This window comes from Klebsiella sp. PK18 (genome assembly GCF_057784655.1).
This window is the reverse complement of sequence record NZ_CM173493.1, coordinates 2,392,757-3,287,568: the sequence shown is the minus strand read 5'-3', so window position 1 is coordinate 3,287,568 and position 894,812 is coordinate 2,392,757. Positions and strand designations below refer to the sequence as shown.

The 894,812-nt window shown below is 57.8% G+C and carries 870 protein-coding genes, 20 pseudogenes, 3 riboswitches and 1 other annotated feature (2 of these 894 running past the window's edge); of the genes and pseudogenes, 459 read left to right on the top strand and 431 right to left on the bottom strand.

What is annotated here, in order from left to right:
- The 3 genes from mgtA to AC3EMD_RS16105 form a co-directional block, all read right to left on the bottom strand.
- Positions 1-1,059: the beginning of a magnesium-translocating P-type ATPase gene (gene mgtA / locus AC3EMD_RS16115; protein WP_012542116.1), read on the bottom strand. 1,635 nt of this gene lie to the left of the window's left edge; only the first 1,059 of its 2,694 coding nucleotides appear in the window; the start codon lies at positions 1,057-1,059; its stop codon lies beyond the left edge, outside the window.
- A gap of 315 nt (positions 1,060-1,374) precedes the next feature.
- On the bottom strand, positions 1,375-1,620 hold the full coding sequence (locus tag AC3EMD_RS16110; RefSeq protein ID WP_012542114.1) for a hypothetical protein: 246 nt from the start codon (positions 1,618-1,620) through the stop codon (positions 1,375-1,377).
- 400 nt (positions 1,621-2,020) lie between these two features.
- Positions 2,021-2,926, bottom strand: a complete 906-nt coding sequence (locus AC3EMD_RS16105; RefSeq protein WP_086893062.1) for a LysR family transcriptional regulator — start codon at positions 2,924-2,926, stop codon at positions 2,021-2,023.
- A gap of 167 nt (positions 2,927-3,093) precedes the next feature.
- Between AC3EMD_RS16105 and AC3EMD_RS16100 the strand changes: the two genes are divergently transcribed.
- A complete protein-coding gene (locus tag AC3EMD_RS16100; protein WP_110220331.1) occupies positions 3,094-3,843 on the top strand; it encodes an SDR family oxidoreductase in 750 nt (249 codons plus the stop codon).
- A gap of 89 nt (positions 3,844-3,932) precedes the next feature.
- On the opposite strand, the gene AC3EMD_RS16095 is transcribed toward AC3EMD_RS16100, so the two are convergent.
- Positions 3,933-4,526: an ester cyclase gene (locus AC3EMD_RS16095; protein ID WP_016160724.1), complete on the bottom strand. Its 594-nt coding sequence runs from the start codon at positions 4,524-4,526 to the stop codon at positions 3,933-3,935.
- Positions 4,527-4,528: 2 nt separating this feature from the next.
- A complete protein-coding gene (locus AC3EMD_RS16090) occupies positions 4,529-5,638 on the bottom strand; it encodes an alkene reductase (protein WP_023322402.1) in 1,110 nt (369 codons plus the stop codon).
- 100 nt (positions 5,639-5,738) lie between these two features.
- Between AC3EMD_RS16090 and AC3EMD_RS16085 the strand changes: the two genes are divergently transcribed.
- Positions 5,739-6,674, top strand: coding sequence for a LysR family transcriptional regulator (locus AC3EMD_RS16085; protein WP_302073592.1), 936 nt, complete (start codon positions 5,739-5,741; stop codon positions 6,672-6,674).
- A 13-nt stretch (positions 6,675-6,687) separates the two neighbouring features.
- Here the strand turns inward: AC3EMD_RS16085 and AC3EMD_RS16080 are convergent, their stop codons facing one another.
- Together AC3EMD_RS16080 and AC3EMD_RS16075 are read right to left on the bottom strand one after the other, a co-directional pair.
- Entirely contained in the window at positions 6,688-7,518 is an 831-nt protein-coding gene (locus tag AC3EMD_RS16080) for an oxidoreductase (protein ID WP_023322403.1), read from the bottom strand.
- Positions 7,519-7,620: 102 nt separating this feature from the next.
- Positions 7,621-8,628: an AraC family transcriptional regulator gene (locus AC3EMD_RS16075; RefSeq protein ID WP_302074192.1), complete on the bottom strand. Its 1,008-nt coding sequence runs from the start codon at positions 8,626-8,628 to the stop codon at positions 7,621-7,623.
- A 226-nt stretch (positions 8,629-8,854) separates the two neighbouring features.
- Here AC3EMD_RS16075 and AC3EMD_RS16070 point away from each other — a divergent pair, with 226 nt between their 5' ends.
- The 7 genes from AC3EMD_RS16070 (at position 8,855) to AC3EMD_RS16040 (ending at position 15,071) form a co-directional block, all read left to right on the top strand.
- Positions 8,855-9,712 (top strand): MurR/RpiR family transcriptional regulator, encoded by an 858-nt coding sequence (locus tag AC3EMD_RS16070; protein WP_008807647.1) that lies wholly within the window; start codon positions 8,855-8,857, stop codon positions 9,710-9,712.
- Between the two features lie 128 nt (positions 9,713-9,840).
- Positions 9,841-11,169, top strand: a complete 1,329-nt coding sequence (locus AC3EMD_RS16065) for an aspartate aminotransferase family protein (protein ID WP_110222873.1) — start codon at positions 9,841-9,843, stop codon at positions 11,167-11,169.
- Entirely contained in the window at positions 11,166-11,720 is a 555-nt protein-coding gene (locus tag AC3EMD_RS16060; RefSeq protein WP_012968484.1) for a carboxymuconolactone decarboxylase family protein, read from the top strand. The genes AC3EMD_RS16065 and AC3EMD_RS16060 overlap by 4 nt, the downstream gene beginning before the upstream one ends.
- Positions 11,721-11,847: 127 nt before the next feature.
- Positions 11,848-12,600 carry a glutamine ABC transporter substrate-binding protein GlnH gene (gene glnH / locus AC3EMD_RS16055; protein WP_104459004.1) on the top strand — a complete coding sequence of 251 codons (753 nt, stop codon included), beginning with the start codon at positions 11,848-11,850 and terminating at the stop codon, positions 12,598-12,600.
- Positions 12,601-12,651: 51 nt separating this feature from the next.
- The gene (gene glnP, locus AC3EMD_RS16050) at positions 12,652-13,308 is read left to right on the top strand and encodes a glutamine ABC transporter permease GlnP (RefSeq protein ID WP_302074191.1); all 657 of its coding nucleotides are present in this window, start codon (positions 12,652-12,654) and stop codon (positions 13,306-13,308) included.
- 2 nt (positions 13,309-13,310) lie between these two features.
- A complete protein-coding gene (gene glnQ / locus AC3EMD_RS16045; protein ID WP_012542105.1) occupies positions 13,311-14,033 on the top strand; it encodes a glutamine ABC transporter ATP-binding protein GlnQ in 723 nt (240 codons plus the stop codon).
- 21 nt (positions 14,034-14,054) lie between these two features.
- Entirely contained in the window at positions 14,055-15,071 is a 1,017-nt protein-coding gene (locus AC3EMD_RS16040; RefSeq protein WP_115188734.1) for a C45 family autoproteolytic acyltransferase/hydrolase, read from the top strand.
- Here the strand turns inward: AC3EMD_RS16040 and AC3EMD_RS16035 are convergent.
- On the bottom strand, positions 15,068-16,258 hold the full coding sequence (locus AC3EMD_RS16035) for an MFS transporter (RefSeq protein ID WP_302073591.1): 1,191 nt from the start codon (positions 16,256-16,258) through the stop codon (positions 15,068-15,070). The two genes, AC3EMD_RS16040 and AC3EMD_RS16035, sit on opposite strands and share 4 nt — an antisense overlap.
- Before the next feature lie 175 nt (positions 16,259-16,433).
- Between AC3EMD_RS16035 and AC3EMD_RS16030 the strand changes: the two genes are divergently transcribed.
- Positions 16,434-17,315 carry a LysR family transcriptional regulator gene (locus tag AC3EMD_RS16030; RefSeq protein ID WP_032739609.1) on the top strand — a complete coding sequence of 294 codons (882 nt, stop codon included), beginning with the start codon at positions 16,434-16,436 and terminating at the stop codon, positions 17,313-17,315.
- A gap of 9 nt (positions 17,316-17,324) precedes the next feature.
- Here AC3EMD_RS16030 and AC3EMD_RS16025 read toward each other — a convergent pair whose 3' ends face one another.
- Positions 17,325-18,377 (bottom strand): SDR family oxidoreductase, encoded by a 1,053-nt coding sequence (locus tag AC3EMD_RS16025; RefSeq protein WP_008807638.1) that lies wholly within the window; start codon positions 18,375-18,377, stop codon positions 17,325-17,327.
- A gap of 97 nt (positions 18,378-18,474) precedes the next feature.
- Between AC3EMD_RS16025 and AC3EMD_RS16020 the strand changes: the two genes are divergently transcribed.
- Positions 18,475-19,362 carry a LysR family transcriptional regulator gene (locus AC3EMD_RS16020; protein WP_012542101.1) on the top strand — a complete coding sequence of 296 codons (888 nt, stop codon included), beginning with the start codon at positions 18,475-18,477 and terminating at the stop codon, positions 19,360-19,362.
- A 105-nt stretch (positions 19,363-19,467) separates the two neighbouring features.
- Complete coding sequence (locus tag AC3EMD_RS16015; RefSeq protein ID WP_012968478.1) at positions 19,468-19,779, top strand: hypothetical protein; 312 nt, start codon at positions 19,468-19,470, stop codon at positions 19,777-19,779.
- Between the two features lie 121 nt (positions 19,780-19,900).
- Here the strand turns inward: AC3EMD_RS16015 and AC3EMD_RS16010 are convergent, their stop codons facing one another.
- A complete protein-coding gene (locus AC3EMD_RS16010; RefSeq protein ID WP_012968477.1) occupies positions 19,901-20,383 on the bottom strand; it encodes a glutathione peroxidase in 483 nt (160 codons plus the stop codon).
- A 158-nt stretch (positions 20,384-20,541) separates the two neighbouring features.
- Here AC3EMD_RS16010 and AC3EMD_RS16005 point away from each other — a divergent pair, with 158 nt between their 5' ends.
- On the top strand, positions 20,542-21,105 hold the full coding sequence (locus AC3EMD_RS16005) for a hypothetical protein (RefSeq protein WP_302073590.1): 564 nt from the start codon (positions 20,542-20,544) through the stop codon (positions 21,103-21,105).
- 45 nt (positions 21,106-21,150) lie between these two features.
- Here the strand turns inward: AC3EMD_RS16005 and AC3EMD_RS16000 are convergent, their stop codons facing one another.
- Both AC3EMD_RS16000 and yeaG read right to left on the bottom strand, forming a co-directional pair.
- Entirely contained in the window at positions 21,151-22,434 is a 1,284-nt protein-coding gene (locus tag AC3EMD_RS16000) for a YeaH/YhbH family protein (protein WP_012968476.1), read from the bottom strand.
- An 85-nt stretch (positions 22,435-22,519) separates the two neighbouring features.
- Positions 22,520-24,454 carry a protein kinase YeaG gene (gene yeaG, locus AC3EMD_RS15995; protein WP_008807632.1) on the bottom strand — a complete coding sequence of 645 codons (1,935 nt, stop codon included), beginning with the start codon at positions 24,452-24,454 and terminating at the stop codon, positions 22,520-22,522.
- A gap of 416 nt (positions 24,455-24,870) precedes the next feature.
- On the opposite strand from yeaG, the gene AC3EMD_RS15990 reads away from it, so the two are divergent.
- Both AC3EMD_RS15990 and AC3EMD_RS15985 read left to right on the top strand, forming a co-directional pair.
- The gene (locus AC3EMD_RS15990; RefSeq protein ID WP_008807631.1) at positions 24,871-25,617 is read left to right on the top strand and encodes a MipA/OmpV family protein; all 747 of its coding nucleotides are present in this window, start codon (positions 24,871-24,873) and stop codon (positions 25,615-25,617) included.
- 94 nt (positions 25,618-25,711) lie between these two features.
- On the top strand, positions 25,712-26,563 hold the full coding sequence (locus AC3EMD_RS15985) for an aldo/keto reductase (RefSeq protein WP_373657733.1): 852 nt from the start codon (positions 25,712-25,714) through the stop codon (positions 26,561-26,563).
- Positions 26,564-26,618: 55 nt separating this feature from the next.
- Here AC3EMD_RS15985 and AC3EMD_RS15980 read toward each other — a convergent pair whose 3' ends face one another.
- Positions 26,619-27,503 carry a D-hexose-6-phosphate mutarotase gene (locus AC3EMD_RS15980; protein ID WP_008807629.1) on the bottom strand — a complete coding sequence of 295 codons (885 nt, stop codon included), beginning with the start codon at positions 27,501-27,503 and terminating at the stop codon, positions 26,619-26,621.
- 74 nt (positions 27,504-27,577) lie between these two features.
- Positions 27,578-28,573: a glyceraldehyde-3-phosphate dehydrogenase gene (gene gapA, locus AC3EMD_RS15975; protein WP_008807628.1), complete on the bottom strand. Its 996-nt coding sequence runs from the start codon at positions 28,571-28,573 to the stop codon at positions 27,578-27,580.
- Between the two features lie 337 nt (positions 28,574-28,910).
- Here gapA and msrB point away from each other — a divergent pair, with 337 nt between their 5' ends.
- Both msrB and AC3EMD_RS15965 read left to right on the top strand, forming a co-directional pair.
- Entirely contained in the window at positions 28,911-29,324 is a 414-nt protein-coding gene (gene msrB, locus AC3EMD_RS15970; RefSeq protein WP_008807627.1) for a peptide-methionine (R)-S-oxide reductase MsrB, read from the top strand.
- Between the two features lie 43 nt (positions 29,325-29,367).
- Positions 29,368-29,646 carry a YeaC family protein gene (locus AC3EMD_RS15965; RefSeq protein WP_004203787.1) on the top strand — a complete coding sequence of 93 codons (279 nt, stop codon included), beginning with the start codon at positions 29,368-29,370 and terminating at the stop codon, positions 29,644-29,646.
- A gap of 96 nt (positions 29,647-29,742) precedes the next feature.
- Here the strand turns inward: AC3EMD_RS15965 and yajD are convergent, their stop codons facing one another.
- Both yajD and chiD read right to left on the bottom strand, forming a co-directional pair.
- Positions 29,743-30,087, bottom strand: coding sequence for an HNH nuclease YajD (gene yajD, locus AC3EMD_RS15960; protein WP_002901254.1), 345 nt, complete (start codon positions 30,085-30,087; stop codon positions 29,743-29,745).
- A 147-nt stretch (positions 30,088-30,234) separates the two neighbouring features.
- On the bottom strand, positions 30,235-31,488 hold the full coding sequence (chiD, locus tag AC3EMD_RS15955) for a chitinase ChiD (protein WP_012968474.1): 1,254 nt from the start codon (positions 31,486-31,488) through the stop codon (positions 30,235-30,237).
- 327 nt (positions 31,489-31,815) lie between these two features.
- Here chiD and AC3EMD_RS15950 point away from each other — a divergent pair, with 327 nt between their 5' ends.
- The 8 genes and pseudogenes from AC3EMD_RS15950 to AC3EMD_RS15915 all read left to right on the top strand — a co-directional run bounded on the left by AC3EMD_RS15950 (position 31,816) and on the right by AC3EMD_RS15915 (position 40,562).
- Positions 31,816-32,892: a zinc-binding dehydrogenase gene (locus AC3EMD_RS15950; RefSeq protein ID WP_302073589.1), complete on the top strand. Its 1,077-nt coding sequence runs from the start codon at positions 31,816-31,818 to the stop codon at positions 32,890-32,892.
- A 27-nt stretch (positions 32,893-32,919) separates the two neighbouring features.
- Entirely contained in the window at positions 32,920-34,299 is a 1,380-nt protein-coding gene (locus tag AC3EMD_RS15945; RefSeq protein WP_302073588.1) for an MFS transporter, read from the top strand.
- A gap of 17 nt (positions 34,300-34,316) precedes the next feature.
- Positions 34,317-35,360, top strand: coding sequence for an NAD(P)-dependent alcohol dehydrogenase (locus AC3EMD_RS15940; RefSeq protein ID WP_002901263.1), 1,044 nt, complete (start codon positions 34,317-34,319; stop codon positions 35,358-35,360).
- 24 nt (positions 35,361-35,384) lie between these two features.
- Positions 35,385-36,221 (top strand): ketose-bisphosphate aldolase, encoded by an 837-nt coding sequence (locus tag AC3EMD_RS15935; protein WP_016160739.1) that lies wholly within the window; start codon positions 35,385-35,387, stop codon positions 36,219-36,221.
- A 4-nt stretch (positions 36,222-36,225) separates the two neighbouring features.
- Positions 36,226-37,173: a sugar kinase gene (locus tag AC3EMD_RS15930; RefSeq protein WP_032732818.1), complete on the top strand. Its 948-nt coding sequence runs from the start codon at positions 36,226-36,228 to the stop codon at positions 37,171-37,173.
- Between the two features lie 9 nt (positions 37,174-37,182).
- Complete coding sequence (gene ydjG / locus AC3EMD_RS15925) at positions 37,183-38,166, top strand: NADH-dependent methylglyoxal reductase (protein WP_016160741.1); 984 nt, start codon at positions 37,183-37,185, stop codon at positions 38,164-38,166.
- Positions 38,167-38,303: 137 nt separating this feature from the next.
- Positions 38,304-39,062, top strand: coding sequence for a DeoR/GlpR family DNA-binding transcription regulator (locus tag AC3EMD_RS15920; protein ID WP_002901274.1), 759 nt, complete (start codon positions 38,304-38,306; stop codon positions 39,060-39,062).
- A gap of 141 nt (positions 39,063-39,203) precedes the next feature.
- Positions 39,204-40,562 (top strand): annotated as a pseudogene (locus AC3EMD_RS15915) (MFS transporter).
- Between the two features lie 37 nt (positions 40,563-40,599).
- On the opposite strand, the gene pncA reads toward AC3EMD_RS15915, so the two are convergent.
- The 3 genes from pncA to sppA all read right to left on the bottom strand — a co-directional run bounded on the left by pncA (position 40,600) and on the right by sppA (position 44,262).
- On the bottom strand, positions 40,600-41,241 hold the full coding sequence (gene pncA, locus AC3EMD_RS15910; RefSeq protein WP_032732820.1) for a bifunctional nicotinamidase/pyrazinamidase: 642 nt from the start codon (positions 41,239-41,241) through the stop codon (positions 40,600-40,602).
- A gap of 9 nt (positions 41,242-41,250) precedes the next feature.
- The gene (gene ansA, locus AC3EMD_RS15905; protein WP_008807624.1) at positions 41,251-42,270 is read right to left on the bottom strand and encodes an asparaginase; all 1,020 of its coding nucleotides are present in this window, start codon (positions 42,268-42,270) and stop codon (positions 41,251-41,253) included.
- Between the two features lie 138 nt (positions 42,271-42,408).
- Positions 42,409-44,262, bottom strand: coding sequence for a signal peptide peptidase SppA (gene sppA, locus AC3EMD_RS15900; RefSeq protein ID WP_046622221.1), 1,854 nt, complete (start codon positions 44,260-44,262; stop codon positions 42,409-42,411).
- A 165-nt stretch (positions 44,263-44,427) separates the two neighbouring features.
- Here sppA and AC3EMD_RS15895 point away from each other — a divergent pair, with 165 nt between their 5' ends.
- Positions 44,428-44,979, top strand: a complete 552-nt coding sequence (locus AC3EMD_RS15895; RefSeq protein WP_008807622.1) for an NAD(P)H nitroreductase — start codon at positions 44,428-44,430, stop codon at positions 44,977-44,979.
- 736 nt (positions 44,980-45,715) lie between these two features.
- Here AC3EMD_RS15895 and phoC read toward each other — a convergent pair.
- On the bottom strand, positions 45,716-46,462 hold the full coding sequence (gene phoC / locus AC3EMD_RS15890; RefSeq protein ID WP_008807621.1) for an acid phosphatase PhoC: 747 nt from the start codon (positions 46,460-46,462) through the stop codon (positions 45,716-45,718).
- Between the two features lie 225 nt (positions 46,463-46,687).
- Between phoC and selD the strand changes: the two genes are divergently transcribed.
- The 3 genes from selD (at position 46,688) to AC3EMD_RS15875 (ending at position 50,833) form a co-directional block, all read left to right on the top strand.
- Positions 46,688-47,731 (top strand): selenide, water dikinase SelD, encoded by a 1,044-nt coding sequence (gene selD / locus AC3EMD_RS15885; RefSeq protein WP_060619121.1) that lies wholly within the window; start codon positions 46,688-46,690, stop codon positions 47,729-47,731.
- A gap of 4 nt (positions 47,732-47,735) precedes the next feature.
- On the top strand, positions 47,736-49,682 hold the full coding sequence (locus AC3EMD_RS15880) for a DNA topoisomerase III (protein ID WP_008807619.1): 1,947 nt from the start codon (positions 47,736-47,738) through the stop codon (positions 49,680-49,682).
- Positions 49,683-49,852: 170 nt separating this feature from the next.
- Positions 49,853-50,833 (top strand): NAD(P)H-quinone oxidoreductase, encoded by a 981-nt coding sequence (locus AC3EMD_RS15875; protein ID WP_188200584.1) that lies wholly within the window; start codon positions 49,853-49,855, stop codon positions 50,831-50,833.
- Between the two features lie 43 nt (positions 50,834-50,876).
- On the opposite strand, the gene gdhA is transcribed toward AC3EMD_RS15875, so the two are convergent.
- On the bottom strand, positions 50,877-52,220 hold the full coding sequence (gdhA, locus tag AC3EMD_RS15870) for an NADP-specific glutamate dehydrogenase (RefSeq protein ID WP_008807617.1): 1,344 nt from the start codon (positions 52,218-52,220) through the stop codon (positions 50,877-50,879).
- Positions 52,221-52,402: 182 nt separating this feature from the next.
- The gene (locus AC3EMD_RS15865) at positions 52,403-52,813 is read right to left on the bottom strand and encodes a pyrimidine (deoxy)nucleoside triphosphate diphosphatase (protein ID WP_038422809.1); all 411 of its coding nucleotides are present in this window, start codon (positions 52,811-52,813) and stop codon (positions 52,403-52,405) included.
- Positions 52,814-52,899: 86 nt separating this feature from the next.
- Here AC3EMD_RS15865 and AC3EMD_RS15860 point away from each other — a divergent pair, with 86 nt between their 5' ends.
- Complete coding sequence (locus AC3EMD_RS15860; RefSeq protein WP_194394667.1) at positions 52,900-53,523, top strand: CDP-alcohol phosphatidyltransferase family protein; 624 nt, start codon at positions 52,900-52,902, stop codon at positions 53,521-53,523.
- 51 nt (positions 53,524-53,574) lie between these two features.
- Here AC3EMD_RS15860 and AC3EMD_RS15855 read toward each other — a convergent pair whose 3' ends face one another.
- The 8 genes from AC3EMD_RS15855 to xthA all read right to left on the bottom strand — a co-directional run bounded on the left by AC3EMD_RS15855 (position 53,575) and on the right by xthA (position 61,227).
- The gene (locus AC3EMD_RS15855) at positions 53,575-54,882 is read right to left on the bottom strand and encodes a sulfurtransferase (protein ID WP_302073587.1); all 1,308 of its coding nucleotides are present in this window, start codon (positions 54,880-54,882) and stop codon (positions 53,575-53,577) included.
- A 93-nt stretch (positions 54,883-54,975) separates the two neighbouring features.
- Complete coding sequence (locus tag AC3EMD_RS15850; RefSeq protein ID WP_023297432.1) at positions 54,976-55,608, bottom strand: ATP-binding cassette domain-containing protein; 633 nt, start codon at positions 55,606-55,608, stop codon at positions 54,976-54,978.
- Complete coding sequence (locus tag AC3EMD_RS15845) at positions 55,608-57,143, bottom strand: ABC transporter permease subunit (protein ID WP_302073586.1); 1,536 nt, start codon at positions 57,141-57,143, stop codon at positions 55,608-55,610. The genes AC3EMD_RS15850 and AC3EMD_RS15845 overlap by 1 nt, the downstream gene beginning before the upstream one ends.
- Positions 57,116-58,294 (bottom strand): ABC transporter substrate-binding protein, encoded by a 1,179-nt coding sequence (locus tag AC3EMD_RS15840; RefSeq protein ID WP_048964891.1) that lies wholly within the window; start codon positions 58,292-58,294, stop codon positions 57,116-57,118. The genes AC3EMD_RS15845 and AC3EMD_RS15840 overlap by 28 nt, the downstream gene beginning before the upstream one ends.
- Before the next feature lie 2 nt (positions 58,295-58,296).
- Positions 58,297-58,857, bottom strand: a complete 561-nt coding sequence (locus AC3EMD_RS15835; RefSeq protein ID WP_008807736.1) for a carboxymuconolactone decarboxylase family protein — start codon at positions 58,855-58,857, stop codon at positions 58,297-58,299.
- A complete protein-coding gene (locus AC3EMD_RS15830; protein WP_055323424.1) occupies positions 58,854-59,564 on the bottom strand; it encodes a TVP38/TMEM64 family protein in 711 nt (236 codons plus the stop codon). Before AC3EMD_RS15830 ends, AC3EMD_RS15835 begins: the two co-directional genes overlap by 4 nt.
- Positions 59,551-60,207, bottom strand: a complete 657-nt coding sequence (locus AC3EMD_RS15825; RefSeq protein ID WP_012542082.1) for a TVP38/TMEM64 family protein — start codon at positions 60,205-60,207, stop codon at positions 59,551-59,553. Before AC3EMD_RS15825 ends, AC3EMD_RS15830 begins: the two co-directional genes overlap by 14 nt.
- Positions 60,208-60,420: 213 nt before the next feature.
- Positions 60,421-61,227 carry an exodeoxyribonuclease III gene (gene xthA / locus AC3EMD_RS15820; RefSeq protein ID WP_012542081.1) on the bottom strand — a complete coding sequence of 269 codons (807 nt, stop codon included), beginning with the start codon at positions 61,225-61,227 and terminating at the stop codon, positions 60,421-60,423.
- 438 nt (positions 61,228-61,665) lie between these two features.
- Between xthA and astC the strand changes: the two genes are divergently transcribed.
- From astC to spy, 6 genes are all read left to right on the top strand, one after another.
- Entirely contained in the window at positions 61,666-62,886 is a 1,221-nt protein-coding gene (astC, locus tag AC3EMD_RS15815; RefSeq protein ID WP_032754078.1) for a succinylornithine/acetylornithine transaminase, read from the top strand.
- A complete protein-coding gene (gene astA / locus AC3EMD_RS15810) occupies positions 62,883-63,917 on the top strand; it encodes an arginine N-succinyltransferase (RefSeq protein ID WP_002901491.1) in 1,035 nt (344 codons plus the stop codon). The genes astC and astA (AC3EMD_RS15810) overlap by 4 nt, the downstream gene beginning before the upstream one ends.
- Positions 63,914-65,392, top strand: coding sequence for a succinylglutamate-semialdehyde dehydrogenase (gene astD, locus AC3EMD_RS15805; protein WP_130999860.1), 1,479 nt, complete (start codon positions 63,914-63,916; stop codon positions 65,390-65,392). The genes astA (AC3EMD_RS15810) and astD (AC3EMD_RS15805) overlap by 4 nt, the downstream gene beginning before the upstream one ends.
- A complete protein-coding gene (gene astB / locus AC3EMD_RS15800; RefSeq protein ID WP_130999861.1) occupies positions 65,389-66,714 on the top strand; it encodes an N-succinylarginine dihydrolase in 1,326 nt (441 codons plus the stop codon). Before astD (AC3EMD_RS15805) ends, astB (AC3EMD_RS15800) begins: the two co-directional genes overlap by 4 nt.
- 9 nt (positions 66,715-66,723) lie before the next feature.
- Positions 66,724-67,689, top strand: a complete 966-nt coding sequence (gene astE / locus AC3EMD_RS15795; protein WP_022065123.1) for a succinylglutamate desuccinylase — start codon at positions 66,724-66,726, stop codon at positions 67,687-67,689.
- Positions 67,690-68,032: 343 nt separating this feature from the next.
- Positions 68,033-68,518, top strand: a complete 486-nt coding sequence (gene spy / locus AC3EMD_RS15790) for an ATP-independent periplasmic protein-refolding chaperone Spy (RefSeq protein ID WP_008807744.1) — start codon at positions 68,033-68,035, stop codon at positions 68,516-68,518.
- An 88-nt stretch (positions 68,519-68,606) separates the two neighbouring features.
- Here the strand turns inward: spy and cho are convergent, their stop codons facing one another.
- Both cho and nadE read right to left on the bottom strand, forming a co-directional pair.
- Positions 68,607-69,470, bottom strand: a complete 864-nt coding sequence (gene cho, locus AC3EMD_RS15785; RefSeq protein ID WP_032730128.1) for an excinuclease Cho — start codon at positions 69,468-69,470, stop codon at positions 68,607-68,609.
- 98 nt (positions 69,471-69,568) lie between these two features.
- Positions 69,569-70,396: an NAD(+) synthase gene (nadE, locus tag AC3EMD_RS15780; RefSeq protein ID WP_008807746.1), complete on the bottom strand. Its 828-nt coding sequence runs from the start codon at positions 70,394-70,396 to the stop codon at positions 69,569-69,571.
- 282 nt (positions 70,397-70,678) lie between these two features.
- On the opposite strand from nadE, the gene osmE reads away from it, so the two are divergent.
- The 8 genes from osmE to chbG all read left to right on the top strand — a co-directional run bounded on the left by osmE (position 70,679) and on the right by chbG (position 76,603).
- A complete protein-coding gene (gene osmE, locus AC3EMD_RS15775; RefSeq protein ID WP_008807747.1) occupies positions 70,679-71,017 on the top strand; it encodes an osmotically-inducible lipoprotein OsmE in 339 nt (112 codons plus the stop codon).
- Between the two features lie 278 nt (positions 71,018-71,295).
- Positions 71,296-71,616, top strand: a complete 321-nt coding sequence (gene chbB, locus AC3EMD_RS15770; protein WP_002901547.1) for a PTS N,N'-diacetylchitobiose transporter subunit IIB — start codon at positions 71,296-71,298, stop codon at positions 71,614-71,616.
- Positions 71,617-71,635: 19 nt separating this feature from the next.
- Positions 71,636-71,752, top strand: a complete 117-nt coding sequence (locus tag AC3EMD_RS15765; protein WP_012542074.1) for a hypothetical protein — start codon at positions 71,636-71,638, stop codon at positions 71,750-71,752.
- 11 nt (positions 71,753-71,763) lie between these two features.
- Positions 71,764-73,122: a PTS N,N'-diacetylchitobiose transporter subunit IIC gene (gene chbC / locus AC3EMD_RS15760; protein ID WP_008807749.1), complete on the top strand. Its 1,359-nt coding sequence runs from the start codon at positions 71,764-71,766 to the stop codon at positions 73,120-73,122.
- A 53-nt stretch (positions 73,123-73,175) separates the two neighbouring features.
- Positions 73,176-73,523, top strand: a complete 348-nt coding sequence (chbA, locus tag AC3EMD_RS15755) for a PTS N,N'-diacetylchitobiose transporter subunit IIA (RefSeq protein ID WP_004140356.1) — start codon at positions 73,176-73,178, stop codon at positions 73,521-73,523.
- A 27-nt stretch (positions 73,524-73,550) separates the two neighbouring features.
- Positions 73,551-74,375, top strand: a complete 825-nt coding sequence (gene chbR / locus AC3EMD_RS15750) for a transcriptional regulator ChbR (protein ID WP_012968458.1) — start codon at positions 73,551-73,553, stop codon at positions 74,373-74,375.
- A gap of 110 nt (positions 74,376-74,485) precedes the next feature.
- A complete protein-coding gene (locus tag AC3EMD_RS15745) occupies positions 74,486-75,832 on the top strand; it encodes a 6-phospho-beta-glucosidase (protein ID WP_008807751.1) in 1,347 nt (448 codons plus the stop codon).
- Positions 75,833-75,844: 12 nt separating this feature from the next.
- A complete protein-coding gene (gene chbG, locus AC3EMD_RS15740; RefSeq protein ID WP_008807752.1) occupies positions 75,845-76,603 on the top strand; it encodes a chitin disaccharide deacetylase in 759 nt (252 codons plus the stop codon).
- A 57-nt stretch (positions 76,604-76,660) separates the two neighbouring features.
- Here chbG and katE read toward each other — a convergent pair whose 3' ends face one another.
- Complete coding sequence (gene katE, locus AC3EMD_RS15735) at positions 76,661-78,919, bottom strand: catalase HPII (RefSeq protein ID WP_072045753.1); 2,259 nt, start codon at positions 78,917-78,919, stop codon at positions 76,661-76,663.
- Between the two features lie 205 nt (positions 78,920-79,124).
- On the opposite strand from katE, the gene cedA reads away from it, so the two are divergent.
- A complete protein-coding gene (gene cedA / locus AC3EMD_RS15730; protein ID WP_004151919.1) occupies positions 79,125-79,364 on the top strand; it encodes a cell division activator CedA in 240 nt (79 codons plus the stop codon).
- A 57-nt stretch (positions 79,365-79,421) separates the two neighbouring features.
- Here cedA and AC3EMD_RS15725 read toward each other — a convergent pair whose 3' ends face one another.
- The 4 genes from AC3EMD_RS15725 to hxpB form a co-directional block, all read right to left on the bottom strand.
- On the bottom strand, positions 79,422-80,813 hold the full coding sequence (locus AC3EMD_RS15725; protein WP_008807755.1) for an L-cystine transporter: 1,392 nt from the start codon (positions 80,811-80,813) through the stop codon (positions 79,422-79,424).
- A gap of 135 nt (positions 80,814-80,948) precedes the next feature.
- The gene (locus AC3EMD_RS15720; RefSeq protein ID WP_002901611.1) at positions 80,949-81,539 is read right to left on the bottom strand and encodes a metal-dependent hydrolase; all 591 of its coding nucleotides are present in this window, start codon (positions 81,537-81,539) and stop codon (positions 80,949-80,951) included.
- Between the two features lie 91 nt (positions 81,540-81,630).
- Positions 81,631-82,392, bottom strand: coding sequence for a 2-dehydro-3-deoxy-D-gluconate 5-dehydrogenase KduD (kduD, locus tag AC3EMD_RS15715; protein WP_032730134.1), 762 nt, complete (start codon positions 82,390-82,392; stop codon positions 81,631-81,633).
- Positions 82,393-82,541: 149 nt separating this feature from the next.
- Positions 82,542-83,210: a hexitol phosphatase HxpB gene (gene hxpB / locus AC3EMD_RS15710; protein ID WP_012968454.1), complete on the bottom strand. Its 669-nt coding sequence runs from the start codon at positions 83,208-83,210 to the stop codon at positions 82,542-82,544.
- Positions 83,211-83,398: 188 nt separating this feature from the next.
- Between hxpB and AC3EMD_RS15705 the strand changes: the two genes are divergently transcribed.
- Positions 83,399-83,935, top strand: coding sequence for a YniB family protein (locus AC3EMD_RS15705; RefSeq protein WP_008807758.1), 537 nt, complete (start codon positions 83,399-83,401; stop codon positions 83,933-83,935).
- 29 nt (positions 83,936-83,964) lie between these two features.
- Here the strand turns inward: AC3EMD_RS15705 and yciA are convergent, their stop codons facing one another.
- From yciA to AC3EMD_RS15680, 5 genes are all read right to left on the bottom strand, one after another.
- Positions 83,965-84,363, bottom strand: coding sequence for an acyl-CoA thioester hydrolase YciA (gene yciA, locus AC3EMD_RS15700; protein ID WP_008807759.1), 399 nt, complete (start codon positions 84,361-84,363; stop codon positions 83,965-83,967).
- A 99-nt stretch (positions 84,364-84,462) separates the two neighbouring features.
- Positions 84,463-86,646: a TonB-dependent siderophore receptor gene (locus AC3EMD_RS15695; RefSeq protein ID WP_213935731.1), complete on the bottom strand. Its 2,184-nt coding sequence runs from the start codon at positions 86,644-86,646 to the stop codon at positions 84,463-84,465.
- Positions 86,647-86,917: 271 nt separating this feature from the next.
- A complete protein-coding gene (locus AC3EMD_RS15690; protein ID WP_008807761.1) occupies positions 86,918-87,457 on the bottom strand; it encodes a septation protein A in 540 nt (179 codons plus the stop codon).
- Between the two features lie 54 nt (positions 87,458-87,511).
- Positions 87,512-88,255 carry a YciC family protein gene (locus tag AC3EMD_RS15685; RefSeq protein WP_008807762.1) on the bottom strand — a complete coding sequence of 248 codons (744 nt, stop codon included), beginning with the start codon at positions 88,253-88,255 and terminating at the stop codon, positions 87,512-87,514.
- A 25-nt stretch (positions 88,256-88,280) separates the two neighbouring features.
- Complete coding sequence (locus tag AC3EMD_RS15680; RefSeq protein ID WP_008807763.1) at positions 88,281-88,694, bottom strand: YkgJ family cysteine cluster protein; 414 nt, start codon at positions 88,692-88,694, stop codon at positions 88,281-88,283.
- A 268-nt stretch (positions 88,695-88,962) separates the two neighbouring features.
- Between AC3EMD_RS15680 and ompW the strand changes: the two genes are divergently transcribed.
- A complete protein-coding gene (ompW, locus tag AC3EMD_RS15675; RefSeq protein WP_012542066.1) occupies positions 88,963-89,601 on the top strand; it encodes an outer membrane protein OmpW in 639 nt (212 codons plus the stop codon).
- 84 nt (positions 89,602-89,685) lie between these two features.
- Here ompW and ybiX read toward each other — a convergent pair whose 3' ends face one another.
- The 3 genes from ybiX to AC3EMD_RS15660 form a co-directional block, all read right to left on the bottom strand.
- Positions 89,686-90,363, bottom strand: a complete 678-nt coding sequence (gene ybiX / locus AC3EMD_RS15670; RefSeq protein WP_008807765.1) for a PKHD-type hydroxylase YbiX — start codon at positions 90,361-90,363, stop codon at positions 89,686-89,688.
- Positions 90,364-90,411: 48 nt separating this feature from the next.
- Entirely contained in the window at positions 90,412-92,697 is a 2,286-nt protein-coding gene (locus tag AC3EMD_RS15665) for a catecholate siderophore receptor Fiu (protein WP_012968453.1), read from the bottom strand.
- A gap of 701 nt (positions 92,698-93,398) precedes the next feature.
- Positions 93,399-94,346, bottom strand: coding sequence for a quinone oxidoreductase family protein (locus AC3EMD_RS15660; RefSeq protein WP_048267797.1), 948 nt, complete (start codon positions 94,344-94,346; stop codon positions 93,399-93,401).
- Positions 94,347-94,420: 74 nt separating this feature from the next.
- Here AC3EMD_RS15660 and AC3EMD_RS15655 point away from each other — a divergent pair, with 74 nt between their 5' ends.
- Positions 94,421-94,879: a MarR family winged helix-turn-helix transcriptional regulator gene (locus tag AC3EMD_RS15655; protein WP_004210757.1), complete on the top strand. Its 459-nt coding sequence runs from the start codon at positions 94,421-94,423 to the stop codon at positions 94,877-94,879.
- A 43-nt stretch (positions 94,880-94,922) separates the two neighbouring features.
- Here AC3EMD_RS15655 and AC3EMD_RS15650 read toward each other — a convergent pair whose 3' ends face one another.
- On the bottom strand, positions 94,923-95,831 hold the full coding sequence (locus tag AC3EMD_RS15650; protein ID WP_012542062.1) for a LysR family transcriptional regulator: 909 nt from the start codon (positions 95,829-95,831) through the stop codon (positions 94,923-94,925).
- Positions 95,832-95,959: 128 nt separating this feature from the next.
- Here AC3EMD_RS15650 and AC3EMD_RS15645 point away from each other — a divergent pair, with 128 nt between their 5' ends.
- Genes AC3EMD_RS15645 through AC3EMD_RS15635 form a run of 3 tightly spaced genes read left to right on the top strand, consistent with a single transcriptional unit; the run spans position 95,960 to position 99,635 of the window.
- Complete coding sequence (locus tag AC3EMD_RS15645; protein WP_302073585.1) at positions 95,960-97,270, top strand: MFS transporter; 1,311 nt, start codon at positions 95,960-95,962, stop codon at positions 97,268-97,270.
- 14 nt (positions 97,271-97,284) lie between these two features.
- Complete coding sequence (locus tag AC3EMD_RS15640; RefSeq protein ID WP_008807772.1) at positions 97,285-98,373, top strand: tartrate dehydrogenase; 1,089 nt, start codon at positions 97,285-97,287, stop codon at positions 98,371-98,373.
- 2 nt (positions 98,374-98,375) lie between these two features.
- Positions 98,376-99,635, top strand: a complete 1,260-nt coding sequence (locus AC3EMD_RS15635; RefSeq protein WP_008807773.1) for a glycerate kinase type-2 family protein — start codon at positions 98,376-98,378, stop codon at positions 99,633-99,635.
- 218 nt (positions 99,636-99,853) lie between these two features.
- Here the strand turns inward: AC3EMD_RS15635 and trpA are convergent, their stop codons facing one another.
- Genes trpA through AC3EMD_RS15610 form a run of 5 tightly spaced genes read right to left on the bottom strand, consistent with a single transcriptional unit; the run spans position 99,854 to position 106,385 of the window.
- On the bottom strand, positions 99,854-100,663 hold the full coding sequence (gene trpA, locus AC3EMD_RS15630) for a tryptophan synthase subunit alpha (RefSeq protein WP_002901728.1): 810 nt from the start codon (positions 100,661-100,663) through the stop codon (positions 99,854-99,856).
- Positions 100,663-101,856 carry a tryptophan synthase subunit beta gene (gene trpB, locus AC3EMD_RS15625; RefSeq protein ID WP_008807774.1) on the bottom strand — a complete coding sequence of 398 codons (1,194 nt, stop codon included), beginning with the start codon at positions 101,854-101,856 and terminating at the stop codon, positions 100,663-100,665. Before trpB ends, trpA begins: the two co-directional genes overlap by 1 nt.
- Positions 101,857-101,865: 9 nt before the next feature.
- A complete protein-coding gene (trpCF, locus tag AC3EMD_RS15620) occupies positions 101,866-103,224 on the bottom strand; it encodes a bifunctional indole-3-glycerol-phosphate synthase TrpC/phosphoribosylanthranilate isomerase TrpF (RefSeq protein WP_008807775.1) in 1,359 nt (452 codons plus the stop codon).
- Positions 103,225-103,227: 3 nt separating this feature from the next.
- Complete coding sequence (gene trpD / locus AC3EMD_RS15615) at positions 103,228-104,823, bottom strand: bifunctional anthranilate synthase glutamate amidotransferase component TrpG/anthranilate phosphoribosyltransferase TrpD (RefSeq protein WP_004148109.1); 1,596 nt, start codon at positions 104,821-104,823, stop codon at positions 103,228-103,230.
- Positions 104,823-106,385, bottom strand: a complete 1,563-nt coding sequence (locus AC3EMD_RS15610; RefSeq protein WP_012542057.1) for an anthranilate synthase component 1 — start codon at positions 106,383-106,385, stop codon at positions 104,823-104,825. The genes trpD and AC3EMD_RS15610 overlap by 1 nt, the downstream gene beginning before the upstream one ends.
- 34 nt (positions 106,386-106,419) lie before the next feature.
- Positions 106,420-106,515, bottom strand: a sequence feature (Trp leader region).
- A gap of 159 nt (positions 106,516-106,674) precedes the next feature.
- On the opposite strand from AC3EMD_RS15610, the gene rnm reads away from it, so the two are divergent.
- Positions 106,675-107,538, top strand: a complete 864-nt coding sequence (gene rnm, locus AC3EMD_RS15605; RefSeq protein ID WP_302073584.1) for an RNase RNM — start codon at positions 106,675-106,677, stop codon at positions 107,536-107,538.
- 16 nt (positions 107,539-107,554) lie between these two features.
- Complete coding sequence (locus AC3EMD_RS15600) at positions 107,555-108,175, top strand: L-threonylcarbamoyladenylate synthase (protein WP_008807778.1); 621 nt, start codon at positions 107,555-107,557, stop codon at positions 108,173-108,175.
- Positions 108,176-108,196: 21 nt separating this feature from the next.
- Here AC3EMD_RS15600 and AC3EMD_RS15595 read toward each other — a convergent pair whose 3' ends face one another.
- A complete protein-coding gene (locus AC3EMD_RS15595; protein WP_008807779.1) occupies positions 108,197-109,105 on the bottom strand; it encodes a DMT family transporter in 909 nt (302 codons plus the stop codon).
- A gap of 111 nt (positions 109,106-109,216) precedes the next feature.
- Here AC3EMD_RS15595 and gcvA (AC3EMD_RS15590) point away from each other — a divergent pair, with 111 nt between their 5' ends.
- Both gcvA (AC3EMD_RS15590) and rluB read left to right on the top strand, forming a co-directional pair.
- Complete coding sequence (gene gcvA / locus AC3EMD_RS15590) at positions 109,217-110,116, top strand: transcriptional regulator GcvA (protein ID WP_302074190.1); 900 nt, start codon at positions 109,217-109,219, stop codon at positions 110,114-110,116.
- A gap of 280 nt (positions 110,117-110,396) precedes the next feature.
- A complete protein-coding gene (rluB, locus tag AC3EMD_RS15585) occupies positions 110,397-111,299 on the top strand; it encodes a 23S rRNA pseudouridine(2605) synthase RluB (protein WP_008807781.1) in 903 nt (300 codons plus the stop codon).
- 60 nt (positions 111,300-111,359) lie between these two features.
- On the opposite strand, the gene cobO is transcribed toward rluB, so the two are convergent.
- Both cobO and AC3EMD_RS15575 read right to left on the bottom strand, forming a co-directional pair.
- The gene (gene cobO / locus AC3EMD_RS15580) at positions 111,360-111,950 is read right to left on the bottom strand and encodes a cob(I)yrinic acid a,c-diamide adenosyltransferase (protein WP_002901749.1); all 591 of its coding nucleotides are present in this window, start codon (positions 111,948-111,950) and stop codon (positions 111,360-111,362) included.
- On the bottom strand, positions 111,947-112,708 hold the full coding sequence (locus AC3EMD_RS15575) for a YciK family oxidoreductase (protein ID WP_012542052.1): 762 nt from the start codon (positions 112,706-112,708) through the stop codon (positions 111,947-111,949). The genes cobO and AC3EMD_RS15575 overlap by 4 nt, the downstream gene beginning before the upstream one ends.
- Positions 112,709-112,963: 255 nt before the next feature.
- Here AC3EMD_RS15575 and sohB point away from each other — a divergent pair, with 255 nt between their 5' ends.
- On the top strand, positions 112,964-114,010 hold the full coding sequence (gene sohB, locus AC3EMD_RS15570; RefSeq protein WP_008807783.1) for a protease SohB: 1,047 nt from the start codon (positions 112,964-112,966) through the stop codon (positions 114,008-114,010).
- Between the two features lie 47 nt (positions 114,011-114,057).
- Here the strand turns inward: sohB and AC3EMD_RS15565 are convergent, their stop codons facing one another.
- Positions 114,058-114,309, bottom strand: a complete 252-nt coding sequence (locus tag AC3EMD_RS15565; protein ID WP_002901761.1) for a YciN family protein — start codon at positions 114,307-114,309, stop codon at positions 114,058-114,060.
- Between the two features lie 406 nt (positions 114,310-114,715).
- On the opposite strand from AC3EMD_RS15565, the gene topA reads away from it, so the two are divergent.
- The 4 genes from topA to acnA all read left to right on the top strand — a co-directional run bounded on the left by topA (position 114,716) and on the right by acnA (position 122,105).
- The gene (topA, locus tag AC3EMD_RS15560) at positions 114,716-117,313 is read left to right on the top strand and encodes a type I DNA topoisomerase (RefSeq protein WP_008807785.1); all 2,598 of its coding nucleotides are present in this window, start codon (positions 114,716-114,718) and stop codon (positions 117,311-117,313) included.
- 341 nt (positions 117,314-117,654) lie between these two features.
- Positions 117,655-118,629 carry an HTH-type transcriptional regulator CysB gene (gene cysB, locus AC3EMD_RS15555; RefSeq protein WP_008807786.1) on the top strand — a complete coding sequence of 325 codons (975 nt, stop codon included), beginning with the start codon at positions 117,655-117,657 and terminating at the stop codon, positions 118,627-118,629.
- 245 nt (positions 118,630-118,874) lie between these two features.
- Positions 118,875-119,042: a YmiA family putative membrane protein gene (locus tag AC3EMD_RS15550; RefSeq protein ID WP_002901776.1), complete on the top strand. Its 168-nt coding sequence runs from the start codon at positions 118,875-118,877 to the stop codon at positions 119,040-119,042.
- A 390-nt stretch (positions 119,043-119,432) separates the two neighbouring features.
- The gene (gene acnA, locus AC3EMD_RS15545) at positions 119,433-122,105 is read left to right on the top strand and encodes an aconitate hydratase AcnA (protein WP_063106094.1); all 2,673 of its coding nucleotides are present in this window, start codon (positions 119,433-119,435) and stop codon (positions 122,103-122,105) included.
- A 46-nt stretch (positions 122,106-122,151) separates the two neighbouring features.
- Here the strand turns inward: acnA and ribA are convergent, their stop codons facing one another.
- Positions 122,152-122,754, bottom strand: coding sequence for a GTP cyclohydrolase II (ribA, locus tag AC3EMD_RS15540; protein WP_008807788.1), 603 nt, complete (start codon positions 122,752-122,754; stop codon positions 122,152-122,154).
- A 163-nt stretch (positions 122,755-122,917) separates the two neighbouring features.
- Here ribA and pgpB point away from each other — a divergent pair, with 163 nt between their 5' ends.
- The 5 genes from pgpB to yciH all read left to right on the top strand — a co-directional run bounded on the left by pgpB (position 122,918) and on the right by yciH (position 126,560).
- Positions 122,918-123,685, top strand: coding sequence for a phosphatidylglycerophosphatase B (gene pgpB / locus AC3EMD_RS15535; RefSeq protein ID WP_008807789.1), 768 nt, complete (start codon positions 122,918-122,920; stop codon positions 123,683-123,685).
- A 136-nt stretch (positions 123,686-123,821) separates the two neighbouring features.
- Positions 123,822-124,130 (top strand): LapA family protein, encoded by a 309-nt coding sequence (locus tag AC3EMD_RS15530; protein ID WP_012542047.1) that lies wholly within the window; start codon positions 123,822-123,824, stop codon positions 124,128-124,130.
- A gap of 6 nt (positions 124,131-124,136) precedes the next feature.
- Complete coding sequence (gene lapB / locus AC3EMD_RS15525) at positions 124,137-125,306, top strand: lipopolysaccharide assembly protein LapB (protein ID WP_008807790.1); 1,170 nt, start codon at positions 124,137-124,139, stop codon at positions 125,304-125,306.
- A gap of 190 nt (positions 125,307-125,496) precedes the next feature.
- Positions 125,497-126,234: an orotidine-5'-phosphate decarboxylase gene (gene pyrF / locus AC3EMD_RS15520; RefSeq protein ID WP_012542046.1), complete on the top strand. Its 738-nt coding sequence runs from the start codon at positions 125,497-125,499 to the stop codon at positions 126,232-126,234.
- Positions 126,234-126,560: a stress response translation initiation inhibitor YciH gene (gene yciH / locus AC3EMD_RS15515; protein WP_008807792.1), complete on the top strand. Its 327-nt coding sequence runs from the start codon at positions 126,234-126,236 to the stop codon at positions 126,558-126,560. Before pyrF ends, yciH begins: the two co-directional genes overlap by 1 nt.
- A gap of 129 nt (positions 126,561-126,689) precedes the next feature.
- On the opposite strand, the gene osmB is transcribed toward yciH, so the two are convergent.
- The 7 genes from osmB to AC3EMD_RS15480 form a co-directional block, all read right to left on the bottom strand.
- A complete protein-coding gene (gene osmB / locus AC3EMD_RS15510) occupies positions 126,690-126,908 on the bottom strand; it encodes an osmotically-inducible lipoprotein OsmB (RefSeq protein ID WP_002901783.1) in 219 nt (72 codons plus the stop codon).
- Between the two features lie 273 nt (positions 126,909-127,181).
- Positions 127,182-127,931, bottom strand: a complete 750-nt coding sequence (yciT, locus tag AC3EMD_RS15505; protein WP_008807793.1) for a DNA-binding transcriptional regulator YciT — start codon at positions 127,929-127,931, stop codon at positions 127,182-127,184.
- A gap of 71 nt (positions 127,932-128,002) precedes the next feature.
- Positions 128,003-128,182, bottom strand: coding sequence for a protein YciZ/DeoL (yciZ, locus tag AC3EMD_RS15500; protein ID WP_012542045.1), 180 nt, complete (start codon positions 128,180-128,182; stop codon positions 128,003-128,005).
- A gap of 158 nt (positions 128,183-128,340) precedes the next feature.
- A complete protein-coding gene (locus AC3EMD_RS15495; RefSeq protein ID WP_008807795.1) occupies positions 128,341-130,275 on the bottom strand; it encodes an exoribonuclease II in 1,935 nt (644 codons plus the stop codon).
- Between the two features lie 81 nt (positions 130,276-130,356).
- Positions 130,357-131,514 (bottom strand): carboxymuconolactone decarboxylase family protein, encoded by a 1,158-nt coding sequence (locus tag AC3EMD_RS15490; RefSeq protein ID WP_012542042.1) that lies wholly within the window; start codon positions 131,512-131,514, stop codon positions 130,357-130,359.
- A gap of 190 nt (positions 131,515-131,704) precedes the next feature.
- Entirely contained in the window at positions 131,705-132,493 is a 789-nt protein-coding gene (gene fabI / locus AC3EMD_RS15485; RefSeq protein ID WP_008807797.1) for an enoyl-ACP reductase FabI, read from the bottom strand.
- A gap of 199 nt (positions 132,494-132,692) precedes the next feature.
- Entirely contained in the window at positions 132,693-133,235 is a 543-nt protein-coding gene (locus AC3EMD_RS15480) for a HutD/Ves family protein (RefSeq protein ID WP_016160775.1), read from the bottom strand.
- Positions 133,236-133,445: 210 nt separating this feature from the next.
- Between AC3EMD_RS15480 and AC3EMD_RS15475 the strand changes: the two genes are divergently transcribed.
- From AC3EMD_RS15475 to AC3EMD_RS15455, 5 genes are read left to right on the top strand one after another with little or no spacing between them, the layout of a single operon-like run.
- Positions 133,446-134,291 carry a transporter substrate-binding domain-containing protein gene (locus tag AC3EMD_RS15475; protein ID WP_302073582.1) on the top strand — a complete coding sequence of 282 codons (846 nt, stop codon included), beginning with the start codon at positions 133,446-133,448 and terminating at the stop codon, positions 134,289-134,291.
- Between the two features lie 11 nt (positions 134,292-134,302).
- Positions 134,303-135,022, top strand: a complete 720-nt coding sequence (locus AC3EMD_RS15470; RefSeq protein ID WP_008807800.1) for an ABC transporter permease — start codon at positions 134,303-134,305, stop codon at positions 135,020-135,022.
- A 9-nt stretch (positions 135,023-135,031) separates the two neighbouring features.
- Positions 135,032-135,763 carry an ABC transporter permease gene (locus AC3EMD_RS15465; RefSeq protein WP_008807801.1) on the top strand — a complete coding sequence of 244 codons (732 nt, stop codon included), beginning with the start codon at positions 135,032-135,034 and terminating at the stop codon, positions 135,761-135,763.
- Between the two features lies 1 nt (position 135,764).
- On the top strand, positions 135,765-136,559 hold the full coding sequence (locus AC3EMD_RS15460; RefSeq protein WP_008807802.1) for an ABC transporter ATP-binding protein: 795 nt from the start codon (positions 135,765-135,767) through the stop codon (positions 136,557-136,559).
- Positions 136,556-138,055, top strand: a complete 1,500-nt coding sequence (locus AC3EMD_RS15455) for an HAL/PAL/TAL family ammonia-lyase (protein WP_016160776.1) — start codon at positions 136,556-136,558, stop codon at positions 138,053-138,055. The genes AC3EMD_RS15460 and AC3EMD_RS15455 overlap by 4 nt, the downstream gene beginning before the upstream one ends.
- Positions 138,056-138,084: 29 nt before the next feature.
- Here AC3EMD_RS15455 and sapF read toward each other — a convergent pair whose 3' ends face one another.
- The 6 genes from sapF to AC3EMD_RS15425 all read right to left on the bottom strand — a co-directional run bounded on the left by sapF (position 138,085) and on the right by AC3EMD_RS15425 (position 144,612).
- On the bottom strand, positions 138,085-138,894 hold the full coding sequence (gene sapF, locus AC3EMD_RS15450; RefSeq protein WP_004140269.1) for a putrescine export ABC transporter ATP-binding protein SapF: 810 nt from the start codon (positions 138,892-138,894) through the stop codon (positions 138,085-138,087).
- Position 138,895: 1 nt separating this feature from the next.
- Positions 138,896-139,888, bottom strand: a complete 993-nt coding sequence (sapD, locus tag AC3EMD_RS15445; protein WP_008807804.1) for a putrescine export ABC transporter ATP-binding protein SapD — start codon at positions 139,886-139,888, stop codon at positions 138,896-138,898.
- Positions 139,888-140,778: a putrescine export ABC transporter permease SapC gene (gene sapC / locus AC3EMD_RS15440; RefSeq protein ID WP_008807805.1), complete on the bottom strand. Its 891-nt coding sequence runs from the start codon at positions 140,776-140,778 to the stop codon at positions 139,888-139,890. Before sapC ends, sapD begins: the two co-directional genes overlap by 1 nt.
- On the bottom strand, positions 140,765-141,730 hold the full coding sequence (sapB, locus tag AC3EMD_RS15435; RefSeq protein WP_008805241.1) for a putrescine export ABC transporter permease SapB: 966 nt from the start codon (positions 141,728-141,730) through the stop codon (positions 140,765-140,767). The genes sapC and sapB overlap by 14 nt, the downstream gene beginning before the upstream one ends.
- A complete protein-coding gene (gene sapA, locus AC3EMD_RS15430) occupies positions 141,727-143,370 on the bottom strand; it encodes an ABC transporter substrate-binding protein SapA (RefSeq protein ID WP_012542027.1) in 1,644 nt (547 codons plus the stop codon). Before sapA ends, sapB begins: the two co-directional genes overlap by 4 nt.
- Positions 143,371-143,703: 333 nt before the next feature.
- Positions 143,704-144,612, bottom strand: coding sequence for an SDR family oxidoreductase (locus tag AC3EMD_RS15425; protein WP_162823127.1), 909 nt, complete (start codon positions 144,610-144,612; stop codon positions 143,704-143,706).
- A gap of 107 nt (positions 144,613-144,719) precedes the next feature.
- On the opposite strand from AC3EMD_RS15425, the gene AC3EMD_RS15420 reads away from it, so the two are divergent.
- Positions 144,720-145,562, top strand: a complete 843-nt coding sequence (locus AC3EMD_RS15420) for a helix-turn-helix transcriptional regulator (RefSeq protein ID WP_008805238.1) — start codon at positions 144,720-144,722, stop codon at positions 145,560-145,562.
- On the opposite strand, the gene AC3EMD_RS15415 is transcribed toward AC3EMD_RS15420, so the two are convergent.
- A complete protein-coding gene (locus AC3EMD_RS15415) occupies positions 145,517-147,850 on the bottom strand; it encodes a helix-turn-helix domain-containing protein (protein ID WP_039103159.1) in 2,334 nt (777 codons plus the stop codon). The genes AC3EMD_RS15420 and AC3EMD_RS15415 overlap by 46 nt on opposite strands.
- A gap of 171 nt (positions 147,851-148,021) precedes the next feature.
- Here AC3EMD_RS15415 and AC3EMD_RS15410 point away from each other — a divergent pair, with 171 nt between their 5' ends.
- Both AC3EMD_RS15410 and AC3EMD_RS15405 read left to right on the top strand, forming a co-directional pair.
- Positions 148,022-149,191 carry a M20 aminoacylase family protein gene (locus tag AC3EMD_RS15410; RefSeq protein WP_008805236.1) on the top strand — a complete coding sequence of 390 codons (1,170 nt, stop codon included), beginning with the start codon at positions 148,022-148,024 and terminating at the stop codon, positions 149,189-149,191.
- A gap of 25 nt (positions 149,192-149,216) precedes the next feature.
- A complete protein-coding gene (locus tag AC3EMD_RS15405; protein WP_008805235.1) occupies positions 149,217-150,608 on the top strand; it encodes an MFS transporter in 1,392 nt (463 codons plus the stop codon).
- Here AC3EMD_RS15405 and pspF read toward each other — a convergent pair.
- Positions 150,599-151,588: a phage shock protein operon transcriptional activator gene (gene pspF / locus AC3EMD_RS15400; RefSeq protein WP_008805234.1), complete on the bottom strand. Its 990-nt coding sequence runs from the start codon at positions 151,586-151,588 to the stop codon at positions 150,599-150,601. The genes AC3EMD_RS15405 and pspF overlap by 10 nt on opposite strands.
- Positions 151,589-151,740: 152 nt before the next feature.
- Between pspF and pspA the strand changes: the two genes are divergently transcribed.
- From pspA to AC3EMD_RS15360, 8 genes are all read left to right on the top strand, one after another.
- Positions 151,741-152,409: a phage shock protein PspA gene (gene pspA, locus AC3EMD_RS15395; protein ID WP_004203910.1), complete on the top strand. Its 669-nt coding sequence runs from the start codon at positions 151,741-151,743 to the stop codon at positions 152,407-152,409.
- 55 nt (positions 152,410-152,464) lie between these two features.
- Positions 152,465-152,689, top strand: a complete 225-nt coding sequence (gene pspB, locus AC3EMD_RS15390; protein WP_002901911.1) for an envelope stress response membrane protein PspB — start codon at positions 152,465-152,467, stop codon at positions 152,687-152,689.
- Complete coding sequence (gene pspC / locus AC3EMD_RS15385; protein ID WP_004203911.1) at positions 152,689-153,048, top strand: envelope stress response membrane protein PspC; 360 nt, start codon at positions 152,689-152,691, stop codon at positions 153,046-153,048. The genes pspB and pspC overlap by 1 nt, the downstream gene beginning before the upstream one ends.
- Positions 153,049-153,076: 28 nt before the next feature.
- Complete coding sequence (pspD, locus tag AC3EMD_RS15380) at positions 153,077-153,295, top strand: phage shock protein PspD (protein WP_002901915.1); 219 nt, start codon at positions 153,077-153,079, stop codon at positions 153,293-153,295.
- A 102-nt stretch (positions 153,296-153,397) separates the two neighbouring features.
- Positions 153,398-154,795, top strand: coding sequence for a YcjX family GTP-binding protein (locus tag AC3EMD_RS15375; RefSeq protein WP_302073581.1), 1,398 nt, complete (start codon positions 153,398-153,400; stop codon positions 154,793-154,795).
- Entirely contained in the window at positions 154,792-155,853 is a 1,062-nt protein-coding gene (locus AC3EMD_RS15370) for a YcjF family protein (RefSeq protein ID WP_008805232.1), read from the top strand. Before AC3EMD_RS15375 ends, AC3EMD_RS15370 begins: the two co-directional genes overlap by 4 nt.
- Positions 155,854-156,080: 227 nt before the next feature.
- The gene (gene tyrR, locus AC3EMD_RS15365; RefSeq protein ID WP_012542019.1) at positions 156,081-157,622 is read left to right on the top strand and encodes a transcriptional regulator TyrR; all 1,542 of its coding nucleotides are present in this window, start codon (positions 156,081-156,083) and stop codon (positions 157,620-157,622) included.
- Positions 157,623-157,722: 100 nt separating this feature from the next.
- Positions 157,723-158,775 carry an AbrB family transcriptional regulator gene (locus AC3EMD_RS15360; RefSeq protein WP_008805230.1) on the top strand — a complete coding sequence of 351 codons (1,053 nt, stop codon included), beginning with the start codon at positions 157,723-157,725 and terminating at the stop codon, positions 158,773-158,775.
- A gap of 71 nt (positions 158,776-158,846) precedes the next feature.
- Here AC3EMD_RS15360 and tpx read toward each other — a convergent pair whose 3' ends face one another.
- Positions 158,847-159,353 carry a thiol peroxidase gene (gene tpx / locus AC3EMD_RS15355; RefSeq protein ID WP_008805229.1) on the bottom strand — a complete coding sequence of 169 codons (507 nt, stop codon included), beginning with the start codon at positions 159,351-159,353 and terminating at the stop codon, positions 158,847-158,849.
- A gap of 102 nt (positions 159,354-159,455) precedes the next feature.
- On the opposite strand from tpx, the gene ycjG reads away from it, so the two are divergent.
- Positions 159,456-160,421 carry an L-Ala-D/L-Glu epimerase gene (gene ycjG, locus AC3EMD_RS15350; protein WP_012968433.1) on the top strand — a complete coding sequence of 322 codons (966 nt, stop codon included), beginning with the start codon at positions 159,456-159,458 and terminating at the stop codon, positions 160,419-160,421.
- Here ycjG and mpaA read toward each other — a convergent pair.
- On the bottom strand, positions 160,418-161,125 hold the full coding sequence (gene mpaA / locus AC3EMD_RS15345; RefSeq protein WP_012968432.1) for a murein tripeptide amidase MpaA: 708 nt from the start codon (positions 161,123-161,125) through the stop codon (positions 160,418-160,420). The two genes, ycjG and mpaA, sit on opposite strands and share 4 nt — an antisense overlap.
- Before the next feature lie 72 nt (positions 161,126-161,197).
- Here mpaA and AC3EMD_RS15340 point away from each other — a divergent pair, with 72 nt between their 5' ends.
- Together AC3EMD_RS15340 and AC3EMD_RS15335 are read left to right on the top strand one after the other, a co-directional pair.
- Positions 161,198-161,314, top strand: coding sequence for a hypothetical protein (locus tag AC3EMD_RS15340; RefSeq protein ID WP_302073580.1), 117 nt, complete (start codon positions 161,198-161,200; stop codon positions 161,312-161,314).
- Positions 161,311-162,927: a peptide ABC transporter substrate-binding protein gene (locus AC3EMD_RS15335; RefSeq protein WP_302073579.1), complete on the top strand. Its 1,617-nt coding sequence runs from the start codon at positions 161,311-161,313 to the stop codon at positions 162,925-162,927. The genes AC3EMD_RS15340 and AC3EMD_RS15335 overlap by 4 nt, the downstream gene beginning before the upstream one ends.
- Before the next feature lie 37 nt (positions 162,928-162,964).
- On the opposite strand, the gene AC3EMD_RS15330 is transcribed toward AC3EMD_RS15335, so the two are convergent.
- The 4 genes from AC3EMD_RS15330 to AC3EMD_RS15315 are packed head-to-tail and all read right to left on the bottom strand — an operon-like array spanning position 162,965 to position 166,637.
- Positions 162,965-164,371 carry an MmgE/PrpD family protein gene (locus AC3EMD_RS15330; RefSeq protein WP_049009850.1) on the bottom strand — a complete coding sequence of 469 codons (1,407 nt, stop codon included), beginning with the start codon at positions 164,369-164,371 and terminating at the stop codon, positions 162,965-162,967.
- A 6-nt stretch (positions 164,372-164,377) separates the two neighbouring features.
- Positions 164,378-165,052, bottom strand: coding sequence for an amino acid ABC transporter permease (locus tag AC3EMD_RS15325; RefSeq protein WP_012542012.1), 675 nt, complete (start codon positions 165,050-165,052; stop codon positions 164,378-164,380).
- Positions 165,052-165,843 carry an amino acid ABC transporter ATP-binding protein gene (locus tag AC3EMD_RS15320; RefSeq protein ID WP_008805223.1) on the bottom strand — a complete coding sequence of 264 codons (792 nt, stop codon included), beginning with the start codon at positions 165,841-165,843 and terminating at the stop codon, positions 165,052-165,054. Before AC3EMD_RS15320 ends, AC3EMD_RS15325 begins: the two co-directional genes overlap by 1 nt.
- A 5-nt stretch (positions 165,844-165,848) precedes the next feature.
- A complete protein-coding gene (locus tag AC3EMD_RS15315) occupies positions 165,849-166,637 on the bottom strand; it encodes a substrate-binding periplasmic protein (RefSeq protein ID WP_101856845.1) in 789 nt (262 codons plus the stop codon).
- A gap of 95 nt (positions 166,638-166,732) precedes the next feature.
- On the opposite strand from AC3EMD_RS15315, the gene AC3EMD_RS15310 reads away from it, so the two are divergent.
- Both AC3EMD_RS15310 and AC3EMD_RS15305 read left to right on the top strand, forming a co-directional pair.
- Positions 166,733-167,620 (top strand): LysR family transcriptional regulator, encoded by an 888-nt coding sequence (locus AC3EMD_RS15310; protein ID WP_008805221.1) that lies wholly within the window; start codon positions 166,733-166,735, stop codon positions 167,618-167,620.
- Positions 167,621-167,791: 171 nt separating this feature from the next.
- On the top strand, positions 167,792-168,736 hold the full coding sequence (locus AC3EMD_RS15305; RefSeq protein WP_012542009.1) for a LysR family transcriptional regulator: 945 nt from the start codon (positions 167,792-167,794) through the stop codon (positions 168,734-168,736).
- Here the strand turns inward: AC3EMD_RS15305 and AC3EMD_RS15300 are convergent.
- Entirely contained in the window at positions 168,733-169,800 is a 1,068-nt protein-coding gene (locus AC3EMD_RS15300) for an ABC transporter substrate-binding protein (RefSeq protein WP_023297462.1), read from the bottom strand. The two genes, AC3EMD_RS15305 and AC3EMD_RS15300, sit on opposite strands and share 4 nt — an antisense overlap.
- Positions 169,801-170,023: 223 nt before the next feature.
- Between AC3EMD_RS15300 and AC3EMD_RS15295 the strand changes: the two genes are divergently transcribed.
- Genes AC3EMD_RS15295 through AC3EMD_RS15285 form a run of 3 tightly spaced genes read left to right on the top strand, consistent with a single transcriptional unit; the run spans position 170,024 to position 174,143 of the window.
- Positions 170,024-171,592, top strand: coding sequence for an ABC transporter permease (locus AC3EMD_RS15295; RefSeq protein ID WP_012542007.1), 1,569 nt, complete (start codon positions 170,024-170,026; stop codon positions 171,590-171,592).
- Entirely contained in the window at positions 171,589-172,332 is a 744-nt protein-coding gene (locus tag AC3EMD_RS15290) for an ABC transporter ATP-binding protein (protein ID WP_008805217.1), read from the top strand. Before AC3EMD_RS15295 ends, AC3EMD_RS15290 begins: the two co-directional genes overlap by 4 nt.
- A 23-nt stretch (positions 172,333-172,355) precedes the next feature.
- Positions 172,356-174,143, top strand: a complete 1,788-nt coding sequence (locus tag AC3EMD_RS15285; protein ID WP_070612384.1) for an aryl-sulfate sulfotransferase — start codon at positions 172,356-172,358, stop codon at positions 174,141-174,143.
- 144 nt (positions 174,144-174,287) lie between these two features.
- Here the strand turns inward: AC3EMD_RS15285 and AC3EMD_RS15280 are convergent, their stop codons facing one another.
- A complete protein-coding gene (locus AC3EMD_RS15280) occupies positions 174,288-174,674 on the bottom strand; it encodes a VOC family protein (protein ID WP_012968423.1) in 387 nt (128 codons plus the stop codon).
- A gap of 331 nt (positions 174,675-175,005) precedes the next feature.
- Positions 175,006-175,890: a LysR family transcriptional regulator gene (locus AC3EMD_RS15275; RefSeq protein WP_012968422.1), complete on the bottom strand. Its 885-nt coding sequence runs from the start codon at positions 175,888-175,890 to the stop codon at positions 175,006-175,008.
- Positions 175,891-176,062: 172 nt separating this feature from the next.
- On the opposite strand from AC3EMD_RS15275, the gene AC3EMD_RS15270 reads away from it, so the two are divergent.
- From AC3EMD_RS15270 to AC3EMD_RS15260, 3 genes are all read left to right on the top strand, one after another.
- On the top strand, positions 176,063-177,199 hold the full coding sequence (locus AC3EMD_RS15270; protein WP_110210857.1) for an alpha/beta hydrolase: 1,137 nt from the start codon (positions 176,063-176,065) through the stop codon (positions 177,197-177,199).
- 65 nt (positions 177,200-177,264) lie between these two features.
- A complete protein-coding gene (locus AC3EMD_RS15265; RefSeq protein WP_302073578.1) occupies positions 177,265-178,383 on the top strand; it encodes an MFS transporter in 1,119 nt (372 codons plus the stop codon).
- Positions 178,384-178,461: 78 nt separating this feature from the next.
- The gene (locus AC3EMD_RS15260; RefSeq protein ID WP_110210856.1) at positions 178,462-179,331 is read left to right on the top strand and encodes an aldo/keto reductase; all 870 of its coding nucleotides are present in this window, start codon (positions 178,462-178,464) and stop codon (positions 179,329-179,331) included.
- Positions 179,332-179,338: 7 nt separating this feature from the next.
- Here AC3EMD_RS15260 and AC3EMD_RS15255 read toward each other — a convergent pair whose 3' ends face one another.
- Complete coding sequence (locus AC3EMD_RS15255) at positions 179,339-182,026, bottom strand: hybrid sensor histidine kinase/response regulator (protein ID WP_110210855.1); 2,688 nt, start codon at positions 182,024-182,026, stop codon at positions 179,339-179,341.
- 2 nt (positions 182,027-182,028) lie between these two features.
- Positions 182,029-182,463 carry a globin family protein gene (locus AC3EMD_RS15250; protein WP_012968418.1) on the bottom strand — a complete coding sequence of 145 codons (435 nt, stop codon included), beginning with the start codon at positions 182,461-182,463 and terminating at the stop codon, positions 182,029-182,031.
- Between the two features lie 106 nt (positions 182,464-182,569).
- Here AC3EMD_RS15250 and AC3EMD_RS15245 point away from each other — a divergent pair, with 106 nt between their 5' ends.
- The 4 genes and pseudogenes from AC3EMD_RS15245 (at position 182,570) to AC3EMD_RS15230 (ending at position 184,670) form a co-directional block, all read left to right on the top strand.
- Positions 182,570-182,824, top strand: a complete 255-nt coding sequence (locus AC3EMD_RS15245; protein ID WP_142669070.1) for a hypothetical protein — start codon at positions 182,570-182,572, stop codon at positions 182,822-182,824.
- 8 nt (positions 182,825-182,832) lie between these two features.
- Entirely contained in the window at positions 182,833-184,047 is a 1,215-nt protein-coding gene (locus AC3EMD_RS15240) for a PP2C family protein-serine/threonine phosphatase (RefSeq protein ID WP_110210853.1), read from the top strand.
- A pseudogene (locus AC3EMD_RS15235) lies at positions 184,037-184,189 on the top strand (STAS domain-containing protein); the annotation flags it as partial. The gene AC3EMD_RS15240 and the pseudogene AC3EMD_RS15235, both read left to right, overlap by 11 nt.
- A gap of 10 nt (positions 184,190-184,199) precedes the next feature.
- Entirely contained in the window at positions 184,200-184,670 is a 471-nt protein-coding gene (locus AC3EMD_RS15230; protein WP_012968417.1) for an ATP-binding protein, read from the top strand.
- A gap of 53 nt (positions 184,671-184,723) precedes the next feature.
- Here AC3EMD_RS15230 and ymcF read toward each other — a convergent pair whose 3' ends face one another.
- Both ymcF and AC3EMD_RS15220 read right to left on the bottom strand, forming a co-directional pair.
- Positions 184,724-184,912, bottom strand: a complete 189-nt coding sequence (gene ymcF, locus AC3EMD_RS15225) for a cold shock small protein YmcF (protein ID WP_110210852.1) — start codon at positions 184,910-184,912, stop codon at positions 184,724-184,726.
- A 303-nt stretch (positions 184,913-185,215) separates the two neighbouring features.
- The gene (locus AC3EMD_RS15220; protein ID WP_110210851.1) at positions 185,216-186,130 is read right to left on the bottom strand and encodes a LysR family transcriptional regulator; all 915 of its coding nucleotides are present in this window, start codon (positions 186,128-186,130) and stop codon (positions 185,216-185,218) included.
- A gap of 108 nt (positions 186,131-186,238) precedes the next feature.
- On the opposite strand from AC3EMD_RS15220, the gene AC3EMD_RS15215 reads away from it, so the two are divergent.
- Positions 186,239-187,000, top strand: a complete 762-nt coding sequence (locus tag AC3EMD_RS15215; RefSeq protein ID WP_023340016.1) for an SDR family NAD(P)-dependent oxidoreductase — start codon at positions 186,239-186,241, stop codon at positions 186,998-187,000.
- Positions 187,001-187,157: 157 nt separating this feature from the next.
- Here the strand turns inward: AC3EMD_RS15215 and AC3EMD_RS15210 are convergent, their stop codons facing one another.
- A complete protein-coding gene (locus AC3EMD_RS15210) occupies positions 187,158-187,724 on the bottom strand; it encodes a DJ-1/PfpI family protein (RefSeq protein ID WP_008805196.1) in 567 nt (188 codons plus the stop codon).
- Between the two features lie 629 nt (positions 187,725-188,353).
- Here AC3EMD_RS15210 and tssB point away from each other — a divergent pair.
- The 24 genes from tssB (at position 188,354) to AC3EMD_RS15090 (ending at position 217,149) form a co-directional block, all read left to right on the top strand.
- Positions 188,354-188,845: a type VI secretion system contractile sheath small subunit gene (gene tssB, locus AC3EMD_RS15205; protein ID WP_012541985.1), complete on the top strand. Its 492-nt coding sequence runs from the start codon at positions 188,354-188,356 to the stop codon at positions 188,843-188,845.
- Between the two features lie 42 nt (positions 188,846-188,887).
- Positions 188,888-190,432 carry a type VI secretion system contractile sheath large subunit gene (gene tssC, locus AC3EMD_RS15200; protein WP_008805195.1) on the top strand — a complete coding sequence of 515 codons (1,545 nt, stop codon included), beginning with the start codon at positions 188,888-188,890 and terminating at the stop codon, positions 190,430-190,432.
- A 9-nt stretch (positions 190,433-190,441) separates the two neighbouring features.
- Entirely contained in the window at positions 190,442-191,785 is a 1,344-nt protein-coding gene (gene tssK, locus AC3EMD_RS15195; RefSeq protein WP_165454054.1) for a type VI secretion system baseplate subunit TssK, read from the top strand.
- Positions 191,782-192,471: a type VI secretion system protein TssL, short form gene (gene tssL, locus AC3EMD_RS15190; protein ID WP_047666439.1), complete on the top strand. Its 690-nt coding sequence runs from the start codon at positions 191,782-191,784 to the stop codon at positions 192,469-192,471. The genes tssK and tssL overlap by 4 nt, the downstream gene beginning before the upstream one ends.
- Entirely contained in the window at positions 192,468-194,174 is a 1,707-nt protein-coding gene (locus AC3EMD_RS15185) for an OmpA family protein (RefSeq protein WP_110193212.1), read from the top strand. Before tssL ends, AC3EMD_RS15185 begins: the two co-directional genes overlap by 4 nt.
- A 4-nt stretch (positions 194,175-194,178) precedes the next feature.
- Positions 194,179-194,670, top strand: a complete 492-nt coding sequence (hcp, locus tag AC3EMD_RS15180; RefSeq protein WP_002902160.1) for a type VI secretion system effector Hcp — start codon at positions 194,179-194,181, stop codon at positions 194,668-194,670.
- A 264-nt stretch (positions 194,671-194,934) separates the two neighbouring features.
- Positions 194,935-197,589, top strand: coding sequence for a type VI secretion system ATPase TssH (gene tssH, locus AC3EMD_RS15175; protein WP_302073577.1), 2,655 nt, complete (start codon positions 194,935-194,937; stop codon positions 197,587-197,589).
- A gap of 1 nt (position 197,590) precedes the next feature.
- Positions 197,591-199,960, top strand: a complete 2,370-nt coding sequence (locus tag AC3EMD_RS15170; protein WP_025713200.1) for a type VI secretion system Vgr family protein — start codon at positions 197,591-197,593, stop codon at positions 199,958-199,960.
- Positions 199,961-200,740: a toxin Tle1 chaperone Tla1 gene (gene tla1 / locus AC3EMD_RS15165; RefSeq protein ID WP_012541978.1), complete on the top strand. Its 780-nt coding sequence runs from the start codon at positions 199,961-199,963 to the stop codon at positions 200,738-200,740.
- Positions 200,741-200,803: 63 nt separating this feature from the next.
- The gene (gene tli1, locus AC3EMD_RS15160) at positions 200,804-201,331 is read left to right on the top strand and encodes a T6SS immunity phospholipase A1-binding lipoprotein Tli1-KP (protein ID WP_012541977.1); all 528 of its coding nucleotides are present in this window, start codon (positions 200,804-200,806) and stop codon (positions 201,329-201,331) included.
- Between the two features lie 67 nt (positions 201,332-201,398).
- A complete protein-coding gene (gene tli1 / locus AC3EMD_RS15155; RefSeq protein ID WP_302073576.1) occupies positions 201,399-201,929 on the top strand; it encodes a T6SS immunity phospholipase A1-binding lipoprotein Tli1-KP in 531 nt (176 codons plus the stop codon).
- Positions 201,930-201,996: 67 nt separating this feature from the next.
- On the top strand, positions 201,997-202,524 hold the full coding sequence (gene tli1 / locus AC3EMD_RS15150; protein WP_012541977.1) for a T6SS immunity phospholipase A1-binding lipoprotein Tli1-KP: 528 nt from the start codon (positions 201,997-201,999) through the stop codon (positions 202,522-202,524).
- Between the two features lie 67 nt (positions 202,525-202,591).
- Positions 202,592-203,104 carry a T6SS immunity phospholipase A1-binding lipoprotein Tli1-KP gene (gene tli1 / locus AC3EMD_RS15145; RefSeq protein ID WP_012968406.1) on the top strand — a complete coding sequence of 171 codons (513 nt, stop codon included), beginning with the start codon at positions 202,592-202,594 and terminating at the stop codon, positions 203,102-203,104.
- 67 nt (positions 203,105-203,171) lie between these two features.
- Positions 203,172-203,702, top strand: a complete 531-nt coding sequence (gene tli1, locus AC3EMD_RS15140; protein WP_047666445.1) for a T6SS immunity phospholipase A1-binding lipoprotein Tli1-KP — start codon at positions 203,172-203,174, stop codon at positions 203,700-203,702.
- A 68-nt stretch (positions 203,703-203,770) separates the two neighbouring features.
- Positions 203,771-204,301, top strand: a complete 531-nt coding sequence (tli1, locus tag AC3EMD_RS15135) for a T6SS immunity phospholipase A1-binding lipoprotein Tli1-KP (RefSeq protein ID WP_040968428.1) — start codon at positions 203,771-203,773, stop codon at positions 204,299-204,301.
- Positions 204,289-206,730 (top strand): T6SS phospholipase effector Tle1-like catalytic domain-containing protein, encoded by a 2,442-nt coding sequence (locus AC3EMD_RS15130; protein WP_040968429.1) that lies wholly within the window; start codon positions 204,289-204,291, stop codon positions 206,728-206,730. Before tli1 (AC3EMD_RS15135) ends, AC3EMD_RS15130 begins: the two co-directional genes overlap by 13 nt.
- 20 nt (positions 206,731-206,750) lie before the next feature.
- The gene (locus AC3EMD_RS15125; protein WP_002902252.1) at positions 206,751-207,008 is read left to right on the top strand and encodes a PAAR domain-containing protein; all 258 of its coding nucleotides are present in this window, start codon (positions 206,751-206,753) and stop codon (positions 207,006-207,008) included.
- Positions 207,005-208,144, top strand: coding sequence for a hypothetical protein (locus AC3EMD_RS15120; RefSeq protein WP_012968402.1), 1,140 nt, complete (start codon positions 207,005-207,007; stop codon positions 208,142-208,144). Before AC3EMD_RS15125 ends, AC3EMD_RS15120 begins: the two co-directional genes overlap by 4 nt.
- Positions 208,128-211,556, top strand: a complete 3,429-nt coding sequence (locus tag AC3EMD_RS15115) for an ImcF-related family protein (RefSeq protein WP_302073575.1) — start codon at positions 208,128-208,130, stop codon at positions 211,554-211,556. Before AC3EMD_RS15120 ends, AC3EMD_RS15115 begins: the two co-directional genes overlap by 17 nt.
- A complete protein-coding gene (gene tssA, locus AC3EMD_RS15110) occupies positions 211,553-213,145 on the top strand; it encodes a type VI secretion system protein TssA (protein WP_302073574.1) in 1,593 nt (530 codons plus the stop codon). The genes AC3EMD_RS15115 and tssA overlap by 4 nt, the downstream gene beginning before the upstream one ends.
- Before the next feature lie 79 nt (positions 213,146-213,224).
- On the top strand, positions 213,225-214,979 hold the full coding sequence (tssF, locus tag AC3EMD_RS15105) for a type VI secretion system baseplate subunit TssF (protein WP_049010058.1): 1,755 nt from the start codon (positions 213,225-213,227) through the stop codon (positions 214,977-214,979).
- Entirely contained in the window at positions 214,943-216,028 is a 1,086-nt protein-coding gene (tssG, locus tag AC3EMD_RS15100; RefSeq protein WP_302073573.1) for a type VI secretion system baseplate subunit TssG, read from the top strand. The genes tssF and tssG overlap by 37 nt, the downstream gene beginning before the upstream one ends.
- The gene (gene tssJ, locus AC3EMD_RS15095; protein WP_032739994.1) at positions 216,006-216,548 is read left to right on the top strand and encodes a type VI secretion system lipoprotein TssJ; all 543 of its coding nucleotides are present in this window, start codon (positions 216,006-216,008) and stop codon (positions 216,546-216,548) included. The genes tssG and tssJ overlap by 23 nt, the downstream gene beginning before the upstream one ends.
- A gap of 106 nt (positions 216,549-216,654) precedes the next feature.
- A complete protein-coding gene (locus AC3EMD_RS15090; RefSeq protein ID WP_302073572.1) occupies positions 216,655-217,149 on the top strand; it encodes a hypothetical protein in 495 nt (164 codons plus the stop codon).
- A gap of 66 nt (positions 217,150-217,215) precedes the next feature.
- Here the strand turns inward: AC3EMD_RS15090 and bdcA are convergent, their stop codons facing one another.
- Positions 217,216-217,929: an SDR family oxidoreductase gene (gene bdcA / locus AC3EMD_RS15085; RefSeq protein ID WP_008805173.1), complete on the bottom strand. Its 714-nt coding sequence runs from the start codon at positions 217,927-217,929 to the stop codon at positions 217,216-217,218.
- 73 nt (positions 217,930-218,002) lie between these two features.
- Between bdcA and AC3EMD_RS15080 the strand changes: the two genes are divergently transcribed.
- On the top strand, positions 218,003-218,596 hold the full coding sequence (locus tag AC3EMD_RS15080) for a TetR/AcrR family transcriptional regulator (protein ID WP_012541973.1): 594 nt from the start codon (positions 218,003-218,005) through the stop codon (positions 218,594-218,596).
- A 4-nt stretch (positions 218,597-218,600) separates the two neighbouring features.
- On the opposite strand, the gene AC3EMD_RS15075 is transcribed toward AC3EMD_RS15080, so the two are convergent.
- On the bottom strand, positions 218,601-219,356 hold the full coding sequence (locus tag AC3EMD_RS15075) for an SDR family NAD(P)-dependent oxidoreductase (protein WP_022066352.1): 756 nt from the start codon (positions 219,354-219,356) through the stop codon (positions 218,601-218,603).
- 158 nt (positions 219,357-219,514) lie between these two features.
- Between AC3EMD_RS15075 and AC3EMD_RS15070 the strand changes: the two genes are divergently transcribed.
- Complete coding sequence (locus AC3EMD_RS15070; protein ID WP_004151595.1) at positions 219,515-220,393, top strand: AraC family transcriptional regulator; 879 nt, start codon at positions 219,515-219,517, stop codon at positions 220,391-220,393.
- A gap of 50 nt (positions 220,394-220,443) precedes the next feature.
- Here the strand turns inward: AC3EMD_RS15070 and AC3EMD_RS15065 are convergent, their stop codons facing one another.
- A complete protein-coding gene (locus tag AC3EMD_RS15065) occupies positions 220,444-220,650 on the bottom strand; it encodes a YdgH/BhsA/McbA family protein (RefSeq protein WP_016160878.1) in 207 nt (68 codons plus the stop codon).
- Positions 220,651-220,675: 25 nt separating this feature from the next.
- Complete coding sequence (locus AC3EMD_RS15060; RefSeq protein ID WP_302073571.1) at positions 220,676-221,605, bottom strand: aromatic alcohol reductase; 930 nt, start codon at positions 221,603-221,605, stop codon at positions 220,676-220,678.
- Positions 221,606-221,743: 138 nt separating this feature from the next.
- Here AC3EMD_RS15060 and AC3EMD_RS15055 point away from each other — a divergent pair, with 138 nt between their 5' ends.
- Positions 221,744-222,649 (top strand): LysR family transcriptional regulator, encoded by a 906-nt coding sequence (locus AC3EMD_RS15055; RefSeq protein WP_049155411.1) that lies wholly within the window; start codon positions 221,744-221,746, stop codon positions 222,647-222,649.
- Between the two features lie 19 nt (positions 222,650-222,668).
- Here the strand turns inward: AC3EMD_RS15055 and AC3EMD_RS15050 are convergent, their stop codons facing one another.
- A complete protein-coding gene (locus tag AC3EMD_RS15050; protein ID WP_115656328.1) occupies positions 222,669-223,592 on the bottom strand; it encodes a LysR family transcriptional regulator in 924 nt (307 codons plus the stop codon).
- 87 nt (positions 223,593-223,679) lie between these two features.
- Here AC3EMD_RS15050 and AC3EMD_RS15045 point away from each other — a divergent pair.
- Positions 223,680-224,550 (top strand): annotated as a pseudogene (locus AC3EMD_RS15045) (MBL fold metallo-hydrolase).
- Positions 224,543-225,454: an NmrA/HSCARG family protein gene (locus tag AC3EMD_RS15040; protein WP_302073569.1), complete on the top strand. Its 912-nt coding sequence runs from the start codon at positions 224,543-224,545 to the stop codon at positions 225,452-225,454. Before AC3EMD_RS15045 ends, AC3EMD_RS15040 begins: the two are co-directional and overlap by 8 nt.
- 56 nt (positions 225,455-225,510) lie before the next feature.
- On the opposite strand, the gene AC3EMD_RS15035 is transcribed toward AC3EMD_RS15040, so the two are convergent.
- The gene (locus AC3EMD_RS15035; protein ID WP_023297494.1) at positions 225,511-226,059 is read right to left on the bottom strand and encodes a TetR/AcrR family transcriptional regulator; all 549 of its coding nucleotides are present in this window, start codon (positions 226,057-226,059) and stop codon (positions 225,511-225,513) included.
- An 88-nt stretch (positions 226,060-226,147) separates the two neighbouring features.
- On the opposite strand from AC3EMD_RS15035, the gene AC3EMD_RS15030 reads away from it, so the two are divergent.
- Positions 226,148-227,182, top strand: coding sequence for an NADP-dependent oxidoreductase (locus AC3EMD_RS15030; RefSeq protein ID WP_302073568.1), 1,035 nt, complete (start codon positions 226,148-226,150; stop codon positions 227,180-227,182).
- A gap of 45 nt (positions 227,183-227,227) precedes the next feature.
- Here the strand turns inward: AC3EMD_RS15030 and AC3EMD_RS15025 are convergent, their stop codons facing one another.
- Positions 227,228-228,403, bottom strand: a complete 1,176-nt coding sequence (locus AC3EMD_RS15025) for an aminotransferase class I/II-fold pyridoxal phosphate-dependent enzyme (protein WP_180264307.1) — start codon at positions 228,401-228,403, stop codon at positions 227,228-227,230.
- Positions 228,404-228,623: 220 nt separating this feature from the next.
- On the opposite strand from AC3EMD_RS15025, the gene AC3EMD_RS15020 reads away from it, so the two are divergent.
- The 3 genes from AC3EMD_RS15020 to AC3EMD_RS15010 are packed head-to-tail and all read left to right on the top strand — an operon-like array spanning position 228,624 to position 231,113.
- Positions 228,624-229,430: a MetQ/NlpA family ABC transporter substrate-binding protein gene (locus tag AC3EMD_RS15020; RefSeq protein ID WP_101968421.1), complete on the top strand. Its 807-nt coding sequence runs from the start codon at positions 228,624-228,626 to the stop codon at positions 229,428-229,430.
- An 8-nt stretch (positions 229,431-229,438) separates the two neighbouring features.
- Positions 229,439-230,452 carry a methionine ABC transporter ATP-binding protein gene (locus AC3EMD_RS15015; RefSeq protein WP_032733457.1) on the top strand — a complete coding sequence of 338 codons (1,014 nt, stop codon included), beginning with the start codon at positions 229,439-229,441 and terminating at the stop codon, positions 230,450-230,452.
- On the top strand, positions 230,445-231,113 hold the full coding sequence (locus AC3EMD_RS15010; RefSeq protein ID WP_004892563.1) for a methionine ABC transporter permease: 669 nt from the start codon (positions 230,445-230,447) through the stop codon (positions 231,111-231,113). The genes AC3EMD_RS15015 and AC3EMD_RS15010 overlap by 8 nt, the downstream gene beginning before the upstream one ends.
- A gap of 44 nt (positions 231,114-231,157) precedes the next feature.
- On the opposite strand, the gene AC3EMD_RS15005 is transcribed toward AC3EMD_RS15010, so the two are convergent.
- The 3 genes from AC3EMD_RS15005 to AC3EMD_RS14995 all read right to left on the bottom strand — a co-directional run bounded on the left by AC3EMD_RS15005 (position 231,158) and on the right by AC3EMD_RS14995 (position 233,740).
- Positions 231,158-232,357 (bottom strand): amino acid aminotransferase, encoded by a 1,200-nt coding sequence (locus AC3EMD_RS15005; protein WP_046621253.1) that lies wholly within the window; start codon positions 232,355-232,357, stop codon positions 231,158-231,160.
- 38 nt (positions 232,358-232,395) lie between these two features.
- Positions 232,396-233,010, bottom strand: a complete 615-nt coding sequence (locus tag AC3EMD_RS15000; protein ID WP_002902402.1) for a YitT family protein — start codon at positions 233,008-233,010, stop codon at positions 232,396-232,398.
- Positions 233,011-233,260: 250 nt separating this feature from the next.
- Complete coding sequence (locus AC3EMD_RS14995) at positions 233,261-233,740, bottom strand: Lrp/AsnC family transcriptional regulator (protein ID WP_008805158.1); 480 nt, start codon at positions 233,738-233,740, stop codon at positions 233,261-233,263.
- Positions 233,741-234,074: 334 nt separating this feature from the next.
- Here AC3EMD_RS14995 and AC3EMD_RS14990 point away from each other — a divergent pair, with 334 nt between their 5' ends.
- Entirely contained in the window at positions 234,075-235,451 is a 1,377-nt protein-coding gene (locus AC3EMD_RS14990; protein WP_302073567.1) for an amino acid permease, read from the top strand.
- Between the two features lie 235 nt (positions 235,452-235,686).
- The gene (locus AC3EMD_RS14985) at positions 235,687-236,436 is read left to right on the top strand and encodes a hypothetical protein (RefSeq protein ID WP_110199714.1); all 750 of its coding nucleotides are present in this window, start codon (positions 235,687-235,689) and stop codon (positions 236,434-236,436) included.
- Between the two features lie 115 nt (positions 236,437-236,551).
- Here AC3EMD_RS14985 and AC3EMD_RS14980 read toward each other — a convergent pair whose 3' ends face one another.
- From AC3EMD_RS14980 to AC3EMD_RS14970, 3 genes are all read right to left on the bottom strand, one after another.
- Positions 236,552-236,746 (bottom strand): hypothetical protein, encoded by a 195-nt coding sequence (locus tag AC3EMD_RS14980; protein ID WP_061154812.1) that lies wholly within the window; start codon positions 236,744-236,746, stop codon positions 236,552-236,554.
- Between the two features lie 236 nt (positions 236,747-236,982).
- Positions 236,983-238,101, bottom strand: a complete 1,119-nt coding sequence (locus tag AC3EMD_RS14975) for an oxidoreductase (RefSeq protein WP_302073566.1) — start codon at positions 238,099-238,101, stop codon at positions 236,983-236,985.
- Positions 238,064-238,807: a DeoR/GlpR family DNA-binding transcription regulator gene (locus AC3EMD_RS14970; RefSeq protein WP_012541956.1), complete on the bottom strand. Its 744-nt coding sequence runs from the start codon at positions 238,805-238,807 to the stop codon at positions 238,064-238,066. Before AC3EMD_RS14970 ends, AC3EMD_RS14975 begins: the two co-directional genes overlap by 38 nt.
- Before the next feature lie 278 nt (positions 238,808-239,085).
- On the opposite strand from AC3EMD_RS14970, the gene zntB reads away from it, so the two are divergent.
- The 3 genes from zntB (at position 239,086) to dbpA (ending at position 241,971) form a co-directional block, all read left to right on the top strand.
- Positions 239,086-240,069, top strand: coding sequence for a zinc transporter ZntB (zntB, locus tag AC3EMD_RS14965; RefSeq protein ID WP_008805152.1), 984 nt, complete (start codon positions 239,086-239,088; stop codon positions 240,067-240,069).
- A gap of 316 nt (positions 240,070-240,385) precedes the next feature.
- Positions 240,386-240,580 carry a proline-rich small protein YnaL gene (gene ynaL / locus AC3EMD_RS14960; RefSeq protein WP_049245597.1) on the top strand — a complete coding sequence of 65 codons (195 nt, stop codon included), beginning with the start codon at positions 240,386-240,388 and terminating at the stop codon, positions 240,578-240,580.
- A 14-nt stretch (positions 240,581-240,594) separates the two neighbouring features.
- Positions 240,595-241,971: an ATP-dependent RNA helicase DbpA gene (gene dbpA / locus AC3EMD_RS14955; RefSeq protein ID WP_032732890.1), complete on the top strand. Its 1,377-nt coding sequence runs from the start codon at positions 240,595-240,597 to the stop codon at positions 241,969-241,971.
- 45 nt (positions 241,972-242,016) lie between these two features.
- On the opposite strand, the gene ttcA is transcribed toward dbpA, so the two are convergent.
- From ttcA to nifJ, 5 genes are all read right to left on the bottom strand, one after another.
- Positions 242,017-242,952, bottom strand: coding sequence for a tRNA 2-thiocytidine(32) synthetase TtcA (ttcA, locus tag AC3EMD_RS14950; protein WP_008805150.1), 936 nt, complete (start codon positions 242,950-242,952; stop codon positions 242,017-242,019).
- A gap of 231 nt (positions 242,953-243,183) precedes the next feature.
- Positions 243,184-243,618, bottom strand: coding sequence for a universal stress protein UspF (gene uspF, locus AC3EMD_RS14945; protein WP_008805149.1), 435 nt, complete (start codon positions 243,616-243,618; stop codon positions 243,184-243,186).
- 82 nt (positions 243,619-243,700) lie between these two features.
- Positions 243,701-243,913 (bottom strand): KTSC domain-containing protein, encoded by a 213-nt coding sequence (locus AC3EMD_RS14940; RefSeq protein ID WP_008805148.1) that lies wholly within the window; start codon positions 243,911-243,913, stop codon positions 243,701-243,703.
- A gap of 142 nt (positions 243,914-244,055) precedes the next feature.
- Complete coding sequence (gene ompK37, locus AC3EMD_RS14935) at positions 244,056-245,180, bottom strand: porin OmpK37 (protein ID WP_016160893.1); 1,125 nt, start codon at positions 245,178-245,180, stop codon at positions 244,056-244,058.
- Positions 245,181-245,538: 358 nt separating this feature from the next.
- Positions 245,539-249,066, bottom strand: a complete 3,528-nt coding sequence (gene nifJ, locus AC3EMD_RS14930) for a pyruvate:ferredoxin (flavodoxin) oxidoreductase (RefSeq protein WP_302073565.1) — start codon at positions 249,064-249,066, stop codon at positions 245,539-245,541.
- Positions 249,067-249,428: 362 nt separating this feature from the next.
- Here nifJ and AC3EMD_RS14925 point away from each other — a divergent pair, with 362 nt between their 5' ends.
- A complete protein-coding gene (locus AC3EMD_RS14925; RefSeq protein ID WP_008805145.1) occupies positions 249,429-249,692 on the top strand; it encodes a putative hemolysin in 264 nt (87 codons plus the stop codon).
- A gap of 45 nt (positions 249,693-249,737) precedes the next feature.
- Here AC3EMD_RS14925 and hslJ read toward each other — a convergent pair whose 3' ends face one another.
- The 3 genes from hslJ to AC3EMD_RS14910 form a co-directional block, all read right to left on the bottom strand.
- Complete coding sequence (gene hslJ / locus AC3EMD_RS14920; RefSeq protein ID WP_012541951.1) at positions 249,738-250,178, bottom strand: heat shock protein HslJ; 441 nt, start codon at positions 250,176-250,178, stop codon at positions 249,738-249,740.
- Positions 250,179-250,300: 122 nt separating this feature from the next.
- Complete coding sequence (locus AC3EMD_RS14915) at positions 250,301-251,290, bottom strand: 2-hydroxyacid dehydrogenase (protein WP_008805143.1); 990 nt, start codon at positions 251,288-251,290, stop codon at positions 250,301-250,303.
- A 147-nt stretch (positions 251,291-251,437) separates the two neighbouring features.
- Entirely contained in the window at positions 251,438-251,938 is a 501-nt protein-coding gene (locus tag AC3EMD_RS14910) for a DedA family protein (protein WP_008805142.1), read from the bottom strand.
- Between the two features lie 206 nt (positions 251,939-252,144).
- On the opposite strand from AC3EMD_RS14910, the gene AC3EMD_RS14905 reads away from it, so the two are divergent.
- From AC3EMD_RS14905 to AC3EMD_RS14895, 3 genes are read left to right on the top strand one after another with little or no spacing between them, the layout of a single operon-like run.
- Positions 252,145-254,784, top strand: a complete 2,640-nt coding sequence (locus AC3EMD_RS14905) for a YdbH family protein (protein WP_302073564.1) — start codon at positions 252,145-252,147, stop codon at positions 254,782-254,784.
- Positions 254,781-254,966, top strand: a complete 186-nt coding sequence (locus AC3EMD_RS14900; RefSeq protein ID WP_012968375.1) for a YnbE family lipoprotein — start codon at positions 254,781-254,783, stop codon at positions 254,964-254,966. The genes AC3EMD_RS14905 and AC3EMD_RS14900 overlap by 4 nt, the downstream gene beginning before the upstream one ends.
- Positions 254,967-254,973: 7 nt before the next feature.
- Positions 254,974-255,297: a YdbL family probable chaperone protein gene (locus tag AC3EMD_RS14895; protein ID WP_012541948.1), complete on the top strand. Its 324-nt coding sequence runs from the start codon at positions 254,974-254,976 to the stop codon at positions 255,295-255,297.
- Here the strand turns inward: AC3EMD_RS14895 and feaR are convergent, their stop codons facing one another.
- Positions 255,298-256,200, bottom strand: a complete 903-nt coding sequence (gene feaR / locus AC3EMD_RS14890) for a transcriptional regulator FeaR (protein WP_008805139.1) — start codon at positions 256,198-256,200, stop codon at positions 255,298-255,300. It abuts the gene before it with no gap.
- Positions 256,201-256,435: 235 nt separating this feature from the next.
- Here feaR and AC3EMD_RS14885 point away from each other — a divergent pair, with 235 nt between their 5' ends.
- Entirely contained in the window at positions 256,436-257,935 is a 1,500-nt protein-coding gene (locus tag AC3EMD_RS14885; RefSeq protein ID WP_012541945.1) for an aldehyde dehydrogenase family protein, read from the top strand.
- A gap of 124 nt (positions 257,936-258,059) precedes the next feature.
- The gene (locus tag AC3EMD_RS14880) at positions 258,060-258,950 is read left to right on the top strand and encodes an oxidoreductase (RefSeq protein ID WP_016160898.1); all 891 of its coding nucleotides are present in this window, start codon (positions 258,060-258,062) and stop codon (positions 258,948-258,950) included.
- A gap of 18 nt (positions 258,951-258,968) precedes the next feature.
- Here AC3EMD_RS14880 and AC3EMD_RS14875 read toward each other — a convergent pair whose 3' ends face one another.
- The 4 genes from AC3EMD_RS14875 to AC3EMD_RS14860 are packed head-to-tail and all read right to left on the bottom strand — an operon-like array spanning position 258,969 to position 262,979.
- Positions 258,969-259,700, bottom strand: a complete 732-nt coding sequence (locus tag AC3EMD_RS14875; RefSeq protein ID WP_038422439.1) for a class II aldolase and adducin N-terminal domain-containing protein — start codon at positions 259,698-259,700, stop codon at positions 258,969-258,971.
- A gap of 5 nt (positions 259,701-259,705) precedes the next feature.
- Positions 259,706-260,536, bottom strand: coding sequence for an ABC transporter substrate-binding protein (locus AC3EMD_RS14870; protein WP_008805135.1), 831 nt, complete (start codon positions 260,534-260,536; stop codon positions 259,706-259,708).
- A gap of 23 nt (positions 260,537-260,559) precedes the next feature.
- Complete coding sequence (locus AC3EMD_RS14865; protein ID WP_004224469.1) at positions 260,560-261,432, bottom strand: phytanoyl-CoA dioxygenase family protein; 873 nt, start codon at positions 261,430-261,432, stop codon at positions 260,560-260,562.
- 26 nt (positions 261,433-261,458) lie between these two features.
- Complete coding sequence (locus AC3EMD_RS14860) at positions 261,459-262,979, bottom strand: amino acid ABC transporter permease/ATP-binding protein (protein ID WP_004190429.1); 1,521 nt, start codon at positions 262,977-262,979, stop codon at positions 261,459-261,461.
- A 488-nt stretch (positions 262,980-263,467) separates the two neighbouring features.
- On the opposite strand from AC3EMD_RS14860, the gene AC3EMD_RS14855 reads away from it, so the two are divergent.
- From AC3EMD_RS14855 to AC3EMD_RS14825, 7 genes are all read left to right on the top strand, one after another.
- Positions 263,468-264,382, top strand: coding sequence for a LysR substrate-binding domain-containing protein (locus AC3EMD_RS14855; protein ID WP_004190428.1), 915 nt, complete (start codon positions 263,468-263,470; stop codon positions 264,380-264,382).
- A gap of 168 nt (positions 264,383-264,550) precedes the next feature.
- A complete protein-coding gene (locus tag AC3EMD_RS14850) occupies positions 264,551-265,810 on the top strand; it encodes a flavin-containing monooxygenase (RefSeq protein ID WP_012968371.1) in 1,260 nt (419 codons plus the stop codon).
- Positions 265,811-265,834: 24 nt separating this feature from the next.
- Positions 265,835-266,269 carry a RidA family protein gene (locus AC3EMD_RS14845; protein ID WP_004190423.1) on the top strand — a complete coding sequence of 145 codons (435 nt, stop codon included), beginning with the start codon at positions 265,835-265,837 and terminating at the stop codon, positions 266,267-266,269.
- Complete coding sequence (locus AC3EMD_RS14840; protein ID WP_008805132.1) at positions 266,266-266,940, top strand: DUF1028 domain-containing protein; 675 nt, start codon at positions 266,266-266,268, stop codon at positions 266,938-266,940. Before AC3EMD_RS14845 ends, AC3EMD_RS14840 begins: the two co-directional genes overlap by 4 nt.
- Positions 266,918-268,090: an acetylornithine deacetylase gene (gene argE, locus AC3EMD_RS14835; protein WP_124038086.1), complete on the top strand. Its 1,173-nt coding sequence runs from the start codon at positions 266,918-266,920 to the stop codon at positions 268,088-268,090. The genes AC3EMD_RS14840 and argE overlap by 23 nt, the downstream gene beginning before the upstream one ends.
- A gap of 24 nt (positions 268,091-268,114) precedes the next feature.
- Positions 268,115-268,933 carry a phytanoyl-CoA dioxygenase family protein gene (locus AC3EMD_RS14830; protein WP_012541938.1) on the top strand — a complete coding sequence of 273 codons (819 nt, stop codon included), beginning with the start codon at positions 268,115-268,117 and terminating at the stop codon, positions 268,931-268,933.
- A gap of 22 nt (positions 268,934-268,955) precedes the next feature.
- On the top strand, positions 268,956-269,939 hold the full coding sequence (locus AC3EMD_RS14825; protein WP_162677624.1) for a zinc-dependent alcohol dehydrogenase family protein: 984 nt from the start codon (positions 268,956-268,958) through the stop codon (positions 269,937-269,939).
- A 2-nt stretch (positions 269,940-269,941) separates the two neighbouring features.
- Here AC3EMD_RS14825 and tynA read toward each other — a convergent pair whose 3' ends face one another.
- Positions 269,942-272,209 (bottom strand): primary-amine oxidase, encoded by a 2,268-nt coding sequence (tynA, locus tag AC3EMD_RS14820; RefSeq protein ID WP_040968450.1) that lies wholly within the window; start codon positions 272,207-272,209, stop codon positions 269,942-269,944.
- A 278-nt stretch (positions 272,210-272,487) separates the two neighbouring features.
- Positions 272,488-274,533 (bottom strand): phenylacetic acid degradation bifunctional protein PaaZ, encoded by a 2,046-nt coding sequence (paaZ, locus tag AC3EMD_RS14815; protein ID WP_302073563.1) that lies wholly within the window; start codon positions 274,531-274,533, stop codon positions 272,488-272,490.
- 286 nt (positions 274,534-274,819) lie between these two features.
- Here paaZ and paaA point away from each other — a divergent pair, with 286 nt between their 5' ends.
- The 13 genes from paaA (at position 274,820) to paaY (ending at position 285,970) form a co-directional block, all read left to right on the top strand.
- Positions 274,820-275,749: a 1,2-phenylacetyl-CoA epoxidase subunit PaaA gene (paaA, locus tag AC3EMD_RS14810; RefSeq protein WP_004176377.1), complete on the top strand. Its 930-nt coding sequence runs from the start codon at positions 274,820-274,822 to the stop codon at positions 275,747-275,749.
- 11 nt (positions 275,750-275,760) lie between these two features.
- On the top strand, positions 275,761-276,048 hold the full coding sequence (gene paaB, locus AC3EMD_RS14805) for a 1,2-phenylacetyl-CoA epoxidase subunit PaaB (RefSeq protein WP_004224492.1): 288 nt from the start codon (positions 275,761-275,763) through the stop codon (positions 276,046-276,048).
- Positions 276,049-276,055: 7 nt separating this feature from the next.
- A complete protein-coding gene (gene paaC / locus AC3EMD_RS14800) occupies positions 276,056-276,811 on the top strand; it encodes a 1,2-phenylacetyl-CoA epoxidase subunit PaaC (RefSeq protein ID WP_046882192.1) in 756 nt (251 codons plus the stop codon).
- A gap of 11 nt (positions 276,812-276,822) precedes the next feature.
- On the top strand, positions 276,823-277,320 hold the full coding sequence (paaD, locus tag AC3EMD_RS14795) for a 1,2-phenylacetyl-CoA epoxidase subunit PaaD (protein WP_302073562.1): 498 nt from the start codon (positions 276,823-276,825) through the stop codon (positions 277,318-277,320).
- Positions 277,321-277,327: 7 nt separating this feature from the next.
- On the top strand, positions 277,328-278,398 hold the full coding sequence (gene paaE / locus AC3EMD_RS14790) for a 1,2-phenylacetyl-CoA epoxidase subunit PaaE (protein ID WP_087498646.1): 1,071 nt from the start codon (positions 277,328-277,330) through the stop codon (positions 278,396-278,398).
- The gene (gene paaF / locus AC3EMD_RS14785; RefSeq protein WP_302073561.1) at positions 278,395-279,162 is read left to right on the top strand and encodes a 2,3-dehydroadipyl-CoA hydratase PaaF; all 768 of its coding nucleotides are present in this window, start codon (positions 278,395-278,397) and stop codon (positions 279,160-279,162) included. The genes paaE and paaF overlap by 4 nt, the downstream gene beginning before the upstream one ends.
- A 2-nt stretch (positions 279,163-279,164) precedes the next feature.
- Positions 279,165-279,953, top strand: coding sequence for a 2-(1,2-epoxy-1,2-dihydrophenyl)acetyl-CoA isomerase PaaG (gene paaG / locus AC3EMD_RS14780; RefSeq protein WP_064171998.1), 789 nt, complete (start codon positions 279,165-279,167; stop codon positions 279,951-279,953).
- A gap of 3 nt (positions 279,954-279,956) precedes the next feature.
- Positions 279,957-281,378 carry a 3-hydroxyacyl-CoA dehydrogenase PaaH gene (gene paaH / locus AC3EMD_RS14775; RefSeq protein WP_080928673.1) on the top strand — a complete coding sequence of 474 codons (1,422 nt, stop codon included), beginning with the start codon at positions 279,957-279,959 and terminating at the stop codon, positions 281,376-281,378.
- Positions 281,368-281,790 (top strand): hydroxyphenylacetyl-CoA thioesterase PaaI, encoded by a 423-nt coding sequence (gene paaI / locus AC3EMD_RS14770; RefSeq protein WP_302073560.1) that lies wholly within the window; start codon positions 281,368-281,370, stop codon positions 281,788-281,790. The genes paaH and paaI overlap by 11 nt, the downstream gene beginning before the upstream one ends.
- On the top strand, positions 281,790-282,995 hold the full coding sequence (gene pcaF, locus AC3EMD_RS14765) for a 3-oxoadipyl-CoA thiolase (RefSeq protein ID WP_080928672.1): 1,206 nt from the start codon (positions 281,790-281,792) through the stop codon (positions 282,993-282,995). Before paaI ends, pcaF (AC3EMD_RS14765) begins: the two co-directional genes overlap by 1 nt.
- Positions 282,996-283,021: 26 nt before the next feature.
- On the top strand, positions 283,022-284,338 hold the full coding sequence (gene paaK / locus AC3EMD_RS14760; protein ID WP_074386011.1) for a phenylacetate--CoA ligase PaaK: 1,317 nt from the start codon (positions 283,022-283,024) through the stop codon (positions 284,336-284,338).
- A gap of 99 nt (positions 284,339-284,437) precedes the next feature.
- Entirely contained in the window at positions 284,438-285,364 is a 927-nt protein-coding gene (gene paaX, locus AC3EMD_RS14755; RefSeq protein ID WP_181401269.1) for a phenylacetic acid degradation operon negative regulatory protein PaaX, read from the top strand.
- A 9-nt stretch (positions 285,365-285,373) separates the two neighbouring features.
- Positions 285,374-285,970, top strand: coding sequence for a phenylacetic acid degradation protein PaaY (gene paaY / locus AC3EMD_RS14750; RefSeq protein WP_008805114.1), 597 nt, complete (start codon positions 285,374-285,376; stop codon positions 285,968-285,970).
- A gap of 32 nt (positions 285,971-286,002) precedes the next feature.
- Here the strand turns inward: paaY and nadS are convergent, their stop codons facing one another.
- The 3 genes from nadS to azoR all read right to left on the bottom strand — a co-directional run bounded on the left by nadS (position 286,003) and on the right by azoR (position 287,468).
- Positions 286,003-286,287 (bottom strand): NadS family protein, encoded by a 285-nt coding sequence (gene nadS / locus AC3EMD_RS14745; RefSeq protein WP_023297513.1) that lies wholly within the window; start codon positions 286,285-286,287, stop codon positions 286,003-286,005.
- Between the two features lies 1 nt (position 286,288).
- Positions 286,289-286,621, bottom strand: a complete 333-nt coding sequence (locus AC3EMD_RS14740; RefSeq protein WP_023297514.1) for a type II toxin-antitoxin system RelE/ParE family toxin — start codon at positions 286,619-286,621, stop codon at positions 286,289-286,291.
- Positions 286,622-286,862: 241 nt separating this feature from the next.
- Complete coding sequence (gene azoR, locus AC3EMD_RS14735; RefSeq protein ID WP_002902889.1) at positions 286,863-287,468, bottom strand: FMN-dependent NADH-azoreductase; 606 nt, start codon at positions 287,466-287,468, stop codon at positions 286,863-286,865.
- Positions 287,469-287,671: 203 nt separating this feature from the next.
- Between azoR and hrpA the strand changes: the two genes are divergently transcribed.
- Complete coding sequence (hrpA, locus tag AC3EMD_RS14730) at positions 287,672-291,574, top strand: ATP-dependent RNA helicase HrpA (protein WP_302073559.1); 3,903 nt, start codon at positions 287,672-287,674, stop codon at positions 291,572-291,574.
- A gap of 242 nt (positions 291,575-291,816) precedes the next feature.
- Positions 291,817-292,617, top strand: a complete 801-nt coding sequence (locus tag AC3EMD_RS14725) for a hypothetical protein (protein WP_302073558.1) — start codon at positions 291,817-291,819, stop codon at positions 292,615-292,617.
- 100 nt (positions 292,618-292,717) lie between these two features.
- On the opposite strand, the gene AC3EMD_RS14720 is transcribed toward AC3EMD_RS14725, so the two are convergent.
- The 6 genes and pseudogenes from AC3EMD_RS14720 to AC3EMD_RS14695 form a co-directional block, all read right to left on the bottom strand.
- Complete coding sequence (locus tag AC3EMD_RS14720; protein ID WP_096834642.1) at positions 292,718-293,377, bottom strand: O-methyltransferase; 660 nt, start codon at positions 293,375-293,377, stop codon at positions 292,718-292,720.
- 103 nt (positions 293,378-293,480) lie between these two features.
- Positions 293,481-294,851, bottom strand: a complete 1,371-nt coding sequence (locus AC3EMD_RS14715) for an efflux transporter outer membrane subunit (protein WP_302073557.1) — start codon at positions 294,849-294,851, stop codon at positions 293,481-293,483.
- On the bottom strand, positions 294,848-295,933 hold the full coding sequence (locus AC3EMD_RS14710) for an HlyD family secretion protein (protein WP_008805107.1): 1,086 nt from the start codon (positions 295,931-295,933) through the stop codon (positions 294,848-294,850). The genes AC3EMD_RS14715 and AC3EMD_RS14710 overlap by 4 nt, the downstream gene beginning before the upstream one ends.
- 28 nt (positions 295,934-295,961) lie before the next feature.
- A pseudogene (locus AC3EMD_RS14705) lies at positions 295,962-297,614 on the bottom strand (efflux MFS transporter permease).
- A complete protein-coding gene (locus AC3EMD_RS14700) occupies positions 297,614-298,045 on the bottom strand; it encodes a MarR family winged helix-turn-helix transcriptional regulator (RefSeq protein ID WP_008805105.1) in 432 nt (143 codons plus the stop codon). Before AC3EMD_RS14700 ends, AC3EMD_RS14705 begins: the two are co-directional and overlap by 1 nt.
- Positions 298,046-298,182: 137 nt before the next feature.
- Entirely contained in the window at positions 298,183-299,097 is a 915-nt protein-coding gene (locus AC3EMD_RS14695; protein ID WP_008805104.1) for a LysR family transcriptional regulator, read from the bottom strand.
- 100 nt (positions 299,098-299,197) lie between these two features.
- Between AC3EMD_RS14695 and AC3EMD_RS14690 the strand changes: the two genes are divergently transcribed.
- From AC3EMD_RS14690 to AC3EMD_RS14660, 7 genes are all read left to right on the top strand, one after another.
- Positions 299,198-300,196, top strand: coding sequence for an aldo/keto reductase (locus tag AC3EMD_RS14690; RefSeq protein ID WP_302073556.1), 999 nt, complete (start codon positions 299,198-299,200; stop codon positions 300,194-300,196).
- Positions 300,197-300,245: 49 nt separating this feature from the next.
- Positions 300,246-301,433, top strand: a complete 1,188-nt coding sequence (locus tag AC3EMD_RS14685) for an MFS transporter (RefSeq protein WP_012541919.1) — start codon at positions 300,246-300,248, stop codon at positions 301,431-301,433.
- Complete coding sequence (locus AC3EMD_RS14680) at positions 301,430-302,494, top strand: aldo/keto reductase (protein ID WP_302073555.1); 1,065 nt, start codon at positions 301,430-301,432, stop codon at positions 302,492-302,494. Before AC3EMD_RS14685 ends, AC3EMD_RS14680 begins: the two co-directional genes overlap by 4 nt.
- A gap of 61 nt (positions 302,495-302,555) precedes the next feature.
- Positions 302,556-304,040, top strand: coding sequence for an FAD-dependent oxidoreductase (locus AC3EMD_RS14675; protein ID WP_302073554.1), 1,485 nt, complete (start codon positions 302,556-302,558; stop codon positions 304,038-304,040).
- A gap of 2 nt (positions 304,041-304,042) precedes the next feature.
- Complete coding sequence (locus AC3EMD_RS14670) at positions 304,043-305,248, top strand: acetyl-CoA C-acyltransferase (RefSeq protein WP_016160923.1); 1,206 nt, start codon at positions 304,043-304,045, stop codon at positions 305,246-305,248.
- A 13-nt stretch (positions 305,249-305,261) separates the two neighbouring features.
- Entirely contained in the window at positions 305,262-306,047 is a 786-nt protein-coding gene (locus AC3EMD_RS14665; RefSeq protein ID WP_012541915.1) for an AfsA-related hotdog domain-containing protein, read from the top strand.
- Positions 306,028-306,681, top strand: a complete 654-nt coding sequence (locus tag AC3EMD_RS14660) for an HAD family hydrolase (protein WP_016160925.1) — start codon at positions 306,028-306,030, stop codon at positions 306,679-306,681. Before AC3EMD_RS14665 ends, AC3EMD_RS14660 begins: the two co-directional genes overlap by 20 nt.
- A gap of 64 nt (positions 306,682-306,745) precedes the next feature.
- On the opposite strand, the gene AC3EMD_RS14655 is transcribed toward AC3EMD_RS14660, so the two are convergent.
- Positions 306,746-308,020 carry a Glu/Leu/Phe/Val family dehydrogenase gene (locus AC3EMD_RS14655; protein WP_008805096.1) on the bottom strand — a complete coding sequence of 425 codons (1,275 nt, stop codon included), beginning with the start codon at positions 308,018-308,020 and terminating at the stop codon, positions 306,746-306,748.
- Positions 308,021-308,232: 212 nt separating this feature from the next.
- Positions 308,233-308,379: pseudogene (locus AC3EMD_RS14650) on the bottom strand (hypothetical protein).
- A gap of 169 nt (positions 308,380-308,548) precedes the next feature.
- On the opposite strand from AC3EMD_RS14650, the gene AC3EMD_RS14645 reads away from it, so the two are divergent.
- From AC3EMD_RS14645 to AC3EMD_RS14620, 6 genes are read left to right on the top strand one after another with little or no spacing between them, the layout of a single operon-like run.
- Positions 308,549-309,754: an aspartate aminotransferase family protein gene (locus AC3EMD_RS14645; RefSeq protein WP_049152581.1), complete on the top strand. Its 1,206-nt coding sequence runs from the start codon at positions 308,549-308,551 to the stop codon at positions 309,752-309,754.
- An 18-nt stretch (positions 309,755-309,772) separates the two neighbouring features.
- Positions 309,773-310,795, top strand: a complete 1,023-nt coding sequence (gene astA, locus AC3EMD_RS14640) for an arginine N-succinyltransferase (protein ID WP_012968350.1) — start codon at positions 309,773-309,775, stop codon at positions 310,793-310,795.
- Positions 310,786-312,252 (top strand): succinylglutamate-semialdehyde dehydrogenase, encoded by a 1,467-nt coding sequence (astD, locus tag AC3EMD_RS14635; protein WP_012968349.1) that lies wholly within the window; start codon positions 310,786-310,788, stop codon positions 312,250-312,252. Before astA (AC3EMD_RS14640) ends, astD (AC3EMD_RS14635) begins: the two co-directional genes overlap by 10 nt.
- A gap of 21 nt (positions 312,253-312,273) precedes the next feature.
- On the top strand, positions 312,274-313,614 hold the full coding sequence (gene astB / locus AC3EMD_RS14630) for an N-succinylarginine dihydrolase (protein WP_004148240.1): 1,341 nt from the start codon (positions 312,274-312,276) through the stop codon (positions 313,612-313,614).
- Between the two features lie 10 nt (positions 313,615-313,624).
- On the top strand, positions 313,625-314,620 hold the full coding sequence (gene astE, locus AC3EMD_RS14625; RefSeq protein ID WP_008805092.1) for a succinylglutamate desuccinylase: 996 nt from the start codon (positions 313,625-313,627) through the stop codon (positions 314,618-314,620).
- Positions 314,621-314,629: 9 nt separating this feature from the next.
- Positions 314,630-316,060: an amino acid permease gene (locus AC3EMD_RS14620; RefSeq protein ID WP_008805091.1), complete on the top strand. Its 1,431-nt coding sequence runs from the start codon at positions 314,630-314,632 to the stop codon at positions 316,058-316,060.
- Positions 316,061-316,270: 210 nt separating this feature from the next.
- Here the strand turns inward: AC3EMD_RS14620 and AC3EMD_RS14615 are convergent, their stop codons facing one another.
- Complete coding sequence (locus AC3EMD_RS14615; protein WP_008805090.1) at positions 316,271-317,596, bottom strand: MFS transporter; 1,326 nt, start codon at positions 317,594-317,596, stop codon at positions 316,271-316,273.
- Positions 317,597-317,976: 380 nt separating this feature from the next.
- Between AC3EMD_RS14615 and AC3EMD_RS14610 the strand changes: the two genes are divergently transcribed.
- A complete protein-coding gene (locus tag AC3EMD_RS14610; RefSeq protein ID WP_048330067.1) occupies positions 317,977-318,777 on the top strand; it encodes a YdcF family protein in 801 nt (266 codons plus the stop codon).
- A gap of 61 nt (positions 318,778-318,838) precedes the next feature.
- Here AC3EMD_RS14610 and AC3EMD_RS14605 read toward each other — a convergent pair whose 3' ends face one another.
- Complete coding sequence (locus AC3EMD_RS14605; protein ID WP_012541908.1) at positions 318,839-318,976, bottom strand: hypothetical protein; 138 nt, start codon at positions 318,974-318,976, stop codon at positions 318,839-318,841.
- Between AC3EMD_RS14605 and aldA the strand changes: the two genes are divergently transcribed.
- On the top strand, positions 318,975-320,414 hold the full coding sequence (gene aldA / locus AC3EMD_RS14600; protein ID WP_302073553.1) for an aldehyde dehydrogenase: 1,440 nt from the start codon (positions 318,975-318,977) through the stop codon (positions 320,412-320,414). The genes AC3EMD_RS14605 and aldA overlap by 2 nt on opposite strands.
- Positions 320,415-320,462: 48 nt before the next feature.
- On the opposite strand, the gene gap (AC3EMD_RS14595) is transcribed toward aldA, so the two are convergent.
- Positions 320,463-321,461 (bottom strand): type I glyceraldehyde-3-phosphate dehydrogenase, encoded by a 999-nt coding sequence (gene gap, locus AC3EMD_RS14595; RefSeq protein ID WP_008805087.1) that lies wholly within the window; start codon positions 321,459-321,461, stop codon positions 320,463-320,465.
- A gap of 282 nt (positions 321,462-321,743) precedes the next feature.
- Here gap (AC3EMD_RS14595) and AC3EMD_RS14590 point away from each other — a divergent pair, with 282 nt between their 5' ends.
- On the top strand, positions 321,744-321,902 hold the full coding sequence (locus AC3EMD_RS14590) for a YqaE/Pmp3 family membrane protein (RefSeq protein WP_002903230.1): 159 nt from the start codon (positions 321,744-321,746) through the stop codon (positions 321,900-321,902).
- A 38-nt stretch (positions 321,903-321,940) separates the two neighbouring features.
- Here the strand turns inward: AC3EMD_RS14590 and AC3EMD_RS14585 are convergent, their stop codons facing one another.
- The 4 genes from AC3EMD_RS14585 to AC3EMD_RS14570 all read right to left on the bottom strand — a co-directional run bounded on the left by AC3EMD_RS14585 (position 321,941) and on the right by AC3EMD_RS14570 (position 324,492).
- Positions 321,941-322,333 carry a DUF1398 domain-containing protein gene (locus tag AC3EMD_RS14585; RefSeq protein WP_008805086.1) on the bottom strand — a complete coding sequence of 131 codons (393 nt, stop codon included), beginning with the start codon at positions 322,331-322,333 and terminating at the stop codon, positions 321,941-321,943.
- Positions 322,334-322,593: 260 nt separating this feature from the next.
- Positions 322,594-322,827: a sulfurtransferase-like selenium metabolism protein YedF gene (gene yedF, locus AC3EMD_RS14580; RefSeq protein WP_111460154.1), complete on the bottom strand. Its 234-nt coding sequence runs from the start codon at positions 322,825-322,827 to the stop codon at positions 322,594-322,596.
- Entirely contained in the window at positions 322,824-324,035 is a 1,212-nt protein-coding gene (gene yedE / locus AC3EMD_RS14575; protein WP_111460153.1) for a selenium metabolism membrane protein YedE/FdhT, read from the bottom strand. The genes yedF and yedE overlap by 4 nt, the downstream gene beginning before the upstream one ends.
- A 103-nt stretch (positions 324,036-324,138) precedes the next feature.
- On the bottom strand, positions 324,139-324,492 hold the full coding sequence (locus AC3EMD_RS14570; RefSeq protein ID WP_008805084.1) for a DUF1304 domain-containing protein: 354 nt from the start codon (positions 324,490-324,492) through the stop codon (positions 324,139-324,141).
- A gap of 236 nt (positions 324,493-324,728) precedes the next feature.
- Here AC3EMD_RS14570 and AC3EMD_RS14565 point away from each other — a divergent pair, with 236 nt between their 5' ends.
- Positions 324,729-325,208, top strand: coding sequence for a hypothetical protein (locus AC3EMD_RS14565; RefSeq protein ID WP_302074189.1), 480 nt, complete (start codon positions 324,729-324,731; stop codon positions 325,206-325,208).
- Between the two features lie 69 nt (positions 325,209-325,277).
- Here the strand turns inward: AC3EMD_RS14565 and ydfZ are convergent, their stop codons facing one another.
- The gene (gene ydfZ, locus AC3EMD_RS14560; RefSeq protein ID WP_004151566.1) at positions 325,278-325,481 is read right to left on the bottom strand and encodes a putative selenium delivery protein YdfZ; all 204 of its coding nucleotides are present in this window, start codon (positions 325,479-325,481) and stop codon (positions 325,278-325,280) included.
- 299 nt (positions 325,482-325,780) lie between these two features.
- Here ydfZ and AC3EMD_RS14555 point away from each other — a divergent pair, with 299 nt between their 5' ends.
- Entirely contained in the window at positions 325,781-326,809 is a 1,029-nt protein-coding gene (locus AC3EMD_RS14555; protein WP_008805082.1) for a CorA family divalent cation transporter, read from the top strand.
- Positions 326,810-326,822: 13 nt separating this feature from the next.
- Here AC3EMD_RS14555 and AC3EMD_RS14550 read toward each other — a convergent pair whose 3' ends face one another.
- Positions 326,823-327,995: a MalY/PatB family protein gene (locus tag AC3EMD_RS14550; RefSeq protein WP_022066008.1), complete on the bottom strand. Its 1,173-nt coding sequence runs from the start codon at positions 327,993-327,995 to the stop codon at positions 326,823-326,825.
- Between the two features lie 52 nt (positions 327,996-328,047).
- Positions 328,048-329,640 carry a maltose/glucose-specific PTS transporter subunit IIBC gene (gene malX / locus AC3EMD_RS14545; protein WP_012541901.1) on the bottom strand — a complete coding sequence of 531 codons (1,593 nt, stop codon included), beginning with the start codon at positions 329,638-329,640 and terminating at the stop codon, positions 328,048-328,050.
- A 173-nt stretch (positions 329,641-329,813) separates the two neighbouring features.
- Between malX and AC3EMD_RS14540 the strand changes: the two genes are divergently transcribed.
- Complete coding sequence (locus tag AC3EMD_RS14540) at positions 329,814-330,842, top strand: Mal regulon transcriptional regulator MalI (RefSeq protein ID WP_008805079.1); 1,029 nt, start codon at positions 329,814-329,816, stop codon at positions 330,840-330,842.
- A 37-nt stretch (positions 330,843-330,879) separates the two neighbouring features.
- On the opposite strand, the gene AC3EMD_RS14535 is transcribed toward AC3EMD_RS14540, so the two are convergent.
- Together AC3EMD_RS14535 and manA are read right to left on the bottom strand one after the other, a co-directional pair.
- Positions 330,880-332,439: a YdgA family protein gene (locus AC3EMD_RS14535; protein WP_012541899.1), complete on the bottom strand. Its 1,560-nt coding sequence runs from the start codon at positions 332,437-332,439 to the stop codon at positions 330,880-330,882.
- An 87-nt stretch (positions 332,440-332,526) separates the two neighbouring features.
- Entirely contained in the window at positions 332,527-333,705 is a 1,179-nt protein-coding gene (manA, locus tag AC3EMD_RS14530; RefSeq protein ID WP_008805077.1) for a mannose-6-phosphate isomerase, read from the bottom strand.
- A 201-nt stretch (positions 333,706-333,906) separates the two neighbouring features.
- Here manA and fumA (AC3EMD_RS14525) point away from each other — a divergent pair, with 201 nt between their 5' ends.
- Both fumA (AC3EMD_RS14525) and fumC read left to right on the top strand, forming a co-directional pair.
- Positions 333,907-335,553 (top strand): class I fumarate hydratase FumA, encoded by a 1,647-nt coding sequence (gene fumA / locus AC3EMD_RS14525; protein WP_012968340.1) that lies wholly within the window; start codon positions 333,907-333,909, stop codon positions 335,551-335,553.
- Positions 335,554-335,890: 337 nt separating this feature from the next.
- Positions 335,891-337,291, top strand: a complete 1,401-nt coding sequence (gene fumC, locus AC3EMD_RS14520; RefSeq protein ID WP_012541897.1) for a class II fumarate hydratase — start codon at positions 335,891-335,893, stop codon at positions 337,289-337,291.
- Here fumC and tus read toward each other — a convergent pair.
- From tus to rstA, 5 genes are all read right to left on the bottom strand, one after another.
- On the bottom strand, positions 337,281-338,213 hold the full coding sequence (gene tus, locus AC3EMD_RS14515) for a DNA replication terminus site-binding protein (RefSeq protein WP_016160939.1): 933 nt from the start codon (positions 338,211-338,213) through the stop codon (positions 337,281-337,283). The genes fumC and tus overlap by 11 nt on opposite strands.
- 74 nt (positions 338,214-338,287) lie before the next feature.
- Positions 338,288-339,589 carry a two-component system sensor histidine kinase RstB gene (rstB, locus tag AC3EMD_RS14510; protein WP_008805073.1) on the bottom strand — a complete coding sequence of 434 codons (1,302 nt, stop codon included), beginning with the start codon at positions 339,587-339,589 and terminating at the stop codon, positions 338,288-338,290.
- 240 nt (positions 339,590-339,829) lie between these two features.
- Positions 339,830-340,204 carry an SDR family NAD(P)-dependent oxidoreductase gene (locus AC3EMD_RS14505; RefSeq protein ID WP_048268028.1) on the bottom strand — a complete coding sequence of 125 codons (375 nt, stop codon included), beginning with the start codon at positions 340,202-340,204 and terminating at the stop codon, positions 339,830-339,832.
- Between the two features lie 244 nt (positions 340,205-340,448).
- The gene (locus AC3EMD_RS14500; RefSeq protein ID WP_008805071.1) at positions 340,449-340,811 is read right to left on the bottom strand and encodes a hypothetical protein; all 363 of its coding nucleotides are present in this window, start codon (positions 340,809-340,811) and stop codon (positions 340,449-340,451) included.
- 252 nt (positions 340,812-341,063) lie between these two features.
- The gene (gene rstA / locus AC3EMD_RS14495) at positions 341,064-341,786 is read right to left on the bottom strand and encodes a two-component system response regulator RstA (RefSeq protein WP_008805070.1); all 723 of its coding nucleotides are present in this window, start codon (positions 341,784-341,786) and stop codon (positions 341,064-341,066) included.
- Between the two features lie 128 nt (positions 341,787-341,914).
- Between rstA and AC3EMD_RS14490 the strand changes: the two genes are divergently transcribed.
- On the top strand, positions 341,915-342,250 hold the full coding sequence (locus AC3EMD_RS14490) for a GlpM family protein (RefSeq protein ID WP_008805069.1): 336 nt from the start codon (positions 341,915-341,917) through the stop codon (positions 342,248-342,250).
- On the opposite strand, the gene folM is transcribed toward AC3EMD_RS14490, so the two are convergent.
- The 3 genes from folM to ydgH all read right to left on the bottom strand — a co-directional run bounded on the left by folM (position 342,247) and on the right by ydgH (position 345,516).
- A complete protein-coding gene (folM, locus tag AC3EMD_RS14485; RefSeq protein WP_012541894.1) occupies positions 342,247-342,969 on the bottom strand; it encodes a dihydromonapterin reductase in 723 nt (240 codons plus the stop codon). The two genes, AC3EMD_RS14490 and folM, sit on opposite strands and share 4 nt — an antisense overlap.
- Positions 342,970-343,005: 36 nt before the next feature.
- Positions 343,006-344,388: an amino acid permease gene (locus tag AC3EMD_RS14480; protein WP_008805067.1), complete on the bottom strand. Its 1,383-nt coding sequence runs from the start codon at positions 344,386-344,388 to the stop codon at positions 343,006-343,008.
- Positions 344,389-344,565: 177 nt separating this feature from the next.
- Positions 344,566-345,516: a DUF1471 family protein YdgH gene (ydgH, locus tag AC3EMD_RS14475; RefSeq protein WP_008805066.1), complete on the bottom strand. Its 951-nt coding sequence runs from the start codon at positions 345,514-345,516 to the stop codon at positions 344,566-344,568.
- A 521-nt stretch (positions 345,517-346,037) separates the two neighbouring features.
- Between ydgH and pntA the strand changes: the two genes are divergently transcribed.
- The 3 genes from pntA (at position 346,038) to AC3EMD_RS14460 (ending at position 349,303) form a co-directional block, all read left to right on the top strand.
- A complete protein-coding gene (gene pntA, locus AC3EMD_RS14470; RefSeq protein WP_302073552.1) occupies positions 346,038-347,567 on the top strand; it encodes a Re/Si-specific NAD(P)(+) transhydrogenase subunit alpha in 1,530 nt (509 codons plus the stop codon).
- 10 nt (positions 347,568-347,577) lie between these two features.
- Complete coding sequence (gene pntB / locus AC3EMD_RS14465) at positions 347,578-348,966, top strand: Re/Si-specific NAD(P)(+) transhydrogenase subunit beta (protein WP_012541888.1); 1,389 nt, start codon at positions 347,578-347,580, stop codon at positions 348,964-348,966.
- Between the two features lie 148 nt (positions 348,967-349,114).
- Positions 349,115-349,303 carry a YdiH family protein gene (locus AC3EMD_RS14460; RefSeq protein WP_302073551.1) on the top strand — a complete coding sequence of 63 codons (189 nt, stop codon included), beginning with the start codon at positions 349,115-349,117 and terminating at the stop codon, positions 349,301-349,303.
- 117 nt (positions 349,304-349,420) lie between these two features.
- Here AC3EMD_RS14460 and uspE read toward each other — a convergent pair whose 3' ends face one another.
- The 3 genes from uspE to ogt form a co-directional block, all read right to left on the bottom strand.
- Positions 349,421-350,371: a universal stress protein UspE gene (gene uspE / locus AC3EMD_RS14455; RefSeq protein WP_008805063.1), complete on the bottom strand. Its 951-nt coding sequence runs from the start codon at positions 350,369-350,371 to the stop codon at positions 349,421-349,423.
- 138 nt (positions 350,372-350,509) lie between these two features.
- On the bottom strand, positions 350,510-351,262 hold the full coding sequence (fnr, locus tag AC3EMD_RS14450; protein ID WP_002903394.1) for a fumarate/nitrate reduction transcriptional regulator Fnr: 753 nt from the start codon (positions 351,260-351,262) through the stop codon (positions 350,510-350,512).
- Positions 351,263-351,456: 194 nt separating this feature from the next.
- Positions 351,457-351,972 (bottom strand): methylated-DNA--[protein]-cysteine S-methyltransferase, encoded by a 516-nt coding sequence (ogt, locus tag AC3EMD_RS14445; protein WP_012541887.1) that lies wholly within the window; start codon positions 351,970-351,972, stop codon positions 351,457-351,459.
- A 257-nt stretch (positions 351,973-352,229) separates the two neighbouring features.
- Here ogt and AC3EMD_RS14440 point away from each other — a divergent pair, with 257 nt between their 5' ends.
- A complete protein-coding gene (locus AC3EMD_RS14440) occupies positions 352,230-352,388 on the top strand; it encodes a hypothetical protein (protein ID WP_012541886.1) in 159 nt (52 codons plus the stop codon).
- 32 nt (positions 352,389-352,420) lie between these two features.
- Here AC3EMD_RS14440 and abgT read toward each other — a convergent pair whose 3' ends face one another.
- From abgT to AC3EMD_RS14425, 3 genes are all read right to left on the bottom strand, one after another.
- The gene (abgT, locus tag AC3EMD_RS14435) at positions 352,421-353,947 is read right to left on the bottom strand and encodes a p-aminobenzoyl-glutamate transporter (protein ID WP_022065675.1); all 1,527 of its coding nucleotides are present in this window, start codon (positions 353,945-353,947) and stop codon (positions 352,421-352,423) included.
- 123 nt (positions 353,948-354,070) lie between these two features.
- Positions 354,071-355,516, bottom strand: coding sequence for a M20 family metallopeptidase (locus AC3EMD_RS14430; protein ID WP_302073550.1), 1,446 nt, complete (start codon positions 355,514-355,516; stop codon positions 354,071-354,073).
- On the bottom strand, positions 355,516-356,826 hold the full coding sequence (locus AC3EMD_RS14425) for a M20 family metallo-hydrolase (RefSeq protein ID WP_048267869.1): 1,311 nt from the start codon (positions 356,824-356,826) through the stop codon (positions 355,516-355,518). Before AC3EMD_RS14425 ends, AC3EMD_RS14430 begins: the two co-directional genes overlap by 1 nt.
- A 166-nt stretch (positions 356,827-356,992) precedes the next feature.
- Here AC3EMD_RS14425 and AC3EMD_RS14420 point away from each other — a divergent pair, with 166 nt between their 5' ends.
- Positions 356,993-357,901, top strand: a complete 909-nt coding sequence (locus tag AC3EMD_RS14420; RefSeq protein WP_008805057.1) for a LysR family transcriptional regulator — start codon at positions 356,993-356,995, stop codon at positions 357,899-357,901.
- 101 nt (positions 357,902-358,002) lie between these two features.
- Positions 358,003-358,566, top strand: a complete 564-nt coding sequence (gene smrA, locus AC3EMD_RS14415) for a DNA endonuclease SmrA (protein WP_008805056.1) — start codon at positions 358,003-358,005, stop codon at positions 358,564-358,566.
- On the opposite strand, the gene AC3EMD_RS14410 is transcribed toward smrA, so the two are convergent.
- Positions 358,563-359,369, bottom strand: coding sequence for an IclR family transcriptional regulator domain-containing protein (locus AC3EMD_RS14410; RefSeq protein WP_008805055.1), 807 nt, complete (start codon positions 359,367-359,369; stop codon positions 358,563-358,565). The two genes, smrA and AC3EMD_RS14410, sit on opposite strands and share 4 nt — an antisense overlap.
- Positions 359,370-359,538: 169 nt before the next feature.
- On the opposite strand from AC3EMD_RS14410, the gene AC3EMD_RS14405 reads away from it, so the two are divergent.
- From AC3EMD_RS14405 to pcaC, 6 genes are read left to right on the top strand one after another with little or no spacing between them, the layout of a single operon-like run.
- Positions 359,539-360,225: a 3-oxoacid CoA-transferase subunit A gene (locus AC3EMD_RS14405; protein WP_008805054.1), complete on the top strand. Its 687-nt coding sequence runs from the start codon at positions 359,539-359,541 to the stop codon at positions 360,223-360,225.
- Positions 360,226-360,235: 10 nt separating this feature from the next.
- Positions 360,236-360,892 (top strand): 3-oxoacid CoA-transferase subunit B, encoded by a 657-nt coding sequence (locus tag AC3EMD_RS14400; protein ID WP_012541879.1) that lies wholly within the window; start codon positions 360,236-360,238, stop codon positions 360,890-360,892.
- A gap of 10 nt (positions 360,893-360,902) precedes the next feature.
- Positions 360,903-362,105: a 3-oxoadipyl-CoA thiolase gene (gene pcaF, locus AC3EMD_RS14395; protein ID WP_008805052.1), complete on the top strand. Its 1,203-nt coding sequence runs from the start codon at positions 360,903-360,905 to the stop codon at positions 362,103-362,105.
- 9 nt (positions 362,106-362,114) lie between these two features.
- On the top strand, positions 362,115-363,467 hold the full coding sequence (locus AC3EMD_RS14390) for a 3-carboxy-cis,cis-muconate cycloisomerase (protein ID WP_012968331.1): 1,353 nt from the start codon (positions 362,115-362,117) through the stop codon (positions 363,465-363,467).
- Positions 363,457-364,224 carry a 3-oxoadipate enol-lactonase gene (gene pcaD, locus AC3EMD_RS14385; RefSeq protein WP_016160947.1) on the top strand — a complete coding sequence of 256 codons (768 nt, stop codon included), beginning with the start codon at positions 363,457-363,459 and terminating at the stop codon, positions 364,222-364,224. The genes AC3EMD_RS14390 and pcaD overlap by 11 nt, the downstream gene beginning before the upstream one ends.
- Positions 364,214-364,603 (top strand): 4-carboxymuconolactone decarboxylase, encoded by a 390-nt coding sequence (gene pcaC, locus AC3EMD_RS14380; RefSeq protein WP_008805049.1) that lies wholly within the window; start codon positions 364,214-364,216, stop codon positions 364,601-364,603. The genes pcaD and pcaC overlap by 11 nt, the downstream gene beginning before the upstream one ends.
- 938 nt (positions 364,604-365,541) lie before the next feature.
- On the opposite strand, the gene AC3EMD_RS14375 is transcribed toward pcaC, so the two are convergent.
- The 3 genes from AC3EMD_RS14375 to AC3EMD_RS14365 all read right to left on the bottom strand — a co-directional run bounded on the left by AC3EMD_RS14375 (position 365,542) and on the right by AC3EMD_RS14365 (position 370,541).
- Entirely contained in the window at positions 365,542-367,158 is a 1,617-nt protein-coding gene (locus AC3EMD_RS14375; RefSeq protein WP_302073549.1) for a mechanosensitive ion channel family protein, read from the bottom strand.
- 164 nt (positions 367,159-367,322) lie between these two features.
- Positions 367,323-368,975, bottom strand: a complete 1,653-nt coding sequence (gene fumA, locus AC3EMD_RS14370) for a class I fumarate hydratase FumA (RefSeq protein WP_302073548.1) — start codon at positions 368,973-368,975, stop codon at positions 367,323-367,325.
- A 54-nt stretch (positions 368,976-369,029) separates the two neighbouring features.
- A complete protein-coding gene (locus AC3EMD_RS14365) occupies positions 369,030-370,541 on the bottom strand; it encodes an anion permease (RefSeq protein WP_012968326.1) in 1,512 nt (503 codons plus the stop codon).
- Between the two features lie 641 nt (positions 370,542-371,182).
- Here AC3EMD_RS14365 and AC3EMD_RS14360 point away from each other — a divergent pair.
- Together AC3EMD_RS14360 and AC3EMD_RS14355 are read left to right on the top strand one after the other, a co-directional pair.
- Positions 371,183-373,960: a flavocytochrome c gene (locus tag AC3EMD_RS14360; protein WP_012541875.1), complete on the top strand. Its 2,778-nt coding sequence runs from the start codon at positions 371,183-371,185 to the stop codon at positions 373,958-373,960.
- Positions 373,961-374,174: 214 nt separating this feature from the next.
- Positions 374,175-375,125, top strand: a complete 951-nt coding sequence (locus AC3EMD_RS14355) for an FAD:protein FMN transferase (RefSeq protein WP_060875837.1) — start codon at positions 374,175-374,177, stop codon at positions 375,123-375,125.
- On the opposite strand, the gene dcuR is transcribed toward AC3EMD_RS14355, so the two are convergent.
- Positions 375,106-375,825 carry a two-component system response regulator DcuR gene (gene dcuR / locus AC3EMD_RS14350; RefSeq protein ID WP_008805043.1) on the bottom strand — a complete coding sequence of 240 codons (720 nt, stop codon included), beginning with the start codon at positions 375,823-375,825 and terminating at the stop codon, positions 375,106-375,108. The two genes, AC3EMD_RS14355 and dcuR, sit on opposite strands and share 20 nt — an antisense overlap.
- Positions 375,822-377,438: a sensor histidine kinase gene (locus tag AC3EMD_RS14345; protein WP_064165714.1), complete on the bottom strand. Its 1,617-nt coding sequence runs from the start codon at positions 377,436-377,438 to the stop codon at positions 375,822-375,824. Before AC3EMD_RS14345 ends, dcuR begins: the two co-directional genes overlap by 4 nt.
- Positions 377,439-377,811: 373 nt before the next feature.
- Between AC3EMD_RS14345 and AC3EMD_RS14340 the strand changes: the two genes are divergently transcribed.
- The 3 genes from AC3EMD_RS14340 to AC3EMD_RS14330 all read left to right on the top strand — a co-directional run bounded on the left by AC3EMD_RS14340 (position 377,812) and on the right by AC3EMD_RS14330 (position 381,738).
- On the top strand, positions 377,812-378,735 hold the full coding sequence (locus tag AC3EMD_RS14340; protein WP_046619584.1) for an N-acetylmuramic acid 6-phosphate etherase: 924 nt from the start codon (positions 377,812-377,814) through the stop codon (positions 378,733-378,735).
- A gap of 307 nt (positions 378,736-379,042) precedes the next feature.
- Positions 379,043-380,653 carry a malate dehydrogenase (quinone) gene (gene mqo / locus AC3EMD_RS14335; RefSeq protein WP_302074188.1) on the top strand — a complete coding sequence of 537 codons (1,611 nt, stop codon included), beginning with the start codon at positions 379,043-379,045 and terminating at the stop codon, positions 380,651-380,653.
- Positions 380,654-380,811: 158 nt separating this feature from the next.
- Complete coding sequence (locus AC3EMD_RS14330) at positions 380,812-381,738, top strand: LysR family transcriptional regulator (protein ID WP_110234216.1); 927 nt, start codon at positions 380,812-380,814, stop codon at positions 381,736-381,738.
- Here the strand turns inward: AC3EMD_RS14330 and mdcH are convergent.
- The 9 genes from mdcH to AC3EMD_RS14285 form a co-directional block, all read right to left on the bottom strand.
- The gene (gene mdcH / locus AC3EMD_RS14325; RefSeq protein ID WP_302074187.1) at positions 381,728-382,630 is read right to left on the bottom strand and encodes a malonate decarboxylase subunit epsilon; all 903 of its coding nucleotides are present in this window, start codon (positions 382,628-382,630) and stop codon (positions 381,728-381,730) included. The two genes, AC3EMD_RS14330 and mdcH, sit on opposite strands and share 11 nt — an antisense overlap.
- The gene (locus AC3EMD_RS14320; RefSeq protein ID WP_232672916.1) at positions 382,630-383,247 is read right to left on the bottom strand and encodes a malonate decarboxylase holo-ACP synthase; all 618 of its coding nucleotides are present in this window, start codon (positions 383,245-383,247) and stop codon (positions 382,630-382,632) included. Before AC3EMD_RS14320 ends, mdcH begins: the two co-directional genes overlap by 1 nt.
- A 3-nt stretch (positions 383,248-383,250) precedes the next feature.
- Entirely contained in the window at positions 383,251-384,210 is a 960-nt protein-coding gene (locus AC3EMD_RS14315; protein WP_012541868.1) for an AEC family transporter, read from the bottom strand.
- 136 nt (positions 384,211-384,346) lie between these two features.
- Positions 384,347-385,147 (bottom strand): biotin-independent malonate decarboxylase subunit gamma, encoded by an 801-nt coding sequence (gene mdcE, locus AC3EMD_RS14310; protein WP_302073547.1) that lies wholly within the window; start codon positions 385,145-385,147, stop codon positions 384,347-384,349.
- On the bottom strand, positions 385,147-385,980 hold the full coding sequence (locus AC3EMD_RS14305) for a biotin-independent malonate decarboxylase subunit beta (protein WP_008805034.1): 834 nt from the start codon (positions 385,978-385,980) through the stop codon (positions 385,147-385,149). The genes mdcE and AC3EMD_RS14305 overlap by 1 nt, the downstream gene beginning before the upstream one ends.
- Positions 385,973-386,272 (bottom strand): malonate decarboxylase acyl carrier protein, encoded by a 300-nt coding sequence (gene mdcC, locus AC3EMD_RS14300; RefSeq protein WP_008805033.1) that lies wholly within the window; start codon positions 386,270-386,272, stop codon positions 385,973-385,975. The genes AC3EMD_RS14305 and mdcC overlap by 8 nt, the downstream gene beginning before the upstream one ends.
- 17 nt (positions 386,273-386,289) lie before the next feature.
- Positions 386,290-387,132 (bottom strand): triphosphoribosyl-dephospho-CoA synthase, encoded by an 843-nt coding sequence (locus AC3EMD_RS14295; protein WP_046881527.1) that lies wholly within the window; start codon positions 387,130-387,132, stop codon positions 386,290-386,292.
- Entirely contained in the window at positions 387,132-388,787 is a 1,656-nt protein-coding gene (gene mdcA, locus AC3EMD_RS14290; RefSeq protein WP_044613407.1) for a malonate decarboxylase subunit alpha, read from the bottom strand. The genes AC3EMD_RS14295 and mdcA overlap by 1 nt, the downstream gene beginning before the upstream one ends.
- A gap of 225 nt (positions 388,788-389,012) precedes the next feature.
- Positions 389,013-390,047 (bottom strand): AI-2E family transporter, encoded by a 1,035-nt coding sequence (locus AC3EMD_RS14285; RefSeq protein WP_008805030.1) that lies wholly within the window; start codon positions 390,045-390,047, stop codon positions 389,013-389,015.
- A 137-nt stretch (positions 390,048-390,184) separates the two neighbouring features.
- On the opposite strand from AC3EMD_RS14285, the gene AC3EMD_RS14280 reads away from it, so the two are divergent.
- The 4 genes from AC3EMD_RS14280 to AC3EMD_RS14265 all read left to right on the top strand — a co-directional run bounded on the left by AC3EMD_RS14280 (position 390,185) and on the right by AC3EMD_RS14265 (position 393,431).
- The gene (locus tag AC3EMD_RS14280; protein WP_071582815.1) at positions 390,185-390,370 is read left to right on the top strand and encodes a protein YdgV; all 186 of its coding nucleotides are present in this window, start codon (positions 390,185-390,187) and stop codon (positions 390,368-390,370) included.
- Between the two features lie 118 nt (positions 390,371-390,488).
- On the top strand, positions 390,489-390,851 hold the full coding sequence (gene kpnE, locus AC3EMD_RS14275; RefSeq protein ID WP_008805029.1) for a multidrug efflux SMR transporter subunit KpnE: 363 nt from the start codon (positions 390,489-390,491) through the stop codon (positions 390,849-390,851).
- A complete protein-coding gene (gene kpnF / locus AC3EMD_RS14270; protein ID WP_008805028.1) occupies positions 390,838-391,167 on the top strand; it encodes a multidrug efflux SMR transporter subunit KpnF in 330 nt (109 codons plus the stop codon). Before kpnE ends, kpnF begins: the two co-directional genes overlap by 14 nt.
- A gap of 107 nt (positions 391,168-391,274) precedes the next feature.
- Positions 391,275-393,431: a putative bifunctional diguanylate cyclase/phosphodiesterase gene (locus tag AC3EMD_RS14265; RefSeq protein WP_436799132.1), complete on the top strand. Its 2,157-nt coding sequence runs from the start codon at positions 391,275-391,277 to the stop codon at positions 393,429-393,431.
- Here AC3EMD_RS14265 and AC3EMD_RS14260 read toward each other — a convergent pair whose 3' ends face one another.
- Entirely contained in the window at positions 393,432-394,244 is an 813-nt protein-coding gene (locus AC3EMD_RS14260) for a trypsin-like serine peptidase (RefSeq protein WP_012968314.1), read from the bottom strand. It abuts the gene before it with no gap.
- A gap of 626 nt (positions 394,245-394,870) precedes the next feature.
- Between AC3EMD_RS14260 and AC3EMD_RS14255 the strand changes: the two genes are divergently transcribed.
- The gene (locus AC3EMD_RS14255; RefSeq protein ID WP_302073545.1) at positions 394,871-395,008 is read left to right on the top strand and encodes a hypothetical protein; all 138 of its coding nucleotides are present in this window, start codon (positions 394,871-394,873) and stop codon (positions 395,006-395,008) included.
- A 21-nt stretch (positions 395,009-395,029) separates the two neighbouring features.
- Here the strand turns inward: AC3EMD_RS14255 and ydgU are convergent, their stop codons facing one another.
- From ydgU to AC3EMD_RS14240, 3 genes are all read right to left on the bottom strand, one after another.
- The gene (gene ydgU / locus AC3EMD_RS14250; RefSeq protein ID WP_049245797.1) at positions 395,030-395,113 is read right to left on the bottom strand and encodes a small membrane protein YdgU; all 84 of its coding nucleotides are present in this window, start codon (positions 395,111-395,113) and stop codon (positions 395,030-395,032) included.
- Between the two features lie 68 nt (positions 395,114-395,181).
- Positions 395,182-395,601, bottom strand: a complete 420-nt coding sequence (asr, locus tag AC3EMD_RS14245) for an acid resistance repetitive basic protein Asr (RefSeq protein WP_043875352.1) — start codon at positions 395,599-395,601, stop codon at positions 395,182-395,184.
- A 175-nt stretch (positions 395,602-395,776) separates the two neighbouring features.
- Positions 395,777-397,264 carry a carboxypeptidase M32 gene (locus AC3EMD_RS14240; protein ID WP_008805024.1) on the bottom strand — a complete coding sequence of 496 codons (1,488 nt, stop codon included), beginning with the start codon at positions 397,262-397,264 and terminating at the stop codon, positions 395,777-395,779.
- Positions 397,265-397,480: 216 nt separating this feature from the next.
- Between AC3EMD_RS14240 and AC3EMD_RS14235 the strand changes: the two genes are divergently transcribed.
- Positions 397,481-397,573, top strand: a complete 93-nt coding sequence (locus AC3EMD_RS14235; protein WP_004206050.1) for a KPN_01571 family protein — start codon at positions 397,481-397,483, stop codon at positions 397,571-397,573.
- Positions 397,574-397,603: 30 nt separating this feature from the next.
- Here the strand turns inward: AC3EMD_RS14235 and AC3EMD_RS14230 are convergent, their stop codons facing one another.
- On the bottom strand, positions 397,604-398,854 hold the full coding sequence (locus tag AC3EMD_RS14230; RefSeq protein ID WP_008805023.1) for an MFS transporter: 1,251 nt from the start codon (positions 398,852-398,854) through the stop codon (positions 397,604-397,606).
- A 130-nt stretch (positions 398,855-398,984) separates the two neighbouring features.
- On the opposite strand from AC3EMD_RS14230, the gene AC3EMD_RS14225 reads away from it, so the two are divergent.
- The 3 genes from AC3EMD_RS14225 (at position 398,985) to bioD (ending at position 402,055) form a co-directional block, all read left to right on the top strand.
- Positions 398,985-399,887: a LysR family transcriptional regulator gene (locus AC3EMD_RS14225; RefSeq protein ID WP_008805022.1), complete on the top strand. Its 903-nt coding sequence runs from the start codon at positions 398,985-398,987 to the stop codon at positions 399,885-399,887.
- A 124-nt stretch (positions 399,888-400,011) separates the two neighbouring features.
- The gene (gene mlc, locus AC3EMD_RS14220) at positions 400,012-401,232 is read left to right on the top strand and encodes a sugar metabolism global transcriptional regulator Mlc (protein WP_032691385.1); all 1,221 of its coding nucleotides are present in this window, start codon (positions 400,012-400,014) and stop codon (positions 401,230-401,232) included.
- 127 nt (positions 401,233-401,359) lie between these two features.
- On the top strand, positions 401,360-402,055 hold the full coding sequence (gene bioD / locus AC3EMD_RS14215; protein WP_012541855.1) for a dethiobiotin synthase: 696 nt from the start codon (positions 401,360-401,362) through the stop codon (positions 402,053-402,055).
- Here the strand turns inward: bioD and clcB are convergent.
- From clcB to AC3EMD_RS14185, 6 genes are all read right to left on the bottom strand, one after another.
- Complete coding sequence (gene clcB, locus AC3EMD_RS14210; RefSeq protein WP_302073544.1) at positions 402,008-403,303, bottom strand: voltage-gated ClC-type chloride channel ClcB; 1,296 nt, start codon at positions 403,301-403,303, stop codon at positions 402,008-402,010. The two genes, bioD and clcB, sit on opposite strands and share 48 nt — an antisense overlap.
- A 133-nt stretch (positions 403,304-403,436) precedes the next feature.
- Positions 403,437-404,045 (bottom strand): Tat proofreading chaperone DmsD, encoded by a 609-nt coding sequence (dmsD, locus tag AC3EMD_RS14205; protein WP_008805018.1) that lies wholly within the window; start codon positions 404,043-404,045, stop codon positions 403,437-403,439.
- 41 nt (positions 404,046-404,086) lie between these two features.
- A complete protein-coding gene (locus AC3EMD_RS14200) occupies positions 404,087-404,944 on the bottom strand; it encodes a dimethyl sulfoxide reductase anchor subunit family protein (protein WP_302073543.1) in 858 nt (285 codons plus the stop codon).
- A gap of 1 nt (position 404,945) precedes the next feature.
- Positions 404,946-405,563: a DMSO/selenate family reductase complex B subunit gene (locus AC3EMD_RS14195; protein ID WP_008805016.1), complete on the bottom strand. Its 618-nt coding sequence runs from the start codon at positions 405,561-405,563 to the stop codon at positions 404,946-404,948.
- A gap of 10 nt (positions 405,564-405,573) precedes the next feature.
- Positions 405,574-408,009: a selenate/tellurate reductase subunit YnfE gene (gene ynfE, locus AC3EMD_RS14190; RefSeq protein ID WP_302073542.1), complete on the bottom strand. Its 2,436-nt coding sequence runs from the start codon at positions 408,007-408,009 to the stop codon at positions 405,574-405,576.
- Between the two features lie 150 nt (positions 408,010-408,159).
- On the bottom strand, positions 408,160-408,429 hold the full coding sequence (locus AC3EMD_RS14185; RefSeq protein ID WP_008805014.1) for a DUF1161 domain-containing protein: 270 nt from the start codon (positions 408,427-408,429) through the stop codon (positions 408,160-408,162).
- A gap of 101 nt (positions 408,430-408,530) precedes the next feature.
- On the opposite strand from AC3EMD_RS14185, the gene AC3EMD_RS14180 reads away from it, so the two are divergent.
- The gene (locus AC3EMD_RS14180) at positions 408,531-409,241 is read left to right on the top strand and encodes a YnfC family lipoprotein (RefSeq protein ID WP_008805013.1); all 711 of its coding nucleotides are present in this window, start codon (positions 408,531-408,533) and stop codon (positions 409,239-409,241) included.
- Here AC3EMD_RS14180 and speG read toward each other — a convergent pair.
- Positions 409,235-409,795, bottom strand: a complete 561-nt coding sequence (gene speG / locus AC3EMD_RS14175; protein WP_008805012.1) for a spermidine N1-acetyltransferase — start codon at positions 409,793-409,795, stop codon at positions 409,235-409,237. The genes AC3EMD_RS14180 and speG overlap by 7 nt on opposite strands.
- Positions 409,796-409,873: 78 nt before the next feature.
- Entirely contained in the window at positions 409,874-410,215 is a 342-nt protein-coding gene (locus AC3EMD_RS14170) for a DUF1283 family protein (RefSeq protein WP_004206035.1), read from the bottom strand.
- A 108-nt stretch (positions 410,216-410,323) separates the two neighbouring features.
- Between AC3EMD_RS14170 and AC3EMD_RS14165 the strand changes: the two genes are divergently transcribed.
- From AC3EMD_RS14165 to AC3EMD_RS14150, 4 genes are all read left to right on the top strand, one after another.
- A complete protein-coding gene (locus AC3EMD_RS14165; protein WP_162493261.1) occupies positions 410,324-410,686 on the top strand; it encodes a YnfA family protein in 363 nt (120 codons plus the stop codon).
- 114 nt (positions 410,687-410,800) lie between these two features.
- On the top strand, positions 410,801-412,084 hold the full coding sequence (locus AC3EMD_RS14160) for an MFS transporter (RefSeq protein WP_023322553.1): 1,284 nt from the start codon (positions 410,801-410,803) through the stop codon (positions 412,082-412,084).
- A 290-nt stretch (positions 412,085-412,374) separates the two neighbouring features.
- Positions 412,375-413,838, top strand: coding sequence for a mannitol dehydrogenase family protein (locus AC3EMD_RS14155; RefSeq protein WP_302073541.1), 1,464 nt, complete (start codon positions 412,375-412,377; stop codon positions 413,836-413,838).
- 265 nt (positions 413,839-414,103) lie between these two features.
- On the top strand, positions 414,104-414,535 hold the full coding sequence (locus tag AC3EMD_RS14150; protein WP_008805007.1) for a universal stress protein: 432 nt from the start codon (positions 414,104-414,106) through the stop codon (positions 414,533-414,535).
- 50 nt (positions 414,536-414,585) lie between these two features.
- Here the strand turns inward: AC3EMD_RS14150 and AC3EMD_RS14145 are convergent, their stop codons facing one another.
- Both AC3EMD_RS14145 and ydfG read right to left on the bottom strand, forming a co-directional pair.
- A complete protein-coding gene (locus AC3EMD_RS14145) occupies positions 414,586-415,272 on the bottom strand; it encodes a GntR family transcriptional regulator (RefSeq protein WP_302073540.1) in 687 nt (228 codons plus the stop codon).
- A gap of 91 nt (positions 415,273-415,363) precedes the next feature.
- On the bottom strand, positions 415,364-416,113 hold the full coding sequence (gene ydfG, locus AC3EMD_RS14140; RefSeq protein WP_008805005.1) for a bifunctional NADP-dependent 3-hydroxy acid dehydrogenase/3-hydroxypropionate dehydrogenase YdfG: 750 nt from the start codon (positions 416,111-416,113) through the stop codon (positions 415,364-415,366).
- Between the two features lie 130 nt (positions 416,114-416,243).
- Here ydfG and dcp point away from each other — a divergent pair, with 130 nt between their 5' ends.
- Positions 416,244-418,289 (top strand): peptidyl-dipeptidase Dcp, encoded by a 2,046-nt coding sequence (gene dcp / locus AC3EMD_RS14135; RefSeq protein ID WP_302073539.1) that lies wholly within the window; start codon positions 416,244-416,246, stop codon positions 418,287-418,289.
- Between the two features lie 149 nt (positions 418,290-418,438).
- Here the strand turns inward: dcp and AC3EMD_RS14130 are convergent, their stop codons facing one another.
- From AC3EMD_RS14130 to AC3EMD_RS14100, 7 genes and pseudogenes are all read right to left on the bottom strand, one after another.
- A complete protein-coding gene (locus AC3EMD_RS14130) occupies positions 418,439-419,578 on the bottom strand; it encodes a phage integrase Arm DNA-binding domain-containing protein (RefSeq protein WP_143832710.1) in 1,140 nt (379 codons plus the stop codon).
- Positions 419,559-419,816, bottom strand: coding sequence for an excisionase (locus tag AC3EMD_RS14125; RefSeq protein WP_012541846.1), 258 nt, complete (start codon positions 419,814-419,816; stop codon positions 419,559-419,561). Before AC3EMD_RS14125 ends, AC3EMD_RS14130 begins: the two co-directional genes overlap by 20 nt.
- A 59-nt stretch (positions 419,817-419,875) precedes the next feature.
- Positions 419,876-420,115 carry a DUF4060 family protein gene (locus AC3EMD_RS14120; protein ID WP_032436018.1) on the bottom strand — a complete coding sequence of 80 codons (240 nt, stop codon included), beginning with the start codon at positions 420,113-420,115 and terminating at the stop codon, positions 419,876-419,878.
- Between the two features lie 40 nt (positions 420,116-420,155).
- A pseudogene (locus AC3EMD_RS14115) lies at positions 420,156-421,315 on the bottom strand (RecT family recombinase).
- Positions 421,278-424,373 (bottom strand): RecE family exodeoxyribonuclease, encoded by a 3,096-nt coding sequence (locus AC3EMD_RS14110; protein WP_224229963.1) that lies wholly within the window; start codon positions 424,371-424,373, stop codon positions 421,278-421,280. Before AC3EMD_RS14110 ends, AC3EMD_RS14115 begins: the two are co-directional and overlap by 38 nt.
- Before the next feature lie 137 nt (positions 424,374-424,510).
- Positions 424,511-424,666: a YdaE family protein gene (locus tag AC3EMD_RS14105; RefSeq protein WP_016946289.1), complete on the bottom strand. Its 156-nt coding sequence runs from the start codon at positions 424,664-424,666 to the stop codon at positions 424,511-424,513.
- Between the two features lie 8 nt (positions 424,667-424,674).
- Positions 424,675-424,866 (bottom strand): DUF1482 family protein, encoded by a 192-nt coding sequence (locus AC3EMD_RS14100; RefSeq protein ID WP_065803373.1) that lies wholly within the window; start codon positions 424,864-424,866, stop codon positions 424,675-424,677.
- A gap of 291 nt (positions 424,867-425,157) precedes the next feature.
- Between AC3EMD_RS14100 and AC3EMD_RS14095 the strand changes: the two genes are divergently transcribed.
- Entirely contained in the window at positions 425,158-425,451 is a 294-nt protein-coding gene (locus AC3EMD_RS14095) for a hypothetical protein (protein ID WP_131024567.1), read from the top strand.
- A 462-nt stretch (positions 425,452-425,913) separates the two neighbouring features.
- On the opposite strand, the gene AC3EMD_RS14090 is transcribed toward AC3EMD_RS14095, so the two are convergent.
- On the bottom strand, positions 425,914-426,270 hold the full coding sequence (locus tag AC3EMD_RS14090) for a hypothetical protein (RefSeq protein WP_224229962.1): 357 nt from the start codon (positions 426,268-426,270) through the stop codon (positions 425,914-425,916).
- 96 nt (positions 426,271-426,366) lie between these two features.
- Between AC3EMD_RS14090 and AC3EMD_RS14085 the strand changes: the two genes are divergently transcribed.
- The 23 genes from AC3EMD_RS14085 (at position 426,367) to AC3EMD_RS13975 (ending at position 438,859) form a co-directional block, all read left to right on the top strand.
- Positions 426,367-426,630: a transcriptional regulator gene (locus AC3EMD_RS14085; RefSeq protein WP_071526640.1), complete on the top strand. Its 264-nt coding sequence runs from the start codon at positions 426,367-426,369 to the stop codon at positions 426,628-426,630.
- Positions 426,631-426,632: 2 nt separating this feature from the next.
- On the top strand, positions 426,633-427,169 hold the full coding sequence (locus AC3EMD_RS14080; RefSeq protein WP_224229961.1) for a toxin YdaT domain-containing protein: 537 nt from the start codon (positions 426,633-426,635) through the stop codon (positions 427,167-427,169).
- A gap of 128 nt (positions 427,170-427,297) precedes the next feature.
- On the top strand, positions 427,298-428,092 hold the full coding sequence (locus AC3EMD_RS14075) for a ParB/RepB/Spo0J family partition protein (protein WP_224229960.1): 795 nt from the start codon (positions 427,298-427,300) through the stop codon (positions 428,090-428,092).
- 17 nt (positions 428,093-428,109) lie between these two features.
- Positions 428,110-429,024 (top strand): DNA-binding protein, encoded by a 915-nt coding sequence (locus tag AC3EMD_RS14070; RefSeq protein ID WP_224229959.1) that lies wholly within the window; start codon positions 428,110-428,112, stop codon positions 429,022-429,024.
- 2 nt (positions 429,025-429,026) lie between these two features.
- Entirely contained in the window at positions 429,027-429,776 is a 750-nt protein-coding gene (locus tag AC3EMD_RS14065; protein WP_039103883.1) for an ATP-binding protein, read from the top strand.
- Between the two features lie 7 nt (positions 429,777-429,783).
- On the top strand, positions 429,784-430,152 hold the full coding sequence (locus AC3EMD_RS14060; RefSeq protein WP_040199673.1) for a DUF977 family protein: 369 nt from the start codon (positions 429,784-429,786) through the stop codon (positions 430,150-430,152).
- The gene (locus AC3EMD_RS14055) at positions 430,149-430,352 is read left to right on the top strand and encodes a hypothetical protein (RefSeq protein ID WP_040199671.1); all 204 of its coding nucleotides are present in this window, start codon (positions 430,149-430,151) and stop codon (positions 430,350-430,352) included. The genes AC3EMD_RS14060 and AC3EMD_RS14055 overlap by 4 nt, the downstream gene beginning before the upstream one ends.
- The gene (locus AC3EMD_RS14050; RefSeq protein WP_004184518.1) at positions 430,345-430,599 is read left to right on the top strand and encodes a hypothetical protein; all 255 of its coding nucleotides are present in this window, start codon (positions 430,345-430,347) and stop codon (positions 430,597-430,599) included. The genes AC3EMD_RS14055 and AC3EMD_RS14050 overlap by 8 nt, the downstream gene beginning before the upstream one ends.
- Positions 430,596-430,832 carry a hypothetical protein gene (locus tag AC3EMD_RS14045; protein ID WP_004184517.1) on the top strand — a complete coding sequence of 79 codons (237 nt, stop codon included), beginning with the start codon at positions 430,596-430,598 and terminating at the stop codon, positions 430,830-430,832. Before AC3EMD_RS14050 ends, AC3EMD_RS14045 begins: the two co-directional genes overlap by 4 nt.
- Positions 430,825-431,199 (top strand): hypothetical protein, encoded by a 375-nt coding sequence (locus AC3EMD_RS14040; RefSeq protein WP_192138425.1) that lies wholly within the window; start codon positions 430,825-430,827, stop codon positions 431,197-431,199. The genes AC3EMD_RS14045 and AC3EMD_RS14040 overlap by 8 nt, the downstream gene beginning before the upstream one ends.
- Positions 431,199-431,456: a hypothetical protein gene (locus AC3EMD_RS14035; RefSeq protein WP_049110734.1), complete on the top strand. Its 258-nt coding sequence runs from the start codon at positions 431,199-431,201 to the stop codon at positions 431,454-431,456. Before AC3EMD_RS14040 ends, AC3EMD_RS14035 begins: the two co-directional genes overlap by 1 nt.
- Positions 431,453-433,306: a DNA cytosine methyltransferase gene (locus AC3EMD_RS14030; protein ID WP_224229957.1), complete on the top strand. Its 1,854-nt coding sequence runs from the start codon at positions 431,453-431,455 to the stop codon at positions 433,304-433,306. The genes AC3EMD_RS14035 and AC3EMD_RS14030 overlap by 4 nt, the downstream gene beginning before the upstream one ends.
- A 149-nt stretch (positions 433,307-433,455) precedes the next feature.
- Positions 433,456-433,689: a DinI family protein gene (locus tag AC3EMD_RS14025; RefSeq protein ID WP_004184503.1), complete on the top strand. Its 234-nt coding sequence runs from the start codon at positions 433,456-433,458 to the stop codon at positions 433,687-433,689.
- A gap of 108 nt (positions 433,690-433,797) precedes the next feature.
- A complete protein-coding gene (locus AC3EMD_RS14020) occupies positions 433,798-433,989 on the top strand; it encodes a hypothetical protein (protein ID WP_023313103.1) in 192 nt (63 codons plus the stop codon).
- Between the two features lie 57 nt (positions 433,990-434,046).
- Positions 434,047-434,646 carry a DUF1367 family protein gene (locus AC3EMD_RS14015; protein ID WP_224229956.1) on the top strand — a complete coding sequence of 200 codons (600 nt, stop codon included), beginning with the start codon at positions 434,047-434,049 and terminating at the stop codon, positions 434,644-434,646.
- Positions 434,646-434,852, top strand: a complete 207-nt coding sequence (locus AC3EMD_RS14010; protein ID WP_224230116.1) for a hypothetical protein — start codon at positions 434,646-434,648, stop codon at positions 434,850-434,852. The genes AC3EMD_RS14015 and AC3EMD_RS14010 overlap by 1 nt, the downstream gene beginning before the upstream one ends.
- Positions 434,853-434,854: 2 nt before the next feature.
- Positions 434,855-435,151, top strand: a complete 297-nt coding sequence (locus tag AC3EMD_RS14005) for a DUF1364 domain-containing protein (RefSeq protein WP_074182467.1) — start codon at positions 434,855-434,857, stop codon at positions 435,149-435,151.
- Positions 435,148-435,963, top strand: coding sequence for an antitermination protein (locus AC3EMD_RS14000; protein WP_224229955.1), 816 nt, complete (start codon positions 435,148-435,150; stop codon positions 435,961-435,963). The genes AC3EMD_RS14005 and AC3EMD_RS14000 overlap by 4 nt, the downstream gene beginning before the upstream one ends.
- A gap of 252 nt (positions 435,964-436,215) precedes the next feature.
- On the top strand, positions 436,216-436,842 hold the full coding sequence (locus AC3EMD_RS13995) for a YagU family protein (RefSeq protein ID WP_012967891.1): 627 nt from the start codon (positions 436,216-436,218) through the stop codon (positions 436,840-436,842).
- A 543-nt stretch (positions 436,843-437,385) separates the two neighbouring features.
- Complete coding sequence (locus tag AC3EMD_RS13990; RefSeq protein WP_004213330.1) at positions 437,386-437,781, top strand: phage holin family protein; 396 nt, start codon at positions 437,386-437,388, stop codon at positions 437,779-437,781.
- Positions 437,768-438,049 (top strand): phage holin family protein, encoded by a 282-nt coding sequence (locus tag AC3EMD_RS13985; RefSeq protein WP_012967892.1) that lies wholly within the window; start codon positions 437,768-437,770, stop codon positions 438,047-438,049. Before AC3EMD_RS13990 ends, AC3EMD_RS13985 begins: the two co-directional genes overlap by 14 nt.
- Positions 438,049-438,675, top strand: coding sequence for a glycoside hydrolase family 19 protein (locus AC3EMD_RS13980; RefSeq protein WP_153517894.1), 627 nt, complete (start codon positions 438,049-438,051; stop codon positions 438,673-438,675). The genes AC3EMD_RS13985 and AC3EMD_RS13980 overlap by 1 nt, the downstream gene beginning before the upstream one ends.
- 7 nt (positions 438,676-438,682) lie before the next feature.
- Entirely contained in the window at positions 438,683-438,859 is a 177-nt protein-coding gene (locus AC3EMD_RS13975; RefSeq protein WP_012967894.1) for a hypothetical protein, read from the top strand.
- Positions 438,860-438,880: 21 nt separating this feature from the next.
- Here the strand turns inward: AC3EMD_RS13975 and AC3EMD_RS13970 are convergent, their stop codons facing one another.
- A complete protein-coding gene (locus AC3EMD_RS13970) occupies positions 438,881-439,063 on the bottom strand; it encodes a hypothetical protein (protein ID WP_012967895.1) in 183 nt (60 codons plus the stop codon).
- A gap of 85 nt (positions 439,064-439,148) precedes the next feature.
- On the opposite strand from AC3EMD_RS13970, the gene AC3EMD_RS13965 reads away from it, so the two are divergent.
- Entirely contained in the window at positions 439,149-439,433 is a 285-nt protein-coding gene (locus tag AC3EMD_RS13965; protein WP_302073538.1) for an Acb2/Tad1 domain-containing protein, read from the top strand.
- 97 nt (positions 439,434-439,530) lie between these two features.
- Positions 439,531-439,803, top strand: coding sequence for a hypothetical protein (locus tag AC3EMD_RS13960; protein WP_110227683.1), 273 nt, complete (start codon positions 439,531-439,533; stop codon positions 439,801-439,803).
- 307 nt (positions 439,804-440,110) lie between these two features.
- On the opposite strand, the gene AC3EMD_RS13955 is transcribed toward AC3EMD_RS13960, so the two are convergent.
- Positions 440,111-440,215 carry a hypothetical protein gene (locus tag AC3EMD_RS13955; RefSeq protein ID WP_223809865.1) on the bottom strand — a complete coding sequence of 35 codons (105 nt, stop codon included), beginning with the start codon at positions 440,213-440,215 and terminating at the stop codon, positions 440,111-440,113.
- 568 nt (positions 440,216-440,783) lie between these two features.
- Between AC3EMD_RS13955 and AC3EMD_RS13950 the strand changes: the two genes are divergently transcribed.
- The 26 genes and pseudogenes from AC3EMD_RS13950 to AC3EMD_RS13825 all read left to right on the top strand — a co-directional run bounded on the left by AC3EMD_RS13950 (position 440,784) and on the right by AC3EMD_RS13825 (position 465,874).
- A complete protein-coding gene (locus tag AC3EMD_RS13950; RefSeq protein ID WP_032735910.1) occupies positions 440,784-441,143 on the top strand; it encodes a hypothetical protein in 360 nt (119 codons plus the stop codon).
- 1,273 nt (positions 441,144-442,416) lie between these two features.
- On the top strand, positions 442,417-442,662 hold the full coding sequence (locus AC3EMD_RS13945) for a DUF2560 family protein (protein WP_100751201.1): 246 nt from the start codon (positions 442,417-442,419) through the stop codon (positions 442,660-442,662).
- Between the two features lie 128 nt (positions 442,663-442,790).
- Positions 442,791-442,973: a hypothetical protein gene (locus AC3EMD_RS13940; RefSeq protein ID WP_136087962.1), complete on the top strand. Its 183-nt coding sequence runs from the start codon at positions 442,791-442,793 to the stop codon at positions 442,971-442,973.
- Positions 442,974-443,573: 600 nt separating this feature from the next.
- Entirely contained in the window at positions 443,574-444,569 is a 996-nt protein-coding gene (locus AC3EMD_RS13935) for a terminase small subunit (protein ID WP_224229954.1), read from the top strand.
- A complete protein-coding gene (locus tag AC3EMD_RS13930; RefSeq protein WP_224229953.1) occupies positions 444,547-445,851 on the top strand; it encodes a terminase large subunit domain-containing protein in 1,305 nt (434 codons plus the stop codon). The genes AC3EMD_RS13935 and AC3EMD_RS13930 overlap by 23 nt, the downstream gene beginning before the upstream one ends.
- A gap of 4 nt (positions 445,852-445,855) precedes the next feature.
- Positions 445,856-447,280, top strand: a complete 1,425-nt coding sequence (locus AC3EMD_RS13925; protein ID WP_224229952.1) for a DUF4055 domain-containing protein — start codon at positions 445,856-445,858, stop codon at positions 447,278-447,280.
- Positions 447,264-448,376 carry a phage minor head protein gene (locus AC3EMD_RS13920; RefSeq protein ID WP_224229951.1) on the top strand — a complete coding sequence of 371 codons (1,113 nt, stop codon included), beginning with the start codon at positions 447,264-447,266 and terminating at the stop codon, positions 448,374-448,376. Before AC3EMD_RS13925 ends, AC3EMD_RS13920 begins: the two co-directional genes overlap by 17 nt.
- A gap of 105 nt (positions 448,377-448,481) precedes the next feature.
- On the top strand, positions 448,482-449,246 hold the full coding sequence (locus tag AC3EMD_RS13915) for a DUF6651 domain-containing protein (protein ID WP_023282506.1): 765 nt from the start codon (positions 448,482-448,484) through the stop codon (positions 449,244-449,246).
- A gap of 88 nt (positions 449,247-449,334) precedes the next feature.
- On the top strand, positions 449,335-450,471 hold the full coding sequence (locus AC3EMD_RS13910; protein ID WP_004184463.1) for a major capsid protein: 1,137 nt from the start codon (positions 449,335-449,337) through the stop codon (positions 450,469-450,471).
- A 39-nt stretch (positions 450,472-450,510) separates the two neighbouring features.
- On the top strand, positions 450,511-450,723 hold the full coding sequence (locus AC3EMD_RS13905) for a hypothetical protein (protein WP_016160819.1): 213 nt from the start codon (positions 450,511-450,513) through the stop codon (positions 450,721-450,723).
- 3 nt (positions 450,724-450,726) lie between these two features.
- Positions 450,727-451,137 carry a hypothetical protein gene (locus AC3EMD_RS13900; protein ID WP_046881234.1) on the top strand — a complete coding sequence of 137 codons (411 nt, stop codon included), beginning with the start codon at positions 450,727-450,729 and terminating at the stop codon, positions 451,135-451,137.
- A 1-nt stretch (position 451,138) separates the two neighbouring features.
- Positions 451,139-451,435, top strand: a complete 297-nt coding sequence (locus AC3EMD_RS13895; protein ID WP_004146199.1) for a hypothetical protein — start codon at positions 451,139-451,141, stop codon at positions 451,433-451,435.
- Entirely contained in the window at positions 451,407-451,790 is a 384-nt protein-coding gene (locus tag AC3EMD_RS13890; protein ID WP_012967908.1) for a hypothetical protein, read from the top strand. Before AC3EMD_RS13895 ends, AC3EMD_RS13890 begins: the two co-directional genes overlap by 29 nt.
- Position 451,791: 1 nt before the next feature.
- Complete coding sequence (locus AC3EMD_RS13885; RefSeq protein WP_008807839.1) at positions 451,792-452,343, top strand: hypothetical protein; 552 nt, start codon at positions 451,792-451,794, stop codon at positions 452,341-452,343.
- Positions 452,340-452,732 carry a phage tail terminator-like protein gene (locus AC3EMD_RS13880; RefSeq protein WP_004121537.1) on the top strand — a complete coding sequence of 131 codons (393 nt, stop codon included), beginning with the start codon at positions 452,340-452,342 and terminating at the stop codon, positions 452,730-452,732. Before AC3EMD_RS13885 ends, AC3EMD_RS13880 begins: the two co-directional genes overlap by 4 nt.
- 23 nt (positions 452,733-452,755) lie before the next feature.
- Positions 452,756-453,928 carry a phage tail tube protein gene (locus AC3EMD_RS13875; protein WP_224229950.1) on the top strand — a complete coding sequence of 391 codons (1,173 nt, stop codon included), beginning with the start codon at positions 452,756-452,758 and terminating at the stop codon, positions 453,926-453,928.
- 53 nt (positions 453,929-453,981) lie between these two features.
- Complete coding sequence (locus AC3EMD_RS13870) at positions 453,982-454,464, top strand: hypothetical protein (protein WP_012967912.1); 483 nt, start codon at positions 453,982-453,984, stop codon at positions 454,462-454,464.
- Between the two features lie 176 nt (positions 454,465-454,640).
- Positions 454,641-454,799, top strand: a complete 159-nt coding sequence (locus AC3EMD_RS13865; protein ID WP_224230122.1) for a hypothetical protein — start codon at positions 454,641-454,643, stop codon at positions 454,797-454,799.
- A gap of 88 nt (positions 454,800-454,887) precedes the next feature.
- Positions 454,888-455,220 (top strand): annotated as a pseudogene (locus AC3EMD_RS13860) (zinc ribbon domain-containing protein); the annotation flags it as partial.
- Between the two features lie 110 nt (positions 455,221-455,330).
- Positions 455,331-458,210 (top strand): phage tail length tape measure family protein, encoded by a 2,880-nt coding sequence (locus tag AC3EMD_RS13855; protein WP_224229949.1) that lies wholly within the window; start codon positions 455,331-455,333, stop codon positions 458,208-458,210.
- An 83-nt stretch (positions 458,211-458,293) separates the two neighbouring features.
- Positions 458,294-458,629 carry a hypothetical protein gene (locus AC3EMD_RS13850; protein WP_015958316.1) on the top strand — a complete coding sequence of 112 codons (336 nt, stop codon included), beginning with the start codon at positions 458,294-458,296 and terminating at the stop codon, positions 458,627-458,629.
- 313 nt (positions 458,630-458,942) lie between these two features.
- Complete coding sequence (locus AC3EMD_RS13845; RefSeq protein ID WP_023313121.1) at positions 458,943-459,416, top strand: hypothetical protein; 474 nt, start codon at positions 458,943-458,945, stop codon at positions 459,414-459,416.
- Positions 459,403-459,885: a DUF1833 family protein gene (locus tag AC3EMD_RS13840; protein WP_064185521.1), complete on the top strand. Its 483-nt coding sequence runs from the start codon at positions 459,403-459,405 to the stop codon at positions 459,883-459,885. Before AC3EMD_RS13845 ends, AC3EMD_RS13840 begins: the two co-directional genes overlap by 14 nt.
- 10 nt (positions 459,886-459,895) lie before the next feature.
- A complete protein-coding gene (locus tag AC3EMD_RS13835; protein WP_039103834.1) occupies positions 459,896-460,276 on the top strand; it encodes a hypothetical protein in 381 nt (126 codons plus the stop codon).
- Positions 460,273-463,341, top strand: a complete 3,069-nt coding sequence (locus AC3EMD_RS13830) for a host specificity factor TipJ family phage tail protein (protein WP_302073537.1) — start codon at positions 460,273-460,275, stop codon at positions 463,339-463,341. Before AC3EMD_RS13835 ends, AC3EMD_RS13830 begins: the two co-directional genes overlap by 4 nt.
- 76 nt (positions 463,342-463,417) lie before the next feature.
- Complete coding sequence (locus tag AC3EMD_RS13825; RefSeq protein ID WP_181972987.1) at positions 463,418-465,874, top strand: SGNH/GDSL hydrolase family protein; 2,457 nt, start codon at positions 463,418-463,420, stop codon at positions 465,872-465,874.
- 408 nt (positions 465,875-466,282) lie between these two features.
- Here the strand turns inward: AC3EMD_RS13825 and AC3EMD_RS13820 are convergent, their stop codons facing one another.
- Both AC3EMD_RS13820 and AC3EMD_RS13815 read right to left on the bottom strand, forming a co-directional pair.
- Entirely contained in the window at positions 466,283-467,518 is a 1,236-nt protein-coding gene (locus AC3EMD_RS13820) for a hypothetical protein (RefSeq protein WP_224229947.1), read from the bottom strand.
- On the bottom strand, positions 467,519-468,262 hold the full coding sequence (locus tag AC3EMD_RS13815) for a hypothetical protein (protein ID WP_071030986.1): 744 nt from the start codon (positions 468,260-468,262) through the stop codon (positions 467,519-467,521).
- A 91-nt stretch (positions 468,263-468,353) separates the two neighbouring features.
- Here AC3EMD_RS13815 and AC3EMD_RS13810 point away from each other — a divergent pair, with 91 nt between their 5' ends.
- The 5 genes from AC3EMD_RS13810 to AC3EMD_RS13790 all read left to right on the top strand — a co-directional run bounded on the left by AC3EMD_RS13810 (position 468,354) and on the right by AC3EMD_RS13790 (position 472,129).
- Positions 468,354-468,902, top strand: a complete 549-nt coding sequence (locus tag AC3EMD_RS13810) for a recombinase family protein (protein ID WP_130950606.1) — start codon at positions 468,354-468,356, stop codon at positions 468,900-468,902.
- Between the two features lie 158 nt (positions 468,903-469,060).
- The gene (locus AC3EMD_RS13805; RefSeq protein ID WP_023304798.1) at positions 469,061-469,678 is read left to right on the top strand and encodes a hypothetical protein; all 618 of its coding nucleotides are present in this window, start codon (positions 469,061-469,063) and stop codon (positions 469,676-469,678) included.
- Positions 469,671-470,150, top strand: coding sequence for an NUDIX hydrolase (locus AC3EMD_RS13800; RefSeq protein WP_008807730.1), 480 nt, complete (start codon positions 469,671-469,673; stop codon positions 470,148-470,150). The genes AC3EMD_RS13805 and AC3EMD_RS13800 overlap by 8 nt, the downstream gene beginning before the upstream one ends.
- 292 nt (positions 470,151-470,442) lie before the next feature.
- Complete coding sequence (locus AC3EMD_RS13795) at positions 470,443-470,862, top strand: translesion error-prone DNA polymerase V autoproteolytic subunit (RefSeq protein WP_004179627.1); 420 nt, start codon at positions 470,443-470,445, stop codon at positions 470,860-470,862.
- Position 470,863: 1 nt separating this feature from the next.
- Entirely contained in the window at positions 470,864-472,129 is a 1,266-nt protein-coding gene (locus AC3EMD_RS13790; RefSeq protein ID WP_224229945.1) for a Y-family DNA polymerase, read from the top strand.
- Between the two features lie 200 nt (positions 472,130-472,329).
- Here AC3EMD_RS13790 and AC3EMD_RS13785 read toward each other — a convergent pair whose 3' ends face one another.
- Together AC3EMD_RS13785 and AC3EMD_RS13780 are read right to left on the bottom strand one after the other, a co-directional pair.
- Positions 472,330-474,093, bottom strand: a complete 1,764-nt coding sequence (locus AC3EMD_RS13785; protein WP_224229944.1) for a sensor domain-containing phosphodiesterase — start codon at positions 474,091-474,093, stop codon at positions 472,330-472,332.
- A gap of 369 nt (positions 474,094-474,462) precedes the next feature.
- Positions 474,463-474,789: a gamma-glutamylcyclotransferase family protein gene (locus tag AC3EMD_RS13780; protein ID WP_039103826.1), complete on the bottom strand. Its 327-nt coding sequence runs from the start codon at positions 474,787-474,789 to the stop codon at positions 474,463-474,465.
- Positions 474,790-474,905: 116 nt separating this feature from the next.
- On the opposite strand from AC3EMD_RS13780, the gene gcvA (AC3EMD_RS13775) reads away from it, so the two are divergent.
- The gene (gene gcvA, locus AC3EMD_RS13775) at positions 474,906-475,808 is read left to right on the top strand and encodes a transcriptional regulator GcvA (RefSeq protein WP_224229943.1); all 903 of its coding nucleotides are present in this window, start codon (positions 474,906-474,908) and stop codon (positions 475,806-475,808) included.
- 290 nt (positions 475,809-476,098) lie between these two features.
- Here gcvA (AC3EMD_RS13775) and AC3EMD_RS13770 read toward each other — a convergent pair whose 3' ends face one another.
- The 5 genes and pseudogenes from AC3EMD_RS13770 to AC3EMD_RS13750 form a co-directional block, all read right to left on the bottom strand.
- Positions 476,099-476,599 carry a hypothetical protein gene (locus tag AC3EMD_RS13770; RefSeq protein ID WP_224229942.1) on the bottom strand — a complete coding sequence of 167 codons (501 nt, stop codon included), beginning with the start codon at positions 476,597-476,599 and terminating at the stop codon, positions 476,099-476,101.
- Positions 476,596-477,891: an AAA family ATPase gene (locus AC3EMD_RS13765; RefSeq protein ID WP_224229941.1), complete on the bottom strand. Its 1,296-nt coding sequence runs from the start codon at positions 477,889-477,891 to the stop codon at positions 476,596-476,598. The genes AC3EMD_RS13770 and AC3EMD_RS13765 overlap by 4 nt, the downstream gene beginning before the upstream one ends.
- 13 nt (positions 477,892-477,904) lie before the next feature.
- Positions 477,905-478,297, bottom strand: a complete 393-nt coding sequence (locus tag AC3EMD_RS13760) for a hypothetical protein (RefSeq protein ID WP_436799130.1) — start codon at positions 478,295-478,297, stop codon at positions 477,905-477,907.
- 415 nt (positions 478,298-478,712) lie between these two features.
- Positions 478,713-479,885, bottom strand: coding sequence for a diguanylate phosphodiesterase (locus AC3EMD_RS13755; protein ID WP_118280128.1), 1,173 nt, complete (start codon positions 479,883-479,885; stop codon positions 478,713-478,715).
- Positions 479,886-480,196: 311 nt separating this feature from the next.
- Positions 480,197-480,416 (bottom strand): annotated as a pseudogene (locus AC3EMD_RS13750) (SOS response-associated peptidase); the annotation flags it as partial.
- Positions 480,417-480,693: 277 nt separating this feature from the next.
- Between AC3EMD_RS13750 and AC3EMD_RS13745 the strand changes: the two are divergent.
- Both AC3EMD_RS13745 and AC3EMD_RS13740 read left to right on the top strand, forming a co-directional pair.
- Positions 480,694-480,942, top strand: a pseudogene (locus AC3EMD_RS13745) (M3 family metallopeptidase); the annotation flags it as partial.
- A 530-nt stretch (positions 480,943-481,472) separates the two neighbouring features.
- A complete protein-coding gene (locus AC3EMD_RS13740; protein ID WP_032754319.1) occupies positions 481,473-483,167 on the top strand; it encodes a thiamine pyrophosphate-binding protein in 1,695 nt (564 codons plus the stop codon).
- Here AC3EMD_RS13740 and AC3EMD_RS13735 read toward each other — a convergent pair.
- The 3 genes from AC3EMD_RS13735 to AC3EMD_RS13725 all read right to left on the bottom strand — a co-directional run bounded on the left by AC3EMD_RS13735 (position 483,164) and on the right by AC3EMD_RS13725 (position 485,481).
- Positions 483,164-484,084 carry a LysR family transcriptional regulator gene (locus AC3EMD_RS13735; protein ID WP_110199181.1) on the bottom strand — a complete coding sequence of 307 codons (921 nt, stop codon included), beginning with the start codon at positions 484,082-484,084 and terminating at the stop codon, positions 483,164-483,166. The two genes, AC3EMD_RS13740 and AC3EMD_RS13735, sit on opposite strands and share 4 nt — an antisense overlap.
- Positions 484,085-484,151: 67 nt before the next feature.
- On the bottom strand, positions 484,152-484,784 hold the full coding sequence (locus tag AC3EMD_RS13730) for a histidine phosphatase family protein (RefSeq protein ID WP_109956297.1): 633 nt from the start codon (positions 484,782-484,784) through the stop codon (positions 484,152-484,154).
- Between the two features lie 292 nt (positions 484,785-485,076).
- On the bottom strand, positions 485,077-485,481 hold the full coding sequence (locus tag AC3EMD_RS13725; protein ID WP_023297568.1) for a carboxymuconolactone decarboxylase family protein: 405 nt from the start codon (positions 485,479-485,481) through the stop codon (positions 485,077-485,079).
- A gap of 101 nt (positions 485,482-485,582) precedes the next feature.
- Here AC3EMD_RS13725 and AC3EMD_RS13720 point away from each other — a divergent pair, with 101 nt between their 5' ends.
- Positions 485,583-486,494, top strand: coding sequence for a LysR family transcriptional regulator (locus tag AC3EMD_RS13720; protein WP_016160975.1), 912 nt, complete (start codon positions 485,583-485,585; stop codon positions 486,492-486,494).
- A 270-nt stretch (positions 486,495-486,764) separates the two neighbouring features.
- Entirely contained in the window at positions 486,765-487,148 is a 384-nt protein-coding gene (locus AC3EMD_RS13715) for a hypothetical protein (RefSeq protein ID WP_100751167.1), read from the top strand.
- Between the two features lie 23 nt (positions 487,149-487,171).
- Here the strand turns inward: AC3EMD_RS13715 and AC3EMD_RS13710 are convergent, their stop codons facing one another.
- Complete coding sequence (locus AC3EMD_RS13710; protein ID WP_142668549.1) at positions 487,172-487,381, bottom strand: hypothetical protein; 210 nt, start codon at positions 487,379-487,381, stop codon at positions 487,172-487,174.
- Positions 487,382-487,539: 158 nt separating this feature from the next.
- On the opposite strand from AC3EMD_RS13710, the gene AC3EMD_RS13705 reads away from it, so the two are divergent.
- The 3 genes from AC3EMD_RS13705 to AC3EMD_RS13695 all read left to right on the top strand — a co-directional run bounded on the left by AC3EMD_RS13705 (position 487,540) and on the right by AC3EMD_RS13695 (position 489,596).
- Positions 487,540-488,121 (top strand): cytochrome b/b6 domain-containing protein, encoded by a 582-nt coding sequence (locus tag AC3EMD_RS13705; protein ID WP_043875320.1) that lies wholly within the window; start codon positions 487,540-487,542, stop codon positions 488,119-488,121.
- Positions 488,122-488,174: 53 nt separating this feature from the next.
- On the top strand, positions 488,175-488,864 hold the full coding sequence (locus AC3EMD_RS13700; protein ID WP_302074172.1) for a VIT1/CCC1 transporter family protein: 690 nt from the start codon (positions 488,175-488,177) through the stop codon (positions 488,862-488,864).
- 144 nt (positions 488,865-489,008) lie between these two features.
- Entirely contained in the window at positions 489,009-489,596 is a 588-nt protein-coding gene (locus AC3EMD_RS13695) for a LysE family translocator (protein ID WP_109956296.1), read from the top strand.
- A gap of 10 nt (positions 489,597-489,606) precedes the next feature.
- On the opposite strand, the gene AC3EMD_RS13690 is transcribed toward AC3EMD_RS13695, so the two are convergent.
- On the bottom strand, positions 489,607-490,500 hold the full coding sequence (locus tag AC3EMD_RS13690) for a LysR family transcriptional regulator (RefSeq protein WP_012968291.1): 894 nt from the start codon (positions 490,498-490,500) through the stop codon (positions 489,607-489,609).
- Positions 490,501-490,719: 219 nt separating this feature from the next.
- On the opposite strand from AC3EMD_RS13690, the gene AC3EMD_RS13685 reads away from it, so the two are divergent.
- Positions 490,720-491,265, top strand: coding sequence for a GNAT family N-acetyltransferase (locus AC3EMD_RS13685; protein ID WP_048271700.1), 546 nt, complete (start codon positions 490,720-490,722; stop codon positions 491,263-491,265).
- A gap of 347 nt (positions 491,266-491,612) precedes the next feature.
- A complete protein-coding gene (locus AC3EMD_RS13680; protein ID WP_016160978.1) occupies positions 491,613-491,735 on the top strand; it encodes a small membrane protein in 123 nt (40 codons plus the stop codon).
- Here the strand turns inward: AC3EMD_RS13680 and AC3EMD_RS13675 are convergent.
- Positions 491,732-492,361, bottom strand: a complete 630-nt coding sequence (locus tag AC3EMD_RS13675) for a helix-turn-helix transcriptional regulator (protein WP_012541798.1) — start codon at positions 492,359-492,361, stop codon at positions 491,732-491,734. The genes AC3EMD_RS13680 and AC3EMD_RS13675 overlap by 4 nt on opposite strands.
- A 428-nt stretch (positions 492,362-492,789) precedes the next feature.
- The gene (locus tag AC3EMD_RS13670) at positions 492,790-492,885 is read right to left on the bottom strand and encodes a YnaM/YnfT family protein (RefSeq protein WP_272481883.1); all 96 of its coding nucleotides are present in this window, start codon (positions 492,883-492,885) and stop codon (positions 492,790-492,792) included.
- Between AC3EMD_RS13670 and AC3EMD_RS13665 the strand changes: the two are divergent.
- From AC3EMD_RS13665 to AC3EMD_RS13655, 3 genes and pseudogenes are all read left to right on the top strand, one after another.
- Positions 492,845-492,937, top strand: a pseudogene (locus AC3EMD_RS13665) (hypothetical protein); the annotation flags it as partial. The gene AC3EMD_RS13670 and the pseudogene AC3EMD_RS13665 sit on opposite strands and share 41 nt — an antisense overlap.
- A 453-nt stretch (positions 492,938-493,390) precedes the next feature.
- On the top strand, positions 493,391-493,864 hold the full coding sequence (locus tag AC3EMD_RS13660; RefSeq protein WP_032733001.1) for an Hsp20 family protein: 474 nt from the start codon (positions 493,391-493,393) through the stop codon (positions 493,862-493,864).
- Positions 493,865-494,031: 167 nt separating this feature from the next.
- A complete protein-coding gene (locus AC3EMD_RS13655; RefSeq protein WP_032739867.1) occupies positions 494,032-494,544 on the top strand; it encodes a 2-oxo-tetronate isomerase in 513 nt (170 codons plus the stop codon).
- Between the two features lie 20 nt (positions 494,545-494,564).
- Here AC3EMD_RS13655 and AC3EMD_RS13650 read toward each other — a convergent pair whose 3' ends face one another.
- On the bottom strand, positions 494,565-495,782 hold the full coding sequence (locus AC3EMD_RS13650; RefSeq protein WP_032733002.1) for a diguanylate phosphodiesterase: 1,218 nt from the start codon (positions 495,780-495,782) through the stop codon (positions 494,565-494,567).
- 339 nt (positions 495,783-496,121) lie between these two features.
- On the opposite strand from AC3EMD_RS13650, the gene AC3EMD_RS13645 reads away from it, so the two are divergent.
- Entirely contained in the window at positions 496,122-496,304 is a 183-nt protein-coding gene (locus AC3EMD_RS13645; protein WP_367187626.1) for a small membrane protein, read from the top strand.
- Positions 496,305-496,332: 28 nt separating this feature from the next.
- Here AC3EMD_RS13645 and kbvR read toward each other — a convergent pair whose 3' ends face one another.
- The gene (kbvR, locus tag AC3EMD_RS13640) at positions 496,333-496,944 is read right to left on the bottom strand and encodes a LuxR family transcriptional regulator KbvR (protein ID WP_008804989.1); all 612 of its coding nucleotides are present in this window, start codon (positions 496,942-496,944) and stop codon (positions 496,333-496,335) included.
- A 310-nt stretch (positions 496,945-497,254) separates the two neighbouring features.
- On the opposite strand from kbvR, the gene AC3EMD_RS13635 reads away from it, so the two are divergent.
- Positions 497,255-498,154 carry a helix-turn-helix domain-containing protein gene (locus AC3EMD_RS13635; RefSeq protein WP_012541794.1) on the top strand — a complete coding sequence of 300 codons (900 nt, stop codon included), beginning with the start codon at positions 497,255-497,257 and terminating at the stop codon, positions 498,152-498,154.
- A gap of 48 nt (positions 498,155-498,202) precedes the next feature.
- On the opposite strand, the gene AC3EMD_RS13630 is transcribed toward AC3EMD_RS13635, so the two are convergent.
- From AC3EMD_RS13630 to ltnD, 5 genes are read right to left on the bottom strand one after another with little or no spacing between them, the layout of a single operon-like run.
- Entirely contained in the window at positions 498,203-499,567 is a 1,365-nt protein-coding gene (locus AC3EMD_RS13630; protein WP_008804987.1) for a GntP family transporter, read from the bottom strand.
- A 57-nt stretch (positions 499,568-499,624) separates the two neighbouring features.
- A complete protein-coding gene (locus tag AC3EMD_RS13625) occupies positions 499,625-500,407 on the bottom strand; it encodes an HPr family phosphocarrier protein (protein WP_023322571.1) in 783 nt (260 codons plus the stop codon).
- 4 nt (positions 500,408-500,411) lie between these two features.
- Complete coding sequence (otnC, locus tag AC3EMD_RS13620) at positions 500,412-501,032, bottom strand: 3-oxo-tetronate 4-phosphate decarboxylase (RefSeq protein ID WP_012541792.1); 621 nt, start codon at positions 501,030-501,032, stop codon at positions 500,412-500,414.
- Positions 501,025-502,290: a 3-oxo-tetronate kinase gene (gene otnK / locus AC3EMD_RS13615; protein WP_032730293.1), complete on the bottom strand. Its 1,266-nt coding sequence runs from the start codon at positions 502,288-502,290 to the stop codon at positions 501,025-501,027. The genes otnC and otnK overlap by 8 nt, the downstream gene beginning before the upstream one ends.
- A gap of 11 nt (positions 502,291-502,301) precedes the next feature.
- On the bottom strand, positions 502,302-503,204 hold the full coding sequence (gene ltnD / locus AC3EMD_RS13610; protein ID WP_016160982.1) for an L-threonate dehydrogenase: 903 nt from the start codon (positions 503,202-503,204) through the stop codon (positions 502,302-502,304).
- 260 nt (positions 503,205-503,464) lie between these two features.
- Between ltnD and AC3EMD_RS13605 the strand changes: the two genes are divergently transcribed.
- Entirely contained in the window at positions 503,465-504,226 is a 762-nt protein-coding gene (locus AC3EMD_RS13605) for a DeoR/GlpR family DNA-binding transcription regulator (protein ID WP_008804982.1), read from the top strand.
- A gap of 17 nt (positions 504,227-504,243) precedes the next feature.
- Here AC3EMD_RS13605 and AC3EMD_RS13600 read toward each other — a convergent pair whose 3' ends face one another.
- Positions 504,244-505,104 carry a class A beta-lactamase LEN-2 gene (locus tag AC3EMD_RS13600; RefSeq protein WP_023340103.1) on the bottom strand — a complete coding sequence of 287 codons (861 nt, stop codon included), beginning with the start codon at positions 505,102-505,104 and terminating at the stop codon, positions 504,244-504,246.
- Between the two features lie 294 nt (positions 505,105-505,398).
- Between AC3EMD_RS13600 and AC3EMD_RS13595 the strand changes: the two genes are divergently transcribed.
- Positions 505,399-505,659, top strand: a complete 261-nt coding sequence (locus AC3EMD_RS13595; RefSeq protein ID WP_008804980.1) for a hypothetical protein — start codon at positions 505,399-505,401, stop codon at positions 505,657-505,659.
- 86 nt (positions 505,660-505,745) lie between these two features.
- The gene (locus tag AC3EMD_RS13590; RefSeq protein WP_032730299.1) at positions 505,746-506,834 is read left to right on the top strand and encodes an AAA family ATPase; all 1,089 of its coding nucleotides are present in this window, start codon (positions 505,746-505,748) and stop codon (positions 506,832-506,834) included.
- A gap of 30 nt (positions 506,835-506,864) precedes the next feature.
- Here AC3EMD_RS13590 and AC3EMD_RS13585 read toward each other — a convergent pair whose 3' ends face one another.
- Complete coding sequence (locus tag AC3EMD_RS13585; RefSeq protein ID WP_008804978.1) at positions 506,865-508,130, bottom strand: MFS transporter; 1,266 nt, start codon at positions 508,128-508,130, stop codon at positions 506,865-506,867.
- A gap of 54 nt (positions 508,131-508,184) precedes the next feature.
- On the bottom strand, positions 508,185-511,292 hold the full coding sequence (locus tag AC3EMD_RS13580; protein WP_302074171.1) for a beta-galactosidase: 3,108 nt from the start codon (positions 511,290-511,292) through the stop codon (positions 508,185-508,187).
- 196 nt (positions 511,293-511,488) lie between these two features.
- Here AC3EMD_RS13580 and AC3EMD_RS13575 point away from each other — a divergent pair, with 196 nt between their 5' ends.
- Positions 511,489-512,553, top strand: coding sequence for a LacI family DNA-binding transcriptional regulator (locus tag AC3EMD_RS13575; protein WP_012541786.1), 1,065 nt, complete (start codon positions 511,489-511,491; stop codon positions 512,551-512,553).
- A gap of 7 nt (positions 512,554-512,560) precedes the next feature.
- Here the strand turns inward: AC3EMD_RS13575 and AC3EMD_RS13570 are convergent.
- Positions 512,561-512,754: pseudogene (locus AC3EMD_RS13570) on the bottom strand (hypothetical protein); the annotation flags it as partial.
- Positions 512,755-512,818: 64 nt separating this feature from the next.
- On the opposite strand from AC3EMD_RS13570, the gene AC3EMD_RS13565 reads away from it, so the two are divergent.
- Entirely contained in the window at positions 512,819-513,259 is a 441-nt protein-coding gene (locus tag AC3EMD_RS13565) for a GNAT family N-acetyltransferase (protein ID WP_012968274.1), read from the top strand.
- Positions 513,260-513,311: 52 nt separating this feature from the next.
- On the opposite strand, the gene AC3EMD_RS13560 is transcribed toward AC3EMD_RS13565, so the two are convergent.
- Positions 513,312-513,527: a DUF4177 domain-containing protein gene (locus AC3EMD_RS13560; protein ID WP_004205985.1), complete on the bottom strand. Its 216-nt coding sequence runs from the start codon at positions 513,525-513,527 to the stop codon at positions 513,312-513,314.
- Complete coding sequence (ftrA, locus tag AC3EMD_RS13555; protein ID WP_032740013.1) at positions 513,496-514,593, bottom strand: transcriptional regulator FtrA; 1,098 nt, start codon at positions 514,591-514,593, stop codon at positions 513,496-513,498. The genes AC3EMD_RS13560 and ftrA overlap by 32 nt, the downstream gene beginning before the upstream one ends.
- Before the next feature lie 67 nt (positions 514,594-514,660).
- Between ftrA and AC3EMD_RS13550 the strand changes: the two genes are divergently transcribed.
- The 7 genes from AC3EMD_RS13550 to urtE all read left to right on the top strand — a co-directional run bounded on the left by AC3EMD_RS13550 (position 514,661) and on the right by urtE (position 521,967).
- Entirely contained in the window at positions 514,661-515,059 is a 399-nt protein-coding gene (locus AC3EMD_RS13550) for a rhodanese-like domain-containing protein (RefSeq protein WP_008804973.1), read from the top strand.
- Positions 515,060-515,207: 148 nt separating this feature from the next.
- Complete coding sequence (locus AC3EMD_RS13545) at positions 515,208-516,311, top strand: cobalamin-independent methionine synthase II family protein (protein ID WP_012541782.1); 1,104 nt, start codon at positions 515,208-515,210, stop codon at positions 516,309-516,311.
- A gap of 170 nt (positions 516,312-516,481) precedes the next feature.
- The gene (urtA, locus tag AC3EMD_RS13540) at positions 516,482-517,753 is read left to right on the top strand and encodes an urea ABC transporter substrate-binding protein (protein ID WP_012968272.1); all 1,272 of its coding nucleotides are present in this window, start codon (positions 516,482-516,484) and stop codon (positions 517,751-517,753) included.
- 61 nt (positions 517,754-517,814) lie between these two features.
- Positions 517,815-519,389, top strand: a complete 1,575-nt coding sequence (urtB, locus tag AC3EMD_RS13535; protein WP_046881488.1) for an urea ABC transporter permease subunit UrtB — start codon at positions 517,815-517,817, stop codon at positions 519,387-519,389.
- The gene (gene urtC / locus AC3EMD_RS13530) at positions 519,389-520,462 is read left to right on the top strand and encodes an urea ABC transporter permease subunit UrtC (protein WP_008804969.1); all 1,074 of its coding nucleotides are present in this window, start codon (positions 519,389-519,391) and stop codon (positions 520,460-520,462) included. The genes urtB and urtC overlap by 1 nt, the downstream gene beginning before the upstream one ends.
- Positions 520,462-521,259 (top strand): urea ABC transporter ATP-binding protein UrtD, encoded by a 798-nt coding sequence (gene urtD / locus AC3EMD_RS13525; protein WP_002904321.1) that lies wholly within the window; start codon positions 520,462-520,464, stop codon positions 521,257-521,259. The genes urtC and urtD overlap by 1 nt, the downstream gene beginning before the upstream one ends.
- 9 nt (positions 521,260-521,268) lie before the next feature.
- Positions 521,269-521,967, top strand: a complete 699-nt coding sequence (urtE, locus tag AC3EMD_RS13520; RefSeq protein ID WP_055323182.1) for an urea ABC transporter ATP-binding subunit UrtE — start codon at positions 521,269-521,271, stop codon at positions 521,965-521,967.
- A 35-nt stretch (positions 521,968-522,002) separates the two neighbouring features.
- Here the strand turns inward: urtE and AC3EMD_RS13515 are convergent, their stop codons facing one another.
- Positions 522,003-522,485, bottom strand: a complete 483-nt coding sequence (locus AC3EMD_RS13515) for a helix-turn-helix domain-containing protein (RefSeq protein WP_012541779.1) — start codon at positions 522,483-522,485, stop codon at positions 522,003-522,005.
- 129 nt (positions 522,486-522,614) lie between these two features.
- Entirely contained in the window at positions 522,615-523,808 is a 1,194-nt protein-coding gene (gene ydeE / locus AC3EMD_RS13510) for an efflux MFS transporter YdeE (protein WP_302074170.1), read from the bottom strand.
- A 194-nt stretch (positions 523,809-524,002) separates the two neighbouring features.
- Between ydeE and eamA the strand changes: the two genes are divergently transcribed.
- Positions 524,003-524,902, top strand: coding sequence for an O-acetylserine/cysteine exporter (gene eamA, locus AC3EMD_RS13505; protein ID WP_047666553.1), 900 nt, complete (start codon positions 524,003-524,005; stop codon positions 524,900-524,902).
- 46 nt (positions 524,903-524,948) lie between these two features.
- Here eamA and marB read toward each other — a convergent pair whose 3' ends face one another.
- Genes marB through marR form a run of 3 tightly spaced genes read right to left on the bottom strand, consistent with a single transcriptional unit; the run spans position 524,949 to position 526,036 of the window.
- Positions 524,949-525,167 carry a multiple antibiotic resistance protein MarB gene (gene marB / locus AC3EMD_RS13500; RefSeq protein WP_008804964.1) on the bottom strand — a complete coding sequence of 73 codons (219 nt, stop codon included), beginning with the start codon at positions 525,165-525,167 and terminating at the stop codon, positions 524,949-524,951.
- A 40-nt stretch (positions 525,168-525,207) separates the two neighbouring features.
- Positions 525,208-525,582, bottom strand: coding sequence for an MDR efflux pump AcrAB transcriptional activator MarA (gene marA / locus AC3EMD_RS13495; RefSeq protein ID WP_002904397.1), 375 nt, complete (start codon positions 525,580-525,582; stop codon positions 525,208-525,210).
- Between the two features lie 19 nt (positions 525,583-525,601).
- Positions 525,602-526,036 carry a multiple antibiotic resistance transcriptional regulator MarR gene (marR, locus tag AC3EMD_RS13490; RefSeq protein WP_008804963.1) on the bottom strand — a complete coding sequence of 145 codons (435 nt, stop codon included), beginning with the start codon at positions 526,034-526,036 and terminating at the stop codon, positions 525,602-525,604.
- A gap of 261 nt (positions 526,037-526,297) precedes the next feature.
- Between marR and AC3EMD_RS13485 the strand changes: the two genes are divergently transcribed.
- Positions 526,298-526,966, top strand: a complete 669-nt coding sequence (locus tag AC3EMD_RS13485; protein ID WP_002904403.1) for a MarC family NAAT transporter — start codon at positions 526,298-526,300, stop codon at positions 526,964-526,966.
- 68 nt (positions 526,967-527,034) lie between these two features.
- On the opposite strand, the gene AC3EMD_RS13480 is transcribed toward AC3EMD_RS13485, so the two are convergent.
- Positions 527,035-528,234, bottom strand: a complete 1,200-nt coding sequence (locus tag AC3EMD_RS13480; RefSeq protein ID WP_004190218.1) for a sugar transporter — start codon at positions 528,232-528,234, stop codon at positions 527,035-527,037.
- Positions 528,235-528,435: 201 nt separating this feature from the next.
- Here AC3EMD_RS13480 and AC3EMD_RS13475 point away from each other — a divergent pair, with 201 nt between their 5' ends.
- Positions 528,436-529,230, top strand: a complete 795-nt coding sequence (locus AC3EMD_RS13475) for a PhzF family phenazine biosynthesis protein (RefSeq protein WP_004179766.1) — start codon at positions 528,436-528,438, stop codon at positions 529,228-529,230.
- A gap of 45 nt (positions 529,231-529,275) precedes the next feature.
- Here the strand turns inward: AC3EMD_RS13475 and AC3EMD_RS13470 are convergent, their stop codons facing one another.
- The 4 genes from AC3EMD_RS13470 to AC3EMD_RS13455 all read right to left on the bottom strand — a co-directional run bounded on the left by AC3EMD_RS13470 (position 529,276) and on the right by AC3EMD_RS13455 (position 533,742).
- Positions 529,276-530,595 carry an MFS transporter gene (locus tag AC3EMD_RS13470; RefSeq protein ID WP_004179768.1) on the bottom strand — a complete coding sequence of 440 codons (1,320 nt, stop codon included), beginning with the start codon at positions 530,593-530,595 and terminating at the stop codon, positions 529,276-529,278.
- Positions 530,596-530,658: 63 nt separating this feature from the next.
- Positions 530,659-531,609, bottom strand: a complete 951-nt coding sequence (locus tag AC3EMD_RS13465; protein WP_004214797.1) for a phosphoglycerate dehydrogenase — start codon at positions 531,607-531,609, stop codon at positions 530,659-530,661.
- An 85-nt stretch (positions 531,610-531,694) separates the two neighbouring features.
- Entirely contained in the window at positions 531,695-532,579 is an 885-nt protein-coding gene (locus AC3EMD_RS13460; protein ID WP_014907630.1) for a dihydrodipicolinate synthase family protein, read from the bottom strand.
- A 14-nt stretch (positions 532,580-532,593) separates the two neighbouring features.
- Complete coding sequence (locus AC3EMD_RS13455) at positions 532,594-533,742, bottom strand: iron-containing alcohol dehydrogenase (protein WP_302074169.1); 1,149 nt, start codon at positions 533,740-533,742, stop codon at positions 532,594-532,596.
- 174 nt (positions 533,743-533,916) lie between these two features.
- On the opposite strand from AC3EMD_RS13455, the gene dtnK reads away from it, so the two are divergent.
- Genes dtnK through AC3EMD_RS13440 form a run of 3 tightly spaced genes read left to right on the top strand, consistent with a single transcriptional unit; the run spans position 533,917 to position 536,894 of the window.
- Complete coding sequence (dtnK, locus tag AC3EMD_RS13450; protein WP_302074168.1) at positions 533,917-535,152, top strand: D-threonate kinase; 1,236 nt, start codon at positions 533,917-533,919, stop codon at positions 535,150-535,152.
- Positions 535,145-536,131 (top strand): D-threonate 4-phosphate dehydrogenase, encoded by a 987-nt coding sequence (locus tag AC3EMD_RS13445; protein WP_302074167.1) that lies wholly within the window; start codon positions 535,145-535,147, stop codon positions 536,129-536,131. The genes dtnK and AC3EMD_RS13445 overlap by 8 nt, the downstream gene beginning before the upstream one ends.
- A gap of 1 nt (position 536,132) precedes the next feature.
- Positions 536,133-536,894, top strand: coding sequence for a DeoR/GlpR family DNA-binding transcription regulator (locus AC3EMD_RS13440; RefSeq protein ID WP_002904489.1), 762 nt, complete (start codon positions 536,133-536,135; stop codon positions 536,892-536,894).
- A 14-nt stretch (positions 536,895-536,908) separates the two neighbouring features.
- Here AC3EMD_RS13440 and AC3EMD_RS13435 read toward each other — a convergent pair whose 3' ends face one another.
- The gene (locus tag AC3EMD_RS13435) at positions 536,909-537,853 is read right to left on the bottom strand and encodes an L-lactate dehydrogenase (RefSeq protein WP_302074166.1); all 945 of its coding nucleotides are present in this window, start codon (positions 537,851-537,853) and stop codon (positions 536,909-536,911) included.
- A gap of 144 nt (positions 537,854-537,997) precedes the next feature.
- On the opposite strand from AC3EMD_RS13435, the gene AC3EMD_RS13430 reads away from it, so the two are divergent.
- Entirely contained in the window at positions 537,998-538,480 is a 483-nt protein-coding gene (locus AC3EMD_RS13430) for a GNAT family N-acetyltransferase (protein WP_302074165.1), read from the top strand.
- Here the strand turns inward: AC3EMD_RS13430 and ptrR are convergent.
- Positions 538,434-539,312, bottom strand: a complete 879-nt coding sequence (gene ptrR / locus AC3EMD_RS13425) for a putrescine utilization regulator PtrR (RefSeq protein ID WP_012968263.1) — start codon at positions 539,310-539,312, stop codon at positions 538,434-538,436. The two genes, AC3EMD_RS13430 and ptrR, sit on opposite strands and share 47 nt — an antisense overlap.
- A 106-nt stretch (positions 539,313-539,418) precedes the next feature.
- Here ptrR and sad point away from each other — a divergent pair, with 106 nt between their 5' ends.
- From sad to AC3EMD_RS13390, 7 genes are all read left to right on the top strand, one after another.
- The gene (gene sad, locus AC3EMD_RS13420; RefSeq protein ID WP_008804950.1) at positions 539,419-540,804 is read left to right on the top strand and encodes a succinate-semialdehyde dehydrogenase; all 1,386 of its coding nucleotides are present in this window, start codon (positions 539,419-539,421) and stop codon (positions 540,802-540,804) included.
- An 81-nt stretch (positions 540,805-540,885) separates the two neighbouring features.
- A complete protein-coding gene (gene glsB / locus AC3EMD_RS13415; RefSeq protein ID WP_008804949.1) occupies positions 540,886-541,812 on the top strand; it encodes a glutaminase B in 927 nt (308 codons plus the stop codon).
- Positions 541,812-542,180, top strand: a complete 369-nt coding sequence (locus AC3EMD_RS13410; RefSeq protein ID WP_302074164.1) for a DUF4186 domain-containing protein — start codon at positions 541,812-541,814, stop codon at positions 542,178-542,180. Before glsB ends, AC3EMD_RS13410 begins: the two co-directional genes overlap by 1 nt.
- Positions 542,181-542,294: 114 nt before the next feature.
- Positions 542,295-543,719, top strand: coding sequence for a GGDEF domain-containing protein (locus tag AC3EMD_RS13405; RefSeq protein WP_008804947.1), 1,425 nt, complete (start codon positions 542,295-542,297; stop codon positions 543,717-543,719).
- 77 nt (positions 543,720-543,796) lie between these two features.
- Positions 543,797-544,327 (top strand): GNAT family N-acetyltransferase, encoded by a 531-nt coding sequence (locus AC3EMD_RS13400; protein ID WP_016160997.1) that lies wholly within the window; start codon positions 543,797-543,799, stop codon positions 544,325-544,327.
- A 113-nt stretch (positions 544,328-544,440) separates the two neighbouring features.
- Entirely contained in the window at positions 544,441-545,892 is a 1,452-nt protein-coding gene (locus AC3EMD_RS13395; RefSeq protein WP_302074163.1) for a tagaturonate reductase, read from the top strand.
- Positions 545,893-546,147: 255 nt separating this feature from the next.
- Positions 546,148-546,594 carry a GNAT family N-acetyltransferase gene (locus tag AC3EMD_RS13390; protein ID WP_012968261.1) on the top strand — a complete coding sequence of 149 codons (447 nt, stop codon included), beginning with the start codon at positions 546,148-546,150 and terminating at the stop codon, positions 546,592-546,594.
- Between the two features lie 211 nt (positions 546,595-546,805).
- On the opposite strand, the gene AC3EMD_RS13385 is transcribed toward AC3EMD_RS13390, so the two are convergent.
- The 5 genes from AC3EMD_RS13385 to AC3EMD_RS13365 all read right to left on the bottom strand — a co-directional run bounded on the left by AC3EMD_RS13385 (position 546,806) and on the right by AC3EMD_RS13365 (position 550,312).
- On the bottom strand, positions 546,806-547,186 hold the full coding sequence (locus AC3EMD_RS13385; protein ID WP_302074162.1) for a tautomerase family protein: 381 nt from the start codon (positions 547,184-547,186) through the stop codon (positions 546,806-546,808).
- On the bottom strand, positions 547,177-547,497 hold the full coding sequence (locus AC3EMD_RS13380) for a carboxymuconolactone decarboxylase family protein (protein WP_008804942.1): 321 nt from the start codon (positions 547,495-547,497) through the stop codon (positions 547,177-547,179). The genes AC3EMD_RS13385 and AC3EMD_RS13380 overlap by 10 nt, the downstream gene beginning before the upstream one ends.
- 156 nt (positions 547,498-547,653) lie before the next feature.
- Positions 547,654-548,415 carry a trans-aconitate 2-methyltransferase gene (gene tam / locus AC3EMD_RS13375; protein ID WP_012541762.1) on the bottom strand — a complete coding sequence of 254 codons (762 nt, stop codon included), beginning with the start codon at positions 548,413-548,415 and terminating at the stop codon, positions 547,654-547,656.
- 202 nt (positions 548,416-548,617) lie between these two features.
- On the bottom strand, positions 548,618-548,908 hold the full coding sequence (locus tag AC3EMD_RS13370; RefSeq protein WP_008804940.1) for a hypothetical protein: 291 nt from the start codon (positions 548,906-548,908) through the stop codon (positions 548,618-548,620).
- Positions 548,909-549,124: 216 nt separating this feature from the next.
- Positions 549,125-550,312 (bottom strand): MFS transporter, encoded by a 1,188-nt coding sequence (locus AC3EMD_RS13365; RefSeq protein ID WP_023340119.1) that lies wholly within the window; start codon positions 550,310-550,312, stop codon positions 549,125-549,127.
- 229 nt (positions 550,313-550,541) lie between these two features.
- Between AC3EMD_RS13365 and AC3EMD_RS13360 the strand changes: the two genes are divergently transcribed.
- On the top strand, positions 550,542-550,988 hold the full coding sequence (locus AC3EMD_RS13360; RefSeq protein ID WP_302074161.1) for a VOC family protein: 447 nt from the start codon (positions 550,542-550,544) through the stop codon (positions 550,986-550,988).
- A 38-nt stretch (positions 550,989-551,026) separates the two neighbouring features.
- Here the strand turns inward: AC3EMD_RS13360 and AC3EMD_RS13355 are convergent, their stop codons facing one another.
- Positions 551,027-551,452 carry a VOC family protein gene (locus AC3EMD_RS13355; protein ID WP_016161001.1) on the bottom strand — a complete coding sequence of 142 codons (426 nt, stop codon included), beginning with the start codon at positions 551,450-551,452 and terminating at the stop codon, positions 551,027-551,029.
- 208 nt (positions 551,453-551,660) lie between these two features.
- Between AC3EMD_RS13355 and AC3EMD_RS13350 the strand changes: the two genes are divergently transcribed.
- Positions 551,661-552,818, top strand: coding sequence for a YbfB/YjiJ family MFS transporter (locus AC3EMD_RS13350; RefSeq protein WP_008804936.1), 1,158 nt, complete (start codon positions 551,661-551,663; stop codon positions 552,816-552,818).
- Here the strand turns inward: AC3EMD_RS13350 and AC3EMD_RS13345 are convergent.
- Positions 552,815-553,660: a LysR substrate-binding domain-containing protein gene (locus tag AC3EMD_RS13345; RefSeq protein WP_023340121.1), complete on the bottom strand. Its 846-nt coding sequence runs from the start codon at positions 553,658-553,660 to the stop codon at positions 552,815-552,817. The two genes, AC3EMD_RS13350 and AC3EMD_RS13345, sit on opposite strands and share 4 nt — an antisense overlap.
- 89 nt (positions 553,661-553,749) lie before the next feature.
- On the opposite strand from AC3EMD_RS13345, the gene AC3EMD_RS13340 reads away from it, so the two are divergent.
- Entirely contained in the window at positions 553,750-554,808 is a 1,059-nt protein-coding gene (locus tag AC3EMD_RS13340; RefSeq protein ID WP_038422819.1) for an NAD(P)H-dependent flavin oxidoreductase, read from the top strand.
- Between the two features lie 10 nt (positions 554,809-554,818).
- Here AC3EMD_RS13340 and AC3EMD_RS13335 read toward each other — a convergent pair whose 3' ends face one another.
- From AC3EMD_RS13335 to AC3EMD_RS13320, 4 genes are read right to left on the bottom strand one after another with little or no spacing between them, the layout of a single operon-like run.
- Entirely contained in the window at positions 554,819-555,478 is a 660-nt protein-coding gene (locus AC3EMD_RS13335; protein WP_004217626.1) for a methionine ABC transporter permease, read from the bottom strand.
- Entirely contained in the window at positions 555,475-556,266 is a 792-nt protein-coding gene (locus AC3EMD_RS13330) for a methionine ABC transporter ATP-binding protein (protein ID WP_008804932.1), read from the bottom strand. The genes AC3EMD_RS13335 and AC3EMD_RS13330 overlap by 4 nt, the downstream gene beginning before the upstream one ends.
- Complete coding sequence (locus AC3EMD_RS13325) at positions 556,263-557,069, bottom strand: MetQ/NlpA family ABC transporter substrate-binding protein (RefSeq protein ID WP_002904638.1); 807 nt, start codon at positions 557,067-557,069, stop codon at positions 556,263-556,265. Before AC3EMD_RS13325 ends, AC3EMD_RS13330 begins: the two co-directional genes overlap by 4 nt.
- Positions 557,070-557,092: 23 nt before the next feature.
- Positions 557,093-558,121, bottom strand: a complete 1,029-nt coding sequence (locus AC3EMD_RS13320; protein ID WP_008804931.1) for an isopenicillin N synthase family dioxygenase — start codon at positions 558,119-558,121, stop codon at positions 557,093-557,095.
- A gap of 283 nt (positions 558,122-558,404) precedes the next feature.
- On the opposite strand from AC3EMD_RS13320, the gene AC3EMD_RS13315 reads away from it, so the two are divergent.
- The 3 genes from AC3EMD_RS13315 to AC3EMD_RS13305 all read left to right on the top strand — a co-directional run bounded on the left by AC3EMD_RS13315 (position 558,405) and on the right by AC3EMD_RS13305 (position 559,934).
- Positions 558,405-558,668, top strand: a complete 264-nt coding sequence (locus AC3EMD_RS13315) for a VF530 family protein (protein ID WP_032739894.1) — start codon at positions 558,405-558,407, stop codon at positions 558,666-558,668.
- A 21-nt stretch (positions 558,669-558,689) separates the two neighbouring features.
- Complete coding sequence (locus AC3EMD_RS13310; protein ID WP_004205936.1) at positions 558,690-559,001, top strand: cupin domain-containing protein; 312 nt, start codon at positions 558,690-558,692, stop codon at positions 558,999-559,001.
- Positions 559,002-559,178: 177 nt separating this feature from the next.
- Positions 559,179-559,934, top strand: coding sequence for a VOC family protein (locus AC3EMD_RS13305; protein ID WP_023297599.1), 756 nt, complete (start codon positions 559,179-559,181; stop codon positions 559,932-559,934).
- A gap of 9 nt (positions 559,935-559,943) precedes the next feature.
- Here AC3EMD_RS13305 and AC3EMD_RS13300 read toward each other — a convergent pair whose 3' ends face one another.
- Positions 559,944-560,888, bottom strand: a complete 945-nt coding sequence (locus AC3EMD_RS13300) for an AraC family transcriptional regulator (protein ID WP_008804928.1) — start codon at positions 560,886-560,888, stop codon at positions 559,944-559,946.
- Positions 560,889-560,993: 105 nt separating this feature from the next.
- Here AC3EMD_RS13300 and AC3EMD_RS13295 point away from each other — a divergent pair, with 105 nt between their 5' ends.
- On the top strand, positions 560,994-562,232 hold the full coding sequence (locus tag AC3EMD_RS13295; protein WP_032413413.1) for an MFS transporter: 1,239 nt from the start codon (positions 560,994-560,996) through the stop codon (positions 562,230-562,232).
- Here AC3EMD_RS13295 and hpxE read toward each other — a convergent pair.
- Positions 562,209-563,183 (bottom strand): molybdenum cofactor-independent xanthine hydroxylase subunit HpxE, encoded by a 975-nt coding sequence (gene hpxE / locus AC3EMD_RS13290; RefSeq protein ID WP_023340124.1) that lies wholly within the window; start codon positions 563,181-563,183, stop codon positions 562,209-562,211. The two genes, AC3EMD_RS13295 and hpxE, sit on opposite strands and share 24 nt — an antisense overlap.
- Before the next feature lie 11 nt (positions 563,184-563,194).
- Positions 563,195-564,232 carry a molybdenum cofactor-independent xanthine hydroxylase subunit HpxD gene (gene hpxD / locus AC3EMD_RS13285; protein ID WP_004148366.1) on the bottom strand — a complete coding sequence of 346 codons (1,038 nt, stop codon included), beginning with the start codon at positions 564,230-564,232 and terminating at the stop codon, positions 563,195-563,197.
- A 125-nt stretch (positions 564,233-564,357) separates the two neighbouring features.
- On the opposite strand from hpxD, the gene hpxR reads away from it, so the two are divergent.
- Positions 564,358-565,281 (top strand): LysR family hpxDE operon transcriptional regulator HpxR, encoded by a 924-nt coding sequence (gene hpxR, locus AC3EMD_RS13280; protein WP_008804925.1) that lies wholly within the window; start codon positions 564,358-564,360, stop codon positions 565,279-565,281.
- Here hpxR and hpxO read toward each other — a convergent pair.
- The gene (gene hpxO, locus AC3EMD_RS13275) at positions 565,262-566,416 is read right to left on the bottom strand and encodes an FAD-dependent urate hydroxylase HpxO (RefSeq protein ID WP_008804924.1); all 1,155 of its coding nucleotides are present in this window, start codon (positions 566,414-566,416) and stop codon (positions 565,262-565,264) included. The two genes, hpxR and hpxO, sit on opposite strands and share 20 nt — an antisense overlap.
- A gap of 344 nt (positions 566,417-566,760) precedes the next feature.
- Here hpxO and AC3EMD_RS13270 point away from each other — a divergent pair, with 344 nt between their 5' ends.
- The 5 genes from AC3EMD_RS13270 (at position 566,761) to AC3EMD_RS13250 (ending at position 570,795) form a co-directional block, all read left to right on the top strand.
- On the top strand, positions 566,761-568,140 hold the full coding sequence (locus AC3EMD_RS13270) for a nucleobase:cation symporter-2 family protein (RefSeq protein WP_012968246.1): 1,380 nt from the start codon (positions 566,761-566,763) through the stop codon (positions 568,138-568,140).
- On the top strand, positions 568,118-568,618 hold the full coding sequence (gene uraD, locus AC3EMD_RS13265; protein ID WP_023297604.1) for a 2-oxo-4-hydroxy-4-carboxy-5-ureidoimidazoline decarboxylase: 501 nt from the start codon (positions 568,118-568,120) through the stop codon (positions 568,616-568,618). Before AC3EMD_RS13270 ends, uraD begins: the two co-directional genes overlap by 23 nt.
- Positions 568,615-568,941, top strand: a complete 327-nt coding sequence (uraH, locus tag AC3EMD_RS13260; protein ID WP_008804921.1) for a hydroxyisourate hydrolase — start codon at positions 568,615-568,617, stop codon at positions 568,939-568,941. The genes uraD and uraH overlap by 4 nt, the downstream gene beginning before the upstream one ends.
- 265 nt (positions 568,942-569,206) lie before the next feature.
- Entirely contained in the window at positions 569,207-569,473 is a 267-nt protein-coding gene (hipB, locus tag AC3EMD_RS13255; protein ID WP_008804920.1) for a type II toxin-antitoxin system antitoxin HipB, read from the top strand.
- Entirely contained in the window at positions 569,473-570,795 is a 1,323-nt protein-coding gene (locus AC3EMD_RS13250; RefSeq protein WP_302074160.1) for a type II toxin-antitoxin system HipA family toxin, read from the top strand. Before hipB ends, AC3EMD_RS13250 begins: the two co-directional genes overlap by 1 nt.
- 16 nt (positions 570,796-570,811) lie before the next feature.
- Here AC3EMD_RS13250 and AC3EMD_RS13245 read toward each other — a convergent pair whose 3' ends face one another.
- The 5 genes from AC3EMD_RS13245 to AC3EMD_RS13225 form a co-directional block, all read right to left on the bottom strand.
- On the bottom strand, positions 570,812-572,104 hold the full coding sequence (locus AC3EMD_RS13245; protein ID WP_012968243.1) for a glycoside hydrolase family 10-like protein: 1,293 nt from the start codon (positions 572,102-572,104) through the stop codon (positions 570,812-570,814).
- 132 nt (positions 572,105-572,236) lie between these two features.
- Complete coding sequence (locus AC3EMD_RS13240; RefSeq protein ID WP_302074159.1) at positions 572,237-573,241, bottom strand: fimbrial protein; 1,005 nt, start codon at positions 573,239-573,241, stop codon at positions 572,237-572,239.
- Complete coding sequence (locus AC3EMD_RS13235; RefSeq protein WP_302074158.1) at positions 573,229-575,730, bottom strand: fimbria/pilus outer membrane usher protein; 2,502 nt, start codon at positions 575,728-575,730, stop codon at positions 573,229-573,231. The genes AC3EMD_RS13240 and AC3EMD_RS13235 overlap by 13 nt, the downstream gene beginning before the upstream one ends.
- A gap of 15 nt (positions 575,731-575,745) precedes the next feature.
- Positions 575,746-576,441, bottom strand: coding sequence for a fimbrial biogenesis chaperone (locus AC3EMD_RS13230; RefSeq protein WP_008804915.1), 696 nt, complete (start codon positions 576,439-576,441; stop codon positions 575,746-575,748).
- Between the two features lie 77 nt (positions 576,442-576,518).
- On the bottom strand, positions 576,519-577,082 hold the full coding sequence (locus AC3EMD_RS13225; protein WP_012968240.1) for a fimbrial protein: 564 nt from the start codon (positions 577,080-577,082) through the stop codon (positions 576,519-576,521).
- Positions 577,083-577,526: 444 nt separating this feature from the next.
- On the opposite strand from AC3EMD_RS13225, the gene AC3EMD_RS13220 reads away from it, so the two are divergent.
- Positions 577,527-577,814 carry a type 1 fimbrial protein gene (locus AC3EMD_RS13220; RefSeq protein ID WP_008804913.1) on the top strand — a complete coding sequence of 96 codons (288 nt, stop codon included), beginning with the start codon at positions 577,527-577,529 and terminating at the stop codon, positions 577,812-577,814.
- Between the two features lie 159 nt (positions 577,815-577,973).
- Here AC3EMD_RS13220 and AC3EMD_RS13215 read toward each other — a convergent pair whose 3' ends face one another.
- The 7 genes from AC3EMD_RS13215 to AC3EMD_RS13185 form a co-directional block, all read right to left on the bottom strand.
- Positions 577,974-578,180, bottom strand: coding sequence for a helix-turn-helix domain-containing protein (locus AC3EMD_RS13215; RefSeq protein ID WP_004205917.1), 207 nt, complete (start codon positions 578,178-578,180; stop codon positions 577,974-577,976).
- 2 nt (positions 578,181-578,182) lie between these two features.
- Positions 578,183-578,716, bottom strand: a complete 534-nt coding sequence (locus tag AC3EMD_RS13210) for a DUF2975 domain-containing protein (RefSeq protein WP_004205916.1) — start codon at positions 578,714-578,716, stop codon at positions 578,183-578,185.
- A 28-nt stretch (positions 578,717-578,744) separates the two neighbouring features.
- Complete coding sequence (locus AC3EMD_RS13205) at positions 578,745-579,089, bottom strand: hypothetical protein (protein ID WP_016161013.1); 345 nt, start codon at positions 579,087-579,089, stop codon at positions 578,745-578,747.
- Positions 579,076-580,191, bottom strand: a complete 1,116-nt coding sequence (locus AC3EMD_RS13200; RefSeq protein ID WP_064170228.1) for a serine hydrolase domain-containing protein — start codon at positions 580,189-580,191, stop codon at positions 579,076-579,078. Before AC3EMD_RS13200 ends, AC3EMD_RS13205 begins: the two co-directional genes overlap by 14 nt.
- A gap of 260 nt (positions 580,192-580,451) precedes the next feature.
- Positions 580,452-581,234, bottom strand: a complete 783-nt coding sequence (gene map / locus AC3EMD_RS13195) for a type I methionyl aminopeptidase (RefSeq protein WP_008804909.1) — start codon at positions 581,232-581,234, stop codon at positions 580,452-580,454.
- Positions 581,215-581,433 carry a ParD-like family protein gene (locus AC3EMD_RS13190; protein ID WP_002904808.1) on the bottom strand — a complete coding sequence of 73 codons (219 nt, stop codon included), beginning with the start codon at positions 581,431-581,433 and terminating at the stop codon, positions 581,215-581,217. The genes map and AC3EMD_RS13190 overlap by 20 nt, the downstream gene beginning before the upstream one ends.
- Positions 581,434-581,743: 310 nt before the next feature.
- Positions 581,744-581,992 (bottom strand): hypothetical protein, encoded by a 249-nt coding sequence (locus tag AC3EMD_RS13185; protein ID WP_008804908.1) that lies wholly within the window; start codon positions 581,990-581,992, stop codon positions 581,744-581,746.
- Positions 581,993-582,288: 296 nt separating this feature from the next.
- Between AC3EMD_RS13185 and AC3EMD_RS13180 the strand changes: the two genes are divergently transcribed.
- Positions 582,289-583,944: a putative bifunctional diguanylate cyclase/phosphodiesterase gene (locus AC3EMD_RS13180; RefSeq protein WP_012968236.1), complete on the top strand. Its 1,656-nt coding sequence runs from the start codon at positions 582,289-582,291 to the stop codon at positions 583,942-583,944.
- Between the two features lie 33 nt (positions 583,945-583,977).
- Here AC3EMD_RS13180 and AC3EMD_RS13175 read toward each other — a convergent pair whose 3' ends face one another.
- The 7 genes from AC3EMD_RS13175 to AC3EMD_RS13145 all read right to left on the bottom strand — a co-directional run bounded on the left by AC3EMD_RS13175 (position 583,978) and on the right by AC3EMD_RS13145 (position 591,419).
- Positions 583,978-584,904 (bottom strand): alpha/beta hydrolase, encoded by a 927-nt coding sequence (locus AC3EMD_RS13175; RefSeq protein WP_016161015.1) that lies wholly within the window; start codon positions 584,902-584,904, stop codon positions 583,978-583,980.
- Between the two features lie 191 nt (positions 584,905-585,095).
- A complete protein-coding gene (locus AC3EMD_RS13170) occupies positions 585,096-585,236 on the bottom strand; it encodes a hypothetical protein (protein ID WP_012541739.1) in 141 nt (46 codons plus the stop codon).
- Between the two features lie 24 nt (positions 585,237-585,260).
- On the bottom strand, positions 585,261-585,500 hold the full coding sequence (locus AC3EMD_RS13165; RefSeq protein WP_008804905.1) for a hypothetical protein: 240 nt from the start codon (positions 585,498-585,500) through the stop codon (positions 585,261-585,263).
- 431 nt (positions 585,501-585,931) lie between these two features.
- Positions 585,932-586,375, bottom strand: coding sequence for a PTS mannitol transporter subunit IIA (locus tag AC3EMD_RS13160; RefSeq protein ID WP_008804904.1), 444 nt, complete (start codon positions 586,373-586,375; stop codon positions 585,932-585,934).
- Positions 586,365-587,810, bottom strand: coding sequence for a sugar porter family MFS transporter (locus AC3EMD_RS13155; protein ID WP_023322608.1), 1,446 nt, complete (start codon positions 587,808-587,810; stop codon positions 586,365-586,367). Before AC3EMD_RS13155 ends, AC3EMD_RS13160 begins: the two co-directional genes overlap by 11 nt.
- Before the next feature lie 730 nt (positions 587,811-588,540).
- Complete coding sequence (locus AC3EMD_RS13150; protein WP_008804902.1) at positions 588,541-589,869, bottom strand: 6-phospho-alpha-glucosidase; 1,329 nt, start codon at positions 589,867-589,869, stop codon at positions 588,541-588,543.
- An 11-nt stretch (positions 589,870-589,880) separates the two neighbouring features.
- Entirely contained in the window at positions 589,881-591,419 is a 1,539-nt protein-coding gene (locus AC3EMD_RS13145) for a PTS transporter subunit EIIC (RefSeq protein ID WP_302074157.1), read from the bottom strand.
- A gap of 255 nt (positions 591,420-591,674) precedes the next feature.
- On the opposite strand from AC3EMD_RS13145, the gene AC3EMD_RS13140 reads away from it, so the two are divergent.
- A complete protein-coding gene (locus tag AC3EMD_RS13140) occupies positions 591,675-592,373 on the top strand; it encodes a GntR family transcriptional regulator (protein ID WP_012541735.1) in 699 nt (232 codons plus the stop codon).
- A 5-nt stretch (positions 592,374-592,378) separates the two neighbouring features.
- Here AC3EMD_RS13140 and AC3EMD_RS13135 read toward each other — a convergent pair whose 3' ends face one another.
- Positions 592,379-593,122: a sulfite exporter TauE/SafE family protein gene (locus AC3EMD_RS13135; RefSeq protein WP_012541734.1), complete on the bottom strand. Its 744-nt coding sequence runs from the start codon at positions 593,120-593,122 to the stop codon at positions 592,379-592,381.
- Between the two features lie 111 nt (positions 593,123-593,233).
- Between AC3EMD_RS13135 and AC3EMD_RS13130 the strand changes: the two genes are divergently transcribed.
- Both AC3EMD_RS13130 and AC3EMD_RS13125 read left to right on the top strand, forming a co-directional pair.
- Positions 593,234-594,118, top strand: a complete 885-nt coding sequence (locus tag AC3EMD_RS13130) for a LysR family transcriptional regulator (protein WP_012541733.1) — start codon at positions 593,234-593,236, stop codon at positions 594,116-594,118.
- Between the two features lie 112 nt (positions 594,119-594,230).
- Positions 594,231-595,106 carry an NAD(P)-dependent oxidoreductase gene (locus AC3EMD_RS13125; RefSeq protein ID WP_302074156.1) on the top strand — a complete coding sequence of 292 codons (876 nt, stop codon included), beginning with the start codon at positions 594,231-594,233 and terminating at the stop codon, positions 595,104-595,106.
- Positions 595,107-595,158: 52 nt separating this feature from the next.
- On the opposite strand, the gene AC3EMD_RS13120 is transcribed toward AC3EMD_RS13125, so the two are convergent.
- The 10 genes from AC3EMD_RS13120 to AC3EMD_RS13075 form a co-directional block, all read right to left on the bottom strand.
- Entirely contained in the window at positions 595,159-596,628 is a 1,470-nt protein-coding gene (locus AC3EMD_RS13120; protein ID WP_012968232.1) for an alpha/beta hydrolase, read from the bottom strand.
- A 182-nt stretch (positions 596,629-596,810) separates the two neighbouring features.
- Positions 596,811-597,398: a histidine phosphatase family protein gene (locus AC3EMD_RS13115; RefSeq protein ID WP_023340136.1), complete on the bottom strand. Its 588-nt coding sequence runs from the start codon at positions 597,396-597,398 to the stop codon at positions 596,811-596,813.
- A gap of 6 nt (positions 597,399-597,404) precedes the next feature.
- Complete coding sequence (locus AC3EMD_RS13110) at positions 597,405-598,160, bottom strand: CbtA family protein (RefSeq protein WP_016161021.1); 756 nt, start codon at positions 598,158-598,160, stop codon at positions 597,405-597,407.
- 10 nt (positions 598,161-598,170) lie between these two features.
- Positions 598,171-598,380 carry a CbtB domain-containing protein gene (locus AC3EMD_RS13105; protein WP_008804893.1) on the bottom strand — a complete coding sequence of 70 codons (210 nt, stop codon included), beginning with the start codon at positions 598,378-598,380 and terminating at the stop codon, positions 598,171-598,173.
- A complete protein-coding gene (locus tag AC3EMD_RS13100; RefSeq protein ID WP_023322614.1) occupies positions 598,377-598,844 on the bottom strand; it encodes a nitrile hydratase accessory protein in 468 nt (155 codons plus the stop codon). Before AC3EMD_RS13100 ends, AC3EMD_RS13105 begins: the two co-directional genes overlap by 4 nt.
- Positions 598,841-599,494 (bottom strand): nitrile hydratase subunit beta, encoded by a 654-nt coding sequence (gene nthB, locus AC3EMD_RS13095; protein WP_012541728.1) that lies wholly within the window; start codon positions 599,492-599,494, stop codon positions 598,841-598,843. Before nthB ends, AC3EMD_RS13100 begins: the two co-directional genes overlap by 4 nt.
- A gap of 15 nt (positions 599,495-599,509) precedes the next feature.
- A complete protein-coding gene (gene nthA / locus AC3EMD_RS13090) occupies positions 599,510-600,118 on the bottom strand; it encodes a nitrile hydratase subunit alpha (protein WP_008804890.1) in 609 nt (202 codons plus the stop codon).
- 24 nt (positions 600,119-600,142) lie between these two features.
- Complete coding sequence (locus tag AC3EMD_RS13085) at positions 600,143-601,657, bottom strand: amidase (protein WP_072045538.1); 1,515 nt, start codon at positions 601,655-601,657, stop codon at positions 600,143-600,145.
- 136 nt (positions 601,658-601,793) lie between these two features.
- Positions 601,794-602,276, bottom strand: coding sequence for a group I truncated hemoglobin (locus AC3EMD_RS13080; RefSeq protein WP_008804888.1), 483 nt, complete (start codon positions 602,274-602,276; stop codon positions 601,794-601,796).
- Positions 602,277-602,336: 60 nt separating this feature from the next.
- Positions 602,337-603,230, bottom strand: coding sequence for a transporter (locus AC3EMD_RS13075; protein WP_302074155.1), 894 nt, complete (start codon positions 603,228-603,230; stop codon positions 602,337-602,339).
- A gap of 408 nt (positions 603,231-603,638) precedes the next feature.
- Here AC3EMD_RS13075 and AC3EMD_RS13070 point away from each other — a divergent pair, with 408 nt between their 5' ends.
- Positions 603,639-604,592, top strand: coding sequence for a helix-turn-helix domain-containing protein (locus tag AC3EMD_RS13070; protein WP_032730996.1), 954 nt, complete (start codon positions 603,639-603,641; stop codon positions 604,590-604,592).
- On the opposite strand, the gene AC3EMD_RS13065 is transcribed toward AC3EMD_RS13070, so the two are convergent.
- From AC3EMD_RS13065 to AC3EMD_RS13050, 4 genes and pseudogenes are all read right to left on the bottom strand, one after another.
- On the bottom strand, positions 604,528-607,653 hold the full coding sequence (locus AC3EMD_RS13065; RefSeq protein ID WP_262266662.1) for an efflux RND transporter permease subunit: 3,126 nt from the start codon (positions 607,651-607,653) through the stop codon (positions 604,528-604,530). The two genes, AC3EMD_RS13070 and AC3EMD_RS13065, sit on opposite strands and share 65 nt — an antisense overlap.
- Entirely contained in the window at positions 607,650-608,798 is a 1,149-nt protein-coding gene (locus AC3EMD_RS13060) for an efflux RND transporter periplasmic adaptor subunit (protein ID WP_302074154.1), read from the bottom strand. Before AC3EMD_RS13060 ends, AC3EMD_RS13065 begins: the two co-directional genes overlap by 4 nt.
- A gap of 78 nt (positions 608,799-608,876) precedes the next feature.
- The gene (locus AC3EMD_RS13055) at positions 608,877-610,073 is read right to left on the bottom strand and encodes a sensor histidine kinase (protein ID WP_302074153.1); all 1,197 of its coding nucleotides are present in this window, start codon (positions 610,071-610,073) and stop codon (positions 608,877-608,879) included.
- A pseudogene (locus AC3EMD_RS13050) lies at positions 610,070-610,663 on the bottom strand (winged helix-turn-helix domain-containing protein); the annotation flags it as partial. The pseudogene AC3EMD_RS13050 and the gene AC3EMD_RS13055, both read right to left, overlap by 4 nt.
- Here AC3EMD_RS13050 and AC3EMD_RS13045 point away from each other — a divergent pair.
- The 6 genes and pseudogenes from AC3EMD_RS13045 to AC3EMD_RS13020 all read left to right on the top strand — a co-directional run.
- Positions 610,660-611,322 (top strand): annotated as a pseudogene (locus AC3EMD_RS13045) (GlxA family transcriptional regulator); the annotation flags it as partial. The pseudogenes AC3EMD_RS13050 and AC3EMD_RS13045 sit on opposite strands and share 4 nt — an antisense overlap.
- 78 nt (positions 611,323-611,400) lie before the next feature.
- Positions 611,401-612,411, top strand: a complete 1,011-nt coding sequence (gap, locus tag AC3EMD_RS13040; RefSeq protein ID WP_080783362.1) for a type I glyceraldehyde-3-phosphate dehydrogenase — start codon at positions 611,401-611,403, stop codon at positions 612,409-612,411.
- Between the two features lie 608 nt (positions 612,412-613,019).
- A pseudogene (locus AC3EMD_RS13035) lies at positions 613,020-613,283 on the top strand (ISNCY family transposase); the annotation flags it as partial.
- Between the two features lie 405 nt (positions 613,284-613,688).
- Positions 613,689-614,144, top strand: coding sequence for a MarR family winged helix-turn-helix transcriptional regulator (locus AC3EMD_RS13030; protein ID WP_012541719.1), 456 nt, complete (start codon positions 613,689-613,691; stop codon positions 614,142-614,144).
- A 15-nt stretch (positions 614,145-614,159) separates the two neighbouring features.
- Positions 614,160-615,338, top strand: a complete 1,179-nt coding sequence (locus tag AC3EMD_RS13025; RefSeq protein WP_022065822.1) for an HlyD/EmrA/EmrK family protein — start codon at positions 614,160-614,162, stop codon at positions 615,336-615,338.
- Positions 615,339-615,348: 10 nt separating this feature from the next.
- A complete protein-coding gene (locus tag AC3EMD_RS13020) occupies positions 615,349-616,887 on the top strand; it encodes a DHA2 family efflux MFS transporter permease subunit (protein ID WP_032740656.1) in 1,539 nt (512 codons plus the stop codon).
- A gap of 194 nt (positions 616,888-617,081) precedes the next feature.
- Here the strand turns inward: AC3EMD_RS13020 and AC3EMD_RS13015 are convergent, their stop codons facing one another.
- From AC3EMD_RS13015 to AC3EMD_RS12990, 6 genes are all read right to left on the bottom strand, one after another.
- Complete coding sequence (locus tag AC3EMD_RS13015; protein ID WP_302074152.1) at positions 617,082-618,746, bottom strand: dipeptide ABC transporter ATP-binding protein; 1,665 nt, start codon at positions 618,744-618,746, stop codon at positions 617,082-617,084.
- Complete coding sequence (locus AC3EMD_RS13010) at positions 618,743-619,606, bottom strand: ABC transporter permease (protein ID WP_012968221.1); 864 nt, start codon at positions 619,604-619,606, stop codon at positions 618,743-618,745. Before AC3EMD_RS13010 ends, AC3EMD_RS13015 begins: the two co-directional genes overlap by 4 nt.
- Positions 619,599-620,561 carry an ABC transporter permease gene (locus tag AC3EMD_RS13005; protein WP_008804871.1) on the bottom strand — a complete coding sequence of 321 codons (963 nt, stop codon included), beginning with the start codon at positions 620,559-620,561 and terminating at the stop codon, positions 619,599-619,601. Before AC3EMD_RS13005 ends, AC3EMD_RS13010 begins: the two co-directional genes overlap by 8 nt.
- Complete coding sequence (locus AC3EMD_RS13000; RefSeq protein ID WP_008804870.1) at positions 620,539-622,149, bottom strand: ABC transporter substrate-binding protein; 1,611 nt, start codon at positions 622,147-622,149, stop codon at positions 620,539-620,541. The genes AC3EMD_RS13005 and AC3EMD_RS13000 overlap by 23 nt, the downstream gene beginning before the upstream one ends.
- A 377-nt stretch (positions 622,150-622,526) precedes the next feature.
- The gene (locus AC3EMD_RS12995; RefSeq protein WP_023340148.1) at positions 622,527-623,171 is read right to left on the bottom strand and encodes a TenA family protein; all 645 of its coding nucleotides are present in this window, start codon (positions 623,169-623,171) and stop codon (positions 622,527-622,529) included.
- Positions 623,171-624,016, bottom strand: coding sequence for a BtpA/SgcQ family protein (locus AC3EMD_RS12990; RefSeq protein WP_004176161.1), 846 nt, complete (start codon positions 624,014-624,016; stop codon positions 623,171-623,173). Before AC3EMD_RS12990 ends, AC3EMD_RS12995 begins: the two co-directional genes overlap by 1 nt.
- Before the next feature lie 26 nt (positions 624,017-624,042).
- Between AC3EMD_RS12990 and AC3EMD_RS12985 the strand changes: the two genes are divergently transcribed.
- The gene (locus tag AC3EMD_RS12985; protein WP_115196706.1) at positions 624,043-624,915 is read left to right on the top strand and encodes a PfkB family carbohydrate kinase; all 873 of its coding nucleotides are present in this window, start codon (positions 624,043-624,045) and stop codon (positions 624,913-624,915) included.
- A gap of 1 nt (position 624,916) precedes the next feature.
- Here AC3EMD_RS12985 and AC3EMD_RS12980 read toward each other — a convergent pair whose 3' ends face one another.
- Complete coding sequence (locus tag AC3EMD_RS12980; RefSeq protein ID WP_004190071.1) at positions 624,917-625,870, bottom strand: ABC transporter substrate-binding protein; 954 nt, start codon at positions 625,868-625,870, stop codon at positions 624,917-624,919.
- Between the two features lie 344 nt (positions 625,871-626,214).
- Here AC3EMD_RS12980 and AC3EMD_RS12975 point away from each other — a divergent pair, with 344 nt between their 5' ends.
- The 7 genes from AC3EMD_RS12975 (at position 626,215) to tolA (ending at position 632,919) form a co-directional block, all read left to right on the top strand.
- Positions 626,215-627,237 (top strand): LacI family DNA-binding transcriptional regulator, encoded by a 1,023-nt coding sequence (locus AC3EMD_RS12975; RefSeq protein WP_064142301.1) that lies wholly within the window; start codon positions 626,215-626,217, stop codon positions 627,235-627,237.
- A 380-nt stretch (positions 627,238-627,617) separates the two neighbouring features.
- Positions 627,618-628,364 (top strand): ATP-binding cassette domain-containing protein, encoded by a 747-nt coding sequence (locus tag AC3EMD_RS12970; protein WP_004198552.1) that lies wholly within the window; start codon positions 627,618-627,620, stop codon positions 628,362-628,364.
- Positions 628,365-628,382: 18 nt separating this feature from the next.
- Entirely contained in the window at positions 628,383-629,384 is a 1,002-nt protein-coding gene (locus AC3EMD_RS12965) for an ABC transporter permease (protein WP_008804867.1), read from the top strand.
- 3 nt (positions 629,385-629,387) lie between these two features.
- Positions 629,388-630,467, top strand: a complete 1,080-nt coding sequence (locus AC3EMD_RS12960) for a phosphotriesterase family protein (protein WP_012541711.1) — start codon at positions 629,388-629,390, stop codon at positions 630,465-630,467.
- 14 nt (positions 630,468-630,481) lie between these two features.
- Positions 630,482-631,237 carry a glutamine amidotransferase gene (locus tag AC3EMD_RS12955; RefSeq protein ID WP_023297626.1) on the top strand — a complete coding sequence of 252 codons (756 nt, stop codon included), beginning with the start codon at positions 630,482-630,484 and terminating at the stop codon, positions 631,235-631,237.
- Positions 631,237-632,379, top strand: a complete 1,143-nt coding sequence (locus AC3EMD_RS12950) for a M20 family metallopeptidase (protein WP_023297627.1) — start codon at positions 631,237-631,239, stop codon at positions 632,377-632,379. The genes AC3EMD_RS12955 and AC3EMD_RS12950 overlap by 1 nt, the downstream gene beginning before the upstream one ends.
- A gap of 111 nt (positions 632,380-632,490) precedes the next feature.
- The gene (gene tolA / locus AC3EMD_RS12945) at positions 632,491-632,919 is read left to right on the top strand and encodes a cell envelope integrity protein TolA (protein ID WP_008804864.1); all 429 of its coding nucleotides are present in this window, start codon (positions 632,491-632,493) and stop codon (positions 632,917-632,919) included.
- A 104-nt stretch (positions 632,920-633,023) separates the two neighbouring features.
- On the opposite strand, the pseudogene AC3EMD_RS12940 reads toward tolA, so the two are convergent.
- From AC3EMD_RS12940 to AC3EMD_RS12905, 8 genes and pseudogenes are all read right to left on the bottom strand, one after another.
- Positions 633,024-633,221 (bottom strand): annotated as a pseudogene (locus tag AC3EMD_RS12940) (N-acyl homoserine lactonase family protein); the annotation flags it as partial.
- Between the two features lie 175 nt (positions 633,222-633,396).
- Positions 633,397-634,422, bottom strand: a complete 1,026-nt coding sequence (locus tag AC3EMD_RS12935) for an ExeA family protein (protein WP_302074186.1) — start codon at positions 634,420-634,422, stop codon at positions 633,397-633,399.
- Positions 634,355-635,273 (bottom strand): annotated as a pseudogene (locus AC3EMD_RS12930) (hypothetical protein). The gene AC3EMD_RS12935 and the pseudogene AC3EMD_RS12930 overlap by 68 nt, the downstream one beginning before the upstream one ends.
- Complete coding sequence (locus AC3EMD_RS12925) at positions 635,257-635,817, bottom strand: recombinase family protein (RefSeq protein ID WP_044613380.1); 561 nt, start codon at positions 635,815-635,817, stop codon at positions 635,257-635,259. Before AC3EMD_RS12925 ends, AC3EMD_RS12930 begins: the two are co-directional and overlap by 17 nt.
- Positions 635,818-636,048: 231 nt before the next feature.
- On the bottom strand, positions 636,049-637,251 hold the full coding sequence (locus tag AC3EMD_RS12920) for a multidrug effflux MFS transporter (protein ID WP_044613381.1): 1,203 nt from the start codon (positions 637,249-637,251) through the stop codon (positions 636,049-636,051).
- Between the two features lie 307 nt (positions 637,252-637,558).
- Entirely contained in the window at positions 637,559-638,551 is a 993-nt protein-coding gene (locus AC3EMD_RS12915) for an aldo/keto reductase (RefSeq protein ID WP_044613382.1), read from the bottom strand.
- 206 nt (positions 638,552-638,757) lie between these two features.
- Positions 638,758-639,009, bottom strand: coding sequence for a YdgH/BhsA/McbA family protein (locus AC3EMD_RS12910; protein ID WP_072047545.1), 252 nt, complete (start codon positions 639,007-639,009; stop codon positions 638,758-638,760).
- A gap of 109 nt (positions 639,010-639,118) precedes the next feature.
- Positions 639,119-639,904, bottom strand: coding sequence for an SDR family oxidoreductase (locus tag AC3EMD_RS12905; RefSeq protein ID WP_032735609.1), 786 nt, complete (start codon positions 639,902-639,904; stop codon positions 639,119-639,121).
- A gap of 149 nt (positions 639,905-640,053) precedes the next feature.
- Between AC3EMD_RS12905 and AC3EMD_RS12900 the strand changes: the two genes are divergently transcribed.
- Positions 640,054-640,947 carry a LysR family transcriptional regulator gene (locus AC3EMD_RS12900; RefSeq protein WP_032735611.1) on the top strand — a complete coding sequence of 298 codons (894 nt, stop codon included), beginning with the start codon at positions 640,054-640,056 and terminating at the stop codon, positions 640,945-640,947.
- Between the two features lie 31 nt (positions 640,948-640,978).
- Here AC3EMD_RS12900 and AC3EMD_RS12895 read toward each other — a convergent pair whose 3' ends face one another.
- From AC3EMD_RS12895 to ahlK, 10 genes and pseudogenes are all read right to left on the bottom strand, one after another.
- Positions 640,979-641,968: an aldo/keto reductase gene (locus AC3EMD_RS12895; RefSeq protein WP_032735612.1), complete on the bottom strand. Its 990-nt coding sequence runs from the start codon at positions 641,966-641,968 to the stop codon at positions 640,979-640,981.
- Between the two features lie 51 nt (positions 641,969-642,019).
- On the bottom strand, positions 642,020-642,682 hold the full coding sequence (locus AC3EMD_RS12890) for an NAD-dependent epimerase/dehydratase family protein (protein ID WP_032735613.1): 663 nt from the start codon (positions 642,680-642,682) through the stop codon (positions 642,020-642,022).
- 79 nt (positions 642,683-642,761) lie between these two features.
- Positions 642,762-643,670: an alpha/beta hydrolase gene (locus AC3EMD_RS12885; RefSeq protein WP_232672959.1), complete on the bottom strand. Its 909-nt coding sequence runs from the start codon at positions 643,668-643,670 to the stop codon at positions 642,762-642,764.
- Positions 643,671-643,697: 27 nt separating this feature from the next.
- Positions 643,698-644,726, bottom strand: a complete 1,029-nt coding sequence (locus AC3EMD_RS12880) for an aldo/keto reductase (protein ID WP_302074151.1) — start codon at positions 644,724-644,726, stop codon at positions 643,698-643,700.
- A gap of 187 nt (positions 644,727-644,913) precedes the next feature.
- Complete coding sequence (locus tag AC3EMD_RS12875) at positions 644,914-645,765, bottom strand: aldo/keto reductase (protein ID WP_032735616.1); 852 nt, start codon at positions 645,763-645,765, stop codon at positions 644,914-644,916.
- Positions 645,766-645,876: 111 nt separating this feature from the next.
- Positions 645,877-646,461 (bottom strand): flavodoxin, encoded by a 585-nt coding sequence (locus AC3EMD_RS12870; protein WP_302074150.1) that lies wholly within the window; start codon positions 646,459-646,461, stop codon positions 645,877-645,879.
- Between the two features lie 17 nt (positions 646,462-646,478).
- Positions 646,479-647,192: a carboxymuconolactone decarboxylase family protein gene (locus tag AC3EMD_RS12865; protein WP_436799159.1), complete on the bottom strand. Its 714-nt coding sequence runs from the start codon at positions 647,190-647,192 to the stop codon at positions 646,479-646,481.
- A 25-nt stretch (positions 647,193-647,217) separates the two neighbouring features.
- Complete coding sequence (locus AC3EMD_RS12860; RefSeq protein ID WP_077254909.1) at positions 647,218-647,739, bottom strand: (R)-mandelonitrile lyase; 522 nt, start codon at positions 647,737-647,739, stop codon at positions 647,218-647,220.
- Between the two features lie 77 nt (positions 647,740-647,816).
- Positions 647,817-648,872 carry an alpha/beta hydrolase gene (locus tag AC3EMD_RS12855; protein WP_032735619.1) on the bottom strand — a complete coding sequence of 352 codons (1,056 nt, stop codon included), beginning with the start codon at positions 648,870-648,872 and terminating at the stop codon, positions 647,817-647,819.
- 551 nt (positions 648,873-649,423) lie between these two features.
- Positions 649,424-650,029, bottom strand: a pseudogene (gene ahlK, locus AC3EMD_RS12850) (N-acyl homoserine lactonase AhlK); the annotation flags it as partial.
- 160 nt (positions 650,030-650,189) lie between these two features.
- On the opposite strand from ahlK, the gene AC3EMD_RS12845 reads away from it, so the two are divergent.
- A complete protein-coding gene (locus tag AC3EMD_RS12845; protein WP_110203845.1) occupies positions 650,190-651,077 on the top strand; it encodes a LysR family transcriptional regulator in 888 nt (295 codons plus the stop codon).
- Positions 651,078-651,118: 41 nt separating this feature from the next.
- Here the strand turns inward: AC3EMD_RS12845 and AC3EMD_RS12840 are convergent, their stop codons facing one another.
- Positions 651,119-652,021: a LysR family transcriptional regulator gene (locus AC3EMD_RS12840; protein ID WP_004190055.1), complete on the bottom strand. Its 903-nt coding sequence runs from the start codon at positions 652,019-652,021 to the stop codon at positions 651,119-651,121.
- Between the two features lie 103 nt (positions 652,022-652,124).
- On the opposite strand from AC3EMD_RS12840, the gene AC3EMD_RS12835 reads away from it, so the two are divergent.
- On the top strand, positions 652,125-653,333 hold the full coding sequence (locus AC3EMD_RS12835) for an MFS transporter (RefSeq protein ID WP_302074148.1): 1,209 nt from the start codon (positions 652,125-652,127) through the stop codon (positions 653,331-653,333).
- A 70-nt stretch (positions 653,334-653,403) separates the two neighbouring features.
- On the opposite strand, the gene AC3EMD_RS12830 is transcribed toward AC3EMD_RS12835, so the two are convergent.
- Together AC3EMD_RS12830 and AC3EMD_RS12825 are read right to left on the bottom strand one after the other, a co-directional pair.
- On the bottom strand, positions 653,404-654,033 hold the full coding sequence (locus AC3EMD_RS12830) for a helix-turn-helix domain-containing protein (protein ID WP_117088670.1): 630 nt from the start codon (positions 654,031-654,033) through the stop codon (positions 653,404-653,406).
- Positions 654,034-654,099: 66 nt separating this feature from the next.
- On the bottom strand, positions 654,100-654,759 hold the full coding sequence (locus AC3EMD_RS12825) for a winged helix-turn-helix transcriptional regulator (RefSeq protein ID WP_022065813.1): 660 nt from the start codon (positions 654,757-654,759) through the stop codon (positions 654,100-654,102).
- 441 nt (positions 654,760-655,200) lie between these two features.
- On the opposite strand from AC3EMD_RS12825, the gene AC3EMD_RS12820 reads away from it, so the two are divergent.
- The 6 genes from AC3EMD_RS12820 to AC3EMD_RS12795 all read left to right on the top strand — a co-directional run bounded on the left by AC3EMD_RS12820 (position 655,201) and on the right by AC3EMD_RS12795 (position 661,342).
- Positions 655,201-655,731, top strand: a complete 531-nt coding sequence (locus AC3EMD_RS12820) for a fimbrial protein (RefSeq protein ID WP_008804859.1) — start codon at positions 655,201-655,203, stop codon at positions 655,729-655,731.
- Between the two features lie 57 nt (positions 655,732-655,788).
- Positions 655,789-656,466, top strand: coding sequence for a fimbrial biogenesis chaperone (locus AC3EMD_RS12815; protein WP_019705107.1), 678 nt, complete (start codon positions 655,789-655,791; stop codon positions 656,464-656,466).
- Positions 656,467-656,494: 28 nt separating this feature from the next.
- Positions 656,495-659,029 (top strand): fimbria/pilus outer membrane usher protein, encoded by a 2,535-nt coding sequence (locus AC3EMD_RS12810; RefSeq protein WP_302074147.1) that lies wholly within the window; start codon positions 656,495-656,497, stop codon positions 659,027-659,029.
- A 34-nt stretch (positions 659,030-659,063) separates the two neighbouring features.
- Positions 659,064-660,071 carry a fimbrial protein gene (locus tag AC3EMD_RS12805; protein ID WP_302074146.1) on the top strand — a complete coding sequence of 336 codons (1,008 nt, stop codon included), beginning with the start codon at positions 659,064-659,066 and terminating at the stop codon, positions 660,069-660,071.
- A 10-nt stretch (positions 660,072-660,081) separates the two neighbouring features.
- Entirely contained in the window at positions 660,082-660,594 is a 513-nt protein-coding gene (locus AC3EMD_RS12800; protein ID WP_302074145.1) for a fimbrial protein, read from the top strand.
- Between the two features lie 127 nt (positions 660,595-660,721).
- Positions 660,722-661,342, top strand: a complete 621-nt coding sequence (locus tag AC3EMD_RS12795) for a helix-turn-helix transcriptional regulator (protein ID WP_049155169.1) — start codon at positions 660,722-660,724, stop codon at positions 661,340-661,342.
- A 58-nt stretch (positions 661,343-661,400) separates the two neighbouring features.
- Here AC3EMD_RS12795 and AC3EMD_RS12790 read toward each other — a convergent pair whose 3' ends face one another.
- Together AC3EMD_RS12790 and AC3EMD_RS12785 are read right to left on the bottom strand one after the other, a co-directional pair.
- Positions 661,401-662,021 carry a LysE family translocator gene (locus AC3EMD_RS12790; RefSeq protein WP_016161052.1) on the bottom strand — a complete coding sequence of 207 codons (621 nt, stop codon included), beginning with the start codon at positions 662,019-662,021 and terminating at the stop codon, positions 661,401-661,403.
- Positions 662,022-662,216: 195 nt separating this feature from the next.
- The gene (locus tag AC3EMD_RS12785) at positions 662,217-663,008 is read right to left on the bottom strand and encodes an HAD-IIB family hydrolase (protein ID WP_302074144.1); all 792 of its coding nucleotides are present in this window, start codon (positions 663,006-663,008) and stop codon (positions 662,217-662,219) included.
- A 287-nt stretch (positions 663,009-663,295) separates the two neighbouring features.
- On the opposite strand from AC3EMD_RS12785, the gene AC3EMD_RS12780 reads away from it, so the two are divergent.
- Positions 663,296-663,781, top strand: a complete 486-nt coding sequence (locus AC3EMD_RS12780; RefSeq protein WP_302074143.1) for a hypothetical protein — start codon at positions 663,296-663,298, stop codon at positions 663,779-663,781.
- 42 nt (positions 663,782-663,823) lie between these two features.
- On the opposite strand, the gene atzF is transcribed toward AC3EMD_RS12780, so the two are convergent.
- From atzF to AC3EMD_RS12745, 7 genes are all read right to left on the bottom strand, one after another.
- Entirely contained in the window at positions 663,824-665,620 is a 1,797-nt protein-coding gene (gene atzF / locus AC3EMD_RS12775) for an allophanate hydrolase (protein ID WP_302074142.1), read from the bottom strand.
- Positions 665,617-669,222: an urea carboxylase gene (uca, locus tag AC3EMD_RS12770; protein WP_302074141.1), complete on the bottom strand. Its 3,606-nt coding sequence runs from the start codon at positions 669,220-669,222 to the stop codon at positions 665,617-665,619. The genes atzF and uca overlap by 4 nt, the downstream gene beginning before the upstream one ends.
- Before the next feature lie 166 nt (positions 669,223-669,388).
- Positions 669,389-670,024, bottom strand: a complete 636-nt coding sequence (locus tag AC3EMD_RS12765; RefSeq protein WP_008804848.1) for an urea amidolyase associated protein UAAP2 — start codon at positions 670,022-670,024, stop codon at positions 669,389-669,391.
- A 10-nt stretch (positions 670,025-670,034) separates the two neighbouring features.
- Positions 670,035-670,763, bottom strand: a complete 729-nt coding sequence (locus AC3EMD_RS12760; RefSeq protein WP_008804847.1) for an urea amidolyase associated protein UAAP1 — start codon at positions 670,761-670,763, stop codon at positions 670,035-670,037.
- A gap of 4 nt (positions 670,764-670,767) precedes the next feature.
- Positions 670,768-671,544 (bottom strand): ABC transporter ATP-binding protein, encoded by a 777-nt coding sequence (locus tag AC3EMD_RS12755; RefSeq protein WP_012541697.1) that lies wholly within the window; start codon positions 671,542-671,544, stop codon positions 670,768-670,770.
- Positions 671,541-672,356 carry an ABC transporter permease gene (locus AC3EMD_RS12750; protein WP_008804845.1) on the bottom strand — a complete coding sequence of 272 codons (816 nt, stop codon included), beginning with the start codon at positions 672,354-672,356 and terminating at the stop codon, positions 671,541-671,543. The genes AC3EMD_RS12755 and AC3EMD_RS12750 overlap by 4 nt, the downstream gene beginning before the upstream one ends.
- A 24-nt stretch (positions 672,357-672,380) precedes the next feature.
- Complete coding sequence (locus tag AC3EMD_RS12745) at positions 672,381-673,439, bottom strand: putative urea ABC transporter substrate-binding protein (protein WP_008804844.1); 1,059 nt, start codon at positions 673,437-673,439, stop codon at positions 672,381-672,383.
- Between the two features lie 56 nt (positions 673,440-673,495).
- A riboswitch (guanidine-I (ykkC/yxkD leader) is annotated at positions 673,496-673,594 on the bottom strand.
- 446 nt (positions 673,595-674,040) lie between these two features.
- On the opposite strand from AC3EMD_RS12745, the gene oxlT reads away from it, so the two are divergent.
- Positions 674,041-675,339, top strand: a complete 1,299-nt coding sequence (gene oxlT, locus AC3EMD_RS12740) for an oxalate/formate MFS antiporter (protein WP_012541694.1) — start codon at positions 674,041-674,043, stop codon at positions 675,337-675,339.
- 37 nt (positions 675,340-675,376) lie between these two features.
- Here oxlT and AC3EMD_RS12735 read toward each other — a convergent pair whose 3' ends face one another.
- Together AC3EMD_RS12735 and AC3EMD_RS12730 are read right to left on the bottom strand one after the other, a co-directional pair.
- Positions 675,377-675,955: a GNAT family N-acetyltransferase gene (locus AC3EMD_RS12735; RefSeq protein ID WP_162550790.1), complete on the bottom strand. Its 579-nt coding sequence runs from the start codon at positions 675,953-675,955 to the stop codon at positions 675,377-675,379.
- A gap of 69 nt (positions 675,956-676,024) precedes the next feature.
- Entirely contained in the window at positions 676,025-676,213 is a 189-nt protein-coding gene (locus AC3EMD_RS12730) for a hypothetical protein (protein ID WP_004891873.1), read from the bottom strand.
- Between the two features lie 337 nt (positions 676,214-676,550).
- Between AC3EMD_RS12730 and AC3EMD_RS12725 the strand changes: the two genes are divergently transcribed.
- Entirely contained in the window at positions 676,551-677,129 is a 579-nt protein-coding gene (locus AC3EMD_RS12725; RefSeq protein ID WP_012968189.1) for a TetR/AcrR family transcriptional regulator, read from the top strand.
- On the opposite strand, the gene AC3EMD_RS12720 is transcribed toward AC3EMD_RS12725, so the two are convergent.
- Complete coding sequence (locus AC3EMD_RS12720; RefSeq protein ID WP_039103531.1) at positions 677,105-678,205, bottom strand: iron-containing redox enzyme family protein; 1,101 nt, start codon at positions 678,203-678,205, stop codon at positions 677,105-677,107. The genes AC3EMD_RS12725 and AC3EMD_RS12720 overlap by 25 nt on opposite strands.
- A 203-nt stretch (positions 678,206-678,408) precedes the next feature.
- On the opposite strand from AC3EMD_RS12720, the gene AC3EMD_RS12715 reads away from it, so the two are divergent.
- Positions 678,409-679,323 (top strand): DMT family transporter, encoded by a 915-nt coding sequence (locus AC3EMD_RS12715; protein WP_012541691.1) that lies wholly within the window; start codon positions 678,409-678,411, stop codon positions 679,321-679,323.
- Positions 679,324-679,363: 40 nt separating this feature from the next.
- Here AC3EMD_RS12715 and AC3EMD_RS12710 read toward each other — a convergent pair whose 3' ends face one another.
- Positions 679,364-680,596, bottom strand: a complete 1,233-nt coding sequence (locus AC3EMD_RS12710; protein ID WP_302074140.1) for an MFS transporter — start codon at positions 680,594-680,596, stop codon at positions 679,364-679,366.
- Positions 680,597-680,872: 276 nt separating this feature from the next.
- Between AC3EMD_RS12710 and AC3EMD_RS12705 the strand changes: the two genes are divergently transcribed.
- Together AC3EMD_RS12705 and AC3EMD_RS12700 are read left to right on the top strand one after the other, a co-directional pair.
- Positions 680,873-682,480 (top strand): FAD-NAD(P)-binding protein, encoded by a 1,608-nt coding sequence (locus AC3EMD_RS12705; RefSeq protein ID WP_302074139.1) that lies wholly within the window; start codon positions 680,873-680,875, stop codon positions 682,478-682,480.
- Between the two features lie 107 nt (positions 682,481-682,587).
- Positions 682,588-683,688, top strand: a complete 1,101-nt coding sequence (locus tag AC3EMD_RS12700) for an NADH:flavin oxidoreductase/NADH oxidase (protein ID WP_038422573.1) — start codon at positions 682,588-682,590, stop codon at positions 683,686-683,688.
- A gap of 232 nt (positions 683,689-683,920) precedes the next feature.
- On the opposite strand, the gene AC3EMD_RS12695 is transcribed toward AC3EMD_RS12700, so the two are convergent.
- Together AC3EMD_RS12695 and AC3EMD_RS12690 are read right to left on the bottom strand one after the other, a co-directional pair.
- Positions 683,921-684,409, bottom strand: a complete 489-nt coding sequence (locus AC3EMD_RS12695; RefSeq protein ID WP_025712450.1) for a hypothetical protein — start codon at positions 684,407-684,409, stop codon at positions 683,921-683,923.
- Positions 684,410-684,496: 87 nt separating this feature from the next.
- Positions 684,497-685,402, bottom strand: a complete 906-nt coding sequence (locus AC3EMD_RS12690) for a LysR family transcriptional regulator (protein ID WP_162493318.1) — start codon at positions 685,400-685,402, stop codon at positions 684,497-684,499.
- Positions 685,403-685,576: 174 nt separating this feature from the next.
- Between AC3EMD_RS12690 and AC3EMD_RS12685 the strand changes: the two genes are divergently transcribed.
- The gene (locus AC3EMD_RS12685; protein ID WP_008804833.1) at positions 685,577-686,554 is read left to right on the top strand and encodes an NAD(P)H-dependent flavin oxidoreductase; all 978 of its coding nucleotides are present in this window, start codon (positions 685,577-685,579) and stop codon (positions 686,552-686,554) included.
- Positions 686,555-686,586: 32 nt separating this feature from the next.
- On the opposite strand, the gene hpxK is transcribed toward AC3EMD_RS12685, so the two are convergent.
- The 7 genes from hpxK to hpxU form a co-directional block, all read right to left on the bottom strand.
- Positions 686,587-687,846 (bottom strand): allantoate amidohydrolase, encoded by a 1,260-nt coding sequence (hpxK, locus tag AC3EMD_RS12680; protein WP_023340170.1) that lies wholly within the window; start codon positions 687,844-687,846, stop codon positions 686,587-686,589.
- Complete coding sequence (locus AC3EMD_RS12675) at positions 687,843-689,084, bottom strand: pyridoxal-phosphate-dependent aminotransferase family protein (RefSeq protein WP_008804831.1); 1,242 nt, start codon at positions 689,082-689,084, stop codon at positions 687,843-687,845. The genes hpxK and AC3EMD_RS12675 overlap by 4 nt, the downstream gene beginning before the upstream one ends.
- Before the next feature lie 15 nt (positions 689,085-689,099).
- Complete coding sequence (locus AC3EMD_RS12670) at positions 689,100-689,837, bottom strand: amino acid ABC transporter ATP-binding protein (protein ID WP_004179947.1); 738 nt, start codon at positions 689,835-689,837, stop codon at positions 689,100-689,102.
- Positions 689,818-690,474 (bottom strand): amino acid ABC transporter permease, encoded by a 657-nt coding sequence (locus AC3EMD_RS12665; protein WP_004179948.1) that lies wholly within the window; start codon positions 690,472-690,474, stop codon positions 689,818-689,820. Before AC3EMD_RS12665 ends, AC3EMD_RS12670 begins: the two co-directional genes overlap by 20 nt.
- Positions 690,474-691,139 carry an amino acid ABC transporter permease gene (locus tag AC3EMD_RS12660; protein WP_004176117.1) on the bottom strand — a complete coding sequence of 222 codons (666 nt, stop codon included), beginning with the start codon at positions 691,137-691,139 and terminating at the stop codon, positions 690,474-690,476. The genes AC3EMD_RS12665 and AC3EMD_RS12660 overlap by 1 nt, the downstream gene beginning before the upstream one ends.
- Positions 691,140-691,147: 8 nt before the next feature.
- The gene (locus tag AC3EMD_RS12655) at positions 691,148-691,933 is read right to left on the bottom strand and encodes a transporter substrate-binding domain-containing protein (RefSeq protein WP_004143665.1); all 786 of its coding nucleotides are present in this window, start codon (positions 691,931-691,933) and stop codon (positions 691,148-691,150) included.
- Positions 691,934-692,147: 214 nt separating this feature from the next.
- Positions 692,148-692,987: a MurR/RpiR family transcriptional regulator HpxU gene (hpxU, locus tag AC3EMD_RS12650; RefSeq protein ID WP_008804829.1), complete on the bottom strand. Its 840-nt coding sequence runs from the start codon at positions 692,985-692,987 to the stop codon at positions 692,148-692,150.
- A gap of 179 nt (positions 692,988-693,166) precedes the next feature.
- Between hpxU and hpxW the strand changes: the two genes are divergently transcribed.
- From hpxW to AC3EMD_RS12625, 5 genes are all read left to right on the top strand, one after another.
- Positions 693,167-694,753 (top strand): oxamate amidohydrolase, encoded by a 1,587-nt coding sequence (gene hpxW, locus AC3EMD_RS12645; protein WP_012541682.1) that lies wholly within the window; start codon positions 693,167-693,169, stop codon positions 694,751-694,753.
- 10 nt (positions 694,754-694,763) lie between these two features.
- Complete coding sequence (hpxX, locus tag AC3EMD_RS12640) at positions 694,764-694,949, top strand: oxalurate catabolism protein HpxX (protein ID WP_004179955.1); 186 nt, start codon at positions 694,764-694,766, stop codon at positions 694,947-694,949.
- Complete coding sequence (locus tag AC3EMD_RS12635; RefSeq protein ID WP_012541680.1) at positions 694,946-696,343, top strand: AtzE family amidohydrolase; 1,398 nt, start codon at positions 694,946-694,948, stop codon at positions 696,341-696,343. Before hpxX ends, AC3EMD_RS12635 begins: the two co-directional genes overlap by 4 nt.
- The gene (gene hpxZ / locus AC3EMD_RS12630; protein WP_002905421.1) at positions 696,340-696,726 is read left to right on the top strand and encodes an oxalurate catabolism protein HpxZ; all 387 of its coding nucleotides are present in this window, start codon (positions 696,340-696,342) and stop codon (positions 696,724-696,726) included. Before AC3EMD_RS12635 ends, hpxZ begins: the two co-directional genes overlap by 4 nt.
- Positions 696,727-696,811: 85 nt before the next feature.
- Positions 696,812-697,234: a GNAT family N-acetyltransferase gene (locus tag AC3EMD_RS12625; RefSeq protein WP_008804826.1), complete on the top strand. Its 423-nt coding sequence runs from the start codon at positions 696,812-696,814 to the stop codon at positions 697,232-697,234.
- A gap of 37 nt (positions 697,235-697,271) precedes the next feature.
- Here the strand turns inward: AC3EMD_RS12625 and asd are convergent, their stop codons facing one another.
- Positions 697,272-698,390, bottom strand: coding sequence for an aspartate-semialdehyde dehydrogenase (asd, locus tag AC3EMD_RS12620; protein WP_012541678.1), 1,119 nt, complete (start codon positions 698,388-698,390; stop codon positions 697,272-697,274).
- 205 nt (positions 698,391-698,595) lie between these two features.
- Between asd and AC3EMD_RS12615 the strand changes: the two are divergent.
- The 6 genes and pseudogenes from AC3EMD_RS12615 to AC3EMD_RS12590 form a co-directional block, all read left to right on the top strand.
- Positions 698,596-698,715: pseudogene (locus AC3EMD_RS12615) on the top strand (hypothetical protein); the annotation flags it as partial.
- Complete coding sequence (locus tag AC3EMD_RS12610; protein ID WP_012541677.1) at positions 698,712-699,269, top strand: winged helix-turn-helix transcriptional regulator; 558 nt, start codon at positions 698,712-698,714, stop codon at positions 699,267-699,269. The pseudogene AC3EMD_RS12615 and the gene AC3EMD_RS12610, both read left to right, overlap by 4 nt.
- A complete protein-coding gene (locus tag AC3EMD_RS12605; RefSeq protein ID WP_032733066.1) occupies positions 699,253-700,296 on the top strand; it encodes an HlyD family secretion protein in 1,044 nt (347 codons plus the stop codon). Before AC3EMD_RS12610 ends, AC3EMD_RS12605 begins: the two co-directional genes overlap by 17 nt.
- Positions 700,293-701,855: a DHA2 family efflux MFS transporter permease subunit gene (locus tag AC3EMD_RS12600; RefSeq protein WP_015958439.1), complete on the top strand. Its 1,563-nt coding sequence runs from the start codon at positions 700,293-700,295 to the stop codon at positions 701,853-701,855. Before AC3EMD_RS12605 ends, AC3EMD_RS12600 begins: the two co-directional genes overlap by 4 nt.
- A 19-nt stretch (positions 701,856-701,874) precedes the next feature.
- Positions 701,875-703,149 carry a beta-ketoacyl-ACP synthase II gene (fabF, locus tag AC3EMD_RS12595; protein ID WP_071582865.1) on the top strand — a complete coding sequence of 425 codons (1,275 nt, stop codon included), beginning with the start codon at positions 701,875-701,877 and terminating at the stop codon, positions 703,147-703,149.
- A 265-nt stretch (positions 703,150-703,414) separates the two neighbouring features.
- Positions 703,415-703,729, top strand: coding sequence for a PTS sugar transporter subunit IIB (locus tag AC3EMD_RS12590; protein ID WP_008804820.1), 315 nt, complete (start codon positions 703,415-703,417; stop codon positions 703,727-703,729).
- A 48-nt stretch (positions 703,730-703,777) separates the two neighbouring features.
- Here the strand turns inward: AC3EMD_RS12590 and gstA are convergent, their stop codons facing one another.
- Positions 703,778-704,392: a glutathione transferase GstA gene (gene gstA / locus AC3EMD_RS12585; protein WP_008804819.1), complete on the bottom strand. Its 615-nt coding sequence runs from the start codon at positions 704,390-704,392 to the stop codon at positions 703,778-703,780.
- A gap of 129 nt (positions 704,393-704,521) precedes the next feature.
- Here gstA and AC3EMD_RS12580 point away from each other — a divergent pair, with 129 nt between their 5' ends.
- Positions 704,522-705,397 carry a LysR family transcriptional regulator gene (locus AC3EMD_RS12580; protein WP_012968172.1) on the top strand — a complete coding sequence of 292 codons (876 nt, stop codon included), beginning with the start codon at positions 704,522-704,524 and terminating at the stop codon, positions 705,395-705,397.
- Positions 705,398-705,469: 72 nt separating this feature from the next.
- Here AC3EMD_RS12580 and AC3EMD_RS12575 read toward each other — a convergent pair whose 3' ends face one another.
- From AC3EMD_RS12575 to AC3EMD_RS12550, 6 genes are all read right to left on the bottom strand, one after another.
- Entirely contained in the window at positions 705,470-706,303 is an 834-nt protein-coding gene (locus AC3EMD_RS12575; protein WP_012541670.1) for a PRD domain-containing protein, read from the bottom strand.
- A gap of 23 nt (positions 706,304-706,326) precedes the next feature.
- On the bottom strand, positions 706,327-707,787 hold the full coding sequence (locus AC3EMD_RS12570; RefSeq protein ID WP_110203664.1) for a glycoside hydrolase family 1 protein: 1,461 nt from the start codon (positions 707,785-707,787) through the stop codon (positions 706,327-706,329).
- Between the two features lie 4 nt (positions 707,788-707,791).
- Positions 707,792-709,660: a beta-glucoside-specific PTS transporter subunit IIABC gene (locus AC3EMD_RS12565; protein ID WP_240289714.1), complete on the bottom strand. Its 1,869-nt coding sequence runs from the start codon at positions 709,658-709,660 to the stop codon at positions 707,792-707,794.
- Between the two features lie 269 nt (positions 709,661-709,929).
- Positions 709,930-711,525: a carbohydrate porin gene (locus tag AC3EMD_RS12560; RefSeq protein WP_302074138.1), complete on the bottom strand. Its 1,596-nt coding sequence runs from the start codon at positions 711,523-711,525 to the stop codon at positions 709,930-709,932.
- A gap of 844 nt (positions 711,526-712,369) precedes the next feature.
- The gene (locus tag AC3EMD_RS12555; protein WP_064166519.1) at positions 712,370-712,861 is read right to left on the bottom strand and encodes a DMT family transporter; all 492 of its coding nucleotides are present in this window, start codon (positions 712,859-712,861) and stop codon (positions 712,370-712,372) included.
- Between the two features lie 9 nt (positions 712,862-712,870).
- Positions 712,871-713,305, bottom strand: a complete 435-nt coding sequence (locus AC3EMD_RS12550; RefSeq protein WP_004151877.1) for a DMT family transporter — start codon at positions 713,303-713,305, stop codon at positions 712,871-712,873.
- 99 nt (positions 713,306-713,404) lie between these two features.
- Between AC3EMD_RS12550 and AC3EMD_RS12545 the strand changes: the two genes are divergently transcribed.
- The 3 genes from AC3EMD_RS12545 (at position 713,405) to AC3EMD_RS12535 (ending at position 716,050) form a co-directional block, all read left to right on the top strand.
- Positions 713,405-714,340 carry a LysR family transcriptional regulator gene (locus tag AC3EMD_RS12545; protein ID WP_008804812.1) on the top strand — a complete coding sequence of 312 codons (936 nt, stop codon included), beginning with the start codon at positions 713,405-713,407 and terminating at the stop codon, positions 714,338-714,340.
- Positions 714,341-714,592: 252 nt separating this feature from the next.
- Positions 714,593-714,949, top strand: coding sequence for an ASCH domain-containing protein (locus AC3EMD_RS12540; protein ID WP_162494447.1), 357 nt, complete (start codon positions 714,593-714,595; stop codon positions 714,947-714,949).
- 201 nt (positions 714,950-715,150) lie between these two features.
- Positions 715,151-716,050, top strand: coding sequence for a hypothetical protein (locus AC3EMD_RS12535; protein ID WP_302074137.1), 900 nt, complete (start codon positions 715,151-715,153; stop codon positions 716,048-716,050).
- Positions 716,051-716,496: 446 nt separating this feature from the next.
- On the opposite strand, the gene AC3EMD_RS12530 is transcribed toward AC3EMD_RS12535, so the two are convergent.
- The gene (locus tag AC3EMD_RS12530) at positions 716,497-717,297 is read right to left on the bottom strand and encodes an AraC family transcriptional regulator (RefSeq protein ID WP_171831340.1); all 801 of its coding nucleotides are present in this window, start codon (positions 717,295-717,297) and stop codon (positions 716,497-716,499) included.
- A gap of 92 nt (positions 717,298-717,389) precedes the next feature.
- On the opposite strand from AC3EMD_RS12530, the gene AC3EMD_RS12525 reads away from it, so the two are divergent.
- Positions 717,390-718,115: a type 1 glutamine amidotransferase gene (locus AC3EMD_RS12525; RefSeq protein WP_302074136.1), complete on the top strand. Its 726-nt coding sequence runs from the start codon at positions 717,390-717,392 to the stop codon at positions 718,113-718,115.
- A gap of 232 nt (positions 718,116-718,347) precedes the next feature.
- On the opposite strand, the gene AC3EMD_RS12520 is transcribed toward AC3EMD_RS12525, so the two are convergent.
- Complete coding sequence (locus tag AC3EMD_RS12520) at positions 718,348-719,361, bottom strand: zinc-dependent alcohol dehydrogenase family protein (RefSeq protein WP_302074135.1); 1,014 nt, start codon at positions 719,359-719,361, stop codon at positions 718,348-718,350.
- 112 nt (positions 719,362-719,473) lie between these two features.
- On the opposite strand from AC3EMD_RS12520, the gene AC3EMD_RS12515 reads away from it, so the two are divergent.
- Both AC3EMD_RS12515 and AC3EMD_RS12510 read left to right on the top strand, forming a co-directional pair.
- The gene (locus AC3EMD_RS12515) at positions 719,474-720,403 is read left to right on the top strand and encodes an AraC family transcriptional regulator (RefSeq protein WP_039103567.1); all 930 of its coding nucleotides are present in this window, start codon (positions 719,474-719,476) and stop codon (positions 720,401-720,403) included.
- Positions 720,404-720,641: 238 nt separating this feature from the next.
- Positions 720,642-721,337: an alpha/beta fold hydrolase gene (locus AC3EMD_RS12510; RefSeq protein WP_039103571.1), complete on the top strand. Its 696-nt coding sequence runs from the start codon at positions 720,642-720,644 to the stop codon at positions 721,335-721,337.
- Positions 721,338-721,499: 162 nt separating this feature from the next.
- Here the strand turns inward: AC3EMD_RS12510 and AC3EMD_RS12505 are convergent, their stop codons facing one another.
- Positions 721,500-721,724, bottom strand: coding sequence for a hypothetical protein (locus AC3EMD_RS12505; RefSeq protein WP_043875243.1), 225 nt, complete (start codon positions 721,722-721,724; stop codon positions 721,500-721,502).
- Between the two features lie 203 nt (positions 721,725-721,927).
- A complete protein-coding gene (locus AC3EMD_RS12500) occupies positions 721,928-722,695 on the bottom strand; it encodes an AraC family transcriptional regulator (protein WP_039103573.1) in 768 nt (255 codons plus the stop codon).
- A gap of 109 nt (positions 722,696-722,804) precedes the next feature.
- Between AC3EMD_RS12500 and AC3EMD_RS12495 the strand changes: the two genes are divergently transcribed.
- The gene (locus AC3EMD_RS12495; RefSeq protein WP_012541656.1) at positions 722,805-723,596 is read left to right on the top strand and encodes a sulfite exporter TauE/SafE family protein; all 792 of its coding nucleotides are present in this window, start codon (positions 722,805-722,807) and stop codon (positions 723,594-723,596) included.
- 87 nt (positions 723,597-723,683) lie between these two features.
- Here AC3EMD_RS12495 and puuE read toward each other — a convergent pair whose 3' ends face one another.
- From puuE to AC3EMD_RS12480, 3 genes and pseudogenes are all read right to left on the bottom strand, one after another.
- Positions 723,684-724,616 carry an allantoinase PuuE gene (gene puuE, locus AC3EMD_RS12490; RefSeq protein ID WP_032730424.1) on the bottom strand — a complete coding sequence of 311 codons (933 nt, stop codon included), beginning with the start codon at positions 724,614-724,616 and terminating at the stop codon, positions 723,684-723,686.
- A pseudogene (locus AC3EMD_RS12485) lies at positions 724,504-725,372 on the bottom strand (aspartate/glutamate racemase family protein); the annotation flags it as partial. The pseudogene AC3EMD_RS12485 and the gene puuE, both read right to left, overlap by 113 nt.
- The gene (locus tag AC3EMD_RS12480; RefSeq protein WP_008804802.1) at positions 725,372-726,088 is read right to left on the bottom strand and encodes a GntR family transcriptional regulator; all 717 of its coding nucleotides are present in this window, start codon (positions 726,086-726,088) and stop codon (positions 725,372-725,374) included. The gene AC3EMD_RS12480 and the pseudogene AC3EMD_RS12485, both read right to left, overlap by 1 nt.
- A 144-nt stretch (positions 726,089-726,232) precedes the next feature.
- Between AC3EMD_RS12480 and AC3EMD_RS12475 the strand changes: the two genes are divergently transcribed.
- Together AC3EMD_RS12475 and guaD are read left to right on the top strand one after the other, a co-directional pair.
- Positions 726,233-727,729 carry an NCS1 family nucleobase:cation symporter-1 gene (locus AC3EMD_RS12475; RefSeq protein ID WP_042948098.1) on the top strand — a complete coding sequence of 499 codons (1,497 nt, stop codon included), beginning with the start codon at positions 726,233-726,235 and terminating at the stop codon, positions 727,727-727,729.
- A 101-nt stretch (positions 727,730-727,830) separates the two neighbouring features.
- Entirely contained in the window at positions 727,831-729,141 is a 1,311-nt protein-coding gene (gene guaD / locus AC3EMD_RS12470) for a guanine deaminase (RefSeq protein WP_302074134.1), read from the top strand.
- Positions 729,142-729,262: 121 nt separating this feature from the next.
- On the opposite strand, the gene AC3EMD_RS12465 is transcribed toward guaD, so the two are convergent.
- Both AC3EMD_RS12465 and AC3EMD_RS12460 read right to left on the bottom strand, forming a co-directional pair.
- Entirely contained in the window at positions 729,263-730,204 is a 942-nt protein-coding gene (locus AC3EMD_RS12465; protein ID WP_008804799.1) for a hypothetical protein, read from the bottom strand.
- A gap of 124 nt (positions 730,205-730,328) precedes the next feature.
- Complete coding sequence (locus AC3EMD_RS12460; RefSeq protein ID WP_012541652.1) at positions 730,329-731,585, bottom strand: sensor domain-containing diguanylate cyclase; 1,257 nt, start codon at positions 731,583-731,585, stop codon at positions 730,329-730,331.
- 397 nt (positions 731,586-731,982) lie between these two features.
- Here AC3EMD_RS12460 and AC3EMD_RS12455 point away from each other — a divergent pair, with 397 nt between their 5' ends.
- The 3 genes from AC3EMD_RS12455 (at position 731,983) to AC3EMD_RS12445 (ending at position 735,324) form a co-directional block, all read left to right on the top strand.
- Positions 731,983-733,023, top strand: coding sequence for a LacI family DNA-binding transcriptional regulator (locus tag AC3EMD_RS12455; protein ID WP_047666598.1), 1,041 nt, complete (start codon positions 731,983-731,985; stop codon positions 733,021-733,023).
- 191 nt (positions 733,024-733,214) lie between these two features.
- Positions 733,215-734,138, top strand: a complete 924-nt coding sequence (locus tag AC3EMD_RS12450; RefSeq protein WP_206552042.1) for a TIM barrel protein — start codon at positions 733,215-733,217, stop codon at positions 734,136-734,138.
- Between the two features lie 13 nt (positions 734,139-734,151).
- Positions 734,152-735,324: a Gfo/Idh/MocA family protein gene (locus AC3EMD_RS12445; protein WP_046619929.1), complete on the top strand. Its 1,173-nt coding sequence runs from the start codon at positions 734,152-734,154 to the stop codon at positions 735,322-735,324.
- Positions 735,325-735,361: 37 nt separating this feature from the next.
- On the opposite strand, the gene AC3EMD_RS12440 is transcribed toward AC3EMD_RS12445, so the two are convergent.
- The 3 genes from AC3EMD_RS12440 to AC3EMD_RS12430 all read right to left on the bottom strand — a co-directional run bounded on the left by AC3EMD_RS12440 (position 735,362) and on the right by AC3EMD_RS12430 (position 738,618).
- Positions 735,362-736,468, bottom strand: a complete 1,107-nt coding sequence (locus tag AC3EMD_RS12440) for a DUF4056 domain-containing protein (RefSeq protein ID WP_023340192.1) — start codon at positions 736,466-736,468, stop codon at positions 735,362-735,364.
- Positions 736,469-736,533: 65 nt separating this feature from the next.
- Complete coding sequence (locus AC3EMD_RS12435) at positions 736,534-737,478, bottom strand: porin family protein (protein ID WP_302074132.1); 945 nt, start codon at positions 737,476-737,478, stop codon at positions 736,534-736,536.
- 18 nt (positions 737,479-737,496) lie between these two features.
- Positions 737,497-738,618 carry a BamA/TamA family outer membrane protein gene (locus AC3EMD_RS12430; RefSeq protein ID WP_074385777.1) on the bottom strand — a complete coding sequence of 374 codons (1,122 nt, stop codon included), beginning with the start codon at positions 738,616-738,618 and terminating at the stop codon, positions 737,497-737,499.
- A 220-nt stretch (positions 738,619-738,838) separates the two neighbouring features.
- Positions 738,839-738,940, top strand: a riboswitch (TPP riboswitch).
- A gap of 68 nt (positions 738,941-739,008) precedes the next feature.
- Here AC3EMD_RS12430 and tenA point away from each other — a divergent pair.
- From tenA to AC3EMD_RS12395, 7 genes are all read left to right on the top strand, one after another.
- Positions 739,009-739,704, top strand: a complete 696-nt coding sequence (tenA, locus tag AC3EMD_RS12425) for a thiaminase II (protein WP_012968150.1) — start codon at positions 739,009-739,011, stop codon at positions 739,702-739,704.
- Complete coding sequence (locus AC3EMD_RS12420; RefSeq protein WP_012541643.1) at positions 739,701-740,429, top strand: ABC transporter ATP-binding protein; 729 nt, start codon at positions 739,701-739,703, stop codon at positions 740,427-740,429. The genes tenA and AC3EMD_RS12420 overlap by 4 nt, the downstream gene beginning before the upstream one ends.
- Positions 740,426-741,166 (top strand): ABC transporter permease, encoded by a 741-nt coding sequence (locus tag AC3EMD_RS12415; protein ID WP_008804790.1) that lies wholly within the window; start codon positions 740,426-740,428, stop codon positions 741,164-741,166. The genes AC3EMD_RS12420 and AC3EMD_RS12415 overlap by 4 nt, the downstream gene beginning before the upstream one ends.
- A 24-nt stretch (positions 741,167-741,190) precedes the next feature.
- The gene (locus AC3EMD_RS12410; protein WP_008804789.1) at positions 741,191-742,126 is read left to right on the top strand and encodes an ABC transporter substrate-binding protein; all 936 of its coding nucleotides are present in this window, start codon (positions 741,191-741,193) and stop codon (positions 742,124-742,126) included.
- 306 nt (positions 742,127-742,432) lie between these two features.
- Positions 742,433-743,818 carry a diaminobutyrate--2-oxoglutarate transaminase gene (locus AC3EMD_RS12405; protein ID WP_302074129.1) on the top strand — a complete coding sequence of 462 codons (1,386 nt, stop codon included), beginning with the start codon at positions 742,433-742,435 and terminating at the stop codon, positions 743,816-743,818.
- A gap of 9 nt (positions 743,819-743,827) precedes the next feature.
- Positions 743,828-745,309 carry a pyridoxal phosphate-dependent decarboxylase family protein gene (locus AC3EMD_RS12400; protein WP_162493254.1) on the top strand — a complete coding sequence of 494 codons (1,482 nt, stop codon included), beginning with the start codon at positions 743,828-743,830 and terminating at the stop codon, positions 745,307-745,309.
- Positions 745,310-745,513: 204 nt separating this feature from the next.
- Positions 745,514-746,407: a LysR substrate-binding domain-containing protein gene (locus AC3EMD_RS12395; protein ID WP_117107053.1), complete on the top strand. Its 894-nt coding sequence runs from the start codon at positions 745,514-745,516 to the stop codon at positions 746,405-746,407.
- Positions 746,408-747,113: 706 nt separating this feature from the next.
- On the opposite strand, the gene AC3EMD_RS12390 is transcribed toward AC3EMD_RS12395, so the two are convergent.
- The 4 genes from AC3EMD_RS12390 to AC3EMD_RS12375 all read right to left on the bottom strand — a co-directional run bounded on the left by AC3EMD_RS12390 (position 747,114) and on the right by AC3EMD_RS12375 (position 751,566).
- Positions 747,114-748,304, bottom strand: coding sequence for a cytochrome c biogenesis protein/redoxin (locus tag AC3EMD_RS12390; protein WP_302074127.1), 1,191 nt, complete (start codon positions 748,302-748,304; stop codon positions 747,114-747,116).
- A 102-nt stretch (positions 748,305-748,406) separates the two neighbouring features.
- Positions 748,407-749,750 carry a sensor histidine kinase gene (locus tag AC3EMD_RS12385; RefSeq protein WP_302074125.1) on the bottom strand — a complete coding sequence of 448 codons (1,344 nt, stop codon included), beginning with the start codon at positions 749,748-749,750 and terminating at the stop codon, positions 748,407-748,409.
- Positions 749,747-750,487: a response regulator gene (locus AC3EMD_RS12380; protein ID WP_004180014.1), complete on the bottom strand. Its 741-nt coding sequence runs from the start codon at positions 750,485-750,487 to the stop codon at positions 749,747-749,749. The genes AC3EMD_RS12385 and AC3EMD_RS12380 overlap by 4 nt, the downstream gene beginning before the upstream one ends.
- An 86-nt stretch (positions 750,488-750,573) precedes the next feature.
- Positions 750,574-751,566, bottom strand: coding sequence for an alpha/beta fold hydrolase (locus tag AC3EMD_RS12375; protein ID WP_023322671.1), 993 nt, complete (start codon positions 751,564-751,566; stop codon positions 750,574-750,576).
- Positions 751,567-751,809: 243 nt separating this feature from the next.
- On the opposite strand from AC3EMD_RS12375, the gene AC3EMD_RS12370 reads away from it, so the two are divergent.
- The 7 genes from AC3EMD_RS12370 to pqqF all read left to right on the top strand — a co-directional run bounded on the left by AC3EMD_RS12370 (position 751,810) and on the right by pqqF (position 758,462).
- A complete protein-coding gene (locus AC3EMD_RS12370) occupies positions 751,810-752,829 on the top strand; it encodes a dipeptidase (RefSeq protein WP_072045494.1) in 1,020 nt (339 codons plus the stop codon).
- A 136-nt stretch (positions 752,830-752,965) separates the two neighbouring features.
- A complete protein-coding gene (gene pqqA / locus AC3EMD_RS12365; protein ID WP_002905689.1) occupies positions 752,966-753,037 on the top strand; it encodes a pyrroloquinoline quinone precursor peptide PqqA in 72 nt (23 codons plus the stop codon).
- Positions 753,038-753,091: 54 nt separating this feature from the next.
- On the top strand, positions 753,092-754,018 hold the full coding sequence (gene pqqB, locus AC3EMD_RS12360; RefSeq protein ID WP_008804781.1) for a pyrroloquinoline quinone biosynthesis protein PqqB: 927 nt from the start codon (positions 753,092-753,094) through the stop codon (positions 754,016-754,018).
- On the top strand, positions 754,012-754,767 hold the full coding sequence (gene pqqC / locus AC3EMD_RS12355; protein WP_008804780.1) for a pyrroloquinoline-quinone synthase PqqC: 756 nt from the start codon (positions 754,012-754,014) through the stop codon (positions 754,765-754,767). Before pqqB ends, pqqC begins: the two co-directional genes overlap by 7 nt.
- Positions 754,768-754,769: 2 nt before the next feature.
- Positions 754,770-755,048, top strand: coding sequence for a pyrroloquinoline quinone biosynthesis peptide chaperone PqqD (gene pqqD, locus AC3EMD_RS12350; protein ID WP_008804779.1), 279 nt, complete (start codon positions 754,770-754,772; stop codon positions 755,046-755,048).
- A complete protein-coding gene (gene pqqE, locus AC3EMD_RS12345; RefSeq protein ID WP_008804778.1) occupies positions 755,035-756,177 on the top strand; it encodes a pyrroloquinoline quinone biosynthesis protein PqqE in 1,143 nt (380 codons plus the stop codon). Before pqqD ends, pqqE begins: the two co-directional genes overlap by 14 nt.
- Positions 756,177-758,462, top strand: a complete 2,286-nt coding sequence (gene pqqF, locus AC3EMD_RS12340) for a pyrroloquinoline quinone biosynthesis protein PqqF (protein ID WP_302074122.1) — start codon at positions 756,177-756,179, stop codon at positions 758,460-758,462. Before pqqE ends, pqqF begins: the two co-directional genes overlap by 1 nt.
- Here the strand turns inward: pqqF and AC3EMD_RS12335 are convergent.
- The 3 genes from AC3EMD_RS12335 to AC3EMD_RS12325 all read right to left on the bottom strand — a co-directional run bounded on the left by AC3EMD_RS12335 (position 758,459) and on the right by AC3EMD_RS12325 (position 762,072).
- Positions 758,459-759,196 carry a glutamine amidotransferase gene (locus AC3EMD_RS12335; RefSeq protein WP_049139802.1) on the bottom strand — a complete coding sequence of 246 codons (738 nt, stop codon included), beginning with the start codon at positions 759,194-759,196 and terminating at the stop codon, positions 758,459-758,461. The two genes, pqqF and AC3EMD_RS12335, sit on opposite strands and share 4 nt — an antisense overlap.
- A gap of 111 nt (positions 759,197-759,307) precedes the next feature.
- Positions 759,308-761,218 (bottom strand): penicillin-binding protein 2, encoded by a 1,911-nt coding sequence (mrdA, locus tag AC3EMD_RS12330; protein ID WP_016161111.1) that lies wholly within the window; start codon positions 761,216-761,218, stop codon positions 759,308-759,310.
- Between the two features lie 221 nt (positions 761,219-761,439).
- A complete protein-coding gene (locus tag AC3EMD_RS12325) occupies positions 761,440-762,072 on the bottom strand; it encodes a LysE family translocator (RefSeq protein WP_004898401.1) in 633 nt (210 codons plus the stop codon).
- 17 nt (positions 762,073-762,089) lie between these two features.
- Positions 762,090-762,169: riboswitch (ZMP/ZTP riboswitch) on the bottom strand.
- 341 nt (positions 762,170-762,510) lie between these two features.
- Here AC3EMD_RS12325 and katG point away from each other — a divergent pair.
- Positions 762,511-764,688, top strand: coding sequence for a catalase/peroxidase HPI (gene katG, locus AC3EMD_RS12320; protein ID WP_012541632.1), 2,178 nt, complete (start codon positions 762,511-762,513; stop codon positions 764,686-764,688).
- Between the two features lie 34 nt (positions 764,689-764,722).
- On the opposite strand, the gene zapE is transcribed toward katG, so the two are convergent.
- A complete protein-coding gene (gene zapE / locus AC3EMD_RS12315) occupies positions 764,723-765,784 on the bottom strand; it encodes a cell division protein ZapE (protein WP_055323107.1) in 1,062 nt (353 codons plus the stop codon).
- 262 nt (positions 765,785-766,046) lie between these two features.
- Here zapE and AC3EMD_RS12310 point away from each other — a divergent pair, with 262 nt between their 5' ends.
- Positions 766,047-767,459 (top strand): MFS transporter, encoded by a 1,413-nt coding sequence (locus AC3EMD_RS12310; RefSeq protein WP_077139250.1) that lies wholly within the window; start codon positions 766,047-766,049, stop codon positions 767,457-767,459.
- A gap of 20 nt (positions 767,460-767,479) precedes the next feature.
- Here the strand turns inward: AC3EMD_RS12310 and AC3EMD_RS12305 are convergent, their stop codons facing one another.
- The 4 genes from AC3EMD_RS12305 to AC3EMD_RS12290 form a co-directional block, all read right to left on the bottom strand.
- A complete protein-coding gene (locus AC3EMD_RS12305) occupies positions 767,480-768,361 on the bottom strand; it encodes a LysR family transcriptional regulator (RefSeq protein WP_032733087.1) in 882 nt (293 codons plus the stop codon).
- 149 nt (positions 768,362-768,510) lie between these two features.
- Complete coding sequence (locus tag AC3EMD_RS12300; RefSeq protein WP_302074119.1) at positions 768,511-770,811, bottom strand: FdhF/YdeP family oxidoreductase; 2,301 nt, start codon at positions 770,809-770,811, stop codon at positions 768,511-768,513.
- A 321-nt stretch (positions 770,812-771,132) separates the two neighbouring features.
- Positions 771,133-772,050, bottom strand: coding sequence for a bestrophin family protein (locus AC3EMD_RS12295; protein WP_008804769.1), 918 nt, complete (start codon positions 772,048-772,050; stop codon positions 771,133-771,135).
- 244 nt (positions 772,051-772,294) lie between these two features.
- Positions 772,295-773,248 carry a cation diffusion facilitator family transporter gene (locus AC3EMD_RS12290; protein ID WP_163589940.1) on the bottom strand — a complete coding sequence of 318 codons (954 nt, stop codon included), beginning with the start codon at positions 773,246-773,248 and terminating at the stop codon, positions 772,295-772,297.
- Positions 773,249-773,468: 220 nt separating this feature from the next.
- Here AC3EMD_RS12290 and AC3EMD_RS12285 point away from each other — a divergent pair, with 220 nt between their 5' ends.
- Positions 773,469-774,146 carry an ABC transporter substrate-binding protein gene (locus AC3EMD_RS12285; protein WP_055323105.1) on the top strand — a complete coding sequence of 226 codons (678 nt, stop codon included), beginning with the start codon at positions 773,469-773,471 and terminating at the stop codon, positions 774,144-774,146.
- Positions 774,147-774,158: 12 nt separating this feature from the next.
- Here the strand turns inward: AC3EMD_RS12285 and AC3EMD_RS12280 are convergent, their stop codons facing one another.
- From AC3EMD_RS12280 to AC3EMD_RS12265, 4 genes are all read right to left on the bottom strand, one after another.
- A complete protein-coding gene (locus AC3EMD_RS12280) occupies positions 774,159-775,028 on the bottom strand; it encodes an oxygenase MpaB family protein (protein WP_012968130.1) in 870 nt (289 codons plus the stop codon).
- Between the two features lie 103 nt (positions 775,029-775,131).
- Positions 775,132-775,563 (bottom strand): OsmC family protein, encoded by a 432-nt coding sequence (locus tag AC3EMD_RS12275; RefSeq protein WP_008804765.1) that lies wholly within the window; start codon positions 775,561-775,563, stop codon positions 775,132-775,134.
- 113 nt (positions 775,564-775,676) lie between these two features.
- Complete coding sequence (locus AC3EMD_RS12270; protein ID WP_012541624.1) at positions 775,677-775,823, bottom strand: hypothetical protein; 147 nt, start codon at positions 775,821-775,823, stop codon at positions 775,677-775,679.
- Between the two features lie 15 nt (positions 775,824-775,838).
- Positions 775,839-776,243 (bottom strand): YdeI family stress tolerance OB fold protein, encoded by a 405-nt coding sequence (locus AC3EMD_RS12265; protein WP_064323531.1) that lies wholly within the window; start codon positions 776,241-776,243, stop codon positions 775,839-775,841.
- Between the two features lie 145 nt (positions 776,244-776,388).
- Between AC3EMD_RS12265 and AC3EMD_RS12260 the strand changes: the two genes are divergently transcribed.
- The 3 genes from AC3EMD_RS12260 to AC3EMD_RS12250 all read left to right on the top strand — a co-directional run bounded on the left by AC3EMD_RS12260 (position 776,389) and on the right by AC3EMD_RS12250 (position 778,656).
- Positions 776,389-776,892, top strand: coding sequence for a hypothetical protein (locus tag AC3EMD_RS12260; protein WP_008804763.1), 504 nt, complete (start codon positions 776,389-776,391; stop codon positions 776,890-776,892).
- A gap of 8 nt (positions 776,893-776,900) precedes the next feature.
- Positions 776,901-777,347: a DUF421 domain-containing protein gene (locus tag AC3EMD_RS12255; RefSeq protein WP_008804762.1), complete on the top strand. Its 447-nt coding sequence runs from the start codon at positions 776,901-776,903 to the stop codon at positions 777,345-777,347.
- Between the two features lie 313 nt (positions 777,348-777,660).
- Positions 777,661-778,656, top strand: coding sequence for an SDR family oxidoreductase (locus AC3EMD_RS12250; RefSeq protein ID WP_012968128.1), 996 nt, complete (start codon positions 777,661-777,663; stop codon positions 778,654-778,656).
- Here AC3EMD_RS12250 and AC3EMD_RS12245 read toward each other — a convergent pair.
- From AC3EMD_RS12245 to AC3EMD_RS12225, 5 genes are all read right to left on the bottom strand, one after another.
- A complete protein-coding gene (locus AC3EMD_RS12245) occupies positions 778,653-780,278 on the bottom strand; it encodes an alpha-amylase family protein (protein WP_063266923.1) in 1,626 nt (541 codons plus the stop codon). The two genes, AC3EMD_RS12250 and AC3EMD_RS12245, sit on opposite strands and share 4 nt — an antisense overlap.
- Positions 780,279-780,332: 54 nt before the next feature.
- Positions 780,333-780,515, bottom strand: coding sequence for a hypothetical protein (locus AC3EMD_RS12240; RefSeq protein ID WP_063266922.1), 183 nt, complete (start codon positions 780,513-780,515; stop codon positions 780,333-780,335).
- 17 nt (positions 780,516-780,532) lie between these two features.
- A complete protein-coding gene (locus tag AC3EMD_RS12235; protein ID WP_012968125.1) occupies positions 780,533-781,039 on the bottom strand; it encodes a ferritin-like domain-containing protein in 507 nt (168 codons plus the stop codon).
- A 23-nt stretch (positions 781,040-781,062) separates the two neighbouring features.
- A complete protein-coding gene (locus AC3EMD_RS12230) occupies positions 781,063-781,278 on the bottom strand; it encodes a hypothetical protein (RefSeq protein ID WP_008804758.1) in 216 nt (71 codons plus the stop codon).
- A 203-nt stretch (positions 781,279-781,481) separates the two neighbouring features.
- Positions 781,482-781,667: a con-10 family general stress protein gene (locus AC3EMD_RS12225; protein WP_008804757.1), complete on the bottom strand. Its 186-nt coding sequence runs from the start codon at positions 781,665-781,667 to the stop codon at positions 781,482-781,484.
- A gap of 654 nt (positions 781,668-782,321) precedes the next feature.
- Between AC3EMD_RS12225 and AC3EMD_RS12220 the strand changes: the two genes are divergently transcribed.
- Positions 782,322-783,236 carry an SDR family oxidoreductase gene (locus AC3EMD_RS12220; RefSeq protein WP_008804756.1) on the top strand — a complete coding sequence of 305 codons (915 nt, stop codon included), beginning with the start codon at positions 782,322-782,324 and terminating at the stop codon, positions 783,234-783,236.
- 166 nt (positions 783,237-783,402) lie between these two features.
- Complete coding sequence (locus tag AC3EMD_RS12215; RefSeq protein ID WP_063266921.1) at positions 783,403-783,648, top strand: DUF2543 family protein; 246 nt, start codon at positions 783,403-783,405, stop codon at positions 783,646-783,648.
- A 67-nt stretch (positions 783,649-783,715) separates the two neighbouring features.
- Here AC3EMD_RS12215 and AC3EMD_RS12210 read toward each other — a convergent pair whose 3' ends face one another.
- A complete protein-coding gene (locus AC3EMD_RS12210) occupies positions 783,716-784,609 on the bottom strand; it encodes a LysR family transcriptional regulator (protein WP_008804754.1) in 894 nt (297 codons plus the stop codon).
- Positions 784,610-784,723: 114 nt separating this feature from the next.
- On the opposite strand from AC3EMD_RS12210, the gene AC3EMD_RS12205 reads away from it, so the two are divergent.
- Complete coding sequence (locus AC3EMD_RS12205; RefSeq protein WP_012968122.1) at positions 784,724-785,575, top strand: Vmh family MBL fold metallo-hydrolase; 852 nt, start codon at positions 784,724-784,726, stop codon at positions 785,573-785,575.
- Between the two features lie 177 nt (positions 785,576-785,752).
- Positions 785,753-785,893, top strand: coding sequence for a stationary-phase-induced ribosome-associated protein (sra, locus tag AC3EMD_RS12200; RefSeq protein ID WP_012541615.1), 141 nt, complete (start codon positions 785,753-785,755; stop codon positions 785,891-785,893).
- On the opposite strand, the gene AC3EMD_RS12195 is transcribed toward sra, so the two are convergent.
- Positions 785,890-786,018: a hypothetical protein gene (locus AC3EMD_RS12195; RefSeq protein ID WP_046619973.1), complete on the bottom strand. Its 129-nt coding sequence runs from the start codon at positions 786,016-786,018 to the stop codon at positions 785,890-785,892. The two genes, sra and AC3EMD_RS12195, sit on opposite strands and share 4 nt — an antisense overlap.
- A gap of 55 nt (positions 786,019-786,073) precedes the next feature.
- Between AC3EMD_RS12195 and AC3EMD_RS12190 the strand changes: the two genes are divergently transcribed.
- The 3 genes from AC3EMD_RS12190 to AC3EMD_RS12180 all read left to right on the top strand — a co-directional run bounded on the left by AC3EMD_RS12190 (position 786,074) and on the right by AC3EMD_RS12180 (position 790,775).
- Positions 786,074-787,771 (top strand): NAD-dependent malic enzyme, encoded by a 1,698-nt coding sequence (locus AC3EMD_RS12190; protein WP_008804752.1) that lies wholly within the window; start codon positions 786,074-786,076, stop codon positions 787,769-787,771.
- Positions 787,772-787,954: 183 nt separating this feature from the next.
- Positions 787,955-788,662, top strand: a complete 708-nt coding sequence (locus AC3EMD_RS12185) for a glycosyl transferase (RefSeq protein WP_302074117.1) — start codon at positions 787,955-787,957, stop codon at positions 788,660-788,662.
- Positions 788,663-789,059: 397 nt separating this feature from the next.
- The gene (locus AC3EMD_RS12180; protein WP_012968120.1) at positions 789,060-790,775 is read left to right on the top strand and encodes an ABC-F family ATP-binding cassette domain-containing protein; all 1,716 of its coding nucleotides are present in this window, start codon (positions 789,060-789,062) and stop codon (positions 790,773-790,775) included.
- A 37-nt stretch (positions 790,776-790,812) separates the two neighbouring features.
- Here the strand turns inward: AC3EMD_RS12180 and AC3EMD_RS12175 are convergent, their stop codons facing one another.
- Together AC3EMD_RS12175 and AC3EMD_RS12170 are read right to left on the bottom strand one after the other, a co-directional pair.
- Complete coding sequence (locus AC3EMD_RS12175; protein WP_016161126.1) at positions 790,813-791,766, bottom strand: helix-turn-helix domain-containing GNAT family N-acetyltransferase; 954 nt, start codon at positions 791,764-791,766, stop codon at positions 790,813-790,815.
- A gap of 168 nt (positions 791,767-791,934) precedes the next feature.
- Positions 791,935-792,534: an inorganic diphosphatase gene (locus tag AC3EMD_RS12170; protein WP_022066397.1), complete on the bottom strand. Its 600-nt coding sequence runs from the start codon at positions 792,532-792,534 to the stop codon at positions 791,935-791,937.
- 253 nt (positions 792,535-792,787) lie between these two features.
- Between AC3EMD_RS12170 and adhP the strand changes: the two genes are divergently transcribed.
- The 7 genes from adhP to AC3EMD_RS12135 all read left to right on the top strand — a co-directional run bounded on the left by adhP (position 792,788) and on the right by AC3EMD_RS12135 (position 801,084).
- A complete protein-coding gene (gene adhP, locus AC3EMD_RS12165) occupies positions 792,788-793,798 on the top strand; it encodes an alcohol dehydrogenase AdhP (protein ID WP_002906221.1) in 1,011 nt (336 codons plus the stop codon).
- Between the two features lie 157 nt (positions 793,799-793,955).
- The gene (locus AC3EMD_RS12160) at positions 793,956-795,578 is read left to right on the top strand and encodes a TIGR04028 family ABC transporter substrate-binding protein (protein WP_016161128.1); all 1,623 of its coding nucleotides are present in this window, start codon (positions 793,956-793,958) and stop codon (positions 795,576-795,578) included.
- A gap of 10 nt (positions 795,579-795,588) precedes the next feature.
- Positions 795,589-796,533, top strand: coding sequence for an ABC transporter permease (locus AC3EMD_RS12155; RefSeq protein WP_049009687.1), 945 nt, complete (start codon positions 795,589-795,591; stop codon positions 796,531-796,533).
- Entirely contained in the window at positions 796,530-797,378 is an 849-nt protein-coding gene (locus AC3EMD_RS12150) for an ABC transporter permease (protein WP_023297686.1), read from the top strand. The genes AC3EMD_RS12155 and AC3EMD_RS12150 overlap by 4 nt, the downstream gene beginning before the upstream one ends.
- Positions 797,375-798,997: a dipeptide ABC transporter ATP-binding protein gene (locus AC3EMD_RS12145; RefSeq protein WP_302074116.1), complete on the top strand. Its 1,623-nt coding sequence runs from the start codon at positions 797,375-797,377 to the stop codon at positions 798,995-798,997. The genes AC3EMD_RS12150 and AC3EMD_RS12145 overlap by 4 nt, the downstream gene beginning before the upstream one ends.
- Complete coding sequence (locus AC3EMD_RS12140) at positions 798,997-799,983, top strand: putative FMN-dependent luciferase-like monooxygenase (RefSeq protein ID WP_302074115.1); 987 nt, start codon at positions 798,997-798,999, stop codon at positions 799,981-799,983. Before AC3EMD_RS12145 ends, AC3EMD_RS12140 begins: the two co-directional genes overlap by 1 nt.
- Before the next feature lie 9 nt (positions 799,984-799,992).
- On the top strand, positions 799,993-801,084 hold the full coding sequence (locus tag AC3EMD_RS12135; protein ID WP_040968563.1) for an alkylhydroperoxidase domain protein: 1,092 nt from the start codon (positions 799,993-799,995) through the stop codon (positions 801,082-801,084).
- 6 nt (positions 801,085-801,090) lie between these two features.
- Here AC3EMD_RS12135 and araJ read toward each other — a convergent pair whose 3' ends face one another.
- On the bottom strand, positions 801,091-802,245 hold the full coding sequence (araJ, locus tag AC3EMD_RS12130) for an MFS transporter AraJ (protein ID WP_100630545.1): 1,155 nt from the start codon (positions 802,243-802,245) through the stop codon (positions 801,091-801,093).
- 278 nt (positions 802,246-802,523) lie between these two features.
- Between araJ and AC3EMD_RS12125 the strand changes: the two genes are divergently transcribed.
- The 4 genes from AC3EMD_RS12125 to AC3EMD_RS12110 all read left to right on the top strand — a co-directional run bounded on the left by AC3EMD_RS12125 (position 802,524) and on the right by AC3EMD_RS12110 (position 804,553).
- Positions 802,524-802,961 carry a VOC family protein gene (locus AC3EMD_RS12125; RefSeq protein WP_012968112.1) on the top strand — a complete coding sequence of 146 codons (438 nt, stop codon included), beginning with the start codon at positions 802,524-802,526 and terminating at the stop codon, positions 802,959-802,961.
- Between the two features lie 86 nt (positions 802,962-803,047).
- A complete protein-coding gene (ppk2, locus tag AC3EMD_RS12120) occupies positions 803,048-803,866 on the top strand; it encodes a polyphosphate kinase 2 (RefSeq protein ID WP_012541603.1) in 819 nt (272 codons plus the stop codon).
- A 178-nt stretch (positions 803,867-804,044) separates the two neighbouring features.
- Entirely contained in the window at positions 804,045-804,230 is a 186-nt protein-coding gene (locus AC3EMD_RS12115) for a hypothetical protein (RefSeq protein WP_025711567.1), read from the top strand.
- On the top strand, positions 804,227-804,553 hold the full coding sequence (locus AC3EMD_RS12110) for a CcdB family protein (RefSeq protein ID WP_023322693.1): 327 nt from the start codon (positions 804,227-804,229) through the stop codon (positions 804,551-804,553). The genes AC3EMD_RS12115 and AC3EMD_RS12110 overlap by 4 nt, the downstream gene beginning before the upstream one ends.
- Positions 804,554-804,605: 52 nt before the next feature.
- On the opposite strand, the gene fdnI is transcribed toward AC3EMD_RS12110, so the two are convergent.
- From fdnI to fdnG, 3 genes are read right to left on the bottom strand one after another with little or no spacing between them, the layout of a single operon-like run.
- Positions 804,606-805,262, bottom strand: coding sequence for a formate dehydrogenase-N subunit gamma (gene fdnI / locus AC3EMD_RS12105; RefSeq protein WP_044613065.1), 657 nt, complete (start codon positions 805,260-805,262; stop codon positions 804,606-804,608).
- A complete protein-coding gene (fdxH, locus tag AC3EMD_RS12100) occupies positions 805,255-806,139 on the bottom strand; it encodes a formate dehydrogenase subunit beta (RefSeq protein ID WP_047666612.1) in 885 nt (294 codons plus the stop codon). The genes fdnI and fdxH overlap by 8 nt, the downstream gene beginning before the upstream one ends.
- An 11-nt stretch (positions 806,140-806,150) precedes the next feature.
- The gene (fdnG, locus tag AC3EMD_RS12095; RefSeq protein ID WP_089503792.1) at positions 806,151-809,198 is read right to left on the bottom strand and encodes a formate dehydrogenase-N subunit alpha; all 3,048 of its coding nucleotides are present in this window, start codon (positions 809,196-809,198) and stop codon (positions 806,151-806,153) included.
- Positions 809,199-809,423: 225 nt separating this feature from the next.
- On the opposite strand from fdnG, the gene yddG reads away from it, so the two are divergent.
- Complete coding sequence (yddG, locus tag AC3EMD_RS12090; protein ID WP_302074114.1) at positions 809,424-810,302, top strand: aromatic amino acid DMT transporter YddG; 879 nt, start codon at positions 809,424-809,426, stop codon at positions 810,300-810,302.
- Here yddG and AC3EMD_RS12085 read toward each other — a convergent pair.
- The 7 genes from AC3EMD_RS12085 to AC3EMD_RS12055 all read right to left on the bottom strand — a co-directional run bounded on the left by AC3EMD_RS12085 (position 810,299) and on the right by AC3EMD_RS12055 (position 816,547).
- Complete coding sequence (locus AC3EMD_RS12085) at positions 810,299-811,072, bottom strand: 1,6-dihydroxycyclohexa-2,4-diene-1-carboxylate dehydrogenase (protein WP_023322698.1); 774 nt, start codon at positions 811,070-811,072, stop codon at positions 810,299-810,301. The two genes, yddG and AC3EMD_RS12085, sit on opposite strands and share 4 nt — an antisense overlap.
- 9 nt (positions 811,073-811,081) lie before the next feature.
- Positions 811,082-812,098 carry a benzoate 1,2-dioxygenase electron transfer component BenC gene (benC, locus tag AC3EMD_RS12080; protein ID WP_008804732.1) on the bottom strand — a complete coding sequence of 339 codons (1,017 nt, stop codon included), beginning with the start codon at positions 812,096-812,098 and terminating at the stop codon, positions 811,082-811,084.
- A 9-nt stretch (positions 812,099-812,107) separates the two neighbouring features.
- Positions 812,108-812,593, bottom strand: a complete 486-nt coding sequence (benB, locus tag AC3EMD_RS12075; protein ID WP_008804731.1) for a benzoate 1,2-dioxygenase small subunit — start codon at positions 812,591-812,593, stop codon at positions 812,108-812,110.
- Positions 812,593-813,975, bottom strand: coding sequence for a Rieske 2Fe-2S domain-containing protein (locus tag AC3EMD_RS12070; RefSeq protein WP_110221429.1), 1,383 nt, complete (start codon positions 813,973-813,975; stop codon positions 812,593-812,595). Before AC3EMD_RS12070 ends, benB begins: the two co-directional genes overlap by 1 nt.
- A gap of 109 nt (positions 813,976-814,084) precedes the next feature.
- Complete coding sequence (gene catA / locus AC3EMD_RS12065) at positions 814,085-815,011, bottom strand: catechol 1,2-dioxygenase (RefSeq protein ID WP_302074112.1); 927 nt, start codon at positions 815,009-815,011, stop codon at positions 814,085-814,087.
- A gap of 69 nt (positions 815,012-815,080) precedes the next feature.
- Positions 815,081-815,371, bottom strand: a complete 291-nt coding sequence (gene catC, locus AC3EMD_RS12060; protein ID WP_008804728.1) for a muconolactone Delta-isomerase — start codon at positions 815,369-815,371, stop codon at positions 815,081-815,083.
- A gap of 12 nt (positions 815,372-815,383) precedes the next feature.
- A complete protein-coding gene (locus AC3EMD_RS12055; RefSeq protein WP_302074110.1) occupies positions 815,384-816,547 on the bottom strand; it encodes a muconate cycloisomerase family protein in 1,164 nt (387 codons plus the stop codon).
- Between the two features lie 171 nt (positions 816,548-816,718).
- Here AC3EMD_RS12055 and AC3EMD_RS12050 point away from each other — a divergent pair, with 171 nt between their 5' ends.
- Positions 816,719-817,555, top strand: coding sequence for an IclR family transcriptional regulator domain-containing protein (locus tag AC3EMD_RS12050; protein WP_008804726.1), 837 nt, complete (start codon positions 816,719-816,721; stop codon positions 817,553-817,555).
- On the opposite strand, the gene kmrA is transcribed toward AC3EMD_RS12050, so the two are convergent.
- Positions 817,550-819,049 carry an efflux MFS transporter KmrA gene (kmrA, locus tag AC3EMD_RS12045; RefSeq protein ID WP_302074109.1) on the bottom strand — a complete coding sequence of 500 codons (1,500 nt, stop codon included), beginning with the start codon at positions 819,047-819,049 and terminating at the stop codon, positions 817,550-817,552. The two genes, AC3EMD_RS12050 and kmrA, sit on opposite strands and share 6 nt — an antisense overlap.
- Positions 819,050-819,168: 119 nt before the next feature.
- Between kmrA and AC3EMD_RS12040 the strand changes: the two genes are divergently transcribed.
- The gene (locus tag AC3EMD_RS12040) at positions 819,169-819,744 is read left to right on the top strand and encodes a TetR family transcriptional regulator (RefSeq protein WP_218809652.1); all 576 of its coding nucleotides are present in this window, start codon (positions 819,169-819,171) and stop codon (positions 819,742-819,744) included.
- Positions 819,745-819,932: 188 nt separating this feature from the next.
- Here the strand turns inward: AC3EMD_RS12040 and nhoA are convergent, their stop codons facing one another.
- From nhoA to AC3EMD_RS12020, 4 genes are all read right to left on the bottom strand, one after another.
- Positions 819,933-820,778: an N-hydroxyarylamine O-acetyltransferase gene (gene nhoA, locus AC3EMD_RS12035; RefSeq protein WP_032754496.1), complete on the bottom strand. Its 846-nt coding sequence runs from the start codon at positions 820,776-820,778 to the stop codon at positions 819,933-819,935.
- Positions 820,779-820,854: 76 nt separating this feature from the next.
- Positions 820,855-822,510, bottom strand: coding sequence for an ABC transporter permease (locus tag AC3EMD_RS12030; RefSeq protein ID WP_117112179.1), 1,656 nt, complete (start codon positions 822,508-822,510; stop codon positions 820,855-820,857).
- 58 nt (positions 822,511-822,568) lie between these two features.
- Positions 822,569-823,537 (bottom strand): ABC transporter substrate-binding protein, encoded by a 969-nt coding sequence (locus AC3EMD_RS12025; protein WP_008804721.1) that lies wholly within the window; start codon positions 823,535-823,537, stop codon positions 822,569-822,571.
- Positions 823,534-824,238 carry an ABC transporter ATP-binding protein gene (locus AC3EMD_RS12020; protein WP_165453980.1) on the bottom strand — a complete coding sequence of 235 codons (705 nt, stop codon included), beginning with the start codon at positions 824,236-824,238 and terminating at the stop codon, positions 823,534-823,536. Before AC3EMD_RS12020 ends, AC3EMD_RS12025 begins: the two co-directional genes overlap by 4 nt.
- Positions 824,239-824,449: 211 nt before the next feature.
- Between AC3EMD_RS12020 and AC3EMD_RS12015 the strand changes: the two genes are divergently transcribed.
- The gene (locus AC3EMD_RS12015) at positions 824,450-825,031 is read left to right on the top strand and encodes a flavin reductase family protein (RefSeq protein ID WP_004151228.1); all 582 of its coding nucleotides are present in this window, start codon (positions 824,450-824,452) and stop codon (positions 825,029-825,031) included.
- Positions 825,032-825,086: 55 nt separating this feature from the next.
- Here AC3EMD_RS12015 and AC3EMD_RS12010 read toward each other — a convergent pair whose 3' ends face one another.
- Positions 825,087-825,911, bottom strand: a complete 825-nt coding sequence (locus AC3EMD_RS12010; RefSeq protein ID WP_008804719.1) for a helix-turn-helix domain-containing protein — start codon at positions 825,909-825,911, stop codon at positions 825,087-825,089.
- Between the two features lie 204 nt (positions 825,912-826,115).
- Here AC3EMD_RS12010 and AC3EMD_RS12005 point away from each other — a divergent pair, with 204 nt between their 5' ends.
- Genes AC3EMD_RS12005 through AC3EMD_RS11995 form a run of 3 tightly spaced genes read left to right on the top strand, consistent with a single transcriptional unit; the run spans position 826,116 to position 830,737 of the window.
- On the top strand, positions 826,116-827,684 hold the full coding sequence (locus tag AC3EMD_RS12005; RefSeq protein WP_302074107.1) for an alpha-L-rhamnosidase-related protein: 1,569 nt from the start codon (positions 826,116-826,118) through the stop codon (positions 827,682-827,684).
- Positions 827,685-827,707: 23 nt separating this feature from the next.
- Complete coding sequence (locus AC3EMD_RS12000) at positions 827,708-829,084, top strand: glycoside-pentoside-hexuronide (GPH):cation symporter (RefSeq protein WP_064160427.1); 1,377 nt, start codon at positions 827,708-827,710, stop codon at positions 829,082-829,084.
- 42 nt (positions 829,085-829,126) lie between these two features.
- Positions 829,127-830,737, top strand: coding sequence for a carbohydrate porin (locus AC3EMD_RS11995; RefSeq protein WP_302074106.1), 1,611 nt, complete (start codon positions 829,127-829,129; stop codon positions 830,735-830,737).
- A gap of 39 nt (positions 830,738-830,776) precedes the next feature.
- Here AC3EMD_RS11995 and pptA read toward each other — a convergent pair whose 3' ends face one another.
- The 3 genes from pptA to AC3EMD_RS11980 all read right to left on the bottom strand — a co-directional run bounded on the left by pptA (position 830,777) and on the right by AC3EMD_RS11980 (position 832,780).
- Positions 830,777-831,004 (bottom strand): tautomerase PptA, encoded by a 228-nt coding sequence (gene pptA, locus AC3EMD_RS11990; protein WP_002906690.1) that lies wholly within the window; start codon positions 831,002-831,004, stop codon positions 830,777-830,779.
- Between the two features lie 70 nt (positions 831,005-831,074).
- Positions 831,075-831,692: a glutathione S-transferase family protein gene (locus AC3EMD_RS11985; protein WP_100630559.1), complete on the bottom strand. Its 618-nt coding sequence runs from the start codon at positions 831,690-831,692 to the stop codon at positions 831,075-831,077.
- An 83-nt stretch (positions 831,693-831,775) separates the two neighbouring features.
- Positions 831,776-832,780 (bottom strand): LacI family DNA-binding transcriptional regulator, encoded by a 1,005-nt coding sequence (locus tag AC3EMD_RS11980; protein WP_043875203.1) that lies wholly within the window; start codon positions 832,778-832,780, stop codon positions 831,776-831,778.
- A 304-nt stretch (positions 832,781-833,084) separates the two neighbouring features.
- Between AC3EMD_RS11980 and AC3EMD_RS11975 the strand changes: the two genes are divergently transcribed.
- Together AC3EMD_RS11975 and AC3EMD_RS11970 are read left to right on the top strand one after the other, a co-directional pair.
- The gene (locus AC3EMD_RS11975; RefSeq protein WP_302074105.1) at positions 833,085-834,281 is read left to right on the top strand and encodes an L-talarate/galactarate dehydratase; all 1,197 of its coding nucleotides are present in this window, start codon (positions 833,085-833,087) and stop codon (positions 834,279-834,281) included.
- 204 nt (positions 834,282-834,485) lie between these two features.
- Positions 834,486-835,796: an MFS transporter gene (locus AC3EMD_RS11970; protein ID WP_302074104.1), complete on the top strand. Its 1,311-nt coding sequence runs from the start codon at positions 834,486-834,488 to the stop codon at positions 835,794-835,796.
- Positions 835,797-835,861: 65 nt separating this feature from the next.
- Here AC3EMD_RS11970 and AC3EMD_RS11965 read toward each other — a convergent pair whose 3' ends face one another.
- The 8 genes and pseudogenes from AC3EMD_RS11965 to AC3EMD_RS11930 all read right to left on the bottom strand — a co-directional run bounded on the left by AC3EMD_RS11965 (position 835,862) and on the right by AC3EMD_RS11930 (position 844,021).
- The gene (locus AC3EMD_RS11965) at positions 835,862-836,713 is read right to left on the bottom strand and encodes a transporter substrate-binding domain-containing protein (RefSeq protein WP_162494483.1); all 852 of its coding nucleotides are present in this window, start codon (positions 836,711-836,713) and stop codon (positions 835,862-835,864) included.
- Positions 836,714-836,751: 38 nt separating this feature from the next.
- On the bottom strand, positions 836,752-837,531 hold the full coding sequence (locus tag AC3EMD_RS11960; protein WP_008804710.1) for an amino acid ABC transporter ATP-binding protein: 780 nt from the start codon (positions 837,529-837,531) through the stop codon (positions 836,752-836,754).
- Positions 837,515-838,441 carry an amino acid ABC transporter permease gene (locus tag AC3EMD_RS11955; RefSeq protein ID WP_008804709.1) on the bottom strand — a complete coding sequence of 309 codons (927 nt, stop codon included), beginning with the start codon at positions 838,439-838,441 and terminating at the stop codon, positions 837,515-837,517. The genes AC3EMD_RS11960 and AC3EMD_RS11955 overlap by 17 nt, the downstream gene beginning before the upstream one ends.
- A 9-nt stretch (positions 838,442-838,450) precedes the next feature.
- Positions 838,451-838,960, bottom strand: coding sequence for a GNAT family N-acetyltransferase (locus AC3EMD_RS11950; protein WP_008804708.1), 510 nt, complete (start codon positions 838,958-838,960; stop codon positions 838,451-838,453).
- 11 nt (positions 838,961-838,971) lie between these two features.
- A pseudogene (locus AC3EMD_RS11945) lies at positions 838,972-841,235 on the bottom strand (NtaA/DmoA family FMN-dependent monooxygenase).
- A gap of 24 nt (positions 841,236-841,259) precedes the next feature.
- Positions 841,260-842,381, bottom strand: a complete 1,122-nt coding sequence (locus AC3EMD_RS11940) for a M20 peptidase aminoacylase family protein (RefSeq protein WP_302074103.1) — start codon at positions 842,379-842,381, stop codon at positions 841,260-841,262.
- A complete protein-coding gene (locus AC3EMD_RS11935; protein ID WP_012541571.1) occupies positions 842,371-843,378 on the bottom strand; it encodes an MsnO8 family LLM class oxidoreductase in 1,008 nt (335 codons plus the stop codon). Before AC3EMD_RS11935 ends, AC3EMD_RS11940 begins: the two co-directional genes overlap by 11 nt.
- A 91-nt stretch (positions 843,379-843,469) precedes the next feature.
- On the bottom strand, positions 843,470-844,021 hold the full coding sequence (locus AC3EMD_RS11930; protein ID WP_022065415.1) for a P-loop NTPase family protein: 552 nt from the start codon (positions 844,019-844,021) through the stop codon (positions 843,470-843,472).
- A gap of 95 nt (positions 844,022-844,116) precedes the next feature.
- Between AC3EMD_RS11930 and AC3EMD_RS11925 the strand changes: the two genes are divergently transcribed.
- Positions 844,117-844,812, top strand: a complete 696-nt coding sequence (locus AC3EMD_RS11925) for a class I SAM-dependent methyltransferase (RefSeq protein ID WP_012541569.1) — start codon at positions 844,117-844,119, stop codon at positions 844,810-844,812.
- Between the two features lie 23 nt (positions 844,813-844,835).
- On the opposite strand, the gene dapF is transcribed toward AC3EMD_RS11925, so the two are convergent.
- On the bottom strand, positions 844,836-845,702 hold the full coding sequence (gene dapF / locus AC3EMD_RS11920) for a diaminopimelate epimerase (RefSeq protein WP_008804701.1): 867 nt from the start codon (positions 845,700-845,702) through the stop codon (positions 844,836-844,838).
- Between the two features lie 194 nt (positions 845,703-845,896).
- Here dapF and AC3EMD_RS11915 point away from each other — a divergent pair, with 194 nt between their 5' ends.
- Both AC3EMD_RS11915 and ansP read left to right on the top strand, forming a co-directional pair.
- Entirely contained in the window at positions 845,897-846,784 is an 888-nt protein-coding gene (locus AC3EMD_RS11915; protein ID WP_008804700.1) for a LysR family transcriptional regulator, read from the top strand.
- A 189-nt stretch (positions 846,785-846,973) separates the two neighbouring features.
- The gene (ansP, locus tag AC3EMD_RS11910) at positions 846,974-848,428 is read left to right on the top strand and encodes an L-asparagine permease (protein WP_008804699.1); all 1,455 of its coding nucleotides are present in this window, start codon (positions 846,974-846,976) and stop codon (positions 848,426-848,428) included.
- A 50-nt stretch (positions 848,429-848,478) separates the two neighbouring features.
- On the opposite strand, the gene AC3EMD_RS11905 is transcribed toward ansP, so the two are convergent.
- Positions 848,479-848,700: a YgdI/YgdR family lipoprotein gene (locus AC3EMD_RS11905; protein WP_002906779.1), complete on the bottom strand. Its 222-nt coding sequence runs from the start codon at positions 848,698-848,700 to the stop codon at positions 848,479-848,481.
- A 156-nt stretch (positions 848,701-848,856) separates the two neighbouring features.
- Positions 848,857-849,918 (bottom strand): 7-bladed beta-propeller protein YncE, encoded by a 1,062-nt coding sequence (gene yncE, locus AC3EMD_RS11900; protein ID WP_302074102.1) that lies wholly within the window; start codon positions 849,916-849,918, stop codon positions 848,857-848,859.
- Positions 849,919-850,177: 259 nt separating this feature from the next.
- Between yncE and pqqU the strand changes: the two genes are divergently transcribed.
- Entirely contained in the window at positions 850,178-852,283 is a 2,106-nt protein-coding gene (pqqU, locus tag AC3EMD_RS11895; protein ID WP_302074101.1) for a TonB-dependent receptor PqqU, read from the top strand.
- 72 nt (positions 852,284-852,355) lie between these two features.
- On the opposite strand, the gene AC3EMD_RS11890 is transcribed toward pqqU, so the two are convergent.
- A complete protein-coding gene (locus AC3EMD_RS11890; protein WP_012541568.1) occupies positions 852,356-852,655 on the bottom strand; it encodes a DUF406 domain-containing protein in 300 nt (99 codons plus the stop codon).
- 89 nt (positions 852,656-852,744) lie between these two features.
- On the bottom strand, positions 852,745-852,975 hold the full coding sequence (locus AC3EMD_RS11885) for a hypothetical protein (RefSeq protein ID WP_046620343.1): 231 nt from the start codon (positions 852,973-852,975) through the stop codon (positions 852,745-852,747).
- On the opposite strand from AC3EMD_RS11885, the gene rihA reads away from it, so the two are divergent.
- Positions 852,937-853,872, top strand: coding sequence for a pyrimidine-specific ribonucleoside hydrolase RihA (rihA, locus tag AC3EMD_RS11880; RefSeq protein WP_023322719.1), 936 nt, complete (start codon positions 852,937-852,939; stop codon positions 853,870-853,872). The two genes, AC3EMD_RS11885 and rihA, sit on opposite strands and share 39 nt — an antisense overlap.
- Positions 853,873-853,934: 62 nt before the next feature.
- Here rihA and AC3EMD_RS11875 read toward each other — a convergent pair whose 3' ends face one another.
- A complete protein-coding gene (locus AC3EMD_RS11875; protein WP_023340241.1) occupies positions 853,935-854,972 on the bottom strand; it encodes an NADP-dependent oxidoreductase in 1,038 nt (345 codons plus the stop codon).
- 65 nt (positions 854,973-855,037) lie between these two features.
- On the bottom strand, positions 855,038-855,619 hold the full coding sequence (locus tag AC3EMD_RS11870) for a helix-turn-helix domain-containing protein (RefSeq protein WP_008804693.1): 582 nt from the start codon (positions 855,617-855,619) through the stop codon (positions 855,038-855,040).
- A gap of 162 nt (positions 855,620-855,781) precedes the next feature.
- On the opposite strand from AC3EMD_RS11870, the gene AC3EMD_RS11865 reads away from it, so the two are divergent.
- Together AC3EMD_RS11865 and AC3EMD_RS11860 are read left to right on the top strand one after the other, a co-directional pair.
- Positions 855,782-856,300 carry a GNAT family N-acetyltransferase gene (locus AC3EMD_RS11865; protein WP_012541564.1) on the top strand — a complete coding sequence of 173 codons (519 nt, stop codon included), beginning with the start codon at positions 855,782-855,784 and terminating at the stop codon, positions 856,298-856,300.
- Positions 856,297-856,746: a DMT family transporter gene (locus AC3EMD_RS11860; protein WP_008804691.1), complete on the top strand. Its 450-nt coding sequence runs from the start codon at positions 856,297-856,299 to the stop codon at positions 856,744-856,746. Before AC3EMD_RS11865 ends, AC3EMD_RS11860 begins: the two co-directional genes overlap by 4 nt.
- Before the next feature lie 8 nt (positions 856,747-856,754).
- Here AC3EMD_RS11860 and AC3EMD_RS11855 read toward each other — a convergent pair whose 3' ends face one another.
- Together AC3EMD_RS11855 and AC3EMD_RS11850 are read right to left on the bottom strand one after the other, a co-directional pair.
- Complete coding sequence (locus AC3EMD_RS11855) at positions 856,755-856,988, bottom strand: YdcY family protein (protein WP_008804690.1); 234 nt, start codon at positions 856,986-856,988, stop codon at positions 856,755-856,757.
- 16 nt (positions 856,989-857,004) lie between these two features.
- Positions 857,005-858,603 carry an ABC transporter substrate-binding protein gene (locus tag AC3EMD_RS11850; protein WP_022064846.1) on the bottom strand — a complete coding sequence of 533 codons (1,599 nt, stop codon included), beginning with the start codon at positions 858,601-858,603 and terminating at the stop codon, positions 857,005-857,007.
- Between the two features lie 269 nt (positions 858,604-858,872).
- Here AC3EMD_RS11850 and AC3EMD_RS11845 point away from each other — a divergent pair, with 269 nt between their 5' ends.
- Entirely contained in the window at positions 858,873-860,306 is a 1,434-nt protein-coding gene (locus tag AC3EMD_RS11845; RefSeq protein WP_302074099.1) for an aldehyde dehydrogenase, read from the top strand.
- A gap of 12 nt (positions 860,307-860,318) precedes the next feature.
- Here AC3EMD_RS11845 and AC3EMD_RS11840 read toward each other — a convergent pair whose 3' ends face one another.
- Together AC3EMD_RS11840 and AC3EMD_RS11835 are read right to left on the bottom strand one after the other, a co-directional pair.
- The gene (locus tag AC3EMD_RS11840; RefSeq protein ID WP_008804687.1) at positions 860,319-861,068 is read right to left on the bottom strand and encodes an alpha/beta fold hydrolase; all 750 of its coding nucleotides are present in this window, start codon (positions 861,066-861,068) and stop codon (positions 860,319-860,321) included.
- Positions 861,069-861,155: 87 nt separating this feature from the next.
- Positions 861,156-861,329 carry a GhoT/OrtT family toxin gene (locus tag AC3EMD_RS11835; RefSeq protein WP_008804686.1) on the bottom strand — a complete coding sequence of 58 codons (174 nt, stop codon included), beginning with the start codon at positions 861,327-861,329 and terminating at the stop codon, positions 861,156-861,158.
- Positions 861,330-861,524: 195 nt separating this feature from the next.
- Between AC3EMD_RS11835 and yncL the strand changes: the two genes are divergently transcribed.
- Positions 861,525-861,617: a stress response membrane protein YncL gene (gene yncL, locus AC3EMD_RS11830; RefSeq protein WP_012968073.1), complete on the top strand. Its 93-nt coding sequence runs from the start codon at positions 861,525-861,527 to the stop codon at positions 861,615-861,617.
- 52 nt (positions 861,618-861,669) lie between these two features.
- On the opposite strand, the gene AC3EMD_RS11825 is transcribed toward yncL, so the two are convergent.
- On the bottom strand, positions 861,670-861,921 hold the full coding sequence (locus AC3EMD_RS11825; RefSeq protein ID WP_008804685.1) for a hypothetical protein: 252 nt from the start codon (positions 861,919-861,921) through the stop codon (positions 861,670-861,672).
- A 492-nt stretch (positions 861,922-862,413) separates the two neighbouring features.
- Between AC3EMD_RS11825 and AC3EMD_RS11820 the strand changes: the two genes are divergently transcribed.
- On the top strand, positions 862,414-862,536 hold the full coding sequence (locus AC3EMD_RS11820; protein WP_004175940.1) for a small membrane protein: 123 nt from the start codon (positions 862,414-862,416) through the stop codon (positions 862,534-862,536).
- A gap of 332 nt (positions 862,537-862,868) precedes the next feature.
- Here the strand turns inward: AC3EMD_RS11820 and patD are convergent, their stop codons facing one another.
- From patD to AC3EMD_RS11790, 6 genes are all read right to left on the bottom strand, one after another.
- The gene (gene patD, locus AC3EMD_RS11815; RefSeq protein ID WP_012541560.1) at positions 862,869-864,296 is read right to left on the bottom strand and encodes an aminobutyraldehyde dehydrogenase; all 1,428 of its coding nucleotides are present in this window, start codon (positions 864,294-864,296) and stop codon (positions 862,869-862,871) included.
- 22 nt (positions 864,297-864,318) lie between these two features.
- A complete protein-coding gene (locus AC3EMD_RS11810) occupies positions 864,319-865,125 on the bottom strand; it encodes an ABC transporter permease (protein ID WP_008804683.1) in 807 nt (268 codons plus the stop codon).
- A complete protein-coding gene (locus AC3EMD_RS11805) occupies positions 865,115-866,044 on the bottom strand; it encodes an ABC transporter permease (protein ID WP_012541559.1) in 930 nt (309 codons plus the stop codon). Before AC3EMD_RS11805 ends, AC3EMD_RS11810 begins: the two co-directional genes overlap by 11 nt.
- A gap of 1 nt (position 866,045) precedes the next feature.
- Positions 866,046-867,059 (bottom strand): ABC transporter ATP-binding protein, encoded by a 1,014-nt coding sequence (locus tag AC3EMD_RS11800; protein WP_008804681.1) that lies wholly within the window; start codon positions 867,057-867,059, stop codon positions 866,046-866,048.
- Between the two features lie 16 nt (positions 867,060-867,075).
- On the bottom strand, positions 867,076-868,221 hold the full coding sequence (ydcS, locus tag AC3EMD_RS11795) for a putative ABC transporter substrate-binding protein YdcS (RefSeq protein ID WP_008804680.1): 1,146 nt from the start codon (positions 868,219-868,221) through the stop codon (positions 867,076-867,078).
- A gap of 305 nt (positions 868,222-868,526) precedes the next feature.
- Positions 868,527-869,939 carry an aminotransferase-like domain-containing protein gene (locus AC3EMD_RS11790; RefSeq protein ID WP_008804679.1) on the bottom strand — a complete coding sequence of 471 codons (1,413 nt, stop codon included), beginning with the start codon at positions 869,937-869,939 and terminating at the stop codon, positions 868,527-868,529.
- Between the two features lie 681 nt (positions 869,940-870,620).
- On the opposite strand from AC3EMD_RS11790, the gene AC3EMD_RS11785 reads away from it, so the two are divergent.
- The 5 genes from AC3EMD_RS11785 (at position 870,621) to AC3EMD_RS11765 (ending at position 873,939) form a co-directional block, all read left to right on the top strand.
- Positions 870,621-872,018: a cytochrome ubiquinol oxidase subunit I gene (locus tag AC3EMD_RS11785; RefSeq protein WP_008804678.1), complete on the top strand. Its 1,398-nt coding sequence runs from the start codon at positions 870,621-870,623 to the stop codon at positions 872,016-872,018.
- Positions 872,018-873,028 carry a cytochrome d ubiquinol oxidase subunit II gene (cydB, locus tag AC3EMD_RS11780; protein ID WP_088717268.1) on the top strand — a complete coding sequence of 337 codons (1,011 nt, stop codon included), beginning with the start codon at positions 872,018-872,020 and terminating at the stop codon, positions 873,026-873,028. The genes AC3EMD_RS11785 and cydB overlap by 1 nt, the downstream gene beginning before the upstream one ends.
- A complete protein-coding gene (locus AC3EMD_RS11775) occupies positions 873,028-873,153 on the top strand; it encodes a DUF2474 domain-containing protein (RefSeq protein ID WP_002907461.1) in 126 nt (41 codons plus the stop codon). The genes cydB and AC3EMD_RS11775 overlap by 1 nt, the downstream gene beginning before the upstream one ends.
- Positions 873,154-873,249: 96 nt before the next feature.
- Positions 873,250-873,555, top strand: coding sequence for a hypothetical protein (locus tag AC3EMD_RS11770; protein WP_022065564.1), 306 nt, complete (start codon positions 873,250-873,252; stop codon positions 873,553-873,555).
- A gap of 150 nt (positions 873,556-873,705) precedes the next feature.
- The gene (locus AC3EMD_RS11765; RefSeq protein ID WP_302074098.1) at positions 873,706-873,939 is read left to right on the top strand and encodes a DUF2554 family protein; all 234 of its coding nucleotides are present in this window, start codon (positions 873,706-873,708) and stop codon (positions 873,937-873,939) included.
- 12 nt (positions 873,940-873,951) lie between these two features.
- On the opposite strand, the gene AC3EMD_RS11760 is transcribed toward AC3EMD_RS11765, so the two are convergent.
- Entirely contained in the window at positions 873,952-875,913 is a 1,962-nt protein-coding gene (locus tag AC3EMD_RS11760; protein WP_302074097.1) for a peptidase U32 family protein, read from the bottom strand.
- A 33-nt stretch (positions 875,914-875,946) separates the two neighbouring features.
- Here AC3EMD_RS11760 and AC3EMD_RS11755 point away from each other — a divergent pair, with 33 nt between their 5' ends.
- Positions 875,947-876,114: a hypothetical protein gene (locus tag AC3EMD_RS11755; protein ID WP_012541552.1), complete on the top strand. Its 168-nt coding sequence runs from the start codon at positions 875,947-875,949 to the stop codon at positions 876,112-876,114.
- Between the two features lie 10 nt (positions 876,115-876,124).
- Here the strand turns inward: AC3EMD_RS11755 and AC3EMD_RS11750 are convergent, their stop codons facing one another.
- Positions 876,125-876,694, bottom strand: a complete 570-nt coding sequence (locus tag AC3EMD_RS11750; protein ID WP_008804673.1) for a helix-turn-helix domain-containing protein — start codon at positions 876,692-876,694, stop codon at positions 876,125-876,127.
- A gap of 173 nt (positions 876,695-876,867) precedes the next feature.
- On the opposite strand from AC3EMD_RS11750, the gene AC3EMD_RS11745 reads away from it, so the two are divergent.
- The gene (locus tag AC3EMD_RS11745; RefSeq protein ID WP_016161181.1) at positions 876,868-878,034 is read left to right on the top strand and encodes a benzoate/H(+) symporter BenE family transporter; all 1,167 of its coding nucleotides are present in this window, start codon (positions 876,868-876,870) and stop codon (positions 878,032-878,034) included.
- Here the strand turns inward: AC3EMD_RS11745 and AC3EMD_RS11740 are convergent.
- Positions 878,011-878,880 carry a helix-turn-helix domain-containing protein gene (locus AC3EMD_RS11740; RefSeq protein WP_016161182.1) on the bottom strand — a complete coding sequence of 290 codons (870 nt, stop codon included), beginning with the start codon at positions 878,878-878,880 and terminating at the stop codon, positions 878,011-878,013. The genes AC3EMD_RS11745 and AC3EMD_RS11740 overlap by 24 nt on opposite strands.
- 181 nt (positions 878,881-879,061) lie before the next feature.
- Between AC3EMD_RS11740 and AC3EMD_RS11735 the strand changes: the two genes are divergently transcribed.
- The gene (locus AC3EMD_RS11735; protein ID WP_016161183.1) at positions 879,062-879,958 is read left to right on the top strand and encodes a DMT family transporter; all 897 of its coding nucleotides are present in this window, start codon (positions 879,062-879,064) and stop codon (positions 879,956-879,958) included.
- 46 nt (positions 879,959-880,004) lie between these two features.
- Here AC3EMD_RS11735 and AC3EMD_RS11730 read toward each other — a convergent pair whose 3' ends face one another.
- The 3 genes from AC3EMD_RS11730 to tehA form a co-directional block, all read right to left on the bottom strand.
- Positions 880,005-880,673 carry a DUF3313 domain-containing protein gene (locus tag AC3EMD_RS11730; RefSeq protein ID WP_008804669.1) on the bottom strand — a complete coding sequence of 223 codons (669 nt, stop codon included), beginning with the start codon at positions 880,671-880,673 and terminating at the stop codon, positions 880,005-880,007.
- 264 nt (positions 880,674-880,937) lie between these two features.
- Positions 880,938-881,534 carry a tellurite resistance methyltransferase TehB gene (gene tehB, locus AC3EMD_RS11725; protein WP_117120348.1) on the bottom strand — a complete coding sequence of 199 codons (597 nt, stop codon included), beginning with the start codon at positions 881,532-881,534 and terminating at the stop codon, positions 880,938-880,940.
- Positions 881,531-882,535, bottom strand: a complete 1,005-nt coding sequence (gene tehA, locus AC3EMD_RS11720) for a dicarboxylate transporter/tellurite-resistance protein TehA (RefSeq protein ID WP_008804667.1) — start codon at positions 882,533-882,535, stop codon at positions 881,531-881,533. Before tehA ends, tehB begins: the two co-directional genes overlap by 4 nt.
- A gap of 111 nt (positions 882,536-882,646) precedes the next feature.
- Between tehA and ydcK the strand changes: the two genes are divergently transcribed.
- Positions 882,647-883,627 carry a YdcK family protein gene (gene ydcK, locus AC3EMD_RS11715; protein ID WP_008804666.1) on the top strand — a complete coding sequence of 327 codons (981 nt, stop codon included), beginning with the start codon at positions 882,647-882,649 and terminating at the stop codon, positions 883,625-883,627.
- Here ydcK and rimL read toward each other — a convergent pair.
- Both rimL and AC3EMD_RS11705 read right to left on the bottom strand, forming a co-directional pair.
- The gene (rimL, locus tag AC3EMD_RS11710) at positions 883,613-884,191 is read right to left on the bottom strand and encodes a 50S ribosomal protein L7/L12-serine acetyltransferase (protein WP_008804665.1); all 579 of its coding nucleotides are present in this window, start codon (positions 884,189-884,191) and stop codon (positions 883,613-883,615) included. The two genes, ydcK and rimL, sit on opposite strands and share 15 nt — an antisense overlap.
- Before the next feature lie 53 nt (positions 884,192-884,244).
- Positions 884,245-885,900 (bottom strand): glucan biosynthesis protein D, encoded by a 1,656-nt coding sequence (locus AC3EMD_RS11705; RefSeq protein WP_117268775.1) that lies wholly within the window; start codon positions 885,898-885,900, stop codon positions 884,245-884,247.
- Between the two features lie 439 nt (positions 885,901-886,339).
- Here AC3EMD_RS11705 and AC3EMD_RS11700 point away from each other — a divergent pair, with 439 nt between their 5' ends.
- A complete protein-coding gene (locus AC3EMD_RS11700) occupies positions 886,340-887,428 on the top strand; it encodes an NAD(P)-dependent alcohol dehydrogenase (RefSeq protein WP_023340246.1) in 1,089 nt (362 codons plus the stop codon).
- A gap of 54 nt (positions 887,429-887,482) precedes the next feature.
- On the opposite strand, the gene AC3EMD_RS11695 is transcribed toward AC3EMD_RS11700, so the two are convergent.
- Both AC3EMD_RS11695 and hglS read right to left on the bottom strand, forming a co-directional pair.
- Positions 887,483-888,988, bottom strand: coding sequence for a carboxylesterase/lipase family protein (locus AC3EMD_RS11695; RefSeq protein WP_154045590.1), 1,506 nt, complete (start codon positions 888,986-888,988; stop codon positions 887,483-887,485).
- A 41-nt stretch (positions 888,989-889,029) separates the two neighbouring features.
- Positions 889,030-890,373, bottom strand: coding sequence for a 2-oxoadipate dioxygenase/decarboxylase HglS (gene hglS / locus AC3EMD_RS11690; protein WP_038422647.1), 1,344 nt, complete (start codon positions 890,371-890,373; stop codon positions 889,030-889,032).
- 239 nt (positions 890,374-890,612) lie between these two features.
- Between hglS and pcaH the strand changes: the two genes are divergently transcribed.
- The 4 genes from pcaH to AC3EMD_RS11670 all read left to right on the top strand — a co-directional run.
- Positions 890,613-891,353, top strand: coding sequence for a protocatechuate 3,4-dioxygenase subunit beta (gene pcaH / locus AC3EMD_RS11685; RefSeq protein ID WP_004202816.1), 741 nt, complete (start codon positions 890,613-890,615; stop codon positions 891,351-891,353).
- Positions 891,350-891,970, top strand: coding sequence for a protocatechuate 3,4-dioxygenase subunit alpha (pcaG, locus tag AC3EMD_RS11680; RefSeq protein ID WP_101855770.1), 621 nt, complete (start codon positions 891,350-891,352; stop codon positions 891,968-891,970). The genes pcaH and pcaG overlap by 4 nt, the downstream gene beginning before the upstream one ends.
- A 175-nt stretch (positions 891,971-892,145) precedes the next feature.
- Complete coding sequence (locus AC3EMD_RS11675) at positions 892,146-893,069, top strand: LysR substrate-binding domain-containing protein (protein WP_012541541.1); 924 nt, start codon at positions 892,146-892,148, stop codon at positions 893,067-893,069.
- Positions 893,070-893,365: 296 nt separating this feature from the next.
- Positions 893,366-894,812, top strand: partial view of a membrane-bound PQQ-dependent dehydrogenase, glucose/quinate/shikimate family gene (locus tag AC3EMD_RS11670; RefSeq protein ID WP_302074095.1) — the 5' portion only. 926 nt of this gene lie beyond the right edge of the window; the window shows 1,447 of its 2,373 coding nt (coding positions 1-1,447); it begins with the start codon at positions 893,366-893,368; its stop codon lies off the right edge, out of view.

The following is an 894,812-nucleotide window of genomic DNA, read 5'->3' as shown; positions in this document are numbered from 1 at the left end:
GCGCTTAACCACGACTTTACGCTTCGCCATGGCCACCGCGCCCTTGGCGAGGTTGGCGCTGACGATCATTGGCAGCATTTCTGGCGTCAGGCCTACGGCGACGGCCAGAGCAAACAGCAGGGCATCCCACCATTCGCCCTTCATCAGGCCGTTAATCAGGAACACCACCGGCACCATCACTAGCATAAAGCGGATCAACAGCCAGCTGACGCTGTTCACCCCGCGGTCAAACGCCGTTTGCGCCCGGGTGCCGACAATCGCTTTTGCCAGTGAGCCAAAGTAGGTCCTTGGCCCGGTCGCCACCACGACCGCCTGAGCGGTGCCGCTGACAACGTTGGTCCCCATGAAGCAGATGTTAGGCATATCCAACAGATTTTCGTTGTCAACCGCCTTGTCGTGCGCGGATTTCTGCGCCACGTCGCCGAGGGTGTCGTACTTCTCAATCGGCAGCGCTTCGCCGGTCAGGACGGCCTGACTGATAAACAGGTCGCGTGATTCGATCAAACGGACGTCGGCCGGGATCATGTCGCCCGCATAGAGCTGCACGATATCGCCCACCACCAGCTCGCGCATCGGGATTTCACGTGGCGTTCCTTTTTGCCCGGCGTGTTCGCGACGAACGACCGTCGCGGTGGTGCGAACCATCGCTTTCAGCGCTTCGGCCGATTTGGCCGAGCGGTGTTCCTGCCAGAAGCGCACCAGTCCGCTGAGGGCAACCATGGTGCCGATGATTATCACCGTCGTCAGGTCGCCGTCTTCGCCATGGCTGGTGGGCAGCCAGTAGTCGGTGAAGAAGCTGATCCCGGCGAGAATGGCGAGCACATAAATAAACGGGTTGTTAAACGCCATCAGTAGCTGGATCAGCGCGTGCGGTGGCTTGTCATGAGTCACTTCGTTCAGGCCATCCCGCTCCAGCCGGGCATTTGCCTGGGCTTCCTGCAGCCCTTCCCGGGTAGTGTTGAGGTTGACCAGGGTTTCTGCGATACCGTTTTGGGCTTCCTGGGCGGCACGCATAGACAGCGTGCTTTTTTTATTTCGGTTCTTGATTTGTACAGTCATGGTGCTGCTCCTGTCGCCGGGCGGCAGCAGGCTTTTTACGGTAAGACCCGGATTAAGGGCGGCCGAAAATAGCCCGATGTCGCATCAGCGATCGGTTTTAATTAATTTCGCACAGGGCTTCCCGCTGTTTATTATTAAAAATAAACAGGCGTGAAGTTTATATTTTGTTTTATTTGGACGTGATTATTCCTGCCGATGTACAAGTATGAATACATCAGTGAATAAACAGGTACCAGCAGTGACTTAACTCAGCGTGACGCACGAAAACGGGCTGCGGCATAGCGCGCAGACACGGCCTACGGCGTAACGGCTGAATCAGGCGACGAAGGGGCGACTTTGTGGGTCTTCGCCATCAGAGAAGCGGCAACGACGCTCCAGCTGGCCGGTGACAGGACTGACGCGCCAGTTAGTAATGCGTTGATTCAACTCGCTGATTTTCGAAGAGAATATAGAGCTTTGCTGTTTTTTGCGCGCAGACGACACCCGATCGCGGGGCGGCCGGACACGCAGCGTTGATGTCATGGTTTTGACACCAGGAAAAAGGGTAGATTTGAAGTTCATAACACACCTCGGGACCGTGAAAACTCTGGTCGAGGTGGGACAACACGAGAGCATCAGGCTCCGGCGAGACACACCAAAACGAAGAAGTGATCACAATCGATTTTATGTTTACTTGTCCGAATAACCGTTAAGGCCATATTCGGACCGCTACTAAATTCAGTATCCATTAGTCTCTTATGTCAGATTAGGAAAGGCCACAACTTAGGCCCATGAAATCTACCCATAGCCAATGTTATTGTCAACCCATTCATATCAATTTAAATCTTCGTTTATATTTTGTGTAGAAACATCAAATCGTAGATTTAATCATTGGTGTTTTTCGGACGGTCGTAAAAAGGAAAAATAGCGGTCAGTGCGTTCAATTGTGGACCACCCTCGGCGCTGCGTCAGATAACGCGCTTTATCCCTGCACCGCAGCCGGAAAAACCGCCGCCAGCCATTCAATAAAGACGCGGAGCCGGGGCGGCACGTGCCGGTGCCGGGCATAGACGACGTGAAAGGGATAGGGGGCCGGGCGCCAGGCGGCGAGGATCTCCACCAGCTTGCCACTTGCCAGCGCGGGTTTTAGCGAATAGGTAAAGGTTTGCACAATGCCTAAGCCCGCCTCGCCGGCGGCAATATGCGCGTTGCTCTCATTGATGCCGAGATGGGGCTCTGTCTTGAGCTCGGTACTGACGCCGTGACGCGTAAAGCGAAACGGAAACGCTCTGCCGCTGGCCGGCGACAGATAGCTGATGAGCTGGTGGCCATGATGGAGTTCATCCGGCGAGGCGGGCGTGCCGCAGCGTTGAAGATAGCCAGGGGTGGCGCAGGTGACCAGCGTCGCCTCGCCGATTTTACGGGCGATCAGCGTCGAGTCTTCCATCGGCCCGCCGCGGATGGCGCAGTCAATATTGCCGCTGATGAGGTCCGCGGGTTTATCGGCCACCTGTAAATCGATACGGATATCCGGCCAGGAGGTCATAAAGTCCGCCAGCAGCGGGATCAGCACATCGCACGCGGTCGACCCACCGATGGCGATCCGTAGATGGCCCTTCGGCTTATTGTGGGCGGTATTGAAGGAGGCGTCGATCTCTTCTAGGTCTTCCAGCAGGCAGCGAGCTTTTTCATAGTACTCCCGTCCTTCCGGCGTCACGGTAATACGCCGGGTGGTGCGCTGCAGGAGAGAAACCCCCAGGTGCGCTTCCAGTTGCTTGATGGTTTTGCTGAGCGTGGCGTTGGGCATATCCAGCGAGTCCGCGGCGCGGGTAAAGCTGCCGGCTTCGACAACGCGGGTGAAGGCTTTGAGGGCTGAAAACCGGTCCATTATTCGCAGTATCCTGGTTAGCGGGCGTCCATTATCCACAGAGGGGAAAAGTGTTTTTCAGATTAGGCCATTTTTCCGCCTCTCTGAGGCGATTACAGTGCTTTCCATACCCGGCGGGGCGCTTTCGCGAGCCTGGCCTGTTTATACTCTAACCAAGGAAATGCACCATGAGCAAAAAACTTGCGGATAAAGTGGCGTTAGTGACCGGCGGCAGCACCGGGATTGGCCTGGCGTCGGCGAAAGCGCTGGCGGAGCAGGGCGCGAAGGTGTATATCACCGGCCGCCGACAGGAGGAGCTGGATGCGGCGGTAAGATTCATCGGGCCCGCCGCCCGCGGGATCCGCGCCGACGCCGCCGTGTTAAGCGACCTTGACGCGGTATTTGCGACCATTGCCGACGAGTCCGGCCGCCTGGATGTGCTGTTCGCCAATGCTGGCGGCGGGGAGATGCTGCCACTCAGCGCCATCACCGAAGCGCACGTCGAGCGGATTTTCGCCACCAACGTGCGCGGGGTGGTGTTCACCGTCCAGAAGGCGCTGCCGCTGCTCACCGACGGCGCCTCGGTGATTTTGACCGGCTCTACGGCGGCGGTCAAAGGGACGGCGAACTTCAGCATCTATAGCGCCAGTAAAGCGGCGGTACGCAGCCTGGCGCGTTCCTGGGCGCTGGAGGTGAACGATCGCGGGATCCGCATCAATGTCGTCAGCCCGGGGCCGGTGCGTACCCCGGGTCTGGGAGGACTGGTCGCGGAGGCGGACCGTCAGGGCTTGTTCGACGCCCTGGCCGCCAGCGTACCGCTCGGGCGGCTGGGCGAGCCGGAGGAGATTGGCAGGACGGTGGTATTTTTAGCGTCTGACGAGTCGAGCTTTATTAACGCCGCAGAGATCTATGTCGACGGCGGAATGGCGCAAATCTAAGCACAGTCTGTCGCCAGGCGAGCCGCCCCGGCGGATACCGGGGGGCTCGTGGTTATGGCGATCGCTTACTCACCGCTCGGGTGGGCAGCTTATTGCGCGCCCAGCTGTTTCATCAGCGTCAGGTTATCTTCAATATGCCAGTTGGCGGCAATTTTACCGCCGCTGATCTGATAGATATCGGTGGCGATAAAATCGATATTTTGTCCCTTACCCTTCCGGGTGCCGAAGGTCCCGGTAAAGTGGCCATGAAAATGTAAGTGTGAGACCACCCGGTCACCGGCCACAATCATTTGTTCGACATCACAACGTAAATCCGGCACCGCCTGACGAAACGCTCTGGAGGCGAGGATCGCGCCTTCCGGCCCTTGCCGACGCCCTTCCGGGGGCGTTTTATCGATAAAATTCCCCGCCAGCGCCGCCCGGGCCAGCGCTTCATCACCGGTATTCCAGAACGTGGCGTATTGCCTGGCGACATATTCATTGGCGACGCGTGTGGCAGGGGGAAGGCCGTTGTCAACGATGAGCTGGGCTGGCTTCAGCAAACCCTGCGGGGCTGAAAACGCGGAGCCGGATATCCCGGCAAGCAGCAGCGCTGTGGCGCAGCGCCGCAGCGTGATGCCGCGTCTGGCCTGCGTACAGACAACAGCGAAACTACGGCTGGCAGGTAACATTTTGCGGGTCATTTTCACTCTTTATGCTCCGTATAGAAGGGATAGTCGGTATAGCCCACCTCTGTCCCGCCAAACAGCGTGGCGGGATCGCTGGCGGTCGCCAGCGGCCAGCGGTGCTGAAGCCGCTGCGGCAGGTCAGGATTAGCAATAAACGGGCGGCCGAAAGCCACGAGGTCGGCGAGACCGGCGGTGAGGATACGTTCCGCCTTTTGCTGATCGTAATTGCCGGCCACGATCAGGGTGCCGTTGAAGGTCGCGCGCAGCGTGTCACGAAAGTGCTGGGGAACGGCTGGCGCATCGTCCCAGTCCGCCTCCGCCAGGTGGATAAAGGCGATACCCTGCTGTTCGCACCAGGCCGCCAGGGCAAGGATGGCGTCGATCACCTGCGGGTCGTTCATCCCGCGCTGAGTAATGAAGGGGGAAAGGCGGATGCCCGTCCGCTCGCGGCCAATGACGTCGCCGATGGCGGTCAGCACCTCCTGGGCAAAACGGATCCGGTTGCTCAGGCTACCGCCGTACTCATCAGTACGCTGGTTGGCGGTACGCCGCAGGAACTGGTCGATCAGATAGCCATTGCCGCCGTGCACCTCCACGCCGTCAAATCCCGCCGCTATCGCATTGCGCGCCGCCTGACGGTAATCGGCGACAATACGCTGAATATCCGATCGGGAGAGCGCCCGCGGCGGTGGGCAGTCCACCATCTGGCCCCGGCCTTGCTCATCCACCACCCAGACCTGGGCGTCCGGCGCCAGCGCCGACGGGGCCACGGGTTGCCCATCCGCATGAAAACGAGCGTGCGACATCCGCCCCACGTGCCAGAGCTGAGAAAAAATAACGCCGCCAGCCTGGTGAACGGCCCCGGTCGTCAGTTGCCAGCCGGCAATCTGCTCAGCGGAATGCAGGCCAGGCGTCCAGGAGTATCCCTGTCCCTCAGGAGAGATTTGCGTCGCCTCCGTGACGATCAATCCGGCGCTGGCGCGCTGGCGGTAATATTCCGCCATCAGCGCGGAGGGGATATTTCCGGGCTGCAGGGCGCGCGCCCGGGTCATGGGAGCCATGACGATGCGGTTTTTCAACGGCAGCGTGCCGATGCGGTAACGATCGAAAAGTGAGAGGCTGTTCATACGGGTGTCCCTTGCGAGTGGAATGAAAATCACTTTACAGTCGGGATCTGAATTTGATAATTAGGCTAAAAACAGATTCACTTTTCAGGAAATACGAAAAATGGGCAAGCTGGAAGATATGGCGCTGCTGGTGGCTGTCGCCGAGGCGGGGGGACTCTCCGCCGCCGGCAGACGGTTATCGCTCTCACCGGCCACCATGACGGCCCGCCTGAAGGCGATGGAGGAGCGCTACCAGACCCGTCTGTTCCATCGTTCCACGCGCGCGATCACCCTGACCAGGGCGGGGGAAGATTTTTATCATGCCGCGCGGCGCGTACTGGAGGAGGCCCGTCACGCCGAATCGTTGCTGACGCAAAAGGAAGGGGTGCTGAGCGGCAATATTCGTCTTTCCGCCCCCTCCGACTTTGGCCGACAGTATCTTAGCCCGGCCATCGTCGACTTTTCCCGCCGTCACGCGGAGGTCACGTTTTCCGTGTTCTTAGGGGAGCGCGTGGAGGATCTGGTCGCCAACCGGCTGGATATGAGCATTCGCGTCGGTAACCTGCCAGACAGTAGTTTGGCGATCCGCCATATCCGCCCCAACCACCGGGTGCTGGTGGCTTCGGAGGCTTATCTTGCTACCCACGGAACGCCTGCCTCCCTCGACGAGTTGCACCATCACCGCTGTCTGGCGCTGGAGCGGCACGGTGTGGTGATGAATGAATGGCGCTTCGAGGAGGCGGGAAAGAAGCGCGTGGTGCGGGTGACGCCGGCGATGGTCTGCGACGATGGGGCACTGCTGCGGCAGTGGGCGCTCAGCGGGGCGGGGATCGCCGGTAAATCATGGTGGGATGTGAAGAGGGATGTCGAGGAGGGACGGCTTCAGGTGCTGTTTGCCGAGCGCTTCACCGGATTCAGCCCCTTAGACCGCAAGGAGGTTGGGCTGCAGTTTGTCTTTCCCCAGCGAAAGCTGCAGCCGCCGCAGGTGTCGGCGTTTATGGCGTTTTTTATCGACTGGCTGGGAGAGTCATCCCCCTCCAGCGCGAGGCGAAGGTGAGCAGAACATGACCTCAGCGCATCTGGCTGAGGATAATACGATCGAAAAGACGGTCGCCCAGCCAGACACGCATCCGGATAAGCAGTTTGGCATACTTACCGACGGCATAACGGGGGCGTGGATTTGAGGCATTCACCGCGACCAGGACCACCTCGGCGATCGTCTGCGGGTCGCTGCCGGTGCCATGGCCGTATGTTTTTTGGATCGACAGGGCGACCCCTTTTACCAACTGACCATACGGTCCTGTGGCCGAACGTTTGACAATACTTTCGCTGGCCGCATCGCCGAAGCCGGTTTCAATCACTCCAGGTTCGATGATAACCACCTTGATGCCGAAGTCGGCAACTTCCAGCCGCAGGCAGTCTGACCACCCCTCAAGTGCATGTTTGGTGGCGTGGTACCATGCGCCGAGGACGCTATACATCTTCCCGCCCATGGAGGAGATATTGACAATATATCCGCGACGGCGGGCGCGCATCGCGGGAAGCAGTAGTTGCGTGAGATGCGCCGCGCCGAAGAGATTGACCTCAAACTGGTAGCGAGCCTCATCGATACCGATCTCTTCGACCGGGCCATACAGGCCAAAACCGGCATTATTGACCAGTACATCGACCCCTCCGGTCTGAGACAGAATGGTGTTCACGACCGCCAGCCGATCGTCCTGTCGTGAGAGATCCATCTGCAGGCATTGGGCCCCTAGCGAAGCCAGATCGTCCATTTTCCCGAGCTGCCGGGCAGCAACGTAAACCTGGTAACCCTCCTGGATAAGACGACGGGCAATGGCTTTCCCCATCCCTGACGATGCGCCGGTGACCAGCGCGGTTTTCTTTTCCTGAATAAACATAAGCACCTCGGCAAGTAGACTGCGCTGAGTGTGCCTGCTGTCAGGCGCGGTGTCGCTGGCACGGTACGCCACAATACTGGCAAAGCGCGCCATGACGCGCGCTTAGTTGAGGCGCATCATGTCTCTGAGGGTTTCTGGCGTCTGGCCGGTCCACGCCATAAAAGCCCGATAGAAGGAATTCGGATCTTCAAAACCGAGCAGAAAGGCGATCTCATAACCGGAAAGCGTGGTATTGAGAAGATAGTGGCGAGCCAGCGCTTCGCGGCAAGCGTGAACAAGGGCGCGATAATTCTCTCCCTCCTGCTCCAGCCTGCGCTGCAGGGTGCGTTTGCTCATTCCCAGACGTTGCGCCGTATTGTCGATAGAGGCGTCGTTGCCCGGCAGAAGCTCCAGCAGAACTGCATGAACACGTTCAGCCGTTGAGGCCTGATCGCTAAGCTGGCTGAGACGACGCTGCAGCTCCGGCTCAAAGACCTGCCACATACCCTCGTTCACCGTCAAAAAGGGCCGCAGGGCATCAGCGGCGGCAAAGCTGATGGTCGCCCGCTTTCCATGCTGTATGGTCGTGCCGAAGAAGGCTGAAAAGTGGTGGGTCTGCTGGCGGGTGAGGGGCTGTGAGAGCGTTACTTTCACGGCCTGAACCGGTTCGCGGGTGGCCAGTCGGTTCAGACGAAGTAAAAATGCCAGCTCTGCCACTTCCAGAGAGGCAGGGATTTCTGTTGCTCCCAGCCAGCGCGGAGACACTGTCAGCGTGCCGTTCTGCACGACCATCGTCTCCAGCACCATGGGGGCAATAAGCAGTTTATACTTGGCCAGCCGCTGGACCGCCTGCATCATGTGGGTACTACACAAGGCGGCGAACAGCGAGGGATCAAACACTTCCGCAGAGACCCTTTCTACAAAGGGCAAAGGAAAGGCCTGATCGTCGCTTTCTTTTTCCAGCACGCGCCAGAAACGCAGATACTCATCGGTAGTCAGACCGCGATTGATGTCTGAAAAGGTGTCGTCCGGCAAACCGGCCTGGCGGAGGAGATGTTCAGGCTCCATCCCTGCGTCTTTGAGCAGCGCTCGCCAACGGAGATTGAGAGAAAAAGTGCGGTTGCGTGCCATGGTGAAATTTCCAGCAGTGAACAGGGCTTTGATGTGCAACGCCCCCTGATAAGAGCATACCTTTTCCCACCCGCCAGTGACATTCCTCTTGCGCCATATTTGAAGTAAAGCACGCCAGCAATGAGAAGGGGGAACGGATGTGACCCGCGGGGTGGTTAGCCACCTATAGAGTCTTGATCTCAAATATGATTAGATAGCTTTCACTTAAAACCAGTAAGTAGCTGCCATGAATCTCAGGGAAAAAATCATTAATGAATTCGGCGGGTTGTCGCCCGAGCTGCAACGCGCCGCCGAGTTCTCACTGCAAAATGCCAGCCAACTGGTGGTGTTATCGATGCGTGCCTTCGCGGCGGAAGCCGGGGTAAAACCGGCGACGCTGCTGCGTCTGGCGCAGCGGCTGGGTTACCGCGGCTGGAGCGAGCTGAAAAGCGATTTCATTGACGACCTGGGGCTGCGCAATGATACGTACGTATCAAAAGCGGAAAAAATGATGGCCCGCGGCACGCAAACGCAGCTGTATAAAGAGGTTTTTCAGGCGCATCAGGCGAATCTGACCTTTACGCAAAACGAAAATGCGCAGGAGATGGAGCAGGCGGTGACCTTGCTCGATAGCGCGGAGAATGTCTATATCTGCGGATTCCGCGCCAGCTTTCCAATCGCGTGGTCGCTGTTTTATGTCTATCGACTGTTCAACCGGCAGGTATCGTTAATCGATGGCCTGGCCAGCAATATCGAAGTTTTCACCCGCGAACTGACCAACCGGGATTGCGTCTTACTCACCAGCTTTGCGCCCTATTCACGCGAATCACTGGATGTTTTACGGGCAGCCCGGCAGGCAGGGGCGAAGATCCTCGCCATTACCGACTCGCCGGTTTCCCCCTTAGCGCAGGCGGCAGACTGCACGCTGCTGTTTTCCATCGACAGTCCGTCATTTTTCCCTTCCGTGGTCTCCGGCATGGGGCTGGCGGAGTGTTTACTGGCGATGCTGGTGGTGCGCCACGGCCGGGAGGCGGTGAGTAAAATTGAAAGTGCCGAACGCTATCTTATCGATTCTGGCGTCTATGTGATCCCCGGTAAATCCTGATAAATGATTCAAATGTATCTGGTATAAGAATTATGGATGCATTTATATCTTTATTTCGTTGACGTGATCCAAATGGATCCTGCAAGATACGCTCAATTAATGTAGCGGATTCAGGAGCAGAACCCAGTATGAGTCATGTCATTCACCGCAGCCTGCGTAGCACGCCGATCGTGGCCTCACGTGCCCAGGGGGCCTATATCTTTGATGCCCAGGGAAAGCCGTATCTTGATGCCTGCGGCGGGGCGGCGGTTTCCTGCCTCGGACACGCACACCCTGATGTGCTGGCGGCGATGCACCGCCAGATCGATCAGCTGGCCTATGCGCATACCAGTTTTTTTACCAGTGATGTCGTGGAACAGCTGGCCGAACATCTCACCCGCACGGCGCCCGGCGAGCTTAACTATGCCTACTTTGTCTCGGGCGGATCCGAAGCAATAGAGACGGCGCTGAAGATGGCGCGGCAGTACTTTGTGGAGATCGGCCAGCCATCGCGCACCCGATTTATCGCCCGTAAACAGAGCTATCACGGCAATACGCTGGGCGCGCTGGCGGTGGGCGGTAACGAATGGCGCCGTCGCCAGTTTGCCCCCTTATTAATGGATGTTATCCGCGTCTCAGCCTGCAATGAGTACCGCGATCGCCGGGCTGACGAGACCCAGCAACAGTATACCGAACGTCTGCTTAATGAGCTGGAGCAAGCCATTCTTGAGGCCGGCCCGGAAACGATTATCGGTTTCTGTGCGGAAACCGTGGTGGGGGCGACGACGGGGGCCACGCCGCCGACGCCGGGCTATCTGAAGGGGGTGCGCCGCCTGTGCGATAAATACGGCATCCTGTATATCGCCGATGAGGTGATGTGCGGTATGGGGCGTACCGGGACGCTGCACGCGTTTGAACAAGACGACGTGGTGCCTGATTTAGTAACCATCGCCAAGGGACTCGGCGGGGGTTATCAGCCGATTGGGGCGGTACTGGCGAGTGAGGCCATTGTTTCCGCGCTGAAGGCGGGCAGCGGGTTGTTCCAGCATGGCCACACTTACATTTGTCATGCTACCGCCGCGTCGGCAGCGCTGGCGGTGCAGCAGGTGATTGCGCGCGATAATTTACTGGCTGCCGTCAAACAGCAGGGCGCCTATCTGCAACAGGCCCTGCGCGAGGTGCTGGGTGAGTTACCGCATGTCGGCGATACGCGCGGACGCGGCCTGTTTGCCGGCGTCGAGCTGGTGCGCGATAAAGACAACAAAACCCCGTTCGATCCTGCCCTGAAGCTGCATGCTGCGATCAAAGCAAATTGTATGGCGCGTGGGTTGATGGTCTACCCCATGGGCGGCACGATCGATGGTCAGTATGGCGATCACATCCTGATCGCGCCGCCGTTTATCATCACCCCGGCGCAGATCGACTTTGTGGTCGATACGCTGAACAGCGTGATCCGCGAAGAGACGGGAAAATTATGATCAATCGTTTACCGCCCCTGGCGGAACAGGAATGGGACGAGCGGCAACGTCAGTTAGCGGAAGAGATCATCAATGGGCCGCGCGGCGCCTTACTGCCGCCTTTTGAGCCGCTGCTGCGTAGTCCCGAGCTGATGGCGCATGCCCAGCGTATGGGGGAGTATTTACGTTATCGCAGCGCGCTGGGTCAGCGTCTTTCTGAACTGGCGATTTTGCTGACCGCACGGCACTGGTCACAGCCGGTAGAGTGGGCGATCCATGCGCCAATAGCACGTGAGAAGGGCATCTCTGCCGCGGCGGTGCGGGCGATTAAGCAACGGCGCCCGCCAGACGATCTCCGGCCCGATGAGCAGGTGATCTATGACTTCTGTCAGCAACTGCATCAACAGCAAAAGGTGAGTGATAGCACCTGGCAACAAGCCGTTGATTTATGGGGTGAGAAGGGCGTAGTGGATCTGATTGGGATAAACGGTTATTACAGTTTTCTCTCCATGGTGATGAACAGCGCCCAGACGCCCGTACCGGATACCACCGACTCTCTATTTTCTGAATAAGTTAGCCTTTTCATTCGGGCGCATAATAATGCGCCCTGCATATCAAGTGTTGTTATTGGTTCTTCCGGCGATATATATCGCAGGCTGATATTCGTTGCATGCCATTTCATTGACGCTGAGGGTAATTATGACTGGACTATTTAATAAATTAAAACTGACGCTGGCTTTGGTTATTTGTTCTGCCAGTTTTGTGACAACAGCCCAGGACAAAATAACGGTGGGCGTGGATACCGCCTTTGTCCCTTTTGAATTTAAACAAGGTGATAAATATGTCGGCTTTGATATCGATTTGTGGGACGCTATCGCAAAGAAAATGCATATCAGCTACGAATTAAGGCCGATGGATTTCGGCGGCCTCATCCCCGGACTACAGTCGCGCAATCTGGACGTGGCGATGGCCGGCATAACCATTACCGATGCGCGTAAACAGGTCGTGGATTTCAGTGATGGGTATTATAATGCCGACCTGTTAATAGCCGTGAAAAGTACTGATAATTCCATTGCCAAATTCAGTGATTTGACCGGAAAAAAAGTTGGCCTTAAGCAGGGGACGGCGGCGGCCAGCTTTATGAAAAGCAAATATAAAGCGAATTATATCGAGTTCCCGAACATCGATAACGCGTACCTTGATCTGCAGGCCGGCAATCTCGATGCCGTCGTTCACGATTCGCCAAATGTCCTTTACTACGTGAAGACGGCGGGTAATGGCAAGGTCAAATCCACCGGTGAGACGGACAGCATTCTGCCACAGCAATATGGCTTTGCGATGCAGAAAAACAGCAGCCTGACGCCAAAAGTGAACCAGGCTCTGCAGGCCCTGCGTGCCGATGGTACCTACGACAAGATTTACGTAAAGTGGTTTGCTAAACAGCCGAAATAACCCTGCCAGGTCGGAGCGATCCGACCTCATTTCTTCTTGACGGGTAGAATGATGAATTTTGACAGTCGCTATATTTGGGATGCTTTACCGCAGCTGATGCAGGGCTTGCAGCTGACGCTGATTATCTCTTTGTCCGGTTTGTTAGGTGGGTTAATCATTGGCTTGCTGGCGGGAACCTGCCGCGCATTAGGCGGAACAATATCAAAAACGGTATCGCTGGTGTTTGTGGAATTAATCCGTGGAACGCCGATCATGGTGCAGGTGATGTTTATCTACTTCGCCCTGCCGATGGTGTTGCCGGTGCGTATTGACCCGGTTCCTGCCGCTATTATCACCATTGTGATTAACTCCGGCGCTTATATAGCGGAGATCACCCGGGGCGCGATTCTGTCGATCAATAAAGGTTTTAAAGAAGCCAGCCTGGCGATGGGGTTATCGCCACGCAGCACCCTATTACATGTCATTATGCCGCTGGCTTTTCGGCGAATGATCCCGGCATTAGGCAATCAGTGGATTATCAGTATAAAAGATACCTCGCTCTTTATTGTGATTGGCGTGGCAGAATTAACCCGCCAGGGACAAGAGATTATTGCCGGTAACTTTCGGGCGCTGGAGGTGTGGACGGCGGTGGCGATGATTTATCTGTTTTTGACATTGTGCCTGAGCTTCCTGCTGAAACAACTTGAGAAAAGGATCCATATTTTATGAGCATGGTTGAATTTAGCGCGGTAGCGAAAAACTTCGGCGCCACTCAGGTGCTGCACGATATCAATTTAAAGATTGAAGCGGGCGAGGTGGTGGTGATCATTGGCCCGTCCGGCTCGGGAAAATCGACCCTGTTGCGCTGCATTAACAAGCTGGAGGAGATCTCTTCGGGAACGCTGCTGGTGGCGGGCATGCATATTACGGATCCGCACGCGAATGAGTGTGATATTCGCCGCGAAGCCGGTATGGTGTTTCAACAGTTTCATTTATTTCCGCATCTGACCGCCCTTGAGAATGTCATGTTTGGTCCGGTTCGCGTGCGTAAGCAGAGTAAGGCCGCGGCGCGGGAGCAGGCGCTGGCGTTGCTGGACCGCGTGGGTCTGCGCGAACGCGCTAACCACTATCCGGCAGAGCTCTCGGGGGGACAGCAGCAGCGCGTGGCGATAGCTCGTGCCCTGGCGGTAAAACCCAAAATGATGTTATTTGATGAGCCAACATCCGCCCTCGATCCCGAACTGCGGCATGAGGTGTTAAAGGTCATGCGCTCGCTGGCCGAAGAGGGCATGACGATGGTGATTGTGACCCATGAGATTGGCTTTGCCAGAGAGGTGGCTTCCCGGTTGATCTTTATTGATGGCGGCACCATTGCCGAAGATGGTTCACCTGAGGTGCTGCTCACTGCCAGCAGCAATCCGCGTCTGCAAGAGTTTTTGCAACACGTATCCTGAACATAAGTGAATGATGACAATATGAAAACAATCGCAATCCGTGGTTCCGCCTATGCGGTCGGTCAGCAGCTTGGCGCGTTTGGTCGTGAGGCCTGGCATACTAAAATCAGGCAAACAGCGCTGTGGCAAACTGTAACCGCCATGAAAACGGCGGAACAAACCCAGCGCATGCGCGCAGCCGTCCAGGCTCAGTGGCCGCAGATCTGGCAGGAGCTGGAGGGCATGGCGGAGGGGCTGCAGGCGCCGGTGGATGAGGTGTTTGCCTGGAACTGTCGCGGCGATCTGGTGCGTTCGACGTCGGATGGCTGCACTACCCTGGCGGGGATAAGCGCTGAGGGCGAGTTAATTATTGCGCACAACGAAGACGGTTTCCCGCAGCTGCGCGGTGACTGCGCCATCGTCCACGTGACACCGGATGTGGGCCTCGCCTTCACCAGCTTCGCCTACCCCGGCTCCCTGTGCGGGCACACCTTCGCGGTGAATGAGAAAGGGATAGTCAATACGGTCAACAATATTCGTGCTGTGCATCGTCCGGAGGGGATGCCGCGCCAGATACTGGCCCGCGCATCGCTGAATGCCACCACGTTAGATGAGGCCATTACCCTGCTGACCGCGACACCGCGCGCGGGCGCGTTTCACCACACACTGGGTCAAATGGGCGATAGCCGTCTGTTTAGCGTGGAAGCTACCGGCTCCGGCAGCTCAGTGCGCCAGCTGACCGCCACCTTTGGGCATGCCAACCATCTGATCCATCCCCAGCTTGAGACCATTGAACAGATCGTGACCGGGAGCTCCGGCTCACGCCAGCAGCGCCTGGACGCGTGGCTGGCGACGAACCCGTCGCTGGATGGGGTAACAGCGAAAGCGATGCTCTCCGACCAGCAGGATCCGCTGTTACCGATTTACCGGCTGTCTGCGGAAGATCCGGATGACGAAAATACGCTGGCGACGGCCATTTTTACCCTGAGCGCGACCCGGGTCGCATGGCAGGTCTTCACCCTGGATCGTGAAAACGCGGTTTTGCAGGGCAGCCTTTAGCCGGCTGAGGGCGTTTTCAGCAGGGCGATCAGCAGCGTACTGCACGCCATGATCCCCGCCGCCAGCCACACCATGCCTGACAAGCCCGCAGTGGCGATCAGCTGGCCGCCGACAAGCGCCCCGGTGCCGATGGCGGCATTAAAAATAGCCACGTAAATGGCTGACGCCGGCTGGGCGACCGCGCCTGCGCTGCGCAGCAGCCAGGTCTGTAAGCCGACGAACACGATCGCGATACCGGCGCCCCACAGGGCTAACAGCAGCCCGCTAAAACAGAAAGGCAGGGGCGCAAGCCGTCCGGTGCCGAGGAGCGCCAGCGCGCCTCCGCTCAGCAGCAGTGAAGCAAAAATCAGCCCCTTCAGATGACGGTCGATAAGCTTACCCGCGATAACGTTACCCACCAGCCCGGAAACCCCTGACAACAGCAGCAGGCCGGAGAGGGCAGTTGCCGGTACTCCCTGCAGTGTTATCAGCAGCGGTTCAACATAGGTGAAGGCGGCAAAGTGAGCGGTAATGATGCAGGCCGTGGCGCCATACAGGCCGCAGAGCAGCGGATTGCGGAAGATATTGCGATAAACACCCAGCCTGACGGGGGGGGACGCGGCCAGCGCGGGCAGCGTCGAGCATAGCACTGCCGCTGCGGCCAGTGACAGCAGGGCCACCGCCAAAAACGCGTGTCGCCAGCCCGCCAGGGTGGCGATAAAGCTCGCCAGCGGTACCCCCACTACGCTTGCCGCCGACACGCCGCCAAAAATGATTGCCGTAGCCAGCCCCAGCCGGTGCGGCGGGACCAGCTGCGCGGCGACGATGCCAATTAAGGCCCAGAAGGCGCCATGCGCCAGGGCGCCAATCATGCGGGCGCTCATCAGGGCGAACATGGAATAAGACCGGGTCGCGGCGAGGCAGGAAAGCGCCAGGGTCAGCATCAGCCCGACCAGCAGCGCCTTGCGTGAAATACGCGCCGGCATCGCGCCGGAAAGCAGGGCCGCCAGGGCGCCCACCCAGCCGTAGGCGGTGACGGCAAGCCCCATACCGGATTCCGTCTGGTGAAAATCCGCCGCCAGGGCGCTGAGCATGCCCACCGGCGCCAGTTCGCTGGTGACGATCGAAAAGGCGCAGATCCCGAGCGCAATGACGGCTATCCAGACGCGCGTCGGGGTTGGGTTAAGGGGTAAAGCAATCTCTTTCATGTCAGGCGTATCCTAAGAATAGGGAAGCCGCGCATGGTGCACGGACGTTCAGGTGAGGAGAGAACCGGCGATCGGATGGCCAGTTTGTCTCCGCGAGTGGCGTGCAGTATCATCCCTGCGAAAACGATAAAAAAGAGCAGAAAACGGAGAGCCGTTTTCCATAATTGGAAAGTAGATGACAGCAGAGTTTAACTGGGATGATGCGCGCATATTCCTCGCCATCGCCCGGGCGGGAACGCTAAGCGGCGCCGCCGACAAGATGAACATGGGGATTGCCACGGTGTCCCGCAGGCTGGATCGGCTGGAACAGTCGCTGAAAGTCCCGCTTTTCAGCCGCCATCAGAGCGGCTATCGCCTGACCGACGATGGCGAAGCCCTGCTCGCGCGGGCGGAGGCGCTGGAATACGCAGGCCTGGCGTTCGGCGAGGCGGCGCAACTGCAGGGGCATGTCGCCGGAGTTGTCCGCCTGGCTACCTCGGATAACCTGGCCACGCACTTTATTCTGCCCTCCCTGAAAGGGCTCCTGGACCACTATCCTGACCTGCGGGTGGAGGTGCTGAGCGGCGTGCAGCCGGTGAACCTGCATCGTCGGGATGCCGATCTGGCGATCCGCATGGTCAAGCCTGACGCCGGGCATTTGACCTTAAAGCGGCTGGGGACGGTGGGGTTTGGCGTCTATGGCGCCGCCAGCTATCTGGCCGGTGCGGACGGCCTGTCGCTGAGCGAGGCGGACTTTGTGGGGTGGCCGGAGACTCACCAGCACCTGCCGGCCGCCCAATGGATCACGCGCACCCTGCGAGGGCGACCGTGTAAAGTCGAAGCCAATACGCTCGTGGCCCAGGTTTCCGCGGTATCAGCGGGGCTTGGGCTGGGCGTCCTGCCGCACTTTATGGCGCGGGCCAACGGGCTGCAGTGCCTGCAGCCGGAGATCGGCGCGGATCAGACGTTATGGTTAGTGATGCATTCCGACCTGGCCGGGTCCAGACGCGTGCGGGTTATCGCCGACCATCTCATCACCCTCTTTGCGGACCATCAAGACCGGCTGGCGTTGCCCTGACGCTAACGCTCAGGGGATCACCCGCGCCGTTCTCAGCTGCGAAAACAGGCTGAAAAACATCTCGTCTGTGGCCTGCATCCGCTGGAAGCCAGCCCGGCGCAGTTTACTGCCATCGCCAAACATATCGTACTGCCAGCCGAACACGAAATCGGCAAACTGACCGTCGCTCAGACGCAGAATGTCCGCTTCCACCAGCCGCTCTCCGGCCAGCTCGCGCCAGACGGCACGGTAGTCATTGAATAGCTGATGAAATGAGAGCCTGACGGGCGGGGCGCATTCCAGTTCAAACCACTGCGCGATGCGCGGCCACAGCTCGCACCAGCGCCAGATATCACCATTATTGACGTTGAAGGCCTCGTTTTCCCCCGCCGGTGAGGTGGCGGCCCACAGCGTGGCCTCCGCCAGCAGGTCGGCGTCAGTATGATCGACAATGCTGTGCCAGGTGGTTAACGTGCCGGGAAAGCGCAGCGGTAAACCCAGGGCTTTGCACAGTGACGCATACAGCGCGATGCTCAACGCAAGATTCATGGCATTACCCGGCACCGGGCTGCCCACCACGCCGGGCCTGATAGCGCTCCAGTGCCAGGTTTTGCCTTGTTGAAAGTGGCGGAGCCACGCAAGTTGAGCGGCGTTAAATTCAGCCCCGGGTACGCCGGGGTCGCTTTCCCGCGCCGGGGTTTTAAAGGGGCCAAGATGGGCGCCATACACTTTATACCCCTGCATCAGGCTGACCGCCTGCAGCGGGGCGTTTTGTTCGACGTGGCTGACCAGATTACGCAGCATGGTAACGTTCGGCTCCACCATCTCGCTCCAGTTTCCGGCATTCATCCAGGCACTGTAAAAAATGTGGGTCACGGTGGACAGCGGCTGGAGCGCTTGCGCACTGTGCCGGGCATCGCGTAAATCGACGTGAATCATCGGGATCGCCCCCGGTTGCGACAGGGCGCGGTGGCTGAGGCCGATAACCTCCCATCCACGATGTAACAGGGTGTTGACCAACTGGCGGCCAACGATGCCGCTGCTGCCAGCGACCAGTGCGACCTGAGAGGATGTCTTGTTCATGGTGTTTCTCCTGGGAAGGTGACCGACACAGTGTGCTAGATTATTTTTTTGCCACCTATCCCATGAAACGGATGACACTTATCAGCAGAATCATGAAATGAATAATAAGCTCACCGCCATCGCCACCTTTCTGCGCGTTGCCGAAGCCGGCTCATTTTCCGCAGCCGCCCGGCAGCTCGGGATGAAGCAATCTGCCGTCAGTCAGCAGATCGCCGCGCTCGAACAGGAGCTTGGCGTGGTGTTACTCCATCGTACGACGCGGGCCATGATGCTTACCGAGCAGGGGGTGCATTACCGGCGTGATATGCAGCGGGTGCTGAACGCCATGCAGGAGGCGGAAAGGCGGCTCAACCCGGCGGAGCCTCAGTTTCAGGGACGAGTGCATGTCCAACTGCCAAGCGGTCTCGGCAGTCTTCTGCTGCCGCATCTGCTGGCGCTGCAGAAACAGTATCCTGAACTGCACCTGATGCTGTCGCTCGACGATCGGATCGCCGATCTGGTTACCGAAGGGGTGGATGTGGCGCTGCGTCTCGGCCATGAGCCGCCGCCATCCCATGCTGCGCGGGTTCTGGCGCGGATTGAAACGGCGCTCTTTGCGGCACCAGGTCATTACGCCGTTCAGTCCGTGGACGACCTGGCGGAGTATCCACACGTTCGGTTTAGCGGCATCCCGCTTGATGCTCCGCTGCGGATAATTTCCGCAGACGAGACGAGAGACGTGCAGGTTAAGACCGTTTTTCGGGCCAACACCAGCGATGCGCTGTTGCAGGCGCTGGAATCCGGTATCGGCATCGGAGGGATGCAGCGACCGCTGGCGGCCAGGGCACTCAGGGCTGGAAGGCTGGTGCCGATCCTGGCTGACTGGCGATTACCGGACCGTTTCCTGTATGCCGTCTATCCCGATGCCCGTTTTATTCCGCCGCGGGTCAGAAGCGTGATCGCCTTGATTGAGGCGCGACTGCCTGAGCTCGCTGTGGGGAGCTGAGGGTAAGGCGCTCCCCCATTCAGAACCGTGCGCGGTATCGTGCCGCTCCCCTGCAGGTGGTTTCTGATGTTAAGGTGAGACGTTTATCACCACAGGAGAACGCAAATGATTGTCAGGACCTGGCACGGCTGTGTGCCATTGCAACATGCCGAGGGGTTTGCCCGCCACCTTGAGCAGACCGGCGTGGATCACGCCCGGGGTATCCCCGGTAACAGAGGCGCGCTGGTGCGCCAGGAAAACCAGGGCGAATGGGCGCATTTTTTTCTCGCCACCTACTGGCAGGATCTTGCGGCGGTCAAAGCCTTCGCAGGCGAAGACTATCACGTCGCGGTCACTTATCCGGACGACGACGCATTCGAACTCCTCTCCGACCCCTACGTGTTTCAGCATGAAGTTGAGGCCGTGTCGCCACTGTAGGCTGATGACCGGGCAGGTGTAAGATCGGCCAGCAACAGACGGTTGCTGGCCGCGTGAGAGCGACGTCTACCTTGTATGGGCAGCCAGCCGCCGCTGGGTGAACATGGCATGACGGGAACACTCAGCGCGTGAGGGCCGCGACAATGGAGGCCTCCATTTTCTCCGGCGTCGTCAACGGCGCAAAACGCGCGAGGGGTGTGCCGTCGCGAGCGATGAGGAACTTGGTGAAATTCCACTTGATCCGTCCGCCGAGCACGCCGGGCAACGCTTGTTTCAGATAACGAAACAGCGGGTGTGCGGCGGGGCCGTTGACGTCCACTTTCTCAAACATCGGGAAGCTCACGCCGTAGTTAACGTGACAGGTCTGCTCGATTTCATCCGCACCGCCGGGTTCCTGCTTACCAAACTGGTTGCACGGGAAACCAAGCACTACCAGCCCCTGAGCCGCGTACTTTTTGTAGAGCGCTTCCAGGCCAGCGTATTGCGGTGTGAAGCCACAATGGCTGGCCGTATTCACCACCAGAACCACCTTGCCAGCATAGTCAGACATTGAGAGGGGCTGGCCGCGCAGGCGGGTAGCCGTCAATTGATAAAAAGGGGTCATAGCAGGCTCCTGAGAGTAGAAACAGTTCAACGCTGACGATCGCGCGAATGTTTGAAGCAGATTAGGCAGTTATGATACACAGGGTTAGGGATTTGTACCTGGAGTGTTAAAAAAACGCCAGATGTCATAGAGAAAATCGCAAACAGGAACGGCTGAAAATGATGAAATATGTCTTATCGCTGGTGGTGGTAGCGATACTCGCAGGATGTACCAGCACGCCAAACTTGCCGCCTCGGGATACCATTGTGGCGATGAAACCCACAGAGTCCGGTATTGTCGCCAGCTCAGCGAAATACAGTTACCGCTTTGTCCGTGACGGTGTGCCTCAGGAATATCAGCGTTATAAGACCTTTTATGAACGCTTTCATCAACTGGCTTCCGGCGTGCGGGTTAACTTTGTCGTGGAACAACATGAGGTGACGGCGGAATATCTGGTGGTGATGGATCAGCGCAAACTGGATGCCGGGCAGCATAGCGAGCTGGTGAATCAGTATCATGCGGTGCAAATTGATAACGATCGCCTCGGGGTGTTGTTTAAAGCGACAGGATTTTGGACTGCATCGGACGCGTCAGATCTGGCCGCCGCCTACCAGTTAGCGCACCCCGTTGTGGTATCAATCAATGATAAGACCAAAACGATTAGCTCGCTTGGCGCCGTCGCCATGGCCCCGTTGTTTCCATTTTACATGATGTATGGATGTGCCATCGGGCCTTGTGTCTGAGGAAAACAGCCAGCAAGTCACTCGACTCACTGGCTGAGTATTTAATTAAGCTTCACTTTTAGATGACTGCTTGTGAAACAGTTCGCGGAATACCGGGTAGATATCTTCCTGGTCGCGGATATGCTGCATGGCGAAATTATCAAAGGTCGCCTGCAGATGTTCATACTCACGCCACAGGGTTTGATGCGCCCGGCGGGTAATTTCGATGTAGCTGTAATAACGCACCACCGGCAGAATTTTCTTCGCCAGCAGTTCGTGGCACAGCGGGGAGTCATCGGCCCAGTTGTCGCCATCCGACGCCTGGGCGGCGTAGATGTTCCACTGCGCCGGGTCATAACGGGCCTGCACCACTTCATCCATCAGCTTCAGGGCGCTGGAGACGATGGTGCCGCCGGTTTCCTGAGAATAGAAAAATTCGTGTTCATCCACCTCTTTTGCCTGGGTATGGTGGCGGATATAGACCACATCGACGTTTTTATAGGTCCGGCTGAGGAACAGATACAGCAGGATATAAAAGCGCTTGGCCATGTCTTTGGTGGCCTGGTCCATCGAGCCTGAGACGTCCATCAGGCAGAACATCACTGCCTGGCTGGAGGGCTCCGGCCGTTTTTCATAATTTTTGTAGCGCAAGTCAAAGGTGTCGATAAACGGCACCCGTTCAATTTTGGCGCGCAGCTCAGCAATCTCTTTGCGCAGGCGTTCCTCCTCCAGCAGCTGCACCGGTTCGCTGCGGCTGATGGTCTCCAGATCCTCCTCCAGGGCGCGCAGTTCACGGCGCTTGCCAGCGGTCATCGCCGTACGCCGGGCCAGCGAGTTCTGCAGCGAACGCACCACGCTGATGTTGGCTGGCACCCCATTCGAGGTAAAGCCCGCGCGATGGGTTTTAAACTCGTTCAACTGCCGGTGCTGATTCTTCTTCAGGTTCGGCAGGGCGAGATCTTCAAATAACAGATCCAGGTACTCATCTTTCGAAATCTGGAAGACAAACTCATCCTTCCCTTCGCCGTCGGCGCTGGCTTGCCCCTGACCGCCGCCACCGCCGCCGCCACCTCCCTGCGGGCGCTCAATCCGGTCGTTTTGCACAAAATGATCGTTGCCCGGGTGGACGCGGTTGCGCAGGCCGCCGCGACCCTGATGAAACATCGGCTCGTTGATATCGTCCGTCGGGATCGAGACGGATTCTCCGCTCTCAATATCGGTCACCGAGCGCTTGTTGATAGCCTCGGAAATCGACTGTTTAATCTGCGCCTTATAACGGCGCAAAAAGCGCTGGCGATTGACGGCGCTTTTGTTTTTCCCGTTCAGGCGTCGGTCTATGAACCAGGTCATATGCCCTCCTGTACTGCATTAGCCAACTTTGCTTATCATCATTCAGCTGCAGTTGACCCGGCGGCGTGCCGCCGGGCTTGACGCATCAGGACGATTTACGAACCCGCAGGTACCACTCGCAGAGCAGGCGAACCTGTTTGCGGGTGTAGCCTTTTTCCATCATGCGGTCGACAAAGTCGTCGTGTTTTTTCTGCTCATCGGTTGATGTTTTGGCATTAAACGAAATGACCGGCAACAGCTCCTCGGTATTAGAGAACATTTTCTTCTCGATAACCGTGCGCAGTTTCTCGTAGCTGGTCCAGTTCGGATTACGTCCGCTGTTGTTGGCTCTGGCGCGCAGCACAAAGTTGACGATTTCGTTACGGAAGTCTTTCGGGTTGCTGATCCCGGCCGGCTTCTCAATTTTCTCCAGCTCAGCATTCAACGACTCACGGTCAAACAGCTGACCGGTATCCGGATCGCGATACTCCTGATCCTGGATCCAGAAGTCGGCGTAGGTGACATAGCGATCGAAAATGTTCTGCCCGTACTCGGAGTAGGATTCCAGATAAGCGGTCTGGATCTCTTTGCCGATAAACTCGGCGTATTTCGGGATCAGATAGCCTTTGAGGAACTCCAGGTAGCGCTCGGCGTTCTCCTGTGGGAACTGTTCGCGCTCAATCTGCTGCTCCAGGACATAGAACAGATGCACCGGGTTGGCGGCCACCTCGACATGGTCGAAGTTAAACACCCGTGACAGGATCTTAAAGGCAAAACGGGTGGAGAGCCCGTTCATCCCTTCATCCACCCCGGCGTAATCGCGATACTCCTGATAGGATTTCGCTTTCGGGTCGGTATCTTTCAGGCTTTCGCCATCATAGACCCGCATCTTCGAGTAGATGCTTGAGTTTTCCGGCTCTTTCAGGCGCGACAGAATCGAGAAGCGCGCCAACGTTTCCAGGGTGCCCGGGGCGCACGGCGCGTGGGTCAGCTCGCTGCTGTTGAGCAATTTTTCATAGATGCGGATCTCTTCGGAGATACGCAGGCAATAAGGCACCTTGACGATATAGACGCGGTCGAGGAAGGCCTCATTGTTCTTGTTATTACGGAAGGTCACCCATTCCGATTCGTTGGAGTGGGCGAGGATTATCCCGTTAAACGGCAGGGCAGAGATCCCTTCGGTCCCGTTGTAGTTCCCTTCCTGGGTGGCGGTCAGCAGCGGATGTAGCACCTTAATCGGCGCTTTAAACATCTCGACGAATTCCATAATCCCCTGGTTGGCACGGCACAACGCACCGGAGTAGCCATAAGCGTCCGGGTCGTTTTGCGCATAGTGTTCCAGTTTACGGATATCCACTTTACCCACCAGCGCCGAAATATCCTGGTTGTTTTCATCACCGGGTTCGGTTTTGGCGATGGCGACCTGCTCAAGAATCGATGGCCAGACTTTGACCACGCGGAATTTAGTAATATCGCCGCCAAACTCGTGCAGGCGCTTGGCCGCCCACGGCGACATGATGGTGCCGAGGTAGCGGGTGGGCACGCCATACTCTTTCTGAAGGATCTGGGCATCCTCCTGCGGATTAAACAGGCACAGCGGGTGATCGTTGACCGGGCTACGCTCGCCGTTGGCGCTCAGCACATAGATGGGCACGCGCTGCATCAACGCTTTCAGCCGTTCAGCCAGCGACGATTTACCACCGCCCACCGGTCCCAGCAGATAGAGGATCTGTTTCTTCTCTTCCAGCCCCTGGGCGGCATGCTTGAGATAGGAAACGATCTGCTCAATGGCGTCTTCCATACCGTAAAACTCTTCAAAGGCCGGATAGCGTGCGATGACCCGGTTTGAAAAGAGACGGGATAGCCGCGGCTCGAGAGCCGTATCAACCATGACGGGTTCACCAATGGCCATCAACAGACGTTCTGCCGCATTGGCATAGGCACTGCGATCTTGCCGGCAGATGGTAAGAAACTCCTGCAGTGTGAACTCTTCGTCCTTGGCAGCTTCATAGCGCTGGCGATAGTGATCGAATATATTCATGGCATGCCGTCCTTTCGTTTTTTAGCACAGGTTGAGAGCCGTTCATATGAGTAGTGGGGGCCCCCGGAAGACATAAGCTGAACGTCGCTCTCCAGATATCCAGCAACCCTTATGCCAGGTTGCGGGTGGAGTAGCGTGAATGTGCCCTGCAATTACACCTTCTAAATTTAAGCGTAGATGCATTTAGAAATCTTGCATGCCGCAGAAAATCAATTTCAATGACATATCAATAACTCATCCTGAAAATGACGCTTTTTGACACGCCAGGACGCGAAGCTGTCACCGGGCTGTCACCTCATGGTAAGAGAAGGGTGGGAAAGTGAACGATTTGTGTCATGTCGGGTAAAGAATTTGAGGCATGAGGCCTACGACGGTAAACTGCACGGGCTGATAATTTGACAACGGGAATATGGATTGTGACTAAAATCAAACTTCTGGCACTCGGCGTGCTGATTGCGACGTCCGCCAGCGCGGCGCATGCCGACGGGAAGTTCACTCTTGGGGCTGGCGTAGGCATCGTCGAGCATCCGTATAAGCAATATGATGCGGATGTCTACCCGGTGCCGGTCATTAGTTATGAGAGCGATAACTTCTGGTTCCACGGTCTGGGCGGGGGCTACTACCTGTGGAACGACACCAACGATAAGCTGTCAATAACGGCCTACTGGTCGCCGATGTACTTCAAGCCGGGCGACAGCGACAGCGCGCAAATGCGTCAACTGGATAAACGTAAATCGACCGTGATGGCCGGTCTGTCTTATGTCCACAACACGCCCTATGGTTTCCTGCGCACGACGATTGCAGGCGATACGCTGGATAACAGTAATGGTATCAACTGGGATCTCGCCTGGCTGTACCGCTACACCAATGGTAACCTGACGCTGACGCCGGGCATTGGCGTGGAGTGGAACAGCGACAATCAGAACGAATACTACTATGGTGTCTCGCAGCATGAGTCCCGTCGCAGCGGCATGCGCAGCTACGATCCGGACAGCAGCTGGAACCCGTATCTGGAGCTGTCGGCTAACTATCGCTTCCTCGGCGACTGGAGCGTATACGGCATTGCACGCTATACCCGTCTGTCGGATGAAATTACCGACAGCCCGATGGTGGACAAATCCTGGAGCGGCCTGATCTCAACCGGGATTACCTACACCTTCTGATTGTGCATCATTACAGTGTGCTTTATGCATCAAAACAGGGCTTCACGCCCTGTTTTGCTTTATGGTGGTGCAGAAAGCTAAAGAGGAGGAGACGGTGAAAAAAACAGTACGCTTTGGCGAGCAGGCGGCGGTTCCGGCCATCGGGCTGGGCACGTGGTTTATGGGCGAAAACAGCGCCCAGCGTCCGCAGGAAGTGGCTGCACTGCGCGCGGGCATCGACCACGGACTGACGGTGATCGATACGGCGGAAATGTATGCCGACGGTGGGGCGGAAGAGGTCGTCGGGCAGGCGATCCGTGGCCTGCGCGATCGCGTGGTGCTGGTGTCCAAAGTCTATCCCTGGCACGCCGGCGGAACGGCGATGCGCCGCGCCTGTGAAAACAGCCTGCGCCGGCTGCAGACCGACTATCTCGATATGTATCTCCTGCACTGGCGCGGGGATATCCCGCTGCAGGAGACGGTCGAGGCGATGGAGAGGCTGGTGGCCGAGGGCAAGATCCGCCGCTGGGGCGTCTCTAATCTGGACACCGACGATATGCAGGCGCTGTGGCGGACGGCGGGTGGCGAACGCTGCGCGACCAACCAGGTGCTCTATCATCTCGCATCGCGGGGCATTGAATACGATCTCCTGCCCTGGTGCCAGCAGCACACTCTGCCGGTGATGGCCTACTGCCCGCTGGCGCAGGCGGGGCGCTTACGCGATGGACTTTTTCAGCATACCGATATCATTAATATGGCTAACGCGCGGGGGGTGACAGTCGCGCAGCTGCTGCTCGCCTGGGTGATTCGTCATCCGGGAGTGCTGGCGATCCCGAAAGCGGCCAGTATTGAGCATGTGGTGCAGAATGCTGCCGCGCTCGATATCGTCCTCAGTGCGGAAGAGCTCGCGCAGCTGGATCGCCTCTATCCACCACCGCAGCGAAAAACCCGGCTGGATATGGTTTAATCAGCACCTCAGCCAGCGGAAAAAAAAGCCCCGTTGGGAGCGGGGCTTTTTGCTGTTAGCGTTTTTTCAGGCTGATGGTCTGCGCCAGGCGAGAGGGGGTCTCTTCGCTGGCTTTCTGCGGCTGGGTCACGCAGCAGGTTTCGACGCAAACGAAGGTTTTGTAACCATCGTCCGGCATGTCGCCCATGCTGACGGACAGCGCCGGGCCCGGGTTCCAGGCCACCACGTTGTGCTGATGATGGTGCACGACGTCGATAGTGCGGTTAAGCGCATCGTCATGGATCACGCTGCAGCTGTCGGCGTTGAGGTAGACGCGGTCGGTGCGGTCCGGGAAGGTCTGCACGCCGTTGCTCAGGACGCCTTCTTCGGCATTCTTCACTTTATCGATATAGCGCTCGCCAAGACCACTCACTTTCACCGCTGCGATATCGCCGACGTTGAAGTAGGTATGCAGGGCAGAGGTGGTCTCGAATTCACCGTGGGCTTCCAGCTCGATTTCGCAGGTTTTGCCCAGCTTAAAGCGGGCATAGAGGGTGAATTCGTGCGGCCAGAGCTTCATGGTTTCGGCGCTGTGCTGGAGCGCAAAGGTCAACATGACGCCGCTGTCGTCTTCGTCATGACCTTCCAGGGTCCATGGCAGATTGCGGGCAAAGCCGTGCGACGGCAGACCCTGCTGCGCGGAAGGGCCAAACCAGGGCCAGCAAATCGGCACGCCGCCGCGCAGGGCGACGCCCTGTTTAAATGGGGTGTTGTTGCTCAGCCACAGGACTTCTTCTTCACCGGCGGGTTTCCAGGAGAGCAGGTGCGCTCCCTGCAGCGCCACAGAGGCTTTCACCTGCGGATGGTCGATGACAATCAGCTCCAGGTCGTCCAGCTGGCGACGGGAGATCACGGGAGAAATGGTTTCATTCACCGGGAGAGCAAAAATTTTATTTATCATTGTGCAATCCTATCTCTGCAGACAAAAAAAAGAGCGACCGAAGTCGCTCTTACAGATTACTTTTTCATCTCAACTTATTTGGAGATGTGAGCAATCAGGTCCAGAACTTTGTTGGAGTAGCCAGTTTCGTTGTCGTACCAGGAAACCAGTTTCACGAAGTTGTCGTTCAGTGCGATACCTGCTTTAGCATCGAACACGGAAGTGCAAACTTCGCCGTTGAAGTCGGTAGAAACAACGTCGTCTTCGGTGTAACCCAGAACGCCTTTCATTGCGCCTTCAGAAGCGGCTTTGATGGCTTTCTTGATTTCTTCGTAGGACGCTGCTTTTTCCAGACGAACGGTCAGGTCAACAACGGATACGTTCGGAGTCGGAACGCGGAACGCCATACCGGTCAGTTTGCCGTTCAGTTCTGGCAGTACTTTACCTACTGCTTTAGCAGCACCGGTAGAGGACGGGATGATGTTCTGAGCTGCGCCGCGGCCGCCGCGCCAGTCTTTGTGAGACGGGCCATCAACGGTTTTCTGAGTCGCGGTGGTCGCGTGGACGGTGGTCATCAGGCCTTCAACGATACCGAAGTTGTCGTTGATAACTTTAGCCAGCGGTGCCAGGCAGTTGGTGGTGCAGGAAGCGTTGGAAACGATGTCCTGGCCAGCGTAAGTTTCGAAGTTAGCGCCGCGAACGAACATCGGGGTGTTGTCTTTGGACGGGCCAGTCAGAACGACTTTTTTCGCGCCAGCGGTGATGTGTTTACGAGCGGTTTCGTCGGTCAGGAAGATACCGGTTGCTTCAGCAACAACGTCAACACCAACTTCGTCCCACTTCAGGTTAGCCGGGTCACGTTCAGCGGTAACACGGATTTTTTTACCGTTAACGACCAGATGACCGTCTTTCACTTCAACGGTACCGTCGAAACGACCGTGAGTGGAGTCATACTTCAGCATGTAAGCCATGTACTCTGCGTCTAACAGGTCGTTGATTGCAACGATCTCGATGTCAGAACGTTTCTGAGCAGCACGGAAAACAATGCGACCGATACGGCCAAAACCGTTGATACCTACTTTGATAGTCATATATTCCACCAGCTATTTGTTAGTGAATAAAAGGTTGCCTGTAAAATTACAAAAACCTTACGCAGCGTCAAGCGGAATCGTGTCAATCATTGCGACAAATCAATCCTGAGCATACCTTGCGCGATTGATTTGCCTCACTCTCCCTTTGAGCCCAATTCCATATGGGGGCTGCGCGCGGAATTTTAAAGGGCATTTAAGATAAAAACGTGATTTAAGTCACAATTATCTGGCTGCCTGTTGGCACCGCATAAGTTTAGAACAAAAGTGCACGCTTCATTGTTAATGTTTTGTTAGAATTGGAGCGAAAGTTGTCCATTGCAAAGCGAGATGTAAGCCCATGGCGAATAAACCCTCCCCGGAAGAGCTGAAAAACGGCTTAAGCGAAATGCAGTTTTACGTGACGCAGCATCACGGCACCGAACCGCCTTTCACCGGACGGCTGCTGCACAACAAGAAAAATGGCGTGTATCACTGCCTGGTGTGCGATGCGCCGCTGTTTAACTCCCAAACCAAATACGACTCCGGTTGCGGCTGGCCGAGCTTCTATGAGCCGGTGAGCGATGAGGCCATTCGCTATCTGACCGACAATTCGCACGGCATGCAGCGCATTGAAATCCGTTGTGGAAATTGTGACGCCCATCTCGGCCACGTGTTTCCGGATGGCCCACAGCCGACCGGCGAGCGCTATTGTGTGAATTCGGCGTCGCTGAGCTTCACTGATGAGCAGAATGGCGAGCAGATTAAGGGTTGAAGAAACGATTCAGCAAATTATTCCAAGCGGAGTGGAGCGGAAGATGGATATTGAGCAAATTATCGACAGTATGACGCCGGAAGTTTACCAGCGTCTGGCGACGGCGGTGGAGCTGGGAAAATGGCCGGATGGCGTGGCGCTGACGCCGGAGCAAAAGGAAAATAGCCTGCAGCTGGTGATGCTGTGGCAGGCCCGGTATAACACCGACGCCCAGCACATGACTATCGACACCCGCGGGCAGATGGTGATGAAGAGTAAACAGCAGCTGAAGGAAGATTTCGGCATCGTGCCAAAGCCGATCGCCACCGTTAAGCTGCAATAAAGCGCCAGCCGGCGGCGCGTGGTTCCGGCGTCGGGGTCACCCCGCGCCGGACAGCGTCAGCGTGAACGACCGCGCGTAGCGGCCAGAACGGCATGCTTACTTTTTGTTCATCATCGCTTTCAGATCGGCAAACGGGTTGTAGGTGGCCTCACCGACGCTCTTTTGCGCATCTTCGCCCGCCACCACCGTGGAGCCATACTGATCGGCTTCGGTGTACTTGGAATGTTCGTGATCGTGACAATACAGGCACAACATCTCCCAGTTACTCCCATCTTCCGGGTTATTGGAGTGGTCGTGATCGATGTGGTGCACCGTCAGCTCGCGCAGATTGGAGTAGACAAACTCCCGTGAGCAGCGTCCGCACACCCAGGGAAAAAGCTTGAGCGCCTTTTCGCGGTAACCCACTTCCAGACGCGCGTAATTTTTGGGGATATAGGCCATGGCCCCCTGCCTCCTGTCAAACGGTTAAGCTGCGCCAGCGCGTGGCGCAGCGGATAACAGGCATCATAACCTATCCCGGGCTGCGCGATATACCTGCATTGCAGGCGATGTTGTCTGCGTCACGCAGCCCGAGGGGGAGGGTCGCGACTAGTGTTTGATCCCCAGCGATTCCGCCAGCTGACGGGCCAGCTGATTCTGGTCATCGGCGCCATATTCCCAGAACATGGCCCCAGCGAGGCCCTTCGCCTTGATATAGTCCGCCTTAATGGCCACCGAGCGCGGGTTCTCATACGACAGGGCGAACAGCGGCTTGCCCTCCGCGGACTGCACTGACAGCCACGGAACCTTCGCTTCATCGTCCCAGTGCTCGGTAAAACGTTTTTGCGGATCGTTGAGCAGTTTGCCCACGATATCGTTGTATTTTACGTAGGTGTCTTTGCTCAGGTCATAACCCAGTGAGGCAAACAGCGCGACCTCCTGTGGCCCAAAATAGGGCTGGGTGACCGGATTGTTTTGCGCATCCGCTTTCGTCCAGTCAATCCCCGGTTCGACGGCCCGTTTCGGTACCCGGCCATAAAAACCAATCCCGAGGTTCATCTGGCTGGGTTTAAGCCCGGCGGCCAGGTAATTGTTGACCACAAAATCGGCGCTGTATTTATCCGCCGCGGCGACCGTTGGCCAGTGGCTGGAGTCATACAGGTTCGAGTTGAAGTACTGCGTGCCGTAGGCCATGTCGTAGGTCATCAGGTTGATGTAGTCGAGCGATGGCGCAATCGCTTTAACGTCCACCCAACTTTTCGGACTTTCTGCGTTAGCCCCCACGGCAATAGTGACCAGTTTCCTGGTACCAAACGCTGCGCGCAGCTCTTTTAACAGCGCGGTAAAGTTATCGCGATCGGCCGGTTGACTGGCAACCAGCCCCCAGGCGCCGTTGACCGGAAACTCCCAGTCGAGGTCAATCCCATCCAGACCATATTTTTCAACAATTTCCTGCGCAGACTGAATAAACACCTTACGGGTTTCTTTGCTTGCCGCCGCGCCGGAGAAACCGCGCGCCCCCCAGCCGCCGACCGACAGCAGGACCTTGAGGTCCGGGTTCTGTTTACGCAGGGCCGGGAGCTTTTGCAGATCCGCCTGCACCTTCGGCGACAGCCAGATCTCGTGCAGATGAGCGGGATCCTTCAGGGCCGCATTAGTCTCGTCTTTTTCATCGTTATAGATAAGACCAAACGAGTAGTTGAGATGGGTGATCTGCCGGACGTCCAGCTTATCGATATCGCCGCCGGGCCCGGCAGTGACGTCGCCGCCGCCGTTAAAATAGCCGACGGACATCAGAGGTTGGGCAGAGAGCGCGGAAGCGCAAAGCAAGGGCAAGGCTGCCAGCAAGGGCAAACGTTTCATAGTGGTTCCTCTTTGACATAAAAAATAACCACGCCACGGAAATGGCGTGGCGAAAAAACAGCCTTGCCACACTACCAGCAATAACCTGTTGAAACTGCGAGAGAGTTCAATTTATGGACGATAGCGAGGCGGCAGAAGGCATCCTTTAGTGGTCAGTCATTGTCATTCCTTCATTTTCTCATAATGAAATTTGCTGTATTTGTGATCTGAGTTGTGAAATACAGATCTATTATCTGCGTTTTAAAGATTTAATGTTGACCTTGAAGATTGTGTGGTTAAGTATGATGACCATTGAAGCAAAACCACAAATCAACAAAGGAAGACGCAATGAAAGCACTGGCAAGATTTGGTAAGGCCTTTGGCGGCTATAAGATGATTGATGTACCGGAGCCGATTTGCGGCCCGGATGACATCGTGATTCAAATCAAAGCGGCGGCTATCTGCGGCGCTGACATGAAGCATTACAATGTTGATAGCGGATCGGATCAATTTAACTCCATCCGCGGCCATGAATTTGCCGGACAAATTGTCCGCATCGGCGACAAAGTCAAGGACTGGAAAGTCGGTCAGCGGGTGGTTTCTGACAACAGTGGGCACGTGTGCGGTGTATGTCCGGCCTGCGAACAAGGTGATTTTCTGTGTTGTACAGAAAAAGTTAATTTAGGACTTGATAACAACACCTGGGGGGGCGGATTTTCGAAATATTGCCTGGTGCCAGGTGAGATTCTCAAAATTCACCGCCATGCACTGTGGGAGATCCCGCAGGGCGTTGATTATGAAGAAGCCGCGGTGCTGGATCCTATCTGTAACGCTTACAAATCTATTGCTCAACAATCCAAATTTCTACCTGGCCAGGACGTCGTGGTTTTCGGTACCGGTCCATTAGGGCTCTTTTCCGTGCAAATGGCGCGCATCATGGGGGCAGTGAACATCGTCATGGTCGGACTGGAAGAGGATGTCGCGGTACGCTTCCCTATTGCCAAAGAGCTGGGGGCGACCGCGGTCGTCAACGGTTCGACCGAAGATGTGGTCACGCGTTGCCAGGAAATCTGCGGTAAAGACAACCTGGGCCTGGTTATCGAATGCTCCGGCGCTAATATTGCCCTCAAACAATCTATCGAAATGCTGCGCCCCAACGGGGAAGTGGTTCGCGTGGGCATGGGTTTCAAACCTCTCGATTTCTCCATCAACGACATTACCGCGTGGAACAAAAGCATCATTGGTCATATGGCCTACGACTCCACCTCCTGGCGTAATGCTATCCGCTTGCTGGCCAGCGGTGCGATCAAAGTCAAACCGATGATCACTCACCGTATCGGCCTGTCGCAATGGCGCGAAGGGTTTGACGCTATGGTCGATAAAACCGCGATTAAGGTCATCATGACCTACGACTTTGATGAATAAGCCCATTTATTAAAGGAAGGTTCCCGGATGGAACATATAGCAAAACCGCATTGTGGCGCGAGGCTGGATCGACTGCCAGATTGTCGCTGGCATTCGTCAATATTTGCCATAGTCGCCTTCGGATTACTGGTCTGCTGGAGTAATGCCGTAGGCGGATTAATTCTCGCGCAGTTAAAAGAACTTGGCTGGACCGATAATTCCACTACCGCTACGTTTTCCGCCATTACGACTGCGGGAATGTTTCTCGGCGCGCTCGGTGGTGGGATCATTGGCGATAAAATCGGGCGTAAAAACGCATTTATTCTGTATGAAGCGATTCATATTATTGCCATGGTCGTTGGGGCGTTTTCACCGAATATGACCTTCCTGATCGCCTGCCGTTTTGTCATGGGGGTTGGATTAGGGGCGCTGCTGGTGACCCTGTTTGCCGGGTTCACCGAATATATGCCTGGCAGGAATCGCGGCACCTGGTCAAGCCGGGTCTCGTTTATCGGCAACTGGTCTTATCCGCTCTGTTCGCTCATCGCCATGGGATTGACGCCGTTAATTAGCGCAGAATGGAACTGGCGAGTACAGTTATTGATCCCGGCCGTACTGTCGCTAATGGCGACTATTATTGCCTGGCGTCGTTTCCCGGAGTCGCCTCGTTGGCTTGAGTCCCGCGGGCGCTACGCCGAAGCTGAAAAGGTGATGCGTGCCATTGAAGAAGGGGTTGTTCTGCAGACCGGCAAGCCGCTACCGCCTGTGGTAATTGAAGATGACGGCAAAGCCCCGCGCGCAGTTCCTTATTCGGCCTTATTAACAGGTGTGTTGCTGAAACGCGTTATTTTAGGTTCCTTTGTCCTGATCGCCATGAACGTTGTCCAGTACACCTTAATTAACTGGCTGCCGACGATATTTATGACCCAGGGCATTAATCTTAAAGACTCGATTGTCTTAAACACGATGAGTATGTTTGGCGCGCCGTTTGGGATTTTTATCGCCATGCTGGTCATGGATAAAATACCCAGAAAAACTATGGGGGTGGGGCTGTTGGTATTAATTGCCGGGCTGGGATATATCTATTCTCTGCAAACCAGCATGCTATTAATTACGTTAATTGGCTTCTTTCTGATTACGTTTGTGTATATGTACGTTTGCTACGCCTCGGCAGTCTATGCTCCGGAAATATGGCCGACAGAAGCGAAGCTTCGCGGTTCCGGTCTGGCGAATGCGGTTGGGCGTATCAGCGGTATCGCCGCTCCTTATGCGGTCGCGGTATTGCTTAACGGTTATGGCGTGACGGGGGTATTTGTTCTGCTGGGAACCGTCTCCATTATTGTCGCCATTGCCATTGCGACCATCGGAATTGAAACCAAAGGCGTCTCTGTCGAAAGTCTCGGTATTGATGCAGTTACCAGCAAATAATATTGACGGGAAATAAAATGAAAAATTCAAAAGCGATATTAAAAACCCCGGGTACGATGAAAATTATTGCCGCCGATATCCCGGTACCCAAAGAGCATGAAGTGCTGATCAAAGTTGAATACGTTGGTATTTGCGGTTCAGATGTTCACGGGTTTGAATCGGGCCCTTTTATTCCGCCGAAAGACCCAAACCAGGAAATTGGTCTCGGGCATGAATGTGCCGGTACGGTGGTGGCGGTGGGAAGTCGCGTCAGTAAATTTAAACCGGGCGACCGGGTGAACATTGAACCCGGCGTACCGTGCGGCCACTGCCGCTACTGTCTGGAGGGGAAATACAACATCTGCCCTGATGTCGACTTTATGGCCACGCAGCCTAACTATCGCGGCGCGCTAACCCACTATCTATGCCATCCGGAAAGCTTCACTTACAAGCTACCCGATAACATGGGCACCATGGAAGGCGCGCTGGTAGAGCCTGCGGCGGTAGGGATGCATGCCGCAATGCTGGCTGACGTGAAGCCTGGCAAGAAAATCGTCATCCTGGGGGCCGGCTGTATTGGCTTAATGACCCTGCAAGCCTGTAAGTGTTTAGGGGCAACCGACATCGCCGTTGTCGATGTTCTGGAAAAGCGTCTGGCCATGGCCGGGAAGCTTGGGGCGACGACCGTCATCAACGGTGCGAAAGAGGACACCGTCGCCCGCTGCCAGCAGTTCTCCGGCGATATCGGGGCAGACATTGTTTTTGAAACGGCCGGCTCGGCGATCACCGTGAAGCAGGCTCCGTATCTGGTGATGCGCGGCGGGAAAATCATGATCGTTGGTACGGTTCCTGGAGATTCAGCGATTAATTTTCTCAAAATTAACCGTGAAGTCTCAATTCAGACCGTTTTCCGCTATGCCAACCGCTATCCGGTCACCATTGAAGCCATTTCCTCCGGGCGTTTCGATGTCAAGTCGATGGTGACGCATATTTATGATTATGAAGATGTTCAGCGCGCGTTTGACGAGTCTGTTAACAACAAACGCGAAATTATCAAAGGCGTTATTAAAGTTAACCATTAATTTATTGAAAAGGGAGAAGCAACCATGCTGGCCGATATTAAATATTGGGAAAACGATGCCCAGAATAAACATTACGCGATTGCCCACTTTAATGTTTGGAATGCGGAAATGTTAATGGGGGTCATTGATGCGGCAGAAGAGTCTAAATCGCCGGTAATTATCTCTTTCGGTACCGGTTTTGTGGGTAATACCTCGTTTGAAGATTTTTCGCATATGATGGTATCGATGGCTAAAAAAGCCTCGGTGCCGGTTATTACCCATTGGGATCACGGGCGTAGCATGGAGATTATCCACAACGCCTGGGTCCATGGTATGAATTCGCTGATGCGCGATGCCTCCGCCTTTGATTTCGAAGAAAATATTCGCCTGACTAAAGAGGCGGTGGACTTCTTCCACCCTCTGGGCATTCCGGTTGAAGCGGAGTTAGGCCACGTGGGGAATGAAACGGTTTATGAAGAAGCGTTGGCGGGCTACCACTATACTGACCCGAGCCAGGCGGCGGAGTTCGTCGAACGTACCGGCTGCGACTCTTTGGCGGTGGCAATTGGTAACCAGCATGGGGTTTATACCTCAGAACCCAAACTGAATTTTGAGGTGGTTAAACGCGTACGCGAGGCGGTATCCGTTCCGCTGGTGCTGCACGGCGCGTCCGGTATTAGCGATGCGGATATCAAAAAAGCTATTTCATTAGGCATTTCGAAAATCAATATCCATACCGAACTGTGTCAGGCGGCAATGGCGGCGGTGCAGGAGAATCAGAATCAGCCTTTCCTGCACGTTGAGCGCGAGGTCCGCAAAGCGGTTAAAGTGCGCGCTCTGGAGAAAATCAAACTGTTTGGCTCTGACGGTAAAGCGGAATGACAATATGGAGAATATCGAGGTTATTTGTATCGGGGCAGCTATTGTTGATATTCCCCTTCAACCGGTGAGTAAAAATATCTTTGATGTTGACTCTTACCCATTAGAACGCATTGCCATGACCACGGGAGGGGATGCGATTAATGAAGCGACAATTATTTCTCGTCTCGGTCATCGCACGGCGTTAATTAGCCGCGTGGGCGATGACGCGCCAGGACATTTTATTGTCGATCACTGTCGGCGGGAGAATATTGATATTCAGAGCCTGAAGCAGGATGCCGATATTGATACTTCCATTAATGTGGGTTTAGTCACCGCCGATGGTGAACGTACTTTTGTCACCAATCGCAACGGCAGCCTGTGGAAACTAAATATTAACGATGTTGATTTAGACCGCTTCTCGCAGGCAAAGGTGCTGTCGCTGGCGAGTATTTTTAATAGCCCGCTGCTCGATGGTAAAGCATTAACGGAGATTTTTACGCAGGCGAAAGCGCATCGGTTAATTATTTGCGCCGATATGATTAAGCCCCGCCTTAACGAAACGCTGGAAGATATTCGCCATGCGCTGAGCTACGTGGATTATCTGTTTCCCAACTTTGAAGAGGCGAGACTTCTCACCGGGAAAGAGACGCTGGATGAAATTGCCGACAGCTTCCTCGACTGCGGCGTGAAAACGGTAGTGATCAAGTCCGGCAAGAGAGGCTGCTTTATCAAGCGTGCCGATATGAAAATGGAGGTCCCTGCGGTGTCGGGAATTACCGCCATCGACACTATCGGCGCGGGGGATAATTTTGCCTCGGGATTTATCTCCGCGCTGCTTGAAGGCAAGCCGCTGCGCGAGTGCGCGTTGTTTGCTAACGCAACGGCCGCAATATCGGTACTGAGCGTGGGTGCCACAACGGGCGTGAAAAACAGAAAGCTGGTTGAACAACTTCTCGACGAATACGAAGGGTAATAGCGGCAGATGAAAATGATTCCTTTAGGCAGTACGGATATTAAACTTTCCCGCATGGGATTAGGGACATGGGCTATTGGCGGCGGTCCGGCATGGAACGGCGATCTCGATTTGCAGGTTTGCATCGATACCATTGTCGAGGCGCATCGCTGCGGCATTAATCTGATTGATACCGCGCCGGGATACAATTTTGGCAACAGTGAAGTGATTGTCGGGCAGGCGCTGAAAAAGCTGCCGCGTAACGATATCGTTGTCGAAACCAAATGTGGCATCGTCTGGGAGCGGACGGGCAGCCTGTTTAACAAAGTTGGCGATCGTCAGCTGTACAAAAATCTCACGCCTGAGTCGATTCGCGAAGAGGTGGAAGCCAGCCTGCAAAGGCTGGGTATCGACACCATTGATATCTATATGACCCACTGGCAGTCCGTAGAGCCCTGTTTTACGCCGATTGCGGAAACTGTAGATACGCTGAACGCACTGAAAAAAGAGGGGAAAATTCGTTCTATCGGTGCGGCGAACGTCGATGCCGGGCATATCAGGGAGTATCTCAAACACGGTGAGCTGGATATCATCCAGGCCAAGTACAGCATCCTTGACCGGGCGCTGGAAGGTGAACTGCTGCCGTTATGCCAGCAGAATGGCATCATTGTGCAGGTCTATTCACCGCTTGAGCAGGGGCTGTTGACCGGGACTATCGGCCGGGATTATGTTCCCGGCGGCGCGCGGGCTAACAAAGTCTGGTTCCAGCGGGAAAATATGCTGCGGGTAATGGATATGCTCGAGGAGTGGCGGCCGCTGTGTGCAAAATACCACTGCACGATCCCCGCGCTGGCGCTGGCGTGGATTTTAAAACAGAGCGACTTAATCACCTTGCTGAGTGGCGCAACGTCACCAGAGCAAGTTCGCGAGAATACTGATGCATTAACTATCGCCTTGACTGATGAGGATTCACTATTAATGCGTGAAATGGCAGTAGCGCTGGATACGAAGTAACGGGAGAACGGCCTGGCCTCTGTTTCTGTGTAATAGAGTATTAAAATCTGTGATTCAGACAGGTTCTTTTGAAAATAAACATAGCCTGTGAGATACTACGGTCTTATTATTACGTTGCAGGAAACAGAGGTGTTATCGTGGCGGCAAAAGACAGGATTCAGGCCATCAAGCAAATGGTGGCTAATGATAAGAAAGTGGTGGTTTCTCATTTAAGCTCAATTTTTCAGGTCACGGAGGAAACTATTCGCCGCGATCTTGAAAAGCTCGAAGATGAGGGTTTTCTGACCCGTACGTATGGCGGTGCGGTATTAAACACCACCGCATTATCCGATAACATTCATTTTTATAAACGCGCAAAGTCTTTCTTTGAAGAGAAACAGACCATTGCCCGTAATGCATTACCATTTATTAAGAATAAAACCACTATGGCTGCTGATTCCAGCAGTACGGCGATGGAGTTATTAAAACTGCTGAAGGAAAGAAACGATCTCACGTTGTTAACCAACTCGGCGGAAGCTTTTCACGAGCTGGCGCAGTCGGAAATTAACGTTGTTTCTACCGGCGGTGAACTGAATAAAAATACGCTGTCGCTGCAGGGAAGAATCACTAAGGAAATTATCAGTCGTTATCACGTTGATATTATGGTAATGAGCTGTAAAGGGCTGGATATGAAGAACGGAGCGCTTGACTCCAACGAAGCAGAAGCGGAAATCAAGAAAACGATGATTCGCCAGGCGACGGAAGTGGCGCTGTTGGTCGATCACTCTAAGTTCGATCGTAAAGCTTTTGTCCAGTTGGTAGATTTTAGCCATATTAATTACCTTATAACCAATAAGGCACCAGGTGCGGAATGGATTGCATTTTGTAAAGAGAATAATATTCAACTCGTTTATTAGCTTTATTGCTATTCCGATTAATATTATTTTAGTTTGCGCCTGGGTAATGCCATAAAAATTTAATGATGATGGATGGCGCGGCAAAAGTGACTCTGCCGCTGTCGCCATATTTTATATTTTAGCTGAAATTGAGGCATCCAGATGGAACAATGTGACCCTATCGGCGCAAGATTAGACCGCTTACCTTTATCGCGATTTCATTTTCGTATTTTTGGTATCATCAGTTTTAGTTTATTAATCACCGGTTTTCTCAGCTATTCTGGCAACGTGGTGCTGGCAAAGTTAGTCAGCAACGGCTGGTCAAATAATTACCTCAATGCGGCATTTACCTCAGCGCTGATGTTTGGCTATTTTATAGGTTCGCTAACCGGCGGTTTTATAGGCGATTATCTCGGGCGACGTAAGGCATTTCGCCTGAATTTGCTGATCGTCGGGATTTCGGCCTGTGCGGCAGCCTTTGTGCCCAACATGTACTGGCTTATCTTTTGCCGCTGTCTGATGGGCTGTGGAATGGGGGCGTTAATAATGATAGGTTATGCTTCATTTACCGAGTTTATTCCACCCGCAGTGCGCGGAAAATGGTCCGCCCGGCTCTCTTTTGTCGGTAACTGGTCGCCCATGCTATCGGCGGCAATTGGCATAGTGGTGATTGCTTTTTTAAGCTGGCGGATAATGTTTCTGCTCGGCGGCGCGGCTATGCTGCTTGCCTAGTATCTGTCGGGAAGATATTTTATTGAGTCTCCGCGCTGGCTGGCGGGTAAAGGGCAGCGAAGCGCGGCTGAAAAGCATCTCCAGCAGGTAGAGTCGCAAATCGAGAAAGAGAAAAACATCATCTTACCGGCCTGGCAAAGCGCGGAACATAGGGCGGAGGTGGGTGTGGAAAGCGGCTCTTTCTGGTTGTTGTTTAAAGGTCACATGCTGCGGCGAACGCTGGTGGCAATTACGGTGCTCATCGCGATGAACATTTCGCTCTATACTATTACGGTGTGGATCCCGACAATTTTTGTTAATTCGGGGATCGACGTGACAAAGTCAATCTTGATGACCGCGATTATTATGATTGGCGCGCCGGTGGGTATATTTATTGCCGCGCTGATTATCGACCGTTTTCCGCGGCGATTGTTTGGCTCATCCTTGCTGATTATTATTGCGCTTCTCGGCTACTTCTATTCGATTCAAACCGCAGAGTGGGCCATCTTAAGCTATGGCCTGGTGATGATTTTTTTCCTGTACATGTACGTCTGCTTTGCCTCGGCGGTGTACGTGCCTGAGTTGTGGCCAACGCATCTCCGGTTGCGCGGTTCAGGCTTTGTCAACGCGGTAGGGCGGATTGTCGCCGTCTTTACCCCCTACGGTGTCGCGGTCCTGTTGACCCGCTCCGGGGCGATTACGGTTTTTATGGTGCTTGGGGTAATGCTGGTGCTCTGCGCGCTAATCCTGTTCTGCTTTGGCATCGAAACGCGCAAGATCTCGCTGGAGGAGATTTCAACGCTGGCCTGAGAAAAGCGCCGACAGGAAGAATGCCTGTCGGCACAGATTACGCGTGGGTTTCCCGCCAGTCATCGAGGGTATACAGCGTGGCGCCCGCGGCGGCCATCTCCATAAACGCCTGGCTGCTGTCCTGCGGCTGCAGGTTAACGCCGCGACAGCCGTCGATGATGACATTGACCATATAGCCCAGCGCCAGGGCATCCAGCACGGTGAATTTGACGCAGTAATCGGTGGCGAGGCCGAGCACGGTCAGTTCCACGATGCCCTGGCCGCGCAGCCAGCCGTCCAGTTCAGTTTTCTGCCGGTGACCGTTGTCAAAAAAAGCGCTGTAGCTGTCAATGACCCGGTTTTGCCCCTTATGGAACACGGCGTTGATCGCCTGCTGTTTGAGCAGCGGATGCAGCGCCGCGCCTTCGCTGTGCTGTACGCAGTGATCCGGCCAGAAGGTCTGCGCCAGGCCGTCGAGTTCGCCCTGGGTGTAGGGTTCCACCTGGTGCTGGCTGGCGAAGCTGCCGTGATCCGCCGGGTGCCAGTCCTGGCTGGCGACGATGGGCTCGCCGCGCGCCAGGCTCCAGTCGATAAGCGCATTAGCCACCTCGACGGTACTGTCGCCTTCAGGAACCGCCAGCGCGCCGCCGGCGCAAAAGTCGTTCTGCAAATCAACCAGTAACAGCGCTCGATGTGCCATACGTCCTCCTTAAGCCTCGTCGGGGGTGAGTTCGCCACGCAGATTTTGCTGCATCGCCGCGCGAATGGCGTCAACATCCAGCTGCTGGCTAAGCAGATAGTGTAGCTTGGTCAGCGTCGCTTCCACCGTCATATCGAAACCACTGATGACCCCCGCCTGGGCGAGGGCGTTGCCGGTGGCATAGCCGCCCATGTTCACTTTCCCGGACATGCACTGCGTCAGATTGACCACCACAATACCGCGCTGGCTGGCTTCCGCCAGCACCTGAATAAACTCGCCATTCTGTGGGGCATTGCCGACGCCATAGGAGCGGAGGATCAGCGCTTTCACCGGCTGGCGCAGGAAATTGCGTACCACGTCGGCGGAGATACCTGGGTAAATCGTCACCACGCCAATCGGCTGCGGGGTGATGGGGTGCACGATAAGCTCTCCGCGGCCCTGCGGCGCCGGCGGGGTACCGAGGCGGCGGATATGGATCCCGGCTTCCAGCAGCGGCGCGAGGTTTGGCGAGGCGAAAGCGTCGAAGCCGTCGGCGTGGGCTTTAGTGGTGCGGTTGCCGCGAAACAGTCGATTGTTGAAGAACAGCGCTACTTCGTTAATCGGATAGTTGGCGGCAACGTAGAGAGCGTTGAGCAGGTTAATCTGACCATCAGAACGCAGCTCGGCCAGCGGGATTTGTGACCCTGTCACAATGACCGGCTTGCCAAGGTTTTCCAGCATGAACGACAGCGCCGAAGCGGTAAACGCCATGGTGTCGGTACCATGGAGGATCACAAAGCCATCATACTCATCGTAATGGCTGCGGATATCGTCGGCGATGTGCTGCCAGTCCTCAGGGGTCATATCGGATGAATCCATCAGCGGATGGTATTCATGGATCGTGAAGTCCGGCATCTCCGGACGATGGAACTCAGGCATCAGTGCCAGCTGACGCTGCAGATGGCCGGAAACGGGGACATAGCCGTGTTCAGAGCGCTGCATACCGATGGTCCCACCGGTGTAGGCAACGTAAATCGATTTTTTTTGCATAGCATCGCTTAGGTTGGTCGTAGACAGGCGCAGTATAAAGAGACGCAGGAAAAAATACAGTGTCGGTCGCTGGCTTTGTGGCGGTGTTGGCAGGTGCGGGAAAAAGGCTGCCCCGGGAGACGGGGCAGCCGCTGCGTACTAACGGATGTTGGCGCAGGTCAGGCAAAAGGCATAGCGGTTCTGCGGGTCGTTAAACGCCGCCAGCTTGTCGCTCTCCGCTTTCACCGTCTCGGCCGCCGCGGCGACTGGTGCAGGCAGCCAGGCCTGAATGGCCGCCGGCAGCGAGGCGCGTACCGAGCCGGTCAGGCTATCCAGCACCATCGAGAAGAAGGTCGGCTCTTCCTGATAGTAGTTGAGGTGCCAGGTTTTCAGCTTCGCCAGCTCGGCGGCTTTAGCCACCGCATCGTCGAAGTCGCCGAGGCTGTCGACCAGGCCGTTGGCTTTGGCATCTTCCCCGGTCCAGACGTGTCCCTGGGCAATCTGGTCGATTTTCTCCGGCGTGCTCTTACGGGCGTTAGCCACCAGGGTGATAAAGCGCTGATAGCCATTCTCAATGCTCAACTGCATCAGCTGCTGCACTTCCGGCGGCAGCGCTTTGGTGCTGGAGACATCCGCCAGCGGCGACGTGGCGACGCCGTCGGTATGGACGCCAATCGACCCGAGGGTATTTTCCACGGTGTTGATTACGCCAAAGATGCCGATGGAGCCGGTGAGGGTGCTCGGGTTCGCGACGATGTAATCCGCTGGGGTGGAGATCCAGTAGCCGCCAGATGCAGCCATGCCGCCCATCGAGACCACTACCGGTTTACCGGCGGCTTTGGCTGCCGCCAGCTCTTCACGGATAATTTCTGAGGCGGTCACGCTACCGCCCGGGCTGTTAACGCGCAGAACGATGGCCTTAATTTTCGGGTCGAGGCGCGCATCGCGAATTTGCGCAGCCGTGGTATCGCCACCAACGTTGCCCGGGGTCTCCTCGCCATCCATGATGGCGCCGTTGGCAAAGATCACCGCAATGGCGGAACCTTCGTCAGACGGTGTCTTCACGTTGTAGTCGTAATAGCTGATCGCCCGGTAATTGTTATCCGTTTTGCTCCAGCCAAACTGTTTGCTCAGCGCCTTTTCCACTTCCGTGGAGGTCGCCAGCTCATCCACCAGCTTATTGTCCAGCGCATATTTTGCCGTATCGCCGCCCACTTTACGCAGGCCATCGATAATGCCCTGGGCGCCCGGGAATAGCTGCTGGGCGGTGATCTGGCGGTTGGCGGCAATGGTGTTGAGGTAGTTCTGCCACAGTTCGCCAATCCAGCGGCTGTCCGCCTCGCGGGCGGCAGGGGACATATCATCGCGAATGAAAGGCTCGACGGCGGATTTATAGGTGCCGACGCGGAAGACATGGGTGGAGACCTTCAGCTTATCCAGCAGTGATTTGTAGTACAGCCCATTGGTGGCGAAGCCGTGCAGGTCAACCTCGCCCTGTGGTGAGAGCCAGATTTTGTTGGCAAAGCTCGCCAGGTAGTACTGGCCCTGGCTGTAGCTGCTGCCGACGGCATAGACCGGTTTGCCGCTGTCGCGGAACTCACGCAGCGCTTTACCTATGTACTGCATGGACGGCTGATCGCCGCCAACGAAGTTTTTCAGATCCAGCACAATACCGGTGATATTGCGGTCATCTTTCGCCTGGCGAATGGTCTGCACGATATCGAACAGAGAGTTCTCCTGCAGACGGTCCGAGCTGGCGCCAAACAGCTGGCGGCCAATTACGCCGAGCTTGCTGCTGGCGGAAGGTTTATCCACCACCACGCCGGTAATATCCAGCAACAGCGCGCCGCGCGCGGCATGTTCGCTGGTAGTGGTGCTGAACTGGCTCCAGATACCGATACACACCAGCACCAGCACCAGGAAGATCGCATTCAGAGCCAGTTTGCGAATAAAGTTGAGTATCCGCCACGTCCATTTAAAAAAGCTGGCAATCAGTCGCCAAAGGGTTCGCATGTCTTCTCCCTAACGTTATCTAAAAAGGGCAGGCCGCAGGGGCCGCCGCGTCTGGCTATCCTAAAGAGTGAGCCGTCGGTTGTCAGCAGGAATCACCGACCACGCTGTAACAAAATCCTTGTGCATGTTAATTTTATGAAAAATGACATCACAGGAGTTATACAGATGGATGCTCTCGATCTACTGCTTAATCGCCGGAGCGCTTCTCGCCTGGCGGAACCTGCCCCGGCTGGCGAACAGCTGGAAAACATTCTGCGCGCCGGGCTGCGCGCCCCGGATCATGGCACCCTGCAGCCGTGGCGCTTTTTTATTATCGCCGATGACGGCCGCGAGCGCTTCAGCCAGCTGCTGGAAAAAGGGGCCACAGAGGCCGGCCAGGATGAGAAGGGAATAGAGAAAGCCCGCAATGCGCCGTTCCGCGCGCCGCTGATCATTACCGTAGTCGCGCGCTGTGAAGACCACCCGAAGGTGCCGCGCTGGGAGCAGGAGATGTCCGCTGGCTGTGCGGTGATGGCGATGCAGATGGCGGCCCTGGCCCAGGGATTCAATGGCATCTGGCGCAGCGGAGCATTGACCGAGAGCCCGGTGGTGCGGGCCGGCTTCGCGTGCCGCGAGCAGGATAAAATTGTCGGCTTCCTCTATCTGGGGACGCCGCAGCTAAAAGCCTCAACCACCATTGCCCTGCCGGATACCGCGCCGTTTGTGACGCGCTTCTGAGTCGGTGCTTGTGATGCCGGGTGGCGGCTGGCGCCTTACCCGGCCAACGCATCCGGCTCTGACTGTCTGTAGGCCCGCGCAAGCGCAGCGCCGCCGGGCAAGGACAGCGGGCACGGAGCCGATTTTGTGCCGGGTGGCGGCTCGCGTCTGACCCGGCCTACGTTCGTACGACCTGTCGTTAATTTATTTACCATTGTTGCTGAAACTGCCGGTGCTGACGGCCTCAACATCGCTGAGACGTTCCCGGAAGGCCGGGGCAGCCCGCATGGATGCGGGCTGAGGGCCGTGTTTTGCAGGGACGCTGCCTCGGCCCGACCCGAAGCCTGCAGGGATAAGTCGAAGGCACCACGCAGTGGCGATGTTGCTGGCCGGAGCCCGGGGGTACAGGGGGCGGCGGCGACTGGCCGCCCCCTGTGCGCTCCCTGTGCCATGAGTGACATAACGCAGACGATTAACCGGGAGCGTAAACTACGCTGAAGCCACAGATAACATAAACAACCACACTGCAGTGCTTCCCCTCACCCTGGCCCTCTCCCGGAGAGAGAGGGAACCGTCCGGCTGGCCGCGCAAGCGCAGCGCCGCCGGGCGATGGCAGCAGGCTCGGAGCCGCATCTATGCCGGGTGGCGGCTCGCGCCTGACCCGGCCTACAACCCCTACCATTCGAGTCAATCGCGGTTTTTGTAGCCCGGACAAGGCGCGCCAGGCGCCGCATCCGGGAGTTCAACGGCGATGACGTTACTTCTGCGTTTTGGCGAATTCGTCTTTGGCTTTCTGCAACTGCTGCTGGAAGGCCGGGTTGGTGTGCAGCGTAGCGACCACCGCGGAGCCGACGATGCGCGCCGCATCGACATCGCTCTGCCAGTGATAGCCGCAGATCACCCGGCTCTCGCCGAGCTCATAGCCGCGCTTCAAAATTTCATTTTGCCGCTGCGGATTGATCTCCGCCAGCACCAGGGCGGTGGCCCAGCCGATAGAGGTATGCCCGGACGGGTAAGAGCCGTTTTTCGACAGCTTGTCCTGCTCGGTGGTGTTGCAGGTGGAGACGCCATAGAACGCAAACGGGCGAATGCGCATGTATTTCTCTTTCGCGCCGCGGGTCGCCAGATCGCCGGCGTCTTCAATCATATTGGTCAGCAGTTTGTGGAGCTGAGGCGCGTCTTTCTCGGTGATTGGGGAACCAAAGGCGCTGGAGAAGGCATTGGCCACGCCGCCCGCGCTGAGGTTAGCATCCTCTGCCGCCAGCTTCCCGCGCTCGGTATTGCGCAGCAGACGCCCCTGCTCATACATCGCCTGATCGTTTAAAAACGCGATACTGCCCACCGCCGGCGGCGGCGGCAACAGCGCCAGGCTGTCGATGGCCTGGGCATTGGTCAGATAGTAGAGATCGGGCTTGGTGGTGACATCGTTCCCGGGGGGAACCAGAGCAAAGGCGTTAACGGAGAAGAAACTGGCCAGGCAAAGGGCAAGAACACGCTTTTTCATTAGAATTTCCTTACGTCATAATCATTCCAGAGAAGACAGTTCTGTGTTGTCACATTTCTGTCATCTTTAAGTAAAAGTGAAAATGGTCGGGAAAAAATTGCCGTGTCTCGCAAAAACGGCTTTTTGTCTGCTTAATGAGCAACCATACGCGATTTCAGACTGTCGTACTTACCACCCTGGCGTTTGGGCGCTAACATAGCGGGATTGCAATGACAGGAGATGTCCATGAGCGAGCAAGCCATTCGTTTAACGCAATACAGCCACGGAGCCGGTTGTGGTTGTAAAATTTCCCCGAAGGTGCTGGAAACCATCCTGCATAGCGAGCAGGCGAAGTTTGTCGATCCGAACCTGCTTGTCGGCAACGAAACCAGCGACGATGCCGCCGTCTATGATCTTGGTAACGGCACGTCAATCGTTAGCACCACCGATTTCTTTATGCCGATTGTCGATAATCCGTTCGACTTTGGCCGCATCGCCGCCACCAACGCCATCAGCGATATTTTCGCCATGGGCGGGAAACCGATTATGGCGATTGCCATCCTTGGCTGGCCGATCAACACCCTGGCGCCGGAAATTGCCCGTGAAGTGGTGGAGGGCGGGCGCTTTGCCTGCCAGCAGGCCGGGATCGCGCTGGCGGGCGGCCATTCCATTGACGCTCCGGAGCCGATCTTCGGTCTGGCGGTCACCGGCGTGGTGCCCACCGAGCGCATCAAGAAAAACAGCACTGCGCAGGCGGGCTGCAAACTGTATCTCACCAAACCGCTGGGGATCGGTGTGCTGACCACCGCGGAGAAAAAATCGCTGCTCAAGCCAGAGCATCAGGGACTGGCGACTGAAACCATGTGCCAGATGAACCTCGCCGGCGCCGCGTTTGCCGCCATCGACGGGGTGAAGGCGATGACCGACGTCACCGGCTTTGGCCTGCTCGGCCATCTTAGCGAGGTGTGCCGCGGGGCCGGCGTGCAGGCGCAGCTGCGCTATGCCGATATCCCAAAACTGCCGGGGGTGGAAGGCTATATTGCCGCCGGCGCGGTGCCGGGCGGCACCGGGCGCAACTTTGCCAGCTACGGCCATCTGATGGGCGAGATGCCGGCGGAGTGGCGGGACCTGTTGTGCGATCCGCAGACCTCCGGCGGCCTGCTGCTGGCGGTGACTCCGGAAGCGCAAGCCGAAGTCCAGGCCGCTGCGGCGGAGTTCGGCATTAAGCTGGCCGCCATCGGCGAGCTGGTCACCGCCCGCGGCGGACGACCCATGATCGAGATCCGTTGATTCGATGCGGTTGTTTATTGCGGAAAAACCGAGTCTCGGTCGGGCTATCGCCGATGTGTTGCCTAAACCGCACCGCAAAGGCGATGGCTATATTGAGTGCGGCAACGGGCAGGTGGTCACCTGGTGTATCGGCCATCTGCTGGAGCAGGCGCAGCCGGACGTCTACGACAGCCGCTATGCGCGCTGGAATCTCACCGACCTGCCGATTGTGCCGGAGAAATGGCAGCTGCAGCCCAAACCCTCGGTCACCAAACAGCTCAATGTGATCAAGCGTCTGCTTGGCGAGGCGCAGGAAGTGATCCATGCCGGCGACCCCGACCGTGAGGGGCAGCTGCTGGTGGACGAAGTACTCGATTACCTGCAGCTGGCGCCGGAGAAGCGTCAGCAGGTGCAGCGCTGTCTGATTAACGATCTCAATCCGCAGGCGGTGGAGCGGGCGATCAATCGCCTGCGCGCCAACAGCGAGTTCGTGCCGCTCTGCGTGTCGGCGCTGGCGCGGGCGCGTGCCGACTGGCTGTACGGCATCAATATGACCCGCGCCTATACTCTGCTGGGGCGCAACGCCGGCTATCAGGGGGTACTCTCCGTGGGGCGGGTGCAGACCCCGGTACTTGGCCTGGTGGTTCGCCGTGATGAAGAGATTGAAAACTTCGTCGCCAAAGACTTCTTCGACGTGAAGGCGCATATCGTCACGCCGCAGGAGGAACGTTTTGTCGCCACCTGGGTGCCAAGCGAAGCCTGCGAACCTTATCAGGATGAAGAAGGGCGTCTGCTGCATCGTCCACTGGCTGAGCACGTGGTTAAGCGCATCGAAGGCCAGCCGGCGCTGGTGACCGGCTATAACGATAAGCGTGATTCCGAACCCGCGCCGCTGCCGTTCTCGCTGTCGGCGCTACAGATTGAGGCGGCCAAACGTTTCGGCTTCAGCGCGCAAAACGTGCTGGATATCTGCCAGAAGCTGTACGAAACCCACAAGCTCATTACCTACCCGCGTTCGGATAGCCGCTACCTGCCGGAAGAGCACTTCGCCGGCCGTCATGCGGTGCTGAATGCGATTGCCGTCCATGCGGCGGACCTGCTGCCGCAGCCGGTGATGGATCCGGAGATCCGCAACCGCTGCTGGGATGATAAAAAGGTCGATGCGCACCATGCGATTATCCCGACCGCCCGCAGCAGCCAGGTCAAGCTCACCGATAACGAAGCGAAGGTCTACCACCTGATCGCCCGGCAGTATCTGATGCAGTTCTGCCCGGACGCGGTGTTCCGCAAATGCCAGATTGACCTCGAGATCGCCAACGGCAAGTTTGTCGCCAAGGCGCGTTTTCTGGCAGAGGCTGGCTGGCGGACGCTGCTGGGCAGCAAAGAGCGCGATGAAGAGAACGACGGCACGCCGCTGCCGGTGGTGGCCAAAGACGATGAACTGCTGTGCGAGAAGGGCGAAGTGGTGGAGCGTCAGACGCAGCCGCCGCGCCACTTCACCGACGCCACGCTGCTGTCGGCGATGACCGGGATTGCCCGTTTCGTGCAGGATAAAGATCTGAAGAAGATCCTCCGCGCCACCGACGGTCTCGGCACAGAAGCGACCCGCGCCGGGATTATCGAGCTGCTGTTCAAGCGCGGTTTCCTGACCAAAAAGGGGCGTTATATCCACTCCTCGGACGCTGGCCGGGCGCTGATTCACTCCCTGCCGGAGATGGCCGCGCGTCCGGATATGACCGCCCACTGGGAATCGGTCCTGACGCAGATCAGCGAAAAGCAGTGCCGCTATCAGGACTTTATGCAGCCGCTGGTGGGGACGCTGTTCCAGCTGATCGATCAGGCACGGAGCACGCCAGTGCGCCAGTTCCGCGGCCTGGCCGCGCCGGGCGGGGCGAAAAAGTCGTTCAGCAAAGGTAAAGGCAAGCCGAAAGGGAAAAAAGCGGCAGACGATGCTGCGCCGCCGCCGCAGTAACCCGCCGGTGATCGCGAGGATGCGAATCCCCGCGGCCACCGCTTCTCCGCCAGCCAGGTCAATGGTCTACACTAAACAGCCGGGCAGGGCTTGACGACTTCCCCCCTGAATGCGTCTTCGCGCTTGCCGATAATGTTGCTCATTTCTCTCACCGGCGATAAGGAGGACCCGTGAAATATATCGCTATTAGCCAACCGGGCGGCCCGGAGGTATTGCAGATCCGCGAAGGAGAAATCCCTGCTATTGGGGAGAATGAGGTGCTCATTGCGGTGAAGGCCGCCGGCGTCAACCGGCCGGATATCCTGCAGCGCCAGGGGCTGTACCCTATGCCCAAGGGCGTCACCCCCGTACCTGGCCTGGAGGTGGCGGGCGTTGTGGTTGAGGTCGGCGCGCAGGTCACAGCGTTTACGCCCGGCGATCGCGTTTGTGCGCTCACCAACGGCGGCGGCTATGCCGAATACTGCGCCGTGCCGGCAGGCCAGACGCTGCCGATCCCGGCGGGCCTCAGCTTTAGCGAAGCGGCCGCCATTCCGGAAACGTTCTTCACCGTCTGGGCGAATGTCTTCCAGCTGGGTAAGCTGCAGCCTGGCGAAAGCATCCTGATCCACGGCGGCGCCAGCGGGATTGGCACCACCGCGGTCCTGCTGTGCCACGCGCTGGGGATGACCGTCTATGCCACCGTTGGCCAGGACGAAAAAATCGCTGCCCTACGTCCCTATGCTACGGCGATTAACTACAAAACCGATGATTTTGCAGAAAAAATCGGCCAGTTGACCCACGATGAAGGCGTGGATGTCATTCTGGATATCGTTGGCGGCCCTTACTTTAACCGCAACCTTGGGATACTGAAAAAGGATGGACGGCTGGTGATCATCGGCTTTATGGGCGGACGAATCGCTCATGAGGTTGATATTCAGACCCTGATGCTCAAGCGAGCCACCGTCACCGGCTCAACCATGCGCGGCCGGACGGCGGCGGAGAAACAGGAGATTGCCGAGGCGCTGCGGCGCCACGTCTGGCCGCTGCTTGAGGCAGGGAAATGCAAGCCGATGATCTACGCCAGCTACCCGATGGCGGAGGTTGCCGAGGCCCATGCTTGTCTGGACAGTGGTCAGCATCTGGGGAAAGTGGTGATCACGATGACGTCGTGAGACGCATCCCGGCGGGCAGCCGCCGGGATGGCGTCAGGGGAGGTTAAATCACGCCCTGGGCCAGCATGGCATCCGCGACCTTCACGAAACCGGCGATATTCGCACCGCGCACGTAGTTGGTCTGCTTCGCTTCGCCGCCGTACTGCACGCAAGCGTGATGGATATCCAGCATGATGTGATGCAGACGGGCATCCACTTTTTCCGCTTTCCAGCCCATGCGCGCGGCGTTCTGCGCCATCTCCAGACCGGAAGTCGCCACGCCGCCGGCGTTGGCCGCTTTGCCCGGGGCAAACAGCACGTCAGCTTCCAGGAACAGGTCGGTTGCGGCGATGGTGGTCGGCATGTTGGCGCCTTCCGCCACGGCCTTCACGCCATTGGCAATCAGCTGGCGGGCGGCATCGACGTCCAGTTCGTTCTGGGTCGCGCAAGGCAGGGCGATATCCACCGGCACTGACCACGGCTGCTGGCCTTCAAGATAGGTGAGGCCAAATTCGCGGGCGTAGTCGGCCACGCGGCCATGGGCACGCTCTTTAATGTCGATCAGGCGGGCCAGTTTTTCTTTGGTGAAGCCCGCTTCGTCAACGACGGTGCCGTTGGAGTCGGAGGCGGTGACCACCCGCGCGCCAAGCTCCATCGCTTTCTCAATGGCGTATTGCGCGACGTTGCCGGAGCCGGAAACCGCCACGCGAGCGCCTTCGAAGCCGAGACCGTGACGTTTGAGCATCGCTTCGGTGAAGTAGATCAGACCGTAACCGGTGGCTTCCGGACGGATCAGGCTGCCGCCAAAGGAGAGGCCTTTACCGGTGAAGACGCAGGCGCTGTTGTTGGAGAGCTTGCGCATCATCCCGGCCATAAAGCCGACTTCGCGGCCGCCGACGCCGATATCGCCCGCCGGTACGTCGGTATCCGGGCCAAGGTGGCGATAGAGCTCGGTCATCAGCGCCTGGCAGAAGCGCATCACTTCGCCATCGCTCTTGCCTTTAGGATCGAAATCGCTGCCGCCTTTCCCGCCGCCCATCGGCAGGGTGGTCAGGGCGTTTTTGAAGGTCTGCTCGAAGCCAAGGAATTTGAGAATCGACAGGTTAACCGACGGGTGGAAACGCATCCCGCCTTTATACGGGCCGATGGCCGAGTTGAACTGCACGCGCCACGCGCGGTTGACCTGGACCTGATTGCGGTCATCCACCCACACCACGCGGAACTGGATCACGCGCTCCGGTTCCACCAGACGTTCCAGCAAAGCAAGCTGACGATAGCGCGGATTTTCCTCAAGGAAAGGCCACAGGGTGGTCATCACCTCCCGGACGGCTTGAGCAAATTCGGTTTGATGAGGATCGCGCTGTTGAACGCGGGTGAGAAAGCCTTCCAGAGTGCACGTCTGATCCATAGATATAAGTTCCCCTTATGGTTGTGGTTGCATGTATTTATTATGATTCGGTCCTTGAAAAAACCGATTTTCCGACTATAACACCGCTAATCCTTAGGCAAGCAAGGAAAAATTAAGCCGACAACAAAATTTATAATTGTCCGCCCGTCATAACTAAAAACGATGACGAGGCGGCGGGCGGATCAGCGGCCGGAAAGGGTCGGGCGCTGGGCGATAAAGGCATGCAGCAGAGGAATATCGGCCGGGGCGAGATCGAGGGTTAAGGCGTCAGCGGGCAGGCACCAGCGCAGCTGAGTGTGATAGTGGGCCAGCGGTATGCCCTGAAAGTGCGGCACCCACCAGGCGTGCAGATGGATCTGGCGGCCGGAGACTTCCCGCTGATGGCTGGCGATATAGCATGCCGGGTGGGCGATGATGCCCATCTCCTCCTGTAGCTCGCGGGCCAGCGCCTGCGGCTGGCTTTCACCAGGCTCCACTTTGCCGCCAGCGAACTCCCACATCCCCGGCTGGTCGGCGTGGGGCGGACGCTGCGCCAGCAGAATCTTGCCATCCTGTTCAATAATGGCTGCGACAACATCAATCATTTTTAGCATAAGCATCAAGGTGAATAAGACGAATCTGGCCTATTATCACCGCCATAGACCTTGACTGACAACCGCCAACCCTGCTGGAGACCTCCGTGCTTGATAGCCACCTGCATCCGCGCCTCAAACCCCTGCTTAACGCTGTCGCCGGCGCGCTTGACCGCCCGGGTATTTCACCGGACGGGCTGACGCTCCTCGGTTTTGCCATCGGCGTGCTGGCTCTGCCCTTTCTGGCGCTGGGGTGGTATAGCGCGGCGCTGGTCGCTATTCTCCTCAACCGCCTGCTGGATGGTCTGGATGGCGCCCTGGCGCGGCGGCGCGGGCTCACGGACGCGGGCGGCTTTCTCGATATTGCGCTGGATTTTCTCTTCTACGCCCTGGTGCCGTTCGGCTTTATTCTGGCAGATCCGCTGAACAATGTCCTGGCGGGGGCCTGGCTGCTGTTTGCCTTTATCGGCACCGGCAGCAGCTTTCTCGCTTTTGCCGCACTGGCGGCCAGGCATCAGATCGCCAATCCCGGCTACGCCCATAAATCGCTGTACTATCTTGGGGGCCTGACGGAGGGGACGGAGACCATCCTGTTGTTTGTCCTCGGCTGCCTGTTTCCGGCGTATTTCGCCTGGCTGGCGTGGCTGTTTGGCGCGCTGTGCTGGCTGACGACGGCGACGCGCATCTGCAGTGGCTACCAGACCTTAAAGCGGGTAACGACCACAGCGTAAACGGGGTATCGCGCGTCGCCGAAAAGGGGCGACGCGCTGAGGCGGGGCGAGTTACTGACTGCTTTCCGGGCCGCGCGCTCCGCGGGCGACCGGATTGTGCGGGTTGCTGCTCCATTCGTACCAGCCGCCGTCGTACACCGCGACGTGCGGCCAGCCCATGGCGCGGGCATACATAAAGGTTTCCGAGGCCCGCCAGCCGGTCCCGCAATAGAACGCCACCTGCTGGCTCGGCAGAATGTTCCACTGGCGCCACAGCGTAGCGATATCGTCAGCGCTGCGCATGGTGCCGTCCGGGTTATGGAAGTCTTCCATGTGCGTGGAGTCGCTCCCGGCGTGGCTCCAGCGGGCGCCAGCGATGTCACCCTTCGGCTTGATATAGCTGTAGCCGCTGGTGGTGCCGATAAACTCCGGCCACGAGCGGACGCTGACCAGCGAGGCGTCCTGACGATGCAGCAGCCCGCGGGCTTGTTCGGTATCCAGCATCAGCTGCGGCTGGCCGGGGATCGGCGCGCCGAAGTCCTGCGCCGGCTGCTGCGCCGGCGGCATGCCGCGCTCGACCGGCAGCCCGGCGTCGGACCAGGTCTGCCAGCCGCCGTCAAGCAGGCGCACGTCTTTGACCCCGGCGTACAGCATGATCTGCGCCACCCGCGCTGCGGCGTAGACGTCGCGACCGTAGAGGATCACCGTGGTGTCATGCCGGATGCCGTGCTTCGCCAGCATCGCTTTCAGCTGTGCGTCGGACACTTTATTCCACAGCGGTTCGCTTTCCACCTCATTGGTATCGATATAGCCCGCGCCAGGGATATGGCTCAGCAGATAGAGTTTCGGCGCTCCCCAGGCGGCTTCGAACACTTTCCAGTCGCCGGTCGGGGCGGCGGCTACGCGTTTTCCCTGCTGCAGGTCGTGCAGCCACTGGGGGTAGACCAGCTGTTCAAAGTGCGGCAGCTTTTGCAGGCGGTTGGTCTGGCTCAGCGCATCGCTCAGGGTGCTGAGCCGGGTGAAGCCCGCTTGTTTCAGCCGCGCCGCGACGCTGGCATTATCTTCCGGGTTGCCGTACAGCGCGACGGGGGTATCCGGCTGGATCTGGTGCTGCTTAGCCCAGGCGCGGAGCTGATCGTCGCTCATGGCGCCGAGCCAGCGGGCGGAAAGATTCAGGGCCTGCGGCTCATGACCTTCGGGGCCGTTGGCGCGCTGAGGCCAGCCGTTGTAATAAGCGCTCAGGCGGGTGTCAATGGCCACGCCGTGCTGCTGTTGCAGGTGGGAGAGAGTGAGCGCTGGCATGGTTTCAGCGGCGCAGGTGGTGGAAGCAGCAAGCCCCATAAGCAGGGCGAGTGCGGTCAATTGAGAAACACGTTTCATCGAAATGCCCGACGGTAAAAAGTGGAGGGCGTATTCTCCGCTCGCCAGGCGCCGATTTCTTTGCGGTAACGCAGGTTTGCACGCTATTGCTCTTCATTGCCAGGTCTCCATCGCCAGGCAGCGTCCCGCCGGCGGACCGTCCTCGCGATCGTGGGTCACCAGGATCGCCGGAATGGCCTGGCGGGCCAGTTCCTCAAAAACCCAGCGGCGGAACGCGGCGCGCAGGGTGGCATCCAGACGGCTGAAGGGTTCATCGAGCAGCAGCGCCTCGGGGCGCGCCAGCAGGGCGCGCAGCAGGCTCACCCGCGCCCGCTGCCCGCCGGAGAGCGTGGCCGGGTCGCGTGGGGCGAAGCCATGCAGCCCGGCGCGGCTGAGCGCTTGCTCCACTGCGGCTTTTCGCGCCTCGCCGCGCACACTCTCCGGCAGCGCCAGCTGTAAATTTTGCCCGACGCTGAAATGGTCGAACAGTAACGGGTCCTGAAACAGGATGCCGATGCGTCGATGCTCCGTCGGCAGCGTATCGCAGCGACGTCCATTGAGCCACAGCTCGCCCTCGGCGCGGAAGTCGCCGGCCAGGGCGCCAATCATCCAGGCAAACAGCGTCGATTTTCCGCTACCGGAGGGGCCCATCAGCGTCAGCACTTCTCCAGGCGCCACCGAAAAGGCGACCTCCCGCAGCAGCGGCTGACGTTTCACGCTCAGGGTCAGATGGTTTACGGTTAGCACTAGCGAAGTCCTCGTCGATAGCGGCCCGCCAGCCAGGCGAGAAGGGCCGTCAGGGTAAAGCATACCGCCGGCAGCAGTAATTGCCACAGCGCCTGGGCGGCGAGCGTCTGCACCTCGCCGCCGCTGCTGAGCGCCACCGCCTGACTGGTGAGCGTCGGGATACGGCCTGCCCCCAGCCATAGCGTCGGCAGATACTGCGCGATGCTCACGGAAAAGCCCACCGCCAGCGCGGTCAGCAGCGGGCGGGTCAGCGAGGGCAGGGTCAGCAGCCAGAAAATACGCGTGGGCCCCCAGCCGAGCGTGCGGGCGATTACCGCCATCCGCGGATCGCGCTGGCGCCAGGCCGGGCGCAAAATAAACAGCATCCATGGCACCACCCACAGCAGATGGCCCCACAGGACGGTCCACCATTCGCCGTCTAGCCAGGCGTACAGCGCCAGCCGGTACTGGCCAGCGGCCAGCGGCAGGGCCGGGAGGACCAGCGGCAGCCAGACCCAGCCATCTCCCCGCGTCGGGCCGCAGGCCAGCCACAGCAGGCAGACAGCCGCGCCGAGGGCGCAGGCCGCCAGCGCCAGGCCAAGGCTGTTGCCGAGGGCATCCATCTGCGGTGGCGCTGAGCGCGCCAGCCCCGCCAGCAATAGCGCGCCCAGCAGACCGCTCAGCGGCAGCAGCGCCGCCAGCAGGCGGCCGGGCAGGGCATGAGGATGAGGGTGACGAATACCGCGCAGATCGGGCTGGTACTGGCGCTGTATCCGCCACCCTCCCCAGGCCACCAGCGCCAGCCCGCCGAGGATCGTCATCAGTAACAGGCTGGCCAGCGCCCCTTTGGCCTGCTGCAGGTCATCGCCCTGGCTTAACCACTGCCACGCCAGCACGGCGAGAGTGGGCGGATTGCCGGGCCCCAGCACCAGGGCGACATCGACCGCCGACAGACTCCAGGCGGTGGCGGCCAGCAGCACCATGCCGAGGGCGGGCAGCAGGGCGGGCAGCACCAGCCAGCGCAGGCACTGCCAGCGGCCGTAGCCGAGGCTCTTCAGCGCGGTCGCCTGGTCGGCGAGGCGTTTCTCCCCCAGCAGGCCATAGATCACCCACAGCACAAAGGCGCTCTCTTTCAGGGCCATCGTCAGGCCAAGCCCGATGCCATACCGGTCGAGCGGCGGCGTCAGAAGCGGCAGCCACTGCCAGATCCAACCCCCTTCGGCGAACAGCAGCAGCGCCGCCGTCGCCAGGGCAAGATGGGGTACCGCCAGCAGCAGCGGCAGACGGGAAGCCAGTCGCCGCCAGCGGAGCGAGGGCCAGAGGGCAGAGACGACGGTCAGGGCGATCAGCAGCGCGCCGCCGACGGACAGCAGCGTCGAGACGAGCGTGGCGGCCAGCGCCTGGCCCAGCTGCGGGTCGGCGAACAGCGCCCGCCAGTGGGCCGGGGAGCGCGCAGCGCCCACCAGTTCCCCGGCGGCGGGGAGCAACGGCAGATAGATCGCCGCCATCGTCCCCCAGGCCAGCAGGATCAGTGGGTTCCGTAGCGGCGCAGCCATTCCTGCTCCAGCGCGTCAACCCATGCCGCGTGCGGCTCGGCAAGCACCGGCGGTAGATCCTGCGGCACGGTAGCCGCCAGCGCCTGACGCTGGCCGTCAGGCAGACGCTGCGGGTCCAGTACGCTCGGATCGCCCCAGACGGCGGCATCGGCCTTGCGCAGCTGCGCTTCAGGCGAGAGCAGGAAATTGGCCACCACTTTGGCTCCAGCGACGGCGCGGGCGTTAGCCGGGATGGTAACGAAATGGACGTTACCGAGGGTCCCCGCGGTGAAGCCGAAGCTGTAGCTGTCCGTCGGTAATTCGCCGCTGGCGGCTTTCTGCCGGGCGTGCAGCGGGTTAAACGTGAGTGATAAGCGGAGGGTGCCATTGTTGAGCATGGTATCCATCCGTGCCGGCGACGCCGGGAAATCCTTGCCCGCCCGCCACAGGGCCGGGTGCAGCGCATCGAGATAGCGCCACAGCGGGGCCGTGACCGCCGCGAAGGTCGCCGTCTGCGGCGGCTGGCGCAGGGCGGCCGGCTGGTCGGTGAGGGCGATCAGCAGTTGCTCCAGGAGGGCGGTGCCGGTGAAGTCCGGCGGCCGCGGGTAGGTCACGCTGCCGGGATGGGCTCTGGCGAAGGCCAGCAGCGCCTGCGGGCTGGTGGGTGGCTGCGGCGTTTGCCCGCGGCGGGCGATAAACGTCAGCTGGGCGCTGCCCCACGGCGACTCCGTACCGTCGGTGGCGACAGAAAAGTCCTCCCGAACCGGCTTTTGCAGATCGACAAAGCGCCAGTTGGGCAGCGATTCGGCCCAGCCGGTGAGCAGCAGGTTGGCCTGCTTAAGCGTGCGAAAGTTTTCGCCGTTGATCCACAGCAGATCCACCGACCCGCCCCGGCGACGGCCGGCCTGCGCCTCGCTCTGGATGCGTTTCACTGCGTCGGCGGCGTCGGCGACAGGCACGATACGCAGGTCGATCGCGTAGTGGCGTTTGACCTCCTCGCTGACCCACGCCAGATAGCGGTTGACGGCCGGGTCCCCGCCCCAGGCGTTAAACCAGACGGTCTGCCCGCGGGCTTCCGTTTGGATCTGCCGCCAGCTGTCGTTGGCATTAACCGCCAGCGGCCAGAGCAGCAGCAGGCACAGACAGAGGCTGAAATCACGCAAACGGCGCATCGTTACTCCTTATTCTGCGGGGAAGAGGTGGGCATCTGACACAACCCCTGGGCCGGGATCGCCATCGCGGCATTGAACCGCGCTGATAAATTTTGCAGGCCGATCAGGGCGGTCAGCTCGGTGAGCGCCCTGGCGTCAAAATGCGCGGCCATCGCGCTGCGCAGGGCATCATCCACCTCCGGCGGCGTCTGGGTGGCGGCTTCGGCATAGGCCAGCGCCAGACGCTCTTTTTCGCTGAACAGCGTACTGCTGCGCCAGTCGGCGACCGCCAGCAGCTTGTCCTGGCTGCCGCTCCGCGCCGCGAGGGTCATGCTGGTGATATCGATACAGAATTCACAGTGGCACAGTTGGGCGATGCGGGCGCTGACCAGCGACCGCAGCACCGGATCCAGCGGCGAGCGGCGGCGTTCAATGTAGCCCACGAACAGCGAAACCAGGTAAAACAGCCATGGGATCCGTCCCCACCAGCGAATGGGGCTCAGCACCTGGCCGTAATGCCGGCGGTGCAGCCAGGCCTGCGGACGAAGGATCAGGGGGACAGAATCCAGCGGGGGTAAGCTCATGGCGACGATCTCTTATGACGTTCACGGTAAATATTTTTGGCGATAGAGATGACCACCGCCAGGGTAAAAAGCAGCGAAAGCCCGGTGGCCAGCCAGAAGGTGCCCCCGGTGAGCAGACTCCCGGCCCAGGAATAGACGATAGTCGCCGGCAGCTGGCCCACGCCGGTGGCCAGCATAAAGGGCCAGAAGCGCAGCGAGGTTAGTCCGGCGGCATAGCTGACCGGGTCAAACGGCACAAACGGCAGCAGGCGGCAGACCAGGATCGTCTGCGGGCCAAAGCGAGTGAAATAGCCGTCGACGCTGCGCAGCACCGCGCGGCCGGTGAGTTTTTCCACCACTTCGCGCCCCAGCGCTCTGGCGATGCAGAAGCAGAGCCCGGCCCCGACCATGGCGCTGAACCATGACAGCGCCCCGCCCCAGAAGGCGCCGAACAGGGCGGCGTTCGCCAGGGTAATCAGGAAAGCCGGCAGCGGAGCGACGATCGCCTGGAGGATCATCAGCGCAAATGAGACCAGCGCGGCCTGCGGCCCCCAGGCGGCGATAAACCCTCTGACCTGCTGCGGATCCAGGGAGGCTAACGCCGTCAGACTCTGCTGCAGAAAGGCACGCCCGCCGGGGAACCACCACCAGGCGGCCAGCCCGGCGACGGCCACCACGGCAAGGGCCAGCCGGGCGCGGCGCAGGTGACGGCGATCAGGTTGGGTCATGGCGTACCTCCTCGCCGGGCGTTGCCATACGGCGGGCGCGGGCAAACCGTTTGCCCATCTGCACCAGGGCAAACAGCAGCCCGCCGGCGAGGCTCAGTTTGAGCGCGAAGGCGAGAGTTACGCCCTCGCGGGCCAGCTCGCTGGCCATTACCGAATAGATGACCAGGCCCGGCAGGGTAGTCACGGCGGAGATCAGGGTAAAGGGCCAGAAAGGGATCGCCGTCAGGCCGTAGGCGTAATTCTGAATGTTGTAGGGAAAGAGCGGCACCAGGCGGGTGAGGATCAGGAAATCGCAGCCGCTGCGGGCGATACCGCGCTCAATCGCCTGAAAGACGGCGGTATGGCCCACATAGCGCTGCAGCAGGTCGCGCCCAAGCCAGCGGGCGATTAAAAACGACAGCGAAGAGGCGAGGGTGGCGGCGGCAAACGAGAGCAGGGAGCCTGTCAGCGGGCCGAAGAGCATCCCGCCGGCGATCACCAGCAGGCTGCCGGGGATCAGACACAGGGTGGCAATGATAAACAGCGCGACATAGACCAGATATCCCCAGGCGCCCTGATGGCGCAGGGTGTCCTGAAGCAGATGAAGGTGAGTCAGCAGATCGTGGAGACCGACGCGATGGCTGATAACGGCCAGCGTGGCCACCAGCGCGAGAAGTCCCAGCCCTTTACCAATGGCCGGATGACGGCTTCTTTTGCATGAGGGGTGCTCCTGTACAGTCTGGACGCAGTGGACATCAAAAAGTGCGCGCGACAGTATCCTGTTCCGACGACCGTCACAATGGTTTACCGTCGCTTTGTTGATTTTGCTCAGGAAATTCTGCCCCCCGCACAGCGGGAGGCGAGAGAAGGGCGTAAATTATGGCCGGAAGGTGGCCCACACCGGCGCGTGGTCGGACGGTTTTTCCATTCCGCGGATCTCATAATCGATTCCGGTCTCCACGCAGCGCTGGGCCAGAGGCTGGCTGGCCAGCAGCAGGTCGATGCGCAGCCCGCGGTTATCGTCGAAGCCTTTGGAGCGGTAATCGAACCACGAGAAGTGCTCCTGATTGTCCGGATTAGCCTGACGCCAGGTATCCACCAGGCCCCAGCCCAGCAGGCGATCCATCCACTCCCGCTCTTCCGGCAGGAAGGAACATTTGCCGGTACGCAGCCAGCGTTTGCGGTTCTCTTCACCAATACCGATATCGAGATCGGTGGGACTGATGTTCATATCGCCCATGATCAGCACCGGATTCTCTTTGTTGAGTTCGGTCTCCAGATAGTTCTGCAGATTCTGATAGAACGCCGCTTTGGCCGGGAATTTGGTTTCATGATCGCGGCTTTCACCCTGTGGGAAATAACCGTTAATCACCGTGACGTTGCCGAAAGGCGACGGGATCTCCGCCATGATGATGCGGCGCTGAGCCTCTTCGCCATCGTCCGGGAAACCGCGGCGGACGGCAATCGGCGTCTCTTTGGTCAGCAGCGCGACGCCATAATGGCCTTTTTGTCCATGATAAAAGACGTTATAGCCGAGTTTGGCGACCTCTTCGAGAGGGAACATATCGTCGTGAACTTTGGTTTCCTGCAGGCCAATCACGTCCGGCTGGTGTTTTTCGACGATGGCGGCCAGTTGGTGTGGGCGGGCGCGCAGGCCGTTGATATTAAAAGAGACGAATTTCATAGTCGCTGCCACTGTGCAAGGTGAATAGTGCAGGGATGGTAGCAGAAATTCGCCTGGCTGGCTGCCACCGGATGCGTCATTCTGCCAATCGCTGCGCATGAGCGTGCCGTAGTTGCCCCTTTTACGGGCATGCCGCGCCAAAAAAGGGCAAATATCTACGATAAATTTCGCAGAGGATCACAATTACAGAATTATATCTTACCGTTGCATAACTTATCTTCTTTAATCACTGTTTATCCCCCTTTATCGGATACTTATTCACTAAATATGCATTTTATGTGAATAGCGTTCGGCTGTAACTCCTTGATTCTGCGTTATCTCAACCGGTTTATGCATTTTTATCGCTGGCTGGCACGAACCGTGCAATCTACATTTACAGCGTAATAACTCATATTTATTAACATTATTGCTACTTTTAATTTACCGGAAGAGGTCGATATGTCTCAGTCAATTACGCGTAACCACTTTGATGAATGGATGATGCCGGTCTACGCGCCAGCGGCGTTTATTCCGGTGCGGGGCGCCGGGTCGCGGCTGTGGGATCAGCAGGGCAAAGAGTATATCGATTTTGCCGGCGGCATCGCCGTGAACGCGCTGGGGCACGCCCATCCGCGTCTGGTGCAAGCTCTGACCGACCAGGCCGGCAAATTCTGGCATACCGGCAACGGCTACACCAATGAGCCGATCCTGCGTCTGGCAAAAATGCTTATCGATGCCACCTTCGCCGACCGGGTCTTCTTCTGTAACTCCGGCGCTGAGGCCAATGAGGCGGCGCTCAAGCTGGCGCGTAAATATGCCCACGACCGCTTTGGCAGTGAAAAAAGCGGCATCGTCGCTTTCCAGAACGCCTTCCACGGGCGGACACTGTTCACCGTCTCGGCGGGCGGTCAGCCGGCCTACTCCCGGGATTTTGCCCCGCTGCCGCCGCAGATCCAGCATGCGGTGTTTAACGATCTCGAGTCGGCAAAGGCCTTAATCAATGACCAAACCTGCGCGGTGATCGTCGAGCCGGTGCAGGGCGAAGGGGGCGTGGTGCCGGCCAACGTCGAGTTTTTACGCGGCCTGCGCCAGCTTTGCGACCAGCACAACGCTCTGCTGATTTTCGATGAAGTGCAGACCGGGGTCGGGCGCACCGGCGAGCTGTATGCCTATATGCACTACGGCGTGACGCCCGATGTGCTGACCACCGCCAAAGCGCTGGGCGGCGGTTTCCCTATCGGCGCGCTGCTGGCGACAGAGGCCTGCGCCAGCGTGATGACCGTCGGTACCCACGGCACCACCTACGGCGGCAACCCGCTGGCCGGGGCGGTGGCCGGCGAGCTGCTGTCGATCGTCAACACCCCGGAAGTCCTCTCCGGCGTCAGACAGCGCCACCAGTGGTTTTGCGAGCGTCTGCAGGCGATCAACGCCCGCTATGGTCTGTTCAAGGAGATCCGCGGCCTGGGACTGCTGCTCGGCTGCGTACTGAACGACGCCTGGGCCGGGAAGGCGAAAACGCTCAGCAACCTGGCGGCGGAAGAGGGGGTGATGATCCTGATCGCCGGCGCTAATGTGGTGCGTTTTGCGCCGGCGCTGAACGTCAGTGAAGAAGAGGTGAATAGCGGGCTGGATCGCGTCGAGCGGGCCTGCGCGCGTTTCGTGGCAGGAGTCTCATCATGATGGTTATTCGACCGGTGGAGCCGGGCGATTTGCCCGGGCTGCTGAAGCTGGCAGCGGAGACCGGCGGCGGGCTGACCTCGCTGCCGGTGGATGAAGCGACCCTCGCGGCGCGGATCGCCCGCTCGCAGCAGACCTGGCGCGGCGAGCTACCGAAAAGCGAGCAGGGCTATGTCTTTGTGCTGGAGGAGAGCGAAAGCGGCGCGGTGGTGGGCATCTGCGCGATCGAGGTGGCGGTGGGGCTCAACGATCCCTGGTATAACTACCGGGTCGGCACCCAGGTCCATGCCTCGAAGGAGCTCAACGTCTATCAGGCGTTGCCGACGCTGTTTCTCAGCAACGACCATACCGGCAGCAGTGAGCTGTGTACCCTGTTCCTCGACCCGCAGTGGCGCAAAGAGGGCAATGGCTATCTGCTGTCGAAATCGCGCTTCTTATTTATGGCCGCCTTTCGCGAGCGCTTCAATGAGAAGGTGGTCGCCGAGATGCGCGGGGTGATTGACGAGCAGGGCTACTCGCCGTTCTGGGAGAGCCTGGGCAAACGCTTTTTCGCCATGGAGTTTTCCCGCGCCGACTACCTGTGCGGCACCGGACAGAAGGCTTTCATTGCCGCCCTGATGCCCAAGCATCCGCTGTATATCGATTTCCTTTCCCCTGAGGCGCAGGCGGTGATCGGCAAGGTTCATCCGCAGACCGCCCCGGCCCGGACGGTGCTGGAGAAAGAGGGGTTCCGCTACCTGAACTACATCGATATTTTCGACGGCGGCCCGACTCTGGAGTGCGACATCGACCGGGTGCGGGCGATCCGCAAAAGCCGTCTGGTGACCACCGAGGCCGGTGAAACCCCACCCGGTGACTGGCCGCTGTGCCTGGTGGCGAATGAACAGTATCACCAGTTCCGCGCTCTGCTGGTGCATGCCGACCCGGATGGCGACACCCTGACCCTCAGCGCCCGCGAACTGGATATGCTGAAGTGTCATGCCGGCGACCAGGTACGCATGGTGCGCCTGATCCCTGAGGAGAAAACCGCATGAGTCTGTGGATTAATGGCGAGTGGCGGCCCGGTCGTGGGCCAGGTTTCAGTAAACAGGATCCGGTTAACCTGAAGGTTGTGTGGCAGGGCGAAGCGGCGGATGCCGGGCAGGTTGCTGAGGCGGTGGCGGCTGCCCGCCAGGCGTTCCCGGCCTGGGCGCGGCTGCCGTTTGCCGCCCGTCAGGCGATCGTTGAAAAGTTTGCCGCCCTGCTGGAGGCCAGTAAGGCTGAGCTGACGGCGATGATCGGCGCCGAGACCGGAAAGCCGCGCTGGGAGGCGGCCGGGGAAGTGACGGCGATGATCAACAAGGTGGCGATCTCGGTGAAGGCCTACCACGTCCGCACCGGCGAACAGCACAGCGATCTGCCCGACGGCGCCGCCACGCTGCGTCACCGGCCGCACGGCGTGCTGGCGGTGTTTGGCCCCTATAACTTTCCCGGCCATCTGCCGAACGGGCACATCGTACCGGCGCTGCTGGCGGGCAATACTGTGGTCTTTAAACCCAGCGAACTCACCCCGTGCAGCGGCGAAGCGGTGGTGAAACTATGGCAGCAGGCCGGCCTGCCCGCCGGGGTGCTCAACCTGGTGCAGGGCGGTCGGGAAACCGGCGAGGCGCTCAGCGGTCAGGCGGATATCGACGGGCTGCTGTTTACCGGCAGCTCAACCACCGGTTTTCATCTGCATCGCCAGCTGGCCGGGCAGCCGCAGAAGATCCTCGCGCTGGAGATGGGCGGCAATAACCCGCTGATCGTCGACGATCCGCGGGACGTGGATGCCGCGGTGCATCTGACCATCCAGTCCGCCTTTATTACCGCCGGCCAGCGCTGCACCTGCGCCCGCCGTCTGCTGGTCCGGCGCGGCGAGGCGGGCGATGCCTTCCTCTCCCGGCTGGTGACGGTGTGCCAGCGGCTGATCCCGGCGGCGTGGGACGCCGAGCCGCAGCCGTTTCTCGGCGGGCTTATCTCTGAACCGGCCGCGCAGAAAGTGCATCAGGCCTGGCTGCAGCGGGTCGCCGCTGGCGCGGTCACGCTGCTGGAGCCACGTTTATTGCAGGCCGGAACGTCGCTGCTAACGCCGGGGATTGTCGACATGAGCGACATGGCCAATGTTGAAGATGAAGAGGTGTTTGGCCCGCTGCTTGGCGTCTGGCGCTACGACACGTTCGAGGAGGCGATTGCCTTAGCCAACGCCACCCGCTTCGGCCTCTCCTGTGGGTTAATCTCTCCGGAACGGGAGAAGTTTGATCGACTGCTGCTCGAGGCGCGGGCAGGGATAGTCAACTGGAACAAACCGCTGACCGGGGCGGCGAGTACCGCGCCGTTCGGCGGCACCGGGGCGTCCGGTAACCATCGTCCGGGGGCCTGGTATGCCGCCGATTATTGCGCCTGGCCGATGGCCAGCCTTGAATCGCCGACCCTGACGCTGCCCGCCAGCCTGAACCCGGGGCTCGACTTTCTGGCCGGGGAGGCGTCATGACCGCCCGCGAAGTCAACTTTGACGGTCTGCCCGGGCTGACCCATCACTACGCCGGGCTCTCCTTTGGCAACGAGGCTTCCACCCGGCACCGCCACCGGGTGTCGAACCCGCAGCTGGCGGCAAAGCAAGGGCTGAAAAAAATGAAAGCCCTCGCCGACGCCGGCTACCCGCAGGCAGTGATCCCGCCGCAGGAGCGACCAAACGTGCCGCTCCTGCGCCAGCTGGGCTTTAGCGGCGGCGATGAGCAGGTGGTGGCCCGGGCGGCGCAGCAGGATCCGGATCTGCTGTCGGCGGTAAGTTCGGCCTCGGCGATGTGGGTGGCGAACGCGGCGACGGTCTGTCCCTCCGCCGATTCGCTGGATGGCCTGGTGCACCTGACGGTGGCGAATCTGCAGGATAAATTCCACCGCGCCAGCGAAGCACCGACCACAGAGGCGCTGCTGCAGGCGATATTCCCCGACCGCACGCGATTTGCCATCCACCCGGCGCTGCCCGCCTCGGCCTGGTTTGGCGACGAAGGGGCGGCGAACCATAACCGTCTCGGCGGCGAGTATGGCGCCCCCGGCGTCCAGCTCTTTGTCTATGGCCGCCGCCGGGGGAGCGAGGAGGCCCCGCGTCGCTATCCGGCGCGGCAAACCCTTGAGGCCAGCCAGGCGGTAGCGCGCCTCAATCAGGTCAATCCCCGTCAGCTGATCTTCGCCCGCCAGCATCCGACGGCGATCGACACGGGGGTTTTTCATAACGATGTTATCGCGGTGAGCAATCGTCAGGTCCTGTTCTGCCATGAGCAGGCTTTTGCCGACCAGACCGCGCTTCTCCAGCAGCTGGCGCAGCGGGTGCCGGGTTTTACGCCGCTGGTGGTCCCCGCCAGTCGGGTCACGGTGGCAGAGGCGGTTGCCACCTATCTGTTCAACAGCCAGCTGCTGAGCCGGGCGGATGGCAGCATGGCGCTGATCCTGCCCCACGAAGCGCAGGAGCATGCCGGCGTCTGGGAATACCTCAATGAGCTGCTGGCCGGGGACAACCCCATCGCCGCGCTACAGGTGTTCGATCTGCGCGAGAGTATGGCCAACGGCGGCGGTCCGGCGTGCCTGCGCCTGCGGGTGGTGTTGACGGCCGAGGAGTATCAGGCGGTCAATCCGCACGTCCTGATGAACGATACGCTGTTTGCCACCCTCAATGACTGGGTGGATCGCTACTATCGCGATCGCCTTACCCAGGCCGACCTCGCCGACCCGCAACTGCTGCGGGAAGGGCGTGACGCGCTGGATCGGTTGACCCAGATCCTGCAGCTCGGTTCGGTTTATCCATTTCAGCAATAAGGGGGCGCGGTGGAACATTTTCTGGCATTAACCCTGGCGGGGCGTTTGCCCCACCATTTTCACGGCGAGACGGCGCACTTTCGCTGGCACTGGTTGGGTGAGGGGATCCTCGAGCTGACGCCGCATGCGCGCTGCGAGCGCGGGCTGGTACTCTCCTGCGCCATTCATGGCAACGAAACGGCACCGGTGGAGATAGTCGACCACCTGGTGCAGCGACTGGTCCGGGAGGCACTCCCGCTGCGCTGGCGGTTGCTGGTGATCGTTGGCAACCCACCGGCGCTGCGGGCGAATAAGCGCTATCTGCACAGTGATATGAACCGGATGTTTGGCGAGCGCTGGCGGCAGTTTCCGCTCAGTGAGGAGACGCAGCGGGCGCAGCGGCTGGAGCAGGCGGTGGCCCGCTTCTATCGCGACCACGATGGTCCGCGCTGGCACCTCGATCTGCATACCGCGATCCGCGGGTCGCTACATCCGCGCTTCGGCGTGCTCCCGGCCCGCGATACGCCGTGGGAGGAGGATTTTCTTCACTGGCTGGGCGGCGCCGGGCTGGAGGCGCTGGTGTTTCATCGCCAGCCAGGCGGGACCTTTACCCACTTCAGCTGCGAACGGTTCGCGGCGCTGGCCTGCACCCTTGAGCTGGGCAAAGCGCTGCCGTTGGGTGAAAACGATCTGACGCAGTTTGCCGCCGCCGAAGGCGCGCTTTCCCGGCTGCTGGTGGGGGATCTGGCCATTGCCGACGCCCCGGCGCCGCTGCGCTACCGGGTGGTACAGCAGATCACCCGCCATAGCGATGATTTCCACTTGCATATGGCGGATCAGACGCTGAACTTCACCCCCTTCGAACCCGGCACGCTGCTGGCGGAGGAGGGCGAGACGCGGTATGTGGTGGGGCCTGAGCCGGAGTATGTCCTGTTTCCCAATCCGACGGTGGCGAAGGGACTGCGCGCCGGCCTGATGCTGGAGAAATTATCCTGAGGGCAAGCCGTCCGCCGGACGGCCTGCTTTATTTCGCGCGTCTTTTTTCGCCATCTTATTTTTTCGTGCGCCAGTGTAAATTTGCAGATTATTCCTGGTAAAATGCTTTGTTTTTAATCTCCCCTCCTTTATACTCTCCATAATTTCTCTGCAAAACAGTAAGTTATTTATTTTTTATTGCAATTCTTCGGCTGAATTCCTTATTTTCTCCATAATTGGCGAGAAACTGTTTTTTACACTTTCATTGTTTTACTCTTGCTCTGACTAATTGACGATTAACGTCGTAAAGTTAATCTCGTCAACACGGCAACGCGCCGTAAGAATAACGTAAAGTAAGGATTGAATGATGAAGAAACTCACTGCACTGTTTGTTGCCTCTACTCTGGCTCTGGGCGCGGCTAACCTGGCACACGCCGCCGACACCACCACCGCGCCGAGCGACAGCAAGCCGATGATGATGCATCATAAAGGCGGCCCGGGTCAGCATGACATGATGTTTAAAGGCCTGAACCTGACCGATGCGCAGAAACAACAGATCCGCGACATCATGAAGAGCCAGCGTGAGAACATGAAACGTCCGTCCCTCGACGAACGCCGCGCGATGCACGATTTGATCGCCAGCGACACCTTCGATAAGGCGAAAGCGGAAGCGCAGATCGATAAGATGGAAGCGCAGCATAAAGCGATGGCGCTGTCCCGCCTGGAAACGCAGAACAAGATCTACAACATTCTGACTCCAGAGCAGAAAAAACAGTTCAATGCTAATTTTGAGAAGCATCTGACAGAACGCAACGCGCCGGCAGGTAAAATGCCTGCACCTGCTGAATAATGTAGCGAACTGAATCAAGACCGCCGGTCTTGCCCAATAATGCCATCAGGCGTTGGGCAGGGCCGGCGGTTTTTTTATTGGTGGTTTCTCAGCCAAGCGGGTGCAGCGGATAGTGACCGCTGAGCAAAGGCTTACAGAGGATCTTGTAACCATCCTGGTCGAATCCGGCGGGCAGACGGGTCAACTCCGCGGCCTGGTCGAGCGAGTCGACGGCGCCCAGCCACAGCCAGTTATGAATGACGTGATACTGCGTCATATCCGGGCCGCGCTCCTCCAGCGCCACCGGTCCCGCCCACGGCCAGCACACCAGCTGCAGTTTACTCATCTGCGCCAGCAGGCGATCTCTGTGCGCCTCCACGCTCTCCTTTCCACAGCAGGCGCCGGCGCAGCGGCCCAGCGCGGAGCGAAAGCAGGCGCGGCCGCGGCTGAGCGGTTCCAGACCAAGCAGGCCATAACAGAGGCGCTGTTCGTCGGCAAGGCTCTGCAGCATCTGCAGCGCCGCCCGCCGGTTGGCGAACAGGCCATAGAGATGCTGCTGGTGCGAGAAATCAACCTCGCGGGCATAGACAATTTGCGGCCGGTGGTCCGCAAGTCGCCAGGCGCAGAGCTGCTTGTTACGCCGTAGCCGCTTGTTAAACAGCGGCTGCTGCTCTTTAATCAGCCGCGCCTCCAGCAGCAGCGCTCCCAGCTCGCCTGCGGTGCGCTGCCAGGTGATACGCCGCGACTGACGCAGCATCGCGGCCTCTTCGGGCGTGCGCAGGTGAGATAACACACGGCTGCGAAGGTTGACGCTCTTACCGATATAGAGCGGCATTGTGTCGCTGTCGCCGTGAAACTGATAGACGCCCGGCAGCTTTGGCAGCGCCTCCAGCCACGGGCGAAGATGTTCGGGATATTCATAGATCGCCGCCGCTTCAAACTCCAGACGCGGGGCAGATTGCTTTCTGGCCACATTAACTCCTGATACTGTCTATCTATCCAGTATAGCAGGCGGTTTTTGCGGCGAAAAGCGCAAAAAATAACCCCGGCGCGGGCCGGGGCGGGGAGGGACTATTTTTTCCAGAAATCGTCAAAGACGGTGATCGGTGGCCGACGCTTGTGTTCGGTTTTCAGATACCAGCCTTCGATCGTTTTGGCGATACTGGGATCCAGCGTTTTGCCTTCCAGATAATCGTCGATGTTCTCGTAGGTGACACCCAGGGCCACTTCATCCGGCAGGGAGGGGCGATCGTCTTCCAGGTCGGCGGTCGGCAGCTTCTTATACAGATGTTCCGGGCAGCCGAGATGGGCCAGCAGCTGTTTGCCCTGACGTTTGTTCAGGCGGAAAATTGGGTTGATGTCGGTGCCGCCGTCGCCATATTTGGTGAAGAAGCCGGTAATCGCTTCCGCCGCATGGTCGGTGCCGACCACCACCCCTTTGGTCATTCCGGCGATGCTGTACTGGGCCTTCATCCGCTCACGGGCTTTTTCGTTACCGCGAACAAAGTCGCTCAGTTCGATCCCCGCTTCGCGGAGCGCCTGTTCACTGGCCAGTACCGAGGCTTTGATATTCACCGTCAGCACCCGGTCAGGCTGGATAAAGGCGATGGCGTCCTGGCAGTCCTGCTCATCCGCCTGCACGCCATAGGGCAACCGAACGGCAATAAACTGCAGGCTGCTGTCGCCCGTTTCGGCACGCAGTTCATTAATCGCCATCTGGCACAGTTTCCCCGTCAGGGTGGAGTCCTGGCCGCCGCTGATACCCAGCACCAGCGATTTAATAAACGGGTAGGTCTGCAGGTAGGACTTCAGGAAATCGACGCTGCGGCGGATCTCGCCGGCGACATCAATCTGCGGCTTTGCGCCCAGCGCCTGAATAATCTCTTGTTGTAGCGTCATCGCGCCCTCCGAAAGTGAATCTGTTTGGCAAGCTGTTGGCTTAAAGCTACCTCTTTGCCGCTGAAACGACAAGGACCGGGGTTTTGACTGCCGGAAAAGAAGGCAATCAATGACATAGGATTTCATTATAGATGCCACTACGCGGGAGAAACCGCCGGTCGGCAGCGGCGCGTCAATCCTGTTTACGCAATAACACAATCAGACATGATTTCGCTGTTCGGCTTGAAAAATAACACTATTTATTCCAGGCTTATCGTTACACAGTAGAAGAGAGGAACCAAAATGAACAAAAGCTTAGCAGGAATACTGGGCGTCACCGTCGCGTTAACCTTACTGGCGGGCTGTACCGCTTACGATCGTACCAAAGACCAGTTTACCCAGCCGGTGGTGAAAGATGTGAAGAAAGGGATGTCGCGTCAGCAGGTGATGCAGATCGCTGGCAAACCTTCAACGGAAGTGACCATGGTTCATGCCCGCGGTACCTGCCAGACCTACATCCTCGGTCAACGGGATGGTAAAGTCGAGACCTACTTTGTGGCCCTCGACGACACTGGCCATGTGATTAACTCCGGCTACCAGACCTGCGCCGAGTATGATACTGACCCGCGCAACGCTAAGTAAGCTTCCTACTGTTTACTGAGCCCTACGTAAGCCCGACCACTGGTCGGGCTTTTTTGTGAGTACTGATGCTTATTTAATTGCGCGAATTATTTGGGTGAAAATGTGAGGGTAGTCAAAACCAGAGGTCAATGAGAGACAATTCTGTTCAACAGCGAATTATCCTGGCGGCTCAGCTTGCCGTATACTCAACCCATAAACAGAATTAACCGGATGTTACCAGTCTTACCGGCTCTCAGCGGTTACTGAAGGCCCTGGTCTCACACATTGAGGAAGCGTTCATGGAAAAGAAACACATTTATCTCTTCTGCTCGGCAGGCATGTCTACATCACTGCTGGTCTCCAAAATGCGCGCGCAGGCAGAAAAATACGAAGTCCCGGTCATTATTGAAGCCTATCCCGAAACCCTGGCAGGTGAAAAGGGACCGGAAGCCGACGTGGTATTATTAGGGCCACAAATTGCGTATATGTTACCGGAAATTCAGCGCCTGCTGCCGAATAAACCGGTAGAAGTCATCGATTCTCTTCTGTATGGCAAGGTGGATGGTTTAGGTGTATTGAAAGCCGCCGTCGCGGCCATTAAGAAAGCTGCAGCACAATAATTTTAACTTTTAAAACTCGATGTATTTTGACGCCTGGCGGCACCCTGTTGCCGGACGTCAAAAAATAAAGAGTTTATTTTCCCGTCAAAGAGTAATTTCATACATCATCGCCGTAATAGTTTATTGCGGCTTTTAAGGGTATTGACTATGAGTAAAGTGATCGACTCGCTTGAAAAGGTACTCCTTCCTTTTGCAGTGAAAATAGGAAAGCAGCCGCATATTAATGCGATTAAAAACGGATTTATTAAGTTAATGCCGTTGACCCTCGCCGGGGCCATGTTTGTATTAATTAACAACGTTTTTCTGAGCTTCGGCGAAGGCTCTTTCTTTTATTCTATGGGCATTCGACTGGATGCCTCCACCATTGAAACCTTAAACGGCTTTAAGGCTATCGGCGGGAACGTCTATAACGGTACCCTCGGCATTATGTCGCTGATGGCGCCGTTCTTTATCGGCTCCGCGCTGGCGGAAGAGCGCAAAGTTGACCCGATGGCCGCGGGCCTGCTGGCGGTGGCGGCCTTCATGACCGTGACCCCGTATAGCGTGGGCGAAGCCTATGCGGTGGGCGCCAACTGGCTGGGCGGGCAGAACATCATCTCCGGGATGATTATCGGTCTGGTTGTCGCGGAACTGTTCACCTTCGTGATCCGTCGTAACTGGGTGATCAGACTGCCGGACAGCGTGCCAGGGTCAGTATCGCGCTCTTTCTCCGCGCTGATCCCGGGCTTCTTGATCCTCTCTATCTTCGGCATTATCTCGTGGGCCCTGTCGAGCTACGGCAGCAACTTCCACCAGATCATCATGGACTCGATCTCCACGCCGCTGGCGGCGATGGGCAGCGTGGTCGGCTGGGCATACGTTATCTTTAACTCCCTGCTGTGGTTCTTCGGTGTGCACGGTTCCCTGGCGCTGACGGCGCTGGATAACGGCATCATGACCCCGTGGGCGCTGGAAAACATCGCGCTGTACAACCAGTACGGCTCGGTTGATGCGGCTATCGAAGCAGGCAAACAGTTCCACTTCTGGGCCAAGCCGATGCTCGACTCCTACATCCTGCTGGGTGGCTCCGGGGCAACGTTGGGTCTGATTATCGCCATCTTTATCGCTTCCCGTCGCGCTGACCATCGTCAGGTGGCGAAGCTGGCACTGCCGTCAGGCATCTTCCAGATTAACGAACCGATTCTGTTTGGTCTGCCGATCATTATGAACCCGGTGATGTTTATCCCCTTCGTGCTGGTCCAGCCGATTCTGGCAGCCATTACGCTGGCGGCCTATAGCCTGGGGATTATCCCACCGGTGACCAACCTGGCGCCGTGGACCATGCCGACCGGTCTGGGAGCGTTCTTTAACAGTAACGGCAGCGTGGCCGCCCTGCTGGTGGCCCTGTTCAACCTTGGCGTCGCGACTCTGGTTTACCTGCCGTTTGTGGTGCTGTCGAATAAAGCGCAGACCGTCATCGAGCAGGAAGAGAGCGAAGAAGACATCGCTAACGCACTGAAATTCTGATACCGCGCGGTACGGGCAGTGCCCCGTACCGCCTGATAAATGAGGGAAATATTATGTTTGATCTGGACAACATCGACGCGGTAGAAACCCCGGAAAATGACCTCGAAGAGGTGGTGATGGGGTTGATTATCAACTCCGGACAGGCCCGCAGCCTGGCCTATGGCGCGCTGAAGCAGGCGAAGCAGGGCGATTTTGCCGCGGCGAAAGCGATGATGGAGCAGTCGCGCCAGGCGCTGAGCGAGGCGCATCGCGTGCAGACCCAGCTTATCGAAAGCGACGAGGGCGAAGGCAAAATGAAGGTCAGCCTGGTGCTGGTGCATGCTCAGGACCATCTGATGACCTCGATGCTGGCCCGTGAGCTGGTCGCCGAATTGATTGAGCTGCACGAGAAGGTACAATAGGCCATCGCGACGATGAGGCAGCCCAGGATGATGACCACCGAGATCAGTACCGCCAGAGAACAACAGCTGTTCAACGGGAAGAACTTTCATGTGGTCATCTATAACAAAACGGAAAGCGTGAGCGGGCTTCACCAGCATGATTACTACGAATTTACCGTGGTATTAACCGGGCGCTATTACCAGGAGATCAATGGCAAACGGGTGCTGCTGGAGCGCGGGGATTTCGTCTTTATCCCGATGGGTTCGCACCACCAGAGCTTTTACGAATTTGGGGCGACGCGCATCCTTAACGTCGGCATCAGCAGACGCTTCTTTGAGAAACATTATCTGCCGCTGCTGCCGTTTGGCCTGGTGGCCTCCCAGGTTTACGCCGTGCAGAGCGCTTTTCTCGGCTACGTTGAGTCGGTCATTGCCTCCCTCAATTTTCGCGAAACGGAATTTGACGAATTTATCGAGCTGGTTTCCTTTTATGTCATTAACCGTTTACGCCACTATCGCGAAGAGCCGGTTGCCGATGTTATTCCGCAATGGCTAAAAAATACCGTTGAGGCCATGCACGATAAGCTGAAATTCGGTGAGGGCGCGCTCGAGAATATGGTTCGTCTCTCGGGAAAAACGCAGGAATATTTAACCCGGGCGACCCAGCGCTATTATGGTAAAACGCCGATGCAGATAATTAATGATATCCGTATTAACTTTGCCAAAAAGCAGCTGGAAATTACCAACTATTCGGTGACGGATATTGCGTATGAATCCGGGTACAGTAGCCCGAGCCTGTTTATTAAAACCTTTAAAAAACTGACGTCGTTTACGCCGAGCAGTTATCGCAAACATTTGACCAGTATTAATTAAACCCGCGCGGTTTTAGCCGCCAGGTTTATACCGTAAATCATTCAAATTAACTGTCCGCATTGTTGCGGAGAGCGGCCTGCGTCCAGGCGTAGCGCCCAAGGGAGAAAAAGATGAGCCAGAAATTAAAAGTAGTCACTATTGGCGGCGGCAGCAGCTATACCCCGGAATTACTGGAAGGCTTTCTGAAACGTTACCATGAACTGCCGGTCACTGAACTGTGGCTGGTGGATGTGGAAGAGGGCCAGGAGAAGCTCGATATTATCCATGCGCTGTGCGAGCGGATGGTGGAAAAAGCCGGCGTGCCGATGAAGGTCTATAAAACGCTGGATCGCCGTGCGGCGCTGCAGGGCGCGGATTTTGTCACCACCCAGCTGCGCGTGGGCCAGCTGAAGGCGCGTGAAAAAGATGAGCGTATTCCGCTGAGCCACGGCTACCTGGGCCAGGAGACCAACGGGGCGGGCGGGCTGTTTAAAGGGCTGCGCACCATCCCGGTGATTTTCGATATCGTAAAAGATGTGCAGGAGATCTGCCCGGACGCGTGGATCATCAACTTCACCAACCCGGCGGGCATGGTCACCGAGGCGGTCTATCGCCACACCAGTTTCAAACGCTTTATCGGCGTTTGCAACATTCCTATCGGCATGAAGATGTTCATCACCGACGTGCTGCAGCTCAGCCCGAGCGATGAGCTGAATATCGACCTGTTCGGTCTGAATCATCTGGTGTTCGTCCGCGACGTGCTGGTTAACGGCGTCTCGCGCTTCGATGAACTGCTGGACGGCGTGGCCTCTGGCCGCCTGACCGCGAACTCGGTGAAAAATATTTTCGACCTGCCGTTTAGCGAGGGGTTGATCCGCTCCCTGCGCCTGATCCCATGCTCCTATCTGCTCTACTACTTTAAGCCAAAAGAGATGCTGGCGATTGAGATGGGCGAGTACTATAAGGGCGGCGCGCGCGCCCAGGTGGTGCAGAAGGTGGAGAAACAGCTGTTTGAGCTGTATAAAAATCCGGATCTCAAGGTCAAGCCGAAGGAGCTGGAGCAGCGCGGCGGCGCCTACTACTCCGATGCCGCTTGCGAAGTGATCAACGCTATCTATAACGACAAGCAGACTGAGCACTATGTGAATATCCCGCATCATGGCCACGTGGATAATATCCCGGCGGACTGGGCGGTCGAGATGAGCTGCACCTTAGGTCGCGACGGCGCGAAGCCGACGCCGCGCATCACCCATTTCGATGAGAAGGTACTGGGGCTTATCTACACCATCAAGGGGTTCGAAGTGGCGGCCAGCCAGGCGGCGATCAGCGGCGAGTTGAATGACGTGCTGCTGGCGCTGAACTTAAGCCCGCTGATCCATTCCGATCGTGACGCCGAGCAGCTGGCGCGGGAGATGATTCTGGCCCATGAGAAATGGCTGCCGAACTTTGCGGCGACTATCGAAAAACTGAAATCTTAACAGGAGCGGCCAATGGAACGCGTATTGATCGTCAATGCCGACGACTTCGGCCTCAGTAAAGGGCAGAACTACGGCATTATCGAGGCCTGCCGCAACGGCGTGGTGACATCGACCACGGCGCTGGTCAACGGCGCGGCCATTGACCACGCCGCCCAGCTAAGCCGCAGTACCCCGGAGCTGGCGGTCGGCATGCACTTTGTGCTGACGCTGGGCGAGCCGCTGTCGGCCATGCCGGGATTAACCCGCGAAGGCCGGCTGGGCAAATGGATCTGGCAGCAGGCAGAAGAAGGTCGCCTGCCGCTGGAGGAGATCGCCCACGAGCTGGCGTGTCAGTACCGTCGTTTTGTCGATCTCTTCGGTCATGAGCCGACGCATCTCGACAGCCACCACCATGTGCATATGATCTCCCCGATCTATCCCATCGTGGCGGCCTTTGCCCGCGAGAAGGGTATCGCGTTACGTATTGACCGCCAGGTGGCGGCGCAGAGTGGGCTCGATCAACAGGCGGCGCGCAGCAGCGCAGGCTTCAGCAGCGAGTTTTACGGCGAAGCTGTCTCTGAGGAACTGTTTCTGCAGACGCTGGATGCCTCAATCGCCCGCGGGGAGCGTTCCCTGGAGGTGATGTGTCATCCGGCTTTTGTCGATCAGACCATTATGGGCAGCGCCTACTGCTACCCGCGGCTGGGTGAGCTTGATGTGCTGACGTCTGCCGCACTGAAAGCGGCGGTAGCCGACCGGGGTTATCGTCTGGGAACCTACCGCGACGTGTAAGCCCGATGGGGGAAAAGGAAAGTGAATCAAGCCCGGCACCGTGTGCCGGGCTTTTTACTACGCCGGAATAGCGGCGATTTTTGGACTTCTCGACCACACGCGATGCGCCGTCATCAGGGCGAGCAGTGTGTCCGCCGCTGGCGTGTCGAGAGCATCGGTGACGATGACCCCCTCTTCACCCTGGGCTGGGACCTGCAGAACGGACGTCAGCTGTCGCGCATCCCCTGCCAGCAGGATCGGCTTCAGATGCTTATAGGCTTCCAGCAGGTAATAGCGCGCGTCGCCGCTCTGGCTCAGGGCGCTGAGGTCGCCGCCAGGCACCACTACCGCATCCACCGTCAGCGATGGGGAACCGGCGAAGGTGCCGGCGATCGGCAGGGGAGAGCCATCGTCGGCGATGACTTCGCCCATCCGCGAGTAGAGCAGCTTGCTGTGCACGCCCTGGGCCTGCAGCGCCTGCAGGAGATGGACCAGATCCTGCGCCGAGGTGCGTTCGTTGAGCAGGACGGCCACTACACGGCCTTTCACATCCCCTTCGGCGTCGGCGTAGAGGCTGAGGCTGGGGTCTTTCTCCACGCCGTTGACCGGGGAAGGCAGGGTAATGTTACGCTGATAATCGCTCAGTTCGATACCTAAGTTCGCCCCGACCGCTTCCGCCAGCTTAGTATCAATGTGGGCCAGATGATCGACCACCCGCTCGCGGATCCAGGTGCGGACCACTTTGCTGAGTTCAAAGCTGAAACCATCGATAATATGCTGCTGCTCAATCGGCGTCTGGCTCAGCCAGAACAGACGCGGCTGGGCGTAATATTCGCCGAACGAAGGGCTGCGCTGGCGGATTTTTTCGCCGTCGACGCGCTCGGCGAGGGACTCAAAGCCGCCGCGTTTGGCCGCTGGCGGCGTCTCGCGCGGCCAGTTGTCGTTAATGGAGTTGGGCTCATAGTTGGCCGGATTGGTGTCAATGTCCATCCGGTGCATCCCGTCGCGCTGGAAATTGTGATACGGGCAGGTTGGACGGTTGATGGGGATTTCATGGAAGTTCGGCCCACCCAGGCGGCTAATTTGCGTGTCGGTGTAAGAGAAGAGGCGCCCCTGCAGCAGCGGATCGTTGCTGAAATCAATGCCCGGTACGATATGCCCGGGATGAAAGGCCGCCTGTTCGTTTTCGGCAAAGAAGTTGTCCGGATTGCGGTTGAGGACCATCTTGCCAACCCGTAAGACCGGCACCAGCGCCTCGGGGATCAGCTTGGTGGGATCGAGCAGATCGAAGTCAAAATCAAACTCGTTCTCCTCGGGGATGAGCTGCAGGCCAAGCTCAAATTCCGGGTAGTCCCCGGCTTCGATGGCCTCCCACAGGTCGCGGCGATGAAAATCGGGGTCGCGACCGGTCAGCTTCTGCGCTTCATCCCACACCAGCGACGCCTTGCCGGCCACCGGTTTCCAGTGGAAGCGAACGAAGGTGGCTTTGCCCTCGGCGTTGATCAGACGGAAAGTGTGGATCCCAAAGCCTTCCATGGTGCGATAGCTGCGCGGGATGCCGCGATCCGACATCGCCCACATCACATTGTGCAGCGTTTCCGGTTGCAGGGAGACATAGTCCCAGAAAGTATCGTGGGCGCTCTGTCCCTGCGGGATGGCCCAGTGGGGTTCAGGCTTCACGGCGTGGACAAAATCGGGGAACTTTATCGCGTCCTGGATGAAGAAGACCGGTGTGTTGTTGCCGACCAGGTCAAAAATCCCTTCGTCAGTGTAAAACTTGGTAGCGAAGCCGCGAATATCGCGGACGGTGTCCGCCGACCCCGCGCCGCCCTGCACGGTGGAGAAGCGCACAAAGACCGGGGTGATCTTATCGGCTGCCGAGAGAAAATCGGCTTTGGTCAACGCCGCCAGGCTTTTGTAGGGCTGAAAGTAACCGTGGGCGGCAGAGCCGCGGGCATGAACGATACGCTCCGGAATTCGCTCATGGTCAAAGTGGGTGATCTTCTCCCGCAGAATGAAATCTTCCAGCAGCGTTGGGCCGCGGGCGCCGGCGCGTAGCGAATTCTGATCGTCGGCAATACGTACGCCCTGGTTGGTGGTCAGCGGATAGTCTTCTCCGCCTTTACGCTGCGGCTCCAGGGCGTCAAGTTTGCTGCTGTGGGTATCAGGCGCTTTCAGGCTGCCGGGGGCGGTCGGTTCGGCGCCCGGGGCGGTGGGTTTCGGCGTGGGGCGCCACTCCTGGTCATCCGGCGCCAGCGAGTCGAGCCCCGGTTTCGCTTCCTCGCTGTCGTGGACCGGTGCCTGCTGGTGGTGAGGGTTTGGGTGCTTATCAGACATTACTCGTCTCCTGCTTTCATTGCTAAAAGTGGTCGTTGATAAACCAAAACCCTTCTAACTATAGAACATTACGCTGCCTGCGCTCGGCGCAGGGGCAGGGAGTTATCCTAAAATGCGCATCGGCGGCAGGGGGGCGACGAACGGGCCCACAATCGGCTATGATAGAGGTTTCTGTTTCCCGCTCTGTTTAGTGAATCCATTTGTTATGAAACCATTGCGCCAACAAAATCGCCCTGTCATTAGCTACGTGCCGCGCGTGGAGCCTGCGCCTCCGGAACATGCCGTGAAAATGGACCATTTTCGCGATGTCTGGATTTTGCGCGGGAAGTATGTCGCCTTTCTGCTGATGGGGGAGCATTTTCGCCGCTCGCCAGCGTTCAGCGTGCCGGAGTCGGCCCAGCGCTGGGCTAACCAGGTGCGTCAGGAAGGTGAGATTGAAGCCTGAGTCTGCTGCAGAAATAAAAAAACCGCTGATAATCAGCGGTTTTTTTGTGCTTACCGTTTAGCGATGCGCCAGCTCGGCCTCTTCTTCGCTATCGAAAATCGACTTGTCGGTCTGGCGCAGCCACTGGCTGGTCAGGGTCCCGGCGGTCATTGAGCCGTTAACGTTCAGCGCGGTACGCCCCATGTCGATCAGCGGTTCGACGGAGATCAGCAGCGCTACCAGGGTCACCGGCAGGCCCATCGCCGGCAGAACGATTAGCGCGGCGAAGGTGGCCCCGCCGCCCACCCCGGCGACGCCCGCCGAGCTGACGGTGACGATGCCCACGAGGGTGGCAATCCACATCGGATCCAGCGGGTTAATGCCCACGGTCGGCGCGACCATGACTGCCAGCATGGCCGGGTAGATACCGGCGCAGCCGTTCTGGCCGATGGTGGCGCCAAAGGAGGCGGAGAAGCTGGCAATTGACTCCGGTACGCCCAGGCGTCGGGTCTGCGCTTCCACGTTCAGCGGAATCGACGCGGCGCTGGAGCGGCTGGTGAAGGCGAAGGTGATCACCGGCCAGACTTTACGGAAGTACTTCAGCGGGCTGATGCCGTTAATCGCCAGCAGCAGGCCGTGGACGACAAACATAATGCCCAGCGCAATGTACGAAGCTACCACGAAGCCGCCAAGTTTGATGATGTCCTGCAGATTCGACCCGGCAACCACTTTGGTCATCAGGGCCAGTACGCCGTAAGGGGTCAGCTGCATCACCAGACGAACCAGCTTCATCACCCAGCCCTGCAGGGTATCGATGGCCGTCAGCACGCGCTGGCCTTTTTCCACATCCTCTTTCAGCAGCTTAAGCGCTGCCACGCCGAGGAATGCCGAGAAAATGACGATACTGATGATGGAGGTCGGGTTAGCCCCGGTAAGGTCAGCAAACGGGTTCTTCGGCACAAAGGAAAGGATCAGCTGCGGTACGCTGAGATCGGCCACTTTTCCCACATAGTTGCTCTGGATGGCGTTCAGACGGGCGGTTTCTGCGCTGCCCTGAACCAGACCCTCGGCGGTGAGGCCGAACATATTGGTCACCAGCACGCCAACCAGCGCAGCGATAAGCGTGGTGAACAGCAGAGTGCCGATGCTCAGGAAGCTGATTTTTCCCAGCTGAGAGGCATTATGCAGCCTGGCCACCGCGCTCAGGATCGAGGCGAAGACCAGCGGCATCACAATCATTTGCAGCAGCTGGACATAGCCATTACCGACGATATTGAACCACTGGATGGAATCCTTCAGCACCTGGCTGTCAGACCCGTAGATCAGCTGCAGCGCCAGACCAAAGACCACACCAATGGCCAGACCAACCAGCACTTTCCTGGCCAGGCTCCACTGTTTATGGCGAGTTTGCCCCAGCGCAAACAGTAATACGGCGAACACGACTACGTTCGCTATTAATGGAAAGTTCATCCCCGTTCTCCTGATATTTTTATAACCTGGGCTGGTGGATAACCAGCTCTTATGACGGCAAGGTTAGCAGAAGGCGTTATCAAGGACTTATATTCAAATGGAATGGGTTATAACCAAATGGTGTTTTCCGGCGGTTTAACGGCCACTCTGGTGACTAATGAAGCGATTGAAGGTGATTTGCAGGGAATTGATCACTCCGGAAGACCAGCGTATTGCGCTGTTGTCCGCCAGCGTCTGCGGCATCCAGACGGCATAGACGAACAGCGCCATGCATAAAGCGCGCTCCAGTTGGTTACCCTTGCGCGGCGCGAGGATCGGCAGCCGGAAGCGCCAGCGGCAGGGCCACAGCAGCGGCACCCCGGCGGGGGTGAGCATATCGGCGAGGATGTGGCTGAGATAGCCCAGCACCAGCCCCTGGAGGGCGTCCGCCGGGACAATCCAGCTGTCAGGCACTTTCAGATAGAACAGCGTCAGCGCGCCAAAGACGGCCAGCAGGCTGTGGGTGAAGCCGCGGTGGCCAAAGGCCCGCGCCACGGGCTTTGAAATCCAGCTCAGCCGTTGGCCGAGAAATGACTTAGGGTGATCGATGTCCGGCAGCAGGCAGGTCAATACCGCAGAGGGCACAATATGCCACCAGTCGCCCTGCGCCAGCACCGGCGTTAACTCTGCGTTTTTGGCAAATACTGCGCAGGCGATTGAAAAGAAGAGATGGCCTTCCGCCGTCATGATAACACACCCTAAACTGTCGATTCATACAGTATAGGGTTTTTATACAGTGTACGGAAGAGGTGACGGTGTAACTCTTTGTCACAAATTCTCAGCGTGCCAGCCATCCGCCATCGACGGCCAGGGTATAGCCGTTAATATAGTCGGCGGCGGCCGAGGCGAGAAACACCACCGGCCCCTGCAGGTCTTTGGGTTCTCCCCAGCGACCGGCGGGAATGCGCTCGAGGATCGCTTGGTTACGTTCTTCATCTTCGCGCAGCGCCTGGGTGTTATTGGTGGCCATATATCCTGGCGCAATGGCGTTGACGTTGATGCGCTGTCCGGCCCATTCGTTGGCCAGCAGACGGGTCAAACCCAGCACGCCGCTTTTCGAGGCGGTGTAGGAGGGGACGCGGATCCCACCCTGAAACGAGAGCATCGAGGCGATGTTAATGATTTTGCCGCCATCGCCCTGGCGAATGAACTGCCTGGCGACCGCCTGGCTGAGAAAGAAAACCGCTTTTAGATTCAGATCGATCACCGCGTCCCAGTCGCTTTCCGTGAAGGTCAGGGCATCATGGCGGCGGATAATCCCGGCGTTATTGACCAGAATATCGACCCGACCCATCGCCGCGACCGCCTGGTCGACCAGCACGCTCATCTCATCCTGAAGGCTGAGATCCGCCTGAATGGCATGAAAGCGGCGACCCAGCGCCTGAACCTGTGCTGCCGTGTCATGGGGAATTTTACGGTTGATGCCGACGATATCGCACCCGGCCTGCGCCAGGCCCAGCGTCATTCCCTGTCCCAGTCCGGTATCGCAACCGGTCACGATGGCGACCTTACCCGTCAGGTCGAAGGCGTTCAGTACCATATTCACCTCTGTCAGCTGATCTTCAGGCGTACGATGACGCCACCTGTGACCAGCATAGAGGCAGGAAAACAAAATTACAATAAAAATGAAACGACGTTTTGATTTTATTGCCGGCGGCGTGACAGCGATCGCGTCACCCGCCAGCGTCCTTACCCGAGCAGGGCTTCGGCAGTCAGGGCCTGCAGTGACGGGAGCTTGACGTCCGCCAGCACGAAGCGCGGGTCGCGGCTGTTCTCCGCTTCCGGTACCACGATAGCGCGCATGCGCGCGGCTTTGCTGGCGATCATGCCGTTGACCGAATCCTCCAGCGCGACGCAGCGCTGCGGGTCGACTCCCAGGGCAGCGGCGCAGTTGAGGTATACCTGCGGGTGCGGTTTGCTCCAGGGCAGATGTTCCGCGGAGGCGAGCGCATCAAACTGGTCGCGCAGTTCGAACATGTTGAGCACTTTCTCCAGCATCACCAGCGGCGAGGCCGAGGCCAGCCCCACCTTTAAGCCCTGAGCTTTACACAGGGCCACCGCCTCGCGTACGCCCGGTAGCAGCGGGCGTGAGGCTTCCACCAGCTCGATGGCCCGGCGGATAATGCGCGCGGTGGCTTCTGCGCGATCGACGCCGTGCCACGGCTGCTGGGCATACCACAGATCCACCACCAGGTCGATTCGCAGACCAAGCAGGTCGGGCAGTTCATCGCGGCGGCGGGTATCCACCCCCAGGCTTTCCATGACCTCGACCTCCGCCTGATCCCAGAGCGGCTCAGAGTCAATCAGCAACCCGTCCATATCAAAAATCGCGGCCTCAATGCGGCGCTTCGCTGACATATGTCCTTCTCCTGTTGCGTAATCAGATAAACGAATCGGCATTCATGGTATATCATACCGCGCGTTATTGGGCGAAATTCGCCGTGGAAGATAGACTTATACCCGACACATTCGGGTAAGCGAGGAGCGCCTGCGCCACGCAACAGGCGGCAGGCGAATCACCAACGCGTCTTTAACAAGGGGAACTCATGACGTACCAACAAGCTGGACGCATAGCGGTTATCAAACGCATTTTGGGATGGGTCATCTTTATTCCCGCCGTGCTGTCGACGCTGATTTCTGTCCTCAAATTTATGTATGAGCACAGTGAAAAGAAACCCGGCATTGACGCGGTAATGATGGATTTTGCGCATGTCATGATTGAGATGATGCGTTTTAACACGCCATTCCTGAACTTTTTCTGGTACAACTCGCCGCTGCCGGATTTCCACCACAGCCTGAACATCGGCTTCTGGATCATCTTCATTCTGGTTTTTGTCGGCATGGCGCTGCAGGCCTCCGGCGCGCGGATGGCGAGGCAGGCGAAATTTCTTCGCGAGGGGATTGAGGATCAGCTGATCCTCGAGCAGGCCAAAGGCGCAGAAGGGTTATCCCGTGAGCAGCTCGCTGAGCGGATCGTGGTACCGCGCCATACCATCCTGGTGCAATATTTCCCGCTGTATGTGCTGCCGGTGATCGTGATTATTATCGGCTACTTCTTCTTCTCGCTGCTGGGCTTTCTGTAAGCCAGGTGCCCGGTTAGCCGGGCACCATATTATTCTGCCGGCAGAGCCCGCGGTTTACCCTGATTATCGACGGCAACGTAGATAAACAGCGCTTCCGTCGCCTTATAGCGCTGGCCAATCGGTTCAGAAGAGACTTTTTTCACCCACACTTCGATGTTAATCGTCACTGAGGTGTTGCCGCGCTTCACGCAGCGGGCGTAGCAGCACACCACGTCGCCGACGGCGACCGGGCGTAAAAAGGTCATCCCATCCACGCGCACGGTCACCACGCGACCCTGAGCGATCTCTTTGGCCATGATGGCGCCCCCGATATCCATCTGCGACATCAGCCAGCCGCCAAAAATATCCCCGTTGGCATTGGTATCCGCCGGCATCGCCAGGGTGCGTAAAACCATTTCGCCCTTCGGGGCAAGATCTGTAGTTGTCATGCTCTACTCTGTTGTGGTCAAAGACGATCAGCGGGATGCTACTATGAAAACGGGGCGGAGAGAATAGGGGAAAGCGCCCGCAGAGGCGGGCGCGGCACTTCAGAAGGAGAGGGTAACGCCGGCATAATACGCGCGGCCAGGCTCATTGTAGGTCGAGGCGCCGGCGTTTTCGCGATACAGTTGTTTATCAAATAGATTACTTATTCCGGCATTCAGGCGAATATCCCGGTTTAGCTGATACTGAGTACCAATACCCACGATGGAATAGGCACCTACCTCGGTGGTGGCAAGGGTCCCGGTTTCGTTGCGAATTTCCGCATACTGACGCGGCTTCTGACGGCCATAAAGCGTCCAGTTCACATTCGCAGACAGGGCATCGTTTACCTGCCAGTCGAGCATCGTATTAACGGTATATTTCGGGATAACCGACAGCGGATTGCCTGTCTCTTTACTTTCTGATTTGAGCATCCAGGTGGCATTGGTCCGCCAGCTTAGGACATCTCTCAGCACCGGGATCAGCAGATTTCCTTCCAGCCCCTCGACCACGGCTTTGCCGCCGTTCTGCCACTGCAGAATATTATTGCCGCTGGAGGTATAGCCCAGCACCTCGGTTCCGGAGACGATTTTGTTTTTGTAATCGTTGCGGAACCAGGTAACCCCGGCAGCGTAACCATTAAGGTTGAATTCGATACCGATCTCTTTGTTAATACTGATCTCCGGATCGAGGTCAGGGTTGCCCAGCAGATAGCAGCTGCCTTCAGCTATAGTGTTCGGACAACCGTTGCCGCGGGTGGAGAGCAAATAGCCTTCACTGGATTGATAGAGGTTAGGCGCTTTAAACACGCGCGCGATACCGGCCTTCAGCGTGAACATATCGCTCAGCGCCTGAGACAGATTGAGGCTTGGGCTCCAGTTGCTGCCAAACTGATTATGATAATCGAAGCGGATGCCGGGGATCAGGTTGGTGCCAGGCACGGCTTCGATATTATCTTCCAGATAGATACCGGTGAGGGTGGCGCTGTTTTTGGTACTACGTTGCGTAGGGTCGCCCGAGGTCCCAGGGATAGTCTCGCCGTTGCTGTTAGTGGCCTGCATTGATGCCGGGTCGTGGAGCTGATCATGGTTCCATTCCATTCCCAGCGTCAGCGTCTGGTCCGCCAGCCAGAAGAAAGGCACATTGAATTCCGAGGTAGTACGCCAGGATTCCAGACGGCTGGTGGCATAATCCTCACTGTTGATCATACCCTCGACGCGGCCGGTGGAGCCTTCCTGCAGGCGGGTATTGTTGGTTTTCTCGTAGTAAACACCGGCTTTGGACTGGCCCCAATCCCATAGACCGTTGTAGGTCAGTCCCCAGGACTGGCGATAGAGGCGATTAGTTTCGTGGCCGTACAGGGAGTCCACCAGCCCGTTCGGGCTAAGATTGCCGTTGCTGTACTGGGTATCACCAGCATAGATATTCCCCTGGCGACTATAGGCGTAGCTGAAATCGAGGATCTGTTGCGGGGTCATTTTCCATGACAGCAAGGCGTTAATATCTTTATTGCGTACCCCTTCGCGCCCCGCAGCGTAAGAGCCGTTTTGCGCATGGTTAATATCCCAGGCGTCGGGTTCCGTTTTATTGATATTGCCATACAGGCGCATCGTCAGCGCTTCGCCGGCCAGTGGGCCGCTGAGATTGAAGTTAGCGCGATTGGTCGTGCCTTCCTTGTTGTTTTCCGGCTGGTTGGTAAAGAAAGACAGCGAACCGTGCCAGTTGTTGGTCGGGCGTTTGGTAATGATATTGACCACTCCGCCCGCCGCGCCGGAACCATAGCGCGCGGCTGCCGGACCGCGGAGAACTTCAATCCGTTCGACCATCTCTGCAGGTACCCAGTTGCTGTCGCCCCGGGTATCGCGTTCGCCGCGCCAGCTATAGCGAACCGCGTTACGTGACGTGACCGGTACCCCATCTATCAGGATCAGGGTGTTCTCCGGCCCCATGCCGCGGATATCAATCTGGCGGTTGTTGCCCCGACTGCCGCTGGCGCTGTTGCCGGTCAAGTTCACCCCGGGCATTTTACGGATGATGTCTGAGAGATCGTTGACCGGCGGCTGCTTAGCAATATCATCTGCCGTGATAATCGACACCCCGGGCTGTTGCTTAAGCACCTCTTCCGCCGTACTGCGCACAATCATCGTTTCGGTATCTTGTTCTGATTCTTCAGCAAAGGCGTTAGGGGCGAGGAGACTGGATATGACCAGCGCCAGGGTCGTGGGGACAGAATATTGCGGCGATCTCATGTAAATATCCTTTTCAAAGCAATGCAAAATGAGATCGAGAATATTAATGATAACCATTATCATTACAATGTAACGAGATGAATCTCCATAAAATCCTCACAATTACCGCAACTTTTTATGCAGTTGAGAGAAATCGTGAAGAGAGCCTGCACAGTGTGACCGGAAAGCTGTCAGCGTATGCGCTGAGGTTGTGTGGCTGCAGGGAATGTTTGCCAGCGCAGTGAGATTATAGGGGGTGAGCGCGGCGCGCGATGGCGCGCCGGCGGAGGAGTTAGTGGTGGTCGTCCTGCGGCATATGGCGGTAGATGTAGATCCCGCTCAGCAGGGTAAAGACCAGCGTGAGGGCGGTTAAGCCAAAGACCTTGAAGTTCACCCAGATATTCTGCGGCAGCCAGAAGGCGATATAGATATTGGCCAGCCCGCAAAGGATAAAGAACACCGCCCAGGCCAGGTTAAGCCGCGACCAGACCTGCTGCGGCAGGGCCAGCTCTTTGCCCAGCATGCGCTGGATCAACGGCTTTTTCATCACCCACTGGCTGAACAGCAGCGCGCCAGCGAACAGGGCATAGATCACCGTCACCTTCCATTTAATAAACTCATCATTGTGGAAGAAGAGAGTTAACCCGCCGAAGACGGCCACCAGCACAAAGGTGATCAGCGCCATTTTTTCGACTTTACGGTAGCGTACCCAGCTGTAGATCAGCACGATAGCGGTCGCGACGATCAGCGCGGTGGTGGCGGCGTAGATATCGTAAAGCTTATAGAAGGCAAAGAAGACCACCAGCGGTAAAAAATCCAGAAACTGCTTCATACATCGATCCCGTCTTTCAGGACGGACCGGGGAAGACCCCGATCCTGGTTAAGATTAGTTGCGGATAAGCATATACACGCGGAATAAATAGATCAGCAACAGGGCGGATATCAGGTTGCTGATGGTATTGATGACCACCGCGCCGACGTTTGGCGTCAGGACAGCAAAGCTGGAAGCGAACAGTAACAGCAGGGTTTTTGCCACCAGCCAGCCAATGATAGCCGGCGCCACCAGCCGCAGATTGGCCCACGCCAGGCGCATGCTGCTGCGCATGGCGCTGAGGATACCCATTTTGTCCTGCACCAGCATGATCGGCGCAAAGGCTAACACGATGGCCAGCAGCACGCCGGGCACCAGGACCAGCATCATCCCCATCTGCACCAGGAAGGTAGTGAAGAGGATCAACAGCAGCAGCTTCGGCAGCACCGGGGCTGAGGCGCCGATGGCACGCAGGGCGCTAACGCGATGACCGGCGGAGACCAGCTGGATCAGCAGCAGAACGCCGCCGGCGAGGATCGCATTGCCCACCAGACCCGAGAAGGTTGATGCCGCCGAGGCGCGCAGCAGAACCTGCTGCTGCTCCGGCGTCATGTTCTGCACCAGCTCAAACAGCCCGGCGCTACCGGCGAGGTTATCGCCTTCGCTGAGTATCGACAGCTGCTCGTCACTGGGTGAAAAGGCATGGCCAAGTACTACCGTAATAAACGCGCACAACAGCGCAATCAGCAAAATGGTAATGAACTGATTACGAAAAAAATTCCCGGTGTCACGGTAGACGGACTTCGCCGTGATAGACATGCATTCTCCTTGAGTGTCGCAGGTGTTAACTAGCCGGCGATTGTACCGCAAATCGTTCCCTCGTAGCACTCTCTGCACCATTCAGGGCAGGTATATCTTTGTAAAGAGGCCGCAATGGCGGTAGGCCATAGCGCGCCCGCGCCCGGTTGCAGGCGTCATTTTCCTCACCATTCTCACCGGACATGGCGAATTCGCGGCACGGTGAGGGACGGTTTTCATAAATAGTGCAGTGGACGGCGTCACCGATGTCGCCTGACAGCGCCGCGCAGCGGCTCTGGCGCTGGTTGGTGCCGCTCATGCAGCGCAGGAAAGGGGTCAGCGGCTCGGTCAGCGCGGAAGGCACCAGGCCACCCGCGTCGTCGGCTTCCGCCCAGTAGAAAGAGACACGAAAATACGCACAACAGGCACCGCACGTCATGCACGGGTTGATTTCACTCATAATTACACCTGAAAAAAACGCATCAACACAGATTGTCGGCAGTTAACTTATCCAGCCGCTTTTGCGGCGGCAAGAGGGGGAGAAATATTTTTTTCACGGAAAGTGAAAATTGATGTGAGAAGGATTCAGGGTGTTTCGATCGGTAGCAAAAATTAATCTGGATCAATAAATGTTAAATCTAAGGTTTTAGTGTGATCTAAAACAGATCAAACGTAACTCGTTATAGGTATATTTGGCCGCGCTGAAAAACCATAATGAGGAAGTGGATATGAAGAAGTTAGCAGCGGCGGCATTAATTCTTAGCACGCTTTCCACCGGCAGCGTCTGGGCGCATGAAGCGGGTGAATTTTTCATTCGTGCCGGGACCGCCACCGTCCGACCGACGGAGGGCTCTGACAATGTGTTAGGCAGCCTTGGCAGTTTCAACGTCAGTAACAACACCCAACTGGGTTTAACCTTTACCTATATGGCCACCGATAACATCGGCGTGGAGCTGCTGGCGGCAACGCCGTTCCGCCATAAGGTCGGCACCGGGCCAACCGGGACTATCGCCACCGTCCATCAGTTGCCACCCACCCTGATGGCGCAGTGGTACTTTGGCGATGCGCAAAGCAAGGTGCGCCCGTACGTGGGGGCGGGTATTAACTACACCACCTTCTTTAATGAAGACTTTAACGATACCGGCAAGGCGGCCGGGCTTTCCGATCTGAGCCTGAAGGACTCCTGGGGCGCGGCGGGGCAGGTCGGCCTCGATTATCTGATTAACCGTGACTGGCTGCTGAATATGTCGGTGTGGTACATGGATATCGATACCGATGTGAAATTCAAAGCCGGCGGCGTGGACCAGAAAGTCAGCACCCGTCTGGATCCGTGGGTGTTTATGTTCTCCGCGGGTTATCGATTTTAAATCCTGCTGAAAACTGGCCAACGGATGGCCAGTTCATTGTCACGTCACACCTGTCTGCCGCAAGCCTTCGCCATCGATAGCGGATCACACTTCCGTCCACTGGCGCAGTAGGTTGTGATACATGTTGAGCAGGGAGAGGACCTCTTCTCCGTCGCCAAAGCGGGCCTTCAGAGACTGGATGGTGCGGTCCAGGTCGTAAAGCATCGCGCGCTGCTTATCGTCGCGGACCATCGACTGGATCCACAGGAAAGAGGCCTGACGTACGCCGCGGGTAACCGGGGTGACGCAGTGCAGGCTGCTGGCGGGATAGAGCACCAGATGCCCGGCCGGGAGCTTCACCCGGTGCTGGCCATAGGTGTCTTCAATCACCAGTTCACCGCCCTCATAGCTCTCCGGCTCGCAAAGAAACAGCGTCGCTGACAGGTCAGTGCGCATCCAGCCCGCCTCGCCGTTCTGGCGAACGGCGCCATCGACATGAAAACCGTAGGTCTCCCCTGGCCCATAGCGGTTAAACAACGGTGCGGAAATCGTCCGCGGCAGCGCGGCGGAAAAAAACTGCGGGTGGCCGCGCAGCGCGTCGAGCACGGCGGCTTGCAGGCGGGCATACAGCGGCGTACGGGTATCGATCTGCTGGTTCTGTTTGACGGCCGCCCCCTGGCTGCCCACCGTAACCCGTCCGTCGACCCACTCGGCCTGCGCCAGCTGCCGGGTAAATTCCGCCACCTGGTCTGCCGATAGCACGTCAGGAATGTGATACATCATCGCGGTGTTCTCTCTAAAAGGTGGGGCGCAACGGCCCCACGCACAGACTCAGAAGTGGACGTTCGCCGTCAGCATAAAGGTACGGGGTTCGCCCGGATGATAGCGATAGCCGCTCTTGTTGATGGAGGCCACGTAATCGGTATCAAACAGGTTGTACATATTGAGCTGCAGATCGAGGTTGCTGTTGACCCGATAGCCCAGTTTGGCGTCGGCGACCCAGTAGCCCTCGGTGTGATCCGGGGTACCGACCGCGCCATCGCTGCCCCGGCGCAGGCTTCCGACATAGCGCACACCGCCGCCGACGGACAGATCGCTGGTGGCCTGATACTGCGTCCACAGCGTAAAGGCATGTTTCGGGGTGTAGGCCAGGGCGGAAGATCCATCCTGCGCTACGTTCTGTCCCTCCGTCACTGTCGCATGCTGCTGCGTGTAGCCGGCGATGATCGTCCAGTCCGGGGTCAGGTTTCCGGTTGCGGAGAGCTCATACCCCTCCACGCGCTTTTTGCCGTACTGCGACCAGGTTCCGTCATCGTTGGCGGCCACTTCGTTTTCAATATCGGTACGGAATAACGCCGCGCTGAGCAGCAGACGGTTGTCGAAGATTTGCCACTTGGTGCCCAGCTCGCTGGATTTCGCCTTCTGCGGCTTAAAGTCGGTTCGGTTGGCGCTGTTGCCGCTACCGCTGGCGGCCAGGGCGAAACTGCTGCCCCCCGGCGGCTGCTGTGAGATGGCGTAGTTGACGTAGACATTGCCCTGCTCGGTTAAGCGGTACAGTGCCCCGGCTTTCCAGTTAACCAGATTGCCGGATTTGGCGGTATCCACGGTGGTGACCGGGCTGCCCGTCGACTGGCCGGGCGGGCAGGCGATAGCCCCGCGTCCGCTGCCGCCGCAGGCGGTGGCGCTGTCATATTTAGTATGATAATTGTCGAGACGTAGCCCGCCGTTGACCTCAATCCGTTCGGTCAGCGTCAGCGTATCGAAGGCATAAATCCCGAAGGTATCAGTCTGGCCGTTGGCATTCGCTCCGTTTCTGTCCAGCCCGCCAATCGACAGGTTGCTCACCGGATGGTAGAGATTCACCGCCGGCGCGGTCATGGCGTTAACGCCATAGTTGGTCTGGTTTTCCCGGGTAAACTCCACGCCGGCGCTGACGTCATGGCCTATCGAGCCGGTATTGAAGGTCGAGGTGATATTGGTCTGGTTGGTCAGAATGCGGTTGCTGACATCTTTGGTATTAACCAGACGCGACCAGCTCCAGGTGTTGACGTCATTGATATCGGGGGCGGTGATATTGCTCGCGCCGCCCATCACCGCGGTCAAAAGATACTCCTGTTTCACCCGCGACCAGCGGGTGGTATTGCGCACGGTGGTATTGTCCGTCAGATCGTGTTCGAAGCGCAGGGTGCCGCTGTCGGTGGTGGATTTATCATAATCGGAGTCGGTGCCATAGAAATTGTTGGTATCCACCTTCCCGGCGGAATTGAGCGCGGCATATTTCGGCGAAGGCGCCGAATAGCCCGGCAGGCCGACGGTGGGGATCCCGCCATCCGGGGTGTTGTTCTGCCGGACGTGCAGATAGTTCAGATACAGACGAGTTGGGGTATCGAGTCCGAAGGCCAGCGATGGCGCGATGCCATAGCGTTCGTTTTCAATGCGGTCCCGACCGGCGTCATGAGTTTTTTCCCCCATCAGGTTCAGACGGAACGCGGCGCTGTCGCTAAACGCCTGGTTCAGGTCGAGCGTTCCCCGACGCGACCAGGCGCTGCCGATGCTGGCCGAACCGTCGATCCCGGAGTCAAGGCGCGGCTGCTTGCTGATCATATTGATCGATCCTGAGGGCGCGCTGCGGCCATAGTCCGTGCCGGCGGGTCCTTTGATGACTTCCACCTGCTGGGTATTGAAGGTATCGCGCGTCACGCTGCCGATGTCGCGGATGCCGTCCACATAGATGCTGTTAGAGGTATCCACGCCGCGCATGTAGATGGCATCCCCGGTGGTTGAACTGCCATTCTCGCCGGCATAAAACGCCCCGACGCCGGGGACGTTTTTGAGGGCGTCAGTCAGGTTGGTGACGCCCTGATCTTTAATCACCTGTTCCGGGATCACGGTGATGGTGCGGGTGGTATCGACCAGCGGTTTATTGAACTTGGGATCGCCGGAGGCGCCGGGAGAGTAGAGTGAGGGCGGAGTGGCTTCCACCACCAGCGTCTCTTCACTATTTTTGACTGATTTTTCCGCTGCGATGCCCGTTGCCGGTGAGGCCCCCAGACACAGACCCGTAAACAATGCCAATGAGTTGAAACTGCCAAACGGCAGAGAAGCGTTTTTTTCCATGATAAATGCAGGCTTATTTTTTGTTATGAGCACATACCACACCGCGCAAAAGCGACGTTTTTCGTCGTCTGGCTTGCGCTGACCCGGTGTGATTCTATAAATGATAAAAAGAATAGTTATCATTCGCCTTAATATTTACATAGAAATGTTGACGTTTAAACATATTTCTTCATCGCGATTTACATAGTTCATAAATTTTGAACGAAAAGGGCGGGGATGAAGCAAAAGAGCGGCTGGAAGAGGCCGGTGACAGGCCGCTCCGCGAGGTGACAGGCGCCAGGGCTAACCCGGCGCTTCGTGGTTTTTGGCATAAAAGATGCCCTCCTTCTGAGCGAGGAGAACGCCGTTCTGGAAATTGGTGTAATGAAAAATAGCGGCCCACCGATCCCTCTGCAGGCACTGTTCCGCGACCGCGTTATTGGGGGGACGACCAGCGAGCGTTCTCCCGCCGCGTGACGGAGAACAATGCCGCGCCGTATGTCGTCTGGAGCAAGCGCCGGGCCACTGCTGGCTGCGGCAACAGGTGCGTGAGGTGTGTCGCCAGTAAAAAAAAGCCCGCACAAGTGCGGGCAAAAATACTGGAAGCAATGTGAGCAATGTCGTACTGAATACCTGAGTTATTTACTCAACTATTCAGTAATGAGAAAGATAATATTTCTCATTTAAGATATCAACCCCATCTTTTGTGCGGAAGCGATTTTTTATCCGAGGGTGAAAACCGTACGCTTCTGACTGTCGTCCCGCGGCCAGGCCGCCGCGATCTCCTGCAGCGGCCGCGGGGTGGTGGCGATGGTGAATTTACCCGGCACCGCCGCCTGCAGCATTTCACCTGTCGCCGCCAGCAGCTGCGGCATCGACAGGCTACCGATACCGCTGCCCATCAGCACGAGCGGTGCGGAACGCAGAACTGCGCCATTTAACGCGATATCGGCGCCAGCCAGGGACCCCACCTGCACATAGCGCACCGGTCTGCCGGCTGGGGTATATTTCGCCAGGGCCGGCAATAACACTTCCGCGCTGTGTCCCCACAGGTAATCGATGACCACGTCAATCTGCGCGGCGCTGGTCGCTGAAAATTGCCCGCTCAAGGTTTTATCATCAGCGGTTAACTGAATACACTCATCGGCGTCCAGCGCCGCCAGCGTCTGCGCATTCCGTCCGGTTGCAATGATTTTTTTCGCCCCCAGATAGCGGGCAATCTGCACCGCCAGCTGACCGGCGCTGCCGGTGGCGCCGTTAATCAGCACCGTTTCACCGGCCTGGAGCTGGGCGCGAGTCACCAGAGACGCCCACGCGGACATGCCGGGATTGGCCATCGCCGCGGCGCTAACATCATCGAGCGCATCCGGCACCGGCAGGCAACTCTGCAGGGCAACCGGCGCCTGCTGCGCCATACTGCCGAAGGGAGCGGTGGGGAAGGCGAAATAGACGCGCTGGCCCTGAGGTGTGGTGCCGACGCCATCGATACCGGGCACAAAGGGCAGATTGCCGTCGAAGCTGTAATGGCGTCCGGATGCGCGGGCCTTAACCACATGGCTCAGCGCGGCGGCGCGGACGTCAATGATCGTCTGGCCGGGCGCGGGCTGCGGGTCGATAAAATCGGCCCAAACCGGGCCTTCTGCGAGGTCAAAAACCACGGCTGCTTTCATAAATTATCTCCTGTCGGGAATTATGTGTAAAATGCACATATTGTTTTGCAGCACTATACGCGGAAAATTAATATATGCAAGATGCACATAATGACTACGACATTACCGACTTTCACGGTGCGCTACTGGATATCATCAGCGTGATGAACCAGCCGCTGCGCGACGAGCAGATCCTCCAGGCGGCTGGCGTCCAGCTGGAACAGATGCTGTTTCCGCTGCTGGTGGCGGTAGGACGCCATGGCCCGGTAGGGGTGGTTGAGCTGGCGGATCATTTAGGGCGCGATTACACCACCGTCAGCCGCCAGGTGAAAAAACTGGAAGCCCAGGGACTCGCCTGTAAGCAACCTAACCGTCATGACCGACGGATCAGTGAAGTGACGCTTAGCGCCAGCGGACAACAGATGATCGACAGTATTGCGGTAGCGCGGCGGCGGTTAATGAATCAGGTGCTGGCGCAGTGGCCGGAAGATGAAGTGCAGGCGCTGTTTCGCTTAACGCGCAAATACGCCGACAGTTTGCAGCAACCTGGCTAAATTCTCGCGTGCTGCCGCCCTGGCGCAACAATCATCTTGTTCGTCACAAATCACGGGTCAGCTCGTCGATGTTGTCGGAAAGTATCTCCAGCAGGGATCGTACATAGATATTGTTATTTCCCTGATGCCACATCGCGCTGAGGGGAAGGCCTTCGATATGTTTTTTGGGCGTGAGCGCAAGGTATTTCACGCCGTCCGCATTCATGTCTTTATAGGACGCAGGCACCAGAGCAATGCCGAGTCCTGCGGCAACAAAACTCAGGATAGTCTGCTTCTCTTCAGCATACTGCGCGATAACAGGCATGCTGCCACCTTCCTTGAAAATATTCATTGTCAGGTCATGGCTGTGACGCCGGGTGCGTCTTTCCGGCAAGATAACAGGCTCGTGCCGAAAGTCATCGATACTGACTTCATCATAACTGACCAGCCGGTGGTTAGTGGGCACGGCGAGCACGCAAGTTTCATTGGCGATAAATCGCGTTGTCAGCATGGCATCAATGTGTTCCGGCGGGCGCACAAAAACCACATCCAGCCACCCTGAAATGAGTCGGGGGATAAGTTTGTGAGATTTATCTTCTGTAAGATGAATATCTGCTTCAGGAAAACGCCTGACGAAAAGATTAAGCAATTCAGGAAGTAATCCTTTGGCTGCGCTGTCGATAGCCCCGATCCGCAACGTTCTTTTCTGCAACAGGCTATTTTTCCGGAATCGCTGCCGTAGCGCATCGAAATCAGCAATGACCGTTTTGGCCTCATTTAAAAAGGCGGCGCCTTCAGGCGTTAGCGACACGTTGCGGGTCGATCGATTCAGTAGCCTGATCCCCAAATCATCTTCCAGCAGTTTGATGAAGCGACTCAGTGACGCAGGCATCATTTCGAGTTTACGGGCAGCCCGGCCAAAGTGAAGCTCATCACCTAATACCACAAAGCAACGTAGCTGATTTATATCCATTTTTTCACCAAAACCTGATTATACAAATTATTTATATAAAGCTGTGCCGATGATAAAGCGGTTCAAAACTTCATACTGGGATTATTACAAAACGATAACAACCCTACATCACTATGGAGCATCCCGTCATGAATAACGACCTCGAAAAGAAGGTGATGCGCAAAGTTACCCTGCGCATTATTCCTTTCATCATGCTGCTGTACTTCATTGCCTTCCTTGACCGCGTCAATATTGGCTTTGCCGCTCTGACCATGAACCAGGACCTGGGGTTTTCACCCACCGTTTTTGGGCTGGGCGCCGGCATTTTCTTCCTGGGTTACTTTCTGTTTGAGGTGCCGTCAAACTTAATTCTCCATAAAGTGGGCGCCCGCATCTGGATCGCCCGCGTCATGATCACCTGGGGATTCGTCTCTGGCTGCATGGCTTTTGTGCAGGGCACGACGAGCTTCTACATTCTGCGTTTTCTGCTCGGCGTGGCGGAAGCCGGTTTCTTCCCGGGTATCATTCTCTATCTCAGCTACTGGTTTCCTGCCGCCAGGCGTGCGCAGGTCACTGCCATCTTTATGGCTGCAGCTCCCCTGTCGACAGCACTGGGATCGCCGGTTTCGGCCGCTTTGCTCGAGATGCATGGCTTCCTCGGCTACGCCGGCTGGCAGTGGATGTTTGTACTGGAAGCTTTCCCGGCGCTGGTGCTCGGTGTTGTGGTTCTGTTCTTCCTGACGGATCGTCCGGCCAAGGCCAAATGGCTAACTGATCAAGAGCGTGCCTGGCTGGAAAACACCATGCAAGACGAGGAGCTGGCGCGGGCGGCAAAACAGAGCCATTCCAGTGCATGGCGAGGGCTAGCGGATATACGCGTCCTGGCGCTGGCGCTGGTCTATTTCGGTACCTCAGCCGGGCTGTATACGCTTGGCATCTGGTCCCCGCAAATCATTCGCAGTTTCGGTGCTTCCTCGCTGGAGATTGGTTTCCTGAACGCTTTTCCGGCGGTGATCGGCGTCATCGCCATGATCCTCTGGGCGCGTCATTCCGATCGAACCAAAGAGCGCAGCTGGCACGTCATTGGCGCCTGCCTGCTGGCGGTTGCCGGGCTGATATACGCCGGTAATGTCAGCACATTGTTTACCGTGATGCTTGCCTTAACGCTGGTCACTGTGGGGATTAGCGCATCAAAACCCCCTCTGTGGAGCATGCCAACCCTGTTCCTCAGCGGCCCGGCTGCGGCCGCTGGCATTGCCGCTATCAACTCCATCGGCAACCTCGGCGGTTTCGTCGGCCCGATGATGATTGGCGTGATCCGCGAGCAAACCGGTAGCTACAGCTGGGGCCTGTATTTTGTCGCCGGATTGCTGGCGCTCTCGGCCCTCGTGGTCGTGATTCTTTCTGCCAGAGCGAACAAATCGCCGACGGCAGAGCTTCCACATCCTCATACTCATTAACTGGAGAAGTAACGATGCGTCACTACAAAATTGCTGCCATCCCTGCGGACGGTATCGGACCGGAAGTCATTTCGGCAGGTATTGAAGTCTTGCACGCGCTGACGCGCCACGATCCGCAACTGAAATTTGATATAGAGACCTTTGACTGGGGGTCAGACTATTACAAAAAACATGGCGTGATGATGCCGGAAGAAGGACTGAACATGCTGAAAGCATTCGATGCCATTTACTTCGGCGCGGTGGGGGCACCGGATGTCCCTGACCACATCACACTCTGGGGCCTGCGGCTGCCTATTTGCCAGGGCTTTGACCAGTACGCCAATGTGCGACCCACCAAAATTCTGCCGGGCGTCACTTCACCGCTGCGCAACCGCGGGCCGGGCGATCTTGACTGGGTCATCGTGCGTGAAAACTCTGAAGGTGAATATTCTGGTAACGGCGGCCGTGCGCACCGTGGTTTACCTGAAGAAGTCGGTACCGAAGTGGCAATCTTTACCCGTGTTGGGGTAACGCGCATTATGCGCTATGCCTTCAGACTGGCGCAGTCTCGGCCACGTAAACTGCTGACCGTGGTAACCAAATCCAACGCCCAGCGCCATGGCATGGTGATGTGGGATGAGATTGCCGCTGAAGTGGCGCAGGAATTCCCGGATGTGCAGTGGGACAAAATGTTGGTCGATGCCATGACGCACCGTATGACGTTGCATCCCCAGACCCTGGATACCATCGTTGCCACCAATCTGCACGCCGATATCCTTTCCGATCTGGCTGGCGCGCTGGCGGGTAGCCTGGGCGTAGCGCCGACCGCGAATATTGATCCTGAACGCCGCTTCCCTTCCATGTTCGAACCGATCCATGGTTCCGCATTCGATATCACCGGCAAAGGGATTGCGAACCCCATTGCCACTTTCTGGACCGCGGTACAGATGCTTGAACATCTGGGCGAACGCCATGCCGCTGCGCTGATTATGGAAAGCATTGAGTATGTGTGTGAAAAAGGCATTCTGACGCCAGATGTCGGTGGCTCAGCCAATACCGCGGAGGTGACACGCGCCGTGGTGCACTACATTGACGCTAAAGCTGACATTGCCGAGACCGCATAACCATGAATAACGAACAGGCTGCAGAGATCCTGCAGGATATCTTTCAACATGCGGTCAACAGTGCCCGCGCCGGGCCGGTGACCCTGGCTAACCTGCCGGAAAAACCTCGCGGCCGTTGTGTGGTGATCGGTGCGGGTAAAGCATCCGCGGCAATGGCGGCTGCCGTAGATGCAGCCTGGCCGGATGTGGCGGTGTCGGGTGTGGTGGTGACGCGTTACGGTTACGCGGTTCCTGCGGGCCGCATCCGCATTATTGAGGCGGCTCATCCCGTATCAGATGCCATGAGCGAGGTTGCCGCAATGCTGATTGTGGAGACGCTGCGCGGTTTAACTGCCGATGATCTGGTGCTGGCATTGATTTCAGGGGGAGGGTCGGCGCTGATGGCGCTGCCCGCCCCGGGGTTAACGCTGGCAGATAAGCAGACCATCACCCGGGCCCTGCTCCATAGCGGGGCCAGCATCAAAGAGATGAATCTGGTACGTCGTCATCTCTCAGCGGTGAAAGGCGGAAAGCTGGCGACCATGGCGCAACCGGCGCGCATCGTATCACTGATTATCAGCGATGTGCCTGGCGATGATCCGACGGACGTAGCGTCTGGCCCCACCGTTGCCGATAACAGCGCACCACGTGATGCGCTCCGGGTACTGCAGCGGTATGGCATTGCGATCCCGAAGCCCGTTAGCGAACGGCTAAACCAGCCGGCCGGCCCGGTGGAAAACGCCGCGACAGGCGAGGTCAGGCTTATCGCCACGCCGGCGATGGCGTTAGCGGCGGCGGGGCTGGCCGCACGACAACATGGGCTCACCCCCCTTATTTTGGGGGATGCGATAGAAGGTGAAAGCAGGGAAGTGGCGGTGGTCATGGCCGGTATGGCGAAATCGGCGAAGCAGTATGGTCACCCGATTTCAGGGCCTGCTGTACTGTTGTCAGGTGGCGAAACCACGGTGACAGTAAACCACACTCCGCCTGGAAAAGGGGGCCGCAATACCGAGTTTTTACTCAGTCTGGCCTGTGCGCTCCAGGGGGAACACGGTATCTGGGCCATGGCGGGAGATAGCGATGGTATTGATGGCACAGAAGATGCCGCAGGTGCGATCGTCTTCCCGGATACGCTTGCGCGCGGCAAGCTGAGCGGTCTTAATGCAGTGCAATATCTGGATGGCCATGATAGTTACTGCTATTTTCACGCGCTTAATGATTTGCTGATCACCGGCCCGACGTTAACCAACGTCAATGATATTCGGGCAATATTGATTGCCTGACTGTATCGCTCTCCTGTGCCAGGGAGAGCGATATTTTTCCCTTTCAACATAGTTCAAATCTTCGGCATCCGCCCGCCATCCATTTCCACGTTAAAGCGCATCGCCTGGCGCCAAGGTGTCGATCATCGTTCCGTCTGATGTGTTGGCGTGCAAGATGACATGGAGGGGAAGGTAACGCGAGGAAATCGCCGCCTGGCGCAATACCAGGCGGCTAACGGTCAGGCGGTTTTGGTCGCCGCCTTCAGGCTCTGGACGAAGGCTTTCAGTTCGTCGAGCATGGTCTGCGGCTCATCGAGGTGGCGTTCGATGATTTTGACGATGGCGGAACCGGAGATAGCCCCGGCGGCTCCGGCGTCAATGGCGGCGCTCACCTGCTCCGGCGCGGAGATACCAAAGCCCTGCAGCGGCGGCGCGGCGTGATATTCCGCCAGCTTCTCCACCAGGTGGTGCAGCGGCAGCGCGGCGCGATTTTCCGCACCCGTCACCCCGGCGCGCGACAGCAGATAGGTGTAGCCGCGGCCATAAGAGGCAATCTGGCGCAGTAAATCGTCATCCGCATTGGGCGGGCAGATGAAAATCGGCGCGATGTTATGGCGCATCGCCGCCTGGCGGAACGGGGCGGACTCTTCCACCGGCACGTCGGCCACCAGCACCGAGTCGACGCCAACGCGGGCGCACTGGGCATAGAACGCATCGATGCCCGGGCTGAAGACGAGGTTGGCGTACATCAGCAGGCCGATTGGGATGGTCGGATGCTTCTGGCGGATCGCCGCCAGCATCTCAAAGCACTGCGCCGGGGTCACTCCCGCGGCGAAGGCGCGCAGGGCCGCGCCCTGGATGGTCGGGCCGTCCGCCAGCGGGTCGGAGAAAGGGATCCCCAGCTCAAGGGCATCGGCGCCGCCTTCGATCAGCGCATCGATAATTTTCAGCGACTGCTCCGGTCCCGGATCGCCAAGGGTGACAAAGGGAACGAAGGCGCCTTCCTGGCGATTTTTCAGTTGGGCAAACAGCGTCTCATAGCGTTCCATCAGATTTCCCCTCGCGCTTTCAGGATGTCATGTACGGTGAAAATGTCTTTGTCGCCGCGACCGGAGAGGTTAACCACCAGCAGCTGCTCTTTTTCCGGGTTCTCGCGCATCATCTTCAGCGCGTGGGCCAGAGCGTGAGAGGACTCCAGCGCCGGGATAATCCCTTCGTGGCGGGAGAGCGCTTTAAACGCGTCCAGCGCTTCGTTGTCGGTGATCGACACATACTCAGCGCGACCGGTGCTGTTCAGAAACGCGTGCTGCGGCCCAACGGACGGGAAGTCCAGCCCGGCGGAAATGGAGTAAGACTCTTCGATCTGGCCGTCGGCGGTTTGCATCATCGGCGACTTCATACCGAAGTAGATCCCCACGCGGCCATGCTTCAGCGGCGCGCCGTGCTCGCCGCTTTCGATACCGTGCCCGGCCGGTTCCACGCCGATCAGGCCGACGTTGGTTTCATCAATAAAGTCGGCAAACATGCCGATGGCGTTTGACCCACCGCCAACGCAGGCGATCACCGCGTCCGGCAGACGTCCCTCTTTTTCGAGGATCTGCGCTTTAGTCTCTTCGCCAATCATGCGCTGGAATTCACGTACAATGGTCGGGAACGGATGCGGACCGGCGGCGGTGCCCAGCATATAGTGCGCCTTCTCGTAGCTACCAGACCAGTCGCGCAGCGCCTCATTACAGGCATCTTTCAGCGTGGCGGAGCCGCTGTGCACCGGGATCACCTCGGCACCCATCAGGCGCATACGGAAGACGTTCGGCGACTGGCGCTCGACGTCCTTGGCGCCCATGTAGATACGGCATTTCAGGCCGAGCAGGGCGCTGGCCAGCGCTGAGGCGACCCCGTGCTGACCGGCGCCGGTCTCGGCGATAATTTCGGTTTTACCCATCCGTTTGGCCAGCAGGGCCTGGCCCAGCACCTGGTTGGTTTTGTGCGCGCCGCCGTGCAGCAGATCTTCGCGTTTCAGGTACAGGGTGGTGCGAGTACCTTCGGTCAGATTCCGGCATTTGGTCAGGGCCGTCGGACGTCCGGCGTAGTTTTTCAGCAGGTCAGTGAATTCCGCCTGAAAGGCCGGGTCCTTCTGCGCGCTGACAAAGGCTTCTTCCAGCTGGCGCAGGGCGGGCATCAGGATCTGCGGCACATACATGCCGCCGAATTCGCCGAAGTAGGGGTTCAGTAAAGTGCTCATTATTGCTCCTTAATATGCGCGCAGCGTCTGGAATACGGAGGCCAGTTTGCTGGCGTCTTTAATCCCGGGTTGCGACTCTACGCCTGAATTGAAATCGAGTCCGGCACAGCCGCTTTTGGCCGCTTCCACACAGTTATCGGCACCCAGGCCACCCGCCAGCATGACGTTGCGCAGATCCTGGCCCTGCAGCAGGCTCCAGTCAAAGCGCTGGCCGCTGCCGCCCTGGCCGTTGTCGAACAGGTACTTGTCGACATGGCGGAGAGTACGGGCCGGGAGGGTTTCACCAACGCTCAGCGCTTTCCAGATACGGACGTTGTCCGCGAGGGCGTCGCGCAGCGCGTCGATATAGGCCTGGTCCTCATCACCGTGCAGCTGGACGGCGGCCAGCCCCAGAGCCTGCGCGCGGGCGACCACCTCGTCCAGCGGCGCATTGCGAAACACGCCGACGTACTGCAGCGGCGCAGCGGCGATCACCGCTTTGGCCTGGGCGTCATTCACCGCCCGCGGCGAAGTCGGGACGAAAATCAGGCCACCGTAGATGGCGCCGGACTCCCAGGCCACCTGGGCATCCTGCGGGCGCGTCAGGCCGCACACTTTATTCTCGCCGAGCAGCACGCGTTTAACCGCCGCTTCCAGATCCGCCTGTTCCATCAGGGCGGAGCCGATCAGGAAGCCGTTGGCGAAGTGGCTCAGCTCGCGCACTTCAGCATAGGTATGGATGCCGGATTCGCTGATCACCGTGACATCCGGGCCGAGACGCGCCGCCAGCTGACGGGTGCGGTTAAGGTCAATCGACATATCGCGCAGGTCGCGGTTGTTAATGCCCACCACCTTCGCCTTCAGGGCGATGGCGCGCTCCAGCTCCTCTTCATTGCTGACTTCGGTCAGCACGCCCATATTCAGGCTGTGCGCCACCGCGGAGAGCTGGCGGTACTGCTCATCGTCGAGCACCGAGAGCATCAGCAGGCAGGCATCGGCCTGATAGTAGCGCGCCAGGTAGATCTGGTAAGGGTCGATGGTGAAGTCCTTACACAGGATCGGCTGCGGCGCGACCTTGCTGACGATCGGCAGAAAATCGAAACTGCCCTGGAAATATTTCTCATCACACAGCACTGAGATCGCCGAGGCGTAGTGTTTGTAGATGCTGGCGATCGCCGCCGGATCGAAATCTTCGCGAATCAACCCCTTCGACGGCGAGGCCTTTTTGCACTCGAGAATAAACGCGGTGCGGGTGCCGGCCAGCGCGTCATAGAAATTGCGCTGCGTCGGGACCACTTCATTCTGAAAACTGGCTAACGGTTGTTGTTGTTTGCGGGCTTCTACCCAAATCGCTTTGTCGGCAACGATTTTTGCTAAAACGGTCTGCATTCTTTACCCTCTTGCCGCTAAGGCGGTCACTCTGTCATAGGCCGCGCCGCTGTGCAGCACATCCAGTACCTGCTGAGCGTTAGCTTTCAGATCTTCATGCCCGTGTAAACGCATCAACATGGCGACGTTGGCGGCGACGGCGGCTTCGTGAGCGGCTTCACCTTTACCTTGTAGCAAGCGCGTCAGAATGTCACGATTTTCTTCCGGCGTGCCGCCCGCCAGCTGCGCCTGATGGTAAGGCGTCAGGCCGAAGTCGTCAGCGGTCAGCTGATAGCTTTTGATTTCCCCGTTATGCAGTTCGGCCACCACCGTGGGCGCATGCAGCGAGACTTCATCCATCCCACCGCTGTGCACCACCGCCGCGCGCTGATAGCCCAGCACGCGCAGGGTCTCGGCGATCGGCAACACCAGTTCCGGGCTGTAGACGCCAATCAGCGCCAGCGGCGGATGCGCCGGGTTGATCAGCGGCCCCAGCACGTTAAACAGGGTGCGGGTCTTCAGCTGCTGACGGACCGGCATCGCGTGGCGGAAACCGGTGTGGTATTTCGGCGCGAACAGGAAACAAACCCCCAGCTCATCGAGCGCCGCGCGGGATTTATCGGCGTTCATATCGAGATTGATGCCGAAGGCCGCCAGCAGGTCAGAAGAGCCTGATTTACTGGAGACGCTGCGGTTACCGTGTTTCGCCACTTTCAATCCACAGGCCGCAGCGACAAAGGCGCTGGCGGTGGAGATATTGATGCTGTTGCTGCCGTCGCCACCGGTGCCGACGATGTCGGCAAACAGGTAGTCCGGGCGCGGGAACGGCGCGGCGTTTTCCAGCAGCGCGGTGGCGGCGCCGGCAATTTCCTGCGGCTGCTCGCCGCGCACTTTCATACTGACCAGCGCGGCGGCCAGTTGCTCAGGCTTCACTTCACCGCGCACGACGGCGGAGAACAGCTGGTGGCTCTCCTGCTGGCTCAGGGTTTCCGCCTGATAGAGCTTCTCAAGGATCGGCTGGAGGGTGTTAGTGTGCTCCAGCTTCTGCAGCGCCCAGGCCAGGGTCTGCTCCAGCAGCCGTGCGCCCTGAGTGGTAAGGATCGATTCCGGATGGAACTGGAAGCCGCACACCCGGTCCGCATCGTGACGCACCGCCATCACCATACCGTTGAAATTGGCGTTAATCGTCAGCCCGGCGGGAATATTGCTGCCAACCAGCGAGTGGTAACGCGCCACCGGCAGTGGGTTAGCCAGACCGGCAAACATGGCCTGGCCGTCGTGCTCAATGCTGGATGCTTTGCCATGGAGGATCTCGCCCGCCTGGCCGACATAGCCGCCGTAGGCTTCGACAATAGCCTGATGACCGAGGCAGATGCCGATGATCGGCAGCTTGCCACGCATACGGGTCAGCAGTTCCGGCATGCAGCCAGCTTCGCTCGGCGTACCCGGGCCCGGGGAGAGCATCAGCACCGGGTTGTCCATGGTGCCCAGACGCTCAATCAGCGCCTGCGCCGGGACGGAGTTACGGTAAATCACCACGTTATGACCATTGGCCCGCAGCTGGTCTGCCAGGTTATAGGTGAAAGAATCGATATTATCGAGCAGCAGAATGTCAGCCATCAGAAAATCTCCTTCGCGTGATGGGCCTGGGCAATGGCGCGCAGCACCGCGCGGGCTTTATTTCGGGTCTCATCCGCTTCCGACTGGGGAACCGAGTCGAGCACAATGCCGGCTCCGGCCTGGACGGTAGCGATACCCTCCTGCACGTAGGCGGAACGGATGACGATGCAGGTGTCGAGGTCGCCGTGGGCGGTGAAATAGCCCACCGCGCCGCCGTAGCTGCCGCGGCGTTTACCTTCGGCGGCGGCAATCAGCTGCATGGCGCGGACCTTCGGTGCGCCGCTGAGGGTGCCCATGTTCATGCAGGCGCGGTAGGCGTGCAGCACATCGAGGTCCTGACGCAGTTCGCCGACCACGCGGGAGACCAGATGCATCACGAAGGAGTAACGGTCAACCTTCGTTAAATCGGCGACATAGCGGCTGCCCGGGGTACAGATGCGGGCCAGGTCATTACGCGCCAGATCCACCAGCATCAGGTGTTCGGAAAGCTCTTTATGGTCGGTGCGCATTTCCAGTTCGATGCGGCTGTCAAGATCGCGATCCAGCGAACCGTCGGCGCGGCGGCCGCGTGGCCGGGTGCCGGCGATAGGGTAGATCTCAATCTGACGGCTGACGGCGTCATATTTCAGCGAACTCTCCGGCGAGGCGCCGAACAGGGTGAAATCGTTGTCCTGCATAAAGAACATGTACGGGCTGGGGTTGCTCTTCTTCAGCACATCATAAGCGGCCAGCGGCGACGGGCAGGGCAGCGAGAAGCGACGGGAAGGAACCACCTGGAAGATTTCCCCGGCGCGGATCGCGCGCTGCATTTTGCGCACCACCGCACCGTACTCTTCATCGCTCTGGTCAACGTCGCACTGCATTTCGGCCACAGTGGTAACCGGCAGCGGCGCCGGCGGCTCGTTCAGTTGCTGACGCAGCTGGCTCAGGCGCTGCTCCAGGCGCTGTTTTTCACTCTCCAGCGGGGTGAACAGGCTGGCCTGAATGCGGGTATGCTTGGTCTGATGGTCGATGACCAGCAGAGTTTCTGCCAGATAAAAGCAGTAGTCCGGGCAGGCGGTGTCGCTCTGCAGCGGTGGAAGATCTTCAAAGCCGGCGACCAGGTCATAGGCGAACAGGCCGCCGAAGAACATCGCTTCACGCTCGTTGGCCGGGACGGTCACCAGCTCCTGCAGGAGACGGAAGGCGTCAAACACCGACAGTGAGCAGAGGCGGGCGTCTTCATCGAGCAGGGTGCTGACCGCGGGGAAGGTCAGGATGCGGCCGTTGGGCTGGCGCTGATTGGCGATCCCGGAGGGCAGCGCGCCGTCCAGCAGTTCCAGCAGCGCGGCGCCGTTAGCGGAAAGTGCCTGAATAGTGACAGTGTCACCAAGAGCGGTGATGCGCAGCGCGCTGTCGACCAGCAGCAGGCTTTTTAAGTCATCTTTGCTGTCGATATCAGCGGATTCCAGCAGCAGCGTGGCCGGACGGGCGCCACACAGTTGGTGGAATAACGCCGTCGGGTTCTCCCGGTAGATGGCGTCGCTGGTGAGAAGCTCGAGTGCCGGTTTGGATGTTTGCATTATTGTTCTCGCCTGTTCGTATTATTTTTTGTCCAATAAAAAGCCCGCTCATTGGCGGGCCGGGTATCTGTATGCTGAATGCAAAACGCGATCACGCCGCCCGTTATCAGGAGGTGCGCCACCAGCTGTGCAGAGTGATAAAGTGCATTTTCATCGTGATACCCCTTCATGTGAACTTGCGTACTAGTTAACTAGTTCAATGGAATAAAGTCAACCCTTGTTTGCAGATTTTCTCTGCCTGTCGGTATGATAATGCGCTTATTTACGTTGATGTCCAGCAGGAGTCCTTTTGAGCGACAGCCAATACGCAGTGATTTACGATCTGCACAGCCATACCACCGCCTCTGACGGGCGGCTGACTCCGCAGGAACTGGTCCATCGCGCCCATGAGATGCGCGTAGGCACCCTGGCGATCACCGACCATGACAGCGTGGCGGCGATCCCGGCCGCCCGGGAAGAGATCGCCCGTGCCGGATTACCCTTAACGCTGGTAAACGGCGTCGAGATTTCGACGCTTTGGGAGAATCACGAAATACATATCGTGGGTCTGAATATTGATATTGCGCACCCGACGATGACCGCGCTGCTGGAGGAGCAGAAAGCGCGACGCCAGCTGCGGGGCCAGATGATTGCCGAGCGTCTGGAGAAGGCGCGCATCCCTGGCGCCTGGGAAGGGGCGCTGCGGCTGGCGGACGGTGGCGCCGTCACCCGCGGCCATTTTGCCCGTTTTCTGGTGGAGGCCGGCCATGCGAAAAACATGGCGGAGGTCTTCAAAAAATACCTTGCCCGCGGGAAAACCGGTTACGTGCCGCCGCAGTGGTGTACAATAAAACAAGCGATTGATGTCATTCATCATTCTGGCGGCAAGGCGGTGATAGCCCATCCCGGGCGCTACGATCTCTCCGCCAAGTGGTTGAAGCGGCTGTTGGCCCACTTTAGCGAGCAGGGCGGTGATGCCATGGAAGTGGCCCAGTGTCAGCAGGCGCCCCATGAACGCGCCCAGCTGGCCACCCAGGCCGTACAGTTTGGTCTGCTGGCGTCACAGGGCTCCGATTTTCATCAGCCCTGTGCGTGGATCGAGCTTGGCCGTAAGCTCTGGCTTCCTGCCGGCGTGGAAGGCGTCTGGCACAGCTGGGAAGCGGCCGCCAAATAAAAATTGAGAGGGAAGTATGAGCCAGTTTTTTTATATCCATCCGGATAACCCGCAGGCGCGGTTGATTAACCAGGCGGTGGAGATTGTGCGTAAGGGCGGGGTGATCGTTTATCCTACCGACTCCGGCTACGCCCTGGGCTGCAAAATTGAAGACAAGGGCGCGATGGAGCGGATCTGCCGTATCCGTCAGTTGCCGGACGGCCACAACTTTACCCTGATGTGCCGCGATTTGTCCGAGCTCTCAACCTACGCTTTTGTCGACAACGTGGCGTTTCGTCTGATGAAAAACAACACGCCGGGCAACTACACCTTTATCCTCAAGGGGACCAAAGAAGTGCCGCGCCGGCTGCTGCAGGAGAAACGTAAAACCATCGGCATGCGCGTCCCGTCTAACCCTATTGCTCAGGCGTTGCTCGAAACTTTAGGCGAACCGATGCTGTCCACGTCGCTGATGCTGCCTGGCAGTGACTTTACCGAGTCCGACCCGGAAGAGATCAAAGATCGTCTGGAGAAAGTGGTGGACCTCATCATTCACGGCGGCTTCCTTGGGCAGCAGCCGACCACGGTTATTGACCTGACGGAAGATACCCCGGTGGTGCTGCGCGAAGGCGTCGGCGACGTGAAGCCTTTCCTCTGATCGTCATCGTCGGGCGGTGGTTCATGCTCCGCCCGGCACCCCGCGTTTCCTTCCTGACGGCACGACAATCAACCACAGCGCCAGACCGATCAGCAGTGCGCCGAGAATCAGCCCTTTTTGTATGGTTTCTCCGAGACACAAATAGCCCCACAGCGCCGCAAAAGGTGGGATCAAAAAGGTCACGGACAGCGAACGCAGCGGTCCTATATCAGCAATCAGGCGAAAATAGAGAATATACCCTGCTGCTGTACAGACCACGCCCAGCATGACTATCGCTATCCACGGCAGGCTCTGTCGCCAGTCTATGACCGGACCATACCAGCCTGACCAGAGAAAGAAAGGCAACAGAAACAGCGTGGCGCCGACCTGGCTGCCCAACGCGACGCGCTCAGCCTCAAGGCCGCCCCGCTGCTGGATCCAACTGCGGGTCAGGAAGCCGGCCAGACCGTAACAGGCGGTCGCGATCAGGCAGGCCCCGATCCCCGGCAGCAGGAGGGCGGCGCTGAGGCTGGAGGTTGGGCGCGCAATGACTGCCACGCCAATGGCGCCCAGTAACGCGCCGCCGCCTTTGCGCAGGGTTAACGGTTCCGCAAAGCATAACGCGCCGATAAGCATTCCCATCATCGGCGCCGTGGCGTTGAGCGTGGCGGAGTACCCTGCCGGCAGCCACTGTGCGGCAAGGCAGTACATCAGAAAAGGAAGGCCTGAATTAATGACCCCCAGCTTCAGAGTGGATATGAATTTTCCCTGATACCCGCTCCATTTACCCTGCACGCCGAGTAACAGCCCGAGCGCGATAGCGGCAAACAGTACGCGAAGAAAAGCGCTGGTCATCGCCCCGAAGGCCGGGGTGGTGATGCGCATAAACAAAAAACTGGCGCCCCAGAGAGCGGCGAGCAGCAGCAGGCGGCCATAGTCGATAACACGCATGATTGACTCCTTGTATTCACGAAGGAAGTCAACTGTAGAACTCACGTGCAGCGTCCGACAAACGCGTTATGCTTACATGATTAAGTTATTCTTAACTGAGATGCCATGTCGATGAAACTTCCACCGCTGAATGCGCTGCGCTGCTTTGAAGCGGCGGCACGGCTGCTTAGTCTGAAGCAGGCCGCCAGTGAGCTTTGCGTTACGGCAAGCGCCGTCAGCCAGCAAATTGCCCGCCTCGAGGAAGCGCTGAATACCCCGCTTTTTATTCGTACTCCCCGACAGTTACAGTTAACGGAGGTGGGGGAGATCTACCTGCGGGCCGTTCAGCCCGCCTTTCTCCAGATAGCCGCCGCCACCCAGCGCCTGCAGGTGCCCGCGGGGCCAGAAAAGGTGACGCTCAGCTGTACCAGCGGCTTCGCCATTCAGTGGCTGCTGCCGCGGCTGGCTGATTTTGAACGACGTTATCCAAAGATTGAGATCCAGATCGGCACCACCAACCGACGAGTAGATTTGGTGAGTGAAGGGATCGATTTTGCCGTGCGTCATGGTGTCGGCGGCTGGCCGGAACTGCAGGCTTACCGCCTGCTGGATGACGACCTTATCCCGGTCTGCAGTCCGCAACTGATTGCTCCGCGCCGGTCCCTCGCCGGTGCGGGCGATCTGCTGCAGTATCCGCTGCTGCACGATGAGCATCGTGAAGACTGGGCACTGTGGTGTGAGGCCGTGGGGCTGGAGCCGGACCGCGCGCGCCGCGGTCCGGTGTTCACTGATTCCAACGGCGTGACGGAGGCGGCGTTCGCTGGTATGGGGATGGCATTACTGCGACGTTCATTCATAGCGTCTGCGCTGACGCAGGGGCGGCTGGTTAATCCTCTGGCGCAGCCCATCGCCTGTCCGCTGGCCTATCATCTGGTTTACCACGAGACCGCGCTGCTGGCGCCTGCCAACCGCTGTTTTCGCGACTGGCTGCTCGGCCAGCGCCCGGCTGTTGTTGAGAAGGGCGCGCAGTGAGGAGGAGCACTGTCCGGTAAAGATCTCTATGTGTGAAGGCGCACAGGAGAATGAGGAAAATCTGTTCCATACTCAAGGTGCGATACGGCGAACAGAAGCTTTCCCGACGAAGTTAGTGTAGTATGTTCGGCCACGATTACGGGCTCGCGGTGAATGTTTTGCGCATGCCAGCGAGACTTTACGTAAAAAGTATATACGTAACAATGAGTTGTTCATACAGGCCTCATTGTTTCATAAAGCATACCAGACGCCTGGGAAGGCGACACCTTAAGGAAGCTCAATGAGCGAGAAACTGCAAAAAGTGCTGGCCCGCGCCGGCCACGGCTCCCGCCGTGAAATTGAAGCGAAAATCGAAGCTGGCCGCGTCAGCGTCGACGGAAAAATCGCCACCCTCGGCGATCGTGTGGAAATCGTCCCCGGTTTAAAAATTCGTATCGATGGTCATCTGATCTCGGTGAAAGAGTCTGCTGAGCAGATCTGTCGCGTGCTGGCTTACTATAAGCCGGAAGGCGAGCTGTGCACCCGTAACGATCCGGAAGGGCGCCCGACGGTGTTTGATCGCCTGCCAAAACTGCGCGGCGCGCGCTGGATTGCCGTTGGCCGTCTGGACGTGAACACCTGTGGCCTGCTGCTGTTCACCACCGATGGCGAACTGGCAAACCGCCTGATGCATCCGAGCCGTGAAGTCGAGCGTGAGTACGCCGTTCGCGTTTTCGGCCAGGTGGATGATGATAAGCTGCGTCAGCTGTCTCGCGGCGTGCAGTTAGAAGATGGTCCGGCAGCATTTAAAACCATCAAATTCACCGGCGGTGAAGGGATTAACCAGTGGTACAACGTCACCCTGACCGAAGGGCGTAACCGCGAAGTGCGTCGCCTGTGGGAAGCGGTCGGCGTGCAGGTCAGCCGTCTGATCCGCGTGCGCTATGGCGATATTCTGCTGCCGAAAGGCCTGCCGCGCGGCGGCTATACCGAACTGGACCTGGCGCAGACCAACTACCTGCGCGAGCTGGTGGAGCTGACGCCGGAAACCAGTTCTAAAGTTGCCGTCGAGAAAGACCGTCGCCGGATGAAAGCCAATCAGATCCGTCGGGCGGTGAAGCGTCACAGCCAGACCAGCGCTAACCCGCGCCAGGGTAACAACAGCAACCGTCGTTCCAGTACTCGCAATAAGACCAACGGTTAATGTTGTGCGTTCCGGTGGAGTGCCGCCGGAACGCGTACTGCCTTTCGCCGTATCAGGCCCTCAGTAGTCAATTCCCATCTGCGCTTTAATCCCGGCATCAAACGCATGCTTGACCGGACGCAGTTCGCTGACGGTATCCGCCAGTTCAATAATATCGCGATGGCAGCCGCGGCCGGTAATGATCACCGACTGATGGGCAGGACGCTCACGCAGGGCGCTTAGCACCGACTCCAGCGGCAGGTAATCGTACGCCACCATGTAAGTCAGCTCATCCAGCAGCACCAGATCGAGCTGGTCGTCAGCCAGCATACGGCGGGCATGCTCCCAGACCGCCAGACAGGCGGCGGTGTCGCTGTCGCGATCCTGGGTGTTCCAGGTGAAGCCTGTCGCCATCACCTGAAATTCGACGCCGTGGGGTTCCAGCAGGTTACGCTCACCGTTAGGCCAGGTCCCCTTAATAAACTGGATCACGCCGACTTTTTTGCCGTGGCCGACGGCGCGGGTCGCGGTGCCAAAGGCGGCGGTGGTTTTGCCTTTGCCGTTGCCGGTAAAGACCATCACAATGCCGCGTTCGTCCTGGGCTGCCGCCACCCGGGCGTCAACTTTATCTTTCAGCCGCTGCTGGCGTTCGCGGTAGCGTTCATCACTCATTGGGCAATTCCTGGCTTACGGCCCGGTTGGGCGTCAAAGGTCATTCCCGTCTTGCGGCGACTGTCGTCACCCATCAGCCATAGATAGACGGGCATAATGTCAGCGGGGGTCTTCAGTTTTAGCGGATCTTCCGTCGGGAAGGCGCTGGCGCGCATCCCGGTGCGGGTGCCGCCGGGGTTGATGCAGTTCACCCGCAGATGACGGCTTTGGTACTCGTCGGCCAGCACCTGCATCATCCCTTCGGTGGCGAATTTGGAGACCGCATAGGCGCCCCAGTTGGCGCGGCCCTGACGACCAACGCTGGACGAAGTGAAGACCAGCGAGCCCGCATCCGAACGGAGTAATAAAGGAAGAAGCGCCTGGGTCAGCATAAAAGTGCCATTGACGTTCACCTGCATCACCTGCTGCCAGACCTCCGGCTTCTGCTCGTCCATGGGGCAGATGTCGCCGAGCAGGCCGGCGTTGTGCAGCACGCCGTCAAGACGGGGATAGTGCATACTTATCTGCTGCGCCAGCTGCTGGCACGCCTGCGGCGTGCAGGTTAGCAGGTCGAGGGTAAACCAGCGGGCGGGAATGCCGCCCTCGCGTTCAATCTCCTGGGCGACGGCGCGCAGTTTTTCGTCGTTGCGGCCAAGCAGAATCACGCTGGCGCTATAGCGCGCGTAGGTCAGGGCCGCTTCACGACCAATCCCGTCGCTGGCGCCGGTGACCAGGATGATGCGATCTTTCAGCAAGTGGCGTTGCGGTTGATAATGCACGGCGACTCCTTGGGCGATCGGTTCCCGATCGCGCTTCATTTTTGGTATCTCACTTTTGCGCTGTTATGCCTGAAAGTGCTCGCCATTGCAATCGGCGAAGCGGAAAGTATTCAGAAAATTAATATCTTGCAACGATTTCAGCCTCGCTGAAAAAAAACGGAATCCGCTGCGCACAAGACACAAAGCACAAAGACTTCTCGTCAGGGGCTGATGTACACTGTGCAGCAACGTCAGTGCTTTACACAAGGTGAAAACGTGGAATTACTTGCTCAGTACGGCTTATTTTTAGCCAAGATCGCGACGGTTGTCGTCGCTATCGCGGTGATTGCCGCTATTATCGTCAACCTGGCCCAGCGTAAGAAGCAGCGCGGCGAACTGCGGGTGACCAATCTTAGCGAGCATTACAAAGAGATGAAGGAATCGCTGGCGGTGGCGCTGCTTGACGGCCCGCAGCAGAAACAGTGGCATAAGGCGCAGAAAAAAAAGCAAAAACAAGAGGCGAAGGCCGCGAAAGCGCGGGCGAAGCTGGGTAACGTGGAGCCGGAAGGCAAGCCGCGCGCCTGGGTGCTGGATTTCAAAGGCAGCATGGATGCCCATGAGGTCAACAGCCTGCGGGAAGAGATCACGGCGGTGCTGGCGGCGGCGAAAGCGCGTGACCAGGTGGTGATTCGTCTGGAAAGCCCCGGCGGGGTGGTACACGGTTACGGACTGGCAGCCTCTCAGCTGCAGCGGTTGCGCGACAAACAGATCCCGCTGACGGTGGCGGTTGACAAAGTGGCGGCCAGCGGCGGCTATATGATGGCTTGCGTGGCCAACAAAATTGTGTCGGCGCCGTTTGCGATCCTTGGCTCCATTGGCGTGGTGGCGCAGATCCCTAACCTCCATCGCTTCCTGAAGAACAAAGATATTGATATCGAACTGCATACCGCCGGGCAGTACAAACGGACGCTCACTATGCTGGGCGAAAATACCGAAGAAGGGCGGCGCAAGTTCCGTGAGGATCTCAATGAGACGCACCATCTGTTCAAGGATTTCGTCCATCGGATGCGTCCTGGACTTGATATTGAGCAGGTAGCTACCGGCGAGCACTGGTACGGGGTGCAGGCGCTGGAAAAAGGGCTGGTGGATGCGGTTGAAACCAGCGATGAGCTGTTGCTGGGGCTCATGGAGAGCCACGAGGTGATCGGGGTGCGTTATCAACAGCGTAAAAAAATGCTCGACCGCTTCACTGGTAGCGCCGCGGAGAGCGCCGATCGACTTCTGCTGCGCTGGTGGCAGCGCGGTCAGAAACCGCTGATGTAAACAACATAACGCGAGGCCAGGGCCTCGCGTTATCGTTTCCACCGGCCTTAATCGACCAGGTGATACTTGTCCGACAGCTCGTGGGCGAGGTACTTAAACATGTTAAATACCGCCGTACTCTTCGGCGTCGGTAAACCCTGCTCGTCAAGATAAAACTCACCGCTAAACACCAGGACATTGTTGCGCTGAACGACGTCGGTGGCTTCGATACCGGCTAACGTATCCTCATGTTCGCGAATAAGTTTGTTGGCTTTTTCGAGCAGCGTCTGGCGATCGATAGGTTGGGTTGTACCTTGCATAACGGACTCCTCTTTTTCTCCGCGCGTAGTTTACGCCGCGCGGCGGCGTGGGGCAAATTTTCCATGGACAAAACAGGGGTAATCGTAACCAGTGGAGAAACAGCCGTTTACTGGCGGGTTTCGCTTTTGCATGCTAATAAAGTTGCGTAACGAATTTTATCAGGTACAGTGTGACGCTTTCGGCGATCTGGCAACAGATTTGCTTGACATTCGGCCAAAAATTCTTCGTGCTATGTCACCTGACGAAAAAAAGTCAGCAAACTCAAACGCCTGGTTTTACGGAGATGAAGCGGGTGTTCAGGGTTGATATTCACCGACGGTGCCGCAACATATGAGGCAGTCGCCAGTGGAGGGTGTATGAATGTGCGATGTATTCCTGGATGAATCAAATTAGGTAAAGGTGAATATGGGTAAAGCTCTCGTTATCGTTGAGTCCCCGGCAAAAGCCAAAACGATCAATAAGTATCTGGGTAATGACTACGTGGTGAAATCCAGCGTCGGTCATATCCGCGATTTGCCGACCAGTGGATCAGCTTCCAAAAAGAGCACCGACTCTACCGCCACCAAAGGGGCTAAAAAGCCTAAAAAGGACGAACGTGGTGCTCTGGTTAACCGCATGGGCGTGGACCCATGGCATGACTGGAATGCGCACTATGAAGTACTTCCGGGTAAAGAAAAGGTAGTTTCAGAACTCAAACAGTTGGCGGAAAAAGCTGACCACATCTATCTCGCAACCGACCTTGACCGCGAAGGGGAAGCCATTGCCTGGCACCTGCGGGAAGTGATCGGCGGCGATGAACAGCGTTACAGCCGCGTGGTGTTCAATGAGATCACCAAAAACGCTATTCGTCAGGCCTTCGAAAAGCCGGGCGAACTGAATATCGATCGGGTTAACGCCCAGCAGGCGCGCCGCTTTATGGACCGCGTGGTGGGCTATATGGTCTCGCCGCTGCTGTGGAAGAAAATTGCCCGTGGTCTTTCTGCCGGGCGCGTGCAGTCCGTTGCGGTCCGCCTGGTGGTGGAACGTGAGCGTGAAATCAAAGCCTTCGTCCCGGAAGAGTACTGGGAAGTTGATGCCAGCACCACCACGCCGGGCGGCGACGCGCTGCCTCTGCAGGTGACTCACAAAGACGATAAGCCGTTCCGTCCGGTCAGCCGTGATGAGACCATGGCGGCGGTATCGCTGCTGGAAAAAGCCAGCTACAGCGTGCTGGAGCGAGAAGACAAGCCGACCAGCAGCAAGCCGGGCGCGCCGTTCATCACCTCCACGCTGCAGCAGGCGGCCAGCACCCGTCTCGGCTTCGGCGTGAAAAAGACCATGATGATGGCTCAACGTCTCTATGAGGCGGGGCACATCACCTATATGCGTACCGACTCCACCAACCTGAGTCAGGACGCGCTGAACATGGTTCGCGGTTATATCAGCGACAACTTTGGCAAAAAATATCTGCCGGAGAGCGCTAACCAGTACGCCAGCAAAGAAAACTCGCAGGAAGCGCACGAAGCGATTCGTCCTTCTGATGTGAGCGTGCTGGCGGAAACGCTGAAAGATATGGAAGCCGATGCGCAGAAGCTCTATCAGCTGATCTGGCGCCAGTTTGTCGCCTGTCAGATGACGCCGGCGCAATACGATTCCACCACGTTGACCGTGGCGGCGGGCGATTTCAAACTGAAAGCGCGCGGTCGTACCTTACGTTTCGACGGCTGGACCAAAGTGATGCCGGCGCTGCGCAAGGGCGATGAAGACCGGACGTTGCCGGTGGTTAAACAGGGCGACCGCCTGAGCCTGGTGGAGCTGACGCCTGCGCAGCACTTTACCAAGCCGCCGGCGCGCTTCAGCGAAGCTTCGCTGGTCAAAGAGCTGGAAAAACGCGGTATCGGCCGTCCTTCCACCTACGCTTCGATCATCTCGACCATTCAGGATCGCGGCTACGTGCGGGTGGAAAACCGTCGTTTCTATGCGGAGAAAATGGGCGAAATCGTCACCGATCGGCTGGAAGAAAACTTCCGCGATCTGATGAACTACGACTTCACCGCGCAGATGGAAGATCGTCTCGACCAGGTAGCCAACCACCAGGCCGAATGGAAAGAGGTGCTAAACCACTTCTTCGGCGATTTTACCACTCAGCTGGAGACCGCAGAGAAAGATCCGGAAGAGGGCGGCATGCAGCCGAACCCGATGGTGCTTACCAGCATCGACTGCCCGACCTGTGGACGTAAAATGGGCATCCGTACCGCCAGCACCGGTGTTTTCCTCGGCTGTTCGGGCTATGCTCTGCCGCCGAAAGAGCGTTGCAAAACCACCATCAACCTGGTGCCGGAAAACGAAGTCCTCAACGTGCTGGAAGGCGATGACGCGGAAACCAACGCGCTGCGTGCCAAACGTCGCTGTCAGAAGTGCGGGACCGCAATGGACAGCTACCTTATCGATCCTAAGCGTAAACTGCACGTGTGTGGTAATAACCCGACCTGTGACGGCTATGAGATTGAAGAGGGCGAGTTCCGCATCAAGGGCTATGACGGTCCGGTAGTGGAGTGCGAGAAGTGCGGTTCTGAAATGCACCTGAAAATGGGGCGTTTCGGCAAGTACATGGCCTGTACCAACGACGAGTGTAAGAACACGCGTAAGATCCTGCGCAACGGCGAAGTGGCTCCGCCGAAGGAAGATCCGGTGCCGCTGCCGGAGCTGCCGTGCGAGAAGTCTGACGCGTACTTTGTGTTGCGCGACGGGGCGGCGGGTGTCTTCCTGGCGGCCAACACCTTCCCGAAATCACGGGAAACGCGTGCGCCGCTGGTGGAAGAGCTGTACCGCTTCCGCGATCGTCTGCCGGAAAAACTGCGCTATCTCGCCGATGCGCCGCAGCAGGATCCGGAAGGTAATAAAACGCTGGTGCGCTTTAGCCGTAAAACGAAACAGCAGTATGTGGCTTCCGAAAAAGAGGGCAAAGCGACCGGCTGGTCAGCCTTCTTTATTGACGGTAAATGGACTGAAGCCAAAAAGTAATCGTGCAGTATCAGGCAGGAAAAGCGCGCTTTTCCTGCACTAACGGCCGGCAGAGGCAGTGGATGCCTCTGCCGCGTTGTTTCCCCTTCTGGATGGTCTTTTCTGCCCCTTATAACCACCTATATTATTTTTCGTTAGTATCTATACACTGTTGATATAAATGATATAGTGGTTATAGCTAATCCCTTTTTTATTATTAAAACGTCTTATACATCATCGCTTTCAGGATGCGTTGCGGCGCCACTACGGCCAACTGCCGGGAGGCTGGCCTCACGGTCGACAAGTTGCCTGAACGTAAAGTGTATTAAGCGGCTTCATTTTACGCGCAAACGGATATCAGCATGAAACTACAACAGCTTCGCTACATCGTTGAGGTGGTGAACCATAACCTGAATGTTTCATCCACCGCCGAAGGGCTTTATACCTCCCAGCCGGGCATCAGTAAGCAGGTCCGCATGCTGGAAGATGAGCTGGGCATCCAGATTTTCGCCCGCAGCGGCAAACATTTAACCCAGGTGACGCCTGCCGGGCAGGAGATCATCCGTATCGCCCGCGAGGTGTTATCGAAAGTCGATGCGATCAAATCTGTCGCCGGGGAGCATACCTGGCCTGATAAAGGGTCGTTATATGTGGCGACGACCCATACTCAGGCGCGCTATGCGTTACCGGGGGTGATCAAGGGCTTTATTGAACGCTACCCGCGCGTGTCGCTGCATATGCATCAGGGCTCGCCAACCCAGATTGCAGAAGCCGTATCGAAAGGCAACGCCGACTTCGCCATCGCCACCGAGGCGCTGCATCTGTATGACGATCTGGTGATGTTGCCATGCTATCACTGGAACCGGTCGATTGTGGTGACGCCTGAGCATCCTCTGGCCGCGAAGGGCTCGGTTTCCATTGAAGAGCTGGCGCAGTACCCGCTGGTGACCTATACCTTTGGCTTTACCGGCCGTTCGGAACTGGATACCGCGTTTAACCGAGCGGGTCTGACGCCGCGCATTGTCTTCACCGCCACTGACGCCGACGTGATCAAAACCTATGTTCGCCTGGGGCTTGGGGTCGGGGTGATAGCCAGCATGGCAGTCGATCCGGTCTCTGACCCGGACCTGGTGAAGCTGGATGCGAACGGCATATTCAGCCACAGCACCACCAAAATTGGTTTCCGCCGTAGCACCTTCTTACGAAGCTACATGTATGATTTTATTCAACGTTTTGCACCCCATCTGACCCGGGATGTCGTGGATACCGCGGTGGCTTTGCGGTCGAATGAAGATATTGAAGCGATGTTTAAAGATATAAAACTTCCGGAAAAATAACCCTTAAAAAAATAATGGCATTCCCTGTGGGGAGTGCCATTGACTATCATGGTCCTAATTTAACATCTTAAACCTCGAACCAATCACAAAATTAATAATTTCTGGCAACACGTTTGTCATTATGCCCGCCGCGATCAAATAACCGGTTAAATATATTCCATCAGGCCTAAATTCACTGGATTAATCTTTTATCCATAATTAAGATTTATCTGTACCTGATGATTTGAGCAATTGGTGGTGACAATATGATAAGTAATATCGATTACATGAAACTGGCGATGTCATACGAGAATGACAAAACCGAAATCGATCCCGTTCTGCGTAGTCGCGTATGGGGCGTAGTGTTGGTAGGGCTGGCGATGTTCTGGAGCATCATCGCGCTTACCATCTGCAACATCTGGATTGTCAGCTAAAGCTGTAGGTCATCGTTGTAGATACATGTCATTTTTATGACAGTGAAAGGAAACTGTAATATAAAATCAGTGACCGGCAATACAGGGAGAATATATTTTGCCGCTGGATTCATCCAATCTGAAATCACTCACAAGAGCTAATCATAGCCAGCTGGCCGATTAGCTCTTTTTTTGTCCTCGTGTACTAATACAATATCGTCTTAATCATCGCTTCTGCACTATTTTGGTGCTATTTCTCCGATTCCAGGATAATTCCCGATTAATCACTGTCGACCTCGGCGCATTTAGCAATTTGGGTTGTTATCAAAGTGTTATGCTCGGTATGTGTTATCTTTAATGGAGACCCTGAGGAGAATCAGGGTATGCCATCCCTGAGATAAAGGAGGAGCTATGTCGTCAACCCTACGAGAAGCCAGTAAGGACACGCTGCTGGTCAACGAGAAAACCTGGCATTACTACAGTCTGCCGCTGGCAGAGAAACAGCTGGGCGATCTCAGTCGACTGCCTAAGTCGCTGAAGGTGCTGATGGAGAACCTGCTGCGCTGGCAGGACGGTGACTCGGTGACAGAAGAAGATATTCGTGCCCTGGCCGGCTGGCTGCAACAGGCCCATGCCGACCGGGAGATAGCCTACCGTCCCGCGCGCGTCCTGATGCAGGACTTTACCGGCGTGCCGGCAGTCGTGGATCTGGCCGCCATGCGCGAGGCGGTGAAGCGCCTGGGCGGCGACACCGCGAAAGTGAATCCGCTGTCGCCCGTCGATCTGGTGATCGACCACTCGGTCACCGTCGACCGTTTCGGCGATGACGAGGCCTTCGAAGATAACGTCCGTCTGGAAATGGAGCGTAACCACGAACGTTACGCTTTTCTACGCTGGGGACAACAGGCCTTCAGCCGCTTCAGCGTAGTGCCGCCGGGCACCGGTATTTGTCACCAGGTCAACCTGGAATACCTCGGTCGGGCCGTCTGGAGCGAAGAGGTGAATGGGAAGTGGATGGCGTGGCCGGATACCCTGGTGGGCACCGACTCTCATACCACCATGATTAACGGTCTCGGCGTACTGGGCTGGGGCGTGGGCGGGATTGAAGCGGAAGCCGCCATGCTGGGTCAGCCGGTGTCGATGCTGATCCCGGATGTCGTGGGCTTTAAGCTCAGCGGCAAACTGCGCGAAGGCATCACCGCCACCGATCTGGTGCTGACGGTCACCCAGATGCTGCGCCAGCACGGTGTCGTCGGCAAGTTTGTTGAATTCTACGGCGATGGCCTGGATACCTTACCCCTGGCCGATCGCGCCACTATCGCCAATATGGCCCCGGAATATGGCGCCACCTGTGGTTTCTTCCCGATCGATGATGTGACGCTTAGCTATATGCGTCTGAGCGGCCGTAGCGAAGAACAGGTCGCCCTGGTGGAAGCCTATGCCAAAGCGCAGGGCATGTGGCGCCAGCCGGGCGATGAGCCGGTCTTTACCAGCACCCTGGCGCTGGACATGGGCAGCGTTGAGGCAAGCCTTGCCGGGCCGAAACGGCCGCAGGATCGCGTGGCGCTCGGCGATGTGCCGAAAGCCTTTGCTGCCAGCGGCGAGCTGGAAGTTAACCATCCTCAGCGTCAGCGTCAGCCGGTGGATTATACGCTGAACGGGCATCACTATTCGCTACCGGACGGCGCCGTGGCCATTGCGGCTATTACTTCCTGTACCAATACCTCCAACCCCAGCGTGCTGATGGCCGCCGGTCTGCTGGCGAAAAAAGCCGTCGAGCGTGGCCTGCAGCCGCAGCCGTGGGTAAAAGCTTCCCTGGCGCCAGGCTCGAAAGTGGTGTCGGATTATCTGGCTCATGCCGGCCTGACGCCTTACCTCGACCAGCTCGGCTTCAATCTGGTGGGATATGGCTGTACCACCTGTATCGGTAACTCCGGTCCGTTGCCGGAACCTATCGAAGAGGCGATCAAAAAGGGCGATCTGACCGTCGGGGCGGTGCTTTCCGGTAACCGTAACTTCGAAGGGCGTATCCATCCGCTGGTGAAAACCAACTGGCTGGCCTCGCCGCCGCTGGTCGTCGCTTACGCCCTGGCGGGGAACATGAATATCGATCTCACCCGCGAGCCGTTGGGGCAGGGCAGCGATGGCGAACCGGTTTATCTGAAAGATATCTGGCCGAGCGGGGAGGAGATTGCCCGTGCGGTGGAACAGGTCTCCACTGAGATGTTCCGCAAAGAGTACGCGGAAGTGTTTTCCGGTACCGAGGAGTGGAAAGCAATCAAGGTGGAGGCGTCAGATACCTATGACTGGCAGAAGGACTCGACTTATATTCGCCTGTCGCCGTTCTTTGACGAGATGGGCGTCGAACCGCTGCCGGTAGAGGATATTCATGGCGCGCGGATCCTCGCCATGCTGGGCGATTCAGTGACCACTGACCACATTTCGCCGGCGGGGAGCATCAAAGCCGATAGCCCGGCAGGCCGCTATCTGCAGGAGCATGGGGTTGCCCGGCGCGACTTTAACTCCTATGGTTCCCGTCGCGGTAACCATGAGGTGATGATGCGTGGCACCTTCGCCAATATCCGTATTCGTAACGAAATGGTACCGGGAGTGGAAGGCGGTATGACCCGACATCTGCCGGACCGCGAACCGGTGGCGATCTACGATGCGGCGATGCAGTATAAAGCGGAAGGCATACCGCTGGCGGTGATTGCCGGTAAGGAGTATGGCTCAGGTTCCAGCCGCGACTGGGCGGCGAAGGGGCCGCGCCTGCTGGGCATTCGGGTAGTGATCGCCGAGTCCTTCGAACGTATCCACCGCTCCAACCTGATCGGGATGGGGATTTTGCCGCTGGAGTTCCCGCAGGGCGTCACCCGTAAAACGCTGCAGTTGACCGGGGAAGAGCGGATTGATATCAGCAATCTGCAGTCGCTTCAGCCTGGCGCTACGGTGCCGGTGACCCTGACTCGCCCTGACGGCTCGCAGGAAGTGATCCCTTGTCGGTGCCGTATCGACACCGCGACCGAGCTCACCTACTACCGCAACGACGGCATCCTGCACTACGTTATCCGCAATATGCTGTAAAACAAAGGGCCAGCATCGCTGGCCCTTTCTCTTTTATTCAATCGGTTTATTCCGCCGGCTTGCTGTTCAGCAAATGGCCCATTTTGGCGGCTTTAGTATCCAGGTAGTGAGCATTTTTCGGGTTACGCCCGACGATCAACGGTACCCGCTCCACAATGTTGATCCCGGCTTCGGTAAGAATTTCCACTTTTTTCGGGTTATTGGTTAATAACCGAACCTGCTCAACGTTGAGCAGTTTGAACATATCGGCGCACAGGGTGAAGTCGCGCTCATCGGCGGCGAAGCCCAGCTGATGGTTCGCCTCAACGGTGTCGTAGCCCTGATCCTGCAGCGCGTAGGCGCGGATTTTATTCAATAAACCAATGTTGCGTCCTTCCTGGCGGTGATAGAGCAGGATCCCCCGACCTTCTTCGGCGATATGCGACAGGGCCGCTTCCAGCTGAAAGCCGCAATCACAGCGCAGGCTAAACAGGGCATCGCCCGTCAAACACTCTGAATGGACGCGGGCCAGGACCGGCGACTGCCCCGAGATATCGCCATACACCAGCGCGACATGATCTTGTCCGGTTGCCAGTTCTTCAAAACCCACCATCAGGAAATCGCCCCATGGGGTTGGCAGTTTGGCTTCTGCCACACGTTTAAGCTGCATGTGATTCTCCAGATTCTGTCAGCACCTGAATGTGCTTTCTGTTTGCCGCTATTTTGCCACAAGGCCGGGACGTTCTCCTAATCGCGAACGGTTAGCCGCGTGGAAAGCGCACAAACGAACTACTTTCCGCTATGATGTTCATCTACAAGGAGAAGGAGAGAAAATGCTGTTGATTGCCCGACGAACCGCTCTCGCGGCGGCGCTGCTGCTTGTTATGCCTGTTACGGTCTGGCTGTCTGGTTGGCTGTGGCAGCCAGGACTGCCGGTTGCTATGTTGAAAACCCTCTGGTGGGTGACGGAAACGGTGACGCAGCCGTGGGGAATTATCACGCATGTTGCACTGTGCGGCTGGTTTCTCTGGTGTCTTCGCTACCGGCTGCGCGCGGCACTGATCCTGTTCCTGATTCTTGCCGCCGCCATCCTGGTGGGACAGGGGGTTAAATCCTGGGTCAAAGCGCGGGTTCAGGAGCCGAGACCCTTTGTCATCTGGCTGGAAAACTCAAGACAGGTGCCGGTGACGCAATTCTATGCGTTGAAGCGTAAAGAACGCGCTAAACTGGTGCATGCCCAGCTGGCGCAGGCGCAGGACATTCCGCCGTTTTTACGCAAGCACTGGCAGAAAGAGACAGGCTTTGCTTTCCCGTCGGGTCACACGATGTTCGCCGCCAGCTGGGCGCTGCTGGCCGCCGGGCTGCTGTGGCCGCGTCGGCGTTGGGGCACGGTCGCCGTGCTGCTGGTATGGGCGACGGCGGTGATGGGCAGTCGCCTGGCGCTGGGCATGCACTGGCCGCTGGATCTCATTGTCGCCACGCTGATCTCCTGGCTGTTGGTCACGGTGGCCTGCTGGTTGACGCAGCGCCTGTGCGGGCCGCTCTCGCCGCCGGGAGAAGAGGCGCAGGATATTAAAAAACGGATGCCCGAAGCAGAATAATGTTGATTTTAGCGGCATCCGACCGCATATCCTGTACAGTTGCCATGCTTTTTCATTCCACCGCTGCGGCGAAAATGATACTTTATAGGGCTGAAAGCGGGCTTTTTTTCGCGCAACCCACATAACGGGAAGTCATGTGAAATATTTACTCATTTTCTTACTGGTGCTAGCAATCTTCGTCATTTCAGTGACGCTGGGGGCGCAGAATGACCAACAGGTCACGTTCAACTATTTACTCGCGCAGGGTGAATTCCGCATTTCGACACTGCTGGCGGTGCTGTTCGCCGCAGGCTTTGCCATTGGCTGGCTGATCTGCGGCTTGTTCTGGCTGCGGGTGCGTGTCTCGCTGGCGCGCGCGGAGCGAAAAATTAAGCGCCTTGAGCACCAGATTGCCCCCGTCAGCCCGGTCGCTGTCGACGCAGGCGTGCCTGCCGTGAAGGAATAACCTCTTATGCTGGAGTTGTTGTTTCTGCTTTTACCCGTTGCCGCCGCCTACGGCTGGTACATGGGGCGCAGAAGTGCACAACAGTCCAAACAGGACGATGCCAACCGCCTGTCACGGGATTACGTGGCGGGGGTTAACTTCCTGCTCAGCAACCAGCAGGATAAAGCCGTCGATCTGTTCCTTGATATGTTGAAAGAGGATACCGGCACCGTTGAGGCCCACCTGACGCTCGGTAACCTGTTCCGCTCGCGCGGCGAGGTTGACCGCGCGATCCGTATTCATCAGAGCCTGATGGAAAGCGCATCGTTAACCTACGATCAGCGCCTGCTGGCCGTCCAGCAGCTGGGGCGCGACTATATGGCCGCCGGGTTGTACGATCGTGCGGAAGATATGTTCAAACAGCTGGTGGATGAGACCGATTTCCGCCTGAGCGCTCTGCAGCAGCTGCTGCAGATCTACCAGGCGACCAGCGACTGGCAGTCAGCGATCGAAGTCGCTGAACGGCTGGTGAAGCTGGGTAAAGAGAAACATCGTGGCGAAATCGCCAACTTTTGGTGTGAGCTGGCCCTGCAGCAGATGGCGGCCAACGATCTGGATAAAGCGATGGCGCTGCTGAAGAAAGGCGCCGCAGCAGACCGCAACAGCGCCCGGGTCTCAATAATGATGGGCCGGGTGTGGATGGAAAAGGGTGATTACGCCAAAGCGGTAGAGAGCCTTGAGCGGGTTATCGATCAGGATAAAGAGCTGGTCGGTGAGACGCTGGAGATGCTGCAGACCTGCTACCAGCAACTGGGTAAAGCCGAAGAGTGGGAGGTTTTCCTGCGCCGTTGTGTGGATGAGAACACCGGGGCCACCGCTGAACTGATGCTGGCGCAGATCCTCGAGCAACGGGAAGGGGTCGAAGCCGCGCAAAACTACGTTACCCGGCAGCTGGAACGTCACCCGACCATGCGCGTCTTCCATAAGCTGATGGACTACCATCTCAACGAAGCGGAAGAAGGGCGCGCGAAAGAAAGCCTCGGGGTGCTAAGAAACATGGTCGGCGAGCAGGTGCGCAGCAAACCGCGCTATCGCTGCCAGAAATGCGGCTTTACTGCTCATACGCTCTACTGGCACTGCCCATCCTGCCGCTCGTGGGCCACCATCAAACCCATTCGCGGTCTCGACGGCCAATAAAGTCAAAAAAAATCCCTCCATTAGTTACAACATACTCATCGTTTTTCTCCTCTCCAGACGCGGCCCCGGCAGCGCCATCGTCCGGCCAGCGCTACTACAGCAGTCTGTTATTTTGTTAGCATCACAGGTAGAATGCTGCCCGTTTACCTTTTTGCGCCGCCCTGGCGCCCATCAACACTAAGGTCTGGTCATGACGTCTACAGCTATCACATCTTCCCGCGCTGTCACATCCTCTCCCGTTGTGGTTGCGCTCGACTATGATAATCGCGATAAAGCGCTGGCATTTGTCGACCGCATCGACCCGCGAGACTGCCGCCTGAAGGTGGGCAAAGAGATGTTCACCCTGTTGGGCCCGCAGTTTGTTCGCGATCTGCACCAGCGCGGGTTTGAGGTGTTCCTTGACCTTAAGTTTCACGATATCCCCAATACCACGGCCCGCGCGGTGGCGGCGGCGGCCGAACTCGGCGTATGGATGGTGAATGTCCATGCCTCCGGCGGCGCGCGGATGATGACCGCCGCGCGTGAAGCGCTGCTGCCGTTTGGTAAAGAGGCTCCGCTGCTGATCGCCGTCACCGTACTCACCAGCATGGAGGCCAGCGACCTGCAGGATCTGGGCATTACCTTATCCCCGGCTGATTACGCGGCGAAGCTGGCAGCGCTGACCCAACGCTGTGGTCTTGACGGGGTCGTGTGCTCAGCTCAGGAGGCGGTGCGCTTCAAACAGGAGATGGGGCAGGCGTTTAAGCTGGTGACCCCGGGGATCCGTCCGCAGGGGAGCGAGGCCGGGGATCAGCGGCGGATTATGACTCCCGAGCAGGCCCAGGCGGCGGGGGTGGATTATATGGTTATTGGTCGCCCGGTCACTCAGTCGGCCGATCCTGCCGCAACGCTGCGGGCGATCAACGTCTCGTTGTCAAAGGAGGCATAATGAGCGATTCCAATAGCCGCCTGGTCTACTCTACGGAAACCGGGCGTATCGACGAAGCGAAACCGGCGCCGGTGCGGCCTAAAGGCGATGGTATTGTCCGTATTCAGCGCCAGACCAGCGGTCGCAAGGGCAAAGGCGTGTGCCTGATTAGCGGCATCGATGCTGACGATGCCGCGCTGAACGCCCTGGCTGCAGAGCTGAAAAAGAAATGTGGCTGCGGCGGCGCGGTGAAAGATGGCGTGATCGAGATCCAGGGTGACAAACGGGATTTGCTCAAATCGCTGCTCGAGGCGAAAGGAATGAAGGTTAAGTTAGCCGGTGGCTGAGTGCTATTTCGGCAATAATTAAAGTAATGCTGAAATAACAAGGCCGCGGTGAATGCCGCGGCCTTGAATGATTTAACGTGCGTAAGTCAATTCGTGTGAATTATTCTTTTATTTCGTCAGGTAATTATATTATTTGCCAACCTGGTGACCAATAATACCACCGACCGCCGCGCCACCCAGGGTTCCGAGTGCGCTACCGTCAGTTAACACCGCACCACCGATGGCGCCGGCGCCAGCACCGATAGCGGTGTTACGGTCGCGTTTAGACATGTTAGAACAAGCGCTCAGAGACATTGCTACAGTGACAGCCAGAACGACGGCAGCCATTTTTTTGCTCGTTGAAGTCATCATTTTTTTCTCCTGAATAATCTATTCATGGATACTACGCTCCTTTAAGCATAGCCTGAAATAGCAGCTTTAGGGCAATTCCATGAAGTTAGGGTGCGCAGGTGTCACGAAAATCACGCAGGTGATAGTCACTTCCTGTTATATCGCTAATAATAATTTTACTTTTTTTTAAATGTATCGTCAGGTAAAAAATCTTAATTAGCGGCTCGGAATACTCTCAGAGCGTAATATCGCCCCGAATGGCGCATTGGCATGGCTCGGGGCGGGTAAAGATCAGACGTATGGCACGATATCGACGGTCAGGCCGCTGTGCAGTAACTGGTCGCGGCAGGCGGCCGGCAGGCGATCGTCGGTAATAACGCGGTTAAAGCGCCCGGCGGGACCGAGGGGATAGGGATGAACCGCGCTGAATTTCGAGCTGTCGCTGAGAATAATCGCTTCACAGTGCTTTTCCAGCACGGCGTTAACCACATCCGCACGCATCATATCGCGACCGGTAAAGCCGGTTTCTGCCTGCCAGCCATCGATCCCGATGAAGGCTTTGCTGAAATGCACCTGCTGGATGAACTGGCGGGTCAGCGGGCCCACCATGCTTTCACTGCGTTTCTGGTAAATCCCGCCCAGCAGGATCACCTCTCCCGGCGTCTCTTTCAGCAGATGGGCGATATAGCTGCTGACGGTTATGATGGTGATATCGCCGCGTTCGGCGAGGGTGCGCGCCAGCAGGGCGTTGCTGCTGCCGTTTTCGATGAATACCGTTTCGCCGGCGCTCACCAGCGCCGCCGCCCGGCTGGCCAGTTCACGTTTAATGGCGAAATGGGTCATCATGCGGGTTTCAACATCTTCACTGTCCAGTGGGACTGCATAGCCATGGGTGCGGCGCAAATAGCTCTGCTTTTCCAGCAGATTCAGATCCTGGCGAATGGTGACCTCTGAGACACCGGTCATCTTCGCCAGATCGGCGACGCTCATCCGGCCTTTATCAATGACCACTTGCAAAATACTTTGTTGTCGGGCGTTCATAGCAACATCACTGTTAGGGGGCTATATGGCGAGCAACCGGTATGAGTCACCGGTTGCGGCATGGGCGATAATCAGATTTCCCAGGGAGCCTTGGGCTGGTTTTTTTGCTCAGCGTCGTCCGCCGCCAGTGCCAGCAGCTCCGCTTTGAGGATTTCCAGATTATGGATCGCAGAGTGGTAATCACCGGCAACCAGAATATCCAGCACGGTATCGATACGTTGGGCGAGCAGGTGGGCATTCACATCTGACATGGCATTATCCTGGTAACAAAAACGAATGAAATCAATGATGCTAAAAATGGATGAAAAAGAGAAGCGAAAAAAACGCACAACCTTAATCGGTGCGACGGAAATAGCAGGATGGAGAGGAAAGAAGCAGCGGTTCCCGGAGGAACCGCTGTGAAGAGGCGTCAGACTGCCGGACGCGCAATAATGCTGCGGGTTTCCATGCGGACTTCGGCGATGGTGACATCGATAACGTCAGTCACTTTGTAGACCACCTCGCCCTTGATCTGCACGGTGCCGTTCTCCTGGCTGCACACCAGTTCGTCGCGAACGGCGTGGAGGAAGGGGGCCGGAATAAAGGCGACCGCGCCATTGTCCACCAGGCGCACGCGCATCCCGCCGCGGCTGATGTCGATGATCTCCGCCGCAAAACGAGTATCGGTCCCGGCTTTATCGTTGAGGAAACGGGCATACAGCCAGTCGGCGACGTCGCGCTCTGCCATCCGGTTAAGACGACGGCGCTCCGCCATCTGTACGGTGGCATCATCCTGCGGGCGCGCAATGGTCTCGCCTTTGATGATGGCCTTCAGCAGACGGTGGTTGATCATGTCGCCATATTTACGGATCGGCGAGGTCCAGGTGGCATAGGCCTCAAGGCCGAGGCCAAAGTGCGGGCCCGGCTCGGTGCTGATTTCCGCAAACGACTGGAAGCGGCGGATGCGGCTGTCGAGGAATCCGGTCGGCTGGGCGTCCAGTTCCCGGCGCAGCTTGCAGAACCCTTCCAGCGTCAGCACCTCCGTCGGGTCGACGTGCACGTCGTGGGTTTTCAGCAGCGCCGCCAGCTGTTCGGTATTCGCCGGGTCGAAGCCGGTATGGACGTTATAAACACCGAAGCCGAGCTTGTCGCGCAGAACGCGGGCGGCACAGATGTTGGCGGCGATCATCGACTCTTCGACAATACGGTTGGCAATGCGACGTGGTTCCGCGACGATATCCAGCACTTCGCCTTTTTCGCCAAGAACGAAACGGTAGTCCGGACGGTCTTTGAACACCAGCGCATGGGTCTGACGCCATTCGCTACGACGCTGGCACACGTCCTTCAACAGTGTAATTTGCTGCGCGATCGCGTCGCTGCCCGGCTGCCAGCTGCCGCGGCCTTCCAGCCAGTCAGAGACATCGTCATAGGCCAGCTTGGCTTTCGACTCGATGGTGGCGGCAAAGAACTCGATGTTGTCTTCGATGGTGCCATCGGCCGCCAGAGTCATCTGGCAGGCCAGCACCGGGCGCACTTCGTTAGCGCGCAGGGAGCACAGGTCGTCTGACAGCTCGCGGGGCAGCATCGGAATATTGAAGCCCGGCAGATAGTTGGTAAAGGCGCGCACTTTTGCGGCCTTATCCAGCTTGCTACCTTCGGCAATCCAGGCGGTCGGGTCAGCAATGGCGACCGTCAGCAGCAGTTTGCCATCAGCAGTGGATTCGGCATACAGCGCATCGTCCATATCTTCGGTGCTGGCGCTGTCGATAGTGACGAAGTCGAGAGCGGTTAAATCGCGGCGCGTCAGCCCTTCATCGAGCATTTCCGTGGCCACGCCGTCCGGCGCTTCTTTTTCGAGATTATGGCGCGCCAGGGTTACCCACCAGGGGACGAAGTGATCGTCGCTGAAGGTGATGAACTGGGTCAGCTCCGCGTAAAACCCGCGGTCGCCTTTTAACGGATGACGGCGCATCTCGGCGACGGCCCAGTCACCCTGTTTGAAATCATGCTCAACGCCACGGGCGGCGCGGCAGGGAATGGCATCTTTCAGCAGCGGATGGTCAGGAACGATAGCGAGGCGATCGTCTTTCTTCTGGACTTTACCGACGAAACGGGTCAGGAACGGCTCAACCAGGGTTTCTGGTTCGGCGCTTTCGCGATCTTTTTCAGAATGGATCACCGCGACGATACGGTCGCCATGCATCACTTTTTTCATCTGCGGCGGCGGAATGAAGTAGCTCTTCTGAGCGTCCACTTCGAGGAAGCCAAAGCCCTTTTCCGTGCCCTTAACGACCCCTTCCGCGCGCGGCGTCTGGGAATGCAGTTGCTGTTTAAGCTGCGCTAGCAGCGGGTTATCCTGAAACATAATTAGGTATTTTCGTGGCTAAAAGAGCGGCTGACATTTTTACGCGAATATGCCTGCCGCAGCAAGCGCTGTTTCAGCAATTTACGTCTGCTGACGCACATTGCCGAGGGCGATTTTCAGACGATTCATCCATCCGCACAGCCCGCTCCAGGTCAACAGATCGATCGCTTGTTCCGCAGAGAGTCCATATTCCGCGAGGGGCGTTAACTGGGCGGCGCTAAACCGGTCCGGCGAGCGGGTTAACAGCTGCACCGCGGTCACGAGAGACCGGGACTGAGGATGCTGCTGGAGCCAGTGATGGAGGGCCTGGTCGCCCTCCCGCAGATGACTGGCGAACTCCTCTTCACCCTGCCAGTGGGGGAGCCAGGCGTCAAAACAGGTGGGGCTGCCATTGGTGCGCGCCGCGAGTAAGGCGACCTGCGGGCCAAAGGTATCATCCGTGCTGAGCTGGCGGATCAAGGTCTCCAGAGGCGTGAACAACGGTGGGTCGCAGGCCAGCAGTGGGGCCAGCTCACCCAGACCGGGCAGCGACTGCCAGCCGGCGATGCGCCGCTGGCGCTCATCATCGGCATACTGCAGATCGGGATCCTCAAGGTCGCTCTGCCACTCTCCTGGTGGCGCGGTGAACAGTTCGGCAGGGGCCTCCTCTTGCTGAGGCATGCCGGGGATCCAGCGCACCGGATAGCCCAGCGCCGCCTGCAGGACGGCAATCGCCCGGGCCTGGAAGCCCACGAAACCGATAATCTGGTTGATCAGGATAATATCCCGGCTGGTTAAACCCACTTCGTCCAGCTGGCTGCGCGAGAGGGCGTTAATGACGGAGGGCGAACTGGCGAGCTGACGAGCATACTGAGTGATCTGCGCCAGGCGACGGTTGCTCTCGCGCGAAGAGTCAGGGCCAGGGAGGGGAGCCAGGCGGGCGGCATAGTGGTTACACAACCGCTGGACACCATAAACCTGGGCGACAGTCAGCGCGGTGCTCAGGCGATCGTAGGCGGTAAAGGTCTGCAGGCGACTCACCGCCACCTGGTCGGGAAACAACCGCTCTGCCAGCTGGCGAGCGGGGTGCAGCCAGCCTGCGTGGATGTGTAGCCAGGCTTCCGGCAGCGTCAGGTCCAGCAAAAAGCGGTCTTCAACATGGGCGGCTTCAGGGACAAGCGGTAGAACATCCACCGGGCAGATTGTTGACTGGGTTTCGTGATACCAGTGGTTTTTGCCATTCACGCGGCGTGGCTCCATGGGCTTTCCTTGTTCGGTATGTGGCGAACCGCCGTTCCGCGGATCGTTTATGCAGAACTATCCTGGCGTAACCCGGAAGCAGGAGAAAATATTGATACGTGCTAACAAATAGCCGATTGGAATAACAGGGGGAGCGTAAGGGATGGGGGGAAGGAAGAACCCTCCTCACCGGGGTGAGGAGGGAAAGAACTTACTTCAGTTCCAGCTCGTTCATGGCGGCGATATTGAACCCGCCGTCAACGTGAACGACTTCACCGGAGATACCCGCGGACAGGTTAGAGCACAGGAAGGCTGCGCTGTTGCCCACATCTTCAATGGTGACGGTGCGACGGATCGGGGTGACCGCTTCGCAGTGCGCCAGCATTTTACGGAAATCTTTAATGCCAGAAGCAGCCAGCGTACGGATCGGACCGGCAGAGATGGCGTTGACGCGAACGCCTTCCGGACCCATGGCGTTAGCCATATAGCGGACGTTAGCTTCCAGAGAGGCTTTGGCCAGACCCATTACGTTGTAGTTCGGGATCGCGCGCTCTGCGCCCAGGTAGGAGAGCGTCAGCAGAGCAGAGCCCGGGTTCAGCATGCTGCGGCAGGCTTTGGCCATCGCCACGAAGCTGTAGGCGCTGATGTCGTGCGCGATTTTAAAGCCGTCGCGGGTGACAACGTCAACGTAGTCGCCGTCTAACTGGTCAGCCGGGGCAAAACCGATAGAGTGGACGAAACCATCGAATTTCGGCCAGACTTTTTCCAGCTCGGTGAACAGCGCGGTGATGCTCTCATCTTCAGCAACGTCGCACGGCAGCACAATGTCAGAACCCAGCGCGGCAGCAAATTCTTCTACGCGACCTTTCAGTTTTTCATTCTGATAGGTGAATGCCAGTTCCGCGCCTTCGCGGTGCATTGCTTGCGCAATACCGTAGGCGATGGACAGTTTGCTGGCGACGCCAGTGATCAAAATGCGCTTACCGGAAAGAAAACCCATAGCTTTAATCCTTATCGTTATTGCTTATTTTTACTTTAACAATCATAACGTTAACATTGTTATTTCAAAATAACTCAAATTTAGCCGGGAATTATATCCCACTGACGACCCCTTGTGTCACGATATTTTTCAGCCGCGCCCGCGGCGTGCGGAGCAAAAGCGTATCGCGATAGCTCCAGTATACTCTCTCTTCTGATGATTATTTGAGCGCGATCTCCGCCAGCAGCAGACACCCGTTGGCACTGAGGGGCTGCAGCTCGCCAGGGGATTCACCGCGCCAGCAGAGACCGCTGCCGGCCACGCTTCGCTGCCCGGCCAGATCCCACTCGCCCTGAAGAACATAAGCGACTCCCTCAGTGGCAGGGCGTTGCTGGTCGTTTATCACCTTTACTCTCGCCGAGGCACGTCCGCGCTGGGTCATGATATTGAAGTCCAGCCCTGGCTCAACGATCCCGACGCTGGACAGCGCCCATTCGCCGGGGAACGCCCACGGCTGCCAGAGCGTCAGCGGATGGTCGATGTCCCCGCCGCACAGTCGTAGTGGTTGTCCCGCCAGCAGGGTGATCACCCGGTCGACGCCGGGGAAGGGGGAAAAAGGACCATCCGCCTGCAAAGTGGCGATGCTGGCTCGCCAGAGAAAGGGGGCGTCTGTGGAAGGAACGGCGATAATTTCCCGGGTGGCACCGGCACCGTTCTTCCACGGCGTGATGGGTAAGGTGGCGATATCAAAAAAAAAGATCATGGTCTGCTCGGCGGAATTCAGAGGGTGGATGGTTTTTGTTACAAGCGTGTCGCAACATGCTTACAAATTATTTACAACAGGGCTCACAAATCCATCATCGAGCGCGTGTGTGGGTTTGTCAATGCTTGTATATACATGAGCAGTCATCTACGAATTATCTTATCGCAGTGACCAGAGCCATCATGACAAAACGCGATCGGGAGAATGAAAATGCAACAGCGTATTACTTTCCGCCAGGCCTGCCTGGTCACCCTGTTTTCGGGGCTACTGCTGTCTGGTGGCTCAACATACGCTAAAGAGTGGAAATCAATCACCATCGCTACGGAAGGCGGCTATGAACCCTGGAACCTGACGCTTCCCGGAGGGAAGTTGAGCGGCTTCGAACCTGAGCTCATGGCGAATTTATGCCAGCGGATGCAGATCGAATGCAAGCTGGTGGTACAGAACTGGGATGGCATGATTGCCGGACTTAACGCCGGAAAATATGACGTGATCATGGACGCTATTGTCGTCACCCCGGAGCGATCGAAGGTCGTGGCGTTTACCCAGGCCTACGCTGCCACGCCGGCCTCTTTCATTGCGGTAAAAGGGTCGCTGCTCCCTCCGTCTCCGACGGTCAAGCTTCATGATGATGAGAAAGAGATTCAGGCGGCGATTGCGCCTCTGCGCGCGGCGTTGAAAGGGAAAACTATCGGCATCGCTTCCGGCACCGTGTACACCCCGTTTATTGATAAGTATTTCAAGGATATCGCTGACATCAGGGAATATAACAACTCAGCGGATGCGATCCTCGACCTGCAGGCTGAGCGCATCGATGCGGTGTTTGATGATATTACCTTTGCCAACACCACCCTGTCGCGACCGGATAATAACAATCTGGCATTGAGCGGTCCGCTGATGAGCGGGCCGATCTGGGGAGGCGGTGAGGCGATGGGCGTGCGCCTCACCGATCCCGATCTCAAAGCGAAACTGGATAGCGCCATTCAGGCGGCGCTGGCCGATGGGACGGTAAAAAAACTGAGCGAGAAATGGTTTAAAAGCGACGTTACCCCCTGAGTGAGGCTCTCATGTTGAATCTTCTGAGTTTTGGTGAAAACGGGTGGGGGACGCTGATCCTCAGTGCCACGCTGACCACGTTGCTGCTGTCGCTCGCCGCGCTGGCCGTCGGTGCCGGGGTAGGCGGCGTCATTGCCGCCGCAAAGCTGTCCCGGCATGCGCCAGCGCGCTGGTTTGGCGCCGCCTGGTCGGTAGTATTCCGCGGTATCCCTGAGTTACTGGTGATCTACCTGTTCTATTTTGGCGGCTCAGGGATGATTTCATGGGTGGGGCGACTGTTTGGCGCTGACGGTTTTATTGAGGTTCCGCCCTTTCTGATTGGCGCCCTGGCGATTGGTTTGATCTCCTCCTCGTATCAGGCGGAAGTCTACCGTGCTGCTCGCCTGGCGCTGATGCCCGGTGAAGTGGAGGCGGCTACCGCTATCGGCATGCCGCGCTGGCGGATCCTGCAGCGCATTCTGTTGCCGCAGATTATCCGTTATTCGCTGCCTGGGTTATCCAACGTGTGGCAAATGAGCCTCAAAGATTCGGCGCTGGTATCGGTGACCGGCATCGTTGAGCTGATGCGCGCCAGCCAGATTGCCGCTGGCTCGACCCGCGATTATTTCCTGTTCTATCTGATCGGCGGCGGCTGTTATCTGATCCTGACGCTGCTCTCTAACCGCGCATTTACCCGGGCGGAGAGCCATCTCAACCGCGCCTGGCTGCGTCGCAGCGCCGCGCAGGCGTAAGGAGCCCGTATGTTTATCGATTTTGCCTTCCTCGGTGAGACGTTGTTAAAGCTCGGCGCGGCGCTGCCGGTGACGCTGGGGCTCTTTATTTGCTCTTTTATCCTCGGCGGCGCACTGGCCCTCGGCGTTCTGGCGCTGCGAATGAGCCACTGGCCGCTGGCTAGCGGTTTCGCCAAAGGCTATATCCTGATCTTTCGTGGTTCACCACTGCTGATCCAGCTGTTTCTCATTTATTACGGGCTGGGTCAGTTTGGGGTGATCCGTCACAGTTTTCTGTGGCCGCTGCTGCGCGAACCCTTTATCTGCGCCGTTCTGGCGCTGGCGCTCTGTACAGCGGCCTACACCGCGGAAATTCTTCGCGGCGGGTTGCTGGCGATACCGCCGGGTCAGATTGAAGCCGGTCAGGCTTGCGGCATGTCGCGCTGGCTGTTGTTGCGGCGGATCATTGCCCCGGTGATGCTACGTTATGCACTGCCAGCCTACTCCACGGAGGCCATTCTGCTGGTCAAGTCGACGGCGCTGGCAAGCCTGGTGACCGTCTGGGACGTCACCGGGGTGGCGCAACAGATTATTCAGCGTACCTACCGGACGATGGAGGTATTCCTCTGCGCGGCGGCCATCTATTTGCTGCTTAATTTCATCATTGTGCAGCTGTACGCCCTGCTAGAACGGCGATTAACGCCGCATACCCGGCAAAACCCGGCGACCGTGTCGCTCAAGCCGATAACCAAAGGAGAGTAAGATGCTCGATTCACGTCCGGTGACCTTATCGGTCAGCGATATTCATAAGTCCTTTGGCTCCCTGGATGTCCTGAAGGGGATCACCATCCAGGCCCGGCAGGGCGATGTCATTTCGATCCTCGGCGCCAGCGGCTCCGGTAAAAGTACGCTGCTGCGCTGCATTAATCTGCTGGAAACGCCCGATGCCGGGGTGGTCAGCGTCGGTGGCGAGACGATTGAAATGAAGCACCACGCCCGCGGGCATCGGCTGGCGGCGAATCCCCGGCAGATAGAGCGCCTGCGTTCGCGGCTGGGGATGGTCTTTCAAAGTTTTAACCTGTGGTCGCATATGACGGTCCTGCAGAATGTCATTGAGGGGCCGCATTATGTGCTCAAACGGGATAAACGGACCTGCATTGAACAGGCGGAGCAGCTGCTGGAGCGGGTGGGGATGTTGAACCGAAAGGATTTCTATCCGGCACAGCTCTCCGGCGGCCAACAGCAGCGCGTGGCAATAGCCCGCGCGCTGGCGATGGAGCCAGACGTCATGCTCTTTGATGAACCCACCTCAGCGCTGGATCCCGAACTGGTCGGCGAGGTGTTAAAGGTCATGCGCAGCCTGGCGGAAGAGGGGCGGACGATGCTGGTGGTCACCCACGAGCTGGGATTCGCCCGCCATGTCTCCAACCGGGTGGTATTTATGCACCAGGGGACGATTGACTGCGACGGTGCGCCTGAGGCGCTATTTGGCACTCAGGGTTCCGCGCGCTTTAAGCAATTTATCTCCAGCCATCAACAGCCAGGACAGGTCGTATGAATATGATCCAGTGGGGCGATGCACCGATACGCTGGCAGGAGGTGGCTTGTGTCGCCCGGGGCGAGGCGATCTTGAGCCTCAGCAAAAGCGCCTGGGCGCGTATTGAGCAGGGGCGGGCGATTGTCCAGCATATCGTTAGCGCCGGTCAGGTGGCCTATGGGATCAACACCGGGCTGGGGGCGCTGTGCAACATTACGCTGCCGGAAGCGCAGTTACACCAGCTGTCGCGCAATACGCTGCTCAGTCATGCCTGCGGGGTGGGGCCGCTGCTGGAGGTCGCCCCAACCCGGGCCATTATGTGCGCCGCGGTGGCCAATTTCAGCCACGGTAAATCCGGTATTTCCGCCGGGATAGTGCAGCAACTGCTGATGTTTTTGCAGCATGGCGTCACCCCCCAGGTGCCCTCTCAGGGGTCGGTTGGCTATTTAACGCATATGGCGCACATTGGCCTGGCCCTGATGGGAGTCGGCGATGTGCTATGGCAAGGGCGAACGTGGTCTGCGGCAGAGGTCCTGTCGCAGCTGAATCTGCAGCCCATCGCGCCGGGAGCGAAAGAGGGGCTCAGTCTGGTCAACGGTACGCCGTGCATGACCGGCCTGGCCTGCCTGGCCTTAGACGACGCCGAGCGCTTAATGAACTGGGCCGATGTGACCGGGGCGATGAGCTTTGAAGCGCTGCGCGGCCAGCTTGTGGCGTTTGATGCCGAGATCCTGGCGCTGAAAGCCAGTCCCGGGATCCAGACCAGCGGCCAGCGGCTGCGTGAGCTGCTGGCGGGCAGCCGTCTGCTGGCCGAAAGCGAAGGTCTTCGCACCCAGGATGCGCTGAGTCTCCGCTCGATGCCTCAGGTGCATGGCGCCTGCCGCGATCAGTTTAGCCATGCGCAGACGCAGATAAATATCGAACTTAACGCCTGTACCGATAATCCCCTAATCCTGGGCACCCTTGAGCAGTGGCGGGTGGTGTCCCAGGCGCATCCCCATGGTGAATCGGTGGCAATGGCCTGCGATTTGCTGGCTATTGCCATGGCTGAGCTGGGCGCTATCGCCGAACGACGTCTTGACCGGCTGGTGAATCCTCTGGTGAGCGGCTTGCCAGCGTTTCTGGTCGCCCGACCCGGGGTGAATTCAGGCATGATGATTGCCCAGTACGTCGCCGCGTCGCTGTGCGCGGAAAATAAGCAGCTGGCGCAGCCGGCGGTGCTGGATAATTTTGTTACCTCCGCTTTGCAGGAGGATCATTTAAGCCTGGGTACCAGTGCTGCGCTGAAATTGCAGCGCCTGCTCGGCAACCTCTATCAGATCCTGGGTATCGAATATTTACTCGCGGCCCAGGGGCTCGATTTTCACGAGCCGCAGACGCTGGCGGCGGGTACACGTCGGGCGCGCGATCTGCTGCGCCAAAGCGTGCCTGGCTGGGAGGAGGATCGCTGGCTGGCGCCGGACATCGCCAGCGCAGTGGCTATCCTCAAGCGGACGGCTGGCCACGCGCCGGTGTGAGGTCACCGGGCGAGGTGAATGAGATGGGGCTATTTCCCGTCTTTGCGCCAGGCGTCGGCGGTGAGAGCTTCACCGAAGTGGCCGGCGATCAGGCGTCGGGTCAGGTCGTGCAGCGGTGAGGCCAGCACATCGGCAGTGCTGCCGCGCTCGACCACTTCGCCGTTATGCATCACCAGCACTTGATCGCTGATGTGCTTCATCATTCCCAGGTGCTGAGTGACATAGATATAGGAGATGCCCTGTTTCTCCTGCAGCTCCAGCATCAGATTGATGAGCTGGGAGCGCATCGACATATCCAGCGAGGCCAACGCCTCATCGCAGACGATGACCTTCGGGCGCAGGATCAGCGCCCTGGCGAGGCCGAGACGCTGCTTCTGACCGGGCGCCAACATATGGGGGTAATAGCTGACGTGGTCCGGCAGCAGACCGACCATGCGCAGCGTGTCGATAATCTGCTTTTGCCGCGCCTCGGCGTCGAGGTCGGTATTCAGCCGCAGCGGAAAATCGAGGATCTGCGAGATGCGCTGGCGCGGGTTCAGTGAGGTCGACGGATCCTGAAAGATCATACGAATCTTCTGGCTGCGGTAGGAGTAGTCCCCGAAAGTCAGCGGATGGTCGTCGATCAACAGCTCGCCGCTGGTGGGTTCCACCATGCCCGCCAGCATCTTGGCGAGGGTGGATTTCCCGGAGCCGTTCTCGCCGATAATCGCCAGCGTCTGCCGTTCACGCAGGGTAAAACTCAGCGGCTTGACGGCCTCCACCGTCTGGCGGTGAAACCAGCCGGTGCGGTAGCGAAAGGTCTTACTGAGTTGGCGAACTTCCAGCAATGTTTCGACCATTTCACTCTTTCTCCATGTTCAGCGGGAAATGACAGGCGTACAGATGGTTGCGCGCCCCGGTAAGACGCGGCGTTTCGATACACTCGCGCTGGGCGTAAGGGCAGCGCGGCCCCAGACGGCAGCCGATGGGCAGCTGCTCCAGCAGAGGGATCGCCCCTGGCAGGGTGTTGAGGCGGCTTTTATGCGGCATGGCGCTGCCAAAATCCGGGATCGCGCGGATTAACGCCTGGGTATAGGGGTGATGCGGCAGGGTGACCAGCTCTTCGCTGGGCCCGCTCTCCACCGTCTGCCCGCAGTACATGACGTTGATTTTATCCGCCCATTTGCTGAGCATCTGCAGATCGTGGCTGATCAGCAAAATGGTGGTGTTGTTGTTCTGATTGAGCCGCGTCAGCAGGCGGATAATCTGCGCCTGAGTCGTTGGCTCCATGGCGTTGGTCGGTTCATCGGCGATCAGTAGGCGCGGCTGGTTGGCCAGGGCGATGGCAATCATCACCTTCTGGCACTCGCCTTCGGTCAACTGATAGGGGAAGCTGCGCATGGCATCTTTGTGATCTTTAATGCCGACGCGGTGCAACAGCTCGATGGCCCGGCGCTTACGCCAGCCCAGCCGTTGCCACCAGCGGCCCTTATAGGTCCAGCCGGGGATACTCTGAATCAGCTGCTGGCCGATGCGCTCAGAGGGATCAAGACAGGACTGCGGCTCCTGAAAAATCATCGACACGTTATGGCCGATCAGTTTCCGCCGCTCGCGGTTCGACAGTCGCAGCAGGTCGATGTCATCGAAACGCATGCGGTCGGCGGTGACTCGCCAGTTGTCTTTGGTCACCCCGCAGATAGCTTTGGCAATAAGGCTTTTCCCGGAGCCGGATTCGCCCACCAGGCCGCGGATCTCGCCTTCAGTCAGGGTCAGACTGACGCGATCGACGGCTTTCACCCAACCTTCGTTGGTTCTAAATTCGATAGTTAAGTGACGAATATCGAGTAACGGCATTATTGTACCCCGGCAATGATCGCCCGGCGAATACCGTCGCCCAGCAGGTTGACCAGCAGTACGCTGAGCATAATCGCGGCCCCGGGCAGCATCACAGTCCACGGTGCGACATAGATAAGCTCCAGCGCATCGCCCAGCATGGCTCCCCATTCCGGCGAAGGCAGCTGGGCGCCGAGATCAAGAAAGCCCAGCGCGGCAATATCCAGAATAGCCATCGACAGGGCGCGGGTGATCTCGGTCACCAGGCCAGAGGCAATATTGGGCAGAATGGCGAACAGCAGAATGTTCAGCGTCGAGGCTCCGTCGAGGCGGGCGGCGATAATGTACTCTTTCTCCAGCTCGTCGTGGACCAGGCTGTAGACGGAACGCACCATGCGCGGGAGCAGCGCCAGCCAGACGGCGAACATCGCATGGCTGAGGTGCGGCCCGGCAAAGGCGACGACGATAATCGCCAGCAGCAGCGAGGGAATAGAGAGCAGGGTATCGAGAATATGGTTCATCACTGCCGAGCGCAGGCCGTGAGTCGACCCGGCAATCACGCCCAGCACCAGGCCAAACAGCGTGGCGCCGAGGGTGACGACAAAAGCCCCACCGACGGTTGGCGCCGCGCCGCTCAGCAGCCGACTCAGCACATCGCGGCCCAGGTCATCGGTCCCCAGGAAGAAGGAGACTTCGCCATAGCGCGACCACGACGGCGGCAGCAACTGATAGCCAAGGAACTGCTGATCGATGCCATAGGGGGCGAACCAGCCGCCGAAGACGCAGAGCAGGAGCAGGCCCGCGCAGCCGTACAGGCCGATCATCGCCGTGGTGTCACCATAGAATTTACGCCATACGGTGCGCAGCGCGCCGGGCGGACGCTTTTCCAGATAAACGCTATCGTAGGGCATACCATTCCTTATGTTTCAGCGGGTTAGCCATGGCACCGAGGATATCGGAAATCACGTTGACGATAATGACCAGTGCGCCAATCACCATGACGCCGGCGGAAATCGCCGCATAGTCCTGCTGGCGGATCGCGTTGATCAGCCAGCGTCCCAGTCCGGGCCAGCTGAACACCATCTCGGTGATCATCGCCAGGGTGAGCATGGTGGAAAACTGCAGGCCGAGGCGCGGGATCACCGGCGGCAGGGCGTTGTGCAGTACATGGCGCAGTAAAATTTTGCGTCGCGACACGCCGCGGGTGGCAGCCGCTTTGACATAGTTGGTGTCATACACCTCGCTGGTGCTGATGCGCATCAGGCGGATCACCTCGGTGGTGGGCGCCACCGCCAGGGTCAGCACCGGCAGCACCATATGCCGTGCGGCGCTGACGATCATCTCATGGCGCCATGGCGAGTCCGAGATCCAGGCGTCAATCAGCGCAAAACCGGTGACGGTTTTCACCTCATACAGCAGATCGAAGCGGCCAGAGACCGGAAACCAGCCAAGAGTCAGCGAGAAGAAGAGGGTCAGGAGCAGCGCCAGCCAGAACACCGGGATCGAGAAACCGACCAGCGCGACGGCGCTGATCAGGGTATCAGGCCATTTGTTGCGCATTACGCCGGCGATCATGCCCACCGGAATGCCAATCAGCAGGGCAAAGCCGAAGGCGAGGATGCACAGCTCCATGGTCGCCGGGAACACCTCGCGCAGCTGCTCAGAAATCAACTGGCCGTTAATGCTGGAGACGCCAAAATCCCAGTGCAGCACCCCTTGAAACCAGAACAGCCACGCATTCCACAGGGAGGCGCCCTGTAGCGGCGCATGAGGGGTGAAATAACTCAGGCTGAAGCCGATAAAGGTCAGAAAAAAGAGGGTGACCAGCAGCAACAGCAGACGACGCAGGGTAAAAATAATCATGGTTTTTTCACCTCTTCGGTTTTCTCCCGCGATACGCCAGCGAACGAAGCGTTACCGAAGGGGCTCAGCACGAGGCCTTTCATATCATAGCGATAGGCCTGCAAACGCAGCGAGGAGGCCAGCGGCAGGACCGGCAGTTCGCGGGCGAGGATCCGCTGTGCCTCTTTGTAAGCGTCCATCCGCGAGGAGAGCTGTTGCGAAAGCAGCGCTTTTTGCAGCACGTCATCAAATTCCCGGTTACACCAGTGGGCAAAGTTGGTTTGTGAGGCGATCGCCGCGCAGCTCAGCAGCGGCCGGAAAAAACTGTCCGGATCGTTACTGTCCGTCGCCCAGCCGGAGAGCGTCAGGTCATGGTTCATGTCCATCAGCCGCGCCTCCTGGAAGCGCCCCTCCACCGGCATGATGATCACCTTGACGCCAATCTGCGCCATATCCGCCTGGATCAGCTCCGCCGTTTTCAGCGGGCTGGGGTTCCATGCCTGAGAGCTGGTGGGCACCCACAGCTTGAGGGTCAGATTTTCCAGCCCCAGGGCCTTCAGGCGGGCGCGGGCTTCCTGGGGATTGTACTCAGTAATTTTAGCGTCGTTATCGTAGGCCCACGAGGCGCGCGGTAGCATGGATGCCGCCGTCTCCGCGGTGCCGTAGTAGATGGACTGCATCAGGCGCTGGTTGTTAATAGCCAGCGCCAGCGCATGCCGCACCTCAGGGTTGTCCAGCGGCGGCTTGGCGGTGTTGAAGGCCAGCCAGGCAATGTTCATTCCCGGGCGCAGCGTCAGGCGCAGGCGCGGATCGTCGCGCAGGATCGTCAGCTGGCTGGCGGCGGGCCAGGCCAGCACGTCGCATTCCCCGGTGAGCAGTTTCGACAGTCGGCCGGTACCACCGGAGCCGAGGTCCACCACCACCTGCGGCATCAACGGTTTGCCGCGCCAGTAGTCGGGGTGACGCTGCAGGCGGATATATTGCCCGGAGCGGTACTCGGACAACTGGAACGGACCGGTACCGACCGGCTGGCGATCCAGCTGCTCCTGGCGGTCGTCTTTTGTTAAGCGGGCGGCATATTCGGCAGAGGTAATTGACGCGTAGTGAGTGGCCAGATGCCAGAGGAACGAGGCGTCCGGCCGCTTGAGGCGAAACTCCACAGTCTGATTATCCAGCTTACGCACACTCTCCACGCTGTCAGCAAACTGCAGACTGTCGAAGTAGGGGAAGCTGCTGCCGTTGACGTTGTGCCACGGATGGTCGCGGTTAAAAATACGGCCAAAAGTAAAAATCACATCATCCGCGTTGAAGTCCCGCGTCGGGGTAAACCATGCCGTGCGTTGAAACGGGACGTGGCGGCGCAGGTGGAAGCGGTAGGTGGCGCCGTTATCAAGGACTTCCCAGCTCTCCGCCAGCTCGGGGACCAGCCGGTAGGTATAGGGATCGACGTCAAGCAGACGATCGTAGATCTGAGCGGCCAGCGTATCGACAATCAGGCCGCTGCTGACTTTCTGCGGATTAAAGGTATTCACCTGGCCGCTGACGCAATAGACGAAACCGCTGTCGCGGATATCGGCGCGGTCAGGGAGCACAGGGGCGGCAAAGGCCTGCCCACACAGCAGGGAAACGGCTGCCAGGAGAGATGACAATTTCAGGCGCATATTTTCTGTTTGATTATAGAGTTGAACTCTATCTTATTAAGATTTATAGACATTCACCACCGCCTTCAACAAGCCTGAGGGATAATGCGGTTACCGGGAGCGTATAGTATTCAGTCAATTGATTAAAATAGTAGCGGAACCGAGTCTGTATATTGAAACATGGTAACTTTTTATCGCCGATATCGCCAGTCAGGTCTGTTTGGCCGCGGTTTGCCAGACGATGAAACAGACGCTGACGCCGGGGAGATATATTCAGTATAGCGGGGAGAAAGCAGAGGGACTGACGGGCAGAGGGCGAGCCCGTCAGAAAATTAAACAGAGGGTTTCGCTCGCTTATCGTGACAACGTCACTTTTTGGTAATCCATATTCCGCAGGTCCTCCAGCAGCCCGGGGCCAACCGGCTGCCACTGCAATCGCTCACGGGTCCATGCTGAGCTGGCGCGCAGGTCAAGGGCGGTAAATGGCGCAAACCAGCCGAACCAGGCATCGACCTGCGACTCATCCAGGTGGGTCAGCGGCAGGTTTAATCCCTGAGCAATTACCGTAGCAATCTCGCGTAACGCGATCCCCTCTTCGGCCACCGCATGGTAGCGCTCGCCGGCCGCGCCCTGCAGCAGGGCGCTAACGTACAGACGTGCGACGTCATCGACGTGGGCGGCGGACCAGCGGTTGCTTCCTTCGCCGCGCAGGGCCACCGTCCCGTTGGCGACCGCGCGTTCGATATAGCTGGTCAGTAGCCCCTGGCGCACGGTGTCATGCACCTGCGGCAGGCGAACCACCCGAACATCCACTCCCGCCTCCAGCAGTTGCTGACCGGCGAGCTCAGAGGCGGTGCGCGGGCTGGGGTGCCCTGAGTTGAAGAACGACTCCCGGGCCGGGACGCCGCCCCCGTCGTCGCCCATCAATGTGCCGGAGGTGATGACCAGCGGCCGCGCGCTGCCTTGCAACGCCCGACCCATGGTCAGGATCGCCTGGCGGTCTTTCTCGCAGTTGGCGGCAAAGCGGCTGAAGTCGTGGTCGAAGGCGGTATGGATCACCGCGTCAGCGCCCTCGACGCCAGCCAGTAGCGAGTCCGGGGCGTCCAGCGTGCCGCGGTGCACCTCGACGCCTGCCGCTTCCAGGGTCTGCGCTGCGGTGTCGCTGCGCGCGAGGCCGATAACCTGATGGCCCGACGCCTGCAGGGCCGGAAGAATACGTGAGCCGATAAATCCGCTCGCGCCGGTAAGAAATATACGCATCATGGATCTCCTGAACGGGTTTCAGGCGTATCCTACCTGCGATGTCATACTATAAAAGTAGAGACATTATCGGGGTATAAATTCTAACAGGCAGAACCCACAGGCAGATGATGAACACTTCTGACAACCATGCTTTAGGCGATTTTCTCCGCGCCCGGCGCCAGCGCCTCGATCCGGCGACGTTTGGCTTCCCGGCGGGACGCCGGCGCACGCCGGGGCTGCGCCGCGAAGAGGTCGCGCAGCTCGCCAGTATCAGCCCGACCTGGTATACCTGGCTTGAACAGGGGCGCGGCGGGGCGCCCTCCCGCGAGGTGCTGGAGCGGATCGCCTGCGGTCTGCGGCTGACCACCCCGGAGCGCGAGCATCTGTTTATTCTCGCCTTTGGCCATCCGCCGCAGACGCGTCTGACGGTGACAGATGATATGACGCCGCGGCTGCAACGGGTGCTTGACGCTTTTACCATTCCGGCGATTATCCGCACCGCCAGCTGGGACGTCATCGCCTGGAACGCGGCGGCGGCCAGGGTGCTGACCGACTACAGCCAGCTACCGCTGGCGGAGCGCAACGTACTGCGTCGCCTGTTTACCCGACCTGAAGCCCGCTGCACGCTGGAGGACTGGCAGACGGTGGGGCAGCTTATCGTCAACGCTTTTCGCGCCGACGTCACCCGGATGGGGGCGACGACGGAAACTGACCAGTTGATCGCTGAGCTCACGCAGCAGAGCGTTGAGTTCGCCCGTTTCTGGCAAAGCCATGACGTCGCCGGCCACGGAGAAGGCTATAAGCGCATTCACCACCCGCAGATGGGCCCGCTCGATCTGGAGTTCACCTCTTTTGCCGTGGAAGGCCGCCCCGATCTGTCGCTGCTGGTCTTTAATCCGGCAACGACGGAAAGTCAGCGGAAAATTCACGGTTTGCTTGCGGGGGCGGGATCCTCGCCGGGAGCGCGCTGAGGCGTAAATTCGTACAGCGCCAAAGCGTTGCTTTCCAGCGAGTCGACCCGCAGCCAGTGTCCGTCAAGCCGGGCATCTTCCACACTGAGCGCCGGACGAGCCCGATGCATCAACCACTGGTAATCCTCAGCGTCGGGGCCGCTGCGGCTGCGAAAGGCGTCGACCAGCGGGAATAACGCGCCATGATGCTGATCGAACAGGTGCTGTTTGACGCGCCAGCCGCCCTCCAGGCCCTGCAGCCGCACGCTGTAGGGCTGGCTGAAACGCTGGATAAAGGCCGCTTCGCTGGAGAGCCAGGGATTGTAGACCACCGTATTGCGCAGCAGCAGCTGGTAGTGCCCCTGGTGGTGAAGCAACAGCAGGTTTTTATCCTGAAACAGGATCTCGCCGCGTAGCCGTCGCCAGAGCCACAGTACCCAGTAAACCGGGCGAGGCAGCCCGTGCAGATAGTGCAGCGCCAGGCTGGAGGTATCGAGCTTCCCGTTAGCGCGGGCTTCGCCCTGGAGGCCTGAATTTAACCAGAAGCCCGCCAGCCAGACCTGGTCCGCCACCCCCAGCAGATTATCCATCAACAGCGCGCCGCGAAAAAAGCGGCCGTTGGTATCCCGCGTATCGCCGGTCAGGGTATTCCAGGAGAGCAGCCACAGCGGCAGGTTAAGCTGTCGCTGGCGCAGGGCGCTGTGGATCTGCCGCAGCTTGTGCAGCGGATAATGTTCGCTGGAGGCCAGGCGGCTGCTGTCTGCCTGCGCCAGATCCAGTTGTTCGTTGGCATCTGCCTGGCAGGCGAGAAAATCCGCCTCCGCCAGCAGCGGTGAGTGAAACAACGGATCGTTACCGGGATCGCTGGGAGCAAAGCGGTGCCAGATCCCCAGCTGCGGCTGCGGCAGCAGGCGGTGAAGAACCTCGCGCTGCTGGCGCCAGGCCGCCTGGCGGGTCGCTTCGCTGGCCTGCGGCGACCAGTGCCAGACAAAGCGCCAGCTGTTGAGCGTGGCCGGCGGAAAATGGTTGGCGGCGAGCAGCAGAAACCGCTGCAGCAGGTCGCTGCGGGTGGTGACGCCGGTGTGGAGGATCACGTTCCAGCCCATCGCCGCCAGCCAGCTAAAAATCTGCTGCAGGTTATACCAGCAGGCGTAGCCGGCCATCTGCGGATCGTCCCAGCCGGTGCCGAACAGCCGGCTGCTGAGAAAGGGATCGTTGATATCGATGGCATACACCGGCAGGGCGCGGTGCAGCTGCTCAAGTTCCCGGCGCACATCCTCCCGTAGCAGGTCGTCCAGCTCGCGCACGGTCACCACCATCCGGGTATGGCGCAGCACAGCGGCGCGCGCCGGGCGATCGTGCAGGTTGATCTCCTGGGTCTGCGGCGGATTGATCGGCAGCGGGGGACTTTCCCGGTCGCGTGGTTCCGGTTCATTGAGGCGAGCATAGAGCCGGTCGACAGCGACCGGCTGCCAGCGGTCGGCCTGCGGCGGACGCGGTCGGGCAAGCTCCCGGGGATGCTGTTCACGATACTGGCGCGGCGTCACGCCGTGCTGGCGCTTAAACAGATCGCTCATCATACGGGTACTGGCGAACCCCTGTTCGCGGGCGATTTGCTGGGCGGGTTTGCGGGTGGTCAACAACTGATCGGCGGCGTGGCGCAGGCGCAGCGCGGTGAGGTACTGAACAAAACTCACCCCGACTTCTTTGTGAAATAAGCGTGACAGCCAGGCCTCGGAGACAAATTCCGCTGCCGCCACCTCCTGCAACGAGAGGCGGCGCTGATAGTTGGCGTCGATCCGCGCCACCACGCTGGCTATTCGCCGGCTCCAGTTCTCCGCTCCGCGGCGCGGCGTGGAGGCGATGGGCTGGCTGAAGCGCGTGGCCAGCAGGAGCGCTATCTCACTCAGCCAGCGGTTGGCCTCCAGTCGGAAATGGCCGGGATGCTTGACCAGGCCGCTCACCAGCAGCTGGCGCATCAGGCGGCGCAGGCCGTCCTCCGCATCCCGGGTGCGCGGCGTTATCTGATAGTCGACAGCAAAAAAAGCGCTGTCAAGGCGGGTCAGCCAGCTGGCGGAAAGGGTCAGGATCATCACTGCGTTGGTACCGGCGCTGCGCAGACTCCAGCGACGGTTGCGGTTAACGATCGCCAGCTCGTCGGCGGCGAGCGGCTGCGGCACACCTTCCGCCTCCGTCAGATTTACGCTCCCCTCCAGCACCCATAGCAGCGTCAGCAGATCGCCTTCTGTCTGGTTCAACTGACGTACATCGCGCACGGTGACGCTAAAGTCGCCTGAATGCTGCTCCACGTGACACTCCTCCGCAGACAAAAAACAACCCGTTATTTTTTGTCATAACTGATATGTATGAAAAACAGTCATTGATTTCTCGTCAATATAAAACAAAAAAGCGCACCTGAAAGCTGTTTCACCCGCATAAACTCGAAAGTGTCGTGCAAACACAACACAGGAATAACAAAAATGACACATCCGTTGCTTGAAGCCTTGCAGGTCAACGAGGCGCAATTTATTGCCCTGCGTCGCCAGTTCCACCAGCAGCCGGAGATCGGCTTTGAAGAACATCAAACCAGCAATGAGGTCGCTCGACTGCTTGGCGAGTGGGGATACGAGGTTCACCGCGGCCTGGCGGGCACCGGAGTGGTGGGCACGCTGCGCGTCGGCCACGGAAAAAAACGCCTCGGCCTGCGGGCGGATATGGATGCCCTGCCGATGCAGGAGCGGAGCGGGAAGCCGTGGGCAAGCCAGGTTGACGGGCGTTTCCACGGCTGCGGCCATGACGGGCACACCACCACGCTGCTCTACGCGGCTGAATATCTGGCGCGCACCCGCCAGTTTACCGGGACGCTGCAGCTGATTTTCCAGCCCGCGGAAGAGCTGTTGTACGGCGGGCGAGTGATGGTCGAGGACGGTCTGTTTGACCGGTTCCCCTGCGATGCCATCTTCGGCTTGCACAATATGCCGGGTCAGCCGCTGGGCAAGATCGGCCTGCGCGACGGGGCGATGATGGCCTCCTCCGATACGCTGCATATTGAGGTGAAAGGCGTTGGCGGCCACGGCGCGGTACCGGAGCATACCGTGGATGCCACGCTGGTCGCCTGCCATATCACCCTCGCGCTGCAGTCGATCGTCTCGCGGAATATCACCCCGTTCGAACCGGCGGTGGTCACCGTCGGCAGCATCCAGGCCGGACACGCGCCCAATATCATTAACGATCACGTGCTGATGAAGCTCACGGTGCGCACCCTCAATGAGCAGGTGCGCGAGACCGTGCTGCAGCGGATCCATGATATCGCCGTGGCTCAGGCGGAGAGCTTCAACGCCACGGCCACGCTGACGCACGTCAACGGCAGCCCGGTATTGCGTAACGATCCGGCGGCCAACGCGATGGTGCGGGAGGTGGCGACATCGCTGTTTGGCGCAGAGCAGGTGGGCGAGGTGAAGCCGTTTATGGGCAGTGAAGATTTTGCCTTCATGCTGGAACAGCACCCGCATGGCAGCTATTTCACCATCGGCGCTGGCGATGAGCCGGATCGCTGCATGGTCCATAACCCGGGCTATGACTTCAACGACGCGCTGTTGCTGACCGGGGCGGCGCTGTGGTGCGGTCTGGCGGAACACTATTTGCGTTAATCACCGGAAACAGGAGGGCCATGCGATGAGCACTGTCACCGTGAGCGACACCCCCTTTGTCGGCAGCGATCGCCTGCTGGTGGGGATTGTGCTAAGCGTTTTAACCTTCTGGCTGTTTGCCCAGTCGGTGATTAACGTGGTGCCGGCGATGAAAAGCAGTCTTGATATCTCCCTTGAAACCTTAACCCTGGCCGTCAGTCTCAGCGCGCTGTTCAGCGGCTGTTTCGTGGTTGCCAGCGGCGGCCTGGCGGACAAGTTTGGCCGGATGCGGATGACCACCCTCGGGCTGGGGCTGAGTATCGTCGGCAGCGCCATGCTGGTGGTCGCTCAGGGACCGGGGTTGTTCCTGGCCGGCCGGGTGCTGCAGGGGCTGTCGGCGGCCTGCATTATGCCGGCGACGCTGGCGCTGATTAAGACCTGGTATGAAGGGCGTGCGCGGCAGCGGGCGGTCAGCTTCTGGGTCATCGGCTCGTGGGGCGGCAGCGGTCTCTGTTCCTTCGTTGGCGGGGCCATCGCCACCGGGCTCGGCTGGCGCTGGATCTTCGTCTTCTCCATTGCCGTCGCTCTGCTGGCGCTGTTTTTGCTGCGCGGCACGCCGGAGAGCCGCAGCGCCAGCGCCAGCCAGCATAAGCTGGACGTCGGCGGTCTGCTGAGCCTGATTGCCGCGCTGGTGCTGGTGAATTTGTTTATCAGCAAGGGCCATGGCTGGGGATGGAGCAGTCCGCTGTCGTTGACCATGCTGGTCGGGGCGCTGGCGGCGGGGGCGGTATTTATCCGCAACGGCATGCGCAAAGGCGAGGCGGCGCTGATTGATTTTGCGCTGTTTCGTAACCGGGCCTACGGCGCGGCAGTGCTGTCGAACTTTCTGCTCAATGGGGCGATTGGCACCATGATGATCGCCAGCATCTGGCTGCAGCAGGGGCACCACCTGACGCCGCTGGAGAGCGGGATGATGACCCTCGGCTATCTGGTGACCGTCCTGGCGATGATCCGGGTGGGCGAGAAGCTGCTGCAGCGCTATGGCGCCCGGCTGCCGATGATGGCCGGGCCGGTGCTGACCGCCATTGCCATCGGCCTGATATCCTGCACTTTTCTCGATAAGGCGCTGTATATCGGGGTGGTGTTCGCCAGCAACGTGCTGTTTGGCCTCGGGCTGGGCTGCTACGCCACACCCTCAACGGATACGGCGGTGGCCAACGCGCCGGAGAACAAAATCGGCGTCGCCTCGGGGATCTACAAGATGGGCAGCTCGCTGGGCGGGGCGATGGGTATTGCCGTGACGGCGTCACTTTTCGCGCTGTTTTTGCCGCTGGGCATGGCCCATGCCGCCCAGTATGCCCTGTGGTTCAACGCCGTCTTATGCCTGGGGGCGATGGCGGTGAGCGCGCTGCTGCTGCCGCGCGCCTCTCACAGCTGATGTTTTTTCAGCAGCGCGCGGAGCTGGTGATAGGTTAACCCCAGCAGCTCCGCAGCCTGCTTCTGATGATACTTCGCCTGCTGCAGACTCCGCTGCAGCAGGCGTTTTTCCTGCTGGAGCTGAAAATCGCGCAGATCCAGCGGCAGAGCGGGCAGCTCGTCCCCGGACGCGGCCTCCGGCACGGAGGCCGCGGTCTGACGGAAAGGGTTGAGGATAATGGCGTCCAGCTCGTGCTCGCTGTCGCCGTGGCGATAGACCGAGCGCTCGACGACATTCTTCAGTTCACGAATATTCCCCGGCCAGCGGTAGCCGAGCAGCGTTGCGGTGGCACGTTCGCTGAAGCCGGGAAACAGCGGCAAACCGAGCTCGCGGCACATCTGAATGGCAAACTGGTTGGCGAGCAGCATGATGTCGCTCTGCCGTTCACGTAGCGGCGGAAGCTGCACCACGTCGAAGGCCAGACGGTCGAGCAGGTCGGCGCGAAAATGGCCTTCCTCCACCATCCGCGGCAGGTCAGCGTTGGTGGCGCACACCAGCCGGACGTTGACCTGCAGCGGCTGGCTGCCGCCCACGCGCTCCAGCTCGCCATATTCAATCACTCTTAATAGCTTCTCCTGCACCAGCATCGGCGCCGTCGCCAGCTCATCAAGAAATAACGTCCCGCCGTCGGCGCGCTCGAAGCGCCCAGGATGGCGCTTGCTGGCCCCGGTGAAGGCCCCGGCTTCGTGGCCGAATAGTTCCGAATCGAGCAAATTGTCGTTCAGCGCCGCGCAGTTCAGCGAGATAAACGGCCCCTGCCAGCGGCTGGAGAGGTAGTGGAGACGATTAGCGATAAGCTCTTTCCCGGTGCCTCGCTCGCCGATGACCAGCACCGGCTTATCCAGCGGGGCCAGCCGGGAAACCTGTTCCAGCACCTCGAGAAAGCTGTTGGCCTCGCCCAGCAGATTATCCTTGTACTGCGCCATGATGAATTTCGCCATTAAGTAGTGTGATTAACCAGGTGACTGTAGCAATGCCCTGCACAATTCGCAACCACTCTGTTTAAAATCAATAAGATAAAAAGTTGGCACGTCATTTGTATTAGCTAAGCCACAGGTGAATGCCTGAAACCAGAACTATGAGGATTGAAATTATGGGTATTTTTTCTCGTTTTGCCGACATCGTGAACGCCAACATCAACTCCCTGCTGGAGAAAGCGGAGGACCCGCAAAAGCTGGTGCGTCTGATGATCCAGGAGATGGAAGACACGCTGGTGGAAGTGCGTTCCACGTCGGCCCGCGCGCTGGCGGAAAAGAAACAGCTGACCCGTCGTATTGAGCAGGCGGTCGCCCAGCAGGCGGAATGGCAGGAAAAAGCCGAGCTGGCGCTGCGTAAAGAGAAAGAGGATCTGGCCCGGGCGGCGCTGATCGAAAAGCAGAAGCTGACCGACCTTATCGCTCAACTTGATCATGAAGTGCAGCTGGTGGATGAAACGCTGGCGCGCATGAAGAAAGAGATTGGCGAGCTGGAGAACAAACTCAGCGAAACCCGCGCTCGTCAGCAGGCGCTGGCGCTGCGCCATCAGGCGGCGAGTTCGTCCCGCGATGTGCGTCGCCAGCTGGACAGCGGTAAACTGGATGAGGCGATGGCCCGCTTTGAATCCTTTGAGCGTCGCATCGATCAGATGGAAGCGGAAGCGGAGAGCCACCGCTTTGGCAAGCAGCAGACGCTGGATCAGCAGTTTGCCGAACTGAAAGCGGACGATGAAATCAGCGAGCAGCTGGCGGCGTTGAAAGCCAAAATGAATCAGTCCAACCAGTAAGTATGATTGCGCGGCGCGGCGTTGCGCCGCGGCTCACCCCCTGTAAGGAGTACACATGAGCATGCTTTTTCTCGCCATTCCGCTGACGCTGTTTGTGCTGTTTGTTCTGCCGGTCTGGCTGTGGCTGCACTACAACAATCGCGGCGCCAACGGCAGTCTGACGCAAAATGAGCAGCAACGGCTGCTGCAGTTGACCGATGACGCGAAGCGGATGCGCGAACGTATTCAGGCGCTGGAAGCGATCCTGGATGCTGAACATCCGAACTGGAGAGACAAATAATGGCCGGACTGGATCTGAATAAAAAACTGTGGCGTATCCCGCAGCGCGGGATGGTGAAGGGCGTTTGCGCGGGCATTGCTCAGCATCTTGATGTCCCGGTGAAGCTGGTGCGTCTGATTACCGTGCTGGCGATGATTTTCGGCCTCTTTTTCTTTGTCCTGGTGGCCTACATCATTTTGACTTTTGCTCTGGATCCGATGCCGGACAGTGAACTGTACGGTCACAAGGCGCCGAGCAATGGCGATCTGCTGGCCGCCGTGGATGCCGAACTGGCCTCCGGTGAACAGCGCCTGCGTGAAATGGAGCGGTATGTGACCTCCGACACCTTTACGCTGCGCAGCCGCTTTCGCCAGCTGTAAATCCTGTTTTTAACGAGTGAGGCAACGCATGAATAGCAAATGGCAACGCGCCGGGCAGCAGGTGAAGCCCGGTCTGAAAATCGTCGGTAAGCTGGCGCTGCTGACCGCGCTGCGTTACGGCCCGGCGGGCGTTGCCGGCTGGGCGGTTAAATCGGTCGCGCGTCGGCCGCTGAAAATGCTGCTGGCGGTGGCGCTGGAGCCGCTGCTCAGCCGGCTGGCCAACCGCGTCACGCGCGGGATGAAATAATGCCGCCGTGGGGAAGGCGCAAAAGGATTAACGTTGTCCTGCTTATCCCCGGCAGATAGCTTATGATGACGAGACATACCTTCAGGGCATAACGGACTGGCGATGAAGCGACTGAAAACTGAATTGAATGCGCTGGTCAACCGCGGGGTTGACCGGCATTTACGTCTGGCGGTGACCGGCCTGAGCCGGAGCGGTAAAACGGCGTTTATCACCGCGCTGGTCAATCAACTATTGAATATCCACACGGGCTCCCGCCTGCCCCTGCTGAGCGCCGCACGCGAAGAGCGGCTGCTCGGCGTCAAGCGCGTGCCGCAGCGGGACTTTGGCATTCCCCGATTCACCTACGACGAAGGGCTGGCCCAGCTGTACGGCCAGCCCCCCATGTGGCCAACCCCGACGCGCGGGGTGAGCGAGATCCGTCTCGCGCTGCGCTACCGTTCGAATGACTCCCTGCTGCGCCATTTTAAAGATACCTCCACGCTGTATCTGGAGATCGTCGACTATCCGGGCGAGTGGCTGCTCGACCTGCCGATGCTGGCACAGGATTATCTGAGCTGGTCACGACAGATGACCGGGCTCCTGCAGGGACAGCGTGCGGAGTGGTCGGCCCGCTGGCGGCAGCTGTGCGCCGGGCTGGATCCGCTGGCCCCTGCCGATGAGGCCCGTCTGGCAGATATCGCTGCCGCCTGGACGGACTATCTGCACGCCTGTAAGCGCGAAGGGCTGCACTTTATCCAGCCCGGGCGCTTTGTCCTGCCCGGTGAAATGGCGGGTGCGCCGGCGCTGCAGTTTTTCCCGTGGCCCGACGTCGACGCCATCGGCGAAGCCAAGCTGGCGCAGGCCGATAAACACAGCAACGCCGGCATGCTGCGCGAACGCTACAAATACTATTGCGAAAGGGTGGTGAAGGGGTTCTACAAAGAGCACTTCCTGCGCTTCGACCGGCAGATTGTGCTGGTGGACTGTCTGCAGCCGCTCAACAGCGGGCCGCAGGCTTTTAACGATATGCGTCTGGCATTGACCCAGCTGATGCAAAGTTTCCATTACGGGCAGCGCACCTTGTTCCGCCGGTTGTTTTCGCCGGTTATCGACAAGCTGCTGTTTGCCGCCACCAAAGCTGACCACGTCACGGTCGATCAGCACAGCAATATGGTGTCGCTCCTGCAGCAACTGATTCAGGACGCGTGGCAGAACGCCGCCTTTGAGGGGATCAGTATGGATTGCCTGGGGCTGGCGTCCATTCAGGCGACCCAGAGCGGGCTGATTGAGGTGAATGGCGAGAAAATTCCCGCCCTGCGCGGCGATCGGCTGAGCGACGGCCAGCCGTTGACCATCTATCCCGGCGAGGTGCCGGCGCGTCTGCCGGGCCAGGCCTTCTGGCAGCAGCAGGGATTTCAGTTTGAAAACTTTCGTCCGCAGGTCATGGATGTCGATCGGCCTTTGCCGCACATTCGCCTCGACGCGGCGCTGGAATTTTTGATTGGAGATAAACTGCGATGAGCGAACCGTTAAAACCGCGGATTGATTTTGATGGTCCGCTGCAAGCGGAAAAAATTCCGCCGCTGAAAAGCGCCCGCGCCTTCGACACCCTGGAGGCCGACAACTTCGCGCCAGCGCGGCTGGTGACCGGCGAAGAGGAAGAGGGGGCGGCGGAAGCGGTGGTGGAGTCGGTCCTGCGACCCAAACGCAGCCTGTGGCGGCGGATGGTCAGCGCCGGACTGGCGATCTTCGGCGTCAGCGTCGTGGCGCAAGGCGTGCAGTGGACGGCTAACGCCTGGCAGACCCAGGACTGGATTGCGCTGGGCGGCTGCGTCGCCGGGGCGCTGATCGTCGGGGCCGGCGTCGGATCGGTGGCCACCGAGTGGCGCCGTCTGTGGCGACTGCGCCAGCGCGCCCACGAACGCGATGAAGCGCGCGATATGCTGCACAGTCACGCGGTCGGTAAAGCCAAAGCCTTTTGTGAAAAGCTGGCGCAGCAGGCGGGTCTGGATCAGTCGCATCCGGCGCTGCAGCGCTGGTATGCCGCGATCCATGAAACGCAAAGCGATCGTGAAGTGGTGAGCCTCTATGCGCAGCTGGTGCAGCCGGTGCTGGATGCCCAGGCGCGGCGGGAAATCAGCCGTTCGGCGGCGGAGTCGACGCTGATGATTGCCGTCAGCCCGCTGGCGCTGGTGGATATGGCGTTTATCGCCTGGCGTAACCTGCGGCTGATCAACCGAATTGCCACGTTGTACGGCATTGAGCTCGGGTATTACAGCCGTCTGCGACTGTTTCGCCTGGTGTTGCTGAATATCGCTTTCGCTGGCGCCAGCGAACTGGTGCGCGAGGTGGGGATGGACTGGATGTCGCAGGATCTGGCGGCCCGGCTGTCGGCGCGCGCCGCACAGGGCATCGGCGCCGGACTGCTGACCGCCCGCCTCGGGATCAAGGCGATGGAGCTGTGCCGCCCGCTACCGTGGATCGCCGATGATAAACCGCGACTCGGCGATTTTCGTCGCGAGCTGATTGGGCAGTTGAAAGAGACCCTGCAGAAAAGCAAAACCAGTCCGGAGAAGTAACCTCCGCTCAGAGACATTGCCGGGCGGCGGCTTCGCCTTGCCCGGCCTACCGGGCAGGTTGGATCCCGGCTCGCCCAGGCGTTCATTTAACCACTGACCGCCTGACTTTACGGCACAACGCCCATTTTTCCGCCATGCTGTCAATAATTGTTGACAGTTAGCTTCCCGAAAACTCATTCCTGTCCTATTATTCTCCCGTCATTGGCACTTTTAGGGTGAACACTCCCATGCGTCTTGAAGTCTTTTGTGAAGACCGTCTCGGTCTGACTCGTGAATTGCTCGATTTGCTGGTGCTGCGCGGCATTGATCTACGTGGTATCGATATTGACCCTATAGGCCGAATTTACCTCAATTTTGCCGAACTGGAGTTCGCCACGTTCAGCAGCCTGATGGCAGAGATCCGCCGTATCGCCGGCGTGACAGACGTGCGCACCGTGCCGTGGATGCCGTCTGAGCGTGAACACCTGGCGCTCAGCGCCCTGCTGGTGGCGATGCCGGAGCCGGTGCTGTCGCTGGACACCAAAGGCAGGGTGGAACTGGCCAACCCCGCCAGCTGCCTGCTGTTTGGCCAAAGCCAGGCGAAGCTGCGCAACCATCCGGTGGCCCAGTTGATCGCCGATTTTAACGTTCAGCGCTGGCTGGAGAGCAGCCCGCAGGAGACGCATGCGGAGCATGTGGTGGTGAATGGACAGAACTATCTGCTGGAAGTGACCCCGGTCTATCTGGAAGGGGAGCATAACGAACGGGTGCTGACCGGCGCCGTAGCGATGCTGCGCTCAACCGTGCGCATGGGACGCCAGCTGCAGACCATGACCAGCCAGGACACCAGCGCCTTCAGCCAGATCCTCGCGGTGGGGCCGAAAATGCGCCACGTGGTGGAGCAAGCGCGCAAGCTGGCGATGCTCAGCGCGCCGCTGCTGATTGTCGGCGACACAGGTACCGGCAAAGATCTGCTGGCCCATGCCTGCCATCTGGCCAGCCCGCGGGCGGGCAAACCTTATCTGGCGCTCAACTGCGGCTCCATTCCCGAGGACGCGGTCGAGAGCGAGCTGTTTGGCGACGCGCTGCAGGGTAAGAAGGGCTTCTTCGAGCAGGCCAACGGCGGCTCGGTGCTGCTGGATGAAATTGGCGAGATGTCGCCGCGAATGCAGACTAAGCTGCTGCGCTTCCTCAACGACGGCACCTTCCGCCGCGTTGGCGAGGATCATGAAGTGCACGTCGATGTGCGGGTGATCTGCGCGACGCAGAAAAACCTGGTCGAACTGGTGCAGAAAGGGCTGTTCCGCGAAGATCTCTACTATCGCCTCAACGTCCTGACGCTCTATCTGCCGCCGCTGCGCGACTGCCCGCAGGACATTATGCCGCTGACGGAGCTGTTCGTGGCCCGCTTTGCTGATGAGCAGGGCGTCCCGCGGCCGAAGCTCTCCGCCGATCTCAGTACGGTGCTCACCCGCTACAGCTGGCCCGGCAACGTTCGCCAGTTGAAGAATGCCGTCTATCGCGCACTGACCCAGCTGGAGGGATTTGAGCTGCGCCCACAGGACATTCTGCTGCCGGACCATGACGTCGCGTCGCTGCCGGTGGGCGAGGAGGCGATGGAAGGGTCGCTGGACGACATCACCCGGCGCTTTGAGCGCTCGGTGCTGACCCAGCTCTATCGCAGCTACCCCAGCACCCGTAAGCTGGCGAAGCGGCTGGGGGTGTCGCATACCGCCATCGCCAATAAACTGCGTGAATATGGTCTGAGTCAGAAAAAGGGCGACGAATAATCCCGCCAGGCCGGCGACCCACGTCGCCGGCATTCGGCCTGCAAAGCGGGCCAAACCTGTATATACTGGTTTTTTAATCCTTTTTCCGGGGTGGTGCATCTTGGCGTCGCGTCGCGCGATCGGGCACTGGCTGACATTGCTGCTGCTCTCTGTTCTCTTTTCCTCGCTGCTGTTACGCCTTCATTTGCCGGCAGCGCTACTGCTGGGGCCGCTGATCGCCGGTCTCATTTTGAGCCTGCGCGGGGTGAAGCTGAGCATCCCTCGTCCCTGTTATCTGGCGGCGCAGGCCATCGTCGGCTGCATGATCGCCCGGGCGATTAATCCCTCTGTTTTTGGCGTGCTGTTCAACAACTGGGCGCTGGTGCTGGCGATCCTGTTGACCACCCTGGCGATTAGCGGCCTCACCGGCTGGTTGCTGGTTCGCTACAGCGCGCTGCCGGGCGCCACCGGCGCCTGGGGAAGCTCTCCCGGCGGCGCGTCGGCAATGGTGGTGATGGCCCAGGAGTACGGGGCCGATGTGCGGCTGGTGGCGCTGATGCAGTATCTGCGGGTGCTGTTTGTCGTCGGCGCGGCGGCGCTGGTGGTGCGCTATGCGTTGGGCAATGAAGCGCAGGAAATGACTCAGGATATTGTCTGGTTTCCATCGTTGACCCTGAATTTCCCTTTCACGCTGCTGCTGACGGCGCTAGCCTGTTGGCTGGGCATGCGGCTGCGCATCCCCTCCGGGGCCATGCTGTTGCCGATGCTGCTCGGCGCGCTGGTCCAGGGCAGCGGCTGGATGATGCTGGAGCTGCCGGAGTGGCTGCTGGCGATGGCCTATGCGGTGCTGGGCTGGACGGTGGGGCTGCAGTTTAATAAAGCCATTTTTCTGCTGGCGCTGAAGACGCTGCCGCAGATTATCGCCTCTATTCTTGGGCTGATCCTGATGTGCGCCCTGATGGCCCTTGCCCTGACCCACATTCTGCAGATGGACTTTATGACCGCCTATCTGGCCACCAGCCCTGGCGGCCTGGACACGGTGGCGATTATCGCCGCCGGCACCCGGGCGGATATGTCGTTCATTATGGCGCTACAGACGTTGCGGCTGTTTACCATTTTACTGACCGGCCCGGCGATGGCGCGGGCTATCTCCCGCTATGCGCCACGGCAATAAAAAAGCCCCCGCAGAGCGGGGGCTGAGTACATAGAATGTCCGCGGGCGTGATGCGCCCGGGCAATCTGTTATCAGGCTTTCAGGGCGGCCAGCGCGGCGTCGTAGTCCGGCTCTTCGGTGATTTCATTCACCAGCTGGCTGTAGACGACCTGATCGTTTTCATCGATAACGACCACGGCGCGAGCGGCCAGGCCAGCCAGCGGACCGGCAGCGATGGCGACGCCGTAGTCAGCGAGGAACGACGCGCCGCGCAGCGTGGAAAGGGTCACCACGTTGCTCAGGCCTTCCGCGCCGCAGAAGCGGGACTGGGCGAACGGCAGATCAGCGGAAATGCACAGCACCACGGTGTTGTCCAGTTCAGCGGCCAGCTGGTTGAATTTACGCACTGATGCGGCACACACGCCGGTATCAATGCTCGGGAAAATATTTAGTACTTTACGTTTGCCGGCGTACTGGCTCAGCGCGACGTCAGAGAGATCTTTGGCGACCAGCGTAAACGGCTGCGCTTTAGCGCCTGCCTGCGGAATGGTGCCCTGAACAGAAACGGGGTTGCCCTGGAAATGCACGGTTTGTGACATGGTTATCTTCCTGTTTACATATAGTTAACGTCACGAGTAGTGTATGACATCCGCCAGCTACACGGCAAACCCTATTTAACATTGACCAGAGAGGACAAGGGAATGCGCAACGTGCGAGTGTATGAGGAAGCCTGGCCGCTACATACCCCTTTTGTGATCGCCCGCGGCAGCCGCAGCGAGGCAAAAGTGGTGGTGGTGGAACTGGAGGAGGACGGTGTGAAAGGGGTGGGCGAATGCACACCTTATCCCCGCTATGGCGAGAGCATCGCTTCGGTCATGGCCCAGGTAATGGCGATCGGCGAGCAGCTGGAAGCGGGCCTCACCCGCGAACAGCTGCAGCGGCTGCTGCCGGCAGGCGCCGCGCGCAATGCCGTTGACTGCGCGCTGTGGGATCTGCAGGCGCGGCGCGAAGGCAAAACCTTGTCCCAGTTGCTGGGCGTGGCGTTGCCCAACCGGGTGATCACCGCCCAAACGGTGGTCATTGGTACGGCGGATCAGATGGCGGCCAGCGCCGCGGCGCTGTGGCAGAAAGGTGCCCAGCTGTTGAAAGTGAAGCTTGACGACCGGCTGATCAGCGAGCGGTTAATCGCTATCCGTCAGGCGGCGCCGGAGGCTACGCTGATTGTCGACGCCAATGAATCCTGGCACAGCGAGGGGCTGGCGGCGCGCTGTCAGCTGCTGGCGGACCTCGGCGTGGCGATGCTCGAGCAGCCGCTCCCGGCTGACGCCGATGCGGCGCTGGAAAACTTCGTTCATCCGTTACCGATTTGCGCCGACGAGAGCTGCCATACCCGGGAGAGCCTGCCGCGGCTGCGCGGGCGCTATGAGATGGTCAATATCAAACTGGATAAAACGGGCGGTCTGACCGAAGCGCTGGCTCTGGCCGGGGAGGCGGAACGGCAGGGATTTGAACGGATGCTGGGCTGTATGCTCTGTACCTCGCGCGGGATCGCCGCCGCGCTCCCTCTGGCGCCGCTGGCGCGCTTCGCCGACCTCGACGGCCCGACATGGCTGGCGGTGGACGTTGAGCCGGCGCTGCGGTTCAGCACCGGCGTGCTTCATCTTTAAGCCTGCCAGCGCAGCAGATCGGTCATCGCCGGCAGGTAACGCTCCGTTGCCTCGTCGGCGGAGACCGGTGGGAACTCGGCGGTGATGCAGGGGAGCCCGATATCCGCGCACCAGCTGCCAAAGGAGCCCGGCGTGTCGTAGCCCACGCTGCCCACCAGCGGCAGGGAGAAGGCGTCGGCCAGCCAGTGCCCCAGCGGGCTGTGGCCCGGGTCTTCGATACAGGCCAGCGGATCGTGAAAGGAGACCACCCACGCCGGATGGATCTGGTGGATCAACTGACACAGGGCCTCGGTCTCCCGCTCCGAACCCGGCTGCTCGCCGGTCAACAGCACCACGTCGCGCTCCTCTGCCGCGCTGTTCCAGCGATAAACCGTTTCCCCTTGTTTCCAGTTAGCGGCCGGAAAGTTACGGTTGAGGTCAACGCCGCGGGCGTTGGCACGCAGCCCGAGCTGGCAGCCGTCAGGATTGACCGTCAGCACCACGTGGTGGCGGCGCAGCTCGGGTTTCAGAGTGCGCAGGGCGCAGGAGAGGGTCACAATCGACGAATTTTCATCACCGTGGGTGCCGGCAATAATCAGGCCGCTACGGCTGTCGGCCTGCGGCGCAGGAAACCACAGCAGCGGCGCGCCCAGTTCCGAGCTGCCGTACTGCCGGGTTCCCGGCGGAAAGTCGCCGCGCTGCGGACGAGGACGTGAAATAGACATAGGGCTTCCTGTGTGTCGTTATTATTCAGTGTTGGCGAAAAGCGTGTCGGGATCAAACCCATTCCCTGAGGCGTGAAATCCGAAGACACATCAATTTTCTATCATATGTCGTTTGCAATTTCAGGTGATGAAACAAATAATTATCGCTCTGTTGGCGGTATTTTTTTCATTTTAAAGGGGATCTTATGAAGTATCCTGTCGCTTTGACATGCGGCGCGCTGTGGTTAGCCAGCGTATCTTCTTTGGCCTGGGCGGCGGATGTACCGCCGGGCACGGTACTGGCGGAAAAACAGCTGTTAGTACGCCATATCAAAGATGAACCCGCCTCGTTAGATCCCGCCAAAGCGGTGGGCCTGCCGGAAATCCAGGTGATCCGCGATCTGTTTGAAGGTTTAGTCAATCAGGATGCGAAAGGCAACCTGATCCCGGGCGTGGCGACCCGCTGGCAGAGCAACGATAACCGTGTCTGGACCTTTACCCTGCGCGATGACGCGCGCTGGTCCGACGGCACGCCGGTTACCGCCGAGGATTTCGTCTATAGCTGGCAGCGTCTGGTGGATCCGAAAACCACTTCGCCATTCGCCTGGTTCGCGGCGCTGGCGGGGATCGCCAACGCGCAGAACATTATCGACGGCAAAGCCGCGCCAGAGACCCTGGGGGTTACCGCCGTCGATGCCCACACTCTGCGGGTGCAGCTGGATAAACCACTGCCGTGGTTCAGCAACCTGACCGCCAGCTTTGCCTTCTACCCGGTACAGAAGGCGAATGTCGACAGCGGCGCGAACTGGACGCGGCCCGGCAGCCTGGTGGGCAACGGCGCCTATGTTCTGAAAGATCGCGTGGTCAATGAAAAGCTGGTGGTGGTGCCGAACACGCACTACTGGGATAACGCCAAAACGGTGATCCAGCAGGTCACCTTTGTGCCGATCAACCAGGAGTCCGCCGCCACCAAGCGCTATCTCGCTGGCGATATCGATATCACCGAATCTTTCCCGAAAAATATGTATCAGAAGCTACTGAAGGATATTCCGGGGCAGGTATATACCCCGCCGCAGCTGGGTACCTACTATTACGCTTTCAATACCCAAAAGGGGCCGACGGCGGACGAGCGGGTGCGACTGGCGCTGAGCATGACCATCGATCGCCGGGTGATGGCGGAGAAAGTACTGGGAACCGGGGAAAAACCGGCCTGGCGTTTCACGCCGGACGTGACGGCGGGCTTCACCCCCCAGCCGTCGCAGTTTGAGAGTATGAGTCAGGCCGAACTTAATGCCCAGGCGAAAGCCCTGCTGGCTGCCGCCGGCTATGGCCCGAATCGTCCGCTGAAGCTGACGCTGCTGTATAACACCTCCGAGAATCACCAGAAGATTGCCATCGCGGTGGCGTCGATGTGGAAGAAAAACCTCGGCGTGGAGGTGAAGCTGCAGAACCAGGAGTGGAAAACCTATATCGACAGCCGTAACACCGGCAATTTCGACGTGATCCGCGCCTCGTGGGTGGGGGATTACAACGAGCCGTCCACCTTCCTGTCGCTACTGACCTCCACCCACAGCGGAAATATCTCGCGCTTTAACGATCCGGCGTACGACAAAATCCTCGCCCAGGCGGCGGTGGAGAATTCGGCCAAAGCGCGTAACGACGATTACAACGCGGCGGAGAAGATCATTATGGTCAAAGCGCCGATTGCGCCGATCTACCAGTACACTAACGGCCGGCTGATTAAGCCGTGGCTGAAAGGCTACCCGATCACCAACCCGGAAGATGTGGCCTACAGTCGTACCATGTATATCGTGAAGCACTAACCGGTCGTGGTTGCCTGACAATGTCAGGCAACCCTTGCTACGCCGGTAGCGAAAAGCCCATCAGGTCTGCCGAAGAGGAGTAATACCGAGCCGTTTCCTCCTCCATCACGCTCGTAAGCAGTTCGTTAACCTTTATCTTATGTCCGGGCAAATTTCCCCGCGCTTTGGCAATAATTTCCCCATCGCTAAGGGGCCGCTCGGCGCTGCCCAGGGGTTTGTAGCGTTCCTGCACTGCACATTCGCCACGGCTGTTTGTGACCACAACGCGCGCGCCAGGCTGGCGTGCCGGACCGTTCATTCGTTGTGTAAATTCAGGTGTGACAGTGGCCGTGACTTTATCCGCCAGCGCCAGCAAGGCTGGGTTTTGCATATTGTCTTCAGTATACCAGTCGGCACCCGGCGCCAGGCCAGCGGCGATCGCTGCCAGCGTCCACGGCAGGCTGAACTGCGCGTCGGTCACCGTTTGCGGCCGATAGTCCATCATATCATTGACCAGGCGGGGGAAGCTTTGTACCTCAATGGTGCGGAGATCCGCAACAGACCAGCCGGTCTGCTGCATGATGCCCTCCATGCATTCCAGCGCGCAGGCCAGCCAGCGGCAGGCGGGATATCGCTTAAAGCTACCGTAGCCAGCGTACCAGTGACTGCCGAGCTCATCGGTCAACCTGTCTGGCGCGAACTGGTCGGAGCCAATCATCCGCCAGAAACCCTGTTCGCCATCGAGTACATCAAGGCTGCCGCTGAGGCCTTGCTGCGCCATTATCACCGCCTGCACGGCGGCTTGCGCGGCGGGCGCCACGGCATCTTTGAGCGACAACAGCGGCCGTTGTCGCCAGTTATACTGGTGCAGGCTGGGGAGCGGTGTTAACGCGGCGGCCAGGCCCACCGCGTGATGTAATTGCTCAGGGTTTAACCCCAACAACCGACCGGCCACCACGGCTGCGCCGATGGATTGATGCTGCGCCACGCCGTAGACCTGGCTGAAGCGTTCTGCCGAAGGCTGGATGGCGTGGATGAGCCGGTTATTCACCTCGAAACCGGCCGCCAGGGTGGTAATCAGCACGTCCTGAGCTACCGGCTCAGGATTGAGGTCAAGCGCAACCATCGCGGCGGCAACCAGTGTGGCCCCCGGATGGCCGAGCCCTTTGCCGTCGATCTCCACACCGTCATCGTGATCCAGGCCGTTTATCATGGCGGCGTTCGCGAACGCGGCCGCCAATGGGCTGAAACCGGACTCACCGAAGACGCTACAGTGACCGTTTCCGCCAAATAGCCGGGAGGCGCGTATCATCGGTTCGCTGACCCGGTGGCCACTGGCCGCCCAACCGCAGGCGAGGGCATCCAGTAAATGCAGTCGAATTTTGCGCCGAACGGGAGCCGGGATAGCTGGCGCAGATAAGGTACTGGCAAAATTGACCAGCTGGCGTGTTGCGGAAATAGTCATGGTTACTCAACGTTTGAAGTAGCGGCTGCGGATCCGGCGCTCGGCATAGCTTGCCAGCAGTGACAGCGGAAGAATGGTGGCGACGAAAAACAGCGCCACAAAAGTCAGTGTCTCCAGAGGGCGGAAGGTGGCGGTACTCAGCCGTTGCCCTTGATAGAGGATCTCACCCGTTGCGATATAACTCGCCAGCACGGAATTCTTAACCGACATCACGCACTGGCTGACAAACGCCGGTAAAATTCGCAAAAAGGCTACCGGCGCGGTAATGCGAACTAATACTTTCAGCGGTGACATCCCCACCGACAGGCCCGCTTCGACCAGACCATGATCGACCGATTGCATACCAGAACGAAATATTTCAGCGAAAAATACGCTGCCATATAACGAGATGGCGAGGACACAGGTCAGATACGAGGAGAGGGTCAGGCCGAACAAAATGGGCAGACAGTAGTAGGCCCAGACAATCAGCACCAGAGGGGGGATTGAACGCACAATCTCAATCAACCCCTGGGTGGGTAAGCGGATGACCGCCCTGGACGCGCCGCGCAACGGGGCCAGCAGCGCTCCGCCAAGAATGCTTAACGTGACTGAGGCCAGCACAATTTTAAAGGTGGTCAATATCCCTTCCAGCAAAACCGCGTGATATTGCCACAGTATTGAGAAATCCCAGTGATAAGACATTAGCGCAGCTCCTCTGCCGTTACGCCGGACAGCGTCATAAAGCGTCGGATAGGGGCATCGGGCGGCCGTGACCAGATCTCCTGCGGGGATGCTTCTTCCACCAGTTTACCATTATCCATCAACAGCAGCCGACTACATACCTGCAGGGCAAAACGCATTTCATGGGTAACCACCAGCATGGTGGTGCCGCTGGCCGCCAGTTCGGAAATAACGGACAGCACCTCCCCGACAGATTCCGGATCGAGTGCGGAAGTCGGTTCGTCAAACAGGATCACTTGCGGCGCCATGGCCAGGGCGCGGGCGATAGATACCCGCTGCTGCTGACCGCCTGAAAGTTGAACCGGGAAGTCTCCGGCTTTTTCTTGCAGGCCCATACGCGTGAGCAGCGCCATGGCTTTTTCGATGGCTTTTTTACGCGGCAAGCCCAGGACCTGTACCGGACCTTCAATAATATTCTGCAATACACTGCGATGTGGCCACAGATTAAAGTGCTGGAATACCATCGTCATTGAGGCACGCTGACGCGCTAATGTGCGCTGTGTGACCTGTTTTCTCTGCGCGCCGTGAAAGCCTATTTCTTCCTCACCCAGCCAGATATGCCCACTATCCGGAACTTCAAGCATGTTCAGGCAACGCAGCAGGGTGGATTTACCCGCGCCGCTGCGGCCAATGATGCCAATCACCTCCGAGGGACGAACCGCGAAGGAAACATCATCTATAATTTTATTACCTGAAAATGATTTGCTAAGCGCTTCAATTTTCAGCAACGGTAATAATGATTGTGGGTTCATCAGAGTTATTTCGCTGGGTGAGTATATTTCTGCCATATTTTTTTCAGCGTGCCGTCTTTATCCAGCTGTTCGAGCCGTCCATTCAGCCACGCCTGTAATTCCGGTCGATCTTTACGCAGGCCCATATTGGTTGCCTGTTCTTTGACCGGCTGCGGGATGATCATCGTGCCCTGATGACGCTTTTGAATATATTGCGCCATCTGGATATCGTTAGTGACGATGGCATCCGCGCGGCCGCTCTCCATCTGGAGCTGCATGTTGTCGCTATCGGGAACGATAATCCACTGGGCTTTGTCCAGTTGAGGCTGCAGCAGCGTGACGGCTGCCGAGCCATCAATCGCGCTGAGCCTGGTCTGCGAAGTGTTGATGGTGTCCCAGCGCTGATATTTCTGCGTCTCTTTTTCCAGAGTCAGGACGCCCATCTGGTGCGAGCCCATAGGGCGGGTAAAGTCGACGGCTTTGGCCCTTTCTGGCGTATTATTAAAACCACCTAAAATATCGAAGCGGTTGGACTGTAAACCCGCGACGGCGGTGCCCCATTGCGTATCAACGTATTCAATCTTGATATCGGTATTTTTAAATATCGCCTGCACAACATCCGGAACCAGCCCGGTCCACTGGTTGGTCAGCAGATCTTTCTGATACCACGGCGGTGCGTTGACCGCACCGACGCGGATCACATGGTCTGGCAGAATCGTATTGATTTCTTCCCCGGCCTGAGCAGGAGACTGGGCTAAGAACATCCCCGGTATAAGCAACAATATCGACATGAAGCGTGACGTGAAAAATTTCATTTTATGCCCTCTGGTGAATATAATTATGGATTCTATAACCCTGAGTGCATATTTTTTAAATGCATAATCAGCATATCGTTATCAGGAAAATGGCAATGACACCCAAGCAACTCGAGGTCTTTATCAGTATCGTTCAGCTAGGTTCAGTGACAGCGGCAGCGGCGCAGCTGGCCATGTCGCAGCCTTCGGTGAGTAAAAGCCTGGCGCTTATCGAGCAGCAGATGGGGTTCAGCCTGTTTGAGCGCTATCAAGGGAAGATGCAGCCAACCGCGGAAGCCAGAGCGCTGTATAAAGAGGCGCTGCGCGTGCATCAGGACCGGCTTCGTTTTGAGCGTTTTGTTGATCACATCCGCCAGTATCGCGTTGGTCAGTTGCGGGTCTGTGCCACGCCTGCGCTGGCGCTGAATATATTGCCGCTGGCGGTGGCGCGTTTTCGGCAGAGCTTTCCGGATTATGGTGTGGTGGCGGATATGTGTCTCAACAATGAAATTGAGACGGCGGTTGAAGAAGGGCGTTACGATCTCGGTTTTCTGGTGAAACCCGGCTACGAACCAGAGGAGAACCCGTTGGCCATCTGCCGGGGTGAAATGGTGTGTGTGCTGCCCGGGCAGCATCCGCTGGCGCAGCAGACGGAAATCCATTGGCAGGATATCCCGACACGCGACCTGGTGTATATCACGACCGACGCGCGGCTGGTTGCCATGATTGCCGAAGAGGTGCCGGCGTTCCGCCAGCGCCAGGTGGCGGCGGTAGAAACCAACCGCTACAGCATGGCGATTAATCTTGTCAGACACGGCAACAACAGTATGACTATTGTTGACAGTTTTTCTCTACAGGGCGTCGACACCAGCGGTCTGGCGGTGCGGCCGTTCCGTCATGCCTTGCCGGTGTCTGTCGTCGCGGTGACGGATGGACATAGCACCCTGTCGCAGCCGGGCGAAGTGTTTGCGAAAGTGATGACGGAATTAATGGCTGAAACGTGAGATCAGCGTGAGGCTCTGTGGCTGGCCGCTCATGCAGGTTCATCAATATTCTGCAACGCGAACTTTCACCCCAGTCACGGTGCGCTAACCCACCGGGAGTGGTGTCTGTGGTTTACCGCCAGGCCGCCTTCCAGTACTTTTGTAGAATAGTAGAGGGAAGGGAGCGGATCGATGCATCTGGATTTTCGCCAGTTACGCAATTTTGTAGCGCTAGTGGAGTACGGCAGTTTTAATCGTGCGGCGGAGGCGGTTTGCCTGTCGCAATCGGCGTTTAGCCGCAGCATTCAGGCGCTGGAGCAGAGTGTCGGTCATCCTTTATTCGACCGCCAGAGCAAGCTACCGACGCTCACGCTGCACGGGCAAAAGCTGCTGCCTTATGCGCGCCGTTTTCAGGAACTCAATATTGAGCTTAGTAGCCAGCTGCGTGAGGCGGACGATGCGCAAAATGGCGAGGTCGCTTTTGGCTGCGGCCCGGCTCCCGGCGCGAGGCTGATTCCGGCGGCCATCGGAGAGTTTCATCGTCTTTTGCCGCAGGCGAGGGTGCGTTTTCACATTGATAACTGGCTTGCTCTGCATCAGGCGCTTACCTCCCAGCACTATCCTTTTGTGGTCGCCGATAGCTGGCAGGCCGAGCTTGACCCGCAGTTACGCGTGCAGCCGCTTAGCCCACAACGCTGTTTCTTTGTCTGCCATGCCGAACATCCGCTGGCAAAACAGGGGACGATCTCGATTCAGGAGATGTTGCGCTACCCTTTTGCCGCCCCCTATTTGCCGCCGGGGGTACGCAAGGTACTGGCAACCCTCAGCCAGCAACAGGACTTTACGCCCGCGATCCAGTGCGACCATATTTACGCGCTGCTTTCCACTCTGGCGCAAACCCACGCGATAAGCTTCGCCAGCGAGGACGGCTTCGCGTTGTGCCAGCACAGCCATCGGCTGGTGAAACTGGAACTTAGCGATCTGCCAGATGAGTGGCGGCTAATGCAGACCCGGTTTGCCATTATCTCCCCGGTTCACGCGATTCAGCCGCCGCTGGTTGAGAGGCTGATTGAGATTATCCTCCACACCGACCGTCAGCATCAGCTTCAGCTGCTGGCGCAGGAGGAGGGGGATTAACCGGCGTTTTTCGCCTCACCTTTGGCATCGTACGGTGGCCAGCGGTTTTCCAGTTGCTGCGTTTTCAGCGCCTGCTCGACAAACTGGCCGTCCACCCACTGCTTAACGTCAAAAGCGCTGCGGATCAGACGACCCGATTTAGCCTGCTCGACGCTACTGCTGAAGCTGCCGGTCAGGAACGGGTCAATACGCGGTGAGGTGGTAAAGTTCAGATCCTGTGGCTGCAGCGCTTCCAGAAATAACGCCTTGGGGATCTGGCTTTGCTGCGCCATCTCGGCAGACCAGGCGTCTCGATTAGCCGGATCGCTGATTTCAGCGGCATTCTTCACCAGCACATTAACGATCTGCTGAGTCGCCTGCGGCCAGGTCTCGATAAACGTCTGCGTGCCGAGGAACCCCGCCTGAGTGGTGTTCTGGCGGCCTGAATCGCCGCTTTTAACCACCACATCAATTTTGTCGCCGCGTAGCGCCAGCAGGGAGACGCCTCCCCATACCGCATCGACGCGACCGGCCGCCAGCGCCGCTTTACCCGCGTTCCAGTCAAGGTTGATGACCTGCAAACTGCGCTCATTGAGGCCGGCGGTTTGCAGCGCCCGGTCAAAGGCCAGCTGGTCCGCCGTACCGCGATAGACCGCCACCCGTTTGCCTTTCAGGTCGGCCAGCGTTTTAATACCCGAGGCTTTGGTTACCGCGAGCCAGGATTCCGAGCCGCGGCTGCCCAGAAGCAGGCGTGTCGGCAGACCATTGGCCTTACCGATAATCGCCGCCAGATCGCCGAGGTAAACAAAATCAAGCTGTCGGTTGGCTAACGCTTCATTCACCGCCGGGCCTGCCCCCTTGAAAAACTGCCACTGTACTTCCACACCCTGCGGTTTAAACACCTCTTCCAGCTGATGGCGGATAAACGCCATGCCGACCGGCCCCTCAATAAAAGGTTGACTGCCGGCGCTCTGATCCGGCACGCCGATGCGAATGGTTCGTAGCGTCTCGGCCTGGGCGTTTGCCGCCAGACCGATGACCGCGACCAATGCCAGCAAGGTGCGGCTAAAAAATGCTTTCATCATAACGTATTGCTCCCTTGAGTTTTTTTCTCACCCTAAAGAGCCGGCGGGCCGTGTGTTAAATGCTTTTATTCGCCAAGCATGGGTGAAAAAAAGCTAAATCAGACGCCGCGTGCCCGCCAGGCTGAAATGCATTCGATGCATCGGGATTATTCGCCTTACGCAATAGCGGGGCAGCGTGAGTCACGTTTTCATAGCGGCATCACTTTCCGATGAGTGGACCGATATGTCGCAGATGATCTTAAGAACCGATGCCCCTGGCAGGCCGGGTTTCCGGCTTAACGGCTGGCCGTGGCTGCTGCCAGCGCTACTGTTGTTGCTGTGGTACATCGCCGCCCGCGAGGGATGGATGCCCGCGCAAATTTTGCCCGCCCCGTCGGTGGTTGCCGATACCGCGTTGTCGCTGCTGAGCGGCGATCTGCTGGCGCAGTGGGGATTTAGTCTCCAGCATCTGGCGCTTGGCCTGCTGCTGGGCGCCATCGCCGGCACGCTGCTCGGGGCGCTGTTTGGCCTGGTGCCAGCGGCCGCGCAGCGGGTGGAACCGCTGTTCTACGCGCTGGCGCAAATTCCGACGCTCGGTTGGATCCCGCTATTGATGGTGCTGTTCGGGATTGATAACGGCCTCAAGCTGGCGGTTATCGTGAAAACCACTGTGGTGCCGATGACCATCAACACTCAGCAGGCGGTAGCCAGCGTGCCGCAGACCCTGAGCGAAGCCGGCAGGGTGATGAACTTCTCCCGCTGGCAGCGGCTGCGCTGGCTGGTGATCCCGGCAAGCCTGCCGGGCTGGTTTACCGGTCTGCGTCTGGCGCTTTCGCAGGCCTGGGTATCGCTTATCGTTGTCGAGCTGTTGGCTTCTTCCGAAGGTATTGGCTACCTGATGGTCTGGGGTCGCCAGCTGTTTCAGCTGGATATTGTCTTTGTCACCATCGCGGTGGTTGGCCTGAGCGGCATGCTGATGGAGTGGGCGGCGAATCGGGCCTGTTCCCGACTGGTGTTCTGGCCGCAACCAGCCGCCGGACGCCTGGCGTGGAAACCGCAGGCCAGCTGGCGGGCGTTACCGCTGCCGATAGTCCTGCTGGCGCTGTGGCAGCTGGCCAGCCAGTGGGGCTGGATTGATAGCGGATTATTCTCTTCGCCGCTGGCGGTGGCGGCACGTTTTGTTCAGGGGATCCTGAGCGGAGAGCTGAGCGCCGCGATGCTGGCCAGTCTGGGGAGAGCGGTTGTCGGCGGCGCGCTGGGGATTGCCGGCGGTTTGCTCTGCGGACTGCTGCTGGCGCTGCGCCCACGCGCCGGACAAATTTTTACCCCCACGCTTAACGTGCTGCGCCATATTGCTCTGTTTGCCTGGCTGCCGCTGCTGACGGCATGGGTGGGTAACGATAACGGCGGCAAAATCGTCTTTATCGCGCTGGCGTCGTTCTTTCCTATGTTCTTCAGCACTCTGCAGGCGGTGCTTCAGCGAAACCCGCAACTCGATGAAGTCGCCAGGGTGCTGCGGCTGGGCGAATTCGCGCGCCTGCGCCGGGTCATTCTTCCCGGTGCCGCGCCGGGGATCTTTGCCGGTCTGCGGCTGGCGCTGATTTACGCCTGGCTTGGCAATATCGGCGCGGAATATTTCATGTCCTCCGGCGTCGGGATCGGCAGCCTGATGATCAATGCCCAGCAGCTGCTGGATATGCCCACTATTCTCTGCGGCATGGTGCTGGTCGGTATCACCGGCGCGGCGCTGGATAAAGCCGGACGTTTACTGGAAATGCGCGCCACCCGCTGGCGTCAACAGGAGCAGTTATGACCTCTTCAACTCTGGTCTCTTTTCGCCATGTGCGTAAATCCTGGCAACAGGTGACGGCGCTACAGAATTTCAACCTGGATATCGCCGCCGGTGAACTGGTCGCGCTGGTGGGCAGCAGCGGCTGCGGTAAATCGACGCTGCTACGGATGCTGGTGGGCCTTGAGTCTGCCACCCAGGGGGATATTTGTATTAACGGCGAGCCGGTCACCGGCGTGGGCAAAGAGCGCGGCATTGTGTTTCAGGAGCCGCGCCTGTTCCCGTGGCTTAACGTGCTCGACAACGTGATGCTCGGCCTGGCAGATGAAAAGCTCACCCGGGCGACGAAGCGCCAGCGGGCACTGGAGATGCTGGCGCGCGTGCAGCTCAGCGAGTTCGCCAGCGCGCTGCCCGCGCAGCTTTCCGGCGGCATGGCCCAGCGGGTGGCTATTGCCCGCGGTCTGGTGGCCCGCCCGCAGATCCTGATGCTCGATGAGCCTTTCGGCGCGCTGGATGCCCTGACGCGTCACACCCTGCAGCAGGAACTTTTACAGATCCACCAAAGCGCGGGAACCACCACGTTACTGGTGACGCACGATGTTGAAGAGGCCGTCGCCCTGGCCGATCGCGTCGTCGTGCTCTCCCCGCGTCCGGGGCGGATACGAGAAATCGTGAACCTGGCGCTGCCTCATCCGCGCCAGCGTGATGATGACTCGTTTACCGCCGCCTGCCGCCACATTCGCAACCTGATTACTTCTGTCTGATTTTATTATTTAAGGAGCAACATATGGGACATCCTTCCGTTTACCCGACCAGCGCCACACTTTATGATCCGCAGCGCGCCTGGAGCGGCTACACCCTTTTCCAGGCCACCGAACACGGCGCGGTACTGGTGGATATGAATGGTCACGTGGTGCGGGAATGGCCTGAACTGCATGGGTTTCCCAACAAAATTCTGCCCGGCGGCGCCATCCTTGGCCACAGCGGCGAGCGCGACCCGCGCTATGGCATGCAGGATATGCTCGATCTGATCCAGGTGGACTGGGAGGGCAACGTGACCTGGAAATTCGACCGCTACGAACAGGTCAGCGACCCCGGCAATGAAACGCGCTGGATGGCGCGCGCTCATCACGACTATCAGCGAGCGGGTAACCCCGTCGGCTACTACGCGCCGGGGCTGGAGCCGCAGGTCGATGGCGGCAATACCCTGATCCTCGCCCACACCAATCTGGTTAATGAAGCGATCTCCGACAAGCTGCTGCTGGACGACACCATTATTGAAGTCGACTGGCAGGGCAATGTGGTCTGGGAGTGGCGCTGCAGCGACCATTTTCATGAGCTGGGCTTCGACGATGCGGCGCGCACCGCGCTGTACAATAACCCGAATATGCGCGCCAGCGGCGGCGGAATGGGAGACTGGATGCATATCAACTCGATGTCGGCGCTGGGGCCGAATAAATGGTATGACGCCGGCGATGCGCGCTTCCATCCCGACAACATTATCTGGGACGCCCGCGAATCCAATATTATCGCCATTATCGATAAGCAGAGCGGCAAAATTGTCTGGCAGCTCGGCCCGGACTACAGCAAACCGGAGCTGAAGCACATCGGCTGGATCATCGGCCAGCATCATGCGCATATGATCCCGCAGGGGCTGCCGGGGGCGGGCAATATCCTGATTTTCGACAACGGCGGTTGGGCCGGATACGGTGCGCCTAACCCGGCATCGGCGGATGGGGTGAAAAACGCCTGGCGCGATTATTCTCGGATCCTTGAGATCAACCCGCTGACCCTCGATATTGAGTGGCGCTACTCGCCTTATGAAGCGGACCTGCCGCAACCGACTGATTCATACCGCTTCTACAGTCCGTATATCAGCAATATGCAGCGCCTGGAAAATGGCAATACATTGATTAACGAAGGTTCGAACGGCCGCATTTTTGAAGTGACCCGCGATCACGACATTGTCTGGGAATACATTTCGCCGTTCTGGGGTAAGACGCTGAATAATAATATGGTTTACCGCGCCTACCGCATTCCTTACGCGTGGATCCCGCAGCTTGCGCAACCGCAGGAGACGCCGATTGCGGCAGTTGATGTCCGCACTCTGCGTCAGCCGGGCGCGGCGGCGGCGGGCCCGGCGCAGAGCGTGGTGCGCGTGGCGGGCGTACAGCCGTACAGTAAAAGCGCCGATGCGCTGTGCGTCGCAACCGATAACGATACTCTGCGCCGCAGTCCGAAGCTGTTCCGCGTTGCGGAAAGCGCATTCCGGCCGATAAGCGCGGCGAGTGAACTGGAGGGTGAACGACCCGGGCTGCTGTTCGTTGGCGCGGAGCGCTGCGTGCACTGCCGTAAACTCTGGCAGCTACTGGCCCATGAAAAACTCAGCCAGCGGATTGCTCAGTTTGAAACGCGCTATCTGGATGCCGACCTGCATCAGGAACTGGCCAGCGACCTCGGCGTACGCGGCCTGCCGACGCTGCTGTTGATAACATCGGGGCAGCCGATATCGCGCGCACCGACGCAATACTCAGTGGCAAGTCTGCTCAACTGGTTGAACAGTGTCAGCCTGTGATGCTATCCGGGTAAGAGGATAACTGTGGCGCTGCGGCTTGCTGCGCCAGTTTCTCCCTCTCTCCCTCTCTGGCTACAGCAGAAAGCGCACTTTTCTGGCAGTATGGCCGACTGATACCAGGTCCAACCCTCTGAAAGCGAAGCATCAGAAGATCTCATCTGCTGGGTTTTTGTCATGATGCTCAACGTATTCGGCAATCATGCCATCCGGATGCCGAACCAGCATGTTCCAGCCGGTGGGCACGGCCTTCACCGGATTGATAATCGTTGCTCCGGTGGAAGGCAGATGTTTCTCCCAGGCGGTAATGTCGTTGACCAGGAAAGTGGCCTCGGTGGCGCGAAAAGGCGCCAGGCTTTGCTCGGTTCCGCCGATTAAAAGCACTGAACCCACCTGCGCCAGTTTGAGATCGTATTCGGGATAGTCGAAACGCAACCTTGCCTTCTGCGCGATAAGGTTTTCATAAAACGAAACGGTCTCTTCAAAGCGGGTAATCAGCACGCATCGACGGACCAGGATATTGAGGACTTTCATTACGCCTCCTTCGCCATTGACTGAGAGATAGCGTAGCAGCCCTGAGGTGGAAAGGAATGCTTAAGCGTTTTGGAGGTATTTCAACAACAGGCGTGGGTAGGCGAAGAAAAAGGGTTTGCGTAGCAGGGAAATATGCGTTTTTTTAACTCGTTACGAAGCGGTGCTGTATTATAACTTTATGATCACATAGGTAAGTCGCAAAATTGATACTGATATCAGATCATTTCCGCCTCGCCTAACAATTTGCATGGTTCGGAATTAAGCGAAAGCTCTGAGTTCAGACCCCTCCACCAACCGCTACCGGTGGTCTGCTGCCTGCAGGCAACCTCAGCTACATTCGCAATGTATCAATGACCGCTCTCAGCGCGGGCGACACATTGCGGTGCGGGTAATAGAGAAATGAACCTTCCAGACGCTGGCTATAACGCTGGAGCACCCGGATAAGTGTGCCCTGGGCTAGATCGTCGGTAATCAGCTCTTCCGGGACATAGGCCAGCCCCAGACCGAGCCTCGCCGCTTTGGCCTCCATATAGCTATCGGCGAAAGCCCACTGTCCCTGAGGCGGGTGGGTGATTTTTTTGCCATCCACATTAAGTTCCCAGGCGTAAAGGCTGCCGTCGCCGAACTGATAAGCGATGCAGGGCTGGGCGACTAAATCGGCGGGCGTTTGTGGAAAGCCGTAGCGGCGAAAATGTTCCGGGGTACCGACAACAGCCATCTCCATATCGGGCGAAATGCGTACCGCAATCATACCACTCCCGACTTCCGGGCCCAGACGCACGCCCGCATCGAATCGCTCCGCAATAATATCGACAAACCGGCTTTCGCTGATCAGTTCCAGTCTGATATCGGGATAGCGGTGTTTAAATACTGCCAGCTTCGGCAGCAGGACTTTATCAATGGCATGCTGGCTGGCATTGATGCGTACCGTACCGGAGGGCGTTTGACGATAGTGGGCCAGCGTGGCGAGTCCCATATCTAAGGCGTCGAAACCGGATTCGACATTGTGATAGAGCTGCTCACCCGCCTGAGTGAGCGACAACCGGCGGGTGGTGCGCACCAGAAGCTGAACGCCCAGCCGCTCTTCGAGTTCGCGAACCGCACGGCTTACCCCGGACTGCGCCAGGCCAAGTCGTTGCGCTGCGGCGGTAAAACTGCCTTCCCGCACCACCTGCATAAACAGATAAAGGTCATTATAGTTTTCCCGTTTCGCCATTCTCCCGCCTCGTCACCCGCATGCCATTTAGAACAATATGGTATTAATCTTAGCATTTTTCACCCCCTAATAAGAACCATTACTGCTGGCTACACTAAGCGCACGACAACAAAGCACAGCAGCGTTGTCTACTGGAGACTTGCATTGATCACGTTTATTTAGGGGAATTTTGATGACGGTTTTCACCAAAAAACTGACAGCCGCGATACCCGCCATGCTGCTTTGCGCCTCATTAACTGGAGTCACAACGATGAGCTCTGCTGAGACAACTAACCCGAATGCGCCTGTTTCATTGATTGAAAAATGGGATAAAACGTTTGCTGAGAGTTCGAAAGTGGATCACCGTAAGGTGACCTTCCAGAACCGCTACGGGATAACCTTAGTTGGCGATCTCTACCTGCCGAAGGATCGCGGTGAACGCAAACTGGCCGCCATTGCCGTGAGCGGTCCCTTCGGGGCGGTGAAAGAGCAGTCCAGCGGCCTGTATGCCCAGACGCTGGCCGGACAAGGATTTGTCACCCTGGCGTTTGATCCGTCCTATACGGGCGAGAGCGGTGGTTACCCACGCAACATGGCCTCACCGGATATCAATACCGAGGATTTCAGTGCCGCGGTGGACTTTCTGGGCCTGCAAAAAGAGGTGGATCGCAACCGTATCGGTTTGCTCGGCATTTGCGGCTGGGGCGGTATGGCCCTAAACGACGCGGCGATGGATACCCGCGTCAAAGCGGTGGCGACCAGCGTCATGTATGACATGAGCCGCGCGATGGGTCATGGGGTAGGCGATGGCAAAGATCGCTACACGACAGCCGACCGCCGAGCGGTTCTGCAGTATTTGAACGCGCAGCGCTGGAAGGATGCGGCAAACGGCACTTTTGCCCCCGGTGGGCATGACATATATGTTGATGATAAAGGCAACGTCAGCGCTGCCGATCGTATTTTGCCGGAAACCTTGCCCGCCAACCCCAATCCGGTCCTGAAAGAGTTCTTCGATTATTACCGTATGCCGCGAGGTTTCCATGCGCGTTCGGTTAATTCAACCGGGGCTTGGAATGCGACGATGCCGCTGTCGTTTATGAATATGCCGCTGCTGAGTTACGCCAGCGAAGTGACTATTCCGACGCTTATTGTGACCGGCGAACAAGCCCATTCACGCTATTTTGCCGAAGATGCCTTTAAGGCGATCGGCAGTAAAGAGAAAGCGCTGGTGATTGTCCCTGGCGCAAACCACGTCGATCTCTATGACAACGTCGCGGGCAAAATTCCCTTTGCTACATTCACTCAATTTTTCAAAACCAACCTGCAATAGCTCTCCTGTGCCGGAGACATCCCCAAAGCCGCCTGCAGGCGGCTTTGTTTTGTCGGAGATAAATAATGTCTGGATTACATAACACCCGCGCATACTGGAGCGGCGTCCTGGCGATGACGCTCTGCGTATTTGTGCTCATTGCCTCAGAGTTTATGCCGGTCAGTCTGTTGACACCCATCGCGGGTGATTTACACATTACCGAGGGATTAGCAGGCCAAGGGATCGCGCTTTCTGGCGCGCTGGCGGCCTCAGGATTGATGATTGCCCTGGCGTCCAGTTTCCCGGTTTATATGCTGGGCAGAGCGCTCATCGGGATCGTCATCGGCGGCTTCTGGTCGATGTCGGCGGCAACGGCCATTCGGCTGGTGCCGCAGCGCCAGGTCCCCCGCGCACTGGCCATCTTTAACGGCGGTAACGCGCTGGCCACCGTTGTGGCAGCGCCGCTGGGCAGCTACCTGGGGGCCACCGTCGGCTGGCGCGGTGCCTTTTTATGTCTTGTTCCGCTGGCGATGGTAGCCTTCATCTGGCAATGCGTTAGCCTGCCGTCGATGAAAAGCCAGCGCGCACCACAGCGGCAGGGAACCGTGCTGCGTCTGTTCCGCCGCTCGACGGTATCCCTTGGATTGCTGGCCTGCGGGCTGTTCTTTATGGGGCAGTTTACCTTATTTACCTATGTGCGACCGTTTCTGGAGACGGTGACCCGGGTCAGTTCTTCTGGTCTGCCCCTGATATTACTGGCGATTGGCGTCGCTGGTTTTGTCGGCACGCTGCTCATTTCGACCGTTCTGCACGCCCGGTTTTATCTGACGCTGGTGGCTATCCCTTTGATTATGGCTGCGATTGTCGGAGCGCTTTTGCTGGCCGGGCACCATACCGGTGCTGTCACCGTACTGTTAAGCCTGTGGGGCCTGCTGGCGACGGCGGCGCCCACCGGCTGGTGGACATGGATTGCGCGGACGCTGCCCGAAGATGCGGAGGCGGGCGGTGGTCTTATGGTTGCTGTGATCCAGCTATCGATTGCCCTCGGGTCAACGGCAGGCGGCCTGGTGTTTGATAGTCTGGGATGGCACAGCACGTTTGCACTGAGCGGTCTGTTATTGCTGGGCGCGGCAGGGGGGACTTTTCTGCTCTCTGTCAAAATCAGATCATCTCAGCGCACTGCGATTAATGAATTGAATGCATAAGTCAAATCAGGAATGCCAGGCTAATCGTGACCGCGTTCTTGTCTTACCATGATGTTTTAACAAGAGGGGAGCTTCACCGTGGAATATTCTGTATTAAGTAACAACCTTAAAATGCCGATGCTGGGTTTTGGCGTTTTTAAGGTGACCGATAAAGCAGAGTGTAAGCAGTCAGTGCTGAACGCCATTCGTACCGGCTACCGCCTTATCGATACCGCTGCCGTCTACAATAATGAAGATGCGGTGGGTGAAGCCGTTCGCGAAGCCATCGCCGAAGGTCTGTGTACCCGTGAGGCGCTGTTTATAACCTCCAAACTGTGGGTCCAGGACATGGCCAACACCGGGATGGCGAAAGCCGGGATTGCCGCGTCCTTAAAAAAATCCGGGCTGGAATATTTCGATCTCTATCTGTTGCATCAGGCGATGGGCGATTATTTTAGCTCCTGGCGCGCGCTGGAAGACGCGTATGAAGCCGGGAAGCTGAAAGCGATTGGCGTCTCCAATTTCTACCCCCATGTGTTAGCTAACTTCTGCGAAACCGTCAGAATCAGGCCGATGGTGAACCAGGTTGAACTGCATCCTTATTTCGCGCAGCCCGCGGCGCTGGAAACCATGAAGCACTATCACGTTCAGGCGGAAGCCTGGGCGCCGTTAGGCGGCGGGAGACATCACCCGTATGAAGATGAAATGCTGCAGGAGATTGCCGATGCCCATCAAAAAACCATTGCACAGGTCATCCTGCGCTGGAACGTGCAGCGTGGCGTCACGGTGATCCCTAAATCCACCCGCCAGGAGCGTATTGAAGAGAACTTTGCCATCTGGGATTTCTCGCTCACCGCGAGCGAAATGGCGCAGATCGGCGCCCTGGATTTAGGTTACGTTGGCGAAGCGGTGAAACACTTTAATCCTGAATTCGTTCGCGGCTGTCTGGGGGTGAAAATCCACGACTGAGAGGGGCTTAGCGTGAAGCCTCCTGCGCTCTGCGCCGCAGCCACAAGTGGCAGCCTGTGATCGCCTCAGCCAGCGCGTCGCGCAGAGCGTCAGACACGGTTTGGTCGGGCGACGTCGCCTGGCTCTCCAGCTGCTGGAGCACCCCGGCAAGGCGTTGAAAGCCGAGGGTGACCGCCTCGCCGCGCAGCTTGTGGGCGGTACGGCGCAGCGTCTCCCGGTCATTGGCGTCAATGGCGTGGGTAAGGGCCGCCGTTGCGGCGTCAAGCCCTTCAGCGAAGAATCCCAGCAACTCCTCGACCAGCTCAGGATCGTCTGCGCACTGTTTTAGCAGGTGGGCCTCGTCCGGCAGGCCTTTCTCTTCCTCCAAACCGCTATCTTCCGCTGCGCCGACGCGGGCGATGGCTTCCCGTAGCGCCTCCTGACTCACCGGTTTGGCGATATAGTCGTCGAAGCCCATCGCCAGACAGCGCTCTCTATCGCCCTGCATGGCGTGGGCGGTCATGGCCATCGCGGGCTGGTGCTCCCGGCCCCGCGCCAGCGTCTCTTCGCGCAGCAGGCGGATGGCGGTTTCACCGTCCATCTCCGGCATTTGCAGGTCGATCAGCAGGAGATCCCAGCAGGCGGCGCGCCAGCGCTCCAGCGCCTCCCGGCCGTTATTCACCACTTCGCAGCGGTGGCCAAGCTGTTCCAGCAGTCGTCTGGCGACCTTTTGATTCACCAGGTTATCTTCGGCCAGCAGGATATGCAGCCCGGCCTGGGCCTTGATCGGCACCGCAACGGGGGCTGGCGCTGTTGTCGCTACTGGCGTGGGGACCAGAATCCCGGCGATAACCTGATGCAGTTCGCGCTGCGCCACCGGTTTATGCAGATAGTGGGCAATGCCGATGCGCTTGAGCATATTGGCGTCGAAATGGCGGCTCATGGAGCTGAGCATAATAATCTGGCTTTGCCGGGCTTCAGGCAGGGCGGAGAGCTCCAGCGCCAGGGATACGCCGTCCATATCCGGCATCTGTGCATCCAGCAGGATCAGCGGCCAGGGCGGCCCTTCGGCGGCCCGGCGTAGCGCCTCGCCGGCGTTGTCCACGCAGCTTGGCATCAGCCCCATCTGGCGAAGCATGGTGTCGAGCAGGCGCAGGTTGGTGCTGTTGTCGTCAACCACCAGCACCCGCTGGTGGTTGAAGCGGCTCAGCGGAGCGCTACCGGAGGCCGCGGCGTGCAGGCCTTCCAGCGGCAGGGTGAAGGCAAATTCGCTGCCCGCCCCGGGCTGGCTCTCCACCATCAGCTCGCCGCCCATCAGGCTGACCAGGCGGGCTGAAATGGTTAACCCCAGCCCGGTGCCGCCGTAGCGGCGGGTGGTAGAGCTATCGGCCTGGCTGAAGGCTTCGAAGATCGCCTTTTGCTTCTCCGGGGCGATGCCGATCCCGGTATCGCGAATGCGAAAGCGCCAGCGGCTTTCGTCGTCGGCCGGCGCTATCGCCAGCAGAACCTCCCCCTGATGTGTGAACTTCAGCGCATTACCCAACAGGTTAGTCAGGATTTGCCGCAGCCGGGGGCCATCGACGATCAGCACCTCCGGTACCGCAGGTGAGATGTCCACCAGCAGCTCAAGGCCCTTTTCGCTGGCGGCAGGCATATGCGGGCGGATCAGCGACTGGATAAAGGGGCGGATCTCCAGCGGCTCTTCGTCCACCTGCATCTTGCCCGACTCAATGCGTGAGAAATCAAGAATGTCGTTAATAATGTGCAGCAGCGACTGGGCTGAGCTCATCACCAGCGAAAGGTACTCCCGCTGCTCCGCGGTCAGCGGCGTATCGAGGCAGAGCTGCGTCATACCGAGAATGCCGTTCATCGGGGTGCGGATTTCGTGGCTCATATTGGCGAGGAAGGCGCTTTTCGCTTCGTTCGCCTCGCGGGCCTCCTTCGCCGCCTCAATGGCCAGCAGCTCTGCGGCTTTGCGCCGGGTAATATCCTGCAACGTCCCGATCACCCGCTCTGCCTGCTGCTGCATATTGAGGGTGACGATCTGCCCGGAGAGCAGCATCCAGCGCCAGCCCTGCGTTGGGTGCTGGACACGAAGTTCACATTCAAAAACCGGCATATGCTCGTTTTGCGAGGCAATCATCGCCTGTTGCAGGGTAGCGCGATCGTCCTCGTGGACCAGATTGAGCATAAAACGCAGCGGATAGCGCCACTGTGCCCGCGACTGGCCGACCATCGCCAGCAGGGTGTCATTCACCTGCAGGTTGTCGTGGGAGACCTGCCAGTCCCAGATACCGATCTGGATCGACTCCGCAGTGAATAAAAAATCGTCGTGAAGCTGGTGACGTGCGCGTCGGGCCTCGTCAAGCTCAGTGATGTCGGTATGCAGACTGACAATTCCACCATCCGCCAGCCGCTGATGCTGAACGTAAATCCGGCGGTTGCCCGACTGGCGGACCTCGCAGTGGTTCGTCTGGCGGCAGTTGCGGATAATCGTCTCGCGTAGCGTCTGTTGCCGACCAGGGTCGATGTTATACCCTGCATCGATGAACTTCTCCGCCAGGCTCTCAAGGGGAGCGCCGACGGTCAGCCAGGGCGCGATCGCGGGATAAAACAGCGCCACCTTATCATTCCAGGCCTGCAGTCGTTCGCGCTCATCGTAGATCATCACCGCTGAGGGCAGGACGTTGAGGTCGACACGGTTAGCGGCGCGCATGATCAGTGACCTGCGGTCTGATAGTGGAGCTCCGCCTGGCGGCGTAGATACTCAAGACCAGGGGCGATCGCCATTGCCCATGCAGTGAGGATCTCTTCATCGCACAGTGGATCGCTGGCGCGGACGGTTTTGAGCATGGCTTCTCGCCACAGCGCAAAAAACCGCGGCGGCAGACGCAGGCCTTCCTCGCTCTGCGCTCGCGCCAGCCGTTCCAGAAAATCGGGTACAAAGAGGTCGCCGTTGACCGCCAGCATGGCGAAAAAGCTCTTAAAGATCATCTGCTGGCCTTCCTCGCCCGGGCGTCGTGAGAAGTGCTGCTCCGTCTCGGGCGACATATGGATAAAGGTGCTGTAGAAGGCCTGAAAAAAGCGCTTTTTATCGTGCTCCGGTACGACGCGATTCAGGCTGGCTTCAAAAAGATCGCGATAAAACTTCATGGTGCGTTCCTCATGACCCGTTCGCCCGGCAGCGGCCGGGCGGGTTAGGATCCGCAGGCGACACGCGCTGGCCATGCATGAGTTTTCCCCTTACAGGATTTCCTCGTTGCCATTCTGCGGAAAAGCGGGCCGCCGCTCACCCGTCTTTATCCAGCATCAGCCACACGATACTTTTGCTGACCAGCCATTTATCGCCGGTTTGTCGCTAAAGTCGATTGGCGTTGCCGTCAGGTTGGAGTATAGCCTGGTTGACAACCCCATTGCTGATGAGCAAGCCAACCCGCTACTGACTAAACTGATAGCGTACAGCGGCAAGTTTCGTGAAGGAATGATCAGCATTATCTGGTTCCTGCCGATTTAGGAGGCGCGATGTCGGCACAGCACGTCCTGATTGTTGAAGATTCGCTGGTTTATCGTCGGTTGCTAAGCCGGATGTTGACGCAGTGGGGCTATATCGTCAGTGAGGCGGAAAACGGCGTCGCCGCGCTGGCGATCCTCGAAAACCAGCCCGTCAGCCTGGTGATTAGCGACTGGGAAATGCCGGAGATGAATGGCCTGACGCTGTGCCGGGAAGTTCGCCGTCGCCAGTTTGGTCACTACGTTTATCTGATATTGCTTACCGCTCGCGAAGATCCTGGCGATTTAACTCAAGGGTTTGCGGCAGGGGCCGATGATTTTCTCAGCAAACCGGTGGAGCAGAGCGAACTGCGGGCGCGGCTGCACGCCGGGGCGCGGATCCTCTCCCTTGAAGCCGACCTCGCCGCGCGCAATACGCGGCTAAGTGAAGCGCTGCGGCAGATTGAACAGGATCTGGAGCTGGCGGCGCGCATCCAGCAGTCGGTTCTTCCCGCCCATCAGCTGCGCTATCAGGGTTTTTTCTCCGACTGGATTTTCCTGCCGTCGGCCTGGGTATCGGGGGATATTTTTAATGTTTTCCCGCTGGGGGAGCATCTCGGATTTTACTGCGTGGATGTCTCCGGGCACGGCGTGGGGGCGGCGATGATGTCGCTTGCCGTCGCCCGCCAGTTTCTGCATGGCAGGGCGGTTGAGCGTTTTCTTTTCTCTGCTGATAACCAGCCGGCATCACCTGCCGAGGTAGTGCAGATCCTGAATGGTCGTTTTTGTAGCGACGAGGCAGAGATTGTCAGCTATTTCACCCTGATCTATGGCGTCATCGACCTCACAACCGGTGAGGGGAAACTGTGTCAGGCCGGGCATCCCACGCCGTTTATCGTCACCGTTGATGGAAGTGTGCGCTCGGTCGGTAGCGGTGGGGCGCCGGTGGGGTTGATAAACCATCTCTCATGGGCAGATGTCAGTTTCTCGCTGGCGCCAGGAGAGCGGCTTTGCCTGTTCAGCGACGGTATCACCGAATGTGAAAACCGGAGCGGTGAACAGTTTGGCGAAGCGCGTTTACAAGCGTGGCTGCAGGACAGTGTGACGCAGCCGCTGCCCGCGCTGCTGCCGCGGTTTGCCCGGTACTTGATCCACTGGCGCAATGGCGACGCGCAGGAGACCCAGGCGATGGCCGATGATGTTTCACTTTTGATTATTGAACGTACAGGGGACAGTGATGAAAATTGAAACCGAACGGCAGGCCACGGTCACGATCCTGACGCCGGCGGTGCGTCGGCTGGATGCTTCCGTCGCGGTGGCCTTTAAAGCGGCAGTCGCCCAGGAGATAGGCGAATCTCGCACCGATTTGATTGTTGATTTCAGCAAAATTGCACAGCCAAATGAGTGACGTGCCCGTGAACAACATCATGATGTTTCCTGCCGAACTCACCTCGCTTTCACCGCTGGCGGAGTGGCTTGCCCAGCAAATGGCTTCGCTGCCTGTTGCGGACGAGTGGCGTTTTGCGCTCGATCTCGCCGCCTGTGAAACGGCAACGAATATTATTCGCTATGCGCTGCATGAGGATCGGGAAAGTCGTTTTGGTGTGGAATTTAGGGTCGCGGACCGACGGGTGACGCTGCGCTTTACCGACGCGGGGGAAACCTTTCCCGCCGAGCGCCTGGCGCTGGCGCGTGGTGATGAGCATTTCGATGTCGATCCGTTAGCGGAAAGCGGTAGAGGCTTGCGGCTTATTCTGCGTGCGGTGGACTTTTTTGACGTTGAAATGAATGCAGGGAAAAATATTACCACCCTGATAAAAGCGTTGCCTGATCCCGCTGTTAATTATTCAACCGACAAAAATGGCGGTTGAGAAAAAGACGTCATCCGCCTGGCGGATAACAGGCATGCTTTACCCGCGCATACTTATTGTTGTGCCTGCGCAGTAGACTGCGCGCCCAGATGATGAGGGCGGATAGCATCAAATGTCATCATCGCCGATTTGCAGAAAATGCATTTCGCACCAAAGGGATTTTTTTCCGTCACATCAAACTGGGACGTTCTGTACTGGGAGCCATGGCAGCATGGGCATCTAAAATGGATATGTTCAATCATAATGTAAACCTTGTATGGGTAATGTTCTGTTGAAAAGACAAAGGTCGTTTTCAGGAAAATTAACGCGGCTGATTTTTTGTTAGTGGTAAGCCGGGTTTTGGGTCAGATGGCGGCTTATTTCGTGAGCCGATAGGGGATCTGACAGGGCCTGTTTACAGAAAAAGCAAAATACTAACGGGACTGCTCAAAGGAAGGTGGTATCAGGGATAACGCCTGGAGATGAGAACTCGTACTCAGATAATAACTTTTCGTCTGGTAAATCGACTTAACGATTAACGCACGTGCCGCGAATAATAGCAAATATTATTTTAGCCTTCCGGATGCCTGCTGTGTCAGGGGAGCCTTCATCAGCGCCGTCACCCAGTCGATAAATACCTGTACCCGGGCAGAGAGCTGCCGGCTGCTGGGATAGAGCAGGGAGAGCGGGAGCGGCGCAGGGCGAAAATCGGCCAGCACTTCCGTTAACGCGCCCGACGCCAGATCGGCCTCAAGGCGGGGCAAGGGGGCCTGATACAGGCCAAAGCCAAGCCTTGCCGCTTCGGCGCCGACGTCGGCATCGGAGGTCAGCAGCCGACAGGGCAAACTGACCTCGCTCTGGCGGCCATCCTGGGTAAAGCTCAGCGGCAAGGTACGTTGCGTGCGCGATGAAACAAACCCGATCATCACGTGGCCCGTCAGTCCTTCAATCGTATGCGGGGTACCGTACCGGACGAGGTAGGCCGGACTGGCGCAGGTGATTTCCTGCAGCCTCGCGAGCGGCCGGCAAATCATCTCGCTGTCGGGGAGATGGCCGCCGCGAATGACGCAGTCGACCCCTTCGCGAACCAGATCGACGTCGCGCTCGCTTTCGCCGATCTGCAGCGTCATGGCAGGATAGCGGGCGAGAAACTGTGGCAGCGCGGGCAGCAGCAGGGTCCGCGCCAGATTGCCCGCCACGTCCACGCGGATAATACCGGCAATGCTCCCCCCGGCGCTGCGGTTGGCCTCCTCAAGGGCCGCCAGGATAGCCACGCAGCGCTGATAATACAGCGAGCCCTCCGCCGTTGGTCGTACGTGCCGGGTGGTGCGCTGCAGCAGCCGCGCCCCGAGACTGGCCTCCAGCGCCTTAATGGCCGCGGTCGCCACCGGCCGGGAAAAACCCAGATCCGCGGCGGCGGCGCTGAATGAGCCCCGTTCGACGATGCGCACGAACAGGGTCAGGGTATCCAGTTTATCCATGACATTGTTCCAGCTGGCAAAACAATCCTGTCGCGCAACGCGGTCTTATCGTCGGCATGCAGAAGCCTATAATCGCTCATGTTTTCAGCAGAGATAAAAGGGGGAAACATGAACAATAGCGCAAAAATTGCCCTGGTGACAGGCGGCAGTCGCGGCCTGGGGCGCGCGACCGTTGAAGCGCTGGCTCAGCGCGGCGTGAATGTGGTATTGACCTATAACGCGCATTTTGCCGAGGCGAACGAGGTGGTCGCGCGGGTTGAAGCTCAGGGTTCGCGGGCGATTGCGTTGCCCTTCAGCGCCGGCGAAACCGACACCTTTGACGGATTTGTCAGCGCCTTTCAGGAGGCGCTGGCGGAGCTGGGGGCCGATCGGTTTCATTACCTGGTCAATAACGCCGGCAACGCCAGCGGCATGGGTTTTCTTAACGCTACGGAAGCGGAATTCGATGCGCTGTATCGTATCCACGTGAAGGGCGTTTTTTTCCTCAGCCAAAAACTATTGCCGCTGATGGCCGATGGCGGACGGATAGTGAATGTCTCGTCCGGGCTAACCCGTATCGTGATGGCGAACCGGGCGCCCTATGCGATCATGAAGTCCGCGGTGGAAACCCTGACCCGCTATATGGCGTTTGAGCTGGGCAGTCGCGGAATTACGGTGAACTGCGTGGCGCCCGGCGCCATCGCCACCGATTTCAGCGGCGGGGTGGTGCGGGATAACCCGCAGGTCGCTCAGGCGGTGGCGAACATGACGGCGCTGGGTCGGCCTGGTCTGCCAGAGGATATCGGGCCGATGATCGCCTCGCTGTTATCCGATGATCATCGCTGGGTGAATGCCCAGCGCATTGAAGTTTCCGGGGGAATGCGCATCTGAAGCGAGGGGACTATCCGGCCAACGTTTTGCTGAGTTGAGTCAGGTTAAGCTGCTGCGGGAACGGCTGATCAAACACCGCCGTGCCGGTGGGAAGGAGAGCACCAGCGCGGCGATGGCCAATTCCCTTCGCCAGAGAAAACGCTTTCTCTACAGGCCGTTATTCCGCCAGCAGGGCGGCGAATTTCGCCAGCCACTGCGGGTGGGCCGGCCAGGCGGGGGCGGTAACCAGGTTACCGTCCACATGCGCCTGATCGATACCAATATCCGCATAGTGCCCACCGCTCAGGCGCACTTCCGGAGCGCAGGCGGGATAGGCGCTGCAGGTGCGGCCCTGCAGAATACCGGCGGCGGCCAGCAGTTGCGGGCCGTGGCAGACGGCGGCGATAGGTTTACGCGCGGCGTCGAACGCCTGTACCAGTTTAATAACCTCCTCATTCAGGCGCAGATACTCCGGCGCCCGGCCACCGGGGATCACTAGCGCGTCATAGTCCTCGGCCTTCACCGCGGCAAAATTGGCGTTCAGGGTGAAGCGGTGCCCCGGCTTTTCGCTATAAGTCTGGGCGCCGTCAAAGTCATGGATCGCGGTCATGACATAGTCGCCAGCGGCTTTATCCGGGCAGACGGCATCGACCTGGTGGCCAATCATCTGCAGTGCCTGAAAAGGGACCATCGTTTCGTAATCTTCGGCATAATCGCCGACCAGCATCAGGATCTTCTTGCTCATCATTTTTACTCGTTGTGGGAGAAAGGTGTCTTAGATATAGCCTGGCGATCCGCAGAATGCGACCCCCTCAGGATGCCGAAGACGGTAGCGTGTGCATCTTGCTATCGGGGTCATGTTTTTTCTGGTAACGACAACTTTTGCCGACATCGCCGTGTGGTCAGTCACCCGGGAAAATAGCCTTTTTCAGCTACTGACGGCTGTCTGTGGTGGAAAATATCGCGGGTTCCGCAGGCCTGTGTGCCAGGGCTGTTGACGGTTCAGCGTGGACGAAAACAGGAGAAGTGGCTTAAATGCGTGCCTGATCTGCTAACGATAATATCAATTATCTTATGACAATATTATTCACGGGAATTGTCGCTATCATATTCATTTAATCTATTTTTTTTATCGCCTTGATGATATGTGATGTGAATATTCATGTGTTCAATGTTAATTGAGGGTGTTGGCTTTGAACTTTATATTTGGCTGTAAATCATTCATTGTCGTTACTAATAAAATAATTTTGTTTGCCTTGTGAATGCATTAAAGAAATATTCTTGTTAAGTTGATCGATAATCTGTTTTTGCTCTATTATCATCCGGTTTTATCGTCAACTCTTCAATAATTATTCCTTAAGGAAAGGAACTACTATGGCTGATACGTTCCAGAATGAAGTCCCCAGGGCGCGCATTAATCTCAAATTATCTCTTCATACCGGCGGCGCGCAGAAGAAGGTCGAGCTACCGCTGAAGCTGCTTACCATTGGCGATTTTAGTCATGGTAAGGAAAACCGGCCTTTATCGGAAAGAGAAAAAATCAACGTCAATAAAAATAACTTTAACAGCGTACTTTCGGAATTTAGCCCGGAAGTTAACCTCTCGGTGCCGAATACGCTGTCCGGCAATGGTGAAGAGGAGAACGTCAGACTGCGTTTTACCGATATCAAAGATTTTGAACCGGAGCAGGTTGCCCGGCAAATTCCGCAACTCCGCGCCATGCTGGCGATGCGTAATTTATTACGCGATCTCAAATCCAATCTGCTTGATAACGCCACTTTCAGAAAAGAGCTTGAGGCAATCCTGAAAGATCCGGCGCTGTCCCAGGAATTACGCGACGAAATGAGTGCGCTTGCCCCGAAATAATGGCGGGGCAAGTCTGTTAATGGATTAACCGGGAAAATGCTAATGTCTGTTACCACAGAAAACGCCCCTGTTCAGGGGCAAACCACGTTGCAGGAAAATAGGGCGGGCGAGGGCGTTTACGCCTCGCTGTTTGAAAAAATTAATCTCGCCCCGGCGTCTCACCTCGGGGATATCAACGACTTTCTGGACGATGCCGCGCTCTCCGAGGCGCCGGCGGCGGAACGTCTCACCGCGGCGATGCAGGTGTTTATGGAGCGCATCCGTCAGTCCGGTCAGCGGGTGGAAAAGCTCGACAAAACGCTGATTGATCACCATATCGCCGAACTGGATTTCCAGATAAGCCGTCAGCTGGACGCGGTGATGCACCATCAGGAGTTTCAGCAGGTCGAATCCCTGTGGCGCGGCCTCAAACAGCTGGTGGACAACACCGACTATCGGCAGAACGTCAAAACGGAGATCCTGGACGTCGCCAAAGACGATCTGCGCCAGGACTTTGAGGACGCGCCGGAACTTATCCAGAGCGGACTCTACTGGCACACCTATACCGCGGAGTATGACACCCCCGGCGGCGAGCCGATCGGCTCGGTGATCTCGGCCTATGAGTTCGACGCCAGCCCGCAGGATGTGGCGCTGCTGCGCAATATCTCCCGCGTCTCTGCGGCCGCCCATATGCCGTTTATCGGCGCCGTCGGCCCGGCCTTCTTCCTGAAAGAGACCATGGAAGAGGTGGCTGCTATTAAGGATATCGGCAACTACTTCGATCGCGCGGAATATATCCGCTGGAAATCATTTCGTGAAACCGACGATGCCCGCTACATCGGTCTGGTGATGCCGCGCGTGCTGGGTCGTCTGCCGTACGGTCCGGACACCGTGCCGGTGCGCAGCTTCAACTATGTCGAGCAGGTGAAAGGTCCGGACCACGAAAAGTATCTGTGGACCAGCGCAGCGTTCTCCTTCGCTTCCAATATGGTGAAGAGCTTTGTCAATAACGGCTGGTGCGTGCAGATCCGCGGTCCGCAGGCCGGCGGTGCGGTGAAAGATCTGCCCATCCACCTGTACGATCTGGGCACCGGCAACCAGGTGAAAATTCCTTCCGAGGTGATGATCCCGGAAACGCGGGAGTTTGAGTTCGCCAGCCTGGGCTTTATCCCGCTGTCGTACTACAAAAATCGCGATTACGCCTGCTTCTTCTCGGCCAACTCCGCGCAGAAACCGGCGCTGTACGATACCGCCGACGCCACCGCCAACAGCCGTATCAACGCGCGTCTGCCTTACATCTTCCTGCTGTCGCGCATCGCGCACTACCTGAAGATGATCCAGCGCGAGAATATCGGCACCACCAAGGACCGGCGGCTGCTGGAGCTGGAGCTGAACACCTGGGTGCGGAGCCTGGTGACTGAAATGACCGACCCCGGCGACGAGCTGCAGGCCTCCCATCCGCTGCGCGATGCCAGCGTGGTGGTGGAAGATATTGAGGATAACCCGGGCTTCTTCCGCGTGAAGCTGTACGCGGTCCCGCACTTCCAGGTCGAGGGGATGGACGTCAATCTGTCGCTGGTTAGCCAGATGCCAAAGGCGAAGGCGTAGGTCCGGACGATGATGAAAACGGAACGTCCGTTGTGGGGCCGGGGCATTATGGTGTCGCCCCAGCATTTTCAACAGCAGGCTGCGTATGCAGCCTGGACTGCGGAAGTGATTGCCCGGATGGGGCTTAATCACCCCTGGGGAGTGGTTGAGGCGACCTTCGAACCAGAGATGCTTAAACTGGGCCGCCTGCAGGCTCACAGGCTGCAGGTCCGGTTCCAGGATGGCACGATGATTGATACGGACAATGCCGATGCGCTGCCGTCCGCGCTGTCACTGGACGGCGCGGACGGCGAGGCGGTGATCGTGCTGGCGCTGCCCCTGATGCAGGCGAATGGCGGCAACTGCCTGAAGCCGGAGGAGGTGGCCGAAAGGCCGGTGCGCTTCCGGCAGCGCTGGCGTGATGTCCGCAACCAGTTCGGGGATGATACCCGGCAGATTGCCGTCATGCAGCCAGAGCTGACCCTCCGCTTCGCCCATCAGGACAACAGCGATTACCTGACCTGTCCGCTTGTTCGCCTGCAGCGGGACTCGCAGGGGGCCTGGCTTATCGACGAAACGTTTCTCCCGCCGCTGCTGCAGATCCAGGGCAGCCGCTGGCTGGCGGCGCAGCTTGAACAGCTGCTTACTCAGCTTCGGGCTCGTCTGACGCGCCTGATGGCCATGCGTCGCGAGAGCAATGAACGGATGGCTGATTTTGCCGTGGCCGATGTCTCTCTGTTCTGGTTGCTGAATGCGCTGAACAGCGCCGAGCCGGTGCTGGGGTACTTTCTGCGTTACCGGCAAAGCCCGCCGGAACGCCTCTACCCGGAGCTGGCGCGCCTGGCTGGTAGCCTGCTGACCTTTTCGCTCACCCATCAGGCGAATGCCGTCCCGATTTATCAGCATGACCAGCTGAACGCGGTTTTTCCGCCGCTGTTTGATTTACTGAGCGACCTGCTGGAGGCGAGCCTGCCGTCGCGGGTGGTGGCGATTGCGCTGGAGCATGATGCCCGGCTGCACTTCTGGCAGGCGCGTCTGCACGATGCCCGGCTGCGGGAAGGGGCTGATTACTACCTGTCGGTTCGTTCGTCGGTACCGGTCGCCCGACTGCAGGAGCAGTTTCCGCGACAGTGCAAAGTGGGCAGTCCGGATCATGTCAAAGCCATCGTCAACTCCTCGCGGACAGGGGTGCCCCTCACGCCATTGCGTCATGTGCCGGCGGCGATCCCGCTGCGTCTGGAAAATCAGTATTTCAGCCTCGATGTGTCCCACCCTCTGGCGTCGGAAATGCTGCAGAGCGGCACCTGTATGTTTTACGTCCCGGGGATGCTCGGTGAGCCTGAACTTGAACTTTTTGCGGTACTACGAACGTGAATGAGCCTAAACGCGGTAACGCCGCGTCCATTGATATTGATGCGCTGCTGCAGAACACCTGGCTGCAGGTTATCAGCCTGCGCCACGGCCCGCAGTTCCGCGATGAGGAAGGGTACACGCTATGGCAGCGCTGTATTGCTGATGTCGAGCGCGTGCAACATGAGCTGAAGGCGAGCGGGCTTGATGACGCCAGCTGTCAGCATATTCTCACCGCCCAGTGCGCGCTGCTCGATGAAGCCGTGAAAGGGCGCGGCGTGGAGGATGAGGCCTGCCTGCAGTGGTATGACATTCCGCTGCAGGGGCACTTCCTCGGCACCATGGATGCCGGTGATACGCTGTGCGATCGGATGCGTGATGTGCTGCGTGAACCGGCGCCCGACCTGGCCGTGGTCACCTGTTTTCAGCGGGTGATGCTGCTGGGTTTTGTTGGCAGCTTTCGCTCCCTCAACGATCCCGAGCGCCTGAAGCTGATCAACGCGCTCAGTGAGCATGTCCCACCTTTTCAGTGCCCGTCAGCCGCTCCCGTACTGGTAGAGAGTCGGGCAGGACTGGGGATAAGCGGCTGGCTGGCCTCCTGGCCCGTGCGAATTGGCCTGAGCGTGATGGTGGTACTCGTCCTGTGGTGGGGGCTGAACCACTGGCTCGATCACCTGCTGCTGACCCTGTTACCGGGGACGGTGAAATGAGCCCCGCGCAGCAGCGTGGGCTGGCGCTGTGGGCCAGCCTGCTGAGTGCGCTGGTGTGCCTGCTATTTTTGCCGGTTCCCCGCTGGGGGGCATGGCTCATTCTGCTGGTCACGCTGGCCCTGATCATCGGGATCTGGCGCATCGCCAGTCGTCGTACCCGACGTAACGTCGCATCAACCCTGGCCCCTCTCCCGGAGGGCGCTTATCGCCAGCCGGTGGTCCTCGTTTGCGGCGACCTGCCGTGTGTCTGGCCGCCAGCGTCACCGGTGCGAGTCGTCAAACAGGGCTGCTGGATCCGCGTGGAAAAGACGGAGGAGCTGCAGCAGGTCGCGCGTCAGATATTGAGCCAGCGGCCGGAATGGGGGCCTCAGCTGTCGGTGCTGCTCTGCGTCTGCCCGCAGCGGCACGCACAAAGCGATGCGCTGACCAGCGCTCTGCTGGCCCTGCGCTGGCAACTCAGCCAGCTGCGCCAGCAGACGGGGTATGCCGTACCGCTGGCGCTGCAGGGGCAGGTGGGCAGCGCGATGAGTCGCGACCTGTTGTGGCAGGCGGCGCTGTCGGGTGAGGCGGTGAAAGTCTGGCAGCCCTCCTGCGCCCCCTGTTCCGTACCGGCCTGGGTAAGCGCTGGCGGGGCGGCCGCGCTGAAGCAGCAGGTGCTGATGAACAGCCTGATGGGCTGGTTTGAACAGCACGTCCATGCCGTGTTGACGGAAGAGAATACCGACCTGCCGCCTCTGACCCCAGCGGCCGTGCTGTGGGGGCTCGGGCCCTCGCTGCCTGGAAGTCTGGCATCGTCGGCCTGGACGACGTGGTTATCCCGACATAGCGGCCTGTCGCGGGTAGCTGGCTGGCAGCCAGATGAGAGCGACACCGAGGACGCTTCAGCTTTGCCGGAATTCATCCTGCCGCAGTTACCGGCGGGACGGGGACTCACGCCACGAGGCAGGGCCTGGCGCGCGGCGCTCGCGATTTTCACCCTCGCGGCTGTCGCCGCGCTGCTCAGCAGTGGCTGGAACAATCGACAACTGCTGCAGCGCGTGGGCGTCGATATTGCCCGTTATGAGCGGATTGCGATGGATGATTATCGGCCAAAAGCCAGCGCTGTCAGGGTGCTGCGTGAAGATGCCGCGCTGCTCGATAGCTGGGCGCGTAACGGCGTCCCGCTGCGCCTGAGTCTGGGCTTGTATCGCGGGGAGCAGATTCGCCTGCCGTTGCTGGAGGCTATTCGCGGTTACGTGCCGCCTCCACCGCCGCCCAGGCCGGTGCAGCGCGTCGCGCCGAACGTCATCCGCCTTGACAGCATGTCGCTATTCGATACCGGGAAATGGGTACTGAAGCCTGGTTCGACAAAGCGGCTGGTCAACTCGCTGATGGACATTAAGGCCAGGCCCGGGTGGCTGATCGTGGTGGCGGGCCACACCGACAGCGTCGGTGAGGAAAAAGCCAACCAGCTATTGTCGCTGAAACGTGCGGAATCGGTCCGCGACTGGATGCGCGATACCGGCGACGTGCCGGACAGCTGCTTTGCCGTTCAGGGCTATGGCGAAAGCCGACCAATTGCAACAAACGATACGCCGGAGGGCCGTGCGCTGAACCGTCGTGTCGAAATCAGTCTGGTGCCGCAGGTAGACGCCTGCCGGTTACCGGACCAACCCTCTGCGTCATCCCAGGATGATGGCGCTTCACTACACAATGGAGAGTAATTCCATGGCAATTCCTGTTTATCTTTGGCTGAAAGACGACGGCGGCGCGGACATTAAAGGGTCTGTCGACGTTCAGGATCGTGAAGGCAGTATCGAAGTGGTGGCCCAGGAGCACAACCTGTACATCCCGACCGATAACAACACCGGCAAACTGACCGGCACGCGTATCCATACGCCGTTCCTGTTCACCAAGGAGATCGACTCCTCCAGCCCCTACCTGTACAAAGCAGTGACCACCGGCCAGACCCTGAAATCCGCTGAGTTCAAGTGGTACAGAATCAACGATGCCGGCCAGGAAGTGGAGTATTTCAATACCAAACTTGAGAACGTCAAGGTGGTGAAAGTGAATCCCCTGATGCACGACATCAAAAACCCTGCCTACGAGAAGCACAACCATCTGGAACAGATTGAGCTGCGCTACGAGAAGATCACCTGGACCTATAAAGACGGCAACATCATTCACTCCGATAGCTGGAACGAACGCGCCACAGCGTAATTGCCCGTCATATTTCGCGCCGCTGGCGCGCAGGCGACGTTCGCTCATCCCGGCCGCATCGTTATCGCTGCGACCGGGGATTTTTGCGGGCGATCGCCTGATGCGGGCAGCGTTTCTCTGCCCGCCGTTTTTTGCTGAGCGCCTGAGATACGGGTTCTCAGCAAAGAAAAACACAATCTGCCTGCCTGACCCTGTGCGCTGTGGGTTCCTGTTCGGGAACAGCGACGGGCGGTAGCGTGTCCGGAACCAATAAGAGAGGATCTCATGGAAAATCCAGCCAGCCTGTTACGCCGTCTTAATCCCTGCTGTGCCCGCGCAATGGAGGGGGCGGCCTCCCTGTGCCAGACCCGGGCGCATGCCGAGATCCTGCCCGAGCACTGGCTGCTTAAACTGCTGGAACAGGGGGAAGGCGATCTGACGGTGCTGGCGCGGCGCTATGAATGGGATATGGATGCGCTGTGGCAGGATCTGCTGAGCTGGCTGGATAAACAGCCGCGCTCGGTACGTCATCGTCCCCAGCTCTCTGACCATACCCTGAGGCTGATGCAGGAGGCCTGGCTGATTGCCTCGCTCAGCGGCGAAGCGCAGATCCGCAGTGTTCACCTGCTGATGGCGCTGGTTGAAAAACAGAATCTGATCCAGTGCGATGGCCTGTGGCCGCTGTTAACGCTGGGCCAGCGTCAGCTGGAACGCCTGCGCCCCTTGCTGGATGCCCAGTCCGACGAACGTCCGCCAGCGCAGCAGGAAGCGGCCCTGGCGCAGCCCCATGGCGGGGACGTGGAATTTGTGGGGCGTCCTGCGAGCGGTGAACTGAATGCGGATGGGCTCAACCCGGCGCTGCAGAACGCGCTGGACAAATTCACTCTCGACGTCACCGCCAAAGCCAGAGACGGCCAGATTGACCCGGTGTTTGGACGCGACACGGAAATCCGCCAGATGGTGGATATTCTCTCCCGTCGGCGAAAAAACAACCCGATCCTCGTTGGCGAGCCGGGCGTGGGCAAGACCGCTCTGGTGGAAGGCCTGGCGTTGCGCATTGCCGAAGGCAACGTCCCCGACGCGCTGAAGCCGGTGTCGGTGCGCACCCTCGACCTCGGTCTGCTGCAGGCCGGCGCCGGGGTCAAAGGCGAGTTCGAGCAGCGGCTGAAAAATATCATTGAGGCGGTACAGCAGTCGCCTTCGCCGGTGCTGCTGTTTATCGACGAGGCGCACACGATCATCGGCGCGGGTAATCAGGCGGGCGGCGCGGATGCCGCCAACCTGCTGAAGCCGGCGCTGGCCCGGGGCGAGCTGCGGACCATCGCCGCCACCACCTGGTCTGAATACAAGCAGTACTTCGAGCGCGACGCCGCGCTGGAGCGCCGCTTTCAGATGGTCAAGGTGGATGAGCCGGACGACGACACCGCCTGCCTGATGCTGCGCGGCCTGAAGTCCCGCTATGCCGACCACCACGGCGTGCATATCACGGATGATGCGGTGCGCGCCGCCGTGACGCTGTCACGACGCTACCTCACCGGTCGCCAGCTGCCGGACAAGGCAGTGGATTTACTCGACACCGCTTCCGCCCGCCTGCGCATGAGTTTGGATACCGTGCCTGAGCCGCTGACCCGCATGAAGGCGCAGCTCACCGCGCTGGCGATGGAGAAACAGGCGCTGCTGGAAGATATTGCGCTGGGCAACAGCGCCCGCGGCGAACGGCTGGCGGCCATTGAGCAGGAGGAGATCCGCCTTATTCTGGCGCTGGATACCCTTGAAACTCAGTATGGTCAGGAGCTGCAGCTGACGGAGGCGCTGCTGGCCTGTCGCCGCGATATCTCCCGCCAGGCGGAAATTAACGACCTGCAAAACGCGCTTATTGCCGTCCAACAGGGCAATCCGCTGCTCGGGCTGGACGTCGACGTCCGCACCGTGGCGACGGTGATTGCCGACTGGACCGGCGTGCCGCTCTCCTTGCTAATGAAAGATGAGCAGACGGAGCTGCTGAGTCTGGAAGAGAGTCTCGGCAAACGGGTGGTTGGCCAGGAGGCGGCCCTGAGCGCTATTGCCCGGCGCCTGCGCGCCGCGAAAACCGGCCTGACGCCGGAGAACGGTCCGCAGGGGGTGTTCCTGCTGGTCGGGCCGAGCGGCACCGGCAAAACGGAAACGGCGCTCGCCCTGGCCGATGCGCTGTTCGGCGGCGAGAAAGCGCTGATCACCATCAATCTCTCCGAGTACCAGGAGCCGCACACCGTCAGCCAGCTGAAGGGTTCTCCGCCCGGCTACGTCGGCTACGGCCAGGGCGGGATCCTGACCGAGGCGGTGCGCAAACGCCCCTACAGCGTGGTGCTGCTCGATGAGGTGGAAAAGGCTCATCGCGATGTGATGAACCTGTTCTACCAGGTCTTCGACCGGGGGGTAATGCGCGACGGCGAGGGGCGTGAAATCGACTTTCGCAACACCGTGATCCTGATGACCGCCAACCTCGGAAGCGACCTCCTGATGCAGTTGCTGGATGAACAGCCGGAGGCCAGCGAATCAGACCTGCACGAGCTGCTGCGCCCGGTACTGCGCGGCCACTTCCAGCCGGCGCTGCTGGCCCGCTTCCAGACGGTGATTTACCGTCCGCTGCCAGCGGGAGCGCTGCGCGCCATTGTCGGCATGAAGCTCGGGCAGGTAAGTCAGCGTCTGGCTTGCCATTACGGAATCACCACCACCCTCAGCGAGAGCCTGTTCGACGCGCTGACCGAGGCCTGCCTGCTGCCGGACACCGGCGCCCGCAACGTCGACAGTCTGCTGAATCAGCAGATCCTGCCGGCGCTGAGTCAGCAGCTATTGAGCCATATGGCGGCGGGGCAGAAACCGCGCCAGGTGACGCTGGGGTATCACGAAGAGGAAGGCGTCGTGATGGCGTTTGACGAGGGGACAATATCCGATGAGTAGCGTGAAATCGTTGTTGTTCAGCCACAACCACCACCTGCTTTCGGTGAAGGGATGTGAAGCCGGGCTTGATGTGCTGGCGTTTGAGGGCGATGAAGCCCTGAGCCAGCCGTTCCGCTACCGTATCGAATTCACCAGCGCAGACCATGCCATCAGCAAAGAGATGATGCTGATGAAGGCAGCCTCCCTGACGCTGCAGGCGCCGGTGGCTCAGGGCTTCGGCATCAATGTTCAGCAACCCGTGCGGGTGATCCAGGGCGTGGTGACGGGGTTTGAACGGCTCAGTACCTCCAGGGATGAAACGCACTACGCGCTGACGCTTCAGCCGCGCCTGGCGCTGCTTAACCGCTCGCACCAGAACGCCATTTACCAGGACCAGTCCGTTCCGCAGATTGTGGAAAAAATCCTCCGCGAGCGCCACGGCCTGCGCGGTCAGGATTTTCTGTTCTCGCTGACAAAAACGTATCCGCGCCGCGAGCAGGTGATGCAGTACGGCGAGGATGACCTGCGCTTTATCACCCGGCTGCTGGGTGAGGTGGGGATCTGGTTTCGCTTTTCCGCCGACACGCGGCTGCACATCGACGTCGCTGAGTTCTGCGACAGTCAGCAGGGCTATGAGAAGGGGCTGACGTTGCCTTCGGTCCCGCCGTCAGGGCAGCAGTCGGCCGGGGTGGACGCGGTGTGGGAGATGGCATGCCGCCACCGCGTCGTGGAGCAGCAGGTCAGTACCCGCGACTACAACTACCGCGAGGCGACGGCGGACATGAACGCGCAGGTGGATGTCACCCGCGGGGAGACGACCACCTTTGGTGAGGCTTACCACTGGGGAGATAACTACCTGACCGCGGGGAATGTCCATGACCGCCATCCGGCGCCGGAGTCCGGGGCGTTTTACGCCCGCCTTCGTCATGAGCGTTATCTTAACGGCCAGACCCGGATGCAGGCCATCACCAGCTGCCCGACGCTCTGCCCGGGGCAGGTGCTGAAGGTCACCGGCGGAGAGGAGGTGGCCGGGGAGTTTGCTCATGGCGTGCTCGTCACGGCGATGCACAGCCATGCCCGGCGCGATGCCGACTTTGCGGTGGAGTTTGCCGGCATACCGGACAGCCCGGACGTCGGCTACCGGCCTGAGCCAGGTGCGCGTCCGGTGATGGCCGGGACGCTGCCGGCCCGCGTGACCAGCACCCGGGAAAACGACACCTACGGGCATATCGATAAACACGGGCGCTACCGGGTGAATATGCTGTTTGACCGGGCGCGCTGGGAAACCGGGTTCGAGAGTCTGTGGGTCCGTCAGTCGCGACCGTATGCCGGAGACACTTACGGCCTGCACCTGCCGCTGCTGGCGGGGACGGAGGTGGCGATTGGCTTTGAGGATGGTAACCCTGACCGGCCGTATATCGCGGGCGTGCTGCACGACTCGGCGCACGGCGACCACGTCACCATCCGCAATGACAAACGCAACGTTCTGCGCACCCCGGCCAACAACAAAATCCGCCTCGACGATGAGCGCGGGAAAGAACATATCAAGGTGTCGACGGAGTATGGCGGCAAGAGCCAGCTGAACCTCGGCCATCTCGTGGATGCTGAAAAGCAGCAGCGCGGGGACGGTTTTGAGCTAAGAACCGACAGCTGGGGAGCTATCCGGGCACAGAAGGGTATTTTTATCAGCGCGGACGGACAGGCGAAGGCCCGGGGGCAGGTGCTGGCGATGGAGCCGGCGGTCAGTTTGCTGAAAGGTGCGGTGAATCAGGTCACGGAATGGGGAAGCATTACGCAAACCCATCATAATGTTATCCCAGACACCGGCCCATTAAGCGCACTGACCACAGGCACCAGCGATCTTAAACAGCCGACATTGCTGATGTCGGCCCCGCAGGGGATTGCCGCAGTCACGCCGGAAACAACCCTTCTGCACAGCGGTAACGGGCTGTATCTGCAGAGCCTGGGGGAGGTCAACATCACCACGGCACAGCGCTGTTCTCTGAATGCCAGCCAGGCTATTTCACTGCTGGCGCAACAGGAGGGGATGAGGCTGGTCTCCGCCAAAGGTCCGCTGGAAGTAGAGTCGCACGGCGAGATTCTGTCGCTGACCGCGCTAAAAGATATCACCGTCCAGTCAACCCAGGGGCATCTGCAGTTGACGGCTAAAAATGGCATCACCCTGGGTTGCGGCGGCGCATATATCCGTCTTACCCCGCAGGGAGAGGTACAGATCCACGGACCGGGGGTGATTAGCCTTAAGGGACAGCATGATTTGCAGGGGCCGGTCAGCGAGGCGTTTCCCTTGCCTGAGCTACCGGCATCGGTGTGTAAAGAGTGCCTTAAAAAAGCCCAGGCGCTGGCGCAGGGCTTCGTGCCGCGGGAGGCATAGATGACCAGACAATGGATTGAAGAGGTCGCCGGAACCTGTCGGGCTTTCGAAACGGATTATCTGCATGTCATTATCGATCAGGCGGGGGTGGATTTTTCCGTTATTCCGGCGCTGAATTCGCTGTCAGTTGAGTGGCAGTCGCTTTTTCATGGACTTCCGGAAGCATTTATTGTCGATGATGCTCCGCTGGTGGCGCGCTTTACGCTTGATGATCATGAGCAAATGCGCTGGTTACAGGATATCAGCCAGCAACTTGCCATCCAGGCGCCGCTGCTCCTGTTCTGCACATACTGGCCCTTTTCGGCGCTGGCGAACTGGCTCACGCAGTGTATGGATATTCTGCAGGAAGGGCGCAGCGGAATTTTACGCTTTTACGATACCCGGGTATTTCCGCTGTTGTTTACACACATTCTCAGTGAAGAGCAGCAAGAGCCATTGATGCGTCCGGCCCTGTTCTGGGCGTGGCAGGATTTTGACGGCCAGGCGAAAGGCATCAAAGGCAGTGGTCTCCCGCCGGAACGCGATGAAAATGCGCCCAAAATAGAACTCAGCGATCGCCAGCTTGAGCATCTGATGTGTATCAGCGATGTCATCGTCATGTTGTCGCACTGTGCTCCGCCTGCGGGCATGTTTGACTCAAGACAGTCACTGTTTTCGGCCTGTTACCAGGGCATGGTGGAGGCGACACGCCAGGGTCTTCTTCTGGATGACGCTCGTGAAGACTGGGTAATGAAGAAGTGGTTTGCGGACGTAAAAACCAGTGAGAGACCTTCAGAATGAAAAGCCTGGTCTGGCTGAGTACACCCCTCTCTTCATTACCCTCAAACCGACAGGGAGAGTCCGATGAAATCTGCATTAATCAGCCCGCTGCTGGCGGGTCTGCTGCTGTTAACCGGCTGTGCACAGCCAGCCGCACAGGCCGGAGGCGGCGGTGGCACCATTGACGCCATCAACCACACAAAATGGGCAATTAACCACTTCAGTATCAATGGCCAGTCGGGCATCGACATTATAGGTCCGTTTCAGGGAGGCGGAGGCGGCTGCTGCTTCAGCGTGCCCGCCCGCTGGACGCCGGGTATGACGGTGCGCGTTGACTGGGAAAGTGGTGAGGCATCGACTGAAGGCTTTCCTGGATTTGCTGATTACGAAAAATATAAAGTCTGGGAGAAAAAAATGAGCTCTCAGAACCGTCAGCACAGTAAAACCGTCCCGTTGCCCGACTATAACGGCCAGGATGTGTGCGGCATTACGGTGCACTTTTTACCCTGCGATGACGTGAAGGTGACCACCAGCTGCTGGTCACCGAGAAATGCGAACTACCCGATAAAAGAGCCCGTCAGGATGAAGGAGCCCGCCGTATGTCCGAAGTAGCACGCCTTCGTTTCCCCGGGGTGACATCACCATCCCTTCATTACCCTCACCCGACAGGGAGAGTCCGATGAAATCTGCATTAATCAGCCCGCTGCTGGCGGGTCTGCTGCTGTTAACCGGCTGTGCACAGCCTGCCGCACAGGCCGGAGGCGGCGGTGGCGGAACAATAAAAGCCATCAACCACACAAAATGGGCGATCAACCACTTCAGTGTCAACGGCCAGTCGGGGATCGACATTATAGGCCCGTTTCAGGGCGGCGGAGGCGGCTGCTGCTTCAGCGTGCCCGCCCGCTGGACGCCGGGTATGACGGTGCGCGTTGACTGGGAATCAGGCGTTGGTGGTTCTAAAGGTTTTCCTGGATTTGCCGACAGGGAAAAATACAAGGCCTGGAAAAAAGGGATTGATGCCCAAAAGAGGCAGCACAGCCAAACCGTCCCGCTACCTGACTATAACGGCCAGGATGTGTGCGGCATTACGGTGCACTTTTTAGCCTGCGATGACGTGAAGGTGACCACCAGCTGCTGGTCACCGAGAAATGCGAACTATCCGATAAAAGAGCCCGTCAGGATGAAGGCGCCCGCCGTATGTCCGAAGTAGCACGCCTTCGTTTCCCCGGGGTGACATCACCATCCCTTCATTACCCTCACCCGACAGGGAGAGTCCGATGAAATCTGCATTAATCAGCCCGCTGCTGGCGGGTCTGCTGCTGTTAACCGGCTGTGCACAGCCAGCCGCACAGGCCGGAGGCGGCGGTGGCACCATTGACGCCATCAACCACACAAAATGGGCAATTAACCACTTCAGTATCAATGGCCAGTCGGGCATCGACATTATAGGTCCGTTTCAGGGAGGCGGAGGCGGCTGCTGCTTCAGCGTGCCCGCCCGCTGGACGCCGGGTATGACGGTGCGCGTTGACTGGGAAAGTGGTGAGGCATCGACTGAAGGCTTTCCTGGATTTGCTGATTACGAAAAATATAAAGTCTGGGAGAAAAAAATGAGCTCTCAGAACCGTCAGCACAGTAAAACCGTCCCGTTGCCCGACTATAACGGCCAGGATGTGTGCGGCATTACGGTGCACTTTTTACCCTGCGATGACGTGAAGGTGACCACCAGCTGCTGGTCACCGAGAAATGCGAACTACCCGATAAAAGAGCCCGTCAGGATGAAGGAGCCCGCCGTATGTCCGAAGTAGCACGCCTTCGTTTCCCCGGGGTGACATCACCATCCCTTCATTACCCTCACCCGACAGGGAGAGTCCGATGAAATCTGCATTAATCAGCCCGCTGCTGGCGGGTCTGCTGCTGTTAACGGGCTGTGCACAGCCAGCCGCACAGGCCGGAGGCGGCGGTGGCGGCACAATAAAAGCCATCAACCACACAAAATGGGCAATTAACCACTTCAGTGTCAATGGCCAGTCGGGGATCGACATTATAGGCCCGTTTCAGGGTGGCGGCGGTGGCTGCTGCTTCAGCGTGCCCGCCCGCTGGACGCCGGGTATGACGGTGCGCGTTGACTGGGAAAGTGGTGAGGCATCGACTGAAGGCTTTCCTGGATTTGCTGATTACGAAAAATATAAAGCCTGGGAGAAAAAAATGAGCTCTCAGAATCGGCAGCACAGTAAAACCGTCCCGTTGCCCGACTATAACGGCCAGGATGTGTGCGGCATTACGGTGCACTTTTTACCCTGCGATGACGTGAAGGTGACCACCAGCTGCTGGTCACCGAGAAATGTGAACTATCCGATAAAAGAGCCCGCCGTATGTCCGAAGTAGCACGCCTTCGTTTCCCCGGGGTGACATCACCATCCCTTCATTACCCTCACCCGACAGGGAGAGTCCGATGAAATCTGCATTAATCAGCCCGCTGCTGGCGGGTCTGCTGCTGTTAACCGGCTGCGCACAGCCTGCCGCACAGGCCGGAGGCGGCGGTGGCGGAACAATAAAAGCCATCAACCACACAAAATGGGCAATTAACCACTTCAGTATCAATGGCCAGTCGGGCATCGACATTATAGGCCCGTTCCAGGGCGGCGGTGGCGGCTGCTGCTTCAGCGTGCCCGCCCGCTGGACGCCGGGTATGACGGTGCGCGTTGACTGGGAAACCGGGGTGGGTGATACAGAAGGTTCCCCTGGCTTTGGTAATGATGAAAAGTACCTTGCCTGGGTTAAGAAAATGAAGGCCCAAAGCCGTCAGCACAGCAAAACCGTTCCGCTGCCTGACTATAACGGCCAGGATGTGTGCGGCATTACGGTGCACTTTTTACCCTGCGATGACGTGAAGGTGACTACCAGCTGCTGGTCACCGAGAAATGTGAACTATCCGATAAAAGAGCCCGTCAGGATGAAGGAGCCGGCCGTCTGTCCGAAGTAGCTCGCCTTCGTTTATTCAGGCTGGCATCACCCTCACTTAATCACCCTCAAACCGACAGGGAGAGTCCGATGAAATTTGCATTAATCAGCCCGCTGCTGGCGGGTCTGCTGCTGTTAACCGGCTGCGCGCAGCCTGCCGCACAGGCCGGAGGCGGCGGTGGTGGAACAATAAAAGCCATCAACCACACAAAATGGGCAATCAACCACTTCAGTATCAATGGCCAGTCGGGCATCGATTCAATAGGCCCGTTTCAGGGGGGCGGAGGCGGCTGCTGCTTCAGCGTGCCCGCCCGCTGGACGCCGGGTATGACGGTGCGCGTTGAATGGGAAACCGGGCAGGGTTCATCCGCGGGTTTCCCGGGGTTTGCTGATGAGGCGAAATACCTTGCCTGGAAAAAAGGGATTGATGCCCAAAAGAGGCAGCACAGCAAAACCGTTCCGCTGCCCGACTATAACGGCCAGGATGTGTGCGGCATTACGGTGCACTTTTTACCCTGCGATGACGTGAAGGTGACCACCAGCTGCTGGTCACCGAGAAATGCGAACTATCCGATAAAAGAGCCCGTCAGGATGAAGGAGCCTGCCGTATGTCCGAAATAACCGAAATTCATGCCGCCTGGGTCCCGCCGCCGTTTCCGCCGCAGGGACGTCTGCCGGGCCGGGCGCTGCAGGTTGGGCAGAACTGCCATCAGCAGAACAGCGACGAGCGGCGCTATCACCAGGAACTGTGCCTGGCTGCCGGACGGCGCGTGGAGCCGCCGTGCTGCAAGACGCTGCACATCAGTCTGTTTTTCGACGGTACCGGCAATAACTTAAATCATGACTTTTTTATCGCGAAGCCGAAACATCCGACCAATATCGCCCGGCTGTTTCGGGCGACTATTGGAACGGGAACGGCTGGCGGGGTGCCGTCTGACGATCAGAGCAAGCTGTTTGATGATGACGGCGGGGGAGACGGGAAATATTTTAAATTCTATATGCCCGGCGTGGGCACCCCCTTCCCGGAAGTGAATGACCCGGACTATTCCACCATGGGTCTGGTGGGGGCAGTTAAGGGGGAGGATCGGATTAACTGGGCGCTGCTGCGCATAATCGATGTGCTGATGTTTAGTGCCACCGAAAAATGGCTGACCACCGCAGAGAGTCGTCGTTCACTGAAAGAAATGAGCACCAGCTGGAACCGGCTGTGGTTTGGCGGCAGCCATAACCGCTATGAAGAGTTCACTCGCTTGCTGAATGGTCTTGCCCCGAAACTGATGCCGATGCTGATTCAGCCTGAGCCGGGCAAGCCGAAACTGACAGGCATCAAGCTGTATGTCTATGGTTTTTCCCGCGGCGCGGCAGCGGCGCGCACCTTTGTGCGCTGGCTGAGCGAACTGCTGCCCCCGCCGGCGGCGGAAGGTGAAAAACCGCCGCAGTGCCTGCAGACAGGCGGGATGCAGCTGCCCGTCAGCGTGGAGTTTCTCGGGCTGCTGGATACGGTGGCCTCCGTCGGGGTGGCGCATGTGGTGCCGGTTGCCGACGGGCATATGTCCTGGGCAGACGGCACGATGGAGCTGCCGGATGATGAAACCTATGGCGGGCTGATAAAAAAATGTGTTCACCTGGTCTCCGGGCATGAGCAGCGTCTCTGCTTTCCGCTGGACTCGGTGCGGCGGGCAAACGGCAAATACCCGCCCTGTGCCAGAGAGGTGGTTTACCCGGGGATGCACTCGGATATTGGTGGAGGATATCCGCCGGGGGATCAGGGGAAAGCGAATGGTAGTGATGACCGTCTATTGCTTTCGCAGATAGTTTTAAATGATCTTTACTCTGCCAGCTTCCAGGCTGGGGCCCCTCTGAAAGTTCCTGTTGACACGCTGCCTGTCGATCTTAAAAAAGATGCATGGCGTGCTATGCATCCTGAACTTATTGAGCAATACGGAATTAATGAAAAACTAGTCAACCGCTTCAACGCCTGGCGCGAACTCACTCTGGGTCAAACCACGCCGAAAACGTTCAATCCCGAAGCAACCTCTCACTACGAACCACCTGCCGCCGGCGGCAGTCTGGAAACCGTCATTGCTGAGCAGATGGCCTGGATCACCGCCTGGCGCATCGACCGCTATGCCAGAGGCTCGATGCTGAAAACGCCCTTCTATCAGCGCGCCACGAATACCGACGCGCTGCCTGCCGCGCGTAAGGCGGCAGAAGAGGTTCGTGATGAAAAACAGGCGGCGGTGCTCAGGGCTCGCCAGAACCAGATAGCAAACCAGCCTCCTGACAGGATGGATGAGCTGGTTCTGCAGCCGGGCGTGAAGGATTTTGACCCAAAGATGGATCAAACCCAGCTGTTCGACGCGGCGAAGGAGTTCGGAAAGGATTACCACGACGGTTACCGTATTCCGGATAACCTGGCGCAGCTGGTGCTGGATACCGTGCTGCAGCCGGTGATTTTCGTCCTCAATACCGATGATGAAGCGCAGGAATACCGGCGCATGAAGCGTGACGGAGAGGCCCGGGTGGCCGTCCTCTTTCCCGATGCCGGCGAGGCCAGCAACGCGGAGCAGCCTGCCGGGCTGGTGAGGGCGCTGTTTGATGATCAGGTGCATGATTCACGCGCCTGGTTTATGTATGCCGCGCTCGGCACGCGCGAGATGTGGACCGGCTACTTCCGCTACCGGATGATTTACTTCAGCGAGCGCTGCAGTAAACCGCTCTCGCCGCTGGTGCTCGCCGGAGACCTGGTGGGTTTTGCGACCGTGACCGCGGGTGTCGTGCTCAGTTTCCGGCAAAAGCGCCTGACCGGCAAGCTGGCCGGGCTGGCCGCGACAGGCGCCGTGCGCTCGCTGGAGGTGGCGGTGCTGGACAAGATAACCGGGGAAGCGCTGCCGGAGCTGCCCGGAGGGGCGCAGCTGCGGGCATTTACCCACGAGCCGGGAACCGTTGTCGCACAGCAAAAGGCGCGGAAAGCGGAAGAGCAGCTGGCGCGGGGGCAAGCCGCGCTGCCGGCCAGCTGGCTGGAGGACGTTCTGACGACAACGGTCTGAACGCGGATAAGGAGGATCCGATGAATAAAGTCATTCGCAAAGGCGATACCCTGCGGGAGTATGGGGGCAGGGTGCTGATGGGGCATTATCAGTGTTTTGGTCTGGGATTCGCCTGCAAGGGCGACCCGGTCAAGTGTAACAAACACGGTATGACGACCATTGCTGAAGGCAGCGCACGAACCACGATTGATGGCCAGCCGGTTGCGCTGCACGGTCATCGCTGCGCCTGCGGCTGCACGCTGGTCAGCTCTAACCCAGACTGCGGGGTTGATCAGTGAGGCCGGTACCGGAGTATCCCCCGTACGGAGACGCGCGACCGCCTGGTACGGCCAGGTGGCTATCGGCTTCGGCCCTGCTGGTCCTGCTTAGCGGCGGGGTCAGCGCTTTACTTCCCTCGGCAGAAGGAAAAAGCGCCCTGGCCGCCACCGGGATCCTGTTGGCTCTGGTGCTGGCGGGTACCGGCTGGTTGATCCGGCTGCTGTACTACCGCATGAGCGTGCATAACGCCAGGTTCTATGACCAACTGGTAGCATACGAACAACAGCAATGGTGGGCGGAGCATCGGCAGCCGATCGGGTTACAGGAAGGTCTGTTGCTGGGGCCCATGGGCAAAACGACCACTGACTGGCTGCGGGTGCTAAGCCGTCACCAGCGTCCGCCAGAGGAAGAGAACGAGGGCGGCGGCAGGGCGCTGCGAGCGCCATACCTTTCAGTTTCTGAGGCTATCGCCCGCGAAAAACGGCTGGCGGAACTACTGGTGATGGAATGGCAACGACAGCGCAGTGAAAGAACGCTTACGCCGCCGCTGCGTTGCTACTGGCAGGGAACGGAGCTCGCCTGGCAGGCGTTTCGTGCACAGATGACCCTCACTGTTGCGCAGATGACACTACCCTCACGCCCGTATGCCTGGCGTGGGGAGGCCAGCCTCGCGGAGATAGCACACACTCTGGCGGAAGCTGACCCCGATGACACTGTGCTTATCGCCGGATGTCAGGTGGTTGTCGCCCGGACGGGGGCGGTGCAACCCGCCGGAGAGTCTGCGGTACTGTGGCTCGCCGGACGGGACGGTCCGGTGCACCTGACCAGGGGGGAAACCTATTGCGCAGAAAAAGGGGAGGCCCTGACTGCTGTAGCCGCTCGTGTGCTGGAGCAGAACGAACTGAGCGGCCCCCCGGAAGCCTGTGCGCTGTTTTTTCAGCCGGGACTGGAAGCGCTGGCGCATAGCGGTTGGGATATTAACCTATATCGCCAGGATGCCTGTTGGGGAGACATCGGCGAGATGGAAGGCTTGACCGTTCTGTCGCTGGCGGCGATCTACGCCGCGCACTACCAACAACCGTGTGGCTGGCTAGCCCGCGATCCCTTGAATACCCTCGCAATTGGAATTGTAAAACCTGATGGACAACGTCAATAAACCTGCCGCTATCTCTGTGGCGGCTACGGTTATCGTCTGTATTGCTGCGGTCACGCTTCTGGTGCTCCTGGGCGGGCTGGCATGGTGGCTGTGGGCGATGGATCGTGCCACGCAGTGGGAAACGCTGCGCCCGCTTATCGCCACGGGCTTTATTATCTGGGGGATGGCACTCAGCCTGCTGGTACTGGGGTTTATGGCCTTTCGACTGCTGATAAAAGATAAGGTTAAGCCTTCAGCAGCGCCTGTGCGGCAACCCACCAGGCCCGCCGGGCGCGAAGCCCTTTATGCCCCGCTGAAAAAGCACCTTCACGCACGTTACCGCCTGCGCTGGCGCCGCAAAGTCCGCCTGCTGCTGGTTACCGGGGACGATGCAGCAATCGAACAACTGGCGCCTGGTCTGCGTCAGCAGCAGTGGCTTGAAGGTAACCGCACTGTGCTGATTTACGGCGGTAACCTGATCACAGAGCCCGACCAAGAAAAATACGCCGCGCTGCGCAAGCTGCGCCGTGGCCGTCCTCTGGACGGGATTGTGCGGGTGATGCCGTCGTCTCTGACCCTGACGCCGCAGATAAGCGAGAGCGACCTGCGAGGGCTGGAAAAAATCAGCGAACTGCTGCGCTATGCCGCCCCGGTCTGGCTGTGGAAACTGTGCGACAGTGCGTGGCCGCAGGCTGACCGCGCGGTGCAGGCGGTAGGGGTTAGCTTCCCGTTGCGCGCTACCGAGGACGATGTCGCCCGTCAGCTTGCGCAGATGCTGCCCACGCTGCGGGAGCAGGGGATGCGCCAGATCGCGGAGGAGACCCGCCACGACTTTCTGCTGCGTCTGGGACAGCAGCTTATCGACGGGGGGATCGCGCAATGGCGCTGGCAGCTGGCGCCGTGGCTGACCGCCTCGCGGCAGCGGCTTGCGCTGCGAGGCCTGATGTTTAGCCTGCCAGAGCCTCGTACCGTAGATCCGTATCAGGAGGCGGATACCTCGCCTGCGGGCCAGCCTCATCTCCTGACGCTGCCCGCCACCTGGCTGGGGATCGTCGATGACTGCCGCCGTTTACGCGGGCATCACGTGGGAATGGCGTGGGAGCGGGGCCTGGCGTGCGGTCTGCTGGCCATCCTCGGCCTGTGGGCGGCGGGACTGCTGCTCTCCTTTGCCCTCAATTACAGTCAGATTGCTACAGTCGCGGGAAAAGCCCGCGACCTGGTGGCCCACCCCTCCGTTTCTGACTATCAACTGACGGCCCTCCATGCCCTGCGCAATGAGGCCGGCCGTCTCGTGCACGATGGGCAGAAGGGAGCGCCCTGGTATCGGCGCTTTGGTCTGGACCATCATCAGCAACTATTAAACGCCGTCCTACCCTGGTACGGTGTGGCAAATCATCGCCTGATACGTGACCCGGCCAATGCCGCGTTGCAGCAGGCGCTCAGCGCGCTGGTCAACTCCGCCCCCAATAGCGACCAACGAGCCCAGCTGGCGAAACCAGGCTATGACCAGCTGAAAGCCTGGCTGATGATGGCTCGTCCGGATAAAGCCGATGGCGCATTTTTCGCGCAGACCATGAAAACGGTCCAGCCGACGCGAATGGGGATCTCGACCGGTCTGTGGCAAAGTCTGGCGCCGGATTTGTGGGCCTTTTATCTCTCCCTGCTGCCCGAGCGGCCAGAGTGGAAGATCATCCCGGATGCGCAACGGGTGAGTCAGAGCCGTCAGGTTCTGTTGCAGCAGCTAGGTCGCCGCAATGCCGAAAGCACCTTATATGAGAACATGCTCAAATCCGTGCGTCGTAATTTTGCCGATGTGTCGCTGGAAGACATGACCAGTGGCACCGACGCGCGCCGCCTGTTTACCACCGATGAAGTGGTCCCGGGGATGTTTACCCGCCAGGCATGGGAAGGCGGCATTCAGCAGGCCATTGATAAGGCAGCCAGCTCGCGCCGGGAGGAAATCGACTGGGTGCTGAGCGATTCGCGCAAAACGATGTCGACAGACCTGTCGCCGGAGGCGCTGAAAGCGCGTCTGACCCGACGCTACTTCACCGATTTCGCTGGCAGCTGGCTGAATTTTCTCAACAGTCTGCGACTCAACCCGACGACCAATATCGCCGATGTTACCGACCAGCTCACGCTGATAAGCGATGTCCGCCAGTCGCCGCTGATTGCCCTGATGAATACCCTTGCCTGGCAGGGGCAGGCGGGGCAACAAAGGGAGGGGCTGTCGGACAGCCTTATTAAATCGGCCAAAGACCTGGTGGGCGGGAAAGACAAGCCGGTCATCGACCAGTCGGCAACCGGCCCGCAGGGGCCTCTGGATGACACGTTCGGCCCACTGCTCCAGCTGATGGGGAAAAACACGGGCAGCAACGTCATGTCGGCCGATAGCACCCTGAGCCTGCAAACCTATCTGACCCGTATCACCCGCGTGCGCCTGCGCCTGCAGCAGGTTGCGAATGCCTCCGATCCGCAGGAGATGATGCAGACCCTGGCGCAGACCGTCTTCCAGGGGAAAAGCGTCGACCTGACCGACACGCAACAGTACGGTAGCCTGATTTCGGCGAGTCTTGGCGAAGAGTGGAGTGGCTTCGGTAATACTCTGTTTGTGCAGCCGCTGACGCAGGCCTGGGAAACCGTGCTTCTGCCGTCGGCGGCCAGTCTGAATGACAAATGGCGCCGATCGGTGGTCGCCAACTGGCACACCGCCTTTGACGGACGCTTTCCGTTTGCCGCCAGCAAAAGTGACGCCTCGCTGCCGATGCTGGCTGAGTTTGTGCGCAAGGACAGCGGGCGGATCGAACGTTTTCTCACGACGGAGCTGAACGGTGTCCTGCATAAAGAAGGCAGTCAGTGGGTGCCGGATAAGGTCAACAGTCACGGCCTGGTCTTTAATCCGGCCTTTCTGCGCGCCATCAACCAGCTAAGCCAGCTGTCCGACATTCTTTTTACCGACGGCAGCCAGGGGATCAGCTTTGAGTTACAGGCCAGGCCTGCCCCGGAGGTTGTCGAGACACAGTTGACGATAGACGGCCAAAAGCTGCGCTATTTCAATCAGATGGCCGACTGGCAGACTTTCCGCTGGCCGGGGGAGACGTATAAACCCGGCACTCTGCTGACCTGGACCACCGTCAATGCGGGCACGCGTCTGTTCGGTGACTACAGCGGTACCTGGGGCTTTATTCGCTGGCTGGAGCAGGGTAAACGCCAGCAACTCGAACGCAGCCAGTGGATGATGAGCTTCACCGCTCCGGATGGCCGCACCCTGCAGTGGGTATTGCGCTCCCAGCTTGGGAGCGGCCCGCTGGTGCTTCTGGCGCTGCGCGGATTGACCCTGCCGGATCAGATTTTCACTGTCGATGCGGCTGAGAGCGCACAGGCCCTGACGACGGGGGTAGGGAATAGTGACATGGATGAGATGGAATTATGAGCATTTTACAAAATTTGGTTGCCGCCAGTCAGTTGGATGAAAGCGTACTGCAACAGCAGGCCCGGTCACGTCAGGCGCAGTGGCAGTCCTGGCTTGCGCCAATCAGTGACGCCCAACCAACCGGGGACGATCCGGGCTATGACGATGATTTTCAGCGTATCCGCGAGGAGGTCAATAAGATCTCCGGTGTCGATACCGAACTGATTTGCCAGCTGGCAGAAAAACTGCTGACTCAGACCTGCAAGGATCTGCGCGTGATCACCTTTTACGTGTGGGCGCGTCTGCAGCGGGAAGGCGAGAGCGGTCTGGCGGAAGGCGTTACGCTGCTGGCGGCAATGCTTGAGCGGTTTGGGGCTATGCTCCATCCCCAGCGTGAACGTAGCTGTAAATCGGCGCTGGAATGGCTTGGCAGTCGCCGGATGTCGGACAGTCTGTCTCTTTATCCGGAAGTCGACATGACCACTATGCAGGTCATTATCGGGGCGTTATTGCTGGCGGAAGCCACTTTTGCCGGCTTGGCTGAAGCATCTCGCCCCGATCTTTCCGGGCTATATCAGATACTGGAGAACCGCCTGGTGCAAAGCGGCGGAGCCCACAGTCTGGTGCCGCAGACCAGCCGCGAAGAACACGATCTGCTACCCCAACATGCGGACACCGCGCCGGTAATGCATACCGTCACGTCAGGTCGTGATTTGCTCGATCAGGCTAAGGTGCTGGCGAAATATCTGCGCGAGTGTCCCGGCGGATGGCTGGCAGGTCATCATCTGATGAAGAGTGTGCGTTGGGATACGTTAACGGAGTTACCGCCGCTGGATGCCTCCGGCCGGACCCGGCTATTGCCTCCCAAGCCTGAGAGTAAAGCCCATCTTAAACGGTTGTATTTACAGAAAAGCTGGTCGGAACTGCTGGAGCATACGGACACGCTGTTGGCGCAAGGCGTCAACCATCTGTGGCTGGATGTGCAGTGGTACGCCTGGCAGGCGCTGCTGAAACTGGATGCTGACAGTGTACGTGCCGATATCCTGTGCCGGGATATGAAAGGGCTACTGGCTCGTCTGCCGGGGCTGGAAACCCTGGCGTTTAACGATGGTACGCCATTCGCCGATGAAGTGACGCTCAACTGGCTTAACGAATGTGTCCTGGATGAGATGGCCGGATGGCAAGATGAGCCGGTAATGGCGGCGACCAGCGCTGATGAGGTGCTGTCGCTGGAGCCAGAAGTGCTCACCCGCGCGGACGATGAAGGTATTGAGTCGGCGCTGAACTGGTTACAGGCGCAGCCGGGCTATACCACCAGCCGCAATCGGTGGCTGATGCGCTTATTGATGGCGCGGGTCAGCGAGCAGTACGGAAAAAATGAAATGGCGCTGCATCTGCTGGCGGAACTCGACAGCCGCGCCCGGGAAATGACGCTCGAACAATGGAAGCCGGAGCTTATCTTTGAGGTCAAAGCCCGCCGACTCCGGCTGCTCAGAGGCAAGGCCGGGCGCAGTGAGGCAGAAAAAAATCGCTTGCTGCCAGAAATGGAGTCATTGCTTGCCGGGCTTATCGCTCTGGATCCCGCTCGCGCTGCGGTGCTGTGCGCATAATTCACGCATCATTCACATTGCACTCCCTGCACCTGCGGTTCTCTGCATATCTGAAAGATATTACTTCTTCTGGTGATTTATGGACGATTTAACCCTGCGTTATTACGACGCTGAAATGCGCTACCTGCTGGAAGCGGGTGAAGAGTTTGCCCGTGCTCATCCTGAGCAGGCGGCAATGCTCAATCTCGACAAAGCGGGCGCCCGCGACCCCTTTGTTGAGCGCCTGTTTGAAGGTTTTGCCTTCCTGATGGGGCGCATGCGCGAGAAGCTCGATGACGATCTGCCTGAGCTGACCGAAGGCGTGGTCAGTCTGCTGTGGCCACATTATTTACGTACCATTCCCTCGATGTCGGTGGTGGAGTTCACCCCCGACTGGCAGGAAATGAAAGAGCCGATGACGATGGCTAAAGGCTTTGAAGTGCTTTCCCGGCCGATCGGTGAAAAGGGCACGCGCTGCCGGTACACCACCACCAAAGCGATCGCTCTGCAGCCGTTATCTCTTGAGCACGCCCGGCTGGCCACCGATACGGATGGCCGGTCGGTGATCACGCTGCGCTTTACCTGCAGCCAGCTGACGGACTGGAGCCGGGTCGATCTCAGTCATATCCCGCTCTACTGCAACGCCGATGCGCCGCTGGCCTGCGCCATGCACGAGGCCTTTACCCTCAATGTGGCCCGGATGTGGCTGCGCATGTCCGATGAGGTGGACAGAAGGCCGCTGGACGGGTATTTCAGCGCGCTGGGATTTGGCGAGGAGGACAGCCTCTGGCCTGAAGATGGCCGCAGTTTTCGCGGTTACCAGCTGCTGCTGGAGTATTTTACCTTCCGCGAAAAGTTCATGTTCATCGATCTGCGCGGGCTGGAGACGGTGGCTTTTCCGGCCGGACTGGCGTGGTTTGAAATCGACGTCGTGCTGGCGGAACGCTGGGAACATGACTTCCGCTTCAGCGAAAAGCAGCTGCGCCTGCACTGCGTGCCAGTGATCAACCTGTTTCCGCTGGAGTCCGATCCGCTGACCATCAATTCCCTGCAGACCGAATACCCGCTGCGCCCGATGCGCGTGCAGGACGGCCACACCGAAATTTACACCGTCGATTCCGTGATCTCCTCGCACCAGCAGGTTTACGCGCCGTTCTCAAGTTTTCGCCACAAAGGCGGCATGATGCGTCATGACGCGGCGGACTATTACTATCATACCCGGGTGCGCCGTGGCCCCTCCGGGCTGTACAACACCTGGCTTATCGTCGGCGGGGAAGCCTTTGACAATCATACCGTACCGGAAGATGAAAGCCTGTCGCTGACCCTCACCGGAACTAACGGCCAACTGCCGCGTCGCGCGCTGCAGAGCACCGTACTCGATACGGTGATGAAAACCACTTCCGCCAGCGTCGCGGTGCGTAACCTCTGCGCACCAACGCTGCCGTGCTATCCCCCGGCCCAGGACCGCTTTCACTGGCGGGTGCTGAGCCATCTGGGCAGCAGTTTTCTTTCCCTGATGGACAACGCTGAAGTCCTGCGCGGCACCCTGGCGCTGTATGAATGGACCGACAGCGAGATGAATCGTCGGCGTCTGGAAGCCATCCTCGACGTGAATCACCGCGCGACAGAGCGCTTTGCTCAGGGCCATCTGGTGCGCGGCGTGCAGATTGAAGTCACCCTCGACAGTCACGGCTTTGCCGGACGAGGCGACATATGCCTGTTTGGCGAGATGCTTAGCCGCTTCTTCGCGCTCTACACCGACATCTATTTGTTCAACCGCCTGATTATCATTCTGCAACCAACCGGAGAACGACTGGAATGGGAAGAGAAGCACAGCCGACGCATTCCCGGCTGACCCCACGGCTGGAGGCCGACCTGCCGCGGATCAATTTTTACCGCTTCTGCCAGCTTCTGGAAAAACGGCGTCCCGGCCAACAGCTGATGGGGGCGACCAGCCATCCGGCTGACGATCCGGTGCGTTTTTACCCGCATCCGGGGATGGGATTCCCGGCCAGCGAACTCAGAGCCGTGGAATACGATGAGGCCGATGACTGCGGGCCGCCGGTCATTCGCACCACCTTTATGGGGTTGTACGGTGTCGATTCGCCGCTCCCGACGGCATATCTCGATGATATCGCCCAGCGCAGGGAAGGGCATGAAGCGCTGCAGGGCTTACTGGATATCTTCAGCCACCGGATCATGACGCAGTTTTACCGCATCTGGCGGAAATACTCCTGGCCCGCCACCTTTGAGCCTGGCGGCACCGATCGTCTCTCGCAGTCGCTGCTGGGCCTGGCGGGGTTGGGCATCCCCGGCACGACGCAGCATATCGCTTCGCCGGCGTCGCGCTTTCTGGCGCTAACTGGCGTGCTGCGGCAGCCTGGCAAAACCCAGCAGGGGATCCAGGCGCTGGTCACCCTGCTGGCCCCGGAGACCACCGTCAGGGTGAGCCCGTACAGCCTGCGTCCGGTGGCGATCAGCCAGCCGCTGGGGTTTTACGGCGATGACGACTTCTTACTGGACGGCAATATGCCGCTGGGTGACGAAGCGATGGATGCCAGCAGCCAGCTCCTCGTCGCCCTTACCACTGACAATCCCGCGGAGGCGCAGGGTTGGAAGCCTGACGGCCCGCTGTTTCGGGACTTTCTCATCCTGCTGCGGGTATACCTCGGCTGGCGATTCCGGGCCAACATCATCCTGACCGCGCCGACCCGACTGCTGGCTGTCCCGCCGCTGGGGGACGAGCCGTTCTGGCTCGGTATGAACGGCGTGCTGGGTGTGGGGGAGGGCGAGTGTCAGGACGATATTCCTCAGACCTTTACCACCGAGCTGGGTACCTATACGGGCCTGCAGCCTGCCACCTTTCTACAAGGAAACCGACGTGTTACGTACAAGTTTGACTAAAACCGCCTGCCTGCTGCCCCTGCTTGCGCTTTGTCTGAGCGGGTGCGGGCTCACCCAGCGTGTCTCGGAGGGGACCAAAAATGCCTTCAACGCCGTTTTTTATAAGCAAATTAATACGCTGCATCTGGACTTTACCGCGCGTGAAGCGCTCAACACCGATGCCAGAGAGAATCACTCGCTCTCTGAACCGGTGGTGGTGCGCATCTATCAGCTTAAAGATCGCCAGACCTTTGACCGGCTGGTTTACCAGCAGCTGCTGGAGGAGGGGGATATTCTGCTCGCCGCCGATCTCCTCGCCAGTCGCGATGTGGTGATCAGTCCCGGAGGGGATGCCAGTCTGAATATGCCGCTGGAAGCGGAGGCGACGTTCGTGGCGGTTGTCGGCCTGTTCCGCCATCCGGACACAGACAGGAATACCTGGAAGCAGGTGCTGGGGCGTGAGGAATTGGATCCGGACAAGCCGCGCATTTTCACCGCCGAACGCAACCAGCTACGGCTCAGGTCTGAAGCGGCGAAGTAATGTCGAAAACAAACATTTGCGGCGGGGCCATCGCGCCAGTTCGCCCTCAATCTTCGTAACCAGCGAACGGGCGATAACCATCTTCACCACAGTACAGGGAGATAACGTGACAGCGAGGGAACGTTTTTTTAAGAAACTGCAGCAACAGCAAAATCCGCGGCGGACAGCGGCCCTCGACGGGTCGGCCGCCGCGGATATCGCCAGGTTTCGCCAGCAAATGGCGGGGCTGGCTCAGCAGGTAAGTCAGTGGTTTGACGGAACGGGTATCGAGGTGGTGATGTCGACCCGCCACCTCCACGATCTGAGTACCCTTGGCTACAGCCTCAACAGCGGCATCTGCCGCTACGATATCCCGGCCATTCGTCTGCAAAACGGCGAGCGCAGCGTCAATATCGTGCCGCAGCAGCTGTTGGATGGCGTGGAAAAGGGGATCGTGACGCTGAGTCTCGAGACACCCGGCGGTACGGGCTCCCGGGAGGTGTTTTATCTTAGCCTGGCCCCGGAGGAGGGCTGGATGATCCGCAAGGCGCACCAGCCCCCGCAAGCGCGGCTGATGCTTACCGAAGATCGCTTTTTTATGGCGGTCGACAGCCTGGCCTGACAATCCCTGACAGGCGATGACGTTCCCGCGGCGGCGGTGCAAAGCGCGCATCGCCGCCCGGGGATATCAGGCGCCAAACGCGCCGTCGATGGTGTGCATGGCGCCAGTGACAAATGACGCCTCCGGACCGGCCAGCCACGCCACCATTCCCGCCACCTCTTCCGGGCGGCCATGGCGCTTAATGGCCATAAAGCTGTGCATCAGCTCTTTCATCGGACCGTTCTCCGGGTTGGCGTCGGTATCAACAGGGCCGGGCTGGACGACGTTGACCGTGATGCCGCGCGGGCCAAAATCACGCGCCAGGCCACGCGCCAGCCCCTGCAGGGCCGATTTGCTGACCGCATAGGCTGCCATTCCCGGCACCGGCATGCGATCGCCATTGACCGAACCGATGACAATAATGCGCCCGCCTTCCGGCATGCGGCGCGCCGCTTCCACGGAGGCATGGTAGGGGGCATGAATATTGATGCGGAACAGGCGATCGATGGCATCGCTGTCCTGCTCGAGGGCATCGCCGAAAATGGCGATCCCGGCATTGACCACTAACACGTCCAGCGGGCCGCTGTCGCGGACCAGGCTTATCACCGCATCACGATCGGCGCTATCCGCCTGCACCGCCGTGCTGCCGGTCTCCGCCGCCAGCCGCTCGGCCGCTTCCGGCGAACCGGAATAGCTAAACACCACCGATGCGCCATCGGCGACAAAACGCCTGACAATCGCCGCGCCAATTCCCCGACTCCCGCCTAAAACCAGCACTGATTTGTTGTGAAATGCTGTCATATCCCGTACCTCATGATATTGTAGTGACGATTACAATATGCTGCGGCAAAACAGGCTGTCAAGGATTAATATAGTGACCACTACAAAACAAGGGCGTACTCCGGGACGTCCTCGCCAGTTTGATGCGGAACAGGCCATTGAAACGGCACAGCGCCTCTTTCACGCGCGAGGCTATGACGCGGTGAGCGTGGCCGATCTGACCCAGGCTTTCGGTATCAATCCCCCGAGTTTTTATGCCGCTTTCGGCAGCAAGCTCGGGCTGTATACCCGCGTCCTGCAGCGCTACAGCCAGACCGGGGCCATTCCCATCGACGCCCTGCTGCGAGACGACCAGCCGGTGGCGGCGTCGCTCATCGCCGTGCTGCAGGAGGCGGCTCGCCGCTATGTGGCCGATCCGGCCGCCGCCGGCTGTCTGGTGCTGGAGGGGGTACATTGCCAGGATGCCGACGCCCGAGGGGCGGCTGGCGAATGGCATGCCGCGGCAAGAGCCAAAATCCAGCAGTATATCGCCCGCCATCGCCCGCAGGACGCGCTGCGGGTGACTGACTATATGGATACGCTGATGCTTGGCCTGTCGGCGAAAGCGCGGGAAGGGGATAGTCTGCCGCGTCTCCTGGAGACCGTGCGGCTGGCAGGCCTGGCGCTGGAGCGCATCCTGCCAGCCTGAGTCGTCAGATGGTTTGTCCGCCCGACACCTCGATCCGCTGGGCGGTCACCCAGCGGTTATCGTCGCGCAGCAGGCTGGCGATCATTGGCCCAATATCCTCAGGAACGCCCACCCGTCCCAGCGCCGTCATGGCGGCAAACTGCGCGTTAACCCCCGCGTCGTCCCGCACCAGCCCGCCGCCAAAATCGGTGGCGATAGCCCCGGGGGCGATGGTATTGACGGTGATGCCGCGTCCGCCCAGCTCGCGGGCCATGTACACGCTCAGCATCTCCACGGCCGCTTTGGCCGCAGCGTAAGCGGAGAAGCCAGGATAGGAGACGCGGGTCAGCCCGGAGGAGAAGTTAACGATCCGTCCGCCGTCTGCCAGCAGCGGCAGCAGGGTTTGTACGAGGAAAAATACCCCCTTAACGTGGACGTTAAACAGCCCGTCGAACTGCGCTTCGCGCGTTTCGGCCAGCGGGGCGAATTCGCCGTGCCCTGCGTTATTGATCAGGTGGTCGAAAGTGGCCCGCCCCCAGACGCTGGCCAGCGCGCTGCCGAGGCTGTCGGCGAAGGCCGGGAAGCTGGCGGTTTGCGCCATATCCAGCGGCAGGGCGATGGCCTTGCGCCCCAGGGCGCGGATGTCGGCGACCACCTCTTCCGCCTGTTCGAGATTGCCGCGGCAGGTGACGATGACATCCCCACCCTGGCGGGCGATATCCAGTGCAGTCTGACGGCCAAGGCCGCGGTTGGCGCCGGTAATAAGTGCAATCTTAGTCATGTTCGGTCCTCTCTGGTATGTTGAGGCTCTACAATAGGGGCCGCGCGTCAGGCCGGGTTGCCCAATCCTTGTTATTTTTTGCCCATTTCTCTCCGTTCACTCCCTTTTCCCGGGAAATAGCGCATACTCAGGCTTTAAAACTTGCCTGAAAGGAACTTATGCGCGACGCCCTGTTCGATCTCTGCCGCCGGTTTGCCGATGCTCATGTCGATAGCAGCGGGGTGGCGGTTACCCCGGTTCCCGGTATCACTCTGGTGCGGGCCCTGCATCCTGGCGATCTACAGGCGGCTATCGCCAGGCCGCTGGTGGCCATGCTGCTCCAGGGGCGTAAGAGCGTGACCACCGGCCTGGCAAGCTTTGACTATGGCCCGGGCGAGGCGATGGTGATTGCCGCGGATGTCCCCACCACCAGCCAGATCACCGAGGCCAGTCAGCGTTTTCCCTATTACGCGCTGGTGCTGGAGCTGGACCTGGCTATCCTGCGCGAGCTGCAGGAGGCCGGGCCGTCAGGGCCGGATGAGGCGCCCCGCGTCGGTATCGAACCGATGAATGCCGATGTGACGGATGCCGCTTACCGGCTGGCAAGACTGTTTGATCAACCGGGGGCGCTGGCGGTGCTGGGGGAAGGTCTGCGGCGGGAGCTGCATTACTGGCTGTTGCAGAGTGTCCATGGGCCGGCCATTCGGGCGCTGGGCGCCGTAGACAGCCATTCAGCGCGGATCCGCCGGGCGGTGGCGATGCTGCGCCGGGATTTTATGCAGCCAGTCAGCGTCGACGCGCTGGCCGACGCCGCCGGGATGAGCGTCTCTGTCTTTCACCGTCATTTCCGCGCCATGACCACGCTGTCGCCGCTGCAGTTTCAGAAGCAGTTACGCCTGATCCACGCCCGCCGCCTGATGTTGGCGGAAGGGATGAGTATTGCGCAGGCTGCCGGGGAGGTGGGCTATATCAGCGTGTCGCAGTTCACCCGGGAATACGCTCGCCTGTATGGCGCGCCGCCGGGCCGCGATCGTCGACGGGAAAAAATGAGCGCCTGACCTGGCGCGCGGGCTGGCGGCAGCTCATCCCTGAGCCTGGCGCCGGTGGTTTAGTCCACGAGGGTCGCTGTGATATGCACTTTATTGCCCATTCGCGCTTCAGTAATGCGATAGGCGGTCGCGCCCTCGCGGGCGGCCTGCTGGCGGATTTTGCTCTCCGCATGGTCCAGGGTATCGCCGGTGGCGGTGATGGTTCTGGCATTTGCCGCCAGAGGCAGCAGACAACTCAATACGATCAGTGGAATTAACTTGTTCATCGTCATTCTGTCCTGTGAGAGAAAATCAGCGCGCGGTCTGCAGCCAGCCGGCAATGTCCTGGGTCGGCAGCTGGTGGCGGGCATTCCAGGTGTCGCCCATCGGCCACCACACGCCATCCCCCCGGGCGAAGGCGGCGCGATAGCGCAGCATGGCGTCATCCGGGTCTGTCCGCAGCTGCTCCAGCAGGGCGGGCAGGGTGTGGACGGCTTTGCTGAACGTCTGCTGCGTTACGCGCTCCACGGTATCTGCCAGCTGCCGGTAAGAGGTCGTTTCGCCGGCAACAAACACCACCTCGTTGACGATCCGCGGCTGATGCAGATAAATCGCCGTGGTCAGGCGGCCAATATCCGCCGGTGAGGTGACGGTCACCTGGTTATCCCAGCTGCCAAGGGCGTGAAGGGTTCGGTTGGATAAATTCACTACATCGAAGTCTGGTTCGAAGAGAAAGCTGGTAAACATCCCGGTGGAGACAATGACCCACTCCGTGGCCCGCTGCGCGCGCAGCAGGGTCCGGACATCGTACTGCTCGTCCCAGACCGGCTGACCGCTGCCTTTGCCGACCACATCGTAATTGACGCCAAACTGCCAGGGAAAATAGCGGGGTACCCCGGCCGCCAGCACCGCGCGGGTAATTTTCAGCTGTGTCCCCGGACCGGCGACAAACCCCATGCAGTTAATCACGGTGGTGAATCCGCGAAACTGATCGGCCAGCGTCTCCATGGCGCTACCGGCGATGTCGACGGCGAGGAGGGTGGCTCCGGCGTCGGCCAGCGCCTGATGGTTTGCCGACCGCAGCTGGCCGGCTTCATCCCTGGCCGCCGGCGAGACGATAACCGAGACCGTGCCCTGGCGCTGGATCACCGCAGGCACCAGCGCATCGAGAACGGCGGCGCCCAGTTGTCCCGCTCCCAGCACCAATACCTTTTCCTCATGATTAAGATTATCAGTTTTCATTTTGACTCCTTGCTCAGTTAAGCCTTGTACTGACTGGATACAGGCTCAGTGTAGGGGGGCGGGCATCATTCGATAAGAACAGGATTTCGGGTTAGACTGTTCGTGATAATGGGATAATAATTGCCGGGGGAGTACGAAATGGACAGACTGGATGCCATGCAGTTGTATGTTGCGGTTGTGGATGCCCACAGCTTCGCCCGTGCGGCGGAGGTGCTCGGGCAGCCGCGCTCCACGGTATCGCGGGTGGTGAAGGAGCTGGAAGCCTGGCTCGGGGCGCAGCTTCTCCAGCGCACCACCCGCAAGCTCAGCGTGACGGCGGAGGGTCGCCGGTATTATGAGGAGTGTAAAAGGCTGCTGGCCGAGATGGCGGCGATGGAAGCCTCTTTTCCCGGGCGCTCGGCTCAGCCCGCCGGGCGATTCAAAGTGGGGATGCCGCAATCCCTTGCCCGCCACTGCATTCTGCCGAGGATCGGCGAGTTTTTGCAGCAGTATCCCGACCTGGAGCTGATCCTCTGCTCAAGCGACAACGTGGAAGATATTATTCAGGAGGGATTCGACTGCGTGATCCGTACCGGGCGGATCGAAGATTCCACCACCCTGGTGGCGCGTCCTCTGGCCCGCTACCGCTGGATGGTCCTCGCCTCGCCGGCCTGGCTCGCGGCCCACGGCCGGCCGCAGAGCATCGACGATCTGCACCACCACCGGGCGGTGGGCTACCTGAACCACCGTACCGGGCGGACCATCGACTGGCTTTTCTCCCTCGATGACGGCGACTGCGCGATCCGTATGCAGGAGACGCTGGTGGTCGACGATACCGATGCCTACATTCAGGCGGGCATTCAGGGGCTGGGCCTGATCCGCGTCGCCAGCTATCTGGCGCAACCTTATCTGCAGAGCGGCGCGCTGGTCGCCTGTCTGGAGCAGGCCGCTTTTGATCTTCCCTTGTCGCTGGTCTATCCGCAAAACCGCTATCTGCCGCCGGCGGTGCGCGCGTTTTATGACTGGAGCAGGCACGTTCTGCAACCCCCGCTCAGCGAGGCCTGATGCCGGGGCATCGGCCCGGTTATTGACCGCGCATGGCCTGTTTTAACTTCGCCACCAGCCAGTTCAGCGCCGGATCCTGCGCCCGGCGTTTGTGCCGCAAAATGCACAGCGTAAATTCCGGATACGCTACCGGCGGAGCGTCCGCGCGCAGCGCATACTGCGCCTGCCAGCGCTGCGCCAGCCCCTGCGGGACGGTGGCGAACAGCGGCAGGGTGGTCAGCAGCAGGGGAAAGGTGGAGAAATTCTGCGTGGCAAAGCGCACGCGCCGCGCGAGTCCCTGGCTGGCGAGCTGGCGGTCAATTTCACCGTGGCCGGTTTCGCGATAGGCCACCATCACGTGTTCCCAGGCGACAAAGTCGCTCACCGACAGCGGCCCGCGACAGGGGATCTGCTGCGGCGACCACAGGGTGGTGACTCCCATGGTCATCACTGGCTCGCTGACCACCTCCCCGCGGCTCTGTTTGTTGACAGACACCGCGACATCAATGCGCTCCTCCTCCAGCAGCTGGCGAACCTGGAAGGGGTCGGCGGCTATCGACTGCAGTGAGACCCCGGGCGCCTCCTGCATCAGCCCGGGTAACAGCTGGGGTATCAGCCAGTGTTCGCTCCAGTCGCTGAGGCCGATGCGAAAAAGCTGCTGTGCGCGCGCCGGGACGAACTCCCCGGCGCCAAACATCGCCGAATGCAGGTTTTCCATCAGCGGCTGCAGGTCGGTCATCAGCGCTTGCGCCCGCGGCGTCGGCAGCATGCCTCTGGCGCTGCGCACGAACAGCGGGTCGTCAAACATCTCGCGCAGCCGCTTCAGCGCCCCGCTGATGGCCGGCTGGCCAAGATGCAGCACCTCTGCGGTGCGGGTGACGCTCGCTTCGCGGTACAGCACCATCAAGACCGTCAACAGATTCAGATCGATACGACTAAAATCATTTTCAATGATTTTCTTCATTATGATAATCAATTTGAATGTGGGTTATCCCGGCAGCATAGTGAATCTCACCCCGATAAATCAACCAGCGCAATGCGCGCGGAGGGTGTGATGCAAACTTACCAGACAGGCGATAGCCTGATTTTCAAAGTGCCGGAGCGCGAGATTACCCTGCAGCCAGCGGCGCTCTATCCAGAGGCGTTCCCGGTAGCGGAGGCGGAGGCCGTTATTCAGCCGATTGCGCTGTCAATCCACAGCTGGGTGGTGCAGACTCCCCACGATCTGATTGTTATCGATACCGCCACCGGCAACGGTCGGGAGCGCGGCGGCAATCCGCTCTATCATCAACTTAACACGCCGTATCTGGAGAATCTCCGCGCCGCGGGAGTGAACCCGGAGGACGTGACCCTGGTGCTACTGACCCACCTGCATACCGACCATGTCGGATGGAATACCGTCTGGCAGGACGATCGCTGGGTGCCGCTGTTCCCCAACGCCCGCTACCTGTGCTCGGCAAAAGAGCTGACGCGGGTGAAAAACAGCGAACGCTACCGGGCGCTGTGGCTCGACAGCCTGCTGCCGGTGATCGAGGCCGGCCTGCTGGAAACCGTCGATGTGGCGGCCCGGCCGCGGGTCGGCGGGCGGATCGCCTTTGTGCCCACCCCCGGCCACAGTCCGGACCATGCCGCGCTGATCCTCGCCGCCGGAGATGATTACGCCTGTTTCTCCGGCGATCTCCTTCATTCCCCGCTCCAGTTTGCCCATCCGCAGTGGAATTCAGCGTTCTGCGGCGATCCCCGGCAGGCGGAAGCCTCCCGACGGAAGATGATGGCGTGGGGGGCAAGCCATCATGCTCAATGGTTCACCGGGCATTTTGCCGGGCCTTCCTGCGGCTGGCTGGAGGAGGATAAGCAAGGTGACTATCGCTGGCGAGAGGCCGGGCAACAGGCTGCAGATAAGGGGAAACAGTGATGAATAATGCGCAAAGCGTGTTGATTTTTGGCGCCACCGGTCAGCAGGGCGGCTCGGTGGCGCGGGCGCTGCTGCACCGCGGCTGGCGGGTTCGGGCGCTGGTCAGGGATCCTTTCTCCGCCGGGGCCGTCGCGCTGGCGGCACGGGGAGCCGAGCTGGTGGTGGGTACCTTTGAAGACCGGGCGGCAATGCGATCGGCAATGGCCGGGGTCGACGGCGTCTTCAGCGTCCAGCCCAGTTCGCCGGGAGGGACGGTGACCGATGAGCAGGAGGTACGCTACGGGATAACCATCGCCGATCTCGCCGTCGAGTGCGGGGTGAAGCATCTGGTGTACAGCTCCGGCAGCGCGGCGGGGGAGACGCCCACCGGCGTAGCGCATTATGACACCAAAGCGGAAATTGAACGGCATACCCGCCGCCTGCCGCTGGCGGCGACCATCGTGCGTCCCGCCACCTTTATGGAGCTGCTGGTGATGCCCGGTTTTGGCCTTGATGAAGGTCATTTTCACTTTTTTATGCTGCCGGAGGGGAGGATGCAGGTGCTGGCGGTGGAGGATATCGGCCATCTTGTCGCGGCGGTTTTTGCCGCGCCAGCGCGTTTTGCCGGCAAGACGTTTGAGATCGCCAGCGACAGCGTGACCGGCCGTCAGCTGGAGGGGTTATTCTCCGCGGCGGCGGGACGGCCGATCCCCTATTCGCGATTTTCCGATGAGGTGCTGGCTGCCAGTCCTTTTCTGCACAAGCTGACCGGGCTGGTGGACGACGGGCGGCTGGCCGGGCACGCCGACCTCAACGCCATGCGCCAGCTGCACCCGCAGCTGCACACCTTCGCCGGCTGGCTGTCCGGCCCTGGCCGTCCCGCCTTCGAGCGGGCGCTGACCAGCGGGGCCAACTGGGCGTTTAATCGTTAAAGGCGGGCGTACCGGTCACTCTCGAGGCGCGCTGTCTCGTCGGTGGCTGGCCGCCGCTAGGCGGCAGTCAGGATCGCGTCGGCCAGCACCGCTAAAATCCGCTCTGCGCGCGGGGCATGGGAGGGCTGCTCCCGCAGCCAGGCAAGCGCGGCAATCAGATCGAACAGTTCGTCTCCGCTGAGATCTGGCCGTGCCTGCCCGGCCTGCTGCGCGCGGGTCAGCAGCGACGTACCGGCGGCGCGCAGGGCAACGCAGGCGCTGTGCAGGGCGGACTCAGGATCGTCGATGGCGCTCATCAGCGGGGCGATGATCCCGCGATGCTGATGGGTAAACGCCACGCTCTCGGCCAGCCACTCCAGCAGCGCCGCGGCAGGATCGGCGACGAGCAGAAGCGACTCAGCCCGGGCGGTTAGCGCCGCAAAGCGGCTGCGGAGCAGGGCTTCCAGCAGGCTGTCGCGGTTGGGAAAGTGGCGGTAGAGGGTTCCCATTCCGACGCCCGCCCGGCGGGCGATATCGCGCAGCGAGGCCTCGGCGCCTTGCTCCACAAACACTTCCCGGGCCACGTCGATCAACAGATCATAATTTTTTCTGGCATCAGCTCTCATTGGCGTTCCTTGACAATCGGAGCACTGCTCCATATATTCGGAACAGTGCTCCGTTAAATATAACGCATTTCCATATGAGGAGAAAGCGATGTCGACGCAGATGATGAAAGCCGTTCAACAGCACGCCTTTGGCGGGCCGGAAGTCCTGCACTATGAGGATGCGCCACTGCCGGTGCTGCAGGCCGGCGAGGTGCTGGTGCAGGTGCACGCGGTGGGCGTGAACCCACCGGACAGCTATCTGCGCGATGGCTATCAACAGCTGCCCCCGGAATGGCGGCCCGAGGTCCGCTTTCCCTTGATCCTCGGGACCGATCTCTCCGGGGTGGTGGTGGCGCGGGCGGATGACGTCCGGGAGGTGGCGGTCGGCGACGAAGTCTACGCCATGGCGCGTTTTCCCGAAGGGGCGGCAGGGGGCAGCCGCGCTTATGCCGAGTACGTTAGCGTGCCGGTCAGCAACCTGGCCCGCAAACCCCTAACCCTGAGCCATCAGCAGGCCGCCGCGGTGCCGATGTCACTCCTCACCGCCTGGCAGTTCATGATCGATCCCGGGCATGAGGTGGCGAATCCGCTGCAGCCGGAGCCGCATCGGCCGGTGTCGCTGGCGGGTAAACTCGTCCTGGTCAACGGCGCGGCGGGCGGCGTTGGTCATTTCGCCGTGCAGCTGGCGAAGTGGCAGGGCGCCGAGGTGATTGCCGTCGCCGCGGGCCGCCATGAAGCCTTTTTGCGTCAGCTCGGCGCCGATGCTTTTATCGACTATACGACCACTGCCGTTGAGGAGGCGGTGCGTGACCTGGATCTGGTCATCGATGCCCCGGGCGGGCCGGCCAGCGGCCGTTTTCTGCGTACCCTGCGGCCCGGCGGCGCGCTGTACCCGGTCTTTCCGCTCGGTTTTGCCGGGGCGGAAGAGGCGCGACAGCGCGGAGTGACGGTCTCGACCACCCAGGTACGCTCCAGCGGCGCACAGCTCGCCCGGCTTGCCGACCTGCTGGACGCCGGGGTCATCCGGGTGGCGATTGACAGCGTTTTCCCCCTTGCGCAGGCGCAGATGGCGCACGAGCGAGCGGTGCAAGGTCGTCTGCAGGGCAAAATTGTGCTGTCGGTGATGGACTCGTCAGCGGAGTAACCCCGGCGGCGAGAGTTACGTGTTTTCACTTCTCCCGGCGGCGGACTAAAACAGCGCCAGCCGGGCGAGACGGTCCAGCGCGTTGCTCAGCGCGTCGTCGCCTGCCGTGAGGCTGATGCGAATAAACCCTTCACCCCCTTCGCCAAAACCAGTGCCGGGCGCCACCAGAATATGCGCTTCCTGCAGCAGCAGGCGGGCAAACGCCTGCGAACGGTAGCCGGGCGGCACGCCGAGCCAGAGGAAGAAAGTGCCTTGTGCGGCACGCGCCGGCCAGCGCAGCGCAGCCAGTCGACGCAGAACCCACTCCCGACGTTGATGATAGACCGCCGTCAGCTGCGCAATCCGTTCGGCCGGCAGGTTGAGCGCGGCGATCGCCGCATCCTGAATCGCGCCAAACACCGTGCTGTAGCTATGGGTGTGCAGCTTTTTAAACGCCCGGATAATCGAGGCGTTGCCGACCGCGAAGCCGAAGCGCCAGCCGGCCATATTAAAGGTCTTGGAAAAAGTATAGGTTTCCACTCCCCATGCTTTCGCGTCGGGCTGGGAGAAGAGGCTCAGCGGCGCATCGCTGGCTGCGCTGCCGATGGCCGCATAGGCAAAATCATGGAGGATCGGCACCTGGTGACGACGGGCAAATTGCAGAGCGCTGGCGAACAGCGCCGGCGTGGCGAGGGCGCCGGTTGGATTATGCGGGTAGTTAAGCACCACCAGCCCGGCCTTGTCAGCGACCTCCCGGGGGAGGTCGTTAAAATCCGGCAGGAAATGGTTCTCCGCCCTGAGCGGCAGGCCATAAAACGTTGCCTGGGACTGCAGCGCCGCTGAGCGGTAAATCGGATAGCAGGGATCGGTGGAGATCAGATATTGACCGGGGCTGAGCAGCGCCCGCGGGATGCCGCCAATGCCGATATGCGAACCCTGAAACACGGCGACTTCGCTGTGCGGATCGAGTTCCACATCATACTGCCGGCGGTAGAACTGGGCGATCGCCTCGCGGACCTGCGGTTTGCCCCAGAACGACGGGTAGCCATGGTTTTCACGACGATGAATGGCGCTCTGCAGCGAGTCAATCACTTCCGGCGGAGTGGGTTGATCCGGACTGCCGCTGGAAAGATCGATCAGCGGCAGCGCTTCGGTGTTTACCTCCGCGGCCAGTTTTTCCAGCAAGCTGAACAGATTCTCTTCCAGCGCGTCCACCAGCGGCGAAGCAGTAAAATCAGGCATAACATTCCCGGTTTAAGTCACGAATAATTAGCCATCTTTAAGGGATTTATTGCGCCTGGCTAAATAACAAAAAACGCAAAGGATTCTTGTTTTTAGGATATGTCGATATAGCAAAAGTTAATGAGGAATTAGCAAAAGGAAATCCGGCGTTCTGGCTTACAACCCACAGTCGGCTGTGATTTAATCGCTCAATATCGCCAACCTTCCAGGAAAATACCTTATGAACAAGTCAGTTGCGCTCGGGGTGACTCTCGCCCTGTTGTCGGCCACCTCTTTTTATGCCGCCGCCGACGAACATCTTATTCGCGTCGGCTTTAACCCCGGGCCGTACAAAGAACAATTTGAGAAAGGCGTTGCGCCCTATTTATTGAGTAAAGGCTATAAAATCGAATATAAGGATTTCAGCGACGGTATTCAGGTGAATGACGCGGTAGCCCGCGGGGATATCGAAGCGAATATTATGCAGCATCCGGTATATCTGAAAGCGATCAATGAGCGGCTGGGGATTGATAACGTGGGCATTGTGCAGGTCCCCACGCCGCCGATGGGGCTGTACGGCGGTAAACTGACCACCCTGGGCACTCCGGCGGCAGGGACCGTCGTGTCGGTACCGAACCAGCCGTCAAACGAATATCGCGCGGTGCTGGTGCTGCAGAGCCTGGGCTGGGTGAAGGTCAAACCGGACAGCGACCCCGCCACCTTTTCGCAGCGCAATATCGTTGATAATCCCTACAAAATTGTCCTCAAAGAGATGGATAATGCCCAGCAGGTTCGCGCTCTGCCGGACGTCGACTATGGCCTGATTCAGGGCAATTTCGCCGTCTCCAGCGGTATGTCCCTGACCTCGGCATTAAAGCTGGAGGCAGCCACCAGCCATTTTATTAATGTTGTGACCGTCGCCGGTAAAAATCAGAAGGCGCAGTTTGCCAAAGATATTATCGATGGCTACCACTCTGCCGATTTCAAAAAATATATTCTCAGCCATCCACAGTATGATGGTTACCTGCTTCCTGATTATTTAAAATGAATAACGCGATGATAGAGTTTCGCCACGTCAGTAAAAGCTTTTTCAGGAAAGGACATCCGGTTCTGGCCTTGCAGGATATTAATCTCAGCATTGAACGAGGCGATATTTTCGGCATTATTGGCTACAGCGGGGCAGGAAAAAGCACCTTATTACGGCTGATTAATCGTCTGGAAACGCCTGGCGAGGGCGAGGTGCTGTTAAACGGCGAGCCGCTACAGGCCTGCAGCGGCCAGCGCCTGCAGGCCATCAAAAAAGATATCGGCATGATCTTTCAGAATTTTAATCTGCTGAATTCGAAAACCGTTTTCCATAACATCGCCATCCCGCTGATTTTACAAGGCCGCGACAAGGCCTTTATCCAGGCGCGGGTGGCGGAACTGCTGGCGTTCGTCGATCTGAGCGACAAAATCCACAGCTACCCTAATGAGCTGTCGGGTGGACAAAAGCAGCGGGTCGGTATTGCCCGGGCGCTCGCCACCAACCCGTCGGTGCTGCTGTGCGATGAAGCCACCTCGGCGCTCGATCCTCACACCACGGTGCAGATCTTACTGCTCTTGCAGGAGATTAATCGCCGCTATGGCATCACCATTGTACTGATCACCCATGAGATGTCGGTGATCCAGAAAATCTGTCACAAGGTGGCGGTGATGCAGGCGGGCCGTATCGTTGAGCAGGGGACGGTTTTCGACCTCTTTGCCCAGCCGCAGCATCCGGTAACGGCCAGTTTCGTGCAGTCGGTGGTGCACGATCGTCTGCCGCAGCGGGTGGCGTCGCTCCTGCAGCGCGATAACGGCGCCCGGGCTATACGCCTCGAATTTATCGGCGCGACGGCGCAGCAGCCGATCATTAACCACCTGATCCGCGAGTATGCTGTCGAGGTGAATATCCTGTTTGCCAGCATGTCTGAAGTTCAGGGCCGGATTCTGGGATTTATGATTGTGCAACTCCTCGGCGAGCCTGACGAAACCGACCGCGCCATCACCCATCTGGCCGATGCAGGAGTGAAAATCACCCATGTTTGATCTTATTGATACCGCCATTACCGGCGATCAGTTTCTGCTGGCGCTGCATGACACGCTGATTATGGTCGCCGTCTCGCTGGGCTTTGGCGCGCTGATCGGCGTACCGTTAGGGATTGTGCTGGTGGTTTGCCGTCCTGGCGGCATCGTGGCCAACCCGGTGGTGCATCAGGCGCTGAATCCGCTGATTAACGTGCTGCGTTCGCTGCCGTTTATCATTTTGCTGATTGTGATCCTGCCCTTTACCCGACTGCTGGTGGGCACCACTATCGGCACCGCGGGGGCCATCGTGCCGCTGATCGTTTTTGTCGCCCCCTACATTGCCCGGCTGGTGGAGAGCTCACTGCTGGAGGTGGATGAGGGGATCCTCGAAGCCGCGGATGCGATGGGCGCAACCCCCCTGCAGACGGTCTGGCATTTTATGCTGCCGGAGGCGGCAGCGTCGCTGATTCTGGCCCTTACCACGGCGACCATCGGCCTGCTTGGTGCGACCGCCATGGCAGGAACGGTGGGCGGCGGCGGTATTGGCGACCTGGCGATCACCTATGGCTATCAGCGCTTCGACGCCTTTGCCACCCTCACCACCGCCCTGGTGCTGATTGTGATTGTCCAGCTCATTCAGACGCTGGGCACCCGCCTGGCTCGCCGACTGCGTCGCGAATAACCGTCGTCCCGCCGCGGGGTAACCGCGGTTCGCGGGACAGCGGCTTAGCGCGTGGAGACCGCGGCAAAGGCATGGGCGACTCGCGCAATATTCCCGTGGTTGAGCCCGGCCACGCAGACCCGACCGCTGGCGATCAGGTAAATGCCGTGCTCTTCACGCAGGATGTCCACCTGCCGGGTGCTAAAGCCGGTATAACTGAACATGCCGCGCTGGGTCAGCAGATAGGAAAAATCACCCTCCGGCTGGGCGGCCTGCAGGGCCGTCACCAGCGCGACGCGCATGGCGCTGATGCGGGTGCGCATGGCTTCCACTTCTTCCTGCCACAAGGCGTTCAGCGCGGGAGCGTTGAGCACCTGCGATACCACCTGGGCGCCAAACCCCGGCGGGCTGGAGTAGTTGCGCCGCACGGTGGCTTTCAGCTGGCCCAGCACGCGCCCGGCGATATCGGCATTGTCGCAGACCACTGACAGGCCGCCAACCCGCTCGCCATACAGCGAAAATATCTTGGAAAACGAGTTGCTGACCAGCGCCGTCAGCCCGGCGCTGGCGATGGCGCGAATGGCATAGGCATCCTCGTCCAGTCCGCGGCCGAAGCCCTGGTAGGCGATATCAAGGAATGGGATCAGCTCCCGGGCGATCAGCACCTCAATCACGCGATCCCACTGCTCGCGGGTGAGATCGGCCCCCGTCGGGTTATGGCAGCAAGGGTGAAGCAGCACAATGCTGCGCGGCGGCAGCTGCTGGAGGGCGGCGAGCATAGCGGGGAAATTCACCCCGCGGGTGGCGCTGTCGAACCAGGGATAGGTATGTACCTCAAAGCCGGCGCCGGCAAAGATGGCAACGTGGTTCTCCCAGGTTGGATCGCTGACCCAGACCGCGGAGTCGGGGAAGTAGCGCTTGAGGAAATCAGCGCCCACCTTTAGCGCGCCGGAGCCCCCCAGCGTCTGGATGGTGGCGATGCGTCCGGCACGCAACGCCGGATGATTGTCGCCAAACAGCAGGGTCTGGACCGCGCGGCGATAGGGCGCCAGCCCCTCCATCGGCAGATAAAGGCTGGCCTTTTGCTGCTGACTCTGCAGCCGGTCAGCGGCCTGACGGACCGCCTCCAGCTGGGGAATAATGGCCTGCTCGTTATAGTACAGCCCGATGCTGAGGTTAACTTTGTCTGCCCGGGGATCCTGTTGAAAGGCTTCCATCAGCGACAGGATAGGATCGCCCGCATAGGCGTCAACGTTCTGAAACACAGTGGTTACTCCTGGAATGACCGTCAAAGGTGAAGCCATTACACCGCGTAGCGTCCGGGACGGTGGTTCATGGCGATAATCGAATTCAAAATCACGGCGCCGAGGATAGAGACCAGCAGCATCGGCAGGCTTACTACCCACAGCGAGGCGGTGACGATGCAGGCGTCAACCACCATCTGGAATTTACCGGCGCGAATGCCGCTTTTGTCCTGCAGATAGAGGGCCAGAATATTAACGCCGCCGAGGCTCGCTTTATGGCGAAACAGCACCACAAAGCCGATGCCGACCATGATGTTGCCGAAGAGGGTGGCGTAATAGGGGTTCAGGCGATCGACATGAATAAAGTAACCGTGCAGGTCAGAGAACAGGGACACCAGTCCGACCGCGCAGAAGGTTTTTAGCGTGAAGGCGGCGCCCATCCGCCGGACGGAGAGCCAATAGAAAGGCAGGTTAATGACGAAGAAGACCACGCCAAACGGCAGGTGGGTGGCATAGTGGATCAGAAAGGCCATACCTGCCGTTCCGCCGGTCAGGGCACCGGCCTGGCGAAATAAAATAATGCCAAAGGAGATCATCAGCGTGCCGAACAACAGCGCCAGGGTATCCTCCAGCCAGGTGTGGGTCAGTTTTTCGGGGGAAAGGATATTATCCATAAATAAGCACTATCTTTTCGTTAACAAGGATAAGTCCTTGTTTGCAAAAATCGCACCAGAGGAGGGGGCCGGGCGATCGTTTGCGGAAAAAACAGGCGCTATTCAGCCTAACGTATTGTTATGCCAAAAAGAGAAAATTGCACGACTCATGCGATTTTCTGCATTACATTGCGCAAACCGTGCAAATTATCACGCTGTGATGCATTGACTAACCCTGCGTTTGCACCAGCGCAGGGCATCATGCCCTGATTCAGCGCAGCGGATCCGGGCCCGGCATCAGCTGGCCATTCTCTTTAAGGCGGTTGAGTATCACCGCGGTTTTCAGGTGGGCGACCCCTTTGTTTTGCGCCAGAATATGGCTGATCAAATGGCTCAGACCGGGCAGGTCCGGGACCGTCACCCGCAGCAGATAATCGGCGTCGCCGGTGGTTTTCCAGGCGTCCAGGATGGCGTCCACTTCACTGAGCATCTGGTGAAAGCTCTCCACGCATTGTGGGGTGTGATTCAGCAAGCGCACTTCTATCAGGCCCAGCATTTCCTGCCCGGCAGCATCCGGCGCCAGCCGCGCATGATAGCCGAGGATAAGCTGCGCCTGTTCAAGGGCGATGCGGCGCCGTGAACACTGGGAGGCGGACAGGCCGATGAGATCGCTCAGTTCCTGATTGGTCAAACGGCCATTGGCCTGCAGCAGGGTGAGAATTTTCAAATCATAGTCGTCGATGTTGTACATGGTGGCCACTAGTGGAACGTCAGAGTGGTTAACAGCCTAACAGCTTTTTGCCCGCCGTGAAGTCTGACGACAGGGCGGCGACGCCGGCGCACCAAAACGGGTCAGCTTTATGCATGAGGAGGCTATTTTTCTCATGAACTGTGCGATTTCAGGCGGTTTATTGCGCGTTATGTTTGGCCTGGCGGCGCATGACTCACGCCCCAGAGCAGACGGATAAATAATATTTTAATAAAATTCAATATATTGCTCTTGCTCTTATGGCGGGATGCTGCGCCCTGGCCTAAAAGTTGCTATCGCCGAAGGTGACTTTTTTACAGACAGGGGCAGGTCAGAGATGACAACGCAGCAAGAGCATCAGTTAAAACGTGGGTTAAAAAACCGCCACATCCAGTTGATCGCCCTCGGGGGCGCGGTCGGCACCGGACTGTTTTTAGGTATCGCGCAGACGATCCGTATGGCAGGCCCCTCGGTCCTGCTGGGCTACGCCATCGCCGGAGCGATCGCCTTCTTCATCATGCGACAACTTGGCGAGATGGTGGTAGAGGAGCCGGTGGCGGGGTCGTTCAGCCATTTCGCCAACCGCTACTGGGGGCCTTTCGCCGGGTTTATGTCCGGCTGGAATTACTGGGTGTTGTATGTGCTGGTGAGCATGGCGGAGCTGACGGCGGTGGGGATCTATATTCAGTACTGGTGGCCGGAAGTACCCGCCTGGCTGTCGGCGGCGATCTTCTTCGTGGCGATCAACGCCATCAACCTGACGAATGTCAAAGTGTATGGCGAGCTGGAGTTTTGGTTCTCGATTGTCAAAGTGGCCGCCATCATCAGCATGATCGCCTTTGGCAGCTATCTGTTATTTAGCGGCCACGGCGGCCCGGCGGCGACGGTGGCCAACCTGTGGCAGGACGGGGGATTTTTCCCTAACGGTATCACGGGCTTAGTAATGGCGATGGCGGTAATCATGTTCTCCTTCGGCGGGCTTGAGCTGGTGGGGATCACCGCGGCGGAAGCCGACGAACCGCATAAAACCATTCCTAAAGCCACCAACCAGGTGATCTATCGCATTCTGCTGTTTTATGTGGGGTCGCTGGCGGTCCTGCTGTCACTCTACCCCTGGCGTAACGTCGTGGAGGGGGGCAGCCCCTTTGTGCTGATCTTTCATGCCATTGACAGCAATATTGTGGCCAACGCTCTCAATCTGGTGGTGCTCACCGCCGCGCTGTCGGTCTATAACAGCTGTGTGTACTGCAACAGCCGGATGCTGTTCGGCCTGGCTCAGCAGGGCAATGCTCCTCGGGCGCTGCTGCGGGTTAACCGCCGGGGGATCCCGTTGACCGCGCTGGCGGTATCCGCCGTCGCCACGGCGCTTTGCGTGGTGATTAACTATGTGATGCCTGGTAAAGCGTTTGGCCTGCTGATGGCGCTGGTGGTGGCGGCCCTGGTGATTAACTGGGCGATGATCTGCATCACCCATCTTAAGTTTCGTCGCGCTATGCAGCGGGCCGGGAAGGTAACGGCCTTCCAAAGCCTCGGCTATCCCCTGACTAACTGGCTGTGCCTGCTGTTTCTCGCCGGGATCCTCGTGGTGATGTATCTGACTCCCGACATCCGCATCTCCGTCTGCCTGATCCCGGTATGGCTGCTGATCCTCGCCGCAGGCTATCTGCTGCGGAAGAAAAGCCCCCCGGCGCTGGTGGCGATGAAAGAAGGTTAATCGCCAACACCCTGCCGGGCGGCAGGGTGATATTCTCATCGTGAAAATAACGTCAATACTTCTAGTGGATTTTATAATTCCTATAAATGATAACCGGACATGTTAATCTGGGAATAGATGACATGAACATGCTTTTTATTGATCTTGCGTGGCGCTTTGGTAATATCCCGACGGCATTCAGGTTTATTTTATAATGCCACCGAATGGAATAGTAAAATACATAATGGAGTATGGGATGAAGCATGTTCATAAACTGGTCTGGATAGGCCTGTTCGTCAATATTATTATCTGTTTTGTCGCGCGAAATTTATTACTCGATGATGGACAGCTGAACTTTCATCATCGGGCGGACAGCATGTGGTCCTGGCTGGTGCTCGCTCTGTTTATCGCCGTGGTGGTTCAGGCCGTCAGTATTATGTTGTCGGGCCGCTATCCTTATCTGGCCATCGTGCTGGCGTTTATTGGCGGTATCGTGATGGTGCCCGCCAGCATGATCTTTCTGGTTGGCTGTATGTTCAGCTTTCAAACGCGGATTAACGCCGGTTTTACCCCGTGGCGGTCAACAACCGGGGCGATGGGCCGCGACGATAATCACCAGCTATTAACCTTTAATGCATCCGGTTTTTATCCGCAGGGGGCGCTGGCGCTCATCGTCGGCATTATTATCTTAATGATTGGCATGGGTATTGGTGGGGTATTTATTGCCGCCGGCATTGTTGCGCTGTGCAATGGCTATCGTCTGCAGAATCGGGTGGTGATTGGCGTGAGCGGCGAGTCGATGATATTTACACCGGGGCTCTATGCCGATACCTACGTTATTCCGTTAGGTGACGTTGTGCTGGCTGAGCGCGGGAACAATGATGCGAAAGTTCGGCTACGGATCCGTTCCAGCGGCAGAAGCTTCACGTTGCGTAAAAAACTGCTCGCCGGCGATAACGTTAATGACGCCTTCGCCGCCATTCTGGCCAAACTGTCCACGGTTTAAGGCCGACGGGGAAGGGAAGCCGCCAGGAGAGAAACACCTGGCGGCGAAAGCGTGGGTTAGCATGCGTGTTCATCGCACCAGCCTGAATCCACGCCCTACAGCGCCAGTCGGCATGTTAATCCACGTTGGTAAAATAATCGCGCGCGGCGGTCTCGACACGTTTTGCATCCAGCCCGGTCTTCTCAGTGATCTGTTCGATAAATGGTTTAAATTTGTCGTCCATCACGTTACCCCCGTCCCAGTGGGCGACGTAAAATTTGCACTGATAGCGATAAAAATGGAGAGTGGTATCTCCTAACGTGTAGTACATGAGCTTCTCCTGTCCATTAATGCGGTCGCGGCGTCCACAGCGTCAGCAACCCTTTTCTCATCACGATCGAACTGCTCTCTATCCTCCTCCCAATTGGCTGAAATTTCCAGCGGTGCTTTGCGCTATAAAGCAGGATAAAGGATGGTTAGATTGCGGACGAGTAGTGATTTTTTCTGAAGTGGATTGGAAGAACCGGTTACCTGCGGGATGCGCAGATAACCGGAGAGCAGGCAGGATTAGCGCAGCGCGTGGCGCTCGTCGTCGGTCAGGTCCAGGGTCTGCACCATGCCGCTTTCTGCAGCGCGCACCGCCGCTTCCAGAACGGCCATTACCGCCAGCGCTTCAATCGGCGGCACCGGATTGGCGATCTGACCGTTCAGCGCGTCGCGGATCTGCATATAGTACTGGCGCTGATCGCCCGACGGGGTGGCCTGAGAGTGGGTCTGCAGCGAGGCGTCATAGACAACCAGCGCATCGTTATCCTCGCCCCAGCCGGCGCTTCCCGGCTCCACGCCCGCCAGCAACTGGCTCTCCTGCTGGTCGGCCCGCGCTTTGATCACGCTGCCTTTATCGCCGTGCACGGTGAAGCGCGAGGAGCCGCCCGCGACCAGCATGCTGCAGTGCAGGATCGCTTTATGCGCCGGGTAGTTTAATACCACATGCGCCCAGTCGTTGATCTCCGCGCCGTTGCGCAGGGTGGCGATATTGCCTTGTACCGACTGCGGCAAACCAAACAGCTGCAGCGCCTGGTCGATCAGGTGGGGCCCCAGATCGAACCATAAACCACTGCCCGGGACGTTCTGCTCACGCCAGCGGACGCGGACTTCCGGACGGAAGCGGTCAAAATGCGACTCGAAGTGTTTCACCGTGCCGATGGCGCCCTGCTCAATGACCTGACGGATCCCCAGGTAGTCGCTGTCCCAGCGGCGGTTATGGAAGACGGAGAGCAGGCGCTGTCTCTCCTCAGCCAGGGCGATCAGCTCCCGGGCTTCCTGCATATCGAGGGTAAAAGGTTTGTCCACCACCACATGCTTGCCGGCGTTCAGCGCCAGGCGGGCCAGCGGCGCGTGGGTGGCGTTGGGGGAGGCGATGACCACCAGATCGACATCCGGATGCTGAACCGCTGCCTCCGGGGAGGCGATGACCGTGACATCCGGCAGGTCGCGTTTGACTTTCTCTTCATCGCGCGAGGCGACGAACGCCAGATTCAGACCCGGCACTGAACGGATAAGCGGCGCGTGGAAGGTCTTACCGACGAAGCCATAGCCAATCAGGGCGATATTTATTGTGTTGTTACTCATCAGGTTCTCCACGCGGTTAAGCGTCAGCAATGTGTACAGAGAGGGCGGGGTCATCCCCCAGCTCAGCCCAGGGACGATCAAGAAAAAGATGGTGAATGTCGCTGAGCCCGGCCACCAGCCACGGCTCGCAATGGTTGACTTTGGTATGGTCTGCCACCAGCCAGTGCTCTGCGCTGGCGGCCAGCATGGCGCGCTTCACGTCAGCATCGGCCTCCTGGCTGGCGCTCAGCCCCAGCCCGGCATGAAGCGCGCAGGCGCCGAGAATGGCGATGTCGGCCCGGTAGCGGGCGACCAGCGACAGCGTAGCGCTGCCGGCGAACAGCCGCTGTTCACTGTCCCACTGGCCGCCAAGCAGGATCAGCTGGATATCGGTACGGTCGCTAAACAGCTGGGCGATATCCAGCGAAGGCGTGATCACGGTCATCGGCCCTTTAAGCTGAGCGGCGACCGCCAGCACCGTGCTTCCGGCGTCGAGAAACAGCGTCGAGCCGAGGGGGATACGCGCGGCGACCTGCTGACCCAGGCGCTGCTTGGTCTGGGGGAGCAGGGCGTTTCGACCCTGGCGCGTCATCGCCGGGACGTTAAGAGCGATGGCGCCGCCGTGGCTTTTCTGCAGGACACCCTGTTTTTCCAGTTCGCTCAGATCCCGGCGAATGGTATCGGCGGAGACCTGTAGCCCTTCGACCAGTTCGCTGATGCTTAGCTGGCCGTTTTCACTCAGCCTGTCGAGGATGTGTTTTTGTCTGGCGAGCTTATGCATGGCAAGCGACTCCGCAAATTAACGCAATAAACAGCATAATACAGCAATGGGTGGCAAAATAAACCGCAGAAAGACGCATTGAGATCGGCAAAACGGGAAGAACTTGATTTCACTACGCTTTAACGTTAAATGAGGAGTGCAGCGCGACCCGGGGCGAAAGCGCTTTTTAATGAAGCTATTAGCCCAACTTACCGGGCAATAAAAAGCGAAAAAGCGCGCTTTCGCGTACCTTATAGAGAGTGCGCGCAATGTGACAGGTATGGATTAACGGAGGTTGAGTGGACGCGATTAAAGGCTCGGAGTTGCAAATACCGGACGCGATCTTCGCGTGGGTGCTCGACGGACAGGGGGGCGTGAAGCCGCTCACCGATAACGATATTATCGACAAAGACAAGCCCTGCTGGCTGCATCTGAATTATACCCACAGCGACAGCGCCGACTGGCTGGCGGCCACCCCGTTGCTGCCCAACAACGTGCGTGACGCCCTGGCGGGGGAGAGCACCCGGCCACGGGTGACGCGGATCGGCGACGGGGCGCTGATCACCCTGCGCTGCATTAACGGCAGTACCGATGAGCGTCCCGACCAGCTGGTGGCGATGCGTCTGTATATGGACGAGCGGCTGATCGTCTCCACCCGTCAGCGCAAGGTGCTGGCGCTGGACGATGTGCTGGGTGACCTGAAGGAGGGCAATGGCCCGACGGACGGCGGCAGCTGGCTGGTGGAAGTCTGCGATGCGCTGACCGATCATGCCAGCGAGTTTATCGAACAGCTGCACGACCGCATTATCGACCTGGAAGATGACCTGCTTGACCAACAGGTGCCACCGCGCGGTTTTCTCGCGCTGCTGCGTAAGCAACTGATTGTGATGCGCCGCTATATGGCGCCGCAGCGCGACGTTTACGCCCGACTGGCCAGCGAGCGGCTGCCGTGGATGAGTGACGATCAGCGGCGGCGGATGCAGGATATCGCTGAGCGGCTGGGGCGCGGTCTGGATGAGATCGACAGCTGTATCGCCCGGACGGCGATCATGAGCGACGAGATCGCCCAGATTATGCAGGAGTCGCTGGCGCGGCGGACCTACACGATGTCGTTGATGGCGATGGTGTTTCTGCCCAGCACCTTTTTAACCGGCCTGTTCGGCGTCAACCTTGGCGGGATCCCGGGAAACAGCTGGCATCTGGGGTTTAGCCTCTTCTGCCTGATGTTAGTTGTTGTCATCGGTGGTGTTGCGTGGTGGTTACATCGCAGTAAATGGTTGTAAAGAATCGCCTTTTAGCGGCCGCATTGCCGGGAAAACCCGGCAATGTTTGAGCGAAATCAATAAACCACCTACCCATTCAGGGCAATATCTCTCTCGCAGGTGAATGCAACGTCAAGCGATGGGCGTTGCGCTCCATATTGTCTTACTTCCTTTTTTGAATTACTGCATAGCACAATTGATTCGTACGACGCCGACTTTGTTGAGTCGGCTTTTTTTTTGCGCTCTCCGGACCAGCTTCTACGCTTACTAAGACACCCGACGGTCTTCAGGCCGTTAAGCCTGCGGGTACGCCCGTATTACTCTCCGGGAGGCCTCTATGCATTACGCTTCAGGGCTGACAGCCCAGTCTATCCCCATCTCACCCGAGCCGAACGATCCGGCTCCTTTACCCGACCCACGACCGCGTCCGCAGCCGCAGCCCGATCCGCCGCCTGACGAAGAGCCGATTAAATTGTCGCATCAGGCGCGGAGATCTGCGAGGATACGCGCCTGCAGATTGTCCGTCCTTTAATACGAGAATACATTGTGACCGCTTTTTCTACCCTGACTGTTTTACCTGCCGCCCAATTAGCCAACCTTAATGAGCTGGGTTATCTGTCGATGACCCCGGTTCAGGCCGCCGCCCTGCCGGCGATCCTTGCGGGGAAAGATGTGCGCGTGCAGGCAAAAACCGGCAGCGGAAAAACGGCCGCATTTGGGCTGGGTCTGCTGCAGCATATCGATCCGGCGCGCTTTGAAACCCAGTCGCTGGTCCTGTGTCCGACCCGCGAGCTGGCCGATCAGGTTGCCGGTGAGCTGCGTCGCCTGGCGCGCTGCCTGCCGAACATCAAGATTCTGATGCTCTGCGGCGGGCAGCCCTTTGGCGCCCAGCGAGATTCACTCCAGCACGCCCCGCATATCATCGTCGCCACCCCGGGCCGTCTGCTCGATCATCTGCAGAAGGGGACGGTCTCCCTTGACGCGTTGCAGACCCTGGTGATGGATGAAGCGGACCGCATGCTCGATATGGGCTTCAGCGACGCCATCGACGAGGTGATCCGCTTCGCGCCGGCTGACCGGCAGACCCTGCTGTTTTCCGCCACCTGGCCGGCGGCAATCGCGGCGATCAGCGGCCGGGTACAGCGCAATCCGCAGACAATTGAGATCGACACTGTCGATGCGCTCCCGGCGATTGAGCAGCAGTTCTTTGAAGTTTCCCGCCACGGTAAGATTGCCCTGCTGCAGCGCCTGCTCAGCCAGCATCAACCCGCATCCTGTGTGGTGTTCTGCAACACCAAACGCGATTGCCAGGCGGTCTGCGATGCGCTCAACGCCGCCGGGCAGAGCGCCTTGTCGCTGCACGGTGATCTCGAGCAGCGCGACCGCGATCAGACGCTGGTGCGCTTCGCCAACGGCAGCGTCCGGGTTCTGGTGGCGACCGACGTCGCCGCCCGCGGCCTCGACATCAAATCCCTCGCGCTGGTGGTGAACTTCGAGCTGGCCTGGGATCCGGAGGTGCATGTTCACCGCATCGGCCGTACCGCCCGCGCCGGCGAACAAGGGCTGGCCATCAGCTTCTGCGCGCCGGAAGAGGCGCAACGCGCCACTATCCTGGCCGACATGCTGCAGCTTTCCCTGAACTGGCTGCCGGCGCCGACGGGCAACACCACCATCGCGCCGCTGACGGCGGAGATGGCCACGCTGTGTATCGACGGCGGTAAAAAGGCGAAAATGCGCCCGGGAGATGTGCTGGGAGCCCTGACCGGGGATATGGGTTTTGACGGTGCCGATATCGGCAAAATTACCGTCCATCCGGCTCATGTCTATGTGGCGATCCGCCAGAATATGGCGCAGAAGGCGTATAAGCAGTTACAAAATGGCAAGATTAAGGGCAAAGCCTGCCGCGTTCGACTGCTGAAGTAAGGGCAGGTTAGTGCGTCTCAGGCGGCTGCCTGAGACGCGTGAGGGTTACTTCACTTCCACCACGTTCAGACGCAGTTCATCGAGACGGGCGTCTTCTTCTTCCGGCTGCCAGCCGGCGGGTTGCAGGGGAATCTCTTCCCGGTCAAACGCCAGATCGCCACCGTCCACCACCTCGGAGCCGTGGGTGATACCTTTAAAATCAAACAGATTGACATCGCTCAGATGCGAAGGCACCACGTTCTGCATCGCGCTGAACATGGTTTCAATGCGCCCAGGATAACGCTTATCCCAGTCGCGGAGCATATCGGCGATCACCTGACGCTGCAGATTTGGCTGCGAACCGCACAGGTTGCACGGAATAATCGGGAAGCCTTTGGCCTGGGAGAAGCGCTCGATGTCCTTTTCGCGGCAGTACGCCAGCGGGCGGATGACGATGTGTTTGCCGTCGTCGCTCATTAGCTTCGGCGGCATCCCTTTCATTTTTCCGCCGTAGAACATATTCAGGAACAGCGTCTGCAGGATGTCATCGCGATGATGGCCGAGGGCGATCTTGGTCGCCCCGAGCTCGGTGGCGGTACGGTAGAGGATACCGCGACGCAGGCGAGAGCACAGCGAGCAGGTGGTTTTCCCTTCCGGGATCTTCTCTTTGACGATGCCGTAGGTATTCTCTTCGACAATCTTGTATTCCACGCCCAGCTGCTCAAGATACGCCGGCAGAATATGCTCCGGGAACCCAGGCTGTTTCTGATCGAGGTTCACCGCCACCAGCGAGAAGGAGATGGGCGCGCTTTTCTGCAGATTACGCAGGATCTCCAGCATGGTATAGCTGTCCTTGCCGCCAGAAAGACAAACCATAATGCGGTCGCCCTCTTCAATCATATTGAAGTCGGCAATCGCCTCACCGACGTTGCGGCGCAGACGTTTCTGCAGCTTATCGATGTTGTACTTTTCTTTTTTACTGATTTCTTGGTTTTGCAGCATGTAATAGTGGCTCAATTCATAGTGTGGCATCAGAAGAGCACGCGTTCTGCCAGCCTGGACAACGTGGCGCTGGCGCGTAGCAATTAATGAGGTCTGACAGACAACCGTGGCGTGTATGGTACGGATTCAGGCGCGGAATGTCAGCATCTTTCCGGCACTTTCCGCTGCGGGCAGGCAGGCGGAGGCGGTGTAAGCGGAAATAAAAAGCCCGCCGGGCGGCGGGCTGTGGCGTTAACGCACCACCAGGACTGAGCACTCGGCGTGGCGGACCACCGCGGCGGCGTTGGAGCCCAGCAGATAGGTGGTGATATCTGGCCGGTGCGACGCGATGATCACCAGGTCGGCGGGTAGCGACTTGGCCAGCGCGAGGATCTTATCTTTTGGCGACCCTTCGGCGACGTGAAAATGCATCCGATCTTCCGGGATGGAAAATTGTTTGGCGATCTCTTTAAGCTGCGTTTCCGTTCCTTCGCGCAGCTCATCCATACCCGGCAGTTCGGCGGTGTAAGCCATTCCCAGTGAGGCATAATAGGGCAGGGAAGGGATCACGGAGAGGAAATGGACCTCGGCGTCGTCAATCCGTGCTTCCGATTCAACGTGACTGATAATGCGTTCAGTAAATTCTTTATCAGAGATATCGATAGGGACAAGAATCATTCTGCTCATAAAAACCTCCTGTTTAAGTATCCCCTCACATTGTACGGCATTAGAGCACGTTTTGTATCATGACCGTGGTCACACTTTGACATTAACGTGGCTTGCGTTCGGGGAATTTCCCTTTGATCACGCCGTCATAAAATCGTCCTTTTGACACCACCTGTAAAAAATCGCGGAAAATACGCGGTGGCACGCCGGTATATTGCAACGGCGGCTGGTGATAAAAATAGATTTCCAGTGTGGCGGAGGCGTCATCGTAGGCGACAGAGATAATTCGGGATGATTTTACCGGGTGATGATGCATGGTGGACGTCCTCGGGCAAGCACTGACTGAGCACGACTATATCACTAAATGGACGGCTATTTTAACCAGCGGGATATATTGTTTTGTTTTATCTACTGTACGGCGGGAGGAAGAAGCCCGCCGGAACCGGCGGGCTGGCGCATCAGAACTGGTAAACCAGGCCCAGGGCGACGATGTTGTCGGTAGAGATACCGTTGTCTTTGTAGAAGCTGTCGTTGTCATCCAGCAGGTTGATTTTGTAATCAACGTAGGTAGACATATTACGGTTGAAGTAATAGGTAGCGCCAACGTCCATATATTTGACCAGATCTTTATCGGCGTAGCGGCCGTTATTATAGAGATCTTTGCCTTTGGACTGCAGGTAGGAGATGGCCGGACGCAGGCCGAAGTCGAACTGATACTGCGCGGTGACTTCGAAGTTTTGCGTTTTATTGGCCACGCCGTCATTGCCGTACGGGGTCATATTGCGGGTTTCTGAGTACATGGTCGCCAGGTAGATATCGTTGGCGTCGTACTTCAGGCCGGCGGTCCAGGCTTCGGCTTTATCGCCGCGGGCGTTGGTCTGGGTCATCTGATCGTTGGTACGGTCAGAAGAGGTGTAGGCCGCTGCCGCGCTGATGCCCATGCCGAAGTCATAAGAGGTGGAGAGACCGAAGCCATCGCCATTGTCGAAGCGAACATCGCTGTCGCTGCTGCGGTTATTGGTGCCGACGTTGATATCCTGCGCGTTCTGACCTTCGTTTTTACCCTGATACTGCAGGGCAAAGTTCAGACCCTCCACCAGGCCAAAGAAATCGCTGTTGCGGTAGGTCGCGACGCCGTTGGCGCGGCCTGCCATAAAGTTATCCGCATAGGTGTAGGAGTCGCCGCCGAACTCCGGCAGCATATCGGTCCAGCCTTCGACGTCGTACAGCACGCCGTAGTTACGACCGTAGTCGAAGGAGCCGTAATCGCCGACTTTGATACCCGCGAATGCCAGACGGGTCCAGGCCTGATCGCTGGAGCTCTCGGTGTTGTTGGCCTGAACGTTATATTCCCACTGACCATAGCCGGTAAGCATATCGTTGATCTGGGTTTCGCCTTTAAAGCCGAAACGCAAATAAGTTTGATCGCCGTCTTTTTTCGAATCGCTGGAGAAATAGTGCAGACCGTCTACCTTGCCATAGAGATCTAATTTATTTCCGTCTTTATTATAAATTTCCGCCGCATGGGCGGCACCGGCGGCTAATAAAGCCGGAATAACGAGGGCCAGTACTTTTCTTTTCATGAAGAAATTCCTTTAACTGTTTTTATGTTTTAGCTTCCGGGAAGGAAGTGAACTCATGCTAAAGGAGCGGTCTGAGATATGGTAAGACTCAATTGTTACGATATAAGTAAAATCTAAAATAAATAATACCAAAGAAATGTTGATAATTATGCTGAATATATCCGTGGATAATATACAAAATAAAAATTATACATACCCAGGATAATCACGTATTATTCGCGCGTTATATGCCTTTATTGTCATGCCAATTATTTATTGTTGCCGTCTCATTCTGCGGAATGATTTTGTTTATCGGTAAAACGACAAGCCCGAACAACATGTTCGGGCTTTTTTTATGGCTGCAGGATGGAAAATAACCTTAGCCTTCGCTCGGTGATTTCTCCGCTTTGCCGGCCAACTGGGCGAGGAAGTCATACCGTTTCTGCAGATCGGCGGCGGCGTCTTTCCACAACTGCTCCGCCACCTCCGGCTGCTGGGCGTTCAGGCGACGGAAGCGTTGCTCGTTGAGCAGCGTCTCGGCCAGCGCGTCGGACGGCGGACGAGAATCCAGCGCCAGCGGCAGTTTGCCTTCGTCGGCGCGACGCGGGTCGAAGCGGTAGAGCGGCCAGAATCCAGTGGCGGTCAGCTGACGCATCTGATCGTGGCTGAGCGCCAGATCGTAGCCGTGCTCTTCGCAAGGACTGTAGGCGATGATCAGCGACGGTCCCGGATAGGCTTCCGCTTCCTGAATCGCTTTCACCGTCTGGTTCAGCTGCGCGCCCAGCGAAATCTGCGCCACATAGACATGACCGTACATCATCATGCTGACGCCCAGATCTTTGCGCGCCTTGCGTTTACCGTGTTCGCCAAACTTAGTGACCGCCCCCAGCGGGGTGGCTTTTGACGCCTGGCCGCCGGTGTTGGAGTAACACTGGGTATCCAGCACCAGAATGTTGACGTTTTCCGTCAGGCTCAGCACATGATCCAGACCGCCGAAGCCAATATCGTAGGCCCAGCCGTCGCCACCGATCAGCCAGACGGATTTCTCCACCAGCGCGTCAGCATCGGTCAGCAGCTCTTCAGCGCCGTCCACGCCGGCCAGCGCCTGGCGCAGGGCCGCCACCTGTTCGCGGCGTACTTCCGGCGTCGCCTCGGCATGTAACGCCACGTTCAACTCTGCCGGCAGTTTGTCGGCAAATTCGCTCAGCAGGCGCATCACGCGCTGACGGTGCTGGTCGACGGTTAAGCGGAAGCCGAGCCCGAATTCAGCGTTATCCTCAAACAGCGAGTTGGCCCATGCCGGGCCGCGGCCGTTGGCGTCGGTCGTATACGGCGTCGAGGGCAGGTTGCCGCCGTAAATGGAGGAGCAGCCGGTAGCATTGGCAATCAACATCCGATCGCCATACAGCTGGGTCAGCAGTTTGATATACGGCGTTTCGCCACAGCCGGAGCAGGCGCCGGAGTATTCAAACAGCGGGCTGATCAGCTGCGAGGTGCGAATATCAATCCGCTCCAGTTTTGTGCGGTCGATTTCCGGCAGGTTGAGGAAGTAATCGTAATTGACCTTCTCCTCTTCCACATGCTCCAGGCGCGACATCATATTGATGGCCTTGATCTCCGGGTTCTGGCGATCTTTCGCCGGGCACACTTCAACGCACAGGTTGCAGCCGGTGCAGTCTTCCGGGGCGACCTGCAGAACGTATTTTTGTCCGCGCATATCGCGGGATTTGACGTCCAGCGAGTGCAGACTGGCAGGGGCGTTCTCCATCTCTTCCGGCGCGACCACTTTGGCGCGGATCGCCGAGTGCGGGCAGGCGGCGACGCAGTGGTTGCACTGGGTACACAGCGCTTCCTTCCAGATGGGGATCTCTTCGGCGATGTTGCGTTTCTCCCAGCGCGTGGTGCCCATGGGCCAGGTGCCGTCCGGCGGCAGGGCGGAGACCGGCAGCGCATCGCCGAGGCCGGCCAGCATCGCGGCGGTGACCGTTTTGACGAAATCCGGCGCGGCGTCGGAGACCACCGGCGGGCGGTTCGGACTGCTGGCGTTCACTGGCTGGAGCGGCACTTCCGCCAGCGATTCCCGGGCCAGGGCCAGCGCCTGCCAGTTGCGTTCCACCAGCTCCTGGCCTTTGCTGCTGTAGCTTTTGGCGATCGCCGCCTGCAGTTCCGCCAGCGCGCTGTCGCCCGGCAGGATGCGGGTGAGATGGAAGAACGCCATCTGCATCACGGTATTAATGCGCGCGCCGAGGCTGCACTCGCGGGCGATTTTCGCCGCGTTGACCACGTAAAAACGCGCTTTTTTCTGATTCAGAGTGGCCTGGACTTCCTGCGGCAAGCGAGACCAGACCTCATCGGCGCCGTACGGCGTGTTGAGCAGGAAAATACCGCCGGGCTTCAGCCGCTCGGCCATCTGGTATTTATCGATAAACTGTAGCTGGTGGCAGCCGACGAAATCAGCCTGCGAAATCAGATACGAAGAACGAATCGGTTTTTCGCTGACGCGCAGATGCGAGACGGTGAGGCCGCCCGCTTTCTTCGAGTCATAGACAAAATAGCCCTGCGAGAACCACGGGGTCGAGTTGCCGATGATTTTGATGTTGTTTTTGGTGGCTGACACGCTGCCATCGCTGCCGAGACCGTAGAACAGGGCCTCGAGCTTGGCCTCTGCTGGCAGGGTATTTTCTCCCAGCGGCAGCGACAGATTGGTCACGTCATCATAGATACCGACGGTAAAGCGTGGCTTCGGCTGAGCGGACTGCAGTTCACTAAATACCGCCAGCACGCATTCCGGGCCGAACTCCTTGGAGGAGAGGCCATAGCGGCCGCCGATGGTGCGCGGCAGCGTCTCGCGCTCGCCGCGGTTAAAGGCTTCCGCCAGGGCGGTCATCACATCGAGATACAGCGGCTCGGCAAGCGCGCCAGGCTCTTTGGTGCGATCGAGCACCGCTACCGCCCGGGCGCTTTCCGGCAGCGCTGCCAGCAGGTGGGCGGCGGAGAACGGGCGATAGAGGCGCACTTTCAGCACGCCGACTTTCTCGCCGCGGCTCAGCAGTTCATCAACCACCTCTTCGCAGGTACCGATGGCCGAACCCATAATGACGATCACGCGCTCTGCCTGCGGGTGGCCGTAAAACTCAAACGGTTTGTACTGACGGCCGGTGGCGGCGGCGAAGTCGTTCATCGCCGTCTCAACATGGTCATAGACCGCGTCGTACCACGGATTGGTGGCCTCCCGGGACTGGAAGTACGTGTCGGGGTTGGCCGAGGTTCCGCGGATCACCGGGTGTTCCGGATTGAGCGCGCGCTGGCGATGCTCGGCGATTTTATCCTGCGGTAGCAGGGCGCGAATGGTGTCATCCGCCAGCGGGGCGATTTTGTTGATTTCGTGCGAGGTGCGGAAACCATCAAAGAAATGAATAAACGGCACCCGGCTTTGCAGGGTGGCGATATGCGAGATCAGCGCAAAATCTTGCGCCTCCTGGACGCTGCTGGCGCACAGCATGGCGCAACCGGTCTGCCGCACGGCCATGACGTCGGAATGATCGCCGAAGATCGATAGCGCGTGGGTGGCGACGGTGCGGGCGGCGACGTGCAGCACAAACGGCATCAGCTGGCCGGCCAGTTTGTACAGCGTGGGGATCATCAGCAGCAGACCCTGCGATGAGGTAAAGGAGGTGGAGAGGGCGCCGGTCTGCAGCGCGCCATGTACGGCGCCAATGGCGCCTGCCTCCGACTGCATTTCGACCACGCGGGGAACATCGCCCCAGACGTTTTTCAGCCCATTGCCGGCCCAGGCGTCGGCCTGTTCCGCCATCGTTGAACTGGGCGTGATCGGGTAGATGGCGATAACTTCACTGGTGCGAAACGCGACGGAAGCGACCGCGCCATTACCATCAATCGTAATCATATGAAGACACCCTTACATTGCGCAAAAGAATGGACACGTGAAACCGCGACGCGCCCTGTAATTATATAAGGGGTAGTTTAGCAAACCGTTGGCGCGGCCATTTTTGCATTTGTGTCCTCAATGCGCCGGCCACCCGTGACCAGATCAATATTTTGCATGGTTCGCGGAGAAAATGGCTTCCTGCCGAGTGTCGAATCACGTGCGCCCGGCGACCAGGCCGGAGCAGATCAAGCTTTCGGCGAAAATTTGCTAGAAAATGTTAATGAGGCGCATAAATACGTACTTCCCCCCTCGACGCCGCCCGCCACGCTGCCTATTATTCTGGGGTTTGCTTTTTTAAGACGTTTCCGAGGGGAGAGAGAATGCGAGCTGCGATATTAGTAGGTTGTGCGGCGCTGTTGCTGTCGGCGTGCAGTAGTGAACCCGTTCAGCAGGCCACGGCGGCGCACGTCACGCCAGGCATGCGGGCGGCGATGAGCGACGCCGGTCAGGCCAACTGCGCCATGATAGGCGGCTCGTTATCGGTGGCTCGTCAGCTCGATGGTTCGGCGATTGGCATGTGCGCGCTGCCGAACGGCAAACGCTGCAGCGAGCAGGCACTGGCGGGCGGCAGCTGCGGCTACTAACGGCGGCCCCGTCGCGGGGCAGCGTCAGCGGCACCTCAAGGCCGGCTAATGCATCAGGTCGGCGAGCTTATAGACCAGCGTCTGGTCGGCGGTCGCCAGCGTCAACTGGTTTTCCGTCAGATCGACCTGCGCGCCTTCGCGCAACATCTTGCCGATCGTCGCGTCAAGGGTATTAAGCTGGGCATCGTGGCACAGCATCCGGGTCATCGCCAGCGACTTCACCTTCAGCTCGCCGTCCGACACCTTGCCTTCCCCGCTAAAACCGTTGCACATATTGCCCGAAACATACATCTTGCCCGTAATAGCCATCTTCTCGCCGAAGCTCAGCTCCAGCGGCCGGTCGCCGGAGCTGACCGCCTGGCCGTTGACGCTGGTCAGCACGAAGCGATGATGCTGCAGCTGTTCCGCGCCGGTGGACACCTTACTGTTATAGACACAGCCGGACAACAGCATACCTGCCGCCAGTAGCGCCGCCAATTTGTTCATTTTCACTCCAAAACATTCACATTTCTAATAAAACCAAGCCAGTGTAACGGTATCGCAGCGGGGATCTGTGGGGATTATCTGAATGTGCTCCCCCCGGGAGAGGAGCACAAAAGGGAAAGGAATCAGACGATGGCGTTCGGGCAGGTTTCGCCGTTTGCGACCTGCTGCAGGTTGCCCAGGGTGGTCTCCGAAATGCTGATCAGCGCCTCAGCGGTGAGGAACGCCTGGTGGCCGGTGAACAGCACGTTGTGACAGGCGGAGAGGCGGCGGAAAACGTCGTCCTGGATCACATCGTTGGATTTGTCTTCAAAGAACAGATCGCGTTCGTTCTCATAAACATCCAGCCCCAGCGCGCCAATTTTCTGGTGCTTCAGGGCGTCGATGGCCGCCTGGGAGTCGATCAGCGCGCCGCGGCTGGTGTTAATCACCATCACCCCGTCCTTCATCTGGTCAAACGCCTCGCGATTGAGCAGATGGTAGTTTTCGTCGGTCAGCGGGCAGTGCAGGGAGATCACGTCCGACTCCTTGTACAGTGTAGCGAGGTCGACATATTCCACCCCCAGCTCCAGTGCGGCAGCGCTTGGGTACGGGTCGAACGCCAGCAGGCGCATGCCGAAACCTTTGAGGATCCGCAGCATCGCCACGCCAATTTTCCCGGTGCCGATCACCCCGGCGGTTTTACCATACATGGTGAAACCGGTGAGGCCTTCGAGGGAGAAGTTGGCATCACGGGTACGCTGATAGGCGCGGTGGATGCGACGGTTGAGCGACATCATCATACCGATCGCATGCTCAGCGACGGCTTCCGGCGAGTACGCCGGGACGCGGACCACGCGCAGGCCAAGCTCCTTTGCCGCCTCGAGGTCGACGTTGTTAAATCCGGCGCAGCGCAGAGCGATATACTTCACGCCGTGGGCCTTCAGCTCTTCCAGCACCGGGCGGCTGCCGTCGTCATTGACGAAGATACACACCGCTTCGCAACCGTTGGCGGTTTTGGCGGTCTTCGCTGTCAGCAGGAAGTCGAAGAATTCCAGTTCAAAGCCGTAGGTATCATTCACGTGCTGCAGGTACTTTTTATCGTACTGCTTCGTACTGTAAACCGCGATTTTCATAAGACTTTTCTCCAGTGATTATAACGTCACGGTAGCATATTTAAAATAATCGTACAATTATTAAAAAATAGTTTAAGTGTCAGGTGCTTATGCTAATTCTAGAGCATATCGCGGATTTGCGGAATCTCTTTGAAAGACAAAGTTTTTTCACCACAAACTGAGGCTTAAAGCGCCGGGGGAGAGCAGCAGAAACGGCCACAGCAGACCGGAGCTGACGTTAGCTAGCTGAAACGACCACAGCGGCAGGCCGCTGGCGCCGCTGACCAGGGGCAGGGTGGCGCGCAGGGGAGAGAGGAAGCGACTGAAAAAGACCGCCCACAGCCCGCGGCGCTGAAAAAAGAGTCGGCTGCGGGCCAGCCGCTCGGCGGTGAGCCAGCGTAACTGTGTGAGGCGGTGACGATAGCGAACGCCTAACCACCACGAGAGCCAGAATCCGCCGATGGCGCCGAGGCTGGCGCTGGACCACATTAACAGGAAATGACCGAGACTGGCGGAAGCGAATGTCCCCAACAGCAGCAGGCCGGAGGTGCCCGGGATCGCCAGCGACACCAGCGCGCAGGATTTAGTGAAGGTGAGCAGGAAAACCATTAGTAATACCAATGGATAGTGGCCCTGTGCGCTCTCAAAGAGCGAGATAATTAACGACACGGTCTCTCCCGCAAGCCATTTCTGTCTGGCTGGAGTGTGGCAGGCGCTGCTTAAACAAAAGCTAAATGATGACGGCCGATCGCCGCGCCGCGAGTCCGGCTGGCAACTATGCTTTAACAGGTCGCAAACTTTCACTCACTGGTCGAACGTGTCACAATGGGCGCCATTCGGCTTTTACTTATGTTGAATCAGGATATTAACTGCCCATGAAGGGTAAATATAAAGCCGCCATCGCGCTGGTGTTAGTGCTGGTGTTATTGCCGCTAACGCTGCTGTTGACGCTGACCCACTGGGTGCCGACGCTGGCGGGCATCTGGCTGCCTGTGGGCACTCGTATCTCGTTGCAGGAGAGCCCGCGTCTGACGCGGTCGGCTCTGCTGATCCCCGATCTGCGCTATCTGGTGGGCGACTGTGAACTCGCCCGGGTGACCGATACCCGCCTTTCGCGTCCCAGCCGCTGGCGGCTGCATATTGGCCAGCTGGACATCAACAGCGCTTGTCTGAGCAAACTGCCGGCCAGCGAGCCCACGCCGGGATCGCCGCGCACCCTCGCCGAATGGCAATCGATGTTGCCCTACAGTTGGTTAACGATTGATAACCTGCGGCTGTCGCCGTGGGAGAAATGGCAGGGGCGGCTGGTGATGTCGTTGACGCCAGCGCAGCAGGACATCGGCTTTGCCGGTAAGGAACTGAGTCTGCAGGCGCGCCTGCGCGGCCAGGCCCTCACCGTCAGCCAGTTCAGCGCCCGGCTGACTGACGATCAGCCGCCGGTGAAGCTGGTGGGAACCTTCCACCTGCCGCTGGTACCGGATGGTCTGCCGGTCGACGGCCAGATGCAGGGCACCTTTGAATTTCCACAAACCGCGGAATGGATCGATGCCGAGCTCGAGTGGCAGCACAATCGCGGCCAGCTGCTGGTGACGCCGCGCGGCGAGGTAGAGCCGATCCTGGACCTGCCGTGGGAGATCACCCCGGAGCGGATCACCATCAGCGACGGCCGCTGGCGCACCCGCTACCAGAACTATCCGCTCAGCGGGCGCGTCGCATTGTCGGTGGGTAACTGGCAGCAGGGGACCGAGCAGATGACCGTCAGCGGTCGCTTAAATGTCCTCACCGAGGGGCATGCCGGCAAAGGCAACGCGGTGCTGAATATCGGTCCGGGCAAGCTAAGCATGGATAACAGCGACATGCCGCTGCGGCTCACCGGCGAGGCCAAGCTGGGGGAGATGATCTTCTACGCGGCGCTGCCGGCGCAGCTCAGCGGGTCGCTGGTCAGCCCGCAGCTGGCGTTTCATCCCGGGGCGCTGCTGCGTTCGCGCGGACGAGTGATCGATGCGCTGAATATTGATGAAATTCGCTGGCCGCTGGCTGGGGTGAAAGTGACCCAGCAGGGCGTCGATGGCCGCCTGCAGGCGATCCTCCGCGCCCATGAGCAGCAGATGGGCGACTTTACGCTGCATCTGGACGGTCAGGCGAGCGATTTTCTGCCCGACAGCGGCCGCTGGCAATGGCGCTACTGGGGTGAGGGACACTTCACCCCGATGCAGGCGCGCTGGGATGTGAAGGGCAGCGGGGAGTGGCGCGACAATGCTATTACCCTGAGCAGCCTCTCCACCGGCTTCGATAAGCTCGAGTACGGCACGATGCGGGTCAGTACGCCGCGTCTGACGCTCGAGCAGCCGATCCGCTGGCTGCGTGATGCCCAGCACCCGCGGCTGACCGGCGCGCTGTCGCTGGACGCGGCCAAAACCACCTTCTCCGGCGGCAGCTATCTCCCGGCGTCAACGCTGAAATTTGCCCTCGACGGCCGGGACCCGACGTGGTTCCAGTTCACCGGCGCCCTGCACGCCGATACCATTGGCCCGGTGCGGCTGACCGGGCGCTGGGATGGCGAACGGCTGCGCGGCCAGGCGTGGTGGCCAAAACAGTCGCTGACGGTGTTCCAGCCGCTGGTGCCACCGGACTGGAAGATGAACCTGCGGGAAGGCAGTCTCTATGCGCAGGTGGCCTTTTCGGCGGCAGCCGGGCAGGGATTTGAGGCGGGCGGCCACGGCGTGCTGAAGGGCGGCAGCGCCTGGATGCCGGATAACCAGATTAACGGTGTCGACTTCGTGCTGCCATTCCGTTTCAGCGACGGCCACTGGCAGCTGGGCACCCGTCGTCCGGTCTCCCTGCGTATTGGCGAAATCGTCAACCAGGTTACCGCGCGCAATCTGACGGCGGACCTGCAGGGCACCTGGCCGTGGAGTGAGGCCAATCCGCTGCAGCTCAGCGACGTCAGCGTCGATCTGTTAGGCGGTAAGCTGACGCTGCTGCAGCTGCGCATGCCGCAGCGCGACCCGGCGCTGATCCGCCTGCAGCATATCTCCAGCAGCGAACTCACCAGCGCCGTCAAGGTGAAGCAGTTCGCCATGTCCGGGGCGGTGAGCGGCGCGCTGCCGCTGTGGCTGGAAAACAACCAATGGATCATCCACGACGGCTGGCTGCGTAATGACGGGCCGATGACCTTGCGGCTGGATAAAGACACTGCCGATGCGCTGGTGGCGGACAATGTCTCCGCCGGGACGGCGATTAACTGGCTGCGCTATATGGAGATCTCCCGCTCGTGGACGCGGATTAACCTCGACAATCTGGGCGTATTGACGCTTAAGGCCACCATCAACGGTACCAGCCGGGTGGACGGGAAAAGCAGTACCGTGCATTTAAACTACGCTCATGAAGAGAATATTTTCGACCTGTGGCGCAGTTTACGCTTCGGCGACAATTTACAGGCGTGGCTCGAACAGAATGCCATGCTGCCCGTGCGGCGCTGTACGGACGGTAAGACATGTAAGGAACCTAAATGAATAAGTTGCTACTGGCCATGGTGGCGCCGATGCTGCTCGCCGGCTGTACGCCGCGTATCGAAATTGCGGCATCGAAAGAGCCCATCACTATTAATATGAATGTCAAAATTGAGCATGAGATCCATATCAAGGTCGATAAGGATGTGGAAAATCTGCTGAAATCCCGCAGCGATCTGTTCTGAGGCGACGATGAGAAAACGACTGTTAAGCGCAGCGCTGGCGCTGACCTTACTCAGCGCGCCCGCGCTGGCGTTGACCCTGAGCGAAGCGCGGCAGCAGGGGCGGGTGGGGGAAACGCTGAACGGCTATCTGGCGCCGCTGCGCCAGGATAAAGAGACCTTAGCGCTGGTGAAGCAGATCAATGCCGCGCGCAGCGAAAGCTACCAGCAGCTGGCGGATGACAACAATCTGCCGGTAGATGAAGTGGCGAAAATGGCCGGGCAGAAGCTGGTGGCCCGGGCTCAGCCCGGGGAGTACGTCCAGGGGCTGAACGGCCAGTGGCGGCGTAAATGATCAGCGGCAGCGCTTGCGGTATTCGCCCGGCGAGACGCCAAAGCGCTGCTTAAAGGCGGTGGAGAAATGGCTGTGGTCGCTGAAGCCCCAGCGGTAGCCGATCCCCGCCAGCTTTTCGTCGTCATGGGCATTCTGTAGCGCCCGGGCGCACAGATCCAACCGCCGGTTCTTAATATACTGCGCCACCACCAGCCCTTTGTCGGCAAACAGCCGGTACAGGCTGCGTACCGACATCCCCGTCTCGCTGGCCAGCCACTCCGGGCGCAAATGCTCCGACTGAATGGACGCATCGATTAACGCAATAATCTTTTGAAACTGCTTTTCCCTCCGGGAAGGGGTAGGCTCGCGCTGATGCAGCACCGGGCGCAACAGGCAGGCGATCGCCTCCAGCGCCGCTTCACTCTCGCTGGCGGAGAGTGTCGTGCCGCCCATGCTTTCCAGCAACAATCGCTGGCTGAGCTGCACCATTGGCAGGGATTTGTCCAGCCGGCAGGCGGTGGCGATGTCGCCTGTGGGCGCCACCCGCTGGCGCGGCAGCAGCAGGGAGGCCTGACGCGAGGTCTGCTGCCAGACAATCGAGCAGGGGCGGGCGGCGTCGATTAACGTGATATCGCCTGCCGCCAGCGTCACCTGGCGATCGTCCTGTTCGATGATGGCTTCGCCGGCAAGCTGAAATACGGTGTAGAACCAGGCGTCGTTATCGCGTTTTATCTCATTGTGTGTGCGGTAGAGATTAACGCCGGCGGCGGTGACCGTGCTGACCTTGAGGTTACCGGCGTAGCGGGCGTCAATCTCGCCGTGGAAGCGCCCCTCCAGCGGCCGGGCGGCGAAATGGCCGCAGACCTGATTGATCGTCGCCAGCCAGCGCTGGTACGCCAGCCCCCCCTCTGCCGTGGTCATCATTCGCCCTTCTCCTGTAATAACAATGTTTCCGCATTGTTGCATTTATGCCGCCTCAGGCAAGGCCGCGATGGCGGGTATATGAAAGAACTATTACCTGCGGCACATTTCTGCCAGGGTAAGCCGCGGATTTGCGGCGACTGTCACAGCGGCGCAAACGAATGTCACAGAGAAAAAAGCGCCAGCCGCCAACCGGACATAGACTGAAAGCACTATCCGCGAAGAATAAGGAAAGGGTATGTCCACCTCTCAGATAGCGCTGCTTGCCAGCGTCCAGCAGTTTTTAGACCGTCAGCATGGCCTGTATATCGACGGCGCTCCCTGCGCCGCGCAGAGCGAAAACCGGTTAACCGTTTGGGATCCGGCCACCGGGCAGGCGATTGCCACCACCGCCGACGCCAGCCCGGCGGATGTCGACCGGGCGGTAATGTCCGCCTGGCGCGCTTTTGTCGATCGCCGCTGGGCCGGGCGCACCCCGGCCGACCGTGAACGCATCCTGCTGCGTTTTGCCGACCTGGTGGAGCAGCACGGCGAAGAGCTGGCGCAACTGGAAACCCTTGAGCAGGGCAAATCCATTGCGATCTCTCGCGCCTTTGAGGTCGGCTGCACCCTGAACTGGATGCGCTACACCGCGGGGCTGACCACCAAGATCAGCGGCCGGACGCTGGACGTGTCGATCCCGTTCCCGCAAGGGGCGCGTTACCAGGCGTGGACCAAAAAAGAGCCGGTCGGGGTGGTGGCGGGCATCGTCCCGTGGAATTTCCCGCTGATGATCGGCATGTGGAAGGTCATGCCGGCCCTGGCGGCAGGCTGTTCGATCGTCATCAAACCTTCTGAAACCACCCCGCTGACCCTGCTGCGGGTGGCGGAGCTGGCGACCCTGGCGGGCATACCTGACGGGGTATTCAACGTGGTCACCGGCAGCGGCGCCGGCTGCGGCGCGGCGCTGACCGCCCATCCGCAGGTAGCGAAGGTCAGCTTTACCGGCTCGACGGCGACCGGGAAACAGATCGCCCGCGTGGCCGCCGACCGCCTGACTCGCGTGACGCTGGAGCTGGGCGGCAAGAACCCGGCGATTGTGCTCAAAGATGCCGATCCCCAGTGGGTTATTGAGGGGCTGATGACCGGTAGCTTCCTCAATCAGGGGCAGGTCTGCGCCGCCAGCTCGCGGATCTACATCGAAGCGCCGCTGTTTGACACCCTGGTCAGCGGTTTCGAGCAGGCGGTAAAATCGCTGCAGGTGGGGCCGGGGATGCAGGAGACGGCGCAGATCAACCCGGTGGTCTCCCGGGCCCACTGCGACAAGGTGGCGGCCTACCTCGAAGAGGCTCGCCAGCAGAAGGCAGAGCTCATCAGCGGCAGCGCCGGACCGGATGCGGGGGGGTATTATATTCCGCCGACGCTGGTGGTTAACCCCGACGCCGGGCTGCGCCTCACCCGTGAGGAGGTGTTTGGCCCGGTGGTGAACCTGGTGCGGGTGGCCGACGGCGAGGAGGCGCTGCGTCTGGCCAACGACAGCGATTTTGGCCTGACCGCCAGCGTCTGGACCCGCGATCTAACCCAGGCCCTGAACTACACCGACCGTCTGCAGGCGGGAACGGTATGGGTCAACAGCCATACCCTGATTGACGCCAACCTGCCTTTCGGCGGCATGAAGCAGTCTGGTACCGGCCGCGATTTCGGCCCTGACTGGCTCGACGGCTGGTGCGAAACCAAATCCGTCTGCGTGCGTTACTAGACCGCTGTCGGGGAAAGCGAATGGCTTTTCCCGACGCGCCGCTTGCCGACCTCCGGTCTTTCTCGCTACTGTGGAGGGCAATCTTTGCCCAACCAGGGCGGTGAATCATCAGGAGGTCTTCGGCATGTCAGCATTTCCTAAGGTTGCACTTATTGGTCCCGGCGCCATCGGCACGACTATCGCCGCCGCCCTGTTTGAGGTGGGGAGGGCGCCGATGGTCTGCGGGCGTACCGCCCATTCGGCGCTGGTGCTGCGCACTGACGAGGGCGAGATCGTGGTGCCCGGCCCGGTGCACACCGACCCAACGGCGATAGCCGCCCCCTTCGACCTGGTCTTTGTCGCGGTGAAAACTACCCAGACGGAGGCCATCGCCTCCTGGCTGACGGCCCTGTGTTCCACGGACACCGTGGTGTGCGTGCTGCAAAACGGCGTTGAGCAGCGCCAGCAGTTTGCCCCCCTGACCGGCGGCGCGACGGTGTTGCCCTCGGTGGTCTGGTTTCCGGCGCAGCGCGATGCCGATGCCTCTGTCTGGCTGCGCGCCACGCCGCGCCTGACCCTCCCGGATCTGCCGGGGGCAGAGCGAGTGCAGCAGGCGCTGGCGGGGACCCGCTGCGCGGTGGACCTGGCGGCGGATTTTACCACCGTGGCCTGGCGTAAACTGTTGCAGAACGCCGTCGCCGGACTGATGGTGCTGACCGGACGCCGCGCCGGGATGTTTGCCCGGGAAGACATTACTGCCCTCGGACTGGCTTATTTGCGCGAATGTCTGCAGGTGGCGCGGGCGGAAGGGGCCGCCCTGGGCGACAGCGTGCCGGAGGAGATTATCGCCGGCTTTCACCGGGCGCCTGCCGACTTAAGCACCTCTATTCTGATCGATCGTCTGAATGGCCGACCGCTGGAGTGGGATATTCGTAACGGCGTGGTGCAGCGTCGCGGACGTCAGCACGGCATTCCGACACCGCTCAGCGATATCATCGTGCCGCTGCTGGCGGCAGCCAGCGACGGCCCGGGCTGACCCGGGCAGGCGCGGGGGTTAGTCCACCAGGGAGGGATCGAGGTCGATCATTAACTGCTTCATTTCGGCAAAATGCTGCCGCGAGAAATCGGCAATCTTCTCCCAGTCCTGGGCCGTTTTTTCCGCTACCGCGTCTGACAGAACCTTCAGCGGCTGGCCGGTGGACCAGGCGGTGATCAGGATCTGACAGGCGCGCTCCAGGGTCCAGATATCATCGAACGCCTCGCCGATGGTCGGGGCGGTCACCAGCACCCCGTGATTCCCCATCAGCAGGCGGCGTTTGTCCGCCAGCAGGCCCGCCAGCCGGGCGCCTTCTGCCGCGTTGTCCGCCATCCCGCCGTACAGCGTATCGACGGCGACCCGGTTAAAATAGCGGGCCGTGTTCTGGTCGATGGGCAGGATCTGCGGCGTCGCCAGACAGGCGAGGCTGGTGGTGTACACCGGGTGCAGATGCAGCACCACCCGCACGTCCGGGAGCCGCTGATGGATCTGCCCGTGAATAGCCCACGCGGTGGCATCGACGTCAGGGCGCGCGGCGCAACCTTCATCATCGGCGTTCAGCACCAGCAGATCGCTGGCGCGGATGCGCGAAAAGTGTTTCCACTTCGGGTTGAGTAAAAACGTTTTCCCGTCAGCGGAGAGCGCGGCGCTGAAATGGTTGGCCACCGCCTCATGCATGCCGAGATGGGCAATGATGCGAAAGGTGGCCGCCAGGTCGATGCGGATCTGCTCTTCATCGGAATCGCGCATGGGCATTACTCCGCTTTCGGCATCAGGGTCTGCAGATCGTCCGCCGTCGGCGCCTGGAAGTGATATTTCTTCAGCAGGGCGGCATATTCCGGCGTCGCGCTGTATTTTTTCAGCGCCTCTTCGAGGGCGGTTTTCACCTCAGTATTGCCTTTTTTAACGCCAAAGCCGTTCAGCACCGGATAGATCAGCGTGTCAGAGGAGATAACCACCCGGTCACCCAGTTTTTCCACCACCCCGCGCGCCACGGCGGCGTCGGTGATCTGCGCATCCACCGCGCGCGACAACAGCGCCTGGGTGGTCTGCGGGTCGGTGGTATAAACGCTCAGCGCAATCGGCTTCAACCCCTTCTTCACGCAGTAGTCGGCGGAAAGCTTCTGCAATTGCGCCAGCCACGAGGTGGCGCCCATCGAGCCGATTTTATGCCCGCAGAAGTCCTCCGGGGTCTTAGGCTGGTAGTCGCCGCCTTTGCGGGCGAGGATCGCTTCCCCGCTTTTCAGGTACGGCACCATATCGATCACCTTCAGGCGTTCGGCGGTAATGTACATCGACGAGTTGGTGATATCGAAGCGCCCACCCTGCAGCCCGGGGATCAGGTTGGGGAAGCGGGTATCGATATTCACTGCTTCACGGCCCATAGTCTTCGCCAGACCATCGAGCAGCTCGATGTCAAAACCGGCTGGCTTATTGTTTTCCATGTACTCGTAAGGAAAAAAGGTCATGTCCGAACCGGCGGTGATCTTACCGCTTTGCTGAAAGGCCAGTGCGCTAAAGGATGTCAGAGCAGCCGCTGCGCAGAGCAGCAGGGTCAGCGGGCGTGGTGCGAAAATGCGTGTCATAAAACCTCCGGAGTGTGGGCAAATTACATGCTGGCGCGATCGGCGCCGGCCTGCTGAACAAAAAACGAAGCGCCGCGCGGCTTCTGCGGCAGACGAAGCTGGTTATTGGTGCTGCGCACCAGACCGCTCTCTTCTCCCGCGACCAGTTGGCCGGCATGGCGGCTCGGCAGCGGGTTTTCGCCGTAGGGTAGCGCATCCTCCGCGGCGTAGACGCTGATGAACAGGGTGCGCGGCAGGGCGGTCTCGTTGGGGCTGGAGGCGTGCAGCAGGCGGGTATGCATAAAGCAGACTGAGCCCGCCGGGCCAAAACAGGCCTGCGGCTGCTGGCAGTGCGTCGCCACCACCTCATCATCCACCGCCCCCGTGAAGCGCCCCTCCTGCCAGTGGGACCACAGCGGCCCCTGATGACTGCCCGGCACCACGTTGAGCGGGCCATTCTCTGGCGTCACCTCGCTGACCATCAGCAGGGCGGTGATGATGTCGTCATTGCTGTGCGGGGTGAAAAGGAAATCCTGATGCCATTTCACCTCGGTGGCGGTGTGCGGCAGCTTGGAGTTAATTTTGCTGTGATGAAAGCGGGTGCCGCTGCCGCCGATCAGCTGCGCGGCGATGGTCGCCATCCGCGAGTTCAGCGCAGTATGGCGATAGGCCTCGGAGATCTCCGTCGGGGAGGCGACCCGGCGCAGCGACGGATGGTCAGGAGCATGATCGCGCTCGATATCGAAGCGCGGCCGCCCGTCGAGGGTTTCTCCCCACACCGTCGCGTGACCGCGGCTCTCCTCGACCCAGCCGTCGAAATCGCTCTGCAGGGCGGCGATGTCGGCGCTGGAAAGCACCTCTTCGACCACCAGAAAACCCTGCTGATGAAACTGATCAATTTGCCACTGCGCAATCATAGTTTTTCCTCTTCACGTTCCGATAGTTAAGCCAGAGAAACATCTTTGAGAAAGGCCTCGACCCGCGGGTGTTGCCCGCTACGCATCGCCTGCGGCGTGTCATCGCACACCACCCGGCCTTTCTCCATAAACACGATCCGGTCGGACACTTTGAAGGCGAAGTTCATCTCGTGGGTGACGATGACCATGGTGATGCCTTCGTGGGCCAGGGATTCGATAACCTGCAGCACTTCATTCACTTTTTCCGGATCCAGCGCCGAGGTGGGCTCATCGAACAGCATGATCTGCGGACGCATCATCAGGGCGCGGGCGATCGCCACCCGCTGCTGCTGTCCGCCGGAGAGCTGGTGCGGATACTTCCAGGCGTGCTCCAGCATGCCCACTTTGTGCAGTAGTTCGCAGGCGTGCTGGCGCAGTTCCGCGTCACTTGCCAGATGGTGATAGCGCGGGGCCAGCAGCAGATTGCCGAACACGGTCAGATGCGGGAACAGGTTAAAGCTCTGGAACACCATGCCGATGTTCAGGCGATGTTCGGCATTCTCCATAAAGCGCGGCTTCTGCTGCCCCTGGCGGTCGAGGTGAATAAAGGGTTGGCCGTTAATCTGAATTTCGCCGTTATCGATCTGCTCAAGACCGTTCAGCAGGCGAATGAGGGTGGTTTTCCCCGAGCCTGACGGACCGATGACCGAGACCACCTCGCCGGGCTGGATCTGCAGGCTCACCGCCCCCAGCACTTCGACGTTGTTGTAGGCCTTATGCAGCTTAGAGGCCTGCAGCGCCGGCTCATGACTCTGGGTGACGCTGCGCGCCATCGCCGGGCGGCGGGCGCTGGCCAGCCGCTGCATCTCGGCATCTACCGGACGAGCGGTATTGCGCTGGGTCACGTCAAGGTAGTTCTCCAGCCGTTTCAGCAGAAAATCGAACACCGTGACGATAAAGATGTAATAAAACGCCACGGCCGTCATCGTCTCCATGACCAGAAAGTTCTGCGAGTAGAGCTGCTGGCCGACCATTAATATTTCGGTCAGGGAGATCACCGACACCAGCGAACTGAGCTTCACGATGGCGATATATTCATTGGCCAGCGCCGGCAGGGCGACGCGCAGCGCCTGGGGGATGATCACCCGCCACTGGATCCCGGCGTAGCGCAACCCCAGGGCCCGCGCGGCTTCGCTCTGCCCGCGAGGGATGGAGAGCAATCCGCCGCGGTGGATCTCGGCGATATAAGCCGCTTCGCTGAGGACCATTGCCAGCAGGCCGGCCCAGAAGGGATCGTTCAGCACCGGGGCGAAGGAGGGCAGCGCCTGCGGCATGTTGTAGACAAAAATCAGCAGGACCAGCAGCGGCATACTGCGAAATAACCAGATATACAGCCGGGCTGGGGTGGATAACCAGCCGCGCGGCGACTGTTTGGCCAGCGCCAGAATAAATCCGAGCACAATACTGCAGCCCCAGGTCAGCAGACTTAATTTAATGACGGTCCAGGTGGCCCACCAAAAATCGGCATCGCTGAGCAGGCTTAACATGTAGTTCCAGTTAAACGTCATGGGCTATTTCACTCGTCATAATTATCAAAAATGAAAGTGGCTCGGCTGTGCCGTAATGGGGAGCCACCGGTATTCATCGTGCGAATACACTATGCTGGCAGGATGCTTTCAGAGGCAATTAGTAAATTTTTGGCCTTTAAGTTTAAAAAAACTATACAGCGATATTAACGATATGGAATTTAAAGTGATTGTTAAGATACTTTGCGTAAACAATTTAAAAACAATGACTGTAATTCAATAACGCTATTTTGAGCAGACAGGTTATTTTGCGCGAAACTGGGGCAGACGCTGCCAGTCTGGCGTGCAGCGTGGCGCATGATGGTGCAATGGCGGAAATAAACCACGCGGGCGTAGAGCAATAATAAATATTGTCGCCCCTTGTCGGGCAATGCGCCGCTCTTTTCCGGGGGTGGCACGCGGATTGCTTGGGACTTAGAGGAAAACTATTCCCCGTGTGCGCCGGACCATATTTTATCAATGGTGATGCTATGAACCGATTTACCCTGAAGCAGCTCAAATATTTCGTCACCGTGGTGGAGACGGAGAGTATCGCCGAGGCCTCCCGCCAGCTGCACATTGCGCAGCCGTCGATTTCGATTGCCATCAAGAATCTGGAGAGCACCTTCGACCAGCAGCTGTTTATTCGCCACCATGCGCAGGGCGTTTCGCTCACCTCCAGCGGTCGGCGGATCTACGATAAAGCGAAAGAGCTGCTGCGCCTGTCCTGGGAGTTCGAACAGAATTCGCGAGCGGATAAAGAGCTGGTTTCTGGCATGATCTCCATCGGTTGCTTCGAATCGGTGGCTCCGCTGTATATGCCGAAGCTGGTGGCCGGGTTTAAGAAATGCTATCCGGAAATCACCCTGCATCTGTACGACGGCGAACAGCATGAGCTGATGCATGGCCTGCACCGCGGCCGCTTCGACCTGGCGCTGGTTTACGATCTGGAGCTCGGCCATTCGATCAATAAAGAGCGGCTCAATGCGCCGCATAAACCCTACGCGCTGCTGCCCGCCGCGCATCCGCTGGCGCAGAAGGCGCAGGTGACGCTGCAGGAGCTGAGCCGCGAGCCGATGATCCTCCTCGATGCGGTCCCCAGTAAAAATTATTTTATCTCCATCTTTAAGGAAAAGGGTTATCACCCGGAAGTGGCTTACAGTTCCCCCTCCATTGAAATGGTGCGCTGTATGGTGGGTCAGGGGTTGGGTTTTTCGGTGCTGGTCACCCGGCCCTGCTGCGATATGACCTACGATGGTGAAAGAGTGGTGCAGCGGGATATTGCCGACGAGATGCCCGCCTCGACCTTAATTATGGCGCATCTCGCGAATAATGAGCCCACGCGGCCGACGCAACTGTTTATGGATTATTGTCGCAGCATCGAATTAACCCCAACTCACGCCTGAAATAACGCCTGTCGATCCGGCAGGCATTATTTTTTGTCGTCACTCAGCCTCGTAAAATTCTATTCAGTCGATCGTTTTATAATATTTTACCAATTCGTCACAGTTAAATAACCTGAAAGCCGTCAATTCCGGCGACGTCGTCGGCAACTGTGCTTGAAGGATAGCGAAATGACTGAACAGATTACCGAGATCGATACCCTGGTGGTGGGCGCGGGGCAGGCGGGCGTCGCCATGAGCGAGCATCTGACCCGGCTGGATATCCCCCACCTGGTGCTGGAAAAGCAGGGTATTGCCCAGGCCTGGCGCAGCGGACGCTGGGATTCGCTGGTCGCCAACGGCCCGGCCTGGCACGATCGGTTCCCGGGCATGGTGTTCCCGGACTGCCCGGCAGACAGCTTTGTCGGCAAAGAGCAGGTGGCAGACTATTTTGCCGCCTATGCCCGCAGCTTCAATGCGCCGATCCGTACCGGGGTGGAGGTTTTCAGCGCCGAACGCCTCGTCGGACGGCCGGGCTTTCGTATCGACACCTCGCAGGGGGTGATTGAAGCGCAGCGGATCGTGGCGGCCACCGGGCCGTTTCAGCGGCCAGTGATCCCGGCCATCGCCCCACAGAGTCAGGCTATTCAGCAGCTCCACTCCGCGCACTATTTTAACCCGCAGCAGCTACCGGAGGGCGGTGTGCTGGTGATTGGCGCAGGCTCCTCCGGCGTGCAGATTGCCGATGAGCTACAGCGAGCCGGACGCGCGGTGTGGCTGTCGGTGGGAGCGCACGACCGCCCGCCGCGTCGCTATCGTCAGCGCGATTTTTGCTGGTGGCTCGGGGTGCTGGGAATGTGGGATGCCGCGGCCAATGCGCCGGGTAAAGAGCATGTCACTATCGCGGTGAGCGGCGCGCGCGGCGGCCATACCGTCGATTTTCGCCAGCTGGCGCATCAGGGGGTCACGTTAGTGGGGCAGACCCGCGGCTTTGACGGTGACAAAGCACTGTTTCACCACGACCTGGCGGAGAATATCCGCCGCGGCGATGCCTCCTACCTTGCGCTGCTCGACGCCGCGGACGCGTGGGTGGCCCGCAACGGTATGGACCTGCCCGAAGAGCCCTCCGCCCGCGAATTTCTGCCCGATCCGGCCTGCCTTACCGACCCGCTGCTCAGTCTCAATCTGGCGGAGGCCGGGATCGGCACCATCATCTGGGCGACGGGCTACACCACCGACTATCGCTGGCTGAAGGTCAACGCCTTCGATGACGCACAGCGGCCACAGCATCACCGCGGCGTATCGACGGAGCCTGGCGTCTATTTCCTCGGCCTGCCTTGGCTCTCGCGGCGCGGGTCCACCTTTATCTGGGGCGTCTGGCACGATGCCAAATATATTGCCGACCAGATCGCCATTCAGCGCCAGTACCAGCGTTACCAGCCGTCCTGTTAACCGTTTTCCTTAAGGAGTGCTTTGATGCCAACTCATACCCGTATTCGCATGTTTAACACCAAAGAGACCTACCCGAACCAGGCGCTGAACAACGATCTGTGCCAGGCGGTGCGGGCCGGCAATACCGTCTACGTTCGCGGCCAGGTTGGCACCGATTTCGCCGGCAATCTGATTGGCCTCGGCGACCCGCGGGCGCAGGCGGAGCAGGCAATGAAGAATGTTGAACAGTTGCTGAAAGAGGCGGGAAGCGACCTCTCGCATATCGTCAAGACCACCACTTATCTGATCGATCCCCGCTATCGCGAGCCGGTCTATCAGGAGGTGGGCAAATGGTTAAAAGGCGTCTTTCCCATCTCCACCGGGGTGGTGGTGTCGGCCCTCGCGCAGCCGCAGTGGCTGATGGAGATTGACGTTACGGCGGTGATCCCTGACGACTGGCAGGGGGAGGCAGCAGAATGACTCTCTCTATTAGCGCCCGCTGCCCGGAATCAGGTCAGTTGGGCATTGCCATTAGTTCGTCGAGCATGGCCGTGGGATCGCGCTGTCCGTGGCTATTGCCCGGTGTCGGCGCGGTCGCCAGTCAGAACATAACCTTACCGTCGCTGGGGCCGCATATTCTTGGCGCGCTTGAGGCGGGGGCCTCCGTTGAGCAGGCTCTGAACCTGGCTCTGGCGGAGGACCGCTTCCGCGAATATCGCCAGGTCGCGGCGATTGATGCCAACGGTGAAGTGGCGGCGTTCAGCGGAGAACATACTCTCGGGATCGGTGGCACCCTGGCGGGAGATAACTGCGTGGCGGCGGGCAACATGCTGGCCAGTCACGAGGTGATCGCCGCGATGGTGGCCGCCTTCGAGACGGCGAGCGGTGAACTGGCCAGCCGGCTGCTGGCCGGGCTGCGCGCGGGGATTGCCGCCGGGGGCGAGGCCGGCCCGGTCCACTCGGCGGCGGTGAAGGTGGTGGACGATTACCCGTGGCCGGTGGTCGATCTGCGTATTGACTGGGCGGAGACGGATCCGCTGGCGGCCCTTGAGCAACTGTGGCTGGCCTGGGAGCCGCAAATGGACGCCTATATTACCCGGGCGCTCGACCCTCGCGATGCGCCCGCCTATGGCGTCCCCGGCGATGAATAACATCCTCGCCGCGCTGCTGGCTTTTGACACCACCAGCCGCCATTCGAACCTGGCGATGATCGACTGGATCGCCGATTTTCTCGCTGCCCGCGGCGTGGCGTCCCGCCGCTTTTATGACCCGTCGGGCGGTAAGGCCAATCTCTACGCCCGGCTGGGGCCGTCCGGCGGCGGTGGGGTGATGCTCTCGGGCCACACCGACGTGGTCCCGGTGGACGGCCAGGCCTGGAGCGTTCCGCCTTTCAGCCTCACCGAGCGCGATGGCCGCTACTATGGCCGCGGCAGCGCCGATATGAAGGGGTTTCTCGCCTGCGTGCTGGCGGCAGTGGATGACTTTCTGGCGGCGCCGCTGCGCATGCCACTGCATCTGGCCTTCTCCTATGACGAAGAGGTCGGCTGTCTCGGCGTGCGCAGCCTGGTGGATTTTCTGCAGGCCTCGCCGGAGAAACCGGCGCTGTGCCTCATCGGCGAGCCAACGGAGATGCAGCCGGTGTTCGGTCATAAAGGCAAACTGGCCATGCGCTGCTGCATCGAGGGGCAGGCCTGCCATTCGGCCTATGCCCCGCAGGGGGTGAACGCCATCCGCTACGCGGCGAGACTGATCAACCACCTGGATCGGCTGGGCGTGCGTCTGGCCCGGCAGCAGGACAGCCGCTTTTCGCCGCCCTTCAGCACGCTGCAGGTGGGCACCATTCAGGGTGGGGCCGCGCTGAATATTGTTCCGCAGTCCTGCCGCTTTGATTTTGAGATCCGCTACCTGCCGGGGATGCGTCCCGAAGCGGTCACCGAGGCGCTGGCGGCCTACGCCCGCCGCCAGCTGCTGCCGGAGATGCGCCGGGTAGGCAGCGGGAGCGACATCCAGTTCCAGCTGTTAAGCCACTATCCGCCGCTGCTCAGCGATCCGCAGTCCGACTTCGCCCGCTGGCTGTCACAGTGGTGCGGCAGCGATCGCTTTTCCACCGTGGCGTTCGGCACCGAAGGAGGGCTGTTCGATGAGATGGGCGTCGCGACCCTGGTCTGCGGACCGGGCAGCATGGCCCAGGGCCATAAGGCCGATGAGTACATCAGCATCGCGCAGACCGAGCGCTGTATGACGATGCTGAGACAGCTTTGCGCGTGGATGCGTGCCGAACCGGCGGAACCGCTCACCTGATCCCTCAACACAGGAACCCAAGCGATGCACAATCAACACTCTCCCCACATCGATCAAGCGACCATCGACCGCTGGCAGGCGGATGGCGCGGTGTTATTAAAAGGCGTCTTTACCCCCTGGGTCGATCGCCTCGCCGAGGGGGTCACGGCGCTGATGGCCAGCCCCAGCGAGTATGGTCATGCGCGCACGGTGATCCCCAAAGATGGTTCGCCGCCTTTTTTTCAGGACTACTGCAACTGGTCGCGGATCCCGGCGTTTAGCGAGTTTGTCTTTCAGTCAGCGGCCGCCGAGATCGCGGCGGCGCTGATGCAGTCGCAGACGGCGAAATTTTTCCATGAACATACGCTGGTCAAACCGGCCGGAGGCAGCACGGTGACTCCCTGGCATCATGACCAGCCTTACTATTGCGTCTCCGGCAGGCAGAACGTCAGCTTCTGGATCCCGCTGGACCCGGTGGCGGAGGCCACCTCGCTGCGTTGCATTCGCGGGTCGCATCGCTGGGAGGAGGAGTTCAGTCCTACCCGTTTCAATGGCACTAAGCTTTACGAGCACACCCGGTTCAGCACCCTGCCGGATATCGACGCCCATGAGGACGAATACGATATCGTCAGCTGGGCGCTGGAGCCGGGGGATGCGGTGGCCTTCCATTTCCGCACCGTCCATGGCGCCCGCGGCAACCCCGGCGCGCGGGCGCGACGGGTCTTCTCCGCCCGTTGGGTGGGGGATGACGCCGCGTTTGCCGATCGCGGCGGCGTGACGTCGCCACCGTTCCCCGAGCTGACCCTGCGGGACGGCGACCCGCTGGATTCCCCGCTGTTCCCCCAGGTTTGGCCGCGGGCGTGAGCCACTGGCGGCGGGATCTGCTATGATCCCGCCTTTCGCTGTCTGGAGCCTGTCGATGTTCAACGACGCCATTGTTTATGATCGCTACGGGCCGCCGGCCGCTGTGCTGACCCTGAAACGCCTTCCGCTGGCGCCGCTGGCGGGCGGGCGGGTGCGGGTCAGGATGCGCTATGCCCCGGTGAATCCCTCGGATCTGATCCCCGTGACCGGCGCCTATCGCCACCGCACCCGACTGCCGGCCGTCGCCGGCTATGAAGGTCTTGGCGAGGTGGTCGCCGCGCCATACGGCAGCCGGCTGTCCGCGGGCCAGCGGGTGCTGCCTCTGCGCGGGGGCGGCACCTGGCAGCGGTTTATCGATCTGGATGAGACCTGGCTGGTGCCGGTGCCGCCAGCGGTTGACGATCTGCTGGCCGCCCGCGGGTATATCAATCCGCTGACGGCTATGCTGATGCTCAAGCGCTGGCCGGTTGCCGGAAAACACCTTGTGCTGACCGCGGCATCGTCCTCCTGCGCCAGCCTGCTGGGACAGTGGGCGCTGGCGATGGGCGCCCGCTCGGTGAGCGGGATTATTCGCTCGCCGCAGCACCGGGCGCGCCTGGAACAGGCCGGGATCTATCCGATCCTCGATACCGACCGGGCGCTGATGGAGAAGGTCAGCCAGCACAGCGATCTGGTGTTTGACGCGGTGGGCGGCGAACTGGCGAATACGCTGCTGTCGGTGCTGCCCGCATCGTCGACCCTGATCTCCTATGGTTTATTATCCGGGCGGCCGCTGACCCAGACGCGCGGTAGCGCGACGGTGCGCAAGTTTCATCTGCGGGAGGCGTTGCCGACACTCAGCGTGGCGGCGTGGCGGGCGGCGTTTGACGAGATTTGGCTGCGCTTGCCAACGACCACCCAGCCGCCGGCCCAGCGCATAGCGTTGAACGACTGGCGTGAGGCAATTACCGCCGCCGACCAGCCGGGAAGAGGCGGTAAAATCCTGCTCGATTTCACCGCCGGTTAAGATTACTTTTTCTTCTCGCCAAGGGTTGGGGTTTCGTCAAAGAAGTTCCACGGCTTCAGCAGGGCGTGCGCCCACTCGGTCGGCATGATCGGCCACTCTTCGGCGCGCGCCACGTGAGTGGTGCCGGTGGTGATCCACACGACGTCATCGTGGTTAGTCAGCGACTCATCATCCTTTGCGTACTGCCCTAAGCCGGTATCCTGGGCGGAACGGTTCGGGTATTTCCCTTCCGGATAACGCTCTGTCGGGTGGTAGCGCGTCACCCACAGCTGTTTATCCATAAAGCTCAGGCGATGGTAGATCCACTCGTCCGGGGCGAACTTCGCGCCGGTCGCCGCCGGGTGCGTACCGCCGGCATACGGGATGATCTGATAAGAGACCGGGTTGCCCATGCGGTTCTCTTTGCTGGTGTTGCTCAGCAGGCGAATGGTTCCCGGGTCGAATTTCTGCGCCGCTTTCTGCTCGCTGTCAATGGTGTACTGATTCACCTGCATGGTACTGGTGCGCGGGCCACCGGCGGTGTTGGGCTTCACTTCAGGATCCATCGCCACCAGGGTGTTGTTTTCGCCGTCCACGTCGAGGTCGAGGCGGAAGTTATAGATGTGCTGGTGGGTGGTGCCGACAATATTATGGTCGATCAGCGTCCCGTAGCGGGTATCCTCTTTGGCGCTGGGGTCGTGCATGGTCTTCGCCATCACGCCTTTGACGGCTTCAATCCCGGTGGCGCCGGCGTCGATACCGATGGTGCCGTTGTCGTGGAACACCCAGTCAAAGATATAATCATAGTTCCCGACGGTACTGATCCAGCGTACCACCAGTTCCCGGCGTTCGGTACTGACGTTGGGCTTGCCCATCTCCAGGTGCTTATATTCCGGCCCGGCATAGCGTTCGAATATGGCGACCGCGCCTGGAATCGTGGTCGGTTTGCCGGTGTAATCGGCGATGGTTTCATCCAGCAGCACCGCATTCGATGGCGCATCCTTGCCGCGGACAATCGGCGAGGTCAGGGTGCCCATGCCGTAATCGCCGGAGTCGAGGTAGGCTTTGAAATACCAGCCGACGTCCGGGTCGCCGTAGGGAACGATCATCCCACCGAGGGAACCTTCATACATCACCTGGCGTTTTTTGCCGTTATCGTTGTAGGTCACCGTCGAGAGAATTGGCCCGACGCGTGAGTTCAGGCGCAGGTGGAAATCCCAGTTTTGCCAGTGAATGGTATCCCCGGTGATTGTGTAGTTTTTGCCTTCCGGTTCGGTTATCTCCAGCGGTTTCACCGCCGGGGCGTTGCGGTCGCGGCCATCATACGGACGGGGCTCCATCGGTACCGGGATCACCGGGCCTTCCTCAATTTTGATAATTTTCTTCGCTTCAAGGTCGACCACCGCCACCAGGTTTTCAATCGGGTGCGCCCAGTAGTTGCCGTCGCCGGTATCGAGATAACTGACCACCTTCAGCAGACGCGCATCCTGCTGCAGGCCATCTTTGCCATCAAAATAGCCGACGGTGAGCGGGGTGGTGACCACTTTACTGGGATCGGTAATACCGTGCTTTTTCAGCACCTCAGCGAATTCGCTGCTGGCGTTGATGATGTTCTGCACGCTGACAAAATCATCGAGCAGTACCATCCCGTGGGCGCCTTTAACTGGCGTCCAGGAGAGGATTTTTTTGTTTTGCAGATCGACGACGGCTTCAATCACGTGTTTGCCATCCAGCATCACCACATCGGCGGTGCGCGGTGAATCGACCGGCGTACCCTGCAGGGCAAAGGCCCACACCGCCGCTTTATCCGGCTCGTGCAGGGAAATTTCGGTAAAGCGGGTATTGGGCTGGAATTCCGGCGCGGCTTTAACAATGGCCACCGCTTCACTGATTTCCGCCGCCGAGAGCGAGTTTAACGGGTGAGGGCGCTTTTCCACCTGGAAGGTCTGATCGAGACCGGACTGGAAGACATCGTTGATAAAGGTATCGGAGACCCAGGCTTTTCCTTCCTTCATCACCACCGGCACCTGCAGGTCAAGGGTTTTACCGTTGACGATCGCGGTTTTGGCGCCGGGCTTCACTTTAACGTAAGCGCCGTCTTTTATCAGGGTAAACATCTGCGCGTAGTCATCCCACTGCACATCGGCGCCGAACGCCTGCAGCGTTTTATCCAGCGGTACCATGTGGGCTTCGCTGCCGTGGGCGAAGACCGGTGATTGCCAGGCGCAAACCACCGCCACGGCCAGCGCCAGCGCGGTTTTACGAGGAGAAAATTTCAAGCCGTTTGCCATTGTGACCTCATCTTATTGTTGTGTTGTCTCTTGCCGCTGCGAATGTCGGCTTTGTCACCCTTAAGCTACCAGCCAGCGGCGCCGGGGCGTTTGTTTGCTTTTGCCAGCTTGTTTGTCAGTTTTGCCAGACGGGCGTAAAAAATGCCTCCGCAGAGGCATTGAGAACGTGCGCCGATTTTTTGCCGGGTGGCGGCTGACGCCTTACCCGGCCTACCCAACCGGGTCTGACTGTCTGTAGGCCCGCGCAAGCGCAGCGCCGCCGGGCGATTTTCAGCGCATCACGTCGGAAAATCCCCTTGCTGGCGCGCCACCAGGGTCAGAATGGAATACAGCGCCACCGCCTGCTGGTGCTGGTTGAAAATCTCCACCGCCCATTCCACCACGCCGGTGGCTTTCTCATCGGCGCTACGCTGACGCTTAACGGTTTTACGCTTACAGGTCAGGCGAACCTGAATGGTGTCTCCCGGTTTGACCGGCTCAATAAAGCGCAGGTTTTCCATCCCGTAGTTGGCGATAACCGGCCCGACGCCGGCATCGACGAACAGCCCGGCCGCAGCGGAGATCAGGAAATAACCGTGGACCACCCGCTCGCCGAAAATCGACTCAGCGGCGGCGATTTTGTCCATATGCGCGTAGAAATGATCGCCGCTCAGGCAGGCGAAATTAACGATATCCGCTTCGGTCAGGGTTCTGCGCGGAGTTAATAAGCTATCGCCAGGCTGGATCTCTTCGAAGTATTTACGGAACGGGTGAATGCGGTCTTCGCTAACCTGCGCGCCACGCACCCACTGCTGGCCGATGGTCGCCAGCATCGTTGGGCTGCCCTGGACGGCGGTACGCTGCATATAGTGTTTCACCGAGCGCAGCCCGCCAAGCTCTTCTCCGCCGCCAGCGCGGCCAGGGCCGCCGTGTACCAGCTGCGGCAGCGGCGAACCGTGGCCGGTTGATTCTACGGAGGATGCTTCGTTCAGTATCTGAATACGACCATGCGCGCGCGCGGCGCCAAGGATAAACTCGCGCGCCAGCTCGCCGCTGGCGGTGACCAGCGTACCGGCCAGGCTACCGCCGCCGGCTCGCGCCAGCGTCAGCGCATGCTGGCGGTCGCGATACGGCATCAGCGTCGCTACCGGGCCAAAGGCTTCAATGGCGTGAACCGCTGGTGTTTCATCCGGCTGCGGGCAGTACAGCAGGGTCGGCGGGAAGAACGCGCCATCAGCATTAAGATCTGCCTGTCCGCCGAGCAGCGCTTCGCAGCCGGCGGCGATCAGTTTATTGACGTTATCCTGCACGTCCTGACGCTGCTCGGTGTTGACCAGCGCCCCCATCTTTATGCCTTCCTGCGCCGGGTCGCCGACGGTGATTTTTTGCAACCGGGCGATCAGCGCTTCACGTACCGCATCGATTTGTGCGTGCGGCACGATGATGCGACGGATAGCGGTACATTTTTGCCCGGCTTTCGCCGTCATCTCGCGGACCACTTCCCGAATAAACAGCGCGAATTCCGGTTGCTCCGGGGTGACATCTTCGCCTAAAACGCAGCAGTTGAGCGAATCTGCTTCCATGGTAAAGGGAATCGATTTGGCCACCAGGTTAGGATGCGACCGTAGCTGCTGGCCGGTGGCGGCAGAGCCGGTAAAGGTCACCACGTCCTGGCTATCGAGATGGTCGAGAAGATCGCCCGCGCCGCCGCAAATCAGGCTGATGGCGCCTTCCGGCACCAGGCCGCTGTCGACAATCGCTTTCACCATCGCCTGGGTAAGCTGGGCGGTAGCGGTGGCCGGTTTAATGATCGCCGGCATGCCGGCAAGCCAGGTCGGCGCCAGTTTTTCCAGCATTCCCCAGCAGGGGAAGTTGAAGGCGTTGATATGGACGGCGACGCCTGATTTCGAGGTCAGCACGTGACGCGCGGCAAAACCCCCTTGTTTGGAGAGCGGGATCAGCTCGTCCTCCGGCCACAGGAGATCGTCCGGCAATTCGCGACTACCGAGCCCGGCATAGGTGAAAAGGGTCCCGATGCCGCCTTCAATATCCACCCAGCTGTCGGCGCGAGTGGCGCCGGTTTGCGCGGAGATGGCGTAGAACTCGTCTTTCTGCTCCAGCAGCCGTTTTGCTACCGCTTTTAACATCGCGCTGCGTTCAATAAAGGTCATGGCTTGCAGAGCTTTACCGCCGCGCTCAATCGCGAAGCGGCGCGCCTGCGCCATATCCAGGCCTTCACTGGTCACCTCCCACAGCGCCGCGCCGGTGATGGCGTGATGGATAGTACGGGCGCGGCCCCGGCCGGTCTGCCAGGCGCCGGATAAGTAGCTGGCTAACTGCTGCATCGCAAATCTCCAAATATGTTACGTGTGATATCTATAAATGGTTCTTTTATGAATCATAAAAATCAAGTCTGTATTTAATAATTTATTAACATTGTGATCGGCGGCTGGTGGGGCGTTGCGTTTATGCTACTGATTTATAAGCTGTTTACAAAATGTTTTGCGGTTATCATCACAAAAGGAGCAAACAAAATTTGTGGTTTTATTTAACCAATATGTAACCTTCAATAAACAAAGTGATTCACATAAATGTTTTTGTTGTGAATATCAGAATCATAAAGGTGATGACGTGACAGAAGAACAACGCTTTGACCAGCGCATCGCGCAGGAAACGGCCATCGAACCGCAGGACTGGATGCCGGATGCCTACCGTAAGACCTTGATTCGGCAGATAGGCCAGCACGCGCACTCGGAAATCGTCGGCATGCTGCCGGAAGGCAACTGGATCACCCGTGCGCCGACGCTGCGCCGCAAAGCGATCCTGCTGGCTAAGGTACAGGATGAGGCCGGGCATGGGCTTTATCTCTATAGCGCCGCGGAAACGCTCGGCTGCGCCCGGGAAGACCTGTATCAGAAGATGCTCGACGGGCAGATGAAATACTCCTCCATTTTTAACTACCCGACCCTGAGCTGGGCCGATATCGGCGTGATCGGCTGGCTGGTCGATGGCGCGGCCATCGTCAACCAGGTGGCGCTGTGCCGGACCTCCTACGGCCCCTATGCCCGGGCGATGGTCAAAATCTGCAAAGAGGAGAGCTTTCACCAGCGGCAGGGATTTGAAGCCTGCATGGCGCTGGCGCAGGGCAATGACGCGCAGCGGCAGATGCTGCAGGACGCCATTAACCGCTTCTGGTGGCCGGCGCTGATGATGTTTGGCCCCAACGACGACAACTCGCCGAACAGCGCCCGCAGCATGGCGTGGAAAATCAAACTGCACTCCAACGACGAGCTACGTCAGCGCTTCGTCGATAACACCGTGCCGCAGGTAGAGATCCTCGGTATGACCGTCCCGGACCCGGATTTGCAGTTTGATGAAGCCAGCGGCCACTACCGCTTCGGCGAAATCGACTGGCAGGAATTTAACGAGGTGATTAGCGGCCGTGGGATTTGCAATCACGAGCGGCTGGCCGCCAAGCGTAAGGCCTGGGAAGAGGGCGAGTGGGTGCGCGAGGCCGCGCTGGCCCATGCGCAAAAACAGCAGGCCCGCAGCGCGGCATGAGGAGAGACAACATGAGCAAAGTTTACTGGCCGTTATATGAAGTGTTCGTTCGCAGCAAACAGGGGTTATCCCATCGTCACGTCGGCAGTCTGCACGCCGCTGATGATCAAATGGCGCTGGAGAATGCCCGCGATGCTTATACCCGCCGCAGCGAAGGCTGCTCAATTTGGGTGGTGAAGGCCAGCGAAATCGTTGCTTCGCAGCCGGAAGAGCGCGGCGAATTCTTCGACCCGGCGGAAAGCAAAGTCTACCGTCATCCGACTTTCTATACCGTGCCGGATGGCATGGAACATATGTGAGGCGGCGATGAATACCCCTAACCCCGTAGCCACCTACGCCCTGCGGCTTGGCGACAATGGTCTGGTTCTGGCCCAGCGTTTAGGCGCCTGGTGCGGCCATGCTCCCGAGCTCGAGATCGATCTTGCGCTGGCCAACATCGGCCTCGACCTGCTCGGCCAGGCGCGCAATTTTTTAAGCTATGCCGCCGAGCTTAACGGCTGCGGCGACGAAGATACGCTGGCTTTTGGTCGCGATGAACGCCAGTACAGCAACCTGCTGCTGGTGGAGCAGCCAAACGGCAATTTTGCCGACACCATCGCCCGCCAGTTCTTTATCGATGTCTGGCACGTCGCCCTGTACAGCCAGCTGGTGAACAGCCGCGACGCGCAGCTGGCGGCCATTGCCGCCAAAGGGCTGAAAGAGGTGCGTTACCACCAGCGCTTCAGCCGCGGCTGGCTGGAGCGTCTGGGTAACGGCACCGAGTTATCAAATCGCAAAATGCAGCAGGCGGTCGACAATCTGTGGCGCTTCACCGGCGAACTGTTCCTTGCCGATGAAGTGGATCTCCTCCTGGTTGAGCAGGGCATTGCGGTTGATCCGCGCGAGCTTCAGGCCGAATGGCAAAGCGCGGTACACACGGCGCTGCTCGACTCCGGCTTACAGATCCCGCAGGAAGCGGCCTTCCGCAGCGGCGGCAAACAGGGGCTGCACAGTGAACATCTCGGCCCGCTGCTGGCGGAGATGCAATATCTGCAGCGTTCGCATCCCGGACTGCAGTGGTAAGTGAGGTGACTATGCAACGTCTTGCCGATATCGCTCCTGCAGAGGTTCGCACCATCTGGGGATTATTAAGCGCGATCCCGGATCCGGAAGTGCCGGTACTCACCATCACCGACCTCGGTATGGTACGCAGCGTCGCGCGCCATGGCGACGGGTGGGTGATTGGCTTTACCCCGACCTATTCGGGCTGTCCGGCGACGGAGCATCTGCTGGGCGAGATCCGTACGGTCATGAGCGAGCATGGCTTTCTGCCGGCGCATATCGTCCTGCAGCTGGATCCGCCATGGACCACCGACTGGATGAGTCAGGAGGCCCGCGAGCGCCTGCGCCAGTACGGAATCAGCCCGCCCCAGGGGCACGCCTGCCATGCGGACATGCTCGCTGAGGTGAGCTGTCCGCGCTGCGGCAGCACCCATACCTCGCTGATTAGCGAATTCGGTTCCACGGCCTGCAAAGCGCTCTATCGCTGCGACAGCTGCCGGGAACCTTTTGATTACTTTAAATGTATTTGAGGTTGCCATGACGACGTTCCATTCGCTTAAGGTGGCGAGAGTCGAGCCGGAAACCCGCGATGCGGTGACCATCACTTTTGCGATCCCGCAAGCCCTGCAGGCGGAGTACTGCTTTCGCCCGGGCCAGCATCTGACGCTAAAAGCCCGTCTGGGCGGTGAAGAACTGCGCCGCTGTTACTCCATTTGTCGCAGCCGCACGCCCGGCGAAATTAGCGTCGCGGTCAAAGCTATCGACGGCGGGCGCTTTTCGCGCTACGCCCAGCACGATATCCAGCAGGGTATGGAGCTGGAGGTGATGGTGCCGCAGGGGCATTTCGGTTATCAACCGCAGGCTGAACGGCAGGGTGAATATCTGGCGATTGCCGCCGGTTCCGGGATCACGCCGATGATGGCGATCATGAGCGCGACGCTGGCGACCGAGCCGCAAAGCCGCTTCACGCTGATCTACGGCAACCGCAGCAGCCATAGCATGATGTTCCGCCAGGCGCTGGCCGATTTAAAAGACCGCTATCCGCAGCGCCTGCAGGTGATACACCTGTTTAGCCAGGAGTCGATGGACAGCGATCTGCTACAGGGGCGCATTGACGGCGACAAACTGCGCCAGCTCGCTGACCATCTGCTGGATTTTAGCCGTTTCGACGAGGCTTTTATCTGCGGCCCGGCGGCGATGATGGATGAGGCGGAAGCGGCGTTACGTGAACTTGGCGTAGCGGAGAAATCGATTCATCTCGAACGCTTTAATACCCCAGGCGGCAATGTGAAGCGGGCCGCCCGCGTGCAGGCGGAAGGGCGCACGGTGACCATCCGCCAGGACGGGCGCGATCGGCTTATCGCCCTCAGCGCCGAAGACGACAGCATCCTGGATGCCGCATTGCGTCAGGGCGCCGATCTGCCGTTCGCCTGTAAGGGCGGGGTATGCGCCACCTGTAAATGCAAAGTGCTACGCGGTGAAGTGGCGATGGCCGCCAATTACAGCCTGGAAGCAGATGAGCTGGCGGCGGGATATGTCCTGAGCTGCCAGTCGTTGCCGACCAGCGGCGATGTGGTGGTCGACTTTGACGCGCGGGGGATGGCATGAGTGACCTGCTGATCCACCGTCATGGCCGGGTGCTTCAGTTGACGCTAAACCGCCCGCAGGCCCGCAACGCGCTGAACAATGCCCTCTTAACCCAGATTGCCGAGGCGCTGGAGGTTGCGGCAGTTGATGACAGCGTCGGCGTCTGCGTTATCAGCGGTAACGCGCGTTTTTTCGCCGCCGGGGCTGACCTCAATGAAATGGCGGAAAAAGATCTGCCTGCCACCCTTGATGATATTCGCCCACGGTTATGGGCGCGAATCGATGCCTTTACTAAACCGCTCATCGCTTCGGTCAACGGCTACGCGCTCGGTGCCGGCTGCGAGCTGGCTCTGCTGTGCGACCTGATTGTCGCCGGCGACAACGCCCGCTTTGGCCTGCCGGAAATTACCCTCGGCATTATGCCGGGCGCTGGCGGCACCCAGCGGCTGATCCGCAGCGTTGGCAAGGCGCTGGCCAGCCGGATGGTGCTGAGCGGCGAGAGTATTGACGCCCGCCAGGCGCAACAGGCCGGGCTGGTCAGCGATATCCATCCGGCGGCTTTAACCGATGAGTATGCCCTGAAACTGGCAACCACCATTGCCCGCCATTCGCCGCTGGCGCTACGGGCGGCAAAACAGTCGCTGCGCCTGTCGCAGGAAGTCAGCCTGCAGGCTGGTCTGCAACAGGAGCGCCAGCTGTTTAGCCTGCTGAGCGCCACCGAGGACCGCCGCGAAGGCATCGACGCCTTCTTACAAAAACGTACACCGGAATTTAAAGGACGCTAATCGTGGAAGCTTTCATTCTCAGCGCAGTGGAACAGGGCGTCATGACCATTACCCTCAATCGCCCGGACCGCCTCAACAGTTTTAACGACCTGATGCATCACCAGCTGGCGGAATGTCTGAAGCAGGCCGAGCGTGATGACGGCGTACGTTGCTTGCTGATCACCGGCGCCGGTCGCGGCTTTTGCGCCGGCCAGGATTTGAACGATCGCAATGTCGACCCCAGCGGCCCGCCGCCGGATCTCGGCCTGTCGGTAGAACGCTTTTACAACCCGTTAGTGCGCCGTCTGGCGGCGCTGCCGAAGCCGGTTATCTGCGCGGTCAACGGTGTGGCCGCCGGCGCTGGCGCCACCCTGGCGCTGGGCTGCGATATCGTGCTGGCCGCGCGTTCGGCCAAATTTGTGATGGCGTTCAGCAAGCTCGGCCTGGTGCCGGACTGCGGCGGTAGCTGGTTCCTGCCGCGGGTGGCCGGCCGCGCTCGCGCGATGGGGCTGGCACTGCTGGGCGATAGCCTCAGCGCGGAACAGGCCGCGCAGTGGGGGATTATCTGGCAACTGGTGGACGATTCAGAACTGGCGGATACCAGTCTGCAACTGGCGCGCCATCTGGCGGCGCAACCGACGTTTGGTCTTGGGCTGATTAAAAAGGCGCTGCTGGCTTCTGAAACCAACAGTCTTGATGCGCAGCTGGATCTTGAGCGCGATTATCAGCGCCTGGCCGGGCGCAGCGATGATTACCGCGAAGGGGTCAGCGCGTTTCTGGCCAAGCGGCCACCACAGTTCAGCGGGAAATAGGCCATGACAACATCCTTAGCCACCGTGGCGGTGATTGGCAGCGGCACCATGGGAGCCGGTATTGCCGAAGTAGCCGCTGCCGCCGGACATCCGGTGCGTATTTTCGATATTAATCAAACCGCGATTGCCCAGGCGATCGACGGCATTGCTATGCGTCTGGCATCGCGGGTCGAGCGCGGCAAACTGGCGTCAGAGCAGGCCGACGCGCTGCTGGCGCGCCTGCATCCGGCCCACGATTTAGCCGCGCTTGCCGACGCGGATTTAGTAATTGAAGCGGCCTCTGAACGGTTGGAGGTCAAAACGGCGCTGTTCGCACAGCTGGCGGAGATCTGCGCGCCGTCAACGTTGTTGACCAGTAACACTTCGTCTATTTCGATTACCGCCATCGCCGCCGGGGTCAAAAACCCGGAGCGGGTGGCCGGGCTGCACTTTTTTAATCCGGCGCCGGTGATGAAGCTGGTCGAGGTGGTCAGCGGCCTGGAGACGTCTGCTGAGGTGGTAGAGCAGCTGTGCCAGTGCGTAAGCGGCTGGGGGAAACAGCCGGTACGCTGCCGCTCAACGCCGGGATTTATCGTTAACCGCGTAGCGCGTCCGTTCTACGCTGAGGCCTGGCGCGCGCTGGAAGAACAGGTTGCCGCTCCTGAGGTTATCGATGCCGCTTTGCGTGACGGCGGCGGTTTTCCGATGGGACCGTTGGCGTTGACTGACCTGATTGGCCAGGACGTCAACTTCGCTGTGACCTGTTCGGTGTTTAACGCCTTCTGGCAGGACCGCCGCTACCTACCATCGCTACTCCAGCAAGAGCTGGCGCTGGCCGGGCGGCTGGGTAAAAAGAGCGGCCACGGCGTCTATCGCTGGCCCGCGGAGACGCAGCCGGACGCGGCGCTGCCGCCGGTATCTACTGGCGCTCAATCCATTACAGCTATAAGTGACAGTGTCACAGAACTCGATGAGCTCTTGTTGCTGGAGACCGAAGGCGAGACCGCGCTGGCGTTAAGCGTTAAGCATCACCGCCCGGTGGTGGTGTATGACCTGTGCGCCAGCGATACGGTGGTGCTGGCCGCAGCGGCGACCAACGCGCCTGCGGCCACTGATAAGGCCGTGCATTACTTCCAACAGCAGGGCAAGAAAGTCCTGCATATTGCCGATTATCCCGGCCTGCTGGTGTGGCGCACGGTGGCGATGCTGATTAACGAAGCGCTGGATGCGCTGCAAAAAGGCGTCGCCAGCCCGCAGGATATCGATACCGCGATGCGCCTTGGCGTCAATTATCCGCACGGCCCGCTGGCATGGGGAGAACGCCTTGGCTGGCGACGGGTGCTGCAACTGCTGGAGAACCTGCAACACCATTATGGCGAGGAGCGCTATCGTCCCTGTTCCCTGTTGCGCCAGAAGGCGCTGATGGAGAAGCACCATGAGCAATGATCCGTGGCGCAACGCGCGCGTGATGTACGAAAAAGATACCTGCGCCAGAAAGATGGGGATTGAACTTATCGAAATGGACGACGGTTTTGCGCAGATGAGCATGACCGTCTTGGCGGACATGCTTAACGGCCATCAGACCTGTCACGGCGGCCAGCTATTTACGCTCGCCGATACCGCTTTCGCTTACGCCTGTAACAGCCAGGGGCTGGCGGCGGTGGCTTCGGCGGCAAACATTGATTTTCTTCGTCCGGCGTTTGTCGGCGACCGCCTGGTCGCCACCGCCCGAGTCAAACAGCAGGGCAAGCTGACCGGCGTCTACGACATCGAAATTGTTAATCAACAGCAAAAGATTGTGGCCCTGTTCCGCGGCAAATCGCACCGCATCGGCGGCACAATCACGGGAGAAGTGTAATGCGCGACGCCTTTATTTGTGACGGGATCCGCACGCCGATTGGCCGCTACGGCGGAGCGCTGGCCGGCGTCCGCGCCGACGATCTGGCGGCGATCCCGCTACGTGAGTTGCTGAGCCGTAACCCCGGGCTCGACCCGGCAGCGATTGATGATGTGATTTTCGGTTGTGCTAACCAGGCCGGTGAAGATAACCGCAACGTAGCGCATATGGCGACGTTGTTGGCAGGTTATCCGCATAGCGTGCCGGGCACCACGATTAACCGCTTGTGCGGATCGGGTCTGGATGCAATCGGTTTTGCCGCCAGGGCGATCAAAGCCGGCGATTCCGATCTGTTGATTGCCGGCGGCGTGGAATCGATGTCTCGCGCGCCGTTCGTGATGGGAAAAGCCAGCGCGCCTTATCAGCGTCAGGCGGAACTCTTCGATACCACGATTGGCTGGCGTTTTGTGAACCCGCTCATGGCGCAACACTTCGGAACTGACAGCATGCCGGAAACGGCCGAGAATGTTGCTGAATTGTTAAATATCAGCCGGATCGATCAGGACGCTTTCGCCTGGCGCAGCCAGCAGCGTACGGCGCAGGCCCAGCGTGACGGCATTCTGGCGCAGGAGATCGTGCCGGTGCAGATCATCGGCAAGAAAGGGGCGGTCAGCGCGGTACGCGATGATGAGCATCCCCGCCCGGAAACCACGCTTGAGCAGCTGGCGAAACTGAAAGCGCCGTTCCGCCAGGGCGGCGTCATTACCGCGGGCAATGCTTCCGGCGTCAACGATGGCGCCGCGGCGCTGATCATCGCCAGCGAACAGCAGGCCGCTATCCAGGGGCTCACGCCGCGGGCGCGTATCGTGGCGATGGCGACGGCGGGTGTTGAACCGCGCCTGATGGGGCTGGGGCCGGTACCGGCGGTGCGTAAAGTGCTGGAGCGAGCCGGGCTCAATATTAACGATATGGATCTGATTGAGCTGAATGAGGCCTTCGCCGCGCAGGCGCTGGGGGTGCTCAGACAGCTCGGCGTGCCGGATGATGCGGCGCATGTGAATCCCAACGGCGGCGCCATCGCGTTAGGCCATCCGCTGGGCATGAGCGGCGCGCGACTGGCGCTGAGCGCCAGCCTTGAGCTGCAACGCCGGGGCGGGCGCTATGCGCTGTGTACGATGTGTATTGGCGTGGGTCAGGGCATTGCCATGATCCTCGAGCGAGTGTGAGCTAATTTACCTGCGAGTACCCTACAATGATAACTACTACAAAATTAGATCCGATTGAAACCGCATCGCGTGACGAACTGCAGGCCCTGCAAACTCAGCGCCTGAAATGGACGCTGAAGCATGCGTATGACAATGTGCCGATGTATCGCCGCAAATTCGACGCCGCCGGCGTGCACCCTGACGACTTTCGGGAATTAAACGATCTGAAAAAATTCCCCTGTACCACTAAACAAGATCTGCGCGACAACTATCCCTTCGATACCTTTGCGGTACCGATGGAGCAGGTGGTGCGCATTCACGCCTCTTCCGGCACCACCGGCAAACCGACGGTGGTGGGATATACGCAAAACGATATTGATAACTGGGCCAATATCGTCGCCCGTTCGCTGCGCGCGGCCGGTGGTTCAGCAAAAGATAAAATTCACGTCGCCTACGGCTACGGCCTGTTTACCGGCGGCCTTGGCGCGCACTACGGCGCGGAGCGTTTAGGCGCGACGGTGATCCCAATGTCCGGCGGACAGACCGAAAAACAGGCGCAGCTGATCCGCGACTTCCAGCCGGATATGATCATGGTGACGCCGTCTTATTGTCTGAATCTGATTGAAGAGCTGGAGCGCCAGATGGGCGGCGATGCCCGCGGCTGTTCATTGCGGGTCGGCGTCTTTGGCGCTGAGCCGTGGACGCTGGCGATGCGCGCGGAAATCGAGCGCCGCCTGGGTATCACCGCACTAGATATTTACGGTTTGTCGGAAGTCATGGGTCCGGGCGTAGCGATGGAGTGTCTGGAAACCGTTGACGGCCCGACCATCTGGGAAGACCACTTCTTCCCGGAAATCGTCAACCCGGACGACGGTACGCCGCTGGAAGATGGCGAGCATGGCGAACTGCTGTTTACCACGTTGACCAAAGAAGCGCTGCCGGTGATCCGCTATCGTACCCGCGATCTGACTCGCTTGCTGCCGGGAACCGCGCGGACCATGCGCCGCATGGATCGCATCAGTGGACGCAGCGACGATATGCTAATTATCCGCGGGGTTAACGTCTTCCCATCACAGCTGGAAGAGGAGATCCTCAAGTTTGAACACCTGGCGCCGCACTATCAGTTAGAGGTCAATCGCCGCGGTCATCTTGATTCGCTGGCGGTACGCGTTGAGCTGAAAGAGAGCGGGCTGGCGTTAAGTCATGAACAACGCTGCCAGATTTGTCATCAGTTGCGTCACCGTATTAAGTCGATGGTCGGGATCTCCACCGATATTACTATCGTCAACTGCGGCAGCATTCCTCGCTCTGAAGGGAAAGCCTGTCGGGTATTCGACCTGCGTAAAGCGGTGGTCAGCGGTTAATTCTCTCCCCGGTAACCCGGCTGAGGCCTTTACGCCGTAAGCCGGGAATTTCCTGTGCTATGATTCATAAAGGAAAAATATAACAACAGAATGAATCAGATGAGTAAACTCGACGCCTTTATTCAACAAGCGGTGACGGCGATGCCGATCAGCGGTACGTCATTGATTGCCTCGCTGTATGGCGACGCTATATTACAACGCGGCGGGGAAGTGTGGCTGGGTAGCGTCGCGGCGCTGCTGGAAGGATTAGGATTTGGCGAGCGCTTTGTCCGCACTGCGCTATTCCGTCTCAATAAAGAAGAGTGGCTCGATGTCGTGCGTATCGGCCGGCGTAGCTTCTATCGCCTGAGCGATAAAGGGCTACGTCTGACCCGGCGTGCGGAACATAAAATTTATCGCGCCAGTGCCCCGGAATGGGACGGTACCTGGCTGCTGCTGCTTTCGGAAGGCCTGGAGAAAAATGTGCTCGCCGACGTCAAAAAGCAGCTGCTGTGGCAGGGCTTTGGCGCGCTGGCGCCCAGCCTGCTGGCCTCGCCGTCGCAAAAACTGGCCGATGTCCAGTCGCTGCTCCACGAAGCGGGCGTCGCCGAAAACGTCATCTGTTTTGAAGCCCATTCGCCGCTGGCGCTCTCCCGTGCGGCGCTGCGCAGCCGCGTGGAGGAGTGCTGGCATCTCACTGAACAAAACGAGATGTATGAATCTTTCATCTCGCTATTCCGACCGTTACTGCCGCTGCTGCGCGACTGCGACCCGGCCGAGCTGACGCCTGAGCGCTGTTTCCAGATCCAGCTGCTGCTGATCCATTTTTATCGCCGGGTGGTGCTCAAAGATCCGCTGCTGCCGGAGGAGCTGCTGCCGGCGCACTGGGCGGGGCAAACCGCCCGCCAGCTGTGTATCAATATTTATCAACGCGTGAATCCCGGCGCGCTGGCGTTCGTCAGCGAGAAAGGGGAAAGCTCGGTGGGCGAGCTTCCGGCGCCGGGCCCGCTCTATTATCAGCGCTTTGGCGGTTTGCCGGGCGCATAAGGAGGTTGCATGCCGATTTATCAGATTGATGGACTGACGCCAGTGGTGCCGGAGGAGAGCTACGTCCACCCAACCGCCGTGCTGATTGGCGACGTGATCCTCGGCAAAGGGGTCTATGTTGGGCCCAACGCCAGTCTGCGCGGCGATTTTGGCCGCATCGTGGTCAAAGACGGCGCCAATATTCAGGACAACTGCGTCATGCATGGATTCCCCGGCCAGGATACGGTGGTGGAAGAGGATGGCCACATCGGTCACGGCGCTATTCTGCACGGCTGCGTGATTGGCCGCAACGCGCTGGTGGGCATGAGCGCGGTGATTATCGACGGGGCGGTCATTGGCGAAAACAGCATTGTCGGCGCTTCGGCCTTTGTCAAAGCCAACGCCGAGATGCCCGCCAACCATCTGATTATCGGCAGCCCGGCAAAAGCGATTCGCACCCTGAGCGAACAGGAGCTGGCGTGGAAAAAACAGGGTACCCGTGAATACCAGGTGCTGGTGGAGCGCTGTAAGCAGACGCTGCATCAGGTGGAGCCATTACGGGAAGTGGAAGCAGGGCGTAAGCGACTGGAGTTTGATGAAAACCTGCGGCCAAAAACGCAGCGCTAACTTTTCAGGGCAACCCGGAGGGGCTCAGTGGATTAGTGCTCAGCCAGTTCACGAAAGAACGCCGGGTTGGCCTGGATAACCGCCAGTACTTTTGCTGCCAGGCCTGTCGGGTTGCGCCGCCTGGACTCCCAACTTTTGATAGTATCCACGCTGGTACCCAGCGCTTTTGCCATTTCCGCCTGCGAAACATTAAGCTGCGTGCGGATGGCTTTCACATCAGCAACTTCATAGCGCGTCGCTCGGGCTGGGGCCTTGTTGCCGTCTTTGATCTCAACAGCCTCTTCCAGGGACGCCTTAAGCTCGTCGAAGTAACCCATTTCAAACCTCATTTTTTAGTCGCCGGGTCAGTTTCCTGAGTTCGTTTTTTTCCGCTGCGCTCAGGCTCACTTTGGTGTGCTTCGGGTAGGCTAAGACGAGATAGATAATCTCGCGGGTTGCCAGAAAATAAATCACCCGCACGCCGCCGCTTTTTCCCTGTGAGCCTGTCGCCATTCTTATTTTCCGTAACCCGCCGGTATCCTGGATAAGATCGCCGAAATCCGGATTGCCTATGAGTTGCCTCTGCAGTGCCCTCAGATCTTCATCGCTGGCCAGCTGTTTTATCTGGCGGGTAAATAGCGACGTTTCGATAAATTCAATGGCATGACACACGAAAACGCTCCTTGCTAAGGTACCATGTACACCATCGAGTGTACATAGTACGCACTCCTGTTTTTGACCATGACAACGGTTGCCGTCAGCGACCGGGAGTGAGCCAGATTCGCGCGGCGACAGCCATGGTACAGGCTGGTGGCTTAAGCGTTGGAATGATGTGTGAATTTACGAGGCGGCTCGTAAAAGGGGGATGGGCGAGGGGAAAAAACACTCCCGCCGAGCGGCGGGAGTGGAAATCTTAGGCTGCAACCACGCTGTCGATGGCCGCTTTGGCATCGGACTGCGCTTTGGCCGCCACTTCCGGGCCGTAAGCGATACCTTCGGCGAACACGAAGTTCACGTCGGTGATGCCGATGAAGCCGAGGAAGGTGGACAGGTACGGGGTGACCAGGTCGGTCGGGGTATCTTTATGGATACCGCCGCGGCTGGTCACGACGACCGCACGTTTACCGGTCACCAGACCTTCCGGCCCTTTCTCGGTGTAGCGGAAGGTAACGCCGGCGCGAGCCACCAGGTCAAAATAGTTTTTCAGCTGCGTCGGGATGTTGAAGTTGTACATCGGCGCAGCGATAACAATCACATCATTGCCTTTCAGTTCGGCGATCAGCTCGTCGGAAAGGGCCAGCGCTTCCTGCTGACGCGGAGTCAGCGGCGCGTCGCTCGGACGCAGGGCACCAACCAGTTCACCATCCAGAACCGGGATCGGATTAGCGGCCAGGTCACGCACGGTGATCTCGTCGCCCGGGTGTTTTTCCTGCCATTGTTCAACAAAATAGTCGGAAAGCTGACCAGATTGTGAGTACCCTGCCAGAATACTGGATTTCAGAACTAATACTTTGCTCATGGGTGTTTCCTTTTTTAATGTGATTGACGGGTCAATGCCCTGGTGCTTGTTGACACTGTATTCACAATCGCGCCACAGAGATAGCGCAATATATCGAATCCTATATTCAGATTTTTTGAACAAGGCACGGATGACACAGATGTGGTACTCTAAGGCAATACTTCAAAAGAGATTTTCCCGGCAGAGCTCTGCCCGATAACGCTATGACAGAACAACAAAAAATCACCTTCCCCCAGCTTTATCAACAGCTCGACGGCCTGATGCTGCGCGACAAAACGCGCTTCGCCCGCCGTCTGCACGGTGTGAAGAAGGTTAAAAATCCTGAATCGCAACAGGCCATCCTCCAGGAGATGGCGCAGGAGATAAGCCAGGCAGCCGGTAAAGTCCTGCTGCGCGAAGCGGCGCGTCCGACCATCACCTATCCTGAAAACCTGCCGGTTAGCCAGAAAAAACAAGAGATTCTCGAGGCGGTGCGCGATCACCAGGTGGTGATCGTCGCCGGAGAGACCGGTTCGGGTAAAACCACCCAGTTGCCAAAAATCTGCATGGAGCTGGGCCGCGGGCTGAAAGGACTGATCGGCCATACCCAGCCGCGTCGTCTGGCCGCGCGAACCGTCGCCAACCGTATCGCCGAGGAGCTGCAAACGGAGCCGGGCAGTTGCATCGGCTATAAAGTTCGCTTTAGCGATCACGTCAGCGACAACACCATGGTCAAGCTGATGACCGACGGTATTCTGCTGGCGGAGATCCAGCAGGATCGCCTGCTGATGCAGTACGACACCATCATTATCGATGAAGCGCACGAGCGCAGTCTGAACATTGATTTTCTGCTCGGCTATCTGAAAGAGCTCCTGCCGCGCCGCCCGGACCTGAAAATCATCATTACCTCGGCGACCATCGACCCGGAACGTTTCTCAAAGCATTTCAATAATGCGCCCATTATCGAAGTCTCCGGGCGGACTTACCCGGTGGAAGTCCGCTACCGGCCAATAGTGGAAGAGGCGGACGATACCGAGCGCGATCAATTACAGGCGATTTTTGATGCGGTTGACGAACTGGGGCGCGAAGGGCCCGGCGATATTCTGATCTTTATGAGCGGTGAGCGGGAAATTCGCGATACCGCTGATGCGCTGAATAAGCTGGATCTGCGCCATACCGAAGTGCTGCCGCTGTACGCCCGCCTGTCCAACAGCGAGCAAAACCGTGTCTTCCAGCCGCACAGCGGACGACGCATCGTGCTGGCGACCAACGTGGCGGAAACTTCGCTGACCGTGCCGGGCATTAAATACGTTATCGATCCCGGTACTGCGCGTATCAGCCGTTACAGCTACCGCACCAAGGTGCAGCGCCTGCCGATCGAGCCGGTTTCCCAGGCCTCCGCCAACCAGCGTAAGGGCCGCTGCGGCCGCGTTTCGGAAGGGATCTGTATTCGTCTTTATTCGGAAGACGATTTCCTGTCGCGCCCGGAGTTTACCGACCCGGAAATTCTGCGTACCAACCTGGCGTCGGTCATCCTGCAGATGACCGCCCTGGGCTTAGGCGATATCGCCGCCTTCCCGTTTGTCGAAGCGCCGGATAAGCGCAATATCCAGGACGGCGTGCGCCTGCTGGAAGAGCTGGGCGCCATCACCACCGATGAGCAGGCCACCGCCTATAAGCTGACGCCAATGGGCCGCCAGCTCAGCCAGCTGCCGGTGGATCCCCGTCTGGCGCGCATGGTGCTGGAGGCGCAGAAGCACGGCTGCGTGCGGGAAGCGATGATCATCACCTCCGCGCTGTCGATTCAGGACCCGCGCGAGCGGCCGATGGACAAACAGCAGGCCTCCGATGAGAAGCACCGCCGCTTCCACGATAAAGAGTCCGATTTCCTCGCCTTCGTCAATCTGTGGAACTACCTTGGCGAGCAGCAGAAGGCACTGTCGTCGAATCAGTTCCGCCGCCAGTGCCGGGTCGATTTTCTTAACTATCTGCGCGTGCGCGAGTGGCAGGACATCTACACCCAGTTGCGCCAGGTGGTGAAAGAGCTCGGCCTGCCGATCAACAGCGAGCCGGCGGAATATCGCGAGATCCATACTGCGCTGCTGACCGGTCTGCTGTCGCACATCGGCATGAAGGATGCCGATAAACAGGAGTTTACCGGCGCGCGCAACGCCCGCTTTTCCATCTTCCCGGGGTCCGGTCTGTTTAAAAAGCCGCCGAAGTGGACGATGGTGGCGGAACTGGTGGAAACCAGCCGGCTGTGGGGGCGCATCGCCGCCCGCATTGAGCCGGAGTGGGTTGAGCCGGTCGCGCAGCACCTGATCAAGCGCTCATACAGCGAACCGCACTGGGAGCGGGCGCAGGGCGCGGTGATGGCGACGGAGAAGGTCACCGTCTACGGCCTGCCGATCGTTGGCGCACGCAAGGTCAACTACAGCCAGATCGACCCGGCGCTGTGCCGCGAACTGTTTATCCGCCACGCGCTGGTGGAGGGCGACTGGCAGACGCGGCATGCCTTCTTCCGGGAAAACCTGAAGCTGCGGGCGGAAATCGAAGAGCTGGAGCATAAATCGCGCCGCCGCGACATCCTGGTGGATGACGAAACCCTGTTCGAGTTCTACGACCAGCGCATTAGCCACGACGTCATCTCCGCCCGTCATTTTGATGCCTGGTGGAAGCAGGCCAGCCGCGAAACGCCAGACTTGCTCAATTTTGAAAAGAGCATGCTGATTAAAGAAGGGGCGGAGCAGGTCAGCAAGCTGGACTACCCGAACTTCTGGCATCAGGGGAATCTCAAACTGCGGCTGAGCTACCAGTTTGAACCGGGCGCCGATGCCGATGGCGTGACGGTGCATATTCCGCTGCCGCTGCTGAACCAGGTGGAGGAGGCCGGATTTGAGTGGCAGATCCCCGGCCTGCGTCGCGAGCTGATTATCGCGCTGATAAAATCGCTGCCGAAGCCGGTGCGGCGCAATTTCGTCCCGGCCCCTAACTATGCGGAAGCGTTTCTCGGCCGGGCGACGCCGCTTGAGCTGCCGCTGCTTGATTCGCTGGAGCGTGAGTTGCGTAAGATGACCGGCGTGACCATCGACCGCGAAGCCTGGCAGTGGGATCAGGTGCCCGATCACCTGAAAATCACCTTCCGGGTGGTGGATGACAAAAACAAGAAGCTGCAGGAAGGGCGCTCGCTGCAGGCATTGAAAGACGCGCTGAAGGGCAAAGTTCAGGAGACGCTGTCGGCGGTGGCCGATGACGGCATCGAGCAGAGCGGGCTGCATATCTGGAGCTTTGGTACGCTGGCGGAAAGTTACGAACAGAAACGCGGCAACTATAAGGTGAAAGCCTGGCCGGCGCTGGTGGACGAGCGCGACAGCGTGGCTATCAAGCTGTTTGATAATCCACAGGAACAGCAGCAGGCCATGTGGCGTGGTCTGCGCCGCCTGCTGCTGCTCAACATCCCGTCGCCAATTAAGTATCTGCACGAAAAACTGCCGAACAAAGCCAAGCTTGGGCTCTATTTTAACCCGTACGGTAAAGTGCTGGATCTGATTGACGATTGCATCTCCTGCGGCGTTGATAAGCTTATCGACGAGGCGGGTGGTCCGGTGTGGACGGAAGAGGGCTTCAGTCAATTGCACGATAAAGTGCGAGCCGAGCTCAACGACACGGTGGTGGAGATCGCTAAACAGGTCGAGCAGATCCTCACCGCGGTGTTCAATATCAACAAACGGCTGAAAGGCCGCGTGGATATGACCATGGCGCTGGGGCTGTCGGATATCAAAGCGCAGATGGCGGGTCTGGTGTATCGCGGTTTTGTCACCGGCAACGGTTTCCGCCGTCTTGGCGATACGCTGCGTTATCTGCAGGCGATTGAAAAGCGTCTCGAGAAGATGGCTATCGATCCGCACCGCGATCGCGCGCAGATGCTGAAAATTGAGAGCGTGCAGCAGGCGTGGCAGCAGTGGCTGAATAAGCTGCCGCCGAACCGCCGTGAGGACGACGATGTCCGGGAGATCCGCTGGATGATCGAGGAACTGCGGGTGAGCTTCTTCGCCCAGCAATTGGGCACCCCGTATCCCATCTCGGACAAACGCGTCCTGCAGGCGATGGAACAGATCACGCCGTAATCCCCTCCTTCCCCCAGCCCGGTGGCGCTGTGCTTGCCGGGCGGGGGCATATCCTGAGGCTGATACTCATCAGTACGCCGCACCCGATAATCTTCCCGCCCCGGATGTGGCCCATACCGGTTCTCCCGGACGTAAAATTAACGGATTCTGAAAATCAACCCGGTGGCTTGGGGAACCTGCTTTATTGGCGTATGTTTAGCCTCGCTTTGCCGGATAAACAGGACACGGAGTCTATTTTTACGATGATGGCTATGTACAGACTATTTATGCTGGTGTCGGCCATTCTTGTTATTACGGCGTGTAAGCCTTTCGTTGACGCTTTTTCCTGTGATGAAACACAGCGGGCGATCAACGATGCCAATTTTTTTATTTTGACCTATCTTCCGCCGCTCAATGGTGAGGTGCAGAGCGTAAAAATTGACGGTAGCCAAAATAACGACGCAGGCACGCTGCGTTTTGCCCGGTGCCGCCGGCTGGAAAGTTACGAGCGAGCAAAAACTTTTAATACCGCGAATGACTCCACGATAGTCAGAGATAATGTTCACTGGCGAAATGATAAAGGATGGATGCGGGAATATATCCGACAGACCCGGAGCGCGGCGGGAAATATCAGAAAAATGGTCATGCGTGAGCAGTTCTACACCGATAATCTCGGGCGCATTGTACGTTCAGAGAATCTACTCGTGTCGCAGCAACCGCCCAAAGCCATGAGCACGACCACCTATCAGTATGACGACCGCCACCGGCTGGTGCGTAAAACGGTCAATGGCGGCATGATGGCCATGCTTGCTGTCAATTATCGCTACGCGGAAGGGCATTTAAGCCGCATTGCCGACTCGGATGCGACCACGACGCTGCGTTGGGATGAAAAAGGGCGGTGGTTATCCGAGGAAAGAACCACCACGTATAGTACAAAACACCAGTCGCGCTGTTTAGGCTGGGACCCCGAGGGGAACTGTACCGGGGAATATGGCGAGCATGAAGGATACGGCGGAAAAAGCGACGCGTCTCTGCACTATCAGTATACGTATTATCCCCAATGATCGTCAGCGGACGAATGCCGCTGGTGACGCGTCCCGGCGCGGGTTTTCTCCCTCTCCCTGGGGGAGAGGGCCGGGATGAGGGCATCAGGCCGCCCGGATCTTACCCATTCACCAGCGCCAGCGTAAACCCATCCCATCCCTTGATGCCCACCGTCTGCAGCGCGGTGGCAGTGAGCCGCGGGTTATCCCCGATCATTTCGATAAACCGACGCACGCCCTGCACGCGCGCATCATCGCTTTGTCCGTTAATCACTTCGCCATCGCGCACCACGTTATCGCCCACGATCAGCGTCCCGGGGTGCGAATAGTGCAGCGCCCACTCCAGATAGCGAGGATTATTAGGTTTATCGGCATCAATAAAGATCAGGTCGAACGGCTGCACATCCGCGAAATTTTCCAGCGTGTTCAGCGCCGGTCCTTCAATGAGTTCAATGCGCTCGTTTAGCCCCGCAAGGCGGATATTCTGGCGCGCCACCCCGGCATGGCCAGGATCGGCCTCGAGGGTAATCAGCTTTCCGTCGGCGGGCAGCGCGCGCGCCATCCAGATAGCGCTATAGGCGCCGAGCGTGCCAATTTCCAGGATCCGCCGCGCCTGCGTTATGCGCACCAACAGCGCCAGAAGTTGCCCCTGATTGGCCGCAACATCATGTTCAGGTAGCCCGGCGCGTTTGTTGTTTTCCAGTACCTGACTCAGTACGTCATCTTCAGGAATAAGCGAAGAAATCATGAAATTATCGACGGCAGACCACTGTTGTTGCATAGATTGACTCCCCGGTGGTTGTTGCCGGGTAGCGCTGCGCTACACCGGCCTGAATATGGGTTTCTGCGCTCTCCACGGTTGTGGGCCGGCGCGCACAGGGTATTCACGCGTTCATCCAGCCGCCTCCCAGCGCCCGGTACAGATCGATCTGCGCCAGCAGCAGGTTGTTTTTCACCTGCACCACGCTCAACTGGGTGGAGAACAGTGTTCGCTGGGCATCAAGCACATCCAGATACGAAGAGTAGCCGTTACGGTAGCGGTTCTGCGCAATGCGCAATGTTTCCTCCGCCACCGCCACCTGCCCCTGCAGTTCGGTCAGCTGTTCACCGTAGCGGCTAATGGCGTCAAGGCTGTCATTCACCTCTTTGAACGCGCCGCGCACCGTTTTCTCGTAGCTATAGAGCGCCTGGTTGCGCTGGGCCATGGAGACATCCACCTGGGCATTTAACGCCTGGCGGTTAAGCAGCGGCGCCAAAATACTGCCGCCGACGCTCCACAGCCGCAGCGGGTTGTCCAGCAGGTCCGGCAGTGTACGATCCTGCAGGCTGCCGGTGGCGGTGAGGTTGATAGACGGCAGCAGCTGCGCCTGCGACGAGGCCAGGGTGGCATCGGCGGCCACCAGCTGACGCTGAGCCTGTACGATATCCGGGCGGCGGTTGAGTAAGGTGGACGGCAGTTGCGACGGCAGACGCAGCGGAGTGAGCTGGGCGAACTCGCCGCGTTTTACCGCGCCGGGGTTATCACCCAGCAGCACGCTGAGCGCATTTTCCTGCTGCGCAATCTGGTGCTGTAGCGGCGGGATCTGCGCCCGCGTTGAGCGCAGCTCCGAATCTGCCTGCATCAGCTCAAGGCGTGAAGTATACCCGGTTTCAAACTGACGCTTCGCCAGGCGCCACGCGTCTTCCCGTGATTTCAGCGTCTGTTGGGTAACCCGCAGCTGCTCATCCAGCGACAACAGGGTCACGTAGCCTAGGGCCACCGAGCTGGCGACGCTCAAATTGGCCGCGGCTGCAGCGGCTTTTTGCGCCTCGAGGCTGGCTCCGGCGGCGCTGGCCGCGCTGCGGTTGGCGCCCCAGATATCAACATCATAGCTGGCGGTCAGGCCGCCTTTGTACAGCGTGCTATGGATCGGCAGGCCGGTGGCGGCGGACTGCGCGCGGGCGCGGGTACCGCTCAGGCTGGCGTCCAGCGAGGGGAAAAGGCTGCTGTCGGCGGCATAGGCCCGCGCCTGATACTCATTCACCCGCTCCCGGGCGATCAGCACATCGCTGTTATAGCGCAGCGCCCGGTCGACATACTGATTGAGCGTGCTGTCATGAAAATTGCGCCACCAGACGCCTTCCACCGGGCTGGCCGGGCCAACGTCGGCCCGCCAGGCGGCAGGGATGGTCAGGGTCGGCTGCGCGCGCTGCACGTCGGCGGATTGACAGCCGACCAGCGCGAGGATGACGGCAAGGGTGACCGGGCGGATCATGGCTGTTTCTCCGCGCGGGTATCAATGGTCACCTGCACCGACATACCGGGACGCAGGTGTTCGCTGTACTTCTGCCCGTCGTTGACCGTAATGCGCACCGGGATCCGCTGGGCGATCTTGACGAAGTTGCCGGTGGCGTTGTCCGGTGAGATGGCGCTGAATTCCACCCCGGTCGCCGGGGAGATGCTCTGCACCTTGCCATGGAAACGCTCACCGTTAAGCGCGTCGACGGTGAAGGTGACCGGCTGGCCGATACGCACCTCGGCAAGCTGGGTCTCTTTCAGGTTGGCGATCACCCAGTGCTGGGGCGGGACCAGCGAGGTCAGATGGGTTCCGGCGCTGACGTAGGCGCCAAGACGTACCGAGATCTGCCCCAGCTGGCCGCCGGTGGGGGCGATGATCTGCGTATTCTGCAGGTCGATCTGCGCCAGCTCGAGGGCGGCTTTGGCGCTGGCGACATCGGCTTCCAGCGAATCGCGATTGACGATGGTCGATTCACGGTCCTGGCGCGACATCTCCAGCGCCGCTTTCGCCTGTTCAATATCCGCAGCCCCTTGCGCTGCGCTGGCGCGCGCCGAATCACGCTCGCGGATCGACAGCGAACCATCGGCAGTCAGCTCCTGCACCCGTTTTAAATCGGCCTGGATTTTCAGATTCTGCGCGCGGGCGTTTTGCAGCGCGGCTTCATTTTTGGCGATCGTCGCCTCGGCGCTTTTGCGCTGCTGCAGATTGTTGCGCAGCGCGGCCTCCTTCATCGCCAGGGTAGCCTGGGCCTGATGCACCCGCTGCTTATAGATGCGATCGTCTATCTGGAACAGCACCTCGCCCGGCTGGACAATTGCGAAATCTTTGACGTTGACGGCGGTGATGTAGCCGTTGACCTGCGGGCTGATAAAGGTGGTCTGCCCGCGCACATAGGCGTTATCGGTAAACTGGCTATGCCGGGTGAACGGCGGCAGTTGCCAGGCGTAGAGGATCACTAATACGCCGACGAGGCCTATCGCTGCGGCGGTAAAAATGGAGACCACGCGAATGTTGTTCCGGGTGTTGGCCTGTTGTTTGGCCGCATCCTGCTGACTCATAACGACTCCAGAGATGAAATGATGATAATTATTTGCTGCCGGTGGCGCGTTTTAAGGCGATACGGGCGGTCAGTCGTAAGCGAATTAAGCGCCAGAAAACCCACACTAATGTGCCGGCGGAGATGGCCGCCGTCAGCAGATAGGTGTCATTCCAGGCGAGAATATTGGCCTGCAGCGTCGCGGCGTTTTGCAGCAGGGTGGTGGCCTGAACGTTAAGCAGGGTGCTGTCGCCGATCTGGCTCTGATACATCTGGCTATACTGCTGCAGCCGCTCGACGATCAGCGGGTTCAGGGTGGTGATCTGGTCCGCCAGCTGGCTGGAGTGAAATTTTTCCCGCCAGGTCTGGAAGGTGCCGAGGATCGCCGACCCCAGCAGACCGCCGATGTTCTGGCTCATGCCGAATAGCACCGAGAAGCTGACCAGGTTGCGCGGATCGGCAAACACGCCGCCAATGCCGGCGAGCATCGCCGGGGCCAGAAAGAAGGCGCTGCCGAAGCCGAGTAAAAACTGGCTGAACATTAATTGTTCCGGACGGGTGAGGGCGTTGGACTGGCTGTCGAGCAGCGAGGCTACCATGATCAGCGCCAGGGCGGTGGCGGTCGGCCAGTAGAGCTTCTGCGGGTTGAGCGTCAGACAACTGGCGATGATCCCGCACAGAATGCCGGCGAAAATTGACCATGCGAGGTTAGTCATCTGTTCGTTTTGCAGACCAACGTACTGCAACCAGCCGATGACCCCGGTGTTTTGCTCCGCCAGCACGATGCGGATCAGCAGCATAATCAGGCCGAGGCGTACGATGCTGCCGCTGGAGAGCCACTTGGTATTGAGCAGGGGATTGCTGCGGTTATGCTCAAAGGCGATAGCGGCGACGATCAGCACCACCGCTGCCGCCAGCGACCAGCCGATCCACGGCGCTTCAAACCACCACTCGAGCCGCCCCAGCGACAGCACGGCGCACACCAGCGCCATGCCGGGCGCCAGCAGAAAGAAGGTGATAAAATCCTTCTTCTCGAACACCTTTTTACGATCGCTCGGCGGCAGTTTCAGCGCGATGACGCAGGCCAGCGACACCAGCGCCAGCCCCAGTTCAAAGAAGTAAAGGCCGCGCCATTCATCGATCTGCAGCAGTTCGGTGGAAAAGAGACGCGCCAGCGGAATGGCCAGCGACGAGCCGGTGATGCCGATGGTTAGCCCTTTCAGGCGGTGGCGTGCGGGCCAGGCCTGCACCTGGTAGTAGATCCCCAGCGAGCTGAGCGCTGCGGCCACCATGCCGTGGGCGGCGCGGACCATCATCGCCGAGCTGAGATCGTTGACGAACAGGTGGAAAAAGGTGACCAGCACATAGAGCACCAGAAAGCCTTCGGTAAAGGCGCGCAGCCCAAACTGCTGGCGAAATTTCACCAGCAGCAGGTTGATGGAGACGTTGGTCATGACGTACACCGCCGGCAGCCAGGCGATCTCGGTCGACCAGGCGGCGAAGGTGCCCTGCAGCAGCTGCAGGTTGGCGGTGACCACCGCGTTGCCCAGCGCGCCGGTGAGGCACACCAGCAGGCCGACCACGCCATAGGCGAGACGTTTCTGCGGACTGTGCAGCGGCGTCGAGGGCGAGCCAAGCAGGGCTGGTTTTTCATGCGGCGCCCAGTCATGCGGGGCATAGGGGTTATCCTGGCGACGGGGCATTATTTCTTCTCCACTTCGCGCAGCAGTTTTTCCAGCACCCGCTGAGTTTGCTCCCGCTCCTGCGGGGTAATCGCCGTCAGGATCTCTTCGCGCAGATCGTCCGCCACCGTTTTGACCTGCTCATACAGCGCCATTCCCTGCTCGGTGGCGACCAGCAGCCGCTTACGTTTATCGCTGGCGGTGGTGACACGCTCCACCAGGCCGAGGGCGACCAGCCGGTTGATCAGCGGCACAATGGTCGGACTCTCTACCCCCAGCTCCTGCGCCAGTTCGCTTTGCGACAGCGGCTGTGGCTGGCGGGCAATGGCCGCGACCGCCACCCAACTGGCCTGGCTCAGGCCAAGGTCCTTTAGCCGACGGTTGACCGCCAGCCGCCAGTGATGGGCGGTGAGGTATAAAAGATGGGAGAAGTTAAGCTGTCGATTGTCCATAGGCCGTCTGTCAATATCGTTAGAGCTCTAACGAGTTTATGTCGGGCGACCGCCATAATTCAAGGCGAAGGAAAAAAATTGGTTAACGGTATGTGCGTTTATTGTGGCTAATAGCGATGGGTTAACCCGCGAACCCTCTACTCACTGAGGATGCTCTTATTCTGCGCCATGACCCAGGTGATAAAGGCCCGTAGCGGCACCGGTATATGTTTCCGGCTCGGGTAGTAGACGCAGAAATGGTCGGCAGGATAGTGGTAGTCGGGTAACAAACGGACCAGGCTGCCTGCGCTCAACTGCTGCGTCACCAGCGACTGATAGACAAAGGCGATGCCTAATCCGCTCTCCGCCGCCTGGATCATCGCCGTATCGGAATCAACGACCAGATCGCCTCTGACCGAAACTTCGCTGGGCTCACCGCTGGGGCTAATAAACTCCCAACGGTACTTTTCGCCGCTGGGAAAACAGCGGTTGATGCAGCGGAAATTGACCAGCGACTGCGGGGTGTCGGGCTCGCCGGCCTCGCGGATATAGGCCGGGCTGGCCACCGGGATCAGCGACAGCTTCTCGCCAAAGGGGATGGCAATCATATCTTTGGGCACATCCTGCGAATAGCGAATACCGGCGTCAAAACCGGACTCAATAATATTGACTTTCCGATCGGTGGTATACAGTTCGAGCGTTACATCGGGATAGGCGGTTTTAAAGGCAATAAAATAGTGTTGAAAAAACAGGTCAAGAACAATACGCGGTAAATTGACTTTCACCACGCCTTCCGGCGTCAGGCGATGATAATTCAGGCTGTCAACCACCCGGCGATAATCATTGACCACCGGCGTCATATTATTAAGAAATTCCTCACCCACGGCAGTTAATGACAAACTGCGCGTCGAGCGATTCAGCAGGCGTACGCCTAACTTTTCTTCCAGATGATTAATAGCGCTGGTGAGGGCCGGTGGTGAAAGATTTAATGCCCTGGCGGCCTGGCGAAAACTGCCATGTTTCACTATGAGTATTAATATTTCAATTTGTTGCAAATCCGGCAAGGTTTTCATTGTTAATTTCCAGCTAACACCGCGTTCGGAATAGATTAATTGTTATCAATGTAAAAGGGAAGTATATATTTAATAACATTCAGCACGTAAGGAAAATAAGGTGAAAACACGTTATCTCGGAAAAGAGAAGTTCCAGGTTTCCGCATTGGGTCTCGGGTGTATGGGAATGAGTTTCGCCTACGGCGGCGCCGAGGAGTCGCAGGCGATTAATACGATTCATGCCGCGGTGGACATGGGCGTGACCTTCCTGGATTCTGCCGAAGTGTATGGTCCTTTCGATAATGAAGTTCTTGTCGGGAAAGCGATAAAAGGTATCCGCGATAAGGTGCAGATTGCCACCAAGTTTGGTTTTCGTATTTTGCCGACCGGCCAGGGACTGGAACGCATGGCCGGCGTCGACAGCCGTCCGGAACATATTCGCGAGTCAGTGGAAGGGTCGCTGAAGCGGCTGAATATCGAGACCATCGATCTGCTCTATCAGCACCGCGTCGATCCGGCGGTGCCGGTGGAAGACGTGGTGGGCACCATGGCCGACCTGGTTAAAGAGGGGAAAATTCGCCATATCGGACTGTCGGAAGTCTCAGCCCAGACGCTGCGCCGGGCCTGCAAGGTGCATCCGATTACCGCCGTGCAGACGGAATACTCGCTGTGGACCCGCGAGCCGGAGGCCGGTATTCTCAACGCCTGCCGCGAGCTGGGGGTGGGCTTTGTCCCATACAGCCCGCTGGGGCGCGGTTTCCTGACGGGAAAAATCACCGATCCTGGCGTCTTCGCTGAGGATGATTTCCGCCGCAATCTGCCGCGCTTCCAGGCCGAGACCATGCGCAAAAACCAGCTGCTGCTTGAGCGCCTGCAGCAGGTGGCCACGCGCTATGACGCGACCCTTGCGCAGATTGCCCTTGCCTGGGTCATGAGCAAAGGCGAGGATATCGTGCCTATCCCGGGGGCGAGAAAAATTGCCCATCTGCGTGATAATGCCGGAGCCGCGAATATTACCCTCTCTCCTGAGGATATTCTCACCATCGAAGATATTTTCACTCCCGATAACGTCACTGGCTTACGCTATAACCAGGTCGACTTTAACTTAATCGAAAAATAACCCCCTGAATACTATTCTCCCGCCGCCCTGGCGGGAGATGAGGTTACTTATGACTATTGCTGTTTCCCGTACGGCGGGATTGCCTGCGGCAGTTTATGCGCTTTCCGTGGGCTCATTTGGTATTGGTACCACCGAATTTGTGATTATGGGATTATTACTTGATGTGGCCCATGATTTTCATATATCCATTACGCTTGCCGCCTGGTCTATTACCGCTTATGCCTGTGGGGTGGTGATTGGCGCGCCGCTCCTCACACCGCTATTAAGCCGCTACCCCAAAAAACCGGCGTTGTTATTTCTGATGATCTTATTTTCCATCGGTAATTTAGGTTGCGGTATTGCCGGTAATATGACCATGCTCATTATTTTCCGGGTAATAACCGCCTTAGCTCACGCCTCATTCTTCGGCATCAGTTCGGTCTATGCCGCGGAGCTGGCGCCGGTGGATAAACGGGCTTCGGCGGTCTCCGCCGTCTTTCTCGGCGCCACCCTGGCCAATATTCTGGGCGTGCCCCTCGGCGCCTGGGTAGGGCAATACCTTGGCTGGCGCTACACCTTCTTTATGGTCACGCTGATTGGAATTCTTTCCGCCCTGGCAGTCATTGCCCTGGTGCCCGGCCGTCAGGCCCAACCGGCGGTGCAGAGTCGGATCCGCGACGAGCTGAAGGTGCTGCGCCATCCGACGGTGCTGCGCAGCCTGCTGATCACCGCGCTCGGGTTTTCCGGCGTCTTCGCCGCCTTTACCTACATTGCGCCCATGCTGAAAACCGTCACCGGGATGAGCGAACATCTCATTCCACCGGTGCTGGTGCTGTTTGGCGTCGGGATGGTCGCCGGGAATCACCTCGGCGGCCGCCTGACCGACGGTGGGGTCCGCCGGGCGCTGCTGCTGACCCTGGCCTTGCTTATCGTCGTCCTGTGCCTCTTTCCGTTCGCCATTCAGACGCTACCCGGCGCCTGCGCGGCGGTGTTTCTGCTGGGGGCGGCGATGTTCTCCACCATTCCGCCGCTGCAGATGCAGGCGCTGGACAGCAGTGAGACCGGCAAAAGCATGGTCTCCTCGTGCAATATCGCCGCCTTTAACCTCGGCAATGCCGCTGGCGCCTGGTTTGGTGGGCTGTTGCTCACCGCCGGCGTCTCCCTCTCGCATATTCCCCTGGCCGGTGCATGCCTGACCGCCAGCGGATTTGTTATCGCTAGTGTGACGTTGTCACCTTTAAAAGGAAGTCAAGCATGAAGTATCGGTATTTAGGTTCCACCGGGGTGTCGGTGTCAGAGCTCTGTTTTGGCGCCATGACGTTTGGTGAAAAAGGGGCCTTTCTCGGCGCGCCGGGACGCAACTGGTCGGAATTCGGCGTGGTGCCTGAGCATACGGCATACGATCTGGTGTACAAAGCGCTGGACGCCGGGATTAACTTTTTTGATACCGCGGACTGTTATAAAAACGGCCAGGGCGAAGAGCTGCTCGGTAACGCGCTGAAGGGGAAACGCCAGCAGGTGATTATCGGCACCAAAGGACGCTGGCAGACCGACCCCAATCCGAACGCGCTGGGGGCGTCGCGCTACCATATTATTAATGCCGTCGACGCCAGCCTGCAGCGGCTGAAAACGGATTATATCGATATCTATCATCTCCACGGGTTCGATCCGCGCACCGCGCTGGAGGATACCCTGCGGACGCTGGATGCGTTGATTCGCGCCGGGAAAATTCGCTACATCGGGGTCTCCAACTACGCGGCCTGGCAGCTGGCGAAGGCGCTGGGGATCTCAGAGCGCCTCGGACTGGAAAAATTCTGCATCTATCAGGGCTATTACAATATCGCCGCGCGAGAACTGGAGCATGAGATTATCCCGCTCAGCGTCGATCAGAACGTCGGCATCACCGTCTGGAGCCCGCTGGCCGGGGGCTTCCTCACCGGTAAATACCCTCGCAATCAGGCGTTTCCTGAGGGCAGTCGGCTGGCGAACGCCACCCCGTTTGAGTCGGCGCCGATCGCCAATCGCGAACAAGCCTGGCAGACTCTGGAAGTGATGCAGGAGATTGCCCGTCAGCGCAACGCCAGCGTGGCGCAGGTGGCGCTCAACTGGTTGCGTACCCGCCCGGGGATCACATCGCTGGTGATCGGCGCGACCAAACTCGCCCAGCTGGAGGATAACCTGGCGGCACTGAACTGGACGCTGAGCGACGAGGAGGCGGCGATCCTCAACAGCGTGAGCGAAAAAGAGAAGCCTTATCCCTACTGGCATATCTGCAATGTCGCCGGCGATCGCCGTCTGGCCGACGATATCTACCCCTAACTCACCCTGCACCCAGGCAACACGCGTATGCCCCCCTGGGGGCATACAGAGAGGCTCGATCGTGAAAAAAGTACTCATTGTTGGCGCCGGCCCGGTAGGGTTAATCATTGGCTGCTATCTGAATAAGTATGGAATTGATTTTGATATTATTGATAAAAATACACACAGCACCACCTGGTCCAAAGCGCTGAGCGTCAGTCCGGCGACGATTAAAGCCTTCCACGGCTTAGCCCTTGCCGGGGAGCTGACCGCCCAGGGCAAGCAGGTTCCGTCAATTTACGCCTGGTATAAAAACCGCAAGTTTCTGCATATTGATAACCGCCATCTCCCCACCTGCTATCCCTTCCATGTCAGTATCCCGCAGCCGCGGACGGAGAAGATCCTTGAAACGGCGCTGGCCGAGGCCGGTCAACTGGTGAAACGCGGACATCAGCTGGTCTCCTGGCGGCGGGAGGAAGGGCGCTATCACGTCTCTCTGCTCGACGATGCCCGCCGGGCCTGTTCCGCTACTTATGACTATATTATCGGCGCCGACGGCGCGGCCAGCACCGTCCGGGAGCTGGCCGGGATTGGCTTTAGCGGCCATGATTACCCGCTGCATTTTGTAATGGCGGACGTGCAGTTCGCCAGCGCGGCGACGCTCCCGGGAACCTCTTACTATATTGACGAGCTGGGCTTTCTGATCTTTCTGCCCATGCCGGACAATCAGGTCAGGATCGTGATTAAAAGAGCCGGTCGATTACCGTCGCCGCGTCCGGTGCCGGATCTGCAGGAGATCAACGTGGCGCTGGCGCGCTTCTGCCCCGAGGTTCCTCCGGCGCAGGCGCTGACCTGGTCCTCCAGCGCCAACTTCTATAACCGGATCGCCGATGACAATCTGCAGCACAATATCATACTGGCAGGCGATGCTTTCCATCTGTTCAGTCCGATTGGCGGGCAGGGGATGAATACCGGTATTCAGGATGCGATTAACCTGGCCTGGAAGCTGGCCTTTTACCTGCATGGCGTCGCCAGCGACCGGCTGCTGGCATCCTATCGCACCGAGCGCTTCGCCGCGGTGAGCGGCGTGCTGCATGCCACCGATCACGATACCGGCCTGATTGCCGGTCTGGTGCCGAAAAATCATATCGACGCGGTCTACTTTCCGGAGTTTTGCAATCGTCACTATTATCGCCACCAGCTGCCGCTGCAGTACGCCGGCTTTGCCGCGCCGCAGTGCGCTCACCCGAACGGCCTGATGGGCCACCATGTTCCGTGGTACGTCTTTACCTCGCCGCAGGCGACGTTTCGCAACAGTTATGACGCCTTCGCCAGCGGTAAGGTCGTGGTCTTTTCCGCGCGCGTCGACTGTCCTCCCTTATCCCGCCTGAAACCTGGCGGCTGGTTTATATTCTGCGCCCTTGACCCGGCGGACGAGGCGTTTCTCGAGGCGCTACAGATTGGCCGCGATGACTATGCGGTGATCAATCCCGATGGCTATGTGGGCTTTACCGGCAGCGAAGCCGGGACATCGCAGTATCTTTCCTCGCTCTACGTAATGGAATAATCATGAATAAAGTGTATATCGTCGCGGCCTGCCGTACGCCGGTGGGGCGTTTTCTTGGCGCCCTGAAAACGGTCTCTGCGGTGGAACTGGCCGCGCTCACCGTCCGCCACAACCTGCAGCAGGCCGGGATTGACCCGGCGTGGATTGACGAAGTGATCTGCGGCTGCGTCCTCGCCGCCGGGCAGGGGATGGGGCCGGCGCGTCAGGTCGCGCTGCGGGCGGGGATCCCGGTGCAAAAGCCGGCTTACACCCTGAATATGATCTGCGGTAGCGGCATGAAAAGTATTACCGAAGGGGCGATCCATATCCAGAGCGGTTATGCCGACATGGTCGTCGCTGGCGGGATGGAAAACATGAGCCAGGCGCCGTTTTTGCTGCGGGGAGAGATAAGGGGCGGCGTGAAATTTGGCGCGTTCAGCAGCGAGGATCTGATCCAGAGCGATGGCTTAACCGATCCGCTGTTGCATATTCCGATGGGGGAAACGGCGGAGGCCATCGCCGCGCATGAACAGATCTCGCGCGCAGAACAGGACCAGTACGCGCTGGACAGCCATCAAAAAGCCTCCGCCGCCAGCCGCGCCGGCCATTTTGCCGAGGAGATAGTGCCGGTGACGGTCAGCGGGAAGCGGGGCGTCAGCGTGGTCCGCGAGGATGAGCAGATCCGCCATGACCTTAGCGCCGACCAGCTGGCGGCGCTGAAACCGGCTTTTCGTCGCGACGGGAGCGTCACGGCGGGCAACGCCTCGGGGCTGAACGACGGCGCGGCGTCAGTGATCCTCGCCTCGGCGCGCGCCGTTGCGCAGTACGGCCTGCGGCCGCTGGCTGAGATAGTCTCCTTCGGCGAGGGCGGCGTCGACCCGGCGATGATGGGGCTTGGGCCGCTGCCGGCCATGACGTGCGCCCTGCGCCGCGGGCGGTTTCAGCTCAGCGATATGGCGCGACTGGAAATTAACGAAGCCTTTGCCGCGCAGGTGCTGGGGGTGGTCAAGGGGCTGGCCCGCGAGCATCAGATGACGGCGGAGGAGATAGCCGCCCGCCTGAACGTCAACGGCGGCGCGATTGCCCTCGGGCACCCGCTCGGCAGTTCCGGAACCCGGATTGTCGTGAGCCTTCTGCACGCGCTGCGCCGGGAGAATAAACCGACCGGCCTGGCCTCGCTGTGTATCGGCGGCGGGATGGGTATTGCGTTAATTGTGAAAGCGATCTGAGGAGACAAGCGCCATGGAAAAATTAATTGTGGTGGGTGAGAAATTTACCGATTTTGCCCGGCGGCATCAGAACGTGCTGACCGTCAACGAGTTTGAGCGTTTTGTCTGGAGCGGCGAGCTCGCCGGCGTCGATAAAATCGTCATTGGTCAGGGCGTGCAGCTCGACGACATCTCCCGCACGGTCTGCATTATTCGTCAGCACTATCCGGATAAAATCCGCCAGATCGTCAATCTGCAGGATCTCTATTATCAAAACAACCGCGATCATCAGCGGCTGGTGCATAAACGTAAAAAAGAGAACATCCTCATCACCTCGCCGGAAAAACGCGATGAAGATAGCTATTGCGCGCGTCTGATCCTGCAGGACGCCTCGGAGCTGCTCTGCGACCACCAGACCGGGCAACACATCCAGGGGATGGTGCTGATCGAGGCGGCGCGGCAAACCATCATCGCCACCTCGGAGAAATTTCTGCTGGCGGAGGCGGGCGTGGCGATGGACGAGAAGTACTTCACGCTGAGCTCGCTGCAGGTAGCTTTTTCCAGCTTTGTTTTCCCGCTGCCGGTGACCATTGTGCTGAATGTGGTGTCGCGCAAAAGCTCAGCCCACGGCCGCTTTACCTGCGAGTGTTCGGTCGGTTTTGACCAGACCGGCACCCGCAAAGCGGAAGTCGGCTTTAGCTTCAGCGTCTATGACCTGAACTACATTACTCGTAAGGAGTGTGAGCAGGCGGCGCTCTGCCATCAACATTATCTGGTCAGTATTGAGCAGGGGGACGGGGATGAGCATCGCCTTTTTTGACGTGGATGAAACGCTGATTACCGGCAAAAGTATGTTCCTGTTTCTGCACCGCTATGCCGAGGAATATCCGCTGCAGTGCGGTTTGACGGCCGCGGCGATTGTCCGCCAGCTCCAGGCGCTTAGCAAAGCGGGTCAACCGCGGGAGGCAATCAATCGCTACTACTATTCGCTGTTTCGCCATGAGCCGCGCGCCCAGGTACGGGCGGTTGCTGAGGCACTGTATCGCGAAGGTGGGTACGGTTTTCACCGTGAGGTGGTGGCGATCCTCCGGCAACATCAGGCGCGCGGGGATGACGTGGTGTTTGTCTCCGGATCGATGACCGACATTCTCTGGCCGGCGATGGCGGCGCTGGGGGTGGAGCATGCCCTGTGTTCAGAGCCGGTGGTGGTTGACGAACACTATACCGGGGAACTCTGGCGGACCGCCATTGGCGAACATAAGGCGTTGCATGCTCAACGCTACGCGCAGGAACGGGGCCAGCCGCTGGCGGCGTGCTATGCCTTTGGGGACCATATCTCGGATCTGCCGCTGCTCGCGCTGGTTGGCAACCCCTGCGCGGTCAATCCGTGCGCGGCGCTGCTGGCGGAGTCGCAGCGTCGGGGATGGCCGGTGCTGTGGTCTAACGGCGGTTGACGGCACGATAGCGAAAAAAAGGGGGCGGCGCTACGCCACCCCCTGATTCACACCCTGACGGGGATCAGCCCGGGTAGATGCCGCGGTCTTTACGCGCCATCAGGATGCGCTCGCAGGCCACGATATAGGCGGCGGTACGCAGCGTACACGCTTTCTCGGCGGCTTTATCGCAGACGTGAATAATGGCGTCGGTCATGATGCGGTCCATCTTGGCGTTGATCTCTTCTTCGCTCCAGAAGAAGCTGGCCATATCCTGCACCCACTCAAAATAGCTGACGGTCACCCCGCCGGCGTTACAGATAACGTCCGGAACCACGATCACACCGCGTTCAGCCAGCACGTCGTCCGCTTCCGGATAGGTTGGGCCGTTGGCCCCTTCCAGCACCAGTTTGCAGGTCAGCTTCTCCGCGCGCTCGCGGGTGATTTGCCCTTCCAGTGCCGCCGGGATCAGAATGTCCATCGGGGTGGTCCAGAAGGCGTCTTTATCGATCTCCTGGGCGCCAGGGAAACCGGCAATCTGCTTTTTCTCCGCCTGCCAGGCGGTGAGGGCGGCCATATCAATCCCGCCTTCGTTATACAGGGTCGCGGTATGATCCTGAATGACCACCACGCGGGCGCCGACGCCGGCGAACAGGCGGGCTGCTTCGCTACCGACGTTACCAAAGCCCTGCAGCGCGACTTTGGCGCCTTCAATTTCGATACCGGCGCGACGAGCCACTTCCCGGCCGGTGACAAATACGCCACGCCCGGTGGCCTTTTCACGGCCGAGGGAGCCGCCGAGGTGGATCGGTTTGCCGGTGACCACGCCGGTAATGGTGGTGCCATGGTTCATGGAGTAGGTGTCCATCATCCATGCCATCACTTTACCGTTGGTGCCGACGTCCGGCGCCGGAATATCTTTCTGCGGCCCGATAATAATGCCGATTTCGCTGGTGTAGCGGCGGGTCAGACGCTCCAGTTCACCTTCTGACAGTGAGAAGGGGTCGACGCGAATGCCGCCTTTGGCCCCGCCGTAAGGAATATTGACCGCGGCGCACTTAATGGTCATCCAGGCAGAAAGTGCCATGACTTCGTTAAGATCGACATCCGGATGGTAGCGAACACCACCTTTACCCGGTCCACGCGACAGATTGTGCTGAACGCGATAGCCCTCGAAGTGGCGGATGGTGCCGTCGTCCATTTGCACAGGAATGTCGACGATCAGCGCACGCTTCGGATGGCGCAGGGTTTCCACCCAGTAGGCAAGATCGCCGAGATAAGGCGCGACACGGTCGATCTGGCGCAGGTAGGTGGTCCATGGAGATGTACTACTTTCAGATGCGTAAGATAACTTTTCCATAAGAGTCCTGTTTCTCAGTGTTATTTATGTCGTGTAAAACCGTGGAATAGCTACAGCAGTAAACTCTGTGCAATGAATGGTATCACCAATTTTATAAAGCGGTATTTGACGGCAATTCCGATTTTTAAATTTTTGTTAGATTTTTTATTTTTTAAGTGAATAACTACGCACGCCAACCACCTACAAGCTGTGCATTTTAATTCACTTTTTATTCACTTAAGTGCATAGAAAAATATTTTTTCTATGTTTTTCATTATCTTGATGATCTTCAAAAAGTGAATAAATTGCTTCCACCCGTATTGACAATCTTATTGTTCACAGGCCAGCATTAGCCCACACAACAACATGACGTTAACCATGAATTAACAAATACCCGCAAAATAAATAGGGCTTATTTTTCCTGTGGTGAATATTTTTGCCATCACAGCGGGCGCGCTCGTGCCCAAAATAAGCCGAGGGTCAGGGTTAATGTCGATTGTCCAACGCGGCGGGAGCGTTTTCCGTCGTCTTACGTTCCGGAGATGAATGATGTCAGGCACTATGACTCGCGAAGATTTTGACGCTTACCTGGTTCCCTGTTTTGCCCCCGCGCCGTTTATTCCGGTCAGGGCGGCGGGTTCCCGCGTCTGGGACCAGCAGGGGAAAGAGTATATCGATATGGCGGGCGGCATTGCGGTGAATGCCTTAGGCCATGCCCATCCGGCGCTGGCTCAGGCCCTGCAGGATCAACTGGCGAAACTGTGGCATATCGGCAATGGCTATACCAACGAGCCGGTGCTGCAGCTGGCGAAAACCCTCGTGCAGTCGACCTTTGCCGATAAGGTGTTTTTCTGCAACTCCGGCGCCGAAGCCAACGAGGCCGCTCTCAAACTGGCGCGGAAATACGCTCACGATAAGTTTGGTGGTGAAAAAAGCGAAATCATCGCCTTCAACCATGCCTTCCATGGCCGGACGCTGTTCACCGTCTCCGTCGGCGGCCAGCCGAAATATTCCAGCGATTATGCTCCGCTGCCGCAGGGCATTACCCATCTGCCCTATAACGACATCGAGGCGGTCACCGCGGCCATCTCTTCGCGCACCTGTGCGGTGATCGTCGAGCCGATCATCGGCGAAGGCGGCGTGATACCCGCTGACCCGGCGTTCCTCCAGGCGCTGCGCACCCTCTGCGATCGCCATCACGCGACCCTGATATTCGATGAGGTGCAGACCGGGGCGGGCCGTACCGGCCATCTCTACGCCTACCAGCACTACAACGTCGTCCCGGACATCCTCACCAGCGCCAAAGGGCTGGGGGGCGGCTTCCCAATCGGCGCGATGCTGGCGAAAGAGGCCTGGGCGCAGGTCTTCCAGCCCGGCACCCATGGCACCACCTTCGGCGGCAACCCGCTGGCGGCGACCGTCGCTAACGCCGTGCTGGCCCATCTCGATGTGCCGCTGCTGGCGGGCGTTGGCGAGCGCCATGCGCTGATTGTTGACCAGTTGAATGCGATCTCTGCCCGTTACGATGCGTTCAGCGCCGTGCGCGGCACCGGTCTGCTGATCGGCGCTGAGCTGGCGGGGCCGCTGCGCGGCAAGGCCAAAACGTTGACCAACCTGGCGGCGGAAGAGGGGCTGATCGCCCTGATTGCCGGCCCGGACGTGCTGCGCTTCGCGCCGGCGCTCAATATCCCGCTGGCGGATATTGCGGAAGCCTTCGTGCGCCTTGATCGCGCCGTTGCTCGCTTAACCCGCTAACCGGGAGGACGGCCTGTGATGCTATTTCGTCCCGTACGGGAAAACGATCTCGACGACATCGTCCGCCTTGCCGCGCGGGCGGGGGTCGGCATGACCTCCTTACCGCATGATGCCGGGCGCCTGGCCGCCCGTATCCAGCGCAGTATCGAGACCTTCGCCGGCGAACTGCCGCGCGGCCAGCAGGGTTTCCTGTTTGTGCTGGAAGACACCGCGCTGGCGCGGGTGGTGGGGGTGAGCGCCATTGAGGTCGCGGTGGGCCTGGACGAGCCGTTTTACAATTTTCGCATTCAGAAAACGGTTCGCGCCTCGAAAGCGCTGGGAGTCTATAAGCCTCAGGAGCTGCTTAATCTCAGCTATGACCACACCGGGCACAGCGAACTGTGTACGCTGTTTCTCGACCCGGCCTATCAGCGCAACCGCAATGGTCTGCTGCTCTCCAAGGCGCGCTTTTTATTTATCGCCGCCTTCCGCGAGTGGTTTTCCCCGTACCTGTTTGCCGAACTGCGCGGCTGCAGCGATGAGCAGGGGCAGTCGCCGTTCTGGGATGCGCTGGGCCATCACTTCTTCGACATCCCGTTTGCCGATGCTGACCGGCTGACCGGCACCGGCATGAAAACCTTTATTGCCGAACTGATGCCGGCTTACCCGATCTATATATCACTGCTGCCGGAAGCGGCCCGCGAGGTCATCGGTCAGGTGCATCCCAATACCGCCCCGGCGCGGGCGATCCTCGAGAAAGAGGGATTCAGCTGGCGCGGCTCGGTGGATATTTTCGATGCCGGACCGGTGCTGGAGGCGAACACCGATCAGATCCGCGCCGTGCGCGACAGCCAGTGCCTGCCGGCCCAGCAGCTGATGGGCGCCCTGCCGGCGCCGACGCTCGTCGCCAACGGTCAGTTCGACAATTTCCGGGCGCTGCTGGTGGCCCACGAAGAGCAGGTCTCACTGGACGCCGCCGCGCTGGACGCGCTGCAGGTCAGTGAAACCGACCGCGTTTATACGGTAACCCTGAATCCAGAGGAAAACAGATCATGGCGGTAAAAGCACAGTTTATAGCCGGGCAGTGGCAGGCGGGCAGTGGGGCAACGATGAGCAAACTGGCCCCGGAGGATCAGTCGCTGCTGTGGCAGGCGGCCAGCGCGGGTGCCGACGACGTCCAGGCGGCCTGCGCCGCGGCGCGCGCGGCATTTTACCCCTGGTCGCACCGGCCGCTGGCCGAGCGTATTGCCGTGGTGGAGCGTTTTGCCGCGCTGCTGGAGACACATAAAGAGGCGCTGGCGACCCTGATTTCCCGGGAGACCAGCAAGCCGCTGTGGGAGACCCGCACCGAAGTGCAGGCGATGATCGGCAAGGCCGCGATCTCCATCGAGGCCTATCACCAGCGGACGGGCTTTCACGAGTCGACGCTGCCGGACGGAAAAGCACAGCTGCGCCACAAACCGCATGGCGTGATGGCGGTCTTTGGTCCCTACAACTTCCCGGGCCACCTGCCCAACGGGCACATCATTCCGGCACTGATTGCCGGGAATACCATCGTGTTTAAACCCAGCGAGCTGACGCCGGCCACCGCCGAAATGACCGTCCAGCTGTGGCAGCAGGCGGGCGTCCCTGACGGGGTGATCAATCTGCTGCAGGGCGGAAAAACCACTGGCCAGGCGCTGCTGGAAAATCGTGATATCGACGGCGTACTGTTCACCGGCAGCGCGGCGGCGGGTTTCCACTTCCATCGCTATTTCGGCGGCCAGCCGGAGAAGATGCTGGCGCTGGAGATGGGCGGCAACAACGCGCTGATCGTCGCCGACGTGGCCGATGTCGATGCGGCGCTGCATGTGATTATCCAGTCGGCGTTTATCTCCGCCGGGCAGCGCTGCACCTGCGCGCGCCGGCTGATCGTGCCGCGCGGCGAGCAGGGGGATGCGCTGCTGCAGCGGCTGGTCGCGGCCAGCGCGCAGATCCGCGCCGGCAAGTGGGATGACCAGCCCGCGCCGTTTATGGGCGGAGTGATTTCTCTCGACGCCGCGCAGAACATGCTGGCGGCGCAGCAAAAACTGGAGGGGCTCGGCGGCAAGGTGCTGCTGCGCATGCGCCAGCCCGACCCGCGCTCCACGGTGCTGACGCCGGGGATCGTCGACGTCACCGGTATCGAGGTGCCGGATGAAGAATACTTTGGCCCGCTGCTGACGGTTATCCGTTATGACGATTTCCCGGAGGCCATCCGCCTTGCCAACCAGACCCGCTATGGCCTGGCCGTCGGGCTGATCTCCAGCGACGCGGCGCAGTTTGACCAGCTGGCGGACGAGGCGCGGGCCGGGATCGTCAACTGGAACAAGCCGCTGACCGGCGCCTCGAGTAAAGCGCCGTTTGGCGGGGTGGGCGCCTCCGGCAACCATCGCGCGGCAGCGTGGTACGCCGCTGATTACTGTGCCTGGCCGATGGCCTCTCTGGTCAGCGATACGCTGACGCTCCCGGCGACGGTATCGCCGGGCCTGCCATTCTGATAACGGATCCTGTGAGGACATATGTCTGGTTTTGAAGCAAACTTTGATGGCCTGGTCGGCCCGACGCACCACTACGCCGGACTCTCCGTCGGCAATGAAGCCTCGCAAAATAACCGCGATGGTCTCTCTAACCCTAAAAAGGCGGCGCTGCAGGGGCTGTATAAAATGAAAGCCCTTGCCGATCGCGGATTCGTGCAGGGCATTCTGCCGCCGCAGCCGCGTCCGAATCTACGTCTGCTGCGCGAAGTCGGTTTCCAGGGCAGCGATGAGCAGGTCATCCGGCAGGCGGCCCACGCGGCGCCGCAGCTGCTCTCCGCCTTCAGCTCCGCCTCGTCGATGTGGACCGCCAATGCGGCGACCGTCTCACCGTCGGCGGACAGCGCCGATGGCAAAGTCCATTTCACCGTCGCCAACCTGAACAATAAGCTGCACCGTATGCAGGAGGCGCCCACCACCTCGGCGATCCTGGGCGCCACGTTCGCCGATCCGCGCTACTTCGCCCACCATGCGGCGCTGCCGCAGCATGGCGACCTCGGCGATGAAGGGGCAGCCAACCATAACCGCTTCTGCCGGGAGTATGACCGACAGGGGGTGCAGTTTTTTGTCTACGGTCGACGCGCCAGCGGCGGGATCGCCCCGGTGAAGTATCCGGCGCGGCAGACCCTCGAGGCCAGCGAGGCGGTGGCCCGCCTGCATCAGCTGGATCCGCGCTACACGGTGTTTGCCCAGCAGGCGCCGCAGGCTATCGATCGCGGCGTGTTTCACAACGACGTCATCGCGGTCAGCAATCGCCATGTGCTGTTCCACCATCAGCAGGCGTTTGTCGATCAGGCGACGGTGCTGGCGACGCTACGGGCTAAAAGCGACAGTCTGGATATCCCGTTCACCAGCGTGGAAGTGCCGGACGAGCGGGTGTCGCTCGATGACGCGGTGGCCTCATACCTGTTCAACAGCCAGCTGCTGAGTAAACCTGACGGCAAGATGCTGATCGTGGTCCCGGAGGAGTGCCGCCAGCGGGAAAACGTCTGGCGCTATCTGAGCGACCTCGCCGCCGACAGCGCATCGCCGATCGATGAAGTGGCGGTCTTTGACCTGCGGGAAAGCATGCGCAACGGCGGCGGCCCGGCCTGTCTGCGGCTGCGGGTAGTGCTCAACGAGGCTGAACGCCAGGCGGTCAACGCCCACAGTCTGATGAACGACGAGCGTTATCAGCAGCTGACGGCATGGGTGGAAAAACACTATCGCGACCGGCTGCACGCCCGCGATCTGGCGGACCCGCAGCTGCTGCGCGAGGTTTATCAGGCGCTGGATGAGCTGACGCAGATCCTGCGCCTGGGCGCGGTCTATGATTTTCAGCGTTAAGGAGCGGCAGATGGAGCACCTGGTTAACGATTTACTGCACTGCCGCCTGCAGGAGTGGAGCTTCCCGGCGGGCATCGAGGCCCGCTGGCTGGGCGAGGGGATCCTGCAGTTGCTGCCGACGGCGCCGTGGCGCCAGGCGACGATCCTCTCCGCGGGCGTGCATGGCAATGAGACCGCGCCGACGGAGCTGCTGCTGCAGTTGACCCACGATCTGAGCCAGGGGCGGCAGCCGCTCACTCAGGCGCTGCTGATCGTCTTTGGTAACCTGCCGGCGATCCGCGCCGCACGCCGCTATCTGCACAACGACCTGAATCGCCTGTTCGGCGGCCGCCATCTGGCGGTCACCCCGGGGAATGAGTCGCGGCGGGCTTTTGCGCTGGAGCAAGCGGTGCAGGCCTTCTATCGCGCCGCCGATGCGGCGGGTCCGGTCAACCGTAGCCATCTCGATATGCATACCGCCATTCGCGGGTCGCTGTATCGCCAGTTTGCGCTGCTCCCGGCCCACGCCGGGGATTTTTCGCCTGGCTTCTACCAGCTGTTGCAGGCCAGCGGGATGGATGCCATCGTGCGGCATACCGAAGCGGGCGGCACCTTCACCCATTTCACCTGCGAAAAGTTCGCCGCGCAAAGCGCCACCCTGGAGCTGGGGAAAGTGATGCCGTTCGGCGCCAACGATCTCAGCCTGTTCGCCGCTACCGACGCGGCGATCCGGGCCTGGATTTCTGACGCGCCGCTACCGCCGCGCGACAAAGCGCCAGTGGACTACTTCCTGGTCGAGGAGAGCATCATCAAGCGCGAGGGGGAATTTACGCTTAATCTCGCGGCCAACGTTGAGAACTTCACCGCGCTCCCGGCGGGATACGAAATCGCTCGCCAGGCGGAGAAACGGTGGGTGGTGCAGGCCCGGGCCCCCTATATCCTCTTTCCCAATGCCGGGGTCGCCACCGGTCAGCGCGCCGGGCTGCTGCTGCGCGCCGCGGCTCTTCGCCTCCCACAACCAGCCTGAGGAAACACCATGACTGAACATCAACATCAGGCGTCTCCTGCCGCCGGAGGTGAGGGCGCGTCACAGCTTAAACGCGGGCTCGGCGCCCGCCACATTCAAATGATTGCCCTCGGGGGCGCCATCGGCACCGGGCTGTTTATGGGGGCGGGGCGCAACATCGCCGTCGCCGGCACCTCGATTCTGGTGATCTATGTGCTGGTCGGGTTCTTTACCTATATGGTGATGCGGGCGATGGGGGAGCTGCTGCTCACCCGCCATGACTACCGCTCGTTTGCCGACTTTGTCGGCGAGTATCTCGGGCCGCAGGCCAGCTTTTACCTCGGCTGGACCTACTGGCTAAGCTGGGTAGTGACCTGTATCGCCGACGTGGTGGTCTGCGGGAGCTATATGCAGTACTGGTTCCCGGAACTGTCGGCATGGATGCCGGCCCTCAGCATGCTGGCGATCCTGTTCCTGCTTAACCTGCTGTCGGTGAAAATGTTTGGCGAGGCGGAGTTCTGGTTCGCCCTGATCAAGGTGATCACCATTATCGCCCTGATCGGCACCGGCGGCTGGATGATTGCCACTGGCTGGACTTCTCCGGACGGCGTGACGGCTTCTCTCAGCCATCTTACCGACCCGACGGCTTTTATGCCTCACGGTATCACCGGTTTTTTCGCCGGCTTCCAGATAGCGATCTTCTCCTTTACCGGCATTGAGCTGCTGGGCACCATGACGGCGGAGACCCGCGATCCGCAGCGCATTTTGCCCAAGGCGATCAATGCTCTGCCGCTGCGGATTATCATCTTCTATCTGCTGTCGATGGTGGTGATTATCGCCGTCGCCTCCTGGCCGGGGGTATCGGCGGAGACCAGTCCGTTCGTGACGCTGTTTGCCAAGGCCGGGCTGCCTGCCGCCGCGGCGGTGATTAACTTCGTGGCGCTGACCTCGGCGATGTCCTCGGCCAACAGCGGCGTCTTCTCCAGCACCCGCATGCTGTACGGCCTGTCGGTGGAGAAGCATGCGCACTGGCAGTTTCGCATCCTGTCGCGCAATACCCGCATCCCGGTGCGTAGCCTGCTGTTCTCCTGCTTCTGCATGCTGATCGGCACGCTGCTGCTGTTCCTGGTGCCGAACGTGATGACCTTGTTCACCATCGTCTCGACCCTGGCGGCGATTATGGTGGTGTTCAGCTGGGGGATGATCCTCGTGGCCTATCTGGTCTATCGCCGTCAGCGTCCGGACCTGCACGCCGGGTCGATCTTTAAGATGCCTGCCGGGGTGGTGATGAGCTGGGTGAGCCTGCTGTTCTTCGCCTTCGCCATCTTCATCATGATCTTTGACCCGGACACGCTGCTGGCGCTGTTGGCTTCTCCGCTGTGGTTTATTGCCCTGTGGGGCTTCTGGAAGCTGAAGCAGCGGCGTGAGGGGCAGCTGACACTGGATAACCAGAGCGCCTGACACTCGCCGGCCAACCTGGCCGGCTAAGCAGGAGGTGAAGACGTTACGTCTGTTTCTGCCTGGTGGCGGCTGGCGCTTTACCGGGCCTACATGCTTACCGGACCTGGGATGAGCGGTATCCCCCGCGGCGTGATCTCCCTCTGTAGGCCCGCGCAAGCGCAGCGCCGCCGGGCGGGATAGTCGGCACGCTACCTGCCCAGACGGCGGCGGTTAGGCGCTTTCCGCCCGGGAAGGGGCCGCACCCGGCGCGGACTTCATCCGGCTGGCGCAGAAAATTGCCAGCAGCGAAATCACCACCGTTACGCCCAGATAAACGGCCACCGGCCGCCAGTCCCCGTCATATTTTGCCAGCAGACCGGTGGCGATAAGCGGCGCGGTGCCCCCGGCCAGCGCGGCACCCAGCTGGTAGCCGAGGGTGATCCCGGTATAGCGCACATTGGCGCTGAAAATCTCAGAGCACAAGGTGCCGAGCACCGCAGTTACCGGCGCCCACAGGATGCCGAAGGCAACGACCGTCGCCAGCATGATGCCCCAGTTGGTGCCGGTGTCGAGCAGCAGGAACCACGGAACGATAAACAGCCCCAGCAGCACCACGCTCAGGGTATACATCTTTTGCCGCCCCACCTTGTCTGACAGCAGCCCCATCAGCGGGATCATCACGGTGGCCACCAGCGCGCCCAGGGTCACGGATTCCAGCGCCTGCGACTTCTGGTAGCTCAGGGTGGTGGTGGCATAGCTGACCACAAAGGTGGAGAAGATATAGAATGGGGCGGTCTCCACCACTTTCAGACCGGCGGCAATCAGCACTTCCCGCCAGTGGTGCTTGAGCGTTTCGCGCAGCGGGGCCTTCGCCACCTGGCCGGATTTTTTCACCTGCTTAAAGGCGGGCGTTTCGTCGATATCTTTGCGGATCCACAGGCCGAGAAAAACGAGGACGGAGCTGAGCAGGAACGGTATACGCCAGCCCCAGGCGAGAAACTGTGTCTCGTCAAACAGGGTCATCAGCGAGACGATAAACGTCGCCATCAGCATGCCGATGGTCACGCCGGCCTGGGGAATGCTGCCGAAAAAGCCTTTCCGCTTCTCCGGCGCGTATTCGTAGGCCAGCAGCAGCGCACCGCCCCATTCACCGCCGATACCCATGCCCTGAATAATACGCAGGGTTATCAGCAGGGCGGGCGCCCAGAGGCCCACCATCTCATAGGTGGGAAGCAGGCCGATCGCCACCGTGGCGCTGCCCATCAGCGACAGGGTCAGCACCAGCGTCTTCTTGCGGCCGATGCGATCGCCGATATGAGCGAAAATGACGCCGCCGATGGGGCGGATAAAAAACGTCAGCGAGAAGGAGAGCCAGGAGAGGATCAGGCCGATGACCGGGTCGACCATCGGAAAGAAGATTTTGTTGAACACCAGCGCGGCGGCGGTGCCATAGAGAAAATAATCGAACCATTCGATGGCGCTGCCTGTCAGGCTGGCGATCAGGACCTTCTTGTTTTTCTGCAGAATGGATGCAGTGTTGTCTTGTGGATTGCTCATTACGAAACGTTCTCCCGCCACGGTAAATAGGTCAGGTGTCACTCTGTGTAAACAGGGTGCAACCTGGTGTGAAAAGGTTGTGTAATTGTTAAGCAACTTAGGGTTGAAGGTTACAATTGGCAAGTTCATCGCTGGCAAACTGGGCGTTATGACGCGGTTTGGACTGGTGTAACCGCGACGCTATTTTTTATTTTCCACCTGATTTTGCTGTTTTTTGTTATTTTCATAGTGAGTTGTTCAGGTGCAACCCGCCTGTTTTTAGATGTTTCTTGTTATTTCAAAATGGTTACAAATTAACACCGCTTTGCCTCCCGCGAGGCGGCGTTTATGATGGCGAAAGCATTCTCTCCGATCGGCTGAGAGGGAATTAAGGAGACAGAATGGCAGAACAATTTCCCCCGTTGTCGGCGGCGACGCTGGCGGCGGCTAACCAGGTCGGCGCCTGGCTGGCGCAGGACGATCTGGCGACGCTGCCCGCGCTGCCGCAGGTGGACGTGGTGGTGCTGGCCGGCAACGCCGTGATCCCGACCATCGACGCCGCCTGCCGGCTGGCGGCGGAACGGGAAGTCCCGCTGCTGATCAGCGGCGGCGTGGGACATTCTACGAACTATCTCTACGAGGCGGTGCGCCAGGATACCCGTTACCGTATGTTGCCGGTGGTGGGGCGTCCGGAAGCGCATATTCTGGCCGATATTGCTCATGACTACTGGCAAATTCCGCGCTCGCGGCTGGTGGTGGAGGACCAGTCGACCAACTGCGGCGAGAACGCCCGTTTTACCCGGACCACGCTGGAGAACGGGGGGATCCCTCATCGTCGCGGGATCGTCATTCAGGACCCCACCATGCAGCGGCGAACCATGGCCACCTTCGCCCGCGTCTGGCAGGGGGTGGCGACACCGCCACAGTGGCTGAGCTTTCCCGGCTGCTCGCCGGTGCTGGAGCAGACCGATGGTCAACTGGGGTTCGCGGGCGGCGGGGCGGGGCTGTGGCCGGTCGCCCGCTACCTGGCGCTGCTGCTGGGCGAGCTGCCGCGCCTGCAGGATACGCCTGAAGGATACGGTCCGCGGGGGAAAGACTTCATCAGCCACGTCACCTTCCCGCCGGAGATCCTCGATGCCTGGCGACAGCTGCGGGAGGACGGCCAGCTTGCCGGGGCGCTGCAGGCCCGCACCCTCGGCTGAAAACTGCCCGTTTGCGGCAGATTTATCGCAAACGGGCAATTTGTGTTATTGGAATGTAACCTCAACCGGGCATTTTTGGCCCGGTTTTATGAATCAGCTCACAGAACGGCGCCAACGTGCTGCGAAGCCACGGCTTATCCGCCCGATATTTAACAAAAAAATCACTTGTTAAATACAAACGCACTACAGGAGCAGCCATGACAGCACCCGTTCAACACCAAATGTATATTGATGGCCAGTTCGTTTCCGGTCGCGGCGACGGCTGGATCGACGTGCTTAACCCGGCGACCGAAGCGCTGCTGTCGCGGATCCCGGACGGGACTGCTGAAGAGGCGCGGCTGGCGATTGACGCGGCTGAGTGCGCCCAGCCCGCCTGGGAAGCGCTGCCGGCCATTGAGCGTGCGGGTTGGTTACGCAAAATTGCCGCTGGTATCCGCCAGCGTGCTGAAGAGATTGCCGGGCTGATCGTGGCTGAAGGCGGCAAGATCCAGCAGCTGGCTGCGGTGGAAGTCGCATTCACCGCGGACTATCTCGACTATATGGCCGAATGGGCGCGCCGTTACGAAGGCGAGATCGTGCAGAGCGATCGCCCTGGGGAGAATATCCTCGTCTTTAAACGCGCGCTGGGGGTGACCACCGGGATCCTGCCGTGGAACTTCCCGTTCTTTCTTATCGCCCGCAAGCTGGCGCCGGCCCTGATCACCGGGAATACCATCGTCATTAAGCCCAGCGAATTTACGCCCAATAATGCCATCGCCTTTGCCGAGATCGTCCATCAGGTTGGGTTGCCGAAAGGGGTCTTTAACCTGGTGCTCGGCCGCGGAGAAACCGTTGGTCAGGAGCTGGCCGGCAATCCGAAGGTGGCGATGGTTAGCATGACCGGTAGCGTGGCGGCAGGAGAGAAAATCATGGCCGCTGCGGCGAAAAATATCACCAAAGTGTGCCTCGAGCTCGGCGGCAAAGCGCCTGCCATTGTGATGGACGATGCGGATCTGGAGCTGGCGGTGAAAGCGGTGGTGGACTCGCGGGTGATTAACACCGGGCAGGTGTGTAACTGCGTCGAGCGGGTCTATGTTCAGCAGGGCATTTACGACCGCTTCGTCAACCGCCTCGGCGAGGCGATGAAGGCCGTGCAGTTTGGCGACCCGGCGACGCGGGATGACATCGCGATGGGGCCGCTGATCAACGCGGCGGCGCGGGAGCAGGTGGCGGGTAAAGTGGCGAAGGCGGTGGCGCAGGGGGCGCGGGTGGCGCTGGGCGGTCAGCCGCTGGAGGGCAAAGGCTATTTTTATCCGCCGACCCTGCTGCTGGATGTGCGTCAGGAGATGGACATTATCCACGAGGAAACCTTCGGGCCGGTGCTGCCGGTGGTGGCGTTTTCGACCCTTGATGAGGCGCTGGCGATGGCCAATGACAGCGACTATGGCCTGACCTCCTCGATCTATACCCGCGATCTGAACGTGGCGATGAAGGCGATTAAGGGACTGAAGTTCGGCGAAACCTATATCAACCGGGAAAACTTTGAGGCGATGCAGGGTTTCCACGCCGGCTGGCGCAAATCGGGGATCGGCGGCGCTGATGGTCGCCACGGGCTGAATGAGTACCTGCAGACCCAGGTGGTCTATCTGCAGGCCTGAGGTACTTAACTCCGAGCCGGCGGGCAGCTCAGGCGGCCCGCCGTTCGCTTAGCGGGCGAATTTCTCCAGCACGCGGATCAACTGGGTGACGAAGCCGTATTCGTTATCATACCAGGCGACGGTTTTCACCAGCTGTACGCCGCCGGCCTCCACAATCTCCAGCTGGGTGGCATCGTAGATCGAGCCGAAATGGCTGCCGATAATGTCGGAAGAGACAATCTCTTCTTCGGTGTAGCCGAAGGATTCATTGCCCTCAGCCGCCTGCTTCATCGCCTGATTGACCTCATCCGCAGTCACTTTTTTCTCCAGCACCGACACCAGCTCTGTCACCGAACCCGTTTTTGTCGGCACACGCTGGGCATGGCCCTTCAGTTTACCGCTCAGGGCGGGGATCACCAGGCCGATGGCCTTTGCCGCACCTGTGGTGTGCGGGATGACGTTTTCTGCCGCCGCTCTGGATGCGCGCAGATCTTTGCCGCGCGGCCCGTCCACCAGCGACTGGGTGCCGGTATAAGCATGGATGGTGGTCATGGTGCCCACGGTGATGCCGAAGGCATCCTGGAGGACTTTGGCCATCGGCGCCAGGCAGTTGGTGGTGCAGGAGGCCACGGAGATGATGGTGTCATCCGGGGTCAGGGTGTCATCGTTGACGTTGTAGACGATGGTTTTCATCTCGCCAGCGGGGGCGGAAATCAGCACTTTGCGCGCGCCGGCCTGGATATGGGCTTGCGATTTCTCGGCCGAGGTGTAAAACCCGGTACACTCCACAATCACCTCTGCGCCTGCCGCCTGCCACGGAATATGCTGCGCCTCTTTTTCGGCATACACCGTAATGGTTTTGCCGTTGACGATCAGCGCATCTTCCGTAAAGTCGACGCTCCACGGAAAGGGGCCGTAGTTTGAATCATGCTTCAACAGGTAGGCCAGCACCTTTGGCGAGGTGAGGTCGTTGATAGCCACCACTTCCAGGCTGCTGTCGACTTCTAATAAACGGCGTAACACCAAACGTCCGATACGACCAAATCCATTAATCCCAAGTTTACTCATGGACATTCTCCGGTTGGTAAAACGACTCGATGTGATAAAACTCCTCCAGGCTTAGTCCTGTCCCCCTGATTGGTCAACTGACAATCTGTGCGGTATGCCAGCGCTTGCGGGCCGGGGAGGAAAAAAGTGGATGTTTTCCCGGCCTTTTTTAGCGCTGACGGCAGGGAATAATTTTTGTTACCGGAGATGAGGGGGCCGCCTGCTGGCGAAGCGGTGAAAAGCGTCTATGCTTAACTATTGAATAGCTTAGTAAAATATTGACGTTAGACGAAGGGAGAGGTTATGGGATTCTGGAGAATCGTTTTCACTATTATTCTGCCGCCGCTGGGCGTACTGCTGGGGAAAGGCTTCGGCTGGGCGTTTATTCTCAACATTATTCTGACCCTGCTGGGCTATATTCCTGGCCTGATCCACGCTTTCTGGGTGCAGACCCGCGACTGAGGGGCGAGCAGATAACCACGCCTCCCCCTGGGACCCGCTCAGGGGGGCATCAGGCTCTCTTTATACAGCAGCGTATTATCCTTCGACCAGTAGTGCCGGGTCTCCTCTTCCAGATCAACAATCCACTTAAACACGCCGGCGCTGGCGAGATCCTTGCAGTACTGTTCAAAGTTGATGGCGCCGGCAAAATGGCGGATGACCGCGGCCGAGGTCAGTCGATGGCTGGGGGCGCTGCGCACGCGTAGCAGGCCGCGGGCGCTTTTTATCGAAATCACCTCGTCGTTTGCCATCACGAAATTCATATTGCCGGTGGAGACAAAATAGATGTAGTAGGAGACCTGATGCCGGCGGAGTTCACTGGCGAAGGTGGTAAAATCGGCATCCGCGCGAACCTGTTCGAAAAAGTGACCCAGCCTTGCCAGCAGTTCCATTTCAATCCTTGTTGTGTTGTTGCTGCGCATGGTTTAGGCGTCTGTCGGCATAAACCATTCACACGTTTACTTATTCGTATTTTAATAATATAGGCGCGTTATATTAATGGTTATTATGTAACTGGAACATCGTTTCAAGTGTTACAAGCTATTGCAAAGGTTCGCAGGGGATCCTCGAGGCAGGCAGAAGGTGTGGTAAGACGGGAAGAGGCGAAATTAGCGCCGGCGATGTTCGTCGCCGGCGGGGTCATGAGCCGCGGCTATTTCTGGATCAGATAGCGAATGGTTGGGCCATCCTGCTGAATATCCAGCACCGTATAGCCGTGGTTCATGGCATCGAGTGGAATGTTATTGATCGACTGCGGACAGTCGCTGACCACTTCCAGGATCTCGCCTTTTTGCAGGGAGGGCATCGCCTCCAGAGTGGCCACGGCCGGATAGGGGCAGGGTTCGCCGACCATATCCAGGCGATAATCAGGGATGATGTTTTTCATGCGCTCTCCTTCACGGTCCGGACCGCCGTCGACTGGCGGCGGAAAAAATGTCTTTCCCAGGCGATCACCAGCAGCAGGGCGATCAGCAGCAGCAGATAGGTCGCCAGCAGCCCGCCGAAGGGACCGAAGGCGTTCAGCAGGTTGATTTTCTGCCAGTAGGTGGCGAGCGGAGCGGCGATATCGTCCCAGCACCAGGCGAGCAGCGTTGAGCCAATGACATTGCCCAGCCCAACCCACCAGTAGTGAACCTGGCCTTCCACCGCCCGGTACATCCAGCCGGTTTCACAGCCGCCGGCCAGCACGATGCCAAAGCCAAACAGCAGCCCGCCAATCACCGCATTGGGACCGGCCCACATAATTTTCGGCGCCATCCCCAATTGCACATAGCTAAAGATACCGATGGCGCTCGCCGCCATGCCGAAGATAATCGCCTTCGCCATCACCGTCCGGCCGGTGATCCACATATCGCGAAAGGCGGAGGTAAAGCAGATCTGCGCGCGCTCAATAAGCAGACCGAAGCCGATGCCGAACAGCATCGCCAGGCCGAGCGCCGGGTGGTCTGCGGCGGTGAGCAGGCCCCAGCCGATCATGGCGAAAAAGATCACCATGCCCAGCCGGAAACGGCGGCGCGCCTGCTGCGGTTTTTGGGTTAACGGCGAGGCGGCGGACACCTTTTGCATTTTTACCGGGATGCGAAAAAGGGGCAGCAGCGTGAAGCGGGCGCCAAACCAGGAGCCGATGGCGGTGGCGATGGCAAACAGCCAGGCGTGCAGGGAGAACTGCGGAATACCGGTGAAAAAAGCCGCCAGATTGCAGCCCATCGCCAGACGTGCGCCGAACCCGGCGATGATGCCGCCTGCCACGGCCTGCACAATGCGGATCCGGCTGCGTGGAAAGCGCAGTTTGACGTTATTGGCCCACAGCGCGGCGGCCAGGCAGCCGCCGAACATGCCGATGATCATCCTGCCATCGATGCGGGTCAGCGGCGTCCCTTCGAGATGAATCAGCTGGTAATAGCCCCACTGTTCGCTGTGGACGCCCAGCAGTTGCAGCAGCTGACCGCCCCAGCGGGTGAATTCGCCGGTCACCGCCCAGAAGGTGCCGGTGATGCCAAAATAGTAGGTAGAGAGGATGCCCGCCGCGATGACCGCCGGGACAGGGGACCAGAACCGGATAAGCCAGGCCTGTTTGAAGGATTGCCATGTCATAAAAATGCCTCTGAACTCAGAAGGTATTAAAGGTCGATGACCGACCGAAGGGGGCAAATAGTACCCGCCTCAGCGCCTGCTTTCTCTGTTTTGGATCAAGGCCCTACGCTTGCGCCACTACGGCAAGCAGCGCCAGCAGTGCGGGCAGCGCCTGAATATAGAGAATTTTGCGGCTGGCGGTTAGCGCGCCGAAAATCCCCGCGGCCAGCACGCAGGCCAGGAAAAAGATAACCACCTGCACCCCCGGCGCCCCCAGCCACAGCCCCCACGCCAGGCCGGCGGCCAGAAAACCGTTATACAACCCCTGGTTGGCCGCCAGCACCCGGGTCTCCCGGGCGAAATCGGCGCTGAGGTTAAAGGCCCGGCGCCCGGCGGGGGCTTCCCAGAGAAACATCTCCAGCACCAGGATGGCGAGATGAATAATAGCGACCAGCGCAACGAGGAGAGTGGCTAACACAGTAGTCCTTAATCAATAAGATGAATGTGTCTGCAGTATAGCTGCAAGCGCTAACGAAGCGGGAGCGCCGCTGCTATAGTGCAGATAGGGTCATGTTTTCTGCCGCGACCAGCGTCGGTTATCTGATTGCCCTTCGGTTTAGCTTAGCGGTGCTAGTATGCCGGGTTCTTTTTTACGGGTGTGGTGTAGGTTGCTGAATGTTAAATAAATTATGGATTTTGTTATCAGGGCTACTGGTGGTTGCCATGCCGTCGGCGCAGGCCGGGGAATTAAACCTCTATTCGATGAATACCGGCTCCTATGTTTATCATATGACCGGTAACCACGGACAATATAACGAGCATTTCAATAACAATTTTTTCTCGGTGGAGCGCAAGTTTTCTCAGGATTCAAAATACAGCGTGCTGGTCGGAACGATGAAAAACAGCTTTGACGATCGCTGTTTGACCCTCGGCGTGCGCCGCGACTGGCTGAAAAACGATACTGGCTGGGTGCTGAAAGGGGTGTATGCCTATACCGGGGAATTTTTCTTTGACGCCTTCAGCCACTGTGGGGATTCCGGCACCTACCACACCGCCAAAAAAATCACCGGCGTCGGTTTTTCGCCCTACCTCTATCATGGTCTGCAATATAACTTCACCGATTATTTCGGTGTGGAAGGCGGCATTATTGTGCCGGCGATCTTTGTGATGAGTATTCAGTGGAGCTTTCGCTAGCCGCTTTATTATCCGGGAAAAGAGCAGGCCGCCTCAGGTGGCCTGCTACTGATGACCTGGCGGCAGGAATTAATGGAAGCCGAGACGGATCAGATCTAACGGGCAAAAGCGGCCCTCGCAGCCGTCGATTTCAACGCAGTCCGCCCGGCGAAGCTGCTCGGCGGTTTTCCCTTCACCATGGATAGCTTTAATCACGCCTGTTGTGCCGTTACCGGCGATCATTACCATGCTGCCGGTAGCAATAGCGTTACGATTACGGTCATAGGTTTTCATGGTCTCCTCCTCAATAAACCAGGGTAAGCAATGATTAAGCGGCTAAAGTAATACGCTTTTTTTCCTAAAAAAGTTTTGAGGATAATCAAATTTATTTTAATAACCCCAGAGCGAAAAGGGCCAGAAGTCCCCTCTATTCGCGCCGATCGCATCGCCTGCGTGGCGCGCGACACTGACGGCAATATGTCATTCAGGTTACTGTTTTATGACCAGATTATTAACCTTGCCAGCCCGCGGAAAATAGCGAAAGATGGCGCTATTCGGGCATCAACAGTGCCAGTGCGTGTCCTGAGGGAGCCATGAGTCAAGACGTCACCGCGAAGATGTTAAAGCCCGATTTTGATAGTGAAGTTTCCGGTCTGGTGCATGGTTATCTGTTTCATGAACAGCGCCCCCCGCAGCCCATCGCCTCTGGCGAGGTGTGCGCCCGTTATCAGGCGCTCGCCGATGACAAGGCGTTTATCTGGTTACACCTGAATCTCAATCATGCCACCGCCGAAAAATGGTTAACCAGCCACTTTCCGGTGGCGGACTTTTTCTTCGAGGAGATCCGCAGCGGCTCGCACACCACCCGCATTGAGCGACAGGGGGAGAATCTGTTCGCTGTGCTCAACGATGTGCTGTTTCGTCCGCAGGATACCAGCGCGGAAACCGCCACGCTGTGGCTCTACTGTAGCCCTAAGCTGGTGGTGACGGCGCGCTTCAAACCGTTGCGGTTTATCGAATGGATGCTGCCGCGTCTGCAGACGCTCAGGGTGAATACCTCTACCGAGCTGCTGGCTTTTCTGCTGGAGGAGCAGGAGGAAGTGCTGGAGCAGGTCGTCCGCCAGGCCAGCCGCCATGTCGACCTTATTGAAGAGCGTCTCCTGAGCAATCACGTGCAGCGCAACCGGGCCGATCTGGCGCGGCTGCGGCGGATGCTTTTACGTTTTCAGCGGCTGCTGGCGCCGGAGCCGGCGGCGATGTTCCGGCTGCTTAACCGGCCGCCGGCGTGGATGGATCGTGCAGTGGTGCAGGCGTTTCGTCAGTTCACCGAAGAGTTTAGCGTGGTGCTCAACGACCTGTCCGGCCTGATCGAGCGTATCAGTCTGCTGCAGGAGGAGATTGGCGCCCGCCAGCTGGAGCAGAGCAACCGCACCCTCTACACCCTGACGGTGATCACCGTTCTCGCGCTGCCGATTAACATCGTCGCCGGTTTCTTCGGCATGAACGTCGGCGGGATCCCGCTGGCGAGCAACCACCACGGGTTTATTCTGCTGGTGGTGATAGTCGCCATCTTTACCCTCGGCGCCGGCTACCTGGCATTCCGCCGGCGCGATGACCTGTAGATTGCGCGTCGAATCAGCTGAGGCTGCGCAGGGCGGCAATCAGTCCTTCGACACCGCGTTCCAGCTTCTCGCGCGGGCAGCCGACGTTGAGGCGCAGAAAGCCGTTGCCCTCAGGACCATAGGTATAACCCGGCATAATCGCCACCTTCTGTTCGGCGATCAGCGCCTGCTGTAGCGCGTGGTCGTCGATGTTCAGGGGGCGCAGGTCGATCCACGCCAGGTAGGTGGCCTCCGGCGGCTGCCAGCAGAGTGCGGGGAAGGCATTGTTAAGCGTAGCGGCGACATAGCGCATATTCGCCTGCAGATAGTCACGCAAGGCGTCGAGCCAGGGAGCCCCGTCGCGGTAGGCGGCGATATGGGCGACCAGCGCCGGCACGGAGGGAGAAGAGAGCCCGTCGCGGGCCTTCAGCGCCTGCAGGTAGCTGTCGCGCGCGTTCGCCTCGGGGATAAAGCCATAGGCCCCGGTAAAGGCCGGAATATTAAAGCTCTTCGAACCGGAGGTGAACAGCGCCCATGGCCCCTGAGCAACCTCGCTCCACGGGATATGGCGGTGTTCGCCCCAGGCCATGTCCATATGAATTTCGTCGCTAATCACCCTGACGCCATGTTTTTGACACAGGGCCGCCATGGTTTGGAGCTCCTCGCGACGCCAGACTTTCCCCGTTGGGTTGTGCGGGCTGCACAGCAGCAGCAGGGTATTCTTCGGTTCCGCCAGCACGGCTTCCAGGCGGGCCATATCGCAGTGCCATTGATTATTCGTCAGGGTCAATGGCACCGGGGCAATCTCCCGGCGGTTAGCGGTGATGGTCTTATAGAATGCATCGTAGGCAGGGGTATGGACGACGACGCCGTCGCCTTCGCTCGACCACTGGCGGATGGTTTCCGCCACCATGTAGATAACCGACGGCCCGTAGACCACCGTTTGCGGATCGATGACGCTGTTAAACCGGCTGGCGTACCAGTGGGCAATCGCCCCGAGAAACGCCTCGTTCCGCCAGCGACTGTAGCCGAATACCCCGTGGGCCAGCCGCTGGCTGACGGCGTCGAGAATGCAGGGCGCGGTGGCGAAATCCATATCGGAGATGGTGAACGGCAGCAGGTCGGCGGCGCCAAACCGGTCGGCGACATAGTCCCACTGTGTGCACCAGGTACCGTGGCGGTCGATGGGGGTGGCAAAATCAAACATCGGAACTTCCTTAGCGAATGTCCCCCTCCGCGCGGAAGGGGGACCAGTGGGGTCAGGCCTGAACAGTATTCATCAATACGGCCATTTCATCTTTTACTGACTGCACCTGCGGGCCAATAACCACCTGCAGGTTATGCTGATTGAGCTGAACCACCCCGATGGCGCGATGGGCTTTCAGCGCGGCGGCGTCCACTTTGCTCATATCGTGTACCGACAGACGCAGACGAGTAATGCAGTTATCCAGCGAAACAATGTTCTCGGCGCCGCCGAGCGCCGCCAGAATCGCCGGCACGTTATAGCCGGATTTGCCGATGGTACCGGCGACGGCTTTCTCCACGCTGGCGGCGGTGTCGATATCGCGGCCCGGCGTTTTCAGATTGAAGCGGGTAATGGCGAAGCGGAAGATGGCATAGTAGACCGCGAACCAGATAGCCGCTACCACCGGCACCAGATACCACTTGGTCGCCAGGCCATGCAGGATGCCAAACACCACGAAGTCGATGATATTGCCGTCGGTGTTGCCGATGGTCACCCCGAGCACCGCCATGATGGTAAAGCCGAGACCGGTCAGCAGCGCGTGGATGACATACAGCACCGGCGCGACGAACAGGAACAGGAACTCCAGCGGCTCGGTGGTGCCGCCGACCACGCAGGCGATGACCCCGGAGATCAGCAGGCCTTTAATTTTATGCCGGTTTTCCGGACGGGCGCAGTGGTACATCGCCAGCGCGGCTCCCGGCAGGCCGCCGAGGAAGGCCGGCATTTTACCCTGCGACAGGAAGCGGGTGGCGCTTTCGGAGAAGCCGTGGGTGGTTGGGCAGCTTAGCTGCGCCTGGAAGATGGTCAGCGCGCCGCTGACGCTGTGGCCGCAGACGTCGAGGGTACCGCCGGCTTCAGTGAAGCGGATCAGCGCCACCAGGATGTGGTGCAGGCCAAACGGCAGCAGCAGTCGCTCGCCGGTGCCGAAGATCATCGGGCCAAAATCCCCGGCGCTGTTGATCATCTTCCCGAGGGCGTTGATCCCCATGGCGAAGACTGGCCACACCAGCGGGATCGCCAGCCCGACCAGACCCAGCACCACGGTGGTGATGATCGGCACGAAGCGGGTGCCGCCAAAGAAAGCCAGGGCGTCCGGCAGGCGAATGTTATGGAAGCGTTCATGCAGCAGCCAGACGATAATCCCGGCGATAACCGCGCCGAGGATCCCGGTATCGATCGACGGAATACCGATGATGTTCTGGATATTGTTGGCCTTCAGGATCGCGGCGTCGGTGGTGGGCAGAATGCCTTTCGCCGTCAGCCAGAAGTTGACCGCCAGGTTCATGACCGCGTAGCCGACAAAGCCGGCGAAGGCGGCGACGCCTTTGTTCTCCCGCGCCAGCCCCAGTGGGATGGCGATACAGAACATGACCGGCAGGAAGCTGAAGGCAAAGGAGCCGACTTTGCTCATCCAGATAAAGATGGCCTGCAGCAGCGGCATATCCAGCCACGGCAGCAGCGTCAAAACATCGTGACTGCTTAACGAACTGCCGATCCCCAGCATGATCCCACAAAACGAGAGCAACGCTACGGGCAGCATAAAGGTTTTTCCGAGCTGCTGGAAAAACTCCCATAAAGTGATTTTTGGTGCTGTTTTCGCCGTCATAACACGGTTCCTGATTCTCAAGTGGTCGGGAAGAACTAACGCCACGGCAAGATAAAACGTTTTACCATTTTTTAGTGCGATAAAAATCACATAATCAAGCGATAATAAGGTTTATAAAGATTGCACAATGATAAAACGTTTTATCGACAGGCAAGGGAGTCAGCCAGCACGTTATGGCTATCGCAAAAAAGATCACCATCAATGATGTGGCGCAGGCCGCCGGGGTCTCCGTGAGCACCGTCTCGCTGGTGCTGAGCGGTAAAGGGCGCATCTCCAGCGCCACCGGCGAGCGGGTTAATCAGGCCATCGAACAGCTGGGATTTGTGCGCAACCGCCAGGCCGCCTCGCTGCGTGGCGGGCAGAGCGGGGTGATTGGCCTTATCGTTAGCGATCTGTCAAAACCGTTTTACGCCGAATTAACCGCCGGCCTCACCGACGCCCTGGAAAGGCAGGGGAAAATGGTGTTCCTCACCCAGGGCGGGCGCAGCGGCGAGAAGATAGACCAGCGGTTTGATACCCTCGCGGCGCAGGGGGTCGACGGGGTGATCATCGCCGGGTCGATCGATCGCGGGAGCGAACTGCGCGAGCGGGCCGCGCAGGCCGGCGTGCCGCTGGTGTTTGCTTCCCGCGCCAGCTACCTTGACGATGTCGACCTGATCCGCCCGGACAACATGCAGGCGGCGCAGCTGGTGACCGAGCATCTTATCCGCCGCGGCCATCAGCGGATCGCCTGGCTTGGCGGGCAGAGCTCGTCGCTGACGCGCGCCGAGCGGGTCGGCGGCTATTGCGCCACCTTGCTGAAATACGGTCTGCCGTTTCACAGCGAATGGGTGCTGGAGTGCGAGTCGAGCCAGAAGCAGGCGGCGGAGGCGATGGCGGGGCTGTTGCGCCAGAATCCGACCATCACCGCGGTGCTGTGCTACAACAACGTGGTGGCCACCGGCGCGTGGTTTGGTTTACTGCGGGCCGGAAGGCAGAGCGGAGAGGATGGCGTCGAGAGCTATTTCGAACAGCGGGTGGCGCTGGCGGCCTTCGCCGACGTGCCGGAGGCGGCGCTGGATGACCTGCCGCTCACCTGGGTAACGACCCCGGCGCGCGAGATGGGGAAAACCCTGGCAGAGTCGATGCTGCGACGGCTGGAGGAAGGCACCGGCGAGGCGCGAAACCAGATTATGCCGCCGCGGCTGGTGACACGGAAGTGAGGGAGACGGCGCGATGGCCGTCTCCTGAGACGATAAGTTACGGCTGCGGGGCGGCGTCGTCCTGCTGAGGAGCGGCGTCATCCTGTTGCGGCTGGCCTTCCTGCGGCGCCGCGTCCGGTTGAGCAGGCGCTTCCAGACCAAACATCGCGGCAAAATCCTCCAGCGGCATTTTCTGTCCGTTCAGCGTCACCTGGCCGTTAGCGTACTGCAGGCTGCTGCTGATGGCGTTATCTTCCATGGTGGTGATGCGGAACATCTGGCCCATCGCCGCCAGGCCTTTGACCTGCTGATCGGCGAGTTTGGCCGCATCGGCTGGCTGGTAACCTTCCAGACCGGCGATTTTGGTCATCAACTCCGTCGCCATATCCACCGGGATCACCACCTTGCCGTCAAGGGACTGCACCACGCGATCCAGACTGTCCGCCAGGGTCTGCGGTGGGGTGGTCACCTGGGCCGGATCCTTCAGCAGAACCGACAGATTCAGGGTACTTTCCCCTTTGGCATTGCGCCAGCTCAGCGGAGAGATGGTCACCGACGGGTTGCCTTTAAGCAGGATCGGCAGCGCATTGAACAGGGTTTCGGTTAACGCCTGCTGGTACAGTTCCGGGTTTTGCGCCAGTTCCGGTTTTGCCAGCAGCGCCTGAGACTGTGCGCTGTACTGCTGACTAAACTGGTGCCACGCCTGACCGTCGACATTATCCACTTTCAGCGTCAGTTTGCCGCTGCCCATATCCTGCCCCTGCAGCTTGAGGCTGTTCACGGTGTAGTTCACCTGGCTGTTCACGCCTTTGCCGTCCTGGGTCAGCGTCGAGCCGCCGTCCAGCGCCATCCCGTCAACCAGCGCCAGCTCTTTGCCTTCGACGCTGATGGCCAGTTTATCGAGGGTCATTTTTTGCTGGCCGATACGTTCGTTGAAGCTGGCCAGTTCGGTGGCGCCGTCGGTGGTCAGGTTGACGAAGCGCAACTGTACCTTCTGATTATATTCGTTGAGCGCATCGATCTGCCCGCTGCCGGCCTGGCCCTTCAGGCTGATGTTTTTGCCGTCGCGGTCGGCGTCGAGTTGGAACTGACCGCCGCTGAAGGTGACTTTCTCATCACCTTTGGCATAGTCGAGGGCATTGAGCACGATCGCCGACTGGCTATCGCCGCTGTAGGCGATGCGTGTATCGACGGTAAAGGGAGTGTTGCCTTTGGCGATCTCGAACAGCGCCTGGCTGGCATCATTTTTCACCAGCGTGGTGTGGACCGAGGCCATCGCCGGGGCCAGATTAAAGGTTTTTAATGAGGCCAGCGGGAAGGGTCCATGATCGACCACCTCGTCAAGTACCACGCTCTGTCCGGTGGCCAGCCAGCTGTTGGCCTGACCGGCGATCGGCTTAACCACCAGCTGCAGATGGCTGCTGAACAGCCCGCGCTGGTAATTCTGATAGCTCAGCTCCAGACCTGATTCCGGCGCGCTGCTGCGTAGCTGCGCGTTAGCCTGCTGCACCATATCGGCGATCCGGCCTTCCAGCTGTTTGCCGGTGTACCAGGCGCCGCCTGTCCATACCACGCCCAGCGCCACGATGATGCCTGCTGCGACCAGCGATTTTTTCATAGCATTTGTCCATAAATGAAGCCAGGCGGAGAGACCGCCTGGCTGAGTTGTCATCATTCAGTAAGCGCGACCTGAAAGGTCAGTCACTTACTGGAGCTTATTGAACACGCGCGCCACGCGGCCGCGTCCGCTGACCTGCACCGGTGATTCGTTGGCGGCCACGAAAGCCGACTCGCCCGGCTTGAGCGTCAGGCTCTGGTCACCTTTGTGCAGTACGGCTTCGCCGTCGACGCAGAAAATAATCGCCGCGCTCGCCTGAGCCAGATCGCTGGCCTCGGCGGAGAGGTCGTGCAGCGAGAAGGCAAAATCTTCCACCGGGATCGGGAAGTCCAGCTCTGCGCCGTGCTGCTGCGGCTGGGTCAACAGCTCACCCGCCGGTTTGGCTTCGAACTTGACGTTAGCGACCAGCTCAGGAATATCAATGTATTTCGGCGTCAGACCGGCACGCAGTACGTTATCCGAGTTGGCCATCACCTCCAGCGCCACCCCCTGCAGATAGGCATGCGGCGTTTCGGCGAACAGGAACATGGCTTCGCCAGGGTTCAGCTTCACCACGTTCAGCAGCAGCGGCGAGAAGAGGCCGCTGTCGTCCGGATAGAATTCAGCGATCAGACGGATAGTCTGCCACGGTTCGCCCTGTTCACGGGCCAGTACGTCGCGCAGCACCTGCAGCGCCTTGGCTTTTTCCTCACCCTGCATATTGAGCAGGCTGGCAAACAGCTGGCTCAGGTGAGTCGCGTCCGGCTGCTGCAGGAAGGCGCCAATCGCCGGATGCGCGCTAGCCACCGGCTGCAGCAGGGTGACAATCTCGCTGAACTCGCGAAACGCATTCATCGCCAGGAACGGCGTCAGGGCAAAAACCAGCTCCGGCTTGTGGTTTGGATCTTTATAGTTACGCTCGGCGGCGGAGAGCGGGATGCCGGCGGCGTTCTCGCGGGCGAAACCTTCTTCCGAGGCCTGCTTGTTGGGATGGACCTGAATAGAGAGCGGCTGAGCGGCGCACAGCACTTTAAACAGGAACGGCAGCTCACCAAAGCGGGCGGCAACCTTGTCGCCGAGCAGGGCGGTTTTATCCGCGTCAATCACCTCGCGCAGCGAACGCGGCTGGCCGTCGGCCGCCAGGATCTGCGAGCTGCTCTTCGGATGCGCCCCCATCCACAGCTCCGCCATCGGCAGGTTGTCCGGGTTGGCAATGCCATACAGTTCAGTTAAAGCGGTGTGGCTTCCCCATGCGTAGTTCTGTACGGCGTTGATCAGCTTTTGCATTCTCATTCCCTGTATCAATCAAAGTAAAAATTATTGCTCTATTAAACCAGTAAACCGTGGAGAAGCAACTGCTGAAAGAAAAAGTCGTCCCTGTCTCAGTTTTTGTTAAAAAATTGTGTAAGATTGATCGACTCGCTTTTCTACAGGCACATGGAGTCCCTGCCTGAAACATAATCAGCCAAAGCAGTAAGTGAGAGTACAATGTCGAATAAACCGTTTGTTTACCAGGATCCTTTTCCCCTCAAAAAGGATGACACCGAGTATTATCTCCTCAGCAGTGATTACGTCTCCGTCGCCGAATTTGCCGGCCAGGAAGTGCTAAAAGTCGACCCTCAGGCGCTAACCCTTCTGGCGCAGCATGCTTTCCACGACGCCTCCTTTATGCTTCGCCCGGCGCATCAGCAGCAGGTGGCGGATATCCTTAACGACCCGGAAGCCAGCGAAAACGACAAATACGTCGCCCTGCAGTTCCTGCGCAACTCGGATATCGCCGCCAAAGGCATTCTGCCCACCTGCCAGGACACCGGCACCGCGATCATCATGGGTAAAAAAGGCCAGCGCGTGTGGACCGGCGGCGGTGATGAAGCCGCTCTGGCGCAGGGTGTGTACAACACCTATATCCAGGACAACCTGCGCTACTCGCAGAACGCGCCGCTGGATATGTATAAAGAGGTTAACACCGGTACCAACCTGCCGGCGCAGATCGATCTTTATGCTACCGATGGCGATGAGTACAAATTCCTCTGCATCGCCAAGGGCGGCGGTTCGGCGAACAAAACCTATCTGTACCAGGAAACCAAAGCGCTGATCACCCCGGCGAAGCTGAAAAACTATCTGGTTGAGAAGATGCGCACCCTCGGGACCGCCGCTTGTCCGCCGTACCATATCGCCTTTGTGATCGGCGGGACTTCGGCGGAAGCGACGCTGAAAACCGTCAAGCTGGCCTCCACCAAATACTACGATGGCCTGCCGACCGAAGGTAACGAGCATGGCCAGGCGTTCCGCGACATTCAGCTGGAGCAGGAGCTGCTGCTGGAAGCGCAGAACCTTGGCCTCGGCGCGCAGTTCGGCGGGAAATACTTCGCCCACGATATCCGCGTGATCCGTCTGCCGCGTCACGGCGCTTCCTGCCCGGTAGGGATGGGCGTCTCCTGTTCCGCCGACCGCAACATCAAAGCCAAAATCAACCGCGACGGCATCTGGATCGAGAAGCTGGAGAGCAATCCGGGGAAATATATCCCTGAGCATCTGCGCCAGGCCGGGGAAGGCGAAGCGGTGAAGGTGAATCTTAACCAGCCGATGAGCGAGATCCTGGCGCTGCTGTCGCAGTACCCGGTGTCCACCCGTTTGTCGCTGAGCGGCACTATTATCGTGGCCCGCGATATTGCCCACGCCAAGCTGAAGGAGCTTATCGACAGCGGTGAAGCACTGCCGCAGTACGTCAAAGATCACCCGATCTACTATGCCGGTCCGGCCAAGACACCGGACGGTTACGCCTCCGGCTCTCTGGGACCGACCACCGCAGGGCGCATGGACTCTTATGTTGATCTGCTGCAGTCGCACGGCGCGAGCAAGATCATGCTGGCGAAAGGCAACCGCAGCCAGCAGGTCACCGACGCGTGCCACAAACACGGCGGCTTCTACCTCGGCAGTATCGGCGGCCCGGCGGCGGTACTGGCCCAGCAGAGCATCCGTAGCCTCGAGTGCGTGGCGTATCCGGAGCTGGGTATGGAGGCTATCTGGAAAATTGAAGTGGAAGATTTCCCGGCGTTTATCCTCGTCGATGATAAAGGCAATGACTTCTTCCAGCAGATCCAGACGTCGCAGTGCGCCCGCTGCGTGAAGTAACCCAGACCGCCCTTCGGGGCGGCTCTGGCCGATGACAAACCGGTTTTCGTTATTGTGATCGCCTTTCTGCCGGGTGGCGGCTTTCGCCTTACCCGGCCTGCGAAAAACAGCAATATTAAACAGTTAGGCAATTCTCTGTAGGCCCGCGCAAGCGCAGCGCCGCCGGGCAATCCCGACGATTGCATTTTGTCAGCGGTCTGGGCCGCCCTTCGGGCGGCTTTTTTATGTCGCTTCGCGGCACGAACCACCAAAACAACTTATAAATCTGGCCAATACTTAGTCTTTTAAGCAGGTGAGCTTTGTCGCTATGACGCACTTTGAATCCAAGGAGAAAGTAATGACAACGCATCGCAGTGAAAAAGACTCGATGGGCGCCATCGACGTCCCGGCCGATAAGCTCTGGGGCGCCCAGACCCAACGCTCGCTGGAGCATTTCCGCATATCAAGCGAAAAAATGCCCGGGGAGCTGATTTACGCCCTGGCGCTGACCAAGCGGGCGGCGGCGAAGGTTAATCAGGATCTCGGGTTGCTGACGGCGGAGAAAGCCGGGGCGATCGTCGCTGCCGCTGACGAAGTCCTCGCCGGAAAGCACGCGCAGGAGTTCCCGCTGGCTATCTGGCAGACCGGCTCCGGCACCCAAAGCAATATGAATATGAACGAGGTGCTGGCCAACCGCGCCAGTGAACTGCTGGGCGGTGAACGGGGGATGGCGCGAAAAATTCATCCCAATGACGATGTGAATAAGAGCCAGAGCTCAAATGACGTGTTCCCCACCGCCATGCACGTCGCGGCGCTGATTGCCCTGCGGGAAAAAGTGATCCCGTCGCTGCAGGCGCTGCGGGCGACGCTCAATGAAAAAGCGGTAGCCTTCAGGGATATCGTCAAGATCGGCCGCACCCATCTGCAGGACGCCACGCCGCTCACGTTAGGCCAGGAGATCTCCGGCTGGGTGGCGATGCTGGACCATAGCCTGAAGCACATCGAAGCCAGTCAGCCGCATCTTGCCGAGCTGGCGCTGGGCGGGACGGCGGTAGGAACCGGGCTGAATACCCATCCGGAGTATGCCGTGCGGGTGGCGGCCGAGCTGGCGTCGCTCAGCGGACAACCATTTGTCACCGCACCAAACAAATTCGAAGCGTTGGCCACTGTGGATGCCCTGGTCCATGCCCACGGCGCGCTGAAAGGCCTGGCGGCGTCCCTGATGAAAATCGCTAACGATGTCCGCTGGCTGGCCTCCGGCCCCCGCTGCGGCATTGGCGAAATCGCCATCCCGGAAAACGAGCCAGGGTCATCGATTATGCCCGGCAAGGTTAACCCAACCCAGTGCGAAGCCCTGACCATGGTCTGCTGCCAGGTGATGGGCAACGACGTGGCGGTGAATATCGGTGGCGCCTCCGGCAACTTTGAGCTTAACGTCTATCGCCCGATGGTCATCCACAACTTCCTGCAGTCGGTGCGTCTGCTGGCGGACGGCATGGCAAGTTTTAACGAGCACTGTGCGGTGGGTATTGAACCGAATCGCGAGCGGATCAGCCAGCTGCTCAATGAGTCGCTGATGCTGGTCACTGCGCTGAATACCCATATCGGCTACGACAAGGCGGCGGAAATCGCTAAAAAAGCGCACCATGAGGGGCTGACCCTCAAAGCCTCGGCGCTGGCGCTGGGCTACCTGACGGAAGCCGAATTCGACAGCTGGGTGCGCCCTGAGGAGATGGTTGGCAGCCTGGCTACTCGCTAGCCAGCCAGAGGTGCAGGCGCGGGATAAGTAATCTCAGCGACTGCGCCTCCGGTTTGTAGCGGTACTGGACATTGTCGGCGTCATAGTTCAGCAATTCGCCGATATCCGGGACGCTGACCCCCTGGCTGCCGGATATCAGCGCGATCAGCGGGCTGGGGCAGGCGTACTGCACCTGTTTCTGCTCGCTGGCGTACCAGACGCGGGCAATCGGCTGCACTTTCACCGGCCGTTTGATTTTCAGCCGCGCCCGCTGCGGCAGGGCGGCGATGTCCTGATACTCCCTCTCAAGCTTGCTCTGCCACTGCTCACGGGTCCACGGCGGCACCGCCCGCGGTGATTGCAGGCTTTTCTCCAGCATCATCAATACCTGGTCGCGGGTCAGGTTCTTGATCACGTGTTTATTGGCCCAGCCGAAGCGGATGGTGCTCGGGTCGATAAGGGGCGTCAGCGTGCGGTAGGCGCTGAGGGTGATCAAGCCCGGCAGGTGGCGATGCACCCATTCAAAACGGGCAGTAGGGGGCAGGCCAGAATCGACGGTGACGATTTTCTCGAAGGTAGCCTTCAGGGCGTTAATATGCTGAATGCGCGCCAGCAGATCCTGCTGCTCCGCGGCGGTGACCTGCAGGCAGATAGCCCCTGGCAGACGGACGGCGGCCTTGCTGCTGCGGTTTTCCGACTGCTGCTGGATAAACAGATGGCTGTAGTGGCGCAGGGCGAGGGCCAGCGCCGCCTTGCCGCTGTGCTGCACCACCGGTATGTTCGCCAGCGGATCGTGCTCGGCATCCTTACTGACCGCCGGCAGTTCAAATACCCGGGCCGCCAGCAGCCGACAGCTGCTTAATGTCTGCTGGAGCGTCTGCAGCTCCAGCTCGATCTGGCGAAAGGTATCATTCAGACGTTCAACAAGATCGTAGCTGGCCATCATTTCACCTTAGTTACAACATACTATTTGATTTTTACAGCATACGCAGCGCGCGGCCGCTGCGCAAGTTTTATTCAGGCAGAGGTAAAATCGGGCAACTGATGATAAACCGGCCAGCTAAAGCAGAAGCGGGCGCCGCCGAGAGGGCTGGCCTCACAGCGCACGTCACCGCCCATCGCCTGGGCAATACTGTGCACAATCGCCAGGCCGAGGCCACAACCTCCTGTCGCCCGATCGCGGCTGGGGTCAAGACGGACAAAGGGCTCAAACACCCGCTCGCGCTCTTCGGGAGCGATTCCCGGGCCGTCATCCTCGACCTGCAGCGACGCGCGCGGACCCTGCAGGGTCAGGCTGACCGCCACCCGCTGGGTGCTGTAGCGCAGGGCGTTATTCACCAGATTATCCAGTACCCGCTCCATCAGCCGCATATCCAGCGCGCCGTAGTTGCCGTGGGTCAGCGTCGCCAGAGCGACCTCGCGCTGCGGGTTGACCATCTGGATATCCTCGACGTGATCGCTGATCCAGGCGGGAAAGTCAGGCGTCGTCAGGCTGAGTTCCGTCTGCGGGCGGTCGAGGCGGGCGTAGGTCAGGAGCTCTTCAATCAGCGCCTCCAGCTGGCCGATATCGCGGTTCAGCGCTTGCGATTCCGCCTCGGTGAGGTTTTCGCTCATCTCCAGACGGTAGCGCAGGCGGACCAGCGGCGTCCTGAGCTCATGGGCGATACCGTCAATCAACTGCTTCTTACTGGCAATGAGGGCGTTAATGTTATCGGCCATTTGGTTAAAGGCCACGCCGAGCCGTTCAAAGCTGGACATGCTGTCAAAATGAATGCGCTCGCTGAAGTGGCCCTCGCCAAAGCGCTGGGCAGCGGTTTCAATGCGCAACATGTCCTGCCAGTGCGGACGCATCCAGATAAACACCGGAAAGGCCAGCGAGATAGCAATAAACGCCATCAGCGCCACGTCCAGCAGGCGCATTTCATGCAGAAAATAGAGATAAGGCACCGGGCCCACCGACAGCACATAATGGCTGCGGGGAATACGCTGAATAAAGGTGTACTGGTCATCCAGCGCGACAATATCGCCGGCGCGCAGGTGCTGCATCGAGCTTTCCGACAGCTTAAATTTGCTCATTGGTTCGATGTGCAGATCGAACGACAGGTTCAGATCCAGCTCTTTGAGCGTCTTGCTCCAGTCGCGCGGCGGAATTTCCCGCAGCTCGCTGCGCATCAGATACAGCGAACTTTTCATCAAATCGTCCAGCGACTGTCGTCCGGCGCGCTCAGCGGTAAATTTATAGACCAGACCGACCAGCATGGTCATTACCAGAAAGCAAACGAAGAGCAAAAGATAGAACTGCACAAACAGCTTTTTCATTAAATCTCACTTAAATCAGAATGTTAATTACCTATCTTTTGCCTTCATGGCGCGGTGTGGTATGTGTCTTTCCGCTAAAGCGGTGATGCAGAAACGAAACCAGACCGCAGTCCAGGGCGTTTGTCACGGCAGAATATACCGCAAAATCACTTCTACGTTTCACGCCCGGTTTAATGCGCTATCAAAGCAGGGTTCACCCTCACTGACAACATCCCTTACGCATAAATAATGACGGAGCCCTTATAAGCGCAGCAGTCCGCCATCCACCACATACTGGGAACGGACGTTGTTGACCATGATGGTATCGAACTGCGTTTCGGTGGTATTTTCCACCGTAGAAAAGGCGAGCTGCCCGGCGTTCAGCCACAGGCCATCCAGCATGCCAAATGATTCTACAGACTCGGCGAGGGCATGCGCCGCCTCAGGTTTCGCGCCATCGTTCTGAAGAAACCAGGCACGCTCGGGCAGCAATGTGCGTAACGACGCCAGTTTTTGCTGATGGCGTCCGGTCAGCATCACTTCGCCCCCTTCATCAATAATGCGCATTGCCCCCGCCAGACCAATACCGCTGCTCGCCCCTGTAATCACAATTTTCTTACCTGAGAACCGTCCCATTGTCTCTCCCGTACCGCGTGAGTGTTGAGTTAACTCACACTAGAACAATGAAAATTTATTGTAAAACGACCATCTTTGGGGGCTCGGCATGTTGCACCTTGCCATCTTTGTGGCGCCGGTATACCCGGTATAGGTCGCGTCATCCGGGATGATATCGGCCGGGAATATCTGAATTAGTGACGTTGTCACAAATTAATTATAACCACCAGACCTGCATTACCCTGGAGCGTTGAGCGGGGTATCGCTACTCGCGAAAGTAGGGAATATCCACCGGATAGAGGGTCGTCAGACTCAGCAGACGACAGCGCACCAGCTTTTCCGTTTTGGCATACCAGTAAGCAAATTCGCCGGTGGTCTGGTGGTAAATCATCTGATCGAGGTTGGCAAACGGGATCACCAGCAGCGGTCCCTGGCGAACGTGGCCGCCTCCCGTTTCAAAGTGATGCTGTCCCCAGGATTGCTGGGTATGTTCATAGCGGTGGAGGATCACCTCGATTTGCCCGCGCTGTGGACAGAGGAGTCGAATATCGGCGTTGTCGAGGGAAAAAGCCCAACCAGAGAGTGAAGTGAAGAGTGAGAGTGCCAAAAGTACAACGTATTTCATCATGCAAAAGTCCTGTGTTTTCAGGCTTTATGCCACTCTGATAACAGTAAGTCCTTGAGCACAATCATATTGAAGGCTTATGTGATGGGGAACTGTACGGCTAAATCTATTGATTTACGCAATATGACTAATTCGCAGCGGGCAGCGGGCGCGCAGAGGGAAACCCGCGCAGTTGCCCTAAGCAATAAAAGTTGAGGTGGTTACTGTCGGGGAGTGCGCCATAAAACGGGCCCCTCGCAGGGCCGCGGGAGAAGCTTAGTTGTCCCAGGCGTGTGGGGCGAACAGGTAGCCTTTGTTGCGAACGGTCTTAATACGATAGGGCTCCGTGGCGTTGTCGAGCAGTTTTTTGCGCAGGCGGGAGATAGCCACGTCAACGCTGCGATCCATCCCGTCGTAGGTGACGCCGCGTAAATTTTTCAGCAGCGCGTCGCGGTCCATAATTTGCCCGGCGTGGGTGGCCAGTTCCCACAGCAGATCGAAATCGGCCGTCGACAATGCGACGTTTTCTCCGCCAAGCAGCACCTGGCGGTTGACCGGGTCAATGGTCAGCGAACCAAAGGAGATGGTTTTGTGCGGCGTGAGCGTTGCCGGGGTACCGGCGCCGGCGCCCGCCGGAGCGATATGCTGGCGTAAATGCAGACGCAGTCGCGCGAGAAGCACCGCTGGCGGTGTGGTTTTCAGGATATAATCGCTGGCGCCCATCTCCAGGGAGAGGATATGGTTCATGTCGCTGTCGAGTGAGGTCAGCAGGACAATGGGCCCTTGCCATTGCCCGCGCAGATCGCGGCAGAGCGTCATCCCGTCTTTGCCGGGCAGCATAATGTCCAGCAGCACGAGGTCCGGTTTCTCCCGCGCGATCACGTCCTCTGCGCGGTCGCCGCGAGGCTCGACCACCACCTCCATATCATGCTTGCCGAGATAGGCGGCGATCAGCGCCCCAACCTCAGGGTCATCCTCAACAAAAACGATTTTATTCATGTCTATTGCACATCAGTAAAAGAAGTAACATACACTGCGTCTATTTTACCCGCCATTACTCTTTTATAAACAGCGCTATTTCCGCTATGCTGCGCTAACTTGTTGATTCATTGTTAAGGCATAAGGACATGGGGCTGTTAATCAAAGGGCTGCTGGGTGCGCTGGTGGTGGTGCTGATTGGCGTGCTGGCAAAAACGAAAAATTACGCTCTCGCCGGGCTGATCCCGCTGTTTCCTACCTTTGCGCTCATCGCCCACTATATCGTCGCCAGCGAGCGCGGTATTGAAGCCCTGCGCGCCACCATCGTGTTCGGCATGTGGTCGATTATTCCCTATTTTGTCTATTTGGTATCGCTGTGGTACTTCACCGGGATCATGCGCCTGCCGTTGGCGCTGGCAGGCGCGGTGGGATGCTGGGGGCTATGCGCCTGGCTGTTAATCCTGGGCTGGAACCACTTCCACTAGCGCAGCGGGCGGCCGCCGTCGACGGCGAAGGACCGGCCGGTGACGTAGCGGCTGGTAAACAGATAGTCGATAAGGTCGCTAATCTCTTTTTCGCCTGGGGCGATTTTCATCAGCGATTTATCCAGCGCCTGCTGACGATAGGCTTCGTCGTCACCCTCATTAAACATAATCAGCGACGGGGCGATGGCGTTGACCTTGATCTCCGGCGCCAGCTTGCGGGCGAAGGAGCGGGTCATATTGTCCAGCGCGGCTTTGCTGGCGGCGTAGGCGATATGTTTATCGCTGCCGCGCTCCACGACGTAATCGGTAATATGGATAATATCACTGGCGGCATGGCCGTGGCCGCGCAGCAGATCCTCCAGCGCGTGGTTGAGCAGATAGGGGGCATGGACGTGGATCTGCATCATGCGGTTGATCACTGTGCTCAGCGCTACCCCCGGCTTCTCCGCCATCCAGTCGCTGGCGTTGTGGATGATGGCGCGCAGGCCGCTGGTGTGCGATTTGACCGCTTCGGCGAAGGTCAGTATGCCGTCATCGCTGCTGAAATCGGCCTGCAGACAGAGGGCGCCCGCGTCGCGCAGGCCATCGATCGCCGGATAGGGCGTGCGATAGCTGACGATGACCGGCTGGTGTTGCAGCAGAAAATGGTGTGCCAGCGCGAGACCGATGCGGCGGCCTCCTCCTGTGATCAGAACCGGGCGGGGCTGTTGTTCAGCCATGGGTATCTCCTATGCGTTCTGCGGCAGGGCGAGCGCTTACCCCACCAGCATCCACGTTGCCGGCACAGCGGCAACCAGCAATAAACCAATTAGCGCCAATTCGCGGCGTTTGAGCGAACGATCGTGCTGGTGCGTACGTCGAGCGTACAAAAAGACCAGAAGACCCGGAGCGTAAAGTACCACCGACAACAGCAAATGCACAGGTCCCGACGCGTATAATAACCATAAGCCATAAATGCAGGCGCCGATACCCACCGCTTTGTGCAGCGGGCGAGTGGCGATTTTCAGCAGAAAGGCGCCGACCAGCAGATAGGGGACGAGGATCATCTCTGAGGCGATGGTCAGCAGGGTGCCGTAGTCCGACCCGGTCAACCAGATCAGCACCAGCGATACCTGAACGCTGATATTGGTCAGCCACAGCGAGGCGGACGGGGCATTGTTGCGGTTCTGGCGGGCAAACAGGCGCGGGAAGGCTTTATGAGTGGCGGCCAGGAAAGGCACTTCCGCAGCCATAATCGTCCAGCTCAGGTAGGCGCCACACACCGACACGATCAGGCCCGCCGCAATCACGATTTCTCCCCACGAACCCATCATGTTGACCATCAGTCCCGCCATCGACGGGTTACGCATACCGGCCAGTTCGCTGCGCGGCACCACGCCCAGCGACAGCAGGGTGACCAGCAGATAGACCGTGAGGGCGGAGAGCACCGCCAGCAGCGTTGCGCGACCGACATCGCGCTTGTGTCGGGCGCGGGCAGAAACCACGACGGCACCTTCCACGCCAATAAACACCCACAGGGTGATCAGCATGGTGTTTTTAACCTGCTCCCACACGGGGATTCCCAGCGCCAGTCCGCGGAAATCGAGGCGGAACGTATCCAGCTGGAAGGCCAGGGCGGCGAGCGCGATAAACGCGCCCAGCGGCAGGAGTTTGGCGAGGGTGGCCACCAGGTTAATCCCCGCCGCCGTCTGCACGCCGCGCAGGACCAGAAAATGGACAACCCACAGCAAAACCGAAGCGCCAGCGATAGACTGCCAGGTGTTGCCATCGCCAAACAGGCGCAGCTCAGGGGTATCGGTGAAGAAACTGAGCGCCGAAAAGACGATGACCAGATAGGAGACGTTGGCGATCACCGCGCAGAGCCAGTATCCCCAGGCGGAACAGAAGCCAATCAGCTCACCGAACCCTTCGCGGGCGTAGGTGAAGATCCCGCCGTCGAGGTCGGGGCGAATGCGGGTTAACAGCAGCATGGCGAAGGCGAGGAACAGGATCCCGACGCCGGTGATGGCCCAGCCGATAAGCAAAGCGGAGGGGCTGGCTACGGCAGCCATATTTTGCGGCAAACTGAATACGCCAGCGCCGAGCATTGAGCTAAGGACCAGGGCGGTCAGGGCGCTCAGGCCCAGTTTCTTTTCCATTGCATTCCCGAGGTGAAAATGGCTGTTCCAGAATATTTATTTTGCGAAATCGCATAAAAATGGAGGATTGCGCTAAGGCGCGGGATTTTACGGAGTGTCCGGGAGCCATGCAATGGCGGGGGATGAAAAAAAATGAAAAGGCGGCATTGCGCCGCCTTTTTAGCCAGTCAGCAGTGATTATTTGTACAAATCAGCGCTGATGGTGATGTTGCCGCCGCGTTCCTGCCACTGACGGGTGATGTGGTAGTACTTCGCCCCTTTCTTCGCCGCGCGTTTCGCCGTCTGATAGGAGATTTCCGTCATGTTGCCGTAGTTGCCGGTGAACTGGATATTATCGAACGGCACCATTTGCGCCGCGGTCACTTTGTTCACTTCTTCCACTTTGGTGCCGTCCGGCAGCGTGACAGTGTAACGCCCGCCTTTGGAAGACTGGGTCTCGAAGAAACGACCGACGCCAGTGCCTGAGCCTACAGCTGCGGTGGTGGCGACGCCCGGGATTTCCACGTTTTTCGCGGCTTCACCGCCTTTGGCCAGCGCCGCGCGACCGGCGTCAGAGTCTGCCGGGATGGCGTCCGGGCTCTGCAGCACGCGTTTTTCAGCATCTTTTTTATAGATATAAGCGGTAATGCGCTGGTTGCCGCCCTGGTTGGCATCCACCTGGCGCACGATAAAGAACGCATAGGCGCCTTTCGCTTTTGCCGCTTTGGTGATGGCGTCATTGACTTCCGGCTGGCTGCGATAGAAGCCCTGAACGGTGACAGTGTCGTAAGGCATCAGCGTCACGGCCTGATCTTTCGGCAGTTCTACCACGCCATTGATGATGCGATTTTTCGGCGCATCCGCTTGCGGCGCGTTGTCTTTATAGAGGTCAGCCGTGACGCGCCAGTTGCCGCCATTGCCGTAGTCCGACGTGTCGACAACATAGAATGAGGCCGCGCCGTCTTTGTCGGCTTTACGCGATACCGCCTGTACCGCGTCGCCAATGGCATTAAACCGGCCGGTGACGACAACGCGATCGTAGGGCTTCAGCGCAGCCGCCTGCTCCGGGGTCAACTCGGTCGCTGCATGGGCAGACAACGTGGCGGTTGTCAGGAGAGCAGACGCCAGGAGGGTGTTTTTAAGCTTCATAAAAATAATCCTTTGCCTTGCGCAAACCATATACTGGTGTTGTTGTTGACTGAAAACGTTTGATTATTGCATTTAATCGTTGTGACTGTCTGCGTCATTTTTTGCTTGCCGCCCGAATCGTATACTACGGAAAGATAACATTTTTCGATATGTTGAAAAAACAGCCGCTTGACCAGCAAAAACGATAATCGATACCACTTTTATTAGTTAACGTAATGTTAATACAATGATCTCAATGGCGATAAATGGCGTTTTATCACGCTGGATAAGCGGATTATCAGGCCTGAGTGAGAAATTCAGGTAAATATTGCTGCCCGGAACCATCTGTGCTGACAATAAGCAATAAAATCAAAATTTCTGTTTTATCGCTGTAGATCACAATCGCTATTTTCAGTAGGTTATAAAAAGTTTGTTACTGTTTCATTTTGCAGACAGCGGAAGATGGCGAGGAAGATTTCGCCGTCTTGTCGTTGTTGGTCAGAAAAGTAAACCATCATCAAAAACCGATGGAAGGGAAAACTATGCGTATTGGTGTACCACAAGAGAGGCTAGCCCAGGAGACCCGGGCCGCCGCCACGCCGAAGACCGTTGAGCAATTGCTTAAACTCGGCTTTAGCGTCGCGGTAGAAAGCGGGGCCGGGAAACTGGCCAGCTTTGACGATGCCGCCTTTACCCAGGCAGGGGCTGAGATCGTCGCGGGCAACGAGGTCTGGCAGTCTGACATCATCCTCAAGGTCAATGCTCCAAATGACGATGAAATTGCACTGCTGAATCCGGGAACCACGCTGATAAGTTTTATCTGGCCTGCGCAAAACCCGCAGCTGATGGAAAAACTGGCGGCCCATAATATCAACGTGATGGCGATGGATTCGGTGCCGCGTATTTCTCGCGCCCAGTCGCTGGATGCGCTCAGTTCAATGGCAAACATTGCCGGCTACCGTGCAATCGTGGAAGCGGCCCATGAATTCGGCCGTTTCTTTACCGGACAGATTACGGCGGCAGGCAAAGTTCCGCCCGCGAAGGTGATGGTCATCGGCGCCGGGGTGGCCGGTCTGGCTGCGATTGGCGCCGCCAACAGCCTGGGCGCTATCGTCCGCGCCTTCGATACCCGTCCGGAAGTGAAGGAGCAGGTGCAGAGTATGGGCGCCGAGTTCCTCGAGCTGGACTTTAAAGAGGAAGCCGGCAGCGGCGACGGCTACGCCAAGGTGATGTCTGAGGCCTTTATTAAGGCCGAAATGGCGCTGTTTGCCGCCCAGGCGAAAGATGTCGATATCATCGTCACCACGGCGTTAATTCCGGGTAAACCGGCACCGAAACTGATCACCCGCGAGATGGTCGACTCCATGAAGTCGGGCAGCGTGGTGGTCGACCTCGCCTCGCAAAATGGCGGCAACTGTGAGTACACCGTACCTGGCGAAGTGGTCACCACCGCCAACGGCGTGAAAATTATTGGTTACACCGATCTGCCGGGCCGTCTGCCGACCCAGTCTTCCCAGCTCTACGGTACCAACCTGGTTAACCTGCTGAAGCTGCTGTGCAAAGAGAAAGATGGCAACATTGTTATCGATTTCGATGACGTGGTGGTGCGCGGCGTGACCGTAGTGCGCGAAGGCGAAATCACCTGGCCGGCGCCGCCGATTCAGGTCTCCGCTCAGCCGCAGGCTGCAGCGAAAAAAGTGGAAGCGCCGAAAGAAGCGGCAAAACCGGTGTCCCCATGGCGTAAATATGCCCTGATAGCGCTGGCGATTATCCTCTTCGGCTGGCTGGCGAACGTCGCGCCAAAAGAGTTTCTTGGCCATTTCACCGTCTTCGCGCTGGCCTGCGTAGTAGGTTACTACGTGGTATGGAACGTCTCCCATGCGCTGCATACGCCGCTGATGTCGGTGACGAACGCGATTTCGGGCATTATCGTTGTTGGTGCGTTGTTGCAGATAGGCCACGGGGGCTGGGTCAGCTTCCTGAGCTTTATCGCGGTACTGATCGCCAGCATTAATATTTTCGGTGGTTTTACCGTGACTCAGCGCATGCTGAAAATGTTTCGCAAAGGATAAGGGGTAGCACATGTCTGGTGGATTAGTTACAGCTGCATACATTGTTGCCGCAATCCTGTTTATTTTCAGCCTGGCGGGTCTGTCGAAACACGAAACGTCGCAGCAGGGCAACTATTTCGGCATCGCCGGGATGGCTATCGCCCTGATCGCCACGATTCTGGGGCCGGACGCCGGCAACGTCGGTTGGATCATCCTCGCGATGGTGATCGGTGGGGCGATCGGTATTCGTCTGGCGAAAAAGGTCGAGATGACCGAGATGCCGGAGCTGGTGGCTATCCTGCACAGCTTCGTGGGCCTGGCGGCGGTGCTGGTGGGTTTTAACAGCTACCTGCAGCATGAAACCGGGATGGAGCAGATTCTGGTCAATATCCATTTGACCGAAGTGTTCCTCGGCATCTTCATCGGTGCAGTCACCTTCACCGGTTCGGTGGTGGCGTTTGGTAAACTGCGCGGCAAAATTTCCTCGAAGCCGCTGATGCTGCCGAATCGCCATAAGCTGAACCTGGCGGCGCTGGTGGTCTCCTTCGTGCTGATGGTGATTTTTGTTCGCGCCGACAGCACTGGTACCCAGGTCCTGTGCCTGCTGGTGATGACCGCGATCGCGCTGGCCTTCGGCTGGCACCTGGTGGCTTCTATCGGCGGCGCGGATATGCCGGTGGTGGTTTCCATGCTCAACTCCTACTCGGGCTGGGCGGCAGCGGCAGCGGGCTTTATGCTGAGCAATGACCTGCTGATCGTCACCGGCGCGCTGGTGGGTTCTTCCGGTGCCATCCTCTCTTACATTATGTGTAAGGCGATGAACCGCTCCTTTATCAGCGTGATTGCTGGCGGCTTCGGCACCGATGGGTCTTCCAGCGGCGGCGATGAAGAAGTGGGCGAACATCGCGAGATTAGCGCGGAAGAGACAGCGGAGATGCTGAAAAACTCGCAGTCGGTGATCATCACCCCTGGCTACGGTATGGCGGTGGCCCAGGCGCAGTATCCGGTGGCAGAAATTACCGAGAAGCTGCGGGCGCGGGGTATCAAAGTACGCTTTGGTATTCACCCGGTGGCCGGGCGTCTGCCGGGGCATATGAACGTGCTGCTGGCGGAAGCCAAAGTGCCTTACGACATCGTGCTGGAGATGGATGAGATCAACGATGATTTCAGCGATACCGACACCGTGCTGGTGATTGGCGCCAACGACACCGTCAACCCGGCGGCGCAGGACGACCCGAAGAGCCCTATCGCGGGTATGCCAGTGTTGGAAGTCTGGAAAGCGCAGAACGTGGTGGTCTTTAAGCGTTCGATGAACACTGGCTACGCCGGCGTACAGAACCCGCTGTTCTTCAAAGAGAACACCCATATGCTGTTTGGGGATGCGAAAGCCAGCGTCGATGCGATCCTGAAAGCGCTGTAATGTAGCACGCTTGTTTTACAACGTTTGTTTATAAGCCGTCTCCTGTGAGACGGCTTTTTTATATGCGGAGAGATGCCTGGAATTGTTCATAAAATAAGCGGTGAGAGATGATATAATGTCCCGGTTATTACATCAGACAGAGGATATTATGGATACCGAGATAACCCCAACGCAGATGGCCATCGAATTCTTACGCCGCGACACTACCGTCATGACCCCAGCGCAGTATCTGAAAAAGCTGAAACTGCTGGAGCTGGAGTTTGCTGACCTGATGGCGCTCTCATCGCTGGAGCTGAAAGAAGAGATCGATCTGGCCTGGCGTCTGGGTATCCACTAAGCCATTCTCGCTGGACAGTGACAGGGGCCGCCAGCGGCCCTTTTTTTGTGCCTGACTGGCAGCAAGCAAAAAAAATCCCCCGCGAGGCGGGGGAAGATGAGCGGTACGAGAAGAGGGTTAATCGTCGTCGTCGTCGTCCAGTTCCACCGGCGTCTGGTAGGCCTCCGGTTTGAGTACCAGCAGGTCACAGCGCAGATGATCGACCACCTGTTCCGCGGTATTGCCGAGGAACGCCGCTGACAGGCCGGTACGTCCGACCGTTCCCAGCACCACGATCCCCGCCTGCAGATGCTCGGCGAGATCCGGGATCACCTCCTCAGGCAGGCCTTTTTCCACGTGGGTGAATTTCTCATCGATGCCAAACTTCTGCCGCAGCGCTTTCATCGCCAGCAGGTGCTGACCGCGAATGGCGTCGTTGTAGACGCTGGGATCAAAATCCGGAAGCTCAATCGCGATATTGATGGGGGTCACCGGGTAGGCGCCGATGAGATGTACTTCGGTATGGTTAACTTCTTGCGCCAGCGACAGCGTTTCCCGAACCAGCTTTTCGTTCAGGGTGTTGTGATAATTCTCTTCGCTGGCGAGATTGACCGCGACCAGCGCTTTGCCACCTTCCGGCCACGGTTGGTCTTTTACCATCCACACCGGGCAGGGACACTTACGCAACAGGTGCCAGTCGGTGGGGGTGAAGATCACTGCCTCCAGTTTGTCGTGCTGGTGGGCCATCTTCAACAGCAGGTCGTGTTTCTCGCTAATAACTTCCTGAATAATGGCTTCGAAGGGGCGGTTGTGCCACACCACTTTTACGTCGATCGGCACACCCGATTCAATATAGAATTTCGCCTGCTCGCGGATCCAGGCTGTACGTTGGGCAATAACGCCCTGGCGCATCGCCGTGCGTTCGTCCGGCGACAGCAGGGTGGTCATTTCATAAGAAAAATCATAGATCGGCAAAAAGGCTTTGATGCGTCCACCAATCCGTTGGTGCAGGTACACCGCGCGCCTAAGTGCCGGCTGGTCGTCCTGGTTAGGATCGATTACTACCAGCATGCTCTGATACTTCGCCATACAGGGTCTCCTTACAACTGCAGCTACCGTCAGTTACTAAAAAGATAACCTATATGGATGAATTGAAACAGGGGAGGAGCCTGGTCAGATCAACAAATCTTAAAAAATTGCCGATCGTGACCAGGTGGTGCGCAGAGATTAAGCGACGTTACGAGCCTGACCGGCCAGCTGGGCCAGCAGATCGCTGTTTTCAATGGTGATGTATTTGCCTTTCACCGCCAGCATGCCGCTTTTCTGGAAACGCCCCAGCAGACGGCTGATGGTTTCGACAGTGAGGCCGAGATAGTTGCCAATGTCGCCGCGGGTCATGGTCAGGCGGAACTCACGCGGTGAGAAACCGCGCTGGGCGAAACGACGAGAGAGGTTGTAGATAAACGCCGCCAGACGCTCTTCGGCATTCTTTTTGGAAAGCAGCAGAATCATATCCTGGTCGCCTTTAATCTCACCGCTCATCAGGCGCATCATCTGCTGACGCAGATTCGGCATTTTTCCGGAAAGATCGTCAAGGGTTTCAAAGGGGATTTCGCAGACCATCGAGGTTTCCAGCGCCTGCGCAAAGCTCGGGTGCAGACCGGTGCCGATGGCGTCGAAGCCCACCAGATCGCCCGCCAGATGGAAGCCGGTGATCTGCTCATCACCTTGCTCAGTGATGGTGTAGCTTTTGATGGTCCCGGAGCGAATAGCGTACAACGACTTCAGCTCATCACCGGCTTTGAACAAGGTTTGACCTTTCTGGATTGGCTTTTTCCGCTCGATAATATTATCCAGCTGATCAAGCTCATGCTCGTTCAGAGTAAAGGGGATGCAGAGCTGGCTGATACTGCAATCCTGACAATGGATAGCACAACCGCCAGACTGAATGCGTCGAATAATTCGCTTCTCAGGGATCATATGTCTGCTCAGGCCTTAATTGATATTGGTCAATTTTAACATCTTTTTGATCAGCAGGTAAGTCTTCAGACCCGGAAACACGTAATATCAGCAGGGTAAATCAAAATGGCTGTATATCTGATTGATAAGCAATAGATTATTTCGCTATGTTTGATTGTAAAATTACCTGAAGATTCCAGAAAAGGCATTTTCAGTCAAAGTAAAAGATACCCTTCATGGCGCAATAACCACTCTTTTCGCTGCACGCCCCCGGCATAGCCGGTCAGGGTGCCGTTACGCCCGATGACCCGATGGCAGGGCACCACGATACTCACCGGATTGGCGCCATTGGCGGCGCCCACCGCGCGCGCGGCGCCGGGGCGTCCGAGCGCCTCGGCCAGTTGGCCATAGTGCATCACCTGGCCGCAGGGGATATCGCGTAACGCCTGCCAGACCTGGCGCTGGAACGGGGTGCCGGCGGTGGCGGTAGCCAGGGTATCGATAATCGCCAGATCGCCGGCGAAATAGTCGTTCAGCTTACTGCTGAGGCCGCCTGGGTTGCGGCAGTCGACGCGCTGATAGCCTTCCCGTCGATAGTGAACGTCGAGCAGGGTTTCCATCCGATCGCGGTGCTCGTCCCACTCGACGGCGCGCAAATTAAACTGTTCGTCGCAAAGTACCCACAGCGGCCCCAGCGGGGTATCCATTTTATCCTGCAGCAAGGTCAACATCGTTTCTGTCATCCACCATCGTACATGAGGGGCACACGATACCACGCGCTGACGACAGTCAACTATACTCCCAAAAGATAAAGCCGCATCACGGGCTGGCGCTCTGCCTAAGCCACGATGATTTATTTTTGGATCGATCCTGGCGGGTTATCGGGCATGGTTTTTGCTACTTTTTAACTGACGATACCGGTGCTTCACGCGCCTGGTAGGGTGCCGACGCCTCAGCGCGGCGCTGTTAATCACTCAGAGGTGGGGCTATGCAATATATACTGACTGGCGTACTGGTATTGATCATCAGCGGCTTAGCGATCCACGGTCTGACCCTGGTGTTTGAAAGGGTGTACAAAGCGCTTTTCTATAAATTAGCCAGTGTGGATCATGCGGCCAGCAAAGTGAAAACGAAGGTGTCGCGTTAAGGCTATACGGCCATCCCTGGCCTGCCAGCAGGTTAAGGAAGACGCGGATAGATGCCCGGGCCGATCGGCAGTCCCACCAGATACCATCCCACCAGCAACAGCAGCCAGACGGCGAGAAAAATCAGCGGGTAAGGGAGCACCAGCGAGTAGTAGGTGCCGAGGCGGGCATCCGGTCGGTAGCGCTGTAGGAAGCCGAGAAACAGCGGCACAAACGGCGACACCGGCGCCAGCGGCAGCACCGATGAATCGGCGATGCGAAACAGGATCTGCGCAAAGGCCGGGTGAAAGCCCAGCAGCATAAACATCGGCACGAAGATCGGCGCCAGAATCGACCAGATGGCCGAGCCGCTGGCGATAAACATACACAGAAAAGCCGACAGCAGCGCGAGCCCGACAAACGCCGGGACGCCGTTCATCCCGGCGCTCTCCAGCAGGTCCGTCAGACCGACGGCCATAAACTTGCCCATGTTGCTCCAGTTGAACATCGCCACGAACTGCGCCAGCGGGAAGACCATCACGATAAACCCGGCCATCTCTTTCATCGGCTCAATCATCAGCTGCGGCAGGTCGGCCTGGCGGCGAATTTTGCCGGTGGCGATGCCGTATGCCAGCGACACGACAAAGAAGAAAAAGATAATCAGCGGCACGATGCCTTTGATAAACGGCGAGGGCATGACCGTATGTTGAACCGGGTCGCGAAGAATACCGTTCTCGGGGACCACCATCAGGGCGACGACCGCCACGAATACCAGCGTTGCCACGCCGGCGATGCGCAGGCCGAAACGCTCCTCGGGCGTCAGCGTCTGCAGCTTTTCATCACGACTGCCTTGCCACTGGCCCAGCCGCGGCTCCACCAGCTTATCGGTGATCAGTCCGCCGACGAGCGTCAGGACGATCACCGAGGTCGCCATAAAGTACCAGTTGTCGATCACGCTGACGTGCAAAGAGGCATCGATGGATTTTGCCGCCTCGGTGCTGATCCCCGAGAGCAGTACGTCGGTGGTGACGATCAGTAAATTGGCGGTAAAGCCGCAGCCCACACCGGCAATCGCCGCCAACAGGCCGGCGACAGGATGCCGACCGACGGCGAGGAACATCAGCGCGCCCAGCGGCGGCATAATTACCAGCGCCGCGTCAGAAGAGATATGGCTGAAGAAGGCGATAAACAGCACCATATAGCTGGCATATCGGGCGCTGACGTGAGAGGCCATCTTCACCATCAGCGCGGGTAACAGGCCCACCCGCTCGGCGAAGCCGGCGCCCAGCACCAGGGCGAGGATCGCCCCCAGCGGCGCGAAACCGCTGAAGTTTTTAATGACGTTGGGCAAAAACCAGTGCAACCCTTCCACGCTGAGCAGATTTTTGACCACCACCCGTGAACCATCCGTAGGGTTCTGCACCCCGACGTTGAAGGCGGAAAGTATCGCCGTGGCCGCGATCAGCGCCACGATAAGATAGATAAACAGCAAAAACGGGTGCGGGACTTTGTTACCGATCTTCTCTACCCAGCCATAGCGCTTTCCGCCGGGGGAAGACGACGGTATGGATGACATACTCATGGGCGTTCCTCTGTTGTCGTTGTTGTGTTGGGCAGGCCTGCTCCCGTACTGCCGGCGGTTATTATGGTCGGTGCGTGCCGCGATGCCGGTCAGCGTTGGCCAGGAGTAGCCTGTCTTAAGTGGTTATCGTAAAACGGACGGACTCACCTCCGCCGGGATCGGGCAACGATAGGGGCGTTCGGCCAGTACCTGCCTGAGTTCTTGTTGGCTGGCCGCCAGCAGGGCGCTGTCGCTGAATAAACGGATCGCGGTCGCCGCGAGCACTTTCCCCGCCAGCAACATCCCTTTATGGGCAATGGAGGTTCTGCCCTGGCTCACCAGCTGCCAGCTGTGCAGCGGGGTTCCCACCGCGGAGCACGGGCTGAAGCACTGAGCCACCGGCGCTTTCCAGCTGACATCGCCGACGTCAGTGGAGCCGGCGAGGACGTTATCCGTGGCCGCCCAGGGCGCCACCTCATCAATCAGCAGCGTGTCGCGGTGGCGACGAGCGAACGTTTTGCCTTCCTCCCCACTGGTGCCGGCAATATTGTTCAGGCTGTTGTTAATATCGTTGGCGCTGAGGGTGGCGCGTATCGCCGCGGCAAAAGCGCGCTCCTTGTCGCTCCAGGCGGGGGTACCGTAATGACAGACCGCCTGATACATCGCCGCCTCAAGCGTGCGGTTGGGGAGATAGCTGGAGCAGGCTTTTTCAAAGCGGCAGCTGACCTGAGTCTCGGTCATCAGCGCGGCCCCCTGAGCAATCTTCTCGATGCGGGCGAAGATCTGCTCCGCGTCGGCCATCTCCGGCGCACGGATCAGATACAGCACTTCCGCCTGAGCCTGCACCACGTTGGGCGAGACACCGCCGGTATCGGTAATGGCATAATGGACCCGCGCCTTCTCGATGATATGTTCATTGAGGAAGTTGCTGCCGGTGGTCATCAGAGTGACGGCATCCAGCGCGCTCCGGCCCAGGTGCGGCGAATTCGCAGCGTGGGCGGCGGTGCCGGTAAAACGCCATGCCGCCTGAATATTGGCGAGGGTGCGGGTGCTGAACATCCCGGCCCAGGCTTCCGGATGCCAGGTCAGCGCCGCATCGACATCATCAAACAACCCTTCGCGCACCATAAAGGTTTTTCCCGATCCGCCTTCCTCGCCGGGACAACCATAGAAGCGCAGCGTGCCCGCGCCGCCATGCTGTTGCAGCCAGGCTTTGGCGGCGACCGCCGCGGCGAATGCCGCCGTACCGAGCAGATTGTGCCCGCAGCCGTGGCCGTTGGCTCCCGGTGTCGAGGGTGTCGGTTCCGCGCAGTGGGCCTGCTGGCTGAGGCCCGCCAGGGCGTCAAATTCGCCGAGCAGGGCAATGACCGGTTGGCCTTCGCCGACGCTGGCGATAAAGGCATTCGGGATCCCACCCGCATCGCGAGTGAGCTGGAAACCTTCTGCCTCCAGCGCATCCGCCAGGCGTTGGGCGGACCAGTACTCCTCAAAGCGGGTCTCCGGGTGATCCCAGATGTCATCGGCGATGGCGCAGTACGCCTCGCGTCGCGTCTCAATCATCTCGTCCACAAACTGAAAAATGGCTTCCATTACACCCCCCGCTGCCAGGGAAAGTTAAGCGCGATACGCGCCAGAGTTTCTACCGCTAGCGCCATGACGCTCTCGTCGAAGTCAAACTTCTCGTTGTGGTGACCGGCGCTCAGTTCGGTGCCGAAAATCATGTACGAGGCGAGGCCGCCGCGCGCCTGGACCCGGGCCATCATCAGGGTGGCGTCTTCCGAGCCCGCCGGGGCGGCGATACGATCCACCGCCTGTTGCACGCCGGGCACCCGGGCGGCCTGTTCGCGCAGATAGTCCACCCACGCCGGCGACGGCGCGCTGGCGGTCGCCGCGCCCATCATGCGTAGTTCGTAGCGGGCTTCGTACATCGCCGCCGCCCCGGCGATGACGTGCTGCGCCCGCTCGAACACGTACTGGTTAATGGCTTCGCTTTCACCGCGGGTTTCCACTTTTAACAGCGCGGAAGAGGGCACCACGTTGCGCCCGGTGCCCGCCTGCATCACCCCGACGTTGACCCGCGAGGCGCCGGCGCTGTGCGGCGGGATGGCGTGCAGGCCAAGAGCGGCCTGGGCGGCGGCCAGCAGCGCGTTGCGCCCCTCCTCCGGCTTGCCGCCGGCGTGGGCGGCCACGCCGCTGAACTGCACGTCGAATTTAGTGGTGGCCATAAAGTTGTCGCCGCCGCAGACGACGGTACCTGCCGGCACACCGGTCCCGATATGGATCGCCGTGAAATAATCCACGTCATCCACCACGCCGGCGGCCACCATCGCCCGGGCGCCGCGGGTGCCCTCTTCAGCGGGCTGGAAAATCAGTTTGATCACCCCGTTGAGTTGCGCGGCATACTGCTTCAGGACATGCGCCAGGCCCAGCCCGATGGCGGTATGGCCATCATGGCCGCAGGCGTGCATCATGCCGGCGTTGCAGGAGGCGAAATGGTCGCGATGAGGGCGGTGGCTGTCGTCGTGCTGTTCATTGAGGTCAAGGGCATCCATATCGACGCGGAAGGCCAGGGTTGGGCCGGGCCGCCCGGTGTCGAGCGTGGCGACCACGCCGGCGAAACCGCCTTCAAACGCCGGCAGCCAGCGTTCCGGCGCGCCCTGTTCGCGGGCGCGCTCGAAAGCCTGGGCCAGGGTATCCTCGTCCGGCAGCCCCATCCGGCTATCGGCATCGATGACATCGCGCCCCAGCGCCAGCTGATAGCCGAGCCCGTCGAGGATCTCCGCCACCTTGCTGGCAGTGCGGAATTCCAGCCAGCCGGATTCCGCGTGCAGGTGAAAATCACGGCGCCATTGGATCATGGCCGGCACCAGCTGGTGGAGGTATTCATCAAGTTGCGGCATAGCTCATCCTGTCATAAGTAAAAAATGTGACGGTGTTCACGATGTGATAGCTTTTGTTTATCACTTGCGTTTTACAGGCCGTATCCCACTTAACCTGCCACAGCCTGATGGATTACAGTAGATGTGAATTTCTTCTGTCTGATAAACAATGGTTATCACCGAAAGCATGGCATTTCAGATTAAATTTCATCATATCCGCGCCTTCGTCGAAGTGGCCCGGGAAGGGAGTATTCGCGGTGCCAGCCGGGCGCTGGCGGTCTCGCAGCCGGCCCTGACCAAAGCGATTAAAGAGCTGGAGGAGGGGCTTTCCGCCCAGCTGTTCGTGCGCCGCAGTCAGGGGGTGGCGCTGACCGAAAACGGCGAAAGCTTTTACCAACATGCGAGCTTGATCCTTGAGGAGCTGCGGGCGGCGCAGGACGAACTGCTGCAGCGTCAGGGCGAGCAGGCCGGGCAAATTAATATTGGCCTTGGCGCCAGCGTCGCCCGGTCGCTGATGCCGTCGGTGATCTGTCGCTTTCATCAGCAGCATCCGCAGGTAAAGGTGCGGATCATGGAGGGCCAGCTGCTGGCGATGATCAATGAGCTGCGCCAGGGAGAGCTGGATTTCACCATCAATACCTATTACCCCGGGCCGTACGACCATGAGTTCAGCTTTGAGAAACTGTTTGAGAAACCGTTCGCGGTGTTTGCCCGCGCGGGACATCCGGCGGCGCAGGCCACCTCGCTGGGGGAGTTGATGGATCACCACTGGACCATGCCGACGCCGCGCGGCAGCTACTTTAAACAGCTGCAGGACCGGCTTAATCAGGCCGGGTTAGCGCCTAAGGTAGATATTGTTTGCGAAACCTTCTCGTCGTGCATTAGCCTGGTGGTGAAAAGTGATTTTCTCAGCATCCTGCCGGTGGAGCTCGGCAACGATCCGCTGATGGCGGACAAGCTGGTGATGATCCCTGTCCGCGACGTCTTGCCGACGGCCACCTATTATCTGATCCAGCGGCGCGATACCCGGCAGACGCCATTAACGGCGTCGTTAATCACGCTGTTTCGCCGCCAAAGCCGACAATTGTTTCCTTAATCGCCCGTCGCGCTCACTTTGCCAGCGAACGCGGCTAAACGCGTTGAGGGGGGAGCGCCGGGCGGCTATAGTAGCTGGCGACAGCCGCTGGAGGAGAGCCCATGAACCTTGATGACAAATCCCTGTTTCTTGACGCCATGGAAGATGTCCAGCCTCTGAAACGTAAAAATGACGTGCACTGGCATCCCGGGCGCAACAGCCGGGCCCCGCAGCGCGTCGATACCCTGCAACTGGATAATTTTCTCACCACCGGCTATCTCGATATCGTGCCGCTCGCCACGCCGCTGGAGTTTAAGCGTGAAGGGCTGCAGAGCGGCGTGCTGGATAAGCTGCGGCGGGGGAAATACAGCCAGCAGGCGAGCCTCTCCCTGCTGCGCCAGCCGGTGGAACAGTGCCGACAGATGCTCTTCGCCTTTATGGTGCAGGCGCAGAAAGAGGGGTTACGTAATGTGCTGATCGTTCACGGCAAAGGCCGCGACGACCAGTCCCACGCCAATATTATCCGCAGCTATCTGGCGCGCTGGCTGGAAGAGCTGCCGGAGGTGCAGGCCTTCTGCGCCGCGCTTCCACATCATGGCGGCAGCGGCGCCTGCTATGTCGCGCTGCGTAAATCGGCCGAGGCGAAGCAGGAGACCTGGGAGCAGCACGCCAAGCGCAGTCGTTAGCGCAGAAGCAGCGTCAGCTCGCGGGCGGCTTTTTGCAGCTCCGGCAGCACGCGATCGATCATCTCGCGGGCCGACATCTGGCCCGCATGCACCCCAACGTTCAGCGCCGCCTGGACCTGCCCCTGAGCGTTAAACAGCGGTACCGCGAGGGAGCGCAGGCCCATCTCCAGCTCCTGGTCGTTGAGGGCATACCCCTGCTGATGCACCCGTTTCAGTTCGGCGCGCAGCTTCGCCACCGAATCCACCGTCTGCGGGGTGTAGCGGATCATGGTCACCCGAGCCAGCATGTCGTTGAGCTTCTCCTCCGGCTGATGGCTGAGCAGCACCCGGCCCATCGAGGTCGCCCAGGCCGGAAGGCGGCTGCCGATATCCAGGTCGATGGTCATAATCCGCGAGCTAGAGGCGCGGGCGATATACAGAATATCGTCCCCGTCGAGGGTGGCGATGGAGCAGGACTCGTTGAGCATTTCGCTCAGATGTCGCAGCACCGGCTGCGCCGAACGCGCCAGCGGCGTCGAGGCCAGCCAGGCGTGGCCCAGCGCCAGGATCCGCGGTCGCAGCTGGAAATTCTTACCGTCTTCGGCATACACGAACCCCAGCTTGCTCAGGGTATACAGGCAGCGGCGCACCGCCGCGCGCGGAATGCCGGTCTTCTGGCTGATCTGCGAGATAGACAGCAGGGGCCGCTGCGGCGTGAACGCCTGAATCACCTCCAGGCCGCGCGCCAGGGAGGCCATAAAGTTAGGATCGCCCTTAAACGGATCGCCGTCGCCGGTCAGTAAATCGTCTGGATGCTTGTCCATTTCTGTTCCCCATATTTGCCATCGATCACATTCTTTCGCTAAAGATAACCGATGTTCGATTATCGCACCATATTTCGATTATCGCCCTTGACCGACATCGTTAAGCGGGTCACATTTTGTGCGAACAACGAATAAAAGTGCGATTACCGCACATCACTGGAGCGACCTGATGATTGATAAAAGCGTATCGACGCTGAGCGAGGCCATCGCCGGGATCCACGACGGGGCGACTATTATGATCGGCGGCTTTGGTCCCGCCGGCCAGCCGACCTTTCTGATTGACGCCCTGATTGACCAGGGCGCCCGCGACCTGACCATCATTAATAACAACGCCGGCAACGGGGAAGTGGGTCTCGCGGCGCTGCTGAAAGCCGGGCGAGTACGCAAGATGATCTGCTCCTTCCCGCGCCAGGTGGATTCCCAGATTTTCGATGACCTCTATCGCCGCGGCAAAGTGGAGCTGGAGCTGGTGCCGCAGGGTAACCTCGCGGCGCGGATCCAGGCGGCTGGCGCCGGGCTGGGGGCTGTGTTTACCCCCACCGGCTACGGCACACCGCTGGCGGAAGGCAAGGAGACGCGGGAAATCGATGGTCGCCATTACGTACTGGAATATCCGATTAAAGCCGATTTCGCGCTGATTAAGGCCCATCAGGGCGACCGCTGGGGCAACCTGGTCTATCGCAAGGCGGCGCGCAACTTTGGCCCGATCATGGCGACGGCGGCGAAAACCACCATCGTCGAGGTCTCGCAGCTGGTGCCGCTGGGCGACCTCGACCCGGAACACATCATCACCCCCGGCATTTTCGTCCAGCGTGTCTTCTCGCTGGAAAACCTGACTGCCGCACAACGCGCCTGAGGAGCCCGAGATGCAAAAACTGACCCGTGACGAAATGGCCCAGCGCGTGGCCCGCGATATTCCCGAAGGCGCTTACGTCAACCTCGGCATCGGCCTGCCGACCCGCATTGCCAATTACCTGCCCGCCGACAAAGAAGTGTTCCTGCACAGCGAAAACGGCCTGTTGGGGATGGGGCCGAAACCGCAGCCCGGGGAAGAAGATCCCGAGCTGATCAATGCCGGTAAAGAGTATGTCACCCTCCTGCAGGGCGGCTGCTATTTCCACCACGGCGACTCCTTCGCCATGATGCGCGGCGGCCATCTCGATATCTGCGTGCTGGGGGCCTATCAGGTCTCCGCCAGCGGCGACCTCGCGAACTGGAGCACCGGTGCGCCGGATGCGATCCCGGCCGTTGGCGGGGCGATGGATCTGGCCATCGGCGCCCGCCAGGTGTTCGTGATGATGGACCACCTGACCCGTGACGGCGAGTGCAAGCTGGTGGCGCAGTGCAGCTACCCGCTGACCGGCGTCGGCTGCGTCAGCCGGATCTATACCGACCTGGCGGTGATCGACATCACCGACCGCGGCCCGGTGGTACGTGAAATCTTTAACGGTCTCTCTTTTGAAGAGCTGCAGCGCATCACTCCGGTGGCGCTGACCTTTGAACAACTGGCGGAAAGCGCGTAAGGAACCTATGATGAATCAGGCATTTATCTGTGATGCGGTACGTACACCCTTTGGCCGTTTCGGTGGTACCCTGGCGACGATGCGCGCCGACGACCTCGCGGCGCTGCCATTAAAAGCCCTGCTGGAGCGTAACCCGGGACTGGATCCCTCGCGCATTGACGATGTGATCTTTGGCTGCGCCAACCAGGCCGGGGAAGATAACCGCAACGTGGCGCGGATGGCGCTGCTGCTGGCCGGGCTGCCGGAGAGCGTGCCCGGGAGCACCATCAACCGCCTGTGCGGTTCCAGCCTCGATGCGATCGGCGTCGCGGCGCGGGCGATTAAAAGCGGCGAGACGCAGCTGATGATCGCCGGTGGCGTGGAGAGCATGTCCCGCGCGCCGTTTGTGATGGGGAAAGCGGAGAGCGCCTTTAGCCGCAGCATGCAGATGGAGGATACCACCATCGGCTGGCGCTTTATTAACCCGCAGATGAAAGCCCTGTACGGCGTGCATTCCATGCCGGAGACGGCGGAAAACGTCGCCGATGAGTTTGCCATTTCCCGTGCCGATCAGGACGCGTTCGCCTTACGCAGTCAACTGCGTACCGCCGCGGCGCAGGAGGCGGGACGGTTCGCCGATGAGCTGATCGCCGTCCAGGTGCCGCAACGCAAAGGCGAGCCACTGCTGTTTAGCCGCGATGAGCACCCGCGCAGTACCTCGCTGGAGGCGCTGGCTAAACTGCGCGGCGTGGTGCGCGCCGACGGCAGCGTCACCGCCGGTAACGCCTCCGGCGTTAACGATGGCGCCTGTGCGCTGCTGCTGGCCAGCGAGACGGCGCTGGCGGCTCACGATCTTCAACCGCTGGCCCGGGTGGTCGGCGTGGCGACGGCGGGTGTTGCGCCGCGGATCATGGGCTTCGGCCCGGCGCCCGCGGTGCGTAAGGTGCTGGCGCAGACCGGCCTGACATTAGCCCAGATGGATGTCATCGAACTGAATGAAGCCTTCGCCGCTCAGGCGCTGGCGGTGACCCGTGATCTGGGCTTACCGGATGATGCCGCCCACGTGAACCCTAACGGCGGGGCGATCGCGCTGGGCCACCCGCTCGGTGCCTCCGGCGGCCGGCTGGCGATGACCGCGGCTTATCAGCTGAAACGGACCGGCGGCCGCTACGCCCTGTGCACCATGTGCATCGGCGTCGGACAGGGGATCGCCCTGATTATTGAACGTGTTTAAGGAGCCAGAATGAGTTTGTTGACCCCAATGCTGCGCAGCAGTCCGCTGACCGACTGGTTCAGCGACGCGCAGCGGGTGCAGGGCATGCTGGATTTTGAAGCGGCGCTGGCGCAGGCGCAGGCCGTCTGCGGGATGGTGCCGCCGGAAGCGGTCGGGCCGATTGTCGCGGCCTGCCGCCACGAGACCATCGATTTTGCCGCGCTGGGCGAGGCGGCGGTGGGGGCCGGTAACCTGGCGATCCCGCTGGTGAAACAGCTGACGGTACAGGTAAAAGCGCGAGATCCCGAGGCTGCGCGCTACGTCCACTGGGGAGCCACCAGTCAGGACGCCATCGACACCGGACTGGTGCTCCAGCTGCGCGGGGCGCTGGATGCCGCTGAGACCTTGCTTGAGCAGCTGTTGGCTGCCCTGGCTCTCCAGGCGGATCGTTATCGCGATACTGTCATGCCGGGTCGGACCTGGATGCAGCATGCGCTGCCGGTGACCTTTGGCCTGAAGCTGGCGGGCACCCTCGACGCGCTCCTGCGCTGGCAGCAGCGGCTGCGCGAGATGCGTCCGCGGCTGCTGGTGCTGCAGTTTGGCGGCGCCGCGGGCACTCTGGACGCGCTAAAAGAGAAAGGGCCGGCGGTTGGCCAGGCGCTGGCGCAGATCCTCGGTCTGTCGCTGCCGGATACCCCGTGGCACAGCCAGCGCGATCGGCTGCTGGAGGCGGGCGCCTGGTTTGCCGGTGTCTGCGGTACCCTGGGGAAATTCGCTAACGACTTCTCCCTGCTGATGCAGACCGAAGTGGCTGAGGTCGGCGAGCCGGTGGCGGAAGGCCGCGGCGGCTCATCGACGATGCCGCATAAGCGCAATCCGGTGGCCTGCGCGGCGATCCTGACCGCCGCCCAGCGTACGCCGGGGCTGATGGCGACCCTCTACGCCAGCCAGCTCCAGCAGCACGAGCGGGCGCTGGGCGGCTGGCAGGCGGAGTGGGAGACGCTGCCGGATCTGATTACTCTGGTGGGCGGGGCGCTGGCGCAAAGTGAAGCGCTGGTGCGCGATATGCAGGTCTTCCCGCAGAAAATGCGTGCCGATCTCGATATCACCCACGGGCTGATCATGGCCGAGGCGGTGACCCTGGCGCTGGCGGAATTCATCGGCAAAGCCGAGGCGCATCATCATATCGAGGCGCTGTGCCGTCAGGCGCTGGACCGTCACTCTCCGCTGGTCGATCTGCTCGCGGCTGACCCACAGGTCAGTCAGTATCTCTCTCGTGAACGCTTAACCACGCTGCTGGACCCGGCAACGGCGACCGGCAGCGCCGAACGCTTTGTGCGCCAGGTGCTGGCGCGTTATCAGGAGCAACGTGATGAATCTTGATTATCAACTCGACGGGCCGGAGGGCGCGCCGGTTATCGTCCTCTCCAACTCGCTGGGCACCACCCGGGCGATGTGGCAGCCGCAGATCGAGGCGTTAACCGCCCATTTTCGGGTGCTGCGCTATGACACCCACGGTCACGGTAATACGACGAAAAATGGCAAAGTGACCCTCGCCCAGCTGGGGGAAGATGTGATTGCGCTGCTCGATCACCTGAATATCGACCGCGCCTGGTTCTGCGGGATCTCGATGGGCGGTCTGACCGGCCTGTGGCTGGGACGCTTTGCGCCAGAACGTTTTTATGGTCTGGCCGTTGCCAACACCGCGGCGCGCATTGGCGATCAGGCCAGCTGGCTGTCGCGGGCGCGGGCGGTACGCCAGGAGGGAATGGCGGTGGTGGCCGCCGGGGCGGCGGATCGCTGGTTCACTCATGCGTTTCGCCAGAAGGCGCCGGAGGTGGTGGAGGCGCTATGCCACCAGTTAACCCATACCGACGTCGAAGGCTATGCCGCCTGCTGCGAGGCGCTGGCCGCCGCCGACCTGCGGGGCGAAGTGGGGCAGATCCCGCTGCCGACATTAATTATCGCCGGTGAAAGTGACCCTGTCACTACGGTCAGTGACGCCAGTTTCCTGCAGCAGCAGATCCCCTCTTCCCAGGTGGTGGTGCTGGCGGCATCGCATCTGTCAAACATTGAGGCGCCGAAAAGCTTTACTTCGGCGCTGCTAAGCTTTTTCCAGGGGGAACGCCATGGAGGATAAACAGCGCTATCAGGACGGAATGACGGTACGGCGCAAAGTATTGGGCGACGCCCACGTCGACCGTACCCTGCAGCATCTGACGCCGTTGAATGACGAGTTTCAGGACTTTATCACCCGCTACGCCTGGGGTGAGACCTGGACCCGTCCGGGGCTCGACCACCACACCCGCAGCATGATCACCATTGCCATGCTGATTGCTCTCAATCGCGAGGCGGAGCTGAAGATGCATCTGCGCGCGTCGTTTAACAACGGGGTGACCCGCGATGAGCTGAAAGAGTTGATCATGCACTCTGCGCTGTACTGTGGGCTGCCGGCGGCGAATGCCACGATGCATCTGGCGCAGCAGGTGTTTGACGACATCGACGCCGCGCAGGGTTGAGTCGTCGTCCGAGCCGGATTGCCCGGCAGTCGTTGTAGGCCGGGTAAGGCGCAGCCGCCACCCGGCGAAATAACGGCACAACCGGAAATGTCCCTGTTCGCACTATGTTTGGCAGGGCTACAACTTCTATGTTAATTCCGGGCAGATTGCGCTCCCGGTTGATCTTCTGCGTTATGTCTCTTATGGCGCGGGGAGCGCACAGGGGGCGGCCAGTCGCCGCCGCCCCCTGTACCCCCGGGCTCCGGCCAGCAAAATCGCCACTACGTGGTACCTTCGACTTATCCCTGCAGGCTGCGGGTCGGGCCGAGGCAGCGTCCCTGCAAAACACGGCCCTCAGCCCGCATCCATGCGGGCTGCCCCGGCCTTCCGGGAACGTCTCAGCGATTTTGAGGCCGCCAGCACCGGCAGTTTCAGTCGCGCAAGTGGGTAAATGAGTGACAGGTCGCACGAACCCCAGGCCGGGTAAGGCGTAGCCGCCACCCGGCGAAATCACGGCACAACCGGAAATGTCCCTGTTCGCACTATGTTTGGCAGAGCCACAACGTTTGGCAGGGCGACAACCTCTATGTTAGTTCCGGGCAGATTGCGCTCCCGGTTGATCTTCTGCGTTATGTCTCTTATGGCGCCGGGAGCGCACAGGGGGCGGCCAGTCGCCGCCGCCCCCTGTACCCCCGGGCTCCGGCCAGCAAAATCGCCGCTGCGCGGTCCCTTCGACTTATCTCTGCAGGCTGCCCCGGCCTTCCGGGAACGTCACAGCGATTTTGAGGCCGCCAGCACCGGCAGTTTCAGTCGCGCAAATGGGTAAATGAGTGACAGGTCGCACGATCCGTAGGCCGGGCAAGGCGTTAGCCACCGCCCGGCACAAACGCGGCTCTGCGCTGGCTGTTCTTGCTCAGCGGTGAAGCCGCCACCCGGCGGAAATGCCGCTATATTAGCCCTTATTTCTCAGGCTCCTGCGGCGCGACGGCTGGGGCGGCGTACCAGGCCTCCTGCGGCACCACCACCGCCGCCTTGGGCTGCATCACAAAGTTCGGCGACATAATCTGCACGCCGAATTCGTTATACACATCAATAATACTGCTATGCAACGCGTTGCGGCCATCCGGCAGCTTAGTTGTGGGGAGCAAGCGCACCTGCAGCTCATACGCGGTGTACCAGTCAAGCAACCCCAGCTTGCGAACTATCGGGGCGATTTGTTGATCCACCCCAGGGGTGCGTCTTGCCGCCAGCTCCAGCAGCGCATGCACCTGACGCCACGGCGTATCGTAGCCGATGGTGACGCTGGTGGTGAGGTTGAACCCGCCGTCGGTGCTCTCGGCGCTGAGATTAATAATTTTCCCGCTCACCACCACGGCGTTCGGGACGGTGACAATGTAATTCTCACGGGTGAGGATCTTGGTCGCCAGCACGCCAATCTCGCTGACCTGTCCCTCATTGTCGGCGAGGCGGATCCAGTCGCCTTTGCGCAGCGCCCGGGAGTAGATCAGCACCAGGCCGCTCATCGCATGGGTCATCACTCCGGTCGATCCGAGGGTCAGCATCAGGCCGAAGAATACGCTAATGCCTTTGAAGGCGAGGGAGTTGGCGCCGGGAAGGAACGGATAGGCGGCGGACAGGGCAAACAGCCAGATGACCACCGAGATCAACCGACGGGTGGCGCTGACAGTTTCCGGATGGATGCCCGGCACCTGAATGCGGCCGGCGGCGACCTGGTCGAGAGCGACTTTCACCAGGCGAATGATGAGCCAGGTGATCAGGAAAATCAGTACCACAATCATCAGCCCCGGCAGGGAGGCGACAATCGACAGGGAGAGATCGCGGATCACGCCCAGCGACCAGTCACCCAGCGATTCACTCCACACCCGTGTCCAGGGAAACAGGCTGAAGGCCCAGCTCAGCCAGAGATAACTGGCCAGCATGCCGACGAGAATGACCAGCACAGCATAGAGTCGAACTTCAATATTGCCGAGATAGCGCCGCCAGTGCTGCGGGATGGCGCTGCGTTTTTCAAGGATCCGCAGCAGGAAAAAGCGCCGCACCCGCCGCCAGGCGCGGAAGGCGCCGTAGTAAAACAGCGCCAGCAGCAGCCCTCCGGCCAGCGCTTTGCCGGCGGAAAGCAGCAGATAACGGTCGTTGAACTGTTCCTGCAGGCTGGTGCGCTGGGCCTCCATTCGCGCCAGCACCCGCTGGGCCGCCTGGTCGAGCGTTAAATCATCGCCCTCATCGAGATCCGCCTGGCTCAGCAGCAGCACCGGTTTGCCGTTCATCAGAAACAGCCGGCCCGGCTGACCATAGCGGTTGACCGCAACGACCCGCAGCGGTTGGCGAATATCGTCTTCAGTAAAGGCGCGTAAGGCGCTGCGGGTACGCAGGACGCGCTCTTCGGGCGTGGTCTGGCCGAAAGTAGCCTGCAACATGACGACAGGTTGATGGAAAATCGTGACTGTGCGTGCCTGCTCGCGGGCGGTCGGCTGCTGTCGCGGTTCGGCAGCCAGCGCCGGCTTTAGCACCAGCAGCGCCAGCGCCCAGAGGATCACCACGCTCATCCTGTTCATAGAGGCACCTGAGAAAGAGAATTATTGTTATTTTTCAGCAAACAACGGACGGCTTGTAGTTGAGCATAGCCTGGCGCGAAATGAATTCAAGCTGGCGCGGCGTGGGCATAAAAAAAGCCGTCGCCCAAACGGCGACGGCCTGATATCAGCGTCAGAAGTGAGCGTTAGCCGTGCTGTTGACAGCCGGCACACTGCTTATTCTGGATCTGCTGGAAGAAGTCGTTACCTTTATCATCAACCAGAATAAACGCCGGGAAATCTTCCACTTCGATTTTCCAGATAGCTTCCATCCCCAGTTCCGGATAGGCCACGCACTCGAGGCTCTTAATGCTCTGCTGGGCGAGCACTGCTGCCGGGCCGCCAATGCTGCCGAGGTAGAAGCCGCCGTGTTTATGGCAGGCATCGGTCACCTGCTGGCTGCGGTTGCCTTTCGCCAGCATTACCATGCTCGCGCCGTGCGACTGCAGCAGATCGACATAAGAGTCCATGCGGCCTGCGGTAGTCGGACCGAGGGAGCCGGAGGCATAACCGGTCGGCGTCTTCGCCGGGCCCGCGTAGTAGATCGGGTGATCTTTGACGTACTGCGGCAGCGCCTCGCCGTTATCAATAAGCTCTTTTAGCTTGGCGTGGGCGATGTCGCGGGCCACGATAATGGTGCCGTTGAGGCTCAGGCGGGTGGAGACCGGGTGCGCCGACAGTTGCGCCAGGATTTCGCTCATCGGCTGATTCAGGTTGATGCTGACGACATTGCCTTCACCCTGCTGACGCAGATGTTCAGGGATATATTTCCCCGGATTGCTCTCCAGCTTCTCGATCCAGATGCCGTCGCGGTTGATTTTCGCTTTGATGTTGCGGTCGGCGGAGCAGGAGACGCCCATGCCGATCGGGCAGGAGGCGCCGTGGCGCGGCAGACGGATCACCCGGATATCGTGAGCGAAGTATTTCCCACCAAACTGCGCGCCGAGGCCGAGGTTCTGCGCTTCCTGCAGCAGTTCCTGCTCCAGCTGGACGTCGCGAAACGCCTGACCGTGCTCGTTGCCTTCGGTCGGCAGGCCGTCGTAGTAGCGTGTGGAGGCCAGCTTCACGGTCTTCAGCGTCGCTTCTGCCGAGGTGCCGCCGATCACAAACGCGATATGGTATGGCGGGCAGGCGGCGGTCCCGAGGGTACGCATCTTCTCGACCAGATAGTTTTTCAGCTTCGCCGGAGTGATCAGCGCTTTGGTTTCCTGATAGAGATAGGTTTTATTGGCGGAACCGCCGCCTTTCGCCATGCACAGGAATTTATATTCGTCACCGTCGACGCTGTAGAGATCGATCTGCGCCGGCAGGTTGGTGCCGGTGTTGACCTCTTTATACATATCCAGCGGCGCGTTCTGTGAGTAACGCAGGTTATCTTCGGTATAGGTGTTGTAAACGCCCTGCGCCAGGGCGGCTTCATCGCCACCGCCGGTCCAGACGCGCTGGCCTTTTTTACCCATGATGATAGCGGTGCCGGTATCCTGACAGGTCGGCAGAATACCTTTGGCGGCGATTTCGGAGTTGCGCAGGAACTGCAGCGCCACGTATTTGTCGTTTTCGCTAGCTTCCGGGTCGAGCAGAATCGAGGCGACCTGCTGCTGATGGCAGACGCGCAGCATAAAGGCGGCGTCGTGGAAGGCCTGCTGGGCGAGCAGGGTCAGCGCCTGCGGCTCTACTTTCAGAACCGGCTGGCCGTCAAATTCGGCGACAGAGACGTGCTCTTTGCTGAGCAGATAGTATTCGGTATCGTCGTGCGCCAGCGGGAACGGATCCTGATAAACAAACGGTTTAGTCGACATAGTCACTTACTCCATAAAGATAAAAACCGCCGGGGTGGTCCCGGCGGTTATGAATCAGAACATCATGGACATCCACGGATAGCCAATCAGCAGCAGGGCGGCCAGGAAGATGGCGCCAAAGATGGTGCCGAGGCGCCAGTAGTCTTTGGTCGGCAGGTAGCCGCTGCCGTAGTAGATTGGGCTTGGGCCAGTACCGTACGGGGTGATAATCCCCATCACGCCCAGCGAGGTGACCATCAGCAGGACGAACACTTCCATATTCATACCCGGAATGGTGGCCGCAATAGTCAGCATGGCCGGCAGCAGGGCAGTGGTGTGCGCGGTGGTGCTGGCAAACAGGTAGTGCAGCAGGTAGAACGCCAGCAGCAGGACGATGGTCGCCACGCCTGGGGAGATACCGCCCATCAGCGCGCCGCCCTCTTTACCCAGCCAGGCGATGAAACCGGTGGAGGAGAGGCCGTCGGCCAGCGCCACCAGGGTGGCAAACCAGACAAAGGTGTTCCACGCCGCTTTGTTGTTGGTGATGTCGCTCCAGGAGAGCACGCCGGTCCACAGCATCAGCACGATAACCAGCAGGGCGGCCAGCGCCGGTTCAATCCAGTCGGCGGCGAAGATCCACATCATCAGCGCGAAGCAGACGAACACCAGCAGCAGAATTTCATTGCGCGACAGTTTGCCCAGTTTTTCCAGCTCACGCGCGGCCCACAGCGGCACTTCGTTATTGATTTTCACTTCCGGCGGATAGAACCAGTAAGCCAGCAGCGGCATAGTCAGGATCAGCAGGACACCGAGCGGCAGGAAGGCGATGAACCAGGTCCCCCACGAGATGTTGATGCCGACGATGCTTTTTACCAGCGCCAGGGCCAGCAGGTTCGGTGCCAGCGCTGACAGGAACATCGAGCTGGTGATACAGGCGGCGGTGATCGCCACCCACATCAGATAGGAACCGATTTTACGCGCGCTCGGGTCGTTTGGTTTTGAACCGTACAGCGGCGGCAGGTTGGCAATAATCGGGTAGATGGTACCGCCGCTGCGCGCGGTGTTAGACGGCGTAAACGGCGCCAGCAACAGGTCAGCGAAGGTGATGGCGTAGCCCAGCGTCAGGCTGCGACGGCCAAGATATTTCACCAGGATCAGCGCCAGGCGGCGGCCAAACTGGGTTTTATCGTAGCCGGCGGCGAACATAAAGGCGCCGAAGATAAGCCAGACCGTGGAGTTGCCGAAGCCGCTCACCGCCCATTTAAAGGAGGCGCCGGCCAGCTTGAAGCTCGGGGCGGCCATCTGTTCCGGGCTGAACAACAGCCACTGGCTACAGAGGGCGATCACCACCACGCCGGTGATGCCGATAACGGCGCCAGGCAGCGGTTCAAAAATTAACCCGACGATTACCCCGACGAAGATGGCGAAGTAGTGCCAGGCGTACGGCGGCAGGCCGTCCGGGACCGGAACAAACAGTAACAGCACAGCGACGATAATCGGCAGCGCCATCATCAGGAGACGTTTTTTAGTCGCAGTCGTTGGATTGACTGCACCGGCAGGCGGTATGGTTGTCTTTTTCTCTTTCATAATGAGTATCTGCAAGTTGTTGAAAATAGCGTTTACGCCAGTGACATGCTCAGTGATTTCTTTAATTACAAAAGTTACTTTAGTTTTTATTTTTCGTTTCTGAGTATCGTCAGAGCGTTTATTTAACGCGTTTGTCTGGGCGTTAAATTAAATTTGTTGGTTATTTATATATTGCGCTTTCAATGGTCGTTGCAATTGATCGAGATCAAGAAAAGCAGGTGATTTCACTATTTTTTTATTATCAGTATAACCCTATATGATGAGGTGTTAATTTGGCTAAAATATCGATAAATGTTAAAATAAAAATGAACATTTAATGCTGAATTTATCCATTATTTTCGTAACTGCATGAAAATAAATGGTTTTATTGAAATTTGCGATCGTTTTTAATGTTAACATAAGTATCTAAAATGTTATCATGCATTTGTATTATGTAAATGCTATTTATTATTTTAATAATACAATAGAGGTAGCGATGTTATTGTTGGGGTTAAATAGTTTTATAACTAACGTAATTGATTTAGTAACTAAAAAACACGCTATATTATTGGCATGACAACAGGAATTAAAAAACCAAAACCATTAATGATTCCGTCACCCCATTCTGAGTTTTTAATATTTTAAAATCTGGAGCGTAACTTATGACCAGTAACGAACGAATTCTGCAGCCATTTACTTTACCAAATGGTACGGAGCTGAAAAACCGTTTGCTCATGGCGCCGATGACCACCTGCACCGGTTATTTCGATGGGACTGTCACCAGCGAGCTGGTGGAGTACTATCGCGCTCGCGCCGGCAGCATCGGCACCATTATTGTCGAGTGCTGCTTTATTGATGACTACGGCCTGGCCTTCCCGGGCGCGATCGGCATCGATAATGATGAAAAAATTGCCGGCCTGGCGAAAATCGCCGAGGCGATCAAAGCGCAAGGTTCAAAAGCGATTCTGCAGATCTATCACGGCGGACGCATGGTCGACCCGCAGCTGATCGGGGGGCGTCAGCCGGTGGCGCCAAGCGCTATTGCCGCGCCGCGTGAGGGCGCCGCGATGCCGCGGGCGCTGAGCGGAGAAGAAGTGGAAGGGATGATCGCCAAGTTTGGCGACGGCGTCCGTCGCGCCATTCTCGCCGGCTTCGACGGCGTCGAAATTCACGGCGCCAACACCTACCTTATCCAGCAGTTCTATTCACCGAACTCCAACCAGCGCGACGACGAGTGGGGCGGTAGCCGCGACAATCGCGCCCGTTTCCCGCTGGCGGTCCTCGACATCACCCACAAAATGGCCCGCCAGTACGCTGACGATGCCTTTATCATCGGCTATCGCTTCTCGCCGGAAGAGATGGAGGTCCCGGGGATCCGCTTCGACGACACCATGTATCTGCTGGAAAAGCTGGCTGCCCGCGGTGTCGATTATCTGCACTTCTCGGTGGGCGCGACCCTGCGTCCCTCTATCGTCGATACCAGCGATCCAACACCGCTGATCGAGAAATACTGCGCGATGCGCTCTGAAACCCTGGCTCAGGTGCCGGTGATGGGCGTCGGCGGGGTGGTTAACGTTGCTGATGCCGAGCTGGGCCTCGATCACGGTTATGACCTGATCGCCGTGGGCCGCGCCTGCATCGCCTATCCGGACTGGGCGGCTCGTATCGCCGCCGGTGAAGAGCTGGAGCTGTTTATCGACAGCACCCAGCGCGAGGCGCTGCACATTCCGGAACCGCTGTGGCGCTTCTCGCTGGTGGAAGCGATGATCCGCGACATGAGCATGGGCGACGCTAAATTTAAGCCGGGGATGTTTGTTGAAACCGTTCAGGATGACGCCAATGAACTGGTGATCAACGTTAGCCTCGAAAATGATCATATTGCCGATATTGAACTGGCGGCGAGCCCGGTGCAGACCGTCGAGTTCACCACCAGCTTCGAAGAGATCCGCGAACGTATTCTGACCGCCAACACCCCGCACGTGGACGCCATTTCCGGTGCTACCAGCCAGAGCGAAGCGGTGAAAAAAGCGGTCGCTAAAGCGATGCTGAAATCCAGCAAAGCGCTGGCAGCGGAAGAGGGCGGCAATGACGCCGCGCCGAAAAGTTATGACGTGGTGGTGGTCGGCAGCGGCGGCGCCGGCCTGGCGGCAGCCATTCAGGCTCACGACGAAGGCGCCAGCGTCCTGATCGTCGAAAAAATGCCAACCATCGGTGGCAACACCATCAAGGCTTCCGCCGGGATGAACGCCGCGGAAACCCGCTTCCAGCGGGTCAAAGGTATTCAGGACAGTAAAGAGTTGTTCTATCAGGAAACCCTGAAGGGCGGCCACAACAAAAACAACCCGCAGCTGCTGCGTCGCTTCGTGGAGAATGCGCCGCAAGCCATTGAGTGGCTGGCGGACCGCGGCATTATGCTCAACGACATCACCACCACCGGCGGGATGAGCATTGACCGTACCCACCGTCCGCGCGACGGGTCAGCAGTCGGCGGCTATCTGATTAGCGGCCTGGTGCGCAACATCACCAAACGCGGGATCGACGTCCTGCTGGATACCTCGGTGGAAGAGATCCTGATGAGCGGGGATGAGGTGAGCGGTGTACGTCTGGTCAACGACGAAAAAGAAGTCATCGAAGTGCAGACCAAAAGCATCGTAGTGGCCACCGGCGGCTTCAGCGCCAACAGCGCGATGGTGGTGAAGTATCGTCCGGACCTCGACGGTTTCGTGACCACCAACCACAAAGGGGCGACCGGGAGCGGTATCGCGCTGCTGGAACGCATTGGCGCTGGCACCGTGGATATGGGCGAAATTCAGATTCACCCCACCGTCGAACAGCAGACTTCGTACCTGATTTCCGAATCGATTCGCGGCGGCGGCGCTATTCTTGTTAACCAGCAGGGGAACCGCTTCTTTAACGAAATGGAGACCCGCGATAAAGTCTCGGCGGCGATTATCGCCCTGCCGGAACACTATGCGTACATTGTCTTTGACGAGCATGTGCGGGCGAAAAACAAAGCTGCCGATGAGTATATCGCCAAAGGCTTCGTCACCAGCGCCAGCTCGCCGCGTGAACTGGCGGAGAAACTGGGGATGGATTACCATGCCTTCCTCGCCACCCTCGAGTGTTACAACGGGGCAGTGGAAAAACAGCATGATGAACAGTTTGGCCGCACAACCGCGCTGCGCGCGCCGATTAACGAAGGCCCGTTCCATGCCATTCGCATCGCCCCCGGGGTGCACCACACCATGGGCGGCGTGACCATTAACACCGATGGCGAAGTGCTGAACGTTGACCAACAGCCGATCCGCGGCGCCTACGCCGCCGGTGAAGTGGTGGGTGGGATCCACGGCGGCAACCGCATCGGCGGTAACGCGGTCGCGGATATCATCATCTTCGGTACCCTCGCGGGCCACCAGGCGGCGAAACGTGCCAGAGGATAACAGGTAATTGCTGATGCCGGGCTGGTGCTTTTGCCGCCCGGCTTAGAGCCTATCTCATTAAGGCTATTTTGCTTGCCATGTTGAACCTGGGCAGTGCTCGAAATCCTCACGTACTACGTGTACGCTCCGGTTTCTGCGCGCTGTCCGTGTTCAAACTGGCTGCGCCAATTACGCCTACTGGGATAGGTTCTTATCCCTTCTGAAGGAGAGCCCGATGTCCGATAACCGTGTCTATAGCTACTCCGCCGTCCTGATGGGGTCCCCCATCCTGCTCAAACTTTATTCCCACGATGAGGCGCTGGCCTCCCGCGTATTTCAGTTAATTAAACGCTACGAAGATCTGCTTACCGTTAACCGTGCCGAGTCGCAGGTGATGGATATCAACCATGCCGCCGGACGCCATCCGGTCACGGTCAGTCGCCCGGTCTTTCAGCTGATTCAGTGCGCCAAAGCCGCCAGCATGGTGCGCGACAGCGCCTTTAATCTTGCCATCGGCCCGCTGGTGAAGCTGTGGCGAATTGGCTTTCACGGGCACAGCGTGCCTGACGCGGCTGATATCAGAGCCCGACTGGCGCTGACCCGCCCACAGGAGGTGATCCTCGATGAGACTACCTGTAGTGTGTTTCTCCAGCAGCCGGGGATGGAGTTGGATCTTGGGGCGATCGCCAAAGGCTATATCGCTGACCGCGTGCGCGATTATCTCCGTCAGCAGCAGGTGGCGAAGGCGCTGATCAATCTCGGCGGCAATGTGCATACCCTCGGCGAATGGACCATTGGCCTGAAAAAACCGTTTGCCGACGCGCAGGCGCTGATTGGCTCCCTGACGATCAACGGGCAGTCGGTGGTCACTTCCGGAATCTATGAACGTTATTTTGAGCAGGACGGCAAACGCTGGCACCATATTCTCGACCCGCGCAGCGGTTATCCGCTGGATAACGAACTCGACAGCGTGACGGTGATTTCCACGGATTCTTTAGACGGCGATATCTGGACTACGCTGCTGTTCGGCCTCGGCGTAGAGAAGGGCTGCGCAGCGCTGCGTCAGCGTGAGGATATCGACGCGATTTTCGTCACCAAAAATCGCGACATCATTCTCTCATCGCGGCAGCGGCTGCGTTTTTCGCCGCTGGACAGCGGCTATCAGGTTATTGACTGTACTGCTTAAGCAAACTGTACTGTTCGGCGACCAGGCGGTAGCGATAGACCGGTCGCCCGGTAGCGCCGTAGTGGATAGTGGTGTAGAGGATATTGATCTGTGCCAGCCAAATCAGATATTTGCGGCACGAGACGCGGGAGATATTTACGGCCGCCGCCAGCTCATCGGTAGAGAATTCAACGTCCGGATGGGCGTCAATCCACTGGCAGAGCGTACGCAGCGTTTGCGCGGTTAGCCCCTTGGGCAGCTTGCGCGCGTCGCTGGCCTCCGGCGCGCCGCCGTGCAGCAGACGGTCGACGTCGGCCTGTTCGTAATACGGCTGGCCGGTCATCAGTTTACGCTTCTCCCGCCAGGTGGTGAGCGCCTCTTCAAAGCGCGGAAACTGGAAAGGTTTGATCAGGTAATCAACCACCCCGTAATGCATCGCGGTCTGCACCGTGGCGGCGTCTGCCGCCGAGGTGATCATGATGACATCGATAGCGCGCCCCGACTCGCGGATGGTCGGCAGTAGATCCAGCCCGCTGTCCTGTTGCATGTAGACATCCAGCAGCACCAGATCGATCTCCCGCTGCTTATCGTTAATCATCTCCTGGGCCTGACTGAGCGTCGAAGCGCTCCCGCTGCAACGAAAGCCGGGAACTCTTGCCACGTACAGGCGATTCAGTTCGGCCACCATCGCATCATCGTCAACAATCAACACATTTATCACGCACGTTTCCTTTTACTATCCCAGGGGAGATGAACAAAAAATTGGGTAAATACGCCGGGTTCCGACTCGACGGCGAGGGTGCCGCCCAGTTCGCGCAGCTGCTGGTTGGCGAGAAACAGCCCGACGCCACGATTCTCGCCTTTGGTGGAGAAACCTTTGTTAAAGATAGCGTCGATATTATTTTCCGGGATCCCCGGTCCGTCATCGCTCACTTCACCGCTTAGCCAGCCGTCCTGGTAGTGCAGCAGCAGGCCGATCTCACCCTCCGCCTGGCCGCTCATGGCGTCCAGCGCGTTCTCGATAAGATTGCCCAGCACCGTCACCAGTACCGTGACCTGCTTCTCGTTCGGGCAATCCGGCACCAGGCTCTCTTCCGCCAGCGTCAGCGTAAAGCCGCACTCGGTGGCGCGCTGAATTTTACTTATCAGGAAGCCCGCCACCACCGGGGATTTAATACGGTGCTGAATGTCGCCGATGTCCGCCTGATAGCGGTGGGCGGTCTGCAGCACGTATTCCTCGAGTTTGCCATAGCTTTTCATATTCAGCAGGCCGAGGATCACGTGCAGTTTATTCATAAATTCATGGGAGGTGGTGCGCAGGGCATCCACATAGCTCATCATGCCGTCCAGCCGCTGCAGCAGCTGGCTCACCTCGGTCTTATCGCGGAAGGTACAGATGGCGCCGACCACCGCTTCCTGGCTGCGAATGGGCACCGTATTGCCGATCAGCAACAGGCCATTGCATCCCAGTTCGCGGTCGTACATCGGCTCGCCGCTCTGCAAGACGGTCTGCAGGTCGGCGAGCAGTGGCGTGTGGGCGAGGGTTTTGTCCGGGCCGGAAAAGAGGATCTCCTGCGCCGCCGGGTTGATCAAATTAACTTCGCCGTGGGCATCAACGGCAACGACGCCCTCCTTCAGGGCGTGAAGCATGGCCTGACGCTGTTGAAACTGGGTGGAAATCTCCTGCGGCTCCAGCCCCAGCAGGACGCGCTTCAGACCGCGTACCAGGCTCCAGGTGCCCAGCGCGCAGACCAGCGCGCTGAACAGGATGGTCAACAGTACGTCCCAGCGGCTGTTGGCGATCTGTTCGTCCACTTTACTCAGCGAAATGCCGACCACCACCACGCCAATTTGCTGGTGCTGGTCGTTGAACACCGGGGTGAATACCCGCAGCGCCGGGGCCAGTACGCCGTGGTTAATGGCAACGTTCTCTTTCCCCTGCAGCGTGGGCAGGATATCCCGGCCGATAAACCGCTTTCCGATGATAGAGGTATCCGGATGCGAATAGCGAATACCGTGCATATCGGTGACGATAGCGTACAGTAGGTCGTTGCGCCGGGTGATGGCCTGCGCCAGCGGCTGAATGATCTGCTGCTGCGGGGGCGCCTCCAGTCCGCGCTTCACCTGCGGCATATCGGCCATGGTGCGCGCCACCGCCAGCGCGGTCTCTTTCAGACCGTCGCGGGTGGCATTGCTGATCTGCATATACCACAGGGCATAGACCAGCAGGAGCACGGCGCCGATGACGCTGCCGATCATCAAGGATACGGCGGTGCTCAGCTTTAACGGTAAGGCGCGTTGGCGAACGCGAGGCTGCTGCTCTGATGCCTTCATGACGATCCCGGATAGATTCAGTGAAGGCATATTATCGCCGATAGGACGGTTTTCATAAAGCCGTGTAATCAAAGCCAATCGAGGCGGTTTAGCCGATACGTAAACCGTTTCACATGCTCTGCCAGCAATCCTTCTGACTGGCCATGCCGGCGGGCGGCGAAGATGAGACGTAAGACAGGATTGCTCAGATAACCGGCAATCGCCCCCTGACGGGGCGGTCGGGAAGGTAAACTGTGACCCCGACGGCGGTAAAGCACAGAACATTCCACTTATAGTGGCGGCAGAGGTTAAATAGGCCTGATGAATATAAGGATATGCATCAGGCCGCTGATGTCGCCGAGATGCGCTTTTTCTGTTGTAAATGGAGGTTGTTATGAACAGTTCGCTAACCGCTGCAATGCAGGCCCGCCGTCACCCGGATACCACTCACATCGATCGTCTCGCCACGGCAGACATGCTGGCGATGCTGCATCAGGATGATAAGCAGATATCGGAGGCGGTTGGCGCCTGCCTGCCGGACATCGCCCGGCTGATTGATGTCGCCACCGCGACGATGGGCCGGGGAGGGCGCCTGGTCATTATCGGCGCTGGAGCGTCAGGCCGGACGGCCATCGAGGCGGTCAGCGACTATTCGCCGGAAGGCAAACACGCGCTGGTGGGACTGATTGCCGGTGGGCAGACGGCGGCGATGGCCGAGCGGGAAACCGCAGCAAATAATTATGACCTGGGCGCCTTTGAACTGCAGTCGCTGGACTTTTCCAACCACGATATGCTGCTGGCGTTGACCGTCAGCGGCAAGACGCCGTGGGTGTGGGGCGCGATGCGCCACGCCTGGTCGCTGGGGGCCCCTATCGCTGTCGTCACTCAGCAGGCGGCCAGCGAGGCGGCGCAGCTGGCGGATATCATTATTGCCCCACAGACCGGGCCGGAAGCGGTGGCAGGCTTAGCCAATCCGAAGGCTCAACTGGCCCAGCGGCAGATCGTCAACATGCTGACGACCGGGCTCGCCATCCGTGACGGTCGGGTGTACAGCAATCTGCGGGTGGACGTGCAGGCTGACAATTCGCACTGGGCGGAGCGGCAGATAGCGATTGTCATGGCGGCCACCGACTGCACGCGCAGTGAAGCAAAAGCGGCACTGGCCAGCTGCCATCAGCACTGCCGCACCGCGATCCTGATGCTGCTCAGCGGGCTGGATGCCTGGCACGCGCGCGAGCTGCTGAGGGAACATCACAATCACCTGCGTCTCGCCCTGCGCGAAGCACAGCGCAGCAGCACGACCACTCCCGCTCATTAACCCCTCAGCCAGGCGCGCGCGATTGTCGTACGCGCCTGGGCTTTATTAACTAAAAAAATCTCTATTTTTTATTTTTCTCAGCAATCAGGCTGAATTTTCGATCTTATTTTTCACCAGGTATCATTTTGATGTCTCGCTTTGCTTTTTTAAGTTAAATAATTATTTGATTAAAAATGCCAGAGTGTAAATGATATTTTAAAATAAAGTAAAAGTGCGTTAATATGCTGCCTCTTATTACCGTGTGCTACGTGATAATTCTATTATGCCTGCAATGAAAAAAACGATTATTTCCTTTACCGCATTAGCGATGTTCGTCAGCGCGGCGACGCATGCTGAAGCGGATACCTCGAAAAAAACCGACTTCCTGCTGATTGGCGGCGGGATCATGAGCGCCTCGCTCGGCACCTGGCTGCAGGCGCTGCAGCCGGACTGGAACCTGACCATGGTGGAGAAACTGGACGGCGTGGCCCTGGAATCTTCCAACGGCTGGAATAACGCCGGTACCGGCCATTCAGCGAATATGGAGCTGAACTATACCCCGGAACGAGCGGACGGGTCGATTGACGTCAGCAAAGCGCTGGATATTAACGAACAGTTTATGATTTCCCGTCAGTTCTGGTCGGCACAGGTGAAACGCGGTATTTTGCACGACCCGCACTCCTTTATTAACTCCACACCGCATATGAGTTTCGTGTGGGGCGATAATGTGGATTACCTGCAAAAACGTTATAACGCGCTGCAGCAGACCACCTTATTCCAGGGAATGAAATTCTCCACCGATCACGCGCAAATTAAACAGTGGGCGCCGCTGGTGATGGAAGGTCGCGATCCGCAGCAGAAAGTGGCCGCCACCTGGACGCCGGTGGGTACCGATGTCAACTACGGCGAAATTACCCGCCAGCTGATCGGCAGCCTGAAGAAAAATAACCACTTCACCCTGCAAACCTCCTCCGAGGTGACCGATTTCAAACGCAATACTGACAACTCCTGGCACGTGACGATTAAGAACGTGCAGAGCGGGGACGCGCAGACTATTGACGCCAAATACGTCTTTATCGGCGCCGGCGGCGGCGCGCTGAAGCTGCTGCAGAAAACCGGCATTCCGGAAGCGGATAACTATGCCGGTTTCCCGGTGGGCGGCTCGTTCCTGATGACCGAGAACCCGGCGGTCACCGCGCAGCATCTGGAGAAAGTCTACGGTCAGGCTTCGGTCGGCGCGCCGCCGATGTCGGTGCCGCATCTTGACGCTCGTTATCTCGACGGTAAGCGCGTGGTGCTGTTCGGGCCATTCGCCACCTTCTCGACCAAGTTCCTGAAAAATGGTTCGTTCTTTGACCTGCTCAGCACCACCACCACCGATAACGTGCTGCCGATGACCCACGTCGGTCTCGACAACTTCGATCTGGTGAAATATCTCGTCAGCCAGGTGATGCTCAGTGATGATGACCGTTTTGCTGCGCTGAAAGAGTACTACCCGGACGCGCGTAAAGAAGACTGGAAACTGATCCAGGCCGGCCAGCGCGTGCAGATCATTAAGAAAGACGCAGAGAAGGGCGGCGTTCTGAAGCTGGGTACCGAAGTGGTGGTCGATCAGCAGAAAACGATTTCTGCGCTGCTCGGCGCGTCGCCGGGGGCTTCCACCGCCGCGCCGATCACCCTGAACGTACTCAAGCAGATGTTCCCGCAGCAGTTTAACTCGCCGGAGTGGCAGAGCCGTATTCACGCTATCGTGCCGAGCTACGGTCAGAAGCTGAACGGTAACGTGGCGCTAAGCCAGCAGGTATGGGATGACACCGCCGCGGCGCTGCAGCTGACTAAGCCGCCGGTGATCCAGATGCCAGCGGCTGCGCCAACCGCGACCGCCAAACCGGCTGAACCGCAGCGCGACGCCTCGCCGCAGCACGATATGGCGCTTTAAAAGCACATTCGTGCAGTGAACAAAAGGGAAGACCACGGTCTTCCCTTTTTTGCGTTCATTTCCCGTCCCTGCCGCGCGTTGCCTGCAACTTTGCCGTCATAAAAGATATACTGGTTTGAATTGAAAAAAGAAAAGTAAACCGGGAGTGTGGAAGGGCTATGAAAGACGATATCAACCAGGAGATCACCTTCCGCAAGCTGTCGGTCTTTATGATGTTTATGGCGAAGGGCAATATCGCCAGAACCGCCGAAGCCATGAAGCTCAGCAGCGTTAGCGTGCACCGCGCGCTGCATACGCTCGAAGAGGGGGTCGGCTGCCCGCTGTTTGTCCACAAAGGGCGCAACCTGCTGCCGCTGCAGGCGGCGTGGACGCTGCTGGAATACTGCCAGGATGTGATGAGTCTGATGAGCCGTGGGCTTGAGGCGACGCGTAAAGTCGCCGGCGTCGGTCAGGGACGGTTGCGCATCGGTACCCTCTATTCGCTGACGCTGGAAACCGTTCCGCGCATCATTATGGGGATGAAGCTGCGTCGCCCGGAGCTGGAGCTGGATCTGACCATGGGCTCCAACCAGATGCTGCTGGATATGCTGGAGGACGATGCGCTGGATGCTATCTTAATCGCCACCAATGAAGGCGAGTACAATCATTCGGCCTTCGACGTGGTGCCGCTGTTTGAAGATGATATCTTCCTCGCCGCGCCGGCGACGGAACAGCTGAATACCACTCATCTTGCCGACCTGCGCGATTATGCCGATCGTAAGTTTGTTTCGCTGGCGGAAGGGTTTGCGACTTATGCCGGGTTTCAGGAGGCCTTTCAGGTGGCCGGTTTTGAGCCGGAAATTGTGACCCGGGTAAATGATATCTTTTCGATGATAAGTCTGGTGCAGGCAGGGGTTGGCTTCGCGTTGCTGCCGGGACGCATGAAGAAAGTTTATGAAAACGATGTGCAGCTGTTAAAGCTGGCGGAACCCTATCAGATGCGCCAGCTGATCTCTATCGTCTATTCGCACCATCGCGAGCGCGATGCCGACCTGCTGGCGCTGGCGGCGGAAGGGCGGATGTACGCCCGCAGTATTAATCGCTAAGCCGCTGCGCCAGATGGCGGGCGACGTCTACGCCGCTGCGCTCCAGCGCAATGGTCTCGCCGCGCCAGCCCGCCTGGCGGGTCAGGCAGGTGAGCACCCCGCCGGGCGGCATCTCGATTGCCAGCCTGGCGTCGCGTTCATCGGCGGCGATCATCGCCTCCTGCCAATGTACGGTGCGCGCCATGTTCATCGCCAGATCGTCAGCGATCCGCTGTGGATCCCACAGCACGCGCGCCGTCGAGCCGCTTAAATAGGCGCGCTGAGGGCGCGTTAAGGTGACGTCGGCAAAGGCTTTTGCCAGCGCTGCGGCGGGTTTATCCAGCAGTGCGCAGTGCGAGGGTACGCTGACCGCCAGCCGCTGGGCTTTACTGGCGCCAGCCCGCAGCGCCAGCTGCGCCACCTCGGCCATCGCCTCATCGCGCCCGGCGATCACGATCTGCGTTTCGGCGTTGAGGTTGGCGAGATAAACCTCGTGGCCCTGCATCAGCGCCTCAACCCGCGGGCGGGTCAGCCCCATAATCGCCGTCAGCCCGTAACCTTCGGGATAAGCCTGCTCCATTAAATCGCCGCGCAGCGCCACCAGCCGCAACGCGCTGGCGAAATCGAGCGCGCCGGCAATCACCGCTGCCGGAAACGCGCCGATAGAGAGGCCGCTGACCATCTGCGGATCCACGCCCTGGCGCTGTAGCTCGCGCGCCCAGGCGACCCCGGCGATCAGCAGACAGAGCTGTACGGCACGGGTGTGTTTTAGCGCTGCGGCGCTATCGAGGCTATCGACTTCATCTCCCAGCACCTCGCGCGCCTGCGCGAAGATGTTCTCGCGGTCGGGGATGGCCGCCAGCATGGCTGGCCGCTGGCCGCCCTGACCGGGAAAAGTAAACAAAATTTTCATCATTCCTCCCTGTGCCACGGCGTCGCGGTTAAGCGTGCACCATGGGATGTTTTCAGCAGCGCACGGCCATCGCGCAGCCACTCATTAAGGGCGAAGGCGCCGTAGGGCGTTTCTACCTGGGTATCGGCGCGGCACGGCAGTTGGGCCACACGGGCCTGCCACTCGCGCAGCGCCTCGCGATCCAGCGGCTGCGGCGCGCGGATCAGTAGATCCAGATCGCTTGCCGCATGCAGTACCGGGATCTCAGTGGCCAGCGCATAGCCTGTACTGCCGGTGACGCCCCAGCGCCAGGACCAGGGGTGTAAGGTAAGGGCGATAGCCGCCTGAACCGGCGGCTGTGAAACAAAAGGGGAGCCCAGCAGACGCTCGCGATCCACCAGCATTTCCGGCGTCACGCAGCGCACGATATTGTGCGCCTGGACCCAACCGGCGGCGCGCTGCTCGCGCTTCATGCCCCGCACCCCCACCGGGATGCGGGCCTGGTCATCAACGTCGCGCCTCACCACCACCGGCAGCGCGGCTCGCCACTGCTGAGCCACCCACGGCTCGGCAATCGCTTCCAGGGCGCTGGCGTGGTTTAACCAGAGTAAATCGTGGGGGCGCGGCGTTGATGACATGGTTTACAGTCCTGAGGTCAAAGAGATAAACAGCGGTAGCGACAGGATACACAGAACCGAGCTCAACAGCAGCACGGCTTCAGCATCCGGAGATTGCACCCCGAAGCGGTTGCCGAAGACCACGCCGAAGAAGCCGGCGGCCAGGGCAATCATCAGGATCGCGGTAATGGCGATAGAGCCGTGCAGACCCAGCAGCATCACCAGACCCCAGGCAATAAACGGCTGCACCAGCAGTTTCACGATGGTGGAAGTGGCGATCAGCGCATTGAGCTGCAGTTTACGTGCCGACAGGATCACCCCGGTGAGGAACAGCGCGGCGGCGGTGGCGGCCAGGCCCAGCGGTTTGATGGAGGCCAGCAGCATTTCCGGCATTTTAATGCCGATAGCGGAAAGCACCACCCCAAGCAGCGGGCCCCAGACGATCGGTTTTTTCACCGAACGCCACATCAGCACCGGCAGCATCGCCAGCGTAGAACCGCTGTTTTCACCTGCGGCGCGGGCTTTTTCACGTTCCAGAATCAGCAGGCAGAACGGGGTCATCAGTACCGAGCCGCAGGCGATAGAGACCGCCACCGACAGCGAGGTTGACGCGCCTTCACCCAGCACGCTGCCGAGGATCGGCAGACCCAACGCGGCATAGTTTGGCAGGGCGACGGTGAGGGTCAGCACCGCGGCATCCTGCGGCGTGCGTTTGAACACGCTGGTGGCGAGGAAGTAGATCGCGGCATAGGTGATCCACATCGCGCCGGTCAGCACCAGCACCAGCGGCGACTGGGCGACGATACCGGCCCACGGCGTTTGTACCGTGGCGCTAAACAGCGTGGCGGGTAAGGCAAAATCCATTACAAAGATATTGAGCAGGGAGACATTTTTATTATCTACCATCCCGGCCTTACCGGCCCAGAAGCCCAGCAGCATAATGACGAAAATCGGGGCAAGAGCATGAATAATCACATAAGTCATAAATCACCTGTAAATAAAATAGAGTACTGGCGCGATTGTTATTTTTTCTAAAAGCCGTCCCTTCCCGGAGCGTGTATTCCGCGCTCCGGGGGACAGCTTCCGGCAGGTTTTCTTCTACTACTTACGTACGAACGTCTTACCAGCTGGCGCGCATGCGATCGCGAACCAGTTGTGAGCTACGGCGGTTTTCCGCGCCCAGGCGGCACTTCAGCGAGGTATCTTTGCGCGCGTCAGCGATGGCGTCGCGCAGGGTACGGCTGACCAGCGACAGATCGCCTTCGTCTGGCGCATCCGGATGGCTGATATCGAGCAGGGCGGAGAGCAGGCCGAGCGTCGCATAGTTGCTGACGTCGTAGGCCATCGGCGGGATCGTCGCCGCCAGTTTCTCCAGCGCCTCTACGGTACGCAGCGTAATGCGCGCTGCCGATTCTTTACCCATCGCGTGGACCAGCACACCGCTATCGTTAAAGGCGATCAGGCGGTTGGCCTGATAGCCGTGGGCCAGAAACGCCCCGGACATCGCTTTTCCGACAATCAGGCCAATCACCGGGTGGCCGGCAAGACGGGCTTTGGCGTAGGCGCCTGCCGCCCCGGCCAGCGCCTGATGGATGCCGAAAGCTTCTTCGCGGCGGCCATAGGCCTGGCTTGGGACATCAATTACCGCGACGATCGGCCGTTTCACAGGCTGGTCGGCGTCAGCGGCGTTGGTTTCATTGACCACTTTCGCCAGCGTCCAGCCTTCCAGCAAGCCGACTTCGCCGCCGGCGGCGCGGGGGTAGTGGTTGTTGGCGTCAGGCACCACGGCGATAAAGCGGACGCTTTCACCATCAATCTGGCCATCTGCGACCTGCACCGACGGGCACAGACCACTCATCAGCGGCGCGTCGGGCGCCAGTTTATTCAGCCACAGCGCGGCGCGGTTTGGGAACTGACTCATTATTTATCCTCCCGGGCAAAAAGCTGTTTAATCTGCGCGGTATCCGCCTGCTGGCGGGTATCGAACTGGCTCAAGCGACGCAGATAATCGTCATAGTTGTCGCTGCGGTGCTGTACCGGTACGCCTTTGGCGATCGCCTCGTTCATTGCGGTTTTAACGGCGTTAACGCCATCGTTAACCAGCGCGTCGACCAGTCCGCTGGCGGCGCGAATTTCACCCCCGGTCATGCTCCAGATAAACGGACGGTTGCGGGAGTCGTACTCTTCAATGCCGGCTTCCTGCTCGATAACCTGCGGGCCGTTGAGGCCGAGACGGGCTTCACGGGTGACGATAAGGTAGCTGCACAGCGCCGCGGCGATGGACATGCCGCCGAAGCAGCCGACGGTACCGGTGATAATGCCGACGACCGGGGTGTAGCGGCGCAGGTCGACAATCGCGGCATGAATATCGGCGATGGCGGCCAGACCGAGGTTGGCCTCCTGCAGACGTACGCCGCCGGTTTCGAGGCACAGCACCGCCTGGGTCGGGATACCGTTGCGGTTATCTTCCGCCGCCAGCTCCAGCGCGGCGGCCATTTTGGCGCCGGAGACTTCGCCCATACTGCCGCCCTGGAAGGTGCCTTCGATGGCAATCACCACCGCAGGTTGGCCGTTGATCGTGCCTTTGGCGACCACCATACCGTCGTCGGACTGTGGGACGATGCCCTGTGCGCCGAGCCACGGCGACATAATGCCTTCAAACGGATCCAGCAGTTCGCGGTAGCTGCCGTCGTCCAGCAGGGCGTGGGCGCGTTCGCGAGCGCGCAGTTCGATAAAGCTGCGATCGTTACGCATGAGCTGCCTCCTCAAAGACTTGTTCAATACGAATACGGGCGACGCCCGGCGTGGCGCCGAAGTCGTGGATAATCAACTGCCCGGCGGGCAGACCGTTGATCAGGTTCAGCCTGTCGAACAGCGCCTGCCAGCGCGCCTGGCTGTTATCCACGGAGGTAGTGATCTGTACGTTGAGCGTGGCGCCCTGTGCGGCGGTATAAAGCACTTCCATATCGCCTGAACCTACGACTCCTGCCAATGCTTTGCCGCTGAGGGCGCGGTTGGCAGGAAATGACAATGTAATCTGTTCCATAACATCCTCTGAATGCGTTAGCCGGCAACCCGGTCGAGAAACAGGGTGGCGGCAAGGAGATCGGCCGCGCCACCCGGCGAGGCGTTGTGCGCCAGCATCTGCCCATCAAGGCGCGCCAGCGCGGCGCGACCGGCGACGCTGGCGCAACCGCCCGCCGCCAGAACCTCGCGAGCGCCTTGCTGCATAGCGTGCAGGCCGTTCATGCCGGCGCGCGACAGCACGCAGGTATCGCTCAGCGAGGTCATGATGGCCATCAGCGCATCAAGGCGCGCCTGCGGCTCGCTGGCGCCTCGCGCCCGGCTTTGCTGCAGTTGCGGCAGCGCCAGGGTGGTAACATGCGGAAATCCGCGCTGCGCTTCCTCGCGTGCGCCCGGCACCTGCCAGCGGCGGCTGGCGCGCAGACCCTTACTAAAGCTTTTCGGCGCGAAGCCGTCAGGCAGGCGGGCGAGGGCGGCAGCGGCGGCGGCGATCGCCTGTGATTGACCCTCTCCACCCAACATCGCCACCGCGCTGACCAGCAGGCCCAGCGCCCAGATAGCGCCGCGGTGGGTGTTAACCCCACCCGTCGCCATCATCATCTGCGCTTCACCTTCGCGACCGAGGCGGCCGACGGTTTCTCGCAGGGCGATATCCGCCGGACGCTGCCAGCTTTGCTGCGCCAGCGCGTGAAAGGTCGGCTGCAGACTGCGGGCGGAGCGTTCCATCAGGTCCAGATTGAGATCCTGATGCGCGCCGTTGCCGCGACTATCGACCAGACCCGGTTTTGGACTCAGACGGGCTTCGTCAATCAGACACGCGCTGGCGGTATGCGCCAGCCAGCTGACGCGGCTTTCTGCGTGCAGGGGGGAGAGATTTTTCATTACCAGCTCCGGAATTTTGCCGGTGGGTTGTACAGTCCGTCGGACCACTCCACCAGGTCGGCGACGCTGCCGGCCGCCAGCAGCGAGCGGGTGGCATCGCTACGGCGAATGCCGATATCTTCCGGGTACACCACTTTGCCGCTCTGGCGCAGGGCGGCGACGCGTTTGGCGTCCACCCCGAGGCCAATATCGGTGATCCCGGCCACCGCGGCGACCATCGCCCGGCGCTCTTCAAGGCTCTCCGCGCGGTACAGGTAAGCGATACCTTCTTCGGTCAGCACGTGAGTCACGTCATCGCCATAAATCATCACCGGCGCCAGCGGCATGCCGGAGGTTTTCGCCACCTCAACCGCGTCGAGGGTTTCAACGAAGGTCGGTTTCACGCCGGCCTGGAAGGTTTCGACCATCTGCACCACGAGTTTTTTCCCGCGCTGCATCGGGTCTGGTTCAGTGATCATATTGAGCCAGGCCGGGGTGGCGTGGCGGCGACCGTGCGGGTCGTGCCCCATGTTCGGCGCGCCGCCGAAGCCGGATAGGCGGCCGCGGGTGACGGTGGAGGAGTTAGCCAGGCCATCAACCTGCAGGGTCGAACCGATAAACATATCTACCGCGTACTGACCTGCCAGCTGGCAGAAGGCGCGGTTAGAGCGCATTGAGCCATCCGGGCCGGTAAAGAAGATATCCGGGCGGGCGCGGATGTACTCTTCCATCCCCAGTTCGCCGCCGAAACAGTGCACGCTCTCCACCCAGCCGCTCTCGATGGCCGGGATTAAGGTCGGATGCGGGTTCAGCGTCCAGTGTTTACAGATTTTGCCTTTCAGTCCGAGCTGTTCGCCATAAGTGGGCAGCAGCAGTTCAATGGCAGCGGTATTAAAGCCGATACCGTGGTTAAGCGACTGCACCTGATGCTCCGCGTAGATGCCTTTGATCGCCATCATCGCCATCAGAATGTGTTCTTGCTTAATCAGGCGCGGGTCGCGGGTGAACAGCGGTTCAATGAAGAACGGTTTGTCGGCGACCACCACGTAATCAATCCACGAGCCGGGAATATCCACGCGCGGCAGATCGCATTCGTCGTCCACCAGTTCGTTGACCTGGGCTATCACAATGCCATCGTGGAAGGCGGCGGCTTCGACCAGCGCCGGGGTATCTTCAGTACTTGGCCCGGTGTACAGGTTGCCTTTGCTGTCGGCTTTATAGCCCGCGATCAGCGCGACGTTTGGCGACAGATCAACGTACAGGCGGGAGTAGAGTTCGATATAGGTGTGGATGGCGCCGATTTCGAGCAGGCCATCTTCCAGCAGCTGCGAAATGCGCAGGCTCTGGGTGCCGGAGAAAGAGAAATCCAGTTTACGGGCAATGCCTTTTTCAAACAGGTCCAGATGCTCGCTGCGCCCGACGCTGGGCATAATCATATGCAGGTCGTGAATTTTTTGCGGATTGACCTCGGCGAGCATGCGGGAGAGGAAATCAGCCTGTTTCTGGTTGTTGCCTTCCAGCACCACCCGATCGCCCGGGGCGAGCAGATTTTCCAGTACGCTGACCAGCTGGTCAGTGGGGATGACTTTGCCGGCGATCTTCGCTTCGGCCAGCCGCCGCTGTTTTTCCGTCCGGCGACGGTTCCAGACCCGCGCCGTCGTTTGTTCAGCATTCATTGTTAACCTCCTGATTCGACAAATCGTTTCGTTTGTCCTGGTGGAAGTTAGTGTGCGATGCGCGGCGCTGCGCATCAATTAAGCACGGCGGCTGATTGTTAGCTTTAGAGTAACGATTGGGTCTTAGCGTTTGTGATAGGGATCAATAATACGAAAGGCGTAGTGGTCTACGGGAAGAGCGCAGGTGAGGAAGCCGGCCGGCACTCGGCCGGCCGTGGGAAGGGGTTATTCTTTACTGACATCACTTAATAAGAAAGCAATACTCTGACCGCCGCTGGTCTGCTCGAGGGCAATTTTGGCGATAATCGTCAGTGGCACCGACAGCAGCATGCCGACCGGGCCCAATAGCCAGCCCCAGAAGATCAAGGACAGAAACACCACCAACGTGGAGAGCCCCAGGCCACGTCCCATCACCCGTGGCTCCAGAATGTTGCCGAACACCAGGTTGACGATCAGGTAGCCGGCCAGGACCACCAGCGCCTCGTACAGCCCGCCAAACACCAGTACCTGCAGGATCGGCGGGATGGCCGCCAGCACGGAGCCAATATTGGGAATATAGTTGAGCGCGAAGGCCAGCAGTCCCCACATAAAGGCGAAGCGCACGTCCAGCAGCACCAGCATGCCCCAGACCACCAGGCCGGTCACCAGGCTAATCGCGGTTTTCAGCACCAGATAATGCGACACGCTGTCGATGGCCCGCTGAATGGCGCCCATCCCTTCAACCGGACGGGACATCAGCTGTTGCAGCTTGGCGGGAAGCTGGGGGACCTCCAGCAGCATAAATACCACCGTCAGCAGCAGCAGAAAAATCGAGGACATCGCGTTCGACAGCTGAGTGAGCAGGCTGGTGACCAGCGTCATCACCGCGTTAGGGTCGATGTATTTATTCAGCTCCACCACCGAGACGGTGAACCCCATGCGCTGCAGCCAGGGGGCGATGGTTTGCATCGGCTCGTAGAGATAGTTGCGATATTGCGGTAAGGTGCGCGCCAGCTCGTTAAGCGAGGTCCCCAGCGAGGCCAGCAGCACAATGGCCAGCATGACGATGAGGCCAATCAGCATCGAGATCGCCAGCACGCGCGGGACCCGGCAGCGGACCAGCAGTTGTACCAGCGGATTAATGATCACCGCCAGAAAGAGGGCGAGAATAAAGGGGACAATAATGTCCGCCGCAAAGCGAATGCCGGTAAGGATGATCACCAGCATGCCCAGCATGATGACCATCTTTAATCCGTTAAGTGTAATAATGGGTTTAGCCATAGGTCCCGACCTCAATCTTCCTTGCCTATTAACAGGTTGCGTTACATTAGCATAATGACGTTTTTTTGCAGAAAAAACGCATTGAAGCAAAACGGCGGCGTAAAGAATTGCAAATTCTTTGAATTAAATGTAGCACTATGCTACAAATTTATCTGTGTATAACTACTGAGGACAATTTTCATCCGCAACGGACGAGAAGCAACACCGCGGATAATTGTAATTTTATGGACAATCAGTTCAGGATGTATATTTTAAACCACCCCGCAGTCTCTCTCTCTTTTTCCCGTTTTGCCGGCGAGCAGCACTGGCATTCGGCGCTATAGTCACCTTCTCTCTGCCTGAGCTGGCGCCAAGCGCACAGCGAAATCTACGTCAGAAATTTTCCTGTTTACGCCTCGCGTAAACGGTAATGGATTATATTCTCAAGCAGGAGAAGGGATCATGTTTTATTGGATTTTATTAGCTTTAGCTATTGTTGCTGAAATTACCGGCACCTTGTCGATGAAATGGGCGAGCGTGAGCGGTGGTCATACCGGTTTTATTTTAATGCTGGCCATGATTGCTCTGTCATATATTTTTCTTGCCTTTGCGGTTAAAAAAATTGCCCTGGGTGTGGCCTACGCGCTATGGGAAGGGATCGGCATTTTGCTGATTACCGTGTTTAGCGTGCTGTTGTTTGATGAAAGCCTGTCGCCGCTGAAGATCGCCGGCCTGACCACCCTGGTGGTGGGGATCGTCTTAATTAAGTCCGGCACCCAGAAAAAAGCGTCGTCAAAACAGGAGGTGGCCCATGCAGCAGTTTGAGTGGATCCACGCCGCGTGGCTGGCCGTCGCCATCGTGCTTGAAATCATTGCCAACGTCTTTTTGAAGTTTTCCGATGGCTTCCGCCGCAAAGTCTACGGCATCCTGTCCCTGGCGGCGGTGCTGGGCGCGTTCAGCGCCCTGTCGCAGGCGGTTAAAGGGATCGATCTCTCGGTCGCCTATGCGCTGTGGGGCGGCTTCGGTATCGCGGCGACCATCGCCGCCGGCTGGGTGCTGTTTGGTCAGCGCCTGAATAACAAAGGCTGGGCGGGGCTCATCCTGTTGGTGGCCGGCATGGTGTTAATTAAACTCGCCTGACGTCTCGCCGCCTGCAAAGCCAGGCGGCAAAACAGGTCCTCTGTAGTATGCTTAACTCAAGATCAGCCCCTCGCTGATAGTGTGCCTGGTGACGATGAGGACTGCGCATGTTCACTGCTTTCGGCTGGCGGAAAATTCCTTCCGCCAGGACGTTGTCAATAATGATATTCCTCGCCGGCCTTGGACTCACCGCGTCGGTCATTTCTCTGCTGTATCTCTCACAACACCTGATTGCCAGCAAATCTAATGAAATCGATCAGCAGCGTTCGGTGCTGTCGGTGGAAGGGGCGGTACAGACCTCGGTCAATCGGGTGCTGTCGCTGGTGCTGGACAATGCCATCTGGGATGACGCGGTAACGCAGACCTACGCCCCGTCACTCGATCAGAAATGGCTGTACGATTCCTGGGGATCAGGCTTCAAAATCAATAACCTGTACGATGGCACCTTTGTCCTCGATGAACATTATCGTATCCTGTGGGGCGCCTTTCAGAGCCAGGTGCTGCCCCGGACTGACCTCTCATTTCTAGGGTCTGGCCTGACCAGTCTGATCCACACTCATGCGCAAGCATTGCGTGAGGGAAAAAACGCCTTTGCCGGTATCACGCGCACGGAGGCCGGGATCGCCTTTGTCGGCATCGGCCTGATACGCCCAACGACAGGTCGGCTTCAGGTATTTGATGCGACGCGGCGCTATCTGGTGATAACCCGGCATATCAACCCCCAACTGCTGGAGCGCCTGGGTGACACCTTTCAGATTCGTCATCTGCATCTCGCCGAGGGTCCCGGCGCCTATCGTATTCCGCTGCGAACGCAGGCGGGTGAGGTGCTGGGATACCTGGCCTGGCAGCCGCGCCTGCCTGGCGCTGAAGCGGCGCAGGCCTCGTCAGGCAGCATGGGACTGATCGCCGGGGTGGCGGCCAGCCTGATCCTGCTGTTTATCCTTTTTAGCAGTTTGGGCATGTATAAGCTGGCGCGCGGGGAGCGTCAGGCGCGGGAGATAGCCATGATTGACTGGCTGAGCCGACTGCCTAACCGGCGAGCGCTTCTGCTGCGGTTAAGCCAGGTATGCGAGACGGGGAAACACGATATTCAGTGCGTGGTGTTTATCGATCTGGATGGTTTTAAGGACGTCAATGATAACTATGGTCATGATGTCGGCGACGCCCTGATCCGCCATATCGCCAGCGCCCTACAGACGCGGGTACCGACGGGGGCCATGCTGGCGCGGATGGGCGGGGATGAGTTCGCCATGGCGGTGAGCGGCGCAAAGGCGATTGACCGGGCGGCGGCGTTCGCCTGGGCAGCGCTGGAGCTGCTGAAAGCGCCAGTGACGCTCAGCAAACGCAAAATTTATATCGGCGCCAGCATTGGCATCGCCAGCGGCGCCCCGGCGGAATGTTCCAGTACCGAGCTGTTTCGCCGGGCCGACATCGCCATGTACCACGCCAAGAAGAGCGGGAAGGGGCGGACGGCCTGGTATGACGATGCGCTGGATGCCGTGCGGCGTCATCAACTGATGATTGAGAACGGCATCCGCCAGGGGCTGGAGCAGGATGAATTTGAGGTCTGGTATCAGCCGGTGGTCGATGCCGATACCCTGGCGATGACCGGCGTGGAGGCGCTACTGCGCTGGCCGCGACGCCCGCAGGGGGCGCTGGCGCCGGATGCGTTTATTGCCATCGCCGAGAGCAGCGGCCTGATTGATGCCCTCGGGCAGTTCGTTCTGCAACGCGCCTGCAGCGACCTGCAGTCGGTGGACGATCTCCTTTTGTCGGTGAACATCTCGCCGGCGCAATTTCGCGACCCGGCTTTTGAAAACCGGGTGATGAAGACCGTCGCGGCCTGCCGCTTTCCGCCGTCGCGCCTGCAGGTGGAGGTGACGGAGAGCTATGTGCTGGAAAATCCGGAACGTTCGCAGGCGGTGGTGGAGAATCTGAAGGCCCAGGGTATTGCCGTGGCGCTGGACGATTTTGGCACGGGCTACTCAAGTATTGGCTATTTACGCCGCTTTCGCTTTGATAGCCTGAAGATCGACAAATCTCTCGCCGGGCGGGTGGACAGCGATGAACAGGCGGCGGAGATGGTGCGCGGGACGGTGCGCATTGCCCGCGCGCTGGGGATGACGGTCGTGGCGGAGGGGGTTGAGGATCCGCAGCAGCTGGCGCTGCTACGGCGTGCCGGCTGCGACCGGTTTCAGGGTTTTTACTTCAGTAAACCGATGCCGATCGCCGACCTGCTGCAGCGGCGTCAGCCGCAGGGGTGATTACTCTCCGGCCAGTGCTTCCAGCTTATCGCGAAAGCCGGTAACCGAAATGGCGCGGTTGTCAGCCCGCCAGCGATCCTGCGGACCGGGAGCGGAGCTTTGCACGGCGATCACTTGCCAGCCGTCCTCCGTTTTCAACAGCAACGGCGACCCGCTGTCACCAGGCAGCGTATCGCACTGATGCGACAGCACGCTGTTTTGCGCCCAGCCGGTCACGATGCAATCCTGATGGCTGTACAGATTATCCAGATGATCCTCCGGATATCCCGATTGGGTCACTTTACGGTCCGCTGCCTTCAGCGCAGCGGTGAGATCGGCCTTGCTACCCGGGAAGAGTGGGATCGGCGTGATGCCCGAGGGAGCATAGCGCAGTACGATCAGGCCAAAATCTGACGGCGCCGCGGCGGAGGGCACGATCCAGCCATCGCCATCGGCCTTCAGGCGCTTACCTAAGGCCGGATCCACTCGCCCTTCAATGCCGTGAATTTCATATACCCAGCCGCCCTTGCGCGAAATAAAGCGCAGAGCAACCGCTTTGTCCGGTTTGCCGCGCGGAGGCGTCAACAGACAGTGGCCAGCGGTCAGCGCCAGGTGAGGGGAGATAAGCGTCGCTGTGCACAGATTGCCGCTGGCGGTTTCCAGTTGGCCGATCGCATCCCATGGGCTTTCCTCGGGGTGGCTCACCGCTTTTCGGTCATCATGGCCGAAAAACAGCGTCTTAATATCTTTGGCGCTCAGTCCGCTATCATCGGCATGTGCGCCCAGAGGTAACAGATAAAATGAACACAGCAATAACAGAACGTCTCTACGCATATCACTCTCTGGGGAGGCTATGATGTCTATTGACAGTAGCAGGAGATTTAAGTTTTTGAAAGTAAACAATAATTCTAAGCAGGCCAAACCGTTGCCATCAGGCGAGACGGGCTGACGCTGCCGCTGGCAAAACCGTCTGATTTCAAGCGGTTAATACCAGCTGAACGCTGTTGCTATTTCCGCAGAAAGCGACGTCCGACGCAACAAAATTCGTGTATCAGAACGTACTGAACCCGGTGAATAATTCACCAACCGGACATTAAGATTATTCCTGGTTTGCCAGCGATTCGCTGAAAAATAATGCGCTTGCCCGCCATAACTTCACCAGAATTCGCACTTCTTTACGCCTCTCGTAATTATTTTCAATGCGAAACATTTTCTCACCGAAAACGTTGTTACCGTCACTCCGCCGTTGAGTAAATAGAGAGGTAATACCGGCGATGATAGCCTGAATTCTATTTCCCCGACGTTGGGAGGGTATATGTCTAAAAAAGGTATTCGCGCACTGGTTTATGTTTCCCTGGTCTCAGTCGCTATCTGGGGCGCGACCGGTTATCTGGTGATGGAAGCGGTGCGCGTACTGTGAAGCGTCTGGTCACCACGAGGTGGCCGGCGCGCGCTAGTTTATGAATACAGTGTCTGGCGTCTTCGGGCGCCGGGCATTTTTTGTGCCGCAGGAATTTCAGGGTAATGAGACGCGGGAAGGTGTCGTCAGCGATCGCCGTACGGTATTTATTATTCTGCAAAGCCAGCAGAAGCAGTAAATGAGAGCGTGGCGGAAATGATTAATAGAGGAAAAAGCGGGTAGCAACCACTGCGCAAATGATTAACAGGATCAGGATGAGCTCGAAACGATAGCGCCGCAGCATAGTGCTCTCCAGAAAAAACGGCGCTGAAACAGCGCCGATTATTAAGAAGGTTAGTTCACCGGGAGGAATTATGCTGCCGGCTGTGCAGCAGGTTTAGCGGCCTGGTGTTTAGTGGTTTTGTGGTGTTTTTTTGCAGCCTGCGCTTTCTGTGCTACCGGTTTAGCCGCAGCTTTGTGGTGCTTTTTAGCCGCCTGAGCTTTCTGCGGAGCAGCGGGTTTAGCTTCTACTTTTTTGTGTTTTTTAGCGGCCTGGGCTTTCTGGGCAGCGGCTGGTTTAGCTTCTGCTTTTTTGTGTTTTTTGGCAGCCTGAGCTTTCTGCTCTGCAGCTGGTTTTGCCGCGGCTTTGTGGTGTTTTTTGTGATGGGTGGTCTTGGCAGCAGTGCTGTGGGTAGCAGCCGGTGCCTGAGTGGTGCTTACTGCGTCAGCAGCGAAAGCGGCGGAAGAGAGACCCATAGCAGCGGCAACGACCAGAGCTAATACTTTTTTCATTCTGATATCCTCGAAAAGTTTTCTTAATTTCAACCCCACTGCGGGGCCGGTGAAATCACTATATGCTTGTCTTTTCGAGCTTTCCGTGAGTGTTTGGTATCGGCGTGTAACCGAATGTACAACACGCCTGGCCGTGGGGAGTGGAAGGACGCGCCGGGTAGCCCGGCGCGCACGTTCACAGATAGCGGGCGGTAAGGTGTTCGCGGAAGTAGCGGCTGTTGAGATCCTCGCCGGTGGCCTGCTGGATCAGCTGCGAGGTGGAGAAGCGGCTGCCATGCTGCCAGATATTCTGCCGCAGCCAGTCGAACAGGGCGCTGAAATCGCCCTCCGCAATATCGCGGTCTAACGTCGGCAGCGCGCGCCGGGCGGCCGCCATCAGCTGGGCGGCATACATCGCACCCAGCGTATAGGAAGGGAAATAGCCGAATCCGCCGTCGGTCCAGTGAATATCCTGCATGCAGCCGTCCCGGTAGTTGCCGGTGGTCGACAGCCCCAGCCAGTGCTGCATCTTCTCGTCCCACAGCGCCGGGATATCATCTACTTCAATCTCGCCGTCAATCAGCGCGCGTTCAATTTCATAACGCAGGATCACATGCGCCGGGTAGCTGACCTCATCGGCATCGACGCGAATAAAGCCCGGTTTCACCCGCTGATTCCAGGCGACAAAGTTGTCGCTGCTAAAGGCCGGTTGATCGCCAAAACGCTCGCGCACCGCCGGTAACAGGCGGTTGAGGAAAGGCTCGCTACGTCCCAGCTGCATTTCAAAAAACAGACTCTGCGACTCGTGGATAGCGGTGGAGCGAGCGAGTCCTACCGGCTGGTCGACCCACGGGCGAGGCAGATTCTGTTCATAGCGGGCGTGGCCGGTTTCGTGGATCACGCCGAACAGGGCGCTGAGCAGGTCGTTTTCGTTGTAGCGGGTGGTGATGCGCACATCCTGGGGGACGCCGCCGCAGAACGGGTGAGCGCTGATGTCGAGGCGCCCGCCGTCGAAGTCAAAGCCGAGGATGCGCATGGCCTGCAGGCCCAGCTCGCGCTGAGCGGCAATCGGGAAAGGCCCCTGCGGGGCGAGTAATGTCTGCGTCGCTTGCTTAGCGACCGCTTGCCGCAGCAGGGAAGGCAGCCAGGACTTGAGGTCGGCAAACAGGCTATCCAGCCGGGCGCTGGTCATATCTGGTTCGAAAATATCGAGCAGCGCGTCGTAGCGTGAGCCGCCTCTGGCATCGGCGCGGATCTGCGCTTCCTGACGGCTCAGCTTGACCACCTCGCGAAGATTGTCGGCAAAGCCAGCCCAGTCGTTAGCGGGACGCTGACTGCGCCAGGCATGCTCACAGCGGCTGCCGGCAAGAGATTTTGCTTCCACCAGGCTCTCCGGCAGCAGCGCGGCCTGATCGTACTGACGCTGCATCTCACGCAGGTTGGCCTGCTCGACGTCGTTGAGGTCCTGCTGGCGGGCTTCCTGCAGCCATTGGCCCACTTTTTTATCGGTCAGGATCTGATGCTGCAGCACGCCGAGCTCCGCCAGCGCTTCGCCCCGGGCGGCGCTGCCACCCGGAGGCATCATCGCAAACATATCCCAGCCAGCGATGGCGGAGAGATGCGAAAAGCGCGACAGGCGCTGAAAGGTACGGGTAAGCTGCTGATAAGGCGTATTTTCAGTCATAGTGGCGTTCGGTCCGTGACAGGTGAATGAACAGGTTATCGGTATCCTTCTACACTATCCTGATACGCCCGGCGGGTCGAGCGTTGCGCATAGGGGAAGGGAAAGACACATGGCGGGAGAATAAGCTCACCTCTGTGATCGGTGTGACAGAAAACGGTAACATATCGGTACTAAACTGTGATCAATCACACAGGTCTGGAGGTTCGGGGGTGGTTTATGAATCCGTTCACCTGGCTGTTTATTGCACTGCTGTCCGTTGATGCCGTCAGAGAGTTGATGGGCTTGTCTTCCATTATGGGCATGTGGTGAACCGTGGCCCGCAGGCCACGTCACACGCGACTATTTCAGTCGTTGATGTAAGCAGGTGCCGGTCAACAGCGCGGCAAGGAGCAGCAGCGCGATAAACCCACCGACGCCGTTCCAGCCGTAGTGATGCCAGAATACCCCGCCTAACGTCCCGGCAAGACTTGAACCCAAATAATAGCTGAACAGATACAGCGATGACGCCTGACCGCGGGCGCGGCGGGCGCGTGGGCCAATCCAGCTGCTGGCGACGGAATGCGCGGCGAAGAAGCCAGCGGAAAACAGCAGCATACCGATGAAAATAAGCCACAGGGAAGAAAAGAGCGTCAGCAGCAGGCCGCAGAGCATGACAGCGGTAAAGCCGAGCATCACCGGTCCGCGGCCAAAGCGTACGGTCATGGCCCCTGCCTTCGGTGAACTCCAGGTCCCGGTGAGATAAGCTACCGACAGCAGGCCTACCACCGCCTGGCTTAGCGACCATGGCGACATCATCAGCCGGTAGCCAATATAGTTAAACAGGGTGACAAAAGCGCCCATCAGCAGAAAACCTTCGACGAACAGCAGCGGCAGACCGCGGTCGCGCCAGTGCAGACGAAAGTTGATCAGCAAATTTTTCGGTCGCAGCGAGGTCGAGCGGAAATGGCGCGACTCGGGCAGAATGCGCCAGAACATGATGGCCGCGGCCAGCGCGAAGCCACTGATCACCGCCAGCGCCACGCGCCAGCCGAAGAAATCGGTAAAGACCCCGGTCAGCAAGCGGCCGCTCATGCCGCCGATGGAGTTGCCGCTGATATATAACCCCATCGAAAAGGCGACGAAACTGGGGTGGATCTCCTCACTCAGGTAGGTCATGCCGACCGCCGCCACGCCGCTCAGCGACAGGCCGATCAGGGCACGCATAATGAGGATGCCGTGCCAGCTGGTCATCATGGTCGACAGCAGCGAGCAGCAGGCGGCCAGCAGCAGGGCGGTGACCATCACTGGCTTGCGCCCGATGGCGTCGGACAGCGGGCCGGTAAACAACAGGCCCACCGCAAGCATCGCCGTGGAAATGGAGAGTGAAATACTGCTGCTGGCCGGGGAGACGCCGAACTCGTTCGACAGCACCGGCAGGATCGGTTGCACGCAGTAGAGCAGAGCAAAGGTGGCCAAACCGGCGGAGAACAGCGCGAGGGTGACGCGCATAAATTGCGGGGTGCCGCGCTTAATAAACTGATCCGGGCGGGATGCACCAGCGACGCTGACCTCGCCCGCCGGCACGGTGTCAACGGTTGTTGTACGACTCACAGAGAATTCCTTGCGTAGAAGTTGCTGCTTACCAACAGAATGTTGTGACCATTCAGCTCACATTTTTAGGGTATGAAAATGTAAATATTCTGTCTAATATATTAATAATCTCAAATAAGACGTTTTAAATATGAATATCGAGTTGCGTCATCTGCGCTATTTTGTCGCCGTCGCGGAGGAATTACATTTTGGCCGGGCCGCAGCGCGACTGAATATTTCTCAACCGCCGTTAAGCCAGCAAATTCAGATCCTCGAGCAGCAGACCGGCGCCCGCCTGTTCGCGCGCACCAATCGCAGCGTCAGTCTGACGGCGGCCGGAAAGCAGTTTCTCGCCGATAGCCGACAAATTCTTGCCCAGGTGGATGACGCGGCCGCCCGCGCTGCGCGTCTGCATCACGGTGAAACCGGCGAACTGCGTATCGGCTTTACCTCCTCGGCCCCCTTTATCAAGGCGGTATCCGATACGTTGTCGATGTTTCGTCAGCGCTACCCGGATGTGCATATTTTGACCCGCGAGACCAACACCCGCGAACAGATTGTGCCACTGAGCGAGGGGGCTCTCGATCTGGGGCTCCTGCGCAATACCCAACTGCCGGACACCCTGGCGTGGGAGCGGGTGCTGCGCGAGCCGTTGCTGGCGATGGTCCCTGCCGACCATCCGCTGGCCCGCCAGCCCTCGGTCAGCCTGGCGGCGCTGGCGCGCGAACCCTTCGTCTTTTTCGACCCGCACGTGGGTACCGGCCTGTATGACGATATCCTCGGCTTGCTGCGTCGTTACGGCCATACGCCGGTGATTGCCCAGGAGGTGGGGGAGGCGATGACCATTATTGGTCTGGTGGCCGCCGGACTGGGGGTGTCTATCCTGCCGGCCTCCTTTCAGCGCGTACAGCTCAGTGAAATGCGCTGGCTGCCGATCGACGAACAGGATGCGGTGTCGGAGATGTGGCTGGTGTGGTCGAAACATCATGAACAGGGAGCGCTGGCAAAACGCTTTCGCGAGTCGCTGCTGGCCTGGAAAACCGAGCACAATTGAGGCGAAAAGGGGCTGGAAATGTGCGGTAAATCACAAGGCTAAGTAAAAATTTGACGTTCACCATCGAAGTGCTTCACCATAGCCGAAAGTTTATTTCGAAGCGCGAAAATAAAGGGAGTCAATGGTGGTAGCGGATAGTCAACCAGGCCATATCGATCAAATTAAGCAGACCAATGCGGGCGCCGTGTATCGCCTGATTGATCAGCTCGGCCCGGTATCGCGTATCGACCTCTCCCGATTTGCGCAACTGGCTCCCGCCAGCATCACCAAGATTGTCCGCGAGATGCTGGAAGCGCATCTGGTGCAGGAGACGGAGATCCAGGAGCCCGGCAGCCGTGGCCGCCCGGCGGTGGGATTGATGGTAGAAACCGAGGCCTGGCACTATCTTGCGGTGCGCATCAGCCGCGGCGAAATCCACCTTTCGCTGCGTGATTTAAGCAGTCAGCTGGTGGTGGAGGATCAGCTGGAGCTGGCCCTCACCGACAGCACGCCGTTTCTGACCCGTATTATTGATCATATCGATCGGTTCTTTATTCGCCACCAGAAGAAGCTGGAACGGCTCACCTCCATCGCCATGACGATGCCGGGTATTATTGATACCGAAAATGGCATTATTCATCGCATGCCGTTTTATGAGGATGTCAAAGATGTGCCGCTGGGCGATGTGCTGGCCAACCATACCGGGGTGCCGGTCTACATTCAGCATGACATCAGCGCCTGGACTATGGCGGAATCGTTGTTCGGCGCCTCGCGCGGCGCCCGGGATGTCATTCAGGTGGTCATCGATCATAACGTCGGCGCCGGGGTTATCACCGACGGACGCCTGCTGCATGCTGGCAGCAGCAGCCTGGTGGAGATCGGCCATACTCAGGTCGATCCCTACGGCAAGCGCTGCTACTGCGGCAACCATGGCTGTCTGGAAACCATTGCCAGCGTAGAGAGCGTGCTGGAGCTGGCGCAGATGCGCATGGCCCAGTCGATGAGCTCGCTGCTGCACCAGCGTCCGCTGAGCGTGGAGTGGCTGTGCCAGGCCGCGCTGCAGGGCGATCTGCTGGCCAGAGACATTATCAGCGGCGTGGGTAACCACGTCGGGCGGATTCTGGCGATCATGGTCAATCTGTTTAACCCGCAGAAAATTCTGATTGGCTCGCCGTTTAATCTGGCGGCAGATATCCTTTTTCCGGCAATTTCCAGCTGCATTCGGCAACAATCGCTCCCGGCCTACAGCCAGCATATCGCGGTTGAAAGCACCCAGTTTTCTAATCGTGGCACGATGGCTGGCGCGGCGCTGGTCAAGGATGCGCTCTATAACGGATCCTTACTCATACGACTGTTACAGGGTTAACATTTTTTCATAGTCACACCAAAAATTGCGCTATCTCAAGCCGACCTCTGGCGGCATCACGTAGACTTTGCCCACTGTTGATTATTTCTCTCCCGTATATTTCATCGACAAAACTGTGGGGTTAGTGATGTTTAAGCGTTTCTTTATTACAGGTACAGACACCTCTGTCGGGAAGACAGTGGTTTCCCGTGCGCTGTTGCAGGCACTTGCTGCCAGAGGCAAAAGCGTGGCCGGGTACAAGCCTGTGGCGAAGGGCAGCAAAGAGACGCCAGACGGTTTGCGTAACAAAGACGCGCTGGTGCTGCAGAGCGTCTCCACGCTGGCGTTGCCGTATGAGGCTGTCAATCCCATAGCGTTAAGTGAAGACGAAAGCAGCGTGGCGCACAGCTGCCCGATCAACTACGGTTTGCTGTCGGATGGTTTGCAGCGACTGGCCGGTCAGGTCGATCACGTGGTGGTTGAAGGCACCGGCGGCTGGCGCAGCCTGATGAACGACCTGCGACCGCTCTCCGAATGGGTGGTACAGGAGCAGCTCCCGGTGCTGATGGTGGTGGGGATCCAGGAGGGGTGTATCAACCATGCGCTGCTGACGGCCCAGGCGATCGCCAATGACGGGCTGCCGCTGATCGGCTGGGTGGCCAACCGCATCAACCCCGGTCTCGCGCACTACGCTGAAATCATCGATGTCCTCAGTAAGAAGCTGCCGGCGCCGCTGATTGGCGAGCTGCCGTACCTGCCGCGCGCCGAACAGCGTGAGCTGAGCCGCTACGTCGACTTAGACATGCTCGGCAACGTGATGGCGATAGATCGAATCCCGGCGTAACGTCCGCGACAGCACCGACGCCACCACGCAGGTGATCAGCAGGCCGGGCAGCAGCGCATACTGCCCGGTCATCTCACAAATCATCAGGGTCGACATGATTGGCGCATGGGTGGTGGCAGCCAGAAACGCCGCCATGCCGGTCAGACCGATCATCATAGCCATCTCTTCATTCCCCGGTAGCCATAGCCCGCTGACGCTGGCAAAGAGCATGCCCATCGCCAGGCCGACAAACAGCGTGGGGGTAAAGACCCCGCCCGGCGCGCCGGAGCCGCTGCTGGCCAGCACCGCCAGCAGTTTGCACAGGAAAACGCCGGCCAGCAGTACGCCGGACGGCGGCATCTGCAAATAGCTTTGCACCACGCTGTAGCCGTTGCCCCACACCGCCGGGGTGATGAGCGATAAGCCGCCGACAATCAGCCCCCCCAGCGCCAGCTGCCACGGCGGCGTCAGTTTCAGTTTGACGAACCCGCGGTGGCTGTAGTCCATCAGCCAGATAAACAGTGGCCCGCATACCCCGGCCAGCAGGCCAGTCGCCAGCATTAAACCATAGTGCAGCGCGCTGAGGTTCTGCTGCAGGACGACGTGGTACAGCGGCGCGGCGCCGCCGTTGAGAAACTGCGTCAACAGCAGGGCGATCACCGCCGAGATAACGACCGGCCCAAGCGAGGCCAGCATCAGCGTGCCAAAGAGAATTTCAGCAATAAACAGGCTGCCGGCCAGTGGGGCATGATAGGCGCTGGCCATCCCGGCAGCCGCGCCGCAGGCGACCCACAGCTTCCATTCAGTCTGCGGCGTGAAGCGGCGGGCGAACAGCGACGCTGCCAGCGCGGCCAGCAGGATCATGGCGCCTTCGCGGCCAATCGCGCTGCCGGTGACTACGACCAGCAATGACGCCAGCGATTTCACCAGACTTGCCGGCGTATCGAAGCAACCGTCGCCGGTCTCCAGGGCTTCCATATAATCGGTGGCGGCATGCGGGCGCGCGATGCTGCGTCGCTGCCACAGCCAGAGAAGTGCCCCTGCCGTCAGGCCGCCCAGCGCGGGGGTAATCAGTCGCCGCCACGCCGGCAGCGACTGCGCCGCGTTGACCAGGCTCCCGCTGTCATTGCCGAGAAACAGCGTTTCCAGCACCACCATCGCATGGCGAAACAGCGCCACCGCCAGGGCGGCGAGAAGGCCAATCAGGGTGGCGATCAGCAGGCGGCGAAACATCACCTGCACATCAGGATAGGGGTGAAGACGGTGCATCAGTCACGGCGAGGTTCGGAAAACATGGTCTTATTGTGATAGGGAATAACCTTAGATGCAAAAGCGATAAGTGCGGGTGAGGGGCTGGGAAGCGGCGAAATAAAACCGCGCCGGATACCGGCGCGGTGAAGGGTTAACGATAGAGCGCTTTTTCCGCCACGGCGATCGGCAGATTCTCCTGCCACTGCGCCAGCGTTGCCTGCGCCAGCTGACCCAGCGCCTGGTAGAAGGGGTGGGCGGCATGGTCGACAAAGACGCTCAGAAAGCGCCCGGACCACGGCAGCAGGTGCCAGGCCAGCAGCTGGGCAAACAACGCATCCTGCTCCGTCTCGCACAGCCACGCCGCCAGCAGCAGCAGGGTGCCGAAATGATCTTCCGGTTCGTTACGCTCGGCGTCCAGTGCGATGCCGTTCGTGCGCATCCACTCGCGCAGGGCCAACGTGGAATCGCCAAACAGCACTGACTCTTTATCCAGCCAGACGGATCCCCATGGCGGCGCCGGCAGGGCCCACGGGCCGATAAACAGGCGTTGCCAGGCTTCCGGTAATGACTCTTCCGTCGACGCGGCAAAGGCTGACGCCAGTGGGGCGGTTACCGGGAAGGGCCACTGTTGCTGCCAGCTGCCGTCCTGGAAGGCGGCGACCAGCGGCGCAATGTGCGCGCTATTCGGCGCATAAGAGAACAGCGCGCCCAAGGTGCGAGCGCTTAACGCGACAGCGTCGCGGTTTGGGATCGGCATCATTACTTATTCCTTTCTGCGGCGCGCGCCAGCGCGCCGTCTCATTAACCGGCAACCGCCATACCGACGGTCATATGCAGACCATAAAACAGGCCGCGACCAATACATTCCGCGATCAAGACCAGCAGCAGGCCGATCAGCAGCCCCGTAGCGCGCGGCGGTTGGCGGCGGATCAGCGGACACAACCAGCAGCCAAGACCGAGAGCCAGCAGTATCAGGCGTAACGCCTGGAGTGTGCCGTAATCTGGCAGCAGGGTGGCTGCCTGCTGGACTGAACTGTGAATGGTACTGAGTCCGGCGCTTTGCATGATGATAACGGCGGCGCCGATCGCCAGCGCGGCCACGCTGAGTCCGGCAAAAAACCAGCCGTTAAAGTCGACTTTCGCCAGCCGCAGCAGCAGGGCGGCGAACAGCGGCCCGCTGAGGAGCATCGTCAGGAAGAACGCGCTGGTAGTGTAGCCATTGTACCATGTTGGCACGGTATCGATTTGGTAAACCCGGGTCATCGCCAGAACAAACAGCAGCCCCAACAGCATGGCGATCACCAGCCAGACTTTACCCAGCGCCGCTGGCATTTTGCCCAGTAACGCCAGCAGCCACCAGAATCCTCCCACGGCGAAGAACAAGGCGCCGCTGGCGATTTCATTGCTCAGCGCCGAGGCGCCGACGCGGTTCAGCGAGTTAAACGCGCGCAGCGGCGAACCGAGATGCATCACCGAAGCCAGAAAACCAATGCCCATCAGCAGCCAGATAAAAAACATGCTGCGCACCAGCCGCTGCTGCGCTTCGCGCTGGTTTGTCAGCGATAGCCAGCCCAGCCCGCTGACGAGGGTCGCGCCGACCACGCATTGCCCCAGTACCGTAAACAGCACCAGCGGCCATTCATGCCATCCGCTTCCCATCTCACACCTCCTTTGGATTTGCCAGATAACCGGTGGTATCGCCACACGGACGGGCATTGGCGTTAGGTTTGATCACGATACTCGGCCTGGTAAAGTGCGCCGAGGGCAGCGGGGCCACTGCGGCCAGCTGGCCGTGCTTGGCGCGCAGCTCGGCAATCGGCCCGAAATCGAGCGCCCGCAGCGGGCAGGACTCGACACAGATCGGTTTTTTCCCCTCGGCGACGCGCTCGTGACAGCCGTCGCACTTGGTCATGTGGCCTTTGTCGGCGTTGTACTGCGGGGCGCCGTACGGGCAGGCCATATGGCAGTAGCGGCAGCCAATGCACACCGCTTCGTTGACCACCACAAAACCATCGTCGCGCTTGTGCATCGCCCCACTTGGGCAGACCTTGGTGCAGGCCGGATCTTCGCAGTGGTTACAGGCGATGGAGAGGTAGTAGGCGAACACATTCTGCTGCCAGACGCCGTTGTCCTCCTGCCAGTCGCCGCCGGCATACTCATAGATGCGGCGGAAGCTGACCTCCGGGGTGAGATTCTTGTAGTCCTTACAGGCCAGTTCGCAGGTTTTACACCCGGTACAGCGAGCGGAATCGATAAAGAATCCATATTGCGTGCTCATGGTTTACTCCTTAAACCTTTTCGATGTCGATCAGGTTGGTATGCTGTGGATTCCCCTTCGCCAGCGGCGACGGGCGGTGGGTGGTCAGCGTATTCATGCAGGCGCCATGGTCGATCCGGTCTCCGGCCATATTCGCGTCGTGCCAGGCGCCCTGGCCCATCGCCGACACGCCCGGCATGATGCGTGGCGTCACTTTCGCCGGAAGACGGACTTCGCCGCGCTGATTAAAGACGCGCACCATATCGCCGTTTTTAATCCCGCGTTTTTCCGCGTCAAGCGGATTGAGCCACACTTCCTGGCGACAGGCCGCTTGTAATACATCGACGTTGCCGTAGCTGGAGTGGGTGCGCGCTTTATAGTGGAAACCAAACAGCTGCAGCGGATACTGGCTGCGCAGCGGATCGTCCCAGCCTTCAAATGTGGAGGCGTAGACCGGTAGCGGGCTGATAACTTCGTCTTTCTCCAGCTGCCAGTGGGCGGTAATCTCGGCGAGCCGGCTGGAGTAGATTTCAATTTTGCCGGACGGGGTTTTGAGCGGATGCGATTCAGGATCGCGTCGGAAGTCGCGATAGGCGACGAAGTGGCCGTTCGGATCTTTACGCTTGTAGATGCCCATCTGTTTCAGGTCGTCGTAGCCAGGTAGCGCCGGGTCTTTCGCCACCATTTTGGCATACAGATGCTGCAGCCACTGCGCCTGCGTGCGCCCCTCGGTAAAACGTTGATGCACGTCGTCGCCGAGCCGTTTCGCCACTTCACTTAAGATCCAGTAAATCGGTTTGCGTTCGAACTTCGCCGAGGTAGCAGGCTGGATAAAAATGAGATAGCCCATATTGCCGGCGTAGTCGTTGGGAATAATATCTTCCTGCTCAACGGTCATCAGATCGGGCAGCAGCAGGTCGGCGTATTTCGCCGACGAGGTCATAAAGTTGTCGATAACCACAATGGTCTCGCACTTGCTTTCGTCCTGCAGGATCTCGTGGGTCTTATTGATGTCGGAGTGCTGGTTGATGATGGTGTTGCCCGCGTAGTTCCACAGGAACTTGATCGGCACATCCAGCTTCTCTTTGCCGCGTACGCCGTCGCGGGTGGCGGTCATCTCCGGGCCTCGAGCGATGGCGTCGGTCCAGGTGAAGCAGGAGATGGCGGTCTTCACCGGATTTTCCAGCACCGGCAGACGTTCGATAGTGATGGTGTAGGTTGATTCGCGGGCGCCGCTGTTGCCGCCGTTGATGCCGACGTTGCCGGTTAAGATCGGCAGCATGGCGATCGCGCGGGCGGAGAGTTCGCCGTTGGCCTGACGCTGCGGTCCCCAGCCCTGGCAAATATAAGCCGGTTTACTCATGCCGATTTCGCGCGCCAGCTTAATGATGCGATCGGCGGGGATGCCGGTAATACGCGAGGCCCACTGCGGCGTTTTGGCGACGCCGTCGTCACCCTCGCCAAGAATATACGCTTTGTAGTGGCCGTTTGCCGGTGCCCCGACCGGCAGCGTTTTCTCATCGTAGCCAACGCAGTATTTGTCGAGGAATGGCTGGTCGACGAGATCCTCGTTTATCAGCACCCAGGCGATACCGGCGACCAGCGCGGCGTCTGTGCCGGGACGAATAGGGATCCACTCATCTTCCCGACCGGCGGCGGTATCGGTGTAGCGCGGGTCGATAACGATCATCCGCGCGTTAGAGCGCTCGCGAGCCTGCTCCAGATACCAGGTAATGCCGCCGCCACTCATCCGGGTTTCCGCTGGGTTATTGCCGAACATCACCACCAGCTTGCTGTTTTCAATATCCGAAGTACTGTTGCCGTCGTTGCTGCCGTAGGTATAGGGCATCGCGCAGGCAATCTGTGCGGTGCTGTAGGTACCGTACTGGTTAAGCGAGCCGCCGTAGCAGTTCATCAGCCGCGCTACCGGCGACGCTGAAGGCGACGAACGGGTGATGTTGCCGCCGACGATCCCCGAAGAGTAGTTAATGTACACGGCTTCATTGCCATACTGGGCAACGGTGCTTTTCAGACGGTCAGCGAGGATATCCAGCGCCTCCTGCCAGCTGATGCGTTCAAATTTGCCTTCCCCGCGCTTGCCGATGCGCTTCATGGGATAGTTAAGGCGATCCGGATGATTGATGCGCCGACGAATTGAGCGCCCGCGCAGGCAGGCGCGGACCTGGTGGTCGCCGTAGCGGTCGTCGCCGGTATTATCCGTTTCGACGTAAACCACTTCATCATCCCGCACGTGCAGCCGCAGGGCGCAGCGGCTACCGCAGTTGACCGAACAGGCGCCCCAGACAATGCGGGTGTTGTCGCCGGTAGCCTGTTGTACTGCTGCCGCGGCGCTGCGCAGTGTAAAGGGCAGGGTAAGCCCGCCGGCGGCCAGCGCCAGAGAGCTGAGGGCTGTGGATTTGAGTAGCGCGCGTCGGGAGACGCCGCCGGGGGATTCCTGATTCGACATTGCTCACTCCATGATAGTTATGCTGTGCGGAGAAGGGCCGCCACGTCATTAACAGACGCAGGGGTGAGCGATAATACGTTATGGGTAGCCAGCAGATCTTATCCCTGGTCAATGCAGGGATAAGATCTTTCATTTGAAACCGAAGTGGGCTTACTGAGCGTCGTTTTCGGCGGGACTGTCGCTGTTACGCGTATAGGTGATTTTGAAGGTGTCATTGGCGCAATGACCGACCACCTGAACCCCGGGCTGGTCTGCCTGATCGTTTGGCACAATGGCCAGGCTGAAGGCGGTTTCCGGTACGCCATTGTTGATGATCTTCTGCTGGATGTCGCTTTTGACCCGTTCACATGAGTCGGGGGCTGCCAGCACGGTCGTGGAGCACAGCAGTAGTGCGGCGCCTGTCCAGAGGGATAGTTTCATCTTACACTCCTTATCGATGTTATCCAGAATTAAGCATAGCAGAACTGGTGTAAACAATTGTATTTGCTAATATGATCTGGTGTACACAAAAGGAATCGCCTGTGAAAAGATTGTATTGGCTGATCCCGGCAGCGCTGCTGCTGACGGCGTGCGACCGCCAAAGCGCCCCGGAAGCCTTCACCCCGGAGATGGCGAGTTTTTCCAATGAGTTTGAGTTCGATCCGCTGCGCGGGCCGGTGAAAGATTTTAGCCAGACGCTATTGGATGAACACGATGTGGTGGTCAAGAAGGTGAGCGCTCAGCTGTCAAAAGAGGGATGTTTCGATCTGCTGACCCTGGAAGATGTGGAGAACAATACCGGCGCCACGCTGCTGCTGGATGCCAACTATTACGTCGATGGGCGCACCCACGAGAAGCGACTGCGCCTGCAGGGCAAGTGTCAGCTGGCAGAGATGCCCGCCACGGGGGTGAGCTGGGAGACGGATGATAACGGTTTTATTATTCGCGCCCGCGGCAAAGAGACCACCGCCACCTACCGCTATGACAGCGATGGCTATCCGCTGGGAAAAACCACCACCGCCAAAGAAGAGCAATTTACCGTCGCCTCCACGCCGTCGAAAGATCCGCGCAAGAAAATGGACTATACCGCCATCAGCACCTTCAACGAACGCACGCTGGGCACGGTACGCCAGACCTGCGACTACGATCGCCACGACAATCCGCTGAGCTGTGAGCTGCAGGTGATTGATGAAAGCGTGCAGCCGCCGCTGACACGCCATTACACCATCAAGAACCGCATTGATTATTACTGAGCCGTCGGCTTCAGCAGGGCCGGTCCTGGGGTTTTGTGTTCGGCCAGATACTGGTGCTGGAACAGACACATGCGAATGGTGTTGCGGTACTCGCCGTTAATGAAAAACTCATGGATGAGTTCACCCTCGACGATAAAGCCAAGCTTGCGGTAAATATGGATCGCTTTTTCATTCTCTTTATCGACAATCAAATACAGCTTATACAGATTAAGAACCGTAAAACCGTAGTCCATGGCCAGCCGCGCCGCGCGAGTGGCAAGGCCTTTTCCCTGGAAGTCCGGTGAGATAATGATCTGGAACTCGGCCCGCCGATGAACATGGTTGATTTCAACCAGCTCTACCAGCCCGGCTTTATCGCCATTGCATTCGATGACAAAGCGACGCTCGCTTTGATCGTGGATATGTTTGTCGTACAGATCGGAGAGCTCAACGAAGGCCTCGTACGGCTCTTCAAACCAGTAGCGCATGACGCTGGCGTTGTTATCGAGCTGGTGGACAAAGCGCAAATCTTCCCGTTCGAGGGGGCGGAGTTTGACGTGTAGCGCGTCGGTCATGGGTAATCCTGTGGTTAAAGCTGAACAGCGCGTTATGAAAGGCGGCGCCCGCAGGCGCCAGCGTTGACAGGAAGCGGATCAGGGATTGATTGCCCGGCCGGTGCGGCGGTCAAGGCAGCGCAGGGTGTTCGGCTCCCAGTAGGCATTGACGTTGGCGCTCTTCTGGCAGTTATCCTGCGCGTCGAAGGCGACATCGGTTTTGTCCCACTCTTTTTCCGCCCGCTTATTGACCTTCTGGCGCAGGCTGCGGGTGTCGTTCCATTGCTCTTTTTCCATCGACGCCTGCTGACGGCTTTGCGCGCTGTCGCCAGATTCAATCACCAGCCGGTCGGTGGCGGCGAAGGAGCTGGAGGTATAGACCACGGCGCTCAACGCCAGAATGGCGGTCAGGCACCAGCGTTTGTTCAGTGTCATGTTCATCACGATTTCCTTTAAGTGATGGGTTAACCCACAGGTTAAGTTTACTACAGCTCTTTTGCCGGGCATAGCCGACAAAACAGCGTGGGGCAGAAGCCATTATCGCGTAGAATGGTTCAACGCTTTGTCTCATTTACGAATCTTTTAATGCTCAAAACAACGCTCCTGTTCTTTGCCACCGCCCTGTGCGAAATCATCGGCTGCTATCTGCCGTGGCTATGGTTAAAGCGCGGGGCCACGCCGCTGCTGTTGATCCCCACCGGCCTGGCGCTGGCGCTGTTCGTCTGGCTCCTGACGCTCCATCCTGCCGCCAGCGGGCGGGTCTATGCCGCCTACGGTGGGGTGTACGTCTGTACCGCCTTGCTCTGGCTGCGGGTCGTGGATGGCGTCAAGCTCAGCCATTACGACTGGGCCGGGGCGATCATCGCGCTGTGCGGCATGCTGATCATCGTGGCGGGCTGGGGGCGGGCCTGAGCTCGCCTTGTGTGATCGCTGCCACTTTTTTAAACCTTAATTCTTGTATGGTAGTCGACCTGTTGCCTTACTTATCAGACATTCTCTTTTGTTATGACTCTGTAAGGAACAACGATGGCTATCGAGACACTTGCCGCCCGGACGGGGGCGACGCCGCTGCGTATCCGTCGGGTGCAGAAGATCACCCTGACGCTGCTGTTTATCGCCGGTATCGTCAACTTTCTTGACCGCTCTTCGCTGAGCGTCGCCGGGGAGGCGATACGCGCCGACCTGGGACTCAGCGCCACCGAGTTTGGGGTGCTGCTCTCCGCCTTTTCGCTCTCCTACGGCTTCGCACAATTGCCGTCGGGAATATTGCTGGATCGCGTTGGACCGCGCATTGTGCTCGGCGCCGGACTGATTTTCTGGTCCGCAATGCAGGCCCTGACCGGGATGGTCAATTCGTTCTCGCATTTTATTCTGCTGCGCATTGGCCTCGGGATTGGTGAAGCGCCATTTATGCCCGCCGGTGTGAAATCAATCAATGACTGGTATGCGCAAAGAGAGCGCGGTACGGCGGTGGGGATATTTAACTCCTCGACGGTGCTGGGGCAGGCCATTGCGCCACCGGCTCTGGTTATTATGCAACTGGCCTGGGGCTGGCGAACGATGTTTGTGGTGATTGGCTTAGCCGGTATCGTGGTCGGTCTGTGCTGGTATGTGGGCTACCGAAATCGCCGGCACTTCACCCTGCAGGAAGAGGAGCAGCAGTATCTGGCCAGCGAGGAGGTGGCCCGCCCGGCGCTGAAATTTAGCGAATGGCTGGCTCTGTTTAAACGGCGCACCACCTGGGGGATGATTCTGGGCTTTTCCGGTGTGAACTACACCGGCTGGCTGTATATCGCCTGGTTGCCCGGCTATTTGCAGGCGCAGCAGGGGTTAAGCCTGGCCCGTACCGGCTGGGTGGCGGCGATCCCGTTCCTTGCGGCGGCGGTGGGGATGTGGGTCAATGGCCTGGTGGTCGATGCCCTGGCGCGCAGAGGTTACGATCTGGCGAAAACCCGGAAAACGGCGATCGTGATCGGTCTGGTGCTGTCGGCCCTGGGCACCCTGCTGGTGGTGCAATCCTCCACGCCGACCCAGGCGGTGGCTTTTATCTCCATGGCGCTGTTTTGCGTCCATTTTGCCGGGACGTCGGCCTGGGGGCTGGTGCAGGTATTGGTGGCTGAGCATAAAGTGGCTTCGGTGGCAGCGATCCAGAACTTTGGCAGCTTTGTGTTTGCCTCCTTTGCGCCGATCGTCACCGGGTGGGTGGTGGATACCACCCATTCTTTTAATCTGGCGCTGGTGATCGCCGCCGGCGTGACCTTCACCGGGGCGTTGTGCTACTTCTTTATCGTTAAAACCCGTATCGACTAACCAACCGCCAGACCGGACTCCCGGTTAAGTGACAGGCCCGCAGGGACGCGTGGCCGGTGTGTCATTCGTCGACTTCTTTTATTTCCTCGCGGCGACTGTTTCCCATTCCATCAGCGATGATTTTGTGACGGTTCACTCCCGGCAGCGAACCAACCATATCTTCTTGTATGGTAGTTGACAGAAATCAAAGATGTTATACCAATTGCGTGCGATGGTTGAGACACAAAGGCATTCTCCTCGAGAGTTCTCCCCGAGAATGGTTGATGAGACACATAACAACGAGAGTCATCATGGAATACACCCTTTTAACCGCCAACGCCATGCTGCCAGGCTACGATCGCAGCGCGCTGATCCCCCGTATCGTGCACCTTGGTTTTGGCGCATTCCACCGCGCCCATCAGGCGGTATATGCCGATATTCTTGCCAGTGAACATGGCAGCGACTGGGGCTATACCGAAGTCAATCTCATCGGCGGCGAGCAGCAGATCGCCGACCTCCGCCAGCAGGATCGGCTGTACACTGTGGCCGATATGTCCGCCGACGCCTGGACCGCACGCGTGGTTGGGGTGGTGAAGCAGGCGCTGCACGCCCAGGTTGATGGCCTCGAAGCGGTGCTGGCGGCGATGTGTGAGCCTCAGGTAGCCATTGTCTCCCTGACCATTACCGAGAAAGGTTATTGTCATTCGCCGGCCAGCGGCGAGCTGCAGCTCGATCACCCGCTGATCGTCGCCGATCTGCACAACCCGCGCCAGCCAAAATCGGCGCCGGGCGTGGTGGTGGAGGCTCTGGCTCGCCGTCGGGCGGCAGGCTTGCCGGCTTTTACCGTGATGTCCTGCGACAACATGCCGGAAAACGGTCACGTGATGCGCAATGTCGTCTGCGCCTACGCCCGGGCGCTGGACGCGGAGCTGGCGGCCTGGATTGAACAGAACGTCACCTTCCCATCGACCATGGTGGACCGCATTGTCCCGGCCGTTACCGCGGAAACCCTCGATAAAATTGAGCAACTGACCGGCGTGCGCGACCCGGCCGGGGTGGCCTGCGAACCTTTCCGTCAGTGGGTGATTGAGGATAACTTTGTTGCCGGACGTCCGCAGTGGGAAAAAGCGGGAGCGGAACTGGTCGCCGATGTAGTGCCTTTTGAAGAGATGAAGCTGAGGATGCTCAACGGTAGCCACTCGTTCCTGGCGTACCTGGGCTATCTGGCCGGTTATCAGCACATCAACGACTGTATGCAGGATGATAACTATCGCCGCGCGGCGCTGGCGCTGATGCTGGACGAACAGGCGCCGACGCTGAAAGTGCAGGGGGTAGATCTACCGCGCTACGCCAGTCTGCTGATTGACCGCTACTGCAATCCGGCGCTGAAGCACCGTACCTGGCAGATAGCCATGGACGGCAGCCAGAAGTTGCCGCAGCGCATGCTGGACTCCGTACGCTGGCATCTGGCGCACCAGCAAGATTTCACACTGCTGGCGCTCGGTGTGGCGGGCTGGATGCGCTATGTCGGCGGCGTTGACGATGCCGGCCAGCCGATTGAGATTTGCGATCCGCTGTTGCCGGTTATCCAACAGGCGGTGGCGGCCAGCGCCGAGGGTGAAGCGCGGGTGAAAGCGCTGCTGGGTATTGAGGCGATCTTCGGCCTGGCGTTGCCGCAGGAGCCCCGTTTCGTCTCGGCGGTGACCCGCGCCTATCTGGCGCTGCAGCGGCTGGGGGCCAAAGCCACTGTCGCCGCGTGGGCTGCCGAGCAATAATCCGCTTCCGGTGTCGGCCTCGTCGTCGACACCGGCTATTTTGTTATCTCTGCCACCTTCCGCTGATATTTCTTTTTTTGCTGTCGATCGGTTTTAGCGCGCTGAAAAGATGATCGAACGCAATGTCTATACATAACTCTATATTTCCCTGATTTACTAAAGATAATTAGCTGTTATTTTTCCGAATAATGGCTGGTAATTTACTGCCATAATGGCATAGTTAAGTCATTGAAAAAGAACTTTCTCTGGAAAAGGAGTACGGGCCATGTATAAAAAAATTTTATTGCCTGTTGATGTCTTTGAAATGGATTTAAGCGATAAAGCTGTGCGTCACGCGGAATTCCTCGCCACTGCAGAAAACGGTGAAATCACATTGCTCAACGTTCTGCCGAACAGCAGTCGTTCACTATTACGCGGCTTTACGGCGGATATTCGTAAATTTGAAGCCTATATGAAAGAAGAGTCGGAGAAAAAGATGCGCGAGGTGGCGCGACTGTTCGACATTCCGATGTCGCGGATCCATACCCGGGTGGTCTTTGGTAACGTGCGCGACGAAATTCTGGCTATCAGTAATAACGAAGAGTTCGATGTGATAGTGGTTGGCTCCCGCAAACCGGGCATCTCCACCCATCTGCTGGGCTCCAACGCCGAGTCGATTCTGCGCTACGCCAAAACGCCGGTGCTGGTCGTCCGTTAATCCCCTCATGACGACGGCTGCGTCAGCCACGCTGGGCAGCCGTCTGACCATTAATCTTCGCTAAACCAGTCGTGGTTCTCCTGGCGGATCAGTAACACGGACTCGCTGATTTCATGCAGATGGACATTCATTGCCTGCTCTACTGCCTCCGCGTCGCGTTTTTCCAGCGCGGTGAAAATCTCATGGTGCTGACGCAGGAGCATCTCCGGTGAGGTGATATGGTCCAGGCTCATGTAGCGCACGCGGTCGATGGCGGCTTTAATATTTTCCACCGTATCCCACGCCAACTGACAATCGGCAATGATCGACAGCTTCTGGTGAAACTCATCATCAAGCAGGAAAAAGTCGTTTGATTGTTGTCTGTCGACGGCAATACGCTGCTGATGGAGATTCTGCTCCAGCTGATAAACCTGCTCATCGTTAATCATGCCGGCGGCGCGGCGGACCACCGCGCACTCAATCGCCTGGCGGACAAAGCAACCATTGCGCACCTGCGACAAGGAAATTTTATTGACGTAGCTGCCGCGCTGGGGACGTATCTGGATAAGCCCATTTTCCGCCAGCTTGATGAAGGCCTCGCGCACCGGCTGACGCGACACATCGAAACGCACGGAGACTTCTTTCTCGGACAGCGGTGTGCCCGGCGGGATCAGGCAGTGAACGATATCCCGGCGGAGGATGCGATAAATTTGCTGATTAACGGGTTGCGTCGGATTCAGTTGCGATTCTGCGGCCATTGATGGTTACTTTTTAAGGGATTATGCGCACTATTTTACGCGTTTTTTGCGGTTCCGCCCATACCCGGCCCGCAGGCCGGGTGGCAGACGGTTAGCCCTGGCGGTGAACGCTGAGTCCGGCAAAACTCTGGCTCACCGGCATCATCTCCAGGGTGTTGATGTTGACGTGCTTCGGCAGGGTGGCCACCCACCAGACCGCCTCGGTCACATCTTCCGGCGTCAGGGCTTCGGTGTTCTCATAAGTTTTCCCGGCCTTGGCGTCATCACCTTTAAAGCGGACGTTGGAGAACTCGGTGCCCCCCACCAGACCCGGCTCGATGTCGGTGACGCGCACCGCGGTGCCATGCAGGTCGGTGCGTAGATTCAGACTGAACTGACGGACGAAGGCTTTGGTCGCCCCATAGACGTTGCCCCCGGCATAAGGCCAACTGCCTGCCGTGGAGCCGATGTTAATGATATGCCCGCGATTGCGCTCCACCATACCCGGCAGGACCGCGCGGGTCATGTACACCAGCCCTTTATTATTGGTGTCGATCATATCTTCCCAGTCTTCCACGCTGGCGCGGTGCGCCGGCTCCAGACCCAGCGCCAGACCGGCGTTATTCACCAGGACGTCAATCGCCTGCCACTCGGCGGGCAGATCGGCAATCAGCGTCTCAATGGCGGCGCGGTTGCGGACGTCAAGCTGGGCGATATAAAGGTTGTCACCGAGGTCGTCTTTCAGCGTCTTCAGGCGCTCTTCACGACGTCCGGTGGCAATCACTTTATGGCCGTTAGCGACGAAACGGCGAGTAATACTTTCACCAAAACCGGCGGTGGCACCGGTAACCATGATAATCATCTTACTGTTCCTCAACGCTTTTTGTGTTTTCATACCATAGCACGCACAGACGGCGACCGGTAACGGAAATCATTGCGACCCCTTAAGGAGAAGCCTAATCTTACAGGATTAGCCTGTGCAGGAGAGAAAGATGTCTGAACAAAATCCCTTTTTTAGCGTGAGTTTGCTGCCTTACCAGGCACCCCCGTTTGATCTCATCCAGGACTGCCACTATCGCCCGGCGTTTGATGAGGGTATCCGGCAGCAGCGCGCGGAGATCCGCGCGATAATCGACAACCCGGAGCCGGCGAATTTTGCCAACACGCTTGAGGCCCTTGAACAGAGCGGACAGCTGCTGGCTCGAGTGACGCGGGTCTTTTTCGCCATGGCTGGCGCCCACACCAACCCGTTCATCCAGTCTCTGGATGAAGAATTTTCTGCTGAGCTCGCCGAGCTGGGGAATGACATCTGGCTTAACGAGGCCTTATTTCAGCGAGTGAACAGCGTCTATGAGCAGCGTGACGCGCTGGCATTAGACAGCGAATCTCATCGTCTCCTGACCCTCACCTGGCAACGTTTTGTCCATGCCGGGGCGACGCTGGCGCCGGCGCAGAAGGCGGTGCTGCGCACGCTGAACACCGAAGCGGCGACCCTGCAAAGTCAGTTCCAGCAGCGGTTGCTGGGGGCGGCCAAAAGCGGTGGCCTGGTGGTTGATTACCGACATCAACTGGATGGCCTGGCGGATGAGGAGATAGCGGCGGCCGCCGACGCGGCGAGGGAAAAAGGGCTCAGTGACCGCTGGCTGCTGACGCTGACCAATACCACCCAGCAGTCGCCGCTGCTCTCTTTGCGCGACCGACAGACGCGGGAGAATCTCTTTGCCGCCGGCTGGACGCGCAATCAGCAGGGCGATGAGCATGATACACGTCGCCTGGTGCTGCGACTGGCGGCGATCCGCGCGCAGCAGGCGGAGCTGCTGGGCGCGGCCGATTACGCCAGCTGGGCGCTGACCGATCAAATGGCCGCCTCTCCGGCGGAGGCATTAAATTTTATGCGCCGGATCGCGCCGGCTGCGAGGGCGCGGGCGGAACGAGAGCTGGCTGACATCCAGCAGGTGATTGACAACGAGGGCGGGGCGTTTCGCGCCGCGGCATGGGACTGGCTCTATTACAGCGAACAGGTGCGGCGAGCTGCCTTTGCCATTGATGATGCGCAGCTTAAACCCTATTTTGCTCTCGAGCGCGTGCTGCAGGATGGCGTCTTCTGGACAGCCACGCAGCTCTTTGGCCTCCGCTTTGTCGAGCGCTTCGATATCCCCGTCTATCACCCGGATGTTCGGGTCTGGGAGATCTTCGATCACAACGGCGAAGGGATGGCGCTGTTTTACGGTGACTACTACGCACGCGCCTCAAAAAGCGGCGGCGCCTGGATGGATGTGTTTGTCGAACAGTCTACCCTGCGGGAGCAGCGACCGGTTATCTACAATGTCTGCAACTACGCCCGGCCGCAGGCAGGGCAGAGCGCGCTGTTGTCGTGGGATGAGGTGATCACTCTGTTCCATGAGTTTGGCCATACCCTGCATGGGCTGTTCGCCAGCCAGCGTTACGCCAGTCTCTCCGGAACCAATACCCCGCGCGATTTTGTCGAATTTCCTTCGCAGATTTTCGAACACTGGGCCAGCCAGCCGCAGGTGTTTGCCCACTACGCGAAGCACTACCAGTCCGGGGAGCCGATGCCGGAGGCGCTACGCGACAATATGTTGCGTGCGGCAACCTTCAATAAAGGGTACGACATGAGCGAGCTGTTGGCTGCTGCGTTGCTCGATATGCGCTGGCATAGCCTGTCGACCTCGGCAATACCGGAGGACGTGGATGGGTTTGAGCAGAAGATATTGCAGGAAGAACACCTGGATCTGGCGGCCGTTCCGCCGCGCTATCGCAGCAGCTATTTCTCCCATATCTTCGGCGGTGGCTATGCGGCAGGCTATTACGCCTATCTGTGGACCCAGATGCTGGCCGACGACGGCTATCAGTGGTTCGTGGAGCAGGGCGGTTTGACCCGTGAAAACGGTCAGCGCTTCCGGGAAGCGATTCTGTCGCGCGGCAATAGCACTGATTTAGCTGAACTTTATCGCCAGTGGCGCGGGCACGATCCACAGATTGAGCCGATGCTGGAAAATCGCGGGTTGAATGCGTAGGGCCATTTCGGGCTGACACGATAACCGGGCGCGATGCCCGGTTTTTTTTCGATTTTTTCTTCCCCAAAATCCCTCCAAAACTTTTCCCCAAAATGAATCTTTAAATTTTGCTAAATTTGCATGGGGGTACGGCCCATTTTTTCACGTAGCTACACCTTTACTTTCACCCAATCGAGACCCCGATCGTTGTGATACTGTGCTGTCATTTTTTCTGATGAGTGTCCTAACAGCTGTTGGGTATTGATTCCCTGTGCCTCATACAGACGTTCGGACAGTGAGCGCTGCTCATGGAAAGTAGGCATTGTTTTCCCTCTTTCAATGGAAAGGTTAGTGCTATCCACTGCGAGTTTGAAGGAAACGCTAAGGCTGTTCTCGCCAACCTGATCGCCGGCTTTTACTTTCCCGCTGGACGTTACGTGGTGAAGAAGCCACGGGCTAACAACCCGATCCCTACAGCGCTTGATCACTTGTGCCAGGCTAATGTCCAGCACCTCACTGCGCAAACTGAGTGGAATAGCAAGTTTCACACCTGTCTTTAGCTGCTTAACGTGCAGGTATCCATCCCAAACATCTGAGAACTTCATTTTGGCGAGATCACCGCGCCTTTGTCCGGTGACTATCGCCAACAGCATGGAGTTTTGAACGTAAGGGGCCATATCGCTGGCCGCTTCAAAGATCGCTTGCCACATTTCAAAATTCAGTCGAGAGCGGTTTACCCGAGCAACGACTTTTCTGGTAGCTAGTGCCGGGTTGTATCCTGGCTCAACTTCGCCCGCATGTTGTGCTTCCCTGAACAAATCGATCCAGACGCTACGAAGCGTTTGTGCCATTCGTGCTTTACCTTTGGCTTTATATTCGTCGGTAATGGCTGCAAGCATTTTCGTGGTTACTTCCTGTATCCCAACATCAGGCATCCGTTGTGCAAGAACACCGACGCATGTCTTTCTCGATTTGAGCGTATTAAGTTTTATTTCGTTATCACTGAGTCGCTCCTCTTGAATCTTTAGATAACGGTCTATCCAAACCTGCATCCGTATGGATTTTTTTGAATTAACCTTTTTATGATTCACCATATCTATGAGGGCAAACGACTGAGCCGTTTCCTGTTGTGCCAGCAGGCGATTAAGTTCAGTTGCGGCCTGACTGGCCGCATCCTGATCAGTGCCAAACCCGATAAACTGACCGGTTAAGGGGTGCCGGTATTGCCAGTAAGTTTTGCTGTTACGTTTATCCAATTTGCAATAAAGATTTGGAATATTAACTTTGTGATCACGTGGTCTGGCTGCCATTAATTACTCGCTCCATTAGCGTTTTAACCGCTTTCGGCATGCGGGGTGGTAGAACCGGCGATGTGATTAAGCCTATGAATTTTGCATCTTCATCTATAACCCATCGCCGACCAAGCTTTAGCGCCCTCGGGATCGTTTGTCCCGTTTTTGCAATTCTGTGCAACGACGCTCTGGATGGCGGATGCTTAAACCCATTAGGACCGGAAGCCCAGTCTTCTAAGCTAACGAGCTGTCCCATGTAAACCTCCAGTTTGATTAATATGAGCCATCAAAGCCCGATAGGGTGATATTCCGATATCAGGAAACCTGACCGGGTAAATGCCGGAGCCGCCGGGCGCAGTTCATGGCCGTGGCCACGTAGCTGCAATTCCTATTAACGACTTCAACAGTGATTTTTGTGCCCTGAACCACGACGGTATAGGTCCGCTTCATTTTCTGCCGGCCATAATCGCCATAAAGCTCAACATGTTTTGCCAGCGCGGCATCGCACGCCTGACGGCCCAGAGGGGAGTGTCTGCTTCGGTTAATCAATCGCATATACATTCCTTTATCGGGAGAGTTTCCCCTCCCAATCTGGTTAGCCCACGTATTCCGGTTTCATGTCGTCCAGGGTGATGCGGAACTGGTCATACAGTTCATCACCGAGGTGGCGTTTCGCGCCGTTGAGAATGCCTTCAGCTTTAGCGAACAGTTCGACGGCTTCCGGTTCTCCGGGATTAGGTAGAGAGTTGATCGCGGCCTCAACTTTGTTTCTGGCGTCAACCATGAAATAACGCTGCACGGCTTTACCTTTCAGCTCGGTGAAGAGAACAGTGCCCAGCACAGCTTTCTCTTTATCCAGATCCGCCCTGATGGCTTTTGCTGCATCGACCGATTCGGCGCGCTCAATGCGGTCACGGAAATCATCTGCCAGGGAATCAATATTGAGAGCTGAATCCTGCGCGCTGGTGGTGATGTCTGTTCCGCTGGTGATCTCTGCCACAGACATTCTTTGCGCCGGCGTCGGGTTTATTTCTCGCTCGGTCCTTTGTTCAACCTCATCCGGGCTGTAAACACCCAGGATGACTTCCGGGCAATACAGCCGCGCCCAGTATTTGACGCCCAGATAAGCGATTTGCTGTTTCGGGTTAGAAACCCACAAAGGAGAATTACGTGTGACGACTCCAGAGAGATAAAGTGGCTCCCCCCAGGTGATTTCCGATTCACCGCGCAGAATCGCGCCGACCTGGACGAATAACCCGATTTCGTCCTCATCTGTCCAGCCTCGTACACGCTCGGTGACATTGTATTTCCCGTTTTTGCCGTGCTTTTCCCGGGTGACCTCTTGAGTCCTGGTGCAGCGCTCCCAGTCGCCGCCGTAACGATAGTGAAAGCGGCCATGAATGGCGCTTGAGCTGGCTATTACCGCATTGACCAATTGGGCTTCATACCCAAGCACACCGTTTACCAGATGCGTTTTTTGCGCTACTGCGTAGGGATTCATGCCCCATTGCATTGCCTGCATAACGATCGCCATGCAATCGGCTGGTTTACCCGCGAGGTGTGCAGGTACCGTCACCTGAGAATCTGCCATCAGGTTTGCAAATGCCGTTAGCTGGCCGAGCGCCTGCACGTTGAAGATGGCGTTACTGGCAGAAATGGTATTTGGAGCCTGTTGCTCAGTGGTAACAATATTGGTGTTTTCCATCGTCATATCCCCTTATGCCTGTACGCGCAGCGCTTCGAGACGGCGCACATCAAAATCGTTGAGTTCTTCGGCGTAATCCTCAGTGATTGGTGCCGGCCATTCGCCAGTGTCGAAACCGTTCGCGATCGCGCGCATAGCTTTGCGGTATTCCAGCATGCCGAGTTCCAGTAGTTCTTCGGATGCCTCGATGATGGCGATCCAGTGGTAGTTCTCGTCTTTGTTAACGAATATCCAGAAGAACTGGTCAAGGGCTGCGGTTTCGCAGTACATAGCCGCGCTCAGGTGGTAATCGCGCTCGATGATTTCCCGGTGCAGCTTTGCGCGCAGGCCTTCCTGCTTGATGTTCCACATACTGATGGTTTTCAGGTCCGCTCCGATGCGCAGGCCGCCCATGTCTATCTCAAGGTCAGGACGCACGCGAACTTCCAGCCCTGTTTCCTCATCAATGCTGAAATAGCTCACCTCGACGGCACGGCTCGGGTGCGTCAACAACTTGCCGGCGGTCGGGTGATTCAACAGTGCTTTCTGAATGGCCAGTGCCGTAGCCAGCTGCTGGCGGGTAACCAGCACTTTTGCTTCCGGATTCTCGCGCCATGCATCCAGCAGCTCATCGGCAAACACTGCATCCGGTTTAACCGATTTCACGGACTGAATCAGATCCGCCTTAGTACCTGATACTTTCAGCGGCTGCGCCTTCTGAGCTTCCTGAGCAACCATGTCAGGATTAATAAGCGCCAGCTGTTCCAGTAAGGCATCGCGGCTGCCGCTGGTTTTCACCTGGGCGGGCAGAGTAGCGTTGTATTCCTTGATGCATGCCTTCATTGCGGTGGCGGTTTGCTTCTGACCGTCTTCAATGCGCTGGAACTCAGCAGGCAAAGACATATAACCCTGGCCGGTTTCTTCAACTGATGTACCCAAGGGAACCTGGGCGGGCAGGGTCGCGTTGTATTCCTCCAGGAATCTTTTGATGTCATCTGCGCTGAGTAAAACCGGAAGCCCGTTGTTGTACTCGTCGATAAATGTGCGGATCGTCGCCGTCGTGGTGAAGGCGCCTTCCGGGATTTCCGGCTCGATGCTGAATTCTTTTTTCAGCTGATCAGGCTGCAGCGCCAGTGCATGCACCAGATTTCCCATATCCAGAACAGGGGAGCGTACCTTCTGGATGGTCTTGGATACGTGGCGCGCCTCGAAATACATCAGCGATACCCGCGCATCTTTAACCATCGTGGAGCTGATGCCGTTAGCGGCGTGGTAGACCTCATTTGGCACGCCTTCATATCGACCAGGCTCGAAATACTCCGGCCATGCTGGCGCTGCTTGTTCAGCCTCTTCCTCTTCATCGCTATGAGCACTCTCGGAAACCTGGCTTTTCAGCACTTCGGCGGTAAGATCCGGGCAGCGTTCAGCCAGTATTTTGCTCATGTTCACGGCAGTTGTTTGCGCAGGAGGCTCATCAGCGCCTTCGCCTGCTGATACCGCATTATCATTTTCGTCTTCGACCGGCTGAGCCGTTTCCATCTGCACATTGCTGGTGGTTTCCCCGGAATTAGCTGGATGTAATTTTTCATCTGCAGCGCGCTGGCGCGCCTGGTCCACGATAGAAAGTGCTGGTGCTGGCTGGCTATCCATCAGACCATCAATCGAAAAAACACCATTGCCCATGTTCAAAACTTCAGGCTGTTTGGGTTTAGTCAGGTCTTCGGTTATCCACTTTGGATCCGTGGGGTCACTGATACCTTCGACATATTCGCCGCGTTCGGCGGCCAGAACCTGATTAGCGTCAGGGCGTTTCTTTTGAGCTTCTTTCACCAGTTCGGTGCCAATTACCTGAAAGTCAGCTGGGAGAGTTTCCAGGTTAGGCACACCTTCATCTCCATCGATAGCCTTTTTCACAGCGTCCAGAGTGACGGCGGCAGATGAAACATGACCAGCTTTCTCAAGCGTCCCAGCAGAAGGGGAGTCATGCTTATGCTCGGTCAGGTTCGCATTGATATAGGTCTGCAGACTTACCGGGAAATGGTGAATATCGCTGGTGGCACCACGAATAAGGGCAAAAATAGCTGCGCGTGAATAATCCAGGATGCCTGCGACCTTGCGCAGCGCTGCAGACCATTCCTTGAACGGACTTTCTTTCTTCTGAACGATCTCTTTGGCCCGGCGGTGAATTGATGCCGGGAAATTGTAGATATCGAAATCCATTGGCATTGTGGCCAGGGCTATTTCTACATCGAGCGTATCAAGGGTATGGGTGTAGTCAGGATTGCGATCGGTTTTATTACCGCCGCCAGCATTAGTTCCTGCATCAGTTTTTAAAACCGAAGAAATGCAGTTACCGGCAGCCCATTCCCTGGTGAGAATGCCGCGGTCGATCGTGTTAGTGGCAAACCATAGATTTGCAAACTGGATACGCTTGCCGAGCTCATGCCGCTTCCCTTCCGGGAATACTTTTTTATTGGCACTGGTGAATTTCCAGAGCGCCGGCATATCGTATTTTTTGATTTCAGGGATATTCTCGGCGGCCAGAATCAGATCCTGGACGGCTGCGTTATCAGTGTCCATTTCAAGAACTGACAGCTCCTGCCGGTGAGGCATGCTGATATGATAAACGTGGCGTTCTTCGGCCATATACTGCGCCAGCAGCTGAGCGCGAAAGGGGAGTTCTGCCACGTTAAAAAGCGCGCTCGAATCGTCCTGGTATTCATCGCTACCGAAAGTTTCCACGGTCTCACCTTGTGCCGCGTCGCCAGTAGTATTGGCATCAACCAGCTCGCCACTAACGGGCTCAGCGGATACTCCGGCATCATCGATGTGATGATCCGCAGGCGCCTGACCTGGCTTCAGAGCCCAGGTGCGACCATCGTCGCCGAGCTGGTAGCGTTCGCACCATGAGTAATCGAGAACACCTTCCGCCGGCAAATCATTGAATACCGGGAAATCGGTGCGAATTGGTTTTTGATAGTCTTTTCCGCGGCCTGTTTCGATCCCAGCGTCTTCCAGATCGACGTCCAGCTGCAGAAGGGCGCGAGCTTCTGATTTATTTGTGCGCCAGATTACGGCATCAGCTTTACCCGATTTTTGAGTCGCTTTTATCAGATAAAAATATTCCATGTGATAGCCTCTATTTTGGATGTAGAATCCCCCGGGCCATTGGTAGCGCCCATTCAGGGTGGTCATTGGTTTTGGTAATTTCCGGTGTAACTTTGGTCGGTGGCACCGGACGTACAGCCCGCTTCGGCGGGTTTACGTTAGCCCTCGTGCGCCATCTGGTCGTAAGAGGCGCAACGTTCTGAGCAATACTCTTTTTCTTTCCGTGCGAGCTGGTTCCCCTGGAGGTACAACAGGGTGCTTACCACTGGTTTTCCCTCGATTGCTTTACGGCAGTAACCGCATTTCTTCTGCATTCTTCCCCCTACATTTGCACCGTGAACCCGGCCGGATGCTCGTCCAGTACACCTTTCAGCGGGTAACATTCGGCTTTCACGTGTTGCTCTTTTGCAGCTGCCTCGCAGTCATTCTCACTGTCATAAACGCCGAGCAGGACTTCCTGATTACCGCCCGTCAGCATGCTTACGGTGAGAACCAGGGCAAACATCGTGCTCATGAAGGGTCTCCTTTTTGCGCGAGCATGTAGCACACCCGGCGGATGAAAGCTGACAGCGGACTTAAACGAACAGCCTGCTGACGAGCGGGTTTTCGTGCGAAATCAATCATAGAAATAACTCCCTCAGTGCGCTGATAAGCGCTATCCAGATGAAGAGCCCAATTACTGCCGAAATGACCATGGCTCTGATGCCTTGTTTGCTCATTCCAACTCCTCATGTATGCCTGTCTTTTAACCACTTCAGGCTCGGTGGTATGCTGGTGGTTCTCACACAGCCAGCAAGGAATAACCATGAAATCAGTAACTAAACCGTGCCCTATTTGTGGCGTAGACTCATTGTCTTTTAACCATGTCAATCAGGTTGTTAACATCAACTCAAAGCCACCTACTATTCGTGAAGTACCATCGATTGTTTATGTATGTGATGAACACGGATGGTTTTCACTTTCGGAACAGGTTAATGGTCTCGTTACGTCAAATAACGACCCTGCTGTTAAACAAAAACTGGCATCCATCGTTAAAGAGCGATATGTGCCGGAGCAGGATCAGCCATTAGCCCTGAAACCTATCGAGTCCCTCGCATAAAGTCTTTTCGGCTCTCACTGCGATATCCCAGGCGGTACATTTCCGCGTAGAATTCCGCCTGTTTTATTAAATTTCTGCTGGGCACGGCGATGGTGTTTTGCTTCAGGGCTTTTTGCTCCCTTTCCTCCATCCGCACGTGAGCTAGGAAGTTGTATTGGTTTCTGGCGTGATCCCCATTTACGTGCAAGGCACGCGCCAAATCCGCACATATCAGTTTTCTTCGTATTGCCTTTCATCTCACCCTCATTGCCTTGTCGCCGGCCAGCGGAACGTTTATCGGAGCAACGCAGCGCGTTGTTGATGTAATGAGTTTAATCATTGCTAAACTATCCTGTAAAGTAAAAAGTAAACTTTTGTGCGTAAAAAATTGAAGCCTTCAGATCCTGAGGCCCAAATGAAGGAAGGGGTTGTGAAAAAACCAAAGCCCCCCTTTGACGAGATTTGGTTTGGGAGGCGTGAGCGTTAACTGCGTGAAGCCAGTAACTCTTTGAAAAGTTCGTTGTATTTATTGAACTTAGATTCAAATTCAATTAGCGCTTCTTTCTTTGCGGAGTCAGGGAATCCACGAAAAAAAGTAATGAGCTTAAGTTCTTCTTCACTCAACACAAGACTTGGCGGTGTGCTTTTGGAGTCAGAGGTGTCTGAGTCAAGGAAGCCTGAGGGCATTCCGTAATCTCTTTCTAACCTTCTTGCCGCTCTTTCGCCAAAGGAACTGCGGCCATTTATCAATTGAGATAAATAGCTTTTCTCTTTCTCTGGAAGCGACTTTTCTGAGAACCATTCCTTAAGTCGCCTGCGTCTAATTTCCTGTGTCGTCATAGAAAGCATTTTGATTAGTAATTTATAAACAAGCAAATACTTGACGTTTTGGTTTAGTGTTTTATAAACTCACCGTAATCACACGAGGGAGCCACTATGCAACTTAAAGATTATCTAAACATGAAACGAGGCAGCTCCAAGGCCTTGGCTACAAAGCTCGAAGTATCGACTTCTTATCTTTCACAAATGGCATCTGGGATTGCTGCCATATCCCCATCTCGCGCCATACAAATAGAACAGCTTACGGAAGGCGCTGTTACCAGAGCAGATTGTTTCCCAGATGATTGGGAAACAATCTGGCCTGAGTTTATACCTCCTGCAACTCCCCTAACTAACAGCTCCGAGCTTAATGGGGATTAACCATGCAAACACTATCCTTTCAACAAAATACCGGATTCAACAGCGGCGCCCTGATAAAGCGAAATCAGCTGAGAGAGTCAGATCACGACAGTATTCGCTCTGCCGTTCGCGCCTGGGCAGCAGCTGAAGGGCAGGATGTTGTCTCGGCATACATCATCGATGAGTGGCGACAGCAGGGTGGCGAGGAGATCGCGTTTCCTGATGACATCAGCCGAGCCAGACAAAAGCTTTTTCGCTACCTGGACAACCCGGCCGAGTCTGAACGCTATCGCGAGTACGTTCGCCTTCTTACCCCGGCAATCATGACCGTTCTTCCGCTGGAGTTTCGCCATCGCCTGATGCCCGAAGACAATTTTATGTCCCGTCTGGCTCGTCTGGAAAAAGAAACCAGCGAAGCAAAGATTGCCGTTGCTGTGGGGGCTCCACGCCATCAGAAGCTGAAAGAACTGAGCGAGGGAATTGTCGAGATGTTCCGGATAGACCCTGAGTTAACGGCGCCGCTGATGGCCATTGTCACTTCAATGCTGGGAGTGACGTAATGCTGGAATTCAGAAAGGTGAAAGCCGTGGTGCTGCAACACCTACGGCTTTCGTTGCGAATTAACTGGATCAATTCACAGGGGAAATTATGAACACGAACCAACTGAATTTCAATAACGGGGGCGCCCATGGCTAAAAACTCGATCGACGCGTACGGCGCCAGCGGTAAAAGTAACGTCCTGTTTTTCGAACCGGAAAACCTGCACCTGGTTACCGACAAAACGCACCCGCTTTACGATGAGCGTATCCACCTGCCTATAAGCGAGGCAATGGTGCTGAACATCATGGACCAGGGCGTTCTTGAGCCGATTATCGTCTGGAAAGACCCGGAGACAGGGCTGTCTTGTGTAGTTGATGGTCGCCAGCGTGTGCGCCATACACTGGAAGCCAACAAGCGTCTGTCGAAAGAGGGCAAAGAACCGTTACTGGTTCCGGCAGTCGCTAAACGTGGCTCTGCCGTTCGCATGGCGCAGGCGATGGTAAGTGCTAACGAAATCCGCCAGACTGATACGCCGCTGGGCCGAGCCAAAAAGATGGCTGATGCGCTGGAGCGCGGGCACGACGAGGACGATTTAGCGCTGATGTTCGGCGTCAGCGTCCCCACTGTACGCGCAACCCTATCACTGCTGGATGCCACTCAGGCAGTCAAAGACGCGGTAGAGTCCGGCACAGTGACCGTAACCCAGGCGCGTCAACTTGCATCACTAAAACCCGAAGAACAGCGGGAAAAGGTAGCCGAAATCAAAGCGGCGACCGCTGGCACAACCGGCCATGAAAAAGCGCGGCGTCAGCGCGCTGTGCTTGGCGAAACTAAGCCACGTCTCAAATCACGCAAAGAAATCACAAAAGCCCTCGAAGGTGCCAGTGGCGAATACGCTGCGGCTTTGCGGTGGGTGCTTGGTGATGAAAACACACCAGTTTAAGGAATAACGGGGTTTTTATGCGCGACTACGCAACAGTCTCACCGCAATTTTGGTTAGGAAAAACAGGCCGTGAACTGCGGAAACAAGGCGCTGAAGCACAGCTCGTGGCGTTCTATCTAATGACCTCGCCCCACGCAAATATGCTCGGATTGTATTACCTGCCGGTCTTGTATCTCTCACATGAGACTGGCCTTGGCTTAGAAGGGGCTTCCAAGGGGCTTCGAAGTGCCATTGAAGCGGGGTTTTGTAGCTATGACGTGACCACAGAGATGATTTGGGTGCATGAAATGGCGGCTTATCAGGTCGGAAGGGCATTGAAGCCGGGAGATAACCGATGTGCAGGGGTACGTAATGAATATGCCTCATTACCCGAAAATCCTTTCTTATCATCGTTTTATGAGAGATATAAAGCTGATTTTCACCTGAGTGATAAACGCGAGAACCCACCGGAATCAGAAGGGGCTTCAAAGGGGCTTGGAAGCCAAGATCAGGATCAGGAACAAGATCAGGAAAAAGATAGTTCGGGGCATGGCTTTGCCACACCCCCGGATGATCATGACTTCGATCATGAGAAGGCGGCAGGAGATAAACCCTCTGCTCAAATGACCTATCCGGATGAATTCGAGCAGGTCTGGTCGGTTTATCCCAATCGGGCAGGGGGTAACAGCAAATCCGATGCCTTCAAAGCCTGGAATGCCCGAATCAGGGATGGAACCACTACGGCAGAAATCCTCGCAGGCGTGGAGCGTTATGCGGCTTTCGTTAAAGCCGAGGGAATGCTGAACACGCAGTACGTGAAACAGGCGAAAACGTTTTTTGGTCCCGGTATGCATTTCAGCGAACCGTGGGCGATTCAGCAGGCGCCAGGAGCACGAGATCCCAATCAGATTTCGGAACCTGACAAAACCATCCCATCTGGGTTCAGGGGGTAGCGATGAAAAACATGATTGGTACCGGGAATGCACTGGAGCGACTGAAAAAACTCATTCCCCCTGGCGTTCAGCCAAAATTCGGCAGCGTTGATGAATGGCGTGCCTGGCAAGCCGAAGAAGGACGTAAGTGCTGCGAGGAACTGGAAAAACAAAACCAGCGCGCACGTGCAGAGAAAATCTTTGGACGTGCTGGAATTCAGGATCTGCACCGCAGCTGCACATTCGCTAACTATCAGGTTGAGTCGGATGGCCAGCGTCGGGCGCTCTCGATGGCGAAAAGTTATGCGCAGCATTTCGGCTCTGGGTTTGCGAGTTTCGTATTCAGCGGAGCGCCGGGCACCGGGAAAAACCATCTGGCGGCAGCAATCGGAAATCACCTGCTGGCTGGTGGCCGCTCTGTGCTGGTGGTGACTATTCCTGACCTGATGCTACGTGTTCGCGAGTGCTATGACGGCGGGCAGTCAGAGGCGTCATTGCTGGACGATTTGTGCCATGTGGACCTGCTTATTCTGGATGAGGTGGGTATTCAGCGCGGAAGCAGCGGTGAAAAAGTCATCCTGAATCAGGTTATCGATCGCCGGCTGTCCTCCATGCGACCTGTCGGCATCCTAACCAACCTGAACTATGAATCGCTGAAGGAAACACTGGGTATGCGGATTCTTGACCGTCTCCAGATGGACGGCGGTATGTGGGTGAATTTTGAATGGGACAGCTATCGCAAAAACGTGCGCCATTTGCGCGTCGTTAAGTGAGGTATGTATGGCTAGAGCATTGTCAGCAATTGAGCGCAGAGAGTACGTCCGCGCAGTGATTCGGATCACCAGGCATCAGGGGCGACTCACGACCGCCGAGGCAATGAAAAAACTGGGGCTGAGCCGCGCTACTGTCCAGCGGTATTTTTCCGAAGCAGAAGCGACTGGGGAGGTCGTCCGGCATGGTCGTCTGGGGCTGTTCCGCGATCAGCGGGCCCTCATCGACTTTGACATGAAACGGCTTGGGATGGTGCCAAAGGCAGCGTCGGGGATGAATTACAGCCTGCTTGGTTGTCCTGTATTCCAGCGTTTCCTCGATATTCAGGAAATGATTTTTACCTGTACGCCGGCATCGTCATCACGGGAAATCTTATGACAATTGTGAAAACCCATACCGGCATCGTGATCACCAAAGACGGTCCGCAGGTAAAAAAACTGCACCAGACAGAGCGGATGTGGGTCGTTGGCAAAAACGAGTTTTACCACAAAGAAACCGGGCGCCGTCACTTTGCAGAAAATACGCGCCGCCGGTTGTTGTTGGAAACGATTGAGGCGATAGGTGGTTCACATGACTGAACACGTCGAAAAATACACAAACAAGGCTATAGAAATCATTGCCGACTATATCCAGCGCACTAACAAGAAAAACGAGCAGTTGCAGGAAGCGAAGGTGCGCTTGGATAAAAAAATCGCTCTGTTCGCAGACGATGAGAACTGCAACACAAACAGGCTGATGTCCGTATTTTTACCAGCAATGACCAGCCATACCCGAGATGGCTTTTTCGAAGAGATAGCAGCGGCGTTAGAAGGGGCAGACAAATGAGCAACTCACTGCAAATTCTCTGCATTAAGGATACCGAAGGATACTGGACTGAAGGTGAAATGTATCCGGCCCGTGTAGTTGCTGGCGGGTTTGTTCAAGTTGGCGACGATGACGATCTCAATGGCGAAGCCTGGAGCGCTGCACCAATGGAATATCGGGAAGATGGCTCGATCGTTTATCAGGTCGGCGGTATTGAGGGTGATGTGTTATTCGAGGAGGCCAGCCATGACTGATATCACCGAACTGACTAGCGTACAAAAAAACGCAAATATTCACCGTTTATCCAGGCTCATTGCCTACGCACCTAACGATGAATTGCGGCAAATGGCTGTTGAAGTTGAGCATTACACGGATCAGCTCATAGAGGCGCTGGAGAAGGCGCAGCTGAGTATCGCCGAACTGGAGCGCGAACAGGAGCATCTTCGCCCGGTAGGTGTGATGAGCGAGAAGGCATTTCACCGTCTTGAAAACAGTGAATCTCGCTTTATTGCGTTGTGGCCGCGCCCCGGCATCTTTTTGCCACGCAAGCGCCCCGAGGATGGCGTGATCGTTTATGCGCGTACAGCTGCCGCCGCTGGCATCAAGGTGGAGGCTGAGTGATGGACTCTTCCCTGGAATACGCCTGCAAACGCCTGCAGGAACTGGAAAGCCTGCTGCTGGTGGATGTGCCTGAAACAGTATGGCCAGCGGAAGTCAGTATGGTCTTCTCTCAGGTCAAAAACGCCGGGACACTCCCGGCACACCACCAGCGCCGACTGCAGCACCATATCAACCGTATGTGGCTGGAAAAAATACCGGTACCGTCAATTATCGCCGCGGCTGGTTCGCTGGCCTGCGCCATGGAGAAATACGCGTGAAAGATAGCGAAATCATCGTTGATAACTTTGCTGGTGGCGGCGGCGCCTCGACGGGCATTGAGCTGGCGATTGGTCGTAGCGTGGACATCGCGATAAACCACGATCCAAACGCGGTTGCTATGCATACCACCAATCACCCGGGAACTCTGCACTATTGCGAGTCTGTTTATTCAGTGCGTCCAAAAGTAGCGACCGCCGGCCGCCGGGTTGGTTTGGCCTGGTTCTCGCCGGACTGCCGCCACTTTTCCAAAGCGAAAGGGGCTAAACCAGTTGAAAAAGCGATTCGTGGGCTGGCGTGGATCGTTATCCGTTGGGCGCTGGATGTTGGTCCGCGTGTAATGATGCTGGAGAACGTCGAAGAGTTTAAAACGTGGGGTCCACTGCTGGCGGCGGAAATGCGTCCGGATCCGAACCGCGTTGGCGAAACGTTCCTGGCATTCGTCGGCATGCTGACATCCGGAGTTCCAGCGGATCACCCTGCGTTGTTAGAATGTTGCGAGTTTCTGGAGTTGTCGCCGGATAGTGAACAGGCGAAACGCTTAGTTGCCGGCCTGGGCTATGTTGTCGATTTCCGTGAGCTGCGCGCCTGCGACTATGGCGCGCCGACCATCCGTAAGCGGTTCTTCATGGTAATGCGCCGGGACGGGCAACCAATAGTCTGGCCGGAGGCAACCCACGGGGATCCGAAATCACCGGCTGTGCTGGCCGGAAAACTGGCGCCATGGCGCACAGCTGCAGAATGCATTGACTGGACAATTCCCGTGCCGAGTATCTTCGATCGCAAAAAGCCTCTGGCAGAGAATACGCTAAAACGTATTGCCCGCGGCATTCAGCGCTTTGTTATCGAAAGCGCTTCGCCGTTCATCGTGAAGTGCAATCACACAACGACACGCGGGAAATATGACTGTTTCCGTGGACAGGGGTTGTATTCGCCAATACAGACAATCACCAAAACTCATGGTTACGCGTTGGTGGTACCTACTCTGGCACCGTTTGTGGCTGGAAATGGTGGTAGCCATTACCAAGCTAAACCGCGTCCACTCAACAAACCAGTTCATACCATCCTAAAGCAATCCCGAGCATGTGTGGTTGCCCCGGTTATCGCCCGCCAGTTCGGTGCTAGCATTGGCCACCGGGCAGATGAGCCTAGCGCCACAATTACCGCTGGTGGGGGGGGGAAGTCTCAGTTTGTCACCGCTACGCTTATTCAGATGGGGTATGGCGAGCGGGTAGGGCAATCGCCGCGGGTTCTCAATCTTGGTAAACCGTTGGGTACTGTTACAGCTGGGGGCAATAAGTTTGCCGTAACAACTGCGTTCCTGGCGAAACACTATGGCGGGAACTACACCGGTCCGGGCGTTGCGCTTGATAAGCCAGCTCACTCAGTGACTACCGTCGATCATCACGCTCTTGTGACATCGCACCTGGTAAAATTGCGTGGTACCTGCCGTGATGGTCAGCGCACTGATGAACCGATGCCGACAATCACCGCTGGAGGTCAGCATGTGGGAGAGGTTAGCGCGCTGCTGGCGGCTAATGATTACGACGAGCGGCGTGCGGACCAAGTTAAAGAGTTCCTAAATTCTTTTGGCGTCAGCGAACTGGTGACGATTAAGGGCATTGTTTACCGCATTGTCGACATCGGCATGCGCATGCTGCAGCCGCATGAGCTCTACCGCGCGCAGGGCTTCCCTGAGTGGTACATCATCGACCAGGATTACCGAGGTGTGAAGTATGCGAAGGATAAGCAGGTTGCGCGTTGTGGTAATGCCGTTCCGCCCCCGTTCGCTGAGGCGCTGGTTAGGGCTAATTTACCGGATATGTGCCTGAAAAAAGACATTGCAGCATGATAAAACCCGCTTCGGCGGGTTTTTTTATTATGGAAAAACATCAATCTAAACATAAGCATGGTGTTGTCAAAAAGTGCTGCAGAGGGGTTGAACATTTCATGCAACCGGTATACTGTTTATTTATACAGTATCCATGTGAGGTGCTAACCATGAAAGTTGAAGTCACAATTGATAAACATAAAAAACTCCCTGATGGCGCCATACCTGCGCTTGAGCAAGAATTGCTGCGCCGTTTGTCCCAGTCTTATGATGACTGCAAATTAACCATTCGACGCACAAGCAACGATGGCCTTAGCGTTTTGGGCGGCGCTGATGGCGATAAAAAACGCGTTGAGCAAATTCTGCAAGAGACATGGGAAAGCGCAGACGACTGGTTTTACTGATTCACCTTTTGGTGGCTGGCATTTCCCAAAGCATCGCAATAAGCGTGTCCCTTTGATGCTGTCGCCGGACTATATTTTTTGCGTCTGTATGTCGCTCAGGGGGATGAAGTGGATCTCGATATCGCCGAAGTGGTGGACATTATCAGGCAGGGCGGGAAGTTTTTAATTTCGAGTGATGGAGGGAAAATAACCGGGCTCGAAAAGGTAAGAAAAAATCAGTTTTTGCTAACGATTGAAGAGTTTAAAGAGCTAGCTAAAGAAGCTGGTTGCATTGACGAAACCGAGAGTAAGCTGCAATAATTTACCTGCCGCCTGAACAACGGCAACGGAGCATCTCAGCGCCACGGAGTGAAACCCATGGCGCAGCAATTACACCTTATAAAACAGACCCAAGGAATTCTGATCCCTGCCACGCAGGAGACCAGCGATTTCTTGCAATCAAAATGCAAGCTCGGCTCCGTTCTGGAGGCCGACTTTAAGCTTGTCCGCAATCCGGCGTTTCACCGTCGTTACTTTGCTTTACTCAATCTCGGTTTTGAATATTGGGAACCTACCGGCGGGGCGATTTCGTCTAATGAGCGCAGGCTTATCACAGGTTACGCCAAATACCTTGCTGCATATGGCGGGAGTGAATCGGCGTTACTTGATGCCGCCGGGCAATATCTCGACCGAATAGCCGAGAAGCGATCCGGCTATATCAGTATTTGCAAATCTTTCGATGCTTACCGGGCGTGGGTCATCGTTGAAGCCGGCCACTATGACGCCATACAGCTGCCGGACGGTACACTGAAAAAACACCCTCGAAGTATTTCTTTCGCAAGCATGGACGAATGCGAATTTCATGAACTGTACAAATCATCGCTCGATGTTCTCTGGCGGTGGATCCTCTCTCGTTCGTTCAACAGCTTGCAGGAAGCTGAGAACGCCGCTAACCAGCTTTTAAGCTTTTCGGGGTGATGCCGATGAAACACTCATGGTTTCACCATCACGAATGCACAACTCAGCAGGCCGAAGAATTGGTGGCGAGATATCGTCAGCGAGGCGTAAAGGTCGAACGACGCTTAAACCCTGACTTTATGACATGGACTGTCAGCGTGCAGCTGGTGGAGGACAAAAATCCGCCGCGGGCAGACTCTCGCTGGCGCAACAAGATGTGGGGGTGAGTATGGCGAACCTACGTAAAGCGGCCCGAGGCCGCGAATGCACAGTACGGATCCCCGGGTATTGCAATGGCAATCCTGAAACCAGCGTACTGGCGCATTACCGCCTGGCGGGTACCTGCGGAACTGGATGTAAGCCGGACGATACACAGGGCGCTATAGCCTGCAGTGCTTGCCACGATCTCATCGATGGCAGAGTTAAAACCAACAATTACACCCGCGACGAACTGCGCCTGATGCATGCCGAAGGCGTGCTCAGAACTTTGGCTATATGGAAACAAGAGGGGTTACTGAAAGCATGAAACTCGAAGCATCCTTAAAACATTTCAGCCCTCAGGGTATGCACATCAGCGACGACGTGAAAAGCACATCACCAAATCGCCTGACCGGAACAGATGTTATGGCTGGTATTGGGGTGACAAGCAGCAGGGCAAGGTTCGGACTGGCAGCGTTCTTTGGAAAGACTGGCATCAGCAAGACAGATGAGCAGTTGGCCGTCCAGGCGCTAGCGCGATATGCGATTGTAACCGCACCGAAGAACGTACGCAAAACAGCTGCTAAAGAGCTGGGGCGCTGTTGCCTGATTTTGGCGCAGTTTGCCTTTGCGGAGTATTCCCGGTCCGCGGAAACAACGGGAGTCTGCAGGGTATGCAATGGCACCGGAAAGATTGAAACCACTACCACGGAACGCAAAGTCTCTAACCCGTGGGGCAAAGCTCCATATTGGGCGAAAAAATCCCGTGCTGTCCGTCCTTCCAACTGGGATAAGTGGACTGAAGTAACAGCCAGCATAAGCGCTAAATGTGAAGCTTGTGACGGTAAGGGAAAGATAAACGCACGCTGCCGCTGCGGTGGTACAGGCCAGGTTCTCGACCGCAAAGCGACAAAAGAGCAGGGAGCTCCGGTATATAAAATCTGTGAGCGCTGTTCGGGGAATGGCTTTTCAACGATGCCGTCTACGGCTGCTTATAAAGCGATTCTGACGCTTGTCCCAGACCTGCACATCAGAACATGGACACGCAACTGGAAACCTTTCTGCGATGCGCTGGTGGACCTGTGCTGGAAGGAAGAGGAGAGGGCAGATAAAGAGTTTCAACGAGCAACCGCTGATTGAGTAAATGGGCACATTATTTTGCATTTTAAGTGCACAATGCTTGATTTTGTCCGAAGTTGTCGTGTATATTTTAAATCGTGGAATAAAACGCCTGAGCGAAAACATTCATATAAACCCTGCTACTGCAGGGTTTTGTGTTTTTGAAAACAAATGCCTGAAATCGGCTATAAAGTGTGATCTGAATCAAAATGCCACGCACCAAACTTAAGGAATATTAAGGAACTGTAAATATTCTTTATAAGTGATGGTTTTATGGCGTTAAAAGATATTTTTGTGCGAACCGAACCTCGCAGACGGCATTATGGTGTTGCATTGTTTATCGGGCTTATTTCTGGGGTGGTTTCAGCATTTGTTAAATGGGGTGCTGAAGTACCATTACCACCGCGTAGTCCTGTCGACATGTTTACCAGTGCCTGTGGACCAGAGTCATTAATTCGAGCTGCCGGGCAAATTGATTGTTCCAGAAACTTCCTTAACCCTCCTTATATTTTTCTGCGTGACTGGTTAGGGTTAGCCGATCCAAATGCGGCTGTCTATACCTTCGCCGGACATGTGTTTAACTGGGTGGGCGTAACACATATCATATTCTCCATCGTGTTCGCGGTTGGGTATTGTGTAGTTGCCGAGGTGTTTCCAAAAATTAAGCTGTGGCAAGGTTTGCTTGCAGGTGCACTCGCACAACTGTTTGTCCATATGATTTCGTTTCCGCTTATGGGCCTAACCCCTCCGTTGATTGAGCTTCCATGGTATGAAAACGTTTCTGAAATATTTGGTCACCTGGTGTGGTTCTGGTCAATTGAGATTATTCGCCGGGATCTGAGAAACAGAATTACGCACGAACCGGATGCTGAAGTTTCTCTGAATTCAGCATTCAGATAATCTAAGCTGCAAAGTCAGAAACCCGCATAAAATGCGGGTTTTTTATGCCTGTGATTAGTCGCTCTTCGATAGCAATGTATGCAGAGTGTATTGACGCTAGCTATGTTTACAGCATAACGTATTGATGTGGTGAATCCCCCTATGCGGAGGGGCGACCAGTCAGTTACAGAAACCTGTAAATGCAGCGCGGGCCATGCCGGCTGGGGCATGCTCACCGGGAGGCACCCGGCACCACACTGCCACATAACATATTTAAGATTTATGGAAGGTTTACTTCTGCGGTTGCCTGTCTATGTTTATAGAACGTAACGGCAAAAGTGAATGCTTCCTGGTAAATCGGTAGCTCGGACTATTAGGAGTGCCTTCGTTTCGTTACTACCTAGAATGCCTACTTTCTGCCCGTTCCTCTGAGCGGGCTTTTTTTCGCCATGAATAAGTCTCCTCGGAAAGCTGAGGTACAAATCATTTGAGGCTGCGCTTATGCGTGGCCTTTTCTTTTTCCCCTCAATTCTGAGAGGACTCACAGCAATAAGAGGGGGCTTAATGTCCGATCCTTTAACTGGTACCGGCCTGATTTTTGGCGGCGGTTTAATTGGTTCCGTCGTATATGGCGTTATCACCCACACCGATTTTGGTGTGGTATTTGGGGCTTTTGGCGGCGCGGTGTTTTATGTGGCAACGACCGCAAACCTGACACGTGGAAGGCAAATAGCTTACTTCATGACGTCGTTTATTGTCGGTGTTCTGGCTGCCGGATTATTAGGCTCAAAATTTACTACCTGGACAGGCTATACAGATCGTCCGCTTGATGCGCTCGGTGCGGTGGTGGCATCTGCTGTCACCATCAAGGTCCTGACTTTCATTAACAGCCAGGACTTGAGCAGCCTGTTCGGATTACTTTCCCGATTAAGGGGAGGAGGTTCGAATGGTAATAAATGACCCGGCAGCGCTGGCCAATGCGGTGATATGTGCCGTTATTGTCTGCGCTTTGATGTTTTATCAACGTCGCGGTGCCAGGCATCGCCCTGGTATCTCCATCATTGCTTACTTGCTTGTACTGATTTACGCGAGCATACCTTTCCAATTTATCTTCGGTCTTTACGTACAGTCCCACTGGCTGGTGGTAATGGCAAACGTGATGATATGCGCCGCCGTGCTATGGGCTCGGGGTAACGTGGCGCGTCTGGTCGATACACTGAGGCACTAATGAATCAAACACAATTCCAGAAGGCGGCTGGCATCAGCGCCGGGTTAGCTGCGCGCTGGTTTCCGCATATTACAGCCGCGATGAAAGAGTTTGGCATCACTTCCGCTATCGACCAGGCAATGTTCATTGCCCAGGTAGGGCATGAAAGCACGGGATTTACCCAGCTTGTTGAGAGATTCAATTATAGCGTGGCTGGCTTGAATAGTTTTGTCCGCGCCGGGCGGCTGACGCAGGGTCAGGCTAATTCGCTCGGCCGCCGGCAGGGTGAACCATCGTTGCCACTGGAGAGGCAACGAGCGATCGCCAATCTGGTGTACAGCAAACGCATGGGGAATAACGGGGCAACAGACGGCTGGTTTTACCGCGGGCGCGGGCTCATCCAGACCACCGGCCTGAACAATTACCGCGAATGCGGGAATGCTTTGAAGATTGATCTGGTTAAACAGCCTGAATTGCTGGCACAGGATGAGTATGCGGCGCGCAGTGCTGCCTGGTTCTATACCTCACGCGGCTGTTTGCGTTATCCCGGTGACCTTACACGCGTCACTCAGATTATCAACGGCGGACAGAACGGCATTGATGACCGTAAAGCCCGCTATCTCCTGGCAAAAAGTATTCTTGTTTGAGGGAAATATGAACTATCTCATTAATCGACTGAAAGAGCCGTCAACCTGGCGCGGCATCATCCTGGTCATTGCCGGTGTCTTCGGCTATCAGATGCCTCCGGGCATTCAGGAAACCGTCATCGCTGGCGGCGTAGCGCTGGCTGGCGTTGTTGGTGCGGTGATGCCGGACAGCGTTAAGAAGTAACCTGGCCAGAAACCAGCAGGCCTACAGAAAGCCGCTTTCCTTCAGTTTTTTAGCCAATAAGTAATTGGTGATTACTCCAAGAGAAACTCCAACAATCCACGGCACAGCTGAATTAAGCATTAGCGAGTTGTTCACATTAATGCTGGCGGTGATGCAGGCATAGGTATTTGTAAAAGCAAACCATGTAAATAGTATCTGTTTCATTTGGTTATCTCCATGCTTTCCTTCCCAACAATATCCACCTACGAGCTAGTAAAAGCAAACCAGGTACAACCGAAAGGGCTACGAAATGAGTGAAGCAAAACCGCAGGACGGCTGCACTGTAAAAGGCTACCGCACATTAACCGCTGGCGACATTGAGCGGATGAACCGCCTCAAAGGTGTCAGCCGGCATTTTTGCAGTCTGCTCGATACTGAGCGAGAGGTTACAACGGCTGAAGTTGTCGAGCGTGGTAGTCAGGCCGAAACCGAGAGAGCAGAGGCTTTGCGCTGCATGGCTATCGCGCGCACCAAAATGCAGGAAGCCTGTATGTGGGCATGTCGTGCAATAGCAAGGCCTGATAGCGATTGTTGATGCCGTGACATGTCACAACAAGCCCACCGATACGTTGGCTTTTTTTGTCATCCTATTTGATATCATCACCAATAATAACAATCAGGGTGAGATGACAATGAAACAGAAAATTACAGATGCATTTGTTAATTTTACGCATAGCTGGAACGACGTGCTTCACGCTTCCATTGAAAGGAAAATCTCAGACGGTTACGACCTGGCATATCCTAATAAGAATGATTTTGAACACCGCGAGTCCACTACAAAAGCCATGCGAGAGTTTTACTACCAGCGGATGATGAATACGGCCTCGTTGCTGCTCACTGGTGTGTCACTACTGGTGGCATTGGTTGCACTGATCGTTGCGATAGTGGCCATTAAATATTCTTAGGCCCATGGGTCGTACTCGCTGATCACGTTGGGCTGCTTACCGCGGGCAGTAGGAAAGTCTGAGCGTTTCGTCACCCGATATGCGAACGCCAAACGCGTACTGGTTATTAGCGGCGATGATGTGACATGAACTCAAGGGCACGGGCGCAGAGCACTGCGAGAGTGTGGTTGTGTAATCAGGTCATGGATCTTGCGTATAGACGTTCTCTGCGACACCAGGGTGACTTAGGCCTTCTTACTGGAAGGCGGTAGTTAGAAAGCAGGGATAGTGCCGGTGACTACCCCTTTTGTGCAGAATTGGGTAAAAGTTAATACCTTTTTTTAAAAGTATTTTTATATTTACTCGTTTCTCGCAAGTATGAAACCAGTGAACCCACTGCAACTAAAAGAAGAACTACAGCTAACGCTATCATCAGTATGGTTATCATGTGAGTTAACCCTCCTAAGGACCATGGATATTATGGTTCGCATGAGGGGTAGTGTGGGATTTAAGTGAGAAAATTCCTAACTGGAATTTTTTCTTAATTTGAAACCTGATATGAAACTTTATTGTTGGTTTTGTAATGATTCAATATGAAATGATTAATTATTGTCTGCTAGGATATACAGTTTTCCGAAAGAGGTGTTTTTACTGGTTACATCGGATTGACTATGCACTTATCGCATAGCTAATGTAGATGCGTGGTGAATCCCCCTGTGCGGTGGGGCGACCAGCCAGGTTTTCTCTTTGAGCACACACGCAGGTCTGTTGGCTGGGGCAGACTTACCGGGAGGCACCCGGCACCACAACATACTGCATAACCCCATAAAGGCCTTCCATTACGGTAGGCCTTTTATCTTCTGGTTGTATCTAATACTGTGGGCAGGTCAGCTGGCTTATGCAGGACAGATTATTTTTTCTTGTTGAATGCCGCTTCTGGTGTGCTTATATTCTACCTAAAAATGGGTAGGTGTGTTGTGATTAGAAAATGCTATGCAAGAATGTCTGATCCAGCATCGAATGACAAGCTGACACTGGAAATGCTTGTATCTGACGGTGGGTGTAAGATTTTTATCTGGGATTTTGATAAAGGGGTAGCAATTTTCTCTGAGGGTATAACAGGTAAGCAGTCTAAATACATAGTACAAGGTGAAAAGCATGCAGGGCATATCAATCTTATCAGAGATAACACGGTTGAGCGCACTATTTATGGGGTTAAGGAGTTCACCTATGGAAATGGTGATTCCGGTAAATCCTCTCCTGTGTTTTGCTCATTGTGCGAGGGGCAGATACTCATAATCGAATGCCAAAAGGCTTTTATAAGAAAACCATTAAGGCTTGATGAACTCACCTTTGAATAGAACTACTTACGATACATTCCTCATATGTTCGAAGGATATAACATCTCTCAGGTATCCTGCTTCTGGATGCCGGGAATGTGTACCGCTGGTGGGCTGGATTCTTGGAGCCTTTGCCCAGCAGTTTCAGGTGATAAAAAACCCCGTGGAGTAAATCCGACAAATTGACGGGGCGCTGCAGAGGCAGCCAATGTCGGAGTTTAGTCAGATTTCGAGGTGTTTTTCTACTGGTTTTGAGAAAAAATGGATGGTCTGACACTACAGGAAGTGGCTCATCCCTGAGCTCACGGGTAGAACAGTAGACTTTGTCATGGCAGAGCAAAGTCATAAGTAAGTGTAGAATGTGTTTCTGATTTAACAAGCTTAGCGAGTGTATGCTTCATGGATTGTACGTCTGTAACTTTCATAATATTTCTACCATTTCAAAATTAAGATATTAGGTAAAACCTTAGGGAATTTAGAGGGTAAGAGAAGCTGTGAGCAAAAAAATCTCCTCGCGAAGCAATGTTTTTCACTTTAACGAAATATATTGTTTGCAATGTGGGTTTTTTAGTTCATCATACATGCTACATTGAGTTCTTATAAAATGAGCTGCTAATTATGACTGAGTGCAAACTTCCACAACTTCCAGAGTATTATCGATATGGTACTGAACAAATTAACAAGTTGCCTGGGAGTGGGGATGTTTTTCCTCCTGCGGGTAGTATAATAAAGTCAGTAAGTTTAAATGAAGGTGTATTTGTTTGTGTTCCGGTGCAGCGTTATATACACGGCTTGAATATTTGGGTTGTAGTTGAATCTTCTTGGTAATGATTTTTTTGGGAAGAGTGATTTTTCGTTGGTTCGATGGTTTCTATTTATTATAAATTCGCTGTCGGAATTTAAAATTTGCATCATTGCAATGCTTTCAAACACCGTAGAAGGATTATGATGCTAGTGCAAAATAATATTTATAATAATTCAGAGTCATATGCTATTCTTTTGTTTAGTATGTGGCCTGTCCTTATTGTACTTCTTGTCGTGATATCTTGCGCCTTTTACGGTGTATTGATGCATAAAACTGCAATTTGTTGTTTTCTGTCAGCTATGTTCCTTGGTGTCGCAGGCTGGTTTTATGGATGATCACCATTAGCTCTAATATGAGTCACTTTTTAGTATAAAGTCAGGGTGTCATTACTTTACCTGGCTTGTAGCGTTGGTTCCCTAAAGTTTGACGATAAAAGGCCCTGTTAATACAGGGTCTTTCTGTATGTATTATTTATCAAAGAGGTAAGACATGTCAGAGATCACCGCATCCGAGCAAATCCGCCTGGATATCATCAAGAAAGTGAATTACGACACCGCAGCGGCCAAGCTGGCCATTGACTGGGTAGGCGACAGCTTTCTGAAATCTGAGCTTTTCGCAGACTCCTTTGATCGTGTTTTCACGGAAAGCGAGATTGTGTCGAAGACCCGTAAAGCGATTCAGGAAGCGACCGAAGCGCTGGCGCTGTTTGATACCGGCGCTGTGCAGGCCAGCTAAGGCATTACAGCAGGCATTCATCGAGTGCCTGTGATAACGTTTATGCTCCTGTATAAGGGGCAGTTGCATGATGTCATGCAACGAAGCAACCAAGCTATGGAAAGTCCGGGTAATGGTTTGGAGTGAATGTGACGTTTAGCAGCGGTGGTATAGATGGCTACTTTTGCCTGTTGCTTAGTATGTGGCCAGTGTTGATGGTTTTATTCATAGGATTGTCCGCGGTATTTTACGGTGTGTTAAAGCGCAAAACGGCAATTATCTTCCTGGTGATCGCTGCAGTCTTTGGCATTGGTGGATGGTTCTATGGATAGTGATCTAAGAAACATTGGTCAGGCTATAAACTGGTCTCTAACCCCATTACAACAGGCATTCACTGAGTGCCTGCGATAATGACCATCAGACAAATCGTCTGAGCTGACAGTTCAATCAATCACCAATTACCAGTTACACGGGGTAACTGACATCATTGTCTGTTTATCCCGGTGAATTTTGAAATACTCACTACTCTCATAACGTCTCTGCCTGCCAACACCAGAACGGCAGAGGTCAGTTAGCCGTATAGATGAACCTCTCCCGGGTGGCTCCTGAGAGATTCTTTATACGCTAGCTGGTAGTAACTAAAGGCCGCATATTTTTGCGGCCTTTTTCATCATTTGTAAAATGAAAGCCCTCAGGCGATTAACGATGCTCAGGACCATGGAAGTGATCTCCACCATGTCCGCCTCCATGGGGACCAGGGGGAAGGATACATCCTGAAAGTGACAGCGCACCACAGATAACAAAAACAGCAAGCATAATTCTTTTCATAATAACTCCTTAACTAAAGAGCCTTAATTCCAAAACATAAAAGTGAATATTTTATGGAGAATCAGTAATTCCTTTTTCTCCCTCACGTTAAATAGGAATAATCCATGGCAAAACCGGACTGGGGCGAGCTTCAGCAACGGTTCCTGTCCGATCATGCCGCAACCGGCGTATCACCGAAGGATTGGTGTGAAGCGCAGGGACTGAATTACGCTACCGCCCGCCGATACATCAAGAAACCCACTGCGCAAAAACCTGCGCAGAAGAAACTGCGCACTGCGCAAAAGGAAAAGTGCGCAGAAGAGTTGGTGGATGATGATGGCCTCACCGATCAACAACGTTCATTTGTCGCGGAATACCTGAAGGACAACAACGCCACACAGGCAGCTATTCGTGCTGGCTACAGCAAGAAGACTGCTGAACAAATTGGCTATCAGCTGCTTCAGAAAACTTCAGTTGCGCAGGCCATTGCGCAGCAGCAGAAAGCATCCATTGTGCGCACGCTCGGCAGCGCCGATGAAGTGCTTGAGCAGATGTGGCGCCTGGCCACCTTCGACGCCAACCAGCTATCACAGTATCGCCGCGGGAGTTGCCGCTATTGCTGGGGCTTTGGTCATCAGTATCAATGGCGTGATGCTGTTGAGTACGAAGAGAAGCGACTCGAAGCGCTTGAGCGAAAACGTCGCGAGCCCGTTGATGTTGGTGGCTACGGTTACGACCACACCAGCGCGCCTAACCCTGAATGCCCTCGCTGCAATGGCGATGGCATAGGTCAGACTTTCTTCGCCGATACACGCAAGCTGGCGCCGGATGCTGCGCTTGCCTATTCCGGTGTGAAGCTCGGAAAAAACGGTGTGGAGATAACCGCTATCAGCCGCGAGCGCATGTACGAGGCGGTGATGAAACGGCTCGGCCTGGCTGATAGCGAGTTCGCCCAGCGTCTGCAGCTGATTGAAATTGAGCGCCGGCAGCTGGAGGTCGAAAAATTACGCAAAGAGCTGGCTGCTGATCCGGAGGATGACGAACCAACGCCAGTTGCAATCAATATCAACGTAGTCGATGCACGAGTGAGGGAAGAGGATGGCGATAGCACCGACGCTTAACATCCCTCAGGCCAAATTCCTTGCGATGCAGTACAAATTTAAGGCCTATGTCGCCGGCTTCGGTTCCGGTAAGACGTGGGTCGGTTGTGGTGGTATCTGCAAAGGGATGTGGGAACACCCCAAAATCAACCAGGGTTACTTTGCGCCAACGTATCCGCAGATCCGTGACATCTTTTATCCCACTGTTGAGGAGGTGGCCCACGACTGGGGGCTGAATGTCAAAATCAACGAGGGAAACAAAGAGGTTCACTTCTACGCCGGGCGCCAGTACCGAGGAACGACGATTTGCCGCTCGATGGAGAAACCGCAAACCATCGTTGGTTTTAAAATCGGTAATGCGCTGATTGATGAGCTGGACGTAATGCCCGCCAAAAAGGCGCAGTTAGCCTGGCGAAAAATCATTGCTCGTATGCGTTACAACGTGGCCGGTCTTCGTAACGGGATCGACGTCACCACGACGCCGGAAGGGTTTAAATTCGTTTATCAGCAGTTCGCAAAGGCTGTACGCGATAAGCCTTCGCTCTCAACGCTGTACGGCCTGGTGCAGGCCTCGACGTTCGACAATGAAAAGAATCTGCCGCCGGACTATATCCCGTCGCTGATGGAGTCATACCCGCCGGAGCTGATCAAGGCTTATCTCCGTGGCCAGTTCACCAACCTTACCAGCGGGACGATTTACCATCAGTTTGACCGTAAGCTGAATAACTGCCGGGAAGAAGAGCAACCCGGTGAGCCGCTGTATATCGGTATGGATTTCAACGTCGGGAAGATGGCCGGGGTTGTTCATGTGTTACGTCTGGGGCTTCCGTTTGCAGTTACTGAAATCATCAAGGCTTACGACACGCCGGACATGATTCGCATCATCAAAGAGCGGTTCTGGCTATATGACGGCCATGACTACCGAAAGGTGCGTGAAATCTATATCTACCCGGACGCTTCCGGCGATTCCCGTAAATCCAGCAATGCCAGCGCCACTGATATCGCTCAGCTTCAGCAGGCCGGCTTCAATGTGGTTGTTAATGCATCAAACCCGCCAGTGAAAGACCGCATCAACGCGATGAATGCCATGTTCTGCAATGGTAACGGTGAACGTCGCTACAAAGTGAATGTAAAGCGGTGCCCGGTGTACACAGAATCGCTTGAGCAACAGGTTTGGGGCGAAAACGGTGAGCCGGATAAAACGGCGGATAACGATCACCCTAACGATGCCGGTGGGTATTTCATTGTGAAGCAATTCCCGATCATCAAACCGACTGGAAAAGTCACCCAACTGCGGATGTAAAACCATGCCTGATATTTCAACGCCCAACCTCGACTATAACGACATGGTTGAGGCATGGGATATTAATGATGCGCTGATGGGCGGCACGCTGGAAATGCGCCGGCAGGGCAAGAAGTATCTCCCGAAATGGCCGAACGAAGATCCTGAAAGTTATAAGGAGCGTTTGGCTTCGGCAACGTTACTACCTGCCTATGAAGAGGCCATTAAACAAAACATCGGGCGAGTGTTTGCTGAGCCGACGGTATTGAGTGAGGACTCTCCTGAACAAATACGGGAACTATCGCCAGATATTGATATGGAAGGAAACCGGCTCGATGTCTGGGCACAACAATTTTTCAGCATCGGATTTCAGTATGGTCTGGTACATGCGCTGGTGGATTTCCCGAAAATTGACCCGGAGGCAGTAAAAACTAAAGCCGACGAAAAAGCCGCAGGATCCCGCCCATATGCCACGATGCTTAATCCACGACAGGTCATCGGCTGGAAATCGAAAGTGGTTAAAGGGAAAGTGGTGCTGACCGATCTGCGTATCAGAGAGGTCATCATTGTTGATGGCGATGATTATGGGCAAACGAAAGTTGAGCAAATACGCCATATCATACCGGGCAAGGTTGAAATTTATCGCCGTAATAAAGGTGATAACGGCGAAAGCCAGTGGCAGATTCACGACGAGTGGGAAACCAGTCGCGATGATATTCCCCTGGTGACGCTTTACACAAAACGCACAGGCTTTATGCGCGGTTCACCGCCACTGCTTAATCTCGCCTTACTGAATATCAAGCACTGGCAGAGTCAGAGTGAACAGGACAACATCCTGCATGTCGCTCGCGTGCCGTTGCTGGTGGCTTACGGTCTGGCTGATGGCGAAACGTTGACGATAGGTTCTTCCTCTGCGACTCGTTTCGATGACCGCCAGCGGCAGGGACTGGAATATGTCGAGCATACCGGGGCTGCGATTGAAGCCGGTAAGATTTCCCTTGAGGATCTGGAAAACCAGATGCGTCAGGCCGGCGCAAAACTGCTGCGCGCGGAAAACACATCGACTAAATCCTTAGATCAGACTCACGAAGAGCGGATGCAGGAGAATTCACCTCTCAACACCATGGCAAGCTCGCTTGAGGATGCGCTCGATAATATCCTGCAGATTATGGCGGAATGGCTGGGCGAGAAAGAAGGCGGCAATGTCGATGTACGCACCGAACTGGATGTTTCAGCCCAGACGTTTGATGCCGCAGCTGCAACAGCTGTTCAGTCGCTACGTCAGGGGGGTGATATACGTCAGGTCGATGCTGTTCGCGTTTTGCAGGCCCTCAAATTTATCGATCCGGACGCGAAGCCCGAAGAGGTTATCGACGAGTTGCGGAATCAGCAGGTCACGCTGGCCGGCGGACTGAGTAACCCGGGTGGTGCAAATGGCAACGGCGAATGACAAGCTTCAGGATGAATCGATAGCGCATGCGATATGGATAGCGCGGTACAGCACCAGCGTTGCAAACAGGATGATAAAAATCCTGAATGACAGCGATGCGGAACTGACAGCCAGATTGCTGGTAGCGATGGATAGCCTGGATGCTGACAGCTTTACCGTGTCGCGACTGGAAGCGCTGCTCGTTAGTGTCAGAGCTCTCAATCGCGAGGCTGTGCAGTCAATGTACGCGGGACTATCTGATGAGCTGCAGCAACTCGCTCAGCACGAAGCAGGCTTTCAGCTGAGCCTGTTCCAGTTTGCGATCCCCGATGATGTGCTATCGCTTCACCCGCTGGTGGGCATTTCACCGGATGCCGTTTACGCAACTGCGATGGCACAGCCGTTTCAGGGGCGCCTGCTTTCGGAGTGGGCAGATAACCTTGAAGCTGACAGGATGGCAAGAATTTCCAGTACAGTGCGGCAGGGTTTTCTCCTGGGCGATACGCATGAGCAAATCGCCAGAAAGGTCCGTGGTCATGCTAACCGTGGTTATCAGGATGGCGCGCTGCAGATGAGCCGAACCAATGCCGGCAGTATTGCAAAAACGGCTGTGGGGCATCTTGCTTCTACGGCCAGGAAAAGCTTTGCAGATGCGAACGATGACATTTTGAAGGGTAAGCAGTGGTTATCCACTTTGGATAACCGTACATCAAAAGACTGTCGGATTCGCGACCGCCTCAAGTACACACTGGATAACAAGCCGATCGGCCATAAGGTGCCGTATCTGCAGGGACCCGGGAAAATCCATTTCTGCTGTCGCAGCGTCGAAACCTACATCCTGAAATCGTCTGATGAGCTGGGTATTGCTGTTGGGCAAATATCAGATAGCTCACGTGCCAGCATGGACGGGCAGGTGCCTTCGGATACCGATTATCAGGGCTGGTTCTCGCGCCAGTCGTTCACGCGACAGTCCCAGATCGTTGGCGTAACCCGGGCCCGGCTGATTCGTGACGGCGGCATGTCGCCCGATGATTTCTACAACGACAAGGGCGAATGGCTGACTCTGGAGCAACTTCGTAACCTGGATGCTCAAGCGTTCAGCAACGCCAGATTTTAAAGCTTTTTAAGTCTTCAATCAGGCTGCCTCCGGGCGGCCTTTTTTATTGCCGTGATCCGGATGGTGAGCGGTGCAACGGTCGGATGACCCCGAAAAGGTAACCACATGAAACTGAAAACAGTCGAAGTTAACGGCAAAAGCTATGCAGAAGTCGATTCCAGCGGTTTACCCGTCTACGTCCACGATGACGGCCAGGAAGTTGGTTTTGATGCTGTGCAGGCCGTTGGGAAAATCTCCTCTCTGAATGGCGAGGCAAAATCTCATCGTGAAGCCAAAGAAGCCGCTGAAGCCGGTCTGGCTAAGTATGCCAAAATCGGCGATCCGGCAAAGGCGCTCGAAGCGCTGGAGATGATGACTAAAATCGACCAGAAAAAACTGATCGACGCAGGCGCCGTTGATCAGGTTAAAGCGGATATCACCAAATCATTCCAGGCCCAGCTTGATGAAGCTACTCAGCGTGCGACGACCCTTGAAGGCCAGCTTTATCAGGAAATGATCGGCGGCCGGTTCTCTGGCTCGAAATTCATCGCAGATAAAGTAGCAATTCCGGCAGATATGCTTCAGGCGCGGTTCGGTCAGTCCTTCAAAGTCGAGGACGGCAAAGTCGTTGCCTATGATGGCTCTGGCAACAAAATTTATTCCCGCTCGAAGCCGGGCGAACTGGCGGCCTTTGATGAGGCGCTGGAGTTCCTGGTGGAGCAGTACCCACAGAAAGACCACATTCTGAAGGCCAGCGGCAACCAGGGAGGCGGCTCACGGCAGTCTCAGCATTCACTCGGGCAGAAAACGATGAAACGCGATGCGTTTACCAGTTTGAGTCCGACAGATCAGCAATCAACTCTCAAAGACGGTATCACCATCGTCGATTAATTCTTTGCCAGCCGCCGGATGGCTGCTGGTGCCGGAGCTGGATAGCTCAACCAACCCTATTTTTTTAATCTCCAAGGAATCTATACACATGGCTAATACGCTTACCGGGTTGATCCCGACTATCTTCACGGCTCTGGATACCGTATCTCGCGAACAGGTCGGTTTTATCCCGGCTGTATCGCGCAATGCTAAAGCTGATGCGGCGGCGAAGGACCAGACTGTTACTGCGCCGGTTGCGCCACCGGCTACCACTGTTGATATTACCCCGGGGGCTACTGCGCCAAATGACGGCGACCAGACGATCGGCACCGTTGATGTCAAAATCACCAAATCCAAAATGGCCCCGGTCAAATGGAACGGTGAGGAACAACTGGCACTGGGGCCCGCAGGGACATACAACACCATCCTTGCTGATCAGTTTAAGCAGGCTTTTCGCGCGCTGGCTAATGAGATGGATGCAGATCTCGCAGCTCTGTATTTCGCATCCTCCCGTGCTGTCGGTACGGCCGGCACCGCTCCTTTCGGTATTGCAGGCGATTTGTCGGATGCGGCAAATGCGCGCCAGGTTCTCTCTGACAACGGTTCGCCGACAACTGATCTGCAGATGGTTCTCGGTTCTTCGGCTATCGCAAACCTCCGCGGTAAACAGTCTGTTCTGTTCAAAGTAAACGAGTCTGGTACTGATGCGCTTCTGCGCGAAGGTATCGTGGGGCGCCTGGAAGGATTCAATATCCACGAATCCGCGCATGTTAAGAAACGCGCTGCATCTCCGGCTGCCGGATACCTGGTGAATGGAGCAAAAGCTGAAGGCGATATTCTGATTGCCATTGATACCGGCACAGGTGCTTTTGCAGCAGGTGACATCGTGACGTTTGACGGGGACAGCAATAAATACCTTGTTGCTGCTGCGACGGCCACAGCAATCACCCTGGCTGCTCCTGGCTTACGTCAGGCACTGGCCGACAACACCGCTATTACCGCTGGTGGCGCCTACACCGCAAACATGGCGTTTGATCGCAATGCATTCCTGCTTGCATCCCGAACCCCGGCAATGCCTCAGGGCGGCGATACTGCGGATGATGTGATGAACGTTACTGACCCCGTATCTGGCATCACTTACCAGGTAGCACTGTACCGCCAGTATCGCCAGGTGCGTTACGAAGTCGGTTTGTCCTGGGGCGTAGCGGCAGTTAAGTCGGCGCACTCAGCGTTGTTGCTGGGCTGATAAACAGGGGCTTCGGCCCCTTTTTTTAGTGGAGGGCTAATGGCCGGATTAACAAAAGAGCAGCGCGCCCAACGAGCTGCTGAGCAAACTGCGTCTACGCAGGCGGATAACAACGAACCCGTATCGACCACATCGCAGCTGGTGGCGATGGTTACCGATTTCCCGGCATTCCCGGGTGCGCCCAATACCGCCAACGTTCACCCTGATGAAGTGGAGAACTGGAAGGCGCACGGCTGGAAAGAAATGGAGTGATGCATGATCACTTTCATCACCGTTGAAGACGTCAATTCGATTCTCGGCGCCACCTGGACAGATGAAAGCAAAAAAGCCAAATCTGTGCTGATGGCCAATACCTGGATGAATGGACTTAACCTGAAAATGCCGTGCGATAAGGCAACTCACGAAATCATCATTCCTGACGATGTGAAACAAGCTGGCGCCTATGCGGCGCTGTCGGCGGCAAATGGTGGCCTTTATCAGCAGAAAACCGATTCTGGTGTGTTGCTGAGTAAGACGGTAGATGCCGATGATGTCAGCGTTTCAAAGACCTTCGCGGAACTCGCTACCAACAGCTCGGCATTGCTTGATTCCGATCTGCAGCTGGCGCTTGCAATGCTAAAGCCCTATGGCGTTAGTCAGTCTCAGGTACGGCTGGTAAGGGGGTGATATGCAAAACACTGATGTGCATTATGCCGGTGACGGGCTCGGCCCTCGCGATGTGTTTGTGAATGGAAACCCGATCAATTATGTCGTTTACGCAAACCCGGCAAAGGGCGTTGTTGAGTTTGCTCCGCTTCCGCTGAGGGTTAAACGCAACGGCGAAATCTATACCAGGAAACTGCGTGGTAACGTCCTGGTCCTTTTTACTGGCGGATATGTTTCTAACAATATCCCGCTTCAGCGTTTTGGTGAAAAAGGCATAGAGGAGGTAGACCGTGGGTATCCGCGACGAACTCCAAACTGAAGTCGCCGCAGCCTTCGATACAGACCTGCAGGATGCCGTTAAGGATTTCACTGGGTCATACACCGTTCGAGGTGCCTGGGACCCGGTGACGGAAACCGGCACTGAAACGCAGGTGACTTACTCGGGGCGTGGAGTGCTGGCGCGTTATAAACTGCGCCGTATCGATGGCGTTAACATTCTGCATGGTGACGTGAAGCTAACCGCCCTGGTCAATGAGGTGACTGACAAGCCGGCAGTCGGGCATATCATCACCGCACCGGATTCTATTACGGGTGAGCTTCAGCGTTACGAGATCATCACCGCTTCTGCCGACTCTGCTGGCGCTGCGTACTCCATTCAACTGCGGAGGGTGTGATATGGCTAAGGGCTGGAACATTGACCCGGCGGCATTCGCCGGGCTGGTGGCCGAAGATGTCAAACTACGCCAGCGGACAATCGCCATTCAACTGCTGAATGAAATTGTTCAACGGTCGCCGGTAGGAAACCCGGAGCTGTGGGCCATCAACGCGACCGCGGTTCAATACAACAAAGCTGTTGGGGAATGGAACGAATCTCTTTATGCCGATCCTGCTAACCTGACCAAAACCGGAAGGCTCAGGAAGAAAGTCCGGGTTAATGACAGCATGGATATCAGGCGGCCGGCTGAGTATCGCGCAGGAACCTTCAGAGCATCGCATTTTGTCAGCATAGGCGAACCTAATCACTCCGTCCCGACCGAACCGGATCCGCGCGGGACAATGACGTTTCTTAATGGCAAAAATATCATCGACCAGGCGCCAGCCTACTCGGTGATTTACATCCAGTCGAACCTGCCTTACTCCGTGCCTCTGGAGAATGGCCACTCAACGCAGGCGCCGACAGGCGTCTATGCCGTCTCGTTTAATGGTGTGATTCAGGCCTACAAATGACTCTCACAGAAATCAGAAACGCTGCCATTTCCCGAATGGCGGCACAGACCGCTATTGCCTCTGATGCGGTGGATTATCCCAATGGTCCGGTATTTGACCCCGGCGGCCGCGATATCTGGGCCCGCCTCACCAACATTGCAGGACAGGCTGGCGCAACCGAGATCGGGGACGGGCCGGTCGTCCACAGGACGGGCTTACTCATCATTCAGCTGTTTGTACCGGTCGGTTCCGGGACGTTGCTTATCTCCCGAACGGCCGATCAGCTAACGGAGCTATTCGAGTTTAAGGACGACGGGAAGCTGAGTTATTTCGCCGTTTCTGCTGTGCCGGCAGGTGAGACCGATGGCTGGTTACAGCTCAATCTTCAAATTCCTTATCGCGCTCTGTAGCGCACAAAAAACAGGAGGCTCCTGTGAGCTCAGGTGCAAAAGTAGTAGCCGCGTTTATTCGTGAGACAACGCCAGGTATCACGCCAACAGCAGGGGCGTGGAACCTGCTGCGGCGTTCTTCATTTGGTCTGAAACCAACGCAGAACACCAACGACAATGACGAAATCGCTGGTGACCGCATGGCGCAGGGCGTTTCACGTGGCACAGTGGATGTCGGCGGCGATGTCGGCACACGGTTTCGCTGGAATCAGCATGACGATTTTCTTGCCAGCTGTTTCGGTACCGAATGGGTAAATAACGTGCTGACGATGGGTAATGGTCGCATTACGTTCTCCGTGGCGACTTTTGCCAGTGATGTGGGGATTGCCCATATTGCCCGCGGTTGCCAGGTTGGCACCTTCCAGATGGAAATCCCGGCCGATGGTGATATCACTGCAACCATTACGTTTGCAGGGCTGGACTGGGAGACGAAAGGGGACGATACCAGCTATTTCACCACTCCGGTGGATTTAGCGGGGGCGCTGCGTTACTCCTTCAAAGAGGTCACGAACATCCGGCTAAATGGTGTTGATGGCGGGACAGGCTTCTGCGTCGACACCTTTAACATTCAGTTCAACAACAATATGCAGACTCAGCGCTGCATCGGTACCGGTTCGGCGTTCGCCGGCGCAAACATTCCGACAACCTTTACCCCGTCAGGTCAAATCACGCTGTCATGGTCAAAGGCTGCCTGGGAGGTTTACAAAAAAACGTTCACCGGCGAAACGGTGCCGTTTAGCTTCACGCTGGAGAATGCTGAAGGCGCCTATACCTTCGATTTCCCGGAAGTGCAGATCTCCGGCGACTGGCCGGATGCGGGGAGCACTGACATTGTTCAGGTTCAACTGGATATCACCGCGGCCAATACGCCGCCGACGATTACGCGCGTGCCTAAAGTGCCGGCGACGGCAATCAGTGTTGCGCCAGCCACTTCAACTGGGGCCGTGGGATCTACTGTGACGTTAACCGCCACGCTTACGCCAGCTGATTCAACTGATACCGTCCAGTGGACGTCATCGGATCCGACTATCGCCAGCGTGGTTTCTACCGGGCAGAAAACAGCGAAAGTCACACGTAACGCAGCCGGTACTGCAACCATCACTGGTAAGGCCCTCACCTTTACGGCAACGTCTGAAATCATCGTTACCGCGCCTTAATTTACCTGGCCCGTTCTGCAGTCATCGCGGCTCGGGCTTTTTTGGGAGTCTTTATGCTGATTATTTCTTCTCAAATTGATTTGAACGGAGAACGCTGGTTTTTCCCTTACAAAAAGCCAGCAGGAAGTAAAAAGAAATTCACGCCTGAAGACGAGGCGCTATTTAAACTCCGTCTGCTGGTGGCCAGTAGCGAGAATCCACAATACCGCTCACGCAATGCGCTGGTGCGGCGCCATATCGACAAAATGGACGCGAGCTACCAGGTCGGTACGGATGCTTTCGATCTCGCCAGTGTGGGCGAGATTGACTCGGTTGATGATCTTCTCATCGACAATTGCGCGCGCTTTCTTCTGAAAGATTGGGAAGGCGTGGGGGAGTTGGTGGATGGTACGGAGACGGCGGTAGCGTATACACCGGAGCGTGGTGTTGCGTTACTGAAGCAAAACCCCTCTCTGTACTGGCTTATTCTGGCTGAGGCGGCGGCCATTGCTCAGGGTAAGGAGCAGCAGACTCAGGAAACCGTAAAAAAGCCATAGAGGCCCAAAAGTGGCTAAAGGAATTCGCCGGCGAACAGGGTGAGAAAGCAAAGTGGCGCAGGGAGAAGCTAAATCTCCCGCCCATTCCAGAGCCTGAAATCGATGCAGTCACTGGGGAGATCCTCAACGCTTACGCCATGATATCGCGCGGCAGGAAATATGCCGGAATGGCCGGAGTGCCACTCCCTCTATCCCTGAACGATATTGAGCTTTACCTGGCATCGCGCACCATCCTGATCGACCGCATTGAGTTTGACGCAGCGATACTGGCTCTCGATGATGCCTGGAGGGCTGAGTGGGCCGAAGAGCAAAAAAGGCGGGCGATAGTGAAGTAGTCATATCATTGTCTACATTTATTCCTGTGCTAACCTGTGTGCAAATGTTAATGATGGGGATGGGGAAGTGGAACCGCTTTTAGGTTTTATGCTTTTTGGGCTAGCAGTTATTGTTGTAGCAGTTATTGCTGCAAAACGAAATGGGTTAGGTATTGCGTTCCTTTACCTTATTGGTATGTGCGCTATAGGCTTCGGCTTGGTCGTTTTAGCATCAAACATCACAAATGGAAACGGCGTGATCGCTGGTTTTACTGCATTTATTGCGCCGATTCTTGGTCTTCTTATTGTCTTATCATCGTCTACCTCTGAACGCCGAGCAGTGCTTAATGGTGAGTCTGGTGAGTATAAAAAATGTCCTTTCTGCGCCGAGCCTATCCGCAAAGAGGCCATTAAATGTAAACACTGTGGAAGTGATATTAAACAGACCTGAGTATTACCAGTGAACCCGTTTCGATAATATAACTATCAAAATATTATATTCGTAAAAAAACCTCGCTACGGCGGGGTTTTTTATTGCCCGGAGATAGCTAAATGACAGAACAAACCTCCCGCCTGGCCATTGTGATTGATAGCTCCGGGGCAGAGAAGCAGGCTGACAATCTCGCAACTGCACTGGTAAAAATGACGCAGGCAGGCGAACGTGCTGCCACCAGTGCAGGGAAAGTGACAAAGGCTACTGATGAAGAAAAACAGTCTCTTTCTGAACTCTTAGATCGAATTGACCCGGTAAATGCAGCTCTGAATAAACTGGATAAACAACAGCAAGATCTTGCGAAATTCAAATCAAAGGGGATGGTAGATACCGATACATTCGATCTTTATTCAAAGAAAATCGAGGAAACACGAAACAGGCTAACTGGATTTCGCGACGACCTTGGCAAAACCGGACAATCTGCCGTACAGACTGCCTTTGCCATGCGCATGATCCCGGCGCAGATGACTGACATTATCGTCGGCTTATCTACGGGTCAGTCGCCGTTTATGGTGCTTATGCAGCAGGGCGGGCAGTTGAAAGATATGTTCGGCGGTATTGGCCCCGCGATTAAAGGTGTTGGCGGGTATGTGCTGGGGTTAATTAATCCTGTCACTCTGGCTGCCGCGGCTGTCGGTGTTCTTGGGCTGGCCTATCACAAAGGCTCTCAGGAGCAGGACGAGTTCTATAAGTCATTGACCCTTAGCGGTAATCTGGTTGGTAAAACCACCGGGCAACTAGCAGAAATGGCCGCTCGGGTTTCAGTAGTTGCCAACTCAACTACTGGAGTGACCGCAGCCACACTTAACCAGATAGTTTCATCCGGGAAGGTGGCTGCAGAGTCATTGGAACGAGTAACAACTGCCGTGGTTGAAATCAGTGAAGCCACAGGCATCGCCACTGAAAAGCTGGTGGGTGATTTCAACGACATTGCTGCTGACCCGGTTGCGGCCATTACCAAACTTAACGACCAGTACCACTTTCTGACACTGGCAACCTACAACCAGATTAAAGCACTGCAGGATGAAGGTAATCAGCAGGATGCTGCACGGGTGGCTATTGATGCTTACGCCAATGCCATGCAGCAGCGTGCGAACGATATTCATCAGAATTTGGGGATTCTTGAACGTGCTTGGGACTCGCTTGCTAAAACGGCTAAAGGAGCATGGGATGCCATGCTTGATATTGGTCGCGAGCAAACCGGCACCGAGCGGATCTCTCAAATTCGTAAGGAATTAGATTGGATAGATAAGGCTGCTGGTGGGAAGCTATTTTTTGGTGGAAGAAAGGCTGAGCTCGAAGATGAGCTAAATAATCTGCAATCTCAAATCACAACAGAAGGCGTTTTAACTGAAATAATCAGCAGTCATGACAAAGCCGAACAGCAACGAATTAAAACGCAGCAGGAAGCAGATCGCGTTAACCAGCAATATCTGAGCAATGCGGATAAGCGCAATAAAGCTATTAAGCAGCAAAGCGAGTTCCTGAAGGCAGGTGCAATTACTGCAGAGCAATATGCAAAAAATGTTTCTCGTATTAACGAGATGTACAAAGATCCGAAACCACCCAAGACGCCAAAGGGTAAAGCATATACCGAGGACGCAGCAACCCGGCTGCTTGATCAGATAAACCAGCAGACTGCTGCCATGCAGTCCCAGCTGGATGCCAGTGACAAGCTTAACAGCGCAACCCAGGCGCGAGTTAAGTTCGAACAGCAAATTGCTGACCTCAAGTCTAAAACGCAGCTCACAGCTGACCAGAAATCGATCCTTTCCCGTTCAGATGAAATCCTCCAGGCGTATAAGCAGCAGGAGGCACTGCAAAATTCCGTAAAAACCCTGGACGATTATCGGAAGATGCAGGAACAGGTAAAGACGAAGGATGAGCGGACCAACGATCTGCTTAAAACCCGTCTTGAACTGCTGAAGAAGGCCAAAGCAACCGGGCAACTAAAACCCGGTGAATATGAAAAAACACGGGCAGATATTTATCAAAACACCGATATGCAACTGCCCTCGACGGTTCGTAATGTTGTAGGAAACCTGACACCCACAGGAGGGCGACTCTCTGGAACTTTTGAGGGGATGCAGGGGCAAATCAACGAGTATGACCAAGCTCAGCAAGAGCTCCAGCGCTGGCTGGCAGCTCAGGAGGAAGCTTATGCGAAGGCCGGTGAAATAACTGCCGAGGGTGAGGCCAGAATGACCTCTATTCGTCAGCGTGCAGCGGATGCAAATCAGGTCATAGAGGCTCAGAAAAACACCATCATATCTGCGGCCACGCAGTCCTTGTTTGATAGCACCGCTGAAATCATGCGAACGGGGTTTGGTGAGCAATCGGCAATCTACAAGGTCGCTTTTGCTGCGAGCAAGGCATTCGCTATCGCGGACTCAATGGTGAAAATCCAGCAGGCTATAGCAAGCGGTGCAGTTAGCGCGCCTTATCCGGCCAACATCATCGCTATGGCCTCAATCGCTGCGCAGACTGCCAGTATCGTCTCAAATATCCAGGCTGTTTCAGGTGTTGGCTTCGCCTCTGGCGGTTACACAGGCCCCGGTGGTAAGTATCAGCCAGCGGGTATTGTTCACAAAGGAGAGTACGTCTTCGACCAGGCATCAACGAACCGGATCGGCGTGTCTCAGCTTGAGGCACTTCGAAATGGCCAACCGCTTGATGCAACTCTGGGGCGTACAGGGTTTGGTACTGGTGTTCAGAACGTTAACAGCGATAACCGTAGGCAAACAACTGTACACGCGCCGATTAATCAGGAGTTTCATCTCCAGGGTATTACTCCGGAGCAGTTGAGCGCTACAATCAATCAGAATAATCGACAGCTTTCCAGGCAGTTAAAAGGTGAACTCACAAAGGAGGTTACCATGCCACAAGGAGCTTTTGGCAACGCTCTAAAAGGAAACTATACACGACACGGTCCTAGGTAAGCTAAACTGCATTAGCTGAGACTTGATTAGGTAGGTAAGTCTAACAATCTGAGTAGGTGCAAGAAAACACAAGGATCTTATTAATGGAAGCGTTGTTAACATTTACATTTAAAGACTTTATAGCTTTTATGATTCCTCTTTTTATTGGCGGACTTATCTTCAATAGGAGACGTAAACGTAAGGAGGTCCGAGTGAAGTTTTCATTTCTTTGGCTTGTTTTGATAGTCGGTGGAATTCTTGAAATATGCGATGATATCTACACAACTTATTCCTATAGGCATAATCACTTATATAATAATGATACGCTTACAACCGTGTTTAACTATGATTTTGCAAAAATTGTTTTTTGTGGGGTTTTGATCTTTGTTTCTATTGCGCTTCTTCTTCAGGAGTTGCTTTTAAACAAGCAGTCACATTGACGTATATTGCCTGTCGGCGCATCGCCATTTTTTATTTTGATATGGGGCTGTGCCGAAACAATGTAAGCTCATATTAAAGTCAATAAATTAATATATTGATAATGCTGTTTTTTTTGATTTCCTTTAGCTCTTGAGGTGAGTTGGTAAATATATCGCCTTGTGTGTTTGTTTCGATTTAATAAGATTTTTATCTTCGTTAATCTGAACCAAAAAATCAGAGATTTCTTCGATTCCATCGTGCTTTATTCTGAAATGAATACCCTCCTGAGGTTAATGGTGAAATTTTATTCGAGATACTTTACCGGGAGACTGCATGACTGATATCTACTACCCACATGACAGCCTCCCTATGCCATTACAGGAAGGGTACGGATTCCAGCCTGTCAGCCCGTTAAAACGAACCCAGTTAACCACCGGCCGCGCGCGGCAAAGGCGAGCTTATACTTCCACGCCGACGCAGGCCAGCATCACCTGGTTTATGGAAACCGATGCGCAGGGCCTGGCGTTTGAGTCCTGGTTCCGTGATGCGTTATCTGACGGGGCAGCGTGGTTCATGATGAAGCTGCAGACGCCGGCGGGCATTAAGTTTTACAAATGCCGCTTCACAGATATTTATCAGGGACCGGTGCTGGTGGCCCCGATTTACTGGAAGTACACGGCAACGCTTGAATTATGGGAGCGCCCCCTTGCTCCTGCCCCATGGGGTAATTACCCGGAATGGATCGTCGGCAGCTCACTGCTGGATATTGCGCTGAATAAGGAGTGGCCGAAGCATGACGCAGATTAAACGCCTCTACGCCAGCAGCGGCCCGGAGGTGATCATTGAAACGCTGCAGATCACCATTGGCTCTGATGTTCACTACCTTTGTCAGGGTTACGAGAACATCACGGCAACGACGGAGAACGGCGATACCGTAACGTTTACCGCCTGTGCGATAGACATTGCGCTGCCGGCGCGCAATGTGGACGGTACGCAAGATTTGAAATTTGCCCTGTGCAATATCGATGGTGTTGTGTCCACGGCGATCCGCTATGCCCTGGCTAACAGATTGCCTGCATGGCTGACGTACCGGAGTTATATCTCTACGGATTTAGCAGCGCCTGCGGCAGTGCCGTATACGCTGAAAATCAAGTCGGGCTCCTGGACGGCGACAGAGGTTCAGATCACTGCGGGCTACATGAATATCCTCGATACCGCCTGGCCGCGTTACCGCTACACGCTCCCTGTCTTCCCAGGACTGCGTTATATCAGCTAAGGAATCCATCATGTTTGCACCTGATAAATACCGTTCAGTCACCTGGCTGAAGGGCGGGCGAGTATACCCGCAGCTCGACTGCTTCGGCATTGTGAACGAGATACGCAGCGATTTGGGCTTGCCTCTCTGGCCTGATTTTGCCGGGGTCACGAAAGACGACGGCGGCCTCGATCGGGAGGCGCGTCGAATGATGCTTACTCTGGAGCGCTGCGAACCCTGCGAAGGGGCCGGGGTGGCCTGTTATTCCGGGTCGACTGTCACCCATGTAGGGATCGTAGTCAGTATCGATGGTCTGTTGCATGTGGCGGAATGCAACCCAGGCACGAACGTAACTTTTTTGCCGTTGCCGCGATTTAAGCGGCGCTTTGTTCGCGTGGAGTTCTGGCAATGACCATTCGTTTTTATCCTTCCCGGCTTCCCGGAGAACCACTTGAAACGCATGAGCATGGTGTTACGAGCATTCGCAGCTGGCTGGTTACCAATGTCGAAAACTATACCGACCGGGATGTCCCACCGCTGACCGTTGAGGTTGAGGGTAAGTCAATTCCGCCAGGTGAGTGGGCCACCTGCGTGATTCGCCCTGATAGTGATGTCAGGCTTTATCCGGTTCCATTCGGGCTGGAGGCCGCCACAATCGCGTGGATCGGTATCGGTATCTCCGTTGCCGCTGCAGCCTATTCGCTTGTTTTGATGAGCACCATTGATACGGGCGGCTATACCTCATCCACAGGGCGAAGTCTCGACCTGAATCCGGCGCGGGGCAATACCGCAAAACTCGGTGATGCTATTCGAGAAGTTTTTGGCCGGGTGCGTATCTACCCTGATTATGTGGTCCAGCCTGTGACCCGGTTTGATGCCGCCGATCCTACGAAAATGCGCGTCCAGATGCTGCTGTGTCTCGGTGTCGGTGAACTGATTTATACCACTGGCGATATCAGGGTAGGCAGTACGCCAGCTTCAACGCTGCCGGGTTTAAGCGGCACCTATTTTCCGCCAGGCGCGGACGTTTCCGGCGATGAGCGCAGTGAAAACTGGGTCGACAGTACGGAGGTCGGAGGGACATCATCCGGCACCGGGCTGGACATGGCCCAGACGTCGCCGGACGCAGACGACATTATCGCAGACAGCATGACCGTATCAGGTTCGAGCGTAACGTTTACCGGGCTGGACACGGATGACGGCGATGACGACGACGAGAACGAAAACGCGCTACCGCCCAGCTGGGTCGTTGGCGCAGTGGTCGAACTGAAAGCCCCGGCGAACTACCAGATCACTACGGCGGCTGGATACAGCGTTATCGCAAGCCCGCTGCTGACGGAGATCGCGCCGGTAGTAGGTATGCCGGTAACGCTGGGGTTTAACTCAGTCGATTACGATCTGTTTATCGCGTCATATACCCCCGGCCAGGCTGCAGTGCCCGGCACCGGGGGGAGTGCAGCAAAACTCCAGGCCAGTGCGGCCCCGACCACCTACGATTTTTCGACCAGCTCCAGCACGTTCACGATCACCTGGCAGGGGGTTACCTACCCGGTGTCGCTGGTGGCTAACTACGTCTCGATGTCGGGACTGCTGGCGGCCATCACCGAGGGACTCACTGGCTCCGGCCTGGTTGCACAGGACAACGGCGGCACCGTACTGATAACCGAGTCGGCCAGTCCGTTCGCGGGTGGGGCGATCACGTCCTCTTCGCTGCCTGCAGCTGTTTTCGGTGATGCTCCGGTTTACACCTCCGGCACGGCATCAACCGGCGGCAGCCCGGCGGTAACGGCGAATGTGACGCTTGCCTATAACAGCGCCACGGGAACAGCCTTTTCCGGCATGCCGGAGGGGGTGCAACGGCTTTCACTTGCTCACCGCGGGAATGAGTACCGCATTGTCTCGACCGACGGCACAACGGCGACGGTGGCGCGCCTGGTTAATGGTGCCGTTGATGAGTCATGGCCGGGATTCACCGCCCGGACGATGATCGACTATGAGGCCACTGGTCTTAACGACACGTTGAGCTGGCTGGGGCCGTTCCTGGTTTGCCCTGAAAATGAGACCGTCGATATGTTCGAGGTGAATTTCTCCTTCCCGAACGGCATCTGTGGCTTTGACAGCAAGGGGAAAAAGCGGCTTCGGCATGTTGAGTGGGAGATTCAGTATCGCGTCTACGGTTCCGGATCGGGGTGGGTGAGTCACCAGGGAGAGTATGCGCTTAAAAACGTCAACGGGCTGGGATTCACTGAGCGGATCACCCTCAGCTCACCAGGGCTGGTAGAGGTTCGCTGTCGCCGGCGCAATGAGCAGGGCTCAAACAACGCCAGGGATTCGATGTACTGGCAGGCACTGCGCGGGCGACTACTGACGCGCCCTTCATCCTATCCCGGCGTGTCGCTGATGGCGGTGACCGTTGAGACGGGGGGCAAATTGGCGGCTCAGTCGGACCGCCGCGTAAACGTTGTGGCCACGCGGGCCTATGACTCAGGAACGGCCAGAACCATTTCTGGGGCGCTGCTGCATGTCGGGAACTCGCTGGGACTGGAGATGGATGTCGACACCATCAACGTGCTGGAGTCTGCATACTGGACGCCACGCGGCGAGTATTTCGACTTTGCTACCGGCGACAGTATCTCAGCGCTGGAAATGCTGCAGAAGATAGCCAATGCCGGGAAGTCACGTTTTCTGCTGAGTGATGGCCTGGCGACGGTCAACCGTGAGGGGATTAAGCCCTGGACTGGCGTGATCACTCCGCATGAGATGGTGGAGGAGCTGCAGAGCGGATTTACCGTACCGTCCGACGATGATTTTGATGGCGTCGACGTGACATACATCAACGGGACTACCTGGGCGGAGGAGACCGTTAAATGCCGGACGCCTGATAATCCCACGCCGGTGAAAATCGAGAACTACAAACTCGATGGGGTACTGAATCAGGATCACGCCTACCAGATCGGCATGCGTCGCCTGATGAAATACCTGCAGCAGCGGGTGACGTTTCAGACCACTACCGAGCTGGACGCGCTGTGCTACAACACGGGCGATCGCATTGTGCTCACGGATGATATTCCGGGTAACAACACGATTTCCTGTCTGGTGGAGGCGATGACAACGGCTGGTGGCGTGACAACGTTCACCGTTACGGAGCCGCTGGACTGGTCTTTCGAAAATCCCCGAGCGCTGATCCGCTATCAGGATGGCTCTGCATCCGGGCTGATGGTGGCGAGCAGGGTGGGTGATTTTCAGCTGTCAGTCCCGCACCTGAGCGAGTTTGATGACCCGATGAAGGTTGACCTGTCGTCGGCAACCATCGAGCCGATCCGCCTGGTGTTCTGCGGCTCAACGCGCCACGTCTACGACGCAATTGTAGAGGAGATCGCTCCGCAGTCTGACGGAACCTGCCAGGTCACCGCTAAAGAATACCTCGAATCGTTCTATGCCTACGACGAAGCCACATACCCCGGCGACGTCGCGTAATACCCCATAACAACCCCTAATTAACTCTTTTCGCTCAAACCCTCGTTTGTGCGAAGCCTCTTTTTGGAGCAAAAACATGGCCGAGTTTATTCCGCCACTGGGCACCGCCGACCCTCAGATTTTTATGGAAAATGTCCGGCGTCTCGATCAACTGATGCAGTCCTCGGAATTAACCTTTCCGGACCGTGCGGGTGAATTGCTGTATACCTGGCGCGGTATCCATCAAACTTTGATCCCGCTCAGCAAGCAATATATGACGCTGGCGGCGGCGCAGGCGGATATCGTGAATATTCCGGTGGGGAGCACCACGTATTACCGCAGCCCTGATGACAGCGCGCTCGCAGTTGAGGTTATCAATAACGCCGGGACGCTGCAGCCAACCGGCCGAAAAATGCCCTCCCAGCAGGCCGTGGACGCCATTATCAGGGCTGTTTTTGGCGGTCTTAATGTGTTGTTTGATCCGCTTTGCGAATTGCTTCTTCTTTATCCTTCCCTTGGCGGGAAAACACATATCCCCCTGGGTTCAATCACAGCAGCGGCGAACACAAATTCAAGAATGGGGTTCCCGGCTATAGTGGCGGGACCAGCAGCGGGAGGTGTGGCAGCGAGAACGGCATGGCTTGCTGATTGCGGTTTGAAGGCGGGGGATGTAATCAGTACGAGAGTTACTGCCTGGTATGCCAACGCAGGCGGGCGCGTGGCCTATGTTTTCAGGGATACGTCTGGTACACAGATTGGCACGCAGGGATTGCAATATGCCACTGCGACGGGCGTGAACAGTTTTACAAACACGCTGACTGTTCCTGCCGGGGCAGTCAGGTTAGATATTCGGGTGGAAAATACGGCTAACGCTGGACTGGTAGAGCTGGCTGTTGTGTTCGTGATTACTGCAAACGCTTCCGCTAACCTGGTTGTTCCTGGACGTCCTCTTTCTCCTTATCCCGTCCCTCTCAGCGCGGGAGCGGTCTCGACCGATGCGATACAGAAAAAGGCGGTGACAGTAGAAAAGGCCGCCTTTTTTGTTCCTGGCGTTAACCTCTTCGATAAGAGTGCGGTGACACCTGATTCATATGTTGATGCCTCAACGGGCACAATAAAAACAAATGTAACTTATGATGCCTCAGATTTTATCCCGGTTGTTGCAGGGAACGCCTATACGCAACACTATGCTCATCAAACTGCATATTACGATGCAAACAAAAACTATTTGTCAGGTGAGCAGGCATCTACATCTCCGGCAACACCCCGAACTTTAACAATACCGACAGGTGCCGCTTACATCAGAATGACCGTTGCCAAAACGGTTCTGAACACAATGCAGTTTGAAAAGGGAAGCGAGGCGACGGGTTACCAGCCCTATGCTGTTCAGCTTGATCCACTGCTGATACCTCAGACGAACACTGCAGTTATTTCTGACTATGTGGAAAGAGCGCATCAAATCCGTGTTGGTCGTATGAAGTTAAGCCAGCTGGAATCAGGAGCATCGACCATTCTAACCGTCGGTATCTTTGGTGACTCGTGGCCAACACAGCCAAACCGGTTTTCACAGCCATTAGCAAAGGCATTGAGAGCAAAGTATGGCGCTGGATCGGGGGTTGGATGGACGTCGTTTGGAAGACATGCAACCTCGGAGAGCATAATTAACGCCAATGTGTTTTCTCCGAGCAGTTCAGACGTATTGAAAACATTGTTCACATGGACGGGTAACTGGTTATTTAGCTACAGCGGCACTAAAAACCCAACTAACTCCAGTCCAGATACTGCCGTGGTTACGTCCTCTACGCCAGGGGATGCACTGAAGGCTACTGTGCCTGGTACGTCAGATGGTGGCTGGTCAACGTGCAGGCTTGGGTATGTGGGTACTGGTGACGGTGTTATTCGATATAACTGGGATGGAGGGGCATGGACGACACTCACCGTACAAGGTAGCGGGTTGCAGTTTGTTAATATTAACCCACCGGCTACAGTAAATGCGTCGAACGTGCTCAACATTGAGAACGTGTCCGGTACCGTTTCGCTCTGTGGACTAAATCCCCTGGCAACAGGAGCAGGCGTACGCGTTCATAAGCTTGGTGCATCCGGTTCAAGCCTTGCCAGCTGGCTATCAATGGATGCGAATGATTTTGCGAAGGCGCTGACGGAGCTGGCGCTCGACACAGTAATCATTCTGACAGGCACAAACGACCAGAGAATTACGGGAGGAGCGACGGCTTTCGAGAATAACCTCCGCTCGTTCATTGCACGCATTCGGGCGGCTTTGCCGGGTGCAGATATCCTGTTCGTTATGCCCTGCGAGAATGAGCGGACTGACAACCCGGTAACGATGGCATCAATGGCGGCCAGAGCCAGGACTGTAGCCTCAGACCTGAATTGCGCGTTTATAAACCTGCAATACATCTTCGGCGAAAATCCTGCAGATTATGCATATGGTGCCGTGCATTCCTGGTTTGCATCCGACGGCATCCATCCAGACCCGGCGACTGGTGGTTATCTGATTAAAGATGCCGTTTTTCGCGTCCTGGTAAACAGATAGAAAAATGTCCCCCGGAGGCACGCCGGGGGAAAGATGATAAATGACATTATTGCTGTGTGCGTCTTTGCGCACTGCGTATCTTCTAAGAAAATTCCCGGTGTTTCCAGATGTTTCTCGTCTTTAGAGTGCAACAAGGTGGCCGGGAGGCTCGTTAAATAACGTACGTGACAGGAGCCGCATATCGTCTATCTGATGTCAGGAACCGTTATATTCATCAGCTCCCACTGTTCTGAAGCCTGGCTGATAGCGGCCTCAGCCTCCATCATTTGCTCAGAAAACCGTTTTGTTCCTATGCCACATCCGGAACATTCCACATAATGCACATAAAAATAGGTGATTCCATCGGTTTCCGGCTTTGTCATCACCATTGGCTCACACTGACACAATCTGCATACTGTCATTTTTACCTCACAAAATATCCGGCAGTGCGTTGTTGACTGAGTGAATCGTTGCGATACCTTCCACGATGGCATCTGGCCCACGGCGAACGCCGACACCTTGACCGTTTTTAACGGTTACTTCTCCCGTCACTATCCCTGTGGCATAGTTCAGCCAGGCGCAACCAGCCTGGCTGGCGATAGTTCCTGCCGTATTCCCCAGCCTCATATTCCCGTCCATCACAACAGGCCCGTATTTTGTGTCGCCGTGAATATCACACTGCGCATTTTCAATAGCCACCATTCCGCCTGAGACATTAAAATTGAATGTCCCTCCGTTGATTACCATTTTCGTAAACTCATGGTTTGAAGCCCCCTGGGCAGACTGACCGGCCTGATCGCCGTTATAACTACCATTACAGCCATTCAGGATCATTTTTCCGGCACCGCCTACAGGCGCATGCTGCCCGAAGCCATCATTTGAAATCCGCCAGGCACGCACGTTATTACAGATGATCAACTCATTTCGCCCCGTACCACCAACACCGGCATTCGCACAGTACTCGATAACGGAGTCATTGACGGTCAGGAAGCCGGTGCCTGCCGGTTGCGTGGATAACCCGCAGGAAATGCCATTAATCATGCAATAGCGCGCGATACAGTCATTCACCGTAAGGAGTCCAAACCCGGTTGTTGCTACCCCAAAATTACGCCGGGATATTTCAATCGAGTGCAGAGCAGGGTCTGAATCATCCGGTAACCGGACATAAATAATGCCTCCTGCATATCCATACTCACCAGCCGCTGGCGTGGTCGGCGTGGAGGTGTTTTGTAGTAGTTTAAAAAGAAAATCATCCCTGTCACCGACCGTCTCCGTAATTGATGTAACGACCACCTGAAGCACAGAGGTATACCCCAGTGTTTTCTGGAAAATCTGACCGTTTTGAGTCCACCCGGATGTATGTTCTTCAGATCCAAAGGTGTACCACGGTTCGCCATCAACGCCGGATAAGGTCACATTCTCGGTGGTGTTAAATACAACCTCCTGTCGTAGCGGAGAATTTTCCGGGGCAATAATCTTTATTTCATAATCGGAAAGACCGAGGCATAACCCCTGCGCGAGACCGAGGCTGTTCACTGGATCATCGACTGACCCTTTTCCCGACGCTTTTCCTCTGACCGTATCCACATAAAGCGGATTAGGAGGATAATTTCTTAACACGCCTGGTGTTCGCCAGGCCGTCCGCCATGACTGGTAAACACTCATTTAAGCCACCTTTGTCAGTCTGACGGCGAGTAATGCGATGGCAGTGGGCAGGCTATCACTGGAAGACGCGCCATTTCGTCCGATGCGAAGGGTAGTATGCCGTGTAGGGTCAACGGTGAGATCAAGCGCTAATTGTGTTTCCACTGCAATAAACGGTGTGCCATTAACCGGAACGACCGCAGCATAACCTGCAGGCTCCTGATTGAAAGACTCACCGGCAGACCAGCTATGCCGCTCACCTGAAAGGCTCACATTGAAATTGTTGTTAGCAACGAGGTTTGTCCAGATCAGAGATATACGCATTTTTGACCAGTGAGACGGCAGGTCTATCATTTTGGTGATGGATGCGTTTACCCCATGAGTGAACTGCCAGCCCGCGAGGCGACTGGCTATCATGCCAAAACTGGCACTCCCTACAGCAAGGTCAAAGTCTTTCGCCGGAATAGTAATGTTTGCAATCGCGTTTGCAGGATCGGCCGTGATACCGTCGACTTCCACCTGTAGCTCAAGGAACTGTTGTTTAGTGGGTAACGTTGCAGCTGCTTCAACAGCCGTATCCCTGGCCTGAAAAACATCATCAGTGATGGCATCCACCTGTTTCTGATATCCCTTCATGGTGGGGAGCTCATCACCACCTCGGTTTTGCCATGTATCAGCTTCACTGTTCATGGCGCGATCAAGATCGCCAGCATTACGTAACAAGACCTCTGGTGTCGTCGAGCCGAGTGGAGGAGTCAGGGCCATGTTTTTTGCTCCAAAAAAGGCGTTCGCCCAAACGAGGGTTTGAGCGAAAGCGCGGAGCTTTTTACAATCAGCTATTTCAAGGAGTTAGATCGTGTTGATTGGCTATGCGAGGGTATCAACCGGGGATCAAAACCTCGATTTACAGAAAAACGCGCTGATCCGCGCAGAATGTGAGCTGGTTTTTGAGGATATGGCCAGCGGGAAAAATGCCCGGCGGCCAGGGCTAAAGCGCGCCTTACGGCGGCTGCGACCGGGTGATGTGCTGGTGGTCTGGAAACTGGACCGGCTGGGCCGCAGCGTGCGTGATCTGATTACGCTCGTGTCAGAGTTGCAGGCTCGCGGGGTAAATTTCCGCAGCCTGACCGACAGCATCGATACCAGTACGCCAGCAGGCCGCTTTTTCTTCCACGTCATGAGCGCCCTGGCGGAAATGGAGCGCGAGCTGATCGTCGAGCGTACCCGCGCCGGTTTAGCCGCAGCGAGGGAGCAGGGGAGAGTCGGCGGCCGCCGCCGGATAATGACTGAAGAAGTGGTGGAGCGGTGCCGCAGGATGCTGGATACGGGCGCTACCAGGCAGCAGGTAGCAGATGTCATCGGGGTAGAAGTGAAGACTATTTATAAATATTTTCCTGCCCAATAAAGCGCTCCACCGGCGAGTTGGTTGCGGTGTTTGACGGTGATTAACGGGCTTTCTTATACGGAATATGCTTAAGACACTCATCTTTTAATGTGACATTAAGCGGTGGTGGTATAGAATTATCTAAACTGGACATAACATGTTAATAAATAGGGGGTTTGATGTCAGTCTCTAAAGATTTCCTGCTTTCGGTATATGAGCGGTGCAATGAACATTTGAAAGAACAATCGACCAAGCGTGATCAGGCAATAGCTTTTTATTTGGTTGTTATATCGTTTTATTTCGGCTCATACTCAGCAATTAGCAAGTTACTGGTAAGTCCGTACTCCCCTATTTTTTTTAATGTGGTTATATGTCTGATTAGTGGTATGACAATCAGAACGTTGTCTGGTTTACGTTCATGGCATATGCAATATGCTAACTCGGCGTTAGCGCTTAATAAAGTGATATCGAAAAACATCTTTGAATTAGATGCTCTTAATTTAGAGATTAAGTCTTTCTTCGATAAGAAAGAAAAGGAATATCATGAAATGTCGCTTGCTAAAATGTTCTCTGGTATTGAAAATCGAGTCATTCTTGGGATGACTCTTATTTCCGGGTTTCCGGTTGTGATGTTAGTTAAAGAGGTTATGTCTTTACTCAAAGTAAGTAATAAAGAAATCATAGTGTTAGTTGAGTGCGCGTTTTACCTGGCATATGTTGTATATTATTTCTACAATACTATAATGATAATTCGCGAGTCAGCAAATCATAAAACTTGGATTGTAAATTTTGAATAAGATTATTGTTGAAAATCAATACGTGACGGTGTTTTTTAATGAATCCGGGCACTTGCGTATAAGCCAAAAACATGGCGGTGTTGTTGTTATTCCTGAATGTAATGGAAAGTACGCATTAATCCAACACTCAAGAAATGGTGTTGTGCTTATTGAGTTTCCAAGAGGGTTTATTGAAAATGGCGAATCTCATATAGATGGCGCCGAACGCGAACTTAGAGAAGAATTGAATCTCGTTTCGGTCAATAGCTATTTGTTAGGTGAATTGGTTACTGATTCAGGATTGATTGCTGACAATGTTCGGGCTGTTATTTGTGAAGTGAAAGATACATCTCAATTATCATTGCAATCAAGCGAGGGTGTTATAGGTTGTGATTATTATACTTATGATGAAGTTATTGAGCTTGTGAAAAATGGGAAGGTTAAAGATAATTTCACCCTGGCCTCATTAATGCTATTACAGGCTAACAGGTAATGTTTCATAGGAAACCCTATTCCCGTTTAATTTGTTGAACGTTTCAGCAAACCGTATACAAAAACTCGGCAAGAGCTGTTTACTATGGAGTCAGTGTTATAGGTATAGGTGCATAATGCTGGATTTGCACTGCTCGCAAAACCGTCAAACAGTTCAGTATAGAAAGCGCTCGTTACTCATTACATCAATGTTTTACGTCAATGGCGTAAATTGATAGCCAGAGCCTATATTGATATGTCGCTCTGTTAAAACTACTGTATATAAAAACAGTATTAATGTGAGCGAGACTATTATGCAGTTCTACACGCCCGTTGAGTTACGTCAGATCATGCTGCTCCCGTTGTACAGCGACCTTGTGCAATGTGGTTTTCCAAGTCCTGCGCAGGATTACGTTGAGCAACGTATCGATCTGAACGAGTTGCTCGTTAACCACCCCAGTGCGACGTATTTTGTCAAAGCCGCGGGCGACAGCATGAAAGACGCCGGCATAGGGGAGGGTGATCTTCTGGTCGTGGATAGCTCAAGGACCGCAGTTCATGGTGATATCGTTATTGCTGCTGTGGATGGGGAATTCACCGTTAAGAAGCTGCAGCTGCATCCAAGGGTTCAGCTTAACCCAATGAACCCTGCATATTCGCCAATAGTCGTCGGTAGTGAGGACACTCTCGACGTGTTCGGGGTGGTTACGTACATCATTAAATCAGCTGGCTAAGATGTTTGCGCTTTGTGATGTGAATTCATTTTATGCATCGTGCGAGACCGTATTTCGTCCTGACCTTAAAGGGCGTCCGGTGGTCGTTCTGTCAAACAACGACGGCTGTGTGATCGCCCGCTCGCCAGAGGCGAAGCCCTTCGTCAAAATGGGTGAACCTTATTTCAAGCAAAAGGACATGTTTCGCCGGCACGGTATTATCGCGTTTAGCAGCAACTATGAGCTCTATGCCGATATGTCCAACCGAGTGATGACAACGCTGGAGGAACTCTCTCCACGCTGCGAAATTTACAGTATTGATGAGGCATTTTGCGATCTGACTGGTGTTCGTAACTGTCGCGACCTTACCGACTTTGGCAGGGAAATGCGCGAGACGGTTCTGCGCAGGACGCACCTCACGGTCGGTGTCGGCATAGCCCAGACTAAAACCCTGGCAAAGCTGGCCAATCACGCGGCGAAACAGTGGCAGCGGCAGACCGGAGGAGTGGTGGATCTGTCTAATCTGGAAAGGCAGAGGAAGTTGATGGCTTTGCTTCCGGTGGATGAGGTCTGGGGCGTCGGGCGGCGCATCAGTAAAAAACTGGAGGAAATGGGCATTAAAACAGTGCTTCAACTGGCGGATACCGATATCCGTTTTATCCGGAAGCATTTTAATGTTGTTCTGGAGCGAACCGTGCGGGAGCTGCGCGGAGAGCCATGTCTCGGTCTTGAGGAGTTCGCGCCGGTAAAGCAGGAGATTGTCTGTAGTCGCAGCTTTGGGCAGCGGATTTCCACCTACGAAGAGATGCGCCAGGCGATATGCAGCTACGCCTCACGAGCAGCGGAGAAACTCCGTGGTGAACACCAGTATTGCCGATTTATCTCCGCATTTGTCAAAACGAGTCCTTTCGCGCTGAACGAGCCGTATTACGGGAACAGTGCATCAGTAAAGCTTCTTACACCGACCCAGGATAGCCGGGACATCATCTCCGCGGCGACAAAATGTCTCGATGCAATCTGGCGAGACGGGCATCGTTACCAGAAAGCAGGAGTAATGCTGGGAGATTTCTACAGCCAGGGCGTAGCGCAGCTCAACCTGTTTGATGACAACGCTCCCCGGAAGGGGAGTGAGAAACTGATGGAAGTTATCGATCATCTCAACGCGAAAGACGGAAGGGGAACTCTGTATTTTGCAGGGCAGGGGATCCAGACGGCCTGGCAGATGAAGCGAGAAATGCTATCACCACGCTATACTACGAGGTTCTGTGACCTGCTCAAAGTTAGATGATTCGGCCATTAACGGTAGTGGTTATGCTGCTACTACAGTCCGCTTAGAGCGAGAAGCGGAAGTGAGAATTTGTCATGATTACCCGGATGCAGGACTAACATCGGCCTCTGATAATCAATGGAGAGTAGGTCAGGGTGACCAGTTCCCTTCTTACTTATATATTACGGACAGGCGAGCATACGTATTTACTTAATGCTCGTTCACGTTAAGGCTTCATCTCTGCCGTGATACCAGGATTCAAAAGCATCAGGGGTCATCGGTTTGGCAAAAAAATAGCCCTGAACTTCATCGCAGCCAAGCCTTCTTAAAATATCAACGGTCCTGGCATCCTCGACTCCTTCGGCCAGAACGATATAGTCGAGCTGCTTGAGGAGTGTGATAACGTTGCGAACAATGATGCGGCTGGCATTGTCGCCAGCAACCTTACTCACAATAGAGCGGTCAAGCTTGATGATGTCCATCGGGATTTGTCGCAGGTAATTAATGTTGCTGTATCCGGAACCAAAATCATCCAGAGATATTTTAAATCCGCGTTGTTTGAGCATGTCCAGGCCGATAAGTGCAGCGGGGCTTTCGAGCATCTTCTCGGTTTCCAGACACTCCACCCCCAGCAGAGCGGGATCCAGACGCGCGTCCAGCATTTTCTGTTCCAGCTCATCGCAGAAATCTGGTCTTGAAAAATCACTGGCAGCCAGATTAATCGACACAGGTAAAGAAAGTCCACGGCTTTGCCAGGCACTCAGTTGCACAATAGTGTGATCGATAACCCATGCTGTGAGTTCACGCATCAGGCTGGTCTTTTCGACCAGAGGAATAAACACACCCGGCAACACTTCGCCGTTTTTAGGATGTTGCCATCTAAGCAAAGCTTCGGCTCCCGTCACACGCCCTGTCACCAGTGAGATTTTCGGCTGATAAACCAGATATAAGCCCTGGTTTTCTTGTAGCGCTTGTCTAACTTCAGTAAGAAGGCTGAAATCAGTCTTCTTACGGCTATCCAGTGCGTCATCATAAACTGTAAACCGGCGTCCCTGACTTATCCCTTCATGCAATGCGCTGACTGCACGGCGCAGTATTTCATTCGATGTCAGAGATTTATCGCAAAGCCCGGAGTCACCCATGTGAATATCCAGATCAAGGGGAACTTCAGGGGTAAACCTGGCCTGGATCCCCTGAAGGCTTTGAGAGATATCTTCTAATGTCCGAGTTTTTTCCTTGTGGGTAAAAAAGGCAAACCGTCCAACTGCCACGGCGTAGAGCTGCCCTTCTAAAGGTAGGCGGATCTGCAGCTCTGCGACCATATTACGAAGTAGATTTTCTACGGCAGTCATACCGAGTGAGCGAGCCATTTCGTAGGCTAATGGCATATCAATACAATCAATAATGACCAGCCTGAATGCGCCTTCAGTTGAAACCTCTATATCCTTCAGCAGTCGCTGCCGGTTTGGTAATAGCGTTACTATATCGAGGTAGCCGACGGAGTGCCACGAGGTCAGAAAATCCGATATAAGTCCTGCAATCTTTTCAAAAAGATCGAGCTGCTCGTCTGAAAGTTCCCTAGGCTGAGTATCGAGAATACACAAGGTACCTATGGGTACTCCATCCTGGGTTTTAAGTGGGCAACCTGCATAAAAGCGAATGAATGGAGCCTCTTTCACCGCGTGATAGTCACGAAAGGTAGGGTGCTGATGAGTGTCATGACAAATGAATGTCTTACTCTGTTCCTGAGTCTGTACGCAAAATGCCTCGCTCAGGCTGATTTCCGTGACGGCAACATTTTGGGCAGATTTGATGTATTGCTTTTCTTCATCGAGAACAGAAACAAAGCCCATCGGCATGTTCAGCAATTGGCATATTAGATGAGTATATTTTTTTAACGCATCATCCCGGCCCTTGTCAGGATTTTTCAACAAGTCGATTGCCGTAAGTCTTTTACTGTCATCTCTGCTGAGATCGGTCGACATGGCAAGACATCCTCCGGCGCAATAGGCTTCTGGTTATTCCACACTCAAAGGTAGCATGCATCATTCTTCCAATGGCATATGGTAATACATACGCTGTGACTTGCATAAACTCTCACATTAAAATTTTTCCAGTTGATTGTCTTCCGGAAATGTCGCCCCCGGGCTGCCCGGTAATCCATTTGCTGGTTGTGTTTGTGTCAGTAATGTCCGCTCCTGTCACAGTGCGGACAAGCTAACTAAGCCAAAGGTTCGCCATGACCGAAAAGCTGCATTGCTAACAGTATTCTGTTTGAATCAATGGGGGAGCAGAGCATCGCGTAATATAGATGCATTAGCCATCGTGTAGTAGCTCGCAGCAAGTATCATAGTTTATGCTTTGAGCATGTAGATGCATGATTTTACGGTCTGTCCGGAAGATGTAGTTACTTCTACTGGTACCCGTTCATACTCAAAACCTTCGAACTCATCGAGTATGTGCCAGTGAAGATGCAAATTTTCTGACGTGAAAATAAAACCCTGTACACGATTACCGGAATCATCCAATACGATCCCCGGATATCCCATCTCTGCACCCCAACCTTTATCTAATAACGAACCACCAACGTGGCCTTCCTGCCATGTCCCCCCAATCTTTTCAAGTATATGAGCGTTAGGTCGGCCAGGGCCCAGCGTCCCGTAAACAAACAAGCTTTCCATCATTCCTCCGATTATCGTAAAGCCAATGTGAATGTTCTGTGTGCTAATTTTGATTTTCGGACTCAGGCCTGACAAATCATTTGTTCTCACAATACGCGTGATTTAAAATCACACGTATGATATTTGATCGCCTCCCCCCATTGCAGACTCTGCGTGCTTTTGAAGCCACAGCCCGTCTCTCTAGTATGACACTGGCTGCAACAGAGCTGCACGTAACGCATGGCGCGATAAGCCGGCAAATCCGGAAGCTTGAAGAGCATCTGGAGTTAAAACTATTTTTCAGGCTGACCCGACAGATAATATTGACTCAGGAAGGTGCTGAATATCATCGCATTGTTACCCGCCTTCTGAGTGAGTTAATGATGGAGTCTGAGCGTCTGCGCGGAAGGAATCCTGCAAAAAGTTTACGTGTCAGTACAACGGTTTCATTTGCCAGTAAGTGGCTGGCACCGCGTCTGAGCCGGTTCAGGCAGAGATATCCTGAATTTGATATTCAGCTAGATGTTACTGATAGTAATGTGGATCTAAATGATGGTCAGGTAGATGCAGCCATTCGTTACGGTCTTGGCCATTACCGCGACGTTTCGTATGAGCGTATCTTCGATGAAACTGTAACCCCCGTCTGTAGCCCGGGTTTTCTTAAAGAACATAATGGTCTGACAGAAATTAAGGAACTTTCAAACTGCGTTCTTCTTCATGAATACAGAATGCTGGCGAACTGGGAGGCATGGTTTGAAATGGTCGGATACTCAAATTTCCGCTGCCAGCAGGGGCCCTTATGGACTCTTGGCAGCATGGCAACTGAGGCTGCTATACGTGGCGAAGGTGTTGCTCTGGGACGCAGTGTTCTGATTGCAGATGATGTAGCTGCTGGAAGGCTTGTTGTTCCGTTTCCGCAATACAAACTTAAGGCTGAGCGGGGATACGATTTAGTTTATCGCTTAGATAATCAGGATTCATTTAAAATACGAATTCTGAGACGGTGGCTCTCTGAAGAAATGAGTTTGCTGGAAGATTGAATGGCCATCTGAAAATAGTTCATTCATTGCACGGAGCGGACTAACTCACAGAGTGGAGGTCCGCTATGAGCGAGGAGCGGACCTAATCGTAATCGGTAATCACCCCTAATATAATCATCGTGGTTCTAAATCTAATAAAGATTAAGTCGTTTTACCGATGAACTATTGTCGTTAATACTGTGTAGTACATAAATCCATACGCGACAGTGTTAAAAAACGGTAATTGCAAGATCAGCTCTGAACCAACATAATTAATCAAAAAAGTCACCAGCGTTGAGGTGACAGGCCTACTATCTAGCGAGATTCCTTCTAGGAGTATGCCTATATTGATTCAAATCACTATCAAGTGACCAGATAAATACTTCCGTAAGAGGAAATCTTTCAACGCATTTCTCATATTCTACAATAATACTTAGATCGCCAAAACTTGTTCCTTCAGATGGCTTATTTGGGGACTTATTTTGACCAGCCAACTGCGGAAATCGATCAAGCCATGAGAGTATTTCTGTGGTATTAGGAAACTCGCTCGTGCGATAAGGGGCCTCACCTGTAAAGGCTCCTTGTACTGTTATGCGGAAACGTTCTGCTGTTTCTCGCCTGAGTGTGCCATTACCATTTTGTGCGATATGATTGCCTGTTTCAATGATCGTAGCCATTGGTAAAATAAATGTTGTTTCAAGTTGAACAAAGTCCGAATAACTCTGAATGATTGAATCTTTATCTTGGCTTTTTCCTGGTACGTTCAATAGATTCAAGAAAACAGAGGTATCAATGATGCAGACAGTACTCATTGTTTGCCCCCCTGCATTTTCGCTAGCCAGTCAATTGCATTTTTTTTCTTCTGTTCAGGCGTAACCGGTGATTTAACAAAGCGATCTACAACACCATTGGTTACCAGCTCACCCAAAGGTCCTTGGGAAACCAGACCCGGGAAATCATTCAAATCCGATAATCTCATTAGCTGACTATCCCCAGTATCTTGATTGCGATAACAAAACACTACATCGCCTAATGCGGAATCAGGTAAAGCGTCCATAAGCGCCGGATTGTGCGTGGACATTAATAATCGAATGTCTCTTTTTTGAGCTTGTTCACGCATCGTAGTCAGTAATTGCCTTGCACGGGAAGGATGAACACCATTATCCACTTCCTCTATGACCAGAGTCGCCCCTTGTGGAATTGATAACAAAGCTGCTGCGATTGCCAGCACTCGCAGTGTTCCGTCAGAAAGTAACTCCACCGAGCATTTTCGATCCTGATTGCCGAAAGACTCTAGTAATTCCAGAGATACTTTTCCCCTTCTATCTTCAAAGAAGGTTATATCTTTAACATCTTGTTCTGGTAAGCTTTTGATGAAATCGACAATTACCGGCTTTGCATTTTCATTCTTCCAAAGAGTAAACAACACGCCAGACAGATTGGCACAATCGCCACGCAGGCGTTTTTCTGGATAACTATCACCTCGCATTAGTGACGGCACAGGATCTAAAAAAAGTGTATTTGATAGCAAATTCTGAAATAAGGTCGTGGTTACAGGAATTTCTCTCTGAGCCTTTTTATGCCCTGAATCAAACATTGCTGATGATGCCAGTTGATTCATAATTGCAATCTGGTCAGTACAATTTACTTGAGGCTTACGCCCACCTCGCGAAAAGTTGTTGTAGGCCACCCGTACATCAGTACCCAAGCCTGAAGAAACCTGTTCTATTCGGTAAAGAGGAGAAGTCTCCTTCGTTGAGGTAATCGTCTCTTGAGAAATGTGAAGTTCTTGTTCTCGTGAGGTGATCTCAACTTCAAAATGGTTCCAATGGCTGTCATCAATGGAGCAGCCTAGCCTGAATGTGTTTGCGCCCAAATACCCTAGGTCTTTTACCTGGCCGCGAAGGATTTGCTCGGAGTCATCAACACGATGTTTAAGGACTGACAGTTTCTGCCCCTGCGCAAGCCAGGACAGAAAACGAAATGCTTCTAGGGCGTTACTTTTACCGGAAGCATTTGCACCAATCATGAGTGTTAAGGAAGACAGATGTAACGTCTGCTGTTTGTAACTTTTAAAATCTTTAATCAGAATTTCTGTTAACATATACTCTCCTGTATCACATCTCGCATCCTTCTTCTGTACCGTAGATGAGAGGGCTTGATTGATATAGTTCCACCCTTTGCAACATAATAGCAAAAAATGGGGGAAATGTATCTAATGTCAGGAAGTTGCAGATCTTTCCTGTGCTGTTTAATGGCTTTCGCATAATCCTAGACCATTGGAACGATAAATAGCAGATAGGACACAAAATCCCTTCAGTGTTCGATTTTTTTTCAGTCTGATGTTGATAGCGTAAACACCATAGCTGTTTGCTACTTTTTAACATCGCTTTAATACCATGCGCTGCTGTTTTGACCGGGTACAACTGTGATGTATGAGTTATAAATGGAATGCCATCAGGAATGAGGTTCCAGCGACTTAGCCAGGGTTTTAACTTGAACGTATCCATAAAGCTTCCTTTAACATCCTTACAATCAAAGTGGGAAACAGGTATGCATTCAGGCATTTTAACCCATAGGTGAAGCGCTTTCCTGCATGTTGTTTTCTAGTCAGACAATGTCCGCTCCTGGCACATTGCGGACGTTATAAATTTATAGCCGCTCAATAATTAGTTCTGGCCCTTGGTTTTTCACGTCACCCATGGCACGCGAGACCGGGTGCAAGAAGAAATGCTCAGCAGGCACTACTCCGCCTCTGGTAGTCTCAACTGCCTGCAACCTGGGGACATCCTGCCTCATCTATTCGCGCACTGCTACGGTGTCACGGCTAGCGGGCATAGGTGGTCAAAGTCAATCAGGCGTTTATTGGTCTCAAATTCAAGGTCAGTAAAACGCCTTAAAATTCATCACTGCTTTCTGCTGTTACTAAATCTCCACAGGATCCGGCCAGCTTACAAATGGTAAGCCGTCATCTGAGTAGCCAGAAAAAAGGGGGCCTTGGAAGTAAGCGATACCTGCTGACTCCAGCCACATCCATTCTTCAGCTTTTTCGATTCCTGTAGCGCATATTCTTATCTCCAGAGTATCACAGCAATTGATTATGCTTTGAACTACGGCTTGTTTCGCGCCATCCATGTGAATATTTCTTATGAGCTCACTATGAATTTTGATTTTTTCAGGCTGGAATTTTGTTAGAAGAAGTAATCCTGCATGTCCAGACCCAAAGTCATTAATAGCAACGCTTATACCAGCGCTTTTAAGTATTCGTAGTGCATGTAAAAAATCATCAATATTGGCGAACAGATCTTTTTCTAGAAATTCGATGATAATTTGTTCAGGGATAAGGCCGCTTTGCTCAATATACTTAAGCAGCGTGCAAGGGGCATCAATAATCTTAATTATAGTCAATGGTAATAGACTAATTGAAACCCTTTGTCCAGAGTGAAGGAAACTACCAGCTTCAAGAAGAGCAACACGTTTTGATTCTAGATCATGCTGTAACAAGCCCATTCCATACAAACCCGTCGTCACGGGATTACTGAACTGGAACGAATGGACCTTTCTCGCGAGAGGGTCTACCACTGGATTTATAATGAAGGTACTAGCAACATAAGGGCTTTCAGTGATTAAAGGTTCTCTGGAAAACAACCATTCAGTAGCGGACGGCAATTCATAGTATTTTTCTTGTTGTATGGACTCTATGAATGTCCTAAAAAAACGCAATGCTCTATCATTATAAAGAAGTTGATGTTTTGCTGTTCCACGGTTCAGAATTGTTCTTAGGCAATCTTCATGACTGTGTAAATCTATATCAATTAGTTCCATCCCGGCATTACCAAATCGTCGGAAAGGTGCAACGTCATTTAAGAGTTCAACAATATTAAAGTGACGAGTATCACTACAGATCCTGGTGTAAATTTCGTTAACCTGATCTTCAGGGCCTTCCAGCAGTTGTAGAAAGTGAATCCCATTAAAAATCAATATTCCAGTGACATCACTTTTGATATTATGGGCATTTGCGAGCTCAATCATTTCCATGATTGAGGTTCTTGAAATGCTACTATGGGCATGACTACGATAAATGATAGTTGTAAGCATCTCAGTTCTCGCGATGATGTTTAAACAGATATTAGCAGACTTATGATCTAAAATCCGAGGAAATTATCAAAAATATTTAGCCTGCTACTAATGATAAGATGTCTGCAGTTTTCACGTAGGATTTGGTGGCAAGTCATCAGCACGAACTGATTATTTTACATGACAAGCAAATAAATTCTTGACATTTTAAAATGGAAAGAGTAGGGCTAACGTTTAGTTTTACTCACTTACACCATTCATCAGTGCAGCAAGCCATGTTGCCATAAGGGTCTATACATCCGACTTGTCGCGGAGGTTTCAACATGGGCTTATATGAGCACCGGTTTTTCCCTTAACCCCTGCACATAGCGCCGTGAACGGCGTTGAATGTGGCTCTTCATTACGTACGCTCAGGAGCAAAACTTTAGTCCCTGGCGCCACGTTGTAACGCCCAATCGGCTCAGGGTCGCATGCGATGTCGCGCTCGGCTTCATCCGCTAGGTATGCCAGATATTCTTCACGGGTTTGAGATTGAGCAAAGCGTCCGCACATGGTTACCTCCAGTCAGATGCCAGACTTAGAATTATAGGTCAGAAGAATAGAGTCGTTACCTCATCCTTACAGGACACTATTTGATAGTTATCAGTATGAAAAACGAACTGATAAAGGTGCTGATTAGGCATTGTTGAGAGAATGTCTTCCCCAAAACTATATGCAACTGACTGAATTGTATGAGATTGTATTTAAGCTTAAATCAACAGAATTTTCATGGCAAATGGAAGTTAACTTTATGATTTTTATTGGTAAATGCACACATTGAAAAGGATGCTTCTCCCATATCTTCGGCGGCGGCTATGCGGCAGGCTATTACGCCTATCTGTGGACCCAGATGCTGGTCGACGACGGCTATCACTGGTTCGTGGAGCAGGGTGGTTTGACCCGTGAGAACGGTCAGCGCTTCCGGGAGGCGATTCTGTCGCGCGGCAATAGCACTGATTTAGCTGAACTTTATCGCCAGTGGCGCGGGCACGATCCACAGATTGAGCCGATGCTGAAAAATCGTGGGCTGAGTGCGTAGGGCCATTTCGGGCTGACACGATAACCGGGCGCGATGCCCGGTTTTTTGTCCGATTTTTTCGGCAAAACCACTGCAAAAGTCTTTCCGAAAATGAATCCTTAAACCAGGAAAAATTTGCAAGAGGATAGAGCCTCATTTTTCACAGAGCGACTCCTTCACCCCGTCGAACCGCGATCGTTGTGATATTGCGCTGTCATCTTATCTGATGCCCGCCAGAAGGGGGTCCAGCACCAGGTGAGGCAGAGTAGATGGCTAAAGAAAACCCCACATCATGCTCGCACTGCGGCGGCGAGATTCAGCGAATAGCAAACATCAGAGAGGGTTTCGATAATGTGGCTGGCTTTGATTGAGTGTCAGTGTCTCAGTCCGTCATAGCTTTCCATCTCCTGGCGGACAGCGCATGACTTCCCATACCTAAAAGGGTATGACTGGGCATCAATATAGTATTGGAAAGGGTGTTATACCTGTTATTAAGATTGAATCACCCGCCAGACAGGGCGAAGGAATACGCAGACAGAGGTGATCAGTCTATGAGTAATGCAATAACTAAAGTCCAGAATGCCAATGCACGCCGCGGCGGTGATGTATTGTTAGAAGTTCTGGAAAGTGAAGGGGTGGAATATGTGTTTGGTAATCCAGGTACCACCGAACTGCCGTTTATGGATGCGCTGTTAAGAAAACCGTCAATTCAGTACGTGTTAGCTCTGCAGGAAGCGAGTGCAGTCGCCATGGCGGACGGTTATGCGCAGGCAGCAAAAAAACCAGGCTTTCTGAATCTGCATACCGCCGGTGGTTTAGGCCACGGCATGGGAAATCTGTTGAATGCAAAATGCTCACAGACACCTCTGGTGGTGACGGCGGGGCAGCAGGATTCACGCCACACGACAACCGACCCATTATTGTTGGGTGATCTGGTCGGTATGGGTAAAACGTTCGCGAAATGGTCGCAGGAGGTTACCCACGTTGATCAGCTACCGGTATTAGTTCGTCGGGCCTTCCACGATTCTGACGCTGCACCGAAAGGCTCCGTTTTCCTGTCGCTTCCGATGGATGTGATGGAGGCGATGAGTGCTATCGGCATTGGCGCGCCTTCTACTATCGACCGCAATGCAGTCGCGGGTTCGTTACCTTTGCTGGCGAGTAAGCTGGCGGCATTTACTCCGGGTAACGTCGCACTGATTGCCGGCGACGAAATCTATCAAAGTGAAGCGGCCAATGAGGTTGTTGCTCTTGCTGAGATGCTTGCCGCTGACGTGTACGGTTCAACATGGCCGAACCGGATCCCCTACCCAACAGCACACCCTCTCTGGCGGGGCAATCTGTCCACGAAAGCGACGGAAATTAACCGAGCATTAAGCCAGTACGATGCTATTTTTGCCCTTGGTGGTAAGTCGCTTATCACTATTCTTTATACCGAAGGTCAGGCAGTGCCGGAGCAGTGCAAAGTGTTCCAGTTATCAGCCGATGCGGGCGACCTGGGACGCACCTACAGTAGTGAACTCTCAGTGGTTGGCGATATTAAATCATCGTTAAAGGTGCTACTTCCTGAACTGGAGAAAGCCACGGCAAACCATCGCCGTGATTATCAACGCCGTTTTGAAAAGGCGATTAATGAGTTTAAATTGAGCAAAGAAAGTCTGCTCGGGCAGGTTCAGGAACAACAATCTGCTACGGTAATTACGCCGCTGGTGGCGGCGTTTGAGGCAGCAAGGGCGATCGGACCAGATGTGGCCATTGTTGACGAGGCGATTGCCACCAGCGGCTCGCTTCGCAAGTCTCTCAACAGTCACCGCGCGGATCAATATGCCTTTTTACGCGGCGGTGGCCTGGGATGGGGGATGCCCGCGGCGGTGGGCTATTCACTCGGTTTGGGAAAAGCGCCTGTGGTGTGTTTTGTGGGAGACGGCGCGGCGATGTACTCCCCTCAGGCTCTCTGGACGGCCGCACACGAAAAACTGCCAGTCACCTTTATTGTCATGAATAACACGGAATATAACGTATTGAAAAACTTCATGCGTTCACAGGCGGATTATACGTCGGCCCAAACAGATCGCTTCATCGCAATGGATTTGGTTAATCCGGCAGTGGATTATCAGGCACTGGGTGCCTCGATGGGGCTGGAGACCCGAAAAGTTATCCGTGCCGGCGATATCGGCCCGGCCGTTGAGGCCGCACTGGCGAGTGGCAAGCCTAACGTGATCGAAATCATCATCAGTAAAAGTTAATCGTTAATCCGTCCGGCCTGTGCCGCATCCAGTTTATCCCTGATGCTGCGGCACAGGTTCACAAAACCCGGTAAAGCCGGATTAGTGTTCTTTGCCGACCACATCAGCATATTCTCCACCATATTCGGATTTTTCAGCTTCCGGTAAACCACACCGCGTAATTGAGCATTCTCCATACTGGCGGGAATAAGCGCGACACCAACACCATGGGCCACAAAATTCATCACAGTCTGCTGCACGGAGGCTTCCAGACCTATTTGCGGACTAAATCCAGCTTTGAGGCACTGATGAAGGATGGAATCATAGAGCATCGGAGCGCTCTCGCGCGGAACCGTGATGAACGGGTCATCACAGAGTGATTCAAGCCTGAAATGCTCGTGTTGAACCTGGGGGTGGTTGGCAGGGAGGGCGGCAATGAGCGGCTCACGCAAGAGCACCAGTGAATGAATCCCCGGCGTGGCCGTCTCGGAGAAGCTGATTGCCGCGTCCAATCTGCCATCCTGTAATGCGGCGTGTAAATCAGAGGGGACCCTCTCCTGAAAATGCAATTCCACGTCGGAACAGGTATTCCTGTGCTGCATCGCAACATGCGGCACAACGCTATAGCTGGCATACATTGTTGCGCCTAATTTCAGAACCCCTTTCTGCCCTGATTCTATTGCCCGTACGTTATTACAGGCCTGCTCCAGCATTGCCAGCATCGCGCGGCAGTCCAGCAGAAATTGCTCCCCGGCAAGGGTTAAACTGACCCCTTTTGCGGCCCGGTTAAATAGCTTTGCACCGAGGATAGTTTCCAGCTGGGCTATTTGCCGGCTTAAGGGAGGCTGCGAAATATTAAGTTTACTGGCGGCTTTGCCAATGTTTCCGATTTCAGCAACAGTGCAAAAGTTAATCAACTGATTAAGGGTTGGTTTCATAAGCATTCCTGAAGCGGGTTCATATCTTCCAGGGTATCACTTGTTTGCCGCAGAGGGGCATATGAAATTAAGCGTTCTGGCGTTCGAGTTGAAGCAGGTGTGTGGCAATTCCCCATCTGATTGCCAGGCATTTCCCATCCCGGAAATCGAACACCGAGTAACTTGCATTAGGGTGAGCGTACCGCGAAAAATTATCAATAGTCCCTTCTTTAAGCACCGCCAGCACGCCCTGGCTGACTTGCCCGTGCGTGACAATACAGATGCGCTGATGTTCTGTGGCTTCTGGTAGGTTGTGTATGAAACCTGTTACTCGTCGGGTTGCTTGTGCTAATGACTCTCCTTGTGGTGGGCAATACTCGGCATCATGTGTGAATAACGCATGCGCATCGTGGGGACGTTGTTGCATGAGTTGTGACGTTAACATACCTTCGAACTGGCCAAAGGCCTGTTCTTTGAGGGCCGGCTCAGCTATCAATGGGCAACGAAAATGGTCAGCCAGGCGCTGTCCCATTTGCCAGGCACGACCAAGCGGAGACGTGTAAACGCAGTCTACCCGGTAATCACTCGCTGCAAACGCGGCAAGTAAAGCTGATGTTTGGCGCTCCCCGCGGGGGGTTAACGCACTGTCACTCTGTCCCTGAATTATTCCTTTTATATTCCACTCTGTTTCCGCGTGTCGAACAAGTATCACTTGCATCATTAAATGGCCATGTATGTTGTTGATTTAAATTCTACCGTTTAGACAAATCCCTTTAATAGCGTGGGATTTTTAGCACTGGACGAAGACAGGTTCTGCCTCCCCGCTTTCCTTGTATCTGACAGCATGTAGTGATGAGATACCGTCTCTGAAATCGAGTTAGCCATCCCATTCCCTTAATCAGTGACGCCTGGTTAGGAATGTGCTGCAGACAATCCAAAAAACGCGCCAGGCAATGACCCGAGCCAGCACGCTTGTCAAATGGGATGGCTAGAATGACAAACAGCGATTGTCTTCAGGACATTTTCGCTTCGACGTTTAACTCAGCATTTATAATATCGCGTATATTGACGAGTGCATTGCGCACCGCGGCGCCTCCTGCATAAAACAGTAATTGCAGGACAACCTCGATGATTTCTTCTCTGGTTGCCCCTGCATTTAGCGCTGCCTGAGCGTGTGCCCTCAATTGTGGAACCGTATGACCCAGAGTGACGCAGGAAGCAATGACAACCAGCTCCCGAGTTTTAGCGTCCAGCCCCGGGCGTGCAAGGATGCCTCCCATAGCCCATTCGATCGAGATATCAGTAAAATCAGGGCACAAATCGGCCATGTCCTTTCGTAGTTCTTCTCCTGCGCCATTTCCATACAGCTCATTAAACAATCTCATTCCTCGCTCACGGAGCTCTGTATTGGTCATCATTTTTAACCCTCCTGCACTAAGTGAAAACAGATTAAAACCCGCTGGTGAAATTTGATAAACAGCGTTATGTTTTTATCTTTAACAAGCCAGGCTTGATAATAGTGAATAAACTGGAAAGTATGGCGGTGTTTGTCCGCGTCGTGGACAGGGGCAGCTTTAGCGCTGTTGCTGAAGAGATGCGAATCAGCGGAACCATGGTTGGGCTGCATATCAAAGCGTTAGAGGAACATCTCGGCGTTCGCTTACTTAATCGCACAACGCGTCGGCAAAGTCTGACCGATTTTGGTCAGGGTTATTATCAGAGTTGCCGCCGGATATTAGCTGATATTGAAGATAGCGAGTCACAGGCATTTGCTCTTCACCAGAAGCCACGTGGAAAACTGAGAGTAGGTTGCCCAGTCTCCTTTGGTGTCCATGCGCTTTCGCCTGTTACTGCTCAGTTTCTTATTGAATGGACTGATATGGCAGTAGACCTGGTGCTGAGCGATAAATCGATGGATATGGCAGATGAAGGTTTAGATGTCATGATTAAGATTGGTGAGCTCCTGCATGTTAATACACTTGTTGCCCGTCCGATAGCGCCATATCGCTCAGTCATGTGTGCATCTCCGGCCTATATAAAACGGGCAGGGGAACCCATAACACCTGAAGAGTTATGCCATCATCGATGTCTTGGGTTTGCCCATCCCATTGCAGCGAATGAATGGACACTTCAGAGGGAAGGCAAACCTGTCAGAGCTCCGGTAAACATCACGATGACCTGTAACAATGGGGAAGCATTGCGAAGGGCAGCATTGAATGGATTGGGAATTATTATGCAACCCGAGATCCTGTTGGCTGAAGATTTGCAACATGGCCGACTGCTGCCTCTGATGTCTGAATTTCAACCATTAGCTAAGCCAGTGCATATATTGACCTTTGCAAACCGTCAACAGTTACCAAAAATCCGTTTATACGTTGATTTTTTATTGAAAAATTTCAGTGCATCACTCTACGCATTGAACCTTGAATAAATAATGAATTATACGCGGCTACGGCTGACCGAATGCCGCATCGGTGGCAGAGAGGCACCATCTGACGTTGATAATACGTAATAATTCGCCTTTGTCCCGAACGTGCGTCCCTTTTTAATCTTGACTTTGCATAAGATTGCTCGGTATGTTTCTCATCGTAGTGTATTATGCCAGATAAAAAAGCCGTCTTAGCGTGGATTATATCGTTCAAATGATATATTCGCGCTAATGATTTTTACCCAGGGAAGCAATGAATAAGGAAGTGCGCGAGTGTCTGATTGGAATATTATTGTGCTGTCTCTATTTTCAGCGACGTACCTGCCTTTGTTCTGGTTCGTAGGCATGCGGATAGCCTCTGAGGACATTCTCAGAAAGAGTAAATTTTACGAAGCGGATCCAAATGTTTTAGTCCCTGGATGGGCGAAGATATGCACGACAGTATTCTGTGTTTTGCATTACTGCCTGTTCCTCATTCCGCTGACTATGGTTGACTGGTTACATGGCTTGGCTGCATTTGGCGCAGGAATTCTGTTGCTTGTGTTTCTCCCTTTATTCAGGAAAAGCTATATGCCTGTTTTTAAAGCACACGCTGTGCGCGTTCACAGGAGAGACCCTTCAACAGGTCGATTATTAATTCGTGTGTTGAAGGCTTAGACTTTTGGTTGAAGATGCTCTGTTTAGCCTTTATTCATATTACGTAAGTCTTCAAGCAAACCAGGTCCGTCCGGTAACCAACCCAGATGAGTCTGGGTAGCTTTGCCTGAAGCACCAGGATCAACATGAGCCAGTGCCAAACGAACCACGATAATGTTTACCCATTGAGGCAGCGTCTTCTTCTGTCGCTCCACGAGGAAATAAGGCGGAGGAGACAGGCACATCAGTTTCACGAGTAAGTCCATGGATGCTATTAGCTGCTGAGATAGCCGGTATGGTTTGCCTTTTATTCATACATCATTCAGTGCACTTCAACATCAAGGCGTTAAGGTTGCGTTAACAAACAGACGCAATACTGATGTGGCCGATCCCCTTATAAAATGGCCAAATGATGAACGAACAACTTCGCAATGCGCTTCCGCACAAAGACACCCCTTTTTTCCGCATGCTGCATATTATTGTCGCCACCCTGATTCTGCTGCAGATCATTAGTTCTAATCTCACCGAAAGTGAGGCGCTTCGCGACGTAACTCTGACCGGAGTCGTGACATGGTTCCATGTTATCTCTGGATTCGCGCTGATGGTTCTTGGTGTAGTGATGCTGGTATGGATGCTTAAACAACGTGGGTTTCGTTACTATTTTGCCTGGTCGTCCCTTGATTTTCGCGGTGTAGTTGAAGACATTAAAATGCTAATGACATTTCGTCTTCCTGAAGCACATGCCGGTGGCATAGCGGCGATGATCCAGGGGCTTGGCGTACTTGCTTTGTTGGCGGTCGCACTCTGTGGAGGGCTCTGGTTTGTACTGGACACCGCGCCAGGGACGTCAACGGCGCTGGCAGAAGCGGTCCTGCATTTGCATAAATTTCTGACGGTGTTCATTGAAACCTATTTCTGGGCGCATGGTGCGATGGGGTTGCTGCATATCTTCCTCACCTTTCGCAGTCAAAAGAAACATCCCGTTATTGGATAAGGTTGTGCTCTCTCGCTAATCCCGATGAGGATGCGTATTAAAAGGTAAAAGGCATGCATCTTGAACGACACAGCATTGAAAGCGTCGGTTGGTTAAGGGCGGCGGTACTCGGGGCGAATGACGGGATTGTCTCAACCGCCAGCCTGGTGCTCGGCGTGGCGTCTGCAAATACCAGCCCTTCGGGCGTGTCGCTGGCCGGTGTCGCCGGGCTGGTTGCTGGCGCCATGTCGATGGCAACAGGGGAATATGTTTCGGTATCATCCCAGGCGGATACGGAAACCGCCGCGCTTGCCGAGGAAAAAAGTGAGCTGGACGCAGATTATCAGGGAGAGGTACGGGAGCTGACGTCTCTTTATATCCAACGCGGAGTGGAGCCTGCGCTTGCCCGCCAGGTTGCAGAGCAACTGATGGCTAAAGATGCCCTCGAGGCCCATGCCCGCGAAGAGTTGGGATTAACGGATACTCATTCTGCGCGACCTTTGCAGGCGGCCATTTTTTCGGCCGTGAGTTTTTCAGCCGGGGCGGGGTTACCCTTGATCGTTGCAGTGCTATCGCCAGCAAAACTGACTGTTATCGCGATTTTCCTATCCACTCTCTGTTCACTGGCTGCTCTTGGCTATTTCTCTTCCGTGGTGAGTAACGCACCGCCTGTCAGAGCTATCAGCAGAATTACGTTCTGGAGCACGCTGGCCATGCTTTTTTCGATGGGGATTGGGCGCATAGCCGGGCAGGTACTGCTGTAAAATTGCTAAATTATCAAACACACCTTTAGAGAATGAGCTATTTAATCTAACGTCCATATCGGGGTAGTCTTTAAATATAGCGAAATAACTTGTTATATAAATCTCGCTACAACGATATCTTTCATTGGCAACGTGGACGAAAAAATGGTTTTGATGGCTACTATGTTTCTGTATTCTCTGGCTCTGTCGTTTTCGCCCGGGCCAGTCAATATGGTCATTATCTCTTCAGGTGTTATGCATGGCTTTAGAAAAACATTCGCCTTCGTATCCGGTGCGACTCTGGGTTTCACCCTGTTGCTTATCTTTGTTAGTTTTGGGTTATACACAGTCATTGCCTCGCACCCATCATTTTTCAAATACCTGAATGTTCTCGGCTCGATTTTTATACTGTATCAGGGCTATAAAATTGCCACATCGCAACCTGATTGGTCATTAAAAAAGGGAAATGCACCCGGATTTGTTCAGGGAGTGTTAATGCAATGGTTCAACCCAAAAGCCTGGGCTGCCTGTACCTCTGGAACTACCTTGTTTTCTGAGCCATCAACCAGTCTGCCCCTAATACTATTCATTATTATTTACTTTTTTATCTGTTATATCTCATTATCAATTTGGGCAATATTCGGTGATAAAATGTCAACATTTCTTCAGGGAAGGGCACAAATGCGTATCTTTAATTTCTTGATGGGCGGGTTTTTATGCGTTATCGCATGTTATATGCTTTACCCACAATGATTTTAGCTGTTCAAAGCTTATGTTGTTCCATAGCGTTATAAATGTAATTAATTAGTTTATAGGCGGCGCTGCTGGTTGATATATTGGCGGGCCAAATGGCATAAACTTTTAGCGGCTCTAATGACCAGTCAGGAAGTACTTCATGCATCTCCCCGAGTTTAACATCATTTTCGCAGAGGAAACGGGGAGGTACGGCAAGCCCTATGTTCTGTTTGGCAAGGACATAGGCAGCTTCAATGTTATCAACGCATACCATAGGAGCATATTTAATGACCGCCAGTTCGCCATTTTTATGCCTGAACTCTCGAATGTTCTCTCTCATTGTTAACCCAATCCACGGCAGGGATCCCAACTCAACGGGATGCTTAATGGGGTGGTGCTGCATGAGCAAATCCTTAGACGCCACCAGTTGTCGTGGTAGAACAAATAGATGTCTTGCTTTGAGTGAACTGTCCGGGAGTTCGCCAATACGGAAGGCGACATCAATGCTATCGGCGATGATGTCCTCGCGCAGATCACTATAAGAAATACTCAGGGAAATATCCGGGTTTTCTTTGATAAAATTCGCCAGATGGCGGGTGAATGGACCGTTTAAAAAAACAGCAGGGAGGGAAATGCGCAGCTTGCCGACGGTAGAGATAGAGCGTTGTTTAAATTCAATGACGCCCTTTTCATACAGCTCCAGCATCGATCTGGCGGTCTCCAGCAAACTGATGCCATCCTGGGTTAGAGAAATTTTTCGCGTATTTCTGTACAGCAAGGCGCTATTGAGGTTTTTCTCAAGTCTGGATAAATGTGTGCTTGCTGTTGCGGTCGTCAGGCCTAACGCTGCGGCGCCACCTGAGATAGAACCTCGTTCTACAATTTTGGCAAATACTATCAGGTAGCGGATGTCATCGATCATTTACAGTCCTGTGTTCACTCAGTAATGCTGGGCGTGGAGCCAGCAAAAGCGTTAATCCATCATAGAATTAACATATCCTATTTTCATCATCGGCAGCATAATTTTTCAAATGCTTCTCAACGCTGGCTAACCGGTTCCCCGGTATGGAGATTTGTGCTTCAATGGGCAGGCAGAAATCCTCGAAGCATCATCGGTAATATTCCCCGTCAGGAGGTAAGTTTGCACATTGATACCCATCGTTTGCATCTTCGCCCGGTCATGGCTTCCGATGTCGACGATCTGTACCGAATTTATGGCGATCCCGCGACCAATACCTTCAACCCCGCAGGACCGTACCCGAATATAGACTATGCGGAAGTTGTCCTGCGGCGCTGGCTCGCGCACTGGCAAACGCACGGATTCGGAAACTGGGCAATATCAATGCGCAATACCCCTGAACACATCATTGGCTTTGGTGGCGTCAGTCTACGCAGTTATAACGATGTCACCATTAACAATCTTGGATATCGGTTTTCTACTGAGGCATGGGGAAAAGGCCTGGCCACCGAGTTTGCGATTGGCGCGATGAGATATGGCTTCGAGGTGCTTAAACTTGTGGAGATGTCAGCGGTTGTCCGGGCTAACCATCTGGCTTCGCAGAAAGTTCTCGAGAAAGCCGGGATGAGGTACATTAACGATATTGCTGATATAAAAGATGCGCCGCCAAGCCTGCTTTATTCATTGACGTTAAACGAGTGGTTAAGCCAGATCAGTGGCTGTACATAACGTTTAGGTTAACCCTGGCGACGGGTAATGACGCGGTCGCCTTGGGGGTCTTTCCGGCAAACCTGCTGGCTTGCCCACGAAGATACTCTTAGACATCCGCCCCCAATTTTATGCTGGTATTATGGGAGTAACCGCTGCGCGTCACGCCTGCTTTACCCCATACAGCGATGTGCTTTTTATTAGCTAAATGCGCACGTAATAATAAAAATAATTTCTTCAGCTTTATTCATTTTCAGAATTATCGCACAAGGTCTTACCTTAATCTGAAATGGCTGAGGGATAGTTGTTTTTGAAAACTTATACCCCGTATTATTTGATAATCATCTTTATCTCTGAAAAGGTCGTGTATGAGTAATTTTGTGCTATTAGCCCTGGCGGTGGTGTTATTGTTAACATCATTATTTTGTGGTCTGTCATATGTTAAAGACAGAAGGAAGCTTAAGATGCGTTTTAACAAAACCCGGCGTTAATGGGTTGCTATTGAGGATAGCGCAAGAGCGATGGCCGAGAATCGCGCCAGCTCTTGCTTAGTATCAATCTGGAATTTTTTCATGATGTTTATTTTGTGTGAAAAAACCGTCTTATGGCTGATGCCCAGCTCTTGCGCTATCTGTTGATTGTTCATTCCCGTTTTTATCGCATCGATAATATAAAGCTGCGATTTGGTCAATGTTAGTCGCGGGCATTTAAGGCAGCGTCTGCTGTCTTTTTCCGCCCCCCCGGCGACGGGTTTACTTAATGCCGTCAGGCGGTTTGCAATTTGCTTTTTAATGCTGCGGAGATCGGCGTTGATACTGATAAAACAGGCATCACGCAGACAAAGCGGCAAACGGTCAACCCGGGCACAGCTGTCGCTGGGGACAAAAACAAAGACAGGCGTCTGTTGCGGTATCTTCTTGAAGTACGGGTGACACAGGTAATGTTCACCGGTTTCCATTTCCGTAAAAAGCACATCAGTCTGGCTAATGATGTCAGATGAATATTCGTGAAGGGAAAAGGGCGTACAGATATTTTCTTCGATTGCGATCTCGATCAGTAGCTCGCAAATTCCCCGCTTCAGATAAATATTTTCAGTGTTAATTAAAAAATCAGGCATAGTGATGATGAACGCGAAATGGATTAAGGTTGATAAAATTCTTTGAAGCAAATTTGTTTTGCGAATATGGGCTTAGGATATTTCTAATAACAAACAAAAGCAATAAGTCCAAAATTGGACTTATTGCTGTGCGGATGATATAAGATCTTTAAAATCAGTGAGTTACGTATATTGGCCGCATAGAAGTTGTCGGCAATTTGGCACAAACTGCTTAAATTGCTTATATTGCATGCGTTAATTCTGGTCTCAAATATATTAATCAAAGTAATTTATTCACTGTGTGAATTGCTATTTCAAAAATACGTTGTGCAGGCGCGGATCCTCGATGAGATCGCGCCTGAGCGAAGCCAGGGGTTGTCTTTGACAAAAAGGGAGCGAGGTATTGTCCCGCCGCTGCGGAGGGTGAACAGCAACGGCGTACAAAAGAATCAGTTATCGGGGTTGTTGGAAATGCCTTTCCAGACCATCCCCAGGCCGAGCAACATCGACGCGAAGAGGGCGAACAGGGTGGTGGAGATAAAAATACCGGTCATGGTGGTGCCTCAGAAAGTGCGTATGCAGGTTATTAGGCACGGGACGGAGAGAAAGGTTCCTTGCAGGGCTGACTATTTTTCCGTCAGGGTTTGCCGGCTGATGCCTGCAAGGTAATGGCTTGTCAGCGCGCCTCGGGCGGCGGAGCGAGCCGCTGGTGAGGAACGCGCTTATCACTGCAGTCGTAAAGGGCAAAACGGACGGTGGGGGTGGTGGCACGGTCCGGGCGTTGACATCCCTTTGAACAAGTTATATATACATGTCGCTTCTGTTTATTGAATGTTAAACAGCATCAGTTATGGGACTCAGAAGCGCCACTGCCCCCGCCGTCGGGCGGGGGTCACTCTGCCACCCGGCCTGGTTATTTTTTCCTGTGGCGAGTGATAAAAAATTTTATTTTCGCTCTTGAAAAATGCACTGCAGATATTATTTTATATAGCGGACAAGCAATGCTTGCCTTTATGTTGAGCTTTTGAATGGATATTCAGGAGGTTAATTATGGCACTCAAAACCTTGTCAGCACTCCCTGTTTTCGCTGATTCTCTTTTTGCCGATCGTTTCAACCGCATTGACCGTCTTTTCAGCCAGTTAACTGGCGATACGCCGGTGGGCGCCTTGCCGGCCTATGATTTGCAGAAAATAGATGACAGTAATTTCCTGCTCAGCGTCAGCGTGCCCGGCTGGAAAGATGAGGAACTGGAAATAGAGACCGTCGGCGGTAATCTGCATATTACCGGCAAACGTGCAGAAACTGATCCCGGGACCGACGGTAGCCAGCGCTGGATATATAAAGGCATCCGCCGCGCTGATTTCCAGCTGAGTTTCTCGCTTCCTGAACATGCCCAGATTAATCAGGCACAGCTGGATAGTGGGATCTTAAAGGTGACTATCCATCAGGAGATCCCGGAAAGCGAAAAACCGCGCAAAATTGCCATTGAGAGTCACGGCCGGGTGATTGAACACAAGGTCTGATTCGGCGACAGTTCAGACGAGTATTCGCTAAGGCCCGCGCAGCGGGCCTTTATTTTTCCACCCGAACTGACGCGATCGGTCTACTGCCGACGAGAGAAATCGATATGCTATTCTTTTAACTGGCGCGATGCTGCTGTTATTCCTTTGATATTTTGTGAGGGGTCTGAATGACAGACGAGATGAGTTACGATGCAAAACCGACCTCAGCGCTAACGGCGGAAGTGGCTCAGATGCTGGTTGCTCGGGGCTGGCGGCTAACCACGGCAGAGTCCTGCACCGGGGGCAATCTGGCGGCGGCGCTCTGTGCTCAGGCGGATACCGCGGCGTTTTATGATACCGGCGTCGTCACTTTCAGCGATGAAGCCAAACGAAACGTGCTGCAGGTTCGTGCGGAAACCCTGGCGGTACACAGCGCCGTCAGCGAAGCGTGCGTCCAGGAGATGTCGGCCGGTATTCTGGCAATGGCTGACGCCGATATCGCCATCGCCATCAGCGGCTACGCGGGACCGGAGGGCGGGGAAGATGGTACCCCCGCCGGCACGGTATGGTTTGCCTGGAATTTTCGCGGCCAGACTGAAACCAAACGGATGTGCTTTGCCGGCGACTGTGAGACCGTGGTGGCGAAAGCGGTACGATATGCCCTGGCGGCACTGAGCGAAAAGCTTGCCCACTGGCAATGACGATGCCCGGGTGCGCGTCCTTACAGGTCCGTTGCCTGGCGCGCTACCGGCCAGCAGATCTCCCCGATGCCGTTAAGGCAGGGTCGGGAAAAGAGAAATCCCTGAAACAGGCGAATGCCTACCGACTGCAGCCAGCACCACTCCTCAATGGTTTCGACGCCCTCGGCGACCACGGTGATGCCGAGATCTTCACAGCAGCGCACGACCGAGGCGACAATCGCCTGTTTGGTGCCGCTAATATGAATATCGCGCACCAGCTCCGCATCCACTTTGATTTTATCAGGCTGAAAGCGGGTCAGGAGCGACAGACCGGAGTAACCGGCGCCAAAATCGTCGATGGCCAGTTTCATGCCGGCCACGCGCAGCGCTTTGAGTACTTTGCGGAACTGGTCGAAACAGGAGATAACCTCCGTCTCAGTCACCTCGATCAAGACCTGTTCTGGCCTGAGACCTGCCGCCAGCAGGTTGTCCATCAGCCAGCCTACGGCGTCAGGATGGTTATACAGCGAGCCTGGCAGCAGGTTGACCGCCAGTTGCTGTTTGCCGAGCGGAAGGCGGGCGGCGAGAGAGAAGGCAAACGCTTTGCTCTCAAGGTCGAAACGGTAGCGATCTTCCGCCGCAATGGCGGCAAACATTTCCACGGGTGAGCCGCCGGTTGGGCTGCGGATCAGGGCTTCAAAGGAAGAGACCCGCCTTTTGGCCGGCTCGACGATGGCCTGCAGGGCGAACTGGCAGGGCTGATCCGTCAGGTTGCGCGGCGAGGCATTGCCCACTGCGGGAGTCATCGACCAGCGAGAAGGCTGCAGAGACTCGGGCAGGCAATAGCGCCCGCCGTCGGCGATAAAGGCGCTAATCAGTCTGAACATGCGGTCATTGATCGGCTCAGTTTCACCAAAGGTGCTGAAGCGCAGGATCTCTTCTACCGCAGCATCATTCTCATGATAGCGGAGATCCAACATCCGCATACCGACGTCCCGAAAACGGCGATAGGCCGAGTAGTCGCGCATCAGCTCCACCACATCGCGATGTCGTGGGTCGAATTGTATTTTGCTGAATAACGACTCGAGGATCTCCTCATTTCCTTCCAGTACCTGGAAAAACTGCTGACCATTAAACAGCAGAATCCCGGTTATCCCGAGGGGCATATTTTTTCCGCTGGCGCGATGAATAAGGGCGTCAAGATCGGTCAGTGGCCGGGCTGGATCAACCTGGCTGCGGTAAATCAAGGTGGTTAGCATAGTCATTCCGTTCGCTGTAGCAGAGCCCGATGGCCTGTACAGAGCGAAAATAGGGAGGTAGGGCCATACCCTCAAGGAGGAGGCCAGCATTTTCTGACATTCAACCAACCGTGATGTCCGCTACGCGGAACGGGAGATTCACATGGTGATTCCCTCCACTCTACAGGGAATCGGATGTTTAGCTATCTTTTTCTCAATATCGTTGCTAAAAGACAATAACAGGCCATACATTTCTTCTAAAACTCGGGGGCGGAGACTGAACTTAGCGATTAAATAATGGCTGTCAGGAATTATCCTACCACGCTATGACGTGTTCTGGAAAAAAAGAAATGAGCTTGCATGGATAATATGAGGTCAATATTATCTACGCCAATCAAATTATTTTTATTTTTCGAGGTTGTCATGGGTGATTTGCTTATTGTTTTATGTTTGATTTTTTGCCTCATTATTTCTTTGTGGAGCGGTATTTCCTATATTAAAGAGAGGCGTAAAAGACGTTATGTCTTCCGTTCCAGAAGATAATGAGTTAGCATAATAATATTTTACGAGGTTAACGTCTGGCGAGTATCTGGACAAGATTGTTGAATTGCTGACGACTCTTTAAATGGAACTTATTCATAATGTTCTTTTTATGCGAATGGATCGTTTTGTGACTAATTTTTAGTACAGTGGCAACTTCATGCGGACTCAGGCCAATGCTGAACGCGTAGATGACTTTGGTTTGCGCGTCGCTCAATGACTTACAGGGACAATTTATGCAGCGACGCAGACGATTAAAGGGAGAGCCATGCTGTTCCGTTAAGGGGCGTTGAATTGCATGACCTATCACCTCCTTAAGAAGATGAACGGCGGTGTGCGGGTGTATAAATACCGCATGCTTAAAACAGTTGGGTAAGTGATCGATGACGGTAACCTCTTCATCATTCAGGAAAATAAAAAGTTGATAATTCTCTGTAGCGTGCTGTAAAAGTTCATGGCATAAGTACCATTCTCCCGCCACCATTTCCGTGAATATGACATCGGCTTGTGCAATCGACGCCGGCTTCCATTGCTGAGAAAACTGATAATGCGATCGCTCGCACGCCTGCATCGTTTCATTAACCAGTTCGGCAATCGCAACCCGCAGATAGTGATTTTTTATATTGAACAAAAAATTCGTCATATAACTTCCCTGTTGGGTATTAAAATGATATCAGGATAAATTAAAACATATAATGGCAATGCGCCGAATATTTTTAGACGAGATAATCTAAGGGATGTTTTACACTAATGCAATAATCGCTGGAGAAAGTGGGATAACGGCAGATGAGCATACGAAAGTTCCTAATAAACAAAACGTTAAGCATATGTCTGTTAGGGTTTTTCACTGATAATTATTTTTTTATTTTTGCCGTGCATAAAAAGCTTAGTGCTGTCCGCCGCCTGTTGTTAAAATTAGAGGAGGATAAGACTACAGGAAGTATGCGGTATCTATGAAACAGATGCTCTATTTAAAAATGCTGGCGTGGCTGGAAGATAATATCTACTGTAACCCGTCTATCGATGACCTGGCGCAGTATATGGGGTATTCGCGCCGGTTTGTCTATGAGGTGTTTTATCAGTATGGTCAGTTACCCATCGGGCAGTATATCCGGCTGCGGCGGTTGACCATCGCGGCGGTGAGTCTGCGATTAACACGGCAACCGATCGCCGCCATTGCCTGGCAGTTAAGCTATGACTCGCCGCAGACTTTTTCCCGGGAGTTTAAGAAGCGCTTCTCGCTCTCGCCACGGGAATACCGTTGCGCCGTGCACTGGGACACGGCTTTGCTGTTAAAGAAATTCGACCCGGAGGGTGAGAGCCTGCCTCAGGCCCGTTTCTGTTCACTGCCCGAGAGGGTCTATCGTGGCTCTCCAATGAAGTATGAGCTGCGCCTGTCGGATATGGTATTGCAAAGCACGTCGAAGACGGCTGTCAGACAAAAGGTTGACCGTTTTTTTACCGCCGGCGGTGGCCGTCTCTCTGTGTTATCCGATTATTATGCGGCGAGAAACAATGAGCTTAACGTCGAGGTTAACGCTTTTGTCGGTTGTCATCGGGAGCGAGGGGCGTTGCCCGCGCTGACGACGAACAGCACGTTGACGACAAGGCCTGGGCTGTATGTTGGCGTTGAATTCTATGGCAGTTGGGCGCGTTACGCCCGTTTATCCAGCGATCTGTATATGGAGTTGCTGCCAGCGCTGGGAGCAAGCCGCCGGGAGGGAGTCGACATTGAATGCTTTCTCGAGCGTCATACGGAAGGTGGGCCAGCGGCGGAAAGGCGCTATCGCGTACGCTATTTTATTCCGGTGACGCTGTCTGGTGAGGTGACAGCGCGGCCAGCGCCCGGCTAACTAACAGATGACAAATAAAGGTGGCCCGGTGGCCACCTTTCACGAATATCACAACACAAACCACAGCAGCCAGGTGATCAGAAAGCCCGTCACCCCCATGATGGTCGTCAATACGGTCCAGGTTTTTAACCCGTCCGGCACCGAGAGCCCGAGATAGCGCGTGACGACCCAGAACCCGGCATCGTTGACGTGCGATAACCCGAGCGAGCCGAAGCAAGTCGCCAGCGTTACCAGCACCAGCTGAATCGGATCCAGCCCGATGACCGCCTGAGACAGCAGACCGGAGGTGGTGAGGATCGCCACGGTGGCCGATCCCTGCGAGGCCCGGAGTACCAGCGAGAGCAGGAAGGCGGCGGGCATCAGCGGCAGATGAATTGTCTCCAGCGCCTCGGCTAAGGCATTGCCGATGCCGGAGGCGACCAGTACGCCGCCAAAGGCGCCGCCGGCGCCGGCGACGAGGATCACGTCCGCCGACGAGGGGATCGCGCTGCCGGTGACTTCGCCCAGCTTTTTCAGGCTCATCCGCCGACGGATGCCCAGCGTCCAGCTGGCCAGGCCCAGGGAGATCAGCAGGGCGACCGGCGGGGTACCAATGACGGTCATCAGCTGGCGAACCGCGTTTTCCGGCAGCAGCAGTGCCTGACACAGCGTCCCGGAAACAATCAGCATAATGGGCACCACGATCAGTCCACCGATAACCAGCGCATTCGGCGGCGGCAGACGGGTCTGCTGCGCGTTAACGGAGAGGTCCGGCACTTCAGCTGTTTGCTGCTGTTCCAGCACGTTAATCGACAGATGATAATGGCGCCGATTGATAAACCGGGCGACAAAATAACCCACGATACCAACGACTATCGATACTCCAATCCCCGCCAGCATCAGCCAGCCCACATCGCTATGCAGAATGCCTGCCGCGGCCGCTGCGCCAGGGTGGGTGGGCAGCGCGACGTGCACGGTTAACATCACTCCGGCCATCGGCAGGCCAAACTTCAGCGGCGACACGTGGGCGACTTTGCTGAAGCCGTAAATTAACGGAATGATGATGATAAAGCCGACTTCAAAAAAGACCGGCGTGCCGAGAATAAAAGCCACGATGGTTAAGGCGGCAATGGTCCGTTTTGCGCCCAGTACGCCGGTCAACGTTTTCGCCAGCGATTCGGCGCCGCCGGACATTTCAATCAGCACCCCCAGCATTGAGCCCAGAATAATAATGCTGGCGATGTGACCAAGCAGGCCGCCCATGCCTTTTTCAATGGTGGTAATAATTTTATCTGCCGGAATACCGGTGGCGAATGCCACCAGCAGGCTGACGATCAGGAGCGCCACAAAAGGATGCGCTTTCGCCTTGATCACCAACAGGAGCAACAGCACTACGCTGGCTAACGCAATAAGTAACAGCGCCGATGTCGACATAGGTTTGCCTCGGGTATTAACAGGTGTACAGAGAGTTATTTTTTTAGAAAACGGCGTTTATTTTTTCCGGTAGGGCGAGAACCACCCCAGCCCGGAAAGCGTGTCTGCTCGGGGGATATATTCGCAGCCGATCCAGCCGTCATAACCGGTTTTATCCAGTAGCGCATAGAGCCACGGATAGTTTATTTCGCCCTCATCCGGTTCATGACGGTCGGGCAGGGAGGCAATCTGAATATGGCGATACTGGCCGGCATATTCGGTAATGAGATGGCTTAAATTGCCGTCCACCTTCTGCGCGTGAAACAGATCTAACTGCACCGCGACGTTTGGCCTGTCGACCCGTTTCACCATCTCCAGCGTTTGATATTGGCTGTGGTAGAGATAGCCCGGTTTGGTCTGGGGATTCAGCGCTTCGATGAGTATCCGCTTGTCGTGGCGGGCAAAGCACTCCGCCGCGTAGCGCAGATTATCGATAAGCACGGCTTCGCAGGCTGCGCGATCCATCCCCGGCTGTACCACGCCGGCCATGATATGCACCTGCGGGCAATCCAGCTGGCAGGCATACTCCAGCGCCAGCTGGATCTGCTGGCGGGCCTCGGCGCTTCTGCCTGGCACCGCGGCGAGCCCCCATTCTCCGGCGTTGACCTCGCCGGGTGGGGTATTGAACAGCACCAGCTGCAGCTGGTTCTCCTGCAGGCGCTGTTTAATTTCCCCGGCCTCATACTCATAGGGAAACAGAAACTCCACGGCTTCAAAACCCGCGCGGGCAGCGGCGGCGAACCGGTCCAGGAACGGCAGTTCGGTAAACAGCATGGTTAAATTAGCAGCAAATTTTGGCATGGTTTTATCTCAGTTCATCCACTTCGTCAGTGGTCAGGTAGCGGATCTCACGGTTGCCGAGGGTAAATATCAGCCGCGCGGTCTCTTCCAGCTCTTCGGTATTGTTGGTGGCTTCGCGCAGCGATGAGCCGGTGACCACCGGACCGTGGTTGGCCAGTAAAAAGGCGTTATAGCGGGGCGCCAGACCGGCCAGCGCCTGGGCAATACGGTCATCGCCCGGCCGGTAGTAGGGAACCACCGGGACGTCGCCGACACGCATCACCACATAGGGGGTAAAGGGACGAATACAGTTGTGCGGATCGAGCCCCTGCAGGCAGGAGAGCGCGGTCAGATAGTGGCTGTGCAAGTGGACGATCGCCTTGCAGGCCGGGTTGTGCAAATAGACCGCCCGGTGAAAAGTGACCTCTTTCGACGGTTTGTCGCCGGAGATCCATTCACCTTGCAGCGTCACCACCGACAACCGCTGTGCCTGCAGTTCGCCGAGGCAGGAGCCGGTCGGCGTCGCCAGCAGGTTGCCGTCCGGCAGCAGCAGCGACAGATTGCCGGCGGAGCCGGTGGCATAGCCGCGGCTAAACAACGAGGCGCCAATCTGCACCATTTCATCTCGCAGCTGTTGCTCAGTCATGACGAAACTCCTGCTGGGCACGGGCAAAGAAGTGGATATCGCCGAAGTTACCTGACTTCAGCGCCAGGGAGAGCGGCTGGCGGGTGTCACGCACCCAGGGCACCCCGGGGGAGATGGTCGGCCCAATATGGAACGCCTCGACCCCCAGCGTCTGCGCCACAATGCTCGATGTTTCCCCTCCGGCCACAATAAACCGGGTAAATCCTTTCGCCTTCAGGGCGGCGGCAAGGGCGGCAAACAGCTGTTCCACCCGTTCGCTGCTGGCCTTGTCGCCATACTGCGCCTGGATCCGCTGCAGCGTTTGCGGCTCGGTGGTGGCATAGATCATCGGCGCCAGCGGCGCATCGCGCTGCGCGTCCACCCAGTCAGTCAGCGTCCTGACGTAGCTCTCCAGATCGGTAAAACAGGCGCTTAAGTCGACGGCGCGGGCGGGGGCCTGTTCACGATAGGCCGCCACCTGGCTGTTGGTCATCACCGAGCAGGAGCCCGAGAGCACCACCGCCGGGCCGGCCAGCGGCATGCCCGCCTGAGCGCTTTCACCCCTGGCGCCATGGCGTTGCGCCCAGTCGCGGGCGAGGCCGATGGCGAGACCGGAACCGCCGGAGACCAGCTTCATCTCTCGCAGCGCCACGCCCTGGGTGAGCAAATCCTGTTCACTGAGGGCGTCGAGCACCACATAGCGCACCGCCGGATCGCTGATTGTCGCCAGCGCGGTGGCGACCGCCTCCGGCCCCCGGGCGACAATCGGCCAGGCAATCAGCGCGGCTTTTCCGCGCCCCTGGCGCTCAATCAAGCGGCCCAGGTGCGCATCCTCCATCGGCGTCACCGGATGGTGGCGCATCCCGGACTCATTCAGCAGTTGCTCGCCGACAAACAGATACCCCTGATAGACCGTGCGGCCGTTCACCGGCAGCGCCGGGGAAATCACCGTCCGCGTTTCACCCAGCTCGGCCAGCAGAGCATCCAGCACCGGGCCAATGTTGCCCTGCGCGGTGCTGTCGAACGTGGAACAGTACTTGAAGTAGAATTGCTGACAGCCCTGGGCCTGCAGCCAGCGCAGCGCGGCCAGCGACTGGCTGACGGCCATTTCCACCGCGCAGGAGCGGGTTTTCAGGCTGATGACCACCGCCTCGCTGGTCAGCGGAAGATCGCGGGTCGGCACGCCATTCAGTTGCACCGTCGGCATGCCGTTGCGCACGAGGAAGCTGGCGATATCCGTGGCGCCGGTGAAGTCATCGGCAATGACACCAAGCTGCATGTTGTCTCTCCTCACTGTTTGTGGCCCGGCAGGGTGATGCCGTTGAAAATCTTGATCACCGCGCTGTCATCTTCCCGGCCGAATCCGGCATTGCTGGCGGAGGTGAACATATTTAGCGCGGTGGTGGCGAGCGGCAGCGGGAAGGTCAGCGCCCGGGCGGTGTCATTCACCAGACCGAGATCTTTGACAAAAATATCGACGGCGGATTTTGGCGAGTAATCGCCATCCAGGACGTGCTGCATGCGATTCTCAAACATCCAGGAATTACCCGCCGCGTGCGTCACCACGTCATACAACGTCTCCAGCGGGATCCCGGCGCGGGCGGCAAGCGCCATCGCTTCGGCGGCAACAGCGATATGCACCCCAGCCAGCAGCTGATGAATAATCTTTACCGTCGAGCCAAGGCCGATGTCGCTGCCGATGCGGTAGACTTTGCCGGCCACGGCGTCCAGTACCGGCGCGAGGCGGGCAAAGGCGGCATCGCTTCCGGAGGCCATCACCGTCATGTCGCCAGCGGCCGCTTTCACTGCGCCGCCCGATACCGGCGCGTCAAGCATCAATAGCTGGTATTCCGCCAGCGCCACGGCTATCGCCTGGGCATCGGCGGAGGCGATGGTGGACGACACCATCACGACGGTGCCGGGCTTCAGATGGGCGGCGAGGCCGGTTTCGCCGAACAGGATCCCCCGCACCTGGGCGGCATTGACCACCAGCAAGACGACCGCATCCAGGTCAGCGGCGAAAGGCACCGCGCTGGGGCCCGCGCCTTTGGCGCCCGCCGCCAGCAGTGCGCGACAGTTGTCGGGGTTGATGTCAACGCCCCAGGTGTTCAGGCCCGCCTGCAGGCAGGCGCGGGCGGCGCCCATGCCCATTGAACCCAGTCCAATCACGCAGACGTTAGTGTGTGCAGCCATGATGGTCTCCTTGTGAATATTCGTTAATTAATGTGATTTAATGATAGAATAAAGCGTTATAATGTGAATTTATGTGAGAGCTATCACGAATAACCCACATGAATATAAAAAATTCACAGGCGGAAAGAGGCTGCACAACGGCGATTCTTGCCCTAAAATAGCGTAAAAACAGCGGCAAAGCGCGATAACAACACAGGGTGTCGCCAGGTCCGCAGCCCGTGTGGTGACGCCTGGTGTGAAAAAATGGTAAGGGGAGAGCGGTGATTCCAATAGAACGACATCAGCGTATTTTAGCCCTGGTGGAGCAGCGTGGGGCGGTAAGCATCAATGAGCTGACGGAGATCCTCGGCGTGTCCCATATGACCATCCGTCGGGACGTCAGTAAACTGGAGGAACAGGGGCTGCTGGTCAGCGTCTCAGGCGGCGTGCGCGCCGTCAGCCGGCTGGCCACGGAACCCAGTCATCTGGTGAAAAGCACGCTGCAGAGCGAGGAGAAACAGGCGATTGGCGCGCTGGCGGCGAGTCACATCGCCAAAAACAGCTGTATCTATCTCGATGCCGGGACCACCACCCTGGCGCTGGCGCGGGCGATCCTCGACCGGGATGATCTGCAGGTGGTGACCAATGATTTTGAGATAACCCAACTGTTGATCGATGCCAGCCAGTGCGGCGTGATCCACACCGGCGGTACCCTGTGCCGGGAGAACCGCTCCTGCGTGGGCGAATCGGCGGCGCGAACGTTACGCCACCTGGCTATCGATACGGCCTTCATCTCCGCCAGCGGCTGGGACAGTCGCGGTATTTTCACCCCTGATGAGAACAAGGTTACCGTCAAGGAGACCGTCAGCCAGGTCAGCGCGAGAAGCATCCTGCTGTGCGACAGTTCGAAATACAATCAGGTGGCCACCTTTATGGCGTTACCCTTGACCCGGTTCACCACTATTATTACCGATCGGCATCTGTCCGATGCCGCCGCCAGTCATATCGCCCGGCACGCCTGCGAGGTGCTGCGGGCCGGCTAACGCACGGTACCGCCGGGTTAGCGTTGCCAGTGCTCGATCAGCGCTGCGCCGATCCCGGCGATATGTTGATTACGCTCGGCCATACTCGCCGGGGTATCCCGCAGATAGATCACCACAATGCGCTCCGGTTTGCCGTCCGGGCCGAGCAGGGCGACAATGCCGCGCGCACCCCGTTCGCCAGCCCCGGTTTTGTCGGCGATAAACCAGCCCGGCGGCAGCACGGCGCGGATCAGCGGGCCGGCAACCCGATCGTCCACCATCCACTGCAGGAGTTGCTGTTGCGAACGGGCGCTCAGATGCTGCGCGGTCAGTAGTTTGCGCAGCGTGGCGGCCATGCTGGCCGGGGTGGTGGTGTCGCGCGCGTCGCCGGGAAGCGCCTCATTCAGTGCCGTTTCCCAGCGGTCAAGACGGGTGACGTTGTCACCGATCTGGCGCAGAAAGGCAGTCAATCCCGCGGGGCCGCCGACGGTGGCCAGCAGCAGATTGCCAGCGCTGTTATCGCTCAGGGTGATGGCGGCGGCGCAGAGTTCGCCGATCGTCATCCCGTCGACAAGGTGTTTTTCGCTGACCGGGGAGTAGTCCACCAGATCCTGCTGGCGGTAGTGGATCCGCCGATCCAGTTGTTCGACCCCTGCATCCACCCGCGCCAGCACCGCGCCGCACAGCAGCACTTTAAAGGTGCTCACCATGGGAAAGCGTTCATCGGCGCGCCAGGCGGCCAGCGTGCGGCCGCTGGCCAGATCCATTTCCACCATCCCCACGCGGCCCGACAGCTGGCTTTCGCTTTGTTTAATCTGCTCAAGCGGCTGTGGACCGGCGTCTACCGCCAGTGGCAGGGTGGCTAACAGGGAGATAACACACAGGCGAACATAACGCATAACCGCAATACTTCCTTGAGTGAGGGCCGATAAGGGCGAGCAAAGGGGCGACAAATAAGAATAACCCGGCGTTTTGCTGATTCACAATTCCTCTTTTTTCCTTCATCATTTGTCATCTTTTATTTCGAATAATCAATATTTAGCCCAGCCTCAGCACGCTATTTTTTGACTCAAGGCCGCGATGAACTATAAGAAAGTACGTAATGCCGCACTCAGGCTGGCGCCGTTTGTTGACGACAATGCCCGCCGCACTCCGCGGTTCGCCAATGATATACGCCATCCCGGGAGGAACTGGTGCACCCGATAATTAAGGTCATGCTGGTGGGAGGTAAGGCCGACGGGCTGTTGGTCAGCGTCGCCGATGACGCGACCGAGGTCTCGGTGACGCCTGCTCAGTACGGTGCCCCATCCGGGCAACCGCTGAGCTATCGTATTGTCAGTCAAACCATTGACGATGAACGCTATTATTTTGGCGTCTTCAGTGAAGCCCATCAGGATAGCGACAAGCTGACGCGGGTCGCCCTGACCCGTGGAATGAAAAAAATGTTCTGTTAAACCCTGCCCGAATGAGGGCGTGAGAAGGTAACCCTGGCGCCGCTATGCTACTGTGGCAGCCTTCTATTTCCAGGGCAGGACCCATGATGATTCAGTACATCCGTATTCAAAACTTTCGCTCGGTCAGGGATATCGCGCTGGAGCTCGGGCCGCTGAACATTGTCTTCGGCCCCAACGGCTGCGGCAAATCCAATATTTATAACGCCATCCACCTGCTGACCGCCGCCGCTGACGGCAGGCTGTCGGGGTTTATCAGCGAAGAGGGCGGTCTGGAGAATATGATGTGGTCCGGGGAGCGTTCGCCCGTTGATCGTCATCCCCGGCGGCTGCAGATCGCCTGCCGGACCGACAGCTTCGATTATGAGCTGCAGATAGGTTTCCCGGAAAAATTGCCCTATCCGACGCAGTTCATGCTCGATCCCATCGTTAAAGAAGAGAATATCTGGCTGGCCGGCTACTCCCGCCGGCCTTCCTCCCGCATACTGCAGCGTAAGAATCAGGCGGCGTTTCTCGTCGATGTGACGGGGGAGAAAAGTACGTTCACTGAGAGCATCTATGAAAACGAGTCGGTGTTCGGTCAGCTCGGCGAACCGCATCGTTTTCCCGAGGTGTCGCGAGTGCGGGAAACCCTGCGCCGCTGGCGGTTTTATCATGAATTCGCTATCGGCCGCCATTCGCCGCTGCGTCAGCCGGCCGTGGGGTACCGTTCGCCAGTGCTCGACAGCGATGGCCATAATCTGGCGGCCGCCTTTCAGACCATTGTCGAGATCGGCGCGGAAGAGATTTTGCACGAGATCCTCGCCGACGCCTTTCCTGGCTGCCAGTTTTACTGTGAAAACGAGCAGTCACGTTTCGCCCTGAAAATGCGTCGCGAGGGGATCCGCCGCCCGCTGCTGGCGGCGGAGATGTCTGACGGTACGCTGCGCTTTTTGTGCCTCGCCGTTGCGCTGCTCAGCCCGCGCCCGCCGGCCTTTCTGGCGATCAATGAACCGGAGAACAGCCTGCATCGCGACATGTTGCCCGCGCTGGCCCGGCTGATTATCGAGGCCTCGCGCTACAGCCAGATCTGGCTGACCAGCCACTCGGCAGAGCTGGCGGAGCTGATTGCCGCCGGGGCGCCTTGTCAGCGCTATGCCCTGGAGAATCGCGGCGGGGAGACGCGGATTGCCGAGTGAATCCCGTCGTCCCTGACGGGGGCGCCGGAGTCAGGCGGGGGTCTGCGTCCCCGCTGCAGGCAGCAGATTTTTCCCTCCCCGTAAGGTAAAGAACGAGAGCAGGGTGAAGCTCAGGGTGATACACCCGAGGATCAAATAAGCCTGATGGAAGCCGACGGTGTCGTACATCCGGCCGACCCAGGCGGAAAGCACCACCCCGGAAAGCTGTTTCGACAGGTTAAAGCCGATCAGAAACAGGGTGGCCGAGAGCCGCGGGTTAAAGGCGGAGGAGATATATTTAAAGGTCCCGACCAGCAGGAAGGGGATCTCAAACATATGCAGCATCTTGAGGATCACCACCTCCACCGCCGATGAGGCAAAAGACGACCCGAGAATACGCACCGACATGATCATCCCCGCCGTCAGCAGGGCGTTTTTGGCGCCGATGCGGTTAACGATGGCCGGGGCGCAGAACATAATTAGCGCGTTGAGCAGTTCGCCGCCGGTGGTAACAAAGCCAAACACTTCGGTACCACGCTGCGGGCTGGCGAAAAAGCTTTTGAAAAAGTTGGCGAACTGCTGGTCAAACACGTCATAGACGCTGGCGACGCCGATCACATAGACGATAAAGCCCCAGAAGCGCGGCATACGCAGCAGCTCTGCCGCCGTGCGCAGCGAAAAGGCCTGGCGATTGGCGCCCAGCGCTTCGATAACCTCGGCGCTGTTGCTGCTTTCCGGTCGCGACAACCAGAGCAGCAGACCGAGCACCAGCGCAAAACCGGAGGCGATCCAGAAGGTGATGTTGGGATCGATGCCGAACAGCACGCCGGTTATCGAGGCGCACAGCGCCCAGCCGACGCAGCCTGCGACCCGCACTTTGCCATATTCAAAGCGGTTGGCCCGGCTGACGCGTTCGATATAGGCTTCCACCGCCCCGGAGCCGCTGGAGAAAACAATCCCCAGATAGATCCCGCCCGCCAGCGCCCCGGCGATAATATTCATTTGCAGCAGCGGTGAAAAAACGAAAATAAAGAACGGTGCGAACAGAATTAACAGCACCGTAATAGTCCACAGCAGATGTTTGCGCAGGCCGAGCTTATCCGACATCAGGCCAAACACCGGCTGGAAAATAATGGCGAATAACGAAATAGACGAGAAAACGATCCCGGTTTCCGTTTTGGTTAAATGGTTAACGTCCGCCAGCCACACCGGAAAAAACGGAAAGTAGGCCGACATAATGAAATAGTAAAAGAAAAAGAACAGCAGGAAATAGACAAAATTATGCCGTTCTCGTGGCGCCAGTTCAGAGAATTTCATCACCATGATCCCTTGTTATTCTGTTTGTAGGGTGGGGGCTGTCGCCCCCACGGATTAAAGGCAACGCAAAAAGACCTCGTACTGCCAGCGCGTTTGACTCAGGAGCCACTGCGGTAGCACGCTGGGGGTCCAGGAGTCATCGCCGCCCACCCCCATATGCAGGCCGTCGAGGGTGATCCACACGCCGTCTTCGGCCTGCATCTTGTGCCAGTGGTCGGTCTCCATCAGCTGACGGGTACTCCACGGCTGAACGGAGAAGTGGAAATGACCGCTGACGTGCCAGCGTCCCCAGTCCAGCGCCTGGGTATCACAGCGCAGGCCGTTTTCCGTCGGGAAGATGTAGGGCGTCGTCATCGCCGCCAGCGGCTGCTCCCAGCGGGCGAAGCAGGCGCTGCTCCGCCGGTCGGGGTAGTTCTCATGCGGCCCCAGCCCCAGCCAGCTCACCGGCGCCTGCTGATCCGCCACCTGGAAGTGCAGCCCGACCCGCGGCAGCGGCGGCAGGGTTTCTGCCCGTTCGCCGTCCACCGCCAGCCGCAGCGTACCGTCCGCGGTGAAGTGCATGCGCCAGTGGCTGACAATCACTACCTCTTCGCCGCGCAGATAGTGCCAGCGGCAGTCGACGAGGGTTTCATTTGCCAGGCGCTGCGCGTCGCACTGGACGCAGTGCGCCTCAAGATCGTACAGGCCGGCGCTTTTCCAGCGCTCCACCCAGGCGTTGGGGTCGATACGCTCTACTTCGCTGACCCCGATGTCGTTGTCGAGCGGCGCGCGAATAAACTGGTCACGCAGGGGGGTCAACAGCTGCTCCTGACCGCCAACCGACCAGCGGCTCAGCAGACCCGTCCGGCGATCGATGGTCCAGCATTGCGAACCGGCGCGGATCTGCCAGACCTCGTCGCTGACGATAAGATCCGGAGCGCCGGCAGACACCGTGGGCGCCGGCAGCGCCAGCGGGGCGGGCAGGGGAAACTGTTGCCAGGCGACGCGGTGTTCCGCTTCTGACCAGGCGGTCGCCCGGGGCTGGGTCACCTCCAGCGTCAGCCACACCGCGCGGGCGCCTTCAGGCAGGATCAGGCTGTCAAGCAGCGTTATCTCGTCGCTGCCCTCAGGGGGCAGCGCCAGGGTCAGGTTGCCGTGATACAGGGTTTCACCGGCCGACTGCACCTGCCAGCGCACCACTTCGTTATCGGTTGGACGGAACAGGTATTCGCTGGTGATGCGCACCCGCAGCGGCGCGGTCGACAGCAGCGTGAACTGAAAATACTGCTGGGCGTGCTTCGCCTCCACCAGCGACGGATGCGGCGTGCGATCGGGAAACACCAGACCGTTCATACAGAACTGGCGATCGTTAGGCTTATCGCCAAAGTCGCCGCCATAGGCCCAGCCGACGCTGCCGTCGTCAAAGATTTTGCGGATCGCCTGGTCGGCCCAGTCCCAGATAAACCCGCCCTGTAATCGCGGATACTCGCGGAAGGCCTGCCAGTAATCGGCGAAGTTGCCGAGGCTGTTGCCCATCGCGTGGGCATATTCGCAAAGGAGCAGCGGCCGCTGCTCGCCGGGCAGGCTGATCCATTTTTTGATCCCCCATTTGGGTACCGCCGGGATCGGCTGGTCGCGTTCGACGCGGGCGTACATCGGACAGATAATATCGGTGGCGGTGGTATCCGCGCCGCCGCCCTCGTACTGCACCGGACGGCTCGGGTCGTTGCGTTTCAGCCAGTGGTACAGCGCTTCGTGGTTGCCGCCGCCGCCGGACTCGTTGCCCAGCGACCAGATGATAATGCACGGATGGTTGCGGTTGCTCTGTACCATCCGGGTGACGCGGGCGCTGAAGGCTGGCAGCCACGCCGGATCGTCGGACAGCCGATTCATCGGCACCATCCCGTGGGTTTCAATATTAGCTTCATCGACCACGTACAGACCGTAGCGGTTGCAGAGTTCATACCAGCGCGGCGCGTTGGGGTAGTGCGAGCAGCGCACGGCGTTAAAGTTGTTCTGCTTCATCAACAGAATGTCCTGCACCATATCCGCCTCGGTGACCACCTGACCGCGCAAATGATGATGCTCATGGCGGTTAACGCCGCGGATCAGCAGCGGTTTGCCGTTGAGACGCAGCAGGCCATCGACAATCTCGATGCGGCGAAAACCGATGTCCCATGCTTCGGCCTCCAGTAGTTCGTCGCCGCGCCACAGGGTGACCACGGCGCGATAACAGTTTGGAGTTTCCGCGCTCCAGTGCGCCGGCGCCGTCACCGCCAGAGCAAAATCGACCCGTTCCGCGTAGTGGCCGCGTTCATCCACCGCCGGGGTGCCTAACGGCTGCCGCCCGGCGGCGACCTGCCCCTCGCCACGCCACAGGCTAACCCCGACGCTGAGCCCGGCAAGGGCCGCCTCTGTCGCTTCGACGGTCGCCTGGACCTGCAGAGTGCCATCGCGGTAGAGGGCGTCGAGGGCTGGCGTCAACTGCACGTCGCATAGCCGTTGCTGCGGCTTATTCAGCAGCCACACCGAGCGGAAAATGCCGCTCATCCGCCACATATCCTGGTCTTCCAGCCAGCTGCCGGCGCTCCAGCGCATGACCATCACGCACAGGCGGTTGTCGCCCGGGCGCAGGAAGGGGCTGAGATCGAACGCTGCCGGCAGGCGACTGTCCTGCGAATAGCCGACCCAGACGCCATTGCACCACAGATGAAACGCCGAGTTGACGCCATCGAAAATAATCTGCGTTTGCCCGTTCTCGCGCCATGTGTCCTCAACCGTAAAGTGCAGGGAATAACAGCCGGTCGGGTTATCCTCCGGCACCCGCGGTGGCGTGGTATCGATGGGATAGCGGACGTTGGTGTAGATCGGCGCGTCATAGCCCTCCATCTGCCAGTTGGAAGGCACTGGCGTGCCGCGGCTGTCCGGCAGATCCTGCGTCAGCCACTGCGCATCGACGGCGAACGGGCTGCGGGCGTAAGCGAACTGCCACTCGCCGTCCAGCTGACGGCGGCGTGTGGAGGGATGGTTATCCCGGGCGGCAAGCTCATCGCGCCAGCTGGCGAAAGCGGGATGCGCCGGCAGGCGGTTAAGGTGGGTAATGGTCTGGTTCTGCCAGTCTTCACGGGCGAGGACGGCGTGAAAGTCGGGCATATGGCTGTGGCCGGTATCGCTAATTTGCATTTTAATCCCCGGTAAGTCAGAAAATGTCGTTCGCTAAACAGGATGATTAACGTTATCGGGTAATTTGTTTTTTCCAGCAATCACGCTGAAAATGAAATGAACAGACGATCACGAAAGCGGGGGCAAAACGCTGTTTTTTGTCGCGCGTTAAACATAAAATGTTAGCGCACGACATTGTTATCGCTGAGGAGAAAAGATGCCGCGTCGTACCGCAACCCTTGAGGATGTCGCCCGCGCGGCGGGGGTCTCCCAACAGACGGTCTCCCGGGTGCTGAACCGTCCTGAGGTGGTGTCAGCCCGCACCCGGGAGCAGGTGATCCGCGCGATGCAGACGCTGCACTACGTGCCTAACCGCTCGGCGCAACTGCTTGCCGGCAAGGCGGCGCCCTCCATCGGGTTAATTACCGCCTCGCTGACGCTGCATGCCCCCTCGCAGATCGCCGCCGCGATAAAAAGCCATGCCAGCCTGCATCAGCTGGAAGTGGCGATAGCGATGCCGGCGCAGGCCGATTTTGTCGCGCTGCAGGCGCGGCTGGATGAGCTGCGCGCCCAGCATATTCGCGGGGTGATCGTCAGTCTGCCCCTGGAGAGCGCCACCGCCGAGCGGCTGGTGCAAGAGAACCCGGATATGGCCTGCCTGTTTCTTGATGTCTCTCCGGAGGCCGATGTCTGCTGCGTGCGCTTCGACCACCGCGACGGCTGCGGAGCCTGCGTACGCCACCTGTGGGAGCTGGGGCATCGCGAATTCGGCCTGCTGGCGGGGCCGGAAAGTTCGGTTTCCGCCCGTCTGCGCCTCGCCAGCTGGCGCGAGGCGCTGCACAGTCTGAATATCGCTCGCTCAACAACGGTGTTCGGCGACTGGAGCGCCGCCAGCGGCTGGCAAAAAACGTTTGAGCTGCTGCATCTGCAGCCGCGGATCAGCGCGATTGTGGTGGCGAACGATCAAATGGCGCTCGGCGTGCTCAGCGCGCTCGCCCAGCTTAATCGCAGCGGTAGCCGGGCGGTATCGGTGACCGGCTATGACGACACCGCCGACAGTCTCTACTTCCAGCCGCCGCTCACCACGGTGGCGCAGGACTTCGATCTGCTGGGCAAGCGGGCGGTGGAACGGCTGATCGCCCTGATGGCGGCCCCGCAGCTGCGGATCCGCGAACTGCTGCCGACCCGGCTTATTGTGCGCCAGTCGGCCTGGCCCGCCGCCGTTGCGGAGGATCAGCAGCAGACCCTCGCGCAACTGAAAGCGCTGGTGGAAAAACTTTAGCGCAGGCCGTTGAGGCTTTATTGAGGTTGACTCTGTTAACCTCGTCATCAAACGTAGAGAGGTCAGGATTATCTGTCTGCGAAAAATGCAAAACACAATCTATCCATGCAAGCATTGATTTACCGCCAGTCATATGGCGGTTTTTTTTTGCCGTCGCCCGCCTCTACCGTTTTCTTCCGTTCGCCTTTCCGCCTGGCATATCCTGCCGCGGCATGCTAGATCTTGCTTCCGGGGCTCCATCCGGGAGACGACGGGAGGCAAGGGTATGATGGTGATAGAGGGTAAAGAGGCGATCGCGCGGGTGGACTGGCAGCGGGTGCGAACCATTATCGCCGAGGCCGGATTGAATGAGCGCGATGTTCAGCAACTGGAGCAGGCGTTCCGCCAGAGCACCTTCTGCTGGTTTGGCTATGAGAACGGCCAGTTGATTGCCGTGGCGCGAGCCATCAGCGATTGCACCTGGAGCAGCTATCTGGCGGATGTGGCGATCGTCCCCGAACGTCAGGGGCAGGGTTACGGGCAACAGCTGATGCTGGCCATCCGGGAGCAGTTGCTTCCCTTTGGCAAAATTTTTATCTATGCGGTCGCCGATAAAATTACGTTTTATCAGCGCTTTGGTTTTGCCATGCTGACCACTGGCATGGTCTGCGCCAGCGAGGAGGGCATGCACAACATGCAGGAGCAGGGCTATATCCGTCGGCCCTGAAAGCAGGCGCTCAGGAACGCCTGGCTTAAACGTGTAAACCAGGCGCAGGCTGTCAGAGGGGGCGTTCGAGCACGAAAAGATACGCTTCCCGCGACCAGAACAGGGCGGTGCGGCGGCGCTCCACCGACATGGTTTTCACTTCCCATCCCTCACGGGTATAGCTGCTGAGAAACTGGCTCATTTTGTCAGGGTCAGCCTTGGCTTCGCCAAAAAACAGGCTGCCCAGCAGCCCCTCTTTATAGATCACTACCCGACACTCTTTCTTCATCATCGACCCTCCTGGCGACCCGTTTACTGTGGCCGTCTATTGTCCGTTGCCGCGACGATTTTGCAATCGGAGAAGTAGCAAACTGTTTCCGGTACTGCAGCGGACTGAGCGCGAAGTGCTGGCGAAAATGGTGACGCAGGGTGCCGGCGCTGGCAAACCCGCAGCGCTCAGCGATCTGATCGATGGACATCGTGCTCTCCGTCAGGTGCTGGCGGGCGCGCAGCAGCCGCTCGTCCAGCAGCCAGCGGGCGGGTGTTTTACCGGTGGCCTCCTCAAAGCGGCGCAAAAAGGTGCGCGTCCCCATGCCGGCGCGCTGGGCGAGGGAAGCGACGGTATGGCTGGCGGCAAGATGCTGGTGCAGATAGTCAAACAGCTGCCCAAGGCGCTGGCTCTCCCGGCTGCGGGCTACCGGGCGCAGGACCTGCTGCGTCTGACCGCCGTCGCGATGGGGAGAGACCACCAGGCGGCGGGCGACGACGTTGGCGGCTTCGCTGCCGAAATCCTCGCGCACCAGATGCAGACAAAGGTCGATCCCCGCCGCGCTGCCGGCGGAAGTCATCAGCAAAGCATCGCCCACGTAGAGCACATCTTCCACCACCTGGATCTGCGGGAAACGCGACTGCAGCGCCGCGGTGTAGCGCCAGTGGGTCGTTGCCTGGCGGCCATTGAGCAGCCCGGCGGCGGCGAGAACGAACACCCCGGAACAGATGGAAATAATCCGGCATCCGCGGGCGTGGGCGGCAACGAGGGCGGCGCACAGCGCCTCGGGGACCGGGGCGTCGACACCGCGCCAGCCGGGGACCACAATCGTATCCGCCTGGGCGAGAAGTTCAGGGCCGCCGTCAGTCATCAGGCGGATGCCGCCGGTAGCGCACAGCGGCCCTTCATCGACGGCGGCGACGGCGAACTGGTACCAGTTGTCGCCCATTTCCGGGCGCGGCAGGCCGAAGATCTCCACGGCTACGCCAAACTCAAAGGTGCACAGGCCATCGTAGGCGAGGGCGACCACCTGATGACGTGACGGTGTCACAGAAGGGGTTGTCAGGATGTTAGCGTTTTCTGTCATGGTTGTCGGCAGATCAGGGTGATGGGCGTCAGTAAAGTAGTGTTATCACAGACAAGGAGAAGACGCCATGAGTGTAGTAACCCAATTTCCCCCTGCCGCTTCCGCTGAGGCTATCCGCTGGTTCCGCCATAAGCTGCATCTTGAGACCGACTGCGCCGATGTGCACAGCGCCCAGCGTGCCGGCGAGGTCGACTTTGTCCTGCTGCACGTGGTCGGCAGCGAGGAAGCCTTCGCCAGACGTCACTTGCCAGGCGCGGAGCATCTCCCGCACAGCCAGATCACCGCCGAGCGAATGGCCGCCTGGCCGGCGGAGACCCTCTTTGTGGTCTACTGCGCCGGGCCGCACTGCAACGGTGCTGACGTTGCCGCGCTGAAGCTGGCTGAGCTGGGGCGGCCGGTGAAAATGATGCTCGGCGGACTCACCGGCTGGGAAGATGAGGGCTATGCGTTTGTTTCCGGTAAATGAAAATTTTTCATGCACCATGAAATATTCTCGTTTGCGACCCACCACTCTGCATGCCAGTATCTGGACATATAGCCATCCAGAAGTCTAAAGATTCAAATAATGAACTATCACGGTGGGCAACTAACGCGCCCGCCGCTAAGGAGACAGCATGCAACGTCAACAGGCCCCGTTCCGCGCAGACATCGTCGGCAGTTTTTTGCGCCCGGACAGCATTAAACAGGCGCGTCAGCAGCTGGCTGAGGGGATTATCGACGCCGGTCAGCTACGCGAAATTGAGAATAACGCGATCCGTCATCTGGTTCAGCAGCAATGCGACTGCGGCCTGCATGTGGTCACCGACGGTGAGTTTCGGCGCGCATGGTGGCATTTCGATTTCTTCGATGGCCTGCAGGGCGTTGAACGTTACGATGCCGAGCAGGGGATCCAGTTTAACGGCGTGCAGACCAAAGCGCACGGCGTTCGCGTCACCGGCAAGCTGGCGTTTGGCGACCACCCGATGCTGGAGGACTTCCGCTATCTGAAAAGCATCAGCGGCGACGCGCAGCCGAAGATGACCATTCCCAGCCCGAGCGTGCTGCACTTCCGCGGCGGGCGGAAAGATATTGATGCCACGGTCTACCCGGATCTTAGCGACTACTTTGACGATCTGGCCACCACCTGGCGCGACGCGATCCGCGCGTTTTATGACGCCGGCTGCCGCTATCTGCAGCTGGACGATACCGTGTGGGCCTACCTGTGCTCCGATGCCCAGCGTCAGCAGGTACGCGAGCGCGGCGACGATCCGGATGCGCTGGCGCGCATTTATGCCCGGGTGCTGAACCAGGCGCTGGAAGGTAAGCCGGCCGATCTGACGGTGGGCCTGCACGTCTGTCGGGGTAACTTCCGTTCAACCTGGATCTCGGAAGGCGGTTACGAGCCGGTGGCCGAGGTGCTGTTTGGCGGCGTCAATGTCGATGCCTTCTTCCTTGAGTACGACAACGACCGCTCCGGGGATTTCGCGCCGCTGCGCTTTATTCGTCCTGGCCATCAGCAGGTGGTTCTCGGACTGATCACCACCAAAAATGGCGAGCTGGAGAATCCGCAGGGGGTGAAAGCGCGTCTCGCTGAGGCCGCGCAGTATGTGCCGCTCGAGCAGATTTGCCTGAGTCCGCAGTGCGGTTTCGCCTCTACGGAAGAGGGCAATGCCCTCAGCGAAGACCAGCAGTGGCAAAAAGTCCGACTGGTGACGTCGATCGCCGCCGACGTCTGGTAATAACTTTCTTAGCGCAGCGTTGCACCGTGATGAGGCAACGCTGCCGTCCCCACCGTCTCCGCCGCCCACCTGTCCCGCATCCTGCTGTTTTCACAACCTGGCACCGTTTTTGCCTTATCACCTCTGGTTAGCTGTTAATTCTTTATTTTTGCGCTACTCAGGAGTGAATCATGCAACGTAGAACGTTATTAAAAGCTTTTGCACTCTCCGCCTCTGTAATGGCTATGGGTCTTTCATTCCAGGCCTATGCCGCCGACACCATCAAAGTCGGGATCATGCATTCGCTCTCGGGAACGATGGCGATTTCCGAAACGCCGCTGAAGGACGTCGCGCTGATGGCCATCGACGACATCAACGCCAAAGGCGGGGTACTGGGCAAGAAGCTGGAGCCGGTGGTGGTCGACCCGGCCTCCAACTGGCCGCTGTTTGCCGAGAAGGCACGCCAGCTGCTGGCCCAGGATAAAGTGGCGGTGGTGTTTGGCTGCTGGACATCGGTCTCACGTAAATCGGTGCTGCCGGTGTTTGAGGAGCTGAACGGCCTGCTGTTCTACCCGGTGCAGTATGAAGGGGAAGAGATGTCCCCCAACGTCTTCTATACCGGCGCGGCGCCTAACCAGCAGGCTATCCCGGCGGTGGAATACCTGCTAAGTGAGGATGGCGGCGGCGCCAAACGTTTCTTCCTGCTGGGGACGGACTACGTCTATCCGCGCACCACCAACAAGATCCTCCGCGCCTTCCTGCATGCCAAAGGGATCCAGGACAAAGATATCGAGGAGGTCTACACCCCGTTCGGCTACAGCGATTACCAGACCATCGTCGCCAATATCAAAAAATTCTCCGCCGGTGGCAAAACGGCAGTGGTCTCCACCATCAATGGCGATTCCAACGTGCCGTTCTACAAAGAGCTGGCTAACCAGGGTCTGAAAGCGACCGATGTGCCGGTGGTGGCCTTCTCGGTGGGGGAAGAGGAGCTGCGCGGCATCGATACCAAACCGCTGGTCGGCAACCTCGCGGCATGGAACTACTTTGAGTCCGTCGATAATCCGACCAACAAAGCCTTCGTCGCCGACTATCGCGCGTACGCCAAAGCGCACAAGCTGCCGAATGCCGATACGGTGGTGACCAACGATCCGATGGAAGCGACCTGGGTGGGTCTGCATATGTGGGCGCAGGCGGTGACCAAAGCGGGCACCACCGATGTCGATAAAGTGCGCGAGGCGATGGCCGGGCAGACCTTCAACGCGCCGTCCGGTTTTACCCTGACCATGGATGCCACCAACCATCATCTGCATAAGCCGGTGATGATTGGTGAAATTGAAGGCAACGGTCAGTTCAACGTGGTCTGGCAGACCGATAAACCCGTTCGCGCGCAGCCGTGGAGTCCGTGGATCCCCGGTAACGATAAGAAACCTGACCATCCGGTGAAAACCGTCAGCCAGTAAGCGCCAGGGCCGACGGGGCTGGAGCATAGCGCCCGTCGGCCGCTGACCAGAGGAGAACGACATGAACGCATTGCGTCTCATGAGTGTGTTGGCGCTACTGCTGATCCTGCTGCCATGGCGGGCGCAGGCCGCGGAGGCGGACGACTTCGTTGCCGCCAGTCGCAGCCAGCAGGCGCAGCTGTTGACCCAGTGGGCGGCAGCGCCGCAGGCGGATCGTCTGCCGCTGCTGCGGGCGTTGACCACCGAGAGCCTGGTGATGGACGACGGAAAACATGCTTTCCGCACCCGACAGGGCGGATTACAGCCATTGGGCGCTGTCGCCGCGCCGCAGGGCGAAACCCGACCGGTCCGTCTGACCAACAGGCTGCGCAATCTGGCTGCCGGCGCGCTGGCCAGCCACCTTATTTTAAGTGACAACGTCACGGAGAGAGCTTCCGCCGCACGAACGCTACAGCGGGAAGCGACCCCGGCCATGGCCGCGCTGCTGCAACAGCGGCTGCAGGCGGAAACCGATGATAATGTGCGGGGTCTGCTGGAGGTGGCGCTGGCGCGCCTGCAGTTGACTCAGCCTGAGGCCAGCGCGCGGCTGGCCGCCGTGACGCTGCTCGGCCATTCCGCGGACCCGGAAACCCAGGCGCTGCTGATCCCCTTTACCGATGCCCAGCATGAGCCGGATGCGGCGGTGCGCGAGGCGGCCAGCGACAGCCTGCAAAAGATCAAACATCGTCTGCTGCTCGGCGATCTGCTGGGCCAGGCCTTTATGGGGCTGTCGCTGGGATCGGTGCTGTTGCTGGCCGCGCTGGGGCTGGCGATCACCTATGGCCTGCTGGGGGTGATTAACATGGCCCACGGTGAGATGTTAATGATCGGCGCCTACAGCTGCTGGCTGGTACAGCAGGCGCTGGCGCAGCTCGCGCCGCAATGGCTGGCCTTTTATCCGCTGGTCGCGCTGCCGGTGGCGTTTCTGGTGACCGCCGGGATCGGCATGGCGCTGGAGCGCACCATTATTCGTCATCTGTATGGTCGGCCGCTGGAAACGCTGCTCGCCACCTGGGGGATCAGCCTGATGCTTATCCAGCTGGTGAGGATGCTGTTTGGCGCGCAGAACGTGGAGGTGGCAAACCCGGCCTGGCTCTCCGGCGGCGTGCAGGTCCTGCCGAACCTGATCCTGCCGTGGAACCGGCTGGCGGTGCTGGCGTTCGTCCTGCTGGTGCTGTGTTTTACCTGGCTCATCCTGAATCGTACCCGTCTGGGGATGAACGTCCGCGCCGTGACGCAGAACCGGGCGATGGCCGCCTGCTGCGGCGTGCCTACCGGGCGGGTGGATATGCTGGCTTTTGGCCTCGGCTCCGGTATTGCCGGACTGGGCGGCGTGGCGCTGTCGCAGCTTGGCAACGTCGGGCCTGAACTGGGTCAGGGATACATCATCGACTCGTTTCTGGTGGTGGTGCTGGGCGGCGTCGGCCAGCTGGCCGGCAGCGTGGCGGCGGCCTTTGGGCTGGGCATTTTCAACAAAATTCTCGAACCCCAGATGGGCGCGGTGCTGGGCAAGATCCTGATCCTGGTGATGATTATTCTGTTTATTCAGAAACGCCCGCAGGGTCTGTTCGCGCTGAAAGGGAGGGTTATTGACTGATGAGCCAACCAATCACCTTAACGCTGGCGCAGCGCGCGCCGCGGCCTCTGCGCTGGCTGGGGATCCTGCTGGTGCTGGGGCTGCTGAGTATGCCATTCCTGGCGCTGCTGCCGGCATCGCATCCGCTGGCGGTGCCGAGCTGGCTGCTGACGCTGAGCGGCAAAATCCTCTGCTACGCCATTGTGGCGGTGGCGCTGGATCTGGTCTGGGGCTATGCGGGCATGCTGTCGCTGGGGCACGGGATTTTCTTTGCCCTCGGCGGGTACGCCATGGGGATGTACCTGATGCGCCAGGCGGCGGGCGACGGTCTGCCGGCGTTTATGTCTTTTCTCTCCTGGAGCGAGCTGCCCTGGTTCTGGTGGGGCACGCAGCATTTCGCCTGGGCGATGGCGCTGGTGGTGCTGGTTCCCGGTCTGCTGGCCCTGGTTTTCGGCTGGTTTGCCTTTCGCTCGAAGATCAAAGGGGTCTATTTCTCGATCATGACCCAGGCCCTGACCTATGCCGGTATGCTGCTGTTCTTTCGCAACGAGACCGGGTTTGGCGGCAACAACGGCTTCACCGGTTTTACCACGCTGCTGGGTTTTCCGGTCACCGCCACCGGCACCCGCGCCACCCTGTTTATGGCCACGGTTTTGCTGCTGTTGCTGACCCTGTGGCTGGGCTCGGCGCTGGCGCAGAGTAAGTTTGGCCGGATCCTCACCGCGGTGCGTGACGCCGAAAACCGGCTGATGTTCTGCGGGTACGACCCGCGCGGCTTCAAGCTGCTGGTATGGACGCTGTCGGCGGTGCTCTGCGGTCTGGCGGGGGCGTTATATGTCCCGCAGGTCGGGATCATCAACCCCAGCGAAATGTCGCCGACCAACTCCATCGAGGCCGCCATCTGGGTCGCGCTCGGCGGGCGCGGCACCCTGATCGGCCCGGTGCTTGGCGCCGGGCTGGTCAACGGCGCGAAAAGCATTTTCACCGTGGCGATGCCAGAGTACTGGCAGCTGTTTCTGGGCCTCATCTTCATCATCGTGACCCTGTTTTTACCCCGCGGAGTGATGGGCCTGCTGCGTCGAGGAGACCGCTAATGCAACCGGATGAAGGACTGTTTACCCGTCAGCTGCCCGGCGATCGCTTTCGCGAACAAACCGATCCGGTGCTGCAGCTGGAGAATATCAACGTCAGCTTTGACGGTTTCCGGGCGCTGACGGATCTGTCGCTGGCGATAGGCGTCGGCGAACTGCGCTGCGTGATCGGCCCCAACGGGGCGGGCAAGACTACCCTGATGGACGTGATCACCGGCAAGACCCGGCCGCAAAGCGGCAAAGCGCTCTATGACCAGTCGGTGGATCTGACCACTCTTGACCCGGTGGCCATCGCCCGCCAGGGCATCGGGCGCAAGTTTCAGAAGCCGACGGTCTTCGAAGCGCTGACGGTGGCGGAAAATCTCGCCCTGGCGATGAAGGGAGATAAATCGGTGTGGGCCAGCCTGCGCGCCCGGCTGAGCAGCGAACAGGACGATCGGCTGAATGAGGTACTGCGCCTGCTGCGTCTCGACGGCGAGCGCTACCGCCAGGCCGGTCTGCTGTCCCATGGCCAGAAACAGTTCCTTGAGATCGGCATGCTGCTGGTGCAGGAGCCGCATCTGCTGCTGCTTGATGAGCCGGCGGCCGGCATGACCGATGCGGAAACGGAGTATACGGCGGAGCTGTTTCGTACCCTGGCTGGACAGCACTCCCTGATGGTGGTGGAGCACGACATGGGATTTGTCGAGACCATCGCCGACCGGGTGACGGTCCTGCATCAGGGCCAGGTGCTGGCGGAGGGATCGCTGCGGGAGGTGCAGGCCAATGAGCAGGTCATTGAAGTTTATCTGGGACGTTAAGGAGCGCCAATGTTACAGGTGAGTCAGCTACATCAATACTACGGCGGCAGCCATATTTTGCGTGGGGTGGAGTTTTCCGCCCGCCAGGGCGAAGTCACCTGCCTGCTGGGGCGCAATGGCGTCGGTAAGACCACCCTGCTGAAATGCCTGATGGGGCTGATCCCGGCGCGCAGCGGTGAGGTACGCTGGCAGGATCAGAACATCACCCATCGCAAACCGCACCAGCGGGTGCAGGCCGGGGTCGCCTACGTCCCCCAGGGGCGCGAGATATTTCCGCGCCTGACGGTGGAAGAAAACCTGCTGATGGGGCTGTCGCGCTTTCCCGCCCGCGAAGCGCAGCAGGTGCCGGAGGAGATCTACCAGCTTTTCCCGGTGCTCAAGACCATGAAGCAGCGGCGGGGCGGTGACTTATCCGGCGGTCAACAGCAACAGCTGGCGATTGGCCGCGCGCTGGCCAGCCGTCCGCAGCTGCTGATCCTCGATGAACCCACCGAGGGGATCCAGCCTTCGGTTATCAAAGAGATTGGCGAGGTGATCCGCCAGCTGGCGAGCCGCGGGGATATGGCGATCCTGCTGGTGGAGCAGTTCTATGACTTTGCCGCCGGGCTGGCGGACCACTACCTGGTGATGTCGCGCGGCGCCATCGTCCAGCAGGGCAAGGGCAGTGATATGGAGAGCGACGGCGTGCGCGCCATGGTGACCATCTGACCAGGCCGGCGGCGTGCGCGCCGCCGGTTTGCGGGCTATTTGCGCAACAGCCGCTGCAGGCGCGCCTGGCGCCAGTTTTTGATCCATTCGCCGAACACGAACAGGCGTAATCCTCTCACCACCAGCAGGGCGCCCCAGATCAGGGCGACCCAGCCGGACCAGTAGTACTGTGGATTAGTGAAGCGGTTAAGCACCGCCAGCAGCACGCAAACCACCAGCGCCACCGACAGTGAACGGAAAAAGCGGCTCTCCTGATGCACCCGCGCTTTGGCTTCCTCTATGCGCAGATCCAGCGAGGCTTCCGGGCCCGGCGCACCCTCCCGCGAGGCTTCGCCGCCGATCTCGGCCACCGTGACCTCAAAGACCGCGGCGAGGGCGCTGAGGGTCTCCAGCCCCGGGCGTTCGCCATTCTCAATGCGCTGGATCGTGCGGACGCTGAGACCCGCCATTTCGGCCAGCTGCTCCTGGGACCAGGCGCGCTGTAGCCGTAATTGTTTGACCTGATTGTTGCTGTTCATATTCGTATGCTCCATGACGTTCTGCGGATGTAAACCTGTGATGGAGTATGGTGAACCGGGCCGCCAGCCACCACGACAGCGACCCGACAACGGCCCGACATCAACCCGACAGCCGCATGCCAGCTGGCGTCAGGCGTTGGCCAGCGGACAATCCGGCTGCCAGGGACGGGCATTCATCCCGCGGAAAATCATCAGCCAGGCGGCGACAATCGCCACGATAAGAATGACAAAAAGCGACCAGTGCGGCAGATGGGTGAGGATCATCCCGGTGAACATCGGGTTGAATGCCGCGCCCAGCCACCCCAGCGACTGGGCGGAGAAGTAGCTGGCCTTCATCCCCGGCGGGGAAATATGGTCAATCAGCATATACTCCCCGGGGGCATAAATCACTTCCCCGAGGGTGAAGATCGCCGCCGAGATCCCCCACGCCCACAGGCTGGCGCCAGAGAACATAAAGCCCACGAGGCCGATAACAAAGCAGACGGTGCCGAAGGTCATCAGCGGGCGAATATTTCTGGCGCTCAGCCGCCGGCCAACCGCGTACTGCAGAGCAACCACCACCGCGGCGTTAACCGGCAGCACCACGGCCACCACTTTCTCGGCGAAGTCGCTGCTGGCGACCACCAGCACATACTGCGAGAGACAGGAGGCGAAAGCGCCGCTGACGAAGGAGGCCAGCAGCCCGGAACAGGTAAACCACAGCAGCGCCCGGTGATGCAGCAACACCGAGGGGGACCAGGCGACAGCGCCCGGCTGGGCCGCGGCCACCTCCCGCTGGAGAAACAGCTGAATAAACACCAATGGAAAGGCGGCGCAGGCGGCCGCCAGCCAGAACGGCAAATTGATGCTGTGCATCACCAGCAGCGTGCCGATGGGCGGCCCGACGGTCCAGCCGATATTGAGGATGGTATAGTTCAGCGAGAAGATACGCGCTTTTTTCTCCGGCGTCAGTCGGTCGGCGAACCAGGCTTTTAGCACGGTGGAAAACACCGAGTAGGCGCAGTTGATCAACGCAAAAAAGATCACCACCAGGATAGCGTTATTGACCAGCGGTATCGCGCTAAATCCCAGAATAAACACCAGCACTGACCACACCATATAGCGCTTTTTGTCGAACTTATCCGCGAGGATGCCAAAGCCCATGCTGAACAGCACGCCGACCACCAGCGCCAGCGACAACGCGTAGCCAATCACATCGACATCCAGCTGATAACGTCGGGTGAGGTAGATAGTCATAAACGGCAGTGTGGCCCCGCGGCCAATAGTTAGCAGTAACGACGATGCCAGCAGCGCGATGGTGGAGCGCCTGAGAGTGGTGATCATGATTTCCTTGCCTGTCATGTTGTTATAATTTTATGTCTTCGATCACAAATAACATGCTCATTACGCCTTGTACAGGTCAGCCCGGTCGCCGGGCGCACTTCCTGGCCTGCCAAAAATAATGATCTATCCTGGCGGCCGCTTTTTGGTTACTTTGATTTTGTTCACAAAAATTCTAATAACGACAGAGGCAGGGTATGACGAGGAAAGATGGACTGCTGGCGCTGCTGGTAGTGGTGGTGTGGGGGCTTAACTTTGTGGTGATTAAGCTGGGATTACACAATATGCCGCCGCTGATGCTGGCGGGGCTGCGCTTTATGTTGGTCGCCTTCCCGGCGCTGCTGTTTGTATCCCGCCCGGCCATCCCGCTGCGCCTGCTGCTGGGTTATGGCCTGACCATTAGCTTTGGTCAGTTTGCCTTTCTGTTCTGCGCTATTGGCCTGGGTATGCCTGCCGGGCTGGCATCGCTGGTGCTGCAGGCGCAAGCCTTCTTCAGCATCATTCTCGGCGCCTTCGTCTTTGGCGAACGTCTGCAGGGCAAGCAACTGGCGGGGATCGCCCTGGCGATCTTTGGCGTGCTGGTGCTGGTGGAGGGCAGCCTTGGCGGGGAGCATGTGCCGCTGGTGGGCTTTATGCTGACCCTGGCGGCGGCGCTCAGCTGGGCCTGCGGTAATATCTTCAACAAGAAAATCATGTCGCATGCCGCCCGGCCGCCCATTATGTCGCTGGTGGTGTGGAGCGCGTTGATCCCGGTGCTGCCGTTTATGCTGGCCTCATGGCTGATTGATGGCCCGCAGACCATGCTGGCGAGCCTGCAACACATCGATCTGCTGACGATACTGTCGCTGCTCTATCTGGCATTTATCGCCACTATCGTCGGCTATGGTATCTGGGGATCGCTGCTGGGGCGCTATGAGACCTGGCGGGTGGCGCCGCTGTCGCTGCTGGTGCCGGTGGTGGGGATGGCCAGCGCTGCGCTGTTGCTGGGGGAGACGCTGAGCGGACTGCAGCTCACCGGGGCGGTACTGATTATGGCCGGGCTCTATATTAACGTCTTCGGCTTACGTCTGGTGCGGCCGGGTATGGCGCGCGGATAAAAAAAAGCCCCGAAGAAGGGGCTACACAATTATGCGTGTAATGGCATCACAGGTCGTGCTGCTGATAGTACGGCACGCCCAGTTCGTCGGATTTATCACTGCCAGCCGCCATATGATTGAAATCAAATGGCGAATCGTTATGTTCCGAAGGGATAATCATTGTATCACGCTGGTTTTGACGCACCGGCGTGGTGTTTTGCTCCGCATAGCTGAGGCTGGAGACCAGCGACAGGAGTACGATAGCTGCGGCAGCGAATAGTTTCATGATTTCCTCAATACGTCTTTGATAATACAGGCGATTAACATCAGTTATTTAGCGGATGCAGATAGCGGGATTCGCCAGGTACATTCGTTATGCGATACTTGTGGGGCGGAACATCGAAATAGTTCTTGAACGTTCGCGTCAGGGTCTGCTGCGACTCGAAACCGTAGCGTTCCGCCAGGTACAAAATGGGCTCATTGCTCTGCTTGAGCTTTTGCGCAATCTCCGTCAGCTTGCGGCTGCGGATGTACTGGCCGAGGGAATGGCCGGTCTCTTTCTTAAACATACGTTGCAGGTGCCACTTGGAGTAACCTGAACGCTCAGACACTTTTTCCAGCGACAGGGGCGATTCCAGGTTATCCTCGATCCACGACAAAATACTATGGATAGTGATGGCGTCATTATTACGTCTGGACATCATCTTACCTCTTCTTATTTTACGGCAGGACCTTCTTGAGTAGTTGCTCAAGCGCGACGACTTCGTCCGCCGACAGATTTTTTGTTAACTCCTGGTGTAACTTCTGACCCACAACCTGATGACACTGCTCGCAAAGGGCTGCGCCGTCCGGTGTCAACTGCACCAGCACGCCGCGCTTGTCAGCGGGGTTGGGTAACCGTTCAATCCAGCCTTTGCACGCCAGGCGGTCGAGCATACGCGTCATCGCGCCCGGGTCGACGGAAAGCACGGTTTTCAGCTCAACGGGGGTAATACATACCTCGCAACGAATGGAACAGAGCACGCGAAACTGGGTCGCGGTAATATCCATGGGTGAGAGGTAGTCGTTGAGCAGGCGATCTTTTTTCTGGTTAACCATCTGGATCAAGCGGCCCAACGGGATCATTTCATTAAACAGGTCGCTGGTACTTTTCATGATGGTTGCCCAGGCAAGTAATTAGTTGCAGGTGATACTATTGCCCAGGCAATCATAAGTCAACATTATGAATTGGCCGATGCCACGATTTGCTAAAATAAAAAAATCTGACGTGGGTCACTGTTTGTGGTTTTGCTAACGCTTGTTAATTTTTAGCGGAAGTGGTTTATCAGCAGGCTGGCGGCGAAAGTGTCGAAGCCGGTATACTCACGGAACGAAACAATACTTAAAAAATGAATATTAACGGGACTTTAATTAACTATGTTCGATTTGTTTAAAGCAATAGGGCTTGGCCTGGCGGTGCTTTTACCGCTGGCAAACCCACTCACAACCGTGGCGCTGTTCCTCGGCCTGGCGGGCAATATGAACAACGCCGAGCGGAACAAGCAGGCGTTGATGGCATCGGTGTATGTGTTCGCCATTCTGATGGTGTCGTGGTATGCCGGTCAGGTGGTGATGAATACATTCGGCATATCAATACCTGGGCTGCGTATCGCCGGGGGATTGATTGTAGCCTTTATCGGTTTCCGCATGCTGTTCCCCCAGCAAAAAGCCCACGATTCGATGGAAGCGAAGATCAAATCGGAAGAACTGCAGGATGAACCGACCGCCAATATCGCCTTTGTGCCGCTGGCGATGCCAAGCACCGCCGGTCCGGGAACCATCGCGATGATTATTAGCTCCGCCTCGACTGTTAAGCACGGCGTGGACTTCCCGGAGTGGGTGGTACTGGCGGCGCCGCCGATCATCTTTTTGCTGTTAGGGGTGATTCTGTGGGCTTGTCTGCGCAGTTCCGGCGCGATTATGCGTCTGGTAGGCAAAGGCGGCATCGAGGCCATTTCGCGGCTGATGGGCTTCCTGCTGGTCTGTATGGGCGTGCAGTTTATTATTAACGGCGTGCTGGAGATCATTTCGACCTGGCATCCCTGACCGCCCGCGATGCGCAGAGAAAAAAAGCCCGCCGGCGCGATACCGGCGGGCTTTTTTGTGCGACGGAATCAGGAGTGGTGCGGCTGATGGTCTTCCAGCGATACCGGCCAGCGACGGAATATCATCAGCGACCAGACCAGCGCGACCAGCGCCGGAATGGCGCCGACGTAGCCGACGGAGGCCATGGAAAGATGCAGACTCACCTGGCTGCCGACCAGCGCCCCGGCGCCTATGCCGATATTAAAGATGCCCGAGAACAGAGACATGGCGACGTCGGTGGCATCCGGAGCGGAGGCCAGCACTTTCACCTGCATGCCGAGACCGATAATCATGATCGCCACCCCCCAGAAGATGCTGAGCAGCATCAGGTGCTGCGGGTTATGCGAGGCCGGCAGCAGCAGCAGCAGGCAGGCGAGCAGCAGGGCAATCGCCAGGCTTATCAGCCCCGACGCGTGCTGGTTACCGAGCTTACCGAACAGAATGCTGCCGATAATACCGGCCCCGCCAAGGATCAGCAGCAGTACGGTGGCAAAGTTGCCGCTCAGGCCCGCTACCGTCTGGACAAAGGGCTCGATATAGCTGTAGGCGGTATAATGAGCGGTCACCACCACCACGGTCAGAATGTACACGCTGACCAGCGCCGGGCGGCGGAACAGCACCGGCAGGCTTTTCAGCGAGCCAGAATGTTCGCTCGGCAGGGGCGGCAGCAGTTTTACGAGGCAGGCCAGGGTGGCTAACGCGCCGAGGCCGATCGCCAGGAAGGTCATCCGCCAGCCAAAATACTGGCCGATAATGCGCCCGATCGGAATACCAAACACCATCGCCAGCGCGGTACCGGTGGCGATCAGGCTCAGCGCCTGCGCCCGTTTGCCCGGCGGGGCCATGCGGATGGCCAGTGCCGACGTTATCGACCAGAACACTGCATGCGCAAAGGCGATACCAATGCGGCTGATCACCAGCACGTCAAAATTCCAGGCAAAAAACGACAGGACGTGGCTGGCGATAAACAGAATAAACAGGCCGATAAGCAGGCGCCGGCGCTCCACTTTGCTGGTCAGCAGCATAAACGGCAGCGACATTAACGCCACCACCCATGCGTAGATGGTCAGCATCATGCCCACCTGGGCGGTTTCCATGCCGAAGCTGTCGGCAATATCCGACAACAGACCGACCGGGGCAAACTCTGTGGTGTTAAAAATAAACGCGGCGATGGCCAACGTCACGACACGTAGCCACGCTACCTTGCGTGAGACCGTATTCGTAGTCATAAGCTCTGGACTGGTGATTCAGGGAAAGATGTGACGCTGATCTTAAAACGATTGTTGGCGAAAAGACAATCATTTTGTGATCTGAGTCTCATTTCATCGCAAGGGGCTGGGCGCGGTTAAGCGATTAATTTTGCTATGGATAGTGTCAAGGGAGCGCTTTTATGTCATGTTGAAGGAAAGTAAAAAAAGTAAGGACAGGGTATGCAGGAAATTCAATTTTATCTGGTCGATGCTTTCAGCGATAAAAACTTTGGCGGCAATGCCGCGGCCGTCTGCCCGCTCAGCGAGTGGTTAGCCGACGATGTGCTCCTGAAAATGGCCCAGCAGCATAATCAATCCGAAACGGCTTTCTTTGTCCGTACCGACGAGGGCTATGAGCTGCGCTGGTTTACCACACTCGCTGAGATCAATCTCTGCGGCCACGCGACCCTCGCCGCTGCGCACGTTATTTTCGAATATCTCGACCATCCTTCGGCGACGATTCTCTTTAGCACCCGTTTTGTTGGTGAGCTGCGGGTCACCCGCAATGGCGACTGGCTGACGCTCGATTTCCCTGCGTGGTCGACCTCTCCGGTGGAAAACCCGCCGGCGGATCTGCTGACCGGGCTAGGACTCGAGGCCGCCGTTGAAGTTCGGGAAGGGCGCGATTATCTGGTGGTGCTGGCGGATCGCCAGCAGGTTGAAGCGGTGCGACCGGATATGGCGCGGCTGCGAACGCTTGGCAAAATGATCTGCGTCAGCGCGCCGGATGAAGAGTATGACTTTGTCAGCCGCTTCTTCTGCCCGGGAGAAGGGGTGCCGGAAGATCCGGTCACCGGCTCCGCCCACAGCATGCTGATCCCCTGGTGGGGCGAAAAGCTGGGCAAAACCACCATGATGGCGCGCCAGGTCTCCGCTCGCGGCGGCGACCTGCGCTGCCAGTGGCAGGGCGACCGTGTGCTGATTAGCGGCCAGGCCACCACCTATATGCGCGGAACGGTTTACCTGCGAGGTTAACAATGTGTTTACGCCCGGTGGCGTCCTCTACCGGGCGGATTGGACTTAATGTTGTTCTGCGGCATTAAGGACGGGTGATTTTCCACCTTTGTCATTGATAGGTTCAATTTTACCCATCAGGAACAGGTAGTTGATTATCCCGATAACGACAAGAATGGCCGAGAAAATCAGTGCCCAGTTGAATGAGCCTGTCGCAGCAACGATCGCACCCGTAATGATAGGACCGACTGCGCCTCCCATATTCGAAACCGTATTTTGCAGCCCAGCGACAATTGAGACGCTATTTTTGGGTGCAACATCACCCGGTAAGGCCCAAACCTGCGATGCGGCGACCGTCGTGCCTGATTTTGCGACACACAAGAGAAAGACGGTCATAAACACAGAGTCGGTAAATGGTGCAAAGCCGATACAAAGTGCCATAAGCAAGCCGATAGTCAAAAACAGTTTACGGGTCGCTGTTAGAGACAGTACTTTCTTATGTACCAGACGATCCGAGGCCCAGCCAGCAAAAACTTCAATCACCATCCCGCATAATAAAGGCAGAGCGGCTACCATTCCCATTTTAATAAAATCCATACCTTTTTCTTTTACCAGGTAAGTAGGGAGCCAGGTAATAAAAAAATAGGAGGTATAATTGATGGTAAAAAAGCCGATGCACATTGCCCAAATGTTACGATAACGCAAGAGCTTATACCATTTCATGGGCAATACAGTTTTGTCGCCGTGATGTTGTTTTTGGCCATCACGAATAATACGCACTTCTGAAGGACTGATGCGTTTGTGTTCTTCCGGGTTTTCAGCATAGATAAAATACCAGGCGATAACCCATAAAATGCCCACACTGCCGATAATCAAAAAGGTCAGTCGCCAGTCAAAGGTGTAGATCATCCAGACGATAAGCGGCATGGCAATCGCCCCGCCAAATTTTGACGCACTATCGAAGAGTCCGGATACGGTGGCACGTTCTTTATCCGGAAACCAGCGTGCGGCGATCCCTGCGTTGCTGGGGTAGGCGGCGGCCTCGCCAACACCTAAAGCCAGACGCAGTGCCAGAAGTGATTTAAAACCCGTGGCAACACCCATCATCGAGGTGGCAATTGACCACCAGGCGACGGCTAAACCAAGACCTTTTTTCTGACCAAAACGATCGGCGAACCACCCAGCGGGGATCTGTAATAACGAGTATGACCAAAAAAAAGCCGCCATGATAAACCCCATCATTTCGGGGTCGAGTTTCAGTTCATCGATTAAATGTGGGGCTGCGGCAGATAATACTGTCCGGTCGATATAGTTGATGGCAATAGCCAACCACATTAACCCGGCTATCCACCAGCGAATACGAGTAGTGTTAGCTGTCGTGTTCATATATTCGGCTCTAAGTAGATGTTCGTTATATTGGTGGGAATGGCATGCTTCCCACCTCGTTATTTACAGCGAATTCATAATGTTTTCAGGTCGTTCACCACGACAGACGCAGGTAATAATATTGTTGACGCAGCGCGCGCTAATATTGCTAATTGCGCCATCCGTATATCCAGCAATATGAGATGTTGGCGCAAAATTCGCCAGGCTAAATAAAGGGTGCGTAGCGCAAGGTTCCTCGAGAAAAACGTCAGCTGCGGCTCCGGCGAGGTGTCCTGATTCTAGTGCTTCATACAACGCTTGTTCATCAACAATACCGCCTCTGGAAACATTGATCAGGAATGCCCCTGATTTCATCTGCTGTAGCCGGGCGGCATTAAACATATTTTCAGTTTCCGGGGTTAAAGGGGTATGCAGGCTAATAAAATCACTTTGCGCCGTCAGGGTATCCAGTGAGACATATTCAATCTGGTGTTGTTGTGCAAATTCTCTGTCTGGCCAGGCGTCGGTGGCGAGCACTCGCATATTGAATCCGCGCGCACGTCGCGCCACTTCCTTACCGATATGGCCTAAACCGACGATCCCCAGGGTTTTGCCATACACATCAGTGGCAAAAATACGAGGCCAGTTGCCTGCTTTCGTTTCACTGATTGCCTGATAAATCTGGCGGGCAGTATTGAGAATTAAGCCAAAAGCAAAATCGGCCACCGCATGCTTGTTGGCATCAGGAACGTTAGTGACAAAAATTTTGCGCTGACGTGTAGCGTTAAGATCGATGTTATCCACACCAACGCCGTGTTTGCAGACAATTTTTAACCTCGGGGCCTTTGCCAGCAGCGATTCATTGATGTCGGTGAAGGCGACAATCATCGCTATGGCATCAGGCAGATGCTGAGCCAGCATCTCTATAGAGGCATCGGCAGGCAACATGACCAGTTCAAGATCGGCCTCTTTCAGTGCCGAAATGGGCGCATCGTCGTATTTGGCGAATGAGGGCGAGGTGCAAATTACTTTCATAACCGTTTCCTGTTTACTGGCGACAATGAGCGTCGCAAATACAAGACCTTGCCCCAGCCAGTGATGGCCGGGGCGGATACGTAAATTAGTGAAGGTAGGTGTTAATGATATTTTTAATCTGCTGCAGCTGGTGGTCACTAAACTGCACCGCGTAGCGGCTGTCGCCCACCTCGTGACCCATTAGCTGCAGGGCTTTCTTCACCGCCGCAGGCGAGAACGCCACTTTATACAGATCGGTGCGCAGGCCCGTTACCTGCTCCTGGGCCTGGCGCGATCCGGCGATATCCCCGGCGTGAAAGCGCGACCAGATGGCGTTAATTTCAGCGGGGGCGACGTTGGCAAGCCCCGAGATGCAGGCCGAGCAGCCGTCGACAAATCCCTGATGGATAAGCGAGTCCGGCCCGTTCAAAACGTCGAAACCGTCGATATCGCGCACCGCGTCGAGAAAGCCTTTCAGGCTGTCGTAGCTGCCGGCGCTATCCTTAATGCCGACGATATTCTCGTGGCGGGCCAGCTGGCGCGCGGTCTCCGGGGCAATAGTGTTGCCGGTGCGGGCGGGAATGTTGTAAAGAAAGAGCGGGACGCTCAGCGCGTCGGCGATCGCCGTATAGTGGTTAATCAGCTCTTCCTGCTTCAAGGGCACGAACCACGGGGTAATGGCCGATACCGCGTCAACTCCGAGGCGGGCGATCTGCTGGCCCAGCCGGCGCGTCTCCCGGGTGGAAACCTCCCCAATATGGGCCACCACCGGCGCGCGACCGGCCGCCTCTTCCACGCAGGTTCTGGCGATGGCGATCTTCTCCTCCTCATTGAGGACAAAAAACTCGCCGTTGGTGCCGCCGCAGAAAATACCGTTGCCTGCGGCGAGCTGGCGCTGCACCTGCTGGCGTAGCGCCGGCAGGTTAAGCGCTCCCTCGGCGGTAAAGGGAGTGACAATGGCGGTGAGTACGCCGCTAATAGCTTTCCTCATTTAACTTTCTCCTGTTAGGCATGTTCTGGATACAGCGTTTGGTAGATGGCCGCGATCTCTTCGCGGCTGACGCTGCATGGGGCATTGTTCATCAGGCGTTTGACGTTTTGCGCCGCTGCGCTGAGGGCGGAAATACTCTCCTGAGGCACGCCTAGCGCGGCCAGGTTGTCCGGCAGCGGCAGTCGTTTGACCAGCGCCGCCAGCCATGCGACCAGCGCATGGGATTTCTCTTCCGCGCTGAGCGTGCGATCTGCATCGGGGATCAGGTCCCAGACTTGAGCGAACTTCGCCACCGCGTGAGGGCGGACCACCCGCATGCAGGGCGCCAGCAGAATGGCGTTGGCCACCCCGTGCGGCAGGTGCCAGGTACCGCCAAGCGGATAGGAGAGCGCATGCACCAGGTGAGTGCCGGCATAGTTGATCGCTGCGCCGCCGTACCACGAGGCCCAGAGCATCTCCAGCTTCGCCGTCAGATCCTGCGGCTGATCCACCGAGCGTTCGATATGCCGCACCAGCTTGTGTAAACCGATTAACGCCGCGTTGTCGCTCACCGGATTGGCGACGGTGGAGGTAAAGCACTCCAGCAGATGACACAGGGCATCGATGCCGGTCGACGCCGCGATGCTGGCCGGCATGCTGGTGGTCAGCTCCGGCAGCAGGGCGACATAGTCCGGCAGCAGCACCGGGGAGATGATCCCCACTTTGGTCTGCTGCTCGGGGATCGCCAGAATGGCGTTCGGCGTCGCTTCGGAGCCGGTGCCGGCGGTGGCCGGGATCAACAATGAGCTAATCCGTCGTTGCGGCAACTCGCCTGCCAGCATGGCCGTCAGAGAGGGCGCCTCAGTATGCAGGAGCACCGAGAGCAGTTTCGCCACATCCAGTACGCTCCCCCCGCCGATGCCCACGATCATCTGGGGCTGACTGGCGCCCAGTTGGCTGACAATCTGCGCCACATCGTGATGGCTGGGCTCTGCCGGTACTGTGTCAATGACCTCAACCTTACGCCCTTCGGCCGCCAGCAGGCGATGGATCGCCTGGGTCGCTTCCAGCGCGCCAACGTTCTGGTCGGTCACCAGCAGGATGCGGGTTTTACCTGACAACAGCGGGAGCAGGGCCGTTGAGGCGCCAGCCCCGCTGATGATTGTGCTGTGTATCGTCGCCACGCGTTTCTCCTTGGTAGTAATTGATTGAATTCAATCATTCATAAATCTTGCCACTCGTCTGATGGGGAAAAGTTATAATTTATACGGCAGCTTAATAACTTGAGCTTGCTCACATTTAATCAAATATGATTGAATATAATCAATTTAAGATTTTATCGACTACAAGGCAGGACAATGAACGACGGCAATAACAGAGTGCTGGTGCTGGCGGATGACTTTACCGGGGCCAATGACGCCGGGGTCAGCCTGGCGGAGGCGGGTATGTCGGTGGAAGTGGCCTTCACCGCCGGACAGCCATCAACCGCCCGGGCATTAATTCTCAACAGCGACAGCCGGGCGATGAGCGCCGCGGCGGCGGCGGACAAGGTCGCCGCTCTGCTGCGCGGCGCGGCGACATTCGTCCCGCACTGGCAGGTAAAGAAGATTGACTCCACGCTGCGCGGTAATCCCGGCGGCGAACTGGAGGCAATGATGGCGGAGCAAGGCTGCCGGATGGCTGTGGTGGCCCCGGCTTATCCGGCAGCCGGGCGGCATACCCGGGACGGGCGCTGCTATGTGCATGGTGTGCCCCTCGATCAGACCGAATTTGCCAGCGATCCGAAAACGCCGGTGAGCCGGGCGGAGATTAGCGAAATTATCGCCATGCAGAGCCGTCTTCCCTGTCTGACCCTGAACGCTGGCCAGCTTCCGGCGGCATTAGCGACGGCGGGCGAGGAGAAGCGAGTGTTGATTGTCGACGCCTGGGAAGACAGCCATCTGGACCAGGTGATCGACGCCGTTGCGCCCCATGCGCGGGAGACCCTGCTGGTCGGCTCGGCGGGTCTCTGCGAGGCGCTGGCTCGCCGCCTGCGCCGCAGCGAGCAGGGCCCGCTGCTGGCGGTGGTCGGTTCGATGAGCGAGATGGCGCAGCGTCAGGTTGCTGCGCTGCAGGTCCATTCCCGAGTACGGGTGATTGAAATTGATGTCGAACAGACCTTCAGCGGATCGCCAAAGGAGGAAGCTTCTCGGATCGCCGGGGCGCTGCGTGAGGGTCATCACTGCGTGGTGACCACCCGCCCGAATAACGCCGCCCGGCACGGGATTGAAGCCCAGTGCCGCGAACATGGCCTCACCCGCGCGGCCTACGGGGAGCACATCTGCGCCTGGCTTGCCGACGTCGCGGCGCAGGCGGTGGCGCTGTGCCCACCGGGCGCCCTGTACCTCTCTGGCGGCGATGTAGCCATCGCCGTCGCGCACGCGCTCGGCGCCACCGGATTTCAGATCCGTGGGCGGGTGGCGCAGTGTGTGCCTTACGGGCACTTTCTCGGCGGTCGCTGGTCACGGCCGGTGATGACCAAAGCAGGGGGATTCGGCACCGACACTACGCTGTTAAATGTTGTGAATTTTATTGAGGAGAAACTGAGTGTCTAACATGATTGCAGTGACAATGGGCGACCCGGCAGGGATTGGTCCGGAGATTATTATCAAATCCCTCGCCGAGGGGGCGCTGAGCGGCGCGCCGGTGGTGGTGGTGGGCTGCGCGCAGACGCTGCGGCGGATCCTGGCGCTAAATATCACACCGCGGGCGGAGCTGCGCATTATTAACCATCCCGCCGAGGCGAGTTTCTCCCCAGCGACCATCAACGTCATTGATGAACCACTCAGCGACCCGCAGGGGCTGCGCCCTGGCGAAGTCCAGGCCCAGGCAGGGGATCTCGCGTTTCGCTGCATCAGGCGGGCGACCGCGCTGGCGCTGGAGGGCGCGGTCGCGGCCATCGCTACCGCGCCGCTTAATAAAGAGGCGCTGCATCTCGCCGGGCACGCTTATCCCGGCCATACCGAACTGCTGGCCCACCTGACGCAGACTACCGATTACGCCATGGTGCTCTATACCGAGAAGCTTAAGGTTATCCATATCACTACCCATATTTCCTTGCGCCAGTTCCTCGATACCCTAAACCAGCCGCGGATTGAGACGGTGATTGGCGTGGCGGATCGCTTTCTGCGCCGCGTCGGCTATCCGCGTCCGCGCATCGCGGTCGCCGGCGTTAACCCGCACGCCGGGGAGAACGGCCTGTTTGGCGATGAAGAGATCCGTATCGTCGCCCCGGCGGTCGCCGCCATGCGGGCGAAGGGAGTGGAGGTGACCGGCCCCTGTCCGCCGGACACGGTGTTTATGCAGTGTCACGAAGGTATGTACGACATGGTGGTGGCGATGTACCACGATCAGGGGCATATCCCGCTGAAGCTGCTCGGGTTCTATGATGGGGTGAATATCACCGCCGGGCTGCCGTTTATCCGTACCTCCGCGGATCATGGCACTGCGTTTGATATTGCCTGGACAGGTAAAGCGAAGTCTGAGAGCATGGCAACCTCCATTGAGCTCGCCATGCACATCGCGCAGGAATAACATGAAGGGATATAACCGGTTAGAGCAGATTATGGACTTCCTGAAAAGCCATAATCTGGTGACAGTCGACCAACTGGTGGCGGCGACCAACGCCTCGCCGGCCACCATTCGCCGCGACCTGATCAAACTCGATCAGGAAGGGGTGATCAGCCGAACGCACGGCGGGGTGACGCTGAACCGGTTTATTCCTTCCCAGCCGACGACGCTGGAGAAAGCCCAGCGCAGTCCGCTTGAGAAGCAGGCTATCGCCAGTGCGGCGGCAGCGCTCGTGAAAGCCGGCGACGCCATTGTGCTTGACGCCGGCACCACCATGATTGAGCTGGCGCGGCAGATCACCCATCTGCCGCTGCGGGTGATCACCAGCGATTTACATATCGCGCTGTTCCTATCGGAATTTAAGCAGATCGAAGTGACGATTATCGGCGGGCGCATCGATGACAGCAGCCAGTCGTGCATCGGCGATCACGGCCGCCGCCTGCTGCAGACCATCTGGCCCGATCTCGCCTTCGTCAGCTGCAACGGCTGGGACCTTGAGAAGGGGATCACCGCCCCGACGGAGGAAAAGGCCGCCCTGAAGCGCGATCTGATGGCCAATGCCCGGCGGCGTATCCTGCTGGCGGACAGCTCCAAATACGGCGCCTGGTCACTGTTCAACATCGCTCCGCTGGCGTCGTTGACCGATATCGTGACCGACGCCCACCTGCCGGATAAAACCCGCGAGGCGCTGGAGACCCTTTCCCCGCAGCTGATCATTGCCGACTGACTCGCAGGCTGCCGTCAGGGCAGACGGGCGATATTGGCCTTGATCACCGCGATCGACTGGCTGAAATTCGCCTGCTCTTCGCCGGCCAGCTGCAGTTCAATGATCTGCTTCACGCCACCCTGGGCCAGCACCGCCGGCACCCCAGCCGCCGCGCCGCTGACCCCGTACTCGCCGTCAAGAATGCAGGAGACCGCCAGCGCGCGGTGGCTGCCGGTGAAGATATTGCGGCAGATCTCGGCGATGGTGCCTGCCACGCCATATTCGGTGCAGCCTTTACCCGCGTAGATCTCAAACCCCAGTTTTCGTACTTTTTCGGCCATTGCCTCGCGGTCGAGCGGGTGGCCAGTGCGCTGCTGGTAGAGGTCGGCGATCGGCGAGCCATACACCGAGGAGTGTGACCATACCGGAAACTGGGTATCGCCATGCTCGCCGAGGATAAAGGCGTCGATGCTCTGGGCGCCAATATCCAGTTCCTGCGCCAGCAGGCGACGCAGGCGGGTGGTATCCAGCCAGACGCCGGTGCCCAGCACCTGGCTGCGCGGCAGGCCGGAAAGCTGCCATACCTGCCAGGTGATGATGTCGCAGGGGTTGGTGGCCACCAGAAAGATGCCGTTAAATCCGTTGGCCATCATCGTCGGCACAATGCTCTTCACAATCTTCGCGGTGGAGGTTAGTTCATCCAGCCGGCTCTGGCCGGGGCGCAGCGCGCCGCCGGAGACGGTGATCACCGCGATATCGACATCGGCGCAGTCGCTGGCCTCGCGGGTGGAGATGGTCATCATCCCCGGCAGGTAGGCCGCGGCGTCGCTCAGGTCCTGAGCGTGGGCCTCAGCGCGCTGTTGGTTAAGGTCGACGAGGATCAGCTCCTCGCAAATGCTCTGGTTGAGCAGGGCGTAGGCCGCCGACGCGCCGACATTGCCGGCGCCAATAATCATCACTTTACGGGCTTTGGTGTGCATATTCAGATCTCAAGTACGAACGGCAGGGGATAAAATTACTGTGTTTCAGTGGGTTAGCGCAATAGGCGGGCGGCAATATAAGTTAATGCTATGTCGGGAAAAGCCGCCGGCCGCGCTACAGTGGGGTAAAAAAGGAGCTCACCTATGTACACCATCACCGACATCGCCCCTACCGACGCCGAATTTATCGCCCTGATTGCCGCCCTCGACGCCTGGCAGGAGACCCTCTACCCGGCGGAGAGCAACCACCTGCTGGACCTTAGCCAGCTGCCGCCGCAGACGGTCATCGCCCTGGCGATCCGCAGCCCGCAGGGCGAGGCCGTTGGCTGCGGGGCTATTGTCCTCAGTGAGGAAGGTTTTGGCGAGATGAAGCGGGTCTATATCGATCCGCAGCACCGCGGACAGCAGCTGGGAGAAAAGCTGCTGGCGGCCCTGGAAGCGAAAGCGCGTCAGCGTGACTGTCATACGCTGCGGCTTGAAACCGGTATCCATCAGCATGCGGCCATCACCCTCTACACGCGCAACGGCTACCAGACCCGCTGCGCGTTTGCGCCGTATCAGCCCGATCCGCTCAGCGTGTTTATGGAGAAACCGCTGTTTGCCGATCTTCGTTCAGCAGCGCTATAAACGCCTCCAGCTGGCGGGTTTTGGCGCCCCGGCGCCACACCAGCCAGGTGGTTAACCAGCGCCACTCTTCGGCCAGCGGCCAGGCGGAAACCTGCTGATGACCGGGCATACTCTCCAGCATACTGCGCGGGATCAACGCCAGGCCCGCGCCGGCGATCACGCAGGCCAGCATCCCATGGTAAGACTCCATCTCGTGGATCCTGCCCGGGGTTGCTCTGTCGGCATGGAACCAGCTCTCAAAATGCCGGCGGTAGGAGCAGTTGGCGCGAAAGGCGTAAACGTTGGCCCCGTTCACTTCGCTGGCGCGGGCGATGGGCGCGTGGCCGTACGGGGCGACGATCATCATCTCTTCCGGGAACACCGGCAGCCCCTCCAGACCCGGATGCACCAGCGGGCCGTCAACGAACGCGGCGCTCAGGGCGCCCTCCAGCACGCCGTCGATCATCGTCCCGGAAGGGCCGGTGGAGAGCGCCAGGTGAATTTTCGGGTAGCGCTGATTAAAGTGGGCCAGGGTGGTGGGGATCCGTACCGCCGCGGTGCTCTCCAGCGAACCAAGAGAAAACAGTCCCTGGGGTTCATCGCCTGCCACCACCATCCGCGCCTCGTCCACCAGGGCGAGGATCTGCTGGCTGTAGCGCAAAAAGCTGTGTCCCGCAGGCGAGAGGCGCAGGCGCTGGTTCTCGCGGATAAACAGCTCTACGCCGAGGTCTGCTTCCAGCTGGCGGATGCGGGTGGTGAGGTTGGACGGCACGCGATGCACTTTCTGCGCCGCCTGGGTAATGCTGCCGGTGGTGGCGACAGCGTTAAACATCTCTAGCTGAGTCAGGTCCATACTATTCTTCTTTTGTGAATACGTTGCTTAATATTATTCATTTTCAATGAATGGAAAGGTAAGCCAGAATACGGTTACTTCGCAAGCAACGAGAGAGAGAATAACGATGAATTTATCTGCAACGCACGCGGTTTCCGTCAACCCGACTACCGGTGAGGTGGTCTCCTCGCTGCCCTGGGCCAGCGAACGCGAGGTCGATGCGGCTATCGCTCTCGCCGCGGCAGGCTATCGCCAGTGGCGTCAGACGCCGCTCGCCGAGCGCGCTGATGCGCTGCGCCGCATCGGGGCCGCGCTGCGCGCCCGCGGGGAAGAGGTGGCCCAGATGATCACCCTCGAGATGGGCAAGCCGATCGCTCAGGCGCGCGGCGAGGTGGCGAAATCCGCCAACCTCTGCGACTGGTACGCCGAGCACGGCCCGGCGATGCTGGCGACGGAAGCCACCCAGGTGGAAAATAACCAGGCGGTGATTGAGTATCGTCCGCTGGGCGCCATTCTGGCGGTCATGCCGTGGAACTTCCCGGTCTGGCAGGTGCTGCGCGGCGCGGTGCCGATCCTGCTGGCCGGCAACAGCTACCTGCTGAAGCATGCCCCGAACGTGATGGGCAGCGCCCGCCTGCTGGGCGAGATTTTTGCCGCCGCCGGCCTGCCGGATGGCGTGTTCGGTTGGGTGAACGCCACCAATGACGGCGTTTCGCAGATCATCAATGATGACCGCATCGCGGCGGTGACCGTCACCGGCAGCGTCCGCGCCGGCAAGGCGATTGGCGCCCAGGCGGGGGCGGCGCTGAAGAAATGCGTGCTTGAGCTGGGTGGCTCCGATCCCTTTATCGTGCTCAACGATGCCGACCTGGATGAGGCGGTGAAGGCCGCCGTCACCGGTCGCTATCAGAACAGCGGCCAGGTGTGCGCCGCGTCGAAACGCTTCATCCTCGAAGCTGGCATTGCCGACGCGTTCACCCGCAAATTCGTCGACGCCGTGGCGGCGCTGAAGATGGGCGACCCGCGCGATGAGCAAAACTACGTCGGGCCGATGGCGCGTTTCGACCTGCGCGATGAACTGCACCAGCAGGTAACGGCGACCCTTGATGAAGGGGCAACTCTGCTGCTGGGCGCGGAAAAAATCGAAGGAGCGGGCAACTACTATGCGCCAACGGTGCTGGGCAATGTCACCGCCGGGATGACCGGTTTTCGTCAGGAGCTGTTTGGTCCGGTAGCAACCCTGACCACCGCTCGCGACGCTGACCATGCGCTGGCCCTCGCCAACGACAGCGAGTTTGGTTTGTCGGCAACGGTCTATACCACCGACGAGGCGCAGGCCCAGCGCTTCGCCCGCGAGCTGGAGTGCGGCGGCGTCTTCCTCAACGGCTACTGCGCCAGCGACGCCCGCGTGGCCTTCGGCGGCGTGAAGAAGAGTGGTTTTGGTCGCGAGCTGTCACATTTTGGTCTGCACGAGTTCTGTAATGCGCAGACCGTCTGGAAAGACCGTCGCTAATCAACGTTAGCCCCCTGACGACCGTCGTCCACGTCTGCTATACTCGCCCACCAAATTTCGATGGTGGGCAAGGAGCTGCATGTGGCGGCGGTGATCAATAACGCAATGCTGGAAGCCATTCTGGCAGAAATCAGGCCGCTGATTGGCCGCGGTAAAGTGGCGGATTACATTCCGGCGCTGGCCAGCGTCAGCGGCGATAAGCTTGGCATTGCGATCAGTACGGTAGACGGGCAGCACTTCGCCGCCGGCGATGCGCATGAACGTTTTTCCATCCAGTCTATCTCCAAGGTATTGAGCCTGGTGGTGGCCATGAACCACTATCAGGAAGAGGAGATCTGGCAGCGGGTGGGGAAAGATCCCTCCGGCCAGCCCTTTAACTCCCTTTTGCAGCTGGAGATCGAGCAGGGCAAACCGCGAAACCCGTTTATCAACGCCGGGGCGCTGGTGGTCTGCGACATGCTGCAGAGCCGGCTAAGCGCCCCGCGTCAGCGGATGCTGGAGATTGTCCGCCGCCTGAGCGGCGTGGCCGATATCGCCTACGATCCGGTGGTGGCCCGCTCTGAGTTCGAGCATTCGGCGCGCAACGCCGCCATCGCCTGGCTGATGAAATCCTTCGGTAACTTCCATAACGACGTCGCCACCGTGCTGCAGAACTATTTCCACTACTGTTCGCTGGAGATGAGCTGCGTTGAGCTGGCGCGAACCTTCCTGTTCCTCGCCGATCGCGGTATCGCCCCGCACCTGGAGGCACCGGTTATCGCGCCCATTCAGTCCCGTCAGGTGAATGCCCTGATGATGACCAGCGGCATGTACCAGAACGCCGGCGAATTCGCCTGGCGCGTTGGCCTGCCGGCGAAATCGGGCGTCGGCGGCGGAATTGTGGCGATTGTGCCGCAGGAGATGGCGATCGCCGTGTGGAGCCCGGAGCTTGATGACGCTGGGAACTCGCTGGCCGGCGTGGCGCTGCTGGAAAAACTGACTCAGCGGATGGGGAGGTCGGTGTTCTGATGGTTGAGCAGGATCGGTTGTTTGCCCGTCTGGCGCGCTCGAAGTTTCGTTCACGCTTTCGACTCGGGGTCAAAGAGCGGCAATACTGTCTTGATAAGGGGCCGGAGATCATCGACCAGCACGCTGCGGATTTTATCCGCCAGCGGCTGGCGCCCGCCGAACCGATGAACGACGGTAAGCAGACGCCGATGCGCGGCCATCCGGTATTTATCGCCCAGCATGCGACCGCCACCTGCTGCCGCGGCTGTCTGGAAAAATGGCACGCCATTCCCCACGGCCGCGCGCTGAGCGAGCAGGAGCAGCGCTATGTGGTGCAGGTGATCCATCACTGGCTGGTGCTGCAGATGAACGGCCCGTCTGTGCGGTAATCTGCATTTGATCGGCGCCGGAGTATGCCTGATAAATATTCTCATGTTATGATAATCCGCTAACTAATTATTAACATAATAATTGCCTGAAACAATTAGACGGATAATTACTGAATGTCTTCACTGTCGATTCGGTCATTTACGCTGTTTCGTGAAGAGCAGCCCGTGCGCGACGCACTGGTATTGTTCACGTTAACGCTACTACTGCATTTTCTGGGGGCCATGCTGCGCCTGGTGCAGGAGCTCTCATTCTTCTGGCCGCTCAATGCCGTGATGGCCGGGATCTTTGCGCGCTATGTCTGGCTTAATCGCAGCTATTTTTATGCCGTCTGTTTTGCGGCAATGCTGGTTTATGACGGACTCACTTCGCGCTGGGGGATGGGCTTTGCCTCATTGCTGATTAATTTCTCCAATATTGTCTTTATTGTGGTGCTGGCGCAGCTGGTGCTGTGGGATAAGCGACGCGCCGACTCCATGCCCGGCCCGATTAATGCGCTTAATTTATTCTGTTTTTGCCTGTTTGCCGCCTTATTGTGCGCCGCCGTCGGCGCCCTGGGGTCGGTGGATGTTGAACGCGCCACCTTTATTCCCCAACTGGCAGACTGGTTTAGCGAACAGTTCTCGACAGCGGTGCTGATCCTGCCGTTTATTCTGACCCTGACGTTGCCTTCGGCATTAAGCGGTTTTCGTTTTCGCCAACTGCTGCCCGCGCTGGCGCTGGTGCTGTCGATAGCCCTCGGCGTGGCGGTGGGCGGCGCCGGCAGCATTACCTTCCCGTTGCCGGCCCTGATCTGGTGCGCCGTTCGTTATCCGCTGCCGCTGACCTGCCTGTTAACCTTTCTCACCGGCATCAGCGAGATATTGCTGGTCGCCAACTCGTTAATTCACTTTTCGCCGGATGCGCGAATGCAGCCGTGGCAGCTGTTCTCCACCCGCCTCGGCATTGCCGCTATGCTGATTAGCCCGGTGATTGTCGCTTCCAGTGTCGAAGCGATTAACACGCTGGTGAAACAGCTGGCCCTGCGCGCCGATTTTGATTTTCAGACCCGGGTGTATTCCCGTTCCGGACTGAGCGAGGCGCTGAAGCGTCAGGCGTTGCCCGCCGATAAGCTGCTGACGGTGATGGTGCTGGATATCGATGGCTTCAAACGGGTGAATGATGCTCTGGGCCATGAAGGCGGCGATTGCGTATTGACCCAGTTTGCCCAACAGGTTCGGCAGCTGGTGGACGAGCAGGGGATGGTTGCCCGCATTGGCGGTGAAGAGTTTGCGGTGGCGGCGGTCGTCGACAGTACCCAGCAGGGCTATTTACTGGCGGAAAAAATCCGCCATGGGGTGGAGTCGCAACCCTTCGGCCTGGGGCAGAATCCAATCCACCTGACCATCAGCATGGGGCTGGAGACGCGCGAGGTGGGGCACGCTCGCATCACGGAGCTGTTTAACCAATTGCTGATGGCGGCAGACGAGGAGATGGTCAAAGCCAAACAGACCGGTCGCAATCGCATCTGTATGCCAGCGCTAACCGAAAGTGCACCATAAGAAAATCCTATACGGAATCCGCTTGTGTTAATTTTTGGTTAAAAACATAGTGATGTGGTCAATTACAGGGAGCTTCCATGACCACATCCTTTTCACTGCGCACGCTGTCGCGTGACGATATTCTGCACCACCTCCCGGCATTAAGCGATATCCTGGCAAGCTGCGTCAACGGCGGCGCCTCGGTAAGTTTTATGCTGCCCTTTAGCGCGCAGACGGCCACCACTTTCTGGCAACAGACCGCCGACAGCGTGGCGGCCGGCGAGCGCATCGTACTGGTGGCCCTCGACGCCAGCGAGCAACCCATCGGTACCGTGCAACTTATTACCCGCCAACCGGAAAACCAGCCCCATCGTGCGGATGTCGCCAAACTTTTGGTTCACCAAAATGCCCGTCGCCAGGGGATTGCCAACGCGCTGATGAGCGAGCTAGAGCATGTTGCCCGACAGGAAGGGAAGACGGTGTTGGTGCTGGACACGGCAGCCGGTAGCGGGGCGGAGCAGTTCTATGTCCGCTGTGGCTGGGAAAAAGTGGGGGAAATCCCGCGCTATGCGCTGATGCCTGACGGAGAGATGACCGCCACCTCACTGTTCTATAAGTTTTTGCCCTGACGGTCGCTATTGCAGAATGCTTTGATCAAAACGGGGTTTCACTGGTAGAAAAACCTGATAACTTATTGGACCAATTACTCAGGTTGTATGACTACTATTAGAGGGAACCCATTGTGAAAACATTAAACCGTCGTGATTTCCCCGGCGCGCAGTACCCTGACCGTATCATCCAGTTTGGTGAAGGCAACTTCCTGCGCGCATTCGTTGACTGGCAGATAGATCTCCTCAACGAGCATACCGACCTGAATGCGGGCATCGTGGTCGTCCGTCCTATTGCGACGGATTTCCCGCCTTCACTGAGCACCCAGGACGGCCTTTACACCACCATTATTCGCGGTCTGAACGAGCAGGGTGAGGCGGTGAGCGACGCGCGTCTGATCCGCTCGGTCAACCGGGAGATCAGCGCTTACGCTGACTTCGACGCTTTTTTACGTCTGGCGCATAACCCGGAGATGCGGTTTGTCTTCTCCAATACCACTGAGGCGGGCATCAGCTACCATGCCGGGGATCGTTTTGACGACGCGCCGCCGGTCAGCTATCCGGCGAAACTGACGCGTCTGCTGTTTGAACGCTACCAGCATTTCGCCGGTGCGACCGACAAGGGATGGGTGATTATTCCCTGCGAACTGATCGATTATAACGGCGAGGCGCTGCAGGCGCTGGTGCTGCGCTATGCTGCTGAGTGGCAGCTGCCGCAGGCCTTTATCCGCTGGCTGACCTCAGCGAATACCTTCTGTTCAACGCTGGTGGATCGCATCGTAACCGGCTATCCGCGTGATGAAGTGGCGGCCCTTGAGGCACAGACTGGCTATAAAGATGCCTTCCTTGATACCGCCGAGCATTTCTACCTGTTTGTGATCCAGGGGCCTGCCTCGCTGGCGGCCGAGCTGCGTCTCGATAAACTGCCGCTGAATGTGCGCATTGTGGACGATATCAAGCCGTATAAAGAGCGCAAAGTGGCGATCCTCAACGGGGCGCACACCGCGCTGGTGCCGGTGGCCTTCCTGGCCGGGATCGACACCGTGGGTGAGGCGATGAACGATGCGGAGATTTGCGCGTTTGTCGAAAAAGCGATTTATGACGAGATTATTCCGGTGCTGGATCTGCCGCGCGATGAGCTTGAGTCATTTGCCAGCGCCGTGACCGGGCGCTTCCGTAACCCGTATATTAAACATCAGCTGCTCTCGATTGCGCTCAACGGCATGACCAAATACCGCACTCGCATTCTGCCGCAACTGCTGGCAGGGCAGCAAAAGAGTGGGCAACTGCCGCCGCGGCTGACTTTTGCCCTGGCAGCGCTGATCGCCTTTTACCGGGGAGAGCGGGAGGGTGAAAGCTATCCGGTACAGGATGATGCGGAATGGCTGACGCGATATCAGACGCTGTGGGCCCGGCATCGCGATCGCCAGATGAGCACCCGCGAGCTGGTGACTGCGGTACTCAGCGTAGAGGCTCATTGGGAACAGGACTTGAGCCAGATCCCGGGGCTGGTTGAGCAGGTGACTGCCGACCTCGATGCTATCCTGTCTCGTGGTATGCGCGATGCTGTACAGCCCTTGTGCTGATAGCAGACGTCATTCACCCGGCTGCGGCCGGGTTTTAAAGCCCCTTAATTAGTTACAACATGCTTTTTTATCACAGCTATCAAGCCGGTCGGTCACTCCGCTGCAAAAAAGCCTTTTAGTGCCAAATCGCCCCCTGCAAGGAGAGAATTGCCGCTATGCCGCTTGAACATGTGGCTGCACAGGAAAATAATGGTTCGAACCCATTTTCCCTGCCAATGTTCGCAGGCTAATTCATTCATCTGTAAGGAAACTCGCATGGTCATCGATATCCGGGAAATACGGCCGCACGACAAAGCCGAATGGCTTAATCTCTGGGAAGGCTATACCCGCTTCTACGGCAGCCCGCAGCCGGAAGAGGTGACCGAATGCACCTGGCAGCGAATGCTGGACATGAACTCCCCGGTGCTGGGCAGGGTGGCTGTGGTCGATGATACGGTGGTGGGGTTCGCCATCTGCATTCTTCACGAGGGAACCTGGGTCACCACGCCAATCTGCTATCTGGAGGATCTGTTTGTCGATCCTGCCTTCCGTGGACAAGGCATTGCCAGAACAATCATTAAGTCGCTGCAAACCGAAGGGGCAGACAAAGGCTGGTCACGGTTGTACTGGCATACGCGCCGTGATAATCCCGCCCGTCATCTGTATGATGAGTTTACCCCGGCTGACGATTATGTGCGCTACAGGATCACGCTTGGGTCCTGAAGCGGTAAGAGGTTGTTAAGCTTTTCCCGCTATAACAGGGGAAACCGGCTCAGGAGAAGCAACGATGGAAAAACGTCTCGACACAGTGGTCAATCTGATTATGTTTCTTTCACTATTGGCTACGGCCTGGGATCTCTCACTGGTGCATCATCTCGCCTGGTAGCAAATAATATAGTGCTGAAACGCGGCGCCTCATGCGGCGCCGCCGGCGTTATTCAATAGCCATCCTCCCTGCGCTAAAACTCCAGTCCTCCTGCTGATTAAACTGAATAACCACCATCAGGTCCTGCGGGCTGACCGCCATCTCATCGTCTAACCGCGCACAGAGCCGACGATAAAGCCCCTGTTTCTGCGCCCGGCTGCGCGGTTTACCGGCGAAAATATGAAACAGCACGAAGCGGGCGCTGCGTCCGTCGCTGAGGTAGTTCGGGTCGTAAATGCGCTGCTCGTCGGCGGCCTGCTCGATAAACTGAAATTTATCTGCTGACGGCACGTCGAACTCTGCCACCAGACACTCATGAAAGAGCGCCGACAATTGAGCAAACTCCGTGGGACGCCAGGCCGTGCCAAGCGATATGCGGGTCAGGGGCATGGTGTCTCCTGCTCATTCAGACAGGTCAGGGCGCTGGCCGCCGCTGGCCAGCCGGCATAGAACGCCAGGTGGGTGAACAGCTCGACGATTTCGGCCTGGCTCAGGCCATTTTGATAGCCGAGAGCGATATGCCACGGCAGTTGCTGGGTTTTACCCAGCGCCGTCAGGGCAGAAAGGGTGATCAGGCTCCGTTCGCGGGGCGACAGATCGCGGCGAGCCCAGATATCACCAAACAGTACCGTTTCGGTCAGTTCGGCCAGTTTTGGCGCAATGGCGGCCAGGGTGTTGCGATTAACAGCGCTATTTTCCACAGTGACTCCCGTTATTGGGTGTTGAGATGGCAATCACTGTCGCATGCCGGGAAAGAGGTTGAATATCGCGATGTTCAGGATGTTTCATCCTGATAAGCAGGACGATTTTTCGCCCTGTTTTCCATACCCATTACCACGCTTACGAGCTCATTCCGGTTAGACGTCGATTTTTCGCGCCACGATAAACAACCTGGGGAATCGCAGGAGCACCTTTCCGTTACACTGTAACGGATAGTGTTCGGCCAGTAGTTCGACATAGCGTGTCAGAAATGCGTTTCTGGACTGCTCGTCCAGGCCGGCCAGATAGGGACGCAATCCGGTCCCCTGCAACCAGTCGCTTATCGCCTGATGGGAAGCGAGGGGATGAAAATAGGTGGTGCGCCAGATATCAACTTCACAACCCTGACGGGTCAGCATGTCATACCAGGCGTCCGGCGGGAGTAAGGGCTGGCGCCCGCGGTCCGGTAATCCCTGCTCGTCGGCGACCTGGCGCATCAGGGTATGCGAAGGTTCCTGCCAGTTATCCGGCATTTGCACGGCCAGCGTTCCGTTGACGGCCAGCTGCGCCACCAGATGTGGAAACAGCGTCTCATGATCCGCCAGCCACTGCAGAGAGGCGTTCGCATAGATCACGTCTACCGGTTGCGCAGGCCGCCAGCGGGCAATATCGGCGTCGATGAACTCACAGTCGGGTAAGGCCTGTGCCGCCTGAGCCAGCATGGCCGGGGAGTTATCGATACCGGTGATTGCCGCCAGCGGCCAGGCGGCGCGCAGCAGGCGGGTACTGTTTCCCGGCCCGCAGCCAAGGTCGACAACGTGCTCAACCTGCAGATGGGCAATACGCGAGAGCAGGTCGGCCGCGGGGCGGGTACGTTCAGCGTCAAATTGCAGATACAAAGAAGGGTTCCAGTCAGCCATAGCGCGGTCCAGTGTGAGGGAAGACTGGGCAAAGCATAGAACGCCACAGGCCGACTGTCAGCCGCCGAATGTTACCAGCGGTAACCCACTTCGTGACAGTGTCACTAAAAGAATAAACATCAGTGGGCTTTTCGCGTCTGGTCGGTACGCTCAGGGAGGCGGTGGGATGGACAGTCACTGCGCCCGTTGCGGGCGCAGTGACTTATTCGGCGTTCTTGAGCGCTTCAGCGCGGCTGGCGGTGGCGTAAACAAAATCCAGCATCGGTTCGAGATCGGTGTCGTAACCGGCCTGAATGATTTTACCTCGCAGCCATTCAATTTCGCTGGTGATATCGGGCGGGAAGATGTTGTTATCCTGCGCCCGGCGCAGCCATTTCAGCAGAAAGTTATTCTTTCCTCTGATACCGCCCGATTTTTTCGACTTTCCGTGCATCTTCAGCGCGACCAGGACGCAGTAATAGAAATGAACGCGCTGATTAAAACTTTGGTGCATGTCTGTGTTTCCCGCCAGAATCAGGAATTCACCGTGTGGGTCAGTGATTCGGATTGGACTACGGCGTCGGGCTGGATCGTTGTGCGATCTCTGTTGTTCTCCGCTACCGTCCTTGCATCTGTTGTCAGACGCTGAGGAGGATGTTGGCATGGAAGCCGAATCGTCGTCAATTGCCGATTCGTTTTTTGCCCGCGGCGATCCGCGGGCCAGGGCTGACTACGTTCCTGAGACGGCTCGCTGTTGTCGCTGGACGCGTAAAATGAGCAGGAAAGCGAACACCACGACAATCGCCGCCAACAGATATAGCGTGGCGAGGTCGTAGAAGCCGGCGACCCATCCGGCCAGCGGCCCGGTGAGTCCCAGCGCCAGGTCAAGAAACGCCGAGTAGGTGCCGAGGGCGGTCCCCTGGTTTTGCTCTTCCACCTGTTTGACTGCCTCGACCCCTAGCGCCGGGAAGACCAGGGAAAAACCCGAGCCGGTGAGAAAGGCGCCGACGCCGGCCACCCAGGCTGACGGCGCCAGCCAGATCAGCAGCAGGCCGAGACACTCGATCACAAAGCAGACCAGCGAGACCGGGACCCCGCCATAGCGGGTAATGGTATTTCCCAGCACCAGGCGGACGCAGATAAAGCCGACGCTGAACAGGGAGAGGGTAAACGCCGCGCCCTGCCAGCTGTGCGCCGCAAAATAGAGGGTGATGAAGGTGGCGATAACGCCGAAGCCAACGGTACCAAAGGCCAGCCCCAGGCCATAAGGCCAAATTTTTCGTACCACTGCGTGAAAGGGCGCTCTGACACCGGCAGTCACGCTGACATCCTGGCGGGTGCGGGCGAACAGCAGGCCGATGACGGCCACCACCACCACCACCGTGGCAAATCCGCTAATGCCGAAATAGTGGTTAAGGGTGACCCCCAGCGGCGCCCCGATCGCCATGGCGACATAGGTCGCCACGCCATTCCAGGAGATCACCCGCGAGGTATGGATCGCGCCGACGGTTTTGATCCCCCAGAGCGTGGCGCCGGTCGCGGTAAAGCTCTCGCCGACGCCAAGAAACACCCGGCCCGCCAGCAGCGCGGCGATGGCCAGCATCGGCGTCGCCTGCAAAAGCACCGCCAGCAGGGTGAATGCACCGCTCAGCAAACAGCAGATGATCCCGAGACTGACCACTTTTTTCGGGCCCCAGATATCGGTATAGCGCCCGGCGTGCGGTCGACTGATCAGCGTTGAGATGTATTGCAGGCTGATCACAATCCCGGCGACAAAGGTGCTGTAGCCCAGCTGATAGTGAATGTATCCCGGCAGTACGGCCAGCGGCAGGCCGATGGAGAGATAGCAGATACAGGTGAAGACAACGATCGAAATGATGCGCAAATTGAGTTGCGTGGTGCTGACGGAAGTGCTCATAGGGATAAGTGATTAATACAAGGGATGTTTAGCATAGCGCGCCGCGAGGACGCTGGCGAGTCGCGAGGGCGTTTTATCTGTCACCGATGAAGTCGCCGTCTGTCCGAAGGGGCGCAACGGTCTGTACCGTCGATGATGTTGTGCATGCGCCCGCCATTAATCGGGTTTGCCGCTGGCGCCTGCGTACGGGCATGATGGCGTTAGCTTACCACCGCGTTCAGGAGAGAACATGTCCCACGATTTCGCTGATATTGACGTTTTGTTCATTGCGGGCTTCGGTCCCATCACCCGCAGCACGTCGCAAAGCCGTGACTTCTATTGTCAGGCGTTGGGTTTGCCGCTAAAGCCGATGCCGGGTAACGAGGCGTATCTCCTCAGCGAGCAGGATGCCATCGGCGGGGTGAAACATTTCGCGCTGTGGCCGCTGGCGCAGGCGGCGCAGTCCTGCTTTGGTCAGGACCAGTGGCCGGAGACGGAGCCGGTGGCGCAGGCATGGATTGAGTTTGAGGTCCGCGACCTTACTGCGGCGACGGCGCGGCTGCAGCAGCAGGGATACCGCCTGCTCGTCGCGGCGCGCGACGAACCGTGGGGACAGACGGTCACCCGATTGCTCAGTCCGGAAGGGCTGCTGGCCGGGCTCACGGTGACGCCGTGGCTGCGGGCGGAAGAGCCATAGCGCCCGCGCCGGACGCGGCGCAGGGCATATAGGGGAATTTATTGATTCTCCTCGTGATCGGAAGCGCTTCGTACTTCTCCCCAGGCGCGGTTTTGCAACACGGTGCGATAGCCGTCGCGGTCGACGAAAGTGACGCCATTGACCTCCCAGTAAGGGTTAAACGCCGTAACCCGCAGAAAGCCGGCGGCGTCCATGGCGGCGCACTGTGCTTGCCATTCCGCCTGCTGTGGGTAATACAGCACCAGCAAATCTTCATCTCCTGGCGAGGGAGTGACGGGATGGTGGCGACAGTGGGTGAATTCCAGATGCCAGCCCGCGTCGGGCGCGCCGAGCATAATCCCGCTGAATCCTTCATGATCGGTAAAGCTGCCGAGTTGTTGAAGCCCCAGCCCGGCGCAATACATGCTGGCGGTGGCGTCCAGTTCACTGACCGGTCTGGCAATACGCATATGGCTGAACAACATAATGGCTCCCGTAAGCAAAAGCTCAAGTTGATACTGTACCGGTAAATCGGCCCGGCGTGTGTTAAGACGTGCCCGGGCGCCATTTTCTCTCTGTCAATACCATAGCGGATTAACGTCCGCCTTGCGCCGACATTCTCTCTTAATCATAATAAAAAAAGAATTATAAAATACTATTGTTCTTAATATGAGAATCATTATGAGGTGGTGGATGAATAACAGATCGCGCCAGGCCATATGGCTGGCACTGGCTGGGTCGATAGTACTGATGATCGGCATGGGCTACGGGCGCTTTGCCTTCACCGGCGTGCTGCCGCTGATGCTTAATGAAGGTCTGTTGACCCTGCACCAGGGCAATCTCGCCGCGTCGGCCAATTACGCTGGTTATCTGGTCGGCGCGTTGCTGCTGGCGCGGGTGCAGCCTGGGGCCGCCAGCCGACTGAGCATTATCTCCGCCGGGTTGACCATCGCCAGCCTGGCGCTGCTGGCCTGGGTGAGCTCGCCGTGGACCATTATTGCGCTGCGCGCCGTCGCCGGCGCGCTGAGCGCGATAACGCTGATTGCCGGTTCGCTGTGGCTGCTGGAACATATGGGCCATCATCACGGGGCGCCGTTGCTGTATGCCGGGGTGGGGCTGGGGATATTTATCTCTGCGGAGGGGATCGCCCTTGGACATGCCCTGAGCCTCACCAGCCAGCAGATCTGGCTGCTCTGCGCATTATGCGCCGGTCTGCTGCTGGCGCTGGCGATCCGTTGGCTGCTGACTCCGCCGGCTGCACTGGTGAGGGTTTCCCATGTTGAGACCTCCTTGCCTGAGGCCGGGAGCGATACGCGTCGCGCGGCGTGGCGACTATTGATGGTTTACGGCCTGGCGGGCTTCGGCTATATCATCACCGCCACTTATCTGCCGTTGTTTCTGTCCGGTTCGCTGCAGAGCGTTGACCCGGTCCATCTGTGGGCGCTGTTTGGTCTGGCGGCCGCGCCGTCCTGCCTTATCTGGCATAAGCTGGTGCTAAAGTGGGGGTACCGGCAGGCGCTGACCCGCAACCTGATCGTCCAGGCGCTTGGCGTGATCCTTCCAGCCTGCAGCGCTTCACTGCTGTTTTGCGTGCTAAGCGCGCTATTGGTGGGCTTTACCTTTATGGGCACCGTCACCATTGCGCTGCCGAAGGCGAAAAGTCTCAGCCATCAGGTGAGCTTCAATATGATTGCCGCGATGACTGCACTGTACGGCGTGGGACAGATTGCCGGGCCGCTTATCGCCGGCGCGCTGTATCAGATCGCGGCTTCATTTAACCCGGCGCTCTATGCTGCGGCGCTGGCGCTGCTGATTGCCGCAGGGCTGGTCTTTACCGAACGCCGGGCTTAGCCAATCGCCACGCTTTGCAGCAGCTTGCGCCACTCGCTCAGAGCGGGGGCGTTCAAGCCGCTGCGCCAGATAAGCTGGGTGGTCGCCTCGCACAGCGGTTCGCTAAGGCAGTTTTCGGGAAGCGTCATCTGCGACAGCACGCTCTGCGGCAGCAGGCAGGCGTAGCGTCCGGAAGCCACGCAGGCGAGCATGCTGTGATAGGAGTTGACCTCATGCACCTCGACGGCCGCCTGCTGCTCCGCCAGCCAGCGTTCGCCCAGCGCGCGGTAGCTGCAGCCGCTGGCGAATGCCGCGAACCGCAGCGGGCCCGGGGTCTGCGGACGGACCAGCATCAGCGTTTCATAAAACACCGGGGTGCATGCCAGCTCGGCGGGACAGGCCGGTTGACCATCGGCCCCAGGCGGCAGGCAGACCAGCGCGGCATCGAGGGCGGCGGTTAACACTCCCTCGGTTAACTGGCGGGTCGGTTGGGTGATGAGGGTGATATCCACCTGCGGGCACCGTTGTTGAAAGCGGGTAAGCAGCGGCGGCAGCCGGCTGGCGGCGGTCGCCTCCATCGCGCCCAGACGCAGACTGCCGCCTGGGGTTGTCGGATGCAGAGCCTGCTTTGCCTCTTCCGCCAGGCTCAGGATCCGCCGGGCATAGCTGAGAAACTGCACGCCTGCCGGGGACAACACCATTTTTTTGTTGCCGCGAACGAAGAGCTCAACGGCAAGCTCCTCTTCCAGCTGCTGAATGCGGGTCGTGATATTGGACTGTGCGCGGCCCAGCCGTTTTGCTGCCTGGGTGACGCTCTGCGTTTCTGCCACCTGAATGAAGATCTCTAGTGTGCTGTGGTTCATATTTTTCTTCTCAATACGATAATGATGTTGATCTTACCATCTTTAAAGGAGATGGTAAGCCTCCGGCACCGCTAATGCATGAGGAAACCATGAGCAACCCGCTGCTTTCGCTTATTGATATTGATTATCCCCTGATTCAGGCCCCGATGGCGGGCGTCTCCACCCCCGCGCTGGCTGCCGCGGTAAGTCATGCCGGCGCGCTGGGCTCGCTGGGGCTGGGTGCTTCAACCGTTGCCCAGGCGGAAGCGATGATAGTCGCCACCCGCCAGCTGACGGACCGTCCGTTCAATGTCAATCTGTTCTGCCATGCGCCGCCCCGGCGCGACGCCCGGCGGGAAGCCGACTGGGCAACAACTTTACGACCCCATTTTGCCCGCTATGGCAGTACGCCACCGGATTCGTTAAGCGAGATCTACCAGACATTTATCGGTCATGCGCCGATGCTGGAGCTGCTTCTCGACCTGTCGCCGGCGGTGGTGAGTTTTCATTTTGGTCTTCCTGAACGTGAGACGATCCAGCGTCTGCGACAGCAGGGGATTGTCACCCTGGCGACGGCAACCTCGCTCCAGGAGGCGCTGCTGATTGAACAGCAGGGGATCGACGTAGTGGTCGCTCAGGGCTATGAGGCGGGCGGGCACCGGGGGATCTTTGCTCCGCAGGAGCCTGATGCCCAACTGAGCACGTTCACCCTGGTGCAACTTCTGCGGCGTCGGCTAACCATCCCGGTGGTAGCCGCCGGGGGCATCATGGACGGGGCGGGGATCACCAGCGTAATGCAGTTGGGGGCGCAGGGCGTTCAGCTCGGTACGGCGTTTTTACTGTGTCCGGAATCGGCCGCCGACGCCGGTTATCGCGCGGCGATCAACAACAGCATTGACGGACGTACGGTGCTGACCTCCGCGATATCCGGGCGTCCGGCACGCTGTCTGGCGAATGCCTTCTGTGCGCTGGGGGAAGCCTGTCCGGCGAGCGCCGTGCCGGATTATCCGCTGGCGTATGATATCGGCAAAGCGCTGGCCGCCGCCGCGAAAGCCCAGGGCGTTCATGAGTATGGCGCCCACTGGGCCGGGCAGGGTGTGGGGTTGATCCGCGAGTGTGACGCCGCCAGTCTGGTTCGTCAGCTGGCGGCAGAGTGCGGCTGGAACTAGTGTCTGACGGTTAGCGACGGTGGGCCAGGCTGCGCACCAGCCGATCGCCGGCCATTTGCACGCCCTGCACCATCGCCACCAGGATCAGCACCGTGCCAAACATGACTTCATTATTAAACCGCTGATAGCCGTAGCGGATGGCGAGGTCGCCGAGTCCACCGCCGCCGATCACACCGGCCATGGAGGAGAAACCAATCAGCATCACGATGGTCAGCGTGATCCCGGCCAGCAGCGTTGGCAGGGCTTCCGGCAGCAGGGATTTAAAAATCACGTGCCAGACGTTACCGCCCATCGACAGAATGGCTTCGATTCTCCCGTAGTCCACCTCGTCGAGCGCGTTTTCCGTCAGACGGGCAAAGAACGGAAAGGCGCCGATGGTCACCGGCACGATGGCGGCGGTGCTGCCCAGCGTGGTGCCGACGATCAGGCGGGTAAAGGGGATCAGGGCGATCAGCAGCACGATAAACGGCAGCGACCTGCCGATGTTGATCACCGCGCCTAACAGCGCGTTCAGTTTCGGCATCGGCGCCAGCCCGTTGGCGCGGGAAATAAATAACAGCACGCCGGTGGGCAGCCCGATCAGCACGGTAAACAGGGCCGCCAGGCCCACCATATAAAGCGTATCCAGCGTGCCGTCGAGTAATAACGGCCACAAATCTTCCCAGCTCATGCTACTCCGCATAATGGCCTCCCCTGAACGCCGTGACGGGTAAGAAAATCTTGTTCAGCCTGCGGGTCGTGCAGCAACGACTGGCGCAGCCGCGACCATGGGGTCACCAGCAGGTCGGCGAGTTTACCGCTCTCGACAATCTCGCCCTGTTCCAGCAGCGCCGCGTGGTCACAAATGGTTTTCACCACCTCCAGCTGGTGCGTAATCAACACGATGGTCAGATTGAGGCGCTGGTTAATATCCGCCAGCAGGGCCAGCACCGAGGCGGTGGTCTCGGGATCCAGCGCACTGGTCGCCTCATCGCACAGCAACACTTCCGGCCGGGCGGCCAGCGCCCGGGCGATGCCGACGCGCTGTTTTTGCCCACCGGAAAGCTGCGACGGGAAGGCGGCGGCCTTTTCGCTGAGATCCACCAGCTCCAGCAGTTCGCGCACCCTGGCCTCGCGAGCGGCCCTCGGCACTCCGGCAATCTCCAGCGGCACCGCGATGTTGTCAGCGACGGTGCGGGCATGCAGCAGATTGAAGTGCTGGAAAATCATCCCGGTGCGCAGGCGATAATCCCGCAGCGCCGCCTTGTTCAACTGGGTAATATCCTGTCCGTTCACCAGAATGCGGCCCGAGGTGGGCCGCTCCAGTAAATTGAGACAGCGGATGAGCGTACTTTTGCCGGCGCCACTGCGCCCGAGAATGCCGTATATTGCCCCTTTCGGTATCTGCAACGCGATATCGTTCAGCGCCGGTCGGCCGGTTCCGGCGTAGGTTTTGCTCAGCCCTTCGATGGTTATCATGACTGAGGGGCCACCGGGATCACCGAGCCGTTGTAGGTTTTACGGATAAACTCCGCCACCTGCGGTGACGTCAGATCTTTCGCCAGCGCCTTAATGCGCGGGTCATTCGCCAGGGCTGGGGTGGTCACCAGAATATTGGCGTACGGATTATGCTCGGCGCTTTCCAGCCCCAGGGCATCTTTCGCTGGCACCAGGCCGGCTTCCAGCGCGTAGTTACCGTTAATCACCGCCAGGTCGACATCGTCGAGGGAACGCGGGATCTGCGGTGATTCAATCTCCAGAATCTTCAGGTGTTTCGGGTTCTCGACAATATCCTTCGGCGTCGCCAGGGTGGTGGCCGGGTCGGTAAATTTGGGATCCAGCTTAATAAGCTTCTGCGCCTGCAGCAGGAACAGCGCCCGGCTCAGGTTGGTGGTGTTATTCGGCACCGCCACGGTGGCGTTTTCCGGCAGTGATGAGAAATCTTTATGCTTATGCGAGTAAATTCCCAGCGGCTCAATATGCACGGTGGCCGCGACGGCAAAGGTTTTACCCAGCGCTTTTTCCTGATCCTTCAGATAGGGAACATGCTGGAAGTAGTTGGCATCCACATCGCCACTGGCCAGCAGTTCATTGGCGTTGACCCCGCTGGTCAGCTCCACCACCTTCAGATCGAGGCTGGGATCGATTTTTTTGATGTAGTTGAGGATCTCCGCGTGGGGAACCGGGTCCGCGGCGACGCGCAGCGCGGCAGCCTGGGCAGACGTCCATGCCAGAGAAAGAGACAGTGCGACCCCTGCCAGTTTAAAAGCGGCATATTTCATGGTGTGTTCCTTTTTAGTTATGGTTAAACGATCAATTGCTCGGCGCGTTCGCGAAACACGTCCTGATAGTAGCGTTCCGCCACGTCCGGATGGGAACGCAGACGGCCCTTGAGATAATTCCAGCCGACATCGCGTAGCAGCGGATTGTGCGGGTCGCTGTCCGGACCTCGCGCTTCACGCGCCAGCTCGGGCGGCAGGGTGTAAACCGGCACCACCGCGTCAAGCTGGGCGCCGAGGAAGAAAGCGATGGAGAGGCGCTGCTGCTGCGCCGGCGGCGACACCACGCGATGGACGGTGGCGCGCAAATACCCGTTGGTCGCCAGCTCCAGCAGTTCGCCAATATTGACCACAAAGCTGCCGGCCAGCGGCACGGCGTCGATCCATTGTCCAGGCGCGACCTCTACCTGCAGTCCTTTCTGTTCGTCCTGCAGCAGGAAGCTGAGGAAACCGGAATCTTTATGGGCGCCGACGCCCTGGCTGCTTTGGGTCTCCTGCTGGCCGGGATAGCGGATCAGTTTGATATGCTCGTTGGGTTTCTCGCCGTAGAGCCGGTCAAAGGCATTCTCCGGGAGCTGCAGGGCTTCGGCAAAAGCGCGCAGCAGGCGGATGCCCACCTGGGTCATCTGCTGTTGCCAGTGAAGTAACACCGGTTTAAGCGACGGCAGGGCGGCAGGCCACAGATTCGGACCCTGCAGGCGCTGCCAGCGCGGGGCGTCGTCGCTGAGGGTCAGCGCCGGACGTTCGGCGCCGATATCAAACTGCTCTCGCCAGTCAGGCTGGCCGCGCGTCAGCTCTGAGGCCGCGCGGTTATAGCCGCGAAAATGGGGGGAGTGGATCATCGCCACCTGCTGTTTCTGCGCCTCATCGAGAGCAAAAAAGCGTTGAGACTGGCGCTGAACTTCATACTGAAGCGCGTCGTCGACACCGTGATTGATCAGATAGAAGAAGCCGATGTCGCGGGCGGCGTGACGCAGGTCGGCCAGAAAGGCCGCTTTATCCGCGGGGTCCGCGTAGCGGGCCAGGTCGAGAATCGGCAGGGTGGTCGCGTTCATTGTGTTCTCCGAAAACGGGGTAATAAGTTATGGGTTGATTCAGGTTCAGGGTTCGGGCACAACAGCAGCGCATGGTGATTTCCTCTGTCCGGGGCTGAACACAGCTTGCCTCAAGGCCAAATAAGCAACCAATAACGTTATTTTCTAATTTATGACCGCGCGGGGTTCAGTGCTTTTGCGTTAAATAGATATAGGCGCGAAGCGCGTAATGAAGCCGGTTGCGCCCGTCGGTCAGAGCCAGTAAGGTAGGCGCACTTTTTTAATGCGGAACGGACGTATCGTAATGTACAGCTCGAAAGATCCCCTGCACGGCGTGACGCTGGAAGCGCTGCTCAATGCCCTGGTGGCGCGCTATGGCTGGGCGGAAATGGCCCGCCAGGTCAACATTAACTGCTTTAAAAGCGATCCCAGCATTAAGTCCAGCCTCAAATTTCTCCGCCGGACGCCGTGGGCGCGCAAAGAGGTGGAGGCCATGTATCTCGCCTCCCTTGATGATGACGCGCCGGTGGAGAAAGCGGATCCCTGGGCAAACTGGCAGAAAAAATAACCCTTACCACAGGACACCATCATGCAGAGCTGGAGCAGTAAAGATTTCACCGCCGACCGCGCGTGGGGCGCGCTGGATATCGCCAATTTTTCCGGGACCACCGTGCGTCTGCACTGGACCGACCAACCCTATATCTGGCACATCAACGATGGTCAGGAGGTGTTTGCCGTGATGGATGGTCAGGTGGCGATGCATGTGAAAGTCGACGGCGAGGAGCAGGTCATCATGCTGAACGCCGGCGATATCTTCTACGCCGAAGTGGGATGCGAGCATGTCGCCCATCCGCAGGGGGCGGCGCGTATTCTGGTGATCGAGAAAGAAGGGTCGGTCTGATCCCTCCGGCGGGCGGTTCTTAGCCCGCCGTTTCATCACCGGTTAGACTCAACATACCGCGTTGATATAAATCACTTATCCAGCTTTCGATATATTTAATTCTTGTTTGCCATTCCCTTCACCCCAGCACTATCTTTTGCCGCAGGCGCCTGAACAGGCACAATCGCGGGAGAGATCATGGCAACCTTGCAGTGGGACCACGCAGTACAGTTTGTGAATCAGCCGGAAGCGGCCATTCAGACCTTTGCCGACCAGCAGCTGCGGGCGGTGGCCGGAGGGCGACATCCGGGGTGGGGAACCCGCAATGCGCTGAGCTATTTTGGCCTGACCTATATCGAATTCCTCGCCATTTCCGACCCGGACGAACTGCGCGCCGCGACGGACAGGTTCCTGCTTTCGCGGGATGCCGAGCGGTTGCTGCCGGAGAACGAAGCGCTGTTTCGGGTGGCGCTGCGCAGCGACGACATCGAGGCCACTCATGACCAGTTGCGTCGCAAGGGGTTGGCGGTATCACCGATTGTCGATGGTCAGCGCAACGATCCGCAGGGCAATATCATCCGCTGGCGGATCTTCACCATCGATGGCGACACTGACGGGCTGGTCTATCCATTTGTGCTGCAGTGGGGAGAAGACGATACCACCCGGCTGGCGCGGCTGCGCGCTCAGGAACTGGACGTGCCGCACCCGCTGGGCGACATTGCGCTTGAGCAGGCGGTGTTCGAGGTGGTCAATCCGCAGGCGGTACGCGATCGCTGGCAGGCGCTGCTGGGCTTCCCGCCACAGGGGGAGCAGGGACTGGACGTGGGCGGCCAGTGGTTTACTTTCCGCGAAGGACCCGCTAACCAGCTGACCGAACTGGTGTTTCGCGTCGCCAACCCGGCGCTTAAGGGGCAGCGCTTTCGCGTCGGCAACGGCGTGTATCGCTTTACATAAAAGCTGAATCTAGCGTGCCGTGGCGCGCAGGGCCCCCGGCGGCTGGCCGGTGATGCGTTTGAAGGCCCGGCTGAAGGCCGCCAGCGATTGATACCCGAGGCTGAAGGCGACCGTTTCCAGCGCCTGGCCTTCGTGGGTGATGTACTGCACCGCCAGCCGCATACGCAGCTCGGTCAGATAGCGGGCGGGGGTGGTGTCTGTCGCGGCGAGAAAACGTTCCGCGAACAGCGAGCGTGAAAGCCCCGCCTCCCGCGCCAGATCTTCCACTTTCCAGTTGACCCCCGGGCGCTGATGCATGGCATAGATCGCTTTTGCCAGCCGGGGATCGCGCAGGACCTGTACCCAACCGGTGGCGTTGCCACATCCGCACTCGACCCAGCCACGGACAATCAGCGCGGCCACCACGTCCGCCAGCCGGGCGAGGATCCCGGCATAGCCTACCTGGCGGGTGAGGGATTCCCGCTCCATCGCTACCAACAGCGGCTGGATCTCCGGCCAGGTGTTTAGCAGGCTGCTGACCCGCATCACCTCGGGCATGGCCTTCACCAGCGGCTGCATGCCGCCGAGCTCAAAATCCATACAACCGCTGAAAATGACGGCGCGCTCCGGGCAGTCCGGGCGGCCGCCGGCGTTGATACAGCTTACCGTGCTGCACACCGTTTCGCTGGGCAGCTGGGCCACATTGACCACCGTGGCCTGCGGATCAGAAAGCAGGGCATGCCCGTCGCCGTTGGGAATAAACAGTGCATCGCCGCTCTCGAGGGTGAACTGTTCTCCGCTGGCCATGCGCAGCAGCACCGGCCCGCGGCTGATGAAATGGAACTGGGCTTTACCCGCCACGGCGCTAAAGCCGACGCCGAACGGGCGTGCGGTTTCGATGCGCCGGTAGTTAACGCCGGAGAGGCGCATCCCGCGCAACAGTTCGCTGGTCAGGTCGATGCCAGGCTGGCTCATGGTAATTCCGGACGAATAATCAATAACTGAAGAGTATGCATCATATATCGTCCAAAGGTAAGTCCCTAAGATGACCAGGATGTTAATAAAACTGGAGAGATGTATATGAGTTCCTGCATAGCTGCTGACGCGAGCCTGTCACCCGCCAAACCTGCCTGGCGCGCCGTCTATGCCCTGGCCCTCGGGGTGTTCGGCCTGATCGTGGCCGAGTTTCTGCCCGCCAGCCTGTTAACGCCGATGGCCAGCAGCCTCGGCGTCAGTGAAGGGATGGCCGGACAGGCGGTCACCGCGACGGCGCTGGTGGCGTTAGTCACCGGCCTGCTGATCGCCACCGCCACCCGCAATATCGATCGCCGCTGGGTGCTGATGTTCTTTTCCGTGCTGCAGATAGTCTCCAGCCTGATGGTCGCTTTTGCCGATTCGCTGGCGTTTCTCCTGCTGGGCCGTCTGCTGCTGGGGGTCGCCATCGGCGGCTTCTGGGCGATGTCCACTGCCACGGCGATGCGTCTGGTGCCGGCGGCCCATGTGCCGAAGGCGCTGGCGATCATCTTTTCCGCGGTGTCTGTCGCTACGGTGGTAGCCGCGCCGCTCGGCAGCTATCTTGGCGAGCTGATCGGCTGGCGCAACGTATTTATTCTCTGTGCGATACCCAGCCTGCTGGCGCTGCTCTGGCAACTGTGGGTGCTGCCCTCCATGCGCCCGGAGAGCGTCGGGACTTTCTCCACGCTGTTCAGGGTGCTGCGCCGTCCCGGTATGCTGGGCGGCATGCTGGCGACAATCCTGATTTTTAGCGGCCATTTCGCCTTCTTTACCTACCTGCGGCCGTTCCTTGAGACCGTGGCGCAGGCCAGTGTCGAAGGGGTCTCGCTGATATTGCTCGGCTTCGGTATCGCTAACTTTATCGGCACCTCGGTGGCGAGCTATCTGCTGAGCCGTAGCCTGCGCCTGACCCTGGCGCTGGTGCCGTTGATGATGAGCGTTCTGGCGCTGCTGATGGTGACGTTTGGCCATTTGACCGTGCTGGACGGGCTGCTGGTCGCCCTGTGGGGATTTGCCTTCGGTCTGGTGCCGGTGGCCTGGTCCACCTGGCTTGCCACCACCGTGCCGGATGAAGCAGAAAGCGCGGGCGGTCTGCTGGTCGCCTCTATTCAGCTGGCCATCAGCGCCGGAGCCGCCGGCGGCGGGGCGGTGTTTGATTTGCACGGCGCCAGCGGCGTCTTCACCGGCAGCGGTCTGCTGCTGTTGAGCGCGATGGTGATTGTTTTCGCCGCCGTGCGGGTGAAACCGGTCGCCAGCGCTGACCAGCCGGAGACGGGCCGCTTATCCCGCGAGATCGATAACTAAATTGGCCGACAGGCTGCGGGAGCAGCACAGCGCAATATGCTGCTCTGCGGCCTGTTTTTCCGCCTCCGACTGCACGGTATCCCGGTGGTCGACGGTTCCCTCCCGCACCGGCGTCAGGCAGGCGCCGCAGATCCCCATCTCGCAGGAGAGCGGCACCGCGACGCCATGCTCCTGTAGCACCTGGGCGATGGTTTTGTCCCCCGGGACCGGCCAGCGTTCCCCGGTGGAGGCGAGGGTGATGGTGAAGGTTCCGTCCGCCGCTGACGCTGCCGTCGGGGCGGGCGGCTGGAACGCTTCGCTGTGCAATTGCGCCTCCTCCCATCCGGCCGACCGCGCGGTATCGCGAACCCGGGCCATAAATCCGGGCGGACCGCAGAAGTAGACCCGGGTGTCGGCGTCCGGAGCCCCCAGATCCTGCGCCAGCCGCTGGCGCGGACTCTGCCCCTCGTCTGAGCAGTGGATCTGGCAGATTCCACCGGTTAGCTGGCGGGCGATCTCGGTGGCGAAGGCGGCCTCCTGCGCACGGCTAACGTAATAGTGCAGCGTAAAGCTGGCGCCGGACGCCGCCCGGGCGTGGGCCATCGCCAGCAGCGGCGTAATGCCGATCCCGGCGGCGAGAAGCACCACATGGCCGCCCTCGTGCAGCGGAAAGTGGTTGCGCGGGGCAGAGATCATCAGCGGTTGTCCCGGGCGCAGGGTGTCGTGGACATAGCCTGAGCCACCGCGGGACTGCGCCTCGCGGGCGATGCAGAGCAGATAGTGATCCCGTTCGGCCGGGCTGCCGGTCAGGGAGTACTGGCGGATCAGCCCGCAGGGAAGATGGAGATCGATATGGGCGCCGGGTGTCCACGCCGGCAGCGGTTGCCCCTCGGCGCTCACCAGACGAACGGCCAGATTTTTCGCGCCCTGACGCCACAGGCCATCGACCACCACGGGGAATATGTCGCGCATATGACCTCCACTCATACCAGAAAGAAATCGCCAAAACCCATTTTCTTCAGCCCGCGCCGGTAGGCGATGGAGCTACGGTCTGCCGGAATATGCGCCTCAAGGGTCAGATCCAGCGGCAGCCGCTCCGGACGCTGGGTTTCTACCATCAGGCGGTCCTCTTCGAACACCCGCAGGTTGAACGCATGTACGTCTTCCACCGGCACGTGCAGGTCGAAATTGCGGGCAATAGGGGCAAACATCCGCGTCACCCGTGACGACACCGGCGAGGCGGCGTTCATGATCACCAGCCTGGCGTCGGCGGGAAAATGGATGGTCAGCGTAGCGGTGAACGGCAGATGCATTTCAAAGTGACGCAGCCACTGGAACCCTTCCGGCGCGCGGAAATCGGAGCTGGCCGGGTAATTGCCCACCGAGCTCCAGTAGTCGGCAACAAAGCCGAACGGCGTCTCCTGCGGGGTGTAGTCCGGCACCTGCTGGTTGTCCGGATCGGCGAAGGTGTCGGTGTGGATCCACGCGAAGTGGGCGACATCGAGAAAGCCTTCGACCTGGCGGCCGGCAAATCCCTTCACCTCGAAGGCCGGGCAGTTGATTTGCTGAAATCCCGCGTCGTCCCAGTGCGGCATGGTCGGTAACGGCGGCGGATTGTCCGGATCGCAGGCCAGGCAGGTCCAGATCAGCCCGTAGCGCTCCTCCACGGCGAAGCTGGTGAGATGCAGTTTGGCCGGAATGGGTTGCCCCGGGCTGGAGGGGATACGGTTGCAGCGGCCATCCTCACCAAAGCGCAGGCCATGATAGGGGCAGACGATGCCTTCCTCTTCATGAAACCCCAGGGTCAGCGGCACCCCGCGGTGCGGGCAGACGTCGCGGGCGACCACCACCTGGCCTTTAATACGGTAGATAACCAGCTGTTCGTCCAGCAGGGTGGCTTTCACCGGGGCGCCGGTAATATCGCAGGCGCGGGCCACCGGGTGCCAGCAGCGGGCCAGCCGCAGCCAGTCCTCTGGATCAAAGGTGCAATGGGCGGGGGGCGTGGGGGTGATTGTCTTCATGATTTCTCTTCCTGCTCACATCGGTGATTGTTTTATTGTTGTGAGATTATTGTTGTCATATTAGGGTGTTCACATCCATCACCATTAATTCACTCTGCTGTTGCAAAAAAGAGTACAGGGGTGCCATGAGTCCTTTTTCCCGTTTCGCCCACTATTTTATCGCCGTGGCCCGCTGCGGCAGCTTGCGCCGGGCCGCCGAGCAGCTGCATATCTCCGCCTCGGCAATTAACCGCCAGATCCTGCAGGCCGAGGAGGCCTTCGGCACCCCGCTGTTCGAGCGCCTGCCGGAGGGACTGCGGATGACCACCGCCGGTGAACTGCTGTATGACAATCTGCTGCGCTGGCAGAAGGAATTTCGCCAGACCCGACAGAAATTTGATGAGCTGCAGGGGATGAAGCGCGGGAGCGTCAGCGTTGGGATGGTGCAGGCGCTGGCGGAAGGGGGCTTCGCCGCCGCGCTGGCGGAGATCATCGCCAGCTGGCCGTGGCTGGAGCTGGATCTGCAGGTGGCCGACAGCCACACCGTCAGCCAGAAAGTGCGTCAGGCGGACCTGGACGTCGGCCTGATCCTCGATCCGCAGGGGCAGGCCGGACTCAGCGTGCTGGCCTTTGCCGAACTGGAGGTGGGGATTGTGATGCGCCCGGACCACCCCCTGGCGGGGGCGAAAGCGCTGTCATTGGGCGAGCTCAGCCTGGAGCGGCATATCGTGCCCGGCGCGCCGCTGATCGTCCATGAGCGGGTGGCGCTCCTCTATCGCCACCATGACTTTGCGCCGGAGAATACCATCAGCTGCAATGATATCCGGCTCATCAAGTCGCTGGTGCTGCGCGGCAGCGGCGTGACGCTCCTCAGCCTGCTCGACGTGCTGGACGAAGTCCAGCGCGGACAGCTGGCCTTTATCCCGCTGCGCAGTACGCTGCTGCGACCGCTGACCCTGGCGCTGTGTACCGCGCCCTCGCGTCAGCTTTCGCGGCCCGCGCAAATGGCCATTCAGACGCTGAGTGCGGTGATTGAATCCATGGCGACGGTCAGCCCAGCGGCCCGCTGAGGATGGTGTCGCACATGCCGTTGATAATGCGCTCCCCGGTCTCCTCGCGCAGCTCCTGGTACCAGGCTTCGGTGAGCTGCATATCCTTCCCGTGGGTAATATCGCAGCGCTTGCGCGCCTTCAGCACCAGGTCACGAACCCGGTCGCAGCGCTGGGCCTCGTACTCGCGCAGCGCGGCCGCAATATCGTGGGTCTGGCGGAAAACGGCGCCCAGCACCACCGCATCTTCCATCGCCGCGCAGCCTCCCTGGCCAATATCCGGGGTGGTGCTGTGTCCGGCGTCGCCGAGCAGCGCGACGCGGCCGCGCACCAGGCGGCTGAACGGCTCGATATCATGGATTTCAATACGGTTGGTGGTCTGCGGGTCGAGGGTGGCGATAAGCTGCTGCACCGGCGGCGCCCAGCCGGCAAAATAGCGGCTGAGGTCGGCGCGCAGAGTGTCGCGATCCTCCGCCAGACCCGCCGGCAGCGGCACATCAAAGAAAAAATAGAACCGGCCGGCGGAGACCGGCATCAGCGAGACGCGCTTGCCTTCGCCGACAAAGGTGGTCCACTGGTCGCCGGGCGCCAGCGCTTCATCTATTTCCACCAGACCGTTCCAGTTGACGTACCCGGCGTAGCGGCGCTGCGGGGTAAAGCCCAGCACCCACGGACGCAGTGCGGAATGGCTGCCGTCGGCGGCAATCAGCAGATCGCCGCTGGCGCTGCTGCCATCGGTAAACCACACCGTCACGCCGTCGGCATCTTCCTCACAGCGGGTGACGCGTTTGCCGAACTGCACGCTTTCCCGTCCCCAGAAATCCAGCATTTCCCGCTGCAGCTCTGCCCGGGAGACCGGGCAGGGGCGGCTGCCGGTGCGTTCGATCAGCGGGGCGAGACTGAACTGGGTCATGTTCTCGCCGCTGCGGAAATCACGATACGCCATCCGGCGCAGCGGCCCGCCGAAAGTCTCCATGATGTCACCCATGCCGAGGTGGGCCATGCACTTCACGCCGTTGGGCCACACGGAAATCGCCGCGCCGACCGGTTTGATCTCTTTCACCGCTTCATAGACGTCGCAGTCGATCCCCGACTGTTTGAGCGCCACTGCCGCACTTAAGCCGCCGATGCCGGCGCCAATCACGATTGCTTTCATTTTATTCTCCTTATCCAGATGTCGTGACTGACTCCAGCAATTTACGTACCAGTTCGCCGGAGGGAGGAAAACCGCCTGCTCAAAGCACAGCGATAGCTCACGGCGCACCGCATTGGTGCAATGTGACGTATTGGTTGCCTTTTTATGAATCAAAAGTTTCTTAATATTGCATCAGGAATCTATCGTTTCAGCGTGCTGATTTTCAGCGGTGCGGGGGTATACGTTAACAGAGTAATGTAAGCTAATGATTTTGCAGCATTAATGAAATTTTCTGGTCGCTTTTGTCGTCTCTGGCCTGCTTTGTGCACTAGCCCATGCACTTCTCTTTGCTATGGGATTACACCATGTCTGACGAACATCACAGTGGCTTGCTTTACGGCCTTGAACAGCGGATCCCACCGCTTCCGGCCTTTTTCAGCGCTCTCCAGCATGTGCTGGCGGGCCTGGTGGGGATCATCACGCCGCCGCTGATTATCGGCGCTACCCTCGGGCTTGGCGACTGGCTGCCGTATCTCATCAGTATGTCGCTGCTGGCCTCGGGCATTGGCACCTTTCTGCAGTCCAATCGGGTATGGGGCGTTGGCGCCGGGATGATCTGCATGCAGGGCACCAGCTTCGCCTTCCTCGGCGTGACGGTGGCCGGAGGGATGTGGGTAAAAGCGCAGGGCGGCGGGCCGCAGGATATGATGGCGATGCTGTTTGGCGTTAACTTTGTCGCCGCTCTGGTGCCGGTGATTGTCAGCCGTTTTATTGAGCCGCTGAAAAAAATCTTTACCCCCATTATCACCGGCAGCGTGATTGCGCTGATCGGCATCAGTCTGATCAAAGTCAGCGTCATCAACTGGTGCGGTGGGGAAAAGGCCGAGGATTTCGCCAGCATGAGCAACATCGCGCTCGGGGCGGGCACCCTCGGGGTTATCGTCCTGCTGAGCTGCGCCAAAAACCGCTGGCTGCGTCTCTCCTCGGTGGTGGTGGGCATTGCCGTGGGCTGCGTCGCGGCAGGGCTGAGCGGTCAGTTCCATCTTCACAGCCTGGGCGACACTCTGTTTCGCCTGCCGACGCTGTTTCCGTTCGGCTTTCAGTTTAACAGCGCGATATTTCTGCCGGTCGCCCTGGTGTCGCTGGTTTGTATTCTGGAGGCGGTGGGCGATCTGACGGCCAACTCGCTGATTTCGCAACAGTCTATTGATGATCACGCTTTTCGTAACCGGCTGAAGGGCGGTATCCTGGCGGACGGTGTCAGCTGTATGGTGGCCGCCATGCTCTGTGCTTTTCCGAACACCACCTTCGCGCAGAACAACGGCGTGATCCAGATGACCGGGGTGGCCAGCCGCTATGTCGGACGCTACATTGGCGTGATTCTGATCCTGCTTGGACTGTTTCCCCCGGTGGGCGAACTGCTGCGGCAGATCCCGGCGCCGGTGCTGGGGGGCGCCACGATGGTGATGTTTGGCTGTGTAGTGGCGGCCGGGATCCGGATTATTACCCAGACCCCGCTGAGCCGTCGCGATGTGCTGATTGTGGGGCTGGCGTTTGGTGCTGGCCTTGGCGTGGAGTCAGTGCCGGCGTTTCTTAGCCATTTTCCGCCGATGGTCGGCGATCTGTTCGGTTCGGCGGCCACCAGCGGTGGGCTGGTAGCGATAGCGCTGAACCTTATTCTGCCGCAGGAGCAGGCGGCGACGAAAACGATAAGGAGTCAGGATGATCGCGCTGAGTCAGTTTAACGGCCTGAGTAAAGATGAGGCAGTGGGGCTGCTGGTCCCCTGCGTGGCGATCCCGGCCTGGGGCGAGACGCTGGTGAACTTGCGACCTTTTGCCAGCCGTCATGCGCTACTGCAGACCGCCCGTGAGGCGATGGATTACTGGGGAGAGGACGAGCTGAACGCGGCGCTCAGCGCCCATCCGCGGATCGGTGAAAAGCCGACCGGCGGCCAGGCGCACGCGGCGCTGTCGCGCCAGGAGCAGTCGGCGGTGGACAGCGAGAATGAGCGGCTCGCGCAGGCCCTGCAGGAGGGCAATGCCCGCTACGAGGCCCGTTTTGGCCGGGTGTTTTTAATCCGCGCCAAAGGGCGCAGCGGCGAAGCGATTTTACAGGCGCTGACGCGCCGACTGCAGCATACCGCCGACGAAGAAGTGACTGAGGCGCTTGCCCAGCTGCGAGAGATTACGATGTTAAGACTGGAAGGAGTGATTGGCGAATGAGTACCCTGAGCACCCATATTCTGGATATTTCCACCGGCAGGCCGGCGGAAGGCGTGACGGTCAGCCTGAGTCGGGAGGGCGAGACGCTGGTGACCCTGGTGACCAACGCCCAGGGGCGTATCGCCACCTTTAGCGCCGCACCGCTGCCGGCGGGGAGCTATTGCTTAACGGCGGAAACCGGGGCGTGGTTTGCCCGCGCCGGGCGGGAGAGCGTCTTTACCCGGGCGCAGATTGATTTTGTTATCGGCGAGGCGGCAGATGACCATTTCCATCTGCCATTTCTCATCGCCCCGGGCGGGTGGTCGACCTACCGCGGCAGCTAAACCCGGCAGCCCATTGCCGGGCGGCGCTGCGCTTGCCCGGCCTGGATCGTTACGGAGCGGACAGAGACAGCTCGTAGGCCCGGTAAGGCGCAGCCGCCACCGGGCATGTAAAGGTGTCTCCGGCCACCATCCTTCCTGTTTTATCCCCACACAAGGATAATTACCCACCTATCCCCTACAGGGGATAATCTTGACATTATCCCCTGTAGGGTATAAAACCAAGTTTATCCCGATAGGGGGATAAATGATGGTGAGGAACAAGGCGATGAATTCCCCGCAGATATACAGTCCCGTGCAGCTGGCCAATTATCTGAAGCTGCTGCGCCAGCAGAACCACTGGACCCAGGATGCGCTGGCCAGGCGGATCGGCATTAAGCAGGCCACACTGTCCAATTTTGAAAATCACCCCGACAAAACCACCTTAACCACGCTGTTTAAGATCCTCCAGTCGCTAGGGGTGGTGATGACGCTGAACGCCAAAGCCACAGAGACGGCGCCGGCTCCCGATAACAACACGGACCTTGACTGGTAATGGCGACGCTTACCACCTGGATGAACAATGTGCGCGTGGGCACCTTAACCCGCCAGGCTAACGGGGCGCACAGTTTTCGCTATGACGAAGAGTGGCTGCGCAGCCCGCGCGCCAGACCGCTCTCCCTCTCGCTGCCGCTGCAGTATGGCAATATCACCGCCGACGCGGTGTATCACTATTTTGATAACCTGCTACCCGACAGCCCGCAGGTCCGCGATCGGATCGTCAGGCGCTATCAGGCGCGCTCGAAGCAGCCGTTCGATCTGCTGGCCGAAGTGGGACGGGATAGCGTAGGGGCGGTGACTCTGCTACCGCCGGGGGAAGAGGCGCACCTCGAGGGGTTGCGCTGGCAGACGCTGGACGAGGCGCAGCTCACCGCTTTGCTGACCGCCTACCAGTCGGATATCCCTCTCGGGATGATTACCGGCCAGGATGATTTCCGTATCTCGGTGGCCGGCGCCCAGGAGAAAACGGCGCTGCTGCGGATGGGCGGGCACTGGTGTATTCCGCAGGGCACCACGCCGACCACGCATATCATTAAACTGCCCATCGGCGAGATAAAGCAGCCTAATGCGACGCTGGATCTGCGTGAAAGCGTGGATAACGAGTTTCTGTGCCTGGCGCTGGCCAGGGAACTGGGCCTGGCGGTGCCGGAGGCAGAGATTATCACCACGCCGCGGATCCGCGCGCTGGCGGTGACCCGCTTTGACCGGCGCTGGGCGCAGGAGGGACGGGTGCTGCTGCGTCTGCCGCAGGAGGATCTGTGTCAGGCCTTGGGCATCCCGTCGTCGATGAAATATGAATCTGACGGCGGGCCGGGTATTGCGGCAATCATGGCCTTTCTGCTGGGCTCCAGTGAAGCCCTGAAAGATCGCGCAGACTTTATGAAATTCATGGTCTTTCAGTGGCTGGTTGGGGCAACGGACGGGCATGCGAAGAACTTCTCGCTCTTTTTGCTGCCCGGTGGCAGCTACCGTCTAACGCCGTTCTACGACATCATTTCGGCGTTTCCGGTGCTGGGAGGTACGGGACTGCATCTGCGCGACCTGAAGCTGTCGATGGGGCTCAATGCCACAAAAGGGCGGAAAACAGAGATTAACGCCATCTATCCGCGTCATTTTCTGGCAACCGCCAAAGCGGTGAACTTTCCTGGGGAGCTGATGCTGGCGATCCTCCAGGAGTTTGCCGGGCATGTGCCGCAGGCAATCGAAAGCGCTCGCCGGACGCTGCCGGCGGACTTTTCCACCCACGTCTGGCGGGCCATTACGGAAAATATGCTGAAGCTGCACGCCCGCCTGCAGCAAGGGCTGCAGGCGTTATAGCGAAGCCGGCTGGCGGTTAGCTCTGCGGTTGCCCCCAGCGGCTGCGCAGATAGTTGACCGCCTGCCGGGTTTGCGGCTGATTGAGATTGTTTTCGCGGAACAGGATCGTGCCCTGGATCTGCGGCAGAGTTTCATTGAGGTCGAGCTGCTTTTTCAGCTCCGGCACGCCGCCATCCACCGTCCAGTCAGGCTCATTTTTGGACGGCTCACCCACTTTGTACAGCGCCACGCCGATATACAGCCGGGTATGCGTCGGCTTAACCACCTCGGCCCACCAGTTGGCCAGCACATCATAGCGCGCGGCATCGCGGGCAAACGGCCAGTAGATCTGCGGCGCGATGTAGTCGAGCAGTCCCTGCTGCACCCAGCTGCGGGTATCGGCATAGGACTCATCATAGGCGGCCGCGCCACGGGTATCGGACCCCGCCGGATCGTGCGAGCGGTTGCGCCACACCCCGGCCGGGCTCACGCCAAACTCGACGTTCGGATTGAGCTTTTTGATAGTAGTGGAAACCTGGGCTATGAGCTGCTGGGTGTTATGCCGGCGCCAGTCGCCCTTCGAGGCGTAACCCTGTCCGTAACGGCGGAAGGTTTCATTGTCGTTAAGCGGGGAAGAGGCGGTTTCGGTGTAGAAATAGTCGTCGAACTGCACGCCGTCAATCGGGTAGTTCTGCACCACTTCAGCGACGATGCTGGTGATCCAGTCCCGTGCTTCGGGAATGCCCGGGTCGAGGACAAAGCGATCGCTGGCGGTGCGGATCCAGTTACGGTGCAGGACGAACACGCTGGCCGGCACCTGCGTGAGGGTGTTATTCAGCTCGGCAACGGTCGACGGTTTGGTGTTAACTGAGACACGATAGGGGTTAAACCATGCGTGAACCTTCATACCGCGCTTGTGCGCTTCATCCAGCATAAACTGCAGCGGATCGTAGCCGGGGTATTCGCCGATTTTGCCGGTCAGCATATCGGACCACGGCAGAATGTCCGACCGCCAGAGCGCCGTGCCGTCGGGTTTCACCTGGAAAAAGACGGTGTTGATACCCAGGCGCTGCAGGTTATCGAGTTTGGCGATCAGCGCCAGCTTCTGCTGCGTGATGCGGCTTTCCGGCGTGCTGGCGATAATCGACCCGACCGGCGGCCAGTCAAGGCGCGACACGGTGGTGAGCCACACGCCGCGTACCGGCTCCCGGTGCGTCTGGCTGGCTTTGACGGCGGTAGTGTTCGGTGTCGTGACAAGGGATTTAGGGGCCTTACTGGTGCAGCTGAACAGCATGCCCACGGCAATGACGGCCGCACCGGCCAGCGCCACTTTGCTGGCTAAGGGGAATCGACGAGAATGGCTGATGATGAACTCCCGTGTAATCAGATCGTCGCGTGTAGCGGCTATTCTCTTACGATTCGTGGGTCAGAGCAATTCCTTCATCCGTCGGTTCTCCATCGCCTAGTCATAATGTAAGGTATAGGTCGCGACGGCCGACACCTGACCGGCGGTGATCCGGGGACGGGTCTGGTAGTAGCGGGCCGTGAGCGGCAGGATAAACCGGCCCGCACTCGCGCTGCCCAGCGTCATCTCATGATTCAGGGAAACCGGCTGGCGATGGTAAAGCAGTTGCACACCAATACCCTGCGCCCGATCGTCCGTGGCGTCATTGCGCAGAACGCCATGCCCCCGGGCGGTGAGGGGCTCCGCGCCGTCAACACGCAGGGAAATAGTCACAGCGCTGTTGCAATCCAGTTGCAGCGCGAAAGGCGTGTCGCCGGTGGTTTTGCCGACGCCGCCGAAGTGGTCAAGCATCGCGGCGGGCAGCTTAATCAGCGCTGGCGTGGCGTCATTCACGGAACATCCCGCGGTGTTGACCCTGCCGCTTAAGTCTAACGCGGCCAGCGGGGTATGCTCTGCCATTAAAAAGTGCTCGCTGTGATACTCAAGCTCGCCCGGTGTCGCCGCGGGACCGGTTTTAATAAGCTCAATCGTCAGGTGGAAATAGCCCAGTTTCCACACCGCATCAGGCAATATGGCCGGATTGTTCACCCGTTGGCTAAACGGCGAGGGCGTCGGCCGGTCAGGAAAACCGCCATAGCCGCCGATAGCGCGCAGCGATACGCGAACGCCAATGCCGGCGAGATTGGTTTGATAAACCGTCGGTCGCGTCGCTCCCCCGGACAGCAAACTGTTCAGCTGTAGCGGCGACAGCCCATGCGGGTCGTCCGCGCAGCGGATCCACTGTTCGCCGCCGTCGCTAAGGTGGTTCCAGGCGAAACTTTTGTGATACAGCGGGGTGCCCGGTCTGGCGTCAGCCGGAACGGTGAGTTGACCTACGTTCAGCCGAAGGGTGGTGGCCTGGCCGCGGACAAACACCGGCGTACAGGCCCATCCGCTGGCGGGGGGTAACAGGGCGAGTAACAGCGTCAGGGTGGCCCGACGCAGGAGAGTTAAAAAGGACATGTTAACGTCTGCTGTAAAATGAGTGGATGGGGTGTCTGCGCCAGCGTCGGGGTGAGATCGTAGCGGGCAGTACAGTGCTGCTGAGGGCCTGGCCCCCATTGTGCATACAGGGTGCCTTTCGGCGCCAGGCCGGCGAGGTACACCTGACCCTCGCTGGCAACGATGCTGCTGGTGTCTTTGGCGTGCACTTCGCTGCCAAAGGGCAGCGGTTGTCCCTGCGACTGCAGCGTAAACAGCGCCTTATAACCAACGTGGGTGTGAAAACGCGCCAGCACCACCGCGTCCTTAGTGGGAACCCGCGTCACGGTGCTGTTGGCCAGATCCACATTCTCCGGCAGCGAGTGGCTGTCGAGGGCGACGTCGTTGCGGTGATAGGCGGTAGCGAAGGGCAGCACGGCATATCCATCGCGATTGGTGGCGATGGTTCTCTGGTTGGCGAGGGTCACACCGCCGGCGCCACCGGCGTCAATCAGAACGACAGCACCATTCATTTCCGGCGTAAAGACCACCCCGTGGCGGTGAATCAGGATACCCCCGCTGGCGCCGTAGTTCAGGCGAGTGGCCTGCGAGTCACGGCTGTAGCCGAGATTCAGATCGCCTCTTCCACTGCTGTAGCCGGCCGTCAGGCTGCCGCTGTGCCCGTTTTGCTGATCGAGGGTTTGGCTGACGGCGTAGCTGAGCGCGTGATTATCCAGCATGGTGCCATTGAGACTGACCATCTGACTGTCGGCGCTGTGGCGGGAGGAGGTCAGGGTATAGCCGGCATAGCTCCCCGGTAGCAGGTGGCTCAGTGCTACTGAAAGTGACAACGTCACCACTTTATCGGAATGCGGCTCGTCATTCTCCTCTTCTCCGTCGCTACTGTGCGCATCGCTGTAGCTGAGCGACCACGCGATACCGTGAACCTGGCTGCTGATCCCCATATTGGCGGTACGCTGTGGGGCGCCCCCTGACCAGTAGCTGTCCTGGTCGAGACTCAGATAGAGGGTGATATCGTACGGCAGGCTCTGGCTGGCGGTGATTTGCAGGGTCGTTTTTTTGTTGTCGTTATCCCGCGAGTCGGCGTCGGGATCCGGGCTGGAATACGCCTCGCTCAGCGTGGCATAGCGCTGATGCGAATAACGCCAGCCGGTGAAGGTGAATTGCGTGCCAAGACGATCAAAACCTTTGCTGTACTGGAGCTGCCAGGCCCGGCCATCGATCGGATCCTGCTGGTGCTGGTCGCAGGCGTTTAACAGCTGCAGCGAGAGCGCCCCGGCATCACCCAGCCCCTGTCCCGCGCCGAACGAGAGGTTATGGTATTGCGCCGCGCTCTGCAGTCCGCCAAACAGCGTCAGGTTGTGGGCGAACCCGCGCATCAGCGACAACTGCATCATCAGCGGCCGCTGGCTGGCATCGTCGCTATGATAGCGCCCGGCGACCAGGTTGTATTTCAGGCTGCCTTCGCGTTGCATGCTGGTGACCGATGCATACGGCTGGGTGAAGCGGCGGATTTCGCCATCCGACTCTTTGACGGCAACCTCAAGATTGCCGCTACTGGCGGTGGGATAAAGATCGTCAATCACGAACGCGCCGGGGGTGACGTAGGTTTGATACAGCACGTAGCCATTTTGCCGAACCGTGACCTGGGCGTTAGTTCGGGCTATCCCGCGGATGGTCGGGGCAAAACCTTTCTGCGAGTCCGGGAGCATCGCATCACTGGAGGCGAGGGCAATTCCCTGAAACTGTACCGCGTCGAACACATCGCCCGACGTAAAGGTATCCCCGAGCGTCAGTTCACTCCGCCAGCGCGTCAGATCGCGCTCAAGCCAGGCGCCGCTGGTGGTCCAGTGGGGCTTATCGTCGCTGTTGGCGGTCAGGCTGTTGCTGGCGCGCAGGCGCCAGGCGCCGGCGTTCACGCCACTTTTCAACATCAGATAGTTATCGCGCTCAGTGTTGCCCTCGCGGGTTCGCTGGCTGGCGCCTGAATAGCGGTAATTGCTCTGAAAGGCGCTGATACCTTCATCCCACAGCGCAGAAGGAACATTATCCCTCGCCTGGTGCGTCATCAGCGCCTGGGGAAGGGTCATTGCCAGCCGCTGATGGGCAAAATCGAAATTGACCGTACTGCCCGGCAGCAGCGTGGCGAGTTCGGGACATGAGCGGGAGGTTGCGCCGGACGCCTGGGACAGCACGGCCGGATTAACACCGGCCTGCAGCAGATCTTCCGGCTTAAGGCAGGGCGTCAGCTGCCCGCGGTCATTCTGGCGAAACGTGATGATCTTACGGGCATCCAGGGTGACGCCGTTGACCTGCCAGCTGACCGGATAGTCGCCAGGCGGCTGGCTCGTTTGCTGATTGAAGCGCTGCAGATCCACCGCCGGCAAATGGTCGTTTTTTTCCAGCAGATCCATATTAAAGGTCGCCTGGGCGTGCAAGGGCGCGCTCTGTCCGCCCAGCAGGATGGAGAGGCTGACGACGGTAACGGTATGAGCCGGGCCGTGGCGCATCGCGACATCAGGCTTTTAGTGCGCCGAAACGGGGGCGCTAAACGTCTGCACAGCGCCAAAATCATCCAAAATGCGCCAGCTCACCTGGCGGGTGCAGGCCTCGCCGGGCAGGGCGTACTCTTCACGGCTGTGAGGGGCAATCACGCTGTGCTCAAGCGGTGTTTTCTGGTTCTGGCCCGCGCAGGTGAGCGTGGTGATAGTCACATAATAGGGGGAGGCATTCTCCGCCTGCAGGTGGTTGCCACTGACGTGCCAGCGCAGGTGCTGCGCCGCGTCGAGCGCCGAACCGGGGAGTCCTGCCGGGCGATAAATGAGCTTAAGTTGATTCTTAATAGCAAATTGCAGAATGTTCTCGCCAGCCGGCGCGGTATTGGCAGGAATCACTTTGATATTCAGGGTGAACAAACTTTCCCGATCGTTTGGCAGTTGCGCCGAGGTTAATAACACGCGCAGATCGTTGCTGTCTCCAGCATCCAGACGGAACAATGGCGGGGTGACGATAAACGGTGATTTATTATTATCAGCCAGATCGTCTACCCAGCTCTGAATAAGTACCGGATCGTGAGGATTGGTGTTTTTTACCGTGATGTCGGCCTCATGACTTTGTTCATTATAAATGACACGCGTGCCGGCAATGGCAACCCCGGCAGCAGACGCCAGGAGCGGACAAAAGAGAAGGCTCAGGAAAAAAGCCATTTTATAACACTGCATAATTGAGGATCCGGTCACGAGGAATGAAAATAAGGGCAGGGGATGCTGCCCTCGGTAAAAGCGGCAATCAGCACATTCTATTCATATACAATATCAATATTGGCCGTGGCATTAATATTGCCGGCGGTGACATCCAGGGAGGAATCGCTCTTCAGATCGGCAATAAAATTAAAGGCAATATCACCGTTTTCGTCGGCTTGCGAAACCGCCGTTTTGCTCTGTTTGTCAAAGGTCAACTGAGTGCCTTCCGTTGAGCCGTCAGGGGAAGAGAAGACTTCAATGCCCACCCCTTTGGCGGTATCCGCGGCATCGGAGAGCGCCAGCACGGCGGCGCTGGTGCCGTTAGCATTGGTGTCCGGGGTACCCTCCAGGCTAATGCTGATATTCTGCGCCAGCGGGCAGCCGGTCAGGTTGATGGTAAACGGTGTTTCTGCGGTTTTCGCTTCATGTGATTTCAGCGCCGACATATCGACGTTGCCAAAATCGACATTCACATCGCCACCGTTGTTGGCGATCTGGCACGACTCGTTAATAATTTTACCGGTGAAATTCAGTGTGCCCGCCGCGCGGGCGGGGGTCACAGTAGCCAGACTGAAGGCCAGCAGTGAACCCACAACCAGCAGGGTGCCTTTTTCTTTCATACTCAAACCCTATTAAATAATCACAAGTTAATTAAATCGTTTAACATTTCTAAAGCATGTTTTTTATTTCTGTTCACAAAAAACGGTAAGCATCACTAATGTATCTTGCCGTCGGGGGCGGGATTATACGGAGAACGTCGTAAAGGCCCATGGATAAGGTGTGTTAAGCTGTAACAATCTTTATTTTTTGGTGTAAGTATAATCTCATTTAATATTGTAATTGGGTTCTATATACAGAATGTATTATTTCCCGGGGACGCCTGTTTTGGCAAAGTTCTGGCAAAAGTTGCTGTTATTCCCGGCAGTTGACCGGAGAGGGCAGAATAATCGTTTACGCTGCCGCTATTTTGCCGTAGCGTGAAGATCGCGGCAGGAAGCCGCAGGTTGGATGGCACAGAACGATTCTGTGCCGCGCAGTGTCACTCGCTATCAAGGAAGATTGCTATGTCTCCGCTCCGTCTCGCTCTAATATGTCTGTGTCTGGCGCCGCTTGCGTCGTCTGCTGCGCTCTCCGGTCAGGTTCATTTTTCGGGACGTGTCATCAATCCGGCCTGTCTTATCGCGCCGCAGCGCAATCGTATCGATGTTTCGTGCCAGCACCGTTCACCGGAACAGGTCGCCTTGACAGACAACCCCCCTCGCTATGCCATGCCGGATGATCGCGGTGAGGTCAGTCTCCACTGGCGAAATGCACAGCACAGTGAAGCGGATGTCATTATTCGCTATCGCTAAGGTAAGAAAAACGCGGTGAAGGGTAAGCGGATGCAGGACGTAAAGGGTAACGCGTTGGGCGGTTTCAGCGCGCGTCAGCAGTGACTACTGGGGTGACGCGCACGTAGAGTACATTTCATGAAAACAATCCTTGCCGTCGTCCGACAGCAGAGTATCGCCTCAGTCGGGTTCCCAGGCGAGGATATCACCGGGCTGACATTCCAGCGCCTCGCAGATGCGGGACAGGGTATCAAAACGGATGCCTTTGACTTTTCCCGACTTGAGCAGCGACAGGTTCTGTTCGGTAATGCCTACAAAGGCCGCCAGCGCCCTGGACGTCATCTTTTTTTCCACCAGCAGTTTGTCCAGATTCACCACCACAGCCATCGTTAAATAAACTCCTTATTCTCTTCTTCAGCACGGATCCCGTGGAGCATGGCGTGAAATGTCACAAACAGCAAGCTTCCTGTCAGAAGCAGCACCCCGTCGCTGAGCAGAAACACCACCTGATAATAAGGCTGCGGCCACCAGGCGAGCAGCGGGATCAGAAAGCGGCACACCGGCAACAGGATCCCCATGCCCACCATGGCCAGAGCGATGTAACGAACGCTGTGCGCCAGGGAGAGGCTGAGCACGCTGCGCTGGCGGACGCTACGGGTTACCTTCATGCCCTGCCAGATAGCGAACGCGAACAGCCCGGCCGGAAGATACAGCAGGGCCAGCAGCAGCAAACGTCTCGCCATCCCCGGCGCCTGGGCCGGGTTGTCGGTTAACGGCACTTCAGCAAAGTGCAGCAGGGTGGAAAGAAAATATCGTTCGCCGGTAAAGAAAATCCACAGCGGCACGATCAGGGCGAGCATAAAAAAGAGGGGCAGTATGCCGCTAATAATAGCCAGACTCAGCCGGGTTCTGGATTGCTTCACAATTTACCTTCCTGATTGATGAGAATAATTAAAGCACCAGCCGCGCCAAGCATGACATAAGGGCCACGGCGAAGACAACGCTCATCGCCCGGACGCCGCGACGACGGCTGGCAAACCACGGACGGGTCCAGACGCGGTAGAGGCTGAGGGTGATGAACGACGCCTGGATGGTCCAGGTCAGCATCCGAAACAGGTAGCCCATTTTGCCGAGATTCTGCAGGGTCTGGAAAACCTCGGCGAGATAAATACCCCCGGTCGCCAGCAAAACATAATTGAGCAGGCGTATTTTTCGCTGCGCCAGCCAGTCGCCGGAAATAAACAGGATCACCGACAACAGCGTTAACAGCGCCCAGAGGATGTCAATTCCGTTCATTACGCGCCTCCTGTTCATCAGGGGTGGCAGCCAGTAAGAGCTTGATGGCAGGTCCGATCACCGGCCAGGCGGTATCGGAGAGGATCACTACCGCGGTCTGTCGCTGTCGGTCGAAGGCCATCATTGCCGCAAAGCCGCCACTCTGCCCGTCATGCCAGACGATCTCCCGTCCGCGGACGCGGGTAGTGAACCAGGCATAACCCACCCGGGAATCGGGATCATCGGTGGCGAACAGGGAGTGCATACCTTCACTGCCCGCCAGGTTTCCTGCCAGCAGCGCCTGGGCATATTTCGCCATATCGACAATCGTGGCGCGGACGCCGCCGGCGGGGGCGAAGGCGTCCATCACCCATGGCTGCTGAGGGAAACCAGAGGCTGACCAGCCCATGGTAAACGTCGGCGAGGCTGGAGTATTGTGCCGGGCCACTTCCGCGCCCTGCATTCCGGTGGGGGCAAAGACCCGTTGCGCCATCAGTGTGGCAAAATCGCGATGGGACGCCCGCTCCAGCGCCAGTCCGAGCAGGGCAAACCCGGCGTTGGAATAATCAAACCATTTCGTCGGCTGCAGGGTGGCCTGGTTCATCATCGCGATCAGCGCGGGTCGATCGTAGCGCCAGGGATTCTGCCGCCGGGCAATATCGCTCAGAATAGCCAGCCGCTGCCCAACCGACGCGGTGAGCGGTGGCAGTCCTGAACGGTGAGAAACCAGTTGCTCCAGGGTAACATCCCGCACCGGGCTGACAATCTCCGGGACCAGCGCCGACACCGGCGTCTGCGCGGTGACTTCGCCGCGGCGAATAGCCTCCAGCAGCAGGCTGGCGGTCATGGTTTTGCTCAGGCTGGCGATCTCATACTGTGTCGTATACTCGCTCCCCCACAGACCGTAGCGCACCCCCTGAGGCGTAATCAGCGCTGCGGCGACCTGTCCGCGGGCGCCATTAAGCAGGGGCGTTAATATCGAGACCAGCTGTTTATCCCCCGTCGTCCGGGAGCTGGGGGGATGAAAGCCGGGCTGCAGGGCGATCCCCGCCGCCACGATGACGGTAAAAACCAGCACGGCGGCAATGATCTGTCTGTCCCGGCGATAGCGGTTCCAGCGCATGTTTTCTCCTTAACGCGGTACGACATCCAGGTGAGGGAATACCGCTTCTCCCTGGTGTTAAAGTGAGCGCAGGTTAGCCTGGTGTTTATCGTTTTACAATAAATTTTTATCGTTTTATGATTAACTTTATGAGGAGTAAAGCAGACACTCCCGGCGCGGTGTGGAGAACGCGGGGGGCAATAGAGGCCAGGGAATAAAGTGCGCTGACGAAGAGAGGTACTCGCCAGCGAGAAATGTCGGCTATGCCGGGAGAAGAAAACTTAGCGGATCCGCGACTGCTCGTCGTCGCGTAGCGTCAGCACCTCAAATCCGTTGGCGGTGACGGCCACGGTGTGCTCCCATTGCGCGGAGAGTTTTTTATCGCGGGTGACGACAGTCCAGCCATCTTTTTTGGTTTTGATGCGGCTGTCGCCCTGGTTCACCATCGGCTCAATGGTGAACACCATTCCTTCGCGCAACACGGCGCCTTCCCCGGGGCGGCCGTAATGCAGCACCTGCGGTTCCTCATGCATTTCCTGGCCGACGCCGTGACCGCAATATTCTCTGACCACGCTGTAGCCATGGTCCTCGACCCAGCGCTGAATAGCGTGACCAATATCGCCCAGCGTCGCGCCAGGTTTCACCACCTCAATGCCTTTCCACATCGCTTCATAGGTGGTCTTTACCAGCCGGCGGGCCAGCGGGGAGACGTCGCCTATCAGGTACATCTTGCTGGAGTCGGCAATCATGCCCGCTTTCTCCAGGGTGATATCGACGTTAACAATCATCCCGGCGCGCAGATGTTCGGTCGCTTTGGGGATCCCGTGGCACACCACATCGTTAATGGAGGTGTTCAACACATAGGGAAAATCGTATTGCCCCTTGCTGGCCGGGCGGGCATGCAGTTGGTTGACGATAAAATCTTCCACTCGATCGTTAATCGCCATCGTCGTTACGCCGGGAACGATAAAGGTATCCAGCATATCAAACACCGACGCCAGCAGCTGGCCGGCATGGCGCTGACGTGCGAGTTCATCGGCGGTTTTAATGATTATTGATGGCATTGATTACCTCCAGCAGACGGTCAGAGCCGGATTTCAGCATCAGCAGTTTGATCTGCTGGTGGTTAAGCTCGGGGTAGAGCTCGCTCATCATGCCCAGACGGATCCAGTATTCCGCCTGGGCATTGACGGAGCGGGACATAGCTTTGCTGGCATCACGAATATCATCGTGCAATAGATCGGATATTTTGACGATTCCCATAGAGACAGTCCATATATGATTCGTATATGCATCGTATACAGACCGGCACGGGATGTCATGGGCATTTTGTGTCGTGACCGGGGGGGAGGCGAGAGGCCCACGCAAAAAAGCCCGACCAGCGGGCTTATTTTCAGCATTTTTTTCGGGTTAATCATTCGCGCCATTCACCATGGCGAAAATACCCATTAGATTATCGGTATGCAGAATGAAAATAACATGACGGCGGCGAAGCGCGGCGCATCAATATATTTAATGCAGGTGTTAATTTTGCGTATGAATATTCTCCCGTCAGGCCGGGAATCCGGGGGAGTTACAGCGCGTCAGTGAGTTTATCCACCACCACTTTACCCGCATTATCGAACTGCGTAATGCGAAAGCTGTCGCTCCAGGAGCGGCGGGTGGTGAAACGGTCGAACAGGGATACCCGTCCTTTACGCTGACCATCTTTACTCAAAATAACCCATTCAGTCACCGCAGAATAATGCTGGCTATTGTCATGACGGCTCTGTTGTTCAACAAGCTGGTCTTCTTTTTCCACTTTTAAATAATCACGCAACATATTTAACCTCCATAGAAAGTATTATTAACATTACTCCTTTTATTTATTCTTTCAATCAAACTTTTTAATCAATAAAAGTAACTATTAGTGGGCGACCTAAGTGCAAAAATCGTCAGATTGTCATTACCCGGCGCAGTGGATTCCACTACGCTTAACAGAGCTGTCTGGTGCGCTATCTGCGGTTGCCAGGGCCAGAAAGGCGGCAACAAAACGTCTTAACCTTGTATTCATCATGGGCGTTGTTCTGCTATATCTAGTGCGTTTTGCCACGACCGAGCCACAGAGAGCGCTGTACCATGAGTAACGATCACCTGACGGATATCGCCTATCGTCACTTTATTGAAAGTGTTAAAGATTATGCCATATATATGCTGAGCACTGACGGTATGGTCATCAGCTGGAACGAAGGTGCCCGCCGGGCAAAAGGGTACCTGAGCGACGAGATCATCGGTTGCTACTTCGGTCTCTTCTATAGCGAATCTGAGCAACTCTCCGGTGTACCGGCGAAAAACCTGGAAATCGCCCTGCGTAGCGGACAGTTCGAAGGGGAAGGCTGGCGTTACCGCAAAGACGGCTCCCGATTCTGGGCGCATGTCATGATCGATACCATCCGCGATGAGCAGAACACCCTGCTGGGTTTTGCCAAAATCACTCGTGACATCAGTGAACAAAAAGCGATTAATGACCGCATCGCATGGATGGCGCGCTACGATGCGCTGACTGGTTTACCTAACCGGGTGGAGTTCTTTGAGCGGGTGGAAAAGCTGATCACCGGTAATGATGCCCGCCGCTTTGCCATTTTCACCATCGATTTAGACAAGTTTAAAGAGATTAATGACCTGCAGGGCCATCTGATTGGTGACCAGCTGCTGCAGCGTGTGGCAGGCGCCGTGCTGAAAACGCTGCAGAAGGAGGAGATGGTCGCGCGCTTTGGCGGCGATGAGTTTGTGGCCGTTAAACCTTTTGCCGATGAGGGTGAAGTGGATGCCTTTGCTGCGCGCCTCTGGCACTGCTTCAGCGGTAAGCAGACGTTTGCCGCGACGGAAGTGGTTCTCTCCGCCAGCATTGGCATCTCGGTCTACCCGGAGGACGGTACGGATATTAACACGGTACTGAGCAATTCCGATCTGGCCATGTATCGGGCAAAGAGCAGTCTCGACCACAAGATTTGCTGGTACGAACGTGAAATGGATGACAAGACGCGGCAGCGCAATATGATGGCCGCCGACATCCGGCGCGGTATTCACGCTGGAGAATTTTCGCTCCACTATCAGGCTATCCGCAACATCAAAGATCGCCGGATCACCGGTTACGAGGCGCTGCTGCGCTGGCAGCATCCGCAGCTGGGGCCGATCCCGCCTGACGTGTTTATTCCCATCGCCGAAGAGAGCGGCGCCATCGTGCCCTTAGGTTACTGGGTGCTCGAGCAGGTGTGTAACGAATCGCTGGAAAAGGGTCTCAACAGAAAAGTTTCGGTCAATATCTCGCCGGTGCAGTTGCGTCACCGCAGCTTTATCGAAAAAGTCCGCGAGATCCTGATGCGTACCGCCTATCCGGTCAGCCTGCTTGAGTTTGAAGTGACGGAGACGGCGTTCATCATCAATAAGCAGCTGGCCTTTAGCGTCCTGCATCATCTGCAAAAAATGGGGATCAGCATCGCGCTCGATGACTTCGGTACCGGCTACTCCTCCCTGAGCATGCTGCGCGATTTCCATTTCGACGTGATTAAACTCGACCGAAGTTTTATGCTTGATGTGGAGAGTAATCCCCAGGTCCGCTCATTCGTGCGGGCCATCATTTCGCTGGGAAATTCAATTAATACGCCGCTTATCGCCGAGGGTGTGGAAACCGCCGGGCAACTGCAGATCCTCGAAGAGGAAGGGTGTGACGAGATGCAAGGCTTTCTGTTCGGCGAGCCGGTGGATATTAAACACCTGCCTCCGTCGTCCTGATACGCCCACCGGCTGCGGGTGGGCGTAGCGTCATTACTGATGCGCCAGCGGAGCCTGCCCGGAAAGATGCAGCAGAGCCGACTGCAGCGAGACGTCAAACATCTGACCGTGCGTCATACCAGGGTAGCGCCAGAAAGCCACCGTCAGGCCTTTGTCGGCCAGCTGCTGCTGGGTTTGTCGCAACACACTCAGGGAAGCCACGTGGCCGGTGGGTTCCCGGGCAGCTTTGCCATCACCTTCCAGCAGATACAGCGATTTCCCGGAGAAGGCGGTAGCGCTTAAGGCTTCGCTGCCCTTCAGCGGAGATTCCTGCGCCTGGCCCAGCGACGGGCTGGCCGAATAATAGAGATGAAACAGCGAGGTCTTCCGCCACGCGTCGAGCACAAACAGCCCGCCGTAGGAGTGGCCCCAGATCGCGCGCTGGTGGGGATCTATTTTCAGGTGAGCTTCCGTTTGCGGCACCATTGTTTCGGTCAGCAACTGACGAAACAGGTCATTACCTCCGGTTTTTCGCGGCGGCAGCGCGGGTTTCCCGACTTGCGGTTTGAAGGCCTTTAGCGGAGGAGTGTAATCCCAGGCCCGGGCGGCGGTATCGAAGGGCAGCGTTGTCTGGTAACCGATAGCGACGATCACCGGCGGGGAGCCGGCGGAGAGCTGCTGCAGAAGGGCGTCGTTAAGCTTATCCATCACCGCGTTACCATCCAGCATATACAGCACAGGATAGCCGGCGGCGGGCGGGGCTTTGTCCGGCACGGCAGTCCACACCCGGTAGTGGCGTTCGCCATCGGCGGAGTCATACTGACGTTGCGTAAAATGATAGTACGCTGACCCTTTATCGGCGATGTTTGGCCCCAGCGGCTGAAGATCCGGTCGGGCGGTGCTACCGCTACTGTAGAAGAGCACGCCAACCGCCAGCGTCAGCAGCCCGCGCGCCCGGATGCTCCCTGAATTCCGCTTCACCTTGTCTAACCCCCTGTATTCTTTGAGCTGTCATTTTGTTGGGCTGACACGGTAACACAGCTTGTTTGATAATGGTTCTCATTTCTTTTGTGCGCTTTGGATCTGCGTGGGATACCGGACGGGGCTGGTGGGGGGGGGCGAAGCGAAAACGCAGGATACATGGCCGCCTGTCGGCGGCCATCAGGACAGGGTCAGGGATCGCCGTTGATGCTACGCAACAGCCTTTTTACCAGCGGGATGAGCGCAATAAGCACCAGCGCAATGACCACGATCAGTAACAGCGTCAGCCCTTTATGATGACTGATAAGCACCCACAGCATCGCCAGCGTCATGAGATGATCCTTGCATTAACAGCGTTAACCACCGCCAAGGTGAATGAAATTTAACAGAATGGTGATGACCACCCAGGCCAGCAGCAGAAAGCGTCGTTTATCGCGTCGAGCTTCCAGCGCAGCGAAATAATTAGCGCTGTACCAGGTTGATATAATAATAGCCAGCGTGATGATGACCTGCCAGACCACTTCGCTAAAGCCCGTCACGATGCTTATCGCGCGAAAGCAAAGCACAATCGCGATGCCGTTAAGCGCGTTACACATCAACCATCCCCACAGGCTTGAGGGACGGCTAAAGAAATATCCAAGTCGTAAAACCAATGTCGTATACACCTTGCCAAAATAATCGCGCTGTAAAATGCAGTTTAATGCCCGACGAGGTATTGATATAAATCAAAATTAATGGAATAGCGCAGTAATCACTGGCATGCAGCGATCGCTGCATGGCAATGGAAAGGCGTAGAGAACGGTGGGTAAAAAACGAAATCACTTGTTTTTATTGGTTTTTTTTTAAAATTGATTGTGGCAGTGAAATATTCTCCATGGCCCATTTAACAATATGACGGTAATTTCCATTGTTATTATTTTATGTGGCTCTATCACCAGCTAAATTAAAACCTATTTACTATTCACCGCTGGCCGCTTGCGGGAGTGGTCTGAAACAGCCGGAGCCAAGGCTCCGGCTGGCGTCATACCTAATGAGGCAAGGCATTATGTTGCAGAATTTTCAGGAAGTCATTTTTGTCTGAAATTAATGACAGCGCGTTAGCGATCAGTTCATCGCTAAATATCGAGGCAATTTCTTTGAGCACATCAATATGCTCTTTTTCTTTCGCGATGACGCCGATGGCAATAAACATCACGTTGCTGCGATCCCAGATAACGCCATCAGGGAACTGAAAGATCTCAATGCCGGTTTTGAGAATGATATCCGTCGCGGATTTCGGCAAATGTGGCAAGGTGATGCCATTCCCCAAAAAAGTGGAAACCTGATGTTCACGCTCCAGCAGAAAGTGAACGCACTCCTGATTCACATATCCTTTGGCTTTACACTCCGCGCCAATCATAGCGATCACTTCCGCTTTATTACTGGCCTTGCAGCCGATATGCAGATTATCCAGCGTGATGTTATCGATCATAGCCAACCTCCCTGGTGAGACGCGTAGATTTTTTACCCTCGTGATTCGATGACAGCTCTTCTTCTAACTGCTCGAGCGATTTATTGGAGGTCTCCGGTAGGGCGAAGACCACGAACAGAATCGCTAAGTAGTTGATGGCTGCGAAGATGAAGAAGACCGGCCCAAGGCCCAGTTTCGCCTGCAGCAGCGGGAACAGGTAGCTGACCACCGCGTTCATGATCCACATGAAAAATACCGAGATCCCCATCGACAGCCCGCGGAATTTCAACGGGAACAGCTCAGCTAATACCACCCAGGTAATAAAGCCCATGGAACCCTGCATCACACCGACGAACAGCGCGCCCAGCAGCCAGATGGCGGTGGCTTTCAGATCGCCCACCAGGGTGTAATCGACAGCGGCGATAATCAGGTGCAGCGTGGCCATAATGGCAAAGCCGTAGATAATGATCGTCTTACGTTTGAAACGGTCGACAAGGAACAGCACGCCAATCAGCATACCGCCGACGGAGAAGACACCGTTCAGCACGTTACAGATCAGCGAGGTACGCTCTGAGAAGCCGGCAGCATTCAGAATTTCCGTGCCGTAGTACATAATGACGTTAACCCCAGTAGTTTGCTGCAACGCGGCCCAGGTAATACCGACCAGCAAAATTTTGAGGATCCATGGCGTTTTGAGGATAGTCGTGAAGGTGCCCTGAGCGCTGTACTTATTGCCGGCTTCAATTTTGATCAGGGTGGAGATGTCGTCATACTCCTTCTGCGCGCGTTCCGCCGGGCGGATCTGTTTGAGAATATGCAGCGCTTCCTCGTGGCGATTTTTGCTGATCAGCCAGCGCGGGCTTTCCGGCGCGCGCCACATGCCAACAAACAGGCAGACAGCGGGAATGGCCTGTACCAGCAGCATATAGCGCCAGACGTCCGGCAGATGGCCCCAGATGATGCCAATGATCGCGTTGATGGCAAACGCCGCCAACTGGCCAATGACGATGGCGACTTCATTCAGGCCGGTCAGCTTACCGCGCATCTCGGTAGGCGCCACTTCCGAAATAAAAGTGGGGGCAGTGACCGACGCGCCGCCGACGGCGTAGCCCAGCAGGGCGCGGGCAATCAGCAGGGTGGTGATATCGGGAGCTGCGGCGGAAAGCAGGGCGCCGATAAGAAAAATAAAGGAGAGGAAGAGTAAATATTTGCGCCGGCCGAAGAAGTCGGCAAACTTGCCGCCAAACACGCTGCCCAGCGCGGCGCCGATCAGCAGGACGCTCATCACCAGCCCTTCGGTAGTCGGGGTCAGCGCCATGTACTGCTTCAGTGAGGAAAAAGCGCCGTTGATAACGCCGGTGTCGTAACCGAAAAGCAGGCCGCCGAAGGTGGCCACTAAGGTGATCTGATGAAGTCGTTTTCTCTGTTGCTGGTTCAGGTTTGTTATAAATGACATGGTAGTCCCTTTATTTTGTTGAACGACACAAGATAAAAATACATCTCCCCAGTCAGGATTTATCACGCCTGTGTTGTCGTATCTAACTGAATTAAATGATTTTCTTCTTTGTGTAATTGCTCAGCACAAGGCAGGGTACGCTAAGCAATGGCGGTCAAAGAGGTTTACGGCTTGGTGTTGATATGGATGTAGTCGATATCCGTTCTCCTTTTCGGGTTAGCGGTCTTCAGTGCGTCGGCAGCGCCGACGTCTGCCGGTGGACAGCGCCCTGGTGTGGCACGTTGCTGTCGTTGCGGCGATTTATCGTGATAAGAATATGGCACAAAGAAATGGAATGAGAATGCTACAAGATCACATTATGAAAATTTAATTTCAAATTGGTGTTGCAGAATGGTAAATGCATGAAGCCAATCACAAAGGATGGAGGGAGCATATCCCCATGAAAACCAGGTTAAATTTACAGGCCGGTAATAATGATGTTGTTTTCAGTAGGTTAATGTAAATCAAAGAATACAACGCAGATCACATTTTTACGCCATAATATCCTGGAATAGAATTTATATTTCATTACTTTGATCAGGGTAAAACGAGGATGGCGGCCTTCTGGCAACGGTCTGGAGGGGAAGAAAGCCCGTGGAGGAGGTTATAGGATGAATGTGTGGCCGGCGGGAACGCTGGGTAAAAATGCAGAGAAGGGGGATCCTCTGCATTTTACCCATCACGAAAAAGATCAGTGCAGTGCGGGCCAGTAGCCTTCGTTGGCGACGATCAGTTCATCGAGGATGGCTTTCGCCACCGCGGCGCTGGGCACCGTTTTCGATAGCGTAATGGCCTGCCACAGTTTCTGGTAACTACCCTCAACCCAGGCGTCAACCACCAGCTTTTCGACCGCCACCTGCTGCTCCATCAACCCTTTCTGGAACGACGGGATTTTCCCCATCGCCAGCGGCTCCGGGCCATTGACGCCCACCAGGCAGGGGACTTCCACCATCGCCGTCTCATCAAAGTTGGCGATCGCCCCGTTGTTCTCAACGATCAACAGCATCCGCTCCTGGGTGTTAAAAGCGATGGCGCAGGCGAGGTCGACGATAAAGGTGGCATGGGCCCCGGCATGAAAATGCGCGCCTTCCGCCGTGCCCCGACGGGTAATCTCCCGGGCCATATCGAAGACCTCTTTTTCACGTCCGGCCATCACCTCGTTCGCCCGCGTAAAGTCTGGATCGGCGTGCGCCACCTCATAGTCAGGATAGAGGTAGTATTTCAGATAGGTGTTAGGCAGTGTCGACGGATCGAGGGCAAACACATCCTTCACCTTTTTAAAGGTTTCGATCCAGCTTGGCGCTTTATGCTGAAAATCTTCTTTTGGACTGCTGTATCCCTGTTCCGCCACGTGACGCTTCAGCGCCGGCATCAGATCGTTACCGGCTTTATCGGTGATACGGGTCCACCAGCCGAAATGGTTCAGGCCATAGTAGCGGACGTTCAGCGCCTTGCGCGACGGCAGGCCGAGGATGTCGGCAAACAGCCCCTCGATAGCCACCGGCATATCGCAGATGTTGATGATGCGCGCGTCGGGTCGCAGGCGACGGGTGGCTTCCGCGACGATGGCCGCCGGATTGGAATAGTTGAGCATCCAGGCGTTCGGAGCGTATTGCTGCATATAATCGACCAGCTCCAGCACCCCGGCAATGGAGCGCATGCCGTAGGCAATCCCACCCGGACCGCAGGTCTCCTGTCCCGGCACGCCATATTTTAACGGGATCTTTTCATCCTTTTCCCGCATTTCATACAGACCGACGCGAATATGCGCCATCACAAAATCGACGTCAGTGAAGGCCGCCTGCGGATCGGTGGTATAGCTGAACTTCACCTGCGGGAAGCGTTCTGCCACCAGAATAGCGCAGGCGTCGCCGATCGTTTTCTGACGCTGGTGATGGTTGTCGTACAGACGGATCTCCCGCAGGGGAAAGCGCGACATATTTTCCAGCAACATCATCACAATCCCAGGGGTATAAGTACTGCCGCCGCCGGCAATCGTGACCACAAAATTATCTTTCATTTACCACCTCGTTATTCAGTAACACCCAGACTGGCGTTGACCGCCGTTCGAATTTTGTTAACCCCCAGGCCATAGATCACCTGGACATGGTTGCCTTTAATCAGCACGCTGCTCCCGCCGCTCTCTTTCAACAGCGACTGCTGGATGAGGGCGGGGTCGCGCACATCGACCCGCAGACGGGTAAAACAGTTTTCCACTACGCAGACATTCTCTTTTCCGCCCAGTCCCGCAATCACCAGCGTACCTTTATCGGCAATCTCGCTTGCCTGGCCCGTCTGCTCGGAAGGCTCCGCATCGGCAGCCGCTTCACGGCCCGGGGTGAGCATCCGCAGACGGGTAATACAGAAGGTGCCGACCAGGTACATGGTGGCGGTCTCCAGCAGGCCGAGGGCGACAAATACCGGCCAGCGCGTCACGCTGGCGCCGGCAGGGAGGTTATAGACGACAAAATCGATAAGACCGTTGGTGGCGCAGACCCGCACGTGAAGCAGCCAGGCCAGCATCTGGAAAAAACCGTCCAGCAGGGAGTAGATAAGCCACAGCAGCGGGGCGGTGAAGATAAAGAGAAACTCAAAAGGTTCGGTGATCCCCACCAGAACGGAGGTCACAATTAAGGGGATCAGCGTGACTTTAAGCCGCTGCTTATTCTCCGGTTTCGCCGTACGGTAGAAGGCGAGCGCCATGCCGGCGGTGCCGAAGATCTTCACCATCCCGTAGGTTAAAAACCGGGCGGAATCACTCAGCGCCCCGATGGGATGACGGGCGATTTCGGCAAGGAAAATAGGCTTGGCGCCAATAACCGTTTGACCATCAATCAGCAGCTGTCCGCCGATCGAGGTAAAGACAAACGGCGACCAGATCAGATGATGCAGCCCGGTGGGGATCAGGAACCGGTTGAGAAAACCGTACAGGAAGACCCCGATGGCGCCAAAGGATTTCATAAAGCCGGTCAGCGCCGAAATGCCCAGCTCAACCATCGGCCATAGATAGACGGTGGCGATAGCAAACAGGCCAACCAGCGGTAGCATCACGATCAGCACCAGCTTACTGTTGCCGTAGATCGACAGCGCGCCGCGAAACTCAATGCCGACCACGCGGTTGTGGACAAAGGCGACGGCGCAGCCAAGGATAATCCCAAGGAACACGCCCATATCAATGACCTGAAAGCCAAAGATAAAGGTTTGTCCACTGCCGTACAGTTGCGCGTTGGTGGCACCGGACGCCAGGCGATGGGTCAGGGTCAGCCAGCTATTGTTCGCCGCCAGATACACCAGCCAGGTCATCGCCGCCACGAAGGCCGCTTCGGCTTTGCGGGTTTTCGCCAGGCCGCTGGCCAGCCCAAGGCAGAACAGAAACCCGAGATGGTTCATCAGCGCCCAGAGCATGCTGGAGACGAATTTCCCCAACAGGTAGAGCGCGCTGCTTTCATCCACCCACAGCCGGTTGGTGGTCATGCTGAACAGGGCGATCAACAGGCCGATAGCCGGCAGATATAGCACCGGCCCGATCATTGCTTTGGAAAAGTCCTGAAGCTTTTTCACGCCAATCATGGTTGTCCTCTCGTCTTCGCAGACCTGATGAATAGGCTTATCAGACTAGGAGCAGACCACCGGGATCCCGAGCAGGAAAAGGGCCATCTGTGATGAAAGTCATACATATTGTTGCTGGACAGATATATAAATATGGCGAGATTTATAGATGAGTTAGTGTTGAAGTTTTCGCTGCAATGTAAAAATAATCTTTTATTTACATTAAGTTATCAGCTTATCTGTTTGACGAGCGCCACCTTAGCGAGACATCTAAAAGTGATTTATAAAAAGATTGCCACTGAACTGAAGGCCCGCATCAACAGCGACGACTATGCCGTGGGCGATATGCTGCCCAGCGAAAAAGCGCTCGCTGCGGAGCTGCAGGTCTCGGTGATGACGCTGCGCAAAGCGCTGGCGCTACTGGAGGAGGAAAAGCTGATCGCGCGGCGGCACGGCAGCGGAACCTGCATTGTGCGTAAAAGTAACTATCACGGCGGAGAACTGGAGGGCTTTAACTACCAGATGCAGGTGGTAGGCGTCACCAACTACCGTAACAAAGTCATTGAATTCACGCTGCTTGATGCTCCTCCGGCCATCGCCCAGCAGTTAAAGATCCAGCCGGGGGAAAAAGTTTACTACGTCAGGCGGCTGCGGCTGATTGATGAGGTCCCGATCCTCGTGGAAAACAGCTATATTCCATTCGCCACCTTTCCCTGGCTCAGCGTGGGTAACCTCGAGCAGTCTAAATTCAACTATTTCAAAAAAGAGTGTCATATCACCATCATCGAGAGCCACCGCAGCTATACGCCGGTGCTGGCGACCCGCGAGCAGGCCGAGCTGCTGCAGGTGGCGCCAAACAGCCTCCTGCTGCGGGTGCAGTCGGTGAGTTATGCGCAAAACCGGGCGATCGTCGATTTCTCAGAGATCTACCAGAACACCAGTAAGTACAACGTGAAGCACATTACTCGCCGCTAGCGGATTCAGGTCAGCCATCCCCTGGCGATCAGCTCCATTCCCAGCGCCAGCAGGAACAGCAGAAAGCCCTGACGAAAGCGTCGCGGGCTGAGACGCGAGCGGATCCACTGTCCCAGCCACATGCCGAGTAGCGCGGGCAACAGCGCCAGCCCCGACAGCAGCAGCGAATCAGCATGCCAGCCATCGTGCAGGGAGAGGCCGGCCGCCATCGCCAGGGTGGAGAGGGTAAACGACAACCCCAGAGCCTGCACCAGTTCGTCTCGACGAAAGCCCAGCGTCTGCAGCCAGGGAACGGCCGGAATAACAAATACCCCGGTCGCCCCGGTGATAACGCCGGTCAGACCGCCCATGAGCGGCGACAGCCACTTCTCCACGCGGGCGGAAACCTGCAACGCCGGGCCACAGAGCGCATACCCGGCATAGGCTATCAACACGGTGCCAAGCGCCAGCGCTGAGCACCGAGGATTGAGGCTGATCAGCAGTGACGACCCCGCCAGCGTTCCCATAATAATCCCGGTCATCATCAGCCAGAGGCGGCGCACAATCTGCGCCAGCGCGGGGCCAGCCAGCAACTGCCAGAGATTGGTTAACAGCGAGGGAAGTACCAGCAGCGCCGCTGCGGCCTGCGGCGGCATCAGCAGACCAAGCAGGCCCATCGCCACGGTGGGTAATCCCATGCCGGTCACCCCTTTGACCAGTCCGGCGGCGATAAAGATCAGCAGTAAATAAAAGATGTGGAGATCGAACATCACGGCTCACTTTTCAGGATAGAAAGGGACATTGAAACCACTGGTCGCTAAAGCCACAATGCGGTATGTTGCCCTAAGACTACGGGAAAACCGAAGGGTGGGGAGGGTGTGATGCGGATGGATCTGGCCGATCTGCGACTGTTTATCGCCATCGTGGATAGCGGCAGTATTACCGGTGGGGCCGCCATGGCCCATCTCGCCCTGGCCTCCGCCAGCGAAAGAGTGCGCAAGCTGGAGGCAGAGGTCGGTGTTCCCCTGTTGCAGCGTCATGCTCGCGGCGTGACGCTGACTGAGGCCGGGGAGGTACTGGCGCGCCATGCACGCCCGCTTCTTGCGCAGCAGCAGCGTCTGCGCCAGGCGATGAGCGCCTTCGCCCGCGGTCAGCAGGGGACGCTGCGGCTGTTCGCCAACACCTCGGCGATGTCGGCTTTTCTGCCGGGCAAGCTCGCCGCCTGGATGGCAGCGCATCCGGCGGTGCAGATCGACACCGAAGAGCGCACCAGCGCGGATATCGTCAGCAGCATTCTGGCGGGTGTGGCGCAGGCTGGAGTGGTGTCCGATGCGGTCGACCCAGGGCCGCTGCATCTGGATCCCGTCGCCGATGATCCCCTGGTGCTGATTGTGCCGCCGACTCACCCTCTGGCCGGCGCGAATGAAGTGGCGTTTGCGGCGGTCATCAACGAGCCGCTGGTCGCCCTCTACCAGACCAGCGCACTGCAGCAGCATATTGAACAACATGCCGCCGGGCTCGGCCAGGCGCTAAACGTCCGGGTCCGGATGAGCCATTTTGAAGGGCTTTGCGAGATGGTGGCTCACGGCGCCGGCGGGGCGATCCTGCCCCGCGTCATTGCCGAACGCTACCAGCAGCGCTACCGGTTTGCCGTCATCGCGCTGCAGGATCGCTGGGCACAGCGCCGCCTGTGTCTGTGTTATCAGGATGATGCCCGGCTGACGCCAGCGATGCGCCGTTTGCTGGCGTGGCTCCGACAGCCGTGAGACCATGAGTGACAGCGTCACTTTTTATGGCGGTTATTGCTACTGACATCCGTGTCAGAGATGCGATAGTAGACGTCCGACATTTATTAACACGCGAATCAGGACAGACAAGATGAGTACATTACCAAAGGTCGCGGTGCTGGGACTCGGCGCCATGGGACATGCTTTTGCCAGCAATCTGCTGAAGAAAGGCTTTACCGTCGCAGGCTGGAACCGTTCGCCAGCACGCGGCGAAGATTTACAGGCGCAGGGATTATCCCTGCATACCACGCCGCAGCAGGCGGTCGCTGATGCCGAGGTGATCATCAGTATGCTCGCCGACGGTCAGGCTACCCTCGAGGTACTGGCGCAAATAGCGCCTGCCTGTCAGCCGCAGGCGATCTATTGTCAGATGGGCACCATTGGCCTGCCGGAGACGCAGGAGTCTATCGCCTTGCTGCGGGCGCTTCAGCCGGCGATGACCTTCGTCGATGCCCCGGTTTCAGGGACCAAAGCCCCGGCGGAGAAGGCGCAGATCCTGGTGCTCGCCAGCGGAGATCGTGAAAAGTGTGCCGCTGCCGAACAGGTGTTTGCGGCTATCTCCCGCGGGACGCAGTGGTTTGGCGAGGCCGGCAACAGCCAGAAAATGAAGCTGGTCCTCAATGCCTGGCTGATTTCGATGATGCAGGGCATCGCGGAAAGCGCCCGGCTGGCGAAGACGCTGGGCTTTACCCCCGACCAGCTCTGGAGCGCTCTGGAAGGCGGCCCGCTGGCCGCACCGTATGTCAAAGTCAAACTGGACGCCATCGCCAGCGAGCAATTCGCGCCGCAGATGCAACTGGCGCATGCGCTGAAAGATGCCCGGCTGGCGCTATCCCTGGCCGAGCCGCACACCATGCCGGGGCTGGATAACATTGCCGAACTGTGGCAGCAGGCGGCGGACGCGGGATATGCCGGAGAGGATTTGTCAGCGGTATATCAGTGGCTGTCGACGTCGGCGAAAGCGTAGTACCGCATCCTCAGGAAAAAGTGGCCGTGGTGGCCACTTATCCAGAGAAGAGTTATTTCCCGGAGAGAGCCGGGCGAGTGTCGATCCCTTCGTCAATGCGCTTGATCATATAGGGAAAGAACGGATTGGAAGACTGACGCATCAGCGAGTCCAGACCCACAACCAGCACCGAACGCTCGCCGCGAGCAGCAAACGTGCCGAGGCTGATCCCATATTGATTCAGCGGATGGGGATAGCGCCCGTACAGCGAATCGCTTAACGGGAAGGGGAGCGCGACATGAGAAAGGGAGTATACGTCCGGCAGGTAGCGCATTCCCTGCAGCTTTTCCACTGTGGTGTCTGTTTTCCCGGCAGGTGTTGTGCGGATTTCCATATCGGTACTGGCTGAATTCGCGTTAGTGATGATCGTGGTCTGATAAGCGCGTGGCGGCGCGGGCAGCAACCGCGCCAGCGCGGTGTAAGACGTCCGGCGTAATAATGAATTAAACCTGACGGCATGATTCAAATCGAAGAGGACAATTTCACTGCCATTTTCCGGCAAACGGTTATACAGCGCCGTCACGATCGCCCGCGTACTGACCGTTGAATCCACAACGGACTGAAAGGTCAATACCGGCGGTAAGCTGTTAAGTCTGTGATTTCTCGAGTCAGTCACTATCTGCTTTTGCAGCGCTTTGGTCAGCAGGAAGGACTGCCGGGCGGCGTTCGTCGGGAAGGAGTTATATTTGAACGGATTAAACTCGGGCATGATGTTTAACCATGCGGCTTTCGAGAAGGCGGGAAGAAACGCGGGCCAGCCAGCGAGGCCGGAAAAACGCGCGAAGCTGGTAATACCGATCATCGGAGAAATCAGGATCACCCGCTGTGGTTTTGCCAGTTCGGCATTATCCAGCGCGTCCAGCGAATATTTCATTGCCAGCGCGCCGCCGTTGGAAAATCCGACGATATGCAGGGGCACATCATTACCCGTCAGTCGTTTCGCTTCTCTCACCGCAAGGCGCGTGGCGGCAAGCCAGTCCTGCCAGTCCACATCGGTCAGCCCGGCGGGAACCGTCCCATGGCCCGGTAATCTGATACCGATGGCGACATACCCCTGTTGCCGGTAATTTTCAGCGATATGCCGCAGGCTGTAGGGGGTATCTGTCAGACCATGCAGCAACACCACGGCGCCTTTCGGTTTGCCATCCGGCATCATGATATATGACCGATTCCAGTTGGTTGGAAACGAGTCCGGATAGATGGGGCTGTGACTATAGTAACGATTCAGTTCGGTTTGCTGCTCAGCGTCCAGCTTATCGGTAACCTGGCGTTTTACCTCACTGAAGAGCGCATTCTCTTTGTTGATGTAATCGTTCCAGTCAGCATTGTCGATTTCATCCGCGTCCATCTCATGCGGAACCCAGGTATGCCAGAGCTGCAGCTCGGGTCCGCGCTGAATGTCATAAAGGCGTAGTCCCAGAGCGCCAACGATCAACAGCAGCAGGGACAACACGATACGTTTTAACCAGGTTACCCATTTCAACGCGTAGCTTCCTTTCTTAATGACATGTTTTCTGAGTATAAATAAACATGGTCAGGGAGATTTACTTTTTTACGCAGGACGGGGCGTGAAGCGCGCTGAGCGGTTCTATGGCATTGGGTTTAGCGATGCAAGACCAGTGGAGGGATCCATCAATGGCCAAAGGCGCTTACTGGCTGACGGCTTCAGCGGGACAGCGTCGAACATTCGCCCTTTATGTCATCTCTTAATAAACAAAAATTCCAGCGCCGTCCGTCACTGCGCAACTCGGTGATGCTGAGCGGGTGAACGTCGATACGTGCAAATGAGTGAAGTGGGGCGCCGAGAACGTTGAGGATCATGGCACGGATAGTGGAGGCAGACGCAATTACACCGTGTCGGCCTGGAATATCGACGTGTTTTGCCAGCCAACGGCCACAGCGCGCCAGCAACTGAGCACGTGACTCTCCGCCCGGCGGCGGATCGCCCTCCAGCCAGGCCAGGAAAGCGTCGGCGTCTTGCGTCATCACCTCACGTACTGGCCGACCGGCCCAGATGCCGTAGTCGGGTTCCGCCAGCTCCATCACCGGGGTACCCTGTAAAGAGAGCGCTGCGGCAGTTTGTCGGGCGGCGGTCTCCGGGGAGATCCAGACGCGGTGACAACGGGCGACACGGCTTTGTAACTGACGCGCCCGCTGCCATTCCCGCGCCTCCAGAGGGTCATCACAGGGGAAATGTGAACCTCGGGACGCTGCCGTTTCTCCCTGACAAATCAACGTTAGCGACGCTCTCATGATGTGTTAACCGCGGCGGAAGGCTGGGCGCTGCACACCTGTCGCCGGCGTGCGTTCGGCTAAGGCACCGAACGCCACACCGATGACGCTCCAGAGCACCAGGTGCGTGCCGAAGGAGCTGATACGGAAACGCCATAGCAGGTCCGCCGGGAAGTGTTCGGGCACTTCGTTCACTGTCGGCATCAGGGCACAAACCACGAGCATCAGCGCCACCGCGAACAGCGTTGCCCACATCATCGCATTCCCTCTACCGAGGCGCGGTATTAGCTGATGTGATAACCACGCGGCCGCGATGACGATGCCGATGGAAAGCAACATCATGACGAAGTACAGTTCGGTACGATAGCCGATGGTCTCCGGGTTACCGACCGCGGGCGGATTAGGTGGATATTTCAGACCAGGCATCAGGCTCATGACCAGAAAGCCGACCAGCGCCAGGCCTAACGCTAACAGACGCGGGTTCGATGGTCCGAAGCGCTGATAGCTAAAGGCCCAACTCAGCGCCAGACCGCCGCCCAGCGCTGCGCCGAACAGCACCATGCCGGCCATTAGCCCGATCCCGGACTGGGTTTGACGGCTAAACACCTCTTCTTCACCGCCGTCAGCCGACGCGCTGTGTTGGTGTGAATGAGCGGCCAGACTTTCTTCAATCCCGATAGCGCGATCGACCTGCGGCTCGCCGAAATGGTGTGCAAAAGCAAATGCCACCAGTCCAGCCAGAATGCCCGCTATCATCCCTTTGAATAATAGTTTCCCAATCATGTCCGCCTCCTTAGTGGCAGGGAAAACCCAGTAGATGGCGTGCGTCGTGGAAGAATTCATGCACCTGGGTGCCGGAAAACATCGACGTCGCACCTTGTTCCGCACCGACGAAATAGATCGCTAACAGTGCCAGCAGGGTGGTAAACAGTGCCCAGGGCAACAGCGCCGCGACTGGTATCGGAGTGGCCGGGGTGTTGGTGGTAAGGGTGATATCGCTCATGATGTGACTCCGTTGTTAATTTGGCTGATGGAAGATTGTGCCGGGCTCACCGTGACCGGAACGCCGAGTGGAAGCGAGTGGTGGTTATGCGCCGGCGGACAGCTGGCATTGGCCAGGACGATCGGCTGACCATGCGGCGTGTTGATATACGCCAGTCGCCATTCCTGGGTCCGTCGGCCAATGTCATCCGGTGCGGTCAGGTGGAGGGCGGTGATCATGTTCTCCATTGCTGTCGCCCACTGGCGATAGTAGGCATCGTTCACACTTTCGCCGGGTTGCGCCGGAGCCGCCTTGATCGCTTCGCTGAACGTCCGTACCCATTCTGCCCACGGGAACAGCCCCGCCCGGTGCAGATGGACGATCAGGGAGAAGGCTTTCGCCTGCCAGGGCTTATCAAAAACCGGCCCCTCCTCGTCGCGGGGTAACCCGACGGCGGCGTAATCATGCTGTGTCGCAATGCTCATGCTTCCTCCAGATAGTCGTCCCACAGATCGATGTACACGTTGTCCGGGCGCGGCGTGCCCCACAGTTCCAGCGCGGTGAAGCTGACGCTGTAGACGTGCTGAGGATGTTCGCCCAGACCGTGCGCCGCGGTGTCCGGCGTGATGAACACGCCATGATCGGTCTCAATACGGCCGATTTTCCCGCGCACGTAACGCGGCAGGCGGGTGTGGGTGGTTGGGTTGATGTTTTTTGCCCGAACCCGGTCTCCGGCCTTAAAGCGGGGAGCAATATCGTGACTGACGCGCGCGGAGGCGCCGGTACTGACAACCATCGCCACGATGTCCTGCGTCAGCACCGGCGTGCCCGGCGCGCAGGGGGCAGGAGTCGAGCCACCCCAGAGTTCATCGGCGGTGATCACCCCTTTTTCCAGCAGCAGCGTTTCAAATGCGTGCAACCAGTGCTCGTAGTAGCTCGCCTCCAGGTAGTGGGCTGGATCCATGCGTTCAATGGCGTGGCGGAATTCATCCACATTGAAATGTCCGCCGACGAACAGCGAGGCGAACAGCGGAAATACCCGGCGCTCCCATTCATGATGGAAATACGGCTCATTTTCCTCGTTGAGGATCGGCCCGAGGCCGTGCATACCGCCCAGATCATGTATCCCGTTCATGGTTTTCTCCTCTTATTATGGCGCGGCGACCAGGCCGGTGCCGATCATGGAATCGCGGGTGACCAGTTCGATCAGCTGCGCTTCGCTCCAGCCGTCGGTACCCGCCGGACGTTCTGGCAGGACCAGATAGCGCAGTTCCGCGCTGCTGTCCCAGACGCGCACCTCTTTACTTTCTGGAATGTTTACCCCGAATTCGGCCAGAACGCCGCGCGGGTCGATAACGATACGCGAACGATAGGGGGCCGATTTGTACCACACCGGTGGCAGACCCAGCACCGGCCAGGGGTAGCAGGAACATAATGTACAGACGGTCACGTTGTGCACGTCCGGCGTGTTCTCCACTACCTGCATGTCTTCACCCTGCACGCCGGAGAAACCCAGCTCGGCGATGGCGGCTGTGGCGTCCGCCAGCAGCCGACGTTTATACTCCGGATCACTCCACGCTTTAGCGACCACCTGCGCGCCGTTACGGGGGCCGACCTTGTGCTCATAAGTGTCAATCAGTTCATCCAGTGCCGCCGGGTCAATCAGTCCTTTCTCCTGTAGCAGGGATTCCAGCGCCCGGACGCGTAGCTCGATGTCCGCCGGCGGTTCAGTATGGTCGTGGTCGTGTTGATGGCTCATTTTATGGTTCCCGATGGTTAAGGGTTAAAACATCCGCCAGTCGCCGGAAGCTTCAAATGCGGCGGCGGCCTGATAAAGGGTGCTTTCGGCGAAGTGGCGTCCTACCAACATCATTCCTACCGGTAAGCCGTCGACCAGCCCACAAGGGAGAGTCATTGCCGGATGGCCGGTAATATCCTGCGGCGCGGTATTGCCGATCATTTCAAATGCGCGGGAGATGTATTCGGTAATGGAGCAGTCAGGTTCCGGTAATGGCTGAGCGACAAGTGGTACAGTGGGCATCACCAGCAGGTCGAAGTCCGCCAGCGCCCGGTCATAGCCCGCACGCGCGCGACGCGCGATATTCTGCGCCTTGGCATAGTAGCGGCCATGGTAGCGTTCCAGCCCGTACTGGCCGACGAACATGCATATCTTCAGCGATGGGGAAAGCGCATCGGCGTTGTCACGCCACTGGGCGTGCTTGTCCAGCAGCGCTACGTCATATTGTCCTTTCCAGTTAAAGCCCATGCCGTTGCCATGCATCATCTGCGCGGTCAGCCCCTCGCAGCCGATAGGGGACCAGAGCGCCCCCGCCAGGCTATGCTCCGGTACCGAAATCTCGCCGACCGTCGCGCCCAATTCCTGCAGACGGGCGACGGCAGCGCGAACTTTCTCCGCGACTCGCGCATCCAGGTTCGGCAACTGAAAACCTTCGGCCATAATGCCGATCTTTAAGCCACGGACTCCCTTACCGAGCGCCTCGGTATAGGCTTCCACTTTGGGAGCATACTGACGTGGGTCCAATCCGTCCGCGCCGGCAATGACCTCAAGGACTAAGGCATTGTCTTTTACGCTGCGGGTCATCGGCCCGGTATGGTCGAAAGTGGCTTCGATCGGCATGATGCCGGTATAAGGCACCAGACCGTGGGTCGGTTTCAGGCCATAGAGGCCACACCATGCGGCGGGAATACGCGCAGAGCCCCCTTGATCGCCCCCCATGGCCAAATCGACTTCCCCGGAAGCGACCAAAGCGGCGCTGCCAGAAGATGAGCCACCGGCCGAGTAGCCGCGGCGCAACGGGTTATGCACGGGCTCCGGATCGGCGGTATGGCTGCCTCCCGACAAGCAGAAGTGCTCGCAGGTGGCTTTGCCGAGAATAGTCGCGCCGGCATCCAGCAGTCGGGTGGCAACGGTGGCGTCGTAGAGGGGGACGAAACCTTCCAGCGTCGAGGCGCCGTTCATCATTGGTACGCCAGCCAGCGCGATGTTGTCCTTGAGCACCACGGTGCGGCCGGCCAGTTTACCGGTTGCTGCACCTGTCACCTCGGTCTTGTAATACCAGGCATTAAGCGGGTTTTCGTCGCCTTCAGGACGATAGCCGGCGGCGCGTGGGTAGTGCACCGCGGGGATCTCGTCGGGCAGGGCGTCGATGAGATCATAGGCGTCGAAATTGGCCTGCATCAGCGCCAGATATTCTTCGGCTTGTGCAGGCGTCAATCGTATGTTTAGCCGACTGGCGAGCGCTTGCAGCTGTTCAATGGTAGGACGTTCAATAGCCATGGAGTTCCCTTTATATGGTGTTTGCCAATGCAACCTGCCTTCAACATAAGCCCGAAATGTCATCACTACATGGTTGTGCAGGTCAGTCATTTGGCTGAGACGGACACCCGCCTGTTGCGCGGATGTCCTTCCTCGGTTAAGACGGTTTATCTGTTTTCGGCCAGTGAATGCCGACGCTTTTCATCCCTTTGGTGACGTCCATGTCAGGGTGCGCGAGTACCACATCCCGGTATGAAGGGCTGCCGATGACGGCGGGTTTGAACTGGGTCAGGAATGCGGTAACCTCTTCACGGATATCCTGCGGAACGTTGAAGTTCTCGTAGCATTCATCAATAGCCTCGAATACGGCTTTCCAGTGCACTTCGGTCAGCCCCATTCCGCGGTGTGCGGTCACCATATCTCGTCCCCGGTAGACCGTGTTGCCGCCCCAGTGCTTGCACAGAAAATCGACAAAGTTGATATGCTCTTTCTGGAACGACGATTCGGATACGTGCGCCCAGATATGGCCGATATCGGGATGCTTCATACAGGTCTTCAACACTTCTCCTGCGAAAGCGTAAACGGCGTCATAACCACCGAGACGTTCATAAAGTGTGGGTTTTTGCTGCTGATCGGTCATGATGGATTTCTCCGTTGCGGGTGAGTAGTGAGTCTGGGGATGTCTCTGTGCCGATTCGCATCAGAACAGTTTCATCACGCGCAGGGTGGTATGTAGATCTTCCTTAAAACCGCCATCGACGTTGAGGTCGCGCTGGAGCAGACCCTGTACCTGCACCGTGGGGGTGACGAATTTCGATAATTCCAGCCTGACCTGATCGACGCGCGTCGCCTGTCCGTTCTCGATACCGTCAAGCTGCTGTTTGCCGCCCCAGTATTGGGAATAACCGGCGGCCAGGGTCCAGCTCTTATCGACGGGCGGCGTCCAGGTCACCCAGCCCTGAAACTGATAGGTGTTGTCCTGCTTGAGTCGACCGGTGCCGATGCCCGAGGCGTCGTCGTTGACGCCATACCACATCACGTCCGTGGAAAGTTGGGTGGCGAAACCGTTACCCAGCTGCTGCACGCCGCCGAGCTGAAGGTCGAACTTCCAGCGATTTTCACCGACGTTTAGCGTGCGTCCGGCGTCGTAGGAGCCCGCGGGGAGGTACAGGTAAGGCACAATGGCAAAGGTTGTGCTGGGGTTGTTGACCAGCCAGACCGGCGCGGCAAGGATGGGATCGCCCAGGCCGCTGGCTGAATCAAGTCGAACGCCGTTTAGTGAGCCATTGTAAAGGCGTCCGTAAGGCAGCAGCACTTGCGGCGCAACCGTAAAGCCACCGACGTCCATGTAGTGAACGTAACGAAAGATGCTGACGAAGGAGTCGAGCCCGGTCTCTTGCTTAAGTTCACCGCCCCCGGTGGGGGTGAAGCTATCTCTCGTCGCGTAGGTGAAATATCCCAGAACGGCATCGGTGCCGGCGGGGGCGGGAATGAGGTCCTGCGAATTGAGATCGACCGCATGGGCCGGGCCGGTTGCCAGCCACAGTGTGCAGGCGGCCAGGCTGGTGCGAAACGTAGCGTTACTGAAAGTCATGACGTTCCCCCTCTTGTCTGATGTCGTGTTATGTCCGGAGCACGGTGTGGCCGGAAGACCTTACGCTTACTGATACTAGGGAGAAATTTGCGGCGTACTTGCTTCAGCAGGACAGTCGTTTGGCTGGAAGGGACATTCGGTTGCGGGCCTGCCCCTCGTCGTGTGATGGTCCGCCATAGTGCAGACGCCGCACGTTTAGGGTGCGGTTCCACGTTTTGTCGTTCCGCTATTCGACGCCCTATATGCCAGCAGAAAAGGGGGGGCGCGGATTTTCAGTGATAGTTCCCGGTAACTTAGCGCCGATCGGCGTAACTGAAAGAGGGTGTATTAGCTCGTTGGCATGATAGTTGCTGTCTGCGGAAACGTTTCTGTCGTTTTGGCGGAATACCCGGCGCGAGGTGAATGATGATGAATAGCATGCAGTCTGCGGGCAGTCTCCACTATTCAACCGTTGGCGTTACCGAGTCGCGCCGCTTCGAGTACTGGAACGACGTAGTGTTACGCCACTGTATTCCAGCCGCCAGCGCCCCTCTGGCTGGGGTCGACTTTGATGCACGGCTGACGGTACGTGGAGTGGGTCTGGTGGATATGTGTTCACTGTCCGCGCCGCTACACAGCTGGGATCGCACGGCACGTTATTTGCGCCAGGGCCCCGACGACGATCTGTGGTTGGGGTATATGCAGGATGGATACGGTCAGCTTGAACAGGGGGGACGCAAGGCGACGCTGGCAGCGGACAGTCTGGTGCTCTACGATGCCGCCCAGACATTCCGCTTCAGTCTTGGCGGGCGCGATAATCATCTGGTGCGGATCCCCCGCCATTTGCTGAGCTGTCATTTACCTGGGGTCGAACACCTCACCGCGATGGTGCTCGACGACCGCCGCCCGGGCGTGATCCCATTGCGCGAAATGCTGCGTCAGGCGGCAGCGATGCCCGCCTGTCTGAACACAGCGGATATCTCCGGCCGCTTCTCCCAGACGTTGCTGGATCTACTGGTACTGAGCCTGGAGCTACAGGACCTGAACAACGTTGGTGTTGAGCGCGATCTGTATTCCCGGATGATGAACTACATCCGGCGGCAACTTGTCGATCCCGATTTGAACATCGAAAGCCTGGCACGGGCGCACCACGTTTCCGTTCGCACCGTCACGCGTGCTTTCGCCCGCCATAAAAAAACGCCGATGGCAGTGATTTGGCAGGAGAGGCTGCAGGCGAGCCGAGAGGCTATCGAACGCGGACGAGTCAGTAGCGTGTCCCAGGCGGCGCTGGATTTCGGCTTCTCTGATTTCTCTCATTTCAGCCATGCCTTCCGCAAAGCCTTCGGCATTTCTCCTCGCTCTCTGCTGCCGAAGAAGCAGTAAACTCGCCTGAGGACGTCATTCTCAGGTGTAACAACAGGCTAAACGATGCCGGTAAAACGGTCAGTGTAACCAGCGTGGCAACCAGTAGTCCCCCGATAATCGCATAGGCCATCGGTCCCCAGAATACCTGATGAGAGATGGGGATCATTCCCAGAATGGCGGCACAGGCAGTCAGGCAGATGGGGCGCGCACGATGCTCTGCGGCCGCAATAATAGCGGCATCGCTTGCCATTCCCTGAGCAAGGTTGCTGTCAACCTCGCTAATCAGTATGACGGCGTTACGAATGATCATGCCAGCGAGCGCAATCACGCCAAGCAGAGCGACAAATCCCATTGGTGTTCCGCCAGGTAACATAGCCAGCACGATACCCGGTAAACCAAACGGGGCCATCAGTATAGCCAACGCCATACGGGAATAGTTGCGCAACTGGAGCATCAACAGCAAGAGCATGATGACCAGTGTCACCGGCAGAATCGCATAGACCGAACTATTACCTTTTTCAGACTCAGCAACCGCGCCCCCTTCTTCAATGCTGTAGCCTTCAGGCAGTTCCGCGCGCAACCTGTCTACCGCAGGTCGCAACGCTGCGGATACTGCTTCGGCGCGAAGTCCCGGGGCGAGGTCAGTTTGCACGGTAATGAAAGGCAAACGCTGTCGACGCCAGATAACCGGATCATCCACGCCCCAGACTGGCGTGGCAAAGGCGCTGAGGGGGATTTGTTTACCGTCATTCCCCTGAATAGTCAGCGAAGAGAAGGTGGCAAGGTTAAGACGCTCATTGTCCCTGGCCCGGAGCACCACATCGACAAGGCGGTCATTATCGCGAACCGACGTGACTATACTGCCGGACCAGACGGTATTGAGCATCCGGGCCAGACTTTCTGACGACACGCCCGCAGCCCGGGCTGCGGTCTGATTGACCTTGAGGGTAATGACTCTCTCCGGTTCGCCTGCCGTCTGATTAACCTCGCGAGAGGAGGGGGACCGGCCAATGACATCGCTCAGGCGGTTCGCGATCGACCTGACCTTCAGATAATCTGGCCCACTCACCCGGTATTTGACTGGCCAGCCGACGGGAGGCCCAAGTTCCAGGGGCGATACGCGCGTGATGATGTCGCTAAAGCGCGTAGCCAGTATCCTGTTTAACTGCCGATGAAGACGATCCCGCGCTTTAAGATCTTTAGCCACCACCACCATCTGGGCGATATTTTCATTTGCCAGAAGCACATCCATAGGCAGGTAAAAACGGATCGCTCCCGACCCAACGTATGTCGAAAAGCGCTCAACGTTGCGGTTGCCTGCCAGGGCCTTCTCCAGCTTTTCAGCCGTATTTTGCGTTTCCGACTGCGAGGCATTTGCCGGTAGCGTCAGGCTTACCAGCAATTCTGGCCTGTCGGAGGCGGGAAAAAACTCCCCCTGCATAAAGGTTGTTCCGTAAACGGACAGACCAAGCGCAATGAGAGCAAGACACACGGTGGCGAAGCGGTGACGCAACGCCTTGCGCAGTAGCCACTGGTATCCGCGGGCCATCCGTCCAGGACCTTTCGCCTTCTGTCTGATGTTGTCAGATAACAGCCACGTCCCGGTTAACGGTGAAAACAGGATCGCGACAACCCATGAGCACAGCAGGGCGATGAGCACCACGGCAAACAGGGAAAAGCAATATTCACCGGCGCTGGACGCAGCAAATCCCACGGGAATAAACCCGGCAATCATCACAAGGGTGCCCGTCAGCATCGGAAATGCGGTCGTTTTAAAAGCCCGGGTCGCCGCCTGCCGGCGGGAATCCCCGGCTTCCAGACCAGAGACCATGGTTTCCACGGTGATCATGGCGTCATCGACCAGCAGACCCAGCGCGATAATCAATGCGCCGAGAGAAATACGCTGCAGACCTATTCCTGCCAGCATCATTCCCGTAAAGGTCATGGCCAGAACCAGTGGGATGGCCGCAGCCACTACCAGTCCGGCTCGTAAACCCAGAGAGACAAACGAAACGGCCAGGACGATCGCCACGGCTTCGATAAGCACCCGGATAAACCCGCTTACGGCGTCGCTGACCACCGCTGATTGATCGGCAACCTTGACCATCTCAATACCGTGCGGCAGCGTGACGCTGATGGCCTGCATTTTTGCATTCAGCGCGGCGCCGAAACGCAGCATATTACCGGTCGGCGCCATCGAGATAGCCAGCCCGATGGCGGGTTTGCCGTTGACCCGGTAAACCGGCTGGGGAGGCTCGGCGTTTTCCCGACTAACGGTGGCAATATCCGTCAGAGGAAGGTAACGATCGTTAATATGCAGCGTGACGGCACGTAAGCTCGCTTCAGAAGTCAGTTCCCCGCTGACCTTTATCGCCATATTTTCCTGTCCGGTGCGGATCATACCTGCCGGGACAACCGCATTTTGTGCTCTGAGGGCATCCGCTACCTGCTGGATGTTCAACCCCATACCTGCCAGACGCGCTGGAGAAAAAGAGAGAACTATCTGTTCCTGCTGCTCACCCAGCAGGCTGGTTTTTCCGATATCCGGTAACGACATGAGTTCCCGGCGGATTGTCTCAACACGGTCCCGGACCTCCCGCAGGGTATAGCCCTCAGGTATAAAGCCATAGATCGTACCGTACGTGTCATCAAACTCGTCGTCGACGGCGGGGCCCTGAACGCCTTCTGGCAAAGAGGGGGCAATATCCTGCATTTTCTTACGTACCTGATACCAGATATCCGGCACCTTTTGCGGCGGGGTATCGTCACGAAGATTGACATGAATAACGGAGCTCCCGGCGCGGGTCTCACTTTCGAGATAATCAAGCCAGGGGGTTTCCTGCAGCTTTTTTTCCAGCGTATCGGTCAGCAGTCGGGTGGTATCCGTTACGGATGCCCCGGGCCATTGCGCAGAAACAACGGCCGTTTTAATCGTAAACGCCGGATCTTCGTTACGTGGCAGGTTCTCATAACAGAACGCGCCCATAGCAATGATCAGCAGCATGAAGAAACTGACCATCTGCTGATGATTTAGCGCCCAGGAGGAGAGGTTAAATTTCTCATGCAATACGGGTTTCATGATTCGCACTCCCCGGCAATCACCGGCTCGCCGGAGCGTAATTTACTCACGCCGGCGGTAATCACCCGGTCGCCTGGTTCAAGGCCGCCGGAGATAATGACCGCGGTGGCGGTATAGTATGCTGGCACCACCACGCGAAGCTGTGCCTGCGACTGTGGGTTAATCACATAAACCGCCGGTTTGTCGTCGACGCGGCTCAGCGCTGAGGCGGGAAGGGCGTATCCATGCGGACCCGTTGCGGGTAACGTGACGGTGACGCTGGCGCCCAGCGCCATTGCCAGCGGTGGGTTTTGCAGGGTAGCCCTGACGCGCCATGTGCGGGTCTGAGGATCGGCCTGCGGGCTAATATCTCTTACCGCGGCGGACGCTTGCACCGACGGGTCGCTGAGGAGGGAAACTCGCAAGCCAGCCTGTTCCTGTGGCGGGATCGCCTCGGGTTTAGCGATATCAAACACCACATCGCGGGCTTCACCGGTCGCCAGCGTCAACACCGACTGACCACCATTGACCACCTGACCCGCAGAGGCGCTTACTTCGGTGATCACGCCGCTTTGCGGCGCAATCAGACGCGTCCAGCCAAGGCTTTCCCGGGCATTACGCAACGCGGACTCGCTGTTTTTTAAGCGCGCGCGGGCGACAAGCCAGTCTGCGCGGGCGGTATCGAGTTGCGTGCGGGCAATCGCGCCTGTTGGCATAAGCTTTTGCATTCGGTTGACGTTAAGTGCAGCAACCTGAGCAGAGGCTTTGGCTCCTTCATAATCAGCCTGTGCGCCATCGAGCTGATTCTGACTGGTTGTATTTTCAAGCGTGGCCAGCAGTTGCCCTGCATTGACCCGATCGCCAATATCGACGCTACGCGTCACTATCCGGCCGCCGGTACGAAAGCTCAGAATCGTTTCATCGTGCGCATGGATCTCTCCGGTTCTTTCCAGCGCGGGAAGGGTTTGCGCTGAGCCAACAACAACGTAGCGCACCGTTCGCACAGGATCAGTCGTATTACCCTGGTTGTCCCCGCATCCGGGCAGCAGAAAAATCACTACCGAAAGAATGGTCAGGGGGAGAAAGTGCAGCCAGGAAAGGGTGCGCGCCACGTCGTACAAATGGTGCAGACTGTGGCGGAGGGAGAGTAAAAATTCATCTGACATAACGCCGCTCCATAAAGGTGATGGCGTTATTAAATGCGCGCTTAGTCGAGAAAGATTCGACGTTTCGTCAAGGTATTATCAAGAGCCGCTATTTTCCATCTCAGACGACGTCCAGGGTAACAAAAGGGTGACTGCGACTCCGCCGGTTTCAGGTAACGACGCGCTGATACTGCCACCATGGGCCTGACAAATCGCGCGAGCAATCGACAAACCGAGACCGCTGCCGCCGGAGTGGCGGGCACGCGACTGCTCCTCCCGGCTAAAACGGTTGAACATTTCCGGCAGGAACTGGGAGGATACCCCCGGACCGTCATCGCGAAATTCGAGGCAATATTGCCCGCTGGCGTAGTGCAGCGTGACATCAAGATAACCGCCATCACGCCCGTAACGGAGGGCATTTTCCATAAGAATGGTGAAAACCTGGCCCATACGGAACGTATCGCCTTTGAAGGGACACGCCTGAGAATGATGAAGCCTGATTGTAAAACGATGTGCATCAGCCTGGGGCATGATCCATGTCGCCCGTTCTTTAAGCAGCTCATCCAGACGAAAGGGTTCCTTTTCCAGCACCAAATTCCCGGCATCAGACAGCGAGAGCAGATGAAGTTCATCGGTCAGGCGATTCAGGTGCTGAAGCTGTTTCATTACCATGGCCAGTTGTTCCGGGCTGGCATCAAACACACCATCCAGCATGCCCTGCAAACGTCCGATAGCGGCAGTCAGGGGGGAGCGAAGCTCATGCGCCATGGCCACATGAGAGGTACGTAACTCTTTTTCATAGCGGGCCAGTTTCCCCGTCATGGCATTAAAGTCACTGGCAAAGCTGACCATTTCAGCCGGCGCATTCCTGATGAGCTCAGCCTGGCGGCCAAATTGCCCTTCGGCGACGTCCTTTGCCGCATCACGCAGTCGGCTGAACTGCAGCGCCAGTGGCCTGGCGTATCTCAATCCCATCACCACAATAAAAGGGATCATGACCAGGACCAGTAACGCCACGGTGACCCAGTCCGCCGAGGCGATGGATGGGGTTGAATAACTCAACCCCCACCAGGTATCGACGATTTGATGGAAGCGCGCCGGGTTCGCCTGCGGGTTCTGGCTGAGCGCAAGAAACTCTTGTCGGACCGATGCCGGCATTCTGCCTATGTTCCAGTAATTCTGCACCGCATAACGTAGCCACATACAGGTCGCAATGACAATTACGCTTCCGATGGCCAGCGCTAATATACGTGCGCAAATCCAGCGCCACAGGGAGGAGTAGCGGGTTTTTGTCATGGTTGTCTGAACCTGTAGCCTACGCCGCGAACGTTAACCAGCACGCCGGAAATACCCGCCGCCTCGAGTTTTTTACGCAGGTTATAAATATGGGTATCCACCACGCGCTCCAGGGCTTCACTTTCCGGCAAACAGTGCTCAAGTAAATGCTGGCGGGAAAAAGGACGTGAAGGAGAGCGCATAAGCGTGGTCAGTAGTGAAAATTCGGTTGGGGTCAGATCCAACGTGCGCGGTGTGGTGTCCCCGTCGACAATGCTCGCCACGATGGCTGTAACATTCACTTCAAGCGATTGCCAGCGAAGGATCTCTTCCTTTGTTTCTGTTTGATTGCTGCGGCGCAGTACCGCCTGCACCCGAGCCACAACTTCTCCCGGATGGTAAGGCTTAACAACATAATCATCAGCGCCATAGCGCAAGGCGCCAATACGATCGGGTGTATCTCCCATGGCGGTGACCATGATCACCGGAACATCATTTTTACGGCGCAGGCCAGCCAGGACTTCGGTGCCGTTAAGCCCCGGAAGCATCACATCCAGCAGGATCAGATCTGGTTTCCACCGGTGCGCCATATCCAGCCCGGAAAGACCGTCTCGCCTCCATTTGCGGCGGTGCGATGCTGCTGGCGCAAACCGGACTGCTGGACGGCAGACGGGCCACTACCCACTGGAAACTGCTGGAAACCATGCAGGCGGAATTCCCGCAGGTCCGCGTCGAGGGCGGGCCGCTCTATATTCAGGACGAACATATCTGGACCTCTGGCGGGGTCAGTTCCGGCTTTGATCTTACGCTGGCGCTGGTTGAAGAAGATTACGGCTTCAGCCTGGCGCGCGATATCGCCCAGGACTTCGTCATGTATCTGCGTCGCCCCGGAGGCCAGCTACAGTTTAGCCGCTATAACCTGCAGCAGACCACCTCCCAGGGGCCGATTAACGATCTGCTGGCGTGGTTGCTCGAAAACCTCACCGCCGACCTCAGCGTAGATAAGCTGGCGGAAAAAGTCGCCATGAGTCCGCGAAATTTCACCCGCGTATTTACCCGGGAAACCGGCGCTTCCCCGGCGCGCTACGTCGCGGAAGCCCGCCTGGCCGCCGCACGGCAGCGTTTGGAGCAGACTAACGAGACGCTGGATCGTATCGCCGAGCAAACGGGATTTGGCAGTAGCATTAACCTGCGACGATTGTTTGAAAAACAGCTTAACCTCACTCCAGGTGAATATCGTCAACGATTTCACTGCCGTAAAATGGCGTAAAGTGATCCTTTTTTGTCATTTACGCCAAAACCTATCCGTCCTAATCTGACTCCAGAGATAATAGATAAGGAGTTAATTATGGTAAAGGTCGGTATTAACGGTTTTGGCCGTATCGGACGCAATGTACTGCGCGCAGCACTGGATAATCCGGATATTCAAATTGTGGCAATCAACGATTTGACGGACAGCAAAACGCTGGCGCATCTGCTGAAATATGACTCGCTGCTCGGTAAGCTGGATGCAGAGGTCACCGCTAGTGAAGGGGGGCTTGTTGTTGATGGTAAACCCATTACCGTATTCAGTGAACGCAACCCGGCGAGTATTCCGTGGCGTCAGCGTGAAGTCGACATTGTTATTGAGGCTACAGGATTATTCACTGATCGTGAAAAGGCGGCTGTACATATCCACAGCGGTGGCGCGAAGCGCGTGATTATCTCTGCCCCTGGTAAAAACGATGATTTAACCATTGTGATGGGCGTTAATGAGAGTCTCTACTCCCCGGATAAACACTACGTGATAAGCAACGGAAGCTGCACCACCAATGGTCTTGCACCTGCTGCGCAGGTCCTGCACCAGCATTTCGGTATTAAACATGGTCTGATGAACACCACCCATGCCTACACCAACAGCCAGGCGCTGCACGATCAGCCGGAAAAAGATCTGCGCGGGGCTCGCGCCGCAGCATTGTCGATTGTCCCTTACTCCAGCGGCGCAGCGAAGGCTCTGGGTAAAGTTATTCCTGAGCTGGATGGCCGTTTAACGGGCTACTCGCTACGCGTCCCTGTGCCGGTGGTGTCCATTGTTGACCTGACCGTCACGCTTGAGCGAGATGTGACGGTCGAAGAGGTGAACAATGCTTTTCGCGAAGCCGCCGCAAAGGGACCTTTGAAAGGGATCCTGGGTTATAGCGATGAACCGCTCGTCTCCAGCGATTACCAGGGAGACCCACGCTCGTCTATTATCGACGGCCTATCAACGCTGGTGATTGGCGGTAATATGGTCAAAATTCTGGCGTGGTACGACAATGAATGGGGATTCTCTAATCGTCTCGTTGACCTGGCATTGATGATGGCAAAGCGTGAAAGCTAATCCACTGTGCGTTTTATTCATCTGTAAAAGTATACGCAATTCAGCTGGATGAATAGTGGCCACAAAGGATAACGAGTATCATTCATAGATTAAACATAACAAATCTATTTGACCGCGATATAAAAGCATAAATGCCCGAGAGAGCATTTATGCTTTCGGTGAAGAACGGAGTTGCGATATGTTGTGGCCAGGTGCTCCCTGGTGGTAGCTAATCAACGCAAACTATTAGATACAAGGGAAAGGGCAGTTGCGATAGAACCTGTCAACATGGAAGCCGGCTGCGTTGGGCGAAGGTGCTATTTATCTTCAGTACACCATTCAACTTCAGCTGGCGCTTCTGTTTATGGACACGATTGGAACTCGCCATTCGAGTGCGTAAACGATGCTGGCGCCTTTTTGAGAATCACGTCTGTGGCTGATAAAGGCCTGGTTGATACACAGGAGAAGAGGCTGTAGTGGGCGAAGTGATTGTTAAAAGCCATACGACGTTATTGAGTAAGACAATGCATTTAACATAATATACATTATGCGCACTCATATTGTGGTGGCTAAGTTGTTAGGTTTTCTCCTGGATAAGTTACTCGTAGATTCAGCATCGATAGATTCTGATGACGGCTCATGCGGCGGAGTTTTTTGCTTTGGATAAAGTTAACCGACTCAAAGTTATTAGGACGTTATCGTTCGGCGTCTGACTACACTTGATGGCCACACAGCGCCTGAGCATATCTGACAGCCTGTGCCGATGCCTTCTGTCGCGTTACCGTGAATCTGGCCCGCTGGGTATGGCTAGCCGTCGTCGTTGAAAACCCAGCAATAACCAACGACCTGATAGTCTTGCCCGGTACGTACTCAATATTATCCGCTTGAGATATCTGACGGACACTGCCGACGGTTGTTGGAGCGCTATAGTGAACATGGGCCGCTTTCACTTGTTAACCGTCGTCGTAGCCAGCCTGGCAACCGGCAACTGAGAACGTGTACTGCGTACTATCCGCGAACATTACGCTGATTTTGGTCCGACAGTACGCCAGCTGATGACACCGACTGGTTTAGGGAACCCTGGCAAATTACGGCCGCGTGTACATCAATCTCGCCTGTGTCGGGCCTGTACCACAGAGCGCATCCAAATTGATGTCTGCGGGCATCACGGGTTCGAGTGATCGTAATTCGCTTATCGCCCTCCTCCATTTGTCAATATGTGTGCTTTCTGTTGACCTAATTTGACAATTGGTGACCAGGCAGTAATTATCATGTTAATTACTGACCAGGCAGCTATCATGAATACCCCAATCGACTCTTCCCATAAAAACCTGCATCTGGGTTTGCTGTTCCATCTGGCAAACCAGTTTAAGGACCTGCTTATCGGCCATTACTTTGCCGACAGCGGCATTACCGCACCGCAATTTAAGGTATTGATTAATATATTTAAAGGTAACACCAGCCCGGCAGAAATCTGCAAGAGCCTGCAGATGGATACCGGGGCAATGAGCCGTATGGTTGCACGTATGGTGAAGAACGACCTGATCGAGCGCCGCCCGAATCCGCACGACAAGCGCCAGGTGATCCTGGCCCTTACGGCAAAAGGTCAGACGCTGTGCAATACGTTTCAGAATGAAGCACTGAATACCATCCTCGCGGACTTAACGGCGCGTCTGACGCCCGAAGAATCCCGGCAGCTCGCAGATATTCTTATCAAAATGCTGCCCGATGAATTCACGGCCCCCCATCGCTAATTAAGGTCACCGGTTATGTCTATGGAAAATAACGCGCCTCCCTCTGACAAGCGCCCAGGCAAGCGTACAAGAAACTTCGCCATTTTATTACTGATCCTGATCCTCGCGGCAGGAGGCTGTCTGGCCTGGTATCTGCTTTACGCCCGCTATTACGAGAGCACCGACGATGCTTACGTCAACGGAAATCAGGTCACCCTGACACCGCAAATCACCGGTACCGTGACTCAGGTGACCGTGGATGAAGGCGATTATGTCGAAAAAGGCCAGCCCCTGGTTCTGCTGGACCCAAGCGATACCGCCATCGCCCTGCAGCAGGCTGAAGCCAATCTCGCCAGCACAGTGCGTCAGGTGCGTGGCCTCTACAGCACCGCCGACAACTACCGTGCACAAGTTGCTGCCAAAAAAGTAGCCCTGCAAACAGCGAAAAGTGACTACGTGCGCCGGGAAAAAATTGTCAGTTCCGGCGCCATTGCGGTGGAAGATCTGGCGCACTACCGTGATGCCGTGACCAGCGCGCAAAGCGATTTACTGGCTGCAGAGCAAGCGCTCAAAACCAATCAGGCGATGGTTGATGACACCGTGGTGGATAACCATCCTGAAGTCAAAACCGCCGTTGCGACGCTGCGCCAACGCTATCTCGATAACTCCCGCAGCACCATTGTTGCGCCCGTCAGTGGTTACGTCGCTAAACGTGCTGTGCAGCTCGGGATGCGTGTCACCTCCGGCACCACGCTGCTTGCCATCGTGCCGCTGAATGAAGTGTGGGTGGATGCCAACTTTAAAGAGAGCCAAATGCAGGACATGCGCATTGGGCAAAAAGTAGAGCTGAATGCGGATCTCTATGGCGATAACGTGAAATATCACGGCACCATCGAAAGTCTCGGCATTGGTACCGGTAGCGCATTCTCACTGTTGCCAGCCCAGAACGCCAGCGGCAACTGGATCAAAATCGTCCAACGCCTGCCGGTACGCATCACGCTTGATCCACATGACATGCAGAAGCATCCGCTGCGTGTGGGTCTGTCGATGAACGCTGAGGTGGATATCCGCAATCAGGGTGGTCACCTTCTGCCACAAAAAACCGTCGAACAGCCGCGATTCCGTACCGATGTGTATGAAACGCCAATGGAAGCAGCCGATAAACTGGTGGCGAAAATCCTTCATGACAACACCAGCGCTGTAGCCCAGCGCTAAGAGAGAAGCTATGTCAGAGCCGAAGGCAGCCTTTACGCCCCCCAGCCTGTTTCTGGCGACGCTTGCCCTGTCGCTGGCGACCTTTATGCAGGTGCTGGACTCCACCATCGCCAACGTGGCGCTGCCGACTATCTCCGGCAACCTGGGCGTTAGCGCCGATCAGGGGACATGGGTTATCACCTCTTTTGCGGTGTGTAACGCTATTGCTCTACCGTTGACAGGCTGGTTTACCCGCCGATTCGGGCAGTTGCGGTTGTTTATCGCCTCGGTGATGTTCTTTACCCTGACGTCATTTCTGTGCGGCTTCGCCCACAGCATGACGGAGCTCATCATCTTCCGTGCGCTGCAGGGCTTTTTCGCCGGGCCGATGTTCCCGATGTGTCAGACGCTGTTGCTGGTTATCTTCCCGCCGATGAAACGCAGCATGGCGCTGGCGCTGCTGTCGATGGTGACCGTGGTGGCGCCTATCGTGGGGCCTATCACCGGCGGCTGGCTTACCGATAACTACTCCTGGCCGTGGATCTTCTACATCAACGTGCCGATTGGGATTTTCGCCTCCATCGTGGTCTGGTCGCAGCTGCGCATGCGTGAAGAAACAACGCAGTCATCGCCTGTCGACTATATTGGCATCGCGCTGTTGGTGCTTGGCGTGGGCCTGCTGCAGGTGGTGCTGGATAAGGGCAACGACGAAGACTGGTTCTCTTCTACGCCCATTATCGTGATGTCTATTGTCTCGGCGATCAGCCTGATTTGCTTTGTGATATGGGAGCTGGACGAACGTCACCCGATTGTGAACCTGCGGCTGTTCAAAGACCGCAACTTCGCCATCGGCACGTTGGCGCTGATGCTGGGCTATGCCGCGTTCTTTGCCATCAACATTATTCTGCCGCAGTGGTTGCAGACCCAGATGGGCTACACGGCTATCTGGGCCGGTCTCGCCGCTGCGCCGATGGGCTTCTTACCACTGGTGCTGACGCCAGTCATCGGACGTTACGCCAGCAAAGTGGATTTGCGAATTTTATGCTCAGTGTCATTCCTGACAATGGGGGCATCCTGTCTGATGCGCGCGCAGTTCAATACTGACGTGGATTTCCGCACCATCGCCAGCGTGCAGATGTTTATGGGGATTGGCGTGGCCTTCTTCTTCATGCCGCTGACCACCATTGTGCTGTCGAATCTGCACGGTAACGAAGTGGCGGAAGGCTCAGGACTGGCCACGTTCTTTCGCGTACTCGGCGGCTCCTTTGCCTCATCGTTAACCACATGGATCTGGCAGCGACGTGAAGTTTTCCACCACGCGAATCTGACCGAGAGCGTGACACAGTACAACCCAGCGGCTATGGATTACGTAAATAAGATGGGTGGCCCGACGCAGCAGCATCTTGCGATGATTGACCAGGTGGTTACCCAGCAGGCCTACATGATGTCGACAATCGACTATTTCTGGGTGCTCGGCTGGGGTTTTATGGCGCTGATTATCATCATCTGGTTCACCCGCCCGCCGTTCGTGAAATCGGGTATGCCAGGCGCCCCCGCAGCAGGTCACTAAACTGAAATTCACACAGGCAAACTTCGCTGAACGAGCAATGCGTATGGATGGCGCTATCGAGCGCCGGGCCAGTGCCTCTTCCCTGCCCTTTATCACGTAAGACCGCCGGGAACGGGCTCTGGAGATGATAAGAGTGTTGAATAACATTGACCCCTTTTCTGATAACGGTGTTTGACGTTTACTGCTCAGTTATTTCACAGCGGCGTCTGCCCAACAGCTGATAACAATTGTCGAGTCCACGGGTGGCGTGGCGCCCGAAAAATTTGATCCACACTGCCGCTTTCGACGACCTCGCCGTCTTTCATCACTGCAATACGATGACTCATATGCTGCACCACGCCCAGATCATGAGAGATAAACAGCATTGACAGATGCAAACGGCGTTGCAGCGCTACCAGCAAATCCAATACTTGCGCCTGGGTGGTGACATCCAGCGCCGACACCGGCTCGTCGCAAATCAGAATATCCGGCTCGCAGGCCAGGGCCTGGGCGATGGCGATACGTTGCCGCTGCCCACCGGAAAGCGTGGCCGGACGTCGCGTCAGCAGATCAGGACTTAAACCAACCAGCGCCAGCAACGCCTGCGCACGTGACAACCGGTCCGCGGCTGTGAGCGTCGTATGCAGGCGCAGAGGCTGTTGCAGCAATTGCGCCACGTTATATTGCGGATTAAATGAACCCAGCGGATCCTGCACAATCGTCTGGATACGCGCCCGCAACGGCTGCCGCTGACGTTCTGTCAGCCTGCTCCATGGTTGCCCAGCGAGAAGGATCTCGCCCTGTTGCGGTGCCTGCAGCGCCAGCGCCAGTTTGCCTAGCGTGGTCTTCCCGCTACCGGATTCGCCCACAATGCCCAGCGTTTCGCCCTGCGCGACCTCTAACGTCACCTGATTGACGGCCTGCAAGCGACGGCCATCCGGCAGAACATACGCCAGTGATACGTTATCGGCAGCCAGCACGGGTGTGGTGCTGTCGGTACTGATGTTCTCCCGCACTACCGTTTGACCCAGCGGATCGTTTCCTGTTAACCACTTCCCACGCGTACCGGCAGAGGGAATGGCCGCCAGCAGACGGCGGGTATAAGGGTGTTGCGGCGCATGCAGCACCTGTCGCACATTGCCGCTCTCCACTGCTTTGCCCTGCCGCATCACCACCACACGGTCGGCAATATCCGCCACCACCGACAAATCATGGGTGATCAGCAGCACGCCATGCCCGGCATCCGCCAGGGCCCTGAATACATTCAAAACTTGTTTTTGTACGGTGGCGTCCAGTGCGGTAGTAGGTTCATCGGCAATGAGTAATCGCGGCCCCGCCGCCAGCGCCGATGCGATGAGCGCACGTTGGCGCAGGCCACCGGAGAGTTCATGTGCATACTGCGCCATCCGGTTATGCGGATCGGGGATGCCGGTTTGCGTTAACAGCTCCGCCACGCGTTCGCGAACTGCCGCCCCCCGTTCCAGGCGGTGCGTCAACAACGGCTCCGCGACTTCCTGACCAATCCGGCGCAGCGGGTCAAGCGAGGTCAGTGCATCCTGCAAAACAAAACCAATTTCGCGCCCGCGTAGTTGCTGCCAACGGCGGGCATCGCACGCCAGTAAATTCTGCGACAGGCCATCGTGCCCATGCAATATCAGGGACTCGGCGCGAACAGCCGCCCCTGCCCCCGCCAGCCCGACTAGCGTCCGGGCCGTGACGGATTTACCCGAACCGGACTCGCCTACCAAAGCCAGGACTTCACCGGCATGCACGTCAAACGATAAGGCGTTAACCGCCTCAATCAGCCCCTGCAGCGAGGGGAAGCTGACGCTCAGTTGCGCCACCTGTAACAGCGGTTGCTGGAAGGTCTTTGAAGTCATGCGATCCCGCCTTTGGCAATAAGGGTTTGAACACGTCGGCCCAGCAGCGTAATGGCAATCACCGACAGCGCGACAACGCTGGCGGGCAGCAGGCTGACCCATGGGGCGCTATCGAGAAAATTACGTCCCTCAGAGAGCAATGCGCCCCACTCCGCCGTCGGCGGAGTCACCCCAAGTCCAAGGAAACTGAGGGCCGAGGCGGATAATATGGAATACCCTATCCCCACCGTTGCCAGTACCAGCAGCGGGCGCAGCGTATTGGGCACAATATGGCGCAAAATAATCACCATTGGCGGCTCTCCCAACGCCACCGCATGCTGCACATACCCCGATAACCTGACCTGCAACACTTGCGCGCGCACCAGCCTGGCATAGCCAGCAATGCCGGCCAGTCCGACCGCCAGCAGGGTATTCTCTGGCCCACGCCCCAACACCGTGATAGCCAGCAGCGCCAACAGCAAATCGGGGAACGCCAGCATAATGTCCAGTAGCCGTACGAGTAACTGCCGTACCGCCCTGGGCGCAAGACCTGCCAGTGTCCCCAGCACAATACCGCCCGCGCTGGCAATCAGGGTCGCGCCGACCCCAATGCTCAGCGACAGCGAGGTGCCATACACCACGCGGGTAAACACATCACGCCCCAACTGGTCAGTACCGAACCAGTGTCTGAGGTCCGGCGGCTGCAAAATCGCGCTGAAATCCATCTGTTCGGGGGTGTACGGCGTGAATAGCGATGGAAAAAACACCGCCACCACGAGCAGTAGCACCAGTAACAACGGAATGCTGGTACCCGGCGCCAGCCACGGGTTACGATAGCGCCCCCCGTCGCGGCGGGCCACCCGCAGTAAAAGATCACTCATCAGCATGCCCTCGCAGACGTAGACGGGGATCGATCAGTAAATAAAGGGTATCAATCAGCAGGTTAATCACCACAAACAACAGCGCGGAGAACATCACCACCCCCAGCACCAGGGGCATGTCTCGGTTCTCAATCGCACCGAGAGTGATTTGCCCCAGCCCCGCCCGACCAAATACCGTTTCGGTCAGAATTGAGCCGCCTAATACGCTGGCCAGCAGCGTCCCCGTCAGCGTCGACACCGCCAGCGAGGCATGGCGCAACGCATGCCGTAAGCGCAGCGCAGTTTCACTCACCCCTCGCGTACGCACGGTCATGGCGAACGGCTGCGAAAGCGCCTCCTCCAGCCCATCACGCAGCACCTGGCTGAGTGTCGCAGCCAGCGGCAGGCTGAGCGTCACCACCGGCAGCACAAGGGCGATCCAGCCATCGTTACCGGTCACCGGAAACCATTGCAGTTTGAAACTGAAAATGCTCAACAACACGATGCCGATCCAGTACACCGGTGTGCTAAGCAGCATCAGCTCCAACCCGGCAAGCAGAGACCGCAGACGCGGATGACGTCCGGCTGTCAGTAATGCGTTAAATACCGCCAGTACCAGTGCCAGCGCCAGGGCGCTGACGGCCAGCGGCACCGTCTCTTTCAACGCTGCGCTAATCACCTGCACAACAGGCTGGCGATACTGATAACTCACGCCAAGGTTGCCCGTCAGCGCCTCGCCACAGTAGCGCAAATATTGCCACCACAGTGGCTTATCCAGGCCGAACTGGCGGGTCAGTGTCTCGCGAAAACTATCATCCACAACGCTGTTGGCGCTGCCTATCAGAATTGCCACAGGATCGCCGGGGATCAGTTTTACCGCAACAAAGGTCAGCGTTGCCGCACCCCACAGCACGGCGAAAATGGTCAGCAGGCGCTTGCCTGCTGCCAGCAGCTTAGCGTTGGATCCAGACATCATAGAAATTCGGCTTCGCGTTCGTGGCCCAGCTAATGCCCTGCACCTGTTTGGCTTTCCCTAACTGATATGCCGGGATGTAAATTGGCACCGCCCAGGCCTGATCGATAATCTGGTGCTGGATGGCATAGTAGATGCGTTTACGCTCGGCTTCGCTGGCACCGACAGCGGTTTCCAGTTGGCTATCCAGCGCTTTAACGCGGCTGAAGTTGTTCCCCTTCGGCGGAATATAATTGGAATGGAAAACGGTACGCAGGATGTCCGGCTCCGGGCGAACAAAATAGTTCGAGATAATGTCGTACTGGTTAGCCGCCGTGCGGCTGCTGAGAATGCCTGAATCCACCGGATCGAGTTTCAGTTCAAAACCGGCTTGTTTTACCTGGTATTGAATTGCCTGGAACAGCGTCACGTCAGCGGCTTCGACATCGTTTGAAGAGTAGGTAAATTGCACAGTAAGGCGTTTACCCTCCTTGACCCGGTAGCCTTCGCTATCGGTTTGCTGCCAGCCGGCTTCATCCAGAAGACGGCGGGCTTTTTGCAGATCAAACCCCCACTGGCTGGCAATGGCCGGATCGTAATCCAGCGTAGCGGGTCCAAGAATATTGTCGGCAGGTTTCAGGATGCCAAAGAACGCGGCTTTAACGGCAGTGGTGCGATCGATGGCGCTCTGGAAGGCCTGCCGTACTTTCAGGTCGCTGAAGATCCCTGTGTCGCTATTCAAATAAAGCACGCGCGGAACGCCGGGGTTTTCCCTGGTGATCACATCCAGCTTCGGGTTATTTTTTACCTGCGCATAATTCACCGGCGGAATGGCATCGATCACCTGTACCTGCCCGCTATTCAGCGCGCCAAGACGTACCGCTGACTCCGGCAGGTACTTAAATTCGATCTTATCCAGCCATGCCGGGCCTTTATGGGTGGCATAGCCCGGGCCCCAGTTGTAATCGGCGCGCTTGCTGAGTTTACTCCCGCTGCCTTTGACAAACGATTCGAGGATAAAGGGACCAGAACCGACCACGGTATTGCTGGTATTCGCCGTTTTCTGCAGATAAGCCGGTGACTGAATACCGAGATACGGCAAGCTCAGCCCCTGCAGCAGCGGTGCGAAAGGCGTTTTATAGCGGATCACCACGGTGTACTCATCTGGCGTAGTGATCGCGTCAATCGGCCCCAACAACGATTTGGAGTAACTGGAGGTGGTTTTCGGATCGAGTATGCGTTCAAAGTTATATTTTACCGCCGCAGCATCCAGTTTCGTGCCATCACTAAAAGTCACATCCTTGCGAAGATGGAAGGTGTATTCGCGGTTATTGTTTTTAATTTCCCAGCGTTCCGCCAGCCATGGTGTAAAGCTGTTATCTTCCGCCTGGCCGACCAAAGAATCCACCACGTTACGCGTAACCAGAGCGGTGACGGAATAAGCGGTAATAGAGGGGTCAATAATCGGGGTATCGCTGCCCAGAGCGACCGTCAGCACACCCCCCGCGACAGGTTTATCCTGTGCGTGAGTGGTGAAGCTGGCAGTAAGCGTTAGCGCGGAAAGCAGACTGATGCGCAATAAACTGTTCTGTGAATAAATGCTTCGTTTCATCCCTTTTCCTTGGCCTGGTTTTTGTTAAATATCTGGCAATTAAAGTCCATTGTAGGGGGAGAGCCGCCGTCGAGTAACGATGGATAATTTATATCTATTTCTGAAAATAGCTTTTTCTTCAGGTGGGAAGAAAAGAAAAAAGAGAGCCCCGAGCTACAGGCCCGAATAAAATAACATAAATGCTCGCCCTCTATAATTTCTCTCAAAAGAGTCAGAAGGCAGCTAAATTAACCCTCCGACTTTATTAAGATAAAAATGTGAAATAAGAATCGGCATTAACGGTAATGCTAAGTTTCGCCAACAAGACGCAGAACGTCGAGATATAACCCGTATTCAGGAGACGCCGCGTCCGGCGCCCCCTGTGATTCACCTCGCGGCTACTCCTCGTACGCCGCGTGATGGAAATCAATTTCCCACTGCAGCACCTCGCCGTAAAGCGCCGATAACGCCTGCTTTTCGTCTTCACTCAGCGCCATGGCGCAGCGGTCGAGTTCGTTTTTTAGCCAGAGAGCCTGCTGATAAAATTCGTCCTCCGCGTGCATTTCCATCCAGCGTCGTAAATCAGCATCGCTCTGATAATGTTCGCTCGCCCGTCGGCACCAGAAATAGTACATCCATTCCGCACCGAACATCAGGGTCACAATCTGCTCATAGCTGCCCTCGCGGGCGGTCCGCAGCATACCGTCGCGAAAGCGCCGTACCCCGGGCAAATCATCCGGGTACTCAGCGGGATCGATCTGCCGCGCTGACAACACCTGTTCAAACCACGCGATCTGCGTATCTACCAGGGCATTCAGCACGCCAATCAGCCAGCGCTGCTGTTGAATACCCGGCGCTTTGCTGACCCCGAGGGCAAAAATCGCGATCGCCGTCGCGACAAAGTTGCCCTCAAACACCAGATAGCGGTTGAAGACGACTGTCGGCAGACGATCCTGTTCGATATCAGTCACAAACGGGTGCTGCTGCATCGCCTGCCACGCCGGTTGATGTTCGCGCAGCAGGCGTTCGCTAAACGCTTCCATTAAGCTTCCTCCAGCGCGGCCTGCGCGACCGACATAAAATGCTTCACCCGGGCCAGCTCAACATCGTTCCACCAGACGCCATCGACCTTCATTGTACTGGCCACAATGACCCCCTGAGTCCGCCCGAGGATCTGCTTCACGTTAGCCGGTGTCACCCCGGAGCCCACCAGGAGCGGTAGTTCCGTCGCCGCGCGGATCTCGTCAATTTCCGCCATCGTGGCGCTATCGCCCGTACGCTGGCCGGTGGCGATCACCGCGTCAGCCTCGAAGAAATCGACATCGCGCGTCAGTTCCTGAATCGAACGATCGGCGACAATGGCATGGCTACCGTGCTTAACGTGGCTATCGGCAAAAACGCGGATATGTTCAGCGCGCAGCATACTGCGGTAGCGCAGCGCCTTAGCGGCCGCCCCTTCTATAAATCCTTCGTTGGCGATATAGGCGTTGGCCCACTGGTTTACGCGGACGAAATCGGCGCCTCCCGCCAGGGCGATCGCCATTGCCGGGATCGCCGCGTTAGCCAGAACGTTAATGCCCAGCGGCACAGCAAAACGTTCACGAACTTTCTCGGTAATGACCGCCATCAGCGCTGAGGTTTCATGGCCGATATCCTCAGGTTTAGAGAAAGGAATATCGCCATGGTTTTCAATAATCAGACCATGAACACCGCCTGAAATATAATTTTCAGCATCACGAAGCGCACGTTCAACAATATCCGAGACTGATTTTCCTCGATATTTTGGCGAGCCAGGAAATGGGTCGCAATGAATAACACCAATAACAGCCTTGCTTCGTGAAAAAATAGCTTGTATTGCATTCGTTTTTTCTGCTGAGATAGCAACCATCTTATCCATCCTGTTAAGGGAACACTATGCGTGTTTACGTTACTGGTAATATTACCGTAGATGAAACCTGGTCCATTCCGGATATACCGAAAAAAGGGGCTTCCATTCACGGCGTTAAAGTTTCGCAGGATATCGGCGGTAAAGGCGCGAACCAGGCGATTATATTATCCCGCTGCGGAATAGAAACTCGTTTAATTGCCGCCACGGGAAATGACAGCAACGGCGCGTGGATCCGCCAACAGATAAAACATGAACCACTGACGCTACTACCCGACGGCCATTTCAATCAACATAGCGATACCTCGATTATTTTAAATAGCGCTGATGGCGACAACGCCATCATTACCACTACGGCGGCGGCCGATACATTCAGCCTGGATGAAATTATTCCGCATATGGCGGATGCCGTCGCTGGCGATATTCTGCTGCAGCAGGGCAATTTCTCCCTCGATAAAACGCGGGCGCTGTTCCAGTACGCCAGAAGCCGCGGCATGACGACGGTATTCAACCCCTCACCTGTCAATCCTGACTTTTGCCATCTCTGGCCGCTCATCGACATCGCGGTGGTCAATGAATCCGAGGCCGAGCTGCTCCAGCCATACGGGGTGAAAACCTTAGTGATTACCCAGGGCGCCGCAGGCGCCTGGCTGGTCCAGGAGGGCCAGCGTCAGTTTTGTCCCGCCGTGCCCGCCGAGGCGCTTGATACTACCGGCGCGGGCGACACGTTCCTCGCCGTCATGTTGGCCTCCGCCCTGCTGCGCGGCGTCGCGCCGGATGCGCTGGCGCTGGCGCACGCCAGTCGCGCTGCCGCCATTACCGTTAGCCGCCGGGGGACGCTCAGCGCGTTTCCCGGCAGCCGTGAGCTCGCCGCCCTGTTAACCACGGACGGCGCGCGCTGACCTACTTAAACAGCGGACGGTATGAATCGACGTTCGCTTTGGTCACCACCGTCGCCGGAACCAGAATGGTTTTCGGCACGGTTTTACCCGACGTGATGCTGTTCAGCGCATTCAGGGCTTCGGCGCCCATCTTTTCCGGGTCCTGCTGCAGTACGGCGGTGACGTAGCCGCCGTCCATACCGGAAATCGCCTTCGCCGTCAGATCCCAGCCAAAGACTTTAATATCTTTCTGCCGCCCCTGGTTTTCTACGGCGGCGATAGCGCCGAGCAGCGCGGGTTCGCCGGTGGCATAAATCGCTGTCAGATCCGGGTTACCGGTGATCAGGTTTTCCGCCGCGGTCATCGCTTTATCCTGCACGTTCTGCCCGTCGACCACGTTAGCGATAGTAATCTTCGGATTGCTTTTCAGCGTCTCTTCGAACCCTTTCTGCCGCTGGTTCTGAATGGCCGAATTCAGCGCACCGACAATACCCAGTCGCGCCTGGCCGCCCATCTCTTTCTGCACGTAGTCCACAAAGTATTGACCGATAATTCTGCCGCCTTCAATATTATCAACGCCGACCTGAGCTGCCTGTGGCCCGGCCGGTAATACGGCATCAATCGCAATCACCGGAATGTTTGCGGCGGCGGCTTCTTTAACCGCTGGCATGATCCCGTTAACGTCGATAGCAGCAACCAGAATGCCTTTAACGCCTTGCTGAATATAGTTTTCTATCGCGTCGTTTTGCGCCACGGGATTATCGTTAGAGTTAAAAATAACTAAATCCTTGCCACTGGCTTTGGCCGCATCCTGTGCGCCTTTATTCATCAGATTAAAGAACAGCGCCTGTTGGTTGATTTGTACCAGCGCATAAGTCGGACCGGCAGCGCTGGCGGCAGAAATAAAACTCATTGATGCCAGCATGGTCGTGGCGACAGCAAGGAAACGCAGTTTTCCGGTGTGAAATAACATCATCAGTATCCTCGTCGGGAATAGTTGATAGCCAGCAGAGTTCCGCGCCGCATGCGAACGCAGAAGGATTATTTTTTGGCGGGCAAATATCGTCTATATCGCCAGAACAATCATTGAACGTTCGGCGGATACCTGCTTAATGTCATCCCGGCAACCGGTCCGTGTCGGTGCGCGACTGGAATAACTTAAACGGGGTTGGGAATGACTTCCCGGATGATGCGGTAAACTGCCTATACAATTCTCTGCTGATTAAAATTTGTCAAGCATTTATTTTTGGTGATTGTTCGCAGAGAAATTGCTGTATCCACCGCGCTTAACTATGTTACAGATAGCCGATTCTGGCAGAAATGGCGCAGGAAATGAGTATAAAACGCGTATTGTTATCCGATGTGGCAAAGCTGGCGGGGCTGTCGAAGGCGACCCTGTCGCGCTATATGAACAACAGTATTGTGCTGCCGCAGGACACCATCGACCGCATCGAAACCGCCATTCGCGAACTGGACTATCGCGGCAATAGCCTGGCACGTCGTCTTAGCAAAGGCGGCAGCGAAACGCTTGGCCTGGTGCTTCCCGATATTACCAACCCCTTCTTTGCCGAACTGGCCGACGCTGCCGAAGAGGCTGCTTCTGCCAGCGGCTACAGCCTGGTGCTGTGTATCACCCGCAACAACCCGGAAAAAGAGTGCCAGTTCATTCGCTGGCTGGATACCTGCCAGGTCGACGGTCTGTTGTTCACCACCAACCGCCCCGATAATGGCCTGCTGCGCAAGGAAGTCCAGCGTCACGAACGCATTGTCCTGCTGGATGAAGATATTCCCGGCAGTAAGGTACCGAAAGTGTTTGCCGATAACGTCCAGGGCGGGCGGATCGCCACCGAAAAACTGATCGCCGCCGGGCATCGCCATATCGCTTTCGTCGGTGGCCCGGACAAGCTGATGAGCGTCCGTGAGCGCTATCAGGGCTTTTGCACCGCGATGGAGCAAGCGGGCCTGAGCTGGCCGTCCGAATGGGTGATGTATGGCGACTACCAGCGCGAGTTTGGCCAGCAGGCGCTGCGGTACCTGTTCAGCCAACCGGTTCGCCCCACCGCCGTCTTCGCGGCCAGCGACTATCTGGTGCTCGGCCTGCTCGATGGCTTGCGCGCCAGCGGGCTCCAGGCGCCGGAGGCGCTTTCGTTAGTCGGCTTCGATGACGCCAACTACGCCGATTTTACCCAGCCGCGGATCTCCACTATCCGTCAGCCCGCCCGCGAACTGGGCCGTACCGCGGTGAACATCATGATGCGCCTGCTAAACGACGATCCGGACATCCCTGCGGAAACCCGCCTGCCGGTTGAATGGATTGGCCGCGACTCGATCAAGATCTGTTAAGCCCGTCCCAAAATGGCGCAAAAGTGCCCGCTTTTGGCGCAAAAAACGATCAATTAACAATTTATTCACTATAATCAGTAAACCGGTTTACCGGATTTTATTCAATTAAGTGTATTGAATACATAAGGTTAAGTTACAGGGCTGCTGTGTGGTTCCTGCCCTGGCACGGATGCTGCAACGTTCTTACTGGCGAACAAATATCTTACATAGCGTTTGTCCTGACTGCCCTGGCGAGTGCTCTATTCCGCAGGTAAACCGGTTTACTAGATTGTAAACCGTGTCGGATAGAGTCCCTCCCGCAGGATGGCGAACATTTTCCCGGCCACAGCGATGGGAGTTATCAGATGCAGCAGCCACAAACTACCCCGCCAAGGGTAGAGATGATCAATATCACCAAGACCTACGGGTCGATACGCTCATTGCGCGGAGTCAACCTTGAGCTGGCCCCGGGCGAAGTGCTGGGCTTAGTGGGCGATAACGGTGCGGGGAAATCCACCCTGACCAAAGTGCTCTCTGGCGCGGTGATCCCCTCCAGCGGCACGATTCGTATCGACGGTGAACAGCAACAGTTTACGAATCCGGCCGATTCGCGCCGTTGCCATATCGAGATGGTCTACCAGGATCTGTCGCTCTGCGACACGGTCGACGTCGCGGGCAATCTGTTTATGGGCCGTGAGCCGATGAAATCGGTCCTCGGCATCCCCTTTCTCGACGAGGCCAAAATGCACGCCGATGCCAGAGAGATGCTTAAAGGGCTCGGGATCTCCATTCCGGATACTCGCCTGCTGGTGCGAAATCTCTCCGGCGGCCAGCGCCAGGCTATAGCCATCGCCCGCGCCGCGGCCTTTGACCCGAAAGTGCTGATTATGGATGAACCCACCGCCGCGCTGGCCGTCGCGGAAGTTGAAGCGGTTCTGGAGCTCATTCGCCGCGTTTCCGCTCGCGGGGTGAGCGTGATTCTGATTACCCACCGCCTGCAGGACCTGTTCCTGGTCTGCGACCGGATCATGGTGATGTATGAGGGTACTAACGTCGCCGACAGACGGGTGTCCGACACCAGCCTGAGCGATATCGTTAACCTGATTGTGGGCGAAAAATTCACCGCCCGCTCTGCGGCAGCACATTGAGGTAACAGGATGAGTATCATGAACTTAAGCAGCTCCCGCATGATCCAGCATTCGCTGCCGCGCCGCCTGCTGCATAACCACTCAGGCGTGGTCAGCATCGCGCTCTTTTTCGTCTTCTGCTGCGTGGTGTTTTCGCTGATCACCAGCAACTTTCTCACCGGCACCAACTGGCTCAACATTATCCGTCAGAGCGCCCCGCTGCTGATCGTCGCGACGGCAATGACTCTGGTCATTACCACCGGCGGTATCGATCTGTCGGTAGGCTCCACCCTGGCGCTGGTCGGCGCGCTCTCCGCTATCGCCCTGAATAGCTGGGGGCTGCCGTGGCCGGTGGTACTCCTCGGCGGCCTGCTGCTCGGCGGATTCGTTGGCGCCATCAACGGCTTCTTTATTGCCTATGAAGGCATTCCGGCGTTCATCGTCACGCTCGCCACCCTGGCCGTAGTTCGCGGCATCGCGCTGCTGGTCACCCAGGGCTACTCGATTCCGGTGCCGGCTGACAGCCTGTTTACCTTTATCGGACGCGCGTGGGTAGTTGGTATCCCCATGCCCGCGCTGATCGGCATGATGATACTGGTGATCGGGCATATCGTTCTCAACCATATGCGCTTTGGCCGCTACGTGACCGCTATCGGCGCCAACGCCGAAGGCGCGCGGCGCAGCGGCATTAACACCAAAGCGGTCACCATGAAGGTCTATATCATCAGCGGAATGGCCGCCGCGCTGGCGGGGATGATCATTACCGCACGCCTCGGCAGCGGCTCTTCCAACCAGGGCGAAGGCTTTGAACTGCAGGTCATTGCTGCCGTTGTGCTAGGCAGCACCAGTCTGTTTGGGGGCTTCGGGACTATTATTGGCACGCTGCTGGGCGCGCTGTCGATTGCGGTCATTCAGAACGGGCTGATCCTGTCGCATATTTCGCCGTTTTACACCCAGATAGCCACCGGCACCATTATCCTGCTGGCTATCTGGCTGAACACCCGCATTCTCAACCCGACGCGCTCCGCGGCAAAAGGATAGCTGATGAAAGGATCAATTTTTCGCCATCCCTCCCCGCTGCCGGTCGGCGTCAGCAGCGGTTACGTGATGACTGTGCTTGGCCCGCTGCCGATTAACGAAATGGGCGTTACCCTGATGCATGAGCATATTCTGCTGGATGCCTCCGGCAAATGGGTGCCGCCCTGCTGCTGCAGCGATCGCCATCTTGCCGAAATGCCGGTGAAAATGGAAAACCTTGGCGAACTGTCGCTCAACCCGCTGATGAGCCGCGATAACTGTCAGCTGTTTGATGTCGACGTTGCGATTGACGAGCTGACTAAATTTCGCGCCCTTGGCGGAGAAACGGTGGTCGACCCAACCAATATCGGCATTGGCCGCGATCCGAAAGCGCTGGCGCGCATCGCGCGTCTGACCGGTCTGAACATCATTATGGGTACCGGGCTCTATCTGGAACCTTCGCACCCTGAGTGGGTAAAAATCAGCAGCGTCGAACAGCTGACCGAACGGCTGATTTACGATCTTGGCGGCGCGGAGGAGAAACCGGAGGTGCTCGCCGGGCTCATCGGCGAAATCGGTATCTCCAGCCGCTTTACGCCGGATGAGGAGAAATCCCTGCGCGCTGCGGGTCGGGCCAGCGCCGCGACCGGCGTGCCGATCGAGGTCCATCTGCCCGGCTGGGAGCGGCTGGGCCATCGGGTGCTGGATATTCTCGAGCAGGAAGGCGCCGATTTACGCCATACCGTGCTGTGCCATATGAATCCCAGCTTTGCCGATAAGCGCTACCAGCGCGAACTGGCGCAGCGCGGGGCGTTTCTCGAATACGACATGATTGGCATGAGCTATTACTACGCCGACGAGTCGGCGCAGTCGCCCTCCGACGAGGAGAACGCCCGCGCGATCCGCGAGCTGATTGACGACGGCTACATCCAGCAAATTCTGCTGTCGCAGGACGTCTTCCTGAAAACCATGCTCACCCGCTACGGCGGCCACGGTTATGGCTACATACTCAAGCATTTTGTTCCCCGTCTGCGGCGCCACGGCGTCAGCGGCGAACAACTTGAAACCTTAATGATTGGAAACCCCCAGCGGGTCTTTGGCGGATAAAAGGAAACGTCATCATGCAGAAAAAAATCTTACTGGTCGGTGAGTCCTGGACCAGCACCTCAACGCACGTTAAAGGCTTCGACCAGTTTGCCACCGCCACCTGGCACACCGGCGCAACGGACTTTCTGGCCGCGCTCGCCGACAGTCCCTATGCCATTACCTATATGCCCGCCCACGCGGCGGCGACCGACTTTCCGCTGACGCTGGAAGCGCTGCAGGAGTGGGATGCGATTATTCTCTCGGACATTGGCGCCAATACGCTGCTGCTGCATCCGGACACCTGGCTGAAGAGCCGCCGAACCGCCAACCGTTTAACGCTCCTGCATGATTACGTGGCCGGCGGGGGGGCGCTGATGATGATCGGCGGCTATTACAGCTTCCAGGGAATCAACGGCGGCGCGCGCTACCGCCATACCGCGGTGGAGAAAGTGCTGCCGGTACGCTGCCTGGCCTGGGACGACCGCATTGAAACCCCGGAAGGCTGCTATGCCGAAGTGACGGAGTCTCACCCCCTGTTTAACGATATTCCGGGCGAATGGCCGTGGCTGCTGGGCTATAACGAAGTTGAAATGCACCCGGAAGGCAAACTGCTGGCGAGCGTGGCCGGTACCGGTCATCCGCTGTTGGCTGTTCGCGAATATCAGCAGGGTCGTTCGCTGGTGTGGACCAGCGACATGTCGGCGCACTGGCTGCCGGAAGAGTTTGCCAAATGGCCCGGCTATCGCCAGCTATGGATTAACTGCCTCGACTGGCTGACGGAACGCCGCTGATGACCACGACCCTTGAGCTCGCCCGGCAGCTGCTGGGCTTTAACACCATTAACCCGCCGGGCAGCGAAGCTGACTGCATGCGGTTCTTCGCCGACTGGCTTGACGATAGCGGTTTTGAGGTTTCGCTGTCGTCGTTCGGCGAGGGACGCTGCAATCTTATCGCCAGCCTGCCCGGGGCGAAGAGCGGTAAACCGCTGGCCTTTACCGGACATCTGGATACCGTCCCGCTGGGAAATGCCCGCTGGCAGTACGATCCTTTTGGCTCGCAGATGGAAGACGGGCGTCTTTATGGCCGCGGATCCAGCGATATGAAAGCGGCGATAGCGGCGTTTGCCGTCGCCTGCGTTCATCAGCGGGAAGCGATCCTCGCCGGACGCGGCGCGGTATTGCTGATAACCGGCGGAGAAGAGACCGGCTGCGACGGCGCGCGGGCGCTGATCGCCTCCGCAACGTTGCCGGAGGTGGGCGCGCTGATCGTCGGTGAACCCACCGCCAACTATCCGGTTATCGGCCATAAAGGCGCGCTCTGGCTACGCTGCGAAACGCGGGGGAAAACCGCCCACGGCGCGATGCCGGAGCTGGGGATCAATGCTATCTATCTTGCGGCGGATGCGTTGGGTAAGATTCAGCATTTTTCGCCAGGCGCGCCGCATCCGCTAATGAAGCAACCCACCCTCAACGTCGGACGCATAGAAGGCGGACTCAATATTAATTCCGTACCGGACCGCACGCGTTTTGATGTCGATATCCGCAGCGCGCCCAATTTACAGCACGCCACTATCCGGGAGCGCTTGACGACGCTGCTTGGCGAAAGCGTCACCGTCTCCACGCTGGTCGACCTGCCCGCCGTCCTCAGCCGGGAGGATCACGCGTGGATTAAGCAGGTTTACCAACGCTGTCAGCCGCTGCACGCTGAGCCGATTGCGCCGCGCGTGGTGCCCTACTTTACCGACGCCTCGCTGCTGCTGCCTGCATTGGGCGATCCGCCCTGTATTATTCTCGGCCCCGGCGAGCCGTCGATGGCGCATCAAACCGACGAGTACTGCCTGCTCAGCCGACTGGCGGAGGCAGAACAGCTATACGGTGACATTATTCGCGACTGGATGGCATCACCGCCCGCGACGAAAGTAAAAAATGAGTGACACTGTCACTGAAAGCGCGTGCCATGCATTCAGCGTTTGAATAATTTCGCGGAATAACAGAGGATAACCGCCTCGTACACGACGGTATCCCCACCAGCAAGGAGGCTTAGCATGTCCGTGAAAACCAACGCTGTGCTCGTTTGCACCCTCTCTTTACTTCTTTCCGCCTGCTCGGGTGGTGCTTCTGCGCCGGACAGCGCCGAAGACGCTAAAATATCGGCTGAAGTGGATAAGATACTTCGCGATTATCAAACGGGTTCCGATACTTCACCCCAGGCCAATGCCTCACGCTATCTGGCGCGGATCCAGGCGGCTATCTTCGCTAACATAGACCAGCCGGCCTCCTGGCAAGGGCAAAAATGCTCGGTGCGCTTTACGCTACAGCGTGACGGGACAGTGCAGGATCCGACGGTCGAGAGCGGCGATCGGCCATTCTGCGCGCAGGTGATGTCCGCGCTGAAAAAAGCCAACATCCCGCCCGCGCCGGACGAAAAAACCTATCAAACCTTCAGTCATGTCGTGCTGGACGTGAAGCCCTGAGCTTGCCCGCAGAAATGGCCCCGGCCATCACCAGGGCCATTTCGAACAAGATAAGCTGACAGCCCTGCTTAACAGACGCTTTTTGGCGATCAGCGAGGAATGATTCAATAGTAACAGGCTGGCGCAAGCCTGTTTTTTTTCCATTCTTCAGGATCGTGGCCGGGTATGAATACCGCATGATATCGCTCGGTAAGCTGACGCAGCTTTCGCACTGACTGAGCGGCATCAGTAGCAGACGTCATTAGCCCCGGGAGCGCCCTCTCGTGGTAATGATCTAAGGTATAAGCCGCATCAATCGCTAGCTGTAGCGAATCGCGTTTGAAATCCCCCCGACTCGCATTTATCCCGTTTTTCTGCTCAAGATAACTGCAAATGAAAATAGCGCCCTGCTCAAATTAAGTGCAACTGTGCTCGCATTTATCCTCTCCGGATTGCATTCCATTGCCCCGGAATCACGATAACTGCAAATCAGCACCATTATATTGGCAGACCCACTGCCAGCATCCTGTCACGCAGTTCTGCCGTTCTGGTCGGGTCCAGCTGATTACTGAATAATGCCCTTATTTCAGAGGGTTTGGCATCAAACTGCTCCACCATATCCTTCAGACGGTAGCCGTGTCGTGTCAGGGTTGGTTCCAGATCGTCAAGCTGCCGGGACAGCACGGATTCAACCAGCGCGGCAGTAACCGGCTTTTCACCCGCCAGGTAACCACCTTCCAGTGCCAGCGCCAAATGCTGTTGTACCTGCAGGGGGGTGCGGAGTTTTGCGGCCAGCAGATCAATGGCATCGCTGGTCAGAATCTCTTCAGGCTTTCCCTTACCGGTGCTGGTTTTCAGCAGCCAGTGGATGTACTCACGCTGACTGCCGGCGATCCCGTCCAGGGTGAAAATATCGGTCCGGTAGCCAATTTCTTCCATCGTCGGGCGACGTAAATCATTGCGCAGCTTCGGGTGACCGGCCAGCACCACAGACAGGCGGCCACCACCATCCTCCACCACTTCCATCAGCCGTTTGAGTCCTGTCAGAGTATTCCCGTTCAGGTCATGAGCCTCATCAACGAACAGTGCCACCGGGCGTTTTCCCTTTTTGACCAGCTCCTGGAGCTCACGCTCGCGTCGTTCCCCCTGTTTGGGGATCTGTACCTGTCTGTCCGGTGCCAGATCGTAAAACAGGGCGCTGATCAGCGTGGCAAGCCGTATAGTATGTTTTTCCACCGAGAGCGAACGGGCAACGATGATTTTATTTTCGTCCGTCAGCTGTTGCTGTAAACGTCGCAGTGTCACGGTTTTACCGCTCCCGACCACACCGCAGACCGCGACGAGTCGACCTTCATGTATTGCACCTTTAATGTCCTTCAGCAGCTGTTTATGGTGCGCCGTTTCATAATATCCGGCCTGATCGATGGGCCGTGTCAGCCCGTAATGCTCCATCACTTCAACCCGCATGATCTTCTCCTGATTGTCTGTTACGGAAATGAGCCCTGACGCGGGCGAGCACTTCACTGCGGATAAGGGTTTCCGCCAGAAGACTGTCGATAAACGTCCGATCTTCGCCTGACATTCTGGCCAGAGGAATTGCCAGGTCACCGGCGATGGCCAGTTTTGCCGCAATCACCGTGGGGTACTGGTATTCAGACTCCGGGGGAATAAAAGGCTGATGGGGCAGTTCATGCTGAGTCTCCGTGGTTTCGCTGACCAGCCGGATATCACTCCCGGCGAGAGCACTGACGGGCAAGCCCAGTTGCGCGGCCAGGGCATGGATACGGTCAGCGCGCTCTGCTGCCTTCCCCTGGCGGAACGCCCGGTATCGGTGCAGCGGAACCGGGCCGGAGACCGGATGTTGGAAGGCGACATATCAAACTGCCAGCAGTCATTGCTGTATTCCGCCTGAAACCGGGTGGCCGGAGGTTCCCGCAGCAGGCGGGGCTGGTCGAGACGGTACAGTGAGAGCCAGCGGTTAACCGTGGGCACACTCAGCACGCCTGCAGGGGCCCTGACGAGACCCTGTTGTGTTTCCACGCCATACTCTTCAAGCAACTGGATTGCACGCCCGGTCGACAGATGGCGTCCGGCTTTGTTGGTGGTGCGCAGCTTCAGCGCGGCGATCAGCTCGCAGTAATATTCCAGGTCCGGGCGGGACATCACCCGCGGGCGACCATGATCCCGCCGGTGGGCCGTACGGGGGCGGAGTGTGCGGTGGAGAGAGCGATAAACCGTGGTGGCAGAAAACCGTACAGCTGAGCGACAGTGGCGATCTGAATAGCCCGTTCGGGACTTTTGGGCGGCAGACGATCAAGCCGCTGTCGCTGTTGCAACAGGGAGTCTGACGGGATGGACTTACGCCGGCTGCTCATAGTTATCCAGCACCCGGTAGACCGATGCCCGTCCGATACCCAGCTGGCGGGCAATCGCCGTGGCACCCATTTTCTCGTCCACATACAAGCGGTGCACCTCGGCAAGGTCAATGGACGGCTTACGGCCACGGTAAACCCCGCGCGCTTTGGCGGCAGCAATACCTTCCATCTGACGTTCACGGCGCAGGTTGGTTTCAAATTCCGCGAACACGCCCAGCATATCGAGGAATGCCTTGCCGGCAGCCGTCCGGGTATCTACCGGCTGCTCTGTGGCCCTGAGGGTGATCCCGCGCTGGTTCAGGCTGTAAACGATATCCTGCAAATCCCGGATGCTGCGCGCCAGACGATCCACCCGCGTCACCATCAGCGTGTCACCCGGGCGCAGGAACTCAAGCAACAGACTGAGTTCTGTCCGCCCGTCCCGGCTGCTGCCGCTGGCTTTTTCAGAACGAATGATTTCACACCCGGCGGCACGCAGGGTCTGCGTCTGGAGTGTAAGGTCCTGCTCGTGCGTGGAAACGCAGGCGTAACCGTAAAGTGCCATAAATAATGAAAACTGTCTCGTTAGCCTTTAGATGATGAAAACGTAGCACCGGGACGAGACAAAAACGACCCAAATGAGACAGAAAAACTGTCTCACCAGGATGTCTGTTTTGGGTGTACCCAAAACAGACCCACAAAATGATCCGGAGGGATTTCATTGTCACTGAGCAAGTGCTGCAATGCTATTGCAGCCTAAGCAACGGAGGTAACAAAAGGGCTGGTCATCCATACATCAGCGCGCTTTGCGTTTGATGACCATCACCAGGCTTAGCAACGTAAAAACCATCATGATCCACGACATCGTCCATGGCGTGCCGTCGCTCATTGCAGAGAGTAAAAGCGATGACACAATACCGCTGCCATATTGCAACGAACCAATCAGTGCAGAGGCTGACCCTGCCATATTGGATGGGACATTATCAAGCGCTGCCGCCGTGGATGCAGCGGCAACAATACCGTTCATGGAGAAAAAGATAAAAATTGTCATGACCATAATCACCATGCCGCCAGTCTGAATTTTTACGCAAACAGCCAACACGACCATGGCCAGTGCCGCGACGAGAACAGCAACCCGTAACAATGTATGCAACGGATGGTGCTGAACCAGACGGCGATTAATGGAGCTAAGCCCCATTACACCAATGATATTGACACCAAACAGCCAGCCGTAATGCTGTGGGTCAACATGAAAATAGCAGATGTAGACAAACGGCGAACCAGCAATGAAAGCGTAAGCGGCCACGTAGAAAAAACTGACGCACAGGGTATAGCGCATGAATGCGCGATTCTGTAGTAACGAAGCATAGTTGCCGAAAGCACTGCTGAGCGGTGTTGTCAGTCTCTTTTCGCCCGGTAGCGTTTCAGGTAACCACCAGAGCGCAATAAACATCCCTGAACCCAGAGCCATCAGCAGCCAGAACACGGCACGCCAGGAGGTAATCGTGACAATCTGCCCACCCAACAGCGGACCAATCACCGGTGCGATAGCACTGATGATCACCAGAGTCGAAAGCATCTGCGCAGCCCGGGTGCGGGCATACAGATCACGGATCATTGCCCTCGCCAGCATCGGTCCGGTGCAGGCACCAAAGGCCTGAAACACTCGCCAGAAGACAATTTGCGGCATAGTTAAAGCCATCGCACACCCAACTGACCCAATCACAAACAGTACCATGCCGATAAATAATGGCATACGTCGTCCGATTCGATCGCTGATTGGGCCCCAGATCAACTGGGCCAGTGAGAAACCAATGAGAAAACCGGTAATAGTCAGCTCCACATTTCCATGTAATTCAGCAGCCATTATCGGCATGGAAGGCAGGTAAATATCGGTAGAGAGTGAAGTAAAGGCCATTAATGCGCCGAGAATAACGATAAAAAAGACCCCGGATGTCGCAGCGTGCCTGGACGGAGAAAAGATTTTTTGTTTATTCATAATGTCCTGATAATTTTTCGATGACGGGAAAGCCTTAAAGGTATAACCCGTGTATTTGGGAAACGTAAAATACAGTACGTTAAGTCTACCTTTTAATCAGACGCTAATCTTGATACAGAGCCCGGACGCAAATATTGTTTTTTTGACCTGTCCAGAGTGGAATAAATAAGAGTCAGTCTTATGATCAGAGTGGAATAAATAAGAGTCAGTCTTATGATCAGAGTGGAGATCTGCACCTGAACGTTCTACTGATACGTAAAGTGGGCCGGACGAGGGGCAAAATGAGGTCCACCCGCCCGACATTCTGTCAGAATACGCTCAGGACAGCATGAGGAATATAAGGTGCCTCCAGCGCAGCGATCTCTTCCGGGCTTAGTGTGAGATCCAGCGCGGCGACCGCGTCTTCGATATGGCTGATGGCGGTGGTGCCGACGATAGGGGCCGTAATAAACGGTTTACTGAACTGCCAGGCAAGCGCCACCTGCGCCATCGACACCCCTTTTTGCTGTGCGATTTTTTCCAGGTTATCGACCACCACTTTGTCTGCCGCCTCCGTCGCTCCCCAGACCAGCGGAGAGACGCCATCAATCTGAGAACGCTTCGTCTGTGTCCCCCATGGACGGGTGACCCGGCCGCCGGCGAGCGGGCTCCACGGGATGAGCGCGACGCCACGGTTCTCGCAAAGGGGGATCATTTCCCGCTCTTCTTCACGATGGATCAGCGAGTAGTGGTTTTGCATCGAAACAAAGCGGGTCCAGTTATTTTTTTCCGCGATGTTCTGCAGTCGCTCGAATTGCCAGGCGTACATCGAGGAAGCACCGATATAACGCGCCTTACCACTTTTGACAACATCGTGCAGGGCCTCCATGGTTTCTTCCATGGGAGTGTGCGGATCCAGACGGTGGATTTGGTACAAATCGACATAGTCTAATTGCATTCGCTTCAGACTGTGGTCGATTTCAGCCATGATGTTTTTCCGGGAAAGACCGCCTCCGTTAGGACGGTCCGGGCGCATCGGAAAATTAACCTTTGTAGATACCACAATGTCATCCCGGTCAAGATTAAAGGCCTTGATCAGTTGCCCGGTGACGATCTCACTGCTTCCCATCTGGTACACATTGGCGGTATCAAAGAAATTCACCCCCAGTTCAATCGCCCTCTGGAAAATCGGCTTGGCGTCGTCAAAATCTCTGGCCCAGGGAAACAGGCCATTTTCACTACCAGGTTTGCCAAAGCTCATCATTCCCATACAGATCTTCGACACATCCACGCCCGTATTACCCAGTTTGGTATATTTCATGTTTAACCCCAGTTAGTTACGTGTACAGCATTAACATGCCAGTGAACGTTTTTGACAGAAGTAAAGAATAAACAGCAATATTTGATGAGCATCAGCGCTATTAGTGTTTATTCATATTTCTGTAGCGTGCAGGCGGTGTTTTATATCTATTGGTGAAAACTCTCGTAAAAATCTGTTGTGATTCAAAACCAAAAAGACAGGTGTGACTACCGGTAAATTTCTGCAACCCCGTGCATTTTATTATTCCCTGAGGCCGATAATATTTTGAATGAGGTTGCTCCACGGGCATCTGCCTTAAGGGATAATTCCCCGGTCAGTTCATCCAGAGATAACGTATTACCGACTGACACGACACCAATTTTTTCTTTACCGGTTGTATCGGTAATTTGTTGTGCTGCACTGGCAATATTTAACGACGCGAGTGTTGATACAATAAGAATAAATAGAGTGGATTTCATTGCCTTAACCTCTTTACTTTCTGGTATTAAAAATGAATGCAGAATGCTTCTGCGGTTGATGTCAATACAGATGGATGCATAACATCCGCCTTACCGTTAATGCGACGATTCACGCAGCTGTCGAATCAGGATGAATGGCATACAAGTCAGCCCTGATAAAATCAGGCTCTTTCTCCGGAGGCATATTATTTAAATCATGAACCCCATCATTGCGGATTGGATTATCCGGAAGCATATCAGCAAACAGTGGAGTGAGCGTGGCCTGCTCATTGCCCTTTACCGCAACCAGCTCAAATGTTTTATTTTCTGCGGCAATATCCGTTAATGCGGAAACCAGTACCCTGGCGATTTGGTCACGAGCAATCACGCCATCTTCCGGTGTTCCGGCATGGCGCCTGTCCCCCTGCAGAAAAACCAGTTGACGCTCATCCGGCTCGTTATAATCAAACCAGCCTGGCCTGACGATGGTATAAGGATGTCCGCTGGCCCGCACAAGACGCTCCGCTCTTCGCTTCCAGTCATGGACTTCTGTTCGCTGGTTCCAGGCCCCCAACCTTTCTGTCACGCCAATCGTGGTCATCAGTACGATGCGGACCGCAGCGCCGGTGAGAAGCTTCAAAATGTTACGAACGCCGCCATAATCAATGGCTCTGGCGCCAATACGACCTTGTTCACCGGAGCCCAGTGTAAAAATCACCGCATCAATATCTTTGATGACATCCTTTAATGTTTCCGGCATCGCGACATCACCATAAACAACATCGGTATCGTGGGGTAACAATCTGGCTTTCCGTGGATTCCTGACCAGCGCTCTGGGCTTATGTCCCATTTTAAAAGCCTCAGACACGACATGGAGGCCGATGCTCCCTGTAGCGCCGACAATTAATATTTTCATAATGGACCTTGATTCGAATGTGCAAATATTTCAATGGACAGATCATAGCAGTTACCATAACTCACAGTAATGAGGCTAAAATGATTGTGTCTATGAACAGTTCTCATGAGTCTGGTATATTGAGAATGGCTTGATCTGGAAAATAACAAATGCTCAGAGAGAATTTTAACGAGCTTCAGCTCTTTCTCGTTGTCGCCAGAGAGCGAAGCTTTACTAAGGCGGCAGGTAAACTCGGTGTCACGCAATCGGCACTCAGCCATGCCATGAAAGCACTGGAAGAACGCTTAAACATACGGCTTCTGACCCGCACGACGAGAAGTGTGGCGCCAACTGAAGCCGGAGAACGGCTTATCGCCTGCCTGGAACCGCGCATCGCGGATCTTGAGCAGGAGCTTGACTCCCTTATACAGTTGAACGGGATCGCCTCAGGGAATATCCGCCTGACCTCCGGAGAGCATGCGGCACGCAGCCTCGTCTGGCCGAAACTCAAACCGTTTCTCCGGGAATACCCGGAAATCCACGTAGAGCTCATGGTGGATAACGGCTTTGTTGATATCGTTGAAGGCCGTTTCGATGCCGGTATTCGCCTGGGGGAAAGCGTAAACAAAGATATGGTCGCTGTAAGGATAGGCCCTGATATACGTATGGCCATCGTGGCTGCCCCGTCGTATTTTGCGGATCACCCGGCACCAGAAACCCCTCATGATCTCCAGGATCATCGTTGTATCAATATGCGCCTGCCCACCGTTGGTGGCCTTTATCACTGGGAATTTGAAAAAGACGGGAAACCCCTCCGTGTTCGCGTGGAAGGACAACTGACGGTTAATCTGTTGCCCGAACGAATTGATGCCGCACTGTCCGGATTTGGCCTGGCCTGTGTACCGGAGAACATGATCCAGGACTATGTGAAGTCCGGCGCCCTGATCCAGGTATTACAGGCGTGGTGCCCCTTTTTCCCGGGCTATTATCTCTACTATCCCAGCCGTAAACAGCATCCGCCAGCCTTTGCCCTGATGATTGATGCGTTACGTCACTCAGAATAGCGGGCCTGTATATACACAAACCCGCTCCCGTTTACCGGCCCACGCGCGCCTGAAGTGCGGCAGGATAACGTTCCCCAAGGATTTTAACTGTTTCCAGGGCCCGGGAGATTTTCTCCAGTTCGCCTGGCGAAAGCTGGATTTCCGCTGCCGCCAGGTTTTCTTCCAGCCGGTGCAGTTTTGTGGTGCCGGGAATGGGAACAATCCATGGCTTCTGCGCCAGCAACCAGGCCAGTGCAATCTGCGCCGGGGTCACTCTGTTTTCTGCGGCAATCACGCTGATCAGTGACACCAGTTTTTCATTCGCCTCCAGCGCCTGTGCCGCAAAGCGGGGAACTTTGCTGCGAAAATCATCTTCGCCAAATGTTGACCCGGCCCGGATCGTCCCCGTCAGAAACCCTTTGCCTAATGGACTGAAGGGCACGAAACCAATGCCCAGTTCTTCCAGTAAGGGTAAGATTTCCTGCTCAGGCTCACGCCACCACATGGAGTATTCACTCTGCAGGGCGGCAACAGGCTGTATGGCATGGGCACGGCGAATGGTTTGCGCACCGGCCTCAGAAAGACCGAAATGCTTCACCTTACCCTCAGCAATCAGATCCTTTACCGTCCCCGCGACGTCTTCAATGGGGACGTCCGGGTCGACACGGTGCTGGTATAACAGATCGATCACGTCTGTTTTCAGACGTCGTAATGAACCTTCCACTGCTTCGCGAATGTGCGATGGTCGGCTGTTTAAAATTTGCTGCCGGTTATCATTTCCAAAGGTGAAGCCAAATTTAGTGGCAATCACCACCCGCTCGCGCAGTGGCTTTAACGCCTCACCCACCACCTCCTCGTTCAGATAGGGGCCATAGACTTCCGCGGTATCAAAGAAGGTCACGCCGCGTTCAACCCCTGCACGAATAAGTTCGATCGCCTGACGAGTGTCAGTCGCCGGGCCGTAGCCGTGACTGAGCCCCATGCACCCCAACCCCAGCGCTGATACCTGAAGTCCTGATTTACCGAGATAACGTTTTTGCATTGATACGTACCTTTTCCTGTTGTTGCGTAAATACCCGGTTCCGGCAGAAGATCACCGGCCCAGCCTGTTGATATCCGCGGTCTCGAGAATAAATGACGTGGCTTTCCCCCGCACAACACTGAGCATGGCGCGTCCCAGTATGTCCGATGTGGTAAACAAGGATGGCACCACCACTAACCAGACGGGAGACAACAGAAATAGCGGGGTGAGGAGGCGTAATACAATCCGGTACCCGGGCGTTCTGCTCCGTGCCCCTGGTGCCGGACGAATAATACCGGGGCGCACCGCGCCTGCATGGCGGAACGGCAGCCTCAGCAATTCGGACTCCACCCGCTGGCGGACACGGGCCCACATGGACTTTCCTCCTGCCCCGGCAGCAGAGCAGTAACAAAATGAGATGCCGGGATTGATACGAAGCAGCATTTTCGCCCATTTGAGTGTCAACGTTTCTGTAATGTGCGCATAGGCCGCTTCATCCATCCCACTGGAGCTGATCCCAATAGCCCAGATACAGGCATCATATCCATGTAACTTATTCTCGATACCCGAAACCTCAAATAAGTCCGGGAGGATAAGTTCCTGCAGTTTTTCATGGGTGACGCCCGTCGGCTGGCGGCCAACTACCAGAACCCTTTCCACATCCGCGGCATTCAGGGCAGTCTGAAGCACGCCGGCCCCCACCATTCCCGTGGCGCCGGTGATGATGACTTTCAATTTTTATCTCCTGCAAGCCCTTTGTTCAGAACGACCGACAGCCCCGTGTTTTCAGCGAAATGGCTGTCGTTCTCTGGGATCACAATTTAGCCGAGAAGAAACCGGCAAGCTTTTCGAAGGCCGGCTCAACATAATGTTTCACGTCGTACAGATCGACGTGTGTCGCTCCCTTGACCACAAACACTTCTTTATCCTGGCTGGCGGCTTTGCTGTAAAACGTATCAACAAAACGGCGGGCATCCGACCGTTCTCCCACGATCAGCAAGAGTGGCTGCGTCAACAACGTATTAATGCGGTCTGTTGCGGAGAAAGTCAGCAGTTTGTCGAGGCTTGTCATCATGACTTTATTGCACGATCGGGGATGCCCGGCACGGGGCGTCCGGTAATAGTCGTGGGCCTCCCGCATCGTGACCGATGTGCCTTCATCCACCGTTTCCGGGACGTAGGGCATATACCGGACGGTTGCGCCTTTTACTTCGGCCGTTCGCTGTGCGGAAACGGCTTCCAGCATATGAATCTGTTCTTCCACAGGAAGATTCCCGTCCCAGCCTTCGCGGATCGCCGCGCCAGCATCGGTGCCGCTGACGCCGGCAATAGCCTTAATCCGCCGGTCAGTCGTAGCGGCACTGATGGCATAACCTGCGCCGGCACAAATACCCAGTACGCCAATTTTGTCCGGATGAATAAAAGACAGGGTATTGATGTAATCGACAGCACAGCGTATATCCTCAACCCGCCGGAAGGGATCCTCCAGGTAGCGCGGTTCACCTTCGCTGGCTCCCTGGTGGGAGGCGTCAAAGGTGAGAACAACCAGCCCCTTTGCAGAGAGGGCCGCGGCATATAATGCCGGGGATTGTTCTTTTACCGAGCCTGCAGGGTGTACACAAATGACCGTGGGATACGTTTGTGTCTCGTCGAACCCTGGAGGAAAGTACAGCGTTCCGGACAGGTTTATCTGGTTATTTTTAAACACCATATTTTTTTTCATCAGCACGATCTCGCTTTAAACTGCAGGTTATCTGGACAGTGCATGAAGTACCGCCTGATCGACTGCATTGTCATTCATCCAGTTAGGGTACAAAGGCGTCAGGGCAGTGAGGCTATCCAGTCCGGATAATTCTTCCGGGGTCAGCTGTAGCTCTGCGGCATGAAGATTGCTGTCTAACTGTTCACGTTTACTCGAGCCCAGTAAGACGCTGGTGACGGCTTTCTTCGACAGCAACCAGGCAATTGCCACCTGGGCAACACTGGCATGATGTGCCCGGGCGATGTGGTGCATGCTGTCGAGTAAACGGAAACCGGCTTCCTTATCGGTGGGTAAAACATCGAAGCCAGAAAGCCGGCTGTTGTTATCCGGGGCGGTTCCCCGGGTGTATTTCCCACTCAGAAATCCTGCGGCCAATGGACTCCAGACGGTCAGACCAATCCCGTAATGCTCGATCATCGGAATAATGTCACGTTCGACATCACGTCCAAGTAACGAGTAGTTCATCTGCCCGTGGGTGAAGGGAGCCCAGCCGTTCGCTTTCTGCAGTTCAATGGCAGCAGCCGCCTTCCAGGCCGACCAGTTGGAAAACCCCAGATAACGCACTTTACCCGCCCTGACGACATCATCCAGGGCCTGAAGCGTTTCGGTTAATGGTGTAAATGGATCTTCAATATGAACAACATAGACATCGATCCAGTCAGTTCCCAGGCGTGTAATGCTCTGATCTACTGAGCACAAAATGTGTCGGCGTGAAAGTCCAGCCTGAGTTAAAGGCTGACCGCTACGGAAACCCACTTTAGTGGTGATCACCGCTTCCTGCCGTCTGTGCTTCAGCGCCTTGCCCAGTAAGGATTCAGATTCGCCACCGGCGTAAGCGTCGGCGGTATCAAACAAATTAATCCCCTTGTCCAGGGCAACGGAAACCAGCTCATTCGCTAATGCGGCGTCGACTTTATAGACGGAGGCAATATCGTTATTGCCATCCGAGAATGTCATAGCGCCAAACGCGAGACGGGATACAGCCAGTCCTGTCTGACCTAATAGTGAATATTGCAAAAGTTCTCTCCTGGTTGATTATTAAAATGAGTGAGTAATCACTCATTTTAATGGGTATTTTTGCAATTTTCTAGTACTCTCTTACGCAAGAGGGGATGCGGGTTCTCGCAGGATATAGCCGCCCGGCAGGGTGGTTGTTCACCCCGCATGATATGCCGGAGGTCACCTCGCCTCCGGCATATCATTATTAAACCTCGAGTTTTCGCTCCGTTAACCATTCCACCATGGCCGGGTCGCGATGGGAGAAAAAGGCGCTGGTCGCGGTATCCAGTGCGGTGATTTTCAGAATATCCTCTGCGCTCAGTTCAAAGTCGAGGATGTTAAAGTTTTCTTCCATCCGTGCTTTGCGTACCGACTTAGCCAGTGAAACAACATTGCGCTGAAACAGCCAGCGCAGCACGACCTGTCCCACGCTTTTGCCATACTTATCACCGATATCCGTTAACACCGGATGCTGGAACAACCCGTTCTTCCCTTCCGCAAAAGGCGCCCAGGCCTCCGGCTGAATATCACGGCTTTGCATCCAGGGTACCGCGTGTAACTGCTGATTGAAGGGGTTGACTTCAATCTGGTTGACGGCAGGGATCACACTGTTGAAGGCCATCAGGTCAGCGAGCCTGTCAGGGTGGAAGTTGCTTACGCCAATGGCACGGATTTTACCTGCCCGGTGCAACTCTTCCATGGCACGCCAGGCCCCGTGTACATCGCCATAAGGTTGGTGAATTAAGTAGAGATCGACATAATCCAGTTGCAGGCGATTCAGAGAACGCTCAAACTGAGCTTTAGCGCCTTCGTAACTGGCACCCTGCAACCAAAGTTTGGTCGTGACAAAAAGCTCATTTCGGGCAACACCACTTTGCTTCAGCGCATTACCAACCTGGGTTTCATTCTGGTAAGACGCGGCGGTATCAATCAGACGATAGCCTGTTTCAATGGCATCCACGACTGCCCGTTCACACTCAGCGGCATCCACCATCTGAAACACACCAAAGCCAAGTTTAGGCATGGTAATGCCGTTGTTAAGTTGTACTGTTTGCATGACGGTATCCTTTATCGGTTAGGCAGGAAAAGCATAACGCAGAGTGGCGTATACGATTAGAGGGCGTAATTCACTAGGACTCATTAACAGGGTTCATTAATCACCACTCAATTAGCTACGTATCGCCTCTAACCAGCTTGTTACTGTCTCGGTTGTTTTCTTTTCCTGATCGCATTCGATGACCAGAGGCCTTTCCCGGCGAGCAGCCGGAGCGAGGCGTGCCAGCACTTCGTCGCTGTCCCCTTTACCGTACCCACCATGAGTAATGAAAGAGATAAGCAATTTTCCCGCGAGATCATGAGTACTCAGGAAGGTTTGCACGACGGGAGGTACGCTGGTTCCCCAGATGGGGAATCCCAGATACACCGTCTCATAGCGTGCGAAGTCCCCTATGTTGTTTTTCAGTGCAGGGAGGATCCCATGCGCGCGTTCCTGTTTCGCCTGTTCTACAGTCTGAAAGTAATCTTCCGGATAGGGAGTGCCGGGTTCAATCTCAAACAGGTCTGTTGTCAGGCTACGGTGTATCACACCGGCGATCACCCGGGTGTTACCGCTGCGGGAAAAGTAGACGACCAGGGTTCGGCTTTTATTCTGTACTGACCCGGTACCGGCAGCGGACGATACCGGGACAGTACTGGCAATCGTCACCCCGGCCAGGGCAGTAATCAACATTCTGCGGGTAGGATCGTGTTCCATCCGGAACTCCATTATTGTCAACGGGTCAGTGTCTGCTGTAGTGCATGTTCAGCCCGGACGGCAGCCTCATTTTCACCATGTTCACGCAATACCCGGGCCAGCTGACGTAACTGACCCACCGTCAGGCCAATGCGCTGACTGGCGCGCATATGCGACAATAACTGTGCCTCCACACCCGGCGTGGCCGCCAGAGCTCCGACAGTTGCCAGTTCGCGGCTTTCCCAGTCGAGGTTATCGCGGGAAAAAATATCGCCAAACAGGTGAGTTTGCAGAAACTGGTTAATTTCCGGTGCAAAATCAAAAACTACGCCCTTAACCGGTCCGCCTGAAAGCAGAGCCTGATTTTCGGCGCCCACCCGACGGAGTTCGTCTCCGACAGGGATCTGTCGTTGGGGGGCTTTCCCCACAGCATCATGAAGACCCTGCTGTTTACGCACCTCCACCACCTTCATCAGTTCATTGAGCGCATTGAGGCTGCGGGGGAAACCGGTATAGGCATAGAGCTGAATGAGGATTTCTTTGGTTTCGTTGATCGTGAGTCCGGCATCAAGTCCCTGATTCAGAGCCGCATTCAGTTTCCCCATCTGGCTGCTTGCCATCGTAGCGGCAATCAGGGGGATCGCCTGCTGGCGTTCAGACAAGGTATCTGACGCAGGTTGTTGGTGGTGCATTCCGGTGACCTCTTTTTCTGCTGCGTTGACGGAAGAAACCATGAACTGGCCAGCCATCATCAGCAAGGCCACCATCGCGGAGGTTTTAATGGGCGTGATATTGTTCATCCGTTACTTTCTCCATCCAGTCAACTGTCTTTCCATTTATATTCCCGGTAATGGCCAGATGTGTCATAGCACTCTCAGGGGCGGCGCCATGCCAGTGCTTGACGCCGGGCGGGCACATCACGACATCACCCGGTCGAATAATTTGCACGGGCTGTCCTTCCTGCTGCGTCAGGCCGATACCGGAGACCACAACCAGCCGCTGACCGGCCGGATGCGTGTGCCAGGCTGAACGGGCTCCGGGTTCAAAAGTCACGTAAGCGCCGGACACATTGATATTTTTGTCAGCCTGGAACAACGGGTCGACTCGCACGCGCCCTGTAAAATTCCCGGGTGCGCCATAGGCGACAGGTTGGCTGCCCGCGGAGATAATCTGAACTGAATCGGATTCCTGTGCGAAAACTGGTGTGGCGACAAAAGAGGCGGCGATAGCTGTGATGCCGGCAATCAGCAAGTGGCGGCGAGTCAGTGCCTGACGGGCGAATTCTGTTTTATGTTCCATAGTTAACCCGATGTGAGTGATAGAACGATCCCCGGACAATGTGATTACGCCGCGGGGATACAGGAATGACAAAATGATCAGAGGTTCTGGCTATAGAACTGCGTTAGTTTCCCCATTGCCGCGTTTACATATTTAGGCACCCAGTAGGTTTCGATATGGGTGGCGCCATCAATTTTAAATAATTCTTTATTTTTGGTACCGGTCGCTTTGGCAAATGCATCTTCCGTCATATACAACGTGTCAGCTTTGGTACCGGCGATCATCAGCAATGGTTTGTTAATCAGATTGATATGATCGGTCACGTCGAAACTCATCAAATCCAGTAAACTGCTGGTTGTGTATTTAAACGTTGAGTTCGGGTGCGCATGGGTCTTCCAGTAGTATTCGTAACCCTGGCGATATAACGCAAAAGGTAATTTGGCGATCTGCTCATCCGTCAGGTTGGCATCGCCGGAGTAAAGGACTTCGCCGCCCGCAGCTTCCTGCGCTCGGGCATCAGACGCCTGCTGAAGACGCTGCTGAATGGTATCCAGCTGTGAATTCTGTAAGCCATTGCGGCGCACAAGACCTGAGTTAAACATACTGATGGTGGCAATAGACTTGAAACGTTTGTCCGTTTCAGCCGCAACCAGGGAATATCCACCACCGCCACAAATGCCGAGCAGACCGAGTCGGGCTGTATCGACCCCCGGATAGCGGGAAATGAAATCGGCCATACCATGGATATCTTCAATGCGGTTTACGGGTTTATCCACATTACGCGGTGTACCACCGCTGGCCCCCTGATAGGCAGCATCGGCTGCAATGGTAATATACCCCTGCTCAGCCAGTTTCTGGGCGTACAGACCGGCAACCTGTTCTTTCACCCCCCCGTTCGGGTGAGCCACAACAATGGCCGGATATTTTTTGGCTGGATCATAATTTGCCGGCGTGTAAACGTTAGCGGCAATATCGATTCCGTTGAGTTTATAACTGACAGGATGAATATTTACTTTGCCTTTCACATTCTCAGTGATGGCACCTTCATATACGAGGGTAAACGGATTTTGTCTGTAATCTGCGGCCATGGCTGCTCCCGTTGAGACCCCCATCATTGCGACAAGAAATGCTGAATTAATAATGCGACGTTTCATGAAACTCCCCTTTGGCGGATGATTTTTGCAGATAACTAATGGAGTTGAGGCTGTAGACTGGCCGCATTAACTCTGCACGCGGAAAGGATGGCAACAGGCCTGCTCAGAAGTTATGAAGAACATAGTACTGGCATTGTCCTGCCGGATAATCCCGTCAGACGGGATAGGCTTTATGAGCCATTCTCATGAATTAAGGAATTTTAGACTGGCACTCATCCTGGTGTGGCTCCTAGAAGGGTATGCCTCTCACGATTTATGCCCCGCGCCGTATGGCGCTTCGTTTCATTGTCAGGGCCGCTCTTTATTCAGGCCGCTGGATTCACCTGGTGATATGGGCGGTTCCCTTCACATTCGTGGGAACAACTTCAACAGACAGCCTCGTGTCGCAAATTTGCAGTTATTGTGATTTCGGCGCAATGGAACGCAAGCCGGACAGGATAAATGCGAGCACAGTTGCAGTTAATGTGAGCAGGTGGCGATTTTCATTTGCAGCTAATTCGAGCAGAAAAACGGGATAAATGCGAGTCGGCGGGATTTCAAACGCGATTCGTTACAGCTAGCGTAAAATTTGTACCACCCGGTAAGCGGATAAGAAAAGATTGATGGCCCGGTGAATGCCCTGGGGTGAAAATACATTGTAACGTGCCATCACCGTAAAGGTCATAGTGATCATCGGACAACCCGTTCAGAAATAGCCAGTTAAGTTGGGGACGATCGAAATCGCGTCGGCAATAGGCTCCTGACGTAAACCAGTCAGGGGCAAAGGCATATTCATACTCTTGCCTCTGGACAACATGCGTAGCATGGGGGAAGCGACCAATTGCTCCCGTATGATCAGAGTGCAAATGGGACAGGACCACATAGCGGATATCCTCAGGAGCAATGCCAATCCTCTTAAGTTGTTCCACGCAACCCTGTTCTTCTGACATCACCGGTTTAAACTGCTCTACAGCACTTCCCCAATAACCGCTGGGATCTTTCAATCCTTCGACAGCCAGACCGCCGTCAATCAGCGTAAACCCATCCGGATGGGTCAGCAGAAACCAGGGGACAGGGATCTCATAATGCTCTCCCACGCCCTGATTCATCCGGATATGCTGATATCGACAATGCTGTGTTCCTGACTGGAACATGAAAAGCTTTATCTCTGGCATCATTATTTTCCACCAATAAATCAATTAAATAGATTGAAATTTAGCCTGGCTCAGGCCTTGAGTCTGGATTTTTCATCATTTCGCAGGAAAGCAGTAGATGCCTGTCCACACTTACATTTATCGGTAAAGCCAATATAATTGGTGAATGGATCTCTTCTCAGCAATGCGCATATTTATCAGGGTGGTTGAACGGGGCAGCATGTCGGCTGCAGCCCGCGATCTCGGCATTGGCCAGCCCGCCGTGAGTGAAAGAATAGAAAAACTGGAAGCTCATCTTGGGACACGTTTGCTTAGGCGCAACACGCGTAATATGTCTCTAACGCACAGCGGTAACGTGTTTTATGAGCGAAGCAAAACGGCCATTCAGGCGGCAGAGCATGCTCTTTCTGTGAATGAGGAAAATCAGGGGCTGCAAGGCAAAATCCGTATTGCCGCGCCCTATTCCGCCGGAGAAAGCCTGCTGATGCCTGCATTGTTGCAGCTTCAGAACGAGCATCCGGAGCTGCAGGTCGATGTCATTTTTAACGACCGCGTCATCGATCCCGTCACCGAGGGGGTCGATTTATCACTGAGGTTAGGTGATGTCTCCGAAGGCTTTTTTGTCGCACGTCCGCTTGGCGCCGTGCGCAGAGTGCTAGTGGCCTCTCCGGCTCTGCTGGCGAAAATGGGTCATCCTGACACGCCGGAAGCGCTGACAGATTATCCATTTGCTGCTGTTTCCGGTGTATTCGCCAGTAATCGCATTCAATTGATCGCTTCCGAAGATCAACTCATTAATGTTCCCGTCAATATTCAATTTCAGTCCACGCACTGGCGGAGTGTCCTCTCCTGGTTATTAGCGGGACATGCCATTGGTGTTTTGCAAAGTCCGGTTTGCAGAAAAGAAATGGAAGACGGCGCGCTCATCCCCCTCTTAAGCCACTATCCGATCCCGCCATTTAGTGCCTGGTTGCTCCATCCACCAGCTGGGATGATGTCGTATGAAACGCGAATTTGTGCCTCCCTACTGGAGGGCTATCTCAGAGATTTGTTGCTTGAGCCGGCCGGCTGAATAGAACAGCGCCGCCCTGGCGCGCTGAAGATGGCCTCTTGTTAATGACTCAATCTCTGATGCATGAAATCAATAAGCGCTCTTGTTTTTGCCGGCAAGTAACGCCGATCTGAATACAGAGCGAACAATTGCAAGGGGGCTGCCGATTGTTCAAATTCAATCTCGATTAACCGCCCATCATCAATATAGGGTTGGCAGGCTTGTTTCGACAGGATGGCAAAACCGACACCTGAGATGGCCGCTCGCCCTGCCATCTCTCCGCTGTTGACCCGATAACGACCGTTAACCTTGATCGTCTCGAATCCGCCCTTTTTATTCACAAACTGCCAGGGAGCGCCTTTAAGCGCATTCACCGTTGTAATACAGGGTAACTCTTCAAATTGCTGTATTCGAGAAGGCGTGCCATAACGCTGGATGACGGAGGGGGCCGCAACGATGGTGCAAGGGATCGTCACCAGATGACGGGCGATGTAGTCACTGTCATCCATCTGACCACGGCTAACAATGACAGCTAAATCCAGATCATCTCGCAGGGATTCATAACCCGACAAATTTGTGACGCAACTTATCTCCAGATCCGGATGCTGACAGGCGAAATCAGCAACAACAGAGCCCAGCAATACAGGACCGATTTCATTGGGAATACAGATACGTAATGGCCCCTTGAATTGCATTTGTCGCAACGTTAATTCGGTTTCAGTTTGCTCAAGTGCTTCCAGTAATGGCTTCGCCCGGGTATAGAGTAGATGCCCCGCCTGTGTGAGTTTCATATGTCGGGTACTGCGCTCAATGAGCTGAAGGTTCAGTTTGTCTTCTAACTGAGAAATGCAACGGCTCACATTTGATGTCGGCATTTCCAGGGCTTTCGATGCCCCGACAAAACTGTCTCGTTCCACCACAGCAATGAAGATTTTCAGCGCATTAAAGTCAAGAACTGGCCGCATCAACTATCCCACATATGATAATAATGAGTGCCATTTTTACCACCTAATCGACAAGTTTGATAGCAGTTAAGCTAGGATATCTTTCATCCACAGGTCGCTTGCTATGCCACAGGTCACCACAACATTTAATCAAAAGACGCTCATTCGGATTGCTTTGGTAATCGCTTTTGTCCAGTTTACTAATGCGCTGGAATATATGATGTTCAGTCCTGTTTTTACATTTATGGCTGCAGATTTCGCTGTTCCCGTCACCTTCTCAGGCTATGTATCCGGTATGTACACATCTGGAGCCGTCCTGTCGGGAATTATCGCCTTTTACTGGGTTGACCGTTGCAATAAGAAACGTTTTTTAATTGCCAATATGGTACTGCTAGCCATGGCGACACTGTTGACGACATTGACCACCAGTTTTCCTCTTCTTCTTACATTGCGCTTTTTCGCAGGACTGGTTGGCGGTACGACAATGGGTGTGGGGATCACTATTTTGATAAACCACACGCCGGCTGATTTGCGCGGAAAAATGTTGGCGACGGTGATTGCGTCATTTTCGATGGTCAGCATCGTGGGGATGCCCGCTGTACTATTTTTGTGTACTCATTACGGTTGGCATGTCGCGTTGTGGTTAATCTGCACACTGTGTTGGTTGGCATTGCCGCTGATCGTCTCCATCATCCCTCAGGATCCCGTCACTTTCGACACGCCCCACGCGCTGCCCCTCGATGTAGATACTTTACTGTTTGCTTCCGGTAATGCGCTGGTACAGTTTAGTCCAATGCTGATCATTCCTGTTCTGGCGCCATTAATGACGCAGCTGTTGGGGGCTTCTCAAGGTCTGCTGCCCTGGTTGTTCTTCGGCGGGGGTCTGGCGGGGTATCTGTCTACCAGAATGACAGGCGCATTAACCTCTCGTTTTTCTGCTTTGAGTTTGGCGACCGGGTCGACCCTCGTTTTTATCCTGAGCTTGCTGATACCCCTCCTGGGCTATCCGCATCCGGCGCTATTTATTACGTTGTTTCTCGGCGCAGCTTACAGTCGTCTGGTGTCATCGTCGGCGGTGACGATTCAGTTTCCTGATAACAAGCAACGAGCGGGATTCTCTTCATTACAGACATCCATGATGTATCTGATGACAACTGCCGCATTTTTCCTGTCTGCTTTTTTGTTACCCGACCATCGCATGGCGCTACAAAATATGGACATGCTGTTGGCGGTATGTGCAATTACCGCATCAGGAACCCCAATTATTGTCATCGTTTTGCAAAAGAAACTGGCTAAACGTACGTTCGAGCCCGATCGTTACAGCACTGAGTAGAACAGGGCGCGCCCTGCCCTGGACCTTTAAAACCCAGGTGTGGTCGCTAAATTGAGATGAGGGGCGTTATTTAGTACCTGGCGGGAAGCTTATGGATTTTGATGAGTCTTCCCTCCTCCATTTCGATAAAACCACCCGTTTTTAAATCCGCAAGAATACGCATGACACCGCTGCGAGACAGATGGGTTTTCTCGCGGATGTAGAGTTCTGCTGTGACTGCCGCGCGATAACTCTCATCTTCTTCTATGAGATTGAGCAACTGCTGGCGGATCATTTCGTACGCCGTCGGAGCGCCCTGCGGCATCACGTTGTTGTAAAGTCGGCCATACACAAACATCAGTTGCTTTGAGAGCAGTCCCCATAACGATTTTTCTTTAATAATGTCATTAACACGAGCGGTGGAGATCTCGCCAATCAGGCAGGGGTTTATGGTTTTGATATAGTCATCGAAGTAAATATCCGTCAGATTGGCAAGACCAAACACGGCGGGACTGCGTGCAGTGGACAGCATCATATTATCGTTTCGGCGATAAACCGCTACGGTTCCCTCGAGGATCAGGTAACACACCCCCTGGCCGTTCACCTTGAAATCCAGTTGCTCCCCTCTTTCGGTTTTACGTGGTGTGCAATACGGCTGTAAGTGAGTAATCAGCTCTTGCGCGTAGGGTGAACCTTTGTGAGGTCTTTCTAAAGAGGACATAACCGATAACCTTAATATTGACCTGTCTGATTATAGCGTGGCTTCCAGTCGCGGGTATCCTCATCGTCAGTATTTTCGAGGCAAATGGTTGATATCAAGCAGTATACCCCGTTCCATGGTGATGTACTTCCCGGTTCGTAGCTCGGCCAGAATTCGCATAATCCCGCTCCGTGAAAGATAGGTTCGGCTCTTAATATAGGCTGCAGCCGTAATTTTTTGCCGTATCGCATCCGGCTCTTGCATGAGTTCAACAAGCTGAAAGCGGATGATGTCATAAGCTGACATCTGCGAGATTTGTGCGCAATGCTCATACACCCGGGAGGCCGTGTAAATGAGGAGTTTCGAAAAATGCTCCCACAGATCCAGTTGTGCCACGATGTGATTAAAACAATCCAGTGGCACACGGGCGATCTCTGACGTCTCCAGCGCTCTCACATAAAGATGCTCTGAGGAAAACTGACTACTGACGCCCAGAATAAACGGTGCTGATTCAGAATTTAAAACAATGCCATCGCCGCGACGGTGCAGCGCAACGCTACCTTGCAATAGCAAAAAGCACTGCCGGATATCATCTTTATAATAATGCACGACGTCACCTCTGCCGATCACGACTCTTTCTGCTGCTGGCAACACATGTTTTATCAATGCCTCAATGTGCCGGAATGGTTTTAATTCCAGAGCAAGTGATTTGTCATGGTTTTCCGGGGGGGTTAAGCGCGTGTTCATAAGCAGCCTCAATTCCTCAACTGTGATCGCTTTTTGTATCGTCCTGAAGAATTATCTTAAAAATTAAGAATCCACGGAATATTGAGTTGCAGTCTAAAAGTAGACCCGCCCAAAGACGCTCTCTAAGTTATTGATTTTTTAATCCATGAGGTGTCGGTCTAAAAATAGACTGAGCATTAACAATGTCAATAAATAAGCAATAAATGTTGAATATTCGTTAAATGAAAGTCTACAGGTAGACCCAGAAAATAATTGAGTTTAAGAAAATGATTAGATAAATTTTAGCCAGTCAGCAGAACAGTTCAGGGTTTACCGTAATTAATTATGGCTGCCATGCTGCACAGTAAAATAAAGGCACCGGTATATAAAGAGTGTATACGCTCCTCGGCACCCTATTGCCTGAATACGAGTGGTATACAAAGTTAATAAGGAAACAGAGTAATGAAAAAAAGTCTTATTTTAGTTGCATTGACCGCAACTGCAGCGCTGTCAACATCTCACGCTTTTGCTGCCGCTGGCACCGTAAATTTCGTTGGGAACATTCTGGATACTGCCTGTGAAGTCGACGTGGCATCGCAAAACCAGCAGGTTAACCTCGGTAATTTTTATAAAAGTGAATTTCCGAACAGTGGCACAAAAGCGGCTGCAAAAGATTTTAATATTGTGCTTAAAAACTGTCCAACCACGGTAACTTCAACAAAAGTACGCTTTGATGGCACCCCCGATCTGACCAACCCTAACCTGCTGGCTATTGATACCTCAGCCTCCAGTGCGGCGTCAGGGGTGGCGATTAACCTGATGACTGCCGATAAAGTCGATCTGCCTTTGCACGGTGAGAACAGCTATAACTACGTGCTTAGCAGCACCCAGGACAATACGCTGAAATTCTATGCGCAATATATCTCCACCACGGCATCAGTAACGCCGGGTACGGCCAACTCCGTTGCTAACTTCTCCATTGTATATAACTGATTTTCTGTTCAGAAAACCTGATGGGGTCGATACGGCCCCATGTTTTAGAGGTCTAAAATGAATGTTCTTCGCAGTATCTTGCTCACCACCACGATAATGAGTGTTGGCTTATCTTTTGCTCAGGCCGGTGTCGTTATTGGTGGCACGCGCGTCATTTTTGATGGTAATAAAAAAGAAGCTTCTATTAGCATAAACAACCCGGATAACACCCCCTATCTTATCCAGTCATGGATTGAAACGCCGGGTGATGGGGCCGGGAAGGCACCTTTCATTATTACACCACCGTTATATCGACTGAATAATGGCCAACAAAACGTCGAGCGCATTGTTGCCACCGGCGCATTACCTCAGGATAAAGAGAGTCTGTTTTGGCTTAATATAAAAGCCATACCCTCCGCATCTCAAGTTGACAATACGCTGCAAATTGCCATTAAAACCCGAATTAAACTCATCTACCGGCCGGCGACGATGAAAGGCGCCGCCCCTGAAGAACAGGCCGATAAATTACGCTGGCAACGCGTAGGGAATAAAATACAGGTAAACAATCCGACTCAGCATGTCATGAATTTTAATGAAATCTCGCTTGCAGGTAAAAGAGTGCCTGATGTCAGTTATGTATTACCCGGCAGTACGGCGACGTTTGATTTACCCTCCGGCGTAACGGGCGGGCCAGTGACATTCAAAATTATCAATGACTATGGCAGTCCCGGGGCAGAACACAAAGCCAGTCTGTAGGCTGGCGAAAAGATACTGAGTGGGATTTATGATGATGGCAATGGATTATATAAAAGTACGATCTCCACGGTTGGCATTGTTGATAACCATCGCGCTCTTCGGTACTACACAAAATAGCTATAGTCGCGATTTTTTTAACCCAGAGCTGGTTGAACTGGATAACCCAGGGACAGAAAGAGTCGATCTTTCAGGTTTTGAATCTGGTGCGCAAGCCCCCGGGAATTATCATGTTGATGTCGTTCTGGACGATCAGTTAGTCGATACTCGCGATATCATGTTTGTTTTGCTGAAAGAACCTGGCGGTGATGAAAAATTAGTCCCCTGTTTATCCATTGAGCAATTAGCAAGCTGGGGAGTCAAGACTGGACTTTTTCCTGCGTTAAAGGGCGAAACCTCCTGTGCGAACCTGTCCGCCATTCCTCAGGCCAGTACAAATTTCCAGTTTGCCATGCAGCGTCTGGTATTGAGCATTCCGCAAGCGGCAATCTCAGCGCAAGCTCGTGGATCGGTGCCACCGGATCGCTGGGATGAAGGGATTAACGCCGCCCTGCTTAACTACAGTCTGAGTGGGGCGAATAACTGGGCCAAAAATAACAACAGCAGCAACAGTGATAGCCAGTATGCCAACCTGCGTCCGGGAGTAAACATCGGCCCCTGGCGGTTAAGAAATTACACCACCTGGTCGCGAGATTCACAGGGCCACGATGCCTGGGACACGGTTTATACCTATGCACAACGTACGATAATCCCGTTAAAGTCGCAGCTCACACTGGGTGACAGTTCTGCCCCGGCAGATGTTTTCGACAGTATGCCTTTCCGGGGAGGACAACTTGCTTCCGATGATGACATGCTGCCCGACTCCCTTAAGGGCTATGCCCCTGTGGTGCGTGGTATCGCCCGGACCAATGCCCAGGTGATCATCCGCCAGAATGGCTATCAGATTTACCAGAGCTTTGTGGCGCCGGGCGCGTTTGAAATTACGGACATGTATCCTACCGGCGGCGCCGGCGATCTTGATGTCACGATTAAAGAGGCTGATGGTAGCGAGCAGCACTTTAGCGTGCCATTTGCCTCACTTCCCGTATTACAGCGTGAAGGCCGAATAAAATATGCGTTAACGGGCGGCCAATATCGTTCGTACAACGGCAGCGTGGATAAGACACCCTTTGGCCAGATGAGCGTTATTCTCGGCTTACCCTACGGGTTCACGTTTTACGGTGGATTGCAGGAGTCGAGTAAATATCAGTCGCTTGCCGCGGGCGTGGGTAAAAACATGGGTGACTTTGGCGCTATCTCCAGCGACATCACCCAGGGCTGGTCCACGCCGTACAATATGCCGAAATCCAACGGTCAATCCTGGCGGGCTCGATACAGTAAAAACTTTGCTTCAACAGGCACTAACTTTGCGATTGCCGGCTACCGCTATTCGACCAGCGGCTACTATGGCATGCAGGAGGTCCTTGATTCTTATGGTGACAGTAATGCGCTCCAGGATAGACGCCGCAACCGTGCGGAGCTGACGTTGAGCCAGGGGTTGGGAGATAATCTGGGATCGTTGATGCTGAACGCCTCGCATGAAGATTACTGGAATTCAGGTAAGGCGATGGAATCCTGGAGCGTTGGGTATAACAACTACTGGCACAGTATCAGTTACGGTCTGACATGGACCCTGAGCAGGAATGGTAGTGCGGGATCGTACAGCGCTCACCAGAGCGACGGTAAAAACCAGATGCTGGCGCTAAATATCAGCATCCCGCTGGAAAAACTCTTGCCGCAGACATGGGCAAACTATGGCATGAATGCCAGCAAGCATAACGGTACGACACACAGCGTCGGGTTGAATGGCGTTGCGATGCCGAATAATGCGCTTAACTGGAATATTCAACAGGGTTACGGCACTCACGACGTGGCCTATACCGGCAATATGAATGGTGATTATCGAGGCACCTATGGCGAACTGACGGCCGGGTACAGCTATGACAAAAATACCGACCGTCTGAATTATGGGATTCAGGGAGGCGTGGTTGCGCATGCCAATGGCGTGACGTTCTCTCAGCCACTGGGTGAAACCAACGTGCTGATTGCTGCCCCCGGGGCTGCCGGTGTAGGAATCCAGAATATGACCGGCGCGACAACCGATTATCGCGGATACACGCTTGCCTCTAACTTAATGCCTTATCGCAAAAATGATGTGTCATTAATCACTGAAACATTGCCGGCTAACGTTGAGTTAGAACAAACGGTCAAAACCGTGGTCCCGACGCGTGGCGCGATTGTCAGGGCGAACTATCTGGCAAGCGTAGGCGTTCGCATGTTGATGAGCTTGACCCAGCAAAACGGCCAGTCGGTTCCGTTTGGTGCAATTGCCAGCATTGAAGGCGCAGAACACAGCAGCTTTATCGTTGGCGAAAGCAGTCAGGTGTATTTGACGGGCCTGGCTCCCCAGGTCAACCTGACCGTGAAATGGGGAAATCAATCCGCAAACACCTGCAGGGTGCATTACTCGATTAATATGGCGAAGCTGAATAACGATGTGATTATCGATAATGCTGCTTGCCGTTAACGTTGAACTGAATTTTAAAATCAGGTGCATAGATATGCGACTTTTCCGATCTGCATTATTAATGCTGACTGCGTGGTTTCCATTAAGTGGCTTCTGCTGTGACTATAGTTATATTGGCTCTCCCTATTCAGTGGATTATGGCAATATTATTGTGCAGCGTGACGCTCCCGTTGGGCAAGCGATCAGCAATGAGATATATGGTACCTTAGCGCATGCATATACCTGCCTCGCAACCGCAAACGAAGGGTCAAGTGCAGGGATGAAAAGTGGTGCCCTTCCCTATTTCGCAACGTATGGTTCCCGGCGTGTATATAAAACCAACTTGCCTGGCGTGGGGATTTCTTTGGGTTTTTATAAAAACACCAAAGCAGGCCAGACGACTTATTCCAGCACGAGTTATATTGGTGGGGATAATTATGCAACATTCAGTTGGTCATCAAACGCTGGGGATCTGGATATCAATGATTTCCAGCCAATTATACAATTCTGGAAGATCGGCGATATTACATCTGGTTCGGTGACGGGGCAACTGGCATCGTTTGTCGCCTATACCATGCAAAACCGAGGTGGAGAAATGGCGCCTGAAATTCCCGTCAATGCGGGAGCTGGGACGATCACCCAGGTGGCATGTGCGGTAAAAACGTCGAATATTTTATTTGAACTGGGGGACATCTTGGTTAGTGAATTCGGCTCTGCGGTAGGCACAACGCCCGCTAATGCGCAGAAGACGCAGAATCTCATTCTGGACTGCGATGCCGGAGCCAATATTAACGTCATGCTCACCGGGCCACAAAATCCCGACGTCAGCGATAATACCGTGCTGGCATTAACCGGTCAGGGCAGCGCAGGCGTCGCCCGTGGGGTTGGCGTGCAGCTGGTTTATAACAATACTCCCCTCACCTTTGGCAATAATCTGGTTTTGAAGAGAACCACGGGTGGCCAGGAGATGTTCCCATTAACAGCACGCTATTATCAGACCAATACAACGGTAACCACCGGCATCGCAAACGCGTCCGCAACGCTGAGCCTTACCTATCAATAAGGACTGTCAAATGAAAATGAATATATCAGTCTTGCTGATGGCATGCGCAACAGTATTACCTGCGCTGTCGGCAGACAATGTCGATATTAAAGTCACAGGCCGTATTATCGCAGCGCCCTGCGTTTTTAACGGTGGAAATTCAAATATGAATATCGATCTTGGTAATATCCAGGCAACAAATATGTTCACACCTGGATCTTCGTCCGATCCGGTTTCTTTTAACCTGCTTTTTACCAGTTGTCCGCCGGGCACGTTGAGTGTGACGACCCGTTTTAGCGGAACACCTGACCCGGAAGCGGGCATGAATTATTACCAAAACAGCGGCACGGCCACCCGCGTGGCGATTGCTATGTCTGATGCCACTACGGGGGTGTTAATGGGCAGTGGATCCAGCATAACCCAAAATATTGCCGCAGACAGAACGGCGAAGATGCCGATGAAAGCGATGGTCACTTCTGTGGCAGGAAGACCGACACCAGGTTCCATTCGCGCCGTCGTCGTTTTGACAATGCAGTACAACTGACTGGCCGCTGGCTATAGAGGATCCTATGCGCGCTAGTCGTTTTCCTCTTCAGGGAACTAACCGGGTGATAGTACATACTGCATCTATTACCCACATTCAGGAGAGCTATTATGTTTCGGTATGGTAAATGGTTAATATTGTAATAAAAGAGCCGGATACCCTCTTTCAGCGTGGACTGACCTTTTTATTTAGTGATTTCTTTTCCCAACACAATACCAAAGTTGATTTCAATTTTAACTTTACGTCGGAAAGTGTGAAGGTGGCGGACGTTATTGTGCTGGCATTATGTCCAGGAGAGTGTTTTATTTGCTGTCCTGAACTGCAGGAGCGAAAAAAAGGGATTGTGATTGGCGTTGTTGATGATGATATGCGTGTTACGGCTTTACCTTCTTGTTTTCAGGATATTATCTTTATTTCTCGTCGGGATTCCGTCACGCGGTTACGTACAGCATTGCACGGTGCCTGGCACCGGCTGCAGCAGACAAATACGCGACCGTCATCCATGTCCTGTTGTGATTGCCAGCCCACCAGGCTGTCTCCACAGCAGATCCGCATCATGACCTGTTTATATGAGGGGATGTCGGTCATGCAAATTGCAGACGAACTCATGATTAGTGAGAAAACGGTCTATGCGCATAAATATATGGTCATGAGAAAATTTAACTTACGCAACGATTATGAGCTAATGCTCCTGCTCAATAAACTAACCAAAAATTGCGCCTGGCCAGGTGGCTTTATAAATATATAACTCAATGATAGCAAAGGTGATAAAAACAACTGATACAGGGGCATACGCCCCTGCGTGACTACCGCCGACTCATGGCCAGCTTCGCGGCAAATAGCAGAAACAGGCAGCCGGTTGTCCGGTCCATCCATTTCACCACGGCTGGTTTTTTCAGGATGCCGGCGGCATAGCGAGTGGCGGTAATCAGCGTTAATGACCACAGCGTCCCAATCAATACATGGATGGTGACCAGGAGAAAGGTCCAGCTGACGGGTGAATGCCCGGCGGGGATAAACTGGGGCAAAAACGAAACGTAGAAGACGCCCATTTTGGGGTTAAGCACATTCCCCAACATCCCACGCAGGAACCAGTTACTCGTGGAATCTGATTCGGCCGGGTGGGTGTTAAATTGCTGGCGTGGGCGCAGGAGCAACTGGATGCCCAGCCAGCAAAGGTATCCTGCTCCGCACCATTTCAATAAGGTATAAGCCAACTCAGAAACCGCCAGTAGCGCACCTAAACCAAAGGCCACCAGCGCGCCCCAGATAAAGCATCCAAGATCAATGCCTAACGCGGCATGTAAGGCTTTGCGTCCCCCTTCAGCGGTCGCCGTGCGGAGGATAAGAGCAGTATCAAGACCTGGCGTCAGGGTAAGCAGTGTGGCAGCGAGGGTGTAAGCAAGAAGTGAATCAGTGACGAGCATTTCCTGTCTCCGAAAGAGATAAGGCTACTGAAGCGCTCACATTTTTGCAACAAGAATGATGAGCCATTCAACATGGATGGCGTCCGCCTGGATAACGGGAAGTCCCCTATGAGGCTCTCTATCCAACGCATACAACAACCGGATCTGTTGCCACCAATGGATCCGGTTGCCATCTGCCAGAGCGGAGAAGGCAACTTAACGGATGCTTGCCCTTTTAGCATTTAAAATTCTGTTAGCGCCATCAACAAACCCTTCACCACCTGGAAATTGACTTATCCAGCGCGGCAAGGATGGTATAACTTGCGCTATGTCATTAATCGTGTTCATCCCCAACGTTTTGCTGTAGTAGCTGAACATGGGGGCATCATTGAGCGAATCACCACTGTAGAAAACCGATGCCTGTTCATCTGATTCTTCCAATGCGTAAAAATGCTTTAACACCTTTCTGCTCATGACGAGTTTGTCATACCCCCCTAACCACCCCAGTACCCATAGATTATTAATGGTATAACTGCATTTATTTTCCGCTAATTCGTCAATGAGCTGTCTGGTCTGCTCATGATTTCTGGGAAGTTTGAAAGCAATACTCGTCAGGCGAAAATCCTGATCGTCAGACACTTCAACCCAGGGGTATTTCTGGCGAATATTGAGAAGAATGTGGCTGATTTTTTCTCGATTGAGAAGATATTTGTCTTCATGCCAGAAGTACCTGTTAATACCATGTTCGATGTTATTTCTGGTAAGAAATAACCCTCCATTTTCAGCGATAACCCCATCCACAGGCCACATTCTTGCCATCTGGTCGGCCCACCCGGCAGAGGCCGCCGTTACTGGAATAACCTTGATGCCAGCGTGTTGTAGCATTTCCAGACTCTGATAGGTTCGGGCCTGCAGCCTGCCCTTATAAGTCAGCGTTTCATCCATATCAGTTAAAACAAAACGAATATTCTGTAGCTCTTCATTCTTAACGTTATCAATTAAATTCATAACTCCCCCATGCTGGTGATATTAATGACTTTATTGATAAACGTTAATATCGAATTGGCATTTGATATTCTCTATTAACTCGAGAGATTTGATCCTTCTTACTGCACGAAGAAAGTCCGCAGGGGCATTATCTGGCCGAAGATTAATTCATTGGTCCCTACATTCAGCAGGAACCTATCGAGGCTTGCGCTTCCCTGCGCTATCAACGATCTGCGCCATCGGCAACCCCTGCTTATCGCTTCAACTCGTCCTGCCACAGCGGGGATGACGCCAGCTGTTGGCATACCGTGTCGATAAATACCCGGGTATGCCGCCATCAAAGCGGTCTCTCCGCGGATGGCCGCGCGGCGGAAGCGGCGTTATTCTCCTGCTGGCTACAGGCCTACACCATCGATCATACGTTATTCCCCTCTGCCGCGCCGAAACCAACCCTGGCTGAGGTGGTTCAGCACTTTCCTGCCAGCGCGGCGTTTATCGTCAGCGATGACGAAAAGCAGGACGTCGCCAAAAACTATGTGGGGAAAACCATCGCCGACTATACCCCGGACCTGAAAGCCAGGGACGATCGTCTGGAATCAGCGGCCAGCGCCAGCGGTTATGTGCTGGATGAGTATTATGCGTTTACCGATAAGCAAGGGCATCAGCTCAACATTGTCGCTCTGGTGGGCTACGCCATCGGCGGCACGGCAAGCGTGAAAAGCTACTATCGCATCGATGACACGCACGCCCGCGTCTGGAGCATCACCCTGCTCGATGAGAACAGCCCGCTATAAGCGAGGGTTCCCTCTGCGGCGCTACCGCAGAGGATGTTCCGTTTACCTGGTAAGCCACTGACGCCAGCCGCCCCAGGCAGTGATTTCCGTGGCCTCCCCCAGCCCGGCGGCTTCGCAAATAAAGCCCGTCACCCATCGGCCGTCGGCCAGCTCAACCTGTCCCAGCCCCAGCGGCGCGGGAATAGCGGCCAGCAGCGACCCCACCTCGGCGCTGGGTATCTCCCAGACTTCCACCGCTATCGCCGCGCCGTCGCGCTCGTCACGCACCATCGCCGGGCGCTTGCCATCCGCGAGAGCGTACAAACGATAGCATGGCGCGCTGTGGGTCGCCTGCAGCAACCGACCGCCCCGCGCCAGCAATTGACCGTTTAAGGGCAGACCGGCCAGATGCGCACCGCATACCGCCAGTGCCATCCGGTCATGGCCTGCGGAATGCGCAGGCGGCGTGCTCTCCAGCCGCGCGCCGCCTGCCAGCGGCAGCCGCTCCGCGCGCTGGAAGGCGTCGGCCAGGCTCAGCAAATACTGATCGGTAAACGCCCGGCCAAACAGCGTGACGCCGGAGGGCAATCCGTCAGGCATAAACCCGCACGGCACACTCACCGCCGCATAGTCCAGCAGGTTCATAAAGTTGGTGTAGTAGCCCAGATCGGCGTTGCGGGCGATCGGCTCCGCCGCCAGCTCGTCGAGCGTCACCGGGCGCGGAAAGGTTGGCGTCAGCACGCAGTCCAGCGTATCAAGGATGGCATCGCACTGCGCTTTATACCCCTGCAACTGATACATCGCCTTAAAGGTCGCCGTCGCGTCGATAGCAGGCGCTTTCGCCAGCACGTCGCGAATCACCGGCAGCACGGCATCCGGCTGCTGCTCAATCAGCGGTCCGGCCACCGCATAGCGTTCAGCAACCCACGGTCCGTCATACAGCAGGCGGGCGGCGGCCAGAAATGGCGCGAAATCGATCGCTACCGGCACGCCGCCGAGCGCCGTCAGCCGCTGCACGGCCTGGGCGAACAGCGCTTCGCTGGCGCGGCAACCGAGGAAGTTCAGCGTCTGTGGAACGCCAAAGCGAAACCCGGCGGACGGCCTGCCAAAAGCCTGCCGGCTGTTCCACTGAGGATTGCGGCGGCTGTAGCTATCCTGCGGATCGGCCCGGGCAACCAGCGCCAGCAGCTGGCTGGCCTCGTCGGCGGTAGCGCTGAAAAAGGTCACACAGTCCAGCGTGCGACAGGCAGGGACAACCCCGGCGGTGGAGATCACCCCTTTCGTCGCTTTCAGCCCCACCAGGTTATTCAGCCCGGCCGGAACGCGACCGCTGCCGGCGGTGTCGGTCCCCAGCGCGAAGCTGGCGACACCCAGGGCTACCGCCAGCGCGGAGCCGGCGCTGGAGCCACCGGAGGGGTAAGCCGGGTGGTACGCGTTGCGGCAACGTCCGTACGGCGAACGGGTTCCGTTCAGGCCGGTGGCAAACTGGTCGAGATTGGTTTTGCCCACCGGCACGGCTCCCAGCGCAATCAGCTGCGCGACAATGGTCGCGCTTTGCGTCGGCCGGTATGCAAACGCCGGGCAGGCAGCGGTCGTGACGATCTCCGCAAGGTCAATATTGTCTTTGATCGCGAACGGCACGCCGTACAGCGGAAGCGTCTCTGGCGAATGGCCTTCCAGCGCCGCGAGAAACGGCGCCTGCTCCGCTTCGCTCAGGAGATGGATAAACAGATTAAATTCGGGATTCAGCGTTTCCGCCCGCTGGCGGATCGCCGCCAACAGCGCCCGCGGGGTGGTGTTGCCGTTACGATAGTTCGCCGCCAGGGTCGCCAGGCGTAAATCAAACGTCTGCTGCATCATGCCTTCTCCTCAATAATCACTGCCACCCGTTGCCCGGCACGCACCGCGCTGCCTGGCTGCACATTGACCTGCTGAACCCTGCCATCGCACGGCGCCAACAGCGGGATCTCCATTTTCATCGACTCAAGCACCACCAGCACATCACCGGCGCGCACCAGACGACCGGCCTCGGTCTGTACCTGCCACAAATTACCGGATACCGGGCTTTCCACCCCCTGCTCGCCCGGTTGCAGCGGCGCATCGCCCGCTTCTTCTGCGGCGCTCTCCTGGCTGTCGAAATGGGCCTGGCCGCTGGCGATCCAGCGATCGCGTTCGGCGTTAAACGCCCGCTGCTGATGGTCGCGAAACGCGTCAATGCTCTGCGCCTCGCGAGCGAGAAATTGCTGGTATTCCGCCAGCCGCAGCGTGCTGTGTTCGATGCGCAGCGGATAGCGACCGAGCGGGAAATCGCGGCGAATCTCCAGCAGTTCATCGGCCGAAACCGGATAGAAACGCAGCTGATCGAAAAAGCGCAGCAGCCACGGCTTGCCGGCAAAATCGGCCACCTCGTGATAGCGATTCCACATCTGCAGAGTGCGGCCGACAAACTGATAGCCGCCCGGGCCTTCCATACCGTAGACGCACAGATACGCCCCGCCGATGCCCACCGAGTTTTCCGCCGTCCAGGTTCGCGCCGGGTTGTACTTGGTGGTGACCAGCCGATGGCGCGGATCAAGGGGCGTGGCCACCGGCGCGCCGAGATAGACATCGCCGAGGCCCATCACCAGATAGCTGGCGTCAAACACCGTGTTCCATACGGCCTGCTCATCCGGCAGATCGTTTATCCGGCGAATAAACTCGAGGTTGCTTGGGCACCACGGGGCGTCCGGGCGGACGGTGGTCATATATTTGTCGATCGCCTTGCGGCAGGCCGGATCGTCCCAGGAGAGCGGGAGATGCACGACCCGCGTTGGAACCTGCAGATCATCGCTCATGCAGACCGTGGCCCACTCCCCGCTGACCCACGCCAGCAGGGTCTCCAGCGCCAGCGTTTCCGGCTGGAAATGCAGCTGCAGCGAGCGGATCCCCGGCGTGATATCGATGATCCCTTCCCGGGCTTGCCCTTCAAGGGCCTGCATCAGGGCATGGATGCGAAAGCGCAGCACCAGATCCAGCTCCGCCTCACCGGCCTCCAGCAGCAGATGGGTATCACCGGAGAGGCGCGCCACCAGGCGTTTGTCGGCGTCACCGCAGGTCATCACCACCGGCGAGGTGAGCGGCACAGGCTGCCAGGCAACGTCCTGCGCCTGCAGGGTCGCCAGCTCCGCGCGACGACCTGCCGCCAGCCGCCGGGCGGTGGGGACGTCCACCGCCACAAAGCGCACTTTATCCCCCGCCTTAAGCTGGCCCAGTTGCCAGAGATCGGCTTCGATAACCGTGACCGGGCAGACGAAGCCTCCGAGGCTTGGGCCGTCCGGCCCGAGGATCACCGGCATATCGCCGGTAAAATCCACGGCCCCCACGGCATAGGGGTTGTCATGAATATTCGACGGATGCAGCCCGGCTTCGCCGCCGCTGTCACGGGTCCAGACCGGCTTAGGCCCGATCAGGCGCACGCCGGTGCGGCTGGAGTTAAAATGCACTTCCCAGTCGGTGGCAAAAAAGGTCGCCATATACGCCGGGGCAAAGAACTCCGGCGCGCCGTGGGGACCATAAATCACCCGCAGCGTACGGACGTCCGTCAGCGCGGTGCGCAGCCCTGCGGGAAGCGCCGCGCCTTCCCCTGTCTCAACCAAAGGCGCAAGATGCAGCACGTCGCCAGCGCGTAGAGCCCGTCCGCCGTGGCCGCCAAACTGGCCGAGGGTAAAGGTGCTTTTACTGCCCAAATAATCCGGTACCTGAATACCGCCGCACAGGCAGAGATAGCTTCTGACGCCTGGTCCGTTTATTGCCCCCAGCCTGAGGGTCGCCCCCGCCGGAATAGTGAATACGCAGTTCATGTTCTGCCCGGCGCCATCGAGCGTGACGGTGAGCGGCGCGCCGCAGATCACCGCCTGTACGGCGGTATTGAATTTCAGGGTGGGTCCGCTAAGGGTGATCTCCAGCGCGGCGTCGCCCTCGGCATTGCCCAGCAGACGGTTGCCCAGGCGCAGCGCCCGGTCATCCATTGGGCCCGAGGGCGGGACGCCCACCGCCCAGTACCCCAGACGTCCCGGATAGTCCTGGACGCTGGTCTGGGTGCCGGCGCTCAGAACCTCCACGGTATCGGCCCGGTAGCGCAATTGCTCCAGGCAGCGGGTCCAGGGTTCTCCGGCGGTAAACGGTGCAAAGCCGAGGATCTGCTGCAGGTATAAGCAGTTGGTTTCGACGCCATACAGGCGGGTCTCCGCCAGGGCCTGCGCCAGGCCGGCGATTGCCTCATCGCGGCTGGGGCGCCAGACGATAGCTTTCGCCAGCAAGGGGTCGAAAAACGGCGGCACTTCACAGCCGGCTTCCACCCAGCGGTCGATGCGCAGCGTGGCGCCGTCCGCCGGCGGAAACCAGACGTCGGTTAACAGTCCAGGCGAAGGCTGAAACTGGCGGCCAGGATCTTCGGCGTAAATTCGCGCCTGAATGGCATGGCCCCGGGGCTGTAGCCCGGCGGCCAGCTCGCTCAGCGGCGGTAAATCCCCTGCGGCCAGGGCGATCATCCAGCGTACCAGATCCACGCCCCACACCTGCTCCGTCACGCCGTGCTCCACCTGCAGGCGGGTATTGACCTCAAGGAAATAGAAGCGCTGCGCCGCGCTGTCGTAGACAAACTCCACCGTCCCGGCGCTTCGGTAGTTCACCGCTTTCCCGAGAGCAATGGCCGCGCTACACAGCGCCTGCGCCATCCCTTCCGGCAGATTCGGCGCCGGGGTCTCTTCAATCACTTTCTGGTTACGCCGCTGCAGCGAGCAGTCGCGCACGCCGAGGGCGATAACCTCCCCCTCACCGTCGCCGAAGATCTGCACCTCCAGGTGACGGGCGCGTTCGATATATTTTTCGAGAAACACCCCGGCGTCGCTGAAGTTGTTTTGCCCCAGTCGCTGCACCGTGGCAAACGCCTCGCTCAGTTCGCGGGCGTCGCGGCAGACGCGCATGCCAATTCCCCCGCCGCCCGCCGTACTCTTGAGCATCACCGGGTAGCCCACCGCCTCGGCCGCCCGGCAGGCTTCCTCGCTGTCGGCCAGCAGTTCACTGCCTTCCAGCAGCGGCACGCCCTCCGCTTTCGCCAGCGCGCGAGCGGTATGTTTCAGGCCAAAGGTACGCAGCTGTTGCGGGGTCGGGCCAACAAACGCCAGTCCCGCCGCCTCACAGGCTTCGGCGAAGGCGGCGTTTTCCGACAGAAAGCCGTAGCCGGGATGGATAGCGCGGGCGCCGCTCTGCAGCGCGGCGGCAATGATCTTCTCTACCACCAGATAAGTTTGCGCTGCCGGGCCCTCGCCAAGGCTGAGCGCTTCATCCGCTTCGCGGACGTGCAGACTGCTCAGGTCGGCTTCGGCGTAAACGGCAACCCCCTTCACCTGCATGGCGCGCAGGGTACGTAAAATGCGGCAGGCTATCGCCCCGCGGTTGGCAATCAGTAAGGTATCAAACATAAGCGGAACTCACAGCGTAGCGGGTCGTCCCGCAACAATTCGTCTTTCCCTGAGGTCGTCCCCGGGGGAACCGGCGCTTAAACGTGGCGCGTCGGCGTGTGATTCAGGCGGTCGGCGCGAACGGCGAACAGCCGAAAGGCCAGCAAACGCCAGCGCTGCCCGCGGGTCAGTTCCATACCAGCACCTCGGCGGGGGTCGGGTTCCAGCCATTGCAGGGATTGTTGAGCTGCGGACAGTTGGAGATCAGCACCATGGCGTTACACTCCGCGCGCAGTTCAACGTATTTTCCTGCCGCCGAGATGCCGTCCGCAAAGGTCAGACCGCCCTCCGGCGTCACCGGCACGTTCATAAAGAAGTTAATGTTGGCGCCGATATCGCGCTTATGCAGGCGGCCATCGTGCAGACAGGCGCAGAGAAAATTGTCCCGGCAGCTGTGCATATAGCGCTTGTCGAGGGCGTAGCGCACGGTGTTGCTCTCCTGGGCGCAAGCGCCGCCGAGGGTATCGTGCCGCCCGCAGGTATCGGCCACGATGGTCATCAGCGGATGGCCGAGGTTGGAATAGAGCACGCTGCCGGCGGTCAGGTAGGCGTTCCCCTGGCGACGCAGCGTGCGCTGCGCATCGTAGCGCTCGCGCGGGTTGTCGGCGTTGTAAAACAGGGTATCAATCGCCTGATTGCCTTCGAGATCAAGCAGGCGCAGGGTTTGCCCTTTTTTAACCTCAAACAGCCAGGGTTCCCCGGCCGGGATCACATGGCGATAGACGGCCTCTTCCGGGCGTCGGTTACTGGTGATAACGGTCATGAACGCCTCCTTACAGGGCAAAAAGTTGGGTATTACGGAACGCGCGCTGATTCTCATCGCGAGTCAGGAGCGCCTGGATGGCCGCGTCCTCATCGTCGGCCTGATACCAGCTCAACTGCACCGGACGGGGGGCATATTCTGTGGCCGGATCCTGGGGATGCGGCAGCGCGGTGAGCACCAGCAGGACGTCCATCGGGGCAAACAGCTCAACGTAATCCCCGGCGCGACTGTTGCCGGCAACAAACTGGAAACGGCCCTCGTCATCGACGGTGACTTTGCTGAAGAAGTTGACCACCATCAGCAGATCTTCCAGGCCGAGATCCCATTTACCCATCTCCACCAGCAGGTTATCGACGCCGTTGCGGTAGAAGCCATTACGTAATTCCTGGTAGCGTCCGGCGCCATATTTGTCGTGTGTCTCTTCGGCGTTAAGGACCCCGCCGAACGGATCGTGCCAGCCGCAGCTGTCGGCGACGATCCCGGCCAGCACCCGGCCCATATCGGAGTAGAAACAGTGTCCGGCGGTCAGGCGCGCGGTATGCTGGCCCTTGAGGGTATCCGGCAGGTTCAGGCGCTCACTTTTCTCATGGGGGTTGAGCATCATCATGCTGACGTTCGCCCCGCCGTCGATATCAGTCAGGCGCAGGATCTGCCCTTTGCGCAAAATCAGCGAGGTATGCGCCCCGCCGGGAAGCCGCTCTTCGCGCAGGCTGGGAGTGGCGTGAAAAAGTACGGTCATCAATTTATCTCCTTAATGCGTAAACGTTGGTGTCGCTACCGGTGGCCAGCTGCGCCATCCGCGCCTCATTGAGCGGGATATCGTAGGTAATGCGCGCTCCCCAGGCGTTAGGCGCCTGCGGATCGATGCGCACTTTGTCGAACACCAGCAGCCGGGTGCCCAGGTTGAAGCCTTCGGCCAGATCGTGGGTGACCATAAACACCGTCATGCGCGTTTCGCTCCACAGCTGGAGCAGCAGCGCATGCATATCTTTGCGAATGCCGGGATCCAGCGCGCCGAAGGGCTCATCGAGCAGCAGCACCCGCGGCTGCATCACGAACGCCTGGGCGATGGCCAGCCGCTGTTGCATCCCCCCGGACAACTGCGCCGGATATTTATCCAGAGCGTGCCCCAGCCCCACTTTCTCCAGCATGTGCTGGGCCTGTTGCCGGGCCTCGCGTTTTCTGCCGCCAAACAGGCGCCCCAGCAACGGGGACGCCGGCAGCTCCAGGCCGATGGCGACGTTATCCAGCACGTTGAGATGCGGAAACACCGAATAGCGCTGGAAGACCACGCCGCGGCTGCGATCCGGCTCCGCCGCCAGCGGCTGGCCATCTAGCAGGATGTCGCCACGGGTCGGTTTTTCCTGACCGAGCAGCAGGCGTAAAAAGGTCGATTTACCACAACCGGACGCGCCGACCATCGAGCAAAACTCGCCCTCTTTCACCTGCAGATTGATGCGCTCCAGCACCACGTGATCGCCGTACTCCTGCCAGATGTTTTTGATGTCGATAAAACTCATCCCCGGCCTCCTTCCGCCCACGGGAAACAGGCTTTGTGCAGCTGGCGCAGCGCCAGATCCATCAGCCATGCCAGCAAGGTGATCCAGATGACATAGGGAATAATCACGTCCATCGCCATATAGCGCCGCACCAGGAAAATGCGGTACCCCAGTCCGGCGGTAGCGGAGATGGCCTCGGCGGAGATCAAGAACAGCCATGCTGAGCCCAGCAGCAGGCGCAGAGAGGTGATCAGCCGCGACAGCAGCTGGGGAAGCACCACCCGCAGCACCAGGGTCCAGCTATTGGCGCCGAGGGTCTGCGCCTTAATAAATAGCTCCGCTGGGATCTCCTTCGCCCGCTGCTCCAGGTCGCGCGCCAGCATTGGCGTAATGCCGATGACGATCAGCATCACTTTCGACAGCTCATCGAGGCCGAAGACGATAAACAGCACCGGCAGGATCGCCAGCGGCGGGATCATTGACACCACCGTCATCAGCGGCGACAGCGCCGCGCGGTACATTGGGAAGACGCCGGCGGCGATGCCGATACCAAGGCCGATCAGCGACGAGACGGCCAGGCCCGTCAACAGACGGCTCAGGCTGATCAGCGTATCGGCCCACAGCAGATACTCACCGCTGCGTTTGTCCGGGGTGAACGCCATCCGGTCAATGGCTGCCACCATCTGCGACAGGCCTGGCAGCAACTTGTCCTGCGGATTGGCTTCCAGCCGCACCGCCGATCCAATAAACCAGGCGGCGATCAGCACGACAAAAGGCAGCAGCATCAGCGTCAGGCGCATCCCCTTTTGGGGATAACGGTTAATGTGGCGCATGGCGTGGTCTCCCGGCGATAATCATTACAGCTGGCCCGCGGCGGCCAGCTTCAGGTAGCTGTCGTCAAAGCGCAGTTTGCGGTTGGCGGCATCGCCGAGGGTGACATTTCCCGGGAAGGTCATACCGATAAAGTCCGCGCTCTGCGCCCCTTCACCCAGCAGGCCTTTATCGAACGAGAACTGCGCCACTCGCTGCATCGTTTTCGCCAGATCCGGCGAGGAGATAAACGCCAGGGTGTCGGCAGGCGTCCAGAACAGATGGGTTGTTTTCAGCTGTGCCTGGTAGCCGGCAAGATCGGTGCCGGAGTCGGCGGCCATGGCGCTCAACGCCTGGCTATCCCCGGCCTTCATTTTGGCCATCATTTCAAACCAGGCGCCGGTCAGGGCTTTGCCCAGCGCGGGGTTATCTTTCAGGGTCTGGGTATTCACCACCATCATGTCGATAAGCTCGCCCGGCACCTGTGAGGAGCTAAACACTTCGCTGGTTTGTGGGGTCTTTTTGATAACCGACAGCTGTGGATTCCAGGCCACCGCCGCCCGCACGCCGCTGGTGCCGAAGGCCGAGACGATATCGGCATCCGAGGTATTCACCACCTTGACGTCTTTTTCCTGCAGCCCGGCTTTTTCCAGGCCGCGCACCAGCAGATAGTGGGATACCGACAGCTCCGGGAGATATACCGACATCCCTTTCAGGTCGCTGAGCTTTTTATCCGCCCCTTTCAGGACCACCCCGTCGTTACCGTCGGAGTAGCTGCCGGTGATCAGCGCTGTGCTGTCGACACCGCCCGCCGCCGGGATCGTCAACGCGTCCATGTTGGTCATCGTGCAGCCGTCAAACTGCCCGGCGGTGTACTGGTTGATGGATTCGATGTAATCGTTGAGCTGGACGATATTGATCTTGATGCCGTATTTGCTGGCCCATTTATCAATGATCTTTTCGTTACTGATGGTTCCCCAGGGCATCCAGCCGGCGTAGATGGTCCAGCAGACGTTGAACTCTTTTTTGACGGCGGCAAACGACGGGACGCTGGTCAGCAGCGTCAGCGACAGGACAAGTGAGCGGAGGAGCGGCGATGTTTTCATGGTGGACCTCTGGTTAGCACGAGAAACGGAGCAGCGCGACACCCAACGGTGCTGCTGTCTCCCGGGCTTTTATCCCGCCGTGTAACCTCGCCGAGGTCGCCAGCTCTCGGACCAGACGTTCACCGCGGTGAACCGGAACCCTAGCCAGCTATTGTGTGATCTGAATTGTCTGTTGCGCTGCTTTCTGCCGATGTTCTTGCAAGCACCATGCCAGGAGCCAGAGGCCGCTCACAGCCGCGTTTCGCCGCCAGCGGACGCATCCATTCCCAAAAATGGGGAGTGATGTTGGGGCATTGCATGGCTTTGGTGCAGGAAAACGCAGAGCGCATGCGCCGACATTCTGTGGATTTGCCACGAACATTTCCCACGCACCGCGATGACCCATTTGCACCGCCTCAGTGCCGCTCCTTCACCATGTCGCATCCCGTCAGTTACCACCTGATTACATTAACCTGCTGAATATAAATGATTATTTTATATGGCACGTTTAATGCTGTGCGCTTGTATACCGCGATGTGGACAAGATCGTATGCCGTATGGCCACAACACGTCGTCACTCTGCGGTCGCCACCTTCCCCTTTCCGTGAGGCATCCAGGGTGGATGCGTTTCACGGAAGCCTGCTTACTGAAAACGGAGAACAACATGACGACACTCAGCGAACCGTTGGTTACCCCGAAATATGGCAAATGGCGCCAGCTGGTGCTGGGCTTGATCTGTATGGCCGCCATTTCCAGTCCGCAATATGTCTGGACGCTGCTGACAAAACCTCTGGCCGCCAAGCTTGGCGTGGGTTTGCCAGAATTGCAGGTCACCTTCTCGCTGCTGATCATCCTGCAGACCTTCTTTTCCCCTTTTCAGGGGCGGTTAGTGGAAAAATTTGGTCCACGGCGGCTGATCGCTATTGGCACGGTGATGGCGGGAATGAGCTGGGTGCTTTCCGCGCAGGTGAATGGCCTGGCAACGCTCTGGCTGGTTTATGGCTGCATGGGCGGCCTCGGGACCGGGATCGTCTACATCGGCGTTGTCGGCCTGATGGTCAAATGGTTCCCACAGCAGCGGGGATTTGCCGCCGGCGCGGTGGCGGCGGGCTACGGGATGGGGGCCATCATAACCACCTTCCCCATCTCCCTGTCGCTGACCACTAACGGCCTTGAACACACAATGACGACTTTCGGGATCCTTTTCGCCCTCGTCGGCTTCCTCGCCAGTCAGGGGCTGAAGCTGCCGCCGCCCGCTGTCTCCCAGCCCGTCAGTCAGACGGTGGCGCAGAGCAGCAGATCGTTTACTTCCCGGGAAATGTTGCGCCAGCCGCTGTTCTGGCTGATGTTCGCCATGATGGCGATGATGTCGACTTCCGGGCTGATGGTCACTTCGCAGATGGCGGTGTTCGCCGAGGATTTCGGCATTAGCCAGGCGGTGGTGTTTGGCATGGCGGCGCTGCCGCTGGCGTTAACGATAGACCGCTTTACCAACGGCTTAACCCGGCCGCTGTTTGGCTTTATTTCCGACCGCTTCGGCCGCGAGCAAACCATGTTTATCGCCTTTGCGTTGGAAGGCGTGGCGATGATGCTCTGGCTGGCGTGCCGGGAAGATCCGCTGCTGTTTGTCCTGCTCTCCGGGGTGGTGTTCTTTGGCTGGGGGGAGATCTTCTCCCTCTTCCCGTCGACACTCACCGATACGTTCGGCAGCGAGCATGCCGCCACCAACTATGGCTGGTTGTATATTTCTCAGGGCATCGGGTCAATTTTTGGCGGTCCGCTGGCGGCACTGCTCTATCAGTACACCCACGGCTGGCATGTGGTCTTCAGCTGCGCTATTAGTCTTGATTTTGTCACTGCCGCCCTCGCGCTGTGGGTGCTAAAACCGTGGCGCGCGCGCTTTATCCGCCAGCACAGCTAACTGCAGCGCTGACAGAAGTGACGGCTCGCCCGTCACTTCACGGATATTCGCTGCGCAGCAGCGCGTACAGGTACTCATCGCCCCACTCGCCTTTAAAAAAGATATTCTGCCGGTAATGCGCCTCGCGACGAAAGCCCAGCCCTTCAAGGAGTTTGATCGCGCCGGAATTGCGGGTATCAACCACCGCCATCAGCCGATGATGGGCTAACTGTTTAAAGAGTAAGGCCATCACCGCCCGCATGGCTTCTCTGGCATAACCCTGGTGCTGATATGCCGGGGAAAAGGTCATCCCCAGCTCGGCCTGTCTGCCTTGATCGAAAAAATGGATCCCCACATCTCCCGCCAGCGCACCGTTGGCCTGGATCTCTACGGCAAGCTGGAACCAGCTCTCATCCTCAGCAAAGGCCAGCGAACGTTGTTGTTCATAGAAGGCTGTCGCCTCTGTCATGCCATAGTGGGTCCAGCTCTGAAAGCGGGCCACCTCCGGCAGGTTGCGATAATGGCTGAAAGACGGCAGATCTTCCGTTCTGAACCGGCGCAGCAGCAGCCGGGGCGTGGTCAGGGGTAACATCATCTCTTCTCTTCTTCTTAATGAGACAGGCAATCGCGGGGCCATCTTAACCTGCTAGCCTCAACCCAGCCATCGCACTTCCTTGTCAATTTAATATAAAGTTAAATTTCGATATTAAAATTTCACAAACCGATAAAACATTACAATAACAAATACGAAAAACAGGGGAACAAGCCAGAGAGGCGTCTTTGGAAAAAAGAGCCCTTGCGCCACGGCGAAGAGGATGGTCAATACAGCTGGGCCATAATATGAAATTAACGACCTGAATATTCTTCGCAGCAATCTTTTAATAAAATTCATCATAGTTATCGGATCATCCTGGTAATGATGTCTGTAATACCCTCATTCGATGCCTGTCCTGCTGTAACCGTCTCAGACTTCAGAAATAATGGCTATCAGAAAGTACATCATTCACAGCTTATGTGTATAAAGGTCCGAATAATACGCCGGTTCGGAAACATTAGGACATGACTTGTGCAAGTCTACGCAATCTTGTTTTTATTGAGGAAACCGACGCCGCTTAAACCGCGGCTGATTTACTTTTTGCCCGTCTGGCGGCAAGATCCGGCATAATGCACCGCTGTCGCAGGACGGCCGTGTCACCGGCAGTCGTGACAGCGAACATTCGACAGGAAAACGCATGAAGCCAAAACAAGCGGACATTCTCCGCCACGCCAGCGCGCTGTTTAATCGCGAAGGATATCAGTCGCCCAGCATCGAGCGGATTGCTGAACATGCCGGCATCTCCAAAATGACCTTTTACCGCTATTACGCCGATAAAGAGGCGCTCATTCTGGCTATCCTCAAGCAGAAAGAGAGCGAATTTATGCAGGATTTGGCGCAGATCACGGCGGATAAAGCCACCGCGCGGGAAAAGCTGTTTGCCGTGTTCGACTACTACCATCGCTGGTTTACCTGCGACACGTTCCACGGCTGCATGTTTACCCGCGCGCTGTTTGAATATGGCGCGTCATCGCCGGCGATCCGGGAACAGTGCTCCCGGTTCAAGTCGCTTCTCTGGCAGTTCTTCCGCGATATCCTCCTGCAGGTGTTAAAACCGGAACCTGCCGAGCGGGTCGCCATGATGATGGTGATGCTCATCGATGGCGCTATCGCCGCTCAGCAGGCCGAGTCCGTCGAATGCCGGGAGATCCCACCGGGGATCACCGCCTGGAGCGCAGCCAAAGCGCTTATTTACTCAGAAGGCGGAACGCTATGAGATAATGCGCTGCCGTCCAGCGACTGCAGGGCCGCCAGCAGGCAATCATAGTAATCGTTGCAGGTTTGCAGGCGCAGCGTGGCGCCAAAGTAGACCTCCTCCATCGCCGCCGGATGTTTTTTGCCAATCGGCACAATCACATTGTTCAGCCAGCCGTCCGCATGACCGATATCGACGGTGATATGTTCGGCATAGTAATGCACGTCGCGATCGGAAAGCCCAATCCGCCGGCAGCCCGCCACCAGTTTTTCATACTGCGGTGGGTCGAGCAGCTCGGTCATCGCCATGACCCCCAGCGATTTGTAATAATGCTGACGGTTTACGCCGCCCAGCATAAAGGCGTTATACCCGGCCAGACCCTGCCACTCGTACAAATGGGCAAAATGATTGTCCGGCAACGCGATATTCCGCCGCTTCAGTAAATCCTTATACAGATTGACGTGGGTGATCTCAGTGCTGCCCTGACCTATCTCATCCCACAGATTTTGCGCAATCTCGGCGCGGGTTTCCGGCAGCGAACCGACCAGCCCCATCGCCACAAGATCGAAGAACAGCAGATTCAGCGCGCTGTCGCTTTTGAAGAAATAGTCGATCTGCGCCGCGGAGGCCTCGCTGGCAAGGAAATCGAACAGCGGATGATGAGACGCCGGGTGCTGCTGGCATAAGGCGCGCAGTTCGTCGACGATATTGCCGGCGTTAAGCACCGGTCTCTGGCGGTGGAAACGTTTGCTTTCCGCCCGCAGCCACTCAGACTCAATGTAGTTTCTGATCCCGGAGAGTAGCGGATGAAACTGATTGGCTGCCGCTGGCGAGAGCGGGTCGGCAAGCCAGGACTGATAGAGGATGAACAGCGCATGGTGAGCCCGCTTTTTGGCCTGTGGATCATCAGCGGAGAAGGCGCGGATGCAGGTATTCTCAGTCAGATGCCAGGCTCTGTCGGCCACCAGCGGGTTGGCCGTCAGCTTCAGCGACAGCGCGTTGCTGTGCAGAAGCTGGTCAATTAACTCATCCAGTGTCAGCCTGGCCATCACCGCGGTCTGGTCACTACCAATGACCCCATTTTCTGTGTTACGCATGGATTTGTCCCTGTTAAATGCATGGCAAATATACGGTATAGTACCGTTCGCAACGCGGCAACGAAAATTTAGGAATAACAAATATCATATTGTAAAATAACTACTTTTAATAAATAAAACAAAAGACCCCTATAAAAATATTGATATTATAAAATTATTAAAGTTACCATCTAGTACAGTGATAAGCGACGCAAGGAATCAGCATGCCCTATCTGTTACTGACGCTGGCCGCCCTGTTCTGGGGGGGAAATTACGTGGTCGGTCACGTGCTGGTCCAGGGCGTGGATCCGATCCTGATGACCGAAGCGCGATGGGCGTTGACGGCGCTGCTGCTGGGCCTGCTCTACCGCCGGCAGATCGCCGCCAGCCGCCACCTGCTGCGGGAAAATGCGCCGGCGGTGCTGGTGCTAACGCTCTGTGGCCAGGTCAGCTTCCCACTCACGCTCTATATTGGCCTGCAAACCACCTCCGCCCTCAACGCCGCCATCTATATGTCCGCCACGCCAAGTATGGTGCTGCTGATTAACCGGCTGATTTTTCGTGACCCGGTATCGGCCCGCAACTGGCTGGGGGTCATCTTCAGCACCCTTGGCGTGATGATCCTGTTATTCCAGGGGAACCCACTGCATGCCACCTCGCTGCATCGCTTTTCCGTCGGCGATCTGTGGGCCATGGGGTCGGCGCTGAGCTGGGCGCTCTACTGCTCGCTATTACGTCTGAAGGACCGCCGGATCCCGGCGAATGGCTTTGTCGCCGTCAGCTCGCTGCTCGGCGCCCTGATCCTGCTGCCCATCGTCATCTTCTGGCTGATGCGCCACCCGGCGCAGGACTGGGCCGCCTGGCGCGAGCCGTTTTTCCTCAGCGGCCTGGCGTATCTGGTGATTTTCCCGTCGTGGCTGGCCTATCTGTTCTGGAACAAAGGTATCGCCGCGATTGGCGCCACCCGGGGAGAAATTTACACCCATATCATCCCGCTCTCCGGCGGGGTGTTGAGCATCCTCTTCCTGCATACCCAGCCGCATGCCTGGCATCTGTTCAGCGCCCTGTTTATCATGGTGGGGATTGGGATCTGCTCGCTGGAGAAACGCCAGGCGGCGGCAATTCGTCTGCGCGGCTAACGTACGCTGCCGGGCGCGTGACGACGCCCGGTAGCAGAAGTTAACGGCTGGTGGAGAGCGGCTGGCGATGTCCCGCTTCTGCGGGCTGGATCACCCGTCCCTCGCGACCAAAGAAGGTCAGGACGGTAATGACAATCGCCACCGTACCGGCCACCAGGGCCATCGCCAGACCGTAGTTATGCCCATGATGCTGGGCGATTGACGCCTGGAGAGTGGCATTCACCGAAGCCAGCAGATTACCCAGCTGATAGACGAAGCCAGGCAGCACCGCCCGGGTGTTGGCCGGGACCAGTTCATTGAGCCAGGTGGGGACCACTCCCCAGGCCCCCTGCACCATAAACTGCATCAGAAACGCCCCCGCCCCCAGCGCCAGCGAGCCGCTGGCGAAAGCCCACAGTGGAATGACCGGCAGCGCCAGCAGGGCGGCGATCATAATCGCTTTGCGTCGGCCAATCTTCTCCGACAGCGAACCGAAGAACACTCCACCCATAATCGAGGCGATGTTGTAGCAGACCGCGATGATGCTGACCGTTTTAGGCTCGAAGCCGTGCTGGACTTTCAAAAAGACCGGGTAGAGATCCTGCGTCCCGTGGGAGAAAAAGTTGAAGGCCGCCATCAGCACCACCAGGTACAGGCACAGCTTCCAGTGACTACGCAGTACCGGCAGCAGCGCCGTGCTCGCTTTACTTTGCCGGGCCGCCAGCCAAACCGGGGACTCCTCGACGCAGAAATAGATAAACGGCAGCAGCAGCACCGGCGCGGCGCCAATCACAAACATCCCGCGCCAGCCGAGTTGTTCAAACAGCAGGCCGTAGGTGACGGCCGCCAGCAAATAGCCGAAGGGATATCCCGCCTGGAACAGGCCGGACATCAGGCCACGCGAGCGGTCGGGGATCGTCTCCATCGCCAGCGACGAGGCCACGCCCCAGATCCCGCCCATCGCCACGCCATACAGCACCCGCAGCAGAAAAAACAGCAGCAACGACGGCGCGGCGGCGGAGAGCAGCTCAAAGGCGGAGAAGAAGACGATATTCAGCATCAGAATGGGTTTGCGACCATACTTTTCCGCTGCCCTGCCGAAAATCAGCGCGCCTATCGGCCGCACGGCCAGGGTAAGCAGAATCGCCAGGGTGACCTCTTCAAGGTTGACGTGAAACGAGTGGGCGATATCGCTCAGTAAAAAGACCAACAGAAAGAAATCGAAAGCATCGAGCGTCCAGCTTAAAAAACTGGCAATCGCCGCGTTGCGCTGTCGTGAAGTCCAGCCATGCATCTTGTCATCCCTATCCCGACGGGGTTGCCGGGAGCTTGCGCGGCGTCCGGCAGAGCAAGCTGGTGTCACCGCTTATGTAAATTATTTGTATAGAAAGTTGCTCTTTTGTTAATTACACCCTTTTTCCGGCCGTCGGCAAGTTTATTAGCCTGCTAATTTGTTTCAAATTGCGTGTAACGGCCCACCGGATCGGCAATTTTCGACCAGAATTAAGGACAGGCTGGCGACAGTGAACCGCTGTCCATGCCGCATCCGCCCACAGGAAGGGAGAGAATCATGAAGAGAGTTGCCATCGTCGGCGTGGGGCCGACGGGGATTTACACGTTCTATGAACTGGTGAAGCGTGGCGAGCCGCTGGCGATCACCCTGTTTGAAAAAGAGGCGCAGGCCGGGGTGGGTATGCCCTACAGTGACGATAATACGGCGGCGCAAATGCTGGCTAACATCGCCAGCATTGAGATCCCCCCTATCGACCTGACCTATCTGCAATGGCTGCAGCAGCACAGCGACGCCTGGCTGGCGGCGCGCGGCCTCGAGCGGCACACGCTGCATGAGCGCCAGTTCCTGCCGCGAGTGATCCTCGGCGAGTACTATCGCGACCGTTTTCTGTATCTCACAGAGCGGGCCCGGGACGCCGGCTTCATCGTTAGCGTTTGTGAATCCTGTGAAGTGACGGATATTGCCGTCCAGCCCGCCGGGATCGCCATCCACACTGATAGCGCGGCAGAACCGGTTATCGTCGATCTGGTGGCGATTGCCACCGGCCATCTGTGGCCTGAGGAAGAGCGCGTCAGTCGACAGTATTTCCCCAGTCCGTGGACCGGACTGATGGACGCCCGGATCGCGCCCTGTCGGGTCGGGATCCTCGGGACCTCTTTAAGTGCCATTGATGCCGCCATCGCCGTGGTGGCCCAGCATGGTGTTTTCCATACTGAGAACGACAAAACGACCCATTTTACCCTCCATCCTGGCAGCGAGGCGCTGGAGATCACCCTGCTGTCGCGCAATGGGGTACTCCCGGAAGCCGATTTTTACTGTCCGATCCCATGGGAGCCGCTGGAGATCGCCACCCCTGCCGCCCTTGTGGCTGCCGTCGCGCAGGGCAGTGACGGGCTATTGGATCGGGTATTCGAGCTGGTCGTGCAGGAGCTGGAATATGCCGCCCCAGCCTGGTGCGAGGCGACGGGGCTGCGCCAGCTAACGCCTGACAGCATCGCCGAGGCCTGGTTTGCCGACCGTCTCACCCATGACCCGTTCCAGTGGGCGCAACGCAATCTGCAGGAGGTGGAGCGCAATAAGCGCGAACACCACACGGTGCCCTGGCGCTATGCCATTCTCCGCCTGCACGAGGCGATTGAAAGCGTGGTGCCGGAACTCAACGACGAGGACAGCCGCCGCTTCCGGCGCGGGCTCGCCCGGGTGTTTATCGATAACTATGCCGCCATCCCGCCGGAATCCATTCGCCGGCTGTTGGCCCTGCACCAGGCCGGTATTCTGCGTATTGTGGCGCTCGGCGAGGATTATGACCTGCTGCGCGAGTCTCACCGAACGCTGATTGTCCATCATCAGCAGCGCTGTGAATTCGATGTGTTTATCGATGCCCGCGGGCAACAAGCGTTGAAAACCCGGGATCTGCCCTTCCCATCGCTGCGCCAGCAGCTGCTGGCCTGCGGCGACGACATTCCGGACGTCGGCGATGACTACACGCTGCAGGCGCCCGAGACGCTGCGCGGCCGGGTCGCTTTCGGCGCCCTTCCCTGGCTGATGCACGATCGTCCCTTTGTGCAGGGGCTGACGGCCAGCGCCGAGATTGGCAGCGCGATGGCCCGTGCCGTGTCGCAGCAGGCGACGGGCCGCCGGCGCCGCCTGTGGTTTATCGAATAGCGGGCTGCTTAAACGCAATATCCGAATAAAGGAGGGCAGACAGGCGTGCTATAAACAGTGACTGTTCGCCCCCATGCAAGACCCTGTCTAACTTTTACGAGGTACTCATGAGCCATCTTTTTAGCGCGACGCGTATTGGTCAGCTGGCGCTGGATAACCGCATCGTTATTGCCCCCATGTGTCAGTACTCTGCCGACGAGGGTAAAGCCACCTCCTGGCACCGGATCCATCTTGGTCAGCTGGCTTTCTCCGGCGCTGGCCTGTTAATTCTGGAAGCCACGGCGGTAGAGCCAGCGGGACGTATCTCGCCGGGGGATCTGGGTTTGTGGGATGATGAAACCGAAAACGCGCTGCGCGCGGTGGTAGAGGATATTCGGGCCTGGTCGCCGATCCGCCTGGGGATCCAGCTGGGGCACGCCGGACGCAAAGCCTCCTGCGCGGCCCCGTGGCAGGGTGGTCATCAGCTGGCCCTTAATGAGGGTGGCTGGCAAACCGTTGCCCCCTCCGCCGTGGCGTTTCACGATGGCGACCGCGCCCCCGCCGAGCTGAGCCTTGCCGATATGGCGCGCATCAAAGCGGCGTTTGTCGCCAGCGCGTTGCGCGCCCAGCGTCTGGGCTTTGAGCTAATTGAACTGCACGCCGCCCACGGCTATCTGCTGCACCAGTTTCTCTCGCCGCTCAGCAATCAGCGCCGTGATGAGTACGGCGGTTCTCTGGACAACCGTCTGCGCTATCCGCTGGAAGTGTTTAACGCGATCCGCGAGGCGGTGGGCAACACCATGGCGGTGGGCGTCAGGCTGTCGGCTACCGACTGGGTCGAAGGCGGCTGGGACTGCGAGCAGTCCATTCAGTTTAGCCAGCAGCTGGAAGCGCTGGGCAGCGACTATATTCACGTCTCCAGCGGCGGATTGTCGCCGCAGCAGTCGATCACCGTCGGACCGGGTTATCAGTTGCCATTCGCCCACGACATTCGCCAGCAGGTTGCCATCCCGGTGATTGGCGTGGGGCTGATCACCGATCCGCAGCAGGCGGAAGCGGCGCTGGAGGATGGCGATGCCGACCTGATCGCCCTCGCCCGCGCGGTACTCTACGATCCGCACTGGCCGTGGCACGCTGCGGCCAGCCTCGGCGCCCAGGTTCGCGTCCCTTCGCAGTACCTGCGCTCCGAGCCACACGGCCTGAAAGGCACCCTGCTGCCAAACCGTTGAACCCGCAGCGCGCATAAAAAAGGGGTATCGTAAGATACCCCTGAGCAGGATGTTATTGCTGTCCACGTGCCGGGCGGCGGCGGCGCCTTGCCCGGCCTACAAAAGGATGATACCCGGTCATTGCGCAGCCAACCCGCTCCCTGCGTAGGCCCGCGCAAGCGCAGCGCCGCCGGGCAATCTATCAGGCTCCGCTCCCTATATTTCCTGGCGCGGGTCAGGCAAACAGCGCAGGTTACTGCTGGGCGGGCGGTGGCGTGGTGTTCTGTTTGTCCGCCGCGATACTGTCCTGGATGGCCTTGGTTTTGCTCGCCGCCTCCGCCGAGAGCTGATTGGCGTCGCCGATGGCATTGTCTTTGATTTGACCCGCCTCTTTGACTATGCGGTCACTTTCCTGCTTTGCGTTCTGCTTCACGGCATCGGCCTGGGCTTTCGCCTGCTGGGCGATGGCATCCGCTTTCTTGTCCGCCTCCGCCTTGATGGCGCTGGCCTGATCCTTCAGGCGGTCGGCCTCGGCGTCAGCCTGGCTTTTCAGCGTATCGATTTGCTTATCCGCATCCTGTTTAATCGCCTGCGCTTTGTCCGCCGCGGCATCCTTCATCTGCTCCGCATTATCTTTGGCCTTATCCAGTTTGTTATCCACTTTCGACGCATCGTCGCAGCCAAACAGGGTCAGACACAGAGCGGAAGCAAGTAGTGTTTTATTCCAGAGTTTCATCAGCATTCCCTTACAGGTTAAGTCGTTATCCAGCTTTGTGATTCATTGCTTAATAGCATTCACATTTTATATATAATCGCTCAGTCGGCAGAGTCAAGCCGACACCGATCGATCCAGCGTCGCTACCAGCCCCTGCAACCAGTCGGCAAAGACCCGCACCTTATGCGACAGATGCCGGTGCGGATAGAGCAGCGACAACGGTCGACGCGGCGCCGGAAAGTCCGGCAAAATTTCCACCAGTTGCCCGCTGTCGATATAAGGTTGCAAAAAGAAACGCATCCCCTGCAGCATCCCCAGCCCCGCCAGCCCGGCGGCAGTAAATACTTCAGAGTTGTCCAGCACCAGTTTACCGGGGATGGCGATCTGCCTGATGCCCTCCGGGGTCTGGAATCGCCAGGGCATAATCTGCCGGCTGCTGCTGTTCACCCAGTTCACCGCCAGATGCGACTGCAGGTCCTCCAGCGTCGCGGGCGCCCCATAGCGCGCCAGATAGCCCGGACTGGCGCAGGTGGTTAACGCCACCTCCCCCAGCGAACGCGCCACATAGTCGCCATCCTCAAGATCCCCCACCCGCAGCAGGCAATCCAGACCATCGCGCAGCATATCCCGGCGTACGTCGGAGCTGCTGAGGACAATCTCCACCTCCGGATGGGCCTGATAAAAATCCGGCAGATGCGGGATCACCAGCAGCCGGGCAAAGGCGATCGGCATATCAACGCGCAGCTGACCGCGGATCGGCCGGTCCGGCGCGAACGACTCCAGCAGATCGTCGGCCTGGGAGAGCAACGGTTTGCTGCGACGATAAAACTCTTCCCCCTCCGGCGTAAGATACAGACGCCGGGTGGTGCGCTGCAGCAGCCGGACCCCGCTCTCCTGCTCCAGCTGCTGCAGCGCTTTGGTCACCGCCGGTCGGTGGATCTGCAAATTTTCCGCCGCCTGGGCAAAGCTGCCGGCATCGACGATTTCAATAAAAATTTTAATATTTTCAAACAGATTCATTTGCATGATGGCCCGCCTCCCACCTCTTCATCAGTTCACATTATTACTAATTTAATAATAGTGATGAAAGTTTTTGCTCATTTTTTAAAACAATAAAGACGCCTACACTGCCCTCATTGCCGCATCGCTGGGGCGAAGAAATTTATAACTTATTAACATACAAGGAAAAATATCATGCAATCCAACCGCGTCGCCCGCATTCTGGGTATTGAAAAACCGGTGGTCCAGGGGCCGCTCTCCTGGCTAACCGATGCTCGTCTGGTGGCGGCCGTCGGCAACGCCGGTGGGCTTGGCGTGCTGGGCCCGAACGCCGGACTGACGGCGGCAACCGCCGTCTCCACCCCGGAGGCCACCGCCGAGAAAATGCGCGAAGAGATCCGCAAAACCAAACAGCTGACGGAGAAACCCTTTGGCGTCAACCTGATCCCGACGGCGGAAAACGACATCTGGACGCCGGCGATCCTGCCGGTGATCAAAGAGGAAGGCGTTAAGGTGGTGGTCTACACCGGATACGGCGATGGTTCGTTAAAACCGGCGCTGTTCGACGAACTGAAAGCCGCCGGGATCACCATTATCTATCGTGACATCAACCCGACGCCGGAGAACAGCCGCCGCGCGGAGCAGGCCGGCGCGGATATTATTGTCGCCACCGGTTTTGACGAAGGCGGCACGCTGCCGGGTACCGCCCTCGGGACCTTCACCATCGTCCCGCTGATCGTTGACGCGGTACAGCGGGTTCCGGTGATGGCCGCCGGGGGGATCACTGACGCCCGGGGCGCGCGCGCCGTCCACGCCCTCGGTGCGGAAGGGGTTTTCGCCGGCTCGGTATTTATCAGCACCATCGAAAGCCGGGTTCCCGACTCGGTGAAAGCGAAAATTGTGGCCGCCAACGGTCTGGATCTGCGCCTGTTCCGTACCCTGCCGGACTACTATCGCGCGCTGCCCGGCAAACTGAGCGACACACTGGTGGCCATGGATCGTGCCGGCGCCTCAAAAGCCGAGCTGGCCCAGGCGATGGGCGGTCTGCGCGGGATGCGGCTGGGCATGCTGGAGGGGAATACTGATGAGGGGTATATCTCGGTGGGCGCGGGGATCGGCAACATCCATGCCATCACCTCTGTCGCCGAGGTGGTCAACCAGCTGGCGGTGTGAAGCCGCCAGCCGGGGCTCGGCAACCGGCGCGATCAGGCGTCGGCCACCTTCTCTACCGCCCGGGAGAAAGCGTCGATAGCCAGTCCGACGTCGGCGGCGGTGACCGACTCCGCCGGGTGATGGCTGACGCCCCCCAGGCAACGCACAAACAGCATGGCCGATGGCCAGCGCTCGGCGATGGCGATGGCGTCATGCCCTGCGCCGCTCGGCAGCGTCAGCGAACGCCCCTGCACCGCCATCACCGCCTCGCCCAGCACCGCCTGCAGGTGACTGTCGCAGGCGGTGGCGGCGATGCGATAATACTCCTCGGCGGCGAAACGCAACTGGCGACGCCCGGCAATGGCCTGCGCCTCGCCCAGCAGCTCATCCAGCAGCGCCGTCAGCGGCGCATCCTGCGGGCCGCGAATATCCAGCGTCAACTGCACCTCGCCCGGTATCACGTTCACCGCGCCCGGCGCACAGCGCAGGGTGCCGACCGTCGCCACCAGGTTACCGCCGCGCTGCCGGGTCAGGTTTTCCACCTGCACCATCCATTCCGCCGCCGCGGCGAGGGCGTCCTTGCGGTGGAGCATCGGCACCGTGCCGGCATGGCCAGCTTCGCCGGTAAAGCGGCAGTTCAGCCGTCTGGCGCCGTTAATCGCCTCCACCACGCCGAGCGCCAGCCCCGCCTGCTCCAGGCACGGCCCCTGCTCGATATGCAGTTCCAGATAGGCGGCGATATCCCGCGGATGACGGGCCGCGTGGCCGATCCGCGCCGGATCGAGTCCGGCATTCACCAGCGCCTGGGCGACGCTCACGCCGTCGGTATCGCACTGTGACAGCCAGCTTTCAGGCCAGGTGCCGGTGACGCCGCGGCTGCCGAGCAGGGTAATACCAAAGCGGGTGCCCTCTTCATCGCCAAAGCCGACGATCTCGATTGCCTTTGCCAGCCGTCGCCCCTGCTGGTGCAGACGCTGGACCACCTCAATCGCCGCCAGCACGCCGAGCATGCCGTCGTAGCGCCCGGCGTTGCGCACGGTGTCAAGATGAGAGCCCAGCAGCACCGCCGGCGCCCCCTCCTGTTGTCCTTCATAGCGTCCGCAGATGTTGCCGACGCTGTCCTGCCACACCATCATGCCGGCAGCCTGCATCCACTGGCCCACCAACTGGTTGGCCTGCAGATGCTCGGGCGACAGATAGACCCGGGTCAGGGCATCGGCGGTTTCGCTAAGGGTGGCCAGCCGATCGGCACGCGCCATCACCCGGCTGGCAGCCGCTTCTCTCTCCGCCTGCTGGCGGGCGGTATCACTCATAGGGTGGCCTCGGTGCGGTAGTGATCCCAGGCCGCCTGCATCGCCGCGCCCTGAGTGGTGGTGAACTTGAGGTAGTTCAGGACCGCTTCCAGCGCGCTGAGCGTCTGCATCACGCAGTCTTTACGCGCGTTATAGCCCATGGTGCCAATGCGCCAGACTTTACCGTGCAGCGGACCAAACGAGGTGCCAATTTCAATGCCGAAATCTTCCAGCATCAGTTTGCGTACCTGATCGCCGTTGACCCCGTTGGGGATCACCACCCCCAGCACGTTATTCATTTTGTGCCGCAGGTCGCCAAAGGTCTCGAGCCCCATCGCCTGGATGCCCTTCAGCAGCGCATCGCCGTGCAGTTTGTGGCGGGCGATGCCGTTGTCGAGTCCCTCCTGGAGGATCAGGCGCGCGCACTCCCGGGCGGCGAACAGCGCCGAGGTCGCTTCGGTATGGTGGTTAAGGCGCTCCGGCCCCCAGTAATCCATCACCATGCCGAGATCGAAATAGTTGGAGTAGATCATCTCGTCGACGCCGTCGTGATGCGCATCGGTGCGGATCCCCTGCTCAATGCAGCGGCGGCGGCGGATGACCTCTTCCATCCGCGGGCTGAGGGTGATGGGCGAGGTGCCGGAAGGACCGCCCAGGCACTTCTGCATCCCGGCGGACACGGCGTCCAGCTGCCAGGCGTCGGTTTCCAGCGGGTTACCGCCGAGCGACGCGGTGGCGTCGGTATAGAACAGCACTTCGTGACGACGGCAAATCTCCCCCAGCTCCGCCAGCGGCTGCAGCATGGTGGTGGAAGTATCGCCCTGCACGGTGAGCAGCAGGCGCGGGCGCACGCGCTTGATCGCGTCCTCAACCTGATCCGGCGTAAAGACCTCGCCCCACGGCACCTCGATGGTGTGCACCTCTGCCCGGCAACGACGCGCGATCTCGCACAGCAGATGTCCAAACCGGCCGAACACCGGCACCAGCACTTTGTCACCCGGACGGATCGCCGACACCAGAATCGCTTCGATCCCGGCGCGCGAGGTGCCGTCGACCAGCATCGTCCAGCGATTTTCGGTGCGAAACACACCGCGGTAGAGCGCCATGACTTCATTCATGTAGTGGGTCATCGCCGGATCGTACTGGCCAACCAGCTGGCTCGACATGGCGCGCAGCACGCGCGGGTCGGCATTGATCGGCCCCGGCCCCATCAGCAGGCGCTGCGGCGGGTTAATTTGCGAAAACTGAGTGATATCCATCTGCCATTCCTTACGTTAGTTAAGACCGCGCACCGAGGAGATAAACTGTTTCAGTTCGCTGGTCTGCGGGCTGGCGAACAGCGTTTTGCTGTCGCCCTGCTCCCAGACGCGTCCCTGATGCATAAACACCACGCGGTCGCCCACTTCGCGGGCAAAGTTCATTTCATGGGTGACGAGGATCAGCGTCATACCTTCCGCCGCCAGTTGCTCCAGCACCTTCAGCACTTCACCCACCAGTTCCGGGTCGAGTGCCGAGGTGATTTCGTCACAGAGTAAAACTTTCGGCGACATGGCCAGCGCCCGGGCAATGGCCACGCGCTGCTGCTGGCCGCCGGAGAGATTGGCCGGATAGTAATCCAGACGGTCGCCAAGACCGACCTTCTCCAGCATCCGCTGCGCCAGCTCCCGGCATTCGGCCTGGGACTTCTTCAGTACCCGCCGCGGAGCCAGCATGACGTTCTCCAGCGCCGTCATGTGCGGGAACAGGTTAAAGTTCTGGAACACCATGCCGATGGAGCGGCTGATCTCCCGGGCCTGTGAATCGCGGTCGGTGATGGTCATGCCCCCGAGCTTGATACTGCCCTCCTGGTAGCCCTCCAGACCATTGATACAGCGCAGCAGGGTGCTTTTACCCGAGCCGCTGCGGCCGATGATCGAGATCACTTCCCCCATGTCGATATCCAGATCGACGCCCTTCAACACATGGTTGTCGCCGTAGTACTTCTGCATCTGATTAATGGTGATGAGAGGCATTGAATTTGTTCTCCAGATAGCGGCTGTAGCGGGACAGCGGATAGCACAGAATGAAATAGCCCAGCGCCACCAGGGCAAACACTTTAAACGGCTGGTAAGTGACGTTGGTCAGCATCGTCCCGGCCTTGGTCAGCTCCACAAAGCCGATAATCGATGCCAGCGCCGTGCCTTTGATCACCTGTACGGCAAAGCCCACCGTCGGCGCGATGGCAATGCGCAGCGCCTGCGGCGCCACCACGCGGTACAAGGTCTGGCCGAAGCTCAGCCCGAGACACCGCGAGGCCTCCCACTGGCCTTTGGGCAGCGCGCGAATGCTGCCGAACCAGATATCCAGCAAAAAGGCGCTGGTGTAGAGCGTCAGAGCGACCGAGGCGGCGGTCCACGCCGAGACGTCAATGCCGAACAGCGCCACGCCAAAGAATGCCAGAAACAGCTGCATCAGCAGCGGCGTCCCCTGAAACAGCTCGATGTAGCCGCGGATCAGCCGTTTCACCTGGCGTCCGCCGGTGAGGCGCAGCAGCAGTAACGGTAAGGTGACCAGCGCCCCGCCGGTGAACGCGACCAGCGACAGCAGCACCGTCCAGCGACCGGCCAGCAGCAGGTTGCGGATAATGTCCCAGTCAGTAAAAGTGGTCATCAGGCCTGTACCCCCAGCCATTTACGCCCCGCCGCCATCAGCAGCTGGCGCATCGCTATCGATAACGCTAAGTAGATCCCGGTGGTCACCAGATAGACCTCAAAGCTCAAAAATGTCCGCGACTGGATCAGGTTGGCGGCGAAGGTCAGCTCCTCATAGGAGACCTGCGACACCACTGACGAGCCGAGCATCACGATGATGCACTGGCTGACCAGCGCCGGGTAAATCCGCTGCAGCGCCGGGGGCAATACGACGCGAACGAAGGTTTGCGTCCGGCTAAGCCCGAGCACGCGACCGGCTTCCCACTGGCCCTTCGGCGTCACCTGAATACCGGCGCGGACGATCTCGGTGCTATAGGCGCCGAGGTTAACCACCATCGCCAGCAGCGCCGCTTCACCGGCGGTCATCTTCAGTCCAAGGTTCGGTAAACCAAAGACGATAAAAAAGAGTTGCACCACAAACGGCGTGTTGCGGATGATTTCCACATATCCGCCCCATACCCGGCTGAGCATTCCCGGGCGCCCGCTGCGGATCGCCGCCCCGAGGATGCCGATCGCCAGTCCGCCGATCGTCGCCAGCACCGTCAACTGCACCGTCACCCACAGGCCGGCCAGCAGCTCCGGCCAGTGCGGCCAGAGCTCAGAGAAATGAAGTTGCTCCGTCATCACAGACCTTACGCGCCGAGGCTGGCAGGCAGTGGCGCTTTCAGCCACTTCTCAGACAGACCGTTGAGGGTGCCGTCCTTAATGCCCTGCTCGATGAGGGTATCCACTTTCGCCTTCAGCGCCGGTTCGTTCTTTTTCAGACCGATAAAGCACGGCGAGTCCTTCAGCATAAAGCTCGGCACCGGCGCTTTGTCGGCGTTCTGCCGGGAGATGGCCGCCACCACCAGATTGCCGGTCGCGACATACTGCACCTGACCGGACAGGTAAGCTGACAGCGTGGTGTTATTGTCCTCGTAGCGCTTAATCTGCGCCGCCTGCGGCGCCACGCTGGTCAGCACCATATCTTCCACCGCCCCGCGGGTCACCCCGATGCTTTTGCCGCTCAGCGCGGCCGCGTCCTTCAGTTCCGCCCCTTTCGGGCCAAACACGCCGAGGAAGAACGGCGCGTAGGCGCGGCTGAAGTCGATCACCTTCTCGCGCTCGGCGTTCTTGCCGAGGCTGGAGATCACCAGGTCCACCTTATCGGTCTGCAGATACGGCACGCGGTTGGCGCTGGTCACCGGGACCAGCTGCAGCTTGAGCTTCATCGATTTCGCCAGATAGCGCGCCATATCGATGTCATACCCCTGCGGCTGCAGGTCGGTGCCCACCGAGCCGAACGGCGGAAAATCCTGAGGCACGGCAATACGAATGACGCCGCGTTTTTCAATATCCTGGAGCTGGTCAGCCTGCGCGGCAGAAACAGACGAAAGGAGACAAGCGGCCCCGGCCAGTGCGATCAACAGTTTCTTCATGATGTTTACCCGTTACGTTAGCATGAAACAAAAGATTCTTTGAATCTGTTTTTGCAACTAATGTGCCAGATACAGACGAGGCGAGGGTTGGCGAGGAATTAAAACAAAAAGTGAGAAAGGACAAGCGTTAACGGGAAAGTGTTCAGAGAGCGGCGGCGCCATCACGTGGTTTTTATTGCACCATAATAATGCACAGCACCACGCTGGCGCCCCATTAGCGTTGTTCCAGCTCGTCCAGTTGCTGATAAAGCGTGGCGATATCGTGGATGCGCGGACGACCGCTGTCGAGCGTTTCATGGAGAAAGGCATTGGCCAGCAGATTAATCAGGCTGTTGACCGAGGCATAGCTGTCGTAGGCGGAGACGCTGTCCAGCGGCGCGCAGAGCTGCCAGCGGGAGAGCGGAAACAGGCTGTGGGCCTGCGGCTCGCACATTAACAGGACCGGCACCCCGTCGCGTTGCAGCTGCTGCAGCAGCGGGCGTACTATTCGCGGCCGGCGGCGAAACGCCATCATTACCACCAGATCATCGGCGGTCAGATCGACCAGCTCTTCGCTGAGACTCTGACCCGGCTGGGGCAGCACCAGCACCTGGCCGCGGGCCTGCAGCAGCTGCTGGCGCAAGTGCAGCGCCGCCGGATAGGCGTTACGCATCCCCACCACCACGATGCGGCGCGCGGCCACCATCGCCGTCAGCGCCTCGGCGAACTGGCGGGCGTCAAGGGCGTTGACCCATTGGGTGAGGTTCGCCATCTCCTGCTTATAATGGCGCGCCAGCAGCGTGTTACCCTGCACCGCGTCGCGCTGGTCGGTGAGCGGCATCCCGCTCTGGCGCAGGGTGCGCAGTTCATCGCGCATATCCTTATATTTGTCGTAACCGAGGCGCTTGAACAGCCGGCTGACGGTGGCTTTCGACACGCCGCTCAGCTGCGCCAGCTCGGCGCTGTTGTAGCTTATCAGGTCATCAAAGTGGTCAAAGATGAAATCCGCCACCCGCTGCTCCTGCGGCGACAGCGAGGCGTATTGCCCTTTCAGTCGTTCATCGAGTTGTTGCATAGCGCCTCTGTAACTTTCGTTTCATCATCCATCCCTCATCATACTGTATCTGCTATGCCTTACACATAGCGTGCCAGTGGGAAAATTCTGGTCATTGTTTTTATCAATGAAACGAAACGTTCAGAGATGGAACAGCTTTTGCAGTGTTCTGCGGGTGATTCGTTCAGAAAGGATAATTTATGCACAGTAGCAACGTTTCGACCCACGGCATGGCGGTGGCCCCCCATCACCTCGCCAGTCAGAGCGCGCTGGCGATCCTGCGCGAGGGCGGCAGCGCCATTGAAGCGATGGTGGCTGCCGCGGCGGCCATCGCCGTCGTCTATCCCCATATGAATGGCCTCGGCGGCGATGGCTTCTGGCTGATCGTACCGCCTGAGGGAGACCCCATCGCCATTGACGCCAGCGGGGCGGCCGGATCGCTGGCGACCCTCGAGGCCTACGCCGGACAGCAGCATATTCCCCACCGGGGACCGCAGGCCGCGCTGACCGTCGCCGGCACCGTCAGCGGCTGGGACGAGGCGCTGCGTATTTCACGGGACTTAACCGGCCGCGCGCTGCCGGTGGCCCGCCTGCTGGCCGATGCGATCGGCTATGCCGAAGACGGTATTCCGGTCACCGCCTCGCAAGCCCACGCCACCGCCAGCAAACTGGAAGAGTTGCGCCATCAGCCGGGCTTCAGCGAAACCTGGCTGGTATCGGGCGAGGCCCCGCGGCCCGGCAGCCGCTTTCGCCAGCCCGCCCTCGCCGGTACCCTGCGCATGCTGGCCAGCGACGGTCTCGACAGTTTCTATCGCGGGCCGCTGGCCGAGCGTCTCGCGCAGGGTATGGCCGCGCTGGGGATGCCGATCACCCTCGGCGACCTGCAGGCCCACCGCGCCCGGCGTCCGGCGCCGCTGACGCTCCAGCACCAGCAGGGCACGCTGTGGAATCTTGCGCCGCCGACGCAGGGACTGGTGTCGCTGGCGATCCTTGGCATCACCGACCGCCTGAACATGGCCGATGCCGACGACGCGCAAACAGTGCACCGTATTGTCGAAGCCACCAAGCGGGCATTTGCCCTGCGCGATGCGCATATCACCGATCCACGCCATCTGGATGTGGATGTACAGCAGTTGCTCACCCCGGAAGCCCTGCAGCCGCTGGCCGACAGCATCGACGACGCCAGCGCTTCCCCCTGGGGCCGCGGCAAAGGCCCGGGCGATACCGTCTGGATGGGCGTCGTGGATAACAGCGGACTGGCAGTGTCATTTATTCAGAGTATCTATCACGAGTTCGGCAGCGGCGTGGTGCTCCCGGACACCGGGATCGTCTGGCAAAACCGCGGGGCGGCCTTCAGCCTCGATCCGCAGCATCTCCTGGCGCTGGCCCCTGGCAAACAGCCATTCCATACCCTCAACCCTGCCGCCGCCCGCCTGAACGATGGCCGGGTGATGGTCTATGGCTCGATGGGCGGCGACGGTCAGCCGCAAACTCAGGCGGCGCTGTTTACCCGCTATATCCTGCAGGGGGTGCCGTTGCAGGAGAGCATCTCCCGTCCGCGCTGGCTGCTGGGCCGCACCTGGGGCCAGTCCTCCGATTCACTGAAACTGGAGGGACGCTTTGCCCCCGCCTGTATCGCGCGCCTGCGCGAGCTGGGGCACGAAGTGGAAGTGCTGGCTGATTTCAGCGAAGCAATGGGCCACGCCGGCGCCATTGTCCGCCATCCCAACGGCCTGCTTGAAGGGGCGACCGATCCACGCAGCAACGGCGCCGCCGCCGGATACTAAGGAGCAGACTATGACCACACAGCCTGACTGGAGCGAGTATCTGACGCAGATGACTCACCTGTTGGATATGGAGCTGGATGCGCCGCGTCGTGAAGAGCTGGAGCGCCAGTTTGCCCGCATCGCCGCCATGGCGCAGCCGCTGATGGACTATCCCCTCGGGCCGCGCGAGGAGATTGCGGGGGTGTATAAAGCATGACTCTTCATCACTTCACCATCGCCGAGATCCAGCGTGCGCTGCACGAGGGCGAACTGAGCGCCCGGGAGATCGCCCGCCAGACGCTGGACGACATCGCCCGCGTGAATCCGCAGATCAACGCCTGGACCGAGGTCACCGCCCAGCGCATGCTGGCGGAGGCCGACAGCATTGACGCCCTGCGCCGGGAAAAGCGCCCCCTGCCGCCGCTGGCAGGGATTCCTTACGCAGTGAAAAATCTGTTTGATGTCGCCGGGCATACCACCCTCGCCGGGGCGGAACTGCTGAGCGACCGGCCGCCGGCGACCAGCGACAGCTGGGCGGTGCGCCAGCTGCACAGCGCCGGCGCCCTGCTCAGCGGGATGCTCAATATGGACGCCTACGCCTACGGCTTTACCACTGAAAACAGCCACTATGGCGCGACGCGCAATCCGCACGATCTGTCGCGGATCGCCGGCGGATCGTCCGGCGGTTCGGCCGCGGCGGTGGCGGCCGGGCTGGTCCATTTCAGCCTCGGCAGCGACACCAACGGCTCGATCCGCGTCCCCGCGTCGCTGTGCGGGATCTTTGGCCTGAAACCCACTTTCGGCCGCCTTTCGCGCTCTGGCAGCCATCCGTTTGTCGCCAGTCTGGATCATATTGGTCCTTTTGCCCGCCGGGTGGCCGACCTCGCCGCGGTGTATGACGCTCTGCAGGGGCGCGACCCGGCCGATGACTTTCAGGCTGATAAAGCCAGCGAGCGCACCGGCAATCTGCTGGAGCGCGGACTGGAGGGGCTGCGCTGCGCGCGGCTGGGCGGCTATTTCACCACCTGGTGCGATGACGACGCCCGGGCGGCCGTGGATCGGGTCGCCCACGCGCTGGGCGCCGACAGCGAGCTGCAGTTCGCGGATGCCGCGCTGGCCCGCTCGGCGGCCTTTATCATCAGCGCCAGCGAAGGCGGCAATCAGTACCTGACGGATCTTCGCCACTCGCCCGAGCGCTTTGAACCTCACTCCCGCGAGCGGCTGCTGGCCGGGGCGATGATCCCCTCCGCATGGTACTTGCAGGCCCAGCGTTTCCGTCGCCATGCCCGCCAGGCGATGAAATCCCTGTTCAGCCAGGCCGACGTGCTGATTGCTCCGGCCACCCCATGCAGCGCCACGCCGATAGGCGCGGAGGAGATGGTGATTAACGGCCAGCCGCTGCCGGTGCGCGCCAGCATGGGAATGCTAACGCAGCCGATCTCCTTCCTCGGCCTGCCGGTGGTGACCGTCCCCCTGCGCACCGCCAGCGGCAAGCCGATTGGCCTGCAGCTGATTGCCGCGCCGTTTAACGAACAAGCCTGTCTTCGCGCCGCGCGGGCGCTGGAAGCGATGGGCATTACCGATGCCCGAGTGGCGGAGAGTGCAGCATGATCAATCTGGATAATGTAGACCGCCCGGCGATCCTCGCCGAGGTGACGGCGGCGTTTTATCAGTATGAAGAGGCGCTGGTCAGCAATAACATCGAGGCGCTGGATGCGCTGTTCTGGCACGACCCGCGCACCGTACGGCTGGGAGCCGGCGAAAATCTGTATGGCATCGAGGCGATCCGCGCCTTTCGCGCCGCCCGCCCCGCCGCCGGTCTGGCCCGCGATCTGCGCCATACCACCATTACTACCTTTGGCGCGGATATGGCGGTGTGCAGCACCGAGTTCACCCGCGAAGGCAGCGCCCGCCTGGGCCGCCAGCAGCAGACCTGGGTACGCTTCCCCTACGGCTGGCGCATTGTCGCCGCCCAGGTCAGTCTGATGGACTGAGTGGCGTATACGGGAGCGGACCGGAGAATAAGGTATCCACCGGCCCGCTTCCGGTCCGGTAACACGCTATTTGGAGTCGAAGACCATGGTGTTCATCAGAGCGGCTGAATCAAAAGATATCCCCTCGCTGAAAACGCTATTTCTGCAGCTGGGCTATCAGACGGAGACGGCGATCTTAGAACAACGCATCACTGCCCCGCAGAGTATGATGAGTGCGCTGGTGGCGGAAACAGAAAACGCCGTGTGTGGCGTAATCGTTATCAATTTTATTTTACCGGTACATGAGAACCGTTTATGGGCATTAATTTCCGCGCTGGTCATCGAGGAATCATCACGTGGATCAGGGATAGGCCAGCAACTTCTCCATGCCGCAGAGCGCCTCGCCCGCGATAAACAATGCGCTCAGATCGAACTTTCAAGCAGTGAAAAAAGAATCAGAGCGCATCAATTTTATGAAAATAACGGCTACAAGGAGGTCCGCAAACGCTTCGTTAAACATTTGTCTTAACCGCCTGCGCGCGAGGGCTTTCCCCGGATGACCGTAACTATATTTTGCCCAGCAGGATATTTAACATGCGGCGCAGGGGTTCCGCAGCGCCCCACAATAGCTGATCGCCAACCGTTAACACCGAGTAGACGGGTTCATTATTTAACGACATTTTCTTGTAGCGGCCAATTCCTACCTGCAGCGAACCACTAATAGCAGCCGGGGTCAATTGACTGACACTCTCTTGCTTATTATTGCGGACATAGTTTACCCATGGATGGGAATGGGTGACTAACTCAGCGAATTCCGCTTCGCTGACCTCACGTTTAAGTTTAAGGGTAATGGCAGCGCTGTGGCAGCGGATCACGCCGACCCGAATGCATAAGCCATTGACCGGAATGGTGCCGGGCGCAAGGCCAAGAATTTTATTGGTTTCCGCCTCGCCCTTCCATTCTTCGCGGCTGTTTCCATCGCCTAAATCGCTGTCGATCCAGGGAATGATGCTGCCCATCAACGGGACGCCAAAATTCTCCACCGGCATGCCGGCGCTATTAATCAACTCACTCACTTTATTGACTAAAGGCAGCACGGAACCTGATGCCGTCAGTTCATCCGCAGATAAATGCTGACTGATATAAGCGCTTTGCGCGATTAATTCCCGCACCTGTTTGGCGCCCGCTCCGGAGGCAGACTGATAGGTCATCACGCTCATCCATTCGATCAGGTCAGCCTTGATCAGCCCGGCCAGCCCCATCAGGCTCAGCGTAATGGAGCAGTTGCCGCCAACAAACAGTTTCACTCCTGCTTTCACGGCACGATCGATATTATCGCGGTTGACCGGGTCGAGAATAATGCAGGCTTTTTCATCCATCCGCAGCGCCGAAGCGGCGTCAATCCAGTAACCTTGCCAGCCATGGTTAATTAACGCTGGATAGATGGCTTTGGTATAATCCCCGCCCTGACAGGTGATGATGATATCCATTTCGGCGAGGGCGCTAAGGGAATTCGCATCTTTAAGGATGTCGCTTTTACCATTAATAACCGGGCCCACACCGCCCGCACTTGAGGTACTAAAAAAATGCGCTGAAATATCGTCGAAATCATTTTCTTCGATCATTCTTTGCAGTAATACAGAGCCTACCATTCCCCGCCAGCCAACAATACCCACCTGCTTCATTTATTTAACCTTTATAAGTTATGAGAATGTTAATTTGCATTTCGCCGTACTTTATATCGCATCCCTTAATAAAGGTCATTACCCACCACATCGATTTCTATCATTATTAAAATGTTTCATCCGCCATCAGCGATTTTTATCTCTTATTACGGCAAAGCAGGAATAAGGTGGCGGCGACTGTCCCTCTTTTCGGCATTCAAAGGAGAAACGACGTAGCGAAACGGGAGCGGCTTCTCCCTTGGGTACCGTGAAGAGTAACTTGCATTTTGATAGTGACTATGTCAATTTGCTGGCAAAAGCCACCTGGTTACTGGACAGCCCATGAAAAATGAACCGCTTTGCCACGCTCCCTGCCCCATTGCCCGCAGCCTTGGCCGCATCGGCGACAGCTGGAGCATCATGATCCTGCGTGACGCCTTCGCGGGCTTTACCCGCTTTGACGAGTTCCAGAAAAGCAGCAACGTCGCGCCCAATATTCTGTCGCGCCGCCTGAAGGCGCTGGTCGACGACGGGCTGCTGGAGAAGGTGTGCTACAGCAGCACCCCGCCGCGCTACGAATACCACCTTACGCAACGCGGCCGCGATTTTCGCATGGTGCTGCTGGCGCTGGCGGAATGGGGTAACCGCCACTTCGCCCCCGAAGGCCGTCAGATGCAGCTGGTGGAAACCGCCACCCAGCGACGGGTGGAGCCAGTCATGGTGGATAAAGCGACCGGTGAAGAGATTATTCCGGGTAAATACGCCATGGTGCCGGGCCCCGCCGCCTCGCCGCTGATGAAATATCGTCATGAATATCTGCTGCGCAAACGCGAAGGCGATAGCGGGCAAAAATTCCAGCCTGAACCTTACAGAGATGCCAGCAATGAATCCGACCAGTAAGAAAAATATTCTTGTCCTGGCGGCCCTGGGCGCTGCCGCCCTGGCGGCAGCGAGCTACGGCGCTTACTGGTGGCATACCGGGCGCTTTATGCAGACCACCGATGATGCCTATGTCGGCGGCGACATTAGCGCCATCTCCAGCAAAGTCTCCGGCTATATCCAGCAGCTGGCGGTGCAGGACAATATGGCGGTGAAAAAAGGTGACCTGTTGATCCGCATTGACGACCGCGATTATCGCGCCGCCCTCGCGAAAGCCGCCGGAGAAGTGGCGGCGCAGCAGGCCGCGCTGGCCGATATCCAGGCTACCCGCCAGCTTCAGCAGGCGACCATTGCCGGCTCTGCGGCCTCGTTACTGGCCGCCACGGCGGCAACCGAAAAACTGGCTAACGACAACCGACGCTATAACGCCCTGGCCGCGTCGAGCGCGATTTCCGCACAGATCCGCGATAACGCCTCCGCCGATTATCGCCGGGCCCACGCCGAGCAGGAGAAGGCCAAAGCGGATAAAACCGTGGCCGAACGTCAGCTGGCGGTGCTGGATGCTCGCCAGCAGCAAACCCTGGCTGCCCTGGCGCAGGCCCAGGCTAACCTCGAGATGGCGAGGCTGAACCTCAGCTATACCGACATTCGCGCGCCGTTCGATGGGGTGATTGGCAACCGCCGCGCGTGGTCCGGCTCGTTCGTCAGCAGCGGCACGCAACTGCTCTCCCTGGTGCCCGCACACGGCCTGTGGATTGACGCCAACTTCAAGGAAAACCAGCTGGCGCATATGCGTGCCGGCCAGCCGGTGACCATCGTCGCCGATGTGCTGCCGAACCATACCTTTAAGGGCCATGTCGCCAGCCTGGCGCCGGCGACCGGCTCACGCTTCAGCATTCTGCCGGCGGAGAACGCGACCGGGAATTTCACTAAAATCGTGCAGCGGGTGCCGGTCCGCATTGCGCTGGAAGGTGACGGGGCAAAGCTTGACGTCCTGCGCCCGGGACTGTCGGTGATCGTCACCGTGAACGAAAAGAGCCCTCGATGAGCACCGTTCAGGCGCTGTCCGCCCCGCAGGGTCTGTCGATGCCGACGGCGAAGAAGATCTTCGCCTTCGCCAGCATGTGCGTGGGGATGTTTATTGCCCTTATCGACATCCAGATCGTCTCAGCCTCGCTGCGGGATATTGGCGGCGGCCTGTCGGCGGGCGACGATGAAACCGTCTGGGTACAAACCAGCTACCTGATCGCCGAGATCATTATTATCCCGCTTTCCGGCTGGCTGGCCCGGGTCATGTCGACCCGCTGGCTGTTTGCCGCTTCCGCGGCGGGCTTCACGCTGATGAGCCTGCTGTGCGGCTGGGCGTGGAACATCCAGAGTATGATCGCCTTCCGCGCCCTGCAGGGACTGGCGGGCGGGTCGATGATCCCCCTGGTGTTCACCACCGCTTTCGCCTTTTTCCAGGGCAAACAGCGGGTTATTGCCGCGGCGACGATCGGCGGCCTGGCCTCCCTCGCCCCTACGCTGGGTCCAACGGTGGGCGGCTGGATCACCGAAAACTACAACTGGCACTGGCTGTTCTTTATCAACGTGGTTCCGGGGATTTACATCGCGGTGGCAGTGCCGCTGCTGGTAAAAGTAGACAGCGCCGACCCCACTCTGCTGCGCGGCGCCGACTATCTCAGTATTCTGCTGCTGGCCTTGTCCCTCGGCTGCCTGGAATATACCCTCGAAGAAGGTCCGCGCTGGGGCTGGTTTGATGACGCGACCCTGACGACCACCGCCTGGGTCGCCCTGCTCTGCGGCGTGGCCTTTGTTATCCGCACCCTGCGCCATCCGCAGCCGGTGATGGATCTCCGTGCCCTGCAGGATCGAACCTTCAGCCTCGGCTGCTATTTCTCGTTTATGGCCGGCGTCGGCATCTTCGCCACCATCTATTTAACCCCGCTGTATCTGGGGAGCGTGCGCGGTTTCAGCGCGCTGGAGATCGGCCTGGCGGTATTTTCCACCGGCCTGTTCCAGGTCATGTCTATTCCGTTTTATTCGTGGCTCGCCAACCGCGTCGACCTGCGCTGGCTGCTGATGGCCGGTCTGATCGGCTTTGCGGTGTCGATGTACAGCTTTGTTCCGATCACCCACGACTGGGGGGCGGATCAGCTGCTGCTCCCGCAGGCCTTTCGTGGACTGGCGCAGCAGTTTGCCGTCGCGCCAACGGTGACCCTGACGCTGGGCAGCCTGCCGCCCGCGCGCCTCAAGCTGGCCTCCGGGCTGTTTAATCTGATGCGCAACCTCGGGGGCGCCATCGGCATCGCCCTGTGCGGCACGGTGCTTAACGACAGAACCAATTTGCACTACAGCCGCCTGGCGGACCATCTGAATAACGCCAACCTGGCAATGAGCGATTTTGTTCAGCGCAGCGCGGCAAACTTCACCGTCCAGGGGATCTCGCCGGATGCCGCGCAGACGGCGGCGCTGAAAAATCTTTCCGCGCTGGCGCTGCGGGAGGCGCGAACCCAGGCATTTTCCGATGCTTTCTACCTCATCATGATGGGTTTTTTGCTTGCCGCGCTGCTGGTTCCCTTGATGAAAAAGCCGCCGGCACACTGATACTACAGGAGAGTTAATTATGGGCGTTTCCGTTAAACGCATTGTCGTCACCGGGATGGGGATTGTCAGCCCGCTGGGCTGCGGTGTACAGCACGTCTGGCAGTCGCTGCTGGCAGGAAAGTCAGGGATCACCCGGCTCAGCGAGCAGCTGGTCGCGGATATTCCCTGCAAAATGGCCGGCCAGGTGCCGTCCATTGACAGCGATCCGCTGCACGGCTTCGACCCGCTGGCGACCATCCCGGCGAAAGAGCGCAAAAAGATGGATCGCTTTATTGAGTTTGCGCTGGTCGCCGCCCGCGAAGCGCTGGCCCAGGCCGGTTGGTCGCCAGCATCCGAGGCCGAACAGGAACGCACCGCCACGGTGATCGCCACCGGGATCGGCGGGTTCAGCGAGATCGCCAATGCGGTACATACCACCGATGAACGCGGGCCGCGTCGCCTCTCGCCGTTCACCATCCCCTCTTTTCTGGCCAACCTGGCCGCCGGGCATGTGTCTATCGCCCACGGTTTCCGGGGGCCCATCGGCGCGCCGGTCACCGCCTGTGCGGCTGGCGCCCAGGCCATTGGCGATGCGGCGCGGATGATCCGCAGCGGCGAGGCGGATATCGCCCTCTGCGGCGGCGCGGAAGCGGCGATTCATCGCGTTAGCCTTGCCGGGTTTGCCGCAGCAAGGGCGCTGTCCAGCGCCTCCAGCGACCAGCCGGAAGCCGCTTCCCGCCCCTTTGACCGTGACCGCGATGGTTTTGTGATGGGAGAAGGCGCGGGGCTTATCGTGATCGAATCTCTGGAGCACGCGCTGGCGCGCGGCGCCACGCCGCTGGCCGAGCTGGTGGGCTACGGCACCAGCGCAGATGCTTATCACCTGACCGCTGGCCCGGAAGACGGGAACGGCGCACGTCGGGCCATGGAGACCGCTATTCGCCAGGCCGGGGTGACCGTCGACGAGATTGACCATATCAACGCCCACGCCACCTCAACGCAGGTAGGTGATAAAGGTGAGCTGGCGGCGATTAAAACGCTGTTTGGCGCCCATCCGGTCGCCATTACCTCGACGAAATCCGCCACCGGCCATCTGTTAGGCGCGGCCGGCGGGATCGAGGCCATCTTCACCATTCAGGCCCTGCGCGATCAGGTGGTGCCGCCGACGCTGAACCTGCATCACCCCGATGAAGAGGCGGCAGGTCTCAATCTGGTGGCGCTGCAGGCCCGCCCGCAGAAAATGCGTTATGCGCTGTCGAACGGTTTTGGCTTTGGCGGCGTTAACGCCAGCCTGCTGCTGAAACGCTGGGAATAATCGTCAACTCCCCCCGCCGGCACTGGCCGGCGGGGAATTTCCACCCGGACACCCTACTCAGTCACTGATCTCCCTCTTCTGCCACAGCAGACGACGAAGCGCCGCCACGGCGTGGCAGTGACCTTTATCAAGATCTTCGCTATCGGTCATCTTTGCCAGAAAGGTCAGCATCATCATGATGAATTCTTCACGCAATTATGAGGTGGCGCTCATTTTATGCGCATGGCGAGTCATATCCTGTGACTAATTCTCAGGAGGTAAAACCATGAAAAAGCTTCTGATATGTTGTTTGTTTGGCAACACTGCCAATTCTCTCGCCAAAAAGATACAGTTACTGGCGGAAAAAAAGGGCCATCCTCTCATTGTCAGCGCAGTGGGCCTGGAAAATTTTGCCAGCGTGGCGCCCGCTTTCGACGGATTTCTCATTGCGCCGCATATTCAGTATAAGGTCGCGGAGATAAGAGGGATTGTTGGCGACGCTCGTTCTATTGCGGTGATTGAAAGTCTGCCCTATGCCTCACTCGACGCGGAAAAAGTTTTCGCGTTTGTGATGGCGCAGATGCCTGAACTGGCAATCTGACGCCAAAGGCCGCCTCTCTTGTGCGGCCTTCTCTACGCATGTCGCCTTCTACCTGCCCTGTTGAGACGCTTCAGCCCGTAATGCCGCCTGTACAGCAGGACGGGCATTTATTATTTCCATATACGACGATAGCGCTGGCCAGCGATCCAGTGGGATCGCGAAGAATTTGCACCATCCCAGCACCGTGAAGAGGTAGGCATCCGCCACGCTAAAGGACGGGCCAGTCAGATAGGTTTTTTCGCTGAGCGTCGTCTGCAGAAAATCGAAGCGTCGGAATAGCTTGTCTCGAAAAATCGTTTTGACATCTTCCGCCAGCGCGGAGTTAAACAGCGGCGCCGAACCCGCGTGTATTTCACTGGTGATAAAGTTAAGCCATTCCTGCAGGCGCACCCTTTCCCAACTGCCCGCGCGTGGCGCCAGGCCGTATTCGGGTTTACGATCGGCGAGGTACTGCACCATCGCCGGCCCTTCGGTGAGGATCTGCCCATCATCCAGCTCAAGCGCAGCAACATACCCTTTCGGGTTAATGGTGAGGAAGTCGCGACCATCAGCGGTGATCTTGCTTCTGTTGTTGACTCTCACCAGTTCAAATTCAAGGTTCAGCTCGCGCAGCACGATGTGCGGTGATAATGAACAGGTATCTGGCGCGTAATAAAGTTTCATCTTGTCTCCGTTAATGTGTAAAGCCGTCGGACAACGTCCTGCACGATCCTCAGCACACTGTATTTAACGCCGATCGCACTGTAAAATTAATGATATAGAAAAGAACTATTAGCTGAGCTACTGATAATCATGATGAATCTTTTACACTGGCGCCTGCTGGTAGCCGTGGCGGATGCCGGCAATATCTCACGTGCTGCCGAGGAGATAGGCATGACCCAGTCCGGCGCCAGCCAGGCCATTGCCCAGCTGGAGGCTTCTCTGGGCTTTCCGGTATTTACCCGTGAGCGACGATACATCGGGATTACCGCCCTGGGTGAGCAGGTGGTGGAACATGCCAGAAACATGCTTTCGCAGCTGAACGTTATCCGCGAACTGGCTGATCGGGGCCGGAACGTCACCCGCGGGCGCATTCGGCTGGCCAGTTTTCCCTCCGTGACGTCTACCTTGTTGCCCGGCCTGCTGCGCGACGTTAAGCGCCTGCATCCGGGTATTGACGTTGTTGTGCTGGAAGGCTCTGACGAAGAAGTCGAAGCGTGGCTTGCCGCAGACACCGTTGAACTTGGGGTGGTCATGAATCCCGTTCCCGGACGTGCAGAGGTGGTACTAGGACAGGATGCATGGGTCGCGGTCCTGCCCGCCAGCCATCGGTTGGCACAGCATGCGAAAGCTGATGGCATAACGCTAAAGGCGCTGGCGGACCAGCCCTTTGTTCTGGCGACGGGCGGCTGTGTCGTGAATGGCAAAAGCCTGATGGAAAAGGCCGGGTTGCAACTCTCTGATATCCGCGTGACGGTTCGCGACTGGATAAGCGCCTGTAAACTGGTCGGCGAAGAGATGGGCGTCGCGCTGGTACCGGAATCCGCCCTGCCGGAGACCTTACGCAACCTGTGCGTGGTGCCAGTGACGCCGGCTATTCATCGTGAGTTTGGACTGGTTTGTTCGCCATCCGGAACGTCTTCTGATGCCACACAGGCGCTGCTTAATGCGCTACGTAAACGAAGATGAGCGCTCCAGAGTGAATCATCTTATCGCCATGGCATCAATCTCTGACCTATCTCCTGTTCCCAAACTAAAATTTCACTTTGAATATTTACTGAGTTTACTGATATGTATACCTAACCAGGTAAGTTCATCATTAGGAATAGCAATGGCGTAATTGCTTTTTATAAAGTCACGAATCACCTCAGCAACCACCATCGCTTTTGGATGGAAACGAATTAACTCATTATAGAAGTCGTCAGTTTCTTCTGTTGCAAGGCTATTATTTAATACCCTTTCAGCGAAATATCTTAAATGCGTAATAAATCTGGCATAGTGAATTGAATTCACATCAATATTTTGATTGAGTTTATAACGAACAATTTCAGCAATTCTGTTAACTAACTCTACTTGCTTATGTGCGTTAGTCTCATCAAATTGAAAAGTTGCATTGATAATATGAAAAGCAATGTGTACAGCCTCGTCATCAGGAAGACTCACCGCAAACTTAGCTGATACCAAATCTCTTGCCAGCTCGCCAATGCTATACTCTTTCTGATAGTAACGCTTTATTTCCCAGGTCAGTTTATTCGCAATGTTCGTATTTGTCTTACAGCGTTCAACAGCAAAATGCAAGTGTTCCGCGAGGGTGAATAGTAAAACTGAATTAAGCTTTTCGCTGTAATGAGCTTGAGCCATCTTAACAATTTCATGAGTGATCTCAAAGAAATCCGCGGGAATTGTGTCCGTTAGTGACAGATAATGTCGCGACTTGAGGGTATCCAAAGGCATAAAGACCTGTTCGACACTTTGCAAGTCGATAATTGTCCCTGGCTTGGTGTTAAAACCGATACCTTTGCCAAAGAGTATCATCTCTTTTCCGTCATTCTCAGCAAGCAGCATGCTGTTATTTAAGGACTTTTTAACTTTCATCTCAGTTCCCGCGGTAGCAATGATTAACTTAAATCAGTCCCGTTCGTCGCTATAACCTTGCGATACCAATAGAAGGAGTCTTTGCGTAACCGATTCAAAGAACCGTTCCCCTCGTCATCTTGATCTACATAAATAAAACCATAGCGTTTGGTCATTTGCGACGTGCCAGCACTAATAATATCAATTGTTCCCCAACTCGTATACCCTATTAAATCGACACCTTCTTTGACAGCTTCAATCATCTGCTCAAAATGCGCACGGAAATAATTAATACGGTAATCGTCATGAATCTTCCCATCAACCACTGTATCTTTTGCCCCAAACCCGTTTTCAACAATAAATAAAGGGATTTGATATCGATCGTAAAGCTCCAGTAGCGAAATTTTAAGCCCTACAGGATCTATTTGCCATCCCCATTCAGAAGCCGGTAGATGAGGGTTTTTTACACCCATGATAGTATTTCCTGCCGTGCGCTCTGCATCGGACTGAACAGATTCCGTGATGGACATATAATAACTGAATGAAAGGAAATCTACAGTATAGCGACGTAACGTTTCCAAATCATCCGGCTGCATTTTTATCTTGATATTCCGCAGCTCCAGGTCCCGCTTAATTAATGGTGGATATTCGCCTTTAATCTGAACATCTGAATAAAAATAGTTTTCGAGATTTTTTTTCAGAGTGGCTTCCACGTCAGCAGGATGACAGGTCAGTGGGTACGTTGTTAACTTAGTAAGCATACATCCGACCTGGCTGCCAGGTATCTTTTCGTGGCAGTCTCTTGTCGCTAAGGCCGAAGCAACAAACTGATGATGCAACGCCTGATAAATATCCTGCGTGCTTTCTCCCGGTAGACTTTTCTCTTCGCGGACACCCGCTGTCGTAAAAGGATGCCGATGAATGCTATCAATTTCGTTGAATGTCAACCAGTAACGTACCAAATTCTTGTAACGGTCAAAGCACACATTTGAATAGCGTACAAACGCATCAACAACATTTCGGTGGACCCAGCCATTATATTTCTCACTCAATGCTAATGGCATTTCATAATGTGAGAGCGTAACCAATGGTTCAATGCCAAGTTTGCGCATTTCAGTGAACATATTTTCATAGAACTGTAATCCTTTTTCATTCGGTTGCTCATCTTCACCTGTAGGGAAGATTCGTGACCATGCGATTGATACGCGCAGGACTTTTATACCCATTTCGGCAAAAAGCGCTAAGTCTTCTTTGTAACGATGATAAAAATCTATGCCTCTGCGTTTAGGGTAATTTTGATCATTCTTCCCCTCAAGCGCATCACTCACGTTTTGATCAGATACGGCCATATGGCCGGCATAATCGCTCGTGCTCAGATGCGCCTTATAGGCAACTGCATCTGCAACAGAAGGCCCTTTGCCGTCAACGTTCCATGCACCCTCTGCCTGATTGGCTGCAATGGCTGCACCCCATAAAAAATTCTTGGGAAGAATAGATTTCGACATAATATCAAGCCTCTTTTAATGAAAAAATATTAAACTGCTGGAGTGTATTGGTATGATCGTTTGACGGCTTCATCATAAAACGATCGCTATTGGTAATAACCATTATTACAACAGGGTCATAACCCGCTTTAGTTATTTCATCAATATCAAATTCGATTAATAGTTCACCCGCTTTAACGTGTTGGCCATCTGTAATTTTCGGGTGAAAGCCTTGACCGTTCATTTGTATCGTATCAATTCCTATATGAAAGATAACCTCTACTCCATGGGTAGTCATCATGCTGGCTGCATGGCCACTTTCGAACACATGCTCAATAACGCCATCGGCAGGTGCATAGAGTGCTCCTACCGTTGGAACGATAGCGATACCATCCCCCATGATTTTTGAAGAAAATACATCGTCGTTGACCTCTGTCAGGGGGATGACTTTCCCTTCAACCGGACTGGTAAAGGTAAAGTCATTCATTAAGACTGGATTAGCAGTGACTTCAGTCTTCTCAAATTTGGGCATCTCCTCCTCTGGATGGGGCGTTGTCGTTTTTTCTTTCCAGAAGAATAATGTTGATAAAAATGCCAGGCAGAATGCAACAAGTGCGCCGATGATTGCATATATCAAACTGGTTGGATTATCCGGTGACGCAAAAATTGAGATACTGGCAAGGCTCGGCGCTACAATTGCATAAGCTGAGACCATCATAAATCCCATGAAGGAGCCACCGACCATTGCCCCCAGCATCACGGAGATCAGTACTGGCCTATGCAGTAAAGTAATCCCGTAAAGTGCAGGTTCAGTAATGCCAAACAGCGCTGATATTCCAGAGGAAAGAGCAGTCCCTTTAAACATTTTATCTTTGCTTTTTAGCGAAACGGCAAGGCAGGCTCCTGCTTCAGCGATATTGTGAGCTAAGGAAGCTGGGTTATACAATGATTCTTTACCTGTTTGCCCCATTGACATTATGGCATAAGGGAGGAAAGGTTTATGCATACCGGCCGCTACAATAAATGGCAGTCCGCCAGCAAGTAAGCCTGTTGCGATGAATCCAAATTTGCCATGCATCCAAAGGATCAGATGCGTTAACAGAGACCCCATTTCAAAACCTAATGGCCCAAGGATAAGCAATGTGACGGGGACCGTCGTAACCAGCGATAACATGGGCGATAAGAAACCACGTAATGCATTAGGCGTATAACGATTAAAAAGAGATTCCGTTTGTGCATAAAAAATAACACAAAGAATTGCGGGAAACACCTGCGCTGCATAGGAGACGTTCGTAATATCGAAAGTCATTAACGTTGCACCTTGTTTTGCCAGGGTAGTAAATGTGGGCAACAACAAGACTGAGACAGCAGTCAATGCAACTAATGGATTAACTTTAAGCTTATTCGCAGTAGTGATGGCGATAAGTAAGGGTAAAAAATAAATAGGCGCGGTTCCGATGCAGTCCAAAATTTGATATGTCGAACTGTCTTTAGTCAGCCATCCAGCCATATTCAAAATAATTAAAATGGATTTCAGCACGCCGCCACCTGCAATTGCAGGTATGAGTGGTTGAAAGATACTGATAACAAAATCAATCAACCATGCATTCCATTTTTTCTTGGTTACTGGTTTCTGTTTCGCGTCAGCATCATTAGCCATTAACGATCTAATCGCATCAAACACTTTAACAACGTCTTTGCCAATGACTATCTGACACTGCACATTTGTCACGACACCCATTACATCAGGTAATTTTTTGAGGTCAGACACTTCAACTTTAGCATTGTCATACAAGCTTAAGCGTAATCTGGTTGAGCAATGTTCAATGTGTTCGATGTTGCCTGCTCCGCCGACTAATTTGAGAATTGTACGCCCAGTATTTAGATGATCCATAAGTTGCCTCATGAGCAAAAAAAAAGACCTGAAATTCTCACCCCAAATCAGGGGGAGAATTTCAGGTCTTGCCTGCATTACCAGTTACACGCCTGTACTACATATTTGCCAACAATATACTATATACATAGTTACAGGCAATAAAATTAACCCATCTTTTGTCAAAACGTGACAGTTATCACATAATAATCCTCGTGAATGACTACGATATAAAACCCTCCCAGGAGTATTTTCTTCCTGTATTATATTTCCTTTATATTAACCGATAGTTACCACCACACCTCAGCCTGAGCGCCAATAGACAATTGATCTTTTTTATTATCGTTGAATGTATAATTCGATATCTCGTTTTGGTTTGCCCGGATATACGTTGTATAGAACCGAATTTCTGGCCTTGAGGTTAGGATTGATGTATTAACTTTGAGCGCATGATACAATGTTGTTTTGTAACCGGATTCACTATATGTCTGCTCTTGAGTTTTGTTATCCTGTCTAAACCATCCGAGTTCTACCCCGGTCTGGTTGAATTTATCCCAGATATAAGCGGGACGGATGACACTTCGATAACTTTCAAAATCTGTATGAGCACCAGTATCATAGCTAAATATATCATTACCATTTGAATATACTAGTGCGTGTGCAACAATAGTGTTTTCCGTGGGGTAAAATTCCCCTTGAGAAATTATTCTGAATGCCTTGCCATTTGTGTGATTTCCATAATAATTATCACCACTCCCAAATGTTGGGTTTGCTCCAGAAATTTTTGCAAAAGAACTGGCAATAGAATTATTGGCAGCTTGCAGGGTTAATTCGTCATAACCCCCTGCGTCAAACTTCTGCCTTAAAATCGCACCTACCAGCCAGGCATCTTTTACATGATAATACTGACCATCAGCCTCCCCTGACTTCACGACGTCTGATTTGTTTGCCATGTTATAGCGCCCATCTAGTTCTAATGTTGCCTTGTCCCATAAGGGAATTTCACGATAACGTATATCAAGCGCATTCGTATTGATCTGTAATGAATTTCCTGATGTATCATAATCAAGAGCACGCGCGTTCAGGTCCTGACGCACTACAGCAACGTTAAATTTGCCTGGACCCATTTTCCAGTTTTCTATACCGAGCCCTGCTCCGCTTTCTGTTCTGACGCTTTTCCAGTCAAGCATCTGTATCTCATACTTAGGCAGATAGTGCTTACCTACCCAAAAATCAGCTTCAGGGGCAAAATTAAGAAATCCCTTCGTCGTGAGATAGATATCAGAAAATTGTAAGTTACTCTCTGTATCTTTATCAAAGACTGCATTGTTGTATTGCTCACCCACATTGCCATCCAGCATAACGACAGCATGTGCAGTTTTACCATCCTGGTCGTACACTTTCTGCTTGAGTTGAAGATCGAACCATGAGGTATATTCATTGCCGAAACGGCCAAGAGATCCAATAGCATACTCTTTTGGCGATCCATGATTAGCCGTTCCCCAACCAGAACGGAAATAGCCATTGTACGAAAACCCAATATCGTTTTTAACAAAGTCACTAATTTCTTTCAACGTAAGATCATTATTAACTTTAGTTGTGGCACTATTGCCTGTTGTGTTGCTATTACTCGATGTTGCTGCAACAGTTGAAGTGGCAGAATTTGTTGTTGGTTGAATTTTTTCATCTGCTGAGCTGACCGGGTTTCTGTTTGCTTTATCAGCTTGCTTATACCTGGTTAATTCTGCTTTTGTGCTTTTTAATTCTGCAGTGTTTTCCTGGAGTTGTTTTTCAAGCAAAGCCAGTCTCTCTTCCACTGTTAAACTCTGTCCATAAGCATTGCTGAACATGGCAGAGATAAGGCAAAATAGAATAGTCTTGTTCATATTTTAAATATTCTCATGTAGATTACAGGGGTAAAGCGTATATTAAAATAAAATCATACTTCACCTTCCCAGGGTAGAAATATATATAGTAAGCAAGCCTATTTAGCCTGATCATTTCATAGCTATTTGACTCCAGCGAAATGGATCGATGCTTAACATTAATATTGAATTCTGAAATGAAAAATTGTTTTCATAAAAATTATTTGCTTGTTGTCACTCCTTTAACTGTGCCGATTCGCAACGTGAACGGAGACTTCTCTTGTCTTATCTCGTCACAACAGTTCTGTTTTTACAAATGAACCCAAATGACCGCCCTGCCCGATAAAAGTAAGCTTGACGCTATTTGGATTATCAGGAGCAGCATTTTTCTTCATTTAAGCTAAGCTGTCGTCGGGTAGAACCATGTTCAATATGTTCAAAATTGCTTGCCCCGCTGTTCAATTTACGTATTTTCTGCGCTGTTTTTTTGGAATCCATTTGCCACCCCAGAAGCAAAAAAAAAGACCTGAGATGAGCAATGAATAGGTCTAAATTCATCGCTCATCTCAGGTCTTGCCTGTTTTACCAGTTACACGCCTGTCGTTCTGCCCGTGTATTTAAATATTTTGTAGGAGGGTTTTACAATAGCTTACTTTGAATTTTTTTTAAAATGTGACATGTCTTACAAATTTCAACCGTTGCCGGATGCGAATTAAACGACGTTTCTCAACAGCAAAAGCGGGATAAACCCTACCCGCACCGGGTTTCTGTCCCTGTAATATGCCCATGGCATCGCTGTGTAACACCTGAAGAGTGTCAGGATATTTCTGGCACTCTTCAGAGAGAACACCTGAACTGGCCGGGCTTATGTGTTAGCGTTTTCCTGCTGCCGGGGAGTTTTCGCCATTGCGGCTTTTGACTTACTGCTGGAGTAAATGAAGAACAGCGCGATACCCAGGCAGATAATGGCGCCGATTCGGCTCATCGAGAATGGAATCGACGCATTGCCCAGCCAGCCGAAGTTATCGATCAGCATGCTCATGGTTAACTGGCCAAAAATGACAGCGACCGTAGCCACTGCCGCGCCAATACGCTGGACGGCCAGTACCATAATGACGATATACGGTACGCCAAACATTGCGCCCAGCAGCTGCCATTTAGGCACGTCCATCAACGTCAGGGAGTGTTTGGGTTCGAAGAAGAAGATCAGCAGCCCCGTCACCAGGGCGCCGACAGAAAATGTCAGGAACGCGCTTTTAAATACGCCGACCTTGCTGCCCAGCTGGCCATTGATAGCCGCCTGGATACTCAGCATGGCGCCACCGGCAACGGCGAGCAGAATCATGATAATAGTCATAATGTTACTTTACCCCTGTGCAACCATAACCAGCGCTGCAATGATGAAAATCAGCGCAATGATACGCTTACTGTCAATTTTCCGGCGCGACGTACCGAGCAGACCGAAGTGATCAATAATCAGGCTCTTGAACACCTGGCCTGCCAGGATGCCGATCATAGTCATGGCGATGCCAATTGCCGGCGTTACCACGGTCAGGATGATGACGTAAATCGGCCCAAGCACGCCGCCAAGTAGCTGCCACGCTGGTTGCGCAAAGAATGACGGGCTGTTACGCGGGCTGAAAAAAAGCATCAGCAGGAAGGTCAGCGCCGCGCCCACGCCAAATATGCTGAAGGTAGCCCAGAGGTCACCGACCTCCCCACCCAGTGGCCCGAGCAATCCTGCCTCTATGGACAGTCCCATGCCTCCGGCAATGACGATAAAAATCAATATTAGTTGCATAGCAATCTGTCTCCCAAAGTCCAGGCGGAGAAGATTACGACTTAACATGGATGAGAAAAATGCCATAATGAGATAAACACCTGTGCAGGATATGCATTAATGAATGGCCTTGGGAACATCAGTATTCGCGCCCTGCTGATTTTTATAGACGTTTATGAAACGCAGAATTTCTCTGTGGTGGCCCGGCGGGAAGGGATATCGGCCTCTCAGGTATCACGCGTCATCCATCAGATGGAGGATGTGCTCGGGCAGCAGCTTTTTTACCGCAATACCCGGGCTATAATTCCGACGGAAAGCGGCCATCTTTTTATCCGCTATGCGCGTGCGATGACTGGCAGCATGGAAGAGGCGCGGCGGGAACTCAATGAGAGAACGCTTGAGCCTTCCGGAATGGTCCGCATAAACGCACCGGTGTTCTTTGGACAGCGCCATGTCGCACCCGCGTTACCCGGCCTGACGGAGCGATACCCGAAGCTTAGTATTGAGCTTACGCTGACGGATGATTACATCGATCCGCACCGGGAGCCGGCTGACGTGATTTTCCGGATTGGCGTGCTGACGGATTCCGCCTTTCATGCGCGCGTGTTTGGCCAGCAGTTCTATCATCTTGCCGCGTCACCGGATTATATCCGCCGGCACGGCATGCTGGGATCACCCGAAGAGCTCGCGCGACATCAATGCCTGGTCTATCGCGGTTCGTCAGGACCAAACCAATGGCTGCTGCGCAGGCACGGAGAGGAATGGGTGCACTATCCCGTCTCGCCCCTGATGTCATCGAATAATGCTGAAACCCTGCTGATTGCCGCACTCGGGGGGATGGGGATTGTGCTGTTTCCTGACTGGCTGATTGGAGACCGGCTGAAGAGCGGCGAGCTGGTCGGACTGCTGCCGGAGCTGGATACATCCATAAAAACGGAGCCACAGCACATCGCGGCAATCTATCCGAATGCCCGCCACCCTCCGCTGAACGTGCGGGCGATTATCGATTACTACCTGGACGCGTTCGGTTCACCGCTTTACTGGCAGTCTGAATAAGACAGGCGACTTTATGGCTCGTCTCGAAGTTAACTTCCGTTTCTGGCGCAGAGCACACGCGTTAAATGCGCTTAAGGTCTGTTTTGAGCGAAGAACGGACCACACTATCTAAAGAAAGATATCGCTGATAATGTTGGGACCGCTCATGTTAAAAAAGGTATGCCATTTCTTTTCATTGACGATAACGAAGGGATTTTCATGGTTGAGGTTGAGGAAATAAAAAAGAAGTATCCCGGCGCAGACGCCTGGCAAATGGGTGACAGTCCGGAGCTGGCTAACGAGCTTGCGGAACTGATCAAAAAAGGGATAAAAACGGCCTCTTGCGGATCTTTTGCCTCTTACCAGCATGAAAAATCTGCTCCGAGGATAGGGAGTTATCACATTATTCTTGATGGCCAGAATGTTCCAGTTTGCGTGATCAGACTGATTTCGATGCAGCTGGTTCGTTTTTGTGATGTGACTGAAGCGTTCGCCCGCAAAGAAGGTGAAGGCGATTTAAGCCTTGAATACTGGAAGAAAGAGCATCAGAGATTTTTCAGCTCTGAAGGTCATTTTTCTGAGGATATGGAGTTGATCGCAGAAGAATTTGAAGTGGTTGAGGTGCTGTAAGGCAAGGGCAACGGGTTGACGTTTTATCACTGGCCACTGATAACACTGTTCGCTTCTGGCGCGGAGCGGACAAGCTGTCGAGCTAAAGGTCCGCATTGAGCAAGGAGCGGACGTGCCAGCTATAATTGGTAATAAAATGAGAGTAGAACTATTCTGATTTGTTTAAAAAAACATTTTTATATCCAAGGGAAAAATATTTTTATGCTATCTTACATGCTATCTCAATATGCCAGGCTACCTGTGCCTGAAGTTACTCTACGTTCATGGTTAAAACAATGGTTGTCAGAGCAGGAATCGAGGTGTACGGACAGAAGTTTCTCGGCGCGATTTCCCTGGAGAGAAACTGGATTATGTCAGGAATATTTTTTACAACGAAAACTCAAAATTGATGGAAAGCAATTTCTTACTGGCCCCCGTTATCAGGGCGGAAATATTAACAAACCTTTTATTGATATTGTAGGTATGGATTCTGACCTAAATCATACTGCATTAGAACTCATTAGTAAGGAATGGTCACAACTCAGAGCTCAGTATGTCCGCATTCTTGTGCCAGGCCAGTCCTTCCCGCAGGGTATTCCCGACCAGTATATATATGCCACCTTTTTTTCTGAACCCCCTGAATTCAATGATAAATCTCTTACTTTGCAAGTGGCGACATACGAAGATTTTGACTGGTGTTGTCAGGCTCTGGGCGATGCCTATAAGCATACATGGCAGACAGTTCGCGAACTGTCTGCAAGCAATTTGGTAGCAGTTGATGACGAAGAGTTGTGTGACCATATTTCTGAGAGAGAAGTATATATTATCTATGAAAACGATGTTCGCGCCGGGTTGCTAATATGCCAGAAAGGAAACCTCGCTTTTCTGAGAGGATATCGTATTACTGACAAAGTAATACTTCCTGCTTTTCGTGGTCGATCATTGTCGGCCCGAGCGCAACGCCTGCTGTACCGATTATTAACTCATTCCGATTCGGAACTATCTTTGTATATGGGCACAATTATTCCGGAGAATATCCCCTCGATGAAAACTGCAGAAAGAGCGGGACGAACTTGCATCCTAAGTTATCAATTTCTACCCATCTGCAAAACCCACGACTAACAGCAATGCTAATTTATCTTCAGCCTACACAGCGGATGTCCAGGGCCCGGGAGTACTCCCCTGGACGCATTAATGGGCAGGATGTGATTGTTGCGCAGGCTATCATATGGCCTGAGGTACATCAGAATCAGGCTTCGTAGCAATGAGTCGGCTCACAGCGTCCGGAATCCACCCGGTGCCGTAAATCACCGCAAGGTCTGTCATAAGGTAATTTCATCACGCATCGCGACACCTTTTTTCTTCACGCAGGCCTTCTCTTTCACGGTTTGTCAGAACGGTGGACCGCAGTAATCTCCACTCCGTGCTTTAATCAATGAGAGTGTGTCGGGTGCAAATTAAACTACCTTTCTTAACAGCAAAGGCGGGATACCCCTACCCTCGCAGGGTTTCTGCGTCTGGTAATATGCCCATGACAGTCTCAAAGACCGCTTTGAGGGTTTCCCGGTTTAAGGCACAAAATCGCGTGGCGTTGACCCCAGAATGCAGCGAAAAGCAGCGGTAAATGCCGCCGGGCATGAGAAACCAAGCTGGTAAGCGACCTGTTTGATTGGAACGCCGTTCGCGAGAAGATCCAACGAAGCGCAAATTCTGGCTCTCTGCTTCCATGTTCTAAAACTAAAGCCTGTATCCTTCATAAACAAGCGGGAAAAGGTCCGTTCCGACATGGCCGACATAAAAGCCAGCTCGCTCAGCGATGCCTCCCAGCGCTGATTGACCAGTAGCGATCTGGCCGCGCTAAATAATCGCTCATCATTCGGCATGGGAAGCGCCATCGTTAAAGGTGGAGCCTCGCTGAGAATTTCCAGAAGCAACAAAGCTATCTTCCGTTGACTCGGTCTGGCGTAGTCCTCACTGAACAGCCCAGCGATAAGTTCTTTGACTAACGGCGTAGCCGTGATCACATGTACCTGCTGACTCTTCGTAAAGCTCGTACATTCTGCAATAAGGCTACTGCTGAAATAGATCGCCCTGAGATCGGTTTGTGAAAGCAGATGGTAACTATGGATATGCAAAGGCGGTAGCCATAATGCCCGCTGAGGAGGGATCACCCAACGGTCGCTCTCTGTTTGCACCAGCATAACCCCTCTGGTGGCGAAGAGTAGCTGCCCCTCAACATGATGATGGGGAGGATCTGCCTCGCCGCGTTGATAGCTTATCGCAGTACTGGACCAGCCTGTGGCCTCATCATGTCTTGGCGCTTTATCTATACTACCTGGCATTTCAGATTTAGCCCCTGCCATTATCATATCGAAACTGGAACCACCCGGAGTAGAGCCTTAGGCAATGGGTGCGTGACTTATCATTTTGATCATCAAAGATATTACAGGAGCTTAACCTCATGCGTGTACACTTTATCGTACATGAAAGTTTTGAAGCCCCGGGCGCCTATGAAACCTGGGCAATAAACCAGGGTCATGATGTAACTTACTCACGCGTCTATGCAGGCGATCGGCTACCTGCTGACGCCGAAGGCATCGATTTTCTTATCGTTATGGGCGGTCCGCAAGATCCGAACACCACGCTTGAAGCATGCCCGCACTTTAATGCTAAAGCGGAACAGACGCTGATTGCTTCCGCGGTTAAAACCGGTAAGGCGGTGATCGGTATCTGCCTGGGTTCACAGCTAATCGGTGAAGCGCTGGGCGCGCCCTTCTCTCATAGCCCGGAAAAAGAGATTGGTAAATTCCCGATCACATTGACCGAAGACGGCAGGAAGGATGAGATGTTCTCTCACTTTGGGAAAACACTGGCAGTGGGTCACTGGCATAACGACATGCCAGGTTTGACGCCAGAGGCCAAAATTATTGCTTACAGCGAAGGCTGTCCGCGGCAGATCGTTGCCTATTCAGACCGCGTCTTTGGTTTCCAGTGCCACATGGAGCTCACATTGGACGTTGTAGAACGGTTGATCGCTCATTCTGAGAAAGACCTGAGCCGTGCAGCAGAATATCGTTTCGTTGACACGCCTGAAGCGCTCCGGGCGCACGATTACAGTGAAATGAATCAAGTACTTTTTGGCTTTTTGAATAAGCTGGAAGCACGTTACAAAGCAGCGCAAGCATAATGTCATGCTCGGTAAGCTTGCCATCGGTTTTGATTTTAATGTCCGCTCCTGGCACAGAGCGGACAAACTAACTGATTTGAAGGTTCGCTATGAGTGAAAAACGGAAGTTCGTAAAACGCAGACAATATCGAGGTGAGGCGTTTAACTGCAGGAAATCATCATCGACGAACAAACCTGTCTGCTCTTATGGCATAAGCCCCGGCCTTTAGTGGGCACCAGGGCTCTTTCTGCTTCAATTCATCGTGATGACCACTTTGCCAGTATGTTGCTGGCTTTCAAAATATCGCCATGCTTCAACAGCATGTTCAAACTCGAATACCCTGTCTATAACCGGCTGAAGCTGACTTTTTACCAGCGCCCGATTCATAGCGATAAAATCCTCGCGGCTGCCAACACTGAAAGGTCTTACAGTTGCGCCACTTTTGAACAAAGTCATAAAATCGACTGATGCACTTCCCTGTGCAACAAAGCCCAGCAGAGCAATTTCCCCTCCCGGCGCTGCGGAGAGTAAGGACTGATTTAAGGTTCCCGGCCCGCCAATTTCCACAATACGGTCAACCCCCCTGCCTTGTGTCAGTTCCCGGACTTTTACTGACCATTCAGGATAATGTTGGTAATTGATCACATGATCGGCACCAAGCGCCGACAATAGCTGTGCTTTTACATCATTTGACGTTAACGCAATAACGCGTGCCCCCATGATTTTGGCGAGCTGCACCGCAAACAGTGAGACTCCACCGGTGCCCTGGGTAAGCACAGTCTCTCCCGGTAATACAGACCGCGACTGTTGAAGGCTGTTCCATGCTGTAACTGCTGCGCAAGGGAGAGTGGCAGCCTGTTCCCAGCTCAGGTAATCAGGTACAGAAACCAGAGACTCTTCATCAACCACCTTGTATGAGGTTAACCATCCATCGGCCTGAGTGCCATAAGTTCCTCTCCCTGCAGCGGCATCCCGTGCTCCACCAAACCAGTGAGGAAAGAAGGTTCCCACAACCCGATCCCCCTTTTTAAACAGGCTCACAGAATCGCCTGTAGCCACGACCTCACCAGCCCCGTCCGATAAAGGGATCAGCCCGGCTTTAGGGGTTAATGTGCCTGTTCCGTACAGAATGGCCAGATCACGATAATTAAGACTACAGGCGCGGACCTTTATCAGAACCTGATTACGCCCGGGGACTGGCCGCTGTTCCTCAATTAACTTCAGTCCTTGTAAACTTCCGAAACTCTCAAGTCGATAGCTATGCATATTGCTCTCTTTGGTTTTGTTGAGTACGTCGCTACCTTAAAATTTTTTTACTGGATGTAGAATGACTGAAAAGACATTATTACTGACTAACCGTCCATGAAAGAGGGAAAAAATGGATCCTCTCGATGATGTATTTGCTGCTATGCGTCTCAAAAGCGCACTTTATTCACGCCTTTTACCGCATGCCCCGTGGGGGATAAGCTTTGTAAGAAGTGCTTCAATTCGCTTTGGATTCATGGTTTCTGGACATGGAATGCTTATAGTGGAAGGCGTTGAAAACCCCATTGAACTGCGGCAAGGAGATGGGTTCCTGGTGAAGCCTGAGACCCTTTTTTCTCTGGTAGATAACCCTTCTACTCCAACACAATGGTGCGAAGATATCTTTGCTGAATGTTCAGGTAATAGTCTCAGTTTTGGAGGTGATGGCGAAGTGGCCAATATTCTCTGTGGCTATTTCTCCTTCGATACTACGGGAGCAGAACCGTTGCTTTCACTGCTGCCCTCAGTCGTGGTCATCCCCTCTGACGCTGCCCGTTCACCACTTTTGGAAGCGACGTTAAAACTACTGGCTATCGAAAGTACCGAACAGCACATGGGGTCGCGTATAGTCGTGAGCCGGCTTGCAGACGTATTTTTTGTACAGGCTATCAGAGCACATTATTTACGCGAGCAAACACATAAAAGCTGGATAGCCGCCCTTGCCGATCCCCGTCTTAGCCGTGTGGTGAAACAAATACACAGAGATATCGGGAGACCATGGAGCCTCAAACTGCTCGCTGCGGAAGCAGGGATGTCGCGCTCCGCGTTTGCAGTTCATTTTAAGGACATAACAGGAATCACTCCCGGGGATTATCTCACTCACTGGAGAATGTACCGTGCTCGTTGTTTACTGAGACATCCACAATTGACCCTGGCTAAGATTGCAGAGATGGTGGGCTACGATTCAGGAATTACTCTGGGCCGCGCATTCAAGCGTTTCACAGGAGTGACAGCGGGGGAATATCGTAAACGGTCCGGACAGGGACCTGACAGTCAGCTATGAGCGAGAAGCGGAAAAGTGCTCTGGTAGGTTGTACACGGACCTGGGCATTAGAGCTTGCTCAATTCGGGATCAGCCTGTTGATGGTGGAGGAAGCCTGGGAGAACTTTAGAAACGTTCAGAAACTCTGTGGAAATAGACAAACGCCTATCCAGGGCTGCAATTTGATATTGTCGCTGTTAGTAAGATATTTTTAACCTGTCTTATCCAATAAATACACTGATGCATTTAAGCGAGAATTATGAGTTTAAAGCCGCGTAGAATCGTTTTAATTCCTGGGTTTATGCTGAATGAAATGCTTTGGCATGAATTTGAAACATATCTCCCGTCAAACTGTATTGTTCATCATGCAGCTGTAACTGAAGGACGAACCATTCATGATGTAGTGCAGCATTTGATTACTCTTCTGCCTGAGAAGTTTTCTTTGATAGGTTTTTCGATGGGAGGATATATTGCCCGACAACTGGCAGCAGAATTCCCTGAACGTGTAGAGTCCTTAGTGCTTATTGCCAGTTCCTTACGGGAAGATACGCCGTTAGAAGCTGAAGCAAAGCGGAAAAGCGTGCAGTCATGGTCCTCCACAACCTTTAAGGGGCTGAGCAGACATGCTATTGCCCGGTCACTCCACCCTCTAAACACATCAAATCAGGATATGATTTCAGCTATCCAGAAAATGGGATGCTCTCTGGGATTTGAAGCCTTCATCACGCAATCATCCTTATCCAGGCAAGGTATACCTTCTGCAACGATACGTTGTCCAACACTGGTTATCGCCAGTGAAGATGATGCCATCCGTTCGATGAAGGAGGCAGAAGAATTGGTCGAAGCCATACCTTATGCGTCGTTAAGAATCATTCTGGATTGCGGCCATATGATTCCGCTCGAACAGCCCAGGGAGTTGGCAAGAATTATTGTTGAATGGATCCCTGCTACGTAAATTATTGGGGGTTTATCCGGCAAAAATCCGGATTTACTTCATCGGGGTAAGTTCCGCTCCTGGCACAGAGCGGACATTCCCCTTTGCCGACGTGAAAACCGCTATTGTCTGACCTCATTCTGGTCAGCCAGATGTTCTGTCCCGTCACCCTACCGGCGGCCTCTATCTCAGTAAAACCTGAATCAGCTGCACGACGATATACACTCCCGCTACCACCTGTATGATCCGAAACCCCCATCTCAGATAGCGCCATTGATGGCGTTCGCTGGCATCAGCGGCTTCAATCGCGGGATCATAACGTTTTCTTTTCCTGGTTCTGAATGTATCGAATCCCCACAGGATGAGAAGAAAGATGATGATGACTTTTTCAAAGATTAAATGGTTCACTAAGAGAGACTCCGGTCTTCTCACGGTTACAGGCAGAATAGATAAACCGCCTGGATGTAGCCACCACTAAATGTAGGGGTACCTGAAGGCGCAAGCCAGGCATTCCCGGATTGTCTGTCTTATGACTACGTTAGCGCATAGCAACGCCATAAAAGCGACATTCATTTCCGACACATGCTGCCGGAGTCCCCTTCCCCGACGCATCAGGCTGGGTGATAAAACGATGGCGGCTGCCCGGTCACGCGGCGGAACATGGTGGCGAAAGAGGAGGCATTGTCGTATCCAAGGGATAATGCCACTTCGTTCACCGGTTTCCCTGCTATCAACCATGCCAGGGCGCTCACCACACAGGCTCGCTGTCGCCAGGCGGAAAATGACAGGCCCAGTTGCTTCAGGAAATGGCGGCGAAAGGTACTAGGACTCATAAACAGCGCCCTGGCCCAGCGCGCCGCAGGATCATGGATAGAGGGGTTAAGCAAAAAAGCCTGACAAAGCGCCAGCAGCGCCGGATGCTGAGGCAACGGAATGTCAAATTCGCGGACCGGCATGGCGGCCAGTTCCAGCAACATCAACTGTATCAGCGTGCGATCGCGTGGGCTGTCGTACAACGGTGGTAAATCCACAGCCTCAAGCAGTAGCTGGCGCAACAGCGGCGAGACGCTGATCACTTCGCAACGACGGTGTTTAATGAAAGCGGCCACATAATCTGGCTCAATATATAAGCTACGCGTGGTCACCCCCACAAATCTGACGGCGTGCACGGTTTCAGGAGGGATCCAGACAGCATGTTGCGGAGGAACCACCCATTCTCCGTCCTGAGTGGTGACATACATCAGTCCGGTCGCGCCATACAGCAGCTGTGCGCGACGATGCTGGTGCGGTGGCAGTATATACCCTTGCGCATAGTCATTGCCTAACGCGACCACTTCGCGATCGAGCCGATCGACCTCGTCAATTTTTACGTTGCGCACACCTGCCCCCCTCTGACCGATTTACAAAGGTAATTGAGCGCTACGCAAATGGGAAGCCGTACGCGACCGGTATAAGCTGCTCGCTCATTTTCAGGGCGGGAATATTCTCTTGAATGATATCGTTATTATTGCGCTGGCAGGCTTTACGACCGGCATTACCACCGTGCTGTTCGGCTTCGGAGGGGGCTTTGTGGTGGTGCCCTTTGTCTATCAACTGATGCTTCGGCAGCCGGAACTCGCGGGAAACGCCATGCATGTCGCGGTGGCTACCTCAACGGCGGTGATGATATTTAACGCCGGCTGGGTCAGCTATCGAAACTGGCGGGCGGGTAAGCTTGCCGCGCAGACGCTGTTTCCGTTGTTATGGTTTATTGCCATTGGGGCGGTGGTCGGCTCCTGTCTGGCGGGGATTTTGAGCGAGAAGATCGTTCGCGCGCTGTTTATTCTCTATATGCTGGCAACCATCAGCGATTGTTTGTTGCGCAAAGGTTTTTTCAGGGGCAGCGCTCGGCGTCGGCTGTCCCTGCCAGTAGTCACTGGCGGCGGTATGGTTATCGGTATGATTGCCGCATTGCTGGGCGTGGGCGGCAGCGTCATGACGGTGCCCCTGCTACGGCGACACGGGTATGAGATGCAGGAGTGCGTTAGCGCATCCAACCCGCTTTCTTTGCCCGTGGCGCTATGCGGGGCTGTGACCTATGCCGTCATTGGCTGGCACAGCATTCCGCTGAGCGGATTTCTGGGGTTTATCAGCCTGAAAATTTTAGGCCTGCTCGTCCTGACCGGCTGGGCCGGGATAGTGTTTAGCCGCCGGGCAATCCCTGCGGTACCTGATGTATGGTATGCACGCATCTATGTGCTGCTGCTGTGCCTGGTACTCCTCGCCATGCTCATTCAATAATCAAAATACATCCTGGTGAACCGGTTCAACAGACGCGACCGGGCGGTACCCTCTCCCTGTGGAGAGGGCCAGATGAGTGGCAGCAAGCTACCCGCGATACGGATGGGTTTCGCGCCAGTGGTCGGCGATCTGCTGCCGGGTGCAGACCCACACCTTGTCGTGCTGCTGGATATAGTCAAGGAAACGCTGCAGCGCACGGAAACGGCCCGGACGCCCAAGCAGTCGGCAGTGCATCCCCACGGACATCATCTTCGGCGCGGTTTCACCCTCGGCGTACAGCACGTCAAAGCTGTCTTTCAGATAGGTATAAAACTGCTCCGCGGTGTTGAACCCCTGGGCGGTGGCGAAGCGCATGTCGTTGGCGTCGAGGGTATAAGGCACGATCAGGTGCGGCCGCTGGCTGCCGTCGCTGCAGGCCACTTCGCTCCAGAAAGGTAAATCATCGCCGTAATAATCGCTGTCGTAGTCAAAGCCGCCGTGCTCCACCACCAGCTGGCGGGTGTTGGGGCTGTCGCGGCCGGTATACCAGCCGGTGGGCGGTTTGCCGAACAGGTCGGTCAACACCTGCACCGCTTTTTGCAGATGCGCGCGCTCCTCGGCAATATCCATGTGCTGATAGTGGATCCAGCGCCAGCCGTGGCTGACCACATCGTAATCCGCGGCCTTGATCGCCGCCACAATCTCCGGGTGTCGCGCCAGCGCCATCGCCACGCCGAAAACGGTCAACGGCAGCCCGCGCTGGCTGAACTCACGATGGATGCGCCAGAACCCTGCCCGGCTGCCGTACTCATAGAGTGAATCCATCGACATATGGCGCGCCGGGTAGCTGGCGGCGCCGATAATATCGGACAGGAACTGTTCCGAACCCGCATCGCCATGCAGGACGTGATTCTCAGCGCCTTCCTCGTAGTTGAGGACGAACTGCACCGCGATCCGCGCCCCGCCCGGCCAGCGCGCGTGCGGTGGCTGCCCTGCATAGCCTCGCAGATCGCGAGGATAGTGTTCCTGGTTCTCTCCCATCTCCTGCCCCTTTTAAAATGGATTTAACGACTGAAACTGTCCGCTTAACGCTTTTTTCTCCGGGAACGCTAAGTCCCCGTGCTTGCTGGTCGCCAGGCCCAGCGCGACCAGTGACTCCACCATCTTCACCGCCGCGCTGACGCCATCGATCACTGGCACCTGCAGCTCGCGGGTCAGCTCCTGCGCCAGCGTCGCCATCCCACCGCAGCCAAGGACAATCGCCCCGCTACCATCCTCTTTCAGCGCGCGAATGCAGCGCTCACGCACTTTCTCCTGCGCCAGGCCGCTGCCGTCTTCCAGCGCCAGCACCGGCAAATCAATGGCGTGCAGCGCCGCGCAATGTTGATGAAATCCGTACTGGTGCAGCAAATGACGGGCGATGATCAGCGTGCGCGGCAGCGTGGTCACAATGGAGAAACGAGTAGCGACCATCGTCGCCATATGCATCGCGGCTTCCGCAATGCCGATCACCGGCCCCTGGGCCAGCTCCCGCGCAGCCAGCAGCCCCGGGTCGCCGAAGCAAGCGATCACATGCCCATCCACCCCCTGCTCGCGTCCGGCCTTGATCTGCTCCAGCACGCCGACCGCGGCGATAGCTTCGTCAAAGTGGCCCTCAATTGACGGCACCCCGGCGCGGGGACAGACCGCAAGGATCTCGGTACCCGGCGCAGCGACCGCACGCGCGGCGGCGCCTATCGTTTCAGTCATCGCCAGGCTGGTATTAGGGTTGATCACTTGTATACATATGGCAGACATCACGGCTCCTTGTGGCCGGCGAACAGCCGGGAAAAATCAGGCAGGCTGACGCCATCGCGCTCGAAGCACAGGCTGGCGACAATATGATCAAAATGGTGCATCAGCGCCTCGCTGAGCGGCTGCAGGGCTTTATCCCGTAGCAAACCCACCAGCTGCTGGTGATCGTCGCAACGGCAGCCCTGTCGCCAGGGAGCGCCCCAGGCGGCAATCACTAAAGAGGAGCGCTGGCTGAGGCGGGTCACCATCTCGGTGAGCACCGGGTTGCCGGAGATAGCCTGCAGCTGAATATGAAAGTCAGCGGAGTGGCGGATCGCCGCCGGGCCGTCGTGCGCCTCATGGGCCTGCTGTTCACGCTGAATAATGTTCTCCAGCGCCGCCAGATGCGGCGGCTGGCAGCGCGCGATCACATCCGGCAGATTAGCGACCTCAAGCAGCGCCCGGGTACGAAAGATCGCCTGGGACTCTTCCACGCTCGGGCTGGTGACGTGTGCACCACGTTTGGGCGTTAACGTGACCAGTTGCACAGCGGCGAGTCGTTGCAGCACCTTTCTGATGCCGGTGCGACTCACGGCGAACACCTCCGCCAGCGCCTCTTCCGGCAGTTTGCTGCCCGGCGGCAACTGATGTTCGACGATGGCCGTCATCAGCGCCTGGTAAATGCTTTCGTCCTTGTCCTGCAGCGCTGGCGCGGCCTGGAGACGATGTTCATTATTCATTAACCCACTCCGGTTTCACTTATCGATAGCAGATCGTATACATAAAATTTATTTTTTGTATACAAGATTCATCATTCTGGCCTGGATCCTGCAATAGCCTCAGCAATCCATTTCACAGGGTTTTCATTCAGAGGAGCAGGTTTCATGCCACATTCATCCCACACGCAGCAGAAGAAGACTCACGAGGCGGCCGCCAGCTACAGTCCGCGGCTATGTAATGAGGATCTGGCGCCCACCCGCGACCAGAACTGGAGCTGGTACAATATTTTTTCATTCTGGATGTCGGACGTGCACAGCATGGGCGGCTACGTAGTAGCGGCGAGCTTCTTTACGCTTGGACTGGCCAGCTGGCAGGTTCTGCTCTGCCTGCTGGTCGGCATCTGTATTGTGCAGCTGTGCGCTAACCTGGTGGCGAAGCCGAGCCAGATGGCCGGGGTGCCATACGCCGTTATCTGCCGTCAGGCGTTTGGCGTCTTCGGCGCCAATATCCCGGCGGTGATCCGCGGGCTGATCGCGTTCGCCTGGTACGGTATTCAAACCTATCTGGCGGCGAATGCCCTGATGCTGGTTCTGCTCAAGTTCTGGCCCTCCCTTGCCTCGCTGACCAGCAGCAGCTTTCTCGGGCTGTCAACGCTCGGCTGGCTGTGCTTCGCCACCATGTGGCTGCTGCAGGCGATGGTGTTCTGGCATGGCATGAACGCCATCAAACGCTTTATCGATATCGCCGGTCCGGCGGTTTATGTGGTGATGCTGGCGCTGGCCGGCTGGATTGTATACAAGACCGGTCTGGATGGGATCTCCTTTACCCTCGCCAGCAAATCCCTGAGCGCCGGCGAGCAGACCTGGCAGATGATCACCGCCACGGCGCTGGTCGTCTCCTACTTCTCCGGGCCGCTGCTTAACTTCGGTGACTTTTCCCGCTACGGCAAAAGCATGGGCGAGATCCGCCGCGGTAACCGCTGGGGTCTGCCGTTTAACTTCCTGCTGTTCTCGGTGGTCACCGTGGTGATTGTCTCCGGCACCCAGTCGCTGTTCGGCAAAATGATCACTGACCCGATCGAAACCGTCAGCCGCGTGGGTAACGATCTGGCGGTGGCCATTGGCCTGCTGACCATGATTACCGCCACCATCGGCATTAATATCGTGGCTAACTTCGTCTCTCCGGCCTTCGATTTTTCCAACTGCGCGCCACAGAAAATCAGCTTCCGTACCGGCGGGATGATTGCCGCGGTGGGATCGATACTTCTGACGCCGTGGAATCTGTTTAACTCGCCGGAGCTGATCCACTATACCCTCGACGTACTGGGCGCCTTTATTGGCCCGCTGTTTGGCATTCTGATCGCCGACTTCTACCTGATCAAACGCGGCCGGGTGTCGGTGGACGATCTGTTTGACGATACGCCGAAGGGCAAATACTGGTACCGCAACGGCTTTAACCCGAAAGCGATTGCCGCCCTGCTGCCGTCGGTGGGCCTGGGGCTGATCATCAGCTTTATTCCGGCCCTGCATGAAGTGGCGAACTTTAGCTGGTTTATCGGGGTCTTCCTCGGCGCCACCCTCTACCGCTGGCTGGCCCGCGACGAGCGTGAAGTACAGGCGACCGCAGCCTTTCATTCCGGCGCGGTAGCGCAAAAAGAGTAACCCTCCCCCACCTGCCGCGGCGTCTGGCCGCGGCAGGCTGAAAACTGGCACCAATCTTGCTGTTTATCACTATTCCCAGGCGTTAAGAGAAGGCAGGTTCGATGATGGATTACCAGACCGCGGTACGCGGTGCATTTTTTGATATCGCCGACGTGGCAGAGACCCCGGATGAGGTGGCTGCTCAGGCCCGTTATCTCGATGATGGCCTGTTGTTCTTGCAGGACGGGAAAATTATCGCGCTGCTGCCATGGCATGAGGGTGAAGCCTTTCTGCATCCACTGAAGGGTTATGTCGATCAGCGAGGCAAGCTGCTGCTGCCCGGGTTTGTCGATACCCACATTCACTATCCGCAGACTGAAATGATCGGCGCCTTTGGTGAACAGCTGCTGGAGTGGCTCACCACCTACACCTTCCCGGTGGAGAGCCAGTTTGCCGATGCGGATTACGCGCAGGAGATAGCGCAGTTTTTTGTTAACCAGCTGATTAGCCATGGCACCACCACCGCGCTGGTGTTTTGTACCCTGCACCCGGCTTCGGCCGAGGCGCTGTTCAGCGAGGCGCTGCGTCTGAATATGCGGCTGATCGCCGGCAAAGTGATGATGGATCGCCATGTGCCGGATTATCTGTGCGAAACCGCCGGGGAGAGCTACGAGCAGACCCGGGAGTTAATCCTCCGCTGGCATCAGCGCGGGAGGCTGGGCTATGCCATCACCCCGCGCTTTGCCCCTACCTCGACACCAGCGTTGCTGGAGGCCGTGCAGCGCCTGCGGACTGAGTTTCCCGACACCTGGCTGCAGACACATCTCAGTGAAAACCGCGAGGAGATCGCCTGGGTTAAACAGCTGTGGCCTGAGCATGCGCGCTATCTGGATGTCTATCATCACTATCAGCTCACCGGCGAACGCAGCGTATTTGCTCACGGGATCCATCTCGATGATGCCGAGTGGCAGTGCCTGCATGACACCGGGTCCGCCGTTGCCTTCTGTCCGACCTCGAATCTGTTTCTCGGCAGCGGACTGTTCCGCCTGCCCGCCTGCTGGCAGCACCAGGTGCGGATGGGCATCGGCAGCGACGTCGGGGCTGGCACCACCTTCAGCATGCTTCGGACGCTGGGCGAGGCCTATAAGGTAGGACAACTGCAGAGCTATCGCCTGCGCGCCAGCGAGGCCTTCTATCACGCCACCCTCGGCGGGGCGCGCGCCCTGCGGCTGGAGGATAAAATTGGCAATTTTCAGCCGGGCAAAGAGGCAGATTTTGTGGTGATTGACCCGGCGGTCACCCCGCTGCAGCGTCTGCGCACAGGCCGCTGCCATGACATTTATGAGCAGTTGTTCGTGCTGATGACCCTGGGAGATGAACGCAATATCAGCGAGACGTGGGTGAATGGCGAGCGGGTGTGGTGTCAGGATTGACCCTCACCCTGGCCCTCTCCCAAAGGGAGAGGGAACCGTCCGGTCATCGTTGCGACGCTGGCACGCCTCCAGGTCCTCTCCCGGGGGGCCTGTGAATTGCCTGGCACCAGAATTTGGGTAATCAAAAACTCATTGCCAGGCCTACGCCATAGCCCGTGGTGTTATTGCCGAACATATAGCGCGCCACCAGTCGGGTGCGGGTGATAAAGACCGGGTATTTACTGCTGTCCAGCTCGAGGCCAACCCCCAGGGAGGTCAAACCGGTAAAGCCCAGCGCCCCTCGCTGCTCGCCGAGAAATTCAGTATGCGCCCCCTCCAGCACATAACGCAGTGGGTTGCCCAGCAGCGTCCAGTCGGCTATCGGCGCGCGGCGGCGCAGATACAGGCCGAGATTTTCCGCGCTGGCCTCGCCCTGCACCACCTCGGCGCTACTGCCGAAACTTTGCAGATGCATATAGGAGTAACGCAGTTCGGCATCAATATCCTGGGTGGCAGAGAAGCGTTCGTAATCCAGCATCAGTGCCCCGCCCAGCCCCCAGGCGTTGAACCGACCGCCGTCGAGAAATTGCAGATCGGCGTTGGTTTTTCGCTCAATTGCCCAGCTGCCAATACGCGCATCGCTGGCCAGGGTACCGAGCATCACATTGACGATCGGCCGCAGCACCAGGTTGCCTCCGAGGCTGTCCCGGTGCAGCGAAAAATCCCAACCGACGCCGCCGGTGGTGGTCAGACTGTTCCATTTGGTCGGCACATTCCGCGTCTGTTCGCCATTGCTGACCACAAAGCGCGGGTCGTAGCGGCTGTAACCCATCGTACCTTCAAGGTACAGAGGAAACGACTCGCTGAGAGTTGCCCCGCCGCCAAACTGGGTGATGGCCAGATTATGTTTGTCGTTGCTGCCGGAACCAATGTTGAGATCGCTGGCGGTCACGTCAGGGACGACGGTATAGCTCATCAGAGTCAATACGGCATCGGCACGCTGTTTGATGGCGTGGCCGTTCGCCGCCAGCGTCGCTGGCGCGTAAAGCGAAAGTACCGACAGGAGAACGAAAAGACGCACCATATGTCGTTTGCCACCTCAGCGACAGGCTAACAATATTGCCACCTAAATCAGCAGGCTGGCGTTCACTCAGTATAGTCGGTGAGTCAGCCTGCGCGTCCGGCGGGGAGAAAAAGCATCGGGCTGGTCAGGCCGCGCCTCCGCGGCTATGCAGCAGTTCCACATTTTCAAACGGCAGGCGCGAGACCCGGTTGCGCCCACCATTTTTGGCCACATACAGCGCTTTATCGACGCGGGAAAAAAGCTGATCAATCGCTTCCCCGTCATGGTGTTCGGCCACGCCGATGCTCACCGTCACCGACAGCGTCTGATACTCGCTGACCGCCTGGCGGATCCCTTCCGCCAGTATCAGGGCGCGCGCTATCGGCGAATGAGGTAAAAAGAGCAGAAACTCTTCTCCCCCCCAGCGATAAATTTTATCTTCGCGATCCACCGACGTTTCCAGAATGCGGGAGATCACCAGCAGGACTTCATCCCCTTTTTGATGACCGTGAATATCATTAATGCTCTTGAAATGATCGATATCGATTAACAGCAGACAAAAGCCTTGCGCGATAAATGACGGCGCCTCGACGAGGCGATAAAATTCACGGCGATTAAGCAATCCGGTGAGCGGATCGTGGGCGGCAGAGAATTCCAGCTCTTTTTTCAGATGCACTTCCTCGGTGATATCGTGAATAATGCACAACATCAGTCGAATATTATAAAGCACTACGGGCCCGGCATAAGTTTGGACATGGCGCAGCGTACCGTCGGCTAAAATATGCGTAAAATTAAGCGGTTTATGCCCGCCTGGCATATTGGCAATATTATTCATGATGGGGATCACGTCCCGACCAAGGGTATTAATTTGCCAGGTATGTTTATTGCGCATTTCCTCATCGGAATAATGATAAAAACGCAGCGCCGCAATATTGGCATCGACAATTCGACCATCCTTACTGGGATCGATCAATAGCATCGGCGCGGTATTGGTCATAAAAAAACGGGCAAAAAAACCATTGTTGCGTCGCTGGTAGCGGCGGGAGCCGGTATGAATGGATTGATTTTGCGCCAGCAGCTTCACGGCTTCAAACAGCAATAAGGTACCGCTGTCGTCGGTGTCGACCAGGGTGGTTTTACAATATACCGACTGCAGGCCCTTGCCCGTCTGTAACGTCCAGACTTCAAATATCTCGGTCATCGTATCGAGATAGCGAAGATAATGTTGTAACTGCGTTTCAGGACAGGTCGAATAGATACCGTTACGCATCTCCTTCAGCGACATATCGCCGCTCAATGTCCGGGAAGCCGGATTGGCATAGACCACACTTTCAGTAAAAGGATGGACTACCCATATCGGGGTGCTTAATACATCAAAAACAGCCAGTTCTTTTAATAACATACAGGCCCCAAACCGACCAATTCCCGGCGCAGAAGCGACACATAACGATATGCGTCCCTGACGCTGGTATAAAGTGATAACAAAAAAACCGAATAGCCTTAATGTCGCGCGTGCGCGGCAAGTATAGTCGGTTCTGCACGCAGCGACGCCCACCCGAGGCGACTTTGCGCGTGGTTTAACCGTCCGGATGCGATAATGTCTTTTTTATTAATTCTATTTCAACAGCATAGCAGCAATACCAGAACTGGTAGTCGCTTTTGATCACAGAGTGTGTCTATCGGTCTTCTCGCCCGTTGGCTGCGTATTGGCTTTGTCCAGGATGCCCGCATTGCGGCTTTTATGCCCAGACTAATCGTGATAGTTTCTATCATAACTCTCATCACAAACGGCCATCATAGTGAAAAAATCCGCTACTAAAATCACGCTTGCCGATATCGCACGTGAAGCCAACGTCGGTATTGCCACCGTCGACCGGGTGCTCAACAAGCGTGCGGCGGTGAAGGAGTCCACGGCATTGAGCGTACTGGAGGCGGCACGACGACTGGGGTTTACCCTCGAGCAACCCCACTATCGTCTGGCGGCGGGTAAAGCGCCGGTCACGGTCAGAATGGGGTTTATTCTGCTGCAGGAGACCCACTCCTTCTACCTGCCGCTGGCCCAGGCGCTGACGCGAGAGGCCGCCCCATGGCTACCGGCAGGCCGGGCGCCGGTGATACTGCATTTTGCTATCGATGCGGTGGAAGCGATGGCTCAGGCCATTCACCGGCTAAGTGACGAAGTGGACGTGTTAGGCCTGGTGGCGCTGGACCACCCGCTGATTCGCCACGCGGTGGCCCGGGCTGCCGCCCGTGGCGTTCGCGTGTTCACCCTGCTTTCGGATCTGTCGGTCCCTCAGCGCAGCGGATATATCGGCCTCGATAATCAAAAAGCCGGGCGCACTGCGGCCTGGTTTATTGAGCGCTTATGTCGGGGTAATGGCGAAATTGGCATTATCATTGGCGACAATCGTTTTACCTGTCAGGAAAGCTGTGAGATCAGCTTCCGCTCCTGCCTGCGTGAACAAGGCATGGGGCAGCAGATCCTGGAGCCGGTTCGCAGCCATGAACGGGCGGATATCGCCAGGAGCGTGACGGAGCAGATGCTGAGTCAGTACCCGGCCCTGCAGGCGATCTATGCCCCCTGCGGCGGCGTCGAAGGCATTGTCGAGGCGCTGCGCGACAGCGGCCGTCAGCAGGCGATCACCCTGGTCTGTCACGGCCCGCTAAACGACAGTGAACTGGCCCTGATCGATGGCACCATCGACATCATGCTTAACCACCGGCTGGATGCGTTTGCCGCCGCCACGCTACGCACCATAACGGACGCGGTTTCGCGCTCGCCGAGCGAGGTGATTTCTCTCCCTCAGCCTTTCGATATCATCACCAAAGAAAATATGTAAATTCCCGGCCCCGCCGCCGCCGGGGCCAGTTAACGGGCAGACCGCGCCCGCCCTCAATTTGATAAAAAACTATCAAAAACTCCATCAATACAAAGCATGATGGCCATCAAAAAATCATCATTCCATCATTGTTGAGAATGAAATATTTATTCAATACTCAGCGGCATCCCCTGTGTAAAAAGGAAGCCAACATGACACTCTCAATCGCCAATGCCCCCTGCAGCTGGGGCGTGGATGACCCGAAAAACCCTGACCTTCCCGCCTGGGCTACCGTGCTGAAGGAGGCGGTGCAGGCCGGCTATCGCAGCATTGAGCTGGGGCCCTGGGGCTACCTGCCCACCGACCCGGCCAGCCTGCGCGCGGCGCTGGAGCAGCATCAGTTGTCGCTGGTGGCCGGTACGATCTTTGACGATCTGGTCAGCGAGGCCCATTTCCCCACCCTGGTGGCGCTGACCCATCAGATCTGCCGCAATCTGTCGCAGGTTCCGGCCGCCGAACCCACGCCAGGGCATCCTGTTCAGCCGCCTTACCTGGTAATTATTGATTTCGGCAACCCTGAACGGGCGCGCTTTGCCGGGCGCGGCGCGCTCGCTCCACGTCTTGATGACAAAGACTGGCAGCGCATGATGGCGCACATTACCGCCCTCAGCACCCTCGCCTGGCAGGAGTACGGTGTGCGGGCGGTTATCCATCCCCACGCCGGGGGCTGCATCGAATTTGCGGATGAAATCGAGCGGCTGGCGAACGATATTCCACACGACGTCGCGGGATTGTGTCTGGATACCGGGCATCTCTACTACGCCGGTATGGATCCGCTCGACTGGCTGGATCGCTATTACGCACGACTCGACTACCTGCACTTCAAGGATGTGGATCCGCAGGTTTACCAGCGCGCCATCGCCGAGGGCATCGACTTTTTCACCGCCTGCGCCGAAGGGGTAATGTGCCCGCTCGGCAGCGGCGCCATTGACTATCCGGCCATCAAAGACTTTCTTGCCCGTCGGGGGTATCAGGGCTGGATAACCATTGAACAAGAGCGTGATCCGCGCCATGCCGCAGGCAGCCTGCAGGCGGTCACGGAAAGTCTGCGCTATCTGCGCGACGTGGGATTCTGACAGGAGACGCAACATGATTAACGGTTTAAAACCTCTCGACCGCACCCTGCGCTGGGGCATGGTCGGCGGCGGCGGTAGCAGCCAGATCGGCTATATTCACCGCTCAGCGGCGCTGCGTGATAACACCTTTACGCTGCTGGCCGGCGCCTTTGATATTGATGCCGAACGCGGACGCCAGTTCGGCCAACAGCTGGGGGTAGATCCCGACCGCTGTTACGCCGACTACCAGAGCCTGTTCCGCGGTGAAGCGGAGCGTCCGGACGGCATTCAGGCGGTGTCGATTGCTACACCAAATAACACTCATTATGCCATCTGCCGGGCGGCGCTGGAGGCCGGGCTGCACGTGGTGTGCGAAAAGCCGCTGTGCTTCAGCAGCGAGGAAGCTGACGAACTGGTGGCGCTCAGCCAGCGGCAGCACAAGATCCTCGGGGTGACCTACGGCTATGCCGGCCACCAGCTGATCCTGCAGGCCCGGCAGATGATCGCCGACGGGCTGCTGGGCGACATCCGTATCGTCAATATGCAGTTTGCCCACGGTTTTCACGCCCAGCCCGTGGAGCTGGAAAACGCCAGTACCCGCTGGCGGGTCGATCCTCGCTTTGTCGGCCCCAGCTATGTTCTGGGCGACCTGGCCACTCATCCACTGTTTCTGGTTGAAACCATGGCTCCGCAGCTGAACATCACCCGGCTGATGTGCGCCAGACAAAGCTTCGTCAAAAGCCGCGCGCCGCTGGAAGATAACGCCCATGTGCTGATGGAGTATGACAACGGCGCCGTCGGCTCGCTGTGGAGCTCCGCCGTTAACTGCGGCTCCATGCACGGGCAAAAGGTGCGTATCGTCGGTGAAAAAGCCAGCCTTGAATGGTGGGATGAACAGCCCAACCAGCTGCGCTATGAAATCCAGGGCGAGCCGGTGCGTATCCTCGAGCGCGGCATGGACTATCTCGATCCGCTGGCGCGTCAGGATGACCGCATCGGCGGCGGCCATCCGGAGGGACTGTTTGAGGCATGGTCGAATCTCTATCGCCGTTTCGCCATCGCCATGGATGCCGCCGACCGTCGCGACGAAGCGCTGCTGGCCGACTTCTGGTATCCGGACGCTCGCGCCGGCGCGTTCGGCGTGCGCTGGGTGGAAAACTGCGTACGGTCTGCCGACAACGGCGCCTGCTGGGTCGACTTCCGCTAACTCACTGGCTCAGGGCGCTCGCCCTGAGCCTTTATGGCTATTTTTCAATTCGTGCCAGCTGGGTCTTATCCGCCTCACGTGCGCTATCCGCCAGCGCCTGGAACGCGCCGGCGCCATAGTATTGCGCGGGAACCGGCAGCGCCTGCATATCATGCCCTGGGTAGATCTGCAGTTCGCCGAGGTCGCGTAAGCGGAACCCCCCAACCTGCTCCGGCATGGTCAGGCGATACGGCGGCAGGGTTTCGAAAGGGACCGGCGTCGGCAGCCGATTTTCCTGCAGATCGTAGTTACGCTTCAGCACCAGAAACTTATCCGGCACCCGCCGGTGACTGTTCCACCAGTCGCCGTCGATCCGCTGAAACATCGCTTCCGTCTCCCCTCTCGTCGCCACCATCAGTCGGGTCAGCGCCTGTTTCAGCGCCGTATCCATGGCCTGGTTATAGTCTTCCAGCGAACCACCGTGGCCGCTGAGGATCACGTTAATCGCCAGCCTGGCGCCGAGTAAATTGGAGTAGAGATCCTCCGGCGAAAAAGCGGAGATCTCCTCAGAAAACCCGGGGACCGACTGGAAGCCATACCACTGGGCAATCTCATGCCATTGGGCAATTTCGAAGGCCAGATGACCCGCCAGCCAGGCGGCCAGCTGATAGCGCTGCCTGACGCCCGCCGGCGGCGTAAAGGCATTCAGCTGAACGCGGCGTACGCCCAGCTCTTCACTGTAGAAGATCCGCCCCGCCTGGCCCAGCGTCGGCGCAATACGATTGAACAGATAGAAGGTGTAGTCCGCCGTATCGCGCACATGGGCGATATCAATAAACCCGCCGCGACGGGTATAGATGAGCCCGTTCTGCTCCTCGCTGAGCCCCAGCAGGTTTTTCACCGCCCCGAACGCGCTATCGTTGTAATGGTGCTTGCCCAGCGTATCCAGGGTCAGCACATTGCCAATCTGGTATACCGGGATCGGGATGCCCACCGCGCGCACGTGCAGGTCGTAACCAAAAGCGCAGCACGGTCGCAGCGACTCCGGCGGCGGCAGCTCACCCAGGGTGGGCACCGGATGGATCGCCGTCACAGCGGGCAGCACCGGATCCTGCGCCAGCGCCGGCAGCGACAGTGCAAACAGCAGCCATAAGGCTTTACGCATCAACAGCCTCTCCACAACAACAAAAGAGCGCGCATCTTACCGGCAGATGGCGCCAGCAGTTTTAGTTAAAAACGGTATTCACCGGAGACAAAGAAGCTATTGCGCTCGTTAAAACCAAATTCAGTCAGCATGTTAAAGTTTTTGGTGACTTCATACTGGGCGCCAATCAGCATATTCCAGGGTGAGGTTAGCTTCTGCTTGACGTCGAATTTCCCCTCGCCGTCTTTATTGACTGCGGCAATCAGGGGCTGAAGCTCTGGCGGCATATGCAGGTCGGCCAGATCGCCTTTAAACTCCTGCTGCACGTCCTGATACATGCTCCCGACCCACAGGCTGAGGTGGGACGGCCCGTCGATCCCCTGAAAACTGAAGCGGTAGCCGACGCGCGGCGAGACGGTGACCGCCGAGATGCTGCCGTCGAGAATATCGAAATCGGTACGGGTGTAGTTAGTGTCTACTAACCCGAACCAGTTGCCGTATCCCCCGGCGAGCGTAAAGCCGGTTCCCCAGGTGGTTCCTTTGAAATCAAGCGTAAAATCAATATCCTGCAGTTTTCCGCTCTGATAAAGCTGGTGAACCGCGCCGGCGATCACCCGATCCAGACCGCGAAACTGCGAAGGATCCGAATCCACGGAGACCTGGGAGACAGACGACCCGCGGGTATGCCCCACCAGCCCGTAAACGTTGAGAAACGGAAAGACCCACATATCGAGGCGCAGGTTTTCGGTTTTGCTCTTCTCGCGGGTGTGCCCGGCATCGATGGCGAACATATCGCTGGGAATGGGATGGTTGCCCAGCTTAAGCCCGGAAAAGGTAATACTGTCGACCATGATATCCTGACGGATATTCATATAGCTCAGGTTGACGCCGTAGGGTAACGGGATCGAATACCCCCGGGCGCGCGCCTCATCGCCCCATATCGGAAAATAGCTGTCGCTCTCGCTCTGCTCCGCGGCCGACGCGCCACAGGCCGCCAACAGCAGCGTTAACACCGTTCCGGATGCTCTCATTGTTATTCTCATGTGTAGTTATAAACCCGAACCGACATTGAAATAGACCGCCTGCTCATGCTCACTGAACGCCACGTCAATCCCGGTACGCAAACCGTACTGCCGTGCAATCAGGTAACGAAAACCGGCCCCCCATGCCACCTCTGACTGTTCCCCTAACGTGCCAGCCGTGTCAGCGGCGCTCCCCGCGCCAACGAATCCCTGCAGGATCCAGCGCGGGGTGAAGGCCCAGGCCAGCTGGGTTTGCGCCGTGACCACGTAGTCACCCTGATAGCGGTAGCGCGAAATGCCGCGCAGCGCGATATAGGGACGTGCCATCGGCATCAGAGGGTTATCATGGTGGGTTAATGACTGATAATTGCCCGCGACCGCCAGCGTCAGCGTGTGGCTGAGCGGAATAAAAACCTTCCCGTCCAGCGAGAAAGTGTTGTAGTGATAATCGCCCCCAAGCAGCGAACGGAAAAAACGATATTCACCCTTCAGCGCTAGCCCACTCTGAGGATAGAAAATATTATCGGTGGTGTCATATTCCGCCACCACCCCCAGCGCCGAAGAGGTGCTGTTTTGCCCGAGCACCTGCTGCCAGACCCGATTGACCACCGGGTTGTCGCTAGAGACATCCGCTCGGGCATATACCTGCGAAGCTCCGAGGAATACCGGCGTGTCGCCCACGCGAAACAGCAGTTTTTGCAGCGCAGCGATGCCTTTGGTCTCCGTCTGCACCGATTTACCGTGGCTGAAGCCGCCCGTATCGCCGGAATAGATATCCAGATTAACGTTAGCGTAACCCGCCCCCACCAGGTAACGAATGTGGTCATGTTGCCAGGTGTGGCGATGACCGCCGCCAATAAACCAGGTCCCGTTCTGCGTGGCGGCCCCGCCAAAGGCGGTAAGCGGCGGAGGAATAAACTGCCCACTTTCCCGGCTGCCTTTACCGTGTAAAAACAGGCCAAACAGCCCTCCGCCATAGCCGATCGCCGGCTCGGTGATCGCCAGCGGCACCGGCAGAAAACCATAACGGTTTTCCGCGAGATACTGACTCATATCGAGCATGCCATCTTCCGCATCGAACAGATCGGCGGCATCACCAGGCGGGCACAACAGGAACAGAAGCGCCAGCGTGGACAGCGGAAATTTCATGCTCACTCCGGGGCTTTGGGGCGCGCACAACACGCGTGGCGAACAGGATTATCACAACGGGATAATGAAAATATAACGTAAGAGAATAATGCTCACCAACGCGCAGCCGCCTGTTTTTTGGTTATTTTTATACGAAAAAGTGCTGGCTATCACAGAAAAATGCCATCGCGATACAGGGCAGCGCGGTGATTGTATTCAAAAGGTGAATATCGTATAACATAGCGCTACCGAGGGGTGTCCCGTGAGGGCTGAGATGGCGCAAGCCGAACCCTTTGAACCTGATCTGGGTCATGCCAGCGAAGGGACGGGTCGGCAATTTTGCCTGCATTACCGCCATTGCCTGTTCACACCCCTGCACGCCCGGATCTCCCCTGAATATCTGGAGGTCCTGTGATAATTCCCGCGTTTAGCCATGGTCTTTATGGCCGTTTACGCCAGCTGGCCGCCGCTGACTGGCAGCACTATGTGGCGCATCCTTTCGTCCAGCAGCTTGCCGAGGGCACCCTGGCGGAAAGCGCATTTCGTCGCTACCTGACCCAGGATTATCTGTTTCTGATCCACTTTGCCCGCAGCTATGCGCTGCTGGTGAGTAAACTGCGCACGCTGCCGGAGATGCGGGCCGCGGCCGCCTCAATGAACGCCATCCTCAACGAACTGCCGCTGCACGTCGGTTACTGCGCTCAGTGGGGCATTAGCGAGCAGGAGATGGCTACCCAGCCTGAAGCGCCGGAAACCATTAACTATACCCGCTACGTGCTGGATATTGGCCACTCGGGTGACGCGCTGGATCTGCTGGTCGCGCTGATGCCCTGCGTGGCCGGTTATGCGGAAATCGGTCTCGGCCTGCTGCAGCATCCCGCCACCCGACTGGACGATAACCCCTACGCCTCGTGGATCCGCAACTATGGCGATGAAGGCTATCTGCACGGCGTCAACGCCGCGCTGGCGCTGCTGGAAACGGTGTGGCAGCAGCGCGGGAGCGAGGCCCGGATCACTGAGCTGAGCGAGATTTTCACCACTGCCACCCGCCTTGAGGCGCAGTTCTGGCAGATGGGCCTCAACGCGACGGCGGAGACCCGGGCGTGACGGCGCCGGGTATTGAGGTCCGTGGCCTGAGCCTGCATTTCGGCGACCGTCGGTTGTTCGACAACCTGTCGTTTACGGTCCCCGGCGGGCAGTGGGTGTCGCTCCTCGGCGCCAGCGGCGCCGGCAAAACCAGCCTGCTGCGGGTGATGGCCGGTCTGGCGCCCGCCACCCGGGGAGAAGTGGTCGCCAGCGATGGGCAGCCTATTCAGGGCCGTCTGGCGTGGATGGGGCAGAAAGATCTGCTCTACCCCTGGCTGAGCGTCCGGGACAACGTCGCCCTCGGCGCGCGGCTGCGCGGTGAAAAAGTCGATCGTGCCCGGGTCGCCGCCCTGCTTGATCAGGTTGAGCTCTCGTCCTGCGCCGACGCCCGGCCGGCAACCCTCTCCGGCGGCATGCGTCAGCGCGCCGCGCTGGCCCGCACCCTGTATGAGGACCGCCCCATCGTGCTGATGGATGAGCCTTTCTCGGCGCTGGATACCCTCACCCGCACGCGCATTCAAACTCTGGCCGCCACCCTGCTGGCTGGTCGCACGGTGGTGCTGATCACCCACGATCCGCAGGAGGCCTGCCGGCTGAGCCACCGCCTGCTGGTCCTCTCGGCGCCCGACGGCGACATCGATGACAGCCATCACCTTGCCGGCACACCTCCGCGCGCGCCGGACGCGCCCGATCTCTTGAACAGCCAGGCCGCCCTGCTGCAGCAACTGATGAGGGCTCATCCATGACCGGACGTCTCTGGCGGGGCAGCATGGTGTTCTGCGGGTTGATGATCCTCTGGGGTCTGGCCAGCCGCAGCGGCATTCCTCACTTTCTTTTACCCTCCCCGATGGCGGTCGCCGAGGCGCTGTGGGTTAATCGCGCCTATCTCGGCTGGCACACGCTTATCACGCTCAGTGAGATCCTGAGCGGCCTGGCGCTGGGCGTGACGCTCGGCGTCACCCTGGCGCTGGGTATGATCCTCTCTCCGCGTCTGCAGCGCTGGCTGATGCCGCTGGTCCTCACCAGTCAGGCGATCCCGGTCTTTGCCCTCGCCCCGCTGCTGGTGCTGTGGCTGGGCTTTGGCATGAGCGCCAAAGTGGCGATGGCCGTGCTGGTGATTTTCTTTCCGGTGACTTCCGCCTTCTTTGATGGCTTGCGACGGGTCAACCAGGAATATCTCGATCTGGCGCGCAGCATGAACGCCTCCTTCGGCGCTCAGCTGCGGCATGTCCGCCTGATGGCTGCCCTGCCTGCGCTGGGCTCGGGCCTGCGGATGGCGGCGGCGGTGGCGCCCATCGGCGCGATTATCGGCGAATGGGTCGGCTCCGCTGAGGGGCTGGGCTACGTCATGCTCAATGCCAATGCGCGGCTGCAAACCGATATCTGCTTCGCCGCGCTGTTTATTTTAGTGCTACTGACCCTCCTGCTGTGGCTGGCGGTAGATACCCTGCTACACCGGCTGATCGACTGGTCACCGGAATAAAGATGAAGTAATAAAGGAAAACAGATGAAAAAGTCGCTTTTCGCCGGGGCAACCCTGACGGCCCTGGTCAGCGGCCACGCGCTGGCCAATGAACCGCTGACGCTGGTGCTGGACTGGTACATTAACCCCGACCATGCGCCGATTATGGTGGCCGAGCAGATCGGCGCCTTTAAGGCTCAGGGGCTGGACGTCAAGATTGTCCCTCCCTCCGATCCCGCGCTGCCTCCCCGCATGGTGGCCGCCCGTCAGGCGGATCTGGCCATCACCTACCAGCCGCAGGTGCACTTCTTCGCTGACGAAGGGTTACCGCTGGTGCGCGTTGGGACCCTGATTAACTCGCCGCTGAACACGGTGATCGCTCTCAATAAGCAGATCAAAACTCCGGCAGATCTGCAAGGTAAGAAGGTGGGCTATTCGGTCAGCGGCATTGAGCAGGCCACCCTGTCGACCATGGCGCAACACGCGGGTATCGATCCGGCCAGTATCAAACTGGTTAACGTCAATTTCCAACTGACCAGCGCCCTGCTGGCGGGCCAGGTGGACGCGGTCATCGGCGGCTACCGTAATATAGAAGCACAGGAGCTGAAGCTGCAGGGCAAAACGCCGGTAGTGATGAACGTCGAAGATTACGGCGTGCCGGCCTATGACGAGCTGGTGATTGTCGCCCATCGCGACGCGATTCATGAGGCCAAGATCCGTAAATTCCTCACCGCCCTGCAGGCCGGAGTGAGCTATCTGCGCGCCCATCCGCAGGAGAGCTGGGAGGCGTTTGCCGCCGCCCACCCGGAGCTGAAAACCGAACTCAACCACCAGGCGTGGCTGCAAACCGTGCCGCTGTTCGCCACCGATCCGGCGGCGCTGGATAAACCGCGCTACGAAGCTTATGAACAGTTTTTATATAACAATAAGTTGGTGAAAAAAGTCACACCTTTAACAAATTATGCGGTGGAACTGCATTGAGACTTGCTATCGCTGACGGAAGGCATTCCGTCAGCGTTTTAACGCAGCGGCAATAAAAATATAGAGACTTTCTCACTAATAATTACACTTTAAAGGGTTATCGTGACACGCAGTTGTTCTATTATAATTCAGCAGGTTACGTTAATTATTGCCCCGGTAAGAATAACGTCAAAATAGCGCAATCAATAAAACGTTGAATGCGGATTTAAAAAGCCATATATTGTGCGCGCTTTATGAATGCCAATTCAATTCCTTAGACCAATTATTCAACCAGCGTTCAACCGCAATGCTGGTTGTGGGAGTGATATGATGACGGATAAAGTCCGTATTGATACTTTACGTGCCGATTTATTAGACGCAAACAACGAAACCTTTTTGGCCCGTCAGGCCGAATTCGAATCGAATGTCAGGAGTTACCCGCGTAAGTTACCGCTGGCTATCACTAAAGCTGAAGGCGTGTGGCTGACGGATGCGGATAACAAACAGTACCTGGACTGCCTCGCGGGCGCCGGTACTCTCGCTCTGGGCCACAACCACCCTGATGTATTGCAGAGCATCCAAAGTGTCATTACCAGCGGCTTGCCGTTACATACCCTCGATCTGACTACCCCGTTAAAAGATCGTTTCTCCGAATACCTGCTCTCTTGCCTGCCGGGCGAAGGGAAAGAGTATTGCCTGCAGTTCACCGGTCCTTCCGGCGCTGACGCCGTGGAAGCCGCGCTGAAACTGGCGAAAAAATACACTGGCCGTACGGCGGTGATCAGCTTCTCCGGCGGCTATCACGGGATGACCCATGGCGCGCTGTCCGTCACTGGCAACCTGTCGCCGAAAGCAGCGGTTAACGGCATGATGCCGGAAGTCCAGTTCATGCCTTACCCGCACCTGTATCGTTGCCCGCTGGGCATCGGCGGCGAAGCCGGCGTGAAATCCCTGACCTACTACTTCGAAAACCTGATCAACGATGTGGAGAGCGGCGTCCGTAAACCGGCGGCGGTGATCCTCGAAGCTGTGCAGGGTGAAGGCGGCGTGAACCCGGCGCCGGTTGAGTGGCTGCAGCGCATCCGCAAAGTGACCGAAGAGCATGGCATTCTGCTGATCGTCGATGAAGTGCAGGCTGGCTTTGCCCGTACCGGTAAATTCTTCGCCTTCGAGCACGCCGGTATCCAGCCGGACATCATCGTGATGTCGAAAGCGGTCGGTGGCGGTCTGCCGCTGGCGGTGCTGGGCATCAAAAAACAGTTCGACGCCTGGGAACCGGGTCACCACACCGGCACCTTCCGCGGCAACCAGCTGGCGATGGCTACCGGCCTGACTACCCTGCGTCACCTGCGCGACAACAAGATTGCCGACAAAGTCGCTGCCCAGGGCGAGTGGCTGAAAGGCAAACTGGCCGAGCTGCAGAAGCGCTACCCGGTCATTGGCCACGTACGCGGTCTTGGTCTGATGATCGGTATCGAAATCGTCAAGCCGAACGAAGCGCAGGATCACATGGGCTGCTACCCGGCTGACGGCGAACTCTCTGCCCTGCTGCAGAAGAAATGCTTCGAAGCGGGCCTGATTCTGGAGCGCGGTGGTCGTCACGGCTGCGTGCTGCGTCTGCTGCCGTCCCTGCTGATCAGCAACGCGGAACTGGATGTGTTCCTCGACAAATTCGAACAGGCCCTGCTGGCCGCCGGCGTAAAGCCGGTCTGAGTGGAGTCAGTGACCACCATGTCCACATTGAATCCGATTCTTGCTGGTTCAGCGCAGAGCGTTGAAGCCTATCAGCAGGTTATCGAGCAGACCAGCCAGGCCGTTGTGCAGTGGCTGAAGCAACCTGAGATGTATCAGGGGAAAAGCGTTGACGAGCTGCGTGAGCGTATCTCCCTTGAATTTAACGAACAGGGTTTGGGTAACCAGGCGGCGATTGATCGTGCGATCGAGTACTTCCTGAAAGACAGCCTGTCGGTGCATCACCCGCAGTGCGTGGCGCACCTGCACTGCCCGAGCCTGGTAATTAGCCAGGCGGCGGAAGTGTTGATCAACGCCACCAACCAGAGCATGGACTCCTGGGACCAGAGCCCGTCAGCAACCATCATTGAGATGAAGCTGATCGAATGGCTGCGCGCCCGGGTCGGTTATCCGGCTGGCGACGCCGGCGTCTTCACCAGCGGCGGCACCCAGAGCAACCTGATGGGCCTGATGCTGGCGCGCGACGCCTTCTTCGCCCGTCAGGGGCACTCCATCCAGCAGGATGGGCTGCCGGGGGATATCCGCAAGTACAAAGTATTGTGCTCGGAAAACGCCCACTTCTCGGTGCAGAAGAACATGGCGCTGATGGGCCTCGGCTACCGCTCGGTCACGCTGGTGAAAACCGACGAATTCGCGCGGATGGACGTGTCCGATCTGAAAGCGAAGATTGCGCAAGCGCAGGCTAACGGCGAGCAGATCATGGCGATCGTCGCCACCGCCGGCACCACCGACGCGGGGGCTATCGACCCGCTGCGCGACATCGCTGGTATCGCCGCGGAACATCAGATCTGGCTGCACGTTGACGCAGCCTGGGGCGGCGCGCTGCTGCTGTCTGAGCAGTATCGTGACTACCTTGACGGTCTGGAGCTGGTGGATTCCGTTACCCTGGACTTCCACAAGCAGTTCTTCCAGACCATCAGCTGCGGCGCCTTCCTGCTGAAGGACGCGCGCCATTACGAGCTGATGCGTTATCAGGCGGCCTATCTGAACTCCGAGTTCGATGAAGAACACGGCGTACCGAACCTGGTGTCTAAGTCGCTGCAGACCACCCGTCGCTTCGATGCGCTGAAGCTGTGGATGGGTCTGGAAGCGCTGGGCCAGAAACAGTATGCGGCGATCATCGATCACGGCGTCACGATGGCGAAAAACGTGGCGGAGTACGTGAAGTCGCAGCCGACGCTGGAGCTGGTGATGCAGCCGCAGCTGGCGAGCGTGCTGTTCCGTTCCCGTCCGGCGCAGATGGCGCAGAGCGACGCGGCGGCTATCGCGCTGCTCAACCAGCGCGTCGGCGATGCCCTGCTGGCTTCCGGCCGCGCTAACGTTGGCGTGACCGAGCATAACGGTGTCACCTGCCTGAAGCTGACCCTGCTGAACCCGGTGGTGACGCTGGATGACGTGAAGGTGCTGCTTAACCTGGTGGAACGCACCGCTCAGGAGCTGCTGGCGCAATAACCTGCCCTAGCGGGCGGCGCCTGCCGCCCCGTTGTCAGCCTTACCTGCAATAAGCCGATAATCTCCTTATCGGCTTTTTTATTTCTTTCCGCGCCACTGACGTTCTCTGCTCCCTGGCTGGTCGCTGGGCCCGTTGACGCCTGCCTTTCGCGATGCCACAGTATTATCCCGAGAATAACGACGTTCAGGATAAACATCCTGAAAATGAGGATGATGATGGAGAAACGCTTACCGGGACTGGATCTCGACGCCCTGCGTAGCTTTGTGACCGGCATGGAGTGCGGCAGCTTCGCCCAGGCAGCGCTGCGCCTGTCGCGTTCCACTTCGGCCGTCAGCGCCCAGCTTAAAAAGCTGGAGAGCCAGTGCGGTACGGCGCTGGTGGCCAAACAGGGGCGGCATCTGGTGCTCACCGCGGAAGGCGAAAAGCTGATGAGCTACGCCAGACGACTGCTGGCGCTCAATGATGAAACCCTGCGCGCGCTGCAGGGCGAGCGGCTCACCGGCGAGATCCACCTTGGTATGCAGGAAGATTTTGGCGAATCGCTGATGCCGGGGATCCTGGGGCAATTTAAACGGCATCATCCGCAGGTGCGGATAGTCGCCAGGGTGGATCGCAATGGTCCGCTGCGCCAGGCGCTGGCGGAAGAGGTGCTGGATCTGGCGCTGCTGTGGCAAACCGAAGATCAGGGTCCCGGGATGGGCCGCTGCCCGCTGGCGTGGATTGCGCATCCTGACCTGGATATTGGTGCACTGCTGTCCTCCGGCGATCCGCTGCCGCTGGTGATGTTCGACAGCCCGTGCCTGATGCGCTCCCGCGCTATCGCCTGTCTCGATGCCGCGGGGATCCCCTGGCAGGTGGTATTCGTCAGCCACAGTCTGAACGGCATCTGGGCGGCGGTACAGGCTGGCCTGGGGCTGACGATACGCACCCGTATCGGCATGCCCGGCAACCTGCGCACCGTCGCCGGGCTGCTGCCATCGCCAGGTAGCCTGGCCGTTAACCTGCAACAAACCCCGCGCGAGGGACAGCATTCCGCCGCCGTGGCGCTGCTAGGAGACCTGATGACCGAGGCCCTGCAGGGGTGGGTCGAGATGTGACGGTGTCACGCTACTTCCATTCACCCTCACCCTAACCCTCTCCCTGAAGGGAGAGGGAACCGCCCGGCAGTCATCGGCAATGGGCATCCAGCGCCGTTCCCGCTTCAATGCCCGGTGGCGGCTGCGCCTTACCGGGCCTACATTCTCCCTGCGCGCTCCTGTAGGCCGGGCAAGCGCAGCGCCGCCCGGCAATGGGCACAAGGGATGAAGGGAACCGTTCGGCAGTCACCGTTAATGGGCATCCAGCGCCTCTCCCGCTTCAATGCCCGGTGGCGGCTGCGCCTTACCGGGCCTACATTCTTCCTGCGCACTCGAGTAGGCCGGGCAAGCGCAGCGCCGGCCGGCAATGGGCATAAGGGATGAAGGGAACCGTTCGGCAGTCACCGTTAATGGGCATCCAGCGCCTCTCCCGCTTCGATGCCCGGTGGCGGCTGCGCCTTACCGGGCCTACATTCTCCCTGCGCGCTCATGTAGGCCGGGCAAGCGCAGCGCCGCCCGGCAACAGGCACAAGGGATAAAGGGAACCGTCCGGCAGTCACCGGCAATGGGCATTCTGTACCATTCCCGCTTCGATGCCCGGTGGCGGCTGCGCCTTACCGGGCCTACATTCTTCCTGCGCACTCGAGTAGGCCGGGCAAGCGCAGCGCCGCCCGGCATCAGGTATAAGGGCTGGAGGGAACCGTCCGCCAGACGCCTACGCCGCGGGTCAGGCTTTGCTCTCCTGCAGCAGCTGCTGGATCACCTGCTCCTGGCGGGCATAATCCCCTTCGCCGAAGGCGGTATAACGCAACTGTCCGCGAGCGTCGAAAATGTAATGCGCCGGCCAGTACTGATTGCCGAAGGCATTCCAGATGGCGTACTCATTATCCGCCACCACCGGGTAGGTTATCCGCCCGTCCTTCACCGCCTGGCGCAGCAGCGGCAGCGAACGCTCCCAGGGATATTCCGGGGTATGGACGCCAATCACCACCAGCCCGGCCGCACGGTATTTGTTCGCCCAGTCGCGTACGTAAGGCAGGGTATGCTGACAGTTGATGCACTCCCGGGTCCAGAAATCCACCAGCACCACTTTGCCCTTCAGACGCTCCGGAGTTAACGCCGGGCTGTTGAGCCACGCGCTGCCTCCCGCCAGGGAGGGCATCGCGCTGCTGGGCTGCGGCGCGGCGATCGGCTGGAGGATGGTCTTTTGCTCCGGCTGCGGCAGACGGGCGGCCAGCCGCTGCTCCAGCGCCTGACTCCAGCCTCCCGCACTTTGCAGATAGCGATCGCCGCCGCTGGCGATCAGTGCCACCGAGGCCAGCATCGCCACCCCCGCCAGCCGGCGCAGCCGTTCGCCGAACGCCAGCCCACGACGCAGACGGGCAATCAATGCTGCACCACACCACCCCAGCAGGAATAACATCAGCGCCCCGCCGCTGCCGTAGGCCAGCAGCAACCCGCCGGTGGTCGCCTGGCCCGGATGCACAAAGCCCAGGCTGAGTATCGCCCCCAGTACCGGCCCGGCGCACGGGGCCCACAGCAGGCCCACCGCCAGCCCGGCCAGCAGCGAACCGATCCAGCCGCGCTGGCGTGAGCTGGCGTTGTTAAGCTGATTTCCCAGCGCCACCACGGGTGAGGTCAGCCGCTGCGCGACGCGCTGCGAAAGCAGGCTCAGCCCGACCAGGGCGAAGAACGCCAGCGCCAGGCCGCGGCCTGCGAGGGTCAGATTCACCACCCAGCCGCTGGCGACCGTCACCAGCCACGAAACCGCGCCGAACATCAGCGCCATTCCAGCCAGCATAATTGCCAGCTGCCCCCGGCGGCCCCGGACGCTGGCGAACAGCAGCGGGATCACCGGCAGCGTACAGGGGCTCAGCAGAGTTAACATTCCGCCCAAAAATGCAATGAATATCGACATCGCCTTCTCCTCATTATGTCGTCGCTGCCGAGAGTGGCAGCCACGACATTACCGCAAGGCCATGTAAGGCGAATGTGTCGGGAAAGGGGGAGAATTGTCGGCTTAGTTATCCGTCTGCGCCGGAGATACAGCAGGATACAATCCCGCCGCGGCAAGGCGAACGCTGGCGTCCAGGCCGCCCTGTGGGCGGTTGGCCAGGCGCAGTGCGCCGTTCATCTGGCTGACCAGCTGCGCGGCGATCGCCAGCCCCAGACCGGTGCCGCCGGTATCGCGATTGCGCGAGTCCTCCAGGCGATAAAACGGCTGCAGCACCGCCTGTAGCGCGGCCTCCGGGATCCCCGGCCCCTCATCCAGTACATGGAGGGTGACATCCCCGGCGGCGTCGCGGGTCAGAGTTACCGTGACCGTGGTGCCGAATTTCAACCCATTATCGATAAGGTTAGTCATCACCCGGCGCAGGGCCTGCGGTGGGATCCACACCACCCCGGCGGTCTCCTCCGGGCAAAAACGCACCGGCCGGCCGACATCGACATAATCGCAGACGATGGTGTCGAGAAAGGCGTCAAGGTTCAGCCGCTGGCGCGCCTCCGCCAGTGGCTGCGAGGTGCGGGCGAAGGCGATGCCCTCCCGCACCAGGCGGGTCATATTGTCGAGATCCTGCAGCAGCTTATCGCGTAGTTCCGGCTGGTCGGCCATCTCCACCCGCAGCTTCATTCGGGTGATCGGGGTTTGCAGATCGTGGGAGATAGCGGCGAGGATCCGCGCCCGCTCCTGCAGATGGTCGTGGATGCGCGCCTGCATCGCGTTAAACGCGCGAGCGGCACGGCGGACCTCTTCCGGCCCCTGCTCGGCCATGGTTCCCGCCGTGTCGCTGGCCGGTTCAAGGGCGTCCACTGCGCGGGTAAAACGGGTGATGGGCAGCAACACCTGGCGAACGGCATACCAGGCGCAGGCCAGCAGGAGAACAAACTGAGCGATCAGCACCACCGGCAGCCAGCGGGCGATGGCCGGTAGCTTCGGCCACAGATCGAGAGTCAACGGGGCGCCGTCGTGGAGGGTAATATGGGCCTGAATATGCTGCCGCGGGCCGGGGATCGTCACAATACTTACCGGGTACTGCGCGCTCAGCGCCTCCTGCAGGGAGCGGGCTGCGTCCCGGGCGCGCCAGCTGTCCGGGTAGTCGCCGCGCTCGCCGGAGCCCAGCAGATAGCGATAATTGCCGCGCGCCAGCTTCGGCAGCCACTGTGGGCGCTCAGCGGCCGGCAGGCGGTCAAGGATAGCCACGCTGGTGGCGACATCGGAAGCCAGATTGCCCAGCATCACGCTGCGAGCGCTGCTCATGCGCTCATAAAACAGCAGCGACAGGGTTAAAGTATTCGCCAGCAGCAGCGCCAGAAACAGCAGCGCCATCAGCCTCGACTGCAGCGAGGCGGGCCAAAACCTCATTCATGCCTCTCGCGGATGGAGACCGGCACCGACAGCACATAGCCTTCGCTGCGCACCGTTTTAATGTAGGCCGGCTCGCGGGCATCCTCCCGTAGCCGCTGGCGCAGTCGGCTCACCAGCAGGTCAATTGACCGCTCAAACAGTTCCGCGTCGCGTCCCTGGGTCAGATTCAGCAGTTGGTCGCGGTTCAATACCCGCTGGGGGTGATCGAGAAACACCCGCAGCAGCCGATACTCCGCCCCGCTGAGGGCGACGATGGCGCCGCTGTCATCCAGCAGGTGGCGGGCGGCAGTGTCGAGCAGCCAGTCGCCAAAGGCGATCAGTCTGCCCGCCTCGGTGATCTGCAGATTGGGCGGCAGCGCCCGGGTGCGGCGTAAAATGGCTTTGATGCGCGCCAGCAGTTCGCGGGCCACAAAGGGTTTAATCAGATAATCGTCAGCCCCCATTTCCAGGCCGAGGATCCGGTCGCTGTCATCGGTGCGGGCGGTGAGCATCAGCACCGGAATATCCTGCTGCGGGTTGGCGCGCAGCTGGCGACAGAGCGTTAAGCCATCCTCGCCCGGCATCATGATATCCAGCACAATCAGGTCAATTTGATGATTTTTGAGCACCGACCACATGGCTTTGCCGTTCGCCGCACCGCTGGCGCGATATCCCGATTTTTCCAGATAGTCGACAATCAGTTCCCGAATATCGCGGTCGTCATCGACGACCAGGATGTGGTCAATACGCTCCAAAGGCTGCTCCTGCGGCAAAATAAACTCTTCACAAGCATAAGCCGTGTTGCCGGAAGCGCAACGTCGCGCCGCCGGCAAGGCGCGGATTACAAACGGTCAGCGTCCACCACCGCCTGGACAAAGTCTGCCGGGTCCTCCTGCGGCGGATTATGGCCCACCGCCCCCTGCAGATCCCGGTGTTCATATTTTCCGGTAAATTTAGCCCGGTAGCTGGCGGGAGCCGGATGCGGCGCGCCGTTATTCGCCCCTTCAAGGGTGATGGTGGGCACGGTTATCGGCGGTAGCGCCGCCAGCCGTTGTTCATAGCCGGCATACTTCGCTTCCCCCTTCTCCAGCCCCAGGCGCCAGCGGTAGTTGCTGATGGTGATCGCCACGTGGTCCGGGTTATCCAGCGCCCGGGCGGTTCTGGCAAAAGTCGCGTCGCTGAATTTCCACTGCGGCGACGCCTGATGCCAGATAAATTTCGCAAAGTCGTGGGTGTTCTGCCGGTAACCGGCTTCGCCGCGCGGGGTGGCAAAATAGAACTGATACCACCACGACAGCTCCGCCTGCGGCGGCAGCGGTTTTTCGCCAATCTGCTGACTGCTGATCAGATACCCGCTCACCGAGACCAGGGATTTCACCCGCTGCGGCCACAGCGCGGCGACGATATCCGCCGTGCGCGCGCCCCAGTCAAAGCCGGCCAGATCCGCCTGCCTGATGTTCAGGGCGTCCATCAGATGGACAATATCGGCCGCCATCGCCGACGGCTGACCGTTACGCGGCGTGCTGGCGGAGAGGAAACGGGTCGTGCCGTAGCCGCGCAGATACGGCACAATGACCCGGTAACCCTTCTGCGCTAAAGCCGGCGCCACCTGAGCATAGCTCTGAATATCGTAGGGCCAGCCGTGCAGCAGGATCACCGGCTGGCCGTCGCGCGGGCCGATATCCACGTAGCCTATATTCAGGTCGCCGGCGCGGATCTGGTGGATCTTGTCGAACGCCCCCGCGTCTTCCGCGGCGCAAACGGCAGCGGACCACAGGGTGGATAACCCCAGCGCCGCGGCGCTGGTATAGCGGATCAGGGATAATCTGTTCATCACTTTCTCACCTTTTATCATCATCAAGAGAGTACGTGACCAGTAAAGCGGAAATTTGTATCTGCCATGTGCCCGACCGGGGCCATTTTTATCTCTTAATGTCAGCGCTGCGCCGCGAGATACAGTGTGATACAGAGTCGAGGTTGGCAATTGTTGCGGGCATGTGAATTTATGCTTGCCCCAGGAGATAAATCCGTTACCGTGGCAGGCATTTTTCACCACTTAAGAACGCAGGTACCCGCTATGGCGATTTTTGATGGTCACAATGACCTGCTGCTGAATCTCTGGCTTCACCATCGTGAGGATCCGGTAAGCGCCTTCTTTGCCGGGATAGAAAACGGCCATCTCGACTATCAGCGTATCCGCCAGGGCGGGCTGGCCGGCGGCCTGTTCGCCCTCTTTGTGCCGCCGCAGGAGTATATCGCCCGCGTGGCGCCGCAGTACGCCAGCGAGGCGTGGGATCCGCTGGCGATCCTCTGGCAGCAGTTGGCTATCCTCAAGGCGATTTGCGCCCATGACGCCAGTCGCGCGCGGCTGTGCCTGAGCGCGGCGGATATCGAACGCTGTCGCCAGGATAACGCGCTGGCGATGGTGGCGCACATCGAAGGTGCTGGCGGGTTCGACGCGCAAGGCGAAGATCTGCAGGCCTTTTATCGCGCCGGGGTGCGCAGCATTGGTCCGTTCTGGAACATCGCCAATCGCTTCGGCTGCGGGGTCACCGGCGCCTTTCCCGGCAGCCCGGACAGCGGGCCGGGTCTCACTCGCGAAGGCATTGCGCTCATCGCTCAGGCCAACGCCCTGAAGATGCAGATCGATGTTTCGCACATGAATGAACAGGCCTTTTGGGATACCGCCCACCACTCCACCGCCCCACTGGTGGCCACCCACTCTAATGCCCACGCCCTGTGCCCACAGCCGCGCAATCTGACCGACCGGCAACTGCGGGCGATCCGCGACAGCGGAGGCGTAGTGGGCGTCAATTTCGGCAATGCTTTCCTGCGCGCCGACGGACGGCGCGACAGCGACACGCCCATAACCACCATTGTCCGGCATATCGACTATCTTATTAACATAATGGGTGAGGATCATGTGGCTCTCGGCTCGGATTTTGACGGCATCACCCTGCCCGACGAGCTGGGCGATGTGGCCGGCTTACCGCGGCTTATCAATGCCTTGCGGGACAATGGCTATGATCAATTGGTGCTGGATAAGCTGCTGTGGAACAACTGGCTGCGGGTATTAAAAAAGGTTTGGCAACAATAGGTTATATTGTAAACATAAAGTTAATTCCTTACAGATTCCGGGTTGATCTCTCTCCCGGTGAAGCGCAATATGCGGCGGCCGTCACAGATCCAGCATTATCCGTGAGGCCTGTCGTCATTTTTAAGAGGAACACAACATGTGGAAGAAACCTGCTTTTATCGATTTACGTCTCGGTCTGGAAGTGACGCTGTACATTTCTAACCGTTAATCGCCCCGCCCGCCGTTCGCGCGGGCACCTTCATTCATTACCCGGTCCGTCTTCATGTTCATTAAAGTCCTCGGCTCCGCCGCCGGCGGCGGTTTCCCGCAATGGAACTGCAACTGCGCCAACTGTCAGGGTCTGCGCAACGGCACCATTCAGGCCAGCGCCCGCACCCAGTCGTCGATCATCGTCAGCGATAACGGCAAAGAGTGGGTGCTGTGCAATGCCTCGCCGGATATCAGCCAGCAGATTGCCCATACCCCCGAGTTAAATAAACCCGGCGTACTGCGCGGGACGTCTATCGGCGGCATTATTCTCACCGACAGCCAGATAGACCACACCACCGGGTTGCTGAGCCTGCGCGAAGGCTGCCCGCACCAGGTGTGGTGCACGCCGGAGGTTCATGAGGATCTCTCCACCGGCTTCCCGGTGTTTACCATGCTGCGACACTGGAACGGCGGCCTGGTGCATCATCCCATCGCGCCGCAGCAGCCTTTTACCGTTGACGCCTGCCCTGATTTGCAGTTTACCGCCGTGCCTATCGCCAGCAACGCGCCGCCCTATTCGCCGTATCGCGACCGGCCGCTGCCGGGCCATAACGTGGCGCTGTTTATCGAAAACCGCCGCAACGGGCAGACGCTGTTCTATGCCCCGGGGCTGGGTGAGCCGGATGAAGCCCTTCTGCCGTGGCTGCAAAAAGCGGACTGTCTGCTGATCGATGGCACCGTCTGGCAGGATGACGAGCTGCAGGCCGCCGGCGTCGGGCGCAATACCGGTCGCGATATGGGACACCTGGCGCTCAGCGATGAGCACGGGATGATGGCCCTGCTGGCCTCCCTGCCGGCAAAACGCAAAATTCTCATTCATATTAATAACACCAACCCGATCCTTAACGAACAGTCTCCCCAGCGCCAGGCGCTAACGCAACAGGGGATTGAAGTGAGCTGGGACGGGATGGCAATCACCCTTCAGGATACCGCATGCTGATCACCGACACGCTGTCGCCGCAGGCCTTTGAAGAGGCTCTGCGGGCTAAAGGCGCCTTCTACCATATTCACCACCCTTACCACATCGCCATGCATAACGGCGAAGCGACCCGCGAGCAAATTCAGGGTTGGGTGGCGAACCGGTTTTATTACCAGACCACCATTCCGCTGAAAGACGCGGCGATTATGGCCAACTGCCCGGATGCGCAGACCCGGCGCAAATGGGTGCAGCGGATCCTCGACCACGACGGTAGCCACGGCGAAGATGGCGGGATTGAAGCCTGGCTGCGGCTGGGGGAAGCAGTCGGTTTGAGCCGCGACGACCTGCTCAGCGAGCGTCACGTGCTGCCCGGCGTGCGCTTCGCGGTGGATGCCTATCTTAATTTCGCTCGTCGCGCCTGCTGGCAGGAGGCGGCCTGCAGCTCCCTGACCGAGCTGTTCGCCCCACAGATCCATCAGTCGCGCCTCGACAGCTGGCCGCAGCACTATCCGTGGATCAAAGAGGAAGGCTATTTTTACTTCCGCAGTCGTCTGAGCCAGGCTAACCGCGACGTTGAGCATGGTCTGGCGCTGGCGAAGACCTACTGTGACAGCGCTGAAAAACAGAACCGGATGCTGGAGATCCTGCAGTTTAAGCTCGACATCCTGTGGTCGATGCTCGATGCCATGACCATGGCCTACGCTCTGCAGCGCCCGCCCTATCACACGGTCACCGACAAGGCGGCCTGGCACACGACCCGACTGGTGTAATCATGCAAAAAACGTCCATCGTTGCCTTTCGTCGCGGCTACCGACTGCAGTGGGAAGCCGCCCAGGAGAGCCATGTGATCCTCTATCCGGAGGGAATGGCTAAACTCAATGAGACCGCCGCGGCGATCCTCGAGCTGGTCGATGGCCGGCGCGACGTCGCGGCGATTATCGCCATGCTTAACGAACGTTTCCCGGAAGCCGGCGGCGTCGATGACGACGTCGTCGAGTTCCTGCAGATCGCCTGTCAACAGAAGTGGATCACCTGCCGTGAGCCAGAATAAACCCGCCGTCAATCCGCCGCTGTGGCTGCTGGCGGAGCTGACCTACCGCTGCCCGCTGCAGTGTCCCTACTGTTCCAATCCGCTGGACTTCGCCCGGCAGGAAAAGGAGCTGACCACCGAACAATGGATCGAGGTCTTTCGCCAGGCGCGAGCGATGGGCAGCGTACAGCTGGGCTTTTCCGGCGGCGAGCCACTGACCCGTAAAGATCTGCCGGAGCTGATCCGCGCCGCGCGCGACCTCGGGTTCTATACCAACCTGATCACCTCGGGAATTGGGCTAACCGAGAGCAAACTCGACGCCTTCAGCGAGGCCGGACTGGACCATATCCAGATTAGCTTCCAGGCCAGCGATGAGGTGCTCAACGCCGCTCTCGCCGGCAATAAAAAAGCCTTCCAGCAGAAGCTGGCGATGGCCAGAGCGGTAAAAGCGCGCGACTACCCTATGGTGCTGAACTTCGTCCTCCACCGGCATAACATCGACCAGCTCGATAAAATTATCGAGCTGTGCATTGAGCTGGAGGCCGATGACGTCGAGCTCGCCACCTGCCAGTTTTACGGCTGGGCGTTTCTTAATCGCGAAGGGCTGCTGCCGACCCGGGAACAGATCGCTCGCGCCGAGCAGGTGGTCGCCGATTACCGGCAGAAAATGGCCGCCAGCGGCAACCTCACCAACCTGCTGTTCGTCACCCCGGACTATTACGAGGAACGCCCGAAAGGCTGTATGGGCGGCTGGGGATCGATTTTCCTCAGCGTCACTCCGGAAGGCACTGCGTTGCCGTGCCACAGCGCGCGCCAGCTGCCGGTGGCGTTCCCGTCGGTGCTGGAGCAGAGTCTGGAATCGATCTGGTATGACTCGTTCGGCTTCAACCGTTATCGCGGGTATGACTGGATGCCGGAGCCGTGCCGCTCCTGTGATGAAAAAGAGAAAGACTTCGGCGGCTGCCGCTGTCAGGCCTTTATGCTGACCGGCAGCGCCGATAACGCCGACCCGGTGTGCAGCAAATCCCCACATCATCACAAAATCCTTGAGGCCCGGCGCGAAGCGGCCTGCAGCGACATCAAAGTCAGCCAGCTGCAGTTCCGCAACCGTACCCGCTCGCAGCTTATCTACAAAACCCGGGAACTGTAATGACGCTGGCGACCCGCACTGTCACTCTGCCGGGCGGCCTGCAGGCTACCCTGGTTCATCAGCCGCAGGCCGATCGCGCGGCGGCCCTGGTGCGGGTTGCCGCCGGCAGCCACCACGAACCGTCGTGCTCCCCCGGTCTGGCGCACCTGCTGGAACACCTGCTGTTTTACGGCGGTGAGCGCTACCGCAATGATGAACGGCTGATGGGCTGGGTGCAGCGCCAGGCAGGGAATGTGAATGCCACCACCCTGTCCCGCCACAGCGCTTTCTTTTTCGAGGTCGCCGCCGAGGATCTGGCTGACGGCGTCGCGCGCCTGCAGGAGATGCTGCAGGCGCCGCTGCTGCTCAGGGACGATATTCAACGCGAAGTCGCGGTTATCGACGCCGAAAACCGCCTGATCCAACAGCATGAGTTGTCGCGACGGGAAGCCGCCGTGCGTCACGCCGCCATCGCGCCCGCGGCGTTTCGCCGCTTTCAGGTCGGCGACGCCGGGTCGCTGGGGGAGGATTTCCTCGCGCTACAGGCGGCCTTACGTGACTTTCACCGCAGCCACTACGTCGCCCGCCGGATGCAACTCTGGCTGCAGGGGCCGCAGTCGCTGGAGGTGCTCGGCGAACTGGCGACCCGTTTCGCCACCGGGCTTGCCCCGGGCGAGGCACCGCCGCCAGCGCCGCCGCTCAGTCTGGGCGAGCCCCCTCAACTGCAGCTGGCCGTCTCCAGCCAGCCCGCGCTGTGGCGCTGCCCGCTGATCGCCTTAAGTGACAATGTCACGTTACTGCGCGAGTTTTTGCTGGATGAAGCCCCCGGTAGCCTGATGGCCGGCCTGCGCCAGCGCGGGATGGCCGAGGACGTGGCGCTGAACTGGCTGTATCAGGATCAGCACTTCGGCTGGCTGGCGCTGATTTTCGCCAGCGACCGGCCGGAACAGGTCGACCGGCAGATAACCCACTGGTTGCAGGCGCTACAGCAGACGACGCCTGAGCAGCAGCAACACTACTATCAGCTGTCCCGGCGCCGTTTTCAGGCGCTGTCGTCCCTCGATCAGCTGCGCCAGCGGGCATTCGGCTTTGCCCCCGGGGCGCCGCCCACCGGGTTCGCCGATTTTTGCGCCGCCCTGCTGGCCGCCCCCACGGTCAGCCTGGCCTGCCAGACGCAGCCCCCCGGAGCAACGGTAGCCACCCAGGGCTTTAGCCTGCCACTCAGCCGATGGTCGCCACGTCCGGTCTCTGACCCGGCGCTGGCATTCGCTTTTTATCCGCAGACCGCTGGCGACCTCAAGGCCGAAAGCCCGGCGGAAGCCGCGCCACTGCGTCACCTCCCGTCACCGGGAGAGCCGCCGACGCTCCTGCTGCGACCACCCTTCTACTGCTCGCCCACGCCGGCCGGGGGGCTGGCGCGCGGGGAACAGCTGCGTTCATTGCTTGCCGCCCTGCGCCATGCCGGGGGACACGGCGAGTGGCATCTGTTCGACGGTAGCTGGCAGCTGATCCTGCAGTTGCCTGCGTCCGGCCAACGGCCGGAGGCGATTCTGCAGGCCATCGTGCGGCAGCTCGCGCTCCCGGTCGCCCCGCTGCCCCCACCGCCGGAGAGTATTGCGATCCGTCATCTCATCGCCCAGCTCCCCGAACGGCTGGGTACGTCAGCGCACCAGGAAGGTTGGCTGGTGGCCCTGACCGGCGGCAGCGCGGAAGATGCGCAGTGGGTAGCGCGTCAGCTGAGCCGGCTTACCGTCCCGGTTAATCCGCCGATGCCCGCTCCGGCCCCCTGCCGCCGCGGCGTCGAGCGGCTGGCTTTCCCCGGGGAAGGCGCGGCGCTGCTGGTCTTTATTCCGCTGCCGGAAGGTGCTTCGCTGGCGGCCCTGCGGGTGCTGGCGCAGTTCTGCGAGCCGCCGTTTTTCCAGCGCCTGCGGGTGGAGCAGCAGATAGGCTATGTGGTGAGCTGCCGCTATCAGCGCGTTGCCGATCGCGATGGGCTGCTGATGGCGCTCCAGTCCCCGGAACGCCGTCCCGGAGAACTCCTCCGCTGCTGTAAAACCTTTCTGCGCCAGCTGGACCCCATGGATGAGGCGACCTTCAGGTTGTTACAGCAGCGGCTGGCCGCTCAGGCCCGCTCCCGGGTACCGCCGAAGGTGCGCGCCCTGGACGCGCTGCGCCAGGAGTATAACTTGCCGGGGGTGACGCCGCAGGCGGCTGACGCGCTGCGCGTTGAAGAGGTGGTCGCCCTGTGGCGTGAGATGACCCGCCGGCGTCGTCGCTGGCGAGTGCTGTTCACGACAGGGAGTTAATGGCCGGGGGCATCCGGGGTCAGAAAGTCGCTGACGAAGCGGGTGAGGATCGCCGCGGCCTGCGGGCTCTCCTGGACGTCGTCGTGTAACTGTTGTGGGTCGATGCCTTCCGCCTGCAGCACCGCCTCCCGGTAGCGGATCAGCGAGCGGGCAATCGGCGCGGTGAATTCCGGGTGAAATTGCGTGGAGACCGCCTGCGGCCCGTAGCGCACAATCTGGTGGGGATCGTGGGAGGATGCGGCCAGCACGGTAGCCCCCTCCGGCAAACGGGTCACGGTTTGCAAATGGCTCAAATGCGCGGGGAATGTCGCTGGCAGGCCGCTCAGCAGCGGGTCATCGACACCCCACGGCGAAAGCGCAATCGTTTTGCTGCCGCTTTCCCGCCCGGCAGGATGGTAAGCCACCTCACCGCCCAGCGCATGGGCCATCAGTTGATGACCATAGCAGACGCCGAACAGCGGCATGCCGATAGCCACCGCCTGACGGATCCAGTCGGCGGTCCGTTCGCTCCATGCCAGGCGATCGGACACCATTGCCCACGAACCGGTGAGAACCGCCACGGTCTGGCGATCCGGCGCCGGCAGCGGTTCATCTTCAAACACCCGCACCGCGGTCAGCTGCGCCTGCCACGGCGCCAGCAGCGTACGGAACCAGTGCGGCAGATCGCCATGCTCCTCGCGGATGGCTGCCGGCGGCGTGCCGGTCTGAACCAGCAATAATCGGTTACGTGTCACCCTTCCTCCTCGCTCCGGGTCATGTTCCTGCCATCACTATGCCGCCCGGAAAGCCGCGGGACAAATAACCAATATCTATGAACGATGCGCGTCCGGAATAAGTCCAGCCGCTTACTGGGCATCGGCGCTGTCACGCTGCGGCACGTCAGCCGCCGCGGATGACGCCTGCTGCGGAACAAAGATGTGGTCCAGAATGGCGCGCGCCGTCGGTCCGGCCACCACCCCATCCCCGCCGCCGTTCTCCAGGATCAGCGCCATCGCCACCTTCGGATGCTGATAAGGGGCAAACAGGGTATAGAAGATATGGTCGCGCAGACGCACCGGGATCATTTTGGCGTTGTAGGTCTGGTTTTGCTTCAGGCTGAACACCTGCGAGGTGCCGGACTTCGCCGCGATCTGGTACGGCGCGGTATGGAACAGCTTGTAGCCGGTGCCGTTGGGCAGATTCGCCATCCCATACATGCCGTTGCGCACAATGCCCCAGTACGGCGATTTCGGATCGCCCACCTGCGGCAGGTTCGCCGGCTGCTGATAACGTTCCACATGGTTGCCCTGCTTCATCGAATAGAGCAGATGCGGATCCTGCACCTTGCCATTGTTCAGCAGGGTGGTGAGCGCCTTCACCATCTGAATTGGCGTGGCGATCCAGTACCCCTGGCCGATGCCGACCGAGATGGTGTCCCCCTGATACCAGGGCTTTTTATGCACCCGCTGTTTCCACTCCCGGCTGGGCAGTACGCCGGCATACTCCTCATTAAGGTCGATGCCGGTGGACTGGCCGTAACCAAACTTGCTCAGCCACTCATGGATCCGGTCAATGCCCATCTCGAAAGCGACCTGATAGAAAAAGGTGTCAGCCGACTCTTCGATGGCTTTGGTCACGTTGAGCATCCCGTGGCCGGTCTTCAGCCAGTCGCGGTAGCGGCGTTGCGTGCCCGGCAGCGTCCACGTCGGCGCGCCGAAGAAGGTGGTGTTCGGGGTGATGACCCCAGCGGAGAGCGCCGACAGCGCCATATAGGGCTTCACCGTCGAGGCCGGCGGGTAAAGACCCTGAGTGACACGGTTGATTAGCGGCCGGTCCGGATTATCGAGCAGCGATTTATAGGCCTGATAGCCGATGCCTTTGACGAACGGATTAGGATCGTAGCTGGGGCTGGAGACCATCGCCAGCACGCCGCCATCCCGCGGGTCGACCACCACCACCGCCGCGCGCTGCCCCTTCAGCACCGACTCAATATACTGCTGCAGGTGCAGGTCGAGGGTCAGATAGAGATTTTTCCCGGCCACCGGCGGTACCTCTTTCAGCAGACGCACCACCCGGCCGTGGTTATCGACCTCCACTTCCTGATAGCCAGTGGTGCCGTGGAGCGCTTTTTCGTAATAGCCCTCGATCCCCTGCTTGCCGATATTGTGGTCGGCAGCATAGTTCTCCTCTTCGCCGTCTTTCGCCAGCCGCTGTAGGTCGTTGTCGTTAATTTTCGACACATAGCCCACCACGTGCGCCAGCTCGGCGCCGTACGGGTATTCGCGCTGCTGATAGCTCTCCACCGTCACGCCGGGGAAACGGAATTCGTTAACCGCGAAGCGCGCCACCTCCACGTCGCTGAGGTCGGACTTCAGCGTCACCGCTTTATAGCGGCTGTTGTGGTGCATATCGTCGCGGAAGCTGGCGATGTCATCCGGCGTCAGGTCGACGATCGGCGTCAGGCTTTGCAGCAGCGCGGCCATATCGGGAATTTTGCTCGGGATCACCTGCAGGCGATACAGGGTAATGTTCTGCACCAGCGGAATGCCATTGCGATCGAATATCAGCCCGCGGCTGGGGGCAATGGGCAGCATCTTAATGTCGTTCTGGTTCGATCGGGTCTGGTAGAAATCATGCTGCTCCACCTGCAGATGGTAGAGGTTGGCGATCAGCACGCCAAAGCAGACCACCACCAGCAGAAAAGCAATTGCGGCCCGGCGGATAAACAGCATCTCTTCCGCGGAGTGGTCGCGAATTTCATCTCTCAAAAGGGGCATTAGCGGTACATCACCTGAATCACAAGAAAAGCCAACAGCGTAACGGCCGGGAAGCATAGCCTTATCGCGGCGCCAGCCCTACTGAAAGGTTGCTAATGATCTGGCAGAAATGTTTCAGCATGTTAGAGCGTGGGAAGCCTTTCTGTGCAGGAGAAAGGCATCAGAGTGCGAGGTTAGCCAGCAACGGGGACGGCTGGCATCTGTTTACACGATCAACCCGCTTATTTTCTGGCCTCAAAAGCGATCTTAACCGCCATTCCCGCCAGTACCGTCGCCATCAGCCAGCGTTGAAATTGTTGCCAGCCCGGCCGCCGACCAAGAAATAACGCCACCTGCCCGGCCAGCAAGATAATCATGCCGTTCACCGCCACGCTGATGATCACCTGGGTACAGCCTAATATTAACGACTGACTGAGCACGCTGCCGAGTCCGGGGGTGATAAACTGCGGCAGCAGGGACAGATACAGGATGGCAACTTTGGGGTTCGCCAGGCTGGTGAGGAATCCCATCAGAAACAGCTTACGCCCACTGTCCGCGGGTAAGTCGCGCACCGCAAATATCGGCCGCCCTCCCGGTTTGATCGCCTGCCACGCCAGATAGAGCAAATAAGCGACCCCGCATAAACGCAAGGCATCGTAGGCATATGGGACCGCGAAAACCAACGCGGTGATGCCGAAAGCGGCACACAACATATAGAAGAAAAATCCCACGGCCACGCCGGCAAGGGAGATAAAACCAGCGCGTTTTCCCTGGCAAATCGAACGCGAAGTGAGATACATCATGTTGGGGCCTGGGGTTAACACCAACCCCAGCGCCACCGCGGCAAAGGCCATTAATGAAGCGAATTCAGGCATAACTTATCTCCAGATATCGGTAATGCCCAGGCGCGCGGCGACGTCGACCATGCTCCCCGACAGTATTCTGTCTTCAGCGCCAGTCACATGGTGCCTAAGTATTAGCTTATTCTGTGTCCGCCAACAACCCCCGTACCGAACATTCGTTACGCTCGCGCAACGGACAGCCCTCATCCTTTTCTCGCAGGAAAATTGTCATATCTCAAACAATTAGCAATCCGGCTCCCTGATTGACGCAGATCGTTTCCTTTGCCGTCTCGTTACGTCTATGGTTAATGGTGAGGTTTATACTAACCGCCAGGTCTACCTGGTCATATAAGGGGATGTTTACCCTTCGTTGAACGGAATTAGCTATTAAATCTGTAGACTCATTCAAATATCGCTTATTGGTAGCAGTGTATATCGTAATGGCATTCACAAAAGCAAACGGAGCCTGATATGAGCACGTCTAACGACCCATCCAACAACGCATCCGCCGGAAAGTGCCCTTTCCACGCCGAGACGCCAAAACAGAGCGCCGGCAGCGGCACCGGCAACCGCGACTGGTGGCCTAACCAGCTGCGTGTCGATCTGCTGAACCAGCACTCCAGTCGTTCCAACCCGTTGGGTGAGGATTTTAACTACAGGGAAGAGTTTAAAAAGCTCGACTACTCCGCGCTGAAAGCTGACCTCAGAGCGTTGCTGACCGACTCGCAAGAGTGGTGGCCGGCAGACTGGGGTAGCTATATTGGCTTGTTTATTCGCATGGCCTGGCACGGCGCCGGCACCTACCGCACCGTTGACGGTCGCGGCGGCGCAGGCCGTGGGCAGCAGCGCTTTGCGCCGCTGAACTCCTGGCCAGACAACGTCAGTCTCGATAAAGCCCGTCGTCTGCTGTGGCCAGTAAAACAGAAATATGGCCAGAAAATCTCCTGGGCCGACCTTTACATGCTGGCGGGTAACGTCGCTCTGGAAAACGCCGGCTTCCGCACCTTTGGCTTTGGCGCCGGTCGTGAAGATGTCTGGGAACCGGATCTGGACGTCGACTGGGGCGATGAGAAAGAGTGGCTGGCCCACCGTCACCCGGAAAGCCTGGCGAAACAGGCCATCGGCGCCACCGAAATGGGGCTGATCTACGTTAACCCGGAGGGACCGAACGCCAGCGGCGAGCCGTTGTCCGCCGCAGCAGCCATTCGCGCCACCTTCGGCAATATGGCGATGGACGATGAAGAGATTGTCGCCCTGATCGCCGGCGGCCACACGCTGGGTAAAACCCACGGCGCCGCCGAAACCAGCCACGTCGGCGCCGAGCCGGAAGCCGCCCCACTGGAAGCGCAAGGTCTGGGCTGGCACTCCAGCTACGGCAGCGGCGCAGGTGCGGATGCCATCACCTCCGGTCTGGAAGTGGTCTGGACGCAGACGCCCACCCAGTGGAGCAACTACTTCTTCGAGAACCTGTTTAAATATGAATGGGTGCAGACCCGCAGCCCGGCTGGCGCTATCCAGTTCGAAGCCAAAGATGCGCCGGAAATTATCCCGGATCCGTTTAATCCGGGGAAAAAGCGCAAACCGACCATGCTGGTCACCGACCTGACCCTGCGCTTCGACCCGGAGTTTGAAAAGATCTCCCGCCGCTTCCTCAACGATCCGCAGGCCTTTAACGAGGCGTTTGCCCGGGCGTGGTTCAAGCTGACCCACCGTGATATGGGGCCAAAATCCCGTTACCTCGGTCCGGAAGTGCCGAAAGAAGATCTGATTTGGCAGGATCCGCTGCCGGCAGCGACTCATCAGCCGAGCGCTGAGGATATCGCCAGTCTGAAAACCGCCATCGCCGGCGCCGGCCTGTCGGTGAGTGAGCTGGTTTCGGTCGCCTGGGCTTCCGCCTCCACCTTCCGCGGCGGCGATAAGCGCGGCGGCGCTAACGGCGCACGCCTGGCCCTCGCTCCGCAGAAAGACTGGCCGGTCAATGCTATCGCCAGCCGGGTGCTGCCGACTCTGCAGGCGATCCAGCGTGCCTCCGGCAAAGCGTCGTTAGCCGATATCATCGTGCTGGCTGGCGTGGTCGGCGTTGAGCAGGCGGCCGCTGCCGCCGGAGTCAGCGTTAACGTGCCGTTTACCCCAGGCCGCGTCGACGCCCTGCCTGAGCAGACCGACGTCGAGTCGTTTGACCTGCTGCAGCCGCTGGCGGATGGCTTCCGCAACTATCGCCGTATCGAAGGCGGTGTCTCGACGGAAACGCTGCTGATCGATAAAGCCCAGCAGCTGACGTTAACCGCCCCGGAAATGACAGTGCTGGTCGGTGGCTTGCGCGTACTGGGCGCGAACTACGACGGCAGCAAACACGGGGTGTTCACCGACCGCGTCGGCGTGCTCAGCAATGACTTCTTCGTCAACCTGCTGGATATGGCCACCGTCTGGAAAGCGGCCGATGACCACGCGGAGCTGTTTACCGGCAGCGACCGTAAAACCGGCGAGGCGAAGTACAGCGCCACCCGCGTGGATCTGGTGTTTGGCTCCAACTCTGTACTGCGCGCGCTGGCGGAAGTGTATGCCTGCGCCGACGGGCAGCAGAAGCTGGTGCATGACTTCGTCGCCGCCTGGACTAAGGTGATGAATCTCGACCGCTTCGACCTGTAATCCCCCCGCCCCGGCAGCCGCCGGGGCGTTTCTCTCACACCGCCCGCGGCAACTGTTGCAGGCGACTCCGCGTACGCTGAATATCCTCCAGTTCCACCCCGGCCACCAGTGTCTCCAGATCGCAGCAGGTTACCAGCAGCAGGCGGATCTGCTTTTCATACAGCACATCAATCACGTTGATAAAGCGCTGCTGGGCCGCCGGCCCCACCGTAGCCAGCGGCGGCACTTCATCCAGTAACCAAACCGTATAGCTTTCGCTGAGCGTCAGATAGTCCATCACCGCCGTGGCGGCCTGACAGAGTTGGGCAAAGGTGAAGTGGAGCAGAGTGGATGACGCCGTGGCAGCCAGCAGGGTGCGATAACCTACCGTCAGCGAAACCGGTTCGGCAGGCAGCGACGGCAGGTCATACAGCTGACGCTGTTGTGCATTCGGATTAACCCACATCCGCCCGCTGCAGAAGGCATTATCGACGCTCAGATGACGCTGGCGATAATCCTCCTCACCGTTCAGCGCGACGACCGCCAGGTGGGCGCGGATCAGCGCGATCGACGGTAAAAAACGATCGTGATACAGCGGATTGGGCAGCAGCATCTCCGGCGGATAGTTTGACGTCGCCAACAGCACAATGCCGCGCTGAAAGAGATGCTCCAGTAAGACCTTGATCAGCATCGCGTCGCCAGGGTCGTGAAGATGAAATTCGTCGAAGCACAGCAGGCGACAGCCGGAAGTCATCTGCCTCATCACCGCCTGCAGGTCGGGCGCGCCGGGGGCATTCAGCCGCTGATGTAGCTCGCGGAAGAAGTGATGAAAATGGACCCGCCGCCGGGCGGCGAGCGGCAGGCTGGCAAAAAAGTGGTCGAGGATAAAACTTTTCCCCCGCCCGGTCCGCCCCCAGACGTACAGCCCCTGCGGTGTACCAGCCGCGGACAACAGCTGCTGGCCCAGAGCATCCAGGCGAGCGATCAGCGACAGCTGATCGTCATCGAGCGTCAGACGCGCCCGCGCCGCCTGCTCGGCCATCACACGGGTAAAGCGAAACTCAGTCGCCATCTCTGGCTGATCTGAATACGACGCCATACATCCCTCTTTTAACATTCTTATAACCTCCTGCGAGGAGGCCATTCTAGCCGCTTTCCTGCGGGTTGGCGAATCGCACAACGGGAAATACCGTCCGCGGTGATTTACTTCAATTCTTCGCCTGGCATGCGGCGAAAACTAGCATGAATCTCATTTTTCATGGTGTACCGCGATATCTTGCGCTAAAGATTGCAGCTAACGCGTAGGATTAAAAATTTAAAACTATTAACAATCAATTAACATTAGCAGGCAAACCATTCATCCTGAGGAATACAACACCATGTCTACCACCCAGGTTCTCGGCGGCGCGCCTTATGCCTCGCCCGGACAACCGCACGCCAGCTTAACCGGACGCATTGATGCGCTGCCCGCCTCCTTCGGTTTATGGTCGTTTATCACCCTGCTCTCCCTCGGTGGCTTCTTCGAGCTCTACGACCTGTTCCAGACCGGGTATATCAGCGCAGGGCTGCTGGCCGACGGGATTTTCCACACCGGGCAGGCGGGGATATTCGGGATTGCCGATCAGGCGGCTTTTGCCTCCGCCACCTTTATGGGGCTGTTTATTGGCGCCAGTCTGTTGGCGCCGCTGGCGGACAGGCTGGGGCGCCGTCTGACGTTTATGGTAGCGCTCGCCTGGTACGGCCTCTTTTCGCTGCTGATGGCGACGCAGAGTAGCGCGGAAGGGGTGATCTTTTTCCGCTTTCTGGTGGGGATCGGCCTCGGTATTGAGCTGGTGACCATTGACACCTATCTCAGCGAATGGATGCCAACCCATCTGCGCAATAAAGCGTTTGCCTTTGCTTTCTTCATCCAGTTCCTGTCGGTTCCGGCGGTGGCGCTGATGTCCTGGATGCTGGTGCCAACCACCCTCTTCGGCCTCAGCGGCTGGCGCTGGGTGATCATCTTTGGCGCGCTGTTCTCGCTGGCGATCTGGTTTATCCGCAAAAAGCTGCCGGAGTCAGCGCGCTGGCTGGAAAGCAAAGGGCGGCATGATGACGCGCATGCGGTGATGAGTGAGATGGAAGCCCGCTGTGGCGTGACGCCGTCGCCGAAGCATGCGCATGCGCATGCGGCACAGAGCGTCGTCAAACGCGGCACCTTCCGCGAAATCTGGGCGCCGCAGTATCGGCAGCGCACCCTGATGCTGATGGTGATGAACTTCTTCCAGGCGATCGGCTTCTTCGGCTTTGGCAACTGGCTGCCGGCGCTGCTCTCCGGTCAGGGGGCCAGCATCACTCACAGTCTGCTGTACGCCTTCTTTATCACCCTCGCCTATCCGCTGGGCTGCCTGTTCTGCACCCGCTTCGTGCATCGCTTTGAGAACAAATGGCAAATTGTCCTCTCCGCGCTGATGACTGTCATCTTCGGGACCCTGTTCGCCCTGCAAAACAGCCCGATTCTGCTGGTGATCTGCGGGTTTATGATCACCTGGTCCAACGCCTGGCTGACCATCAGCTACCACGCCTACCAGGCCGAGGTCTTCCCGACCCATATTCGCGCCCGCGCCGTCGGCTTCTGCTACTCGTTCAGCCGGCTCTCCACCGCGGTGACCAGCATCCTGATCGGCATTATTCTGCAATACGCCGGCACGCCGGGGGTGATTAGCTTTATCGTCGTCAGTATGCTGATGGTGATGCTGTCGGTAGGGATCTTCGGCCCCAGAACGCGGGGCATTCGACTGGAGAATATCTGAGGTTGTCGCAGGGACTGACCTCAGCCAAAAATCCCCTGCGCCTCGGCGAAGCATTTTTCCGCCAGGGTTGATACCGGCTCCTGCTGGCGCATAATGAGCGCCAGCTGTGAATCGACCTGGGTTTCGGCGATCGGCAGAATGTCAAGATTATCGCTCAGCGCTTCGAGGCCGTTGTTGAGCGGCATAATCGCGCAGCAGATCCCCGCCTGCACCGCCTGGATAATCTGAAACGTCGAATCGCTTTCAAAAACATACTTCGGCGTTAGCCCTTTAGCCTTAAAGCTGATTTCAATGGATTCCCGGTAGTACATTCCCTTGGTCAGAAAACCGAGGGGCAACGTCGCCAGCGCCTCCCACCCCGGCGTCGCACCGCTGAAGTCGAAATGGCGTTTATCATGCAGGAGCCCCATCCGGGTTTGCGGCAACCGGGCGACCTTAAACAGGCGCTGGTCCAGATGCTGCAGATAGCAAATGCCCAGATCCAACTGGTTACGGCTGACACCATCGATAATCTGCTCCGAGGTCATCGACAGCAGGCTGAACTGCAGCGCCGGGTATTTCTCCGCCAGCGGTTTAATCAACTGCATCGGGTTGAGGCTCGCCAGCGGCACCATGCCGACCCGCAGCTGACCGACCATCTGCCCGCGGCAGATCGCCGCCTCTGCCGCCAGACCATCATGGGCGGCCAGCACCGCCCGCGCCCAGGCCAGGATCCGCTCACCTTCCGGGGTAAAACCCTCAAAGCGCTGGCCGCGCTGAATAAGCGTCAGGTTCAGCTCCTCTTCCAGGTTACGAATGCGCATGGAGAGGGTCGGCTGAGTAATATGGCAGGCCGCCGCCGCCTGGCCAAAATGGCGCGTCTGATCGAGCGCGATCAAATACTTGAGTTGCTTAATATCCATTCTCTTTCCCGTTTGAACCCCGCCGTTCACCCCCGGGGCCGCGCACAGGTTACCAGAATGTTAGTTTCACTAGCGATAAATTCAAGCGAGGATATCACGAGGGGCTGCGGGGCGCAGGACGGCGCGATGCCGTCCTGCGCCCCGCTTTTTTAGCGTACGCCGGCCAGCGGACGGATCTCTTTCGAGCGCAGCGTCAGACGAACGGGAACCGACTTATACGAAGGGGTGCCGCTCTCTTCATCCAGATAGTTCAGCGGCACCAGCACGTTGGCTTCCGGATAATAGGCCCCGACGGTACCGGGCGCGATGCCGTAGGCTACCACCGTGATATCTTCCAGCGTCAGCTCGCTGTCTGGCAGCGCGGTATGAATATCTACCCGATCGCCATGTTCCAGCCCCTGGGCAGCCATGTCCTGTTCATTCATAAACAGCACGTCGCGGCGGCCAAAAACACCGCGGTAGCGGTCATCCATCGCGTAGATGGTGGTGTTGTACTGATCATGACTGCGCAGCGTCACTAAGCGCATCACATCTTCGCCCTCCACCACCACGTTCTCATGCACCCCTTTGAAGACCGAGAACATCGCTTTACCGGTGGCCGTTGGCCAGATGCGCTCGGTCGGCGGTAGCGGCATGCGGAAGCCCCCGGGATGACGAATACGCTGGTTATACTCCTCGAACCCCGGAATGGCCTGTTCGATCAGATCGCGAATGCGGTCGTAATCTTCCACCAGATACAGCCAGTCCACTTTGCTGGCCGGCAGAGTGGCCTTCGCCAGACCAGCGACAATCGCCGGCTCCGAGCGCAACGTCGGCGAGGCGGGCTTAAGCTTGCCTGACGACGCATGCACCATCGACATCGAATCCTCGACAGTGATCGACTGCCGGCCGCTGGCCTGCAGGTCAAGCTCGGTGCGGCCCAGACACGGCAGAATAAAGGTCTCTTTCGCCGTCAGCAGGTGCGAGCGGTTGAGCTTGGTGCCGACGTGAACGCTGAGCTCAAGGCCGCGCATCGCCGGGAAGGCGCGTTCGTGATCCGGCATCGCCACAGCGAAGTTGCCCCCGAGGCAAATCAGGGCTTTGGCGTCGCCGGCGATCATGGCCTCCAGGGCCTTCACCGCATCGTGACCATGATGCCGCGGCGGCGTAATCCCCATCACCCGCTGCAGGCTGTCGAGGAAGGCCGCGGAGGGTTTTTCACTGATCCCGACGGTGCGGTTTCCCTGCACGTTTGAGTGGCCGCGCAGCGGACAGATGCCAGCGCCCGGCTTGCCGATGTTGCCGCGCATCAGCAGCAGGTCGACAATCAGACGGACGTTGGAAGTGCCTTTATTATGCTGGGTAATACCCATGCCGTAGGTGACGATGGTGGCCCTGGATTTGGCGTAAGCCACGGCGACCTGGGTCAGGGATTCGCGCGTCAGGCCGGACTCCTGTTCGATATCCTGCCAGCGGGTGGCGTGGAGATCCTCGGCGAAGGCGGAGAATCCCTGGGTATGCTGGGTAATAAACGCGTGGTCGAGCACATTGCCCTGCTCCTCCTCCAGCTGCAGCAGCGCTTTGGCGATCCCTTTCAGCGCCGCCGCGTCACCGCCGGCCCGCACCTGGTAGTAGGTCGAAGCGATCGGCGTCGAGCGCCGGGTCGCCATCTCCATCACGTTCTGCGGGTCGGCAAAACGCTCCAGCGCCCGCTCACGCAGCGGATTGAAAACGATAATCGGCACGCCGCGGCGGGAAAGCTCATGCAGGGTGCCCATCATCCGTGGGTGGTTGGTGCCCGGATTATGGCCGATGGAGATCACCAGCTCGGTCTGGTCAAAATCGTCGAGGGAGACGGTGCCTTTGCCAATCCCGATCGACTGCGGCAGGCCCACGCTGGTGGATTCGTGGCACATGTTGGAGCAGTCGGGGAAGTTGTTGGTGCCATACTCGCGGGCGTACAGCTGGAACAGCCACGCTGCCTCATTGGACGCCCGGCCAGAGGTATAGAACTCGACCTCATCAGGCTGCAGGCCGCGAAGGATCTCGCCGATGCGGGCGAAGGCCTGCTCCCACGCCACCGGACGCAGAGTATCGCTGGCGCGGTCGTAGACTAAAGGATGCGTTAAGCGGCCATAGCCCTCCAGTTCGAAATCGCTCTTCGCCAGCAGGGAGGTCACGGTGTTGGCCGCGAGGAACGCGGGCGTCACCCGTTTGGTGGTCGCTTCCCAGGTCACGGCTTTGGCGCCATTTTCGCAAAACTGAAAAGTGGATTTATGCTCTTTATCCGGCCAGGCGCAGCCCGGGCAGTCAAACCCATCCGGCTGGTTAGTGCGCAGCAGCGTGGCGGGCGCTTCGAAAGCATCCATCTGGGTACGCACAGCGATGGCCGTGGCCTTCAGGGCGCCCCACCCGCCTGCCGGGCCATCATAGGGGTGAACACCGGGCACCGCGCGTCTTTTATTGGTCATCTTTTAACTCCTGCTGCTCTGTTCTGGCCGCCGCAGCCTGAAAAAAGGCGTACGACGGCCCCGGGCGACGTGGCGTGGTTAGCACGGCGTCACCTGATTAGGATGCGGTTTCTCAAGGATAGTACGATGGGAAAGCGTAGGTACTGCGTTTGTTAACTGAATAATAACATACACAACAAATCTGTATAATTGATGTTATCTATCAGGTGTTAAATTTAACTTATTTGCAAATTTTCGCGGTTATCGTCGCTGTGCGCTGACGGATAAAAGACCCACGGGAAAGCGATGACCGGGCAGCGGAAACCGCCCGGTGGGTCTGATTCAGGTCAGATTGAAGTAACGGTCCGGACGCAGCGTCTCCGGCAGCGGATGCTGACCGGTCATGTCGAGCAGATTGCGCTCAATGGTATTGCACATGGCGTTCAGCGGCAGATCATTGGCGGCGGTACCGAAAGGATCTTCCAGCTCTTCCGCCAGCGAATCCCACGACAAAAAGGTGTAGGAGATAAACACCGAGACAAACGGCGTCATGTAGTGCAGATCGCCGACCAGCGCGAACGGCAGCAGCGTGCAGAACAGGTACACGGTGCGCTGCAGGATCAGGGTATAGGCGAATGGCACCGGGGTGGTCGCCAGCCTTTCACAACCGCCCAGCACGTGCGCCAGCTCATCGAGTTTGTTGTCCATCAGCCCGTAGGTGATGTCGCTGAGCTTGCCCGCCTCCCGCAGCTGGCCAATTTCGTTGCCGACCAGCAGCAGGATCCGGTTGGTGGGCATTGAGCTGGCGAGGATCTCCGCCACCTTGTCCTCCGGCAACAACCGCCGCAGGTCAGCCGTCGGATCGGTTTTGCGCAGCTGGTGCTTCAGGCTCCAGCTAAAGGCCACCAGATAGCTGACGATGCGGCGATGGACATCGTGTTCGGCCGGCAGGATATTGCGCAACTGGCGTACCAGCGTACGTTCGGCGATAAGCACCGTCCCCCACAGATTGCGCGCTTCGACGAACCGGCTGTAGCTGGCGCTGTTGCGAAAGCCGAGAAAAATCGCAATCGCAATCCCCAGCAGGCTGAACGGCGCCACCGTTAAGTGGATCCCCAGCTGCTCGTACCATTGATAGCTGATAATGGCGATGATGGACATCAGCACATTAAGCAGCAGACGAAAGATGATTTTCGACAGCACGGAGCCGTGCCAGTCAAATAAGCGAAGAAACCAGTGTTGTTCTGGCCGAATGATCATTGTCTGACTTCCTGAATTACCGCTCTGGTCATTATCTCTGAATAAAGAATAGAGATTATCTATGAACCGATTGGTTTATTTTATCGTTAACTGCGATGGGCAGATCTTCGCCATTATTTAGCGATGGTAATGGCGTTTTTAGTATGGGCCTTTTTTATATTTCAGGCAATCGATGCGCGGGCGCGTTACGCCAGCAATTAAGGCTCAGGGAAAAAATAGCCGCTGAGCCAATAAAATTGCCGGTTCAGGACACCGGGTGCGCCAGGCCGCTTTTGTCAGCCCCGCCTAGCGCGCTGGCCGCGTCGCTGGGATCAAGATGCACCATTACGTTAAGCACCGGATGCTGCGCCAGGACCCGCTCCCGCGCCTGACGGGCAATCTGATGTCCCTCGGCTACCGACATCTCTCCCGCCACCTCGAGATGGACATCCACCAGCACCAGATCCCCCGCCTTACGGGTTTTCAAATCGTGCAGACCCGCCACGCCCGGCGTGGCCTGCAGCGTGCCGGCGATCGCCCGCTGCGTCTCTTCATCGACCGCGCGGTCCATTAAATCGTGCAGCGCCGTGGCGGCGAAACGATAGCCCATGCGGGTGATTAGCAGTCCCACCGCCAGCGCGGCAAGCGGATCGAACCAGGCGAACCCGGCCAGGTTACCGATAATCCCCAGCGCCACCACCAGAGATGACGCGGCGTCGGAGCGGGCATGCCAGGCGTTGGCGATGAGCAGCGACGAATTCAGCCGCGTGGCGGCCGCCAGCATATAGCGAAACAGCCCCTCCTTAACGGCCAGCGCCACCAGCGCCATCCACAGCGCCACGCTGTGCACCGCCGGAATCGTCTGCGGCTGCGCCAGGTGACCTGCCGCGGACCACAGCATGCCGACCCCGACCAGCACCAGGATCGCGCCGAGGATCAGCGAGGCGCCATTCTCGTAGCGCCAGTGTCCATAGTGGTGATCGTGGTCTGAGGGTCGACGGCTCTTTTTATTCGCCACCAGCACCACCCCATCGGCGACCAGATCGGAAAAAGAGTGCATTCCATCAGCAATCAACCCCTGGGAGCCAGAGAATATTCCCACCACAACCTGAAACACGGAAAGGAAAATATTGACCACCACGCTAATAAGGGTACTTTTTCGCGCCTGCATCGAACGCTCATGATATTTATTATCATTTTCAAAATTATGTTGTGTCATTATTTCTCTCCCTTTGTGAGCGGGAAGAATAAACTGACAAGCTGAGTTTATGCTTAACAATATAAAAGCCATTGCCTTTCCGTTTAACGATATCGGCGCTGTCGATTATTAATATATTCTGAAAGGGTGGCAGGACAGGTACAACCGCGCGCGGATGGGCTATCTTATGACTGGCCCGGCAGGTCGGGCCACTTTCTCTTCACCACCACAGGAGTCAGCGATGTCAGAGAACACCTCATCCCGGCTGCGTTTTGCCATTAACCTGGGCAACGCGGTCCTGGCCCATCTCGGGGAGACGGGGGAGCCCGCAGGTCTCACCGTCGAGCTTAGCCATCGGCTGGCGACGCGCTGGGGCGTCACCGCCGAGTTCGTCCCCTATCCTGCCGCCGGAAAAGTGGTGGCTGACGCCGGCGGTGATCACTGGGACATTGCGTTTCTGGCCATCGACCCGGCCCGGGAAGCGACCCTGCGTTTTACGCCTCCCTACTTCACCATCCAGGGGACCGCGCTGGTGAGAGCCGATTCGGCCTGTCAGCGGGTGGCTGACATGGATCGCCCTGCAACCACCATTAACGTCGGGCAAAACGCCGCTTACGATCTGTGGTTAACCCGTCATCTGCAGCACGCCAGCCTGAATCGCCTTCCCTCCTCGCAGGAGGCCATCGACGCCTTCCTCGCCGGTGAAGGGGATATGGTCGCCGGTATCCGACAGCCGCTGGAGGCGACAGCCCGTCAGCACGCTGGGGTGCGGGTACTGGCGGATAATTTTACCGAGATCCAGCAGGCCATCTGCGTCGCCCGGGCGGATGTCGCTGGCTTCAACGCGGTGAATGACGCGCTCAGCGAGTGGCGGGCGGATGGCAGCCTGGAGGCACTGATTGCCCGACAGCTGGGCTAGGCGGAGTGACCTTCACTCCACTTGCATCCGGCGCATGGCGCAATGCCAGGCGCCGTTGCGTACCGAGGCACGGAGCACGCGGGCCACGCCATGCACCAGCAGGCGCGTCGTATTCCGCTGCAGCGGCGTGAGCGACAACCCCAGCATCTCCTGCGCCCATTCCGGCAGCAGATCGATCCCGGCGCGCATCATGACCTGACCCACTGGCTGGCTCAGCCTACCCGGCAGACGAGTAGAGAGCAGCACCTCGGCTACCTCCCGGGTACGTTCGTCACAGCGCAACTGCGGGCGCATCGCCTCGAGATAGTCCGCCACTTCCTGCGGCGTCTGAGGGATGTCCTGGGCCCCCAGCCGACGGGCGATTTCCGCCGACTCGCGGAAATAGTCCTCCTGGCGCTCGGCGCTGACCACCGTCCGCTTGTAGCGCAGGTGGGAGGCCATAAAGCGGCTGCACTCGGCGACGTGCACCCAGGTCAACAGCGCCGGATCGCTGGCCTGATAAGGCGTTCCGTCCTTATCCACCCCGCCGATCCGCTGATGGATCCCCTGCACTTTGGCGATGAGCCGCTCGGCGTCGGGGGTAGTGGCAAAGGTGGTGGCGGAAATAAACTGGCTGGTGCGGCGCAGGCGGCCAAAGATGTCCTCACGGAAACGGGAGTGATCCCAGACGCCGGCCAGCGCCAGGGGATGCAGCATCTGCAGCAGCAGCGCGCTGATGCCGCCGCAGAGCATCGAGGTAAAATCGCCGTGTACCTGCCAGATGGCCGACTGCGGACCAAACAGCCCCGGCTCCCCTTTAGGCTGTTCAAAATCGATCTCTTTTAGCGCCATGCCGGTCAGGCCGAGCACCTGCGCCTCGATCATCCCGCGAATGCCGATCATGATGATGTCCCTTACGTGCAATTAAAGGACAAAAGATACCACTATTGGGCAGCGCAGGGAGAGATATTGGGAAAGGGTGCCCGCTGCGCGCGGGCACGACAGCTTACGGATTCAGCTGGTAGTCGAGAGTGATATTGGCTTTCAGCACCTGCGATACCGGGCAACCGGCCTTCGCTTTCTGAATGATCTCATCGAACGCCGCCGGCGCAACGTCCGGCAGAACAATCTGACTTTGCAGCGCGATGTCGGTTATCGCAAAGCCGCCGTCGGTTTTATTGAGGGTGACCACCGCCGTCGTGTCGATAGACGTTGCGGTATAGCCCTCTTCGCTGAGCATCAGCGACAGGGCCATTGAGAAACAGGCGGCATGCGCGGCGCCAATCAGCTCCTCAGGGTTAGTGCCTTTCACCCCTTCAAAACGGGTGTTAAAGCCGTAGGGCTGCTGGCTCAGCGCCCCGCTCTCTGTCGACACGGTGCCTTTGCCATGTTTCAGATCGCCTTCCCAGTGCGCCAGCCCTTTCTTATGAATCGCCATGTGACTCCTCCTGTGATGATGTCGAACAAAAAGTATAGTGCGTGATGCCGAACCTGCGCCTTTTCTGCGGCCTGGGCATCACTGTGCCCTTAAGGATCTCGTGGTCAGCCTCGCTAACGACCATCGTGTGGCTGATAAGGATCGGTTTTGTCGTCCTTGCTGTCGTCCCGTTTACGCGGCACTTCGCCATGCTCGGCAGGCGCCTCGCGCGCAGGATGCTTTCCGCCCTGCTCACCTTGCGGCTGAGATGTATTACTCATATCGGCGTTCTCCGCTTACTTAGGCGACTGCTTGAGCAGACGATCGACACGCACCACCGGCGGCGTCATTTTGCGATCGAGGCTACCGTTGATGCTGACCAGATCGTCAGGCTCTACGTGCTGTTCGTTAAACGCGGCGGCCGGAATGATGGCAGTGATGGTGCCGCTTTTATCGCGAAACTGATAACGGTCATTTTCCCCTCGGGTGAGCAAATTACCGCGCAGTGAAATAGTCGCGCCATCGTGCATGGTTTTCGCCTGCTCAACGGTCATGATCCGGCCATCCTCGACGCCGCGATAGCCGTCATCGAGTTTGTGCGGCGGCGGCGGTGCGGCATCCTGACTAAAACCGCCCTTATCGTCCGCCTGTGCAATACCCACGGCGAGTACACAGGCCATAGCGAGCGCTAATTTTTTCATCATCCCTCCGTCATTTTACCGATGATTAGAATAAAGCCTGGCTGAGGCGATTCACTTTTACAAAGTCAATTGTTCTGATATCGACTAATATAAGAATGTCCTTATCGTTACGCTGTTGCCGAAACGAAACGCGGGGAAAATAATAATGATTAAGAATCAACAGGATTGTCCCATCGTTGACGAGAATGAACGAGCACTACGCTTCGAATATCGATTCCGGCGCTATGGGATAATTGTTCTGAGTCTCATCATTCTTACCGCGCTAAGCGGTCTGTGGTCCTCCGGTTATTTCAGTGAAGCGCACCGGGAAAGTGCCGCAGGTGAATTAAGCGTCGATTATCAGCGGTATGCCAGACTGATGAGTGAAACCGAAGTGAATATTCAGATTAAACCCGATGGAGGTAGTGAAAAAATTATCAGCTTCACCGCCCCGTTTTTATCGCGCTACCAGGTCGGTGATATCCGCCCGCAGCCGGATAAAATGTACAGTGCCGAGGGGAAATTATACCTCGTGTATCAGCAAGCGGCCAACCGCTCGCCGATGTCCGTGTGGTTATCCATTACCCCAAAAACAGCCGGCAATATTTCCCTGCAGGCGGCAGTGAACGATCGCGCGCCTGTCACCTGGAACCAGTTTGTCTATCCCTAGGAGTGGCTATGGAAATGGTCCTCAGAGCCGCAGCAATCTATTTTATCCTGTTGATTATTTTTAAGATTGCTGGCAGAAGAACGCTGATGCAGTTAACCAACTTTGATCTAATATTGCTGCTGATAATTAGCGAAGCCACGCAACAGGCGATGCTCAGCACAGACTATTCCGTCACCGGTTCGATGCTCACCATCGTCACTCTGGTGGGTGTTGATATTTTATTCGGCTATATTAAGAAACGCTTCTCGCAGGCGGAAAATTTCATTGATGGTAGCCCGGTTATTGTGGTGGAAAATGGTGCTGTCATCGACGAAAAGATAAAGCTCGTCAATATCTCTGTCGATGATATCCTGCTGGCAGCCAGGCAGCACCATGGGATTTATGAGCTCAAAGCGATCAAATTCGCTATCCTCGAGCGTAACGGCCAGATATCCATTATTCCTGAAAAGGAATAGTCTCAATTTTATTTATCGCGCTCCGGTTGTTTATCACCTGATTCGGGGGCGCGGGTGGCGTCATCTTCTTCTTTTTCAACGCTAAGCATGTTTAATGTCACCATTTTTCCTCCTCGCGGGTTGACAGGGTTCTAACAGATTATAGAACGTCCTCGCCGATGCAGGCACGATCCAGCCAGCATCATCCGGATATGTCGTCTGATTCACACTGCGTATATTCCAGGATATTTCCCACCTCGTCATTGTCATTTGTGAGGAATAATTAACCGATCTGTGCAGTTAATATTGCGCTAGCCAAAAAAATGAGGTCTCTATGTCTGTGATGGTAATTACCGGGGGAACCGCGGGGGCGGGCAAAGCCACCGCACTGCGTTTCGCTCGCGCAGGATACCACGTGGCGCTGATCGCCCGAGATGAGACGGGTCTGCAGGAAGCCCAGCAGGCCTGCGAACGATTTGGCATTAAAACGCTGGCCATTAGCGCCGACGTCGCCGATGCCGGGGCGCTGCAGCGCGCCGCCGCTGAGGTGGAAGCCACACTTGGCGCGATAGACGTTTGGATCAACAACGCCATGACCACCGTGCTGGCCCCCTTTCGTCAGATGAGCGAGGAGGAATTTCGCCGGGTGACGGAGGTAACCTATCTCGGCTATGTCAATGGCACCCGCGCGGCGCTGGAGGTGATGGCGCCCCGGGATCGGGGAGTGATTATTCAGGCCGGCTCGGCGCTGGCCTGGCGGTCGATTCCCCTGCAATCGGCCTACTGTGGAGCCAAGGCGGCGATCCGCGGCTTTACCGATGCCGTGCGTACCGAACTGATGCACGAGAAAAGCCACATCCAGTTGACCATGGTCCAGTTGCCGGGGATGAACACCGCCCAGTTTGGCTGGGCGCGGAATAAAATGGATCAGGCCATGCAGCCGGTGCCGCCGGTCTATCAGCCAGAAGTCGCCGCCGAGGCTATCTATAGCGTCATCCAGCGTCCGGTCAACGAACTGTGGGTCGGGAAAAGCACCATCCAGTCGATCCTCGGTCAGGTCTTCTTTCCTCGCCTGCTCGATCGTCTGATGGTGAAAAAGGCGTGGGAGGGACAGTTTACCGGCCAGCCGAAGCCGGCAGAGCATCAGGACGACCTGTTCACGCCGGTACGCGGCAATCACCCCGGACACGGCCCCTTTAACGATGGCGCACGGCGTAAAGCGGTGACCATCAGCGCCGATCTCCCGGGAAAAGTGGCTGCCGGTGTCGGGGTAGCGGTGGCGACGATGGCCCTGCGGGCGTTGTTCCGTCGTTCCGGGAAACGTCGTTAATCCAGGCTCCGGCTGAACCAGCGGTACCCATACCCGGAAAGCGCCAGCCTCGCATCTTTCCCGCCGTGTAGCCCATCCTGATAGAGCTTATCTTCCAGAATTGGGCTCCAGTAGCCCTCGGCCAGCGGCGGGAGCAGGACCTCTACCGCCTGCTGGCTGCAGTTCGCCAGCATCAGCACTTCCCGCGATTCGCTGCGATAGCACAGGCCCAGCACCGCAGCAGGTTTCACCGCGAGGATGGCGAAAGCAATGGAGCCCGGCTCGGTATATTCCGCCCGCGCCAGCACCATGTTGCGCACCCGGTTCAGCAGCGATCGGGGGTGGCGCAGTGCCGTTTCGACATTGATCCGCTGGTAGCGCCACCGCCCGCTGGCTATCGGTTTTACCGGCAGATCGTCCCGCGCCGCCCGGGAGAAGCCGCCGTTGGGCGCCGCCGACCACTGCATCGGCGTTCTGACCGCGTAGCGCTCCGGTAAGCTCAGATCGTCTCCCATGCCAATCTCGTCGCCATAGCGCATCACCGGCACGCCGGGCAGCGCCAGCAGGATCGCATGGACCAGCGCCATGCGCCGGGTATCGCCATCCAGCATCGGCGCCAGTCGCCGGCGTACGCCACGCTGGTAAACGGACATGGCTTTATCAGGGGCAAAGGTGCGGATAACCTGGCGTTTATTGCGTTCGCCGATCCCCTCGAGATCCAGTTCATCATGGTTACGCAGCCAGTTGACGAAGCAGCACCCGTCCGGCGGGGTCACCATCGCCTGCAGGGCTTTTACCACCGGGGCGGCGCGCTGCTGCGCCAGACTGAGGTAGAGATATTTGTTAAGCCAGAAATTGAGCACCATCTGCAGCCGATCGCCGTGACCGAAGTAATGGCGGTAATCTTCTACCGCAACGTCCACTTCACCCAGCAGTATCGCCTCGGGATTGAGACGCTGAACGACCTGCCGGAGATGGTTCAGCAGCGGGTAGCCGCGCGCCTCGTCGCCCTTCCCGGCCTGTTTCACCAGATGTGACGCGGCATCGAGGCGAAAACCTGACACCCCCGCCTGCAGCCAGAAGGTAATGATGTTTTCGATTTCAGCGATCACCGGCGGATGAGCAAGATTCAGATCCGGCTCATGACGATAAAACATGTGGCGATAGTATTGCCCGGCCTGTTCATCCCAGCGCCAGACGCTCTCCTCGACGCCGGGAAACATGGGGGGATCGTCCTTCTCCGGCGGCCTGTCGGCCCAAAGATAGTATGGCCGCCACGGCGACCGGGGATCGCGTCGCGCCGCCTGAAACCACGGGTGCTGGGCGGAAGTGTGCTGGATAACCAGCTCAACAATCACCCGCAGCCCCAGCTCCCGGGCGCGGGCAATCAGCTCAATCACGTCGGCGATGGTGCCAAAGCGCGGATCGGGCTGCAGATGGTCGCTGATATCATAGCCATCATCCTGCAGAGGGGTGAGATAGAAAGGCGTCAGCCAGAGCACCGTCGCCCCGAGGCTGCGAATGTAATGTAGCTTTTGGCGAATACCGGCGAGATCGCCGTAGCCGTCACCGTTAGCGTCATAAAACAGTGAACTATCAACCTGATAAATGACCGCTCTGTGAAACCACTGTTCCCGTTGCATCACTATCACCTTGCTTATTCACCCTGACGGGTGGCCCGTCACTCGCCAGCAGATTCAGCGCGTTTTACGTCCGCCCCTCGCCGTCGGCCGGGGTTTGGCGACAGGCGATACGGTAGCGTGTTCCGCTGAAGGCGCCCGATTCGCCACCGCGTCCACCAGAGCCTGCTGTCTGGCGGTTAATTTCAGAGGAACCTGTTCCTCGACAGCATGGAGCGCGATCGTGTGGCGTTTAACCATAGTTTTTCTCCGGCGGCTTATTTTCCGGCCTCAACGCCAGGCAGATCGGCACGATGCAGAAATTGCCCGACGATCGTCGGCTGATGATGAAGCAGCCAGTCAGCCATGCCTCGCTCCTCCGCCAGCATCGCCTCCAGGGCGTGGATGGCATGGTGGTCGCCCACCCGTTTCGCCGCCGTCAATAAGGCGGTATAGCAGGCGACCTCGAATTGCGCAAAAACATAGGCCGTGATAATGACTTTAATAACCTCATCGCCGGGCAGCATCATCCCAATGGACTGGCCCAATGCGGCGACCCGGCTCATCGCATCCTGCAGCGCGGAGCGGGAAATATGATTACGGGCAATGATATCCTGCAGAGACGATAATTGCCGGCGGGTTTCATAGAGATGTTGTTCAAGACGCGTGCGCAGTGGCGGATAGTTCTCACTCCTTCTGATTGCGGCGATTAATATCACTTCGGCCTGTTTTTCCATCGCATGTGCATCGCGCAGCCAGTTATGGTAATTTTCAATATCCGTCATCAATACCTCTGATAACCAATCCTTTATTTGGATGTGGGATCTTCATTCTCTTCCGCCGCCTGATCCGCTCGCGCTGCGCTATATCCGGATAAATGCCCAACGATATTCGCATAGATGCTAATGAGAATGACCCACAGGACGCTGTTTTTCCACCAGATTAACGAGGGTATTGCCAGAATGACCCACATCACGGCGGCCACAAGATGGCAACGTTTAATCAATGCCGGTGTCAGTTTCATTTTTATTACCTGCTATCTTATAAATACTTAACCGTTAACCAGCATGTTGCCGATTTATTTACTCTTCGCGTATTGCCGATAAATAAATACGAGCATTCGACCAGATTTATTATTATCAGCCCATATAAACAGAAACCTGCGGACCGGCAGGCCCACAGGTTTTTTTTTCGGCGCCCTTTTTAAAGCGCCTCAGGCTTCAGTCATTAACTGTCACCGGCTTTACGACCACCGCCATGACTGTTCTTACCACCCTTTTTACCGGCTTCGGATGCACGTTCAGGATCATTTTTAAAGTTCCCGCCGCTGTGCTGTCCGCCTTTACGCCCGGCTTCGGATGCTTTTTCACGATCTTCTGCAAAGTTACCTGAACCGCCTCTATGCTCTGCCATAATTTCACCTTTTAGGTTTACTCGATCTCGGTTGGTAAATGGAAAATGACCCTGTTACAAATCATCGCCCTCGATATCTAACACTAGAGGAATGCTCGCAGGAGTCAAATTAACGCCAGGCTTTTATCCACGCAAAATGGCAAATAAAAAATAAATAACGAAGCGGCAGTAAAAATAAATACATTGTAACTCACTTATTCGCCTTAGGTTATCACCATTTTCTATCGTGAAACTTTTCCCCTCGACGCTTTTGTAAAAAAATGAAAATGATAGATGTTATTTATTTTTTTCTTCAGCCAGACACCACCGTCATAAAAATACTCACAATGAAGTAGTTCATCAACCATCCATAGGTGCAAAAAACTATTTTTTTCACAATGCACACCCCTTCGCCTTTAAAAAAGCATACCGTCATTCAGCCCGCCCGGTAAAATAGCCCCGCACCGCAAATTAAGGATGGAATAATCCTAATTTAACACCACCAATAATAACGCAGCGACATACAACGAAATTCGCCAAGGATCAGCCGGTTAAAGTCAAATAAAGCCCCTATTTTGCCTGTTAAACAAGATAGATGATCCTCTGGCGCTGCCTGGCCTGGGGTGAAGCTGGCCTATCCTTAGGTCTGGCCCGTTCTGTCTGAAGGAGATGACTATGCAAGATGAAAAACCGCCAATGAAAAAATTACCCACCTCCATGTTGCCAGAAGAGACGGCTCCCCGTCCGGAGTTCCCGGAGCAAGAACAAACCCCGCCGGGTCTGGATGCGGAGATGGAGCCGTCACCGGACCACGGAGAAACCAGCTACACCGGCACCGGGCGGCTGGCGGGTAAGAAAGCGTTAATTACCGGCGGCGACTCCGGCATTGGCCGCGCGGTGGCGATCGCCTTTGCCCGCGAAGGGGCTGATGTCGCCATAAGCTATCTGCCGGAGGAGCAAGAGGATGCCGATGAAGTCATCGCGCTGATCAAAGCCGAAGGTCGCACGGCAGTGGCCCTGCCGGGGGATATTCGCTCCGAGTCCTTCTGTCAGTCGCTGGTGGCCGACGCGGTGGAACAATTGGGAGGCCTGAGCATCCTGGTCAATAACGCCGGACGTCAGCAATACTGCGAGACGCTCGAGGAGCTCACCACCGAAGACTTTGACGCCACCTTTAAAACTAATGTCTACGCGCCGTTCTGGATCACTCGCGCGGCGCTGCCCCATCTCCAGGCCGGGAGCGCAATCATCAATACCACCTCGGTGCAGGCCTATAAACCCAGCCCAATCCTGCTCGATTATGCCCAGACCAAAGCCTGTCTGGCGATCTTTACCAAATCGCTGGCCAAGCAGGTGGCGAAACGAGGCATTCGCGTCAACGCCGTGGCGCCAGGCCCATACTGGACGGTGCTGCAATCCAGCGGCGGCCAGCCGGACGAGAAAGTGAAACAGTTCGGCAAAGACACACCGATGGGCCGCCCGGGGCAGCCGGTCGAGATCGCCCCACTGTACGTCACCCTGGCATCAGACGCCTGCTCCTATACCTCCGGTCAGGTGTGGTGTTCTGACGGCGGGGACGGCGTGGTCTAAATCCGTCGCCTCCGGGCCGATAAGCGGGCCGGCGTTATGCCGGTCCCTCCCCCAACACGATCGCCGCGCAGCCCTGCGTGGCGATTTTTCCTCTCCCGCAGCGTGTTTAGCCGGCTGCATGCTATGATATCCGCCCGCCGCTGTGCGCTGACCCTGAGGACAACTGATGAGTAATGAGATCCCCCTGAAATTTTATGACATCGTGGACGAGTACGAGACCGAAGCGGCCTCCCTGGTTAAAGAGACGGAACGCGATGCGCTGGCGCGCTATTTTCAACTGCTGATTGAGCGGCTGATGAATAACGAAGAGATCGATGAAGAGGCGCAGCAGGAGATGGCCCGCGAAGCGGCCATTGATGAACGCCGAATTGACGATATCGCCAACTTCCTTAATCAATGGGGCAACGAGTAAGTCTCATCGTCAGCTCACCGGCAGGGCCACCGCCCGCCGGTGTTGCCGCTGAATGCAACACTCATGTTCAGGCCACGGCGGCAATCTCCCCCAGACGTCGCTGCAGCGCATCCAGAAACAGCGGTAGCCCATCGGGCTGATAGTCGCGGGAAAGATAGATGCCATAGACGCTCAGCGCCTTCGGCGTCCAGTCAGGGAGCACCACCTCCAGCGCCCCGCTGGCCAACGCGCTCCGCGCCTCCAGTTCGGGGAGCATCGCAATGCCGCACCCGGCGACCGCCGCCTCCAGCAGCAGAGAAGAGATCCCCGCGCTCAGATTGCCGCTCACCGCCACCGACGCCTCCTGCCCCTGCGCATCGCTGAACTGCCAGCGCTGGCCGGCAAAGTGGCTGTATAACAGACAGTTATGCTGTTGCAGATCGTCAAGCGTCGCCAGCGGGCCATGCTGCTGGAGCCAGCGCGGTGCGGCACAGAGGAGCGAACGACACAGCCCGAGGCGGCGAGCGATCGCCCCGGGCTCGGGGTTGTCGGTAATGCGAATGGCCACGTCGATGCGCTCGCCGATCAGGCTGACCGGATGGTTATTGATATCCAGCTCCAGGCGCAACTGCGGATAGCGAGCGAGGAAGTCCGGCAGCAGCGGAGAGATCAGCTGCATTGCCGTGAAGTGCGCGCAGGCGACGCGCAGTGTGCCGCTGGGGTCGGCCCGCTGGCGCTCGCCGGCGATTTCATCGGCGATCCGCGTCAACCCGCGGGTCTTAAGCAACACTTTTTCCCCCGCCGGCGTCAGGGTCAGCCGGCGGGTGGAACGATGGATCAGCCGGGCGCCAGCCCAGTTCTCCATCTGCTCCAGATAGCGACTGACCATCGGACGCGACATCCCCAGCGCCCGCGCCGCGGCGCTGAGACTTCCCAGCTCGCAGATGCGCAGGTATACCTGAGCAGCAATCACCCTGTCCATCATGCCCCCTTCATCTGCACGATTTATGAAACTCAGCATCTCTTATTTCAGGAATTCTATCAAATAGCGAAATCCGTACAATGGAACGCATTCACCTGTTACTGAGAACACATCATGAAATTATCTGCTCTTGCTGTTGCCACCGCCCTGTTCAGCGGTTCGATCTTCGCGGCGCCTCTGACGCTGCAAACCTACAATCCGCAGGAAAAGGGCATCTTTGCCGTTAACTCCACTCTCGTTTCCGGCCCGCACGAAGCAGTGCTGTTTGACGCGCAGTTCAGCGTCAAAGACGGCGAAAAGCTGGTAGACATGATCAAGAAAAACGGCAAGCCGCTCACGCGGATTGTGATCACCTCTGGCGATCCGGATTTCTATTTTGGTCTTGAACCGCTGATGAAAGCCTTCCCGCAGGCGGAAGTGGTCGCCACGCCGGAGGTCGTCAAACATATTGAAGCCACCAAAGCGGCCAAACTGGCGTACTGGGGCCCGCAAATGAAAGATGGCGCGCCGACACAGGTGTACGTTCCGCAGGCGCTGAAGGCCAACAGCTTTACCATCGACGGCGAGAAAGTAACCATTATGCAGCCGCATGACTACGCGGCGTTCGTCTGGATCCGGGCGAACAAAACGATCCTCGGCGGCACAGGCGTGGCGTGGGGCATGCATCTCTGGACCGCCGACACCCAGACGCCGGCCAGTCGCCAGCAATGGCGCCACACGCTGGACCAGATGATCGCCCTGCACCCGCAGCGGGTGATCCCTGGTCATTACCTCGGCACCCCACCGGAGGGAGACAGCGCGGTGCGCTTCACAAAAACGTATCTCCAGCAGTTTGAGCAAGCGCTGAAGACGCATCAGGATTCGGCCGGGGTGATCAAGGCCATGGAGACGCAGTGGCCGGGCCTGGCGGAGACCAGCTCGCTGGAGTTAAGCGCCAAAGTTAATACCGGCGAGATGAAGTGGTGATCCCGGCGGCGCGTGAGGGAGACTGTTCTTAATCTGGCGCGCGAAGGTTGCTATTGCCCTGAAAATGGACCACCCTAGCTGAGGTCGCACAAAAAACGTGCGGCCGACTTTGGGTTACATTTCATCCGGTCACCACCGGGTTTGCCCTTGAAACCAGAACAGGATAAAGGAGTCAGAATGAAATCGAACCATCAGGCACGTCATCTTCTCGGTCTGAACTATAAGCTTTCCCAGCAGAAAAAAGTGGTGCTGGAAGGCGATGAAGAAACCACCCTCAACCACATCCATGCTACCGGCCGCAAACGCCGCGGTGGTTAATTTTCAGTCTGAGTGATGATAAACAACACCGTCCTGTTGCCAGGATGGTGTTTTTTTATGGCAATTGATTGCTTGTTTACCCGCTTGACGACCATCTGCTCTATACTCTGCCCGCTGCTTTCCACCCGCCCTCGCTTATCGCCGCGCCGGGACTGTGGTCATGATCAAGGAGTTAGTGCGATGCAATTTACTCATAAGAAAAACCGTTCCCTGTACATCCCTTACGCGGGTCCCGTTCTGCTTGAATTCCCCCTCCTCAACAAGGGCAGCGCCTTCAGTCTGGAAGAGCGCAGCAATTTCAACCTTCTTGGCCTGCTGCCGGAAGTGGTTGAAACCATCGAAGAGCAAGCGGAACGCGCCTGGATCCAGTATCAGGGATTCAAAACTGAAATCGACAAACACATCTACCTGCGTAACATCCAGGACACCAACGAAACCCTGTTTTATCGCCTGATCGGCAACCATCTCGAAGAGATGATGCCGGTTATCTATACCCCGACGGTGGGCGCCGCCTGCGAACGTTTCTCCGAGATTTACCGTCGCGCCCGCGGCGTCTTCATCTCTTACCAGAATCGCCATAACCTTGACGACATCCTGCAGAACGTCCCGAACCATAACGTGAAAGTGATTGTGGTCACCGATGGCGAGCGTATTCTCGGCCTCGGCGACCAGGGGATCGGCGGGATGGGGATCCCGATCGGCAAGCTGTCGCTGTACACCACCTGCGGCGGCATCAGCCCGGCTTATACCCTGCCCATCGTGCTGGATGTCGGAACAAACAACCAGCAGCTGCTCGACGATCCGCTGTATATGGGCTGGCGCCATCCGCGCATTACCGACGACGAGTATTATCAGTTCGTTGACGACGTGATCCAGGCGATTAAGGCCCGCTGGCCGGACGTCCTGCTGCAGTTTGAAGACTTTGCGCAGAAGAACGCCATGCCGCTGCTCAACCGCTATCGCAATGAAATCTGTTCATTTAATGACGATATTCAGGGCACCGCGGCGGTCACCGTCGGGACGCTGATCGCCGCCAGCCGCGGCGCCGGTAGCCAGCTCAGCGAGCAGAAAATCGTCTTCCTCGGCGCGGGTTCCGCCGGCTGCGGCATCGCCGAGCAGATTATCGCCCAGATCGTCCGCGAAGGCGTTAGCGAAGAAGAGGCCCGCCAGCGCGTGTTCATGGTTGACCGCTTCGGCCTGTTAACCGACGGCATGCCTAATCTGCTGCCGTTCCAGAACAAGCTGGTGCAGAAGCGTGAGCATCTGCAGGGCTGGGATACCACTAACGATGTGCTGTCCCTGCTGGACGTAGTGCGTAACGTGAAGCCGAACATTCTGATCGGCGTCTCGGGTCAGCCGGGGCTGTTCACGGAAGAGATTATCCGCGAGATGCACAAGCACTGCCCGCGGCCAATCGTGATGCCGCTCTCTAACCCGACCTCACGGGTGGAAGCGACGCCGCAGAATATCCTGAGCTGGACCGACGGCGAGGCGCTGGTCGCCACTGGCAGCCCGTTTGCCCCGGTCACCCTGAAAGGCAAGCAGTACGCCATCGCGCAATGCAATAACTCTTATATCTTCCCGGGCATTGGTCTGGGGGTGATTGCTTCCGGCGCGTCGCGGGTCACCGACGAGATGCTGATGGCCGCCAGTGAAACCCTGGCGAAACACTCGCCGCTGGTGAACAACGGCGAAGGTCCGGTGCTGCCGGAGCTGAAGGATATCCAGACCGTCTCACGGGCAATTGCCTTCGCGGTCGGCAAGGTGGCGCAGGAGCAAGGCGTGGCGGTGAAAACCTCCGCTGAAGCGCTGCTGCAGGCCATTAGCGATAATTTCTGGCTGCCGGAATATCGCAATTATCGCCGCACCTCGATTTAATCACGCTCACCGGGTCGACATATCGGCCCGGTTATTAATAACGTCAGAATAATATCTCCCGCCACAGAAACATCTTTTTCGCCCATATTCATTCATCGTAAAAATATAAAACGGATAGCATTTGCCGCACGCCCTCCGCTGTGCAAAATAGTTGTTTCTCACCCCCTCACAACGGAATGTGAAATGCTAAAATTAACCCCTGGCGCGAATAAAGCGAATGCGATTCTGATCCGTATTGTCTTGTTTCTTATCGGCGGTATCGCCATCATCACCGGAATGTGCCTCTTCAGCGGTGATATGTGGATGCTCACCCCGCGGGCGGAACAGTATCAGCCCGCCACCGGCGATCTGGTGGATGTCGTCATCTATGAACCGAGTAAATTTTTCTTCGCCCTGCTCTACGTGTTTATTATTACCCTGGTCTGGCTGCTGGCGGTACGTAAAATCCCCTGGCGGCCGATACAGCATCCTATATTACCGCTGATGGTACTGATTGCCGCCGGGATATTTATTTTCCTCCATCCGGAGGTTACCCCCGGACGAGATGCCAGTATTCAGTACGGTAAACACAACATTTCTTACACTGCCATTTTCTGGAGCAAAACGAATTCAGATCGACATGTCACTCAACCCTCTAAATATGAAATTTTTGTTGAAGCGAAAGATCCCCGCTGGCTTATCGACAGAAACAATCTTGGCCGCGCCTGGCGCTGTGAAGTCAAGCGGTATAGCCAGTTTTACACCCTGTCATTCAATGAGGGCTGGTTTCCGGACGCCGATCCGCAGGTCATGGCCCGCCAGTGTACTCAGGTAAGCGATCTGAATGCGCTCAGTGAAACGGCAATCATGATTGCCCGCCCGATCGCCACCGTCCCTGTGGAGGCACCGTAAATGAGCCAGCAAAAAAATGGTTCTGCAACCATGTTCTGGCAAACACATAAGCCCTCTGCGCCAACCCGGCATCGTAGACAAAGACGGCGCAGGTGAAAACTGGCGGGGACCCCCTGCCAGTTTTGTCACTGGCGTCGCTAGCCTTTCCCCACTACACTGCCAGCACCCACCCACTGACTGAATAAAAAAGGAGGCCCCCCATGCTGTATTGTGAAATGTTTATTGTTTCACATGCATTAGGCAATTGCGCCAGCTCAAGCGTTATCGGTATCGTGCTGCGATAACTATGGCTTGAGCGAAGACACTTCACGCAATCCCTTCTCTCCGGCTTACCGGGTTATCGTCAGCGAGTTTTGACGAGGCATTTGCATGCCTGTAACTCTTGAGTAAGTTGACTATGAGTACATTACTAACTGCCCATGCGCTCCACGTGGAGACTGCCTTTGGGCCGCTGTTTAACACCCTCTCCTTCACCCTGAAGAAAGGCGACCGTATCGGTCTCATCGGCCATAACGGTTGCGGCAAAAGCACCCTGTTGCAGGTGCTGGACGGCACCCTCGCGCCCACCTCGGGCAGCGTCTCACTCGCCGGTCAGTGTCTGATGGCCCGCGTTGAACAGCATCTGCCGGAGGCGCTGCGTTCGCAGTCGCTGTTGCAGGCAGTACTGGCCCCGTTACCCGCTGATGTACGGGAAGCGCAGCGCTGGCTGGCCGAACGCCTGCTGGCGCAGATGGGCTTTACCCCGGCGGTGATGGAGCAGCAAACCACTACCCTGAGCGGTGGCCAGCACACGCGCCTGCTGCTGGCGCGGGCGCTGATCCGCCAGCCTGACCTGCTGCTGTTGGATGAGCCCGGCAACCATCTCGATCTGCCGACCCTGCTGTGGCTGGAAAGCTTCCTGCAAACCTGGCAGGGGAGCTTCGTGCTGGTGTCACACGACAACACCTTACTGGATGCTGTAACTAATGCCAGCTGGATCCTCCGCGACCAGACGCTGCACAGCTTCGCCTTGCCCTGCAGCGCTGCCCGTCAGGCACTGCAGGAGCAGGATGAAAGTGCCGCGCTGCGCCATAAGGCCGAGCAAAAGGAGATCGACCGGGTCAGCGCCAGCGCCCGGCGCCTGGCCACCTGGGGTCGCGTCTATGACAACGAAGACCTCGCCCGCAAAGCCAAACAGATGGAGAAGCAGGTCGCCCGCCTGAAAGACGAGCAAACCGAGCTCAGCGTCGGCCCGCCGTGGCGTCTGTCATTGCAGGGGGACGCCCTGCCGGCTGACCGCCTGCTGGAGATGGACACCCTGCCCGTCGCGCCCGCGCCGGGCCTGCCATCCCTCTTCACCACCGGCGTGGCGCGCCTGCGCAGTGGCGATCGCGTGGCCATCATGGGACGCAACGGCGGCGGTAAATCGTCCCTGCTGCGCCTGCTGTGGCAGCAGATGAACGACGCATCGCCACTCCCGGGGCTGCGCCTGCATCCCCGGCTGCACCCCGGCTACTATGACCAGACGCTGGAGCAGTTACCGGACGATGCCAGCCTGCTCGACGCGCTGACGCCGTTCGCCCCGTCGGCCGACACCCGTAAACGGGCGCTGATCGCCGCCGGGTTTGGCTGGGCGAGACATAGCCAGAAGGTCAGCACCCTCAGCGGCGGCGAGCGGTCGCGGCTACTGTTTGTTGGCCTCTCACTGGCGCGCTACAGTCTGCTGCTGCTGGATGAACCCACCAACCATCTTGATATGGAGGGTAAAGCGGCGCTGGCGCAGACCCTGCGCGATTACCCCGGCGGCGTGCTGCTGGTCAGTCATGACCGCCAGCTGATTAGCGAAAGCTGTAACCGCTTCTGGCTGATCGACAACGCCGGGTTAACGGAATGGCACAGCCTGGAGGAGGTCTATGCCCGTCTGCAGGCCGTGGCGCCCGCCCCGGACAGTCGACTCGCTTTGCAGAGTACGCCCGCCGGGGCTGACGATGATGAGGAGGCGCTGCTGGCGCGGCTGATTGACCTGGAGCAATGGCTGGCTGACGACATGGCCCGCAAGCCAAAACATCAAAAGCCGTCACTGCAGGCGCAGTGGCGAGAGGAGATTAACCGCCTGCTTAACCAGCTGGCGTAATCTCCATGTTCCCCCCACCGGCTAAGGCGTCACGCCCTTAGCCGGTGTTTCCGGACCGGGTAAATTGCTGCTCGGTCATTACCTTTCCCCACTGCTCTCCCTGCCATTCGCGGGTTAACGTGAAGCCAAAGGATTCATACAGTTTGCGGGCCGCGTCCAGCCCTTTAAAGGTCCACAGCTGCACCGCGCTAAACTGGCGACTATCGCAGAAAGTCATCGCCTCGCTGAGCAGACGCCTGCCGATGCCGCTTCCCCGGCAGCTGTCGTCGAGAATAAACCAGCGCAGATGCGCCTCCTGCTGGCCGAGGTCCTCGCCATCGATAGCCAGCGAGCCGACGATTTTCCCTTCGCGGATCGCCAGCCAGATCTGGTTGGCCGGGGAGGAAAGCCGGGTGGCAAATTCCGCTACGCCGCTGGCGACCTTGCCTTCAAAAAAAGCGCCAAAGTCATGATGACGGGCGTAATACTCCCCGTGCATCTGGGCAATCCGGCCGATCATCCCCGGCTGATAGCCGGTCATCAGCGAAATTTGCGGAGCCGTATCCGCGAGCGCGCTATCCCGACACTGCGCCAGCGCCCGGGCATAGGCCGCCAGTCCAGTGGCGACAGTGTGCTGCTGCGTCTCATCCAGATGGTCTAACGCCTCCACCACCTGGCGGGTACCCCAGGCGTTAATTTTCGCCACCGTATCGTGCCCCTTTGCCGTCAGGGCGAGTGATTTCGCGCGCGCATCCTCCGCGCAAGGACGCTCCTCCAGCTCACCGGCCGCCAGCAGACGAGAGACCATCCGGCTGACGCTTGATTTTTCCAGTCCCAGCAACGTGACCAGCTGCGCGGCCGTCATCTCCCCCCTCATCGATACCTCAAGCAGGGTGTGCACCGCCGAAGGTGAATAATGGGTGGCGGCCAGCGTGGTGCTCATAAAGCCCAGCTCGCGTACCATTAACCGCGAGGCGGTACGAATCTGTTGGATTAAGGGGGTGTCAGGCATGGCAGCGGGTCCGAAACATGAAATGGTTGTACAATACAACCATCATCTTCATCCTGCGTCAAGATGCAATATGGTGAGATAAGCGTTGCCGTGTGACCTGTGATTTCGCCGCCACAGGGGGGCGTGAGAGCGAATACCGCGGGCGCCGGACAGCGCCCGCGATGAATATTATTGCGGGTTCTGCGCTTTCCAGGCCTCCCAGGCCGATTTGATCTCCTGCTTCGCAGCGGCGGCATCGTTAAAACCGGCCAGCTCAACCTTTTTACGCCCCTCCGGCAGTTCTTTATAGACCCGGAAGAAGGCCTCCAGCCGCTGCTGCTCGATTTTCGGCAGATCGGTGATGGTCTTGATGTCGTCATAGGTTGGGTCAATTTTACTGGCCGGCACGGCGATGATTTTGTCGTCTTTCTCACCGCCGTCTATCATCTTAAGGACACCGATCGGCCGCAGCTTAATCAGTGTACCCGGCGTCATCGGCGCGCGAGTGTAAAACACCACGTCCAGCGGGTCCCCATCTCCGGCCAGCGACTGGGTCAGCGAGCCGTAGTTCGCCGGGTAAGCCACCGGCATCGACTGAAAGCGGTCGGCGATGATAAACCCCGTTTTGGCGTCGGTTTCATACTTAATAATGCCCCCTGCCGGGATCTCGGTGACGGCGTAAAATTCTTCCGGGTTGTTTTCCGGCTGGGGGAATTCCAGTACGTTCTGCGCCTGCGCGGCGGCGGACAGAAACAGACCGGCAGTGAGGATGGTTTTTACCAGATGCATTGTTGTATCACTCTGTTGTTATAAGAAATTGATGCGCAAAACGATAGAGTTGGGTGATGAAGAAAACATGACCATTCAGTGACGCTATTATTACCTACCAAAATTAGAGGTATTGCCTGAATTTTGTGCTACCGCTGTAGCAAAAAACCACATCCTGTACTAAAGCGCCTTGTATTTTTCTCCATCGCGTCTAATCCTTATTGGGTACTATTGCATTAATAAAATTAAACAATCCCCTCACAAGGAGACAGGCATGAAGGCTGCTGTTGTTACCCACGACCATCAGGTTAACGTCACGGAAAAAACGCTGCGCCCGCTGGAATACGGTGAAGCGTTGTTGAAAATGGAATGCTGCGGCGTGTGTCATACGGACCTGCACGTGAAAAACGGCGATTTTGGCGATAAAACCGGCGTCATTCTCGGCCATGAAGGGATCGGGGTGGTGCAAAAAGTCGGACCGGGCGTCACCTCCCTGAAGCCAGGCGATCGCGCCAGCGTAGCGTGGTTCTTCGAAGGCTGCGGCCACTGCGATTACTGTAACAGCGGCAATGAGACGCTGTGCCGCTCGGTGAAAAACGCCGGCTATACCGTCGACGGCGGCATGGCGGAAGAGTGCATCGTCACCGCCAACTACGCGGTAAAAGTCCCGGACGGCCTCGACTCCGCCGCCGCCAGCAGTATCACCTGCGCGGGCGTCACTACCTACAAAGCGGTCAAGGTCTCTCACATCAAACCGGGTCAGTGGATCGCTATCTACGGTCTCGGCGGGCTGGGCAACCTGGCGCTGCAGTATGCGAAGAATGTCTTTAACGCCAAAGTGATCGCTATTGACGTCAATGACGGGCAGCTGGAGCTGGCGGCCTCAATGGGCGCCGATCTGACCATCAACTCCCGTAATGAAGATGCGGCGAAAGTGATTCAGGAAAAAACCGGCGGCGCGCATGCTGCCGTAGTGACCGCGGTGGCCAAAGCGGCCTTTAACTCGGCGGTAGATGCCGTTCGTGCCGGTGGCCGCGTGGTCGCGGTGGGCCTGCCGCCGGAGGCGATGAGCCTCGATATTCCACGTCTGGTGCTCGACGGCATCGAGGTAGTCGGTTCGCTGGTCGGTACTCGTCAGGATCTGGTGGAAGCCTTCCAGTTTGCCGCCGAAGGCAAAGTGGTGCCGAAAGTCACCCTGCGCCCGCTGGAAGATATCAACGCCATCTTTAAAGAGATGGAGCAGGGTCAGATCCGCGGCCGTATGGTTATCGATCTGCGCAGCTAATCACCAACGCCTCTCCCGCCCGGGAGAGGCGCTTGCCCCACGCTTCCCACTCGCGAAGTAAATCCAATTTCCGCAAATGCTTAGCGCAATTCCTTGGTTCCTTTGTTTTTAGCCGCGCCCGATGATGGCAACACAATAGATAACAAAGGAATTCACCATGCATCGTCATTTTCGCCTGCCCGCGCTGGCCGCCCTGTTTCTCTCCGGCGCCTTTTCCGTCTGGGCCGCCGACACGCCGGTTAAAGGCGGCACCTTAATTTATCTGGAGCAGCAACCGCACACCAATCTCTATCCGCCCGCCGGCGGCTTTTATCCGAATGGCGGTATTCTCAATCAGATAACCGACAAGCTCACCTGGCAGAACCCGAAAACGCTGGAGATTGAGCCGTGGATTGCCGAGAGCTGGACCAGCAATGCCGATAAAACCGAGTACACTTTCCACCTGCGCAAAGGGGTCACCTTCTCGGACGGCACGCCGCTTGACGCCGCCGCCGTGGCTAAAAACTTCGACACCTATGGTCTGGGAGATAAAGCCCATCGCCTGCCCGTCTCGGAGGTCATCAATAACTACCAGCGCAGCGAAGTGATCGACCCGCTGACGGTGAAATTTTACTTCAACAAACCGTCGCCGGGCTTCCTGCAGGGAACCGCCACCATCGGCTCCGGTCTGGTATCACTCAGCACCCTGCAGCGCAATTTTGAAGAGCTGGGCGATGCCCGGCATATTATCGGCTCCGGGCCCTTTGTGGTGCAGGATGAAAAGCCAGGCCGCGAGCTGACGCTGGTGGCGCGCAAGGATTATCAGTGGGGGCCGAAAAACAGTGCCCAGCAGGGGCCCGCTAACCTCGACGGGATCACCTATATTGTGACTCCGGAAGACAGTGTGCGCATCGGCGCGCTGCTGGCGGGCCAGGCGGGCTTTATTCGCCAGGTGCAGGCCTACGATGAAAAGCAGGCGACCGATCAGGGATTTAAGGTCTACGCCGCCCCTACCCGCGGGGTCAACGACAGCCTGAGCTTCCGCCCGGATAACCCACTGGTCGCCGATCTGCGGGTGCGCCAGGCCCTGCTCCATGCCACCAACGCCAAACAGGTGGTGGAGACGCTATTCTCCGCTAACTACCCGCAAGCGACCTCCGTACTGGCCAGCTCCGCCGCCGGCTATGTCAATCTGAGCGATAAACTGACCTTCGACCAGGCCAAAGCCCGACAGTTGCTGGACGACGCCGGCTGGAAGCCCGACGCCGACGGTATTCGCAGTAAAGACGGCCAGCGGCTGGCGCTGACGGTCTATGAGTCGCTGCCGCAGCCGCAGAATAAGGAAGTGCTGCAGCTGATCGCCCAGCAGTGGCGCCAGGTAGGTGTGGCGTTGACCGTCAAAGCCGGGGATGCCGGTAGCCGTACGCTGGACAATCTTGACCCGCAGAAAACCCCGCTCACCGTCTCAGAAGTGGGCCGCGCCGACCCGGATGTGGTGAAAAGTATGTTCTTCCCCAACAACCGCGATGCGCTGCTGCAGAAAGGCGGCTCCAGCGATAAAGTGCAGCATTTCCGCGATGATAAGCTCAATGACCTGCTGACCGGCATCTCCGCGGCGGTAGAGCCGCAGCAGCGCTTGCAGTTAACCGGTGACGCCCAGCGCTATCTGATCGATAACGCCTATGTGATCCCCATTTTCGAAGAGCCGCAGGTATTCGCCGGCGCGCCGTGGGTCAAAGGCGTCAGCTTCGAGGCCGTCGGTCGTCCGTCGTTCTACGGCGCGTGGCTGGACAAGCACTAAGAGGCCGGGTATGAGCGCTTATCTTCTGCGACGGTTCGGCCAGGGGCTGCTGGTCCTGTGGGCGGCATTTACCCTCACTTTTTTCCTGCTGCAGGTGCTGCCGGGAGATGCGGTGCTGATCAAGTTTCAGAATCCGGATCTTGGCCTGAGCCCGGCGCAAATCGCCGACATGCGACTGGCCTACGGCGCCGATAGCCCGCTGTGGCGCCAGTACCTGCACACGCTGCTGGCGATGCTGCACGGCGACTTCGGCTATTCTCTGCAGGCGGGGCTGGCGGTCAGTAGTCTGATTGCCAGCAACCTGCCGGATACCTTAAGCCTCGCGCTGCCGGCCTTTCTGCTGGCCGTGGCGCTGGCGTTCGCCCTCGCCTTCGCCTCGCGTCTGCCGGGGCTGCGCTGGCTGAGTAACCTCCTGCAGTCGCTGCCGGTGCTGTTTATCTCTCTGCCGACTTTTTGGCTGGGTATCGCCCTGATCCAGCTCTTCTCGTTTCAGCTGCGCTGGATCCCGGTGATCAACCCCGGCCCACTGGAAGGGCTGATTTTACCGGTTATCGCCGTCGCGCTGCCCATTTCGGCCCCGCTGGCGCAGATCCTGATGCGCAGCATGGATCAGGTGGCGGTTCAGCCCTTCGTCGCGGTCGCCCGCGCCAAGGGAATGAGCGAGACCGGCGTCCTCTGGCACCATGTGATGGGTAATGCCCTGCTGCCGGCGCTGAATATTGCCGGGCTGCTGCTGGGTGAGCTGATTGCCGGGGCGCTGATCACTGAGACCGTCTTCGGCCGCAGCGGCCTCGGCCAACTGACCCAGCAGGCGGTCAATAACCAGGATATCGCCGTGCTGCAGGCAGTGGTGATGATCTCCGCCCTCGGTTTCGTCCTGATAAACCTGCTTGTCGACCTGGTCATGCCGCGACTGGATCCCCGACTCCATTTACAGGCCGGAGGTGCGAAATGAGCCTGGTCGATTATGCCATCGCGGTTCGCCGCCGCCCGGAATGGCGCAGGGTGCGTCTGCAGCCTGGCCTGTGGCTGGCGTGGGCGGTGATGATCACTGCGCTGTTAATGGCCCTCGCCCCGCAGTGGTTTACCTCCGCTAACCCGCTGGAAGGGATCCCCGGCGCTCAGCGCCTGGCGCCGCAAGCGCACTACTGGCTGGGTACCGACCAGCTGGGGCGCGACCTGTGGACGCGGGTGGTTTACGGCGCGGTACATTCCCTGTCGGCGGCGCTGATCGCCGTCGCCATCGGCCTGGTGGTAGGTACCGCCCTTGGTACGCTCGCCGGGGCGCTGACCGGACGTGTTGAATCCACGATCATGCGCCTGGTCGATGTCCTGCTGGCCATCCCCTCCCTGCTGCTGCAGCTCACGGTAATTATTCTGCTTGGTTTCGGCACGGTGAATGCGGCGGTGGCGGTTGGCGTGGCGGCTATCGCCAGCTTCGCACGCCTGGCGCGGGCGGAGGTCGTGCGCGTGCGCCACAGCGATTACGTCGAGGCGGCCCGGGGCAGCGGCGGCACCTTTTTCGCCGTCTTCTGGCGCCATATTCTGCCCAACTCGCTCACTGCGGTGCTTGCTTTCGCGACGCTGCAGTTCGGACAGGCGATGTTGGCCCTGGCCACCCTCAGCTTCCTCGGCTACGGCACCCCGCCGCCGGTCCCGGAGTGGGGATTATTGATCGCCGAAGGTCGCAACTACCTGTCGACCGCCTGGTGGCTGACCACCTTCCCCGGCCTCGCCGTGGTCGCCGTGGTCCTTGCCGCCAATCGTCTTAGCCGCCAGTGGAGTGGAGTACGCCCATGAACGTTCTGTCCGTTGAAGATCTGCGCATCAGCTACCGCTCGCGGGGCGAATGGCGCGAGGTGGTGCACAACGTGAGTTTTTCCATCCAGCGTGGCGAAATGCTGGCCTTCGTCGGAGAATCCGGCTCGGGGAAAACCACCACCGCGCAGGCCATAATCGGCCTGCTGGCGGATAATGCCCGCCGGGATGCCGGGCAGATTATCCTCAATGGCGAAGTGATTAGCGACTGGTCGGCAAAACGCCTTAACCGCCTGCGCGGAGTGAGCATCAGCCTGGTCCCGCAGGATCCCGGTAATTCGCTCAATCCGGTAAAAACCATTGGCCAGCAGGTGGAAGAGATCCTGCGGCTGCATCAGTCCCTCTCCGCCGCTGAGCGCCGACAGCAGGTCCTTAACCTGCTCACTAAAGTCGGTCTCAGCCACCCGGAACAGCGTTTTGACCAGTATCCGCATCAGCTGTCTGGTGGGATGAAACAGCGGGTGCTGATCGCCATCGCCATCGCCATTGCCCTGCAGCCGGATCTGATTATTGCCGACGAGCCCACCAGCGCTCTCGACGTCACGGTGCAGAAGCGCATTCTCGACCTGCTCGATATCCTGCGTCGCGAGTCGGGTACCGCCGTGCTGTTTGTCACCCACGATCTGGCGCTGGCCGCAGAACGCGCCGACCGGATCATGGTGTTTCGTCAGGGAGAGATTCAGGAACAGGGCGCCACCGAGACGATTGTCCAGCGTCCGCAACACCCTTACACCCGCCAGCTGCTCCACGACCTGCAGGATGCGCCGTTGGGGCTGACGGCGGCTCGTCACCGACCGCTGGCCACGCCGGCCATTCGCGTGGAGGGGATCAGTAAACGTTTCTCGCTGGGCAAACAGGCGCTGCAGGCGCTCGACAGCGTCAGTTTTGAGGTCAGACGCGGCACCACCCATGCGCTGGTGGGCGAATCCGGCTCCGGGAAAACTACCCTGGCGCGGATCCTGCTGGGCTTTGAGCGCGCCGATGCCGGACAGGTGACCATCGACGGTATCGACGCCGGGCATCTCAGCCGCGAGGCGCAGCGTCAGCTGCGGCGGAAAATCCAGTTTGTCTACCAGAACCCCTTCGCCTCGCTCGACCCGCGCCAGACGCTGTTTGCGATTATCGAAGAGCCGTTAAAGAACTTTGAGCGCCTCAGCGCGTCGGCGCGTCGCCTGCGCGTGGAGACCGTCGCCGCGCGGGTGGCGCTGGCCCCGGAGCTGCTGTCGCGTACGCCGCGGGAGCTCTCCGGCGGCCAGCGGCAGCGGGTGGCGATTGCCCGGGCGCTGATCCTCGAGCCGGCGATACTGGTCCTTGACGAAGCGACCTCGGCGCTCGACGTCACCGTTCAGGCGCAGATCCTCGCCCTGCTGCAGCAGTTACAGCAGCAGCTGGGTCTGAGCTACCTGTTCATTACCCACGATCTGGCGACGGTCAGGCGGATTGCCGACAGCGTCACGGTACTGCGCGCCGGCCAGGTGGTGGAGCATGGCGACGTTGACCGCCTGTTCGCCACTCCGCAGCAGGCCTACACTCGCGAACTGATCGCCGCCATTCCCCAGGTTTCACCCCGCTTAGCACAGGCCCACACGGAGAACGCATAATGCCTAAACGCCTCGGCTTTTTTACCCGTCTGCTCGATCAGGGCTCCGCGCAAACGCGCTACCGGCTGGCGGCCGAACAGATCCGCCACGCGGAGCGTTTGGGCTTCGACAGCGCATGGATTGCCCAGCACCATTTTCATGAACAGGAAGGCGGCCTGCCATCGCCGCTGGTGTTTCTCGCCCACGTGGCGGCACAGACCGACCGGATCCGTCTCGGCACGGCGATTATCACTCTGCCGATGGAAAATCCGCTGCGCGTCGCCGAAGACGCGGCGGTACTGGATTTACTCACCGACGGGCGTCTGGAGGTGGGGTTTGGCTCCGGCGGCACGCCAACGTCGTTTCTGCCCTTCGGCCTGACCAGCGAGCAGCGCGGGGCGGTGTTTGCCGACCATCTGCACCTGATCCATAGCGCCTGGCGCGGCGACACGCTGAGCCACCCGGGCAACCGTCTCTATCCGCCCGCACCGCAGTTGGCGGAGCGTATCTGGATCGCCACCTTCTCGGCGGAGGGCGCCATCCGCTCCGGTCAGGCGGGACACGGCCTGATGCTGTCGCGCACCCAGCCACGGCCCCCCGGCGAGCCACGTCTGCCGCTGGACGCCATTCAGAACCCGATCATCGACGCCTACCTGGCGGCGCTGCCGGACGGCGTTGCACCGCGGATCCTCGCCTCGCGCACCGCCTTCGTCGCCGACAGTCACGCCCACGCCCTGCAGATCGCCGAGCCCGGTCTGCGCAAGCAGGCGACACAGCACCGGGCGGCGGGTCATACGATAGAAGGTGACAGTGTCACCGACTATCTACAACAACTGGATGCCCACGTCGGCGATCCTGAGCATGTTATTGCCTCCCTGGCGCAGGACAGCGTGCTGGCCCGCGCCACCGATATTTCGTTTCAGGTGCACTCGGTGGAGCCTTCGCACCGGGATACGCTGCGTTCCATTGAGCTGATCGCTCAGCATATTGCCCCCCACATCAGATAAGGAGTCACCATGACGCTGAGTCAGGATATTCTGGCCGAACTGGCGGAGATTGCCCCCGGTTCCCCGCTCGACCAGGCGCGCGCCGTACGCGATGCCGCCACCCGTCACGCCCAGGGAAGTTATGAAGTGCTGTTCCGCCAGCAGGACGCTGACTTTCCTCTTGATGAACGCTTCGCGGTGGCCGCGAAGGTGGCGAAACTGCACCAGGCGGACGCGCTGGCGGCGCACTATGCCGGTTTCGGGCTCGCCGATCCAACCACCGATCGTCTGGTCCCGGCGCTGGCCTTTGCCCGCCTGCTCACCTTCACCCCCGTCGAAGCCACCCCCGGCGCGCTGCACACCTTAACCGGCGCGGGCTGGAGCCTGCGGGGCATCGTCACTCTGGCGCAACTGGTGGCCTTTGTCAGCTTCCAGAGCCGACTGCTGCTGGGCCTGCGGGCGCTGAACCATAAGCCCATTGTCAGCGCCGATACGCCGCTGGTCGCCGGATACTGGCATACCACACCGCACACCCAGAGCGGCAAAGCGGCCCCGGTTCGCTTCACCCGCGACGAGCTGCACTGGGAACCCTGGCTGGCCGATAAACCGCTGGCGGAATTCAGCGCTGAAGAACAGGCGATTCTGGCCAAATATGGCCATAGCGACTCCCCCTACTTTCGCCTGCTGGCGCGCAATCAGCCGGTGCTGGAGCAGCGGACCCTGACCGATAAAGGCATTTTCTATACCCCCGGGGGATTGCCGCGCGCCGAACGCGAGCTGGCCGCCACGGTGACCAGCAAAATCAACGGCTGTATCTACTGCGCCTCGGTGCATGCCCGTAAAGCGGCGCAACTGGCGAAGGACGAGACCGCTGTCGACACGCTGCTGGCGGTGACGCCGGGGGAGAATTTGAGTGACGGCCAGTCGCCGCGCTGGCAGGCGGAAATCGACGCCGCCGCTGCGCTGTCGGTGACGCCGCCGGGGCTGAATGCCCGCCATCTGGCGGCGCTTGATGAGCAGGGTTTAGATACCCTGGCCCAGCTGGATCTGCTGCAGTCGGCGGCCTTTTTCGCCTGGGCCAACCGGCTGATGCTGACCCTTGGCGAACCCTGGCGTGAGTAAGCGTCGTTAGCAAGCTTGTCGGCGCTGATGGCAGCCATAGATGAGCAAGGCGCTCATCGCCAGAAACGACAGCGTGGCGGCAGGAAGCGCCACGCTGTTCCAGCCAAAGCCCTGGGCAATCATCATCCCGCCGCAGAAGGCGCCGATGGCGCTGCCGAGGTTGAAGGCAATCTGCCCTCCTGCCGCCCCCAGCATCTCGCCGCCTTTGGCGTTCTGCAGCAGCAGGATCTGCAGCGGCGCCGACAGGGCGAATAGTCCCGCGCAGCAGATAAACGCCAGAGTCAGCGAAGCGACTTTATGCTCACCGAAGGCAAAGATCAGCAGCAGCGTCACGGCAATGACCCCGTCGGTCATGGCCGCAATGCGCAGCGGGCTGAAGCGCCCGGAAATTTTGCCGCTGAACAGATTGCCGACCACCATTCCCAGCCCCGCCAGCATCATAATCAGCATCATCCTGCTTTCGGCAAAGCCGGAGACGTTGATCATAAAGGGCTTGATATAGCTGAACCAGGCAAACACGCCGGCATTGCCAAACATGGTGGCGGCAAAAATCAGCCACGGCGCCGGGGAGGCCAGAAAACGGAACTGCTCGCGCAGTCGGGTGCTGGTGCGATCATAGAGGGTGGGCACCCAGCAGAAAATAGTCATCAACACGGCGACATTAAACACGGCGATAAGGGCAAAGGTATAGCGCCAGTTGAAGTGATGCCCAAGCCAGGTGCCGCCGGGGACCCCCACCAGGTTAGCCACCGTCATCCCGCCGATCATCCCCGCCACCGCGGCGGTCACCTTCCCCGGCGGCGCGATTTTCGACAGGATAATCGCGCCGACGCCAAAGAACGCCCCGTGAGGAAAACCGGAAACCAGGCGGCCAAGCGCCAGCATGGCGTAGCTACTGGAGAGGGTAAACAGGGTATTGCCGAGAATACACAGGGCAGCGAGAAACAGCATCACCGATTTCAACGAAAACCGGCTGGAGAGCAGCGCCATGATCGGCGCACCGATCACCACACCGAAGGCATACCAGGCAATCATATTGCCGGCGGCGGGGATCGACATCCCGACATCGTGCGCCATATCCGGCAGCACGCCCATAATGCCAAATTCCGCCATGCCGAGTCCGAAGGTGCCCAGCGCCAGTGAAAAAATCGTTTTTTTCATACATCTTATAGGGGTATTGAGAGACGGCCGGCATTATTGACCATCCCGCCCCGACACACCAGCTAAAAACGCCCGACGGCAGTTTCCTCCATACAACGGCCTGATTCGTTCATGCTCGCCGCCCGCACGGCCGGCCATCATCGAGCCGGCGACGGCGTGGCTTAGCAATGACCCTCCCCTATTAAAATCAGTGGGCTCAAAGCGATAAACGCCCAATTGATCTCAACTTAACTTGAGGTTGTAAAGTCTTCCCATCATTCACCTCTGGAGAATCATCGATGCAAACTGTTGATGTCGGTTTTACCCATGTCGCCTTTACCGTCCGCTGTCTGGCCAGCAGCATTGATTTTTATACCCGCTATACCGCGATGACCGTCATTCACCAGCGCGAGCCCGGCTTGCCCTCGGCGCGTAAGGTGGCGTGGCTCAGCGATCGCACCCGGCCCTTCGCTCTGGTGCTGGTACAGAGTGACGATCCGGCCGACACACCGCTGGGCCCGTTCGGCCATCTCGGTGTCGCCTGCGCCACCCAGGCGGAGATCGACGAGAAGGTCGCTCAGGCGCGGCGGGAAGGCGTTTTGCGGCGGGAACCGGAACAGCTGGGCGATCCGGTGGGATACTTCGCCTTCTTTGCCGACCCGGACGGTAACACCCTGGAGCTGTCATGGGGGCAGCGGGTAGGGCTGGAAGTCATTGCGGCGGGGAACGCCAGCTAGCCCGTCCCCTGCACGAATATTTTCCACCGCCTCGCCGGCGAAGGATTACACTTCAAAGGGATACCTCGGCAACACGGAGCATGGCGATGGGTAATAAGAAAAACGGTAATCCGGTCGACGCGGCGGTGAAGACCGCCCCGCTCGACAATAAAGCGTATGAGAAGGCGTTGCGCAAACTCCATGTTGAGCTGGTGAAACTGCAGCGCTGGGTGGTGCATAAAGGGCTGAAGGTGTGCATCGTCTTTGAAGGCCGGGACGGCGCCGGCAAAGGCGGCACCATTAAGGCGATCACCGAGCGCGTCAGCCCGCGTATCTTCCGGGTCGTCGCCTTGCCCTCACCCACCGAGCGTGAGAAAAGCCAGCTCTATTTTCAGCGCTATATCAAGCACCTTCCGGCGGCTGGCGAGATTGTGATTTTCGATCGCAGCTGGTACAACCGCGCCGGCGTCGAACGGGTGATGGGCTTTTGCACCCCGGAGGAGGTGCAGAAGTTTCTCGACGGCGCGCCGATGGTGGAGCGCGGCATGGTCGAATCGGGCATTATTCTGCTCAAGTACTGGCTGGAGGTCTCACCGCAGGAGCAGGAGCGCCGCCTGCGGGATCGCATCGACGATGGTCGTAAAATCTGGAAGCTCTCGCCGATGGACATTAAGTCTTTCAACCGCTGGGATGAATATACCGCCGCCCGCGACGCCATGTTCGCCGCCACCGATACCGCCTGGGCGCCGTGGTTCGTCGCCCGCTCGGAGGATAAAAAGCGCGTACGTCTGAATATCATCACCCATCTGCTGTCGCAGATCCCCTATGAAGCTCTACCGGTAGAGCATGTGACGCTGCCGAAGCGCAAAATTGGCAAAATGAAACAGACCAATTTCCCCTTCCGCTTTATTCCCGAGAAGTTCTGATTATTCTTCGCCGCGCTGGTTAATACCAGCGCCAGGTTTATTACCACAACCATGAATATTTCAGGCTATTACTTTCCTCTGGAAGCGGCCTCGCAAAATAAACATTAAAGTTGCTGCTGGGATTTATTTTTTAGTGAGTAAAGTGAATAATCACAGAACCAACCGCAAGGAGCCGATGATGAAAAGTAATACGCTACGTAAAAGACCCACTGACGTACCCGTCCAGAAGGCGTCAGCACAGCCGGGTAAGGATTTACGAGAAGCAGATAAACAGCGACAGCACAAGGAATTCATTGCCGCAATGAATGAATTTATTGCAAAAGGAGGCACTCTTACTGATGATGAATTTTTCAGGGTACTATGATGCTTGAACAATTCAATGTTTATCGAAATTGTTCTGCTCAGACAAATAAAACCCTGCCGTATTATATGATCGTGCAGAATGATTATTATGCAGACCTGGCCACGAGAGTCATTATTCCTTTAATGCGAACACAACAGTTACCACGCTGGCATCAGCATGTCGTACCAAGGATAAATATAGAATTTGACAGCTTTTTACTTTGTACGCCAATGATCAGTAACTTAAATAATAAACGGATCCAGCCACAGGATTTCGTCTGCAATCTGAGTCATGCGCGCCAGGGCGTTATCGATTCAATCGATACACTTATCACGAACTGCTGACTGCCGGGAACCCGCTCCGACATCTCCGGAGCGGGTTTTGCGCCGTGAAGGCTTACTTCATCCCTTCGCGACTCTCTTTGATCGCTTCCAGGCGTTCGACATCGCGATACCAGCGCGGGTGATGTTTCTTCGCCCAACGGCGGCTCACCTTGCCTTCGATCATGCCTTTAATCGACCCTTTCACCCAGAATGCCATATACATATGGATGAGGATCGCGTGGATCAGGATAATCGCCGACGTCGCATGAATCAGCAGGCTATAGCGAATCACCTGCATCGGGAAATATGCCGCGAAATAGGGCCGCCAGATAATCACCCCGGTCACCAGCAGCACGAAAATCATGCTCATAATGGTCCAGAACATCATCTTCTGCCCGGCGTTATATTTCCCGACGCGCGCGACCTTATGTTCGTTGCCTTTCAGCACCTCCACGATACCTTTCAGCCAGGGGATATCCTGTTTATCTGGAATATTGTGGTGGACAAAACGCACAAACATAAACATCAGCGCGACAAAAATCAGCACCCCAAAGAACGGGTGCAGGATACGCCCCATCTGCGGGGTGCCGAAGGTTTCCGTCAACCATTGTAGCGTCGGGAAAAAAAATGAAATCCCCGACAGCGCCACGAGGAAGAAACAGATAACCACCGTCCAGTGACAGGCGCGATCGATAAACGTCGTGCGCACAATCATCTTCGATTTACTCATCATGCTCCTCCTCGTCGTCATCAATTTCCTTGTTCGGCCCGATACCGATGTAGTGGTAGATAAGCCCGGCGAAGGTGGCGATAAAGCCCGCCGCCGCCAGCGGTTTCAGCGCCCCCTTCCACAGACTGATACTGGTATCGATCTGCGGTTCCTTCGGCAGCTTGTGATACAGCTCCGGCTGGTCGGCATGATGCAGGACGTACATCACGTGGGTGCCGCCTACGCCCTGCGGGTTGTAGATCCCGGCGTTGGCATAACCGCGTTTTTTAAGCTTATCCACCCGCTCCTGCGCCACTTCCAGCATCTCTTTCTTCGTACCGAAGTGGATCGCGCCGGTCGGACAGGTTTTCACGCAGGCCGGTTCCTGACCGACGCTGACCCGGTCCACGCACAGGGTGCATTTATAGACCCGGTTATCCTCTTTATTGAGGCGCGGAATATTAAACGGACACCCGGCAATGCAGTAGCCGCAACCAATGCAGTTTTCCTGCTGGAAATCGACGATGCCGTTGGCGTACTGAATAATCGCCCCGGCGGAGGGGCAGGCTTTCAGGCAACCCGGCTCCTCGCAGTGCATACAGCCATCCTTGCGGATAAGCCATTCCAGCTTGCCGTTCTGTTCGGTCTCGCTAAAGCGCATTACCGTCCAGGATTTAGCGCTAAGATCCGCCGGATTGTCGTACACGCCGACGCAGTGCCCCACTTCATCGCGAATGTCATTCCACTCGGAACAGGCCACCTGGCAGGCTTTACAGCCTACGCAGGAGGAGACATCGATAAGCTTGGCGACTTCGGCCTTATAGTCCCGCGCGCGTGGCGCGGGAGTTATCGGGTTGGTCGCGGAGCGTTTAATAATGTCTTGTGTTTCCATCGCCATTGAATCGCTCCTTACGCTTTCTCGATGTTGACCAGAAACGCCTTATACTCCGGCGTTTGCGAGTTGGAATCGCCGACGTTAGGCGTCAGGGTGTTGGCGATATAGCCTTTACGGGCCACGCCTTCAAAGCCCCAGTGCAGCGGGATCCCGACGGTTTCGACCTGCTGGCCGTTGACGTTCAACGTGCGCAGTCGGCGGGTCACCACGGCAACCGCGCGAATAAAGCCGCGTTTGCTGCTGACTTTCACCCAGTCGCCGTTGGCGATACCTTTGCTTTTCGCCAGCCCTTCGCTGATTTCGACAAACTGTTCCGGCTGCGCGATGGAATTGAGCAGCGCATGCTTGGTCCAGGTGTGGAAATGCTCGGTCAGACGATAGGTGGTGCCGACATACGGGAACTTATCCTTCTTACCCAGGCGGATGGCGTCCTCTTCATACAGACGCACCACCGGGCTGGAGACCACCTTCGGGTGCAGCGGGTTGGTGCCAAGCGGGGTTTCCATCGGCTCGTAGTGCTCCGGGAACGGCCCTTCCGCCAGTTTATCGAGCGCAAACAGGCGGCCAAGTCCCTCCTGCTGCATGATAAACGGCCCGGTGTTGCTCCCCGGCGGCGCAGTATTGAAGTCCGGAATATCATTTCCGACCCACTTGCTGCCGTTCCACTGGATCAGCATCCGCTTCGCATCCCACGGCTTGCCGTTAATATCAGCCGAAGCGCGGTTATACAGCACCCGACGATTGAGCGGCCACGCCCATGCCCATCCCAGCGTATTGCCCAGGCCCGAAGGATCGGCGTTATCACGATTCGCCATCTGGTTACCCTGCTCGGTCCAGCTGCCGGTATAGATCCAGCACGACGACGCGGTGCTGCCGTCATCGCGCAGCAGCGCGAAGCTATTGAGCAGTTGGCCTTTTTTCGCCAGCAGAGCGCCATTTTGATCGTAGAGATCCGCCAGCGCGTAGCCGTTGTTCTCTTTTGCCACTTCTGCCGATTCCGGGTGATCTGGCTGCTTATAGCGCCAGCTCATTTTCAGCAGCGGTTCCGCGCCCTTCCCGCCTTCGCGACGGTACAGCTCGCGCAGACGATGATAGATCCCAGCCAGGATTTCGCCATCGTTGCGCGCTTCCCCCGGTGCGTCCTGGCCTTTCCAGTGCCACTGCAGCCAGCGACCGGAGTTGGCGATCGAACCATCCTCTTCGGCAAAGCAGGTCGACGGCAGGCGGAAGACTTCGGTCTGAATCGCCGACGGGTCGACATCATTAGACTCGCCGTGGTTCTGCCAGAAGGTCGAGGTTTCGGTCACCAGCGGATCGATAACCACCAGATACCTCAGCTTGCTGAGGCTACGCACCACTTTGTTTTTGTCCGGGAAGGACGCTACCGGGTTGAAGCCCTGACAGATATAGCCAGTGACGTTGCCGTTATCCATCATATTGAAGTACTTGATAACGTCGTAAGCCTGATCCCATTTCGGCAACCAGTTGAAGCCCCAGTCATTCTCTTTCTGCGCCGCCTCGCCGTATAACGATTTCATCAGGCTGACGAAGAATTTCGGGTAGTTGCTCCAGTAGTTCACCTGCCCGGGCAGCGTCGCTTTCGGCGTGTTGGCGCTAAGATAACTTTGCAGATCGGTCTGTTTATCGGATGGCAGCGTCAAATAACCCGGCAGACTGGTCGACAACAGGCCCAAATCGGTCAGCCCCTGAATATTGGAGTGGCCGCGCAGCGCGTTGACGCCGCCGCCGGCCATGCCCATATTGCCGAGCAGCAACTGGATCATCGCCATGGTGCGGATGTTCTGCGCGCCGACGGTGTGCTGCGTCCAGCCCAGGGCATACAGGAAGGTGGTGGTGCGGTCCGCGGCGCTGGTTGACGCCAGCACGTCACACACTTTAAGGAAGTCCGCTTTCGGCGTACCGCAGATATTCTCCACCACTTCCGGCGTGTAGCGGGAAACGTGCTGCCTGAGCAGATTCCACACGCAGCGCGGATGGCTGAGCGTTTCATCGCGTTTGGCGTAGCCGTTTTCATCGAACTGGTAGTTCCAGGACGATTTATCGTACTGACGTTTTTCGGCATCGTAGCCGCTGAACAGGCCCTCTTCGAAGGCAAAATCATCCCGTACCAGCAGGCTGGCATTGGTGTAATGCTTCACGTACTCGGCATTGATCTTATTATTTTCGATCAGGTACAGCAGCACGCCCGACAGGAAGGTAATGTCGGTACCGGAACGAATCGGCGCATAGATATCGGCCACCGACGCGGTACGCGTAAAGCGCGGGTCGACGACGATAAGCGTGGCATCGTTATTGTTTTTCGCTTCCATCGCCCAGCGGAATCCCACCGGATGCGCTTCGGCGGCGTTGCCGCCCATCACCACCACGACGTTAGCGTTTTTGATATCAACCCAGTGGTTGGTCATCGCACCGCGACCAAATGTTGGAGCAAGACTTGCTACCGTTGGTCCGTGTCAGACGCGCGCCTGGTTGTCTACCGCCAGCATGCCGAGCGAACGCACAAATTTTTGCGTCAGCATGCCAGTCTCATTGCTTGCCGCCGAGGCGCACAGCATGCCGGTGGAAAGCCAGCGGTTAACCGTCACGCCCTGCTCGTTCTTTTCAATAAAGTTGGCGTCGCGGTCGGCTTTCATCAGTCTGGCGATGCGGTTAAAAGCGTCATCCCAGGAGATGCGCTGCCATTTATCCGAGCCCGGGGCGCGGTATTGCGGATAACGCAGGCGGTTTTCACTGTGGACATAGTCCAGCAGGCCTGCGCCTTTCGGGCACAGCGCGCCGCGGCTCACCGGATGGTCCGGGTCCCCTTCAATATGGTAAATCGCTTCTTTGGCGTTTTTCGCGCCGTCGCCGAGGCTATACATTAATAGCCCACAGCCCACGGAGCAGTAAGTGCAGGTGTTGCGGATCTCTTTCGCACGCAGCAATTTGAAATTGCGTGCCTGAGCCAGCGCCATTTTAGGGGCAAAGCCCAGGGCGGCGGCTGTGGTTCCGGCCATACCGCCTGCGCAGATCTTAAAGAACTTTCTGCGGCTGACGTCCATTGCATTCCTCCATGCAGGATGTTGATTCATCGCGCGGAGGAAACTAACAGCAATACCTTTGTTTTATTTGCGTCAAATCAAGGTCGAAAACGCTCGCCCCCTTAATAGTCAGCGGCGACGAGTTTGACTAATACCAAAGAGTTAACGCCGGCGGGAAATATCGACCATCGACCGGCAAAAGATGTTATAAATTCCGGCTGCGTTTGCGTCACTATCAGGTTAAATATGAAAAAAAAGAGAGCGACATCAATCGGCTTCGCCGCCATTATCTTATGGAGCACGATGGTCGGATTGATTCGCGGCGTCAGCGAAGGGTTAGGCCCGGTTGGCGGCGCGGCGATGATTTATAGCCTCAGCGGCCTGCTGCTCATTTTTACCGTTGGCTTTCCCAACCTGCACCAGATCCCGCGCCGCTATCTGCTGGCTGGCAGCGTGCTGTTTGTCAGCTATGAAATCTGCCTCGCCCTGTCGCTGGGGTTCGCCGCCACTCGCCAGCAGGCCATTGAAGTGGGGATGGTCAATTACCTGTGGCCCAGCCTGACGATTTTGTTCGCCATTCTCTTTAATGGCCAGAAAAGCAGCTGGCTGGTGATCCCCGGCTTATTGCTGGCGCTGTTCGGCGTGAGCTGGGTACTTGGCGGCGAGCACGGGCTCAACCCCGAGGAAATCATCAATAACGTGGTGTCCAGCCCGCTGAGCTACATTCTGGCATTTGTCGGGGCGTTTATCTGGGCGGCGTACTGCACGGTGACCGCGAAGTACGCCAAAGGTAAAAATGGCATTACCCTCTTTGTCCTGTTAACCGCCCTGACGCTATGGCTGAAATTTCTCGCCAGCGACCAGCCGCCGATGCTGTTTAGCTGGCCGGTAGTCATTAAGCTGATGACGGTCTCTGTGGCGCTGGGGCTGGCCTACGCGGCGTGGAACGTCGGGATCCTGCACGGCAACGTCAGCCTGCTGGCGGCGGCCTCGTACTTCACACCGGTACTCTCTTCCGCGCTGGCGGCTGTCCTGCTTAGCGCTACACTGTCGTGGTCTTTCTGGCAGGGGGCCGGGATGGTGTGTCTCGGCTCCCTGCTCTGCTGGTACGCCACCCGCCGCTAGCCGAGATCGCCGCCCGCTACCGGTAGCGTCACGCCGGTGATATAGCTGGCCTCATCGCTGGCGAGAAACAGGATCGCATTCGCCTGTTCCGCCAGCGTGCCGTACCGGTGCAGCAGACTGCTCGCTACCGTCTGATCGACCACCTGCTGATACCACGCCGTTTCCTGCTCGCTCGGCTGCTCATCGTTGCGCGGCGTCAGACGTGGCGGCGCCTCCGTCCCGCCAGGCGCGACGGCGTTAATCCGAATACCGCTGCCGCTGTACTCCATGGCAATCGACCGGGTCAGCGCGTTAACGCCGCCTTTCGCCGCCGAATAAGGCACCCGGTTCACCCCCGCCGTCGCCACCGACGAGATATTGACGATGCTGCCTTTCCCCTGCTTCAGCATCCCGGGGAGCGCCGCGCGGCAGCCCCACAAGGTGGGGAACAGCGAGCGGCGGATCTCTTTCTCAATTTGTTCTGGCTGATACTCGGCAAAGGGTCGCGCCCAGATAGTCCCCCCGACGTTATTGATTAACACATCGAGGCGGCCAAAATGCGCGATCCCAGCGGCAAACGCCTGCTCGGTACTCTGCCACTGCTCAAGGTCAGCCTCCAGCGCCAGTACCTGACTTCCGGCCAGGGCTAGTACGGCAGCCAGTTCGTGTACGTAAGGCGAGCGGTCAATCAGCAACAGAGCAGCGCCTTCGGCTGCCGCCTGCTCCGCGGTCTGGCGGCCAATCCCCTGCGCCGCGCCGGTGATAGCGACGACTTTATCGGTAAAACGCATACTGCCTCCTTATGCCGCCGCGCTCTGGCTGGCGATAAATTTCTCATACCAGAAGCCTGCCGGGGAAATTCCTCTGTCGCGCAGCGTCGTGGCGACCGCGTTGACCATCGGCGGCGGCCCGCAAAGATAGATGTCAACGTCGCCGTTATTCAGCATCGCGTCATCGAGATGGTCGGTGACAAAACCGCGCTGCGGGCAGGTACTGTTTTCATCCGCCACCACCGGCAGCCAGCGATATCCCGTCAGTTGTTGGTTAAACGCATCCAGCGCGTCGGTTTTCACCAGATCGCAATCGCGGGTCACGCCGTACAGTAGCGTTACCGGGCGCTGACTGCCCTGTGTTTGCAGGGTATGTAACATGGAGAGCAGCGGCGCCAGCCCGGTGCCGCCCGCCAGCATGAGCAGCGGGCGTTCGCCGCTGCGCAAATAGAAGCTGCCCATGGGGCCGCTGAGGGTCAGGCGATCGCCGGGCCGCGCCTGCTGGGTTAACCACTGGCTCATCATGCCGCCAGGCACGTTACGGATCAGAAAACGCCCTTCGAGAGAACCCGGCAGCGAGCTAAATGAGTAGGCGCGCACATGAGGCGTGCCCGGTACCTGAATGTTAATGTACTGTCCCGGCAGAAAAGCCAGCGGCTCATCCAGCGCGACCACCAGTTCGATGGCGGTATCGGACAGACAATTCACCTGTCGTACCTGCGCCCCGGTGTTGGTCAGCGCGGTTTTGCACTGGGCGGCGGCCACCGGCACGTCGATCACACAGTCGCTGGTCGGGACCATCTGGCAGGTCAGCACCTGGCGGGCCTGCGCTTCGTCGTCGCTTAACGCCTCGTCGAGATAATCCTCCCCCAGATCGTATTCACCGCTGGCGCAGTGGCATTTGCAGGTGCCGCAAACGCCGTCCGAGCAGTCCATCGGCAGATTCACCTTCTGGCGATAGGCGGCATCCAGCACCTTCTCCCCGGCATGGCATTGAATAAAGCGGGTAATGCCGTCCTCAAAATTAAGAGCAATATTGAAGGTCATAAGCGCCTCTTAAATGTGGTAAACGTCAATCACCTGACGGATATAATCGTTATTCAGGCGCACGGTTTTGCGCACGATCTGCGGTCTGCCGTCCTGCTCAATTAGCGTGCAACAGGTAGAGCCGAAATAGGCATCCGTGTGTTGATAGCGGTGGCTCCAGGTGACCCAGTTGTAGCGCACCTCCAGCCCCTCGTCGCTTTCGCCCATCAGTTCAACATTGCTGATGATGTGCGTGGTGCGCGGCTCCGGCGTACTGGCGCCGGAACGTTCGGTTTTAATGCGATAGACGCGATCTTCCAGGCCTTCACGGTTGGGATAATAGATAAGGGAAATCTCTTTTTGCGGGTCGCGCGTCAGCTGGTCATCGTCGCCCCACGCCGGCATCCAGTAGACCACCTGCGGACTGTAACAGCTCAGCCATTCGTCCCACTGACGATCATCCAACAGGCGGGCTTCGTAATAGAGAAACTGGCGAACGTGTTCGAGATTCAACATCAGGCCACCTCCACGCGCTGGGTAATCGACTGGTCGTAACGCTGCTGTTCCTGTTCCAGCGCCGCCAGCATGACCGTTTGCCAGTGATGGTGATGGGCGATGTACAGCGCTTCATCTTCTGATTTCACCCCGCTGAGTCGTGGCGTGAAACCGGCATGTTTGGCGTGCTCATCCGGGCCGTCGACCCAGCGCAGCGCACCGCGGCTCAGATCGCTCCATGGCAGATTTTCGCCGAGATAGCCGCGCTGACAGGCGCTGAACTCTTCCAGATCGTCCGGCGTCCCCATCCCGCTAACGTTAAAGAAATCTTCATACTGGCGGATGCGTAGCGCCCGCGCCTGGTCTGATTCACCTTTTGGCGCAAAGCACCAAATGGTGACTTCGGTTTTATCGACCGCAATCGGGCGGATCACGCGGATCTGGGTAGAAAACTGATCCATCAGGTAGACGTTGGGGTACAGGCACAGGTTGCGGGTTTCGTTGACCATCTGGTCGGCGCGTCGTTCGCCAAATTCCGCCTGCAGACGCTCGCGGTGGGCATACACCGGGCGCACTTCCGGGTTCAGCGCCCGGGTCCACAGCAGCATGTGACCATTGTCAAAACCGTAGCCGCCGCCGACGCTCTTTGACCAGCCGTTGGCGTCAACCGCATGCGTCCCTTCCGCTTCATAGTTGCGGCGCGACATGGTTGAGGCGTAGTTCCAGTGCACCACGCTGACGTGATAGCCATCGGCGCCGTTCTCCGCGCCCAGCTTCCAGTTGCCTTCGTATACATAGCTCGACGAGCCCTTCAGCACTTCCAGCCCGTCCGGCGCCTGATCGACGATCAGATCGATGATTTTGCAGGTTTCGCCGAGATAGGCCTCCAGCGGCTGCACGTCGCCATTGAGGCTACCGAATAAGAAACCGCGGTAAGACTGAAAACGCGGCAATTTTTGCAGATCGTGAGACCCTTCCTGTTTGAAGGTGTCAGGATAAGCGCCGGTGCTCTCATCTTTGGCTTTTAATAATTTTCCGTTATTGCTGAAGGTCCAGCCATGGAACGGACAGGTAAATGAGTTTTTATTTCCGGTTTTGCGTCGGCATAACATGGCCCCGCGGTGGGCACAGCTATTAATTAATGCATGCAATTCATTCTTTTTATCACGAGTGATAATAACCGGCTGCCGTCCCAGCGTCAGGGTATAATAATCTCCCGGCTCGGCAATCTGGCTTTCATGGGCGAGAAAAACCCAATTCCCCTCGAAGATATGTTTCATTTCAAAATCAAATAACTGCTGGTCGGTAAATATAGAGCGGTGGCAACGGTAAATATGATTTTCACGGTCGACAATTAACGCGTTGGTGATTTTGTCTTTAAGCGCTGATAGCGTTTTTTGCATGAGTCAGTCCCTCCTGCAGGATTCAGGATGAAAGAAACAGGGTGAATTTGTCGTTTTCGGGTGCAATGTCTGGCCCGGGCAGCCGCGTGCCCGGGGCCGATAATACCGGTTACTCTTTGGCGCGCAGGCGGGTGCCGCGGTGCTCTTCGTCGACGTTCAGGGCTTTACACAGGGTGAAATCAAAACAGACCTCGGTGTGCTCTCCCTCAAGATCGCGCTGCTCGATGGTCTCGCGGTCGGTCACTTTTACCGGGTCGGCAATCAGACCGTCGCGGGTAGCAAAGGCAAAATCATCCCACAGATATTTATCGCCGCTGAGGTTAATCTGGCTGGTCAGATGCTTATAGCCCGGGGCGGAGACGAAGAAGTGAATGTGCGCCGGACGGTTGCCGTGGCGGCCTAACTGATCCAGCAACTTCTGCGTCGGACCATCCGGCGGGCAGCCGTAGCCGGACGGCATGATGCTGCGCACGCTGTAGCGGCCATCGGCGCCAGTGCGGATCCGGCGACGGAGGTTGTAGTCGCTCTGACTTTGATCGAAGAACGAGTAATTACCGAGGGTATTGGCGTGCCAGATATCAACGATGGCGTTAGCGATCGGCTGGCCCTGATTATCTTTAACCTGACCATGCAGCCACATTACTTCCCCGGCATCTGCGCCATCATCCATCCGGGCGTGGCTGTCGGCCAGCGGCGCATTGGCCACATACAGCGGCCCTTCGATGGTGCGCGGGGTGCCGGTTTCCCGGCGCGCCGCCGCATCAATGGCGTCCTGACGCAGGTCGAGGAAATGCTCCAGTCCCAGCCCGGCCGCCAGCAGCGCCGCTTCCTGACGCCCACCCAGCTCGTGTAGATAGTTCACCGCGTGCCAGAACTCTTCTTCTGTGACGTTATAGTCATCGATCAGCGTGCAGATATTCTCCAGCAAACGGTGGACAATGGCTTTAAAACGTTCATTACCGCCAGGGACATTTAACCCCGCGCCTTCACGTAATAATTTCTGCACGGCTTCTTGTTGTACGAAAGCATTACTCATAATTATTCTCTCTTATCGTTGTAGGATATTTGCCGGGTGTTCCCGGCATGAGGTCAGATGTTATTATTATTAGCTATCGTCTTCACGAACAGATGAGGGATGACGGCACAGCGCCTCGACGCGAATATCCATAAAAGGATACAGCGGCAATCCCATTAAAATTTGATGCAACTCTTCGGCATCTTTTACATCGAAAATACTGACATTGGCGTAAAGACCGGCGACGCGCCAGATATGTCGCCACTTGCCTTCACGCTGTAATTGTTGCGAATAGGCTTTTTCGCGTTGTTTAATTTCATCCGCTTCGGCGGCAGGAAAACCGAGCGGAATATTAACGGTCATCTCCACTTTAAATAGCATTATTTACTCCTGTTATGCTTTACGGGAATAGAAGCGCAGCTTGTCTTCATCCAGCTCCACGCCGAGCCCTGGCGTCTGCGAGAGCGCTACCTGACCATCGGCAAAGGTGAGTGGCACGCTGACAATATCGTCTTTGAGGAGCAGCGGGCCGAACATCTCGGTACCCCACTGCAGCGGCAGCGTCGACCAGGCGTGCAGCGACGCAACGGTACCGACGGTCCCTTCCAGCATGGTGCCGCCATACAGGCCAACCCCCGCCGCCTGGGCGACGCGAGCCAGCGCCAGCACGCTGTTCGGTCCCCCGGCTTTGGCGATTTTCAGGGCATAAGCGCCGGTAAATCCCTGTTGCGCCAGTTGGTAACCATCGTAAGCGGTCGCGACCGCTTCATCCGCCAGAACTGCGGTCTCGATTTGCTGGCTCAGGCGCACCAGTGCGGCATTGTCGTGGGCGCTGACCGGCTGTTCGATAAGATCGACGCCCATCGCCGCCAGCTCGCGACAGCCTTTCGCGCCGGTCGCGGCGTCCCAGGCCTGGTTAACGTCAACGCGAATGCTGGCGCGATCGCCTAACGCTTCGACAATGGCGCGGGTATGACGCAGGTCGGTGGCTAATTCCCGCGCGCCAATTTTCAGTTTGAACGCCTGATGGCGGCGCTCGGCTAACAGTGTTTCCCCTTCGGCGATATCTTTCGCGGTATCGCCGCTGGCTAAGGTCCACAGCACCGGCAACGCCCTTTGCAACGCCCCGCCGAGCAGCGCCGATACCGGCAGCCCTAAGGCTTTGCCCTGGGCATCCAGCAGCGCGGTTTCAATGGCAGACTTTGCGAAAGTGTTGCCTTTAATGGCGCTGTTCATGCGGGCAGTCAGCGCATTCAGGTTATCGGCCGGCTGCCCTTTCAACAGCGGCGTCAGATAATGGGTTATCGCCGACGAGATGGCCTCCGGGCTCTCGACGCCATAGCTCAAGCCGCCAATGGTGGTGGCTTCGCCGATGCCGCAGATGCCGTCGGAGCGGGTAAGGCGGACGATCACCAGCGTCTGGCAGCCCATGGTGGTCATCGATAACTTGTGTGGCCGGATGGTCGGGACATCCACTATCCAGCTCTCAATACGTTCTACGGTGGCGGTCATTTTCGGTTCCTGGTGAGATGTATAACTTTTTGTACCCACATCCATAACGGGGAGGTGTGTGCCATTGACAATAGGGTTCAGCCTGGCGGCTGGTCAACGGCGATAATCGAAATGTTGTGCGATTATCGGCACGTTTGTTAAAAGGCAGTTAATAATGTGATCGCGGTGGTAAAACCGGCACAATTCAGGACGGTGCAGTTTGCGCACGGTATAGTGATGCCCCGTGAGCTTTGCATTGCAACGGAGAGGGAATCAATGCGTGACCATACCCCCACCACCTTGAGCGCCAGGCAGGCCGAGCACGACCCCAATTTTATGCTGTCACTCGCCCGCGGGCTGGAGGTGCTCAATGCTTTTACTCCCCAGCGCCAGCGGCTGACCATTTCTCAGTTGAGCCAGAAAACCCAAATCTCCCGCGCGGCGGTACGCCGTTGCCTGTATACCCTCGCCGCGCTGGGCATGGTGCACAGTCCGGATGGCCGCAGCTATGAACTGCTGCCCCGGGTGCTGGCCGTCGGCCACGCCTATCTGGCCGGCACGCCGCTGGCGAAAGTCGCGCAGACGGCGCTGGATAGCCTTGGCAAAGCGCTCGGCGAATCCTGCTCAGCGGCGACGCTGGACGGCGACAACGTGCTCTATATCGCCCGCGCGGCGGTCAATAATTTACTGAGCATCGACCTGGGGCGCGGCAGTCGCCTGCCAGCATGGGCGACCTCTATGGGACGGGTATTGCTGAGCGCACTGCCGGAGGAACAGCTTGAAGTGACACTGTCACGAGCAGCGTTAATCCGCTACACCCCGCATACCCTGTGCGATATGCCCGGGCTACGCGCGGAGATCGCCCGGGTGCGCATGCAGGGCTATGCCCTCGCCGACCGGCAGATTGAGGTGGGGTTGTGTTCGCTGGCGGTGCCCGTGCTGTCACGCCATGGCCAGGTGGTGGCGGCGCTGAATGTCGGGGTCCCCGCCGCGACGACCAGCGCCGCGGCGTTAAAAGAGAAGGCCCTCGCCCCGCTACGACGCGCGGCGATGGACCTGTCGCTACAGCTATAGCGCTGACTGCGGTTTCGCCACGCTCGCCAGGCTGCGCCAGATCCCGGCGGCCAGCAGCAGGAGCAGTACGCCCGCCGTCGCCAGCACCAGGCTGTGAGCCTGGGTAAAGGCCGCCTTCGCCGCCGCCATCAGCGCCTCAGCCATCCCGGCGGGCAGCGCCTCGGTCAGACTGACCGCCTCGCCGATTGACGACGACGCCTGCTGCGCCATGGACTCACTCAGCCCGGACGGTAGCACAATGGTGGCGCTGTAGCTGCGGGTCAGGAGCAGGCCAAACAGCGCAATACCGAGACCGGCGCCAAGTTCATAGGCCATGGTTTCGATGGCCCCGGCCGCCGCCGCTTTCTCCTTCGGCGCCGCCGCCATAATCGCGGAGCTGGAGGCCAGCAGCGCGCTGGCGACGCTGAAGCCCAGCAGCGTCATCAGCCCCCATGCCTGCCACGGTTGTGTGCTGAAATCGGTCAGCGCGAGGCCCAGAAAACTGAAGGCGCTGAGCAACATTCCGCCCGTCGCCACCTGCCGCAGCCCCAGTTTCGACACCAGCATTCCGGCAATCGGGCCGCTGAAGCCGCTGGCAACCATCACCGGCAGCATAAACATCCCCGCCTCGAACGGCGTTTTCTGATGCACAAACTGCAGCTCCTGCGCCATCAGCAGTTCAAAACCGACCAGAGTAATCAGGGCCGTCATCGCCATCATCACCCCGCTTAAAATAATACGATGGGTGAAGAGCCGCATATCCACCATCGGGCGGGTCGCCGACAGCTGCTTGCGGATAAACCAGGTGAGCATCGCCGCCCCGCCGATCGCCACCAGTGCGGTGAGCCACAGCGCCAGCTGGCCCTTCAGCGCCGATTTCGCGCTAAACACCAGCATCAGGATCGACGCAATCAAAATAAGCGCCTGCAGCAGATTGAGCGGTTGTTCGCGGCGCGCAGGCTGGCGCGGCACCACCTTCGCATTAATGGCGATAACCACCAGCACGATCGGTACGTTGATCAGGAATACCGACCCCCAGTAGAAATGCTCCAGCAGCATGCCGCCCACCAGCGGGCCAAAAGCCGCGCCGCCGGAGCCCACCGCCGCCCACAGACCCAGCGCCATATTGCGCTGGCTGGCCTCGGCAAAGGTGCTGCGGATCCCAGCCAGCGTCGCCGGGACGATCATCGCCGCCCCCACCGCCAGCAAAGCGCGTGAGGCAATCAGCGTCAGGGCCGTCGGCGACAGCGCGGCGCACAGCGAGGCGACGCCAAAAATGGCGCTGCCGAGCAGCAGCAGGCGCTTGAAGCCGATTTTATCGCCGAGGGCGCCCATCGGCAGCACCATACCGGCCATGACTAAGGAGTAGATATCAATAATCCACAGCAGCTCATTGCCGCTGCTACCCAGCGCGACGCTGAGCGTCGGCGCGGCCACATGCAATACCGTGGCGTCAATCGCCACCGGAATATAAACCAGCAAAATCGCCATCAGCGTCATCCATTGCCGTGACATAGCTTGTACCTCAATGTTGGAAATTGGACACACGTCCAGGATGGCGATCCTGCCGGATTATTGAACGCATGTCCAACTTTTTGTTACACTCGGCCAAAGCCAGATGACAGCGGGGTTCTATGCACTATTTACAGCGGGATGCACGACGGGAAGGGATTATGCAGGCCGCCATGCGGCTGGCGCTGCGCGGCGGCTTTGCCGCCATGACCGTGCGGCAGATCGCCCGCGAAGCCGAGGTGGCCGCCGGGCAACTACACCACCACTTCTCCTCCATCGGCGAGCTGAAATCACAGGTTTTCATCCGTCTGATCCGCGAGATGCTCGATATGCCGCTGGTGGCCGAAGACGCCAGCTGGCGCGAGCGGTTATTCTCGATGATCGGCAGCGAAGATGGCCGGCTGGAGCCCTATATCCGCCTGTGGCGCGAAGGCCAGGTGCTGGCCGACAGCGACCCGGACATCAAAGCGGCCTACCTGCTGACCATGAACATGTGGCATGAAGAGACCGTCGCCATCATCGAGAAGGGCCTCGCCTGCGGCGAATTTCATTCGTCTGAACCACCGGCAGATATCGCCTGGCGTTTTATCGCCCTGGTGTGCGGCCTCGACGGGATTTACGCCCTTGGCACCCAGGCCCTGGACGATGCAGCGTTTAGCCGTTATTTGAATAAGATGATTACCATGGAATTGTTTTAGCGGACGCTGCCAGAGCGTGGCAGGGATCCATCGCGGGCACTGACTGCTGGCGGAGGCCATTGACCCCGTTGCGCCGTTAGTTTGCCGGATGGCGGCTACGCCTTATCCGGCCTGCAAAACGCTTCTATCTTCATTCGATAGCTTTCCCTCAGGCCCGGTCAGCGCAGCGCCACCGGGTATCAGGAAATTTACTTCCCGGCTTCCGGATGGGTATCGAACGCCGCCATTACCGCCGCCAGCGCCGCTTCACTAAAGCCATGTTTAGGATCGTCCACGCCCAGCCCGAAGCGGGTCTGCAGCGCTTCATACAGCGCGGAGACATCGGCAAAATCGATCTTCTCCACCACGTGGTTATTCTCCCAGTGGGTAAAGTGGAAATTGGTGAGGGTCATTTTGCCGCCGTCCGGCAGATGACGGCACATCAGCAGATGGTGACGGAAGTGAGACTGTGGCCAGTGCGCCGACCAGAAGTTGCCCATCACATAATCAGACGCATACTGGCGGCCTAAATCGAAATGGTACATCGACTGCCAGTGCTCGTGATGGTTGAACTGCAGCGTCCATTCATCCCCTTCATGCACCAGACGATAGCTGCCATGCGGCGTTTGCTGGGGGATATCGGCCAGCAGTTTGATCGGCGCGGTCAGCGTCTGGCCGCCGAAGCCGACGTCGGCGATCCAGCGCTCGCCCGCCACTTCCACCAGCAATAAACGGTGAGTACGCGGCGGCATCTGCGGCGGATTGGCCAGCACTACGCGGCCAAGCAGGCTGCGGACGTTAAAGCCTATCTCGCGCAGCACGCGCTCAAGGAGACCATTTTGCTCAAAACAATACCCCCCGCGGCGGGCGACGATCAGCTTCTCTTCCAGCGCCCGATCGTCAAGGTGGATCTCACGCGGCAGCAGGACGTCGAGGTTTTCAAAGGGGATGGCGCTGTTATGCTGCAGATGCAATTCCCGCAGGGTATCAATGGATACATCAGGCTCACCCGTCCAGCCCAGACGGGAAAAATAGGCGCGTAAAAAGGGACTCATCAAGGCCTCCAGCTGTAGGTGTCCGACATTTATAGCCTATTTTTCCGCGCCGACCGTCTTTTTTGTGCGCTTGTCGTTAACCGCGCGTGCTGCGCTGCATCAGCGCCAGCGCCGTCAGCATCAGGACCAGACCGGTCAACAGCGTCAGGCTGGCCATCGCCATGCCCTGACCGACGGAGCCCTGTTCGAACTGGCGCCAGATAAACACCGCCACGGTTTGCGTACCGGCCGGAGAGAGCAGCAGCGAGGTCACCAGCTCCCGGGAGGCCACCGCGAACACCATCAGCATCGCCGCCAGCAGCGCCGGAAAGACCAGCGGCAGAACAATCAACCGCAGCGCCTGCAGTGGCGACGCCCCGTGCACCCGGGCGGCGGGCTCAAGATTGTGGCCCAGTTGGCGCAGCGCGCTGCCGACATAGCGCACCGGCCAGGGCAACAGCAGGCAGCAATAGGAGAGCAGCAACATCCACAGCGTGTTATAGGGCGAGCGCGGCCAGAAGGGCTGATTCCACAGCAGGATCAAACCGACGCCTACCACCACGCCCGGCAGCGCCGCCGGCATCAGTGACAGCGCGTCCACCATCCCGCGCCCTTTAATCTTCTGCACCATCACCAGCCAGGCGGCCAGCAGGCCCAGCGCGCCGACAATCAGCGCCGAGCCCAGGGCCAGCGACAGGCTGGTGCCGAGGGCCGACAGGGCATCCCCCTGCTGGTCAAACAGCGCCGCGAAGTGACGTAGCGTGACATTCTCAACACTCACGCCCCCTGAGAGCGTGCCCATCACGCTGGTGAGTATCATCGAGGCGGCGGGGACGCCGACCGCCAGGCCGCCGACGGCCGCCATTATCAGCACGGCGGGCAGCGTCATCCAGCCCAGCGATGCCCCGCGGTTTTCTCCCGGCTTGCCGGTGACGCTGGTGACCTCTTTCTCCCCCACCAGCCGCTTTTGCAGCCACCAGGCGAACAACGCCACCGCCATCAACAGCAGCGACAGCAGCGCGGCGCCGGTAAGGTCCACCGGCCAGTCGGCCAGCTTTTTCTCAATACCGACCGTCAGCATCACCACTCCCGCCCGGCTGCCCAGCGCCGCCGGTACACCAAACTCCTCGATAGCGAGGGTAAACGCCAACAGCGTGCCCGCCGCCAGCGCCGGGGAGAGCATCGGCAGTGTCACGTGCCAGAAGGCGTGCCAGGCGGTGGCGCCATGGACGCGGGCGACCACCGCCAGCCGGGTCCCGCTCGCCAGCAGGCTGCGGGAGACGGCAAAGTACACCACCGGGAAAATATTAAAGGTCATCACCAGCACGATACCGCTGCGGCTGAACAGCAGATCGTTCAGTTGCCAGCCGGTCAGCTGCTGCAGATAGCCCTGGCTTTGCAGGGCCAGCATCCAGGAGAGCGCCGAGATATAGGGCGGCGTCAGAAAGGGGATCAAAAACAGGAGATCCCACAGTCGGGGCAGCGGCAGCGAAAACATACCGCGCAGGATGCCGAGCGGCAGGCCAATCATTACGCTGACCAGCGCCACGCCGGCGGCGATCCACAGCGTACCGCCGAGCATCGCCGGTAACTGGGGATCGGCCAGCAGCGCCGAGACGCCGCCAAAGGCGTCCCCGAGCGAACCGGCGCTAAAATGGGGAAAAATCGCCTGCAGCAGAATAAATACTAACGGCAACGCGACCAGCATCACCAGGGCGGCGAGGGTCGCGCCGGAAAGGAATGTTTGTTTCACAACCGGTTCCTGAAGCTGAGGGGTCCCCCGGCGGCCAGCGCTGGAGGAACAGGAGCAATTACTGCGCGTACAGCTGACTGAAGCGGGCGAGCACGGCGCCCCGTTCGCTGCTGCCTTCGCTGGTGGTGGGCAGCACCTTCAGCGCGTCCAGTAACGGACGTTTGGCCGCCACGTCGCGGCGGGCGGGCATCAGCCAGGCATCGGCAACCCTCGCCTGACCTTCCGGCGACAGAACATAATCGATAAAGGCTTTGGCATCGTCGGCATGCTGGCTGGTTTTGAGGATCATCATCGGGCGCGGGGCAATCACCGTTCCGCTGGCCGGGAAGATCACCTTCAGCGACTCGCCCTGCTGAATATTGCCGTAGGAGACATAATCCACCGCGCCAAACACCGCCGCTTTCGCCCCCTGCATCACCGGCGTCACCGCCTGGGCGTTGGGTCCGCTGACCACCATGCCGTTCTTTTTCAGATCGTCAAACAGTTGCCAGGCCTGGTCGCCCATGCTGTTTTGCAGCCCGATCAGCAAATCCAGCGACGCGCCGGAGAGCGCCGGGTCGGGGGTTGTCACCTTGTCTTTAAACGCCGGCTGGGTGAGATCCCGCCACTCTTTCGGTTCCGGGGTACCGCTTTTACTGTTCCAGACAATGCCCAGGGCGGAGACGCCCTGGGCGATATAGTCCGCCGATTTCAGGTTCGCCGGTACCTGGTCGGCATTGGCGCTCGCAAAAGGCAGCAACCAGCCCCGCTGGTGCAGATCTTCGGCGGTATCCCACGAGGCGGAGATCAGCACATCCGCCTGCGGGTTGGCCTGCTCGGCCTCCAGTCGGGCCATTACTTTGCCGGTGGTGGCCTGGAAAACCGTCACCTTCACCCCGGTCTGTTGTTCAAAACCGCTGGCCAGGCTTTTCGCCAGCGAGCCGGGTCCGGCGGTGTAAACGGTCAGCGCATGGGCGCTGGAGAGCATCATGGCGGAAAGAGCCATCGCGAGTACCACTCCTTTCTTAACGGTCATAACGGTGTTCATGCAACTTCCCCTGAGGTTGGCGTAACGGCGCGGACAGCGGCCACGCGGCCCGCGGATAAATAGACAATCTGGTCAGCTAACAGCTCGGCTTCACGTCGATCATGGGTGACATACACGGCGGTGATGCCGAGCTGTCGCAACAGGCGGCTCATTTCGCCGCACAGCGATTCGCGCAGTTCGCTATCCAGGTTGGAGAGCGGTTCATCAAATAGCAGCACCCGCGGCGCGGCGACGATCGCCCGCGCCAGCGCCACCCGCTGCTGCTGACCGCCAGAAAGACCAGAAGGTTTACGTTCGGCGAAACCGTTGAGGCCTACCCGCGCCAGCGCCTCGCTCACCCGGCGCTCGCGTTCGCTACGGGAGACACCTCGCATGCGCAGCGGAAAGGCGACGTTCTGCGCCACGCTCATATGCGGCCAGAGGGCGTAATCCTGAAAAACCATGCCGATATCGCGCTGCTCCGGGGGCAATCCCCATCCTGCGCGAGCGACCAGCCTGTCGCCAAAGCGGATTTCGCCGCTGACCGGCACGCTCAGCCCGGCCAGCAGACGCAGCAAAGTGCTTTTGCCGCAGCCGGACGGACCCAGTAGCGCCACGATGCGGCCGGGGTCGATATGCAACGAGAAACGGTCAAGAACGGGAGTCTCTGCGAAGGCAAAAGAGACCTCCTGCAAGGTGATAGGGGTCAGCGTGCGCATCATCGCCCTCCCTTTCGGGACAGCGAGACCTGCCCGGCGGCCGACATCCGACGGGGCACGCTCACCTGGGATAACATCAGGGGAGCCAACATATTGTGATCCTCTTTGGGACTTAGTGCTGGCGACTATAGTCAGACGAGATGACGTATTGATTACATTTTCATTGCGGCTTAACGTGTTACCTGCCAACCGACCCATTATTCAAGGAACGCCTATGAGCCGCTTTCGCCACGTTGAACTGCAGTACGCCAGCCGCCTGCTCAACCACGGCCCGACCATTTTGATCACCAGCTACGATGCCCCGTCTGACCGGCGCAACGTCATGGCCGCCGCCTGGTCAATGCCGGTGGAATTCGCCCCGCCGCGGGTGGCTATCGTGGTGGATAAAAGTACCTGGACGCGGGAGATCATCGAGCGCAACGGCACCTTCGGCATTGTGGTCCCCGGCGTCGCCGCCGCCAGCTGGACCTACGCCGTCGGCAGCGTCAGCGGCCGCGATGAGGACAAATTCAATGCCTGGGGGATCCCGGTAGTGACCGGCCCGGAGCTGGGGTTGCCGCTGATCGAGGAGAAGTGTCTGGCATGGATGGAGTGCCGACTGCTGCCGGCGACGGCGGCCCAGACCCAGTACGACACCCTGTTCGGGGAGGTGGTGTCTGCCGCCGCCGATGAACGCGCGTTCGTCACCGGACGCTGGCAGTTCGACGACGATAAGCTCAATACCCTGCATCATCTTGGCACCGGCAATTTTGTCGCCAGCGGTCGTCATGTGCGGGCAAACTCCCTCGACGAGTAAGCGTGACTTGCCGCAGGCGGCAGGTTTTTCCCCTGCCCAGCCTGCGGCCCCCCTTTTAACCCGGTGGGCGGCGGCGATCGGCGCTGGGGGTCAGGCCAAACACTTTTTTATACAGAGTGGTAAAGTGGTTGCTGTTGGCGAAGCCGCACAGATAAGCCACTTCGGTAATGGACATCTCCGTTTCACGTAATTTGACCCGCGCGGAGACCAGTCGCAGACGTTTCAGATAATTATCCGGCGTTAAGCCCGTGGCCTCTTTAATATGGCGAAACGCCGTGCGGGTGGTGAGATGAAATTGCTCCGCCAGCTGCTGCCAGTTATGTTCTTCGAAACAGTGCTCCTGCAGCCAGGTGAGTAATTTATGCAGTTTATAGCGGGTGCTGCTATATTCGGCTTCCGACTCGGCTGTAAGAATGGTGGTCACCAGCTGGAAAAAGAGAGACTCCCGTTGCGGGGTATTATCCGCCGCCCTCAGCGCCGGGGAAAATATCTTTTCCACCAGTTCCCGACAATAGCTGCGGGTCTCCGGCGCCAGCCAGCCATAGCAGGCGGCACGCTGCGCCGATAATTGCTGCAGCAATCCCTCCATCTGCTGTAAATAGCGAAAGGCCACCGCCGGATTAATTAAGACATTAATCAGCTTCAGCGTCCCCAGTTCATCATAATAGTGGACATCGCCAGGCTGGACGTAAAATACATCGCCCTGCTGGATGTACAGCGGGCGGCCATTAATAACGTGTAATCCATGCCCCTCCTCGACGATCACCAGCTCGGCAAACTCGTGGCCATGCTCCTGGCTATTATCTTCCGGGTCGCTGGCGTACATGCCGAGCTTATCCTGGGGATGGGTGAAATAATACTCAACGGTCAGTGTCATCATTACAGCAAATCCTGAACAGCCTGGTGCGCAGGGGCACGATAATCTATTCCGGCCTTCGCCACGCGCCCGATGTGCGGATTTGTGATCGCCAGCGCCCCCACCTCATTATTCCTGCCATTTTCACTGACGGTTTGGCATTGCCAGAGTGGTGGCGCCGCCAGACGACGGCCTATGCTGCGCCTAACCTAATGGAGAGGACGCAGTATGTCACAGGCAATTCAATACAATTCCAGTGTGGCGATGACCCGCCATCCGCATTTATTACAGCGTGCGGCCGCCCTGACGCCCGCGCTACATCGTCAGCGCCAGGCGCCGCAGGCCATCGTCGAGGCCGTCGCCGATCCGGCGGCGCTGAACGGCTGGCGGGGACACACCGTCTGCACGCCTGAGCAGTTTTATCAGCAGCCGCTTCGCGTCGGCGACAGCATCATCATTGATTTTGGCAGCCATTTTGTTGGCTACCTGCAGTTCAGCTGCCGCAGCGTCGGCAGCCCGCCGGATGCCCCGGCCCATCTGCACTTCACCTTCGGCGAAACGCTGAGCGAAGTCTGCGAGCCGTTCAGCGAGTACCAGGGGTGGCTGAGCAGTAGCTGGTTGCAGCAACAGGATCTGTGGCTCGACGTCCTGCCCGCCCGGGTTGACCTGCCGCGTCGCTACTGCCTGCGCTACCTGAAGGTGGAGGTCAAAGCGCTGTCGCGCAAATTTCGTCTGCAGTTCGATGAGATAGCCCTGGAAACCGTTACCTCAGCCGGCAGCCCGCAGCCGGCGGTCATCGCCGATCCGCAGTTGAAAGCCATTGATAGCGTCGCGGTTCGCACCCTGCAAAACTGCATGCAGGAGGTATTTGAGGATGGGCCGAAACGCGACCGTCGGCTGTGGCTCGGCGACCTGCGCCTGCAGGCGTTGGTCAATGACGTGACCTTCGGCCACCACGATCTGGTCCGCCGCTGCCTGTACTTGTTTGCCGGCCATACCCGGGAAGACGGCATGGTCTCCGCCAATGTCTTTGTCCAGCCTGATGTGCGCGCCGATGACACCTTTCTCTTTGATTATTCATTATTTTTTATCGACGTACTTTATAACTACCTGCGAAGCACCGGCGACACGGAAACCGTCGGTGAGCTGTGGCCCACGGCGCGGCGGCAAATCGAGCTGGCGCTGACCCGCTGCGATCCCCACGGTCTGGTGCGCGACAGCGATGACTGGTGGGCATTTATCGACTGGCAGGCAGAGCTGAATAAACAGTCGTCGGCGCAGGGGGTGCTTATCTACTGCCTGCAGCGCGCCCTCTGGCTGGCGCAGCGTGTTGAACCGCAGCGGGTAGCCGACTACACCGCTACGCTCGCGCAGCTGAAAGAGGCCGCCCTCCGCCACCTGTGGGACAGCGAGCGGCAGGTGTTTATCAGCGGCGCCGCGCGCCAGGTCTCATGGGCGTCGCAGATCTGGCTGGTACTGGCGGAGGTTGGCACCGCCGGGCAGCGGCAAGCGCTGATGCGCCGCCTGCAGCAACAGCCGCCCGCCATTGCCATGAATACCCCGTACTTGCGCCATCATCACATTGTCGCCCTGCTGCAGTGCGGCCTGCGCGAGGAGGCGGTGGCGGAGATCAAAGCCTACTGGGGAGCGATGGTTGACTACGGCGTCGACACCTTCTGGGAAATTTTCGACCCACAGCATCCTGACTTTTCCCCGTATGGCAGTAAGCTCATTAACAGTTACTGCCATGCGTGGAGCTGTACCCCGGCCTGGTTTATTCGCCAGTACGGACTTTAACAACAACGATAAGCGAGTGATTTATGGCAGAAACAACGTTTACCCTGTGGCGGCAGCGCCTTGGCTATGGCATTGCCGATCTCTCCTGCAACCTTGTGTGGCAGATGATCTCTCTGTATCTGATGTTCTTTTACACCGACGTGATGGGCCTCCCGGCCTATTACGTTGGGCTGATGTTCCTGGTTACCCGGCTGGTGGATGGCGTGGCCGACGTGTTGATGGGGCTGGTGATCGACAATACCGCCACCCGCTGGGGGCGCTGCCGTCCCTGGCTGCTGATTGGTGCCCTGCCTTTTGGTCTGCTGTGTATTCTGGCCTTCTATGTGCCGGATTTCGGCACCACCGGCAAACTGCTGTACGCCTTTATCACCTATCTGTGTCTGTCGTTCCTCTACACCCTGGTGAACATTCCGTTCTGCGCCATGCTGCCGTTTTTAACCAGTGATTCCGCAGAGCGCACCACGCTGTCGGCGGTACGTATTCTGCTGGGATCCCTCGGGGCCACCATCGTCGCCGTGGCCACCCTGCCGCTGGTCGGCATGCTGGGCAAAGGCGACCAGCAGCAGGGGTTCCTCTATACCGCGGTGATTTTTGGCGTACTGGCGGCCTTTTTCCTGCTGGTGAGCTTTCGCAACGTCGAAGAAAAGATCATCCTCAGCGGGGAGCGCATGACCCTGAAACGCGCCTGGATTAGCCTGCGCGCCAATCGTCCGTGGTGGATCTTCGCCAGCAATATATTTCTGATGTGGGGGGCATTCTTCTTTCAGACCGGAGCGCTGGTGTACTTCTTCCACTATTACGTCGGGAATACCGAGCTGACGGCGGTTATCGCCGGGATCTCCACCTTCGTTCCCCTGCTCGGCACCCTCACCGTCCCGCTGCTGGCCCGACGCATGAAAAAACGTCATGTCTATCTGGTGGCCAGCGCGGTCAATCTGCTCGGGATGGGGATGATGATGCTGTCTGGCACCTACGCGCTGGGGCTGATCGTCGGGGCGGTGATCCTCTCCCTTGGCGCCGGTCAGCGCACGGCTATCTATTTCTCGATGCAGGCCGACCCGGTGGATTACGGCGTGTGGAAAACCGGCATTAATACCGCTGGGATCCTGACCTCGATAAACGGCTTTCTCGGCAAGGTGGCGATGGCCGGCGCCGGGGCGATCACCGGGGCACTGCTCTCCTCCGGCGGCTATATCGCCAACCAGGCGCAAAGCGACAGCGCCCTGTTGGCCATCAAGGCCTGCTATCTGTATATTCCGGCGCTGTTGATCCTCGCCTCGATGCTGTGGATAGGCCGCTTCTACCGCCTCGACGATCACTATGAGCAGATCCGTGCCGACCTCGATGCCGGACGCGGCGCCTCGCCAGCCCCGGCCACCGGAGAATCCCCCGCCATGTAAGGCGCCCCGCTGATTTAACCTCTGGATAAATTAAGGACTTTTATGCGTATCTCTGTGATTAGCGCAGCGGTTTGCTGCGCCCTTTTTCCACTCACCAGCGCCGCCGGGTTGAGCGTCGAACAACGGCTGGCGCAACTTGAAGCGCGCCTCAATCTCGCCGAACAGCAGGCCAGCGAAGCCAGCCGCCGCGCGCAGCGGGCAGAACAGCAAACCGCCGCCGCCGAACAGCGCGCGGCGGCGGCGGAGCAGCAGGTGCAGGCGCTCAGCCAACAGACCTCGGCTCGCGAACAAAAACAGCAGGCCACCAATCAGCAACTGAGCGAGCAGCTGGCGAAGCGCGCCCCGGACGATGGCTTTACCTTTAACGCCTATGCCCGTTCCGGAATGTTAGTCAACAGCCACGGCAAAGGCGCCCGCGGCGGGCCAGGCATCTCCCCGGCCAGTTCGCTCAACGGCGATGCCCACGTTGGTCGTCTCGGCAACGAAAAAGATAATTACGCTGAGCTGAGCTTTGGCAAAAAGCTCACCTTTAACGATGGCTCATGGGCGCGCTTTAAGACCATGCTCGCCGACGGGGCCACCAACCCGGATCCGTGGGTTCAGGACAACGACAGCCACCATCTGAACATTCGTCAGCTGTACGTCGAGATGGGCGACTTCGCCGAGTTCACCGGACCGTTAAAACGCGCCTCGATCTGGGCCGGCAAACGCTTTGATCGGGATAACTTCGATATCCACTTTACCGATAGCGACATCATGTTCCTCGGTGGCACCGGCGGCGGGATCAATGATGTCGACTGGGGAAGCGGCCTGCGCGGCGATTATTCGGTGTATGCGCGTAACTTCGGCGACCTTGGCAGCGATAATTACGCGGATAATGACATCCAGAATCTGCTGTTCACCGTCAACCATTTTTACGGCAACTGGCAGCTGATGACCACGGTGATGACCGCCCAGGGTAACGATGACCTGAAAGATAATACCTCGACCACCGGGAGCTATGCCCTGCGCAGCGATAACACCGCCAAAAACGGCTACTACGCGATGCTGGCCCTGCACGACAAACAGCAGTTCTACGGCCTGGCGCCAGGGGTGTCGGAAAGCGCACTGCAGTACGGCGTCGGGCTGGGTGCCGAAGCGCGTCAGCCGGGGAGCGATGGCGACTTGACCGAGAACGCGGCCTCCCTGCGCTTTGCGTCGTACGGGATCCTGCCGCTGGGGAAAAACTGGCAGCTGGCGCCGTCGGTGATAGCCCAGCACAGCGAAGACCGCTATCGCGACGGCGACCGCTACGACTGGGCGACATTTAACCTGCGGGTATCGCAAGGGCTCTCCGCTCACTTCGCCCTGCTGTATGAGGCCTCGTGGCAGTATATGGATCTCAATCCGAACGGGCGCAGCTATCGCTATAATGACAACGTTTATCAGTATCAGGCGGTGCGCGGTGATTTCTACAAGCTGACCTTCGCCCCCACTTTTAAAGTGGGCGATGTGTTTGATATCAAAGCGCGGCCGGAGATACGTTTCTTTGTCACGTGGATGAACTGGGATAAAGACCTGGATCGTTATGCGATCAACGATGATTTCGGCAGCAAAGGCTTTACCGCTGGCGGGACATGGAACTTCGGCGTGCAGACGGAGATTTGGTTCTGACCGGTCGTCACTGGCGGACATCATGCCCGCCAGTGGCAACTACATGCTATAACCCGGCTTCTTAATCAACTGCGCCATCTGCGGGGCGATCTCACTGTCCCACACCGCCTGCCACGCGTCCGGCTCAACCTGAGTCAGCGCGACGCTGACGGCGCTCTCTTTGCTGTTCAGATGGCGGATCAGCACCTCAGTGATGTCGGCGGCCAGCGCGGTTTTTTGTTCGTCAGTCAGTTCACGGGGAAAACATTTAATATCTACATGCGGCATAGCAAAGACTCCTTGTGGTCAGAGCCATAACGCTACCACAGAATGGCCGTTCTGGTTGCCATCGCGTGCGTTAAATCAGCTTGTTACGGCGTAGCGCCGCGGCCAGTTCCGGTCGCTGACAGACCGCCCGGGCGATGGCGGCGAATTTTGGCGCGTGGTCGTCAAACCACGCCTGTCGCGGCCCCCAGCTGTACATCGCCGCGATATAGCAATCCAGCAACGTTACCGACGCGCCCAGCGCCCACGGCCCGGCAGCCAGCTGCTGTTCGAACCAGAGATAGAGATTTTTCCGGTACTGGCGACAATTCTCCACCAGCTGCTCCGCGGCGGCGGGCGCCCAGCGTTCCGGATAATCGGCATAGGTAAAGGTAGGATAGACGTTGGCCACCAGCCAGACCAGCAGACGCTGGAACTGTTGACGCTGCGGCGTCCCCGGCGCGGGGGCCAGATCGGGACGCTGATCGAGGATCATCAGCGCGATGGCGGCGGTTTCGGTCATGATGCTCCCGTCGGCCAGCTGCAGGGTAGGCACCTGGCACAGCGGGTTAATCTGCCGCAGACGCTCGCGCGCCGGACCGGGCTGGTCAAAGCCCTCCACGTCAACCACCTCGTAGGGAATATCGGCCAGGGAGAGCATCAGCTCGCTAATCGTCGAGCCCCATCCTGGCACGCCATAAACGGTAATCATGGTCTGCCTCCAGGGTAAAGCCTAAGTGTAGGCAGAAATTCGCCGCTCACCCACCCGGCACACCATGCCCTGAAAAGGCAGGCCTACGCCGATTCTCGTGCCACCAGCTGAAAGCCGATATCTATAATCACCCCGCTGTCTTCTCCCCCTTCGATGCGGTCAGCCAGCAGCGTAGCGGCCCGTTCACCGATGGCATGACGGTCGACGCTGACGGTAGTGATAGCCGGACGATTGCTGGCGGCGAAATCCAGATCGCCAAAACCGATCACCGCCAGATCCTGCGGTACGCGTAGCCCCCGGCTTTCGGCTTCCATAATCGCCCCCTGGGCGAGGGTGTCTGAGCTGCAGATGATCACATCAAACTCGCTGGCGGCGAGCAGCTCCGCCAGACCGCGCCGCCCCAGCGCCAGCGACGCCGGGAGCGGCACTTCAACCTGAGGCGCATCGTCCAGCCCTTTTTTAGCCAGTCGGGCACAGAGCCCCTGCTTACGCAACATCGCGCGCGCATCGCCCGCCCACAGCAGGCCTGGTCGCTGGTAGCCTTTCTCCAGTACATACTCGCCAATGGTTTCGCCCACTTTTTCATGGGAAAAACCGACCAGCATATCCAGCGGCGTCGGGGTGAGATCCCAGATTTCCACCACCGGCGTGGCGGCGTTAAGAATCGTTTTCTTTAACAGCGGCGCATGCTGGATGCCGGTTAACACCACGCCATCAGGGCGCCGCGAAAGCAAGGTAGAGACCAGCTCGGCCTCGGTCTGCCGGTCATAGCCCGCCACGCACAGCAGCATATGGTAGCCGCGCGCCGCCAGGGTATCGCTCAGCGCCTGGATGGTATCGACAAACATATTGTTATTGATTTGCGGTACCACGACCGCCACCAGCTTGCTGCGCCTGGAGGCGAGGCCGCCGGCCAGCGCATTGGGGATATAGCCCGTCGCCTGCACCGCCAGCATCACTTTCTCTACCGTTTTTGGCCTGACCAGCTGGGGCGTATTCAGCGCCCGACTGACCGTCATCGGCGACAACCCGGCGCTGCGAGCCACATCCTCCAGCGTCGGCGCCCGCGTCGGTTTTTTGCTTTTCACGGCTAAGCCCCTGTGTTAAGTCGTTTCCTGTGGGCATTATTGATGATGCCCCACGCAATTGCCAGCGCCCGCCGCGTCTCCCCTAACAGAATCAACGACCTGCAATATAAAATGTTATCGCTATCATTATGACTTGTCACTTTTCACAAACTGTTTTGGATTGTGACCTGCACAGCAAAGTTTTCGCCTTTATAACGGCCAATTGTGATCATTTGTACAAATTAAAACCACTACCGTAGCGTCAAAAGCATTTCACCATTACAAATGATAGCGCAATCATTTTATTATCAAAAAGGACACTACTATGACCTCAAGCGCCAATTCCGAGTCCGTAACCTACGCCAAAGCTTTCGGCGTCAAAACCGCCGCTGAAACCGGTGACCGCATTGACCACGTTAAACTGTCGCTGGCTTTTCTGCCGCTGGCCACCCCCGTCAGCGATGCCAAAGTGCTGACCGGTCGCCAAAAACCGCTGACCGAAGTGGCGATTATCATCGCGGAAATTCACTCCCGGGATGGATTCACCGGCGTCGGCTTTAGCTACTCGAAACGTGCGGGCGGCCAGGGCATTTACGCGCACGCCAAAGAGATAGCCGATAATCTGCTTGGCGAAGATCCGAACGACATCGACAAGATCTACACCAAACTGCTGTGGGCCGGGGCTTCCGTCGGCCGTAGCGGCATGGCGGTACAAGCTATCTCCCCTATCGATATTGCCCTGTGGGATATGAAAGCCAAACGCGCCGGTCTACCGCTGGCCAAACTGCTGGGTTCACATCGTGATTCCGTGCAGTGCTACAACACTTCCGGCGGCTTCCTGCATACCCCCCTGGATCAGGTGTTGAAAAACGTGGCTATCTCCCGTGAAAACGGCATCGGCGGGATTAAACTAAAAGTCGGTCAGCCTAATACTGCCGAGGATATCCGTCGTCTGACGGCGGTGCGCGAAGTGCTGGGTGATGACTTCCCGCTGATGGTCGATGCCAACCAGCAGTGGGATCGCGAAACCGCCATCCGCATGGGGCGCAAAATGGAGCCGTTCAATCTGATCTGGATTGAGGAGCCGCTGGATGCCTATGACGTCGAAGGCCACGCGCAGCTGGCCGCCGCGCTGGATACGCCGATTGCCACCGGCGAGATGCTGACTAGCTTCCGCGAACATGAGCAATTGATCCTCGGCAACGCCAGCGACTTCGTGCAACCGGACGCCCCGCGCGTCGGTGGGATCTCCCCGTTCCTGAAAATAATGGATCTGGCCGCGAAGCACGGTCGCAAACTGGCTCCGCACTTTGCCATGGAGGTGCACCTGCATCTCGCCGCCGCCTACCCGCTGGAGCCATGGCTGGAGCACTTCGAGTGGCTGAACCCGCTGTTTAACGAGCAGCTAGCACTGCGCGATGGCCGGATGTGGGTTTCCGAACGCCATGGTCTGGGCTTCACCCTCAGCGAGCAGGCTCGCCGCTGGACCCAGCAAAGCTGCGAGTTTGGAAAACGCCCGTAATGACTTCTCCCGGATGACGGCGTCCACGCCTTATCCGGGCTACCGGTCCGCAGACCACTGAGAACCCGTAGCCCCGGTAAGCGCAGCGTCACCGGGAATAAACCTCTGACCCGCTGTACTCGCAATACACGAAATCCGTCAGCAAGCATCAAAGCGGCCTGAAAGATGACGTGTCTTCACAACCCTGCAAAGGAGTTGAATAACATGCAACAGCAAATAAAACGCAGCAACGTGCGTTACGGTATATTGGTTTTTTTATTTCTCGCGACCGTATTTAATTATGCTGACCGGGCCACCCTGTCCGTTGTCGCGCCGATGATGAGTAAAGAGTTAGGTTTTGACCCTGAAGCAATGGGCCTGGCCTTTTCGGTGTTTGGTATTTCCTACGTCATTATGCAAATCCCCGGCGGCTGGCTGCTGGATAAATATGGTTCGCGGTTGGTCTACGGCTGCGCGCTGATTGGCTGGTCGGTCGTCACTATGTTTCAGGGCACTATTTATCTGTTTGCCAGTCCGCTGGTGGTGCTGGTGATCCTGCGTCTGATGATGGGGGCCATTGAAGCACCCGCTTTTCCGGCCAACAGTCGCCTGAGCGTCCAGTGGTTCCCCAATAAAGAGCGTGGATTTGTCACCTCGGTCTATCAGGCCGCGCAGTATATTTCGCTGGGCATTATTACGCCGCTGATGACCATCATTCTGCATAATTTAAGCTGGCACTATGTCTTTTATTATATTGGCGCTATCGGGGTGGTGCTGGGAATATTCTGGCTGGTAAAAGTGAAGGATCCTTCACATCATCCTAAAATTAACCCGCAGGAGCTCGATTATATTCGTGAAGGCGGCGGCGTACCGGAATTAGGTAGCCAAAAAACGCCGCAAAAATTAACTCTCGCGCAGATTAAAAGCGTCTGCGTCAATCGCATGATGATCGGGGTTTATATCGGCCAGTTCTGCGTCACATCGATTACCTGGTTCTTCCTCACCTGGTTTCCGACTTACCTCTACCAGGCCAAAGGCATGTCAATCCTCAAGGTCGGGTTTGTCGCCAGTATCCCGGCCATAGCTGGATTTATCGGCGGCCTGCTGGGCGGCGTATTTTCGGACTGGCTGCTGAAACGCGGTTACAGTCTGACCACCGCCCGTAAGCTCCCGGTGATCTGCGGCATGCTGCTCTCCTGCGTCATTGTCGTCGCCAACTACACCTCTTCGGAAGTGGTGGTGATCGCCGCCATGAGTCTGGCGTTCTTTGCCAAAGGTTTCGGGAACCTCGGCTGGTGCGTGCTGAGCGACACCTCGCCGAAAGAGATGCTCGGTATTGCCGGTGGCGTGTTCAATATGTGCGGCAACCTGGCGAGCATCATTACCCCGCTGGTCATCGGGGTGATCCTCGCCAACACCCACTCGTTTGATTACGCCATCCTCTACGTCGGTTCCATGGGCGTGCTGGGCCTGTTCTCCTATCTGTTTATCGTTGCGCCGCTGGATCGCTTGACGCTCACTCCGCGCACCGTTTGATTGAAGACCCTGGCGAGCATTCGCCTCCGCTGTTTCGCGTCGTACTCCGGCGAAACAGCGGTTTTTTAGTAGGTTATCCCCGGCGGGTTGACCACCGACTGCGCCACCGCCTCACCCTGCTCTCCCCAGCGCGCCAGCACCTGCTGATATTCACCGCGGGCAATCGCCCCGTCGAGGGCTGCCTGCAGGGCAAAGACCAGGCCGTTGCCTTTTTTAGTGGTCGTCGCCACCCACGCTTTTTTCGGCCCCAGGCCCACCACCCGGGTCTGGCCGTTAAGGGCGGCCTTATAGGCTGCCACCGACTGCGGGCCGAAAAAGATATCCGCTCGCCCGGACTGGATATAGAGGTTGCCGGAGGCATCATCGGTCAGGTAGACCGGCTGGGCCTGCGGCCGTCCGGCGGCACGGTTGTCCTCATTCCAGCCCAGCAGGATCCGCTCCTGATTGGTGCCGGACCCGACGATCACTTTGCGCCCGGCGAGGTCGGCGGGTCCGTTTACCGCGGCGATGTCGCTGGTGGATTTCACCGAGAAGGCCAGGGAGTCCACCCGGTAAGTCGCAAAATCGAACTTCTCTTTGCGCTTCTCGGTTACCGCGATATTGATCAGCGCCACATCGTAGCGGCCGGAGGCGATGCCCAGCGGCCAGTCCTCCCACGCGGTGGGCACCAGCCTGAGCTTCAGGCCAAGGCTTCCGGCCAGCAGGCGGGCCATATCCGGGTCGCTGCCGATCCGCGTGCGGTTGTCGCTGGCCAGCAGCGCCAGCGGCGGCGAATTGAGCGCAGAGATCGCCACCGTTAGCGTCCCCGGCTCGACGAAGCGATAGCCCGGCGGAATTTTCGCTATCGCCTGCGGGTCGCGGGTGACCGGCAATGGCTGCTCATTGGCACGCAGATCCAGCGCCGCGTGAGCGCTCATGGCAAAAGCGCTGAGAACAAGGGTCATTAGCGCTCTGTTCATGACGGCAGCACCCTGGATAAAAACTGTCGGGTACGCGGATGCTGCGGATGGTTGAGTACCTCGTCGCTGCTGCCCTGCTCGACGATCCTGCCGTCGACCATAAACACCACCTGGTCGGCCACCTCGCGGGCAAAGCCTACCTCGTGGGTCACCACCACCAGGGTGGTACCGGAGCGCGCCAGCTTCTTGATGACATCCAGTACCTCGCCCACCAGCTCGGGATCCAGCGCCGAGGTGGGCTCATCAAACAGGATCACCCGCGGGTCCAGTGCCAGCGCCCGGGCAATCGCGATACGCTGCTGCTGCCCGCCTGAGAGATGCCGCGACCAGGCGTCGGCTTTATTGCGCAGTCCGACAACGTCCAGCAGTTCATAGGCGCGGGCAATGGCCTCTTTGCGCGTGACCTGCTTGTGGGCGATCGGCGCCTCAATCAGGTTCTCCAGCACCGTCAGGTGCGGAAACAGGTTAAAGTTCTGGAACACGTAGCCGACGTTGATCCGCTGGCGAAGAATTTCCTTTTCTTTCATCTCATACAGCTTGTCGCCTTTGCGGCGATAACCAATATAGTCGCCGTCAATCTGAATAAATCCCTCATCGACACGTTCGAGGTGATTGATGGTGCGCAGCAGCGTCGACTTGCCCGAGCCGGAAGGGCCGAGGATCACCGTCACCGTGCCCGGAGGGATCTCCAGCGACACATCGTCCAGCGCCTTGTGGCGGCCATAGTATTTGCTGACCCCGGTGATAGAGATATGGCCATTATGAGAGCTGGGCATGAACGGCCTCCTGCGGCTGTGGTTGACGTGCGGGTTGATTCAGACGACTGCTGCGGGCGCTGTTTACCGCCGAGCGGCGCTCGCTGCGCGCCAGGGCGCGTTCCACCAGATACTGAATGGCGGAGAGGACGCTGGTGATTGCCAGATACCAGGCGGCGCCAACCATCAACAGCGGGATCACCTCCTGGGTACGGTTGTAGATCATCTGGATGGTGTAGAACAGTTCCGGCATCGCCAGGACGTACACCATCGCCGTTCCCTTGGCCAGACTGATGATCTCGTTGAAGCCGGAAGGCAGGATGGTGCGCAGCGCCTGCGGCAGAATAATGCGCAGCGTGCGTCGCCAGGCGGGAAGCCCCAGCGCGGCGGCGGCTTCATACTGCCCATGGTCGACCCCTAAAAAGCCGCCGCGAATAATCTCCGCGGTATAGGCGCTCTGCACCAGCGTCAGGCCCACCACCGCCGTGGAGAATTGCCCCAGCACGTTAATGGTCTGATAGCTGGCCCAGGTGACGCCGGTAAACGGGATCCCCAGCGACAGGGTGTCGTAGAGATAGGAAAAGTTGTACAGAATAATCAGCACCACAATCAGCGGCAGCGAGCGAAACAGCCAGATATAACCCCAGGCGAGGCTACTGAGCAGCCACGATGAGGATAAGCGGGCCAGCGCCAGCAGGCCGCCGAAGATCACGCTCAGCACCGTGCCGAGCAGGGTCAGGAGCAGGGTTTGTCCCAGCCCCTCGAGGATCACCGGGTCGAAGAACCAGCGGGCGAAGACGCCCCACTCCCAGCGCGGGTTAAAGGCCACCGACTGGATCACCACCGCCAGCACCAGCAGGGCGACCAGGGCCCCGACCACCCGCAGCGGATAGCGCGCCGGCACCACTTTTATTGTTTCAGATGAATGCATCATGCCTCCTCAAGCGCTGTGACTGAAGGCGCTCACCGCCAGCGCTTTAGTGAACCGCAGCCGGCCATCGTACGGCGGCTGACTGTACTCTTCCGGGTCTCGCGTGAGGTCAAACTGCGCCTCATACCCCTGGCTGAGATAGAGCTTTACCGCCTCCGGCTGACGGAAGCCGGTGGTCAGGTAGATATGGCTGTACCCGGCCAGCACCGCCCGCCGTTCCAGCTCCTGGACCACCTTCGCCGCCAGCCCCTGCTGGCGCAGACGGCGGTGCGTCCAGATACGTTTGATCTCCGCGGTGTGGCGATCTTTCGGTTTATAAGCGCCGGTGGCGATAATTTCTCCCTCACGCTCAAGGACGATAAACAGCCCCTGCGGCGGCAAATACCACTCAGTCAACTCCACTTCCGCATCGCGGGAAAAATAGTCGCCGTAGCGGGCGGCATATTCGGCAAACAGCCCGCTAATAATCGGCTGCAGCTCCGGTGCGTCCGGAGAAATATCGCGGAATGCTTCGCTCATCGCGCCTCCTGTCAGTCGCCCAGTCCGGGTGGGTTGATTTCTGATTGCGGAATACTCTCCACCCCTTCGCCCCAGCGGTTAAGCACTTTGGCGTAATCGCCGCTGGCGATAGCGCCGTTCAGCGCCGCCTGGACGGCATTCACCAGCCCGCTGTCTTTTTTCAGCGTCACCGCGATATGCGCCGCTTTCGGCCAGCCGCCATCGACGCTACCCACCAGTTTGGTTTTACCGGTCAGCGCCGCCTTCCACGCGCCTATCACGTTGGGGCCGAAGTAGGCATCGGCGCGCCCGGTCTGCAGGGCCAGCGTCTGAGCGGCGTCATCCTTGGTGTAGACCGGGGTAAACGGCTTCAGCCCCTTCTTGATGTTCTCCGCATTCCACGCCAGCAGGATCGCCTCCTGGTTGGTACCGGAGCCGACGATAATCTTCAGCCCGGCGATGTCCTCCGCCTTGTCAATTTTGTTCAGCGGACTGGTGCTTTTGACGTAGAAGCCCAGCGAATCTTTACGGTAGGTGGCGAAATCGAACTTCTCTTTGCGCTCTTTGGTGACGGTAATATTGCTGATCGCGGCATCATATTTGCCGGAGGTGACCCCCAGCGGCCAGTCTTCCCATGAAGTGGGAACCACGTTTACTTCCAGCCCGAGGCTCTCCGCCACCAGCCGGGCGATATCCGTCTCGCTGCCGAGTAGGGTTTTGTTGTCATCGGCGAAGACCGTCAGCGGTGGCGAGTTCAGGGCTGCCACCGCGACGGTGAATTTCCCCGGCACCGCCAGATGCAGATCTTTCGGCAACAGCGCAATGGCCTGTGGATTTTTCGCTGTGTGAATCGGCGTTTTGTTGGCCTCCAGGCTCACCCCGGTGCCATTGATCTTGACGTCCTGGGCCCACGACGAGGCGCTAAATGCCAACGCGACGGCCAGCAAGAGTGTTGTTTTCTGCATAGCGTGATTCTCTTTTATTATTTTTGGAATTGATTAGCAGGTAGCGCCAGACCCAGACTTTCCCGCAGGGTGGTGCCCGGATAGTCGCGACGGAACAGGCCGCGCGCCTGTAACAGCGGAACCACCTCATCCACAAAGCGCGGGAAGGTTTCCGGCGTGCCGCCCTGAATAATGAAACCGTCCGCCGCGTGCTGTTCGAACCACAATTGCAGGCCATCGGCGACATCGCTGGCGGTGCCGGTAAAGCGCGGACGCGGACTCGCTGCCTCCAGGGCCACCTGGCGCAGGGTTAATCCCCGCTCGCGGGCGTGACGTTTAATCTCGTCGGTGGTGCTGCGGAAGCTGTTTTGTCCGAGGTCGCCAATATCCGGGAACGGTTCATCAAGCGGATACTGCGAAAAATCATGATGTTCGAAATACCGCCCCAGATAATTCAGCGCATCCTCGATGGAGACCAGCGCCGCGGTAGTCTGGTACTGACGTTCCGCATCCTCGGCGTCATCCCCGACGATGACGCTGACGCCCTGGAAGATATGCAGTTGGTCCGGGGTGCGCTGATATGCGCTGAGTTGGCTTTTAACATCCTGATAAAATGCCTGCGCCTCGGCCAGCGATTCCTGATGGGTAAAAATGGCATCGGCGTGGCGTGCGGCTAATTTCTTGCCGTCGTCCGACGCGCCGGCCTGGAAAATAATCGGCCGTCCCTGTGGCGTGCGGGCAATATTTAGCGGCCCGGCCACTTTAAAGAAATCGCCATGGTGATCGAGCGTATGCAGTTTATTTTTATCAAAGAACTGGCCAGTCTCCTTATTGCGCACAAAGGCGTCCTCTTCCCATGAATCCCATAAGCCTTTCACCACCTGCAGATATTCATCGGCAATGCGATAGCGCAGCGCATGATCCGGATGCTGGGCCCGGGAGAAGTTTTTCGCCGACCCTTCCAGCGGCGAAGTGACGACATTCCACCCCGCCCGTCCCTGGCTTAAATGGTCGAGGCTGGCGAACTGGCGGGCGGTAGTAAACGGCTCGCTGTACGAAGTGGATAAGGTCCCCACCAGTCCCAGACGCCGGGTGACCGCGGCCAGCGCGGAAAGTACCGTTAAAGGTTCGAAGCGATTTAAAAAATGGGGAATCGATTTTTCATTGATATATAACCCGTCGGCGACAAAAATAAAATCCAGCTTCCCCTCTTCCGCTTTTAACGCCGTCTGCGTGACAAAGTTAAAATTAATACTGGCGTCCGCCTGCGCCGCCGGATGACGCCAGGCGGACATATTTCCCGATGCGCCATGTAATATCGTTCCCAGACGCAATTGTCGATTTTCAGACATAGTTACCCCTTCCCCTGTCATCCATTAAATATGTTGTAATGCCTGTTCCCCCAGCTGAGCGAAATAGTGTGCTGCGGGTGCAATAAGCCGTTCGTCCGGATTAAATGCCGGATGGTGCAGACCATATTCGCTGGCGCTGCCGATGCTGACGAACGCCCCGGGAATATGCTGAAGATAGACCGCAAAATCTTCGCCACCGAGATGCAGATCGGCGTGATGGGTGCGGTACCCGGCCTGGGCCGCCACGTCGCTGGCGAAGTCGGCCCAGCGGGCGTCATTGACCAGCGCCGTCGGGCCGGCATACCAGAAGACGTCAATCTGTGCGCCAAAGGCGCTGGCGAAACCGGCCGCGATCTCGCTGACCCGGGCCTTGACCCGCTGCTGCACTTCACTGCTGTGAGTGCGCAGTGTTCCTTCCAGCTCGACGCTCTCCGGCAGCACGTTCCAGGTATTGCCTCCCTGGATCCGCGTCACGCTGAGCACCACCGAGTCGAGGGTGTTCACTTCCCGGCTGGCCACGCTCTGCAGCACCGTCACCAGTTGGCTGGCCAGCAGGATCGCATCCTTTCCTTCATGTGGGCGGGCGGCATGCGCCCCCTTCCCGGTCACTTTGAAGACGAAGCGGTCGACGTTGGCGTAGAACGCGCCGCCGCGGGTGGCAAATTCGCCCACCGGCAGGCCGGGCTCATTGTGCATACCAAAGATCGCCGACACGTCCTCCAGCGCCCCGGCGCGGATCAGGGTTTTCGCGCCGCCAAAATTTTCCTCCGCCGGCTGAAACAGGATCCGTACCCGCCCCGGGAGTTCCGCTTCCCGCTCCTTCAGCAGCAGCGCCGCCCCCAGCATCACGCTGGTGTGAATATCATGGCCGCAGGCATGCATCACCCCTTCATTTTGCGAGCGGTAAGGCAGACCGGTCGCCTCCTCGATGGGCAACGCGTCGATGTCCGCCCGCAGGGCAATCACCTTGTCGCCGCTGCCGACTTCGGCGACCAGCCCGGTTTTCAGATCGAAGGGCAGCAGAGTCAGCCCGCCGCTCTGCAGCCAGTCGCGGATCCGCGCGGTGGTGGCTACCTCCTGCAGGGAGAGCTCCGGGTTCTGGTGCAGCTCGCGCCGCCAGCTAATCAGTTGTTGTTCAAAGGACATTCAGCACCTCCTTGCCGTAGTGAGCCTGCGCCAGCAGGCGCAGGGAGTGCAGGCGCGCTGGCCCGTCGCTAATGGGGGTATCAATGATTAATTCATCCAGCTGATCTTCCGCCTGCAGCGCGTCAAGCCGGGCTTTAACCTGTTCGGGAGTACCGGAGATCAGTGAAGATTCGCGGCGGTGGATGCGTGTCGGCCGGCTGCCAGCCTGGCGGGCAAAGGCGACGGCCTGAGCCTCACTGCCGACGGTCACCCGCTGGCCGTTCTCCAGCTCGACGCCCCACACCTCGACCTGCTGCGCCAGCGCGGCGGCGGTGGCCGGATCGTCAGCCACCACCACCTGCACGGCGACGATCGCCTCACGCGGGCTGAGCTCGCGCCAGCGGTTGATCACCGTGCGGCGCAGCGCGCTGTCGCCATTGAGATGGGCCGCAAACACGAAGTTCCAGTCAAGACGGGCGGCCAGTTCCGCACTCTCCAGGCTGGCGCCGAGCAGAAATCCGTCGGCCCGGCGCGGCGGGATCGGCGTGGCGCGCAGGCTCTCCTCTCCCCCTGGCTCAGTCAGTGACAGCCAGTTATCCAGCTGCGCCAGCTGATCGGCAAAGGTCCCTTTCTCCTCCTGATGCAGGCCCTGCTGCAGGGCGCGGGTGGAGAGCGGCAGGCCGCCAGGCGCCTTGCCCACCCCGAGATCGATGCGACCCGGCGCGAGGGCAGCCAGCAGGTTAAAGTTTTCCGCGACTTTATAGGGGCTGTAGTGCTGGAGCATGACGCCGCCGGACCCAAGACGAATGCGCCGGGTGTGGCCCAGCAGCCAGGCGATAACCAGCTCCGGCGAGGGGCTCGCCAGCTGATCGGTATTGTGGTGTTCGGCGACCCAGAAGCGGTGATAGCCCCAGGCTTCGGCGTGTTGCGCCAGCGTTAATGTACGCGCCAGCGCCTGCGCGGCGGTTTCCCCGGCGGCAAGCGGACTTTTATCCAGGATACTGATTCGATAAGACATTTCGCAGGCTCATATGAAAGTACGTGCCTGCATTATTAAAATCTCAGCTAACTATTGAGAAACAATTAATTCACATGTGTACTGCTGAAAATTAGATATGCCCGCCTGGCCGCTGCGCTTCCAGCTCGCGGAGCAGCGCCTCAGCCTGCCGCGGACTGCGCACCCGGACGAAGCGAATATGACGATATTGCGGATCCTGCATATCGGCCAGATAGCGTCGGCGATTCTGCCGCCAGGTTTTCAGCGTCCAGAGGATAATGGATTCCCGGCTGCAGAACGAACGGCGAAAGCTCTCGCGGTTGCCCGTGCCCGGCCACAGCTCCTGATGCCGCCACGCCCGGCTCGTCGCCCGCCACACCGCCTGGCGCAGCGTGCGCCAGAGGCTATAGTCGACCCAGATCACCAGATCCACCTCGCGCCATTTGACGCTGCGGCTGCGATTGTAATTGCCATCCAGCACCCAGCCCGGCGAGGCCGTAGCGGCGGCAATAGCGGCGAAAAACGCCTCATCCGGCGTGCCCTGCCAGTTCGGCCGCCAGTACAGGCGATCGAGCTCGATCCAGGGTAGTCCCAGCCTGTGCGCCAGGCGCCGGGCCAGAGTGGATTTGCCTGAGCCGCTGGTGCCGACCACGTTGATGTTCATCTCTGTTTCTCTCTGGTAGCCAAACGAATACTTATTTCAATGTTAAATGGCGTATATAGTAGTGATGTTTATCAATGATAAAAGGTGTTTTCAGGATGAACCCCTATGAAGCCCGCTACAGACAACTGTTAGCCAACGGAGCCAGCGCCTGGGCGGGTGATGGTTTTGCCAGGGCAAAGATACAACAAGAAAAAACATTTCATTGGCTGGATGCCCATGGCTATTTACCCGCTCCCGGCGCGCCGGTACTTGAACTGGGATGTGGCAATGGTGCCATGGCAGCCCAGTATCTGGCGGAAAGAGGCTATGCCGTATCGGGTGTTGATGTGTCCGAAACGGCGATCCGCTGGGCAGAAGACCGTTTTCAGCAAGCGGGTCTGGACGCCACATTTTTCGTCGGCAACGTCTGTCATCTTTCTCAATGTGAGGATGCCCAGTTTGCCTTAATCATTGATGGCAGCTGTTTACATTGTCTGCTGGAAGATGAGCGTCGCCGTTTTTTCGCCGAGGCGAGAAGATTGCTGAAACCCGCAGGCCGGCTGGTGATCGGCTCTATGTGCGGGCTTCCTCGTTATGCTGAAGACCTCGCCACTTACGATCCTGTCAAGCATCATCTCCTGAAAGAGGGGCAGCCCTGGCGTACGCTTAAACCCCTCCCGGCTTTACTGAATGAGATACAGCAGGCGCAGTTTAGCGTCCTTGCCACCGATGTTAAGCACAATGCCTGGTGGGATCATGCCACCATCGTTTGTTCGGCAAACGGGCCGTCGGCTGATCCTCAGGAGAGTTAATTTCAGGCTGACCGCGCCATCTGTTATGCAGCGCCAGTGAAGATGGCGCTGCCGCCAACAAAGCAGTCTTTATCCAGCGTCAGGCTGGCGATTTTATGCACCGGGCCACGCATACGGACCTGAAAATCCGCGTCGAAGGTGATGTGCAGCTGACCACCAGGCATGTTGACATCCACCCGATCGTCCACCTTCCCTAACCGGCGCATCGCGCTGGCAGCCGCGCAACTGCTGCTCCCGGAGGCCATCGTGAACCCCGCGCCCCGCTCCCAGATACCAATCTTTAGCGTATGGCGATCGATAACTTCCACGAACTGGACATTGGTGCGTTTGGGGAACAAGGAATGGTTTTCGATTTGCGGCCCTAAACGATGAACCTGCGCCAGGTCGAGCTTATCGACGAGGACAACGCAGTGGGGATTGCCCATGGAGACCAGCACGACGGACAGGGTTTCATCCGCCAGCGGCAAAGGATAATTCACCGCCTCAGGCAAATTCACTAAGGCGGGCAGCGCCGCCGGATTGAAATTCGCCCGCCCCATGTCGACGCTAATCTGATGAACATCGCCATGCACAGTGCAATAAACGTCACCGCCCGCCGTGTGTACCAGAAAGGGCTCATGGCCAACACGACCGATATCAAAAAGATAACGCGCATAGATCCGTAGCCCGTTACCGCTTTTCTCCGCTTCGGAGCCGTCCGGATTGATAATACGCAGTGTGGGATTGATCTGATCGCCGCTGTCGATCAGCAGACCATCCGATCCCACGCCATAGTGGCGATGGCACAGCATTTGAATATGCTCGTTGCTCAACTGTTCGGCAACGTCGCGATGGCATACCAGGTAATCATTACCCAGCCCGTGATATTTATGAAAGTGTAAGGGTGTCATTGTGTGGGTTCGCCTGGCGCTGCAGTTTTTTGGACATCTTACATCACATTCACCGTCTTGATGAATTAAACCCTGCGTTGTTAACCGTGGTGGTCATTCTGCTCCACTGCGTCCGGCTATCAGACTGGCGCCTCCCCTCCGTCGGGCTTACACTCTGCGTACCTGTGAGCGGTATTCATCAATCCGGAAAGATTATGCTAAAAGAGAACGTAAACGATCTGCTCTCCTTTATGGTGGTGGCGCGTGAGCGCAGCTTTACCCGCGCAGCGGCCCAGCTCGGCGTGTCACAGTCGGCGCTCAGCCATGCCATGCGCCATCTCGAAGCGCGTCTCGATGTGCGGCTGCTGACCCGCACCACCCGCAGCGTGGTACCGACCGAGGCGGGTGAGCGACTGATACAGCGCCTCGGTCCGCATCTGGAGGAGATGGAGCGGGCGCTGACCGCGCTGCGCGATACGCGCGAACGCCCGGCGGGCAACCTGCGCATCACCGCCGGGGAGCATGCCACCAGCACCGTACTCTGGCCGGCGCTAAAGCCATTTATGCTGCAATATCCGGATATTAACATCGAAATCACTGTTGATAATGGCCTCACGGATATCGTGGATGGCCGGTTTGACGCCGGGGTGCGACTCGGCGAACAGGTGGCGAAAGAGATGATTGCCGTGCGCATTGCCCCGGATATGCGGATGGCGGTAGTGGGTTCGCCAGCCTATCTGCAGCAGGCCGGTACGCCGCAGACGCCCTGGGATCTTGCGCAGCATCGCTGCATCAATCTGCGCCTGCCGACACGAGGTGGACTTTACGCCTGGGAGTTTGCCCGCGACGGTCGGGATATCCAGGTCCGGGTGGAGGGGCAAGTGATCCTCAACAGCCTGCCGCAGCGCATCGATGCGGCGGAGGCGGGCCTCGGTCTGGCCTACGTTCCGGATGACTGCGTGGCGGAGGCCTTAGCCAGTGGCCGGCTGGTGCAAGTGCTGGCGGACTGGACCCCCACCTTCCCCGGCTACCATCTCTACTACCCCAGTCGACGCCAGCATACCAGCGCTTTCACTCTGTTGCTGGAAACTCTGCGACGCTGATCTCATTGATAAATCTGTCAAATGCTATCGGTAAATGTTTTAGGTGCGTAACTATTACGTTACGTGTAGGATTCAGCGCCATGTCTGAGCTTATCTCCTACGTCAGAATGATGAGAAAGCCAGCATAATGTGCCAGCCGTCATCCACTCCGGCTGCAAACATGGGCATTGACAGGAAACTGATACATCAATGAATACGAAACACGACACTGCAGCGGAGCACCATGCTGCGAAACGCCACTGGCTCAACTCACATGAAGCGGGTTATCACAAAGCGATGGGCAACCGTCAGGTACAGATGATCGCCATCGGCGGCGCTATCGGTACCGGTTTGTTCCTCGGTGCCGGGGCACGTTTACAAATGGCAGGGCCAGCGCTCGCCCTGGTCTATCTGGTCTGCGGCATCTTCTCCTTCTTTATTCTTCGCGCCCTCGGCGAACTGGTTCTCCACCGACCCTCGAGCGGCAGCTTCGTCTCCTATGCCAGGGAATTCCTCGGTGAAAAGGCCGCTTACGTGGCCGGCTGGATGTACTTCGTTAACTGGGCCATGACCGGGATCGTCGATATCACCGCCGTGGCGCTGTATATGCACTACTGGGGCGCGTTTGGCGATGTGCCACAGTGGGTCTTCGCCCTTGGCGCGCTGGCAATCGTCGGTACCATGAACATGATCGGCGTAAAATGGTTCGCCGAGATGGAGTTCTGGTTCGCGCTGGTCAAAGTGCTGGCGATCGTTGCGTTCCTCGTGGTCGGCACCATTTTCCTCGGCTCCGGTAAGCCGCTGGACGGCAATGCCACCGGCTTCCATCTGATCACCGATAACGGCGGCTTCTTCCCTCACGGCCTTCTGCCGGCGCTGGTGCTGGTGCAGGGCGTGGTCTTTGCCTTCGCCTCCATTGAACTGGTGGGCACCGCGGCCGGTGAGTGTAAAGATCCGGAGTCGATGGTACCGAAGGCCATCAACAGCGTGATCTGGCGTATCGGCCTGTTCTACGTCGGTTCGGTGGTGCTGCTGGTGCTGCTCCTGCCGTGGACCGCCTACCAGGCAGGACAGAGCCCGTTCGTCACCTTCTTCTCCAAACTGGGCGTACCGTATATCGGCAGCGTAATGAACATCGTGGTGTTAACCGCCGCCCTCTCCAGCCTCAACTCCGGCCTCTACAGCACCGGACGTATCCTGCGCTCCATGTCGATGGGGGGCTCCGCGCCGAAGTTTATGTCGAAGATGAGCCGTCACCACGTCCCTTACGCCGGGATCCTGGCGACGCTGGCGGTGTATGTGGTGGGGGTGTTCCTCAACTATCTGGTGCCGTCGCAGGTGTTTGAGATCGTGCTGAACGTCGCGTCGCTGGGGATCATTGCTTCCTGGGGCTTTATCGTGGTGTGTCAGATGCGTCTGCGCAAAGCGATCAAGGAAGGAAAAGCGGCGAAGGTGAGCTTCAGAATGCCGGGGGCGCCATTCACCTCCTGGCTGACGCTGCTGTTCCTGTTCAGTGTGCTGGTGCTGATGGCCTTCGATTATCCGAACGGCACTTACACCATTGGCTCAATTCCATTACTGGCGGTGCTGCTGGTAGCTGGCTGGTTTGGCGTGCGTAAACGCGTGCATGCGATCCACAGTACGGCGCCGACGCTCAGGAAGTAACTGGCAGGACTCCCGGTTTGCCCGCGACGGACAAACCGGGAGGTCAGGATTTAGTTATCCTCAACCAGCTGCGACACGTCGCTACTGTTAATTTCCCGCTTATTACCAGACTCATCGATATAGCTGGTCATCCCCGTTTCTTTATCCAGCTGCGGCTTGCCGTGGGTGACGATCGTCTGACCGCTTTTGGTGGTCATAACGTAGTTGGACGAACAGCCTGCCAGCAGCGCCAGCATCGCACCGGCGCAAATCACCATAAATGGCTTTTTCATTTTATCTCCACTGATTACCACTGCCCGCGCAAGGCGGGAAAGCGTTAAGTGTATAACCATCTGGTTTATCAGGCCAATACGCGTTTGTAACAGAGGGTGAGGTGCCGGGCGGCATGCGGGGCGCGACCTTGACCGATCGTCGTCGCCCCGGGCATCTTACAGCGCGATGCGGATCACGTCGTCCGGCGCGGTGGCCTCTTTCTCACGGCTGGAAGCCTGTTTCACGCTGACATACAGCGTTTTGCCGTCATCAGAAAGCGCCAGGCTGTTGGGGTGAGTCGGCGTTTTAAAGGTCTTCACGATCTTGTAGCGCTTGCCATCGATAACGCTGACTTCCCCGGCCTTACGGTGCGTCACATAGGCTTCATTACGCGTCGGGTTAAACAGCACCGCCAGCGATTCCGGCGCGGCGATTTTCTCCAGCACCTTACCATCGCGGGTATCGACCACCAGCACTTCCGGCTGCTTGCTGTCGGTAATAAAGGCGCGGTGACCGGCGGTATCAAGGCTCAGGTTTAAGTAGAAGTGTGCTTTGCCATCGTCCTGCAATTTCTTGCGCGAAACAATGGTATTGCTCTCGCTGTCGATGGTCAGCAGTTCGCCGTCGGCATTGGTGGTATAGAGGCGTTTCGCCTGCGGATCGATCGCCAGACCCGTCGCCATTGCCCCGGTGCCGGTAATAGTGGTTTTCAGCTTCAGGGTCGCGCCATCTACCACCCAAATCACGCTCTCTTTGCCCAGACCGGTAATGTAGACCGTGTTGGTCTGCTCATTGACCGCCAGCTCGCGCGGTTGCAGTGGGCGTACGGTTTCACTGCGCTGACGCTCGTCCAGCACCAGACGCCCTTTCACGGCGCCGGTTTTGGCGTCAATGGCGGTGACGGTGCTGTCGACGGTATTGCCAAACCACAGCGTGCCGGTGGCATGGTTGATAGCAGCGCCGAACGGCTTCAGATCGTTGTGAATAATCTGCGTCACGTCCAGGGTGGTGGGGTCAAGACGATAAACAATACCGCCCTTGTCCAGTGAGCGACTCTGCGACGTGGCGACCCATAACGCGTTCTCCTGCTGGCTGTAGGCCATTTCGTAGGCCCCTTTTCCGACGGCCTTACGCAGCATCTCATCCGCAGCGTGGGCGCTAAAGCTACCTGCCAGCAGCAGAGAGGTGAATAACAGTGAATGGCGCATACGCGGCGCGGCAAAATGACGTAGTGACATGACGACTCCCTTTGATAAACCAGTATGTGCTGACCCGACATCGCTTCCGGCGGTAAAGTCCTGGCTTTACCCTTATTTTTGAATGCGAATAGTAATCATTATTTATATCAAAGTGGAGCGCTAATTGTTGTTGTTCGGTAAATTCATCAGCAAGAAGCACTATCCGTTAACCAACGGCGGTTAATAATTTTCAAATGTTTTACAAACGGGGTAACATATCTACATATGTTCCATTTGGTTCGTCTCCCGAGTACTATCGATGAAAATCCTGTCCGTGCGTCACGCCGCCCTGCCGGCGCTGCTGCTACCGCTGATTGCCGCGGCCCAGACCGCTGATGAACAAACCATGGTGGTGACCGCCGCGCCAACCACTGTTTCTGAACTGGATACCCCCGCCGCCGTCAGCGTGGTCAATGGGGATGAAATGCGCCAGGCCGCCCCGCGCGTCAATCTCTCTGAATCACTGGGCGCCGTACCGGGCCTGCAGGTGCAGAACCGGCAAAACTATGCCCAGGATCTGCAACTGTCGATTCGCGGGTTTGGCTCTCGCTCCACCTATGGCGTGCGCGGGCTACGCATCTATGTCGATGGTATTCCGGCGACCATGCCAGACGGCCAGGGGCAGACCTCGAATATCGATATTGGCAGCGTCGACACCATTGAGGTGCTGCGCGGCCCCTTCTCTGCCCTGTACGGTAACTCGTCCGGCGGGGTGATCAACGTCACCAGCCAGACCGGCACCCAGCCGCCCACCGTGGAAGCCAGCAGCTACTATGGCAGCTTCGGTACCTGGCACTACGGGATGAAGGCCACTGGCGCCGTTGGCGACGGCAGCCATGCAGGCGATGTGGATTACACGGTCTCGACCAACCGCTTCACCACTCATGGCAATCGCGATCACAGCGGCGCACGCAAAAATCTGGCGAACGCCCGACTGGGGGTGCGCATCAACGATGTCAGTAAGCTGACGCTGCTGCTGAACAGCGTGGATATCAAAGCCAATGACGCCGGCGGCTTAACCGCCGACGAATGGCGCGATAACCCGCGCCAGTCGCCGCGCGGCGACCAGTATAATACCCGCAAGAATACCCGGCAGACCCAGGCCGGCCTGCGCTACGAGCGCCAGCTGAGCGCCCAGGACGATCTCAGCGTCATGATGTACGCCGGTGAACGTGAAACCACGCAGTTCCAGTCGATCCCGCGCGCGCCGCAGCTGAAACCGAGCCATGCCGGCGGGGTGATCGACCTCACCCGTCACTACCAGGGAATCGATACCCGCCTGACCCATCGCGGAGAGCTGCTTGTGCCCGTCACCCTGACCGCCGGTCTCGATTACGAGAACATGAGCGAGCGCCGTAAAGGGTATGAAAACTTTGTGATGGTCAACGGTGCGCCGCAGTATGGCGAACAGGGTGCGCTGCGCCGTAACGAACGCAACCTGATGTGGAACGTCGACCCCTACCTGCAGACCCAGTGGCAGTTAACGGACAAACTCTCGCTCGATGCCGGGGTTCGCTACAGCTCAGTATGGTTCGACTCGAATGACTACTACATCACCCCAGGCAATGGCGATGACAGCGGTGATGCCAGCTATCACAAGTGGCTGCCCGCAGGCTCGCTGAAGTATGCTCTGACCGACGCGTGGAACGTCTACCTCTCCGCTGGCCGCGGCTTCGAGACGCCGACCATTAACGAACTGTCATACCGCTCCGATAACCAGAGCGGCCTTAATTTCGGCCTGAAGCCCTCCACCAATGACACAGTGGAGATCGGCAGTAAGACGCGGCTCGGCAATGGGCTGCTCACCGCCGCCCTGTTCCAGACCAATACCGATAATGAGATCGTAGTCGACAGCAGCAGCGGCGGGCGCACCAGCTATAAAAACGCCGGCAAGACCCGTCGTCAGGGGATGGAGCTGGGGCTGGATCAGCAGTTTGGCGAGAGCTGGCGTCTGAAGGCGGCCTGGACCTGGCTGGACGCGACCTATCGCACCAACGTCTGCGACGACGCCAGCTGCAACGGCAACCGCATTCCGGGGATCGCGCGCAATATGGGCTACGCCTCCTTTGGCTATCAGCCGGAGCAGGGCTGGTACGCCGGCAGCGATATTCGCTACATGAGCGACATCATGGCCAATGACGAAAACACGGCTAAAGCGCCTTCCTGGACGGTGGTTGGCCTGACGACCGGCTATAAATGGAGCTACGGCAGGATGGACATGGATCTGTTCGGCCGCGTCGACAATCTGTTCGACCGGGAGTACGTCGGGTCCGTTATCGTAAACGAGTCCAACGGGCGCTACTACGAGCCTGCTCCCGGACGCAACTACGGCATCGGCCTGAACCTCGCCTGGCGCTTCGAATAACACGCCCCTTCCCCGCCGGCGGTGATTGGCGGGGAAGGCTTAACGATGTGGCGTTTTCCCCACGGACGCGGGTTAAAGCAGATTTCGCAGGGATAACTCGAAAATGATCTTTTCCGCCTGGCAGGAGAAAGCGATGGAGAGGTCGAGTTTCACCGCGTCGCCAACGGCGGCGATGGTGTAATCGACCTGCGGCGGTTCACTGGCCGGCGCCGCGGCGGCAGCACGTTCGCGCACGGCGGCTACGGTGGATTCCGCTTCTTCGCGGCTCGGGAACATTTTCTCAGCCCGGTAGACGCAGTCCTCGTTATCAATGATGGTACCGACATCAATGGCGCAGCCTTTGGTGCTGCATTTATCTACTACATCTTTCATCGTAATAACCTCTCGAGTTTTCTTAAGGATAAGAATCCGCTCACCGAAAAGCAAACCATTAATATCCGTAAGGATTAGCAATTTTTCTATTATATCGCGCCGCGGCGGGCGCCAGCTTGCGCCATCGCAAGGTGAGGCAATATGACTGCCGACGATCGCCTGACGATACGCGATGCCATCGCAGCAATCGTGGCCTCCATCACACTATTCTGCACACCATCTCGTCTGCCTCGCCTCACAGCGTTAGTCTGGTCACAGAACAACGCCAACAAGGAGCTGCTATGGCACTGCCGATGATGATTGATTGCGATCCGGGACATGATGACGCGATCGCCCTGGTCCTCGCCCTCGCCTCTCCGGAGCTGGAGGTGAAAGCCGTCACCGCTTCCGCGGGCAACCAGACCCCGGAGAAGACCCTGCGCAACGTGCTGCGTATGCTGACGCTGCTGAACCGGCCGGATATCCCGGTGGCCGGCGGCGCGTGGAAGCCGTTGATGCGCGATCTGATCATCGCCGATAACGTGCACGGCGAGAGCGGACTGGATGGCCCGAGCCTGCCGGAACCAACCTTTGCCCCGCAGAACTGCACCGCCGTCGAGCTGATGGCCAGGGTGCTGCGGGAAAGCCAGGAGCCGGTGACTCTGGTGGCCACCGGGCCGCAGACTAACGTGGCGTTGCTGCTCGCCAGCCACCCGGAGCTGCACGCGAAAATCGCCCGCATCGTGATCATGGGGGGCGCAATGGGGCTGGGCAACTGGCAGCCGGCGGCGGAGTTTAATATTTTCGTCGATCCGCAGGCCGCGGAAATGGTCTTTCAGTCCGGGATCCCGGTGGTGATGGCGGGCCTTGACGTCACCCATAAGGCGCAAATCCTTCCTGCCGATATCGAGCGATTCCGCCAGATTGGCAATCCGGTGTCGTCCATTGTCGCCGAGCTGCTCGACTTCTTTATGGCCTACCACAAGGATGAAAAGTGGGGCTTCGACGGCGCGCCGCTGCACGATCCCTGCACCATCGCCTGGCTCCTCAAGCCGGAGATCTTTACCACTATCGAACGCTGGGTCGGCGTGGAAACGGAAGGAAAATATACCCAGGGGATGACGGTGGTCGATTACTACCATCTGACCGGCAATCGGCCCAATACTACCCTGATGCTGGATGTCGACCGTGAAGCCTTTGTCGATCTGCTGGCCCAGCGGTTAGCTTTTTACGCCTGACACGCCTCCCATGCCCCTTTTCCCTCACGGGAAAAGGGGCAGAGTAAGTCGGATCCGCCGGACTAGTCGTCCGCCGCGACGCGGATCACCACCTTACCGAAGTTCTCACCTTTTAACAGGCCGATCAGCGCCTGCGGCGCCTGATCCAGACCGTCGATCAGCTGTTCGCGATATTTAATTTTCCCCTCTTGCACCCAGCGCCCCATCTGCTGCTGGAATTCCGCGATCCGATGCCCGTAATCCTGGCCGATAATAAAGCCCTGCATCCGGATGCGCTTCTTGAGGATGGTCGCCATCAGCAGCGGCAGACGATCCGGTCCGTCTGGCAAACCGGTGGCGTTATAGCCGCTTACCAGCCCGCAGACCGGTACCCGCGCTGCGGTATTCAGCAGCGGCAGCACCGCGTCAAAAACCTTGCCGCCGACGTTTTCGTAGTAAACGTCAATGCCCTGCGGGCAGGCCTGGGCCAGCTGTTCGGCAAAATCATCCGCACGATGGTCAAGGCAGACATCAAAGCCTAACGTCTCAACCGCATACCGACACTTCTCCGCGCCGCCAGCGATGCCGACGGTGCGGCAGCCCTTAATTTTGCCGATCTGTCCGACCGTGGCGCCAACCGGCCCGGTCGCCGCAGCGACCACCAGCGTTTCGCCCGCCTTCGGCTGGCCGATGTCCAGCAATCCCATGTAGGCGGTGAAGCCCGGCATCCCCAGAACTCCCAGCGACCATGACGGGTGTTGCGGGTCGTCACCCAGCTTCACCAGTCCGTTGCCGTCGGAGAGTTCATAATCCTGCCAGCCGCTGTAGCCCAGCACCCAGTCGCCGGGTTGATAATCGGCATGATTTGAGCTGACCACGCGACTCACGGTCCCTCCCACCATCACCGCGCCAATGGCCACCGGTGGCGAATAAGAAGGCGCGTCGCTCATGCGCCCGCGCATATAGGGATCGAGCGATAAAAAAACGGTACGCAGCAGAACCTGCCCCGGCCCCGGCGTCGGCACCTCGCTCTCTTCCAGGCGGAAATTCTCTGCCGTCGGTTCACCATGGGGGCGGGAAGCCAGTACCCAGCGGCGATGGCGTTGCGGTTGATCTGTCATAGCAAACTCCTCTTGTTAGCAGACAGTACTGAGGCTAGCTGCTTTATGCGCAACGTGCTTTACCATTAAGAGCCGGATGGCGATTGATTAAGGCGAACCACCAGATAGACGCAGGTCTCCGCGGATTCATTGATAAAGCGACAATCGTTGGGCGGGCCAAGCTCCAGACAATCCCCCTTCTGCATCTCATGACGGGTAGTCCCTTCGACAAACACCAGCTCGCCCTGCTGCAGCCAGATCAGCTGGCGGGCGAGCGCATAGGAAGAGGCCGGCATGGGCACATCGCTGCCGGGCGGCAGCTCAATCTGCACCAGATCTATCGGCAGATCGCTGCGCGGCGAGACGTGGCGGCGGAGATAGTGGCTTTGCGGGTCGTGCCACACCGGCTGGCTGGCAAAGCGCAGCAGCTTACCCTCCTGCATTTCCGCCCGAGCGATCAGCGTCGACATACTGATGCCGAAGGCGCCGGAAAGACGGCCCAGCATCGAGGCCGTCGGGCTGCTTTCGCCGCGCTCGATTTTATGGATCATCGCCCGCGAGGCGCCGGCCCGTTCGGCGAGGTCGTTCAGCGACCAACCGCGGGACTCACGCTCGATGCGGATGCGCGCACTGATGCGCTGATTGAGGTTGTCTTCTATAGTATTCATAACGTAATACTATAGTGTGCACCCACCCATTACACAACTGCTCGTCGGGTCGCGTGCTTACCGGGTCATCCGTAAAAATTATGCGGAAAACGGATGACAGCGCGATGTTCATTATTGTAATAATATCGTACTACTATAGTGTACAAAAAACTGAGGTTTGCTATGTCCATCCGCCCTGCCATTAAAGACGACTGTGCAGCGATCGCCGAGATCTATAACCACGCCGTCGTGCATACCGCCGCCATCTGGAATGATAAAACCGTGGATACCGACAACCGTATCGCGTGGTTTGAAGCCCGCCAGCTGGCCGGCTTTCCGGTGCTGGTGAACGAGGAAAACGGCGTCATCACCGGCTATTCCTCGTTTGGCGACTGGCGCGCGTTTGACGGTTTCCGCCACACCGTGGAGCATTCGGTGTACGTTCACCCCGATCATCAGGGGAAAGGGCTGGGTCGCAAACTGCTGGTTGCGCTGATCGCCGAAGCGCGTCGGCTGAATAAACATGTGATGGTCGCCGGTATTGAATCGCAGAACCACGCTTCGCTGCATCTGCATGAAACGCTGGGCTTTATCACCACCGGGCAGATGCCGCAGGTAGGAACCAAATTTGGTCGCTGGCTGGATCTCACCTTTATGCAGCTGCAGCTGGATGAGCGTCAGGACCCGGACGGCAAGGCATGAATGCGTCGCTCACCCTCGCCTGTCTGGTTGCCGCCGGCGTTGGTCTCGTGGTGCAGAATACCCTGATGGTGCGCATCACCCAGTCGGCGTCGACGATCCTTATCGCCATGCTGCTCAATTCGCTGGTGGGGATCGTTATTTTCGTGACGATGTTACTGCTGCGCCAGGGCGTCGCCGGCTTTCAGGAGCTGGCCCTGAGCGTGAAGTGGTGGACGCTGATCCCCGGCCTGCTGGGGTCCTTTTTCGTCTTCGCCAGCATCAGCGGCTATCAGACCGTGGGCGCGGCCACCACCATTGCGGTACTGGTCGCCAGCCAGCTGGTTGGCGGGTTGATCATGGATTTAGTTCGCGCCCACGGCGTGCCGGTGCGGGCGCTGATTGGGCCGGTATGCGGCGCGGTGATGCTGGTGGTGGGCGCCTGGCTGGTGGCCAGGCGCCAGTTCTGAGCGCATCTTCAGAGGATCGCGCCGCCTTTCGTCAGCTGCTCGCGGCGTGCGTCCTGCTCTTCCTGATGCTGTCGCCCATGGTGGGCGATGGCAGTGCGCAGGCGCTGCTGCTGGGTATAGCGTTCCTCACGGCTGAGTTGTGGATCATCGCTCAGGGCGATCAGCAGCTCATTCATATGAGTGATAACGCCCTCGGCAAGGGTGTCATCGACTTTGACGATAACCTCATCCAGATGTGCCATCCGGTTCTCCTTTCGCTTAATTCAGCTTCGCTTTGGAAAAATCGCTCCCCATCATGCTCACGCGGTAGCCGCTGACGTTGCTACGGGTGGCATAGAAGGTCTTGCCGGTCGCCAGGGTGATCCACGGCGCCTGCTGGTAGAAGATCTCTTGCGCCTGTTCATAGAGTTTGGCACGTGCCTGCGGATCGCTCACCAGCAGCGCTTTCTTCACCAGCGCGTCATAGGACTTATCGCACCAGCGAGCGGCGTTGGAGCCGGTCTGGATATTATCACAGCTGAGCAGCGTACCGGCAAAGTTGTCCGGGTCGCCGTTGTCCGACATCCAGCCATACAGGGCGCTGTCGTGCTCCCCTTTGCGCATACCGGCAAGGTATTCGCCCCATTCGTAGCTGACAATCTTCGCTTTGACGCCCACTTTAGCCCAGTCGTTTTGGATCATTTCGGCGATCCGCTTCGAGTTCGGGTTGTACGGACGCTGGACCGGCATCGACCACAGGGTTACTTCCGCTCCTTGCTCCAGACCCGCCTGCTTGAGCAGCGCTTTGGCTTTCTGCGGATCGTAATCATAGTCCGGGAGATCTTTCTTATACCCGAGCATCGTCGACGGGATCGGTGATTTCGCCACGCTGCCGGAATCGAGGAATACCGCCTTGACGATCGCCTGCTTGTCGGTGGCATAGTTTAATGCCTGGCGCACCAGCACATTATCAAACGGTTTTTTCTCCGTGTTGAACGCCAGATAGCCGACATTCAGCGCCTCAACCGCATGCAGCGCCAGATCTTTATTGCCCTTAATCACCGGGAACTGAACCGGCGAAGGCGCAGGAATAATCTGGCACTCGTTGGTCTGCAGTTTCGCCAGACGGGTCTCGACGTTCGGCGTAATGGAGAAGATCAGGTGCTTAGTCGGCACCTCGCCTTCCCAGTAGTGGGGATTGGCGATATAGCGGATTTGGGAATCCACTTTATACTGCTGCAGGGCATACGGCCCGGTACCGACAGGCCAGTTATCAACATTCTCCGGCGTCCCTTTCTTCAGCATCGCCTCGCCATACTCCGCCGACAGAATAGAGGCGAAGTCCATGCCCCAGTCGGCAAGAAACGCCGCGTTCGGCTCGTTAAGCACGAACTGGACGTGATAGTCATCGACCTTTTTCACCGACTTAATCAACTTATCGAGGCCCACGTCGTGGAAGTACTCATAGTTCCCCTGCGACACTTTGTGATAGGGATGCTGAGGATCCATCTGGCGCAGCACGGAAAACAGGACGTCGTCGGCGTTAAAATCGCGGGTTGGTTTGAAGAATTTGTTGCTGTTGAACTTCACCCCCTGACGCAGAGTAAAGGTCCAGGTTTTGCCATCCTCAGAGACGTGCCACTCGGTGGCCAGCGACGGGATCGGCGTGTTCTTCACCGGGTCAAAGGTGACCAGGCGGTTATACAGCACCTGCGAGCTGGCGACGAACGACGGGCCGGAACTGGCGATTTGCGGATTAAAGGACTCCGGAGAGGCTTCTGAGCAGTAGACTAGTGTGTCATTGCCTGCGGCCCAGGCGGCGCCGGCCGGCAGCAGTGCGCTCAGCAGCAGCGCCAGCGTGGTTTTCCCTGTAGACATGGTTATAAGTCCTGATTATTGATTATAAGAACCGTAATATCAGCACAGGCGCCCGCCCCCGGCAAATAATCAATGGCTATCACCTTATGCAAATCACGCTGAAATCGCTGGTTTAATCGGCGTAGCGCTGTTTTTTACGCCAGCAAGTGTCGGGATGTTGTGAGCCACACATAATTCCTGCAAAAAAATGTGCGATAACCGCCCTGCTCACGCTCACTGTCAGTAGTGCCCGGTACACTGGGGGAACCGCAGAACAAGAGGTTTCCACCATGACAATCACCTGCAATCTGTACATTGACGGCCAGTGGCACGATGCCGAAGGCCGCCGCACCTTTACCCGACGCCACCCGGCCCACGACGACGTCGCCTCGGTGGCCGCGGCCGCCAGTCTCGCCGACGGCAAACGCTGCGTCGAAGCCGCGGCCAAAGCCTTCCCGCTGTGGCGTGATACCTCTCCGGCGGAACGACGCCGTTTACTGCTCGACGCGGCGGAACATATGCTGTTGCGGGAGGCTAAATTTATCGCCGCCATGGCGGCGGAGACCGGCGCGACCGCGCACTGGGCCGGCTTTAACGTTCATCTGGCGGCCGATATCCTGCGCGAAGCGGCGGCGCTGACCACCCAAATTGAAGGGCAAATTATTCCCTCCAACGTGCCGGGCAACCTGGCGATGGGCGTCCGCCAGGGGGCGGGGGTGGTACTGGGCATGGCGCCGTGGAACGCACCGCTGATTCTGGCTACCCGGGCGCTGGCAACGCCGCTGGCCTGCGGCAACGCAGTGATCCTCAAGGGCGCGGAGCTGTCGCCGGCCACTCAGGGACTGATTATCGACGCCCTTGACGCGGCGGGCTTCCCACCGGGGGTGGTGAACTATCTTACCTGTGCGCCTGAAGATGCGCCGGCGCTGGTGGAATCGCTGATCGCCCACCCGGCGGTGCGGCGCGTTAACTTTACCGGATCCACGCCGGTGGGGCGGATTATCGCCCGCACCTGCGGGCAATATCTTAAACCAGCGGTGCTGGAGCTCGGCGGTAAAGCGCCGCTGCTGGTGCTGGACGATGCTGATATCGAGCAAGCGGCGGCGGGCGCGGTTTTTGGCGCCTTCGCCAACGCCGGCCAGATCTGCATGTCCACCGAGCGCATTATTGTCGACAACGCCGTAGCAGAGGTGTTTATCCCGCTGCTGGCCAGGCGCGCCGCCGCCCTGCCCGCCAGCCTGACGGGGCCGGTGGTTGATATGAACACCATCATCCGCTGCAACGCCTTAATCGACGATGCGTTAGCCAAAGGCGCTCGCCTGCTAACCGGTGGTAAAGCCTGCGATACCCACATGGCGCCGACCTTGCTGGACGGCGTGACCCGCGAGATGCGGCTGTGGAACGAAGAGTCCTTCGGCCCGGTAAAAGCGATTATTCGGGTTAAGAATGAAGAAGAGGCGCTGACGGTAGCCAACGACAGTGAATACGGTCTTTCCGCTGCGGTCTACAGCCGCGACAGCGCCAGAGCGTGGAACGTGGCGCAACGTCTGCAAACGGGCATTTGCCATATCAATGGCCCAACGGTGCATGATGAAGCGCAAATGCCGTTTGGCGGCTGCAAAGCCTCGGGCTATGGCCGCTTTGGGGGGCGGGCCGGCATCGCGGAATTCACCGAGCTGCGCTGGATAACACTCCAGACCCAGCCCCGCGAACTCCCTTTCTGAGCCGGTATTCTTTTAACCCTGGCTGGCGATGATCTGCGCCAGCCCTTGCGGATTCTCCCACGCCATCGAGTGCCCCCCGCGGGGCACAATCCCGACCGGGATCCCTTGCGCCTCAGCCAGGTCAATATCGGCATAAGGCAGGGAGAGCTCACCGACGATGAGCCTTTTTTGACAGTGCAGCTGGCAGAGCTGAGTAAACCAGGGGGTATCGCTGCCACGCATCAGGCTGCTGGCGGCCCGCCAGACGGCCCAGGGCGCGCTGTTTTGCAAACAGCCAGCCCATGGCGAGCGCTCCTCAGCCAGCATTCTGGCATAGCCTTCGGCAATAAAGGCCGCCTCTGTCTGCGCCGCAATGCGCCTGCTGTACTCACCGCCGCCGGCAAACAGATTGGGTTCAGAGACCAGCAGCGTGGTCACGCGCTCGCCCAGCAGCCCCGCCGCTTCGATGGCGATGCTTCCTCCCATGCTATGACCGAACAGCGCGAAGCGCTGCAGGCGCAGATGGTTAAGTAGCTGCTCCACGACCCGTGCCTGAATATGTATGTTGTAACTAAAGTCGTGCGGTTTATCGCTGTAGCCGAAGCCTGGCAGATCGATGAGTATTTTACGCCGTCCGTTCAGCGCAGGATCGCTGGCGACGCGGGGATAATCGTAGGATGACGCGCAGCCGAGACCGTGGATAAACACCACCGGGAGGCCATCTCCCGGAAGATCGAGCCAACGCAGCGTGGCGCCTGCGACGGAAGAAAAGAAACCGTTCACCTGTATGCCTCCATGATAAAATTACTGGTTTTTTATACAGTAACCTTACCCTTTCCGCCACCCTTTTCTGCCGTCCGGCATCTGGGGTTAAAACAGCGAGACGAGCAGCGCCATCGGGAAGCTGAACGGCCAGGTGGCGCCGATCAACAGGGCCGCCAGCAGGCGGATCACCCGGCTCTCTTTGGTCAAAAACCAGCTAATCACGGCGCATATCACGCCCATAATGGCGTAAAACACCAGCATTTTTTGATATAACGTCATTCTTACTCTTCCTTCCCTGAGGGGCGTTCCATGGTGGGATGATTATCTGCCATGACGTCGTGATTCAGAGATACCTGTATAACAAATTCTGAAACGGGCTGAATATTGAGAATAAAGCCTGATTCGTCTTAATCCGATAGCGCAACCGCAGGCGCCGTACTATACCTTTATGGACTTACTCATTAAGGTGGCGTTATGGATGTCTCCAGCAAAACCGTCATTCTGATTAATGTCTGCGCCGCGTGCGTACTTATCAGCCTGCTCTCCGTGAGATTTGGCTGGTTTTAATGATTTTACTCAGCAACGAAACCTAAAAAAGCAGCCCCCAGGGGCTGCTTTTTTACGCGCGAACACGGGCGATATTATAAAGGTTATAAGCGACAGGTGCTGCCTGGCCTGCCGCAATAACCTTATTAAGCTCCGGGTTATAGTGCGGCAGAAAATTCATCTGTTCGCTATCCCATTCGGCGGCAGCGCAGACGGCCTGCCCCACTCCCGCGTTCTCACAGCCCTGAATGCGTTTTGCCGGGGCGTTACCATAGCTCAGCGTCACAGCGCCGATAGCCAGCAGAATAAAAGCCAAAATTTTCACAACGACATCAACGTTAAAACCTAATATGCGCTAAATGATCGCATGAGCAGCGACGGAAAGTCAAACCCGGGAGCACCCGCAACCCGCCTGCAGCCCGCATTTTGGCCGGACTCACGGAATATTTAATATTCAGAACAAATATCATGCAATAACAGCAAATATTAAATCCTTATTTATAGTCGTGAAATAATTTCGGTTCAGGGCAATTCCATTGGTCTGATAAAGATAATATGTCCCCGTTCTCAGGGGGAAAAGATTGTCGCCGCATTCACCAAAAATGCGATATTCCGCGCAGGGCCTCCATCTTAATACGATAAAAGGCCGCTACAAGCCGTTGTTACATAACCCCTTCATTGTGGATCTCGCGGTTAATCGCCAAAAATAGCGCTAAATGACAACAAATATCATTTGCCTTCCATTCAGATAATACTTACATTCATAACTATTAGTAATGTTTTGGCGCCAGGGCGCTTTTTATATTTCGAGGTGGATATGTCCGGAATCATCACGCTGGTCATCGCGCTGATCCTGCTGGTCGCGGCGGTGTATAATCTTATTTCCTATATTCGTGACCGTCGTAGCGCCAGTTTACCGAGCAAAAAAACCAAGCGCTGAATGGCGGCCAGACGATGCGTTTCCTGATGGTCATTCGGTCTTCATCCCGCGATGCGGCGGGCATAAAAAAGCCCCTGCCAACAGGCAGAGGCCAGTATACGGTCGCGAACCGCGACGCTGTCGCCTCACCCGCCGGGCGCGACGCGCCCAGGGTGACTGGCGGACCCCATCCGGCGCTTATCTCCGGCACTCACATTGGCTTAGCTCTTGAAGGGGCATCAGAATAATCTCATATCCCCCTCGCAGAGTTTTGACAATTTTTGCCATTGTGACTATTAGCGAACTAACACAACCGTCGCGCAATCATCGCCAGCCACTAAAGGGTCAATGCTTTAGCCATGCTTAACCATGACATGGCGGACCACCGTGTAATCCTCAAGGCCATACATCGACATGTCCTTTCCGTAGCCCGACAGTTTCTGGCCGCCGTGCGGCATTTCGCTCACCAGCATAAAGTGGGTGTTGACCCAGGTGCAGCCATACTGCAGCCTGGCACTAAGCCGGTGGGCACGGCCTACATCTTTCGTCCATACTGAGGACGCCAGACCATACTGGGAATCATTCGCCCAGCTCAGGGCCTGCGCTTCATCGCTGAAAGGCGTCACACTGACCACCGGGCCAAACACTTCGCGCTGCACAATGGCGTCTTCCTGCCGGGCGCCGGCAAGCAGCGTCGGCTGGAAGTAATAGCCCGCGCCGTCAGCCCGGCGACCGCCGGTGACCACCTTAATATGCGGTAGTGCCTTTGCGGCTTCCACTGCGGCACTAACCCTTTCAAGATGCGCCAGCGAGCTCAGCGGTCCCAGCTCGGTAGAGGCATCCTCTGGCGCACCCATTTTCAGGCTGGCCACCGCCGCCCCAAGTTTCTCCACCAGTTGGTCGTAAATACCCTGCTGAGCGTAGATCCGGCAGGCAGCCGTGCAGTCCTGGCCGGCGTTATAAAAGCCGAAGGTTCGTACCCCGTCGACTACCGCATCGATATCCGCGTCGTCAAAAACAATGACCGGCGCCTTGCCGCCCAGCTCCATGTGGGTGCGTTTGATCGACGAGGCGGTATGGCTGATGATATGGGCGCCGGTGGCAATCGACCCGGTCAGCGACACCATTCGCACTTTGGCATGCGAGGTCAGCGGGTCGCCTACCGTTTTGCCGCGGCCAAACAGCACGTTGATCACCCCTTCGGGGAAGATATCTTTTGCCAGCTCCGCCAGCTTCAGCGCCGTCAGGGGGGTGATCTCCGAGGGTTTTATCACCACGCAATTGCCTGCCGCCAGCGCCGGGGCCAGCTTCCAGGCCGCCATCATCAGGGGATAATTCCAGGGGGCGATAGAGGCCACCACGCCCACCGGGTCGCGGCGGATCATTGAGGTATGCCCTTCGAGATACTCTCCGGCGGCCATTCCCGGCAGGCAGCGGGCGGCGCCGGCGAAGAAGCGGAAGACGTCCGCAATGGCCGGCATCTCATCGTTAATCACGCAGTGCAACGGCTTGCCGCAGTTCAGCGACTCCAGCTGCGCCAGGGTCTCCGCCTGCGCCGCGATAGCGTCCGCCAGCTTCAGCAAGCATTCCGAGCGCGTTTTCGGCGTTGTCTGGCTCCAGGCATCGAACGCCCGATCCGCCGCCTCAACGGCGGCATCGACCTGGGCCGCTGTCGCTTCGGCAATCTCCAGGATCACATCGCCGGTCGCAGGGTTGTATACCGGCACCTTTTCGCCTTCACCTGCCACTAACTTACCGTTTATCAAAAGGTTGTGTTGCATAGCATTATCCTGTTTCATGGTTTTATTTCCCGTTTCCGGCGTCGTTATCGCCGTCGCGGGTGAGCCACCAGGCCCCTAAGATTGGTATCGTCGTTACCAGCATCACCAACAGCGCGACAACGTTGGTGACGGGCACATCGCGCGGCCGCCCCAGCTGATTCAGTAACCACAGCGGCAATGTTCGCTCATGCCCCGCGGTAAAAGTGGTGACGATAATTTCATCAAACGACAGGGCGAAGGCCAGCATTCCCCCCGCCAGCAGCGCCGATCCCAGATTGGGCAACACCACGTAGCGAAAGGTCTGCCAGCCGGTCGCGCCCAGGTCCATCGAGGCTTCCACCAGGCTCCACGAGGTCCGACGAAAGCGGGCAATGACGTTGTTAAAGACCACCACCACACAAAAGGTCGCGTGCCCCACCACAATGGTCAGTAGCCCCGGCTCGAGACCGACGGCTTTAAACGCCGTCAGCAGCGCCAGGCCGGTAATGATCCCCGGCAGTGCGATCGGTAACAGCAGCAGTAGCGATACCGCATTCTTACCAAAAAAAGTGCTGCGCCACAGGGCACCTGCAGCCAGCGTGCCAAGTACTAAGGCAATGGCCGTCGACAGGGCGGCAATTTTAAGTGACAACGTCACGGATTCGAGAATATCGCTACGCCCTGCTGCCTCGCTAAACCAGCGTAGCGTCAGCCCCTGCGGCGGAAAGCTGAAGGCCGCATCCTCCGTATTAAAAGCATAGATGGCAATGATCAGCAGCGGGAAGTGGAGGAACACCACGCCGCCCCAGGTCGCCAGTTGCAGATACCAGGGTGCGCGTTCAGAGTGCATCGAAGGCTCCCAGACGTTTCACGAACGCCAGATAAAGGGCAATCAGCACGATCGGCACGAGGGTGAACGCCGCCGCCATCGGCATATTGCCTATCGCCCCCTGCTGCGAGTAGACCATGTTGCCGATAAAGTACCCCGGCGGCCCGACCAGCTGCGGCACGATAAAGTCGCCCAGCGTCAGCGAGAAGGTGAAAATCGATCCGGCGGCAATACCAGGGATAGCCAGCGGCAGAACCACATAGCGGAAGGTCTGTCGTGGCCCGGCGCCAAGATCGGCCGACGCCTGCAGCAAGGAGCCCGGAATGCGCTCCAGCGCCGCCTGCACCGGCAGGATCATAAACGGCAGCCAGATGTAGACGAACACCAGAAAGCGTCCCAGCCCGGAGGTGGACAAGGTGTTGCCGCCGATCGCCGGGACGGTCAGAAGCGCATTCAGCGCCCCTTCCAGTCCAAGATGGCCCAGAAACCACTGCGCCACACCATCTTTGGCCAGCAGCAGTACCCACGCGTAGGCTTTGACGATATAGCTGGCCCACATCGGCAGCATCACCGCGATATAAAAGAAAGCCTTCATTTTGCCGCTGGTATAGCGAGCCATGTACCAGGCCATCGGCAGCGCCAGCATGGCGCTGGCGAGCGTCACACTCAGGGCCATTACCAGGGTACGGACAATAATGTCGTAATTGGCGGGATTGAACAGCGCCCGCAGGTTGGCCAGCGTAAAGTCGCTGGTCACCGACATGGTGAAGTCGTCAAAGGTATAAATACTCTGCCACAGCAGGGTCAGGAGCGATCCCAGATAGACGATACCAAACCACATCAGCGGCCCGAGCAGCAGTAAAAACAGGCCCAATGCTGGCCGACGCCAGAAGATCCCGGATACGCGCCCGGCCTGCGCAGGAATCATCGCCATGGTCATCTCAGCCTCCGCTTTCCAGCGGGGTCATCGCCGACCGCGACCATGACGCCAGCACCGTTTGCCCCATTCGCGGGGCGCTGGCTGCCGCCGCGCCATCGATATTCGCCTGGCTGACCAGCAGCTTGTCCCCCTCCGCCAGCCTGAGCTCAATCCGCGTCGCCGCCCCCTGATACTGTACCGCCTGCACTACGCCCTGAACCTGAACCTCGCCGCCGCCCTGCAGGCGAACATGCTCCGGACGCAGCGACCAGCTACCCGGCATGCCGCACAATCGCCGGGCCGCCTCGGCTTCAAAAACGTTGGCGGTGCCGACAAAGCCAGCGACAAACGCGGTCTTCGGATGCAGATAGAGATCCTGCGGCGCATCCACCTGTTCGATGCGCCCATTGTTAAACACCGCCACGCGGTCTGACATCGACAACGCTTCGCTCTGGTCGTGGGTCACGAAGATAAAAGTTATCCCCAGCGACTGCTGCAGCTTTTTCAGCTCCACCTGCATCTGCTCGCGCAGCTTCAAATCCAGCGCACCCAGCGGCTCATCGAGCAGCAGCACCCGCGGCTGGTTCACCAGCGCCCGGGCAATAGCGACCCGCTGCCGCTGGCCGCCGGAGAGCTGAGAAGGCTTACGATGATGAGCAAAGCCAAGGGCCACCTTTTCCAGCGCTTCCTGGGCGCGGGCATGGCGCGCTTTCTTCGCCATGCCTTTGACCATCAGGCCGTAGGCGACGTTGTCGAGGATCGACATATGGGGAAACAGCGCATAGTCCTGGAACACCGTATTCACATCCCGCTGCCAGGGCGGCAGTTCGCTGGCCGGCTGACCGAAAATACGGATGGTGCCGCCGGAGAGCTGCTCGAAACCGGCAATCAGCCGCAGGCAGGTGGTTTTACCCGAACCGGAGGGCCCCAGCATCGAGAAAAATTCCCCATCGCGAATGCCTATGCTAACCCCATCTACGGCCCGCACATCGCCGTACAGGCGCGATACATTCTGAAACTCGACCGCGTACGTCATTGTCTGCCTCCCGTCCTTAGCGGCCGCCCATTATCGCAATATAGTCCTGAGTCCATCTGCTGTAGGGCACGTATTTCCCGCCTTCGGCAACCGGCGTTTTCCAGAAATGGATCCGGGTAAACTGGTCATAGCCGTTGGTTTCACAGCCTTTATCACCGAGCAGCGCGCTGGCTTTACACCCCTCTGGCACCACCGGGAGCGAGCCGAACCACGCCGCCACATCGCCCTGTACCTTCGGCGTGAGCGACCAGTTCATCCATTTGTAGGCGCAGACCGGATGCTTCGCTTCGCTGTGCAACATGGTGGTATCCGCCCAGCCGGTCACCCCCTCCTTCGGAAACACGGTGGCGATGGGCTGGCCTTCAGCCTTCAGGCCGTTGGCCTGATAGGGCCACGAGCTTGAGGCGGCCACCCCTTCGTTTTTGAAGTCGTTCATCTGCACGGTAGCGTCATGCCAGTAGCGATGGATCAGCGGCTGCTGGTCGCGCAGTACTTTCAGCACCGCGTTATACTGGGTTTCGGTCAGTTGATAGGGATCTTCGATCCCCAGCTGCGGCTGGGTGGCTTTGACAAACAGCGCGGCGTCAGCGATATAGATCGGGCCATCATAGGCCTGCACGCGTCCCTGATTGGTTTTGCCGTCCGGCAGGTTCTGTTTAACGAAGACCACGCTCCAGCTGTCCGGCGGCGTCGGGAATACGCGGGTGTTGTACATCAGCAGGTTCGGCCCCCACTGATACGGCGTGCCGTAGGCTTTACCGCCGACGTTAAACCATGCCCCTTGCGCAATGCGTGGGTCGAGGGTGCGCCAGCCGGCAATCAGCGCGGTGTTAATCGGCTGAACGCGTTTGCCCATGATCAGACGCAGCGAGGCATCGCCCGACGCGGTCACCAGATCGTAGCCCCCCTTGGCCATCAGGCTGACCATCTCGTCAGAGGTAGCGGCGGTTTTGACATTAACCTGACACCCGGTCTCTTTTTCAAACTGGGTGACCCAGTCGTACTGCTTGTCAGTCTGGCCGCGTTCGATATACCCCGGCCAGGCAATAATATCGAGCCGCCCTTCCGGTTTATCCAGCGAGGTGAGTGGCTCCGCCGCCTGCACGGTCAAACAGGCCATACTCAGCACATAAAGGCTGCAACGGGCAAATTTTTTGCTCATCAGGTGTTACTCCTGTCACAAGGTAATTAGCGGCAGCCGTGCCGTAAAAATATCTCCTGAAATAAGGGTAGTCAGCGGATTAACGCCCCCTGGGGAATTTATTCAGGTTGTGACCCGGGACGCATTACGCAAAAATCGCCAACACAAGCAGGACTTTATGGATTATAGACAACGAGTTAGAGAAAAAGGAGGGGTATGCGTATTTCCTATGATGAGCGCCGGTAAAATAATGACCGGCCTCAATAAAAACTCACCCGCGTTTATTTTTGTCGAGAGTTTATGGCGACGGAAAATAGCCTGAGTCGTCAGGTAAGCTGCTCACGAATAAGTTCACCCAACCGCCTCACCCCCTGCTCTTCGCGTTCCCCCCAGCCCCAGGCGGTATTAAAACGGAAAAACGAGGTCCAGCTGGCGGAGGTGGAGAACATTTTTCCTGGGGCAATACTGATGTGCGAGGCCAGCGCCCGGGCGCTTAGCTCACTGGCGTCGGCCCCTTCCGGCAGTTCAATCCACAGAAAGTAGCCGCTGTCGCTGTGGTGGACGATAACCTCCGGCGGCAGATGGCGCAGCAGCGCCTGCCAGGCCAGCTGTTTACGCTCCGCCAGCTGGCGGCGCAAACGGCGCAGGTGGGCGTCATAGCGCTTGGTGGACAGATAATCCACCAGGGCTAGCTGCATCGGCGAGCTGGTGGAGAGCGTACTCATCAGCTGCAGTTGCTGGATCCGCCGCGCCTGTTTGCCGGCCGCCACCCAGCCGATACGAAACCCGGGCACCAGACATTTTGAAAATGAGCTGCAGTGCAGCGTCATATCCTGATGGTCCCAGTATTTCGCTGGTAACGGTTTCTCGCGACCAAAGTAAAGCTCGCTGTAGACATCATCTTCTATCAGCATCACGTTATAGCGCGCCAGCAGCGCCACCAGCGCCGCTTTTTTTTCGGCGCTAAGGGTGAAGCCGAGCGGGTTTTGTCCGTTAGTCATTAGCCAGCAGGCCTTGACCGGGTAATTTTGCAGGGCCGCTTCCAGCGCCGTCAGGTCAATGCCCTCTTTGACGTCGGTCGCCACCGACAGCGCCTTCAGGCGCAGCCTCTCCAGCGCCTGCAGGGCGCCGTAGAAACAGGGGTTTTCCACCACCACCCAGTCGCCCGGCTCGGTCACTGCCTGCAGACTGAGGTTAAGCGCCTCCAGCGCCCCGGCGGTAATCACGATCTCATCCGGCGAGATGTTCATCCCCTGCAGGGCATAGCGTCGGGCAATGGCATGCCGCAACTCCGCATTGCCCGGCGGCAGGTTCTCAATGACGCTCATGGCGGTGGCGGTTTTGCTCACCTGCGCCAGCGAGCGGTTAAGCTGCTGCAGCGGGAAGAGACGCGGGTCCGGAAAGGCCGAGGCAAAGGGCAGCATCGACGCCTGGCGGCTGGCCTGTAGCACCTCAAAGATATAGGTATTGATATCGACAGCTTCATCGCGGGTCACCTGGGCAGGCGGCGCCGGCTGTCTAAGCTTCACCGGCTGAGGGGCGACATAATAACCCGACTGCGGACGGGCGACGATGCGCCCCTGGCTTTCCAGCAGCTGATAGGCATGGCTGACGGTCATAAAGCTCATGCCGCTGCTGATCACCTGCTCGCGCAGCGACGGCAGCCGATCGCCAGGCAACCAGACGCCAAGCGCGATCTGTTCGGTCAGCTGTTGCGCCAGCTGTTGATACTTTTTCATTGCGGCCGTCCCCGTACGATAACCTCCCATTATCATATATCAGTTATAAAAAAATCATAGTTTGCTGTAACTGTTATATCTGCAGCGGCAGTCGCGTCCCGTCATAGCACGGGATAGGTTTAAAATATCACCACCCAGAATAGTGAGATTAACGCAAACCAGAAGATAATCATCACGCCGAGCGTAATGCACAAACTCTGTAATCCTTTTTCAGACATGGGCATTCCTTTTTATTTATTCCCGAGCGCATACAGTACAAATTACCCACGGAGTCGACAATTTATTATTATTTAATTTACGATTAACCCGCTCAGCGTTTTTACTTATTCTCATACTAATGTGTGAGAATAAATGACGCTAAAACTCGTTGTGCATTATCGCAAGAATTAATACAGCACAGTGTGATATTCGGGATATATTATTCCGGCCAGAAACAGTGCCGTGCCGGCGGCCGAGTCCGCCGATCAACCGCTCCCGGGATAACGGCCAAATCTCCGCTGGTCTGTTGGTTAAGCGACCCACCCCATCGGTATTTATTCGTGCCGGCCGATGATTGGGACGCGAGGTGAAAAATCATAACAGCGGCCAACTGTTATGATAAAAAATGGCGCGACTGCCTCTGCCCCCCAGCCACCACCCTGCCTAAAATTGCGCTGAATCAATTTTGTAGTGGAGTCCTGCATGTTCGGTCTTGATGCATTCCATCTTGCGCGAATTCAATTCGCCTTTACGGTCTCATTTCATATTATCTTTCCCGCCATTACTATTGGGCTGGCCAGCTACCTGGCGGTACTCGAAGGTCTGTGGCTAAAAAGCAAAAATCCCACCTGGCGTTCGCTGTACCACTTCTGGTCGAAAATCTTCGCCGTCAACTTCGGCATGGGGGTGGTTTCCGGGCTGGTGATGGCCTATCAGTTCGGCACCAACTGGAGCGGTTTCTCTCAGTTCGCGGGGAGCATTACCGGCCCCCTGCTGACCTATGAAGTCCTGACAGCGTTCTTTCTGGAAGCGGGCTTTCTCGGGGTGATGCTCTTCGGCTGGAACCGCGTAGGGCCGGGGCTGCATTTTTTCGCCACCTGCATGGTGGCGCTGGGCACCATCATCTCGACCTTCTGGATCCTCGCCTCCAACAGCTGGATGCAGACCCCGCAGGGGTTTGAGATCGTTGACGGCCAGGTGGTGCCCGTCGACTGGCTGGCAGTGATCTTTAACCCGTCGTTCCCCTACCGCTTACTGCATATGACAGTGGCGGCGTTTCTCAGTAGCGCGCTGTTTGTCGGCGCCTCGGCGGCCTGGCATCTGCTGCGCGGCAATCAGTCGCCGGCGATCCGTAAGATGTTCTCTATGGCGCTGTGGATGACGCTGCTGGTCGCCCCCGTCCAGGCGCTGATCGGCGATATGCATGGTCTGAATACCCTGAAACACCAGCCGGCGAAAATAGCCGCCATTGAGGGCCACTGGGAAAACCCGCCGGGCGAGGCAACGCCGTTGCTGCTGTTTGGCTGGCCTGATATGGCGCAGGAGCGCACCCGCTACGGGCTTGAGATCCCGGCCCTGGGCAGCCTGATCCTCACCCACAGCCTTGATAAACAGGTGCCGGCCTTGAAGGAGTTCGCTCCTGAGGATCGCCCGAACGCTACCGTGGTGTTCTGGTCGTTTCGCCTGATGGCCGGTCTTGGCATGCTAATGCTCCTGCTCGGCGTACTGGCCCTGTGGCTGCGTCGCGGCGGCCGACTGTACCATTCCCGGCCATTTCTGCGCTTTGCGCTATGGATGGGCCCTTCAGGACTGATTGCTATTCTCGCCGGCTGGGTGACCACCGAAGTGGGCCGTCAGCCATGGGTGGTGTATGGCGTTCAGCGCACTGCTGACGCCGTTTCCGCCCACGGTGACCTGCATATGTCGGTCAGTTTATTGACCTTTATCGTGGTCTACAGCGCCGTCTTCGGCGTCGGCTACAGCTATATGCTGCGCCTGATCCGCAAGGGGCCGCAGGAGGTGCAGCCCGCGACAACCGGTACGCCAGCCCGCCCGCTGTCCGCCGCCACTGAAGGTTATCTGCAGAAGGAGTCCCGCTAATGGGTATCGAATTATCGGTGATTTGGTTCGTGATTATCGTCTTTGCCACGCTGATGTACATTGTCATGGATGGCTTTGATCTGGGCATCGGGATGTTGTTCGGCACAGTACGGGGCAGCACCGAGCGCGACGTAATGGTCAACAGCGTCGCCCCGGTGTGGGATGGCAATGAGACCTGGCTGGTACTGGGCGGCGCTGGTCTGTTTGGCGCTTTTCCCCTCGCCTACGCGGTGATAATCGACGCCTTGTCGATCCCCCTGACCCTGATGCTGATCGGCCTGATTTTTCGCGGCGTCGCCTTTGAGTTTCGCTTCCAGGCCACCCCGTCGCACCGCCCCTTCTGGGACCGTGCCTTTTTTGGCGGTTCCTTGCTGGCGACCTTCAGCCAGGGCGTGGTGGTCGGGGCGGTGATCAACGGTTTCACCGTCAGCGGTCGCGCCTTCAGCGGCGGCATGTTTGACTGGCTGACCCCGTTCAGCCTGTTTTGCGGACTCGGGCTGTGCGTGGCCTATGCGCTGCTCGGCGCCACCTGGCTGGTGATGAAAAGCGAAGGCGCGCTGCAGCAGCGGATGCGCAGCGCATCGCGGCAGCTGCTGGTTGCCCTGCTGGCGGTGTTTGCCGTCATCAGCCTGTGGACTCCGCTGGCGCACCCGGCAATTGCCGCCCGCTGGTTCAGCCTGCCGAATCTCTATTTCCTGTTACCGGTGCCGCTGCTGGTGATCCTCATCAGCGGCTGGCTGTGGGGCACGCTGCATCAGCGCGACCGCCATGTTTCGCCCTTCACGCTGACGCTGGGCCTGGTCTTTCTCGGCTTTAGCGGACTGGGGATCAGCATCTGGCCGCATATTATCCCGCCGGCCATCACGCTGTGGCAGGCTGCCGCTCCCCCGCAAAGCCAGGGCTTTATGCTGGTGGGCGCACTGCTGATTATTCCGGTCATTCTTGGCTACACCTGCTGGAGCTATTACGTGTTCCGCGGCAAAGTTCAGCCCGGGGAGGGATATCACTGATGCATACTGCCTGGCCTAAACGTCTGCTGTGGCTGATCGCGCTCTGGGGAGGCAGCGTACTGACGCTGGCCGCCATCAGCCTGCTGTTTCGCCTGCTGATGACGGCAGCAGGCCTTAAAGTTTGAACCAGGATGCAGAGCAATCCGAATCTGGACTTCTCCATCTTGTCTTCACTTTTGCCTGCTGAAATACGCGGACACATCAGAAGAAAGGATATTGCTATGAAGAAGTTAGCTTTACTGTCCGCCGTGATGACGCTGGGAATATCGTCATGGGCGTTCGCTGCCGACAACCCGCCACCGCCGCCAGAAAAAGGCGCGCAGCATCAGGGTAAACCGCTGGCGAAAAACGGCCAACACGATGGTAAGCAAACGCAACACAACGGCAAGCAGCCACAACGAGATGGCAAACAGCCGCAGCATGATGGCAAACAGCCGCAGCATGGTGGCAAGCAGCCGCAGCGTGACGGCAAGCAGCCACCAAAAGGCGGCGAGCACAGCGGGAAACCGCTGCCGCCAAAAGCATAACCCCTCAGGCCTGGCCTTCTGCGCCAGGCTTTTTTTCACCTTCTTTCAGCTGACATTGACAAACTCTTGCCCTTCTTTGAGAAGCCGAGAAAAAAACCTGCACAACGCCTGGCATAGTAAGCCCACCCCATTGATTCGCAGAGTAAAGGTATGTTGAGGAGAAGCATGAGCGCGCTGCTGTTGCTGTGCGCGCTGTTTTCAGGACATCTGCTGGCCCACCGCCAGGGGCACGATTACTTTCCGGTGCAGAGCCTCGAACAGCAACTGCTGCACGAGGCGGACAGCGACGAGCTTCGCAGCCAGTGCGAGGAGGCCGCCGCCGATCTGAACGAGCATCACCGCTGGCAGGATGCCCGCAAACCGCGGGCGCCGCGTTGCCCGTAGCGTCGCGCTGGATCAGGCTCCTTTGCGCTTCGGCAGGGTCTTCATCAGCTCATCCGGGCTGACGGAGGCGACGATGCTCCCGGGAAGCGGCATTTTGAGGATGTGGTTTTTAATCTTCCCGACGACATGCATTTCGCACGGGCGACAGTCAAACTTCAGGGTCAGCACTTCATCGCCGTGGATCAGCTGCATCGGCGTGGCTTTCCAGCTCTTGATGGAGCCTTTCGCCTGTTTCGGACAAAGATTAAACGCAAACCGCAGGCAGTGTTTGGTGATCATCACCGGCACATCGCCCTTCTCTTCGTGCGCTTCATAGGCGGCGTCAATCAGCTGCACGCCATAGCGCTGGTAAAAGGCCCGCGCCTTATGGTTATAGACATTGGCGAGGAAGGAGAGATGGGTCTCCGGATAGACCGGCGGCGGTACGGAGACCGGCTTGCGGGTGCCGCGTTGCCAGGCGTTGAGGCGCGCTTCGTCCAGCATTTCAGCCGTTTCACGACGCAGCTGGTTGAGCAGACTGTTGGGGACAAACAGTGGCGGCAGGTTGACCTGCACGTCGCGTGGGTAGTAAATGGTCTGCCCCAGTTTTGTGACGCCGTCACGCAAATTGCCCAGCGCTTTTTCTGCCTGATTGGCTTCGGCGAACGCTCCGTCGAGAGTATGGGTCACGCTGACGCCATCTTCACAGGTCATGGTCAGAACCAGCTGTTCCTGCCAGCCGCTCAGCGTAACGTCCACGGCGATGCGGCGTTCGCTGGAAGTCTTCAGAAGCGCCTGCTGCCAGTTGTGATCGAGGTTACGGTTGAGCGCCTGGTGCGGACGCGCTTTGTGCAGATCCGCCGGCATCTCGTTCGGCCACACCCGATAGCGATTTTCGCCGGTTTTCTCCACCGTATTGGCACGGAAGCCCACCACTTCACGCTTGATCATCACGTTAAGGCCATCGCCGTTGGTTAACGGTTCGCTCACTTCGACATCAAGATGGTCTTTCCCCACCTTCAAGACTTCGCCCACCGGCAGCCCGATAAATTTCGGCGAATCAAACGCGCCGATATCGCCTTTGCGGGCATTGACGAAGTAGTCGGTACTGCCGCGATGGAAGGTTTTATCGGTAGAGGGAATGAAGAAGTGCTCGGTGCGCCCTGCCGAGGCGCGCGCCAGATCGCCGCGGTCTTCGATAATGGCATCCAGCATTTGACGGTAGTGCGCAGTGATGTTTTTCACATAACTCATGTCTTTGTAACGGCCTTCAATTTTGAAGGAACGTACCCCGGCGTCGATCAGCGCCGCCAGGTTGGCGGTCTGATCGTTGTCCTTCATCGACAGGAGATGTTTTTCATAGGCCACCACCCGTCCCTGATCGTCTTTCAGGGTATACGGCAGGCGGCAAGCCTGCGAGCAGTCGCCCCGGTTGGCGCTACGTCCGGTCTGGGCGTGCGAAATGTTGCACTGCCCGGAATAGGCCACGCACAGCGCGCCATGAATAAAGAATTCAATGGTGGCGTCGGTATGGTCATAAATAGCTTTGATCTGACTGAGATTCAGTTCACGCGCCAGCACGATCTGGCTGAAGCCGGCGTCGGAGAGAAATTTCGCTTTTTCCACGCTGCGGATATCACACTGGGTGCTGGCGTGCAGCTCAATCGGCGGCAGATCCAGCTCCATGATCCCCATATCCTGCACAATCAGCGCGTCAACGCCCGCCTCATAAAGATCGGTAATCAGCCGCTGCGCCGGCTCCAGCTCATCATCATGCAGAATGGTGTTCAGCGTGACAAAGATTTTGGCGCCATAGCGATGGGCAAAAGGCACCAGACCGGCGATGTCGCTCAGGCTGTTGCTGGCATTGTGACGAGCGCCAAAGTCAGGCCCACCGATATAAACGGCGTCGGCGCCGTGGAGGATCGCTTCGCGAGCGATACCGGCGTCGCGGGCAGGACTAAGAAGTTCAAGACGATGATTGTGCAGGCGCATACGCGTGTTGTTATCCAGTATAAGGGGGTCGAAATGGCGGCTATTGTAGTCAGAACCGGGCACAGACGAAAACCTTTTCCACCGTCGCGCGACGACGAATTTTCATTTTTCAGCAAAGTATTGACGGAAAAGATAGTTCCTTCACATCCTCGCGCAGCGTACTGTCATCTCGTATTCCGGATTTTCCTCGTCACGTTGTGAGTGGTTATCATCAGTCATCTTGTCTGGCCGCGGGTTCGCCCGCGGTTTTTTCTTTTGGATAATGGATAAGAGAATGGAAATGGGCCGCCTGAACGCCGCGGTTACGATACGCATGCGCCTCATCGCCGGCGAAGCGCCGTCCCTCCCCTGGCTGCAGTAAATGCCACTCCCCCTGTAAACAGAGATCCAGGGCACCGCTAATCACCACCACATGTTCAATCACCCCTTTCTCATGCGGCGTCGATTCGCTCAACGCACCGGGGGCAAGGGTTATCGAAAAATGGTCAAAGCGCAGCTCCGGGTCCCACGGGAAGACCGGGGTCACCACCATCGCCTGCTGCTGCGGATCAAAAGCGGAAGGCGCTGCGCTGGCGTCCGGAACGATAAACGCCGAAAACGGCACGTTCAGCCCGGTGGCAATCTTCCACAGCGTCGCCACCGTCGGGCTCGATTCATTACGCTCAATCTGCCCCAGCATGGCTTTCGACACCCCCGTCTCTTCTGCCAGACGCGAGAGACTCCAGCCACGCTGCTGGCGCAGGGTTTTGAGCGTTGCCGCCAGATGTTGCGCAATATTCATCCTACCTCCTGACTTGTACAGGCAAGAGTATATCCCCATTTGCCTGATTCTACAGGGCGTTTCTCGGCATATCACCGTGAGAACAGGTGTCTTACGCTCTCCACATCCGCACCTTGTGCGCTATAACGCACAGTGATAGAGTATTCGTATGTTATAACGCACAAGAGAATCCTATGCGCTCGTTTACCCTTCCTCTTCCTACTCTGTTGGCGGGTTTCGTCGCTGTACTGGTGGGCTACGCCAGTTCAGCCGCCATTATCTGGCAGGCTGCTGCGTCTGCTGGCGCTACCCCCGGGCAGATCGCCGGCTGGATGACGGCCCTTGGCCTCGCCATGGGTATCAGCACCCTTGCGCTGAGCGGCTGGCGTAAAGTTCCTGTGCTCACCGCCTGGTCAACGCCGGGCGCCGCGCTGCTGGTCAGCGGTCTACAGGGAGTCACCCTCGCCGAGGCCGTGGGGGTGTTTATCTTCGCCAACGCGCTGATCGTCCTATGCGGCGTGACGGGCCTCTTTGCCCGGCTGATGAAGATCATTCCCCATTCACTGGCCGCCGCGATGCTGGCCGGGATCCTGCTGCGTTTCGGTTTGCAGGCCTTCGCCGGCTTGCAGGACCATCTGCTGCTGTGCGGCGGCATGCTCGCCGCCTGGCTTCTCTGTAAAGCGCTGTGGCCCCGCTTCGCGGTAGTCGCCGCGCTGGTGGTGGGGGCGCTGATCGCGGCGGCCTCCGGGGACGTCGCCAGGACGGCCGTACCGCTGGCCTTCGCGGCACCGGAGTGGATCGCGCCGCAGTTTACCCCGGCGCTGCTGCTCAGTGTCGGCCTGCCATTTTTCCTCGTCACCATGGCCTCGCAGAACGCCCCCGGGTTCGCCACGCTGCAGGCATCCGGCTACACCGTACCGGTATCGGCACTGCTCGTCGCCTGTGGAGGTCTGGCGTTGTTGCTGGCGCCGTTTGGGGTCTACTCCATCTGCATCGCGGCGATCACCGCTGCGATTTGCCAGAGTCCGGAGGCGCACCCGGATCCGCAACAGCGCTGGCTGGCGGCCATGGCCGCAGGCGGTTTTTATCTGCTGGCGGGTCTGTTCGGCGGGTCGATCACCGCCCTGATGTCGGCTTTACCCGCGGCGTGGATCCAGATGCTGGCCGGCCTGGCGCTGCTCGGCACCATCGGCGGCAGCCTGTTTCAGGCGGTACATCAGGCCAGTGAACGCGATGCGGCAGTACTGACCTTTCTGGTCACCGCCAGCGGCGTGACGCTGGCGGGAATTGGTTCGGCCTTCTGGGGCGTGGTGCTTGGTGGGGTAAGCTATGGCGTGTTATCCGCGCTGCGCCGCCCTTAGCTGGGACGGCGTCAGGCCGGTGGCCGCTTTCACCCGATGGCTGAAATGGCTGGCGGAGCTGAAGCCGCAGACCAGCGCAATCTCCGTTAACGGCAGCGCGCTGTGGCAGAGCAGATTTTGCGCCCTTGCCATTCGCTGCTGCATCACATATTGATGCGGGGCCATATTCAACGACTGGCGGAACATGCGGGCAAAATGGAACTCACTGAGTCCCGCCTGCTGCGCCAGGTCGGCCAGGGTCAGCGGCTGATCGAGGTGGGCATCGATCCAGGCCAGCACGTGACGCTTCACGCCCGGCGCCAGCCCTCCGGTGACCGTCGGCAAACGCCACTGCACGGTGGAGTAGTGCTGGATCAGATGGGTGAGCAGTAAGCTGCTGGCGGCGCTGAGGGTCAACTGGTTCGCCGGCTGTCGCCAGTCATTGGCCAGTAAAAACTGGCGGTACACCGCGGTGATTTTGTCATCGCTGGCGAAGGTTTTTTCCTGCAGGGTGAAGTTTGCCGGGCTACGATCCCACACCTCTTCGCCGACGCGGCGCAGGTGCTCATCGGTACAGTAGAGATGCACAAAAGACAGATCGCCGCGGATATCCCAGACGCTCTCATCGCCTTTCGGCATCAGACAAAAGCGATCCGGGCCGCCGCCATTTTTCCAGCCGTGCGGCGTCTTTTGATAGCTTTCATAGCCATCGGCGACGTACAGGCTCAACGTATGGTGATCGCTGCGCACCGTCACGGTATCGCAATTGTTGTACCAGGCGGCCAGTTGAATTCCGGAATTCAGCTCCACCGTGCCCCGCAGCACCGCGTTCTGTCGCCGTAATGTTTCAAACGTCCCGTAACCCATTGCCTTCACGCATCTGCCCGTAAAAGCTCTAGTCTAGGGAGACTCCGGCGCGGTTTCCAGTCCTCACCGCAGGCGAATGACAAATAAGCGCAAGAATTTGCAAGCCGACAACAAGCGGGTGAAAGCTGCCGGTTGCGACAGGCGGCATACTCCTCCCTTCAACAAGCAGAGGAGAGTCAGGGTGAACGCATTACTTTATGCACTCGTTGTCGTGATCTGGGGGACAACGTGGATTGCGATTTTTTTACAACAAGGGCCGGTGGCGGCGCCGGTATCCATTTTTTGGCGCTTTGCCGTGGCCAGCATCACGATGCTGACGATTCTGCTTGTCACGCGACGGCTACGGCCGCTGGGCGCGAAAGATCACTTTTGCTGCCTGCTGCAGGGCTGCTGCGTCTTCTGCTTTAATTTCTGGTGTTTTTATACCGCCGCGGCCTGGATCAACACCGGTCTGGAATCGGTGATCTTTTCCATGGCCGTACTGTTTAACGCCATTAACAGCTTTCTTTTTTTTCGCCAGCAGCCGCCGGGCCGCTTCTGGGCCGCCGCCGCGCTGGGCCTCGCCGGTATCGTCACCCTGTTCTGGGATGACCTGCTGGCCAATGGGCTAAACGCCTCGCTGCTGTGGGGGATCGGTCTGAGCGCCCTGGGGACCTACGGCTTTTCACTGGGCAATATGTTCAGCATTCGCCACCAGCGGCGAGGGCTGGAAACCCTCACCACCAACAGTTGGGCGATGCTCTACGGGACGCTGGTGATGGGCGCGATCGCCCTGCTACGTGGCGATAATTTTATGCCGGAGTGGACCGTCAGCTACCTCGGCGCCCTGCTTTACCTGGCGCTGTTCGGTTCGGTCATTGCCTTTGGGGCCTATTTCACTCTGGTGGGGCGCATTGGCGCCAGCAAAGCCGCCTACAGTACGCTGCTGTTTCCGCTGGTCGCATTATCCATTTCCACCGTCTATGAAGGGTATGTCTGGCACAGCAACGCCGTGATCGGGCTGGCGCTGATCCTGCTGGGTAACCTGGTGATGTTTGCCAAACCGGAACAGCTGCTGCTGCGCCGAAGGCTGGCCTGAGGAGACAGAAGAGAAACAGCGCCGTCGTCAGACGGCGCTGGCACGATTAACGCTGAGAGGGATCGAATTTGACGGCGTCGACCGCCATATCATCGATCACCTGCTTCAGGGTATCGACGGTCAGCGGCGTATTCTCATTCGCCAGGGTTTTGCCTTCCCCTTTACGAACGACCTTGATGACCGGCTTATTGGTGCTGGCGTCAATGACCTCCGCCTCAAAGTACAGATCGGTGTCCATGGTACGATGGCCGGTGGCGGCCTGGGTGCCGGCGACAATCATAGCGACCGGGATCACTTCATAGAACTGCAGCCCCTCTTTGCTGGAGTCCACCCCGGTGATCGCCCCGCGGAAGATGAGGCTGCGCTTGCCGGCGGTAGTGGCCAGCGGTTTACGCTCGGAAATAGCCTGTTTCAGCTCTTTGTTGGTGTAGTTAAGAATATCCTGCAGCGCCTTTTCCCCTACCTGGGTGGTCGGCTTCGGTACCGGATAGTAGGTCACCGGGTGATAAACGATATTGTCATAGTTGGCTGGATTGAAGTTCGGATCGATCCAGCGCAGCTCCGGCTTGCCGGAGGCAGAGGTCGTTTCTTTCAGGTTGGAATAATCTTTTAAGAAGCCCGAATACTGATTCGGTTGCGCCACTTTCGCCGCACAGCCGGTCAACGCCAATATTCCCGCCAGAGCGGCGACTTTCAGTAAAACGCGAGTACGCATAGAGAGATCCCTGTAAATGCAGTTTTTTTTCGGCAGACGTTATAGCAAATAGGACCCACTAGTTTTGTGACAAAAAAAGGGCTTCGTCAAGGAAGATTTATAAATATTGATAGGATGAACATTACGTTATTAAATAATCACTTAAAACAGGCAGAAGGCTGCTTTTTATCCCTCTTTTATACGGGGACTTCCTCGCTTATATTCCCTGCTCTTCACCTTACTACGCGGCGCGGGCAACGTCCTGACTCCCCACGCCGCCGCGTCTCAGGCAGGCTTGCGCGCCAACAGGGTGGCGAAGCGCAATTTGATGCGATTGCCGTTGGCGTCGGTGCGATGCAGCTCGCCGACGTCCTCATTGTATTTCAGCAGCTCCCAGCCCTGGTAATAATCACTAAGCTCATCGGGTTTAAAGGCAAACGGGAAGCCGACGGCGCAGGGATAATCTTCGGTATCCATTGCCGCCACAATCAGGTTATAGCCGCCGGCGGCGGTGCAGCGCTGCATATTGGCGATCAGGCCCGGGATGGTGTCAGGCTCCAGGAACATCATCACCACGGTGGAGAGGATCAGGTCATATTCCCCATCAAAGGTCAGGCTATTGAGGTCGGTTACCGCGGTGCGGAGATTTTCCAGCGCCTCGGCAGCGCGAATGCTTTCCAGATTATTGATGCTCATCGGATTTTTATCCCACGCCGTCACCGTGAATCCGTTCGCCGCCAGATAAAGGCTGTTACGCCCGTTGCCACAGCCCAGATCCAGCGCCCGCCCCGGCGGCACCACTGTCGCAGCATGCAGCACCTCGGAATGGGTGCGTGTCAGGCCATATTTATCACTAAAATAATCCGCGTCACGCGTTGTCATGATCCTTCCTTCTTATTCAGGAGTGTTTCCCGGTCGACCTGTACCAGCAGTTTCCCGCTCACCAACAGCAAAATTGTGCGCAGTAACAGCAGGCCGACAACCAGATTGCTAAAAATAAACAGCGGCATTGCCAGATGGTGAAAAAAGCCGTCCGCCCTGGCCTGGCCGAGATGCAGGCCGGTAGTGGCCAGCGCGGAAATACCGAACGAGAAGCTCCAGAAGGAAGCATTGAACGGCTGGCGAAGATACCAGGGCATCAGGCGCAGCATGAACAGTAGCTGCAGCAGGCCGTAACCAAACAGCAGCTTCGCGAAGGTATCCGCTTCCCCACCGTTGACGCTGAGCCAGGCGCTGCAGGCCACCAGCGCAGGCGCCAGTTGGATCCCCAGCGAGGTGCGCAGCGGCGTCGGCAGCTCGCCCGCGCTGCGCAGACGCTGGAGGATCGCCGGCTCGAGGCTCAACCAGGAAAAGACCCCGGCGCCGAGGAACACCAGCCCGGCGTCGGTAAATCCCAGCGCGCCGCAGGCCATCGCGCTAATGAAATTATTGGCCACCGTGGGCAGATAGAGCCCCGGCGTGGTGGCCTCGTGAGGATGCGTCCCCCGCCACAAGCCGCCACTTTGCCAGGCGGCATAGGCAAGCTGCAGCGCCACCCCCGGCACAAACAATCCCAGCGCCAGCGGTCGCCACCAGGGCACCAGCCCGATCGCCACCAGCAGCGTGGTGGCCGGAAACAGGCTGACAAAGCTGCTGCTGACCGGATGACGCATCTCCCGTAGCACGCTCGCCGGAAAGCGAATTGCCCGGCTGATAAACGCCATGCTGAGCAGAGCCCACATCGCGATCGCCAGCATCACCAGACCATCGCCGATGCTGCGGCTAACCGGCCAGAGCGTGCTGGCGTAGCGCCAGGCGAAGCCCATTCCGATGGTGCCGAGCACCATACCAAAATAGCCTGCCGGCAGGTTCAGCGCCTGCCGCGGCGTTTGCTTGCTCTTCATTTTGTTGATGATATCAATTTAATTTGAAGTTGCATTTTAAAGGAACCTTATCCCGCGCGCTACGGCGATCTTTGCTATGTTTATGTTAACCATAAGTAATGAGGATCGGGAATGCGTAAATACCGTCTCAGCGAACAGACCCGGCAGTATTGTTACCAGGAAGAGGCTGGCAAACAGAGCGTCACCCTGCGCCAGATAGTGGCGCTTATCGATTTCGCTGACGTCAAAGCAGGCAGCGAAGGCGGTTGGGTGGACGCGGAAAGCGCTCTCAGCCAACAGGGAGAGTGCTGGATCTACGATGCCAACAGCGTGGTTTTCGCCGGGGCAAGTATCCGCGACGACGCTCGCTTAACCGGGCCCTGCGTGGTCAGCCACGAGGCCGCCATCGGCGGACGGGCATGCATTCATGCCTCGCACATTAGCCATCACGCGCAGATAAGTGACAACGTCACGATTAATCATAGTCTGGTGCGCGGTTACTGTCGCCTCGCCGACGAGGCGCGTCTCCTGCCGCACTGCCAGGTGATTGCCGCCCGCGGTCTGACCGCCGATCGCGACAAAGTCCTGCAGATTTATCAGCGAGCCACCGTTAGCGCCTCGCGTATTCTTCATCAGGCGCAAATCTACGGCGATGCCTTTGTCGAGCACGCTTTTGTCGAACATCGCGCAGAAGTGTTCGACCAGGCAAGACTGGAGGGGAACGAAGAAAACGACGTCTGGGTGTGCGATAACGCCCGGGTTTATGGTCATGCGCGACTGATCGCCGGTCGCGGAGAGGATGCCATTCCCACCGTGCGCTACAGTTCGCAGGTGGCGGAGAATGCGGTGATTGAAGGCAACTGCCTGTTAAAGCACCGGGCGATGGTCGGGGGCGAGGCGCAGCTGCGCGGTGGTCCGATTCTGCTCGACGACGATGTGCTGATCCAGGGGCGGACAGTCATCATCGGCGATGTGATCGTTGAGCACCAGGTCTCCATCAATGACGAGGTGCAGATCGCCGCGCAGGAGGGAGAGGCCATTCATCTGCGCGGCCCGAAAACGCTTGACGGCCAGCAGCACATCACCCGCACGCCGCTGTTAGGCGCCCTCTAGCGCCTCGTCGCGGTCAATAATGCGCGCGTAAATATTCTGATCGTCATAGCTGCCGTTCAGATACTCAGCCTGCCTGAGGCAACCTTCAAGAACGAACCCATTGCGCAACGCCACCTGGTTACTGCGGGTATTGGCCACCCGGCATTTGATCACAAACCGGCGCACCAGCCCGCTGCGGGCATAATGGTGGATAAAGGCCTGCAGGGAGCGGGAAAGCAGCCCCTGCCCCTGGTGATCTTCATCGATCCAGTAGCCGATATAGGCCGTTTTGTTCTGCGGCTCGATCTGGTTGAACGACAGGACGCCCACGAGTCGATGGTCGAGAAACAGCAAAAACATTTTGGCGTAATCCCGCTGATGCAGAATCACGTTACCCTGCACATGGCGGCGGGTCTCCTCTTCGCTGTTCACTTCGGCGGGCCAGTTAAGCGATTGCTGCAGCCAGTGGCGGTTTTTCACCACCAGCTGGTGCAGATCGCTGACGTAGCGCTCATCAATCGCGATAAGCGTCAGTGCGTCGGTCACCGGGATCGTCTCAGGTACTGCGGGAATGTCTGTAGTCATGGGGCTCTCTACTGGCCCGCAGGGGTTGCCTGCGGGCCGCGGCTGTCACGGGATTATTTCATGATCCGGTCGTCAACGTAGTTACGTTTATCCGGCGCCGGCGGGAAGTACTGATAGAGCCAGGTTTCGCTGATGGCTTCGCCCTGACAGCGCAGGAACAGGCGCATCTCCACCGGGTCGGTCGAGTCGGAGGTCGGATACCAGTCGAAGAGGATCCGGTAGCCATCGAACGGCTCGACGTAGAGGATCTCAATCTGCTTCGCTTCCCCACTGGAGAGGGTGATCACCGGTTCAATACCGCGCGGCGCGGCGGCCTTCAGATCGCCGCCGACAAAATCGATGGCAAAACGACGCGCCCACTTATCCGGATAGTGCTCGCCCGGCGCCCAGCCTTCCGGGAAGCCCCCCATCCCGGTGCGGGTGGCGAGCACACGCGCCAGCGGGGTGCTCACCGGCGGCTGCGCGCTCCAGTAGAGACGGTAGCGGAAGTCCAGTTCGTCGCCCGCCTTCACCGCTTTTTCCGGCTGCCAGAAGCAGACGATATTATCCAGCGTTTCGCCGGTGGTCGGGATCTCCATCAGGCTGACCGCCCCTTTCCCCCACTGGTTACGCGGCTCAACCCACAGGCTGGGGCGCTTGTTATACCAGCCCATCACGTCCTGGTAATGGGAGAAATCGCGGTCCAGCTGCAGCAGACCGAAGCCGCGCGGGTTCTTGTCCTGGAAGGCGTTGAACTGCAGCTTCTGCGGGTTATTCAGCGGCCGGCAGACCCATTCGCCGTTCCCCAGCCACATCGACAGCCGATCGGAGTCGTGGATCTGCGGGTGGATGGTATCGCACATCCGGCGCTCGTTGTTGCCGCAGCTGAACATACTGGTCATCGGCGCGATACCCAGCTGTTTGATGTCCTTGCGGGCATAAAGGTGGTTTTCCACGTCCATGATGACCTGGGTATCCTGGCAATGGATGGTGAACTTGTAGGCCCCGGTGATGCTCGGGCTATCCAGCAGCGCATAAACGGTAAAGACCCTGGCGTCCCCTTTAACCGTTTCGAACCAGAAGGAGGTGAAATCAGGGAACTCTTCCGGGGTATCGGTAAAGGTGTCTACCGCCAGCCCACGAGCCGACAAGCCGTACTGGTAGGTGCTGTCTACCGCGCGGAAATAACTGGCGCCAAGGAACGCCACGATATCGCGGCGCGCCAGCTCCGGCGCTTTAAACACCCGGAATCCGGCGAAGCCGAGGTCGGACTGCCCTTCCAGCTGGCGGGTGTCGACCCCGGCGTCATTGTACTTAAACAGCTCAGGGCGGAAATGGATCTCGCGCGCCTGCTGAGTGGCGGCGTCAAGAGAGAACATCCGCACGCGGCGACGGAACCCCATCCCGACGTGGAAAAACTGGATGTCCAGTTTGCGTTCTTCGATGTTGTTCCATAGCGAGTGGTTGGCGTCATACTGGATGCTGTTATAAGCCTGCGGAGTCAGATTGGCCAGCGTCGGCGGCAGATCGCGCGGGGCGCCGCCCCATGGCTGGCGCGCCAGATCGTGGGCCATCGCCTGCAGCACGGTGTAATCGAAACGACGCGTTTGCCCGTCGGCAATACCCGCGTCTTCGGCAAAAGCGGCCTGACTGAATAAGGAAGCGACTCCTGACGTCCCGCATACGGCGGCAACAGCCATGGAAGATTTAAGAAAACGTCTGCGGTTCATGCCTGAGAAAGCGTCCTTCTGCACGGGTGAATTGATTCGCAACGCGTCATCACGCTGCGTGATAAATTCCGCCCACTCTAGACAAAAACGATTAATAATCCAATTGTTGCCCGCAGAAAAAAGGTAAAAAAGCCCTGTCTACCGGAACAACCCGTTTTTTTACTTTTCCTTCGACGTGCGGCCGGGGAAAGAACAGACTGCCGGCCGCTTTTTCGCCTGACCATTGAGCGGATAGCTCTTCCTCGCTTCGGTATATTCATCACACCTATGCCCCGCCGCCCTGCGTTTTTTTTAGGCACGATTGGCGCAAATTTCCGCCACATCCGGTGCTAACTTTTCACCGGTAACCGCTATATTTCTTCATGTTAGCGGCCAACACGGGAGAGCCGTTCGGGCTGTCCCGCCACGCTCTCCAGGGAATTCATTCAGGAGTCATGCCATGCAAGTGAAAGCAGCCGTCACGCTGGGCTACCAGCAACCTTTCGTCATCAAGGATGTCGACGTCTCCCTTCCGGGGAAGGATGAGATATTAGTGAAAATTGTCGCCACCGGGGTCTGTCATACCGACGCGGTGATGCGCGATAACCCGGGAGTGGTGCCTATGCCTGCCATCCTCGGCCATGAAGGCGCCGGGATCGTCGCCAGCGTCGGGGAGGCGGTCAGCGGTATCAGAGTCGGAGACCACGTGGTGCTCAGCTATGCCGCCTGCCACCATTGCGAAAATTGTTTAAGCAACCACCCTTCAGCTTGCGAAAATTTTAATACGCTTAATTTTGGCGGCCGACGCGAGGATGGCACCACCCCCTATCGGCTGGGCGATCAGGATCTGTCCCTGTTCTTTGGCCAGTCGTCCTTCAGCCAGTATGTGGTCACCCGCGCCAGCAACGCCGTGGTGGTCGACCCGGAGGTCGATCTCACCCTGCTCGGCCCGCTGGGCTGCGGCATCCAGACCGGCAGCGGGACGGTGCTCAACCGCCTGAAACCGGTGATTGGGGAATCGATTGTGGTGTTTGGCTGCGGCGCCGTGGGGCTCAGCGCCATCATGGCGGCGAAATTAACCGGCTGCTCTCAGATCATCGCTGTCGATATTCATGCCAGTCGCCTCGCCCTGGCGGGCGAACTGGGCGCCACCCATCAGATCAATGGCAAGGAACAGGATGCCGTGGCCCTGATCAAACAGATCACCGGCAAAGGCGCTCACTACGCGGTGGAAACCACCGGCGTATCGGCCATCGTGCTGCAGGCCGTACACGCGGTGAAACCATTAGGTACGGTGGCCATCGTCGGCTTTACCGGGGATATCACCTTTAACGTGCAGAACGATCTGATGGCGGAGGGCAAGTCGCTGGTCGGGGTGATTGAAGGCGATGCCGTCCCGGCGCTGTTTATTCCGCTGCTGGTGCAGCAGTACAAGCAGGGGAAATTCCCCATCGATAAGCTTATCGTTCGCTATCCGCTGGCCGATATCAACCAGGCTTTCGCCGATTCGGCGTCTGGCAAGGTGATAAAGCCCGTGGTTGTGATGTGAGTGAATGCCGCCACCAACCGGTGGCGGCAGTTGCTCAGCCGCACCTCAGCGCATTTACTCCAGCGTCACGTGATGCTTCATCACCCGGCGAAACAGCGCCAGCCGGGCGCGCATAAAGCGATTTTCCACTTTAAAGCCGGCACGCTTATGCAGGCCAATGCGCAACAGACGATCCCGTCCGCGCAGGCACGCTGGCCAGCGTACCGCGCCGGCAAGCGCCTGGTCGCCGCTGGCGACGCGGGCAAACTGGGCCCAATAGTCAGCCACCTGAGCGGCGAAGGCCAGATCCGCTTCGCTGGCATACTGACACACCGGGTCGGTCAACCGCAGGTTATCAAACACGTAGGGCACCTCGTTGCCATGCCAGGCGCCGTGCGGATAGGTGTCATGCTCCGCCTCCGCAACATAATCAAACCAGTAGCGCCAGCACGGCTGCCCCACGCGCTGCTGCGCCTGCATCACCACATAGCCGAGGGTGGTGAAGGCCATGTCGCGGCACACTTCCCGCCCCAGCGCCTCATCGCCCTTCACGCCGGGATAAAGGAGTTTGATCAGCCCCAGTCCCAGGCGGCGCTCACGGCGCAGCTTCTGGATCTGCCCGGCGATATCGACGCCAAACACGGCCATCACGCTGGCTTCATCGCTGTTGGAGCCGATCATCACCGGCATTGGATGCTGGCGCCCGGCAAAAAAGGTCTCCAGCATCGGCTGCGGCAGCACCGCGTCGCCAACGATGGGGGCCGGCCCTGTGTTCAGCGGCGCGGTGAGCGACCAGAAGGCCTCCGCCGGGATCGCCCGCAATTCCTCAGCGCTGGCTTGCGGTAAGGCGAAGTGTTCCGCCAGCAGGCGGCCTTTCTCCAGCGCCTTCTCTCGCGGCAGGTCAGGTAACGTATACCCGCTCTGAATAATCGCTTTATGGAACAACCCTTTCGCTTTCGGCGAGGCCATCAGCGACAGCACGCTGCGCGCCCCGGCGGATTCGCCAAACAGCGTGACGTTGGCGGCATCCCCGCCGAAGGCGTGGATATTCTCCTGAACCCACTGCAGGGCGGCAATCTGATCGAGCAGCGCGAAATTATAGAGACGTTCGCCCGCCTCTTCTTCCAGCGCCGGATGGGCGAAAAAGCCGAGATGGCCCAGCCGGTAGTTGACCGTCACCACCACCACATCGCGGCTGGCTAACGCTTTGCCATCGTAAGGCGGCAGGCTGCCGGCGCCGATGGTAAACCCGCCGCCGTGCAGCCAGACCATCACCGGCAGCGGCTGCGCCGCAGCAGCAGGTGCCCAGATATTGAGATATAAGCAGTCTTCGCTGAAAGCGCCGGGATCACCGCCGCCGAGCTCACGGCAGTAGTCAATGTCCTGCCAGCTGGCGGCGGAAAAGGCGTCGGCCTGGCGGACGCCCTGCCAGCGGGCAGGAGGCTGCGGCGCGCGCCAGCGCAGCGGGCCCACAGGCGGCGCAGCATACGGAATGCCGCGCCAGATATGGATCCCCTGCTCTGTGCTCCCGGATACGGTTCCCTGGCGGGTTTTCGCCAACGGTTTCGACGGATGTTGCATAACCTGCTCCCTGTAAGGCTGATGCCAGCAGGGTACTGATTTTACAGCAGACCGCAACGTCGTTTGCTGCGCTCCTCCGCCTGTCGGTACAGGGCAAACTCATCCTCCACCGGGCAGCCCAGCGCCGTCTCAAAGGCTTCGCGGCTGGCATTTCCGTGGCTGCGCGCCTGCGTTTCGTTGCCCAGATTAGACTGAAAAATGCCCGCCGCGCTGACCGGTAAAAAATCTTCATAAATAATCGGCTGGGCGACCACCCACCCGCGCTCAATCAGCGGCTGCGGATCGTCCCCCGGGCGAAACGCCTGGCGATGCGCCTCGCCGGCGGGCGTCAGGCGGTAGCGAAACCAGGCCAACCCCTGCTGACGGAGCAGAAATTCGCTGTCGGGGAATTCGCGGAATACCTCCTGCAGATGCAGCTGATGGCTGAGATTGTCCTTTCCTGTCCCTGCCGCCTGCAGCAGTCGGTCGTACAGTGCGCGTCCTTTTGGCGTTAGCGCAATGCCGCGTTGCTCAATTTCGCCAAAGCGGGCGCTGTGGGTGCCTTTATGCTCACCGGCGAACATCACCGGCTCCTCAAGCGCCTTAAAGCTGGTCTGCCGCAGGAGGATCGGGACCTCCCGGCGCGGTGGCCCTTCAATCAGCGCTTTGGGTTCAATACCACACTCGGGCATCAGGGCCTGGGCGCGGTCAATATCCAGCGTCCGCGGCGTGAGGTGATTGATATGGCATCCCGGAAAGCAGACCACATCGGCAATCAGGCGGTGCTCGCGATGCAGAGCATGGTAGGTCTCCTCATCGACGGTGGCATGCCGGTGCCAGCGGAAGGTCTCCAGCGCCTCCTGCACAAACTCGCGCGCGTCGGCAGAGGTGAATTCGCCCTCAGCTTCATACTGCGCAATCAGCGCCAGACAGCGGGGGGTAAAGATTTTGCGCCGGGCAAGGATGGCCTCGGCCAGCTCGCGCAGGGCGCGATTTTCAATCAGCTCCAGGCGCAGCAGGGAGGTGAAAACCCGAAACGGATTGCGCGCCAGCGCGGCATCGTCGATGGGACGAAAGGCCGTGGAATGGACCGGCACGCCGGCCTGTGAGAGATCGTAATAGCTGACGGGATACATCCCCATGATGGCAAACATGCGACGCAGCGTCGCCAGTTCCTCCGCTGTGCCCACGCGGATTGCGCCGTGGCGCTCCACGTTTAAGCGCGCCAGCTCGTCGGCATTGGCCAGTTGTTCATGCAGCTGCGGATTATTTTCCAGTACCGCGAGATTGACGTCAGCCACCAGCTCCAGCAGCGTCCCGTATTGCGGAACTTCCTGCTGGTACATAGCCGACATGGCCTGCGAAAACTGCTCCCGAATCTCATCAGCCGTGATGGTGTTCGCCATGATGTGTTACCTCCAGTGAATACTTCCTGGAGTGTAGGAAAGCTGCCTCCTGGCGGGGGGAAGAATTTACAAACTGTGATGGCGATAACCTGCTTCCGCTAGCAGTCATTGCACAAAACATAACCCAAGGTTATGAAAAACACCCGGTAATTTCACTTTAAATTAACAATACATTTACACACACTGTTTCTGGCGACATTACAACAACATGCCCCTCTACCGTCTACACGGAGTACCCGATGAACGACAAATGGTCCCCGCGCGAGGTTATCCATCGCGATTACAGTAGCCACCCGCCCGCTTACGCGCCGGGCTATAAAACCAGCGTCCTGCGCTCACCGAAGAATGCCCTGATCTCCCTGCAGAACTCATTGTCAGAGATCACCGGGCCGGTCTTTAGCCGTGACGATCTGGGCCCTCTGGATAACGATCTTATCCTTAATTACGCCAAAGAAGGCCTGCCGATTGGCGAGCGGATCATTGTGCACGGTTACGTGCGCGATGGTTTTGGCCGACCGATGAAAAACACCCTGGTGGAAGTCTGGCAGGCCAATGCCGGCGGCCGCTACCGACATAAAAAAGATCAGTATCTGGCCCCGATTGACCCGAACTTCGGCGGCTGCGGCCGGGTGCTGACCGATGAAAACGGCTATTACTGTTTTCGCACTATCAAGCCCGGCCCCTACCCGTGGCGTAACCAGGCCAGCGACTGGCGTCCGGCGCATATTCATTTCTCGCTCTCGGGTGACGCCTGGGCGCAGCGCCTGATCACTCAGATGTATTTCGAAGGCGACCCGCTGATCAAACAGTGCCCGATCGTCCGAACCATTAATAATGACGACGCCGTGCGCACGCTGATCGCCGAGCTGGACATGCACGCCGCCGTACCGCTGGATTGTCTGGCCTACCGCTTTGACCTTGTTCTGCGCGGCCATCGCGCCACGCTGTTTGAAAATCGCACTCAGGGGGCCGCCCGATGAAAGAGTATCTGCCTGAAACCGCCTCGCAGACGGCGGGACCCTATGTTCATATCGGTCTGGCGCCTGACGCCGCGGGCTTTCATATTTTTGAGAAAAACTTTGGCCCGGTCCTCACCACCGCGGATACCACCGGGGAGCGGATCACCATTGAAGGCCGGGTTATCGACGGCTCCGGAACACCGGTCCGTGATGTGCTGCTGGAGATCTGGCAGGCCAACGCCGCAGGACGCTATAACCATCCTGATGACCGTCAGCAACAGAAAGCCGTCGACCCGGCCTTCCGCGGCTGGGGGCGTACCTGCTCAGATTTCACCTCCGGCGTCTGGCGCTTTGACACCATTAAGCCGGGCCCGGTTGTCGGCCGCGATGGCCGCCTGATGGCGCCGCACGTCAACCTGTGGGTGGTCGCGCGGGGGATCAACATTGGCCTGAACACGCGGATGTATTTCGCCGATGAACATGAGGCCAACGCCAGCGACCCGGTGCTGAATCTGATCGAGTGGGAAGTGAGACGCAAAACCTTAATCGCCGAACGCGAGGTTCGTGGTTCGGAAGTGGTCTATCGCTTCGATATTTATCTGCAGGGCGAAAACGAAACCGTCTTTTTCGATATCTAGCGGCCACGCCGATAAACGCCTTCCCCTCGTCCTGCGGGGGGAAGGCGTTTTAAACCGTGGGGAAAGATCTTGTAATGTAATCAGGTCAAATGTTAATAATATTTTGCTATCTGGTTATCAAATTTAAACAAGGCCGCTTGTCTCTTTCACCGCTGTGTTTTTAACATCATCTACTATGGAAAAAAATGGTCTCTTCAGTCAGCGCATTCGCTTGCGCCATCTACACACCTTCGTGGCCGTCGCTCAACAGGGAACGCTGGGGCGCGCGGCTGAAACTTTAAATCTGAGCCAGCCTGCACTCTCGAAAACGCTTAACGAGCTTGAACAGCTAACCGGTACCCGGCTGTTCGAGCGTGGCCGCCTGGGGGCGCAACTCACCCTGGTCGGCGAACAGTTTCTGACTCATGCCGTTAAGGTACTTGATGCCCTTAACTCAGCGGGTCAGGCGCTGAACCGTAAAGAGGGGCTGAATAACGACATTGTGCGTATCGGCGCGCTGCCTACCGCCGCGCTGGGGATCCTGCCAACGGTGATCGGCCAGTTCCATAAGCAGCAAAAAGACATCACGCTGCAGGTCGCCACCATGAACAACACCATGCTGCTGGCGGGGTTAAAATCCGGGGAGATCGATATCGGTATCGGACGCATGTCCGACCCGGATCTGATGAGTGGACTCAACTATGAACTGCTGTTCCTCGAATCCCTGAAACTGGTGGTTCGCCCGGGACACCCCCTGCTTCAGGAGACCGTGACCCTGAGCCGGGTAATGGAGTGGCCCGTCGTCGTTTCGCCGAAGGGCACCGTACCGCGGCAAAACGCCGAAACGCTGCTCCAGAGCCAGGGCTGTAAAATGCCCGCGGGCTGTATCGAGACCCTCTCGGCTTCGCTGTCACGCCAGCTGACGGTCGATTTTGACTATGTGTGGTTCGTACCTTCCGGGGCGGTGAAAGACGATCTTCGCCGGGGTGTGCTGAGCGCCCTGCCGATTGCCACCCAGGGCGCCGGAGAGCCCATCGGCATTCTGACCCGCGTCGATGCGACGCTCACGCCAGGTACGCAAACCTTGCTCAGCGCCATCCGCAAGTCAATGCCTGCCTGACCCCGCTTTCTCCCCGGTAGCCCTGCCGGGGAGCCTACGTACGTCGATGTGGTGCGACGGACGGCGCAACACATTTAGCAAAATAATCATTTAGTGCGAAATCATTCATTAACAATTGCGTAAATTTCTTTAACAGATCTATCATATCGCGATTTCACCAAATGGTTCATTTGAAATCACATCAAGCAATAAACCTGCGTTTATGAAGGTGCAAACCTCTTCATTCAAAAATAAAACAGAAAACACCTGTTTCATTTGGTTCATGATGAAGTGGCGGGAGTGGTTAAGGAGATTACATGGCAACTGGCAACGCGCCGCGCGGATTCCCCCGGATCCTGCAGTGGCTTCTCGCCGGACTGATGCTCATCATCGGTCTGGCTATGGGTATTCTTGGGGCAAAACTGGCCCTCGTCGGCGGTACACTGTACTTCGCGCTGATGGGCGTGGTCATGGTCATCGCGGCGGTGTTGATTTTCCGCAACCGCCGCGGCGGTATTCTGTTATACGCCGTGGCGTTTATCGCCTCGGTGATCTGGGCGATTAGTGACGCTGGCTGGAGCTACTGGCCGCTCTTCTCGCGCCTGTTTGCGCTCGGCGTCCTGGCCTTCCTTGCCGCCCTGGTCTGGCCTTTCCTCGCCAGCCCACCGGCAAAAAAAGGCCCGGCATATGGCGTCGCCGCCGTTCTCGCCGTGGCGCTGGCGGTGAGCTTTGGCTGGATGTTCAAATCCGAACCACTGGTTAGCGCCACTGAAGCGGTGCCAGTGAAGCCCGTCGCGCCGGGCGAACAGCAGAAAAACTGGGCGCACTGGGGTAACACCACCCACGGCGACCGTTTCGCCGCGCTGGACCAAATCAACAAACACAACGTCAACCAGCTGCAGGTGGCCTGGGTGGCACATACTGGCGATATCCCGCAGAGCAATGGCTCCGGGGCGGAAGATCAAAACACCCCGCTGCAGATTGGCGATACTCTGTACGTCTGCACCCCTTACAGCAAAGTGCTGGCGCTGGATGTGGACAGCGGAAAAGAGAAATGGCGCTATGACTCCAAATCCTCTTCGCCCAACTGGCAGCGCTGCCGCGGCTTAGGCTATTACGAAGAGAGCCAGGCGCAAACCGCGCCAGCGTCAGGCACGCAGCCTGCCGCCTGTTCCCGTCGTCTGTTCCTGCCGACGATCGACGCCCGCCTGATCGCCATTGATGCCGATACCGGCAAACTGTGCGAAAGCTTCGGCGATGGCGGTATTGTCGACCTCAGCGTCGGCATGGGTGAAGTGAAAGCGGGCTACTATCAGCAGACCTCCACCCCGCTGGTAGCGGGCAATGTGGTAGTGGTGGGCGGCCGCGTCGCGGATAACTACTCCACCGGCGAACCGCCGGGCGTGGTCCGCGCGTTTGACGTCCACACCGGCAAACTGGCGTGGGCGTGGGATCCCGGCAATCCAGCGCTGACCGGTGTTCCGCCGGAAGGCCAGACCTATACGCGCGGTACGCCAAACGTCTGGTCGGCGATGTCCTACGACGCGAAGCTGAATCTGATCTATCTGCCAACCGGCAACGCCACGCCAGATTTCTTTGGCGGCGAGCGTACCGCGCTGGACGATAAATACAGCTCCTCTATCGTGGCTGTGGATGCCACCACCGGCCAGGTGCGCTGGCACTTCCAGACCACGCACCACGACCTGTGGGACTTTGACCTGCCGTCTCAGCCGCTGCTGTACGACCTGCCTGACGGCAAGGGCG

What these genes read in the sequence shown, in the direction of transcription:
- AC3EMD_RS16110 (WP_012542114.1), bottom strand. Translation starts at nt 1,620, where the DNA reads ATGAACTTCAAATCTACCCTTTTTCCTGGTGTCAAAACCATGACATCA.
- AC3EMD_RS16105 (WP_086893062.1), bottom strand. Translation starts at nt 2,926, where the DNA reads ATGGACCGGTTTTCAGCCCTCAAAGCCTTCACCCGCGTTGTCGAAGCC.
- AC3EMD_RS16100 (WP_110220331.1), top strand. Translation starts at nt 3,094, where the DNA reads ATGAGCAAAAAACTTGCGGATAAAGTGGCGTTAGTGACCGGCGGCAGC.
- AC3EMD_RS16095 (WP_016160724.1), bottom strand. Translation starts at nt 4,526, where the DNA reads ATGACCCGCAAAATGTTACCTGCCAGCCGTAGTTTCGCTGTTGTCTGT.
- AC3EMD_RS16090 (WP_023322402.1), bottom strand. Translation starts at nt 5,638, where the DNA reads ATGAACAGCCTCTCACTTTTCGATCGTTACCGCATCGGCACGCTGCCG.
- AC3EMD_RS16085 (WP_302073592.1), top strand. Translation starts at nt 5,739, where the DNA reads ATGGGCAAGCTGGAAGATATGGCGCTGCTGGTGGCTGTCGCCGAGGCG.
- AC3EMD_RS16080 (WP_023322403.1), bottom strand. Translation starts at nt 7,518, where the DNA reads ATGTTTATTCAGGAAAAGAAAACCGCGCTGGTCACCGGCGCATCGTCA.
- AC3EMD_RS16075 (WP_302074192.1), bottom strand. Translation starts at nt 8,628, where the DNA reads ATGGCACGCAACCGCACTTTTTCTCTCAATCTCCGTTGGCGAGCGCTG.
- AC3EMD_RS16070 (WP_008807647.1), top strand. Translation starts at nt 8,855, where the DNA reads ATGAATCTCAGGGAAAAAATCATTAATGAATTCGGCGGGTTGTCGCCC.
- AC3EMD_RS16065 (WP_110222873.1), top strand. Translation starts at nt 9,841, where the DNA reads ATGAGTCATGTCATTCACCGCAGCCTGCGTAGCACGCCGATCGTGGCC.
- AC3EMD_RS16060 (WP_012968484.1), top strand. Translation starts at nt 11,166, where the DNA reads ATGATCAATCGTTTACCGCCCCTGGCGGAACAGGAATGGGACGAGCGG.
- glnH (WP_104459004.1), top strand. Translation starts at nt 11,848, where the DNA reads ATGACTGGACTATTTAATAAATTAAAACTGACGCTGGCTTTGGTTATT.
- glnP (WP_302074191.1), top strand. Translation starts at nt 12,652, where the DNA reads ATGAATTTTGACAGTCGCTATATTTGGGATGCTTTACCGCAGCTGATG.
- glnQ (WP_012542105.1), top strand. Translation starts at nt 13,311, where the DNA reads ATGGTTGAATTTAGCGCGGTAGCGAAAAACTTCGGCGCCACTCAGGTG.
- AC3EMD_RS16040 (WP_115188734.1), top strand. Translation starts at nt 14,055, where the DNA reads ATGAAAACAATCGCAATCCGTGGTTCCGCCTATGCGGTCGGTCAGCAG.
- AC3EMD_RS16035 (WP_302073591.1), bottom strand. Translation starts at nt 16,258, where the DNA reads ATGAAAGAGATTGCTTTACCCCTTAACCCAACCCCGACGCGCGTCTGG.
- AC3EMD_RS16030 (WP_032739609.1), top strand. Translation starts at nt 16,434, where the DNA reads ATGACAGCAGAGTTTAACTGGGATGATGCGCGCATATTCCTCGCCATC.
- AC3EMD_RS16025 (WP_008807638.1), bottom strand. Translation starts at nt 18,377, where the DNA reads ATGAACAAGACATCCTCTCAGGTCGCACTGGTCGCTGGCAGCAGCGGC.
- AC3EMD_RS16020 (WP_012542101.1), top strand. Translation starts at nt 18,475, where the DNA reads ATGAATAATAAGCTCACCGCCATCGCCACCTTTCTGCGCGTTGCCGAA.
- AC3EMD_RS16015 (WP_012968478.1), top strand. Translation starts at nt 19,468, where the DNA reads ATGATTGTCAGGACCTGGCACGGCTGTGTGCCATTGCAACATGCCGAG.
- AC3EMD_RS16010 (WP_012968477.1), bottom strand. Translation starts at nt 20,383, where the DNA reads ATGACCCCTTTTTATCAATTGACGGCTACCCGCCTGCGCGGCCAGCCC.
- AC3EMD_RS16005 (WP_302073590.1), top strand. Translation starts at nt 20,542, where the DNA reads ATGATGAAATATGTCTTATCGCTGGTGGTGGTAGCGATACTCGCAGGA.
- AC3EMD_RS16000 (WP_012968476.1), bottom strand. Translation starts at nt 22,434, where the DNA reads ATGACCTGGTTCATAGACCGACGCCTGAACGGGAAAAACAAAAGCGCC.
- yeaG (WP_008807632.1), bottom strand. Translation starts at nt 24,454, where the DNA reads ATGAATATATTCGATCACTATCGCCAGCGCTATGAAGCTGCCAAGGAC.
- AC3EMD_RS15980 (WP_008807629.1), bottom strand. Translation starts at nt 27,503, where the DNA reads ATGATAAATAAAATTTTTGCTCTCCCGGTGAATGAAACCATTTCTCCC.
- gapA (WP_008807628.1), bottom strand. Translation starts at nt 28,573, where the DNA reads ATGACTATCAAAGTAGGTATCAACGGTTTTGGCCGTATCGGTCGCATT.
- msrB (WP_008807627.1), top strand. Translation starts at nt 28,911, where the DNA reads ATGGCGAATAAACCCTCCCCGGAAGAGCTGAAAAACGGCTTAAGCGAA.
- AC3EMD_RS15965 (WP_004203787.1), top strand. Translation starts at nt 29,368, where the DNA reads ATGGATATTGAGCAAATTATCGACAGTATGACGCCGGAAGTTTACCAG.
- yajD (WP_002901254.1), bottom strand. Translation starts at nt 30,087, where the DNA reads ATGGCCTATATCCCCAAAAATTACGCGCGTCTGGAAGTGGGTTACCGC.
- chiD (WP_012968474.1), bottom strand. Translation starts at nt 31,488, where the DNA reads ATGAAACGTTTGCCCTTGCTGGCAGCCTTGCCCTTGCTTTGCGCTTCC.
- AC3EMD_RS15950 (WP_302073589.1), top strand. Translation starts at nt 31,816, where the DNA reads ATGAAAGCACTGGCAAGATTTGGTAAGGCCTTTGGCGGCTATAAGATG.
- AC3EMD_RS15945 (WP_302073588.1), top strand. Translation starts at nt 32,920, where the DNA reads ATGGAACATATAGCAAAACCGCATTGTGGCGCGAGGCTGGATCGACTG.
- AC3EMD_RS15940 (WP_002901263.1), top strand. Translation starts at nt 34,317, where the DNA reads ATGAAAAATTCAAAAGCGATATTAAAAACCCCGGGTACGATGAAAATT.
- AC3EMD_RS15935 (WP_016160739.1), top strand. Translation starts at nt 35,385, where the DNA reads ATGCTGGCCGATATTAAATATTGGGAAAACGATGCCCAGAATAAACAT.
- AC3EMD_RS15930 (WP_032732818.1), top strand. Translation starts at nt 36,226, where the DNA reads ATGGAGAATATCGAGGTTATTTGTATCGGGGCAGCTATTGTTGATATT.
- ydjG (WP_016160741.1), top strand. Translation starts at nt 37,183, where the DNA reads ATGAAAATGATTCCTTTAGGCAGTACGGATATTAAACTTTCCCGCATG.
- pncA (WP_032732820.1), bottom strand. Translation starts at nt 41,241, where the DNA reads ATGGCACATCGAGCGCTGTTACTGGTTGATTTGCAGAACGACTTTTGC.
- ansA (WP_008807624.1), bottom strand. Translation starts at nt 42,270, where the DNA reads ATGCAAAAAAAATCGATTTACGTTGCCTACACCGGTGGGACCATCGGT.
- sppA (WP_046622221.1), bottom strand. Translation starts at nt 44,262, where the DNA reads ATGCGAACCCTTTGGCGACTGATTGCCAGCTTTTTTAAATGGACGTGG.
- AC3EMD_RS15895 (WP_008807622.1), top strand. Translation starts at nt 44,428, where the DNA reads ATGGATGCTCTCGATCTACTGCTTAATCGCCGGAGCGCTTCTCGCCTG.
- phoC (WP_008807621.1), bottom strand. Translation starts at nt 46,462, where the DNA reads ATGAAAAAGCGTGTTCTTGCCCTTTGCCTGGCCAGTTTCTTCTCCGTT.
- selD (WP_060619121.1), top strand. Translation starts at nt 46,688, where the DNA reads ATGAGCGAGCAAGCCATTCGTTTAACGCAATACAGCCACGGAGCCGGT.
- AC3EMD_RS15880 (WP_008807619.1), top strand. Translation starts at nt 47,736, where the DNA reads ATGCGGTTGTTTATTGCGGAAAAACCGAGTCTCGGTCGGGCTATCGCC.
- gdhA (WP_008807617.1), bottom strand. Translation starts at nt 52,220, where the DNA reads ATGGATCAGACGTGCACTCTGGAAGGCTTTCTCACCCGCGTTCAACAG.
- AC3EMD_RS15865 (WP_038422809.1), bottom strand. Translation starts at nt 52,813, where the DNA reads ATGCTAAAAATGATTGATGTTGTCGCAGCCATTATTGAACAGGATGGC.
- AC3EMD_RS15855 (WP_302073587.1), bottom strand. Translation starts at nt 54,882, where the DNA reads ATGAAACGTGTTTCTCAATTGACCGCACTCGCCCTGCTTATGGGGCTT.
- AC3EMD_RS15845 (WP_302073586.1), bottom strand. Translation starts at nt 57,143, where the DNA reads ATGGCTGCGCCGCTACGGAACCCACTGATCCTGCTGGCCTGGGGGACG.
- AC3EMD_RS15840 (WP_048964891.1), bottom strand. Translation starts at nt 58,294, where the DNA reads ATGCGCCGTTTGCGTGATTTCAGCCTCTGTCTGTGCCTGCTGCTGCTC.
- AC3EMD_RS15835 (WP_008807736.1), bottom strand. Translation starts at nt 58,857, where the DNA reads ATGAGCTTACCCCCGCTGGATTCTGTCCCCCTGATCCTTCGTCCGCAG.
- AC3EMD_RS15830 (WP_055323424.1), bottom strand. Translation starts at nt 59,564, where the DNA reads ATGACCCAACCTGATCGCCGTCACCTGCGCCGCGCCCGGCTGGCCCTT.
- xthA (WP_012542081.1), bottom strand. Translation starts at nt 61,227, where the DNA reads ATGAAATTCGTCTCTTTTAATATCAACGGCCTGCGCGCCCGCCCACAC.
- astC (WP_032754078.1), top strand. Translation starts at nt 61,666, where the DNA reads ATGTCTCAGTCAATTACGCGTAACCACTTTGATGAATGGATGATGCCG.
- astA (WP_002901491.1), top strand. Translation starts at nt 62,883, where the DNA reads ATGATGGTTATTCGACCGGTGGAGCCGGGCGATTTGCCCGGGCTGCTG.
- astD (WP_130999860.1), top strand. Translation starts at nt 63,914, where the DNA reads ATGAGTCTGTGGATTAATGGCGAGTGGCGGCCCGGTCGTGGGCCAGGT.
- astB (WP_130999861.1), top strand. Translation starts at nt 65,389, where the DNA reads ATGACCGCCCGCGAAGTCAACTTTGACGGTCTGCCCGGGCTGACCCAT.
- spy (WP_008807744.1), top strand. Translation starts at nt 68,033, where the DNA reads ATGATGAAGAAACTCACTGCACTGTTTGTTGCCTCTACTCTGGCTCTG.
- nadE (WP_008807746.1), bottom strand. Translation starts at nt 70,396, where the DNA reads ATGACGCTACAACAAGAGATTATTCAGGCGCTGGGCGCAAAGCCGCAG.
- osmE (WP_008807747.1), top strand. Translation starts at nt 70,679, where the DNA reads ATGAACAAAAGCTTAGCAGGAATACTGGGCGTCACCGTCGCGTTAACC.
- chbB (WP_002901547.1), top strand. Translation starts at nt 71,296, where the DNA reads ATGGAAAAGAAACACATTTATCTCTTCTGCTCGGCAGGCATGTCTACA.
- AC3EMD_RS15765 (WP_012542074.1), top strand. Translation starts at nt 71,636, where the DNA reads ATGTATTTTGACGCCTGGCGGCACCCTGTTGCCGGACGTCAAAAAATA.
- chbC (WP_008807749.1), top strand. Translation starts at nt 71,764, where the DNA reads ATGAGTAAAGTGATCGACTCGCTTGAAAAGGTACTCCTTCCTTTTGCA.
- chbA (WP_004140356.1), top strand. Translation starts at nt 73,176, where the DNA reads ATGTTTGATCTGGACAACATCGACGCGGTAGAAACCCCGGAAAATGAC.
- chbR (WP_012968458.1), top strand. Translation starts at nt 73,551, where the DNA reads ATGATGACCACCGAGATCAGTACCGCCAGAGAACAACAGCTGTTCAAC.
- AC3EMD_RS15745 (WP_008807751.1), top strand. Translation starts at nt 74,486, where the DNA reads ATGAGCCAGAAATTAAAAGTAGTCACTATTGGCGGCGGCAGCAGCTAT.
- chbG (WP_008807752.1), top strand. Translation starts at nt 75,845, where the DNA reads ATGGAACGCGTATTGATCGTCAATGCCGACGACTTCGGCCTCAGTAAA.
- katE (WP_072045753.1), bottom strand. Translation starts at nt 78,919, where the DNA reads ATGTCTGATAAGCACCCAAACCCTCACCACCAGCAGGCACCGGTCCAC.
- cedA (WP_004151919.1), top strand. Translation starts at nt 79,125, where the DNA reads ATGAAACCATTGCGCCAACAAAATCGCCCTGTCATTAGCTACGTGCCG.
- AC3EMD_RS15725 (WP_008807755.1), bottom strand. Translation starts at nt 80,813, where the DNA reads ATGAACTTTCCATTAATAGCGAACGTAGTCGTGTTCGCCGTATTACTG.
- AC3EMD_RS15720 (WP_002901611.1), bottom strand. Translation starts at nt 81,539, where the DNA reads ATGACGGCGGAAGGCCATCTCTTCTTTTCAATCGCCTGCGCAGTATTT.
- kduD (WP_032730134.1), bottom strand. Translation starts at nt 82,392, where the DNA reads ATGGTACTGAACGCCTTCGACCTGACGGGTAAGGTCGCCATCGTGACC.
- hxpB (WP_012968454.1), bottom strand. Translation starts at nt 83,210, where the DNA reads ATGTCAGCGAAGCGCCGCATTGAGGCCGCGATTTTTGATATGGACGGG.
- AC3EMD_RS15705 (WP_008807758.1), top strand. Translation starts at nt 83,399, where the DNA reads ATGACGTACCAACAAGCTGGACGCATAGCGGTTATCAAACGCATTTTG.
- yciA (WP_008807759.1), bottom strand. Translation starts at nt 84,363, where the DNA reads ATGACAACTACAGATCTTGCCCCGAAGGGCGAAATGGTTTTACGCACC.
- AC3EMD_RS15695 (WP_213935731.1), bottom strand. Translation starts at nt 86,646, where the DNA reads ATGAGATCGCCGCAATATTCTGTCCCCACGACCCTGGCGCTGGTCATA.
- AC3EMD_RS15690 (WP_008807761.1), bottom strand. Translation starts at nt 87,457, where the DNA reads ATGAAGCAGTTTCTGGATTTTTTACCGCTGGTGGTCTTCTTTGCCTTC.
- AC3EMD_RS15685 (WP_008807762.1), bottom strand. Translation starts at nt 88,255, where the DNA reads ATGTCTATCACGGCGAAGTCCGTCTACCGTGACACCGGGAATTTTTTT.
- AC3EMD_RS15680 (WP_008807763.1), bottom strand. Translation starts at nt 88,694, where the DNA reads ATGAGTGAAATCAACCCGTGCATGACGTGCGGTGCCTGTTGTGCGTAT.
- ompW (WP_012542066.1), top strand. Translation starts at nt 88,963, where the DNA reads ATGAAGAAGTTAGCAGCGGCGGCATTAATTCTTAGCACGCTTTCCACC.
- ybiX (WP_008807765.1), bottom strand. Translation starts at nt 90,363, where the DNA reads ATGATGTATCACATTCCTGACGTGCTATCGGCAGACCAGGTGGCGGAA.
- AC3EMD_RS15665 (WP_012968453.1), bottom strand. Translation starts at nt 92,697, where the DNA reads ATGGAAAAAAACGCTTCTCTGCCGTTTGGCAGTTTCAACTCATTGGCA.
- AC3EMD_RS15660 (WP_048267797.1), bottom strand. Translation starts at nt 94,346, where the DNA reads ATGAAAGCAGCCGTGGTTTTTGACCTCGCAGAAGGCCCGGTTTGGGCC.
- AC3EMD_RS15655 (WP_004210757.1), top strand. Translation starts at nt 94,421, where the DNA reads ATGCAAGATGCACATAATGACTACGACATTACCGACTTTCACGGTGCG.
- AC3EMD_RS15650 (WP_012542062.1), bottom strand. Translation starts at nt 95,831, where the DNA reads ATGGATATAAATCAGCTACGTTGCTTTGTGGTATTAGGTGATGAGCTT.
- AC3EMD_RS15645 (WP_302073585.1), top strand. Translation starts at nt 95,960, where the DNA reads ATGAATAACGACCTCGAAAAGAAGGTGATGCGCAAAGTTACCCTGCGC.
- AC3EMD_RS15640 (WP_008807772.1), top strand. Translation starts at nt 97,285, where the DNA reads ATGCGTCACTACAAAATTGCTGCCATCCCTGCGGACGGTATCGGACCG.
- AC3EMD_RS15635 (WP_008807773.1), top strand. Translation starts at nt 98,376, where the DNA reads ATGAATAACGAACAGGCTGCAGAGATCCTGCAGGATATCTTTCAACAT.
- trpA (WP_002901728.1), bottom strand. Translation starts at nt 100,663, where the DNA reads ATGGAACGCTATGAGACGCTGTTTGCCCAACTGAAAAATCGCCAGGAA.
- trpB (WP_008807774.1), bottom strand. Translation starts at nt 101,856, where the DNA reads ATGAGCACTTTACTGAACCCCTACTTCGGCGAATTCGGCGGCATGTAT.
- trpCF (WP_008807775.1), bottom strand. Translation starts at nt 103,224, where the DNA reads ATGCAGACCGTTTTAGCAAAAATCGTTGCCGACAAAGCGATTTGGGTA.
- trpD (WP_004148109.1), bottom strand. Translation starts at nt 104,823, where the DNA reads ATGGCTGACATTCTGCTGCTCGATAATATCGATTCTTTCACCTATAAC.
- AC3EMD_RS15610 (WP_012542057.1), bottom strand. Translation starts at nt 106,385, where the DNA reads ATGCAAACATCCAAACCGGCACTCGAGCTTCTCACCAGCGACGCCATC.
- AC3EMD_RS15600 (WP_008807778.1), top strand. Translation starts at nt 107,555, where the DNA reads ATGAGCCAGTTTTTTTATATCCATCCGGATAACCCGCAGGCGCGGTTG.
- AC3EMD_RS15595 (WP_008807779.1), bottom strand. Translation starts at nt 109,105, where the DNA reads ATGCGTGTTATCGACTATGGCCGCCTGCTGCTGCTCGCCGCTCTCTGG.
- gcvA (WP_302074190.1), top strand. Translation starts at nt 109,217, where the DNA reads ATGAAACTTCCACCGCTGAATGCGCTGCGCTGCTTTGAAGCGGCGGCA.
- rluB (WP_008807781.1), top strand. Translation starts at nt 110,397, where the DNA reads ATGAGCGAGAAACTGCAAAAAGTGCTGGCCCGCGCCGGCCACGGCTCC.
- cobO (WP_002901749.1), bottom strand. Translation starts at nt 111,950, where the DNA reads ATGAGTGATGAACGCTACCGCGAACGCCAGCAGCGGCTGAAAGATAAA.
- AC3EMD_RS15565 (WP_002901761.1), bottom strand. Translation starts at nt 114,309, where the DNA reads ATGCAAGGTACAACCCAACCTATCGATCGCCAGACGCTGCTCGAAAAA.
- topA (WP_008807785.1), top strand. Translation starts at nt 114,716, where the DNA reads ATGGGTAAAGCTCTCGTTATCGTTGAGTCCCCGGCAAAAGCCAAAACG.
- cysB (WP_008807786.1), top strand. Translation starts at nt 117,655, where the DNA reads ATGAAACTACAACAGCTTCGCTACATCGTTGAGGTGGTGAACCATAAC.
- AC3EMD_RS15550 (WP_002901776.1), top strand. Translation starts at nt 118,875, where the DNA reads ATGATAAGTAATATCGATTACATGAAACTGGCGATGTCATACGAGAAT.
- acnA (WP_063106094.1), top strand. Translation starts at nt 119,433, where the DNA reads ATGTCGTCAACCCTACGAGAAGCCAGTAAGGACACGCTGCTGGTCAAC.
- ribA (WP_008807788.1), bottom strand. Translation starts at nt 122,754, where the DNA reads ATGCAGCTTAAACGTGTGGCAGAAGCCAAACTGCCAACCCCATGGGGC.
- pgpB (WP_008807789.1), top strand. Translation starts at nt 122,918, where the DNA reads ATGCTGTTGATTGCCCGACGAACCGCTCTCGCGGCGGCGCTGCTGCTT.
- lapB (WP_008807790.1), top strand. Translation starts at nt 124,137, where the DNA reads ATGCTGGAGTTGTTGTTTCTGCTTTTACCCGTTGCCGCCGCCTACGGC.
- pyrF (WP_012542046.1), top strand. Translation starts at nt 125,497, where the DNA reads ATGACGTCTACAGCTATCACATCTTCCCGCGCTGTCACATCCTCTCCC.
- yciH (WP_008807792.1), top strand. Translation starts at nt 126,234, where the DNA reads ATGAGCGATTCCAATAGCCGCCTGGTCTACTCTACGGAAACCGGGCGT.
- osmB (WP_002901783.1), bottom strand. Translation starts at nt 126,908, where the DNA reads ATGACTTCAACGAGCAAAAAAATGGCTGCCGTCGTTCTGGCTGTCACT.
- yciT (WP_008807793.1), bottom strand. Translation starts at nt 127,931, where the DNA reads ATGAACGCCCGACAACAAAGTATTTTGCAAGTGGTCATTGATAAAGGC.
- yciZ (WP_012542045.1), bottom strand. Translation starts at nt 128,182, where the DNA reads ATGTCAGATGTGAATGCCCACCTGCTCGCCCAACGTATCGATACCGTG.
- AC3EMD_RS15495 (WP_008807795.1), bottom strand. Translation starts at nt 130,275, where the DNA reads ATGTTTCAGGATAACCCGCTGCTAGCGCAGCTTAAACAGCAACTGCAT.
- AC3EMD_RS15490 (WP_012542042.1), bottom strand. Translation starts at nt 131,514, where the DNA reads ATGGAGCCACGCCGCGTGAATGGCAAAAACCACTGGTATCACGAAACC.
- fabI (WP_008807797.1), bottom strand. Translation starts at nt 132,493, where the DNA reads ATGGGTTTTCTTTCCGGTAAGCGCATTTTGATCACTGGCGTCGCCAGC.
- AC3EMD_RS15480 (WP_016160775.1), bottom strand. Translation starts at nt 133,235, where the DNA reads ATGATCTTTTTTTTTGATATCGCCACCTTACCCATCACGCCGTGGAAG.
- AC3EMD_RS15475 (WP_302073582.1), top strand. Translation starts at nt 133,446, where the DNA reads ATGCAACAGCGTATTACTTTCCGCCAGGCCTGCCTGGTCACCCTGTTT.
- AC3EMD_RS15470 (WP_008807800.1), top strand. Translation starts at nt 134,303, where the DNA reads ATGTTGAATCTTCTGAGTTTTGGTGAAAACGGGTGGGGGACGCTGATC.
- AC3EMD_RS15465 (WP_008807801.1), top strand. Translation starts at nt 135,032, where the DNA reads ATGTTTATCGATTTTGCCTTCCTCGGTGAGACGTTGTTAAAGCTCGGC.
- AC3EMD_RS15460 (WP_008807802.1), top strand. Translation starts at nt 135,765, where the DNA reads ATGCTCGATTCACGTCCGGTGACCTTATCGGTCAGCGATATTCATAAG.
- AC3EMD_RS15455 (WP_016160776.1), top strand. Translation starts at nt 136,556, where the DNA reads ATGAATATGATCCAGTGGGGCGATGCACCGATACGCTGGCAGGAGGTG.
- sapF (WP_004140269.1), bottom strand. Translation starts at nt 138,894, where the DNA reads ATGGTCGAAACATTGCTGGAAGTTCGCCAACTCAGTAAGACCTTTCGC.
- sapD (WP_008807804.1), bottom strand. Translation starts at nt 139,888, where the DNA reads ATGCCGTTACTCGATATTCGTCACTTAACTATCGAATTTAGAACCAAC.
- sapC (WP_008807805.1), bottom strand. Translation starts at nt 140,778, where the DNA reads ATGCCCTACGATAGCGTTTATCTGGAAAAGCGTCCGCCCGGCGCGCTG.
- sapB (WP_008805241.1), bottom strand. Translation starts at nt 141,730, where the DNA reads ATGATTATTTTTACCCTGCGTCGTCTGCTGTTGCTGCTGGTCACCCTC.
- sapA (WP_012542027.1), bottom strand. Translation starts at nt 143,370, where the DNA reads ATGCGCCTGAAATTGTCATCTCTCCTGGCAGCCGTTTCCCTGCTGTGT.
- AC3EMD_RS15425 (WP_162823127.1), bottom strand. Translation starts at nt 144,612, where the DNA reads ATGATGCGTATATTTCTTACCGGCGCGAGCGGATTTATCGGCTCACGT.
- AC3EMD_RS15420 (WP_008805238.1), top strand. Translation starts at nt 144,720, where the DNA reads ATGAACACTTCTGACAACCATGCTTTAGGCGATTTTCTCCGCGCCCGG.
- AC3EMD_RS15410 (WP_008805236.1), top strand. Translation starts at nt 148,022, where the DNA reads ATGACACATCCGTTGCTTGAAGCCTTGCAGGTCAACGAGGCGCAATTT.
- AC3EMD_RS15405 (WP_008805235.1), top strand. Translation starts at nt 149,217, where the DNA reads ATGAGCACTGTCACCGTGAGCGACACCCCCTTTGTCGGCAGCGATCGC.
- pspF (WP_008805234.1), bottom strand. Translation starts at nt 151,588, where the DNA reads ATGGCGAAATTCATCATGGCGCAGTACAAGGATAATCTGCTGGGCGAG.
- pspA (WP_004203910.1), top strand. Translation starts at nt 151,741, where the DNA reads ATGGGTATTTTTTCTCGTTTTGCCGACATCGTGAACGCCAACATCAAC.
- pspB (WP_002901911.1), top strand. Translation starts at nt 152,465, where the DNA reads ATGAGCATGCTTTTTCTCGCCATTCCGCTGACGCTGTTTGTGCTGTTT.
- pspC (WP_004203911.1), top strand. Translation starts at nt 152,689, where the DNA reads ATGGCCGGACTGGATCTGAATAAAAAACTGTGGCGTATCCCGCAGCGC.
- pspD (WP_002901915.1), top strand. Translation starts at nt 153,077, where the DNA reads ATGAATAGCAAATGGCAACGCGCCGGGCAGCAGGTGAAGCCCGGTCTG.
- AC3EMD_RS15375 (WP_302073581.1), top strand. Translation starts at nt 153,398, where the DNA reads ATGAAGCGACTGAAAACTGAATTGAATGCGCTGGTCAACCGCGGGGTT.
- AC3EMD_RS15370 (WP_008805232.1), top strand. Translation starts at nt 154,792, where the DNA reads ATGAGCGAACCGTTAAAACCGCGGATTGATTTTGATGGTCCGCTGCAA.
- tyrR (WP_012542019.1), top strand. Translation starts at nt 156,081, where the DNA reads ATGCGTCTTGAAGTCTTTTGTGAAGACCGTCTCGGTCTGACTCGTGAA.
- tpx (WP_008805229.1), bottom strand. Translation starts at nt 159,353, where the DNA reads ATGTCACAAACCGTGCATTTCCAGGGCAACCCCGTTTCTGTTCAGGGC.
- ycjG (WP_012968433.1), top strand. Translation starts at nt 159,456, where the DNA reads ATGCGCAACGTGCGAGTGTATGAGGAAGCCTGGCCGCTACATACCCCT.
- mpaA (WP_012968432.1), bottom strand. Translation starts at nt 161,125, where the DNA reads ATGTCTATTTCACGTCCTCGTCCGCAGCGCGGCGACTTTCCGCCGGGA.
- AC3EMD_RS15335 (WP_302073579.1), top strand. Translation starts at nt 161,311, where the DNA reads ATGAAGTATCCTGTCGCTTTGACATGCGGCGCGCTGTGGTTAGCCAGC.
- AC3EMD_RS15330 (WP_049009850.1), bottom strand. Translation starts at nt 164,371, where the DNA reads ATGACTATTTCCGCAACACGCCAGCTGGTCAATTTTGCCAGTACCTTA.
- AC3EMD_RS15325 (WP_012542012.1), bottom strand. Translation starts at nt 165,052, where the DNA reads ATGTCTTATCACTGGGATTTCTCAATACTGTGGCAATATCACGCGGTT.
- AC3EMD_RS15320 (WP_008805223.1), bottom strand. Translation starts at nt 165,843, where the DNA reads ATGAACCCACAATCATTATTACCGTTGCTGAAAATTGAAGCGCTTAGC.
- AC3EMD_RS15315 (WP_101856845.1), bottom strand. Translation starts at nt 166,637, where the DNA reads ATGAAATTTTTCACGTCACGCTTCATGTCGATATTGTTGCTTATACCG.
- AC3EMD_RS15310 (WP_008805221.1), top strand. Translation starts at nt 166,733, where the DNA reads ATGACACCCAAGCAACTCGAGGTCTTTATCAGTATCGTTCAGCTAGGT.
- AC3EMD_RS15305 (WP_012542009.1), top strand. Translation starts at nt 167,792, where the DNA reads ATGCATCTGGATTTTCGCCAGTTACGCAATTTTGTAGCGCTAGTGGAG.
- AC3EMD_RS15300 (WP_023297462.1), bottom strand. Translation starts at nt 169,800, where the DNA reads ATGATGAAAGCATTTTTTAGCCGCACCTTGCTGGCATTGGTCGCGGTC.
- AC3EMD_RS15295 (WP_012542007.1), top strand. Translation starts at nt 170,024, where the DNA reads ATGTCGCAGATGATCTTAAGAACCGATGCCCCTGGCAGGCCGGGTTTC.
- AC3EMD_RS15290 (WP_008805217.1), top strand. Translation starts at nt 171,589, where the DNA reads ATGACCTCTTCAACTCTGGTCTCTTTTCGCCATGTGCGTAAATCCTGG.
- AC3EMD_RS15285 (WP_070612384.1), top strand. Translation starts at nt 172,356, where the DNA reads ATGGGACATCCTTCCGTTTACCCGACCAGCGCCACACTTTATGATCCG.
- AC3EMD_RS15280 (WP_012968423.1), bottom strand. Translation starts at nt 174,674, where the DNA reads ATGAAAGTCCTCAATATCCTGGTCCGTCGATGCGTGCTGATTACCCGC.
- AC3EMD_RS15275 (WP_012968422.1), bottom strand. Translation starts at nt 175,890, where the DNA reads ATGGCGAAACGGGAAAACTATAATGACCTTTATCTGTTTATGCAGGTG.
- AC3EMD_RS15270 (WP_110210857.1), top strand. Translation starts at nt 176,063, where the DNA reads ATGACGGTTTTCACCAAAAAACTGACAGCCGCGATACCCGCCATGCTG.
- AC3EMD_RS15265 (WP_302073578.1), top strand. Translation starts at nt 177,265, where the DNA reads ATGTCTGGATTACATAACACCCGCGCATACTGGAGCGGCGTCCTGGCG.
- AC3EMD_RS15255 (WP_110210855.1), bottom strand. Translation starts at nt 182,026, where the DNA reads ATGCGCGCCGCTAACCGTGTCGACCTCAACGTCCTGCCCTCAGCGGTG.
- AC3EMD_RS15250 (WP_012968418.1), bottom strand. Translation starts at nt 182,463, where the DNA reads ATGAAGTTTTATCGCGATCTTTTTGAAGCCAGCCTGAATCGCGTCGTA.
- AC3EMD_RS15240 (WP_110210853.1), top strand. Translation starts at nt 182,833, where the DNA reads ATGTCGGCACAGCACGTCCTGATTGTTGAAGATTCGCTGGTTTATCGT.
- AC3EMD_RS15230 (WP_012968417.1), top strand. Translation starts at nt 184,200, where the DNA reads ATGAGTGACGTGCCCGTGAACAACATCATGATGTTTCCTGCCGAACTC.
- ymcF (WP_110210852.1), bottom strand. Translation starts at nt 184,912, where the DNA reads ATGATTGAACATATCCATTTTAGATGCCCATGCTGCCATGGCTCCCAG.
- AC3EMD_RS15220 (WP_110210851.1), bottom strand. Translation starts at nt 186,130, where the DNA reads ATGGATAAACTGGATACCCTGACCCTGTTCGTGCGCATCGTCGAACGG.
- AC3EMD_RS15215 (WP_023340016.1), top strand. Translation starts at nt 186,239, where the DNA reads ATGAACAATAGCGCAAAAATTGCCCTGGTGACAGGCGGCAGTCGCGGC.
- AC3EMD_RS15210 (WP_008805196.1), bottom strand. Translation starts at nt 187,724, where the DNA reads ATGAGCAAGAAGATCCTGATGCTGGTCGGCGATTATGCCGAAGATTAC.
- tssB (WP_012541985.1), top strand. Translation starts at nt 188,354, where the DNA reads ATGGCTGATACGTTCCAGAATGAAGTCCCCAGGGCGCGCATTAATCTC.
- tssC (WP_008805195.1), top strand. Translation starts at nt 188,888, where the DNA reads ATGTCTGTTACCACAGAAAACGCCCCTGTTCAGGGGCAAACCACGTTG.
- tssK (WP_165454054.1), top strand. Translation starts at nt 190,442, where the DNA reads ATGATGAAAACGGAACGTCCGTTGTGGGGCCGGGGCATTATGGTGTCG.
- AC3EMD_RS15185 (WP_110193212.1), top strand. Translation starts at nt 192,468, where the DNA reads ATGAGCCCCGCGCAGCAGCGTGGGCTGGCGCTGTGGGCCAGCCTGCTG.
- hcp (WP_002902160.1), top strand. Translation starts at nt 194,179, where the DNA reads ATGGCAATTCCTGTTTATCTTTGGCTGAAAGACGACGGCGGCGCGGAC.
- tssH (WP_302073577.1), top strand. Translation starts at nt 194,935, where the DNA reads ATGGAAAATCCAGCCAGCCTGTTACGCCGTCTTAATCCCTGCTGTGCC.
- tla1 (WP_012541978.1), top strand. Translation starts at nt 199,961, where the DNA reads ATGACCAGACAATGGATTGAAGAGGTCGCCGGAACCTGTCGGGCTTTC.
- tli1 (WP_012541977.1), top strand. Translation starts at nt 200,804, where the DNA reads ATGAAATCTGCATTAATCAGCCCGCTGCTGGCGGGTCTGCTGCTGTTA.
- tli1 (WP_302073576.1), top strand. Translation starts at nt 201,399, where the DNA reads ATGAAATCTGCATTAATCAGCCCGCTGCTGGCGGGTCTGCTGCTGTTA.
- tli1 (WP_012541977.1), top strand. Translation starts at nt 201,997, where the DNA reads ATGAAATCTGCATTAATCAGCCCGCTGCTGGCGGGTCTGCTGCTGTTA.
- tli1 (WP_012968406.1), top strand. Translation starts at nt 202,592, where the DNA reads ATGAAATCTGCATTAATCAGCCCGCTGCTGGCGGGTCTGCTGCTGTTA.
- tli1 (WP_047666445.1), top strand. Translation starts at nt 203,172, where the DNA reads ATGAAATCTGCATTAATCAGCCCGCTGCTGGCGGGTCTGCTGCTGTTA.
- tli1 (WP_040968428.1), top strand. Translation starts at nt 203,771, where the DNA reads ATGAAATTTGCATTAATCAGCCCGCTGCTGGCGGGTCTGCTGCTGTTA.
- AC3EMD_RS15130 (WP_040968429.1), top strand. Translation starts at nt 204,289, where the DNA reads ATGTCCGAAATAACCGAAATTCATGCCGCCTGGGTCCCGCCGCCGTTT.
- AC3EMD_RS15125 (WP_002902252.1), top strand. Translation starts at nt 206,751, where the DNA reads ATGAATAAAGTCATTCGCAAAGGCGATACCCTGCGGGAGTATGGGGGC.
- AC3EMD_RS15115 (WP_302073575.1), top strand. Translation starts at nt 208,128, where the DNA reads ATGGACAACGTCAATAAACCTGCCGCTATCTCTGTGGCGGCTACGGTT.
- tssA (WP_302073574.1), top strand. Translation starts at nt 211,553, where the DNA reads ATGAGCATTTTACAAAATTTGGTTGCCGCCAGTCAGTTGGATGAAAGC.
- tssF (WP_049010058.1), top strand. Translation starts at nt 213,225, where the DNA reads ATGGACGATTTAACCCTGCGTTATTACGACGCTGAAATGCGCTACCTG.
- tssG (WP_302073573.1), top strand. Translation starts at nt 214,943, where the DNA reads ATGGGAAGAGAAGCACAGCCGACGCATTCCCGGCTGACCCCACGGCTG.
- bdcA (WP_008805173.1), bottom strand. Translation starts at nt 217,929, where the DNA reads ATGACAGCATTTCACAACAAATCAGTGCTGGTTTTAGGCGGGAGTCGG.
- AC3EMD_RS15075 (WP_022066352.1), bottom strand. Translation starts at nt 219,356, where the DNA reads ATGACTAAGATTGCACTTATTACCGGCGCCAACCGCGGCCTTGGCCGT.
- AC3EMD_RS15070 (WP_004151595.1), top strand. Translation starts at nt 219,515, where the DNA reads ATGCGCGACGCCCTGTTCGATCTCTGCCGCCGGTTTGCCGATGCTCAT.
- AC3EMD_RS15065 (WP_016160878.1), bottom strand. Translation starts at nt 220,650, where the DNA reads ATGAACAAGTTAATTCCACTGATCGTATTGAGTTGTCTGCTGCCTCTG.
- AC3EMD_RS15060 (WP_302073571.1), bottom strand. Translation starts at nt 221,605, where the DNA reads ATGAAAACTGATAATCTTAATCATGAGGAAAAGGTATTGGTGCTGGGA.
- AC3EMD_RS15055 (WP_049155411.1), top strand. Translation starts at nt 221,744, where the DNA reads ATGGACAGACTGGATGCCATGCAGTTGTATGTTGCGGTTGTGGATGCC.
- AC3EMD_RS15050 (WP_115656328.1), bottom strand. Translation starts at nt 223,592, where the DNA reads ATGAAGAAAATCATTGAAAATGATTTTAGTCGTATCGATCTGAATCTG.
- AC3EMD_RS15040 (WP_302073569.1), top strand. Translation starts at nt 224,543, where the DNA reads ATGAATAATGCGCAAAGCGTGTTGATTTTTGGCGCCACCGGTCAGCAG.
- AC3EMD_RS15035 (WP_023297494.1), bottom strand. Translation starts at nt 226,059, where the DNA reads ATGAGAGCTGATGCCAGAAAAAATTATGATCTGTTGATCGACGTGGCC.
- AC3EMD_RS15030 (WP_302073568.1), top strand. Translation starts at nt 226,148, where the DNA reads ATGTCGACGCAGATGATGAAAGCCGTTCAACAGCACGCCTTTGGCGGG.
- AC3EMD_RS15025 (WP_180264307.1), bottom strand. Translation starts at nt 228,403, where the DNA reads ATGCCTGATTTTACTGCTTCGCCGCTGGTGGACGCGCTGGAAGAGAAT.
- AC3EMD_RS15020 (WP_101968421.1), top strand. Translation starts at nt 228,624, where the DNA reads ATGAACAAGTCAGTTGCGCTCGGGGTGACTCTCGCCCTGTTGTCGGCC.
- AC3EMD_RS15015 (WP_032733457.1), top strand. Translation starts at nt 229,439, where the DNA reads ATGATAGAGTTTCGCCACGTCAGTAAAAGCTTTTTCAGGAAAGGACAT.
- AC3EMD_RS15010 (WP_004892563.1), top strand. Translation starts at nt 230,445, where the DNA reads ATGTTTGATCTTATTGATACCGCCATTACCGGCGATCAGTTTCTGCTG.
- AC3EMD_RS15000 (WP_002902402.1), bottom strand. Translation starts at nt 233,010, where the DNA reads ATGGATAATATCCTTTCCCCCGAAAAACTGACCCACACCTGGCTGGAG.
- AC3EMD_RS14995 (WP_008805158.1), bottom strand. Translation starts at nt 233,740, where the DNA reads ATGTACAACATCGACGACTATGATTTGAAAATTCTCACCCTGCTGCAG.
- AC3EMD_RS14990 (WP_302073567.1), top strand. Translation starts at nt 234,075, where the DNA reads ATGACAACGCAGCAAGAGCATCAGTTAAAACGTGGGTTAAAAAACCGC.
- AC3EMD_RS14985 (WP_110199714.1), top strand. Translation starts at nt 235,687, where the DNA reads ATGAAGCATGTTCATAAACTGGTCTGGATAGGCCTGTTCGTCAATATT.
- AC3EMD_RS14980 (WP_061154812.1), bottom strand. Translation starts at nt 236,746, where the DNA reads ATGTACTACACGTTAGGAGATACCACTCTCCATTTTTATCGCTATCAG.
- AC3EMD_RS14975 (WP_302073566.1), bottom strand. Translation starts at nt 238,101, where the DNA reads ATGACCCCGCCCTCTCTGTACACATTGCTGACGCTTAACCGCGTGGAG.
- AC3EMD_RS14970 (WP_012541956.1), bottom strand. Translation starts at nt 238,807, where the DNA reads ATGCATAAGCTCGCCAGACAAAAACACATCCTCGACAGGCTGAGTGAA.
- ynaL (WP_049245597.1), top strand. Translation starts at nt 240,386, where the DNA reads ATGCATTACGCTTCAGGGCTGACAGCCCAGTCTATCCCCATCTCACCC.
- ttcA (WP_008805150.1), bottom strand. Translation starts at nt 242,952, where the DNA reads ATGCTGCAAAACCAAGAAATCAGTAAAAAAGAAAAGTACAACATCGAT.
- uspF (WP_008805149.1), bottom strand. Translation starts at nt 243,618, where the DNA reads ATGAGCAGAATGATTCTTGTCCCTATCGATATCTCTGATAAAGAATTT.
- AC3EMD_RS14940 (WP_008805148.1), bottom strand. Translation starts at nt 243,913, where the DNA reads ATGCATCATCACCCGGTAAAATCATCCCGAATTATCTCTGTCGCCTAC.
- ompK37 (WP_016160893.1), bottom strand. Translation starts at nt 245,180, where the DNA reads ATGAAAAGAAAAGTACTGGCCCTCGTTATTCCGGCTTTATTAGCCGCC.
- nifJ (WP_302073565.1), bottom strand. Translation starts at nt 249,066, where the DNA reads ATGATTACGATTGATGGTAATGGCGCGGTCGCTTCCGTCGCGTTTCGC.
- AC3EMD_RS14925 (WP_008805145.1), top strand. Translation starts at nt 249,429, where the DNA reads ATGCGAGCTGCGATATTAGTAGGTTGTGCGGCGCTGTTGCTGTCGGCG.
- hslJ (WP_012541951.1), bottom strand. Translation starts at nt 250,178, where the DNA reads ATGAACAAATTGGCGGCGCTACTGGCGGCAGGTATGCTGTTGTCCGGC.
- AC3EMD_RS14915 (WP_008805143.1), bottom strand. Translation starts at nt 251,290, where the DNA reads ATGAAAATCGCGGTTTACAGTACGAAGCAGTACGATAAAAAGTACCTG.
- AC3EMD_RS14905 (WP_302073564.1), top strand. Translation starts at nt 252,145, where the DNA reads ATGAAGGGTAAATATAAAGCCGCCATCGCGCTGGTGTTAGTGCTGGTG.
- AC3EMD_RS14900 (WP_012968375.1), top strand. Translation starts at nt 254,781, where the DNA reads ATGAATAAGTTGCTACTGGCCATGGTGGCGCCGATGCTGCTCGCCGGC.
- AC3EMD_RS14895 (WP_012541948.1), top strand. Translation starts at nt 254,974, where the DNA reads ATGAGAAAACGACTGTTAAGCGCAGCGCTGGCGCTGACCTTACTCAGC.
- feaR (WP_008805139.1), bottom strand. Translation starts at nt 256,200, where the DNA reads ATGATGACCACGGCAGAGGGGGGGCTGGCGTACCAGCGCTGGCTGGCG.
- AC3EMD_RS14885 (WP_012541945.1), top strand. Translation starts at nt 256,436, where the DNA reads ATGTCCACCTCTCAGATAGCGCTGCTTGCCAGCGTCCAGCAGTTTTTA.
- AC3EMD_RS14880 (WP_016160898.1), top strand. Translation starts at nt 258,060, where the DNA reads ATGTCAGCATTTCCTAAGGTTGCACTTATTGGTCCCGGCGCCATCGGC.
- AC3EMD_RS14875 (WP_038422439.1), bottom strand. Translation starts at nt 259,700, where the DNA reads ATGCGCGATTCCGATGAAGAGCAGATCCGCATCGACCTGGCGGCCACC.
- AC3EMD_RS14870 (WP_008805135.1), bottom strand. Translation starts at nt 260,536, where the DNA reads ATGACACGCATTTTCGCACCACGCCCGCTGACCCTGCTGCTCTGCGCA.
- AC3EMD_RS14865 (WP_004224469.1), bottom strand. Translation starts at nt 261,432, where the DNA reads ATGATTGCGCAGTGGCAAATTGATCAGTTTCATCAGCAGGGTTTTCTG.
- AC3EMD_RS14860 (WP_004190429.1), bottom strand. Translation starts at nt 262,979, where the DNA reads ATGACGTTTAACTGGAACTACATGTTAAGCCTGCTCAGCGATGCCGAT.
- AC3EMD_RS14855 (WP_004190428.1), top strand. Translation starts at nt 263,468, where the DNA reads ATGAACCGATTTACCCTGAAGCAGCTCAAATATTTCGTCACCGTGGTG.
- AC3EMD_RS14850 (WP_012968371.1), top strand. Translation starts at nt 264,551, where the DNA reads ATGACTGAACAGATTACCGAGATCGATACCCTGGTGGTGGGCGCGGGG.
- AC3EMD_RS14845 (WP_004190423.1), top strand. Translation starts at nt 265,835, where the DNA reads ATGCCAACTCATACCCGTATTCGCATGTTTAACACCAAAGAGACCTAC.
- AC3EMD_RS14840 (WP_008805132.1), top strand. Translation starts at nt 266,266, where the DNA reads ATGACTCTCTCTATTAGCGCCCGCTGCCCGGAATCAGGTCAGTTGGGC.
- argE (WP_124038086.1), top strand. Translation starts at nt 266,918, where the DNA reads ATGGCGTCCCCGGCGATGAATAACATCCTCGCCGCGCTGCTGGCTTTT.
- AC3EMD_RS14830 (WP_012541938.1), top strand. Translation starts at nt 268,115, where the DNA reads ATGCACAATCAACACTCTCCCCACATCGATCAAGCGACCATCGACCGC.
- AC3EMD_RS14825 (WP_162677624.1), top strand. Translation starts at nt 268,956, where the DNA reads ATGATCCCGCCTTTCGCTGTCTGGAGCCTGTCGATGTTCAACGACGCC.
- tynA (WP_040968450.1), bottom strand. Translation starts at nt 272,209, where the DNA reads ATGGCAAACGGCTTGAAATTTTCTCCTCGTAAAACCGCGCTGGCGCTG.
- paaZ (WP_302073563.1), bottom strand. Translation starts at nt 274,533, where the DNA reads ATGCAGCAGTTAGCCAGCTACTTATCCGGCGCCTGGCAGACCGGCCGG.
- paaB (WP_004224492.1), top strand. Translation starts at nt 275,761, where the DNA reads ATGAGCAAAGTTTACTGGCCGTTATATGAAGTGTTCGTTCGCAGCAAA.
- paaC (WP_046882192.1), top strand. Translation starts at nt 276,056, where the DNA reads ATGAATACCCCTAACCCCGTAGCCACCTACGCCCTGCGGCTTGGCGAC.
- paaD (WP_302073562.1), top strand. Translation starts at nt 276,823, where the DNA reads ATGCAACGTCTTGCCGATATCGCTCCTGCAGAGGTTCGCACCATCTGG.
- paaE (WP_087498646.1), top strand. Translation starts at nt 277,328, where the DNA reads ATGACGACGTTCCATTCGCTTAAGGTGGCGAGAGTCGAGCCGGAAACC.
- paaF (WP_302073561.1), top strand. Translation starts at nt 278,395, where the DNA reads ATGAGTGACCTGCTGATCCACCGTCATGGCCGGGTGCTTCAGTTGACG.
- paaH (WP_080928673.1), top strand. Translation starts at nt 279,957, where the DNA reads ATGACAACATCCTTAGCCACCGTGGCGGTGATTGGCAGCGGCACCATG.
- paaI (WP_302073560.1), top strand. Translation starts at nt 281,368, where the DNA reads ATGAGCAATGATCCGTGGCGCAACGCGCGCGTGATGTACGAAAAAGAT.
- pcaF (WP_080928672.1), top strand. Translation starts at nt 281,790, where the DNA reads ATGCGCGACGCCTTTATTTGTGACGGGATCCGCACGCCGATTGGCCGC.
- paaK (WP_074386011.1), top strand. Translation starts at nt 283,022, where the DNA reads ATGATAACTACTACAAAATTAGATCCGATTGAAACCGCATCGCGTGAC.
- paaX (WP_181401269.1), top strand. Translation starts at nt 284,438, where the DNA reads ATGAGTAAACTCGACGCCTTTATTCAACAAGCGGTGACGGCGATGCCG.
- paaY (WP_008805114.1), top strand. Translation starts at nt 285,374, where the DNA reads ATGCCGATTTATCAGATTGATGGACTGACGCCAGTGGTGCCGGAGGAG.
- nadS (WP_023297513.1), bottom strand. Translation starts at nt 286,287, where the DNA reads ATGGGTTACTTCGACGAGCTTAAGGCGTCCCTGGAAGAGGCTGTTGAG.
- azoR (WP_002902889.1), bottom strand. Translation starts at nt 287,468, where the DNA reads ATGAGCAAAGTATTAGTTCTGAAATCCAGTATTCTGGCAGGGTACTCA.
- hrpA (WP_302073559.1), top strand. Translation starts at nt 287,672, where the DNA reads ATGACAGAACAACAAAAAATCACCTTCCCCCAGCTTTATCAACAGCTC.
- AC3EMD_RS14725 (WP_302073558.1), top strand. Translation starts at nt 291,817, where the DNA reads ATGATGGCTATGTACAGACTATTTATGCTGGTGTCGGCCATTCTTGTT.
- AC3EMD_RS14720 (WP_096834642.1), bottom strand. Translation starts at nt 293,377, where the DNA reads ATGCAACAACAGTGGTCTGCCGTCGATAATTTCATGATTTCTTCGCTT.
- AC3EMD_RS14715 (WP_302073557.1), bottom strand. Translation starts at nt 294,851, where the DNA reads ATGATCCGCCCGGTCACCCTTGCCGTCATCCTCGCGCTGGTCGGCTGT.
- AC3EMD_RS14710 (WP_008805107.1), bottom strand. Translation starts at nt 295,933, where the DNA reads ATGAGTCAGCAGGATGCGGCCAAACAACAGGCCAACACCCGGAACAAC.
- AC3EMD_RS14700 (WP_008805105.1), bottom strand. Translation starts at nt 298,045, where the DNA reads ATGGACAATCGACAGCTTAACTTCTCCCATCTTTTATACCTCACCGCC.
- AC3EMD_RS14695 (WP_008805104.1), bottom strand. Translation starts at nt 299,097, where the DNA reads ATGAAAACCTTGCCGGATTTGCAACAAATTGAAATATTAATACTCATA.
- AC3EMD_RS14685 (WP_012541919.1), top strand. Translation starts at nt 300,246, where the DNA reads ATGACTATTGCTGTTTCCCGTACGGCGGGATTGCCTGCGGCAGTTTAT.
- AC3EMD_RS14680 (WP_302073555.1), top strand. Translation starts at nt 301,430, where the DNA reads ATGAAGTATCGGTATTTAGGTTCCACCGGGGTGTCGGTGTCAGAGCTC.
- AC3EMD_RS14670 (WP_016160923.1), top strand. Translation starts at nt 304,043, where the DNA reads ATGAATAAAGTGTATATCGTCGCGGCCTGCCGTACGCCGGTGGGGCGT.
- AC3EMD_RS14665 (WP_012541915.1), top strand. Translation starts at nt 305,262, where the DNA reads ATGGAAAAATTAATTGTGGTGGGTGAGAAATTTACCGATTTTGCCCGG.
- AC3EMD_RS14660 (WP_016160925.1), top strand. Translation starts at nt 306,028, where the DNA reads ATGAGCATCGCCTTTTTTGACGTGGATGAAACGCTGATTACCGGCAAA.
- AC3EMD_RS14655 (WP_008805096.1), bottom strand. Translation starts at nt 308,020, where the DNA reads ATGGAAAAGTTATCTTACGCATCTGAAAGTAGTACATCTCCATGGACC.
- AC3EMD_RS14645 (WP_049152581.1), top strand. Translation starts at nt 308,549, where the DNA reads ATGTCAGGCACTATGACTCGCGAAGATTTTGACGCTTACCTGGTTCCC.
- astA (WP_012968350.1), top strand. Translation starts at nt 309,773, where the DNA reads ATGCTATTTCGTCCCGTACGGGAAAACGATCTCGACGACATCGTCCGC.
- astD (WP_012968349.1), top strand. Translation starts at nt 310,786, where the DNA reads ATGGCGGTAAAAGCACAGTTTATAGCCGGGCAGTGGCAGGCGGGCAGT.
- astB (WP_004148240.1), top strand. Translation starts at nt 312,274, where the DNA reads ATGTCTGGTTTTGAAGCAAACTTTGATGGCCTGGTCGGCCCGACGCAC.
- astE (WP_008805092.1), top strand. Translation starts at nt 313,625, where the DNA reads ATGGAGCACCTGGTTAACGATTTACTGCACTGCCGCCTGCAGGAGTGG.
- AC3EMD_RS14620 (WP_008805091.1), top strand. Translation starts at nt 314,630, where the DNA reads ATGACTGAACATCAACATCAGGCGTCTCCTGCCGCCGGAGGTGAGGGC.
- AC3EMD_RS14615 (WP_008805090.1), bottom strand. Translation starts at nt 317,596, where the DNA reads ATGAGCAATCCACAAGACAACACTGCATCCATTCTGCAGAAAAACAAG.
- AC3EMD_RS14610 (WP_048330067.1), top strand. Translation starts at nt 317,977, where the DNA reads ATGGCAGAACAATTTCCCCCGTTGTCGGCGGCGACGCTGGCGGCGGCT.
- aldA (WP_302073553.1), top strand. Translation starts at nt 318,975, where the DNA reads ATGACAGCACCCGTTCAACACCAAATGTATATTGATGGCCAGTTCGTT.
- AC3EMD_RS14605 (WP_012541908.1), bottom strand. Translation starts at nt 318,976, where the DNA reads ATGGCTGCTCCTGTAGTGCGTTTGTATTTAACAAGTGATTTTTTTGTT.
- gap (WP_008805087.1), bottom strand. Translation starts at nt 321,461, where the DNA reads ATGAGTAAACTTGGGATTAATGGATTTGGTCGTATCGGACGTTTGGTG.
- AC3EMD_RS14590 (WP_002903230.1), top strand. Translation starts at nt 321,744, where the DNA reads ATGGGATTCTGGAGAATCGTTTTCACTATTATTCTGCCGCCGCTGGGC.
- AC3EMD_RS14585 (WP_008805086.1), bottom strand. Translation starts at nt 322,333, where the DNA reads ATGGAACTGCTGGCAAGGCTGGGTCACTTTTTCGAACAGGTTCGCGCG.
- yedF (WP_111460154.1), bottom strand. Translation starts at nt 322,827, where the DNA reads ATGAAAAACATCATCCCTGATTATCGCCTGGATATGGTCGGCGAACCC.
- yedE (WP_111460153.1), bottom strand. Translation starts at nt 324,035, where the DNA reads ATGACATGGCAATCCTTCAAACAGGCCTGGCTTATCCGGTTCTGGTCC.
- ydfZ (WP_004151566.1), bottom strand. Translation starts at nt 325,481, where the DNA reads ATGAAAACCTATGACCGTAATCGTAACGCTATTGCTACCGGCAGCATG.
- AC3EMD_RS14555 (WP_008805082.1), top strand. Translation starts at nt 325,781, where the DNA reads ATGAGTCAAGACGTCACCGCGAAGATGTTAAAGCCCGATTTTGATAGT.
- AC3EMD_RS14550 (WP_022066008.1), bottom strand. Translation starts at nt 327,995, where the DNA reads ATGTTTGATTTTGCCACCCCCATCGACCGCCACGGTACCTGGTGCACA.
- malX (WP_012541901.1), bottom strand. Translation starts at nt 329,640, where the DNA reads ATGACGGCGAAAACAGCACCAAAAATCACTTTATGGGAGTTTTTCCAG.
- AC3EMD_RS14540 (WP_008805079.1), top strand. Translation starts at nt 329,814, where the DNA reads ATGGCTATCGCAAAAAAGATCACCATCAATGATGTGGCGCAGGCCGCC.
- AC3EMD_RS14535 (WP_012541899.1), bottom strand. Translation starts at nt 332,439, where the DNA reads ATGAAAAAATCGCTGGTCGCAGCAGGCATCATCGTGGCGCTGGGCGTG.
- manA (WP_008805077.1), bottom strand. Translation starts at nt 333,705, where the DNA reads ATGCAAAAGCTGATCAACGCCGTACAGAACTACGCATGGGGAAGCCAC.
- fumA (WP_012968340.1), top strand. Translation starts at nt 333,907, where the DNA reads ATGTCGAATAAACCGTTTGTTTACCAGGATCCTTTTCCCCTCAAAAAG.
- fumC (WP_012541897.1), top strand. Translation starts at nt 335,891, where the DNA reads ATGACAACGCATCGCAGTGAAAAAGACTCGATGGGCGCCATCGACGTC.
- tus (WP_016160939.1), bottom strand. Translation starts at nt 338,213, where the DNA reads ATGGCCAGCTACGATCTTGTTGAACGTCTGAATGATACCTTTCGCCAG.
- rstB (WP_008805073.1), bottom strand. Translation starts at nt 339,589, where the DNA reads ATGAAAAAGCTGTTTGTGCAGTTCTATCTTTTGCTCTTCGTTTGCTTT.
- AC3EMD_RS14505 (WP_048268028.1), bottom strand. Translation starts at nt 340,204, where the DNA reads ATGGGACGGTTCTCAGGTAAGAAAATTGTGATTACAGGGGCGAGCAGC.
- AC3EMD_RS14500 (WP_008805071.1), bottom strand. Translation starts at nt 340,811, where the DNA reads ATGATGAAATACGTTGTACTTTTGGCACTCTCACTCTTCACTTCACTC.
- rstA (WP_008805070.1), bottom strand. Translation starts at nt 341,786, where the DNA reads ATGAATAAAATCGTTTTTGTTGAGGATGACCCTGAGGTTGGGGCGCTG.
- AC3EMD_RS14490 (WP_008805069.1), top strand. Translation starts at nt 341,915, where the DNA reads ATGGGGCTGTTAATCAAAGGGCTGCTGGGTGCGCTGGTGGTGGTGCTG.
- folM (WP_012541894.1), bottom strand. Translation starts at nt 342,969, where the DNA reads ATGGCTGAACAACAGCCCCGCCCGGTTCTGATCACAGGAGGAGGCCGC.
- AC3EMD_RS14480 (WP_008805067.1), bottom strand. Translation starts at nt 344,388, where the DNA reads ATGGAAAAGAAACTGGGCCTGAGCGCCCTGACCGCCCTGGTCCTTAGC.
- ydgH (WP_008805066.1), bottom strand. Translation starts at nt 345,516, where the DNA reads ATGAAGCTTAAAAACACCCTCCTGGCGTCTGCTCTCCTGACAACCGCC.
- pntA (WP_302073552.1), top strand. Translation starts at nt 346,038, where the DNA reads ATGCGTATTGGTGTACCACAAGAGAGGCTAGCCCAGGAGACCCGGGCC.
- pntB (WP_012541888.1), top strand. Translation starts at nt 347,578, where the DNA reads ATGTCTGGTGGATTAGTTACAGCTGCATACATTGTTGCCGCAATCCTG.
- AC3EMD_RS14460 (WP_302073551.1), top strand. Translation starts at nt 349,115, where the DNA reads ATGGATACCGAGATAACCCCAACGCAGATGGCCATCGAATTCTTACGC.
- uspE (WP_008805063.1), bottom strand. Translation starts at nt 350,371, where the DNA reads ATGGCGAAGTATCAGAGCATGCTGGTAGTAATCGATCCTAACCAGGAC.
- fnr (WP_002903394.1), bottom strand. Translation starts at nt 351,262, where the DNA reads ATGATCCCTGAGAAGCGAATTATTCGACGCATTCAGTCTGGCGGTTGT.
- ogt (WP_012541887.1), bottom strand. Translation starts at nt 351,972, where the DNA reads ATGTTGACCTTGCTGCAGGATAAAATGGATACCCCGCTGGGGCCGCTG.
- AC3EMD_RS14440 (WP_012541886.1), top strand. Translation starts at nt 352,230, where the DNA reads ATGCAATATATACTGACTGGCGTACTGGTATTGATCATCAGCGGCTTA.
- abgT (WP_022065675.1), bottom strand. Translation starts at nt 353,947, where the DNA reads ATGAGTATGTCATCCATACCGTCGTCTTCCCCCGGCGGAAAGCGCTAT.
- AC3EMD_RS14430 (WP_302073550.1), bottom strand. Translation starts at nt 355,516, where the DNA reads ATGGAAGCCATTTTTCAGTTTGTGGACGAGATGATTGAGACGCGACGC.
- AC3EMD_RS14425 (WP_048267869.1), bottom strand. Translation starts at nt 356,826, where the DNA reads ATGCCGCAACTTGATGAATACCTCCACCAGCTGGTGCCGGCCATGATC.
- AC3EMD_RS14420 (WP_008805057.1), top strand. Translation starts at nt 356,993, where the DNA reads ATGGCATTTCAGATTAAATTTCATCATATCCGCGCCTTCGTCGAAGTG.
- smrA (WP_008805056.1), top strand. Translation starts at nt 358,003, where the DNA reads ATGAACCTTGATGACAAATCCCTGTTTCTTGACGCCATGGAAGATGTC.
- AC3EMD_RS14410 (WP_008805055.1), bottom strand. Translation starts at nt 359,369, where the DNA reads ATGGACAAGCATCCAGACGATTTACTGACCGGCGACGGCGATCCGTTT.
- AC3EMD_RS14405 (WP_008805054.1), top strand. Translation starts at nt 359,539, where the DNA reads ATGATTGATAAAAGCGTATCGACGCTGAGCGAGGCCATCGCCGGGATC.
- AC3EMD_RS14400 (WP_012541879.1), top strand. Translation starts at nt 360,236, where the DNA reads ATGCAAAAACTGACCCGTGACGAAATGGCCCAGCGCGTGGCCCGCGAT.
- pcaF (WP_008805052.1), top strand. Translation starts at nt 360,903, where the DNA reads ATGAATCAGGCATTTATCTGTGATGCGGTACGTACACCCTTTGGCCGT.
- AC3EMD_RS14390 (WP_012968331.1), top strand. Translation starts at nt 362,115, where the DNA reads ATGAGTTTGTTGACCCCAATGCTGCGCAGCAGTCCGCTGACCGACTGG.
- pcaD (WP_016160947.1), top strand. Translation starts at nt 363,457, where the DNA reads ATGAATCTTGATTATCAACTCGACGGGCCGGAGGGCGCGCCGGTTATC.
- pcaC (WP_008805049.1), top strand. Translation starts at nt 364,214, where the DNA reads ATGGAGGATAAACAGCGCTATCAGGACGGAATGACGGTACGGCGCAAA.
- AC3EMD_RS14375 (WP_302073549.1), bottom strand. Translation starts at nt 367,158, where the DNA reads ATGAACAGGATGAGCGTGGTGATCCTCTGGGCGCTGGCGCTGCTGGTG.
- fumA (WP_302073548.1), bottom strand. Translation starts at nt 368,975, where the DNA reads ATGTCGACTAAACCGTTTGTTTATCAGGATCCGTTCCCGCTGGCGCAC.
- AC3EMD_RS14365 (WP_012968326.1), bottom strand. Translation starts at nt 370,541, where the DNA reads ATGAAAGAGAAAAAGACAACCATACCGCCTGCCGGTGCAGTCAATCCA.
- AC3EMD_RS14360 (WP_012541875.1), top strand. Translation starts at nt 371,183, where the DNA reads ATGACCAGTAACGAACGAATTCTGCAGCCATTTACTTTACCAAATGGT.
- AC3EMD_RS14355 (WP_060875837.1), top strand. Translation starts at nt 374,175, where the DNA reads ATGTCCGATAACCGTGTCTATAGCTACTCCGCCGTCCTGATGGGGTCC.
- AC3EMD_RS14345 (WP_064165714.1), bottom strand. Translation starts at nt 377,438, where the DNA reads ATGAAGGCATCAGAGCAGCAGCCTCGCGTTCGCCAACGCGCCTTACCG.
- AC3EMD_RS14340 (WP_046619584.1), top strand. Translation starts at nt 377,812, where the DNA reads ATGAACAGTTCGCTAACCGCTGCAATGCAGGCCCGCCGTCACCCGGAT.
- mqo (WP_302074188.1), top strand. Translation starts at nt 379,043, where the DNA reads ATGTTCGTCAGCGCGGCGACGCATGCTGAAGCGGATACCTCGAAAAAA.
- AC3EMD_RS14330 (WP_110234216.1), top strand. Translation starts at nt 380,812, where the DNA reads ATGAAAGACGATATCAACCAGGAGATCACCTTCCGCAAGCTGTCGGTC.
- mdcH (WP_302074187.1), bottom strand. Translation starts at nt 382,630, where the DNA reads ATGAAAATTTTGTTTACTTTTCCCGGTCAGGGCGGCCAGCGGCCAGCC.
- AC3EMD_RS14320 (WP_232672916.1), bottom strand. Translation starts at nt 383,247, where the DNA reads ATGTCATCAACGCCGCGCCCCCACGATTTACTCTGGTTAAACCACGCC.
- AC3EMD_RS14315 (WP_012541868.1), bottom strand. Translation starts at nt 384,210, where the DNA reads ATGACTTATGTGATTATTCATGCTCTTGCCCCGATTTTCGTCATTATG.
- mdcE (WP_302073547.1), bottom strand. Translation starts at nt 385,147, where the DNA reads ATGAGTCAGTTCCCAAACCGCGCCGCGCTGTGGCTGAATAAACTGGCG.
- AC3EMD_RS14305 (WP_008805034.1), bottom strand. Translation starts at nt 385,980, where the DNA reads ATGCGTAACGATCGCAGCTTTATCGAACTGCGCGCTCGCGAACGCGCC.
- mdcC (WP_008805033.1), bottom strand. Translation starts at nt 386,272, where the DNA reads ATGGAACAGATTACATTGTCATTTCCTGCCAACCGCGCCCTCAGCGGC.
- AC3EMD_RS14295 (WP_046881527.1), bottom strand. Translation starts at nt 387,132, where the DNA reads ATGAAAAATCTCTCCCCCCTGCACGCAGAAAGCCGCGTCAGCTGGCTG.
- mdcA (WP_044613407.1), bottom strand. Translation starts at nt 388,787, where the DNA reads ATGAATGCTGAACAAACGACGGCGCGGGTCTGGAACCGTCGCCGGACG.
- AC3EMD_RS14285 (WP_008805030.1), bottom strand. Translation starts at nt 390,047, where the DNA reads ATGGCTAAACCCATTATTACACTTAACGGATTAAAGATGGTCATCATG.
- AC3EMD_RS14280 (WP_071582815.1), top strand. Translation starts at nt 390,185, where the DNA reads ATGCTACAAATTTATCTGTGTATAACTACTGAGGACAATTTTCATCCG.
- kpnE (WP_008805029.1), top strand. Translation starts at nt 390,489, where the DNA reads ATGTTTTATTGGATTTTATTAGCTTTAGCTATTGTTGCTGAAATTACC.
- kpnF (WP_008805028.1), top strand. Translation starts at nt 390,838, where the DNA reads ATGCAGCAGTTTGAGTGGATCCACGCCGCGTGGCTGGCCGTCGCCATC.
- AC3EMD_RS14265 (WP_436799132.1), top strand. Translation starts at nt 391,275, where the DNA reads ATGTTCACTGCTTTCGGCTGGCGGAAAATTCCTTCCGCCAGGACGTTG.
- AC3EMD_RS14260 (WP_012968314.1), bottom strand. Translation starts at nt 394,244, where the DNA reads ATGCGTAGAGACGTTCTGTTATTGCTGTGTTCATTTTATCTGTTACCT.
- AC3EMD_RS14255 (WP_302073545.1), top strand. Translation starts at nt 394,871, where the DNA reads ATGAATACAGTGTCTGGCGTCTTCGGGCGCCGGGCATTTTTTGTGCCG.
- ydgU (WP_049245797.1), bottom strand. Translation starts at nt 395,113, where the DNA reads ATGCTGCGGCGCTATCGTTTCGAGCTCATCCTGATCCTGTTAATCATT.
- asr (WP_043875352.1), bottom strand. Translation starts at nt 395,601, where the DNA reads ATGAAAAAAGTATTAGCTCTGGTCGTTGCCGCTGCTATGGGTCTCTCT.
- AC3EMD_RS14240 (WP_008805024.1), bottom strand. Translation starts at nt 397,264, where the DNA reads ATGACTGAAAATACGCCTTATCAGCAGCTTACCCGTACCTTTCAGCGC.
- AC3EMD_RS14235 (WP_004206050.1), top strand. Translation starts at nt 397,481, where the DNA reads ATGAATCCGTTCACCTGGCTGTTTATTGCACTGCTGTCCGTTGATGCC.
- AC3EMD_RS14225 (WP_008805022.1), top strand. Translation starts at nt 398,985, where the DNA reads ATGAATATCGAGTTGCGTCATCTGCGCTATTTTGTCGCCGTCGCGGAG.
- bioD (WP_012541855.1), top strand. Translation starts at nt 401,360, where the DNA reads ATGTTTAAGCGTTTCTTTATTACAGGTACAGACACCTCTGTCGGGAAG.
- clcB (WP_302073544.1), bottom strand. Translation starts at nt 403,303, where the DNA reads ATGCACCGTCTTCACCCCTATCCTGATGTGCAGGTGATGTTTCGCCGC.
- dmsD (WP_008805018.1), bottom strand. Translation starts at nt 404,045, where the DNA reads ATGATGCCGATCCCAAACCGCGACGCTGTCGCGTTAAGCGCTCGCACC.
- AC3EMD_RS14200 (WP_302073543.1), bottom strand. Translation starts at nt 404,944, where the DNA reads ATGGGAAGCGGATGGCATGAATGGCCGCTGGTGCTGTTTACGGTACTG.
- AC3EMD_RS14195 (WP_008805016.1), bottom strand. Translation starts at nt 405,563, where the DNA reads ATGAGCACGCAATATGGATTCTTTATCGATTCCGCTCGCTGTACCGGG.
- ynfE (WP_302073542.1), bottom strand. Translation starts at nt 408,009, where the DNA reads ATGTCGAATCAGGAATCCCCCGGCGGCGTCTCCCGACGCGCGCTACTC.
- AC3EMD_RS14185 (WP_008805014.1), bottom strand. Translation starts at nt 408,429, where the DNA reads ATGAAACTATCCCTCTGGACAGGCGCCGCACTACTGCTGTGCTCCACG.
- speG (WP_008805012.1), bottom strand. Translation starts at nt 409,795, where the DNA reads ATGACCGACGCGCTACACGTCAAACTCCGCCCCCTCGAACGGGAAGAT.
- AC3EMD_RS14170 (WP_004206035.1), bottom strand. Translation starts at nt 410,215, where the DNA reads ATGAACATGACACTGAACAAACGCTGGTGCCTGACCGCCATTCTGGCG.
- AC3EMD_RS14165 (WP_162493261.1), top strand. Translation starts at nt 410,324, where the DNA reads ATGGTTCAACGCTTTGTCTCATTTACGAATCTTTTAATGCTCAAAACA.
- AC3EMD_RS14160 (WP_023322553.1), top strand. Translation starts at nt 410,801, where the DNA reads ATGGCTATCGAGACACTTGCCGCCCGGACGGGGGCGACGCCGCTGCGT.
- AC3EMD_RS14155 (WP_302073541.1), top strand. Translation starts at nt 412,375, where the DNA reads ATGGAATACACCCTTTTAACCGCCAACGCCATGCTGCCAGGCTACGAT.
- AC3EMD_RS14150 (WP_008805007.1), top strand. Translation starts at nt 414,104, where the DNA reads ATGTATAAAAAAATTTTATTGCCTGTTGATGTCTTTGAAATGGATTTA.
- AC3EMD_RS14145 (WP_302073540.1), bottom strand. Translation starts at nt 415,272, where the DNA reads ATGGCCGCAGAATCGCAACTGAATCCGACGCAACCCGTTAATCAGCAA.
- ydfG (WP_008805005.1), bottom strand. Translation starts at nt 416,113, where the DNA reads ATGATTATCATGGTTACCGGTGCCACCGCCGGTTTTGGTGAAAGTATT.
- dcp (WP_302073539.1), top strand. Translation starts at nt 416,244, where the DNA reads ATGTCTGAACAAAATCCCTTTTTTAGCGTGAGTTTGCTGCCTTACCAG.
- AC3EMD_RS14130 (WP_143832710.1), bottom strand. Translation starts at nt 419,578, where the DNA reads ATGGCAGCCAGACCACGTGATCACAAAGTTAATATTCCAAATCTTTAT.
- AC3EMD_RS14125 (WP_012541846.1), bottom strand. Translation starts at nt 419,816, where the DNA reads ATGGGACAGCTCGTTAGCTTAGAAGACTGGGCTTCCGGTCCTAATGGG.
- AC3EMD_RS14120 (WP_032436018.1), bottom strand. Translation starts at nt 420,115, where the DNA reads ATGCGATTGATTAACCGAAGCAGACACTCCCCTCTGGGCCGTCAGGCG.
- AC3EMD_RS14110 (WP_224229963.1), bottom strand. Translation starts at nt 424,373, where the DNA reads ATGGAATATTTTTATCTGATAAAAGCGACTCAAAAATCGGGTAAAGCT.
- AC3EMD_RS14105 (WP_016946289.1), bottom strand. Translation starts at nt 424,666, where the DNA reads ATGCAGAAGAAATGCGGTTACTGCCGTAAAGCAATCGAGGGAAAACCA.
- AC3EMD_RS14100 (WP_065803373.1), bottom strand. Translation starts at nt 424,866, where the DNA reads ATGAGCACGATGTTTGCCCTGGTTCTCACCGTAAGCATGCTGACGGGC.
- AC3EMD_RS14095 (WP_131024567.1), top strand. Translation starts at nt 425,158, where the DNA reads ATGAAATCAGTAACTAAACCGTGCCCTATTTGTGGCGTAGACTCATTG.
- AC3EMD_RS14090 (WP_224229962.1), bottom strand. Translation starts at nt 426,270, where the DNA reads ATGACGACACAGGAAATTAGACGCAGGCGACTTAAGGAATGGTTCTCA.
- AC3EMD_RS14085 (WP_071526640.1), top strand. Translation starts at nt 426,367, where the DNA reads ATGCAACTTAAAGATTATCTAAACATGAAACGAGGCAGCTCCAAGGCC.
- AC3EMD_RS14080 (WP_224229961.1), top strand. Translation starts at nt 426,633, where the DNA reads ATGCAAACACTATCCTTTCAACAAAATACCGGATTCAACAGCGGCGCC.
- AC3EMD_RS14075 (WP_224229960.1), top strand. Translation starts at nt 427,298, where the DNA reads ATGGCTAAAAACTCGATCGACGCGTACGGCGCCAGCGGTAAAAGTAAC.
- AC3EMD_RS14070 (WP_224229959.1), top strand. Translation starts at nt 428,110, where the DNA reads ATGCGCGACTACGCAACAGTCTCACCGCAATTTTGGTTAGGAAAAACA.
- AC3EMD_RS14065 (WP_039103883.1), top strand. Translation starts at nt 429,027, where the DNA reads ATGAAAAACATGATTGGTACCGGGAATGCACTGGAGCGACTGAAAAAA.
- AC3EMD_RS14060 (WP_040199673.1), top strand. Translation starts at nt 429,784, where the DNA reads ATGGCTAGAGCATTGTCAGCAATTGAGCGCAGAGAGTACGTCCGCGCA.
- AC3EMD_RS14055 (WP_040199671.1), top strand. Translation starts at nt 430,149, where the DNA reads ATGACAATTGTGAAAACCCATACCGGCATCGTGATCACCAAAGACGGT.
- AC3EMD_RS14050 (WP_004184518.1), top strand. Translation starts at nt 430,345, where the DNA reads ATGACTGAACACGTCGAAAAATACACAAACAAGGCTATAGAAATCATT.
- AC3EMD_RS14045 (WP_004184517.1), top strand. Translation starts at nt 430,596, where the DNA reads ATGAGCAACTCACTGCAAATTCTCTGCATTAAGGATACCGAAGGATAC.
- AC3EMD_RS14040 (WP_192138425.1), top strand. Translation starts at nt 430,825, where the DNA reads ATGACTGATATCACCGAACTGACTAGCGTACAAAAAAACGCAAATATT.
- AC3EMD_RS14035 (WP_049110734.1), top strand. Translation starts at nt 431,199, where the DNA reads ATGGACTCTTCCCTGGAATACGCCTGCAAACGCCTGCAGGAACTGGAA.
- AC3EMD_RS14025 (WP_004184503.1), top strand. Translation starts at nt 433,456, where the DNA reads ATGAAAGTTGAAGTCACAATTGATAAACATAAAAAACTCCCTGATGGC.
- AC3EMD_RS14015 (WP_224229956.1), top strand. Translation starts at nt 434,047, where the DNA reads ATGGCGCAGCAATTACACCTTATAAAACAGACCCAAGGAATTCTGATC.
- AC3EMD_RS14010 (WP_224230116.1), top strand. Translation starts at nt 434,646, where the DNA reads ATGCCGATGAAACACTCATGGTTTCACCATCACGAATGCACAACTCAG.
- AC3EMD_RS14005 (WP_074182467.1), top strand. Translation starts at nt 434,855, where the DNA reads ATGGCGAACCTACGTAAAGCGGCCCGAGGCCGCGAATGCACAGTACGG.
- AC3EMD_RS14000 (WP_224229955.1), top strand. Translation starts at nt 435,148, where the DNA reads ATGAAACTCGAAGCATCCTTAAAACATTTCAGCCCTCAGGGTATGCAC.
- AC3EMD_RS13995 (WP_012967891.1), top strand. Translation starts at nt 436,216, where the DNA reads ATGGCGTTAAAAGATATTTTTGTGCGAACCGAACCTCGCAGACGGCAT.
- AC3EMD_RS13990 (WP_004213330.1), top strand. Translation starts at nt 437,386, where the DNA reads ATGTCCGATCCTTTAACTGGTACCGGCCTGATTTTTGGCGGCGGTTTA.
- AC3EMD_RS13985 (WP_012967892.1), top strand. Translation starts at nt 437,768, where the DNA reads ATGGTAATAAATGACCCGGCAGCGCTGGCCAATGCGGTGATATGTGCC.
- AC3EMD_RS13980 (WP_153517894.1), top strand. Translation starts at nt 438,049, where the DNA reads ATGAATCAAACACAATTCCAGAAGGCGGCTGGCATCAGCGCCGGGTTA.
- AC3EMD_RS13975 (WP_012967894.1), top strand. Translation starts at nt 438,683, where the DNA reads ATGAACTATCTCATTAATCGACTGAAAGAGCCGTCAACCTGGCGCGGC.
- AC3EMD_RS13970 (WP_012967895.1), bottom strand. Translation starts at nt 439,063, where the DNA reads ATGAAACAGATACTATTTACATGGTTTGCTTTTACAAATACCTATGCC.
- AC3EMD_RS13965 (WP_302073538.1), top strand. Translation starts at nt 439,149, where the DNA reads ATGAGTGAAGCAAAACCGCAGGACGGCTGCACTGTAAAAGGCTACCGC.
- AC3EMD_RS13960 (WP_110227683.1), top strand. Translation starts at nt 439,531, where the DNA reads ATGAAACAGAAAATTACAGATGCATTTGTTAATTTTACGCATAGCTGG.
- AC3EMD_RS13955 (WP_223809865.1), bottom strand. Translation starts at nt 440,215, where the DNA reads ATGATAGCGTTAGCTGTAGTTCTTCTTTTAGTTGCAGTGGGTTCACTG.
- AC3EMD_RS13950 (WP_032735910.1), top strand. Translation starts at nt 440,784, where the DNA reads ATGTCTGATCCAGCATCGAATGACAAGCTGACACTGGAAATGCTTGTA.
- AC3EMD_RS13945 (WP_100751201.1), top strand. Translation starts at nt 442,417, where the DNA reads ATGTCAGAGATCACCGCATCCGAGCAAATCCGCCTGGATATCATCAAG.
- AC3EMD_RS13935 (WP_224229954.1), top strand. Translation starts at nt 443,574, where the DNA reads ATGGCAAAACCGGACTGGGGCGAGCTTCAGCAACGGTTCCTGTCCGAT.
- AC3EMD_RS13930 (WP_224229953.1), top strand. Translation starts at nt 444,547, where the DNA reads ATGGCGATAGCACCGACGCTTAACATCCCTCAGGCCAAATTCCTTGCG.
- AC3EMD_RS13925 (WP_224229952.1), top strand. Translation starts at nt 445,856, where the DNA reads ATGCCTGATATTTCAACGCCCAACCTCGACTATAACGACATGGTTGAG.
- AC3EMD_RS13920 (WP_224229951.1), top strand. Translation starts at nt 447,264, where the DNA reads ATGGCAACGGCGAATGACAAGCTTCAGGATGAATCGATAGCGCATGCG.
- AC3EMD_RS13915 (WP_023282506.1), top strand. Translation starts at nt 448,482, where the DNA reads ATGAAACTGAAAACAGTCGAAGTTAACGGCAAAAGCTATGCAGAAGTC.
- AC3EMD_RS13910 (WP_004184463.1), top strand. Translation starts at nt 449,335, where the DNA reads ATGGCTAATACGCTTACCGGGTTGATCCCGACTATCTTCACGGCTCTG.
- AC3EMD_RS13905 (WP_016160819.1), top strand. Translation starts at nt 450,511, where the DNA reads ATGGCCGGATTAACAAAAGAGCAGCGCGCCCAACGAGCTGCTGAGCAA.
- AC3EMD_RS13900 (WP_046881234.1), top strand. Translation starts at nt 450,727, where the DNA reads ATGATCACTTTCATCACCGTTGAAGACGTCAATTCGATTCTCGGCGCC.
- AC3EMD_RS13895 (WP_004146199.1), top strand. Translation starts at nt 451,139, where the DNA reads ATGCAAAACACTGATGTGCATTATGCCGGTGACGGGCTCGGCCCTCGC.
- AC3EMD_RS13885 (WP_008807839.1), top strand. Translation starts at nt 451,792, where the DNA reads ATGGCTAAGGGCTGGAACATTGACCCGGCGGCATTCGCCGGGCTGGTG.
- AC3EMD_RS13880 (WP_004121537.1), top strand. Translation starts at nt 452,340, where the DNA reads ATGACTCTCACAGAAATCAGAAACGCTGCCATTTCCCGAATGGCGGCA.
- AC3EMD_RS13870 (WP_012967912.1), top strand. Translation starts at nt 453,982, where the DNA reads ATGCTGATTATTTCTTCTCAAATTGATTTGAACGGAGAACGCTGGTTT.
- AC3EMD_RS13855 (WP_224229949.1), top strand. Translation starts at nt 455,331, where the DNA reads ATGACAGAACAAACCTCCCGCCTGGCCATTGTGATTGATAGCTCCGGG.
- AC3EMD_RS13850 (WP_015958316.1), top strand. Translation starts at nt 458,294, where the DNA reads ATGGAAGCGTTGTTAACATTTACATTTAAAGACTTTATAGCTTTTATG.
- AC3EMD_RS13845 (WP_023313121.1), top strand. Translation starts at nt 458,943, where the DNA reads ATGACTGATATCTACTACCCACATGACAGCCTCCCTATGCCATTACAG.
- AC3EMD_RS13840 (WP_064185521.1), top strand. Translation starts at nt 459,403, where the DNA reads ATGACGCAGATTAAACGCCTCTACGCCAGCAGCGGCCCGGAGGTGATC.
- AC3EMD_RS13835 (WP_039103834.1), top strand. Translation starts at nt 459,896, where the DNA reads ATGTTTGCACCTGATAAATACCGTTCAGTCACCTGGCTGAAGGGCGGG.
- AC3EMD_RS13830 (WP_302073537.1), top strand. Translation starts at nt 460,273, where the DNA reads ATGACCATTCGTTTTTATCCTTCCCGGCTTCCCGGAGAACCACTTGAA.
- AC3EMD_RS13825 (WP_181972987.1), top strand. Translation starts at nt 463,418, where the DNA reads ATGGCCGAGTTTATTCCGCCACTGGGCACCGCCGACCCTCAGATTTTT.
- AC3EMD_RS13820 (WP_224229947.1), bottom strand. Translation starts at nt 467,518, where the DNA reads ATGAGTGTTTACCAGTCATGGCGGACGGCCTGGCGAACACCAGGCGTG.
- AC3EMD_RS13815 (WP_071030986.1), bottom strand. Translation starts at nt 468,262, where the DNA reads ATGGCCCTGACTCCTCCACTCGGCTCGACGACACCAGAGGTCTTGTTA.
- AC3EMD_RS13805 (WP_023304798.1), top strand. Translation starts at nt 469,061, where the DNA reads ATGTCAGTCTCTAAAGATTTCCTGCTTTCGGTATATGAGCGGTGCAAT.
- AC3EMD_RS13795 (WP_004179627.1), top strand. Translation starts at nt 470,443, where the DNA reads ATGCAGTTCTACACGCCCGTTGAGTTACGTCAGATCATGCTGCTCCCG.
- AC3EMD_RS13790 (WP_224229945.1), top strand. Translation starts at nt 470,864, where the DNA reads ATGTTTGCGCTTTGTGATGTGAATTCATTTTATGCATCGTGCGAGACC.
- AC3EMD_RS13785 (WP_224229944.1), bottom strand. Translation starts at nt 474,093, where the DNA reads ATGTCGACCGATCTCAGCAGAGATGACAGTAAAAGACTTACGGCAATC.
- AC3EMD_RS13780 (WP_039103826.1), bottom strand. Translation starts at nt 474,789, where the DNA reads ATGGAAAGCTTGTTTGTTTACGGGACGCTGGGCCCTGGCCGACCTAAC.
- gcvA (WP_224229943.1), top strand. Translation starts at nt 474,906, where the DNA reads ATGATATTTGATCGCCTCCCCCCATTGCAGACTCTGCGTGCTTTTGAA.
- AC3EMD_RS13770 (WP_224229942.1), bottom strand. Translation starts at nt 476,599, where the DNA reads ATGAGTACTGTCTGCATCATTGATACCTCTGTTTTCTTGAATCTATTG.
- AC3EMD_RS13765 (WP_224229941.1), bottom strand. Translation starts at nt 477,891, where the DNA reads ATGTTAACAGAAATTCTGATTAAAGATTTTAAAAGTTACAAACAGCAG.
- AC3EMD_RS13760 (WP_436799130.1), bottom strand. Translation starts at nt 478,297, where the DNA reads ATGGATACGTTCAAGTTAAAACCCTGGCTAAGTCGCTGGAACCTCATT.
- AC3EMD_RS13755 (WP_118280128.1), bottom strand. Translation starts at nt 479,885, where the DNA reads ATGCTTACAACTATCATTTATCGTAGTCATGCCCATAGTAGCATTTCA.
- AC3EMD_RS13740 (WP_032754319.1), top strand. Translation starts at nt 481,473, where the DNA reads ATGAGTAATGCAATAACTAAAGTCCAGAATGCCAATGCACGCCGCGGC.
- AC3EMD_RS13735 (WP_110199181.1), bottom strand. Translation starts at nt 484,084, where the DNA reads ATGAAACCAACCCTTAATCAGTTGATTAACTTTTGCACTGTTGCTGAA.
- AC3EMD_RS13730 (WP_109956297.1), bottom strand. Translation starts at nt 484,784, where the DNA reads ATGATGCAAGTGATACTTGTTCGACACGCGGAAACAGAGTGGAATATA.
- AC3EMD_RS13725 (WP_023297568.1), bottom strand. Translation starts at nt 485,481, where the DNA reads ATGATGACCAATACAGAGCTCCGTGAGCGAGGAATGAGATTGTTTAAT.
- AC3EMD_RS13705 (WP_043875320.1), top strand. Translation starts at nt 487,540, where the DNA reads ATGAACGAACAACTTCGCAATGCGCTTCCGCACAAAGACACCCCTTTT.
- AC3EMD_RS13700 (WP_302074172.1), top strand. Translation starts at nt 488,175, where the DNA reads ATGCATCTTGAACGACACAGCATTGAAAGCGTCGGTTGGTTAAGGGCG.
- AC3EMD_RS13695 (WP_109956296.1), top strand. Translation starts at nt 489,009, where the DNA reads ATGGTTTTGATGGCTACTATGTTTCTGTATTCTCTGGCTCTGTCGTTT.
- AC3EMD_RS13690 (WP_012968291.1), bottom strand. Translation starts at nt 490,500, where the DNA reads ATGATCGATGACATCCGCTACCTGATAGTATTTGCCAAAATTGTAGAA.
- AC3EMD_RS13680 (WP_016160978.1), top strand. Translation starts at nt 491,613, where the DNA reads ATGAGTAATTTTGTGCTATTAGCCCTGGCGGTGGTGTTATTGTTAACA.
- AC3EMD_RS13675 (WP_012541798.1), bottom strand. Translation starts at nt 492,361, where the DNA reads ATGCCTGATTTTTTAATTAACACTGAAAATATTTATCTGAAGCGGGGA.
- AC3EMD_RS13660 (WP_032733001.1), top strand. Translation starts at nt 493,391, where the DNA reads ATGGCACTCAAAACCTTGTCAGCACTCCCTGTTTTCGCTGATTCTCTT.
- AC3EMD_RS13655 (WP_032739867.1), top strand. Translation starts at nt 494,032, where the DNA reads ATGACAGACGAGATGAGTTACGATGCAAAACCGACCTCAGCGCTAACG.
- AC3EMD_RS13650 (WP_032733002.1), bottom strand. Translation starts at nt 495,782, where the DNA reads ATGCTAACCACCTTGATTTACCGCAGCCAGGTTGATCCAGCCCGGCCA.
- AC3EMD_RS13645 (WP_367187626.1), top strand. Translation starts at nt 496,122, where the DNA reads ATGGATAATATGAGGTCAATATTATCTACGCCAATCAAATTATTTTTA.
- kbvR (WP_008804989.1), bottom strand. Translation starts at nt 496,944, where the DNA reads ATGACGAATTTTTTGTTCAATATAAAAAATCACTATCTGCGGGTTGCG.
- AC3EMD_RS13635 (WP_012541794.1), top strand. Translation starts at nt 497,255, where the DNA reads ATGAAACAGATGCTCTATTTAAAAATGCTGGCGTGGCTGGAAGATAAT.
- AC3EMD_RS13630 (WP_008804987.1), bottom strand. Translation starts at nt 499,567, where the DNA reads ATGTCGACATCGGCGCTGTTACTTATTGCGTTAGCCAGCGTAGTGCTG.
- AC3EMD_RS13625 (WP_023322571.1), bottom strand. Translation starts at nt 500,407, where the DNA reads ATGCCAAAATTTGCTGCTAATTTAACCATGCTGTTTACCGAACTGCCG.
- otnC (WP_012541792.1), bottom strand. Translation starts at nt 501,032, where the DNA reads ATGACTGAGCAACAGCTGCGAGATGAAATGGTGCAGATTGGCGCCTCG.
- otnK (WP_032730293.1), bottom strand. Translation starts at nt 502,290, where the DNA reads ATGCAGCTTGGTGTCATTGCCGATGACTTCACCGGCGCCACGGATATC.
- ltnD (WP_016160982.1), bottom strand. Translation starts at nt 503,204, where the DNA reads ATGGCTGCACACACTAACGTCTGCGTGATTGGACTGGGTTCAATGGGC.
- AC3EMD_RS13600 (WP_023340103.1), bottom strand. Translation starts at nt 505,104, where the DNA reads ATGCGTTATGTTCGCCTGTGTGTTATCTCCCTGTTAGCCACCCTGCCA.
- AC3EMD_RS13590 (WP_032730299.1), top strand. Translation starts at nt 505,746, where the DNA reads ATGATTCAGTACATCCGTATTCAAAACTTTCGCTCGGTCAGGGATATC.
- AC3EMD_RS13585 (WP_008804978.1), bottom strand. Translation starts at nt 508,130, where the DNA reads ATGAAATTCTCTGAACTGGCGCCACGAGAACGGCATAATTTTGTCTAT.
- AC3EMD_RS13580 (WP_302074171.1), bottom strand. Translation starts at nt 511,292, where the DNA reads ATGCAAATTAGCGATACCGGCCACAGCCATATGCCCGACTTTCACGCC.
- AC3EMD_RS13575 (WP_012541786.1), top strand. Translation starts at nt 511,489, where the DNA reads ATGCCGCGTCGTACCGCAACCCTTGAGGATGTCGCCCGCGCGGCGGGG.
- AC3EMD_RS13565 (WP_012968274.1), top strand. Translation starts at nt 512,819, where the DNA reads ATGATGGTGATAGAGGGTAAAGAGGCGATCGCGCGGGTGGACTGGCAG.
- AC3EMD_RS13560 (WP_004205985.1), bottom strand. Translation starts at nt 513,527, where the DNA reads ATGAAGAAAGAGTGTCGGGTAGTGATCTATAAAGAGGGGCTGCTGGGC.
- ftrA (WP_032740013.1), bottom strand. Translation starts at nt 514,593, where the DNA reads ATGACAGAAAACGCTAACATCCTGACAACCCCTTCTGTGACACCGTCA.
- AC3EMD_RS13550 (WP_008804973.1), top strand. Translation starts at nt 514,661, where the DNA reads ATGAGTGTAGTAACCCAATTTCCCCCTGCCGCTTCCGCTGAGGCTATC.
- AC3EMD_RS13545 (WP_012541782.1), top strand. Translation starts at nt 515,208, where the DNA reads ATGCAACGTCAACAGGCCCCGTTCCGCGCAGACATCGTCGGCAGTTTT.
- urtA (WP_012968272.1), top strand. Translation starts at nt 516,482, where the DNA reads ATGCAACGTAGAACGTTATTAAAAGCTTTTGCACTCTCCGCCTCTGTA.
- urtB (WP_046881488.1), top strand. Translation starts at nt 517,815, where the DNA reads ATGAACGCATTGCGTCTCATGAGTGTGTTGGCGCTACTGCTGATCCTG.
- urtC (WP_008804969.1), top strand. Translation starts at nt 519,389, where the DNA reads ATGAGCCAACCAATCACCTTAACGCTGGCGCAGCGCGCGCCGCGGCCT.
- urtD (WP_002904321.1), top strand. Translation starts at nt 520,462, where the DNA reads ATGCAACCGGATGAAGGACTGTTTACCCGTCAGCTGCCCGGCGATCGC.
- urtE (WP_055323182.1), top strand. Translation starts at nt 521,269, where the DNA reads ATGTTACAGGTGAGTCAGCTACATCAATACTACGGCGGCAGCCATATT.
- AC3EMD_RS13515 (WP_012541779.1), bottom strand. Translation starts at nt 522,485, where the DNA reads ATGAACAGCAACAATCAGGTCAAACAATTACGGCTACAGCGCGCCTGG.
- ydeE (WP_302074170.1), bottom strand. Translation starts at nt 523,808, where the DNA reads ATGATCACCACTCTCAGGCGCTCCACCATCGCGCTGCTGGCATCGTCG.
- eamA (WP_047666553.1), top strand. Translation starts at nt 524,003, where the DNA reads ATGACGAGGAAAGATGGACTGCTGGCGCTGCTGGTAGTGGTGGTGTGG.
- marB (WP_008804964.1), bottom strand. Translation starts at nt 525,167, where the DNA reads ATGAAACTATTCGCTGCCGCAGCTATCGTACTCCTGTCGCTGGTCTCC.
- marA (WP_002904397.1), bottom strand. Translation starts at nt 525,582, where the DNA reads ATGTCCAGACGTAATAATGACGCCATCACTATCCATAGTATTTTGTCG.
- marR (WP_008804963.1), bottom strand. Translation starts at nt 526,036, where the DNA reads ATGAAAAGTACCAGCGACCTGTTTAATGAAATGATCCCGTTGGGCCGC.
- AC3EMD_RS13485 (WP_002904403.1), top strand. Translation starts at nt 526,298, where the DNA reads ATGTTCGATTTGTTTAAAGCAATAGGGCTTGGCCTGGCGGTGCTTTTA.
- AC3EMD_RS13480 (WP_004190218.1), bottom strand. Translation starts at nt 528,234, where the DNA reads ATGACTACGAATACGGTCTCACGCAAGGTAGCGTGGCTACGTGTCGTG.
- AC3EMD_RS13475 (WP_004179766.1), top strand. Translation starts at nt 528,436, where the DNA reads ATGCAGGAAATTCAATTTTATCTGGTCGATGCTTTCAGCGATAAAAAC.
- AC3EMD_RS13470 (WP_004179768.1), bottom strand. Translation starts at nt 530,595, where the DNA reads ATGAACACGACAGCTAACACTACTCGTATTCGCTGGTGGATAGCCGGG.
- AC3EMD_RS13465 (WP_004214797.1), bottom strand. Translation starts at nt 531,609, where the DNA reads ATGAAAGTAATTTGCACCTCGCCCTCATTCGCCAAATACGACGATGCG.
- AC3EMD_RS13460 (WP_014907630.1), bottom strand. Translation starts at nt 532,579, where the DNA reads ATGAGGAAAGCTATTAGCGGCGTACTCACCGCCATTGTCACTCCCTTT.
- dtnK (WP_302074168.1), top strand. Translation starts at nt 533,917, where the DNA reads ATGAACGACGGCAATAACAGAGTGCTGGTGCTGGCGGATGACTTTACC.
- AC3EMD_RS13440 (WP_002904489.1), top strand. Translation starts at nt 536,133, where the DNA reads ATGAAGGGATATAACCGGTTAGAGCAGATTATGGACTTCCTGAAAAGC.
- AC3EMD_RS13435 (WP_302074166.1), bottom strand. Translation starts at nt 537,853, where the DNA reads ATGCACACCAAAGCCCGTAAAGTGATGATTATTGGCGCCGGCAATGTC.
- AC3EMD_RS13430 (WP_302074165.1), top strand. Translation starts at nt 537,998, where the DNA reads ATGTACACCATCACCGACATCGCCCCTACCGACGCCGAATTTATCGCC.
- ptrR (WP_012968263.1), bottom strand. Translation starts at nt 539,312, where the DNA reads ATGGACCTGACTCAGCTAGAGATGTTTAACGCTGTCGCCACCACCGGC.
- sad (WP_008804950.1), top strand. Translation starts at nt 539,419, where the DNA reads ATGAATTTATCTGCAACGCACGCGGTTTCCGTCAACCCGACTACCGGT.
- AC3EMD_RS13410 (WP_302074164.1), top strand. Translation starts at nt 541,812, where the DNA reads ATGGTTGAGCAGGATCGGTTGTTTGCCCGTCTGGCGCGCTCGAAGTTT.
- AC3EMD_RS13405 (WP_008804947.1), top strand. Translation starts at nt 542,295, where the DNA reads ATGTCTTCACTGTCGATTCGGTCATTTACGCTGTTTCGTGAAGAGCAG.
- AC3EMD_RS13400 (WP_016160997.1), top strand. Translation starts at nt 543,797, where the DNA reads ATGACCACATCCTTTTCACTGCGCACGCTGTCGCGTGACGATATTCTG.
- AC3EMD_RS13390 (WP_012968261.1), top strand. Translation starts at nt 546,148, where the DNA reads ATGGTCATCGATATCCGGGAAATACGGCCGCACGACAAAGCCGAATGG.
- AC3EMD_RS13385 (WP_302074162.1), bottom strand. Translation starts at nt 547,186, where the DNA reads ATGCCCCTGACCCGCATATCGCTTGGCACGGCCTGGCGTCCCACGGAG.
- tam (WP_012541762.1), bottom strand. Translation starts at nt 548,415, where the DNA reads ATGGCTGACTGGAACCCTTCTTTGTATCTGCAATTTGACGCTGAACGT.
- AC3EMD_RS13370 (WP_008804940.1), bottom strand. Translation starts at nt 548,908, where the DNA reads ATGCACCAAAGTTTTAATCAGCGCGTTCATTTCTATTACTGCGTCCTG.
- AC3EMD_RS13365 (WP_023340119.1), bottom strand. Translation starts at nt 550,312, where the DNA reads ATGAGCACTTCCGTCAGCACCACGCAACTCAATTTGCGCATCATTTCG.
- AC3EMD_RS13360 (WP_302074161.1), top strand. Translation starts at nt 550,542, where the DNA reads ATGTCCCACGATTTCGCTGATATTGACGTTTTGTTCATTGCGGGCTTC.
- AC3EMD_RS13355 (WP_016161001.1), bottom strand. Translation starts at nt 551,452, where the DNA reads ATGTTGTTCAGCCATATGCGTATTGCCAGACCGGTCAGTGAACTGGAC.
- AC3EMD_RS13350 (WP_008804936.1), top strand. Translation starts at nt 551,661, where the DNA reads ATGAATAACAGATCGCGCCAGGCCATATGGCTGGCACTGGCTGGGTCG.
- AC3EMD_RS13345 (WP_023340121.1), bottom strand. Translation starts at nt 553,660, where the DNA reads ATGAACCACAGCACACTAGAGATCTTCATTCAGGTGGCAGAAACGCAG.
- AC3EMD_RS13340 (WP_038422819.1), top strand. Translation starts at nt 553,750, where the DNA reads ATGAGCAACCCGCTGCTTTCGCTTATTGATATTGATTATCCCCTGATT.
- AC3EMD_RS13335 (WP_004217626.1), bottom strand. Translation starts at nt 555,478, where the DNA reads ATGAGCTGGGAAGATTTGTGGCCGTTATTACTCGACGGCACGCTGGAT.
- AC3EMD_RS13330 (WP_008804932.1), bottom strand. Translation starts at nt 556,266, where the DNA reads ATGATAACCATCGAAGGGCTGAGCAAAACCTACGCCGGAACCGGCCGA.
- AC3EMD_RS13325 (WP_002904638.1), bottom strand. Translation starts at nt 557,069, where the DNA reads ATGAAATATGCCGCTTTTAAACTGGCAGGGGTCGCACTGTCTCTTTCT.
- AC3EMD_RS13320 (WP_008804931.1), bottom strand. Translation starts at nt 558,121, where the DNA reads ATGAACGCGACCACCCTGCCGATTCTCGACCTGGCCCGCTACGCGGAC.
- AC3EMD_RS13315 (WP_032739894.1), top strand. Translation starts at nt 558,405, where the DNA reads ATGTACAGCTCGAAAGATCCCCTGCACGGCGTGACGCTGGAAGCGCTG.
- AC3EMD_RS13310 (WP_004205936.1), top strand. Translation starts at nt 558,690, where the DNA reads ATGCAGAGCTGGAGCAGTAAAGATTTCACCGCCGACCGCGCGTGGGGC.
- AC3EMD_RS13305 (WP_023297599.1), top strand. Translation starts at nt 559,179, where the DNA reads ATGGCAACCTTGCAGTGGGACCACGCAGTACAGTTTGTGAATCAGCCG.
- AC3EMD_RS13300 (WP_008804928.1), bottom strand. Translation starts at nt 560,888, where the DNA reads ATGAGCCAGCCTGGCATCGACCTGACCAGCGAACTGTTGCGCGGGATG.
- AC3EMD_RS13295 (WP_032413413.1), top strand. Translation starts at nt 560,994, where the DNA reads ATGAGTTCCTGCATAGCTGCTGACGCGAGCCTGTCACCCGCCAAACCT.
- hpxE (WP_023340124.1), bottom strand. Translation starts at nt 563,183, where the DNA reads ATGCGCGACATATTCCCCGTGGTGGTCGATGGCCTGTGGCGTCAGGGC.
- hpxD (WP_004148366.1), bottom strand. Translation starts at nt 564,232, where the DNA reads ATGAAGACAATCACCCCCACGCCCCCCGCCCATTGCACCTTTGATCCA.
- hpxR (WP_008804925.1), top strand. Translation starts at nt 564,358, where the DNA reads ATGAGTCCTTTTTCCCGTTTCGCCCACTATTTTATCGCCGTGGCCCGC.
- hpxO (WP_008804924.1), bottom strand. Translation starts at nt 566,416, where the DNA reads ATGAAAGCAATCGTGATTGGCGCCGGCATCGGCGGCTTAAGTGCGGCA.
- AC3EMD_RS13270 (WP_012968246.1), top strand. Translation starts at nt 566,761, where the DNA reads ATGTCTGACGAACATCACAGTGGCTTGCTTTACGGCCTTGAACAGCGG.
- uraD (WP_023297604.1), top strand. Translation starts at nt 568,118, where the DNA reads ATGATCGCGCTGAGTCAGTTTAACGGCCTGAGTAAAGATGAGGCAGTG.
- uraH (WP_008804921.1), top strand. Translation starts at nt 568,615, where the DNA reads ATGAGTACCCTGAGCACCCATATTCTGGATATTTCCACCGGCAGGCCG.
- hipB (WP_008804920.1), top strand. Translation starts at nt 569,207, where the DNA reads ATGAATTCCCCGCAGATATACAGTCCCGTGCAGCTGGCCAATTATCTG.
- AC3EMD_RS13250 (WP_302074160.1), top strand. Translation starts at nt 569,473, where the DNA reads ATGGCGACGCTTACCACCTGGATGAACAATGTGCGCGTGGGCACCTTA.
- AC3EMD_RS13240 (WP_302074159.1), bottom strand. Translation starts at nt 573,241, where the DNA reads ATGTCCTTTTTAACTCTCCTGCGTCGGGCCACCCTGACGCTGTTACTC.
- AC3EMD_RS13235 (WP_302074158.1), bottom strand. Translation starts at nt 575,730, where the DNA reads ATGCGCCACGGCCCGGCTCATACCGTTACCGTCGTCAGCCTCTCCATC.
- AC3EMD_RS13230 (WP_008804915.1), bottom strand. Translation starts at nt 576,441, where the DNA reads ATGCAGTGTTATAAAATGGCTTTTTTCCTGAGCCTTCTCTTTTGTCCG.
- AC3EMD_RS13225 (WP_012968240.1), bottom strand. Translation starts at nt 577,082, where the DNA reads ATGAAAGAAAAAGGCACCCTGCTGGTTGTGGGTTCACTGCTGGCCTTC.
- AC3EMD_RS13220 (WP_008804913.1), top strand. Translation starts at nt 577,527, where the DNA reads ATGTCTCCGCTCCGTCTCGCTCTAATATGTCTGTGTCTGGCGCCGCTT.
- AC3EMD_RS13215 (WP_004205917.1), bottom strand. Translation starts at nt 578,180, where the DNA reads ATGGCTGTGGTGGTGAATCTGGACAAACTGCTGGTGGAAAAAAAGATG.
- AC3EMD_RS13205 (WP_016161013.1), bottom strand. Translation starts at nt 579,089, where the DNA reads ATGAACGGAATTGACATCCTCTGGGCGCTGTTAACGCTGTTGTCGGTG.
- AC3EMD_RS13200 (WP_064170228.1), bottom strand. Translation starts at nt 580,191, where the DNA reads ATGCGCTGGAACCGCTATCGCCGGGACAGACAGATCATTGCCGCCGTG.
- map (WP_008804909.1), bottom strand. Translation starts at nt 581,234, where the DNA reads ATGCCATCAATAATCATTAAAACCGCCGATGAACTCGCACGTCAGCGC.
- AC3EMD_RS13190 (WP_002904808.1), bottom strand. Translation starts at nt 581,433, where the DNA reads ATGGGAATCGTCAAAATATCCGATCTATTGCACGATGATATTCGTGAT.
- AC3EMD_RS13185 (WP_008804908.1), bottom strand. Translation starts at nt 581,992, where the DNA reads ATGTTGCGTGATTATTTAAAAGTGGAAAAAGAAGACCAGCTTGTTGAA.
- AC3EMD_RS13180 (WP_012968236.1), top strand. Translation starts at nt 582,289, where the DNA reads ATGAGTAACGATCACCTGACGGATATCGCCTATCGTCACTTTATTGAA.
- AC3EMD_RS13170 (WP_012541739.1), bottom strand. Translation starts at nt 585,236, where the DNA reads ATGACGCTGGCGATGCTGTGGGTGCTTATCAGTCATCATAAAGGGCTG.
- AC3EMD_RS13165 (WP_008804905.1), bottom strand. Translation starts at nt 585,500, where the DNA reads ATGTGTAACGCGCTTAACGGCATCGCGATTGTGCTTTGCTTTCGCGCG.
- AC3EMD_RS13160 (WP_008804904.1), bottom strand. Translation starts at nt 586,375, where the DNA reads ATGATCGATAACATCACGCTGGATAATCTGCATATCGGCTGCAAGGCC.
- AC3EMD_RS13155 (WP_023322608.1), bottom strand. Translation starts at nt 587,810, where the DNA reads ATGTCATTTATAACAAACCTGAACCAGCAACAGAGAAAACGACTTCAT.
- AC3EMD_RS13150 (WP_008804902.1), bottom strand. Translation starts at nt 589,869, where the DNA reads ATGAAAGATAATTTTGTGGTCACGATTGCCGGCGGCGGCAGTACTTAT.
- AC3EMD_RS13145 (WP_302074157.1), bottom strand. Translation starts at nt 591,419, where the DNA reads ATGATTGGCGTGAAAAAGCTTCAGGACTTTTCCAAAGCAATGATCGGG.
- AC3EMD_RS13135 (WP_012541734.1), bottom strand. Translation starts at nt 593,122, where the DNA reads ATGTTCGATCTCCACATCTTTTATTTACTGCTGATCTTTATCGCCGCC.
- AC3EMD_RS13130 (WP_012541733.1), top strand. Translation starts at nt 593,234, where the DNA reads ATGCGGATGGATCTGGCCGATCTGCGACTGTTTATCGCCATCGTGGAT.
- AC3EMD_RS13125 (WP_302074156.1), top strand. Translation starts at nt 594,231, where the DNA reads ATGAGTACATTACCAAAGGTCGCGGTGCTGGGACTCGGCGCCATGGGA.
- AC3EMD_RS13115 (WP_023340136.1), bottom strand. Translation starts at nt 597,398, where the DNA reads ATGAGAGCGTCGCTAACGTTGATTTGTCAGGGAGAAACGGCAGCGTCC.
- AC3EMD_RS13110 (WP_016161021.1), bottom strand. Translation starts at nt 598,160, where the DNA reads ATGATTGGGAAACTATTATTCAAAGGGATGATAGCGGGCATTCTGGCT.
- AC3EMD_RS13105 (WP_008804893.1), bottom strand. Translation starts at nt 598,380, where the DNA reads ATGAGCGATATCACCCTTACCACCAACACCCCGGCCACTCCGATACCA.
- AC3EMD_RS13100 (WP_023322614.1), bottom strand. Translation starts at nt 598,844, where the DNA reads ATGAGCATTGCGACACAGCATGATTACGCCGCCGTCGGGTTACCCCGC.
- nthB (WP_012541728.1), bottom strand. Translation starts at nt 599,494, where the DNA reads ATGAACGGGATACATGATCTGGGCGGTATGCACGGCCTCGGGCCGATC.
- nthA (WP_008804890.1), bottom strand. Translation starts at nt 600,118, where the DNA reads ATGAGCCATCAACACGACCACGACCATACTGAACCGCCGGCGGACATC.
- AC3EMD_RS13085 (WP_072045538.1), bottom strand. Translation starts at nt 601,657, where the DNA reads ATGGCTATTGAACGTCCTACCATTGAACAGCTGCAAGCGCTCGCCAGT.
- AC3EMD_RS13080 (WP_008804888.1), bottom strand. Translation starts at nt 602,276, where the DNA reads ATGACCGATCAGCAGCAAAAACCCACACTTTATGAACGTCTCGGTGGT.
- AC3EMD_RS13075 (WP_302074155.1), bottom strand. Translation starts at nt 603,230, where the DNA reads ATGACTTTCAGTAACGCTACGTTTCGCACCAGCCTGGCCGCCTGCACA.
- AC3EMD_RS13070 (WP_032730996.1), top strand. Translation starts at nt 603,639, where the DNA reads ATGAATAGCATGCAGTCTGCGGGCAGTCTCCACTATTCAACCGTTGGC.
- AC3EMD_RS13065 (WP_262266662.1), bottom strand. Translation starts at nt 607,653, where the DNA reads ATGAAACCCGTATTGCATGAGAAATTTAACCTCTCCTCCTGGGCGCTA.
- AC3EMD_RS13060 (WP_302074154.1), bottom strand. Translation starts at nt 608,798, where the DNA reads ATGTCAGATGAATTTTTACTCTCCCTCCGCCACAGTCTGCACCATTTG.
- AC3EMD_RS13055 (WP_302074153.1), bottom strand. Translation starts at nt 610,073, where the DNA reads ATGACAAAAACCCGCTACTCCTCCCTGTGGCGCTGGATTTGCGCACGT.
- gap (WP_080783362.1), top strand. Translation starts at nt 611,401, where the DNA reads ATGGTAAAGGTCGGTATTAACGGTTTTGGCCGTATCGGACGCAATGTA.
- AC3EMD_RS13030 (WP_012541719.1), top strand. Translation starts at nt 613,689, where the DNA reads ATGAATACCCCAATCGACTCTTCCCATAAAAACCTGCATCTGGGTTTG.
- AC3EMD_RS13025 (WP_022065822.1), top strand. Translation starts at nt 614,160, where the DNA reads ATGTCTATGGAAAATAACGCGCCTCCCTCTGACAAGCGCCCAGGCAAG.
- AC3EMD_RS13020 (WP_032740656.1), top strand. Translation starts at nt 615,349, where the DNA reads ATGTCAGAGCCGAAGGCAGCCTTTACGCCCCCCAGCCTGTTTCTGGCG.
- AC3EMD_RS13015 (WP_302074152.1), bottom strand. Translation starts at nt 618,746, where the DNA reads ATGACTTCAAAGACCTTCCAGCAACCGCTGTTACAGGTGGCGCAACTG.
- AC3EMD_RS13010 (WP_012968221.1), bottom strand. Translation starts at nt 619,606, where the DNA reads ATGAGTGATCTTTTACTGCGGGTGGCCCGCCGCGACGGGGGGCGCTAT.
- AC3EMD_RS13005 (WP_008804871.1), bottom strand. Translation starts at nt 620,561, where the DNA reads ATGATGTCTGGATCCAACGCTAAGCTGCTGGCAGCAGGCAAGCGCCTG.
- AC3EMD_RS13000 (WP_008804870.1), bottom strand. Translation starts at nt 622,149, where the DNA reads ATGAAACGAAGCATTTATTCACAGAACAGTTTATTGCGCATCAGTCTG.
- AC3EMD_RS12995 (WP_023340148.1), bottom strand. Translation starts at nt 623,171, where the DNA reads ATGGAAGCGTTTAGCGAACGCCTGCTGCGCGAACATCAACCGGCGTGG.
- AC3EMD_RS12990 (WP_004176161.1), bottom strand. Translation starts at nt 624,016, where the DNA reads ATGGTTGCTATCTCAGCAGAAAAAACGAATGCAATACAAGCTATTTTT.
- AC3EMD_RS12985 (WP_115196706.1), top strand. Translation starts at nt 624,043, where the DNA reads ATGCGTGTTTACGTTACTGGTAATATTACCGTAGATGAAACCTGGTCC.
- AC3EMD_RS12980 (WP_004190071.1), bottom strand. Translation starts at nt 625,870, where the DNA reads ATGATGTTATTTCACACCGGAAAACTGCGTTTCCTTGCTGTCGCCACG.
- AC3EMD_RS12975 (WP_064142301.1), top strand. Translation starts at nt 626,215, where the DNA reads ATGGCGCAGGAAATGAGTATAAAACGCGTATTGTTATCCGATGTGGCA.
- AC3EMD_RS12970 (WP_004198552.1), top strand. Translation starts at nt 627,618, where the DNA reads ATGATCAATATCACCAAGACCTACGGGTCGATACGCTCATTGCGCGGA.
- AC3EMD_RS12965 (WP_008804867.1), top strand. Translation starts at nt 628,383, where the DNA reads ATGAACTTAAGCAGCTCCCGCATGATCCAGCATTCGCTGCCGCGCCGC.
- AC3EMD_RS12960 (WP_012541711.1), top strand. Translation starts at nt 629,388, where the DNA reads ATGAAAGGATCAATTTTTCGCCATCCCTCCCCGCTGCCGGTCGGCGTC.
- AC3EMD_RS12955 (WP_023297626.1), top strand. Translation starts at nt 630,482, where the DNA reads ATGCAGAAAAAAATCTTACTGGTCGGTGAGTCCTGGACCAGCACCTCA.
- AC3EMD_RS12950 (WP_023297627.1), top strand. Translation starts at nt 631,237, where the DNA reads ATGACCACGACCCTTGAGCTCGCCCGGCAGCTGCTGGGCTTTAACACC.
- tolA (WP_008804864.1), top strand. Translation starts at nt 632,491, where the DNA reads ATGTCCGTGAAAACCAACGCTGTGCTCGTTTGCACCCTCTCTTTACTT.
- AC3EMD_RS12925 (WP_044613380.1), bottom strand. Translation starts at nt 635,817, where the DNA reads ATGGCACTTTACGGTTACGCCTGCGTTTCCACGCACGAGCAGGACCTT.
- AC3EMD_RS12920 (WP_044613381.1), bottom strand. Translation starts at nt 637,251, where the DNA reads ATGAATAAACAAAAAATCTTTTCTCCGTCCAGGCACGCTGCGACATCC.
- AC3EMD_RS12915 (WP_044613382.1), bottom strand. Translation starts at nt 638,551, where the DNA reads ATGAAATATACCAAACTGGGTAATACGGGCGTGGATGTGTCGAAGATC.
- AC3EMD_RS12910 (WP_072047545.1), bottom strand. Translation starts at nt 639,009, where the DNA reads ATGAAATCCACTCTATTTATTCTTATTGTATCAACACTCGCGTCGTTA.
- AC3EMD_RS12905 (WP_032735609.1), bottom strand. Translation starts at nt 639,904, where the DNA reads ATGAAAATATTAATTGTCGGCGCTACAGGGAGCATCGGCCTCCATGTC.
- AC3EMD_RS12900 (WP_032735611.1), top strand. Translation starts at nt 640,054, where the DNA reads ATGCTCAGAGAGAATTTTAACGAGCTTCAGCTCTTTCTCGTTGTCGCC.
- AC3EMD_RS12895 (WP_032735612.1), bottom strand. Translation starts at nt 641,968, where the DNA reads ATGCAAAAACGTTATCTCGGTAAATCAGGACTTCAGGTATCAGCGCTG.
- AC3EMD_RS12885 (WP_232672959.1), bottom strand. Translation starts at nt 643,670, where the DNA reads ATGAAAAAAAATATGGTGTTTAAAAATAACCAGATAAACCTGTCCGGA.
- AC3EMD_RS12875 (WP_032735616.1), bottom strand. Translation starts at nt 645,765, where the DNA reads ATGCAAACAGTACAACTTAACAACGGCATTACCATGCCTAAACTTGGC.
- AC3EMD_RS12870 (WP_302074150.1), bottom strand. Translation starts at nt 646,461, where the DNA reads ATGGAACACGATCCTACCCGCAGAATGTTGATTACTGCCCTGGCCGGG.
- AC3EMD_RS12865 (WP_436799159.1), bottom strand. Translation starts at nt 647,192, where the DNA reads ATGATGGCTGGCCAGTTCATGGTTTCTTCCGTCAACGCAGCAGAAAAA.
- AC3EMD_RS12860 (WP_077254909.1), bottom strand. Translation starts at nt 647,739, where the DNA reads ATGGAACATAAAACAGAATTCGCCCGTCAGGCACTGACTCGCCGCCAC.
- AC3EMD_RS12855 (WP_032735619.1), bottom strand. Translation starts at nt 648,872, where the DNA reads ATGAAACGTCGCATTATTAATTCAGCATTTCTTGTCGCAATGATGGGG.
- AC3EMD_RS12845 (WP_110203845.1), top strand. Translation starts at nt 650,190, where the DNA reads ATGCGCATATTTATCAGGGTGGTTGAACGGGGCAGCATGTCGGCTGCA.
- AC3EMD_RS12840 (WP_004190055.1), bottom strand. Translation starts at nt 652,021, where the DNA reads ATGCGGCCAGTTCTTGACTTTAATGCGCTGAAAATCTTCATTGCTGTG.
- AC3EMD_RS12835 (WP_302074148.1), top strand. Translation starts at nt 652,125, where the DNA reads ATGCCACAGGTCACCACAACATTTAATCAAAAGACGCTCATTCGGATT.
- AC3EMD_RS12830 (WP_117088670.1), bottom strand. Translation starts at nt 654,033, where the DNA reads ATGTCCTCTTTAGAAAGACCTCACAAAGGTTCACCCTACGCGCAAGAG.
- AC3EMD_RS12825 (WP_022065813.1), bottom strand. Translation starts at nt 654,759, where the DNA reads ATGAACACGCGCTTAACCCCCCCGGAAAACCATGACAAATCACTTGCT.
- AC3EMD_RS12820 (WP_008804859.1), top strand. Translation starts at nt 655,201, where the DNA reads ATGAAAAAAAGTCTTATTTTAGTTGCATTGACCGCAACTGCAGCGCTG.
- AC3EMD_RS12815 (WP_019705107.1), top strand. Translation starts at nt 655,789, where the DNA reads ATGAATGTTCTTCGCAGTATCTTGCTCACCACCACGATAATGAGTGTT.
- AC3EMD_RS12810 (WP_302074147.1), top strand. Translation starts at nt 656,495, where the DNA reads ATGATGATGGCAATGGATTATATAAAAGTACGATCTCCACGGTTGGCA.
- AC3EMD_RS12805 (WP_302074146.1), top strand. Translation starts at nt 659,064, where the DNA reads ATGCGACTTTTCCGATCTGCATTATTAATGCTGACTGCGTGGTTTCCA.
- AC3EMD_RS12800 (WP_302074145.1), top strand. Translation starts at nt 660,082, where the DNA reads ATGAAAATGAATATATCAGTCTTGCTGATGGCATGCGCAACAGTATTA.
- AC3EMD_RS12795 (WP_049155169.1), top strand. Translation starts at nt 660,722, where the DNA reads ATGGTTAATATTGTAATAAAAGAGCCGGATACCCTCTTTCAGCGTGGA.
- AC3EMD_RS12790 (WP_016161052.1), bottom strand. Translation starts at nt 662,021, where the DNA reads ATGCTCGTCACTGATTCACTTCTTGCTTACACCCTCGCTGCCACACTG.
- AC3EMD_RS12785 (WP_302074144.1), bottom strand. Translation starts at nt 663,008, where the DNA reads ATGAATTTAATTGATAACGTTAAGAATGAAGAGCTACAGAATATTCGT.
- atzF (WP_302074142.1), bottom strand. Translation starts at nt 665,620, where the DNA reads ATGATGCAGCAGACGTTTGATTTACGCCTGGCGACCCTGGCGGCGAAC.
- uca (WP_302074141.1), bottom strand. Translation starts at nt 669,222, where the DNA reads ATGTTTGATACCTTACTGATTGCCAACCGCGGGGCGATAGCCTGCCGC.
- AC3EMD_RS12765 (WP_008804848.1), bottom strand. Translation starts at nt 670,024, where the DNA reads ATGACCGTTATCACCAGTAACCGACGCCCGGAAGAGGCCGTCTATCGC.
- AC3EMD_RS12760 (WP_008804847.1), bottom strand. Translation starts at nt 670,763, where the DNA reads ATGACCGTACTTTTTCACGCCACTCCCAGCCTGCGCGAAGAGCGGCTT.
- AC3EMD_RS12755 (WP_012541697.1), bottom strand. Translation starts at nt 671,544, where the DNA reads ATGAGTTTTATCGACATCAAAAACATCTGGCAGGAGTACGGCGATCAC.
- AC3EMD_RS12750 (WP_008804845.1), bottom strand. Translation starts at nt 672,356, where the DNA reads ATGCGCCACATTAACCGTTATCCCCAAAAGGGGATGCGCCTGACGCTG.
- AC3EMD_RS12745 (WP_008804844.1), bottom strand. Translation starts at nt 673,439, where the DNA reads ATGAAAACATCGCCGCTCCTCCGCTCACTTGTCCTGTCGCTGACGCTG.
- oxlT (WP_012541694.1), top strand. Translation starts at nt 674,041, where the DNA reads ATGCGTTTCACGGAAGCCTGCTTACTGAAAACGGAGAACAACATGACG.
- AC3EMD_RS12735 (WP_162550790.1), bottom strand. Translation starts at nt 675,955, where the DNA reads ATGGCCCCGCGATTGCCTGTCTCATTAAGAAGAAGAGAAGAGATGATG.
- AC3EMD_RS12730 (WP_004891873.1), bottom strand. Translation starts at nt 676,213, where the DNA reads ATGATGAATTTTATTAAAAGATTGCTGCGAAGAATATTCAGGTCGTTA.
- AC3EMD_RS12725 (WP_012968189.1), top strand. Translation starts at nt 676,551, where the DNA reads ATGAAGCCAAAACAAGCGGACATTCTCCGCCACGCCAGCGCGCTGTTT.
- AC3EMD_RS12720 (WP_039103531.1), bottom strand. Translation starts at nt 678,205, where the DNA reads ATGCGTAACACAGAAAATGGGGTCATTGGTAGTGACCAGACCGCGGTG.
- AC3EMD_RS12715 (WP_012541691.1), top strand. Translation starts at nt 678,409, where the DNA reads ATGCCCTATCTGTTACTGACGCTGGCCGCCCTGTTCTGGGGGGGAAAT.
- AC3EMD_RS12710 (WP_302074140.1), bottom strand. Translation starts at nt 680,596, where the DNA reads ATGCATGGCTGGACTTCACGACAGCGCAACGCGGCGATTGCCAGTTTT.
- AC3EMD_RS12705 (WP_302074139.1), top strand. Translation starts at nt 680,873, where the DNA reads ATGAAGAGAGTTGCCATCGTCGGCGTGGGGCCGACGGGGATTTACACG.
- AC3EMD_RS12700 (WP_038422573.1), top strand. Translation starts at nt 682,588, where the DNA reads ATGAGCCATCTTTTTAGCGCGACGCGTATTGGTCAGCTGGCGCTGGAT.
- AC3EMD_RS12695 (WP_025712450.1), bottom strand. Translation starts at nt 684,409, where the DNA reads ATGCTGATGAAACTCTGGAATAAAACACTACTTGCTTCCGCTCTGTGT.
- AC3EMD_RS12690 (WP_162493318.1), bottom strand. Translation starts at nt 685,402, where the DNA reads ATGAATCTGTTTGAAAATATTAAAATTTTTATTGAAATCGTCGATGCC.
- AC3EMD_RS12685 (WP_008804833.1), top strand. Translation starts at nt 685,577, where the DNA reads ATGCAATCCAACCGCGTCGCCCGCATTCTGGGTATTGAAAAACCGGTG.
- hpxK (WP_023340170.1), bottom strand. Translation starts at nt 687,846, where the DNA reads ATGAGTGATACCGCCCGCCAGCAGGCGGAGAGAGAAGCGGCTGCCAGC.
- AC3EMD_RS12675 (WP_008804831.1), bottom strand. Translation starts at nt 689,084, where the DNA reads ATGGATATCACTCAGTTTTCGCAAATTAACCCGCCGCAGCGCCTGCTG.
- AC3EMD_RS12670 (WP_004179947.1), bottom strand. Translation starts at nt 689,837, where the DNA reads ATGCCTCTCATCACCATTAATCAGATGCAGAAGTACTACGGCGACAAC.
- AC3EMD_RS12665 (WP_004179948.1), bottom strand. Translation starts at nt 690,474, where the DNA reads ATGACCACTTTTACTGACTGGGACATTATCCGCAACCTGCTGCTGGCC.
- AC3EMD_RS12660 (WP_004176117.1), bottom strand. Translation starts at nt 691,139, where the DNA reads ATGACGGAGCAACTTCATTTCTCTGAGCTCTGGCCGCACTGGCCGGAG.
- AC3EMD_RS12655 (WP_004143665.1), bottom strand. Translation starts at nt 691,933, where the DNA reads ATGAAGAAACTGTTGATCGCACTGGCCGGGGCCGCTTGTCTCCTTTCG.
- hpxU (WP_008804829.1), bottom strand. Translation starts at nt 692,987, where the DNA reads ATGCAACAACTCGATGAACGACTGAAAGGGCAATACGCCTCGCTGTCG.
- hpxW (WP_012541682.1), top strand. Translation starts at nt 693,167, where the DNA reads ATGCACAGTAGCAACGTTTCGACCCACGGCATGGCGGTGGCCCCCCAT.
- hpxX (WP_004179955.1), top strand. Translation starts at nt 694,764, where the DNA reads ATGACCACACAGCCTGACTGGAGCGAGTATCTGACGCAGATGACTCAC.
- AC3EMD_RS12635 (WP_012541680.1), top strand. Translation starts at nt 694,946, where the DNA reads ATGACTCTTCATCACTTCACCATCGCCGAGATCCAGCGTGCGCTGCAC.
- hpxZ (WP_002905421.1), top strand. Translation starts at nt 696,340, where the DNA reads ATGATCAATCTGGATAATGTAGACCGCCCGGCGATCCTCGCCGAGGTG.
- AC3EMD_RS12625 (WP_008804826.1), top strand. Translation starts at nt 696,812, where the DNA reads ATGGTGTTCATCAGAGCGGCTGAATCAAAAGATATCCCCTCGCTGAAA.
- asd (WP_012541678.1), bottom strand. Translation starts at nt 698,390, where the DNA reads ATGAAGCAGGTGGGTATTGTTGGCTGGCGGGGAATGGTAGGCTCTGTA.
- AC3EMD_RS12610 (WP_012541677.1), top strand. Translation starts at nt 698,712, where the DNA reads ATGAAAAATGAACCGCTTTGCCACGCTCCCTGCCCCATTGCCCGCAGC.
- AC3EMD_RS12605 (WP_032733066.1), top strand. Translation starts at nt 699,253, where the DNA reads ATGAATCCGACCAGTAAGAAAAATATTCTTGTCCTGGCGGCCCTGGGC.
- AC3EMD_RS12600 (WP_015958439.1), top strand. Translation starts at nt 700,293, where the DNA reads ATGAGCACCGTTCAGGCGCTGTCCGCCCCGCAGGGTCTGTCGATGCCG.
- fabF (WP_071582865.1), top strand. Translation starts at nt 701,875, where the DNA reads ATGGGCGTTTCCGTTAAACGCATTGTCGTCACCGGGATGGGGATTGTC.
- AC3EMD_RS12590 (WP_008804820.1), top strand. Translation starts at nt 703,415, where the DNA reads ATGAAAAAGCTTCTGATATGTTGTTTGTTTGGCAACACTGCCAATTCT.
- gstA (WP_008804819.1), bottom strand. Translation starts at nt 704,392, where the DNA reads ATGAAACTTTATTACGCGCCAGATACCTGTTCATTATCACCGCACATC.
- AC3EMD_RS12580 (WP_012968172.1), top strand. Translation starts at nt 704,522, where the DNA reads ATGATGAATCTTTTACACTGGCGCCTGCTGGTAGCCGTGGCGGATGCC.
- AC3EMD_RS12575 (WP_012541670.1), bottom strand. Translation starts at nt 706,303, where the DNA reads ATGAAAGTTAAAAAGTCCTTAAATAACAGCATGCTGCTTGCTGAGAAT.
- AC3EMD_RS12570 (WP_110203664.1), bottom strand. Translation starts at nt 707,787, where the DNA reads ATGTCGAAATCTATTCTTCCCAAGAATTTTTTATGGGGTGCAGCCATT.
- AC3EMD_RS12565 (WP_240289714.1), bottom strand. Translation starts at nt 709,660, where the DNA reads ATGGATCATCTAAATACTGGGCGTACAATTCTCAAATTAGTCGGCGGA.
- AC3EMD_RS12560 (WP_302074138.1), bottom strand. Translation starts at nt 711,525, where the DNA reads ATGAACAAGACTATTCTATTTTGCCTTATCTCTGCCATGTTCAGCAAT.
- AC3EMD_RS12555 (WP_064166519.1), bottom strand. Translation starts at nt 712,861, where the DNA reads ATGACTATTATCATGATTCTGCTCGCCGTTGCCGGTGGCGCCATGCTG.
- AC3EMD_RS12550 (WP_004151877.1), bottom strand. Translation starts at nt 713,305, where the DNA reads ATGCAACTAATATTGATTTTTATCGTCATTGCCGGAGGCATGGGACTG.
- AC3EMD_RS12545 (WP_008804812.1), top strand. Translation starts at nt 713,405, where the DNA reads ATGAATGGCCTTGGGAACATCAGTATTCGCGCCCTGCTGATTTTTATA.
- AC3EMD_RS12540 (WP_162494447.1), top strand. Translation starts at nt 714,593, where the DNA reads ATGGGTGACAGTCCGGAGCTGGCTAACGAGCTTGCGGAACTGATCAAA.
- AC3EMD_RS12535 (WP_302074137.1), top strand. Translation starts at nt 715,151, where the DNA reads ATGCTATCTTACATGCTATCTCAATATGCCAGGCTACCTGTGCCTGAA.
- AC3EMD_RS12530 (WP_171831340.1), bottom strand. Translation starts at nt 717,297, where the DNA reads ATGATAATGGCAGGGGCTAAATCTGAAATGCCAGGTAGTATAGATAAA.
- AC3EMD_RS12525 (WP_302074136.1), top strand. Translation starts at nt 717,390, where the DNA reads ATGCGTGTACACTTTATCGTACATGAAAGTTTTGAAGCCCCGGGCGCC.
- AC3EMD_RS12520 (WP_302074135.1), bottom strand. Translation starts at nt 719,361, where the DNA reads ATGCATAGCTATCGACTTGAGAGTTTCGGAAGTTTACAAGGACTGAAG.
- AC3EMD_RS12515 (WP_039103567.1), top strand. Translation starts at nt 719,474, where the DNA reads ATGGATCCTCTCGATGATGTATTTGCTGCTATGCGTCTCAAAAGCGCA.
- AC3EMD_RS12510 (WP_039103571.1), top strand. Translation starts at nt 720,642, where the DNA reads ATGAGTTTAAAGCCGCGTAGAATCGTTTTAATTCCTGGGTTTATGCTG.
- puuE (WP_032730424.1), bottom strand. Translation starts at nt 724,616, where the DNA reads ATGGGAGAGAACCAGGAACACTATCCTCGCGATCTGCGAGGCTATGCA.
- AC3EMD_RS12480 (WP_008804802.1), bottom strand. Translation starts at nt 726,088, where the DNA reads ATGAATAATGAACATCGTCTCCAGGCCGCGCCAGCGCTGCAGGACAAG.
- AC3EMD_RS12475 (WP_042948098.1), top strand. Translation starts at nt 726,233, where the DNA reads ATGCCACATTCATCCCACACGCAGCAGAAGAAGACTCACGAGGCGGCC.
- guaD (WP_302074134.1), top strand. Translation starts at nt 727,831, where the DNA reads ATGATGGATTACCAGACCGCGGTACGCGGTGCATTTTTTGATATCGCC.
- AC3EMD_RS12465 (WP_008804799.1), bottom strand. Translation starts at nt 730,204, where the DNA reads ATGGTGCGTCTTTTCGTTCTCCTGTCGGTACTTTCGCTTTACGCGCCA.
- AC3EMD_RS12460 (WP_012541652.1), bottom strand. Translation starts at nt 731,585, where the DNA reads ATGTTATTAAAAGAACTGGCTGTTTTTGATGTATTAAGCACCCCGATA.
- AC3EMD_RS12450 (WP_206552042.1), top strand. Translation starts at nt 733,215, where the DNA reads ATGACACTCTCAATCGCCAATGCCCCCTGCAGCTGGGGCGTGGATGAC.
- AC3EMD_RS12445 (WP_046619929.1), top strand. Translation starts at nt 734,152, where the DNA reads ATGATTAACGGTTTAAAACCTCTCGACCGCACCCTGCGCTGGGGCATG.
- AC3EMD_RS12440 (WP_023340192.1), bottom strand. Translation starts at nt 736,468, where the DNA reads ATGCGTAAAGCCTTATGGCTGCTGTTTGCACTGTCGCTGCCGGCGCTG.
- AC3EMD_RS12435 (WP_302074132.1), bottom strand. Translation starts at nt 737,478, where the DNA reads ATGAGAGCATCCGGAACGGTGTTAACGCTGCTGTTGGCGGCCTGTGGC.
- AC3EMD_RS12430 (WP_074385777.1), bottom strand. Translation starts at nt 738,618, where the DNA reads ATGAAATTTCCGCTGTCCACGCTGGCGCTTCTGTTCCTGTTGTGCCCG.
- AC3EMD_RS12415 (WP_008804790.1), top strand. Translation starts at nt 740,426, where the DNA reads ATGACCGGACGTCTCTGGCGGGGCAGCATGGTGTTCTGCGGGTTGATG.
- AC3EMD_RS12410 (WP_008804789.1), top strand. Translation starts at nt 741,191, where the DNA reads ATGAAAAAGTCGCTTTTCGCCGGGGCAACCCTGACGGCCCTGGTCAGC.
- AC3EMD_RS12405 (WP_302074129.1), top strand. Translation starts at nt 742,433, where the DNA reads ATGATGACGGATAAAGTCCGTATTGATACTTTACGTGCCGATTTATTA.
- AC3EMD_RS12395 (WP_117107053.1), top strand. Translation starts at nt 745,514, where the DNA reads ATGAGGATGATGATGGAGAAACGCTTACCGGGACTGGATCTCGACGCC.
- AC3EMD_RS12390 (WP_302074127.1), bottom strand. Translation starts at nt 748,304, where the DNA reads ATGTCGATATTCATTGCATTTTTGGGCGGAATGTTAACTCTGCTGAGC.
- AC3EMD_RS12385 (WP_302074125.1), bottom strand. Translation starts at nt 749,750, where the DNA reads ATGAGGTTTTGGCCCGCCTCGCTGCAGTCGAGGCTGATGGCGCTGCTG.
- AC3EMD_RS12375 (WP_023322671.1), bottom strand. Translation starts at nt 751,566, where the DNA reads ATGAACAGATTATCCCTGATCCGCTATACCAGCGCCGCGGCGCTGGGG.
- AC3EMD_RS12370 (WP_072045494.1), top strand. Translation starts at nt 751,810, where the DNA reads ATGGCGATTTTTGATGGTCACAATGACCTGCTGCTGAATCTCTGGCTT.
- pqqB (WP_008804781.1), top strand. Translation starts at nt 753,092, where the DNA reads ATGTTCATTAAAGTCCTCGGCTCCGCCGCCGGCGGCGGTTTCCCGCAA.
- pqqC (WP_008804780.1), top strand. Translation starts at nt 754,012, where the DNA reads ATGCTGATCACCGACACGCTGTCGCCGCAGGCCTTTGAAGAGGCTCTG.
- pqqD (WP_008804779.1), top strand. Translation starts at nt 754,770, where the DNA reads ATGCAAAAAACGTCCATCGTTGCCTTTCGTCGCGGCTACCGACTGCAG.
- pqqF (WP_302074122.1), top strand. Translation starts at nt 756,177, where the DNA reads ATGACGCTGGCGACCCGCACTGTCACTCTGCCGGGCGGCCTGCAGGCT.
- mrdA (WP_016161111.1), bottom strand. Translation starts at nt 761,218, where the DNA reads ATGCCCCTTTTGAGAGATGAAATTCGCGACCACTCCGCGGAAGAGATG.
- AC3EMD_RS12325 (WP_004898401.1), bottom strand. Translation starts at nt 762,072, where the DNA reads ATGCCTGAATTCGCTTCATTAATGGCCTTTGCCGCGGTGGCGCTGGGG.
- katG (WP_012541632.1), top strand. Translation starts at nt 762,511, where the DNA reads ATGAGCACGTCTAACGACCCATCCAACAACGCATCCGCCGGAAAGTGC.
- zapE (WP_055323107.1), bottom strand. Translation starts at nt 765,784, where the DNA reads ATGTTAAAAGAGGGATGTATGGCGTCGTATTCAGATCAGCCAGAGATG.
- AC3EMD_RS12310 (WP_077139250.1), top strand. Translation starts at nt 766,047, where the DNA reads ATGTCTACCACCCAGGTTCTCGGCGGCGCGCCTTATGCCTCGCCCGGA.
- AC3EMD_RS12305 (WP_032733087.1), bottom strand. Translation starts at nt 768,361, where the DNA reads ATGGATATTAAGCAACTCAAGTATTTGATCGCGCTCGATCAGACGCGC.
- AC3EMD_RS12300 (WP_302074119.1), bottom strand. Translation starts at nt 770,811, where the DNA reads ATGACCAATAAAAGACGCGCGGTGCCCGGTGTTCACCCCTATGATGGC.
- AC3EMD_RS12295 (WP_008804769.1), bottom strand. Translation starts at nt 772,050, where the DNA reads ATGATCATTCGGCCAGAACAACACTGGTTTCTTCGCTTATTTGACTGG.
- AC3EMD_RS12290 (WP_163589940.1), bottom strand. Translation starts at nt 773,248, where the DNA reads ATGACACAACATAATTTTGAAAATGATAATAAATATCATGAGCGTTCG.
- AC3EMD_RS12285 (WP_055323105.1), top strand. Translation starts at nt 773,469, where the DNA reads ATGTCAGAGAACACCTCATCCCGGCTGCGTTTTGCCATTAACCTGGGC.
- AC3EMD_RS12280 (WP_012968130.1), bottom strand. Translation starts at nt 775,028, where the DNA reads ATGATCGGCATTCGCGGGATGATCGAGGCGCAGGTGCTCGGCCTGACC.
- AC3EMD_RS12275 (WP_008804765.1), bottom strand. Translation starts at nt 775,563, where the DNA reads ATGGCGATTCATAAGAAAGGGCTGGCGCACTGGGAAGGCGATCTGAAA.
- AC3EMD_RS12270 (WP_012541624.1), bottom strand. Translation starts at nt 775,823, where the DNA reads ATGAGTAATACATCTCAGCCGCAAGGTGAGCAGGGCGGAAAGCATCCT.
- AC3EMD_RS12265 (WP_064323531.1), bottom strand. Translation starts at nt 776,243, where the DNA reads ATGAAAAAATTAGCGCTCGCTATGGCCTGTGTACTCGCCGTGGGTATT.
- AC3EMD_RS12260 (WP_008804763.1), top strand. Translation starts at nt 776,389, where the DNA reads ATGATTAAGAATCAACAGGATTGTCCCATCGTTGACGAGAATGAACGA.
- AC3EMD_RS12255 (WP_008804762.1), top strand. Translation starts at nt 776,901, where the DNA reads ATGGAAATGGTCCTCAGAGCCGCAGCAATCTATTTTATCCTGTTGATT.
- AC3EMD_RS12250 (WP_012968128.1), top strand. Translation starts at nt 777,661, where the DNA reads ATGTCTGTGATGGTAATTACCGGGGGAACCGCGGGGGCGGGCAAAGCC.
- AC3EMD_RS12245 (WP_063266923.1), bottom strand. Translation starts at nt 780,278, where the DNA reads ATGCAACGGGAACAGTGGTTTCACAGAGCGGTCATTTATCAGGTTGAT.
- AC3EMD_RS12240 (WP_063266922.1), bottom strand. Translation starts at nt 780,515, where the DNA reads ATGGTTAAACGCCACACGATCGCGCTCCATGCTGTCGAGGAACAGGTT.
- AC3EMD_RS12235 (WP_012968125.1), bottom strand. Translation starts at nt 781,039, where the DNA reads ATGACGGATATTGAAAATTACCATAACTGGCTGCGCGATGCACATGCG.
- AC3EMD_RS12230 (WP_008804758.1), bottom strand. Translation starts at nt 781,278, where the DNA reads ATGAAACTGACACCGGCATTGATTAAACGTTGCCATCTTGTGGCCGCC.
- AC3EMD_RS12225 (WP_008804757.1), bottom strand. Translation starts at nt 781,667, where the DNA reads ATGGCAGAGCATAGAGGCGGTTCAGGTAACTTTGCAGAAGATCGTGAA.
- AC3EMD_RS12220 (WP_008804756.1), top strand. Translation starts at nt 782,322, where the DNA reads ATGCAAGATGAAAAACCGCCAATGAAAAAATTACCCACCTCCATGTTG.
- AC3EMD_RS12215 (WP_063266921.1), top strand. Translation starts at nt 783,403, where the DNA reads ATGAGTAATGAGATCCCCCTGAAATTTTATGACATCGTGGACGAGTAC.
- AC3EMD_RS12210 (WP_008804754.1), bottom strand. Translation starts at nt 784,609, where the DNA reads ATGGACAGGGTGATTGCTGCTCAGGTATACCTGCGCATCTGCGAGCTG.
- AC3EMD_RS12205 (WP_012968122.1), top strand. Translation starts at nt 784,724, where the DNA reads ATGAAATTATCTGCTCTTGCTGTTGCCACCGCCCTGTTCAGCGGTTCG.
- sra (WP_012541615.1), top strand. Translation starts at nt 785,753, where the DNA reads ATGAAATCGAACCATCAGGCACGTCATCTTCTCGGTCTGAACTATAAG.
- AC3EMD_RS12190 (WP_008804752.1), top strand. Translation starts at nt 786,074, where the DNA reads ATGCAATTTACTCATAAGAAAAACCGTTCCCTGTACATCCCTTACGCG.
- AC3EMD_RS12185 (WP_302074117.1), top strand. Translation starts at nt 787,955, where the DNA reads ATGCTAAAATTAACCCCTGGCGCGAATAAAGCGAATGCGATTCTGATC.
- AC3EMD_RS12180 (WP_012968120.1), top strand. Translation starts at nt 789,060, where the DNA reads ATGAGTACATTACTAACTGCCCATGCGCTCCACGTGGAGACTGCCTTT.
- AC3EMD_RS12175 (WP_016161126.1), bottom strand. Translation starts at nt 791,766, where the DNA reads ATGCCTGACACCCCCTTAATCCAACAGATTCGTACCGCCTCGCGGTTA.
- AC3EMD_RS12170 (WP_022066397.1), bottom strand. Translation starts at nt 792,534, where the DNA reads ATGCATCTGGTAAAAACCATCCTCACTGCCGGTCTGTTTCTGTCCGCC.
- adhP (WP_002906221.1), top strand. Translation starts at nt 792,788, where the DNA reads ATGAAGGCTGCTGTTGTTACCCACGACCATCAGGTTAACGTCACGGAA.
- AC3EMD_RS12160 (WP_016161128.1), top strand. Translation starts at nt 793,956, where the DNA reads ATGCATCGTCATTTTCGCCTGCCCGCGCTGGCCGCCCTGTTTCTCTCC.
- AC3EMD_RS12155 (WP_049009687.1), top strand. Translation starts at nt 795,589, where the DNA reads ATGAGCGCTTATCTTCTGCGACGGTTCGGCCAGGGGCTGCTGGTCCTG.
- AC3EMD_RS12150 (WP_023297686.1), top strand. Translation starts at nt 796,530, where the DNA reads ATGAGCCTGGTCGATTATGCCATCGCGGTTCGCCGCCGCCCGGAATGG.
- AC3EMD_RS12145 (WP_302074116.1), top strand. Translation starts at nt 797,375, where the DNA reads ATGAACGTTCTGTCCGTTGAAGATCTGCGCATCAGCTACCGCTCGCGG.
- AC3EMD_RS12140 (WP_302074115.1), top strand. Translation starts at nt 798,997, where the DNA reads ATGCCTAAACGCCTCGGCTTTTTTACCCGTCTGCTCGATCAGGGCTCC.
- AC3EMD_RS12135 (WP_040968563.1), top strand. Translation starts at nt 799,993, where the DNA reads ATGACGCTGAGTCAGGATATTCTGGCCGAACTGGCGGAGATTGCCCCC.
- araJ (WP_100630545.1), bottom strand. Translation starts at nt 802,245, where the DNA reads ATGAAAAAAACGATTTTTTCACTGGCGCTGGGCACCTTCGGACTCGGC.
- AC3EMD_RS12125 (WP_012968112.1), top strand. Translation starts at nt 802,524, where the DNA reads ATGCAAACTGTTGATGTCGGTTTTACCCATGTCGCCTTTACCGTCCGC.
- ppk2 (WP_012541603.1), top strand. Translation starts at nt 803,048, where the DNA reads ATGGGTAATAAGAAAAACGGTAATCCGGTCGACGCGGCGGTGAAGACC.
- AC3EMD_RS12115 (WP_025711567.1), top strand. Translation starts at nt 804,045, where the DNA reads ATGAAAAGTAATACGCTACGTAAAAGACCCACTGACGTACCCGTCCAG.
- AC3EMD_RS12110 (WP_023322693.1), top strand. Translation starts at nt 804,227, where the DNA reads ATGATGCTTGAACAATTCAATGTTTATCGAAATTGTTCTGCTCAGACA.
- fdnI (WP_044613065.1), bottom strand. Translation starts at nt 805,262, where the DNA reads ATGAGTAAATCGAAGATGATTGTGCGCACGACGTTTATCGATCGCGCC.
- fdxH (WP_047666612.1), bottom strand. Translation starts at nt 806,139, where the DNA reads ATGGCGATGGAAACACAAGACATTATTAAACGCTCCGCGACCAACCCG.
- yddG (WP_302074114.1), top strand. Translation starts at nt 809,424, where the DNA reads ATGAAAAAAAAGAGAGCGACATCAATCGGCTTCGCCGCCATTATCTTA.
- AC3EMD_RS12085 (WP_023322698.1), bottom strand. Translation starts at nt 811,072, where the DNA reads ATGCGTTTTACCGATAAAGTCGTCGCTATCACCGGCGCGGCGCAGGGG.
- benC (WP_008804732.1), bottom strand. Translation starts at nt 812,098, where the DNA reads ATGACCTTCAATATTGCTCTTAATTTTGAGGACGGCATTACCCGCTTT.
- benB (WP_008804731.1), bottom strand. Translation starts at nt 812,593, where the DNA reads ATGTTGAATCTCGAACACGTTCGCCAGTTTCTCTATTACGAAGCCCGC.
- AC3EMD_RS12070 (WP_110221429.1), bottom strand. Translation starts at nt 813,975, where the DNA reads ATGCAAAAAACGCTATCAGCGCTTAAAGACAAAATCACCAACGCGTTA.
- catA (WP_302074112.1), bottom strand. Translation starts at nt 815,011, where the DNA reads ATGAGTAATGCTTTCGTACAACAAGAAGCCGTGCAGAAATTATTACGT.
- catC (WP_008804728.1), bottom strand. Translation starts at nt 815,371, where the DNA reads ATGCTATTTAAAGTGGAGATGACCGTTAATATTCCGCTCGGTTTTCCT.
- AC3EMD_RS12055 (WP_302074110.1), bottom strand. Translation starts at nt 816,547, where the DNA reads ATGGATGTGGGTACAAAAAGTTATACATCTCACCAGGAACCGAAAATG.
- AC3EMD_RS12050 (WP_008804726.1), top strand. Translation starts at nt 816,719, where the DNA reads ATGCCCCGTGAGCTTTGCATTGCAACGGAGAGGGAATCAATGCGTGAC.
- kmrA (WP_302074109.1), bottom strand. Translation starts at nt 819,049, where the DNA reads ATGTCACGGCAATGGATGACGCTGATGGCGATTTTGCTGGTTTATATT.
- AC3EMD_RS12040 (WP_218809652.1), top strand. Translation starts at nt 819,169, where the DNA reads ATGCACTATTTACAGCGGGATGCACGACGGGAAGGGATTATGCAGGCC.
- nhoA (WP_032754496.1), bottom strand. Translation starts at nt 820,778, where the DNA reads ATGAGTCCCTTTTTACGCGCCTATTTTTCCCGTCTGGGCTGGACGGGT.
- AC3EMD_RS12025 (WP_008804721.1), bottom strand. Translation starts at nt 823,537, where the DNA reads ATGAACACCGTTATGACCGTTAAGAAAGGAGTGGTACTCGCGATGGCT.
- AC3EMD_RS12020 (WP_165453980.1), bottom strand. Translation starts at nt 824,238, where the DNA reads ATGATGCGCACGCTGACCCCTATCACCTTGCAGGAGGTCTCTTTTGCC.
- AC3EMD_RS12015 (WP_004151228.1), top strand. Translation starts at nt 824,450, where the DNA reads ATGAGCCGCTTTCGCCACGTTGAACTGCAGTACGCCAGCCGCCTGCTC.
- AC3EMD_RS12010 (WP_008804719.1), bottom strand. Translation starts at nt 825,911, where the DNA reads ATGATGACACTGACCGTTGAGTATTATTTCACCCATCCCCAGGATAAG.
- AC3EMD_RS12005 (WP_302074107.1), top strand. Translation starts at nt 826,116, where the DNA reads ATGTCACAGGCAATTCAATACAATTCCAGTGTGGCGATGACCCGCCAT.
- AC3EMD_RS12000 (WP_064160427.1), top strand. Translation starts at nt 827,708, where the DNA reads ATGGCAGAAACAACGTTTACCCTGTGGCGGCAGCGCCTTGGCTATGGC.
- AC3EMD_RS11995 (WP_302074106.1), top strand. Translation starts at nt 829,127, where the DNA reads ATGCGTATCTCTGTGATTAGCGCAGCGGTTTGCTGCGCCCTTTTTCCA.
- pptA (WP_002906690.1), bottom strand. Translation starts at nt 831,004, where the DNA reads ATGCCGCATGTAGATATTAAATGTTTTCCCCGTGAACTGACTGACGAA.
- AC3EMD_RS11985 (WP_100630559.1), bottom strand. Translation starts at nt 831,692, where the DNA reads ATGATTACCGTTTATGGCGTGCCAGGATGGGGCTCGACGATTAGCGAG.
- AC3EMD_RS11975 (WP_302074105.1), top strand. Translation starts at nt 833,085, where the DNA reads ATGACCTCAAGCGCCAATTCCGAGTCCGTAACCTACGCCAAAGCTTTC.
- AC3EMD_RS11970 (WP_302074104.1), top strand. Translation starts at nt 834,486, where the DNA reads ATGCAACAGCAAATAAAACGCAGCAACGTGCGTTACGGTATATTGGTT.
- AC3EMD_RS11965 (WP_162494483.1), bottom strand. Translation starts at nt 836,713, where the DNA reads ATGAGCGCTCACGCGGCGCTGGATCTGCGTGCCAATGAGCAGCCATTG.
- AC3EMD_RS11960 (WP_008804710.1), bottom strand. Translation starts at nt 837,531, where the DNA reads ATGCCCAGCTCTCATAATGGCCATATCTCTATCACCGGGGTCAGCAAA.
- AC3EMD_RS11955 (WP_008804709.1), bottom strand. Translation starts at nt 838,441, where the DNA reads ATGCATTCATCTGAAACAATAAAAGTGGTGCCGGCGCGCTATCCGCTG.
- AC3EMD_RS11950 (WP_008804708.1), bottom strand. Translation starts at nt 838,960, where the DNA reads ATGAGCGAAGCATTCCGCGATATTTCTCCGGACGCACCGGAGCTGCAG.
- AC3EMD_RS11940 (WP_302074103.1), bottom strand. Translation starts at nt 842,381, where the DNA reads ATGTCCTTTGAACAACAACTGATTAGCTGGCGGCGCGAGCTGCACCAG.
- AC3EMD_RS11935 (WP_012541571.1), bottom strand. Translation starts at nt 843,378, where the DNA reads ATGTCTTATCGAATCAGTATCCTGGATAAAAGTCCGCTTGCCGCCGGG.
- AC3EMD_RS11930 (WP_022065415.1), bottom strand. Translation starts at nt 844,021, where the DNA reads ATGAACATCAACGTGGTCGGCACCAGCGGCTCAGGCAAATCCACTCTG.
- AC3EMD_RS11925 (WP_012541569.1), top strand. Translation starts at nt 844,117, where the DNA reads ATGAACCCCTATGAAGCCCGCTACAGACAACTGTTAGCCAACGGAGCC.
- dapF (WP_008804701.1), bottom strand. Translation starts at nt 845,702, where the DNA reads ATGACACCCTTACACTTTCATAAATATCACGGGCTGGGTAATGATTAC.
- AC3EMD_RS11915 (WP_008804700.1), top strand. Translation starts at nt 845,897, where the DNA reads ATGCTAAAAGAGAACGTAAACGATCTGCTCTCCTTTATGGTGGTGGCG.
- ansP (WP_008804699.1), top strand. Translation starts at nt 846,974, where the DNA reads ATGAATACGAAACACGACACTGCAGCGGAGCACCATGCTGCGAAACGC.
- AC3EMD_RS11905 (WP_002906779.1), bottom strand. Translation starts at nt 848,700, where the DNA reads ATGAAAAAGCCATTTATGGTGATTTGCGCCGGTGCGATGCTGGCGCTG.
- yncE (WP_302074102.1), bottom strand. Translation starts at nt 849,918, where the DNA reads ATGTCACTACGTCATTTTGCCGCGCCGCGTATGCGCCATTCACTGTTA.
- pqqU (WP_302074101.1), top strand. Translation starts at nt 850,178, where the DNA reads ATGAAAATCCTGTCCGTGCGTCACGCCGCCCTGCCGGCGCTGCTGCTA.
- AC3EMD_RS11890 (WP_012541568.1), bottom strand. Translation starts at nt 852,655, where the DNA reads ATGAAAGATGTAGTAGATAAATGCAGCACCAAAGGCTGCGCCATTGAT.
- rihA (WP_023322719.1), top strand. Translation starts at nt 852,937, where the DNA reads ATGGCACTGCCGATGATGATTGATTGCGATCCGGGACATGATGACGCG.
- AC3EMD_RS11885 (WP_046620343.1), bottom strand. Translation starts at nt 852,975, where the DNA reads ATGTCCCGGATCGCAATCAATCATCATCGGCAGTGCCATAGCAGCTCC.
- AC3EMD_RS11875 (WP_023340241.1), bottom strand. Translation starts at nt 854,972, where the DNA reads ATGACAGATCAACCGCAACGCCATCGCCGCTGGGTACTGGCTTCCCGC.
- AC3EMD_RS11870 (WP_008804693.1), bottom strand. Translation starts at nt 855,619, where the DNA reads ATGAATACTATAGAAGACAACCTCAATCAGCGCATCAGTGCGCGCATC.
- AC3EMD_RS11865 (WP_012541564.1), top strand. Translation starts at nt 855,782, where the DNA reads ATGTCCATCCGCCCTGCCATTAAAGACGACTGTGCAGCGATCGCCGAG.
- AC3EMD_RS11860 (WP_008804691.1), top strand. Translation starts at nt 856,297, where the DNA reads ATGAATGCGTCGCTCACCCTCGCCTGTCTGGTTGCCGCCGGCGTTGGT.
- AC3EMD_RS11855 (WP_008804690.1), bottom strand. Translation starts at nt 856,988, where the DNA reads ATGGCACATCTGGATGAGGTTATCGTCAAAGTCGATGACACCCTTGCC.
- AC3EMD_RS11850 (WP_022064846.1), bottom strand. Translation starts at nt 858,603, where the DNA reads ATGTCTACAGGGAAAACCACGCTGGCGCTGCTGCTGAGCGCACTGCTG.
- AC3EMD_RS11845 (WP_302074099.1), top strand. Translation starts at nt 858,873, where the DNA reads ATGACAATCACCTGCAATCTGTACATTGACGGCCAGTGGCACGATGCC.
- AC3EMD_RS11835 (WP_008804686.1), bottom strand. Translation starts at nt 861,329, where the DNA reads ATGACGTTATATCAAAAAATGCTGGTGTTTTACGCCATTATGGGCGTG.
- yncL (WP_012968073.1), top strand. Translation starts at nt 861,525, where the DNA reads ATGGATGTCTCCAGCAAAACCGTCATTCTGATTAATGTCTGCGCCGCG.
- AC3EMD_RS11820 (WP_004175940.1), top strand. Translation starts at nt 862,414, where the DNA reads ATGTCCGGAATCATCACGCTGGTCATCGCGCTGATCCTGCTGGTCGCG.
- patD (WP_012541560.1), bottom strand. Translation starts at nt 864,296, where the DNA reads ATGCAACACAACCTTTTGATAAACGGTAAGTTAGTGGCAGGTGAAGGC.
- AC3EMD_RS11810 (WP_008804683.1), bottom strand. Translation starts at nt 865,125, where the DNA reads ATGCACTCTGAACGCGCACCCTGGTATCTGCAACTGGCGACCTGGGGC.
- AC3EMD_RS11805 (WP_012541559.1), bottom strand. Translation starts at nt 866,044, where the DNA reads ATGACCATGGCGATGATTCCTGCGCAGGCCGGGCGCGTATCCGGGATC.
- AC3EMD_RS11800 (WP_008804681.1), bottom strand. Translation starts at nt 867,059, where the DNA reads ATGACGTACGCGGTCGAGTTTCAGAATGTATCGCGCCTGTACGGCGAT.
- ydcS (WP_008804680.1), bottom strand. Translation starts at nt 868,221, where the DNA reads ATGAGCAAAAAATTTGCCCGTTGCAGCCTTTATGTGCTGAGTATGGCC.
- AC3EMD_RS11790 (WP_008804679.1), bottom strand. Translation starts at nt 869,939, where the DNA reads ATGAAAAAGTATCAACAGCTGGCGCAACAGCTGACCGAACAGATCGCG.
- AC3EMD_RS11785 (WP_008804678.1), top strand. Translation starts at nt 870,621, where the DNA reads ATGTTCGGTCTTGATGCATTCCATCTTGCGCGAATTCAATTCGCCTTT.
- cydB (WP_088717268.1), top strand. Translation starts at nt 872,018, where the DNA reads ATGGGTATCGAATTATCGGTGATTTGGTTCGTGATTATCGTCTTTGCC.
- AC3EMD_RS11775 (WP_002907461.1), top strand. Translation starts at nt 873,028, where the DNA reads ATGCATACTGCCTGGCCTAAACGTCTGCTGTGGCTGATCGCGCTCTGG.
- AC3EMD_RS11770 (WP_022065564.1), top strand. Translation starts at nt 873,250, where the DNA reads ATGAAGAAGTTAGCTTTACTGTCCGCCGTGATGACGCTGGGAATATCG.
- AC3EMD_RS11765 (WP_302074098.1), top strand. Translation starts at nt 873,706, where the DNA reads ATGTTGAGGAGAAGCATGAGCGCGCTGCTGTTGCTGTGCGCGCTGTTT.
- AC3EMD_RS11760 (WP_302074097.1), bottom strand. Translation starts at nt 875,913, where the DNA reads ATGCGCCTGCACAATCATCGTCTTGAACTTCTTAGTCCTGCCCGCGAC.
- AC3EMD_RS11755 (WP_012541552.1), top strand. Translation starts at nt 875,947, where the DNA reads ATGGCGGCTATTGTAGTCAGAACCGGGCACAGACGAAAACCTTTTCCA.
- AC3EMD_RS11750 (WP_008804673.1), bottom strand. Translation starts at nt 876,694, where the DNA reads ATGAATATTGCGCAACATCTGGCGGCAACGCTCAAAACCCTGCGCCAG.
- AC3EMD_RS11745 (WP_016161181.1), top strand. Translation starts at nt 876,868, where the DNA reads ATGCGCTCGTTTACCCTTCCTCTTCCTACTCTGTTGGCGGGTTTCGTC.
- AC3EMD_RS11740 (WP_016161182.1), bottom strand. Translation starts at nt 878,880, where the DNA reads ATGGGTTACGGGACGTTTGAAACATTACGGCGACAGAACGCGGTGCTG.
- AC3EMD_RS11730 (WP_008804669.1), bottom strand. Translation starts at nt 880,673, where the DNA reads ATGCGTACTCGCGTTTTACTGAAAGTCGCCGCTCTGGCGGGAATATTG.
- tehB (WP_117120348.1), bottom strand. Translation starts at nt 881,534, where the DNA reads ATGACAACGCGTGACGCGGATTATTTTAGTGATAAATATGGCCTGACA.
- tehA (WP_008804667.1), bottom strand. Translation starts at nt 882,535, where the DNA reads ATGAAGAGCAAGCAAACGCCGCGGCAGGCGCTGAACCTGCCGGCAGGC.
- ydcK (WP_008804666.1), top strand. Translation starts at nt 882,647, where the DNA reads ATGCGTAAATACCGTCTCAGCGAACAGACCCGGCAGTATTGTTACCAG.
- rimL (WP_008804665.1), bottom strand. Translation starts at nt 884,191, where the DNA reads ATGACTACAGACATTCCCGCAGTACCTGAGACGATCCCGGTGACCGAC.
- AC3EMD_RS11705 (WP_117268775.1), bottom strand. Translation starts at nt 885,900, where the DNA reads ATGAACCGCAGACGTTTTCTTAAATCTTCCATGGCTGTTGCCGCCGTA.
- AC3EMD_RS11700 (WP_023340246.1), top strand. Translation starts at nt 886,340, where the DNA reads ATGCAAGTGAAAGCAGCCGTCACGCTGGGCTACCAGCAACCTTTCGTC.
- AC3EMD_RS11695 (WP_154045590.1), bottom strand. Translation starts at nt 888,988, where the DNA reads ATGCAACATCCGTCGAAACCGTTGGCGAAAACCCGCCAGGGAACCGTA.
- hglS (WP_038422647.1), bottom strand. Translation starts at nt 890,373, where the DNA reads ATGGCGAACACCATCACGGCTGATGAGATTCGGGAGCAGTTTTCGCAG.
- pcaH (WP_004202816.1), top strand. Translation starts at nt 890,613, where the DNA reads ATGAACGACAAATGGTCCCCGCGCGAGGTTATCCATCGCGATTACAGT.
- pcaG (WP_101855770.1), top strand. Translation starts at nt 891,350, where the DNA reads ATGAAAGAGTATCTGCCTGAAACCGCCTCGCAGACGGCGGGACCCTAT.
- AC3EMD_RS11675 (WP_012541541.1), top strand. Translation starts at nt 892,146, where the DNA reads ATGGAAAAAAATGGTCTCTTCAGTCAGCGCATTCGCTTGCGCCATCTA.